Origin of the sequence: Stenotrophomonas sp. SORGH_AS_0282 (assembly GCF_030818125.1) — a bacterium.
Taxonomy (GTDB): domain Bacteria; phylum Pseudomonadota; class Gammaproteobacteria; order Xanthomonadales; family Xanthomonadaceae; genus Stenotrophomonas; species Stenotrophomonas rhizophila_A.
Genome location: NZ_JAUTAB010000001.1, coordinates 1,943,983 through 2,866,728 on the forward strand (window position 1 = coordinate 1,943,983; position 922,746 = coordinate 2,866,728).

A 922,746-nucleotide genomic window follows, 5' to 3' on the forward strand; every position below is an offset into this window, starting at 1 on the left:
ATCGGGCGGCTCGGCCAGTGCCTCCTGCAGTCCGGAAAGGCCATCGGCGGCGAAGCGGCTGTCGATGCCCTGGCCGGCGAACAGCAGTTCGAGGTTGGCGCGCAGCACCGGGTTGTCCTCGATCACCAGTACGCGCAGGGCAGGGCAGGTTGTCATGTCAGCTGTCGATCCGTTTCAGCAGGTCACCAGCCTGTTGCATGCCGGGCGAGGCGTCCAGTACCTCCAGCACCAGTGTCCGTGCCCGGCTGCGGTCGCCCAACCGCAGGTGCGCCTCGGCGATGCCCAGTTTCAGCTGCGGCTCGGCCATGTAAGGCATGGCCAGCTCCATGGTCTGCAATGCAGGGCGCAGTGCCGCGAGGTCCACATTCGCCGCCTTCGCCTGGTAGAAGCCCAGCATGCCGATCAGCTCGACGTGGTAGGAAGCAGGATCCTGCTTCAGCGTGCGGGCCGCACCGGCCGCATCACCGCCGCGCAGGCGCTCGACCAGCGCCATGGAACGCTCGTCGCGCCCGGGCGTACGTGCCACCGGGGTCCGCCCCAGGCCGCGTACGAGCGCCTCGGCCACGCCGACGGTGGAGTAGGGGTTCTGGCCCGTGACCAGGCGCCCATCGACCACCACGTGCGGCATCATCAGCGGCGCTTCGCTCCACTCACCGCCGCGTTGGCGAAGCGCGTCCTCCAGCAGCCACGGGAATTCCTTCGCCCATTTCTTGCCGAACAGAGCTTCTTCCTCGTTGGTGAAGCCGGTGAGCTGCCGGCCCGCGACCAACGGGCTGCCGTCCGCAAGCCGCACCTCGGCCAGTGCGGCAGGCCCGTGGCACACCGCCGCGATCACCGCGCCGTTGGCCCATGCGGCACCGATCAACTGCTGCAGTGGCTGCGAGCGGGGCAGGTCGAACATGGCCCCTTTGCCGCCCACCACATAGACCGCGCGGTAATCGCTGGCACGCAGCCCGGCGATGGGCCGGGTGGCGGCAAGCTGCGCCATGGCAGCGCCATCGGCCAGCAGCTGTGCGTTGAACGGTTCGTCGGGATTGTATTTGTCGGGCTCGACCGGGCCACCTTGGGGGCTGGCCACCTCGACCGCCAGCCCGTTGGCCTTGAAGACCAGCCAGGCCTGCGAGAGCTCGTCGAATTCATACCCGGGCCGGGTCTTGCCGGCATCGCGGCCCTCGCCACTGAGGACGATCAGGACCTTGTCGGCCGCCAGTGCGGCGGGCGGGAACAGCAGGGCAGCGCCCAGCAGCAGGGCAGGAAGGAAGCGGTGCATGGCAACTCCAGATCGGATGGTGATCTGGAGCATGCACCGCGCCCTTCAAGCAGACTTCAAGTCACGGTTGTCGCGTCAGTTGGCGCTGTCGCCATGGCGCACGGCAAAGATGATCTCCTTGCGGTGCATCTCCGCCAGCTCCGAGCGGGCCACCACGATCTCGTCGTCCATATCCCACACGACCTCCTTGAGGTCGCCACGCAGCTCGCGCTTGGCCGACATTTCGTCATCCCAGGCGCTGCTGTCGGTGACCACGGTGACGGTGTCCGGCTCGACCTTGATGACCTTGAGCAGGCCGTAGGCCTTCTCGCCCGGCTGCTGGAACTCGGCAAACTCCGAAAGCACCGCTGCATACAGGTCACCGACCTTCGGGTCGTTCGTCTCAGCGGCCTTGTCGCCGCCACGGGCGCAGGCAGTGAGAAGGCTAAGCGAGGTGAGCAGCAGGGCAAGGAAGGCAAGCTTCTTCATGGCTATCCATAATCTGAAGGGTAGAAAGTGGCGGCATTCTACCTCACCCGCTGTTGCGCACGACCCGCTTGCGGTACTCGCGCACGTTGTCGCCACGGATCCGCGTTTCCTGCGTGCCCGTGATGGTATCCACCTGACGGTCCGAGCCGGTCACCGGCTTGGCCTCCACCGTGGTCTCACGCTCGAACGCATGCGACTTGTCGGTGTTGCGGTAGTACCGGTACAGGCCCCAGTACAAGGCGGTTGCGCTGGCGGGACCCGCCAGCAGCAACCAGAGACCACTGTCATCGCTCATGAGGCAGCTACCAGGAACCAGAGGGTGATGGCTTCAACGATGGTGCCGGTGGTGAGCGCGGCCAGCAGCAGTTTCCACTGCTGCACCGGCACGCTGCCCATGGTTTCACCGGTACGGCCGTTGACCGCGATGTAATGCAGCATGCCGCCGTTGCGGCCAGGCTGGTGGTACGAATACAGCCACACCGGCAGGTACATGGAGACCCAGCGCGAGCCGTGCAGGTCCACGCGTTCCTGCTCCCAGCGCACGCCGCGGTCGTAGCGGCGCACCGAACCTTCCACCTGCGCGCGGGCGATGGAGAGCAGCTGGTCTTCCAGCCGTGGCTTCATCTTTTCCACGTCCAGGTTGCGCTTCTCGGACGAGAAGCCCAGCAGGTACGAGGCGTTCCACTTCAGCGCATTCTTGGTGTCGAACGGCAGGATCGCATTGATGATGTTGTTGGTGTTGGCCTTGGTATCCAGGTTGCCGCGCTCGGCCGACGATTCCAGCGGCAGGTCATCCACGGTGAAGTCCACCGCACGGTCCACCTGGTATACATCGGCGTCGTAGTAGGTCTTCTTCTTGTCACCTTCGCCGCGGGTGTACTGGCGGGTCTTGATTTCACCCTTGCCGGACACGCTGGCGCTGACATTGCTGTCCACGATCATGTAGGGCATGTACACGCCCACCACGTTCTCGGGCGTGAACTGGTCCTTGAAGGCCTTCAGCGCGAACAGCCGGCGCTTGTCCACGAACTGGCGGATACGCGCCACTGCATCGTCTTTCGTGATGCGGAACGGCAGCACTGCATCGGGCACCGCACCGTTGGCGACCTGCTCATTGACCCCGAACACATGGCGGCACCAGTGGCAGCGCGCGGTCATGGTGGTTTCGGTGTTGATGGTCACTTCGGCGCCGCAGCCGGTGCACTTGAAGCTCATCAGGCTGGCGGTGCCGGCCTCGATGTCGCGCGCGCCTGACGCGATGATGGTGCCGCGCAGCTGGTCGAGGCCTTCGCCCAGCCCGAACTCCTGCTCGACCAGCGCGCCATGCCATTCGTTCCGGCAGAACTGGCAGACCAGTACATCGGTGCCCAGCTTCAGGCGCACATCGGTGGAGCCGCACTTGGGACAACGGTTCAGGCCATCCTTGAGCTCTTCGGCACTGGTATCGAGCGCGACCGGATCGGGCGCCTCGATCTCGGCGCGGATCGGGTCGGGCAGGGTGGCCGGGTCAAGCGGGAAGCTGCCCGGCAGCGGCGGCACGTCGCGCGGCGAGCCGGGGCCGGTCACGGCGTCCGGCAACGGCGGGGGGCCGCCGGGTAGCGGGGGCGGGGTTCGGGGGTCGGACATGGTTATCGTGTGTCCGCCTTACAGACCCAGTGCCTTGGCCTTGAGCGCGTTGTAGTCGTCCTGGGTGATCAGGCCGAGGTCCAGCATCTCCTTGGCCTTCTGCAGCTTGGCCACCGGGTCATCGGCTGCAGGGGCCGCCGGGGCGACCGGCTGCTGCATCGCGCCGGCGCCGAACATGCCGGTCGCCATGCCCACACCGACCAGGCCCGCCGCGCCGCCATTCTCACCGGCCGACTGGATGCCCTGGGCCACGCTGGCCTGCAGGTTGGAATTGCCACGCCCACCCGACAGCGCATCGGCGCGCTGCACCGTCTTGAGCAGTTCGCGGGTATTGGCGTCGTATTCAATGGAAGCGATGGCGGTCTTGACGATGGCCAGGCCACGGTCGGACTTCCACTGGTAGCCCTGCTCAACCGCCGCCGACAGGCTCTGGGCAAAGCCCAGCGAATCCTGCTGCAGCTTGGTGATGCGGTTGCCCTTGCTCGGGTCATTGGTATACAGGCTGAAAGCCGGCGCGAGCGAGCCCACCACTTCATTGAACAGCTGGCTGGCCGCCGCGTTGTCCAGGTCGGTGAAGTCGAACACCTTTCCCGGCTGCAGGTAGCTGGCCGGCACGAAATTCTTCACGAACAGGATCGGGTCGACGATCTTCAGCGTGTACGAGCCACGGGTGACCGCGCCGACCTGGGTGTTGAGGAAGCCGTCGTCCCAGTAGATTTCCGACTGGGTACCGAAGCGGTTGTCGGGCAGTTCCTTCAGCGAGACAAAGAACGCCGCCTGCTGGCCACCCGGCTGGCCGCCGAACTTGAAGCGCTCCCAGCTCTGCTTGATGAGCGGGGTGACGATGCCGTCGCCGGCGAAGATCGACTGCGAGTTGAGGTCATCCGACCGCCACTCATAGCCACCCGGTTCGGCGACGAAGCCGGTGATGGCCCCGTCCTGGAACAGCAGCAGGCCGTAGCCTTCCGGCACGACGATCTTGGAGCCGTTGGAGATGATGTTGGACGAGCCGCTGGTGTTGGACCCGCGCCCGGCGTTGGTGCCCTGGGGCACGGCGGCGAACAGCGCCGCGGTGGCCGGCAGGCCCGCCGGCACGGTGTAGAAGTCCTTCCACTGGTCGGCCAGCACGCCGCCTACTGCACCTTTCACTGCCTGGATGAGACCCATGACCCGCTCCCTGAAATCCAACGACGGGCGGGGTGCCCGTCACGATGGAGGGACTATAGCAGCGGGGCATGGTCCGGGGGATGGGCGTTTCCGGCAGGCGCGGCCTCAGGGGCTAAACCTTTTAGCGCAACGCTGGATGTCCCCACAAGGGGACGGCTCGGAGCTCGGTGAAACCATCGATGGTGGAGGCAGTTCAGACGAATCAATACGGCCCCATATCAAAGGAGGCTGCAGCGAAGAGTCGATCTGAATTCGGTCGATTTAAGGGCGACCTCATGGCAGAGTGGGAGCGCAACACCGGCCAGGTATGGCCAACCCATTCGCAGCCAGTAATCAGCAAATCCGGGGAAGTCAGCAGAAGAGTTGGTCAGCACTATGAAGCCCATCACGTCATAGAGCTTGGTTATGGAGGGCCGAATGAAGGGTGGAATACTCATCCGACGAGGTACCCTGATCAACATCAGGCGGCCATCGACAGGTCAGGGTCGCTTGGCAGAGATCTATTCGTAAGGTAAGGCGAGAATGACTGATTACGGGCGATTGAACGATATTCAAGGCATAGACGCTTTGTTGAAGAGGCTTGTCTCCGTTTCGAGCGAGAAGGCAGTATCGTTGCGGGAACAGCATCCCGGGTTGCCAGAAGACTATGTTGAGTTCCTTTTGCGTATCGGTGCCCGGGTTGTTGAAGTTGACACGGAAGACCCGACAGCAGTCGACGTGGCACCTGATTTCGCGACATTCATCGCGCAGAAGTTTAGTGAGATTGCGTCTTGGCAGTAAATTCAGGTGTCGGTTGGGTCTCGAACAGGTGGCGGTAACGCGCTTCGCTCTGCGCCAGTGCATCCACGGCGGAGCGTTGTTCCGTGACGTCCTGGATGACGCCGATCAAGCGTGCGCCGGTCGCGTCCTCAACGCGCTTTCCGACGATATGCAACCAGCTGCGTTCGCCAGCAGCGGTGATGGCGCGAAGCGTCAGGTCGATGGCCGAGCCATCGGGGACGCCTTCCTCCAAATGAACAGTAGGCGCAAGTCATAATGGTGAGGTGACAATGGCCGGTTCTATCGTGTTTGGAGAAGGTAATTCAGTAGGGTTGAGTACGTTTCAGTTCAATCGTATAGCCGATATCATTCGGGATGCATTTTTGCCGGGGGAGGAGGATCTTTGTGCGGAAGTCTTCAGCCCTTTTGACGAAGGCGCGATGAACTTTATTTCTGCAGTGCTACTGCCCGCTGATCAATACTTGATCTTCTGTAGTGTAATTGAGCGAGCTTATTCCGCGAGCAAGGAAAGTGGGCACGCATTGATTGGCGAGTTGTTTTGGGTAAGAATATTCAGTGCGATGGTGCGCGATCCGAGATATCCGAAGTAGCGGCCTTGGATGGGGTTTGATTCGGCGACGGAAGCCCACTCTCTGGCCGCGTGATGGACAGGATGGAGAATCAATAAGATGACTGACGTGGTCGTTCCTGCGTTCCAGACGTTTGAATCGGCGCTCGCTGAATTTATGAAGGATGGCTCTGTTTCTACGGTTCGTTGCGAGCGATGCGATGCGTTGATTGAGATCACTGCGCCGAATCAGTCCGCAATGTTCATGAGATGCAGTTGCGGTGCCTACAACGATACCTTGCGCGGACTTTGAGGTAATCCAAAGGGTGGCTAGGGGTTGCTGCCGACGCAATCCATGAACTGCGGGAATGGCCGTCAGCCGCTGCCCGGAAGGTCAGGCGCGCGGCGCTGGCGGGACTAAAAATGGCGTTGTCGCAGTGCTGAATGGCTTACGGCAAATCGCACTTCATCTTACCGTCGACGTAGTACGGCTTGGGCACGTTCGGGTTCTCGCTGGTCTTCTCGAAGACCACCTCAAAGGAGGCTGCATCCGGCGTGCCCTTGCGCTCTGTGCAGGCGTCCTGCAGCTTCTTCTTGACCGCGGCGATGCCTGCGTCGCGATTGGCGCCGTCGGCGCTGTTGGTCAGGTTGGCGACCTCCGCGAAGGCGAGGGAACTCATGCCCAGCAGGCATCCGGCAAGAACGGCAGCGTGCAGCTTCTTCATTGCGACTCCTTTGCAGTGTTCGATTGCTTCCCTCGATCAAGCCGAGCGGAACGATTGATGCGCCGGGCGTTGTTCCTGCAGCGCGCTGCTAGGATAAGCAAGGCAGGTTAAGGCTTCGTGGTCGGTACGGGACGGAAGGAGTGATACAGGATGCTTATCAAGGTGATGGCGTGGTTGCTGGTGCTGGCGGCGGCATTCTTCGCGATGGTTGGAGCCGCGCCGTTCGGTGGCGGCGTGTTCTTCCCGATCATCTCGTTGCCGGCGGCCGCGTTCTTTGCATGGCGCGGAACTGTGGTGGCGCCGCTGCTGGTCGTCGCCCTGGCGTGGATCGGCTTCCGTATCTCGGTCATCCCGCGCGAAGAGATATTTGATGGGTGGGTATTGCCTGCATGGCTGGCGCTGTGGGTTGCGGTCCTGGTTGTGGGGCTGCTTCACTCCGGTCGTTCGCGGCGGCGGCGCTCGTAAAGCTTCATGTCCGCGCGGTTGATGGTGTCGGCGACGGTTTCGGAGGGGCGGCTGATGGCGCAGCCGCCTGAGAAACGGACCGGTGCGAGGTGAGCGCGCGCCTGGTAGGTCTCTTCCAGTACCTGCAGCCGCTCCATCCTGGCGCCGGGTACAAACACCAGGAACTCATCGCCGCCCAGCCGTACCACCACCTCGTTTTCTTCCAGCGGGCTGGAAAGGAACGCCACGAACTCAACCAGTACCGAGTCGCCGTGCGCATGCCCCTGGGTGTCGTTGATTTCCTTGAAGTGGTCCAGGTCGAACACCAGGCAGCCCCACGCTTCCAGTTGCTGCTGTGCGAGTTCGGCCAGGTAACGCCGGTTGAACGAGCGGGTCAGCGGATCGCGGATCGCCATCTCCAGCAGCTGGCGCTCCTGCAGGTGCTGGGTGGTGATGTCCTGCGCGTGGCCCAGCACGTACGGCGGGTCAGCTTCGGTATCGAGCACGTTGTGATACGCCCAGTAGCGGCGTGAGCCATCGTCGGCCACCAGCTCCATCAGGCCGGAGTCGCTCTGGTTCTCCGCGACGCGCTGCAGGTAGTACTGGAGCTGATCCTGGCGTTCCAGCGGAATGATCTCTGCCAATGAACGCCCCAGCAGCTCGGCTTCGGGGCGGCCCAGTGACAGCGAGGCTGCAGGATTCACGGACGTGATCTCCCCGGACAGCGTGTGGGTGCAGATCAGGCCCAGGCTGTGCTGGAACAGGCGGCGGTAACGCGCTTCGCTCTGCGCCAGTGCATCCACGGCGGAGCGTTGTTCCGTGACGTCCTGGATGGCGCCGATCAAGCGTGCGCCGGTCGCGTCCTCAACGCGCTTTCCTACGATATGCAACCAGCTGCGTTCGCCAGCTGCGGTGATGGCGCGAAGCGTCAGGTCGATCGGCGAGCCATCGGCGGCACATGCGGCGATCGCGGCCTCCAACTGCGCTTGGCCCGGTTGCGGGTAGAAAGACAGGGCGGCACCCACATTCGGATCGAAGTCCTCGGGTACGCCATGGATCAAATGGGTCTCACGGGTCCAGGACAGCGTATTGGTGTCCAGCGCCAGCTCCCAGCCGCCCACCTTGGCCAGTGTATTGGTCTGCTCCAGGAAGGCTTGGCTTCTCAGCAACTCCTGGTGCAGGCGTGCACGTTCGGTCATGGGTTCCTCCGCAGCATCTGCCGCCATCGTAGGCACCGGGCCGGAAGCGGTTGGTGAAGCTGCTGCAGAACTGCATAGTTGTAATGTTATAGTGTCACACTACGCGCCCGGGCCGACATCAGGCCTCCCCTCCAGATTTGTGACGCCTTCCTCTAAATGAAACGCCTTGCCTTGGTGACGGCCGTCGCCGCCGTCGTTTTTGCCCCCGAATCCCGCGCCCAGTCGTCCGATTCCGCACTCACCCTCGGCAAGGTCGATGTGCACCAGCACACCGAGGGCCAGCTAACCGCCCACCAGGTGCTGACCTCGGTGGACGTGCTTGGCGCCGACCAGATCGAGGACAAGAACGTCTCGCACAGCTGGGAACTGCTCGGCCAGATGCCCGGCATCCAGCTCACCGAAACCCGCCAGGGCGCCGAATCGGGCAAGGTCAGCTTCCGCGCCTTCAATGGCGAGGGCTACCTCAATGCGATCAAGACGCTGATCGATGGCGTGCCCAGCAACGTCAACAGCGGCAACCAGCGCTTCATCGACATGCTGTTCCCTTTGGAAATCAGTTTCATCGAAGTGGTGCGTGGCACCAACGACCCGCGTTATGGCCTGCACAACATTGGCGGCAACGTGAACTTCGGCACGCGCCAAGGTGGCAACTACATCGACGGACGGTTCGGCTACGGCAGCTACAACACCCGCGATGCGCAGTTGGCCATTGGCCGAGAAAGCGACGGGTTTGCGCAGAACTACTTCATCGGCACCCAGGCCTCGAACGGGTACCGTGACCATGACAGCTCACACAAGTACGCCATCGGTGGCAAGTGGTTCTACGGAAACCTCGACGACGGCATGCGCATTGGCCTCACCGCACGCGCCTACCACCACGAAGCCGAGGAGCCGGGCTTCATGACGGCTGAAGAACTCCGTACCGACCGCCGTGGCTCACAGCTGCGCAACGCCAATGATGGCGACGACCGCGACATGCGCCAGATCGGCGTGCACATGGACCTCAAGCTGGCCGACACCCTGTTCCTGGGCAGCAAGCTGTACTACAACCGCTACGAAGACGACCGCCGGGTGACCTTCAGCGACCTGCGCACCGGCAATGCGCCGCGCCAGCGCCGTTTGTGGGACGAAAAGCAGACCGGCATGCTCACCACGCTGACCTGGCAGCCCGGCGCCACGCTTACGCTGGAAGCCGGGGTAAATGTCGAACACCAGGACAACGGTTACATCCGCGAGCGATTCAGCTATGCCGAGCCCACCGACTTCAGCGCCACCCCCGCACGCGTGCAGAACGACGACCGCCACACCTTCGACAACTACGGCGCGTATGTGCAGGCGATCTACCAGCCCATCGAGGCGCTGAAGATCGTGCCGGCCTACCGGGTGGACCGTTTTGATGGTGACACCCGCCTGCCGGGCGGCATCACCGGCCCGCTGCAGCGCTACGGCACCATCGACCAGCCCAAGCTGAGCGTGGTCTATGCCTTCACCGACAGCACCAATGTCTATGCCAACTGGGGCCGCACCTTCCAGGTGCTGACCGGCTCCACGGCGCCGGCTTACCTCACGCCGGGGCAGGGCGCCATGAACCCGTCCACCAACACCGGCATGGAGCTGGGCATGAAGTTCAGCCCGTTCGCCGGCAGCCAGGCGCGCATCGCGGTATGGCAGCAGGATGCGGCCAACGAGGTCTCCAACATGCCCGCCACCGGCACCACCGTGACCCTGGGCAAGACCCGCCGCCGTGGCGTGGATGCGCAGATCAGCGCGCAGGTGGGCGAGAAGTGGACGGTATGGGCGTCCCACGCGTACCAGGAGGCAAAGATCGAGCGCGATGGTCGCGATGCCAGCGTGTCGCTGGAGGGCCGAGAAGTCGCCGCCACCCCGCGTTACATCAGCAACATCGGCCTGGATTACCAGGCTACCGAAGCACTGCAGTTTGGGCTGCAGGGCAGGGCGCAGGGCGATTACTACCTCGAAGAGCGCAACGTGGCCGGCAAGTACGGCGGTTTCGCCGTGCTCGACCTGAGTGCCCGCTATGACATCAACCCCCGCTGGAGCGTGGATGTGCAGATGAAGAACGCCACCGACCGGAAGTACGACTATGCGTGGTACGACAGCTTCTTCTGGGAGCAACCGCAGCCGATGTTCTCACCGGCTGCGGGGCGTTCGCTCCATATCGCCTTCAACATGAAGCTCTGATGGATCAGAACCGCGCAGTAGCGCCGACGAAGAAGGTGCGCGCACCGCCGTCGTAGTTGTTGCCTTCGTCGATGGTGGAGACGTCGCCGGCGTTCAGCACGCCTGCGCGCAGGGTCAGGTTCTCGTTGACGTTGAACCCGGTCACCAGGTCCCATGTGGTGTAGGCCTTGGCGAAGGTCGAGCTGGTGCTGGAGACCAGCTGCTCGCCGATGTGCTGCGCGCTCAGGTTCAACGACCACGCCTCGGTCACCTGCCAGTCCAGCGAGGTGTTGGCGGTGATCTTCGGCACCACCAGCAGGTTCGCGCCGGTGGTGCGGTTCTTGGATTCCAGCATGCGGGTGGCGTTGGTGGTCCAGCTCAGGCGCTCGTGCAGGGGCACGGTGACGCTGGCTTCCACGCCGCGGGTGCGCGCCTTTTGGATGTTCTGCGCCACCGTCCACCAGAAACCGTTGACGAAGCTGGAGTCGTAGCCGGCAATCTCGCGCAGCGGCACCTGTTCGATCTTGTCGTCGAAATCGGTGAGGAAGTAGGTGGCCGAGGCCGACCAGCCGCCGCGGTCGAAGCCGACGCCCAGCTCGTAGTTCGTGCTGGTTTCCGGTTCCAGGTTCGGGTTGCCGGCCATGTAGCAGCCGGTGGTGCCATCGGCGCTGACCGAGCGGTTGGTCCAGCCTTCCACGGTGAGGCTGCGGCAGCCGTTGCCGCCTGACTGGGTGGCCGCGCCGGCGCTGCCCTGTTTCAGGTTCGGCGCACGGAAGCCCTGCGATACGCCACCGCGCACGGTCCAGTCATCGGACGGGTGCCACACGCCGTAGATGCGCGGGCTCAGGTTGTCGTCGTAGTTTTCGGTGTTGTCCCAGCGCAGACCCAGGGTGAGCGTGAAGCGCTCATGCAGGGTGATGTGGTCTTCGGCGAACAGCGCCCACGAATCGGCCTCGTTGGTCGGGCTGATCCGGCCGCTGCCGCTCCAGGTCACCGGCACGGTGCCGATGGTGTCGGTGTTCTGCAGTTCTTCGCGCTTCCACTGGCCACCCACGTTCAAGCGGTGCTCGAAGCCCAGGTGGAAGCCGGTGGCGAAGGCGGTATCGAACACGGTTTCCTTGGCGTGGTTGCCCACCTGGCTGCCCTTGTCCTCGTAATCGTTCTGGGTCAGGGTGGATTTCGAGGTGCTCGCATCCCCATAGCGGCCGTCATGGGTCACCACGTAACCGGTGTGCACCAGCTTGGACAGGCCCCATGCGCCGACATCGCCGCCCCCACTGTTGCGCTGCACGCCATGGATGGCTTCGAAGCCCATGGTGTGGTCGCCGTTGATCGCCCAGTTGAGCAGTGCGTTGGCGTTCTCGGCCTTGGTGCCCGGGGTCTGGCCACGACCACGATCGGATTCGCGATCGGTCACGTTGGCGCCGATGCGCAGGCCCAGGTTTTCCGTGAGCGGGCCGCTGAACAGCGCGCCCATCTGGGTGGTGTTGCCGCGCGTGGACGAATCGGGCTTGCTGTAGTTGAAGGTGACCGAGCCACCCCATTCCGGGGCGATCTTGCGGGTGATGATGTTGATCACCCCGCCCATGGCGTCGGAGCCGTACAGCGACGACATCGGGCCACGCACCACTTCGATGCGTTCGATCATGTCCGGCGACAGCCAGTTCAGATCCTGCGGGCCCAGGTCATCGCGGTAGTTCACGCCGGACGAATTGCCCTGGCGGCGGCCGTCGATGAGGATCAGCGTGTACTGCTCGGGCAGGCCACGCAGGCGGATCTTCGACTGCGCACCAGACAGCGCATAACCACCGGTCACGCCCGGCACAGTGCTGAGGAGTTGGCCGATGCTGGTCACCGGCTTGCGCTCGATTTCCTGGCGGGTGATCACGCTGATGCTGGCCGGGGCGTCCTTGATCCACTGCTGGGCACCAGTTGCGGTGACCACGACGGTGTCGAGGTCTCTGGCGTCGGTCGCGGCGTCGCCGTGGGCGTGGACCTGTGCGGACAGGGCCAAGGCAATGGCCGCGGTCAGGGCGGCCAGCGAATGGGCAAGCGTGGGGGGTGCAACGTGCATCGAGCAAACTCCTGGAAAAGAGGGTCCGCTGGCGATGGCTGGGACATCCGTGTGGTGATTCTGAAATCGTTCACAATGCTATCACGAATCATTCGCATGTGACACATTCGGACACTTACGGGTAGCGCCGGCCGTTGGCCGGCCTGCGGGGGATTTGCATCGGGCGATGAAGGTCCACCGGGCCGGCCAACGGCCGGGGTACCGCGCCCGCGGATTTTCCGCGGTCACCACGGCGTACTGCCTCACCAATCGGTGGGCGCGTAGTCCTTCAGGAACTGGCCCCACACGTGCTCACCCGTGTTGAAGCCGTGGATGATCGGGTCGACGATGCGCGCGGCGCCATCAACAATGTCCAGCGGCGGGTGGAAGCGTTCTTCCTCCACCTTGCGCGCGGCGATCTCTGCCGGATCCTCGTCGGTGACCCAGCCGGTATCCACGGAATTCATGTGGATGCCGTCGTTCTGGTAATCGGCCGCCGAGGTGCGCGTCATCATGTTCAACGCGGCCTTGGCCATGTTGGTATGCGGGTGGCGGGTGGTCTTGAAGTTGCGGTAGAACTGCCCCTCCATCGCCGACACGTTGACGATGTGCTTGTCGCGCTCGGGCGAACGCAGCATCAGCGGCTTCAAGCGCGCGTTGATGATGAAGGGTGCGATGGCGTTGACCAGCTGGGTTTCCAGCAGTTCCACCGACGGCACTTCGGCCATCAGCAGGCGCCACGAATTGCGCCCGCGCAGGTCGACCTGCTGCAGGTCCTGGTCCAGCCGGCCTTCGGGGAACAGGTGCTGCTGGCCCAGCAGTTCGTCGGCCAGCAACGGCACCTGCGAGAGTTCGGCGGCGCGGGTCAGGCCATCGGCCCCCACCAGCGCCTGCTCCTGCAGCGACGGCACGTTGGCATCCGAGCCCAGGCCCAGCATCTCGGGGCTGCGCAGCCCTTCGTACTGGCCCACCAGCTTGCGGATCGTTTCCGGCAGATCATGCAGGGCGGCGGTTTCGCCGGCCATCATGTGCGCGTAGAACTGCGGCGGGCGGCGCACGGTCTGGCAGGCGTTGTTGATGATGAAGTCCAGCCGCGTACGGGTGGCCAGCAGTTCGTTGCAGAACGCTTCCACGCTGGGGGTGTGGCGCAGGTCCAGGCCGTACACCTGCAGGCGGTGGCCCCATTCGGCGAAGTCGGGCTCTTCGGCATAGCGTGCAGCCGAATCGCGCGGGAAGCGCGTGGTGACGATCAGCTCGGCACCGGCCCGCAGCAACTTCAGACCCGCCTGGTAGCCGATCTTGACCCGGCCGCCGGTGAGCAGCGCAACGCGGCCGCGCAGGTCGGCGGTTTCGGTGCGCTTGATGAAGTTCAGCTCGGCGCAGGCCGGGCACATCTGGTCGTAGAAGTGGTGCAGCTGGGTGAACTTCTGCTTGCACACGTAGCAATGGCGCAGCTCCGGCGAATGCACCGGCTCCGGCGTGGCTTCGGCGTTCTCACCGTTGTGCGCGTCGTGCAGACCGGCCTTGTGCGGCGGGAAGTAGTTCGGCGTGCTGAACACCGGCTTGCGGCGCAGGGCGCGGATGCCGGTCTGTTCCAGCAGCGCTTCGGCCTTGCGCACCTTTTCGTGGTGGCGGGCCTTGGCCTGCTGCTTGAGCATCGCCCGGCGTGCCTTGGGTTCGGGGTGGTAGACCTTGGCCACCACCTGGTGGAAACGCACGCGGTCATCTTCCGGCAGCGTGTCCAGCACGGCGCGGTCGGCCTCGATCGCCTCCAGCAGGTCCAGCGCGGCGCGCAGGCGGTCGGTCAGGGGCAGCTCGTCCTGGGGCAGGGCGTCGGCGGGAGAAGAAGCGATGGCGTTCACGTTGGATCCGGAGGTAGCGGCGGGAGGGCGGCCGGCAAGGCCGTCAACCGCGGGGGAGCGGCCCCTGCCGTTGCAGGGCAGGGGCGCTCGGAGGGCCGCTATTCTCCCCGATCCGGGGGTTTCGTGCAGGCGGGGCCTGAACCGCCGGGTTATTCCGCGTCTTCGCCGCCACGGGCCGCAGTGGGATCGTGCGCGTCCTTGGCCGCCTTGGCTTCGTCCTGCAGGTGCTGGCGGACCTTTTTGGCCTGGTCAGCGGTCACCGCGCCAGCCTTGTTGCCGAAGTCCTGGCGGATGAAGGTCGCCAGCTGCGCGATCTCGGTGTCCGACAGGCGTTCGGCGAACCCGGGCATGCCCAGGTTGGACGGACGCACGGCGGTGGAGGGCAGTTCGCTGCCGGCCAGCAGCAGGCGGATCACCGAGGTCGGGTCATCGGCCAGCACGGTCGGGTTGCCGGCGATGGCCGGGAACACATCCGTGTAGCCCTTGGCATCGGTCCGGTGGCAGGCCGCGCAGTTGTCGACGAAAAGCTCGGCGCCGCGGCTGTCGTTGATGCCGGTCTGCAGCTTGCGCGCGGTGGCATCGCTGGCGGTGTACGCAGAAGGATCATGCGCACTGGCCGGCAACTGCTTCAGGTACACGGCGATCGCCTTCAGGTCCTCGTCGGTGAGCTTCTGCGTGCTGTGCCGGACCACGTCGGCCATCGGCGTGCCCACCACCGCGCTGTGCGCATTGCGGGCGGTGCGCAGGGTGTCCACGATGTCCTGCTCGGACCAGCGGCCCAGGCCATCGGCCGCGTTGCCGCGCAGGTTCACCGCGTTCCAGCCGTCAATCACCTGGCCGCCGGAGAGATACGCCGTGCCCGATTCGTCCAGTGCCTTTTCCTGCAGCGCGAAGCCACGCGGGGTGTGGCAGCTGCCGCAGTGGCCCAGGCCCTGTACCAGGTAGGCACCGCGTGCCAGCTGCGGGTCGCTGTAGTGGCCCGGATCAAATGCCACCGCTTCCGCGTCGGGGGCGAAGGTCTTGCGCCAGATCGCCAGCGGCCAGCGCATCGACAACGGCCAGGTGATGTCCACGCCCCGGTTTTCCTGATGTACCGGCGCGATATCGCCGTGCAGGAAGTAGGCGTGCAGCGCCCGTACATCGTCATCGGTGATGCGCGCGTAGGAGGGGTACGGCATGGCCGGGTACAGCGTGCGGCCGTCGGGGGCGATGCCGTGCCGCACCGCGCGGTCGAAGTCGTCCAGCGAGTACGCGCCGATGCCGGTTTCCTTGTCCGGGGTGATGTTGGTGCTGTAGATGTTGCCCAGCGGCGAGGCCACCGGCAGCCCGCCGGCAAACGGCTTGCCGCCCGGCTTGGTGTGGCAGGCGGTGCAGTCACCGGCCGCGGCCAGGTAGCGCCCGCGCTCGATCAGCGCCGCATCGGCGGTCGGCCCGTCTGCCAGTACCCGGGTTTTGGTGGGAATGTAGGCATAGGCCAGCGCGGCCAGCAGCACGACCAGGCCGATCACCACGATCCAGAGAAGAAGCTTTTTCATGCGCGCCTCCTCAAGCCTGGACCAGGGGGCCCGGATCGGGCAGGTACTTCTCGCGGATGGCCTTGGCCGCCCAGTACGCCAGCCCGCCCACCAGTCCGGTGGGGTTGTAGCCGTTGTTCTGCGGGAAGGCGTTGGCGCCGATCACGAACACATTCGGCACGTCCCAGCTCTGCAGGTAGCGGTTCAACGCCGAGGTCTTCGGGTCTGCGCCCATGATCGCGCCGCCGCAGGTGTGCGTGCTCTGGTACTTGGTGATGTTGTAGTGCTCGCCGCTCTTCTTGGCGTCACCACTCATCGACAGCGGATTGAGCGTGCGGCTCATCTGCATGGCCTGGTCCACGAAGAACTGCGATGCCTTGATCTCGTTGGGGTGCCAATCGAAGGTCATGCGCAGCAGCGGGCGGCCGAAGGAGTCCTTGTAGTTCGGGTCCAGGCTCAGGTAGTGCTGCCGGTAGGACATGCACGCACCCTGCACCTCGTAATAGAAGTTGTGACGGAAGTTGTCGGCCGCCGCCTTCTTCCACGCCGCACCCCAGTTCGGCGTGCCGGAGGGCACGTTGATGCCGCGCACCGGGCCGGCGCCGGGCTGCCGCGCCCAGACCAGGCCGCCACCGACGAAGCCGGCCTTGGCGTTGTCCAGCTGGTTGCCGTTGAGGTCGTCCATGGTGGTGCCCGCGCCCCCGATGCCGATGAAGCCGTTGGCCTGCACGTCCTTGTCGAAGAACAGCACCACCCGGTTGAGGTTCTGGTAGGAGTAGTTGCGCCCCACGGTGCCGGTGTTGGTCTGCGGGTCGTAGGCTTCACCGATGCCGGAGACCAGCATCAGGTGCACGTTGTAGAGCTGGAAGGCGCACAGCAGCACCATGTCGGCCGGCTGCTCCACTTCACGGCCCTGCGCATCCAGGTAGGTCACGCCGGTAGCCTTGGCCTTGGTGCTGTCCAGGTTCACCCGCAGCACCTGCGAATGCGTGCGCAGCTCGAACTTCGGGCGCTGGCGCAGCACGGGCAGGATGCAGGCGTTCGGGCTGGCCTTGGAATAGTTGAGGCAGCCGTAGTCGCTGCAGAAACCACACGCATTGCACGGGCCCAGCTGGCAGCCGTACGGGTTCACATACGGGCCGGACGCGTTCGAGGCCGGAATCGGGTAAGGGTGCCAGCCCATTTCCTTGGCCGCCTTGTAGAACTGCTCGCCGCCCAGGTAGTTCGGGTTCGGGCCGAGCGGATACTCGCCCGAGCGTGAGCCTTCGAACGGATTGCCGCCTTCCTGCACCACGCCGTTGATCACGCCGGCCTTGCCGGAGGTGCCGCAGACCAGCTCGAACATGTTCAGGTGCGGCTCCAGTTCGGCATAGGTCACCGGGAAATCCTGGATGGTCATGTCCGCCGGGATGAAGTTCTTGCCGTAGCGTTCTTCCACGTTGGTGCGCAGGATCAGGTCTTCCGGCAGGGGCCGGAAGTGTGCGCCGGACCAGTGGCTGCCCGCGCCGCCCACGCCGGTGCCGGGCTTGAACGAGCCCATCTGCCGGTAGGGCACGGCGGTATCGGCCAAGGTGTGCCGCACTGTCACCGTTTCCTGGTTCAGGCTCTGCAGGTACTTGCGGTGTACCGAGCCTTCCAGTTCGTCCACCACCTTCGGGTAGGCGAAATCAGGCTGGGTATCGCGGTCGCCACCGCGTTCCAGCGCCACCACGTGCAGGCCGGCATCGGTGAGTTCCTTGGCCAGGATCGCCCCGGTCCAGCCCATGCCGACGATGACCGCATCCACTTTCGGTTTCGTGATCGCCATGCCTCAGCCCCTCCGCCCGGACAGATCCACCGGCGGCAGGGGGTAGGCCTTGTCGCGGACGCTGATCCAGTCTATGTAGTCCGCGCGCATGCCTGGGTAACCGATCATCTTCCAGGCGGCCATATCCTTGTTTGCGCCGTACTTGGGATCGGCGAAGTAGCCGTTCTTCACTTCGCCCAGCAGGTTGGAGAAGAACAGCTTGCTGGAGATCGCCTCCAGCTCCAGCTTGCCGCCCTCGGCCGCCTTGAGCAGGGTTTCCTGCTGTTCGTGGCTCAGCTGGGCGAAGGTCTTGCCATCGAACTGGCTGCGGCAGTGCGCATCGAAGGCATCAATGCCGACCTTCAGGATGTCACGCAGGGCCAGCTTGCCCTGGTAGCCGAACTCGCTGGGTGCTTCCAGGAAGGGGCCCTGCATGTACCAGATGGCGCCGGCCGCGTAGGGGGTCTGCATGTGGCGGTCGAGGAACTCGGGTACGCCCGATTCCACCGCGCCGGGGCCGGTTTCATCGGAGGGGATCAAGCGGTCGCAGGCGGCGGTGATGAACGCCCACTCGGCCGCGTTGAAGAATTCGGGGGTGTAGTCCTTGGCGGCCGGGGTAGCCGGGGTGCCGCTCCCGGTGCCGTTCCCGGTGGGGGTGCCGGGGGCGCAGCCGGGCAGGGCGGCGGCGACGGGGAGCAGGGTAAGGCCCTGGAAGAAGCGGCGACGGGTCAGCGTCGGCCGGTTCTGGTCGGCATCATCTTTCATTGTGTGGCTACCTGGCGGGTGGCTGGGGCTGAGCATGGCGCGGGTCCTGTCGCGGCAGCGTGCTCGCCGAATGCGGCCGGCCTTTCCACGGCAGGCATGAATGCGACCATTGTGTGGATGTGCGACTGTTTCCGTAATGGCAATATGGGAAAGGAACTCTTGCCAAACTGGAAACATCGGCGTGATCGACGACCTCAACGAGCTGCGCACCTTCGACCGCATCGTGCATGGCGGCAGCCTGTCCGCCGCCGCGCGCGACCTGGGCATCTCGCTCGCCGTGGTCAGCAAGCGGCTCACCGCACTGGAGCGTCGCGTGCAGGTGCGGCTGTTGAACCGCAGCACGCGACGCGCCTCGCTCACCGATGAGGGCAGCCTGTTCCACCTGCACTGCCGCCGCGTGCTGGATGCGGTGGAAGCGGCCGAGGCGGCGCTGGAGCAGCGCCAGGACGTGGTGGCCGGCGTGCTCAAGCTCACCGCGCCCAATGGATTCGGACGCCGTCATGTGGTGCCGGCGGTGCGCAGCTTCCAGCAGGCGCATCCCGGGGTGCGCGTGCACCTGTCACTGCGCGATGAGCTGGTGGACCTGGTCGGCGAAGGCGTGGAGCTGGCGCTGCGCTATGGCGCACTGGACGATTCCCGCCTGGTGGCGCGCGAACTGGCGCCGAACCGGCGCATCCTCTGCGCCTCCCCGGAATACCTGCGCCGGCGCGGCACGCCACTGAGCATCAACGACCTGCACGGCCACGATCTGATCGCCTCGGGCAGCCCGCCGGTATCGCAATGGGTGTTCGCGCAGCCCGGCGGCACCATCGCGTTTCCATTGGACGCCAGTACGCTCTGCGACGATGGCGAGGCGGCGCAGATCCTGGCGGTGCAGGGCGCCGGCATCGCCCGCAAGTCGATCTGGGACGTGGCCGATGACCTCGACGCAGGGCGCCTGAAAGAAGTGCTGCCCAACTGCGCGCTGGCGACTTCGCCATTGAGTGCCGTGTACGCCCCCGGGAAGCAGGTCGCACCCCGGGTCCGTGCGTTCCTTGGCCACATGGTGCAGCAGCTGCAGCTGTCGGCCGGCTGGCGGCATGCCAACCGGACGATGCCCGCCATTGCACTGACCGGGACTTAATCGGCCTTGCGCTCAACCGGCGTCAATGCCGGTTTCTGCCAGCTGCGGTCCAGCACGGCCTGGCCAGGGCTGTAGTTGCGCAGGATCACGTAGAACGGTCCGGCCGGCGCCGGCAGCCAGTTGGATTCCTTGTCCTTGCCGGGCGACGCCTGCTGGATGTACAGGGTCAGGCCGTCATCGTCATCCCGCTTGAGCGTGGGCAGCATGGCCGAGTTGATCAGGTAGCGGTCCAGCGGGTTGTCCACCAGCAGCTTGCTCTTGCCGTCGTACAGGGTGACCGACCAGAACGCGTTGGTCGGCGGCAGCTGGTCCTTGGCGAAGCGCAGCACGTAGTCGTGCTGGCTTCCATCGGCGGGCCTGCCCTGCGCATCCACGAAGTAACTCTGGTAGTCGGCCTCTGAAGCGGAGTTGCCGTAGATGCCCAGCTTGGCGCCGGCAAAACGGTACAGGTAGTTGTCCTTCAGCGCCGCGCGGGTGCCGAACATATCCGCGCTGGAAACCTTCTCGGTGTTTATCTCAGTGGCGATGAACTGTTCCAGTGCCTGGTTGGCATCTGCGATGCCTGCGGTGATGGCCTCGCGGTCGGCCGTCGGCAGCGAGGCTGCATCGAAGGGCTTGCCTGCTTCAATGCCGATGCCCGCGAACCGTTGGCGAAGCGCGGCTTCGCTGTCCACGGTGGGCGCGAACTGCAGCAGGAAGTTGAGGTAGGAGAAGAAGCCCAGGCCATTGGCCTGTTCCGGGTCATACGGCGGGAAGGTGATCGGCGGGGCCGGCGGCGGTGCCGGCGTGCCCAGGAACGCGCTAAGCGGCTGCACCTTGTACTGCGCCTGCAGGCGCTTGACGTTGTCCAGGTCCGACGGCGAAAACAACTGGGTGCGGAACAGGCCATAGGCCAGCTGGGTTTCGGCGCGGAACACCTCGCGCACGCCCTTGGGTGTTTCGCCCTTCCAGTCCGGCCCGGCGACCAGGAACACGCTGGCCTTGCCGTCGGTCGCGGCGCGGTTAATGTAGGCGAAGTTGTAGGTATACAGGTCGATCAGCTGCACGGAGAAGTAGCGCTTGGCATCGATCGCCGGCACGCTGATGACCAGCGGTTCGGCGCGCAGGTCCATCCACAGGAACGAATACGGCGTGTCCGAGTTGGGCGTGATGATCGAGGTGTCCTTCGGGGTGGCCACCTGGGCGACGTTGCCGATCTGGTTGAAGCCGGCGTGGAAGTTCGCACCCTTGGCATCCACGGCCTGCTGGTACATGGATTTGTAGCCTTCCACGATCGGGTAGCCCCAGATGTAGGCATCCTTGGCGGTGGCGCGCAGCTCGCTGATGCGGGTGGCATCAGCCGCGGCCGGGGCGGCGGGCTGCGCTGCCGAGGCAGGGTCGGGCGCTGGGGCGGCGCTTTCCGGTTCACGCTTGCCGCAGGCGACCAGCGCGAACACGCTGATCAACAGGGCGGCCAGCCGGAGGCCGGCAATGAACGGTGAGCGAGCCTGGTTACGGGGCATGGCCATATTGTTCGCCTCCTGCGGCAAGGGATGCGGAGAGCATGACGGCGCGCTCATCCGCACTCCACCGAAATAGGTGCAGGCCGGCTGGGTAAAACTACTTAGCCCGGATCAGACCCTGGCAAGGCTGGCAATGGCGAGAATGACGGTCGCGGTGGTGACCACGGTGAAGTACAGCCAGCCCAGCCCGACGAACTTGAGCGTGGTCACCAGCCGGGATTGTGCGTACACCCGCCGTTGCATCAGCCAGAGATACAGCGGCATCCACAGCAGCAGCGCCGTGATCAGCAGGCCGACGACAACCCCCGCGCCAGGCATGGCGGCAAGCTGCCCACCCAGCATCGACAGCAGCAGGATCCCCAGCAGCGCCACGCACAGGAACGCGTGGCTGTACAACGCCACCACCAGGTGCTCCAGGTACAGCCTTCCACTGCCCAGGTAGAACACCTTCAGCAGCACGGCAAACAACGGCACCAGCACGAACAGCGCCGAAGGCACCGAGCCGAAGAACGCGTTGACCAGCAACTGCGGCCGTTCGCTGATGCGGGGCAGGTTCTTGCGGATGATCTCGGCCTGGCCGGTCAGCCAGCGGTTGGCGAACCCGGGCAGGAAACTGATCTCGACCGGGTCTGACTTCTGTGTCGCCATGTCCTGCACGGTGAACGGTTTGGCCGCGGCGGGTTTGCGCGCAGACGCGACCGGTGGATGCTCTTTCAGTTCGCGCTCGCGCTTTGCGGCCTGCCTGTCCACCTTGGCAATGGCACTGTCGATCGGCGCGCGAAGGGACTCGGGCATCGCCTCACGCGATTGCTGCAACGGCGCCAGCAGCGCGCGGCGGACCTGCTGGACCTCGTCGTGGGTGGTGGCATCACGGAACGCACCCGGCACTTCCGGCGGGCGGGGCGTCTGGCTTACCAGGGCACCTGCGTCCACATGCACCGCCAGCCGCGCCACGAAGAAGGTCAGCACGCTGAGGATCACGAACAGGCGAATCGGCGGGATGTAGCGGGTGCGGTGCCCGGCCAGGTAGGCGGCCGCCAAGCGGCCGGGCAGCAGCAGCTGGTGCAGGGTGCGGAAGATGCGCCCGTCCAGGTGCCAGAATGATTCGAACACCTCTTCCACCGCGTGCCCGAAACTGCGCACCGGGCTGTGGGCGGACTGGCCGCATTCATGGCAGAAATCGCCCTGCAGCGGGGTGCTGCAGTTCTCGCAGGCGGCAGGGTGGGCAAGGGCGGAGTGCATCAGTGCGCGGAGCCGGGCAGGAAAGGCGCCTACGATAGTGGGGGCGGGGTACCGGTGCCAGTGCCGGCCTGCATCGATGGCCCACGGGGCGGGCCGGACCGCGGAGTCCGGTTCACGGTCACGTTGCTCTACCCGAAGTAGAGTCGGCTCACCCCCTTACGGAACGCCGACCATGCCACTGACCGACAAGCAACTTGCCATTCTGCGTGCCATCGAGGCGACCGATCCTGTGTCAACCGACGATGCCACCTGGGCCGTCGCCGAAGGTCTGGCGGTGCAGGCCGAAGACAGCGACATCGACCTGACCCCTGCTGGCAAGGACGCATTGGGTGAGGTGTAGTACGAGCACGCCTTTCGCGTGCACTGCATGCCGGCTGCACGCGCGCTCCACACCGCGCTGCCTACAGTGGCTGCCATTCCCCCGACGGCGCCCATAGCGTGAACCTGCAGACCTCCATGCCCCTCCCGCTTCCGCGCCGCCCGCTGCCGGACAGCTGCCAGTTCGAACTGCTGGATGTGAACGCGCTGCAGGACCCGTGCAGCGGGCGCATCGTTCACCTGTACTCGATGGTGGCGCGTTGCCTGTCGTGCGAGGTGGTGTTCAAGGCGCAGGAAGGCGAGGGCTTTGTCAGCACCTCGGCCGCACGCGTGCTGCGCTGCCCCTCGGGTTGCGGCCAGCAATCGCTCAGGGGCGCCGCGCTTCGCCAGTGGGGCGCGCAGGCAACGAGCGGCTTTGAATCGACACCGCTTCCACAATCTGTTCCGGCGTAAACGCGCAATGTCCTTCGCCGATGGGCGGTAGCGTCCTCGGCTGGGGCGTCGCGCTAGCCTTGGCGGCAAGTGCCGGGTAGACCGGCTCGAAGCGGGGCGTCACGGAAGGGTCGTTGAGGTTGTACTGCAGCAGCAGCGGCCGGCGCAGCGCGCCGGTCAGGCGCAGGTCGCGGTCAAGCTTGGCCTTCGCCTCTGGATCCGCGGCAATGCGCCGGACGCCGGCGTTGAACGCCTTGTCATCGCCAAAGCCGGCATACACAGTGTCCTTGTTGCTGACTGGAATGCCGCCGCTGATCTTGACCAGCTGCTGGAACACCAGGGCATGCAGGCTGACGGTGCCAGCCAGCTCATCCACCTTCAGTTCCAGGCGTTTTGCCAGTACTGCAGCTGCCTCCGGGCGGGACTGCACGGCAGCGGTGATCGCGTCGACCATCTCTCCCTGCGGCAACGTCGCAGCGGCAGGCGAGCTCAACCCACCCTCGGGCAGGCCGTTGGCGCCAGGGAAGAAGTACTCGAACGCCATCAGCGAGGTGAGCACTTCGGCGGCCAGCACGTCGCCGGGCAGGTTGGCGCCGCACATCGAGATGCCACCGCTGTAGTGCTCCGGCATCCGCTCCAACGTACCGATCGCCACCGCGCCCCCCATCGAGAAGCCCAGGATCCAGCTGCGTTTCGTGTCTGGATGGCGGGCCACGAACTGCGCGCGCAGCCGCTCAAGATCGTCAATGGCCCCGCGCACGGCCCATCCCTGGTCGGCGTAACCGCTCTGCGCCACCGCGTAGCCGGCCTTGACCAGCGCCTCGCTCCACGGGTTGCCCGGCCAGGGGTCCGGGCGCGGCGTACCGACCGGCTCGAAGCCATGGGCATACATCACCAGTTCGCCGTTCCAGTGGGCCGGCACGTCGATGCGCCAGGGGGCGCCCTGCAGCGTGCCCGTTTCGCTGTGGGTGTCCGGGGTTACGGGGGCCTTGGCCCAGCTCGGCGGAAGCAGCAGGGCAGTGCACAGCCCAAGGCACAGCGAGACGGTCGCAGCAGTACGCATCCAGATCATCCTCGGTCAGGTGCCGGCGCAAGATCGACCAGCAGCGTGGGAATCAATTCGGAAACCGTGGGGTGGATCGGCACCGCCCAGCGCAGCTCATCCAGCGGCCGGTCGGCACTGATCATGTCGAGGATGCCGTGGATGGCCTCATCGCCGCCAGTGCCGAGGATCGCCGCGCCCAGGATCCGCCGGGTTTCGGCATCGGCCACCACCTTCATGAAGCCCTTGGACTCCCCTTTCTCCACCGCACGGCCGACGCGGGTCATGGGCCGTTTGGAGAACAGCAGGGGGCGACCGGACTTCATCGCCTCGGCCTCGGACATGCCCGCCCGGCCCAGCGGCGGGTCGATGTACAGCGCGTAGCCCGGCACCCGGCTGCTGACGCGGCGGCCCTCGCCATCCAGAAGGTTGGCGGCGACGATCTCGAAGTCGTTGTAGGCGGTATGGGTGAACGCCCCACGGCCGTTGCAGTCACCCAGCGCCCAGACACCGGGGGCAGAGGTCTGCAGATGGTCATCCACCGTGATGTACCCACGTTCGTCCCGCTCGATGCCGGCGGTGTCCAGGCCCAGGTCGTCCGTATTGGGCCGGCGCCCGATGGCCATCAGGACGTGGCTGCCGACCACGCGCGCGTCCTTGCCGCCGGCCTGGAAGGAAACGGCGATGTCATCGTCCACGCGCTCGAACGCGATCCTGTCCGCGCCGGTGTGAACCTCGATGCCCTCATCCTCCAGGATGCCGCGTACCGCCTCCGATACATCGGCGTCCTCGCGCGCGATCAAGCGCTCACCCCGCTCGATGATCGTCACCTGCGCGCCGAAGCGCCGGTACATCTGTGCGAACTCCAGCCCGATGTAGCTGCCGCCCACCACCACCAGATGGGCGGGCAGGGCATCCAGCCCCACGATGCTGCTGTTGGTCAGGTACGGAACGTCCTGCAGGCCGGGCATCTCCGGCACCGCTGCACGCCCGCCCACGTTGATGAAGATCCGCGGCGCGGTAAGCCGCTCGCCGTTGACCACGATGGCGCCGGGCCCATCGAAGCGGGCATGGCCGCGGATCAGCTCCACGTTGGCCATCCCGGCAAGCCAGTCTTCATTGCCCTTGCGCGAATCCATGATCACTTTGCGGGCGCGGGCCTCGACCACGGTCATATCCACGCTGACCGGTCCGGCGCTGAAGCCGTACTCAGCACCACGCCGCGCCATCTGCGCGGCATACGCGCTGGCCACCAGCGTCTTGGTCGGTTTGCAGCCGGTGTTGACGCAGGTGCCGCCCACCAGATGACGCTCGATGATGGCCACGCGCATACCGGCCGCGTCCAGCCGCCCGGCCAGTGATGGCCCCGCCTGGCCGGTGCCGATGATGATGGCATCGAAGGCGCGGGCGGCAGCGGCGGGACCCTGCGCGGAAGAGGGGTTGGACATGGCAAGACCCTTGTTGTGTGTACCAATGGCCATTCAATACACTCGTTGGCGTGAGCGCCACGCAGATCCAGCATCGCGGATTGGCGTTTTGTACGATTTTGTCTGCAACATCATGGAGAGAGCGTTGAACAAACTGGTTACAGGCGTGCTGCTTGCACTGATTCTCACCGGGTGTGCCAAGACGCCTGGGACGCCGGATTCCAAGGCCCTCACTGAAGCGTCGTTGGCGGCCCCGCAGGTGCCAGCCAAGGCCTCGGCCCTGGGCGGCCAGCGTGGTGACGGCGCTCCCTATGAAGTGGTGGGAAGCGAAGTCTGGAATGTTCCCGACCCGGTTTCCAGGCGCACGTACCAGGTGTTCGTTGCACTGCCGGCCTCCTATGCTGACAGCCCGGAGCGCAGCTACCCGGTCCTCTATGTCACCGATGCCGACTACGCGTTTCCGTTGGCGCGGCAGATCGGCCGACGATTGAACGTGGAAGGCCCCAAGCTGGAAGAGTTCATCCTGGTGGGCCTGTCCTATTCGGTGGGTGACGAAGGCATGCCCAGCCGCCGCCGCGATTACACCCCGACACCCAACGGCCCCAGCAGCGCACCGACCAACGCGGTGCATGGGGGGGGCGCTCCTTACATCACCTACCTGCGGGAGCAGGCACTGCCGTTCGTCGCCAGCCGCTACCGCACCGACGAAAGCCGGCGCCTGCTGCTGGGCCATTCCTACGGCGCGTTGCTGGGCAGCCAGATCCTGTTTACCGACCCGGGCATGTTTGCGGGCTATATCATGGGCAGCCCATCGTTCTGGTACGACCGCAATGTCATGTCGCGGTTCGAGAAGGACTACGCAGGCAGCCACAACGATCTGAAGGCATCGGTGTACATGTATGTCGGCGAGCGCGAAACGCCGGCCTTCGGCAACGACGCGGACATGGTGGCCGATGCGAAGAACATGCAGGCCGCGCTGCGCGCGCACAACTACCCGTCACTGCGCCTGAAGCTCGATGTGCTCAACGACGAGGACCACCTGAGCGTGGCCCCGCGCGGGTTGACGCACGGGCTGAAGTACCTGCTCGGCAAGCAGCCGGGAGGCTGACGGGATCACCGCCTGTGGAGGGTCAGGTCTGATCGTCCACAGGCGCCGCAGGGGCATTCGCCTTCACCGATTCAATCCCGCCATCGCGTGCGGTCGCGGTCGAGTAGCGCTCGCTGGTGCCGATCACCTCACCATTTCCTGCCTTGAGGTTGAACATCGGTTCGCCGTTGCTGGCGTTCTTGCGCTCGTAGCGGCTGTCGGCCGGCGAATTTTTCCGCACCGATTCAATGCCGTTCTGCGCGCTCTGCTTGGTGGTGTAGCGTTCGCTGTGCAGGATGGGCTCGCCATTGCCTGCCTTGAGCACGAAAAGGAACTGGGGGCCGGAGCGGGTCAACAGAAACTTGGCAGCCATGGGACCTCCACCTGTCTCGCCAGGAATGGCGCAGGCAATGTGTTGCATGCGCTGGCGGGTGTCTATCCTGAAACCGACGTCCGCGCTTGGCCGCTCACTCGCGGCGAAGCTTGATGTCCACGTCGCGTGCCGTGTTCGAGATCAGCTGCAGCCCGAAGTCGCCGGTGCCATGCCGGGCCTTCACGAGCACATCCTCCCCATCGTCGGTCTCCACATGGAAGCCTTTGCCCAGCGCGACGCCCAGCGCATCACGCGCCGACTTGGCGATGTGGTTTTCCGATTGGCCATCCAGCACCGCCACGTCCACCTGCAGCGGTGGTGCATCTTTTGGCCAGACCCGGAAGCGGATCGTGCCATCGGACTTGGCCCGCTCGTCAAACGCGATCCGCCACTTGTTCGAGGCGCGTGGGCGTTCCGTTTCGGCCGCCGCTACCGTGGTCGGCGCGCCAGCCGGTGCCTGTGCGAACGCGAGGCAGGGGATGGCCAGCGTCAAGATGCCCGCCGCGCGCAGCAGGGCGAGGCGTAGGGAGGAGGATTTCATTGTCATGCTCCAGAAGGATGGCGAGAGCCACGCGGCCGACAGAGCGGATTTTCCGATCAACCGATTGCTATTGCATGCGTGTCAATGCGTAGCGAGACCCAGTAAAACTACGGCTGGCTGACCGCCCCCCGGCAGCTTGCGCCAGAACAACCCCCCGGCCATGGACCGCACCGTCCTGCTAGCTGAGGCTGTCATTCAGACGGCCGTACACGGCCGCGGGCGTATAGTCGATCCACACTACGTTTCCCCATGGCACCGAGCTCTCCGGAGTTCATCACCGCAAGGATCGACGCAATGCCCAAGGGCTCAGACCTGCTGGTCGCCGCACTCGAAAACGAGGGCGTAGACCGCATCTTCGGCGTTCCGGGCGAGGAAAACCTCGACTTCCTGGAATCCCTTCGCAACTCCAGCATCGAGCTGGTCCTCACCCGCCACGAACAGGCGGCCGCCTTCATGGCCGCCACGCACGGCCGCCTCACCGGCAGACCGGGCGTCTGCCTGGCCACCCTCGGCCCAGGCGCGCTGAACTTCTCCACTGGCGCCGCCTATGCCCACCTGGGCGCCTGGCCGATGATCCTGATCACCGGCCAGAAGGCGGTGATGAGCGCCAAGCAGGCCCGGTTCCAGATCGTGGATATCGTGGCCTCGATGAAGCCGCTCACGAAAATGACCCGCCAGATCGTCAGCGCGGCCGCCATCCCGGCCACCGTGCGGGATGCCTTCCGCGTGGCCATGGAAGAGCGGCCCGGCCCGGTCCATCTGGAGCTGCCGGAGGATATCGCCGGCGAGGAAGTGGAAGACGTTCCAGTCATTCCGGTCCACCCGCTGGAGCGCCCCATCGCCCACGCCGCCGCGCTCGACCGCGCAGCAGAAGCGATCCTGGCCGCCAAGCGGCCGCTGGTGATGATCGGCGCGGCCTGCAGCCGGCCGTGGCTGACCGAATCGCTCTCCACCTTCGTGGCGCGCACCCGGCTGCCGTTCTTCAACACCCAGATGGGCAAGGGCGCGGTGACCGGCGGCTCCAACCTGTATATGGGCACCGCTGCGCTTTCCGAAGGCGACTACGTCCACGAGGCCGTGGCGCGCGCCGACCTGATCATCGCCATCGGCCACGACACCGTTGAGAAGCCCCCGTTCCTGATGAAGGGCAAGGGCGGGCCCAAGGTCATCCATGTCGGCTTCCAGTCCGCCACGGTCGAACAGGTCTACCACCCGGATATCGAGGTGATCGGAGACATCGGCGCCACCGTGGATGGCCTCGCCGAGCGGCTGGAAGGCAAGGTGTCCGAAGACCAGGGCATGGTCGACCTGCGCCAGAAGATCCTGTCGCGCCTCAACGACCGTGCCGAGGAGGACCGCTTCCCGGTCACCCCGCAGCGGTTGGTGCACGACGTGCGTGAAGCCATGCCGGAAGACGGCATCGTCTGTCTCGACAACGGCATGTACAAGATCTGGTTCGCCCGCAATTACCGCACCCACGTGGCCAACAGCTTGCTGCTGGATAACGCCCTGGCGACCATGGGCGCGGGCCTGCCGTCGGCGATGATGGCCTCGATGCTGTACCCCAACCGGCGCGTGCTGGCCGTGTGCGGTGATGGCGGCTTCATGATGAACTCGCAGGAGATGGAAACCGCCGTGCGGCTGGGCCTGAACCTGGTGGTGATCATCCTCAATGACAGCGCCTACGGCATGATCCGCTGGAAGCAGGCGGTGGATGGCTTTGCAGATTTCGGCATGCGCTTTGGCAACCCGGATTTCGTGCGCTACGCAGAAGCCTACGGTGCCAAGGGCAGTCGGGTCGCGTCCGTGGAAGAGCTCGTGCCCACGATCGAAGCCGCCTTTGCCGGCGGTGGCGTGCACCTGCTGGACGTGCCGATCGACTACTCCGAAAACACCCGCGTACTGGTCGACGAGCTGCGCAACCGCACCCCCGATGTGGGCTGCGCGTAACCGCCACCGTTGACCATTGAATACAAGGAACCCCACATGTTGACCGTAGTACAAGCCTTCGACCGCGCCCCCATCCAGGACGTTCCGTTCGATGACGCCGCCGCGTTGGAGCGCAAGCTCGGCAATGCCGAACGCGTGTTCAAGGACCGCGACGGCTGGCTCAAGCCGCACCAGCGCATTGCCATCCTGCGCAGGCTGGCAGCGCTGATGGAAGCCAAGCGTGACCACCTGGCCATGCAGATCGCGCGCGAAGGCGGCAAGCCGCTGCCCGATGCCATTGTCGAAACCAACCGCGCCATCGATGGCGTGCACAACGCTGCAGATGAACTGCGCAACTTCGCCGGCCGCGAAATCCCGATGGGCCTGTCGGCAGCGGCGGAGAACCGCTGGGCGTTCACGACCAAAGAGCCGCTCGGCATCGTCGCCGCCATCTCGGCGTTCAACCACCCGCTGAACCTCATCGTCCACCAGGTTGCCCCTGCCATCGCGGTGGGGTGCCCGGTCATCATCAAGCCGGCCTCGACCACGCCACTGTCCTGCCTGGAGTTCGTGGCGATGGTCCACGAGGCCGGCCTGCCCGAGCCGTGGTGCCAGAACTTCATTCCGGAAGGCAACGAACTGGCCGAAGCGCTGGCCACCGACAAGCGCGTGGCCTTCCTCAGCTTCATCGGCTCGGCGCGGGTGGGCTGGTCGCTGCACTCCAAGCTGGCCCATGGTGCACGCTCGGCGCTGGAACATGGCGGCGTAGCACCGGCCATCGTGGACCGCAGCGCGGACCTGGCCAGGATCATCGAGCCCATCGTCAAGGGCGGCTACTACCACGCCGGCCAGGTGTGCGTGTCCACCCAGCGCATCTTCGTGCACAACGACATTGCCGAAGACTTCACCGAAGCCCTCATCGCACGTGTGGAGAAGCTGCGCACCGGCGACCCCACCCTGAAGGACACCGAAGTAGGCCCGCTGATCCAGCCGCGCGAAGCCGACCGTGTGGCCGAATGGATCGACGAGGCGGTAAAGGATGGGGCCACGCTCGCCACCGGTGGCAAGCGCCTTTCCGAAACGACGTTGCAGCCCACCGTGCTGCTCAATCCCGCCGATGACGCGAGAGTCACTACGCAGGAGATCTTCGGGCCGGTGGTGGCGGTGTATCGCTACAGCGCGCTGGACGAGGCCATCGCACGCGCCAACTCGCTGCCCACCGCGTTCCAGGCCAGCATCTTCGCCCAGGATATCGACGTGGCCATGCGCGCGGCCAACCGCCTGGATGCCTCGGCCGTGATGATCAACGACCCTACCGCGTTCCGCACCGACTGGATGCCGTTTGCCGGTCGCCGGGAATCGGGCTATGGCACCGGCGGCATTCCGTACACCATGCGGGACATGTCGCAGGAAAAGATGATCCTGATGCGCAGGAGCTGAGCCCAAGGCCCGGAAACGGTATGTTTTCTGGGCAGGGCACAGTAGTTGTACGGGGGCGCAGGGGTAGGGCAGCTGATGCAATAGCACTGCATCCGCCGCCCGCCCTGTTCTGGAGAGTCACATGCGCTTCCTGGCACGTTCGTCTTCCGTCACGCTCATCGTTGCAGCGCTCGCCACCAGCGGGTGCCAAAGCACTCCGCCGCCTGCTGAACCTTCAGCGCCTGCGCCCCGGGCGTTGCCGGGCCCCATGACAGCGGCATCTGCCGGGGTGACGTTGCAGGGGCAGATCACCGCCATCGATACCCGCACCCGCGCGGTGACGGTCACCGGTGCCGACGGAGGCAGCCTGGACTTCATCGCCGGCGCCGACGTGCGCAACTTCAACCAGCTGAAGGTGGGCGACAAGGTCACCCTGGATTACCAGGCCGCCGTCGCCCTGGACCTGCAGCCGGCAGGCAGCGCGCCGGTCGGCGTGACCCAGTCTCAGGCCGGTACCGTGCCGATCCGCGGCGCCACGCCAGGCGGGGCGCGTTCGAACACCATCGAGATCGTCACCGAGGTGGCGGCCGTGGACCCGGTGGCCAACACCATTGCGCTGCGAGGGCCGCGCGGCAACACCCAGATCATTGCGGTGGAGCGCGAGGACCTGCGGGCCAAGCTCCCCAGCGTAAAGCGCGGCGACCTGCTCAAGATTTCCTATACCGAAGCCGTCGCGCTGGGCATCCGCCGCGACAGCCCCTGACACAACGGCGGGGGAGGCCCGGGGCAGGTGGGTGTACGCCTGCCCCGGTGGGGCACTTGACGGGCCAGTGGGGCAGCCTTGAAGATCGGCGTATTCAGCCTGCATCCAAGGATTGACCATGTCTGGCTTCATCGGTGACCTGTTGGAAGGCATTGTCGATTTCGTGACCGACATCTGGGTGCTTCGCCGGCAGCGCGCCGCGAATGGCCGGGGGGCGAACTCGTGGAGTGAGGATGCAGCGGATACGGCTGTGTTCAATGCCTGGGTGATCGGCTTGTCGATCCTGGCCCTGGCTGCCGGCAGCATTATGGTCTTCGTGCTCAAGCTGCCGCTGTGGATGAGCTTTGGGCCGCTCCTCGCGGTTGGCGTCTACGTGGGCTACCGTTGGATTGCGCTGACGCGCGCTTGATCGCGCACCGTGCGCCGAATGCGTCACGCGTTCGGATTCGCCGAGTCGAACACTTCTAGCGCGGCGAACGCCTCACTCGTGACCGGGTGCCAAGAAAAACACGCGACAGCGCACGGAATTGCGTGCCAACGGCCCGTTCCACGCCACGCATAGATGGCGCCGATCAAACGCGGCCAATCGAAAGATCAAAACAACTTCCGCTATGCTTACGTCCGCGACATGGTTGTGGCTCGGAGCGTAAGAACTCCCGTGGAACGATGCAATCAAGACGTGCTATGTCGGGAGGGTGACGAAATAAAACACCTTCGCGGAAATACGTTGCGCCGGTCCACGCGGTTCTTAACCTCCCGACTCCCTCGCCATCCCGGCGAGGGAAGCTTCCCAACGGAGGTTCCACCATGTCCAGCCATTCCACCGACGCATCCTCTAGCGCAGTCGCCAGCCAAAAGCTCTGGTGGCGTAAGCCCAGGAGCGTCATGACCAACGCGCTGCACCACGACGGCCTTGTTACGTTTCCCGGCTGTCCACCCATTCCCTGCCTGAAGCTACGCGGGCTGTGGATTCACGCATTAGGCATCGAGCCTGGCACTCGGCTGTACGTGGAGACAAAGCCGGGCGTAATCGTGCTTTCCGTGGATGCGCCGGCCGCAGCCAGTGCAACTGTTGTTGCATATCGAAAGCTGGGGCGCGGCCACATCACACTCGATATGCAGTGAAGTTCCAGCAGCGCGAGTCGTTGGGTGTCCGCCTCTTGCCGGAGTCGGACATCGGGTGGAGACGAGCTTGGCCTGATGACGCCTGACTGCTTTGCTCATTGAGGATTGGTCGCCAGCAGTAGCTTGCGCGAGCAGCTATGTGCTCTCAGTGGCTCCCCGAGGGAGCATGAGCTCTAGTCCGTATTCGACGGAGGAAAGGAAGCTGACTTCGGCGACGGCCAGGTCAGCATCTCGAAATGAGCCGCTCGTGCACCTTGAGCGGAATAGCTCAAGCCAGCCTGACGGCGGACCATCAGTAGGGCCGTGACTTATCTGCAGGAGCAATACTCCGTCCGCGCCGCCACAAGTAAGCTGTAATTTCGCATTTCCAACTCTTACCGTGGTAGCGGAGCCCGTCGAGGTCATCGACGAAGGCTCGTCCGAAACGTCAAACTTCCTCGCTCCGGCAAGAGCGCGGAACTGGTCTAGCGCATCTTCGACGGTCACTATGTTCACAGTTCCCCTCCAGTGGCGACTTTCCACCATTGATTGGCAGATTGAGTATTCAAGCGTGTGCTAGGTAAGTAATGGAGTCAGACCGGTAGCCTGGCCACAGGAGATTGGAGTCTGCAAGATATGACAGTCAGGCCTGCGTAAGCTGTAACCACCATCACTAGAGCATCGCCTTGTAGCCCTCAAGGCACTTCACCGTCTGAGCGAGTTCTGCCTTAAGCAATACGTTGAAGAGCTCTTCTATAGTCAAGGGCGGGCTCTTGAGCGCGAGGCGCATGTTCCGCACCGCGCCTAATACCTGGGCTTGGTGCAGATCGAATACGTTCTCCACAAACTCGTCCGGGTGTTGTACTTCGAGCCCCCAGCGTTCCAACGCTGCTGCGGGAAAGTCCTTGAGGTTGTAGGTGACGATGACGCTGGCGCCGCAGCGAATGGCCGCCGCTACAACGTGCCGGTCGCCTGGATCAGGCAGACCCTCAATGCCGTCAATCAATGGCGCGTAGTCGGCCACCAGACAGTCTTCAACGGCATCATTCATTTGCTGTGCTGTACGGTCGAGCCGTTCCCGCGTGAGGTCGGGGCGATTCGCCAAAAGGTTGCGTATCCATTCGTCATGGATGTCCCCGCTCCAGCGTGCGCGAAAGCAGCGGGTGCAGGCCAGCCGCATCAGCAGGTCGCGGACGTTCGCTGGGTATAGAACGCATGCGTCAAATACCGCCGTGAATGTAGAGCTGTTCACTCGTAACCCATTCGCAGTTCCTGGGCTTCGGCGGCCAGGTTGTCCAAGGCCGACTGACTTGCCTCATCGCGCGCCTGCTTATACGTCATCAGGTCGTCGAAGCGAATACGGCGGTGCTTGCCTGTCTTGTGGAAGGCAAGCTTGCCGGTCTCCAGCAACTTGACCAGATAGGGGCGCGATACATTAAGAAGATCAGCCGCTTCCTGGGTAGTCAGCTCCGCATGTACGGGCACGATTTTCACGGCGTTGCCATCCGCCAGTTCCGATAGGATTTCGCTGAGCAGCTGCAGGGCCGCCATTGGCAGTTGGATCGGGTGGAGCCGGCCCTGAGAGTCGACCAGTTGGACCAGTTTGGTCTCGAATCCGGTGGCCAGATAAGCAGCCAGCTCACGCTGAGCGGTCGTGGCCGCTTCGATATCTTGGGTGCGGGGAAGGGTTACTTGTGGGGTCATGGTCTTCTCCGTCGCGAGCACAGCCAATGGGTGCGGCTGGGGCGCCCATTCTATTCGCAATATTCGCAATTCGCAATATTCGAAACGCTGGCGCTTGCACGGCTGGGCTCGTCCGGCTGTCCGAGCTGACCGGCCTACCTCCCCAGCCTGATCGACCAGATTAGAAAAGAGGCCCAGATCGCGAGCATAAGAAGCGTCCACCCGGCAAGCTCCGGGAACCTGCGGTGGCCGGACACAGCGACCAAGAGCGTGAATACTGGACCAAGAACGCCCATCTCGATCAGCAGGTTCCGCCAGAGATAGAAGTTGTCGAACGCCAGCGACCCTGCACTTGGAAGAACGCCGGCCGGGATGCTGACTCCACCATCGAGAGGCCAGAACAGCGGAACAGCGTGAGCACCCACCAGCAGGTCGAGCAGCGGGTGGGACATGCCGGCGGCCAGCAACCATCTGAGCTTGAGGTTCACGGTGACAAACCGCGACAAGGTGAGTTTGACCAAAAGCGTGGCACCTACCGCCACGAGAAGGCTGTGACTGAACCGAGGAGCTGCCGCGTAGTCGAAAAACCAGACAGCGAAGTAGTCCAGATCTGGCCCCACAGCCAAGGCAACGAAAGGAACCGCCGCCCAGCGCGACGAACCGCGTTGCTGCGCGTTGCAGCACAGGTACATTGTGAGTCCTGCCGAAGCATGGGCCACGATGGAAGACATCGATTCAGTTGTTGGTGATCAGCAGCGAGCTTGACCCGGCCGTATGGGCGGCTGATGGTGCCTGTGTGTGGCGGGGGTGAGGCCTGAGCCGAGCGGGGCAGGGGATCAGGCGGGCCTGTTGGCGGGGCCAGTTGTGGGGAAACCGGCACTGAACTAGGCTCGCAGCAGATGAGCTTTGCGGCTCGGCTTGAATCCGGAGTTGGTAAGGGGGGAGGATGTTTCGCCGTCAGTTGTTCTATGTCCAGGTGCACCAAGACCACTTCACTGCCCGCGCCGTCGGTGGAGACAGAGCTATTCATCGCCAGCGCTCCGCCCTTGGTAATCGAGCGGGTCCGACCAAGGACTTCTCCGCCGTCCGGGCTGAGCTAAAAGCAATCTTCTCGGAGCTCAAGACCGGCTTCTCATTCGTCAGGCCGTGGGCGCTTCTCCACTTTGATCCGGTCGAGTACCCGATCACGAAGGAAGAGCTCGCTGCGTTCCAGGCGGCGGCCATGCGGAGTGGCGTTAGCTTCTGCTGGCTCTCCACGTGGGAGCATCCTCATGAAGACAAGGAATTGTTGGATATGTTGAAGTAGGAACCGGCCCAACGGGCGTTGAACCGGAGGAGAGGCGCGGCAATGCGTTCAAGCTGATGCAGCTACGCGGAACTGGGTCAGCCAGATCTGTTGCAGTTAGGGACAGGGATGACAAACGGTTCGGCAGCCAGGAACGGCTCCAGTGATGCCATGAAGCGTGCGTGCGCTACCCGAGCGCACGCGAACTGGCGCCCCAGGTGCGGGTCTTCATCGACTGGCTGGTGGAGCGTATTAGGCCTGAGCCCTATTGGGACCGGGGGTTGTTACGTTGAGTTCGCCTGAGTATCGGCTTGAGAATGTCGCTTGGAGCGGGCGATCTGCGCTCGCTTGTTGGCCGGCCGCGCCTGCTCTAAGATCGGGCATCGGCCGGGGGGATCCTGCCGCAGCGTGTTTCCTTGGTAGTTCATGAGAGTCGAAGCCGCGTCGCGGCTCGTCCTGTTTCAGAAACTTGACCGCGAAGGGGAAGTCAATGGAATTGATCGGTTTCGCTATCGTCCTTTTCGTATGCCTGGGTATTGGCAAGGTCATCAACATCATGGCGCGCCGATTGGTGTTCAACGGCGCAGGTCTCTACCTTGCACTGTTTGCAGCCTTTGCAATCTGGAACATCTACCTGTCGTGGAACTCCACCCTCGATTCATTCCAGATGGGATACGCCCTCGGTCGCAACATCACGCCACCGCTCATCATCGCCTTGGTTGCTACTTACTTCTTCTTCAAGTTCAGGACAGACAAGGCGCATCAACTTCGTGTCCAGAAGCTGCGCCAGAGCAGGGCAGAGCTGAGTGTGACCCCTGACAACTGAGTCAGGCAGTCGTTGTCGCCAAGCATCCAAGGGCAAGGAAGAACATTGGCAAACCATACATACCGCTTGCTCCCCAGCGCCGCTCTCGGCCTGGCTGTCATCGCGGCCGCCGCGCACCTTGGCTGGGAATACACTCACGACGGCATCCGCAGCCACCATCTACTTAACCGAGCTGACCTGCCGACGATTTCCAATGCATGGGGCCTGCTGGTGCTGCCTGTGCTGGGCTGGCTCGCTGGCAGCGTCGTCGCGCGCAGGGCGTCGGTGGCACCCTCGGCGGCACGCAAGGCGCTGGCGGGCTTTCTTGGCGCGCTGGCTGCAGGTTCCGCATTGTCCGTGGCCTTCGTCGCCGGCAGCGAGTATGCCGCGGGAGCGGTGTTCCTGGGCGTGCTGCTCTCTGGACTGGTGCTTCCCACTTATCGGGCCGAGTACCTGTTCGGCTTCGTGCTGGGTATGACCTTCGTCTTCGGCTCCATTCTGCCCACTCTGTTCGGGCTTCTGGCAGTTGCCATCTCCGCCGCTGCACACCTGCTGCTGTGGCCAGCGGGAATGTGGGTATTGCGCCGCGCCCGCAGTCAATGAAGTGAACGGCATTGCGGAGCGGCCAGTCAGGCCGCTCCCTGCTGACGCGCTACCGGTTCAGGCCGCCTGCGCGGCCTTGGCGTTGCCCCCGGACTTGGCGATCATCGTCAGCTTCTCGTCGGTTGCCTTTTCTTCCGCAAGGGTTTCCAGCAGCAGCGGCAGCGCGTCCTTGTACCCAAGCTGCTTGGCGAGCGCGGCGATCGTGCCATAGGACGCGATTTCGTAGTGCTCAACCTTCTGGGCGCCGCCGATCAGGGCGGCATCGCGCACGGGGCCTTCCTCGATGCTGTCGATGGCCTCCTTGCCTTCCTCCACCAGCCCTTCCATGGCAGCGCACTTGATGCGCTTGAGCCGGATGCCGAGCAGTTCCACCACCTTGTCGATGCGCTCGATCTGGCCCTGGGTTTCCTCCAGGTGGGTTTCGAACGCGGCCGCCAGGTCCGGATTCGTCGCGGCACGGGCCAGGCGAGGCAATGCCTTGGTGAGCTGCTTTTCGGCGCTGTAGATGTCCGACAGCTCGTGGATGAACAGGTCTTCTGCGGTCTTGATCGCCATTAGGGTTCTCCGGGTGGGTGCTGAGTGAAGCACCGAACCTATGCCCCTTCCCGTGAGCTCCGCGCGCAGGGCTGTGAAGTGTTCTACACAGCCCGCTGCGCGTCACTGTTCGGTCGGCGGGCTGTCTCCCCGTTCATGCCACGGCGGAAGCTCCAGCGCGTGGCCCTTGAGCATGGCTTTGATGCGCGCGCACATCTCGCTCCTTTCCGTGTCCGCACATTGGTCGAGAATCTCCGCTGCAAGCTGTTCAAACTGCGGCCAGAACTGCGCCGGATGGCGCGTGTGCGCCAACCATTGCGCCAGCATCTCATCCAGCGCATCCAGCCGTTCCTGAGTCTCGGGTCGCAGGCTCATCCCGGCGGCGCCTCCAGATCAAGCGCCACACGGTAGTGGTGACCATCGTCGCGGAGCTGGACGGTCAGGTCCGGCTGCAGCACGTCATCCACATGCAGGGTGGGCTGCCCCCGCGCAGTTCGGGTCACCACGAACTCGTAGCGGCTGCGGCCGAACCGGTAGCTCAGTTCGAACGACGGCCAGTGGTCAGGAAGGCACGGTGCAAGCGACAGCCGGTCGCCCTGGCGGCGGATGCCGAGCAGGGATTCGACCAGCAGGCGATACATCCAACCGGCCGAACCGGTGTACCAGGTCCATCCGCCTCGGCCCACGTGCGGCGATACCGCGTACACATCGGCGGCCAACACATAGGGTTCAACGCGGTAGGTCTGGACCGCCTCCGGGTCCAACGCGTGGTTCAGGGGGTTGATCATGCCAGCCAACTCCCAGGCTCGGGCCGCATCGCCCTGGTGTGCAAAGGCCATCGCTGCCCACACGGCTGCGTGGGTGTACTGGCCGCCGTTCTCGCGCACGCCCGGTACGTAACCTCGAATGTACCCCGGGTCTTCCGACGTCTTGTCGAAGGGCGGATCCAACAGCTGGATCAGCTGGGCGTCCTTTCGCACCAGGTGCGTATACAGCGAATCCAGCGCCTGCTGGGCACGCTCGGGCGCGGCAACGCCGGACAGCACTGACCAGCTCTGGGAGATCGAATCGATGCGGCATTCCTCGCTCTGTTTCGATCCCAACGGCGTGCCGTTGTCGAACCACGCGCGGCGATACCATTCCCCGTCCCAGGCATGCTGTTCGAGGTTCTTGCGCAGGGTGTCAGCCTGCTCCTGGCACCAGTGCGCACGGTGTTCATCGCCACGCGCATTGGCCAGCGCGATGAAGCGGCGCAGCGTGTCATGCAGGAAGAAGCCCAGCCACACGCTCTCGCCGCGCTGCTGGTCGCCGACGCGGTTCATGCCGTCGTTCCAGTCGCCGCTGCCCATCAAGGGAATACCGCGTTCGCCAAGCAACCGGCAACCGCGCTCCAGCGCGAGCACGCAGTGCGCATACATCGTCCCACGCAGTGCCGAAGGGGTCGGCATGTCGTAGTAGCTTTCCTCTTCCAGCGTCACTGCGCGGCCTTCGATGAAGCCGACCATTTCGTCCAGCACGGTGGCGTCGCCAGTGACCTCCAGGTAGCGGCATGCGCCTTGGGGTAGCCAGAGATAGTCGTCCGAGCACCGGGTGCGCACGCCACGCCCCTGCGGAGGGTGCCACCAGTGCATCACATCGCCTTCGGCGAACTGGTGGGCAGCGCACAGCAACAGGTGTTCGCGGGCCAGATCCGGCCGGGCGTGGATGAGTGCGAGCACATCCTGTAGCTGGTCACGGAAACCAAACGCGCCGCCGGACTGGTAGTAGCCACTGCGCGCCAGGTAGCGGCTGCCCAGCGTCTGGTAGACCAGCCAGCCATTGGCCAGCGCGTCCAGCGCCGGGTCCGGGGTGCGCACCTGCACGCTGGCCAGCACGTGGCGCCAGTGGATGCGTACGGCGTCCAGCGCATCGTTGGCCTCGTGGGCGCCCTGGCGGCCACGAACCAGCGCGAGCGTTTCGTCGCGGTCGCGGCCGGCGCCCAGGCGGAACGTGGTTTCACTGCGCTCGCCCGGCGCCAGTTCCAGCGGCACCTGCAGCGCCGCGCAGGGATCCAGGCCCGCGCCGGAACGCCCACCCAGGCGCTCGCGGCGCAACGCCGCCGGTGCATGCAGGCCGCCGTTGCGGCCGATGAACTCCAGGCGGTCGCAGGTCCAGCCACAGCCCTCGGCATCGGTATCGAAGAAGGCCATGCGGCCGCCGAAATCGGTGCTGTAGGTGTTGCGCGCCAGCAGCGCGCCGGTCTGCGGGTCGCGTTCGGTGACCACGTGCATGCGCGACTTCGCGCGCAGGTCACCCATCACCCATTCCACATAACCGATGGCCGACAGCCGCCTCGGCCTGTCCGACAGGTTGTGCAGCCGCAGCACCGAGTACTTCAGCGGCGCGGCGACGTCGACGAACACCCACAGCTCGCTGACGATGCCGTCTTCGAAGTGTTCGTACACCGTGTAGCCGAATCCGTGACGCGTACGGTACGCCCCGGTACCCCGGCGCGGCAGCGGCATCGGCGACCACACGCGGCCGGTATCCTCGTCGCGCACGTAGAAGGCTTCGCCGCCGGTGTCGGACACCGGGTCATTGAGCCAAGGCGTCAAACGGAATTCGTGCGCGTTCTCGAACCAGGTGTAGCCCGGCGCGCTCTCGCTGACCACCGTGCCCAGGCGGGCATTGGCGATCACGTTGGCCCACGGTGCCGGGGTCGGCGCGCCTTCGCGCAGCACCACCACGTATTCGCGACCGTCCTCGCTGAAGCTGCCGGTGCCGTTGTCGAACTGGCCGGCGCCACGGTAGGGCAGGAACGGCCACGGGTCGTCCATGTCTTCGTCGTGCGCCGGGGGCGGGGGCAGGCCAGGCTCCGGGCCCGGATCGGCGATGATGGGCAACCCTGTGGTCTGCTCCATCGAGAGTGCCAGTTCCTCCTGAACCGCCTGCGGCACCAACGCCGGAATCCGTTTCGCGGGAGTGGCTTGGCGCCCCACCTGTGCCACCAGGGTGCCATCCTCGTCACTGATCACCGCACGCGCTACGGCCTGCAACAGGATGCGGTCCTCGTGGGTCATGTTCTGCACCGGCCGCACGAAAATGCCGCCGGGGCGGTCGAGCAAGCCCGTCTCCGAACTGGCGGCCACCATGCCCAGGATCTGGTCCTGCAGCTCCTGCCGGTAGCCGGCCTTGCTGTCGTTCCAGATCACCAGGTCGGTGTTGAGGCCCTTCTGGCGCCAATAGGCATGCGCCTGCACCAACTGCCGGACCAGCTCCACGTTCTCTGCGTCGGTAACCTTGAGCAGCACGATGGGCAGGTCGCCCGAGATGGCATGGCCCCACAGCCCGGATTGTCCGCGCTGGTTCTGCTGGAGCACGCTTGCGCCCGCGCGCAGCAGTGGATTGGCATACAGCACGTGGCTGGCCAGGCGCTCATAGAGCTGCGCCTCGGCCTGGGTGGCATTGATCTGCCGGCGTACCACCTGGCTGTGTGTCCAGGCCAGGTCGAAGACGCGGTCGGCCAGGCGGCGGTCACGGTATTTGTCCAGCAAGGCCTCGCAACCGGGACGGTCGGCACCGATGCCATAGACCATGTCCAGCTGCACGGTCTGCTCAGGCTCCAGCACCACGCGCACACGGATGGCCACGATCGGGTCGAGCACCGAGCCGTCCGAACCGGAGAGGTCGGTGTCGGTGGTCAATGCCTGCGGCGTGCGCGGCGTGTTGCCGCGCCCGAGGAAGCGCGCCCGGTCGGTTTCGTAGGAGATCGACGCCACGTCGGCGTCATGCACGGCGACCAGATGGAACATCCACGGTGGCACTTCGTCGTGCGAGCGCGGCCGCCGGGTGCACAGCACGGCCTGCTTGGCGGCCACGATCTCGCTCTGCACGAACAGGTTGCTGAAGGCCGGGTGCGCATCGTCAGATGCCGCCGGTGCCAGTACCACTTCGGCATAGGTGGTGATTTCCACGGTGCGCGTGCGACGGCTGCGGTTGGTCAGGCGCAGGCGCCGGAGTTCGATGTCGTCCTCGGCGGAGATGGCCACCTGCAGGTGGCTCTCGCAGCCATGCAGCGCGCCACGGAATTCGGCCTTGGCGTCGGTGAAGATGGCCTCGTAGTTGTCCATCGGCACGCAGGTGGGCTGGTAGGCGGCCGACCAGAACTGACCGCTGTCCACGTCGCGCAGGTAGCAGAACGTACCCCAGGCATCGGTGGTGCCGTCCTCGCGCCAGCGCGTGAGCGACAGGTCGCCGTAGCGGCTGTAACCGCCGCCGGCGTGGGTGAGCATGCCGTGGTAGCGGCCATTGGAGAGCAGCTGCACCTCCGGGCGCGGGCCGCCGGGCTTGCGCAGCACGCGCAGCGACGTTTCGTCCTGGGCCGTGGCGGCGTGCTCGCCCAGCGATTCGACTTCATGCGGATGGAACACGCCGACGCGCGGAATGCGCTCCTGCAGCAACAGCAGCGTGGCCTGGAATTCAACATCGGCCACGAAGCGGCGCTGCATCGGCTGGTCGCGCAACAGGTAATCCAGCGAGAGCAGGCCCATGCCCTGGTGGTGGGCCATGAACGAACGCAGCAGCACGTGGTCGTGCCCCGGCGGCACCCGGGCGGGGGTGTAGTCGATCGCTTCGTACATGCCGAAGCGCCCGGCGAAGCCCAATCCTTCCAGGGCCTGCAGGTTCTGGCAGGCCGCTTCCGGCGCCACCATCAGCGCCATCATGCTGGCGTAGGGCGCGATGACCCGATCCTGGCCCAGGCCGCGCTTGAGCCCCAACCCCGGCACGCCGAATGCGCGGTACTGGTAGTTCAGGCGCGCATCGACGGCGTTGTAGCCGGACTCGGACACGCCCCATGGCAGGTTCAGGCTGCGGCCGTAGACGATCTGCGCTTCCACCGCATGCCGCGCGGTCTGGTCGAGCAGGGTGTCCGGGTAGCTGGGCATTACCAGCTGCGGCATGAGGTACTCGAACATCGAGCCACTCCACGACAGCAGCGTGGGCGTGCCGTTGACCTCGGTAAGCAGGCGGCCAAGGGCGAACCAGCTCTCCTGCGTCAGCTCCCCCTGGGCGATGGCCACGAAGGCGCACAGCCGCGCTTCGGAAGCCAGCAGGTCGTAGAAGCTGTTGTCGAGGCGGTGGTCGTCTACGTTGTAGCCAATGGAGAGCAGTTTGCGGGAGCGGTAGAACAGGAAGCCGTACTCCATCAGCGAGAACTGCCCGGCGCGGTGCGCCAGGTCCTGCAGCTGCTCGATGCGTGCGCGTGCGTCCGCACCGGCCTTACCGGGCAGGGCGGCCAGCTGGCGCAGGCTGGGTACGGGCGCATCGGCATCCGCGCTGGCATCGACCGGGATATCGGCGAGCGCCGCACAGGCGGCATGGCATTCGGCAGCGAACAGTGCCGGCCAGTGCAGGTCACCGTCCTGCGGCGATACCGGTGCCGGCCACTGCGCCAGCACCGTGTCGGCCAAACCGGCCAGCTCCTGCAGGCGGGCGAGTGCTTCGGCAGCACCGCGCGGCAGGTCGGCCCGCGTTGCCACCAGGCGCTGGCGCAGGTGGTTGAGCGCTTCGGCCAGAGGTGCGTCACCGGGGCGAAGGCGCTGCCGCTCCTCGTCCAGCACGCCGAGGGTATCGGCCAGGCCATCGAACGTGTGCGGCGCCAGTACCGGCGCGTCCACCAGTGCGAGCAGCCCCTGGCGTAGGGTGAGCAGGTGCCCGGCCAGGTTGCCACTGTCCACGGTGGAGACGTAACGCGGCGGCAGCGGCGCCAAGGTTTCGGTGTCGTACCAGTTCAGGAAGTGGCCGCGATGACGCGGCAGCTGGTCCAGCGTGCCAAACGCCAGCGCCGTGCGTTCAGCGACCGCGCCCTGCTGCAGGTAACCGAAGTCCCATGCCGACAGGTTGGCCAGCAGGGACAGGCCGATGTTGGTCGGCGAGGTGCGGCGCGCCACCACCAGCGCCGGATGCTCCTGGATGTTGTCCGGCGGCAGCCAGTTATCCTGTTCGCGCACCCAGGCCTGGAAGAACGACCAGGTGCGCCGTGCCAGCCGGCCAAGGAACGCCCGCTGCGTGCCGGACAGTTCGGCGACGATCTCGGCCGGCGGCCGGCCCAGCCACGCCATCAACGCGGGCGCGAAGGTCCACGCCAGCAGGAAGGGCAGGGCCAGCGGCAGCGCCTGCGGACGCAGGACGGCCACTACCGCCACCAGCGCAAGCGCCAGCAGCGATCCCGGCGCCATCACCCGCCATTCCGCGCCACGGTCGCCGCCCAGGCGGCGCTCGACTTCGCTGGAGGGATTCCACTGCAGCAGGTGGCGACGAGTGATGGCCATGCGCCACAGCGTGCGCAGCACCGCGCCGCCAGCCAGCAGTGCTTCGTAGGGCAGGCAGGCAATCTGCGTGGCAGCGCGCAGCAACGACTGCAGCGTGCCGCGCCCGACCTTGATGTAATGCGCTTCCAGCGGCGTGTCGTCCGGCACGCTCAGGGCATCGCGCAGCATGCCGATCAGCGGCGGCGCGAACCACAGGGCCAGTACCCACACGGTCCATGCGGCCGGATTCTCGGCGTACAGCCAACCCGCCACCAGCAGGACCAGCGCGGCGGGGGGCACCAGGCTCCGGCGCAGGTTGTCCAGCAACTTGCCACGCGACAGCAGGCTGAGCCGGTTGCGTTCCCAGCCTGATCCCGGGCGCGGGGTCCACGGCATCAGCCAGGGCAACAGCTGCCAGTCGCCCCGGATCCAGCGCGCACGGCGCTTGGCGTCGGCGGCGTAGCGTTCGGGGTAGTCCTCGTACAGGCGCACGTCGCTGACCAGGCCTGCACGGGCATAACAGCCTTCCAGCAGGTCGTGGCTGAGGATGCGGTTCTCGGGCAGGCGGCCCTCCAGCGCATGCTCGAAGGCGTCCACGTCATAGATGCCCTTGCCCACGAACGAGCCTTCGTCGAACAGGTCCTGGTAGACGTCCGATACCATGCGCGTATACGGATCGATGCCGGGTTCGCTGCCGAACATCCGGGCAAACCGCGAGGTGCGGCGGCGGCCCAGGCTGGTGCCCACGCTGGGCTGCAGGATGCCGTAACCCTCCACCACGCGTTGCAAAGTTGGATCGAAACGCGGCCGGTTGAGCGGGTGGGCAAGGGTGGCGACGAACGCACGCGCCGCATCGCGCGGCAGCTGGGTATCCGAATCCAGTGTGATGACGTAGCGGACGCCGCGCAGCACTTCTGCGTCACCGACGATGCACATGAACGCGCTTCCATCGCCATGGCGGAGCAGGGCATTGAGTGCGGCCAGCTTGCCGCGCTTGCGCTCGTGCCCCATCCACACCCCTTCACTGGGGTTCCATTGCCGGGGCCGATGCAGCAGGTAGAAGCGATCGCCACGTTCGGACGCGTAACGCTGGTTCAACCCCTCGATCCGCAGCACCGCGTGCGCAAGCAGGGCGTCGTCGGTCGGCAATTGCGCTTCCGCAGCGTCAAGGAAGTCGGTCAGCAGCACGAAGCGTAGCTGGGGATCGCGGTTGGCCAGGAAGCGGACCTCCAGCGCTTCGACCAGGACGTCGATGCCGTCGGTGCTGGACAGCATCGACGGTACCGCGACCACGGTGGCGCAGGCCGCAGGAATGCCCTCGCTGAAATCCAGCTTGGGCAACGGCTTGGGAGCAACCAGCACGGTCGCAGTCCAGTTCACCAGCACGATACCCAGCTCGCTGAACACCAGCAGCCCGAGCAGGGCAGCCAGCCAGGTGGGAACCTCGCCACTGCCGGTGGCCAGCAGGCCCCACGTGGCCAGCACCGCCAGCAGGGTGATCGGCAGCAGGTACAGTGCAAGCGGCACGCGTTGGGCCAGTCGCCGCGCCTTGCGGTGGCGTGGCGCGGCGTCGGCCACCGCGTCGACGGTGGTATGCAGGCCTTCGCCGACCAGCCAGTAGCCCACATGCGTGCGTGGCCCGTCGGGCGGGGTAGCGGCCCGTGCCAAGTCCAGCGCGATGGTCGCAACGCGTTCTTCGGCGATGCGGCTGCCCCGGGCGATCTTCTCCACCACGTGGCGGTAGGCGTCGCGGGTACCGAAGTCCATCTGCGGATACACGGCCATCGGGTCTTCGCGCAGCCGCTGCTCGACCACGCTCATGTCTTCGACAAAGGTGCGCCAATCCATGGTGGACAGAAAACGCAGGCTGCCGATGCTGTTGCTGATGGACACCTGGTCGGAAGCCTGCTGCTGCCCCTCGGCGGCCACCAGCTCCTCGATGCGCTGCCCGGAGGCCGCTGCCCACTGTTCCAGCCAGGCGATGGGCATGGCCCACGCGCCGCCGCGGCCCTGCAACGAACGGGTCAGCTCGGCGATGAACGCGCCGGTCAACGGCGGCTCGGAGCGCGCCATGTCGGCCACCACCAGCACCACGTCGGTGGGGGTGTCGGAGGCCGCGCGATTGAGGTCATCCGCCCATTGCGAGGCCAGGCGCCGGTCTTCCCCGTCGCGCATCACCCGCGCGGCCATGCGCCGCAGGTTCTCGAGCAGGGCCAGGCGCAGCATGATCGGAACCGCCCACAATTCGCCCAGGCTCAGCGGCGCGAGCGACTGGTAGGAAGCGATGAAGCGGCCCAGCGTATCGCCGTCTATCCGGCCATCACCGTGTGCGATCGCCTGCATCGACAGTTCATACACCCGCGGCAACCCGGCCGAAGGGCCGGTGGCAAGCGACGGCAACTGCCGACTGTAGCCGCGCGGCAGGTGGCGCCGCGCAGTCTGGATCTGTTCTTCGACCAGGTAATAGTTGTCGAGCAGCCATTCCCCGGCCGGGGTGACCGGGCGCTGTTCGCGCACCACGCTGCTGAGCAGGGTGTTGGCATCCTGAAGGACGCGTTCGTTGGCCTGCAGACGTTCCAGCAGGCGCTCCGGGCTGGGCCGCATCCGCACGCGGTGCTGGCGCGCAAGCGCGCGGCCGTAGACCTCCATCTGTTCAACGCTGTAGAGCGCGGCCCGCAGCGGGCCCTCGGTGGCTTCAATGGCCGGAGCCGAGGCCTGGCGCTCACGCCAGCGCCAACGAACAAGCCGCCGCAGGCGAAGCCAACGGCCAAAAAGACGGCGAAGGTGGGGCATAGGATACCGGGGAGGGGGAGGCAGGTTGCGCCTTGCATCGTTGCATTTGGGGGGACGTGCACGCTGTGAAGGTCATATATACCTCCCATGCATTAGTCATATGCCACTCCTGCGCTTTTTCCATCAATCCCCTGCACGTAGATTCTCCTGACCCCTTTGTCACGGAGTGGAACATGCAGACACGCACGATTGCCCCCACTGCGGTGGCGGGCCTGAGGACTGCATTCACCTGTGTTGTGGCCGTGCTCTTTGCCGCGACCGCCATGGCCAGCGAGCCACTGCAGATCCAATCACAGGGCAGCGTGATCGCCGGCGGCACGGTACAGCAGCAGCCGGGCACGTTCGATCCGCTGGCGCCGACCAAGCCGGATGGCCAGAGCTACCACGGCGATCATGTCTACGCCTTCTACCAGGTGCCGGTGAAGGCGCGGCCGTTGCCCATCGTGATGTGGCACGGCGCGGGCCAGTCGTCCAAGAGCTGGGAAACCACGGCCGACGGTCGCGAGGGCTTCCAGAACCTGTTCCTGCGTCGTCGCTTCACCACCTATCTGATCGATCAGCCGCGGCGCGGAAAAGCTGGCCGAAGCATGGTCGAGTCCACACTGAAGCCCGTGGCGGACGAGCAGATGTGGTTCAACCAGTTCCGCATTGGCCTGTGGCCCGAGTACTTTCGTGACAGCCAGTTCCCCAAGGGCGAGGCTGCGCTTGAGCAGTTCTTCCGCTCGGTCACGCCCAACACCGGCCCCTATGACATCGGGGTGGTCTCCGATGGGGTGGTCGCTCTGCTGGAAAAGACCGGGCCGGCGATCCTGTTCACCCATTCGCAGGCTGGCGGCCCGGGCTGGATGACGGCAATCAAGAGCCCGAACGTGCGCGCCATCGTTGCCTTCGAGCCCGGCAGCAGCTTCGTCTTCGCCAAGGACGATGCACCGGCGCCGATTCCCAGTGCGTTCGATACCGTCGCACCCGTGGTGGTGTCACCCGAGGAGTTCAAGGCGCTGACACGCATCCCCATCCTGGTGCTGTACGGCGACAACATTCCCGAAAAGCCGATGCGCATGCCCGCGCAGGACAGCTGGCGGGCGCGCCTGGAAATGGCACGCGCCTGGCGCGACGCCGTCAACCGTCAGGGTGGGAATGTCACCCTGATCCACCTGCCGGAGATCGGCATCCGTGGCAACAGCCATTTCCCGTTCTCGGACCTCAACAACGTGCAGATCGCCGACCTGGTGACCGATTTCCTGCAGAAGCAACATCTGGACGGTACGACCAAGGAGCACCACGAATGAAGCACCTGATGCGCGCCTCGCTGCTGGCAATATCCCTCGGCCTGGCAGCAGGCACCGCCTCCGCTGCGGACTACCGGCTCAATCCGTTCAAACTGGCCTACGAAGGTGCGATCACGCAGAACGTGCCCGGCGAGGTCAATGTCCATCCGGTGACCTATCCGCTGAATGGAATCGAGATCGCGGCCAATTTCTACACGCCGCCCAACTTCGATGCCGCCCGGAAATACCCCACCATCGTGATCGCCCACCCCAATGGCGGGGTCAAGGAGCAGGTGGCTGGTCTGTATGCACAGCGTCTGGCCGAGCAGGGCTACATCACCATTACCGCCGATGCCGCTTATCAGGGGGCAAGTGGCGGCCAGCCCCGGAGCGTGGACAAACCTGCGCACCGCATCGAAGACATCCACGGCATGGCCGATTTCATCAGCCGATTCCCCTGGGTGGACACCAGACGCCTGGGCCTGCTGGGCATCTGTGGCGGCGGTGGCTACTCGCTGGCGGCCGCCCAGACCGACAAGCGTTTCAAGGCGATTGCAACGATCAGCATGTTCAATTCCGGTCGCGTGCGCCGCAACGGCTATGTCGATTCGCAGCTGGACACCCTCCAGCAACGCCTGCAACAGGCCTCCGACGCGCGCGCACAGGAGGCCGCTGGCGGCGAAGTACTTTACTCCGGTGACGCCAACCTGACCGACGAACAGATCGCCAAGCTCCCTTTCGACCTGTACCGGCAAGGCTACGAGTACTACTGGAAGACCCACGCGCACCCCAATTCCACGTTCCGCCATACCACCAGCAGCCTGCTCGACCTGATGCGCTGGGACGCGACCAACCAGATCGAACTGATCAACCAGCCGTTGCTGATGATCGCCGGCAGCAAGGCCGACAGCCTGTACATGTCCCAGGATGCCTTCGCCAGGGCAACCGGCACCACCGACAAGGAGCTGGTGCTGCTCGATGGCGCCACCCATATCGAAACCTACTGGGTACCGCGCTACGTGGATGCCGCAGTGGGCAAGCTCAACACCTTCTACGCCCGGACACTGACCCAATGACCGATCAACGCACTTCCACTGGCCGCAACGCGGTACTTGGCCTGGCACTGAGCGTGGCCGCTCCGTTCGCCGGTGCGGCCGAATCGGCGACGCAGCAGATTGCCCGTGCCGGCACGCAGGCTTCGTTCGCAGGCCCAGCGGAAAACTTCATCGGCAAGGTCCGCGTGGACCCGCTGTTTGCCGCCGACGCAGAGGTTCAAGCCTCCTCCGCCTACGTAAGCTTCGAGCCAGGCGCGCATTCGGCCTGGCATACCCATCCGGCCGGGCAGCGCCTGGTGGTGACGTCGGGCGTTGGGCTCACGCAGGAATGGGGCAAACCGGCACAGCGGATCCACCCTGGTGATGTGGTGGTGTGCCCGGCCGGCGTGAAGCACTGGCACGGTGCGGCGCCGCACAGCGCGATGACCCATCTTGCGGTCACAGGCGTGGCCGAGGGCAAGACGGTCACGTGGATGGAACAGGTAAGTGACGCGCAATACAGCGAGGCGGCCGCGATCTTCGATGTGGCGGTTGCGGGTGCTTTGTCGGCCCGGCAGCAGGCGATTCCGCTGATCGCCGCTGCTGCGGCTACCAGCAACCTGCCGCAGCTCAATGCAGCCCTGAACCGCGGGCTGGATGCAGGGCTCAGCATCAGCGAAGCCAAGGAAATCCTGGTGCAGATGTATGCCTACACCGGCTTCCCGAAAAGCCTCAATGCCCTCGGCGAGTTGATGGCGGTGGTGGAAGCGCGCAAAGGGCAGGGTATGACCGATGCGCCCGGGCAGCCACCCAGCGGCGAGATTCCGGTGGGGGCGGCGCTGCGTGCCGTGGGCACAGCCAACCAGACCCGCATTTCCGGCGCGCCGGTAACGGGCCCGGTGATGGAGTTCGCCCCGGTGATCAAACAGTTCCTGCAATCGCACCTGTTTGGCGACATCTTCGAGCGCGACAACCTGGACTGGCAAGGCCGCGAACTGGCCACGGTGGGCGCGTTGGCAGCCATGCCGGGCGTGGAAGCGCAGTTGCGCTCGCATATGGCCGCCAGCCAGCGTGTAGGGTTGAGCCGCGAACAGCTGGAACACGTAGTCCAACTACTGGCCCATAGTGGCGACCCGGCCGCAGCTGCGCGCGCAGCGAAGGCGCTGGAACAAGCCTCGACAGCTTCGCCCTGAGCGACTGCCCTCAGCCCGGGTAGCGCAGGGCGTCACGCAACAGCGTGAACGCTGGCGAAGACTGCCGGCGGCTGGGGTAGTACAGGTGGTAGCCCGGGAACGACGGGCACCAGTCCTGCAGTACGTGCACCAGCGTGCCGGCCTGCACGTGCGGGCGCACCAGGTCTTCGGGCATGTAGGCCAGGCCCAGCCCTTCCAGCGCTGCGCCCAGGCGCAGGGCGACGTTGTTGAACACCAGCTGGCCTTCCACCCGGACCTTGAGCTCCTGGCCCTTTTTCTCGAACTCCCAGGCGTAGATGCCGCCGTGGGTGGGCAGGCGGATGGTGATGCAGTTGTGCTGGGTGAGATCGTGCGGCGACTTTGGCTTCGGGTTGCGCTGGAAGTAGGCCGGCGAGCCCACCACCGCCATCCGAAGGTCCGGCCCGACGCGCACGGCGATCATGTCTTTGGCCAACTGTTCGCCCATGCGGATGCCGGCATCGAAGCCTTCGGCCACGATGTCGGTCAGGCCGTAGTCCACGATCACTTCGATATTGAGGTCCGGATGCTGGGGCAGCAGTTTGCCCAGCACCGGTTGCATGACCGTAAGCGCAGCATGCTCGCCGGCGGTGATGCGCAGGCGCCCTGCAGGCTTGTCACGGAAGGCATTGAGTTGGGCCAGCTCGGCATCGATCTCCTCGAAGCGCGGGGCGATCACCTGCAGCAGCTGTTCGCCCGCTTCGGTCGGCGAAACGCTTCGAGTCGTCCGGGCGAGCAGGCGCACGCCCAGCCGCTCCTCCAGCTGGCGCATGGACCGGCTGAGCGCCGGCTGGGACATGCCCAGCTGGGCAGCGGCCCGGGTAAAGCTGCGCTCACGCGCCACCAGGGCAAACATCGCCAGCTGGTCGTAATTCTCGATGGCCATTGATGCGCTCCGGATATAAGCGATATCCGATTATGCCCCTGCAAGTATGTTTTTTGGGGGCGTAGATTGGCCCCATGACCACTCCATCCCCAAACCCCGGCCGCCGCGCGGTGGTGGCTGCACTGGCGTCGCTGCCGCTGGGATGCACTGCAGCGGACCCCGAACAGCAGGCAGCATTGGCGTCCTCGACCCGGACGCTGGTGGCGTACTTCTCGCGCTCGGGAAACACGCGTGTGATTGCCGGGTTGATCCATCGCAGCCTGCCGAGCGACCTGTTCGAGATCCAGGCGGCAGAAGAATACCCGGCCGACTATCTGGAAACGGTAGCGAAGGCCAGACAGGAAAGGGACGACGGCGTTGAGCCTGCATTGCGCGCGTCCATCGACGACATGAGCCGCTACGACACCGTGTACCTGGGATTCCCGATCTGGGGTGAAACCGCGCCTCCGGTGATCCGATCCTTTCTGTCACGGCACGACATGAGCGGCAAGACCGTCGTGCCCTTCATTACCCATGGCGGTTATGGCGTAGGCAGCAGCCTTCGCGTGCTCGCCCGCCATGCACCCAATGCTCGCATCCTGGACGCCTTCACGATGGAAGCCGATCAGGAGCGCAGGACCATGGAGACGGTCAACGCCTGGTTGGCTACTCCCCCCACTGTTCGATGAGGACGCCACGATGAAAACCCGCATTCTTGGACAAGGCCTTGCAGTTTCCGCCCTCGGCCTGGGCTGCATGGGCATGAGTTCGGGCTACGGCCCGGCGGCAGACAGGCAGGAGATGATCGCGCTGATCCGCACGGCGGTGGAGCGGGGCGTTACCCACTTCGATACGGCGGAGGCCTATGGCCCGTTCGCCAATGAAGAGCTGGTGGGCGAGGCACTGGCGACGGTGCGCGACCAGGTGGTGATCGCCACCAAGTTTGGTTTCGATATCGACCCGGTAACCGGTGCGCGTGGACCGGGCACCAACAGCCAGCCGGCGCATATCAAGGCGGCCGTTGAGGCGAGCCTGAAGCGGTTGCGTACCGAGCGCATCGACCTGCTGTACCAGCACCGGGTAGACCCGGCGGTGCCGATTGAGGACGTGGCCGGTGCGGTAAAGGACCTGATTGCGGAAGGGAAGGTAGGGCACTTCGGGCTGTCCGAAGCAGGGCTGCAGACCATCCGCCGGGCACATGCGGTGCAGCCGCTTACCGCCGTGCAGAGTGAGTACTCGCTGTTCTGGCGCGCGCCGGAAAACGAGCTGCTGCCCCTGCTGGAAGAACTGGACATCGGCTTCGTGCCCTTCAGCCCATTGGGCGCCGGGTTCCTGACCGGCAAGATCGATGAAAACACCCAGTTCGACGCCAGCGATTTCCGTAACGTGGTGCCGCGCTTCTCTGCAGAAGCCCGCAAGGCCAACATGGCATTGGTGGATGTGGTCAAGGCACTGGCCGTCGAGAAGGGTGCCACGCCTGCGCAGGTTGCCTTGGCTTGGCTGCTGGCACAGAAGCCGTGGATCTCACCCATTCCCGGCACGACAAAGCTGCACCGCCTTGATGAGAATCTGGGCGCGTTGGACCTGATTCTGGAGCCGGCCGACCTGCAACGGATCGATGGCGAACTGGCCCATATACGCATCAGCGGCGAGCGCTTGCCCGAAGCTGCGTTGAAGATGACGGGTAGGTAGGCGGGTACTTCGCTGGCATGATGCCGGAAGTCAGGATCAGGGAGTGGACTCGCAGAATGCAGGCTTCTTCTCGAGTCCTGAAGGGAAGGCTGTCCCGCTTGTTGCCGGAACCGGGCAGCCCTATGATCACTGCGTAGGCTGGGCCCGGATCTGGAAATTCCACACATTGGAGGTGAACGATGAAGGCAGTAGCTGGGTTCCTCTCGCTTTTCTGCGTGGCAATTTCCGCATCAGCAGCCACCCCGGTATCAGTGCAGTTCACAGGCGTAGTGCAACAGGACGCCTTGCCGCCTGTTGCACTGGATCTGCAACTGCCATCCCAGCAGGCAGCAACCGTTCAACTCTCCAGCGGCTTCACCCTGGAGCTTACTACCCCCGGCAACTCCGCCAGTCCAGATGGGGCCCGCATCAGGCTGCTGTCGTCCAAGGGAGAGGTAATGCACACGGCTCGCGTACCGGATGCTGGCCTTGCCAGCGTCTCCTTCGCTTACCATGTATGCGCGCGTAGTGTCACGTACATGTCCCCGGCGCCAGCCGTCGTGCCTGCCTGCAGAGTGTCAGCCCGGCTCACTCGCTGACTGACTCTGGGCGGGCTGGTCCTCTTTCAGCGACAACGGCCGCGCCATGTCTCTCATCCAGCCCCAGAGGATGTAAAAAATGGGGCTGGTGGTGAGAACCCCGATCGACAGCAGCACAACGCCGTAGTTGAACAGCCGCTGCGGGTCGCACTCCAGCGGTCCGCTATTGCCCTTGCCCATCCGGACACAGCCGTGTTCCGGATAGGCAACGGCGTAGGCGCCCCAGACGAACAGGCCGGCCAACAGGGCGAACAGCAACATCACGCCCAGCTCTGCATCCTTGTTTCCCAGCCGCTCCCACCGCTGCGCCAGCCGCAGGTTCAACATGGGGCACCGGAGAGCTGCTGCTCCTGCCGCAGCCAGTGGCAGAATGCCTCCACCTCGGGGCGCTGTTGGGAGACGTCACGGCGTATCAGCCAAAACGCGTACGCATTCTCCAGGCCCAATCCAAGCGGCTTCACCAGCCTGCCTTGCCGAAGGTCGTCGTCCACGAGGGGAGCGAGGCCCAACGCAACACCGTGGCCTGAAACTGCAGCTTCCTGGGCAAGATAGATGCTGGCGAAGACCGGGCCCGACGCGGCGTTCACGTTCGTGGCGCCGGCTGCCGCCAACCAATCCGACCACGCAGGAACCCCATCGCGCCCTGTCGCGCCCTCATCGTGCAGCAGTGTGAAGTGGCGCAGATCGTCAGGGTGCTCCAATCCGTGGGGGTTGGCGCCCAGCAGCGCGGGCGAGCAGACGGGGAACGCAGGCGCCTGCATCAGTAAATCTGCACGGACGCCAGCGTACTTGCCCGCTCCATAGCGGATGCCGACATCAAATCCCCCGCGCAGGAAGTCCGCGTGCTCGTCGCTGGTGTCGATCCGCACCCGAACGTCCGGAAATGCCTGCTGGAACCGGTGCAGCCGGGGCACCAGCCACTTGGCCGCGAACGATTCCATGGTGGTCACCCTCAGCTCGGACGGCGCTCGCTTGCTGGCACGGTCCAGCGCCAGGTCCAGCTGCCCCAGGAGCTCGCCGACCGTTGCAGCCAGTTCGGCGCCTTCCGGCGTCAGTGTCACCGAGCGGTGGTTGCGCTGGAACAGGCTTACGCCAAGGTGCTCCTCGAGATGCTTTACCTGGTGGCTCACGGCCGCCGGGGTGACGAACAACTCACTGGCCGCGCCGTTGAAGCTCAGGTGGCGCGCCGCCGCTTCAAACGTACGCAGGGCATTGAGCGGGGCGGCGGGTCGGGTTTTCACAGGCGCCTGGCAGAGCGGAGTCGTCCGCATCGTATCGCATTAGATTTTCTAAGGCGAAGGGCAAAACAACTCGTTTGTCGCGCCCCGGCGGGTTGGCCACGATGCCCATCCTGCCAACAGGGTGTCCGTAATGCGAATCCAGGAACTGGCTACAGATGTCGTGATGTTCGTCGGTGACGAGGTGGAATCGGTCGCCACCACATTCATGGATGGAGAGCGGGCGCTGCTGGTCGACTCACTGGGCAGCGAGGCCGATGCCGCCCGGGAGCAAGAAGCATGAATGACCTCAACCACCGTCGGCGCTTCCTTGTGGGATGCGCGGGCGCGGCAGCGGCGACGCTGCTTCCGTTCGGGGCGCTGGCAGCAGCGGCAGTGCCCAGAACACTGCGCGCCCAGCGACTGGCATGGGCAGGAGTCCGCCTGCAATTGCCCGACAGCACGCTGTTCATCGATCCGCTGGTCAGTCCAGAGGCATGGGGCAGGGCACTACCTGACCGGCTGGTGCCAGTGGCCGATGCGGTCGGCGAAACCCACGTACTGGTCACCCACACCCATTCGGACCACTTCGATGGCACCGCAGTAGCGACCGCGCTCAAGAACGGCGGGGTGTTGGCGTATCCGGCAGGCTTGCAGCCCTCACCGTGGCCGCAGGGCGCGCGTGCCCGCCCCAGTGCGCTGTGGGAGCCGCAGCTGCTGGGCGACTTCACCGCCACGCCGGTGCCTGCATCGGATGGTTACGGGGATACGCAGGTCTCATGGGTTGTCTCGGCCGGCGGGCGGCGCATCTTCCACGGCGGCGATACCCAGTGGCATGGCAACTGGTGGCGCATCGGCCGCCAGTTTGGCCCGTTCGATGCAGCGTTTCTCCCGATCAATGGCGCGCGCTTCGGCTGGCGCGAGCCGGCGAGTGGCCAGCCGGGCGTGCTCGCGCCCGAGCAGGCGGTGGCCGCTGCGGTTATCCTCGGCGCTCGGGTGCTGGTGCCGATTCACTACGGTGTCAGCGGAATGGACAAGTATGTCGAAGTGGATGATCCGCTTGGCAGGGTTCGCCAGGCCGCACGCGAGCGGGATGTCCCTTTGCAGATCATGGAGCCGGGCACGTGGTTGCCGTGGCCGGAAGGGAGCCTATGAAAACGCTGAACTGCATCATCATTGCCTTCGCCGTATCGTCCCCGGCCTTGCATGCACATGCGGCGGAGCGTGCCAGCCCCAAGCGCCCCTCCGTCGAGCAGCTGCAGAAGGTCATCGTCAGCAGGTCGCCGCAGACCCGTGTGGAAGCAGCGGACAGCGACCGCATCACCGCACGCCGCATCGACATCGTTGACGAACAGGGCGTGATCCGCATGACCCTTTCGGGCCAGACGCCCGCGCCGATTATCGACGGCATCCAGTACAAGCGCGCCTTCAATGTGGCGGGCATGGTGCTGTACGACGACAAGGGCAGTGAGCGCGGCGGCTTCGGTACCGCGGACGTAGATGGCGGCATGGCCGTCCTCGCCTTGGACCACCCCGCCATGGATGCCATCGGCTGGCGCGTCTCACCGGATGGCGAGGTGCGCTTTTCGATCAACCAGGCACCGCCGTTGATTCGCGAACCCCGCCTGGACAACCGCCTGATTCCGGGGGTGCAGACACCCACACGGATCCAGATGGTGGTGGGTGCCGACGGCACGCCGGCCATCGCGCTCAACGACAAGCAGGACCGGGCCAGGCTGCGCTTGACCGTCACCCCGGAAGGCTACGGCGCCATCGAGTTCCTGGATGCGCAGGGCAAAGTAATCCATACGCTGGCACCAGAAGCAGCACAACAGTAACGCCAACCACTTTCATGGAGTCCGCATGGATACTGAAATCCGGCAGCACGAGGAAGCCCTGCGCATTGCGATGCTCACCAGCGACGTGGAGGCCCTGGAATCCCTGATCGCAGACGACCTGATCTTTGTGGGGCCGTCAGGCGATGTTTTTCACAAGCAGGATGATCTTTCGCTGCACCGTTCCGGACGCCAGAAGCTCACCTTGGCAGAGTGGCGATCTGTAGAGATCTCCGCGCAAGGGCAGGCCGCTGTAACCTCGGTAACAGCCGAGCTGGCAGGCACGTTCGACGGCGCTGCGTTCGCAGGGCACTTCAGGTACTGCCGCTTCTGGGTGAAAACGGCGAGCGGCTGGCAGGTGCTGGGTGGTTCGGTTATCGCGTTACCATCGGCCTGAACCCACTGCTGGACGCACCTCATGATGAAATCTGGCCTGCTGTTGATTGCGCTGATTATGTCTGCCGGGCAGGCCCTGGCCACGCCGTCATGGGGCGCGCCCAGTTCCAGCCCGGCCAACACGTCGCTGGCCGCGCTCAAGCCGGGCGAGTGGGTGTGGGGCGGCGATTCCAAAGCGATGGGCCCGATGGCGGTGGTGGTCAGCATCACCGAACAGCGCGCCTACGTGTACCGCAACGGCCTGCTGGAGGCCGTGTCCACGGTGAGCACCGGCAAGCCCGGTCACGAAACGCCCACGGGTGTGTTCACCATCCTGCAGAAGGACAAGGACCACCATTCCAGCAAGTACAACGACGCCGCCATGCCGTACCAGGAACGTCTTACCTGGGATGGCATTGCCCTGCATGCCGGCGGGTTGCCGGGGTACCCGGAATCCCATGGCTGCGTGCACCTGCCCACCGAGTTTGCCCGGCGGCTGTTCGGTGCGACCAACATGGGCATGGTGGTAGTGATCGCCAAGGAGGGCGTATCCGATCCGACGCTGGTGCACCCCCGCGTGGCCAGCCCGATCGACCCGGGCACCGGCAAGGAAGTGCTGTCCGTACCGCTGGGCACGCAGGAGGCGTTCCGTTGGCAGCCTGACGTTGCACCCACCGGCATTGTGTCGCTGTTGCTCAGCACCAGCGACCGCCGACTGTTCGCATACCGTGACGGCAAGGAAATCGGCCGTTCGCGCGTGGGTTTCCGCGATGGCGCAGCGCCTGAAGGAACGCGCGCGTACATGGTTGCCAGCAGCAACGCGCCGGCAACCGAACCGTCATGGGTAGAGGTTGGCATCCCAGGGGAGGAAGCGGCCCGTGGCAACGTGGTGAGCCAGGCCGACGAGCAGCGCGTGCTGCTGCCCGAGGGGTTCCGTGCCGCGCTGCGGCCGCTGATGAGCCCGGGGGTGGTACTGCTGGTAACCGACCAGCATGTGCTGCCCGACACCACGGGGCCGGCATTGCAGGTGCTGAATGCCGAGCAGCCGGCGCTTTAATGAGACCCCCAGATGGGGGAGGCATTGCGAGCCCTGATTCTGGATGCGGCAACGGGCGGCCGGGTGGACGATCACGGCATGGCAGCAGAGCAGCGGACGCTGTCGCCCCCTCGCAATGACCCTATGAGGTGCCCCATGCGGTATAGATTATTTGGCCGGACCGGCCTTCGCGTCTCCACGCTTGCGCTGGGCACGGGCAACTTCGGCAAAGGCTGGGGTTATGGCTCGGATCGCGATGAAGCGCAGCAGATCTACTCCCGGTACCGGGAGGCAGGGGGCAACTTCATCGATACGGCGGACCAGTACCAGTTCGGCCAATCGGAAGAAATGCTGGGCGGGTTCATTGGCGGCGACCGCGACGATCTGATCCTGACGACCAAATTCTCGTTGGGCGCCAGCCCCGCTGCTGGCCTGCAGCGCACTGGAAACAGCCGCAAGGCGATGATCCAGAGCGTGGAAGCAAGCCTCAAACGGCTGGGGACCGATCGGATCGACCTGCTGTGGGTGCACATGCCGGACGGCGTCACGCCCATCGATGAAATTGCCCGCGGGCTTGATGACCTCGTCCGCTCTGGAAAGATCCTGTATTCAGGTCTTTCGGATTTTCCAGCCTGGCGGATTGCCACCGCGGCAACCCTGGCAGAGCTGCAGGGTTGGGCGCCGGTGTCGGCCGTGCAGCTCGAATACAGCCTGGTGGAACGCACGGCCGAACGTGAGCTGTTGCCCATGGCCGCCGCCTTCCAGCTTGGCGTGGTGAGCTGGTCGCCGCTGGGTGGTGGGCTGCTGACCGGGAAGTACCGCAAGGGCGAAACCGGTCGCGCAGAAGGGCTGGGCGCGGTCATTCACAGTGAAAGCGACGAGCGTAAGACGCGCGTGGTGGACGAGGTGCTTGCGCTCGCTGAAACCACCGGGCTGCCTCCCGGCCAGATCGCGTTGGCCTGGGTGCTGGCCAAGGGCACGCTGCCCATCATCGGCCCGCGGACGCCCGCGCAATTGGAGGACAACCTGGGCGCTGCACAGGTGCAGCTGACGCCCGAGCAGGTCCGTGGGCTGGATGACGCAAGCGCGTTCCCGCTGGGTTTCCCGCACGATGTCGTTGCAGGAAGTGCGGGATCCCTCGCCGGCGGAATGCTGGAAAGGGTTGACTTTCCTGGCTGGATGGTCAAATAGCGGCTTGGCAGAACAGAGTCCGAACGCCGGTTCAGGTCTTCACAATCCATGTACGTATCGCAGCGTCATGATTGGTCCGGCAGAGGGGGCTCTATTTACCTGAAGACCCAAGAAGGAGTACTGGAAATGATGATGACCAAGAAGAATGTGGTGTTGGGCGTGGCGCTCGTTGCCACCTTGGGCCTTGGCGGTTGCGCCACCTATAAGGACGAGTTTGCCACCATCAACTCGCGCCTCGACTCGCTGGACACGAAGGTGCAGGGCGCAGCCCAGAGCGCCGAATCGGCCAACCAGTCGGCCCAGCAGGCCAACCAGCGCCTGGATCAGATCGAAAGCCGCGTCCAGCGCCTTGAGTCGGTCCCGGCCAAGCGTCAGCCGCGCGGCTGATCGTTTGTTGCACAGGCTGTAACGAACGACTGGAACATGGAGACCGGTGGCCTTTGCGGGCCGCCGGTTTCCTTGCTTGACCCGTAGTTGCTTCAAGGAATCCCCACGTCCATGCACATCCGTCCCGCTATCCGCGCCACGTGCAGCGTACTGGCATTGTCCCTGGCGTTCGCCGGGCCCGCCGTCGCCCGCACCCAGCAAGCCGCGCAGGAACCCACCCAGGAATCCGCCGAGCAACCGGTCGTGTCGAACGATCAGCTGCCGCCGGACCAACCCGTGTCCGACACGGTCATTCAACTCGCCGGCTGGATCAAGGCGAGCCGGGACACGGAAGGTTATCCGTTCGCGGTGATGGACAAGGCCGCAGCCCAGATCCTGGTATTCGATGGCAAGGGCAAACTTCTTGGTGCCGCGCCGGGCCTGTTCGGCTCAGCGGTCGGCGACCATTCGGCCCCGGGCGTGGCCGGTCTGGCGCTAAAGGAAATTCCGGGCCGTGACCGTACCACGCCAGCAGGCCGCTTCATTGGTGGCTACGGTCCGTCGCTCGATGCCGGGCGCGTGCTGTGGGTGGACTACGATACGGCGGTGTCGATCCATCCAACCGCAACTGGCGTTCCCGCCGAAAAGCGCGCCGAGCGCCTCGCTACGCCGACGCCGGACGACAACCGTGTCACCCACGGCTGCATCAACGTCAATCCCGATTTTTACGCGCGGGTGATCCAGCCCACGTTCGAGAAGGGCGGCGTGTTCTACATCCTGCCGGACAAGCAGTCGCTTGCGGAAACCTTCCCGGATTTCGTGCAAAGCCGCGGAAACGAGCAGCGCACCGCACCCGAGTAACCGGCGCCGTGTAACCCCTGTGGAGCGGGTCCGATGAGAAGCTTGCTGGCCATTCTCGTGGTTGCATGCCTTGCCACCACGGCCCAGGCGCAGGTAGCCGCCAGGAGCGCCGCCCAGCCGGCGGCGCCGCCGCACACCTCCGATGGCATGGCGTGCGACAGCCCGAACCAGTCCCAGGCGGGTCTGAATCAATGTGCAAGTAACAGCGCACAAACTGCCGACGCCGAGCTCAACCGCGTCTATGCGAAGGTCTTGGCTGCCAACGCCCAGGACAAGGCATTCATCGAGAAGTTCAAGGCGGCGCAGCGCGCCTGGATCGTGTTCCGTGATGCACAGATCGCGGCGCGCTACCCGAACCCGGCGGACTACGGGAGTGTCCTGCCGATGTGCCAGAGCGGGGAGTACGAGCAACTGACGCGCGACCGCATCAAACAGCTCAACGCCTGGATCGTCGGCACGGAGGAGGGCGACGTCTGTGCGGGCTCGTATCCGATGGCGAAGCCGTAGACGCGCCGACGGATCTCCCGCAGCAGGATGTCGATGGTGGTGTCGGCCAGGTCCTCCGCCGGATGATGGACGGCAGTAAATTCGCTTGACGCAAACCGGTTTGCACTACAAACTGCTCCAAGGCGACCCCCTTGGAGCACGTGATGCCGCAGCCGGCAGTCAGTGATTCCTACAGCCGTATCCAGGCCGTAACCCGCGAGTACTCGAGGTACTCACGAAGTGCGGGCGGCCTGTCGGCCATCGCCGGCGGCATTGCATGCCTGGCGTCCTTCCTCGCCGGCGCCCTGTTGCCGGCCACGATCGAACTGCGTGCGACACTCATCGCCGTACCGGTGCTGTGGCTCCTAGCCAAGCAATGGCTGGCGCATCGCTACTACCAGCGCTTCGGTCAGGTCGAGGAACAGATCACCGCGACCGAGCGCAACTTCCAACGCCTTTTCATCGCCTTTACCGCCCTGATCAGCGCCCTGATCGTCGGCTTCGTGCTGACCCGCATGGCACCGATGGGCAGACTGCCGTGGGACCTGCGCGCGATCGGGTACCTGATGGTGGTGGCGCTTTTGCCGCTGATTGTCTGGCGCTGGTTGCGCACGCCGCTGGAGTTCATCGTGGGCGTATTCCTGCTTTGCCAGGCCGCGGTGGCATTCACCGGCCAGACCTATGCGTTCGGCCCTATCACCGTGGTGTTTCCGCTGGCCGCCATTGCCTTGGTGGTGGTCGGGTGGCGCGACCACCGGCGGTTCATACGCCTGCAGACGGAAATGCGCGCGTTCGTGGCTGCGCGGAAGCCGGTGCCATGACCCAGCTTCCCGACCCCCGCAGCCTGTTGCAGCTTGATCGGCTGATCCACGAGCCAGCGCGCCTGTTGATCCTGTCGATCCTGGCCGGCGCCGAATCAGCTGAATTTGCGTTCGTCGAACATCTCAGCGGCCTGAGCAAGGGCAACCTTTCCAGCCATCTGAGCAAGCTCGAAGCCGCAGGGTTGGTCGCCATCGAAAAATCGTTCCGGGGCAAGCGCCCGTTGACCACCCTGCAGCTGACGCCTGCAGGACGCCAAGGGCTGGCCCAGTACCGCAAGCAGCTTGCGGCAGTCGTCGCAGGCATTCCCGATCCACACAGCACGGATTCCTGATATGACACTGTTCGCGAAATTGACGGCGACGCTGGTTCTATCGCTGGTGGCATCCAGCGGCCTTGCCGCCAGCCAGGACACGCGCGAGGAAGGCGCGAGCATGACCTCGCAGTTCTACCAGGGGAATGTCGATGCACTGTGGGAGCGGATGACTCCGCAGATGCAGGCCACATTGCAGTCGAAACAGAGCCTGACGGCGCTCAGGGGACAAGTGCTCGCTGCGGGTGGAGAGGAAACCGACGTTGTCAGCGAAACGGTCAGCACCGATGGCGGGTATGACATCTACGTGCGCCAGGCTCGATTCGCTAAGAGTCCGGCCATCATCCAGATCACCTGGGCATTCGACGCACAGCGCAAGATAGCAGGCTTCAACATCCGCCCACACCAGGCCAGTCCATCGCCGCCCGCGGCAAGCGAGCGCCTTGACTACAAGAACCGCACGCCGCTGCAGCTGCCATTCTCCGACGAGTTCTACGTGTTCTGGGGCGGGCGCAGCGTCGAACAGAACTACCATGCCGCGCATGCAGGCCAGCGTTTCGCCATGGACCTGCTGGTCCTGCAGGATGGCAGTTCTCATCGTGGGGAAGGTAGCCGCAACGAGGACTACTTCTGCTTCGGCAAGCCCATCCTGGCTCCGGCAGACGGCAGGGTGGTGGAGGTGATCGACGGCGTGGCCGACAACGTGCCGGGTGAGATGAATCCCAGCCAGCCCACCGGCAACCGCGTCGTCATCGATCATGGCAACGCCGAATATTCGGTCCTGGCCCACCTGCGCCAGGGCAGTGTGCGGGCAACCAAAGGGCAGGTCGTGCGCACCGGCACGCAGCTCGCAGACTGCGGCAACAGTGGAAATTCTTCCGAAGCCCACCTGCATTACCAGTTGCAGGCCGGACCCGAGTTCGGCAAGGCCACCGCATTGCCCGCACAGTTCTCCAACTACCTGGCCGATGACAAGCCGGTCGCGCTGGGTGAGCCAGTGAAAGGCCAGCGTATCCGCCAAGCCACCGCCGCGCCGTAGTGCGTAAGGCTAGGGGCGCTGCACCGGCCCTGATACGGAATCGCGCGTGATCAGCTGATGCGCAAGCACCTGATTGACGATGGCGCGCGCCGAAGCAGGCGCGCGCCGGATCTCACGCAGCAGGATGTCGATGGCGGTGTCGGCCATGTCCGCCACCGGCTGGTGGATGGTGGTCAGTTCCGGCCACACCATCGTCGACGCTGACGTATCGTCGAAGCCCACCACCGAAAGATCACGCGGCACGTCCAGCCCGCGCCGATGTGCCACTGAAACCACCGCCGACGCCATGTCATCGTTGCTGGCGAAGATCGCACTCGGCGGGTGGGGCAGGGCCAGAAGATGCTCGGCGGCCTCCAGTCCGGATCGATACGTAAAGAGCCCGGGCTGCACCAGCGCCTCGTCGTACCCGATGCCGGCATCTGCCAACGCATCCCGATATCCCTGCCAGCGTTGCGCGCTGGCGGTCTGGTTCGGATCACCGGTGATGTAGCCGATGCGCGTATGCCCGTGGCCGATCAGATGCGTGACCATCTGCTTGCTGGCATGGCGGTCATCAATGCGCACGCAGGAAACCCGGTCGCTGAACTGGCTGGATGCGATGGAGACGACCGGGATCCCGGCATTGACGAAAATGTCGACGATCGCCTTCGATTCGCACAGGGGCGGCGGAAGAATCACCCCGGCCACGCTGTCGCACAGTTGTCGTGCGGCCTCCCGCCGTGCAGTGGCGCTCAACCCATCCCAGGTGGAGATCGCCAGCTGCGCCGCGGACCGGGTAGATCCGCGCAGCGCGCCCACCAGCAGCTCACGCAGGTAGCTGGAGCTGGGATTGGTGTAGATCAGCGCGATGCAGGTGTGCTGCGCCGCCGCCAGGGCGCTTGCCGCCAGGTTGGGGCGGTAGTCCAGTGCAAGCACGCTGCGCATGACCCGTTCGCGGTTTTCCTCGCGCACGCTGGAATGGCCATTGATTACGCGCGAAACCGTCATGGCCGACACGCCCGCGTGCGCGGCGACCTCATCGATGGTGATGGCACTGCCTTTGCGACGCACCACTTTCTGGCTGTTTTTCAAGGAAGCGTTTCCTTTGCTGCGCTGCATGATGACAACCGTGTGACCGGGTGATTAGTCTGCGCCCTGACGCGATGGTAGCGCTACCACTAAGCCAAGGTAAGGCTCAGCGGGGACCCCCCATATACCAAACGCGTGTTCTGGCAAGCCTGAAAGCGAGTTTGAGTCGCAGTGCAGCGAAAACGCACTGCGATGTTCGGTGTGGAAGACGGGCATCGCCCGTGCGTGCCCCTTGGAGGGGCGGTACATCCATTCGATCGTATGTCAGAGGGGAGAGTCATGAGCGCTTGTGCTTTCCGTCGTACCCCAGACCTGAGGGCTCACGCATGAGCCGGAAGCTGGCGAAACTTACATCCCGGGCCATGTTCACCTTCGTGGGCGGCGTCCTGGTCATCAATCCCGCATTCGCCCAGGACGCCGCAACGCCGGCACCTGCCGCGCAGCAGCAGTCGCAGTCCCAGTCCACCCCGACCCAGCTCGACACCGTGCAGGTAACGGGTATCCGCAACAGCCTCAGCCAGGCAATGGACATCAAGCGCGACTCGGCTGGCGTGGTGGATGCGATCAGTGCCGAGGACATCGGCAAGTTCCCGGATACCAACCTGGCCGAATCCCTGCAGCGCATCACCGGCATCTCGATCGAGCGCCGTGATGGTGAAGGCGCGCAGGTCACCGCGCGTGGCTTTGGCCCGCAGTTCAACATGGTGACCCTCAACGGCCGCCAGATGCCCGGTGCCGACGCGTTCGGCGCGGCGGGGCAGGTCGCCATCGGCGGTGTGGACGGCGGTACCCGCGCGTTCAACTTCGCGCAGCTGGCGGCCGAAGCCGTCAACGGCATCGAGGTCTTCAAGACCAGCCAGGCCAACGTGCCCAGCGGCGGTATCGGCGCCACCATCAACATCCTCACCGGGCGTCCGTTCGACCATGAGGGCACGGTGGCCAGTGCCGGGGCGAAGATCGTCTCCGACCAGAGCCAGCCGTTCGACAACGACATCACCCCGGAGCTTTCCGGCATCTTCAGCTACACCAACCCGGACAAGACCTGGGGCGTGGGTGTCAGCGCGAGCTACCAGAAGCGCAAGGGTGGCTCGGTGCAGGCCACCAACAACTACTGGAACATCCAGCCGTGGACCGGGACCATGCCCGGCAATCCGACCGTGACCAACGCACCGGCGATCGGCGCGCTGTACGGGCGCCCGAACGACCTGCGCTATGCGTTCGCCGATTTCGAGCGCGAGCGCATCAATGGTCAGGCGGTGCTGCAGTTCGCCCCGACCGATGCGGTGACCCTGACCCTGGACTACACCCATTCGACCAATGAAATCGAAGAGAATCGTGGCGAGCAGGGCATGTGGCTGCAGAACAGCAACTACACCGATGTGGTCTTCGACACCAGCGGTGCGGTGGCCACGCCGATCTACATCCGCGAAATCGCCGGCACCAAGGACTTCGGGCTTGAACAGCAGCGCAGCATGCAGAAGTACAAGCTGGGGTCGCTGGGCTTCAATGCCACCTGGAACATCACCGACCGCTTCAAGCTGAGCTTCGACGGCCACGATTCGAAGAACGAAAGCCGGCCGAATGATCCGCTCACCGGCGGCGGCTCCATCTTCTCCAGTATCGCCGGCACCAACAACTGCACCACCGGGCCGCAGTGCGGTGGCACCTACGTGCAGGAAATGGTCTGGAACAACGGTCTGCCGGTGGGCACCCAGGTCTGGTACCCGACCGCTGCCGATGCCATCGCCAAGACCAATGGCGTGGTCAACGGTGGGTTCGTGCCGGGCGAGATCGGCTCGCAGGTGCTGCGCATCAATTCGCAGACCCAGATCAGCGAGATCAAGCAGGGCCGCGTCGACGGTGAGTGGGCATTCGACGCGGGCCGCTTCCAGTTCGGCGTGGACACCAGCAAGCAAACCACCCACCGCATCCAGGCCGCGGAGAACTACAACACCCTGGGCGACTGGGGCGTGGCCAATGTCAACGGCGATGTGGCCAACGGCCTGATGGACCTGCTGCAGCCGGTGAACATCGTCGGCATGTTCGACGATTTCAACATCAACAGCTTCAGCGCCTGGCGCGGCGACGCCGGCCGGCTGGCGCAGTGGGCGGGGCAGTACTACGGCGCCAACCTGGGCGTGAGCCCACAGAATGCTGCCGACAACCGGGTGGAAGAGAAGACGAACTCGGCGTACATGCAGATCGAGCTGGACGGTGACCTCGGCGGCCACCGCACCAATACGCGACTGGGCGTCCGCTACGAAACCACCGATGTGGTGTCCACCTCGATCATCGCCATTCCCGAAGGGATCCAGTGGCAGGCGAACAATGACTTCCGCGTGCTGTTGTCCGACGAGCAGCAGCCCTTCACCGAGAAGACCAGCTACAGCTACATCCTGCCGAACCTGGACTTCAGCATCGATCTGCTGGATGACCTGAAGGGCCGCATCTCGTTCGGCAAGAGCATCGCCCGTGCGCCGATCGGCAATCTCTACGCCGGCCCGACCGCGCAGCAGCCGTTCGGCTCGGTGCTGATCGACCCGTCCTCGCGGGCCAGCGGCACCGCCCAGAACCCGGCCCTGAAGCCCCTGGAATCGGACAACCTGGACCTGGCCCTGGAGTGGTACTTCGCCGATGCCAGCTATGTGTCGGTGACCTACTGGAACAAGCAGGTTGCCAACTTCATCGGCAACACCATCGTGCAGGAGAACCTGTACGGCCTGCGCGACCCCACCTCCGGACCGGACGCGCAGGCGGCGCTTGGCTTCCTGACCAGTGGGGCCTGTATCGCCCAAGTTGGCCCGGCCAACGCGGCGGCCTGCTCGGCCAATGACACCTCGCTGTTCACCGCCTTGGCGCTGCTGCGCAACAACCCGGCCGGGCTGGGTGCCTTCGACGGCACCGGCGCACAGGTGCTGGCCACCGAGGCGGCGTATGACCTGTATGGCACGGCGGCCGACCCGCTGTACCAGTTCAACGTCAACCGCCCCATCAACCAGAACGAGTCCAAGCTGCATGGCTGGGAGCTGGGCGGGCAGTACTTCTTCGGCGACACCGGCTTCGGCGTGCTGGCCAACTACACCATCGTCAACGGCGACGTGGGCTACAACGATGCGGGCGACCCCAACGTCGACCAGTTCTCGCTCACTGGCCTCAGCGACACCGCCAATGCCATGCTGATGTACGAAAAGTACGGCTGGTCGGTGCGCCTGGCCTGGAACTGGCGCGACCAGTACCTGATCCTGGCCAACCAGGGGTCCAGCCGAAACCCGTACTATGTGGAAGAGTACGACCAGTGGGATCTCAGCGTGGGCTACACGCTCAATGACAACTGGTCGTTCAGCCTTGAAGCCATCAACCTGACCGGTGAGGACGTGCGTTGGCGTTCGCGCACCTCGCAGATGATGGTGAAACTGGCTGACCAGGATCCGCGTTACATGCTTGGCGTTCGTTACAGGTTCTGAACAGGCCACGGGTGCCGCTGTTCCGGCAGCGGCACCCGTGCAGGCTCCTGCAGGGATTGGACTACACATGCCGCGTTACGAAATGCTCAACAACATCGCCCACCGGGAGCTGCGTGTCGCGACCGGTTTCGGGCCCGAATTTGGCGACGCGGTAGGCATGGTGCCGGCCTACCCGAGCGAGTACGCCGAACTGCAGCGGGAATACCCGATTTTCCTGCGCAAAGACGCTGCCACCGGGGAGTGGCAGTCGGTGGTTCTGCTGGGCTTTGAACAGCACGAAAATCTATACCTGGACGACGGCCGTTGGAATGCGTCCTACCTTCCGGGGGCTGCAGCCAAGGGGCCGTTCCTGATCGGGTTCCAGGAAAACCGCATCGACGGAGCGCTCACCCGGGAGCCGGTGCTGCACGTGGACCTGGACCACCCGCGCGTGAGCAACAGCGCCGGCGAGCCGGTGTTCCTGCCACAGGGTGGCAACAGCCCTTATCTGGACCACATTGCCAACGTACTGCGCGGCATCCACGACGGCCATGCCTTTGGCGCCGAGATGTTTGCGATGCTCGATACCAAAGGCCTGATCCAACCGATCACGCTCGACGTGCAGATCGACCCGCAGAACCGGGTGGGCGTAAACGGCCTGCACGCGATCGACCGCGACCGCCTGGCCCAGCTGGACGGTACCGCGCTGGCCGAACTCAACCGCGCCGGTTACCTGGAAGGCGCGTACCTGATGCTGGCTTCACTGCACAACATGCGGCGGCTGATCGCTGAAAAGCAGCGCCGCCTGCGCGCGCAGGATGCCGCCACCGCGACGGGCAGGAACTGACCGATGCCGGATGGCGTTGCCATGCGCACCCTGGAAGGCCTGCAGCCCGATACGCTGCCACTGGCGGCGCTGGTGGCTGCCGGCGAGCCGGTGGTGCTGCGCGGCATCGCGCGCGACTGGGCACTGGTGCAGGCCGGGTTGCGTTCCCCCCAGGATGCGTTGGCCTACCTGCGCGGTTTCGATGCCGGCCAGCCGGTGCAGTACTCCTTCGGCGGTCCCGAGATCGAAGGGCGCCCGTTCTACAACGACGATTTCACCCAGTTGAACTTCGAGGTCCGGCGTGGACTGCTGTCGCAGGTGCTGGACGAGATCGCCGACACCTTCGATGCCCCGAAGCCGCCCACCTATTACGTGGCCTCGCTGCTGATCGAGCGTGCGCTGCCCGGGTTCGCGCAGGCCAATGATGCCGGCCTGGCCGGGCAGGGCATCGACGCCTCGGCCAGCATCTGGATCGGCAACCGCGTCACCGCGTCCTGCCATTACGACACGCCGGACAACCTGGCCTGCTGCGCCGTGGGCCGGCGCCGGTTCACCCTGTTTCCGCCGGAACAGATCGACAACCTCTATCCGGGCCCGCTTGAACCCACCCCGGGCGGGCAGGTGGTCAGCGTGGTCGATTTCGACCGCCCGGATTTCGACCGCCATCCCCGGTTCCGTGACGCGCTGGCCAGCGCGCAGACCGCCGTGCTGGAACCGGGCGATGCCATTTTCATTCCCAGCATGTGGTGGCACCACGTGCGCAGCCTGGAGCCGTTCAACGTGCTGGTGAACTACTGGTGGCGCAGCGTGCCCAGCTTCCTGTCCTCGCCGCTGCCGGCACTGCAGCATGCGATGTGGGCGCTGCGCGATCTGCCGGAGCGCGAAAAGAAGGCCTGGGCAAAGATCTTCGAGTACTACGTGTTCGGTCCCGGTGAGCGCGCAGGGCAGCACCTGCCCGACGCCGCCCGGGGAGAGCTTGCACCGTTCGACGAGATGCAGGCGCGCCGCACCCGCGCGCAGCTGCTCGGTCGACTCAACCGCTGATAGGGGCATCGCTTTGAACGCTGCGAACACAACAGAAGGGCGAATCCGCAAGGTGGTCATCGCCGGCGGCGGTACCGCAGGCTGGCTGGCCGGCTGCGCACTGTCGCACCAGTTCCGCGAGCAGCTGGACATCACCCTGGTGGAGTCCGAGCAGATCGGCACCGTGGGCGTGGGCGAATCCACCGTGCCGCCGATCCGCACCTTCCACCGCTACCTGCAGATCGATGAGCAGGAGTTCCTGAAGGCGGTGGCCGGCACCTTCAAGCTCTCGATCTCGTTCGAGAACTGGCGCCGCCCGGGCGAGCGCTTCATCCACCCGTTCGGCACCATCGGGCAAAGCACCTGGGCCACCCCGTTCCATCATTTCTGGCTGGACAGCCTGCGCCGCGGCATGCCTTCGGACCTGGGCGACTTCTGCCTGGAAAGCGTGGCTTCGCGCGGTGACCGGTTCTCGCTGCAGACCCAGCCCCAGGTCAACTACGCCTATCACTTCGACGCCGGGCTGTACGCGAAATTCCTGCGCCGCCGGGCCGAAGCGCAGGGCCTGCGCCGTGTGGAAGGCAAGATCCGCGAAGTGCGGCAGCACCCCCACGACGGCTCCGTGGCGGCGCTGGTACTGGAAGACGGGCAGGTGATCGAAGGTGACCTGTTCATCGATTGCACCGGCTTCCGCGGCCTGCTGACCGAGCAGACCATGCACAGCGGCTACGAGGACTGGAACCAGTGGTTGCCCAGTGACCGCGCCGTGGCCGTGCAGACCGAGTCGGTCAAGCCGCCGGTGCCGTACACCCGCGCCATCGCGCACGAGGCCGGCTGGCGCTGGCACATCGCGCTGCAGCACCGGGTAGGGTGTGGGCTGGTGTTCTCCAGCCGCCATATGTCCGATGACGAGGCGCAGGCCAAGCTGCTGCGTGACGTCGAAGGCCAGCCGCTGCGTGATCCGTGGCTGGTGCCGTTCCGCAGTGGGCGTCGCTTGAAAGCCTGGAACAAGAACGTGGTGGCGCTGGGCCTGGCCAGCGGCTTCATCGAACCGCTGGAATCGACCAGCATCCACCTCACCATCAGCGCCGTGGTGCGGCTGATCCAGCTGTTCCCGTTCGATGGCATCACCCCGACGCTCACCGCGCTGTACAACGATGTCAGCCGGCAGGAAATGGAGCACGTGCGTGACTTCATCATCCTTCATTACCACGCCACCCAGCGCGACGAGCCGATGTGGAAGGCGTGCCGCGAGATGGAGTTGCCCGAATCGTTGGCGGTGCGGCTGCGCGCCTGGCGCGAACGCGCACACGCCTGGCAGGACCCCGGCGAACTGTTCCGCGTGGACTCCTGGACCAGCGTGCTGATGGGGCAGGGCATCCTGCCGGGGCCGCCGCACCCGCTGGCGCGCGCGCTCAGCGATGCCGACCTGCGCACGCTGCTGGCGCGGATCCAGCAGCCGATACAGCAGGCAGCGGCAAGCATGCCCTCGCAGGCAGAGTTCATTGAACGCTACTGCAAGGCGCCGGCAGAAGTCTGGCCGCGGAGGCTGGCCACCGTCTAGCGGGGGCCACGCTTTGCCGCACGAAATTGGTAGCGCTACCTTTCAAGAACACACGGGGTACATGGGATGGATCTGGTTGCGGGAATCGATGCAGGTACGCAGAGCCTGAAGGTGCTGGTCTACGACCCCGCCAAGCGCAGCGTGGTGGCCAGCGCCAGCGCGGCGCTGGAACTGGACAGCGCCGCCGATGGCAGCCGCGAACAGCGCCCGGCCGATTGGGTGGCCGCATTGCACAACTGCTTCGCTGCGATCACCCCGTCGGTGCGCTCGCGCATTGCTGCGCTGGCGGTGTCCGGCCAGCAGCACGGCTTCGTGCCGCTCGATGCAGCAGGGGTGGTGCTGGCACCGGCCAAGCTGTGGTGCGATACCAGCACCGCCGCGGAGTGCACGCAGATCATGGACGCGGCCGGTGGGACAGCGCAGACCATTGCGCTGGCCGGCAACCCGATCCTGACCGGCTACACCGCCTCGAAGCTGCCTTGGACCAGAACGCACCGTCCCGATGCGTACGCACGCCTGGCCACCATCCTGCTGCCGCATGACTACCTCAACTTCGTGCTGACCGGCGAGCGGTTCTGCGAATACGGCGATGCCTCGGGCACCGGCTGGCTGGACGTGCGCACCCGCACCTGGTCGCCCGAGCTGCTGCGCGCGACCGATCCGGAACGCGATCTGGCCGATTGCCTGCCACCCATCGCGCCACCGGAAGCGTTGTTCGATATCGCACCGGCAGCCGCGAAATCGTTCGGCCTGCCTGCCACCGTGAAGGTGGCCGTCGGCGGTGGCGACAACATGATGGCGGCCATCGGTACCGGCTGCGTAGTGCCCGGTCGCCTGGCGATGAGCCTGGGCACCTCGGGCACGCTGTTTGCCTACTCCGACAGCCCCGTGGTCGACCCCGACGGGGCCTGGGCCGCGTTCTGCTCGTCCACCGGCGGCTGGCTGCCATTGATCTGCACCATGAACTGCACCGTGGTGACCGAGCAGGTCGCTGACGCGTTCGATTTCAGCACCCGCTTCGGCGATGGCCACCTGCGGACCACGCCACCCGGTGCCGATGGCCTGGTGATGCTGCCGTTCCTCAATGGCGAGCGCACGCCCGACCTTCCCCACGGCAAAGGCGTGCTGGCGGGCCTGGACACCACCAACATGACCCCGGCCCACCTGTACCGCGCGGCGATGGAAGGGGCGACGTACAGCCTGAAATACGGCTACGACGCCTTCGTCCGCGCCGGCATGCAGTTCGACCGCATCGTGCTCACCGGCGGCGGCAGCAACAGCGCCGCCTGGCGGCAGCTGGTGGCCGATGTGTTCGGCCTGCCGGTGGACGTGCCGACCCAGTCCGAAGGCGCAGCGTTCGGTGCGGCCCTGCAGGCGCTGTGGGCGCTGGGCCATGCACGCGGCGATGAGGCCAGCATTGCCGATATCGCCGAGCGCCATGTGGCGCTCGAGCCGCAGTTGTCGGCGCGCCCGGAGCCGGCGCGCACACCTGCCTATGCCACCGCCTATGCGCGCTTCCTGCGCTATCTCGACGCCGTCACGCCGCTGCAGCGCGGCTGATTCCTCTACGCGACACCTCGCACAACGAAAGGAACTGCACCATGAGCACCCAACCCTACATTGGCGCCAAGGAATACTTCCCCGGGATCGGCCGTATCCCCTTCGAAGGCCGCGGTTCGGACAACCCGCTTGCGTTCAAGGTCTATGACGCCAACAAAGTGATCGGCGGCAAGACCATGCAGGAGCACCTGCGCTTCGCGGTCTGTTACTGGCACACCTTCTGCAACGCCGGGCACGACCCGTTCGGCCCGGGCACCCGCCATTTCCCGTGGGACGCCGGCTCGCCGCTGGCCAGCGCCGAAGCGAAGGTGGACGCTGCGTTCGAATTCTTCACCAAGCTGGGCGTGCCGTACTGGTGCTTCCACGATATCGACCTGTCGCCGGATGCCGACGATGTGGGCGAGTACGAAAAGAACCTCAAGCACATGGTCGGCCTGGCCAAGGCGCGCCAGGACGCCACCGGGATCAAGCTGCTGTGGGGTACCGCCAATCTGTTCTCGCACCCGCGGTACATGAATGGTGCATCGACCAATCCGGATTTCGCCGTGGTGGCCCGCGCCGCCGTGCAGGTGAAGGCCGCGCTGGAAGCCACCGTGGAACTGGGCGGCGAACATTACGTGTTCTGGGGCGGTCGCGAAGGCTACGCCTCGCTGGTGAACACCCAGATGAAGCGCGAGGTGGACCACTTCGCGCGCTTCCTCACCATGGCGCGCGACTACGGCCGCAGCATCGGCCTGAAGGGCAACTTCCTGATCGAGCCCAAGCCGATGGAGCCGATGAAGCACCAGTACGACTTCGACAGCGCCACCGTGGCCGGCTTCCTCAAGGAACACGGCCTGGAGAAGGACTTCAAGCTCAACATCGAAGCCAACCACGCCACGCTGTCCGGCCACACCTTCGAACACGACCTGCAGGTCGCCTCCGACCACGGCCTGCTGGGCAGCATCGACGCCAACCGCGGCAATGCCCAGAACGGCTGGGATACCGACCAGTTCCCGAGCGACCTGTACGACACCGTGGGCGCGATGCTGGTGGTGCTGCGCCAGGGCGGCCTGGAAGGCGGTCTCAACTTCGACGCCAAGGTGCGCCGTGAATCCACCGATCTGGACGATCTGTTCATTGCCCATATCGGCGGCATGGACGCGTTCGCGCGCGGGCTGGAAGTGGCCCATGGGCTGTTGAACGACTCTCCGTGGGAACAGTGGCGCAAGGAGCGTTACGCCAGCTTCGACAGCGGCGCCGGCAAGGACTTCGAGCGCGGCGCGCTCAGCCTCACCGAGCTGGCGGCACTGGGCGCGAAGGGCGGCGAGCCGAAGCAGATCAGCGGCAAGCAGGAACGTTACGAAAACCTGATCAACCAGTACCTGCTGCGTTGAGCCCACCGGCAAGGATGAGCACCATGACCCACTACCACGCCACCCGCCGCACCGGCTTCCTGCTGGCCGCGCTGCTGCTCGCGCTTGCGGCCTGCAAGGGCGACGACACGCCGGCTGCACCCGCCCAGCCCGAGGCCAAGGCCGATGCCAACCCCTGGCCCCAGGTGACCTGGCCGTTGCCCGACGATCCCGCGATGGAAAAGCGGATCACCGAGCTGATGGCCGGCATGACGGTCGAGGAAAAAGTCGGCCAGCTGGTGCAGGGCGACATCGCCAGCATCACGCCGGATGACGTGCGCAGGTATCGATTAGGCTCCATCCTTGCTGGCGGCAACTCCGATCCCGGCGGCCGCTACGACGCCAAGCCCGCCGAATGGCTGGCGCTGGCCGATGCATTCTACGAAGCCTCGATGGACACCGCGCAGGGCGGCAAGGCCATTCCGGTGCTGTTCGGCATCGACGCGGTGCACGGCCAGAGCAACATCGTCGGCGCCACCCTGTTCCCGCACAACATCGGGCTGGGCGCGGCACGCAACCCGGACCTGGTGCGGCGGATCGGCGAGATCACCGCACTGGAAACCCGCGCCACCGGCATGGAGTGGGCGTTCGCACCCACCGTTGCGGTCCCGCAGGACGACCGCTGGGGACGCACCTACGAAGGCTATTCCGAATCGCCCGAAGTCGTGGCCAGCTACGCCGGCGCCGTGGTCGAGGGCCTGCAGGGCAAAGTGGGTTCGCCCAACTTCCTGGATGGCCGCCACGTGATCGCCTCGGTCAAGCACTTCCTCGGCGACGGCGGCACCACCGATGGCAAGGACCAGGGCGATACCCGGATCAGCGAAGCCGAGCTGGTCCGCATCCACGCCGCCGGTTACCCGACCGCGATCGCAGCGGGCGCGCAGACTGTCATGGCATCGTTCAACAGCGTCAACGGCGAGAAGATGCATGGCCACAAGGCCTACCTCACCGACGCGCTGAAGGGCCGCATGAACTTCGGCGGCTTCGTGGTGGGCGACTGGAACGGCCACGGCCAGGTCAAGGGCTGCACTACTACCGATTGCCCGGCCACCATCAATGCCGGGCTGGACATGGCCATGGCCTCGGACAGCTGGAAGGGCTTCTACGAGACCACGCTGGCGGCGGCGAAGGCCGGCACCATCACCCAGGAACGCCTGGATGATGCGGTGCGCCGGATCCTGCGGGTGAAGATGCGGCTGGGCCTGTTCGAAGCAGGCAAGCCGTCATCGCGCGCGGTCGGCGGCCAGTTCGCGCTGATCGGCGCACCGGAGCATCGTGCGGTGGCACGCCAGGCCGTGCGCGAATCGCTGGTGCTGCTGAAGAACCAGGGCGGCGTGCTGCCGCTGGCGCCCAAGCAGCGCATCCTGGTAGCCGGTGATGGAGCCAACGATGTCGGCAAGCAGGCCGGCGGCTGGACGCTGAACTGGCAGGGCACCGGTACCACCCGCAAGGACTTCCCGAACGCGGACAGCATCTTCGAAGGCATCGCCCAGCAGGCCAAGGCCGCAGGCGGCGAAGCGCTGCTGGCCGTGGATGGCAAGTACACCGCCAAGCCGGACGTGGCCGTGGTGGTGTTCGGCGAAAACCCTTATGCCGAATTCCAGGGCGACCTGGCGACCCTGGCCTACAAGCCGGGCGACGACGCGGATCTTGAGCTGATCAAAAAGCTGAAGGCCGATGGCATCCCGGTGGTGGCGGTGTTCCTGAGCGGACGCCCGCTGTGGGTGAACCGCGAGATCAATGCGTCCGATGCGTTCGTGGCGGCGTGGCTGCCCGGTTCGGAAGGCGGCGGCATTGCCGACGTGCTGCTGCGCAAGCCCGATGGCAGCGTGCAGCACGACTTCAAGGGCAAGCTCAGTTTCAGCTGGCCGCGCACCGCGATCCAGTACGCCAACAACGTGGGACAGAAAGACTACGACCCGCAGTTCGCCTTCGGCTTCGGCCTGACCTACGCCGACAAGGGCGACCTGGCCCCGCTGCCGGAAGTCTCCGGCGTGACCGGCAACGAAGGGGCGGCCGGTGTGTTCTTCGCACGCGGTGACGCCGGCTCCGGCATGGCGCTGCGCCTGGAAGGCAGCACGGGGCAGGGCGTCACCGTCACCAAGGTGCCGGAATCACTCGATGGCGACCTGCTCAAGGTTACCGGCGTGGACCACCTGGTGCAGGAAGATGGCCGCCGCCTGGCGTGGTCGGGCAAGGGTGAGGCAACGGTTGCCGTGCAGTCGCACGTCCCGCTGGACCTGCAGCGCGAGAGCAATGGCGACCTGATGCTGATCACCACGCTGCGGGTGGATGCTGCGCCCAAGGGCGACGCCTGGCTGTCGGTCGGTTGCGGCGCCGGGTGTACCGCCCGCGTTCCGCTCGCACCTGCGCTGGCCAAGCTGCCGGTGGGCGAATGGAAGCGCGTGGGTGTGCCGTTGAAGTGCCTTGCAGGCGCGGGGGCGGACGTGGGCAAGCTGGATCGGCCCTGGTCGATCGGCACCGCCGGCGCAATGACGCTCTCGGTGTCACGCGTCGCGCTGGGCGCCCTGAACGAAGCGGACGCCACCGTCGCATGCCCAGGCGCGTAACCATGCGACCAGTGCCATCACCGCTTGGGCGGGTGCGCGACCGAATCGCGCATCACCAGGCGGTGCGGCAGCACGTGGTCGGTCAGCACGCGGCTGTCATCGGTGCGCTGGCGGATGGTGCGCAGCAGGATGTCGATGGCCGCGTCGGCCATCGCGGCGATGGGCTGGTGCAGCGTGGTGAGTTCGGGCCACACCGTGGTAGCGGCGGAGGTGTCATCGAAACCCACCACCGACAGGTCACGCGGCACGTCGAGGCCCTGCCGGTGCGCCACGGAAATCGCGGCAGCCGCCATGTCGTCGTTGCTGGCGAAGATAGCGGTGGGCGGCTGGGGCTGGGACAACAGCTTCTCGGCGGCCTCCAGCCCCGAGCGGTAGGTGTAGTCCCCCTCTTGGACCAGGCTGGGTTCGACCTCCAGCCCGGCCTCGTGCAGGGCGGTGGCGAAGCCGTCGTAGCGCCGCGCGCTCGCGCTCAGGTCGTTGCGCCCGCGGATGAAGCCGATGCGGGTGTGGCCGTGCTGGATCAGGTGTTCGGCCATCTCCTTGCCGGCGTGGAAGTCATCGATGCGCACGCAGGAAACATCGTCACGCAGGTGCCCCGACGCAATCGCAACCACCGGAATGCCCGCCTGGACCAGCTCGGTCACGGCCACCGGCGATTCGCACAGCGGGGGCGGCAGGATCACGCCGTCCACGCGGCCGGCCAGGGCGCGCGCGGCCCTGCGCTCGGCCACGGGGTCCAGGTTGTCCCAGTAGTGGATGACCAGCTGGATGGCGGCGTTGGACGCGCCCCGCAGCAGGCCCACCAGCAGTTCACGCAGGTAGGCGCCGCTGGGGTTGGTGTAGATCAGCGCAATGCGCGTGTGCTGGGCCGCAGCCAGCGTACTGGCGGCCAGGTTGGGCGTGTAGCCCAGGGCCTGCACCGCGCGCATCACGCGCTCGCGGGTGTCATCGCGCACCTTGCCCTGGTTGATCGCCCGCGACACCGTCATCGGCGACACCCCGGCCAGCGCCGCCACCTCGTCGATCGTCACGCCACTGGTTTTGCGGCGGACCGATTTCTTCGGTTTGTCCAATGCGCACTCCCGTTCTTCTTTGTGACGCTGTGGCGTACAAAGCACCGGCTGAGCTTACAAGGTTTGCCGGCCGCACTGGCACACCGCACGCGTGTCGAGCGGTGTCATCGGATGCTGCTTGCTGCGGTGGCATTGATGGCCTGCAGCGCGGGTGCGCGCGCGGAGGATGGCTACAACCTCTGGTTGCGCTACGCCCCGCTGGACCCTGTGCTTGCTGCAGACTACGCCACACAGCTGGGCGAGGTTGTCGCCCCCGATCAGACACCCACCCTGCGTGCCGCGCGCGATGAGCTGGTCCGCGGCCTCACCGGTCTGTTGGGCACCGCACCCCGGATCCAAAACGAAAGCTCCGCGGGTCACGTACTTGCGCTTGGTACGCCCCAGTCGTCGGCGTTGATCGCGCCGTTCCGCGAAGAGCTCGAATCGCTGGGGGAAGAAGGCTACCTGCTGAAGCGCACGCGGCGTGATGGGCGCGACATGCTCCTGGTGGCATCGCGCAGTGATATCGGCGTGCTGTACGGTACGTTCCATCTGCTCAGGTTGCTGCAGACGGGCACGGCTCTGGATGAACTTACGGTGCACGAGGCGCCCAGGGTGCGGCTGCGGGTGTTGGACCACTGGGACAACCTCGACGGGTATGTCGAACGCGGCTATGCCGGCCGCTCGCTGTGGGAGTGGCAGACGCTGCCGGAATGGCGCGACCCGCGCTACACCGATTACGCACGGGCCAATGCCTCGCTGGGCATCAACGGCACGGTGCTGAACAACGTCAACGCCAACGCACAGAGCCTCGCGCCGCAGTATCTGGACAAGGCGGCCGCACTGGCCGATGTGTTCCGTCCCTATGGCATCCGCGTGTACCTGAGCGCGCGCTTCAGCGCCCCCATCGAGCTGGGCGGGCTCAAGACCGCCGATCCGCTTGACCCGGCGGTGCAGCAGTGGTGGCGCGACAAGGCCGACGAGATCTACCAGCGCATTCCCGATTTCGGCGGTTTCCTGGTCAAGGCCAACTCCGAAGGACAGCCCGGCCCACAGGACTACGGCCGCAGCCATGCCGACGGCGCCAACCTGCTCGCCGATGCATTGGCGCCGCACGGCGGCGTGGTGATGTGGCGTGCCTTCGTCTATGCGCACGACGTGCCCGACGACCGTGCCACCCAGGCCTACACCGAGTTCGCGGGGCTGGACGGTGCGTTCCGCCCGAACGTGGTGCTGCAGGTGAAGAACGGCCCCATCGACTTCCAACCGCGCGAACCCTTCCATCCACTGTTCGGCGCCATGCCGCGCACGCCGCTGATGATGGAGTTCCAGATCACCAAGGAGTACCTGGGCTTCGCCACGCACCTGGTGTACCTGGGGCCGTTGTTCGAAGAAGTGCTGCAGGCCGACACCCGCGCAGGCGGCAAGCGCTTCACCGTGGCGCAGTCACTGAGCGGCATCGCCGGCGTTGCCAACATCGGTACCGATCGCACCTGGAGTGGCTCGCATTTCGATCAGGCCAACTGGTATGCGTTCGGTCGCCTTGCCTGGAATCCTGATCAGTCCTCCCGTGACATCGCCGCGGACTGGGCGGCGATGACCTTCTCGGCAGACCCCGCAGTGGTGCAGCCGATCGTCGGCATGATGATGGCCTCACGCGAGGCCACAGTGAACTACATGACCCCGCTGGGCCTGCACCACCTGATGGCGCGCGGGCACCACTACGGCCCCGGGCCCTGGGTGGACGGCGGCCCGCGTGCGGACTGGACCTCGGTCTATTACCACCGTGCCGACCGCAACGGCATCGGCTTCGACCGCACCGCGACGGGCAGCAACGCCGTGGTTCAGTACGCCCCGGAAGTGGCCGCGACCTATGCGGACCTGACCCAGGTTCCAGAGGCGCTGCTGCTGTGGTTCCACCATGTGCCGTGGGACCACGGCATGGCCTCCGGGCGGCCGCTGTGGGACGAGCTGGTAGGTCGCTATTCGTCGGGCGTACGCCAGGTCCAGGCCATGCAGGACACCTGGGCGAGCCTGCGGGGAAGGGTGGATGCAGACCGGCACGAACAGGTCGCCGCCTTCCTGCAGATCCAGCTACGCGAAGCGCAATGGTGGCGCGATGCCAGCGTTGCCTACTTCCGTTCGATCAGCGGCAGGCCATTGCCAGCGGGTGAAGCGCCACCACCGCACCCGCTGGCGTACTACCAAGCGCTGCAGTTTCCGTCGGCACCGGGAGATGGGCGATGAGCGGTAAACCGAGGATGGGATGGATGTTGGGCAGCCTTCTGGCGTGCTTCGCCGCACCGGCCATGGCGCAGGAATCCGTGACGCAACTGTTGCACCCGCTATTCCAGGACCATGCGGTGCTCCAGCGCGATCAGCCGATTTTGGTCTGGGGCCATGCCGCGCCGGATACCACCGTATCGGTGAAGTTTGCACGCCAGACCGCCACGGCACAGGCAGATGCAGAGGGTCGCTGGCAAACCACATTGAAGCCCATCGCCGCCGGAGGCCCCTACGACATGAGCGTACGGGCAGGGCCGGACGTACAGACCGTCAGCGACGTGCAGATGGGTGACGTATGGCTGTGTTCCGGCCAATCGAACATGGAGCTGCCGGTGCGGCGCGCACTCAACGCCGACAGTGAAATCGCCTCGGCGGCGGAGCCGGACATCCGCCTGTTCACCGTGCCCAAGGCCCCGGCCGTGACGCCTCGGGAGGGCTTCTCCGGCCCCGTGTCATGGCAGCCTGCATCACCGGAAAGCGTGCGCGACTTTTCCGCCGCCTGCTACTTCTTCGCGCGTGAACTGCGGAAGACCGTCAACGTGCCGATGGGACTGATCCAGTCAGCGTGGGGCGGTTCGCGGATAGAAGCCTGGACCAGCGCCGATGCGCTGCGCGCGCAGGGTGGCATGGAGGAAGCCCTGGATGTGTTCGCGTTGTATGCCAGCGACCCCGTGGCGGCAAACGCAGCCTGGGGCAAGCACTGGCAGCAGTGGTGGGAGCAGCGCGAGGGCGCCACACCCGCCGATGCCCCCTGGCAGCCCGATGCCGACCGCACCGGGTGGCGCCAGGCCCCGGCCCAGCTCGGCGCATGGGAGCGCTGGGGCGTCCCGGCGCTGTCCGCGTACAACGGCATGGTCTGGTACCGCACCCAGGTGAAGCTGAGCGCCACACAGGCCGGGCAGGGCGCACGCCTTGAGCTGGCGCCTGCCGACGAAACCGACGTGACCTGGGTCAATGGCGTGGCCGTGGGCAGCCAGAACGCCCCGGGGGACCCGCGATCCTATCCGCTGCCGCCCGGCCTGCTGAAAGCCGGCATCAACAGCGTGGTCGTCAACGTGCTGGACACCTGGGGCGACGGTGGGCTGGCCGGCCCCGCGCAGGCCCACGCCCTGCAGCTGGACGATGGCACCCGGATCGTTCTGGATGCTCCCTGGTGGTACCGCGCAGCGCCCGGCGACCCGACACCGCCACTGGCCCCCTGGCATGCCGCCAGCGGCCTTTCGACGCTGTACAACGGCATGATCGCGCCGCTGGGCAGCTATGGCCTGCGCGGCATGCTCTGGTACCAGGGCGAATCCAACACCGGCGATGGCGCTGCCTACGCGGACAGGCTGCGCACGTTGCGCGATGACTGGCGCCGGCAGTTCGGCGCGGAAATGCCGCTGCTGGTGGTACAGCTGGCCGGCTACGGGCAGCCGCCCGTGGCCCCGGTGGAAAGCGGCTGGGCGCAGGTGCGCGACGCGCAGCGGCGCGTTGCCGCAGAGGACCCGCATTCCGGGCTGGCACTCGCCATCGACATCGGCGATGCCTACGACATCCATCCGCCGAACAAACAGGAACTGGGCCGGCGTCTGGCCCGCGTGGCGCGCCATGTGGTCCATGGCGAGCAGGCGCTGGCAGCCTCCGGGCCGACGGCAAGCAAGGTTTCCCGCACGAGGGTTGAGGTGCGCATCAGTTTCGAAGATGTCACGGGAACGCTGGTCGCAACGGGTGCGAACGGCCCCATCGGCTTCGAACTATGCGATGCCGAAGCCAAGCACTGCACCTACGCCGACGCCACGCTGGACGGCAACGCGGTAGTGCTGAACAGCCTGCAGGCAGCATCCGCCGCCAGCGTCCGCTACTGCTGGGCAGACGGCCCAATCTGCACGCTGCGCGACAGCAGCGGCGCGTCCGCCGGTCCGTTCGAGCTCTCCCTGACCCCTTCAGGGACGCCCTGATGCGCCTGCTGCTTGCCACGGTACTGCTGCTGTCCGCCGCGCTTGGGGTGCAGGCGGCCACCCCCGCAGCCCCGGTCTACTTCGACTGGTTCGAATACGCCGGCAATGACGCCGCGTTTGAACCGCCGCTGCCCGCCGGGCATTACCGCAATCCGATCCTGGCCGGTTTCCACGCAGACCCCAGCATCACCCGCGCCAACGGGAAGTTCTACCTGGTCAATTCCAGCTTCACGTACTTCCCGGGCATACCGGTATTCGAGAGCGTGGACCTGGTGCACTGGAAGCAGATCGGCAATGTGATCGACCGCCCAACGCAGCTGGACTTCGATGGACTCAGCGTTTCCCGCGGCATCTTCGCGCCAGCCATCTCGTTCCACGACGGCGTGTTCTACGTGGTCACCACAGCGGTCGACAGCGGCGGCAATTTCGTCGCCACCGCCCGCGATCCGGCCGGCCCCTGGTCCGACCCGCACTGGCTGCCGGGCATCGAGGGCATCGACCCATCGCTGTTCTTCGACGAAGAAGGCAAGGTCTACCTGCTCAACAACGACGTGCCGCCCGGCCCGGCGCGCTACGAAGGCCACCGCGCCATCTGGATGCAGCAGCTCGACCTGGCGTCATTCAAGCCGGTAGGCCCACGCAAGGTGCTCATCGACGGCGGCGTGGAACCGGCCAAAAACCCGATCTGGATAGAGGGCCCGCACATCTACAAGCGCGATGGCTGGTACTACCTCTCCGACGCCGAAGGCGGCACCGGCCCGCAGCACTCGCAGGTGGTGCTGCGCAGCCGCGAGGTGTGGGGGCCGTACGTGCCGTATGCAGGCAACCCTATTCTCACCCAGCGCGACCTGCCCGACGACCGGCCACTCCCGATCACCAACGCCGGCCACGCCGACCTGGTGGAGGGTCCGGACGGCACCTGGTGGGCGGTGTTCCTTGCCAGCCGCAACTACGACACACGCCACTACAACACCGGGCGCGAAACCTACCTGCTGCCGGTGGAATGGCGTGACGGCTGGCCAGTGATCCTGCCGGCGGGCCAGACCATTCCGTACATCGTCAAAGCGCCATCGTGGATGCAGGGCGCAGCGAAGCAGGCCCCTTCGACCGGCAATTTCATGGAGCGCAACGAGTTCGACACCCCCACGCTCGGCAACGATTGGCTGCGCGTGCGGGTACCCAAACAACCCTGGGCGAACCTGCGCGAGCGCCCCGGTTCTCTCGCGTTGCACCCGCTGCCGGAAGACCTCGACACGCTACGCAACCCCGCGTTCCTGGGCCGCCGCCAGCAGCACCTGCGCTTCGAGGCCAGCACCGAAATGACGCGACCCGGTGCAGGCGTGGCCGCTGGATTGGCCGCCTTCCAGAGCGAAGCCTACTGGTACTTCCTCGGCGTCCGCAGCGTTGGCGAAGATCGCGTGGTGATCTTCCTTGAAGCGCGCGACGGCGGCGGCGCAACAAAAACACTCGCATCGCGCGAAGTGGCAGCGGCAGCTCCGCTGCGCCTGCAGATAGAAGGGGACGGAGGACGTTACGCCTTCGCCTTCGACACACGCGATGGGCAAGGCTGGCAGACCCTCGCCGATGACGTAGACGGAACGGTATTGAGTACGGATCGTGCAGGCGGCTTCGTCGGCGCCCTGCTGGGACCATTCGCGCGCGACGAGCGCGCCCTGAGGAGCAAATGATGACGCGCAGGCCCCTGTTCCGCACGCTGGCGCTCTGCGCCGCCATCAGCCTGGCCACTGTCGGCCACGCCGCCGCACCGCAGCCGTGGCTCGATACCTCGGCCAGCTTCGAGACCCGCGCCGCCGCGCTGGTCGCGCAGATGACCCTGGAGGAAAAGGCCGCACAGATGCAGAATGCCGCGCCCGCCATCGAGCGGTTGGGCGTTCCCGCGTACGACTGGTGGAACGAAGGCCTGCACGGCGTGGCCCGGGCAGGGCAGGCTACCGTGTTCCCGCAGGCCATCGGCCTGGCCGCCACGTTCGACGTACCGCTGATGGGGCAGGTGGCCACCACCATCAGCGATGAAGCGCGCGCCAAGCACCACCAATTCATTCGCGAGGGCTCGCATGGCCGCTATCAGGGGCTGACCTTCTGGTCGCCCAACATCAACATCTTCCGCGACCCGCGCTGGGGCCGGGGCCAGGAAACCTACGGCGAAGACCCTTACCTCACCGCGCGCATGGGCGTGGCCTTCGTGCACGGCCTTCAGGGCGACGACCCGGTGTACCGCAAGCTGGACGCCACCGCCAAGCACCTGGCCGTGCACAGCGGCCCCGAGGCCGACCGCCACCACTTCGACGCCCGCCCCAGCAAGCGCGACCTGTACGACACCTACCTGCCGGCGTTCGAGGCGCTGGTGAAGGAAGGCCAGGTGGATGCCGTGATGGGCGCCTACAACCGGGTCTACGGCGAATCGGCCAGCGCCAGCCACTTCCTGCTGCGCGACGTGCTGCGCCGCGACTGGGGTTTCAAGGGCTACGTGGTCTCCGACTGCTGGGCCATCGTCGATATCTGGAAGCATCACAAAATCGTCCCGACCCGCGAAGCCGCCGCCGCGCTTGCGGTGAAGAACGGCACCGAACTGGAGTGCGGCCAGGAATACGCCACGCTGCCCGCAGCAGTGAAGCAGGGCCTGATCAGCGAAGCGGAGATCGACGACGCGGTAACCCAGCTGTTCACCGCGCGGATGCGGCTGGGCATGTTCGACCCACCGGAACGCGTGAAGTGGGCACAGATTCCGGCATCGGTGAACCAGGCTCCCGCACACGACGCGCTGGCCCTGAAAGCGGCACAGGAATCGCTGGTGCTGTTGAAGAACGATGGCGTGCTGCCGCTGTCACGCAATCTCAAGCGTATCGCCGTGGTGGGCCCCACCGCCGATGACACCATGGCGCTGCTGGGCAACTACTTCGGCACCCCGGCCGCACCGGTGACGATCCTGCAGGGCATCCGCGATGCCGCGAAGGGTGTCGAGGTGCGTTACGCACGCGGCGTGGACCTGGTGGAAGGGCGAGACGATCCCAGCGCCACGCCCCTGATCGAAGCGACCTACCTGCGGCCTTCCGCGGATTCCCCCGAGCGCGGCCTGCGTGGTGAGTATTTCCGCACCGCCGATCTTTCCGGGACGCCGGCCCTGGTGCGCACCGATGCCCAGATCGGCTTCCGCTGGGACCGCGGCTCGCCGACCGACAACCTGCTGGCCCGCGGCGAAGCCGCACCGGGGCAGGGCATCCCCAACGACGACTTCAGCATCCGCTGGAGCGGTCAGCTGCTCCCGCCGGTGTCGGGCCGCTACCGCATCGAGGCCGCCGCCGACGACGGCTACCGCCTGTACGTGGACGGTAAGCGCGTTCTGGACCATTGGACCAGCAGCGACCGCCTGCAGGGCGATGGCGTGGACCTGGACCTGCAGGCCGGGCGCGCGTACGAACTGAAGCTGGAATACTTCGATGCCGAGCGCGATGCCGGCGTGCGGCTTGGCTGGCGCATGCCCGGCGCGAAGCCGCCGTTCGAGGAGGCCCTGGATGCCGCGCGCAATGCCGATGTCGTGGTGTTTGTCGGCGGCCTGACCGGCGACGTCGAAGGCGAGGAGATGAAGGTCAACTACCCGGGCTTCGCGGGTGGCGACCGCACCGACCTGCGCCTGCCCGCGCCGCAGCGTGCCCTGCTCGAAGCGCTGCACGCCACCGGCAAGCCGGTGGTGATGGTCCTCACCGGGGGCTCGGCCATGGCGGTTGAATGGGCGCAGGCGAACCTGCCGGCGATCCTGATGAGCTGGTACCCCGGGCAACGCGGCGGCACCGCCGTGGGCCAGGCGCTGTTCGGCGATACCAACCCCGGCGGGCGGCTGCCGGTAACGTTCTACAAGGCAGACCAGGCGATGCCGGCCTTTGACGACTACACCATGGAAGGCCGCACCTACCGCTACTTCCGGGGCACGCCGCTGTACCCGTTCGGGCACGGCCTGTCTTACACAACCTTCGACTACGGAAAACTGCGCCTGGATGCGCCCCGCATTTCCGCAGACGGGCACCTCAAGGTGCAGGTGGACGTGGCCAACACCGGCAAGCGCGCAGGCGATGAAGTGGTGCAGCTGTATGTGCGCCGGGTGGATGCGAAGCCGGGTGATGCGCAGCAGGCGCTGCGCGGCTTCCAGCGCGTGCAGCTGGCCCCGGGCGAGCGGCGTACCGTGGCGTTCGATCTGGATGCAACGCAGGCCCTGCGCCAATACGACGAAGCGCGGGCGGCCTATGTCGTGCCTCCGGGCGCGTACGAGGTCAGGGTAGGCAGCTCCAGCGCCGACGCCCGCGTGCAGGCCCGCTTCACCGTGGAGGCTGCCCGTGACTGAGCACGTCCTGTCGGTACGGGAAAAGCTGGGCTACAGCCTAGGCGACCTCGCTGCGAACCTGATCTTCCAGACGCTGATCACCTACCTCGCGTTCTTCTATACCGATGTGTACCGGCTGCCCCCTGCCACGGCCGCGACGATCATCTTCGTGATTGGCCTGCTGGGTGCCTTCGTGTTCACCCCGCTGATCGGCATCGCCGCCGACCGCACCGCAACGCGCTGGGGCAAGTTCCGGCCGTGGATCCTGTGGACTGCAGTACCGTTCGGCGTGCTCTCGCTGCTGGCCTTCAGCACCCCGCAGCTGGGTGCGCAGGGCAAGATCATCTACGCCCTGGGCACCTATGGCCTGCTGATGCTGGTCTACGCAGCCAACAACCTGCCGTATTCCGCGCTCAGTGGTGTGCTCACCGGCAGCATGGCCCAGCGCAACAGCCTCTCGGCCTACCGCTTCGTGGCAGTGATGATCGCGCAGTTCATCATCCAGGTGCTGCTGTTGCCGCTGGTGCTGATCCTCGGTGACGGTGACCGCGTGCTGGGCTTCGAACGGGTCATGACCGTGTTCGCGGTGGTGGGCACCGTGTTCTTCCTGATCACCTTCGCCACCACGCGCGAGCGCATCGTGCCGGCCAAGGAACAGACCGGCGGCGTGCTGCAGGACCTGGCCGACCTGCTGCGCAACCGCCCGTGGCAGGTGATGCTGGCCCTGACGATCCTGGTCTTCATCAACCTCGCGTTGAAGGGCGGCACCTACATCTACTACTTCCAGTACTACATGAGCGAGCCCGCTCTCGCAGGCTTTCTCGACAATACCGGCTTCAACCACTTCATCGGCGGATTGAACGCCACGCTCAACGGCATGGGACTGTCCGGCTTCGCGTGGCCGGAGGATCCGGCAACCTCGGCGTTCAGCCTGTTCAACGCCTGCGGCATCATCTGCATGATCCTGGGCATCGGGGTGTCGCGCCGGCTGGCCGACCGTTTCGGCAAGCGCGATGTATTCGGCGGCGCGTTGCTGGTCTCCACCGTGTTCCTGCTGGTGTTCTACTTCTTCCCGCCCACCGCAGTGGCCGTGGCGTTCGTCTCCTTCATGCTGCACGGCTTCTTCTACGGCATCACCATTCCGTTGCTGTGGGCGATGATCGCCGACGTCGCCGACTACTCCGAATGGAAGAACAACCGCCGCGCCACCGCGATCATCTTCTCGGCGATGCTGTGCGGCCTGAAGATCGGCCTCAGCATTGGTGGCGCACTGGTCGCTGGCATCCTGGCGTACTACGGCTACCAGGCCGGCGCAGACCAGCAGCCGGAGGGCGTGGTCAACGGCATCCGCCTGACGGTGAGCGTGTACTGCTCCCTCCCGTTCCTGATCGCCGTGGGGATGCTGTTCCTCTACAAGATCGACAAGCGCACGGAAACCCGCATCGAGCAGGAGCTGCAGCAGCGCCGCGAAGGCAACAACCTTGTGCACCTGGCGGCACATGCCATCTCCCAGCCGCTGGTGACCCACATCTACACGGCCGATCCGTCGGCCCATGTGTTCGAGGGGCGGCTGTACATCTATCCCTCGCACGACATCGACGCCGGCGCGCCGTTCGACGATGATGGCGGGCACTTCGGCATGGAGGACTACCACGTGCTGCGGATGGACAGCCCCAGCGGCGAGGCCACCGACTGCGGCGTGGCCCTGCATGTGCGTGACGTACCCTGGGCTGCAAAGCAGATGTGGGCACCCGATGCGGCCCACCGTGACGGCCGCTATTACCTGTACTTCCCGGCCAAGGACGGGGAGGGGCGGTTCCGCATCGGCGTCGCCGTGGCCGATCGCCCGGAGGGTCCGTTCACCGCCGAACCGGAGCCGATGGCCGGCACGTACTCGATCGACCCGGCCGCATACGAGGACGACGACGGCGCGCACTACCTCTACTTCGGCGGCATCTGGGGCGGCCAGCTGCAGACGTACCGCGACAACCGCTACGACGCCACGCACGCAGAGCCCACCCGTGATGCGCCGGCACTGGGCCCGCGCGTCGGCCGACTGGACGCAGGCATGACCCAGCTGGCCGAGCCCACGCGGGAAGTCATCATCCTGGATGAGCACGGCCAGCCACTGCGCGCCGACGACCATGAGCGGCGGTTCTTCGAGGGTCCGTGGCTGCACAAGTACCAGGGCAGGTATTACCTGTCGTACTCAACCGGCAATACCCATCTACTCTGCTACGCCATCGGGGATAGTCCGTACGGCCCGTTCACTTATGCCGGCGTGATCCTCAAGCCGGTAGTGGGCTGGACCACGCATCACTCCATCTGCGAGGTCGACGGCCAGTGGTACCTGTTCTATCACGACTCCCTGTTGTCGGGCGGGGTCACCCACCTACGTTCGGTCAAGTGCACCCCGCTGCACATGGAAGCGGACGGCAGCATCCGGACCATTGATCCCTATGGCAACTGAAAGCCCGTTGCCCATTGATGACGCGCAGGCGCCACTGCCTGCTGGCCACCTGCACTGGTTGCGGGCGGGCAAGCTGGAGGTGGCACTTGCCCCTGAGGCCGGCGGACGTATCGCCCGCATCCGCCATGAAGGCGTGGAGTGGCTGGTAGACGAGCAGGAGGGCGGCGCAGCCGCCATCGCCTGGGGCTGCTACCCCATGGTGCCGTGGGCCGGCCGGATCCGGCACGGGCGCTTCAACTTCGATGGCAGGGCGTATGCATTACCAACGAACTTCGGCGAACACGCCATCCACGGGGTAGGGTTCGCACTGCCCTGGCGGATCGACAGCATCGCGGCGGACAGCGCCACGCTGTCGCTGGAGCTTCCCGAGGACGACTACTGGCCCTTCGGCGGCACCGCAACGCAGGTCATCCAGCTAACGTCAAACAGCTTGGAACTGCGCCTGGCAGTGCAGGCTGGCACCCAGCCGATGCCGGTCGTACTCGGCTGGCACCCATGGTTCCGCAAACCGGATGAGTTACTGTTCGAGCCAGAGGCCATGTACCCGCGAGACGAGGAGGGCATAGCCAGGCTGCCACTGGAAAGCGCATCCCCCGGCCCCTGGGACGACTGCTTCATCAACCAGAACGACATAACCCTGGTATACGGAGGCCAGCGCCTGACGCTGCGTGCCAACACCGACCACTGGGTGGTCTACGACGCCGCGCACGCCACCTGCGTAGAACCCCAAACCGGCCCGCCCGACGGCTTCACCCTCGCACCCAACCGACTCAACCCGGGCGAACAACTAGAGCTGACCTTCAATCTCGCCTGGAACCCGAAACGGTAGGGTCGGTTCCCAAACGACCGCCGATAACAGTGATCGGCCCGGCAACGCATGACCTCAAATCGAAAATACGCCTCTTCCGTTCGGCAATTGGGGGATCGGCTATCCTGAGCCCCCTCTCCAGCTTGCCTTCGAGCCCCACGCATGCCCGCGACTTCGATGGTTGTTCGACCCAGGCGGTGGCTCACCTACCTCGTAATCTCCGCCGTGGTCCTGGCCGCAGGCTGTGCAGACACACCGGCCCCTTCCAAGGATCTGGGGATGGAGATCGACGAGGTCGCCGCCACGCTGATCGAGCAGCCCTTGCTCCACTCGACCTCGATCGGGGTCGTATACCGAGGCAAGGAATACATCCGCCACCGCGGCGACATGCAGGCTGGGAAGCGAGGCGCTCCTACCGATGCGACGCTCTACGAAATCGGCTCGTTGAGCAAGACGCTGGCGGGCACCTTGATGGCCAGCGCTGTGCTGGATGGCAGGGTGACGCTGGACGACGACGTCAGGATGTACCTGCAGGGGGCCTACCCGAACCTGCAGTACAAGGGCGAACCCATCCGCCTCCGCCACCTGCTGTCGCACACCAGCGGCCTGCCGAACATGCTGCCGGAACGCGCGAACACCGTGCTTGATGACTTCACCGACCACGGCACACCGCCCGAACTCAATGCCATCTACGCGCACTACGGTAAACCCGATTTCTTCAACGACCTGCACACTGTGGAAATCCCGCGCGCGCCCGGAAAGGTCTACGCCTACTCAAGCACCGGCACGGAACTGACTGCGCACATTCTGGAACAGGTCTACAAGCGGGACTACGAGTCACTGCTGCGTGGATTCCTCAGCGAGACTGCAGGGATGAGCGGTTTCAGGATCCGCCTGGCTGACAACGAGGCGCAGCAGCTTGCGATTGGCTACCACAGCGATAACCCCATACCGACCACCCCGATGCCGCAGCTTCCCTGGGGGGCATCCGGGAACGTAAAGGCCACCGTCCCGGAGATGGTGAAGTACCTCAGGTTCCAGCTGGCCAACGGCCCTGTCGTAACGGAATCCCATCGCCCGCTGGTCAAATTCGATTCCGACTTCAGCATCGGCTACTTCTGGAACATCGTCAGCGGCGACCGCCAGAAGGGCCGCTACTACGCCCACCATGGCGGCGTGCCCCGCTCTCAGTGCTACATCTACATCATCCCCAAGTACGACCTGGGCATCTTCATCATCACCAACCAGAGCGGCGACCGTACCGCGAACGCAATGGAAGCGGCGGCGGATTCGCTGGTTGAGAAGGTTGCCGCGCGGGACGGGGAGCAATGAAACTCTTCACCCGTCCACCAGACCGCCCCTATCGGAATATGTTCGTCGCTGCGTTGATTGGGGTTCCCATCGGAAGCCTGCTGATTTCGCTTCACGTCGCGCTGGTCGGGGCCACCACGTCTGCTGAACCCTTGACGCTCATCGGCGATGCTGTGTTCGTTTCCTTCTTCGGCTACGTCATGATGGCGTTGCTGCTTCTTGTATATGGGCTTCCTGCACTTTGGCTGGCGTTGAGGTTTCGCCTTGCGGGTCCGGCCATAGCGCTCACAATTGCCACGCTTCCTGGTCTTTCCGTGCTGCTCAGCGAAGGCACACTTCAGAACAGCATCCTATTGATACCGGCGGCCATGTCCTTGGCCACGGGCGTGGCATTTGTCACGCTGGCCTACTGGGGCCCCGGCGGGAATTCGGGGACGGGTAGGGTCGGTTCCCAAACGACCGCCGATAACGGTGATCGGCACAGTAACGCATGACCCAAAATCGAAAGCGCGCCGCCTGCGTTCGAGGTCATGCCCTAGAGGAGTAATCACCACCCCGGCGGTCGATTGGCATGCAACCCTACCGCGAGCCGGCATACAGCAGCGCGGCAGGCACAAACCGGCCAGGCCCGACGCTACTCCTCAGCCGGTCACCTGCAGGTCTTCGTCCGTCGCCGCCCGGCGCCAGGCGGCCACGTACCGGAGGTACTTACCTATGAAGATGCCGGTGAAACCGCCCGACAGCAGCAGATAGGCAGCCCGGAAACCAACATCCCCCGCAAGCGTCGGCGACATCGCCAGCGCGGATTCAAACCCGTACTTCACCACGAATGTCACCAGCAGCAGCGGCAGCAGGCTGTAATCCGCACTGCGCCACAGCTTCCCGGTTACCCGGTTCGCGGCAAGCACTGCACGACGCAGCATCATCCAGCCGATACCCATCCCCGCGCCGATCCCGGCCAGCCACAGCGCCCACGCCTCCCAGGAAGTTCCATAACGCGCACTGATCGACCACAGGCCCCACGCGGTGAAAAGCGCAGGCACCACCGCCAACCTCCCCAGCGTGATCTCACCCGGCTTCATCGCGGCGACACCGCGCGTGATCAGGAAGACCAGAAGCGCCCATACCCAGAGCGGCGTGTGCGAAGCGAATTGCTGCAGCATGTTCATGGAGGGTCCTTGGCTTGAGGTGGGTGCCGGCCGTGCAGCGCCGTGCGGGAATGGGGTAATTCTCGCTTTGGCCCGAAACGGAACAAGTGACAGCTGTCAGCCATCGGGGAGTACAGGTTGGCGGGTACCATAGGCGCCTTCCAGTACGCTCAAGATGGACGGATGACAAAGCACGACACGGACGCCGCGGAACCATTCGACGCCACTGGCATCGGCCCCTTCAGACGCATCCAGAGCATTGCCCAGCCGGCGTTCCTGGCACTCGCTCTGGGCATCGCGCCGGCATGGGCGGGGGCGCCCCAGACATTCGTCCTGCAGGCCAGCGGGTTCGAAAGCGGCTTGGTCGCCAACGATCAGGGTCGGTTGATCCAGGAGTGGCCGGGGCGGCCGCAGCAGGTTGCTCCGAATCGCTGGCTCGTCGTGGATTTCGAGAGAAGCAGCAGCGTGTGGTTCGATGACGCTGGCCGGGTCTCCTTGAAGAGCCCGTATGTCGAGCTCCGGTCCGATGCGGCATTCAATCGTCACCCGGACGATCCGGACCCAACCCCACTGTTCAGCACATGGTCCAGGGCAGGGACCGCCCTGTTGCGCGCCGATGGAAGCACCTTTGTCGACTGGCAGCCCGGCAGCGGCGAGTGGGCCATCACGGCGCACCCGCAACGCTACAGCTGGCGCTCGCGGGAAGCGGGGGAGCGCATCTTCGATGCACGTGGGCAGCTGCGCATGCAGCTGGCCAAGGGTGAACTCCGGGCTGCCGGTCCGTTCCCGGAACGCACGCAGTATCTTGTCTGCGATCTGAACCCGGGCACATCCTGCGCGCTGCGCGATGAGGCAGGAAAGACGCTGTGGAGCGAGCGCATCGACAACCTGATCCCGCTCAGCAACGGTGGCTGGCTTGGGCTGCAGGGCAGGGCTTGGCGCCGGCTGGATGCGGGCGGCCAACTGACCGGAGATCGCACGCTCATCTACGTGGTGGGCTACTCGTCGGCGCGGTCGCGCAGCCCCGCCTCTGAAGATTTGGGCAGCTGGCCGCGCTGGGCAACCGAATACCACGTCATCCGCGAAGACGCAGAAGGCATTTTCGCGGATGAAGCCGACGCCGTGGACGGCCTCATGTACCCGGATGGGCGCTTTCTCGCGATCGCAGGGGCGACTTCCGGCGAGGAGGTCTGCCCAGGCATATGGCGCGCGCGCATGGGCGACGCCGGTGACAAGTTGGTTGATGCGAATGGCCAGATTCTGGGGCCATTCAACGCCTACGCGTGGAAGGAGGTTGAGGGGCGTCCCGAGCTTCGCCAGGCGATAGCGGAAGACGGGCAGGCAACCTTGGTGGACTGCAGGGGGAAGCTACTGGTCCAGACACCGCCGCTTAGGCAACTAAGCGCAGAGGCCACAGGCTTTTTCGGTACGCTGGACGGCGAATCCCAGCCCCGGCTGTGGCTCGACGCCGCGCTTGGCCAGCACCTGCTGCCCAACGGCAGCTGGATCGACCAGGTCAGTGTTGATGGCGCATTGCTCCTCGTACGCAGCGACGCGGAGGGGTCCCGCATGTATCACGTAAAGCAAGGCCGCTTCGTGGGCGAGACCATCGGATCTGCGCATGCGCTGCTGCCTGGCGGCGTCGTGTTCCTGCGCGATGGCTATTACGGATTCATGGATGCTGATGGGGTCGAGCGGCTGCCGGCACGCTACACCGCGATCACCCCTTGGGGCGAAGATCGATTGTGGACGTCGCGCTACCTCGACAATGACGCGCCGGGCAGGATCACGACCCTGCATCGCATGGACGGCTCGGTCGTCGCCAGCTGGCTCAATGCCTCAATGAACGACAGCCCGATCCTCCGAAGCCTACCCAATCAAGGATCGCTGACCGAACTAATCGGCCCAACCTTCGAAAGGGCGGACGGGGAGTACCTCGGCCAACAATGGGTAGACCGCAACGGCCGTACCCTGTTCCTGTCACTCCACTGCCAACGCGGCTCGCGGGAGATCGATGGTGGTGTGATTGAACCACTCACAGGGTCAGCGCGACGCCAGGGCACTGATTGCACGATCCCGGATGACATCCGCGCTGCAATGAGGCCGACCGCCAACGATTGACCAACGGAATGACAGGGAACTCGATGGAATCGCGCTTCCCCGAAACGTTTGAGACACCGTAGGGTCGGTTCCCAAACGACCGCCGATAACAATAATCGGCATGGTAACGCATGACCCAAAATCGAAGCGCGCTGCCTGCGTTCCAGATAATGCCCTAATGGGTAATCACCACCCCGGCGGTTGATTGGGATGCAACCCTACCGAAGTGCGGTCTGGACCGTTTGCAGCGGCAGATGCACACCCGCCCAATAATGTGCACAATCCCCCCGGGACCGGGCATGACGCCAGGTAAGCTCCGTGCCACGTCCGGGGGGACGGCACGGAGCAGGACAACAGGGGGATATACATAATGGATTCGCTCTATCCGGCGGGGCCTTCGACCGTGCCCGCGCAGCTCACCGCACCCAGCTCCGCCTACCGCCGCCATGCATGGCTGGCCGTAGCCGGCCTGCTCGGTTTCGCCACCGCCTACTTCGCCCTGATGGGCTGGTTCGGCTGGACCGCCTACCGCGTATTCCGCACCCTGTCGGCCGGGGAGGGTGGCAATACGCTGGTCAACATCATCGTCGGCACCTTCGCGCTGTTCCTTGCCGTGTTCATGGCCAAGGGGCTGGTGTTCCTCAAGCGTGGGCAGGCTTCCAGGGAACTGGAGCTCAAGCAGGCCGAGCAGCCCGAGCTGTTCGCCTTCCTGCACCGCCTGGCTGACGAAGCCGGCGCGCCGCGCCCCAAGCGGGTCTACCTGTCGGCGCGGGTCAATGCCAGCGTCTTCTACGACCTCTCGCTGTTCAACCTGCTGTTTCCCTCGCGCAAGAACCTGGACATCGGCCTGCCGCTGGTCAACGCACTGAACCTGGGCGAGTTCAAGGCCGTACTGGCCCACGAATTCGGCCACTTCGCGCAGCGCACCATGGCCGTCGGCCGTTGGGTGTACGTAGCCCACCAGATCGCCAGCCAGCTGGTCGCCCGCCGCGATGCGCTCGATGCCCTGCTGGCCACGGTGTCGCGCCTGGACCTGCGCATTGCCTGGGTGGGTTGGCTGTTGTCGCTCATCGTCTGGGCCATCCGTTCGCTGGTGGATACCGCCTTCAGCGTAGTTGCCCTGTCCGAGCGCGCCCTGTCGCGCGAGATGGAATACCAGGCCGACCTGGTGGCCGCCTCGCTCGCCGGCAGCGACGCCCTCGTGCACGCCTTGCACCGCCTCGGCGCCGCAGACGATGCGTGGGACAGGTCGCTCGGCTTTGCCTCCCGCGAATTCGAAGCCGGCCATGCCGTGGCCGACCTGTTCGCGGTGCAGACGCGCATGCTCGCCAACCTGCGCCGCGTGTCGCCCGACCCGCTGTATGCCGATCCGCCGCAGCTTCCCGAACGCGAGCGCGAACAGCACCGCGTGTTCCGCCGCGACATGGTGCGCGTGCCGCAGATGTGGTCCACGCACCCGGCCAACGCCGATCGCGAGAACAACCTCAAGCGGCGCTATGTGGAAGCCGCGATCGACGAGCGCCCGGCCATGCTGCTGTTCCGTGACGCGGACGGACTACGGCACAAGCTCACCCGCGACATGCTGCGCGAAACCCCGCCGGCCTTCGCCGACGTCGATACCTCGCTGACCCGGCTAGACGCCGAGTTTGCCATCCGTGCCATGCACCAGCGCTACCAGGGCACCTACCTGCGGCGCTCGTTCGTGCGCGGCGTGGCCACCCCGGCCGAGCTGTTCCTTCACACCCTGGCGCCGCTGAGCGACGCCCAGATCCGCGAGCGAATCACCGGCCTGTATGCGCCCGCGCATGGCAAGGCCCTGCAGCAGCTGCAGCTGCTGGAAGATGAGCGCGCCACGCTGGACGCCGCCCGCGCCGGCCACCTGCGCGCCACCCGCAACCGCGTGCATTGGCGTGACCAGGTGCTGGACACCCGCCGCCTCGGCCCGGTCATCGCAACGCTGGATGACGAGATCGCGCCGCTGCGTCAAGCCGTGTTCCAGCACGACCAGCAATGCCGCAGCCTGCACCGGCTGGCCGCGCGTCGCAGCGGGGCAGGGTGGGAGAACCTGCTGGAAGGGCAGGTGGCCCTGCTGCACTACTGCGAGCACGTCGAAGCCGACCTGCGCGACGCCTACGGGCTGTTCCTCAATACCCTGCATGTGGTGACGGCCGACAAGCGCGTCTCCGACAAGGAACTGCGCCGCCTGCTGGGCACCGCCGAAAAGGTACGGCAGGCGCTGGGCGTCATCTACGACTACGCCCACAACTGCGTGATCGATGAAACCGTGGTCGAACACGGCGGCAAGCCGCTGAAAGAGACGCTGGGCGAGCTGGGCCTGCCCACGCCTGTACAGGCGAACATCGACAACTGGATCAAGCATTCCAGCGGCTGGGTCAACCACACCTGCGCCGCGCTCTCACAGCTGCGCGCCGCAACGCTGGAAGCCCTGCTGGCCAACGAAGATGCCGTAGTAGCACGCCTGGGCTCGGACGAAGTGGCACCGCTCGCGCCGACGCCTTCCAAGGTTCCCACGCCCTATCCGGTGCTGCTGCCCGGCCAGGAGCGCAAGCTGCAGACCAAGCTGGGCTGGTGGGATCGCTTCCAGACCGCCGACGGCTGGGCTGCCAGCACCGCGCGTGCCTCTGCTGCGGCGGCGATTGTCGTGGGCGTGCTGGCATTCGGCATGCACACCGGCGCCGCCACCGTCTCGCTGTACAACGGTCTGGCCACCCCGGGTGCGGGTCACCATCGACGGCAACACCGTCGAACTGGCACCGCTGCAGAGCGCCAGCATGGACGTCGCCCCGGGCGCTGCCCACCAGGTGACCACCGAAAGCGCGGGCGGGGAGCTCATCGAGTCCTTCGAAACCGAGCGCATGACAGGCCGTTCGCACTTCACCTACAACGTCGCCGGCGCCACGCCCATGGTGCAGTGGTCGGCCGTCTACGGTGGTGCCGAGCCCGATGAAGACCGCAACCTGGGCGCGGAGCGCTGGTCCGCCACGAGCGCCGACTACGTGCTGGAGGAGCCGCCGAGCTCCATCCAGACCAAGAGCAACGACGGCGGCAAGCGCTCGGTGGTATCGGCCGTGGGTGAGCTGGCACCGCATCGACAGCTGGGGCTGGTGACCGATGAAGCCCAGCGCCAGGCCATGATCCTCGCGCACGCCCGCTGGGACGCGCCGGAATCGCGCCATCTGACGACATGGCTGGCCATGGCCTCGCAGAACCCGGCCACCCTGCAGGGCATCATTGCAGAACGGCTGACGCGCCATCCTGAAGATGTCGCGGCGCTGCGCGTCGAGCAGCAGCTCGACAAGGGCCAAGGGCAGAACGCTGCCTGCGAGCGCCAGCAGAAGATGGCAGCCGGCAAGCCCGCATCGCCGGCGCTGGCCTATCTCTCCATCCGTTGCATGCCCGAAGGCCAAGCGCAGGATGAGGCCTTCCTCGCCGGCCAACAGCGCTGGCCCCAGGATCCTTGGTTCGCGCTGGCCTCTGGTTACGTGCTTGCCTCACGCGGCGACTGGAGCGCAGCCAACGAGGTGTGGTCCAAGGCGGCAATGGGGCCGCAGACCGCAGAGTTCACCGCACCGGAGCTGGCACGCGTCAAGCGCATGTTGGGCGCCAGCGACCAGGAGCTGCAGCCGCTGGCCGCCGAGTCAGCGCACCTGACCAGCCTGCTGGCCCTGGACAGCACCGAAGTGATGGGTTCGCAGTATGAGGCCTACATCCACCTCCACCGGGGTGAGTACCAGGGGGCAGTGGCCATGGCGGAGTTGGACGCTGAATTGTTCCCGCAAGTGCTTCGCCTGGCAGGCGCCTCCGATGGCGCACCGGAGGACCTGATCAAGAAGGCCCTGGACCTGCCGGCGGAGGAGGGCATATCGCCGGATTCCGCCTGGAGCATGTGGGCACTGGCGCTGCGGCAGGGCAGGAACGAAGCCGTGTGGCGGGAAAAGGCACTGGCCACCGACGCCGAAGAAGCCGCGCGCGTGGTGGCGTTCGTAGATGCCGTGCGCGCCAATGCGTCCGTGCAGCAGGCCGAAGCCGTGCTGGGCAACGTCAGGCCGGCTAATCGCGGCTACGCCTACACCGTCGCAGCCGTGGTGCGCGGGCAGTCGTGCCCACAGGCGTGGCGCGATGGTGCCAAGAAGCTGCTGTTCGGCACCGAACGCCCGCACTTGATGTAATGCGCAAGGCACGGCGGGAACATGTCCCGCCGTGCGAGCCTGGTAGGGTCGGTTCCCAAACGACCGCCCTCAAACGATCAACGCCGGGTAACGCATGACCCTGGAACAGGGAACTGGACGCCTGCCAATCCTTCACCGCCGCGGCGACGTGCCATGTGGACGACGCCCAATGCGGTGAATCCCAGGTGATGCGCGCCGCGTAGGACTTCACTACGTGGGAACCGTGACGGTGCAACGCTCTTCCGTCCCTTTCTTCCCCCACGAAGTGCAGGTTCTCCATGACCAACAAGCAACTCACGACGATCAATCCACTGACCGAAGAAGTGATTGCCACCTATTCGTACATGTCAGACGACGAAGCGGCAGCCGTAGTCGAATCCAGCCACAAGGCCTTCCTGGAATGGCGCCTGCGCTCTTTGGACGAGCGCGCGAAGGTGGTCGCCGCCATCGCCAAGGCGCTTCGCGACCGCAAGGAAGAGTTCGCCCAGCTGATGACCCGCGAGGTCGGCAAGCTTATCGAAGACAGCCGCACGGAGGTGGAACTGTGTGCGGCCATCTGTGACTACACCGCCAAGCAGGGGCCTGCCGCATTGGCCGACGAGGAGCGCGATGTCGAGGGCGCGACCGGCATTGTCACCCATTCGCCGATCGGCGTCGTGTACGGCATCCAGCCCTGGAACTTCCCGGCCTACCAAGCGATCCGCTACTCCATCGCCAGCCTGATGGCAGGCAACGGCGTTCTGCTCAAGCATGCGGAGAGCTGCACCGGCAGCGGTCTGCTGCTTCGTGACATCTACGAAAGTGCCGGACTGCCCAAGGGGCTGTTCGGCGTGCTGTTGATCACCCATGACCAGTCCAACGACATCGTGGAAAACGATCTGGTGCGGGCCGTGACGTTGACCGGCAGCGAGACCGCCGGTCGTACCGTCGCTGCGAAGGCCGGCGCGGCGCTCAAAAAGACGGTGCTGGAGCTGGGCTCCAACGATGCCTATCTTGTGCTTGACGATGCCGACCTCGATCTGGCCGTCGAGACCTGCGTCAAGGGACGTCTGTTCAACAACGGGCAGACCTGCGTCAATGCCAAGCGCTTCATCGTGACGGAGAAGAACTACGACGCCTTTGTCGCTGCCTACGCCAGCAAGTTTGAAGCGATCAAGATGGGCGACCCGAACGCCGCCGATACCCAGCTGGGCCCACTGGTCTCCGAGGCGCAGCGTGACAAACTGCACGAGCAGGTGACAAAGAGTGTCTCGCAGGGCGCCCGCTTGCTGGTGGGCGGTGAAGTGCCCAACCGTACCGGCTGGTTCTACCCCGCGACGGTGCTGGCCGATGTCTCACCGGGGCAGGTGGCGTATCAGGACGAGCTGTTCGGCCCTGCGGCCGCCATCATCCGTGCAAAGGACGATGAAGATGCGCTGCGCATTGCCAACGACAGCCGCTACGGCCTGGGCGGCGGCATCTTCAGTCGCGACGTCAAGCGCGCCCGTGAGCTGGCCACGAAGTACTTCAATACCGGAATGGTCTTCATCAACACCTTCGACGTTGCCTCTCCGTCGCTGCCCTTCGGCGGGGTGAAGGCTTCGGGCTACGGCCGCGAGCACGGCCCGGAAGGCCTCAAGGAATTCGTGAACGTGAAGTCCATCAAGATCCCTTCAGCGGCCTGACGCGCGGCATTGGCTCCAGGTGGGTGGGGGCGCATCGCACCCCGCCCACTCCATCACCAAGGGCGATCCGCTCAGCGCCGATTGGCACCTTGGCCATACGCACCAAAGCGTATCTGGACACTGCCATCGACGACATTGACCACGCCGATCTCATTGGGACCGAACTCCACGACGGCCGGCCAGGAGTGGCGGAAGCCGAGCGGCCACGCGGGCGGCTTGACGGTGGTCCACGTGTTGCCGCCATCCTCGCTTGCGCTCACTTCATTGAAGCAGGACGTCGCGAACATCGTGCCGCTGCGGGTGGTCATCACGTGGGGCCCGCAGCGCTGGTCCGCCATCGGCGTGCCCAGTCCCTCGGGCCAGGTGCGGCCATCCGGCGAGGTCTTGTAGGAGACAGGACACTGCGGATCCTCGCCGCAGGTTTCCAGCACCATCAGGAAGCCGCCATCCGGGCGACGCGCCATCACTGGCATGCCCGGACGCAGTTTTCCTCCCCCGGCTTGGCTGGCGATGGTCACCGCCGGGCTCCAGGTCCGGCCCCCGTCGCTGGACAGCTGCTGCGATACCACCTGATTGAAGGAAGGGGTCTCGTCGGCGCGGGTTTCATCGGCGTACACCACCGACAAGGTGCCATCATCCAGGCGCGTGAACACCGGCTCCCACACACCGCGGTCCTTGCGTCCGGCCGGATTCTCGTTACGCGTTATGGTGCTCAGGAAGCGCCAGTTCGCGCCCTGGTCGTCACTGGTATACACGTTCAGCCGGTAGGACACCCCATCGATGAGCGAGCGCATCGCCAGCAGCACGCGGCCATCGGGTAGGACGAACAGCTCGCCGTTGTCGAGTTTGCGCTTGGGCTCTGCCACGCGCGACAACGGCGCCCAGGTCCTGGCGTTGTCGCTGCTCACCGACAGCTGCAGCGTGGTGGTGTCGCCGCCGGGATAGCGCGTGGTCACCGCCAGCCAGCGACCGTCTGGCAAGCGTGCCAGCCGGCCCCAGCCGGCCTTGGCCGCATCCACTGTCGCGGTGCCGGTCCAGGTGACGTCGGTGGCCATGGCGGGAGCCGCAGCGGCGAGCAGGAGCGCCAGCATGGCCGCGCGGAGGGAAAGGGTCGGCTGCATGGTCATCACCAGTAGGTTGCGTATAGAGCGACCAGGATCGCCAGCACGGCCAGCGAAGCCGCATTGAACGACGGCGCGGTGGCGTACACCACATCGTCGGTACGGATGCGGTCACGGTCTCCGGTGGCGCGTGTGGCCAGCGAAATGCCCACGGCAAGCGCCAACGTCGCCAGGAAGACCACCCCCATCCGGTCCATGAACGGCAACGACGGCCACAGCAGCTTGAACGCCAGCGAGAGCACGAACGAGCCCACCGCTGCGGCCAGTGCACCGGCTTCATTGGAGCGCTTCCAGAACAGGCCCAGCAGGAAGATCACCACGATGCCCGGGGTGAAGAAGCCGGTGAACTCCTGGATGTACTGGAATCCCTGGTCGAACCCACCCAGCAGCGGGCGGGCGGTCAGCACCGCCACGATGATGGCCACCGACGCCGCGATCCGGCCTACGCGCACCAGCCGGGCCTGCGACGCATCGGGCGCGCGCTTGGCGTAGAAATCCAGGGTGAAGATGGTCGCCACCGAATTGATCTTCGAGGCCAGCGACGCCACGATCGCCGCCACCAGCGCCGCGAAAACCAGCCCCAGGATGCCGCTGGGCAGCAGCGCCAGCATGGTCGGGTAGGCCGCATCTGGCCGCTCCAGGCCCGGGGCCAGCATCACCGCGGCAATGCCGGGCAGCACCACGATGGCCGGAATCAGCAACTTCAGGAACGCGGCAAACACCACGCCCTTCTGCGCCTCGCGCAGGTTCTTCGCGGCCAGCGCCCGCTGGATGATGTACTGGTTGAAGCCCCAGTAGCTGAGGTTGGCGATCCACATGCCGCCCAGCAGCACCGACAGGCCCGGCAGGTCCTTGTAGAACGGGTTGTCCTTGCTGAGGATCATCTCGAACCGCTCCGGATGCTGCTGCCAGAGCTGCATGAAGCCATCGCTGACGCTGCCGTCGCCGATTCTGCTCAGGGTGATCACGGTGACCAGCAGTCCACCCAGCACCAGCAGGCATACCTGCACGATATCGGTCAGCGCCACCGCCTTCAGCCCGCCGTACAGCTGGTAGGCCAGCGCGAAGGCGCCCAGCAGCACCAGCGCCACATCCTGGTTCAGCCCTGCCACGCCCGCGATGGCGATCGAACCCAGCCACAGGATCGAGGTGAGGTTGACGAACACGTACAGGCCCAGCCAGAACACCGCCATGACCGTGCGGATCCGGTTGCCGTACCGTTCCTGCAGGAACTGGGGCATGGTGGTGATGCCGTTGCGCAGGAAGATGGGCAGGAACCACTTGCCCACGATCAGCAGCGTGATCGCCGCCATCCACTCATACGACGCGATGGCCAGGCCGATGGCATAGCCCGAGCCGGACATGCCGATGATCTGTTCGGCCGAAATGTTGGCCGCGATCAGCGACGCGCCGATGGCCCACCACGGCAGGCTGCGGCTGGCCAGGAAGTAATCCTGCGCCGATTTCTGCTGGCCGGCTTTCTCGCGCGACACCCACTGCGCAAGGATGAAGATGCCCGCCAGGTAGGCCAGCACGATGCTGATATCAAGGGTGGAAAGGCTCATGGAATCTCCGCAGAAGTCCCACGCGGCGCGCGGGGCGGCAAACTGTTGGGGTCGCCGGCGAACCGGGCTTCGGGTAGGCCGGCGAACCCGGCGTCATCGAGGGAAAGCAGGTGGCCTGCAAGCGGGTCCTGTGCACGGGCGGCGGCATCCATGCCGTCATGCGCGCTGGTGATGAACAGCGTGCGGTGGGCAGGGCCGCCGAAGGCAGGGCGGGTGGGCTGGCTGACCGGCGTGGCAATGGCGCGGTCCTCGGTGCCGTCCGGCCGGTAACGCACTACGCGCGCATCGCCCCAGCGGGCGTTCCAGAGGCCGCCGTCCGCATCGACCGCGCTGCCGTCGGGCTCGCCGGGTTCGGCCTGCAGGTCCACGAACAATTGGGCCGGCCCGAGCGTGTCGCCGTAGTCGCAGCGCAGGATCTGCTTCTGCAGCGAGTCACAGAAGTACATCGTGTCGCCAGATGGGCTGAAGGCGATGCTGTTGGAAATGGCGACGGTGGGTAACGGCAGGATTTCCAGCGTCAGGTCTGCGTTGAGGCGCAGGAAGGGCGCTACTGCCTGTTTGGGGCCCTCGGCAGGTTCATGCAGCTGGCCAAATACAAATCGCCCTTGGCGGTCGCATGCCCCATCGTTTGCTCGCAATTCCGGTAGCGCCGGCCGTTGGCCGGCTCCGCGGGGTGCCGGAGACCCTGAGGGCCGGCCAACGGCCGGCGCTACCGTGTCTGCGAGGTCGCGAAATTCGTTGCGCTCGGGATGGAAGAACGCCAGCCGGGAAGCCAGCGCCAACAACAGCCAGCCATCGGCCTCGCACAGCGCCATCGCGGCCAACCGCTCCGGCATCGGCCAGCGCGCAATCCCCCCATCCTGCGGGCGGTAGCGCCACAGCTGCGACTGCTGGATGTCGGTCCAGTACACCACCTGCTCGCGGTCGCACCACAGCACGCCTTCGCCCAGTGTGTTGCCCGCCGGAACCGCCACGCGCACCGGGCCGGTCACACCCAGCCCCCGTCCACGATGAAGTCCTGGCCGGTGCACATGCGGCTGTCATCGGCGGCAAGGAACAGCGCCGCACGGGCCAGGTCATCCGCACGCAGGTAGCCCGGCAGGCACTGCGACCGCCGCAGCTGCGCCTCGCCCTCCGCATCCAGCCACAGCCGCTGCTGCTTCTCGGTGATCACCCAGCCGGGCACCAGCGCATTGATGCGGATCCGGTCATGGCCCAGTTCGCGGGCCAGCCCGTTGACCAGCCCATGCACCGCGGATTTGGCCATGGCATACAACGGGTAGCCGCTGTTCTTGATCATCCAGCCGGTGGAACCCAGACAGATGATCGAGCCGCCGCTCAACGCGCGCATGTCCGGCGCCACGGCCTGGATCGCGAAGTACTGGTGGCGAAGGTTCACCGCCACGCTGCGTTCGAAATCGGCCACGCCGGTATCGGCCAAGGCATGGCGCGCGTCATTGGCCGCGTTGTTGACCAGCACCGAGAACGGTCCGACCCGTTCACGCGCTTCAACGATGGTCGCCTGGAAGGCGGCGATGTCGGTGATGTCGCAGCGCAGATAGCGCGGCAATGGTTCAACGTCGTGCAGGCTGTCCAGCAATGCCTGCGCACCACCGTCGTCGATATCCAGGAACACCACCTTCGCACCTTGCCGGGCGAAGTGTTCAACGAAGGCGGCGCCGATACCGGTAGCGCCACCGGTGATCAGCACCGCGCGACCTTCCAGACTGGGGTAACGGGTCATCGGCATCACCACTCGGCCACGCTGCCATCGGCATGGCGCCAGATGGGGTTGCGCCAGCGGTGGCCTTCGGCGGCGCGTTCGTCCACGTAGGCCTGGTTGATCTCGATGCCCAGCCCGGGGCCATCCGGAATCCTGACGAAGCCTTCCTTGTAGTCGAACGGCGAGCGGTCCACCAGGTAGTCGAGCAGGTCGTTGCTGGCGTTGTAGTGGATGCCCAGGCTTTGTTCCTGGATGAAGGCGTTGTAGCAGACCGCATCCAGCTGCAGGTTGGCGGCAAGGGCAATCGGGCCCAGCGGGCAGTGCAGGGCGATGGCCACGTCGTAGGCCTCGGCCATGGCTGCGATCTTGCGGGTTTCGGTGATGCCACCGGAGTGCGAAGGATCGGGCTGCAGGATGTCCACACCGCCTGTCTGCAGGACCCGCTTGAAATCGAACCGGGAATACAGGCGTTCACCCAGGGCGATCGGGGCGGGGGAGAGGGCCGCCAGTTCCGGAATCGCTTCAAGGTGTTCGGACAACACCGGTTCTTCAATGAACATCAACCCGAACGGGGTCAATTCACGCATCAACACCTTCGCCATCGGCTTGTGCACGCGGCCGTGGAAGTCCACTGCCAGGCCGATATCGGGCCCCACCGCATCGCGCACGGCCTGCACGTTTTCCAGCACCCGCGTGACCTTGTCGTGGGTGTCCACGATCTGCATTTCTTCGGTGCCATTCATCTTCACCGCCGTAAACCCGCGTGCCACCGCTTCGCTGGCCGCGCGTGCGGTATCGGCAGGACGGTCGCCGCCGATCCACGAATACACGCGGATGCGGTCACGCACCGGGCCGCCCAGCAGCGCGTGCACCGGCACGCCGAGCGCCTTGCCGTGGATGTCCCACAGCGCCTGGTCGATGCCGGCCAGCGCGCTCATCAGGATCGGGCCGCCACGGTAGAAACCGCCGCGATAGAGCACGTTCCAATGGTCTTCGATGTGCCGGGGATCCTTGCCGATCAGGTAATCGGAGAGCTCTTCCACCGCGGCGGCCACGGTATGCGCGCGGCCCTCCACGATGGGTTCGCCCCAGCCGACGATGCCGGCGTCGGTCTCGATGCGGACAAACAGCCAGCGCGGGGGCACCAGGTAGGTGGTGATGGCAGTGATCTTCATGCGTGGGGGTCCGTGTTGGTGCTGTTCCAGGCGTCGATGAACGCGCGCGCACGGCGCGCCACTTCGGCTGGTGGGGTCTTGGGGGCGTACAGGGCCGAGCCGATGCCGAACCCGGCCGCGCCCGCGCTGCGGTAGGCCGCCATCCGTTCGGGGGTGATGCCGCCCACGGGCAGCAGCGCGGTGCCGGCCGGCAGCACGCTGGACCAGGCTTTCAATACCGGGGGCGGCAGCTGCTCGGCGGGGAACAGCTTCAGTGCATCGGCACCGGCACGCAGCGCGGCGAATGCCTCGGTGGGCGTGGCCACGCCGGGCGTGCAGCGCAGGCCCTTGGCGTGCGCGGCGGCGATGACCTCCACATCCGCGTGCGGCATCACGATGATGCGCCCGCCCGCATTGGCCACCTCATCCACCTGGGTGGTGGTGAGCACGGTGCCCGCGCCGATCAGGCAGCGGTCGCCGAGTTGTTTCGCCAGCAACGCGATGCTCTCCAGCGGCTGTGGCGAGTTCAGCGGTACTTCCAGGATATGGAATCCGGCATCGGCCAGTGCGGCACCGACGGCGGGGGCCTCCTGCGGGGTGAGCCCGCGCAGGATGGCAACCAAGGGGAGGGGTTGCATCCAGGCGGTGCTCATGCGGAATCCTTCAGCGAGGGGGTTTGCGTGGGGCGCGGATTCCCTTCAGGTTGGCCCGGGAATCGGCAATCATGTCCAGCATGGCCGCGCGCGCCGCATCCGGCTGCTTCAGCCGGATCGCGTCGTACACGTCGAAGTGGCGCGGCAACGAATACTTGAAGTCCTTGGCGGTCTGCGCCGAGAGCAGGAAGAACGTGCCCAGCGCGGCGTCGATCACCGAGAACAGCGAGCCCAGCAGCTCGTTGTTGGTGGCTTCCAGCACACTTTCGTGGAAGCTCAGATCCGCCTTGGCCCACGCGTCCTGGTCGGTCGCGTCGGCCATCGCCTGGTACGCGGCCTTGATCTTCGCCAGCTGCGCGGGCGAACGCCGCTGCGCGGCCGAGGCGGCCGCCGCAGGTTCGATCACTTCGCGCATTTCCACCAGCTTGTCCACGAAGTCCTGGGTGGGCATCAGCGCGCAGCGCCAGGCCAGGATGTCGCTGTCCAGCTGCTTCCAGAACCGCGGTTCGCGCACCCGCGAACCGGTTTTCTGCTTGGTTTCGATCAGCCCCTTGGAGCCGAGCACCTTCAGCCCCTCGCGAAGCGCCGAGCGGCTTACCGACAAGGTCTGCGCCAACAGCTCTTCCTTGGGCAGGTACTCGCCCGGCTTGATCGTGCCGCTGATGATGCGCTGGCCGATCTCCTGGGTGACTTGGTCGTGGAGGTTGCGTACCTCGATCCGTTTCACAGGCGCCCCTTTGGCTTGGTGCTCCGCAGACTGCGGTCACTCCTATTATCCGACAAAAGGGTGGCATAAAGGGGACGTGCATCGACATGGGGGAGGTCATCATCAGAGCTTGAACCGGAAGCCCATGCCCACGGTCTTGTCCTGGTAGCGGATGTCGCGTGGGCGGGTATCGCCGCTGCCCCAGAACTGGTGCAGGTTGTTGCCCAGCAGGTTGGTGGCCGAGAACACCACCGTGGCACGCGGGGTTACGTCATAGCTGATCGAGAAGTCCAGCGAGCTGGCCGGCTCCACCTGGTCTTCGGTACCGGCCACCGTGGGCTGGGTGAAGAAGTCGATGTAGCGGCTGCGGTAGCCATAGGCCAGGCGCGCGGACAGGCCGAAGTTCTCGTAGAACAGCACGGCGTTGTAGTTGTTCTTGGACACGTTCTGCAGCGGGCGGGAAATCACCGGGCCGCCGATGAACTCCGGGGATTTCGTGTCGCCGTCGATGTAGGTGTAGTTCAACTGCGCGCCCAGGCCGCCCCACGCACCGGGCAGGAAATCGAAGGTCTGCTGGTAGGCCAGCTCCACGCCCTGCAGGTGGCCGCTACCGGCGCTCTGCGGCGAGGACAGCTCGAAGTCTTCGCCGGCGATGACCACGTTGGTGATGTAGTTCTGGATGTAGCCGTCGATATCGCGGTAGAACACACCGGCGCTGGCGTAGCCCACCGGCGAGAAGTACCACTCCAGCGACAGGTCGTAGTTGGTCGACTCGATCGGGCTCAGGTCCGGGTTGCCGCTGCTCGCCACGCCGGCACGATTCACCGTGCCCGGGTTGAGCGAGATCGACGGGTTCAACGCGCCGAAGTCCGGGTAGCTCAACGTCTTGGCGGCCAGCAGGCGCAGCTGCCACTCTTCGTTGAAGTGCAGGTTCATGCTCGCATTGGGCAGGGTATTGGTGTCCTGCGTGTTGCGGGTGATGGCGCTGTACACCCCGGTGCTGGCATCGAAGGAGAAGGCATTGAGCTCACGCTTGATCTTCTCCGCGCGCACGCCCACCAGGCCATCCACGCGCAGGCCGAACACATCGAAATCGTACTTGGCCTGCAGGTAGCCGGCCGACTTGCGTTCTTCGATGTCGTAGAAGCGGCCGGGGTTTTCCGCCGCCAGCCCGTCGGGCAGGCCGTAGAAGTTGCGCAGCGCGTCGGCGTTGCCGATCAGGTAGTCGTAGCACGGGGTCAGGAAGGACTGGCTGAGCGCCGAATTGCCGCGCTTGCTGCAGAAGAAGCTGCTGGCCGGGAACAGCCCCACCACCTGGTTGTCCGGGTTCGGGTTGGCGGTGATGTTGCCGGTGCCCGCGCCGCCCGGCGGCGGGGTGCTGATTTCCACGCTGCCCTTGGCGCTGGCGGTACGGTCGGCATAGCGCAGCCCGAACTGCAGGAAGGCGATGGGGCCATCGAGGAAATCGAACTTGCCATCGCCGCGCCAGCTGTTTTCTTCACCGCGCGATTCGCCCCAGGTCTGGAACAGGCCATTGAGGTAGAAGCGCGACGGATCCATGGCCGGGTTGCCGGCCAGGTACCAGTTCTGGTGCTTGCCCGCCGTGCCATCCCACACGGTGGTGATCGGACCGTTCATGAAGGTATCGATGATGAAGTTCTCATCCCGATAGTAGCCGGAGGTGCGGGTCACTTCGGTGGAGAGGTGCAGCTGGTCGCCGTTCCACTTGAAGCCCAGCGCGTTCTGGATGTCCTGGCCGCGCTGCTTGTGCGCCTGGGTGCTGCTGGCGGCGTAGGTATCGCCGGTCCAGGAGCCGCTGGTGGCGTCGCAGATGGTCTGCCCGGCCAGCGGGCCCTCCAGCTGGTTGGCGTAGCAGTTGTTGCCCACCTGCAGCCCCGTGGGCGGAACAACCCCGACCGGGAAGCTGAAGAGGAACGCCTGGTCGTAGTCGTCGCGCACGTAGTCGTACAGCCCTTCGACGTAGACCTCGGTGTTCTCGGTGGGCTTCCACTGCAGCGCATAGTTGAACGAACTGCGCTTGCGGTCGCCGTGGTTGTAGTTGGTGCCCCAGCCGTTCGGCGCGGCGATCAGGTTGCCGTCGTCGGTCCGCATCGGCGTGCCGTCCGGGTTCTCGAGCACCTTCGGGAAATCGCCCCACACGGCATCGTAGGCGTAGCGCTTGCCGATGTAGCCGAAGTTGACCATCGCGCCGATTTCACCGGCATCGGTATCCCAGCGGTTGCTCAGCAGCAGGCTGGCGTTGGGGTCGATGTCGCCGGTGTACTTGCTGTGCGTGCCGGTCACGGTGCCGGCAATCTCGGCGCCGTCGAAGTCCAGCGGGCGGCGCAGCTGGATGTCCACCAGGCCGGCGATTCCGCCCAGCGGCAGGCTGGCCTCGCTGCTCTTGTACACGTTCAGGCTCTTGATCGCGGTGGCCGGCAGGTTCTGGAAGGCATAGCCGCGGCCGGAGCTGCTGAAGATCTCGCGGCCGTTGAGCGTGCTGATCACGTTGGGCAGGCCGCGGATCACCACGCCGGTGGCTTCACCCTGGTTGCCCTGCGCGATCTGCACACCGGTCACGCGCTGCAGCGCATCGGCCACGCTGTTGTCGGGCAGCTTGCCGATGTCTTCGGCCACCACCGAATCCACCACCATCGCCGCTTCCTGCTTGATCGTCTGTGCGGTCTGCAGGCTCTGGCGCAGGGCGGTCACGGTGACCGTATCGAGATCGACCGCGGTCGGTTGCGCCGCCGGGTCGGGGGTGGCCGCACCGGCATCCTGCGCCTGCGCCAGGGCGGGCAGGGCAAGGGCAGACAGGATGGCCAGGGAAAGCAGGGTGCGGGAAGAATGACGGTTCATGGCGGTATCTCCGGATTCCGGAAAGCAAGCGCGGTGGGTGGCCCGCCATCAGGCGATGGCGGGCGGATGGGTGTCAGAACGCGGGAACAGCGGTGCGCGGGGTCTTGGCAAGGCGGCGGAACAGCTCGGCCTCGCGCGGCCGGTACGGGGTGCCATCGGCCTTGAGCAGGTCGTGGAACCACACGGTCGGCGGCTCCATCGTGTAGGGGCGCTGCCAGCTGTCCCACGGGAAGCGGGTCTGGATGGCACCGTCAACGAAGCCCCAGTTGATCATGCCGATGTTCTCGCGGCGGGCGATGGGCAGGATGGTGTCCACGTTGGAGCCTGCGCCGCGCGCCAGCCATTCGGTACAGATCAGCGGGCGGCCATACTTCTTCAGCTGTGCCACCCGCGAAACGAACGCTTCGGGCTGCTCGTAGTTATGGAAGGTGATTACGTCCGAGCGTTCCAGCTGGGTGCGCTGGATCGCGGTGAGCGAGGCGGCGCCGGGCGACCAGTCGTCGCCGATCCACACACCGCTGGTGAGCGGCTGGGTCGGCTTCTTCGAGCGCGCCCAATCAAAGATCTGCGGCAGCAGTTCGGCGATGCGTTCCTGCTCGCCCTTCAGCTGCTTGTCCATGTAGTTGCCGCCACCGGGGTTGTCCGGCTCGTTCCACAGGTCCCAGGCCAGCACGCGCTTGTCGTTGGCGAATGCGCCTACCACGCCTTCCACGTAGTCACGGAAGTGCTTGTCGTTGGCCGGGTCCACCAGCATGTGGCGGCTCGGGCTCTGCAACCAGCCGGAGTTGTGCACGCCCGGAATGGGGCGGTGCTGCGGGCCCAGCTTCGGATCCGGGTCCCAGCAGCTGTCGAACAGCACCAGCATCGGGCGGATGCCGTTCTTTTCCGCAATGCTCAGGAAGGTGTCCACGCGCTTCAGGAAGCCCTGCGGGTCCTGCTGCCACAGCAGGTCGTGCAGGTACACGCGCATGGTGTTCATGCCGAACTGTTCGTGCGCCCAGCGCAGCTCACGGTCGATCGCTTCCGGGTCGAAGGTCTCGGCCTGGAACATCTCCAGCTGGTTGATCGCATTGGAGGTGGTGTAGTTCGCGCCCACCAGCCACTGCTGCTTCGCATACCAGGCATCGGCCTGGGCCGGCGTCCAGCGCGCAGCATCATCGGCATGCGCCATCGGCGCCACGGCGAGCAGGGTCGCCAGCAAGGGGGAAAGCCACTTTCGCATGGGATGCAACTCCTTCAGTCATGAGCTGCCCGTCCTGGCGTCAACCGGGAGGCGGGCGGTACGTGGTGGTAGCGGTGCCGGTGCGGAGACCGGCGGCTGCGCAGGGCGCGGGATCAGCGGCGGGGTGGGGCGCCGCGGTCCGTGGAGAAGTCGTAGACGATCCGGTTCAAGTAGGTCTCACCCGGTGCCAACCGCGCCGAACCGAACGCCGGCTGGTTGGGCGTATCCGGGAACAGCTGCGGTTCCAGCGCGATGGCATCGCCCTGGCGGTACACGCCGCCACTCTTGCCCACCGTGCTGCCATCCAGGAAATTGCCCGAATAGAACTGCAGGCCCGGCTGGGTGGACAGCAGCGTCATCACCCGGCCCGAGCGCGGGTCGTGCACGCGTGCCACTTCGCGCAGCTCGCGCACCGGCGCCTTGCTGATCACCCAGTTGTGGTCGTAGCCCTGGCCGTGCAGCAGCTGCGGCTCATCGCCACGGCGCAGGTCGCGGCCGATCGGCTTGGCCTTGCGGAAATCGAACACCGTGCCTTCCACCGGCTGCATTACACCGGTAGGAATCAGGGTCGCGTCCACCGGCGTATACGCGCTCGCCGGAATGGTCAGCTCATGCTCCATTGCCGAACCGGAGCCTTCACCGGACAGGTTCCAGTACGCGTGGTTGCTCAGGTTGACGATGGTCGGCGCGTCGGTAGTGGCGCGGTAATCGATCTCGAGCCGGCCATTGCCCTTCAGCGCATAGGTGGCGGTCACGGTCAGCGTGCCGGGGAACCCCATGTCGCCATCGGGGCTCACATGTTGCAGCGTGGCGTGGTCGGCCGTGGCCTCCACGATTTTCCAGACCACCTTGTCCAAGCCGCGGGTGCCACCGTGCAGGCTGTTGGCGCCGTTGTTGACCGGCACCTGGTAGGTCTTGCCATCCAGCGTGAAGCGGCCCTTGGCGATACGGTTGGCGAAGCGCCCCACGATGGTGCCGAAGTACTGCGGCTTGTCCAGCGTGGCCTGCAGGTCCTTGTCGCCCAGCAGCACATCGGCGAACGTGCCGTCGCGGTCGGGCACTTCCAGCGAGTGCAGTGCGGCGCCGAGTGTCAGCACCCGCGCCTGCATGCCGCTGCCGTCGCGCAGCAGGATCGATTCCACCTGCGTGCCGTCGGCGGTCTTGCCCACCACGGTGCGCTCGTGGGCGCCTGCGGCCCCCACCACGGACAGCGCCAACGCGCCGATCAATCCCGCCGTCTTCCCCTTGCCAGCACGCATTGCTCAAGACCCCTCTCGATGTCGTGGAGCGTACAAAAACATATAATCAGACAATAGGCACGTTGCGACGCAGCAAGCTCGTCGGGAGAGGGGCTCAGCGCGACGAACCGGCGATGGCGTGGATGGCGGAAAAGCCTTGAATTACCGCTTCTGCGGACGCCACCACGTGTGCATCAAAGCCCCGCTCGGCCAGCGCAGCCTGGTAGAGGCGGGTGACCGGACCCGAGCCCACCAGCGGCACCGACGCATCCCCAAGGGCAGGAAACAGCGCCATGGCATCGGCAATCTCGGCACCCGCGAGCAGGCCGCGCAGGTAGGAACTGGTCTGGTCGCGGCGCAGTGCGCCACGGATCATGCGCGCACGTACGCCGAACAGCAGGGCCCCCAGCCCAAGCGTTCCCTCCGCTGCGGCACGGACACCCTCGGCGAACGCAGGGCCCGGCTCGCCCGGCCCCTCCAGCACCGAAGCGAGCAGGCCACCGCTGGCCAGGCGGTCGAACAGTTCACCCGACATGGAGGTCATGAAACTCTCAACGCGTCCCTGGCGAAGCTGGATCCACTTGGTGTGCGTGCCGGGCAGGGCGACGACGGCATCGGGGTCTACGTTGCCGGCCGCCAGCAGGCCCAGCAGTTCCGTTTCCTCGCCGCGCATCACATCCGGCGCGCCGTCGACCGCGCGCACGCAGGCCATGCCCGGCACGATGTGCAGCGCAAGCTCGCCAATGCGCGTGGGCACCAGATGCTGCGCCACCGTTTCCGCCCCTGCAGGGCAGTCCACATAGCCGGCATCCACCCACCCCACGTTGGAACCGATCATGCCGGCGGCATATGCGTGGCCAGCCTCGGGCCAGCGCGCCCGGATCTCATTTGCCGCCGCCACCATGCCCTCGCGCTGCAGCGTCGCCACGCCCGCAGGCGCTTCGTGCGAATCGAGCATCCGCCCATCCGCGCCGATCAGGTACGCGCGCAGATTCGAACTGCCCCAGTTGATGCCAATGATGCTGTCGGTGTCGTGCGGGTGCATGGCGGTTCCTTGGGCGGACGAGGTGGCGGTTGCCTATTGTCCGATTATATGTTTTGGTTGCGCGGCACTGGCAAGCCCGCCAGCGCGGCATTCCACGGGAGGGGAACATGGTGAACGGCACACTGCGTGCGCTGGTGGTAGCAGCGCTCCTGCAGGCATCGGCAGGCGCGTCCGCGCTTGGTCCGGCCCACGACAATCCGCTGCTGGACTCCGGCCCCGATCCCTGGATCACCAAGGAAGGGCAGGTGTTCTACTACATGGGCACGCACGGCGATCGCCTCGCAATCCGCGCCACCAGCGATCTGTCGAAACTGGCCGACGCAAAGGAAGTCACCGTGTGGCGTCCGCCGGCGACGGGGCCCAATGCCAGATCGATCTGGGCCCCGGAACTGCATCGCATCGACGGCAAGTGGTACATCTACTACACCGCTGCGGCCAGCGACGCCGCCGAAGGGCAGGAGGACGCGCATCGCGGCGTGTTCGTGCTGGAAAGCAGCAGCGCCGATCCCACCCAGGGCACATGGCACGACCGTGGACGACTGGCCACCGCGCACCCCGGCATCGATGGCACCACATTCACCAGCCAGGGCAAGCGCTACTTCGTGTACTCGCCGTATGTCGGCCCGGACAGCGTGCTGGCCATCGTGGAAATGTCCAACCCCTGGACACTGGTCGGCAACGAAACGATCATCGCCCGCCCTGACCAGGCCTGGGAACGGCAGGGTGGCCGCCAGATCCTCGAAGGCCCGGAATTCCTGCAGGGTCCCAAGGGCGACCTGTTCCTGACCTACTCCGGCAGCGCCTGCTGGTCAGACGGTTACGCCATTGGCCTGCTGCACGCCCCGGCAGGCGCTGATCCGCTGGATGCCAACGCCTGGTCAAAAGCCAAGCAACCCATCCTGGCCAAGAACCCGGCAGGCAACGTATACGCCCCCGGCCACAACGGCTTCTTCCACATGGCCGATGGCACACCGTGGATCATCTACCACGCCAACCCGGGCCCCGACATGGGCTGCACGGCAAAACGCTCGCCCCGGGTGCAGCCCGTCCACTGGGACGCCCAGGGCAGGCCGGTGCTGGATCCCCCGGCAGGACGCGCCCCAGCAGTCACCCCGTAGAGCCACGCCATGCGTGGCTGCCCGGCCACCAGGCGCCGGCCGTCCAACCGACGGCCGGCCCAATAAAAAGGGCAGGGAGCCAACAACACCGCCCCCGCCCGCGCCCAGTCACTTGGGCATCAACACACCATCAATCACATGCACCACCCCGTTGGACTGCCCGACATCAGCGGTAGTCACAGCCGCCTTACCGCCCTTGGCATCCACGACCCACACCTTGCCGTCGGCAAGCTTGACCGTAAGCTTCTCGCCTTCGACAGTAGTCAGCATGCTGGAATCACCGCCTTTCTTCGCCGCCGCCGTGAGCTGCGCCGCGGTGTGCGTGCCGGGAACCACGTGATACGTCAGGATCTGGGTCAACTTTGCCTTGTTTTCCGGCTTCAGCAGCGTATCAACCGTGCCTTTCGGCAGCTTCGCGAAGGCGTCATTGGTAGGCGCGAACACGGTAAACGGCCCGGCCCCGGACAGGGTGTCCACAAGCCCAGCCGCCTTGACGGCCGCAACCAGCGTGGAGAGATTCTTTGCAGCCGACGCATTCTCGACAATGGTCTTGGTGGGGTACATGGCCGCGCCACCCACCGTCGGGTTGTTTGCAGCCGACACACTGGCGGTAGCGAAAACTGCTGCGATGCACGAAGCGATAGCGAGACGCCGAATGGAGTTGTACATGGGTAGGTCCTCTGATCTTGGCGCACAACGTTGTGCCTCTATACCTACGCAGCGAGGCAGCGTTCGGATGCAGTCCCTGGCCTTTGCAGATCGCCTCGAAAGCAAACACGTTCAGCCAGGCACTCACGGCGCTTTCACCGCGTTCTAGAATGGGCGCACGCCTCCACCTCAGCGAGTTCCGAAATGCCGTGGATTGACCTGCGCAGCGACACCGTCACCCAACCCACCCCCGCCATGCGCCAGGCCATGGCCACCGCCGAAGTAGGGGATGACGTCTATCAGGACGACCCGACCGTCATCCAGCTCGAGCGCCTCGCCGCCGACATGCTGGGGAAGGAGGACGCGCTGTTCGTGCCAACGGGGGTGTTCGGCAACCAGCTGGCCGTATTCACCCATTGCCGCCGCGGCGATGAAGTGATCGCCGGCGACGACTCGCACCTGGTCTGGCACGAAAACGGCGCAGCCGCGGTGATCAGCGGCGTGCAGCTGCGCACGATCGCCAGCAGGCAGGGCCTGCTGGAGCCCAGCGAGATCGCGTCACGTATCCGGGTGGGGGAGGACATCCACATTCCCCGCACCGGGCTGATCTGCCTGGAGAACGCGCACGGCAACGGCCGCGTGATCCCGCTGGCCACGATGGAAGCGACCGCCGCCATCGCCCGAAAGCACGGCGTTCCCATCCACCTGGACGGTGCGCGCGTGTTCAATGCCGCCACCTACCTGGGGTGCGACGTCAAAGCCATCACCCAGCATGTGGACACGGTGATGTGCTGCCTCTCCAAGGGCCTGGCCGCCCCCGTCGGCTCGATCCTCGCGGGGCCGGCGGCCTTCATCAAGCGCGCCCGTTACAACCGCAAGCTGCTGGGAGGAGGGTGGCGGCAAGCGGGGGTCATTGCCGCCCCGGGCATTCTCGCGCTCACCGAGATGACGCAGCGGCTGGATGTGGATCACGACAACGCAACGTACCTGGCGCAGCAGTTGGCCGAAGTGCCGGGCATCGAGGTCGACATGGAAGACGTCCACATCAACATGGTGTGGTTCGCGCTACCGGATGGGGTGGATATGCCTCGCCTGATGCAGGCCTTTGAAGCTGCAGGCATACGAGCCAACGGTGCGTACGGCGGCAAGATGCGATTGGTGACCCATTGGCAGATCGATCGGGAAGCCATTGATAGAACCGTGTCAGTGATCCGGAGCGTGGTAGCTGGGTGATCCAGCGGCTCACAGGTACGGACTGGCAAGGACCCGGTAGGGTCGGTCGCAAGACGACCGCCCTCAAACCTGCAACACCCGGTAACGCATGACCTGAAAACGAAGACGTACAAAGAAGCTCACGAACCTCCACCACCACGCTTGATCGAATGCTAACGTCCGCTATCGACTCAGATCGTACCCAAGGTCACGCGAGGCACAGATGCTCAGTAGGCCTGCCAAAGCCAAACGTGCAAAGACGCAGCTCCAGTGTGCCACCTGGGTAGCACTGGCCCTTGCAGTCGCACTGTTGATGCTTTTTCTAGAGTTCGATAGGCCGCTAGGCGACCCTGAGCAAATAGATGCAGTAGTGCTTGGCTGCTACAAGCCCACTGGGCTGTATGCCAGCAGAACGCACGTGAAATGTTGGGTCAAGTTTGGTGCGAAGGGCCTGGATCTGTGGTCCCGTGAGACGCGACCATCGTCCTCTCACGCTACTGTTCTTCAGTTCCGGCGTCGCTACTCTGGTCTTGCGTTTTACCAGTTAGCTGATTCCGCGCCACATTAACATCCAGCTCTTCATGCGAGGTCGAACGTCCGCTTCTGGCCGAAAGCAGACGTCTTTTCTGAAGCTGGCACGTAAGATTTCCGGCATATCAGTCCTTTGCAGACCAAGCCCTGCGGGGCGGCGGCAGCGGCAGGTGCGGCAAGGTGGCCGCCTCCAGCGGAAACGCAGCGCTGGTCGAGATGCGGACAGCATTGCGCACTGCGGAAGGCCCGCTAGTAGCCTCAGATCGCCGGCCTTCAACGCGCCCACAACACTTAAGTAATTATGGAGAAGACGGCAGGGCGGCCGTACGACGGCTCTGCATTGTGGCGCCGCCTAAGCTATCGCGTTCTAGGGCACCGTAACTCCTCAATCTGTCCTTGCACCGAGTTGTCCAACGCCTTGAACGTGGTCGGCAACTGCTGAGAAACGAACGAGTACGCTAACAAATAGTCCTCTGCAGCCTGCGTGCGATTACATATGTATCCACCAACTTCGGGGCTCTTCGTGCACGTGACTTCCAGCGTGTCGTCGTCCATCATGGTTGTTTGATTCGCATTGCTGACGTTCCATAGGAACAGCTTGTTGGCATCCACACTGTCCGGAATTGCGATAATTTTACTACCCAAATGGGTCGCCATCCCCCGTCCCTGAATCGCCGCCATCTTTAGATGCGCATCAGCCGGAAGGTCTCCGAATCGCCTGCCGGGAGAGGACGCCTTATCGCTAACGGAAAGCGAAAGCACATTTTCCTTACCGACGCAGTTCTCCCGTTCACCGTTCCAGCAACCATCTAAGGCAAATCCTCCTTGGACAACCCTTCCTTGGTTGGGTCGGGCAGGCGTTGCGTCAACGTCTCCTGGGACGCAAAAATCTGTAGCCGCGCCATTGATCCTGTACACGGAATCAACCGCGGGAGCACAGCCCGCAAGCGGAAGTACGGCGATAAGAAAGCAGAATCTAGCTTTTGCAGCTCGGGCTTGGGCAGTAATCATAAAATGCTCGCGTAGTCCCGCCAATGTTGTTTATGGCTTTTTCCATTGCGTCGACCTTGAATCCACCGAAAAACGCCTGGATCTGCGCCATTCGCGTTGAATTCCGCCCTATGGATCTCGCCGATTACTCCTCGGTCAAGCTTGACAGGATTCTGTGCGGTGGCGCCCGCATTATCCCCCTCCGGCGGAGATTGCTGGGGCTGAGTTGGGACCATGGATCTTGGTTGGCCAGAATCGGCCAAAAGCGGGCCGCGGAGGAATCCGAGCGGGGCTTCGAGAGCCTCATGGGGCGGCTAAGCCGCCGTCCGACAGCTAGCAGGTCCACGTCCGCATCTGGCCGGAAGCGGACATGACTACCTATGCGGCTGGTCCGGTCCTAACGTTCGCTTTCTAGCCAAGGCGTACATTCATTCGGACAATGCGTCGGTGGGGGGGGATATCCACGCCGGGCATTCTCGCGCTCACCGAAATGACGCAGCGGCTGGATGTGGATCACGACAACGCAAGGTACTTGGCCCAGCAGTTGGCCGAAGTGCCGGGCATCGAGGTTGATACGGAAGACGTCCACATCAACATGGTGTGGTTCGCGCTGCCCGATGGGGTAGACGTGCCTCGCCTGATGCGGGCCTTTGAAGCAGCAGGCATACGAGCCAACGGCACCTACGGCGGAAAGATGCGATTGGTGACCCATTGGCAGATTGATCGAGAAGCGATCGACAGGACCGTCGCGGTGATCCGGATTGTGGTGGTTGGGTGAGCCGGGGAAACGACGGCCACTGGCTCGGCACGCCGTTCGTTGACTGCGGAATATTGAGATTCTCTGCTCCCTAGCGCCGCGTACTTCCGTTTGGCACGACCTGTGGGGCAGCGATGACGCGTTCGGCCTCACGCAGCACAGCATTGCGCATGAACACAGACACAGGTACGCCTTGCACGTTTGCGGCGTGGGTAACAAGCGCCTTGTCCGAAAGGCTCAGGCGCAGGGCGAGACGAATGGCAGCAGTGGGCATGGCGATTCTCCTGTACAGAGTAATCGCCGCACATTGGCAGCGTGTCAACCCTGGACCTTGTCTGCCTCGCCTGGGCCGATGAACAAAGGCCGGCGCGCCACCCAGCCCCGGAAACTGAGCGCAGCGTAGAACAGCTCCACCTCCGTGAACCCGGCCGCCTCCAGCAGCGCAGCCTCATCCTCTTCGGAGATGGCCGGGAGCTTGTCCGCCATGACCGCAACCGACGCTTCGTCGCGCTCGTCCAGAACACCGTCTATCGACGCGAACGCGGCTGAGCGACGTAACCAGCGCAGGCGGGCTTCAGGTGCATAGCTGTGGTGGGCTATCACGAGCACACCGCCAGGCCGAAGGCGCTGCAACAACCCACGCAGGGTCTGCAGCCGCGTATCAGGGTCAAGGAAGTGAAGCGTCAGGAGGCAAGCGGCGCCGTCGAACTCCCGCATCGGCGCATCCTCGATGAGGCCCTCCACCAGCACAACACGCGAGGTGTTCGCCCCCAGGGTCTCCCGCGCAAGCTCGAGCATCGGAAGTGAGGGGTCTACACCGACAAATCGCCAGCCTGGCTGCGCCTTGGCAAAGGCATCGAGCTCCAACCCGCCGCCGGCACCCAGTACCAGCACCTCGCCCGTGGGCGGAACGGATTCCGCCAGCAGGATGTGAGTCATGCGGTGGAGTGCCGCCATGCCAGGCACCTTGGCCTGGGCCGTCTGCTGATAGCTGCTGACTGCGGAGGGGTCCTTGAACGTCGACATGGATACTCAGCCCGAGTGGTCGCTTAATATGTAATCGCAATTGTTACATATAACGAACACGCAGCGCGGCCGGGTAGGGTCGGTCGCCAGACGACCGCCCGGAACCCATCAACACCCGTTGACGCATGACCCCGAACGAAGCCCGGCATTTCTGCGCCTACCGAAGCGCGGAATCGAACAGCTCCTTGGCCTGCCGGATAGCCGCCTGATGCGTAGAGCCCTTGTCAGCTCCCACCTCGCACAGCTTGCCCACCCGCTCACGGCCCAGCGCCGTGCAATCGGCCAGGAAGTCGTAGTGGCCCACCGAAGGCAACACCTGCAGGCGCGCCTCGCCATTCGCATCAGCAATGACCTTGCTGTTGGTAGCGGGCGAGGCGATGCCATCGGCCTCACCCACAACCACCGACACCGGGACCTCCAACCGCGCCAGCTCACCCGGCTCGAACGCCTGGACAATCGCCGGCGCCATCACGAATACCGCGCGAACGTTGGGAATGCGGCGATCCTCCGCAGACTTGGCGACCCAAGGTGCCAGTTCCGGCGTAGCGACCGCCGCCATCCGCCGTTCAAAGGTCATCTCCGGATTCTCGGCCTGCGGCACGCAAACCCCATCCTTGGGCGACGCCTTGCAGAAGGCGACCAACCTGCCCATGTCCGGACGAGCACCGGCAGCCACCAGCGCCGTGAACCCACCGGCGGAATATCCCACCAGCCCCAACCGGTCCGCATCCACATGCGGAGCCACCACAGGATCGGCCAGCACCGCCGCCAGAGCGGCGGCGAGGTCGTCCGCCCGGTTCCACATCAGTATGCTGCCCGCGTCCGTCATCGGGTCCACGCCGTTGTTACCGGGATGGTCCACCGCCACCACCACATACCCCGCGCGCGCCAGGGCAGTCCCAAACCAGCCCATCATGCGGGCACTGCCGCCGTTGCCATGCGACACCAGCAGCAGCGGCCAGCGGCCCGGCGCAGCCGGGGCATCCACGGCAGAAGAGCCCTCCTCGAACAGCGGCGCGCCCGGCGGCCCTATCGTGAGTGGCTGCTCCTTCGCACCCGGCTGTGCCGGGTACCACACCGTGTAGCGCACGCGGTCACTGTGGCCGGCATCGCGCACCGCTGCACTGGCTGTGTGCGCCACGCCATGGGTTTCCCCAACAGCAGGGGAGGGCTGAGCCGACCATGCCACTGGCGCGAACAGACAAGACAGCAGGACGAAGGCGTGTGGCAGTACTCGCACGGAAGAATCTCCTTGGGTCAGCTCGGGTTGGACAGCGGCAGCCAGATCTCAACGCCACCGTGTCCGGTGCGGTCGTCGAAGCGGGCGTCATAGCGTTCGAAATCAGGTGCGTCTGCCAACGTCAGGCCGGAGCCGGGCAGGTGGTCGTTCAGCAGCCAGAACCAGGTGGAGCGGATCGTAGAGATGTGCCCCGCATGCCACGCCACCAGATAGTCCCCCGCCGGGATGGAAACAGCATGCCAGGCCGACGGCACGGCGGCGCTCGCACCGATCTCCATGCCGGCGATGTAGTCGAAGGCACCCTCGCCATCGCGGTGGCAACAGACCCCGAAGGCGACGTCCTTGCCCAGCTCCCGGGTCAACGCCAGCTGCTGCCATTGCGAGGGAATGGACGCCACGGTGGCGGCGGTATGGCGGGCGCGGATGCCTGCCACACGCAGCGGGCCCAGTCGCCGACGTTCCGGCTCCACCTCGCAGGGCAGGGGTGGGGCGTCGAGCTTGATGGCCTCTACCAACGCCAGTCCCTGCAGACCTTCCCGGCGCACCTGCTCCGGTGCCTGCTTGAACTGCTCCGTAAAGGCATGAGTGAAGGCCGCATGCGAGGCATAGCCGGCCGCCAGGGCGACATCCAGAATGGGTACGTTGCCTGCGGCCAGGGTGCGCGCAGCCTCGGTCAGGCGGCGCGCGCGAAGGTAGCGCGCCATTGAGGTGCCGGTGCTGACCTGGAACAGGCGTGAGAGGTGGAACGGCGAGAGCTCAACCGCCTCGGCGATCTGGGCCAGCGACGGATTCTCGGCGAAGTGGCTCTCGATGTACCACAACGCCTTACGTGCCGCTCCCATGACGCCTGCTCCGTGCCAGTGACTGGATGGCAGCGTAGCGCAGGGCGGGGGAGGGCGTTTGCGGGATCTTGCTGTGGGTGCGTGGTCTGGGTTGGGAGCGACAAGGTTGCGGGTCGTTCGGTGAACTTTCTTGCTAGCGCAAGTAGCCACCGAAGTGCGACCTGGTGCCTTCGTAAATGCGCGCCGCCACACGGAATCTCACGAAATGATTTGCCCGGCACATGCCGTTTCGCGAACCAATTGATGCCGTGAACCGGGACCGGACGACGTCGAGTTCCAGTACCCTCACGTCTGTCGCATGGTGTGCCTTGGGTGTCAGAACCCGTAGCGAGCATTGCAAGTTGCACGACCTGTGTCGGGAGGGTGGCCGAATACAACACCCTCGCGGAAATACGTCGCACCGTTCTAGCTCGTTCGCGGTTCTGAACCTCCCGACTCCCTCGCCATCCCGGCGAGGGAGAACACAGAGGAGAACCATCATGCACGACGACTGGACGAGCTTGACCCCCGAGCAACGCGCCCTTCTCAGGGGCTTCTGGCGCGCGCCGAAGAGCGTAATGATCAATGCGCTTCATCACGACGGGCTCGAAACTTATCCCGGCTGCCCGACGATTCCCTGTCTGAAGGCGCGGGGGCTATGGATGCGTGGACTGGGCGTCGAGCCCGGAACACGGATGTACCTGGGCATCGGGCGTGATCTGTTTGTCCTCGCGAAAGACCCGTCGCCAGAAGCGCTGTCCAAGGCGATGGTGCGATTTGAGAAGACGGGTGGCAGCTGGAAGCTGGGGCCGGTTGGATAGGTGAGCGTCGAGGCGGGGCGGCGGCAGCGTCGCCCCGGACCCGCAAGGGCGCAAGCAAGCGGGATGTCGCTTTGCAGATAATCGAACCGGGCACGTGGCTGCAGTGGCCCGAACCCGGCCCATAGGGGACGTTGCATTAATAAACTATAGAAACTCGCTGCTTGCGTTCAAGGTCATGCCCCAAAGGGATGATCACCAGCCCGGCGGTTGATCGGGATACAACCCCACCGCTGGCCGACCCCGGCACAGATGGCTATAGTCGACCGCGGGGATCCGCCCAATCGACGCATGGAAGCCCGATGAACCTGTTATCCCGTCCGCCGAATCGCCCTTATCGCAACCTGTTCGTCGCAGCATTGGTTGGTGTCCCCGCCGGATATCTCATGGGGTCACTTCCAATCGTCCTGATCGACCTGTTCGAGTACGCCTCACTTTCGCGGACATTGGCGCTCATCGCCAGTGCTTTGAAATTCTCATTACTCGGTTACATAGTCATGGTGCCGCTGCTCCTGGTGTATGGACTTCCTGCACTCTGGCTGGCCCTGAAAGTCCGCCTCGCCGGGCCGGCGACAGCGTTCGCAATCTCGATGCTACCTGGGCTGTACATATGGTTCAGCGACTGGCCCGACTCGAGTGTCTACATGATACCGTTGGCCGTATCTGCAACCACGGGCCTGGCATTTGTAGCATTGGCCTATCGGGGCGCTGAAGACGTAAAGATGCCTGACCGGGCGCCAGGCTTTCGCGACCACGGCGAATCCAAGGCAACCAAGAGCAATCCTGAGCGTCCCCGTTAGCAGGATGAGCGCCATGAAGGAGTATCTGATCGTCGCGGCAGTGTATGTGCTGGCCGGCTGCACCACGATGCCGCCGCTCACCGACGGCGTCACGCTTTCGCTTCGCTCCTACGATAGCGCTACAGGTGACTACGTCTTGGAGCTGGACCTCTGAATGCTGGGGCAGGGCGCCCGCTCGTGCTGCCGAGATTCCTGCAATAGGTACGGAAGTGGAATGTGACCCTCTCCAAGGCAACGGGGATAATCCTGTGTGCGAGCGGCCGTTGATCAATCCGCATTGGCACTTGTCTCCGCCGGCGATAGGGCTAAGTATCGAAACTGCCGACCCAAGTCGGCATTCACGCGTCCAGACGACTCTTTTACGATGACGGGGGCTATCAGCATGAAGATTGCAGGGGCGACCGCTACCTGGGTCCACGTTTTGCGCCTGATCCTGCTGTGCATGCCGGTGGTAACGATGGTCGGCTGCAATCGCATGAGTGAATCGTGGAAAGAGGAAGTGCGGCTGTCCGACGGCCGGCTGATCGTGGTAAAGCGCACCGCGAAGGGCAGCATCACACGTGATATGGCGATGCGTGCGACCGGCTGGGAACCTGGGGAGACTACGTTGCGGATCGCGCAGGAGGACGGAACTGTCAATCCCCCCGTGTGGCGGTCGGCCCTGATCCCGGTCGTCATGGACTACGACTCCGCGTCATCGACATGGTCGGTCGTGGCGACTCACCTATCCTGCGTCACCTGGTACGACATGGGTCGCCCGGCCTCGCAGTACGTACAGTACATCTCGGTCGGCGGGGAGGCGTGGCGAGTCACCCCCCTGCAACCAGGCTGGGACGGCAGGCGCGCGAATCTGCTGACCCACATTCGACCGGCAGGGGAACCGCACCTGCTCCGGGAAGCGGACAAGGAAATGGTATGGCGCCAAGGCTCCGTGCCGTACAAGTGGATCTCAACGTCGTGGAATACCAACTGCTAGTGCAACATCTGGAGAGATCGAGCGGCGCGGTGGTAGCGTCCACGTGGGTGCACTTACCCCCATCCTGCACGGCATATCGCCCAAATGCTGGGATGCCCTGCGCCGCCGCGTATGATCCATGTCCTTAGCGAGTGGGCAGTGGAGGGCTGTCAATCAGCAAGGGCGGGCGTATCGGGCGTGGGACAGACTTGTAACGGCGGCGTCCACGGACATCGCAGGCTCTTACGTAGAAGCTATAAGCATGGCACGCAAGCGAGACCTCTGCCTGTCCAGCATTTCGATCTGCTTGTCTAGAATCGCCAGCCTCTTGCGCTGAATCTCGCTGGTTTCTGGGCACGCCAAGGCACCTTCGATCAACAGCATGCATTCCGGGAAGCTACGGATCTCCTCTAAACTGAAGCCTGCCGCAACAAGGCGCTGTATCTGCTTCACCTGGTTGACCGACACCGGTTGAAACGCGCGGTAGCCATTTCCCGATCGGGAAGATGCCAACATCCCATGCTGATCGTAGTGTCGGATCGAACGCACGCTGACGCCGCTAGCTTCGGCTAGCTCACCAATCTTCATCAGGTCATTGCTGGGTTGCTTGGACATCGCGAAATCCTGGAAACGTCTACTTGACTCTAACACTAGTGTCAGCGTTTAGCCTCTGAGTTCCCCCCCCCCCAATGAGGTTCGTTATCCATGGTCTTTTCCCCAGGCTCATCCATTCGATACACCTGGCTCTATTGCATCGTCCTGTTGCTGGCGCCACTGCTTGCGCACGGCACAAGCCGGGCTTACACAGTTGAGTCACCGGACGGAATCAAAATCGCTGTTCAAGAGGCGGGGGATCCTCAGGGGCAGCCCATCATCTTTGTTCACGGGTTGCTGGGTAGTCACCTCAGTTGGGACAAACAGGTTAATAGTCCTGAGTTGCAGCGCTTTCGGTTGATCACCTTTGATCTGCGCGGACACGGCCTGTCCGACAAGCCAGTGGAGCTGGACGCATACCGTGATGGCCGTCACTGGGCAGAAGACCTCGCGGCCGTCATCAAGGAGTCCGGAGCACGCGAGCCGGTGCTGGTAGGGTGGTCGCTCGGGGCTGCTGTCACCACGAACTATCTGGCTTCCTTTGGGGACGGACAGATTGCGGGTGCGGTGTATGTAGGCGGGGTGATCGAACTCAAGCCGGAACAACTCGTCGCTCAACCCACCGTTTACAGCGGCATGGCGTCATCGGACCTGCGACTGCATCTTGAAGGCGAGAAGGAATTCGTCGCGCTGTGCTTCAGTACGGCGCCTGACGATGCAACGTTCCAGCGCACGATCGCCGCTGCGGCCATGGCATCAAGCGAGATGCAGAGCGCCGTCCACGGCATGTCGATCGATGCTGCCAAAGGACTTGGTTCGATGCATAAGCCGCTACTGCTCATCTACGGTGAGCAGGATGCGCTCGTTCAGCCAAGCGCCTCCGCAGCACGGGCGAAGGAACTTTATCCGAGGACCGCTGTTGAACTGTACGCAAGGTCAGGCCATTCGCCCTTCTTCGAGGAGTCCGCACGCTTCAACCGAGATCTCTCTGCATTCGTTGATGCAGCGAGCGGGCACTAAGCAAGGTCGCTACCGACCCGAATGCGCTCAGGCCCAACACGCCAATGGGAGCCACAGGCTTACGCAGGTTCAATGCTTGCCTTGGTCGTATCGTGTGCACGCGGCTTCAAGCTCACCGCCGTTCTTCAAGGCCCAGCTACACAGCGCTTCAAAGGGCTGCTTCAGGGAGTGACCAAGAGGGGTGATCGCATACTCGACGCCAATTGGTGCGGTCGGCAGTACGGTCCGCGTTACCAGACCATGTCGCTCGAGGCGCTTAAGCGCGTCTGCGAGAGACTTGTGCGTGATTCCGTCCAATCGGCGCTTGATCTCGTTGAAGCGGGACGGTTTTGGGCAGATCACGGTAAGAATCATGATCGTCCATTTGTCCGCGATCTTCTCCAGCATCGGTCGAACCTGCGCCATGTCAGATAGGACTTTCGCAGAGCTCTCAGCCGAACAGGTATCACCGGGTAAATCTAGGCTAGTCATGGTGCGTTCTTGATACTTGATATACAGCGTATATCTTAGCAGCACTCTTGGTTTTTACAGGTGCTCACGAATGAAGAAGATGGAAGGAAAAGTTGCCCTGGTCATTGGCGGCGCCAGGGGCATTGGCTTGGCCGTGGCTGCTCGGATCGCTGCGGAGGGCGCAACGGTGTTCATCACCGGGCGTGACCGCAAACAGGTGGAGGAGGGCGTCGCAGCACTCGGTCCAGGTGGGCGTGGCATCGTTGCCGATGCAAGCGTCCGTGAAGACATCGATCGGGTAATGAGAGAGGTTGGCAGCCAGTTCACTCGTCTCGACGCCCTCGTATTGAATGCAGGCCTGAGTGAGCCGGCATCACTTGCCGAAGTGACCGAAGAACACTTTGACCGACACTTCTCGGTGAACGTGCGCGCCCAGATCTTTGGCCTTCAGAAAGCCCTTGGCTTGCTTCAAGAGGGCGCAGCGGTGGTGCTGATGGGGTCGGTAGCAAGCTCACTCGGCATCGCAAACTACGGAACATACGCCGCAACTAAGGCTGCCCTTCGCTCGTATGCACGCACCTGGGCGGCAGAACTGGCGCCCCGCGGCATCCGCATCAACGTGGTGGCTCCAGGGCCTACAGATACCGAGATGATGGAGCGAGTCCCTGATGAGATGCGTAGATCAATCGTCGCCCCGATTCTTCTCGGTCGAATGGCAAGGCCCGCCGAAGTCGCCTCTGCGACGTTGTTCCTTCTCAGCGACGAGTCGAGCTTCATAACGGGCGTGGAGTTGTGCGTGGATGGAGGCATGGGCCAAGTATAAGCACCAACAAGCGGGGCGCCGGCAGTGACGCCCCGGCTGCCGTAATGGCGTTCCGTGTGAAACGTTAAGATGAGGGACGATCGGCGGACGAACCTGGGTTCATGGCAGCAAAGCGCATTTTCCTGGCACTGGCGGCAACATTCCTGGCCTTGGCTGCGTGGCTGACATGGAAGCCCACCTCATTCCCCACCCATACCGCCCAAGCGGAGACGCCGGCCCACAAGCCCCCACCGCCAATTGCAGCCGGTTCCTCGCAAAGGCCTGACTTCACCAAGACCAGCCCCCAGCGCGCCTGGTTCCTGGCCCTGAAGCAGCGCGCTGACGCGGGCGACCCAGCCTCTCAGCGTCTGCTGGCACAGGCGTACGACAGATGCATGTACATCAATCCAAACGTCGAACAGTACAAGGAGCGGATCCAGCGCAGCATCCGGAGCGCGGAGACCGAAGAAAAGGCGACCGTGTTGCGGTACCTGCTGCAGCACGCGCTGCAGGAGTGCGCTGCCGTCGAGGACGGGGCACCGATCGAATGGGAAGACATGCGCCTACTGTATGCGCAGGCGGCACGAGGCGGCGATCTGCCTGCACGGGTGACGGAGACCGTCTTCAATCCACAGCCAGCACTGAGTAAGGTGCAAGCGGCTGCCCTGCTGGAAGAGGTGCTGGCGTCCAACGATCCTGCGGCGATGTTCGCCTTGGGTGATGCCATGGGTGAGTTCTTCGGCATGCAAGTTGCCGAGCCCTACACGGCTTTGGCCGACGGCGAGCTCGCCGGACGCGCCTGGCAGGTCGCGGCATGCCGGATGGGCCTTGAATGCGGACCAGAGAGCCCGCCTGCCAGCAGGCTGTGTCTGCTGCAGGGCTGGTGTTATGAGGGCACTTTTGAGCAGGCCACACGTAGACGGTTGGGAACCGATGCCGAACGCGAAGCGTTGGACCGCCGGGTCGAGGCGATCCTGCGCGCGATGCCACCCGCCGCAACGTAGAGCCGGGCTCTCCCCTTCGAAGCTTGGGGGTGAGGCCATCCCGAGCTTGTCGCGAGGATCAGGCCTCCCATAGGGGATATACTCCCCCTCAACCATGATCCAGGATGGATTTGCCCTATGCGCCTCACTGCAGCAGCCAGTTCGCTTGTCGTTCTACTGTCCATGGCCTCTACCGTCCCGGTCTCTGCGGCGGAACCTGACATTTTCGGAATCAAATTAGGGGCGCCATTGGCGCTGCCCCTTTGCCAGATATCCGTGCCTGCTCCAGCTGCCCCCAAGAGCAACAAAGGGATGGGGGCCAGGGCGTTCAACAAGCTGATGACCCCGCCGCCGGAACCGCCGAAGGCAACCCCGCCGGCAACAGGGTTGTGCGTCGCGCCCGGCACCACAAACATGGCTGTGGGCAATAGCGAGTTCGCGGCAGGCGAGTACGGTTACCTGGTCTTCGCCACGGAGGAGTTCCCGGCGTGGGTTGCGCCCATCGGCATGGCGATCGGCGCGGGCGCGGATGACGCTTTTTCTCTTGAAGGTGCGGGCGGGCTGGTTCTACTGCGCAACGGGCGAGTGATCGCCCTGCGCTTCAACACCACCGGGTTCGAGGCGCAGCCGCGCGTGATGGAGTTGCTCAAGCGCAAGTTCGGTTCACCCAGTTCGCAGAAGGCGGTGGCCTGGAACAACGCTCTGGGCGGCAGCCGCGAATCGATTTCCGCCCAATGGCGCAAGCCTGATTTCTTTGCGGATTATTCTTCGGTCGTGCAATCGCAGCCCATGCGAGCACAAGGGCTGTCGGGCGGGATCGGGTTCCTCAGCATCGGCAATGATGTGGGGCAGCAAGTGCTGCAGCCTGCTGCAAGCAAGGAAGCGGAGTTCTAGGTCGCGCAATCCCGAGTCCTGGCCGTGAACCCTGCGGTCCGCAATGGCCAGACGACGTATCTCTGACGATGTAGGGAGGCTTCAGCATGAAGATTGCAGGGGCGACCACCGCTTTGGTCCATGATTTGCGCCTGATCCTGCTGTGCACGCTGGTGCTGACGATGGGCGGCTGCAGCCGCATGAGTGAGTCGTGGAAAGAGGAAGTGCGGCTGTCCGATGGCCGGCTGATCGTGGTGAAGCGCACCGCGAAGGGCACCATCACGCGGGATATCGCGATGCGTGCAACCGGCTGGAAACCAAAGGAGACCACACTGCGGATCGCGCAGGTGGAAGGTGCTACCAAGCCACCCGTGTGGCGATCGTTCCTGATCCCGGTCGTCATGGACTATGACCCGGCTTCATCGACGTGGTCGGTCGTAGCCACTTACATGTGGTGCAGCACTTGGTACGACATGGGCCGCCCATCCTCGCCATACGTTCAGTACATCTCGGTTGGCGGGGAATCGTGGCGAGTCGTGCCCCTGCAACCGGGCTGGGTTGGCAGACGCGCGAATCTGCTGACCCACATTCGACCGACAGGCGAATCGGGCCTGGTCCGGGAGCAGTACAAAGAAATGCATTGGCGCACGAGTTCCGAGCAGTATAAGTCGATCTCGACGTCCTGGAAGACCAGCTGCTAGTGCAACATCTCGAGAGTTCGACCAGCGCGGTGGTAGTGGCGTCGCCGGTGCGCTAACGGGCCCCGAACCAAATCACAGCGAATTCTAATTTATGTTCTCTACTCTGAGCGCAAGGCTGTGCGTGCTCGCTGCATTGCTCATTTGCGCTGCAGTGTGTAAGGCAAATCAGTTCAAGGAGAAAGAGCTAGCTCAGAGGGTTGCCGATTCCGATCTTGTTGTGATTGGCACTGTAGAGGAATTGCTGGAATGTGGAGCTCGCCAGGTCGGCGAGTGCTCACCCCATTCGGCAACCGCAGTTGTCATGGTTTCAGACGTGTTGAAGGGAGTCCCACCCTCAGAGCTTCTGTTTCGCTGCAATGAACCAATGGTGGAGTCAAGTCCTGGCGCCTGTCATCCAGGAAGGAAATATCTTCTGTTCCTAAGGGCAGATGCGAATGGTGTATTCCATTCCGTTAACGGTCCGTATGGCGCAATTGACGTTGGTCAATCACTTGCTGGGGCAAGCTACCCCTACAAAAACAAGGTGGCTAGCCGTAGTGCGATTCAGCCCACGAAGGCGTTTGGCGAGGTCAGGGCTACTCCCAGAGGCAAAGTCATATTAAGCCTGCTCTCCGCTACCCCTGCAGCGCGGGAACTGGCTGCATCCCAGAAAGTGCTCTCCAGTTCGGCGGTTCTTGCGCTGCACCAGCGTGCTGCCGCATCTGGGGCATGCCTTGAACGATCCAAGTTCTAGTTGCTGCCCGGGAAGACCAGGTTCAACCGGGGAGCAGGGTGCTTGCGCGGACCTTCGCACTTCCTTGGCTGCATGAACCATTTCCAACAGTGTCACGCCGTCAATCAGCTCGATGGCCTTGCCTCGCGCAAATGCCTCCGCGTCACGTGTGAATGTGCCCACGCAGACGATTTTGACCCCATCGGCACGGTGGTGGGCCAGAAGCCCTGCCATTTCCCGTACAACACTCACACCTACCTGTCGACGCCGCCATTGCTTGCACTGGACCAGGACGCGCTGGGTATCCTTGCGGAGCACAAGGTCAATTCCGCCATCTGCACCGCCCAAGCCCGTTTCCTCGACGACGTACCCTTGGCGCCGGAATGCCTCACCCACCAGCTGCTCGAACTGGCGCCAACCGGGAGCAGCCAAGCTCTCCAGCGTGGTGCACGTTTCCAGGAGGATTCGGCGACGCCGGGCGCCAAGAAAAGAGAGGAGGGCAGCCATCCAGCACATCGCCAGCAACAACCAAGCGAAGGGCGACAGCGCCTGCCAGAAGCTGCTGGCGATACCGTGAGCCAGCCCGCCGTCCTTCCGCGAGAACCACCAAGGGATGGCGTAGCGAACGCCACTGAAGAGAAGGATGCCAACTAGGACGCCAATAGGCCACGGCATTCCGATCAGGGCATCCATTCCGCTTGAAGTTCTTTTACGTCCCATGTAATTGCCTGACTTCCTTGGTTGCCCACAGTTTGAGCCTTCTCACCGCGAACTGGCCCCAAAAACCAGCGCAAACAGCGGGACTGCGTACAATCTGCAGATGGCAAGCTGCCTGAACCTCTGGAGTGCAGCTGGATCCCAATCTAGCGGAATTGAAAGATCATTCGCACGCTGATCAATTGCCCGAAGGCGCCATTAGACATGAATGCATGTGCTGTGGCACGAATTCGGGGCGAAGAAGCCTTGGAGGAAGACCCCAAAGCGGTTCGCCCCGCCTGATTCGCCCAATACGGCATTTCGCATTCTTGGTACAAATCCATTGCGTTGCGCCCGCCGCAGGCCCGGAATCGCGGACATTTCGTGCCAAAGAAGGTCGAAGCGCGTTGCACATTGCGCATGCACCCACATGTTGCGTGCGCGCCTCTGCCCGGATGCAACACCCTGCGTCGCCTCTCCCTCCAACGTCAACGCGCAGAATTGCCCATCACCCTACACTCCAAACGTAGCGCAATGTCATAACATTACATGTTAGGCTGCCATCCCTTCCCTCAGGGCGAGCCCACGTGTCCCTCAACGCTCCCATCATCGACATCAACGGACTGTCCGTTTCCTTCCCCTCGAAGACCGTGCTCTCTGGGCTTGCGCTCCAGGTACACGCGGGCAGCATCTACGCGTTGCTGGGCGGAAACGGTGCGGGCAAGTCGACGACACTGTCGGTGCTTCTGGGATTTACCCGGCCCACATCCGGCACCGTGCACGTTGCCGGCATCACCCCGTGGGAAGCGCCGGAGCGTGCACGTTCGCAGCTGGCATACCTGCCCGAAAACGTTGCGCTCTATGAACACCTGAGCGCGGTGGAAAACGCGGACTATCTGCTTTCCCTGAGCGGATTGCGGCAACCGTCCGAGGCCATCTGCGAGGCACTGCGCGCCGCCGGCCTGCAGGAAGCGGCGTGGAATCAACGCCTGGCAGGTTTCTCCAAGGGCATGCGGCAGAAGGTTGCCATTGCCATCGCCTTGATGCGCAAGGTGCCCGTACTGTTGCTGGACGAGCCCACCTCCGGGCTGGACCCGGGCGCGAGTGCCGATTTCCACGCGCTGCTGGAGCCGGTGCGGGCGCGCGGCACCGCCGTGCTGATGGTGACCCACGACCTGCTGGGCGCTGCGGAAGTGGCTGACCGGATCGGGGTGCTCGATCACGGCCGCATTGTCCATGAGGTGGAACGCCAGGACTTCGACCTCAATGCATTGCACGCCCACTTCACCGGCCGGGAGCGCCAGGCATGAGGGTGGCTTTGTCGGTGATGAAGAACGAGCTGCGCGGGCTGGTGCGGCAGCGCACGGCGCTGGCGGGCATCGTGTTGATGACGCTGCTGACGATCACTGCCACGGTGGTCTCGCTCCACCACATGCAGGCCGCAGCAGAGCACCGGGCCCGCCAGCAGGCCGCCGCACAGGACGCCTTCGATGCCCAGCCCGATCGCCACCCGCATCGCGTGGTGCACTACGGGCATTTCGTCTACCGGCTGCCGGCCGCGCTGGCCGCGTTCGATCCCGGGGTGGATCCTTTCACCGGCAGCAGCATGTTCCTGGAAGGCCACCGGCAGAACACCGCCAACTTCGGCGACGTGATGCAGAACTCTATCCTGACCCGATTCGGCCAGCTCACCCCGGCTTTTGCGCTGCAGATCCTGGCGCCGCTGATGCTGGTGTTCCTCGGGCATGCCACGCTCGCCGAGGAGCGACAGAGCGGCACCTTGAGGCAGCTCATGCTGCAGGGGGCCAGTCGCCGCAGCATCCTGGGTGGGAAGCTCGCCGCGCTGCTTGTGATTTCTGCGCTGTTCCTGCTGCCGGCCTTCCTGGGCCTGGCAGCGCTCGCATGGGGCAGCCCCGGAACCCTGCCCGTGGCGCTCACCGTCATGCTGGGTTACACCCTCTACCTTGCCGCCTGGTGCGTGCTGATCACCGCCGTGTCTTCGATGATGAGCCAGCGCCGGGACGCGCTGCTGGCCCTGATCGGCGGCTGGGCAGTGACGGCGCTGCTGGTGCCGCGTATCGCGCCAGACCTGGCCTACGGGGCGTTTCCGCTGCGCGACCGCCTGCACAACGAGGTGAGCATCGCGCGTGATCTGCGCGCACTGGGTGATAGCCACGATGCCAATGACCCGTACTTCGCGGCCTTCCGGCAGCGCGTGCTGGACCAGTATGGCGTCACCCGTATCGAGGATCTGCCGGTGAACTACAAGGGCCTGCTGGCAGTGGAGGGCGAGCGGCTGAGCTCATCGCTGTTCAACCGCTATGCGGCCGACGCCGCCGCGATCCAGCACCGGCAGAACCGCTTGGTGGCCGGCTTTGCGGTACTCAGCCCGGTGCTGGCGATCCGGCAGCTGTCTATGGCGGCGGCAGCAACCGACCTGCGCGCACACCTGGGCTTCCTGGACCAGGCCGAACAGCACCGTTACCAGCTCGTCCAGCAGCTCAACCAGATGCAGGCCGATGAAGTGTCGTACGCCGATGACACCGCCAAGGATGCAGGCGCCGACCAACGCAAGCGGGTGGACAGCTCCCAATGGGAGAAAATTCCACAATTTGAATTCCGTTCGCAGGGCTCCTCCACCGTGCTTGCATCGCTGCTGGCGCCGCTGCTGGTGCTGGCGGGCTGGTTGACTGCGGCGCTGCTGCTGCTCGGCGTCATGTCGCGCCGCCTGGGAGTGATTCGATGAAGCCGTGGTACTACGATCTGAAGCTGCTGCTGCGCTCCAAGGTGGCGGTAGGCTCACTGGTCCTGCTGCTGGTGCTGACCACCGCAAGCCTGCTTTCCGGTGTGCAGCGCATCGACAGCCAGCGCGAGGCGATTGCACGTATCGGCGCGCTGCATGCGGAGGACACGGCGGCCGTCGTGTCAGCCCATGGTGATTCGGTTGACGCAGGCACCGCCGCCTACTATAGCTTCCAGCCGACCTGGAACCCGCCGTCGCCGCTGGCGTTTGCGGCGGTGGGCATGCGCGATGTGGCGCCCATCATGCTGCGCGTGCGTGCGTTGGGGCTGGAAGCCCAGATCCACGATGGCGATTCCTTCAATCCGGAACTGGCGCTGGCGGGCCGCTTTGACTTCTCGTTCCTGCTGACCTTCCTGCTGCCGTTGTTCGTCATTGCACTGCTGCATGATCTGCGCTCCTCCGAGACAGAATCCGGCCGGGAACGCATGCTGCGCAGCCTGCCGTTCCGGACCCGCTGGCTCTACCTGCGGCGCTCGATAATCCGCGGGCTGGCGCTGTGGTTGTGCGTGGGCGTTCCTTTTGTGGTCGTGGCCATCAGCCAAGGCGTACCGGCGGGCCAGATCCTGGCGGTGCTGGCACTGGCTGCCGCCTACCTGCTGTTCTGGGTGGTGCTGTGCCTGTTGATCTCCCGTGGAGCCTGGAATTCCGGGGTCAATGCGGCGGCGCTCGCCTCATGCTGGGTGGTGCTTGCCCTGGTCGCCCCGGCACTGGCCAATGTGGGGATCGAGCGGGCGATTCCGGTAGAGCAGGGGGCCACCATCGCGCGGGCGCAGCGCGAGGCGGTGAACGGCGCCTGGGATATTCCCCGCGACCGGACCATGAAGCAGTTCTATGCCAGCCATCCGCAATGGCGTGATTCGGCGCCGCTTGGCGATGCGTTCCACTACAAGTGGTACCTGGCCTTCCATCAGAACGGCGATGACCAGGTTGCGCCCTTGGTGGCCGCGTACCGAGATGGCATCGAACGCCGGAACGCCGCCGCCGCGGCAGTGGGCTGGGTACTGCCTTCGGTAGGCCTGCAGGTCGCGCTGACCCGCATGGCAGAGACGGACATGCAGGCCCATCTGGCGTACCAGGACCGCATTCGCGGCTATCACGAAAGGCTGCGGCAGTTCTTCTACGGTTACCTGTTCACTGACAAGCCGTTCGTGAAGAGCGACTATGATCGGATACCCCCGTTCGAACCTGGGGAGTGAAACCACTCCGGGCTTGTCGCCAAGGGCCGGCGGTTGCCAGAGCGATTGCCGGTGCTTAGCATCGCTGCAGCACGATCGACCAGGTAGCGCCGGTTTCGTGCAATTCTTGTCCTGACCCTATGCAAACGGCTACGGGCCATGGCTTAGCCTTCCAGGATTGCAGTGTAGCGCTTTGCACGCCACGTACTTGTTTGGCGACTTCGCCGTCTTGGTTCATCCGGCTGACCTTCGCGCGCACTACCTGGCCGACGAGTGCGACAGTGATTTGTGGGACGCTTCTGGCGCAATGCCGAGCGCGGGCAGCAGCACGTGATCGATAACCTGCGTCAGGAACTTCAGCTCGAACGGCTTGCGCTGAATCATCGGCAAGGATCTCGATCGCGGCGATACCCTGAGCGACGCCGCCGGACTTGGCCAGATGGTTGGTATTGGATACCTGGTGCCGAATGAGTGCTATCAGTTGGCTGGAAGCTGTTCCGCAGCCTGCAATGTCGCGCGCATCCTTGCGACCTCCTTTTCATCGACCGGCTTGGCTGCATTGCCCCAGCTGTTTCGGATGTAATCCAGCGTTTCGGCTATTTCGCTCCGTCGACGGCACATAGAAATTTTCGGGCAGGTGAACTCCATCCACTACTGCGTTGTGTCTGACAACACTGCCCGCTCCCACCACGCAGTTGAACAACACGCTATTGAAGCCGATGAACACCCGCTCCTCGACGCGGCAAGGTCCATGGACAATGCCGCGATGCGCGATGGAAGTGCGTTGACCAATCACTACCGCGGCACCGTCTTTGGAGTGGATGACCACGCCATCCTGGATGTTGGAGTGAGAACCAATGACGATCGGCTCAATGTGCCCGCTCTCATCCATCTCATCCGCACGGATGACAGCGTAAGGACCAACGAACACGTGCTCGCCGATCTCGACACGACCACAGATGATGGCGGTGGGATCGACAAAGCTGCTTTCGTGGACAACGGGTAGATCGCCACGTGGGTTCCTCCGGATCATGCGGCTCGCCTTGAGCTTGACTGTGCCGTAACGAATGCCTTTGGGAAGAAGGCATCCAGACCGGCTTGGACGACCGGGGGCGGCAGCGCCTGGGTGATCAATACCATCCGGCTCACGCGGCCTCCCTGCGGCCAGTCCTCCAGCCATGTCTCCGGACTTATGACACCTTGAACTCCATGCAGCACCAAGGGCTTGTTCTCCGCCTCAATGTCCAGGATGGCCTTGAAGCGAAGGATCTGATGTCCGAACATGGTGAGAACCGTGGCCAGCCAGCATTTGAGTGCCATTCTGGACAGCGGAGCGGAGGCCTCAAACCCCATCACCTGGTAACGATTTCCATGGGGCTGAAGGGTGCCCTTGGCCGCTGCGAGGTTTCCCAACCCCAGCATTGCTGACGGATGGTGCGGGGCAAGAACATCCAAGCCGGACAATTCCAGTAAGGGCCTGCGCAGCTTCAGCCCGGGGTCGAAGATGGTCTGGCAGTCAATCCGACCTCCCTCGATCGCCTCGATTCTCGCAAACGGATTGCGCATCTGAAGATCTTCCACCAGCCGTTCCACTACCGAAGATTCTGTCCCATCGCACTTGGTGACCAAGATGAGGTCTGCCAGTGCGACCTGGGACGACGCCTCAGCGAACCTCTCGAGGTTCTCTGCGCCTCGTGCAGCATCGACCAACGTCACCACAGCCTCCAGATGAAAATGCGGGCTCAGGAGGGGGTCAAGCGTAAGCGCCTTGGCGATAGAGGCGGGGTCTGAGACCCCGGATGTCTCAATCACTACTCTTTCAAAGGGCGGCCGACGGCTCTGCACCCGCTGCTCAACAGCGTCCAAGAGGGCGCGGGTGAGATCACCATGCAGCGTGCAGCACACGCAGCCGTCGCTCAGCTCTACAACCATCTCTTCTTTGGCTTCGATCATCAACATATGATCCAGGCCAACTTGCCCGAACTCATTGATGACCACCAAGGCGTCGGTCAACCCACCAGTAGCGCAAATGTGGTTCAAGAGTGTGGTCTTCCCGGCCCCGAGAAAGCCCGTCACCAAGGTGGCCGGGATCGCAGCAGCGGTCATACGGCGGCTCCCCAGCTTGCAGCGGCGAAGGCATCGTGAGGGTGCAGGCTCTCCAAGTGGGTGACCTCGATTGAGCCCGCAGGATGCTTCTGTGCGAACGTTGAAAGCAACAGACGCACAGCGTCCTCGACAAACATGAGGTTCTGCCCGTTCCTGAGCGCAAATTCCTGCTCATCGGCGCGCTTTACCGGTCCTTGGGATGGCGTGCTCAATGCGCATTCGGCGTCCTCAATCAGGGGCACCAGGTTCCATTGCTCGTAGGGGCTGACCGCCACCTTGATCCTCGCAACGCTTCGCTGGCTGTGCGGGGTTGCCATCGTTCCATGCTTGGCGATCCAAGCGGCCACCTCTTGACTCATCTCACCCACTCCGGGAACGGGTCTTCCAGGTTCAGCCAGGAAGACGGGCCGCCAGCGAGCTCATCGTCCGACAGCAGGCAAGCATCAAGCGCCGAACGCGCAACCTGCTCATCCAAGCCCACGCCAATGACGGCTAGCTCCTGTCGGCGATCACCCCACTGGGCGTCCCATTGGCGGGCCATCGCAGCATGTTCCCGTGGATCGTCCACCATCTCGGCAGGAGGAAGCGGGGCAGTCCATTCCTGCAGGAGCGCGGCCTTGTTCCTGCCGCCGCCCAACAGGGTGATCGCTTCTGGCGGGATCCCGGTCAGCCCCGCTTCCACGCGATGGCGCGCCGCGAACCAGAACCCTGCTGCCTGGGTCTGAGTGGATCCACCCACAATGGACACCTCACCGACCCAATCCATCCCGACTGGCGAGCCAGAAGAAACCCTTTGCCCGGAGGGTCCCAGGAATGCCGCCCACCAACAGTCCGGCGAACCGGGCAGGGTGGAAGGGACGGGCATGCCGATATACAAAGCTGCTGATGCCGTACTCTTCAGTCTCCGGTACGTGTTCCCCGCGCAGCTCCTTCATCCAGCCAGGGGCAAGCTGTGCCTGGACATAGTCAAACAGTCCAGTGTTGAGGATCTTCTCGAGAGGCACGTTCCCTTGGGCGGCCTCCACCATCACTGCGTCATGGTTGAGCGAGCGGACCACCGCTTTGATCTTCAGCATCTCCGATTCGGGAATCAGGTCGCGCTTGCTCACCACGATCACATTGGCGAACTCGACCTGCTCTGCAAGCAGGTTGACCAGGCCACGGCTGTCGTCCGGACCGGCCTGCAGGTTTCTGTCTGCCAAGCGCTCTGTTGAGCCGAACTCCTTGAGGAAGTTCTGGCCATCAACGACGGTTACCATCGTGTCCAAACGGGCGATGTCGGAGAGAGAGAAGCCATCCGCATCCCGTACCGAGAAGGTCGCGGCCACGGGCATCGGCTCGCCGATGCCCGTGGACTCGATCAGGAGGTAGTCAAAGCGCCTTTCTTCCGCCAAGCGGCGGACTTCCTTGAGCAGGTCATCGCGCAGGGTGCAGCAGATGCAGCCATTGCTGAATTCAACCAGGGTTTCGTCCGTGCGGCTGAGCGAGGCTCCGCCGTCCCGGACCAACTGCGCGTCGACATTGATCTCACTCATGTCATTCACGATCACGGCAACCCGCAGACCTTTTCTGTTATTGAGGACCGCGTTCAATAGTGTGGTCTTGCCGGCACCCAGGAAGCCGGACAGGACCGTAACTGGAAGGCGACGGTCCGAGATAGGGATAAGCATGCAAATCAAATCCATCGAAGATATGTGATGTTATAACATATCTTTCAATAAAGCCTATCAGCCACGCCGCGCCTCAGTGGGCGACTTCCCGATGACGCGCCGGAAGGCCGCAGAGAACTTGCTAGGGTTCGCGTAACCGACTGATTGGGCGACCTCCGTCACGCGCGCGCCCCTCGACAACTCCGCGCGCGCCCAGTGCATGCGGTGATGGGTCAGGAACTCGTAAGGTGCCATCCCAGTGGCAGCGTGGATGGCTCGCCTGAAGCGCGTTTCGTCCATCCCGAGCACACCCGCCATCGTCTTGACGCTGGGTCGAACATCCCGCGAAGCATTGATGAATAACATGAGCGAACCAAGCTGATCCATGCTCAGCGGTCGAGTAGCGGTAACCGGCGGCGCCGTGGACAAGCACACCAGTCGCTGAAGAATCGACATCGCGCAAGCCCAGAGCAGCTTGTCGGAAAGCAGCCCGGTTTCCGACGTGGATGACATCGCATGAAGCAGCGCACTGATGGTCGCGTCCCGGTGGAGTGCGCCGGTAAGCGGGGACAGTCGTCGGGCATCGACCCGGTGCCGTTTCAGACTTGATCCATCAATTGCGATGCCAAGAACCTCTACCGCAGGGCTTCGGTATGTTCCCACCTGGCCGGGGATCACCACGTTGAACTGCCCTACGGACCAATTGGCATCCAGGCATTGACCGAGTGGACAGTGCTGCTCCAGACGGCCTCCGCCCCCAACCACCAGCGCCAGGCGCAGCTGGGCGGTCTGTCCCATTACCCCGGCGCTCTCAGGGAACCCCTGCCGAATGAAGGCCACGCTGCCATCGTCGGTCGATACCAGGGTAGGGGACCGCCCCGACAGTTTTGTGGAGAGCGTGTCCGCGACAGAGGAAGAAATGACGGAATCGGAGTCGTCCGCACGCATTTGGAGTAGCGCCATGAATCATTTGTTACATGATAACAGTTTGGTCCCCTCGGACCCTGATCTGCACTTGTGAGGTTCACTTGAGTTCCCCTGCACCCCTGGCAGCCGCGATTGCCGCCGCCTTGCTCGTTATCTCCACCCCTTCCTTCGCACAAGACACCGCCAGTCCAACCACCCTGGATGGCGTCCGGGTCACCGGCTCCAAGCGCGACACCCCATACCTGAAGAGCGATCTTTCCGTCACTGTCCTAAACCGCGAAGACCTCAAGGAAGCGGGCGTCGTCGAGTTTCGTGACCTGGACAAGCTGGCTCCCAATGTAAAGTTCAACGCGATGGGGCAGTTGAGCGATATGTACATCTCCATTCGCGGAATCGAATCCAACCCCTTCCTGGTCAACCGCGCTTCGGTCTACATCGACGGAATTCCGTTCAAGGAGCTCAGCAATGCGGTTCTCAACCAGGTGGAGTCCGTCGAAGTGCTGCGCGGGCCGCAAGGTACGCTCTACGGGGCCAACAGCGAGTCCGGCCTGGTTCTGGTGAAGACCAAGGGCCCGACCGATGCCATGGAAGGGGAGGCCAACCTGCGCAGCACGTGGTTCGGCAACGGCAATGGCAACAGCCTTGATGGCTTCATCGCCGGTCCGCTGACGCAGGGTGGGGGCCTCTCGGGATCGTTGGCCTTCATGGCGTCCGACGAGGACAGCTACCTGCGAAACCTCACCCCCTACAACGGCACCGAGGGCAAGGTCCGCGAAGGCTATCTGCAGGGCAAGCTGCGCTGGCGCCCCGGCGACTTCGTCACCGTCAATGCCTTGGCCTATCACCTGCGTACCCGGGCTCCCGGCATGTTCGAATACGAATATCTCCCGCTGGATGTCGGCCTTTACAACCGCACGTACGGGTCCCGCCTCAACGGCGGCCGGAATGCCGGCGACTTCACCTACATCAACGATGCACCCAAGCGCACCGAGAAGGATGAATCTGTTGCCGGCCTGAGTGCGCAGTGGCAGCTGGCAACCGGGACCCTCGATGTAGCCGCGTCCTACCGCACCCACGAGGACGTTTCTGCCGGCTACGACTTCGACATGACCGAGACCCCTGCGCTGGCCGGTCGCACCTACGACAAGCAGGATGCCTGGAACGGTGAAGCCCGCTTCAGCTCACCCGACGACCGCCACTTCACGTGGATGGCCGGTGTATCCACCTACCGCACCGACAAGGACTCGATTCTGGGTACCTTCGTGGGTCCGATCACGCGCGGCCTGAACAGCTATAACCTCGCGCCTCGGCAGACCGCCAAGGGAGAGGACTACAGTGTGTTCGCCACCGCCAGCTATACGTTCCCCGCAGTCCCCAAGCTCACCGCAAGCGTCGGCCTGCGCCATGAACAGGCGCGCCGCTCCACCGAGCAGCGTGCAGGTTCACTGGACCTGGCCGACGGTGGGCTGGTGCTGTACCGCGATGCCGCGCTGGAGCACACCTTCCATGCCACGCTGCCGAGGGTGTCATTGCGCTACGACGCCGCCGACGATCTGTCCTTCTATGCGGCCTCGGCAAAAGGCTACATTCCCGGTGGGTTCAACCTGGCCGCCGCCCAGAGCGACGAAGTGAATGACAAGGTGCTTCGGTATGAGTCGGAGATGATGTGGAGCCATGAAATCGGCTTCAAGATGAACGTCGGTTCTGGTCGTGGCCACATTGGCGGTGCGATCTTCCACATCACCTCGGATAACTGGCAGGAGATCCAGGTTGCCACCGATGCTGACGGACGACCGATCTCCTCGGACTACGTGGGCTCGGATGCTTCCATCCGCTCACGCGGTGCGGAACTCGAAGGCGCCTACGAGCTCGCCCCCGGCTTCACGTTGACCGCCAACGTCGGCTACGTGGATGCCAAGTACACAAAGCTGTGGGCGACCGTTGACGAGAACCTGGCGGGCAACCGGGTCAAGCTCACCCCGCACTACACCGGCTACCTTGCCGCCAGGTACCAGCACCCATCCGGGGTATTTGCGCGCGTGGAATCGGCGTTCACTGGTTCAAGCGCGCTGGACGAGCGCAACAGGGCCTATCAACGCGCCGTGGCTAATATCGGTCTGCAGGTCGGGTATGAACGAGGCCCTTGGACCGGCCGTCTGTTTGTCCAGAACCTGACTGACAAGCGGCGCGTGAACGGTTTGATCTTCGACAACCTGGCATTCGGCCGGGATGGCAACTATTACGGACCGATCGATGCCCCGAGAATCATTGGTGCAGAGGTAAGCCGTAGCTTCTGAGTGCGAGGAGCACACCACAGGATGGCATGCCGCGGACTGGTTGCGGCATGCACGTCTGAAATCGCCAGTTCGGCGAGGTCGGTTCGGGTCGCTAAGGATAGCCTGGCGACTGAGCGGAAGTGACCGCTTTCGGCCGATAGCGGTCATTGGCAGGGCAGGGTATAGGGATGTTTATCGGGGGGTAGGGAAGAGCCGTTTTCGATCCGTGGCCATCTGCTTGCGGGCCCAGGATGACGTACACGGGCCGCCCGCATCGCTGTACCAAGAGCTTATGGGTCGAGGCACCACAGTTCGCAACGCCTTATGATCCAAACGACAATGGTTTAGACCTAAGCGCAAGACGTTGGGCGTGATCTAAATTGGATTCAACAGTCTCCACGAGCATATGCAGCATCGGGGCCTTTCAAGTCTCACACTTCGTGACACCTGACGCAGCCTGACGTAGTGTCAAGCAAGAGAGCGCGGTGGATATCTGGTCGACCAATGAAAGTGAGCTTAGGCGGGATCAGCAGTGCTGCTGTGGCTCGGGGTAAATCACATAACTAAGTGACCTAACTTTTTCGCATTGCTATGGCGATGTCTCAAGTTCGCTGTAGTGCGTTGGGAGTGACCGCGTTCGCTGCATGAAATGTGGCGACTCCCTGCAGGAGATGACTCAAGTTGTCCCACGACCCAGTGGACTTGAAACCATCAGAATTTGTCGCCGTCGAAGATCCGGATAGCTCGGCAACGCCCATGGGAGTGCAGGAACGCAGGGTGCGCTGGGCTCAAAGCTCGGACACATCATTTCGCATAATGTATATTATGTAAGACGCAAGCTGTGTTCATAGCGAACGCGCATTGCAGCCAAACGCTCCAAGCAATCCCCATGCTAGCCCCACGCCATGACTACTTCTCCTCTCCCGCAGGCGTGCGATCCAAGGGGCGTTTCCATGGCCAGAACCCCTCGACTTCCAGGACCACCGACCAGCTGAGGAAGGTCCGGATGATGACAAGCAGGCCCAGGGAAAGAATTGCGCGGAGGGTGCTGTCCAGCGCAACCGTACGGATGATGTCCGCCGCCACCAGTATTTCCAGACCCAGCAACAGCGCCCGTCCGAGCCTGCGACGGAACCTTTCGTAGCTTTCCACGCGGTCCTTGTGCTGCACGGCCAAGGCGATCACGTAGACCGCTGTCGACACCACAATGGTCACGACGATCAACGCGATTGCCAGCAACTCTATCGCCAGAGCCGACCATTCGACCCAATGGATCGCAGCCTCTTCGCTCAGCATGAAAATGCTCCGAAAGGTCAGTGTTCCCATCGCAACTGGACGCCCTCAGCGAGCTCCGAATCGGCAAGCGTTTGCAATCCAGTCGCAACTTGCGAGTGTCTAGCCTGAGGAGGTTCGGACAGGGCAACCAGCGTTTAAATACCTAGCCCAGGCCAGTAAAATTACGTGGCCTGTCATTGGGGTGGCATGGGTGACATTGTGGTGAAATCTCCAGCTACCGGCGGTCAATCTATGCCTTTGTACGCGTTCAGCAGGCGGTCGATCCCGGCTCGCGTGATGCGTCACGCAAATGGGCGGGAACTGCAGGTCAGGGGCTGACCTCGTCGCGTTGCCGCTCGATCTGGAGCAGCACGTCGGCCTTGCCCTCTTCCGCCGGCATCCGCCGGACCAGGTTCCGCAGCATCTGCAGGTCCTGAAGCCAGCCCAGCCCGTCACTGGTCTTGTGCAGTGCCTTCGCCTTCCTGTTGCTGGCAACATGGCCCTTGGCATCTCCGCCCAACGCACCGATCGCCTGCCCGGCATCGAGTTGCATGCGCAGTCGTCGCACACGTCTTCGCCAACGGTGGATGGCTTCGGCGTCACCGTCCGAAGCCGCGCGGGAGGCCGCCCGCTTCACCCGTCGCTCGCTGCGTGCGAGCGCGGCCCGAACGTGCCGCCGTCGCAGGCGCTCCCATGGCTGGGCCTCAAGCCGCTGCAGAACGCGCTCGATCGTCCTTCGCCTGCGTGCAAATTGCGGGTCGATGGCCGCAGCCTGCTGCAGAATGCCCGCGCGCCTCTGCTCAAGCGTGCCCACTACTGCCGCCCAGGCGGGACCGGGGTGCAAGGCCTGAAGCCGTTTGGCCGCCTCGACCACCACATGCGCATCCCGAAGCGCTGAAAGGCTTTTGCCGAGCCGTCGGAGCGAGCGGTCCTCCCGCTCGAGCTCGAAGTCATCCTCATCCAGCAGGGCAAGCACCGCCCGCATGCGCCGGATGGCTTTGCGTGCCGCATGGATGCCCTCGTTCTGGTCGTCCGGGGCAGCCAACGCTGCCACGACACGAGCGCCGTCCTGCGCCAGGAGCTCCCGCGCTACCGCACCAGGTGCATCTGCCAGCATGGGTGACTCCGCGCCATGACGTCGCCAGAGTGTATCGAATCCGCTCAGCCCGGCCCGGCATGTCGGGCTGCTCAGGATCCAGCCTGGGCATCCAGGACACGTTCGACAAACGCCACCGCATTGCGCAGCACCTCGTCGAAGTCGGCCGCTTCGGCCACATCGGGCTGGATCCAGCGCTGGTCCCGCAACGCGACCACGAACACGAAGGCGGGCTTGCCCTGCGGCTGCCACGCGGTCACATGGAAATCCTGTCCACGATACGACGCATCCAGCGTGGCACTGGCGACAGTGGCCTGCCCGGCCTGCCGCGACGCGTCGCCCCATACGTCGCCTGCCTGGGCTGCCTGCTCCGGATCCCGCACCTCCGCGCCGAAGCGCACCAGCCGGGCGGCTGGCAGGCGGCTGTACCTGCCGGAGGACACATCGGAGATTCCGCACAGCGCGGTCGGGCGCGGGCCACGCACCTGCATCAGGCCAGCGGAGGAACGGTTGGAAGTCAGTCTGGACATCGGGCCTGCCCCACTATCGGTTCGCAGGCCAAAGTCTGCCGGGCGAGTCCCGTCCGGCGCATCAGTAAAGCCGCGCGGAGAGTGTGAGTAGTCTTACTTAGCAGCAACGAAAACGTGTGCGCGAACATCCCATTGCCGCCCGGCACGCTCAGTAAATCTACTGGCCCGTTCTTCCACGCGCTTTTCATGCGCCCGGTACAACCCTGTGTGCAGTCCGGCTCACGCCGCGAGGAATGCCCCATGCTGCCCGCCCTGCTCCGACGTATCGCCGTACAGCTGTTCGACAATGGCGTGTTGCGGCTGATTTTCGAGAACACGCGCAACATGGCGGTGTCCTCGCTGATCACTGCCGCCGGGCTGGAAGTCGTCCGCGCGGGGCCGGGCGACCTCGACCTGGTCAACCCCACCGTGGCCGGCTACGTGGTGGTCACCATCGGGGTCAGCCTGCTGCTGCTGAACCTGGGCGACGGGCTGTGGCGGCTGAGCCGCATGAAGTCGCACCTGGTCCTGCAGATCCTGCTGTGCGGCGCCTACGCCTTCATCTTCTGGCGCGTGGTGTACCTGGTGCTGTACTTCAAGGCGGGCGGCGGGATGAGCATGAATACCGGCGGCTGATCCGCTCAGCGCGCATCCTTGTAGATCTTGCCGTCCTTCATGATCACGTCGAAGTTGGCGTCTGGATCGGCAATGACGTTGATGTCGGCCAGTGGATCGCCATTGACCAGCAGCAGGTCCGCCAGCGCCCCCTCCTCCACCACGCCGACACGCCCGGCATAAGGGCTGCGTTTGCCCGACAGCGCCAGCAGCTGGGCGTTGGTGCCGGTGGCCATCACCAGCGCTTCGGCCGGCGTGTACCAGCGGGTCAGGCTGGCCAGGATGCGGTTCTGCTGTGAGGCCAACGCACTGGAAAACAGCACGTCGGTGCCGAACGCGGTCTTGAGCTTGTACTTGATGGCGAAGCGGTAGGTCTGGTCGGTGCCGGCGAACACCTCCTGCGCTTTCTGCCACTGCTCCGAGCCCTTCGGGAAGGCGTTGGCCAGCTCCGGCGGGAACGGCTGCGTGCTGAGCCAGGTGCCGGTATCGCGGATGCGGCGGGCAGTGGCGTCGTCCATCAGGCTGCCGTGCTCGATGCACTTCACCCCGGCACGGATGGCGCGCTGGATCGCTTCCGGGGTGTAGGCGTGCACCGTCACGTAAGTGCCCCAGTCGGTGGCTGCTTCCACCGCCGCGCGGACTTCCGGTTCGGTGAAGGTCACCACGTCCAGCGGGCTGTGCGGGGAAGAGACGCCACCGCCGGCGGTGAGCTTGATCTGGCTGGCGCCCCGCATCAGCTGCTCACGCACGCGCACCCGCAGTTCGTCCGGGGTATCGGCAATGGCGCTGTCACCCAGTACGTCATGGCGCGAGCCGGGCTGGCCCACGGTGCGCGGCAGGTCGGAGGCCTCACGGAAATCGCCGTGGCCGCTGGTCACGGTGATCATCGCGCCGGAGGGCCAGATGCGCGGCCCGTCTGCGTGGCCGGCATCGATGGCCGCTTTCAGGCCCCACACCGCGCCGCCAACGTCACGCACGGTCGTGAAGCCGCGCAGCAGCGTCTTGCGGGACTCTGCCCCGGCCACGATGTTGATGTAGCCCGTATCGGCCGTCATCAGCGTCTGGATCGGGATGCCGGCGAACATGCTGTGCCAGTGCATGTCGATCAGCCCGGGCATCAGGGTGCGGCCGCGCCCGTCAATGCGGCGCGCGCCGGGCGCGTCGATCGCGCCGGCCGAGATGCGCGCGATGGTGTTGCCCTGCACCAGCACGTTGCTGGGTGCGGAGAGGCGGCCGTGGGTGCCGTCGAAGATGCGGACGTTGGTGAACAGCGTGGCGGCAGGTGCCACGCCGGTCGCCGGCGGCGGGGAGGCATCGCCCTCCGGTGCCTGCTGCAATGCCGAATGCGCGCCTGCCGACGCGGCCAGGCCAATCGAAACCAAGGCACCCAGAATCCGGACAGTCAGTCGTTGCGACATGGCACTGCGCCCCCGTGGCGGTTGTTGCGCTGGTATAGGAGCGGACACGTTAGGGCCATGTGTTTGCGGAAAATACTGGTGCGGGTTTCACTGCTGCATAACCAAGCCGGGCGGGTAATTGGACGATCTCCCAGGAGTGGCCTGTCATGACCGTGTTCTCCCGACTTGGCAAGGACCCCGGCTCCATCGGTGTGGCAATGAAGTCCAGCTGGCAGCGCCTGTTGATCGTGGGCGTGCTGCTGCTGGTGTTGGGCGCGTTCGGCATTTACGCCTCCTCCTTCATGGTCCGCACCATGACGGTGCTGGTGGCCGGCCTGCTGGTGATTGCCGGTGCATTGCAGCTGACCGAAGCGTTCCTGCTGCATGGCCTGCCCAGTTTTGCCATGACCATCCTGCTGGGGGCGGCGCAGATCATCGGCGGCATCGCCATCTACACGCACCCCGAGTGGGCCGCGTACGCCGTGGCGACCACGGTGGCCGCCGTACTGGTGGTGCAGGCCATCGCGCAGATCAGCCTGGCATTCCGGTTTGCACCCGGCGGCAAGCGCTGGATCTCCCTGGTGTCGGGGCTGGTAGCGCTGGTGGCCGCGGTGGTGTGCGTGAGCGGCGTGGCCTGGGCCGGGCGCGCCTCCGCGTCCTGGGGCGTGGGGTTGGCGCTGCTGGCCATGGGCGTGGCGTACATCGCCATCGCCCTCCTGTTCCGGCAGGACCGGGATCCTGCGGCCTCCCCTGCGCAGCGCTAGAACGCGCCCTCCAGGTAGGTGTAGATGTAGTTGGAGCCGCCATCGACGGTGCCCAGCATCTGCGCCGAACCGAAGATGCCGGAGCGGTGCGAGACCCCGAAACCGAAATACAGCTCGTGCCAGCGCTCGCTGCCGAAGATGTCACCCAGGCTCACATCGATGCTGGGATCCAGGTAGTTGAGCACCTTGGACGTGTTGCGCTCGCGGCGCGCCTGCGACTGCACTTCCGCATACGGCACGCGCTCGGCATAGGACACGCCGAAGCCGAAGCCAAGCCGGGTCTTGACCCGGTGCGACCACGGGAAGCCGTAATAGAAGCCCTTCATGTAGGCATCGATCTGCCAAGAATCCGGCTGGTGCCCCTTCTCGTCGTGGCGCAGTACGCCCACGTAGCCGACCAGGTCGAGCGGCCAGCCGTTGAGGCCTGACACGAACGGGCGGCCCACGTGTATGCCCCAGATGTCGGTGGGATCGTCATCGTTGAGGCTGACGCAGCTGAAGGTCATGATCTTGACCAGGTGGCAGCCGTCGTCCGAATCGCGCCCGTAGAACACCTTCACGTAGGTGGGGGTGCCCTCCTTGTCCCAGCGCACCTGGCCGTTGCCGAAATCGTAGGCGGCGCCGACCATCGCGCCCCACTGCATGTCGCTGTCCACCAGCGGGCTGTTGCGGATGGTGCTGGAATAGCGCTTGGCGAACACGCCGCCGACCAGGCTCCAGTTCTGCAGGATGCGGTAGCGGCCGTACAGGCCGGCGGTGATGTCCAACCCGCTGCCGGCCGAATACTCGGTGCGCTCCGGAGTCACCTCATAGGACTCCACGCCGAAGTAGTAGTCGTTGAGCTTGGCACTGCGCCAGCCCAGGGTGAGCACCGGCTGCAGCGCCCAGCGGTCGCCACGCAGCGTATACCCGTACCCGGCGCGCACTTCGGTGCCGTTGGAGTTGTTGGAAATGTCCTGGCGGACCGTGAAATCCAGTGCGTGGTTGTCGTGCTTGAAGTAATAGCGCGCGCCGATGTCGGCCTCGCTGTTGCGGGTTTCCATGCCCTCGAGGATGTCGGGGGTTTCGTCTTCCGGATAGCCTTCCAGCCGCCGTTCGACGAACAGTTCCAGGCCCTGGTCCTCGCGCGGGGTGAAGCGCACGCCGGCCGCGTTGGAGCGCAGGAAGAAGCGCTCGCCCTCGTACAGGTACAGCGGCATGATATCGACCCGGTCGTCGGCGCCCTTGTACGGTGACGATTCGATCCTGCCGAGGAAGCCCAGCCCGGCGCTGCCGGGCTCTTCCAGGATGGTGCCGAGCATGGCGTCCTGCGCGGCCACCGGCGCGGCGGCGGCCAGTGCGCTGACCAGCAGCATTCTTCGTAGTCTGCGCGTAGCCATGACGTCTCCTATTTCACGAAGTCGTACTTGAGCGCGGTCTGCAGGCGGAACACATCGCCGCTGGCGCCACTCTGCTCCTGCAGCTTGCCGTACAGCAACTCCGCGCCCCAGCTCCAGCTCGGCGCCGGCTGCCAGATGATGTTGGCGGCGGCGTAATCGCTGCGGCGGAACACGGTCGGGTCGAGCAGCTGGTCACGTTCCAGGTACAGCCGGCTGTAGGTCACGGTGGTGCGCCAGCGCTGCGACCAGTGGTGCGTGTAGCCCAGCCATCCGCCGTACTGCTGCAGCACCTGCAGGTCGCCTTGGGGATCGACCACGCCATCAAGGTTCAACCCGCCAAGATCGCCGATGAAGGCTGAGATGCCCTGCCCGCCCAGCGCACCGAACACCATGTAGTCGCCATTGTCGCCCCAGCCCCAGGTGCCGCTGAGGGCCAGCCCGCCGGCGGTGGCGCTGTCGCTGCCCTCATTGCTGTCCTGCGCCGAATCGTAGGCCAGGTACCGCAGCAGGCCGGACGCCTGCAGGCTGCCCCAGTCCGCTTCATGCCGGGCGGCCAGCACCAGGTTGGGTGCGGCCGTGCGCGAGCGTTGGGTGGCCCCATAGAACTGCAGTTCGGGCGCGCGATGCTCGGCCGCGAGGATGAACTGGTTGCCGTTGCCCAGCGGGAAGTACTGGCGGATGCTGGCCACGCGCGCCGACGGCGATGCGCCAGGGCCGGCGAAATCCAGCGTATCCGGGCCCGAATCCAGGTCCATGAAGGCCGACCAGCCAAAGCCCACGTAGGTGTTGCCCAGCTGCCCCCACGCATGCCGCAGGCGGTAGCCGTAGCTGCCGCCGGAGCCGAAGAAGTCGTTCTGGATCAGGAAGCGCAGTTGCCCTGCGCCGGTATCGCGGCGGCCCTCGAGGGTGAGCCGGGTCTGGCGGGCGTGCATGTTGAAGCGGGTGCTGTCGCGGCCGCCGTCCACCGGAATGTCGGAGGTGATGAACTGGTCGCTGTCGCCGGCATCGCCGCTGTCGAACATTGCATCCAGCTTGGCGTAGCCACCCAGCCGCAGCCACGTGCCGGTGCCGGGGATGAGGAAGAAGCCCTCCAGTTCATCGCCCGGGGGCACTTCGTTGTCCACGCGGGCCGACGCCTGCTCGTCCTCGTCGAAGGTCTCGCGGGCCGGCAGCGGCGACGGCGGCACGTTCAACGCCGCAGGCGACGCCGCGACCAGCGGTGCGGCGGGCACCGATACCGCGCCCGGCGCAGCCGCCGCGGCAGAAACTGGCGCGGTGGGCGTGGCCGTGCCGGGCGCCGCTGGCGGCGCATTGGCCTGCCCGGATTCGAGTGCCTGGATCCGCGCGGTGAGCATGTCCACGGTCTGGCGCAGCCGCAGGATCTCCGCGTCCTGGGAAGCGTCGCGGGTCTGGGCCACGACGGCGCCCGGCAGCAGCACGGCGGCCAGGCAGAGGGTTCGGGTGGGAATGCGCATGGAAAACGGCCCTCGCTGGGAAGTCGGGAACACGAAAGGGAATCAGTCGACGGGGATCTCCCGTTGGCCCTGGCCGCCGCCCAGTGCGGCGTACAGGTTCACCGCGTCCTGCAGCGCGGCTGCGCGCAGTTGCAGCAGGTTCTGTTCGGCGGCGAAGTGGTTGCGCTCGGCATCCAGTACTTCCAGGTACGGGGTCAGGCCGACGTCGTAGCGGTCGTGCGCGGTGACCACCAGCGCCTGCTGCACCTCCACCGCGCGGATCTGCGCCTGGATCTGCCGGTCGTTCTGTTCGGCGGCCACCAGCCCGCTGGCAACTTCGCGGAAGGCGTTCTGCACGGTGGACTGGTAGGCCGTCTCCCGCTCGTCGCGGGCGGCGTTGGCCCCGTCAACGCGCGCACGGCGGGCACCCCAGTCGAGCAGCGGCAACACCGCGCCGGCCCCGAACGACCACACCCGGTTGCTGTCCGAGACCAGCCCGGACAGCTCGTTGGAGGCGTAGCCGCCCGCGCCGGTCAAGGCGATGATGGGGAAGTACAGCGCCCGCGCCACGCCGATGTTGGCGTTCGCGGCACGCAGCTGGTGTTCGGCCAGGCGCACGTCGGGGCGCGCTACCAGCAGCGCCGAGGGCAGCCCTGGATCAAGCCGGGTCAGCTGCGCGTCGGGATCCAGCGGCAGCCCGGGCGGCAGTGCCGGCGGCAGCGGCGCGCCGACCAGGAACTGCAGCAGCTGCAGCGCCTGGCCCTGGGTGCGCCGCAGTTGCGCCAGCTGCAGTTCGGTCTGGGTCACCAGCGCATAGGACTGGTTGAAATCAATGGACGACGTCAGCCCGGCATCCATGCGCAGCTGGGCCAGTTCCAGGGTTTCGTTACGGCTGGCCAGCGACCGCTCGGCCAGCACGATGCCTTCGTCGCTGGCGCGTACGGCGTAGTAGCTGGCCGCGACGTTGGCGACCAGCGACAGTTCCGCCGTGTTCCGGGCCTCCTCGGTGGCCAGGTACTGGCGGCGCGCCACTTCGTTGAGGTTGGCGACGCGGCCCCAGAAATCCAGCTCGAACGACGGGATGCCTACCTGCAGCCCATAGCTGTCGACGGTGACCCGGGGCGCGCCGTCGGCGGCGCTGAGCGGTGTGCGCAGGCGCTGGCCGGAGGCGCTGGCATCCAGCCCGGGCAGGCGCTGGCTGCGCTGGATGCGGAACTGGGCGCGCGCCTGTTCGATCCGCGCAGCCGCGCCGGCGAGGTCGCGGTTGTACACCAGCGCCTTGCCGATCAGGTCGCGCAGTACCGGGTCGTGGAAGAAGCTCTGCCACGGAATGCCCGGTGCCAACGCCCCTTCGGCAGCAGACGACGGAAACCGGTCCGGAACCAGTGCATCGGGCCGCACGTAAGTGGGCGAAAGGTTGCAGCCGCACAGCTGGCAGACCGCCAGCACCGCGCCCAGCCGCCAGAACAGGCCGCTACGCATCGGTGTCCTCTTTCGGTACGGGCGCGGCGGGATCGACCGTGCGCGGACGCGCACGCCGGCGCAGCAGGAAGTAGAACAGCGGGGTGAAGAAGATCCCGAACAGGGTGGCGCTGAGCATGCTGCCCAGCACACCGGTACCCACCGCCTGGCGGCTGGCCGCGCCGGCGCCGGTGGCGATCACCAGCGGCACCATGCCCACGATGAAGGTCAGGCTGGTCATCAGGATCGGCCGCAGGCGCTGCTGCGCGGCCTGCAGGATCGCATCGCGCACCGGCACGCCGCGCGCTTCCTCGTCGAGCCCGAACTGCACGATCAGGATCGCGTTCTTGGCGGCCAGGCCGATGATGGTGACCAGGCCCACCGTGAAGTACACGTCGGCCGACATGCCGCGTGCGGCGGTGAACACCACCGCGCCGAGGATGCCCAGCGGCACCACCAGCAGCACGATCACCGGAGTCACCCAGCTTTCGTACAGCGCGGCCAACAGCAGGAACGCCACGATGAAGGCCAGGCCGAGCAGCATGCCCACCTGCCCCGACGCTTCGCGCTCCTCACGCGCGGTGCCCGTCCACTCGTGACGCATGCCCGGCGGCAGCACCTCGTCGGCGATGCGCTCCATCTCCACCAACGCCGCGCCGCTGGAGACGCCGGGCGCGCCCTGCCCCGACACCGTGGCCGAGAGGAAGCCGTTGTAGCGCTCCACCTGCTGTTCGCCGACCGTCCAGCGGGTGGTGGCGAATGCGGAGAACGGCACCGACTGGCCGTTGCTGCCGATCACCCGCAGGTCGGACACATCTTCGGCGCGCATGCGCTGTTCGGCATCGCCCTGGATGAAGACCCGCAGCACGTTGCCCTGGCGCACGAAGTCGTTGACGTAGGCCGAGCCGAACATGATGCCCAGCGCCTGGTTGACCTGCGACAACTGCACGCCCAGCGCACGCGCCTGGGTGCGGTCGATATCCACGAACAGCTGCGGGGCGCGCGGCATGCCCTCCGGGCGGACGCCACTGAGCCGGTCGTTGGCCGCGGCCCGCGCCGCGATCCCCATGGCGGCCGCGCTCAAGCCGGCACCGCCTACGCCGCTGCGGTCTTCAATCTTCATGCTGAAGCCGGAGGCGTTGCCCAGCGACTGGATGGCCGGCGGGTTGAGCGCGAACACCTGCGCCTGCGGGATGCGGGTGAACGCCGCGCTCATGCGCGCGGCCAGCGACATGGCGCTTCGCTCGCTGCCGCTGCGCTCGGCCCACGGGTGCAGGTCCACGAAAGACATGCCCACCGCCTGGCCCTGGCCAAAAAAGCTGAAGCCGATCACCGTGGCCACGTTGCGCACTTCCGGCTGCTGCCGCAGGATCGCCTCGGCCTGCTCGGCCGCGGCACGGGTGCGCTCCATGGTCGCGCCGGGAGCGGCGTTGTACGCCACGAAAATGTAGCCCTGGTCTTCGGTGGGCAGGAAGCCGCCCGGCAGGCGCGCATACAGCAGGCCGGTGATCAGCGTGACCACCACGAACACGCCGATCCACAGCCACGGGCGCACCAGCATGCTGCCCACCCAGCCAGCGTAGCTGCGGCTGCTCTTGTCCAGCCCGGTGTTGATGGCGCTGAACAACCGCCGGCCGGGTCCGCCCTTGCCTGTCTGTTCCTTGGCCGGGCGCAGCATTGCACCGCAGATGGCCGGGGCCAGGGTCAGGGACAGAATCGTGGAGACCACCAGCGATACGCTGAGCGTGACCGCGAACTGGCGGTAGATGCCGCCGGCCGAACCCGGGAAGAACCCCATAGGAATGAACACCGCCAGCAGCACCAGCGTGGTGGCGATGATCGCGCCGGACAGCTGCCCCATGGCCTTGGCGGTCGCTTCGCGGGGTGGCAGGTCCTCCTCGCGCATGATCCGCTCGACGCTCTCGACGATTACGATGGCGTCATCGTTGAGGATGCCGATCGCCACCACCATCGCAAACAGCGACAGCAGGTTGATCGAGACCCCGAACGCCAGCAGGCCAAGGCACGCCCCCAGCAGCGAGACCGGCACCACGATGGTGGGCAGGAACACCGCGCGCCAGCTCTGCAGGAACAGCAGCACCACGATGGAGACCAGCACCAGCGACTGCAGCATGGTCACCGCCACGCCGTTGACCGATTCGGTGATGAAGGGCGTGGTGTCGAACGGGGTAGTCCACTGCATGCCGTCCGGGAAGCTGGTTTCCAGGTCCTGCATGCGCTGGCGCACCGCCGTGGCGGTGGACAGCGCATTGGCGCCGGTGGCCAGCGAAACCGCCAGGCCGGCGGTTTCCTGGCCATTCAAACGCAGGTTGAAGGCGTAGTTGTCGTTGCCCAGTTCCACCCGCGCCACATCGCCCAGCCGCACGGTGGCAGCGCCCGGGGTGGCGCGGATGATCACCTGGCGGAATTGTTCGGGGGTGCTGAAACGCCCGCGCATGACGATCTGCGCGGTGGTTTCGGTGGACGGCGTGGTCGGCTGCAGGCCCAGGCCACCACCGGCGGTCTGCGCGTTCTGCTCACGCACCGCCGCCATCACTTCGCCGGGCGAGATGCCGTAGCTGACCAGCTTCTCGCGGTCCAGCCAGATCCGCATCGCGTAGCTGGAACCAAAGAGGGTAACGTCGCCCACCCCGTGCACGCGGCGCAGTTCGTCGGCGATGTTGCTGTTGGCGTAGTCGCCCAGCTCCAGCGCCGAATAGCGGCCCTTGTCGGACTGTAGCGAGATCAGCATCAGGAAGCCATTGCTGGCCTGGGTAACCCGCACGCCCATCTGCCGCACTTCATCGGGCAGCCGCGGCTCGACCCGGGCCAGGCGGTCCTGCACCTGCGACCGGGCGATATCCAGGTCGGTACCGCTGCGGAAGGTCACCCGGATCTGCGCCGTGCCATTGGCACGGCTGGTGGAGATCATGAACAGGAAATCGTCCACGCCGCTCAGTTCGTTCTCGATCACCGAGGTCACGGTACGGTCCAGCGTCTGCGCGTCGGCACCGACGAAGGTGGCCGAAATGCTCAGTGAGGGTGGCGCCACGTCGGGGTACTGCTCCACCGGCAGGCTGACCAGGGCGATGCCGCCGAACAGGATGGCGAACAGCGCGATCACCCACGCCAGCACCGGCCGGTAGACGAAGTAGCCACTCATGGGGCTTTGGCCTTCGCCCTGGGGTCTGCGTCGGGCTGGATCGCCACGGGCTGGCCGGGCTGGATCTTGTGCCAGCCATCGACAATCACCTTGTCGCCGGGGGTGAGGCCCGACTGCACCACCCAGCGTCCGCCGGCCTGCCCGGCCAGCGTGACCGCGCGGCGCACCGCGACGTTCTCGTCATTGACCAGCATCACCGTGGCTTCGTCCTCGCCCACCTGGATGGCGCGCTCGGGCAGGCTGGTGCCGTTACGGATGCTGCCGATGGCCAGGATGCCGCGCACGAACTGGCCCGGCAGCAGCCGGCCATCGGGGTTGGCGAAGCGTGCACGCAGCGTGCGGCTGCCGGTGGCCGGGTCGATGGCGGTTTCGCTGAAGTCGACGACGCCCGCTTCGGGCAGCCGGACATTGCCGTCGAGCAGGATGGTCACCTGCACCCGGTGGTCGTCGCCCACGTCGATGCGGCCGTCGGCGACGCCGCGCTCGAGCTCGTTCATGGCGATGTTGGACGGATTGAAGATCACGAATGCCGGGTCGACCTGGTCGATCCGGGTCAGCAGGGTGGCTGCGGCCGCACTTACCAGCGCGCCTTCGCTGACCTGGGCCCGACCGGTGCGCCCTTTGATCGGCGCGCGTACCGTGGCATGGTCCAGCTGCAGCGTGGCGCGGTCCACCGCCGCCTGCGCTTCCATCAGCGCGGCATCGGCCTGGCGGAATGAGGCCTGCGCCGATTCGTATTCCTGCACGCTCACTGCCTTGCGCTGTACCAGGGTTGACAGCCGCGCACGCAGCGAAGACGTCTGCGCCTTGGCGGCTCGGGCCGAGGCCAGTGACGCACGCGCCTGCTGCAGGCGTGCCTGCAGGTCGCGCGGATCGATCTGGAACAGCGGCGCGTTGGCCTCGACCTCGGTGCCGTCGACATACAGCTGGCGCTCGACGATGCCATCGGCGCGCGCACGCACTTCGGCTGAGCGGCTGGCTTCGACCCGCCCCGGCAGTTCCACCAGGTTCGGCACGGCCTGTGCCTTGACCACTTCCACGGCCACCAGCGTGGGCGGTCGCTCGCCGCCGTCAGGCCCACCACCCCGCCCACAGCCGACGGCCAGCGCAACCGCCGCCAACAGCCATGCACGCGCCATCCATCCAGGGGATTGCATCCTTCCGGCCTCCGCGGTTCGCACGGCAGCGGCGCAGGACCGACCGCCGTGACGGGAAATGTCGGCGCAGCGTCTAGAAACTCACCGCGTCGCGGATCAACGGACAGGTCATGCAGTGGCCACCACCGCGGCCACGCCCCAGCTCGGCCCCGACGATGCTGATCACTTCGATGCCCTGCTTGCGCAGGTCGGTGTTGGTCTGGGTGCTGCGGTCGTAGGCCACCACCACGCCCGGCGCCATCGCCACCAGGTTGTTGCCGCTGTCCCACTGCGAACGCTCCGCCGCATAGCGGTCGCCGCCGGATTCGACGATGCGCAGCTGCTTGAAGCCCAGCGCTTCGGCCACCACGTCGTTGAAGTGCTTCTTCTCGAACACGATCTCGAAGCCGGGCGCCTTGTCGCTGGGATGCAGCGATACGGTGTGGATCTGGTCGACGATGCCCGGGAACACGGTCACCACGTCGCGGTCGGCGAAGGTGAACACCGTATCCAGGTGCATGGCCGAGCGCAGCTTGGGCATCACCGCCACGATGACCCGCTTGGCCGCGCCGTTTTTGAACAGCGACTGGGCCAGCTGGGTGATGGCGGTGCGCGAGGTGCGCTCGCTCATGCCGATCAGCACGATGCCATTGCCCGGAATCAGCACATCGCCGCCCTCCAGCGTGGCATTGCCGTGGTCCACGGTGGGGTCACCGAACCAGATCGGGAACTTGGCCTTGGTGAAATCCGGATGGAACTTGTAGATCGCGGTGGTCAGGATGGTTTCTTCATGCCGCGCCGGCCAGTACAGCGGATTGAGGGTCACGCCCTGGTAGATCCAGCAGGTGGTGTCGCGGGTGTACAGCGTGTTGGGCAGCGGCGGCAGCAGGTAGCCGACGATGTCCGGCTGGGCGCGCGCGGCCTGCAGCGTGGGGCCGGCGAAGTCGTCCGGCAGGTCGAACACGCTCAGGCCGCCGATCAGGGTTTCGGCCAGCTGCCGCGCCGACAGCGATTGCAGGTAGGCGCGCACTTCAGTCATGAATTCCACGCCCACTTCGTTGGCGTTGATCTGGTGGTCCAGGATCCAGTTGCGGGCCTCGTCCAGCTCCAGCGTCTCGGTCAGCAGATCGTGCATCTCCACCACGTCCACGCCACGGGCGCGCATCTTGGACATGAAATCGAAATGATCGCGCTTGGCGTTGTCTACCCAGATCACGTCATCGAACAGCAGGTCGTCCTTGTTGCGGGGCGTGAGCCGGCTGTGCGCCATGCCAGGCGCACAGACCATCACCTTCTTGAGGACGCCAACTTCGGAATGAACGCCATAGACAGTTGCACTGGACATTGCGGGCCTCTCCATTTCGCGAAAACAAACAGGGAAAGCGAAGCCTCCGCCTGTCATTGCGGCGGCCACGGGATGTGCTCTCGTTGCGTGCAGAACTAGTCCCGAAAAGGTAAAACCCACGTGAGCGTCGGAATCTGGATAGTGAGCAAAAAGCCCCGTAAATGCTGAATGTGTTGCACTGGTTGGCGCCGCGATTTCTTTCACATCGCCGTTACCGGTCGCGTAGTTAATCGCTGCTCCATGGAGCACATTCCAGGGCCAGGACGGCTGGCCACTTCGCAGTCCCGCGCATTCATTTGATGGAGACACACGATGAAACTTTCCCAGGCAGGCGCCGCGACGGCGCTGTTGGCATCGGCCCTGTTCATGACCGCCTGCGCCACCCACACCACGCCCAGCACGTTCAACCGCTCCGAGGTCGGGCGTGCCCAGGACGTGCAGATGGGAACGGTCCAGTCCATCCGGGCGGTGCAGATCCAGAATGACTCACGTGGCGTGGCCACCATCGTCGGCGCCGGCATCGGCGGCGTGGCTGGCAGCTCCATCGGTGGTGGCAGCCGTGCCAACACCATTGGCGCCATTGCAGGTGCGGCAGCAGGCGGGGCCGCCGGCAACGCGCTTGCCCGCAGTGCACGCAACGGCGTGGAGATCACCGTGCAGCTGGAGAACGGCCGAACCGTCGCCGTGGTCCAGGATGGCAACCCCAACGACTACCGCGTGGGCGACCGCGTGCGGGTCTCCAGCGACGGCGCCACTACCCGCGTCACCCGCTGACACGAAGGAACCGTCATGCGCCACCTGCTGATGACACTGCTCGCCGTGGCCACCCTCAGCGGGTGTGCCACTACGCCCACGATGACCACCCAGGAACGCTTCAATCTCTACGTGCAACATGCTGGGCCGCCAGTAGCGTCCTTCCAGCTGGCCCGCTTCGTCCGCCAGACGCAGTGGACGCCGCTGGGTGACCGGGCGCTCGCGGTGTGGACCAGCCCCAGCCGCGGGCACCTGCTGGAGCTGCGGGGCCGCTGCACCGGGCTGTCCATCGCCCACACGGTGCAGATCACCAATTCGTTCGGCACCGTCAACGCCCGCTGGGACAGCGTGATCCCGCGGACCGCGAGCGTGGCAATGCCGCAGTCCTGCCGCATCATCCGGATCCGCCCGCTGGATGGCAACGCGATCCGCGATGCGCGCCGCGAGATGCGCAACACGATCTACGGTGACCGCCCGGCCGACCTGGTGGAAGACACCGGTCCGGACGTGTCCGATCGGTTCGACGACTGAGGACGGAGTGCCATGCCGATGGAGCGCCTGCGCGGCCTGTTCCGCCGCAACGTATCGCGCAGTCTGTTCGATGCGCGATGGATCATGGCGCCGTTCTATTTCGGGCTGGTGGTGGCGCTGTTGCTGCTGCTGTTCGTGTTCCTGCGCCAACTGGCCAATTACGTGCTGAACATCGCCAATATTGGTCCAGCTGACGCGGTATTGCTGGCGCTGTCGCTGATCGACATGTCGCTGGTGGCCAACCTGCTGCTGATCGTCACCCTGGCCGGCTACGAGAACTTCGTGACCCGGATCGATTCCGGCCAGGAACGCCGGCCGGCATGGATGGGCACGGTCGACTTCGGCGCAATGAAGACCAAGCTGATGGGATCGATCATCGCGATCTCGGCCATCGCCCTGCTGCGGATCTTCATGAAGCTGGAGGAAGGCCTGGTGGTCGAGCCGGAGGTGCTGCGCTGGATGTCGGTCATCCACGGCATGCTGCTGCTGTCGGCCCTCATCCTCGCGATCATCGAACGCCTGTCCCAACAGACCCGCATGCCGCACCCACCCCGCGAGCCCTGAGCGCTGCTCAGCCGCCGGCGGCACTGCGCCGCTGTTCGATCTGCTGGCGACGGCGCGGGTCCAGCAGGAACTGCAGCCGACGGATGTCGCCCGCGCTCCAGCCCGGCGTGCCCAGTACCGCCTGCCAGCCGGCAATGTAGTGCGAGGGCGCGAAGACGTGCCCGTAGCCCATTGGCGTACGGTCGGCCAGCAGCATGTCCAGCGCCAGCTGCAGCATGCTCACCAGCGGGTACCAGCGCACTGCCGGTGACACGTCCGGTGCGCGTGGTTCGGCCATCCAGTCCGGTTGCCGCCACGCGTCATACGGGGTGAAGAAGGTAATCGGGTCGCTGGCGTACTGCAGGTACACCACCCGCATCCGCCCCCAGGGTGCTTCCGCCGGGACCGGGCTGCCGCCCTGGTTCATGAAGCGCACCGCGCGGCTGTCACGGAACACCGGCAGCCATTCGGGCGAACCAGGGTTGCGCTGGTTGGTGGTCTGCCGCCAGGTGCGGGTGGCGAAGGGCGGGCCGCTCCACAACGCGCCGTCGATCGGCGTGTCGATCATGTCGAACAGGTTCACCGAGCGCTCGGAATTCATCGCGCCCAGGCTCAATCCGTGCACGAACAGCCGCGGCCGGGTTTCCACCGGCAAGGTACGCCAGTACGCGTAGATCTCGGCGAACAGCAGCCTCGACGTCTCCTCGCCGTACTCCGGCTCGACCATCAGTGACAGCGGGCTGGAAAGATAGGAGTACTGCACCGCCACGCTGGCCACGTTTCCATGCAGCAGGTATTCCAGGCTGTCCGCCGCCGCCGGGTCGACCCAGCCGGTGCCGGTGGGGGTGATCACCACCAGGTTGGCGCGCTCGAAACTGCCCTGGCGCTGCAGCTCGCGCAGGGCCAGCCGCGCACGTGCACGGGCATCGGCGGCCGCCGGCAACCCGGCATACACCCGGATCGGCTGCAGCGCGGGTTTTCCGGTGAACGCGGCGATGTCCGCCGCATCGGGGCCGGCAGTCACGTAATCGCGCCCTGCCCGGCCCATCTGTTCCCAGGCCACCAGCGAGCCCGGCCCACCCGTCGCACCCGGGCGTGTCGGCGCGATGGCATCGGGCGGAATCAACGCATCGGCCTTGCGGAACGAGGCGTCGGCCGCATGCAACGCACCGCGCAGCAGCACGCCATTGGCAATGTTGAAGAACAGCACCGCCGCCACCACGATGCCCAGCAGGCGCGCCACCGGGGCCGGCATCACCCGCCGCGACAACGCCCCCACCCGGCGCGCCACCCAGCCGAACGCGCGGCCCAGCACCAGCAGCACACCGAACACGGCCAGCGCGATTCCCAGCAGCCGCAGCGAGAAGCTTTCGTCCATCGGCGGCAGGCCCATCACCGCGCGCACCGAATCCTGCCAGGGGCGCACCCACCACACGGTGAGCGTACAGGCCAGCAGGCTCACCCACGGCAGCCAGCGCAGGACCTGCTGCAACCGTCCACGGCCCAGCTCGGGCAGCATCAGGCGCCGCCACACGGCCGCCAGCGCCACGCCGATGAGGTAGCCCACGCCGAAGCAGACACCCGACAACAGGCCCTGCGCCACGTAACCACGCGGCACCAGGCTGGGGGTGAGCGAGGCAATGAACAACAGCGCGCCCAGCACCTGCCCGGTACGGCACAGCGGGCCGCGATACGGCGCGGTCAGGCGCGCCAGCAGGGCGCGGGACGGGCTGGCCGGTGACCCGGTCACAGGCGCAGCCAGCCGCTGGCCAGGCCGACGATCGCCGCCACCGCCATCGCGCACAGCAGCAACAGCACCCCCATCTCCAGCGGCCGGAAAGCGATGCCGCGGTGGCGCTGCCAGGCCCAGAACAGCAGCGACCCGGGCACGTACAACAGGCTGGACAGCAGCAGGTAGCGGCTGCCGCCGGCCAGCAGCATCGACGCGGCGTAGACCGTGGCGATGCCGGCAATCCAGCGCATCCGTGCATGGGCAGGCGCATCGACGCCGCCCTGGGCGCCCAGCGACAGCTTCAGCTGGTAGGCGGCGACCAGCAGGTACGGCACCAGTGTCATCGCGCTGGTCATCTTCAGCGCCAGGGTAAAGGCGTAGTCGGCGAACCAGCTGACCAGCAGGAAGGTCTGGATCACGCCGTTGGTGAGCCACAGCGCGGCGTCCGGCACCCCTGCACGGTTCTCGCGGGCAAGCGCGCGCGGCATCGCATCGTTGAGCGCGGCCGAGTGCAGCACTTCGGCGGCCAGCAGCGACCAGGACAGGTAGTTGCCCAGCACCGAGATCAACAACCCGATGCTGATGAACAACGCACCCCAGCGCCCGGCGATGGCTTCCATCACCCCGGCCATGGACGGGGTACGCAGTGCGGCGAGGTCAGGGCGCAGCAGGATGCCATAGGACAGGATGGTGACCATCACCAGCAGGCAGAGCACGCCCAGGAAACCGGCCACGGTGGCAATGCCCACATCCTCGCGGCGGCGCGCATGGCGTGAGTACACGCTGGCGCCTTCGATGCCCACGAACACGAACACGGTCAGCAGCAGCGTGCCGCGGGTCTGCTGCCACAGCGTGCCGGCGCCCGGCGGCTCGCCGCCCCACAGGTTCAGCGCGAACACGTCCGCACGGAAGCCCAGCACCAGGAACACGATGAACACCGCCAGCGGCACCAGCTTGGCCACCGTGGCAATGGTGTTGATCAGCGCCGCTTCCTTGATGCCGCGCAGGATCAGGAAGTGGAAGCCCCACAGCAGCAGCGAGGCGGACAGGATCGCCACCACCGTGGTGCCGTCGCCGAACACCGGGAAGAACTGGCCCAGGGTGGCCTTGATCAGGATCAGGCAGGCCACGTCCGCCAGGCAGCAGCCCAGCCAGTAGCCCACCGCCGAAAGCAGGCCGGCGTAGTCGCCGAAGCCTGCTTTCGCATACGCATAGATGCCGGTGTCCAGCTCCGGCTTCAGCCGCGACAGCGACTGGAACACGAAGGCCAGCATCAGCATGCCGGTGCCGGCGATCGCCCAGGCCAGCAGCGCGCCGTTCACCCCGGTGTTGGCGGCAAAGGCGGCGGGCAACGCGAAAATGCCCGAACCGATCATCGAGCCGACCACCAGCGCGCTCAGCTCCAGCAGCGACAGCTTGCGGCTACCCACGGCGGGGCTCATCGCGGCATGGTCCTTAGATCTGGATGTAACCCGTTGCGATCCAGTACACGCCCACGATGGCAGCGATCACCGCCACGGCGAGAATAATGAAGTCCGATGCCTTGGTGAAGATCTTCTCACCCTGCTCGCGCCGCGCCCAGAAGTACAGCAGGCTGCCCGGTGCATACAGCACCGCCGAGAGCACGATGAACTTGATGCCGCCGGCGTACAGCAGGAACGCGGTGTAGATCGTGGCCAGGATCGCCAGGGTCAGGTCACGCCCGCGTTCGTTGGGGCGCTCGTTGTAGGTCTCTCCGCGCCGGGTGATCTTCAACCCGTACGCGGCCACCAGCAGGAACGGAATCAGCGACATCGCGCTGGTCAGGTTGAGCATCAGCGAGAACGCATCGCGCGACCAGTAGGTGGTGATCACGATCAGCTGGATGATGATGTTGGTCGCCCACAGTGCCGCCGACGGCACCCCATTGGCGTTCTCACGGGCGAAGATGGCCGGCATGTCCTTGGTGCGCGCCGCGGCCGACAGTACTTCGGCGCAGATCAGCGACCACGCCAGGTAGGCGCCCAGCACCGACACCATCAGCCCGACGCTGACGAACACCGCGCCCCAATGGCCCACCACCGCTTCCAGCACGGTGGCCATCGAGGGCTGGCGCATGCCGGCGATGTCGGCCCGCTCCAGCACCGCGAACGGCAGCAGGGTCACCAGCACCATCAACGTGGTGACCACCAGGAAGCCGGTGATGGTGGCCGCACCCACGTCCTTGCGCTCCTTGGCGTAGCGCGAGTACACGCTGGCGCCTTCGATGCCGAGGAACACGAACACCGTGACCAGCATGGTCGCGCGCACCTGTTCGAAGATGCCGCCTTCCAGCCCGCCGCCGTAGAAATTGAACTGGAACACGTCCATCTTCATGGCAAAAGCCATGATCACCAGGAACACCACGATGGGGATGACCTTGGCGATGGTGACGATCTTGTTGATCGCCGCGGCCTGCTGCACACCGCGCAGGATCATGAAGTGGAACAACCAGATGCCGGCCGAGGCCACCAGGATCGCAACAACGGTATTGCCATCGCCGAAGATCGGGAAGAACGCGCCCAGGGTGGATTTGATCAGCACCCAATACGACACGTTGCCGATGCAGCTGCCGATCCAGTAGCCGAATGCTGAAAGGAACCCGGGGTAGTCGCCGAAGCCCTCCTTCGCATAGGCGAACACACCGGCGTCCAGATCCGGCTTGCGCTCGGCCAGCAGCTGGAACACGCGGGCCAGGGTGTACATGCCCAGGCCGGCGATCAGCCAGGCCACCACCGCACCCAGTGGGCCGGTGGCACCGGCGAAGGTTCGCGGGAGGGAGAAAATACCTGCGCCGATCATGCCGCCGACCACCATGGCGGTAAGTTGCGTGCGCGTCATCTTCACGACGTTCGAGGACATGGCAGGCGTCCACTGGCAGGCTGGAGCATTCAGGATGGAGAGCAAATCGTCAATTCGACGTGAGTGCTTTGCCACTATCCGGAAACCGTCATCGGAGCGTGTTTTCAGCGGTATTCAGCGTTGTTTTGCCTGTCCGTCAACGAGCTCCACCACCTGCTGGCCGAACATCGCCACGTCCACCGGATCATGGCTGATCAGCAGCAGCGGAATGTCGGTGGCCTCCAGAACGCCCTGCAGTTCCTGGCGAAGGTGATCGCGCAACGCGTGGTCCAGTGCGGCAAACGGCTCGTCCAGCAGCAGCGCCTGCGGGCGTGTCACCAGCGCCCGTGCCAACGCCGTGCGCTGGCGCTGTCCGCCCGACAGCTGGGAGGGAACCATCTGCGCCAGGTGCTCGATGCGCAGTGCCGCCATCCAGCGTTCCACCTCGGGGTCGGCCTCACGTCGCCGGGGATTGAACCAGCCGCGACGCAGGCCGAACGCGATGTTCTGGCGTACGGTCAGGTGCGGGAACAGGGCGTAATCCTGGAACACGTAACCCAACCGGCGCTGCTGGGGTGGCAGGTGAATGCCCTGCGCGGCGTCGAACAGCGTCGCACCGCCCAGCCGGACATGGCCATCGTGCGGTCGCAGCAGGCCGGCGATGGCCTTCAGGGTCAGGCTCTTGCCCGCGCCGGAGGGGCCGAACAGCACCACCTGCCGCTGGCTGCACTGCAGCTGCACGTCCAGCGTGAACCGCTGGCCGGGTGCCTCCATCGTGCGGCGGATATCCACTTCAAGCCACATCGCGCATCTCCCGGCGGCGCCCGCCGACCAGCCGCGCCGCCGCCAGCAGGATGAGGATGCACACCACCGAGGTGAGGATCACCAGCCCGTTGGCGGTGTCGTCATGCCCCGCCTGCACGGCTTCGTAGATGGCGATGGACAGGGTCTGGGTGCGCCCGGGAATGCTGCCGGCCACCATCAAGGTGGCACCAAACTCACCCATCGACCGCGCGAATGCGAGCAGCAGCCCGGCCAGGATGCCGCGCCAGGCCAGCGGCAGGCTGACCCGCAGGAACAGTGCGAACTCGGAGACACCGAGCGTGCGCGCAGCCTGCTCCAGCTGCCCGTCCACGTCCTCGAACGCCGCGCGTGCCGGCTTGAACACCAGCGGCAGCGAGGCAACGGCAGCGGCGATGACCGCCGCCTGCCAGGTAAACACCAGGTTGATGCCGAAGCTGGACTGCAACCATGCGCCAAGTGGTCCGTTGCGCCCGATCACCACCAGCAGGTAATACCCCAGCACCGTCGGGGGCAGCACCATCGGCAGGGTCAGCAGCGTGTCCAGCAGCTCACGCCCGGGGAAACGGCGCCGCGCCAGCAGCGCGCCCAGCGCCACGCCAAGTACCAGGTTGATCGCCGTGGCCCAGCCGGCCACCTTCAGCGACAACCAGAGCGCGGACCAGTCCAGCGCCATCGATCAGGGCGCGCCGAAACCGTGGCGGCGCAGGATCGCCTGGCCCTGCGGTGAGACCACGAACGCCACGAAACGGCGCGCTTCCGCCGCGCGGGCGCTGTCCTTGATCACCGCCACCGGGTACTTGATCGGGGTCTTCAGCGGCACGTCGAAGGCACGCACCACGCGGCCGGGCGTGGCCTGGTAATCGCTGGCGTAGACAAAGCCGGCATCCACCTCGCCGCGTGCCACGTAATCCAGGGACTGGCGCACGTTCTGGGTGGTGATGGTCTTGGCGGTGATCGCCTCCCACAACCCCGCGTCCTGCAGCGCGGCGCGTGCATAGCGGCCCACCGGCACGCTGTCCGGATTGCCGATCGCCACCCGCTGCACGCCCTTCCCTGCCAGCGCGGCCAAGGATGCGGGGCCATCCCTGCGGCCCGGCGGCACCACCACCACCAGCCGGTTGGTGGCGAAGATCTGGCGCGAATCGTTTTCCAGAAGTCCGCCCTTCGCCGCCTGGGCCATCGTTTCGGTATCGGCAGTGGCCAGTACATCCACCGGCGCGCCGCGCGAAACCTGCTGCAGCAGCACGCCCGAAGCGGCGAAGTTCAGATCGACCTTCGTTCCTGGATGCGCCGCCTCGTACGCGCTGGTGATGTCACGGAAGCTTTCGGTCAGGCTGGATGCGGCCGACACGGTCAGTTCGGCGGAGGTGGCCGGCAACGCGGCCACCATCAGCAGCAGGAAAAGCAATCGTTTCATCGGTCAGCTCCCGGAGGGTTGCCCCGATGATAGCCACGGCGGGATGCCCGCCGCGCGAAGACCGTTACCCTGCCTGCAGGGCGAAGTCCAACCCGGCGCGCACGGCAGCCACCTGTGCGGCGTTGCACTCCGCTGGCGTGGTCCGCGGGCTGTCCGGGTACACCTCGGTGGTGGTGGCGAAGCGGGCACTGGTGAACCCCGCGCAGGCGCCGATCGAGCGCGATTCGCCCCACACTACGCCCGGCGACTGCAACGGCAGCCCGACCAGGTTGCCCTGCGCGTCGGCGGGGGCGATGTGGGTAATGGGGGCCACGGCGGCGATCAGGGCGCGCTGGAAGGCCGGTTCCGGATTTTCGCTGTTGCCGATCACATAGAAGCCGTCGGGAATCGTTTCCGGGTGCCACGGCTTGCCATCGCGCGAGGCCAGCGCCGGGTCGAACTCATGCGCGTCGCTGTCGGTGGTTTCGTGCAGGTCCAGGTGGACCAGCAGGTCGTCGTTGCGGGCGGCGACCCAGTGCATCAGCGAGGCCGTTTCAACAATGCGGCCACCGTCACGGAAGCTGCGGTTGGGATCGATCGCATCGCGGTTCCAGCGCTGGATGCGTTCGTAGCCCCAGGGGCACACGCAGGGGGCGACGATCAGGTTGATGCGGCCGGCGTACTCCTGCGCGTGGTCGCGCAGGAACTGCAGTGCACCGTGCACGCCGCTGGTTTCGTAACCGTGCACACCGCCGGTGACCAGTGCGGTGGGGAGCGCCGGGTTCCAGTTGCGGGTCTTGGCCAGCAGCAGCGGGTAGGTGTCGGTGATGGATTCAAGCTGGCCGTACTGGACGATTTCCAGTGCATCGGGCAGCGCATTCAAGGCGGCGACCACGTCGTCGGCGTAGTGGCGTTGCACGACCTGGCGCGCGCGCCATTCCGCGCGCTCGGTATCGCCCCAGGGTTGGCCGGGGGTACCGACGGGGTAGAAATGGGGGGTGGTCATGGGAAGCTCCTGAAGCAGATGCCCCCATTGTAAAGGGTTGCCGGTAGAGCCACGCCCTGCGTGGCTGAGCGGGGGCCGGAGAATTCCGGCCCCCTTTTCCTTCCAGCGTTCAAGCAGCCTGCACCTCTTCGTAGCCGTTGAAGCGCATGTCGCTGGATGCGCGGCCCTGGGTCAGCGAGCGCAGCGAGGTGGTGTAGCCGGACAACTGCGCCAGCGGCGCGTAGCCCACCACTTCCGCACGCCCACCCTGGTCCTCGATGGACGCGATGCGACCACTGCGGCGGTTGAGGTCGCCGACCACGTCACCGACATTCACCGACGGCACGTGGATGGCCACTTCCATCACCGGCTCCAGCAGGCGTGTTCCGACCTGCAGCAGCGCGGCCTTCACCGCTTCGGCACCGGCGCGATGGAACGCCATGTCGGACGAATCCTTGGCATGGGTCTGCCCATCGACCAGCGCCACCTCGATGCCAACCACCGGATGGCCACGCGGCCCTTCCGACAGCGCGCTCCGCACGCCCTTCTCCACCGCCGCCACGAAACCGCGCGGGATCACCCCGCCTACGGTGCGGTCGACGAAATGCACCTCGCCGTCCTCGCGGGGGCTGACATCCAGCACCACCCGGGCGTACTGGCCCTGGCCGCCGGTCTGCTTGACCACCTTGCCTTCGATGCCACGTACCGCCTGCTTCAGCGTTTCCTGGTAGGCCACCCGCGGCGCACCGGTGCGGACGTTGACGTTCCACTCGGTGCGCAGCCGTTCCACCATCACTTCCAGGTGCAGCTCGCCCATGCCCCAGACCAGGGTTTCGCCGCTGTCCGCTTCGGTTTCGACGCGGAACGACGGGTCTTCCTGGGCCAGGCTGGACAGGCCCTGCGCGATGCGGATCAGGTCGGCCGACTTTTCCGCAGTCAACCGCCACGCCAGCACCGCGTGCTGCGCCTGGATGGTGTCCAGCAACAGAGGGCGCGAAGGTGCACTGAGCGTTTCACCGCTCACCGCATCCTTCCAGCCCAGCACCGCCACGATGTCACCGGCAACGGCCTGCTTGATGTCGTGGGTCTGGTCGGCCTGCACCCGCACCAGCCGGCTGACCCGGCGTCCCTGCGCGTGCTGCGAACTGGCCAACGCATCGCCCACCTTCAGCGTGCCCGAATACACCCGTACGAAGCTCAACGCCCCATGGTGCTGGTGCGTGATCTTGAACAGCAGCGCCGCCAACGGCCCATTCGGATCCGGCGGCAGGCTGACCTCGCCCGCCTCCTCGGTGGCCACCACGGCCGGCCGGTCTTCCGGCGCGGGCAGGTAATCCACGATGGCATCGAGCAGGGTTTCAATGCCCTTGCTCTTGAACGCCGCACCCGCCAGCACCGGCACGCCGGCACCGGCCAGCGTGGCCCGGCGCAGCGCAGCGCGCAGCGCGGCGGGTTCCACCGCACTTCCGTCCAGCCAGGCTTCGGCCAGCAGTTCGTCGTGATCGGCCACCGCTTCCACCAGTTCCGCACGCCGCGGCTCCCACTCGCTGTGCTCAGAGGTGGTCCACGCGGTGCGGGTCGGCGTGCCGGCGTCGTCCCACTGCACGGTGCTGCGGTCGACCAGGTCAACCCATCCGTGGAAGGCGTTCTCGGCGCCCAACGGCCAGCCGAGCGCCCACGGTCGCGCCTGCAGCTTGTCCTGCAGCTGTGCCAGCACGCGCTCGAACGAGGCGCCGATGCGGTCCATCTTGTTGACGAACGCGATCAGCGGCACGCCATGGCGACGGGCCTGGTGCCACACGGTTTCCGATTGCGGTTGCACGCCATCCACGGCGGAGAACACCGCCACCGCACCGTCTAGCACGCGCAGCGAACGTTCGACTTCAATGGCGAAGTCGATATGCCCGGGCGTATCGATCAGGGTCAGGTGATGGGTGGGTTCGCCACGCGGCGCCCAATGCGCCTGCACGGCGGCCGCGCCGATGGTGATGCCGCGCTCGCGCTCGATCGCCGAGAAGTCGGTGGTGGCGGCGCCATCGTGGACTTCACCGACGCGATGGATCTCGCCGGTTTTCCACAGCAGGCGTTCGGTGAGCGTGGTCTTGCCGGCGTCGATGTGGGCAATGATGCCGAGGTTGCGCCGGAGGTTCTGGGTCTGGGTGTTCATAAGTGGGGTCTCGCTGCTGCCAACATCAGGGAGCCGCACGCCGCCGTTGGCTAACGGGCGTGCGGCCAGGTTTGGGGCTCGGCGATCTGGTGCATGGCACGTTCTCCTTGGTGCGTGGCGTTACGGAACACTGAAACGAAAAAAGCGCCCAATGGGCGCTCTGTCTGGGGTCCTGCGGTGATCGAATCCGATCAGCCGCCAGAGGAGCCGCGAGGCAGACGCGCCCGTCCCGCGAAAGCGCGGGTGCGAGTAAAAAACGTCAGGAGCGGCATCGAGTTCATGGCGGTGGTTGAGAGGATCTGCGGCGAATTCTAGACCTCTGGGTACCGGTTGCAAGCGGTTTTTGCTTCCACGGATAGAACACTGACGGCCATGTCGAGCGGATTATCACGCGGACGCGGACTTAACTCCTTCCCTCCCCGTTAGTATATGCGAATAGGTCGCAATTGCATTGCGTGTCGGAATCCTTAAAATAGCGGGTCAACGTCGCTCTGCGACGACCCTGACGCTGGCAGTACATGACCCCCTCCCCCGCTTCGTTCCGCCGGTTGCGCCCCAACCTGCTTGCCCTCGCCTGCTGCATCGCCAGCGCCGCCGCTCCTGTCGCCCTTGCACAGAACGCCACCGATCTGGATGCCGTCCAGGTCAACGCCTACCGCGCGGCCAACAGCACCAGTGGCGCCACGAAAACCACCACCAGCATTGCCGAAACGCCACAGTCCGTCGCCGTGATCGAACGCGCCGAACTCGATGCGCGCGGCGTGCAGTCGCTCAACGACGCCATGCGCTATGTAGCGGGCGTGAGCCTGGAAAGCAGCGGTATCGACAACCGCGTGGACGACTTCCGCATCCGTGGGTTCGATGCCGGCAGCTGGGCCAACAACGTAACCCTGGATGGCATGCGCGCGCCGCGGGGCAGCCAGTGGAACCGCAGCATGTTCGACAGCTGGAACCTGGATCGCGTGGAAGTGCTCAAGGGCCCGTCCGCCGTGATGTACGGCCAGGTCGCACCCGGCGGCATGGTCAACCAGGTCAGCAAGACCCCCACCCCGGACCAGCAGCGGCTGCTGCGCCTGGGCGTGGATGCCAACGGCCAGTACAACGCGGCCTTCGACATCGGCACCGGCAGCGACGACAACACGCACCTGCTGCGTCTGGTCGGCCTGTACCGGGATGGCGACACCCAGATCAAGCACACGGCGCAGGAGCACTGGTTCCTCGCGCCCAGCTACACCTGGCAGATCGCCGAACGCACCCGCCTCACCCTGCTCGGCATGTACCAGAAGGACGACGGCGGCTCCACCTACCAGTTCCTGCCAATGGCCGGCACGCTCAACGCCACGCCCCATGGCCACATGAAGAACAGCACCTTCATCGGCCAGCCCGACTGGAATACCTTCGACCGCACGCTGTGGACGGCCGGCTGGATGTTCGAACACCAGTTCAACGACCACCTTACCCTGACCCAGAACGCACGCCGCACCCATGTGGATTCGCTGTACCGCGGCGTGGTCACCTTCGGCGCGCTGAATGCCGATGGCCGCACCCAGAACCGGCGCGGCGTACAGGGCACCGGCGATTCCGACGGCGACACCTTCGATACCCGCCTGCAGGCCCGTTTCAGCACGGGCGCGGTGGACCACACCGTACTGCTCGGCTGGGATTGGCAACGGGCAGACTGGGAAGGCGTGCGCAGCGCGATGACCAACCCGCGCGCGATCGACATCTTCGATCCCGTCTACTACCCGTACCAGCCCACCGTCACCACCGAAACACCCACCGCCGGCATCAACCGGCAGAGCGGCGTGTACCTGCAGGACCAGCTGGCCGCAGGCCACTGGCGCCTGACCCTGGGCGGTCGGTATGACTGGACCAAGGACGACACGCTGAGCGCCACGCGCAACATCGCCACCGGCATCTCGCAACCGGGTGCGCACAACGTGATCAAGAACGAAGCGTTCACCGGTCGTGCCGGCGTGCTGTATGTGTTCGACAGCGGTCTGACCCCGTATGTCAGCTATGCCGAATCGTTCCAGCCCTCCAACAAGTCGCCATTGGACAGCTTCACCCAGACCGCGTTCGACCCGGTGACCGGCTCGCAATGGGAAGCCGGTCTGAAGTACCAGCCGGCCAGCGTCGATGGGCTGGTCACCCTGGCCGTGTACGACCTGCGCCAGCAGGACATGATCGTCGATGACCCCGTGGCCAGCCACCGCAACTGCGGCGCTACCGGCACGGCGGTCTGCTCGATCCAGGGCGACGAGGGCCGCGTGCGCGGCATCGAGCTGGAAGGGCGCATTACGCCGATCGAGGGCCTGAGCCTGATCGGTGCGGCCTCGCGGATGGACTCGGAAATGCTGACGTCGGCGGCCTACAAGGGCAAGCAGCTGGCCATGGTGCCCGACTACAGCGCTTCATTCTGGGCCGACTACACCTTCCAGGCCGGTGCGCTGCGTGGCGTGAGCCTGGCTGCTGGCGCGCGCTACAACGGCGTGAGCTACGGCGACAGCGCCAACATGTACCGCATTCCGTCCTACACCCTGTTTGACGCTGCGCTGCGCTATGACCTGGGCCAGCAGGGCAACACCCACGTGCAGCTCGCGCTCAACGCCAGCAACCTGGCGGACAAGCGGTATGTGTCTACCTGCACCGGCGTATCGTCCTGCTACTACGGCAGCGGGCGTACGGTGATGGCTACGGCGACGTTTGGCTGGTAACCCCAGCCACGCAGGGCGTGGCGCTACGCGAGGGGGTCGGCGACTACCACCAGCGGCACATCGCGTTGCGGGTGCCGCAGCACCAGCACCGGCTGCTGGTACACCCGCTCGATGTGCTCGCGCGTCAGCACCTGGTCCGGCGTTCCATCAGCCGCCACCCTGCCCTGCTCCAGCAGCACGATCCGGTCGGCATACCCCGCCGCCAGGTTCAGGTCGTGCAGCACGACGATCACGCACGCGCCGCTGTCGGCCAGCTGCCGCACCGCACGCAGCGTCCGCTCCTGGTGACGGAGGTCCAGCGCCGCGGTCGGCTCATCGAGCAGCAGCAACGGCGTGTCCTGGGTGAGCACCCGCGCGAACGTGGCCCGCGCCGCCTCACCGCCGGACAACGTCTGCACCTCGCGCCGCCGCAACCCCACCATCTCGGCCTGGCCCAGCGACTGTTCCACGTGCTCCGCATCGCGCAACGCATCGGCCGGGTGTGGCAACCGCCCCATCGCCACCACCTCGTCCACCGTGAACGCAAAGCGCACTGCATGGTCCTGCGGCATCACCGCCCGCTCGCGTGCCAGCGCCATCGCCTTCCAGTGCGCGATCGGCTTGTCGTGCAGGATCACCTGCCCGGCATCGGCCTCGACGTCGCCACTGGCCACCGCCAGCAACGTCGACTTGCCCGCCCCGTTCGGCCCGACCAGCGCCGTCACCGTGCCCGGCACGAACCCCAGGTGGATGTCGTGCAGGATGGACCGCTCACCGAAACGAACGCCCACGCCATCCAGTTGCAGGAACGGCGCGCTCATACCGTGCCGCTCCGGCGCTGGTGCAGTACCAGCCACAGGAAGAACGGTGCACCCAATGCTGCCGAGAACAAGCCCAGCGGAATCTCCGCGGGCGGGTCCAGCGTACGTGCGGCGGTATCGGCGACCACGATCAACACCGCACCGGTCACTGCCGACACCGGCAGCAACCAGCGGTGGCCCGGGCCCACCAGCATGCGCACCACGTGCGGCACCACCAGCCCCACGAAGCCGATGGAACCGGCGAATGCCACGGCCGCACCCACCAGCAGCGCGCTGAACGCAATCAGCTTCAGTCGCGTGCGCTTCACGTCCAGACCCAGGTGCTGCGCCTGGCGCTCCCCCAGCGCCAGCATGTCCAGCGGCGTGGACAGCCGCAGCAGCGCGAACGTCCCCAGCACGAACACCGGCAGCGCCGCCGCCAGGTCAGCCCAGTCGGCCTGCGCCAGCGAGCCCATCTGCCAGAACACCAGCGACTGCAGCTCGCTTTCGCTGGCGATGTAAGTCAGGAACCCGATCGCCGCCGAACAGAACGCCGCCATCGCAATGCCTACCAGCAGCAAGGTCGCCGTGCCCGTGTTACGCCCGGGCCGCGCCAGCGCATAGGTGAGGCTGATCGCCGCCGCACCCCCGGCAAAGGCCGCCAGCGGCAGCGTCCAGCCGCCCACGCTGCCGCCGCCCAGCACAATGGCCGCCACCGCGCCCAGCGCCGCGCCCTGGGTCACCCCCACGATGCCCGGATCGGCCAGTGGATTGCCGAACAGCCCCTGCAGGCTGGCCCCGGCCATCGCCAGTGATGCCCCCACCAGCGCGCCCAGCAGCGCACGCGGAATGCGCAGGTTCCAGACCACCGCCATGTCGCGCTGGCTGACCTGCGCGGGGTCGAGCATGCCCAGCTTGACCGCCACCGCCTGCACCACCTCCAGCGGTGGCAGGCGCAACGGCCCGACCGCGAACGAAGCCAGGATCGCACCGAGCAGGGCGAGCGCCATCATCGCCAGCACCCATCCGCCTGCACGTCTGCGCGTAGCGCGTTCCATCACAGCGTCCTGCTCACGGCGACGGCAGTGCCGCCAGCGCCTTGGCCAAGGCCACCGCACCGCTGCCGGAGCCCACGCTGGCCGCCTTCAACTGCACGTCCGGCATCACCCACACCCGGTTGGCCGCGCCGGCCGGGGTCTGTTTCAACGTCGGGTAGGCCTTCCACAGGCCCGCCTCACCACCGAACAGCTGCAGATCGTTTTCGGTCACCAGGATGACCTCGGGCGCCGCGGCCACCACGCCTTCATTGCTCAGCGCGGAATAGTTGGCCACGCCCGCTTCGGTGCCGATGTTCACGCCACCGGCCAACCCGATCAGCTTGCCCGAGGCACTGTCGGCGCCCGCCACGGTCGGCGCGCCGCCAGCCCCGGTCGCGGAAAGGTGGATCACTCGCGGGTGCACCTTGCTGCTCGACGCGATCGCGGCGGCTTCCTCCAGTTGCGCCTGTACCTGCGCTGCCAGCGCGTTGCCGGCCTCGGCCACGCCCAGCGCGGCCGCTACCTTGCGCACCTTTTCCGGTGCCGGCTGCAGGTCATCAATCACCACGGCCGCCTCACCCGCACCGCGCAGTTTCTTCGCCAGCTCGGTATGCCGGCGCAGGCTGTTGCCCAGGAACAGCGTCCCTTCCAGGCTCAGCACGCCTTCCACGCCGGTGGTGCGGTTGAACAGGAACTGCTTGGGGGCCTTGCGCCCTGCTTCGGTGGCCGAACGCAGCGGCGCGGCATACACCTGGCCGCCCAGGCCAAGCGCTTCGATCACCGCGATGACATCGTCACCGCCAGCCACGATGCGCGAGGCGTCTTTCACCGTGACCTGTTCGCCGTCGTCGGAGGTCACCGTCACCGGAAGCACCGGGATCAGGTTGGTGCTGGAGGGCACATTGGCGCCGGCCAGATGCAGCCAGCCCTGCGGCAGCGCGGCAGGCGATGATGCGTTTGCGGCGTCGGCCGCCTTCGGCGCGGCTTCGGCAGGCGCTGCCGTTTCCGCGGGCTTGCCACCGCAGGCAGTCAGTGCGGCTGCCAATGCCAGCACCGGCAGATGCCGGCGCGCGGTCAGGGAACTGGACATGTCATTACTCCGTCAGGTGCGCGCAGGACCGCAGCCCCGCGCGCGGAATGCATCAGCGGCGGGCCGGGGTGATGCGGGTGATGCGGTCGCCCTTCGGGTCTTCCGCGCCGCGCGACTTGTTGACCGCGAACACGTTGCCCTTGCCGTCTTCGCGGACGTGGTTCGGGAACGTGCCGCCGTCCAGGTTGCCGACCACCTTGCCGTCGCCATCCACCACGGTCACCGTGCCGGCACCGCGGTTGGTGACGTAGGCCAAGCCGGACACCGGTTCGAACGCCACGTTCAGCGCACCCGCGCCCACCGGCACATCGTGCAGGACCTTGCCGCTGGCCACGTCGACGATGAGCAGGTTGTCGGTGCCCTGCGAGGCCACGAACAGGCGGTTGCGCTTCGCATCGAAGGCTACGCCGGAGGCGCTGATCGAATTGCCCAGGTCGATCACCTTGTCCACTTTGCCGCTGGCCACGTCGATCACCGCCGCCTCGGGCGTACCGATGCTCACCGTGAACAGCTTGCCGCTGGCTTCATCCAGCACCAGGCTCATCGGCACGAACTTCTCGTCGTCCACGCCGGATGCCAGCGTGATCGGCTCCAGCGCCTTGAAGGTCCTGGCATCGAACACCGACAAATGATCTTCGCCAGCCGCGGACGCGAACACCTTGCCACGCTTGGCATCCACCACCACGTCACGCGCATGCGGCACCGCGCCCACCGGGAACTGGTGCACCAGCGACAGATCGGACTGGCGGTACACCGCCACCGTGTCCTGGCGGGTGTTGCTGACCCACACGTTGCCGTTGGGATCGTCCACGCCCACGCCATACACGGCAAACACGCTGCCGCCCTTGGCATCGGGCACCTGCGCCGGGGTAATCGCCTTGAGCACCTTCAGCGTCTTCGGGTCCACCTTGAGCAGCTGCGACTGGGTCACCGGCGGGCGGCCCACCGCCGAGGTCACGAACAGCGCGTTGCTGCCCGCGCTGTAGGCGCTCTGGTACAGCCCCTGCACCAGCTTGCCCGAACTCTGCTGGAACGCCTGCTGGCCGCTCAGCGGCAGGTTCGGCGACACCCGCAGTGCAACCACGGTCGCAGCAGCCGGCTGGCTGGCGCGCACCACCACCGGGTGCTGGCCGGGCACGGCGTCGGCCGGGATCTGCACGCTGGCCTTGAAGTTGCCCTGTTCGTCCACCACCACCGGCGTGGCGTTGAGCACGGTCTCGCCGCGCAGCAGCGTCACCTGCTGGCCGGGCACGAACGCGCGCCCGGTCACTTCAGCGGTGCTGCCGGGAATCACGTTCTCGTTGCGGGCACTGACCTTGCCACGGAAGCCGTTGGCAGGCGCATCGAACACCGGCTGCGCGGACACCGCGCCGGTCGCCAGCGACAAGGCCAGGGCCAACGCGGCAACGCGCGGGAGGGAAACCAATCGGGACATAGCAGACTCCTTCTGTAGGGGCGCGCCAGCGGCGCGTGTCACAAGGGTTGCCTTGGCAGGGCCGGATCGGCGCAGCCTGGGTAAGGAAAAAATCAATCGGCGCTCTTGTCGGCCACGCCGTACAGCGCCGCCAGCGTGGCTTTCAGCGAAGCCGGCAGCATCGGGCCGTGGCCGAGGCCGGGAAATTCGCGGTAGGTCACCTGCAGCCCGGGCACCTCGGCCAGACGCCCGCTCAGCCCATGCGCGGCATCGGGGGTGGCCCCGGCGATGCGGCGCAGGTGCGCCACCACGCGCGGGTTGTTCATGTCACGCACGCCGCGGTTGCCGCTGCGCTCGTCACCGCCGAGCATCAGCCACACCTTCGCCGGCGTTGGGTGGGCGATGAAGTCCTGCTCCATCGCGCCCTGCGGCGCGCCCTGGCTCCACCACAAGGAGGGGCTGGCACTCACGTACTGCTGGAATGCGGTCGGCTGGGTGTACAGCGTGCTGAGCACGAACAGCCCGCCCAACGAGTGGCCCCAGAGCGATTGCTGCTGCGTGTCCACCCGGGCGCGGCGCTCCACCTCGGGCTTGATCCGCTGCTGGATGACATCCAGGAACGCCTTGGCGCCGCCGCCGCTGGACTGGGACGTGCCGTTCTCATCATCGGCCGTATCCACCCACGCGGTGTAGTCGAGCGTGCGGGCGGGTGAATCGATGCGCAGGTCGTTGTCGTAGCCGATGAACACGAGCACCGGGGCGGCATGTGCGGCCAGGTCGCTCAACATCGTCTGGTCGAACACCATGGCCGCTGCGTTGCCATCCAGCATATACAGCACCGGCGCAGGCGCGTCCGCCTTGCGCACAGGCACGCCGACGTTGACGCGCCAGCGCCGTGCAGGCTCACCACTTTCGATCACGAAACGCTCGAACCGATAGCTCTGCGGCGGTTGGTCCAGTACGGTTTCGCCGACCTTCTGCAACGGGTTGCGTTGCTGGGCGGCAGCCGGCGCCATCGCGACCACGCCCAGTACTGCAGCAACGCCAGCGTTGCGCAACCACGGCAAGAAAACGGGAACCAGGCGGGAAAACACGGCGGGCACGACCCAGGGCAAGACGATCGCCCCAGTGTACCCGAAATGCGAATGGGTATCACTTGCTTCGTGAACACCCTTTAGCGGTAGGTCACGACCGTTGGTCGTGACCCAACAAACGGAAAGTCCGGCCAAAAGGCCGGACTCCATTTATTCCGTTTGAGCAGCAGCTTATTCTTCTTCTTCCTGCTGGCCGCCCTGCTGGTTGCGCTCGCCCTTCTGGTTCTGGTCCTGCTGTTGCTGCTGGCCCTGGCGCTGCTGGTCATTCTGGTTCTGCTGGTTCTGCTGGCCCTGCTGCGGATTCTGCTGGCCCTGCTGCGGATTCTGCTGGCCCTGCTGCGGATTCTGTTGGTTGCCCATCATGCTTCTCCGGTAGACGGCGTCGAAAGCGATGCCGGTGAGCCAACACTAGGGACCGCCGCGTTACCGCCGCGTGCGCTGACGATGCCGCGCGTCGACGGAAAACGCATGTACGTAAACAGTTCAGAACTGAACCTGTGTGCCGTCACGCTGTTGTCGCACTCCGCATGGATCAAGGATCCGCATCGAAGATCACCGTCACGTCACCGCGATACCGGCTGCCGGGGTGGTCCAGCATCGTTCCGACCGCCTCTCCGTTGACGGAAAAATGCAGTCTGGATGGGCGGCGGATGATGAAACTCTCGGCGGTCATCACAGGCGGCGTCATCGTGCTGGTCAACGCAACGCCAACCGCCTCTGCCCCCGACGATGCATCGCGGAAACCTGGCAGGGTCAGCTGGATGTCGAGAGGCGCGTCTGGGGCATCCACGGTTTCGTTGCGGATCGCACAGCGACCATCCGAATGCGCGTGCTGGCACTGCAGCGAGACACTGAACTGCCCAGAGCTGCTGATGCTGAAGGGAATCTCGCGCTCCAGCGCCTTCGGCACGATCCCATGGTCCGTCCACTGTGTCCACCCGCCGCGAGGCGCAAGCACGGCGCGATCGCTCCCTGCCGGAACCTCCAGCTGGAACGCATGCTGGACCTCCAGTTGGAAGTGCACGTTGACGATGTTGTCATCCAGCTCCACGCCGTTGCCCAGGTCGAAGTCGGCACCCTCGCCCGTACCGCCCACGCGGAACGAGGTCATTCCGGTGTAAACCCCGCTGCGCATGGCCAGCGGCGCAGGCGTGGTCAATTGGTAGGTGAAGTCGAACTCGGCGATGGCGTAGTTGTTCGTATGCAGCCAGTGCAGCGCGCAGGCCAACACGCCATTGCCCCGATCCTGGCGCAGCCACAGGCGCATGACGCTCCGGTTGTTTGCATTGGTGTTGCTCAACGCCCGGTTGCAGTTGATGGCGCCGCCCGTGGAGGCAGGCTCGGTGGGCCCATCCCCATCCTGGTCGACCAGGCGCAGCGCAGCGCCAATGATCTTCACGCCCAGATCGAACGTATGCGCGCCATCGTCGGAGGTGACCGTTACGGTACGCGGCCCCGGCATGCCGATGTAGAAGCTGTCACGCCCATAATCGTTCGTGCGCACGCCCTGCTTGGTGCCCCGCACCTTGGTGTCGATGCTCCACCATTCGTTGTTGATGCATGCCTGCAGGTGCACGCTGTTGCACACCCCCGACCACGGCGTCGTGTTGACGAACTCCCGCTTGTCGGGGTCATTGATATCCGGCTTGAACTCCGCGGTGATGTAGATGTCGGCGGCATGGGCGCCAGCAGCAGCGGCAGCCAACGCAATGGCTGCCGCCGCGCGACGCACGCCACGCAGCAAGGTGGAGGGGGAACGTTCAAACATCACGGCATTGCTCCTGCAGCGGGTGCAGCCGACGACGACTGCGCATGACCAGGGGACGTCGATGGGCACGTGAGGATGCCGGCCATCCACGTGTCGCCCTGCGGGCGGGTGGTCGTGCCGTCCAACGCAAAGCTGCAGCCGGTCACCCTGGGGTGGCGGACTTCCAGGCGTGGCGCCCTGGCACTCATCTCCAGCGCGAAGAAACCATCGGCCTCCGCTACGCTGCGCCCGGCATGGTTGATGACGTGGGCGCCGGCCAGCGGCTGCCCGGCGGCATCCTTGAGATGGCCCATCACGGTGAAGGTGCTGAGCACGTCCACCTTGCCGTAGGCCACGCCTCCCTTGTTGAGGTGATAGTCCAGCGTGGCCGGCTGGATGCTCGCAGCCGGCGCGGCGCGCCCATGGAAGTCGACCTGCAGAGCGCCGGTGCGATACGCAGTGACCGGCAGGAAGTTGCGGCCAGGGTGGAGCGCGTAGGAGCCACCGCGGCTGTCGTATGCGCGCAGCTCCACATCGGGCAGGTCGGAGCTCACGTCCACGATCATGCCGGTATCGACACTGCCGACCTGCCCCGCACCGGCAATGGCAAGCTTGCCGCCGCCCATGGCCATGGTGCTCTCCAGGTTCAGGCCGCCACTGACGGTGCCGCCCAGCGACGAGCGCTGCGCATGCGCATCGCCGCGCAATGCAGGATGCTCGAACTGCGCGTTGCTGCTGAGGCCCAGCCCATCGCTGTCCAGGGTGGCCTGGCCGGCGACACTGCGCAGCAGACCGTCTTCATAGGTCTGCTGTACCCCCGCGCTGGCGTACAGGCTGCGCCCGCCATCGGTGGCGGTACGGCTGCCAAGGCTGCCGCTGTAGCGACGCCCCTCCTGGCCCATCGCGATGTTCAGGGTGAAGTCGACACCACGGTTGCGGCGCGTGCCGCTGCTGGCACTTGCCGGGCGGTCGAACACCGCAGCGCGCCAGGTCGCGTCGCTGCCGAACAGGGTCTGGCGACGACTGAAGGACAGGTCGAGCCCAACGCCGTTGCTGGTGCCACTGTGATGCGACATGCGCGCGGCAACGTAGCTGCCGTCACCGAGGCGATGGTTCATGCTCAGCGCACTGGTCTGCAGCCAGCCCGAGCGGGTCTGCGGCAGCTCGGCACCGGGCGGCAACGGCGGGTAGGCATTGTCACCGGGGCGGCGCCGCTCCTGCCAGCTGCGGTTGTGCGAGGCGATCACGGTGCCTTTGCCATGGCGCCACATGCCCTGCAGGTCCACGCCACTGCCGTGGTCGCCGCTGTAGGCGTTGGTGTAGAGGTTGGCGCGGTCGTTGACCTGCCAGTCCAGCGATCCAGCGACGGCATTCCCGCCATCCAGGTGCTGGGCAGACAGGCCGAGGATCGCACGCGGATGGGCCAGGTAATTGAGGATGCCGCCTGCGGCAAAGGCGCCGGCATCGGGGTCCTCCAGGGTGTCCAGCAGGCTGTGCTGGACACCGGCGAACGCGCTGTAGCGCCAGCGGCGGCTCGGGTCGCGCCAGTTGCCCGGCTTGTGGATCACCGTGGTTTCACGCGAGCTTTCGCGTCCATCCTCGATGACCCGCAGTTCGACCTCGTAGATGCCGCCCGGCAGGCGACGGGTATCCAGCTCCTGCAGGCCCGGCTGCAATGGCTGGGTCTGGATCAGGCTACCGTCGCGGAACACCTCCACGGTGCCCTCGCGGTTGGCGGTCACATACACCGGATACAGGCTCGGTGCGCGCGAATCAATGGCCAGGCTGTCCGATGAGCCGGCCATCATGCCCACGGTGGTGTGGCTGAACGAGCCGGGCGCACGCGGCTGGCGGGTGACGCCCTGGAAGTTGGGCAGGAAGTAACCCACGCGCAGGAAGTTGTCGCGGAATTCGCGTTGTGCGTAGAGGCTCTGTACCGACTGGCGCAGCTGCCCGGCTTCATCGCTGCTGCGGTCGACCTGATAGTTGCCGACCAGCGTCCAGTGTCCCAGGCTGCCCTGTGCGTCGAGCGCGTAGCGGCCGGCCGTAGCCACGCCCTGCCCTGCATAGGCGTTGAGCTGGTGGCGCAGGATCAGGCCGCGACTGCCGTGTTCAGGCAGCGCGAGGTGGCGCTGCTGCGTGGCGGCGCGCCCACCGTTCTCTGTGGCGATGGAAAGCAGCGAGCTCTCCAGGCTGTAGTGAACCCGCACCAGGCTGTCATTGCAGGCCTGTTCGCAGGCGCCCAACGGACGCGGTGCAGCCAACACCTTCAACCAGCGCTCGCGTTCGGCGGCCGGTTCGGTGCTGTCGTGGCTGTCGGTAAACTCCAACAGCGACAAGGCATTGTCACGGGTCAGCACGGCACGGGCATCGCCCAGGTACTGACCATCGCGTTCGACCCGTACCACCAGGGGTACGTCGAAGAAATGGTCACGGAAGTCATCGGGCAGCCCCCCAGCCTGGTCAAGCAGGGTGAGGCTTTCCAGTGCCGCAGGCGCAGCCTGCACTGCTGCAACGCTGCAATGGAGCATGACGGCGGTGGCGAGGGGAAGCAGACGCGGTGACATGGTCATTCCTGTGCATGAAGAAGGGGCGCGAGCGCGCCCCTCCTGTGGCAGCCGGAGCTGCCGGGGTGAAACATGCGCAGCTGCGCGATTACGGGGTGCCGCTCTCGAACATCATGAAAACGTTGCCCTGGTAGGTGCCCTGCACGTAGCTCTCGCCGGTGGGCGCAGCGGCGGTGATGGCAACCGCAGCGCGCTTGCTCGCGGCGGCTTCGGTCGGGGTGGCCACTTCAACCGCGTTGGCGGCACCGACCTGCAGGTCGGTGCCGGCGACGGCCACGGTCAGGCCGATGGCGTTGCCGGCGCTGGTCAGCAGGGCTTCGGTGGTCAGGTAGGCGTTGATGGCGCCCAGGCCGCTCTTCATGTCGACCTGCTGCAGGATCGGATCCAGGCGCTGCGTCGCGATGTTCCAGCGCATGTTCTGGGTCTGGCCAGCCCAGTCGCCGACCGGCGAGATCTGCAGGCCGGTGGCGGACGGGACCGTGGCTTCAACCGTCACCTGGATGGGGAACTGCTCGGTGGCGGCCATGGCGGCAGCCGGGGTCAGGATCAGGGCAGCCGCAGCGGCCAGGACGGTGGTCTTGAGGTTCATTTTTCCTGCATCTCCAACGGAAAGGTGTCGCCTGGAGTCCGGCGACGGGACGGCGGTTCCGGGCGGAACCTAGCGGGTGAGCAGGACGTCCTTGCGGCTGTCCCCCTCAACGATCTGGAAGCGGTGCAGATGCCCGGTACTGCGAGCGAAGCGTTCGGTGCGCCCGGGCAGCAGGTGCACCTTGCGCGACGGGGAGCACTTGGCCGCCTTGTCCTGCGCACTGCACTGGCGGATGTCGTCGAGCACCACCGTGGTATTGCCGGCATTGCGCAGCTGCACGTGGTTGTCGTGCGTTTCGGTCTGCACGTCGTAGCGGGCCTGGTCGGGATGCACGATCACGAACACGCCATAGCCGGTCAGCACGTTGACGCCGGCCGAGAGCTCGTTGCGGTAGTCATCACGCTGCGCGTCGGTCAGCGCGAATTCGTCTTCGGACTGCGGCAGCACCGGAACGAAGCGCACGCGGTAGTAGCGTTCGGTGCTGCGATCCCCCTGCACCAGCAGACGCGTGGCCTGTTGGCCCTGCGCCGGCACGATCAACCGCGACGGGCTGGCAATCAGCCCGGCAGCGGCAGCGCTGCCGGAGGTATCAACCGGGATCTCCTGATGGGTGCCGTCCGCGGCGTAGCGCACTTCGCTGATCTGCACACGGACGAACGCCGTGGCATCGCCGGTATTGCGCACGCGCTTCAGCAGCGCCCCCTTGCCCGGCTCGGCATATTCGTACATCGCCCCCACATGGATGCTGGGTGCGGCCGCCTGCGCCGGATGAGGTGATGCCGTCATCGCCATGGCCATTGCTACCGCCAGCGCGGTGATCAGACGCTTCATCGAAGGGACTCCTGTTGTTGATGGGTCGATCACGAAAGCCGGTTGTCATAACCGTCTCGAATCGAGGGCGAAGCATAGGCAGCCGCCTCCTGTCGCCCTATGCAACTCGTTGCAAGACACCCTGAAATAAATTGCAACCGCGATTGGAATGACCAACAGATGCGTGCGAATGCATCGCCGCGTTGAATGGGAGCAGCTTAAAGTTCTGCTACGCCGCGCCACATTCAATATTCCTCAATGCGCTACTGCAATTTGTTGTAGCGGCGTCCAAACGAAAACGCCCCGCTGATGAGCGGGGCGTTTGCTGCTTCTCTTGACTTTGCTGCGCGCAGATCGTTACTGGGCAGCGTCCTGCCACTTGGCGACCTTGGCACGTGTCTGCGCCAGCAACGCATCCAGCGCCTTGCGGTCATACACGTGGCCACGCAGCACCACGGTGTTGATCGCGCGCGTGGCCTGGATATCCTGCAGCGGGTTGGCATCCAGCAGCACCAGGTCGGCGGCCTTACCTTCGGCGATGCCGCCGTAGCGGTCCAGCGTACCGAACCACGACGGACCCGCACGGGTTGCCGACGACAGCGCCTGCGCGGGAGTCAGGCCTTCCTTGACGAACAGGGCCAGCTCGTCATGCAGGCCGATACCGGGATAGTTGAAGGAATTGAGGAACCCCGCATCGGTACCGGCCATGACGGTCACGCCGGCCTGCTGCAGCATCGGCAGCACTTCCGCCACCTGGTGGTACTGCTGGTGGCGCTCGGCGATCTGCTCTGGACCCGCTTTGGCAGCACGTTCCACCCGCCACTGGTAAGTCGCCTGCAGCTTCGGGCCAATGTAGGCCAGGTAGGGATCGTTGGCGTGGTCATCCTGGTCCAGGAAGTCGAGGATGCGGCCGCCGTTGAGCGTGGGCGTGACATACACGCCCTTCGCCGCAAAGCCACGGTAGGCGGCCATGGCGGTCTCACGATCAAAGCCGGCATCAAGCCGCCGATTGGCCTCGGCACGATCAATGCGCTTGGCGGCGAAATCGGCGGCAATGGCGGCCTCGTCCTTGACCCCGGCCTTGTAGGCGTAGTCCAGGTGCTCGATCGAGCTGATGCCTGCGTCCACTGCCTGCTGCACGGTCAGCGCCATCGGGATGTGCCCGGACGCACGCAGGCCATTGGCGCGGGCGCCACGCACTGCAGCCAGGAACAGGGGCGGGGTCAGGGTGCTGTCGGTGATCTTGACGAAGTCGACCCGGTCGCGCTTGAGCTGGGCCAGCGCGGCATCGAGGTCGGCCTGGCTGCCGACCTCCAGCGTTCCTTTCCAGACCGGCTTGATGCCTTCGATCTTGGCGCCCGAACTGAACAGCTGCGGGCCTTCCAGGCTGCCGTCGGCAATCTGGCCACGCCACTGCAGCACCTGCGTGGGCAGGTCGCCAGAACAATCGCGGATGGTGGTGATGCCATGGGCGATGTACAGCGGCAGCAGCGCCTTGTTCTCTTCGACCAGCTCCGGTCCGCCGCCGAAATGCACATGCATGTCCCACAGGCCGGGGATCAGGAAGCGGCCCTTGCCATCGATGCGCTGCGGCGCTTTCCAGGCCTTGGCAATGCTGCGGTCGTCACCCACGGCGACGATGTCATTGCCGCGTACCACCACCGCCTGGTCGGCATGGGTGGTGGCCTGCTCGACATCCACCACGGTGGCATGCCGGATGATCAGGTCGGCCTGTTCGGCGGCGAGGACGCAGGGCGCCAGTGCAAGCAGCACCGGGAAGGCAGACAGCACAATGGGTTTCATGGCAACGTGGCAAAAAGGAGTACCTCCGCACCATACGGCGCGAAGGCATCCATTCACCAGTTAAATTTTGTCATGACGCGCATTACGGAATCGAATGCGCTCAGACCTCGCCCTGCATGGCCGGACGCGCCTGCACCTGCGCCAACCAGGCCGCCACGGCGGGATACGTGTCCACGCCGGCACCGACGTAGGTGCCATAGCCGACCACCTGCGCCACCACCAGGTCCACCAGCGAGTAATCGCCGCCCAGCATCCAGGGCTGTGAACCCAGCCGATCTTCCAGCAATCCCAGCAGCTCGGCGGCGCCCTGCCCTGCGGCGGCGGCCTGCGTACTGTCGCGCAACGGGCCTTCGCGGGTGGCCAGCATCAGCCGGTTGATCATCGCCGCGTAGGTCACATAGGCCCAGGCGCACCACGACAACGCCTGCAGCCGCTCCGGGGTGTCGGCCGCCGGCCACAGCCCGCGCGCCACGCCGAAGCGGTCACCCAGCCACAGATGGATGGCCAGGCCTTCGAAGATCGGCGTGCCATCCACCACCAGGCACGGCACCTTGCCGTTGGGGTTGATCGCCAGGTACTCCGGGGTGCGCTGCTCGCCGTTCCGGATGTCGATCCGCACCCGGTCATGGGCGACCCCCAGTTCGGCGAGCGCGCAGGCGACGGGGGTGGCACTGGACATGGGATGCCAATAGAAGACGACGGACATGTGGAACTCCTTGTGGGTTGTCGGTGTGGAAAGGTGCGCCGCCAGGGGGCCTTGCACCGTGGCCACAGGCTAGCCACCATTGCGGACAGATCCTGTCCTCGACAGGCGCGATGCTGCCGCCCATGCTGACCACCTCCGCTCGACTGCTGCGCCTGCTCTCGCTGCTGCAATCCCGGCCGCATTGGCCGGGCAACACACTGGCCGCGGATATCGGCGTGCATCCGCGCACGCTGCGCCGCGACATCGACCGCCTGCGCGAACTGGGCTACCCGATCCAGGCCAGCAGTGGCGTGGCCGGCGGCTATGCGTTCCGCGCCGGGCGCGCATTGCCGCCGCTGCTGCTCGACGATGAAGAAGCATTGGCCGCTGCGCTGGCCCTGCGCACTGCAGTGACCGGCACCATCAGCGGCATCGAGCAGACCGCGATTACCGCACTGGTCAAACTGGAACAGGTAATGCCGGCCCGGCTGCGACGCCGGCTGGATGCATTACGTACCGCGATCCTGCCGATCGACCAGGCCGGGCCCATGGTCGATGCCGGGCTGCTGGCCACCTTGGCCGGCGCCTGCCGCGACCAGCTGCAGCTTCGCTTCGACTATGCCGACCGCCAGGGACAGCCCAGCCAGCGGCTGGTGGAACCGCAGGGCGTGGTGCATGCCGAACGGCGCTGGTACCTGGTGGCTTGGGACACGCTGCGCGTGGACTGGCGCACCTTCCGCATCGACCGCATGACCAGTGCGGCAGAGGTGGGCGCGCACTTCCGCCCGCGCCCGTCGCCCGCCAATGGCGACCTGCGCGCGTTCGTGAGCCAGTCGCTGTCGCTGGGACCCTACGGGGACGAAGCGCGGGTGATCCTGCACGCCCCCATCGACATCGTGCGCGAACGCATACCGGCCTCGGCGGGCATGCTCGAAGCGGTGGATGCACAGCGCTGCCTGCTGCGGTGTGGCGCGCACCCGCAGGGCGCGGTGGTGTACTGGCTGCTCGCGCTGGAGCTCGAATTCGAGGTGCTGGGCCCGCCTGCGCTGCACGCGATGATGCAGGCCGCTGGCGCTCGCGTGGCGCGCAGCCTTGCACGCAGCGGGGCCGCCGCTGGCTAGGCACCCGCGTGCATGCTAGAACAGGCACCATTCGCTTTCTGGATACCGCCATGCCGCCCAGTGCACAATCGAATCGCGCCCTGTTCGAACTGGACCTGCTGCGGGCGATGGTGATGGTGGCCGACTGCGGCAGCTTCACCACCGCCGCCACGCGCCTGCATTCCACCCAGTCCACCATCAGCCAGAAGATCCGGCGGCTGGAGCAGTTGGCCGGGCACCCGCTGCTGGTGCGCGGCAACCGCGATGTGCACCCCACCGATGCCGGGCAGACGCTGCTCGGCATCGCGCGCCAGATGCTGGCCCTGAACGACCAGATGGGCGAAGCACTGGCCGGCGCCACGGTGGCGGTGACCGTCCGGCTGGGCGTGCCCGAAGACTTTGTCAGCCCCCGCACCACCGCCCTGCTGGGCCGCTTCACCCGCCGCCACCGGCAGGTGAAGCTGGAAGTCACCAGCGGCCTCAGCCGCGACCTCGCCAACGCCTACGACCACGGCGAGCTGGACCTGGTGCTGGTCAAACAGCGCCGCAACAGCCGCCAGGGCGTGGCCTGCTGGCATGAGCCGATGCGCTGGGTGGACAGTGCACGCAGCCCCTGCATCGGCATGGACCCGATTCCGCTGGTGACGTTTCCGCCGCGCGGGCTGTATCGCGATGAGTTGATCGCTGCCGTGGAAAGCATGGGCCGGCGCTGGCGGATCGGCTTCACCAGCTCCAGCCTCAGTGGCATCCAGGGCGCGGTGGCCGACGGCATGGGCATCAGCCTGCTGCCAGCGCGTGCCATGACCCGCGAACACCGCGCGCTCACCGCGCGCCAAGGCCTGCCGCCCATGGACGGCATCGAAATCGCGATGCTGCACCGTGACAACGCCGATCCGCTGGTGCTGGATCTGGCGTCGCAGTTCGCGCGACTGCTCGATCGCGAAAAACGGTGACGCGGATGCGCGCAGAGAGTGACGCACCTCTCGTACCGAGCATAGGAATAGTCCTAATCTGACATCAGACTATCTCCGCTGCGCGTTGAAGCGGTAAGAATGGCGCAAACCCCACGATTGCGTGCCTCCTTTGTCTCGACGCCATCCAGGCCCCGCATATGGACCGCTGCTGCCGTCCGTACTCAACATCGCCCTGCTGGATGACCACGATGTGGTCCGGCATGGCAGTTATGTACACCTGTCCACCGACCCGCGGTTCCATGTGGTCGGCAACCACGCCCACACCAGCTCCCTGATCAGCACCTTGCAACACCACCTGGTGGACGTGGCGGTGGTGGACTACACCCTGGGCGAAGGCGACCTGCAGGGCATGGAGCTGCTGCGCATGCTTCGACGCCGGTTCCCGCGCGTGCGGGTGTTGATGTTCTCGGCCAACGTACATCACGTGATGATCTCCAACACCATGGCCGCCGGCGCCGCGGGCGTGGTCTCCAAGGGCGAGACACTGGAAGCGCTGGCGCGCGCGGTCACCCGCGTGGCGGCCGGGCACACCCATGTGCCGGTCAACTACCGCGACGAACATGCCGAACACCGGTTGTCGCAGAGCGAGCGCGAAGTGCTGCAGCTGTGCCTGAGCGGCATGACCGTGACCGACATTGCCTTGCAGCGCAACCGCAGCATCAAGACCATCAGCACCCAGAAGCACGCGGCGTTCCGCAAACTCGGCCTGCGCACCGACCGCGACCTGTTCACCCTCCGCCACCAGCTGGCGGTGTGGTGAGCGGCAACTGGACCTGGGCCGGCGCCTTGACCGGGGTGCTGGTCGGCCTGCTGCTGCCTGTCACCCCGGGCAGCAGTGCCGAACCGCGGCTGGTCCGGGTGGCTGCCGACCCCTCCCAGCATGGGCTGCTGGCCAATGACAACCGCGCGGCGCGCGACACCAACCTGATCACCGGCTATGCGCAGCTGGTCGCCGAACAGGCCGGACTGGAATTCCGCGAGCAGCCGGTGGAATCGGCCACCGCCGCGCTGCAGGCAATCTGCGACGGGCGCGCCGATCTGATGCTGCTGCTGGGGCCGCTGGACAACGCGCCGTGCACGGCGTTGGCCGCATCACCGGCGTATTACCGCGGCCAGACCCTGATGGCCAGCCGCCACGCCCAGGCGCACCCGCCGGAATTCGCACACCTGCGCCGGGTGGCGGTGGTGCGCGGCACCCGCCTGGCCGAATGGCTGGGTGCCTACCACCCCCACCTGCAGGTGGTGGACCTGCCCAGCCTGCGTGAAGCGCTGTCCGCCGTGGAAGCCGGCGTGGTGGACGCGGCACTGGACCTGGATGTGGCAATGCGCCCCGTGGTGCGCCGCGAATTCGGCAACAGCCTGCTGCTGCATGGCGGGCCTTCCACCTTGCCAGGCAGCCTGCACCTGGTGGTGCGCCACCGCGATCGCGCCCTGCTCGATCAGATCCATCAGGCGATGCGCTCGATCAGCCCGCAGGAACACGCGATGCTGATGCAGCGCTGGACCAAAGCCACGTACCTGAGCGGGCCGTCGCTGCAGGTGATGTCGCAGCACTTTCGCTGGGAACTGCTGGCCGGCGCGCTGATCCTGCTGGCCCTGCTCACCGCCGGGGTGTGGATGCGCGTGGCACAGCAGTCGGCGCGGCGCAGCGAACGCCAGCAGGCGCGCTTCATCGCCGTGATGAGCCACGAAGTGCGCAACGCCGCGCAGGCACTGGTCACCTCGGTGGATCTGCTGCACCAGTCGGGCCTGGACCAGGGCCAGCGGCAGCTGGTGAACGCCGCACGCAATGCGGGGGCCGGCCTGCGTCATCTGCTCGGCCACGCGCTGGACTATTCACGCCTGGCCACCGGCGAGTACCACCCCACCCCCGGCTGGCAGGACGTGCGCCAGCTGGCGCGTGACTGCCTGGCGGTGGCCCGCCCTGCGGCCGAGGCCAAAGGCCTGGCCATCACCCTGCTGCAGGACACCGACCCGCTGCCCCGGATGTGGCTGGACGGTGACGCGCTGCGCCAGGTGCTCAGCAACCTGCTGGGCAACGCGGTGAAGTTCACCGACCTGGGGCACGTGGACGTGACCCTGTCGCTGCACCTGGACCAGGACAGCGCACACCTGGGGCTGTCGGTTCGCGATACCGGCATCGGCATCCCGGCCGCGCTGCACGACACCGTGTTCAAGCCTTTCGCGCAGGCGCACGACAGTCATTCGCGGCAGATGGGCGGTGCCGGGCTCGGCCTCTCCATCTGCCAGGATCTGGTGCGGGGCATGGGAGGCACGGTGCAGCTGCGCAGCGCTCCCGGCGAGGGCAGCTGCTTCGAGGTGCGCTTGCCGGTGGTGATCGAAGCCACCGGCCCCTGCTCGGGGGAGCAGCCGCTGGCCGGGCGTACCCTGTTGCTGGTTGAAGACCACGCATTGAATCGCACGGTGGTCTGTCGGCAGCTGGAGACGCTGGGCGCCTCGGTGAGCAGCTGCGCCGACGGCGCCAGTGCACTGCACTGCCAGGCCGCCGAACCCTGCGGCATCGTGCTGCTCGATTGCGTGCTCGACGACATGAGCGGTTACGAGCTGGCCGTGCAACTGCGACAACTGGAGCGCCGCCACGGGCGTACGCCGGCCGTACTGGTGGCAGTGTCTGCCAATGATTCGGCCGCGCACGTGGAACGCTGCCTCGCCTGCGGCATGGACGCGGTGCTGTGCAAGCCGCTGGATATCGGCCAGCTGCTCCGGGCATTGCAGGTGGAGACGCAGGGGAACACAGCGCGGCTGGCAAGCCCGACCAGCAGCGCAACCGACCCCATCTGGACCGAGATCCTGCAATCGCTGCAGGAAGAGCAGATGGCGCTGCATGACGCCCTGCGCGACCGGGCCGCAACCGCCCTGCGGCACCACGCGCATCGGCTGGCCGGCGTGCTGCAGATGCTGGGGCAACCGGATCTGGCCGCGATTGCCGGCGACCTGCACGAACTGGACCTGGACGAAGCCGGCGACTGGCTGGACGCCCAGCGGCTGCTGGGTTACCTGCGCCCAGCCCTCGCCGGCCTGGCAGGCGGGACGATTATTTCAGCTGCAGGGGATAGCGCTGCCACAGCACGTGCACCAGGAATCCGGTGAGCTCGGCATCCTTTGCGCTGATCGCCGCACGGATCTTGTCCAGCAGCACCATATCGCTGCAGGTGCGCACATCGGCGTGGTCGGCCTGCCCGGCACGACGGGCCCGGTAGCGGGCCGCACGCTGGGCATCGGTCATGGCGTAGCCGAACGTGGGCGGACGGCCGCGCTTGCGCGGCAGCATCAGCTCCAGGGTGCCGGGGTCTTCTTCATCACGCATGACGGACGGGGAACGCAAACGGGGCGCGAACAATATCGTGAGATGTAACGGAAATCCAGCAGAAATACGCGGAATCGATCACCGCGCGAGCGAGGACTCCGCCAACCGCGCGCCCAACCACACCAGCGCAAATCCCGCCACCAGACTGATGCCCAGATACGTCGGCATCACCCACCCGCGTCCGTTGCGGACCAGCAGCACCGCCTCGAGCATCATCGACGAGAACGTGGTCAGCCCGCCGATGATGCCGACGATGGCGAACGCGCGCCAATACAACGCCGCACTGCCGCGGGTCTGCAGCCAGACCACCACGTAGCCGACCGCAAAGGCGCCCACCAGGTTCACCGTCAGCGTGCCCCACGGAAAACCGTTGCCGAACTGGCGCAGCATGGCGTCGCCGATGATGAAGCGCAGTGCCGCGCCCAGCGCGCCGCCGGCCATTACCAGCCCCAGCTGCTGCCACCACGTCCCGAAGCCCCCCATCAGTCGTTCCCTTTGCGCGCCCGCGCCTGCTCGCGCTCGGCACGCAGGCGGTCGAGCTTTTCCTTCAGCTTGATTTCCAGTCCGCGCGCCACCGGCTGGTAATACACCCGCTCGCCCATCGCATCCGGGAAGCCGGTCTGGTCAAGCGCGATGCCACCTTCGGCGTCATGGTCGTACTGGTAGGTCTTGCCGTAGCCCAGCTCCTTCATCAGCCTGGTCGGCGCGTTGCGCAGGTGCAGCGGCACCTCCTGGGTGCCGGTCTCGCGCACTTCCTGCTTGGCCAGGTTGAAGGCGGCGTAGCCGGCGTTGGATTTGGCGGTGCTGGCCAGGTACAGCACCAGCTGGGCGAAGGCCAGCTCGCCCTCGGGGCTGCCCAGCCGTTCGTAGATGTCCCAGGCTTCCAACGCCATCGACTGCGCGCGTGGATCGGCCAGGCCGATGTCCTCTATCGCCATGCGGGTCAGGCGCCGGGCCAGGTAGGAGGGATCGCAGCCGCCATCGAGCATGCGTGTCAGCCAGTACAGCGCCGCATCCGGATTGGAGCTGCGCACCGACTTGTGCAGGGCCGAGATCTGGTCATAGAACTGCTCGCCCCCCTTGTCGAAGCGGCGGGTACGGTCGGCCAGCACCTGCACCAGCATCTCCGGACTGATCCGCCCGCCTTCACCGCCGGCCAGTTCGGCGGCGATCTCCAGCAGGGTCAGACCGCGCCGCACATCGCCGTCGGCGGCGGTCGCGATCTCCAGCAGCGCTTCGGGTGTGACCTGCAGCGCCTCGGCGCCGAGCCCGCGTTCCTTGTCCTGCAGCGCCCGCTCCAGCGCCTCGACGATATCGGCCGGCGACACCGCTTCCAGCACGTGCACGCGGCAGCGCGACAGCAACGCCGAATTGAGCTCGAACGAAGGGTTCTCCGTGGTGGCCCCGACGAACACGATGGTGCCGCGCTCGATATGCGGCAGGAACGCATCCTGCTGCGCCTTGTTGAAGCGGTGCACTTCGTCCACGAACAGCACCGTGCGGCGACCTTCGGCGAAGCGCTGGGCCGCCTCGGCCAGCACCACCCGGACCTCGGGCAGGCCCGAAAGCACGGCGGAGATGGCACGGAATTCGGCGTCGGCGTAGTGCGCCAGCAGCAGGGACAACGTGGTCTTGCCGCAGCCTGGCGGGCCCCACAGGATCATCGAGTGCACATGCCCGGACTCGACCGCCCGGCGCAGCGCGCTACCCGGGGCGAGCAGGCGTTTCTGCCCCACCATCTCATCTAGGGTCTGCGGGCGCATGCGCTCGGCAAGCGGGCGCATGCTGTCCCGATCCACCGTCAGCAGATCGGGTTCATTGAATGTCGTTCGGTTTCTGGCCACGACACTATTGTATGACCGAATGACGCAGCGCCGGGCCCTGCCCGGCTGCGTCAGTTGCCGATGACGTCGGTGCCCTTAGGCGGCGTGAACGTGAAGGTGGTTTTCGGGAACGCCGGGTTCCGCTTCCAGTCCTTGAACGAGATCACCGTGCGCTGGTTCACCGCATCGGTCACTTCCATGCGGGCCAGGCCCTGCGCGTTGAAGCCCAGCGCGGCGTACTGGAACGACGTTTCGGTTTCACGCTTCGGGGTCAGCGACAGCCACTGCAGGCCGTCGCGCGGCGCGGCCTCTTCACTGACGTCGTACTGCTTTTCCAGCAGTGCCGGGGTGATCAGCGCGATAAGCGGGCTGTTCTGTTCCTCGGCGCCCTGCACACGCTTGGTCGCCTGCTGCAGGTCCGGCTCGTACACCCACACATTCCTGCCGTCGGCAATGATCAGCTGCTCATGCGGCACCGTGTACTCCCAGCGGAACTGGTTCGGCACCGACAACGCCACGCTGCCACTGGTGGTTTCCTTCACCTTGCCCTTGCTGTCGAACACCTTCTGCTCGAACTTGCCGTCCAGACCCTTCAGGCCCTTGGTGAACGTGGTCAGCTCATCGCGGGCGCCGGCCCAGGCAGACACCGACCCGACACTGGCGCAGACCAGCGTGGCGGCGACAAGACAGCGGCGGAAAGTGCTCTGCATACGGGTATCCAATGAAGGTTGTAAGGATGGCCGGCAGTGTGCCGAGGTCATCCTGAATGGGGGGTCAGGGGACGGATTGCACCGTGCGCAGGTCGCCGTAGACCACCTGCCCGCGGAAGCCGCGCCGCACCTGCTGGTACAGCTCGCGGAACGCAGCATAGTCGCCCGGCTGGCACAGCGCATCCGCGCCGCGCACCGCCTTCTGGTGCAGGCGGTGGCGGGCGACGATGGCCTGCCCTTCGCGGCTCCACTCAAGCGCGTACTCCCCGGCCGCATTGCGGAACTGCTGGTTGCGCGGCATCGCCACGATCGGCACCCCGGCCGGGAACTCCAGCCGGTAGGTTTCCTGGCGCAGGGTGTCGTTGCAGTAGAACGGGGTGGCGTTGTCCGGCGCCGACGTGGTGGTGTAGATGTCACGGAACGACTCGCCACCGGGCGGGTCCGGCAGCACCATGCCACCGACCACGCCGAAATCGACGTAATCACGGGCGCGGAAATCGTAGCGGTAGTTGAACGGCCGGGTCAGGTCCTGCGGGTCGCCCAACAGGGTCAGCGTGCCGCTGCCATCGAAGCCGGACGAGGCCATGATCGATTCCTCCACCCGCGCCCGGTTCTGCGCGTTGAGGCGGGCGAACGCGCCGCGCATGCCGATCTCGCCCACTTCGCGGGTCTGGGGCACGGTCTGGCCCTGCAGGTTGCCGTCCGGGTCGAAGCGGAAAGTGACCTCGAAGCCGCTGCCGTTGCGCGCGGCATCGTTGGCCGGGGTGCGTGCCACCTTGGCCTGGCGCGTGTGCAGCACCGGCGCACCGAGGTCGCCGTCGGGCAACTGGCCAAAGCGCGCATAGGCGCTGGTGGAATCCAGGTACAGGTCGAACTCGGGAATGTAGGTGATGGCGTGGTTGAAGCGGCCCAGCAGGGGAATGTCCGGCAGGGTCGGGCCGCCGCCGGCGCCAATCAGCACCGGGGTGCTGTCGATGCCGCGCGCGGCCAGCAGCGCCTCCAGGATCACCACATGGTCCTTGCAGTCGCCGTAGTGGTTGTCGAGGATGCTCTGCGCCGGGTTCGGCTCCAGCCCGCCGTTGCCCAGGTACACCGCCACGTAGCGGATGTTCTGCGACACCCAGCGGTACAGCGCGGCGGCCTGTTCACGGCGGTCCACGATGCCGCGGGTGACCTCGTCGGCCAGCGCCTGGATCCCCGGGGTCACCCGTGCCGCCTCGCCACCCTTGAGCTGGTAGGCCTGCGCCACCTGCGCCCAGTCGCGGTAGGTGCTGGCCATGATGGTCGGGCTGAACTCCCACGGCGCTGCGGTCCATATCTGCACCGGCATCGGGTCCGGGCGGCGGTAGCGCCAGGCCCAGGTCGCCTGCCCGTTCCGGATGACGGGTTTCTGGCTGCCCTGCACGCCCCGCTGCTGCACGTACATCGGCAGGGAGGCCGGCGCGCTCAGGGTGACCTGCGCATCGTCGTACTGCGAGAAACCGCTGAAGGTTTCCCACAGGCTGAAGTAGCCCGGGAAGTACGGCTGGGTCTGGGTGCGGCGGGTCTGGTAGACCACCCGGGTACCCGGCGCCAGGTTGGGGAACACCACCACCCGCACCTTGCGGTCGGCGTACATGGCCGCCGCGGCGCTGGAATAGCTTTCCTGGGTGTAGATGCGGTCGGCCGGCACGTCACGGCGCTGGCCGTCGGCGGTCAGGGTGTAGGCCGACAGCACCTCCAGCGTTTCCATCTTCTCGCTGTAGCTCAGCCGCACCTGGCTGAACTGCTCCACCGCTGCCTTGGTCTTGAGCAGGATGTCGTAGGACTCGGTCTGCACGTTGCCGGCGTCAGCGCGCACCACGTAATCGGCGCGGTAGCTGACGAAGCTGAAGTTGTTGCTGGCCTGGGTATCGCTGGGGGCGGCCGGCGGGGCCGGTGCCGGTGCCATCGCAGGCGCCGGAACCGGGGCCGGGGCGACCGCCTGGGCCGACACCAGCAGGGGCGCCAACGCCAGCGCGCACGCGGTCATCCATGTCATGCGGATCATTGCGGTTCCGGCGTTACTTCGGCGGGGGCGGCGCAAGCACGCTGCGGTCGCCGTTGTGTTCGGGTGGGCTGACCACGCCGGCCATCTCCATGGCTTCGATCAGACGCGCGGCGCGGTTGTAGCCGATCTTCAGCCGGCGCTGCACACCGGAAATCGAGGCGCGGCGGGTTTCGGTCACGATCCGCACAGCTTCGTCGTACAGCGGATCCGATTCATCCCCTGCCGCCCCGCTGGACTCGGGCAGGCCACCGGCACCCACCACCACGCCATCGCCCATCATCTGCACTTCGTCCAGCACGCCGCTGATGTAGTCGGCCGGGCCGCTGGCCTTGAGGTGTTCGACCACGCGGTGCACTTCCTCGTCGGAAACGAACGCACCGTGCACACGGTCAGGCAATGCGGTGCCGGGCGGCAGGTACAGCATGTCGCCGTGGCCCAGCAGCGTTTCGGCGCCGGACTGGTCCAGGATGGTGCGCGAATCGATCTTGGAGCTGACCTGGAAGCCGATGCGGGTCGGGATGTTGGCCTTGATCAGGCCGGTGATCACATCCACCGACGGACGCTGGGTGGCCAGGATCAGGTGGATGCCGGCCGCACGCGCCTTCTGTGCCAGGCGCGCGATCAGCTCTTCGACCTTCTTGCCGACAATCATCATCATGTCGGCGAATTCGTCGATAAAGATGACGATGAACGGCAGCGTTTCCAGCGGGCGCGGGGCTTCGCCCAGCTCCGGGTTCGGCTTGAACAGCGGGTCCATCAACGGCTGCCCGGCGTCTTCGGCGTCCTTGACCTTCTTGTTGAAGCCGGCCAGGTTGCGCACGCCCACCGCGCTCATCAACTTGTAGCGCCGTTCCATTTCGGCCACGCACCAGCGCAGGCCGTTGGCGGCTTCCTTCATGTCGGTGACCACCGGCGCCAGCAGGTGCGGAATGCCCTGGTAGACACTCAGTTCGAGCATCTTCGGGTCGATCATCAACATCCGCAGGTCTTTGGGCGAGGCCTTGTACAGCAGGCTCAGCACCATGGCGTTGACCGCCACCGACTTGCCCGAGCCGGTGGTACCGGCCACCAGCAGGTGCGGCATGCGCGCCAGGTCGGCCACGGTCGGACGGCCGGCGATGTCCTTGCCCAAGGCCAGGGTCAACGGGCTGGCCGACTTGTCGTACTCCTTGGAGCGCAGCAGTTCGGACAGGTAGATCATTTCGCGGGTGACGTTGGGGATCTCAAGACCCACCACCGACTTGCCCGGAATCACATCCACCACGCGCACCGACTTGACCGACAGGCCGCGGGCGATGTCCTTGTCCAGCGAGCTGATCTGGCTGACCTTGATGCCCGGTGCCGGCTCGATCTCGAAGCGGGTGATCACCGGGCCGGGATATGCGCCGACCACCTGCGCGTCGATGCGGAAGTCCTTGAGCTTGAACTCGATCTGGCGCGACAGCGTTTCCAGCGTCTCCTCGTCGTAACCCTTGGGCTGCGGCTTGGGATCATCCAGCAACGCCAGCGGCGGCAGGTCCGAGCCATCGCCATTGACGCCGCGGAACATCGGAATCTGGGTTTCGCGCTTGGCGCGGTCGCTCTTTTCCAGCACCGGCTCCGGACGCGGCTCGATCTTGACCGGCTCGCGCTTGGCGCGCACCTCGGCGTCCACCTTGCGCACTTCCTGGCGTTCCTCGCGCATGGCGCGGGTCTGCTGCCACTCGGTGGCCTGTTCCTTCTTCTTGCTGAGCAGCGGCGGCAGCGCCAGCACCGCGCGGCCGATCTTCTCCATCACCACGAACCACGAAATGCCGGTGGCCAGGGTGATCGAGGCCAGCAGCAGCACCAGCACGAACAGGTTCGCGCCGAGCGCGCCGAACCCGGCACTGAGCGAATTGCCCACCAGCCGGCCGAGGATGCCGCCGGCATGGCCCACATCGCCACTGAACAGCCGCAGGTGCAGGAAGCCGGTGCCGGCAATCAGGAAGCCGACCAGGCCGACCAGCCGCAGCGCCGGGTCCAGGTCGTGCTCGCCCTTGCTCTCACGCTTGAGCCCGAACATGGCGAACCACGCCAGCGCGCCCAGCACGATCGGCAGCAGGAACGCCATGTAACCGAACAGCTGCAGCAGCACGTCGGCCACCCAGGCGCCGACCCGGCCGCCCATGTTGTGGATGGGCGCCACCACGCTGCCGGTGTGCGACCAGCCCGGGTCGCTTGCCGAATAGGTGAACAGACTGGCGACCAGATACAGCAACGCCGGGGCGATCGCGATCAGGCCGAGGTCGCGCCACAGGCGCTGCCGACGGGGATTTTCGACCGGCGCCGCAGCCGCAGCACGGCGCGACGCCGCTTTGCCGTCGGGAGACTTGGATCGTTCCGGGACCTGTTTCGCCACCTTAGACCAGACCTTGGGAATGCACTGTTAGTGCTTGATAATAAACGACTGACGGCACGCCAACCACCACCGGCTGGGTTGCGCCGTTCCACCGCTCGCCTTGAATCGGGCGACCCCTGCCGCCACTCTATGACCTGTCTTGGACGCCGGGCAATCTTTCCCCAGCGCCCCGCCCCATCATCTCTTTGCGAGTCTACATGAGCAATTCCAAGCCTTCCCGCCACCAGAAGCTCGTCATCCTCGGTTCCGGCCCGGCCGGCTGGACGGCAGCGGTCTACGCCGCCCGCGCCAACCTGAACCCGGTGGTGATCACCGGCCTGCAGCAGGGCGGCCAGCTCATGACCACCACCGAAGTGGACAACTGGCCGGGCGACGCCCACGGCCTGATGGGCCCGGACCTGATGGCGCGCATGCAGGCCCACGCCGAGCGCTTCGAGACCGAAGTGATCTTCGACCACATCCACACCGCCGATGTGACCCAGCGCCCGTTCAAGCTGATCGGCGACAGCGCCGAGTACACCTGCGACGCGCTGATCATCGCCACCGGCGCCACCGCCAAGTACCTGGGCATTCCCACCGAAGAGGCCTTCAAGGGCCGCGGCGTGTCGGCCTGCGCCACCTGCGACGGCTTCTTCTACCGTGACCAGGACGTGGTCGTGGTCGGCGGCGGCAACACCGCCGTGGAAGAGGCGCTGTACCTGTCCAACATCGCCCGCAAGGTCTACCTGGTCCACCGCCGCGACACCCTGAAGGCGGAAAAGATCATGCAGGACAAGCTGTTCGCCAAGGTCGCCTCGGGCAAGATCGAAACCGTGTGGCACCACCAGGTGGACGAAGTGCTGGGTAACGAAGCCGGCGTCACCGGCGTGCGCGTGAAGTCCACCCTGGACGGCAGCACCCGCGACATCGACGCCCACGGCTTCTTCGTGGCCATCGGTCACCACCCCAACACCAGCCTGTTCGAAGGCCAGCTGACCATGAACAACGGTTACCTGGACATCCGCTCGGGCCTGGGCGGCAACGCCACCCAGACCTCGGTGGAAGGCGTGTTCGCCGCCGGCGACGTGGCCGACCAGCACTACCGCCAGGCCATCACCTCGGCCGGCTTCGGCTGCATGGCCGCGCTGGACGCGGAGCGCTACCTGGATGCCAAGGGCGAGCTGAGCTGATCAGCGGCACCTGAAGCACCCGAAGAAGGCCGGCGCCCAGCGCCGGCCTTCTTCGTTTCAGCTGCCGCCCTCGCATGTCATCCAGTGCTCGACCGGGCCGGAAGTGACGCCATCGGCATCGCGCATTACCGTGCTCCAGTTGACCATGCCATAGCCGCTCCCTTCGCAGGTCATCCTCGCCTTGATGGGCGACGCGGAGGCATCCGTGACCGTCTTCACTTCCGCCCTGCAGGCGCCCGGCTGGGTGCAGTACACCGGCGTGAAGCTGAGTGTCACCGGGAACTGCGGATTGCCTTCGAAATGAACGTCGGTCTCCGCCGCACCGCTGGCTGGGACGGTAACGCGATCGATCTTCCTCAAGGCTAAAGGCGTGCAGTCCTTGCCATCACGGAACAGACGGTAGCCCTTTTCAACCCCCTTCATCGAAGCCGCACGGAACACCGGGTCCAATAGTGCCGCCGCATCTTCCGGATGCGTATGGAACGCCGTCTCGACGATGATGGAGGGCATGGTGGCCAGACGGTTTTCGCCCTTATCCTCGGAATGAGGCGCAGGCGCTACGACGAACGACTCGTAGCCGGGAGTACTTTGAATCAGTTCTTTCATTGCACATAGAACGCTCGCTCCCAGCGCTGCATCTGAGGGGCGCCCGGGCTGGACGATGACACGGGCACCCCTTGCCGTACCGTGATCATCTGCATTGCTGTGCAGGTGGATGGCGAATTCTGCACCCAGATGATTGGCAAGCAGTGGTCGAGTGTTGATGTCCTCTTTGTACTCGCGATCACTTGCAGCACTCCCTTCATGGGTATTCCATATCTCAGGATTGCCCGGGTACTGCGCCGCGACCGAATAGCGCGCAGCCATCCGCCACCACTCCTGCCCACTCTCCGGGTGAGTCCCCATCCCATCTTGGACGCGAGGCCGGATCACAGGCATCTGAGAGCGAAGTTCGATGACGCTTTTCAGCTCAACGGCATAGGTGGGCGTCAGCATGCCCTCCATCACGCCGTTATGGGGGTCTCGTTGCGTCTTCCATGCTCGGTCCTTGTGGTCGAAGTAGTATCCATGCCCTGCCGCCACGAATGCCACGCCAGACCCCGCGACCTGCCCCGATCGCTCTCGTTCCTGCTTTTCACGGCGGATGCGCTCCCCGGCCTTTCGAGCCGCATCATCCTCCTGCTTGACCTCTGGAAAATAGTGGTAGACGTCGAATCCACCGTAAAGGTATTTGACCTGCGAAACATGCAGGAATCGATCGGTGACTGACAACAGCGCGTTGTTGATGATGCTGCGTTGATCTTCAAATGCAGGGCCGTAGTCCTGCGGGATGAACCCGCGATCCAGGTTCACGGTGATGACCTTTTGCGAAAGATCCACCGACGCACTGACATGCCTGCTTCTCGCCTGCCCCTCAAGCAGCTCTATACGCCCCACCAGATCGCTGGCTGCACGCGTGAGGAGCATATCCAGCTCCATATTGCTTTCTGGCGCCAAGACCTCAATTGCATGAAGCGGGGTCGGGGCGAAGCCGTAACACGCGCCGACGGCAAGCATTGAAGCGGAGAAGAGACGGTTGAGGCCACTGCACTTGATCACGACGAAGCTCCTGAGTCGACTGAGATTCGCGCCAACAGTTCGGCGCGACTTGAAATCTCCTCCCTTCAAGGCCACACGAACGCGCGCCAACGCACGCTTCCCGGCGTTTACTGAACAACTTTCTTATCGGTTACCGCAAGCCGATCAACGCCACCTAAAACACCCCGTTTTCCATCGGCCTGCCCTATCCTTCAGCCATGCCCGATATACGCTTCCTTCATCGCCTCACCGACATGCCCGCCGCCGACTGGGATGCGCTGCACGATGGCCGCAACCCGTTCGTCAGTCATGCGTTCCTGCAGGGGCTGGAGGAACACGGCTGCCTGCGTGCGGAATGGGGTTGGCGGCCGCGCCACTTCACCCTGTGGGAGAGCGGCCAGCTGATCGGGGCGGTACCGGGTTACCTGAAGGACAACTCGCATGGCGAGTTCGTGTTCGATCACGCCTGGGCCAATGCCTATGCCCGCCACGGGCTGGCGTACTTCCCGAAGTGGCTGGGCGCAGTACCGTATTCGCCGGTGAGCGGGCCGCGCCTGCTGGCGAAGGATGCGGAAACCGCTCGCATGCTGGTGGAGACCCTGCGCGCCGAGGTCGCCCGCATGGGCTGGTCGTCGGCGCACGTGAACTTCCACCTGGCCGAAGACGACCCCGCGTTCGGCCCCGACTGGCTGCTCCGCGAGGACATCCAGTTCCAGTGGCACAACCCGGGCAACTGGCCCGACTTCAGCAGCTTCCTGGCCGCGATGGACCACAAGCACCGCAAGAACATCCGCCAGGAGCGCGCCAAGCTGGCCCGCACCGGGGTGAGCTACCGGATCGTGCACGGCGATGAAGCCACCGACGCCGACCTGCAGGCCATGCACGACTTCTACCTGCAGACCTTCAGTGAGTACGGCAATTCGCCGGCACTGACCCTGCCCTTCCTGCAGCACCTGGCCACGGCGATGCCGCGCCAGCTGGTGATCTTCCTGGCCATGCTGGAGGGCCAGCCGATCGCCGGCGCGCTGTGCCTGCGCGGTGGCGACACCCTGTACGGGCGCTACTGGGGCGGCGCCACCCTGCCCGGCCTGCACTTTGAAACCTGTTACTACCAGGGCATCGAATACTGCCTGCGCGAAGGGCTCGCCCGTTTCGAGCCCGGCGCGCAGGGTGAACACAAGCTGGCGCGCGGCTTCCTGCCGCACCCGGTGCGCAGCCGGCACTGGCTGGCCGAGCCCGCGTTCGCCGCCGCCCTTGCAGGCTGGTGCGCGCAGGAGCGCGAGGAAGTGCAGCGCTATGCGCAGCTGCTGGCCGAGCACACCCCCTTCAAAGCCATCGAGTCCGCATGAGCCGGCATCTGCCCTGGCGACTGGACGACCGGCCCGACGCCCCCTTCCCGCCAGCCGAGAGCGCGCTGCGCGATCCCGATGGCCTGCTGGCACTCGGCGGCGACCTATCACCGGTGCGCCTGCTCAATGCCTACGCTGGTGGCATCTTCCCGTGGTTCTCGCAGGGCCAGCCGCTGCTGTGGTGGTCGCCGGACCCGCGCATGGTGTTCCGCACCGAGGGCGTCCACCTGTCCTCGCGCTTCCGCCGCAGCCTGCGCGCCAGCAGCTGGGTGCTGCGTGCCGATACCCGCTTCCGCGAGGTGATCGAGGCCTGCGCGGCCAGCCCGCGCCCGGGGCAGGACGGGACCTGGATTACCCGGGACATGATCGAGGCCTATGTGGCGCTGCATGCCCTCGGCTTCGCCCATTCGATCGAGGTGCTGGACGGCGACCGGCTGGTGGGCGGGATCTACGGGGTGGCCATCGGCCGGATGTTCTTCGGCGAAAGCATGTTCAGCGCGGCCAGCGGCGGCTCCAAGGTGGCGCTGGCCGGGTTGGCCCACCGGCTGTCGTCGTGGGGGTGGCCATTGATCGATGCACAGGTGGAAAACGACCACCTGCTGCGGATGGGCGCCGAGCATTGGCCGCGGGAGCGGTTCCTGGGGGTGGTGCGGGAGCAGGTGCAGGCCGCAGCGCCGCCCGGGGGGTGGACGGAGCGGTTTGGCGACGTTTCCGCCGCATCATTGGCCTGAGGCGGACGGTTAACGCAATCTTTGCATCCCGGGGGAGATGCGCGTAAAATGCCCGCTCTTAAGGCCAGCTCGGCCGTTTATAGAACTGCACAGGACTACATGTCGAAAGACGACTCCATCGAGTTCGAAGGCACCGTCAGCGAGACGCTGCCGAACACCACTTTCCGCGTTCGACTGGAAAATGGGCATGAAATCATCGCCCACATCTCCGGCCGCATGCGCAAGAACTACATCCGCATCCTGACGGGCGACCGTGTCAAGGTTGAAATGACGCCCTACGACCTGACCAAGGGTCGCATCACCTACCGCATGAAGTAAGCGGCAGGGCGGCTTCTCCGGAAGACGCGATCAAAGGCCGGCCCTGCGCTGGCCTTTTTGCGTGGGCGCCATTCAGCTGTGCCCACCGTGCCGGCAGTCACCCTGCCCCACGGCACCCTGACATCAGTCAGCCTGCCTTGATGCAGATTCGCCACCGGCCGAACGCAGGCACTGTGGTCTACGGTCCACTCCGGATCGTGACCCACTGGCCCCCGCCATGAAGACCCTGATCGCGCTTTGCCTGTTGGTTGTTTCCAGCGCAGCCGCTACGGCATCGGCGCAGACTGCGCCAGCTGCCGCCACCCCGGCGGCCTCCGATTGCATCACCCTGTCCAGCGACCAGCAGCTGGTCCGCAAGGGCGCCGATCGCAGCATCCTGCTGCGCAACGGCACCGATCACTACATCGTCCATTTCCAGAACAGCTGCAGCCAGGCCAGCTTCTCGCGAAAGCTCGAGTTTGCCACCCCCAGCAACGAGGGCCAGCTGTGCGGGGCACGCGCCAGCAAGCTGCGCACCGACACCGGCAGCTGCGATGTCGCCCGGCTTGAGCCGATCAGCGCAGAGGCGTTCGCATCCCGCGCCAAGCGCTGAGCGGGACCCAACAAAAACGCCCCATCCGGGGCGTTTTTGCGTTCAAGGAGCCACGGCCAACGGTCGTGACCTGCCAGTCATTCGACCGTTGCCGGCAGCAGCCGCTCCGGCTCGGCCTGCGCTTCGACGAACAGCTCGTCGTCGCGCACGTCGATGCTGACCCGGCCGCCATTGACCAGCTTGCCGAACAGCAGCTCGTCGGCGAGCGGCCGCTTGACCTTGTCCTGGATCACCCGCGCCATCGGGCGGGCACCCATCAGCGGGTCGAAGCCGTGGCGGGCCAGCCAGTCGCGCGCGGTCGGGGTGGCCGACAGGCTGACGTGCTTTTCCTGCAGCAGCATTTCCAGCTCGATCAGGAACTTGTCCACCACGCGCAGGATGTGCTCGAAGCCCAGCGGCTGGAACTGCACCACCGCATCGAGGCGGTTGCGGAATTCCGGCGTGAAGCTCTTGCGGATGATCTCCATCGCGTCGGTGGCGTGGTCCTGCCGGGTGAAGCCGATCGACCGCCGCGAGGCCTGCGCCGCGCCGGCGTTGGTGGTCATCACCAGCACCACGTTCTTGAAGTTGGCTTCACGCCCGTTGGTGTCGGTGAGCACGCCACGGTCCATGACCTGCAGCAGGATGTTGAAGATGTCCGGGTGGGCCTTTTCCACCTCGTCCAGCAACAGCACGCAGTGCGGGGTCTTGACGATCTTTTCGGTGAGCAGGCCACCCTGGTCGAAGCCGACGTAGCCCGGGGGCGCACCGATCAGGCGGCTGATCGAATGCGGCTCCATGTACTCGCTCATGTCAAAGCGCACCAGCTCGATGCCCAGCTGCAGGGCCAGCTGCTTGGTCACCTCGGTCTTGCCCACGCCGGTGGGGCCGGCGAACAGGAAGTTGCCGATCGGCTTTTCCGGATTGGCCAGGCCCGAACGGGCCAGCTTGATCGCCGAGGACAGGGTCTCGATGGCCGGGTCCTGGCCGAAGATCACCATCTTCAGGTTGCGCTCCAGGTGCTGCAGCACGTCCTTGTCGGTGGCGCTGACCTGCTTGGCCGGAATGCGCGCCATCTTGGCCACGATCGTTTCAATTTCCTCGATGTCGATCAGCTCCTTGCGCTCGCCCTCCGGCAGCAGGCGCTGGCGGGCACCGGCTTCGTCGATCACGTCGATGGCCTTGTCCGGCAGCAGGCGGTCGCCGATGTGCTTCACCGACAGGTCCACCGCCGCCTGCAGCGCGTCATCGGCATAGGTCACGCCGTGGTGCGCCTCGTACTTGGGCTTGAGGCCCTGCAGGATCTCGTAGGTTTCGCCCACGGTCGGCTCGACGATGTCGATCTTCTGGAAGCGGCGTGCCAGCGCCCGGTCCTTCTCGAAGATGCCGCGGTATTCCTGGAAGGTGGTCGAGCCGATGCAGCGCAGCTCGCCGGAGGCCAGCGCCGGCTTGATCAGGTTGGAGGCGTCCATGGTGCCGCCCGACGCCGACCCGGCACCGATGATGGTGTGGATCTCGTCGATGAACAGCACCGCGTTGGGCATCTTCTTCAGCGCGGTCAGCACGCCCTTCAGGCGCTTCTCGAAATCACCGCGGTACTTGGTGCCGGCCACCAGCGCGCCCAGGTCGAGCGAATAGATCACCGCATCGGCCAGCACGTCGGGCACCGAACCTTCCACGATGCGCTTGGCCAGGCCTTCGGCAATGGCGGTCTTGCCCACGCCGGCCTCGCCCACGTAGAGCGGGTTGTTCTTGCGGCGGCGGCACAGGACCTGGATGGTGCGCTCGATTTCGTCGCGGCGCCCGACCAGCGGGTCGATCCGGCCGTTGCGCGCGGCTTCGTTGAGGTTGCTGGCGAATTCGGCCAGGGCATCGCCCTTGCCTTCGCCATCGGCACCCTCGGCGCGCCCTTCGGCGTCCGACGACGGCGGCACTTCGCCCTCCTCGCCCAGCTTGGCGATGCCATGGGAGAGGTAATTGACGATATCCAGCCGGGTCACGTCCTGCTGGTTGAGGTAATAGACCGCATGGGAGTCCTTTTCGCCGAAGATCGCCACCAGCACGTTGGCGCCGGTGACCTCCTTCTTGCCCGAGGACTGCACGTGGTACACGGCCCGCTGCAGCACGCGCTGGAAGCCCAGGGTGGGCTGGGTGTCGCGGCCGTCATCTTCGGCCAGGCGCGAGACGGAGGCCTCGATGGCCTGCTCCAGCTCCTGGCGCAGGCGGTCGGCGTCGGCCCCGCATGCCTTGAGCACGGCCTGGGCGGACGGGTTGTCGAGCAGTGCCAGCAGCAGGTGTTCCACCGTCATGAACTCATGGCGGGCCTCACGGGCGCGCTTGTAGCACTGACCGATGGTGTGTTCGAGGTCTTTACTGAACATGTTCTACTCCGGCGGCAGTTGAGAACAATATGCGGCCTACCTGCACAATTTCCATCACCCTACTGGATCGGTGCGTTCAGATGGCGTTATCACTTGCGCGATCATGCCCCAGACACCGCCAGCATTGGCTGCCCACCCGTGATGGCGACGTCATTTCGCCGTGGCAAGTACCCCGCCTGCCCGACGGCTCCCGGCGTTGCTTCAGACAGGGACGGGCAAGCGGACTGTAAACGGCCACACCCGGGCCATGCGCGGGCCGGCATTTGATTGATCCAGATCCTGATGGGCCCGTACAAATTCGTAGCCCCGGCCGTTGGCCGGACACCGCGCGCAGCGCGGCCCAAGTGTCCGAAGCCGGTTACCTGCCGGGTGGAACACACCATCCGGCGTTTCCACCCACCGAAGCCGCCCCTCAGGCGCCGGTATTGCCGCTCTACCCGGCTTTTTCCATCGTGCACAGCAGCGGATGCTGGTTCATGCGCGAGAACTCATTGACCTGGGCCACCTTCGATTCGGCGACCTCGCGGGTGAACACACCGCACACGCCACGGCCACGGGTGTGCACGTTGAGCATCACCTGCGTGGCTTTTTCCAGATCCATCGAGAAGAAGTGCTGCAGCACGGTCACCACGAAGTCCATCGGGGTGTAGTCGTCGTTCAGCAGCATCACCTGGTAGAACGGCGGCGGCGCGACCTCCGGGCGGGCTGGTTCCAGCGCTACGCCGTGGTCGTGGTGGGGTTCTTGGGAGGGCTCGCGGGGCATCCGGACATTATAGACGCCGCACCGGCCGGATTGGACGTTGGCCCCCTGCCCCCGTCACAATCCACTCATGGATACATACTTTCACAGGGATTTCATGAAAAGGATCGCCACCGCGCTGCTGCTGACCGCCACCGTGTTCGGGGCCCAGGCCGCAACGCCCGACAAGGCCGTCGGCCGCGTACTGGACACGCTGAAGTACCCCTACGAGGTCGACGAGGACGGCGACTACAAGCTGGTGTTCGACGTCGAAGGCGACCGCACCCAGCTGGTGTTCGTGCGCTCGGCCGTGGAAGAGTACGGCAAGCACCGCATCCGCGAGATCTGGTCGCCGGGCTACAACGCGCCGGGCAAGCAGTTCTCCGCGGCGGTGGCCAACCGCCTGCTGGAAGACTCCCAGGACGCCAAGCTGGGCGGCTGGGTGAAGCAGGAGCAGCTGGCCATGTTCGTGGTGAAGGTGGATGCCAACGCCAGCGCGGACGCCCTGAGCGAGGCCATCGAGGCGGCGATGAACACCGCCGATGCGATGGAACTTGAACTGACTGGAACGGACGAATACTGACGTGAACGAAGTGCAGGACCTGCGCTGGGCGCCGCACGTGACCGTGGCCACCGTGGTGGTGCGGGACGGGCGCCTGTTGCTGGTGGAAGAAGCCATCGACGGCCGTGCGGTGCTCAACCAGCCGGCCGGGCACCTGGAGCCGGGCGAGAGCCTGGCCGCCGCCGCCGTGCGCGAGACCCTGGAAGAATCGGGCTGGACGGTGCGGCTGACCGCCTTCATCGGCACTTACCAGTGGACCGCGCCCGACGGCACGCCGTTCCTGCGCTTCGCCTACGCGGCCGAGCCGATCTCGCATGACCCTGCCCGACCGCTGGACACCGGCATCCTGCGCGCGCTGTGGCTGGACCCGGCCGAGCTGCAGGCCGAGCCCTCGCGGCTGCGCAGTCCGCTGGTCTGGGAGGTCGTTGCCGACTTCCTGGCCGGCCAGCGCCACCCGCTGTCGATCGTGAAGGAGGTTGCATGAGCACCCCGCGCATCATGGTCGGCGTTTCCGGCGGCGTGGATTCGTCCGTGGCCGCCTGGCGGCTGGTCCAGCAGGGCGAGCCGGTGGCCGGGCTGTTCATGCAGAACTGGGCCGACGACGGCAGTGGCGATTGCCGCGCGGAAGACGACCGCCGCGATGCGGTCGCGGTGTGCGGCCTGCTCGACATTCCGTTTCACTTCCGCGACTTCTCCAGCGAATACTGGCAGGGCGTGTTCGAACACTTCCTGGCCGAATACGCGGCCGGGCGCACCCCCAACCCGGACGTACTGTGCAACCGCGAAGTGAAGTTCAAGCACTTCCTGGACGCGGCCCGCGAGCTGGGCGCCGAACGCATCGCCACCGGCCACTACGCCCGCGTGGCCCAGGTGGGTGGGCGCTGGGCACTGCTGCGCGGCGCCGACCGCAGCAAGGACCAGAGCTACTTCCTGCACCAACTGGGCCAGGCCCAGCTGGCCGCCACCCTGTTCCCGATCGGCGACCTGCAGAAGAACGACCTGCGCCGCATTGCCCGCGATGCGCGCCTGCCGACCCACGCCAAGAAGGACTCCACCGGCATCTGTTTCATCGGCGAGCGGGACTTCCGCGAGTTCCTGGGCCGTTACCTGCCGGCGCGTACCGGTGAAATCCAGGACCCGGACGGCAACCGCATCGCCGAGCACCCCGGGGTGTTCTATTTCACCCTGGGCCAGCGCGAAGGCCTGAACATCGGCGGCGTGCGGGGCCGCCCGGCGGCCCCGTGGTACGTGGTGGGCAAGGACGTGGCCAGCAACGTGCTGTACGTGGACCAGGACCGCGAGAGCCCCTGGCTGCAGTCGACCCGCCTGCATTCGGAAACTGCCCACTGGATCGCCGGCGCACCGCCTGCGCGCGAATTCGAGTGCACCGCGCAGACCCGCTACCGCCAGCCGGACGAGCCCTGCACGGTGCGGGTGCGCGACGATGGCAGCGTGGACGTGCGTTTCGCGCGGCCGCAGCGTGCCGTCACCCCCGGGCAATCCCTGGTGTTGTATGACGACGAGGTCTGCCTGGGTGGCGCGGTGATCGCCGCCACCGATGCGCCGCTGGAGCAGCGCCTGCGCACCGCCCCTTCCCCCTTCGAGGTATCTGCTGCATGAGTTTTTCCATCGACGACCGCGTCCTTGCCCTGGCTGGCATCGCCCAGGCGCTGCAGCAGGTGCGCCGCATCGCCGAAACCGGCCATTCCGAGGCCAGCGTGGTCCGCACCGCCATCGACAGCGTGTTCCGGATCGACGCTGACAGCCCGCAGGCCATCTATGGCAGCGCCGCCAACCTGGCCCCGGGCCTGCGCCTGCTGCACAACTATTTCCGCAACCAGGGCCAGGACGAGATCCTGCCGCGGTTGGCATTGGCCGTGCTGCAGCTGGAGCGCCGCTTCGTGCGCGAGAACGCCGTGGTCGAGCAGGTCAGCCAGGGCATCGCCCGTGCCCAGCGCCAGGCCGCCGAGCTGAACGACAGTGCCCACCCGGACGTGCTGTCCAGCCTGGGCGGACTGTATGCCGACACCATCAGCCATCTCAAACCGCGGGTGATGGTCCAGGGCAACCCGCACTACCTGGGCCAGGCCGGGGTGGTGGCCGAGATCCGCGCACTGCTGCTGGCGGCGGTGCGTTCGGCGGTGCTGTGGCGCCAGACCGGCGGCCAGTACTGGGATTTCCTGATCTCGCGCAAGGCGATGATCGAAGCGGTGGACCGTCAGCTTCGATAAAAAATGGTGCACGGCGGCTAAAGCAAACGGGGGTACGGCCGATACATCATCCGTGCACCTCCCCGAGAACGTCCATGTACTCACGCCTCTTCACTAGTCTGGCCGCCCCCCTGGTCCTGACCCTGCTGCTTCCCTTCGCCATCGGCTTTGAATGGCCGGCCGCCCTGCGCTGGGCGATCCTGACCACGATGACGCTCAGCTGGCTGGGGTTCGCGTGGTGGACCGCCCGCGCCCAGACCCAGCGCTCGCCCGAGCATGCCCGCATGATGCGGGAACAGGACCAGCTGCTGACCGAGCTGCGCTCGTTCGTCGGCAACGAAATCGACGGTTCCCGTGGCGAAATCGAACGCGCCCGTGACCTGATCCGCCAGGCCGTGGCCGGCCTGGGTGGCAGCTTCGATGCCATGAACCGCAAGTCCCGCCAGCAGAGCCAGGCACTGGCCCGGATCGTTGACCGCGCCGGTGAAGACGGCGGCGCCGGCGTCGACGTGGCCCGTTTCGCCCAGCACGCCAGCCACCGCATGGAACAGCTGGTGGAAGCGCTGGAACAGGTCAGCGGCCAGAGCAGCAACACCGTGCAGCACATCGACCAGATGGCGCAGCACCTGGATGGCATCTTCGCGCTGCTGGAAGACGTCAAGTCGATCGCCGACCAGACCAACCTGCTGGCGCTGAACGCTGCCATCGAAGCAGCCCGTGCCGGTGAAGCCGGTCGCGGCTTCGCGGTGGTGGCCGACGAAGTGCGCAACCTCTCCGAGCGCTCCACCACCTTCAACGAGCAGATCCGCAAGCTGGCGCACAGCTCCAAGGACGCCATCGCCAAGGTCCGCGAGACGGTCTCCAACATGGCCTCGCGGGACATGGACCGCTCCCGCGAAGCGCGTCACGAAGCGGCGGCCATGCTCGACAACGTGGCGCAGATCAACGCGTCGCTGGGCGAAGGCATGCGCGAGATCTCCGAGTGCGGCCGTGCCATCGACAGCAGCGTGGCCGAAGCCGTGCGCGCCCTGCAGTTCGAGGACATCGCCACCCAGGCCCTGGGCGGCGTGCACACCCACCTGGACCGCCTGACCTCGATCAACCGTGAAGCGGTCGGCCTGCAGGAGCTGCTGCACCGTAACGGCGGCGTGTTCGATGCCGAAGTGGCCACCGCGCTGCAGCGTACCGGCAACCGCCTGCGCGAAATGCGCAGCGAGTGGGAACGCCCGCCGCACAAGCCGGTGAGCCAGCAGAGCATGGCAGCCGGTGCGGTTGAACTGTTCTGACCTGCCATTCGTGCCGGCAACGGCATTCCACGAGGGCCCCGGCATTGCCGGGGCTTTCGTGCGTGTAGCACCCTGACCCATCTGCTGAAGACTGCCGCATGCTGTTGAACGCTGCCCCCTCCCAATTGATTCCTGCCGGTAACGGCGCGTTGCCCGACGCTGCGGGCGACGTCATGCCCCCTGCTCTGGCGCCCGTAGTGCCGAAGAGCGGGCGTGCGCTGGTGGCGGCGCTGGAACAGCAGGCGCAACGGGAACTGGCGGGAATGATGGCGACCGCACCGGCGGCAACGCCGCTGGATCCCGCATTGGCGGGATTGGCGTGGGACCTGGGATTGAGCGGCGACAGGGTTGGTTGATACGGGTCCCGATGGGCCCGTGACAATCCGTGGATCGGAATCAACCCACCACAGGCTCGTCAACGGTCATGGACACGACGGTATCGGGATCATCAACGGGCACCGGACACCGGTAGCGCCGGCCGTTGGCCGGCCCACGCACCGTCAGGGGGCGACCGGAATCCGCAACGCGTCACCAGCCGGGGCGGGAATCGCCTGCATCTGTCCGCCACCGTGCTTCAGCCACTGGGCCAGGTCACGCGGGGTCAGCGGACGCGAATACAGGTAGCCCTGGATCTCATCGCAGCCCTGGCGGCGCAGCATCGCTTCTTCCTGCTCGGTTTCCACGCCTTCGGCCACCACTTTCATGCCCAGGGCGTGGCCTAGGTGCACGATGGCCTGGGTGACCTCGGCGGTACCGGCATCGTGGAGCATGCCCTGCACGAAGCTGCGGTCGATCTTCAGGCGGCCCACCGGGAAACGGTTGAGGTAGTGCAGGTTGGAGAAGCCGGTACCGAAATCGTCTACCGCCAAGGGCACGCCGTGCCGCTCCAGCACATCGAAGCAATGCCGCAGCACGTCGGTGTCACGGATCAGCGCCGATTCGGTCAGCTCCAGCTCCAGCCGCTGCGGTGCCCAGCCATGGGCGTGGCAGATGCCGATCACCCGCTCGGCAAAACCACGGTCGCGCAGCTGCACGGCCGACACGTTCACCGCGATCCGGTCGAAGGTCAGCCCGGCCCGGTCCCACGCCGCCGCCTGGCGGCAGGCCTCGGCCAGCACCCAGTCGCCGATGCGCACGATCTCGCCGCACTTCTCGGCAATGGGAATGAACTCGGCCGGACTGCAGTAGCCAATCCCCGGGCGGTGCCAGCGCAGCAGCGCCTCGATGGCCGGCGGCTGGTCCTGCGCGGCATGCAGCAGCGGCTGGTAGGCCAGGCTGAACTCTTCGCGCTCGATGGCGCCCAGCAGCGCATGCTCGATCTCCAGCTTGCGCTGGATCCGCAGCAGCGCGTCCTGGCTGTAGTACTGGTAGGTATTGCGGCCGGCTTCCTTGGCGGCATACATGGCCGCATCGGCTGCGCGCAGCAGGGAATCGAAATCGGTGCGTCCTTCGTCAAGCATCGCGATGCCCACGCTGGCGCCCACTTTCAGGGTGTGGTCGCCCCGTTGCAGTGGCTCGGCCAGCGATGCGATCAGCTTGCGCGCCACGTGCCCGGCATCTTCCGGATCGGCCAGATCGCGCAGCACCACGATGAACTCATCGCCGCTGAAGCGCCCGAACAGGTCGGCGTTGCGCAGGTTCTGGTGCAGCCGCGCCGCCGCTGCCTTGAGCAGCGCATCGCCGGTGGCGTGGCCGAAGGTGTCGTTGATGGTCTTGAAACCATCCAGGTCGATGAACAGCATCGCCAACGGCGCGCCGCGATCGCGCGCTTCCTCGATGGCGTCGGCGGTCTGCTCGCGCAGCAGCATGCGGTTGGGCAGGCCGGTGAGCAGGTCATAATGGGCCAGCAGCTCGATCCGCTCGTTGGCTTCGCGTTCGCGGGTGATGTCACGGAACAGCACCACGAAGCGGGTTGGCAGGCCATCGCGATGGTCCAGCTCGACCAGCACCTGCACCCAGACGCGCAGCCCGGACTGGCGGTAGAAACACAGGTCCAGCTGTTCGGGCAGGCCGCCGGCGGCAATGCGCGCCAGTGCGGCCTCGAATGCATCGCGCGAATCCTGCGTGTACAGCGCCAGCGCCTGGTCCAGGGTGATCGGTTCCTTGCGCAGCCCGTGGATGCGGTAGCACTCCTCGGTCCACTGCATGTGGCGGGTGGCCACGTCGATCTCGCAACCGCCGATCCTGCCCAGCGCCGAGACCCGGTTCAGCAGCTCGGTCCGCCAGCGGATGAGCGCATCGGTCTGGTGCTGTTCGGTGATGTTCTGGACTTGGCCCAGCAGGCGCTGGATGCGCCCGTCCGGGCCCAACAGCGGCTGCATCCACAATCGCAGGTGCAGCGCGCTGTCGTTCCCGCGCGGCAGCTCCAGCGCCAGCGTGCTGGGCTTGCCATCGCGCAGCATGCGCCGCCAGGCCTGCCGCAACAGGCCGCGCGAACGCGGTTCCAGCAGGCGCAGCCAGTGCCGGCGGCTGTTCAACGGGGCATCGCCCACGCCGAGCAGCGCCCGGAACTCCGGCGACCACCAGAACTGGCGGCTGTCCGGGTCCCACGACCAGCTGCCCATGCTGGCGATGCGCTGCGCCTCGCGCAGGTGCACCTGCTGCTCCAGCAGCAGGGCTTCCATCTGTTTCTGTGCCTGGATGTCGGTGTGGGTGCCGACCATGCGCAGCGGCTGTCCGTCGACGGTTCGGGCCACCACGCGGCCGCGATCGAGCACCCAGCGCCACTCGCCTTCGGGATGGCGCAGGCGGTACTGGGCGGTGTACACCTCGCCTTCGCCGCGCAGGTGCGCGTCAAGCGCCGCGCGCACCGCGGCCTGGTCATCGGGATGCACAGGCGCCAGCAGCGCCTGCCCGGCCTCTGCCGCCGCGTGTTCGTCCACGCCGGCCGGCACGTCATGCCAGCGCTGCGAACGGGTCACGGCGTCGCTGGGCAGGTCCCAGTCCCACAAGCCGTGCCCGGCGTGGTCCAGCGCCACTTCCCAGCGGCTGCCCGCGTAGGCGGCGACCGGTTCGGGCACGCTCAGGGTGAAGGCCAGCAGGTTGCCGTCGGCGTCGTGCACGGCGCGCATCCAGCCATCGAAGCGTCCACGGGGCCCGCCCGGCAGCTGGCACGGCACCAGGCCGCCATCGGCGGCCAGCAGCCGCAGGTCTTCCAGCAGCTCGCCGTAGGCCGCCACGGTAGCCGGCAACCCATGTTCGCGCGCGGCCGGATTGGCGGCGAGCGGGCGCCCGGTCCGGTCCAGGATGACCAGGGCCGAGGCCAGGGGGTGCTGCAGCAGACTCGCGATGATGCCTTGGTCCACGCGGTATGACTCCGATAACGCACCCGACAGCCGGGAACGCAATCGTTAGCGGCTGTTCTGGTCGATAGTTGAGCCTCGCGTGCGCCCGGGGTGTCCCAGCCACTACTATGGACCGCCCACCCAACCCCTTCCCGTCGCGCCCCATGCCTGTCGTCCCGCCCGGCCCGCCCGCACCGCACCGTCGTGACCACCCGCTCGCCCAGGCCCTGCGCCGCGATCGCTGGCGGGTGGTGCTCGGCTATCTGGTGCTGGCCCTGGTCTGGATCCTGTGCAGCGACGCCGCCGTGCAGGTGCTCACCGCCGACCTGGCCACGGCCGCGCGCTGGCAGACCGCCAAAGGGGCGTTCTTCGTCATCCTCAGCGGCGCGCTGATCTACCTGCTGCTGCGCCCGCTGGCCCACCACGTGCTGCAGACCCACGCGAAGCTGGAGCACTCCGAGCAGCGCCACCGGCAGCTGTTCGAGGGCAACCCCGGGCCGATCCTGGTGTACGACCTGGACACGCTGGAGATCCTGGACGTGAACCCGGCCGCGTGCAGCCTGTTCGGCTGGACGCGCGAGGAGTTCACTGCCCTGCCGATGACCGCGCTGTGGCCAGCGGGCGACGAAGCAGTCCTGGCCGCCAAGCTTGACCAGATCCGGGCCCAGCCGGACCAGCTGTGCGTGCTTACCGCCGACCTGCTGTTGAAGGACGGCAGCCCGCGGCGGATCGAAATGCGCAGCAACTACCTCGATTACGCCGGCCGCCCGGCGCGGCTGCTGATCGCCATCGACCGGACCCGCGAAGACCAGGCGCTGCGCCGCCGCGACCAGGCCCTGGCCCGTGTCGAGGAAGCCCATGAAATGGCCCGGATCGGCGCGTGGGAAGTCGACCCCGCCACGGGTATGGGCCAGTACTCCAACCAGGTCTACCACCTGCTGGGCCGGCGTCCACCGGAAGCGCGGCGCTGGCACCGCTTCGACGAGCTGCTGGTGCCGGCCGATCCGTCCACCGCCGCACTGAGCGAACAGCTGCTGCAGGACATGCGGGGTGAGCAGGTGCAGATCGACGTACTGCTGCCGCTGCTGGCCATGGACGGTCGCGCCTTGATGGTCCACCTGCGCGCCGAGAGCGGCACCGACGACGCCGGGCGCCCGCGCGTGCTGGGCACCCTGCAGGATGTCACCGAGCGCGAACACTCGCGGCGCCTGCTGCGCGAGCGTGAGGAGCAGTTCCGCGAACTGGTCCGGGTGCTGCCCGACGGCGTGGTGATCCTCTCCGACGAACACGTGCTGTATGCCAATGCCTGCGCCGCGGCCCAGTTCGGCTACGGGCAACACACGCTGCTGGGCGAGCCGCTGTCGGCGCTGGTAGCCGCCACCGACCTGTCCCGGGTCCGCGCGCAGCTGTTCGCCACCATTCCCCTGCCCAGCAGCGGCAGTGAAGTCATCGGCATGCGCCGGCTGGACGGCGAAGGCTTCCAGGCCGGCCTGGCGGTGGGCGAGGTGCGTTACGGCGGGCGCAACTGCAAGCTGCTGATCGTGCGCGACCTGAGCGAGCCGGAGCGTATCCGCGAGGCGCTTGAAACCAGCAACCGCGAGCTGCAGGCCATGGCCGGGCGCCTGTTCTCGCTGCAGGAAGACGAGCGCCGCGCGATCTCGCGCGACCTCCACGACGATATCGGCCAGGCCATCACCGCCATGAAGCTGTCGGCATATGCGGCGCAGGATGAAGCCGATCCGCAACGGCGCGGCGAAGACCTGGAGCAGATCATCCAGCTGGCCGACACCACGGTGGGCAAGCTGCGCGACATCTCCACCCTGCTGCGCCCGCCGCAGCTGGACGCACTGGGCCTGGAGGCGGCGTTGCGCTGGCAGGCCGGGGTGCTGTTCCGTTCCTCGCCGATCGAACTGCTGGCCGACATCGCGGCGCTGCCGCGACGGCCGCAGGGTGAGATCGAGCAGGCCTGTTTCCGCATCGCCCAGGAAAGCCTGACCAATGTGCTGCGCCATGCGCGCGCCAGCCAGGTGCACCTGACGCTGCAGGACGTGCAGGACCATGGCCTGCACCTGCAGGTGCGCGATGACGGCGAAGGTTTCGACCCCGACGGCCCGCGCGGACTGGGCCTGATCGTCATGCGCGAACGCGCGCAGAGCGCCGGCGGCACCCTCAAGATCGAGTCGGCGCATGGCGCCGGCACCCTGGTCGACCTGTTCCTGCCTTACCGCAGCGATGGCGTGGCCACCCCCGATACCGTGGAATATTGAGTGATGTGGAACCCTTCCCTGCCCCTGGTCAGCATCGAGGACGCGCCGCCCCGGCTGGGTGCCGGCAATCCTGCGCTGCAGGCGATGGTGGCCGAGGCCGCCTCCGGTGGCACGCCGTTGATGCTGATGCACGTGGATATCGACCACTTCGCGTCGGTCAACGAGAACATGAGCGCCGAGGTCGGCGATCAGGCGCTGGTGCTGGTGGCCCAGCGCCTGCAGCACCACCTGCGCGGGCGCGGCAAGCTGTGGCGGCATGGCAGCGATGAATTCCTGATCGCGGTACCGCGCACCGCCGACCTGCCACTGCCGGACGACCTGGCCGAAGAGATCCGGCAGCAGCTGGAGCTGCCGCTCTCGGTGCTGCCGTATACGCTGTTCATGACCGGCAAGCTCGGCGTCAGCCTGTGTCCGGAGCATGCGACAGAGACCTCGCGCCTGCTCGACCATGCCGAGGACGCGCTGTACCAGGCCGCCCGCGAGGGCGGCAATGCCGTGCGCATCCACGCGGTCAATACCCCGTCCAGCGCGCACAGCGAGAGCATCATCGCGCGCCAGATCGTGGACGCCATTCCCAATGGCGAGCTGAAGCTGCGCTACCAGCCGCTGGTGAGCGCCCGCGATGGCCATGTGGTCGGGATGGAGGCGCTGCTGCGCTGGCAGTCACCGACGCTGGGCATGCTGGTGCCGGAGCGTTTCATGCGCACCGCCGAGCGGCTGGGCATCATCGTGCAGATCGGCACGTGGGTGCTGGAAGGCGCACTGAAGCAGGCCAGGCTCTGGCGGGACCTGGGCTTCGATGACTTCACCATCGCGGTGAACGTGTCGACGCTGCAGCTGCTGCGTCCGAACTTCTTCGGTGAGGTGATGGCGCTGATGCAGACCGCCGGCGTGCCGGCGCAGATGCTCACGCTGGAAATCAACGAAAGTGCGCTGACCAACAACGTCAATTTCGTGCACGAAACGCTGGTGAACCTGCGCAATGAAGGCATCAGCCTTAGCCTGGACAACTTCGGCACCGGCGATTCCAGCCTGAGCGCGCTGGTGCGCTATCCGGTGGACAAGCTGAAGATCGACCGCAGCTTCATCAAGAGCGCGCCGGCCGGAAACCGCGAGGCGGCCATTGCGCGCGCGATCATCGCCATGGGCCACCAGCTGGGCATGACGGTGATCGCCAACGGGGTGGAGTCGCAGGCACAGCTGGGCTTCCTGCGCCGCAATGACTGCGACGTGTTCCAGGGTTACCTGTTCGGCGAGCCGATGTCGGCCGACGCGGCGGGCATGACCCTGCGCCGGCGCTACCTGCGCCCGGAAGCGTTCGCCGAAACCCGCCCGGACCGCACGCTGCTGCTGCTGGACGACGAGGAGAACGTGCTGCGTTCGCTGGTGCGCCTGTTCCGCCGCGATGGCTACCGGATCCTGGCGGCGGGCAACGTGCGCGATGCGTTCGACCTGCTGGCGATCAACGATGTGCAGGTGATCCTGTCGGACCAGCGCATGAGCGACATGAGCGGAACGGAGTTCCTGGGCCGGGTGAAGATGCTGTACCCGGACACGATCCGGCTGGTCCTGTCGGGCTACACCGACCTCAACACGGTGACCGACGCGATCAACCGCGGCGCGATCTACCGCTTCCTGACCAAGCCCTGGAACGACGACGAGCTGCGCAAGCACATCCACCAGGCGTTCCGCACGCACGAAGAGCAACGCCGCGCCAATACCGCCCAACCTGTTGCGATACCGGCGCCGGAAGGCGAATGAAACTGGTTGATTGATCCCAATCCCAATGGGCCCGTAAAAACTAGTAGCCCCGGCCGTTGGCCGGACACCGCGCGCAGCGCGGCCCAGGCATCCGAAGGCGGCAAGAACACCGCAATCAGTGAAATGTCCGACGTGTAGAGCATCCGAGGCCGCCCATCAGGCGTTCATGAACCTGGAACGAAAGGCATCCGGCCAACGGCCGGGGCCAACGGGTTCCGTCAACGCGGCTGCTTGATCGGCAACACCAACCGGAATCGCGAACCTACGCCCGGGGTGCTGTCCAGGTCGATCCGCCCGTGGTGTTTGTTGATGATGCTGTAGGAGATCGACAGCCCCAGCCCGGTGCCACTGCCCACCGGCTTGGTGGTGAAGAACGGGTCGAAGATGCGCTGGCGCAGGTCCGGCGAAATGCCGCCACCGGTGTCTTCGAACTCCACCCAGACGTAGTCGCCGTCCACGCCGGTGCGCACGGTGATGGTGCCGCGCTCGGCGATGGCGTGGCCGGCATTGAGCAGCAGGTTCATGTAGACCTGGTTGAGCTCGGACGGCAGGCATTCCACCAGCGGCAGCTGGCCGAACTCGCGGTGCAGCGTCACCTTGTACTTGAGCTCGTTCCAGATGATGTTGATCGTGGACTCAAGACCCGAGTGCAGGTCGACCAGCTTCCACGATTCGTCGCGGCCCGAGTACGAGAAGTCCTTCAGGTCACGCACGATCCGGGTGACCCGCTCGATGCCTTCGCGTGATTCGGCCATCAGCTGCGGCAGGTCGCGGCTGATGAAATCGATGTCGAAGCGGTTGCGGATATCGTCGATTTCGGGAATCAGCGCCTTCGGGTCCGGCGCGCGCAGTGCCCGCTCGTAGGCTTCGATCACGGTGAACAGGCTGCGCAGGTATTCCTGCAGGCTGCCCAGGTTGGAGTGCACGTAGCCGATGGGATTGTTGATCTCGTGCGCGACGCCGGCGGCGAGCTGGCCGATGGAGGCCATCTTTTCCGACTGCAGCAGTTTTTCCTGGGTGCCGTTGAGGCGCAGGTAGGCCTGGCGCAGCTCGGCGTGGCGCTGCTGCAGCTCGCGTTCGTAGTCTTCCTGGCCTTCGATGCGACGGAACAGCGCCAGGTAGTGAAGCCGGCCGGCGTCTTCCTGCTGGTAGACATGCGCGATGACCATGCGTTCGCCCACGGGCAGGCTGCCGTTCCAGTGGCCGTGCAGGCGCGCATGCTCCAGCGCATCGGGCGGCAGCAGTTGGCGCAGCCATTGCGCGGGATCCACGCCGGCATCGATCTCGGCCTGGCCGAGCATGCCGCGCACGGCGGCGTTGGCCACGGCCACGCTGCCGTCATCACGGAACAGGAGCACGCCTTCGTTGATGCGCTCGAACAGTGCAAGCAGAACCGGCTGCGGCGGCAGCGGTGCGGTGACAAAAGTGGTGGGCGCGGTCACGGTCACATCGGGCAGTCGAAACAGGTGCCCACTATATCCGTGTTGGCGCCTAGGCGACCGCCAGCGGCCTGCGCGTATGCAGGGTGTTGGCCTGGCCCTTGGCGTCGTACGCCGAGGAGGCTTCGCTGCGGCCCAGCTGGCGCAGTGCCCAGTTGACCTCGCGGCGGCGGCGCGCCAGCAGCACGCCGTTGGCGCGGTTGCGCTCGGCCAGCTCCTGCAGGCGTTCGTTCTGCCCCACCGGCAACACCTGCTCCAGCGCACGCAGCGCATCGAGCTTGGCGCTGGTGGCGCGGATCAGGGACTGGACGTCATGCTCCACCAAGGCCTGGCGTTCGACGTCCAAGGCATCGCTGAGGCGCTGCAATGGCTCGCTCATGGCCAGCTTCATTTCTGCAGCTGCTGGTCCAGCTCAAGCATGCGCGAGGCGATCGCGTCCGGATTGATCTTGTAGGTGCCGTTCTGCAGCGACTCGCGCACGGCCTGCACGCGGCCGGCATCGATCGCCGGGGCGGTGCTCAGTTCGCGCTGCAGCGCCTGCAGGCTGGTGGCCTCGCCGGTCAGCTTCAGGCTGTCGGCCGCTTCCACCGGCCGCGCCGGGGCATCGGTGCTCACGCTGGGCTTGTTACCCGGCGCAATGCTGCGCAGATGGGCGGTCGCCTGCAGGTTGCCGTCGATTTTCTGGCTCATGGGTTGTCCTGGGAGTTACGGTTCACAAGGGATAACGGCACGGGGGCCGGCATCTTTAGGAGATTTTGCGTGCTGGAGTGGTCAGCGCGTCACAAAAACGTCGCCGCTGGCCGCCACAGTGCCCTGGACCACCTTGCGTGACGACAGATTTTCCACGGATACGCGTTCATTTTCACCTGCATCGGCCAGTGCCTTCCCCGCCACCCGGACTTCGACCCCGCCGAAACGGGAGACCAGGGCGACGCTGTCGCCGCGGCGGATGAGACGCTGGGCGACCAGGTCGTTGGCCGACAGCAGGCTGCCGGCACTCAGCGTACGCCGCGCCACCCGCCCCACCGCCACGGCCGGGTCGGCCAGGGCGGCACCGGCAATCCGGGCCACGTCTCGCTGTGCCGTGGTGATATCGGCCACCCCCAGCGTTTCTCCAGCGGCAATGCCCCGATTGAGGATCAGCACGGTCTGGTTGCGGCGCACCTTCACCGGTACGAACAGGCGCCAGCCGCCCGCGTCGGGGCAGCTGACCTCCACGGTGCTGGTGCCGGTGGGCTGGGCGCGCAGGTCCTGGCCGCAGGCCGGCAGGCGCAGCGCCGAATCCAGGGTGGTGTCGCCTTCGCTGCCCACCGGCAACGTGGACAGCGCGGCGGCGCGGATGCTGTCCACCGGCTGCCAGCCGCCAGCGGCCCGGGCGTGCGGGGACGCACCGGCCAACGCGATCAGCGCGACAACTATAGGAAGGATACGCATGGCGGCTCCGGGGCAAGGCACATGCGCAGCACCCTGCAAGGGCCGTGCCGTTCATGCACGGCGCGCGGCGCTCAAGTGATTGCCAATGCCGCCGATACATCCCCCATGTCACATGACCTGCTCAACCGCATCGACCAGCGCACGCGCCTGGCGGGCCACAACCGCCTGGCCCTGCTGCTGTTCCGCCTTGGCGGACGTCAGCTTTTTGGCGTCAACGTGTTCAAGGTGCAGGAAGTCCTGCGCCGGCCGGACCTGTTCCAGGTACCCGGGCTGCCCAGCCAGTTCGCCGGCGTGGCCGACGTGCGCGGCCGCTCGGTACCGGTGCTGGACCTGGGCCTGGCGATCGGCCACCCCGAGCGCGAGCCGGACGCCGACAAGTCGCCGGGCTACCTGGTGGTGACCGAATTCAACCGCTCGATCCAGGGCTTCCTGGTCAGCGGCGTGGAGCGCATCGTCAACATCGCGGTCGAAGACATCCACCCGCCGCCGGAACTGGGCGCCGAATCGAGCTACCTGACCGCCGTCACCCGCTTCCAGGGGGAGCTGATCCAGGTGATCGACGTGGAAAGCGTGCTGGCCGACATCGCGCAGGTGCGTGGCGAGGCCGTGCTGGACCCCTCGATGGCGCTGCCGGCGGACGCCCCGCAGCTGCAGGTGCTGGTGGTGGACGACTCGCGCGTTGCCCGCCAGCAGATCCGCAGCGTGCTGGACCAGCTGGGCGTGGGCGCCACCCTGCTCTCGGACGGCAAGCAGGCCCTGGACCACCTGCTGCAGATCCACGCCGCCGGCGAAAACCCGGCCGAGCGTTATGCCATGGTCATTTCGGACATCGAAATGCCGGCCATGGACGGCTACACCCTGACGACGGAAATCCGTCGCCATCCGGGCCTGGCCGGCCTGTACGTGCTGCTGCACACCTCCCTCTCGGGCGTATTCAACAACGCCATGGTCGAGCGGGTCGGCGCCAACGCCTTCGTGGCCAAGTATTCGCCACACGAACTGGCCGATTTCGTGCTGGATCGCCTCCGGAAGGTCGCCCTGGCGGCCTGACCGGCCGTTGACCTTGGTTGATTGATCCGGACCCCAATGGGCCCGTATGAATTCGTAGCCCCGGCCGTTGGCCGGACACCGCGCGCAGCGCGGCCCAAGGGTCCGGAGCCTGACAGGCTGTCGGTCGGGACCGTACGTCCGGGTGTGCAACCAGAACGAAACCGTGTATCAGGCGACATGAGCGCGTGACGGGCGGCTTCGGAACCTCAAAACGCCGGGATGTTGGCCGCGATCGATAACCCGCCGGCTTCGGACGCTTGGGCCGCGCTGCGCGCGGTTTCCGGCCAACGGCCGGGGCTACGAATTCTTACGGGCCCATTGGGATCCCGGTCAATCAACCAACGCCTTCGGTTCGGCGCGGTTGCCCGTTCTGGCACGGCCCTTGCAGCCTCCCCCACATCGTCCCGTGGGAGAGCGCCATGCCCAACCTGATTTCCGACTATCTGGGTGTCCATGCCCAGGCCATGCCGTTGCGCGAGCAGCGGATGAAGCTGATCGCCAGCAACCTGAGCAATGCCGATACCCCCGGGTACAAGGCCCAGGACCTGGACTTCGATGCCGCCCTGCGCAATGCCCAGGGTGCCGACAGCAACGGGCTCATGCGGACCACCAATGAGCAGCACTTCAGCATCGGCGGTGGGCTCAACCCGTTCCAGATCACCAAGGAAGGCGTGCAGCCGAGCATCGACGGCAATACCGTCGATCCCGATGCCGAGCGCGCCGCCTATGGCCGCGCCGCGCTGGAATACCGCGCCTCGCTGAGCTTCGTCGAATCCAAGGTGCGCTCCATGCTCACCGCGATCACGGGGCAATAAGCCATGAGCAACCTGCCCATCTTCGATATCGCCGGCTCCGCGCTGCAGGCCCAGTCCGTGCGCATGAGCACGCTGGCCTCCAACCTGTCCAACGCCGACACCGTCGCCGGCTCGGCCGATGCCGTGTACAAGCCGCTCGAACCGATCTTCCAGTCGGTCACCAGCCGCACCGACCCCAACATCACCACCGTCCAGGTCAAGGAAATCAGCCAGAGCAACGCCGCGCCGATCAAGCGCTACGAGCCCGGCCACCCGCTGGCCGATGGCGATGGCTACATCTACCAGCCCGATGTCGACCCCGTCGCCCAGATGGTCAACCTGATCTCGACCTCGCGCAATTACCAGGCCGGCGTGGAGATGCTCACCACCGCCAAGGAACTGGCGCTGGCCACCCTGACCATGGGTCGCTGACCCTTCTTATTGCAGGACATACCGTCATGAGCAGCACCAGCGGCGTCGGCAACACCGACATCTACAGCGCCTTGGGCCTGAACGCACCCAACAGCAGCACCACCAAGAAGAAGGACACCCTGGACCAGGCCGACTTCCTGCGCCTGATGACCGAGCAGCTGCAGCACCAGGATCCGCTCAAGCCCATGGACAACACCCAGATGGTGGCGCAGATGGCGCAGCTGTCGCAGGTGCAGGGCATCAATGACCTCAACAGCACCGTCCAGGGCTTCCAGGAATCGATGGCCGGCGACCAGGTGCTGCGCGGCGCGGCGCTGGTCGGCCATGACGTACTGGTGCCCTCCACCAAGTGGCAGCTGGAAACCGAAGGCGATACCAGCGGCATGGTCGCTGCGCCCGGCGCCGGCTACGTCACCGTGGACATTACCGACGCCAACGGCGTGAAGGTGACCCAGCTCAGCGTGGAAGCCAAGGAAGCCGGCGAAGTGACCTTCAACTGGGATGGCAAGGATGCCAACGGCAACCGCATGGCCGCCGGCAGCTACGCCATCGCCGCCACCCACACCGACAGCGCCGGTACCCAGACCAAGATCAACACCTACGTCGAAGCACCGGTGGAAAGCGTCACCGTCGGCTCGGACGGCCTTTACCTCAACCTCAAGGGCCTGGGCACGGCCCCGATCGACTACGTGCTGCGCGTCAGCTGAGTCCCTTCGTCACGCATCCAAGGAGAATCCCATGGGCTTCAACATCTCGCTGTCTGGCATCAATGCCGCCAATGCCGACCTGAACGTCACCGCGAACAACATCGCCAACGTCAACACCACCGGCTTCAAGGAATCGCGCGCCGAGTTCGCCGACCTGTTCTCGGCCACCAGCTATGGCCTGTCCAAGAATGCAGTAGGTTCGGGCGTGCGCCTGACCAACGTGGCCCAGCAGTTCTCGCAGGGCAACAACGAGCAGACCGGACGCAGCCTGGACATGGCGATCTCCGGCGAAGGCTTCTTCACCATGAGCATGAACGGCGCCCGCGTGTACTCGCGCGCCGGCAACTTCCAGACCGACCAGGCCGGCTACGTGACCAACCCGCAGGGTGCGCGCCTGCAGGTGTTCGCGCCCAACGCCGACGGCACCAGCTTCGACAGCGGCCGCCTGACCGACCTGCAGCTGCTCACCACCGACAGCCCGCCCAAGCAGACCGGCAAGGTCAACGTGGCGTTCACCCTGCCGGCCAACGCCAAGCAGCCGACCCTGGCCACGTTCGACCCGACCGATTCCAACAGCTACAACCAGTCCACCGGCGGCATCACCGTGTACGACTCGCTGGGCGTGAGCCACACCCAGACCTCGTACTTCGTCAAGACGGCCACCGCCAACGAATGGCAGGTCTACAACTACGTCGATGGCCAGGCCGTGGGCACCCCGACCACGTTGACCTTCAACGATGCCGGCGCGCTGACCACCCCGGCCAACGGCCAGATCGTGATGGACCCGTTCACCCCGACCACCGGCGCCGGCACCCTGGCGATGACCCTGGATGTCACCGGGTCGACCCAGTACGGCGAGAAGTTCGCGCTGCGCAACACCCAGCAGGACGGCTACGCCGCCGGCAAGCTCAACGAAATCACCGTGTCCGAAGAGGGCGTGGTCTATGCCCGCTACACCAACGGCGACGACAAGCCGCTGGGCCAGGTCGCGCTCACCACCTTCAACAACTCGCAGGGCCTGGAAGCCAAGGGCAACAACCTGTGGGTGGAAACCTTCAGCTCCGGCACCCCGCGTACCGGCGCGCCCGACAGCTCCAACCTGGGCAAGGTGCAGGCCGGTTCGCTGGAAGCCTCCACGGTCGACCTGACCGAGCAGCTGGTGAACATGATCACCGCCCAGCGCAACTTCCAGGCCAACTCGCAGATGGTCTCCACGATGGACCAGATCACCCAGACCATCATCAACATCCGTTGATGAGCCACTGATCGCAGCAGCACGGGAATACAACGATGGACAAGGCACTCTACGTCGCGATGACCGGTGCACGTGCGTCCCTGCAGGCGCAGGGGACGCTGTCGCACAACCTGGCCAACACCGATACGCCTGGATTCAAGGAAGCCCTCGCCAATACCGAGGCCTTCCCGATCAAGGGTGCCGGCTACGCCTCGCGCGTGGATGCCCTGCACGTGGACGCCGGCTTCAACCGGCGCCAGGGCGCGCAGCACATCACCGGCAACGCGCTGGACCTGTCGCTGGACGCAGGCAACTGGCTGGCGGTGCAGGCGCCGACCGGGGGCGGTGAGGCCTATACCCGCGGTGCATCGCTGTCGATCACGCCCAATGGCCAGCTGGTGACCGCCGGCGGCCATCCGGTGCTGGACGAGAACGGGGCGCCGATCGCGATTCCGCCGCACCAGGCGATGGACATCGGCAACGACGGCACCATCTCGATCATCCCGCAGGGCGAAGGCCCGCAGACCATGGCGGTGATCGGCCGCCTGCGCGTGGTCGCCGCCGAGGATGCGCGGCTGGAGCGCGGGCTGGACGGGTTGATGCGCAACACCGACCCGCAGCAGCCGTTCGTGCAGGCCCAGGGCAAGTCGCTGGACAGTGGCCAGCTCGAAGGCAGCAACGTGGATGCCGCCGGCGCACTGGTGCAGATGATCCAGCTGCAGCGGCAATACGAAATGCAGGTGAAGGTGATCAAGCACGGCGATGAAAACGCCCGCAGCGCCAACTCCCTGCTGCGCCTGGGCAGCTGACCGGCCGCCCCGACGTAATTCCGGCGCGGTTGTGGCACGCGCCATGCATCAGCCAGGACAACGGCCACCTCACGTGGCCACCCGCATCAACACAGGAACAAGGCCATGAACCAGGCATTGTGGATCGCCAAGACCGGACTGGATGCGCAGCAGACGCGCATGTCGGTGGTTTCCAACAACCTCGCCAACACCAACACCACCGGCTTCAAGCAGGACCGTGCCAGCTTCGAAGACCTGCTGTACCAGCAGGTGCGCCAGCCCGGCGGTTCCTCTTCGGCCCAGACGCAGCTGCCCACCGGCCTGCAGCTGGGTACCGGCGTGCGCGTGGTGGCCACCTCCAAGAACTTCGAACAGGGCAGCCAGCAGCAGACCGGCCGGGCGCTGGACGTGATGGTGAACGGTCGCGGCTTCTTCGAAGTGCAGATGCCCGATGGTTCGTCGGCGTATACCCGCGACGGCTCGTTCCAGCGTAACCAGCAGGGCGAACTGGTCACCAACAGCGGCTACCCGGTGCAGCCGGGCATCCAGATTCCCGAGGGCGCGCAGTCGCTCACCATCGGCACCGACGGCACCATCAGCGTGAAGATGGCCGACGACGCCGCCTCGGTCGAAATCGGCGCGCTGACCCTCACCGACTTCGTCAATCCGGCCGGCCTGCAGGCACGCGGTGAAAACCTGTTCCTGGAAACCACCGCCTCGGGCCCCGCACAGAACGGCAACCCCGGCCTGAACGGCCTGGGCAGCGTGGTCCAGGGTGCGCTGGAAGGCAGCAACGTCAACGTGGTCGAAGAGCTGGTGTCGATGATCGAAACCCAGCGCGCCTACGAAATGAACGCCAAGGCGATCTCCACCACCGACTCCATGCTCGGCTACCTCAACAACAACGTCTGATCGGTTGAACCGGGAACCTGCCATGTCGCCTCTGCGCCCTACCCTTCGCCTGCTGCTCGCCAGCGCCGTGACCGCCCTGCTCGGCGGCTGCGTCATCGCGGGCGATGTGCGCCCGTATCCGGCAATGGCGCCGGTCGTGCCCGTGGTCGCGCCCAGCGCGCCGGCCACCGCCGGGGCGATCTACGCCTCGGGCCCCGGCCTGCAGCTGTATTCGGACCGCCGCGCACGTGATGTCGGCGACCTGCTCACCATCACCCTGACCGAAAGCACCACCGCGCAGACCACCGCCAACACCAGCACCGACAAGGAATCCAACCTCGCGCTGGGCACGCCCACGCTGTTCGGTGCGCCGGTGACGCTGGGCGGCAAGGACATCCTGGGCGCCAGCGCGACCGGCTCGCGCGACTTCACCGGCAAGGGCACCAGCGCGCAGAGCAACCGCCTGCAGGGCAGCGTGACGGTTACCGTGATGCAGCGCCTGCCCAACGGCAACCTGGTCGTGCAGGGTGCCAAGAACCTGCGGCTGAACCAGGGCGACGAGCTGGTGCAGGTACAGGGCATCGTGCGCGCGGCGGACATCTTCCCGGACAACACCATTCCCTCCAGCCGCGTGGCCGATGCACGCATCGTGTACGGCGGTCGTGGCCCGGTCGCCCAGTCCAATGCGATGGGCTGGCTGAGTCGTTTCTTCAACTCGGCGCTGGTGCCGTTCTGAGATGCATATGAAATTTTCCCGGTTCCCACACATCGCCGTTGCGTTGTTGGCGCTCTTGGTCGCAGCGCCGGCCTCCGCTGAGCGGATCAAGGACCTGGCGCAGGTGGGCGGCGTGCGCGGCAATGCGCTGGTCGGCTACGGCCTGGTCGTCGGCCTGGATGGCAGCGGTGACCGCACCAGCCAGGCCCCCTTCACCGTGCAGAGCCTGAAGAACCTGCTGGGCGAGCTGGGCGTGAATGTGCCGGCCAACGTCAATCCGCAGCTGAAGAACGTGGCTGCCGTGGCGATCCACGCCGAGCTGCCGCCGTTCGCCAAACCGGGCCAGCCGATCGACATCACCGTGTCCTCGATCGGCAACGCGGTGTCGCTGCGTGGCGGTTCCCTGCTGATGGCGCCGCTGCGCGGTGCCGATGGCCAGGTCTACGCCATCGCCCAGGGCAACCTGGTGGTGGGCGGCTTCGGCGCACAGGGCAAGGATGGCTCGCGGGTATCGGTCAACGTGCCCAGCGTCGGCCGCATTCCGAATGGCGCCACGGTCGAGCGTGCCCTGCCCGACGTGTTCAGCGCTGGCGGCGAAATCACGCTCAACCTGCACAAGAACGACTTCACCACGGTGTCGCGCATGGTCGCCGCGCTGAACAACGCCTTCGGCGATGGCGCCGCGCGCGCCGTGGACGGCGTCACCGTGGCGGTGCAGTCGCCCAACGACCCGGGCGCGCGCATCGGCCTGCTGGCCCGCATTGAAAACCTGGAACTCACCCCCGGCACCGCGCCGGCCAAGGTGGTGGTCAACTCGCGTACCGGCACCGTGGTCATCGGCGCGCAGGTGCGGGTTGGCGCGGCGGCCATCTCGCACGGTTCGCTGACCGTGACGATCAACGAAAACACCAACGTCAGCCAGCCCAATGCCTTCGCCGGTGGCCAGACCGTGGCCACGCCGCAGTCCACCATCACCGCCACCAACGACGGCAGCCGCATGTTCAAGTTCAACGGCGGCAGCACCCTGGATGAGATCGTGCACGCGGTCAATGCCGTGGGCGCCGCCCCGGGCGACCTGATCGCGATCCTGGAGGCGCTCAAGCAGGCCGGCGCGCTGAGTGCCGAACTCGAGGTGATCTGATGCGCATCCAACCGTCACTGGAGCTCAATCCGGCCCAGGCCAACAGCCCGGCCAAGGTCGACAAGGTCGCGCGCCAGCTCGAAGGCCAGTTCGCGCAGATGCTGGTCAAGAGCATGCGCGATGCCAGTTTCGGCGATTCGCTGCTGCCCGGCGAAAACCAGATGTTCCGCGACATGTACGACCAGAAGATCGCCGAATCAATGACCAAGGGCCGTGGCCTGGGGTTGTCGGCGATGATTTCGCGCCAGCTTGGCGGTGGCGGGAGCGACGCTGCCAAGCCCACCGACACCAGCCTGAATCCCGCCGCGGCGCTGCGCGCCTACCGGCTCAACGCGCCGGCCGCTGCGCCGATGGCCCTGCCCGCTTCCGGTGCAGCGCCTTCCGCACCAAGCGAAGTGGACCTGCTGCAGCAGCTTGGCGGGCAGGCACCGTCGGCGGTGCTGCAGCCGATGGAGCGTGCGCTGGACCTGATTGCCGGACGTGAAAGCAGCCAGATGCATGAAGCGATCGGCCGCAGCGATCCGTACGGCGCCGCGCCCGCCACCGATACGTCCGGCGAAAACTGGGCAATGGCCGACGACCGTTGGCGCGACGTCGGCACCACCGCCGCCACCACCGGCCCCAGCGCCGTGGACACGCTGGCCGGCAGCACCGCCGCCGCCCAGCTTGGCGCACATACCCCCGAAGGCTTCGTGGCCAGCATCTGGGGCCACGCGCAGCAGGCCGCGCGCGAACTGGGCGTGGACGCCAAGGCGCTGGTCGCCCAGGCCGCGCTGGAAACCGGCTGGGGCCGCAAGCTGGTGCAGCGCAATGGCGGCGGCAGCTCGCACAACCTGTTCGGCATCAAGGCCAGCGGCTGGAGTGGCGAGCGGGCCACCAGCGGCACCCATGAGTACGTCGATGGCGTGCGCCGCAATGAAACCGCCAGCTTCCGGGCCTACGGCTCGGTTGGCGACAGCTTTGCCGACTACGTGAAACTGCTCAAGAACAGCCCGCGCTACCAGAACGCGCTGCAGGCCGGCGGCGATGTCCGTGGCTTCGCCCAGGGCCTGCAGAAGGCCGGCTACGCCACCGACCCCAGCTACGCGGCCAAGATCGCCGCGATCGCCGGCGGCCCGACCATCGAGCGCGCCATCGCCGCCGTGGGCGATGCCAGCCAGCGCCTGGGCCGCACCTTTGCCAGCACCGCCAGCCCCGCCGGGCTGGGGGCAATCCGTCGTTGAGGTAACCCATGTCCGTACTTTCCACCGGCACCAGCGCCCTGCTCGCCTTCCAGCGCGCACTGGCCACCACCAGCCATAACGTCGCCAACATCAACACGCCCGGCTACAGCCGGCAGAAGGTGGACTTTGCCACCGCCAGCCCGCAGAACCTGGGCTATGGCGATATCGGCAACGGCACCCGCATCACCGACGTGCGCCGCGTGGCCGACCAGCTGGCGATCTCGCGGCTGCTCGACAGCAGCGGCGAACTGGCGCGGCTGAAGCAGCTGTCCACCCTGGCCGACCGCGTGGATTCACTGTTCTCCGATACCGCCACCAATGTGTCCGGCGTGTGGTCGAACTTCTTCGACACGGTCAGCGGCCTGTCCTCCAATGCCTCGGGCACCGCCGACCGCCAGAACGTGCTGGACAACGCCGGCACCCTGGCCAGCCGCTTCAAGCAGCTCAATGAAAGCCTCAATTCGCTCAATGGCGAGGTCAACAACGGCCTGATTGCCGGTGCCTCCGAAGTGAACCGGCTGGCAGCGGAAATCGCCCAGCTCAACGGCGCCATCGGCAGCAATGCCAATACCGCCGCACCGGACCTGCTCGACCGCCGCGACCAGCTGGTGGCCAACCTGATCGGCTACACCGGCGGCACCGCGGTGATCCAGGACGGCGGCTTCATGAACGTCTATACCGCTGGCGGCCAGGCCGTGGTGGTGGGCACCACCGCCAGCAAGGTCACCACCGTCACCGACCCCTACCAGCCCGAGCGCCTGCAGCTGGCGATGGAAACCCAGGGCCAGAAGATCACCCTGGATCCGAAGAGCCTGGGCGGCCAGATCGGCGGCCTGCTCGAATTCCGCGATTCAGTGCTCACCCCCACCCAGGCCGAGCTGGGCAAGCTCGCCGTGGGCCTGGCCAGCAGCTTCAACGACACCCACCACCAGGGCGTTGACCTGTACGGCAACATGGGCGGCGACTTCTTCAACTACGGCAGCCCGCGCGTCACCGGCAACACCGGCAATACCGGCACCGCCAGCTTCAGCGCCAGCTTCGGCGACCTGTCCAAGCTGGACGGCCAGAATATCGTGCTGAAGTTCGATGGCGGTGCGTGGCAGGCCACCCGCGCCGACACCGGTGCGGCCGTGCCGATGACCGGCACCGGCACCGCCGCCGACCCGCTGGTGCTCAACGGCGTGGAAATGGTGATGTCCGGCGCCCCGGCACAGAACGACCGCTTCCTGCTGCAGCCCACCGCCGGCGTGGCCGGCACCCTGTCGGTGGCGATCACCGATACCTCGCGCATTGCTGCGGCTGCGCCGATCAAGGCCGCCGCAGGCCTGAGCAACACCGGCACCGGCAAGGTCAGCGGCGTGGCGGTGAGCGACTACACCAACGCCAACCTGCGCAATCCGGCCGCGATCGTGTTCACCAGCGCCACCGAATACACCATCGATGGCACCGGGCCGTTTACCTATACCGCTGGGCAGACCATCAGCGCCAATGGCTGGAGCTTCGTGCTCGATGGCGCGCCGAAGGTCGGCGACAGCTTCAACATCAGCCCCACCCCGGCCGGCTCCAGCGACAACAGCAACGCGCTGCTGCTGGCCAAGGTGGAAGACGCCAAGACCTTCAACGCCGGCACGGTCACCCTCAACGGTGCCCTAGGCGGCCTGACCACGCTGGTGGGCTCGGCCGCACGCGCGGCCGACTACTCGCTGCAGGCCCAGCAGGTCATCACCGACCAGGCGCAGGCCTCGCGCGACTCGGTGTCCGGGGTCAACCTGGACGAAGAAGCCGCCGACATGCTCCGGCTGCAGCAGGCCTACCAGGCCGCCTCGCAGCTGATTTCCACTGCCGACACCATGTTCCAGACCATCCTGGGAGCCGTTTCGCGATGAACAACCGAATCTCCACCGGGATGATGTTCAACCAGTCCATCTCGATGATGATGGCCAAGCAGAGCAAGATGAACCACCTGGAGCAGCAGCTGGCCACCGGCAAGAAGCTGGTCAGCGCCAAGGACGACCCGGTCGCCGCCGGCACCGCGGTCGGCCTGGACCGCGCCGTGGCCGAGCTGGACCGCTTCGCCCGCAATGGCGATGTGGTCGAAAACCGCCTCGGCCTGCAGGAAAACGCACTGGCCCAGGCCGGCGAAATGATGGCCCATATCACCGAGCTGACCATCCAGGCCAACAACCCGGCACTGTCGGCGGCCGACCTGAAGTCGATCGCCTCGGAACTGAAGAGCGTGCGCGACGGCCTGCTGTCGCTGGCCAATTCCACTGACGGCACCGGCCGCTACCTGTTCGGTGGCACCGACGACGCCGATGCGCCGTTCAAGCTCAGCAATGGCGTGGTCACCTACAACGGCGACCAGACCCAGCGCCAAGTGGAAGTAGCGCCGGACACCTTCGTCAAGGACGCCCTGCCCGGCAGCGAGATCTTCCTGCGCATCCGCACCGGCGATGGCACCCTGGACGGCGGCGCGGCCGGCACCAACACCGGCACCGGCGTGCTCACCACCTTTGGCCGCGACCCGGCTTCCGGCAACTGGGATGGGGCCAGCTACACCCTGCGCTTCACCGGCCCGGACGCCTATGAAGTGGTGGATGCGACCAATACCGTGGTCAAGACCGGCGCCTTCAAGGCCGGCGAAGACATCACGTTCGAAGGCGTTTCCATGCGGATCGAAGGCGAACCCAAGGCCGGCGACAGCTTCGGCATCGGCGCCGCCGACGCCCGCGACATCTTCTCCACCCTGGACGGCATGATCAACGCGCTGGACAACGCCGCCGACGATCCGACCGCCGTGGCCCGCCAGCAGAACATCCTGCAGGCCGGCATCCGTGACGTGGCCCGTGCCTCGGAGAAATTCATCGACGCCCGCGCCGCCGGCGGTGCGCAGCTCAAGGCCATCGACGATGCCGGCGCCTTGCGCGACGCCAACGGCGTGACCCTGAAGACCACCCTGTCGGCCATGCGCGACCTCGACTACGCCGAAGCCATCGGCCAGTACCAGCTGGAACAGATTTCCCTGCAGGCCGCGCAGACCATTTTCACCCAGATGCAGCAGATGTCGCTGTTCAACGCGATCCGCTGACATAGCGCGCACGCCGGGCGCAAAACGCCCCGCGCTGCAGGCTGTTGCGCGTGTTCCGGCCCCTGCCGGACGCGCGCAACCACCGACCATCACCCTACCCGGGTGATGTTTTCTGCGTATTTTTTCTCAAGGCTTCGCGCCAACCGCCGTTATCTCTCCTGCAACAGCTGCATCCGCCACGGGTGCGGTCTCTGCGTCAACTCCGGGTGCACGCCGCGGCCGGAACTTGCCCACAGGAAAGAGAAAAATGGCACAAGTAATCAATACCAACGTGATGTCGCTGAACGCTCAGCGCAACCTGTCGACCAGCGGTTCCAGCCTGGCCACCACGATCCAGCGCCTGTCCTCGGGCCTGCGCATCAACAGCGCCAAGGACGACGCCGCCGGCCTGGCGATTTCCGAGCGTTTCAGCACCCAGATCCGCGGCCTGGACGTTGCGGTTCGCAATGCCAACGACGGCATCTCGCTGGCCCAGACCGCCGAAGGCGCGATGGTGGAAATCGGCAACAACCTGCAGCGTATCCGCGAACTGTCGGTGCAGTCGGCCAACGCCACCAACTCCGACAGCGACCGTGAAGCGCTGAACGCCGAAGTCAACCAGCTGGTCTCGGAAATCGACCGCGTCTCCCGCCAGACCAACTTCAACGGCACCAAGCTGCTGGACGGTTCGTTCTCCGGCGCGCTGTTCCAGATCGGCGCCGATTCGGGCCAGACCATCGGCATCAACAGCATCGTCAACTCCAGCACCTCGGAGCTGGGCAACGGCCTGTACGCTGCCAAGCAGACCTCGACCGCAGCGGCCCTGACCGGCACCGCGACGGCCGCGGGCACTGTCAGCGACATGGAAATCAATGGCGTTGCCATTGCTGCCGTGGACGTTGCCGTGGGCGACAAGGCCGCCGACGTCAGCAAGAAGGTGGTCAATGCCATCAACGACAAGATGGACCAGACCGGCGTGTACGCCTCGCTGGACAAGGACGGCAAGCTGGAACTGACCTCGCTGAAGTCGGGCAAGGATTTCGAGTTCACCACCGCCACCACCGATGCCACCGGCCTGACCGTGGCCATGGCGGGCATTGGCGCCACCGCCGATGCGGACGCCCGTGACACCGTCAGCGGCGTGGACATCTCCTCGGTCGCCGGTGCCCAGAAGGCGCTGTCGATCGTGGACGACGCCCTGAAGGCGGTGAACTCCTCGCGTGCCGACATGGGTGCGATCCAGAACCGCTTCACCTCCACCATCGCCAACCTGAACACCACCTCGGAAAACCTGTCGGCCTCGCGCAGCCGTATCCGCGACACCGACTACGCCAAGGAAACCGCCGAACTGACCCGCACGCAGATCCTGCAGCAGGCCGGCACCGCGATGCTGGCCCAGGCCAACCAGTTGCCCTCGAGCGTCATGAGCCTGCTGAACGGCTGATCCCGCACAAGCACGCGTCACAGAAAACCCCGCTCCGGCGGGGTTTTTTGTTGACAAACGCAAATTTCGCCCGCTGGGCCCTAAAGGTTCCGGCCGGGGTGTCGTTAATGATTTCAACCCGGGCACATCGCCCATTGCCTCCCCCGGGGCACCCCAAAAACCAGCAGTACCTTCGTATCCAGGAGCACGGAAATGGCACAAGTCATCAACACCAATGTGATGTCGCTGAACGCACAGCGCAATCTGTCGACCAGCGGTTCCAGCCTGGCTACCACCATCCAGCGCCTGTCCTCGGGCCTGCGCATCAACAGCGCCAAGGACGACGCCGCCGGCCTGGCGATCTCCGAGCGCTTCAGCACCCAGATCCGCGGCCTGGATGTTGCGGTTCGCAACGCCAACGACGGCATCTCGCTGGCCCAGACCGCCGAAGGCGCGATGGTGGAAATCGGCAACAACCTGCAGCGCATCCGCGAGCTGTCGGTGCAGTCGGCCAACGCCACCAACTCCGACAGCGACCGTGAGGCGCTGAACGCCGAAGTGAAGCAGCTGACCTCGGAAATCGACCGCGTTTCCCGCCAGACCAACTTCAACGGCACCAAGCTGCTGGACGGTTCCTTCTCCGGCGCGCTGTTCCAGGTCGGTGCGGATTCGGGCCAGACCATCGGCATCAACAGCATCGTCAACGCCAGCGCCAGCGCACTGGGCGGCGCCAAGTTCGACAAGAACACCTTCACCGTCGCCGCCCCGGGCACCAATGCCGCCGCCACCATCAAGGGCATGGAAATCAAGGGCGCCGATGGCAAGTCGTACAAGCTGGACGACATCGAAGTGAAGGCCGGCGTCGACGCCGCCGCCACCCAGAAGGCCACCGCCTCCGCCATCGCCGCCGCGATCAACGCCAAGATGGACCAGACCGGCGTCTACGCCTCGGTCGATGCCGCCACCGCCGGCAAGCTGGACCTGACCTCGGTGCAGAACAACGTCGCCGACGACGGCACCTTCAATGCCATCGCCGTGACCATGGGCACCTGGACCGGCGCCACCGCACCGACCGCGCCGACCCCGACCGCCGACGCCACCGGCCTGACCGCGCAGTTCGCCAGCAACCTGAACATCTCCACCTTCACCGGTGCGCAGCAGGCCCTGTCGATCGTCGACAAGGCGCTGACCGCAGTCAACTCCTCGCGTGCCGACATGGGTGCGATCCAGAACCGCTTCACCTCCACCATCGCCAACCTCGGCACCACCTCGGAAAACCTGTCGGCCTCGCGCAGCCGTATCCGCGACACCGACTACGCCAAGGAAACCGCCGAGCTGACCCGCACGCAGATCCTGCAGCAGGCCGGCACTGCGATGCTGGCCCAGGCCAACCAGTCGCCCTCGAGCGTGATGAGCCTGCTGCAGGGCTGATGCCTGCGGAGGGTGCGTAACGGAAAACCCCGCGAAAGCGGGGTTTTTTGTTGACAAACGCGAAATTCGGTCGTCCCAGCCCTAAAGGTTCCCTGCGGGTTGTCGTTAATGATTTCAACCCGGGCACATTGCCCACCGCCTCCCCCGCGAGGCGCCCACTGAATCCGCATCACCGCACCCAGGAGCACGGAAATGGCACAAGTCATCAACACCAATGTGATGTCGCTGAACGCACAGCGCAATCTGTCGACCAGCGGTTCCAGCCTGGCCACCACCATCCAGCGCCTGTCCTCGGGCCTGCGCATCAACAGCGCCAAGGACGACGCCGCCGGCCTGGCGATTTCCGAGCGCTTCAGCACCCAGATCCGCGGCCTGGACGTTGCCGTGCGCAACGCCAACGACGGCATCTCGCTGGCCCAGACCGCCGAAGGCGCGATGGTCGAAATCGGCAACAACCTGCAGCGCATCCGCGAACTGTCGGTGCAGTCGTCCAATGCGACCAACTCCGACAGCGACCGTGAAGCACTGAACGCCGAAGTGAAGCAGCTGACCTCGGAAATCGACCGCGTCTCCCGCCAGACCAACTTCAACGGCACCAAGCTGCTGGACGGTTCGTTCTCCGGCGCGCTGTTCCAGGTCGGCGCCGATTCGGGCCAGACCATCGGCATCAACAGCATCGTCAACGCCAGCGCCAGCGCGTTGGGCGGCGCCAAGTTCGACACCAGCACCCTGGACATCGGCGTGCCCGCCACCAACGGTGACGTGACCATCAAGGGCATGACCATCAAGGGCGCCGACGGCACCGCCTACACGCTGTCGGACATCTCGGTGAAGGCCGGCGTCGACGCTGCCGCCACCCAGAAGGCCGCCACCGCCGCCGTTGCCGCCGCCATCAACGAGAAGATGGACCAGGCCGGCGTGTACGCATCGGTCAATGCCACTGCCGGCAAGATCGACCTGACCTCGGTCAAGAACAGCGTCTCCGACACCGGCACGTTCAACGCCATCACCGTCACCGCGGGCACCTGGACCGGCATCACCGCGCCGACCCCGGCCACCCCGACCACTGCCGCCGCCGGCGCTGCCCTGGCCACCAAGTTCGCCAGCGACCTGGACATCTCCTCGGTGGCCGGTGCGCAGCAGGCCCTGTCGATCGTCGACAAGGCGCTGACCTCGGTGAACTCCTCGCGCGCTGACATGGGTGCCATCCAGAACCGCTTCACCTCCACCATCGCCAACCTCAACACCACCTCGGAAAACCTGTCGGCCTCGCGCAGCCGTATCCGCGACACCGACTACGCCAAGGAAACCGCCGAGCTGACCCGCACGCAGATCCTGCAGCAGGCCGGCACCGCGATGCTGGCCCAGGCCAACCAGTCGCCGTCGAGCGTGATGAGCCTGCTGCAGGGTTGATGCCTGCGGAGGATGTGTAACGAAAAGCCCCGCGAAAGCGGGGCTTTTTGTTTGCGTCGGCGTTCATGAAACGTGACGGATTCAGCGTTTTTTTCACCCCATTGATTAAAGCTTCTTGACATTGGGTCGTTATTGATTCCAGCCACGGCAGATCGACATCGCTTGGCGCTCCCACACGGGAGAAACACCTCTATCACCCGGCGACATCATCGCCACCAGGAGCAAGAAAATGGCACAAGTCATCAACACCAACGTGATGTCGCTCAACGCCCAGCGCAACCTGTCGACCAGCGGCTCCAGCCTGGCCACGACGATCCAGCGCCTGTCCTCGGGCCTGCGCATCAACAGCGCCAAGGACGACGCCGCAGGCCTCGCGATTTCCGAGCGTTTCAGCACCCAGATCCGCGGCCTGGACGTTGCGGTGCGCAACGCCAACGACGGCATCTCGCTGGCCCAGACGGCCGAAGGCGCGATGGTCGAAATCGGCAACAACCTGCAGCGCATCCGCGAACTGTCGGTGCAGTCGGCCAACGCCACCAACTCCGACAGCGACCGTGAAGCCCTGAACGCCGAAGTGAAGCAGCTGACCTCGGAAATCGACCGCGTTTCCCGCCAGACCAACTTCAACGGCACCAAGCTGCTGGACGGTTCCTTCTCCGGCGCGCTGTTCCAGGTCGGTGCGGATTCCGGCCAGACCATCGGCATCAACAGCATCGTCAACGCCAGCGCCAACGCGCTGGGCGGCGCCAAGTTCGACAGCAACAGCTTCACCGTCGGCGCGGTCGCTGCGGCCGCCAACGCCGACGTCAAGATCACCGGCATGGCCATCACCGGCGCCGACGGCAAGTCGTACACCCTGTCCGACATCAACGTGAAGGCCGGCGTCGACTCGGCTGCCACCCAGAAGGCCACCGTGGCCGCGGTGACCGCCGCGATCAACGAAAAGATGGACCAGACCGGCGTGTACGCCTCGGTCGACGGCGCCGCCGGCAAGGTCAACCTGACCTCCGTGCAGAACAGCGTGGGCTCGGACGGCACCTTCAACGCGATCGGCCTGACCGCCGGCACCTACACCGGTGGCGCCACCGCCCCGGCCGCGTACACCGCCACCACTGCCGCTGCCGGCGCCGCCCTGGCCAACAAGTTCGCCAGCGACCTGGACATCTCCTCGGTCGCCGGCGCCCAGCAGGCCCTGTCGATCGTCGACAAGGCGCTGACCGCGGTGAACTCCTCGCGCGCCGACATGGGTGCGATCCAGAACCGCTTCACCTCCACCATCGCCAACCTCAACACCACCTCGGAAAACCTGTCGGCCTCGCGCAGCCGTATCCGCGACACCGACTACGCCAAGGAAACCGCCGAGCTGACCCGCACGCAGATCCTGCAGCAGGCCGGCACCGCGATGCTGGCCCAGGCCAACCAGTCGCCCTCGAGCGTCATGAGCCTGCTGAACGGCTAAGCGTCATTGGCGTTGCGAAACAGGGAACCCCGCTCCGGCGGGGTTTTTTGTTGACCACGGCGCAGCTCTGGCATGCCGCTTGCACCTGCTTTGGCATCAGCGCGCCCACCGCCAGGTGGACGGGCCTCAAGCCTCCCCGTTCCGGGCCGATACCACCTGCAGGAAGCGCAGGCAGTTGCGTGCCCACATTTCAAGACAGGACTGCAGACATGGCGATTGGCACCATTGGTACCGGCCTCGATATTCCCACCCTGGTGGCCCAGCTGGTCGCCAAGGAGCGCGAACCGCAGGAAAACCAGATCAATTCCGCCGGTACCGCCGCCAGTGCCAAATTGTCGGCGCTGGCCACCCTGACCAGTGGCATGACCAACCTGCAGACCACCCTGGCCAGCCTGATCAAGAACGCCGACAAGCCGTCCTTCAAAGCCAGTACCATCACCGACTCCAACTTCACCGCCAGCATCGACACCAGCGAAGGCGCCGCCTCCGCCTCTGCCGGCACCCACCAGGTGGAAGTCAAATCTCTGGCCCAGGGCCAGAAGCTCAGCTCCGGCGCCTTCGCCAAGGACACCGTCATCGGCGACGGCACCCTGACCATCGCCTATGGCGACAAGACCCTCGACGTCACCATCAACGCCGACAGCAAGCTCAGCGACATCGCCGCGGCGATCAACAAGGCAGCCGGCGGCAAAGTGGTCAGCGCCAGTGTCATCACCGCCGACGATGGCCAGCATCTGATGCTCAGTGCCGTCGATACCGGCCTGTCGGGTGCCGTCAAGATCACCGCCAGCGGTGGCAACGGCGGCCTGGCGGCCCTGACCTATGACGGCACCGCCGGCTCCCCGATGACCCAGACCGTCGAGCCCAAGGATGCCGTGGTCGTCGTCGACGGGTTCACCCGAACCTCCAGCTCCAACACGATCAGCGACATCGTGCCCGGGGTGAACCTGACCCTGACCAAGGCCGGCACTGAAGCGGGCAAGACCCAGACCCTGACGATTACCCGCGACAACACCGCGGTCAAGACCGACATGGCCGCGTTCGTGGCCGCCTACAACGCCATGAACAGCGCGCTGAAGTCCACCAGCGCCTACAACGCCACCAGCAAGACCGCCGCCGCACTCACCGGCGACGCCATGGTGCGCGGCCTGCAGCAGCAGCTGCGCAGCCAGTTCAGCAGCAACATCAACGGCCTCAAGGACATGGGCGTCACCATGGCGGCCGACGGCAGCCTGACCCTGGACAGCGGCAAGATGGAGACCGCCATCGGCAAGGACCCCGATGCCGTGTCCCGCCTGTTCGGCAAGGACGGCGCCATCGGCAAGCCCATGGACACGCTCATCAAGAGCAACCTGGACAAGGAAACCGGCACCCTCACCCAGCGCACCAATTCGCTGAACAAGCAGATCAAGGACCTGGAAAGCCGCCTGGACGCGCTCGACGCGCGCATGGAAAAGGTTTCCGACCGCTACACCAAGCAGTTCACCGCCATGGAGACCCTGGTTACCCAGATGCAGACCACCAGCGACAGCCTGACCCAGGCACTGGCCAAGAAGACCAGCAGCTGACCCGCCGCGCGGCAACGCTCAAGTTTCCGCACCGCACCGCCGATATTCATGGCAGCACCCACCACCTGATGTCTGGCGTGGGTCCCAGAGGAGAAGTTCCAATGTACGGTTCCAGCCGTCAGTACGCAGAGCAGTACCGCAAGGTCGGCGTTTCCAGCGCCGTCAACGATGCCGACCCGCATAAACTGGTCGCCATGCTGCTGACCGGCGCCTGCGAGCGCATCCGCCTGGCCGAGGCCTGCCTGGAGCGCAACGACCAGGCCCGCAAGGGCAAGGCCATCGGCGAGGCCTGCGCCATCGTCGGCCACCTCAATGGCTCGCTCGACCACGAGGCCGGCGGCGACATCGCCGGCAACCTGTCGGCCCTGTACGACTACGTCATGCAGCGCCTGACCGATGCCAACCTGCACAACGACGGCGCTGCCCTGCAGGAAGCCCTGCAGCTGCTGACCGAGATCGATTCTGCGTGGAATGCCATCCCGCACGACCAGCGCCAGCCCGCTGTGGCAGGCGCCTGATGCACGCCTCACTCGCCCCCGACGTCCTTCACCTCCTGCATGATGCGCTGGACAGGCTGTCGGGCGCGGTTGAAGGTGATGACCACGACCTGACCCAGCGCCTGATGGACGCCTACGACCAGCAGGTACGTGCGTACCTGGACGAACACGAGGCCCGCATCGACGCCGGCTCGCTGCGCGGGCTGATCGCGCGCCAGCAGCAGGTCAGCATCCGCATGGCGGCCCGCCGCGACGAAGCGGGCAGCCACCTCACCGCCGACCGACGCGCCGTTCGCGCGTCCCTCGCCTACCTCCGGGCAGAATCCCTGACATGAGCGAACTTCGTCCCAGCGACATCCATCATCCGGCCGAAAGCGAGCTGTTCGATGAAACGCTGAGCTGCGATGTCGCCCTGCCCGCCGAATTCCGCCTGGGCAGCAGCGTGATCCGCCCCGGCAGCGCCGAAACCCTGCTGCGCAGCGTTGCCCTGGTCGAGGATTCCCGGGGCGATGATGGCCATGACGACCGTGGCGAGTCCAGCACCCAGCTGCAGCGCCTGGAAGCCAAGCTGGACCTGACCATGGTGCTGCTCGGCCGGCTGGTGCGGCAGAGCGCCCAGGATCTGGACCTGCGCCCGCTGCGCTGGTCGCGCCGGGGCATCCGCCTGGAACTGGGCGCCCGCACCGGTGCCGCGGCCGGCAGCCTGGGGGTGATCCGCCTGCAGCCCTGCGACTGGCTGCCCGACCACATCGACCTGCCCGTCACCGTGCTGGCCGAAGCGGCCACCGGTGCCGGCTCCTGTTTCCTCTGGCTGCGCTTCGCGCCCATGAGCGACGGGCTGGAAATGGCGCTGGAGCGGCACCTGTTCCGGCTGCACCGGCGGCAGGTGGCGGATTCCCGGCGGCGCGGTCTTTAATAAAGAGCCGCGCTAGGATAATGTGAAGAACTTCTTTTCTTCACATCTCCTCTGCCCGTGCGCGTTCTCATCGTCGACGATCACACCCTGGTCCGCGCCGGCCTAAGCCGCCTGCTCCAGGGCTTTGCCGACGTCGAGGTCGCCGCAGAGGCCAGCAATGCAAAGGAGGCGCTTGAAATGGCCCTGCTGCATTCCCCCGATGTGATCCTGATGGACCTGTCCCTGCCCGGGCGTACCGGGCTGGAAGCCCTGAGCGACATCCTGGTCCGCGCGCCGGGCACCCGCGTGGTGATGATGACCATGCACGACGACGCCGTGCACGTGCGCGACGCACTGGACCGCGGTGCGGTGGGCTTCGTGGTCAAGGACGCCGCCCCCCAGGAGCTCGACCTGGCCCTGCGCGCCGCCCATGCCGGCCAGGTGTTCCTGAGCCCGCAGATCTCGGCCAAGATGCTGGCGCCCATGCTGGGCAGGGAAAAGCCGGTCGGCATTGCCGCGCTCTCGCCGCGCCAGCGCGAGATCCTGCGCCAGATCGGCAAGGGTGAAAGCAACAAGGAAATTGCCGCCGACCTGGGCATCAGCGTCAAGACGGTGGAAACCCACCGCGCGCGCATGATGGAATCGCTGGGCTGCCGCCGCGCCAACGATCTGCTGCTGCTGGCCGCGCGTCACCAGCACGAACTGGAATAACCGGCGTCGATTCCCCGACACCCACCTGCCACGGCGGCCACGAGCGCCGGGTTTTTGAACGGGACGCACCCGGGCACACCACGGAAACAGCGATCCCCGCCGCACGCAGCGTCAAATAACCAGACATACCGTCAGGAATCTCCCCACACGCTGTCGGGAACCTGACGACCCCGCTAGGGAACCCCCTGATTTCGCCCCCACGGGATCACAAGCAAGATGTGTTCCATAACGCACCGGGGGCTCGGGGCGACGGGGATACACCACATGAAGCCGATGATGTCGACCCAGATGGGTCAGCAGCTGCACCTCACGCCGCAATTGCTGCAGTCGATCCGACTGCTGCAGCTGGACGGCATGCAGCTGGAGCTGGAAATCCGCCGCGCACTGGACACCAACCCGCTGCTGGAGCTGGAAGAAGCGCCCGCGCCCGACACCGCCGAGACCGGCGAAGCCGGCACCACCGTGGAAGTGGCCGCCTTCGACGAACTGCCCGAGCCTGCGATGTGGGACGTGGCCGGGGCCAGCTGGCACGACGGCGACGACGACCGCCTGCAGCGCATTGCCGCCGACGAATCCAGCGACCCGCAGCTGCGCGCCCTGCAGCGCCTGTCGCTGGAACTGGATGCACGCGAACTGGCCGTGGCCCGCTTCTGGCTGGAGCACTGCGACGATGCGGGCTACCTGGACGCGCCGCTGGAGCAGCTGACCCTGTTGGCCAGCGCCCACTGCGATGTGGACGCCGCCGGTGTGGAAGCGGTGCGCCAGCAGATCCTGCACGGGGACCCGGCCGGCCTGGCCGCCCGCGACCTGCACGAATGCCTCTCGGTCCAGCTGCGCGCCCTGCACGGCCGCGTGCCGGCCCGCCACCTGGCCCTGCGGGTGCTGGATCACGGCCTGGACGCCCTGGCCGCGCACGACTACCCCGCCCTGGCCCGCCAGCTGGATGCGGAAGTCGCCGACATCCACGAAGCGGTGCGCCTGATCCTCTCGCTGCAGCCGCGCCCGGGTGACAGCCTGCTGCCGGATACCTCCGGCGCGGTCATCCCCGACGTGGTGGCCTGGCACGCCGATGGCCAGTGGCGCGTGGCGCTCAACCCGGCCACCAGCCGCCGCCTGAGCATCAACGCCAGCTATGAAAGCGCCCTGGCCGATGCCGGCGACAGTGCCCAGCCGTTGCGCGACATGCTGCAGGAAGCCCGCTGGCTGACCCGTGGCCTGTCCATGCGCTACGACACCCTGCTGCGCACCACCCGCGTCATCATCGAACGCCAGGCCGGCTTCCTCACCCGCGGCGAAGAGGCCATGGCCCCGCTGACCCTGAAGGAAGTGGCCGATGCCATCGGCATGCACGAGTCCACCGTCTCGCGCATCACCACCGGCAAGTACCTGCAGACCCCGCGCGGCACCCTGGAGCTGAAGCACTTCTTCGCCGTGCGCCTGGAAGGCGCCAGCGTCTCCGGCCAGGCCGTGAAGGCCATGGTCCGGCGCCTGATTGACGCCGAACCGGCCGGTCGTCCGCTGGCTGATGAGGCCATTGCGGGACTTCTGTCACGCCAGGGCGTGAACATTGCCCGCCGAACCGTTGCAAAATACCGCGAACAACTGGACATCGCCCCGGCCCGGGAACGCCGCCGGCACAATGCCCGCACCCCGCTACTGGCCCGGGTGGGCTGAAGGAAGTACACGACATGAACAAGCTCACCGTCCTGCTGGTCGATGACCACGAGGGCTTCATCAACGCCGCCATGCGCCACTTCCGCAAGGTCGACTGGCTCGATGTGGTCGGCAGCGCCGGCAATGGCCTGGAAGCCATCGAGCGTTCGGAGTCGCTGCGCCCGCAGGTGGTGCTGATGGACCTGGCCATGCCGGAAATGGGCGGGCTGCAGGCCACCCGCCTGATCAAGACCCAGGACGATGCGCCTTACATCGTCATCGCCAGCCACTTCGACGACGTCGAACACCGCGAGCACGCCCTGCGTGCCGGTGCCGACAACTTCGTCAGCAAGCTGTCCTACATCCAGGAGGTCATGCCGATCCTGGAGGGCTTGAAGGAGCCGACGCCATGAGCGAGTCGCGCATCCTGGTGCTGGACAACGATGCCGTGCGCGCCGAGCGCACCGTTGGCCTGCTGGAATTCATGGACTTCAACCCGCGCTGGATTGCCGACGCGGCCGATTTCGATACCACCCGCCACCGTGCCACCGACTGGATGGCCGTGATCATCGGCGGCCTGGAGCCGGGCGCGCGCAGTGAAGCGCTGTTCGCGTGGGCCGGCCAGGGCGCCCTGCCGCCGCCGGTGATGCTGATCGACGGCGATGCTGCCGCGTTCGCCCAGCGCCACGGCCTGCATGAGGCCAATGTATGGCCGCTGGAAGCCCCGCTGCGCCATGCGCAGATGGAAGCCCTGCTGCGCCGTGCCAGCCTGAAGCGACTCGATGCCGAACACCAGGCCGGCGCCAGCCAGGACCAGGGTCCCACCGGCGACGGTGCGGCGGTGAGTGCGCTGCGCCAGATGATCGAGCAGGTGGCCGCCTTCGACACAACCGTGCTGGTGCTGGGCGAATCGGGTACCGGCAAGGAGGTGGTGTCGCGTTCGATCCACCAGCGCTCGCCGCGCCGCGATGGCCCGTTCGTGGCGATCAACTGCGGCGCGATTCCGGCCGACCTGCTGGAAAGCGAACTGTTCGGTCACGAAAAGGGTGCATTCACCGGCGCACTCAGCGCACGCAAGGGCCGTTTCGAAATGGCCGAAGGCGGCACCCTGCTGCTGGACGAAATCGGCGACATGAGCCTGCCGATGCAGGTGAAGCTGCTGCGCGTGCTGCAGGAACGCAGCTTCGAGCGCGTGGGCGGTAACCAGACCATCCGCTGCAACGTACGGGTGATCGCCGCAACCCACCGTGACCTGGAATCGCGCATTGCCGATGGCAAGTTCCGCGAGGACCTGTTCTACCGGCTCAATGTGTTCCCGATCGAAGTGCCGGCGCTGCGCGAGCGTAGCGAAGACCTGCCTGCGCTGGTCACCACCATTGCCGGCCAGCTGGCCCGCACCGGCCGCGGCGAAGTGCGTTTCAGCCCGGAAGCGCTGCAGGCCCTGGCCGCCTACGAATGGCCGGGCAACGTGCGCGAGCTGACCAACCTGGTGGAGCGCCTGGCCGTGTTGCACCCGGGCGGCAACGTTCGGGTGCAGGACCTGCCGGCACGGTATCGCGGTGATTTCGCGGTGGCAGCGCCGGTTGCAGCAGCGGCGCCGGCACCGGCTGGTGAGGACCGCCTGGACCTGCGCAGCTTCTCGTTCCACGCCCCGGCGACGGGTGCGGCGGCAGCGAACGGCGCCGCCCCGGCCGACAAGTCCCCGGCCCTGCCCGACGCCGGCCTGGACCTGCGCAACCACATGGCCAACATCGAGCTGACCCTGATCAACGAGGCGCTGGAGCGCACGCAGGGCGTGGTCGCCCACGCTGCCCAGCTGCTCGGCCTGCGGCGTACCACGCTGGTGGAGAAGCTGCGCAAGTATGGGATCGAGCGGGACCAGGCTGAGTTGGCGGGTTGATGTTTACAGGATGCGCATAGTCGGAAAGGCCCGGTTTACACCGGGCCTTTTTGCGTTTCAGCCGATGGGATCGATTGGTCCGGACGGCGTCTCTTACTTCGCTCCGGCGTCAGGATGCCTGAAAGGCGGCTTCGGATTGTCTAAACGTCGGTGGCATCGTCGCAACCGATTTGCACACCGGCTCCGGATGCTTGCGCCGCGCTGCGCGCGGTCGCCGACTAACAGTCGGCGCTACGAATTGTTACGGGCGCCGGTGGGATCCGGATACGGCAGTTCCTGCGATGGCCCTTCACCTCACCATGACGGCATCGGGCATAGCGTCGCCAGCAGCCGTACGCGGGGGAGACGCGTACGGGGAATCGGGGGATTCATGCAGATCGCCTGACCGGCATTGCCCCGGCGGGCGCGCTGCCACCCGAGGATCTCCGCCATGGACCGTTCCTGGTACCGCATCGCATTGCGTGGTGTTTCGCGCGTTCCCTTCGCTCGTTCCCTTGTCCCGTTCGGCGCCGCGCTGGGCGTATTCCTGTCACTGACCTCACCCGCGTCAGCCCAGACCGTCTGCACCCAGACCGGTGGCGCTGCACCCACTGCAACGGGCGCCGCCGCATTCGCCTGCGGCGACGGTGCCACCGCGGCTGGCGCCAATGCCACCGCCGTCGGCGGCGGTTCAAGCGCAGGTGATCAGTTCGCAACCGCCGTCGGCCGCAACGCGAACGCAAGCGGCTTTGCCTCCACGGCCATTGGCTACAACAACACCGCATCGGGTCGCGATACGGTAGTGATTGGCGTCAACAGCAGTGCGGTGGGCGAAGGCGGCATGGCTTTCGGCGTGGGGACCCAGGCCGGTCAACAGAACTCCATCGCCATCGGCCAAGGCGCCAACTCATCGGCCGCCAATGCCATCGCATTAGGTGCTGGTTCTGTAGCCAATGAAGCCAACACCGTCTCCATCGGCGCCGCCGGCGCCGAGCGCAAGCTCACCAACATGGCGGCCGGCGTGGCGGACACGGATGGGGTCAATGTCAGCCAGCTCAAGGAGTCGGCAGCGACCACCCTGGCCTCTGCCAACGCCTACACCGACGAACAGGCCGATGCCACCCTGACCGAGGCCAACACGTATGCCGACCAGGTGGCCGGCGATACGTTGACGGCGGCCAATACCTACACCGACCAGCAGATAGACCAGATCGGCGGAATGGCCAGCGGTGCCGCAGCCGCGCTGGAACAGTTCCGCGCCCAGGTCGGCGACCAGTTCGCCAACGTCAACGCGCGGCTCGATGGCATGGATAACGCGCTGCGCACCATGGACCGGCGGATCAGCCGGCAGGCGGCAATGTCCGCCGCGCTGGCCCAGAGCAGCGTCACACCGGAACCCGGTGAGAACTACCTGGGCGCCGGCGTCGGTGGGTCAGAGGGCGAGCGTGCCATCGCCGCCACCTTCCGCCGGAAGTTCAACCAGCATTTCACCGGGTCGGTAGGCTATGCGCGCAGCGGCGATGAAAGTTCCTGGGGGGTGGGCGCCGGCGTGAGCTGGTAGCGCCGCACCGCTTCAACGTTTCCGACGCCCGGCCAGCCCGGGCGTCTTTGTCTCCGGTAGCGCCGGCCGTTGGCCGGCCCACGCCATGGCCGGCGATGCGCAGCGCAACAACGTCCAGCCACCGTCACGGGTCAGGCGTCGGTTTCCCGACGCCGGGGTTCCGACGTCCCCTTTGCGACCTGCTGACGCACCGGCTTTCCGCCACGCCCGGCATGTAACCGGTTGCGCCGCGGGTCCCTGCAGCCCGCCATCACGACATCGCTGAACCACTCAGCCGTTTCGGCACGGGGCTTGCAACGTCATCACTCGAAACCCCCAAACAGCCGGAACGTTCCAGATGTCACACTCCGTCACCTCGATTCTTTCCCAGATCCGCACCTACCAGACCCAGGTCGGGCAGTCTGTTGAGACCCCCCAGACCAACGCCCTGCAAGGGCTGCAGGGGCTGGCGGCACCGCAGGACGTGCAGGGCCCGAGCTTCACCGAAACCCTGCGTGGCGCGATCGCCGGCGTCAACGAGGCGCAGCAGAAATCCGGCGCCCTCGCCCGCGCCTTCGAACTGGGTGAACCCGGCGCCGACCTGGCCAAGGTGATGGTCGCCTCGCAGCAGTCCCAGATCGCCTTCCGCGCCACCGTGGAAGTCCGCAACCGTCTCGTCCAGGCTTACCAGGACGTGATGAACATGCCGCTGTAAGGATAGAAACGCATGGCCCTGTCGCTCACCAAGGAATCCCTGAACGCCGAAAAGGCGGGCCAGTGGTTCGACCGGCTGCAAAGCCTGCAGATCACCCGTCGGCTTGGCCTGATGGCGATGATCGCCGTGGCCGTTGCGGCAGGCCTGTTCGTGTTCTTCTGGTCGCAGAAGCCGGGGATGGTGCCGCTGTACACCGGCCTGGACCAGAAGGCCACCGCCGAAGCCACCGACCTGCTGCGTGCGGCGCAGATTCCGTTCGAACTGGATGCCGCCACCGGCGGCATCACCGTGCCGGAAAAGAACCTGCACGATGCGCGCCTGAAGCTGGCCGGCTCCGGCCTGACCGACAGCGGCCGGCTCGGCTTCGAGCTGATGGAGCGCGACCCCGGCTTCGGCGTCAGCCAGTTCATGGAAAATGCCCGCTACCAGCACTCGCTGGAAACCGAGCTGTCGCGCACCATCAACACCCTGCGTCCGGTGCGCGATTCGCGCGTGCACCTGGCCATTCCCAAGCCCAGCGCCTTCACCCGCCAGCGCGACGTTGCCAGCGCCTCGGTGGTGCTGGAACTGCGCGGTGGCCAGCAGCTGGAACGCGGCCAGATCGATGCCATCGTGCACATGGTGGCCGCCAGCATTCCCGACCTGGCCGCCGAGCGCGTCACCGTGGTCGACCAGAGCGGGCGCATGCTCAGCGTGTCCGACCCCAACAGCGAAGCGGCGGTCAACGCCGCCCAGTTCGACCAGGTGCGCCGCCAGGAAACCTCGTTCAACCAGCGCATCCGCGAGCTGCTCGAGCCGATGACCGGCCCGGGCCGGGTCAACCCCGAGGTCAGCGTGGACATGGACTTCTCGGTCACCGAAGAAGCCCGCGAGATCTACAACGGCGAGCCGCAGAAGCTGCGCAGCGAACAGACCAGCGAAAACAGCACGACCACCCCCGGCCCGCAGGGCGTACCGGGCGCGGCCAGCAACACGCCGCCGGGTCCGGCTGCGGCACCCGCCACCGCTGCCACGCCTACCGAAACCGCGCGCAACGCCACACGCAACTACGAACTGGACCGCACCCTGCAGCACAGCCGCCAGCCGGCCGGCCGCATCAAGCGCGTTTCCGTAGCCGTACTGCTGGACAACGTGCCGCGCCCGGGTGCCAACGGCAAGACCACCGAGCAGCCGCTGTCGGCCGCTGAACTCACCCGGGTCGAAGCGCTGGTCAAGCAGGCAGTGGGCTTCAACGCCGAGCGTGGCGACACCGTGTCGGTGATGAACGCTCCGTTCGTGCGTGAAGTCACCCCGGTCGAAGGGCCGAAGTGGTGGGAACTGCCGCAGGTGCAGGACGGCCTGCGCCTGCTGCTCGGTGCCATCGTGGTGCTGGCACTGGTGTTCGGCGTACTGCGCCCGGCGCTGCGCTCGATCACCGGCACCCCGAAGAAGCCCGGCCGGGACGACAGCCTCGAACCGCACAGCGCCGACGTGCAGCTGGTGGACGATGGCGAAGGCCTGCCCCAGCTCGGCTCGGACCGGGTACACCTTTCTGGCCAAGAGCCGCTGGCATTGCCGGTGGACTCCTACGAGGAACGACTGCGCATGGCGCGTGAAGCTGTAAAGACCGATTCCAAGCGCGTGGCCCAGGTGGTCAAGGGCTGGGTGGCCAATGATTGATCCCGCCGCCCCCCCTGCCCCGCTGAGCGGCGTGCAGCGCGCCGCCGTGCTGCTGCTGTCCCTGGGTGAAGTGGAAGCGGCCGACGTGCTGCGCCACATGGAACCGAAGGAAGTGCAGAAGATCGGCATCGCCATGGCGACCATGAGCGACATCACCCGCGAGCAGGTCGAGCGGGTCATGGACCAGTTCAGCACCGAACTGGGCTCCAAGACCTCGCTTGGCGTCGGCTCGGACGACTACATCCGCAACATGCTGGTACAGGCCCTGGGCAGCGAGAAGGCCGGCAACCTGATCGACCGCATCCTGCTCGGCCGCAACACCACCGGCCTGGACGCGCTGAAGTGGATGGACCCGCGTGCGGTGGCCGACCTGGTCCGCAACGAGCACCCGCAGATCATCGCCATCGTGATGGCCCACCTGGAAACCGACCAGGCCGCCGATGCGCTCAAGCTGCTGCCCGAGCGCACCCGCGTGGACGTGCTGCTGCGCATCGCCACCCTGGACGGCATTCCGCCCAACGCGTTGAACGAACTGAACGAGATCATGGAGCGCCAGTTCGCCGGCAACCAGAACCTGAAGTCGTCCAACATCGGCGGCGTGCAGTGCGCGGCCAACATCCTCAACTTCATGGACAGTGGCCAGGACCAGGCCATCCTCGGCGAGATCTCGCGCATCGATGCGCCGCTTAGCGCCCGCATCCAGGAAAAGATGTTCGTGTTCGACGACCTGATCGACCTGGAAGACCGCGAACTGCAGCTGGTGCTGCGCGAAGTCAGTGGCGAGCGCCTGGGCCTGGCCCTGCGCGGCGCCGACATCAAGGTGCGCGACAAGATCACCCGCAACATGTCCCAGCGTGCTGCCGAAATCCTGCTTGAAGACATGGAAGCACGTGGTCCGGTGCGCCTGTCGGACGTGGAAGCCGCGCAGCGCGAGATCCTGGCCATCGTCAAGCGCATGGCCGATGAAGGCACCGTCACCCTCGGCGGCAACGCGGAGGCGATGCTGTGAACCACGCCGTGCGCTGGCTTGCCCCGGACCTGCTGGCGGCCCCTGCCGTCCCGCAGGACGACCATTACGACCTCGACGAACCGGTTGCCGAACACGAGCCCGAACCGCTGCTGCAGCTGCCGACCCTGGAAGAAATCCAGGCGATCCAGGACGCTGCGGAAAAAGACGGTTTCGAACAGGGCCACGCCGACGGCCAGGCCCAGGGCCAGGCCGAAGTGCGCCGCCTGGTCGCGCAGATCGAAGGCATCCTGGACAACTTCGGCCGTCCACTGGCACGTCTCGAAAACGAAGTGGTGGCCGCGCTCGGCGAACTGGCCGTGCGCATTGCCGGCACCCTGGTCGGCCGCGCCTACGAGGCCGACCCCGCCCTGCTCGCGCAGCTGGTTGGCGAAGCGGTCGACGCGGTGGGCGGTGCAAATCGCGACGTCGAAGTGCGCCTGCACCCCGACGACATCGCCGCACTCGCCCCGCTGCTGCAGCTCTCGCCCACCCAGCGCCTCACCGCCGACCTCACCCTGAGCCGTGGCGACCTGCGCGTGCACGCCGAAGCCGTGCGCATCGACGGCACCCTCGAGGCGCGTCTGCGCGGCGCGCTGGATGCAGTGCTGCGCAAATCCGGAGCCAGCGCATGACCCCCGAGCCCCTGCCCCCGCCCGCCGCGGACTGGTCCGCCGCGCGCAACCTGCGCCTGGCCGCGCGCCTGGACGGCATCAAGCCCGACGGCGCACATGGACGCGGCCTGATCCGCGAAGGCGTGCTGCGCCGCGCGGTCGGCCTGACCCTGGAAGCGGTCGGCTGCGAATCGCCGATGGGCGCCAGCTGCAAGGTCGAAGTGGCCGATGGCGGCTGGGTCGATGCCGAAGTGGTCGGCTTCGCCGGCGAACGCACCTACCTCATGCCCAGCGCCGAGCTGCACGGGCTGCTGCCCAATGCCCGCGTGGTGCCCTCGCTGGGCCGTGGCGGCGTGGAAGTCGGCGAAGGCCTGCTCGGCCGCGTCATCGACAGCGACGGCGTGCCCCTGGACGGCAAGGGCCCGATCCGCGCCGAAGGCACCGTCGGCATGGCCGGCGTCTCGATCAACCCGCTCGCCCGTGAACCGATCACCCAGCCGCTCGATGTCGGCGTGCGCGCCATCAACGCCCTGCTGCCGATCGGCCGTGGCCAGCGCGTGGGCCTGTTCGCCGGTTCCGGCGTCGGCAAGTCCACCCTGCTGGGCATGATGACCCGCTACACCGCCGCCGATGTGATCGTGGTCGGCCTGATCGGCGAACGTGGCCGCGAAGTGCGCGATTTCGTCGAAAGCACCCTCGGCGAAGAAGGCCTGCGCCGCGCCGTGGTGGTGGCCAGCCCCGCCGACCGCCCACCGCTGGCCCGCCTGCACGGCGCCTACCGTGCCACCGCCATTGCCGAATGGTTCCGCGACCAGGGCCTGAACGTGCTGCTGCTGATGGACTCGCTGACCCGCTTCGCCCAGGCCCAGCGCGAAATCGGCCTGTCCGTCGGCGAACCACCGACCACCCGCGGCTACCCGCCCTCGGTGTTCGCCAAACTGCCGGCACTGGTCGAACGCGCCGGCAACGGCGCCAAGGGCCGCGGCTCCATCACCGCGTTCTACACCGTGCTGACCGAAGGCGACGATCCGCAGGACCCCATCGCCGACGCCGCCCGCGCCATCCTCGACGGCCACATCCTGCTCTCCCGCCGCGTGGCCGACAGCGGCCTGTACCCGGCCATCGACGTCGAATCGTCGGTCAGCCGCGTCGTCACTGAAATCGCCGACGAACCCTGGCGCCTGCGCATCCGCAAGCTCAAGCGCCTGGTCTCGGCCTACTCCAGCAACCGCGACCTGATCGCCATCGGCGCCTACCAGCGCGGCAACGATCCGGCCACCGACGAAGCACTGGAACGCTGGTCGGACATCGTCGATTTCCTCGGCCAGGACGTCGGCAAAGCCGCCGACCTGCCGCACAGCCAGGCCGCGCTCAAGCGCCTGGTGGAACCTGAGGGCTAACCCATGCAATCCAAGCGCATCGATCCCCTGCTCAAGCGGGCCCAGGACCACGAAGACGAAGTCGCCCGCGACCTCGCCGAACGCCAGCGCGTGCTCGACACCCACCTCTCACGCCTGGAAGAGCTGCGGCGCTATGCCGAGGAATACGCGAACGCACAGATGGCCGCCACCAGCCCGGCCCAGCTGCTCAACCGCCGCGCCTTCCTCGACCGCCTCGACACCGCCGTCGCCCAGCAGCGCCAGACCGTCGACAGCAACCGCGAAAAGGTCGAAGCCGAACGCGCCCGCCTGATCCTGGCCAGCCGCGACAAAGCCGTGCTCGAACAGCTCGCCGCCAGCTACCGCGCCCAGGAAAAAGTCCTGGTCGACCGCCGCGACCAGCGCGAAATGGACGACCTCGGCGCCCGCCGCAGCCGCCTGGCCCGCGCCGAAGACACCGACAGCGGAGACACCCCGTGATGCCCCCCAGCCTGCTCGGCAGCAGCGCCGGCCCCACCGCCAGCAGCAGCGCCACCCCCACCAGCCCCAGCGCGCGCAACACCGCCAGCGGCGGCAGCGACCGTCGGGACTTTGACGCCCTGCTGAAAGCCGACGGCGGCCCTAAAGACGCGCCCGCCAAGGCCAGCAAAGACAAACCCACGACCGCCGACGCCGGCGGCAGCAGCACGGGCGACGCCCCCGGCCGCCCCGGCGCGGACGCGCCAGCCGAGGCCACCGACCCGGCCACCACCCCCACGACTGCCGCCAGCGACACGCCGACCGCCAGCGACGCCACCGACGACGCCGACACCGCTCCATGGCCGCCGCTCGGCCTCGCTGGCCTGGCCTTGGCCGGCGTCGAAGCCGTCAGCGTCATGGCCGCCCCGGCCGCCAATGCCGACACCGCCCTGGCCAAGGCCGACCCGGCACTCCCCACCGCGCCCACCACCCCCACCAGCGCACTGCCCGCACCCACGCTGCCCGGCGTCGCCCCCGCCGCCACTGCCAACAGCGCCGCGCCCATCGCCCTGCCGGCCGACGCCCAGGTCACTGAAGACGTCGCCCTGCCCGATTCGCTGAAAGACGCCATCGCCAACGCCGGCAGCGACACCGACGCCCCCACTACCCCGCTCCTGCACGCCCTGCACGCCGCCGCCGAACTCAAAGCCGCCGCCACCGCCAGCACTCCGTTCCAGGGCGACCCCACCGCCACCCCGCACGTCGGCGGCGACGACTTCGACGACGCCATGAGCGCCCGCATCGGCTGGCTGGCCGACCAGAAAATCGGCCACGCCACCATCAAAGTCACCCCGCACGACCTCGGCCAGATCGAAGTCCGCCTCCAGATGGACGGCGACAAGGTCCACGCCAGCTTCAGCAGCGCCCACGCCGACGTCCGCCACGCCCTCGAATCCAGCATCCCGCGCCTGCGTGAAATGCTGAACGACCAGGGATTCCAGCTGGGCAATGCCGACGTTGGCCACCAGCAGACCGCGCAGGACGGCAAGGCAAACGGCGGCCAGGCAGGCCACGGAACCGGAGACGGAGATCCGGCAATGATCGAAACAACGATTTCCCCATCGCAATTGATGCGCCAGCGCGGATTGGTCGACGCGTACGCATAAAGCGACCCGACCAACGGTCGGGCCCTACCGCTCTTGCCTTCCGTGAATGACACACTGTCATAGGTGGGTCGGGGCCGGTTTGCGGGGGTGTGAGCGGCATGGATGCCGCGACCAAGCCCCCAGGGATGGGTTCACGGCGTCCCCCGCAAACCGGCACCGACCCGCCAAGCCTCAGACAGCGCACAGCCGACGCCGTTGCCGTTGCCGTTGCCGTTGAAACGTCAAATTCCCGACAACGAAACACCGGCGCATTACGGCACGCCCTTTGCATGTAGCCAGGAAGCAATCCTATGGAGCTTCCCCTCGTGGCCGCAGCCGCTGACAAAACCAAGAAATCCACCGACAAGGACAAGGCCGCCAAGCCGCGCAGCCCCCTCCTCGTCACCGCCCTGATCGCCGTCGTCGCCGCTGGCGCCGCCGGTGGCGGCGTGTGGTACTTCACCCAGTCCCACGACGAGAAGACCCCCGCCAAAGCCGCCACCGCCAAATCGGCCGTGCCCGCCCCCGCCCAGTACTTCGGCCTCGAACCCCCGTTCGTCGTCAACCTCAGCAGCAGCTTCGACGGCCCCCGCTACCTCCAGGTCGAAGTCCAGCTCATGACCCGCGACCCGGCCGCCCTTGAAGCCATCAAGCTTCACGCCCCCGCCATCCGCGCCAAACTGCTCATGCTGTTCTCCCAGGTCGAACCGGCCCAGATCGCCGACCGCGCCGGCAAAGAACGCCTGCAGGCCGACTCCCTGGCCGAAGTGCAGAAGCTGCTCAAAGCCGAAACCGGCAGCAAGGGCGTCGACGAACTGCTGTTCACCAGCTTCGTCACCCAGTAAGGGCATCCCATGAATGACCTGCTTTCCCAGGACGAAATCGATGCCCTGCTGCATGGCGTCGATTCCGGCGCCGTCGAAACCGAAGTCGACGCCATCGCCCCCGGCGAAGCGCGCAACTACGATTTTGCCAGCCAGGACCGCATCATCCGGGGGCGCATGCCGACCCTGGAAATGGTCAACGAGCGCTTCGCCCGCCTCTGGCGCATCGGCCTGTTCAACCTGATCCGCCGCTCCGCCGAACTGTCCGTGCGCGGCATCGAACTGATCAAGTTCAACGACTACATGCACTCCCTGTATGTACCGACCAACCTCAACCTGATCCGCTTCAAGCCCCTGCGCGGCACCGGCCTGATCGTCTTCGAACCGACCCTCGTGTTCGCCATCGTCGACAACTTCTTCGGCGGCGACGGGCGCTACCCCACCCGCATCGAAGGCCGCGAGTTCACCGCCACCGAAATGCGCGTCATCCACCTCCTGCTCAAGCAGACCTTCGCCGACCTGCGCGAAGCCTGGGCCCCGGTGATGGATGTCGAACTCGAATACATCAACTCCGAAATCAACCCCCACTTCGCCAACATCGTCACCCCCCGCGAATACGTCGTGGTCTGCCGCCTGCATGTCGAACTCGACGGCGGTGGCGGCGACATCCACGTCACGTTGCCGTACTCGATGCTCGAACCGATCCGCGAACTGCTCGACGCCGGCATCCAGAGCGACCGCAACGACCGCGACGAAAGCTGGGGCACCATGCTGCGCGAACAGCTCAACATCGCCGAAGTCACCCTCTCCAGCGTGCTCGCCACCAAGCGCATGAGCCTGCGTGACCTCACCCAGCTCAAGATCGGCGACATCCTGCCCATCGACCTGCCTCCCCACGTGCCGCTGTGCGTGGAGAACATTCCCGTGTTCACCGGCCAGTTCGGCGTCGCCAACGGCATGAACGCCGTGAAGATCACCGCTACCCATCCCCCGGGCACCCGCCCGCGCGCTCCCGTTATCCAGGAAGACCCGCAATGAACGACGACATCGAAACCAACGAACCGGCACCGGCGCAGTTCACCACCCTGCACTCCGACGAGACCAGCGGCGGCCCGGATCTGAACCTCGACGTGATCCTCGACGTACCGGTCACCCTGTCGCTGGAAGTCGGCCGCGCCCGCCTGCCCATCCGCAACCTGCTGCAGCTCAACCAGGGCTCGGTGGTCGAACTGGAACGCGGCGCCGGCGAATCGCTCGACGTGTTCGTCAACGGCACCCTCATCGCCCACGGCGAAGTCGTGGTCATCAACGACCGCTTCGGCGTGCGCCTGACCGACGTGGTCAGCCCCAGCGAACGGATCCGGAGACTGCGTTGATTTCCCTGGCACTCATTGCCGCCGGTGCACCGGCGGCCAAGGTCGGCCAGCACGCCGCCGCGGCACCCAGCATGTTCGGCGCCGTGCTTGCACTGCTGGCCGTGCTGGCGCTGATCGTCGGCCTGGGCTGGGTGCTCAAGCGCATGCCCGGCAGCGGCTTCAAGCCCGCCGATGGCCTGCGCGTGGTGGCCAGCCTCAACGTGGGTGCCAAGGAACGCGTCGTCGTCGTCGATATCAATGGCGAACAGCTGCTGCTCGGCGTCACCGCCGGCGGCATCAACACCCTGCACCGCCTGCCCGAACCGCTGCCCACCCCGGAACCGGCGCGCCTGCCGGATTTCAAGAACCTGCCGAATTTCGCCCAGCTGCTGCAACAGCGGCTGCGCAAGGAAAAATGATCATGCGTGGCCCCCGTGCATCCTGGACCCGTTACCTGCCGTTGCTGCTGACCCTGCTGCTGTGCGCGTTGCCCGCGCTGGCCATGGCCGCGCCCGGCGCGCCCGCCGTGCCCAACCTGCCCGACGTGAATGTCGGCAAGATCGGCGGCGCCCCGGTCAGCCTGCCGCTGCAGACCCTGCTGCTGATGACCGCGATCACCCTGATCCCGTCGATGCTGCTGGTGCTCACCGCCTTCACCCGCATCATCATCGTCCTGGGCCTGCTGCGCCAGGCACTGGGTACCGGCCAGACCCCCTCCAACCAGGTGCTGCTGGGCCTGGCCCTGTTCCTGACCGCCATGGTCATGCTGCCGGTGTGGCAGAAAGCCTGGGGAAGCGGCATGGCGCCCTACCTCAACGGCGAGATCGACTTCCAGACCGCCTGGACCCTCACTACCCAGCCGCTGCGCGCCTTCATGCTGGCCCAGATCCGCGAAACCGACCTGATGACCTTCGCCGGCATGGCCGGGCATGGCACCTATGCCAGCCCCGATGCCATTCCGTTCCCGGTGCTGGTCGCCTCGTTCGTCACCAGCGAACTGAAAACCGCCTTTGAAATCGGCTTCCTGATCTTCATCCCGTTCGTGATCATCGACCTGGTCGTGGCCAGCGTGCTGATGTCGATGGGCATGATGATGCTCTCGCCAATGCTGGTCTCGGCGCCCTTCAAGATCCTGCTGTTCGTGCTGGTCGACGGCTGGGTGCTGGTGGTCGGCACCCTTGCCGCCAGCTTCAACGCCGTCTGAGGTCGCCATGACACCCGAACTTGCCCTGACCGAACTGCGCGGCGGCCTGATCACCGTGCTGTGGGTGGCCGGCCCGCTGCTGTTGACCGTCCTGATCGTCGGCGTGGTGGTCGGCGTGGTGCAGGCCGCCACCCAGCTCAACGAACCCACCATCGCCTTCGTGGCCAAGGCCGCCGCGCTCACCGCCGTGTTGTTCGCGCTGGGCAGCCTGCTGATCGGCCACCTGGTCGAATACACCACGCTGCTGTTCCAGCGCATACCGCACCTGATCGGATAGCCCCCCGATGGATTCGGCAACCCAGATGGCCGCCGACGGGCTCAACGCCTTCGGCATGATCGGCACCGTGCTGTGGACCATGCTGCGCATCGGCGCCATGATCATGGCCATGCCGCTGGTCGGCAGCCGCGCGGTGCCGGCACGGGTGCGCGTGATGCTGTCCGGCGCACTGGCCATCGCGCTGTCGCCGATGCTGCCGCCCGTCCCGGCCTGGACCGGTTTTGACGCGGCCACCGTACTCAGCATCGCGCGCGAACTGGCCATCGGCATCTCCATCGGCTTCCTGCTGCGGCTGGTGTTCGAAGCCGGTGCCATGGCCGGCGAACTGGTTTCGCAAGGCACCGGCCTGGCCTTCGCGCAGATGAGCGATCCGATGCGCGGCGGCACCTCGGGCGTGATCGGGCAGTGGTTCTATCTTCTGTTCGGCCTGCTGTTCTTTGCCGCCAACGGGCATCTCGCGTTGATCTCACTGGTGATGGACAGCTACAAGGCCGTGCCGATCGGCGCATCGCTGCCCGACCTCGATGCGTTCATCAGCACCGCGCCCACGTTCCTGCTGCAGGTGCTGCGCGGTGCGTTGACGCTGTCGCTGCCGATCACGGTCGCCATGCTGGCGGTGAACCTGGCCTTCGGCGTACTGGCGCGTGCCGCACCCGCGCTCAACCCGATCCAGCTGGGCCTGCCGGTCGCCCTGTTGCTGGGCCTGTTCCTGCTGACCGTGCTTGCCGGTGAAATGGGTCCCCCGGTGCAGCGCTTGTTCGATGCCGCGTTCCAGACCGCCGACGGCCTCACCCGCTAGCGCCGACCCCTGCGCGTACGCGCCCGTATGCAAAACGAGTGACGATTGCGTGATGGCCGCATGAAATTTGGCCGGATTTGCGCTTGCTTTCGCCCCCTCCTCTGTCGTTAACATGCGCTTACGGCAGGGGGAACGTGCCTGAGCAGTCCACGCAGAAGCGTGGTCCAGTCTTTTTTTAGATTGCAGCTGTGTACGCCAGGGAGAGTCATGATGCTCGTCGGCAGCTACACCCCATGGTTGGTCGTGGTTTCGCTGCTGGTTGCCATCATGGCGTCCTTCACCGCGCTGGACATGGCCAATCGGGTCACCACCGCGCCATCGCCAAGGATCAGCGTGCTGTGGCTGCTGGGCGGTGGCTGCGCCATGGGCCTGGGAATCTGGTCCATGCACTTCATCGGCATGCTGGCCTTCAAGCTGCCCATCCCATTGGGGTACGACCTTGAACTGACCGCAGTATCGTTGCTGGCGGCGATCGCTTCTTCGATCTTCGCGCTCTGGCTGGTCTCACGCGCCACGTTGCCGCATTCGCGCCTGGCGCTGGGTGCATTGCTGATGGGCAGCGGCATCGCCAGCATGCACTACCTGGGCATGGCGGCCATGCTCATGCGCCCGGGCATTGAATACCACCCGGGCTGGTTCACCCTCTCTCTCATCATTGCAGTGGCGGCGTCGTGGGTCGCGCTGTACGTCGCCTTCCGCCTGCGCCACAACGACACCCGGCTGCAGCATCGCGTGGCGCCGGCGGTGGTGCTGGGCGCGGCGATCGTCGGCATGCACTACACCGGCATGGCCGCGGCACGGTTCCCCGCTGACAGCGTGTGCGGCGCCGCCGCCGGCACCGGCCTGCAGACCCAGTGGCTGGGGGCGCTGGTAATGGTGCTCACCATCGGCATCCTGGCCGTGGTGCTGCTGGTGTCCTGGCTGGACCAGCGGCAGCAGGCGCAGCTGCTGCGGTTGCGCAACCTGCACCTGCGCACGTCGCTGGACGATGCGCATGCCGAGCTCAGCCAGGCCGCCCTGCACGATCCGCTGACCCACCTGCCCAATCGCCTGCTGCTGCAGCAGCGCATTGAACAGGCGCTGGTGGATGCCGAACAGCGCGGCGGGCGCTTCGCGGTGATGTTCATGGACCTGGATGGCTTCAAACAGGTCAACGACGCCTACGGTCACCAGACCGGCGACGCCCTGCTGGTCGCGGTGGCCACGCGCACCCGCCAGCTGCTGCGTGCCGCCGACGTGATGGCCCGGCTGGGCGGCGACGAATTCGTGCTGGTGGTCGGCATCGACAACGACGAGGACGTGTCCAGCCTGGCTGGCCGCATCATCCAGGCCATGGGCACCGGCAACCTGGTGCCCGGGCATGAGCTGCAGGTCACCGCCAGCATCGGCATTGCCATCTGCCCCGACCACGCCACCACCGAACGCCAGTTGATGGGGTATGCCGACGCGGCGATGTACCAGGCCAAGGAGGCCGGACGCAACGCGTTCGTGGTGTTCGCCGAGTGGATGAGCGACAGCGCCGAACAGCAGTTCCGGCTGCTGGCCGACCTGCGCCGCGCGATCCAGGCCAACCAGCTGTTCCTGCACTACCAGCCCAAGGTGCGGGTCAGCACCCACCAGGTCTGTGGCGCCGAGGCCCTGGTCCGCTGGAACCACCCCGAGCACGGCCTGATTCCACCGGATCGTTTCATCCGCCTGGCCGAACGCAGCGGGGTCATCCACGAGATCGGGCGCTGGGTGCTCAACGAAGCGTGCCGCCAGCTCCGCCGCTGGCATGACGCCGGCCATGACAGCTGGTCGGTATCGGTCAACCTGTCGCCGATCCAGTTCGGCTCCCCGAACCTGCTCGGCGAGATCAGCGACGCGCTGAAACTGCACCGGGTGGAACCGCGCCGGCTGGTCCTGGAGATCACCGAAAGCGCAGTGATGCGCGACACCGAGACCAGCCTGCGCCTGCTTCAGGCCCTGGCGCGGCTGGGCGTGGGCATTTCCATCGACGATTTCGGTACCGGCTATTCCAGCCTGCTGTATCTCAAGCGCCTGCCGGCCACCGAGATCAAGATCGACCACGCCTTCGTGCGCGACCTGGAAAACAGCTCCGAAGACGTGGTCATCGTCTCGGCCATCGTGGCGCTGGGGCATGCGCTGGACATGGACATCGTGGCCGAGGGCGTGGAAACCGCCGGCCAGCGTTCCTACCTGGAGCGGCTGGGCTGCGACTTCCTGCAGGGCTACCTGCTCGGCCGCCCGGTCGACGCCGAGCGCTTCCTGCAGCTCCACGACCTGCCACGCCCACGGATGGTGGTGTCACAGGACCACAAAGCCTCGCAGGGCGGGCATTTCCTGGATTAACCGCACACGCGCAGCACCACCGCTCCTGCAACGATCAATCCGGCGGCGACCCATCGTTGTCGGGTGACCCGTTCGCGTAACACCAACGCAGAGATCAGCACGCCAAACAGGATCGAGGTCTCGCGTAGCGCCGAGACCATCGCCACAGGCGCCTGCGTCATCACCCAGAGCACCACGCCGTAGGATGTCAGCGTACCTACGCCGCCGACGAGGCCATAGCCCCAGTTCGATCGTGCATAGGCGAAAAGCTGCGGCGCGCGGGTAGCGAGGGCCCAGACCGGCAATGGCAGCCCCGACAGCAGGAACAGCCACAAGGTGTAGCCCAGCGCCGAACCGGACTGCCGCGCCCCCAAGGCGTCTACCAGCGTGTAAGTGGCAATCACTCCGGCGTTGAGCAGAGGCAGCCACATCTGCCGACGCACGATCCCGTGCGACATGCACAGAATACCGAAGCAGATCAGCCCGATGCCGGCCCATGCCAACCCCGGCAGGCGCTCGCCGAGAACTGCCCCGCCCACCAGCGCCACCAGGATCGGCGCGCAACCCCGCATCAACGGATAGGCCGCGCTCATGTCGGTCACCCGGTAGGTACGCGCCACCAGCAGGTAATACCCCGCCTGCAGCACGGTCGACGCCGCCAGCCACGGCCAGCTGCGCGGATCCGGTGCGGTCACGAAAGGCAGGCAGAGCGCCGCGATCAACGCCGCCGAGCCGGTCACCAGGATCGTGGTGAACAGCGTATCGCTGCCGCGTTTGACGATGGCGTTCCAGCTGGCATGCAGCAGCCCGGCCAACAGGACAACGCAGAACAGGTAAGGCGACATCGATTACCGCAGCAGTCAGTTGAACCTGGATGATGCCATTGATGATGCCGGTGGCGCCGGGCTGTTGGGCTGTTGCTGGTAGGGTCGCATCCCGATCGACTGCACGTGGATTGCCCGCGTTCGATGGCGGCATGACCTCCGCCGGGGAACGCTTCTACGCTTCCCGTCATGCGTTACCGGACGTTGGCCCCGTATCGGCGGTCGTTTGGGAACCGACCCTACTCTCCCGTCGCCGTCACCATCCCGATCCCGATCCCGATCCCGATCCCGAGCACTGTCCCTGTCACGTGCTCTGCTCCCGGCACGTCGTCCGCAATGGAACACTTCTTGCACCACCCCAGGTAATCCCCGCGGTGCCCTGCTCCCGATGTCCGACGAAGAACAAGCCGGCGAAAAAACCGAACAACCTACCGAAAAACGCCTGCGCGATGCCCGTGAACAGGGCAATATCCCGCGTTCACGCGAGCTGGCCACTGCCGCCGTGTTCGGCGCATCGGTGCTGGCGCTGATGGCGTTTTCCGGGGGCATGGCCAGCAGCGCCAAGGACTGGATGAAGCTGGCGCTGACCCCGGAACCGGGCCTGCGGTTCGAGCCGCTGGGGTTGTTCAGCCATTTCGGGCACCTGTTCCTGCAGCTGATGCTGGCCCTGTGGCCGCTGCTGCTGGTCTGCCTGCTGGCCAGCTTCCTGGCCCCGGTGGCCATGGGCGGGCTGCGCTGGTCGAACAAATCGCTGATGCCGCAGTTCAGCCGGCTCAGTCCGATGGCCGGCATGAAGCGCCTGTATGGCGCCGAAGCCATCGGCGAATTCACCAAATCCCTGCTGCGCATCGTGTTCGTCGGCACTGCCGCCGGGCTGGTGGTCTGGCATGGCATCCGCGGGCTGCGCGACCTGGTCCACCAGCCGCTGGAGGCGGCCATGGTCCACGGGCTGGGCTTCACCCTGAAACTGATGCTGGCCACCGGCGGGGCCATGATGCTGCTGGCCGCCATCGACGCCCCGTACCAGCGCTGGAACTGGATGCGCAAGCTGAAGATGACCCGCGAAGAGCTGCGCCGGGAAATGAAGGAAAGCGAGGGCAGCCCCGAGGTGAAGGGCCGCATCCGCCAGCTGCAGCAGCAGATGTCCAACCGCCGGATGATGGAAGCGGTGCCCACCGCCGACGTGGTGGTGGTCAACCCCACCCACTACGCGGTGGCCCTCAAATACGACGGCGGCAGGATGGGCGCCCCCACCGTGGTGGCCCTGGGCGTGGACGAAACCGCCCTGCGCATCCGCCAGGTGGCCGACGGCAACAAGGTCGCCATCGTCTCGGCCCCGCCTTTGGCACGCGCCTTGTATCGGGAAGGTCAACTTGGAAAGGAAATTCCCGTGAGACTGTATTCGGCCGTTGCCCAGGTGCTGTCCTACGTCTACCAGCTGCGTACCTGGCGGGGTGGACCGATGCCGGCCGCGCCCAGCATCGACGTGGATGAGTTCGGCAAGGGAGGCCGCCCATGAGCGCCCAGCCCGCCGGCATGAACACCCGCCGCGCCCTGGACATGATCCGCCAGGGCCTTGGCGCCCCGCTGATCGTGCTGGCCCTGCTGGCCATGGTGGTGGTGCCGCTGGCCGCCCCGGTGCTGGATGCGCTGTTCACCTTCAACATCGCCATCTCGCTGATGGTGCTGCTGGCGGTGGTGTACGTGAAGCGCCCGCTGGATTTCACCATCTTCCCGATCGTGCTGCTGATCACCACCATGCTGCGGCTGGCGCTGAACGTGGCCTCCACCCGCGTGATCCTGCTCAACGGCCAGAATGGCCACGAAGCGGCCGGCAAGGTGATCGCCGCGTTCGGCGAATTCGTCATCGGCGGCAACTACGCCGTGGGCATCGTGGTCTTCGCGATCCTGACCATCATCAATTTCGTGGTGATCACCAAGGGTGCCGGCCGCGTGTCCGAAGTGACCGCGCGTTTCATCCTGGACGCCATGCCCGGCAAGCAGATGGCGATCGACGCCGACCTCAACGCCGGTTTGCTGACGCGTGAAGAAGCCAAGCTGCGCCGTGAAGAAGTCCGCGAGGAAGCCGACTTCTACGGCGCCATGGACGGTGCCAGCAAGTTCATCCGCGGCGATGCCATCGCCGGCATCCTCATTCTTTTCATCAACATGATCGGCGGCCTGGCGGTTGGCGTGCTCCAGCACGGCATGCCGTTCGGCGAAGCCGCAGCCACCTACACCCTGCTGTCGATCGGTGACGGCCTGGTGGCGCAGCTGCCGGCACTGCTGGTGTCCTCGGCCGTGGCCATGCTGGTCACCCGCGCCTCGCGCTCGCAGGACATGGCCCAGGCCATGATGGGCCAGGTGTTCGGACAGCACCGCGCACTGACCATCGCCGCGGCGATCCTGGGCCTGGTCGGCCTGGTCCCGGGCATGCCCAACGTCGCCTTCTTGACGCTGGCCGCCATCCTCGGCTTCATCGCCTGGAAGCTCTGGCAGAAGAGCCAGGCGGCCGAGCGCGCCGCCGCCGCGCCTGCGGCGGGCCCGACCAATGCGCTCGGCCTGCCCGGCGCAGCGCCCTCGCCCACCGCCGAACTGACCTGGGACGAACTGCGCCCGGTCGATCCGCTGGGCCTGGAAGTGGGCTACCGGCTGATCCCGCTGGTGGACAAGAACCAGGGCGGCGAACTGATGGCGCGCATCAAGGGCGTGCGCCGCAAGCTCACCCACGACATCGGCTTCCTGATCCCGTCCGTGCACATCCGCGACAACCTGGAACTGGGCGCCAGCGCCTACCGGCTGCTGATCCACGGCGTGCCGGTGGCCACCGCCGAAATCCACCCCGACCGCGAACTGGCCCTGGACCCGGGCAGCGCGCTCGGTGCGCTGGAAGGTATCGCCGGCAAGGACCCGGCGTTCGGCCTGGATGCCACCTGGATCCAGCCGCACCAGCGCGCCCACGCCGAATCGATGGGCTACACCGTGGTCGACCCGGCCACCGTGGTCGCCACCCACCTCTCGCACCTGATCCGCGAACACGCCCCGGAACTGCTTGGCCACGAAGAGGTGCAGCAGCTGCTGGCCAACCTGGCCAAGAGCGCGCCGAAGCTGGTCGAGGACCTCACCCCGAAGGCATTGCCGCTGTCGGTGGTGGTGCGGGTGCTGCAGAACCTGCTGATCGAACGCATCCCGGTGCGCCAGCTGCGCAAGATCGCCGAATCGCTGGTGGAGAACGCGCCGATGAGCCAGGACCCCGGCGTTCTGACGGCCGCCGTGCGCAATGCGCTGGGCCGTTTCATCGTCCAGGAGATCGCCGGCATGTCCGCCGAGCTGCCGGTGTTCACCCTCAACCCGCAACTGGAACGCGTCTTGCAGGAGTCCACTCAGGGCAACGGCGCCGCGCTGGAACCCGGACTCGCTGAGCGACTGCACCAGAGCCTGGCCGAATGTGTCAGCAAGCAGGAAGCGAAGAACGAGCCCGCGGTGGTGTTGGTGCCCGGTCCGGTACGTGCCGCGCTGGCACGGCTGGTACGCCACAGCGTTCCGTCGCTGTCCGTGCTGGCCTACAGCGAGGTCCCCGAGGACAAGCGGCTGAAGCTGGTCGGCACGATCAGCTGAGCCGGAACTCCGACAGCAACGCGTCAGAAAACAGACACCCCCATTTCGCAATCACCGCAGCAGGACAAGAAGGGAAACCCGGACCGTGCAGACCACCGACAACCAGCGCTTCCCTTCCACCCCCCAGCCGCCCCAGTCCCGGTACCACAGCATGAAAATCAAACGCTTCGTCGCTCCCGATATGCGCTCTGCCATGAACCTGGTGCGCAAGGAACACGGTCCGGATGCCGTGATCCTGTCCAATCGCCGGATCGAGGAAGGCGTGGAAATCGTGGCCGCGGCGAACTATGACGAAGGCGCGGTGCAGCGTGCACTGGAAGCGGCGCGCAAGGACGTGGCGCCGCCGCCGCCGGCCCCGCGGCCGCGCAACGCCGCCGATGCGGTGATCGCCGCGGTGACCCGCCGCAAGGCACCGGCCGCCGCGCCGGAGCCGGTGGCGGCCACCACCTCGGCCGTGGCCGCCCTCGCCCGCGCCGCCGTGGGCGCCACCGGCCGCACCCTGGACAGCGCCAACGAAATCGTGCCGCCGCCGGGCAGCAGCGGCTTTGCCGCCACCCTGGCCCGCGCCAACGTGCAGCCAGCTACCCAGCTGCCGGAACAGATCTTCGCCCCGTTCAATGTTGAACAGGCTGCCGCCGCCGAACGCGCCGTGGTTGCGCCGGTCGCCGACGCCGCACCGGTGGCAGTGGAAGCACCGGTCCGCGCCGCTGCGCCGGCCCCGGCCAACCGCGCCCGCTTCATCATCGACCCGCCGCTGGACGAAGCACCGCTGTTCGAGATGCACGCGCCGGCAGGCCGCAGCAGCGTCCCGCCGCAGCTGCCGCAGATGCCGGCGCAGCAGATGCAGCGGGCTCCGCTTGAAGCCCCGGCGGCGCCGCTGTGGGAAACCGTGCCGGTAGTCCCGGCCGCGGCCAGCCCGGCCATCCAGATCGACGATTCGGCGGTGTTTGCCGCGCCCGCTCCGGTGGTTGTGGACGCCATCGCCGCGCCGGTCGCCGCCATGACCGTTGCTGCACCGGTCGAGCCGTCGCTGCAGGCCGCCAACGAACCGACGGTGCCGGCCGAGGTCATCACCGCCCCGGTGCCTGCCGTCGCCGCCCCGGTGACCCTGGTCCGCGACGATGAGGAACTGCGCCAGCTGCGCAATGAAGTGGCCGGCATGCGCACCGTCATCGAGCGCGAAATGAACCGCTTCACCGACGAGCGCCTGCGCGGCTCGGCGGTGCGTGCCGCCGCGCTGGACCTGATGGACGAATATGGCTTCGACGCCGGCATCTGCCGCGACGTGGCCCTGCAGATCCCGCTGGACACCGAAGCCCACCGTGGCCGTGGCCTGATGCTCGGGCTGCTGTCCAAGAAGCTGCCGATCGCCCCGGTCGACCCGCTGGAAGCCGGCGGCGTGATCGCTCTGGTTGGTCCCACCGGTGCCGGCAAGACCACCACCATCGCCAAGCTGGCCTCGCGCTTCGCCGAAGCCCACGCCGCCCGCGACGTGGCCCTGGTCACCACCGATACCGCCCGCATCGGCGCCCGCGAGCAGCTGTACGGCTTCGGCCGCCAGCTCGGCATCGCCGTGCATGAAGCCAACAGTGGCAGCGACCTGGCCCAGCTGCTGGAGCGCCTGAAGGACTACAAGCTGGTGTTGATCGACACCGCCGGCCTGGGCCCGCGTGACCGCGCCCTGGCCGCCCAGCTGCAGTGGCTGCGCGCCGCGCCGCAGATCCGCACCCTGCTGGTGCTCCCGGCCAACACCAGCTTCGGCGACATGGACGAGGTGGTCCGCCGTTTCAGCGGCGCCAACCCGCAGGGCGTGGTGCTCAGCAAGCTGGACGAAACCGGCCGCTTCGGTACCGCCCTGTCGGTGGCCGTCGACCACCGCCTGCCGATCACCTGGGTCACCGACGGGCAGGACGTTCCCGAAGACCTGCACCGGGCCAGTGCAGCCAATCTTGTACTTCGCCTTGAAGATTTGCGCCGCGCGGCCGATATGCCCTGCAACCCGGAGTTGAACCATGCCGTCGCGTGAGTATGAAAACCTGACCAGGACCTTCCCGTTGTCGGCCACCCGCAGCCAGCCGCTGGGCCCGGTCCGCACCATCGCCGTCACCGGCGGCAAGGGCGGCGTGGGCAAGACCAACGTGTCGGCCAACCTGGCCGTGGCGCTGGCCGACATGGGCAAGCGCACGCTGCTGCTGGATGCCGACCTGGGCCTGGCCAACATCGATGTGATCCTGGGCCTGCAGCCCAAGCTGACCCTGGCCGACCTGGTCGCCGGGCGCTGCACGCTGGATGAAGTGATCCTGGAAGGCCCGGGTGGCGTGCTGGTGGTGCCGGCCGCGTCCGGCCGCCGCCACATGGCCGAACTGCAGCCGGCCGAACACGTGGGCCTGGTCAACGTGTTCTCCGAACTGGAACGCGATCTGGACTTCATGGTGGTCGACACCGCCGCCGGCATCACCGACGGCGTGCTCACCTTCTGCCAGGCCGCCCAGGACACCGTAGTGGTGGTCTGCGACGAACCGGCCTCGATCACCGACGCCTATGCGCTGATCAAGGTGCTCTCGCGCGAACGTGGCGTGGACCGCATCCAGGTGGTCGCCAACATGGTGCGGGATCCCAACGAGGGCCGCGTGCTCTACGAAAAGCTGAGCCGGGTCTGCGACAAGTTCCTGGCCGATGTGTCGCTGAACTACCTGGGCTGCGTGCCGCAGGACGACTGGTTGCGCCTGTCGGTGCAGCGCCAGCAGCCGGTGGTGAAGGCCTACCCGTCCAGCCCGTCGGCGCAGGCGATCGCCGAGATCGCCCGGCGCACCGCCCGCTGGCAGGCCCCGACCGAGCCGCGCGGCGGCGTTGAATTCTTCCTGGAACGCATCCTCAAGCAACGCGGGGTGACCGCATGAAAGGCGCCGCACAATACAAAGAGGTGCAGCGCGCCGCTGCCAACGAGTGCATTGCCCAGCACTCGGACCTGGTCCGGCGCATCGCCCACCACCTGGCCGCACGCCTGCCGGCCAGCGTTGAAGTCGACGACCTGATCCAGGCCGGCATGATGGGCCTGATCGAGGCCTCGCGCAGCTACGACGCCGACCAGGGCGCCTCGTTCGAAACCTACGCCTCGATCCGCATCCGCGGCTCGATGATCGACGAGATCCGCCGCGGCGACTGGGTGCCGCGTTCGGTGCACCGCCGTGCCCGCGACGCCGCCTCCACCATCCGCCGGCTGGAGCAGACCACCGGCCGCGCCGCCAGCGCCACCGAAGTGGCCGCCGCGATGGACATGCCGCTGCCCGACTACCTGCGCCTGATGGAAGACGCCGCGCGTGGCCAGGTGCTGAGCCTGGAATCGCGGATCGAAGACCAGGGCGAGCTGGATACCGTCGCCCAGGGCGGCCCGACCCCGCAGCAGGTGCTGGAGCGCGGCGAGTTCGGCCGCGAGCTGGGCAATGCGATCGGCCTGCTGCCCGAACGCGAACAGCTGGTGCTGTCGCTGTACTACGAGCAGGAACTGAACCTGAAAGAGATCGGCGCGGTGCTCGGCGTCAGCGAGTCGCGCGTCTGCCAGATCCATGGCCAGGCAGTGCTGCGCCTGCGTGGCCGACTGAAGATCTTCGAGGCGGCCGACGCCGGCCTCGAGAACACTTGATACCGAGGAAAGTGCTTTGAACAAGAACATGCGTATCCTGATCGTCGACGACTTCTCGACCATGCGTCGTATCGTCAAGAACCTGCTGGGCGATCTGGGCTTCACCAATACGGCCGAAGCCGAGGACGGGCATGCTGCGCTGGCCCTGCTGCAGAGCCAGTCGTTCGATTTCGTGGTCACCGACTGGAACATGCCGGTCATGACCGGTATCGACCTGCTCAAGGCGATCCGCGCCGACGCCAAGCTCAAGACCCTGCCGGTGCTGATGGTCACCGCCGAAGCCAAGCGCGAGCAGATCATTGAAGCCGCCCAGTCCGGCGTGAACGGCTACATCATCAAGCCGTTCACCGCCCAGACCCTGGAAGAAAAGCTCGGCAAGATCTTCGAGCGCCTGGCGGCCAGCGCGTGATGGAAACCCTTCGCGACAAATCGGCGCTGGTGCAGCGCCTGCAGGATGCCCTGGCTGCGCTGGAAAGCGGCGACGAAGCGGGCTGGCGCCGGGAAATCGACGCCCTGGCCGCGCTGCGCACCCAGCCGATGATGGCCGGGCTGAACCGCCTTGCCCGCGAACTGGGCCAGGCGCTGGGCGAACTGCCCACCCTGCCCAGCGAAGCCGGCGAGCTGGACGATGCCTGCGCGCGCCTGGACCACGTGGTGGCGATGACCGAACAGGCCACCCACCGCACCCTGGACCTGGCCGAGGAATGCCGCGCGCTCACCGAGCAGCTGCGTGCCAACGGGCTGAGCCCGGACCAGGACCAGCAGCTGGACCGCATCCGCCACAACCTCACCGAGATCGCGCTCACCCAGAGCTACCAGGATCTCACCGGGCAGATCATCCGCCGCGTGGTGGGCATCGTGCGCCGCGTGCACGAAGGCTTCGGCGCGCTCGGCCTGCCGCCGCCGGACGACAGCGCCCACAAGCGCGACAACGGCCTGGCCGGTCCGGCCGTGAGCGGCCTGGACCGCCATCAGGTGTCACAGGTCGACGCCGACGACCTGCTTTCCGATTTGGGGCTTTGAAACCATGAGTGCTGTTCCAGACGACATTGCTGCAGACTTCATCCTCGAGGCCCAGGAGATCCTGGATCGCCTCGGCGAACAGCTGGTGTCGCTGGAGCAGTCGCCCCAGGACAGCGACCAGCTCAACGCGGTGTTCCGCGGTTTCCACACGCTCAAGGGCGGTGCCGGCTTCCTGGGCATCCAGGCCATGGTCGAGCTGTGCCACGCCGCCGAAGAAACCCTTGGCATGGCCCGCTCAGGCCAGGCCGTGCTGCAGGCCCACCACTTCGACGCCGGCCAGCAATCGCTGGATTACCTGCAGTCGATGCTGGATTCGGTGGCCGCCGGCACCGAGCCGGGCTATGCCCCGCCGGAACTGATCGCGCAGTTCGACGTCAACGGACCGGCCACGCCGGCACCGGTCGCGACGGCAACCGCCTCCAGCGGCGACCTGATCACCGACGATGAGTTCGAAGCCCTGCTGGATACCCTGCACGGCGGCGCGGCTCCCACTGCCGTGGCGAAAAAGAAAGACGATGGCCTGATCGGCGAAGACGAATTCGAAGCCCTGCTCGACCAGCTGCATGGCGGCGCCGCTCCCGGCGCGCAGAGCGTGGCCGCAGCGGCCCCCGCCCCGGCCATCGCGCCGCGCCCGGTCGCCGCCCCGGCCCCGGCCAAGCCGGCCGCCAACAAGCCGGTGGCCGAAGCCGAACACACCGTGCGCGTGGATACCAAGCGCCTGGATGCCATCGTCAACCTGATCGGCGAACTGGTGCTGTCGCGCAACCGGCTCAAGACCTTGCGTGCGCGCCTGCACGACGAAGAACTGGACCGCGCCGTGTCCACGCTGGATATCGCCACCGCGCGCCTGCAGTCGGCGGTGATGCGCACCCGCATGCAGCCGGTGGGCAAGGTGTTCTCGCGCTTCCCCAAGGTCGCCCGCGACGTGGCCCGCAACCTGAAGAAGGAAGTGGAGCTGGAACTGATCGGTGCGGAAACCGAACTGGACCGCAACCTGGTCGAAGCCCTGGCCGACCCGCTGGTGCACCTGGTGCGCAACGCGATCGACCACGGCATTGAAATGCCCGAGCTGCGCGAAGCCCAGGGCAAGACCCGCAGCGGCAACGTGCGCCTGTCCGCGCAGCAGGAAGGCGACTACGTCAGCATTGAAGTGCAGGACGACGGCGCCGGCATCGACCCCGAGCGCCTGCGCGCCAAGGCCCGCGAAAAGGGCCTGATCGATCCCGAAGCCGCCGCCCGCCTGACCAGCGAGGAATGCCTGCACCTGGTGTTCCTGCCCGGTTTCTCGACCAAGCAGGAAGTCACCGATATCTCCGGTCGTGGCGTCGGCATGGACGTGGTGCAGTCGCGCATCCGCGAGCTCAGCGGCCAGATCCAGATCCAGTCCGAACTGGGCCGTGGCAGCCGCTTCATGATCCGCGTGCCGCTCACCCTGGCGATCCTGCCGACCCTGCTGGTGCAGGCCGGCGAGGACGTCTACGCACTGCCGCTGGCACGCGTGATGGAAGTGCTGCACGCGCCGAACACCTCGCTGGGCTGGTTCGACGGCCGCGCCGTGCTCGACCGCAGGACCCACACCCTGCCGCTGGTGGACCTGCGCCACTGGCTGGACGTGGACCCGGCGCCCTCGCCGCTGCTCACCATCGTGGTGCTGCAGGCCGGCGAAGCCCGCTTCGGGCTGGTGGTGGACCAGGTGCGTGGCCGCGAGGAAGTGGTGATCAAGCCGCTGCCCAAGGCCCTGCGCGGCCTGCGCGGCTACGCCGGCGCCACCCTGATCGGCGACGGCCGCATGTCCCTGATCCTCGACGTGGACGGCCTGCGCACCCCGCACGATTGACATGCGTGGCTGAACCGCCGATAGCCCCGCAATTCAAGTCCCCCACCCGCAAGCCGATATCGGACAAATGGACAGACTCAGCCTCATTGGACTTTTCCTCGCCCTGGCCTCGCTGGTCGGCGGCAGCATCCTCAAGGGTGCCGGGCTGGCGTCGCTGTGGTCCCCTGCCGCCTTCGTGATCGTCATCGTCGGCACGCTGGCCGCCATCCTGCTGCACACCTCGCCCGCTGTGTTCAAGCACGCCTTCAGGATCGTGCGCTGGGTCGTGCGCCCGCCGGCCAGCGACCGTGCCGAGCTGATCCGCCAGATCGTGGAATGGAGCAACATCGCCCGCCGCCAGGGCCTGCTCGGCCTGGAGGCCCAGGTCGACGCCCAGGACGACCCGTTCCTGCGCAAGGGCCTGCAGCTGCTGGTGGACGGCGTGGAACCGGAAACCATCCGGCACATGATGGAAATCGAACTGGGCAGCCAGGAAAGCCAGGACCTGGCCGCCTCCAAGGTGTTCGAAAGCATGGGCATCTACGCGCCCACGCTGGGCATCATCGGCGCCGTGCTCGGCCTGATCGCGGTGATGAAGAACCTGGCCGATCCGAGCAAGCTCGGCCACGGCATCGCCGCTGCGTTCACCGCCACCATCTACGGCATCGCCTCGGCCAACCTGTTGTTCCTGCCGGTGTCGGCCAAGCTCAAGAGCGTGATCCACCACAACAGCCGCGACCGCGAAATGATCATCGAAGGCCTGATCTCGATTGCCCAGGGCGAGAACCCGCGCAACATCGAGACCAACCTGTCGGGGTTCCTGCACTGACATGGCCCGCCGCAAAGCCCACGAAGAGCATGCCAACCATGAGGCCTGGGCGATTCCCTACGCCGACCTCATGACGCTGTTGCTTGCCTTCTTCGTGGTCATGTACGCCATCTCCTCGCTCAACGAAGGCAAGTACCGGGTCATGGCCGACGCGCTGACCACCGCCTTCGGTGGCGCGCCGCGCACCATCAACCCGGTGCAGGTCGGCAACCAGCAGGTGCAGGGCGGCGGCTGGGACAGCCCCTCGGTGATCAAGGCGGGCAACCGCGTTGGCCCGTCGGCACCGTCGCCCAGCAACGACCCCACCCTGCTGCCGGCGATGGCCTCGCAGATGCGCATGCCGGTGTCGGTGCACAACCAGCAACAGCTGCAGGCCGCAGAGCGCCAGCTCAACAGCATCGCCGACCGCCTCACCGCCACGCTGGCCCCGCTGATCGACCGCGGCATGATCACCGTGCGCCGCACCGAGCTGTGGATCGAAGTGGAGATCAACAGCGACATCCTGTTCACCACCGGCTCGGCCACGCTCGACGTGCACGCACGCGACACCCTGTCGTCGCTGGCCCAGGTGTTGCACGACGCGCCCAACGGCGTGCGCGTGGAAGGCCACACCGATGATGTGCCGATCGCCACCGCATTGTTCCCGTCCAACTGGGAACTGTCGGCCGCGCGTGCGGCCAGCGTGGTGCACCTGTTCGCCGACCAGGGCGTGCAGCCGGCGCGGCTGGCGATGGTCGGCTATGGCCAGTTCCGCCCGCGCGAAGACAACACCAGCGCGCAGGGCCGCAACCGCAACCGCCGGGTGATGGTCATCATCCTGGCCGACACCGCGCAGGGCACGGACCCGCTGGGCCCGCAGCTCACCGCCGAAACCGGCACCGCGCCGGCGCCGGCCACGCCCTCCCCCGTTTCCCCCCTCGCCCCGGTGCAGCTGCCACCGGTGCCGGCCGGCAGCCGCGTTGGCGCCGCCGTTCCCCCTGCAATGAAGGAGTAAGCCGATGCGTATCTGGGCAATCGCCAACCAGAAGGGCGGCGTGGGCAAGACCACCACCACCCTCGCGCTCGGCCGCGGCCTGGCCGCCCTGGGCCACCGCGTGCTGCTGATCGACCTCGATCCGCACTCCTCGCTGACCCGCGCCTTCGGCGTGCCGCTGGATCCGCCGCCGGCCGGCGTGCTCGAGCTGTTCGGCACCCCGCCTGCGGAACTGGGCAGCCTGGCCCATGGCAGCCAGGTGCCTGGCCTGGACTTCATCTGCGCGCAGGCCGCGCTGGCTACGCTCGAACGTCGCAGCGCCAACCAGCCCGGCCTGGGCCTGGCACTGCAGCACGCGATGACCCGCCACCAGGGCCAGCACGACTACATCCTGCTCGACTGCGCGCCCACGCTGGGCCTGCTGATGATCAACGCGCTAGCCGCGGCAGATCGCCTGATCATTCCGACCCAGGCCGAGCCGCTGGCCCTGCACGGCCTGGATGGCATGGTGCGGACCGGCGAGATGGTCGAGCGTTCGCGCCGCCGCCCGCTGCCGATGTCGATCCTGCCGACCCTGTTCGACCGCCGCACCCGCGCCGGCAACGAAACCGTCAAGCAGATGCAGGACCGCCACGGCCACCGCGTGTGGGAAGACGCCATTCCGGTGGACACGCGCATCTGCAACGCCGCCAGCCTGACCGTGCCGGCGACCTCCGACGAGTACCCGGGCCGTGGCCTGGCCGCGTACCGGCGTGCGCTGGAATGGATCCTGGCCGACGACGCGCTGCAGATGGAGCGCGCGGCATGAACAGCACCGGCGTACTCGACGACTATCTCGAGGAACTGCTCGGCGATGCCGTGCCGGTGACCGCCGTGGCGATCGCCGACGCGGAAGATGCCAACGGCGCACCCGCCTTCGATACCCCGACCTCACCGGGCGCACCGGCCGCCATGGCGTTGCTGGACGAACTGATGAACGACCCGGCACTGGGTCCCGTGGTGGAGGCTGCTGCTCCGGCGGCGGCGTTTGATACGCCCACCTCGCCGGGTGCGCCGGCCCATCTTGCCCTGCTGGATGAACTGCTCAACGACCCGGCCCTGGGCCCGGTCGAGGTGGCCCCTACACCGGACGCCTCGCGCCCCAGTTGGGACGATCTGCCAGCGGAAGCGCTCCACGACACTGTGCCGGTGGCCGTGGCGGCGCCCGTGCGCGCAGCGGTCCCGGCCGCTGTCCCGGCACCGGTCGCCCGCACTGCACCGCCGCCGCCCCCACCCGTGGCAGCACCGCGCCCGGTGGCACCCGCTCCCGTTCCCGCCCCCTCCGGCCGCCCCAGCAGCTGGCAGGAGCTGCAGGCCCAGGCCCGCAACCCGGCCTCCAGCCCCCGCGGCGATCGCCGCGCCGCCGAGCGCACCTCGCGCTGGCTGCGCCTGCGCTGCGGCCCCCAGGCCTACGCGCTGGAACTGCTGAAGGTGCAGGAGGTGGTGCTGCCGGTACCGCTGCTGCCGCTGCGCGGCACCCCGTCGGCGATGCTGGGCATCATGAACCTGCGCGGCCAGGTGGTGCCGGTGATGGACCTGGGCATCCACCTGGGCACCGGTCCCGCCAGCGACGACGCCAACACCCGCATCGTGGTGCTGGAAGAGGACGGCGAGACCATGGGCCTGCGCGTATCGGCCGTGGAAGACGTGGCCAACCTCACCGATTCGCAGATCGAACCGCCCGATACGGCGCGGATCTGCCAGATCTCCAACGACCTGTTCCGCGGCGTGGCCCGGGTCACGGCCCAGCCGATGATCCTGCTGGATGCCACGCAGCTGTTGAATTGATCCAGCGTGGCCGGACCGCCCCTAAAGGTTTCCAGAAATACGCCGTTATAGACCTCGGAACCGTTTGTCCGGAGCAACGATGAGCACTGTGGCCCTGGGTGATGATCTCGGAATCGAGACCAGCACCGAGCTCAAAACACGCCTGGCCCCCTTGGTGGACCAGGGCGGCGACCTGACGCTGGATGCCAGCCAGGTGGGCCGTATCCATACCGCGTCGGTGCAGGTCCTGTGCGCGTTCGTCGAGGCCCGCCGCCTGGCCGGCCACCCGACCGCGTTCGACGGCTGCACGGCCACCTTCCGCGATGCCGCGCGCCTGCTCGGTGTCACCCAGGCCCTGGGCCTGGACGCAACCCATGACAACCTGAAATCTGTGGAGAACGCGGCATGAGCGCACGTATCTTGGTGGTGGACGATTCGGCGTCAATGCGCCAGATGGTTTCCTTCGCCCTCACCTCGGCCGGCTTTTCCGTCGAGGAAGCCGAAGACGGCGCCGTCGCCCTGGGCCGGGCCAAGGGCCAGCGCTTCAACGCGGTGGTGACCGACGTGAACATGCCGAACATGGACGGCATCTCGCTGATCCGCGAGCTGCGCCAGCTGCCGGACTACAAGTTCACCCCGATGCTGATGCTGACCACCGAATCGGCCGCCGACAAGAAGTCCGAAGGCAAGGCGGCCGGTGCAACCGGCTGGCTGGTCAAGCCGTTCAACCCGGAACAGCTGGTCGCGACCGTCCAGAAAGTCCTGGGCTGATCCCCACCCGCCCTCCCCTCCCCCTTTGGTAACCGGACCCGAACGCCCATGAGCATGGACCTGCAACGCTTCCACGCCACCTTCTTCGAGGAAAGCCGCGAGGGCCTGGACGCGATGGAAGCGGGCCTGCTGGCACTGGAATCGGGCCAGCAGGATCCGGAAATCATCAACTCGGTGTTCCGCGCCGCGCACTCCATCAAGGGCGGCGCCGGGACCTTCGGTTTCGACGCCATCGCCGCGCTGACCCACGTGCTGGAAACGCTGCTGGATGAACTGCGCGCCGGCAAGCGCGCGCTGGAAGCGGCGGCCGTGGATGCCATGCTGTCGTCGGTGGACGTGCTTCGCGCCCTGCTGCGCGAAGCCGAACACGGCCAGCCGGCCGATCCGCAGGCCGTGGCCGCGGTCAAGGCACGCCTGGAAGCGGTGTTGTCCGGCCAGGCGCCGAGCGCGGCCGCGCCGGCTGCCGCCAAGGTCGATGACACCCCCGAAGCGTGGCAGATCGGTTTCGTGCCGGCGCCGTCGCTGTTCATGAGCGGCAACGATCCGCTGCGCATCATCCGCGAGCTGGAACACCTGGGTTCGCTGCAGGTCGCCGCGCGACTGGAACGCCTGCCCGGCTTCGACCAGCTCGACCCGCTCGAAGCCCATCTGGCATGGGACCTGGGCCTGGTCGGCAAGGTGCCGCGCAGCAAGATCGAAGACACCTTCGCCTGGGTCGTGGACGACTGCGAACTGGACATCCGTCCGGCCGCACCGCCGAGCCTGGCCACCAGCGCCCCGGCCGCCGCGCCAGCTGCCCCCGTGGCCGCCCCGGCAGCGCCTGCCGCCGCAGCCGCACCAGCTGCCACCAGCGAAGCGGAAACCTCCATCCGCGTCGCCGTGGAAAAGGTCGATGCGCTGATCAACCTGGTCGGCGAACTGGTCATCACCCAGGCCATGCTCAAGCAGGTCTCGCACGCCCTGGACCCGGTGCATGCCGAGCAGCTGTTCGCCGGCCTGGACCTGCTGGAACGCAACACCCGCGACCTGCAGGAAGCGGTGATCGGCGTGCGCATGCTGCCGGTGGACGCGGTGTTCCGCCGCTTCCCGCGCCTGGTCCGCGATCTCTCCTCGCGCCTGGGCAAGCACGTGCGCCTGCGCACCATCGGCGAAGGCACCGAGCTGGACAAGGGCCTGATCGAAAAGATCGCCGATCCGCTGGTGCACCTGGTGCGCAACTCGATCGACCACGGCCTGGAAATGCCCGACGTCCGCCGCGACGCCGGCAAGGACGAAACCGGCACCATTACCCTGGCCGCATCGCACCAGGGCGGTCACATCGTCATCGAAGTCAGCGATGACGGTCGTGGTCTGAACCGCGACAAAATCCTGGCCAAGGCGCTGGAACGCGGCCTGGCCGTGCCGGACAACCCCACCGATGCGCAGGTCTGGGACCTGATCTTCCAGCCTGGCTTCTCCACCGCCGATGCCGTCACGGATCTGTCCGGTCGTGGCGTGGGCATGGACGTGGTCCGCCGCAACATCCAGGCGCTGGGTGGCGAAGTGCAGCTGGAAAGCAGGGCCGGCAATGGCACCCGCGTGCTGATCCGCCTGCCGCTCACCCTGGCCATCCTCGACGGCATGACCGTGGCGGTGGCGGGCGAAACCGTGATCCTGCCGCTGGCGTATGTGCTCGAAGCGCTGCAGCCGCAGCCGGAAGACGTGCGTTCGATGGCCGGCGAAGGCCGTGTGCTGCGCGTGCGTGGCGAGTACCTGCCGATCCTGTCGCTGAGCGAGTATTACGGCTTCGGCCGCCGCACCACCGATGATTCGCTGGTGGTGGTGGTGGAAGGCGATGGCCAGAAGATCGCGCTGGAAGTGGACGAACTGGTCGGCCAGCAGCAGGTGGTGGTCAAGAACATCGAGAACAACTACCGGCGTATCAGCGGTGTGTCCGGTGCGACCATTCTCGGCGACGGCCGCGTTGCGCTGATCGTGGATATCGGTGGCCTGGTGCGTTCGCTGCGGGTGCCGCAGGCGGCGTAAGCGTCCCTGGCGCTGCCCGCTCGAAACGCCCCCGTTTGGTGACGGGGGCGTTTTTCGTTCTGGACGCCTGATGGGTGGCTTCGGTTTGCTCTAAACGTTGGACCCACGACGGCAACCGTTCGGACGTGGGCTTCGGATGCTTGGGCCGCGCTGCGCGCGGTGTCCGGCCAACGGCCGGGGCTACGAATTGTTACGGGCCCATCCAGATCATGATCAATCAACCAGAAGCGGTAGCCCCGGCCGTTGGCCGGATGTTCTTCGTTCCGATGCCATGAACGCTTGATGGAAACCGTGATGTCGGTCGGACGCGATACGGCCGCGTATCGGTGACCCATTCGCCACCGCATGGCAAACCCATTGGTATCGCTTGCTTTCGCAACCATCGACCGCAACCCGCGCCGCTGCGTGGGCCGCGAAAAAATGTGACATCGCGCACTCAAGAAACCCGCCCGCGCCGCCGTTATCCGCAATAGCGATGACACATTCATCGCCAGCCTGACGCCCTACCGCTTTGCAGCCTTCGCCCCTTGCCCTTCCGCCCAGCGTTCCCACGGCTGTGCGCCCCTGCCCTGCCCGGAGTTTCCCGCATGAAGTGGTTCCATGATCTGCCCATCAGCCGCAAACTCGCGGTCGGGTTTGCCCTCACCACCCTGATGACGATCGCGCTGGGCGTGTTTGCCCTGGTGCGCCTCAACAGCGTCAACGCCGAACTCGCCGAGATGGCGAGCAACGACATTCCGTCCGTGCAGCACCTGGGCGAAGTCCGGGCGCAGCTGGGCGAATTCCGCACCTTCGAACTGGCCCAGCTGAGCATGCTGGACCAGCCGGACAAGGTCGCCGACTACAACAAGCGCATGGATGCCACCGCCAAGACCGTGCGCGACGAGCTGGGCGCCTACGCCGCCCTGCCGGCCGGCGAAAAGGAGAAGGGCCTCTACAGCAAGGTCGCCGCCGACCTCGAGGCCTACTTCGCCGCCAACGCCGAGATGCGCGCGGCCGTTGCCGCCGCTGATGGGGTGCTGGCCCAGCAGATCTCCGATGAGAAGTCGCGCCCGGCGCGCCGCAAGATGTTCGACGACCTCAAGGAGCTCGGCGCCTTCAGCAGCGGCCTGATGCAGGCGAAGATCGCTGAAGCCAACGCCACCCACCGCAGCAGCGTGGTGGCCATCATCACCAGCATCGTGCTGCTGTCGCTGCTCGCCGTGGCGATGGGCGTGGTGATCTCGCGCGCGGTGACCCGGCCGATCCGCCAGGCCATGCAGGCCATCCAGGCGGTCGCCCGTGGCGACCTGACGGTGAACATCGCCTCCAGCACCACCGCCGACGAAGCCGGGCGCATGCTGGCGGCCACCCGTGACATGACCCTGATGCTGCGCCGCTACTCCAGCGAAACCCAGCAGATGGTCGAAATGCATGCCGGCCCGGACATCAGCCACCGCATCCCGGAAGACTTCCCGGGCGTGTACGGCCAGCTGGCCGTGGGCGTGAACACCGTGATCTTCGAGCACCTGGACTCGATCAAGGACGCCATCAACGTGCTGAACCAGTACGCGGCCGGCGACCTGTCGCAGAACGCGCGCCGCCTGCCCGGCACCCGCGCGATCCTGCATGAATCGATGGACGCGGCCAAGGCCAGCCTGCTGGCGATCAATACGCAGATCCAGACCCTGGCCCAGGCTGCGGCCGCCGGCGACTTCAGCCAGCGCGGCGATGCACTGCGCTTCGACCACGACTTCCGGGTCATGATCGAGCACCTCAACACCATGATGGAAGTGGCCGACGGCAACCTGTCACAGCTGTCCCACCTGCTGCAGGCCATCGCCAACGGCGACCTCACCGCACGCATGCACGGCCAGTTCCACGGCGTGTTCGCAACCATGCGCGACGATGCCAACACCACCGTGGCCCAGCTGACCCAGATCGTCAGCCGCATCCAGCACGCCTCGGGCAGCATCAGCACCGCCGCCGGCGAGATCGCCTCGGGCAACAACGACCTGTCGCGCCGTACCGAACAGCAGGCCGCCAACCTGGAAGAAACCGCCGCCTCGATGGAGGAACTGACCTCCACCGTGCGCCAGAACGCCGAACACGCCCGCCAGGCCAACCAGCTCGCCATCGGCGCGCACTCGGTGGCCTCGCAGGGCGGCGAAGTGGTCGGCAAGGTGGTCAGCACCATGCACGAGATCGACGCCTCCTCGCGCCGCATCGCCGACATCATCACCGTCATCGACGGCATCGCGTTCCAGACCAACATCCTGGCGCTGAACGCGGCGGTCGAAGCGGCGCGTGCCGGCGAGCAGGGCCGCGGCTTCGCCGTGGTCGCCTCCGAAGTGCGCACCCTGGCCCAGCGCTCGGCCAGCGCGGCCAAGGAAATCAAGGGCCTGATCGACGAGTCGGTCGGCAAGGTCGCCGAGGGCTCGACCCTGGTCAACCAGGCCGGTGCCACCATGGGCGAGATCGTGGCCTCGGTGCAGCGCGTGACCGACATCATGGCCGAGATCTCGGCCGCCTCGCAGGAACAGTCGGCCGGCATCGAGCAGGTCAACCAGACTGTGATGCAGATGGACGAAACCACCCAGCAGAACGCGGCGCTGGTTGAAGAAGCCACTGCCGCCGCCCGCTCCATGGAAGAACAGGCCGGCCACCTCACTGATGCGGTGTCGCTGTTCAAGCTCGAGGGCCAGGCGGCCCCGGTCGTCGCCGCTGCACCGGCCGCGCGCCACGCCGCCCCGGCCCGCCCGCGTGCCCCGGCCGCGCCGGTCCGCCGCGCGGCGGTGCGCGAACCCGTACTGGCCAACGAAGGCGACTGGCAGGAGTTCTGATCGTCGCCAGCGGACGCCCCTGACACCACCCCGCTGCGGCGGGGTGGTGCTTTTTGGCCGAACGTACCGCTACACACATTGGCCCTACATTATTGTGAACTGCTGCCGATAAACGGACAGAGACCTGATATCGCACGATATCCGTACCCGCCCAACGCAGCAGAGTCCATGTCCGAAGGCAGCCTTGACCCCCATGACGCATCCCATACCGCCCATGATGACGGCACGGACGATCGTTACCTGGTCCGCAACCCCCGGCAGATCCGCCAGCTGCTGCAGGCGCTGATCGACCAGCGCTCGCTGATCAACGCGCACCTGGGCGGTCGCGATCAGTCCTTCCCGACCGCGATCCTGGAACTGGACGAAGACGACGACTGGCTGCTGCTCGATGGCAGCCCGTCAGAGCCGGCCAACCGCGCCGCCGAAGACGCCGGCCACCTGCTCTGCTTCGCGCAGCTGGACCGTGTCATGGTCCGCTTCCGGCTGGACCACCTGGAACGCACTGGCGGCCACCGCCACGTCGCCTTCCGCGTACCCTTCCCCACCGAGCTGGTGCACCTGCAGCGCCGCGAACTCTATCGGCTGGAAACCCCGTTCACCGACTCCCCGCACCTGCTGTTCCCGATCAACGAGGACCGCAGCGAAGCCCTGCACCTGCGCGTGGTGGACATCAGCGGCGGCGGCCTGGCCGTGACCGTGCCGGTGGACTGCAACGTCTTCAGCATCCAGAAGCGCTACGACGCCCGCCTGGACATGCCCGAAAGCGGCCCGCTGCAGATCTCGCTGATCGTCTGCAACCAGCTGGCGGTCAAGCTCCCCAGCGGCGTGGAAATGAAGCGCATCGGCATGCGTTTCGATGGCCTCCCGCGCGGCGGCGACAGCGCCATCCAGCGTTACATCTTCCGCATCGACCGCCAGCGCAGCGCCCGCAAGAACGGGGAATGACAGCGACGTCGGAACCGATTGGGAGGCCCGCGCAGGTCCGACCGTTGGTCGGACGCTCTTTCCTAAAGTCGTCGCAATCCAGGCCGATATCCGGAATGACGCCCCGGTTTTCCGACCGCCACGCCCGACCCAGGATTCCTTCCATGAACGACAGCAACCCCAACGCCGCCAGCAGCGGTGGCGAGTACCTCAGCTTCACCCTCGGCGCCGAGCACTACGGCGTGGACATCCTCAAGGTGCAGGAAATCCGCGGCTACGACTCCGTCACCCGCGTGCCCGATGCCCCCGATTACATCAAGGGCGTGATCAACCTGCGCGGCACCATCGTTCCCGTCATCGACCTGCGCCTCAAGCTGCGCCTGGACGAAGCACGCTACGACGCCTTCACCGTCATGATCGTCCTCAACGTCGACAACCGCGTGGTCGGCATCGTCGTGGACAGCGTCTCCGACGTGATCCCGCTCAACGCCGACCAGATCCGCCCCACCCCCGAGTTCGGCGCCGCCGTCGATACCCGCTTCATCTCCGGCATCGGCACCCAGGTCGATCGCATGCTGATCCTGCTCGATATCGAAACCCTGCTCGACAGCGCCGACATGGGCCAGCCGGCCGTTGTCGAAGACGCCGCCGCCTGATCCGGCCGCTGCGACAGATCGGAACGACTTTCGTTCAACAAAGTCCTTAAGTTGTGTCGCAACTGGCCGATAGCTGGATTCAGGAACCGGACGCGCGGCCCCGCCACGCCCCGGACCACTTATCCATATCCCCCGGAGAATCTCCCGATGAAGTCCCTGCTTGCTCTGCTTTCGGTCGCTGTCCTCGCCTCGTCCGCCTCGTCCGCTTTCGCCCAGTCGGCTGAAATGATCCCGCCGGAGCTGGCCGCGCGCGCCGTTGGCAAGGATGGCATGGTCTGCGGCAAGGTCGAAAAGGCCCGTTACGCCGAAGGTTCCGAAGGCCAGCCGACCTTCCTGTACATGGGCGGTGCCTTCCCGCGCCACACCTTCTCGGCCCGCATCGCCGGTGAGAACCGCGGCAAGTTCAGCTTCCCGCTGGAAACCCTGGAAGGCAAGACCGTCTGCGTGATCGGCAAGATCGCCCGCGACGCCTCGCGCGCTGAAATCGAAGTCAGCTCGCCGGCCGGCCTGAAGCTCGCCAACATCAAGTAATCGCCACACGCCCTGCCACGCCGGCCCAGGCCGGCGTGGCCGCTGCAACCGGGCGCCACGCCCGGACGCGTCTGCCACCGGAGAGTGCACCACCATGCAATGGATCAACAACCTCAAACTGATGCCGAAGTTGATGCTGACTTTCGGTGTAATCCTGCTGGTGATGCTGCTGCAGGGCGTGGTCGCCTATCGTGGCCTGCACTCCCTCAACAACGTGACCACCGAACTGGCCGGCAACCGGATGGAAAGCATCCGCATGGCCGGCGAAATGCGTGGCATGCTCGGTGAATACCGCAACTCTGCCTACCAGGGCCTGATCCGCGCCAGCGACGACGTCAAGGCCGAAGCCAAGACCCGCGCCGCCGACCTGCGCACCAAGATCGATGCTTCGATCAAGAAGTACCCCGCCCTGATCGACAGCCCGCAGCAGAAGAAGCTGTTCGACGCCTTCGCCAAGGACTGGACCGATTCGCTGACCTCCTACGATGCCGTCTCCGAAATGCTGGAGCTGGACCTGCCGGACGATGCCGTCGATACCTTCGTCGGCGAAACCCGCGCCAAGCACCTCAAGGCCGCAGCCGCGCTTGAAACGCTGATCGCCGAAGACAACCGCCTTGCCCGCGCCTCGCGCGAAGAGGCCGAAAGCACCTACGCCACCTCCGCCACCCTGACCCTCATCGCCCTGCTCGGCGGTGCCGCCATGGGCCTGGTGCTGGTGTACCTGTTTGCCCGCTCGCTGGTCGGCAGCGTCCGTGGCGCCGTCTCGGTCGCCAACGAAGTGGCCGGTGGCAAGCTCGACGGCCATATCGACGTCACCCGCAAGGACGAAGTCGGCGACCTCATGCAGGCCATGCAGCGCATGCAGCGCGACCTGCGCGACCGCACCGAAACCGAACAGGCCGTGGCCCGCGAGAACCTGCGCATCCGTACCGCGCTGGATTACAGCTCCACTGGCGTGTACCTGACCGACAACAACCTCAACATCGTCTACGCCAACCGTGCGCTGGAGCAGACCCTGTCCCAGTACCAGGACGACCTGCGCCGCAACCTGCCGGACTTCGACGCCTCCGTTTCGCTGGTCGGCCGCCCGCTGACCGTGCTCGAACACCGCGGCGAAATGGACGCCAGCCTGCTGGCCAACCTCAAGCAGCACGGCGTGGCGCGCCGCGCCATGCAGTTCGGCGATGCCCAGTTCGCCCAGGTCGTCTCCACCATCCGCAACGAAGACGGCGAGAGCGTCGGCCACGTGGTCGAATGGCGTGACCGCACCCCCGAAGCGCTTGTCGAAGCCGAAGTGGCCCGCGTCATCGCCCAGGCCGCCGCCGGCGACCTGTCCGGCCGCATCAGCGCCGAAGGCAAGGATGGCTTCTTCCTGCAGCTGGCCCAGCAGATCAACGGCCTGCTCGACGCCAACGCTTCCAGCATCGAACAGATCTCCGGCCTGCTCACCGCGCTGTCGCAGGGCGACCTGACCGTGCGCATGCACGGCGAGTTCGAAGGCGTGTTCGCCACCATGCGCGACGACGCCAACGCCACCGCCGAACAGCTCAGCGGCATCGTCACCCGCATCAAGCAGTCCAGCCAGGCCATCAGCTCGGCCGCCAGCGAAATCGCCACCGGCAACAGCGACCTGTCGCGCCGTACCGAACAGCAGGCCGCCAACCTGGAAGAAACCGCCGCCTCGATGGAGGAACTGACCTCCACCGTGCGCCAGAACGCCGAGCACGCGCGCCAGGCCAACCAGCTCGCCATCGGCGCGCACACTGTCGCCTCGCAGGGCGGTGAAGTGGTCGGCCAGGTGGTCACCACCATGAGCGCGATCCAGACCTCGTCCAAGAAGATCGCCGAGATCATCTCGGTCATCGACGGCATCGCCTTCCAGACCAACATCCTGGCGCTGAACGCCGCGGTGGAAGCGGCACGTGCCGGTGAACAGGGCCGCGGCTTCGCCGTGGTGGCCTCCGAAGTGCGCACCCTGGCCCAGCGTTCGGCCGGTGCGGCCAAGGAGATCAAGGGCCTGATCGACGACTCGGTCGGCAAGGTCAACGACGGTTCGGCGCTGGTGCACAAGGCCGGCGCCACCATGGGCGAAATCGTCGCCTCGGTGCAGCGCGTGACCGACATCATGGCCGAGATCTCTGCTGCCTCGCAGGAACAGTCTGCCGGCATCGAACAGGTCAACCAGACCGTGGTGCAGATGGACGAAACCACCCAGCAGAATGCCGCGCTGGTGGAAGAAGCCACGGCCGCTGCCCGCTCGATGGAAGAACAGGCCGGCCAGCTCAGCGACGCCGTGTCGATCTTCCGTCTCGACGAGCAGGACGTGGTGGCTGCCGCACCGGTGTTCGCACCGGCACCGCGCGCCGTGACCCGCCCGGCCGCCGCCCCGGCACCGTCGCGCAAGCCGAACAGCCGCGCGGTAGCCGCCGAGCTCGCCGAAGGCGACTGGCAGGAGTTCTAAGCCGCACCGCGCAGCAGCGCAGCGCTGGAAAACGCAGGCCCCGATGCCCCGGCATCGGGGCCTTTCCATGTCTGAAGCTGAATGCGCTCAGCTCACGCACCTCAATAGCTGCGGTTTTCTGCCGATAACAGCATTGCCACGACACGTTCGTCGACGTCGGCCCCCACGCAGTACGCCCCCGTTCGAAAAGACCCCACGCCCATGAATCTTTCCAGCCGCTTCTCCAACCTGTCCGTCCGGGGCAAGTTGAACCTGCTCACCGCCCTGATCGCCGTCGGCGTGATCGCCCTGGCCATCATTGCCGCGCGCATGCAGTACCTCGATCTGGCCGAGACGCGCAAAGAAGGCCTGAAGACCCAGGTCGAACTGACCTACGGCATCTTTGACCACTACAAGCGCCTGGCCGGCACCGGCGAGCTGACCGAAGAAGCGGCCAAGGCGGCCGCGCTGCAGGCACTGAACAGCATGCGCGCCGACGGCGACAGCGCGTACTACAACGTCCTGGCGACCGATTACACCCTGCTCATGCACCCCTTCGCCCCGGCGCGGGTCGGCAAGGTGCAGAAGGACTACACCTCCAAGGATGGCGTGCCGATCTACCTGCAGCAGGTGGACATGGCCAAGACCGGCGGTGGCTTCACCTACTATTCCACCACCAAGCCGGGCGCCGGCGACGACCTGATTGAAAAGGCCACGTACGCCGGCATGTACGCGCCGTGGCAGTGGGTGGTCACCAGTGGCGTCTACATGGACGACGTGCAGACCGATGCGCTGGCATTCACCGGCGTCATGGCCGCTACCGGTGGCGCGCTGGTGCTGATCGTGCTGGCCCTGAGCTGGCTGATCGGCAACCGCATCACCGGTCCGCTGCGCCAGGCCACCGGCGTGGCCGAGAGCATCGCCGGCGGCAAGCTCGACAGCCGCATCGGCCCGCAGGCCCAGGACGAACCGGGCCGCCTGCTGGAAAGCATGGGCCGCATGCAGCAGCAGCTGCACGCCGTCATCGGCGCACAGCGCGAAATGGCCAGCCAGCACGACGCCGGCCAGACCGGCTACCGCATGGACGAAACCGCCTTCCCGGGCGAGTACGGCCGGATGGTGCACGAAACCAACACCCTGGTCGGCGCCCACGTGCAGACCATGCAGGATGTGCTGGCCGTGATGCAGCGTTACGCCGTGGGCGACCTGAGCGCCGACATCGCCCGCTACCCGGGCGAAAAGGCCGCCATCAGCACCACCGTGGACACCGTCAAGCACAACCTGGCCAGCATCAACGCCGAGATCAAGCGCCTGGGCGCTGCCGCGGCCGCGGGCGACTTCAGCCAGCGTGGCGATGCCGCCCGCTTCGACCACGATTTCGGCCAGATGATCGCCAGCCTCAACGCGATGATGCAGGTCAGCGACGACAACCTCGGCAAGCTCTCGCAGCTGCTGTCGGCCATCGCCGAAGGCGACCTCACCGCGCGCATGCAGGGCGAGTTCCAGGGCGTGTTCGCAACCATGCGCGACGATGCCAATGCCACCGTGGCCCAGCTGACCCAGATCGTCGGCCAGATCCAGGAAGCGGCGGGCAACATCAACCTGGCCGCGGGTGAAATCGCCACCGGCAACAGCGACCTGTCGCGCCGTACCGAACAGCAGGCCGCCAACCTGGAAGAAACCGCCGCCTCGATGGAGGAACTGACCTCCACCGTGCGCCAGAACGCCGAACACGCCCGCCAGGCCAACCAGCTGGCGATCGGTGCGCACAGCGTGGCCTCGCAGGGCGGCGACGTGGTCGGCCAGGTGGTCACCACCATGAGCGCGATCGAAGCCAGCTCCAAGCGCATTGCCGAAATCATCTCGGTCATCGACGGCATCGCCTTCCAGACCAACATCCTGGCATTGAACGCCGCCGTGGAAGCAGCCCGTGCCGGCGAACAGGGCCGCGGTTTCGCCGTGGTCGCCTCCGAAGTGCGCACCTTGGCCCAGCGCTCGGCCGGTGCCGCCAAGGAGATCAAGGGGTTGATCGACGAATCCGTGTCCAGCGTGGCCGACGGTTCGGCCCTGGTGCACAAGGCCGGCAGCACCATGGGCGAGATCGTCGCCTCGGTGCAGCGCGTCACCGACATCATGGCCGAAATCTCGGCCGCCTCGCAGGAGCAGTCGGCCGGCATCGAGCAGGTCAACCAGACCGTGGTGCAGATGGACGAAACCACGCAGCAGAACGCTGCACTGGTGGAAGAAGCCACCGCCGCTGCCCGCGCCATGGAAGAGCAGGCCACCCAGCTGGCCGACGCGGTGTCGATCTTCCGCCTCGACAACCAGGTGGCGGCGGCCGTCAGCGCGGTGACCGCCCGCATCGCCGCACCGGCCCCGCTGCGCAGCGTGAAGCCGGCGGCGCCGGCCAAGCCCAGCCCGGTGAAGCCGGCCCCGGCCGCGCGTGCACCGCGCACCACCGCCGATGACGGCAACTGGCAAGAGTTCTGAGCGCCGGCGGCGGCCGCGCGGCCGCCGCCTCCCTTCTTCGATCGAGTTCGCCCGTGACCACGCCTACCGCACCTGCTTCCGCTGCCTCCTCGACCGGACGCGAATTCGAGTTCGCCGACCGCGACTTCCGCCGCATCTGCGACCTGATCTACCAGCGCGTCGGCATCTCGCTGGCGCCGGCCAAGCGTGACATGGTGTACGGCCGGCTGTCCCGGCGGCTGCGTGCGCTCGGCCTGCGCAGCTTCCAGGAGTACCTGGACCAGCTGGAGAACCAGGGCGGCGATGAGTGGCAGGCGTTCACCAACGCGCTGACCACCAACCTCACTGCGTTCTTCCGTGAGCCGCACCACTTCGAGAAGCTCGACACCGAACTGCGCGCGCGGGCTGGCAATGGCACCCTGCAGCTGTGGTCGTGTGCGGCCTCCACCGGTGAAGAGCCCTACTCCATGGCCATCACCGCCTGCGAGGCATTTGGCACGCTGAAGCCGCCGGTGCGCATCCTGGCGACCGATGTGGACACCCAGGTGCTGGCCACCGCCAGCCGCGGCGTGTACGCCATCGATCGCGTGTCCGGTCTGGATCCGGCCATCAAGAAGCGCTACTTCCAGCGCGGCAGCGGCCCCAATGAAGGCCAGTGCCGCGTGCATCCGGCGCTGCGCGAGCTGATCGACTTCCGCCCACTCAACCTGCTGGCTCCGCGTTACGACGTCGGCGGCCCGTTCGACGCCCTGTTCTGCCGCAACGTCATGATCTATTTCGACAAGCCCACCCAGCGCGGCATCCTGTCACGGCTGATCCAGCACATGGGCGACGATGGCCTGCTCTACACCGGCCACTCGGAGAACTACCTGCACGCCGCCGACCTGATCCAGCCGTGCGGGCGCACCCTGTACAAGCGCGCGCCCGGAGCCCCGGCATGAACCTGGCCGCCCGTCCTGATGACGTGATGCGTTACTTCGACAGCCGCTTCAAGGTCACCGCCGCCAAGCTGCTGCCGACCCAGTACCTGGTGGTCGACGACGAGACCGCACTGACCACCACGCTGGGTTCCTGCGTGGCCGCGTGCCTGCGCGACCCGGTGCTGAAGATTGGTGGCATGAACCACTTCCTGCTGCCCGAAGGCAATGTCGGCGATGGTGCCCCGGCCCGCTACGGAAGCTACGCCATGGAACTGCTGATCAACGACCTGCTCAAGCGCGGCGCGCACCGCAAGCGCCTGGAAGCCAAGGTGTTCGGCGGCGCCAACGTGCTCAAGGGCTTCACCAGCAACCCGGTGGGCACCCGCAACGCCGAATTCGTGCGCCAGTACCTGCAGGCCGAACATATCCCGGTGCTCGCCGAGGACCTGTGCGGCATCCACCCGCGCAAGGTGTGGTTCTTCGCCGACACCGGCCGCGTGGTGGTGCAGCGCCTGCCGCATGCGCACGAGGCCGAAGTGGCCGCGACCGAATCGGCCGTGCGTGCCCGCCTGTCCAAGGCCCCGGTCACCGGCGGCGTGGAGCTGTTCGAATGATCACCGGTTCACCCTGCAGGGTTTTGATCGTCGACGATTCGGCGGTGGTGCGGCAGATGCTGAGCGAGATCCTCGCCAGCGACCCGGCGATCGAAGTGGTCGGCACGGCGGCCGATCCGTTGCTGGCGCGCGAGAAGATCAAGCGCCTCGCCCCGGACGTGATCACGCTGGACGTGGAAATGCCGCGCATGGACGGGCTGGCGTTCCTGGAAAACCTGATGCGCCTGCACCCGCTGCCGGTGGTGATGATCTCCTCGCTGACCGAGCGCGGCGCCGACACCACCCTGCAGGCACTGGCGCTGGGCGCGGTGGATTTCATCTCCAAGCCCAAGTTCGACGTGGCGCGTGGCCTGCAGGGCTATGCCGAAGAGATCATCGGCAAGGTCAAGATGGCGGCGCGCTCGCGCGTGCGCACCCTGGCCCGCCCGATCACGCCGCGCATCACCCTGGACGCCGTGCCGCCCTCGCCCGCACGTTCGATCCAGTTCCGTACCACCGACCGCCTGATCGCCATCGGCGCCTCGGCCGGCGGTACCGAAGCGCTGCGCGTGGTGCTCGAAGGCCTGCCCGCCGATGCCCCGGCGGTGGTGCTCACCCAGCACCTGCCCGCCACCTTCAGCACCGCGTTTGCCGAACGCCTGGACCGCCACTCGGCGATGTCCGTACGCGAAGCCAGCGACGGCGAAGCCGTGCTGCCGGGCCATGCTTACCTGCCGCCCGGCGGCAAGCACCTGCGGGTGATCCGTGACGGTGCGCGCTGGCGCTGCCGGGTGGATGACGGCCCGGCGGTGAACCGGCACAAGCCGGCCGTGGACGTGCTGTTCCGTTCGGTGGCAGAAAGCGCCGGGGCCAACGCCATCGGCGCGATCCTCACCGGCATGGGCGACGACGGCGCGCGTGGGCTGCTGGAACTGAAAAACGTCGGCGCGCCCACCCTGGTCCAGGACGAGGCCACCAGCGTGGTCTGGGGCATGCCTGGCGCCGCCTTCAAGCTCGGCGCCACCGACGAGCAGGTTCCGCTGGAGCGGATCGCCGAACGCCTGATGGCGCTCGCGCGGGGATAACACCCCGACGCTGCGCGTCGCCGCACGACCAACGGTCGTGCGCTACCAGACCCGACCTGCTAGGTCACGACCGTTGGTCGTGACGCTCTCAACCGTCACGCCCAATACAACCGCATCGGGTTGTCCACCAGCAGCTTCTGCTGTTGGTCGGCGGTGACGGCAATCCGTGGAATGAAATCCACCAGCTTGCCGTCATCGGGCATGTGCGATTTCAGGTTCGGGTGCGGCCAGTCCGTCCCCCACAGCACCCGGTCCGGGAACTGCTCCAACAGGTGCCGTGCGAACGGCACCACATCGTCATACGTGGGCGGCCCGGACTGCGACAGCCGCTCCGGGCAGCTCACCTTGCTCCACACGTTGGAGTGCTCGCGCATCAACCGCACGAAACGCTGGAACTCCGGCCCGTCCACCGGCTGGGTCACGTCCGGCCGGCCCATGTGGTCCACCACCACCGTGGTCGGCAGCGAGGTGAAGAAATCCCAGCGCTCGGCCAGGTCGGCCGCCTCGAAGTACACGACAACATGCCAACCCAGCGGCGCGATCCGTTCAATGATGGCGTGGTAGTACGCATCCGGCTTCGGATCGACCAGCCGCTTCACGAAATTGAAGCGCACCCCGCGCACACCCGCCTCATGCAGCTCGCGCAGTTCCTCATCGGTGACCGTATCGCGCACCGTGGCCACGCCGCGCGCGCGGCCGTCGGCACTGCGCAGCGCATCCACCAGTGCCCGGTTGTCGGCACCGTGGCAGGTCGCCTGCACGATCACGTTGCGCTCGAACCCAAGATGATCGCGCAGCGCGAACAGCTGCGCCTTGCCCGCATCGCACGGCGTGTACTTGCGCTCGGGCGCATACGGGAACTGGTCCCCCGGCCCGAACACATGGCAATGCGCATCCACCGCGCCCGGCGGCGGCACGAACACCGGCCGGCTCGGGTCCGGGCAGAAATCCAGCCAATCGGCATCTTTCACGAAATCCGCCATTACAGCCCCCTCGCCTTCAGCTGCGCATCCAGCCGCGGGTACACCCGACGCGCGTTGCCCGACAGCACCTTGCTGCGATCCGCTGCCGACAGCCCCAGCGCTTCCACATAGCGCAGGGTGTCGTCGAAGTACTGCCCGGTTTCAGGATCGATGCCGCGCACCGCGCCGACCATTTCCGAGCCGAACAGGATGTTGTCGATGTCGATCACCTTGAACAGCAGGTCAATACCCGGCTGATGGTAAACGCAGGTGTCGAAGAACACATTCTTCATCACATGCTCGTTCAGCGGCGGCTTGCCCAGCATGTCGGCCAGGCCGCGGAAGCGACCCCAGTGGTAGGGCACCGCGCCGCCGCCGTGCGGAATGATGAAGCGCAGCTCCGGGAAGTCACGGAACAGGTCGCCCTGCAGGAACTGCATGAACGCGGTGGTGTCGGCATTGAGGTAGTGCGCGCCGGTGGCGTGGAAATTGGCATTGCAGCTGCCCGACACATGCACCATGGCCGGCACGTCCAGCTCCACCATCTTCTCGAAGAACGGGTACCAGGCCCGGTCGGTCAGTGGCAGCCCGTTCCAGTGGCCCCCGGAAGGGTCCGGATTGAGGTTGCAGCCGACAAAGCCCAGCTCGTTGACGCAGCGCTCCAGCTCGGCGATCGAGTGGGCGATGGGCACGCCGGGCGACTGCGGCAGCTGGCACACGCCGATGAAGGTCTCCGGGTACAGCGCCACCACCCGCGCGATCAGGTCGTTGCAGCGCCGGGTCCATTCCGCGCTCACCGCCTCGTCGCCGATGTGGTGGGCCATGGTGCTGGCACGCGGCGAGAAGATCGTCATGTCCGCGCCGCGCTCGCGCAGCAGGCGCAGCTGGTTGCCTTCCACGCTCTCGCGCAGTTCGTCGTCGCTGATCACCGGGTACACCGGCGCCGGCAGCGTGGGGTCGTTGAAGTGGGCCACCTGCGCCTTGCGGAACGCATCGTGGCTGGCGGGAGCGGTCGTGTAGTGACCGTGGCAATCGATGATCATGTGGGGCCTCGTGGGGGAGGAATCACCAGCCGAACAGCTGGGCGAAGTGGACATCCACGCGCAGCCCGACGATCAGCGCGTCGGGAATGTCGGTGGTGCGGGTCGGCGCGTAGATCGGGTCCGGGTTGATCACGTACTGCAGGTTGGGCATCAGCCGGATGCCCTTGTGCACCGCCCAGCCATAGCTGAGCTCGGCGATGATCTCGTCGGCATTCGGCGCGCCGCTGCCGCCGTTGCGTACGCGGCGGTCGCGCAGGAACGCGATCTGCTCGTCGCTGAAGTGGGTGTTGGACACGAACATGGCCAGGGTGTCCTGGTCGCGTCCGGCGAAGGTGCCGGTCTTGACGAAGCCGACCGCGGCGAACTGGTCCACCGGCGCTTCATTGCCGGTGTTGACGTAGGCGCGGGCGAACAGCGCCAGGTTGCGCTTGCCCTCCCCGCGCCATACGGTCTGATCGGCCATCGCGTACCAGCCCGCGCGGGCGCCCTCCTGCATCGCCGTCGGCTTGCCGGTCAGCGCGGCGGAGTTGCCGTTGGCATCGAAATAGGAGCTCTTGCCGCCATCGGTGTTGCGGTACATGCCCAACCGGTAAGTGCGCGGCAGCCGGTCATTGGCGAAGCTGGTCTGGTAGCCGGCCTCATAGGCCGTGATGGTGCCGGTGCCTTCGCCCACCGAGAAGTCCAGGCCGTTCTTGCCGGCCTTGTTCAGCTCATTGTTGTAATCGAACGCGCCGCCCTGCACATACCAGCGATCATTCACGTCGTAGCGCAGGATGCCGGCCCACGACGAGTTCGGGAACGCGGTGATGCCCAGGTCGGTGATCGCGCCATACGGGGTGAGGCACATGGCGTTGCTCATGAACACACAGTTGAGCACGGAGTTGTTGAAGTAGCTGTTCACCGGCGCGCGGCCGGCGGTGATGCTCAGCCCGTTGTCGAAGCGGTGGCGCACGGTCAGCCGGGTCAGGCGCCCCCCGGCCACCGGGCGCCAGGTCTGCTGCGCGCTGATCGAGTTGCCGATCTTCTCGCGCGCGAGATTGCGCCCGGCGAACCAGGCCCACTGCGCGTCTACATCGGTGTTGTGCACGCCGAACAGTTCGTCCAGATCGAACTTCGACTGGGCCATGATCCAGTACGAGCCTTCGGTGCCCTGCTCCACCCCGCCCACGGGGTTGGAGGCGACGTTGCCGACGAAATCCAGGGTCAGGTCGACGCCCTTGGGCACGGTGCCCTCGGCGGCGGCCGGTGCGGCCAGCGCAGCGCTCAGCAGCAGCGCCAGCGGGGTGTGACGGAGGATGGACATGAAATCTCCCTCCCCGCTGCCGTGGGCAGCGGGTTCAATGCATTCGGGGGGGGCGCCGCGGGCAGCCCGCAGCGCGTCGGTCAGGCTTCGCGGACGCCGAGATGGCGCAGGCGGGCGCGGCGGGTTCCGATCTGTTCGGCCATCACCTTCTCGTCCAGCTTGCCTTCCCACTTGGCGATCACCAGCACCGCGATAGCGTTGCCGACCAGGTTCACGAAGGTCAGGCCTTCTGCCAGGATGCGGTGGATGCCCAGGATCAGCGCGATGCTGGCCACCGGAATCGTCCCGGTGGTGCCCAGCGTCGCCGCCAGCACCACGAACGCCGCACCGGCCACGCCGGCGGCGCCCTTGGAAGTAAGCAGGAGTACCGCGATCAGCCCCAGCTGGTGCCACACGGTCAGCTCGGTGTTGGTCGCCTGGGCCAGGAACAGCGCCACCGTGGTCAGGTACAGGCAGGTGCCATCGAGGTTGAACGAGTAGCCGGCCGGAATCACGAAACCCACCACGCCCTCTTCGCAGCCCAGCTTCTTCATCTTCTCGATCAGGCGCGGCAGCACCGTTTCGGTGGAGGTGGTGGCCGCCACGATCACGATTTCATCGCGCAGGTAGGCCAGCAGGCGCCACAGGCTCGCGCCGGTCCACCAGCACACCGCGCCGAGCACGAACACCGTGAACGCCGCGCAGACCACGAAGAACTCGATGATCAGCTCACCCAGCGACAACAGCGAACCCGCGCCGAACTGGCCCACAGTGAAGGCGATGGCACCGAACGCACCGATCGGAGCGAAATACATGACGTAGCCGATGATCTTGAACAGCACCGACGACGTGCCTTCGATGACCTTCATCACCGGCGCGCCGCGCTCACCGACCGAGGCCAGCGCCACGCCGAACAGCACCGCCACGAACAGCACCTGCAGCACGTGCGCCTCGGTGAACGCGCTCACAAGCGTATTCGGGATGATCGCCATGATGTAGGACACGATCGACTGGTCGTGCGCGGTATGCACATACCCCTGGATGCTGGCCATGTCGATGGTGGCCGGGTCGATGTTCATGCCGGCGCCGGGCTGCCAGAGATCCACCGCGACCAGCCCGACGATCAGCGCCAGGATGGTGATCACCTCGAAATAGATCAGCGATTTCAACGCGAGACGGCCCACGCTGCGCATGTCGCGCATGCCGGCGATGCCATGCACCACCGTCACGAAGATGATCGGGCCGATCATCATGCGGATCAGCTTGATGAAGGCATCGCCGAACGGCTTCATCGCCGAACCCCAGTCCGGCTGCAGCCAACCCAGCACGACGCCGATGATGGTGCCGGCCAGCACCTGGAACCACAACTGGCCAAAGACGCCGAAGCGGCCCTGCCGCTTCTCAACAACAGTCATAACAACCCTCCCAGGTCATAAGAATAGAGACGTCGCGCGTATTCAGTCGAACAGCACGCCGTCGAACAGCTTTCGGGCGGTGCGCAGGATGGCCGCCGCGGCCACCTGCCCGTCTGCATCGCGTTCCAGCACGCAGCCGGTGCTGCCGCTGGGGTGTTCGATGTCCAGCTGCAGGCGGCTGCCGTCGGGTACCACCGCCAGGGCGCTCGCAGGTGAACCGGGCAGCAGGCAGGCCGTGGCCACGGTGACCGCGCCCAGCACCCCGATGGAGGCGTGGCAGCGGTGAGGTATGAACGAACGCACGCAGATCGCGCCACCGTCGCGCGGGGCAGCCACCAACATCATCTTGGGCACCGACTGCGCGCTGACATCGCCCAGGTTCATCAACGGCCCGGCCTGCAGGCGGATCGCCTCCAGCCGCGCCTTCAACGTGTCGTCGCCATCCAGCGTGGCGCGGTCTTCGTACCCGCTCACGCCCACATCGCTGGCGCGCAGCACCACGCACGGCATGCCGTTGTCGATCAGGGTGAGCTCCACCCCGTCGATCACATCCACCGCGTTGCCGGTCGGCAGCAACGCGCCGCAGCTGGAACCGGCGATGTCGGCGAAGGTCAGCGGAATTGGCGCCGCCGTGCCCGGCACACCGTCAATCCGCGCCGTGCCGTCGTAGCGCACCTGGCCGCCGGGGGTCTGTACGTTGGCGATGGCTACCTTGCCGGTGTTCACCATGAAGATGCGCACGTCGGTGCTTTCGCCCGTGGGTTGCACGAGCCCGCGTTCAAGCGCGAACGGCCCGACCCCGGCGAGCAGGTTGCCGCAGTTCTGTGCGTCGCTCACCACGGCCTGGTCGACGAACACCTGCAGGAACAGGTAGTCCACGTCCGCGCCGGGGTGGCGCGAGGGCGAAACCACCGCGACCTTGGAGGTCAGCGGATCGGCGCCGCCCATGCCATCGATCTGGCGTGGGTCCGGCGAGCCGTACGCGCGCAGCAGGAACGCGTCGCGCGCGGCCGCATCGGCCGGCAGGTCGGTGGCCAGGAAGTAGCCGCCCTTGGAGGTGCCACCGCGCATCCACATGGCCGGCACACCCTTACTCATAGCGCAGGCCCTTGGCCGCCAGGCGTTCGCGCATCGCGTAGATGTCCAGGCCCAGCTCACCCTTGCCCAGGCGTTCGCGCTTCTCCGCCTCGCGCGCCTCGCGCGCCTGCGATTCGGCGGCGACACGTGCCGCGTCGGCACGCGGCACGATACACACGCCGTCATCGTCGGCGATCACCACGTCGCCGGGGTGGACCAGCGCGCCGCCGCACACCACCGGCACGTTGACCGATCCCAGCGTCTCCTTGACCGTACCCTGCGCGTGGATCGCCCGGCTCCAGACCGGGAAGCCCATTGCGGTCAGGTCGCGCACATCGCGTACCCCGGCATCAATCACCAACCCACGGCAGCCACGCACCTGCGCCGAGGTGGCCAGCAGGTCGCCGAAGTAGCCGTCGGTGCAGTCGCTGGTCGGCGCCACCACCAGGACATCGCCATCGCGCAGCTGCTCGATGGCCACATGCATCATCCAGTTGTCGCCGGGGGGCACCGACACGGTGATGGCGCTGCCGGCAACGCGGGCGCCGCTGAAGATCGGGCGCAGCCGCGGGTGCAGCAGGCCACCGCGGCCCTGCGCCTCATGCGCGGTGGCCACGCCTGCCTGGGCCAGGAGCTGGAGTGCGCCGGCAGCGGCGCGTTCGACACGGGTGACGACGCGGGACATCCATCCATCCTTCTATGACGATGATGAAGTCTTGTCCGCCAGCGCCTACCCCCTCAAGATCGATTTCCGCAACAGCCATTTGGTTTGGTTATAGTTGATCCATGAACCGGCCCTTTGAGTTGAACCTGAAGCATCTGCATGCGCTGGTCGCCGTGCACCACCACGGCGGCATCAGCGCCGCTGCGCCGCACGTGAATCTTTCTCAGCCGGCGTTGACCCAGGCCATTGCCCGTCTGGAAACCCAGCTGGATGCAACCCTGTTCGACCGCCAGCCGGGTGGGATGGCGCCCACCGAAGCGGCAGAGCTGCTGGTGCCCCGCATCGAGCGCGCATTGGGGTACATCGCCGATGGCGTGCGGGTGGCAAGGCGTGCACAGCGCCTGCCTGCGTTGCCTGCCGTTGAACGACGCGTCACGCTCGGCCAATTGCGCGCACTGGTGGCGGTGGATGACGCCGGCAGCTTCACCCTGGCCGCAGCGCGTGCCGGCATCTCACAGCCGGCGATCTACCGCGCCGTACATGAGCTGGGTACCGCCATCGAAACCCCGCTGACCGAACGCCACGGCAAGACCGTGCAGACCACCCCGGCGGCCACCCGCATGCTGCGGCTGGTGCGGCTGGCCCTGTCCGAACTGGCAGCGGGCCTGGACGAAGTGGCCCTGCTGCGCTCCGAACAGGGCGGCAAGGTCACGCTCGGGGTGATGCCGCTGGCCCGCGCGATCCTGCTGCCGCAGGTATTGGCGCGCTTTGCCCGCGCCCACCCGGGTGCATCGGTCAATGTGATCGAAGGGCCTTATGCGGAACTGCTGGGCGATCTACGCGCCGGCAGCCTGGACCTGTTGATTGGCGCGATGCGCGACACCCTGCCCGTACGCGATGTCGCGCAGGAGGGCCTGTTCGACGATGACCCGGTAATCGTCGCGCGCAGCGGGCACCCGCTGGCCGGCAGCGACCCGCTCGACTTCGACCGGCTGCTGGCGTTCCCGTGGGTGATCGCCGCCACCGGCGCGCCTGTGCGCGCCCGCTGGGAACGCATGTTCCGCCAGCATGGCCACGAACCGCCGCGGCTGCGCATCGAATGCGGCTCGGTCCTGATCACCCGCGGCCTGCTGCTGGAAGACGACTGGCTCACCCTGATGTCACGCGACCAGTTCGTGATCGAACGCCGCGCCGGCCTGCTCAGCGAAATCGGCAGCGCCGGCGACGACTTGCGCCGCCGCATCGGCCTCACCACCCGCGCCGACTGGCACCCCACCCGCCTGCAGCAGGCGTTCGTTGAAACCTTCCGCGCCGTCTGCGCCGAACGCAGCAACGATGCCGACAACGCGTGGCCCTTCCGCTATCCGACACCCTGAAGACTGCCCCGGCGGTAGGGTCGGTTCCCAAACGACCGCCAATAACGGCTCAACGCCCGGTAACGCATGACCTAAGAACGAAAACGGCTCTCCGTTCCGACGCCATGAACACCGACCCGACGGCTTCGGACACATGTCAGCACCGGTGATCTCATCCCCGCCGCATTGCCGTGGCTTCGGATGCTTGCGCCGCGCGTCGCGCGGTCGCTGACCAACGGTCGGCGCTACGAATTGCTGGCGAACGCGATAAGACACGGATACATCACCAACGGGCAACCAAGCATCAGCCTGGGCTGGCGGCGATTCGTCCCGGCAAACAAAAACCCCCGGTTCTCACCGGGGGTTTTCGTTCAACACATCAGCCGATCAGCCAAATGCACCAACCGCCTTGGCCGCGTCTGGGCGTTGTTCGATCTGGTCGACCGTCGGACGCAACACAACTCAGTCTTCGGGAAGACGGGGAGGATTGCCTGGCACCTCCTGCTCCCAATAATGCCTACCGACTACCTCGATCGTTCCAAGCGCTTTGAATCCACCTTTACCGCTTGAGTATCGCCCGGCAACGGTCACAGGCAATCCTCGCGAAGCCACTCTGTCAAAGCGCTCCTTCTCCGAGGGATGCAGCCTCAACCAGATCCCGCCTCCTCCACCGGAATACAGATACATATCCTTTGAGGCAAAGAGATAAGGCATCTCCTCGAGATAAGCAACGTATCCTGTGATCTGGACATAACTCCCCGTCAATTTCTCCGCGTCCTGCGACCACAGCCGCTGAAAAAGCACCTCGCATACGCGAATGACAGACCCATCATCCGAGCGCTCGACGATAGCCGAGCATCTGGAATCCGCCTGAGGATAGGCTGTCGAGGGGACGAACTGAGCCGCAAGCAAGACGAAGATCGAGCTCAAAGCTACGCAACGAAACTGACCCCGGCTCTTGGCTTTACTTTGGTCCAGGCCAAGCAACCAGCCCATCAGTCGTCCTCCAGGACCTTGGAAATTCTGGAGATGTACACTTCCGAGAACGAGCCCACGCAAGCACCATTCACCGCGCCCTCCGTGTACTTACCTTGAATCATCACAAAGTAAACACCGGCAGCCAGGCCGGCGGTCGAATCTTCATAGGTAGCACCACGACGGTCAACGTCGACACATCCTATGAAATCGATGCGACGCAGCGCATCCACTGCAGGGCCGATGACATCTCTGGGTCCACCTTCATGGAGAAGATATCCAAAGGTTGCCACTGCCTTGCCATCGTAGGACTCCGAATTTGCCAGCAAGGCGTGGATGGGTACTTGACAGTACTGCACACCCTTGTAAGCACCACTCATCGCCTGGCATCTACCGCCTTGACGCTCGGCCGCGCTGGTCGAGATGGAGCACGTCAGCCCCACAGCCGCAAGGATCGCAAGACTAAATGTCCTTCTCATACAATCCAAGTGACAGCTCCATGAGCACATGAATCGATCAACCCCCAGCAGTTGTTGGGATGAGACCCTACCGTTTTGTGGCGGCAGGATTTGACACGGCAGACCGCATCACCTGCGCGCTACGGCGATTCAGATGAGGGGGAAACGAAAACAAGCGCGAACGGTGTTGCAGCTTCGTTAGAAGGAACCTCGAATCTGTACTTCTTCAAGGTTTCCCTTGCTGCAACATCCAGCGACCTGTTTTCGGAGCTTCTATCAATTCTGACATCTATGGGGCGCCCGCTCCCATCGATCTGGAATCCAATCCTGACACAGGCATCGGGGTACTTCGAGCCAAGAGGATCCCTTGGCACCTTTAACGGCTGCTGGTGGACAACACGCGCCTCTGTGTTCTCTACAACCTTGTCCCAGCTCCCGGACCTGCAATCGGATCCAGATGCCGCAGCAGTCGCCATCATCAAGTAGGCAGTAATGTCGATCATCTTGATTACCTCCGACCAGGGGGGTCTGGCACCGGAAGTCCAGAGTAATGGGTTCTCAGTGGCATTCCCAAGTACTGCCTGCAGGGGTTCTCCAGGAGTGGAACTGCAACGCGTGGCCGTTCCGTTATCCAGGGCGCTGACATTGATCGCTTGCGGTAGGGTCGGTTCCCAAACGACCGCCGATAACGGCTCAACGCTCGGTAACGCATGACATTAAACGAACTCGGCTTCGGCACATTCGCTCCGTTACAGGTCCACGCCCCAATGAACCGATCCCCACCCCGGCGGTCGATCAGGATGCGACCCTACCGGCGGGTTCCAGTGTCGGTTGCGTCGTGGGCTGTCTGGTATCCCGCTTCCTGGGACATCTGTGATCACCGTTGCTGCCTGCCGCCCCTCCCTGTGCTGAGATGCACGTTCAATGCTACGGAAGGAAATGCCATGGAAAGGCGCTTGCCATCGACCTTGAAGCTCCTGTTGTCCACACTTCTTTGCTGCCTGCCCTGCAGCATCAACGCTAGCGGCAGCCTCTTCTACTTCGAGGCCTCTCAGGGGGCATTCCATTTCTCGCTGGAGATGACCGGCCGGGAGGACGTCGGCTACATCCAGATCAGCTCCAGTGACTTCAGGGGCTACATGCCCCATCGCAAGTACTACGTGGAGTTCAACCGCGCGCAGAAGCGGGCCTACGTGCGACCACGCAAGCGAGATGGGCTGCCGTGGTTCGAGGTAGATGTAGTGGGCAACAAGGGAATGCTGCTCTACGAGGGCAGGCGCGCTGAGGGTACCGCCAACTGGACGCCCGAGGCGTGGGACAACTGAAACGATCGCTTCGCGTCGCTGATTCCTTCGGGCCCACGTTATCGCGGTGCCGGATGCTTGAGCCGCGCGTTGCGCGGTTGCCACGCACGGCGTGGCAATACGAATCGTTGGCTGACGGTATGTGACCCGGATACATCTTCACCCACGGGCGACCAAACAAAAACCCCCGGTTCTCACCGGGGGTTTTCGTTCAACACATCAGCCGATCAGGCTCAGGCCGCAACCGTCTTGGCCACGTCCTGGTAGTCCTCGATCTGGTCGAAGTTCATGTAGCGGTAGATGTCCTTGCTGCTGGCATCCAGCACGCCGATGTCGGCCATGTACTCTTCCTTGGTCGGGATGCGACCCAGGCGCGAGCAGATCGCGGCCAGCTCGGCCGAACCCAGGTATACGTTCGAGTTGCGGCCCAGGCGGTTCGGGAAGTTGCGGGTCGAGGTCGAGAACACCGTCGCGCCCTCGCGCACCTGTGCCTGGTTGCCCATGCACAGCGAGCAGCCCGGCATTTCCATGCGCGCGCCAGCAGTGCCGAAGGTGCCGTAATGGCCTTCCTTGGTCAGCTCCGAGGCATCCATCTTGGTCGGCGGGGCAACCCACAGCTTGGTGGGGATGTCGCGCTTGCCCTCCAGCAGCTTGGCGGCCGCACGGAAGTGGCCGATGTTGGTCATGCACGAACCGATGAACACTTCATCGATGGCCGCACCGGCCACGTCCGACAGCGTCTTGACGTCGTCCGGATCGTTCGGGCAGGCCACGATCGGCTCGTGGATGTCGGCCAGGTCGATCTCGATGACGGCGGCGTATTCGGCGTCGGCATCCGGCTCCAGCAGCTCCGGGTTGGCCAGCCACGCTTCCATCTTCTCGATGCGGCGCGCCAGCGAACGGGCGTCCTGGTAACCCTCGGCGATCATCCACTTCAGCAGCGTGATGTTGCTGGTGAGGTACTCGATGATCGGCTCCTTGCTCAGGTGCACCGAGCAGCCGGCAGCCGAACGCTCGGCCGAGGCATCGGACAGTTCGAACGCCTGTTCGACCTTCAGGTCCGGCAGGCCTTCGATTTCCAGGATGCGGCCCGAGAAGATGTTCTTCTTGCCCGCCTTGGCGACGGTCAGCAGGCCCGACTTGATCGCGTAGAGCGGAATCGCGTTGACCAGGTCACGCAGGGTCACACCCGGCTGCATCTTGCCCTTGAAGCGCACCAGCACCGATTCGGGCATGTCCAGCGGCATCACGCCGGTAGCCGCGGCGAAGGCGACCAGGCCGGAGCCGGCCGGGAACGAGATGCCCACCGGGAAACGGGTGTGCGAATCGCCGCCGGTGCCCACGGTGTCCGGCAGCAGCATGCGGTTGAGCCAGCTGTGGATCACGCCATCGCCCGGGCGCAGCGAGATGCCGCCACGGGTGGAGATGAACTCCGGCAGCGTGTGGTGGGTCTTGACGTCCACCGGCTTCGGGTACGCGGCGGTGTGGCAGAACGACTGCATCACCAGGTCGGCCGAGAAGCCCAGGCAGGCCAGGTCCTTCAGCTCGTCACGGGTCATCGGGCCGGTGGTGTCCTGCGAGCCCACCGAGGTCATCTTCGGTTCGCAGTAGGTGCCCGGGCGCATGCCCTGGCCTTCCGGCAGGCCACAGGCGCGGCCGACCATCTTCTGCGCCAGCGAGAAGCCCTTGCCGGTATCCGGCGGGTCCATCGGCAGGCGGAACAGGTCGGTCGGGGCCAGGCCCAGCGCTTCGCGCGCCTTGGCGGTCAGGCCACGGCCGATGATCAGCGGAATGCGGCCACCGGCGCGCACTTCGTCGAACAGCACGTCGGACTTCACCTGGAACTCGGCAATGACCTGGCCGTCCTTCAGCGCCTTGCCGTCATAGGGACGCAGTTCGACCACGTCGCCCATGTTCATCTGCGACACGTCCAGCTCGATCGGCAGTGCGCCGGCGTCTTCCATGGTGTTGTAGAAGATCGGGGCGATCTTCGAGCCCAGGCACACGCCGCCGAAGCGCTTGTTCGGAATGAACGGAATGTCCTCACCGGTGAACCACAGCACCGAGTTGGTGGCCGACTTGCGGCTCGAACCGGTACCGACCACGTCGCCCACGTAGGCCACCAGGTGGCCCTTGTCCTTCAGCGATTCAATGAACTTGACCGGGCCGCGCTTGCCGTCTTCTTCCGGCTCGATGCCATCGCGCTTGTTCTTCAGCATCGCCAGGGCGTGCAGCGGGATGTCCGGGCGGGTGGTCGCGTCGGGGGCCGGCGACAGGTCGTCGGTGTTGGTTTCGCCGGTCACCTTGAGCACGGTGATGGTCAGGCTCTGCGGCACTTCCGGGCGGCTGGTGAACCACTCGGCATCGGCCCAGCTCTGCAGCACGCCCTGGGCGTTCGCGTTGCCGGCCTTGGCCTTTTCCTGCACGTCGTGGAAGGCATCGAACACCAGCAGGGTGTTCTTCAGCGCGGTGGCGGCGATCGCGCCGACCATGGCGTCGTCCAGCAGCTGCACCAGCGGCGCGACGTTGTAGCCGCCCAGCATGGTGCCCAGCAGTTCGGTGGCGCGCTCGCGCGAGATCAGCGCGTTGGTTTCGCTGCCGAAGGCGATGGCGGCCAGGTACGAGGCCTTGACCTTGGCGGCGTCATCGACGCCGGCCGGCACGCGGTGGGTGAGCAGGTCGAGCAGGAACTCGGCCTCGCCCGCCGGCGGGTTCTTCAGCAGCTCGATGACGTCGGCCGTCTGCTGGGCGCTCAGCGGCAGCGGCGGGATGCCAAGCGCGGCGCGCTCGGCTACGTGGTGGCGGTAGGCTTCCAACATGACAACTCCCGGGAAATTCTTTGAAAAAACTTCGGTTGAATACGGCGGTTGAGTTACGGGCTCAGGCTTGCGGCACGATCAGCTTCAGGCCCTTGAAGTAGTCGCGGTAAAATTTGTCGTTCCAGGTGATCAGGCCGTCGCACTGCAGCAGTGCGTGTGCGCCGACCATGAAATCGTCGATGCCACGCCTGCCTGTACCGCGCTGGCGGTGGCGGCGGTGCATCTCGCCGGCGCGCAGTGCCGACTTGGCTTCCAGCGGGCTGAAGTGGATGCCCATCTCTTCCAGCGCTTCCTGCACTTCGGCACCACCGCGCAGCGCGGCGCAGATCTCGGCCAGCACCACCCCGCAGATCACCACGCGCCCGCCGACCAGGCTCTGGCGCAGGCAGGCTTCCACCGCATCGGCCTGGGGGCCGTTGCTGAGCAGTTCGATCAGGACCGGGGAATCAACGGCGATCATGCGCGGCTCATGCTTCGTCGCGCACCGCACGCACGGCCGACTCGGCCGACTCGAAGCCGTCCAGCGCGAACTTGCCGCGGGCACGGGAAATGGCGTCATCCACGCTCTTGCGCAGGATGATGCGGCTGCCATCGAGCTCCACCTTCAACTGGGTGCCCTTGGTCAGGCCGAGCGCATCGCGGACCGCCTTGGGCAAGGTGATCTGTCCGCGTTCTGCAACGGTGGCTTCCATCGGTAGGACCTCCAAAGTATGCACAAATTATACATACTTCCCCGGGCATACTTCCACTGCGTCGCGGTTCAGCCAGCCAAGTCCCTTGCCGCGCAAAGGATCCGCCTTATCGATGACATCGGCGATACATATTTCTATGTAGCCTGAGACACCTGCCACCGACCATGCCCGACTGAATCGTTCATACTCAGTCCGACGGCCGGGCCATCGGAACACCGGCAACCGCAAGCAGGCCCTGACGGGCCACTGCAAGCCATCCGCAAGAGGAGTCACCCCGCATGAGCGATTCGTTCTCCACCCGCAGCCAGCTGGACGTCGGCGGCACCACCTACGACTACTTCAGCCTGCCCAAGCTCGGACAGCAGTTCGACATTTCCCACCTGCCCTATTCGATGAAGATCCTGCTGGAGAACCTGCTCCGGCACGAGGACGGCGGGGTCACCGTCGGCAAGGATCACATCGAAGCGGTGGCGCGCTGGGATCCCAAGGCCGAGCCGGACATCGAAATCGCCTTCATGCCCGCCCGCGTGGTCCTGCAGGACTTCACCGGCGTGCCGTGCGTGGTCGACCTGGCCGCGATGCGCGATGCGGTGGTCAAGCTGGGCGGCCGCCCGGAGCAGATCAACCCGCAGATCCCCTCCGAACTGGTCATCGACCACTCGGTGCAGGTCGACGTGTTCGGCACCCCCGACGCGCTGGACTTGAACGGCAAGATCGAATTCCAGCGCAACCAGGAGCGCTACGGCTTCCTGCGCTGGGGCCAGAAGGCGTTCGACAACTTCAAGGTGGTGCCGCCCAACACCGGCATCGTCCACCAGGTGAACCTGGAAAACCTCGCCCGCGTTGTAATGACCGCCGACAAGGGCGGCAAGCAGGTGGCCTATCCGGACACCGTCTTCGGCACCGACAGCCACACCACCATGATCAATGGCATCGGCGTGCTGGGCTGGGGCGTGGGCGGCATCGAGGCCGAGGCGGCCATGCTGGGCCAGCCCTCCTCCATGCTGATCCCGCAGGTCGTCGGCTTCAAGCTCACCGGGCGCCTGCCCGAAGGCGCCACCGCCACCGACCTGGTGCTCACCGTCACCCAGATGCTGCGCAAGCACGGCGTGGTGGGCAAGTTCGTGGAGTTCTTCGGCGAAGGCCTGCAGCACCTGCCGCTGGCCGACCGCGCCACCATCGGCAACATGGCGCCGGAGTACGGCGCCACCTGCGGCATCTTCCCGATCGACAACGAATCGCTGACCTACCTGCGCCTGTCCGGCCGCAGCGAGGAACAGATCGCGCTGGTGGAAGCCTACGCCAAGGCCCAGGGCCTCTGGCACGACACCAACACCGCCCACGCCAGCTACAGCGCCACGCTGGAACTGGACATGGGCGAGGTAAAGCCGTCGCTGGCGGGCCCCAAGCGCCCGCAGGACCGCGTGCTGCTGGAAGACGTCAAGCAGAACTACCGCGACAACCTGGGCGGGCTGACCACCAACCGCGACAAGCGCAACGAAGAGATCTCCACGTTCGTCAACGAAGGCGGCGGCGCGGCGGTGGGCAACGAGCAGCTGGCCAAGGGCTATGCCGATGTCGAGCATGACGGCACCCGCTACCGGCTCAAGGACGGCGCGGTGGTCATCGCCGCCATCACCTCCTGCACTAACACCTCCAACCCGGCGGTGATGATCGGCGCCGGCCTGCTGGCCCGCAACGCGGCCGCCAGGGGGCTGGACCGCAAGCCGTGGGTGAAGACCTCGCTCGGCCCGGGCTCGCGCGTGGTCACCGACTACCTTGAGAAGGCCGGCGTGCTTACCGAGCTGGAAAAGGTGGGTTTCTACGTGGTCGGCTACGGCTGCACCACCTGCATCGGCAATTCCGGCCCGCTGCCCACCGAAGTCAGCGCGGCCATCGCCAGCGGCGACCTGGTGGTCACCTCGGTGCTGTCGGGCAACCGCAACTTCGAGGGCCGCGTGCACCCCGAAGTGAAGATGAACTACCTGGCCAGCCCGCCGCTGGTGGTGGCCTACGCCATTGCCGGCACCACCGACATCGACCTCACCACCGAACCGCTGGGCACCGGCAGCGATGGCCAGCCGGTGTACCTGCGTGACATCTGGCCGAGCAACAAGGAAATCGGTGATGTCATCGCCGCCACCATCGGCCCGGAGATGTTCAAGCAGAACTACGCCGACGTGTTCAAGGGCGACAGCCGCTGGAACACCATCCAGTCGCCCGATGGCGACCTGTATGAGTGGGATGGCAGCTCCACCTACATCAAGAACCCGCCCTACTTCGACGGCATGACCATGCAGGTCGGCCATATCGAGGACGTGCACGGGGCGCGAGTGATGGGCCTGTTCGGCGATTCGATCACCACCGACCACATCTCCCCGGCCGGCAACATCAAGAAGGATTCGCCGGCAGGCCGCTTCCTGCAGGAGCGCGGCGTGCAGCCGGCCGACTTCAACAGCTACGGCAGCCGCCGCGGCAACGACGATGTGATGGTGCGCGGTACCTTCGCCAACATCCGCATCAAGAACCTGATGTTCGGCGGCGAGGAAGGCGGCAACACCCTGTACTTCCCCAAGGCGGGCGGCGAGCCGCAGAAGCTGGCCATCTATGACGCGGCCATGAAGTACAAGGCCGAGGGCGTGCCGCTGGTGGTGTTCGCCGGCAAGGAATACGGCACCGGCTCCTCGCGCGACTGGGCGGCCAAGGGCACCAACCTGCTGGGCGTGAAGGCGGTGATCGCAGAAAGCTTCGAGCGCATCCACCGCTCCAACCTGGTCGGCATGGGCGTGCTGCCGCTGCAGTTCCAGGCCGGCGAGAACGCCCAGAGCCTGGGCCTGGACGGCTCGGAAACGGTCGACATCACCGGCCTGGCCGATGGGGCCAGCAAGACCGCCACCGTGACCGCCACCAAGGCCGACGGCACCGCCAAGACCTTCCAGGCCCACGTGATGCTGCTGACCCCCAAGGAAGTGGAGTACTTCAAGCACGGCGGCCTGCTGCAGTACGTGCTGCGCCAGCTCGCAGCCGCCTGACCCCAGCCGGCTCCCCGAGGCGCCGGCCCCCGGCCGGCCCTCCCCGGAACCCCGCGCCACGCGGGGCTTCCGGCGGCCGCCACGCCCGATTTTCACGAATCCTTCGCGTTTTCCATTCGGCCCGGTATGCTGCCGGGGACCGAATCGACGGATACTCTCCGTCAGCATCACACCATCAACGTTTCCTGGAGGGGGAATAATGAGTCTGGAACGTCCCTGGCTGCAGAGCTATCCCAACGGCGTACCCGCCGAAATCGACGTCAACGAGTTCCATTCGGTGTCGGCCGTGTTCGATGCGTCGGTGGCCAAGTTCCGCGACCGTCCCGCCTACTCCAGCTTCGGCAAGGTCCTCACCTACGGTGAAACCGACGCCCTGGTCGAGCAGTTCGCCGCCTACCTGCTGGGCGAGCTGAAGCTCAAGAAGGGCGACCGCGTCGCCCTGATGATGCCCAACTGCCTGCAGTACCCGGTGGCCACCTTCGGCGTGCTGCGCGCCGGCCTTACCGTGGTCAACGTCAACCCGCTGTACACCGCCCGCGAGCTCAAGCACCAGCTGGTCGATTCCGGCGCCGCCGTCCTGGTGGTGGTGGACAACTTCGGCGACACCGTGCAGCAGGTCATCGCCGATACGCCGATCAAGCAGGTCATCACCACCGGCCTGGGCGACATGCTCGGCCTGAAGGGCGTGGTGGTGAACTTCGTGCTGAAGTACATCAAGAAGATGGTGCCCAACTACACCCTGCGCGGCGCGATCCGCTTCAACCAGGCGCTGAAGCTGGGCAGCGGCCACACCCTGCCGAAGGTGGAGCTGGACCACGACGACGTGGCCTTCCTGCAGTACACCGGCGGCACCACCGGCGTGGCCAAGGGCGCCATGCTGACCAACCGCAACCTGGTGGCCAACATGCAGCAGGCCTCGGCGTGGATCTCCGCGTCGGGCATCGAAATGGGCAAGGAGTGGATCATCACCGCCCTGCCGCTGTACCACATCTTCGCGTTGACGGCGAACGGGCTGGTCTTCATGAAGTTCGGTGGCTGCAACCACCTGATCACCAACCCGCGCGACATGAAGGGCTTCGTCAAGGAGCTCAAGGCCACCCGCTTCACCGCCATCACCGGCGTCAACACGCTGTTCAACGGCCTGCTCAACACCCCCGGCTTCGACGAGGTGGATTTCTCCTCGCTGAAGGTCACCCTGGGTGGCGGCATGGCGGTGCAGCGTGCCGTGGCCGAGCGCTGGAAGAAGGTCACCGGGGTGACCCTGGTCGAGGCCTACGGCCTGACCGAGACCTCGCCGGCGGCCTGCATCAACCCGCTGAACCTGGCCGAGTACAACGGCGCGATCGGCCTGCCGATCCCGTCCACCGACGCCTGCGTGAAGGACGACAACGGCGTCACCCTCGCCCCGGGCGACGTCGGCGAGCTGTGCATCCGTGGCCCGCAGGTGATGAAGGGTTACTGGCAGCGGCCGGAAGAAACCGCCAAGGCGATCGACGCCGACGGCTGGCTGCACACCGGCGACATGGCGCGCATGGACGAGCACGGTTTCTTCTACATCGTGGACCGCAAGAAGGACATGATCCTGGTGTCCGGCTTCAACGTGTACCCGAACGAAGTCGAAGACGTCATCGCGATGATGCCCGGCGTGCTCGAAGTAGCTGCAGTCGGCGTGCCGGATGAAAAGTCCGGCGAGATCGTCAAGGTGGTCATCGTCAAGAAGGATCCGAACCTGACCGCCGAAATGGTCAAGGAACACGCCCGCGCCAACCTGACCGGCTACAAGCACCCGCGCATCGTCGAGTTCCGCAAGGAACTGCCGAAGACCAACGTCGGCAAGATCCTGCGCCGCGAACTGCGCGACGCCCCTGCCGCGTAAGCAGAAGCTACCAGCGAGAAATCGAACGCCCGCACGGCATCGCCCTGCGGGCGTTTTCTTTTTCTGAGATTCGTCCAATTCCTATGTCCGCCGATTAACTTGGACCCCACGGGTGCAGCGCGATGTGAATCGCCGGATACCCTTGCGGCACAAGGCTGAACGAGATTCTGGCCGTCGTTTCGGGCCCCTATGCGCATTATCTACGGCGTTTGCATTCCGGCCCGGGTTGGCGGTGTAGGATCGCGGCGTGTGGACCCGTCCGGCCTGCCGCCCACCGTCCTCCCTGCAGGCCAACCCGCCGAGGTAATCCCCATGCAATCCATCGAAAAGCTCCCGTATTCCCACGGCTATGCGACCATCCGCACCGAATCGACCCCCGACAACGCCGCCCACTGGCTCTTCATGCACGCCGATGCCGCCACAGGCATCCGTCCCTGCTGCCGCAAGGACATGCTGGACGAGATGTGGAGCGTGATGAGCCAGATCACCCTGTCTCCGGCTGAGCGCAACAGCGGCAAACTGCGCCACTTCGTGCTCGCCTCCGACGCCACCGCCTACAACCTGGGCGGCGACCTGGCCCTGTTCGCCCAGCTGATCCGCGAAGGCAACCGCGACCGCCTGCTGGCCTACGCCCAGCGTTGCGTTGAAGGTGTGCATCACCTGCACACCGGCTTCGGCGGTGACGTGCGTTCCATCGCCGTGATCCAGGGCGATGCACTGGGCGGCGGCCTGGAAATGGCGCTGGCCTGCCACACCATCATCGCCGAAGAAGGCTGCGGCATGGGCCTGCCCGAGGTACTGTTCGGGCTGTTCCCGGGCATGGGCGCGTACTCGTTCCTGTGCCGCCGCGTGGCCCCGCAGCTGGCCGAGAAGATCATCCTCGAAGGCCGCGTCTACTCGTCCGAAGAGATGTACGCCATGGGCGTGGTCGACGTGCTGGTGCCCAAGGGACAGGGCATCAAGGCCGCCGAAGACCTGATCCGCCAGCAGCAGCGCACCCCGCGCACCTACTTGGCGATGAACGCTGCACGCAACCTGGCCCAGGCGGTGGGCTATGACGAACTGCTGGAAATCACCAAGATCTGGGTGGATTCGGCACTGGCCCTGGAAGACAAGTCGCTGCGCACCATGGATCGGTTGATCAAGGCGCAGACCCGCCGTGCCCAGTCCGATGCCGCGTAACTGCGCCATCGCAAGCAGGGGGTTCCAGTAAAAAAGCCCGGTTGGAGCCGGGCTTTTTTTCAACGCATGTCGATGCCACCGTCGTCCGTGGACGAGGCACCCGGACGCCTGCGCTCTTCCAGCGCCTGCTTGCCTTCCTTCACCGCCGTGCGGATCAGCTTCATCCGCTCGCGCCATTCGCTCTTGAGCTGCCAGTCGGCCATGTGCATCACCTCGCCGGCACGGTAAGCCACCCGCACCAGGCCCAGGTTGCTGGCCACGCCCTTGATGGCGTGCGCCTGCTCGCGCAGGTGTACCCAGTCACCACGTTCGCCCGCTTCCATCGCCACGCCCACGCACTGCGTGGCGTCGGCCAGGCACTGGCGGATGAACTCCTGCTCGAAGCCCTCGCCCATGCCCAGCGCGGCCAGTTCATCGAGCACGCCGGTATCGAGCACGCCCACGGCCACCGGCGTGGACGGCACCACGGCGGTGCGGGCTTTCAGGCCATCGTTGGCGGCGATCTCGGCCAGGGTGTCCAGCAGCTTCACCGGCACCACCGGCTTGCCGAAGAAGGTGTGCGCGCCGGCCTGGGTGCACTGCTGGATCGACTCGGGGGTTACGTCGGCGCTGAGTACCAGCACCGGCGTGCGCGGGGCGCCACCGGCCTGCAGCACGCGCAGCTCCTTGAGCATGTCCAGCCCGCTCATGCCCGGCATGTGCAGGTCGACGATGGCGACGTCGTAATCGCTTTCGGCCATCGCATCGAGCACCGCTTCGCCGCCGTTGACGCACACCACCTTGTGCCCGGCCTTCTGCAGCAGCCGCTGCAGCACCAGCCGGTTGGCCTGGTGGTCGTCGGCCACCAGCACCTTCATGCTGCGCACGCGAGCGCGGTGGCGCAGGAACGGGTCGGCGAAAGCGATTACATTGTCCTGCGCGCTCTGCAGGCCATTGCCGAGCACGGCCGGGGTGAACTCGCCGGCTACCACCGGTGGCAATGCGAACGGCAGTTCGAACCAGAAGCAGCTGCCCTGCGGCGGGTTCTCGGCATAGCCGATCTGTCCCCCCATGGCTTCGACCAGCCCACGCGAGATCGACGTACCCAGCCCGCTGCCTTCGTGGCGGCGGCCCAGGCTGACATCGGCCTGCTCGAAGGCCTGGAACAGGCGCGAACGCATTTCCGGGCCCACGCCAATGCCGGTGTCGAGGATGTCGAAGCGCAACCTGACCTGGCCGTGGCCCTCCTCGCCCACCTGCGACACCCGGATCTCGATCCTGCCGTGCTCGGTGAACTTCACCGCATTGCCGGCCAGGTTGAGCAGGATCTGGCGCAGGTGACCGAGGTCGCCGCGCAGCAGGCGCGGCACGCCTGCGGCGACCTTGACCTGGTAATCCAGGTGCTTCAAACGCGCCTGCGGCATCAGGATCAGGCCGATCGACTGCACCACGTCGTCCAGCGAGAAGTCCTCGGCCACCACCCGCAGCTTGCCCGCTTCGATGGCCGAGATGTCCAGCACCTCTTCCACCAGCGCCAGCAGGCTGCGCGAGGACGCCTGGATGGTATTGACGCACTCACGCTGCTCTTCATCCAGCGTCGTGGTCGCCAGCACCTCGGTCATGCCTGACAGGCCATTGAGCGGCGTGCGGAACTCGTGGCTCATGTTGGCCAGGAAACGGCTCTTGGCCTCGCTGGCGCGGCGCGCTTCGTCCATCGCATGGGTCAACTGGCGCAGCAGGCTGGCGAAGTACAGCGGCACCGCCGCCAGGCCCAGCCACAGGCCGAAGCCCAGCCGCGCATTGGCCTGCCAGTAGCCGGTGGCGAGCACGGTCACCCCGAAACTGACCAGCGCCATGCCCACGGCGGCGTACAGGTACTTGTTGCCGTAGCGCATGCCGTTGCCCACCGTGACCCACATCACCACGATGTAGACCCACGACAGCGGCTCGCCCATCTGCACCATGCCGGCAGCAATCAGCCCGTAATCGGCCAGCATGCCGGCCACCCGGCGCGGGTCCGAACGACCGGGGCGCGCCAGCAGCCACGAAAACAGCAGCACCGACAGGGTCAGCCCGGTCAGCACGATGCCCAGCACCACCTGGTACTGGTGGTGCGGCAGGTCGTTGCGCACCCCCGGCATCAGCACGTAGCCCAGGATCAGCACGATCAGGACGATGCGTACGATCGCCTGGCCATGCTCGCTGTCAGGGCGGTTGCCCAGCTGGTGCCTGAGCAGCGCCAGGCCAGGGAGCGCGCCAAGCCGCTGCTTCAACATCTGGAACAGACCTGCCATGTCACATCCCCGGGCGGGAGGACGCAACGGAATGCTGCGCGCAGATGTCGTCCAGCTGCACGCGGCCGCGCAGCAGTGCGTCCACGCAGCGCGGGTCGAACAGGCGCCCGCGTTGTGCGTACAGATAGGCCAGGGTGGCTTCCATCGTCCATGCTTCCTTGTATGGGCGCGGCGAGATCAGGGCATCGAAGACATCGGCAACGGCCACGATCCGCGCTTCCAGCGGGATGGCTTCACCGACCAGACCGTCGGGATACCCGCTGCCGTCGTAACGTTCGTGGTGGCGCAGCGCGATCAACGCGCCGACCTGGATGAAACGGTTCTGGCTGCCACTGAGCAGCTCGTAACCGATACGCGGGTGCCGGCGCATGATGGCCAGCTCCTCGTCGTTGAGTTTGCCCTGCTTGAGCAGCACGGCATCGGGAATGGCGATCTTGCCCATGTCGTGCAGCGGCGCGGCCATCTCGATCAGTTTGACTTCTTCTTCCGGCAGCCCGAGCTGCTCTGCGATCAGCCCGGCCACGTGCGCCATGCGCTCGAGGTAGGCACTGGTGCCGGCATCGCGGAACTCGATCGCGCGGGCCAGCCGCGACAGCGTCTCGCGCTCGCGTTCCTCGACCTCGTGCATGCTGGCCAGCAGCCGCTGTTCCAGCGACAGCGCGCGTTGCTTCACGTTTTCCGACTGCTGCCGCAGCTGCAGCAGGTTGTAGCAGCGCGCGCGCAGTTCGCGCGGGCGGATCGGCTTGACCAGGAAATCGATGACCCCTGCTTCCAGCGCGGCCTGCCGGATCGGCTCATCGCCGACCACGGTGATCAGGATCACCGGAATGTCGCGGTGCTTGGGCAGGCGGCGGAAACGCCGGGCGAATTCCAGCCCGTCCATTTCCGGCATGCGATAGTCGAGCAGCAGCAGGTCCACCCCGTGCGATTCGCACCAGGCAAGCGCCGTCAGCGGGTCGCCGAAATCATGCACGCTCAATTCCGGCGCGATGTCCTCGATGACATGCCGCAGCATCGTGCGCGCGGACGTCTGATCGTCAACGATGACAATATTCAAGGCTGTTTCCGTCGTCTTCCTGGACCACACTGGCACATGCTGCGGTAAGGATACTCCGCCGCTCTGCATACCGGCACCTTGCATGGAACCACCTCCGGTCACGATTCCCCAGTTCATGATCGTGGTCACAGTGTGATGCGCGTGTCACGCATGCCCCGTCCCACCTCATGCTCCATGGCCGGCGCGGATTGCGCCATCTAGGGCCACGGGGAAACCATACGCGTCCGGCCACCGCAGCGGAAGCCCGCCGGGACGGCCCCTGCGGGGCCATCCGGACCTACGTCTCAGTTTTCGGGACGCATGTAGGGGAACAGCAGTACGTCGCGGATCGAGCTGCTGCCGGTCAGCAGCATCACCAGGCGGTCGATGCCGATGCCCAGGCCGCCGGTCGGGGCCATACCGTACTCCAGCGCACGGATGTAATCGGCGTCGTAATGCATGGCCTCGTCATCGCCACCTTCCTTGGCCGTGACCTGGGCCTGGAAGCGGGCCGCCTGGTCTTCCGGGTCGTTCAGCTCGGAGAAGCCGTTGGCCAGCTCCTTGCCGTTGATGAACAGCTCGAAGCGGTCGGTGTAGCCGGGCTGGTCGTCGTTGGCGCGGGCCAGCGGCGAGACCTCGACCGGGTGGTCGGTGATGAAGGTCGGCTGCACCAGGGTGTGCTCGACGGTGGCTTCGAAGATCTCCAGCAGCAGCTTGCCCCAGCCGTAGGACGGCTTGACCCGGATCTTCAGGCGCTCGCAATGGCGCAGCAGCGCCTCGCGGTCGGTGCAGTCGGCCAGGCTGATTTCCGGGTTGTGGTGGCGCACCGCCTCGTCCATCCGCCAGCGGCGGAACGCCGGGGCCAGGTCGATGGTGGCGCCGTCCCATTCCACCGTGGTGGTGCCGAGCACCTTGCTGGCCACGTCACGGATCACGCCTTCGGTCAGGTCCATCACTTCGTTGTACGTGGCGTAGGCCTCGTACAGCTCCATCATGGTGAATTCCGGGTTGTGCCGGGTGCTGACGCCTTCGTTGCGGAAGTTGCGGTTGATCTCGTACACGCGCTCCAGGCCGCCCACGACCAGGCGCTTGAGGTACAGCTCCGGCGCCACGCGCAGGTACAGGTCCAGGTCCAGCGCGTTGTGGTGGGTGGTGAACGGCTTGGCCGTGGCGCCGCCGGGGATGTAATGCATCATCGGCGTTTCGACTTCCAGGAAGTCGCGGTTGTCCAGCCACGCGCGCATGGCGCGGATGATCCGCGAGCGCTTGATGAACACCTCGCGCGACTCCGGGGTCACGATCAGGTCCACGTAGCGCTGGCGGTAGCGCTGCTCGACGTCGGCCAGGCCATGCCACTTGTCCGGCAACGGGCGCAGCGACTTGGTCAGCAGGCGGATGCTGGTGGCCTTGACCGACAGTTCACCGGTCTTGGTCCGGGTCAGCCCGCCTTCCACGGCAATGATGTCGCCCACGTCCCAGCCCTTGAAGGCGGTATAGGCATCGCCCAGCGTGCTGCCCTGCAGGAACAGCTGGATGCGGCCGGATTCGTCCTGGATCTGGGCGAAGCTGGCCTTGCCCATCACCCGCTTGGCCATCAGCCGGCCGGCCATCTTCACCGTGCGGTCGGTGGCTTCCAGCGCTTCGGCGGTCCACTGCTCGGCATCGGCGAACTCGCCCTGCAGGGTGCCGGCGAAATCCTCACGGCGGAAATCGTTCGGGTAGGCGATGCCCTGCCCGCGCAGCGCGGTCAGTTTCGCGCGGCGCTCGGCGATGAGGCTGTTCTCGTCGACGGGGGTCTGCGGCGGGGGGATCTGATCGTTCATGGCGTGGGTCTATGTCTGGGGGGATATGGACGGGAAATACGAAACCCGGGGTGCCGGGATGGAGCGGATCGGGCCGCACGTGGCGGCCCGACCGTCAGGCGTCGAGGCGTTTGGAACCGACTTCCAGGCCCGACTTCAGGCTGGCTTCGACGAATTCGTCGAGGTCGCCATCGAGCACCTTCTGCGTGTCCGAACGTTCGATGCCGGTGCGCAGGTCCTTGATGCGGCTCTGGTCCAGCACGTAGTTGCGGATCTGGCTGCCCCAGCCGATGTCCGACTTGGTCGCTTCCACGGCATCGCGTTCGGCGTTGCGCTTCTGGATTTCCAGCTCGTACAGCTTGGCGGCCAGCATCTTCATCGCGTTGTCGCGGTTCTGGTGCTGGCTGCGGCCGGTCTGGCAGGCCACGACCGTATTGGTCGGGATGTGCGTGATGCGCACCGCCGATTCGGTCTTGTTGACGTGCTGGCCACCGGCGCCGGACGAACGGTACACGTCGGTACGCAGGTCGGCCGGGTTGATGTCGATTTCAATGTTGTTGTCGACTTCCGGCGACACGAACACCGAGGTGAAGCTGGTGTGGCGGCGGTTGTCCGAATCGAACGGCGACTTGCGCACCAGGCGGTGCACACCGGTTTCGGTCTTCAGCCAGCCATAGGCGTAGTCGCCTTCCACGCGCAGCGTGGCCGACTTGATGCCGGCAACATCGCCACCGGACACTTCCATCAGTTCGGTCTTCCAACCGCGCGATTCGCACCAGCGCAGGTACATGCGCAGCAGGATTTCGGCCCAGTCCTGGGCTTCGGTACCACCGGCACCGGCCTGGATGTCGACGAACGCCGGGGCGTTGTCCATCTTGCCGGAGAACATGCGCTGGAATTCCAGCTGTTCCACGTGCTTCTGGTACTTGTCCAGGTCGGCGACCACGGCCAGCGCGGTGTCTTCGTCCTGTTCGCTTTCAGCCAGTTCCAGCAGTTCGCCGGATTCGGTCAGGCCATCAAGGATGGTGGCGATGCCGCCCACGGTCTTTTCCAGGCTGGAACGCTCGCGGCCCAGGGTCTGGGCATATTCGGCGTTGTTCCAGATATCGGGGTTTTCCAGTTCCCGGGTTACTTCTTCCAGACGCTCTTTCTTGGCGTCGTAGTCAAAGATACCCCCTGAGCGAGAGCACGCGATCGGTGAGATCGGTGATTCGCTGGCGCACGGGATTGAGCTCGATCATATCGGCGGTAATGAAGGCTTGGGACAAGACCGGAATTGTAGCCCAGAGCGCTTGTTCATGTTGCTGTCGGCGTCGCTGCAGGCTCGGCCGGCGCGGGCCCCTGCCCCAGCGCGGCGCGCAGCACCGGCAGCTGGCGGCGGCTGCACGGCAGCGTGCTGCCATCTTTCAGGTGGGCCCGGGCCTCCCCGCTGTCCAGCGGCTCGATGGAGACCAGGAAGCCCAGGTTGAGCACGTAGCTGCGGTGGATGCGCACGAACCGGGCCGGGTCCAGCTGCGCCTCCAGCGCCGCCATCGTGCTGCGCAGCGGGTACTCATGGCCGCGCACGTGCAGGTTCATATAGTTGCCGGCGGCCTGGGCGTACTCGATGTCGGCGGTGGCCACCAGAAAATCCCGGCCCAGCTTGCGCACCAGGAAACGCTCGGGGCGCTCGACCGGCTCTTCCGGCGGGGCATCGTCGGGCGCGGCCAGCAGGTGCGCCTCGCCCTGCCGGCGGCGGCCGAACCAACTGAAGAAGTGCTCCAGCGCCACGAAGCTGAAGAACGCGCGCACGTCCTTGAGATACTCATACAGGAGCCGGGTCGGCCAGGCCGAGCCGTCGACGTAGTGCTCGCCCACGCTGGCATAGGCCAGGTGGCGCAGCAGCATCATCCCGGCCACGTGCAGCAGCGACCAACCCATGCTGGCCAGCAGGTACAGCGGCAGCCGCCGCTTCCAGGTATCGGCATGCAGCGGCCAGCGCTGGCAGCCCCACCACAGCAGCGGCAGGGTCAGCAGGATCATGCCGGCGCTGCTCAACTCCCAGGTCATCGGCTCCCACAGCGCCAGCACTTCGCCCCGGCGCTGGGCGTCCATCACCTCGACCACGGCATTGGCCACGCCGCTGCCGAGCAGGATGGCGGCCCAGACCAGCAGGCGGCTGGTGGGTCGCCAGCGCGGGGAACTTCGGTGGGGCACGTTCGGGTCCATGCATCGGGCGCCGGGGAATCAGCGCCCGATTCTACGGGCTGCGGCTCAGCGCACGTCGAACTCGCCCACCAGCACGGTGTCGGCACTGTCCTTCAGGCGCAGGGTCACCTGCTGGTCCTGTTGGCGGCGGCTGCCCCAGTGCGTGCTCAGGCGCAGGGTCAGCGTGGTGGCCCCGGTAACCAGCTGCTCGCGGCTGCCGAAGTAGTTTGCCTCCACCTTGTAGCGGCCGGGCTTGGCCTGGCGCAGCGAGAACTGTTCCGGACCGTAGCCGCCGGTGAAGTCGCGCGACATCTGTCCACCCTGGAAGGTCAGCCGATTGCCGTAGTAGGCGCGCTCGCCGTTGGGGTCGGTCACCCACAGGTCCATGTCGCTGTTGTCGCTGTCCCAGCTCAGCACCACGCGCAGGTCCAGCGGCATCGGCCGGCGCAGGCGCGGGTCCACTGCGCGTGCATCCACCCCGCTGCGCGCCACCAGCGTGGTCAGCTCGTCCAGCGCGATCAGCGAGATGCCGTCGAAGCGCTCGTCCCATGGCCGCACCACCACCTCGTTGAACGCGGCCAGCGCCGCCTGCGGCTGGTTGTCCGCTTCCAGCGCAAGGGCCAGGTCCCGGAAGCTCTGCGGCTCTTCCTCGCCCAGCGCCAGCACGTCACGGAACACCGGTACCGCCAGTGCCGGTGCCTTGGCCTGCATCAACCGGTAGCCCAGCACGCGCAACACGTGGCGGTTCTCCAGCTGCATCTCGGCCAGGTTGGACAGCACCCGCAGCGCCAGGTCGCGCTGGCCGTGGGCGAACAGCATGTCGGCCACGTCCAGATAGAAGGCACTGCTATCGGCGTGCTGTTCGCGTTCCTGCAGGTACAGCGCGTACACCGCCTCCGGGCGTGCCGCGCGCAGCCGGCGTGCGTAGGCCGAGTCCGGTTCCCAGGCGGCGACCGTGATGCGCAGGCCGCCCTGGTTTGCCCGGTCATCGGCATCGCCTTCCACCGCCATCTCGGCTGCGGCATCGGCCTGCGTGCGCCGGGCGGCTGTGAGCACCACGCGATCCAGCGTAGTGGACGCGGCCTCCGCCCGCTCGCGCTGCGCGCTTTCGGCCGCCACCATCATGGCCGGCGCGGGCGGTGCCGGCGCGGCAGCCGGCATCGGCGCCATCAACTGCTTGCTCGACGCCGCTGCCGGAGGTGCGCCTTTCGGCCAGGCGCGGTTCCACCAGTGCTCGCGTTCGGCGAACTGCCGGGCCAGCGTGTCCAGGCGCGTGCGGCGGGCGCTGGCCTCGTCATCCAGCTTCACCGCGTGCAGCCGGTCGTAGTCCCGCTGCAACGGCGCCGCCGGCCGGATGCCGTAGCGCAGGTAGTCGTCCAGCGTTTCCAGCACCAGCAGCGAGGTATCGGCGCCCACCAGCCCGAAGCGCTGCGACAGTGCCTGGATGGCGGCACGATTGCCTGCCGGGTCTGCGGCCAGCTCGCGACGACGCGCGTCTGCCCAGGCATGGGCGACCAGTGCGCCGCCGGTATCGCGCGCCTGCGCCAACGGTATCGTCAGCGCCTGGCGGCCACCGCCTGCAGCCGGCACCTGCAGCCGCAGCACGCCGTTCGCGTGCTGCATCCGGGCCAGCACGCGCACCCAGCCCTGGCCAGCGCGTTCGGCATCCACGATCAGGTTGTTCAGCCCGTCGCCTTCGGCCTGCACGTTGCCCGGGTTGTCCCGCAGCAGGCGCGCTGCCATCGATTCCACATCATGGCTGCCGTTCAACACCAGCAGCTGGCCCTGCCCTGCACGCGCCCACGCACGCAGCCGGTCGCTGTCGGTGCGTGCACCGGCGCCACTGAGCGCATACAGGCGCTGGTTCGTACGCAATGCGGGGCGCTCGCGCTTGCCGTAGTTGGCCAGCCCGTCGCTGACCAGCAGGTACTCGTCGATATCGGGCTGCGCGGTCCAGTCGCCCAGCGCACTGGCACCGTCGTAGGGCAAGGCCTCCAGGTGCCGGCGCAGCGCGCTCCAGTCGCCGTTGCGGATCGCGAAACGACGGGCCGGCTCGGCGCGATCGCGCAGCACGGTCAGCTGTACCTCGCCATTGCCGATGGCGGCGAAGTAGCGCTCAAGCACGGCCAGTTCCGCGGCAGTGTCGCGATGGCGGGCCGAGCCGGACGCATCCCACAGCAATCCGACGCGATGCGGCAAGGTGCGTTGGCGGGTCTGCACCGGCACAGGCACCTGCACCATCACATAGTGGTCGCCATCGAAGTCACCCCGCACCGCATCCAGCCCGCGCGGCAGCGGCAGGGTCCAGCCCAGCTGATCCGGCAACTGCTTGCCGCTGCCCTGCCACTGGGCGCGCCAAGCGCCGTCGCGCAGCGCCAGGGCCAGCGTCGGCGGTCCGTGCGTCACCGGTACGCCGGTGGCGACCGCGTCCAGCTGCAGCTGTACCGCGCTGGCCTGGCCCACGAACTGCAGCGGCAGGGTCCAGCGCAGGCCCTCCCTGCCCACCGGCAGGGCCTCACGCACGGTCAGCGCGACCCGGCGCGCGCCCAGCGCTGGAATGGGGTAAATGCGCAGGCGGAACTGGTTGCCGGAGGTCTGCTCCAGCAGGCCCGGGTCAACCCGGCGCCGCTCGATTGCCTCGAACACCTGCCGTCCCTGCGCCTTGGGCACGGGCACCGCATCGCGCAGCACGCCGTCGATATCCAGCGCGAACGCGGTCACCTGCTGGCCCTCGGCCAACGGGAATTCCAGCGCCCCCTCCAACACGCGCCGGTTCGGGTTGCGGAACACCAGTTCGATACGGGTCTCGGCCAGACCGGCCGCCACATGGCTGTCGATGCGCGCCTGCTCCAGCTGCACCGGCTGTTCCGCACCGGCCACCTTCAGCAACGGCTCGACCACGCGCTGCGCTGCCGCCGTCGGCACGCCCGCTCCCCCGCCCACCCACAGCAACAACCCCAAGCCGATACCGCGCAGCACGCTGTCCATGTGACGCTCCTGATCCGATGACGAAGGGTTGAACGCACCAGCACCGGAAACGGGGTTGGACAGCACGCCCCCTGCTGGTCCACGATCCTTCCCCCATGGAATGTTGTCGAAGAAGGATGTCCGCATGCGCCTGTCCCTGATCCCCCTGCTTATTGCCGGCCTGCTCCCGGTCGCACACGCCGCACCGGCCGGCGCGATCACGCCCGGCGTGGCATTCAGCCATGAGGACTGGACCTTGGCCTGCGACAACACCCGCACCTGCCGGGCTGCCGGATACCAGAACGAGGACGCCGGCGGCGATCCGGTCTCCGTGCTGCTCACCCGGCGCGGCGGGCCGGACCAGCCGATCGGGGCCGAGCTGATGCTGGGCGACTACGAGGAAAGCGACCTGCCGGGCACTGTCACCCTGCGCATCAACGGCACCGCGCTGGGCACTGTGGCGGACAACACCCGCTTCTCTGCGGCGCAGGTGACGGCACTGCTCAAGGCCCTGGTGAAGGACAGCAGCATCGAGCTGATCGGCGACAACGGCCGCCAATGGACCCTCTCCGACCGTGGCGCATCGGCGGTGCTGCTGAAGATGGACGAATTCCAGGGTCGGCTCGGCACGCCGGGCGCGATCCTGCGCAAAGGCAGCCGGGCCGAAGCCAGCGTGCCCGCCTCACTGCCGGTACCGGTGGTGACCCTGCCCCGGCGCGTGGCCACGCGCCCGGCCGACGAAGCCCTGGCGAACGCCCCGGCGCTTCGTGCCGCACTGGCCGCCGCGACCTCGCAGGACGACTGCGAATCACTGCACCCCACCGAGGGCACCTATGCGGACGAAGGCCCCCAGGCAATCGCGGTCAAGCGCCTGGACAACCGCCGGCTGCTGGTGTCCATGACCTGCTGGCGCGGTGCCTACAACGCGGGCAGCGGCTACTGGGTGGTCAACGACTACGCACCTTACCAACCCGCTTACATCACCAACCTGGGCGTGGACGACGACGTGCTGACCATCTCGGCCTCGCACAAGGGCCGCGGCCTGGGCGACTGCTGGTCCAGCGCCAGCTGGGCGTGGAACGGCACCACATACGTCAAGACATCAGACAGCACCACCGGCCTGTGCCGCCTGGTCGCCGCAGGCGGTGCCTGGGACCTGCCCACGCTGGTAACCGAGGTGAAGGAGGCTCCCTGAGCCGCCCGCAGGGTCAGAACGGGAACACGGTCGAGGTTGCCTGCGCGGCATTGAACAGGCGCTGCAGCAGCAGGTAATCGCCCTCGGCACTGTCGTTGGTGACAAAGCGATGGGCCTGCTGATCCATGCCGCCTCGATAGAAGACCATGAACTGGTTGGCTTCCAGATTCCGGTTGAAGTCGTGCCGAACCGTCATGCTGAACTCCGGTGTGCCCACCGAGACATCGTCACCCTCCGCATCGAACAGCCACGCCAGTTCGCCAGCCTCCGTCTTCAGGAGGACCTTTTCCAGGAACGTCAATAGACCGGTCGGCAGCATCATTCTTCAACTCCTCTTCGTTCCAGCGTCTCCACGCTTGACTTGATCCTGACCAGATAATCGCTGAGCGTGTGGCGGGCCTCCCGGCTCATCGTCGCGCTTGTCGTGTTATGGATTGCCTTCAGGATGATCATTTCCGCATCGTTCAACAGGGGCGTGAGCGAAGGGCGCTGGGTGAGGTCCTTCGCGTAACGCGCATCCAGCCGCGCCAGGAAGCGGCGCGCCATCTGCAGCGCCCTCAAGGCCGCACTATAGTCTTTTCGCTGAACTTTCGAGCTCACGTCATCTATCAAAGAGATGACTTCGATAGCTAGAACCTTTGCTTGCTGGTGTGCGGCACGCGCAAAGGCCTTCCTTACTGCCTTTCCAGCGGTTCCGGCATGCACGATCTCCCCGATGGCAACAACCAGCGCCACCAATGTCGCGCCTCCGCACCAGTAATTGAAGACGTTGATGCTGTCGGAATTGCCCCACTCCCCCTTCAGATGGACGAGCGATGCGCAGACCAACAGCGTGGCAACCAGGTAGGTCCAGCGAACATGCGACATGTCTTTCGCCACTCCCCAAGCCAACATGGCGGGCAATGGCGTGACACTACGTGTCTCGATCCGGCGCCACAGTAGGCGCAGTCCCAATCACGCGTCGGCGCAGTGCTCGATGATCAGCTGGATCGCACCGCCGCCGCGGTAGTCGTCGCTGACCAGGCGATAGGCGATGTGCACGTTGTTGGCCGGCGCGTTGCCGCGCCAGCCACTGAAGTGGATGGCGTTGATCGGCTCGGCGCGGCCGGGCACGCGCAGGCTGAGCTTGAGATGCTTTTCCTTCAGCACCTGCCAGCGCGCCACCTGGAAGTGGCCATCGAACAGCGGCTCCGGGAAGCCCTGCCCCCACGGGCCGGCCAGGCGCAACGCTTCGGCGTGCTGGAAATCCAGCTCGGCCGGGGCAAGTTCGCCATCGCTCATCAGCAACTGCTGCAACGCAGCCGGATCCATGCTGGCTTCGACCACGGCGACGAAGGCGTGCTGGAACTCCTGCAGCCGTGCGTGCGGAAGGCTCAGGCCGGCCGCCATCGCGTGGCCGCCGAACTTGTCGATCAGTCCAGGGTGGCCCGCGTTGACCAGCGCCAGCGCGTCACGGATGTGGAAACCGGCAATCGACCGCGCCGACCCCCGCAGCGAATCACTGCCGGGTTCGGCGGGCGCAAACGCAATCACGGGCCGGTGCAGGCGATCCTTCATCTTCGATGCCACCAGGCCCACCACGCCCGGGTGCCATTCGGCATCGAACAGGCAGGCCGCAATCGGGCGCTCGCCTTCGGCGGTCAGCACCGCGCGGGAGACCGCGAGCTCGGCATCATCGGTCATCAGCTGCTGCACGGCACGCCGCTCGGCGTTGATCTGCTCCAGCGTCTGCGCGATCTCGCGGGCCTGGCTGCGGTCTTCGGTGAGCAGCAGTTCGATGCCCAGCGCCATGTCTTCCAGCCGGCCGGCCGCGTTCAGGCGTGGGCCAAGGGCGAAGCCGATATCCGTGGCACTCAGCCGCGCCGCATCGCGGCCACTGGCCTCGATCAGCGCCTGCAGGCCGACACAGCCGTGGCCGGCCCGCAGCCGGCGCAGACCCGCCGACACCAGCGCCCGGTTGTTCGCATCCAGGGCGACCAGATCGGCCACGGTGCCAACCGCGACCAGGTCCAGCAGGGTCAGCAGGTCCGGCTCGGCACCCGTGGCAAACGCCCCCTGCACGCGCAGGTGCCGACGCAGGGCCATCAACACATAGAAGATCACGCCGACACCGGCCAGCGCCTTGCTCGGGAACGCATCACCGTTGATGTTGGGATCGACGATCGCATCGGCCGGCGGAAGCTGTTCGCCCGGCAGGTGGTGGTCGGTGACCAGCACCTTCCAACCGAGCGCCTTGGCCGCGGTCACGCCGGCATGGCAGGCAATTCCATGGTCGACGGTGACCAGCAGACCGGGCTGCAGCGGCGCCAGCTCGGCTACCAGCGACGGCGACAGGCCGTAACCGTGCAGCATGCGGTTGGGTACCGCATGCACGACGTCGCGTGCGCCGAGCATGCGCAGGCCGCGCACGCCGACCGCGCAGGCGGTGGCGCCATCACAATCGAAATCGCCTACGACAAGGATGCGCTCATCGGCCGCAATCGCCGCGGCCAGCAGGTCCACGGCGGCCTGCATGCTGCCCATCAGTTCCGGTGCGTGCAGCTGGGCCAGCTTCGGCTGCGCCTGTGCCGCATCGGTAACCCCGCGCGCCGCGTACAGGCGCTGCAGCAGCGGCAGCATGTCGCCCGGCCAGTCGCCGGGCATGGCAACAGGACGGCGTTGGATCTGGAGGGAATCAGCAGAGGTCAAGGCGGGCTCGATGAACAGCGCGAACGCCGATGGCCACCATGATACCCGGCATCAATCGTGCAGCTGTACCGCCTTCTTCCAGAACCGCCAGCGCTGGGCCTTGTCCAGTTCGAACCGGGCGCCATCCTCGAAATCCAGCACCAGCCGACGCAGTTCGCCGCGCTGCAATGCCGACAACAGCGGTCGGATCGCATCGTTGCCCAGCTGTTCCAGCGAACGCAGCTGGCGTAGGTCTACCAGCGCATCCACCTGCTGGTCGCCATCGGCCTGCACGCCGGCCGCCTTGGCCAAGGCCTGCAGCAGCGCGTCGCGGCTGCGGACCTGCGCGTGGGCGGTACGCACCGCCCCGGGCAGCTCACCGCCACCCCAGAACCACAGCGAATTGACCGCCCGCTTGCCGGCTGCCAGGCGCTGCACGTTCCACGGGTGCTGGTGCAGCACCACCTGGGCTTCAGTCAACAACGCCCGCCAGCGACGCCCGGCGTCGCCTTCGGGCAGGTGCGCGAACAGATCATCGCCCAGCACGTCATCGGGCGCGGCGAACGCCGGAAGCGTGGTGCCTGGCGGCAAGCGCAGGTACCAGCGCGACGGCGTCGGCGCATCCAGGGTAAATCCATATCCGGCAAACAGCGGCTGCAGCGCCGGCAGCAACGCCGCCACGTCATCGGCCTCAAGCCGCAGCGTGTCGCCGTGTCCCATCATCCGCGCGCCGTGCATGTCCGGCACCACGTTGGCCGGGTCCGCACGCAGCCACACGCCGTCGTGGGCATCGCCCACATCCAGCTGCCGGGTCAGTGCCGCCACCGGCCAATCGGCCGGCTGCAGCTGGAAATGCCGCTGCAGCTGGGCCCGCTCGCCGGCATCGACCCGGCTGCGCTCGGCACGGCCGAGCGCCTTGGCCACGTCATCAGGCAACGCCGCCGCCGGGAAGCGGCTGCGCGCCGGCAGCAACAGGGTTGCCGTGGCCATGGTCAGGTCAGTCCAGGTACTCGACGCTGACGATTTCGTACTCGCGTTGCCCGGCCGGGGCGTCGATCACGATGCTGTCGCCCTCGTTCTTGCCGATCATGGCACGCGCCACCGGCGAGGAGATCGCGATCAGGCCGAGTTTGATGTCGGCCTCCAAGTCGCCCACGATCTGGTAGCGCTTCTCTTCATCGCTTTCCACATCGGCCAGCTTGACGGTAGCGCCGAACACGACCTTGCTGCCGGCATTGAGCTTGGTGATGTCGATGATCTCGGCATGCGAAAGCTCGCCTTCCAGCTGCTTGATGCGGCCTTCGATGAAGCCCTGCTCTTCGCGCGCGGCGTGGTACTCGGCGTTCTCCTTGAGATCGCCGTGCTCACGTGCCTCGGCAATGGCCGCGATGACCTTGGGGCGCTTGACCGACTTCAGCTGGTCAAGCTCTTCGCGCAGACGCTGCGCGCCCTTCAGGGTAATCGGTGCTCTCATGCGTTCAACTCCTTGTGCAGCTCCTGCAGCGACCAGACCGGGCCGGTACCGCGGAATTCCAGTGATTGCACCAGCGCCTTGGCGCCGGCAATGGTGGTCGAATAGGTGACGCGGTGCTGCAGCGCCTCGCGACGGATCGAGAACGAGTCGTTGATCGCCGCACGCCCTTCGGTCGTGTTGACGATATACACGATCTCGCCGTTCTTGATCGAATCGACGATGTGCGGGCGGCCTTCAACGACCTTGTTGACGATCTCGCACTGCATGCCGTGCTCCTGCAGCCACGCCGCGGTGCCGCGTGTGGCGACCAGGCTGTAACCGCGCTCAAGCAGTGCCTGTGCGACCGGCAGCACGCGCTTCTTGTCCGGGTCGCGGACCGACACGAAGGCCTTGCCCAGCGGCGGGGCCTTGATGCCGCCGGCCTCCTGCGCACGTGCGAAGGCGGCGCTGAAGCTGCGGCCCACGCCCATCACCTCACCGGTGGAACGCATTTCCGGCCCGAGGATCGGATCGACGCCCTGGAACTTGGCGAACGGGAAGATCGCTTCCTTGACCGAGTAGTAGTCCGGCACGATTTCCTTGGTCGCGCCCTGCTCGGCCAGGGTCTTGCCGGCCATGCAGCGCGCGGCGATCTTGGCCAGCGGCATGCCGGTGGCCTTGGACACGAACGGCACGGTGCGCGAGGCACGCGGGTTCACTTCCAGCAGGTACACGATGTCCTCGCCGTTGTCGCCGGCCTGGATCGCGAACTGGGTGTTCATCAGGCCGACCACGTTCAGGGCCTTGGCCAGCTCCACCACCTGGCGGCGCAGCTCGGCCTGGGTCTCGGCCGACAGCGAGTACGGCGGCAGCGAGCAGGACGAATCGCCCGAATGCACGCCGGCTTCTTCGATGTGCTCCATCACGCCGCCGATCAGCACGTTGCCGTCCTTGTCGGCAATGATGTCCACGTCCACTTCCACGGCGTTGTCCAGGAAGCGGTCCAGCAGCACCGGCGAATCGTTGGAAACCTTGACCGCATCGCGCACGTAACGCGCCAGGTCGGACTCACCGTAGACGATTTCCATCGCACGGCCGCCCAGCACGTAGCTCGGGCGCACCACCAGCGGGTAGCCGATCTCGCGGGCCAGCAGCAGGGCTTCCTGGTCGTTGCGGGCGATGCGGTTCGGCGGCTGCTTCAGGCCCAGCTTGTCCACCAGCTGCTGGAAGCGTTCGCGGTCTTCGGCCAGGTCGATGGAATCGGGCGAGGTGCCGATCACCGGCACGCCATTGGCTTCCAGCGCGCGCGCCAGCTTCAGCGGGGTCTGGCCGCCGTACTGCACGATCACGCCCTTGGGCTGTTCCAGCTCGACGATTTCCAGCACGTCTTCCAGCGTCAGCGGCTCGAAGTACAGGCGGTCGGAGGTGTCATAGTCGGTCGAGACGGTTTCCGGGTTGCAGTTGACCATGATGGTTTCGTAACCGTCATCGCGCAGAGCCAGTGCCGCGTGCACGCAGCAGTAGTCGAACTCGATGCCCTGGCCGATGCGGTTCGGACCGCCGCCCAGGATCATGATCTTGTCGCGGTTGCTCGGCGCCGCTTCGCACTCGTCCTCGTAGGTCGAATACAGGTAGGCGGTGCTGGTGGAAAACTCGGCGGCGCAGGAATCCACGCGCTTGTACACCGGGCGCACCTTGAGCGCACGGCGCAGTGCGCGCACGCCCGCTTCATTGGTGCCGGTCAGCTCGGCCAGGCGCGCATCGGAGAAACCGGCGCGCTTGAGCTTGCGCAGGCGGGCGGCATCGAGCGCGTCCAGGCCATCGGCAGCCAGCTGGGTTTCGGCCTGGATGATCTCTTCGATCTGGTCCAGGAACCACGGGTCGATGTGCGACAGCGCGAACACGTCTTCCACGCTGAAGCCGGCGCGGAATGCATCACCCACGAAGAACAGGCGCTCGGGGCCCGGGGCCTTGAGTTCACGCTTCAGGGTGGTGATGTCGTCTTCGTTGGCCAGGTCCAGGCCGGTCGGGTCGAGGCCGATCTTGCCGGTTTCCAGGCCACGCAGGGCCTTCTGCAGCGATTCCTGGAAGGTGCGGCCCATCGCCATCACCTCGCCCACCGACTTCATCTGGGTGGTCAGGCGGGCATCGGCAGCCGGGAACTTCTCGAAGGCGAAGCGCGGGATCTTGGTGACGACGTAATCGATCGACGGTTCGAACGAGGCCGGGGTCAGGCCGCCGGTGATTTCGTTCTTCAATTCGTCCAGGGTGTAACCGACCGCCAGCTTGGCGGCGACCTTGGCGATCGGGAAGCCGGTGGCCTTGGAGGCCAGCGCCGACGAACGCGACACGCGCGGGTTCATTTCGATGACAACGACGCGGCCGGTGGTCGGGCTGATGCCGAACTGCACGTTCGAACCGCCGGTATCCACGCCGATCTTGCGCAGCACGGCGATGGAGGCATCGCGCAGGCGCTGGTACTCCTTGTCGGTGAGGGTCTGGGCCGGGGCGACGGTGATCGAGTCACCGGTGTGCACGCCCATCGGGTCCAGGTTTTCGATGGAGCAGACGATGATGCAGTTGTCGGCGGTGTCGCGCACCACCTCCATCTCGAATTCCTTCCAGCCCAGCACCGATTCTTCCACCAGCACTTCGGTGGTCGGCGACAGTTCCAGGCCGCGGGTCACGATATCGACCAGCTCTTCGCGGTTGTAGGCGATGCCGCCACCGCTGCCGCCCAGGGTGAAGCTGGGGCGGATGATGGTCGGGTAGCCGACGCGGGTCTGGATGTCGATGGCTTCTTCAAGCGTGTGGGCCACGGCCGCGCTCGGGCACTCCAGGCCGATCTCGCCCATGGCCACGCGGAACAGCTCGCGGTCTTCGGCCATGCGGATCGCTTCGCGCTTGGCGCCGATCAGTTCGACGTTGTACTTCTCCAGCACGCCGTTGTCGGCCAGGTCCAGCGCGCAGTTCAGCGCGGTCTGCCCACCCATGGTCGGCAGCAGTGCGTCGGGCCTTTCCTTGGCGATGATCTTTTCGACCGTCTGCCAGTTGATCGGCTCGATGTAGACGGCGTCGGCCATCTCCGGGTCGGTCATGATGGTGGCCGGATTGCTGTTGACCAGCACCACGCGGTACCCCTCGTCACGCAGGGCCTTGCAGGCCTGGGCGCCGGAGTAATCGAACTCACAGGCCTGGCCGATGACGATCGGGCCGGCACCGATGATGAGGATGGTCTTTAGGTCAGTGCGCTTGGGCATTGTCTTCTCTAAGTCAGTACAGCGTGTCAGGGGTCGCAGCGCCGCGCCGAAGGCAGCGGCGTCTCGAATCAGGCCTTGGCCTGCGCCATCAGGGTGATGAAGCGGTCGAACAGCGGGCTGACGTCGTGTGGGCCCGGCGAGGCTTCGGGGTGGCCCTGGAAGGAGAACGCCGGCACGTCGGTGCGGGCGATGCCCTGGTTGGTGCCGTCGAACAGCGAGCGGTGGGTCACGCGCAGGGTGGCCGGCAGCGTGGATTCATCCACCGCGAAGCCGTGGTTCTGCGAGGTGATCATCACGCGGCCGTCGTCCAGGTCCTGCACCGGGTGGTTGGCACCGTGGTGGCCGTGGCCCATCTTGACGGTCTTGGCGCCGGAGGCCAGCGCCAGCAGCTGGTGGCCCAGGCAGATGCCGAACACCGGCACCTTCCTGTCCAGGAACACCTTGATCGCTTCAATGGCGTAGTCGCACGGTTCCGGGTCGCCCGGGCCGTTGGACAGGAACACGCCATCGGGGTTCATCGCCAGCACTTCGGCGGCCGGGGTCTGGGCCGGCACCACGGTGATGTCGCAGCCGCGCTCGGCGAGCATGCGCAGGATGTTGAGCTTGGCGCCGAAATCATAGGCCACCACCTTGTACTGCGGGGCGGCGCTGACGAACGTGTTGGAATCCAGGTCGAGCTGGCCCTCGTTCCAGCTGTAGGCCTTGTCGGTGCTGGTCACCTTGGCCAGGTCCATGCCCTTCAGGCCGGGGAACTTGCGTGCCGCTTCCAGGGCGATGTCGACGTTGATGTCGTCACCGGCCATCAGCGCGCCGTTCTGCGCGCCGCGCTCGCGCAGGATGCGGGTGAGCTTGCGGGTGTCGATGCCGGAAATGGCGACCACGCCACGCTGCAGCAGCCAGTCCTGCAGTGAGACCTGGCTGCGCCAGTTGCTGGGACGGCGCGGCACGTCGCGCACGATCAGGCCCGCCGACCACACTTTGCGGGCTTCGTCGTCCTGGTCGGTAAGGCCGGTATTGCCGATATGCGGGTAGGTCAGCGTGACCATCTGCCGGGCGTAGGAGGGATCAGTCAGCACTTCCTGGTAACCGGTCATGGCGGTGTTGAACACCACCTCACCGACGGACAGGCCGGGCGCGCCTACGGATTCGCCCTCGAATACGGTGCCGTCTTCGAGGACGAGGATTGCGGCTTGGGTCACGGGAATCTCACTTTGGCTACCGAGGGGTCACCGAAGTCACGCCACGCTTCACGGAAAAGCGGTTGCAAAAAAGCGCGGACTGCGGTGCGGGACCGGTCCGGCTGTCGTGATTCGGCGAGCGGGAATTGTAAAGGCAACCCCCCTCCAACGCCAGCGTTTGCTTGCAATGGGCAGCGTACGGGAGCGTCCGGCCACCCTGGGGTTCAGGCGTGGCCGGTGTACGCGTTCAGGTTGCGCTGGCGGCGAGCAGGTCGCGCACGCGGTAGCTGGCGGGGGCGCGCCCGTTCAGCTGCACGGCGGCGAACAGGGCGCCACGGGCGAAGATGTCGCGGTTGGTGGCGCGGTGGGTCAGTTCGATGCGCTCGCCGAGGCCGGTGAACTGGACGAGGTGTTCGCCGACGATGTCGCCAGCGCGCAGGCTGGCGTAGTGCGGCTGGGCGCCGCCCTTCTGGGCGGCGGCGCCGAGGGTGAGTGCGGTGCCGGAGGGGGCGTCTTGTTTGTGGACGTGGTGGGATTCGACGATGTCGCAGTCCCAGCCGGCCAGGGCGGCGGCGGCACGTTCGACCAGTTCATCGAGCACGGCCACGCCGAGGCTGAAGTTGGAGGCCCACACGAGCGGGATCCGGGTTGCGGCCTGGATCAGGGCCTGGCGCTGGGTTTCGCTGATGCCGGTGGTGCCGGAAACGAGGCCTGCGCCCCGCTCGACACACAAGGCCAGCACGGGATCAAAGCCTTCAGGCAGGCTGAAGTCGATGGCGACATCGAACTGGGGCGCGCCGTGGAGTTCACTGGCGGCGAAATGCGGGACGCCGTCGACCACGCGCTGGGCGGGCGAGCGGCGGGTGACGGCGGCAACGACCTGCAGGTCGTCGCGTTCGGCAGCCAGGCGCAGCAGGGCCTGGCCCATGCGGCCGGACGCACCGTGGATGAGCAAACGAATGGGAGGAGTAGTCATGCCCGCAGGCTAGCGAATGGGTTTGGATTGGGCAATCGCCAACGTCAACGCCAACATCAAAAGCGTCGGCTCTGCGTTGCCGTCTGGCAGGGCGGGTCGGGGGCAGGCCCGCCCTCTACAGATTGTCGGTGACGGAGAACAAGAGCTTGGAGCTTTACTCGATCAATGTTGCTTGGGCTGAGTGGGGCCGCAGCTGTCGCAACCACCACAGGCGCCGCCACTGCCGGTGGCCGGCGGTGCTATGCGGCGGCCCAGTGCCTGCAGCCAGGTGGCGCGCTGGGGTTTGATCAGCCCGAGCGCTATCGCGCCGCGCGCTTTGCGCACGGTGCCGGGGAACTGCTTCTTCAGCACTACCCAGGCGCTGATCAGGACGATCAGCGCGACCACGATGTACTGCAGGAGCAGGCCGGTGCTCATCAGCCGCCGCCCAGGGCCACGGTCACCTGGTAGGTGACCAGCGCGGCGACGTAGGCGGCCGCGAACAGGTAGAAGGTGGCAAAGCCGACCTGCTTCCAGGAGTTGGTTTCGCGCTTGATGGTGGCCAGGGTGGAGATGCACATCGGGGCGTAGATGAACCACACCAGCAGGGACAGGCCGGTGGCCAGCGACCAGCCGTTGGCGACCACCGGGGTCAGGGCCTGGATGGCGGCGTCATCGTCGGCGGCGGACAGGGCGTAGATGGTGGCGAGCGAGGACACAGCCACTTCGCGGGCACCCATGCCGGGGATCAGTGCGATGCAGATCTGCCAGTTGAAGCCCAGCGGGGCGAAGAACACGGCCATGGCATGGCCGATCTGGCCAGCGAAGCTGTAATCGATGGCCGGCATGGTCGCGTTTTCGGGGGCACCCGGGAACGACAGCAGCACCCACAGCAGGATGGTCAGCGAGAGGATGATGCCGCCCACGCGCTTGAGGAAGATCATGCCGCGCTCGTACAGGCCCACGGCCAGGTCGCGCGGGTGCGGAATGCGGTAGGACGGCAGTTCGAGCATCAGCGGGTGTTCGCTCTTGTCGCGGCGCCACTTCTTCATCACCCACGACATCGCCAGTGCGCTGAAGATGCCGGCCGCATACAGGGCGAACAGGATCAGGCCCTGCTGGCTGACGAAGCCCCACAGGGTCTTCTGCGGGATGAACGCGCCGATCAGCAGGGCGTACACCGGCAGGCGTGCCGAGCAGGTCATCAGCGGGGCGACCAGAATGGTGGCGAGGCGGTCACGCGGGTCCTGGATGCTGCGGGTGGCCATGATGCCGGGCACCGCGCAGGCGAAGCTGGAGAGCAGCGGGATGAACGAACGGCCGGACAGGCCGGCCGAGGCCATCATGCGGTCGAGCAGGAACGCGGCACGCGGGAGGTAGCCCGACTCTTCCAAGGCCAGGATGAAGGCGAACAGGATCAGGATCTGCGGCAGGAACACCACCACCCCGCCCACGCCGGCGATGATGCCGTCGGTGAGCAGGCTGGTCAGCGGGCCGGGCGGAAGGTTGGCGCCCACCACCTCGCCCAGCCAGCCGAAGCCGGCCTCGATGCCGTCCATCATCGGCGTGGCCCAGGCGAATACCGCCTGGAAGATCAGGAACATCACCACGATCAGGGTCATCAACCCGAACACCGGGTGCAGCAGCCAGCGGTCCAGTGCGTCGTCGATCTTCGCAGTGCGGGTGGGCATGCTGACCGCGGCGGCGAGGATGCCGCGCACCTGGGCGTGGTAATCCGTTTCCCCGGCGACCGCCGCCACCAGCGGGGCATCCAGGTGCGGCACCATCGCATCCAGGCGTTCGACCAGCGCCTGGGCGCCGTTGCGGCGCACGGCCACGGTTTCCACCACGGGCACGCCCAGGGCCTGCTCCAGCGCCGGCACGTCGATCCTGATGCCACGGCGCTCGGCCGCATCCACCATGTTCAGCGCCACGATCATCGGCTTGCCCAGCTCGCGCAGTTCCAGCGCGAAGCGCAGGTGCAGGCGCAGGTTGGTGGCGTCGATCACGCACAGCAGCACGTCGGGGGCGGCCTCGCCCGGGTAGAAACCCCGGCACAGGTCGCGGGTGATTGCTTCGTCCAGGCTGGCCGGCTGCAGGCTGTAGGCGCCCGGCAGGTCGAGCACGGCGAATTCACGGCCAGATGGCGCGCGCAGGCGGCCTTCCTTGCGCTCCACGGTCACGCCGGTGTAGTTGGCGACCTTCTGGCGGCTGCCGGTGAGCTGGTTGAACAGCGCGGTCTTGCCGCTGTTGGGGTTGCCGACCAGGGCAATGCGCAGGGTGGCGGCGTTCATGCGGCCGCTCCATCTGCAACGGCAGTGATGTCGATGCGCCTGGCTTCGGAAATCCGCAGGGCGAAACGGGTGAACCCGACCTGCACCAGCAGCGGTTCGCCGCCGATGGGACCACGGGCTACCAGACGCACATCTTCACCCTTGACGAAGCCCAGTTCCCTGAGCCGGCGGGCGATGGCGTCGTTTGCATGGAGGTCGCGCACCGATTCCACCAGAGCGGAGCCGTGCAGCGGCAGATCGGACAACGTCACAGGTCGCCTTCGGTCGATAAGAATGGTTATCAATTCTAGCATCGCCGCGCCGCGTCATGGCCCGGGCCGCATGGGCCGCTATGATCCATACATGTATGGAGCAGGCGCAGGCCCCCGATGAGTGACGCTTTACGAATTGAACGCAGCGCGGCCGTGCTGACCCTGTGGCTGAACCGCCCTACCCTGCACAACGCCTTCGACGCCGGGCTGATCGCGCAGCTCACCGCCGCGCTGGAAGCGGCCGGCCGCGACGCGCAGGTCCGCGCGGTGGTGCTGGCCGCCACCGGGGCTTCTTTCTCGGCCGGCGCGGACATGCAGTGGATGCGCGGCATGGCTGCGGCCAGCGAGGAGGACAACCGGCAGGATTCGCTGGCGCTGGCCCGGCTGATGCGCACCCTGGATGAGCTGCCCAAGCCGACCATCGCCCGCGTGCACGGGGCGGCGTTCGGCGGCGGGGTCGGCCTGGTGGCCTGCTGCGATATCGCCATTGCCAGCACCACCGCCCGCTTCGGCCTGACCGAAAGCCGGCTGGGCCTGCTGCCGGCGGTGATCTCGCCTTATGTGATCGATGCGATCGGCCCGCGCCAGGCGCGGCGCTGGTTCGCCACCGGCGAGCATTTCGACGCCGACACCGCCCTGCGCATCGGCCTGGTCCACCAGCTGATCGAACCTGAACGGATCGACGAAGCGGTTCAACGCCAGCTGGGCCTGCTCGACAAGGCCGGCCCGATCGCCTCGTCGTCGGCCAAGGAACTGGTGCGCCGGGTCAGCCTTGGGCGCGACCGCGACGCAACCGACCGCGACAATGCCGCCCTGATCGCCCGCCTGCGGGTGTCCGAGGAAGGCCAGGAGGGTCTCGGCGCTTTCCTGGACAAGCGCGCGCCCCATTGGGTTACCCAGGACTGAAGGGCCCCGGGCCCACGCACCCGCGGGCTGGCCGCTTTGCCGCCCATCCCGCGTATCCCCCTTTCATGGCCCACAGGGAAACCTGGGTCGCTCCACTTCGCCAGGAACGTTCGTGACTCCATCCCCCACCCGTCCACTGCAGGCTGTGCGTCTTCCCTCCCATGGGGAGCATCGGCATGGATGATTTCGTACGCATCGTCGAAGTCGGTCCGCGCGACGGACTGCAGAACGAAGCCCAGCCGGTGGCCACCGCCGACAAGATCGAGCTGATCCGCCAGCTCTCGCTGACCGGCCTGCGCACCATCGAAGCCACCAGTTTCGTCAGCCCGCGATGGGTACCGCAGCTGGCCGACGCCGCCGAGGTCTATGCCGGCATCGAACGCCGCCCGGGTATCGCCTACCCGGTGCTGGTGCCCAACGAGCAGGGCTACGACCGTGCCCGCGCGGTGGGCGTGGAGGAAGTGGCGGTGTTCACCGCCGCCTCGGAAACCTTCAACCGCACCAACACCAATGCCGGCATCGACGAATCGCTGGCGCGCTTCGCACCGATCCTCGAGCGCGCCCGCGTCGACGGAGTGAAAGTGCGCGGCTACGTGTCCACCGTGCTCGGGTGCCCTTACCAGGGCGAGGTCGCCGTCAGCGAAGTGGTGCGCGTTGCACGCGCGCTGCACGACATGGGCTGTTACGAAATTTCGCTGGGCGACACCATTGGCGTCGGCACGCCGCGCAAGGCCCGCGCCATGCTGCGCGCGGTGGCCAGCGAAGTGCCGATGCCGGCCCTGGCCGTGCATTTCCACGATACCTACGGCCAGGCGCTGGCCAACATCGATGCATGCCTGGAGGAAGGCGTGCGCGTGGTCGATTCGGCCGTGTCCGGTGCCGGCGGCTGCCCTTATGCCAAGGGTGCCAGCGGCAACGTGGCCAGCGAAGACGTCGTGTACCTGCTGCATGGCATCGGCATGCGCACCGGCATCGATCTGCCGGCGCTGGCCGCCACCGGCCGCTGGCTGGCCGCGTGGCTCGGCCGCGAAACCGGCAGCAAGGCCGGCAGGGCCCTGGCCGCGACATGAGCCGACGCCGCCCGCGCACGGATGCAGCGGTCGGTGATCACCTCACCGGGCACGTCGACGCGCTGGCGGCCCTGGAAGAGGCGCTGGCGCAGCCGCCCGGCGACGACCTGCATGCCCTGCTGCGCGATGTGCAGCAGGCGCTGCAGGAAGCGATGGACGACCGCCAGCTGGCGCTGCGCCGCTACGCGGCACTGTTTGATGCGGTGCCTGATCCGGTCAGCATCCTCAGCGAATCCGGCGTGGTGCTGGATCTCAACAAGGCCGGCATCCGCGCCTATGGCCGGGCCCGCGAAGACATCATCGGCCAGCCGATCGAGCTGCTGAATCCGGACCTGCCCAGCGATCACCTTGATCCGGTCTGGGAAGCCTTGCGCCGGGGCGAAACCTACGTCATCGAAGTCACCAACATGCGCGGTGACGGCAGCCGCTTCCCGGTGGAAGTGCATTCGGCCGGCTTCGAGCACCAGGGCGAGCACTGCATCGTGGCGGTGGCGCGCGACCTGAGCAGCCGCTGGCAGGCCGAATCGCGCTACCGGCTGCTGATGGAATCCATCGACAAGGGCGTGATCCTGTTCGACCGCGACCTTCACGTGGTTTCGGCCAACCCGGCCGCGCACCGTATCCTGGGCACGCAGGGCAATGGCGGCAGCCTGCAGGCGATGCTGGCCCCGGACGACTGGATCAGCGTGGACGAACACGGCCATCCGCTCACCCGCGACCAGTGGCCGGCAGCAGAAGCACTGCTGCGCGGGCGCATCGTCCGCAGCACCATTGTCGGCCTGTACCACCGCCCACGCGGGCGGATGATCTGGATTTCCACCACCAACGTGCCGGTGTACGGCAATGGACGCGACTGCCCCGATCACGTGTTCGGGCTGTTCAGCGACATCACCGAACTCAAGCGCAACAACACCCTGTTCGACCGCGCCCAGTCGCTGGCCCACATCGGCGGCTGGGAATGGGACCGCGGCCTGCAGCGCCTGTACCTCACCGATGAAGCCGCGCGCATTCTTGGCCAGGAGCTGCCGCTGCAGGACATGGCGCACCTGATGGACTGCCTGCGCCTGGACGACCGCTCGCAGCTGCAGCAGGCGCTGCTGGACGTGATCGACCGCCAGGTACCTTTCGAGCTGGAGCTGCAGGGCCAGCGCAGCGACGGGCATTCGTTCTGGGTGCGCATGATCGGCGAGGCCGAGGCCGGCGACGTCAATGCCGCGCGCATCGCCGGCACCGTGCAGGACATCACCTCGCGCAAGCATGCCGAGGAAACCCTGCGCATCCAGGCCCGGACCGACCCGCTCACCGGCATCATGAACCGCGATGCGGTGCTCACCGACCTGGCCGCCCGCATGGGCAGCCCCACCCACTGCAAGGTGGGCGTGCTGTACATCGACCTGGACCGCTTCAAGACCGTCAACGACCTGCTCGGCCACAACGCCGGTGATGAACTGCTGATCGATGCCACCCGGCGCATTTCCACCGCGATCGGCACCGAAGGGCTGGTGGCGCGGTTTGGCGGCGACGAATTCCTGGTGGTGTGCGATACCCGCGACCAGCCTGACCAGCCCGAGCGCCTGGCCGAGGCGATCACCCGCGCTTTCTCCACCCCGTTCCGGTTCGGCAGCGACGAGTTCTCGGTCACCACCAGCATCGGCATCGCCCGCGCGCCACAGGACGGGCTGCGCCCGCAGCAGCTGATCCAGAACGCGGACATTGCGATGTATGACTGCAAGCGGCGCACCCGCAACGGCTGGCAGGTGTTTTCCCCGGAGCTGGCGCAGCGCCAGCACGACCGCCTGCAGATCGAAAGCCGCCTGCACCGCGCGCTGGACGACGACGAGTTCCACCTGGTCTACCAGCCGCAGGTGAACCTGCATACCGGCCAGCTGGTGGCCGCCGAAGCGCTGATCCGCTGGCGCAACTCGCAGCTGGGTGAACTGCGCCCGGACATCTTCATCGGCCACGCCGAAAGCACCGGCGACATCGTGCGGATCGGGCTGTGGGTGCTCAACGAGGCCTGCCGCCAGGTACGCCAGTGGCAGGACGACGGCCTGGGCATCGTGCGGGTGGCGGTGAACGTGTCCTACCGCCAGTTCGTCGGCGAGGACCTGGCCCGCAACGTGCGCCAGGCGCTGGACCAGTACGGCCTGCCCGGCAGCGCGCTGGAGCTGGAATTCACCGAGCGGGTATTGATCGAGGACGCGCCCGACACCCTGCAGACCTTCGCGCGGCTGCGCGAGATGGGGGTGCTGCTGACCATCGACGATTTCGGCGAAGGCTACAGCGCGCTCAACTACCTGCGCCGGCTGCCCATCCACGGGCTCAAGCTCAGCCAGATGTTCGTCGAGGGCGTGCCCGGCAACCGCTCGGACGTGGCGGTGTGTGAGGCCGTTTGCGGCATCGCCCGCAGCCTGGGACTGGGGCTGGTCGCCGAAGGCATCGAATCGGAGGAGCAGCGCCGCTTCCTGCACGGCATGGGGGTCACCGTCGGCCAGGGCTTCCTGTTCGCGCCCGGACTGTCCCCGGACGAATTCGCCCGCCGCCTGCCGCCGCGCCTCTGAGCGCCCGTCTGCGCTGCACAACGGCGAACGGGCCGGCATCCGCTAGAATCGGCGGCTCTTGAACCTGCGGGATCGTGCAATGCAGCTGTCTTCCGTCCGCGCCGTCGTCACCGGCGGTGTTTCCGGCCTCGGCCTTTCGGTGGCCCAGCACCTCGTCGCCCAGGGCGCCAAGGTGGCCCTGTTCGACCTCAATGACGACAAGGGCGCCGCCGCCGTTGCCGAGCTGGGCGCTGCCAACGCCCGCTACTTCAGCACCAATGTCAGCGACGAAACCGCCGTGGCCGCGCAGATCGACGCCGCGCACGACTTCCTGGGCGGCCTCAACGCCGTGGTCAGCTGCGCCGGCATCCTCGGCGCGGGCCGCGTGCTCGGCAAGGAAGCGCCGATGCCGCTGGCCACCTTCCAGAACACCGTCATGGTCAACCTGGTCGGCAGCTTCAACGTGGCCAAGGCCGCGGCCAACCGCATGCAGCACAACGCCGCCGGCGACGATGGCGAGCGCGGCGTGATCATCAACACCGCCAGCGTGGCCGCCTACGAAGGCCAGATCGGCCAGGCCGCCTATGCCGCCTCGAAGGGTGGCGTGGTCGGCATGACCCTGCCGATGGCGCGCGAGCTGTCGCGCTTCGGCATCCGCGTGATGACCATCGCCCCGGGCATTTTCTGGACCCCGATGGTCGATGGCATGCCGCCGGCCGTGCAGGAATCGCTGGCCGCCTCCATCCCGTTCCCGCCACGCCTGGGCAAGCCGGAAGATTTCGCCGGCCTGGTCGGCCACATCCTGACCAACACCTACCTCAACGGCGAGACCATCCGCCTCGACGGTGCGGTGCGCCTGGCACCCAAGTAAGCAAGCACCACTACCTCCCACGAACCGACCTTCATTACATGAAAGCCAACGACATCAAGAAAGGCAACGTCGTCGAATACAACAACGGCGTGTACCAGATCCGCGACATCGAGCGCAGCTCGCCGCAGGGTCGCGGCGGCAACGTCCGCTTCCGTTTCATCATGTACAGCGTGCCGGGTGGCAACAAGCTGGACGCCAGCTTCGACGCCGACGACAACCTGCCGGAAGTCGAACTGCTGCGCCGCCAGTCCACCTATTCCTACAAGGACGGCGATGCGTTCGTGTTCATGGACGATGAGGATTACACCCCGTACACCCTCGATGCCGATGTCATCGGCGATGACGCCGGGTACATCACCGATGGCCTGACCGGCATCTACGTGCAGGTCATCGATGACCAGCCGGTGGCCGTGCAGCTGCCGAGCAGCGTGGTACTGGAAGTGGTCGAGACCCCGCCGGAACTGAAGGGCGGCACCGCCACCAAGCGCCCGAAGCCGGCCAAGCTCAACACCGGCATTGAAATCATGGTGCCGGAGTACATCTCCAACGGCGAGCGCGTACTGGTCAATACCGCGACCGGCGAATTCGCCGGCCGCGCCGATTGACGTAGCGCGCTGAATCAGGGGCGCTCGGCCAAGGCCGGCGCCCCTGCGAAATCGCCACAGCCGTGGTACTGGCGTGCGCCCACCGTGAGCATCACGGTAGCCCCGAATGCCTGCCCGCTCATGTCGTCATGGCAGACCGTGCGCTGGAAGCTGACCTTGATGTCGGTGCCATCGGCGGCCTTTCCCGACCAGCCATCCTTTCCCTGGGTCGGCGCGACCACTTCAAACTTCTGCTCGCCGTAACCGGTCTCCACGCGCAGCACCGGTTTTTCGCCTGCGCTCACCTGGGCCAGCCAGCCCGGCTCGTTGCCGGTGGCACGGAACCCGGGCGGCGCTGCTGCGCTCGCGGCGGCGGCAGCGATCTCGCCTTCCTTGCCCGATCCGGTGCAGTTGCGGTCCGGCTCGCCCTTCAAGATCAGGGTGCCTTCGGTAGTGCCCTTGGTCCAGAACACGTTGCCCTGCCCGTCGCTGAACTTCGCGCCGGAGGCGGCAGTGTCCGAGGCCATCACGAAAGTACGCCCGCCGACGACCACCGTGGCCGAATCCTGGCCGCGATAGGTCGCCTGCACCGGCAGATCGACGCACTGGAAGGCGTACACGCGTTCGTCGGAAGTCGGTGCGGCCGCCGGCGGGGGAGCTTCATTGCCGGCCGCGACGGGATCGGGTGCCGCGCTGTCGGCCTGCTGCGCCGGCTGGCACGCGGCCAGGCCGGTGGCGATGGCCAGGCTGAGAATAAGGGGAGATGCGCGCATGTTCGATTCCTTGCCGATGTTCTGGTTCAACCAAGGATCGTAGCCCTGCAGGTGTGAGCGGAGGTGAAACGCGGCCGCTTTACGCCTGTTCGCGTGCCAGCTGGCGCATACGGCTTCCCAGCCGGGCCAGCGTGTCGTCGATCGTGGCCAGCTCCTGCTGCTGCGCCGCAGGCAATCGCGCGCGCATCTGCGTCTGCAACGCCGTCCATGCCGGAACGCCGCGTGCGCTGATCTGTTTTGCAGCCTCGGCCGCAATGATGCGCTCCTCCGGGCTCGGCAAGCCATAGCCGTCACCGCCCACCAACCCGGCCGGATTCACCAGCTGCCCGGCATCGTCCAGCAGCGCGAGCAACGCCGCATGCGCTGCATCATCGCCCGCATCCGAACCGCCCAGCGTCCGCTTCAACCCATCGCGCGCACGCAGTTCTTCGCGGTACCGCGCCGCCTGCTCCAGCAACAACAATGCCGAAGTGGCCCGCAATCCGCCGCGGTCCGCCCATTGCGCACGCTGCGCCGCCGGCAATGCCAACCACGCGGTCACTTTCGCCGTCGGCAATGCCAGTTCCGCGCGCGCCACATCAAACAGCTGCTGGTAATGCGACTGCGCCGACGGGAAGTAGTAGCCCATGCGCATCGCGTCGCGCCTGTCCTCCAACACCGCGCCATCCGCACGGCCCTGCCGCTCCAGCCGACGCAGCAGGCCACCGGGGCTGAGCCGGTTCAGGCCGGGATCGGCCCAGCGTGGCACGCCTTCCTGCAGCAGCTTGCCGGTTTCCACCGCGCAGTTGTTGCTGACAAAACGATAGCGCCCGTCATAGCTCCAGTGCACCTGGCCTACGCGTTCCAGCAGACCCGCGATGTCGCTTTCATCAAGCGCCAGCGGTACCGAATTCAGCCCCCGCAGCTCCAGCTGGGTGTACTCGTTGATCACCTGGTTGAGCGGCAGCACGAACAGCCGCGACGGATACGCGCCGGTCAGCCCGCGCCAGCTGGAAATCTGCACATCGCCGACGAACGCGCGGAACGATAGTACCCGGTGATGGGCCAGATCCAGCCGGCACGCCGGGCCGCGCGGACGCCCCGGCGCGCAGATCACCAGGCGCAGCATGCTGTGACCCCAGCGGCTCATCAGCTGGTCGTTGCCCTCGGCCAGCAGGTAGTCCACCGCATATACCCGCTGCGGATCCAGCTCCAGCAACGAGGCTTCGCCGGTGACATCGCCGGCCTGCACCAGCGCCACGCGCGGGTCGCACGCGGCCTGCGGCCCTGGGCCAATGTGATCTGCAAACCACGCCGCCAGCGCCGGGCGGCGACACGCGAAATCGGCATCGAGCAGGTAATGCTCGGCATTCACCGCCAGGTATTCGGCCGGGCTGTGGCGTTCGTACGGGTCGGGACTGCGTTCGGTGAACGCGTTGCCACCGCGTCCCCATCGCCACGGGTGCTGCTGCCAGCCGGCCAGGTCACGCCAGCGGCTGCTGTACGACCATCCGCCCCCAGCGGCGCGGTCCAGCACGTGGGTCAATTCATGGATCAGCGCCGCCTGCACCGCGCGTGGCAGTGGCTGGCCGGGCTGTACCTCGTCCAGCAGGCTGCGCCGCAGGGTGATCGCATTCCTGCGGGTGCGGCCATGCACCGTGTCGGGAAGCTGGTCCGACCAGGACAGGGTTACCGGGGCGACGAAGCGCGCCTGCCATGACGCAGGCAGCAACGCAGGCGCCTGCTGCAGCACCTGCTCGGCGTTCGCCCGCTGGCCAGGATCGAGTCCGTCCGCCTGCAGCTGAAGCTGCAGGGCGGCATGGGCGGCCGGGGCGGCCAGCAACGCCGCCAGGACCGCCGCGCATCGGCGCAGGGCCCAGCGGCGCGGTTGCATCAGCGGGCCAGCAGGGCCTGGGCCAGCTGCATGTCGCTGGCGTCGCGCTGGGCGGCACCGGTTTCGCGCAGGTGCAGGAGCGCCGCTTCCAGGCGGGCGCCACGGATGGCGCCGTCGGTGGCCACGAACGCAGCTGCGTCTTCGCGGGCGTCCACCACCACCTTGTCATCGTCCGAGCTGGACGAACCGGCCGAGGAGGCACCGGACGCCGAACCCGCCGAGGAGCCAGCGAAGCTGGAGGCGAATGCCGAAAGCGGCAGGGCGAGCACGGCAAACAGCAGGATCGATCGCTTCATCTTGGGTTCGTTGAGGACAGGAAGAGGCAAAGCGTATCGGCTGCGTGAAATTCTGTCGCCTGCTACAGGTCGAATACCTTGCCCGGATTCAGCAACCCTTGGGGATCAAACGCACGTTTGACCGCCTTCATCAGCGCGATTTCCGCCTCGCCGCGGGTGCTGTCCAGGTAGCCCTTCTTGACCAGGCCGATCCCATGTTCGGCCGAAATGCTGCCATCGAAGTCCTTCAGCACCTGCGCCAGCAGCTTGGTCACGTGTTCGCACTGCTGCAGGAACTGCGCATCGTCGGTGGCATCGGGCTTGAGCACGTTGATGTGCAGGTTGCCGTCGCCGATATGGCCGAACCAGACCACGTCGAAGTGCGGGTAGGCCTGCCCGATCAGCGCCTGGGTGCGCGCCATGAACGCCGGCATGGCCGAAATCCGCACCGACACATCGTTCTTGTACGGTTTGTAACGCGCCACCGCCTCGGTGATCCCTTCGCGCAGACGCCACAGCTGGGCGGCCTGCGCGTCGCTCTGGCTGACCACGCCGTCGCTGACCCAGCCCTGCTCCATGCAGGCCTCGAACGCGGCCATCGCCGCCGCCTCCTGCACCTCATCGCCAGCGGCGAACTCGGTCACCACGTAGAACGGATGCACCTCGGCGAACGGGGCCTGCGCGCCATGCGCCAGCACGTGTTCCAAAGCCCGGTCGGTGAAGAATTCGAAGGCCTGCAGCTGCATGCGTTCGCGGAACGCGGCAAACACCTGCATCAGCACCTCGAACGACGGCAACGCCAGCAGCATCACGTTGCTCGCCGGCGGCGGATCGGTGAGCTTGAGCGTGGCTTCCACGATCACGCCCAGCGTGCCCTCGGAGGCGATCAGCAGCTGGCGGAAATCGTAACCGCTGGAATTCTTGATCAGCCCCTTGTTCAGCTCAAGCAGCTCACCGCTGGCGGTGACCACCTTCAGGCCGGCAATCCACTCGCGGGTGTTGCCGTAGCGGATCACCCGGATGCCACCGGCATTGGTGGCGATATTGCCGCCGATCGAGCAGGAACCGCGTGCGGCGAAGTCGACCGGATAGATCAGGCCGTGTTCGAGCGCTGCGTTGTGGACGGCTTCCAGCGCCATGCCGGCCTGCACGGTGAGCGTACGGTCCACCGCATCGAAGGCCAGCGCCTTGTTCATCCGCTCCAGGCTGAGCACCAGCTCGCCGTTGGCCGCGACCGCGCCGCCGCTCAGGCCGGTGCGGCCCCCGGAGGGCACCACCGCCACGCCCTGGGCACTGGCCCAGCGCAGGATGGCCTGCACCTCGTCCACGTTGCCCGGCAGCGCAATGGCCAGCGGCGCCGGCGTCCAGCGCCGGGTCCAATCGCGTCCGTAGTGCTCCAGCTCGGCCGGCTCGGTGGTGAGCCGCAGCCCGGGGCAGTCCTGCAATAGCAAATCAAGGCGCGGATCAGTCATATGAACAGAGGGGCCAAGGCAATCCCAAAGGGTAGCGCACGACTGTTAGTCGTGCGACCTCGCCAACAATTGGTCGCATCTGAAACCGTCAAACCGCCCCATGGCGCACCGCACCATCCCCGCCCCGATCTGGCATAGTGGGCAGCTCCCGCCCAACATGCTGCCGCTTGCCCATGTCGCCGAAGAAGACCTCATTCCCGAAGCAGGATATCCGCGTGCTGTTGCTGGAGGGGGGTGAGCCAGACGGCCATCGACGTGTTCAGTGCGGCCGGCTATTCGCAGATCGAACTGCACAGCAAGGCCCTGCCCGAAGACGAACTGAAGGCGCGCATCGCCGAAGCGCACATCGTCGGCATCCGCTCGCGCACCCAGCTCAGCGCCGACGTGCTGGCCCATGCCAAGCGCCTGATGGCGGTGGGCTGCTTCTGCATCGGCACCAACCAGGTGGACCTGGAAGCGGCCGAGCTGGCCGGCATTCCGGTGTTCAATGCCCCCTATTCCAACACCCGCAGCGTGGCCGAACTGGTGATCGCCGAAGCGATCATGCTGACCCGTGGCATTCCGCAGAAGAACGCCGAATGCCATCGTGGCGGCTGGTCCAAATCGGCCGCCGGCAGCCATGAAGTGCGCGGCAAGACCCTGGGCATCATCGGCTATGGCCATATCGGCACCCAGGTCGGCGTCATGGCCGAAGCCATGGGCATGCAGGTGATCTTCCACGACATCGAAACCAAGCTGTCGCTGGGCAACGCCCGCGCTGCCATCGACCTGGACGACCTGCTCGCCCGCGCCGATATCGTCACCGTGCACGTGCCCGAAACGCCGGCCACCCAGTGGCTGATCGGCGCGCCGCAGCTGGCCCGCATGCGCCCGGGCGCGCACCTGATCAATGCCGCACGCGGCACCGTGGTCGACATCGATGCGCTGGATGCGGCGTTGCGCTCGGGCCACATCGGTGGCGCGGCGCTGGACGTGTTCCCGGTGGAGCCCAAGGGCAACGGCGATACCTTCGTGTCGCCGCTGACCGCGCACGACAACGTCATCCTCACCCCGCACGTGGGCGGCAGCACCCTGGAAGCACAGGACAACATCGGCGTGGAAGTGGCGGCCAAGCTGGTGCGTTACAGCGACAACGGCAGCACCCTGTCGGCGGTCAACTTCCCCGAAGTGACCCTGCCCGAGCACGAAGACAGCCTGCGCCTGCTGCACATCCACCAGAACGTGCCGGGCGTGCTGTCGAAGGTCAACGAGATCTTCTCGCGCCACAACGTCAACATCGATGGCCAGTTCCTGCGAACCGACCCGAAGGTCGGCTACGTGGTGATCGACATCACCGCCAGCGAGGAGCAGGCCACTGCTGTGCGCGAAGAGCTGGCGGCGATTCCGGGCACGCTGCGTACGCGCGTTCTGTATTGATCGCACTGCCGGCCGTGGACGTGCGCATCAACGCGCACGTTTCGCTCCGCGGTAGGGTCGCATCCCAATCGACTGCCGATAACGGTGATCGGCGCAATGGCGGCATGACCTCTGAACGAAACGCGCTTCTTCACCAAATGATCATGCCCTACCGAACGTGGAAACACGGCCGGTGGTCGATCGGGATGCGACCCTACCGGTGCATTGCGTGCTGGTCGATCACGTTCGGCGACTCATTGGTAGGGTCGCATCCCTATCGACCGCCGATAACGGTGATCGGCGCGACGAAGGCATCACCTCCGAACGAAACGCGTTTTTTACGCCAACGGTCATGCCACAACCGAACGTTGCACCACGGTCGGCGGTCGATCGGGATGCGCCCCTACCGATGCGTGCCGATGGATTTCGTGCGATTACCCAAAGGCGGCGCAAGATGATTCGTGCGATGACGCGAACGGGACGGAACGACGGTTCGTGCGATGACGCATTGGTAGGGTCGCATCCCTATCGACCGCCGATAACGGTGATCAGCGCGACGAAGGCATCACCTCCGAACGAAACGCGTTTTTTCCGCCAACGGTCATGCCACAACCGGACGTTCGAACACGGTCGGCGGTCGATCGGGATGCGACCCTACAGGGTCACCGTGCGAGCCAGCGCTTGGCCATGCGCGGCAGCGAATCATCCCCGTCCGGCGTCTCGATCGCGGCATCGGCCACATCGGTGATGTCGCGCCAGGCCAGCGCCAGCGATTCCTCGCTGATCGCGAAGGCCTCGCTTCCCACCGCCCGCACCACGTAGCGCGCGTCGTAGTGCCAGTGGCCGGGCACGTCATGCCGTTCCGGAATCCAGTGCTTGTCGATATCGAACAGCACCGCCCCGTCCTCCAGCACCAGCCCGGCCAGGCCGGATTCCTCCTCGGCCTCGGTCAGCGCCACCCTGGCCAGGTCGCGCACGCCATCGGCATGCCCGCCCAACTGCAGCCAGCGGTTCAACTTCCGGTGGTGGGTCAGCAGCACCCGCGCCCCATCGGCGCTGACCAGCCAGGCGCTGCCGGTGAAATGGCCGGCCAGCCGGTCACGCAGGAAAGGGTTTTCCGGGTCGTCCAGCAATGTGCTGAATTCGTCAGCCAAGGCGGCGTGTTCGGGGTGCCGGCGGGCGTAATCGGCGAGTTGGCCGCGCAGGGCGGCGTCAAGTGCTACAACGGATTCAGGGTTTGACGACATGGCAACCGGGCAATCGGACGGATTTGGCAGATTATCGCCCGGCATGCTGCATTTGCGCTTGTGCGCAGGCTTCAGCTTTGGCTAAGGTACAGCGGGCCGTTCCTTTGGGGCGGCCGGTCACCACTCAAGGGCGCGGCAACGTATCGCGCACTTGCCTTTCGATTTCGCGGGGCCTGCCCCGCACCAACGTCCACCTGGGAAGCACTGCATGCTGAAGTCTCTGTTGAGGGTCAAACCGGTCGAGCCGGCCGGGCACGTCGATGCCGGCGAACCGATTGAAGGCAGCCTGGACGGCGAAGCCTCGCTGAAAAGGACCCTCACGGCGAAACATCTCATCATGCTGGGTATTGGCGCCGTGATCGGCGCGGGTATCTTCGTGCTGACCGGCCAGGCGGCCGCCAACCACGCCGGCCCGGCGGTGATGCTGTCGTTCGTGATCGCCGGCTTCGCCTGCGCCCTGGCGGGCCTGTGCTACGCCGAGTTCGCAGCGATGATGCCGGTCTCGGGCAGCGCTTACTCCTACTCCTACGCCACCCTGGGCGAAGGCATGGCCTGGTTCATCGGCTGGTGCCTGGTGCTGGAATACCTGTTCGCTTCGGCCTCGGTCGCGGTGGGCTGGTCGGCGTACCTCATCAGCTTCATCACCACCACGCTGCACATGCCATTCCCGGACGCGCTCAGCGCGGCGCCGATCAGCTGGACCGGGCAGGAGTTCATCTCCTCCGGCAAGCTGTTCAACCTGCCGGCGGTGCTGATCGTGGCGGCGGTGTCGGGCCTGCTGTACGTGGGCGTGACCCAGTCGGCGTTCGTCAACGCGATCATCGTGGCGATCAAGGTCACGGTGATCTGCCTGTTCATCGGCTTTGGCGCGCAGCACATCGACATGGCCAACTGGACCCCGTTCATTCCGGAAAACACCGGCGTGCCGGGCGAGTTCGGCTGGAGCGGTGTGTTCCGTGCAGCCACCATCGTGTTCTTCGCCTACATCGGCTTCGATGCGGTTTCCACCGCGGCGGGTGAAACCAAGGACCCACAGCGCAACATGCCGATCGGCCTGCTTGGCTCGCTGGCGGTCTGCACCATCGTCTACATCATCGTGTGCGCGGTGCTGACCGGCATGATGCCGTACCACCTGCTGGGCACCGACAAGCCGGTGGCGACCGCGCTGGAGCCGTATGCCAGCCTGTCCTGGCTGAAGACCGCCGTGGAGATCGGCGCCATCGCCGGCCTGTCCTCGGTGGTGCTGGTGATGATGATGGGCCAGACCCGCATCGCCTACACGATCTCGCGCGACGGCCTGATTCCGAAGCTGTTCGGCAAGGTCCACCCGCGCTTCCGTACCCCGTACTGGGCCACGATCGTGGTGGGCGTGCTGGCCGCTGCGCTGGCGGGCCTGATGCCGCTGAACGTGCTGGGCGAGCTGGTCTCGATGGGCACGCTGCTGGCCTTCGCCACGGTCTGCATCGGCGTGCTGGTGCTGCGCTACACGCGCCCGGAACTGACCCGGCCGTTCCGGGTGCCGCTGGTGTGGGTGATCTGCCCGGTGGGCGCGCTGTCGTGCCTGTTCCTGTTCTGGCAGGCGTTCGTGGTGCATTGGCACCTGTTCGTGGGTTGGACGGTGCTGGGCCTGGTGATCTATTTCGGCTACGGCATCCGCCACAGCAAGCTCAACAAGGTGTCGTGATCCCATGCTGAAGCAACTGTGGGCCACCAAGCACCCGCACGCCGCCCATGAAGATGCGAACGGGCTGAGCCTGAAGCGCACCCTGGGTCCCTGGGGCCTGACCGCGCTGGGCATCGGCGCGGTGATCGGCGGCGGCATTTTCGTCATCACCGGGCAGGCGGCGGCCAACCATGCGGGCCCGGCGATCATGCTGAGCTTCGTACTGGCGGCGATCTGCTGTGCGTTCTGCGCGATGGCGTATGCGGAGTTCGCGTCGATGGTGCCGGTCTCCGGCAGCGCCTATACCTATACCTATGCGACCTTCGGCGAGCTGGCGGCGTGGTTCATCGGCTGGATGCTGGTGCTGGAATACGGGGTGTCGGCGTCGGCGGTGGCGGTCAGCTGGACCGGTTACTTCCTGAGCCTGCTGAGTCATTTCGACATCTACCTGCCATCGGCGCTGGTCAGTGCGCCGCTGGATGGGCAGCTGCGCCCCACAGGGGCGATCGCGAACCTGCCGGCGGCGATCCTGGTGCTGCTGCTGACGTGGTTGTGCTATGTGGGCATCAGCAAGTCGTCGGCGATGAACATGGCGATGGTGGTGCTGAAGACAGGCCTGATCATTCTGGTGATCGTGGTCGGCTGGAAGTACGTGGACCCGGCCAACTGGACGCCGTTCATTCCGGCCAATGAGGGCCCGGGCAAGTTCGGGTTCGAGGGCGTGCTGCGCGGTGCGGCGATGGTGTTCTTCGCCTATATCGGCTTCGAGGCGGTGTCGGTGGCGGCGCAGGAATCGCACCGGCCGCAGCGCGACATGCCGATCGGCATGCTGCTGTCGCTGGTGATCTGCACGATCCTGTACATCGCGATGGCGGCGGTGATGACCGGGCTGGTGCCGTACACGCTGCTGGGCACGGACGAGCCGGTGGTCACGGCGGTGGCGGCGCACCCGACGCTGGGCTGGTTGCGGGTGGTAGTGGAGATCGGTGCGTTGATCGGGCTGTCGTCGGTGGTGCTGGTGATGGTGATCGCGCAGCCGCGCATCTTCATGATCATGGCCAACGACGGTCTGCTGCCGAAGGTGTTCACGACGATCCACCCGAAGTACCGCACGCCGCACATCAATACGGTGATCACGGGCATCGGCATTGCGCTGCTGGCGGCGCTGTTCCCGCTGGACGTGCTGGGCGAGCTGACGTCGATGGGGACGCTGATCGCGTTCGCGGCGGTCTGCGCGGGCGTGCTGATCCTGCGCCGCACGCAGCCGGACCTGCCGCGCCCGTTCCGCATTCCGGCGGCCTGGCTGATCTGCAGCCTGGGCGTGCTGAGCTGCCTGGCCCTGCTGTCGGCGATGACGATGCACAACTGGATGCTGATGGGAATCTGGACGGTCATCGGGTTCGCCATCTACTTCGGTTACAGCTACAAGCACAGCCGCCTGCGCGGCTGAACGTCCGGTGCAACGGCCAGAGCCAGAGCGTCGGCTCTGCCGTTAGCGTCGTTCAGGGCGGGGCGGGTTGGGTTTGCGGGGGACGCCGTAAACCCATCCATGGGGGCTTGGTCGCCGCATCCATGCGGCTCACACCCCCGCAAACCCAACCCGCCCCACCCTTCGACACGCTACGGGTGACGGTGCCAAAGGCAAAATCGGGGTCCGGCGGCCTTTTTGCCGCCCGGGCCTGCGCTCGGAACCTGCTTTTAACGCGCTGCGCCGTTAAAATGCCCGCCATGAACGACACCCCTTACGACACGGCTCGTCTGAGCGAACTGGCCCAGGTGCTGATCGACAACATCCGCGAACTGGCCCAGGCCGGGTGGACGCCGGCGACCAGCAGCAATTTCTCGCACCGGCTGGATGACCGGCATGCGGCGATCACGGTGTCCGGCAAGGACAAGGGCCGCCTGATCGAGGACGACATCATGGTGGTCGACTTCGACGGCAAGGCCGTGGGCCGGCCGCTGCGTCCGTCTGCCGAGACGCTGCTGCATACGCAGCTGTATCGCCGGTTCCCGGAGATTGGCTGCGTACTGCATACCCATTCGCCGGTGCAGACCATTGCCTCGCGGCTGTATGCGGCCAATGGGCATATCCGGTTGGAGGGGTATGAGCTGCTGAAGGCCTTCCACGGCAACAGCACCCATGAAACCGCCGTGGACGTGCCGGTGTTCGCCAACACCCAGGACATGGACGAGCTGGCCGCCAAGGTCGAGCAGAAGCTCGACGAAGGCTGCATGTGGGGCTACCTGATCGACGGGCATGGCCTGTACGCCTGGGGCCGGGACATGGCCGAGGCGCGTCGGCACATGGAGGCGTTCGAGTTCCTGCTGCACTGCGAGCTGGAGCTGCGCAAGCTGCGCGGGCCCTGAGCTACATACTCCAGCGTCATCAGGTCGCGCCCCCATTCAGGGCCGGCCGCTGATACTCTTTGAGGTCCCCCTCGCCGTTCAAGCTGCCGCCATGAGCCGACTGCGCATTTACGATCACGATGAACCCCAATCCCCGGTGCTGGATACCCAGGACGGCGCGCTGATTGCCGCCGAGCTGGAGAAGATCGGGGTGACCTTCGAACGCTGGCAGGCGGCCCATGAGGTTTCGCCGGGCGCGAGCCAGGACGAGGTGTTCGCTGCCTACCGCAGCGACATCGACCGGCTGGTGGCCCAGCACGGCTTCAAGAGCGTGGACGTGGCCTCGATCGCGCCGGACAACCCCAACCGCGCCGAGCTGCGGAAAAAGTTCCTGGACGAGCACTTCCACAAGGAAGATGAGGTCCGTTTCTTCGTGGCCGGCTCGGGGCTGTTCACGCTGCACGTGGACGACAAGGTCTATGAGATCGAGTGCGTGAAGAACGACCTGATCGCGGTGCCGGATGGCACCACGCACTGGTTCGACATGGGCGATGAGCCCAGCTTCGTGGCGATCCGCTTCTTCACAGAGCCGGATGGCTGGGTCGGGCACTTCACCGGCACGGACATCGCCCAGAAATTCCCCCGTTACGTTCCGACCAAGGCGTCCTGATCCATGCCCCACCCCACTGTCATCCTCACCGACATCGAAGGCACCACCAGCAGCATTTCGTTCGTGAAGAACGTGCTGTTTCCGTATGCGCGCAAGGCGCTGCCGGCGTTTGTCGCCGCGCATGGCCAGCAGCCGGAGGTGCGTCGCTGGCTGGATGCGGTGGCGGTGGAGATCGGCGGTGCCTGCCAGGACAGCCTCATCGTGGAAACCCTGCAGGGCTGGATCGACCAGGATCGCAAGCACACGGCGCTGAAGGCGCTGCAGGGCATGATCTGGGAAGATGGCTACCGCAACGGCGAGTACAAGGCGCACTTCTATCCGGAAGTGGCGGCAGTGCTGAGCGGCTGGCATGCCGAGGGCAAGCCGCTGTATGTGTACTCCTCCGGTTCGGTGCCGGCGCAGAAGCAGTTCTTTGGCTTCAGCGAGGCCGGCGACCTGACCGGGCTGGTGTCGGGCTGGTTCGACACCGAGATCGGCGGCAAGCGCGAGGCGGAAAGTTACCGCAACATCGTAAAGGCCATCGGCGTGCCGGCCGGGCAGATCGTGTTCCTGTCGGACGTGGTGGAAGAGCTGGATGCAGCCCGTGAAGCCGGCCTGCAGACCCGCCTGCTGGACCGCTTGGACGATTACCCGCTGCCGCGCACCGGCGAAGCCACGCACGGCCACGACCGCGTGGAAAATTTCCAGCAGATCACGCTGTAATCCAGGCCACGCGATCAGTATCGGAATATCGCACGAACGATTTCGGTGGGGTCGGTTCCCAGCCCCAAATCCATCACGCCGCCCATCCCGCACGATGCCGGATGGTCACTGAACCGCCATCGCGTCGGCTACTGAGCGGATCCGCAGCGCCTTGCGCAGCGTTTCGAGCTCGGCATCGGCCTTCACCTTGATCCGCACCGGCTCGCCCGGCACCAGGTCGATGGCGTTGTCGTCCAAGGTGGCGTCCATTCCGTCGAAATCCACCCACACGCCGCGGGCCAGCTGCGCCGCGCGCAGCTCCAGCACGATGTCATCGCCGTCCTGGATCCAGCGGCTGTCGATCTGCACCTTTGGCAGCTGCATATCCTTGGCCGCCGCGAAGTAGACCACCTGGCGCGACCGCACACGCTTACCTTCCAGCAGTTCCACCACCGCGACCGTACGCGCGGGATCGGCCCTGCCCAGCAGCTGCGCGTCGGTGAAACGCCCGACGTCCAGCGCCGACAGTGCCGGCACCGTCACCGCATGCTGTTGTTGCGAAACCTGGCGACCATCCACATCCATCACCCGCAACCGCCACCGCGCTTCCAGCGGCTGCTGCAGGTCATTGAGCAGGCTGACGCGGGTGACGCCCTCATCGCGCAATGCCGCCACCGCATGGTCCGCAAAGAACCGTTTCGCATGGAAATGCAGCGCCTTCCAGCGCCCGGCGTAATCGATGCTGGACCAGGACGCACCCGGCCACACGTCATTGAGCTGCCAGTACAGCGAACCCATCGTGTACGGGCGTGAGGCACGGTGGTGCAGCGCGGCCAGCGCGATGCCTTCAGCCTGCATCACCTGGCTCAGGTAAACGAAATCAGCGAAGTCGCGCGGCGTGCCGAATTCCCGCTCGACGTACTGGAGCAGACGCTGGTTGCCCTCGCCTGCCATGAATTTCTGGTGGGCCTTTACGGTAGCGCTGTCGACCTTCCGTTCGCCTGCGGGAATGATGCCATCCAGCGTGCGCAGCACCGGCCACGCCTGCAGCCCGTATTCGGACATGAATCGCGGTGTTTCGCGCAGGTAGGCCTGCACCGGCAGCGCCGGGTTGCCCCACACCTGCCAGTAGTGCTTGTCGCCGCGGGTGGAGTCGTTGGCCACCGTATCCAGGTCATTGCTCGGCGAGCTTGACCAGTACGGCACGCCCAACCCTTCCTCGGCCACCACCTTGCGCAGGTCGTTGCCGAACAGGTCTACGTAACCCTGCCAGACACGTCCGGCAAACGCCGGATCGGCCGCCTTCAGCTCGCGGCCATGGCCCCAGTCCTTCCACGCGGTTTCTTCTTCGTTGTTGCCACACCACAGCACCACGCTGGGATGCGCGCGCAGCCGACGCACGTTGTCGCGCGCCTCGGCCACGACGTTGGCGCGGAACGCCGGATCGTAACCCGGCTGCATGCCGCCGCCGAACATGAAGTCCTGCCAGACCAGCAGGCCCAGTTCGTCGGCGATGTCGAAGAACGCCTGGTCCTCGTAATAACCACCGCCCCAGTTGCGCAGCATGTTCATGTTGGCGTCGCGCGCGGCCGTCAGCTCGCGGCGGATGCGCGCCGGATCGACCCGCGCGGGGAACATGTCGAACGGAATGACGTTGGCGCCCTTGGCGAAGATCGGCACGCCGTTGATGACAAAGGCGAAGCCCTGCCCGCCCTTGGCGTCGTTCTCGCGGCGCAGCTCCACCGTGCGCAGCCCGGTGCGCATGCGGTACTCGGCCTCATCGGCGGTTCCCGCGCCGGCAACCACGCGCACGGTGTAGCGCGCCTGTTCGCCATGGCCGGCCGGCCACCAGCGCCGCGGTCGGTCCAGCGTCACCGGCACCGACAGCACCTGCTGGCCTGCACGCAGCGACGCCGTCTGCCTCACCGTCGCCGCCAACTGCCCATCCGGATCAATCAGCGACACACTGAGCGGCAGGTTGCGCGCCGCAGCGCTGTCCATCTCCACCGCCACCGTCAGATCCGCGCGGCGCGCATCCAGCGCCAGCGTCTGCACGGCCACGTCGGTGATCCGCTGGGCGTTCCAGCTCTCCAGCTGCACCGGGCGCCAGATCCCGGCGGTCACGTAACGCGGGCCCCAGTCCCAGCCGAAGTGGTACCCGGGCTTGCGCACGAAGTTGCCGACCATCGCATCGCGCGGCTCATCGCCATACGGCGACGGGTAATTGCCGGCGATCTTGTGCGGCATCGCCTGCACGCCGGGCAGCAGCGTGGTGATCGGCGAACGGAACACGATCCGCAATACGTTGCCGGTGGCCTTCAGTTGACCATCCACCCGCGCCCGCCAGGTGCGGTGGCTGTTGTCAGCGCGCAGCAGCGCCCGATCGTTGAGGCTCACTTCCGCAAAGGTATCCAGGCCTTCAAATGCCAGTTCGGCATGCGCGTCGGCCAGGGTGGCGGCGTCCACGTCGAAACGCGCCTGGTACTCCCAGTCGGCCAGCCCGATCCACTGCAGTCCGGCTTCGGGCGCACCGGCGTAAGGGTCCGGAATGAGTTTGCTCGCCAGCAGGTCGGTATGCACCGACCCCGGCACCGACGCGGGCCGCCATTGGCCCGCCTCGGGATGCGCCTTGAGCTGCGCGTTGCCCGGCAGCAGCCGGAACGACCATTGCGCACGCAGCTGCGCCGCGCCCGCGGGGAGCGCATGAAGCGCAAGCAACAGAACCAATCCAACGCTCCACGCCCAACGCTTCATGCATCGCCTCACTGTAAGGTCAACTCAACGCACCACGTTGAGTACTTCGTAGCACGCGCCCATGGTGTGGTAGTCGGTCTTGCCGGCCGGGCTCTTTTCGTTGCTGTACTTGCGGTTGTCCGCATCCAGGATGCGGTACCACGCGCCGTACTGGTGGTCGATCATGTGCTGCCAGGCGTACGCCCAGAGCTTGTCGTACCAGTCCCAGTAGACCGCGTCACCGGTACGCGCGGCCAGCAGCGCGGCGGTGGCCAGCGATTCGGCCTGCACCCAGAAGTACTTGTCGTCATCGCACACCGTGCCATCCGGCGCGAAGCCGTAGTACAGGCCGCCGCGCGCCTGGTCCCAGCTGCGCGCCACGGCGGTATCGAACAGGTGGCGCGCGGTCGGCACCAGCCAGTCGGCCTGCACATGGCGGTCCAGGATCAGCAGCAGCTTGGCCCACTCGGTCTGGTGGCCGGGCTGGAAGCCCCACGGGCGGAACAGGTGCTTGGGGTTGTCGAGGTTGTAGTTCCAGTCGATCTGCCACTGCCGGTCGTAGTGCTCCCACACCAGCCCCTCGCCCTGCGCGGCCTGGCGGCGCGTCATGTGGTCGGCCAGCAGCAGCGCACGGTCGCGGTAGCGGGCTTCGCCACTGGCCTCGAAGGCGGCCAGCATCGCTTCGCACATGTGCATGTTGGCGTTCTGGCCGCGATAGTCGCTGAAGTTCCAGTCGGCGTCCGCTTCGTCCTTGTACAGGCCGAATTCGGGTTCCCAGAAGCGCGTTTCCAGCAGGGCCCAGGTTTCATCCATCCACGCACGTGCTTCGCCGATGCCGGCCTTCAACGCGCAGCTGTAGGCCAGCAGCACGAAGGCCACGCCGTAGCAGTGGTTGGTGGCATCTTCGACCACGCCGTCGCGCAGGGTCCAGGCGTAGCCGCCGGTGGCCGGGTTGCGGTGCACCTCGCGCAGGTAGCGGATGCCGTGTTCCACCGCCTTCAGGTCGTCCGCCTTGCCGAATTCGCGGTAGGCCATGGCGTGGTTGAACACGAAGCGGGTGCTGCTCACCAGGTGGCGGTGGCTGGCGTCGTAGACCGTGCCATCGTCCAGGTAGTAGTGGAAGAAGCCGCCGTTGGGGTCGATCTCGTGCGGCTGGTAGAACGCCATGCTCTGCGCGATGTGCGCGCGCAGGAATTCCGGCGAACGGAAATCAGGCTGGGCGGGAATGGCGGTAGTCATGCGGCGGTTTCCTGTTGTTGCTGCAGCAGTGTCTGGACATCGGCCAGGCTCGGCATCGCGGCGAACGCGCCCTTGCGGGTCACGGCCAGCGCGCCGACGGCGGCACCGAAACGGATGGCGTCCTGCAGCCCGGCCGCGTCGCGGCAGAAGTCGACGAACGCATCGCCATCGGCACCGCGCTCACCGAGCGCGAACAGCAGCCCGCCTACGAACGCATCGCCTGCGGCGGTGGTGTCCACGGCAGGCACCTGGAAGCCGGTGACCACGCCGCTGCCATGGCGGGTGTGCCAACGCATCGGGGCGGCGCCATCGGTGACCACCACGGCCTGCGCATGGGCCGCCAGCAGGCGCTGGATGACCACGGCATTGCCGTCGGCGCCCAGCGGCGCGGCCAGGTAGTCAAGTTCCTCGCGCGAGAGCTTGACCAGGTCGGCCAGCACCAGCGCTTCCCACAGCTGCGCGGTCGGGTCGACACCGGCCGGCCACAGCGCGGGGCGCAGATTGAGGTCCAGGCTGACCATCGCACCGGCCGCACGTGCGCGCTGCATGCCGTCGAGCGTGGCCTGGGCGATGGCCGCTTCAGTCAGGCTGTTGGAGCAGACGTGGAAGCTGCGGGTGCCGTCGAAACAGGCCGGGCTGAAGTGCTCGGCGCGGAACAGCAGGTCCGCGGCCGGCGGCCGGTAGAAGCTGAAACTACGCTCGCCGTGCGCGTCCAGCGCCACGAATGCCAGCGCGGTCTTGGCCGCGTCGGTGCGCACGATGCAGTCGGTGGCGACCCCGGCACCGGCCAGGCTCTCGGCAAGGAAGTCGCCGAACATGTCCTGGCCGAGCATGCCGGCGAAATGGGTGTCCGCCCCGAGCCGCGCGGCGGCCACGGCAACGTTGGCAGGGGCACCGCCGGCGTACTGCAGGAACGCGCGAGGCGTGTCCGGCGTGGCCGGCGGCTGCGCAAGTAGATCGATCAAAATTTCGCCGAAACAAACAATCTTGGTCATGACGCGCTCAGCCCCCCTGGCTGAAACCGGCGCGCGGGCGCGAGCCCCACACGCCGTAGAAGAGGATGTAGCCGTAGCACAGCAACGGCAGGATGAAAGACAGGTGCAGGCCGATGCGGTCGGCCAGCAGGCCCTGCAGGAACGGGATGATCGCGCCACCGACGATGGCCATGATCAGCAGGCTGGAGGCCTTGTTGGTCAGCGCGCCCAGGCGCTCGATGCTGAGCGCGAAGATGGTCGGGAACATGATCGAGTTGAACAGGCCGATGGCCACCACCGAGTACATCGCCACCTGCCCTTCGCTGGCCATGGTCACTGCCAGCAGCACCGCGTTGGCCGCGGCAAACAGGGTAAGCAGGAGGCGCGGGGAGAAGCGGGTCATGATCGCCGAACCAGCGAAGCGGCCGATCATCGCCATCGTCCAGTAGGCCGACACGTAGCCGGTGGCCTGCTGTTCGGTCAGGCCGCCGATGTTCGGCATCGACAGGTAATTGACCAGGAAGCTGCCGATCGAGACTTCCGCACCGACGTAGAAGAAGATGCCCAGCACCCCGAAGGTCACGTGGCGGTGGCGCAGCGCATCCATCAGGGTGTGCTTGACCGGGTCGGCCTGTTCGGTGGTTTCATTCAACGCCGGCAGGCGGAACAGGTAGACGAACACCGCCAGCAGCGCCAGCGCGATCGCCAGGCCCACGTAAGGGCCCTGCACCGACTGAGCTTCCTGGGTGCGGTAGGCCAGCTGTTCGGCCGCGCCGAGTGCGGCCAGTTCATCGGCACTCTTGACCGTGTTGCCGAGGATCAGCAGGCCGCCGAAGATCGGCGCGATTGCCGTACCCAGCGAGTTCAACGCCTGCGCCAGGGTCAGGCGGCTCGAGGCGGTCTGTTCCGGGCCGAGCAGCGCCACGTACGGATTGGCCGCCACCTGCAGCACGGTGATGCCGGTGGCGAGCACGAACAGCGCGCCAAGGAAGGCTTCATACACCCGCAGTTCGGCGGCCGGCCAGAAGCCGAGCGCGCCAACGGCGGCGATGGCCAGGCCGGCCACGATGCCCTTCTTGTAGCCCAGGTGCGCCACCAGCCGACCGGCCGGCAGCGACATCAGGAAGTACGCGCCGAAGAAGGTGAACTGCACCAGCATCGCCTTGGCGTAGTTCAGTTCGAACACCGCCTTCAGGTGCGGAATCAGGATGTCGTTGAGGCAGGTCAGGAACCCCCACATGAAGAAGATCGTGGTGGCCACCGCCAGCGCCATGCGCGTGTTGACCACGGGCGCGGTGGATGACGATGTGGGCAGGCGATGCGTTGGGGAAATGGGCATGCGTAACGCGCCTCAGTGTGCGGGCAGGTGAAAGGGAACGGGATCAGCCGACGGCGGGGCCGCTGCTGTCACGGATACGGAGCTGCACCGGCGCCACGGTATGGCGCGGTGCGGCGGTGGGATCGTCCAGCCGCTGCAGCAGCAGTTCGGCCGCCTGGCGGCCGCGCTCGCGCGGATTGACGGTAAGCGTGGTCAGCGGCGGCAACGCCACCGCTGCTTCGGAAATGTCATCGAACCCGGTCACCGCGAAATCGCGGCCCGGCTGCACGCCGCGCGAGGCCAGGCCCAGCATCAGGCCCAAGGCTACCGTGTCGTTGTAGCAGACCGCTGCGGTGGGCACGTCGCCGGTGAACAGTTCGCCCGAACGCGCGGCGGCTTCCAACCGGTTGGGCGCTGATTCAATCAGCCAGTCCGGCTTCACCGACAACCCCGCCTCTGCCAGGGCCTGCGCATAGCCGGTGCGGCGCTGGTGGCAGGAGCTGGACTCAGCATGGCCGCCGAAGAAGGCGATGCGGCGATGGCCCTGCTCGATCAGGTGGCGGGTGGCCAGGTAAGCGCCCTGCTGGTTGTCCAGGGTGAGGAAATCCCAGTCGCCGCCCTTGAGCTCGCGGTTGAACAGCAGCACGTTGGCATAGCCCACGGCCTGGCGCACTTCGGTGGCATCGCTGCCTTCGGCCGGCGACAGGATCAGGCCGGCCGGGGTGTGTTCCATCAGCGTGGTCAACACCGCCTGCTGCCGCACCGGCGATTCACCGGTGCTGCCCAGCAGGGTCACGTAGCCCTTCGCGCCAAGCGCCTCGTCTACACCGGAAGCGAATTCGGCGAAGAACGGGTTGGACAGGTCGTTGATGACCAGTGCCACGCTGGTCGAGGTCCGCCGGCGCAGGTTGGCTGCGCCCCGGTTGTACACATAACGCTGCCGGCGCAGTTCGGCTTCCACCCGCGCGCGGGTGTCGACATTGACCAGCGGGCTGCCCCGCAGCACCAGCGACACCGTGGCGCGCGACACGCCGATGGCATCGGCGATGTCGGTCACGGTGACCGCACGTGCGGCACCGGCACGGGGCGTGCTGGCGCGGGTTCCCTTGGCAGCGGAAGTGTCCTTTTTCATCGTGGCGTCGGCGTCCTCATGGTCCTGCAAGCCTAAACGATCACATCGGTCAACGGATCGCGGCCTGCAAGCTCATTCCAGCGCGGCCCCCGGGGTGGCGCAGTACGACACCGGCAGGGCGTCGACCTGGGTACCCCAGCCGCCTTCCGGTGCGGTATCGCCCAGGGTGTAGGCGATGGTGCCGCCCTGCTGCAGGCGGTTCCAGTCCACCCACACCGGGGCATGCGCCTGGCCATCAACCTGCACGCCCTGCACGTACTGCAGCTTGCGGCCGTCGGCACCGGGAGCCTGCAGACGCAGCGTGCGGCCCTGGCCGAGGTCGACCTCGACCTTGGCAAAGCGCGGGGTATGCAGCAGGAACTCGCCGCTGCCCGGCACCGCCGGGTACAGGCCCAGCGCGCTGAACAGGTACCAGGCCGACATGGTGCCCAGGTCATCGTTGCCGGTGACGCCATTGGGCGCGTTGGTGAACAGCTGCTGCGCGGCGCGCACCACCGTGGCGGTCTTCCACGGCTGGCCGATCAGCGTGTACATCCACGGTGCATGCAGGTCCGGTTCGTTGTTGGGGTTGTAGCGGTACTGGTTGTAGTAGCTGTACGGGCCCACCACCCACTCCTTGCGGGCGGCCTGCAGCGGCGACTGCAGCAGGGCGTCGTAGGCAAAGAACGCATCCAGGCGCTTGCCGGCGTTCTCGCGGCCGTGCATGGCCTGGACCAGGCCGGGGACGTCCTGCTGGGCCAGCCACTGGTACTGCCACGCCGTGCCTTCATGGAACCCGTGGTGCGAGCGCGGGCTGTAATGCCCGTCGGCCGGCAGGTACCACTTGCCATCGTCCATGCGCGGGCGCGGGAAGCCGCTCATGCCGGTTTCCTCGTCACGCACGCTCGGGTCCCACACTTTCTGCCAGTTGCGGCCGCGCTGGCGCAGCACGCCGGCATCGTCGGCATGGCCCAGGCCATCGGCCATCTGCGCCAACGCGCAGTCGGCCAGGGCGTACTCCAGGGTGGCCGAGCCACCGTGGTGCGGATCGACATCCATGCCCTTGGACGGGAAGGCGCGGTCGTAGGCGACGTAGCCATTCTCCACGTAGCCCGGGTTGCCCGAGCGGCCGGCATGCCGCGAGTTCATCGGCGGCAGTTCAAACGCGTTGCGGCGCAGTGCGGTGTAGGCCTCGCCTTCGCGCCCGGCCAGCGCGCCGAAGCGCCACAGGTCGACCATGAAGGGGGTGACCGGGTCGCCGGTCATGATGTTGGTTTCAAAATTCGCGTAGCCCCAGCGCGGCAGCCAGCCGCCCTGCTCGTTGATCGCGAGCAGGCTGCGGCCGATATCCCGGGTCACCTGCGGGCGGGTCAGCGCCAGCCACTGGTTCTGCGCACGGTAGGTATCCCACAGCGAGAAATACTCGTAATAGGTCCAGCCCTCGGCGCGGTGGATGTTGTCGTCGTAGCCACGGTAGCGGCCGTCGGCATCGCTGCCGGTCAGCGGCTGCAGCAGCGCGTGGTACAGCGCGGTGTAGAGCACGGTACGGTCGTCGGCATGCTTGCTGTCCACGCGCACGGTCGACAGTTCCTTGCGCCACTGCTGCTGCGACAGGCTGCGCATGCGCTCGAAGCCAAGCAGGCGGCCATCCTGCATGCCATCGCTGCGCAGGTTGGCGCGTGCGCCGTCGGCATCCACGTGCGAAATGGCGCTGACCGCCGTTATCGCGCGGCCTTTGGACAGGTCGAAGCTCAGCCACGCGCCGCTGGGCTTGAGCTCGCCTTCCATGCCATGGCGGGCGCCGGGCAGGCCACCGCCCTCGCCCCAGGTGCCATGGGCCTTGAACGGGCGGTCGAATTCGATGCGGAACCAGGTGGTGTACTGGTGGCCACCGCAGAAGCTCTTCGTGACCAGCTTGCCTTCGACCACGCGGTCGCCAACCACGTCGATCACGCTGCCGATCACCGAATGGCGCTCGTTGGCCTGGCCCACGTTGACCAGCACGTGGCCGGTCCCGGCGTCGGCCGGGAAGGTGTAGCGCTCGGCGGCGGCGCGGGTGCGGGCGGTAGCTTCGGCGTCGATGCCGCCGTAGCTGGTCAGGCGCACCTTGTAGTAGCCGGCCTGGCCGACTTCGCCTTCGTGGGTGTAACCGGAGGCGTAGGCCTTGTGGTCGAAGCTCTTGGCGTTGTCGGTATCGAAATCACCGCCCGGGCCGATGGTGCCGGTCACCGGCAGCACCGAGACCTGGCCGCCCTGTTCCCAGCAGCCGGCGCCGGACAGGAACGAATGGCCGAAGCCGCGGATTTTCGGATCGTCATAGCGCCAGCCGGCATAGTGTTCGCCGATCGGACTGACCTGGATCAGGCCGAACGGGGCCGAGGCGCCCGGGAACGTATTGCCGTCATCCTTGCTGCCGATGAAGGTGTTGACCTCCCGCTCGAGCGCGGCCGGGGCGGCCTGCAGCATCGGGGTGAAGGCCAGCACGGCCAGGCAGGCCAGGCCCGCCAGCGGGCGGCGCAGGGGCGGAAGGGCAAGGCGGGACGGCAATCGGCGCATGCAGTGGGTCCTATGGTTTGGATCGCTCCAAAGTCACGACGACGTGAATTTAGATCGATTTAAGTAAACCATGGACAAATTGCGGGATGCATTCTGCGGCGCAACATAACAAACCACCTACCAGGGGCCATAGGCACATCTACCCCCTCCCCGTCCATATTGCGCAGCAGCATGCGTCCCGGGCCCGGCCGTGTTAAAAATTCGCCGCCAGCGGTTTAGATCGATCCAACTCCAAACCGTCACAGAACCGGCCACGGCGGGCGTGGAGACCTGTAACCCCACGCCAATTCGGCCTCCGAATTTAGATCGATACAACGTGTCAGCCATACGCTTCAATCCAAGGGAGAGAGTGGAATGAACCAGATGTCCCGCAAACACGGCCGCGACGCGTTGTCGGCCGCCATCACCTTCGCATTGGCCGCCGCTGCCTTCGTGCCGGCCGCCGCGTTCGCCCAGCAGGCCGCCACCCCGACCGAGGCCCCCTCGGCGACCACGCTCGACAGCGTGCAGGTGACCGGCTACCGCTACGCCATCGAGAAGAGCCTGCAGCAGAAGCGCGACGCCAACGCCGTGGTTGAAGTGATCACGGCCGAAGACGTGGGCAAGTTCCCCGACAAGAACGTCGCCGATTCGCTGCAGCGCGTGCCGGGCGTGGTGATCACCCGCGACGGCGGCGAAGGCAAGAGCGTCAGCGTGCGCGGCCTGGACCCGGACCTGACCCTGACCCAGTTGAACGGCAACTACATCGCCACCTCCGAAACCAATGACGAGGCGAGCCGTTCGTTCAATTACACCCTGCTGCCGTCGAACATGCTGTCCAGCGCCGAGCTGTTCAAGTCGCCCGAAGCGCGCATCGACGAAGGCGGCATCGGCGGCACGGTCATCCTGCACACCCGCCGCCCGCTGGAGATGGAGTCCAACTCCGGCTACGTGACCCTGGAAGGCACCTCCTCGGACAACAGCCGTGACGTCGACCCGCAGGCGTCGGCGCTCTACTCCTGGCACAGCGACGACGAGCGCTTCGGCGTGCTGGTCGGCGTGACCCAGCAGAAGCGCACCAGCCGCACCATGGAAGCCACCACGGAAAACTACCAGTGGTATGGCACCGACACCACCGCGCGCGACGTGTTCGGCAATGACATGAACCAGGGGGGCGTCAACTACTGGTGGGGCAACTCCGGCTTCAACGACCAGAACGGCCGCAACTACACCGACTTCTACATGCCGACCTCGGTGAACTTCGCGGTCAAGGAAGAAGAGCGCCAGCGCAAGGGCGGTCAGTTCACCTTCCAGTTCAAGCCGACCGACAACGTAACGCTGACGGCGAACTACTTCCGCTTCGAGCTGGAGGGTGATTACACCCAGAACATGCTCAAGATTCCGGAATGGAACATGGCCCGCTACAACCAGGACGGCAACTGGGCCGGCGGTCGCCTGCTCAACGGCCTGACCATGGATCCCAGCGGCTCCATCGTCACCGGCGCGCAGTTCGAGAAGATCCCGGGCAAGACCTACTACTGCAGTGAAGACGAAGCTGCCGCCGCCGGCCTGCCGCCGGGTGGCTGGGGTCCGGATGATTGCACCATCCCCACCCCGCAGCTGACCGGCGATTACAGCCGCGAAAAGGCGCTGTCGCAGACCGCCGACCTGAGCGTCGACTGGGACATCAGCCCGCTGTGGAAGGCGTCCTTCAGCGGCGGCCGCACCTGGTCCGAAGGTGGCCCGTCGATGAAGTTCCGCATGTCGGCCAAGCCGCGCCGCCGTGTCGATGGCGTGTGGCAGACCGGCAACCAGTACTCGGCATGGGACCTGACCGGCACGCCGTCGGCCACGTTCTCGCCCGACCTGCAGCAGCAGCTGATGAACGGCATTGCTGAAGTGGACACCGGCTCGACTGATTCGTCCTGGATGCAGACCGAGATCAAGCAGAACCACTTCCAGGCCGACTTCACCAAGCTGTTCGAGACCGGCTGGCTGGATTCGTTCCAGTTCGGCGCCAAGTACAGCGATGGCAAGGTCCACCGCAATACCGGCAACACCTACTGGGTCTGCCCGGGCACCGACCCGGCGGACTATGACAACAACCGCTACCAGGCGGGCTGCGACAACACGGCCGGCATTGCGCAGCCGGGCTTCTTCCTGTCCAACCCGATCAGCGGCATCAACGGCGGTTTCAACGCCAACGTGTTCCCGGGCATCAACTACCCGGCGTACATCAACTACCTCAACGACCGCTACGGCGGTTCGCACAACCGCACCGAAGAAGATTTCGTCTACAACGTCAACGAGAAGGTCTACGCCGGCTACTTCCAGGCCAACTTCCGTACCGACCGCCTGCGCGGTAATGTCGGCCTGCGCGTGGTGCGTACCGAGCAGTTCGCACAGTCCAGCGATGCGATCGAACGCTTCAACGACTACTTCCTCGACAACGCGTCCGGTGCACCGATGTCGTGTACCGACCCGGCGGCGGCAGCGTTCCCGACCTACGGTTGCGAAAGCGGCTTCGTCCGCCTGCCTGACAGCCTGGCGCGGCAGAAGTCGTTCGAGCTGATCGGCACCGACAAGACCTACACCGACTTCCTGCCGAGCTTCAACATCGCCTGGGACATCACCGAGAACCTGGTGCTGCGCGGCGCGGCGTCGAAGGTGATCGCGCGCCCGAGCTACACCAGCATTGCCGCACCGGGCGCACTGAGCTATTACAGCGCCGAGTACGTCAATGACCGTCGCGTCGCCGGTGGCGCGCCGCAGGAAGGCTGGCAGGGCCACGGCAGCAACAAGAACCTGGAGCCGTTCGAGGCCACCCAGTTCGACGTGGGCCTGGAGTGGTACTTCAAGCCGGGCGCGGTCGCGGGTATCGGCCTGTTCCGCAAGAACGTGGACAACTTCACCGTGCCGGTGGTGCGTGACGTGCAGATGGTGGTCGGCGGCGAGTCGGTCACGGTGCAGGATTACGAGACCCAGGCCAACGGCCGCGATGGCGTGTCGCAGGGCGTGGAACTGTACGGTCAGTACACGTTCGACATGGGCTTCGGTGTGCAGGCCAACTACACCTACAACGACACCAACCTGGCCTCGATCGTGCTCGATGGTGAAAGCATCGGTTCGTCGCCGCTGGTCGGCAGCGCCAAGAACCAGGCCAACGTGACGGTGTTCTACGAGAACGAAAAGTTCCTGGCACGTGCCTCGTACAACCGTCGCGGTGAAGTGGTCGGTGGCCTGAACGGCGGCATGACCGAGTACACCGAGCCGTACGCACAGCTCGACCTCAACGTGGCCTACAACTTCACCGACGCGCTGACCTTCACCGCCTCTGTGTTGAACGCCACCAAGGAAGAACAGCGCATCCACCTCGGCAACGATACCGATGCCCGTCTGATCTCCAGCCTGTACTCGGGCCGCCAGCTGTACTTCGGCGCGACCTACAAGTTCTAAGCGTCAACCCACCCCTGCCTTCGGGCAGGGGAAACGCTCCTCCACGGCAACCGCGCTGTCATAGGCGGTTGTCGTTTTTTTTGGGGTTTGATGTAGAGGCCAAAGCCGAAGCCGAAGCCAACGGAACAGCCAAAGCAAAAGCCGTCGTTTGCCCGGGTACGCGTGCAGGGCCGGCGGGTGTGGGGGTACGGGGGGCGCCGTGAACCCTTCCATGGGGGCTCTTACCAAACATCCATGTTTGGTAAAGCCCCCGTACCCCCACACCCGCCGACCCTCTGACAGTGTGTTGGTGGCCATCGGAAAGGCAACGGCAACTGCGTAGAGCCACGCCCTGCGTGGCTGCTTCTTCCAACCGCACACGCAATCCGTCGGGGAGGCAGGCGGGTGGCCCCTGTAGGGACTGTCAAAAACATGGATGTTTTTGCCAAGCCCCCAAGGATGGGTTTACGGCGTGTCCCGTAAGGGGCTGCCCGACTGCCTCCCTGCTCGTAGCATTGAAGACGCTGCTGTTGCTGTTGCCTTACGAGACGAAACCGTCCAGCGCAGCGCGCAACCCAGCCACGATGTTGGCATCCGTTTGCGTCCAGTCGTTGTCCAGGCCACGCAGGTCGTCATTGCGATAACGCATGCCCGAGACGCGGACCGCCTTTGCAGACGCGTGCAGTTCACGGCATCCGGTAGCCGTGGCAATGTCCGCGACGTTGCCCGGACCAATACCCGCGCCGGCCATCACGCAAAGGCGATCACCTGCCTGGGCGACCAGCCTGGCCAGCATGTCGCTGCCCGCTTCCGCGCTGGCTTGGCCACCGGAACTCAGAATCCGCTGGCAGCCCAGCGTGATCACCTGCTCCAACGCGGTCGGCAGGTCACGCGCAGCGTCGAACGCCCGGTGGAAGGTGACGCCCAGCGGCCCCGCGGCGGCGACCAGTTCGCGGCACAGCGCGGTGTCGATGTTGCCGTCGGCATCCAGTGCGCCGATCACCACCCCGTCGCACCCCAACTGCCGGCACTGTGCGATATCGCGCAGCATGATGTCGGTTTCCAGGGCGTCGTAACGGAAGTCGCCCGGGCGCGGGCGGATCAGCACGAACAGCGGAATCCGTAGCTGGTCCCTCGCCACCGCGATGCTGCCGTGCGAAGGCGTGGTGCCGCCCTCGGCCAGGTTGTCGAACAGTTCGATGCGGTCGGCACCGCCCTGCTGCGCCGCCAGGGCCGATGCAACGGAGTTCGAGGCGATCTCGAGGGTGCGCCGCTGCATGCTCAGGTCTGCTCGCTGGTGTATACCGAGGCCGAATCGCGCAGGTCGTCCTGGCGGTCCTTGTCGCATACCGCGTAGACGAAACCGCGATGCAGCGCGTACGCGCCGACCTCGCCATTGCGGTCCATGGCCAGGAAACAGACCTGCAGCGTCCTGCTGGCTTCGGGGCGCTTGCGTACCACCCGTGCGATCGCTTCGCGACAGGCTTCTGCCGGAGAGCGGCCCTGGCGCATCAGTTCCACCACCAGGAATGACGCTGCGTTGCGGATCATTTCCTCGCCCACGCCCGACGCGGTTGCCGCGCCTACCTCGTTGTCCACGTACAGGCCGGCACCGATGATCGGGCTGTCACCCACCCGCCCATGCAGCTTCCACGCCATGCCGCTGGTGGTGCAGGCCCCGGCCAGCTGGCCCTGCGTATCCATGGCGAGGATGCCGAGCGTGTCGTGGTTGCTGCTGTCGCCCGGCCGCGTGCGCCGTTCGGCGTTGATCTCGGGGGTGTACTGCGCGGTCTTCAACCACTCCCGCCAGGCTTTTTCCGCGGCCGGAGTGAGCAGTTTTTCGCGCTTGAAACCCTGCTGCACCGCGAACTGCTGGGCACCCTCGCCTACCAGCATCACGTGCGGGGTCTGTTCCATCACTTTGCGGGCCACCGATACCGGGTGCAGGATCTCGCTCAGCGCTGCCACCGAACCACAGCGGCCGTCGCCGGCCATGATGCTGGCATCCAGGCTCAGCACCCCGTCACGGTCCGGGTTGCCGCAGCGCCCCACGGTCGGATTGCACAGTTCGCTTTCCGCCCAGCGTGCTCCGGTCTCCACCGCATCCAACGCACTGCCGCCGGTGGACAACACCTTCCACGCAGCCTGGTTGGCCCCTACGCCGAAATCCCAGGTGGACACCACCCGCGCGCGCCCACTGGCCCGGGCCTGCACGCGCGGAAACGCCATCACGCCTGCGGCCAATGCACCGGCCTGTAGGAACTGTCTACGATCAGTCACTGGTTGCTCTCCCAACGCCATGAACCAGCCCGGGAGGGCCGGGAAAATGCTTATGCGGCGGCGCAGCGATGTTCGGCGTGCCATACGGCCGCGCCCACCACGCCCAGCTCGCCATGTTCCACCCGCCACACCGGCACCTGCTCCAGCACCCGGCGCATCACGCCCTTGGCCAGGAAACGGGTGCGGAAATGGCCATCGTCGAGGAAACGGGCCACGTGGCTGGAGATGCCGCCGGCCAGGTACACCGAGCGCGCCCCGAAGGTCACCGCCAGGTCACCGGCCAGGCTGCCCAGCCAACCGCAGAACACCTCCATCGTCTCCACCGCCAGCGCGTCGTCGCCCGCATGCGCGGCGGCGATCAACGCTTCCGGCGTGGTCCACTGCGGTTCCACCCCGCGAATGCCGCACAGGCAGGGATACAGGTTCATCAGGCCGCTGCCGGACAGGATGCGTTCGTTGTCCACGTGGTCCCAGCGCGCCAGCATCTGCTGCAGCACCTGCAGTTCCAGCGCGGTGCCGGCGCCGAGCGCGGCATGCCCGGCTTCGCTGGCCAGCACCGCGCGTGCGCCGGCCTCGAAGCGCAGTGCGCCGCCCAGCCCCGTGCCCGGGCCGAGCACCAGGGCGGGCCAGCGGTTGCCGTCGGTCGGCTCGCCGTTCAACGCCGCCAGGGTGTCCGCTGCCACGTGCGGAATCGCATAGGCAACGGCTTCGAAATCGTTGATCAGGTCCAGCGTGGCGAGCCCTGCGTCCCGTCGCGTGTCCGCCACCGAGACCGGCCACGGCAGGTTGGTGTTGACCAGGTGGTCGCCTTCCAGCAACCCGGCAATGGCGACCACGGCGGTGGCCGGCGCCAGGTGCTGCGAGGCCCGGAACGCGGCGAGGATGGCCGCCAGGCTGGGGAACTCGGCGCAGGCAAAACGACGCAGGTTGCGGATGCGCGGCGCCTGGCCGGGCACCACGTCGGCCAGGGCGAGGCGTGCGTAGGTACCGCCGACATCGGCGACGATCAACGTGTCCCCTGGGGAACCCGGGCGCGGGTGGACCGGATGCGCGTCCGGGAACGGTACTGCAACGCTCACGCGCAGGCCTTGGGTGGATTCGATGTCATTGCCGGGATTTTCGGTGATCGTGTTGGCTTTGCAAAGCCGGGGTTTGCCGTACCTGGGCGTATTGCGGTGTGCGCCCTGGACCGTTACGGGTTGGCTACCTGCAGCCGATAGGTGGTGCTGGCCGTTGCCGTGGGGCCGTCGGCGTGGACGGCGCGGACGTCCACTCTGTGGGCACCAGCGGCCAGATCCGTCGGCAGCGCGCCCCGCCAGAGGTGCGGCGAGGGCGTGGCTTCGGGCGAGCGGTCGAAACCGCGCAGGCGTTCGGCGGTGTCGTCGGCGACGTTCTCGACCACCAGGCGGGGGTCCGGCTGCTCCACCCGCTTCATGCTCTGCCACGCGCCATCGTCGACGCGATACTCCACGAGCGTGTCGGCTTGGCCCATGAACACGTTGGCGTACACGCCCCAGGCCGGGTAGGCGCCCTTGCGCAGCACCTTGGGCGCGTGCAGGGCGATCTGGTAATCATCCGGCGCGCGCGCCACGTAATAGCGCAGGCCGTACTCGCCACCGGGCTTCACCGAGAGCACTGCGTACCCATTCGGGGTGCCGTCGCTCATCGTGGCATCTGGAATGCCGCTGCTGTCTTTCACGCCTGACCAGAACGCACCGCAGGCCGCGCCCACGTTGTACTCGTGCAGCGGCTTGCTGCCCTGCCAGCCTTCGGCCGCACCGTGGTAGTAGTGCTGCTGGGTGTGGCTGTGCCCACTGAGAACCAGCACGTTCGGGAAATCCTTGAGCAGGGCGAACAGGCGCGCGCGGTCGGCGTGGCGGAAGGTCTCGCGGCCCGGCGCGGCATCGAACAGCGGAATGTGCATGCCCAGCACCAGCAGGCGGTCACGCGGCACGCTCTTGAGGTAGTTGGCCAGGAAGGTGAACTGGTCCGGGCGCAGGCCGCCGACGTACTTCGGCTTCGCAGCCGGGTCATACACCACGTCATCCAGGAACACGAAGCTGGCGCCGCCCTCCTCCACCGCGTAGGTGTCCGGGCCATAGACCGCGCGCCAGCTGTCCAGCGAATGGCGGTCATCGCCGGCATCCATGTCCAGGTCGTGGTTGCCCGGCACATGGAACCACGGCACCTGCAGCTGTGCGGTGGCTTTGTTGATCTGCGGGTACAGCGACAGATCGTCGTTGACGATGTCGCCCAGCGTGGTGCCCAGCCGCGCCGGATGCTTGCCGATGATCGGTTCGACAATGGCGCGATGGTAATAGCCCACATCCTGGCGGCTGGCGGTCTGCGAATCGGTGAACACCAGCATCTCGAAACCGGCGCGTGCCGCGTCGGCGTCCTTGACCGGCTCCAGCGCGAAATCCCAGTTGCGCACATTGCCGCCGGTAGCAGCGATGCCGTCGTACTTCAGCCGCGGCGACCCCTGCGGGGCGTAGTGCCGCCAGTAGCTGGGCATGCCGTTGGCCGCGGCCGGGAAGCGGAATTCGTCGGGCTTGATCACGAACACGGTCTGGCCATCGCGCACCGGCAGGCTGTAGCTGCCGTCGGCGGTGGTGCGCACGATCTGCTCACCGTTGGAGACCTGCACCCCTGCCAGCGCCGGGTCGGTCGGGCCGCGACCGGGCTTGCCGTCGCGCTCCTGGTAGACCTTGCCGGTCACGGTGGCCTCGCTGGCCCAGGCAGGTGCGGACATCAACAGCAGGCAGGCCAGCCAGGCAGCAGTGCGGGTCATCGAGGCGTTCCGTTGGAGGTGGGCGATTGTAAAGCCGCACATCATCCCCTGTGGCCCGTTTCAACGACGTTAAATAACGTGAGGCCCGCTCAACCGGCGTGGCGGGCCACCAGCACCCCCACCGCATCCTGCAGCGACAGCCCACGGGCGCGCAGCAGCACGGTGAGGTGGAACAGCAGGTCGGCCGATTCGCCCAGCAATGCACCGTCGTCCTGCACCACGCCAGCCAGCGCCGTCTCCACGCCCTCTTCGCCGACTTTCTGCGCGATCCGGCGCAGACCCTGCTCGAACAGGGTGGTGGTGTAGCTGTTGGCCGGGCGCTGCTGTTCGCGTTCGCGCACCAGCGCGTCGAGACGACCGAGGAAGTTGCCGGGCGCCTGCGCGAAGCAGCTCTCGCTGCCGGTGTGGCAGGTCGGGCCAGCCGGGCGCGCGCTCACCAGCAGGGTGTCGCGGTCGCAGTCCACGCGCACGGCGACCACCGCCAGCACGTTGCCGGACGATTCGCCCTTGGTCCACAGCCGCTGCTTGCTGCGGCTATAGAAGGTCATGTGCCCGGTTTCCAGGGTCAGCGCCAGCGATTCGGCGTTGGCGTAGCCCAGCATCAGCACCGCGAGCGTGTCGGCGTCCTGCACCACCACCGGCAACAGCCCATCGCCCTTGGCCCAGTCCAGCTGTTCCAGCGACTCACGGGAGGGCAATACTTCAATAGACATCACGAACCTCGATCTGCTGCTCGCGCAGGAACTGCTTGAGCGCGGGAATGGCAATGGCGCCACTGTGGAACACGCTGGCGGCGAGGGCGCCGTCAACATCGGCCTGGTCGAACACATCGGCAAAGTGCTGCATGTCGCCGGCACCGCCGGAGGCGATCAGCGGCACGCTGCACAGCGCCCGCGCCTGGCGCAGCTGGGCCACGTCGTAGCCGCGGCGCACGCCGTCGCTGTCCATGCAGTTGAGCACGATCTCGCCGGCGCCACGGCGCTGGGCTTCCACCAGCCAGTCCAGGGTCCGCACCGGCACCGCCTGGGTCTTGTCCGGGTCGCCGCTGAAACGGCGCACGCGCCACTCGCCATCGGGCTCGCGCACCGAATCGATGCCGACCACCACGCACTGTACGCCGAAGGCATCGGCCAGCTCTTCGATCAGCGCGGGGCGGCCCAGCGCCGGCGAGTTGATCGAGATCTTGTCCGCGCCGGCATACAGCACGCGGCGGGCGGTCTCCACGTCGCTGATGCCACCCGCCACGCAGAATGGAATGTCGATCAGCCGCGCGATGCGCTCGATCCAGCCCACGTCCACCGCGCGCCCTTCCGGGCTGGCGCCGATGTCGTAGAACACCAGCTCGTCGGCGCCCTGGTCGCGGTAGCGCAGCGCCAGTTCGGCGATGTCGCCCATGTCCACGTGATCGCGGAAGCGCACGCCCTTGACCACGCGGCCATCGCGCACGTCCAGGCACGGAATCAGCCGGCGGCTCAACATGCCAGCGCCTCCTGCAGGGTCATGCGGCCTTCCAGCAGCGCCTTGCCGAGGATCGCCCCGCCGCAGCCGACCGCCTTGGCGTCGGCTACGTCTGCGGCACTGCGTACCCCGCCCGAGGCCTGCACCGCTACGCCAGGCAGCAGGTTGGAGAGATGACGGTAGAGGTCGATGTTGGGGCCGGACAGCATGCCGTCGCGGGCGATATCGGTGCACAGCAGGTGGCGCATGCCGGCCTGCGCATAGCGCTGGGCCAGCTCGTCCAGGGTCACGTCGGCGGTTTCGGTCCAGCCATGGACCGGCAGCAGCCAGCGGCCGTCGTCGGCCTGGCGCGCGTCCAGTGCGATGGTCAGGCGGTCGGCGCCGAACGCCTGCAGCCAGCCGATCACGGTCTCCGGCTCGCGTACCGACACCGAGCCCACCACCACGCGCGCCGCGCCGGCATCCAGCAGCCGCGCCACATCGTCGCGGCGACGGATGCCGCCACCGGTCTGCACCTTCAGGCTACTTTCGCTGGCAATTGCGCTGAGCAGCGGGGCCAGGGTGTAGCCGCCGGCACGCGCGGCGTCCAGGTCGACCAGGTGCATCCAGCTCGCACCCGCTGCAGCGAACGCCTTCGCGCGCGGCAGCGGATCGTCGCCGTAGGTGGTCTGCTGGGCGTAGTCGCCCTGCAGCAGGCGCACCACGCGCCCCTCACGGATGTCCAACGCGGGATAGACGGTGAAACTCATGCGGGTTCGTTCTCGAGGAAGTTGCGCAGGATCCGCGCGCCGGTGGCGGCGGAACGCTCGGGGTGGAACTGCGCGCCACTGTGGCGGCCGCGCTGCACCACTGCCGCGAACAGGCCGCCGTGGTCGCAGGCGGCCACGGTGTGTTCGTTCAAGGGGGCGGCATAGCTGTGCACGAAGTAGGCGCTGGCGCGGTCGGCCACGCCGTCCATCAGCGCGGCCTGGCGCAGCGGCAGCAGCCGGTTCCAGCCCATGTGCGGGACGCGGATGCCGGTCGCCGGGTGCAGGTGGCGGACCACGCCCGGCAGCAGGCCCAGGCATTCCACGTTGCCCTCTTCGGAGTGTTCAAACAGCAGCTGCATGCCCAGGCAGATGCCCAGCAGTGGGACCTGCAGCTCACGCAGCGGCTGCACCAGGCCCTGCGCATGCAGGCGTGCCATGCCGTGCGGCGCCGCGCCCACGCCGGGCAGGATCACCCGCGATGCGCCGCGCAGGCCCGCCGCATCGCGCACCAGTTGCACGCGTGCCCCCAGTCGCTCCAGTGCGTAGCGCACCGAGCCGAGATTGGCGCCGCCGGCATCGATGAGGGCAACGTCGGTCACAGCGCCCCCTTGGTGCTGGGCAGCGCCGTGCCCTGCCGTGGCAGCGCCTGGCGCAGTGCGCGGGCCAACGCCTTGAAGCAGGCTTCCACCTTGTGGTGGTCGTTGTCGCCGCGCACGCTCAGGTGCAGGTTCAGGCCCGAGGCATCGCACAGCGACCGGAAGAAGTGCGGCACCAGCTCGGTCGGCATGTCGCCCACGCGCTCGCGCTTGAACTCGCCTTCGAACACGAAGTATGGGCGGCCGCTGAAGTCCAGCGCGGCGCTGGCCAGGGTCTCGTCCATCGGCAGGGTGAAGCCGTAGCGGCCGATCCCGCGCTTGTCGCCCAGTGCTTCGCGCAGGGCTTGGCCCAGCGCCAGCCCGGTATCTTCGATGGTGTGGTGCTCGTCGATGTGCAGGTCGCCTTCGGCCTGCACGCTCAATGCAAAACCGCCGTGCTTGCCGATCTGCTCCAGCATGTGGTCGAAGAACGGCAGCCCGGTGTGGGTCTGCGGTTCGGCGGTGCGGTCCAGGTCGACCTCGACCCGGATGCGGGTTTCCCTGGTGTTGCGCTGTACGGTGGCGCGGCGTGGCGCATCGGCCAGTTCATGGGCGATGCCGTTCCAGTCCCACTCACCACCAAACTGTCCGGTGCGCAGCTGGAAGCCACGGATGTTCATGTTCTGCGCGAACTGGATGTCGGTCGGGCGGTCACCGACCATGGCCGAGCGCGCCCAGTCGATGCTGCGGTCCTGCAGGTACGGCAGCATCATGCCGATGCCGGGCTTGCGCGTGGGCGCGTTGTCGTGCGGCCAGGTGCCATCGATCAACACCTCACGGAACACAATGCCCTGGCTGGCGAAGATCTGCAGCATCAGGTCGTTGGGGCCGTCGAAGGACGCCTGCGGGTAGCCTTCGCTGCCCAGCCCGTCCTGGTTGCTGACGATCACGAACTGGTAGCCGGCATCGCGCAGCTTCAGCATCGCCGGAATCACATCGCGCACGAAGCGGATCTTTTCGTAGGCGTCGATCTGGAAATCGGCGGGCTCTTCTATCAGGGTGCCGTCGCGGTCGACGAACAGGATGGGGGTCATGCGGCGGCCCTCCGGGCGCTGAGTACCTGGAGCACGCGGTCGTTCTCCTCCGGGCTGCCAACGGTGATGCGCAGTGCATCGTACAGTTGCGGCGCGGCGCGCTGGTCGCGCACCACCACGCCAGCGGCGAGCAGCGCGTCGAACGCGGCCTGGGCGTCATTGAAACGCACCAGCAGGTAGTTGCCCTGCGAGGGGTACACGCGGACCACGTCGGGGGCCTGCTGCAGGGCCGCCGCCAGGCGGCCACGCTCGGCCTTGATCTGGGCCACGCGCGATGCGGTGACCTCGAGCGCGGCCGGTTCCAGCGCGGCCAGGGCCAGTGCAGTGCATGGCGCGGGCACCGGGTACGGGGCCTGGCAACGGCGCAGCGTCTGGATCAACGCGGGGGCGGCGATCAGGCTGCCGATCCGGGCGGCGGCCAGGGCGTGGGCCTTGGACAAGGTGCGCAGCACCGCTACGTTGTCACGGTGCGCCAGCAGGCTGGTGGCCGATGCCTGCTCCGCGTACTCGCCGTAGGCCTCATCCACCACCACCAGTGCCCTGCCCTGCAGCGCCCGGGCAACGCGTTCGATGTCGTCCAGCGAGATCGTGCTGCCGGCCGGGTTCGACGGCGTGCACAGGAACACCAGCTTGGCATTGCCTGCCAGGGCGGCGGCGATGATGGCGTCGATATCCGCCTCCAACGCATCCCCGGCATCCCGCAGCGGCACTTCCAGCAGCGGTGCATTCTGCAGGCGCGCGCACACCGCATACATGCCGAACACCGGCGGGGTCACCAGCACGGCGTCGCGGCCGGGTTCGCACAGTGCGCGCACCAGCAGGTCGATGGCTTCATCGCTGCCACGGCCGATCAGCAGTTGGTCGGCGGAGCAGCCGTACAGCGCGGCCAGCCGCGCGCGCAGCGCTTCGGGTTGCGGTTCGGGGTAGCGGCGGGCGATGCCCTGCGCGTCGGCAGGATTGGCCCAGGCCGATTCATTGGCGTTGAGCCATACGTCACCCACCAGCGCGCTGCTGCGTGCCGAGGAATACCCGGCGAACGCGCGCAGGTCGCTGCGCACCAGGTCGAGCACGGTACCGTCGCTCATGCGGCCGTCTCCATGCGCAGTGCCACCGCGTTCTCGTGCGCGTCCAGCCCTTCGGCACGCGCCAGCACGCGCGCGCAGTTGCCGATGGCGGCGATCCCCTGTGCGGTGGCGGCCTGCACGCTGATCATGTTCTGGAAGCTGGCCACGCTCACCCCGCTGTAGGCGCGCGCGGCGCCGGCGGTGGGCAGCACGTGGTTGGTGCCGCTGCAGTAATCGCCCAGCGCTTCGGGGGTGTAATCGCCCAGGAACACCGAACCGGCCGCTTCCACCTGCGCCAGCCAGTCGCGCGGTTCGCGCAGCGCCAGGATCAGGTGCTCGGGGGCGTAGCGGTTGCTGATCTGGAAGGCCTGTACCAGCGAATCGACCAGGATCAGCCGCGAGGACTGCAGTGCCTGCGCGGCGATGTCGGCGCGCGAGAGCTGCGCCAGCTGTACCTGCACCTGCGCCTCGACCCTGGCCAGCATGTCGGCATCATCGGTGAGCAGCAGCACCTGCGAATCGGGCCCGTGTTCGGCCTGCGAAAGCAGATCGGCGGCGACGAAGGCGGGGTTGGCGCCGGCATCGGCGATCACCAGGACTTCGGAAGGGCCGGCCGGCATGTCGATCGCCGCCGCGCCATCCTGGGCCACCTGCTGCTTGGCTTCGGTCACGTAGCTGTTGCCCGGGCCATACAGCTTGTCGCAGGTAGGTACGCTGGCCGTTCCGTAGGCCATGGCGGCAATCGCCTGCGCACCGCCCAGTTTGAACACGCGGTGCACGCCGGTCAGGCGCGCGGCCACCAGCACGGCCGGATCGGCGCTGCCATCGCGGCGCGGCGGCGTGCACAGCACCACTTCACGGCAGCCGGCCAGCTGCGCCGGCACGCCGAGCATCAATGCGGTGGACGGCAGCGGCGCGCTGCCCGCCGGCACGTACAGGCCGACGCGGCCAATGGGCCGCACCATGCGTTCGCAGCGCACGCCCGGCGCGGTTTCCACCGCATAACCCTGGCTCATGCCGGCCTTGTGGAACAGGCGGATGCGCTCGGCGGCCTCGGTCATCGCTTGGCGCAATTCGACCGGTACCGCACGCTCGGCGGCGGCGAATTCCTCATCATTCACTTCGAACGAGGCCGGGGCCACGCCGTCGAAACGCAGGCTGATTTCGCGCAGGGCGGCATCACCATCATCACGCACCGCCGCGATCAGCGCGGCCACCGATTCGCGGGTACGCGCGGCCACGGCCTGCGCCGGGCGCTGCAGCGCCTGTGCCTGTTCGCTGTCGCTCAACTGGGACCATTGCAGACGATTCATGCCAGCGACCGCTCCACGCTCAACACCATCAACCCCTGGGCGCCTGCGCGCTCCAGCTCTTCCAACCGCTGCCAGGTCAATGCGCCGTGGCACATGGTTTGCAAACGCAGGTGGCCGCCATCATCGGGCAACTGCACCAGCGGGTCGGCATCGGGCAACAGGCGGGCCAGTTCAGACACGCGGTCCAGTTCGGCGCGGAACATCAGCAGCTTGCTGTCCTGCAGCTTCACCACGCCGTCGAGGCGGCGCAGCAGCATGGCCATCAGGCCAGCGCGGGCATCGTCTGGGGTTTTCACCGGGCCGGCCAGCACGGCTTCGCTTTCCAGCAGCGTTTCCACCGGCTTAAGCTGGTTGGCGGCCAAAGTGGCGCCGCTGGAGACAAGGTCGCAGATCAGGTCGGCGGTGCCCAGCCGCGGAGCGATCTCCACCGAACCGGACAGCTCCACCACCTGGGCATCCACGCCGCGCTCGGCCAGCCAGTCGGCCAGGATCGCGGGGTAGCTGGTGGCGATGCGCTTGCCGGCCAGCTGCTGCACGCCCTGCCAGTCCCATTCCTCGGGCACGGCCAGCATCAGCCGGCACTGGCCGAAGTTCAGGCCGCGCAGCGCCTGGTAGGCATCCGGCAGGCCAATGCGGCGGCGCGCAGCGCCCTGCTCGTCCAGTTCATTGCGGCCGACGATGCCGAAATCGCAGACGCCATCGGCGATCAGGCCGGGGATGTCGTCATCGCGCACCAGCAGCAGGTCCACCGGCAGCGATTCGCCGTAGCAGAACAGCTTGTCGCGGCTCTGCCGCCAGCTCAGCCCGCAGGCGGTCAACAGGCTGCGCGCCGGTTCGGCCAGGCGCCCGCTCTTCTGGATGGCAATACGCAGCCGGTCACGTGCCGGGGCGGTCTGGGTTGCACTCATGGGGGAGGTCTCTACTCGGATTCGGGGGCTGCAGGCGTGGCGGTCGCGGCAATGGCGGCGGCATAGCCGCCGTGGCCATGGTCCAGCGAGCGCGCCACGCGCCCGGTGGTGGTCACGCTGACACCGGTCAATTCATGGATTTCGCGATACGGCACGCCCTGCCGCAGCAGCGGCACTACCTTCCAGCGGTCGGACAGCGCCTCCAACTCGGCCGGGGTGCACAGGTCGCGCAGGAACGCAGTGACCTGCCCGGCGCTGGACAGGCCGGCAAAGGCGCCAGCCAGGCTGTCCAGGTCGGCCTGGGGATCTTTCTCACGGGGGACAGGGCGGATTTTCATCGTATCAATGTAATAGCGTGCTATTACATTAGCGCAAAAGCGTCCTGATGCCAAATCGGCTTGAGCTTTCTGGTTCCTCCGTTCAGGTTAAGGCCCTCATTCCAGCGGGGAGCGAGCTAAGCGATCCGTCGCCGGGCGCTGCCCGGCTGGCGATGGATCTGCGCGAACAGCTGGTGGCCTTTGCATGGCCCGAGCTGGGCCGGCGGGTGCGGGTATGCGGGACACGCCGTGAACCCGTCCATGGGGGCTCGTAGAAAACATCCATGTTTTCTACGGTCCCGCATACCCGTCCCCGCCGACCCTCGACGGTGTGTTGGTGGCCACGGAACGTCAAAGGCCGGGTTCGATGTTTTTCTTGCGTTACCGGACGTTGAGTTGTTCAGTGCGGTCGTCTGGAAACCAACCCTGCCGCTGCTATCCATGACGTCCGCAGCGGTAGGGTCGGTCGTAAGACGACTGCCAGGAAGCCATCCACATGCGATAACGCATGACCCGGAAACGAAGACGCTTTCGCTGTTACCCCTGGCCACCAGCCACCCGTCGAAGGTGGGACGGGGCGGGTTTGCGGGACTGTCAAAAACATGGATGTTTTTGCCAAGCCTCCAAGGACGGATTCACGGCGTGTCCCGCAAACCCGCACCGTCCCGCCAAACCAGGGATAGCGTGCAAACAGGCTGTTCGCCGGGATGCATGGAAGCACCGGGCAACGCCCAGTGCACAGCGAAATCCCGCAATCAGACACCCAAAAACAACAACGGCACCCGAAGGTGCCGTTGTCACACAAGCATCAACCAAACCAGACTCACGCCATCGCGCGCGTCTGCTCCAGCTCCACCTGCAATGCACTGGCCAGCTCGTCGCGGGCAACGTCGAACTGCTGCTCGCGCAGCAGATCCTTCACCGCCACCACGCCGCGCGCCAGCTCGTCTTCACCGGCCAGCACCACGAAGCGGATGCCTGCCTTGGCCGCGTACTGGAACTGCTTGCCGATCTTCTTCGGCTCCATCTGCACTTCCGCGTTGATCCCGCCCACGCGCAGGCGACGGGCGATATCCAGCGAATCGGCCAGGCCGTTGTCGTCCATCAGCGCCACCAGCGCGTGCACGCTGCTGTCTTCGATGCCTGCGATCAGCCCCGCCTCGCGCAGCTGCCAGAACAGGCGGGTCAGGCCGATGGAAATGCCCACGCCCGGCAGCTTGGACTTGCTGTAGTGGCTGGCCAGGTCCTCGTAACGGCCGCCCGAACAGATCGACCCGATCTGCGGGTGGTCGGTGAGCGTGGTTTCGTACACCGTGCCGGTGTAGTAATCCAGGCCGCGCGCGATCGAGAAGTTCAGGCAGTACGCCGTTTCCGGCACGCCCAGCGCCTTCACCAGCTGCAGCACCTCGCGCAGCTCGGCCACACCCAGCTTCAGCGTCTCGCTGGCAGTGCCATCGGCGATCAGCGCGTCCAGCTGCGCCAGCGCGTCAGCGTGGCTGCTCGAGCGCACCGCCACGAACGCCAGGATCCGGTCCACCTGTTCGGCCGGGATCGCAAAGCCTTCGCCGGTCAGCGTTTCGCGCACGTAATCCGGGCCGCGCTTGTCGAGCTTGTCGACCTCGCGCAGCACCGCCATCTGCCGCTCGCCGTCGGCCACGCCGAGGCTTTCGAAGAAACCGCGCATCAGCTTGCGGTTGTTCAGCTGGACCGAGAAATCACCGATGCGCAGCTCCGCGAACACCGCATGGATGACCGCCAGCACTTCGGCGTCATAGCGCGTGCTCAGGCTGTCCTTGCCGATCACGTCGATGTCGCACTGGTAGAACTCGCGGAACCGGCCGCGCTGGGCGCGCTCGCCGCGGTACACCCGCTGCATCTGGTAACGGCGGAACGGGAAGGTCAGGTCGTGTTCGTGCTCGGCCACGTAGCGCGCCAGCGGCACGGTCAGGTCGAAGCGCAGCGCCAGCTCCGGCAGGCTCTTGTCACCCGCTTCGGCTGCATTGGCCAGCGCGCCTGTCGACTGCACGAAATACACCTGGCGCTCAGTCTCGCCACCGGACTTGGTCAGCAGCACGTCGGACAGCTCGAACACCGGGGTTTCCACCGGCAGGAACCCGAACCGCTCGTAATTGCGGCGGATGACGTCCAGCATGCGCTGGAACGCGATCTGCTCGCGCGGCAGCAGTTCCATGATGCCGGGCGGCGTACGGGGCTTGATCACTTGCGGGACTCCTGCGGGGGAACTTGGGGGAAGAGCGAGCTGCATATTCTAGCCGCAGCCGGGCCGCGCGGCCTTCATCGGCCGCGTCGAACTTGGCCAACGGCCGCATGACGTATCATAGGCAGGCCCCGCTCCCTGGTTCGACATGACCCGGCCCCACTCCGGAACCGCCGTTGCCGCTGTAGAAGATCCCGCACCGGGCTGCTCGCCGCTGCGTGACTGCCTGCACTGCTCGGTGCGCCACCTGGCCGTGTGTTCGGCGCTGTCGCCCGATGAAGTCCAGGCCCTGGAACGGGTCACGGTGTCGCAGCCGCTGCCGCTGGGGGCTACCCTGGTCCGCGCTGGCGAGGCCCGCCAACATGTCTATACCTTGACCGAAGGCGCGCTGCGGCTGGTCCGCACCCTGGCAGATGGCCGCCGCCAGGTCAGCGGATTCGTGCTGCCCGGTGATTATCTCGGGCTGACCGGCAGCGACCATCACCGCTACGACATCGAAGCCATTGCCGACAGCCGGGTCTGCCGCGTGGGCCTGGCCCCGATGAAGGACCTGCGCGCCCGCTATCCGCACCTGGAGCGCAAGCTGCTGCAGCGCGCCTGCCAGGCGCTGGATGAAGCAGCCGATGCCGCGCTGGCGCTGGGCCGCCTGCAGCCTGCCGAAAAGCTGGCTGATTTCCTGCTGCGGCTGGCCGCGCGTGAAGCGCGGCTGGGCGGGAATGGCTTGCGGGTGATCCTGCCGATGGGGCGCAGCGACATTGCCGACCATCTTGGCCTGACCATGGAAACGGTGAGCCGCACGTTCACCAAGCTGCGGCAGCAGGGCTTGATTGCCCTGCCCCACCTGAACACTGTCGAGATTCTGGATGAGGCTGGGTTGCAGGTGCTGTGCGGGGGCTGAGGGGCGGCTTCGGTCATCTTTAAACTCCGGACGGGTGTGGATCAGCCGAAACAGCACGGTTTTTGAGGCTTGCGCCGCGCGTCGCGCGGTGGTCGACCAACGGTCGACCCTACGAATTGCTACGTCCTGGGTTGGGATCTGGATACATCAGGACAGCAGGAATTCGCGCAGCGCCGCGTAATGCGGTGGGCAGGGTTCGGCGTGCGCGGGGCGTTCCAGCAGCGCCGACAGTGCTGGCGGCACCTCGATGGGGCGACCGATCAGCGGTTCCACCACCGATTCGAATTTGGCTGGATGTGCGGTTGCGGCGACTGCCCAATGGCCCTGCACGCCTTCGGCGCGCAGTTGTTCCAGCAGCTTCACCGCCGTGGCGGTATGCGGGCAGAAGACCTCGCCGGCTGCCGCATGGCGCCGGGCGATCAGTTCGCGGATCGCCGCATCGTCAACCGCCTCGACGCGGAACGCCGCGCGCAGTGCATCGTCGTCTTCTTCATACAGCCAGCGCAGCCGCTCGAAGTTGCTGGGCGCGCCGACGTCCATCGCGTTGGCCAGGGTGGCTACGCTGTGCAACGGCCGGTATCCACCGCCGTGGAAAAAGCGCGGCAGCACGTCGTTGGCATTGGTGGCCAGTGCGATCTGCCCCAGCGGCAGGCCCATCGCGCGGGCAAGTACCGCTGCCATCGCGTTGCCGAGGTTGCCGGTTGGCACCACCAGGTTCAGTACCTCGCCGGTCGCCTCATGGTGGGTCAGCGCCGCGTCGGCGTAGTAGCTCATCTGCGGCAGCCATCGGCCGAGGCTGATGCTGTTGGCCGAGCTCACGGGAACCTCTGCCTGCAGCTCGCGGTCGCTCAGGGCCTGCTTCACCATCGCCTGGCAGTCGTCGAACGAACCGGCCACGCGCAGCGCGTGGATGTTGTCGCCGAAGCAGCCCAGCTGGTGCGCCTGGCGCGGCGATACCCGGCCATCGGGATACAGCACCACCACGCGGATGCCCGGCTGGCGATGGAACGCGGCCGCGACGGCCGCGCCGGTGTCGCCCGAGGTGGCCACCACGATGGTCAGCGGGCGGGCACGGTCACGCTGGAGCTGGGCCAGGCTGGCCGCAAGGAAACGCGCGCCGAAATCCTTGAACGCGGCGGTCGGCCCATGGAACAGCTCCAAGACGTGGTCGCCCGAGGTGGCCAGCGCACGCAGCGGTGCCGGGAAGTTGAAGGCCTCCGCGCACAACGTGGCCAGGTGGGGCGCGAGCGCGTCGCCGGCGAAGAACGGCGCAAGCACCACTTCGGCGTTGCGCGCCAGGCTGCCCTGCGCCTGCCAGCGCTGCGGCTGGGGTCGCTGCTGCGGAACATACAGCCCGCCATCGGGGGCCAGGCCGGCGGCGATGGCCGCACTCAGGGTGGCTGCAGGGGCGGCGTGACGGGTCGAAACGAATTGCATGGAAGATCCTGGCAGAAGAGTGGAAAGCGCGCTCACAGCAGGCATGCCCCGGGCGCATTCAACGGCGATACCCAGCCCTGGCTGTCGAAACCAGCAACGGCAAAAGCGGCCTGCACGGCGTGTTGCGCGGCCTGCGCCGCCGCTTGGCTGTCAAACCACGCGAACACGCTGGGGCCGGCCCCCGAAATGCTGGCGCCCAGTGCACCGGCCGCCAACGCAGCGTCGCGCGCCGCGGCAAAGCCCTCGATGAGGCCGGCGCGACGCGGTTCCACCAGCACGTCGCGCAGGCCGGCGCGCACCAGCTCGGCATCTCCGCGGAAGCAGCCGCTCAACACCAGCGCCAGGTTCGCGCTTTGCGTGACGAATTCGGAAAGGAGGTAGCTGCCCTGCAGCGCCGCGCGCGCACGACGGGTTTCCAGGACGGCGTCTGGATGCACCAGCAGGCTGTACCACCCGGCGGGCACCGGGATGCTCACCAGCCGGTCCGCCGTGCTGAGCACCAACCCGCCCAGCAGCATTGGTCCGAGGTTGTCGCCATGCCGGCCGCCACTGGCCACCGCCTCACCGCTCAGCGCGAACGGATACAACGCCTCGCGCGACAGCGGCGTATCCAGCAGCGCATTGGCCGCCACCAGCGCGGCCACGCACGACGCCGCCGAGCCGCCCATGCCCGAGCCCAGCGCGATGCCCTTGTCGATCTCCAGTTCAAAGCCGAACGGCAACGCAAGCGCGTCGATCATCGCCAGCAGCGCCGCCCCTGCCGTGTTGTCGGCCGCCACCAACGGCAGATCCACCGTGGTGCCGCGGATCGCCAGGATCCGCACGCCCGGCGCGTCAGTGCGGCGCACGGTCACGGTGTCGCCCACGCCCGCGATGACATGGCCAAGGATGTCGAACCCCACCGCGACATTGCCCACCGATGCCGGTGAGAACGCGCGCGCCTCCAGCACGTCGTCTGCATTCACAGGCGCGCTCCTTCACCCGCAGCGACCCGCAGCACATCGGCAAACACGCCCGCAGCGGTCACTTCCGGACCCGCACCGGGGCCCTGCACCACCAGCGGGTTCTCGCAGTAGCGACGCGTGGTGAACTGCACCACATTGTCGGTCAGGCGCAGGTTGGCAAACGCATGGCCAACCGGCAGCTCCACCAGCCCCACCTGCGCCGCATCCGCTGACAGCCGCGCCACGTAACGCAGCACCGCACCGCGTGCACGCGCCTGCTCCAGCCGTTCGGCGAACACGCCGTCCACCGATGCCAGCCCGCGCATGAAGTCGTCCACGCTGGCCTGGCGCAGGGCCTCCGGCACCAGGCTTTCCACGCTGACCTGTTCCAGGCTCAGTTCACGGCCGGCCTCACGCGCGAGGATGACCAGTTTGCGCGCCACATCCACGCCGGACAGATCGTCGCGCGGGTCCGGTTCGGTGTAGCCCATGCCGCGCGCCTGCGCGACCAGTTCGGAGAACGGCACCTGGCCGTCGTACTTGTTGAACAGCCAGGCCAGCGTGCCGGAGAAGATGCCATCGACAGCCAGCACTTCATCACCGGTATCGACCAGGTCGCGCAACGTGGTGATCACCGGCAGCCCCGCGCCGACCGTCGCTTCGTAGCGGAACCGCGCGCCGGTGGCAGCGGCAGCCTCGCGGATGGCGTGGTAGCGCTGCAACGGACCGGCGCCGGCCTGCTTGTTGGGAGTGACCACATGGATGCCGGCCGCCAGCCAGCCGGCATAGCGGTCGGCGACATCGGCACTGCCGCTGCAGTCGACGATCAAGGCGTGCGGCAGGTGCGCCGACAGCAGGTGCTCGGTGAACTGGTCCAGGTCTGTCGCCTGGGCCTGCCCGGCGAGCGCAGCGCGCCAGTCGCCCTGCACGCCCCGCGCATCCAGATGCATGCGGCTGCGCGATGCCACCGCTCGCACGCGAAGGTCCACGTTGGCGCGCGTCAGCAGGGTGGGCTGCGCGACCAGCAACTGGTCAAGCAACGCCGCGCCCACGTTGCCAGGGCCAATCACGCCGACCGAGAAGGTCTGCGGCGACAGCCAGAACCCGGCGTGCGCCGCGCGCAGCGCCTTGGTCGCGTGGCGGCTGTCCACCGCCACCGAGATGTTGCGTTCGGAGGAGCCCTGCGCGATGGCGAGGATGTTCACCTGCGCACGTCCCAGCGATTCGAACAGGCGCGCGGCCACGCCTGGCTGCCCGGCCATGCCATCGCCCACCGCCGCCAGCACGCTGACATTGTCGGTGAGCTGCACGCGCTGCACCTGGCCCAGGCTGAGTTCGTGCGCGAACGCCTGCAGCAGCGCATCGCGCGCCCGCTGCGCTTCGGCCTGGCGCACCACGCAGCAGATCGAATGTTCCGACGAGCCCTGCGAGATCATCACCACCGACACGTGCGCGTTGCGCAGCGCGGCGAACACGCGCTCGGCCGTGCCGGGCACGCCGATGAGGCCGGTGCCTTCCAGGTTGAGCAGCGCCAGCTCCGGGCTCAGGGTGAGCCCCTTGATCGGGCCGGAGCTGGTGCGTTCGGCGGTGATCCGGGTACCGGGATGGTCCGGATGGAAGGTATTGCGGATGATGATCGGCAGGCCGCGCTCGATGGCGGGTGACATGGTCTGCGGGTGCACCACCTTCGCACCGAAATACGCCAGTTCGCAGGCCTCGTCGTAGCTCAGCGCTTCCAGCTGCACGGCTTCGGGCACCACCCGCGGGTCGGCCGAAAGCACCCCGTCCACATCGGTCCAGATATGCAGCTCATCGGCGTTGAACAGCGCGGCAAAGATCGCACCGGAGTAGTCACTACCGTTGCGCCCCAGGGTGGTGACCCGGTCACGGCGGTCGCGGGCCACGAACCCGGTGGCCACCACGCGCGCCGCCGGATGCGCGTCACGCCACACCGCCAGACGCTGCGCGCTCTGCACCCAGTCCACGTCCACGCCCAGTTCGCCACGGTCCACCACCAGCACCTCGCGCGCATCCAGCACGGCGCAGTCCTCGCCGATGCTGCGCAGGTAGTGGCCCAGCAGATGCGCCGAATACACCTCACCCAGGCCCTGCACGCGGTCCAGTACCTCGCTGGGCAGCTCACCGATCACTGCCAGCGCGCCCAGCACCTCGGCCAGATGGTCGAAGCGCGCATCCAGCCATTCCACCGTGTCGCCTGCATGCTCGCCCAGCAGCGCAACGGCGGCACCGCGATGGCGGGCGCGCAGTGCATGCCAGTCGTCGCGCCACTGCGGCGCGTTGTCGGCAGCGGCACCGGCCAGCGCGATCAGCGCATCGGTCACGCCCTTCATCGCCGATACCACGGTGACCTGCACCGCTTCGTCACGGGCCAGCAGCAGCTGGGCCACGTGGCGATAGCGGTCGGCGTCAGCCACGGAGGTGCCTCCGAACTTGTGCACGACCGTCGAGGTGGCCGCGCGCAGCGGCGCGGAGGAGGCAGGCGATGCAGGGGCATCGGGTGAAGCGGCGACAGAAGACATGCTGACCTCGATTCGAGGCCCCGCGTCATTCAGGCTGAAGGAGATCCCCCGCAACCTGATCTGGTGCGGGGCCGTTGTTTTCGGAAATTACGCGAAGACGACGGGCCGCACCAGGCGAGTGGTGACGGTGGTAATGGTGGCGGTACCGGTGGCCAGGGCAACGCTGCGCATGCCGCCGGTGAGGGCGGTGGAGCGAAGCGTGACGGTGGCGGCGGTAATGACCATGGACCAAGAAAACTACGCCGACCGGGTGCTTGTCAAGTGTTGCACCGCAAAAAGTCAAACGCGACGAACAGCAGGCATCGTCGGCCAAAAAGTTGCGAATGTGACCATCCAGGCCGCGCAACGGAATCAGCCGGCGTGCTCGGCCACCGCGCGTGGCGGCCGGTGTGCATGCGCGCACAACAGCACCCCGGAGACCAGGCAGACAATCGCGAGTGATTCCATCAGGGTCGGCCAGCGCCGCTGCCAGCCGAATCCATACAGCAGCGCGAACAGGGTCTCGAACACGATCATCTGCCCGGTCAGGGTCAGCGGCAGGTTGCGGCTGGCCCGGTTCCAACAGGCGTTGCCGAACACCGAGGCAACCACGGCCACCCCCGCGCTGATGACCCAGAACCACATCCAGTCGACTGGCGCGTGCGCGGGGCCTGGGAGGACAAACGCGCTGGGCACCAGCAGCAGCGCCAGCGCACCGGTGGCCACGCCGGTCAACAAGGACCAGTCGTGGCCGGAAATGTCCGGGCGCCGCGCCAGCCAGCGGCTGTTGCCGATGGAGTACAGCGCCCACGAAAACAGCGCACCAAACGCGCACAGCAGGCCGAGCAGGCGCTGGTTGGCCGAGCCCTGCGCATGCTCGGACTGCAGCGCCTCATAGCCCACCAGGCCTACCCCGAACAGGCACAGCGTCAGTGCGGGCGCAAGCTGGCGCAACGGCACTGCGCCCTGCTCGCGCACGCCCGCCACCGTCACCACTACGGGAATCAGCCCAACGATCAGCGACGCCGCCGCCCCGCCCGCCCACTGCACCGCATGGGCCAGCAGCACGAAGTACACCAGGTTCCCGGCAAGGCTCAGCCACATGAGACCACGCCATTCGGCCATGCCGATCCGCTCGCGCAGCTCACGCCAGCGGGGCGCCAGCAGCACCACGGCAATCAGTCCATAGACCAGATAGCGCCCGGCCGACAGCTGCACGGCGCTGAAATGGCTGAGCACCGCCGGCGCCAGGAACACCACGCCCCACAGCGCCCCGGCAGCGACGCCATTGGCGATACCCACACCCATCGAACGATTCATCAGCAGCCATGCGCCCGGCAGTAAAGAGACCGCGCCAGTGTAGGTGCCACGCGGCGGACCATCTTGACCCAGACTACTGCGAGTGCCGGAAGCGACGGCGGTAATCGGCCGGGGTCATGCCCCACTCCCGGCGCAGTGCGCGGGTCAATGCGCTCTGCTCGGAATAACCGGCGTGCTGGGCGATGTCGGCAATGGACGCATCACTCGCAGCCAGCTGCCCGCGCGCCCAACGCAATCGGCTGGCGCTCAACCAGGCCTGTGGGCTGAGCCCGAAGGCCTGGCGGAACACGGCATGCAACCGGCTGCTGCTGACCCCGACCTCACTGGCGATGCGCTCCACCGGCCACGCCTGTCCGGGTGCGCGTTCCATGCGCGCACAGACCGCCTGCAGCCGTGTTGCACTGCCGGCCAGCGAAAACGCCTGCAGCAGTCCGGGCAATTCGCATCGGACCGTGTCGTCGTTGACCCGTTCGTGTGCGCCGTCCGCCACCCGCTGCGCCATCGCGCGCACCTGCACTGGCAGGGCCAGCACGGGCTGGCGATGCAGGCGTTCGAGCGTGTCGTCGTCGAACATCTCCGCCGGGCAGTCCACGATCAGGAAGCGGTCGTCATCACTGGCGGCCTGGGCATGCCCGGCCATGGGCGCCACGAAGGCACCCTGCAGGGGGTCCAAGCGTGCGCCATGTCCTTCCAGCTCGAACGCCAATTCACCCCGCACCGGCACCACCCACTGCGCGAACGCGTGATGGTCCACGCTGGACGAGCGGCCATAGCGGCGAAGGTTGAACGCGGGTGAAGACATCGTGAGCGCAGGCCTGACCGAAGATCCAAGTCTGCGCGCGGTTGTCAAAACCTGCAATGCGTCACGGCAAGGGGCCAATACCCCAGTGGTATAACGGGGGCGTAGTCATGGGAAGTACCGTCGCGCCGTACAGGGAGTACCCGATGCCGTTTCTGACCCTGAGCCATGCACCGCACCTGTTGCCCGTTGTTGCACGCTGGTATTTCGACACCTGGGGCCACCGCGTGCCCGGTTGGACGCTGGAAGACGAACAGCAGCGGCTGGAAGTGTTCCTGCACGACAACGAGCTCCCCATGCTGCTGATGGCAACGGACAACGAGGTGCCCGTTGCTGCCGCGCAGCTCAAGTTCCATGAACGCACTGAACGCCCTGAGCGGCTGCACTGGCTGGGTGGCGTTTACGTGTGTCCGACGCATCGTGGCCATGCGCTCGCCAGCGACCTGATCGCGGCACTGATGCAGAAAGCGCAGGGCTACGGCGTGCGCGAAGTGTTCCTGCAGACCGAGCACGATGATGGTGGCCTGTATGCGCAGCTGGGCTGGGAGCCACTGGAGCGGCAGACACATCGCACGGGCGTGCCGGTGCGCATCATGCGCCGGGTACTGCCCCTCGCCCGCCAGGCAAGGTAGCCCGCCTCAGCGGAAGCGCACGGGCTGTGGTGCCGGGCGATCGGCAAGCGAGCCCATGGTGAAGGTGTAACCCGCCTTTTCCAGCAGCTCGCGCATGCGCAGCTCGGCCCGCTTCGGGTAGGCCAGCGAAGTGGGCGCATGCAGCGCATAGGCGGTCGAGCGGCCGTCCGTATCGCGGGTTACCGACGACTGGTTCGTCTCGCACGCGTTGGACCACAGGTCCTTGAGAACGCCAGGACCGATGGACTGGTTATTGCCAAGACGAAGCGTGAGCCAACGCATGTGTTCCATGAGCAATCCCGCCGGTAACTGTGATCGAGTATGCACCATATCCGACGGGGCCGTACGCGGGTGTGTGGAGTCGCTTGACCGGCTGATACGCAGACGCCCCGGCTGAACCGGGGCGTCTGCAGACAGGAGGGGCGACCGGGGTCGCCGCGGCCCGTTAGTGCTTCATGGCGTGCTTGCGGTTACGCATCACGTCGTGGGTTTCCTGGACCAGCGGCAGCAGGCGACTGACTTCCGCGCGGGCGGCCGGCGGGGTATCGCTGTCGGTCAGGGTGTCCTTGAACGCCTTCAGCAGACGGTCTTCGGATTCCTCCAGCTCGGCAACGTAGCCGTACTGGGTATCGCCCAGCGTGGCGCGGACCTTGCCGTAGAACTGCTGCATGGAGCCCACCACGGTGCCATGCTCGGCCGGCTTGGCGCCGGTGGCGGCAACCGTGCTGCTCAGCGAAGTGACAATCTGCGACTTGACGCCAGCAATCTTGGTAAACAGCGCGGACAGCTCAGCATCTTTTACCTTGTCGGCCGCTTCGGTGTAGAAGTCCTGGCCATCGCGGGCAATCTCGATGATGTCGTTGAGGGTATGCGCGGTCTTGGATTCGGTGCTCACTGATTTCTACTCCTGAAAGAATTTCGTGTTGACCCGTGTCGGGGTGAGTCCACTTTTCCGCAACTGCAATGAAGTCGGCGTGACCTTTGCGCCCTTGGACAATGCGGCGTTAAGTGTTGTCTGCGCCATGGAAAGCTGGCGTCGTCAGCACGTGTTCGCACCGAGACAGCGCCATCACGTTGGCGTGCAACCGATCCTCGCCACAACAAAAAAAAACGCCGCATTGAATGCGGCGTTTCAGCGACAAGCGTGTCATTCCTGGCGGGACGGAACCGGTGCCTCCAGCGGCGGCTCCGCCGGTGGAGGATCGCCTTCGGGCGGCGCTTCGCTGGGTGGCTCGGTGACCGGCGGCTCGCGCAGAGGCGGCTCTTCCATCGGCGGCTCTGGTGCAGCAGGAGACGGCTCGGGCGCAGGAACCTGAGCAACTGGTTGCCACGGAAATTCGAGACGGTTGTCCAAGGTCGACATGGGGGTTCCTTCGGTGGCGTCGAAGCAACCCTGACAGGTGGTTCGTCAATGGACGGCGAGGGAAGCGTGCAGACAGCGTCCTGCGGGACGTGATGGTGACCCCGGCCCGATTCGAACGGGCGACCTCCCCCTTAGGAGGGGCGACCAGCCAATGTGGGCTAAGGGTTTTGCCACAGCTTGCGCCAATGGTGTGCCAAACCTGGGCGGAGGGACTGCAACAAAGGCGGCTGGTCATTGGCTTGGGAAGCTCCAGGTCAGAAGCTTGTATTTCAATCACTTAGACCTAATTATCGCTCCGCAATCTAAGCAGACAGCTTTTCCAAATCACCGAGAAAAACGACTGTTTGCCGCGATTGCGGAGCGTTACTCTACATATGATCGGCGAATCATCCTCCTGCCTTCTAAATCCATCCGACGTGCTCATAGGGGCGCCAAACCATGCGTGGTCTGAGGCTTATCGTTCTACTTGCAGCCGGAACCTGGCCATCGGCTGGCTTGGCGCTGACCGCCGCCTGCAAGGAGCCTGCGGGGTACACTCTCGGCATTGTGCAAGGGCTAGGCGTTCGTCGCGTCATCGACGGTACTGACGCAATGACCGGTGGCACCTATACGCTGGTTTGGACACGTGGGGCGCGTAACGCGACGTTGATTTCACAGGGAGCTGGCGGCGGACCGCCCTTTACTGATGAAGGCGTTCGGATTCTTGAGACTGAGAAGCAGGTTTCGTTCCTGGTGACGTACCCGAATGCCGCCTGGCTATTCTCCCTCTTTCCGGAGCAAGGGCTGTTGCTCATCGGTTCTCAGTCACCTGGTCCACTCGGGGATGGCGCTGTCATGAAAGCGTTTAAGGCGAAGTGCGAGATCAGCGAGTAGCGCAAAAAATCCCGCCCAGGATGCAGCTGGTGCGTGGCTCAGAGTTCGAAGCTGTGACCCCTACCATGTCAAGGTCGCGGAGATCGGCAAAAACAACGACTAAGCTGATCGACAGCATCCGCGCAGTGGAGGTAGAGGAGTACAAGCGATCGCGATTGGTTTATCACAAGGCGGCCAAAGAATCTGTCGAAAAAGAGATACGACGGTTGAAAGCAGCCTTCAACCGCGGCGTCAAATGGAAGGAGCTCGACGTCAATCCGCTTGCCTCGGTCAAGGGACCTCGTGGCGTGCGGAGCGTCGCAGTGAAATTTTACGATCGGGAGGCTATGCGTAGACTGTACAGGGCCAACCGTCACGTCCTCCGCCATGGCTGTTCATGGCTCACACTGGGCTACGCCGGGGAGAAGTGATCGGGTTGCAAAAAGGCTCGCTAATCAGCGGCAAGCTGCTAGTAGAGAGAGACCCTGACCAAATATGCGCGGACGGACCAAGTCAGGCAAGTGGCGGGGCGTGCCGCTCAACCGATACGCTCGGTGGGCGCTCCGACATCTGGCTAAACCCTTGGAAACAGTCCATAAGCACACCGTCTCCGATTGGTTCAGGAAAATCTCAGTTCAAGCTGAGGATTGGCGGGCATCTCCACCGACTTCAACACACCTTCTGCGCACATGTGGTGATTGCAGGCGTGCCGCTGGGCAGAGTGCAGTTGCTCGCGGGCCATGCGGACTACGCCATCACCAAGTACCACGCGCACCTCTCTCCTGAAGGAGATGAATCGGCCGTCGCCAGCTTGAAGTACTAGCGATCATGCATCAGCCGCCCCTAACTATCTTGGCGATCGCTGCTGCGAGTTCCGCGATTACCTTGGGGTCGAGAGGATTATTGGAATCTCGCAACGAGGCGCCTTGTGCCCCGTCGGTCGTCGCGAGCATCCGCGCTGCTTCAAGCCGATATTCCGGACCTTCCGCCCAGGAAGTAATTAAAGCCACCTCCTTCAGCGCCAACATATCGAGATCCCTATTCAGCGCGCGAGAATCTTCAAGCGAAGCCTTGTATATCCGGAGGAAGAAGAACGCGAACACTTCAAGCATGATAACTACACCCAGCTTTGGCAGGTACAAAGATAGGAGCATCTGCCACGAAAGTTCCACCAAGTGAATCGGAGAGACCGCGAAAACTAAAAGAAGGACCACAGCGACCAAGGTGGTTGAACTGCCCGTCGCCAGGTTGACTCGCGCCCGCCGCTCAAGCAGTTCGGCTTGTTTCGACAGCCTGCGCTTGGCTTCAGTAAAAACCTCTCTGGACGCAATCAGGCGTACGTCTTCCTCCCGCCCAAAATTAGCTGCGGCTTCGAACGAAGGGTTGCCTGAGATCTTGAGCCTTTCCTCCAGTTTCTCTAGAACCGCCAGAACATCACCCTGCACTTGGTCTTGAGAAGATGAGAACGTTACGGTAGTCGTCGTGCCAAAAATAAGCCTCCCCTTTAGGTAAAGGCTGATCACCTCAGCGGTACCAAGTCCAACGAGCATCGCGGCGGGGATCACCAAATAGCCAGCCTTTACGTCCAACAATTCGCCCACGTACGAGGCCATCACCACCAATGTCAATCCAGCAGCAATAGCCAAACTGGACAGGAGCGCTCTGATGTTGTCCCTTCGCAAGGCATGGGCCTCCGCCTCGTCCCTCAAAAGCTTGATTCGCTCGTTGCTCGAACCGTTATCCATCACAGTTTCCTTGTGGTAGCTGCTTACGTTAGGGGTTCGAATTTTGCGGCGCCGCATTGCCGCCCAATTCGGGTTCGATTCCGTGTGCCAACTGTGCCAGTCCGTGAGTATTGAATGGCTATCTAGAGCACTTCGCCCAAACCAACTGCCGTAAGCCTTTGATTTTGGTGACCCCGGCCCGATTCGAACGGGCGACCTTCCCCTTAGGAGGGGGACGCTCTATCCAGCTGAGCTACGGGGCCATGTGCCGGCCAGGCGTGCAGCCTCGCTGCAGGCTGCATGCACCTTGCGTGCATGCAGCGGTGAAGGATACCGGTATTCAGCGACAGGACCAAGGCCGATGGCGCCGCACGGGTACGCCCGGGTCAGCGGATTTCCAGCTCCGCGAAGCCCTTGACCAGCTCGTCCACGGCCTTGATCTGGGCCAGGAACGGTTCCAGCGCGCTCAGCGGCAGGGCGCTGGGGCCGTCGCAACGGGCATGGTCCGGGTCGCGGTGCGCTTCCAGGAACAGGCCGGCCAGGCCCAGCGCCATGCCCGAACGGGCCAGTTCGGCCACCTGGCGGCGGCGGCCACCGGAGGCTTCGCTGCCGGCATCGCGGCGCTGCAGGCTGTGGGTGACATCGAAGATGGCCGGCAGGCCCCCGGTGGATTCAATCATCTCGCGGAAGCCGAGCATGTCCACGACCAGGTTGTCGTAGCCGAACTGCGAACCGCGTTCGCACAGGATGATGTTCTCGTTGCCCGCTTCGCGGATCTTGGACACGATGTGCTTGATCTGCGTGGGGCTGAGGAACTGCGGCTTCTTGATGTTCACGGCACGGCCGGTCTGGGCGATGGCCACCACCAGGTCGGTCTGGCGGGCCAGGAACGCCGGAATCTGCAGCACGTCGACCACTTCGGCCACCGGGGCGGCCTGGGCCACTTCATGCACGTCGGTGATCACCGGCACGCCGAGCTGACGCTTCACTTCCTCGAAGATGCGCAGCCCTTCGTCCAGGCCCACGCCACGGTAGGAATGGATCGAAGAGCGGTTGGCCTTGTCGAACGAGGCCTTGAACACGTACGGGATGCCCAGCTTGGCCGTGACCTTGGTGAAGTGCTCGGCCGCGTGCAGGGTCGAATCGAGGTCTTCGAGCACATTCAGGCCGCCAAACAGCACGAACGGGAGACGGTTCCCGACGACCACGCCTTCTGCAACGGTAACGTTCATTCAGATTCCTGGGGGGCGAACAATGGTGTCCATTCTAGCGGCCGCCGCGACCGGGCGGGCGGCGCCGTGTGGCGCTGCGGCAATGCCGGCGGGGCGCTCCTGATAGAATGACGGGTCTGCACGCCGCACCCCCCACCCTGCCAGCGGCTGCGCCCTTTTCGATCCGCAACAGGAGTTTGCATGTCCTCTGACCTGCTCAAGGCGCTCGGCCTCGACGCGACCAACGCTGGCACCTACCTCGGCAACGGCGAGTGGTCGTCGGCCACCAGCGCGGGCGTGATCACCTCGGTCAACCCGACCACCGGCGAGGCCATCGCCCAGGTGCACGCCACCACCGACGCCGACTACGAAACCATCGTGGCCCGTGCCCAGGAAGCCTTCAAGGTGTGGCGCACGACCCCGGCCCCGCGTCGTGGCGAAGCCGTGCGACTGTGCGGCGAAGCACTGCGCGCCAACAAGGATGCGCTGGGTTCGCTGGTTGCGCTGGAAATGGGCAAGAGCAAGCCGGAAGGCGACGGTGAAGTGCAGGAGATGATCGACATCGCCGACTTCGCCGTGGGCCAGAGCCGCATGCTGTACGGCTACACCATGCATTCCGAGCGCCCCGGCCACCGCATGTACGAGCAGTACCAGCCGCTGGGCCTGGTCGGCATCATCAGCGCGTTCAACTTCCCGGTCGCCGTGTGGGCATGGAACTCGTTCCTGGCCGCGATCTGCGGTGATGTGTGCCTGTGGAAGCCGTCCAACAAGACGCCGCTGACCGCCATCGCGTCCATGCGCATCTGCAACGAAGCACTGCGTGGCGCCGGCTTCCCGGACATCTTCTTCCTGGTCAACGACGCCGGCACCGAGCTGTCGCAGAAGCTGGTGGCCGACAAGCGCGTGCCGCTGATCAGCTTCACCGGTTCGACCCAGGTCGGCCGTCAGGTCGCCGAAAAGGTTGCCCACCGCCTGGGCCGCTGCCTGCTGGAACTGGGCGGCAACAACGCCATCATCCTGGATGAGAGCGCGGACCTGAAGCTGGCCATCCCGGGCATCGTGTTCGGCGCGGTCGGCACTGCCGGCCAGCGCTGCACCACCACGCGCCGCCTGATCGTGCATGAATCGATCTACGACAACGTGCTGGCCACGCTGGTCAAGGCGTACAAGCAGGTGGAGGGCAAGATCGGCGATCCAACCGATGCGGCCAACCTGATGGGCCCACTCAACAGCGACAGCGCCGTGCAGCAGTTCCTGGCCTCGATCGAAAAGGCCAAGGCAAGCGGCGGCACCATCGAAACCGGCGGTACCCGCATCGACCGCGCCGGCAACTTCGTGCTGCCGGCCATTGTCACCGGGCTGAAGAACAGCGACGAAGTGGTGCAGCACGAAACCTTCGCGCCGATCCTGTACGTGATGAAGTACAGCACCCTGGACGAAGCCATCGACATGCAGAACGGCGTGCCGCAGGGCCTGTCTTCGTCGATCTTCACCCAGAACCTGAAGGTGGCCGAGCGTTTCCTGTCGGCAGCCGGTTCGGACTGCGGCATCGCCAACGTCAACATCGGCACCTCCGGTGCGGAAATCGGCGGCGCGTTCGGCGGCGAGAAGGATACCGGCGGTGGCCGTGAGTCCGGTTCGGATGCATGGAAGGTCTACATGCGCCGCCAGACCAACACCATCAACTACTCCGATTCGCTGCCGCTGGCCCAGGGCATCAAGTTCGACCTGTGATGGTTGAATGCCCCAGCCTGGATTACACCGGCCGCCGCGTACTGGTGGCCGGTGGCAGCAAAGGCATCGGCCGCGCGATGGCGCTGGCCTTTGCCGCTGCCGGTGCCCGTGTCTCGGTGTGCGCCCGCGGCGAACCCGGCCTGGCCGCACTGCGCGATGACGCCGCTGCCCAGGGACTGTCGCTGCACACCGCGGTGGCCGATCTCTCGCGCCCGGCCGATATCGAGCACTGGCTGGCCAGTGCCGCCGAGGCCCTCGGCGGTATCGATGTGCTGATCAACAACGCCACCGGCTACGGCATGACCGACGATGAAGCCGGCTGGGAAGCCAGCCTCGGCGTCGACCTGATGTCGGCGGTGCGCGCCTCCCGCCTCGCCCTGCCCTGGCTGAAGCAGTCGGCCGAGGCCTGCATCCTCAACCTGGCCTCGATCGCCGCCCAGCAGCCGCGCCCCGGCGCCGCCCCGTATGGCGCCGCCAAGGCCGCACTGATGCACTACACCACCTCGCAGGCGCTGGCGCTGGCTCCGCACCGGATCCGGGTGAATGCCATTGCCCCGGGCTCGATCGAGTTCGAGGACGGGCTGTGGGCACGCCGGCGCGAGCAGGACCCCGACCTCTACCACGGCACCCTGGCCAGGATCCCGTTCGGGCGCTTCGGGCAGCCGCAGGAAATCGCCGATGCCGCCCTGTTCCTGTGCTCGCCGATGGCGCGCTGGATCACCGGGCATACCTTGAATGTCGATGGCGGCCAGGTCCTGATGGGATAAACCCGTCGCTGGCCCTATGATTCCCTTGTCCCACCTTCCCCCAGGAGCCGCATGAGCCTCCCGCCCCGCCAAACCAGCGCCATGGCCCTGATCAGCCTGATCGCCGGCATCCTCGGCTGGACCGCCCTTCCCTTCCTGGGCAGCGTGGTCGCCATCGTCACCGGGCACATGGCCCGCGCCGAAATCCGCCGCCGCCCGCTGGAACTGGAAGGCGATGGACTGGCATTGGCCGGCCTGATCATGGGCTGGGTGGTGGTGATCGGCAGCCTGTTGGCGCTGCTGGCCATCGTGCTGTTCTTCGGCGGACTGGCCTGGTTCGTTTCCCTGCAATCGTGAGGTGCCCATGAGCGGATCGGACGCAACCGGACGTTTCAGCAACCGCGTAGCGGATTACGTCCGCTACCGTCCCGACTACCCACCGGCGCTGCTGGACTGGGTGCATGGCGAGATGGGCGTGCCCACCGAAACCCTGGTCGCCGACATCGGCGCCGGCACCGGCATCTCCACACGCCTGTTCCTGGCCACCGGACATCCGGTGATCGCGGTGGAACCCAATGCGCCGATGCGCGAGGCGGCCGAGAAGCTGCTGGCCGCCGAGTACCTGCGCCTGAAGCTGGTGGACGGCACCGCCGAAGCCACCACGCTGGCCGACGACAGCGTCGGCCTGGTTGCAGCGGCGCAGGCCTTCCACTGGTTCGACACCGATGCAGTGCGCACGGAATGGAAGCGCATCCTGCACCCGCAGGGCCTTGCGCTGGTGTTCTGGAACTCGCGCCTGCTCGACGCCTCGCCGTTCCTGGTCGGTTACGAACAACTGCTGCTGGAGTTCGGCACCGATTACACCCAGGTGGCCGAGCGCTACCAGGACGACGATGCCATGCGCGCGTGGTTCGGCGCGGGCCTGCGCGGCACCGCCCGCTTCCCGAACGCGCAGTACATGGATGCCGACGGCCTGCGCGGTCGCCTGCTGTCGTCGTCCTATGCCCCGCCGCCGGGCCACCCCCGCCACGCCCCCATGCTGGAGGCGCTGCAGCAGCTGTTCGATGCGCACGCGGTCGATGGCAAAATCGCTTTTGAATACCAAACCCGTGCCTTCATCGGCACGCTGGACTGACTGGACGCCATGTACTCGCTTGCCCGACCCTTCCTGTTTTCCCTGGACGCCGAACGCGCCCATGGCCTGGGCCTGAGTGCGCTGGACCTCGCCTACCGCACCGGCACCACGCCGCTGCTGGCACGCCGCCCGGCCCCGTTGCCGACCAACGTGTTCGGGCTGAACTTCCCCAACCCGGTCGGCCTGGGCGCCGGCCTGGACAAGAACGGCGAGCACATCGACGCGCTGTTCGCGCTGGGCTTCGGGTTCGTGGAAATCGGCACCATCACGCCGCGACCGCAGGAAGGCAATCCCAAGCCGCGCCTGTTCCGGCTGCCCGCCCACCAGGCGATCATCAACCGCATGGGCTTCAACAACCTCGGCGTGGATGCACTGGTGCGCAATGTTGAACGCGCGCAGCGCCGCAGCGGCCTGCTTGGCATCAACATCGGCAAGAACAAGGACACTCCCAACGAGCAGGCGTTCGACGATTACCAGCACTGCCTGCAGAAGGTGTACCCGCTGGCCGATTACATCACCGTCAACATCTCTTCGCCCAACACCGCCGGCCTGCGTGAACTGCAGGAAGAAACCGCGCTGCGCCAGCTGGTCTCGCAGCTGCGCGAAAGCCAGGAAGCGCTGGCGGCCAAGCATGGAAAGCGCGTTCCGATGCTGGTCAAGGTCGCCCCGGACCTGAGCGACCGCGACATCGATGCCGCAGCGCGCGTGCTGGGCGAATTGAAGGTGGACGGAGTGATCGCCACCAACACCACCATTGACCGCAGTTCGGTTGCCGCCGACCAGCATGCCAGCGAAGCCGGCGGCCTGTCCGGCGCGCCGCTGCTGGGCCAGTCCACCCTGGTGCTGCGCCGCCTGCGCGCGCGCCTGCCCGAATCCACCCCGTTGATCGGCGTCGGCGGCATCCTGTCCGGTGCCGATGCCGTGGCCAAGATGGCTGCTGGCGCCGCGCTGGTGCAGTGCTACAGCGGCCTGATCTTCCGCGGCCCGGCGCTGGTGCACGACTGCGTGGAGGCGATCCGCCGACGCCGCGAAGCACCGAGCCGTGGCGCGGTGGCCCCCCTATGAGTACTGCAATGCCTGCCTGGTCACTGACCGAAAACGCCTCGCTGAAGGCCCTCAACACCTTCCACGTCGACGCGGTGGCCGAGCAGCTGCTGGAGCTGCACGACGCGGCCCTGCTGCCCGATGTGCTGGCCCTGCCCCAGGTCGCCGGGCACCCGCTGCTGGTACTGGGCAGCGGCAGCAACGTGCTGATCGCCGACGACGTGCCCGGCACCGTACTGGTATTCGCCAACCGCTCCATCGAAGTGCTGGAACACCGCGCCGACCACACCGTGGTGCGTGCCGGCGCCGGCGTGAACTGGCATGGGCTGGTGATGTGGTCGCTGCAGAACGGCCTGTCCGGGCTGGAGAACCTGGCGCTGATTCCCGGCACGGCCGGTGCGGCCCCGATCCAGAACATCGGCGCCTATGGCGTGCAGGTTGATGAGTTCATCCAGGCGGTGGAAGCGTGGGACCGCCAGAACAACGAATGGGTGCGGCTGGATGCCGACGCGTGCGCCTTCAGCTACCGCGACAGCGTCTTCAAGCACGATGCGGACCGCTACCTGATCAGCGCCATCGAACTGCGCCTGCCCCTGTTGCATGACCTGCGCCTGGGCTATGCAGGCATTGCCGAGGAAATGCAGGCGATGGGCGTGGAGCTGCCGGTGGCCGCCGACGTGGCCAATGCGGTGATCGCCATCCGCCGTCGCAAGCTGCCCGACCCGGATGTGCTGGGCAATGCCGGCAGCTTCTTCAAGAACCCGGTACTGCCGCTGGAACAGGTGGAGGTGCTGCTGCAGCACTTCCCCGGCCTGCCGGTGTACCCGGCCGAGCAGGACGACCGACGCAAGCTCTCGGCCGCCTGGATGATCGAAGCCTGCGGCTGGAAAGGCTTCCGCGAAGGCGATGCCGGCGTGGCGCCCCAGCATGCCCTGGTGCTGGTCAACCACGGCAACGCCACCGGTGCCGAACTGCTCGCGCTGGCGCGGCGCATTTCCGCCTCGGTGCTGGAGAAATTCGGCGTTCCCATCGAACCGGAGCCGCGCCTGATCGGCGCACAGTGGTGACCGTCCAGCTTGCCCTCCCCGCGCCGACACCGATGCGTGCGGCGCTGCTGATGCTGGGCAGTACCCTGGCCTTCGGGTTGATGGCCGTCGCGATCCGCTATGCCACCCGCTACGTGCCCACCCAGGAAGTGGCGTTCTTCCGCAACGCGTTCGGCCTGCTGGCGCTGCTGCCGTTCCTGTTGCGCCCGGGCAGCTCGCCGTTCCACACGACACAGTTGCCCCGCTATTTCGTGCGCAGCCTGATCGGGCTGGCCTCGATGCTCTGTGCGTTCTGGGCCATCGGCCACCTGCCGATGTCGCAGGCGATCTCGCTGTCGTACTCCACGCCTTTGTTCGTCACCATCGCAGCCGTGCTGTTCCTTGGCGAGAAGGTACGCGCGCGCCGTTGGGCGGCCGTGGTCTGTGGCTTCATCGGGGTCCTGATCATCGTTCGCCCCGGCGCCGCCACCTTCAGCCCGGGCGTGCTGGTGGCGGTGCTGGCCGCCGTGCTCAGTTCGCTGGTTGCCATCCAGATCAAGCAGCTGACCCGCGTGGACGGGGCCGATACCGTGGTGTTCTACACCTACGTGTTCTGGGTTCCGCTGTCGCTGGTGCCTGCCCTGTTCGGCTGGGTCTGGCCCAGCGGCGTTGCGTGGGCCTGGCTGGCCGCTACCGGCGTGCTGGGCACGTTGGGCCAGCTGTTGTGGACCCGCGCGTTGCGGTTGGGCGAAGTCTCGGCGCTGACCCCGATCAGCTTCATGCAGCTGCCGTTGGTCAGCCTGCTGGGCTGGCTGCTGTTCAATGAAACGCTGGACCGCTGGACCGTCATCGGGGCGGGCATCATTCTTGCCGCCAATGCCTACATCGCGCACCGCGAGGCGGTACTGGTGCGGCGCGCGGCATCCGAAGCCGCCACGGCCGGCGCCAAGCCGGGCGAGTAAGCACGGTCGACGCCCCGCGCTACGCCACGGCAGCCCAACTGCGGGCAGCCGCATCGATCACGTTGCCCGGCGCGAACTGCTCCTCCATGAAACGCAACGCCTGGCGGCGCTGGCTGGGCGGACGCGAGGCCGCACCCGGCTCCAGCAGCAGGTCGTGGAACTCCTGCAGGTCGTGCAGGATCCGCCAGTGGCGGTAGTACGCCAGCCGGACCGGATCCAACGCCACGGCGCCATAGCCTTCGCGGAACCGCGGCGGATCATCGCGTCCCCAGCGACCGCCCACGCCTGCGCCGACGAACATCAGGTCGCGCTCGCGTGGCGCCAGCACCATGTCGTCCCAGTCGATCAGGTGCAGCCCGCCATCGGCGCGCAGCAACAGGTTGCCGGCGTGCAGGTCGCCATGGCACAACCCCCGTGACCAGCGCTGCCCGGCAAGGCGCTCACGCAGCGTCATGCAGTGCTGCCAGACCTCGGCCACCCGCGCCTGCCGCTGCCGCCAGACCCGCCGGTAGTCCTCCGCCAGGGCATCGGGAATGGGCCAACGCTCATCACCGCGCTGCAGCCACGACCCCACCCGCTCCACCGCCGTGTCATCGTCGAAACCCGGTTGCGCAAGACCGGATGCCAACCGGGCCGGCAACGCGGTGTCGTGCACCTGGCGCAACACCTGGCCCAGCCGGTGCCACTGCGCCTGCGACAGGGCCACTTCGAACCCCGACTCGCCCTCCACATAGGCAAACAGCGTCCACTGCAGGCCCTCGGCGTACGTGGCCGGGGCACCATCAAGCGCGGGCTGCGGGTCCACCACCTCGTCCAGGCCGAGCGCGCAGCGCAAATGCTGCATGACCTCCCACACGGCATCGGCCACGGCATAGCGGCGGCACTTCAACCACCAGCGCGTGCCGTCTTCGGAGGTCACCTGGTATACCGTGGCGCCCGCATCGGCACCCGCCGGCCGCTGCATGACGTGGCTGACCTGCAGGCCGTAGGCCTGGGCCAGCACGGCGCCGATTTGCGACGAAGACAAATCCTGTGGATGCAGCATCAACTCCGCCGTGGCGCACGAACATCGCACCACTATCCCAGAATCGCGTCGATACACACAGGGAAATGCGTCACGAAGAGACGTAATCTCTCATTCGTTATATTGATACGGGAGTCATACCGCCGCGCCCGCCGCAAGCGCCTGCAGTTCGCGCTGCAGCAGTGCCTGCACTTCTTCACGCTGGAACTGGGTAACGAACACCGGCACCGCAAACACGTAGGGCAACCCATCGGCGTCACGGCGAACCACATACGCCAGCTGCAACCGTGCCAGGGCGTGGCGGACCTGCTCCGGATCGACCCGCGCACCCGCCGCATCGAATGCAGCCAATAGTTCCACCAGGGTGATGCCACGCTCGCCGCTGCCGACCAGCTGCGCACCGGCGACCTGGTACACCACGATGCGGTCGATACGGCACGCCAGGGGATCGGGACTCAGCCGCGCCCAGCCGGCCAATGCATCGAACATCGGCTCGCTCACCAGCGCCGCGTGTACCTGCGTTGCATCCAGTACGCGCTGGCCACGGTCCAGCTGGCCAAGCAGCTGCTGGCAGGCAATGGCGACCAGGTTGGCGCGGCGACCGCACGCCGCCACCAGCCGCTGCGGCAGGTCCGGGCTGGCGAAGTGCACGCCCAGGCGCGCCATCGGTTCGGTCGCCAAGGCCACGCAGGCGTCCTGTTCCAGCCCGCCAATATGGATCACCTCGCCGAAGTTGCGCAGCGGCGAGGCAAAATCCAGGGTGACCGCTTCGTACAGGTCCCAGAACCCGGCCAGCATGAAGTGGCAGCGTCCCTCTTCGCTCAGCGCGCGCAGCGCCGCCAGCTGCGGGTAGCCCTGTGCCGCTTCCGCGCGCAGGAACAGGTCGGTCTCGTCGATCAGCAGCAGCAGGCCGCGCCCCGCTGCCCGCGCGGACAACTCGGCGACCAGCGCATCGATCCCGGTGTCCTCGGCCAGGCCCAGTTCCAGCGCCAGCCGCATTGTCAGCCGATGATCGCGCAGCGACAGGTACACACAGTGCACGCGCGGGTGGCCGACAAAGCGCCGCTCGATGGCCTTCATCAAACTGGTCTTGCCCAGCTGCCGACCGCCCACCAACAGGTAGTTGCCGGGCTCGCGGTTGAGCACGCGCGCCAGCAGCGACTCGCGTCCAAAGAAGGCCGCCGGACGGGTGATGCCGCCGTGGGTCTGGTAGGGCGAGATGCGGGTCACCCGGAGCTGCCGGGCCAGCAGCCCGACCAACGCGTCCAGCGCGCCCGGCTGCAGCAGCCAGCGGGTCTGGGCGGCCTGGCCAAGGCACACGCACAGGTTGGCCGGATCCTCGGCGTAGGCAGCCAGTTCGGCTTCGACCGCCAGCGATGGGCTCACCACCAGCACCACGTCCTGCCCGTTGGGCATGGCGCGCAACTGCTGCACGATGGCATCGGCCGCCAACGCCGGATCGGGCTGGTACAGCCACAGCCGTTCCAAGGCCAACGGCAGCTTGTCCGGCAGGGTCCATTCGCGCACCAGACCGGTGAGCGCCCAACCCGTTGCCGGCGCATCGATCGCACCGATGCGCGCGGCCAGCTGCAACGCGCGTGTGGTTGGGGTGGCCTGCAGGTGGCGCAGCGCGTCGCGCCAGCGCACCGTGGCGATCCCGGCACCGGCGAGGACCCGATCTTTGAGCCGCAGCCATCCCAGCTGGCGGTCGATGGCGGGCAATGCCTGCAACGGCTGGGCAAGCAGCCGTTGTGGCTCGCGCACGATGTCGGCCACCGCCGGTCGCACCCAGTACCAGAGCATGCCAAGCCCGGCCAGGCCCAGCACCGACAGCCCCAGCACCACCGACAGCCACTGCACGATGCCCCACGGTACCTGCGCCCGGCAGTTGGCCGGTAGCCAGCGGGACGGTGGCGCAGGATCGCCAGGGCGGCAACGCCAGTACTGGGTGCGCGGCTCCAGCGTCTGCTCGATCACCGCACCGCGCAGTCCGCTGTTGGCCGGGAAGCGGTCGGTGAAGCGCAGGCGCAGCACGAACGGCTGCGGCAGTTCGGCAACCACCAGCGTTTCTTCCGGATCATGCACGCCCGGCACGTGCACCTGCTGCGGCCAGGTTTCATGCTGCAGCCAGTACGACAACGCCTCTTCGCGCAGGAACATCATGTCGATGTTCGCCCGCTGCATGAGCATCATGCTTTCGCCGTCGCGCTGCATGCGCAGCAGCTGCACCGGGTTGAGCCAGGGCACGAACAGGTAGCTGCCGACGAACCACGTCAGGCCGGCCACCAGCAGCAGCCACCACCAGCGCAGTACCGGCTGCCGGCGCGGTGGCCTGCTCATGCGGTCTGCACCTGCATGCCATCGATCACCTGCCGCACGGCGCGGCGGATCGCCTCGCAGCGCCATTCCAGGCAGTGCCCCTGCGGTTGCGGGCGCGCGGTCAGCAGGTTGTTCCAGTACAGATGGCGAAGCAGCGGATCGGCCAGGTACGGCCGCGCCGGCGCCACCACCGGCTGTGCCAGCCAGCCCTGCACGGCGGCACGCGCCGCGTCATCCCGCAACAGCGGTACCAGCCCTTCCCACAGGCGCGGATGGCTGGACAGCGTATCGGTGACCGCCTCATCGTCGAGAGTGGTGTCAACGAGCAACGTCAACGCCGCCTGCGCCAACAGCGGATGCCCGCCGGACAACCGCAGCGCGCGCGACAGCGTGTCATCGCCAATGCCAGGGGCACTGCGCCGCATGTCCTCGATTCCCAGCTCCGGCCAGCTCTCGCTGGCCGCGATGTTGAGCAGCGAAAGATCGCCGCCCTGGTACTTCAGGTCGGCCAGCGCGGCCCCGCCACAGATCAGCAGGTGCAGCTTGCCGCTGTACATTTCGCTGAGGCTGCGCAGGATGCCGGCCAGCACGTCGCGCGGCCCGGACTCCCCCTGCTCGAACCGGCTCACCAGGCAGAACAGCGCACCGGGCTGCTGCAGCCGACGCGCCAGCGCCATCTCGAAACTGGCATCCGAGCCCACGCCGTCCAGCCCGCACTGCGCGGCCAGCAAGGCAAAGTAGTCCTGGTCGCCCTCGCCGGAGCGGAACGGCGGCTGCAGGTGCAGCACGCGCTCCTGCCCATAGCGTGTGGCTGCTTCAGCGAGAATCGCCGCGCGCTCCGGGGGCTGCCCCCAATGGGCCTGGGTCAACAGCAGGCTCACCGGATACGGGCGCAGCATCTGCAGCCGGTCGAACAACCGGGTGACGGTGGGCGGCACTGAAACGGCGGGATCGGCGTGCTCTTCCCGTGCCGATACCGGCTCCACCGGGAATTCCGGCTCGAACCCCACCGACTGCAGCAATGCATTGCATTCGGTCTCGGTCAGGCGCAGGTAATTGGCGCAGGCCAGTACCCGGTCGCGGTGCCGGCGGCTGGGCCGCGAGGTGCCGGCCCGCCAGTTGTTGACCGCCTCGCGGCTGATGCCGATTTCGGCGGCCACCCCACCGGCACTGGCCCGGATCCGCCGCATGTGTCGAGACAGCAGGTCCGCGAACTCAGGGGCAGGCATGGGAAACGACCAGAACGGAAGAGAGTCGCACACCCTACCGTGACCGTATGGACTGTCAACCATGCCTGCGCTCCCCTGCCTGCCGCCGGCTCAGACCGCAGGAAGCGCAGGACCCTGGCGCACGAACAGCTTGCGCGTCACCAGCAGGTGCACCACGAAGACCAGGATCGCCAGCATGCCCAGCGCCACGATCACCCGGCCCAGTACCGAACCCAGCCCTTTCTGGCCTTCGAGCCGATCAAGCCGATCGAACTGCGCGGGGTTGCTGCGTGCGTAAGCCACGTCGACCTGCGGCGCTTCGCCCAGGTACGGCGTGGCGTTGTCTTCGGAGGTGGAGAAGTGACCGGTGTACTCAACGCCATCAACGCTGAAGTCGTAGCGGAAGTGGTACTGGTAGGACACCCGCCCCTTGCGGCGCTTTTCCTCGATGTGGTCCACCTGTACCGGTGCCTGCACGGTCACCGCATCCTTGAGGATGGCTTCGGCCTGGCGGTGTCCGCTCAGGGCCGACCAGGCAAAGAACACTGCAAGGAAGGCGTAGCCGATGCTGCACAGCCAGCGCGAAACGCGGGACAGGCGGGCGTGCGAGGTGTCTGAAACAGGAATGCTGATCATCTGGTTGTCCCCTTGATGGTTCGACTGCGTCGACAGCCGGGTGGCTGTGACTTCGTGAACCAGTCTGGGGAAAGCGCGGCCATGCTTGAACCAGCAGCCCGTCAAGTCGCGGCCTGCACCACTTGACGATTCGTCAAGGCAGGCAGGCGCTCAGTTCGTTCCGGCAGGATTCGACCGGGAAAGCCGCATCCCTTCCCTGGCGACATTCACTTCAAGCGCTGCCCGGGCAACCTCCACAAGGCCCGCGGTCAACGCATAGCCACCGCGTGCCTGCAGCCAGGCCAGGACATCGGCCAGGTGCCAGATCGAGGTGCTGCCGTCGTGTACGGGGAGGGGAAAACTGTCTGGATGGGACAGCATCAGCTTCCGCATGTTCTGCCGCGACACCCCGACCAGGGCGGCGACGTCGGTGAGGCCGACCAGATCGGGCGTCACCTCGATCAGGGTCGCGCCTGGCAGGGCACGCCGCACATCGTCAAGCGCACTGCGCACCGCAGCGTCAGCATTCCCGGCCTCACGCGTGAACTCCAGCGCGATACGGCCTGGCAATCCGGTGCCGACCAGGGCGTCATCGCACCCCTGCTCCCCAAGCTGTTCAACCAGCGCCTGCAGGTCGCCATGGGCGTCTGGCAACTGGTACTTCAGGGTGAAGATGTACTCCATGATCCTGCTCCTCGGACATTGATCACCTGCGCTTCGCGCAGTTGTTTACGACGCGACGCAATGCTTCTGCGTGGTTGCCTGGATTCTTCGGCGTACTCCAGATGCTGGAAATGCAGAATTCACCACAGCGGCAGTCCTTGTCGTTGAAGGGGCAGTAGATGCGCCCCCATGCATGGCTCCCGCCAACTACTACCCGCCAACCCATCGCCTCGGCGTGCGCGATGGCAGCTTCTACTTCCCGCTTTGGATGTTTCGGTCTTGCCATCGGACGGCTCCAGTGTGGCGGTGCGGGCGGTAGTTGTCAACTGACAACCATCACCCTCTTCCGTGAACAGGTGTCCTGATCGTGCTTTGCTGGCCAGACTCCTTCCACCGCCATGTGAAGAATGTGTGGAGTACCGCACCTTTACGCGGGTCCTGATATTGCATCGCGTCGTGTAAACGATTACAGCGCCTGCTAGCTTGGCGCTGCCTCATTGGCGAGGCATATCAGGCAAGGACTTTTTGATGGGTTTGCACATCGCTCGTCGCGCCGCGCTGCTTCCGGTACTCGGCCTGGCCTTCGCTTCGGCCAGCGTGGCCCAGAACCTCCCTGACCGTGGTCAGTGGCGTGCCAGCAGTTCCTCCCAGCAAGTCCCGGCCATGGCGGTCAGCCACCTCATCGACGGCGATCCCAAGACCGTCACCGGCGGAGCGTTCAGCCCGGGCCACTGGTTCCAGGTGGATCTGGGAAAACCCGGCACGCTCAGCGGCGCGCGCCTCACCTGGGACGTCTCCAATCCGGAGGGCTACAGCCTGCAGACCTCACTGGATGGGAGGCAGTGGCAGACCGCATACACCATGCGCGACTCGCTCGGCGGCATCGAAACCCTCTATTTCGCGCCGCGCCAGGCCCGCTACCTGCGGCTGGCCAGCCCTGAGCGGACCTCGGACTGGGGCGTGTCCATCTTCGAACTCGAGCCGCTCGACCAGCGCGCGACAGCACGCATGCCCGGATTGGACGCGACCCAGGCAGCGGCCGTGTGGCAAGGCGGCAGCGCCGTGGCCATCCCCGCCGGGAAAGACGGCAGCCACGTATTGGAGATCGCCCTGCCGAGGGCCCTCTCCACCACCGGGTTGGCAGTGGACTGGGCAGGCGCACACGGCGGCGCGCGCCTTCAGGTACAGGATGCACAGGGACGCTGGAGCGAACTCGCGCATGACCCGCAGGCCGGCAGCCGGCAGCAGAGCTGGCTGGCCGGCAGCGCGCCGGTAACAGCACAGGCGCTGCGCCTGCATGTGCAGGGTGATGCGCCGAAGATCGCGCGCCTGCGCCTGCTCGGCCCGGCGGCGGTGATGACGCCGATGAAGCGCTACCAGAACGCGGCCAACGGTGCGCAGCGGGCCCTGTTCCCGTCCTCCCTGCACCTGCAGCAGACCTACTGGACCGCCGTGGGCGTGCACGGCGGCCTGCAGAAATCGATCTTCGACGAGTACGGCAACATCGAAGCGTTCAAGGGCGCACCGTTGGTACAGCCGATCTGGCGCAGTGCCGATGGCACTGCCGCCGGCGCCGCCGACCAGCCAGTGCAGCACGCGCTGCGCGACGGTTGGAAGCCGATGCCCTCGGTGACATGGAAACCGCAACCCGGCCTGGAATTGAAGAGTGAGGCCTTCGCCGTGGAGCTGGGCGGCCAACCGGTCACGCTGGTGCGCCACCGCCTGCGCAACGTGGGCACTGCCCCCATCGCCGGCAGCCTGTCGCTGGTGACGCGCCCGATGCAGATGAATCCGCCGTGGCAGAACGGAGGCCTCTCGCCGATCCGCTCGGTGGCCATCGACGGCACCACGGTGCGGGTCAACGGGCGCTCACTGCTGCATTCGCTGACGCCGGTGGATGCTTCAGGCGTGGCGCCGTTCGGCCCCGATGGCAGTACCGAGATCACCGCTGCGGTCGCGCAGGGCGATCTGCCCAATGCGCAACAGACCGATGACCCGGATGGCCTGGCAGCGGCCGCCCTCGCCTACCGCATCGACCTCGCCCCGGGTGCCACCCGGTCGGTCGTGGTCGCGTTCCCGCTGGGTACCGCGGCTGCCAACAGCGATGGCGCGCTTCCGGAGCCGTTGCCGATCGCGTTCGGCGTCAACAGCCGCGATCCCGCCGCGATTTTCGACAGCCTTGCCACCCGCGTTTCCGGAGATTGGCAGAGGCGGCTGGGCCAGGTCGGCCTGCGCCTGCCCGACCCTTCGCTGGTGGATATGCTGCGCGCCCAAGCGGCGTACATGCTGATCAACCAGACCGGCCCGGCGATGCAACCGGGACCGCGCAACTACAACCGCTCCTTCATCCGCGACGGCATGGCCACCTCGGCAGTGCTGCTGCGCATGGGCGAATCACGGATCGCGCGCGACTACCTGGCCTGGTACACCGAACATGGCGTGCACGCCAACGGCCTGGTTTCGCCGATCCTCAACAACGACGGCAGCGTCAACACCGGCTTCGGTTCGGACATCGAATACGACAGCCAGGGCCAATACGTTGCGTTGGTGGCCGATGTCGCGCGTCTGGACGGTGGCCCGGAATCGGTGCGCGCCTACCTGCCGAAGGTGAAAGCCGCCCTGCGCTTCCTGCAGGAACTGCGCGAGCGCACGCTGGTGCCCGGCTACATGGCCAGCCAGCCCGCGCCGGAGCGGTTCGCCGGCATCCTGGCACCGTCGATCAGTCACGAAGGCTACCCCTCGCCGACCCACAGTTACTGGGACGACTACTGGGGCCTGAAGGGCTGGCATGACGGCGCGTGGCTGGCCGAATCGCTGGGTGATCACGAAACTGCCGCGTGGGCGCGCGAACAGCACCGCTTGCTGCACGACGCGCTGGCCGCTTCGATCCGCGCCACCATGGCGTGGAAGGGCATCGACTTCATCCCCTCCTCCGCCGACCTGGGCGATGGCGACCCTACCGGCGTTTCGATCGCGCTGGACCCCACCGGCGCGCAGGACGTGCTGCCCGAGCAGGCCCTGCGCACCACCTTCGCGCGCTACCTGGAAGACGTGCGCAAGCGCAACCAGCCCGACGCGCTGTACGCCTACACCCCGTATGAAATCCGCAATGTGCTCAGCTACGTCCACCTGGACCAGCCCGAAGCCGCAGACGAACTGCTGCAGGGCCTGCTGCGCGACCGCCGGCCGCTGGAATGGCAGGTGCTGGCGGAAGTCGTCCACTCGCGGCTGCGCTTCCCGCGCTACCTGGGTGACATGCCGCACACGTGGATTGGTGCCGAGTACGGGCGCACGTTGTTCGGCATGTTGATGCGTGAGGACGACGATGCGCTGTCGCTGCTGCCGGGTACGCCGCCGTCGTGGCTGGTGGGCGACGGGTTGGCCGTGGAGCGGTTGCCAACGGCGTTCGGGACGCTGCAGATGGACGCGGTGCAGCGTGGCAACACGCTCAAAGTGACGTTGGGCAAGGGGCTGCGGAAGGACGCTGCGGTCCGGGTCTGGTGGCCTTCGCGCACGCGGCCCAGCCAGGTGCGGGTGGATGGGCGGGATGTGCAGGAGTTTGATGCGAAAGGGGTTCTGATCAGCAAGCCGTTCCGCACGCTGGAAGCAGTCTGGTAGCGCCGGGCCCTGCCCGGCTGCACGTCACTCCATGCGCCTGTTGCGCGCATGGATCATCCAGCCCTGCGCGGTGATGCCGATGAGGAACACGACAAAGCAACCCAGCAGGGTCTGCAGCACTACCGGCGCCATCGGTGCGGCGGCCAGCGGATGCGACACCGGCAGGCGGGTCAGCGATTCATTGACGGCAGGCACCAACCCGAGCAGGAAACTGAAGGACAGCGCGAACACGGACAGGTACGGTCGCAGTCGCCCAAGGAAGCCGATCTTGTTCACCAGCACCCCGCCGAACGCCACCAGCAGCACCACGATGCCGAAGGCGTGGGCCGGGGTTGAGGCCACCGGTGCTGGAGACGGTGAACGAGGTCGCCACAGCAAGCACCAGGCCGACCAGATAGAGCTTTCCGGCCCCGGTGGCGGGGTCGATTTTCCGATGGCGCACGAAGCCGTAGATGCCGGCCAGCACCGGGATGAGGCTGATGGCGGTATGCAGTACACCGAGTGTCGAGAGCGGATGTGTCATGGGAGTAATCCTCAATTAAATCTACTAGTAGGTAGGTGCACTGGTCATGGAAAAGCCCGCACAAGGCGGGCTTACGAAAAATAGTTCAACGCTGTGCAGTCACCCGCGCAACCGACAGCCGCGCCAGGGCGGCGAACGTCTGTGCGTCACCGAACCCACGCGCGGCGAGCATCGCCCCATGCACGGAGGCCATGAAGGCCTTGGCCTCATCCGACGGTGCGCCCTGCAGCTGGAACTGTCCCTGCGCTACGCCCTTCTCCAAGGTGGCGGTCAGCCAGCCACTGAGATCCTCGAAATGCCCGCGCACTTCTTCGGCAATTTCGGGCGGAATCATCGGCGACTCCGCCGCCAGCATGGCGCAGATGCAGAACGAGGCCGTGCCACCGGCGATGCAGCTGGACCAGTAGTCTACGTAGGCATTGAGTTCTTTCAGCGGATCACCCAACTGCCGGTCCAGCATGGCCAGGCCCTCGCGGGCCTCGGCGCGGTACAGCGCCACCACCGTGCGAACCAGCTCGGCCTTGCTCGGAAAGTGATGATGAATGCTGGCCTTGCTGATGTTCACCCTGGCCGAGATATCGGCATAGCTGAAGCCGTTGTAGCCGCCGGCCTCCAGCAACGTGCGGGCGTGGGCGACGATTTCAGCGGCTTTGGGGGAGAGGTCGTGAACCATTCCTCATCCTACTAGTTGATAGCCTGCTGATCAAGACCGCTTGCACGTGTCCCGTCGGCTGGAGGATAGTGCCGAAAATGAACCGGGGGTAAGGGAATGGATACCGTTACGGAAGCCGCTTCCCGCCCGACCATACTTGCGGTCGACGATTCGCCCGAGAACCTCTGGCTGATCTCCGGCCTGCTGAAGTCGCGTTATCGAATCAGGATGGTCAACTCCGGCGAGGCAGGCCTCGAGGCCGCTGGCACCGAACCGCTTCCCGACCTGATTCTGCTGGACGTCATGATGCCCGGCCTCTCAGGACATGATGTCTGCAGGGCACTGAAGGCATCACCGGTGACCCGGCACATTCCGATCATCTTCCTCACGGCAATGGCCGAACCCGAAGATGAAAAGAAAGGGCTGGAACTCGGGGCGGCGGACTTCATCACCAAGCCGATCAATCCGCCGGTCCTGATCGCCCGTGTCGCCACGCAACTGCAGGCCAAGGCAGCAGCCGATTTCCTGCGGGACCAGAACGCATTCCTTGAAAACGAGGTACAGCGGCGCACGCGCGAGCTGACCGCGATCCAGGACGTCACCATCCATGCCCTCGCGTCGCTCGCCGAAACGCGCGACAACGAAACCGGCAATCACATCCGCCGCACCCAGCATTATGTCCGTGCCCTGGCGACTGCGCTCCAGAACCACCCGCGTTTTCGTTCGCAGCTGGATGACGCCACCATCGACAGTCTGTTCAAGTCCGCCCCCCTGCATGACATCGGCAAGGTGGGCATCCCGGACAGCATCCTGCTCAAGCCCGGCCCGTTCGAACCCCACGAGTTCGAGATCATGAAGACCCACACCACGCTGGGGCGCGACGCGATTCAGCACGCAGAAGACGCGCTTGGCATGCCGGTGGAGTTCCTGGCGTACGCAAAGGAAATCGCCTACGGGCACCAGGAGAAATGGGACGGCAGCGGGTATCCGCAGGGGCTTGCAGGCGAGGCGATCCCGCTGTCGGCGCGGATCATGGCGGTCGCGGATGTGTATGACGCGCTGCTCAGCCGTCGGGTCTACAAGAAGGCCATGTCCCAGGAAGAAGCGGTCGCGATCATGCGTGAGGGCCGCGGCAGGCATTTCGACCCTGACATCCTGGATGCTTTTCTCGGGCTGCTCCCCGAGCTGGAGCGGATATCCCGTCAGTTCGAGGACACTTCGCGATGAACGCCCTGAGCCGCTACCTGCAGGGTGCGTCACTGGGCCACAAACTGTCGGCGGCCTTCGCCGTCATGCTCTTGCTGGCCGTGGGGCTGGGCATCCTCGGCGTCCACGCGCTGGGCAGGTTCAGCGCTGAAATCCAGCGCATGTACGAAAAAGACCTGCAGGGGGTCTCCAACGCGCGCGCCGTGCAGTTCCACTACGCGACCATGGGTCGCCACCTGCGCCAGGCGCTGCTCACCGCCGATCCGTCGCTGCAGGCCTTGGCGTCACAGCAGATCGAACGCGAGCACGCGCAGCTGCAGCGAGAGCTGGACCAGCTGCACCAGCGTGTCTTCCGCGACATCAACCGTGCGCACCTGGCGGCGTTCGAGCGGGACTACGCCACCTACCGGCGGAACATGACCGCCGTACTCCAACTGGCGCGCCAAGGCAGGCTCCAGGAAGCGCGTGCTCAAGCATCGAGCCCGCAGTTCGCCGATATGGGGGATGCGGTAGCCAACGCCATGGAAGCGGTCGCCACGACCAAGGAAGAAGGCGCGCGGCTGTCGTTGCAGAAGGTGCAGGCACTGGCCGTTGATACGAAGCGGTGGGTGTGGACGATCCTGCTCCTGGGGGGTGTGTTCAGCACGATCTTCGCCTGGCTGATCACGCGCTCGATCGGCATCCCCGCAGTCGAGCTGAGGAAGGCGGTGGAGCGCATTGCGGGCGGGGACCTCCAGCACGAGGTACCGCATACCGCACACCCCAATGACATGGGCGCCCTCGCCCGCGCCGTTGCCGTCCTTCAGGTGGCCGCGCGTGAGCTGGAAGACCAGCGGTGGGTCAAGGCATCGTCGGCCGCCTTGTCGGCCGAACTGCAGTCTGCGACGAGTACCCAGGAACTTGCCAAGGTTTTCTTTGCGTTCATGGCGCCCCTGCTTGGCGTCGGCCGGGCCGCCCTGTATCTCCATGACGAAGTGCATCACAGGCTGCGCCTGCTCTCGGGCTTCGCCAACGATGGCCATGACGCCCCACCGGGCCAGATCCGGCTGGGCGAGGGCCTGGTCGGCCAGTGCGCGGCAAGCAGAGCGCCGATCCTCCTTGCCGATCCGCCCGCCGACTACCTGCGCATCGGCTCCGCGCTGGGCAGCGCGGCGGCAAGGTCCGTAAGCGTGATCCCGCTGATCCGGGGTGCCCGAGTGCTCGGCGTACTCGAAGTCGCCAGCCTCGACCTACCCAGCCCTGCGCGGCACGCGTTGCTCGACGCCGCCTTGCCTACGCTTGCGGGCAACCTGGAGATCATGCAACGCGCCGAGCATACCCAGCTGCTGCTTGAGGAAACCCGGGCCCAGGCCTCGGAACTCGAAGTCCAGTCCACCGAGTTGGCCGCACAGAAGGATGCGATCCAGGCGACCGAAGCATGGTACCGGGGCATCTTCGATTCCTCCCCCGATGGGTTGCTGGTGGCCGGCGCGGACGGCCGCATCACCATGGTCAACCCCCAACTCGAGCGCATGTTCGGCTATGCCACTGGCGAGCTGCACGGCAAGCTCATCGAAACGCTGGTGCCCGATGCCGTGCGCGCGGCCCATCCCGGACTGCGAGACGGTTTCATGCAGGCCGGCGGCATGCGTTCCATGGCGGTGCGCAACAACGAACTGTCGGGGCGACGCCGGGACGGCAGCACGTTCCCGATCGACGTGGGCCTGTCGCGGCTTCCCGCGTTCGGGGGCGGCGGGGTCTGCGTATGCGCGGCAGTGCGCGATGTCACCCGCCTGCGTGCCACCGAGCAACGGCTGGGCTTCGCCCTCCGCGGCGGCAACCTTGGCCTGTGGGACTGGGACGTGGCCACCGGCACCAGCGAGGTCAACACCATCTGGGCGCAGATGCTGGGCTACAGCCTGGATGAGCTGAGCAGTGCCGGTGGAGCGGCGAAAGCGTGGGACGCGATGCTGCATCCGGATGACAGCGTCGAGGTCCATCGGCAGTTCGACCATTGCATCAACGACCCCGAGGCCGACGACTTCGACGCCCATTTCCGCATGCGGGACCGTTCGGGCGCGTGGCGCTGGATCCACTCGTTGGGTCGCGCCACCGAACGTGACCACGGCGGACGCGCCGTGCGCCTGGTCGGCATCCACCAGGACGTGACCGAGCGCAGGCAGCTGGAGGATGAGACGCTTCGGGCCAAGGAAGCAGCCGAAGAAGCGACCCGCGCCAAGAGCGAATTCCTGGCGAACATGAGCCACGAGATACGTACGCCGATGAACGCCATCATCGGCATGTCCCACCTTGCGCTGCAGACCGAACTCGCGCCACGGCAGCGAAACTACATCGAAAAGGTGAACCGCTCTGCCGAAGCGCTGCTGGGCATCATCAACGACATCCTGGACTTCTCCAAGATCGAGGCCGGCAAGATGGGGATGGAGCGCCTCGACTTCCGGCTGGAGGACGTACTCGACCACGTAGCCAATCTGGTGTCGATGAAGGCGGAGGATAAAGGGCTCGAACTTCTGTTCAGCTGCGCTGCGGACGTCCCTACGGCGCTGGTCGGCGACGCGCTTCGTCTTGGCCAGGTGCTGCTGAACCTGTGCAGCAACGCGCTCAAGTTCACCGAGCGTGGCGAAGTGATCCTGGGCATTGAAACCGCGGCGCTCACCGATGACGGTATCGCGCTGCACTTCTGGGTGAAGGACACCGGCATCGGGATGACCCCGGAGCAATGCGCCCGCATGTTCCAGTCCTTCAGCCAGGCCGACGGTTCGACAACGCGCCGGTACGGCGGCACCGGGCTGGGACTGGCGATCTCGCGCACCCTGGTGGAGCTGATGGGTGGCCGGATCTGGGTGGACAGCATGCCGGACCAAGGCTCCACGTTCCACTTCCATGCGCACTTTGGCCTGCAGGCGGACCCTGCCCCGCGCCGCATGTTCCGGGCGGAGGAACTGCAGGGGCTGCGCGTACTCGTGGTCGACGACAACGCGGCGGCGCGCGAGATCCTTTCGACGATGGCCAGGCAGTTCGGGCTGGAGGTGGATACCGCGCGCAACGGCACGCAGGGGCTGCGCATGGTGCGCCAGGCCTACGCAAAGCAGCTTGCTTACGACCTGGTACTGATGGACTGGAAAATGCCGGCGATGGACGGCGTGGAAGTCGTCCGCAGGCTGCAGTCGCTCAGCGAGGGCGAGGCACCGGCGGTCATCATGGTGACCGCCTTCGGGCGGGACGAAGCGATTGCCGAAGCGGCGACCACCGGGGCGCGCCTGAAGGGTGTGCTGACCAAGCCGGTTACGCCGTCAACCCTGCTTGAGTCGATCGGCCAGGCACTCGGCACGGGCACCGTGGGCGATGACCGCATTGAACTCAAGGCGTCAGCCGGTTCAACGCGGTTCGAGCAGCTGCGGGGTTCGCGTGTGCTGCTGGTCGAGGACAATGAACTGAACCAGGAGGTTGCGCGCGAATTCCTTGGCCAGGCCGGCATCGAGGTCACGTTGGCGGTCAACGGGCAGGAAGCATTGGACATCCTGTCGCGCGAATCCAGCTTTGATGGCGTGCTGATGGACTGCCAGATGCCGGTGATGGACGGCTACGAGGCGACCCGTCGCCTGCGCGCCCAGCCGCGGTTCCAGCACCTTCCCATCATCGCCATGACCGCCAATGCGATGGCAGGCGACCGCGAAAAGGTGCTGGCCGCTGGAATGGTCGACCATATCGCCAAGCCCCTGCGCATGGAGGCCATGTTTGCGTGCATGGCAAAGTGGATCGGCACCGACCGCGCCTTCAGTGCGGCGTCCGCGGTACGCGTCAGCGACCCACCCGCTTCCGCGTTCCCCGCCATCACAGGCATTGATGTCGCCCGGAGCCTGGCCGGCGTCGATAACGATGTGAAGTTCTACCGGCGCCTGCTGGGCCTGTTCCGGACCGAGAACATGAGCTTTCTGGGCGATTTTCACCCGGGCCCTGCGCGAGGGCGATGCCGAAGCCACGATGCGCCGTGCCCACACGCTTCGAGGGACGGCCGGAACCGTGGGCGCCACTGGCGTTGCAGAAGCGGCGGCCAGGCTGGAAAGGGCATGCCTCGACCGCGCCGACACGGACAGCCTGGAAGCCCTCCTTGCCGAGACGGCGGGGCGGCTGCAGCCGGTACTTGACGCGATTGCGTCGGCAGGCATCGATGAACGCCGGACAGCAGCCGACGCTCCCGTGACTGGCGTGCCAACGGCCGCTCCCGGGCCAGCCGCAGCGCTGCTGCTGACGCGACTGCGCGCGCTGCTGTCGGAGAACGATGCCGACGCCCAGGAGGTATTCGAACGCCTCACGCATCAACTGCACGCAGAAGGCAATCCATTGGCGGCAGCGTTGGCGCCAATGGCCCGCTTGATCGACACCATCCGCTTTGGCGAAGCGCTCGACTGTCTGGATGCAGCGATGCGCGCCGATGGGCCATGACCCGTTTCGGCAGGGCGCAGCGGGGCAGAGCCCCGCGCTACCGGGTGGTTACTCCCACTCGATCGTTGCCGGCGGCTTGCCGGAAATGTCGTAGACCACGCGCGAGACGCCACGCAACTCATTGATGATCCGGTTGCTCACCGTGCCCAGGAAGTCATATGGCAGGTGCGCCCAGTGCGCGGTCATGAAGTCGATGGTTTCCACCGCGCGCAGCGCGATCACCCACTCGTACGCACGGGCGTCGCCCACCACGCCCACCGACTTCACCGGCAGGAACACCGCGAAGGCCTGGCTGGTCTTGTCGTACAGGTCGGCCTTGCGCAGCTCATCGATGAAGATCGCATCGGCCTTGGCCAGCAGCTCGGCGTACTCACGCTTCACTTCGCCCAGGATGCGCACGCCCAGGCCCGGGCCCGGGAACGGATGGCGGTAGACCATGCTGCGCGGCAGGCCGAGCTCGACGCCGAGGCGGCGCACTTCGTCCTTGAACAACTCGCGCAGCGGTTCCACCAGGCCCAGCTTCATGTGCTCGGGCAGGCCGCCGACGTTGTGGTGGCTCTTGATCACGTGGGCCTTGCCGGTCTTGCTGCCGGCCGACTCGATCACGTCGGGGTAGATGGTGCCCTGCGCCAGCCACTTGGCGTTGCTGAGCTTGTTGGACTCTTCGTCGAAGATGTCCACGAACAGGTTGCCGATGATCTTGCGCTTGGCTTCCGGGTCGCTCACGCCTTCCAGCTTGGCGAAGTAGCGGTCGGCGGCGTTGACGCGGATCACCTTGACGCCCATGTGCTCGGCGAACATCGCCATCACCTGGTCGCCTTCCTGCCAGCGCAGCAGGCCGGTGTCGACGAACACGCAGGTCAACTTGTCGCCGATCGCCTTGTGCAGCAGCGCGGCAACCACCGACGAATCGACGCCGCCGGACAGGCCCAGGATCACTTCGTCATCGCCCACCTGCTCGCGCACGCGCGCGATCTGGTCGTCGATGATGTTGGCCGCGGTCCACAGCGTCTGGCAGCCGCATACGTCCACCACGAAGCGGCGCAGCAGCGCCTGGCCCTGCAGGGTGTGGGTCACTTCCGGATGGAACTGCACGCCATACCAGCGCTTTTCCTCGTTGGCCATCGCGGCCACCGGAATGCGATCGGTGGTGGCGGTGATGGTGAAGCCCGGGGGCGCCACCGAGACGTGGTCGCCGTGGCTCATCCACACATTCAACTTCGGCTCGCCGCCATGGTCGCTCAGGCCCTTGAACAGCGCGTCCGGGTGTACGACGTTGACTTCGGCATGGCCGAACTCGCGCTGGTCGGCCGCTTCGGTAGCGCCGCCGAGCTGTGCGGCCAGGGTCTGCATGCCATAGCAGATGCCGAAGATCGGCAGCCCGCTGTCGAACACTTCCTGCGGCGCGGCCGGCGCGCCCGGCAGCGTGGTCGATTCGGGGCCGCCAGACAGGATGATGCCCTTGGCGCCGAACGCGGCAATGTCCGCCGGGTTGTGGTCCCAGGCCCAGATTTCGCAGTACACGCCGAGCTCGCGGATGCGGCGCGCGATCAGCTGGGTGTACTGCGCGCCGAAATCGAGGATGAGGATCTTGTCGTTATGGATGTTGGTCATGGCGCCCGGCAATGCTGGATGGAAAACGGAGGAACGAAAATCAGGCAACGAATGGCAGATAGAGAAAGAGGAACGGGAATCAGCTTCCTCGTTCCTCTTCGCTCATGCCGCGTCAGGCGCGGTAGTTCGGCGGCTCTTTGGTGATCTGCACGTCATGGACGTGGCTCTCACGTTGGCCGGCGCCGCTGATCTTGACGAACTTCGGCTTGCTGCGCATGTCTTCGATGGTGCCGCAGCCCACGTAGCCCATGGTGGCGCGCAGGCCGCCCATCAGCTGATGGATGATGCCGCCGACCGGGCCGCGATACGGCACGCGGCCTTCGATGCCTTCGGGCACCAGCTTGTCTGCACTGGAAGCATCCTGGAAATAGCGGTCCTTGGACCCCTTCTCCATCGCCGCCAGCGAACCCATGCCGCGGTAGCTCTTGTACGAACGGCCCTGGAACAGCTCGGTTTCACCGGGCGATTCCTCGGTACCGGCCAGCAGGCCGCCGATCATGATGGTCGATGCACCGGCGGCCAGCGCCTTGCCGATGTCGCCGGAGTAGCGGATGCCACCGTCGGCGATCAGCGGGATGCGGTCCTGCAGCGCTTCGGCCACCAGGTCGATGGCGGTGATCTGCGGCACGCCGACACCGGCGACCACGCGGGTGGTGCAGATCGAGCCCGGGCCGATGCCGACCTTGACCGCGTCCGCGCCGCTGTCCAGCAGCGCCAGTGCGGCTTCGCCGGTGCAGATGTTGCCACCCACGACCTGCACCTGCGGGAAGTGCTTCTTGACCCAGCTGACACGGTCCAGCACGCCCTGCGAATGGCCGTGCGCGGTGTCCACCACCAGCACGTCCACACCGGCGGCGACCAGCGCTTCGACGCGGCGATCGGTATCGCCGCCGACGCCCACCGCGGCACCCACCAGCAGGCGCGTGGCGACGTCCTTGGCGGCGTTGGGGTAATCGGTGTTCTTCTGGATGTCCTTGACGGTGATCAGGCCGCGCAGGGCGAAATCATCGTTGACCACCAGGATCTTTTCGATGCGGTTGCGATGCAGCAGCTGCAGCACTTCCTCGGATGCGGCGCCTTCCTTGACCGTGATCAGGCGATCCTTCTTGGTCATGATGTGGCGGACCGGATCGTCCAGCTCGGTTTCAAAGCGCATGTCGCGGTGGGTCACGATGCCCACCAGCTGGCCGCCATCGACCACCGGAACGCCGGAGATGTTGCGCGCCTGGGTCAGCGCCAGCACGTCGCGGATGGTGGTTTCCGGGCCGACCGTGATCGGGTCGCGGATGACACCCGCTTCGAACTTCTTGACCTTGGCCACTTCGGCGGCCTGCTGGTCCACGCTCAGGTTCTTGTGGATGATGCCCATGCCGCCGAGCTGGGCCATGGCGATGGCCAGGCGTGCTTCGGTGACGGTATCCATGGCAGCCGACAGGATCGGAAGCTTCAGCCGCAGGTCGCGCGTCAGGCGCGTTTCCAGGGTGACATCCTTGGGCAGGATGATGGAATGGGCGGGGACGAGCGAGACGTCGTCGTAAGTCAGTGCTTCAGCCTGGATGCGCAGCATCGGCATACCCGAGATGTGGGGAAGCGCGACATTTTACCCTGATTTCGCGCCGTTGGGCAGGGGGCGGATGCGACGCTGTGTCGCGCCGGCGCAGCGCGTTCATGCAGCGGTTCGGCGGCCGGGCCGCGCGACCAACGGTCGTGCGCTACCGGTAGGTGACGACCGTTGGTCGTCACGGCGGTCCGGCGTCAGGACGCTTCGGCGGCTTCTATCGTGTTCTGCATCAGCGTAGCCACGGTCATCGGCCCTACCCCGCCCGGCACCGGAGTGATCCAGCTGGCCCGTGCGGCCGCCGCTTCGAAGCCCACGTCGCCGACCAGGCGGCCATCGTCCAGGCGGTTGATGCCCACGTCGATCACCACCGCGCCCGGCTTGACCCACTCGCCCGGCACGATGCCGGGGCGGCCCACCGCCACCACCAGGATGTCGGCATTGCGCACCGACTGCTCCAGCACGTCCTTGGGGGTGAACTTGTGGCAGCTGGTGACGGTGCAGCCGGCGATAAGCAGCTCCAGGCCCATCGGCCGGCCCACGTGATTGCTCACGCCCACGATGGTGGCGTTGCGACCACGCACCGGCTGGTCGGTATGGCCCAGCAGCGTGGTGATGCCACGCGGGGTGCACGGGCGCAGGCCGAATTCGCGCAGGGCCAGGTGGCCGACGTTCTCCGGGTGGAAGCCGTCCACGTCCTTGCGCGGGTCGATGCGGTGGATCAGGCGGCTGGCGTCGGGGATGCCCGGCAGCGGCAGCTGGACCAGGATGCCGTGGATCTTCGGGTCTGCATTGAGCTGGTCGATCAGGGTCAGCAGCTCGGCTTCACCGGTGCCGGCCGGCAGGTCGTAATCGAACGCCTCGATCCCGACCTTCTCGGCGGCACGGCGCTTGTTGCGCACATACACGGTCGAGGCCGGATCGCCGCCCACCAGCACCACGGCCAGCCCCGGCCGGCTGCCACCGGCCGCCAGGCGGGCGTCTACGCGCACCTTCAGGCTGTCCAGCAGGTCTTCGGCGATGCGGCGTCCGTCCAGGATGCGGGCGGAATGACGGGAGGCGGAATCGTTCATCGAATGCGGGGCGTGCGGCGGCGGGGACGGTATTGTCCCCTATTCCTCTTCTTCCGGCACTTCGTCGGCATTGAGGGTGCGTGCCTTGCGCTTGGGCGCGGTGAACGGGGTCGGCGTGGGCACGCCCGGCAGCGCGCTGCCGAACACCATGTGCGCACCGGCACGCAGGTCGCCACCGGCCATTTCCAGCTCGAAACGCTCGGCGTCGCGTTCGCGGATCTGCTCGGCGATGTCGCGTGCGTCGTCCTCGTCCGCGCCCAGCTCGACCAGCGCGGCCTGGCCGAACATCAGCGCGGATTCGAACGTTTCGCGGATCTGGAAGTCCACCCCAGCGTGGATCAGGCGCAGCGAGTGCTCACGGTCGAACGAACGCACCAGCAGCTTGGCCTGCGGGAACTCGTGCGCGACCAGTTCGACGATGCGGTCCGCATCCTGTGCGTTGTTGACGCACACTGCGATCGCACGCGCGGTGGCCGCGCCCGATGCATGCAGCACGTCCAGGCGGGTGCCGTCGCCGTAGTAGATCTTGAAGCCGAAGCGCTCGGCGTTGTGGATCATGTCCACGTCGTTGTCGATGATGGTCACGTCCACGTCGCGGGCCAGCAGCGACTGGCTGGCCACCTGGCCGAAACGACCGAAGCCGATCATCAGCACGCTGCCGGACATGCCCTCGGCGGTGTCCACGCCTTCCAGCGAGACTTCCCGCGCCGGCATCAGCTTGTCGTGCAGCAGCACGAACAGCGGGGTGAGCGCCATCGACAGCACCACGATGGCGGTCAGGTTGGCGTTGACCTCGATACCGATGACACCGGCAGCAGCGGCGGCCGAGAACAGCACGAAGGCGAATTCGCCGCCCTGTGCCATCACCACGCCGCGATCCAGCGCCTGCCGGTGGTCGCTGCCCAGGATGCGCGCAACAACATAGATGCACACCGCCTTGGCCAGCATCAGGGCCAGCACGCCGGACACGATCAGCGGCCAGTTGTTGGCCACCACGGTGAGATCCAGCGCCATGCCCACGCTGAGGAAGAACAGACCGAGCAGGATGCCGCGGAACGGTTCGATGTCGGCTTCGATCTGGTGGCGGAAGGTGGATTCGCTGAGCAGCACGCCGGCCAGGAACGCGCCCATCGCCATCGACAGCCCGCCCAGCTGCATCAGCAGCGCCGCGCCCAGCACTACCAGCAATGCGGCGGCGGTCATCACCTCGCGCGCCTTGGCGGCGGCCAGGATGCGGAACAGCGGATTGAGCAGGAACCGCCCGACCAGCACCAGCCCGATGATCGCGCCGGCGGCGATGGCCACGCTGATCCAGCGCGAGCCGGTACCCGCGTCGACCTGCACCGGCGCCATGAACGCCACCACGGCCAACAGCGGCACGATCAGCAGGTCCTCGAACAACAGGATCGAGACGATCTTCTGCCCGGACGGCATCGCGATATCGCCGCGCTCGGCCAGCAGCTGCATCACCACGGCCGTGGAAGTCAGCACGAAACCGGCCGCACCGATGAAGGCCACCGGCAGCGGGAAGCCGAGCAGCATGCACACGCCGGTGAGCACCGCACCGCAGACCACGATCTGCAGCGTGCCCAGCCCGAAGATTTCCCTGCGCAGGCTCCACAGGTGCGAAGGCCGCATTTCCAGTCCGATCACGAACAGGAACATCACCACGCCCAGTTCGGCCGTATGCAGGATCGCCTGCGGATCGGAGAACCAGCCGAAGCCGAACGGACCGATCGCCAACCCGGCGGCGAAATAGCCCAGCACCGAGCCCAATCCCAGCCGGCGGAACAACGGCACCATCACCACTGCCGCACCCAGCAGGGCGACTACTTTCACCAGTTCACTGGCACCTGCTTCCACCGCCATGCGGTTTGTTCCTTGCAACTCCGATCAGCCATCACGATAGGACAAGTTGATGCAGGGACATAGCACGCAGGTGCGCAGGATCGTGCCGGGAATGGAACGATCGGTCAGTAAATCACCATATCGTCCTACGGACCTGCGCAGAATGCGGCGTAGTCGATGTAACCCGGGAACGCCTGCCCGGGCGCGCACAGCGGGCAGGCGGGGTCCGGCCCCAGGCGGATCTCACGGAACCGCATGCCCAGCGCGTCGAACGTCAGCAGCCGCCCCACCAGCGGCTCACCGATCCCAAGCAGCAGCTTGAGCACTTCCGTGGCCTGCAGCAGGCCGACCATGCCCGGCAGCACGCCCAGCACCCCGGCCTCGGCACAGTTGGGCGCGAACTCCGGCGGCGGCGGCTCGGGGAACAGGCAGCGGTAGCACGGCGCCTGGCCGCGATGGCGGCCGGCGTCGAATACCGACACCTGGCCGGTGAAACGCTCCACCGCGCCGTAGACCAGCGGGATCGCGTGCTGGATGCAGGCATCGTTGAGCAGGTAGCGCAGCGGGAAGTTGTCCGAGCCGTCCAGCACCACGTCCACGCCGTCGAGCAGCGTGTCGATGTTGTCCGAGGTGACCCGCGCCTGCACCGCTTCCACGTCCAGCCGGGGGTTGAGCGCCAGCAGCCGCGCGCGGGCCGACTGCACCTTGGGTTCGCCGATGCTGGCGTCGGTATGCAGGATCTGCCGCTGCAGGTTGCTGCGCTCCACCACGTCGTCGTCGGCGATGCGCAGGTGCCCTACCCCGGCGGCGGCCAGGTAGAAGGCGGCCGGCGAACCAAGGCCGCCCGCGCCAAGCAGCAGTACCCGGGCGCCGAGCAGCGCCTGCTGGCCGGCAACGCCGACCTGCGGCAGCAGCAGGTGGCGTGAGTAGCGTTCGTTGAAATCGCGCTCGTCGTCGCTCTGCAGCGGCTGCACGAGTGGCAGCCCGGCAGCACGCCAGGCAGTGGTGCCGCCGTGGACGGACGCGATGTGGGTGTAGCCGAGGTCACGCAGCACCGCAGCAGCGTCCAGAGAGCGTTTGCCGCTCTGGCAGATCAGCAGGATCTCGCGGTCAAGCGCTGGGAGCTGCGTGCTGGCTTCGCCCAGGAGATCGCCCTGCGCGATTCCCCTTGCGCCCTCGGCCATACCGGTAGCGCGCTCGTGCGGTTCACGCACGTCGATCAACAGCGCGCCGTGGAGGGTGCGTTGGCGGGCGTGCTCGGGGCTGAGTTCGGGTACTGCGGTCATGGCCCATTATGGGCGGGTTGGGTCCGCCTGGGACACGCGTGGCGTGTCGCTACCGAGGGATGGCGTCCCGGCGTGCCGGGACGCCATGGGCTTCAGCGACCCTTGACGTGCTTGATCAGGCGCTTCTTCTTGGCAATCTGGCGTTCGCTCAGCACGTTCTTCTTGCCTTCGTACGGGTTGGCACCCTCGCGGAAGATGAACTGTACCGGCGTGCCGATCAGCTTGAAGCGCTTGCGGAAGAAGTTTTCCAGGTAGCGCTTGTACGACTCCGGCAGCTCCTTTAGGCGCGTGCCATGCACGATGAAGGTCGGCGGATTGGAACCGCCCGGGTGCACGTAACGCAGCTTGGACACGTGACCACGGATCGCCGGCGGCGGGTTGGTCTCGTAGGCGATTTCCAGCGCCTTGTTGACTTCGCTGGTGCTGAACTCGTGGGTCGCCGAGGCATGCGCCTGGTGGATCGCACGGAACAGCTCGCGCAGGCCCGAGCCGTGCTTGGCCGAGATGCGCACCGTTTCAGCCCACGGCACGAAGCCGAGCTTGCGCGAGACCAGCGCTTCGGCCTGTTCGCGCTGGTAATCGGTCAGGCCATCCCACTTGTTGATCGCCACCACCAACGCGCGGCCGGCATCCAGCACCGCGCCCAGCACGGTAGCGTCCTGGTCGGTCACGCCTTCGCTGGCGTCCAACATCAGCACCGCCACCTGGCACTGCTCGATGGCCTGCAGGGTCTTGATGACGCTGAACTTTTCCACCACCTCTTCGACCCGGCCGCGGCGACGCAGGCCGGCGGTGTCGATCAGGCGGTATTCGCGGCCATCACGCTCCAGGTCCACCGCGATCGAGTCGCGGGTGGTGCCGGGCACTTCCGAGGCGATCATCCGTTCTTCGCCGAGAATGCGGTTGACCAGGGTCGACTTGCCCACGTTGGGGCGGCCGACGAAGGCAATGCGCATCCGGTTCGGATCGTTGTCCATCTCCTCGCCGCTGCCCTCTTCGGGCAGGCGCTGGACCACTTCTTCAAGCAGGTCGTCCAGGCCCTGGCGGTGGGCAGCGGACACGGTCAGCATTTCGCTGAACCCGTAGCGGGCGAATTCCGCGCGCACGGTGTCTTCGTTGGTGCCGTCGATCTTGTTGATCAACAGCAGAGTCGGCCGCGACAGCTTGCGCAGCCACGACAGGATCTCGTCATCCAGCGCGGAGGTCCCGTCACGGGCATCCACCACGAACAGGATCAGATCGGCTTCGCCGGCGGCAGCACGTGCCTGGTCGGCGGTTGCGCCGGCCAGGCCTTCGTCATCCTCCGAGATACCGCCCGTGTCGACGACGAGGAACGGGTTGTCCTCGTCCAGACGGCAAACACCATAGTTGCGGTCCCGGGTGACGCCGGGCTGGTCATGGACCAGGGCGTCACGGGTACGGGTCAGCGCATTGAAAATGGTGGACTTGCCGACGTTCGGCCGTCCAACCAGGGCGACCAAGGGCAGCATCGCGGTAACTCCTTATTGTGCCAACCGGAATGCGGTCAGCTTTCCATCAACGTTCTGCACCAGCAGAATCCCATCGGCGACCACCGGCTGCGCCAGCAGGGCATCGCCGCCACTCTTGGCGCGCGCGGCCAGTTCACCATTGTCTGTCCGCAACCAGTGCAGATAACCCTTGTAGTCACCCACCACAACGTAATCGCCGTGGATGGCCGGCCCGGTCAGCGAGCGACGGGCCAGGCCGGTCTGCGACCACATGGCACTGCCGCTGGCCTTGTCCAGGCCGAACACGCCGCCTTTGTTGTCCGTCACGAAGACGTTGCCCGAGGTCAGGGCCACGCCACCGGCGCCACCATGGTCACGCGCCCACAGCGGACGGCCGGTCGGGCCTTCGATCGCCATGGTCTGGTTCTTGAAGCTGCTCACGAACAGGGTGTTGCCCTCGAGCACCGGCGCACCGTCCACATCGGACATGCGCTCCAGCTCGGTACGGCCTTCACCGTTGGAGACCGTCTGGTCCCACACGGTACGACCGTCCTGCATGCCCAGCGCGGCCACGCTGCCGTCATCGTTGCCGATGAACAGCACGCCCGGGCCGGCCACCACCGGCGCGTTGCCGCGCACGGTCAGCATGGGCAGCTCACGCGGGTTGAACCACTTCTGGGTACCGTTGCCGGCATCGAAGGCGGTCACCCGGCCATCGTTGCTGCGCACGAACACGATGCCCTGGGCGATCGCCGGCGCGGCGATCACTTCGCCCGGCACCTTGGCGCGCCACTTTTCGCTGCCGTCGTTGGCGTCCAGCGCGATGACCTGGCCATCCAGCGTACCGATCACCACCAGTCCTTCGCCGACGCCCGGGCCACCGGACAGACGCAGCTTGGGCTGCTTCTTGACCTTGGCCGGCTCGTAGGTCCAGACCGTCTTGCCGGTCTGCAGGTCCAGCGCATGCACGCCGCCGGTAATCGCGGCCGCGTACACGCGGCCATCGGCCACGACCGGGCCCTGGCGCACGCCGATGCGCTTCTCGCCCTTGCCCAGGTTGGTGCTCCAGATCCGGTCGACCTTGGCGGTCGGCTCGAACTTGACCAGCTCTGCCGGCTCCAGCGCCTTCTTGGCCTCCGCGTCCTTGCCGGCGAACCAGCCCTTGACGGTGGTGCAGCCGGACAACGCCACGCCCATCAACACCAGGGTGGCTACGCGCTTGATCATGACCATCTGCTTCATTACACCGACTCCGCAGGCTCGGTGACGGTGCCACCGGCATCCATCACTTTGGTTTCCAGCACGCGCCGCTGGGGCGCTGCCACATCCAGCGTCTTGAGCGCCTTCTCATACTGCCCGCGGGCTTCGTCACGCTTGCCCAGCGCCATCAAGGCGTCGCCATGGATTTCCAGGCTCGCACTGTCGGTGGCACTGCCCAGCAGCGTGATGGCTTCATCGTTCTTGCCGGTGGCGATCAGCAGGCGCGCAATGCGCTGGTCGATCGCCGCCTTGTATTCCGGGTCGGCCTTGATGGCACGAAGGGTGGCCAGGGCCTCCTCGTTCTTGCCTGCGTCGACCTGCGCCTTGGCCAGCTGCAGCGCTGCCAGGTCGCCGTAGACCTGGACCTTGCCGCCTTCCAGCGTCTTCACGCCCTTGGCCGCTTCGTCCAGCTTCTTGTCCTCCAGCTGCTTGAGCACCACCTGGTACTCACCGTGGGCGCCCGCCAGGTGGCTGCCCTGTTCCTTCTGCCACCACTGCCAGCCGGCGATGCCGCCGATGGCAATCGCCACGCCGGCGATGATGCTGACACCATTCTTCCGCAGCCAGCTGCGGACGCGTTCACTTTGTTCGTGCTCGTCGAGCAGGTCGTCGATCGCCATGCGTACTCTCGCCCCTGCCCGTCAGGAGGGACTGTTTGAATTGGATTGTCGAAATGAATCGGGAAACGCGGCTCAGTGTGAAACCGGAGCCACGGAGCCGTCAGAGGATACCGTAAAGCGTGCCACGTTGGCTCGCTGGTAGGGCGAAAGGTCAATGATGGTGCCGGCCTGCTGAACCTCCACCGCCGACGCATTGCCGAGCACCATGCGGGCCACCTGGCCCGGGCTGAAGGCGCGGGTTTCGCCTGACTTGATCAGGGCTTTCTCGACGGTGCTGCCGTCGGGCGCGACGATATCCACCCAGCTGTCGCCCTTGAACTGCAGGCTGAGGGCACCGGCCGGCGCGGGCGCGGCGGCCGTCGGACGGGGCACCGGGGTCAACGAGGCCAGGTAAGGGGCCGACGGCGCCGTCGACGGCGCAGGCGTCACCACCGGCGCTGCCTGGTCAGACGGCGCGGTGCCCGCCACCGGTACGGCGGCGGGAATCACATCCAGCGAAGCGGTATTGGGGGTGGTCGAGGCACTGTCGAAGTGGCCGCGTGTAGCGAACCACACCGGCACGGCCAGCACCGCGGTGATGCCGACATACAGGGCACGGCGGCCGAGGCTCTCGGCGATACGCCGGGCCCGCGGGGTATGGGTGTGGCTGACCAGCTGCGGCGGCACCACCGGCCCGATGTGGGCCTGGTCCAGCACATCGCCCAGATCGACCTTGAGCAGGCGCGCATAGCTTTTGAGCTGGCCGCGGACGAACACCGGCGCACCGAGGCGGTCCCACTGCTCGGCTTCCAGTGACTTCACCACCTGCACCGGCATGCGCAACTGCTGCCCCACTGCTTCGAGCGTCAGTCCTGCCGCTTCCCGTGCCTGCCGGAGACGTGCTCCACAGCCGGCCGCGGTGTCAAAAGCGTTCACAGTCTGGTCATCAATCACAATGCTTCAACCCCGGGAATTAGGAGCCGCATCCTGCGGAAATTCGTCGCGAATTCGCTGCAGATAACGACCGGATGCCACTGTGTCGCCAAGCTGCGCCTCGATTTGAGAGGCAAGTTGTAACACGGAACGTGTGGCCGGTGCAGCCGCGAGACGACGTTGCACGAAGGCCCGGGCCTCGAAAAAGCGGCCCTGGGCATGCTCGTTGCGGGCCATGGCCTCCAGCGCATAGGGGTTGGCCGGATCCAGCGCCAGGGCCCGGCGCAGGTCACGCACGGCGCGCTCGGGCTGGCCGGCGTCAAGCGCACAGCCCCCTGCGTTGGCCAGGGCTGCGGCCGGCGTGCGGTAACCCGGCGCGGCAACGGCCCGGTCGAACAGTGGCAACGCTTCGGTGGCGCGGCCATGACCACATAACCAGGCGCCATAGTTGTTGAGCACGTCGCCGCTGTCCGGCGCCAGCTCGGCCGCCTTCTGGAACAGCGGACCGGCAGCGGCATCGTCACCGCGCCGGTTGGCCAGCGCCGCCAGCATGATGTAGGCATCCGGCCGGCCCGCATCGAGCTTGAGCGCGCTTCGGGCGCGCTTTTCGGAAGCATCCAGCGCTCCGGCGCGGAACGCCTCGGCCGACAATGTCATCTGGTCCTGGTAGCTGACCCGGCGACGGGTGTCAGCGTTGTCGCGCGCCACGTATTCGGGCGCTACGCCCAACGGAGCGGTCATGGGTTTGACGCCTTTGTTGCCACACCCGGCGAGTGCCAGCGCGACGAAAAAAACGGCTGGCAATCGGCGGTCAGGCAGCGGCATCCCGGTTTTTCCCGTCCTGGAGCGTTTTGTTGAACTCGGCCTGGCGGCGGGTACGATCCATCACCTGGCCCTTGAGCTGGCCACAGGCGGCATCGATGTCGTCGCCACGGGTCCGCCGCACCATCGTCAGCACCTGCTGGTCGAGCAGGATCTTCTGGAAGGCGCGGATCTCCGCATCACCGGAGCGCTCATAGCGGGTACCGGGGAACGGATTGAACGGAATCAGGTTGACCTTGCCCGAATGCGAGGCCTGTACGGCATTGTCGAACTGGCGCATCAGCCGCGCCAGCTGGCGGGCGTGCTCGGGCTGGTCGTTGATGCCCTTCATCAGGGTGTATTCGAAGGTGACCGATTCGCGGCGCTTGTTCGCACGCAGGTAGCGCGCGCACGAGGCCATCAGTTCCACGATCGGGTACTTCTTGTTGAGCGGCACCAGGGTCTCGCGCAGCGCATCGTTCGGCGCATGCAGCGACACCGCCAGCGACACATCGCTTTCGGCCGACAGGCGGTCGATCTGCGGCACCAGGCCGGAGGTCGACAGGGTCACGCGCTTGTTGGCCAGGCCGTAGCCCAGGTCGTCGCGCATCACGCTCATGGCGCGCACGACGTTGTCGAAATTCATCAACGGCTCGCCCATGCCCATCATCACCACGTTGGTGAGGCGACGCTGCTTGTGCGGGATGTTGCCCAGGTGGCGCGCTGCCACCCACACCTGCCCGATGATCTCGGCGGTGGAGAGGTTGCGGTTGAAGCCCTGGGTGGCGGTGGAGCAGAACGTGCAGTTCAGTGCACAGCCCACCTGCGACGACACGCACAGCGTGCCGCGGTTCTTGTCCGGGATGTAGACCGCTTCGATCGCGTTCTTGCCATCGGCGCCCATGGCCAGCAGCCACTTGTGGGTACCGTCGGCCGACGGCTTGTCGAAGACGATGTTCGGCACGCGGACTTCGGCGTGCTGCTGCAGCTTGCTGCGCAGCGCCTTGCCCAGGTCGGTCATCTGGTCGAAATCGGTGACGTAGTGGTGGTGGATCCACTTCATGACCTGGTGGGCACGGTAGCGCGCTTCGCCGAGTGTCTCGGCGAAGAAGCGCTCCAATCCCTCGCGATCGAGGTCGAGCAGGTTCTGCTTGGCCACCGGCGCGCCCTGGGCGAGCACGATGGGGATGGCGTTGGGCTGTACGACCTCGTTCACGGCATTACTCTCAGCGCGAGACCACTTCGGTCGCGGCGAAGAAGTACGCGATTTCAATCGCGGCATTCTCGACCGAGTCCGAGCCGTGGGCAGCATTGGCATCGATGGAATCGGCGAAGTCGGCGCGGATGGTGCCCGGCGCAGCGTCCTTCGGATTGGTGGCGCCCAGCAGGTCGCGGTGGGCCAGCACGGCGTTGTCGCCTTCCAGCGCCTGGATCATCACCGGGCCGGAGATCATGAACTCGACCAGCGCGTTGAAGAACGGACGCTCCTTGTGCACGGCGTAGAAGCCTTCGGCTTCACGGCGCGACAGCTGCTTGTACTTGGCAGCCACGACCTTCAGGCCAGCCTTTTCGAAGCGGGCGTAGATTTCACCGATGACGTTCTTGGCGACGGCGTCCGGCTTGATGATGGAAAGGGTGCGCTCCAGCGCCATGGGAATTCTCCGTTGGGCGGGCCACTGATCGGCCCGAGAGTAACATGAAAAAAACCCGCGTCGAAACGCGGGCTTAGCCTATATACGTGGCGTGATTCTACAACCTCTCGGTACGTCTTGCCACGCCCTGCGCGGCAACCTCGCGCTGGCGGCGACTGCCCGCCGTTCAGGTTGATGGGCATGAACGAGGCCCAACATCTTGTGCGCCGCAGCATGCCACCAAGGATGCCGGGGTCTAATATCAAACAATCGTTTGATTGAACCCCTGCCCCGCCCATGGCCAAACCCGCCCACTTCTCCACCAAGGACCGCATTCTCGGCGCCGCCGAGGAGCTGTTCGCCCTGCACGGGTTCGCCGGGACATCGCTGCGCCAGGTGACCAGCCAGGCCGATGTGAACATCGCTGCGGTGAATTACCACTTCGGATCCAAGGAAAACCTGGTCAACGAGGTGTTCCGCCGGCGCATGGACGAAATGACCGCCGCCCGGCTGTCGCAGCTGGACAGTGCGCGGCGCGACCACCCCGGGCAGCTGCGCCCGGTGCTGGCTGCGTTCGTCGAACCGGCGCTGGCCATGGCCCAGGACCGCCAGACCGGGGGCGCGTTCGTGCGTGTCATCGCCCGCGCGTACGCGGAAAAGAACGACAACCTGCGCAAGTTCCTCTCCGACCACTACGGCCACGTCCTGCGCGAGTTCGGCAAGGCGATCGCCGCCAGCGTGCCGGGCCTGAGCAAGGAAGAGCTGTATTGGCGACTGGACTTCCTGGCCGGCGCACTGACCTACGCCATGGCCGATTTCGGGCTGATCAAGCGACCCGCCGGTGTCACCGAAGCGGCGCATCGTGCCCATGCAGCCCAGGAACTCATCCATTTCGCCGAAGCCGGTTTCCGCGCCAGCGCGGCCACCGCCCCTGCGGCGGCGACCCTTGCCACCCCGTAACGCCGGGCCCCATATCACCCCCGTAGAGCCGGGCCCTGCCCGGCTTCCAGACCAACAAAGGCTTATCGACATGTCCAATTCCCTGCTAGTCCGCCGCGCCGCCGTGCTGGGTGCCGGCGTCATGGGTGCCCAGATCGCGGCCCACCTGACCAATGCCGGCGTCGACACCGTGCTGTTCGACCTTCCCGCCAAGGAAGGTCCTGCCGACGGCATCGTGCTCAAGGCCATCGCCAACCTGGGCAAGCTCAGCCCTGCCCCGCTCGCCAGCAAGTCCTACGCCGAAGCGATCACCCCGGCCAACTATGAAACCGGCCTGGAGCAGCTGCGCGACTGCGACCTGATCATCGAAGCCATCGCCGAACGGATGGACTGGAAGCAGGACCTGTACAAGAAGATCGCCCCGTTCGTGGCCGATCATGCCGTGCTGGCCTCCAACACCTCCGGCCTGGGCATCAACAAGCTCGCCGACGTGCTGCCCGAACAGCTGCGCCACCGCTTCTGCGGCGTGCACTTCTTCAACCCGCCGCGCTACATGCACCTGGCCGAGCTGATCCCGGCCACCACCACCGACGCCGCCGTGCTGGAAGGCCTGGAAAGCTTCCTGGTCACCACCCTGGGCAAGGGCGTGGTGTACGCCAAGGACACCCCGAACTTCATCGGCAACCGCATCGGCGTGTTCTCGATCCTGTCCACCATCTTCCACACCCAGCAGTTCGGCCTGGGCTTCGATGAAGTCGATGGCCTGACCGGCCCGCTGGTCGGCCGCCCGAAGTCGGCCACCTACCGCACCTCCGACGTGGTCGGCCTGGACACCATGGCCCACGTCATCAAGACCATGGGCGACACCCTGCCCAACGACCCGTGGCACCAGTACTTCGCCTCGCCGAAGTGGCTGGACGCGCTGATCGCCAAGGGTGCGCTGGGCCAGAAGACCGGCGCCGGCATCTTCCGCAAGGTCGGCAAGGACATCGTGGTGCTGGACCTGGAGAAGCAGGACTACCGCGCTGCCGATCGCACCGCCGCCCCGGAAGTGGTCGAGATCCTGAAGATCAGGAACCCGGCCGAGAAGTTCGCCAAGCTGCGCGAAAGCCAGCACCCGCAAGCGCAGTTCCTGTGGGCGACCTTCCGCGACCTGTTCCATTACAGCGCCTACCACCTGGCCGACATCGCCGAAACCGCGCGCGACGTCGACCTGGCCATCCGCTGGGGCTACGGCTGGTCGCTGGGCCCGTTCGAAACCTGGCAGGCCGCCGGCTGGAAGCAGGTCGCGCAGTGGATCGCCGATGACATCGTGGCCGGCAAGAGCATGAGCAACGCCCCGCTGCCGGACTGGGTGTTCGATGGCCGCGATGGCGTGCACGCCGCCGAAGGCAGCTATAGCCCGACCCGCAACGCCAAGCTGCCGCGTTCGGCGCTGCCGGTGTACCAGCGCCAGCGCTTCCCGGATCCGCTGCTGGGCGAAACCTTCAGCCCGGGCGAAACCGTGTTCGAGAACGACGGCGTGCGCATGTGGCACGACGGCGACGGCATCGCCGTGGTCAGCTTCAAGACCAAGATGAACACCGTGTCCGACCACGTGCTCAACGGCCTGCAGGAAGCCATCAAGCGCGCCGAGCAGGGCTTCAAGGGGCTGGTGATCTGGCAGCAGAAGGAACCCTTCTCCGCCGGTGCCGACCTGGCCGGCGCGCTCGGCCTGCTGCAGGCCGGCAAGGTCGACCAGTTCGAAGAAATGGTGCACAACTTCCAGCGCACCAGCCAGGCCATCAAGTACGCGCTGGTGCCGGTGGTGACCGCCGTGCGCGGGCTGGCCCTGGGCGGCGGCTGCGAATTTCAGATGCACAGCGCCAAGAGCGTGGCCGCACTGGAAAGCTACATCGGCCTGGTCGAAGCCGGCGTCGGCCTGCTGCCGGCCGGTGGTGGCCTGAAGGAACTGGCGGTACGCGCCTCCCAGGCCGCCGGCCCGGGCGGTGATGTATTCGCCGAACTGAAGAAGACCTTCGAAACCGTGGCCATGGCCAAGGTCTCCAACTCCGCGGTCAACGCCAAGGAACTGGGCCTGATGCGCGCCACCGACAAGGTGGTGTTCAACAGCTTCGAAGCGCTGCACATCGCCAAGGCCGAAGTGCAGGCGCTGGCCGAAGGCGGCTACCGTCCGCCGATGCCGGCCCGCCGCATCCAGGTGGCCGGTGACGTGGGTATCGCTACCTTCAAGATGATGCTGGTGAACATGCTCGAGGGCCGTTTCATCAGCCCGTACGACTACGAAATCGCCGTGCGTATCGCCACCGTGCTGTGTGGTGGCGAAGTGGACCGCGGCACGCTGGTGGATGAAGAGTGGCTGCTGACCCTGGAGCGCAAGCACTTCGTCGAACTGGCCCAGCAGGAAAAGACCCAGGCCCGCATCGCGCACATGCTGAAGACCGGCAAGCCGCTGCGCAACTGACCCATAAGAGACCACCACAATGACCAAGCAGATCCAGGACGCCTACATCGTCGCCGCCACCCGTACCCCGGTTGGCAAGGCGCCCAAGGGCGTGTTCCGCAATACCCGTCCCGACGACATGCTGGCCCACGTGCTCAAGTCCGTGGTCGCGCAGGCACCGGGCATCGACGTCAACCGCATCGATGACGCCATCATCGGCTGCGCCATGCCCGAAGCCGAGCAGGGCATGAACGTGGCGCGCATCGGCGTGCTGCTGGCCGGCCTGCCGGACACCATCGCCGCGCAGACCGTCAACCGCTTCTGCTCGTCCGGCCTGCAGGCCGTGGCGATGGCAGCCGACCAGATCCGTCTCGGCAACGCCGACCTGATGCTGGCCGGCGGCACCGAATCGATGTCGATGGTGCCGATGATGGGCAACAAGATCGCGATGGCGCCGAGCGTGTTCGACAACGACCACGTGGCCATCGCCTACGGCATGGGCATCACCGCCGAGAAGGTCGCCGAGGAATGGAAGGTTTCCCGCGAAGAGCAGGATGCGTTCGCCCTGGCCTCGCACCAGAAGGCCATCGCCGCGATCCAGAACGGCGACTTCAAGGATGAGATCAGCCCGTACGACGTGCGCACCCGCCAGCCGGACCTGGCCGACGGCCGCCGCATCATCACCCGCGACCGCATCGTCGACACCGACGAAGGCCCGCGCCTGGACTCGTCCGCCGAAGGCCTGGCCAAGCTGCGCCCGGTGTTCCGCAACGGCCAGTTCGGCGGCACGGTGACCGCCGGCAACTCCTCGCAGATGAGCGACGGCGCCGGTGCGGTGCTGCTGGCATCGGAACAGGCGGTCAAGGACTACGGCCTGAAGCCGCTGGCCCGCTTCGTGAGTTTCTCGGTCGCCGGTGTGCGCCCGGAAGTGATGGGCATCGGCCCGATCGCGGCCATTCCCAAGGCGCTCAAGCAGGCTGGCCTGACCCAGGACCAGCTGGACTGGATCGAGCTCAATGAAGCGTTCGCCGCGCAGTCGCTGGCGGTGATCCGTGATTGCGGGCTGGACCCGTCCAAGGTCAACCCGCTGGGCGGCGCGATCGCGCTGGGCCACCCGCTGGGCGCCACCGGTGCGATCCGGACCGCCACGCTGCTGCATGGCCTGCGCCGTCGCCAGCAGAAGTACGGCATGGTCACCATGTGCATCGGCACCGGCATGGGCGCAGCGGGTATTTTCGAATCGCTGTGATCCGGGATCCAGGTACCGACCAGCGGTCGGTACCTGCCGGCCGGAAGAGATGGCCGCCTGCCGTTGTCAGGCGGGCGGAGAAGCAAAAAGGCGACCCGTCCGGGTCGCCTTTTTCATGCGCGTGCATGGGACGCGGGGCTTACCCCTCGTCTTCTTCCAGCATCTGCGCCAGCTTCTCACGCGCCGGCTTGCCCAGTTTGTGGCTTTCCAGCGCGAAGCGGATGGTGGCTTCCACCAGCCCGAGGTGGGTGCCGCAGTCGAACCGGGTACCTTCGAAGCGGTACGCGTTGACCTCTTCGGTTTTCAGCAGGTCGGCAATGGCGTCGGTCAGCTGGATCTCACCGCCCGCGCCCTTGCCGGTGGCTTCAAGCAGTTCGAAGATCTTGGGGCTGAGCACGTAGCGGCCAACCACGGCCAGATCGCTCGGCGCGTCTTCCGGCTTGGGCTTTTCCACGATCTGCGCGATGCGCCCCTTGCGGCCGTCGAAGGCCTCGGTCGCCACGATGCCGTAGCTGGCCGTGTTCTCGTGGGGCACGTCTTCAACCGCGATCACGCTGGCGCCCGTGGCCTGGTTGAGATCGGCCATCTGCTTGAGGGCGCCGTCGCCGCGGTTCCAGATCAGGTCATCAGGCAGCAGCACCGCGAAGGGCTCGTCGCCCACCACGGATTTGGCACACAGCACCGCATGGCCCAGGCCCAGCGCTTCGGTCTGGGTCACGAACACCGCGCGCACGCCTTCCGGCAGCACGTTGCGCACCAGTTCCAGCAGCTCGGTCTTGCCGGCGCGCTCGAGCTTCTGCTCCAGCTCGTACGCCTTGTCGAAATAGTCCGCGACCGCGTGCTTGTAACGATTGGTGACGAAGATCAGGGTGTCGCACCCTGCTTCGATCGCCTCATCGACGGCGTACTGGATCAACGGCCGGTCGATGATCGGCAGCATTTCCTTGGGAACCGTCTTGGTTGCGGGAAGGAACCGGGTGCCCAGCCCCGCCACCGGGAAAACCGCCTTGCGAATGCGCTTGTTCGTCACAGCCTGTTGGCCTCTCGTGCCGGAAAGGGAAGCACCTTAGCCGACTCGACGTGAGATTCGTGTTGCAACGGCGCAAATTCCGGCATGGTCGCGAACAGGATGCTGTTGATCGCATCGGTATCGTAGTTGGCGATGGCCTCGCGCAGCCGCGGCACGTTGCCCAGCACCTGCTCGCGGGCGAAGGTGCGCACACCGGCCTCGAGGATCTTGGGATGCGCGGTCGGGCGGTAGTCCTCGTCCGAATAGAACAGGGTCTCGTGCAGCTTTTCGCCGGGACGAAGGCCGGTGTAGATGATGGCGATGTCCTTGTACGGCTGCTTGCCGGCCAGGCGGATCATCTGCTCGGCCAGCACCCGGATCGGCACCGGTTCGCCCATGTCGAGCGTATAGATCGCGCCGTGCGAGGCTGATGCCGCCGCCTGCAGGATCAGCTGGCAGGCTTCGGGAATCGTCATGAAGTAACGGGTTACTTCCGGGTCGGTGACCGTGACCGGGCCGCCCTTGAGGATCTGCTCGCGGAACACCGGCACCACGCTGCCCGCCGAGGCGAGCACGTTGCCGAAGCGCACGGTGACGAAGCGGGTATGGCTGGTCTTCTGGTCCAGGCTCTGGCAGATCATCTCGGCGTAGCGCTTGCTGGCACCCAGGGCGTTGACCGGGTCAACCGCCTTGTCGGTGGAGATGAACACGAAATGTTCGATCCGCGCTTCCACGCAGGCCCGGGCCACCGTTTCGGTGGACAGGATGTTGTTGCGCACCGCTTCGCGCAGCTGCCGTTCCAGCACGGGCACCTGCTTGTAGGCCGCCGCATGGAACACGGCATCCACCTGCGACAGCGACAAGGCGTGGCGGATCACCGCCGGATCGCCACAGTCACCCAGAACCGCCTCCACGACCAGGTCGGGGAAGCTGCGCTTGAGTTCGGCCTCGATGGTGAGCAGCAGCAGCTCGCTCATTTCCAGCAGTACGACCCGCCCTGCCCCGTGGCGCGCGCACTGGCGGCACAATTCCGAGCCGATCGAACCACCGGCGCCGGTCACCAGCACGGTGCGCCCGCCCAGCCAGCCGCGGATCAGCGACCAGTCCGGCAGGATCGGCTTGCGCCCCAGCAGGTCCTCGATCGCCACTTCCTTCAGCTCACCGGGCAGCGAATGGCCCAGCAGCACGTCGTTGAGCTTGGGCACCATGCGGAACGGCACCCCGGTGCTTTCGCAGATGGCCACCACGCGCTGCATGCCGGCGGCATCCAGCGACGGGATGGCAATCACCAGCAACCTGGCCGCGGTTTCGCGTACCACCGAGGCGGCATCGTCCAGGGTGCCCAGGATAGGCAGGCCCTGAAGCTTCGCCCCCTGAAGGTGCGGCGCATCGTCGAGCAGGCCCACCGGTTCGAAATCCCCCGACCGGCGCAGGTCGCGGACCAGCGCTTCGGCAGCTTGGCCGGCGCCCAGGATGAGCACCCGGCGCGCGGTCGCATCCGACTGCAGCGCCTGGTAGTCCTTCCATGCCCGGTACAGCAGGCGGGGCGCGCCCAGCAGGGCCGACAGCGCGAAGGGATAGATCACCAGCACCGACATCGGCACGCCATTGAAGCGCTTGTAGGCCAGCACCACCACGATGGCCAGCAACCCGATGAAGCTGGATTTGAAGATGTGCAGCAGGTCGGCCACGCTGGCGAACCGCCACAGCCCGCGGTACAGGCCCACGCGCCAGAAGACGATGGCCTGGATCACCAGCACCAGCGAGGTATCGATGTTCCACAGCGGCAACGAGGGCGCATCGGCCAGCATCGAATAGCGGCCGGCATGCAGCAACTGCCAGCACGCCCAGACCATGAACAGGTCGTGGGCCACGATGGCGGCACGGGGAAGCAGACTCGTGAAACGGTCCTGCCAAGGCGTCATAAAGCGGGCAATCCTTCTAGTAGCGCATTCCCTTGCGCAGGAGCAGCCAAAGACCGGTCGCGAAGAATATCCACGCTACGGCCACGGCAGCCTCCCACCTCGGCTGCAAATACGTGCAAGCATTAAACACTGTAATACTGAACAAACCAAAAACAAAGTACGTCCCTGTAACCGAAGTGTGCGTTGCACCACTTTTGACGGCACGTTGATACAGATGTTGGGTGTGGGGCTCCATCCATCTTTGCCCCGACAGCATGCGCGAAAGCAGTGTGAAGCCAGCGTCCACGAGGAAAGCCGTCAGCGGCACGAGCAGCAGCAGCCAGGAGATGTCGGTTGATACGCTGGCCAGGCAGACCAAGGCTGCGACGGCATAACCTAACGCCCCGCTGCCCACATCGCCCATGAAGATCCTTGCATTCGGAAAATTGAACGGCAGGAAACCCAGGCAGGCCAGTGCCAGGACAATGCCGGCCAACGCCAGGGGACCCGGCAGGACAAGGGCGAACGCGGCGCCGGCCAGAATGGCCTGGCTGGTCGCGATCCCGTTGATCCCATCCATGAAGTTCCAGATGTTGATCAGGGATGTCGTAAACAGCAGCGCCAGCAGCGCCTGCCAAGGGTTGCCCGTTGCATCCCACACCAGACCTGCCAGCAGGCCGGCAGCCAGCAGATGGACCAGCAACCGGCGCACCGCCGGCAGCGGCCGGTGGTCGTCCCACCAGCCGATCCCAGCCACCAGCACCAGGCCCAGCCCCGACACCAGCAACAGCGTCCGGGCGCCCGGCCAGATGACCGCCGCCGCGGCCAGCGCCAGCAGCAGGGTCACCACGATGGCAATGCCGCCCCCGCGTGGGGTCGCCACGACATGGCTGCGGCGTTCCCCGGGCTGGTCGAACAGCTTGCGCCGCAGCGCGTACCGGCGGGCGCACCAGGTGAGCACCGCCGCCACTGCCAGCACGGCCGGCAGCCCCATCCACCACCCTGCCGGCATGGCTCAGAGCACCGCGTAGTTCAACAGCGGCTTGACCGTACCCCACTCCTTGCAGCTGGGGCATTGCCAGTGGTGGGTGCGCGCACCGAAGCCACAGCGCGTGCAGCGATAGGCCGGATTACGGACCAGCAGCTGGTCGGTGATGTGCTTGAGGTCATGCAGGGTGGCGGTGGAATCGGCACCTTCGGCCAGGGTCAGGTCGATCAATGCCGACTCGCCGCGTACCGACGGGCGATCCTTCAGCTGCCGGCCCAGGTAGGCGCGCGCCGGGGCCACGCCCTCCTGCTCTTCCATCAGCTGGGTCAGGGCCAGTACCGGGGCGATGCCGCGATAGTGCTCGGTCATTTCCGACAGGAACGCGCGCGCGCCGCCCAGATCGCCGACCTTGCGGTAGTTCTGCATCAACGGCTGCAGCACCTCGGGCAGGTATTCGGGATCGTTGCGGGCGGCCCGCTCGAACGCGCGCACGGCGGCTTCGGCATTGCCGGCATCGGTTTCCAGGCGTCCTTCAATGATGCCGGCACGTACCGACATCGCATCGGCCTGGTAGGCGCGGGCAATGGCCGCACGGGCTTCATCGATCTTGCCGGCGCCACGGAAGCGTTCGGCCAGCTCGCACTCGAACTGCCCCACCAGCTTGCCCATCGGCTCGCCGGTGACTTCTTCGTAACGGGTGGCGTTGTCGATCGCCTTTTCCCAGTCGCGTTCGGCCTGGTAGATGCCGATCAGGTGCTTGAGCGCCTGCGGGGCGCGCTGGTCGATCTGGGCCAGTTCGGTAAAGACGGTTTCGGCACGGTCGAGCAGGCCGGACTTCATGTAGTCCTCGCCCAGCGCCAGCAGGGCCTGGACGCGCTGTGCGTCGCTGAGGTCGGTACGGTTGACCAGCCCCTGGTGCAGGCGGATGGCGCGATCAACCTCGCCCCGGCGGCGGAACAGGTGGCCCAGCGCGACCTGGGTCTCGAAGGTTTCCTTGTCCAGCTCGGCAATGTGCAGGAACAGCTCGATGGCCTTGTCGGGCTGCTCGTTGAGCAGGTAGTTCAAGCCACGGAAGTAGGTGCTGGACAGGTGGCTGACCTGGTTGTCGCCATGGCGCTGGCCACCGCGACGGCCGATCACCCAGCCCGACAGTGCTGCCAGCGGCAGGAACAGGAAAAACCAGAACCACTCGGATACAAATTCCATCGGCGCTCAACGTCCGTCGAAAGGTGAAGAAGAAGACGCCACGGGGGCGGCGGCCGGAGCCGCTTTCTGCGCTTTGCGCAGTCGGGAATACAACGGGATCACGACGCCGACCAGGACCAGGCCGGCACCGATGATCGCACCGGTCAACAGGGCCACGGTAATGGCCAGGCCGGTGCTGGAATGGATGGCAGTGAACCCCAGGTTGAGGGTCATGTCCTGCGAATTGAGGGCACCGATGACGAGCCCGGCCACCAGCACGGCGAGCAGGATCAACAGACGTGCGACTTTCATTGTGGCAGCTCCCATTCCCTTTGAGGTAGAGAGTAGCGGACTAACCGTCCGCTCTACTAGGCCGGATCGCTTTCCAGCGGTACCACGGCGCTTACGCGCTCACGGAGTTCCTTGCCCGGCTTGAAATGCGGGACATGCTTGCCCGGCAGTGCGACCGATTCCCCGGTCTTGGGGTTGCGCCCCAGCCGCGGCGGCCGGTAGTGCAACGAAAAACTGCCGAACCCGCGGATCTCGATGCGATCCCCGCCGGCCAGCGCCCCGCCCATCATTTCCAGCAACGACTTCACCGCCAGATCGACATCGTCCGACTTCAGATGCGCCTGTCGGCGCGCCAGGATTTCGATCAACTCGGATTTGGTCATTGCGGACTCGCGTCGAGGGTCTCAAACCCTGAAACGGCCCGGACAATTGTCCGGGCCGTCCAGGAAACTACAGCTACGGGTAAGGCCGATTACTCGGACTTGTTGCCGTTCAGCTGTGCACGCAGCAGCGCGCCGAGCTGGGTGGTGCCGCTGGAAGCCGAAGAGGACTGGTATTCCTCCAGCACTTCGCGCATTTCCGCGTCGTCCTTGGCCTTGATCGACAGCTGCAGGGTACGACCCTTGCGATCCATGCCCACGAACTTCGCTTCAACCTTGTCGCCGACCTTCAGGAACTGGGTCGCGTCGTCGACGCGCTCGTTGGCAACGTCACGCGCAGCGACGTAGCCTTCGATGCCGTCAGCCAGTTCGATGGTAGCGCCCTTGGCGTCCACTTCCTTGACCACGCCTTCGACCTTCGAACCCTTCGGGTTGGCAGCCATGTACTGACCGAACGGATCCTGCTCCAGCTGCTTGACGCCCAGGCTGATGCGCTCGCGCTCCGGATCGACGGCCAGGACGACGGCGTCCAGGTTGTCGCCCTTCTTGAAGTTGCGGACCACGTCTTCGCCGGTGGTGTTCCAGCTGATGTCGGACAGGTGCACCAGGCCGTCGATACCGCCGTCCAGGCCGATGAAGATGCCGAAGTCGGTGATCGACTTGATCTGGCCCGACACCTTGTCGCCCTTCTTGTGGATGGCAGCGAAGGTTTCCCACGGATTGGCGGCAACCTGCTTCATGCCCAGCGAGATGCGGCGACGCTCCTCGTCGACGTCCAGGACCATGACTTCAACTTCGTCACCGACCTGCACAACCTTGGACGGGTTGACGTTCTTGTTGGTCCAATCCATCTCGGAGACGTGCACCAGGCCTTCGACGCCCGGCTCGATCTCGACGAACGCGCCGTAATCGGTGACGTTGGAGACCTTGCCGAACACGCGGCTGTTGGCCGGGTAACGACGGGCGATGTTGTCCCACGGATCCTCGCCCAGCTGCTTCAGGCCGAGCGAAACGCGGTTGCGCTCGCGGTCGAACTTCAGCACGCGCACGTCCAGCTCGTCGCCGACGTTCACGACTTCGGACGGGTGGCGCACGCGCTTCCATGCCATGTCGGTGATGTGCAGCAGGCCGTCGATGCCGCCCAGGTCCACGAATGCGCCGTAATCGGTCAGGTTCTTGACGACACCCTTCAGGATCGCGCCTTCCTGCAGCTTGTCCATCAGCTGCTCGCGCTCTTCCGAGTGCTCGCTTTCGACGACAGCGCGGCGCGAGACCACGACGTTGTTACGCTTGCGGTCCAGCTTGATGAGCTTGAATTCCAGCTCCTTGCCTTCCAGGTAGGCCGGGTCGCGCACCGGGCGCACATCCACCAGCGAACCGGGCAGGAACGCGCGGACATCCTTGATGTCCACGGTGAAACCACCCTTGACCTTGCCGCTGATGCGGCCGGTGATGGTTTCGTTCTTTTCCAGGGCTTCTTCCAGCTCGTCCCACACCATGGCGCGCTTGGCTTTCTCGCGCGACAGGACGGTTTCACCGAAGCCGTTCTCGATCGAGTCGAGGGCGACCTTGACGACATCGCCTTCGGCGACGTCGATTTCGCCGGCGTCGTTACGGAACTGTTCGATCGGCACGATGCCTTCGGACTTCAGGCCGGCGTTGATCACCACGACGTCGCCGCGGACTTCAACGACAACACCGCTGACGATGGCGCCCGGCTTCAGCTTGGCCAGATTGGCCTGGCTGGCTTCAAACAGTTCGGCAAATGATTCGGTCATTAGATTTACTCTGTTGGACACATGGGCATTGGTCCCCGCGAGGGTTCCGTTTACTGCCCGCCTGTTGGTCGACCCCGGAAACGCAGGTCGTGTGTGAAGTAGGAAAACCGCCACGCATCATTGCGGGACGGAGCTTTTACTGCATTGCATTGGTGCGACTACCGCCGATGGATTGGCGGCCTCCTTGCCACGGATCAGGCACCCGAAACCGGAAGCAGATCCAGTACCTTGGCAACGACTTCGTCGATGCCGATACCACTGGTGTCGATGACGACGGCATCGTCTGCCGGCTTCAGGGGCGCCACTGTGCGCTGTGCATCACGGGCGTCGCGGGCCATGATCTCGCGCAGGAGGTCATCAAAGTTAACAGAAACCCCCTTGTCTTTCAACTGGTTATGCCGGCGCTCGGCGCGCTCTTCGGCACTGGCCGTCAGGAAGACCTTGAATGGGGCGTCGGGGAAGATGACCGTCCCCATGTCCCGCCCGTCGGCTACCAGGCCCGGGAGAACCCTGAATGCGCGTTGACGCTCTTTAAGGGCGGCCCGGACCTCGGGAATGGCGGCAATGGCCGAGGCCAGGGCCCCGGTGGTTTCCAGCCGCAGCTCGTCGGTGGCGTCGGTCTCATTGACGATGACACGCAGGCTGCCGTCGTCGGCCTCGACGAAGCGGACATGGGTGTCGAAGGTGCAGCGCACCAGTGCCGAGGCATCGGAGGTGTCGATATCGGCCCAGCTGGCAGCCACGCCCACGGCGCGGTACAGGGCGCCCGAATCCAGGTAATGCCAGCCCAGCCGGCGTGCGACAATGCGGCTGACGGTCCCCTTGCCGGCCCCGGACGGGCCGTCGATGGTGAGCACGGGAGAAGGCTGGTTCATGGGGTTCCCTGTGGATTTGACCCCCCATTCTAGCCCCTGCCCGGCCCCGTCCAAGACATTTTTAGTGCAAGCACTTGAAAGGATGGAAAAAAGCCCGGTAGAATGGCGGGCTTGAACGGGCGTCACCTGCCGATTGTCATCTGCATATCGCGGCCGCGCTCCAACCGAATCCACGTTTACGCCGAGGTATGCAATGAAAGTCCTGTCTTCCCTGAAGTCGGCCAAGTCCCGTCACCGTGACTGCAAGGTCGTCCGTCGTCGCGGCAAGATCTTCGTGATCTGCAAGTCGAACCCGCGTTTCAAGGCTCGCCAGCGCTGAGCCTGGGCCGTCGCGGCCACCGGTCGCGACCTGCCTGAATAAAAAGCCGCCTCCGGGCGGTTTTTTATTGCCAATTTTGTTGTAATCGCCGGGTGCGCCACGACCGCCGGTCGTGGTTCCTTTCTTGACCACTGGGGAGTAGATCGAGATGAAGCGTTACCTGACCACACTGCCGTTGCTTGCCCTGCTGGCCTGCGCCAGCGCCCACGCCGACACCCTGCTGATCGACCGCACCAAGGAACAGGTGGCGCCGGTAGTGCCGGTGCGCGGCGAGACCACCAGCCAGGTCCTGAGCCGCTTCGGTGAGCCCAGCGAGAAGCTGGAGCCGCGCGGCGGCCAGAAGCGCCAGTGGCCGACCATCAACCGCTGGGTCTACCCGATGTTCACCGTCTACTTCGAGAAGCAGAAGGTGATCGACGTGGTGGCCAACAAGGCTGACAGCAACGAAGTCGGCCCGAAGCCGCCGATCCGCTGATCCATCAGAACGCCCGCCGCCCGGCGGGCCATCGCACCGAGACCATGAACGATACGCTCCGCTTTCCGGCCGAATGGGAATCCCAGTCCGCCATCCTGATCGCCTGGCCCCACGCCGACACCGACTGGGCCGACCGCCTCGGTGACGTCGAGGACACCTACATCGCGCTGGTCGCGGCCATCACCCGCTTCCAGCCGGTGGTGATCATCGTGGCCGATGACGACCTGGAGGCGTACGCCGACGCGCGCCTGCGCTCCAACCGGATCGACACCGACCGCGTGCGTTTCGTCACCGCGCCGTACGACGACACCTGGCTGCGCGATTCGGGCCCGATCACGCTGCGCCGCGCCGACGGCGGCTTCCGGCTGCTGGACTTCCGCTTCACCGGCTGGGGCGGCAAGTTCGAGGCCAGCCTGGACGACCAGCTGGTAGGCGTGCTGCACGCCGCCAACCTGTTCGCCGACGCGGAGCTGCAGAGCATTCCGTTCGCGCTGGAAGGCGGCGCCATCGAAACCGACGGTGCGGGCACCCTGCTCACCACCTGGAAGTGCCTGCACGAACGCCACCCGGACCGGGATCGTGCGTCGCTGAGCGCGGACATGGCGAGCTGGCTGGCGCAGGACCGGGTGCTGTGGCTGGACCACGGCTACCTGGAAGGCGACGACACCGACGCGCACATCGACACGCTGGCGCGTTTCGCGTCGGTGGACAGCATTGTCTACCAGGCCTGCGATGACGCCAGCGATTCGCACCATGCCGAGCTGCAGGCGATGGGCAACGAACTGGCCGCGCTGCGCACCGCCGACGGCCAGCCGTACCGCCTGTTCCCGCTGCCGTGGGCACGCCCGGTGATCGACGAAGGCCGCCGCCTGGCCGCGTCCTACGCCAATTACCTGATCCTCAACGGCGCGGTGCTGATGCCCGCCTACGGCGACGTGGCCGACGACGCGGCACGCGACGTGCTGGCCCAGGCCTACCCGGACCACGAGATCGTGCAGGTGCCCTGCCGCTCGCTGATCTGGCAGAACGGCAGCCTGCACTGCATCACCATGCAGTTGCCTTCCGGGTTGCTGGCTGCGTAAAGCTCATCGGCATTCGATGGTTTCCTTGGCGCCGGGCTTTGCCCGGCGCTTTTGGTTTTGGGTGAACAGCCGGTGGGCCTCGCTTGGTCTGAGCTGGGCCGGCGGGTGCGGGGGTACGGGGGGCGCCGTGAATCCATCCCTGGAGGCTCTTGCGAAACATCCATGTTTCGCAAAGCCCCCGTACCCCCGCCCCCGCCGGCCCTCGACGGTGTGTTGGTGGCCATGGGAGATCAACGGCGGTGCCGATCATGTTCATGCATTACCGGGCGTATCGCCGAGCCGTAGAGCCACGCCATGCGTGGCTGCTCTTCCATCCGTAGCCGACCTACTATCGGGGCCGGCCGGCGGGCAGCCCACGTAGGGACTGTCAAAAACATGGATGTTTTTGCCAAGCCCCCATGGATGGGTTTACGGCGTGTCCCGTAGTGGGCTGCCCGTCGGCCGGCCCAGCCCGTAAAGGTGAACAGCTGCTCTCCGCGACCAGACACGCACCCCGTTTATCGCCCAGCACGCCGCACACACCCATCCGCGATAAACTGCGTTTTTCCCCCTGCAGGACCCGCCCCGGATGAGCTCACGCCACACCCTTTCCGTCGCCCTGATCCAGGAGCGCAACCACGGTGACGCGGCCGCCAACCTGGCCGTGATCGAAACGCGCGTGGCTGAAGCGGCTGCCCAGGGTGCCAAGCTGGTCCTGCTGCAGGAACTGCACAACGGCGCGTACTTCTGCCAGCACGAATCGGTGGATGAGTTCGACCTGGCCGAACCGATTCCCGGGCCGAGCACCGAGCGCCTTGGCGCGCTTGCGAAGAAGCATGGCGTGGTGATCGTCGGCTCGCTGTTCGAGCGCCGCGCCGCCGGCCTGTACCACAACACCGCCGTGGTGTTCGAGAAGGACGGCACCCTGCTGGGCAAGTACCGCAAGATGCACATCCCGGACGATCCCGGCTTCTATGAGAAGTTCTACTTCACCCCCGGCGACATCGGCTTCAAGCCGATCGATACCTCGGTGGGTCGCCTTGGCGTGCTCGTCTGCTGGGACCAGTGGTACCCCGAAGCCGCGCGCCTGATGGCGCTGGCCGGTGCCGAACTGCTGCTCTACCCCACCGCCATCGGCTGGGATCCGGATGACCAGAAGGACGAACAGGGCCGCCAGCGCGATGCCTGGGTGCTCAGCCACCGCGGCCATGCCGTGGCCAACGGCGTGCCCGTGCTGAGCTGCAACCGCGTCGGCCACGAGCCGTCGCCGCTGGGTGCATCGGGCATCCAGTTCTGGGGCAACAGCCACGTGCTGGGCCCGCAGGGCGAGTTCATTGCCGAAGCCGGTGGCGACCCGACCGTACTGGTCTGCGATGTCGACCTGCAGCGCAGCGAACACGTGCGCCGCATCTGGCCGTTCCTGCGCGACCGCCGCATCGACGCCTATGGCGACCTGCTCAAGCGCTACATCGACTGACCTTCCCACAGGAACCCTGCCCCGTGACCGTGCTGCTGCGCGACGCCACCGATGCCGACATTGCGGCCATCACCGCCATCTATGCGGTGGAAGTAACCGACTTCGTCAACACCTATGAGTACGACGTTCCGGATGCGGCCGAGATGCAGCGGCGCATGCACGACATCGTCGCACGCGGTTTCCCGTACATCGTGGCCGAGGTTGACGGCCACGTGGCCGGCTACGCCTATGCCAACACCTACCGTGGGCGTATCGCCTACCAGTGGACGGTCGAAAACTCCGTCTACGTCGATGCCGCGTTCCAGGGCAAGGGCGTCGGCACGGCGCTGATGCAGGGCCTGATCGACGCCTGCGTCGCGCGTGGCTACCGGCAGATGGTGGCGGTGATCGGCGAACCGACCAACACCGCATCGATCAAGCTGCACGAACGCTTCGGCTTCCACCTGGTCGGCATTTTCCGTGGCCTGGGCCGCAAGCATGGGCGCTGGCTGGATACGGTGCAGATGCAGCGCGCGCTCGGCGACGGTGTCGACAGCGCCCCTTCGAATGAATGATGAAATGACTGAAAACCTGATGGACGACAACGGCGACACCCTGTTCGCCGGCCAGCCCGTGCGCGTGGTCGAGCGCGACGGCGTGCGCTACACCCTGCTGGGCACCGCGCACGTCTCGCAGGCCAGCGTGGAGGTGGTGGAACGGGCCATCAACAGCGGCCGCTTCGATGCGGTCGCGGTGGAGCTGGATCCGCAGCGCCTGCAGGCGCTGACCAACCCCGATGCGTTGGCCAAGCTGGACCTGGTCGAAGTGATCCGCAAGGGCCGCGTGGCGCTGTTCGCCGCCAACCTCGCCCTGGCCGCCTACCAGCGGCGGCTGGCCGAGCAGCTGGGCATCGAGCCCGGTGCCGAGCTCAAGCGCGCGGTCGGCCTGGCCAACGCGCACAACCTGCCGGTGCACCTGATCGACCGCGAAGTGGGCCTGACCTTCAAGCGCGCCTCGCAGCGGCTGGGCTTCTTCGGCAAGATCAAACTGGTCATGGGCCTGGGCGCCGGCCTGTTCGCCTCCGACGACGTCGGCGAGGACGAGATCGAGAAGCTCAAGCAGGGTGACATGCTGGAGGCCAGCTTCGGCGAGTTCGCCAGCGAAAGCCCGGCACTGTACGAAACCATCATCGGCGAGCGCGACCGCTACATGGCCACCCGCCTGCGCGAAGTGCACGATCCGGCGCAGCGCGAAGTGCTGGCCGTGGTCGGTGCCGGCCATCTGGCCGGGCTGGCGAAGTACCTGGAATCGGACACCGAAGCGCCCGGCCCGCTGCGCGCGTCGCTGGAAGACGTGCCGAAGAAGCGCAACATTCCGTGGATCACGCTGACCATCCTGGCGGTGGTGTTGGCCGGTATTGCCGTGGGGTTCTATCGCGGCGGACTGGGCGTGGGCACCGAGCTGCTGGCGGTGTGGGCGATGTACACCGGCGGCCTGGCCGGGTTGGGCTGCCTGCTTGCCGGCAGCCATCCGCTGAGCATCCTCACCGCGATCGTGGTGGCACCGTTCAAGCCATTCCGCCTGAGCATCCCGACGGGCGCCTTTGCCGCGCTGGTCGAGGCGCGCCTGCGCAAGCCGGCGTACGAGGATTTCCTCAAGCTGCGCGATGACGCGCAGAGCGTGCGCGGCTGGTACCGCAACCGCGTCACCCGGGTGGTGCTGACCTTCATGCTGACCAACCTGGGCAGCATGCTGGGCTTGTGGCTCACCGGCTTCCAGGTCTGGAACAAGGTCGGCGGCTGACGGCGCCGTACCGACCAACGGTCGGTACCTACCCACGGGGATCGGAACGGTGGATACCCACGGGGATCGGAACGGTGGATACCCACGGGGATCGGAACCGTAGGTATCGACCGTTGGTCGATGCGAAAAGGGCCACGCATTGCGTGGCCCTTTTCGTTCATGCCGGTTCGATCACCGCGCCGCTGCCCTTGGGCGGCAATCCCCTCGCCCGCCGCACGATGCGGGCCACGTTGATGCTCATGTCGTCGAGCATGGCGTAAATGGTCGGCAGGAACAGCAGGCTGACCACGGTGGAGAACGCCAGGCCGCCGGCAATGGCACGCGCCATCGGGTAGTACGGCGGGCCATCGCCCAGCAGCTGGGTGTCAGTGAGCGAGATTGGGACCATCGCCAGGATCGCCGTGCCCATCGTCATCATGATCGGGCGCAGGCGCTCGCGCGAGCCTTCCACCAGCGCCTGGGTGCGCGCCAGGCCGCGCCGGCGCAGGTTGTTGATGTGCTCGATCATCACGATGCCGTTGTTCACCACCACCCCCATCAGCACCAGGATGCCGATGAAGGACATGATGCCGAACGAGGTACCGGTGAGCCAGAACAACCAGAACACCCCGAAGATCGAGAACAGCACCCCGCTCATGATGGCGGCCGGGAACAGCAGCGATTCGAACACCGCCGCCATCACCACGTAGATCATCACCAGCGCGATGACCAGGTTGAACAGCATCTGCTGCATGGCCTCGTTGTCGTCACCGAAGTCGCCACCATCGAAGGTGAAGTTGTAGCCGGCCGGGAAGCTCATCGGCTTGAGCGTTTCCTCCATCGCCTTGCGGCCTTCCGGCGCGGTCACCTTCTCGGCCAGGTTGGCCTTGATGGTCAACGTGGTCTGGCGGTTGGTACGGCCCACGCGGGTGGCGGACGGTTTGATGCTGACATCGACCAGGCTCAGCAGCGGTACCGAGCGACCGTCGCCGGTGCGCACGGTGAAGCTGGCCAGGTCTTCCGGGCTGCTCTGTTCGGCACCGGCAAAGCGCACCCACACCGGCACTTCGCTGTCACCGCGACGGAACTCGCGCAGGGGTGCACCGCGCAGCGCCAGGCCGACAAAGCTGGCAACCTGCTCGGCGTTGAAGCCGAACGCAGCGGCACGCTCGCGGTCCACATGGATGGACAGCTCGCTGCCCTTCTCGCCATTGTCGATGCGCACATCGCGCAGCTCCTTGCGCTGGGCCAGCAACGGCACCACGTCTTCGCCGATCTCCTGCAGCATCTGGGTCGAATCACCCACCAGCTGCACTTCCACGCCCTTGCTGCCACTGCCACCGCCACCGCCGCCATCGCCACCCTGGTTGCCGATGATGTAATCGGCCCGCGCCGAGCGCGGCAGTCCCTTGCGCAGCGACTCCTGCACGGCAGCCATGTTGCCCGCGTGCTTCTGGTCCAGAGTGACAATCGTGCTGCTGCCTTCCTGTTCGCTGTACCAGGAATACACCTGGGTGATGTGCAGCTTCTCGCGGTTCTGGTCCAGGTACTGCTCCACCCGCATGATCTCGTCGGACATCTGCGCGCGGGTGAAGGCCCCCTTCCAGTTGTAGCCGATGAAGACATCGGTGCCACCTTCGCCACCGAACATGTCGATCTTGGTCAGCTTCATCGGCACCAGGCTGACCAGCACCACCATGATGATGCCGAACACGCTCCAGCCGCGGTGTTCCAACGTCCATTGCAGCAGCTGGGCATAGCGGCGCTGCAGGCGGGCGATCACGCCGGTCTGCGAATGCACCAGCTTGGGCGTCTGCATGCGCGCGGACAGCATCGGGATCAGGCTCACCGCCACCAGCCACGAGGCCATCAGCGAGACCGAGATGGTGATCGCGATCTGCGCCATGAAGATGCTGATGTTGTTGGTTTCGCCAAACAGGTTGGGCACGAATACGATGCAGTGGCACAGGGTGCCGGCGCTGAGCGCGATGGCCACGTTGCGGGTGCCGATGATCGAGGCCTGCACCGGCTGGTCGGGCATGCGTTCGCGTTCCTGGTAGATGCTTTCCACCACCACCACGGCGTTGTCCACCAGCATGCCGACCGCCAGCAGCAGGCCCATCATGGTCAGGATGTTGAGGGTCACCCCGACGAAGTACATGAAGCCCAGGGTGATCACGAAACAGATCGGAATCGCCAGCGTCACCATCAGCGTCGATGGCCAATGGCGCAGGAAGAAGAACAGCACCGTCACCGACAGCAGCAGGCCGACCGCGCCGGCTTCGGCCAGCTCCAGCAGCGAGGACGTCACCGTCTTGCCCTGGTTGTCGATCACCTTGATGTTCACATCGCGCATCGACGGCTGCCGGCGGATGGCTTCCACCTCGGCCAGCGCGCCTCGCGAGACTTCCACCAGGTTGGCGCTGCGCTCCTTGTAGATGTCCAGGCCCACTGCCGGATTGCCATCCAGGCGACGGCCGTAGTTCATGCGCGCTGCCTTGAGCCGCACGTCGGCAATGTCGCCCAAGCGCAGGCCCTTCGTATCGATGACCAGATCGCGCAGTTCCTGCAGGTCGGTGATCTCGCCGACCGGCTGGATCCGGACCCGCTGGCCGTTATCGTCGATCTGCCCGGCCGAGATGGAGAAGTTGAGCGTGCGCAGGCGGTCGCTGAGTTCGTTGATGCTCAGGTTGTGTGCGGTCAGGCGATCGGCATCGATCGCGATCTCCACCTCATTGGGTGGCGCGCCCGAAATCTCCACCCGGGCCACGCCGGGAATGCGCTCGATCCGCCGCTTGAACTCGCGGTCGAGCATGTCGTAGGCACCGGTCAGGTCCGATGCACTGGCCAGGCGCACCTTGAGTACCGGCTCGTCGCTGCTGGACCACTTGAACACGTTGTAGCGCTGCAGGTCATCGGGCAGGTCGCTGCGGATCGCGTCGATGCGCTCGCGTGCGTCGGAGGCGGCGATGGCGATGTCGCGGTCCCAGTCGGTGAACTCGATGAAGATGCTGGCGCCTTCGGCGGTCGCCTGGGAGCGCATGCGCTTGATCCCGGTCATCGTGGCCAAGGCTTCCTCGGTCGGCCGGATGATGGTGCGCTCCACTTCTTCCGGTGTCGAGCCGCTGTAGGGCACCTGCACGAACAGGAACGGCGCGGAGATGTCCGGCAGCGCCTCCAGCGGCAACCGGAACGAGGCGATCAGGCCCACCACCACCAGTGAGACGAAGCACATGATGGTGGTGATGGGGCGGCGGATGGAGAACTCGGCGATGCTCATGCCGGCTCCTGGGCCGCACTACCGGCGCTGCCGGCATCGGGCGTACCGCGGTGGTGATGGCGGCCACGTTCGCGGTAATAGGCATCGCCACGGCGATCAAGCAGGTCGTACACCACCGGGATCACCAGCAGGGTGAGCAGCGTGGACACCAGCAGGCCGCCGATCACGGTGATCGCCATCGGGGCGCGCACTTCGGCACCCTCGCCCATCGCCACCGCCAGCGGCAGGAAGCCGAACAGCGTGCACAGGGTGGTCATGATGATCGGGCGCAGGCGCGAGCGGGCGCCTTCCACCAGCGCTTCATGCTTGGCCACGCCGGCCTCGCGCAGCTGGTTGACCTTGTCGATCAGGATGATCGCGTTCTTGGTCACCAGCCCCACCAGCAGGATCAGGCCGATGAACACCACCACCGAGATCGGCTTGCCGGTGAGCATCAGCGCCAGGATCGCACCGACCAGCGCCAGCGGGATGGTGAACAGGATGACGAACGGGTGCAGCAGCGATTCGAACTGCGAGGCCATCACCAGGTAGACCAGGAAGATCGCCAGGCCGAAGGCGAAGATCAGCGAGCGCGCCGATTCGGCCAGCTCCTCGCCCTGCCCACCGATGTGCATGCTGACGCCGGCACCCAGCGGGTCGTTGGCGACCATGTCCTGCACTTCGCGCACCGCGCCGCCCAGGTCGATGTCGCGCAGGTTGGCCGACACCACCGCCACGCGGGTCTGGTCGGCCCGGTGGATCTCGCTGGGGCCGTTGGTGGCCACCACGTCGGCCACCGCGTCCAGCGTCACCGGGCGTGTGCTGCCCGGGTTGACGATCAACCGGCGGATGCTCTCCACGCTGGCGCGGTCGCCTTCCTGGGCGCGCACCAGCACGTCGATCTTGCGGTCACGGAAGCTGTAGCGCGTGGCCACGTCGCCGCGCACCTTCTTGACCACCACGTCGGCGATCTGCCGCGTGGTCAGGCCCAGCGCACCGGCGCGCTCCTGGTCGAAGCGGATCTGGATTTCCGGGAAGCCCTCTTCCACGGTCGATTTCACGTCGGCGTAGTGCGGGTTGCTGCGCAACCGCGCGGCCAGCGCCTGCCCGGCACGTTCCAGGGTGGCCATGTCCTGCCCGCGCAGCTCCACTTCCAGCGGCGTGGAGAAGCTGAACAGTGCGGGCCGCGCGAAGTCGACCTGCACGCCCGGGTGGCCCTGCATCGAAGCGCGCAGGCGCTCGGTGATGGCCGCCTCGGTGCGGGCACTGCCGCCGTCGGCCATCACCACGGTGAGCTTGCCGATGTTCTCGCCGCTCTCGGTCGGGCTGGCATCCAGCCGCGTGCCGCTGCCGCTCACCCCGTACAGCGAGGTGATGCTGTCGTCCTTGGCGTGGGCCAGCTGCAGCTCGCGCACCAGCGTATCGGTCTGCTTCAGCGGCGTGCCGGCCGGCAGCTTTGCGGTCATCTCAAAGCGATCCTGGGCCAGCTGCGGAATCAGGTCCGCGCCCAGCATCGGCACCAGCGCCAGCGTAGCCACGAAGGCCAGCGCCGCCATGCCCAGTACCTTGCCCGGGTGGGCCAGTGCGTTCGGCAGCAGGCGCAGGTAACCGCGCTCGGCACCGGCGTACGGCTTCATGGCCAGGTCGCTGGCCTTGCGCATCACCGGGCCGATCACCGCCACCAGCAGGCGCCACACGCGCACGATGGCCCACGCGATGCCGAACACGGTCCAGCGGACCAGCGCGCCGAAACCGCGGCGGCTCCCGGCGACCGGCTTGAGCCAGCGACGCTGCGGCTGCCATGCGGCATGCGCGGGCTCTTCCGGGAACGCCAGCGGCGGGCGGCCCTTGAGCGAGCTCAGCATCGGGATCAGGGTCATCGCCACCAGCAGCGAGATCGCGATGGCGATCGCCACGGTCAGCGCCTGGTCGCGGAACAGCTGGCCGGCGATGCCGTCGACGAACACCAGCGGCAGGAACACCGCGATGGTGGTCAGGGTGGAGGCGACCACGGCCATGCTGACTTCGCGGGTGCCGGTGATGGCCGCCTGCAGGATACCCAGGCCGCGTTCGCGCGCCTTGGCGATGCTTTCCAGCACCACGATGGAATCGTCCACCACCAGGCCGGTGGCCAGCGCCAGCCCGCCCAGCGACATCACGTTCAAGCTCAGCCCCAGCTGGCCCATGAAGAAGAACGTGGTGATGATCGAGACCGGCAGCGACAGGCTGATCACGAACGTGCTCCAGCCATCGCGCAGGAACAGGAAGATGATCAGGATGGCCAGCAGGCCGCCGATCACCGCATCTTTCTTGACGTCGCTGATGGCGTGCTCGATGAAGCGCGACTGGTCCTCGATGGTGGTCAGTTCGGCATCACCGGGAATCTGCGCCTTGATCTGCTCAAGCTTTGCGCGCAGTGCTTCGGCGGTGGCCACCGTGTTGGCATCGCCTTCCTTGTAGATGGCCAGTTCCACCGCTTCGCGGCCGCCCAGGCGGATGATCGCTTCGCGTTCCTTGAAGCCCTGGCGCACCGTGGCCACGTCCTTCAGCCGCACCGGCACGCCGTTGGCCACGGTGGTGGAGCTGCTGCTGGAAGCGCTCTGCGCGGCGGACGCGGCGGCGACCGCGGCATCCGAACCGGTCGAGGCGGCGATGGCGAACATCTGCTGCATGGCCGCGTCGGCGGCACTGCCGTTGCTGCCCTGGGTGGTCACCAGCAGGTTGCGGATGTCTTCCAGGTCGGCGAACTGGTTGACGGTACGCACCAGGAAGCGCTGCGACCCTTCTTCCAGGCGGCCGCCGGAGATGTTGATGTTCTCTTCCTTCAGCCGCTTGATGACGGTATCGATCGGCAGGTTGAGCTGGGCCAGCTTCTGCTGGTCGATGTCGACCTGGATTTCATCTTCCAGGCCGCCGCCCACCTTCACCGCCGCCACGCCGGCCACCGGTTCGAGCTTCTTCTTCAGGTCTTCATCGGCATAGCGGCGCAGCGCGGTGAGCTGGCGCACGGCGTCGGCATCGCTGGCCGGGTCGTCCTTGGCCGCGATCACCAGGCGCATGATCGGCGCGGTGGAGGGATTGAAGCGCAGCAGCACCGGGGCCTTGGCCTCCAGTGGCAGGTTCAGCGCTTCCATCTTGTCGCGCACCTCCAGGCTGGCCTGGTCCATGTTGGTGCCCCACGCGAATTCAAGCACCACATCGCTCTGCCCGGTGCGCGAGATCGACTTCAGCTTGCGCAGGTTCTTGACCACGCCCACCGCCTCTTCGACCGGTTCGGTGATCAGCGTTTCGATCTCGGTCGGCGCCGCGCCGGTGTATTCGGTGCGCACGGTCAACGTGGGATAGCTCAGGTCCGGCAGCAGGTTGACCTTGAGGTTGCCCAGCGCGATCAGGCCGAACAGCACCAGGGTGATCATGAACATGAAGATGGTGACGCGGCGGCGGGTGGCGAATTCCACCAGGCCGCCACCAGGCGCCGCCGGGCCTTCGCCCGGCTGCGGCTCGTTACCGTGGTCGTGCCCGGCCGAACTCATTGACGGGTCTCCGCCTTGGCCGGGGCGGCCTTGCTGGCCACCGCGGTGGCCGGCTTGTCGCCGATCACCTGCACAGCGGTGCCGTCGCGCAGGGCGACCTTGCCGGCCGTCACCACCTTGTCTCCCTCGGCCAGGCCCTCGCGGATCTCCACCCACGGGCCTTCGGCGTAGCCCAGCTTGACCGGCACGCGGGCAACCTTGCCCGCGCGCACGCGGAACACCGCCGGGTCACCGTCGTCGAGCAGCGCCAGGCGCGGCACCACCAGCGCGTCGGCGCGCTGGTCGTAGTCGATGCGGATCCGCCCGAACATGCCCGGCTGCAGGCCGGCGGCATCTTCGCCGAAGCCGCTGACCACGCGGAAGGTGCCGCTGCCGGCGTCGACCACCGGGGAAATGCGGTCCACGGTGCCGGGGAAGGACTTACCCGGCAGCGCGTCGGCCACCAGGGTTACCGGCTGCCCGGCACGCAGCGTGGCCAGTTCGCGCTCGGGCACGTTGAGCGTGGCTTCCAGCCGCGAGTTGTCGACGATGCGGAAGATCGGCGTATTGATCTGCACGAAGTTACCGGTCTTGATCGAGCGCGATGCGATCACGCCGGAGATCGGCGCCACCACCGTGGTGTAGGACAGTTCCAGGGTCGCCAGGCGGTACTGCGCGCGCGCGTTTTCCAGGTCGTAGCGCAGCTGGTCGACATCGGCGGCGCTGACCATCTGCTGGCCCACCAGTTTCTGGGCGCGCTGGTAGCTGTTCTCCAGCTTGCGCATCTGCGCTTCGCTCTGGGCCACGGCCAGGCGCGCCCGGTCCGGGTCCAGCCGCACCAGCGGCTGCCCGGCGCGAACCTGCTGGCCCTCCTCGACCATTACGGCCAGGGCCACGCCCGACGTTTTCGCCACCACCTGCGATTCGGCGCGCGCTTCCAGCGCGGCGGTGCCGGTGTAGCTGGCGGCGACCGCACGGCGGCTGGCCGCTACCGCCTCCACCGGGACGGCGTCGGGAGCTTTTTCGGCCTTGGGATCCTTCTCGGCCGCCGCGGCATCGCCGGCGGGGCCACCGGCGCCGCAACCGCCCAGCAGCAGGGTCGTAGTGATCAGCAGCGCCGCGGCGCAGGTTCCGGTGCGGCCGGGCAGAAGAGAGATTCGCAACATCGTCGTGTCCCTGAAGGATGCGTGAGCAGGTGTGGTAGCAAAGTAATGCACCACGTCACGACAACACCATATCCCAAAGGTCATGGTGACCTGCGACCACTCGTCGGCACTGCCCGGTTTCAGCTAGATGAAAACGCAGGCTATACTCGGGACAGTTCCGTACCCCACGCCGGAACGACCAGAACCCGTATACCGGAAACGACATCATGCGCCCGCAGCCGCTCGCCGCTTGTCTTGCTCTGGCCGTCCTCCTGCCCTTCGGGGTTGCCGCCCAGGCCGCACCTGCTCCTGCCGTACCCGCCTCACCCGCCGCTGCCCCGGCAGCCGCGCCCGCCGCCCCGCCTGCCCTGACCGGCAGCTTCGACAATGGCCGCGTGCTGGCCTACACGTGCCAGGGGTGTCACGGCATCACCGGCTACAAGAACGCGTACCCCAGCTACCGGGTGCCCAAGATCGGTGGGCAGACCCAGCAGTACCTCAGCCAGGCGCTGAGCGAGTACCGCCAGGGCAAACGCCGGCATCCGACGATGCAGGCGCAGTCCATGAGTTTCTCTGAACAGGAGATCGCCGATCTCGCTGTTTACCTCTCCACCGTCAAATAAGCGCGCTCATGACGAAAGCCACGCCCTTCAAGCGTCACGCCATCGCCCTGTCCGTTGCCCTGCTGCTGGCTGCCTGTTCGCAGTCGCAGGTGGAAAACAGCGCAGATTCCGCCGCCGACCCGGGCCACGCCAGTGGCGAGCACGGTTCAGGCTCCTCCGCCGGCCTGCCGGCAGGCCGCATCGCCGCCGGTGAAGCACGGGCCAAGGTCAAAGGCAAGGCGACCGGGCAGAGCTGCATCGACTGCCACGGCGCCGACGGCAACCAGCCGATCGACCCGACCTACCCGAAGCTGGGTGGGCAGTACGGCGATTACCTGGCCCACGCCCTGCAGGCCTACCGCGCCGGGGACCGCCAGCATCCGCTGATGACCGGGCAGGCCACCGACCTGAGCGACCAGGACATTGCCGACCTGGCCGCGTACTTCGGTTCGCGGCCGAGCCAGTTGCGGGATCTGCACGGGCTGAAGTAGCGCCACGCCCTGCGTGGCTGCTCTCCGTTCCGGGGTCATGAACGCCGGACGGGTGGTTTCGGTCGGGTTTGAACGCCGGCAGGATATTGAGCGCGTGTCGATCACGCGCCGGGATGGTTTGCCGCGCTGCGCGCGGTCGCCGACTGACAGTCGGCGCTACGAATTGCTGGCGATCGCATGACGATTTGGATACGTCCGGAACGAACGCATGACGATCCGGATGCGTCCGGAACGAACGCACGACGATCCGGATGCGTCCGGAACGAACGCACGACGATCCGGATGCGTCCGGAACGAACGCACGACGATCCGGATGCGCCAGCGCCGGTAGAGCCGACTGTTAGTCGGCTGCCTTTACCCGGGGACGCGCGTCAGGAATCCAGCTCTTCCCACCGCTTGTACGCCGCATCCAGCTCAGCCTGCACCGCACCCAGCTTCTGGGTGTGTGCGGCCATGTCCGGCGCGCTGCGCTGGTAGAACGCGGGATCGTTCATCGCGGCGGTCAGGCCTTCGACATCCTTTTCCAGCGTTTCGATCTTCAACGGCAGCTGCTCCAGCTCGCGCTGGTCCTTGAAGCTGAGCTTGCGCCTGGGTGCCGCCGATGCCGCAGGTGCCGCCGCTGCCGGCGCGGCAGCCGGCCTGGCCGCAGGCACCGGCGCCGCGGCCGTTGCCGCTTCCACGCGCGCCACATGCCGCTGCCAGTCGGTGTAGCCCCCCACGTACTCGCCGACCACGCCATCGCCTTCCATCACCATCGTGGAGGTCACCACGTTGTCGAGGAAGTCGCGGTCATGGCTGACCAGCAGCAGCGTGCCGGTGTAATCGCCAAGCAGCTCTTCGAGCAGCTCCAGCGTTTCCACGTCGAGATCGTTGGTCGGTTCGTCCATCACCAGCAGGTTGGAGGGCTGCGCGAACAGCTTGGCCAGCAGCAGCCGGTTGCGCTCGCCGCCGGACAGCCGGGTGATCGGCGCGCGCGCACGCTCGGGCGTGAACAGGAAATCCTGCAGGTACGCATGCACGTGCTTGCGCTTGCCGTTGACCTCGAGGAAATCGCGGCCTTCGGCCACGTTCTCGATCGCGGTCCAGTCCTCGCGCAGCACCGAACGGTACTGGTCGAAGTAGGCGATCTGCAGGTTGGTGCCGGCGCGCACTTCGCCGCTGTCCGGCGCCAGGTCGCCCAGCAGCAGCTTGAGCAGCGTGGTCTTGCCGCTGCCGTTGGGACCGATCAGGCCGATCCGGTCGCCGCGCAGGATGGTGGTACTGAAATCCTTGACCATCACCCGCTCGCCGAACGCGAACGAAATGTCCTTGACGTCGATGACCTTCTTGCCGGAATTCTCCGCCTGCGAGGCTTCCATGCGCACGTTGCCGCCGAGTTCACGGCGCTGCGAACGCTCGCTGCGCATCGCCTTGAGGCGGCGCACGCGGCCTTCGTCGCGGGTGCGGCGGGCCTTGATGCCCTGGCGGATCCAGACCTCTTCCTGCGCCAGCATCTTGTCGAAGCGCGCGTTTTCCTGTGCCTGCGCGTTCAAGCGCTCTTCGCGGCGGCGTTCGTAGTTGGCCCAGTCGCCCGGCCAGCTGGTGACCTGGCCGCGATCGATCTCGACAATGCGGGTGGCCAACGCACGCAGGAAGCGGCGGTCATGGGTGACGAACACCACGCTGCCGTTCCAGTTCTTGAGGAACATTTCCAGCCAGTCGATGGCTTCGATGTCCAGGTGGTTGGTCGGTTCGTCCAGCAGCAGCAGGTCCGGCGCGGACACCAGCGCGCGGCCGAGCAGCACGCGGCGCTTCATGCCGCCGGACAAGCGCGCGAATTCGGCATCGCCGTCCAGGTCGAGCTTGGTCAGCGTTTCGCTCACACGCTGGTCCAGTCCCCAGCCGTTGGCGGCATCGATCTTGGCCTGCACCGCCGACAGCGCATCGCCATCGAACTCGTCGGCCACGCTGAGGTGGTGGAATTCGGCCAGCCACTGGCCCAGCTCGCCCAGGCCATCGGCGACCACGTCGAACACGCTGCCGGCCGCGCCGTGCGGCACTTCCTGCTCCAGCCGGGTGATGCGCACCCCCTGCTGCACGCGCACTTCTCCGTCGTCGGGCTTGTGGTCGCCGGACAGCAGCTTGAGCAGGGTGGATTTGCCGGCGCCGTTGCGGCCGATCAGGGCGATGCGTTCGCCCGGCTCGATCGACAGTTCGGCTTTTTCCAGCAACAGCGGGCCGCCGACGCTGAAGTCGACGTTTTGCAGAGTAATCAGAGGCATCCCGCCATTGTACGGGCTGGCGGCCTGCGGCGTCGCTCAGCCGGACGCAAAAGCGGATGCCGGCAGCCCCAGTAGTGCGGCCAGTTCCGCCGGCACCCGCTTGCTCGGGTGGCGCACCACCCAAAGCTGGCGCGACAGGGACGGCAGCGGGGTCTGCAGGACCCGCAGGCTGCCCAGCGCAACCAGGTCGGCCACCGCGTGCCGCGACAGGCAGGCCAGGCCCAGCCCCGCCGCCGCCGCCTGCTTGATCGCCTCGGTGCTGCCCAGCTGCATGGCGCGCCCGAAGTGGTGCAGGTGCGGCAGCAGGGCCTGTTCAACCGCCTCGCGGGTGCCCGAACCGGGCTCGCGCAGCAGCCAGCGCGCCGCGGCCAGTGACGCGACATCCACCGCATCCGGCAACGGCGAGGCGGCCGCCGCCACGATGACCAGGGCATCGCGCTGCCAGGGCAGCACGTCCAGGCCGCTTTCGTGGCACGGTCCTTCGATCACGCCCAGGTCCACCTCCAACCGCTGCACCGCCGCCACCACGTCGGCGCTGTTGCCGATCCGCAGGTCCACCTGGGCCTGCGGATTGGCCGCCAGCAACGAAGCCACCCGGGTCGGCAGCAGGTAATTGCCGATGGTGGCGCTCGCGCCTATCCGCAACTGCAGGGCCAGTGTGCCGGCCGCGTGCGACTGCCTTGCCCCGGCCTGCTGTTCCAGCTCCCTCGCCGCCACCAGCAGCGCGCGCGCCGGGTCCAGCAGCGCTCGCCCGGTGGCATTGAGCACCAGCCGGCGCCCGATCCGGTCAAACAGCGGTGCGGGAAGCTGCCCCTCCAGTTCGTTGAGCGCGGCGCTGGTCGCCGACTGCGACAGCTGGAGCTGGGCGCCTGCCGCTGCGGTGGATCCGGCATCGGCCACGCTCACGAAAACCTGCCATTGGCGCAGCGTCAGACGCATCATGGCGTAACCTTCTTTATAGGTTGATTTTACACAAACAATGCGTTTTACCAATTGATTGGTCAAGGGCACGCTGTAGCCCTGTTTCGACGAGAGCGAACCGTGAGCATTTCAATGGCGAGCGCCCCCACCCCGGGTGCATTCCAACGCTGGCGCCGCCGGGTGCCCGGCATGCTGCTGACCGCCAGCCTTGCGGCGGCGGGCATCGGCCTGTCCTCCGTGCCATGGCTGCAGGCGCACGGCATCAGTGCACTCACCCTGGCCATCGTGCTGGGCATCGCACTGGGCAACACCGTGTACCCGCACCTGGCCGCATCGTCGGCAGACGGTGTGGGCTTCGCCAAGCACTGGCTGCTGCGCGCCGGCATCGTCCTGTACGGCATGCGCCTGACCTTCCAGGACATCGGCCAGGTCGGCGCAGGCGGCGTGCTGATTGACGCACTGGTACTGACCAGCACCTTCGGGCTGGCGTGGTGGGCCGGAACCCGCTGGTTCGGGATAGACCGCGATACCGCGATGCTGATCGGCGCCGGCAGCGCCATCTGCGGAGCGGCCGCGGTGATGGCCGCCGCGCCGGTGGTACGCGGCCGCGCCGAACAGGCCACCGTGGCCGTGTCGACCGTGGTGGTGTTCGGCACGCTGGCGATGTTCCTGTATCCGGCGCTGTACCGGCTGAACCTGGAACACGCCTGGCTGGCGCTGGGCGAACAGGCCTATGGGGTGTTCACCGGCTCGACGGTGCATGAAGTGGCCCAGGTGGTGGCGGCCGGGCGCGCGGTCAGCGAAAGCGCCGCCGATACCGCCGTGATCGCCAAGATGGTGCGCGTGATGATGCTCGCCCCGTTCCTGGTGGCGCTGTCGCTGCTGCTGGCCCGCGGCCATGCGACGCAGCCCGGCACGGCGCGGGCCAGGATCGTGGTGCCCTGGTTTGCGTTCGGTTTCGTGGCGGTGGCGGGCATCAACTCGCTGCACCTGCTGCCGCCCGCCGTGGTCGGCGCGGCCATCGACCTGGATACCGTGCTGCTGGCCATGGCGATGGCCGCGCTGGGCCTGACCACCCACGTGTCCGCCCTGCGCCGGGCGGGGCCGAAGCCACTGCTGCTGGCGCTGCTGCTGTTTGCATGGCTGCTCGGCGGTGGGTTGGGGATCAACCTGGCGGTTCACTGGCTGATCGGCTGAGCGGGTAGAATGTGGCATGAACGAATTCTCCGAACTGCCCCTGTCGGCCTCGCTGGCGGCGGGCATCGACGCGCTGGGCTATACCCAGATGACTCCCGTGCAGGCGCAGGCGCTGCCCGCCATCCTCGCCCGTCGCGACCTGATCGCCCAGGCGCCCACCGGCAGCGGCAAGACCGCCGCCTTCGGACTGGGGCTGCTGCAGGCGCTGGACCCGGCGGTGATCCGCGCGCAGGCGCTGGTGCTGTGCCCCACCCGCGAACTGGCCGACCAGGTCGGCAAGCAGATCCGCAAGCTGGCCACCGGCATTCCCAACCTCAAGCTGGTGGTGCTGACCGGTGGCATGCCGCTGGCGCCCCAGCTGGCGTCGCTGGAAGCACACGACCCGCACGTGGTGGTCGGCACACCCGGCCGCATCCAGGAACTGGGCCGCAAGCGCGCCCTGAAGCTGGGCGGGGTGACCACGCTGGTGCTGGACGAAGCCGACCGCATGCTCGACATGGGCTTTGAAGAACCGATCCGCGAAATCGCAGGGCGCACCAGCAAGGACCGCCAGACGCTGCTGTTCTCGGCCACCTACCCCGACGAGATCCGCGAGATCGCGCGCGTGCTGCTGCGCGATCCGGTGGAAGTGACCGTGGAAGGCGCCGACCACGCCCCGGCGATCCGCCACCTGTTCTGCGAAGTGGACCTGGCCAGCAAGCAGAAGGCGCTGGCCGGCCTGCTGCTGAAGTACACGCCGGAATCGACCGTGGTGTTCTGCAACACCCGCCGCGACGTGGATGACGTGGCCGTATCGCTGCAGCAGTTCGGCTTCTCCGCGTTGCCGCTGCATGGCGAAATGGAACAGCGCGACCGTGACGAAGTGCTGGTGCGCTTCGCCAACCGCAGCTGCAACGTGCTGGTGGCCAGCGACGTGGCCGCGCGCGGGCTGGACGTGCAGGACCTGGCGGCGGTGATCAATTACGAGCTGCCCACCGACATTGAAACCTACGAACACCGCGTGGGCCGCACCGGCCGCGCCGGCGCCACCGGGCTGGCGATCAGCCTGGTGACCCACCGCGAGCGCAACCGCGCCGACGCGCTGGAAGCGGCGCAGGGCAAGCCGTTGGACTGGCAGAAGACCCCGCTGGCCACCGCGCGCCCGGCGGTCCTGCCGCAAGCGGCGATGGAAACGCTGCGCATCGACGGCGGCAAGACCGACAAGCTGCGTCCCGGCGACATCCTGGGTGCATTGACCGGCGATGCCGGGCTGTCGGCCAAGGTGATCGGCAAGATCGACATCTACGCCACCCGTTCCTACGTGGCGATCGCCCGCGAACACGTGGGCAAGGCCATCGCCCGCCTGGAAGCGGGCAAGATCAAGGGCCGGCGTTTCCGCGTGCGGAAGATGTAATCAGTACACCAGGTTCGCGACCAGCGGCACATCGCTGGTCCAGCGTTCGCGGCCGCCGAGGCCAGCCAGTTCGACCAGCACGGCGGCGCCGAGCACCTCCACCTGCAGCTGCCTGGCCAGCGACAGCGCGGCCAGCAGCGTGCCGCCGGTGGCGAGCACGTCGTCCACGACCAGCACGCGCGCGCCCGGCGGCAATGCATCGGCATGCACTTCGATGCTGTCGGTGCGGTATTCCAGCGTGTAGTCCTGCTTCAGCGTGCGACCGGGCAGCTTGCCCGGCTTGCGCACGGGCACGAAGCCCACGCCCAGTACGCGGGCCATCGCCGCGCCGAGGATGAAGCCGCGCGACTCGATGCCCATCACCGCATCCAGCCGTGCCTCGCGCCACGGCGCGACCATCGCGTCGATGGCAGCGGCGAAATCATCGCCATCGGCCAGCAGCGGCATGATGTCCTTGAACAGGATGCCCGGCTTGGGGAAATCAGCGACGTCGCGCAGGCGGCTGGCCCATGCGGGCGTGGCGGGAAGATCGGTCATGGCGGGAGACAACGAATGGGTGGCATAGGGTAACCCGGCCTCATGAACTGCAGGACAGCATCGAGCAGCCGGCCTTGTTGCGCGCCCACTCCGGCCGCTTGGCCGCATAGTGTTCACGCCCGGGCTGGACCTCATACGGACGACGCAGCACCTCCTGCAGCGTGTGCACGCCACTGAGGTCGCCCTGCCCCGCCAGCTCGATGGCTTCCTGCGCCAGCCAGTTGCGCAGCACGTACAGCGGATTGGCCGCGGCCATGCGCTCCCGGCGCTGCACGGGGTCGAGGGCGTCTGCCTGCAGCCTGGCCGCATACCGCTGCAACCACTGCTGGAGCGCAGGCAGCACGGGGTCACGTCGTGCCTCGCTGTAGAACGCCTCTTCCAGTACGGCGAGCCGGGGCGCCTGCGGATCGAGGTCGATCAGGCCACGGAACGCGAGCGTCATGTCCATCTCGCCATCGTGCAGGAGGGTCAGCCAATCGGCCATCAATGCCAGGTCCGCATCCTGGCACTCGGCAAGGCCCAGCTTGGCGGCAATGTCGTCACGCTCGCAGCGCGCATGCACGGCCTGGAAACGCGCCAGGCCGTCGTGCAGCGGGGCCACGTCCTCGAACAGCGGCGACAGCGCCTGCGCCAGCCGGGTCAGGTTCCAGTACGCCACCTGCGGCTGGGTGCCGAAGCGGTAACGGCGACCCTGCGCATCGGTGGTGTTGGGGGTCCAGTCCGGATCGTAGTCGTCCACCCAGCCATATGGGCCGTAATCGATGGTGAGGCCGAGGATGGACAGGTTGTCGGTGTTCATCACCCCGTGCACGAAGCCGACCCGCATCCAGTGCGCCACCAGCACCGCCGTGCGCTCGCAGATCTGCGCGAACCAGGCGGCGTACCGTTGTTCGCCGGCATCGTCCAGTTCGGGAAAATCGCGCGCGATGCACAGGTCGACAAGCTGCCGCAGCAACGCCACGTCACCGCGCGACGCGGGCAGCTCGAAGCTGCCAAAGCGCAGGAACGAGGGCGCCACCCGGCACACCACCGCACCCGGTTCCGCTTCGGGATGGCCGTCGTAGAACATGTCGCGCACCACGCTGTCACCCGTGGCCACCAGGCTGAGCGCGCGCGTGGTCGGCACGCCCAGGTGATGCATCGCTTCGCTGCAGAGGAATTCGCGGATCGACGAGCGCAGCACGGCACGGCCGTCGGCGCCGCGCGAATACGGTGTGCGCCCTGCCCCCTTCAGCTGCAGCTCCCAGCGCGCACCCTCCGGCGCCAGCAGCTCGCCCAGTGAAATGGCACGGCCGTCGCCAAGCTGGCCGGCCCAGTGCCCGAACTGGTGCCCGCCATAGTTGGCGGCCCAGGGCTGCATGCCGTCATACAGGGCGTTGCCGCCGAACACGCGGGCAAAATCCGGGCTGTCCAGCAGATCCTGGCCCAGGCCCAACTGCTCCGCGAGTTCAGGCGAGTACGCCAGCAGCGTGGGCGCGGCTACCGGCGTGGGCATCACCGCCGACCACGCCGCGCCGCGTACCTCGCGCACGCGGGGGCCGGTTTCGTCGTCGCCGGGCAGATCCCGGATGAATCGGTTGTCGAAGCGCAGCGGTTCAGTGCTCATCACGACAAGGTGGGGGCACCGGCACGCCCCCGCAAGCTCAGGTCGCGCCCGCGCCCAGGTCGAGTGGGCCACCGCGCTCCACGGCACGCTGGAACGCGGGGCGCTGTGCGATCCGGGCCAGGAATGCCTGCAGCTTGGGGTAGCGCTCCATGCTGCCGGCGCGCGAGGCCGCGGCCTGGATCGGGAAGCTCATCTGGATGTCGGCGGCGGTGAAACGCTCACCCGCGAACCAGGGCGAGCTGGCCAGTTCGCGCTCCATCCAGTCCAGGTGCAGCTTCAACTGCGGGCCAACGAAGCCCTTCATCACCTTGTCGGCGATTCCGCGTGCGATGGGTTTGGCGAAGAACGGCATCGGTGCCTTGCGTACCCGCGCGAACACCAGGCTCATCAGCAATGGCGGCATCGCCGAGCCTTCGGCGTAATGCATCCAGTAGCGGTAGCGCACGCGCTCGGCGGCCTGCGCCGGCATAGGCTCCGGCGACAGCTGGCGGCCACTGTCGTAGCGGTCAGCGAGGTATTCCAGGATCGCGCCGGATTCGGCCAGGACCAGGGCATCGTCCTGCAGCACGGGCGATTTGCCCAGCGGATGGATGTCGCGCAGCGCCTGCGGCGCCAGCCAGGTTTTCGGGTCACGCTGGTAGGTAACCAGCTGGTACGGCAGGTTCAGCTCTTCAAGCATCCACAGCACGCGCTGTGAGCGCGAGTGGTCCAGATGGTGCACCTTGATCATCGGCAGGTCCGCAGGGGGGGCAAACGCCCATGCTACCCGCAATAAAAAACGCCGGAAGCTTTCGCTTCCGGCGTTCATTGGCACCTTGCGGTGGCAGGAGCCTATTAGGCGGCCTGCACCTGGTCAGCCTGCATGCCCTTCTGGCCCTGCACGGCGACGAAGGTCACCTTCTGGCCTTCCTGCAGCGACTTGAAGCCGGTGCCCTGGATGGCACGGAAGTGCACGAACAGGTCCGGGCCGCTTTCCGGGGTGATGAAGCCGAAGCCCTTGGCATCGTTGAACCACTTGACGGTACCGCTCTGACGATCAGACATGTAACTAACTCCTGAAACATAAGTTGAAATAATCGCGACCACCGGATTTCCGGAGCCGAGACTGAGTTGCAGGCGTTGGTAAAGCGGATCGATGAGCGGATCGTGAGATCAACCGCATCAGGCCACGATTCACGGTGACCCTAGCAAACACAGTGTGGGGGACGATACGCGTCTTTTACCGAAAAAGCGATAGCTGGGTTATTCAGCCACCTCCCCCCTCCCGCCTGACAGGACAAGGGATTGGGGAATCCTACACGAATTCCGACACCCTATTCATGTATTTACCGCCTTAATTTCAGCCAAACGGCAGGCCCAGCGGCCCTAAAGGTTCAGCCCGCTGCTGAACTGTCTGGACTCGCCGTTCAGCGGGTCCTCGAACGCGAGGGCCTTCGCCAGCAGTTGAAGCGCAGGTGCGGCAGCGCCCTGCCCGGCCGGGTTCAGTTCCGGATACAGGTCATCCCCGCAGATCGGCGCCCCGAGCGCAGCCATATGCACCCGCAGCTGGTGCTTGCGGCCGGTCTCCGGATGCAGGCGATAGCGCCAGAACGGGCCCGCCGCATCGATCACCTCGACCCGCGTCCGCGCATTCGGCTCGCCCGGGGCCTCGGTCATGCGGAAGAACGGCTCGCCCGGCACCAGCCGGCTGTGCCGCTCCAGCGGAAACGCCAGCCCGGGCAGTCCCGGCGCGAGGGCCTCATAGGTCTTCACGATGCGCCGCTCACGGAACAACCGCTGGTACGCATCGCGCGTCTCAGGGCGAGTAGAGAACAGCACCAGACCCGCCGTCAGCCGGTCCAGCCTATGCAACGGCACCAGGTCGGGATTGCCGGTCCGGGCCACCAGCCGCGCCAGCAGGGTCTGCTGCACGTACCCGCCGGCCGGGGTCACCGGCAGGAAATGCGGCTTGTCGGCCACCAGCAGGTGCGCGTCGACATGCACGATGGCCTCCTGGTGCGGAATCACCGGCTCGTCCGCCACCTCACGGAAGTAGTGGATCTCCAGCCCCACCTGCCAGGGGTGGTCGGCCGCCAGCGCCCTGCCCTGCGCATCGCGCACCCGGCCGCGGGCGAACCGGTCCTGCCATTGGCCACGGTCGATGCGCGGGAACCGCGCGCACAGCCCATCCAACAGGCAGCGCCAGTCGCCCGGGGGCAACTGCAGGCGGCTGGCGGCAACGTGGCCGGTAATCGGATCGGACGGGTGCATACCCCACGCATTATCATGGTGCTCTTTGTTTACGGTACCCCCATGGCCCTCACCGCCACCATCCGCAAGGCCGAACTGCAGATCAGCGACATGGATCGCGGCTACTACGCCACCCATAACCTGACCCTGGCTCAGCACCCGTCGGAAACCGATGAGCGCCTGATGGTGCGCATGCTGACCTTTGCCCTGAACGCCGACGAACGGCTGGAATTCGGTCGCGGACTGAGCGTGGACGACGAGCCGGACCTGTGGCGCCGGGACTACACCGGCGACATCGAGCTGTGGATCGACCTGGGCCAACCGGACGAATCCCGCCTGCGCAAGGCCAGTGGGCGTGCCCGCGCGGTGCAGCTGGTGATGTACGGGAGCAGCAACCTCACCGACACCTGGTGGAAGCGCAACAGCGCGGCATTGAACAAGCTGTCGTCGCTGGAGGTCATGGACCTGCCGGGCGACCTCGTCACCGAGCTTGGCGAGCAGATCGAGCGCACCATGCGCTGGGACGTGATGATCCAGGACGGCGAAGTGCGGCTGATCTCGGACAAGAAGGAACTGACCTTCACCCCGACCTGGCGCAAGCAGAAGCCGCAGGCCTGATCCAGCGCCGATGAGTACGATCCGCTGCGATGTCCTGGTGATCGGTGCCGGCGCTGCCGGGCTGATGTGCGCGCTCACCGCCGGCCGGCGCGGGCGCATGGTGCAGGTGATCGACCATGCCAACAAGGTCGGCAAGAAGATCCTGATGTCCGGCGGTGGCCGCTGCAACTTCACCAACACCGGCACCACCCCGGCCAACTTCCTCTCGGCCAACCCGCACTTCTGCAAGTCCGCGCTGGCGCGCTACACGCCATGGGACTTCATCGACATGGTCGAGCGGCACGGCATCGCCTACCACGAGAAGGAGCTGGGCCAGCTGTTCTGCGACATCTCGTCCAAGCAGATCGTGCGCATGTTGGTGGACGAATGCACGGCCGCCGGCGCGCAGATCCGGACCGACTGCGCGGTGGAGAAGGTCGAGCGCGGTGCGGACGGCTTCCACGTGCAGACCGCGCAGGGCCGCTTCCATGCCGCCTCGCTGGTGATCGCCACCGGCGGCCTGTCCATCCCCAGCCTGGGCGCCACCGGCTTCGGCTACGAGCTGGCCCGCCAATTCGGCCACGAGGTGCTGCCGACCCGCGCCGGGCTGGTGCCGCTGACCCTGAGCGGCAAGCACCAGGAGCGCTTCCATGACCTGAGCGGGGTCGCGCTGCCGATCGCGGCGCGCTGCAACGACGTGGAGTTCCGCAACTCGATGCTGATCACCCATCGCGGCATCAGCGGCCCGGCGATCCTGCAGATCTCCTCGTTCTGGCAACCGGGCGACGACCTGCGCCTGGACCTGCTTCCGGGACAGGATGCCGAAGACTGGCTGCGCACCATGAAACGCGACCGGGGCGCGGCCGAGCTGCGCACGGTATTGTCCGAGGTGCTGCCACGCCGGTTGGCGCTGCGCCTGTGCGAACACTGGCTGCCGGACCGCCCGGTGCGCCAGATCGACGAGCGCGAACTGCGCCAGGCCGCCGCCCTGCTGCAGGATTTCCCACTGGTGGCCAGCGGCACCGAAGGGTACCGTACCGCGGAGGTCACGCTGGGGGGCGTGGACACCCGCAAGGTGTCGTCCAGCACGTTCGAGTCGCAGCTGGTACCGGGTCTCCATTTCGTCGGCGAAGTACTGGATGTCACCGGCTGGCTGGGGGGATACAACTTCCAGTGGGCCTGGGCCAGCGGCCATGCCGCCGGCCAGGTTGTGTAGCGGCCCTTTCATTCCGTGATCGGCGCCCGCCGCCGGCATGGACGAAGTCACATGCATCGTGTATCAAGTTTGCAGTCCGGGGAGTAGTGAATGCAGAACGCGAATGACATCACCGTCCGCCTGCTGATCGTGGATGACAGCGGGGAGAACGCCGAAACCATCGTCAGCATGCTGCGCAACAGCGGCATTGCCGTGCGCCCGGCGCGCCCGCAGAACGCCGAGGAGCTGGGCCAGATCATCGGCGGCCAGCCGATCGACCTGGTGCTGGCTGCGCCCGCGCAGAGCATCCCGCTGCTGCAGGTGACCCAGCAGATCGCGGCCAGCGGCAAGGACATTCCGATGATCCTGCTGGCCGAGACCATCAACGAAACCGAATGGGTGGAAGCCAGTGCCAACGGCATCCGCGCGGTAGCCCTGCGCAGCCGCCCCGAGCACCTGCTGGCGGTGGTGCGCAACGAGTGGACCGACCTGCACGCGCGCCGTGGCCTGCGCCGCATCGAGGCGCAGATGCGCGAGACCGAGCGCCGCTGCGACGCGCTGATCTCTTCCTCGCGCGACCCGATCGCCTACGTCCATGAAGGCATGCACATCCGCGCCAACGAGGCGTACCTGGAGATGTTCGGGTTCGAATCGTTCGACGACGTGGAAGGCATCTCGCTGCTGGACATGGTCGCCCCGCAGCACGTGGACGGCTTCAAGCAGCTGCTCAAGTCGCTGAGCAAGGGCGAAGCGCCGCCGCCGCAGTACCAGGTGGACGCGCGCAACCAGGACGGGGCGGTGTTCGCGGCCACGATGGAATTCACCCCGGCCACCTATGAAGGCGAAAGCTGCCTGCAGGTGGTGTTCCGCCGCCGCATGGAATTCGACCCGGAGCTGGCCCGCGAGGTCGAGGACCTGCGCCAGCGCGACCAGGTCACCGGCCTGCTCAACCGCCAGACCTTCATGCTGCACGTGGAAAACGCGGTGGCCCAGGCCGGCCGCAGCGAGGGCCGGTTCGGGCTGCTGCTGATCGAACCGGACCACTACGCGCGCCTGCTGCCGGATATCGGGCTGGATTCGGCCGATGCCCTGATCGCAGCGCTGGCGCGGGTGCTGGCCGACACCGTCGGCGACACCGCGCAGCTGGCCCGCTTCGGCGAGCACAGCCTGGCGGTGCTGACCGAAGGGGCGTTCGCCCAGACCGAAGCACTGGCGGACCGGATCCGCGAGGCGTTCGCGGCGCAGGTGTTCAGCATCGGCGAGCGTTCGGCCACGGTCACGGTCAGCATTGGCGGTGTGCAGGTCGGCGAGAAGATCGCGAGCATCGGCCAGGTGCTGGCGCGCGCCACCGAATGCCAGCAGGCCGCATCGGAGCTGGGCAACACCAGCCGGATCTTCGATCCGGCGGCAGTGGACCGCGTGGAAGAAGAACGCATCCAGCGCTGGGTGGCCCGGATCAACGAGGCGCTGGCCGGCGACGGCTTCCAGCTGCATTACCAGCCGGTGCTCAACCTGGGCGGCGAACCGCTGGAGCTGTACGAGGCGTACCTGCGCCTGGACAACAATGGCGAGCTGCTCAGCCCAACCGCTTTCCTGGGCATTGCCGAGGAACATGGGCTACTGGCAGACATCAACCGTTGGGTGGTGGCGCATGCGATCAGCGTGCTGGGCGAGCGCGAGCGCGCGGGCCATGCCACGCACATGATGGTGAAGATCACGCCGGAGTCGTTCAACGACCCGCAGATGGTGGCCACCATCCGCCGCGAGCTGCAGGCGCACGGCGTACCGGGCGAGCGGCTGTGGCTGCATGCACCGGAAGCGAAGGTGTTCACCCACCTGCGCAACGCGCAGCAGTTCCTGGCCGACGTGGCGCCGCTGGGCTGCCGGATCGGCTTGGAGCAGTTCGGCTCGGGCCTGGATTCGTTCCAGCTGCTGGCACACTTCCAGCCGCAGTTCCTCAAGCTGGACCGCGACTTCACCAGCGACTTCGCCCGCACCCGCGAGAACAGCGAGAAGATCGCCGAAATCACCACGCGCGCGCAGGAAGCCAACATCCGCACGATCGCCGAGTTCGTCGCCGACAACGGCTCGATGAGCCTGCTGTTCAGCGCAGGCGTTGATTACGTGCAGGGTGAGTTCGTTGGGCCGGCTGCGCCAGTGATGAATTTTGATTTCGGGTGAGGTAGTGCGGTAAATCAAAACCGGCGGCCTGCGGTTTCACTGTGTTGGGCCGGCGGGGGTGGGTTTGCGGGACACGCCGTGAACCCATCCATGGGGGCTTGTAGAAAACATCCATGTTTTCTACAGTCCCGCAAACCCACCCCCGCCGACCCATTGACGGTTGGCTGGTGGCCAATGATGTAGAGCAACGCCCTGCGTCGCTGCTGCTGATCTTGATCTTGATGTTCCAACCGCACGTGGCCATCTGTCGGGGTCGGTTGGCGGGCAGCCCTCGTAGGGACTGTCAAAAACATGGATGTTTTTGCCAAGCCCCCATGGATGGGTTTACGGCGTGTCCCGTAGAGGGCTGCCCGCCAGCCGACCCACCCGCGGGGATCGAGACGCTGCTCTACGCGGAAGCCACAAACGAAAATGCCGCCCAGACCGGGCGGCATTTTGCTTTTCAGCTTTTCAGCAGACCAGACTCAGGTCAGATCAACCAGGTTCGGAATGACCACATCGGTAGCGACGTCCGCCTCGTAATCCACGCCGTCCACGCCGAACCCGAACAGGCGCAGGAAGTCGGCCTTGTAGCCGGCCAGGTCGCTGATCTCGTACAGGTTCTCGTTGGTGACCTGTGGCCACAGCGCCACCACTTCGGCCTGCACGTCCGGCGCCATTTCCTTGTAGTCCGCACGCAGGCGTCCGGCTTCGTCGACCAGCTCCACGGTGCGGCCATCGGCCAGCAGCTGGTGGCGCAGGCGCTCGACCGCCGCGCCGCTTTCCTTGCCGCCGTAGATGATGTCGTAGAGCGTGTCGAGCTGCTCGATGCAGCCCTCGTGCGTGCCGCGCTCCTTCATCACCTTGAACAGCAGCGACAGGTACAGCGGCATGGTCGGGATCGCCGAGCTGGCCTGGGTCACCACCGCCTTGAGCACAGACACGCGCGCGTCGCCGTTGATCGGCGCCAGCTTGGCGCGGATGCCCTGCACCTTCTGGTCCAGGTCCTTCTTGGCCGCTCCGATCGAACCGTTCCAGTAGATCGCCTGGGTGATCTCTTCGCCCACGTAGGTGAAGGCCGTGGTGGTGGCGCCGTCGGCCAGCACGCCGGCTTCCAGCAGCGCGTCGATCCACATCTGCCAGTCTTCGCCGCCCATCACCGCCACCGTGCCGGCGATCTCTTCCGGCGTGGCCGGCTCGATCGTGGTTTCGGTGATCACTTCCTTGTCCGTATCCAGTCCGCGCAGCGTGATCGGCGCGCCGATCGGCTTGAGCGTGGAACTGATCACTTCGCCGGTCTTCGGGTGCTTGCGGCGCGGCGCCGCCAGGCTGTACACCACCTGGTCGACCTGGCCCAGGTCCTGCTTGATCAGCTCGATGACCTTGGCCTTGACCTCGTCCGAGAACGCATCGCCGTTGACGCTGCGCGCGTACAGGCCCGCCTGCCCGGCGTACTTCTGGAACGCGGCCGAGTTGTACCAGCCTGCCGTACCCGGCTTGGTTTCGGTGCCCGGGCGTTCGAAGAACACGCCCAGCGTAGCCGCACCGCTGCCGAACGCGGCGGTGATGCGCGCGGCCAGGCCATAACCGGTGGACGCACCCAGCACCAGCACCCGCTTGGGACCGTTCGGCACCTTCGGCTGGGCCTGGATGTAATCGATCTGCTGCTTGACGGCTGCGTCGCAGCCGACCGGATGGGTGGTGACGCAGATGAAGCCGCGCACACGCGGTTTGATGACCATGATGACCTCGATGGGAATGGTGGGCCTCGGGAACGGCCGCACGCAACCCGGGAATCGTAGTGCGCACGGCCAGACAGCACAACCGACGCCCCGGTACGGTAGACATGAAAAAACCGCGCAGCGCGCGGTTTCTTCAGGTGCTACCGGAGTTGCCGGCCTGGGCCGGCAACCATTATGGCCGGCGTTCCAGGGCTTCGACGTCCTTGGCCTTGGGCAGCAGGTCCTGCTTGCTCACGCGCAGGAAGCCGATGGTCAGCATCGGCACGGCCACCAGGATCGAGGACAGCACCACGATCACCGCACCCACCATGTGGGTTTCGGCCAGGCCTTCCAGCGAGGCGCCGCCGTACATGTACAGGGCGAGTGCCGACAGGAAGAACATCACCGCGGTGATCACCGTACGCGACAGCGTCTGGTTGATCGAGCGGTTCAGCACTTCCAGCGGGTCGGCACGCAGGCTGCGGAAGTTTTCGCGGACGCGGTCGAACACCACGATGATGTCGTTGATCGCAAAGCCCATCACCGACAGCAGGCCGGCCAGCAGGTTCAGGTCGAACTCGCGGCCCATCAGCGACATGTAGGCCAGCGTCACCAGCAGGTCGAACAGCGCCACGATGCTCGCGGTGACCGCGAATTTCCATTCGAAGCGGAAGCCGATGTAGATCAGGAAGCCGGCCAGCATGAAGATCGTCGCGTACAGGCCGTTCAACGCCAGGTCCTTGCCGATCTGCGGGCCCACGAACTCGTTGCGCAGGATCGTGGCCGGGTTCTCGCTGGTGGTGATCGCCTTGAGGACCGCGTCACCGGTGGCCTTGTCTTCGGCGCTGGCCGCACCGGTACCCGGTGCATGTTCGCCGTGCGGGGCCAGGCGGATCAGCACGTCGGTGTTGCCACCGAAGCTCTGCACCTGGGTGCCCTCGAAGCCATTGGCTTCCAGGCGCGAGCGGACCTCCTCGACGTCCATCTGGCGATCGAAGCGCGCTTCGATCAGGGTGCCGCCGGTGAAGTCGAGCGCGAAGGTGAAGCCCTTGATGCCGATGATGGCAACCGAGGCCAGGAACAACGCGATCGTGACTGCCATGGCGACATGGCGCCAACGCATGAAGTCGATCTTGGTGTCGTTCGGGAGGATGTGCAGCGGAAACAGTTTCATTGTGCGTGTCGTCCCGTCAGATGGCCACGTTCTGGAGCTTCTTGCGACGGCCGTAGATCAGCGTCGCAAGTGCGCGCGATACGGTGATCGCGGTGAACATCGAGGCGAAGATACCGATGATCATCGTCAGGGCGAAGCCCTTCAGCGGACCGGTGCCGAAGGCGAACAGCGCCACACCGACGATCAGGCCGGTCAGGTTGGCGTCGAGGATGGTGCCGCTGGCGCGTTCATAACCGGTCACGATCGCGGTCTTGCCCGGCATGCCCGCACGCAGTTCCTCGCGGATGCGCTCGTTGATCAGCACGTTGGCGTCGACCGACAGGCCCACCGACAACGCCAGGCCGGCGAAGCCCGGCAGGGTCATGGTGGCACCGAACAACGACATCACCGCCACCACGATCAGCAGGTTGAACAGCATCGCCACCGAGGTGATCAGGCCAAACATGCGGTAGTAGATGGTGAAGAAGACCAGGGTGAACATGAAGGCGTAAACCACCGCGGTGATGCCGCGCTCCACGTTCTCCGCACCCAGGCTCGGGCCGACCACGCGCTCTTCCACGAAGTCCATCGGCGCGGCCAGCGAGCCGGACTTCAGCAGCTTGGCCAGGTCTTCCGATTCCTTCTTCTCCAGGCCGGTGGTCTGGAAGTTCTTGCCGAACACGCCGTTGATGTTGGCCACCGAGATCACTTCCTCGTTGACGCGGAAGCTGCGCACTTCCTTGCCATCAACCATGGTCACGGTCGGCACGCGCTCGGTGTACACCACCGCCATCGGCTTGCCGACATTGGCACTGGTGAAATCGAACATGCGCTGGCCGCCGACGCTGTTGAGCGTCACGCTCACCGACGGGGTGCCGGTGGTGGCGTCGTTGACCGCCTGCGCGGCCACCATCTGGTCACCGGTCACGATCACGCGCTTGTTCAGCAGGATCGGGACGCCGCTGTCGCGACGCTTGTAGACCTTGGCTTCCGGAGGAATGCGGCCGGTGTCGATGGCGTCCTGCGCGTTGCCATCGACCACTGCGCGGTACTCCAGCGTTGCGGTCGCGCCGATCATGCGCTTGGCTTCGGCGGTGTCCTGCACGCCCGGCAGCTGCACGACCACGCGGTCGGCACCCTGGCGCTGGATGATCGGTTCGGCCACGCCCAGCTGGTTGACGCGGTTGCGCAGCGTGTTGATGTTCTGCTCGATCGCACCGTTGGTGATCTGGCTCAGCTCGGCGTCCGGCACGGTCACCGTCAGGCGCTTGCCCGACACGTCATAACCGAGGGTCGGCTGTGCCTTTACCAGCGCCAGCCGTGCACGCTCGGCGGCGGCATCGTCGGTCGACGGGCTCAGCGTGGCGACGATCGAATTGTCCGGGCGGCGCTCCACCGACTGGAACGGAACGCGCGCTTCGCGCAGCGTGCCGCGCACGTCTTCGGCGTAGGCATCCATGCGCTTGTCGATGGCCGCCTTCTGGTCCACCTGCAGCACGAAGTGCACGCCACCCTGCAGGTCCAGGCCCAGCACCATCGGGCGACCGCCCAGGCGCTGCAGCCAGTCCGGCACGGTCGAGGCCAGGTTCAGGGCCACCGTGTAGTTCTCGCCCACGCTGTCGCGCAGCCTGGCGCTGGCCGCCGCCTGCGCCTGCAGGTCCGGCAGGCGCACGATCAGGCTCTCGCCTTCCTTGTCCGCGCCGATGGTGTTGATCCCGGCCTGCTTCAGGTCGGCCAGCACGCGGGTGCGAAGGGCGTCATCGACCTGGCCGCCACGGTTGGCGGTGATCTGGACGGCGGGGTCCTTCTGGTAGATGTTGGGCAGCGCGTACAGCGCGCTGAGCGCCAGTACGATCAGGATGACGACGTACTTCCAGCGTGGAAATTCAAGCATTGCCAGGTTCCTGCGCGGCGCCAGTCCCGGCGCCGCGGTTGTGCTTCGGAAAGGGAGTGGCTTAGTTGGCCGACTTCAGGGTGCCGGTCGGCAGCACGTTGCCCACGGCGCCCTTCTGCACGCGGATGTTCACGTTGTCGGACACTTCGATGGTGACGAAGTTGTCGCCGATGGCCTTGACGGTGCCGGCAATGCCGCCGTTGGTCAGCACTTCGTCGCCGATCTTGATCTTCTCCAGCATCGCCTTGTGTTCCTTCTGGCGCTTCATCTGCGGGCGGATCATCAGGAAGTACATGATCGCGATCAGGATGATCGGGAACAGCAGCGTGGTCAGGCCCATGCCCTGCGGCTGGCCACCAGCGGCTTGGGCGTGGGCGGCGGGAATCAGGAAGGCGATCAGGTTCATGGTGTGTCCTTGGGTTGGGAGGCGCCCTACCCTTTATGGGGTCGGGTGTCGCCGCGAAACAGGGGTCAGCCGCGAAGTATGCCACGGCCCCGGGAGTTCGTCCTTGGGCCGTTTGGCAGGGTCCGCGCGCCGGATCGGGGCCGGGCCGGCCGCTTACAGCGGCGGCGTGGCCATGCCCCGGGCCGCATAGAAGGACTTGCGGAAGGCCTCGAAGGTTCCCGCCGCGATGGCCGCGCGCATGTCGGCCATCAGCTTCTCGTAGTAGTACAGGTTATGGAGGGTGCCCAGCATCGGCGCCAGCATTTCGTTGCAGCGGTCCAGGTGGCGCAGGTACGAGCGGGTGTAGCCGCTGGTGCAGGCGTGGCAGCCGCAGCCCGGCTCGATGGTGTCCATGTCGCGCTCATAACGGGCGTTGCGGATGCGCACGGTGCCGAACGAGGTGAAATAGTGGCCGTTGCGTGCGTTGCGGGTCGGCATCACGCAATCGAACATGTCCACGCCGCGGGCGACGCCTTCGACCAGGTCTTCCGGCCGGCCCACACCCATCAGGTAACGCGGGCGGTCGGCGGGCAGGATCGGGTGCATGTGGTCGAGCATCGCGTTGCGCTCGTGCTCGGGCTCGCCCACGGCCAAGCCACCGATGGCGTAGCCGTCGAAGCCGATCTGCTGCAGGCCTTCGGCCGAGCGGCTGCGCAGGTCGTGGTGGACCCCGCCCTGGACGATGCCGAACAGCGCCGCGTCATTGCCCAGTTCGTCGTGCGCGTTGCGGCTGCGCTGGGCCCAGCGCAGGCTCAGCTCCATCGAGGTGCGCGCCACCGGCTCGGTGGCCGGGTACGGCGTGCACTCGTCGAAGATCATCACGATGTCCGAATCGAGCACCTTCTGGATCTTCATGCTCTCTTCCGGGCCCAGGAACACCCGGGCACCGTCGGTCGGCGAGGCGAAGGTGACGCCCTGTTCGGTGATCTTGCGGCGGTGCGCCAGCGAAAACACCTGGAAACCGCCCGAATCGGTCAGGATCGGCCCGTTCCAGCGCGCGAACCCGTGCAGCCCGCCGTGGTCGGCGATCACGTCCAGGCCCGGGCGCAGGTACAGATGGAAGGTGTTGCCCAGGATGATCTCGGCGCCCAGGGCGCGGATCTGCTCCGGCAGGATGCCCTTGACCGTCCCATAGGTACCCACCGGCATGAAGGCCGGGGTTTCCACCGTCCCGCGCGGGAAGGTCAGGCGGCCACGGCGGGCGCGCCCGTCGGTGGTCTGGAGCTGGAACTGGAGTCGGGACATGGAGCGGGCATTCGGGCAAATAATTGCCGATTATCGCCGAAAACCGCCGCCGACGCGCTCAATCCGCCTGCGGGAACAACAACATGGCGTCGCCATAGCTGAAGAAGCGGTACTTTTCCTCGATCGCGGCGCGGTAGGCCTCGAACACCCGCGCCTGCCCGGCGAAGGCGGAAATCATCATCAGCAGCGTGCTTTCGGGCAGGTGGAAGTTGGTGACCATCGCGTCCACGCTGCGGATCCGGTAGCCCGGGGTGATGAAGATCTGGGTTTCGCCTGCGTATGGCAGCAGCTCGCCGTCGCGCATGGCGCTTTCCAGCGCGCGCACCACGGTGGTACCCACGCCGATCACCCGGCCACCGGCGGCGCGCGTGCGGCGTACCTGCTGGACCAGTTCGGGCCCCACGTTCAGCCACTCGCGGTGCATCACGTGGTCCTTGAGGTCGTCGGCACGGACCGGCTGGAAGGTACCCGCGCCCACATGCAGGGTCACGTGGCCGAAGCCCACGCCCTGCGCGGCCAGCGCCGCCAGCAGGCCTTCGTCGAAGTGCAGGCCGGCCGTCGGCGCAGCCACCGCGCCCACTTCGCGCGCGAACACCGTCTGGTAGCGCTCGCGGTCGTCCAGCCCCGGCTCGCGCTGGATGTAGGGCGGCAATGGCAGCCTCCCCGCGTGGAGCAGCCACTGTTCCAGCGGCTCGGGCACGTGGAACCGCAGCACGTAGAACTCGCCATCGCGGCCCAGCACCTCGGCCTCGCCGCCGGCATCGAGCGCGATCCGGCTGCCGGGCTTCGGCGATTTGCTGGCGCCTACCTGGGCCCGGGCCTGCTGCCCGCCCAGCAGGCGTTCAATCAGGATTTCCACGCGACCGCCGCTGGCCTTCTGGCCGAACAGGCGGGCCGGGATCACCCGGGTATCGTTGAAGACCAGCAGGTCGCCGGCCTGCAGCAGCGACGGCAGGTCGCGCACCTGGCGGTGTTCGAACGCGGCCGGCGCCTGCGGCACCACCATCAGGCGGCTGGCCGAGCGCTCGGCGAGCGGGGCCTGGGCGATCAGTTCAGCGGGAAGGTCGTAATGGAAGTCGGACTTCTTCAAGGGAGCGCACGGCAACGTGTAGACAATGTCGGGCATTGTACGACTGGCCCCCGGTGGCAACGCGAGAAGCACTGAACGTCGCGCAAAATGCTGCTTTGCAACAGTTTTTTGCGGGGTTATCGCGCGAAAAACCGCGTGATAGCATCGAACCGGAAGTCTGATGCATGAGCCGCATTGCCCCAGGCGCGCGCCCCCGGTCGCGCGTTTTGCATTTGCGCCATGCCGCCAATCGTTTCAGGAGATCTGCAATGAGCTTCATCGAACGCCTCGCCCCCCTTCGCGCCCAGCCCGGCACCCGCCTCACCGCCGGCCTGGATGACGCCACCCTTGAACGCCTGGCTGCCGGCCACCCGCAGCTGGTGGCAGCCGTTGACGCCGCAGCCGCCGAATTCGAGCGCGTCCGCGCCGACCTGGACGAAGTGCTGGCGCTGGATGAGCGTGCCCAGATCGATGCGATGCAGGACGGCTTCGTCAATTTCTACGCCGATGACGCCGTGACCCCGTACGTCGCCCTTGCCGCCCGTGGCGCCTGGGTGGTGACCCTCAAGGGTGCGGTGCTGTACGACGCCGGCGGCTACGGCATGCTCGGCTTCGGGCACACTCCGGAGGCGGTGCTGGAGGCGATGGCCGCCCCGCAGGTCATGGCCAACGTGATGACGCCGAGCCTGTCGCAGCAGCGCTTCATCAAGGCGCTGCGCGCCGAGATCGGGCACCGCCGTGGCGGCTGCCCGTATGCGCGGTTCATGTGCCTGAACTCCGGCTCCGAAGCCGTCGGCCTGGCGGCACGCATCGCCGACGTCAACGCCAAGCTGCAGACCGACCCGGGTGCGCGCCACGCCGGCGCGAAGATCAAGCGGGTGGTGGTCAAGGGCAGCTTCCACGGCCGTACCGACCGCCCCGGCCTGTACTCCGATTCCAGCCGCAGGACCTACCTGCAGCACCTGGCCAGCTACCGCGGCGAGGACACGGTGATCGCGATCGCGCCGTACGACGAGGAGGCCCTGAAGCGGGTCTTCGCCGAGGCCGAGCAGAACCACTGGTTCATCGAAGCGATCTTCCTGGAACCGGTGATGGGCGAAGGCGACCCGGGCCGTGCGGTGCCGCCGTCGTTCTATGCGCTGGCGCGTGAACTGACCCGCCAGCACGGCAGCCTGCTGCTGCTGGATTCGATCCAGGCCGGCCTGCGCGCGCACGGCGTGCTGTCGATCGTGGATTACCCCGGCTTCGAGGGCCTGGACGTGCCGGACATGGAGACCTATTCCAAGGCCCTGAACGCCGCGCAGTTCCCGCTGTCGGTGCTGGCGGTGACCGAGCATGCCGCGCAGCTGTACCGCAAGGGCATCTATGGCAACACGATGACCAGCAACCCGCGTGCGCTGGACGTGGCCTGCGCGACGCTGTCGTTGCTGACCCCGCAGGTGCGCGACAACATCCGCCAGCGCGGCGAAGAGGCCGTGCGCAAGCTGGAGCAGCTCAAGGCCGAGCTGGGCGGGCTGATCACCAAGGTGCAGGGCACGGGCCTGCTGTTCTCCTGCGAGCTGGCCCCGCAGTTCAAGTGCTACGGCACCCATTCCACCGAGGAATGGCTGCGCAACCATGGCATCAACGTGATCCATGGCGGCGAGAACTCGCTGCGCTTCACCCCGCATTTCGGGATGGACAGCGACGAACTGGACCTGCTTGTAAACCTGGTCGGCCGCGCCCTGAAAGAGGGCCCGCGCCGGGAACAATCGCAGGCCGCCTGACGGCCGTGCGAGAATGGGAGGTTTCCAGCGGAAACCTCCCCATGAAATCCATCTGCGTCTACTGCGGCTCCAACGCCGGCAGCAAGCCCATCTACACCGAACGCGCCATCGCACTGGGCGACCGCATCGCCCGCGATGGCCTGCGCCTGGTCTACGGCGGCGGCAACGTCGGCCTGATGGGCACCGTCGCCAATGCGGTGCTGGCCGGCGGCGGCGAAGTCACCGGGGTGATCCCGCAGCAGCTGGCGGACTGGGAAGTGGCCCACCGCGGCCTGACCGAACTGGAAATCGTCGGCTCCATGCATGAGCGCAAGTCGCGCATGTTCGAACTGTCCGACGCGTTCGTGGCCCTGCCCGGCGGCTTCGGCACCATGGAAGAAATCTTCGAGATGCTCACCTGGCGCCAGCTCGGCATCGGCAACAAGCCGTGCGCCTTCCTCGACGTGGATGGCTTCTACGCGCCCTTGATCGGCATGATCGACCGCATGGTCGAAGAACGCTTCCTGCACCCGGACCAGCGCGCGGACCTGTGGTACGGCTCGGACATCGACGCCATGCTGGACTGGATGCGCGCCTATGAGCCGGCGCAGGCCTCGAAGTGGATCGACGAGAAGCGCCGTACCGCGCTGATCAACCCGTAACGAACGTGTCCATCGGCGCGGGGCGACCCAGCAGGTAGCCCTGGCCGTAGTCACAGCCCAGCTGCAGCAGGGTCTGCCGCTGGGCCATGTTCTCGATGCCCTCGCCCACTGTTTCGATGCCCAGCGTGCGCGCCAGTGACAGCACGCCCTGCACCAGCGCGTAGGTGCTCTGCAGGTCCTGCCCATGCAGGCCGGCGATGAAGCTCTGGTCGATCTTGAGCGTGGAGATCGGGAAGCGGTGCAGGTAGGACAGCGCCGAGAAGCCGGTGCCGAAATCATCCAGCTGCACCAGCACGCCGCGTTCGCGCAGCGTCTGCAGGATCCGCAGGGTACGCGGACCGTCGTCCAGCAGCGCCACCTCGGTGATTTCCAGCCGCAACCGGCGCGGGTCGGCACCCGCCGCTTCGATCAGCCCGAACAGGCGTGAGCTGAAATCGGCCGAACGGAAATGCCGCGGCGACACGTTCACCGACAGGTAGCCCTCGCCCCCGCGTGCGAGCTGGCCAATCACGTCTTCGTAGAGCAGCCAGTCGACCTGCTCGATCAGCCCGCTTTCCTCGCCCAGGTCCAGGAACGCGCTGGGCAGCAGCAGCCCGCGGCGTTCGTGGCGCCAGCGCAACAGTGCTTCATAGCCCACCACCTGGCCATCGGCCAGGCGCACGATCGGCTGGTAATACGGCAGGAAATCGCGGTTGTTGATCGCCCGGCGCAGGTCCGCTTCCAGGTCCAGGCTGCGCAGCGCCTCTTCCCGCATGGCTTCGTCGAACACCGCGAAGCGGTCCTTGCCCTGGGCCTTGGCCCGGTACATCGCCGCGTCGGCGTCGCGCACCATTTCCTCGCCGTTGCGGTAGCGTGGGCTCCACATCGCAATGCCCAGGCTGCCGGAGGGGAACAGCTCGCGGCCCTGCACCCACATCGATTCTTCCAGCGCCATCAGCATCCGCTGCGAGAACTCGCGCGCCGAGGCCAGCCCCTGCTCGCATTCGAGCAGGATCGCGAATTCGTCGCCGCCCAGCCGCGCGACCACGTCATCGCTTCCCACCATCGAGACGATGCGCTTGGCCACTTCCACCAGCATCTGGTCGCCGGCGGCGTGGCCGATGCTGTCGTTGACCAGCTTGAAGCGGTCCAGGTCCAGGAACAGCACGGCAAAGCGCAAGCCGTCACGCGAACGTGCGCGGGCAATGGCATCTTCCAGCCGGTCCAGCAGGTGCGCACGGTTCGGCAACCCGGTCAGCGCGTCATGCAGCGCCTGGTGGGTGAGCCGCTGTTCGGCGCGCAGGCGCTCGCCGATCTGGCCCAGCAGCTTGCCGTTGACGTCGGCCAGCTCGCGGGTGCGCTCCTCCACCCGTTTCTCCAGCTCGGCATGCGCGTTGCGCAGGCGCTCCTGGTCGCGCTGGCGGGCCAGCCCGTTGCCGATGTTCTGGGCCACGAAGGTGAGCAGGCGCTGGTCGTGGGCGGTGAAGCTGATCTCCGGCGAATAGCTCTGCACCACGATCACGCCGACCACGTCGTCATCGCTCAGCAGCGGCACCCCCAGCCAGCAGTGCGAACGTGCACCGAACTCGTTCACCGTGCCCGACGCGCGCAGTGCATCGATGTGCTCGCGCGAGGCCAGCAGCGGCTGCCGGTTGCGCACGATGTATTCGGTAAGGCCCTTGCTGAAGGGTCGTGGCGCACGCGCCGGGTTGTACTCGTCCACCGAGTAGACGAACTCCAGGCCTTCGCCGGATTCATCGACCAGGGCGATGTAGAAATTGCGCGCATCGAGCAGCGTGCCCACCACCCCATGCACCTGCACGTAGAACTGGGCCAGGCTTTCAGCGCTCATCGCCATCTCGGCGATGTTGAACAGGGCCAGCTGCAGCTTCTCGGCGCGGCGGCGTTCGATCACCTCGTCCTGCAGGCTGTGGTTGGCCCGCTGCAGTTCCAGCGTGCGTCGCTCCACCTGGCGCTCCAGCTGCACCTGCGCCTGGCGCCGGTCCATCGCGGTGAGGATGTGCTGGGCCACGTAGCCCAGCAGCGTGCGGTCGGCTTCGTTGTAGCGCACCCGGTGTTCGTAGCTCTGCACCACGATCGCACCGCACACGCGACCCTCGCGCAGCATCGGCACGCCGAGCCAGTCCAGGCTCTCCGGCCCGCGGCTGGGGTCGTATTCGTCGCTCATCGCCGCCAGCAGTTCATTGGACGGCCCGCTCAGCGGCTGCCCATGGCGCAGCAGCGCGAAGGTCAGGCTGCGCGGCATTTCGTGTTCTTCGTAGCTGCGATCGGGATCGGCCACGAAGCTGTCGCGCTGGTCGGCGAAATACAGGAAGCGGATCCGGCGGCGTACATCGTCGTACTCGACGATGTAGCAGTTCTGCGCGTACATCAGGGTATTGAGCACGCGATGGAAGTGCCGCAGCATCTCGGCCATTTCCAGATCGGCACCGGCCAGGTCGGCGATCTCGTACAGCGCCTGCTGCAACCGCTTTGACGTTTCCAGTGAACGGATCTGCTCACGTTGCCGTGCCAGCGCCAGGGCGTCCTGCAGGCCGGTGCGGGCCGCCGCCCACCAGGCGCCATGGGGCGCGGCGCCGTCGGGCAGCGCCACGCGGATGGCGAGCTCGCCGCCCTGGTGCTGCCAGCGGTACAGCGCAGCCGTGTCCGGCGCTGGCGGCGTGCCCAGCAGCGCTTCCAGCAGCGCGTGCTCCGGTTGGGCCGACGGCGGGTGGCTGATGCAGCCCTCGCCCAGCGCGGCGTCGGACCAGCCCAAGGTGAGCTGCGCCCCCTCGGGCAGCAACGCGCACAGCGTCCGCGCAAGCGCGGTGGACACCACCGCGCCACGGTCCGGATGCCCCGAGGTCGTCACTACCTGGCTGGACAACATGTTCATCTCTTCTGGCACCGGAGAACCGGCACCTCCCCTGTACCCCGAGCATAACGCGCTCCCCGGGGGGCAATGGAAGCCCTTGACCCCATTGCCTGCCCTGGGCCGTTGTTCGCTGTGTCTTCCGGCCGGGTCCACCCTTGTGATTTCCGCTGCAGCCCCCGCTCCGCGCCGCTATGCGCAGGCCCATTCAGCGCTTACTCTGTGCGCCGTGGATGCCGCCGCCCTGCCAACCGATGAATCGCTGATGCTGGCCTGGGCCGGCGGCGACCTGCCTGCGTTCGAGGCCTTGTACGCCCGCCACCGCAACCGCCTGTACAGCTTCCTGCTGCGCCAACTGCGCGATGCGGCGCTGGCCGACGAAATGTTCCAGGACGTGTGGCAGCGGGTGATCGCGGCGCGTGCCGGCTGGCAGCCCGAAGCGGCCTTCACCACCTGGCTGTTCCGCATTGCCCATAATCGGCTCAATGATCATTGGCGGGCGTCACGCCATCGCCCCACGGCGCCCGGCGATGCCGAGGAGCGTGTGGCGCGGATGAGCGACACCCGCACCCCGGAGAGCCAGCTCTCTGATTTCGAACAGCGGCGCCGGCTGCAGCTGGCCATGGAGCAGCTGCCCGATGACCAGCGAACGGTGCTGCAGCTGCGGCTGGAGCAGGAACTGAGCCTGGAGGAGATCGCGCAGATCACCGGTGTCGGCCGTGAAACGGTCAAATCGCGGCTGCGCTACGCGATGGACAAGCTGCGCGCGGAGTTGAGCCCATGAACCGCCCTGATCCACTGACGCCGGAAGAACGCGAGCTGGCCCGCCTGCTCGGTCGCCCTGCGCCGGCGGCGCCGCCTGCGGCCGTGGACGAGGCGGTGCTGGCCGCCGCCCGCGCGGCAGTGCGCCCCGCCGCCGCCGCGGATGCCCCCGCGGCCGCCGCCCCGATGCGCAGCGCGACCCGCCCGCGCTCGCGCCTGCCTGCGGTGTTCGGCCTGGCGGCATCGTTGGTGTTCGCGGTGGGCATCGCCTGGCAGCTCAAACCCGAGGCGCCGCCGCCCGCTGCCCCGGTACCCGCGGCTGCGCAAGCCGCTGCGGATGCGCCTGCCCGTGCCCCGGCAGCTGCCGGTGCAGACGCCGCTGCCGCAGCCACGGCTGAAGCCGCCGCGCCGGTGAGTGCCGAGCCGGCACCGCCCGCTGCCGCGGCGAAACCACGGGCCGCGCGCGCCGCGCCAGCGCCGAACGCCGTGCCAGCGCCCTTGCCGCCGCCTCCGCCCGCACCGCCGGTTGCGCTTCGGGCCGAGGCGCCCGCACCGCCGGCTCCCATGGCGGCGCCGATGGCAGCGCCCAGTCCGCCCGATGCCAGCGTGCAGGCCGATCAAGCCTCCGCACTCGACCGCGTGGTGGTGACCAGCAGCCGCGTCGACGAATCACGTGAACGTGCGCAGGCCAAGGGCGCCCCGGGTGTCATGCGGCGCGCTGCACCGACCCCCGCTGCGGCGCCGGGCTACAGCCCGCTGTCGGCCAGCGCGATCACCGTGGCGGTGGATGCCGACGCAGCGTTGCCCCGCCGGCAGTGGATCAAGCGCATCCGCGAGCGCCGCGACGACCGCGACCTGGATACCGCGCGGGCCAGCCTGGAGCGTTACCTGCAGCAGTATCCGGAAGCGCGTATTCCCGAGGATCTGCGCGAGCTGCTCGACCCCCACTAGAATGGCGGGGATGCCCGATACACTCGCCACCGCCGTCAACCACAGCCTGGAAATCAAACACAGCCGTTTCGTCGCGCATGCCGCGCCGATCGGCTCTGCCGAAGACGGACTGGCGTTCCTGCAGCAGGTCGCGGTGCCCGATGCCACGCACAACTGCTGGGCCTACCGGCACGGCAACGAGTACCGTTCCAGCGACGACGGGGAACCGGCCGGCACCGCCGGCCGCCCGATCCTGGCGGCGATCGACGGCCAGGGCTTTGATCGCGTCATGGTGGTGGTGATCCGCTGGTACGGCGGCATCAAGCTGGGCGCGGGCGGGCTGGTGCGGGCCTATGGCGGCACTGCCGCCGAGTGCCTGCGCACCGCGCCACGGCTGCCGCTGGTGGCGCTGGCCGAGTTGACCGTGCAGGCCGCGTTCGAGGACCTGGGCGCGCTGCATGCCGCCCTGGCAGCGCACCTGGCCGAAAAACTGGACGAAACGTTCACCGCCTCGGGCGTGGAACTGCACGTCCGCCTTCCCGCCGATCAGGCCGACCCGTTGAAAACCCGCCTGCGCGACGCCACTCGTGATCGTATCCGCGTGCAACCGCGCACCGAACCAGGCCTTGTCCATGACTGAACCCTCTTCCGCGCCGGAACCGGCGCTGCGCCGGCTTGGCAGCCTGGGCACGCTGTGGCCGTTCGTGCGCCGGCACGGTGGGCTGTTCTCGGCTTGGCTGGTGGCGCTTGCCGTCTCTTCCACCGCCACGCTGAGCCTGCCCCCGGCGGTGAAGCTGATGATCGACCACGGGTTCAGCGGCAACGGGCAGATCAACCGCGCGTTCGCCCTGCTGTTGCTGGTGGCGGTGGTGCTGGGGCTGGCCACGGCCGCGCGCTTCTTCTTCGTTTCGCTGCTGGGCGAGAAGGTGGTGGCCGACCTGCGCAGCCGCCTGTATGCGCACCTGATCTCACTGGGCGCCGGCTTCCACGACCGCAGCCGCAGCGGCGAGCTGGTCTCGCGGCTGACCGCCGACAGCGAGCTGCTGCGCAGCGTGATTGGTTCCACCATGTCGGTCGCGCTGCGCAGCAGCGTCACCGTGGTCGGCAGCCTGGTGATGCTGTTCGTGACCAGCCCGCGCCTGGCCGCATGGTCGCTGGTCGGCATTCCGCTGGCGGTGCTGCCGATCGTCATCGGGGCGCGGCGCGTGCGCGGCATTTCGCGCGCCAGCCAGGACCGCATCGCCGATGCCAACAGCCTGGCCGCCGAAACGCTGGGCGCGGTGCGCACGGTGCAGGCGCACGCGCGCGAACCGTATGAACGCAACCGTTTCAACGAAGCACTGGCCGAATCGATCCGCGCCGCGCGGCGCCGCATCGGCGCGCAGTCGCTGGTGACGGCCACCGCCATCGTGCTGGTGTTCGGTGCCATCGTGGGCGTGCTGTGGCTGGGTGCGCATGACGTCAACGATGGCCGGATGACGGCCGGCACCCTGGGCCAGTTCGTGTTGTACGCGCTGATCGGCGGCGGCTCGGTCGGTGCGCTGGCCGAAGTATGGAATGAACTGCAGCGCGCGTCCGGCGGCATGGGCCGCATCGCCGAGCTGCTACACGAAGACATCGAAATCACCGCACCGACCGACCCGCTGCCGCTGCCCACCCCGCTGCGTGGTGAGATCCGCTTCCAGGACGTGGTCTTCCACTACCCGCAGCGCCCTGACACCGCGGCACTGGCCCATTTCGACCTGCATGTGCGCCCGGGCGAAACCGTGGCGCTGGTCGGGCCCTCCGGCGCCGGCAAGAGCACGGTGCTGTCGATGCTGCTGCGCTTCCATGATCCTGCCGCCGGCAGCGTGCTGGTGGATGGCGTGGACGTGCGCCAGGTCGATCCGGCGCAGCTGCGCGCACAGATGGCGCTGGTGCCGCAGCAGCCCACGCTGTTTGCCAGCAGCGCGCTGGAGAACATCCGCTACGGCCGGCTGGAAGCCAGCAACGAGGAAGTGCAGCGTGCCGCGGAAGCCGCCGAAGCCGATGAGTTCCTGCAGGCGCTGCCCGATGGCTACCTGAGCGAGCTGGGCGAGCGCGGTGCGCGCCTGTCAGGTGGCCAGCAGCAACGCATCGCGATCGCGCGTGCGCTGCTCAAGGACGCGCCGATCCTGCTGCTGGACGAGGCCACCAGCGCGCTGGACGCGCAAAGCGAGCGTGCGGTGCAGCAGGCGCTGGAGCGCCTGATGGCGGGGCGCACCACGCTGGTGATCGCACACCGGCTGGCCACGGTGCTCAAGGCCGACCGCATCGTGGTGATGGACCATGGGCGGATCGTCGCGCAGGGCACCCACGCCGAGCTGCTGGCCGAAGGTGGACTGTACGCTGAACTGGCCAAGCTGCAGTTCATCGATTGATGACGCACCGATAACGCGGCAGGTTGCATGGTGGCAGCGCCCCATGAACCTGCTGCAGGAGGTGTTTGATGTCGTTCCGTCAGTTTCCCGCGACCGATGCCAATGGCGAAGACCATGTGGTCATCGAATTCAAGGACGAGGCCGGCGATACCGCTGCCGACCCGCACGTCCGTTACGAATTGGCCGATGGCCGTCACCTGGTGCGCGAGGGCCGGGTGTTCCGGACCAGCGGTGGCGAGCTCACCCTGACCACCTGACTGGTCAATTATTCGCCACCCATCTTGACAGCGTTGCCCCACGGGGGCTGCGCAACGGTTATCCACATGCTTGTCCGCATTTCATCCACACCCCCTGTGGATGAATGCGACAGGCTGTCAGCGCGGCAGTACCCGCCCGATGCTGGTGGCGTCGATTTCCACCGCCGCCCGCTGCAGCGCATCCAGGTCACTGCCGGCCACGAACCCCATCCGGAAATGCACTTCTCCGCCTGGCGTGCGCGACGAATGGATCGACGCCAGACTGACCCCATGCCGCTCGAACACATGCAGCAGCTCGCGCAATGAGCCGGGGCGATCCTCCGGCAGGTGCACGCTGATCGCGTTGCGCTCGGTCAGGTCGGCCAGCAGGTACCCCACGCGTTCGAAGGTGTAATTGCCCGCCTCCAGCAGAGCCTTGCCCTGGTGCTCACGGTTGTCCTGCAGCAGCTGCTCACGGAACGCGGCGCGCGCGGCATCATCGCCCTGCGCCACTTGCCCGCGCAGAGCGTGCAACTGGCCCAGCAGGCGGTCCAGCATTGGCGCAACGTGCGGGTTGCCGAACTGGATGTCTTCGTAGATGGCGGGATTGAGCGAGAGGATGCGCGCGATGATCGCAGTATCCAGTTCGAATGAAGCCGACCGGTACGGCATCAGTTCCGACAGCGGCCCCAGCAGCGGCGCGTATTCGCGCAGCACGCCCGCCTGGGCCAGATGGGTGGCATGCACCATGGCCTGCACCAGCGCCATCACCTGGTCGTGGTGTTCGGGCGTGGCGCGCACGCATTCGGCTTCCAGCGCCGCGCACAGCCCGCTTACCCACGGCTGCCATTGCGACAAGCGCGCTTTGCACACCACCATCACCCTGCCTTTCAGCGTGGGTGCCTTGGGCGGTGCGGTCATCGGGTGCAGCCCGACCACCTCGGCCCGCGAGGCCAGCATCGCAGCCACCGGCTCGCTCTTCACCGAGGTCACATCCAGCCACAACCGGCCGGCTTCGCGGCCGGCCGAACGCCTCACGTAATCGGCAATCAAGGCGGGCGTGTGCCGGATCGGCGCGGAGAACACCAGCACGTCCGCGCGCTCCAGCAGTGTTTCGGGATCGTCCGACTGCGGATCTGCCGGATCATGCCCGATCACCTCAAGCCCCAGGCGCTGCTCGAGGAACGTGCGCAGCCAGCGCCCATACGCGCCGGCGCTGCCGACGATGCCGACAACCGGGCGCAGGCTCACGCCAGCCGCTCGGCGCGGAAGCGGTGCGGCTGCGCCAGCGCGGCCGGTGCGGCGGCCAGCACGTCGAATTCCTCGTGGTCGTTGGCCAGGGTGGCCTCCAGCGCGGCGTGCACGCCCGAGATCGACCGCGACAGCGCCTGCTCGAAACGCTCACCGCGAAGCAGGAACGCCACCAGCAGCGACATCAGCACGTCGCCGGTGCCGGCCACGTCCACCGGCAGGTGCGGCGAGGACCAGCGCCAGATCGCATCGCGGCTGACCGCCAGCGTCACCAGCTCGCCCGGGTCGCCGCCGACGCTGTGCGCCAGCACCCATTCCGGCCCGCGTGCCAGCAGCGCCTGCGCGGCGGCAATCGCATCGGCCTCGGCCAGGCTGGGCATGCCGGTCAGCCGGCCCAGCTCGAACGCGTTCGGGGTGACCAGCCAGGCATGCGGCAGCAGGCGCTCGGCGAAGATGGTTTCCAGGCCCGGCTCCACGTAAGGACCGGTGTGGGTATCGCCGATCACCGGGTCCAGGCAGTAGCGCAGCTGGGGCGACGACGGCAGCACCGTGTCCAGCCAGTCGGCGAACGCCGCGCCATTGCCGACGCTGCCGAAGTAGCCCGACACCAGCATCTTCGCGCGTGCCGGCAGGCCGCGCTCGCTGGCGCCCAACAGCAGGTCGGCGAACCAGTCGGCCGGCAGCACGCGGCCGCGCGTGGTCGGATAGAACGGCGCATTGCTCAGCAGCGTGGTCGGCACTTCGGCCACGCGCACGCCCAGCGCACGCAGCGGCGGCACCGCCGCGCTGTTGCCGGCGTGGCCATAGACCAGCTGCGACTGGACCGAGATGACGTCGACCGGCGACGGACCGTCCGGGCGCTGGCGGCGCCCATGGACCAGATGGCTTTCGAGGGTATCGTTCATGGCCCATTTTAGAGCGTACCGACCAACGGCCGGTACCTGCCCGCTGAATCGCAGGCACGAAAACGCCGGGACGTGCCCGGCGTTTTCGTTACCGATGGAACCAACCGCTTACGAGGTCATGCGATCCCAGAAGCCCTTCACACCATCGATGAAGGTCGCCGACTTCGGCGAATGCTTGCGCGCTTCTTCGCCGGTGAAGGTGGTTTCGAACTGTTCCAGCAGCTTGCGCTGCTCGGCGGTCAGGTTGACCGGGGTTTCCACCACCACGCGGCAGTACAGGTCGCCTTCGCTGCGGCTGCGCACCGAACGCACGCCTTTGCCGCGCAGGCGGAACAGCTTGCCGGTCTGGGTTTCGGCCGGGATGCGGATTTCCGCATAGCCGCCCAGGGTGGCCACGCGCACGGTGTCGCCCAGCGCGGCCTGCGAGATGCGGATCGGCACTTCGCAGTGCAGGTCATCACCGTCGCGCTGGAAGATGGCGTGCTCGCGCACCCGCACTTCCACGTACAGGTCGCCCGGCGGCGTGCCGGCCGGACCGGCCTCACCCTCGCCCGCCAGGCGGATGCGGTCGCCGGTATCGACGCCCGCGGGCACCTTGACCGACAACACCTTGTCTTCCTCTACCCGGCCATTGCCGTGGCAGGTCTTGCAGGGGTTCTGGATGATCTGGCCGCGGCCGTTGCAGTTGTGGCAGGCCTGCTGCATGGCGAAGATGCCACGCTGGATGCGCACCTGGCCCTGCCCGCGGCACACGCTGCAGGTTTCCACCTTGCCGTCGTCCGAACCGCTGCCGTGGCAGTCGTCGCACTCGGCCAGGGTCGGAATCTCGATGCGGCGCTCGATGCCACGCACCGCTTCTTCCAGGTCCAGCTCCATCACGTAGCCGATGTCGGCGCCGCGACGGGCCTGGCGCGGACCGCCGCCGGCACCGCCAAAGATGTTGCCGAAGATGTCGCCGAAGATGTCGCCCATGTCCGGGCCACCGGGGCCGCCGCCACCGCCCATGCCGTGCTCGAAGGCCGCGTGGCCGTGTGCATCGTACATGCGACGCTTGTTGGCATCGGACAGGGTTTCGTAGGCTTCCTTGCACTCCTTGAAGGCCGCTTCGGCGGCGCTGTCGCCGGGGTTGCGGTCAGGGTGGTGCTTCATCGCGCAACGGCGATAGGCCTTCTTCAGTTCTTCTTCGGTCGCCGTGCGGGTAACACCCAGCACTTCGTAGTAATCGCGCTTGCTCATGGTGTGAATCAGTATCCGGAAGTCGGGATTCGTCAAAGCGGAAGAGCGGAACCAGGTCCGCTCTTTCGTCGGGCGCCCCGGCACACCGGGGTACGGCGGTCAGGACCCAGTGGAATGACAACGGGACGTTGCCTGCGCAACGTCCCGCGTCGTGTCCGGATCAGGACTTCTTGTCGTCCTTGACTTCGGTGAACTCGGCGTCGACCACATCGTCGTGCGCGCCGCCATTGTTGCCGGCGCCGGCATCGGCACCCGGTGCGGCACCGCCATGCTCGGCCGCGGCCGACGCAGCGAACAGCGACTGGCCGGCTTCTTCCAGCACCTTCGACTTGGCTTCGATCTGGGCCTTGTCGTCACCCTTCATCGCGGTTTCCAGGTCGGCCAGGGCCGATTCGACCTTGCCGATGACATCGCCACCGACCTTGCTGCCGTGTTCGTTGATCGCGGTACGGGTACCGTGGATCAGCGCGTCGGCCTGGTTGCGGGCCTGGACCAGCTCGTGGAACTTCTTGTCTTCTTCGCGGTTGGCTTCCGCGTCGGCGACCATGCGCGCGATCTCGTCCTCGGACAGACCCGAACCGGCCTTGATCTCGACCTTCTGTTCCTTGTTGGTCTTCTTGTCCTTGGCCGACACGTGCAGGATGCCGTTGGCGTCGATATCGAAGGACACTTCCACCTGCGGCAGGCCGCGCGGGGCCGGCTCGATGCCGGAGAGGTCGAACTTGGCCAGCGACTTGTTGTAGCGGGCCTGTTCGCGCTCACCCTGCAGCACGTGCACGGTCACGGCCGACTGGTTGTCCTCGGCGGTGGAGAACACCTGCGAGGCCTTGGTCGGGATGGTGGTGTTCTTTTCGATGATCTTGGTGAACACACCGCCCATGGTTTCGATTCCCAGCGACAGCGGGGTCACGTCCAGCAGCAGCACGTCCTTGACGTCGCCGCCAAGCACGCCGCCCTGGATCGCCGCACCCAGTGCCACGGCTTCGTCCGGGTTGACGTCCTTGCGCGGTTCCTTGCCGAAGAACTCGGTCACGGCCTGCTGCACCTTCGGCATGCGGGTCTGGCCGCCGACCAGGATCACTTCGCTGATGTCGCTCGAACGCAGGCCGGCATCGTTCAGGGCGATGCGGCACGGCTCGATCGACTTCTTGATCAGGTCTTCCACCAGCGCTTCCAGCTTGGCGCGGGTCAGCTTGATGTTCAGGTGCTTCGGACCGGAGGCATCGGCGGTGACGTACGGCAGGTTCACTTCGGTCTGCTGGCTGGTCGACAGCTCGATCTTGGCGCGCTCGGCAGCATCCTTCAGGCGCTGCAGGGCCAGCGGATCCTTGCGCAGGTCGATGCCCTGGTCCTTGTTGAACTCGTCCACCAGGTATTCGATGACGCGGTTGTCGAAGTCTTCGCCGCCCAGGAAGGTGTCGCCATTGGTGGCCAGCACTTCGAACTGCTTCTCACCGTCGACGTTGGCGATTTCGATGATCGACACGTCGAAGGTGCCGCCGCCCAGGTCGTACACCACGATCTTGCGGTCCTTGCCGTCACCCTTGTCCAGGCCATAGGCCAGGGCAGCAGCGGTCGGCTCGTTGATGATGCGCTTGACTTCCAGGCCCGCGATGCGGCCGGCGTCCTTGGTCGCCTGGCGCTGGCTGTCGTTGAAGTAGGCCGGCACGGTGATGACCGCTTCGGTCACGGTCTCGCCGAGGAAGGCTTCGGCGGTCTTCTTCATCTTCTCCAGCACGCGCGCGGAGATTTCCTGCGGCGCCATCTTCTTGGCATCGCTGGTCTGCACCCAGGCATCGCCGTTGTCGTGGGCCAGGATGCCGTAAGGCACGTGCGCGATGTCCTTCTGGACTTCAGCGTCGGTGAACTTGCGGCCGATCAGGCGCTTGACGGCGTAGAAGGTGTTCTTCGGGTTGGTGACGGCCTGGCGCTTGGCCGAGGCGCCGACCAGCACTTCGCCATCCTTGGTGTAGGCGACGATGGACGGCGTGGTGCGGTCGCCTTCCGCGTTTTCGATGACGCGGGCCTTGCCGCCGTCCATGATCGCCACACACGAGTTGGTGGTGCCGAGGTCGATACCAATGATCTTGCCCATGAGGGAGACTCCTGAAAATTTGGGGAACATCCGGCAGCTGCCGGGTTATGAATGGGATGTGTGGGACGCTGCTGACACTTTCAACCCATCCATCGAACGCTGTGTCCGATGGCGGCCAAACGCGTTCAGGTCAGTCCCGGGCGACCACGACCAGGGCCGGCCGCAGCAGGCGATCGTTGAGCAGGTAGCCCTTCTGGAACACCTGGACCACGCTGCCCGGCGCCGCGCCGGGGGCGTCGACCTGGCTGATGGCCTGGTGGTGTTCGGGGTTGAAGGTCTGGCCGGTGGGGTCCAGCAGGGTCAGGCCGTTGTCGGCGGCGACCTTGAGCAGCTGCTTGTAGGTCAGCTCCAGGCCTTCGCGCAGCGGGCTGGGTTCGGCGCCGGCGGCATTGAGCCCGGCGTCCAGGCTGTCGAACACCGGCAGCAGCTCGCCCAGCAGCTTTTCGTTGGCGAAGCGGCGCGCCTGTTCAACGTCGCGGGCCACGCGCTTGCGCTGGTTGTCCAGGTCGGCGCGCTCACGCAGCGACTCGGACCGGAGCAGCGCCACTTCGTTGTGCAGGGCGTCGAGCTGCTGCTGCAGGGTATCGCCCGTAGCGGCGTCGCCGGCCGGGGTCTGGGATGCGATATCAGGCTGATCTTGGTTCATTTCCGGATCCTTGGCGGTGACTCTCCGCCTCCACCCACCCCAATGTGGGCGGCCGGACCCGATTCAAGAGCTGGGGGCGTGTTTAGGTGCGATCCCGGGACAATCCGCCTCCGGCCGGGGCATCCAGGGCCGCACCGAGCACCTGGGCGGTGGCCTCCACCAGCGGAATCATGCGGTCGTAGGCCATCCGTTTGGGCCCGATCACCCCCAGCACGCCAAGCACCTGGCCGCCGGCCGAGTACGGGGCGGTCACCAGCGAGACGTTCTCCAGCGGCATCACCCCCGTTTCCTCGCCGATGAAGATGCGCACGCCCGGGGCCTGGATGGTGCGCTCAAGCAGCTGCAGGATCTCGCGTTTGCTGGCGAACAGGTCGAACAGCTCGCGCAGGCGGTCCAGGTCGGACAGGTCCTGCACCCCCATCAGCCGGGTCTGCCCGGCCAGTACCATGTCGTCGGCCGGCGGCGCCATTGCCTGTTCGGCCAGCTCCACGCTGTGGGCCAGCAGCTGCTCCATTTCCGTGCGCGCCTGGCGCAGCTCCACCAGCAGGGTGGCGCGGATCTCGGCCAGCGGGCGGCCGGCGCAATGGGCATTGAGGTAGTTGGCCACCTTCTCCAGCTCGGCCGGCTCCCAGCTGCGCTTGGGCTCGATCACCCGGTTCTGCACCTCGTTGTCGGCGAATACGAGGATGGCCAGCACCCGGCGCGCATCCAACGCCACGAAATCAATGTGGCGGAACGCGAACTGTTCGCGCCGCGGCGCGCCGACCACGCCGACGAAATGGCTCATCGCCGAAAGCAGCTCCGAGGCACTGCCGAGCAGCGCCTGGGTGCCCGCCCCGGTGGACAGCTCGCTGCGCAGGCGGCTCAGCTCGCTTTCGCCGGGCGGCTGCATCTTGACCAGGCTGTCGACGAATACCCGGTAGCCGTGCGCGGTGGGCACCCGCCCGGCCGAGACGTGCGCCGAGCTGAGCAGGCCCAAGTCTTCCAGGTCACCCAGGATGTTGCGGATGGTGGCCGGGCTGACGTCCAACCCGGCCAGCCGCGCCAGCGTCTGCGAGCCGACCGGCTCGCCGTCCTGGATGTGGCGCGCGATCAGCGTCCGCAGCAGATGGCGGGAGCGCGGCGCTAGATGGGGCGCGGAAGGGTGCATGGAATCAACCTGTGAGACGCGACGTTGGATAATGGCAGGAACACTGCCTGCCCCACCCATGCTAGCGTTGCGCGGCTCAAGAACCCAATACCATGCTCAGACATCTATCGATCAAGGATTTTGCCGTTGTCCGCGCCACCGAACTGGAATTCGGCGCAGGCATGACCGTGGTTTCCGGCGAGACGGGCGCAGGCAAGTCGCTGATGGTCGACGCGCTGGGCTTCCTGTCCGGGCTGCGCGCCGACAGCGGCGTGGTCCGCCACGGCGCGGCGCGCGCCGAGCTGTCGGCCGAGTTCGCGCCGGGCGAACACGCCCCGGCCCGGCAATGGCTGCGCGACAACGAGCTGGATGACGAGGAGCAGTGCCAGTTGCGCCGGATCATCCGTGCCGACGGCGGCTCGCGCGCCTGGATCAACGGCCGCCCGGTGACCTTGTCCCAGCTCACCGAGCTGGCCGGCATGCTGGTGGAAATCCACGGCCAGCACGAACAGCAGGCGCTGCTGGCACGGCCCTCGCAGCTGGCGCTGCTGGACGCCTACGCCCGCAACGAGGCCGAGCGCGTCCAGGTGCGCCAGGCCGCTGGCCGTTGGCAGGCCCTGGTCGACGAAGCCGAGTCGCTGTCGCGACAGGGCGATGTCAGCGACCGCATCGGCTTCCTGGAACACCAGCTGGGCGAACTGCAGCGCGAAGACCTGGAGCCGGCCTCGATCGCGGCGCTGGGCAGCAGCCACCGCCGCCAGGCCCACGCCGGGGCGCTGGTCAGCGCCTGCGACGTGGCCGCCGCCCGGCTCAATGGCGACGATGAGGTGTCGGTGCTGCAACTGCTGCAGCAGACCCGGCATGACCTGGCCCGCGTGGCCGAACACGACACCCGCCTGGGCGAGGTGGACGCGCTGCTGGACAGCGCGGTCATCCAGCTGCACGAAGCGCTGGCCCTGCTCGACCGGGTCCACGACGACCTCGATGCCGATCCGGAGCAGTTCGAGGACATCGAACGCCGCCTCGGCCGCCTGCACGACCTGGCGCGCAAGCACCGCGTGCCGATGGAAGGCCTGGCTGAACACCGCGATGCGATGGAAGCCGAAGTCGAGCAGCTGCGCGGTGCCGATACCCGCCTGCAGGCGCTGGCCGGCGAGATCGACCGCGCGGCCGCGCAATGGCAGGCCGTGGCGGCCACGCTCAGTGCCAGCCGCGCCACCGCGGCCAAGGCGCTGTCGGAGACCACCACCACGCTGATCGGCGAGCTGGGCATGGGCGGGGGCCAGTTCCTGATCGAGATCGAACCGCACGCGGCCGCCAGGCCGGACCCGAACGGCGCCGAGCGCGTTGAATTCCTGGTGGCCGCCAACGCCGGCCAGCCGCCGCGCGCCCTGCGCAAGGTGGCCTCGGGCGGCGAACTCTCACGCATCTCGCTGGCCATTGAAGTGGCGGCACTGGGCCTGGATGCGGTGCCGACCATGGTGTTCGACGAAGTCGATTCCGGCATCGGCGGCGCGGTGGCCGATATTGTCGGCCAGAAGCTGCGCGCGCTCGGCGAGAAACGGCAGGTGTTGTGCGTCACCCACCTGCCGCAGGTCGCCTCCAAGGGCCACGCCCATTACCGGGTCAGCAAGGCACCGGTGGAAGGCATGACCCAGAGCGCGGTGGAGAAGCTGGATGCCAAGGCCCGCGAGGAAGAGCTGGCACGCATGCTTGGCGGCGTCGAAGTCAGCAAGGAAGCCCGCGCGGCCGCGCGGAAACTCCTGCAGGAGACCTGACGGCGTACCCACCAACGGTGGGTACCTGCCGACGGCCTGACCGGGTTACGCCAACGGCCTGGCCAGGTCCACCTGTTCCACCAGGAAATCCAGGAACGCCCGCACCCGCAGGGGCAGGTAACCGCCCTGCCCCACGAACACCGCGTGCACATCTTCCAGGTCGCCCGGGTTGGCCTGTTCCAGTACCGGCAGCAGCCGCCCGGCGGCGACGTCGTGCTGCACCTGGAACGCGGCCAGCCGCGCAATGCCGGCGCCGCCCAGCACCAGCCGCCGCAACGCCTCGCCATCGCTGGCACGTGCATTGCCGCCGGTCGGCACCGTCTGCACCTGCCCCTGTTCACGCACCGGCCAGCCGGTCTGCGCACGTGCATGACCGATATCCAGCCGGTTGTGTGCCAACAGCGCCGCCGCATCGCCGGGCAGTCCATGCCTGGCTGCGTATGCCGGCGCCGCCACGATCATCATCCGGGTACTGCCCAGCCGCCGCGCAACCAGGCTGGAGCTCTTCAACGGGCCGGCGCGTACCGCCACATCGGTACGCTGCTCCAGCAGGTCGATCACCTCATCGGTCAGCATCAGGTCCACCCCCACCTGCGGGTGCCGGTCCAGGAAGGCCGGCAGCAGCGGCAGCAGGAAATGGTGGGCGAACGGCACGTTGCTGTTCACCCGCAGCCGCCCGCGCGGTTCGGCATGCGCGCTCGCGCAGCGCTCGGCCTCGTCCAGGTCGGCCAGCACGCGCAGGCCACGCTCATAGAACGCGCAGCCTTCCGGGGTCAGCTGCAGCTGGCGGGTGGAACGCTGCAGCAGGCGCGTGCCCAGCCGTTGTTCCAGCCGCGCTACCAGCTTGCTGACCGCGGAAGGACTCATGTCCAGCGCGCGGGCCGCCGCCGAGAAACTGCCGGCTTCGATCACCCGCACGAAGATCTCCAGCTGGCCGGAGCGATTGATGTCGGGCGTGGGCATTGGATGAATTCAGTTCACAGATGATTGTCCATGGCCAGTCTATTTCACAGATGGTCCGCCGCGCACCATGGCCTCCTCTTCCACGGGATGGCCCGCATGAACCGCTTGATCCGCTTTGCCACCGGCACGCTGCTCACCATTTCAGCCGCGACGTCCGCCGCCGCGTCTGGCGCCCCCGCGCCGCCGCACTGGGTTGCGAGCTGGCAGGCCAGCCCGCAGCCGGTGTGGGGCGCCGACTTCCTGTTTCCGACCGGTATCCCGCAGCTGCTGGACAACCAGACCTTCCGCCAGACCGCGCGGATCAGCCTGGGCGGGCCACGGCTGCGCGTGCGCTTGAGCAATGCCTACGGCACCACGCCCCTGCGGATCGGCGCAGCCAGCGTGGCCGGCAGCGCCGGGGCAGCGCCGGTCGCGCTGTCCTTTGATGGACACCCGGGCACGGACATCCCGCCCGGCCAGGACCGTCTGAGCGACCCGCTTGCCCTGCCCATTGCCGCCCAGCAGGCCGTGCAGGTCGACGTGTACGTTGCCGGTCCCACGCCACTGCAGACCTTCCACTGGGATGGGCGCCAGACCAGTGCGATCGCCCCGGGCGACCAGACCGGCCGCGTTGCGCTGCGCGGCAGCACCCCCACCACCGCGCGGCTGTTCCTGACCGGGATCGAGGTGGAGGCGCCGGCCGCGGCGCGCACCGTGGTGGTGATCGGCGATTCGATCACCGACGGCGCCACCGCCAGTCTCGACCGCGACCAGCGCTGGACCGACCACCTGGCTGCCCGGCTGGCGCCGCAGGGCATGGCAGTGGTCAACGCCGGCATTTCCGGCGGGCGGCTGCTGCGTGACGGGATGGGCGACTCGGCGCTGGCCCGGTTCCAGCGCGACGCGCTGGGCGTGCCCGGCGTGGCCAGCGTCGTGGTGCTGGTCGGCATCAATGACATCAGCTGGCCCGGCACCGCCTTCGCCCGCGACCAGCCGCGACCGTCGCTGGCTGAACTCCAGGCCGGCTACCGCCAGCTGGTCGAGCGCGCGCATGCCCACGGCGTGCGGATCATCGGCGCCACCCTGACCCCGTTTGCCGGAGCCCTGCCGGGCACCCCGCTGGACGACTATTACGCCGCGGACAAGGACGCCCTGCGCCAGCAGCTCAATACCTGGCTGCGCGAGGAGGCCCCGTTCGATGCCGTGATCGACCTGGACGCCGCCCTGCGCGATCCGGTCGACCCGGCCCGGCTGGCGCCCGCGTTCGACTCCGGCGACCACCTGCACCCGGGCGATGCCGGCAACCGGGCGATGGCCGAGGCGGTGGACCTGGCGGTGTTCGGGCAATAAAAAACCCGGGTGCGGCCCGGGTTCTTTTTACGGGTTCTTTTTTAAAGGTCTACCGACCAACGGTCGGTAGCTACCGTGACGGCTACGCCGTCACTTCCTTTTCTTGCGCACGTAGAGCACCAGCGAGTGCTCTTCCAGCTCGTAGCCGTGGTCGGCGGCGATCTTGCGCTGAAGTTCTTCGATCTCGTGGCTTTCGAACTCGATGATCTTGCCCGAGTCCACATCCACCATATGGTCGTGGTGGCCGCCCCGGTCCAGTTCGTAAACGGCCTGGCCGCCTTCGAAATTGTGCTTCAGCACCAGGCCGGCGGCCTCGAACTGGGTCAGCACGCGGTAAACCGTCGCCAAGCCGATCTCGTCACCGTGCTCCAGGAGCTGGCGGTAGATGTCTTCGGCCGTCATGTGGTGCTGGTGCTTCTGGGCGTCGCGCTGCTCAAGCAGGGCAAGGATCCGCATACGCGGATGGGTCACCTTCAGGCCAACTTTGCGCAGGTCGTGGGTTTCCATAAGTCTCCGTTCATTGGCGATTTAGCGCCAGCTGCCTCGGATTGGGTCGCGGCGACACGTTCGGAGTGTATCATCGACTGGATTTCCCAAAACGCCATTCCCCGATGCGCAATCTCCTGCTGGTCGCCGCCGTTGCCCTGTCCACCACGGGCTGCGGCATCATCTATAAGCAACCCATCTATCAGGGCAACCTGATCCGGGAGCAGGCCGTCGGTCAGCTGCAGGTGGGCCAGAGCAAGCAGCAGGTGAACGCGCTGCTCGGCACCCCCTCCATTGACGACCCCTTCCACGCCCAGCGCTGGGACTACACCGCCAGCCAGCGGCTCGACCGCCTCGGCCGCACCGAAGTGAAGAACTTCGTGGTGTTCTTCGAAGGCGACCAGGTCACCCGTTGGGAAGGCGACTACTTCCCCAACAACGATGCACAGCTGGCCCGGGACCAGGTGCGCCAGTTCGGCCGCAACCTGGCCAAGGACAAGAAGAAGCAGCGCAGCCGCTGATCCGGCGCACCGCCCGACAATTCATTGATCGGGCGGGTGGCGACGCGGCATCAGCGCGCGCGGGCCCGCTTGCGCCGGTTGTCCTTCGGATCCGCCAGCAGGGGCCGCAGCAATTCCACGCGGTCCCCGTCGTTGAGCACCTGGCTGGCCTTGGCCAGCAGCCCATGCACGGCCACGGCCGGGCAGTCCTCGCTGCCCTCGATGGCGGCGGCGGCAATGGCGTCGGCTACGGTGGCGCCTTCAGCCAGTTCCAACGGGCGCGACTCGGCCCGGTCGGGCCAGGCCAACACCACTTCCACCCGCATCACGGCTCAGTCCTGCTCGTCGGCGACGCGGACGAAGTCATTGACCATGCGGTCGGCCAGGCCCTGGAAGCCCAGTGCCAGCGCCGGCCCAAGCAGGCGTGAGTTGGGTTCGAACTCGAGCGTGAGGGTGACCTTGCAGGCATCTTCGGCCAGCGCATGGAATTCCCAGCGGCCGTGCAGGCGCTTGAACGGGCCATCGCGCAGCTGCATGTCGATGTGGTGCGGGCGCTGCAGGGTGTTTTCGGTCATGAACCAGGTTGAAAACGACCCCAACCCCAGGTCCAGCCGCGCCACCAGCCGGTCCGGACCGGATTCCAGGATCTGCGACGCCGAGCACCACCGGAAGCGGTGCGGGTAGGCCTCGATATCATTGACCAGGTCGAACATGCGGGCAGCCGAATGTTCGACCAGGGCACTACGTTTGATGGTTGGCATGCGAAGGCTTGGCTGGCGAATCGACCGCGGGGGCCCGAATCGGAGACAATAGGTAAATGAGCAAGAACAGCGGCAAGGATAAAGCAAAGAACGCGACGGCCAACAAAACCATCGCGCTCAACAAGCGTGCCCGCCACGAATACACCCTCGAGGACCGTTTCGAGGCCGGCCTGGCCCTGCAGGGCTGGGAAGTGAAATCGATCCGCGCCGGGCGCGGCAACATCATCGACGCCTACGCCTACGTCAAAAGCGGCGAGATCTTCCTGATCGGCGCCCAGATCACCCCGTTGATCCAGGCCTCCACCCACGTGGTGGCCAACGACCGCCGCGAGCGCAAGCTGCTGCTCCACCGCAGCGAGATCGACAAGCTGGTCGGCAAGGTCGAACGTGACGGCTACACCATCGTCCCCACGGCGATGTACTGGAGCAAGAACAAGATCAAACTGGAAGTGGCGCTGGCCAAGGGCAAGCAGACCCACGACAAGCGCGACGCCGAAAAGGACCGCGACTGGGCCCGCGAAAAGCAGCGCACCATGCGCCGCCACAACCGCGACGCCTGAGATTCACCCCATCCGTAGAGCCGGGCCCTGCCCGGCTGCCCTACCCGCCCCAACTGTCCGGAGCACCGCGTGACCCAGGAAATCCCCCAGGAGACCGCCCCGAGCGCGGACTCCATCGCCACGCTGCAGGCCGACGTCGCCGCCTACGAGACCATCTTCGGCGAACTGGCCCGCGCCATGGACCCGGCCGCCCTGCTCAAGGTGCTGACCTACACCCTGCGCAACGCCAAGCGCGTGGCCTCGGAGGCCCAAAGCTACGACTCGCTCGAGCACCGCCGCCTGGTCGCCCGGATCGAAGCCCTGATGGCCCGGGCCGAACCCGAAGCCCGCAAGCAGGCCATGACCCAGCGCAACGCGCAGAACCACGACCGCAAGGTCCGGGCCAAGCACCAGGCCGACAGCAAGCGCCAGCGCGAAGGCCGGTAGATCCGACAGGGCCGTGACGTTTTCAGGTGACTGTTCAGCTGAATCGGAGTAGGATCAGTCCCATCAAGTAACGTCTGGGTCGCCAGACGCCTTGCAGTTCTTGAAGAAACCGGGGGTGCATTGGTTTCGACGGGGGTTGTGAAGTCACTTGGTGCATGCCGAGGGGGCAGCTTTCCTCGTTAATCCAGCAGCAAACTTCTAGTTGCCAACGACGACAACTACGCTCCGGTCGCTCTCGCAGCCTAAAAGCTGTTTGAGTTACCTTCTGCCGACTTAGGCGGAGCCCCGAACCCACTTGTGTCCATGCTCGTCGGTGTAGGGTCATTATCATGGAATCGGTCGTGATGGCTGCCTGTCAGTCGCGACCTAACCTAAAGCAGGCTGATCCTGGGGTGCGTTTCGCACACCGTACTGCCACAGGACGACACCAAACGGTGAGCTAAGCATGTAGAACTGGGGATGGAGTGCCTTCGGACGGCGGTTCAATTCCGCCCACCTCCACCAATGCGGGGTCTGAGAAGACCCTGGAAAGCCGAGAGATCCTTTGGGACTCTCGGCTTTTTTATTGCCTTCAGGGCAGCGTGAACTTCCGCGCCATGCGGGTCGGCCACAGCGAGGTGAACTGCGCACCGCCCTCCAGCCGGTAGGCGGCCGACACGCTGTGCAGCACGCCCAGCCGTTCCAGCACATCCTTGGCGCGACGGAAGGTCGGGCGCGGGTCAGCCGTGAACATGAAGAGGTTGATCTCCTTGGCGCTGACGTCATAACCGTCCAGCTTGGCCGCGCTGCCCAGGGCGGTGCCCAGTTCGGCCTCGAGCGTGGCCAGGAACGCTTCGTCGTCCAGCGACTTTCTCCAGAACTTGATGATCAGCTGGTAATCCATGCGGCGGGCCCGGGGTTGGCAATGAGGACTGCCCAGAGTACCCCTGTTCCTGCACCCGGGTATTGCTGTTCGGGAACAGCGAACCTGCCCGGCGACCGGGGCAGTTGAATGCGATGTCCGCCGCGTCTGCCCAGGTTGGCACGTCACTACAACAATTCCGATCCCGACACCGCGGCCCGATGGCGCACGGGTGATGATGGCCTGCCGGGATCCCGCGCCCTGCAACGACTTCGAAGCAGCGCTTGAATGCTTTGGTCAGGTTCGATTGATGTAGTCGATTGCAGCAGCAGAGCCCGTGCGTAGGATCGGCGCCCTTCCGCGCCCCCTGCGCCTGCCGCGACGCCCTGCCTGTGCCCACGATGTCTCCCTCCCCCGTCCTCTCCACTCTTTCAGCTGCGGTGGCATGCGTGCCCGCCATCCCGTCGCCGCCAACGCGCATGCCCAGCCCGGGCCAGGTGCACAACCGCACGGTGATGGGATCAGTGATCACGCTGCCGCTGCGTGGAGTACCCCACACGCAGCTGCGCGCGCTCGCCGACCGCCTGGCTGCGGCACCGATCGACACCACGCTGTTGCAGGCGCTGATCGAGGGGGGGTTACCGGGCACGCCACTTGGGGATGGCATCGCCGACTGGCTTGCAGGGCGCTGCGTGCTGCCAGTGTGCGCGAAAGAAGAAACACTGGCATGGCGATGCGTGCTGCTGCATGCGCTTCGACTGCCAGCTGCCCACTGGGAGGTTGAATGCATCACCGAACGGCAGCGGCTGACGGCGGCCACCGCCGCTGCAGACCCGTTTCTGCAGCGACTGCGCGATGCGCTATACCGCCCGATGCACGTCACACCCGTACAGTGGCAGGCACTGCTGCTTGAACGTCGCCAGCAGGACGGGAAGGCAGACGCGCGCGCGGTGGCGCTGGATGTTCAGAAGGACCGTCTCGGCGGAAAGAATGACAACCTCCGCTGGGCCTGGGCCCTTGCCCAGCTTCAAGCGGTGGCACCGGAAGCATCGCCGCGAACGCTGCAGCGGGCACTACGGCATGTGCGCCAGCAGCGCGATGCCGGTCTGGTCGAGCCGCGCGCCGGCCTGCCCCAGGTGTTCGACACGCTGGATGCGTCCTCGATCAAGGCGATTTACGCGCGCCTGGCGGCGCTTCATGGGGGTGCAACCGATGAAGGCTACGCATCGTCCGCAGGTGTCACACCCCACGCGCTGGCCCTGGAGCTGCTGGCGGTATCCCATCAATCCAGCCTCGACTGCCAGGCACAGGTAATGCCGCTGGGCCGCTATGACGGCGTCGCCCGCGCGTTGGTCAGCCTGTTGAGCGTGCCGTTGCAGTTGCCGCAGATGCTGGGCACCGGCTTCGGCGTGGCGTATGCCGGTGCGGTGGGTGCGCGCCTGCTGGGTCACACCGCACGGGCAGCGGATGCGGTTGTCGATGCCGCGCGGACGCTGGACCTCGATGGCGCTTGGATGCTTCCGTTGCAGACCGTTGCCTGTACACCGGCAGCTGGCGCCGCCACGCCTGCATCGAACAGCGATGCGCTGCTCGGTCGGCAGCGCCCCGGCACCGCGCTCGCGCAACCGGGCCAGTGCTGGGAAGAACGGCGCACCGTGCCCGGCCTGTTGCGCGCGCAGGCGGCGGCGATGGGTGCGCTGCTGGCACGCCAAGAACAACCTGCTGCAACTTCACAGCGGACGCCGATGCAGGCGATGGTACCCACTGCAGAGGCGCGCGCTGTGCATCATCCCGCTGTGCTGCCACTGGCACTGTCCGGTGCACTCACCGACATGGGCGTGCCGGCGTTCGTCCCGACTGGCACGCCGTCGCTGCTCGGCAGCGCAGCCGCCCAAGCCATGGTGCCGATGCAAGGTGAGCTGCCACTGGCGGTACTGGTCCCGCTGATGGACCGCATTCCGCCGCGCGACTGGTGGGGGGCGCTGGACTGGCAGGTCCCGCGCACTCCCGCTGGGCTGCATACCGCCGTGACCGATGCGTTCGCTGCTGCCGGACTCGACCTGCAGCAGCGCACGCCGCCGCCGGCGGCGTTGGCAGCCTTCTTCGATACCGCTCCCGCGCGCGCATGGTATGCCGCGCTGCAGGATTTCGCGCTGCTGCCCGAAGGCGCCAAGCGCACGCTTGCAGGCGGCGACAGTGCTGCCGCCCGCGCCTATGCCTTTACCCGCATGCTGGACGTGCTGACCCACGGCCCGCACGAGGACGCTGATGCTGCCGCGCTGCATCGGCTGGCCCGCATCGGCAGCGCTGCCGTCGGCCATCTGCAGGCGCAGGAGGATGTCCCGCTGGCTGCAGCGCACGCGTATTTCGATGCGCTGGCCTGGCAGACCGATACCGTCGCCGGACGCCTGGCGCTGCCGATGACCGCGCCTAAGCTGGACGCCCACCATCGTCGCATGCGCCAAGCGTACGGCATGCCGGTCCCGCATCCTGGGGACCCGGCACAGACCCGGCGCTGGCTGGTCGAGGCAGAGCCCGCGTTGCTGGATGCCGCCGGCTTCGAGGTGCTGGATGCCGCCGACGCGCTGCTGGCCGACCTGTTGGTCAGCCTGCGCGGCACGGTCGATCCGTTGCGGTTCGGCGAAGGCTGGGAGTGGCGCGGCAGTGCCCCCGCGGTTGCCGACTGGCGTGATCATCTGGAACGCCGCGCGGCGATGGCGGGCACGCACTGGGCGACCGAACTGGGCGCGCTGTTCCATCACATTGCCGCCTCGTTGGCGCGCTACGACGACCTGGAACCGGCGCTGCAGTCGGTCATCGATCCGCGCCGCAGCGATCTGCGCGTGCTGACCCGTGAGCTGATCGCACCGGTGGTGCAGCTGTATGCCGGACTGGACATGCCGATGGATCGTGCCGATCCCTGGTACCCGGTGGCGTACAGCACCTGCGCGGCGTTCTTTGCGTGGGTGGGCGACACCCGTTCGTCGCCGGCACTGGACCTGCTCGAACGCATGGATCTGGGCGGCAACCCAGTGCCGCTGCGCCGGCTGCTGCCGCCGACCAGCATCGGCCGGCCGCTGCCTGGTGCGGTGATCCGCCATCTACTGGGCAGCGAGCGCTACCCGGCCACGGCAGCGGAGCAGGAGCGCGCCCTGCTGCGGCTCATGCGCGGCGATGAAAGCCGCGAGCTGATCGCCTCGACGCTGGGCATTGCCAGGGAAGCGGTCACGCCGGAGCTTGCACACGGCTTCTTCCGCACCCTGGCGGTGTTGCCCGGTGGTGAAACGCTGGGCGGCTGGCGAACGGCATTCGAGCGCGGTTCGACCTGGCACCTGTCACCCGCCGAATGGCTGACGCTGCAACCGGCCAGTGCGCTGGCCGCGTTATGGCGCGCCCCGGACGGCTACGACAACCGGCGCGGCCTGGTGAACGTGGTGAACCGCGCAAGCGCCTCGCGCGTGCAGACGCGCCAGGCGCAGGGTGTGCCGGAATTGTGGACGCGGATCATGGAGGGACCCGCCGCGCTCGATGACTGGTGCGGCAGCGACGACGCGCGCCACACGGTCTGGCGGCATCTGCTGCGCCCGCTGCCGGGCGGCACCGCGCCGTCGCGACTGGACCATGCCGCACCGCTGACGGCCGCCACCTGTACCGCGCTGCTGTCGGCCTCGGCACAGGCCCAGCTCGCAGTGCCTGCGGAACCGGGCGGATGGGACGAGCGCACGACTGCCGACGACGGCGCACCGGTATTGTCGTTGGCGATCGCGCTGCGTGCACGATACCCGGCATTGACCACCGATGAGGCCATCGCCTTCAGTACCGCGCTGCTGCCGCCAGATACCCGAGCAGCGAGCGGGCCGACCGCACCCCTGCGGTTCCCGCTGCTTGCTACGCGCCACGATCTTCCCGCACCCGTCGATGCCATCGAGCGGGCGCTGCCGGAGTACGCACTGCGCGAAACGCCAACGCCCGCACCGGCCAGGTCCGGCCTCGACCCGGACCGCCTGCCCGAACTGGATACCCTGCTCGACCGTTTCGGGCTTTCGGTGTTGCACCCACGCAATGAGCGCGACAGCGATGCGGCGCCGTTGGCGGCCGTGGACGCGTGGGCGCTGATGAGCCGCACCCGCCAGTTCGCCGAGTTCTGCCGGCCGCTGCTGGCCGAGGCCGGCTGGCACGGCGGCAGCGCGGGAGAGACAGCGTCGCCGCGTGGCGCGCAGTCGCTGCTGGCAAGGTTGATGCTGGAACGCTATGTGGGCCTTGACCGGATCGACGTCCTGCGTGATCGATTCGCCTCGCCCAGTGTGGTCGATGCGCGCTTTACCGAACTCACCCGCGAGCTGCGCGATGCGGTGCTGCAGACCAACCCCGGCGCATCGCCGGCGGCTCTGGAGATCGTGTACTGGATGCTCGCCAGCGAGCTGGAGCAGCCTGCGCTGCTGGTCAGCGGCATTCCGGAGTGGCTGGGCTACGCAGGCTCCCCGCTCAGCGTGTCGCTGCTGCATGCCGCGACGTTCGTGAATGCCATGCAGCCCGGTGCCTGCGGCCGGCTCGACTTCGACACGCTCACCGCCCTGCCCGCGCAGCTGGCGAAGCCCGTGGATGCCGCAGGCGAGCACGATGCACTGCATGAGGCGTGGGCACGCACGCTGGTGCCGGCGGCGGTGGCCTATGCGAGCGCGCACGGCGTGATTCCCCCCAACACCCGGCTCGATGCGGTAAGTGGGCAGCAGATCAGCGACGCACTCGACTTCCTGCAGGCGCAGCAGGGCCAGCACGCGTTGCACGTGGAGCAGCTGGGCAGCCCCGCACCGCGACGCATGGACGTTGCGGCACAAACGCTGCGCGAAGCCGGCGTGCCGCCAGCGCTGTGGTCGCAGCGCCCGGCGGATATCGGCGAGGACTACCTGACGCAGCATGGCATCGTGCCGTCGCGCCTGGTGGCATTCGAATCGCATCTCTACGCGTTGGGCAAACCCTCGGCCGCGGGCGGTGATCCGCCCGACGATCCGCAGCAACGAATCCTGGTCACCAACGATGATTCGCTGCAGGCACTGCTGGTGGCGGATGCCTATCTGTCCACCTCCGGACCCACCACCGCAGACCGCTACGCTGCCGAATTCGATACCTACCAGCGGCGAGTGGAGTCCGGCCTGGCCGGCCTGATCACCACGGCACTGGAGGGCCTGCCGGCGGAGGACCGCCAGCTGCTGCAGGAGGCGACGTGCAGCACGCTGCGGGTCAGCTGCGATGGCCGCCAGGCCGACCAGGGCCTGCTGTTGCGCTGCGATCCGGCCGGTAGCGATGACGCACCGGTGTATTACGAAATCGTGCCGCAGGCCGGCATGGCACGCCGGGCATGGGCGGACCCGGTGCTCGGGCAGCTGATCGATTTTGAAGGACTGATCAGCGGCGCGGTGCGGCGCACCCGCGATGGCAACGGCCTCAACCCTCTGCCGGGTCTGTCGCTGGTGTCCTCCGGCGTGGCCATCCGCGGCAGCGATGCGCAGAAGCTGGCCGGCATCGCCAAACTGGCCGCCACGCATCTGTGGCAGCCGGTGCTGGACCGCGTCCGCAGCGAGGAGCTGGCCCACCTGACCGGGCTGGAACAACGGCGGAAGCGCGAGCTGCATGTACTGAACGAGCTGGCCGAATTCGCCGTGCCAGGGTACGGCTGCGCCGAGCAGCTGCAGGCCGGTGACCTGTCATTGGGCACGCTCGCCAAGTGTGCGATGGACGCACCCGTGCTGGAGGTGGGCAGGTTCGTCGCCTGCACCGTGCGCATCGCGGAAGCGGCCGGCGAGCGCACCATCCAGTCGATTGCCGCCGAGGCCGGCAGCGCGCTGGTGACGCTGGGCAAGGACGTCGCGCGCAAGGGCGGCCTGGGCACGATCGAAACAGTTGGCAAGGGCGCGCTGTGGGCAGGCAGCCATGCCTGGAACAGTGCGCTGGCGGGCGCAGGTTGGCTGCGCCGGGCGCTGCGCAGCGGCACCGCGCTGGACGGATCAGCGCTGGCCGTGGAGCGCGCTGTTTCGCAGGGCGCTGCGCCGGCAGGCGCGGTGCAGGCCCTGAAGACCCGAACGCCATCGCTGGCCGAGGCCCGGCTGGCCGACGGCAGCGTGGCGCTGGTTGTCGCGCAGCGCACGTTTTGGCACCGCTTCGACCTGATCACAGGTCACGCCTATGGGCCGCCACTGGAGGAATTCACCTTCGAAGACGAGCTGCCGTCCACGATTCCGGCACGCCGCACGGAACAGGGCCTGCAGGTATCGGTGGGCGATACGCCCGTGCAGTTCCTCGCACACGGGGATGACGAGTGGGACGTGCTGCTGCAAGGCCAACGCTACCGCCTCAACACCGATGGCGACGCACTGGAAGCCCTGCCTGCCAACGCGCGGCCCACCGGGCCCGGTCACTGGCAGCCGCTGCCGGCCAGCTGCCGCCCGCGGCGTTCGCTGGAGATGCTGCCGTGTGCGCGGCAGTCGCGACTGCGCTTCGTCCCGGATGCGGCCAGCGACCTGGACGTCGGCACCCTTCCACCGGAGCGCATGGACGCCCTTGCCGCTGCCACCCGCGAGTTCACCCTGGACCTGGGCCACGTCTCCCCCGACACCGGTGAAACGCTGCGCCTGATGGTGCACAAGGGCGACATCTGCGCGTGGACCCCGTCGGCGAAGGGCGCACCGCCGACGTTGCCCCCGCTGCCGGCGGCGCTGCGCGATGCGCTCGGCCTGCCCGCCAGCGTGAGCTATCCCGACACGCTGCGCGGCACGCTGGGGGATGCGCCGGACTTCGGCCTGGGTGCGTCGGTGCATGCGGCAGATCTGACGCGCCTGCGGCAGGCGCTGCCGGTGGTCGACCTCGGCGCACTGGTTCCCGGTATCGCGGATGCGCGCCGCCTGCGCGCGATCCGGGTGGAAACACCCTTCCTGCGCGGGTTGTGCATCGAGCCCGATGATGGGGTGTTCTACCAGGCCGCGCTGCCGGATACCCTCGAGGCCGGCGCCGAAGTGCAGTTCACCCGCCTGCAGGACGAGCGCGACGCGGCAGCCATCCATGCCTACCTGCGCACCTCAGAAGGCTACCGGATGAACCTGCTGCGCCCGTACCTGGAACAGGACCGGGAAAACATCGCGCGCCTGGCGTACAGCTTCATCCGCCCCGGCCTGAGCGAGGACCAGCTGGCGCAGTTTCCCAGCTACGACGCGTACGTCGACTACTTCGCCGCGCGCGGGCGCCCGGATGTGCTCAAGCGCTACGCTGACCGTGTGTTGACCGGCGAGCGCGAACAGCTCGGCTTCGTCCAGATCGCGCGTCGCCGCATCCCGGACTGGAAGGCGATGGGCAGCGCCACGGAAGAAGAACGCGGCCAGGTTGCCGACGTCCTCAATGCGCTGCTGCCGGCGACAGGTGGCAAGGGCACCTGGCAGCCTGTGGACGCGGCCGCGCTGGCCCTGCCGGATACCGGCCGGTTGATCCAGGCGCACCTGAAGGGCGCCAACCTGGCGTTCGCCGAGATCATCGACGATGACGGCAAACGGACCATCGAGTACGCGCTCTCCGGTGGAAAGCGGGGGCGCAACGTTCAATTGCGGCAAGACGCATCGCTGGGTGACGGCACCCGCTTCGTCGATGCCCGCAAAGCGATGCAGGGCGTAGCACCCTTGAAGACGATCACCAGCCTGCCGGTGGTACGCAACCTCGACAATCTCGAAGGGCGCCCGTTCAGCCGCAAGCTGGATTCCGAGGCGCTGATCGCCAGCGCCATGGAGGACCACCTGCGCGCGATCTCGTTCAAGCTATGGACGCTGCAGGACACCTGCCGCACATGCGGCGGGGTGGTGATGCAACAGCTCCGCAACCGGTTCCCGGACGCCGAACCCTTCTCGGTGCGCTACATGGTGGACTACGGAGCCCCCGCGCGCGTGCCCGACCCACTGCCGCCCGCTGCGGAGCGGCTGGAGCCCGACGCAGGGCTGGTCACCTATTTCGACCAGTGGCGTCAGGACGCTGGCATGAGCTAGCGCCATGGGCCATGCTGGTACCGGCGGCGCCGCGTCCTGCGGCGTCGCGCCCTGCCCCGCGCCCGAGGCCTGCATGGATTTCCTCAAGCTGCTGCGTTCGCTCGAAGAGTTCCTGTACGAGCTCTGCACCTGGTTCCTGTTCTTCCCGCGCACGCTGTACCGGGTGGTGATGCATCCGCGGCGGATGGCGCAGTACGTGAACACCGAACTGACCCAGAAGCTGGAGCGCCAGTTCGACGATGCGATCAGCCCGCCGATGTTCCTGATGCTGGCGGTGCTGGTCGCGCACGGGGTGGAGCTGCTGATGCACCAGACCGTGGCCGGCACCAGCGAGCTGTCGCGCACGGTGATGGGCAACGAGGAAAGCCTGCTGCTGTACCGCTCCATCACCTTCGCGATCTGGCCGCTGATCGCCACCGTGCACCTGCTGCGCCGCAAGCGCGTGCCGATGACCCGCGAATCGCTGCGCCGCCCGTTCTTCATGCAGTGCTACCTGACCGCGCCGTTCGCGGTGGCGCTGTCCACCAGCATGGTGTTCGTGCGCCTGCCCGGCGAGCTCTCCACCACGCTCGGGATCGCCACCGGCGTGATCTCGGCCGGCTGGTACCTGGTGGTCCAGGCCGGCTGGCTGAAGGTCGCCCTGCAGCGCTCCTGGCTGAACTCGGTACTGTCGGCGCTGTGGGTGTTCGCGCTGGGGACGGCGATCAACATGACGGTCGGGATCGTGCTGCTGGGCAGCTGAGCCGCTGCCCGCCGCTGCCGCCAACGTCCGCATAGTCGGGCCCGGTCATTCCATGGCACCCTCTGCAAACGATTTCACGGAATGGAGGGATTCCCATGCTGTCTGCTTTTCGTCGTCCGGCCCTGCTGGCCCTGATCGCGCTGGCGTTGCCGCTCGGCTCCGCCCTGGCCAAGGCGCCCGAGCCGCTGCGGGTGATGTCATTCAATGTCCGCACCCCGGTGGACACCGAGCCGAACAAGCGCTGGGAGGACCGTCGCGATGCGATGGTGGCCCTGCTGCGCGAGCAGCACCCGGTGGTGTTCGGCACCCAGGAGCTCAAGACCAACCAGGCCGACTACCTGGTGCAGCACCTGCCCGGCTACCGGTGGTTCGGCGAGCCGCGTGGGCCCGGCGACAATGAGGAGCACATGGGCGTGTTCTACGACAGCGCCGCATTGAAGGTGGTCGAATCGGGCAATTTCTGGCTGTCCGATACACCGGAGGTGGCCGGCAGCATCACCTGGGGCAACCTGATGCCGCGCATGGTGACCTGGGCGCTGTTCGAACGTGCCGCCGACGGCAAGCGCTTCTACCTGTACAACACCCACCTGCCCTACCGCGATGAAGACGAGCCGCGCCGCGTACTGGGCGCCAAGCTGATCACCCAGCGCCTGGCCGCACTGCCGAAGGACATTCCGGTGGTGGTCACCGGCGATTTCAACAGCGAACCGGGCAGCACCACGTATGCGGCGTTCACCGCCTCGCTGGGCGATGCCCGCAAGCTGGCACGCAAGGTCGAAGGCCCGCGCCTGACCTTCCAGAATTTCAGCGATACGCCCACCGCCGAGATCGACTGGATCCTGGTGCGCGGCTTCGGGGTGAACCGATTCGCCACGCTGGACCAGAAACCGGGCGGCGTGGTGCCGTCGGACCACTACCCGGTCCTGGCGGAACTGGTGTTCCCGGCCGCGTCCACGCCTTGACCGGTAACGCGTGACGCTCAACGGAGCACAAGCGGTTCCCGGAAACCCAACGGCAGTCGATCGGGATGCGACGCTACCCCCGGCGCAGGCCCTCGAGCGCTTTGCACAGGGCCTGATGCTGTTCGCGGGCCTGGCAGATCCGGGCGCTGATGGCCAGGAATACGCCGACGCCCACTACGCCGATGCCGAGCAGGCTGTCGGGCAAGCGCGCGAAGCCAAGGCTCACGGTGAGGGCGGCGACAACCAGCAACACAATCACGCCTGGGGACAGTCCAGAGGACGCCGATGCCTGTTCTTCCTTTCCCGCACGTGGCGGCTTCCAGCAATTCCGTTGCATTACACATATCCCCGGGCAGGGACTGTTTTTAGCACCGGGTCGCTCCTACCCGGCAGAGGCAAAGCCGTCAGCGCGGGGTTCTCCGGTACGCCATTGCGGCGAACCATTACAAAAGGTGCAGGGGGCGACTGTTGCCGCCCCCCGCGTTCCTTCACCGCATCGTGCCGGCCACCGCCGGCGGGGTTGCATCCTGCTGCTGGCCCCAACCGCCAAGCGCCTTGTACACACCGACCACGCTGACGTTCACCGTCGACTCGGCCGCCGCCAACGCGTCATCAGCCGCCAGCTGGGTGCGCTGTGCATCCAGCAGGGTCAGGAAATCTTCCGACCCTTCACGGTAGCGGATCTGCGCCAGCTGTTCGGCACGCCGGGCGGCCTGCGCCTGCTCGGCGACGATGGCCAGGCGGGCCTGCTGCTTGGCATAGCGGGTCAACGCGTTTTCGGTGTCTTCCAGCGCCAGCAGCACCGCCTTCTCATACTCGGCCGCCGCGCCATCGGCCTGGGCCTTGCTGGCCCGCAGGCGCGCCTTCACGGTACCGAAATCAAACGCGGCCCAGCTGATCGACGGGGTCACCGACCACGCCTTGTTGTTGCCGTTGACCAGCCCGCTGGCATCGCCGGACAGGAAGCCGACAAACCCGCTCAGGCTGATCCGCGGGAACAGATCGGCGGTGGCCACGCCAACCCGCGCCGTGGCGGCGGCCAGGCGACGCTCGGCCACGCGCACGTCGGCACGCTGGCGCAGCAGGTCGGTGGTATCGCCGAGCGGCAACGCCTTGGCATACGGCGCGGCATCACGCGGTTCCAGCAGCGTGTCCAACGCGTCCGGGCGCTGCCCCAGCAGCACCGCCAGGCGGTGCCGCGACTGCACTTCGGCCACTTCCAGCAGCGGAATGTCGGCCTCGATCGCCTTCAACCGCGCCCGGCTGCTCTGCACGTCCAGTTCGCTGCCCGCCCCCAGGTCCCACCGGGTTTCGGTGAGCTTCTGGGTGTCGCGCAGGTTCACCAGCGTGCGCTTGGCTACTTCGATGCGCTTCTGGGTGCCGCGCAGTTCGAAGTAGTTGCGCGCCACTTCGGCGGCCACCGTGACCTGGGCGTCGGCCAGGTTGTCCTGCTCGGCGCCCAGGTCCGCACGCGCCGCTTCGGCGGCACGGCGCTGGCGACCGAACAGATCCAGCTCCCAGCCGGCGTCAAAACCAAGCTGGTAGGTCTCGCTGAAGACACGCTCGCCACCGGCGGTCAGGTCCGGCTGCTTGCGGCGGTCGTAGCTGCCGCCGCTGGTCACGTGTGGCAGCTGGTCCAGGCGCTGCTCGACGAACACCGCACGGGCTTCACGCACGCGCGCCATCGCAATGCGCAGGTCCAGGTTGTCGCCCAGTGCGTCGTGCACCAGTTGTTCCAGCACCGGGTCATCGAACTGCGCCCACCAGCTGGCCACCGGCGAGGTGGTGCTGAACACCGGCGCGGCGGCGCCCTGCAGGACCACCGGCTGCGCCGGTGGTGCCTGGTAGTTGGGGCCGACGCTGACGCAGCCGGCCAGCAGCGCGCTGGCAACGGCGGCGGTCAACACACGGATCACCATGGCAGCACCTCGCCCAGGTAGGTGAAGCTGCCGTTGGGGCCGTCGGCGCCGATAAGCGCCATGCCCACGCTGGAGCGCGCGCCATCGGCGATCTCGATCTCGCCTTCGCCCCGGTTCATGTCGGTTTTCACGTAGCCCGGGTGCACGGTGTTGACCTTGGTGGTGCCCTCGCGCAACTCATAGGCCAGCTGCACGGTCCAGGCGTTCACCGCGCTCTTGGACGCGTTGTAGGCCGGCACCGCGAAACCGTAGATCGGCGAACCCGGCTGGCTGTGCAGGGTCAGCGAGCCCAGGATGCTGGACACGTTGACGATACGCCCGGCCGGCGATGCCTTGATCAGCGGCAGGAACGCCTGGGTGACCGCAATCACAGCGAACACGTTGGTGTCGAAGGTCTGCCGCCAGGTGTCCAGGGTCTGCGCCGACGGCGCCAGCGCGGGGTCGTCGAGCAGGATGCCGGCGTTGTTGACCAGGATGTCCAGCCGGCCATGGCGGTCGGTGACCTCCTGTACGGCGGCGGCGATGCTGGCGGCATCACCGACGTCCAGCTGGATCGCCTCCACCGGCAGGCCTTCGGCCTGCAGCTTCAGCGCTTCGGCCACGGCGGTGTCGCGCTTGCGGCCGGCCAGCAGCGTGTGCACGCCGGCCTGGGCCAGCTGGCGGACGGTTTCCAGGCCGATGCCACGGGTGGCACCGGTGACCAGGGCGATCTTGGAAGTAGCGGTATTCATGGGTGATTCCTCGTAGGGGTCGGGATCAGTGATGCAGGGTGGATTCGCCATGGGTGACCAGCTTGCCGCCGCCATTGCGGCTGACGAACTTGCGCAGCGCCACGTAGAACACCGGGGTCAAGAACAGGCCGAACAGGGTCACACCGAGCATGCCGGCGAACACGGTGATACCGGTCACCGAGCGCACCTCCGCACCGGCGCCGTGCGACACCACCAGCGGGATGGTGCCGGCGATGAACGCGATGGAGGTCATCACGATCGGACGCAGACGCAGGCGGCACGCTTCCAGCGCGGCTTCCACGATCCCCTTGCCGCCCATTTCCAGCTCGCGGGCGAATTCGACGATCAGGATCGCGTTCTTGCACGCCAGGCCCATCAGCACCACCAGGCCCACCTGCACGAACACGTTGTTGTCACCGCCGGTCAACCATACGCCGAACAGGGCCGACAGCAGCGTCATCGGCACGATCAGGATCACCGCCAGCGGCAGCGACCAGCTCTCGTACAGGGCGGCCAGCACCAGGAACGCCAGCAGGATCGCCACCGGGAACACGATGAAGGCGGCCTTGCCCTGGGTGGCCTGCTGGTAGCTCAGGTCGGTCCATTCGGTGGTCATGCCCACCGGCAGCACCTTGGCGGCGATTTCGGTCAGGTTGTTCATCGCTTCGGCCGACGACAGCAGGCGCGGGTCGGCTTCGCCGGCCAGGTCCGCGGCCGGGTAGCCGTTGAAGCGCAGCACCGGGTCGGGGCCGTAGGTTTCCTTGACGGTCACCATCGAACCGATCGGCACCATCTCGCCACGGTCGTTGCGGGTACGCAGCTTGCCGATGTCTTCCACGCTGTTGCGGAACTGGCCGTCGGCCTGGGCGATCACCTGCCAGGTACGACCGAACTCGTTGAAGTCGTTGACGTAGGACGAACCCAGGTAGGTCTGCAGGGTGTCGAACAGCTCGGTGAGCTGCACGCCCTGCGCCTTGGCCTTGACCCGGTCCACTTCGGCATCCAGCTGCGGCACGTTGGCCTGGTAGCTGGTGATCGGGAAGGCCATGCCCGGGGTCTGCGCCACCGCACCCTGCATCTGGCTCACCGCCGTCTGCAATGCACCGTAGCCCAGGTTGCCGCGGTCTTCGATGAACATCTGGTAGCCGTTGCCGTTGCCCAGGCCCAGGATCGGCGGCGGCATCATCGCGAAGGCGAAGCCTTCCTGCAGCCCGGCGATCTTCTGGTTGATCTCGGCGTTGATCTCGGCAGCAGTCCGACCGTGGCGCTCGTTGAACGGCTTGAGCGGAATGAACGCCACGCCGGTGTTGGGCGTGTTGGTGAACTGCAGCGCGTTCAGGCCCGGGAACGAAATGGTGTGCGCCACGCCTTCGGTTTCCTGGGCGATCCTGGCCACCTTGCGCAGCATTTCATCGGTACGGGCAATGGACGAACCTTCCGGCAGTTTCACGCCGGCGATCAGGTACAGCTTGTCCTGGGTCGGGATGAAGCCCGGCGGCACCACCTTGAAGATGAAACCGGTGGCGACCAGCAGCACCGCATACACCACGAACACCGCGCCACGACGACCGAGGATCTTCGACACGCCGCGCTCGTACTTCTCCGAGCTGGACTTGAAGAAGCGGTTGAACGGACGGAATACCCAGCCGAACAGGCGGTCGATGATGCGGGTCGGCGCATCCTTGGCCGCATCGTGCGGCTTGAGCAGGCGCGCGGCCAGGGCCGGCGACAGGGTCAGCGAGTTGATCGCCGAGATCACCGTGGAGATGGCGATGGTGACGGCGAACTGCTTGTAGAACTGGCCGGTCACACCGGACAGGAATGCCATCGGCACGAACACCGCACACAGCACCAGCGCGATCGCGACGATCGGGCCGGACACTTCCTTCATGGCCTGGTGCGCCGCGGCAAGCGGGGTCAGGCCTTCTTCGATGTTGCGTTCGACGTTTTCCACCACCACGATCGCGTCATCGACCACGATGCCGATCGCCAGCACCAGCCCGAACAGGCTCAGCGTGTTGATCGAGAAGCCCAGCACGTACAGCGCGGCAAACGTACCCACGATGGACACCGGCACGGCGATCAGCGGAATGATCGAGGCGCGCCAGGTCTGCAGGAACAGGATCACCACCAGCACCACCAGCGCGATGGCCTCCAGCAGCGTGGAGACCACCGCCTTGATCGAGTCGCGCACGAAGATGGTGGTGTCGTACACCGCTTCGTACTTGACGTCGTCCGGGAAGGTCTTCTGCATCTCGTCCATCGTGCCGATCACCGCATCGCGGATCTCCAGCGCGTTGGCACCCGGGGCCTGGAAGATACCGATGCCCACCGCGTTCTTGCCATCCAGCTGCGAGCGCAGGGTGTAATCGCCGGCACCCAGTTCGACCCGGGCCACGTCGGACAGCCGCACCACTTCACCGTCGGTACCGGCCTTGAGCACGATGTCACCGAACTCCTGCTCGCTGCGCAGGCGGCCCTGGGCATTGATCAGGGTCAGGAACTGGCTGTTGGGCATCGGCTCGGCGCCGAGCTGGCCGGCCGAGACCTGCACGTTCTGCTCGCGCATGGCGCGCACCACGTCGCTGGCGGTCAGGCCGCGCGCGGCCACCTTGTCCGGGTCCAGCCAGGCACGCATGGCGTAGTCGCCGCCACCGAAGATCTGCGCGTCGCCCACGCCCTGGATACGCGCGAGCGCGTCCTTGACGTGCAGGCGGGCGTAGTTGCGCAGGTACAGGGTGTCGTACTTGCCCTTCGGCGAGGTCAGGTGCACCACCATCAGGAAGGTGGGCGACTGCTTCTGGGTGGTCACACCCTGCCGCCGCACATCTTCCGGCAGGCGTGCCTGGGCCTGGGCCACGCGGTTCTGCACCTTCACCGCCGCATCGTCCGGGTCGGTGCCCGGGCGGAAGGTGACGGTCATCTGCAGCACGCCGTCCGAACCGGCCACCGACTTGAGGTACATCATGCCCTCAACGCCGTTGATCGCCTCTTCCAGCGGGGTGGCCACGGTTTCGGCGATCACCTTCGGGTTCGCACCCGGGTACACGGTGCGCACCACCACCGACGGCGGCACCACTTCGGGGTACTCGCCGATCGGCAGCATGGGTATGGAGATCAGGCCGGCGGCGAAGATCACGATCGACAGCACCGCCGCGAAAATCGGCCTGTCGATGAAGAAACGGGAAAAGTCCATTAGGGGATTCCTGGGTTTTCACCAACGCCGGCGTGCAGCACCCCTGCCGCTGTCGAAGACGACAGCGGGAGCGGTGCCCCACGGGGCGTTGAAAGACACGGTAGAGCCGACCGTTGGTCGGCTGCTCTTCAATTCAATGCAACAGGCGCAGCCGCCGCAGCCGGCTGCATCGCAACCGCCTTGGCCTGCACCGGCATTCCCGGCATGAACACCTTCTGCACGCCATCGATGATCACCCGGTCGCCGGCCGCCAGCCCCTGCTGCACGATACGCAGGCCTTCGGCGGTGCGGCCCAGCTGGATGTCGCGGCGCTGCGCCTTGCCTTCCTTGTCGACCACGTACACGTACTTGCGGTCCTGGTCGGTGAGCACGGCCTTGTCGTCGATCAGCATGGCCTGGAACTCGCCGCTGCCGAGCAGCTGCACGCGGGCGAACAGCCCCGGGGTGAAGGCGCGGTCGGCGTTGTCCAGCAGCGCACGCACGCGGATGGTGCCGGTGCTCCGGGTGACCTGGTTGTCCAGGAAGTCGACCTTGCCTGCATGCGGGAAGCCCTCTTCACCGGACAGGCCCACCTTCACCGGCAGCTCGCTGTCGCGCTCGCTCGGGCGCTCGCCCTTGCGTGCCATCTGCGCGTACCGCAGGAAGGTGCCCTCGTCGGCGTCGAAGTACACGAACACGGTGTCCAGCGAGACCAGCGTGGTCAGCACGCTCGCGCTGTCGCCCGCGGTGACCAGGTTGCCGGCGGTGACCATCGCGCGGCCGGCGCGGCCGTTGATGGGGGCGCGCACCTTGGTGAATTCCAGGTTCAGTGCCGCCGCATCCAACGCGGCCTGCGCGGCCTGCACGTTGGCACCGGCCTGGTCGGCGGCGGCGCGGCGCTGCTCCCAGGATTCGGTGGAGATGGCCTGCTGGTCGGACAGTTTCTTGGCGCGCTCGGACTCGCTGCGGGCCAGGGTGGACTGGGTGCGGGCGCGGGTGAGTTCGGCACGGGCGCGGTCGTACTCGGCCTGGTAGCTGCGCGCGTCGATGGTGAAAAGCACATCGCCCTTCTTCACTTCGTCGCCTTCGACGTAGTTGACCTTGTCGATGTAGCCGGACACGCGCGGGCGCAGTTCGACGCTCTGCACCGCCTCGACGCGGCCGCTGAAGTCGTCCCACTGGCTGACCGGCTTGACCAGCACCGGCGCGGCGCTGACCTGCGGCGGCGGCGGGCCGGCGGTTTCGGCCTGGCTGCCGCTGCACGCGGTCAGCACCGCGGCGGCCAGGATCGACACGCCGGCCATGGCCAGCCGTCGGGAGAAGCGATGCGGAGTGGAATTGGAGGAAGTCATGAAAGGCATCCGTACGTAGGGGTGGTCAAAGAAAAACAAAAATCACGTGGTACTGCCGGGGGCGGTAGCCTGGGACCTGAACCTAGGTAAAGGTCAAGCGACACCGGCGATGTCGCGCCAGGCGGGAGGTCGGTCCAGTTGCAGCAGTCCACGCGGAAGTTCCGCATCGCGGGTGTCGCAGCGCACGATGGCGCGGTTGTCGACGCAGTTGTCGAGCAGGGAAACCACGCGACGGCCGACCAGCAGCGCGCTCGGCCATTCGATGCACGCGTTGGCGGCGTTGCTCGGCGTGCACACCGGGTTGCACACTTCCAGCATCTGCGCGCGCACGCCCAGGGCCTGCGCTTCCTGGTGCAGCACCTGCGCGTACATGCGCGTGGCGGCGCCGGTGATGGAGCTTTCGCCATAGCCGGCCCACGGCTTGAAGCCGGCCGGGCTGCCGACCAGCACATAGCGGCGCGGGTGGCCTTCACTCTGCAGCAGCGGCAGCAGGCGGCGGCCGGCGTGCACGTGCGGCATCACGTCGGCCTGCAGCGCCTGCAGCAGCGCATCGCCGCTGCGGTCGATGACCCGCCCGCGGTTGTAGGGGCCGCCCATTGCATCGATGACCGCAGCAAGCGTGCGCGGCCGCTGCGCGATGCGTTCGGCCAGGGCCAGCGCCGAGCCATCGTCGGCGAGCGAGCCCAACAGCGTTTCCAGCCCCGGCTCGTCGGCAAACTGCTCGCGCAGCGCTGCAAGCCGGCCCGGGTCGCGGCCAACCACCAGGACCGGGCTGCCGGCCTCCAGCAGCGCAGCCACGATGCCCTGCCCGACGCTGCCGGTGCCACCAAGCACCAGCACTTCGGGGGCCAGTGTCCCGTTCATGGGACTTTAACTCCCGTCGCCGGGATAATCCCAATTCGGCCCAGTCGGCCGCCGCTGCGGGCACCCAGGCGCAGACTGCCGCCGCGCTGCAGGTTGGCGGGCGGGGTGAACTCGCGGAAAGCCTTGCCGGAGAAGGCCGAGGGGCGCTTTTCAACGGTCAGGGCCAGGTCCAGCGAGGGCGTGCGGCCGCCGATGACGCGGCCTAGAATGTTCTGCAACCACATGGTTGGCGTCCTCCAATTCGGGAATGGCGCCAGATTAGTCCTCGAACTCCCCCTTGATTAGTCCGAATTAAGGGGAATAATCGTCCCGTACCCGGCACAATCTTTCGGGCACCCTACCCATCCCCCGATATGGACTCCGTCATGGCCCACGATCTCAACGACACGCTGATCTTCGTCAAGGTGGTCGAGCAAGGCAGTTTCATTGCCGCTGCCAACGCGCTCGGCCTGCCCAAGACCACCGTCAGCCGCAAAGTGCAGGAACTGGAAACGCGCCTGGGCGCACGCCTGCTGCACCGGACCACGCGCCGGCTGGGCCTGACCGAGGCCGGCTCGGTGTACCACGAACATTGCCAGCGCATCGCGCGCGAGCTGGAAGAGGCCGAAGGCGCGGTCAACCAGCTGCAGTCCGGCCCACGCGGCTGGCTGCGATTCACCGTGCCCTATTCGATCGGCATCACCTGGATCGCACCGCTCCTGGGGCAGTTCCACGCCCAGTACCCGGAGATCCAGCTGGACATGCACCTGGGCAACGAAAAGCTCGACCTCATCGCGGGTGAAGCGGACCTGGCGCTGCGCGTGGGCGCCCTGCCCGATTCGAACCTGGTGGCGCGCAAGCTGGGCAGCCTGCGCACGCAGGTGTTCGCCAGCCCCGCCTACATCGAACGCTACGGCGAGCCGCTGCACCCGGACGAACTGCAGTTCCACCGCATCCTGGCGATGCGCAAGGCCCGCAACCTCAACAACAACCGGTTCTTCTGGCAGCTGGGCGAGAACGGCGGCGACCTGCGCGATTTCCCGGTCAATCCGCTGCTGGTGGCCAACGATCCGTCGGCGCTGAATGGCGCGCTGGTCTGCGGTGAGGGGCTGCTGCTCACCGGCGATGTGATGGCCAAGCCGTTCATCGAATCGGGCATGGTGCGCCGTGTGCTGGCGGGCTGGACCGGCCCGGAAGTGGACTTCAACGCCGTGTTCGCCGGCGGTCGGCTGGTGTCGCCGAAGGTTCGCGCGTTCGTGGATTTCCTGGTGGAAAAGCTGAACTTCGACGCCAACTACATGCTGGCCCAGTGCCCGGCGGCGAAGCTGGCCAAGCAGCAGCAGAAGGAAGCCGAAGCGGAGCTGCAGGAGACCGGGAAGCGGATCCTGGAAACGGTGACCGCCTGATCGTCGCGGTAGTGCGGCAGGCGGAGCCGGAAGGTAGAGCCGACGGGTAGAGCCGACTTGTAGAGCCGACGGGTAGAGCCGACTGTTAGTCGGCTACGCGCGAAGCGCGTCTTCCTGCATGCCGACGATGCACGGACGATGCGGCCGACTAACAGTCGGCTCTACAGAAAATGCCGCCCGTTGGGGCGGCATTTTTGCGTTGCATCGACATGGCCGATGCAACGCAGCAATAAAAGGCGCTTGCGCCTTTTATTGCTGCAACGGAATCACGCGGATTTCCACGCGGCGGTTCTTCGCGCGACCAGCGTCGGTGCTGTTATCGGCAATCGGGTACGCCTTGCCGGCACCCAGCGTCTCGATACGCACGCTCTGCACGCCCTGGGCGGTCAGGTACTGCGCCACCGAATCGGCGCGTTCCTTGGACAATTTGTTGTTGACCGCGTCACTGCCAATGCTGTCCGTGTGGCCAACCACTTCGATCATGGTCTGGTTGTACTCGTTCAGCGTGCTCGCCACGCCGTTGAGCGCACCGTAGAACTGCGGCTTCAGCTGCGACTTGCCGAAGTCGAAGGTCACGCCATCGGGCAGGTTGAGCACGATGTTGTCGCCCTGGCGCTGCACGTCAATACCAGTGTTGGCGGTGCGCTCGCGCAGCTCACGTTCCTGCTTGTTCTGATACGCACCCACGCCGGCGCCGGCAAGCGCGCCAATACCCGCACCCACCATCGCGTGCTGGCGACGTTCGGTCGCGCTGTCACCGGTCAGCAGGCCGGCGGCCACGCCGATGGCGGTACCGATCAGCGCGTTGCGGCCGGTGCGGCTCTGCTGCTCGACCGGGTTGCCGTACTGGTCGCTCTGCACGTAGGAACCACCGGTGGCGCAGGCCGACAGGGCGGCAGCGGTCATCAGGGCCAGGGCCACGTTGCGGGGTGCGGATCGGATCATGTGTTTTCTCCTGAAGTGCCGGCGGTCGGCGTGCGAACGGCCAGAAGCATAAACACGCCGGTGCGATGCCGGCATGATGAACACGCACGGATTCGGCATTTCGTTCAGGTTTCCGGCCGTCAGCCGGTGTGGCGATACGCAGCCAGCGCGGCGTCCCGACCGGCGGCCAGGTCCACCAGCGGGACTGCTGGATACCCCGGCGCCAGCTCGGCCAACAGCGCGGGCGACTGCCACGGCGCGAACCGTGCCTTGACCGGCAACGGCGCCAGTTCGGGCACCCAGCGGGTGATGTAACGCGCATGCGGATCGAACTTCTGCGACTGCGTGACCGGGTTGAATATCCGGAAATACGGCGCCGCATCCGCACCGGTGCCGGCCACCCACTGCCAGCCCATGGTGTTGTTGGCCAGGTCCGCGTCCACCAGCGTGTCCCAGAACCAGCGCGCGCCGTGCAGCCAGTGCTGGCGCATGTGCTTGCACAGGAAGCTGGCCACGATCATCCGCACGCGGTTGTGCATGTAGCCGGTGGCCCACAGCTCGCGCAGCCCCGCATCGACGATCGGCACGCCGGTCCGGCCCTGCTGCCACGCCTGCAGCTGTGTCGCATTCGGCTTGGCCCAACTGAAGTTCGCGAACCGCGGGTTGAGGTTCTGTTCGGGGGTCTGCGGGAAGTGATGCAACAGGTGGTAGGAAAACTCACGCCAGCCCAGCTCGCGGATATAGCCATCTATATCGGCATCTCGGCTGGCGCTGCGCTCGGCTTCCAGCCGTCGCACGATCTGCCACGGCGAGACTTCGCCGAAGTGCAGGTGCGGCGACAGCAGCGACGTGCCTACCCGGTCAGGCAGGTCGCGCTGCTGGCGGTAGCCGTTCAATGCACCGTCGATGAACACCGACAGCGCTTCCTGCGCGCCGGTTTCGCCGGGTTGCCAGTGCTCCCAGAACTGCTTGTCCCAGTCCAGCGTCGGCGCCAGTCCCAAGGTGTTCAGTGCCACGCCTTTTGCAGCGTGCGGCGGCAGGGTCTGCGGCAGCCGGGTGGCCGCCGGAATATTCATGCGGGTCAGCGCGTTGCGCCAGAACGGAGTGAATACCTTGTAGGGCCCGCCCTGCAGCGTGGCGATATCCCACGGCTCGAACATCAGGCTGCCGTTGCAGCTGTTCGCCTCGATTCCCTGCTCGCGCAGTTCGCGCTTGATCCGGGCATCGCGCGGTTGCGTGGCCGGTTCGTACTTCCGGTTCCAGTACACCGCCTCGGCGCGGGTTTCGTCGATCAGCGCCTGCAGCTGCGCCTGGCTGTCGCCCTGGCGCAGCACCAGCGCCGACCCGCGGGCACGCAGGTCCGCATCCAGCGCGGCCAGCGAGCGGTGCAGCCATGCGTTCGACGCACCGCCCGGCGCCCATGCGCCCTCCTCATCCGGCGCATGGATGTAGACCGGCACCGGGGTATGCCCCGCCTCCAGCGCGGCCTGCAATGCCGGGTTGTCCTGAAGACGAAGATCACGGCGGAACCAGACCAGAGCTACCGACACAAGCACTGCCTACGCTGAAAGAGAGCCACATGATAGCCATCTGGAGTGAAGGCATTGCACGCGCCCTTCGCGCCACGGCGATGTCCCCTGCACCGCTCGTGCACGGCATACCCGACAAGGTGGGCACATGCCCCAGCCGGTCCCTGCCAAGGCAGCACCTCGTGGTCGCCGGCGCCTTCTCTCCACTTTCCGGAACCACTCCCATGACGCCGATCCAGCCTGCTGTCGCTTATTCCGCTGACGTGGAACAGCGCGCGCCTGACGAAGACGCCACCATCGCCGAACTGGTGGAGGTATTCACCCGCATGGCCGGCGTGGTCGCCGTGCATGAAGGCCATGCGCACCGTGCGGTGCACGCCAAAGGCCATGCACTGCTGCGTGGACGCTTCCAGGTACTCGATGGGCTCCCGCCAGAACTGCGCCACGGCCTGTTCACCAGCCCTGCCGGCTATGATGCGCTGGTGCGGTTGTCCTCGCCCCCGGCCGAACAGCTGCCCGACACGGTGTCCACGCCGCGCGCGATGGCGGTGAAGATCCTGGATGTTCCCGGCGCGCGCGTGGAAGGCGGCGACGAGCAGCACAGCCAGGATTTCCTGATGGTCAACGGCCCGGCCTTCAACACGCCGGGCATCAGCGGCTTCCTGCGTTCGGCCAAGCTGCTGGCCGCCACCACCGAGCGCATGCCGCGGACCAAGCAGGTGCTCTCGGCCACGCTGCGCGGTACCGAGGCGGCGCTGGAGGCGGTGGGTGGCCAGAGCGCATCACTGAAGGCGCTCGGTGGCGAACCGCAGCACCATCCGCTCGGCGAAACGTTCTTCACCCAGGTCCCGTTCCGCTACGGGCCGTACATGGCCAAGTTCTCGTGGGTGCCGGTGTCACCGGCACTGGTCGCGCTGACCGGGCAGAAGCTGCCTTCCGAAGCCGATACGCAGCGTGAGGCGGTGGCCGCGTTCTTCGCCCAGCCCGGCGCCGTGGCCGAGTGGGAGCTGCGCGTGCAGCTCTGCCGCGATCTTGAAAAAATGCCGATCGAAGACGCTTCGGTGGTCTGGCCGGAGGAACTAAGCCCGTTCCAGCCGGTAGGTCGGCTGGTGGTGAGCGAGCAGTCTTCCTGGAACGCCGACGCCGAGGCCAGCGAAGACCGCCTCGCCTTCGCTCCCTGGCACGCGCTGGCGGCCCATCAACCGCTGGGCAACATCAACCGCGCACGCCGGATCGTGATGGCCGCCTCGCGCGACTTCCGCGCCCGGTTCAACCGTTGCCCCATCCACGAGCCTTCGGCACGCAACATTTAGTGCCGCGCCCTGCGTGGCAGCTTCACACGCGCACGCCAGAGCGCAGGAGCCGAAGCTCATCCAACCCCTGCTCGCGCGTGATCGCGTCGCGCAAGTGCAGCTCACGCCGCGCCTTGCGCGTATCCAGCGTCACTTCGACCGCCGAGGCAGCGAACTGCTGCCGGGTCAGCGGACCGCGTACCCGTCCACCACTCACTGCCGCCAGTGCATCGCCCAGCGATGCCAGTGCCCACAGCAGCGCACGCGGGACCGACTTTTCCGGCGCGGCGATCCCCTGCGTTTCCAGCAGCGCGGTGATGAAGGCACGGAACTGGACAGGCTGCTCGTCGGCGATGAAATAGACCTCGCCCGGTCGTGCATGGCGCAGCGCTGCCGAGACAGCCGCGCACAGGGTCGCGATGTGGGTGGTGGAGGTCAGGTAGTTGCCGCCCGAAATCCAGGCAAGCTGTCCGCTCCGCGCCGCGTCGCACAGCTGTGGCAGTGCGGTGGTGTCGTCGCGGCCCCACACGAACCGTGGGCGCAGCACGCTGACCGCAAGGTGTTCGCTGTTGGCTGCCAACGCAACCCGCTCCGCCTCGGCCTTGCTGCGCGAGTAGCCACCGATGGAGCGGCGTGGCAGTGGCGTGCGCTCGTCCACGCCTGGCAACGCGCGCCCGCTGGCCAGCACCGACTCGGTGCCGAGCAGGAGCACGCGGGCGACGCCCGCCTGTCCGGAGGCGTCGATCACCCGGCGCGTGCCATCGACGTTGACACGATGCTGGCGCCCCCCACCGGCCACATGGTCGGTATCGGCGGCCGCATGGACAACGGCGTGGCAGCCCTGCATGCCCGTGGCCAGGTCACCCGAGAGCAGGTCGGCGCGGAATGCCCGTGCGCCGCGCTGTTCGACTGCGCGCGCCGCTGCTTCGCTGCGCGCCAAGGCCACCACGGCGTGGCCCTGGGAGACCAGTGAGGTGATGAGGTTGCGACCGACATAGCCACTGCCGCCGGTAAGGAAAATCCGCTGGAGAGAAGACATGGGGGGTCCTGCAGCCGCTGCCGGGCCGCATTGATGAGTGGGAGAGAAGACAGGTGGGCGTAACGTCGCCCCAAACCGATGGATCAGTCAGGCGGTACCTGCTCCACCAGCCACGCGATGTCCCGCAGCAGCTGTTCCCGCTGTTGCACGGGCCAGCGGTGGTAGTCGAGCGCTTCGAGAAGTTTCAGTCCTTCCAGCGCCAGGTACGCCAGCATCGCGCCACGAGGCTGCTGCGAGGTGGTTTCGACCGCCTCGATCACCTCGCGCTGGTGTTGCTGGAACGGCCCGCGCAGGCTCGAGTCGCCGGCCATGGCCGCCACCAGGCTCAGGGCGACCGGTCGGAAGGCGTCCGGCAACGGCTGTGCAGCGGCCGCCAGCCGCCCCTTGATGACCGGACTGTCATGCGCGCGCACCGCGTCAACCGCGGCCTGGTTCTGGGCACTGTCCCGCTGCAGCGCGCGCACCAGTACGGCCTGCACCAGTGCGGTCTTGCTGCCATGGTCGTACAGCACGCTGGCCTTGCTGATCCCGGCCTCGGCTGCAACGGCCTCCAGGGTAAGCCCGGGAACGCCATGGCGGGCCACCACCCGTTCGGCGGCGTCCAGCAGGTGATTCGGGTCGATGGAGCGCGGTCGGGCCATGCTTTTACCAATTAATATCCGTCCGGATGGATATTAATGGGTCGCCAACCAGGGGTCAATCAACGGAAAGCGCGGACCCCTGCAGGCTTTCCCGCGCGGTGTGGCCGAAGCAGCGCTGGTACTCGCGGCTGAACTGCGACAGGCTCTCGTACCCGACGGCAAGCGCCGCCGAGGTCACGTTGACGGCCTTGGTTTCGAGCAGCCGCCGTGCTTCGAGCAGACGCAGCTGCTTCTGGAACTGCAGTGGCGAGACCCCGGTGACCGCGCGGAAGCGCCGGTAGAACAGTGACACGGACATGTTGCTGGCCGCCGCCAGCGACTCCACCTGCAGCGGCTGACGGAAATGCCGGCGCAGGTCCACCACCGCTTCGGCAATCCGGTGCAGCGTGCCTTCCGGGCGCGCCATTGCCGCAACCTCCGGGCCGGTTGGCCCGGTCAACAGCCAGTAGCTGAGTTCGCGCAACAAAGTGGGCACCAGCACCGCCGCCGCATCGTCGATACGCACCGCTTCAACGATGCGTGCCACGCAGTCCAGCAGCGGCGCTGGCAGGGTATGTACGCTGAGGCCGGAGGCTGCGGCGAGGGCTGACGGCCCCGGGTCCAGCCCGGCCAGCACCTGCTGCAGCACACCCGTGTCCAGCTCGATCGAGACGCCCATGAACGGCTGTGCCCGGCTGGCCGCCAGCACGCGCCCGGTTGCCGGCATCGCGATCCCGGTCACCAGTCCCTGTCCGGCGCGGTAATCGAGGCTGCGTCTTCCGGCCAGAACCTGCTTTGCCCCCTGCACGACCACACCCAACGCAGGCCGGTACAGCGCATGGGAGGGCATCCGGGCACGGCGGGTGGTCGAAACGATCACGCCTGGCAGCGGCGACAGTACACGGTCGCCCTCTCCGGCCGAACGGCTCAGCAGGCTCTCCACTGCGTCATGCAGACGCGTCAGCATGCCACCCCCGCGCGGAGGGGTGCAGGATCAGGCAAATGCCTGCGCGTAACCGGCAAGAGCGCGGCGCGGCACCCCGCGATCATGCCTGCTCGTTCCCCTCGTCTGGTTATCGCATGCACACTGGCTCTCCACTTCTCCCCGCCCGCGTGGCCCTGGTCACCGGCGGCAACAAGGGCATTGGCCGCAGCATCGCGCTGCAGTTGGCCACGCGCGGTTGGGACGTGATCTTAACGTACCGCAGCGACCCCGCCGCCGCCCGCAGCGTGGCCGCGGACATCGCACGTCAGGGCCGCGACGTGATGACCCTGGCGCTCGACGTCACCGACAGCGGGAGCTTCCCGGCATGCCTGGCCGCGATGACCGGTTGGCTGCAGTCCCGAGGCCAGGGCCGGAAGCTCGACGCGCTCATCAACAATGCCGGCGCGCACGCACCGGCACCGTTCGGTGCAATCACCGCCGATGACATCGACCTTCTGCATGCGCTGCATTTCAAGGGGCCGCTGCTGCTGACCCAGGCGCTGTCACCGTTGCTGGCCGACGGGGCGCGCATTGTGAACCTGTCCAGCAGCCTCACCCGCCACACCGCCGCCGGCAGCCTCGTCTACGCCGCCATGAAGGGCGCGCTGGAGGTGATGACCCGCTATCTGGCGCTGGAACTGGGTCCGCGCGGCATCACCGTCAACGCGGTGGCACCCGGCCCCACGCAGACGGATTTCTTCGGCGGCGCGGTGCGCGACAACCCCGACGTGCAGCGTTATGTCAGCGACCACACCGCACTCGGGCGCCCGGGCAACGCCGAGGATATCGGCGCGATGGTGGCCGCGCTGGTCGGGCCCGACAACCACTGGGTGACCGCGCAGCGGATCGAGGTGGGCGGCGGGATCCTGCTGTAGGCCCGGGCGGTGCTGAGGCTCAATCGCCCTTGGCGCGGCGTTGCTGCGCGTCGAAGCGCTGCATTGATTCGCGCATGAGCGCCTTGGCTTCGGCCGCGTTCCCCCAGCCGCTGAGTTCCACTGGATTGCGCCCTTCCGGCAGGTCCTTGTAGACGCGGAAGAACGCTTCGATGCGCTGGCGTTCGATCAGCGGCAGGTCCTGCAGGTCGCGGATGTTGGCGTAGGTCGGGTCAATCTTGTCGGTCGGCACGCCGATCACCTTCTCGTCGTGCTCGCCTTTGTCGACCATCTTCAGGTAGCCGATCGGGCGGAAGCGCACGATCACGCCGGGATGCAGCGGCTCGCGGGTCAACACCAGTGCATCCAGCGGGTCGTTGTCGCCGGCCAGGGTGCGCGGCATGGAGCCGTAGTTGGCCGGGTACGCAACCGGCATCGACTGGAAGCGGTCGACGTGGACCAGGCCGTCTTCCTTGATTTCGTACTTGGTGAAGCTGCCGGCCGGGATTTCCACGGCCAGGTTGGCTTCCTCCGGCGCTTCCTTCGGCTGGGCGGCCAGGAAGGGGTGCAGCACCGCGTTGCTGGCGAGGCTGGCGCCGGTGAGCAGCAGCAGTGCGGCGGCCAGGGCGATCAGGGCAAGTTTGGGTTGCGGGTTCATGGCAGTCCTTATTCCCAGCAGCGGTCGGCACGACCCTTCAGGGTCTGGGTGCGCGTGCAGTCGCGGGGGGCGATGCGGCCCTCGGTGAGTTCGGTCTTGCGCTTGCTGCCGTCGGCCTCGCGGTTGAGTTCGAAGCCGTCGTACAGGCGGCCGGTGACCGTGCGTGCTTCATAGCGCAGGTGCCGTGGATCGATCGTGAGCACCTGGTACAACTGGGTGTCCTCACCGACCGGCGCCATGGTGGCGCGCGCTTCATCGGAGAGGCGGTACTGCTTGGGGCCGGCCACGGTGACGATGTACTGCGGCGTGGCGGCCTGCCCTTCCCCACGGCGGCCGTAGGTGTGGTCGTGTCCCTGCAGCACCAGGTCGACCTGGTGGCGGCGCACCACCGGCAGCAGCACATCGCGCAGCTCGGCGTTCTCGCGTCCTTCGCGCGGCGAATAGAACGGCTGGTGCAGCAGCACGATGCTCCACGGGTGTGGGTTGTCGGCCAGGACCTTGTCCAGCCAGGCTGCCTGCGCCTGCGCGGTGCCCAGGTCGAGCGCGGAGGTGCCATCCAGGACCGCGATGCGCACGCCCTGGTAGTCGAACCAGTAGGTGCTGGTATCTGCGGCATCGACGCCATTGCGCGGCAATGCGAACGTTACCGGCCAGTGCCGGCCCATTACGCGGCGTTCCTGCGGGGTGTCCTCGAACTCCTCGAAGTACTCGTGGTTGCCGATCGCCGGGGCCACCGCGGTTTCCTGCGGCAGCCAGCCGGCAGCGGCAAACCACTCGCCCCACTCGCTGTCATCCACGCCGTCACCGCCACTCACCAGGTCACCGGCGAACAACGTCAGGCGCGCCTCCGGTGCCGCCTTGAGGCCGGCCCGCAGTACGCGCGACACATGGCTGAGGTTCTTGTTCTGGGTGTCGCCGAAGTACAGCAGGGTCAGTGGCTGGTCGGCGCGCCCGGCGGTGCGCAGCTGGTTCCAGGCGCTCCACGTCCCCTTGCCCTGCACCCGCCACTGATACAGCGTATCGGGGGCCAAGCCAATCACGTCGGCACGGTGGTGGTGGGAGCGGCCCAGCTCGGTGTCCAGCGGCGTGGTGACGGCGGTCACCCGGGTCGGCGTGCCGACATCGGGCGAGTCACCGGCAACCACCCACTCCAGCACCGGGGCGCGCACCGAGCTGTCGGTACGCCACGCCACGGCGAAGCCGCGCGATGCGTCCTGCGCCGGCGATGCCACGATGCGGTCCGGGAAGCCGGTCGCCGCGTAATGCCGGTTGCCGGCCGGCACCTGGGTGTTCGGTTCGGCCTTGCCCTCCGGCCTGGCCCAGCTGGACGCGCTGCCCAGCAGCAGCACTACCGCGAGCGCGCGGGCGCATGCATGGATACCGCTCACTTTGCACACTCCAGCGGCAGCGACAGCTGTTTGGCCACGCTGGCCCAGTCGAACGCGACCACGCCCTGGTCGTCATGCACGGCATACAGCGCGCCGTGCGGGAAGCGCGGCGAGGCGGCCTGGTCCAGCCAGATGCCGTCGGTATTGGCCACCGTGTTGCCCTGGAACGCGCCGACATGCTTGAAGGTATGCCGGTCGAACAGGTGGAACACGCTGCGCTGCTTGCCCTGCTCGGTGGTGATCCACCAGCCGTCCGTGCCGCAGGTGCGCAGCATCACGCCTTCGGCCTGCGCCTTGAACGCATCGCGGCCGAAGGTGGTGCCGCTGAATTTTCCTTGCAGCGAGTACACCTTGATTTCGCTGGCATAGGTTTCGTCCTCTTCGGCGATCAGCAGGCGGTCGTTGGCCGGATCGCCCCAGATCGATTCAACCACGCGCAGGGCGCCCTTCTCGCTGGTGTCGCCGATGCTGCCGACCAGGCTGGCCTGCACCTTGCCGTCCGCCACCTGCAGTGCGTAACGACGCACGCGCTTGTCCAGTTCGGCCAGCGGCGGCAGCACGTCGTTGCCCTGCGCATCTTCGCCGGCATCGTAGGAATCGGTCACGTACACGTCGTAGCCGCTGGCCTGCTTGTTGACCCACAGTCCATACGGCTTGCGCAGGTCATCGGCCGCGAACGTCCCCTGCGGGGTGAATGACGGCAGCTGCAGCACCTGCACGCGGTGGTTGTCGCGCTCCACGATCAGCACCAGGTCATCGACCACGGCGATGCCGTTGGGGCGGACGAACTGGCCCGGCGCGGTGCCGGTGCTGCCGACATCGCGCAGGTGCGCGCCGGTCTGGCCGTCATAGACCACCAGCTTGTCAGTGGCCTTGGCCGTGGCGATCAGCCACACCTGCCCTTCCGGCGAGGTCCAGCTGGCCGGCGAATCGATGTTGTCGGCAGGCGTCATCGGGGTGAGGAACGCTTCGGCGACAGTAGCCACCGAGCGCCCGGTGGTCGCCGCCGGGTCTGCTGCCGGTGCGTTCGATGCCGCCGGTACCGGCGTGACGGCCGGTTTGCAGCCAGCCAGCAGCGCCAGCGCGAGCAGGCCCAGTGCGGGACGTGCGCGCATCACAGGGCCACCTTCAGGCCGAGCGCGTAGGTGCGGCCGTATTCTTCATTCTGCAGGGTGCGCGAACGCACGCCCTGGTAGAGCTCCAGCGGCTTGTCGAGCAGGTTCTGCGCTTCCAGGTACACGCTTACGTTGTCGGTGATCTTGTAGTCCAGGCTGAAATCGAGCTGGGTATTGGGCGCCACGAAGATGTCGTAAGCGCGGCTGTCGCCCAGCGTATCCAGGTATTCGCTGCGGTACACCGCGGCCAGGCGGGTGCTGAAGCCGGCCTTCTCGTAACCCAGGTGTGCGCTGTACACGTGTTTGGAGGCACGCGGCAGGGTGAAGTCCTCGTCCGCACGGCCATCCAGGCCCGGGTCGAAATCGGTGTCCAACCAGGTGCCGCTGGCACCGACCAGCAGGCCATCCCAGCCGGCGGGCAGGAAGCTGAGCTGCTGCTGCCAGTTGAACTCGGCGCCGTAGACCTTGGCCTTGTCGCCGTTGATCACGCGGGTGACATCGAAGCCCGGGTATTCGGGATCGCTGTCGCTGACGGTGTTGACGATGTAGCCGTCGATGGATTTATGGAACAGGCCCAGCGAGAGGATTCCGGTGCTGCCGATGTAGCGTTCGAGCGACAAGTCCACGTTCGTGGATTCGTACGGATCCAGTTCCGGGTTGCCCAGCCGCACTTCCTCGTCGCCGCGGTTGTAGCCGATGCGCGGGGCGATGTCGCCGAACGACGGGCGCGACACGGTCTTGTTGGCGGCTGCGCGCAGCACCCAGTCGCTGCCGGCGTCGTAACGCAGGTGCAGGCCGGGCAGCACGTTGGTGTAGCTGCGGTCGGCGCTGAGCGGGGTCACGGTGTAGCTGCGGCCGTTGGCGGCCACGTCCACCTGGTTGCCGGTGGCCTGGAACTGGGTGTTTTCCACCCGCACGCCGCCGATGATGCGCAGGTTGCCGACGTCCCAGGTGCCCATGGCATAGCTGGCGAAGATGTCTTCGCTGGCGGTGTAATCCTCTTCCAGCGAGGTCATCGCATTGGCGCCGACATCCTGCGGTCGGGCACTGTACTGGCTGCCGAACCGGGCCCAGTAGCGACGCATCGCATCCGAGCTCATGCCCTGGCCGAGGCTGCCGCCACGGTGGTCGGGCGTGGCGGTGGTCCAGTCGGACAACGCCACGTCCGGACCCACGCGCAGTTCGCGCTCGTCGGTGTCCACGTCGCGGTCGCGCCAGCGGCCCAGCAGGCCGAACTTGTAACTGCTGTTGTCGCCGTCGAAGCGGATGTTGACCTGGGCGCTGTGCTCCTTGTCGTCCACGCGCTTGGGCGAGACCACGAAACGGTCGAAGTCGTAGTTGCCGTTGTCCATCCAGCTGGCATCGCTGAGCGTGTAGCGCGGGATGCCGCTGTTCTGGTCCACGGTGGCGGCCAGGTCATCGCCGTTGTACTCGAAGCGCGCTTCCATCTCGTCGTTGACGCGTTCTTCGGTACGGGTGTAACCGACCTTGTAATCCAGCACGGCGTTGCTCAGGCGGTTCTCGCCGCCCAGGCTGGCGGCGAAGGTGTTTTCCTTCTTGGTGCGGTAGCGCATGCGCTTCTGGATCGCATCGGCCGGCAGGTCGTCGACCCGGAACTGGTTGTTGCCCAGCGCGGTGACCTCGCCGTCCCCGAAGTTGAAAATGGTGCGCTGGCGGGTTTCGGCGTCGTCGAACTGGCTGTACAGGGTGCGCAGGTAGTACTGGCTGTCTTCGCTCGGGCGCCAGTCGAAGTTGAGGTTGGCGCCGATGCGCTTGCGTTCGATCTCATATTTGCGGTGCTGCAGGCTGTTGGCGAACAGCTCGTCTTCGCTGCCGCCGTCGAATTCGCCGTACTCCACTTCGCTGTTGTCGGACTCGAACCTGCGGTTCTGGTAGTTCACGCCCAGCGCCACGCCGAAGGTATCGGCGAACACTTCGCTGTAGTTGAACGCGGCCTTGGGGCTGGTGTGCCCGGACAGCTCCTGGTGGCTGGCTTCGATCTTGCCGCGCAGGCTGCGTCCGTCGCGGTCAAAGGCCGAGGCGGACTCGACCAGGATAGCGCCGCCGATGGCGTCGCCGGGCATGTCCGGAGTCGGCGACTTGACCACGCGCAGGCGTTCGGTCGAGTCGGAGGGGATCACGTCCAGCGGTGCGGCGCGGCTGGAATCTTCGGGCGTGCCCACGGCGATGCCGTCGATGCTGACGCTGTTGAGGTTGGCATCCAGGCCGCGCACCACCACGAAACGGCCCTCGCCCTGGTCACGGGTGACGCTGACGCCGGGCAGGCGCTGCAGCGATTCGGCCACGTTCTTGTCCGGGTAGACGCCCATGGCATCGGACGATACCGCGTCCTGGATGGCGTCGCTGCTGCGCTTGAGGTCGACCGCGCGGGTCTGCGATTCCAGCTGCGGGCGCACTTCCACCCGGTCCAGTTCGGTGGCTGCCGCAGCGCCGGCGAGCTCCCCGCTCGCGGCGGCCACGGCAGGCGCGGTGGACAGGACGAGCAACGACAGGCTGATGGCCAGCCCCAACGGCGATTTGTTCTGCACGGCTTCCCCAACGGTGTAAAGATTGGGTCAGCACGGTATGTCCGGGAGGTTGCATGAACGTGACACCGGTGGCGATTGTGACGTTCGGGGGCGGGCTATGGCCGGCCATGGCACCGGTGCGGCAAAATGGCGTTCTCCCCGTTTTGTTGGCATTCCCATGAAAATCGTCGAAGTTCGCCACCCGCTGGTGCAGCACAAGATCGGCCTGATGCGCGATGCGTCCCTGAGCACCAAGGACTTCCGCGAGCTGGCCAACGAGCTGGGCGGCCTGCTGGCCTACGAGGCCACCGCCGACCTGGACACCGAAGCGCACACCCTTTCCGGCTGGGCCGGCCCGGTGACCGTGCAGCGCATTGCGGGGGCGAAAATCACCGTGGTGCCGATCCTGCGCGCCGGGCTGGGCATGCTCAGCGGCGTGCTGTCGCTGATTCCGGCGGCGCGGGTCAGCGTGGTCGGCCTGCAGCGGGATGAGGAAACCCTGCAGCCGGTGCCCTACTTCGAGCGCCTCACCGGCCGCCTGGAAGAGCGCGATGCGCTGATCCTGGACCCGATGCTGGCCACTGGCGGCACCCTGATCGCCACCATCGACATGCTCAAGCGCGCCGGGGCGCGGCGGATCAAGGGTATTTTCCTGGTGGCCGCGCCGGAAGGCATCGCGGCCGTGCAGGCGGCGCACCCCGACGTGGAGATCTTCACTGCCGCGATCGATGCGCGGCTCAACGAGAAGGGCTACATCCTGCCGGGCCTGGGCGATGCCGGTGACCGCATCTTCGGGACCCGCGTGGCCGGTTGATCCGCGCGCTGTCAGGCCAGCGCGCGGGCCTTCAATTCACCCTGTTCGTGGGCGGTACCGAACCGCCCTTTCTCATCGCGGGTGACCTGGGCCAGCGCGCATCCGGGGTCGTGGGTAAAGAACAGGTGCACGTTGCGCGCCAGCTTGTCTTCCAGGAAGCTGCGCTTCTCGTCGATCAGCAGTTCGGCGTTGCGGTCGTAGCCCATGGTGATCGGCACGTGCACCCATGAACGCCCGGGAATCAGGTCGGCACAGAACACCACGCCACCGCGCGGCTCGCCCTGGACCTGTTCGGGGCCGACGATCTCGGCCAGCATCAGGCCCGGGGTGTGCCCGTCGCTGAAGCTGAAACGCACGCTCCTGCCGAGCGTGCGCGAATACGGTCCCTGCACGATCTCCAGCCGCCCGCTGTCGCGCAGCAGCTGCGGCAGTTCGGGAATGAAGCTGGCGCGGTCTCGCGGGTGCGGATCCAGCGCGCGTTCCCAGTGTTCGGCACCGACCAGGAAGGTCGCGTTGGGGAACAGCAGCTCCGGCGCGCGGCCTTCGCTCCACGGCGCCAGCAGGCCACCGGCGTGGTCGAAATGCAGGTGGCTGAGCACCACCACGTCGATGTCCTCATGCTCGAAGCCGGCTTCGCGCAACGATTCGATCAGCACGTGGCTGGGTTCCTGCACGCCGTAACGATCGCGCAGCTTCGGCTCGAAGAACGCGCCGATACCGGTTTCGAACAGCACGGTCTTGCCAGCCAGCGGGCTGGCCAGCAACGCGCGGCAGGCCAGTTCGATCCGGTTGAGATCGTCCGGTACCGCCCATTTTTCCCAGACCGCACGCGGCGCATTGCCGAACATCGCGCCGCCATCGAGCTTCTGTGAGTTACCGCGGATGGACCATAGTTTCATCGGTAAATTATCCGGCGGGCTGCGTTAATAATTCGCTATCCGCCGGCATGAAAAACCCCGCCGTGGCGGGGTTTCTGGTTTACCGTGCCACCCCAGGAGCGACCGCTCCCGAACCGACCGGGTTGCGCGGGTCGCTGCCCACGCTGAGCTGGTTGCTGCGGCGGTTCCACTCCACCGTCTGCAGGTTGCCCCACACATGGCTGGAACCGCGCCCGCCTTCGGCGCTGTCGCCGGGCAGGTCGATCTTGTGGCCCATCGCCTGCAGCTGCTTGATGGTGCCCGCATCGAACGCACCGGTTTCAGCCTCGATCACGTCCGGCAGCCACTGGTGGTGGAAGCGCGGCAACGCCGCAACCTGCTGGGCGTCGAGGCCATCGTCGTAGCCCAGCACGCCCAGCAGCACCATGGTGATGATGCGGCTGCCGCCCGGGGTGCCGAGCACCACGACCTTGTCGGCCGATTCCATGAAGGTCGGGGTCATCGAGCTGAGCATGCGCTTGCCCGGCTTGGGCGCGTTGGCCGCATAGCCCATCACGCCGAACGCGTTGGGCGTGCCCGGCTTGAGCGCGAAGTCGTCCATCTCGTTGTTGAGCAGCACGCCGGTGCCCGACGGAATCAGGCCCGAGCCGTACAGCAGGTTCACGGTCTGGGTGGCGCCCACGCGGTTGCCCTGCTGGTCAATGATCGAGAAGTGGGTGGTCTCGTCGTCTTCCAGCGGAGTCGGGTTGCCCGACAGCAGGTCGCTGGGGGTGGCCTTTTCCGGGTGGATGGTGGCGCGCAGGCCCTGGGCGTAATCGCGGCTGGTCAGCACCTTCTGCGGAATCTGCACGAAGTCCGGATCGCCCAGGAAGAAGGTGCGGTCACGGAACGCGCGGCGCATCGATTCCACCACCAGGTGGGTGCGGTGGGCCGGATCCATCGCCTTCAGGTCCCAGCCTTCCAGGATCTGCAGCATCGAGGCCAGTGCGATGCCACCGGACGACGGCGGCGAGGCGGTGGTGATCTTCCAGTCGCGGTAATTGAACACGATCGGTTCGCGCTGCTTGACCCGGTAGCCGGCCAGCTCGTCGGCCGTCCACTTGCCACCGGCCTGCTTCACCCCGGCCAGCAGGAGCTTGCCGGTCTGGCCCTTGTAGAAGCCATCGAACCCGCCTGCGGCCAGGCGCTCCAGCGTCTGCGCCAGCTCCGGCTGCTTGAACACATCACCTTCGGCGATCGGCTTGCCATTGCGCAGGTACACCTCGCGCGTGCCGGGGTAGCGCTCCATCACTTCACGGCGCGAGGCATAGCCCTTGGCCATGCGCGCATACACCGGGAAACCCTCGCGGGCGATGCGGATCGCCGGGGCCAGCGATGCCTGCAGCGGCAGCTTGCCATGCTTGGCCGACAGCTCCACCAGCGCCGCCGGCAGGCCGGGAATGCCGGCCGACCACGGGCCGTTCACCGACCGGTCGCGGTCCAGCTCGCCCTTGGTGTCCAGGAATGCTTCGGGGGTCGCGGCGGCCGGCGCGGTCTCGCGCGCGTCCAGCATCACGTCCTTGCCGGTCTTCGCATCGTGCAGCAGGAAGAAGCCACCGCCGCCCAGGCCGGAGCTGATAGGCTCAACCACTGCCAGGGTGGACGACACCGCTACTGCGGCGTCAAACGCGTTGCCGCCCTTGGCCAGGATCTCCATGCCCGCTTCGGTGGCCAGGTGATGCCCGCTGGCGATGGCGGCGCCTTCAGGATGCGCGGCCAGCGTGGCCTGCGGCGCAGGCTCGGCGGCCCACAGGGCCGGTGTCCACAGCAGGAGCAGCAGCAACCAGCGACGGGAGGGGGTGTTCATTCGGGCGCAGACTCCACATAGAGTTCGGGATGATCGCGCTGGAGCCCATGCAGCTTGGCCAGCAGCGCTTCCTGGGTTTCGGGAATGTCCGGATCGGGATCGATGCATTCCACCGGGCAGACGACCACGCATTGCGGTTCGTCGAAATGCCCCACGCATTCGGTGCAGCGTGCAGGGTCGATCACGTAGATGGTTTCACCCATCGAGATGGCCTGGTTGGGACAGGCGGGCTCGCATACGTCACAGTTGACGCAGAGCTCATTGATTTTCAGCGACATGGCGTTACTCCACGCCAGTGCCGGCAGAGGAAAACCGGCCTGCGCAGCTGCGCGGGCCGGTCAACGGCGGCGTCCACGAAGGACGCCGCCCGGGCCGCGCACACGTGCGCGGCCGCCATGGCACGGCTTACTTGGCTTCGACGAAGATGTACTCGGCGCCGGTCGGCTGGACGATCGACTGGACGCGGGCGTTGTCGGCCGCCTGGCCGATGAACACCACGCGCACACCCTTCATCGAGTCGGCGGACACGTCCTTGAACACGGCCTGGATCATGTCGGCCATCTTGCCCGAGGCGGACGAACCGAAGGCCAGCATGTTGCCCGGCTGCACGCCACGGGCGACAGCAGCGGTGGCGCTCTCGACCTGGCGGTCGTACTTGGCCTGGAACTCCGGATCCGATTCCGGGGACAGGTAGTACAGGAACGGGCTGTTGGTGATGTTGCCCATGTTCTGCACGGCGACGGACTGCAGGTACTTCTTCCAGCCCGCATCGTCATCCTTGGCCGGGGCGACGAGCGCCTGCTGGGCATCGGCGACCGGTGCGGCTTCTTCCTTCTTGCAGGCGGTGAACGCCAGCGCGAACGACGCGATCAACATGGCACGCATGGTGTTGTTCATGGAGTCTCCCTCTTGGTGATGCTTGGTATGTGTGGGTCTTGGGGTTTACGTGGGGCCAGACTTCGCTTCGCGGACCTTGCGCAGCGCCTCGAGCACCGAAGCCGGCACGAAGCCGGACACGTCGCCGCCAAGACGGGCGATCTCGCGGACCAGCGAGGACGAAATGAAGCTGTGCTGCTCGGCCGGGGTCAGGAACAACGTCTCGACCTCCGGAATCAGGTGGCGGTTCATGCTGGCCATCTGGAATTCGTATTCAAAATCGGAGACCGCGCGCAGGCCGCGCAGCAGCACCCCGCCCTGCTCGGAGCGCACGAAATGTGCCAGCAGGGTGTCGAAACCGCGCACTTCCACGTTGCGGTGGTGGGCCAGCGCATCGCGCGCCAGCGACACCCGCAGCTCCAGCGGCAGCGAAGGCCCCTTGGACGGGCTCTGCGCCACGCCGACCACCAGCTTCTCGAACAACGGCGCGGCCCGGTTCACCAGGTCGATGTGACCGTTGGTGATCGGATCGAAGGTGCCCGGGTATACGGCGATGCGGCGGTTGGCTGCGGTCATGCGGAAGCTACGCGTTCTGATCTGGTGAAAGTGTAGCAGTGGCGCGCCTGTACAGGGCAAAGCGGACCTCGCGGGTGCCGCCCTCCCGGTGCAGCAGCCAGCCCGGCGGCAGGCGCAGGGTCTGCCCGGCCGGCGACTCCAGGTACAGCCAGGCATCGGCCGCCAGGTGCGGACCCAGCCCGGCCAGCACGGCCTCCCACAGCCCGTCGGCGAACGGCGGGTCGACGAAGGCGATGTCGGCCAGCCCCGACGGCCGCTGGCCCAGCCAGTGCAGCGCATCGCCCTGCACCACCTCGATCTGGCCCTGGGCGCCCAGCCTGGCCACCGATTCGCGCAGCTGGCGGGCCAGCGCGGCATCGCGCTCCACCAGCGTGGCTTGGGCCGCTCCCCGCGACACCGCTTCCAGTCCCAGCGCGCCACTGCCGGCGAACAGGTCCAGCACCCGGGCCCCGCCCAGGCGCGGCATCAGCCAGTTGAACAGGGTCTCCCGGACCCGGTCGCTGCTGGGCCGCAGGCCCGGCGCCAGCGGCACCGGCAGCTTGGTATTGCGCCATTTGCCGCCAATGATGCGGACCTGGCCTGTGGAAGAACGAGAATTCATATGTCGTGAAGAATACCGTAGAGGAAAGCCCCCTGAGTCAGGGGGCGGCCGCGAAGCGGCCGGGGTGTGGGTGCTGAGTCACAGGGGGCCCACGGTTCGCGCAGCGAATCGTGGGTGCGGCGTCGCGCATGCGATGGCGCAACCATCTTGAAATCGGGACAATCCGTCCTTACCCCTTGTGCAGCCGCCGCGCCGGGCGCGGCACCGTCCAAGGAGCACTCCCCGATGACCGAGCAGACCCACAAAGAAACCCTGGGCTTCCAGACCGAAGTGAAGCAGCTGCTGCAGCTGATGATCCACTCGCTGTACTCCAACAAGGAAATCTTCCTTCGCGAGCTCATCTCCAACGCCGCCGATGCCTCGGACAAACTGCGCTTCGAAGCGCTGACCCAGCCGGGCCTGCTTGAAAGCGATGGTGAACTGCGCATCCAGGTCAGCGTCGACCCGCAGGCGCATACCCTGACCATCGACGACAACGGCATCGGCATGAGCCGCGACGAGGCCATCGCCCACCTGGGCACCATCGCCAAGTCCGGCACCGGCGACTTCCTGCGCCAGCTGTCCGGCGACCAGAAGAAGGACTCGCAGCTGATCGGCCAGTTCGGCGTCGGCTTCTACAGCGCGTTCATCGTGGCCGACCAGGTCGATGTCTACTCGCGCCGCGCCGGCCTGCCGGCCAACGAAGGCGTGCACTGGTCCTCGCGCGGCGAGGGCGAGTTCGACGTCGAAAGCATCGACAAGCCCGAGCGCGGCACCCGCATCGTGCTGCACCTCAAGGATGACCAGCAGGACTTCGCCGATGCCTGGCGCCTGCGCGGCATCATCAAGAAGTACTCCGACCACATCGGCCTGCCGATCCAGATGGCCAAGGAACACCACGACGACGACGCCCCGGCCGAAGTCGAGTGGGAGACCGTCAACCGCGCCAGCGCGCTGTGGACCCGCCCGCGCACCGAGATCAGCGACGCCGAGTACCAGGAGTTCTACAAGCACGCCGCGCACGACCACCAGGACCCGCTGGCATGGAGCCATAACAAGGTCGAAGGCAAGCTCGAGTACACCTCGCTGCTGTACGTGCCCGGCCACGCGCCGTTCGACCTGTACCACCGCGACGCGCCCAAGGGCCTGAAACTGTACGTGCAGCGCGTGTTCGTGATGGACCAGGCCGAGCAGTTCCTGCCGCTGTACCTGCGTTTCATCAAGGGCGTGGTCGATTCCAACGACCTGTCGCTCAATGTGTCGCGCGAAATCCTGCAGTCCGGCCCGGTCATCGATTCGATGAAGTCGGCACTGACCAAGCGCTCGCTGGACATGCTGGAAAAGCTGGCCGCCGACAAGCCCGACGTGTATGCCGGGTTCTGGAAGCAGTTCGGCCAGGTGCTGAAGGAAGGCCCCGCCGAAGACTTCAACAACCGCGAGAAGATCGCCGGCCTGCTGCGCTTCGCCTCCACCCATGACGCCAGCGGCGAGCAGAGCGTGTCGCTGGCCGATTACATCAGCCGCATGATCGAAGGCCAGGACAAGATCTACTTCCTGACCGGCGACAGCCACACCCAGGTCAAGGACAGCCCGCACCTGGAAGTGTTCCGCAAGAAGGGCATCGAAGTGCTGCTGCTCACCGACCGCATCGACGAGTGGCTGATGGGCTACCTGACCGAGTTCGACGGCAAGTCGTTCGTGGATGTGGCGCGTGGCGACCTCGACCTGGGCGCGCTGGAAACGGCCGAAGACAAGCAGGCGCAGGAAGAGGCCGCCAAGGACAAGCAGGGCCTGGTCGAGCGGATCAAGGGCGCGCTGGGCGATGACGTGGCCGATGTGCGCGTGTCGCACCGCCTGACCGATTCGCCGGCCATCCTCGCCATCGGCGAGCAGGACCTGGGCCTGCAGATGCGCCAGATCCTGGAGGCCAGCGGCCAGAAGGTGCCCGACAGCAAGCCGGTGTTCGAGTTCAACCCGGCCCACCCGCTGATCGGCAAGCTGGACCAGGAAGCCGATGCCGCCCGCTTCGGCGACCTGAGCCGGGTGCTGTTCGACCAGGCCGCGCTGGCTGCGGGCGATACGCTGAAGGATCCGGCGGCTTATGTGCGCCGGTTGAACAAGCTGTTGCTGGAATTGTCGGTTTAACGCGGTACGTGGTGGCCGGCACCGCTTGGGCCGGCCAACGGCCGGCGCTACGAATTGCTGCGTGGCCTTTGGGGTCGCGGTTAACCAACCCTGGGCTTCGGATGCGTCTCGGTAGCGCCGGCCGTTGGCCGGCCCAGGCGGTCCGTCACCGTGCGACCCGTCCGCCGCTCCACGCGGGCCTTACGGGCCCGGGTGGTAGCATATCCCCCTGATTTCAGCGCCGAATCCCATGCTCAGTTTCTTCCGTCGCAAAAAGCCCCAGGACGCTCCGCAGGACGCGCCCAAGACCCAGCACTACACCGCTGAGGAACTGGCCGCCGCGTTCCCGTCCGCCGCCACCGAGGCCGAGCCGGTCGTACCGGCCGCAGCGCCCGCCGTCGAGCCCACGCCCATCGCAGCACCGGTGGCGACGCCCGGCGTCGACGCAGCCGCTCCCGTGAGCACGCCAGCGGCCCAGGTCGATGCACCCCGCATCGAAGCCGTGCAGGCGGCACCCACCCCGCTCTATCCGCCCGCCCCGGTCGTGGTCGCCACCGATATCGTGCAGGAAGCGGTGCAGCCGCTGGCCGCCCCGACCGCCTTCGATGAAGCGGCACCCGCCGCGCCCGGCAAGACCGGCTGGCGCGACCGCCTGCGCAACAGCGTCATCGCACGCAGCTTCGGCGGCCTGTTCTCGCGCAACCCCAAGCTCGACGACGACCTGCTCGATGAGCTGGAAACCGCCTTGATTACCGCCGATGTCGGTGTCGGTGCCACCACCGCACTGGTGGAAGGCCTGCGCAAGCGCATGAAGGCGCGCGAATTCACCGACGCCAACGCCTTGTTGAAGGCGCTGCGCGCCGACCTGATCGCGATCCTGCAGCCGGTCTCCCGCCCGTTGGTGATCGACCGCAGCGCAAAGCCGTTCGTGATCCTCACCGTCGGCGTCAACGGCGTCGGCAAGACCACCACCATCGGCAAGCTGGCCAAGCGCTTCAAGGACGATGGCCACAGCCTGATGCTGGCCGCCGGCGATACCTTCCGCGCCGCCGCCGTGGCGCAGCTGCAGGCCTGGGGCGAGCGCAACGGCGTGGCCGTGGTCGCCCAGGGCCAGAACGCGGATGCCGCCTCGGTGGCATTCGATGCGCTGCAGGCCGGCAAGGCACGCGGCACCGAGGTGCTGATCGCCGATACCGCCGGCCGCCTGCATACCCAGGGCGGGCTGATGAACGAGCTGGGCAAGATCCGCCGCGTCCTGGGCAAGATCGATGAAAGCGCGCCGCACGAGGTGCTGATGGTCATTGATGGCACCACCGGCCAGAACGCGCTCTCGCAACTGCGCCAGTTCCATGCCGCGGTCAATGTGACCGGCCTGGTGGTGACCAAGCTGGATGGCACCGCCAAGGGCGGCGTGGTGTTCGCGCTGGCGCGCGAATTCGGCATTCCGATCCGCTTCGCCGGCATCGGCGAGCGCCCCGAAGACCTGCGCGTGTTTGACCCGGAAGCGTTCGTGGATGCGTTGCTGCCGGAAGCGCTGGGCGGTTGATGTCGCCCGCCATCGCCGACGCGTTCGTCGACCGGCTGCTGCCGTGGTTCGACGGCCATGGCCGGCATGACCTGCCCTGGCAGCATCCGCGCACGCCGTACCGGGTGTGGCTGTCGGAAATCATGCTGCAGCAGACCCAGGTCGCCACGGTCATTCCGTACTTCCTGAAGTTCCTTGCCGTGTTCCCCACCCTGCCCGACCTCGCCGCCGCCAGGAACGACGCGGTGATGGCGCAGTGGGCCGGCTTGGGCTACTACGCCCGCGCGCGCAACCTGCATGCCGCCGCGCAGCGCTGTGTCGAACTGCACGGCGGCGAGCTGCCGCGCGACGTCGATGCACTGCATGCACTGCCGGGCATCGGCCGCAGCACCGCCGGTGCGATCCTCAGCCAGGCCTGGAACGACCGCTTCGCGATCCTCGATGGCAACGTCAAGCGCGTGCTCACCCGCTACCACGGCATCGAAGGATTCCCCGGCCTGCCGGCGGTCGAAAAGGTGTTGTGGGCGCTGGCAGAGCTGCACGTGGAGCATGTCCCCGGCGGCCGTCTGGCCGATTACACGCAGGCGCAGATGGACCTGGGCGCCACGGTCTGCACCCGCAGCCGGCCGGCCTGCGTGATCTGCCCGCTGCAGGACGACTGCGTGGCGCGCCGCGAAGGCCGCAGCGACCAGCTGCCCACCCCGAAGCCCAGCAAGGTCCTGCCCGAACGCGAGGCGGTGGCGCTGCTGCTGCGCGATGCACAGGGCCGCGTGCTGCTGCAGAAGCGCCCGGACACCGGCATCTGGGCGCAGCTGTGGACGCTGCCGCAGGCCGACAGCGGCACCGCACTGCAGGACTGGTTCGATGCGCACGTATTGGGCTCACTGGAAGATGCCGAAGAGCTGCCGGTGCTGCAGCACACCTTCAGCCACTATCGCCTGCACCTGCAGATCCTGTCGCGGCAGGTGGATGGCCTGCGCAATGACATTGCTGGCCTGCGCTGGGTCCCGGCGCACGAGCTGCCCAGCCTGGGTCTGCCCGCGCCGATCCGCAAACTGCTGGAAAGCGGAAGTAGCCGTAAACTACGCGCTGCAACGACTTTGAAGAGGATCGAGTAGCCCATGGCCCGCACCGTTTTCTGCCAGTACGAACAACGCGACACCGAAGGGCTGGATTTCGTGCCCTATCCCGGCGAGCTGGGCCAGCGCATCTTCAACGGCATCGGCAAGACCGCCTGGGCCGCGTGGCTGGCGCACCAGACGATGCTGATCAACGAAAACCGGTTGTCGCCGCGCGATCCGAAGCATCGCGCGTTCCTGGAAGACGAGCTGGTGAAGTACCTCTTCAGCGGTGGCGCCGAGAAGCCGGCCGGGTTCGTTCCCGAGGCCTGACAGCAGCGACCGACCTATTCGGCAGGCGGCGTTTGCCCTGCTTCGCGCTCCTGCACCTGCGCCTGGCGCATTTCCTGCTCCGAGGAGCGCAGCGCCTTGACGTCCAGTGGGCGGATCACGCCGATGAAGCACGGAACGCTCGGGCCGTGGTTGGGATCGCGGACCAGCACCCGGTCGAAGCGCGATGACACCTGCCCGGTCTGGCTGGTCAGCCCGATCGCGGTAGCGTAACTGAGCCCGTAACACGGGCCGCGCAGTTCAATGAGATAGGCCTCGCTGGGGCGGGTCCACACCGCCAGCGCGCTGTCGCCCAGTTCGGTCCAGCCATTGAGCGAACCGAAGTAGCGCATCGACGGTTGCGGCGGGCCGGCGTGGGCGCGGTACAGCTCCAGGCGTTCGGCGCTGCTCAGGCGGCCGGTGGCACAACCGGCCAGCACCAGACCCATTGCAACAACGGCGACAAGCGTTTTCATGGCACCTCCGCGGTGGGGAACAAGGCGATCATGCACCCGCTGCCGCCGGCCCGCAGGTTCGGGCGGGCGGCTGTTCAGCTGCCAGCTCAGACCTCGGCGTGGGCCAGGGCGTGCAGCCGGCCTTCGCGCAGTTCCAGCACGCGGTCCAGCTTGCGCGCCAGGCTGCGGTCGTGGGTCACCAGCACCAGGCTGGTGTGGTGGGCGCGGTTGAGGTCCAGCATCAGCTCGAACACGGTTGCGGCGGTCTTGTCGTCCAGGTTGCCGGTCGGTTCGTCGCCCAGCACGCAGGCTGGCCGGTTGACCAGCGCACGGGCCACGGCGGCCCGCTGGCGCTCGCCACCGGACAGCTCGCCCGGCTTGTGCTCCAGGCGGTGGCCCAGGCCCACCGATTCCAGCAGTGCCTTTGCGCGCGAGCGGGCATCGGCCACCTCCTCGCCGCCCAGCAGCACCGGCATCATCACGTTTTCCAGCGCGGTGAATTCAGGCAGCAGGTGGTGGAACTGGTACACGAAGCCCAGCGCGCGATTGCGCAGGCGGCCGCGCTGGCTGTCGGACAGCGACGACATCTGGTTGCCGGCCACGAACACTTCGCCGGCGGTCGGCGTGTCCAGCCCGCCCAGCAGGTGCAGCAGCGTGCTCTTGCCGGCGCCGGAGGCACCGATGATGGCGACCGTCTCGCCGGCGGCCACGCTCAGGTCCAGGCCGTTGAACACCGGGGTCTGCATGCGGCCTTCGGCGTAGGTCTTGGCCAGCCCCTGCGCGCGGATCACTTCGTCGCCGCGGTTGATCGGCTCATTCATAGCGCAGGGCCTCCGCCGGCTGGGTGCGGGCAGCGCGCCACGCGGGGTACAGGGTGGCCAGGAAGCTCATGACCAGCGCGATGACGGTGATGATGACGATGTCCGGGGTCTGCATGTCGGTCGGCAGGCCGGTGATGTAGTACACGTCCTCGGGCAGCAGCTTGACGTTGAACAGCGTCTCGATCGCACCGAGGATGCGCTCCAGGTTCAAGGTCAGGGTGATGCCGCCGACCACGCCGAGCACGGTGCCGAAGATGCCGATCAGCGAGCCCTGCACCATGAAGACCTGCATCACCCCGCCCGGGGTCAGGCCCAGGGTGCGCAGGATCGCGATGTCGGCCTGCTTGTCGGTGACCAGCATCACCTGCGAGGACACCAGGTTGAACGCGCCCATGGCGATGATCAGCGAGAGCAGGATGCCCATCACCACTTTTTCCATGCGCAGCGAGTGGTACAGGTTGGCATTCTGCTGGGTCCAGTCGCTGACCCGGTAGCCGCCGCGGAGGTTGTGGGCCAGGTCCACGCCCACGTCCAGCGCCTTGTCCATGTCATGCAGCTTCAGGCGCACGCCGGTGACCCCGTCCATGCGCAGCACGCGCTCGAGGTCGGCCATGTTGGCGTAGGCCACGCCGCGGTCGATCTCGTTGTAGCCGGCCTCGAAGATGCCGCTGACGGTGAAGCGCTTCAGCCGCGGCATCGCGCCCATCGGGGTGCCCTGCACTTCAGCCAGGGTCACCAGCACGGTGTCGCCGACATCCACGCCCAGCCAGATCGCCAGTTCCTGGCCGACCAGCAGGTTGTAGCTGCCTTCCTTCAGGCTGTCGAAGCTGCCCTTCTTGAGCTTGGTGTTGATCACCGACACCGCCGGCTCCAGCGCCGGGTCGATGCCCTGCACGATCGCACCCTGCACGCGGGCGCCGCTGAGCATGGCCTGGATCTCGATGTACGGCGCGGCACCGGCCACGCGCGGATCCTTGTGGGCCACCTCGACCGCATGCTGCCAGTCGGCCATGGGCGCGCCGTCGGCGGTGATGGTGGTATGCGCGGTCATCTGCAGCAGGCGGTCGCGGATTTCTTTCTGGAAACCGCTCATCACCGCCAGCGTGGTGATCAGCACGGTCACGCCCAGCGCGATGCCGAGGATCGAGGCCATGGAGATGAAGGAGATGAAGCCGTTGCGGCGCTTGGCCCGCAGGTAACGCAGGCCGATGGCTACTGGTATGGGTTTGAACATGCAGGTACGCCGGACAATTCACCCTATGGTGCCATCACGGAGGTGAACGCGGAATGGGACGGGCCCGGATCGCCAGTCGCAGTTCACGTCGGCGCGGCGGCGGCAGGGTGTCGGGCCAGAACAGGCAGGCCTGCCGGCGGCCGTGCCGGCGCCAGCTTAGCTGCAGCAGCGGGCCGCGGTCATGCAGGGAGATCCCTTCCACCGGCTCGCCATCGATCTGGGCTGGGCTGTCGCCGGGCGGAATCAGGATCGAGCGCATCGGGCGGCGTCGATAGCGCCAGCCCTGCAACGCGCCGCCCGCCGCGGCCAGCAGGCCCAGCGGCCAGTGCGCGGCGGCAGGCAATGCGCTGGCCTGAACGGCCCAGGGCAGCAGCAGGGCAAACAGCAGGTGCGCGGCGGTCTGCCAGCGCGACGGGCGCCACTCAAGCCGGCAGGGAGCGGATCCGGGCGATGAGGACGGTGAGCTCGGCATCCGGGCATACCTCGTAACCCATGAACCAGCGCCACAACTTATCGTCTTCGCAGTCGAGAAGCCGCAGGAAAACCTCGCGCTCTTCAGTGGGTGCAGTGGCCCATTCGCGGTCGAGGTAACGCTCGAAAAGCTGGTCGAGCTCGCGCATGCCGCGGCGGCAGCGCCAGCGGAGTTTCTTGAGGAGGGTGGCTTCGTCCATTTCGGTGATTCCAGACTGGAGCACGTCATCCGGGTGCGCGGCAGTACACGGGCGCGTGGCGACGCGCTGAAAACAAAGGCGCCCCCTATGTCAAGGGGGCGCGGCTTCGCCGTCATGCCTTGGCAGCCACGCAGGGCGTGGCTCTACGATCAGGCGCGGCGCGCCATCATGAGCTTCTTGATCTCGGCGATCGCCAGCGCCGGGTTCAGGCCCTTCGGGCAGGTCCGGGCGCAGTTCATGATGGTGTGGCAGCGGTACAGCTTGAACGGGTCTTCCAGGTCGTCCAGGCGCGCACCGGTGTCTTCGTCGCGCGAGTCGACGATCCAACGGTAGGCCTGCAGCAGGATCGCCGGGCCCAGGTAACGCTCGCCGTTCCACCAGTAGCTCGGGCAGCTGGTCGAGCAGCACGCGCACAGGATGCACTCGTACAGGCCGTCCAGCTTCTTGCGGTCTTCCGGCGACTGCAGGCGCTCACGGTCCGGCGGCGGCGGGGTCTGGGTGCGGATCCACGGCTTGATCGAGGCGTACTGCGCGTAGAAGTGGGTCAGGTCCGGTACCAGGTCCTTGATCACGCTCATGTGCGGCAGCGGGTAGATCGGCACTTCGGCCTTGCCGCAGTCGGCGATGGCGCGGGTGCAGGCCAGCGTGTTGGTGCCGTCGATGTTCATCGCGCACGAACCGCAGATGCCCTCGCGGCACGAACGGCGGAAGGTCAGGGTCGGGTCGATCTCGTTCTTGATCTTGATCAGCGCGTCCAGGACCATCGGGCCGCAGGCGTCCAGATCGATCTCGTACGTATCGGTCCGCGGGTTGCTGTCGTCGTCGGGACTCCAGCGGTAGATCTTGAAGGTACGGGTGTTCTTCGCACCGCTCTTGGCGGGGAAGTGCTTGCCCTTTCCGATCTTGGAATTCTTTGGGAGGGAAAACTCGGCCATGGCTGTTCTCGTTGGCTCAGGCGGCTCGCGCTGCAATGCAGGCGCGGCTGGCTCGGAAGGTGAGGAAGTCGATCCGCATGGCGCTTAGTAGACGCGCGGCTTGGGCGGGACCACGTCCACGTCCTTGCTCAGCGTGTACATGTGCACCGGGCGGTAATCGAAGCTGCACTTGCCGTTGTCGTCGACATTGACCAGCGTGTGCTTCTGCCAGTTGACGTCGTCGCGGTCCGGGAAGTCCTCGTGCGCGTGTGCGCCACGGCTTTCCTTGCGCTGTTCGGCCGAGTTGATCGTCGCCACCGCGTTGAGCAGCAGGTTGTTCAGCTCGTAGGTTTCGATCAGGTCCGAGTTCCACACCAGCGAACGGTCCGACACCTTGACGTCCTGGAAGGAGTCGAAGATCTCCGACATCTTGGCGCAGCCCTCTTCCAGCGTCTTGCTGGTACGGAACACCGCCGCGTCGTTCTGCATGGTGCGCTGCATGCGGTCGCGGATGACCGAGGTCGGGGTGTCGCCGTTGGCGTAACGCAGCTTGTCCAGCAGGCCCAGCGCCTTGTCGCACGCATCCGACGCCAGCGTCTTGTGCGGCTGGCCCGGCTTGATGGTGTCGGCGCAGCGGTTGGCCACCGCACGACCGAACACGACCAGGTCGAGCAGCGAGTTGGAGCCCAGGCGGTTGGCGCCGTGCACCGACACGCAGGCCGCTTCGCCGATGGCGTACAGGCCCGGCACCACGGCATCGGGGTCGTCGCCGACCTTGCGCACCACTTCACCGTGGTAGTTGGTCGGGATGCCACCCATGTTGTAGTGCACGGTCGGGATGACCGGGATCGGCTGCTTGTGCACGTCCACGCCGGCGAAGATCCGCGCGCTTTCGGCAATGCCGGGCAGCTTGTCGTCGATCACGCCCGGGCCGAGGTGGGTCAGGTCGAGCAGGATGTGGTCCTTGTGCTCGCCGACGCCGCGGCCTTCGCGGATTTCGATGGTCATCGAACGCGACACCACGTCGCGCGAGGCCAGGTCCTTGTAATGCGGTGCGTAGCGCTCCATGAAGCGCTCGCCGTTGCTGTTGCGCAGGATGCCGCCTTCGCCGCGCACGCCTTCGGTGATCAGGCAGCCCGCACCGTAGATGCCGGTGGGGTGGAACTGCACGAACTCCATGTCCTGCATCGGCAGGCCGGCACGCATGACCAGACCGCCGCCGTCGCCGGTGCAGGTGTGGGCCGAGGTGGCGCTGAAGTAGGCACGGCCGTAGCCGCCGGTGGCCAGCACCACGCCGTGGGCGCGGAACAGGTGCAGCGAGCCGTCGGCCATGTCCAGCGCGAGCACGCCGCGGCACACGCCTTCCTCATCGAAGATCAGGTCGAGCGCGAAGTACTCGATCATGAAGCGCGCGTTGTGCGCCAGCGACTGCTGGTACAGCGTGTGCAGCATGGCGTGGCCGGTACGGTCGGCGGCGGCGCAGGTGCGCTGCGCGGACGGGCCTTCGCCGTACTTGGTGGTCATGCCGCCGAACGGGCGCTGGTAGATCTTGCCGTCTTCGGTGCGGCTGAACGGCACACCGTAGTGTTCCAGTTCGATGATGGCCGGAATCGCTTCGCGGCACATGTATTCGATCGCGTCCTGGTCGCCCAGCCAATCCGACCCCTTGATGGTGTCGAAGAAGTGGTAACGCCAGTCGTCTTCACCCATGTTGCCCAGCGCGGCGGAAATACCGCCCTGCGCGGCCACGGTGTGCGAACGGGTCGGGAAGACCTTGGTCAGGCAGACCGTCTGCAGGCCCTTGGCGGCCAGGCCGAACGTGGCACGCAGGCCGGCGCCGCCGGCCCCCACCACGACCATGTCGTATTTGTGTTCCGTAATCTTGTAAGCGGACATCTACTCTGGATTCCTGTCTTGGTGCCTGACTCAGGCAACGCCGAGCGCAATGCGGGCGACCGCAAAAACACTGACGATCGCGCCCAGCACGGCAATGAACTTCACCGTGGTCTGCAGCGCCAGGGCCAGCAACGAATTATGGATGTAGTCTTCCAGCACGACCTGCAGGCCCAGCTGGGCGTGCCAGAACATGGCCACCAGGAAGCCCACCAGCAGCACCGCGTTCCACGGCTTGGACACCGCGTCGGCGGCGGTCACGTAATCGACGTTGACCAGGCTCAGCACGAAGATGAGGAACCAGATGGTCAGCGGGACCAGCGCGGTGGCGGTCAGGCGCTGCAGCACGAAGTGTTCGGTGCCGGTCTTGGCCGCGCCAAGGCCACGCACGTTCTTCAACGGGGTACGGAACTTGTTCATGCGGTCGCTCCCATGAAGACATAGGCCCAGACCAGCGCGGTGATCACCAGGCTGGCGATGACCGACATCCAGCTGCTGCGCACGAAGGCCGGAATGCTGAAGCCGATCGCGAAGTCCTGCACGATATGGCGGATGCCATTGCACAGGTGGTAGGCGAAGGACCAGGTCCAGGCGAACAGGAACAGCTTTCCGTACCAGCTGCCGGCGTGGCCGGTGAAGCAGTTCCAGGATTCAGGACCCATCATCAGGGCGAGCAGGCCGCCAGCGATGATCAGGGCTCCAACAGACAGAAAGATGCCGGTGGCTCGATGCAGGATCGAGGTGGCCATCTGAATCTGCCAGCGATACACCTGAAGGTGCGGGGAAAGGGGACGTTCTCTGGCGGCCATTCGCTGGGCTCGTTGTCTCGGCTGGGCGGCACAATTGCCGCGTTGGCTCAATGCTGATCAGAAATCGATGCAGCGTCCGTTTTTCTCCCAATCGCCATACCGCACCGGATCGAGTCCGCCGCGGCCACCGATTTCCACAGGCGCCACCGGTGTAACGGCGAGCGGCTGCTCCTCCGGTACCAGCGGGGCTTCAGGATCGATATCGGGAGTGGGGGTTGTTTGGCCTATCATGGGTGGTCTCGCAACGCACAAATTTTAGACCCCGTTCACGTGCCTGACAACCTGCCCTTCGATTTCAGTGGTTTTCCGCGCCTTTCCGGTCACGCGCTGCTCAGCCTGCGCGGTGTGGATGCGGCGGCGTTCGCCAATGCCCAGTTCGCCAGCGATGTCACCGCCTTGCCCGTCCGGCACTGGCAGTGGAGCGCCTGGCTGAGCGCCAAGGGCCGCACCCTTGCTGTGTTTCAGCTGTTGAAGCTGGACCAGGAGCACGTGCTGCTGGTGCTGGCCGACGGCGACGCCGATGCGATTGCGTCGCAGTTACAGCGCTTCGTGTTCCGTCGCAAGGTCAAGATCGAGGTGCGCACCGATCTGGCCGTGGCCGGCAGCTTCACCGCGCCGGAAGCGGCGTCTGGCGCGGCAATTGCGCTGGAGGGTGACTCGCTGGAGCTGGATGTGGGCAGCGATGCGTTGCCGCGCACCCTGAAGATCGCACCCGCGCCCGCGGATGCATCGCCGGCCGATGCCGCGTTCGAACTGGCCTGGCGCCAGTCCGACCTGCGCTACGGGGTGCCGCGACTGGATGCCGACCAACGCGAAACCTGGACCCCGCAGCAGCTGGGGCTGGACCGCCTGAACGGCTACAGCGTCAAGAAGGGCTGCTACCCGGGCCAGGAAATCGTGGCCCGCACCCATTTCCTGGGCAAGGCCAAGCGCGCCCTGCAGCTGCTGCGCGTGGCCGATGGCACCGCCAGTGGCGCGAAGGTCGAGCAGAACGGCGCCGCCGTTGGCACGGTGGCGAGCGTGGCCGGCGACCTGGCGCTGGCGGTGCTGCCGCTGGAGATGGCCGAAGGGGCATTGAGCGTCGGCGGCGCCGAAGCCCACGGCGTGCCGCTGCTGGACGGCCTCGCCCGCTGACGGGCGACACGACCAACGGTCGTGTCCTACCAACTGTCCATTTCCCGGTAGGTCACGACCGTTGGTCGTGACCGGATCCATCACACGTCGTGGTTCAACCGCTCGCCGGAATCCGCATCGAAGAAGTGCAGCCCCTGCGGCTGGATCGCCACGCGGATGGTGCCGCCCACCGCCGGCAATGCCTGCGGCGCCACGCGCATCACCAGCGCCTGGTCGCCATGGGTCATGTTGACGAAGATCTCGTTGCCCACCGGCTCGATGCCGTCGATGGTCGCTTCAAACGCGTTGGCATCGCCCGGCACGGCCGGCTGCAGATGCTCCGGCCGGACCCCGACCGCCAACGTCCGCCCGATCCAGGACGGGTCGATGGTCGCAGCGCCCAGCGGCGCGCGCAGCGTGCCCTCCTGCACTACTACCCCGCCATCCACGCGCTGCAGCGTGCCGCGCAGCACGTTCATCGCCGGGCTGCCGAGGAAGCCGGCCACGAACAGGTTGGCCGGGCGGTCGTACAGCGCCATCGGCGTGTCGATCTGCTGGATCACCCCGTCCTTGAGCACCACGATCCGCTGGCCCAGGGTCATCGCTTCCACCTGGTCGTGGGTCACGTAGATCATCGTGGTGCCCAGCTTGCGGTGGAGCTGCGCGATCTCGGTGCGCACGCTGTGGCGCAGCTTGGCATCCAGGTTCGACAGCGGCTCATCGAGCAGGAACACCGCCGGTTCGCGCACCAGCGCACGGCCCAGCGCCACGCGCTGGCGTTGGCCGCCGGACATCGCCTTGGGCAGCTTGTCGAGCATCTCGGTCAGGCCCAGCGTCTGCGCCGCTTCGTTCACGCGCTTGGCGATGGTCGCCTTGTCGTGGCCGCGCAGCTTCAGGCCGAAGGCCAGGTTCTCGGCCACGGTCATGTGCGGGTACAGCGCATAGCTCTGGAACACCATGGCGATATCACGGTCTTTCGGTGCCACGTCGTTGACCACGCGGTCGCCGATGCTCAGCGTGCCACCGCTGATTTCCTCAAGGCCGGCGACCATGCGCAGCAGGGTCGACTTGCCACACCCCGACGGCCCCACCAGGACCATCAATTCCCCATCGGCTACTTCAAAGGTCGCGCCCTGGACGGCCACCTGGCCGTTGTCGTACACCTTGCGCACGCCCTGCAACTGCACTTTTGCCATATCACCCATTCCAGTCCGCCCGCTGCCGGGCTGTTGATGCGGAACTGCCTTCGGCCCTCCCGATGGCAGGTCGATGGCGTGGTGCCGCATGACGGCGACCACTGCAATCGAATACAGTCTGCTCATTCTGCCATGTAAACGTTTTCACGTGGCAGTATCCAATGGTCGGTCATGACCGCGTCGCTGTCAGGACGTGACATGCCCCATGATGGGCGGGCCCGCACCTGTTCATGTTGCGATTGCAGCAACCGGACACCGCGGCCAGCTTGACCCCCGAGAACATAGACGAGAAGCGATTGACAACGATGTCACCCGGATCTGAAACTCGAGCGATGCACGATACCCTCTTCCTGTTTGGCGCCACCGGCGACCTCGCCCAGCGCTACCTGTTCCCTTCGTTGCTGCGCCTGCTGGGCGACGGCCTGCTGCCGGAAGACTTCAAGGTCCGCGCACTGGCACTGTCCCCGCACGACACCGACGCGTTCCGCCAGATCCTGCGCCCGCGCCTGCAGCAGGCGATGCCGGCGGCCAGCCTGGATGACATCCAGTCGCTGCTGGACCGCATCGACTACCGTTCGGTGGACCTTCGCGATCCGCAGTCGGTGGCCGCCTCGGTCAGCGACTTGGTCGACCGCAAGTGCGTGAGCTACCTGGCCATTCCGCCGGGCCTGTACATCTCCACCTGCGAGGGCCTGGCCCTGGGTGGCGCGCTGGCCGCGCCGGCACGCCTGATGCTGGAAAAGCCGATCGGCAGCGACAGCGCCAGCGCCGAACAGATCCTGACCACCATCGGCCAGTGGATCGACGAAGACCGCGTGTTCCGTCTGGACCACTACCTGGGCAAGGCGGCGGTGCAGAACCTGATCGCCCTGCGCTTCGGCAACACGCTGCTTGAGGCGGTGTGGAACCGCAACTACATCGAATCGGTGCACATCCTGGTCGCCGAAAGCGAAGGCGTGGATGGCCGCGATGCCTACTACGCGCGTTCGGGCGCGCTGCGCGACATGGTCCAGAGCCACATCCTGCAGCTGCTGTGCCTGGTGGCGATGGAACCGCCGGCGTCGCTGGAAGCCGACCGCATCCGCGATGAGAAGGTCAAGGTGCTGCGTGCGCTGCGTCCGCTGGATGCCAAGCATGCCGCGCGCGACAGCGTGCGCGGCCGCTACACCGCCGGCACCATCAACGGCCAGCCCGCGCAGGCCTACCAGCCGCCGGAAGGCAGCGATGTGGAAACCTTCGCCGGGGTCACCGCGCATATCGACAACTGGCGCTGGTCCGGGGTGCCGTTCCACCTGGTCACCGGCAAGCGCCTGGCCGAGCGCACCACCCGCGTGGTGGTCAACCTCAAGCCGGTCACGCATTGGCTGTTCGAACGGCCCGACCGGGCAAACGCCACGCCCAATCGCATCACCTTCCAGCTGCAGCCGCAGGAAAACATCGAGCTGGGCCTGATGAGCAGCCTGGCCGGCCCGGAGTGGGGCGCGCTGGAACTGCACCCGCTGGAACTGGAACTGTCCGTGCCGACCGGCCTGCACCGCCGCATCGCCTACGAGCGCCTGTTCCTGGATGCCTTCAACGGCAACCATGCGCTGTTCGTGCGCGACGATGAGGTGCGTGCCGCCTGGGCCTGGATCGACAGCGTCAGCGATGCCTGGAAGGAAGCGCAGCTGCCGCTGCAGCCCTACCCGGCCGGCGAATGGGGTCCGGAACAGGCGTTCGGCTTCCTGCCGGCCGATGTGGATGCCGAGGCCAACCGCAAGGATCGCGCATGACGGTGTCGACCCAACCGGCGCTGGTGGCCGATATCGGGGGCACCAACGCCCGCTTCGCGCTGGCCGACACCAGCCTGGCCGCGCCGCTGCTCAAGGACAGCATCCGCGAATTCGTGGTCGCCGATTTCCCGTCGCTGGGCGATGCCGCACGGCATTACCTGGAGCAGATCGGCGCCGAAGCACGCCGCGGCGTGTTCGCCGTGGCCGGCCGCGTCGACGGTGACGAGGCGCGCATCACCAACCACCCGTGGGTGATCTCGCGCATGCGCACCGCGCACATGCTCGGCTTCGATGGCCTGCACCTGATCAACGACTTCGCCGCGCAGGCGATGGCGATCTCGCTGCTGCAGCCGCAGGACGTGGTCCAGGTCGGCGGCGCGGCGTGGGTGCCGGGCCAGCCCGGCCAGCCGCGCAACTACGCGGTGATCGGCCCGGGCACCGGGCTGGGCGTGGGCGGGCTGATCCTGCGCCACGGCCGCTGCTACCCGCTGGAAACCGAAGGTGGCCACGTCAGCTTCCCGCCCGGCACGCCGGAGGAGATCCGCATCCTGGAGATCCTGTCCGAGCAGTTCGGCCGGGTCTCGAATGAACGCCTGATCTGCGGGCCGGGCCTGGTCAACATCCATCGCGCGGTGTGCGAGATGGCCGATGTCGACCCGGGCCAGCTGCAGCCGGTGGACGTCACCGCGCGCGCCCTGCATGGCGACCCGCAGGCGATGCGCACGGTGGACCTGTTCTGCGCGGTGTTCGGCGCCATTGCCGGCGACCTGGTGCTGATCCAGGGTGCCTGGGACGGCGTGTTCCTGACCGGCGGACTGGTGCCGAAGATGCTCGATTCACTTCAGCATTCCGGCTTCCGCCAGCGCTTCGAGCACAAGGGCCGGTTCTCGTCGATCATGGCCCGGGTGCCGTCGCTGGCGGTGATGCACCCGCACGCGGGCCTGCTGGGCGCGGCCGCCTACGCAGCCGACCTCGAACGCGACCTGCCAGGAGGCGCCGCATGAACGCACTTGAAGATTCCAACCGCTTCACCCTGATCCGGCACACCGACGCCGATGCGTGGATCGAGACGATCGCAGCCGAAATGGCGCAGATCCTCAACCATGACATCGACGCTGCCGGCCGGGCCCGGATGCTGCTCTCCGGCGGCACCACGCCGGCACCGGTGTACCAGGCGCTGGCCGAACTGGACGTGCAGTGGGACCGGGTCGAAGTCAGCCTGGTCGACGAGCGCTGGCTGTCGCCGCAGGACCGCGACAGCAATGCCTGGCTGGTTCGCCAGAGCCTGCTCAACCGCGCCGAGGGCGCACACTTCGATCCGCTGGTGCGGGTGGGCAAGCCGTTGCCGGAATGTGTCTACACCGCCAACCTGCAGGCGCAGCACACCGAGGCACCGTCGCTGGCGGTGTTCGGCATGGGCAATGACGGGCATACGGCATCGCTGTTCCCCGGCTCGAAGGACCTGGCCCGCGCGCTGGAAAGCACCCTGCCCTACGCCGCGCTGGATGCCACGGGTTGCCCGGGATCGAACCAGTGGCCGCTGCGCATCACGCTGACGCCGCACGGTATGCGCCAGTGCCGCCAGCGGCTGCTGCTGCTGCGTGGCAAGCAGAAGCTGGAAGTGCTCAAGCAGGCGCTGGAAAGCAACAACGCAGCGCTGTATCCCATTCTCAACGCGATCGATCTCGATGGCCGCCCGACGCTGCGCATCCACTGGTGCGACTGATTCGATGCCGCTGTCATTCCGTTCGCCCTCTCATAGCCGGTAGCCAATGAGCCTGCACCCCAAACTCCATGCCATCACCGAGCGCATCGTCCAGCGCAGTGCCGCGTCGCGCGCTGCGTACCTGGCGGGCATCGACGCCGCGCTGCGCGACGGTCCGTTCCGTTCGCGCCTGAGCTGCGGCAACCTGGCCCACGGCTTTGCGGCCTGTGGCCCGACCGACAAGAGCCGCCTGCGCGGCGGGGTCACGCCGAACCTGGGCATCATCACTGCCTACAACGACATGCTGTCGGCGCACCAGCCGTTCGAGCATTACCCTGAAATCCTGCGCGAGACCGCGCGTTCGGTAGGCGCGACGGCGCAGGTCGCCGGCGGCGTGCCGGCGATGTGCGACGGGGTCACGCAGGGCCGTGGCGGCATGGAGCTGTCGCTGTTCTCGCGCGATGTGATCGCGCAGTCCACGGCGATCGGGTTGAGCCATGACATGTTCGACAGCACCGTCTACCTGGGCGTGTGCGACAAGATCGTGCCGGGGCTGTTGATCGGTGCGCTGGCGTTCGGCCACCTGCCGGCGATCTTCCTGCCGGCCGGGCCGATGACGCCGGGCATTCCGAACAAGCAGAAGGCCGAGGTGCGCGAGCGCTACGCGGCGGGCCTGGCCACGCGCGAGGAGCTGCTGGAAGCCGAAGCGGCGTCGTACCACGGGGTGGGCACGTGCACGTTCTACGGCACGGCCAATTCGAACCAGACGCTGCTGGAAGCGATGGGCGTGCAGCTGCCGGGCGCGTCGTTCGTGAATCCGGAAACGCCGCTGCGCGATGCGCTGACGCGGCATGCGGCGGTGCGTGCGCTGGAAATCTGTGCGCTGGGCGATGATTTCCGGCCGTTGGGCCGGTTGATCGATGAGCGCGCAATCGTCAATGCGGTGGTCACGCTGATGGCCACGGGCGGTTCGACCAACCACACGATCCACTGGATCGCGGTGGCGCGGGCGGCGGGCATCGTGCTGACGTGGGACGACATGGACCAGCTGTCGCAGCTGGTGCCGCTGCTGGCGCGGGTGTACCCGAACGGCGAGGCGGACGTGAACCGCTTCGCGGCTGCAGGCGGCACGGCGTTCGTGTTCCGCGAGCTGATGGACGCGGGGCTGATGCACGCGGACCTGGTGACGGTGGCCGAAGGCGGCATGCGCCAGTACACGCAGGATCCGGCGCTGCGCGACGGTGCGCTGACGTGGATCGAGGGCATTGCCGAGAGCGCGGACCGTGAGGTGGTGCGCGGGGTGGCGGAGCCGTTCGAGGCACAGGGCGGGCTGCGGCTGCTGCGCGGCAACCTGGGCCGTTCGCTGATCAAGCTGTCAGCGGTGAAGCCTCAGTACCGGACGATCGAGGCGCCGGCGGTGGTGGTGGATGCGCCGCAGGTGCTGAACAAGCTGCATGCGGCGGGAATGTTGCCGCAGGATTTCGTGGCGGTGGTGCGTTACCAGGGGCCGCGTGCGAACGGGATGCCGGAGCTGCATTCGCTGGCGCCGTTGCTGGGGCTGCTGCAGAACCAGGGCCGGCGTGTTGCGCTGGTGACGGATGGTCGCTTGTCGGGCGCGTCGGGCAAGTTCCCGGCGGCGATCCACATGACGCCGGAAGCCTCGCGCGGTGGTCCGCTGGGGCGGGTGCGCGAGGGCGACATCATCCGGCTGGATGGTGAGGCGGGCACGCTGGAGGTGCTGGTGGACGCGGCCGAATGGGCAGCGCGCGAGCAGGCACCGAACACGGCACCGGCGGCGCACGATCTGGGCCGCAACCTGTTCGCGATGAACCGCCGCCTGGTGGGTCCGGCCGACCAGGGCGCGATTTCGATTTCGTGCGGTCCGGCGGCTGACGACGGCGACATGTGGAATTACGACGCCGAGTACGAGCTCGGGAATGACGCTGCTGCTGCGCTTGCGCCGCACGAGTCGAAGGACGCCTGACGGTTCTACTGCGAAGAGCGGCGGTTGGGTCTGCGTGGGTGAGGCAGCGGCGGGGGTCCCCTACGGGACACGCCGTGAACCCATCCATGGGGGCTCGTAGAAAACATCCATGTTTTCTACGGTCCCTACGGGGACCCCCGCCGCTGCCTCACGACACATTGCGGCGCCTTCTTATTTCAAGAATCAAACGGCGTACCGCTCCCTCGGTCGCGCCGACCGTTGGTCGGCCCACGGGGTCTACGACAACACACCGGCAATCGGCAGGCGTTGAATCCTGCCATCCAATGCTTCGAACAACCGAAAGGCTTCCCTATGAACATCGCAGATCATCAAAAACGCGCTGAATCGCTGTTGCTTGCCGCCGGCATCCTGCCGGTCGTTACCGTGCATACCCTCGACCAGGCACGTGCGGTCAGCGCGGCGTTGCTGGAAGGTGGGCTGCCGGCGATCGAGCTGACGCTGCGTACGCCGATCGCGATGGAAGCGCTGGGCATGCTCAAGCGCGAGCTGCCCGATGTGGTGGTGGGTGCGGGCACGGTGCTCACGGTCGAGCAGATGCAGCAGGCCATCGATGCGGGCGCGGATTTCCTGGTGACGCCGGGCACGCCGGCGTTCATGGCCGATGCGCTGGCGGAGGCGCCGTTGCCGGTGGTGCCGGGTGCGGCCTCGCCGACCGAACTGCTGGAGCTGTATCGTCGCGGGTTCCGGGTGTGCAAGCTGTTCCCAGCCTCGGCGGTCGGCGGGCTGGCGATGATCAAGGGCCTGGCCGGTCCGATCCCGGACCTGAAGCTGTGCCCGACCGGCGGCATCACGGAAACCACGGCGGCCGAGTACCTGGAGCAGAAGAACGTGGTCTGCATCGGCGGTTCGTGGATGGTGCCGGGCCACTGGATCGAGAACGGCGAGTGGGACAAGGTGCGCGACAGCGCGGCGCAGGCGGCGAAGATCGTCGCCCGGGTCCGCTCGCGCTGAACAAAAAAAGCCCGGGAATTCCCGGGCTTTTTTTTTTGGAGCGCGAGGCGGGCTTACATCGGCCGTGACGGGTCCACCAGGCCGTACTGGCTGGCCATGCGCGCCAGCGCGATGTTGTCGTGGATGCCCATCTTCTCGAACAGGCGCGCCTTGTGGGTGTTGACGGTCTTGGCGCTCAGGCTCAGGCGCTTGGCGATGTCTTCCTGGCGCAGGCCCTGGGTCAACAGCAACGCCACTTCCAGTTCGCGCGGGGACAGGCTGTCGAACGGCGACTGGCTGCCTTCGACGTTGGACAGGGCCAGGTTCTGGGCGATGCTGCTGCCCAGGTAACGCCGGCCGAGCGCGGCGTCGCGCACGGCGCGCAGCAGTTCCTGAGCATCGCAGGCCTTGCCGATGTAGCCGGAGGCACCGGCTTCGAGCAGGCGCTTGGGCATCGGACCGTCTTCCAGCACGGACACGATCACCACGCGGGTGCCGTGGTCGCCACGCACCACGCGTTCGGTGACTTCCATTCCGCTTACCCCGGGCAGGTGCAGGTCGCACAGCACCACGTCGGGACGCAGCTGGCGGATCGCGGGCAGCGCGTCTTCGCCGGATTCGGCTTCCCCCACCACTTCGATGTCCGTCTCATTGGACAGGATCATCTTCATGCCGGTTCGCACCAGCGCGTGGTCGTCCACCAGATACACTCGAATCGTCATCCCACCCACCTTCGTCCAAACGCTGCAAACCGGGGCCAGCCTAGCGACGGGGTCGGACGATAACAAGGAAGTATTTTCCCCATCAGCGCATTCTGATGCCCGCGTCACATCCGTGCCGGGCTACCCCTGCCCCATGCCTATCACCCCAGGCCATATCGGTTTATTGGACCTATGACGGTCCGCGGAAACCCCTGCCGCATCCGGCCCGCTCCCAGCGGGCCGGTCAGTGCCGGCGGCGCCAGGGATGGCGGCGGCGGAACATCACCAGGAAACACCCTACCACCCAAACCAGTGCGGCACACCATCCGGCCAGGATGTCGGACGGGTAATGCACGCCCAGGTAGATGCGTGACAAGCTGACTGAGCCGGCGAACAACACGCCGAACACCAGCGCCGGCCAGCGCCAGCGGGTATTCCAGGCCAGCAGCACCAGCACGGCGGCCAGGGTCATCGAGCCCATGGCGTGGCCGCTGGGGAAGCTGTAGGTACTTTCCGGGGCGATCGACTCCCACAGGGTCGGCCGGTCGCGCTGGAAGAACTGCTTGCTGCCGATGTTGAGCAGGGCCGAGCCGGCGAAGCTGAGCGCGGCAAAGCTGGCTTCACGCCAGCGCCGGCGCAGCAGCAGCACGGCCACGATCAGGATGTCGGCCGGGATCACGCCCCACTGGTAGCCGATCCGGGAAATGAACACGAACGCGGCATCCAGGCTGGGCCGGGCCACGTCATGCATTTTCCACAACAGCGGGGCGTCGAAGTAGAACGCCTCCAGCTCGTGCACTTCGTCGGCCAGCGCCACGAACCCGGCCAGCGGCAGCAACACGCCGGCAAACAGCAGCACGAAGCGCCAGGCATTGCGCGCCATCCAGTGGCGGACGCCGGCGGCCGGCTCCGGCGCGGCCAGCACGGCGGGCTTATCCGACGCTTCGGACATACTTGCGTTCGACGTACTCGTCGATCAGCGCCACGAATTCCTGGGCGATGTTGTCGCCGCGCAGGGTGACCGTCTTTTCGCCGTCGACGAACACCGGTGCGGCCGGGGTTTCACCGGTGCCGGGCAGCGAGATGCCGATGTTGGCGTGGCGCGATTCGCCCGGCCCGTTGACGATGCAGCCCATCACGGCCAAGGTCATGTTTTCCGCGCCGGGATGGCTCACCTTCCATTCGGGCATCTTGCCGCGCACGTGGTTCTGCACGACCTTGGCCAGCTCCTGGAAGAACTCGGAGGTGGTGCGGCCGCAGCCCGGGCACGCGGTGACCAGCGGGGTGAAGGCGCGCTGGCCGGTGGTCTGCAGCAGTTCCTGGGCGACGATCACTTCCTGCGTGCGCGACTGGCCCGGTTCGGGCGTCAGCGAAATGCGGATGGTGTCGCCGATCCCTTCCTGCAGCAGCACGGCCAGCGCCGCCGAGGAAGCGACGATGCCCTTGCTGCCGATGCCGGCTTCGGTCAGGCCCAGGTGCAGGGCGAAGTCCGAACGCTGGGCAAGGTCGCGGTACACGGCGATCAGTTCCTGCACGCCGCTGACCTTGGCCGACAGCACGATGCGGTCGCGCGGCAGGCCCAGTTCCACGGCGGTGTGCGCCGAATCCAGCGCTGAACGGATCAGCGCTTCGCGCAGCACCCGGCCGGCGTCCCACGGCTGGGCGCGCTGGCTGTTTTCGTCCATCAGGCGCGCGGCCAGCGACTGGTCCAGCGAGCCCCAGTTGGCGCCGATGCGGACCGGCTTGTCGTAGCGGATCGCGAACTCGATGAGCTGCGCGAACTGGGTGTCCTTCTTTTTGCCGAAGCCGACGTTGCCCGGGTTGATCCGGTACTTGGCCAGCGCTTCGGCGCAGGCCGGTTCCTGGGTCAGCAGCTGGTGGCCGTTGTAATGGAAGTCGCCGATCAGCGGGACCTCGATCCCCATCATCCGCAGCTTTTCCACGATGCGCGGAATGGCGGCGGCCGACTCGGGATTGTTCACGGTCAGGCGCACCATTTCCGACCCGGCCCGCCACAGCTCGGCCACCTGCTTGACGCTGGAGGCCACGTCGGCGGTGTCGGTGTTGGTCATCGACTGGACCACCACGGGCTGCCCCCCACCCACGACCACGCCCCCGATTCGGACAGGCTGGGTCTGGCGGCGGGCCCACACGGTGGTGTCGGAAGGTTGGGTCGGTTGGCTGACGGCGTCGTGCATTCCCCATTTTAACGCACCCGCGCGCCCCCGATGCGGCCGATTGTCGCAGGCAGTCAACCGCGCAAGCGCATACGATGGCAGCCGATGACCGGTACCGACGCCCCCTTCCTACGCACCCTGTGCAGCCTGCGCTGGCTGGCCGTGGCCGGCCAGGCCGCGACCATCCTGGTGGCCAGCTGGGTCCTGGGGCTGGAACTGCCGCAGCTGCCGCTGTGGTCCGGGGTGCTGGTGCTGATCCTGTTCAACCTGTACGCGCAGCTGCGCGTGCTGGATGCCGATACCGCGCCGCTGACCGCGTTCTGCCACATCCTGGTGGACGTGGCGGTGCTGACCTGGATGGTGGGCTGGAGCGGCGGGGTCGGCAATCCGTTCGGCTCGCTGTTCCTGATCCTGATCGCGCTGGCCGCGCTGGCCCTGCCGGTGCGCTGGACGCTGGCCGTGGCCGCCGCCTGCCTGATCGGCTATGCGGTCAGCGGCATTTTCGGCAAGCCGCTGCCGCATGGTTACTTCACTGCCATGGACCTGCACCAATGGGGCGTGGTGGCCAACTTCCTGCTGTCGGCGGCGGTGGTGCTGGCCTTCGCCACCCGGCTGGCGATGGCACTGCGCCGGCGCGAACACGAACTGGCCCTGCTGCGCGAACGCTTCGCGCGCAACGAAGGGATCGTGGCGCTGGCCACCCATGCCGCCTCGGTAGCGCATGAACTCAACACCCCGCTGGCGACCATGACCCTGCTGGCGGACGACATCGCCGATCAGACCGACAACCCGGAAGTACGTGACGATGTCGACACGCTGCGCGAGCTGCTGGTGCAGTGCCGCGAACGGGTGCTGGCGCTGGCGCGCCCGGCCGCCGGCCAGGCCCGCGGCAACGCGCCGGTGACCCTGCCGCAGGTGCTGGAGCAATGGCAGCTGGTGCGCCCGACCATCACCCTCCGGCGCAACGAGGATGCCCCGCTGCAGCAGCCGCTGGACCCGGGCATCGGCCATCTGCTGATGGTGCTGCTCAACAACGCCGCCGACGCGGGCGAACAGGCCGAACGGCCGCAGGTGGACCTGACCCTGCGTATCGAAGGCAGCGACCTGATCGGCGAAGTGCGCGATTACGGGCGCGGCTTCGACGCACGCGATGCGGTGCTGCCCGGCACCCTGTTCAACAGCGGCAAGACCCAGGGCATGGGCGTGGGTTTGGCCCTGTCCCATGCCACCATCGAGCGCCTGGACGGCGAGTTGTGGATGCGGCCGGCGCAGGGCGCCGGCACCCGCGTCGGCTTCCGCCTGCCCCTGGCTGCACCGGAGATTTCGCCATGAATACCCCCACCCTGCCCGCCTCCAGCCACGGCCTGCTGGTCGATGATGACGACCTGTACCTGCGCACGCTGCAGCGCAGCCTGGCCCGCAAGGGGCTGGAAACGGTGACCGCCAGCGACATCGCCTCGGCGTTGCTGCTGGCGCGGCAGCAGCCGCCGGCCTACGCCCTGATCGACCTGAAGCTGGGTTCGGAATCCGGCCTGGCGCTGATCCAGCCGCTGCGGGCACTGCGCGAGGACATGCGCATCCTGCTGGTGACCGGCTACGCCAGCATTGCCACTGCGGTGGAGGCGATCAAGCTGGGCGCCGATGACTACCTGCCCAAGCCGGCCACGGTGCCGATGATCCTGCGTGCGCTGGGCGAGGAAGACGACGGCCCGGCCGACGATGGCGAGATGGAGCCACCGGATGCGATGACGCCGATCAGCCGCCTGCAGTGGGAACACATCCAGCAGGCGATGCATGAAACGGGCGGCAATGTGTCGGCGGCGGCGCGCCTGCTCGGCATGCACCGGCGGTCGTTGCAGCGCAAATTGGCCAAGCGGCCCAGCCCGGAGCGCGATCCGACGAGGTAATGGCGGGATCGCGGCGGGACGACCAACGGTCGTCGCCTACCGCGCATCACGATCGGCGCACGGGCAGGTATCGCCCGTCCGTCGATAGGCCGCCGGTAGGTATCGACCGTTGGTCGATACTGCTTGTCAGCGCAAACGCCCCAACAGCTCCAGCGTCACCGGATCGGTGATGCCATGCGCTTCACCCTGCAGCGCCGGCAACAGCTGGCTGGCCAACTGCTTGCCAAGCTCCACGCCGAACTGGTCGAAGGCGTTGATGTTCCAGATCAGCGACTGCACGTACACGGCATGTTCGTACATCGCGATCAGCGCGCCCAGCGACTGCGGGGTCAACGCGTCCAGCAGGATCAGCGTGCTCGGGCGGCCGCCCGGGTACTCGCGGTGCGGATCGTCGCTGCCCTGGCCGTTGGCCAGTGCTTCGGTCTGCGCCAGCAGGTTGGCCATCAGCGCCTGGTGGTTGATTTCATAGGGGTCGTCGTTGTGCACGCAGCCGATGAAATCGGCCGGGATCACGCTGGTGCCCTGGTGCAGCGCCTGGAAGAAGCTGTGCTGCACGTCGGTGCCCGCCCCGCCCCACCACACCGACACGGTGTCGCTGCCGACCGGGCTGCCGTCGAGCTGCACGCGCTTGCCCAGGCTTTCCATCACCAGCTGCTGCAGGTAGGCCGGCAGCAGCGCCAGGCGCTGGTCGTAGGTCATCACCGCATGCGTGGCATGGCCGAGCAGGTTGCGGTTCCAGATGTCGGTCAGGGCATGCAGGACCGGCAGGTTCTGCGCCAGCGGCGCGTTGAGCGCATGGGCATCCATTTCGGCCGCACCGGCCAGCAGCTGTTCGAAACGCTCGAAGCCGATCGCCAGCGCGATCGGGAAGCCGACCGCCGACCACAGCGAATAGCGCCCGCCAACCCAATCCCACATCGGCAGCACGCGGCCGGCGGCGATCGAGAACGCCTTGGCGGCACGCTCGGGGTTGGCGCTGACGGCGTACAGGCGCTCGCTGCCGCCCAGCCAGTCATGCAGGATCTGCCCGTTGAGCAGGGTTTCCTGGGTGCCGAAGGTCTTGGAAATCAGGATGCCGGCGGTGGTGGCCGGGTCCAGCGTGGCCAGCGTGCGCTGCATGGCGGCGCCGTCCACGTTGGAAACGAAATGCACGCGGAAGCGCGCGCCGGTGACCGGACGCAGCGCGTCGGCGACCAGGCGCGGACCGAGGTCCGAACCGCCGATGCCGACGCTGACGATGTCGGTGACAGGGGTCTTTTCCAGCGCGGCGATCAGTTCGCCCATCTGCGCACGCACCTTGGCGGCGGTGGCGAAGGCGTCAGCGGCAACCGGCGCACCACTCACATCGCCACGCAGGGCGGTGTGCAGCGCGGCACGGCCTTCGGTGACGTTGACCGTCTCACCGCGGAACAGGCGCTGGAAGCCGCCGGCGACATCGCGCTCGGCGGCCAGCTGCAGCAGCGCATCCAACGCCGCGCGGTCGTACTTCTGCCGCGCGAAGTTGGCATACAACGGACCGACCCGCAGCCCCAGCGATTGTGCGCGCCCGGGTTCGGCGGCGATCAGTGCGGGGATGCTCGCGCCACGCAGGCGCTGGGCATGGGAGTGAAGCGGGTCGAATCCGTTGGTCTGTGTCATGCGGCCTGGGTCGGGATGCTGTCGTTGGTGTGGGAGATCTGGTTGTTGCCGTCCACATATACCAACTTCGGCCGGAAGCTGTCAGCTTCTTCTTCACTCATGCTGGCGAAGGCGGCAATGATGATGATGTCGCCGACCTGCACGTGGCGCGCGGCGCCGCCGTTGAGCGAGACCACGCCGCTGCCCGCTTCGGCGCGGATGGCATAGGTCGAGAAGCGCGCACCGTTGGTGACGTCCCAGATGTGCACCTGTTCGAACTCGCGGATGCCGGTGGCCAGCAGCAGGTTGTCATCGATGGCGATGGACCCTTCGTAGTTCAGCTCCGAATGGGTCACGGTGGCGCGGTGGATCTTGGTCTTGAGCAGGGAGAGGTGCATGGCACGGGACGACGTAAAGGAAAGGGAAATTCTAGCACCCGGGCACCGGGCGGCAGGGGTTTCCACCCGCCCGCTGCCGGCGGTTCAGGCAGATGAGGGTCGCTGCCGCCAGTGCTGACTTTTTTGCGGCATTCGACGGCTGGCTGATTTGCCGGGCTTCGCCCGGCAGCTGACGATTTATGGCGAACAGCTGGTTGCCAGCAGTTTCCCTGGCTTGGCGGGACGGTGCGGGTTTGCGGGGGACGCCGTGAACCCATCCTTGGGGGCTTGGTCGCCGCATCCATGCGGCTCACACCCCCGCAAACCCGCCCCGACCCGCCATTGACAGTGTGTCGTTGCCATGGGAGAGCAAAAGCACACCTGGAGCGAGATGCACTGGCGCTGCTGTGGTTTTGGCTTTTTCCGTGGCAACCGATAGATTCAGGAGGGTCGGCCGGGGCGGGTTTGCGGGACCGTAGAAAACATGGATGTTTTCTACGAGCCCCCATGGACGGGTTCACGGCGTGTCCCGCAAACCCGCACCGGTCGGCCCAGCTCAGGCCAAGGCTCAGCTATCGGCTGTTTGCCAGATTGCGTGAAGCAGTCGGCCTCAGGGCCGACTGCCAGGGATCCAGCGCAGTCCCTTGCGGGCGCTCACCCAATCGCTATCAGAACTCGAGGTTGTCGATCAGGCGGGTGTTGCCGATGCGCGCGGCGATCAGGGCGACGCGGTTGCCGTCTTCGCTGTCGGCCGGCTCGGACAGGTCCGGCTTGCGGACCACGGCGTAGTCGACCTGGAAGCCGGCGGCCTGCAGGGCCGCGGCGGCTTCGGCTTCGATCAGGCTGCGGGTCTTGCCGGTGATGAAGCCTTCGCGCATGCCCAGCAGCACCTGGTGGATGGTGGTCGAGACCGGGCGCTGTTCGGCGTTGAGGTACTGGTTGCGCGAGCTCATGGCCAGGCCGTCGGTTTCGCGCACGATGTCGCCGCCCACGATCTGGATCGGGAAGGCCAGGTCTTCCACCATCTGGCGGATCACCGCCAGCTGCTGGTAATCCTTCTTGCCGAAGGCAGCCACGTCCGGCTGGACCTGGTTGAACAGGCGCGAGACCACGGTGCACACGCCGTCGAAGTGGCCCGGGCGGTGGGCGCCTTCGAGCAGGCTGGAAATGCCCGGCACGTTCACGCTGGCCGCCAGCTCCACGCCGAACGGGTACATCGATTCGACCGTGGGCAGCCACAGCACGTCACAGCCGGCCTGCTCCAGTCCGGTGGTGTCGGCTTCCGGGGTGCGCGGGTAGCGGGTGAAGTCTTCGTTCGGGCCGAACTGGGTCGGGTTGACGAACACGCTGGAGACCACGCGATCAGCGTATTGCTTTGCCAGGGTGACCAGTGAGTAATGGCCGGCGTGCAGGTTGCCCATGGTGGGGACCAGCGCGACGCGCAGGCCCTCGCGCTTCCAGCCGTTGACGACGGCGCGCAGGCGGGACAGTTCGGTGACGGTGTCGATCATGAGGCGTAGGCGTGTTCTGCGTCGGGGAAGGAGCCGTCGCGCACGGCGTCGGCATAGGCACGGACCGCGCCGGCGACCGACCCGCCTTCGGCAAGGAAATCCTTGACGAACTTGGGACGGCGGTGGCCGCTGTCCAGGCCGAGGAAATCGTGCAGCACCAGCACCTGGCCGTCGCACTGCGGGCCGGCGCCGATGCCGATGGTGGGCACCGACACCGCGGCGGTGACCTCTGCAGCCACCGGCGACGGCAGGCATTCGAGCACCATCATGCTGGCGCCGGCCTCGACAACGGCCTTGGCGTCTTCAACCAGCTGGCGGGCCGCATCGCCGCGGCCCTGCACGCGGTACCCGCCCAGGCGCAGCACCGACTGCGGGGTCAGGCCGAGATGCGAGCAGACCGGAATCTCGCGATCCACCAGGTAACGAATGACGTCCAGCTTGAAGCCGGCGCCTTCGATCTTGACCATCTCCGCGCCGGCCTGGAGCAGGCGCAGCGAGGCCTCGAAGGCGCGCTCAGGGGTGGCGTCGGCGCCGAACGGCAGATCGGCGATCAGCAGCGCGCGGGTCAGCACCCGGGCCACGCAGGCGGTGTGGTAGACCATGTCGTCGGTGGTCACCGGCAGGGTCGAATCGTGCCCCTGCACCACCATGCCCAGCGAATCGCCGATCAGGATCAGGTCGACGCCATTGGCGTCGAACGCACGCGCGAAGCCGGCGTCGTAGGCGGTCAGCATGACCAGCTTCTGGCCGTTGCGCTTGGCCTCGGCCAGTGCGGGGACGGTCCAGGGCTTGCTGTCTGCGTGGGTACTCATGAGCTGATAACCGGTGGCGATAAGCCCCGCATTATCCTCCTATTGGCGCGATCCCGCAGGCCTCGATACGCATCGCAGCGTCCCGCACGCGGCCCTGCCCCGGAATCATCGCCTCCGGGGCGATCTCGGCCAGCGGCAGCAACGCGAACGCGCGCACGTGCAGGTAGGGGTGCGGCACCTTCAGCTGCGGCAGGTCGATCACCGCCTCGCCGTACAGCAGCAGGTCCAGGTCGAGCGTGCGCGGGCCCCAGTGCACGGCCGCATCGCGGACCCGGCCGAAGTCGCGCTCGATGCCCAGCAGGGCCTCGAGCAGCGCGGTCGGTTCCAGCCCCGTCTCGAGCAGCGCAGCGGCATTGACGAACGCCGGCTGGTCTTCATTGCCCCAGGCCGGCGTGCTGTACAGCTGCGAGCGCGCCTGCAGCGTGGTCAGCGGCAGCGCGGCCATGGCCGCGAACGCCGCGCGCAGGGTCTGCGCGGCGTCGCCGAGGTTGGCGCCCAGTCCAATACAGGCCAGGGTCACGGCTTACTCGCCTGCAGCGCCACCGGGACGACGACGACGGCGGCGGCGCTTGCGCGGTGCCCCGTTTTCGTCCAGCTCACCTTCGGCCTGCGCGGCGTCCAGCGTGGAATCCAGCTCGGGCCCGGACTGCAGCTGGGCTTCGCGCCAGAACTCCACATCGGCCTGGTGCTCGCTGGAGGCCACCTGGCGCAGCGCCAGGAAATCGAACGCGGCACGGAAGCGCGGGTGGGTCAGGGTGCGCACCACGCGCTTGCGCTGGCGCGAGCTGAAACGGCCCTGCAGCAACCAGATTTCCTGCATCGGCAGCGAGAACCGGCGCGGCAGGGCGATGGTGGTCAACTGGTGCAGGGTGACCCGGTCGGCGGCACGGCGCTGCGCTTCTTCCAGCTGCACGCCCTGCTTCTGCAGGGTCGCCAGCGCGCGGCAGAACGCCGGCCACAGCAGCAGCGCGAACAGGAACGAGGGCGAGACCGGCTCGTCGTTGGCCACGCGCTGGTCGGTGTTGTGCAGGCCTTCGATGACCATGCGGCGCAGCGCGCCACTGCGGTTGCTGCGCAGCGCGGCGGCACTTTCCGGGAACAGCACGTCGAGCAGGCCGTAACGCTCCAGCCCCTCGAAGCTGGCCACGCCGTGGCCGGACAGGAACAGCTTGAGCACTTCTTCGAACAGGCGGGCCGGCGCGGCTTCGCCCAGCAGGCTGGCCAGGCGCGGCAGCGGTTCGGCGCTGGCGTCGTCGATCTGGAAGCCCAGCTTGGCGGCCAGGCGCACCGCGCGCAGCATGCGCACGGGATCTTCCTGGTAGCGCTTTTCGGGATCGCCGATGAGTTTCATCAGGCGCGCCTGCACGTCTTCGAAGCCGCCGGTGTAATCGCGCACCGAGAAATCCTCGATGGCGTAGTACAGGGCATTGCAGGTGAAGTCGCGGCGCACCGCATCGTCTTCGATGCTGCCGTACACGTTGTCGCGCACCAGCATGCCGTTTTCCATCTCGCGGTCGCCGCTGCCATCGTCGATGTTGGCGCGGAAGGTGGCCACTTCGATGATTTCACGGCCGAACACCACGTGCGCCAGGCGGAAGCGGCGCCCGATCAGGCGGCAGTTGCGGAACAGCGACTTGACCTGCTCCGGCGTGGCATCGGTGGCCACGTCGAAATCCTTGGGGTTGCCGCCGACCAGCAGGTCGCGCACGGCGCCACCCACCAGGTAGGCGCCAAAGCCCGAGTCGCGCAGCCGGTACAGGACGCGCAACGCGTTGGGGCTGATGTCCTTGCGGGAGATGTTGTGCTGGTCGCGGGGGATCACGCGCAGACTGAACGGTGATGTAGCGGAGGAATTGATGTTGGCGCTTCCGGTTGAAGTTTCGGGATTGCCCAATGGCATCGAGGTCCATATACTAGCGCGCTGCGCAGTTCGCGACAAAGCATGCTCCCTTCGTCTAGAGGTTAGGACGTGGCCCTCTCAAGGCTAAAACAGGGGTTCGAGTCCCCTAGGGAGCACCATTTGCCGCGCCAGCCGACGAAAAACCCCGCCTTGGCGGGGTTTTTGCGTTGTGGGGCCGGGCCTCAACCCTCCATCTGCTCCAGCTCCTTGCCCTTGGTCTCGCGCACGTAGCGCAGCACGAAGAAGATCGAAGCCACCGCCGCCACCGTATAGATGCCGTAGGCGCCGGCCAGGCCGATGCCGGCCAGCAGGATCGGGAAGGTCACGGTGATGGCGAAGTTCGAGGTCCACTGGGCCGCGCCGGCCACCGCCAGGCCCGAACCGCGGATCTGGTTGGGGAACATCTCGCCCAGCATCACCCACATGACCGGGCCCCAGGACATGTTGAAGAACACCACGTAGACGTTGGCCGCCACCAGCGCCAGCCGTCCCATGCCGTCGGACAGCTGCAGGTGGCCATCGGCCAAGGTGCCGCTGGCAAAAGCCACCACCATCAGCGCCAGCGCCACCGACATGCCGACCGAGCCGACCCACAGCAGCGGCTTGCGGCCGACCCGGTCGATCAGCACCACGGTCAGCAGGCAGGCGCCGATGCTGAGCGCGCCGGACAGCACATTGATCAGCAGTGCGTCGTTTTCGGAGAAGCCGACCGCCTGCCACAGCACCGCGCCGTAGTAGAACACCACGTTGATGCCGACCAGCTGCTGGAACACGGCCAGGCCGATGCCGACCCAGACGATGGTCCGCAGCTTGCCGGTGCCCTTGTCGACCAGGTCCGACAGCCGCGGGCGATGCTGGTCCTGGGCCAGCGAGCCTTCGATCTCGGCAATCTTGGCCTGGGCCTCGGCCGCGCCGTACAGGCGGGTCATCACGGCCAGCGCATCGGCGCGACGCCCCTTCACCACCAGGTAGCGCGGGCTTTCCGGGATCCCCAGCAGCAGCACCAGGAACAGGGCCGACGGAATGGCCTGCATCCAGAACATCCAGCGCCAGGCTTCCTGGCCCAGCCACAGCGGCTCGGTGGAGGCGCCGGCAGCGCGGGCCAGCAGGAAGTTGCTCAGGAAGGCGCAGAACAGGCCGCTGATGATGGCGATCTGCTGCACGGTGGCCAACCGCCCGCGGTACCGGGCCGAGGCGACCTCAGCGATGTACGCCGGCGACATCACGCTGGCGGCGCCCACCGCGAAGCCGCCGATCACGCGCGCGATCACGAACGCAAGCGAGCTGTGCGCCGAACCGGCGCCCAGTGCCGACAGCAGGAACATGACGGCGGCGATGATCAGCACCCCGCGCCGGCCGAGGCGGTCGCCCAGACGGCCGGCGAAGAAGGCGCCAATCGCGCAGCCCAGCAGCATGGAGGCGACCTCGAAGCCGATCCCGGCCTCGCTGGACTGGAAGGTCTGCTTGAGGCCATCGACGGTGCCGTTGATGACGCCGCTGTCGAAGCCGAACAGGAAGCCGCCGATGGTGGCGACGCAGCTGATCAGCACGATGAAGGAGGTGTTCTCGCCGCGGGCGGCGTTGGCTGCAAGTGTGGTGGACATGAAGGGTCCTGGCAGGAGTGGGACAGCAACGGGTCAGCGCAGCGGGGTCTCGTCCGGCAGGTTCTCACACGCCCCTGCCCGCCCACAAAGGGCTGCCGGGGCCTGATCTGCCTGCCTCTGGGCCGCCCGGGTGTCTACCGGTAGGCATCGGCATCTAACCGCACCGACCGGCTTCGGCGCATCGTGCACTGCGACAAAGCCGCAACTGTTCTAGAATTGTCCGGCTTACTGTCGGATCCAGATCCAGCCATGCCCTTTGTCGTCACTGAAAACTGCATCAAGTGCAAACACACCGATTGCGTGGAAGTGTGCCCCGTGGATTGCTTCCACGAAGGCCCGAACTTCCTGGTGATCGACCCGGATGAGTGCATCGACTGCACCCTGTGCGAGCCCGAATGCCCGGTCAACGCGATCTTCCCCGAAGACGACGTGCCCGCCGGCCAGGAAAAGTTCGTGGAACTCAACGCCGAGCTGGCCAAGGCCTGGCCGGTACTGACCGTGCGCAAGGACCCGCCCGCCGACGCCGGCGAGTGGGACGGCAAGCCGGACAAGCTCCAGTATCTGGAGCGGTGATAGGCAAAAAGGCGCCGTTGGCGCCTTTTTTGTTTGGATCGGTGGCCATCTGGAACCCACCGGGCCTGTAACGGTTCGGGGCCCATGGTTGATTGATTCGGATCCCAATGGGCCCGTAACAACTCGTAGCCCCGGCCGTTGGCCGGACACCGCGCGCAGCGCGGCCCAAGCGTCCGGAGCCGATGGGTTATCGCTTGCGGCCAACATCCCGGCGTTTAAAGGTTCCGAAACCGCCCGTCAGGCGTTCATGACGCCTGATGCACGGTTTCGTTTTGGTTGCACACCCGGATGTACGGTCGCGACCGACAGCATGTCAGGCTCCGGACCCTTGGGCCGCGCTGCGCGCGGTGTCCGGCCAACGGCCGGGGCTACGAACCGTTACGTAACGCCCGCAAATCGGGATCAATCAACCATGGGTGGGCAACCGTTACGGGCCCATTGGGAACTGGATCAACCCACCATCTGCCCGGGACCGTTACGGATTGCCCCGAACGTTTACCGGCCCACCCGGGCCCACAGGCCCGGCCGGCGGCCGGACCCATGTCAGCATCATTGCGCCAGCTTCGCCTTCAGCTCACCCAGCAGCTTGGTCGGCGCAGCACCGGTAGCCGGCAGGCCGCGCGGGTCCACGGCCGAAATGTAGGCGCCGGCTTCGACTGCGACCACGCGGATCAGGAAATCGCTGCCTTCGAACGCCACGTCGTAGGAGCCCAGCAGCTGGGCCTTGCTGGCGACCTTCACGCCCTCAACCGACTCCAGCGCCGTGCCGACCTTGCCGAACACCTCGTCCTTGCTGCCCGGGACGGTGAAACCGGCATTGTTGGCGGCCGGCGCCTGGGACGAGGCCGGCTTGGCGGCCTGCGAGGCCAGCACCGGCACCTGCGCGGCCGGGCTGGCGCCCGGGGCGTTCAGATCCGGCGGGATTTCCAGCGGGCGCACTTCCGGCGCCAGTGCGTAGTCGCCCTTGACGCCGCGCTTGCAGCCGGTGACACCTGCCAGGGTGGCGGTGGCCAGAATCGCGAACGACAGCACGCGGATGGCGGAAACGGATTGACGCATGTGAATCTCCTGGGTCAGGCCACTGATGTCAGTGGCTGGAAAGGGCTTCGAGCGCACCGATGTCGGTGGCCAGGTGTTCGGCGGCGGCGTGGTGGGCGGCCGACAACGACAGCAGCGGCAGGCGCAGACCGTGGCCGATGCCGATCCGGCGCAGCAGGTCTTTCACCGGGATGGGGTTGGGTTCCACCCCGCAGAATTCATGGAAAGGCTCCAGCCGGGCATCCCAGGCCTCGGTGGCCTCGCGTTCGCCGGCCGCGGCCAGGTCGCACATGCGCCGGTAGGCACCGGGCAGCGCGTTCGAGCCAACCGAGATCAGCCCGTCCACCCCCGACAGGATCGAACGGGCGGCCGTGCCGTCATCGCCACTGAGGATCGCAAAGGTCGGCGACCGCAGCGCCAGCAGCGCCTGGACCCGGCCCACATCGCCCACCGCTTCCTTGATGCCCACGATGTTCGGGTGCGCGGCCAGCTCGGCCACCGTTTCCGGCAGCATGTCGCAGCCGGTGCGGCCCGGCACGTTGTACAGGATCACCGGCAGGCCGCCCTGGTCGGCCACCGCCCGATAGTGGGCGATCAGCCCGGCCTGGGTCGGGCGCACATACGGCGGGGTCACCACCAGCGCGTGGGTCGCGCCGCTGGCCGCCGCCCGGCGGGTCTGCTCGATCGTTTTGGCGGTTCCGGACAGGCCGGTACCCGCCAGCACCGGAACCCGCCCGGCCACGGTTTTGACCGCACTGCGCAGCAGCTGGTCATATTCGTCATCGGACAGGGTCGCGGCCTCGCCGGTCGACCCGGCCACCACCACCCCGTGAACGCCACCCTCCAGTTGCAGGTGCAGCAGGCGCTGCCAACCGTCGGGATCCAATGCGCCATTGGCCTGGAAAGGCGTGGCCAGCGCGGTGATGAGACCGGAAAGGGACAAGGAAACGATGCTCGGAAGTAAGGGGGACGAACGCCGCTGGAAGCGCGGTCGGACGTACGTTGCATGTTACTTGCGGGTCGAAAGCGCGGGCAAGTATGCTGGACTCCGGCGAACGCGCCGTCGTCGGCGCCGTTCAGACTCATCCCGCATTACCGGAACCACCTTGACCGACACCACGCCGCGGCCTGCGCCGACCGAAAACCATCTCCTGATCAACGCCTACACGACGCATCCGGAGTCCCCCCTGCTGCCCGTCACCCGGCGCATCGCCGACAGCGGCTGCAACCTGGTCGATGCCCGCCTTGCCACCGTGGGCCGCGATGTCTCCGTCACCGCCCTGGCCACCGGCTCCTGGGACTCGGTGGCCAAGCTGGAAGCCATGCTGACCCGGCTCGAGCGCGAGGAAGGCCTGAAGCTGGTGTGGTACCGCACCGGTGCCAAGCAGGCACAGTCCAACCTGCTGCCCTACATCGTCGAAGTGATCGCCGCCGACAAGCCCGGCATCCTGTTCCAGCTGGCCGATTTCTTCGACCGCCAGGGCATCACCATCGAAAACCTGCAGAGCACCCGCTACCGGGCCATGCAGACCGGCGCGGAAATGTTCTCGGCGCAGGTCACCATCGGCGTGCCCGCCAACATGCACATCGCCGCCCTGCGCGACGATTTCCTCGAATTCTGCGACCACCTCAACCTGGACGCGATCATGGATCCGATGAAGTTCTGACGGCTTCGCGCGTTCATCACCAACGCGCGGTGTTTCATGCAGTTGTAAGACGCTTCACTCAGGCTCCGCAGCAAGGACCTCATGAACAACGGCGATACCCTGGACAGCACCACCCTCGCCCTCCCGCTGGCCCTGTCCGGCGGCGACCACACCACCCTCGGCGATCTCGCCGGCCAGTGGCTGGTGCTGTACTTCTACCCCAAGGACAGCACCCCGGGCTGCACCACCGAGGGCATCGACTTCAACGCCCTGCTGCCGACGTTCAAGCGTGCCGGCGCCCGGGTGTTCGGCGTCTCCCGCGACTCGGTCAAATCCCACGACAACTTCTGCGCCAAGCAGGGCTTTGCCTTCCCGCTGGTCAGCGATGGCGACGAAGCGCTGTGCAACGCGTTTGATGTGATCAAGCTGAAGAACATGTACGGCAAGCAGGTGCGGGGCATCGAACGCAGCACCTTCCTCATTTCGCCCGACAGTCGTATCGTGCAGTCGTGGCGCAAGGTGAAAGTGGCCGGCCACGCCGAATCCGTCCTTGAAGCCCTGAAGGCCGCGAAAACCCAGTGATCCACCTGTACCCCACAATGGCCATCACCCTGCCCTGCAGGTCGTGGTGGCTTGTCCCTGTTCTGCCACCAGGAAATGACGATGACCCGAGGCAAGCGCATCTACGTTCTGGATACCAACGTGCTCATGCACGATCCAACCGCGCTGTTCAAGTTCGAGGAACATGATGTCTACCTGCCGATGCAGGTGATCGAAGAGCTGGACAACGGCAAGAAGGGCACGTCCGAAGCGAGCCGCAACGCCCGGCAGGTGAGCCGCTTCCTCAACGAGTTGGTGCAGGCCTCGGGCCTGGACAACCTGGCCGACGGCATTCCGCTGCAGCGCCCGAACGGGCTGCAGCTGCGCGGCAAGCAGAGCGTGGGCCTGCTGCGCTTCCAGACCAGCCATTTCGATGCCGGCAAGAGCTTCGGCGCGGTCATCCCGGACAACGCCATCCTCGGCGCGATCCTCGCCTTGAAGGAACAGGTGCCGGAGATTCCGGTGGTGTTCGTCTCCAAGGACATCAACCTGCGGATCAAGGCGGCCATCGCCGGGATCGTGTCGGAAGACTACGAGAATGATCGCGCGCTGGACGATTTCAGCCTGCTCTACACCGGCGCCACCGAGCTGCCGGAAGACTTCTGGAAGAAGCACACCGACGACCTGCGCAGCTGGAGCGACAAGGGCCGCACCAGTTACGAAATCCTGGCCAAGGATGACGAAGACTGGCATCCCAACCAGTACGCCTACCTGCCGGGCGACGATGAAGTCGAACTGCGGGTGGCCAAGGTCGATGGCAGCGGCAAGGTGATCCTGTCGCTGGTCAACGATTTCCGGCATGGCAGCCATGCGGTATGGGGCATCAGCGCACGCAACCGCGAGCAGAATTTCGCGCTCAACGCGCTGATGGACCCGGAGATCGACTTCGTCACCCTGCTCGGTACCGCCGGCACCGGCAAGACCCTGCTCGCGCTGGCCGCCGGCCTTGCCCAGACCATGGACCAGCAGCGCTACCGCGAAATCATCATGACCCGCGCCACGGTCAGCGTGGGCGAGGACATCGGCTTCCTGCCCGGCACCGAGGAGGAAAAGATGACCCCGTGGATGGGCGCACTCACCGACAACCTGGAAGTGCTCACCCACACCCAGGAAGGCGGCGCCTGGGGCCGCGCGGCGACCAACGACCTGATCGCCAGCCGGATCAAGATCCGCTCGTTGAACTTCATGCGCGGCCGCACCTTCCTGTCGCGTTACCTGATCCTGGACGAGGCGCAGAACCTCACCCCGAAGCAGATGAAGACGCTGATCACCCGTGCCGGCCCCGGCACCAAGATCGTCTGCCTGGGCAACGTCGAACAGATCGATACGCCCTACCTGACCGAAACCACCTCGGGCCTGACCTACGCGGTGGACCGCTTCAAGAACTGGCCGCACAGCGCGCACATCACGCTGCGCCGTGGCGAGCGTTCGCGCCTGGCCGATTACGCTTCGGAGGTGCTGTGAACCGTTCCCTGTCCCGTGCGTTGGTGCCACTGGCGCTGGCCGCCGTGGCGGCTGCCTGCACGCCTGCCAACACCCGCCCCGGCGCCACCGTGCCGACGGCGGTCAAGACCGGCCAGTCGTGGGTGGTCACCCGCCCGCTGGTGGTTGCCCAGGTCCTGGATACCTGCTCGCGTCCCAGCCCCGGCCAGACGCCGGGGCGGGTCACCGGCTACTGGGCACCCAGCCGCCAGCAGATTGAACAGCTCGAGGCGGCATTGCCCAGCCTGGCACCGCAGGTACCCAACGTCACCGATTTCGACCGCCAGTATGTCGGCATCGAAGTGGAAGGGCGCAAGCTGATCTACCTCAACGCCTTCCACCTGCCCGACCACGGCGACATGGACCCCGCGCGCGAAGCGATCCGCGTGTGCGATGGTGGCAACCAGTTCTGGGGCGCGCTGTTCGATCCGACCAGTGGCGAGTTCTCCGAGCTGCAGTTCAACGGCGGCTTCGGCGGGTAGCGCCACGCCCTGCGTGGCTGCCGCTACGTCCGGGGCGGCATGGCACAATCGCGGAATGAGCCCTTCCACCCCCGTGTCCGTCCTCACCATCGCCGGTTCCGATTCCGGCGGTGGTGCCGGCATCCAGGCCGACCTGAAAGCCTTCGCCGCGCACCGCGTGCACGGGTTGTCGGCGATTGCCGCGCTCACCGCGCAGAACACCCGCGGCGTGACCGCCGTCCACGTGCCGCCCCTGGATTTCCTGCAGGCGCAGATCGACGCCTGCTTTACCGATTTCGACATCCATGCGGTCAAGCTGGGCATGCTGGCCAACGCCGAGGTGATCTGTCTGGTCGCCGACGCGCTGGAAAAGCATCGCCCCACCCACGTGGTGCTGGATCCGGTGATGGTGGCCACCAGTGGTGCGCGCCTGCTCGAAGACAGCGCCCTGGACGCGCTGCGCACGCGGCTGCTGCCGCTGGCCACGCTGCTTACCCCGAACACCCCGGAAGCCGAACTGCTGCTCGGCCGTCGCATCGTCAGCGCCGATGACGCGGAGGATGCCGCCATCGCACTGCTCGACCTCGGCGCCGGTGCGGTATTGCTCAAGGGAGGCCATATGGCCGAAGGCGCGCGCGTGATCGATCGCTACTTCGATGGTGTCACCCGCGAGGAGTTCAGCCACGCCCGCCTGCCAGTAGACGCGCACGGCACCGGCTGCACGCTGGCCTCGGCGATCGCCGCGCAGCTGTGCTGCGGGTTGTCGCTGCCCAACGCCTGCGAAGCCGCCATCGACTACGTCGCGCGTGGCCTGCAGGGCGGCTACACGCCCGGCCGCAGCGAAGTGCTGGTGCTGGATCACTTCGGCGCGGCGCGCCCGGCATGACGCGCGCGCTGGCGGTACCGGTCCAGAGCGACGATGGCCATCGCTTCGAACTGATCGGGCGCGTGCCCGCGCAGCCGCGCGCGCAGCTGCTGTGGCTGCCGGCGCTGGGCGTGTCGGCGCGCAATTACCAGGCGTTCGCCGATGCACTGGCGGCATGCGGCATCAGCGTGTTCCTGCACGAGTGGCGCGGCAACGGCAGCAGCAGCCTGCGCCCGTCGCGCACGCAGGATTGGGGCTATCGGGACATCCTCGAGCAGGACCTGCCAGCCAGCCTGGCGGCGGTGCGCCTGCACGGCAACGTGCCGCTGATCATCGGCGGGCACAGCCTGGGCGGGCAGCTGGCCTGCGTGTTCGCCGGGCAGCACCCGGACCTGTTCGCCCGGTTCTGGCTGGTGGCCACCGGCACCCCGTTCTGGCGAACGTTCCCCGCCCCGCGCCGCTGGGCCCTGCCGCTGGTGTACCGGTTCCTGCCGTGGCTGGCGCAGCGCCAAGACGTCCTGCACGGGCGCCGGCTCGGCTTCGGGGGCACCGAGGCGCGCGGCCTGATCCGCGACTGGGCACGCGTGGGCCTGAACAACCACTACGCCGGCACCGGCATCCACGCGGACCTGGAGGGCGACATGCGGCGGCTGCGCGGCCAGGCCAGCGCGGTGGTGATGGCCGACGACTGGTTCGCTCCGCCGGGCTCGATGCAGGGGCTGCTGGCGAAGCTGCCCCAGGTCGTTTCCACGTTGTCGGTCCTGCCCGCCGGCGCACTGGGAACCCGGGCAGATCACTTCGCATGGATGAAGTCGCCGGAGGCCGTGGTGAAGGCACTTTTTCATTCATTTGAATGAAGTCCTTCACAAAAGCGTTGACGGATGCGGCGTCGATCCGCATAATTCCGCTCCTGTTGACGCGCCCGTAGCTCAGTTGGATAGAGTACCTGGCTACGAACCAGGCGGTCGGGAGTTCGAATCTCTCCGGGCGCACCATCAACAGGCTGGCAGTTTCGCCTCTGCCGGCAGCAACACCACAACGTGATGTAAATGCGCCCGTAGCTCAGTTGGATAGAGTACCTGGCTACGAACCAGGCGGTCGGGAGTTCGAATCTCTCCGGGCGCACCATTACATCGCGGCAACAACCAGACAATGCAAGCGCGCCCGTAGCTCAGTTGGATAGAGTACCTGGCTACGAACCAGGCGGTCGGGAGTTCGAATCTCTCCGGGCGCACCATTGCATCGATGACGAAAAAAGGCAGCCACGGGCTGCCTTTTTCGTGTGCGCGTTCATGACCGGATCGGGTCGCCGGCACGTACCGCCGACATGGCCATCCGGTCCGCTTCGCGCGGTATCTCCGGCGCCGGGCAGCGGCCACCGGCATGCTCGTCATGCGCCAGCCAGTCATCGACCACGCCGCCGAGCAGGTCCAGCCGCAGTGGCAGGGTGATGTGGTCTTCGCCACGCATCTCGATGTAATGCACACGCGGGCTGGCGGCGGCCAGCGCACGCCCCTGGTCCACCCGCACGTGTGCGTCATCCTGGCCGTGCAGCAGCAGCACGCAGGCGCGCGTATCGGCCAGCGCACGGGCCACGTCCACCGTGTCCAGATCCAGGTCCAGGCGCTGGCTGGCAGCGGCGATCACCGCATTGATGTCCTGTCCGCCGTAGCGCCAGCGACCATACGCCGCCATCGCCTGCGCTTTCCACGCCGTGGGCTGCAGCGACATCAGGTGCGGAATCATGCTGCGGATCGCATCGCCGGCATTGGCGAACGACTCCATCGCCACGACGCCGGTGACCCGATCGCCCAGCTTGTCGGCGGTGAACAGCGCGGTGGCCGCACCATAGGACACGCCGAACAGGTACAGCGGCCCGACCACTTCCCCGCGGCGCTGCAGCGCGTCGATCACATCGATCACGTCATCGGATTCGAACGTGCCGTAGCCCGACGGCCCGGCACCGGAATGGCCATGGTTGCGCAGGTCGATGGTCACCACGCGGTAGCCGGATTCGGCCAACTGCAGCGACCACGGCAGCATCGAATCGCCGTTCATCATCCAGCCGTGCAGCAGCACCACGGTGCCACGCGGCGCCTGCGGCTGGAACGGCTGCGGCAGGGCCAGCTGCAGCCCGGTGTTCAGGGGCTCGCCGTTGTCATGCTGCTGCGCCAGGTAGTGATAGCGCAGCCCGTAGCGGCCCGGATCGAAGGCGCGCCAGAACAGCGGCACGCCGGCGCGGCCGGTCACGAACCCATGGCGGTTGGGGACCGCCTCCACCGCTTCGGCGATGCGCGCGGTATCGAGCAGCGTGGAAACGCCGCCGGGCGCGACCAGCCGGTCGCTGAGCGAGGTGGAGGCAGCGGATGAGGTGAGCGAAGAGCACGCGGCCAGCCACAGGCCGGCCCCGGCCAGCGCGAGCAGCAGCAGGCGTTTCATGGGCACAGGAGTTCACATTGAGCCGCGCAGCGTAGCGACGGCGCGCTGGGCGCTCTACCGCAACCAGATGACCAAACCGTGACACCCCAGCCGGGGTTCAGCCATCGGCGGTCACAGCCATGCCGACATCTGCTTCCACCACCCCTCCATCAACCCCGGCTGGCGCATCCGCTCGCGCCACCAGCGCAGCGCCGCCCCCTCCTCGCCGGTGCGCCAGGCCAGCCAGAAGGTCTCGTCCGGCTTGGGCTCCTCCACCTGCCGCACCACCAGCCGCCCCTGCGCCACCGCTGCCTGCACATAGGGTTCGGGCAGGAAGCCGAAGCCCAGCCCCGCGCACTGCAGGCGGAACTTGCTGACCGTATCGGGCACGGTCACCGTCTCCTGCCCCATCAGCAGCCCGACCGTGCGCGGCAGCAGCCGGCGCGCGGAATCGGCCACGGCAATGGCGCAGTGCGCGGCCAGCTGTTCCCGCCCGAGTGGTTCCGGCAGCGCCGCCAGCGGGTGTCCCGGCGCCACCGCGAACACGAACCGCACCACGCCCAGCGGCTCCACCACGTAGCCACCGCCACTGGGGCCCTCCCCGGCTGCGCCGACCAGTAGATCCGCACGCCGGTCCAGCAGCGCCTCCCATGTACCCGACAAGGCTTCGCTGATCAGGCGGATCCGGGTCTGCTCGGCGACCGTACTGAAGGCCCGCACATCCTCGGCCAGCAGCGCCGGCTGGAACAGCGAATCCACCGCCACGGTCAGCTCGGCCTCCCACCCGGAAGCCACCCGGCGCACTCGCATTTCCAGCTCGCGCGCCGCACGCAGCAGGTGCCGGCCCTCGTCCAGCAGCGCCACCCCGGCCTCGGTGAGGTGCGCGCGCGGGCCGATCCGGTCAAACAGCTGCACGCCCAGGTCCTGTTCCAGCTTGGACACCGTGTAGGAGATCGTCGAAGGCACCTTGTGCAGCTCCTTGCCGGCCGAGGCGAACGAGCCACGGCGGTCGATGGCATCCAGGATCTGCAGGGCGTCGAGGCTGAGCTTGAGCATTCGAATTTTTCGATGATGGCTTGCAAAACTATCCGTTTTTCAAGCGGCAGGCGCAAGCGGATACTGGCGCCAACAGGAAAGGGGCAGCCACTACCGCCCCGGACCGCCATCGAAACCATCGAACACCCGAGGAGAACCACCATGCTGCAGATCCGCAAGAGCGCCACCCGTGGCCAGGCCAACCATGGCTGGCTGAACTCCCAGCACACCTTCTCCTTCGCCGGTTACTACGACGCGCGCTACACCAGCTTCGGCCCGCTGCGCGTGATCAACGAAGACAAGGTGATCGGCGGCCAGGGCTTCGGCACCCACAGCCACAGCAACATGGAGATCATCTCCTACGTGCTGGGCGGCGCGCTGGAGCACAAGGACTCGATGGGCACCGGCTCGGTGCTGCGCTACGGCGACGTGCAGCGCATGAGCGCCGGCAGCGGGGTCAGCCACAGCGAGTTCAATCATTCGGCCGACGAGACCGTGCATTTCCTGCAGATCTGGCTGTTCCCGGATACCGAAAACATCGCCCCGAGCTACCAGGAAACGCATTTCGCCCCGGACGCCAAGCGCGGCCAGCTGCGCCTGATCGCCTCGAAGGATGGCCGTGACGGCTCGCTGCTGATCCACCAGGACGCCAACATCTACGCGACGATCCTGGACGGCGACGACCGCGCCCACCTGGCCCTGGCCCCGCGCCGCGGCGCCTATGTGCAGGTTGCGCGCGGCCAGCTGCAGGTCAACGGCATCACCCTGGACACCGGCGACGCGCTGCAGATCACCGACGAAGCGCAGGTGACCCTGGAAAACGCCAGCGACGCCGAAGTGCTGGTGTTCGACCTGCCGCTGTAACCGCAGCGGCCCTCACCAACGCCCCGAGCTGATCGGGGCGTTGTCATGTCTGGGCTCAGGACCCGGGCACCGGGGCGTCGTCGGCAATCAGCTTCGCCTGCTTCAACTCCGCCCAGAGCGCGGACGGGATCGCCACCGACATGGACGCCACGTTGGCCTGCACCTGTTCGGGCGTGCGTGCACCCGGAATCACCGCGGACACGACCTCTGGCGCATCCGCGAACTGCAACGCCACGGTGCGGAGGTCGACGCCGTGGCGGTCGCAGATGGCCTGCACGGCCGCACGCTTCTTCGGCGCCCACTCGGGCACCTTGCCGTCGTAGAGGTACCGATCGCGGCCGGCCAGGTAGCCGGCGAGCAGCGGCGCACCCACCACCACCGACGCACCGTGCCGGGCGATGGCCGGGAAGGTGTCGTGCAACGCCTGATCGTGGTCGAGCAGCGAGTACTGGCAGGCGAGCAGGAAGATATCCGGATCGGCTTCCTGGATCGCGCGCAGCGCCGGCTCCGGGCGGTTCACGCCAAATCCCCATCCCTTGATCAGGCCTTCCTCGCGCATCCGGGTCAGCGCGGGCATCGCGCCCTTGGCCGCCTCGGCGAAGCGCTGCTCCCACGGCATGCCAAGGTCCTTCTCGTTATCCGGCGACAGGTCGTGGATGAAGACCACATCCAGCTGCGCGACTCCCAGCCGGTTGAGGCTGTCTTCCACCGAACGACGAACGCCGTCGGCGGAATAGTCATAGCGGTAGTGGAACGGCGACGGGTCTTTCCACATGGTGTCCTGCAGCTCGCCAGCGGTGGCGGTCAGCAGTCGGCCGACCTTGGTCGACAGCGTGTACTCACCCACCGGGTGGTTGTGCAGGCGATGCCCCATCCGCCGTTCGCTCAGGCCCAGGCCATACCAGGGCGACGTGTCGAAGTAACGCACACCTGCGGCATAGGCTGCGGCGAGGGTCTGTTCGCTTTGCGCATCGGTGGCCGGGGCAAAGCCGTTGCCGATGGCCACCCCGCCCAGCCCGAGGCGCGTGCGCGGCCGAAAGCGCCCGCCCTTGCCGGCGGCGTGGGTGGCCAGCGGCTGCGCGGCGCTGCGGCCACGTGTTGGCAGCACGCTGCCGGGCGCGGCGGCGCCGGACTGCGCCAGCAACGGTGAACTGGCCAATGCGGCGGTACCGGCAGCGGCGGCGGAAAGGAAGTGGCGACGTGCGTTCACGGCGACTCCGGGTGCGGGGGAGCAACCACCCTCGCAGAATGCCAGTGCACGGCGTGCGGGCAACACGTCAACGCTGCGGCAACAGCGCACAAAGAAAAAGGCCTTCGTACTTGCGTACGAAGGCCTTTTCCATAACTGGCGGAGCGGGAGGGATTCGAACCCTCGATACAGTTTTTGGCCGTATACTCCCTTAGCAGGGGAGCCCCTTCAGCCACTCGGGCACCGCTCCAGTATTCTGGTTCCGCCGCTTCGATGTTTCTTCTCAGCGGGGGCGCGAAGAATAACGTTTTTCACACCCCGAGGTAAAGCCTTAATCGGAAGAATTTTCACTTCCCGATGCATTCGGCTCGTCGCCTCGCTGGATGCGCTGGTAAATCTCTTCGCGGTGCACGGCCACGTCCTTCGGGGCGGTGATGCCAATACGCACCTGATTGCCCTTGACGCCGAGCACGGTGACGCTGACGTCGTTACCGATCATCAGGGTTTCGCCAACACGGCGAGTCAGGATCAACATTTTTGCAAGTCTCCAGGGAACCGGTGGATTTTCCCGACCGGCTCGGCGCCCAGCCAAGGAACGCCACACGACAAAGGGAAAAGATTAGCCATAGTACCGTCAGCCCTCCTGCGCCATCAAGGAGCAGGAGGATTCAGGCGTTCAGATACGAGGGGTGACCCAGTCGACGACGGCAGCCAGTGCAGAAGCAAGGGCGGGCCCGTCCTCGCCACCACCCTGGGCGAGGTCCGGGCGGCCGCCGCCCTTGCCCCCGATCTGACTGGCGATGTGGGACAACAGTTCCCCGGCCTTTACCTTGCCCGTTGCACTGCCGTTCACGCCGGCGACCAGGGCCGCCTTGCCGTCCTGGGTGCCGGCCAGCACGATCACCGCATCGCCCAGCTGCTGCTTGAGGCGGTCGATCGCTTCGCGCAGTGCCTTGGCATCGAAACCTTCCAGACGCGCGGCCAGAACCTTGACGCCTTTGACCTCAACTGCGCCAGCGCCCAGGTCGGCGGTCGCGCCCGCCGCCTGCTTGGCCTTCATGGCCTCCAGTTCGCGTTCCAGCTTCTTCTGGCGCTCGCCAAGCTGGCGGATCTTGTCGACCACTTCGCCCGCATTGCCGCCGAGCAGCGCGGCCGCTTCGGCCAGTTGGGCTTCTTCGTGGGCCACGTAGTCCAGCGCGCCCTGCCCGGTAACCGCTTCGATACGGCGCACGCCCGAAGACACGCCGCCTTCGGAGGTGATCTTGAACAGGCCGATGTCGCCGGTGCGCGTTACGTGCGTGCCACCACACAGTTCAGTGGAGTAATCGCCCATCTTCAGCACGCGCACGTTTTCGCCGTACTTCTCGCCGAACAGTGCCATCGCGCCGAAATCCAGCGCTTCCTGCATGCCCATGTTGTGCACTTCGGCCGCATTGTTGGCGCGTACCTGCTCGTTGACCTTGCGCTCGATCACGGCAAGGTCCGCGGCACTGATCGGCTGGAAGTGCGAGAAGTCGAAGCGCAGGCGGTCCGGTGCCACCAGCGAGCCCTTCTGCTGCACGTGGGTGCCCAGCACTTCACGCAGTGCGGCGTGCAGCAGGTGGGTGGCCGAGTGGTTGAGGATGGTGGCGCCGCGGCGCTGGTCGTCCACAACGCCGCCCAGCACATCGCCCACCTTCAGGCTGCCCTGGGTGACGGTGCCGACGTGGCCGTGGAACTGGCCCGCGAACTTCTGGGTATCGTTGACCTTGACCTGCACACCGTTGCCGGCCAGCAGGCCGGTGTCACCGACCTGGCCGCCGGACTCGGCATAGAACGGGGTCCTGTCGGTGAGCACAATGACCTCGTCGCCGGCCTGCGCGCTGTCGACCGGGCGCCCGTCCTTGAGCAGGGCCACCACTGTGAGGCCATCGGCCTGCAGACTGTCATAGCCGAGGAAAGCGGTCGGCGTAAGGGTGGCGACCAGCTCGGCCGACAGAGTCACGCCGCCGCTGAACTTACCGGCAGCGCGAGCAGTTTCGCGCTGGGTCTCCATAGCGGCGTCAAAACCCTCAATGTCGACCGCGAGACCTCGTTCTCGAGCGATGTCTTGAGTGAGATCTAGAGGAAAACCATACGTGTCATACAGTACGAACGCCGATCCACCGCCAACGGGGAACTCGTTGTCCGCGAAAACGCGCACTTGAACTTTGTGGCTATCCAATGAAGACAGGGCAGCTGTTTCGACTAGATTTACATCGTTGTCTTGAGTAACCAGCCAGAGCTCTCGGACCTCGCTTGTCTTCGCCAACTCCCTTTTCTCGATGGCCAGGATCATCTGCTGCACATCTGCAGGCCGTACTTTCGATGACGTCCTTTTCATCTCAACGAAGTGAGAGACATTCGATTGGTCCTTGTAAACCAAGTCCCAACGAGACCCGTCTACGCCCATAGGTTCAAGAGCAGGCATCTCAATTGGGCCAACAAAGCTCTTGCTGCCACTACTCTGGAGGCGCTCAAAAACTCGATTCTCAATCCTCATAGCCACTTCCAAACGCTTCATGCCGCCATCGAGGGTCTCAGCGAAGCGCTCTTCCTCGGCCTGCAGCGCACGCACCACGGTGTCGGCCTGTGCCGGCAGTTCCGCGTAGGCCTCGCCCATCTGCTCGACCAGGGTCGGCACCAGCTTGCTGAAGAACGGCTGGCGCACGCCCAGCATCCAGCCATGGCGCAGGGCGCGGCGGATGATCCGGCGCAGCACGTAGCCGCGGCCTTCGTTGGACGGCAGCACGCCGTCGACGATCAGGAACGAACAGGCACGGATGTGATCGGCGATCACGCGCAGCGACTTGTTCTCCAGGTCGGCCATGCCGGTCAGTTCGCTGGCCTTGCGGATCAGCGCCTGGAACAGGTCGATCTCATAGTTGGTGTGCACGTGCTGCAGGATCGCGGCCAGGCGTTCCAGGCCCATGCCGGTGTCCACGCACGGCGCCGGCAGCGGCACCAGGGTGCCGTCCGGCTGGCGATCGAACTGCATGAACACCAGGTTCCAGATTTCGATGTAGCGGTCGCCGTCTTCATCCGGCGAACCCGGCGGGCCACCGGCGATATGGTCGCCATGGTCGTAGAAGATTTCGGTGCACGGGCCGCACGGACCGGTATCGGCCATCTGCCAGAAGTTGTCCGAGGCAAACGGCGCGCCCTTGTTGTCGCCGATGCGCACGATGCGTTCTTCCGGAATGCCGACCATGTCGCGCCACAGCGCGTAGGCCTCGTCATCGGTCTGGTAGACGGTGACCAGCAGGCGGTCGGCCGGCAGCTTCCAGACCTGGGTCAGCAGCTCCCAGGCCCAGGCAATGGCGTCCTTCTTGAAGTAGTCGCCGAACGACCAGTTGCCCAGCATTTCGAAGAAGGTGTGGTGGCGCGCGGTGTAGCCGACCTGGTCCAGGTCGTTGTGCTTGCCGCCGGCCCGCAGGCAGCGCTGCACGTCCGCCGCGCGCACATAGCTGCGCTTCTCGGCGCCAAGGAACACGTCCTTGAACTGCACCATGCCGGAGTTGGTGAACAACAAGGTCGGATCATTGCCCGGCACCAGCGGTGCCGACGGCACGATGGTGTGGCCCTTGCCCTTGAAGAACTCAAGGAAATCGCTGCGGATCTGGGAGGTAGTGAATTTGACGGGTGCGTTCATGGGGGCTGGCTTCATGCGGGCCGGCCGGTCCTTCGCACACAGCCCCAATGGCCGGGTGTCGAGAGCAGGACCGCCGAAACCACAAAGGGTATCAGGCCCGGGCCCCCGGGACACGTCCGGGTGACGGGCGCGCTGTGCGCCCTTCAGTCATCCGGGTCGTAGCGGGTGGCACGACGGATGGTGTCGCCATCGAACCCGCGGCGGGCCAGCAGATCAGCGGCTTTGCGGCGCTGGGGCAGCTCCTGGGGGCCCGCCTCGCCAAAGCGGCGGCAGACCAGGTCCCGGGCGTTCTCTGTCCAGTCGCCTTCGAAGGTGTCCATGGCGGCGGCGACCTGCTCGCTGTCCAGCCCATGGGTGCCCAGTTCGGCGCGGATGTGGAGGGGGCCATAGCCGGTGTTCGCACGGATGCGGACCAGGTTCTCGGCAAAGCGGGTGTCATCCTGCCAGCCGGCCTCGGTGAGCTTGTCCACGGCGGCAGTGGCGGCGTCACTTTCGATGCCGCGGGCAGTGAGCTTGCGGGTCAATTCCTTGCGCGAATGCTCACGCCGTACCAGCAGGCCAAGCGCGCGTTGGACCGGGGTCTGTTCACGGACGCGGCGCTTGCGGCCGGGTGCCGGGGCGTCTGGGTCGTGCATGGGCACCTCGATGAAATGCGCCGTCCGTGGCGCTCCCCCCGTCGGGGGAAGGTTGAACCCCCGGGACAGGGCGAGCGTCACTGACGGCGCTGCCCTGCCCCGCAGGAAACTTACTCGGCGTCGTCGTCACCGTCGCTGTCACCGCTCTCGCGGGCAGCCTCGGCCGGCTGGAACTTCTCGCGCAGCTCGGCTTCCAGGCGCTGGGCCACCTGCGGGTTGTCACGCAGGTAACCGCGGGCGTTGTCCTTGCCCTGGCCGATGCGCTCTTCGCCGTAGCTGTACCAGGCACCGGCCTTCTCCACCAGCTTGGCTTCCACGCCCATGTCGATCAACTCGCCTTCGCGGCTGATGCCTTCGCCGTACAGGATTTCGGTGATGACCTGCTTGAACGGCGGCGCCAGCTTGTTCTTGACGACCTTGATCTTGGTCTGGTTGCCGATGATCTCGTCGCCCTTCTTGATCGCGCCGATGCGGCGGATGTCCAGGCGCACCGAGGCGTAGAACTTCAATGCGTTGCCGCCGGTGGTCACTTCCGGGCTCTGGCCCGGCATCATCACGCCGATCTTCATGCGCAGCTGGTTGATGAAGACCACCAGCGTGTTGGAGCGCTTGATGTTGCCGGTCAGCTTGCGCAGCGCCTGGCTCATCAGGCGGGCCTGCAGGCCCGGCAGCTGGTCGCCCATTTCGCCTTCGATTTCGGCCTTCGGGGTCAGCGCGGCGACCGAGTCGACCACCACGATGTCCACCGAGCCGGAACGGACCAGCATATCGGCGATTTCCAGCGCCTGCTCACCGGTATCCGGCTGGGACAGCAGCAGGTCGTCCACGTTCACGCCCAGCTTGGCGGCATAGATCGGATCCAGCGCGTGCTCGGCGTCGATGAAGGCGGCGGTGCCGCCCTTCTTCTGGCATTCGGCAATGGCCTGCAGGGTCAGGGTGGTCTTGCCCGAGGATTCCGGACCGTAGATCTCCACCACACGCCCCTTCGGCAGGCCGCCGATGCCGAGCGCGATGTCCAGCATCAGCGAACCGGTCGGGATGACCTCGACGGCCTCGATGACACGGTCGCCCATGCGCATGACGGAGCCCTTGCCGAACTGCTTTTCGATCTGGCTCAGGGCGGCGGTCAGGGCACGCTTTTTGTTCTCGTCCATCGGATTGGTCCTTGCAGAGGTCATGTCGTTGGAGGTGTTGTCTTTGGAGGTCTTCTTGGCCACGGGGTCACTTTAAGGTTGGCGCATCGCACAGGCTGAGATTCTGCCCGGCGTTCGGAAAAAAATTATCGGACATCCGTACCAACCTCAGCCAAACCAGAGAATCGCCACAAAAGACCGTGCATGTCGTGCGTTGAAGGGATCAGCGGTTCGGGCGCAGCAGCCCGCAATAGAGGCCTTCAATGGCGAAGTCCTGGTCGGGCAGCACTTCGATCGGCTTGTAATCGGGGTTGCGCGGCAGCAGCCGGATCCGGTCCTTGCCCATCTTCAGCAGCTTGACGGTGATCTCGTCATCGATGCGCGCCACCACGATCTGGCCCGAGCGGGCGTCGCGGGTACGGTGCACGCCGATGAGGTCGCCGTCAAAGATGCCTTCGTCGATCATCGAGTCGCCCTGGACCTTGAGCAGGTAGTCCGGCGCGGGCGAGAAGAACACCCGGTCCAGCACCACGAAATCATCCGAGCCGATGTCCGCCCCGATCGGCAGGCCGGCCGCGACCCGCCCCAGCACCGGCAGGCGCAGCACGTGGTCGGGCAGCGCAGCGGCCGGCAGCGAGGCGGGCAGCCCGTCCTGCAGCGGCGGCACCTGCACCAGCCGGATGCCGCGGGCCTGGCCGGGAATGCGACGGATCGCCCCGGCCTGTTCCAGCGCTTCCAGGTGGTACTGCGCGGCCCGCACGCCCTTGAAGCCGAACGCACGGGCGATTTCCGTCTGCGACGGCGGCGCGCCGTCGGTCTCGATGCGCTCGGCGATCAACTGCAGGATCGCCTGCTGGGTATCGGTAAGGTCCATGGTTAGTAGTAATACTACTAACACCTGAAAGTTTCAAGGCTCCGGACGAAAAAGCGAAGCAGAACCCACCGTATCCAGATCCCAACGAAGGCCCGTAGCAATTCGTAGTGCCGACTGTCAGTCGGCAACCGCGCGCAGCGCGGCCGGGTGTCCGAAGCCGCACCCGCCCCTCTTCCGGCCATCCGTCCAACGTTTAGCGGTGCCGAAGCCGCCGGTCAGGTGTCATGACGCCGTCCGAAGAGCAGCCGACCAACGGTCGGCTCTACCGCCCCGACCGCCAGATCGACACCAGTATCCACACCCCGCAGAACCCCGCCCCCACGAACCCGGCCACGCCCAGCGCCAGCAGCCAGCGGCTCGACAGCCCACCCACGCTGTGCATCACGATCGACGACCCAATGATCAACGCAGCGGTGACAATCCCCACCACCAGCCGGTTCGCCGCCCGGTTGACCTGCTCGCCGAAGCCCTGCAGCGCAGTCGTCTCCACCTTCAACTGCAAACGCCCCCGCCGCGCCATCTGCACCAGCTGGCGCACATCGCGCGGCAGGTCACCGGCCAGGTCCAGCAGCCCGGCAATGCTGCGCTTGCCGCGCTTGAGCAGGGCCGACGGCGCGAACCGTTGCCACATCACCCGCTCCAGGAACGGGCGCGCGGCGGTGGCCATGTCGAACTGCGGATCGAGCTGGCGGCCCATGCCTTCCAGCGTCAGGAACGTCTTGATCATCAGCGCCAGGTCGGCCGGCAGGGTCAGCGCGTACTGGCGCAGCAGCTGGGTGATGTTGCCCAGCATCAGGCCCATGTGCAGGTCCTTCAGCGGCACGCCCCGGTACTGGTCGACGAAGGTACTGATGTCCTGCTGCAGCCGCGATTCGTCCACGTCCACGCCACCGGACCAGTCCAGCAGCACGTCGGTGACCGACTCCGGCTCCTGGCTGACCAGCCCGTGCAGCAGCTGCGCGACCTGGAAGCGGCGCTGCTCGGAGATCGCCCCGACCATGCCGAAGTCGATCACGCCGATCCGGCCATCACGCAGGTAAATGATGTTGCCCGGGTGCGGGTCGGCGTGGAAGCAGCCGTCCTCGAGCACCATCTTGAGCACGATGCGGCCGCCGGTGCGGGCCAGCCGGACCCGGTCGAGCCCCGCCGCATCCACGCCGGCGAGGTCGCGGCCGGGGATGCCGTCCACGAAGTCCTGCACGTTGAGGCTCTCGCAGGTCCACTGCCAGTGCACCTTGGGAATCAGGATGTCGTTGCGCCCGGCGAAGTTGCGCGCGATGCGCTCGGCATTGCGGCACTCGGCGGCGAAATCCAGCTCGCGCCGGAGCGACACCTGGAACTGCTGGACCACTTCGGCCGGCCGGTAGCGGCGCATGTCCGGCAGCCGCGCTTCGACGATTTCGGCCAGCCGCGCGAGCAGGCGCAGGTCGGCTTCGATCACCTCGCGGATGCCGGGGCGGCGGATCTTCAGCACCACCTCGCTGCCATCGTGCAGCGTGGCCCGGTGCGCCTGGGCCAGCGAGGCCGCCGCCAACGGGGTTTCATCGAGCCAGGCGAACACCTCGGTAGCCGGCGCGCCGAGGTCGGCTTCCAGCTGTTCGCGGACCTGCGCATACGGCAACGCCGGCACCGCGTTCTGCAATTCGGAGAATTCGGCGATCCAGTCCGGCGGGAACAGATCCACGCGGGTGGCCAGCACCTGGCCGAGTTTGACGAAGGTAGGGCCGAGCTCTTCCATCGCCCGGCGCACCCGCACCGGGGCGGTCATGCGCAGGATCTGCTGGGTATCGTTCCAGTGCAGCAGGCGGCCGGCACGTTCCAGCACGTCGGCCAGGCCGATGCGGCGCACCAGGTCGCCGAAGCCATAGCGGATCAGGACCGAGGCGATTTCCTGCAGACGCCCCAGGTCACGGACGGTTCCCAGCGTTTCCCACATCGGTGCACCCTCGTTCGACAGCAGGGCTCAGGATGTCACAGCGCCGGGAAAATTCCCGTCAGCGCCTGCTGCACGGTCTGCCGGCGGATGGCTTCGCGGTCGCCCTCGAACTGGAACAGCTGCGCGCGGGCATAGCCACCGCGCTGCTTCCAGCCGATCCAGACGCTGCCCACCGGCTTGTCCGGGCTGCCGCCGCCGGGGCCGGCGATGCCGGTCACGGCCACGGCCATGCCGGCACCGGAATTGACCAGCGCGCCGGACACCATTTCCAGCACGGTTTCGCGGCTGACCGCGCCGAACTGCTCCAGGGTCTGTGCGCGCACGCCCAGCAGGCGCTGCTTGGCCTCGTAGCTGTACACCACCATGCCGCAGTCGAAGAACGCCGACGAGCCGGCGATGTCGGTCATCGCCTTGGCGATCCAGCCGCCGCTGCAGCTTTCGGCGGTGACCAGCTGCAGCGCAGCCGCTTGCAACTGCTGGCCGACGTTACGGGCCAGGTCGCCGAGTTCGGCATCGGTGGGGACAGTCACGGACTCACCATTCGGGCAGTTTTTCCGGAAGCAGTGCGCGGATCGGGGCACCGTCGTCGGCGGCAGCCAGCTTCTCCGCTTCGGCGATCGGAATCTCGACCTGCAGCAGCCAGCCGTCCTCGTCGCTGCGTTCGCCGCGCACCACTTCCAGCTGGTGCAGGCGCGAACGCAGGCGACCGGCGGTCGGCGGCAGGCGCAGGTCGCCACTGACGTGCTGCAGGCCCAGGCGCTTGCCCAGCACCGATTGCAGCAGGTCCAGGCCCAGCCCATCGCGGGCCGAGATCCAGACGCGTTCGCGGCGTGCGGTATCGGGAATACCGTCCTGCGCATCGTGGCGGACTTCGCTGCCTTCGATGCGGTCGATCTTGTTGAACACCAGCAGCTGCGGCAGTTCGCCCGCACCCACTTCGTTGAGCACTTCGTCGACCTGCGCGATGCGCTCCTCACGGTGCGGATCGGCCGCATCGACCACGTGCAGCAGGAAGTCGGCCTCGCGCGCTTCGCTCAGGGTCGCGCGGAACGCGGCCACCAGTTCGTGCGGCAGGTCGCGGACGAAGCCCACGGTATCGGCCAGCACCACGTTGCCTCCCGGCACCGCGATGCGGCGCACGGTCGGGTCCAGGGTGGCGAACAGCTTGTCGGCGGCGTACGCCTCCGCACCGGTCAGTGCATTGAACAGCGTCGATTTGCCGGCATTGGTATAGCCCACCAGCGCCACGCGTGGCAGTTCGCTGCGCACGCGGGCACGGCGCATCTGGGTACGCTGCACTTCGACCTTTTCCAGCCGCTTCTGCAGCTGTTCCACCCGCTTCTGCAGCAGGCGGCGGTCGGTTTCGAGCTGGGTTTCACCCGGACCGCGCAGGCCGATGGCACCGCCGCGCTGGCGCTCCAGGTGGGTCCAGCCACGGACCAGCCGGGTGGACATATGGCGCAGCTGCGCCAGTTCCACCTGCAGCTTGCCTTCGTGGCTGTGCGCACGCTGGGCGAAGATGTCCAGGATCAGACCGGTGCGGTCGATCACCCGGCGCTCCAGGAAGCGCTCCAGGTTGCGCTCCTGCGAGGGCGAGAGCGCATGGTTGACCAGCACCAGGTCGGCGCCGGTGGCCTCGGCGGCCGCCTTGATCTCGTCCAGCTTGCCCGAGCCGATCAGGATCGACGGGTTGGGCCGGTCGATGCGCGCGGTCAGGGTGGCGGCGATGCTGGCCCCGGCAGAGCGGGCCAGATCGGTGAATTCTTCCAGCACATCTTCCTCCAGCCGGCCGGAATGCGGCTGGATCAGGAGCGCGTGTTCGCCTCGCTTGGAACGGTCAAACACGCGCGTCTCCGCAGTTGCTTACTTCATTCAACGTCGTCTTCTTCCTGGGCGCCGTCGGCAACACCTTCATTGGACTGCACATAGCCACCACCGGGGCCCACCCGGACGTTGCGTGCCGGCACCACGGTCGAAATGGCGTGCTTGTACACCATCTGGCTGACCGTATTGCGCAGCAGGACAACGAACTGGTCGAACGATTCGATCGTTCCCTGCAATTTGATGCCATTGACCAGATACACCGACACCGGCACGCGTTCGCGCCGAAGTGCATTCAGAAACGGATCCTGCAGCGATTGCCCCTTGGACATTGCACACTCCTCATTATTGTTTTTATGGTCTTCCGGCAACTGCCACGGCCCCCGCCACCGGAACCCCCGATGGTACACGGGCCAAGGGCAAGGCGCTGTGGCTCAACGGGCAACAAAGGCCGCTACGGCATCTGCCAGGGAATCCCCGTCGATATGGGGATCGAACCAGCGTGCATCAAGCTCGCCGCGCAGCCAGGTCAACTGGCGCTTGGCCAGCTGCCGGGTGGCCTGAATGGACCGGTCACGGAAGTCGCGGGGACTGCCCTGCCCGTCCAGGAACTCCCAGGCCTGGCGATAGCCGACCGCCCGGACCGCCGGCAGGTCCAGCGGCGCGGCCACCGCCGCCATCTCCGGCAGCGCACGCAGTGCCCGCACCTCGTCCAGGAAACCCTGGGCGAGCATGTTGTCGAACCGGGTTTCGATGCGCTGGTGCAGCACGCTGCGCTCGCGCGGGGCCAGCACCAGCTTCAGGCAGCGCACCGGCAGCCGATCCACGCCGGGCAGCTTCTGCCATTCGCTGATCGGCGTGCCGGTCAGGCGATACACCTCCAGCGCCCGCTGGATGCGCTGCGGGTCGGTCGCATGGATGCGCGCTGCGGCGGCGGGGTCGATCCCAGCCAGCTCAGCATGCAGGGCGGGCCATCCGCGTTCGGCGGCCTCGGCACCAATCGCCACGCGGGTAGCCGGGTCGGCCGGCGGCATCGGCGAGAGCCCCTGCAGCAGCGCGCGGAAGTACAACCCGGTGCCGCCTGCCAGGATCGGCATGCGTCCGCGCGCGACGATGTCGGCCACCACGCGGGCGGCATCAACGGCGAATTCCGCCGCTGAATAGGTCTGCCACGGATCGCGCAGGTCGAGCAGGTGGTGTGGCGCCTGCGCGCGCTCGGCGGCATCGGGCTTGGCCGAGCCGATATCCAGCCCGCGATACACCAGCGCCGAATCCACGCTGACGATCTCTCCGTCCAGCTGCCGCGCCAGTGCGATGGCGGTGGCGGTCTTGCCCGACGCGGTCGGGCCCATCACCGCGATCGCCAGCGGGCGCCGGTCGGCGCCCATCAGCCCTCGTCCGGCCAGCGCGGCATCGCCGGCGCGGCATCCACCCGCGGCATCGGCACCGCATCGACCGCTGCCCACACTTTCAGCGCGTCCACGGTGGCGGCGACGTCGTGCACGCGCAGGATCGTCGCGCCGCGCTGGGCGGCGATCAGGTGCGCGGCGACCGAACCGGCCACGCGCTCGCGCGGCGCCTCGCGCCCGGTCAGTTCGCCGATGCTGCGCTTGCGCGACAGCCCGGCCAGCATCGGCACGCCCAGTTCCAGGAAGCGCGCCGAGCGCGCCAGCAGGATCATGTTGTGGTCGGTGGTCTTGCCGAAGCCGAAGCCCAGGTCGATCACCAGGTTCTTCTTTGCAATGCCGGCCATCTCGGCCGAGAACATCCGATCGACCAGGAAGCGGTGCACCTCGGCCACGACGTCGTCGTAGTGCGGGGTGTCCTGCATGCTGCCGGGCTCGCCCTGCATGTGCATCAGCACCACCGGCACCCCCAGTTCGGCGGCGGCGGCCAAGGCCCCGTCCTGCCGCAGCGCATGGATGTCGTTGATCATGCCGGCACCAGCGGCCACGGCCGCGCGCATCACCTCCGGCTTGAAGGTGTCGATGCTGATCGGCACCTGCGTCTGGCGCGCCAGCTGTTCGATCACCGGGACCACCCGGCGCAGCTCTTCTTCCAGTGGCACCGGTGCGGCCCCGGGGCGGGTCGATTCACCGCCGATGTCGAGCAGGTCAGCGCCTTCGGCCACCAGCTGCAAGCCGTGCGCGACCGCCGCTTCGGTATTGTCGTGCGCGCCGCCATCCGAGAAAGAATCCGGGGTGACGTTGACGATGCCCATGACGCGCGGGCGGTCCAGCCGCAACACACGGCCGCCGCAGTCCAGCTGGGGAGAAGTATCGAACATGGGCCTTCCACGAAATACGCCAGCGCCTAGTTTACGCCGGCGTACTCCGATAACCCGCGGCCTGCGGGGTTTGGCCGGCTAGAAATCGCCCAGTTTGGCCTCGTCGGTCGGCTTGGCCAGCCATTCGGCAAGGTCGTTGCCGATGGCGGTGACAACCCGTTCCAGCACGTCGCAGGAGCCTTTGAACCCGCCGAATGCGCCGCCGCGGGAAACACGTCGCGCGGTCACGGTGGCAACCTTCTGGCCATCCTGCGTCAGCACGCCGCGCACGGTTGCCGACTTGAAGTGACCGCTGAAGGCGTTGCCGGCACTCTGTGCCTCCACCAGCTCCAGCTTCAGCGCCCGGCCAGTGGAGACGGCCTCCGCATCGAACGCGATCGTATTGCCGAATTTCGGGGCGTTGCTGCCCAGCGAGGTTGCAAGCTGCGCCCCCATGCGGCATTCGGCCTTGATGTTATCGGCGATGTAAGCGGACTCCGAGAACGGAATCGGATCCTGCACGTGGATGGTGTCCGCCATGGCAGGCGTGGCAAGGCAGAGCAGCACGGCTGTCGCCGCGTACCGTGAGTGACGCATGGTATTCCCCCTGGAATGTTGGCCGCGGCTGCCTCATGCAACCGCGCCCGCGCATCGTGCCGATTGCCACGCAGCGGCGCAAGGGCTCAGCGGCGGCGGCGCTTGCGGTCGAGGTACAAGGTCTTGGCCACGCTCAGGCCGATGCCGATCACGATCCCTACGATGCCTCCGAGCAGGTAGTTTCCACTGAGCAGGCCTGCGGCGGCACCGACGACGGTGGCGATCACCATTTCCGTGGTGTGCGAGACCGGGGGCGGCGGCGTGGACATGGATACTCCGGGACAGGTGTGGGGCAAGCCACATTGTCGCCCGGATCGCCCGCGCCAGAAACGATGAAGGCCAGGTTTCCCCGACCTCCATGCGTTACCTGTTCATCGTCAGAGCTGTTCGGCAGGCCCGGCGATAGGCGGCACCGGACGGGCGTCGCCGCCCTTGTCGTTGTTGTTGCTGCCACCGTCCTTGTTGGACTTGCCCCAACCCATCGGCGGCGGCGGATCGCGGCCTTCCATGATGGCGTCGATCTGCGGCGCATCGATGGTCTCGTACTGCAGCAGCAGCTGGGACATCGTGTGCAGCTTGTCGAGGTTGGCGGTGACCAGCTCGGTGGTGCGGGCGTAGGCCTTGTCCAGGATGCTGCGCACCACTTCATCGATGCGGCGCGCGGTATCGTCGGACACGCTCTTGTGCTGGGTCACCGAACGGCCCAGGAACACTTCATCGTCCTCTTCGCCATAGGCGATCGGGCCGAGCTCGTCGGACAGGCCCCACTTGGTGACCATGTTGCGGGCCATCTTGGTGGCGCGTTCGATGTCGTTGGAGGCACCGGTGGTGACCTTGTCGGCGCCGAAGATCAGCTCCTCGGCGACGCGGCCGCCGTACAGCGAACACAGCTGCGATTCGATCGCCACGCGGTTCATCGAGTACTTGTCGCCTTCCGGCAGGTACATGGTCACGCCCAGCGCGCGACCGCGCGGGATGATGGTGACCTTGTAGACCGGATCGTGCTCGGGCACCAGGCGGCCGACGATGGCGTGGCCGGCTTCGTGATAGGCGGTAAGCGTCTTTTCTTCCTCGCTCATGGCCATCGAACGACGCTCGGCACCCATCAGGATCTTGTCGCGGGCACGGTCGAAGTGCTCCATGCGCACTTCCTTCTCGTTGCCGCGTGCGGCAAACAGCGCCGCCTCGTTGCACAGGTTGGCCAGGTCGGCGCCGGAGAAGCCCGGGGTACCGCGCGCGATCACCATCGGCTCGACATCGTCGGCCAGCGGCAGCTTGCGCATGTGCACCTTGAGGATCTGCTCACGGCCCTTGACGTCGGCCAGCCCCACCACGACCTGGCGGTCGAAGCGGCCCGGGCGAAGCAGCGCCGGGTCCAGCACGTCGGGACGGTTGGTGGCGGCAATGACGATCACGCCCTCGCCCCCCTCGAAGCCGTCCATTTCCACCAGCAGCTGGTTCAGGGTCTGCTCGCGCTCGTCATGACCGCCGCCCAGGCCGGCACCGCGATGGCGGCCGACGGCGTCGATTTCGTCGATGAAGATGATGCACGGGGCCTGCTTCTTGGCCTGCTCGAACATGTCGCGCACGCGGCTGGCGCCGACGCCGACGAACATTTCCACGAAGTCCGAGCCGGAGATCGAGAAGAACGGGACCTTGGCTTCGCCGGCGATGGCACGGGCCAGCAGGGTCTTGCCGGTACCCGGCGGGCCGACCATCAGCACGCCGCGCGGGATCTTGCCGCCCAGCTTGGTGAACTTGGTCGGATCGCGCAGGAAGTCGACCAGTTCGCCGACTTCTTCCTTGGCTTCGTCGCAGCCGGCGACATCGGCGAAGGTGACCTTGATCTGGTCTTCGCCCTGCAGCTTGGCGCGCGACTTGCCGAAGGACATCGCGCCCTTGGCACCGCCTCCACCGCCCTGCATCTGGCGCATGATGAACAACCAGAAGCCGATGATCAGGATCACCGGGAGGAAGTTCATCAGGATCGCGCCCAGCGAGATGCCGCTGGACGGCTCTTCCTGGACGATTTCCACGTTCTTGGCGCGCAGGATGTTGATCAGGTCGCGGTCCATCGGCGCGGTGATCGTGGCCGACTGGCCGCTGCGCGTGGTGTACGAGATCTGGTTGGTGCCGCTGCGCATGTCGCCGCTGAAGGTGACCTTCTGGACGTTGCCGCCATCCACCTGGTCCAGGAACTGCGAATACGTGGCGCCCTGGGCACCGGCGCCGCTGCTCTTTGGCGAGAAGCTCTGGAACACCACCATGAGCACCACGGCGACGACCACCCATAGCAGGAGGTTCTTGGTCAAGTCGTTCATCCTCATTGGCTCCGGTGTTCCTCTAATGCCTGACGCTATTGGTATGGTTGAGCTTACTTGATCTGGGCGCGTTTGCCCTGCCCCAAGGCATACACCTCGGGCGAGCGCTTCCGGGACGCTTCAGGCTTGCGGATCACGACCTTGTCGTACCGGCGGCGCATCTCGCGCACGTAGTCGTCAAAGCCCACGCCCTGGAACAGCTTGATCAGGAACGCGCCACCCGGCTTGAGATGGTTGTCGGCAAAATCCAGCGCCAACTCGGCCAGGTGCATCATCCGCGGTTGGTCTACCGCGTCCATACCACTTTTATTGGGGGCCATATCCGAGAGCACAAGGTCTACCGGCTGGTCCCCGAGCATGGCTTCAAACTGCGATAGGACGGCCTGCTCCCTGAAGTCCCCGTGAAGGAACTCCACCCCGGCCAGCGGCGGCATCTCCAGGATGTCCAGCGCCAGCACCCTTCCGGTGTCGCCGATCTGGCGCCGGACCTGCTGGGACCAGCCCCCCGGGGCGGCGCCCAGGTCGACCACGACCATATGCGGCTTCAGCAGCCGGTCACGCGCGAGCAGCTCCTCCAGCTTGTAAGCCGCGCGCGAGCGCATGCCCTCGGCCTGCGCCTTCTTCACGAAGGGGTCGGCGAAGTGTTCTTTCAACCAGCGTTGGCTGCTCTTGCTGCGGGAAACCATTGGAGATAGGGCCGGACGGGGTGGTCATGATACCCTGATCGCCCCAGTTAACCGCTTGTTCCTGAATGTCTATTGTCCTGACCTCCTCCCAGACCCGCTTCCTCCGCGGCCAAGCCCATGGTCTGAACGCCCTGCTGCAGATCGGCGGCAAGGGGGTCACGCCGGCCTTCCTGGCCGAGCTGAACGAGGTGCTGGAGCGCCACGAACTGATCAAGGTGAAGGTGGCCGCGGAAGACCGCGATGCACGCGACGCCATGATCGCCGAGCTGGTGCAGGCCTCCGACAGTGCGCTGGTGCAGCGCATCGGCCACGTGGCCGTGCTCTACCGCCCCAGCAAGGAACAGCGCCAGATCGTGCTTCCGCGCGGCTGATCGCCATGCAGCTGAACCACGAAATCCCGGATTTCGCCTATGCGTTCCGCATCGTCGGCGCCGACTCTGTGGTTTTCGAAGACCGCGTGAACGCCGGCACCCGGCGGGTGGTGAAGAGCTTCATCGTCACCCCGCAGGCATTGCTGGAAGATTGGCCGGCACCCGCCAGCGTCAAGGAGCTGACCCCGGACCACCTGGCCACGGTGCTGGCCCAGCAGCCGGAACTGGTCATCCTTGGAACGGGGGAAAAGCAGCAATTCCCATCTGCGGCTGTCATGGGGGCCTGTCTGACCCGCAACATCGGCATCGAGGTCATGGACAATGGAGCGGCCGCCAGGACATTCAACCTGCTTGCGGGTGAAGGCCGCAACGTAGCGGCGGCCATCCTCCTGCCGGGCTGAAATGGGTTGATTCCGTTCAGAAAAGGCTGCCGTTGGCAGCCTTTTTTGTGGGTTCCGCCACGGTAGCGCCACGCCCTGCGTGGCTGCGCGATCACTTGGGGGGCAGGTACAACAGCGGGTCGACCGGCTTGCCGTTGTAGCGGATCTCGAAGTGCAGCATGTCGCGGGTGGTACCGGTGCGGCCCATCTCGGCGATCTGCTCGCCGGCCTTCACGCTCTGGCCTTCGTTGACCAGCCGCTTGCGGTTGTGGCCGTAGGCCGACAACCACTGATCGTTGTGCTTGATGATGATCAGCTCACCGAAGCCGACCAGCCCGGCACCGGAATAGACCACCACGCCCGATGCGGTGGCGCGCACCGGCTGGCCGCTGCTGCCGGCGATATCCACGCCCTGCTTGGTGACATCGGCGCCGACGAAGCGGCCCACCAGCGCGCCATCGGCCGGCCAGCGCCAGTCGATGTTGCTCTTGATGGCGGTGGTCGGCGACGGGGTCGGCGCAGGCGCAGGCGTCGAACCGGTGCCCGGGCGCGGCGCGGTCACCACGGTGGTCGGCGCACGGCCCGGGCTGCTGCCGGGGTACAGGCGGATGACCTGCCCGGGATAGATGGTGTAGGGCTCGGCCAGCCCGTTCCAGGCGGCCAGGTCGCGCGGGGTGATGTTGTGGATGCGTGCCAGCGCGTAGAGGGTGTCGCCCCGGCGCACCACGGCGGTCTGCCCCGGCTTGGCTACCGACGTCTGCGGCGTGGTGTGCGTGGTGCGCCCGCCGGACGGCTTGACCACCGTGGCGGTGCCGCAGGCACTCAGGGTGGACACCACCAGCAGCAGGGCGGTCAGCCGTGTGGCCCCGCGCATACGATCAGCACTCATGCGAACTTCGCTCTCCAGACAAGCCAGGCCACCAGACCCACCACCAGTACGGTGGCGATCCAGCCCAGCGGTTCAATCCAACGCCGCAGCGCGGCTTCGGCGCGCGCCCCGCCAATGCGGATCACGGCCGCCAGCACGTACACGCGCTTGCCCCGCCCGATCAACATGCTCAGGAAGTACTGCGGCAGCGGCACGCCGACGATACCCGATGCCCACGTGAAGACCTTCATCGGGATGGGCATGAAGCCACCCAACACCAGGAAGGTGAACACCGCCCACGGGGATTCGGCCATCTTGGCCTGCACGATGGCGATGCCGCCTTCGATGCTGGTCAGCATGCCCATCGCCGCGAACAGCGGCTTGACCGCTTCAAACGCGTAGTGGCCCAGCGCATAGCCGACCAGCGCACCGGCCATCGAGCCGGCCAGGCTGAGCGTGGCGAACCACCAGCCGCGCTTGGGTTGGGCCACGCACATCGGTGCCAGCATCACTTCGGGCATCACCGGGAAGATGATCGCCTCGATGAAGCTGAGCACCGTCAGGTAGGTCGGGGCGCGCTCATGCGCGGCCCACTTCATCGCCCGCTCGTACAGCGGACCAAAAATCTTCATGACGCAACGCTCCTTGGAATCAGTCCAGCATGCCAGACAGCAGCGGCACGAACGTGACCGGTGCCAGTACCTGCTGTTCAACGCTGCCGTCGTCGCGGCGGGTCAGCTGGATCAGCGACTGCGCCCCTGCCCCACCGACCGGCGCGACCAGGCGTCCGCCCACGGCCAGCTGCTCGACCAGCGCATCGACCAGCGCCGGCGCGGCCGCGGTCACCACGATGGCGTCGAACGGCCCGTGTTCGGCCCAGCCGATGCGGCCATCGTCGTGCTTGCTGCGGATGTTCATGCCCAGCGCACGGAAGCGCTTGCGCGCCTGCCGCAGCAGGTCGCCGATGCGCTCGACGGTGTAGACCTCCAGCCCCAGCGCACCGAGTACGGCCGCCTGGTAGCCCGAGCCGGTGCCCACTTCCAGCACCTTCTTCGGCGCCGACTGCAGCACCGCTTCGGTCATCCGCGCCACCACCCACGGCTGGGGAGATGGTCTGGCCGTGGCCGATCGGCAGTGCGGTGTCTTCGTAGGCGCGCGAGGCCAGGGCCTCGTCGATGAACAGATGCCGCGGCACCACCCGGATCGCATTGAGGGTGGCTTCGTCGGCAATGCCGCTCTCGCGCAGGCGTTCGACCAGGCGGTCGCGCACGCGCTGGGAGGTCATGCCAATCCCGACCGCTTCGGGCTGCAGGCGCAGGCGCTGACTCATGCCGGCCGGTCCAGCGCGGCGGTCAGCCCGCCTACCCAGCTGGCGACCTTCTCCAGTGCCTGGTAGCGGGTCAGGTCGACCTGGATCGGCGTGATCGAGATGAATCCGTTGCGCACGGCATGGAAGTCCGTGCCCGGGCCGGAATCCTGTTCGCGCCCGGCCGGGCCGATCCAGAACACTTCATTGCCGCGCGGGTCGCGCTGGGCAATGCAGCCTTCGGCACGGTGGCGGTTGCCCAGCCGGGTCACTTCAAAGCCACGCACCTCCGCCCACGGCAGGTCGGGCACGTTGACGTTGAGGATGGTGTCGGCCGGCAGCGGGTCGGCCTTGAGCCGGGTGACGATCTCCACCGCGGCACGCGCGGCGGTTTCAAAATTGCGCGGGTCGTGGTTGTGGGTGACCAGCGACATCGCCACCGCCGGCAGGCCGAGGAAACGCCCTTCCATCGCCGCCGACACGGTCCCGGAGTAGATGACGTCATCGCCCAGGTTGGCTGCGTTGTTGATGCCCGACACCACGATGTCCGGGTCGTATTCGAGCAGGCCGGTCAGCGCCAGGTGCACGCAGTCGGTCGGGGTGCCGGCTACCGAACAGGTGGAGTGGTCGATGCGCTTGACCCGCACCGGCAGGTCCAGGGTCAGCGAATTGCTGGCGCCGGAGCGGTCGCGGTCGGGGGCGACCACCATCACTTCGTGGCCGGCCTCGCGCAGCACGGAGGCGAGCATCCTGATGCCGGGGGCATCGACGCCGTCGTCGTTGCTGACCAGGATCCGCATCTGGGTTTTAACCGCTTGATTGTTCAAGACTTCATTTCCATCACTTTCCAGCGTTGGCGGGGCCGGCCTTCACCCGTTTCGGGATCACCGACCGCGCAAGTGCGTCAGCTATTGTGCCGCAAGCGGGCAGATCGGCCTACCCCGGCGGGAGGTAGGCACGGCCGATTCAGGGCATTAGGCTGTACGCATGTCACATCCTGAAGACGAAGATCCGGCCGCACTGTTCCGCGCCGCCATCGGCGAGGTCACGCCGCTGCGCAAACCGGTGGCTGCGCCACCGGCGACACCCCGACCGAAGCCGCGTGCGCGCATGGCCGAACAGGACGAGGACGCCGCGCGCGGGGAATTCGCCCGGCTGCTTCGCGACAGCAGCCCGCTGGAGGCCGGCGACACCGCCAGCTACCGGCGCGAGAACCTGCCGGCACGGATGTTCCAGCGGCTCAAGCGCGGGCAGTATTCGGTGCAGGACGAGCTGGACCTGCACGGTGCCACGGTGGCCCAGGCGGAGACGCTGCTGCGCCAGTTCCTGCTGGAAGCGCATGCGCACGAGCACGGCTGCGTGCGCATCATCCACGGCAAGGGGCTGCAGTCCGACGGCGGTGCGCCGGTGTTGAAGAACCTGGTGGACCGGCTGCTGCGCCAGCGCAATGACGTGCTGGCGTTCCATTCGGCGCCCGCCGGGCAAGGCGGGACGGGCGCGGTATTGGTGCTGTTGGCGCGACGGTGATCGCCCGCACCACGTAGAAATCAATCGTTCGACGAAGCGCTGCTGGCGTCGTCCACCGGACCCAGCTCGTGCAGCACGGCGGTGGCATAACACCCCGGCGGCAGCGCGAAGGTGAGCTCGAGCACATCTGCTTCCAGCCAGCGGTGCTGCAGGTTGGCCGGGCGCAGGCGCAACGCGCGGCGCTCCTGCTTCAGGCGCGCGCCTTCCAGCCCGGTGCGCAGCTGCAAGGATTGCTCGTCGCTGATCGCGCCCAGCTCGAGCGCGGCGGCGGCGCCGCTGCTGCGCAGCTCACCCTCGCCCCACAGCGGACCGCTGGGATGGATGTCGAAGCGGCCCAACCGATCCGCCAGCAGGTCGGTCCACGGTTCGGGACCGAACACGCTGCGGCTGCCATCGAGCATCCACACTTCACCCTCCAGCGGGCTGTCCCAGTTGCCCTGCGCCACGCGCTCGGCCAGCACCTGGTTGAACAGCGCCGAGCGCGCGGCCGAAAGCAGCAGCGAGCGCTGGTCGGGGCGCACGCGGCGGCCGCCAAACATGGCCAGTGCGGCCGGCACGTTGCCGCCATCGCGGCCGAAGCGCTGCTCGCCGAACCAGTTCGGCAGGCCACGCGCGGCGATCAGCGACAGCCGCTCGTCGATCGCCTTCGCCTCGCCCTGCACGCTGCGCAGCACCAGCCGGAACCGGTTGCCGGCCAGCGCGCCGCGCTGCAGCTTGCGGTTGTGCCAGGTGGACTCGACCACCTCCACCTCATCCGAGGCCAACAGCGCGATGTCCGGCGCGATGCGCTTGGGCAGGTGCACGCTGAACCGCTGCGTGGTGACCGCATGCCGGTCCTTCATGCCCGCATAGCTGACCGCCATGTCCGGCAGCCCCGCCCACTTCGCCAGCAGCTTGGCCACATGCACGGTGTTGGCACCACGCTTGCGGATCGTCAGCAGCAGGTGCTCGCCTTCCCCGGCGGGCTCGAACGCCGACAGCTCGTCCACCTGGAAATCTTCCGGGACGGTGCGGATGTCGGCGCGCAGCAACGGCTCGCCGAAGGCCAGCGGCAAGGGGATCACAGCGCCACCAACAGCACGACGGCCTGGGCAGCGATTCCTTCGCCGCGCCCGGTGAAACCGAGCTTCTCGGAGGTGGTGGCCTTGACGCTCACCGCATCCAGCGCGATGCCAAGCAGTCCGGCAATGCGCTCGCGCATGGCCAAGGCATGCGGGCCGACCTTGGGCCGCTCGCAGATCACGGTGATGTCGGTGTTGCCGACCTGCCAGCCGCGTTCGCGCAGCAGGCTGTTGCAGTGGTCAAGGAAGCGGCTGCTGTCGGCATCCTTCCAGCGCATGTCCGACGGCGGGAAGTGCTGGCCGATGTCGCCGAGCGACAGCGCGCCCAGCATGGCATCGCACAGGGCGTGCAGGATCACATCGCCATCGCTGTGCGCCAGCACGCCACAGCTGTGCGCGACGCGCACGCCGCCGAGCATGATGTGGTCGCCCTCGCCGAAGGCGTGGACGTCATAACCCTGCCCGATGCGGACCGGAGGAAACGGGGTGTTCATGGCAAAAGACCTGCGGTGATGGCCGGCGCGGACGGGCTCAGGAGCCGCGGCGCGACAGCTCGAATTCGAATCGGGACAGATCGGCCGGGGTGGTGACCTTGAAGTTGTCCTCGTTGCCCTCGACCAGCAACGGGCGCAGGCCCTGGCGCTCCATCGCCATGGCGTCGTCGGTGACGTCAACGCCGGCGGCGGCCGCGTCCTGCAGCGCGCGGGCCAGCTGGTGGCGGCGGAACAGCTGCGGGGTCAGCGCGCGCCACAGGCGCGCACGCGGCTCGGTACCATCAATGCCGCCGTCGTCGCCGGCCCGCTTGAGGGTATCGCGCACCGGCGCGGCCAGGATCGCGCCAACGGGATCGGCACGCCCCACTTCCAGCAGGCGACCGAGGTCGGCTGCGGCCAGGTTCGGCCGCGCGGCATCGTGGACCAGCACGAAATCGTCGGCCCGCACGCTGTCAGGCAGCGCCTGCAGGCCGGCCAGCACCGAGGCAGCGCGGGTCGCCCCGCCGGTGCAGGTCAGGATCGGTTTGTCCGCCAACGACTGCCAGCCCGGCCAGTCGACATCGTTCTCGGCGATGACCACCATCACCCCGGCCACGACCGGGTGTGACAGCAGGGCTTCCAGCGTGTGCGCCAACAGCACCCGGTCGCCTGCGACCAGGTACTGCTTGGGCGTGTCGCTGCCGAAGCGGGTACCTCGGCCGGCGGCCGGAACCACGGCCCAGACACTGCCCATCAGGGCACGTCCGGGTGTGGCGCGTTCGGGTCGGCGGCCAGCGCCGGCGCACGCGGCGCCGCCACCGGAGCGTTCTCGACCACGCGGTAGAACTTCTCACCGGGCTTGATCATGCCCAGCTCGCTGCGCGCACGCTCTTCGATGGCAGCCTCGCCTTCCTTGAGGTCCTTGACCTCGGCCGCCAGCGCATCATTGCGCTGTTGCAGGCCGGCGTTGTCGCGCTTCTGGGATTCGACCTGGGCTTCGAGCGACATCACTTCTCCCGAATTGCCCGGGCCGAACCAGAAGCGGTACTGCAGCCATGCCAGCAGTACCGCGAGCACCAGCAGCAGCCAGCGCCAGTTGCGCATGCGGATCAGCGCTTCAGCGACACGAACGCGTCACGCCCGGCGTAACGCGCGCCGGCACCAAGGGCTTCCTCGATGCGCAGCAGCTGGTTGTACTTGGCCACGCGGTCGCTGCGGCACAGCGAGCCGGTCTTGATCTGGGTGGCGGTGGTGGCCACGGCGATGTCGGCGATGGTGGTGTCTTCGGTTTCGCCCGAACGGTGCGAGACCACCGCAGCGTAGTTGGCGTGGTGCGCCATGGCGATCGCTTCCAGGGTCTCGGTCAGGGTGCCGATCTGGTTGACCTTGATCAGGATCGCGTTGGCGGTGCCGGACTCGATGCCTTCCTTGAAGATCTTCGGGTTGGTCACGAACAGGTCGTCGCCGACCAGCTGCACCTTCTTGCCGATGCGGTCGGTAAGCAGCTTCCAGCCGGCCCAGTCGTTCTCGGCCAGGCCGTCTTCGATGGTGATGATCGGGTACTGGGCGGCCCAGTCGGCCAGGAAATCGACGAACTGCTCCGAAGTCAGGCGCTTGTTCTCGCCCACCAGGTTGTACTTGCCGTTCTCGTAGAACTCGCTGGAGGCCACGTCCAGGCCCAGCAGCACGTCTTCGCCGGCGGTGTAGCCGGCCTTGCCGATCGCCTCGAGGATGGTGTCGAGCGCTTCGACGTTGCTGCGGAAGTCCGGCGCGAAGCCGCCTTCGTCGCCCACCGCCGTGCTCAGGCCGTGGCCCTTGAGCACCGACTTGAGCGAATGGAAGATTTCGGTACCGGCGCGCAGCGCTTCGGAGAACGAGGTGAAGCCGACCGGCAGCACCATGAATTCCTGGAAATCGACATTGTTGTCGGCATGCGCGCCGCCGTTGATGATGTTCATCATCGGCACCGGCAGGCTCACATCGGTGCTGCCCTTGGACAGGTACTGCCACAGCGCCTGCTTGTTGGCGGCAGCGGCGGCATGGGCATTGGCCATGGACACGGCCAGCAGTGCGTTCGCGCCCAGGCGACCCTTGTTCTCGGTGCCATCCAGGTCGATCAGGCGCCGGTCGAGGCCTTCCTGGTCGGCCGCGTCGAAGCCCTTCAGCGCGGAGGCGATGGTGGTGTTGACGTTGTTGACGGCGTTGCGCACGCCCTTGCCCAGGTAGCGGGTCTTGTCGCCATCACGCAGCTCGACCGCTTCCTTGGTGCCGGTGGAGGCACCCGACGGCACGGCGGCACGGCCGAACGAGCCGTCCTCCAGGGTGACTTCGGCTTCCAGCGTGGGGTTGCCACGGCTGTCGAGGATTTCACGGGCGTGGATGCTGCGGATCGTGGTCATAGCGGGCCGGTTACCAGTCAGAAAGGGGGAACGCCAAAGATCAATGCGTTGAAACGTGCCGCGTGATTATCCCCACCTGCCCCCCGCTTGCCAAATCCGCGCGCGGAAAGCGTTAGGGGTTACAGCAGGGAGGGCAGCAGCAGCACCAGCAACAGCAGGCCCAGCAGGCCCAGCGCGGCGCCGCCACCGGCCGGCTGGCGGCGCAGGCGCAACGCCAGCACGCCGGCCAGCACAGTGCCCAGCGCGCAGGTTGCGCCCAGCGCCAGGGTCAGGTTGATGGGCGTGGCGACGGCCTGGATGGCATGGCTGCCGTCACCGGGCGAACCCACTGCGGAAAACACCAGCACCATGAGCACGAACGCCCAGCCCCAGCTGGCTGTCGACAGAACCAACGCTGCCCAGCCCCAGGGCCACGCCCGCCAGTGGCGGCGCTGGCGACGGGCCAGCTGCGCCGCCCACGGGTCCTGGCTCAGGCGCTTGCTTCCTGCAACAGCGCGCCGCCGGCCTTGCGCTCACGCGCGGCACGGATGAAGCCGATGAACAGCGGGTGGCCATCGCGCGGAGTGGACAGGAATTCCGGGTGCGCCTGGCAGGCCAGGAACCACGGATGCTGGTCGCGCGAGAGCTCCACCACTTCCACCAGGGTGTCGTCCATCGATTTGCCGGCAATCACCAGGCCGGCATCTTCCAGCTGGGTGCGGTAGCGGTTGTTGAACTCGTAGCGGTGACGATGGCGCTCGGACACCACGTCCTTGCCGTACAGCTCGCGGGCCAGCGTGCCGGGCTTCAGGCGCTGCTCCTGCAGGCCCAGGCGCATGGTGCCGCCGAGATCGCTCTTGTCATCGCGCTTTTCCACATCGCCGGTGGCGGTACGCCATTCGGTGATCAGGCCGATCACCGGGTTGGGCGACTGGCGGTCGTTTTCGGTGCTGTTGGCACCCTCCAGGCCGACCACGTTGCGGGCGAAATCGACCACGGCGGCCTGCATGCCGTAGCAGATGCCGAAATACGGCAGCTGCTGTTCACGGGCGAACTGCGAGGTGAGCACCTTGCCCTCGAAACCACGGTCGCCGAAGCCGCCCGGCACCAGGATGCCATCGACGTCCTTCAGCGCCGCCATGTCGGTGCCTTCCAGGTCCTGCGCTTCCAGCCACTTCAGGTTGACCTTGGTGCGCTGGCGCAGGCCGCCGTGCTTGAGCGCTTCGCCCACCGACTTGTAGGCGTCCTGGTGGTCGACGTACTTGCCGACCACGGCGATGGTGACTTCATCCACCGGGTGCAGGGTGGCATCCAGAGCGGCCTCCCATTCGTGCAGGTCGGCCGGACCGGCCTTGTCGCCGAGCTTGAGCTGGTTGATGACGATCTCGTCCAGGCCCTGGGCGTGCAGGCCCATCGGAATGCGGTACAGCACGTCGACGTCAGGCACGCTGATCACGGCGCGCTCGGACACGTTGGTGAACTGGGCGATCTTGCGGCGCTCGGAGTCGGGCACCGGCTGCTCGGAACGGCACAGCAGCACGTCGGGCTGGATGCCGATCGAGCGCAGTTCCTTGACCGAGTGCTGGGTCGGCTTGGTCTTCAGCTCACCGGCGGCGGCGATGTACGGCACCAGGGTGAGGTGCATGAACAGGGCCTTCTCCGGGCCGCGCTCGGTGCGCACCTGGCGGATGGCTTCCAGGAACGGCAGGGATTCGATGTCGCCCACGGTGCCGCCGATTTCCACCAGCGCCACGTCGAAGCCTTCGGTGGCTTCGTCCATGCAGCGGCGGATCTCGTCGGTGATGTGCGGGATGACCTGCACGGTGGCGCCCAGGTAGTCACCACGGCGCTCCTTGCGGATCACGTTCTCGTAGATGCGGCCGGTGGTGACCGAGTTCTTGCGGCTCAATCGGGTGCGCACGAAGCGCTCGTAGTGGCCCAGGTCCAGGTCGGTCTCGGCGCCGTCGTCGGTGACATACACCTCGCCGTGCTGGAACGGGCTCATGGTGCCCGGGTCGACGTTGATGTACGGGTCAAGCTTCATCATCGTGACCTTCAGGCCACGGGCTTCGAGGATGGAGGCGAGCGAGGCGGCGGCAATGCCTTTGCCGAGCGAGGAAACCACGCCGCCGGTTACGAAGATCAAGGGAGTCATGGCTGGGGGTGTCCTGTCAGGAAGGGGGAAACGGCGCCGGCGCGCGGGGCGGCGGACGACGTGAAGGGGGAATCGGGGAGAATCCGGACGGCGGCGGCGGGATGTTCACGCGCCAGGGCCGGGATCAGGGGAGCGATGACGTGGCGGCCGGTCGGCGAGGTCGGGTCGGCCGTGCCGGTCGCCGTTGGGACCGTCACCTCCTGCCTACCCTGCTGGCGGCCGCGCACGACCAGACCAGTCCATTCGCTGATGGATGACACGTACTGCTCCCGGAAAGCCATAGTTTACAGATTGAGGGCGCCCAGCCCAAGGGGCACGAACGAAGACGCCCCGGCAAGCCGGGGCGTCGGGGAAGCCGAAACGCTGGTTCAGCGCTTCTTCTTGGCCTCTTCTTCCTCTTCCTGCTGGGGCGCCTGCTGGCCCTTGGCCTTCATTTCGGCGTTGGCGGCCGCGCGGCGCTTGGCCTTGGCGTCGGCTTCGGACTGCGCCTTGGCCTCGGCCTGCTCGCCCTGCTGCGCGGTGGACTGGCCCTGTCCGGCGTTCTGCGCCATTGCCAGCGGCACGGCCACGACGGCGGCGGCAATGGCAACGATGGTCAGCAACTTCTTCATGGGGAGTCTCCTCGCATATGGCTGGGGATGGGGCGCCGGGGCTCCGGTTTTCCCATCTCCTACAGTCTATCGCGCGCTCTTCGGCCGGCCCCTGAACGTGCGGCGTGCAAAAAAACCGGCCAGACCGCAAACTTCGCCGTCGCTATGCGCTTTATGAAGACAGATGAACACCCGCTATAACGCCGCCGATATTGAAGTCCTGTCCGGCCTTGACCCGGTCAAGCGCCGCCCGGGCATGTATACCGACACCGCGCGCCCGAACCACCTGGCGCAGGAAGTGATCGACAACGCCGTGGACGAAGCGCTGGCCGGGCACGCCCGGACGGTCGAGGTCACCCTGTACAAGGACGGCAGCTGCGAGGTCACCGATGACGGCCGCGGCATGCCGGTGGACATCCACCCGGAGGAGAAGGTGCCCGGCGTGGAGCTGATCCTGACCCGGCTGCATGCGGGCGGTAAGTTCAACAACAAGAACTACACCTTCTCCGGCGGCCTGCACGGCGTGGGCGTGAGCGTGGTCAATGCGCTGTCGACGCTGGTGGAAGTGCATATCCGGCGCGATGGCAGCGAGCACCGCATCACCTTCCGCAATGGCGACCGCGCCACGCCGCTGGAAGTGGTCGGCAGCGTGGGCAAGAAGAACACCGGTACGCGGGTGCGCTTCTGGGCCGACCCGAAGTACTTCGACACGCCCAAGTACAACCTGCGGGCGCTGCGCCACCTGTTGCGCGCCAAGGCGGTGCTGTGCCCGGGCCTGACAGTGAAGCTGCGCGACGAGGCCACCGACGAGCAGGACACCTGGTACTACGAAGATGGCCTGAGCGATTACCTGAAGGCTGAGCTGGGCGAGCGCGAAATGCTGCCGGCCGAGCTGTTCGTGGGCCAGCTGAAGAAAGATACCGAGGTGGTGGACTGGGCGGTGGCGTGGCTGCCGGAAGGCGAGCTGGTCCAGGAAAGCTATGTCAACCTGATTCCAACCGCGCAGCACGGCACCCACGCCAACGGGCTGCGCACGGGCCTGACCGAGGCGCTGCGCGAGTTCTGCGATTTCCGCAACCTGCTGCCGCGCGGAGTGAAGCTGGCCCCGGAAGACGTGTGGGACCGGGTCTCGTTCGTGCTGTCGCTGAAGATGACCGACCCGCAGTTCAGCGGGCAGACCAAGGAGCGGCTGTCGTCGCGCCAGGCCGCCGGGTTCGTCGAAGGCGCGGCACATGACGCCTTCAGCCTGCTGCTGAACCAGAACGTGGCGCTGGGCGAGCAGATCGCGCAGCTGGCGATCGAGCGTGCCAGTGCGCGCCTGAAGACCGAAAAGCTGGTGGTGCGCAAGAAGGTCACCCAGGGCCCTGCCCTGCCGGGCAAGCTGGCGGACTGCATCAGCCAGGACCTGTCGCGCACGGAGCTGTTCCTGGTGGAAGGTGATTCGGCCGGCGGCAGTGCCAAGCAGGCGCGTGACAAGGACTTCCAGGCGATCATGCCGCTGCGCGGCAAGATCCTGAACACCTGGGAAGTGTCGTCGGGCAGCGTGCTGGCGTCGGAAGAAGTGCACAACCTGGCCATCGCGATCGGCTGCGATCCGGGCAAGCAGGACATCAGCGGGCTGCGTTACGGCAAGGTGGTGATCCTGGCCGACGCGGACTCGGACGGCCTGCATATCGCAACGTTGCTGACGGCGCTGTTCCTGAAGCACTTCCCGTCGCTGGTGGATGCCGGCCACGTGTTCGTGGCGATGCCGCCGCTGTTCCGCGTGGACGTGGGCAAGCAGGTGTTCTACGCGCTGGACGAGGAAGAAAAGCGTTCGCTGCTGGACAAGATCGAACGCGAGAAGATCAAGGGCCAGGTCAACGTGACCCGCTTCAAGGGCCTGGGCGAGATGAACCCGCACCAGTTGCGCGAGTCGACCATCCACCCCGACACGCGCCGCCTGGTGCAGCTGACGGTGGACGATGGCGAGCAGACCAGCGCGCTGATGGACATGCTGCTGGCCAAGAAGCGCGCGGGCGACCGCAAGCAGTGGCTGGAGAACAAGGGTGATCTGGCTTCCCTGGAAGTTTGATTGCTGATGAAAAATCCCGCTTCGGCGGGATTTTTTTTGGGTCTCGCGGGTGGCAGGCAATTCCGTAGTGCCGGGCCCTGCCCGGCAGCTTCATGGATCTGGGCGAACAGCCGGTGGCCGTCGCTTGGCCTGAGCTGGGCCGGCGGGTGCGGGAGTACGGGGGGCGCCGTGAATCCATCCCTGGAGGCTCTTGCGAAACATCCATGTTTCGCAAAGCCCCCGTACCCCCGCCCCCGCCGACCCTCGACGGTTTGTTGGTGGCCATGGGAGATCAACGGCGGTGCCGATCATTTCCATGCGTTACCGGCCGCGGTGGCGTTCCGTGCCGTCGTTTGGGAACCGACGCTACCGACGTACCCGCCGCGTAGGGCCACGCCATGCGTGTCTGCCGTGCCCATCCGCACGCGACCATCTGTCGGGGGCGGCCGGGAAAAATGAAAACGCTGCTCTTCGCGACCAGCCAGCAGAAAAAAACCCGGCCGAAGCCGGGTTTTTCGCGTTTCCAAACCAACCCCGATCAGGTCCAGCCGAACAGCTCGAACAGCTTCAGGATCAGGTAGGCGCAGCCGCCGGCCGCCGGGATGGTGAGGATCCAGGCCCACACGATGCGTTCGATCACGCCAAAGCGCAGCGAACGCGGGTTCTTGGCGTAACCCACGCCCATGATGGCGGTGGAGATGCTGTGGGTGGTCGAAACCGGCATGCCGAAGTGCGCGGCCAGGGTCAGGATCGTGGCCGAGCTGGTCTCGGCCGCGAAGCCGTGGATCGGGTGCAGCTTGACCATCTTGTGGCCCAGCGTCTTGATGATCTTCCAGCCACCCGAGGCGGTACCGGCGGCCATCACCACCGCGCAGGTCAGCACGATCCACATCGCGATGCCGTCACCGGCGTGCGCGTCCGGGTGCATGAAGGCCAGCCAGGACGGCAGGTCGTTCAGTGCGCCGGTCGCCTCGGCGCCGATCAGGGTCATGGCGATGATGCCCATGGTCTTCTGCGCGTCGTTGTGGCCGTGGGCGAAGCCCATGTAAGCCGCCGAGACGATCTGCGCCTTGCCGAAGAACGCGTTGACGATGCGCGGGCGGGCCAGGCGGCCCAGCCAGCCACCGGCCTTGGCCATGCCCGCGATGATCGCCCACAGCAGCAGCATCACCACGATGCCGAGCAGGAAGCCGGCGATCGGCGAGGTGATCATCGGCAGGAACACCTTCCACAGCAGGCCCTTGTTCTGCGCCCACGTGCCGATGCGTTCGGACCAGATCAGCGCGTCCCAGTTGTTGTGGGCGGCGGCCAGGCCGGCGCCGCACAGGCCACCGATCAGCGCGTGCGAGGACGACGACGGCAGGCCCTTCCACCAGGTGATCAGGTTCCAGATGATGCCGCCCAGCAGCGCGCACAGGATCACCTGCGGGGTCACGTCAACCACGCCGGTGTTGAGCAGGCCCGAGGCGATGGTCAGCGCCACGGCGGTGCCGGTCAGGGCGCCGATGAGGTTCATGAAGGCGGCGAGCATCACCGCCCAGCCGGGCGAGAGCACCTTGGTCGCCACCACGGTGGCGATGGAGTTGGCGGTGTCGTGGAAGCCGTTGATGAACTCGAAGACGAGCGCGGCCAGGATCACCACCAGAACGAGGGTCAGCATGCTGTGGCGTCCGTCAGCTGTTCTTCAGCACGATCTGGTAAGCCACCACACCGGCCTCGCGGCAACGGTCGATGGCCTTTTCCAGGATCTCGAAGAACTCCTTGAGCAGGAACATCTGCAGGTTGTCCAGGCGACCGGAGTAGATGTCGCGGTACAGCTCGAGCATCAGGCGGTCGGCTTCGTTCTCCAGTGCACGCAGCTTCTCGTTGAGCGCGGTCATCCGGTCCAGGTTCATGTTGCGCAGGTCGTGGACCATCTCCACCACCACGCTGGCGGCCTGTTCGAGCATCGCCGCGCGCGGCGCGAAATCGATGTGTTCCAGATGCTTGGTGGCCAGCGAGTAGCGGTCGGCGAACTTCTCGACCTGCTTGGGAATCTTGTACAGCGCCGAGCCCAGCGCTTCGATGTCTTCGCGCTCGATCGGGGTCATGAAGCTGTCCACCAGCGCCTGGCTGATCTTGTCCGAGGCGGCGCGTTCGCGCAGGCGGGCCAGCTTGAACGCGTCAAGCGCGGGCTGCCGGTCGGCGTCGCGCAGCATCGAATGCAGCGCCTTGGCGCTGTCGTAGGCCGCCTGGGCAGCCTCGTCCAGCAGGGTATAGAACTGTTTGCCGGAGCCGAAAATGGTCTGCAGAGAGAACATTGAGAAACCTATTCGCCGTCGAGGAAGGACGGCACCGGGCGGAATTATGACGGTTTGATGTCCAATCCGGGTACTCCCGTCGTCTTCACACTGCCACCGGGCCACCTGAACGACCCTGTTTGCACCCCTCCCCCCGGCTTTTGTTAAGATGCGCGGGCACCTTCGGGTGCACTCTATGGACGACGACCCTTATCCCCCGCCGCGCCCGCCAGGCCTGACCTGGCCCGGTAGCCGCCCGCGCTTGAACACGCCCTCCCTGCCACCAACCGGGGATGACGCCCGTGTTTGAACTGATCCTGCTTGTTTTCGCCCTGATCCTGCTCAACGGGTTCTTCGCCATGTCCGAGATGTCGGTCATGACCTCGCGCAAGAGCCGCCTGAAGCAGATGGCCGGCACCTCCAAGCGCGCCGCCAAGGCGCTGGAGCTGTCCGAGAAGCCCGAAAGCTTCCTCTCCACCGTCCAGATCGGCATCACCGTGATCGGCGTGCTGACCGGCCTGCTTGGCGGCGACGCCATCGGCGAGGCCATTGCCATCTGGATCAAGAGCCTGATGCCCGGCTTCGGCCACGCCGAACTGGTCGGCAAGGGCCTGGCCGTCACCCTGATCACCTTCGTCACGCTGATCTTCGGCGAACTGGTGCCCAAACGCCTGGCGCTGACCCGCTCCGAGGACATCGCCGGGCTGGTCGCCCTGCCGATGAGCTGGCTGGCCAAGCTGGCCTTCCCGTTCGTCTGGCTGCTGTCCAAGACTACCCGGCTGGTCCTGCGCCTGCTGGGCCTGGGCAAGGACGAAGCGGCCAGCGTGACAGAAGAGGAGATCCGCATGCTCGTGGCCGAAAGCCACGAGGCCGGCGTCATCGACGCGCATGAGCGCGACATGATGAACCGGGTGATGCGCCTGGGCGACCGCACTGCCGACAGCCTGATGACCCCGCGCAACCGGATCGCCTGGCTGGATACCCAGGCCGACGCGGAGAAGAACCTGGCCACCATGCGCGAGCACGAGTTCTCGCGCTACCCCGTCTTCCGCGGCAACGACCAGGACATCGTCGGCGTGCTCGAGGTCAAGAGCCTGGTCACCCGCCTGGTGCGCGATGAGCACTCGCTGTTCCAGCAACTGCGCGAGCCGCTGTATGTCTCCGAATCCACCCATGCGATGAAGCTGCTGGAGATCTTCCGCGAGGAGCAGCAGTCGGTGGCGCTGGTGGTGGATGAGTACGGCGAGATCCAGGGGCTGGTGACCATCAGCGACCTGATGGGCGCGGTGGTCGGCCGCATGCAGTCGGTGGAGAACGTCGACGAGGACGCGCTGGTGGTGACCCGCGAGGACGGCTCGCTGCTGGTGGACGGGTCATTGTCGATCGAAGACCTGCGCGAGCTGATGGGCAACGCCGAACTGCCCGATGCCGATGACGGCGACTACTACACGCTGGCCGGCATGTGCATCCACTACTTCGGCCGCATTCCGCATGCCGGGGAGTACTTCGACTGGGCCGGCTGGCGCATCGAGATCGTCGACCTGGACGGCGCGCGCGTGGACAAGCTGCTGCTGCGCACGCTGGCCGAAGAGGAGACTGATGAACTCACCGGCTGATCCGCCCCCGGCGCCGGACCAGGGCCGGCCGGAATACCAGAACGAAGGCATCCGTACGCTGCTGGCGATGTTCGACCACGGCGATCCCGATGAACGCCTGCGCCTGGGGCAGATCCTGCAGGGCCTGCAGCAGAGCGCGTTCGGCGTGTTCCTGTTCATTGCGATCCTGCCGTCGTTCATTCCGGTTCCCGGGCTGGGCGGCGCCGTGAGCGGTCCGCTGGTGGTCCTTATCGGCGTGCAGATGCTGTGCGGCATGCGGCGCCCTTGGCTGCCGGGGTTCATCGCCAACCGCGGGCCGCGACGCGGCACGATGCATAAATTCCTGGGGAAGATCGACGGCGCGCTGCGCCGTCTGGATCGCATGCTCAAGCCGCGTCGCCCGGCCCTTCTCGTGCCCTTGCCGGCGCATGCATTCACCGGCCTGCTGCTGGTGCTGTCCGGCGTGCTGCTGTCGCTGCCGATCCCGTTCACCAACTACCTGTTCGGGTTCCAACTGCTGCTGTTCTCGCTGGCGCTGCTGGAACGCGACGGCACCCTGATGCTGGTCAACTGGATCGGCGCGATTGCCGCGGTGCTGTTCTTCAGCTTCAGCTCCGGCCAGTTGGTGCACTACCTGACCGAGCTGTTCCAGCGCTGGTTCTAACGCAGGTCCACGACGCCGTTGTCGGACAAGCTGCCGGGGTCATCGCTGACGGCGGAGAGCACGAAGCTGAGCGCCTTGCCCAGCAGCGTGCCGGGGCCGTCCCAGTACTCGGCCGATTCGGCACGCACGTGGATCAGGCGCAGGTTCGGATCGTCCTTGCCGCCCGGGAAGAACAGCTTCATCGGAGGCGACCACAGTTCCTCCACCTTGGCGCGGTCGTCGACGATGCGCGCGATGCCCGCCACCGAGACGTAGGTGTTCTTCGACTGCGAGGCATAGGCCACGTTGACGCGCGGATTGAGCGCGATCTCGGCCACCTTGGGGCTGTCGGCGGCGGTGGCGAACCACAGGTCGCCGTCGAATTCGACTTCCTGGGTGCCCAGCGGGCGGCTGTACAGGCGCCCGTCCACGCCGGTGGTGGTGAACATGGCGATGTCCACGTCGCGGATCAGTTCGGCCAGCTGTTCGATGTGCTGCTGGCGATCTTGGTCGGCCATGCGGTGACTCCTGGAATAAGGAGCTCCATCACACCGGAAGGGTGGGAATGGCGACGTGAACCGGATGGTCACGTCGCCTTCGCGTGGCATGACGTGGAGAGCCGCACAGCCGGTACATCATTTACCGGGCGCGTGGCGACGCGTTCAACGTCAGAACCGGTCAGCAAGGTCGCGGCGCGCGTGCATCGCCAACCCGAACGAGCGCTTGCGCGCGCCATGGTCGTAGATGTTGGCGGTCAGCAGCAGTTCGTCGGGCTTGTGGCGTGCGGCGAACGCGGCCATGCCTTCGCTGACCTGGCGCTGGTCGCCGACCACCGCGCAGGCCAGCGCGTCCTGCACGCCGATCTTCTCGTGCGGCTGCCAGAAGGCTTCGATGTCGTCGATCGGCGGTGGAATCAGGCCCGGCAGGCCGCGACGCAGGTTGACGAAGCTCTGCTGCTGGGTGGTGAACAGGCGCTTGGCCTCGGCTTCGGATTCGGCCGCCACCACGTTCAGGCCCAGCACCGCGTACGGCGCGGTGAGATACTGCGAGGCGCGGAACTCGCGGCGATACACCGCAAGCGCTTCGTCCATCGCATCCGGGGCGAAATGCGAAGCGAAGGCAAACGGCAGGCCCATTGCCGCCGCCAAGCGTGCACTGAACAGGCTGGAGCCCAGCAGCCACACCGGCACCGGGATGCCCGCGCCGGGGACCGCGCGCACCGCCTGCCCGGGCTGCGCCGGCTCGAAATAGTGAAGCAGCTCGCGCACGTCCTGCGGGAACTGGTCGGCGCTGTCGAAGTAGCGTCGCAGGGCGCGCGCGGTGGGCTGGTCGGTGCCCGGCGCGCGGCCGAGGCCGAGGTCGATGCGGTCCGGGTACAGCGAGGCGAGCGTGCCGAACTGTTCGGCCACCTGCAGCGGCGAGTGGTTCGGCAGCATGATCCCGCCAGCCCCGACGCGGATGCGCTGGGTGCCGCCGGCCACGTGGCCGATCAGCACCGCGGTGGCGGCGCTGGCGATGCCTGGCATGTTGTGGTGCTCGGCCAGCCAGTAGCGGTGGAAGCCCCAGCCTTCTGCGTGCTGGGCCAGGTCCAGCATGTTGGCAAAGGCCTGGGTGGTATCGCTGCCCTCGCAGACCGGGGCCAGATCAAGAATCGACAGTTGCATGGGGCGTTCCATCAAAGGTTATCCACTCTTGATGGGGGCGCCGCTCGAAGGACACCATGGCCGCTGGCGGAATGCTGATTCCCGCGCGATATCAATCGGCGGCCTGGTCAACCAGCGGCTTCAATTCCGCGTCGAGGGCCACGCGTTCATCGAACACGAAACAGCGGCCGTCGTAGCCTTCGCCGCCCACGGCCTCGAAGTAGCCGAGGATGCCGCCGTCCAGCTGCAGCACGTTGTCCATGCCGTCGTTGCGCATCCACAGCGCGGCCTTTTCGCAGCGGATGCCACCGGTGCAGAAGCTGACCACGGTGCTGTCACGCAACGCGTCGCGGTGCGGGGCCAGTGCCGCGGGCAGGTCGGTGAACTTTGTTATCGGCAGCACCAGCGCATCCTGGAAGGTGCCGTACTCGATTTCCTGGGTGTTGCGGGTATCGAGCATGACCACCGGCTTGCCCTCATCGTCATGGCCCTGGCGCAGCCAGCGCTGCACCGTGGCCGGGTCCACCGAGGGGGCACGTGGATAGGCCAGCGGCTGGCCATCGTCGATGCGGAAGCTGATGATCTCCGGCTTGACCTTGGCCTTGAGCCGGGCGAACGGCTGCATCTGGCTGTAGCTGGTCTTCACCCGCAGCCCGTCGAAGCGCGGATCGGCGCGCAGCGCAGCGTAGAAGCCGTCGATGCCGGCTTCAGGGCCGGCCAGGAACAGGTTGATGCCCTCGCCCGCCACCAGCACGGTGCCACGCAGTGCGGCCACCTCGGCGCGCGCCAGCAGCGTGGCACACAGCGCGTCCGGGTCGGCGATCGGGGAGAAGTGATAGGCGGCGGTATTGGCGATCATCCGCCCATTTTACCCGGGCCCCGCCCCACCCGCCCAACCGGCTATTCAGCCGCGCAGCAGCACGAACGGCAGCAGTACCAGCGCGGCGGCCACCAGCATGCCGGCCAGCACCGCCACCACGAACAGCGGGCGGCGCCGCAGCAGCGTGCCGAAGGTTTCGGCGCTGCCGTCGGCCAGCGCGGCCTGGCGCTCGGCGCGGACCCGCTCGCCGCGCGCCTGCTGGTACTCGGCCATCAGGGCCTTGGCCCGGGGCTGGTCGGCGTCGTCGCGGATCCAGATCCCGCCAAAGGAGATTCCCCACGGGCTGGGTTCGGTGCGGTAATGGGCGATGCCCGCCCGGTCCAGCAGGGTGATCACATCCTGGATTTCATCGTCCGCGACATTGCGCAGGTTGAGCAGCAGTTTCGACATGCGCCCATGATAGCGCCCGGCGATGCGCTACCCTTGCGTCCCATTTTCCATCCGGTGCCGCCCATGCGTGCTCTGCCGAAGTTCCTGCTCGTTCCCGCGCTGCTGTCGCTGCTGGCCGCCTGCACCCCGCCCCGGCCCGCCGCCGGGCGGCAGCATCGCCACCTTCGAGAAGATCGACACCCAGCCCGGCACCGGCGCCGAGGCCACCCCGGGCAGCACCATCGTGGTCCATTACACCGGCTGGGTGTACGACGAGAAAGCCGCCGACAAGCACGGCGAAAAGTTCGACAGCTCGGTCGATCGCGGCGAGCCGTTCAGCTTCGGGCTGGGCCAGGGCCGGGTGATCAGAGGCTGGGACGAAGGCTTTGCCGGCATGAAGGTCGGCGGCAAGCGCACCCTGATGATTCCGGCTGACTACGGCTATGGCGCCTCCGGCGCCGGCCCGATCCCGCCGAACGCCTCGCTGGTGTTCGATGTCGAGCTGCTCGACGTCAAGCCGCGCTGAACCGCATGAGCACTCCCGTCCACCCTGCGCGACGCGTGGCGATCATCGGCGGCGGCCCGGCCGGGCTGATGGCGGCAGAGACCGTGCGCGCCGCCGGCCACGCCGTGGACCTGTACGAGGCCAAAGGCTCGCCCGGGCGCAAGTTCCTGATCGCCGGCAAGGGCGGCTTGAACCTCACCCATTCCGATCCGCAGGACGTGTTCGTGTCCCGCTACCGTGAGCGTGCGACCGAGGTCGGCACGTGGCTGGCCGATTTCGACGGCCCCGCACTGCGCGAGTGGGCGGCAGGCTTTGGCGTGGAAACCTATGTTGGCACCTCCGGGCGGGTGTTCCCGGTCGACCGCAAGGCGGCCCCGCTGCTGCGTGGCTGGGTGCGACGGCTCAAGGAACAGGGCGTGCGCTTCCATGTGCAGCACCGCTGGACCGGGTGGCAGGACGACGGTGCGCTGCGCTTCGAGACGCCGGACGGGGTTGCCACGGTGCAGGCCGATGCGGTGGTGCTGGCGATGGGCGGTGGCAGCTGGCCCGAGCTTGGCTCGGACGGCGCGTGGGTGGCGCCGCTGGCCGCACGCGGCATCGACCTCGCACCGCTGAAACCGGCCAACTGCGGTTTCGACATCGACTGGACGCCCTACTTCCGCGACCGCCAGGCCGGCGCCCCGTTGAAGCCGGTGGTCGCGCACTGGCTCGGGCTCGACGGCCAGGAACGCACGCAGCAGGGTGAGTGCGTGATCACGGCCAATGGCATTGAAGGCAGCCTCATCTATGCGCTTGCCGCGGACCTGCGCGACCGCCTGGCGCGTGATGGCCACGTGCAGCTGCAGCTGGACCTCTTGCCCGGGCAGACCGAAGCGCAGTTGCTGGACAAGCTGCACAAGCCACGCCAGGGCCGCAGCTTCGGCGAACACCTGCGCCGGCAGCTGGGTCTGAGTGGGGTGAAATCGGCGCTGTTGTTTGAAGTGCTGGGCAAGGACGCCGGCCAGCTGCCGGCCGAAACCATCGCCGCCGCGCTGAAGCGGCTGACGCTGTCGCCGCTGCGGCCGCGACCGATCGACGAGGTGATCAGCACCGCCGGCGGCGTGCGGCTGGAAGCGCTGGATGACACGTTGATGCTGCGCGATCTGCCCGGCACGTTCTGCGCCGGGGAGATGCTGGATTGGGAAGCGCCTACCGGCGGGTATCTGTTGACCGCGTGTTTCGCCAGCGGATTGCGTGCCGGGCGCGGGGTGGTGGAGTACCTCGCCCGCTAGCGCGATTTGCTGTTGCGTAGTGCCTGGATGCGTGCTGGTGGCTGGAACGAGTCGCTGCGTGCATCCGCCCAGAAGTCGTGGAATACCGCGTGGTCGGGCACCCGGCGCAGCAGTTCGCCCGGGGTGAGGTAGCGGTACAGCGAGGCCAGCGAGCGGATCTCCACCGGCGACACGCGGCGCACGATGTGTTCCGGGCCCAGTTCGGCCGGATGTTGCAGGCCGGCCGCGCACAGCAGGTCGCGCAGCGCACGCAAGGTGTTCTCGTGGTAGTTGTGCACGCGGGTGGCCTTGTCGGCCGGGTCCAGGTGCCGCCATCGGTTCGGGTTCTGGGTGGCGATGCCGGTCGGGCAGCGGTCGCTGTGGCAGCTCAGCGACTGGATGCAGCCCAGCGCGAACATGAAACCCCGCCCGGCATTGCACCAGTCCGCGCCCAGCGCGATGGTGCGCGCGATCTCGAAGGCACTGCTGACCTTGCCCGCCGCCCCGACCCGGATACGGTCGCGCAGGTCCAGGCCGACCAGCGTGTTGTGGACCAGCAACAGCGCTTCATGCATCGGCACGCCGACATGGTCGATGAACTCGGCCGGCGCCGCGCCGGTGCCGCCTTCGGCACCGTCGACCACGATGAAATCCGGCAGCAGCCCGGTCTCCTGCATTGCCTTGGCGATGCCGAACCATTCCCACGGGTGGCCGATGGCCAGCTTGAAACCGACCGGCTTGCCACCGGACAGCTCGCGCAGGCGCACCACGAACTGCAGCAGTTCCACCGGCGTGTTGAACGCCGAGTGCTTCGACGGCGACACGCAGTCCACGCCCATCGGTACGCCGCGGGTGGCGGAGATCTCGGCGCTGACCTTGGCGGCCGGCAACACCCCGCCGTGGCCGGGCTTGGCGCCCTGCGACAGCTTGATCTCGATCATCTTCACCTGGTCGGTGTTGGCGTTGGCGACGAAACGTTCTTCGCTGAAACCGCCGTGCTCATCGCGGCAGCCGAAATAGCCGGAGCCGATTTCCCAGACCAGGTCGCCACCCATCTCGCGGTGGTAGGGCGAAATCGATCCTTCGCCGGTGTCATGGTAGAAACCGCCACGGCGCGCGCCTTCGTTGAGCGCGCGGATCGCATTGGCCGACAGCGAGCCGAAGCTCATGGCCGAGATGTTGAACACGCTGGCCGAATATGGCTTGGCGCAGTTGGGCCCGATCAGCACGCGGAAGTCGTGGTCGGCCACCTCGGTCGGCGCCAGCGAATGGTTGATCCATTCGTAGTCCACCGCGTAGGTGCTGCGCAGCGTGCCGAACGGCACCACGTCCATTTCGTTCTTGGAGCGCTGGTAGATCAGCGCGCGTTGCTGGCGCGAGAACGGCACGTCCTCGAGATCGCTCTGCACGAAGTACTGGCGGATTTCCGGGCCGATCGATTCCAGGCCGTAACGGAAATGCGCCATCACCGGGTAGTTGCGGCGCAGCGTGCTGCGCTTCTGCAGCAGGTCCCAGGTGCCCACGATGACCATCGCCGCGCTGATGCCCACGCCCCAGTACCAGGCGACCCAGTACCCGGCCAGGTACAGCGAAACCGGGAGCAACAGGATGGCGAGCACGTAGACCAGGTAACGATGCATGGCTTTCCTCGATCAACAACCGGGTTCGAGTCTACAGGCGGTCGTCGACCACGTCCCGTGGCCAGACCGACTTCACGTCGTAGACGATCCCATCCGGCGCCAGCAGCGCGCGGATCCGTGCGGTGTCCATCGCGCGGAAGCGGTCATGCGCCACCGCCAGCACCACCGCGTCGTAGCCCTGCGGGTCGGGCTGTTCCACCCACTGCACCCCGCTGCCTTCCAGCGTGGCCGGACCGACCCACGGGTCCTGCACATGCACCTGCGCGCCGCTGGACTGCAGCGCCTGGGCCAGTTCCAGCGCGCGGCTGTTACGCAGGTCCGGGCAGTTCTCCTTGAAGGTCACCCCCAGCACCAGCACGCGTGCGCCCTGCGGTGCCTTGCCGCGGCTGGCCAGCAGCGCCAGCACGCGTTGCGCCACGTGCGCGCCGACGCGGTTGTTGACCTGCCGCGCGGTGTGGATCAGGTCGGGGTGGTAGCCCACGCTTTCGGATTTGTGCAGAAGGTAGTACGGATCCACGCCGATGCAGTGGCCACCGACCAGGCCGGGGCGGAACGGCAGGAAGTTCCATTTGCTGCCGGCGGCATCCAGCACATCCTGGGTATCGATGCCGAGCCGGTCGAAGATCAGCGCCAGCTCGTTGACCAGCGCGATGTTGACGTCGCGCTGGATGTTCTCGATCACCTTGGCCGCTTCGGCCACGCGGATCGACGGTGCCGGCCAGGTGCCCGCAGTGATGATGCGCGCGTACAACGCATCGACAAGCGCGGCGATCTCCGGGGTGGATCCGGAGGTGATCTTGCGGATGTCGGGCAGGCGCCGCTGGCGGTCGCCCGGGTTGATCCGTTCCGGGCTGTAGCCGCAGTGGAAGTCCTGGTTGAAGCGCAGCCCGGAGCCGGCTTCCAGCAGCGGCACGCAGACCTCCTCGGTGGTGCCGGGGTAGACGGTGGATTCGTAGATCACCAGGTCGCCGGGCTTGAGCACGCTGCCGATCAGGATGCTCGCGTCGCGCAGCGGGCCAAGATCCGGCTGTTCGTGTGCGTCGATCGGGGTGGGCACGGTCACGATGTAAACGGTGCACGCGGCAAGGTCGGCCGGGTCGACGCTGTAGCGCGCCTGCACCGCAGCGGCGAGTTCCTCCGCCGACATTTCCAGGGTGTGGTCGCGGCCCTGCTGCAGTTCGGCCACGCGCGCATGGTCGATGTCGTAGCCGAGCGTGGGCAGCTGCGCGCCGAACGCGACCGTCAACGGCAGGCCGACATAGCCCAGCCCGATCACGCCGATGCGTGCGTGTGCGGCGCGGTCGGCCGCCGTCATCCGGCCAGCCCCGCAGGCGCACGCCGGCGCGGCAACAGGTACGCGGGGGAACGATCGATCATGCGGGGCACCACCAGGAAACAGTTGCGACAAGCCTAACGCGGCAGGCGCTGCGCCACAAAGAACAAAGCCGCCGCCCGCGGAGAGTACGGACGACGGCCAACAAGTGGTCCAGCTGCGGTTACTTCCCTTTCAGACAACCCCGGGGCATACCCCGGACCGGTCACAGCTGGTAGACACATGGTACGAAGCGGACTGTGATCTTTGTGTTACGAGCGACGCCACTCACGAGCCCAGCGTCACGGCTGCGGGTTCGAGTTCGCCGGAGACGCCGGTCCATACCTCGAGCAGACGCGCGAAGCCGACCCGGCGCTGGCCATCCACGGGCGCGGAAGCGGCGAACCCCGTCCAGTCGGCATCGATGATCGCGCTCATCACGTCCGGGTCGATGCGGGCAGAGGCCATCGTCCAGCGCGGGAAATGACGCGTGCCGACCTCGCCGCGTGCCAGTTCGCGCATCTGCTGGTGGCTGCGCGCGTTGATCACACGCTGCTCGACCGGGGCTACGCCATCATCCGGGCCCTCGATGTACTGCAGGAAGCGCCGGCCATCGAACATCAGCACGCTGGTCACACCGGCCACGCGGTTGAAGTTGGAGGCCTCGGCGAGGATGCGGTCGATGCCCGGACCGTCGATGCCGTCGACTGCCTCGCTTACATAGGCGAACGCCTGCAACGCCATATGCACCCCCCGGTGAAGTCCACATGACTATGCCATGAAGATCGCGGGGGTGAAAAGATGGTTTTCCGGCTCAGGGCGACTCGACGTGGTAGCCGGCCTGGCGCAGCCGCTCGAGATAGCCACCCGGTTCCACCAGGGTGTGCACGGGCACGGTCGCAAAGGTGACCGCGTTGCCGGCCAGCGCTGTGCGTGCCGCGCCCATCCACTTCTCCGCCGCGCGTGCATCCAGGTTGGTCATGCCACGCCGGCGCCCCAGCTCGCTGTCGGCAATCGCGCCGACACAGGCGTCGTACTGGCTCTTCAAGGCCAACTGCTGGAGCGCGTCGATATCCCCTGCCGCCCAGGCGTTGGCGCGCTCGACCAGCAGCGGCATCTGGTGTTCAACCACGTCCAGCGTCCGCTGCAGGCAGGCCACGTCCTGCAGCGGGCTGGCGCGCACTTCCTTCAGTGCGGCGCGCGGATCGTCCACCTTGACCTCCACCCGGGTCACCACGGGCGTCAGGCCGCGGGCCTTGTACGCCTTTTCAAGCAGCTTGCCCACGCCGGATCGGGGACTGAGCCCGACCTCGTCGAGGGCAGCCACGTACAGCCGCGTGGCGGCCACCAACGGGCGGTCCTTCTCCACCCCATTGCCGCGCCCAAGGTAACGGGCCTTCAACGGCTGCCAGCGCGCATACAGCTCCGGCGGCAGAATCTCCTGCAGCCGCCTGCCCTGCGGGTCGTGCTGCGCCTTCATGGCCGAGGGCAGCAGGGTGAGCCGGCTGAAAAAGCCGACATCGGCATCCAGCGTCCAGCCCGGCGGCCCCAACACGGCATCGGCGCTGGCGATGACCGCCTTGACCTCGTCGGCGCGCCAGTCCAGCCTGGCCGGCAGCGGCGATACCGTGCCCAGGATCCACAACGTGTGGCCTTGCGCATTGGTGACCCGCCACATGCCCGGCCCGGGCTGCACGCCGGAGACCACCACCGGCGCCAGGTCGACCACCTCGGGCGGTGCCTGCTGCGCCCTGCCTTCGGGCACACCCGCACAGGCCAGCCACACCAGCAACGCGCCTGCTGCTGCCCTCTTCGCCATGCCTGTCCACCTTCCTGTGCGCCTGCCGTGCAGCGTACGGCGCGCATCGCAGCGGCGTAAACCGTGCCTCAAGTACCGGTGCCGATCAGCCCGGGTCCGGTGCCTGCCGATAGGGCTCTTCAAACGGGCGGAAATCGTGCTCGTCCAGCGCCGCCGCGATCCATGCCTGCACGCCCGGCAGTGCCCGCACCTGCTGCATGTAGGCGGCCACGCGCGGCGATACCGGCACGGCATAGGTGTGCAGGCGCATCACCACGGGAGCGAAGAACGCATCGGCGATGCTGAAACGATCGAACAGCAGCGGGCCCTCGTGGCGTGCCAGCAACCGCTCCCAGAGCGCCTGCAGACGCTGCAGGTCGGCCACCACGTCCGGCTGCTCGCGCAGTACCCGCGCCCCGACCTCGGGAAGCAGTGCTTCGATGTTCATCGGCAAGTGCGAGCGCAACGCGCCGAACCCGCTGTGCATGGCGGCGGTCGCGCTGCGGGCCAGCGCACGTTCGCTGGTCTCCTGCGGCCACAGCGCCGATTCCGGAAACCGTTCGGCCAGGTATTCGGCGATGGCCAGCGAATCCCAGACGACCAGCGCGCCATCGACCAGCACCGGCACGGTGCCCGAGGGCGACAACGCCTCGGCGCTGCGCTTGAACTGCGAGTCCGGGTCGAAGCCGTCAAAGCGCAGCACGACCTCGTCGAACGGAATGCCGGCCTGGGTCATCAGCACCCACGGCCGCATCGACCACGAGGAGTAGTTCTTGTTGCCGATGTGCAGTTTCAGCATATGCAGAATGGCCCGGAGCAGGAAAGCTGATGCTAGCGCCCCCTAGGATTCCGCTACAATTCCTCCGCAGCGCCGCCCGGATGGCGAAACTGGTAGACGCATCGGACTTAAAATCCGCCGGGGGCAACCCCATGCCGGTTCGATTCCGGCTCCGGGCACCACCTCAGATCGCCCGCGAATAGCGCACCGGCTGATCCGGCTGGGCCAGATAACGGTCGAAGCACATCGCGAGCAGGCGCAGCAATGGACGCCCGCGCGCGGTGGCACGCACCACGCCGTCGCGGTACTCGGCCAGGCCATCGGCCTCCAGCGCCGTCAATGCGGTGAGCGCATCGGCGAAGTACTGGTCGAAATCGACACCATGGCGTGCCCCCAGCGCGCGGCCATCCACCTCGCCCTGGCACATCAGCTGGTTGATCAGCGCGGCGCGCAGCGCATCGTCCGCATCCAGGGTCAGCCCCCGCCACACCGGCAGGCGCCCGGCATCCACCGCCGTTTCCCAGCCCGGCAGGTCGCGCGGGTTCTGGCTGTAGCAGTTGCCGATGCGGCTGATCGCGCTGGCGCCCAGTCCGACCAGGTCGGTCTGCGCGTGGGTGGTGTACCCCATGAAGTTGCGGTGCAACTGGCCGGCGCGCTGGGCGCGGGAGAGGTTCTCTTCCGGCAGCGCGAAGTGATCCATGCCGATGTACTGGTATCCGGCCAGCGACAGTCGACGCACCGCCAGGCCGAGCAGCGCCAGCTTCTGTTCCGGGCTGGGCAGCGCGGCATCGGGGATCTGCCGCTGCGCCTTGAACAGGTTCGGCAGGTGCGCATAGCCGTAGATCGCCAACCGGTCGGGGCGTTCGCGCAGCACCGTTTCCAGGGTGCGCGCGAAGCCCTCCAGGGTCTGGTGCGGCAGGCCATAGATCAGGTCCACGTTGACCGAGCGCAGGCCATGCTCGCGGCACGCACGCAACACCTCCAGCGTGGCCTCCACGCCCTGCTCGCGGTTGATCGCGCGCTGTACCACCGGGTCGAAATCCTGGATGCCCAGGCTCGCCCGGTTGAAGCCCAACGCGCCCAACCGGGCGATGTCCTCGCGGGTGACGAAGCGCGGATCGAGCTCGATCGAGAAGTCGCGACCGGCCAAGGTGCTGAACGAAAAGCGCTGGCGCAGGCCCTCGATCAGCTCGCGCATCTGGGTCGCGGCGAGGAAGTTCGGGGTGCCACCGCCGAGGTGCAGCTGCACCACTTCGCGCGAGGCGTCGAACAGCGGTGCGATCAGGTCGGCTTCGCTGAGCACGCGCGCGACATACGCCACGCCCTTGCCATGGTCGCGGGTGATCTCCCGGTTGCAGCCACAGTAGAAGCAAGGGCTGCTGCAGTACGGGACATGCACGTACAGCGACAGCGGCAGCGCTTCGGCATTGCTGGCCGCGATCGCAGCACGCAGCCCATGCTCATCGAAGCCGTCGTGGAAATGCGGCGCGGTGGGATAGGAGGTATAGCGCGGGCCAGGCCGGTCGTGACGGCGCAGCAGGTCCGGGTCGAAGTGCCAGGCAAGCCCGGCGGCGGCAGGCGAAAGGGTATCCATGGACCAAGCGTGCGCGCCCGCGCGCGGCCCCGCATTGAGCCAGATCAATCCAGGCGCGGTCTTCCGGCGAGCGGCAGTTCGGGCCAGCGCTGCATCTGGATGCGCCGCCAGAAGGTGTCGGCGATGCGCGTGGCCACGTCGTCGGCCAGCAGCTGCATGGGCGGGTTGCCCAGTTCGGCGGTGGTGCGCCGGAACAGCAGCAACCAGCGGTCGAACAGCGCGCGCTCCAGCTCGGGCATGGCCATGTGCTTGGACATCGGGTTGCCGTTGAAGCGGCGGGTGCCGCGCAGCATGGCCGACCAGAAATCCACCAGCTGGGCCAGATGCACGTCCCAATCGTGGATGCGCGCCTCGAACACCGGGCCCAGCTGCTCGTCCTGGCGCACGCGGGCGTAGAAGTCGTGCACCAGGCGGGTGACTTCCTGCTCGCTGCACAGCGCCAGGGAGGCAGCCGGCAGCACGGGGGCGACGGACGAGGACATGCGGTCATGATGCTACGCCGCCTTGATCAGGATCAATGTGGCGTGCTGTCGCAGGGCCTACCGTGCAGGCCATGGACACGCTGAACGCCCCGCCTGGCAACCGCCGCCGCCTGCTGATCCAGCAGTGGGGTGCGGTGCTGTGGCCGAGCTTTGTCGCCGCCGGGCTGGCCTGCGCGGTGTTTTTCGCCTTCGTGGATCCGTTGCGCCTGCGCGACATCACCTTTCCGGACCAGGCGCTCAGTCGCGAACTGGGCTACACGCTGGGCTTCTTCATGTTCTGGTCGGTAACCGCTGCCGCCAGCGCGGTCACCGGCTACCTGTTGCGGCCGCGGCCGCGCGATGACGACGAGCTGCCGCTGGGATGACGCCGGCTGCGCCCCCTGCCCTGCGCTGGCGCGCCTTGGTATGGGCAGCGCTGCTCATGCTGTTCTACGCCCTGCCCTGGCTGCGCTGGAACGGGCGGCAGGCACTGCTGTTCGACCTGCCGGCGCGTCGCTTCGACCTGTTCGGGCTGACCCTGTGGCCGCAAGACGTCGGCGTGCTGTTCGGGCTGGTCGCGGTGCTGGCCTGCACGCTGGTGCTGCTGACCACGATGGCCGGGCGGGTCTGGTGCGGGCATGCCTGCCCGCAGACGTTGTGGAGCGGCCTGTTCCGCTGGATTGAACGCAGCGCCACGCGACGACTGCGACCGCCGGCCCTGGCCCGCGTGGTCAAACACCTGGCCTGGGCCGCGGTCGCACTGTGGACCGGTATCACCTTCGTCGGCCTGTTCAGTCCGATCCAGCCGCTGGTGGCCGGCTTCTGGCCGGCCCGCTGGAGCGGCTGGGAAACGTTCTGGGTGCTGTTCTACGCCACGGCCGCGTGGGCCAACGCCGGCTTTCTGCGCGAACAGGTCTGCATCGACCTGTGCCCGTATGCGCGGGTGGCCCCGATGCTGTGCGATGCCGACACCCCGCAGGTCTGCTACGACGCCCGACGCGCCGAACCGCGCGGCCCCCGCCAGCGTGGACAAGGTTCGGTGCAGCAACGCGGTCGTGGCCTGCTCGATCCGACCAGTGCCAGCGACTACGCCTTCCGTGCGGCGCATCCGGCCTTGGCCGGCCCGCCGCCGCGCTTCGCCGACGATCGGCTGGGCGATTGCCTGGACTGCGGTGCCTGCGTCCAGGCATGCCCCATGCAGCTGGACGTGCGCGCCGGGCCGCAGCCGGACTGCATCGCCTGTGGCGCGTGCGTGGATGCCTGCGATGCGCAGATGCGCGCGTGGCGGTTCCCGACCGGGTTGGTCCAGCTGGCCAGCGAAAACGCGATGCAGGGCAGGCCGCGACGGTGGCTTCGTCCGCGCACGCTGGCGGCACTGCTCAGCCTGGCCGCGCTGCTCGGTATCGGGCTGCATTACCTGTAACCGCCATCCCCGGGCGGTTGGCCTCAGCGCGTGCGGTTGTCGGGCGGCGGCACCATCTGCGCGCGCCGGACAATGCCGAGCTGTTCAATGATCAGGGCCAGTTCGTTGGTCACCTGGGTGCGGCCGCGGCCCTGCGGCACCAGGCGTTCAAGCACCTGCTGGTAGGTGGTCCAGAACTCCGGCCCACACCCATGCTTGCTGTAGCTGGCCTCCAGCTCGGTGCGGACGCCGTCAGCCAAGTCATTCGCGCCGTATCGCATACGACCTCCCTTGGACCTGCCCTGCATCGAAGACGAGCAATTCCCCCTGCCAGGCTTGCGCCTGTCGCCCCGCCGCTGGGAGGCGGCGGGACTTCACCCACGTTTCACTCCACCCTTTCATGCCCTTCGCGCCAAGTCAACCAATGGTGAACAGGCGATCAAACAGTGCCTGAACGGTTCAGGCACGCGCATGCCCACGCAGGCAGGATGGCGCGTGGTCGTTTACACCATGATGTCAGCCCGCGAAGAACCGGCGGGTGGTCAGCCCCCCATCCGCCAGATGCCATAGGCGCTGATGGCCACGCCAGCGCCCAGCACCATCCAGGCCACGCCGTTGAAGCGTTTGAACACCTTGGCGAGGCCGAACGAGAGCACGATGGCCGCCAGCCCAAACCCCAGCACGACCACGCCGCTGACGTTGCTGGGCGAATCCCAGAACGAACCGGGCGCGCCGACGGCTGCAAACCACAAGGCGATATCCATCGAACATCCTCGACACGAAACGGTACTGCACAGTAGGTGCGCGCTCGTCCGGGCGAGGTGAAGGACAGAAACGAAAAACCCCGCCGAAGCGGGGTTTGTCGAACTACTGGAGGCCTGGGTCGGAATTGAACCGGCGTACGCGGATTTGCAGTCCGCTGCATGACCACTCTGCCACCAGGCCGGTGACCTTATAAAACAAGACCCCGAGAACGGGGCCTGGTCAGGATTTGGAGCGGGAAACGAGACTCGAACTCGCGACCTCAACCTTGGCAAGGTTGCGCTCTACCAACTGAGCTATTCCCGCAAAATCAGGCGCATATGTTACCGGAACCGCGGGTAACACACCAGCCTTTTACACTTCATCGCCGCGTGCCACTGCGGAGAAAAACAAGGCCCCTCGGGGGCCCTGTCGAAATCTGGAGCGGGAAACGAGACTCGAACTCGCGACCTCAACCTTGGCAAGGTTGCGCTCTACCAACTGAGCTATTCCCGCAGTGTTGCTGCGTCCTGCGACCGGCACCTGCGTCGAAGGAGCGCTATTGTGTCGGGATTCCTTCACGTCGTCAACAGGTTTATGCAGCGGTATTCAGCCGTGCATGCGCATGCCGCGACGATGAAAATAGACCTGTTCGGCCACCCGCCGCAGCAGGCGGGACTGCAGCAGCAGATCCAGCGGCCAATCCGCCTGCAGGTGGTCCATGGCCCAGCGCAACACCCGTTTGCGCCGGAACGTGGGCGCGGCGCGGACGGCGACGCTTTCGGCCGCAGGCCCCCTGCCGCGCAGGTGGCGGGCCACCGCATCGCCGACCGTCCAGCCATGCCGCCAGGCCGAATGGATGCCACCGGCCGACAACGGCGAAACGATACCGGCCGCGTCGCCGGTAAGGATCACGCCCGGCGCGGCGATCGGCCCGCGTGCGAGCCCGCAGGGGACCAGCCCGGCGCGGGTCGCGCTGGGGCGGGCCGCTTCGGGCAGTCCGATCACGCTGCGGATGTGCGCCAGGAAACCCGCCATATCCGGCTGGCGCGCTTGCGCGGGGTCGTGGCGCAGGGCCAGCCCGATCTGCACGCCGGTTGGGTTCTGTGCCGCCCATCCGATGTAGCCGGGCGCGAAGCGACGGCTGGCGAAGCAATGCAGCGCGCCACCGTCTGGCAGCTGCAGGCCTGAAAATTCCTGCTCGACCCCGAACAGGGTGTCGTGTACCCGACCCAGCCCGGTGCGCTGGGCGACGCGCGAACTGGCGCCGTCAGCGCCCACCAGGTAGCGCGTGCGACCTGCCCCGGCCACCTGCCAGCCCTCGCCGTCGCGCACGGCCTCGGTGAAGGACTGCCGCAGCCGCAGCTCGACACCATGCGCAGGCAGTTCGCCTGCCAGCCAACGCATCAGGTTCGGCGTGTCGGTGGTCATGAAGTAGTAGCCCGGTGCGGCCAGCTGCACGCTGCGCAGGTTCGGCGCATACAGGCGCACGCGTTCCACGCGCTGCAGCAGTGCCTGCGGAATGCGCTGCAGCCAGGTCTGTTCAACGACCTCTTTGACCAGGATCCCGGTCGTATGCAGGCGCGCGCCCGGATCTTCCTTGCGTTCCAGCACGCACACGCGCAGGCCGAATTCGGCAGCGGCCAATGCGCAGGCGGCGCCGGCGAAGCTGGCGCCGACCACGACCAGGTCCCAGTCGTATGCGGCGTTGGGGGTGTTCATTGCGGTGCGATCCTGCGACTACGGGCGCACAGGATCGCGGCGGCAGGCGGGGCGGCCATGAAGTGCCGGTGAAGCGGAAATGAAGCGTGGCCGCCAACGAAAAAAGCGACCCGAAGGTCGCTTTTTTCTTGAATCTGGAGCGGGAAACGAGACTCGAACTCGCGACCTCAACCTTGGCAAGGTTGCGCTCTACCAACTGAGCTATTCCCGCTTGGGAGGCGAAATTCTACAGCCAAACGCGGTGCTGTCAACAGCCCTCAGCCCTTCTTTTTCAGGCGCGCGGTTTCACGGGCGGCGCGTTCGTCCTCGCGCAGGCTCGGCCACGCCGCATGCAGGTACTGCAGGCCGGAGAACAGGGTGAGTACCGCAGCGATCGCCAGGGTCCAGTCGCCGACATGAAATACCGGTTCGCCCATCCAGATATCGGACACCGGCGTGTTCGGCGCCACCGAATACAACAGGCACAGCAGCGCGACCATCTGCGCGGTGGTCTTGATCTTGCCGATCAGGGCCACCCGCACCTTCGCACGCTGGCCGATTTCAGCCATCCATTCGCGCAGTGCCGACACCGCGATTTCGCGGCCGACGATGACGGCTGCCCAGAACGCCATCCACGGCGTGGGGTGGCCCTGCACGATCAGGAACAGCGCCACGGCCACCATCAGCTTGTCCGCAACCGGGTCCAGGAAGGCGCCGAACGCCGAGGCCAGGTCGTAGCGGCGGGCGATCCAGCCATCCAGCCAATCGGTCAGCGCGGCGATGCCGAAGATCGCCGCCGAGGCGAAATTGGTCCAGGTGTAGGGGAGGTAGAACACCAGCACCAGCACCGGGATCATCACGATCCGCAGCAACGTCAGCCAGGTGGGGAGGGTCAACTTCATTGCGTCTCTCTACTCGCCGGCCGCAGGGGGCGTGGGCAGTCCATGAAGGTTAGCGTAGATGCGTGCGGCAAGGGCGTCATTGATGCCCTCCACCTTTGCGATTTCCGCCTCGCCGGCCGCCTTCAGGCCGACCAGCCCGCCGAAATGCTTGAGCAGGCTGGCGCGCCGGCGCGGCCCGATGCCGGGAATGTCCTCCAGCTTGCTGGTCATGCGCGCCTTCTGCCGGCGGCCCCGATGGCCGGTGATCGCAAACCGGTGCGCTTCGTCGCGGACCTGCTGGATGAACTGCAGGGCCGGTGATGCGGCGCCGGGGCGCAGCTCGCGGCCATCGGGCATCACCAGCGCTTCGTGCCCGGCGCGGCGCTCCACGCCCTTGGCCACGCCCACCAGCAACACCCCTTCCACGCCGAGGTCGGCCAGTACGGCCTGCGCCTGGGCCAACTGGCCGGCGCCGCCGTCGATCAGCAGCAGGTCCGGCAGCACGCCCTCCTCTTCCACCGCACGCCGGAAGCGACGGTCGATGGCCTGGCGCATGGCCGCGTAGTCATCGCCGGGTTCGATCCCGCTGATGTTGAAACGCCGGTACTGGCTGCGCACCGGGCCGCTGGCATCGAACACCACGCATGAAGCCACGGTGGCTTCGCCCATGGTGTGGCTGATGTCGAAGCACTCCACGCGCTTGACCTGCTCAGCCAGGCCGAGCATCTGCCGCAGGTCCTCGCTGCGCGCATGCTGGGCGCTGCGGCTGGTGAGCTCGCTGACCAGCGTGATCTGCGCGTTGCGGCTGGCCAGCTCGACATAACCGGCCCGTTCGCCGCGCACGTTCCACTTCAGCTGCACCTTGGCCTCGGCCGAAGCGCTGAGCGCCGACTCGATCAGGCTGGCATCCGGAATCTCGCGGTCCAGCAGGATCTCGCGCGGCGGGGAATGTTCGGCGTAGTACTGCGATACGAAAGCGCCAAGCACTTCGTCCGCGCTTTCCTCGCCGTTGGTGCGCGGGAAGAACGGTCGCGTGCCCATGTTGCGGCCATCGCGGAACGCCAGCAGCATCACGCAGGCGCTTGCGCCCTGCGTGGCGCAGGCCAGCACGTCGAGGTCGGCGGCGCGGCCATCCACGTACTGGCGGGTCTGCATGCTGCGCAGGGACGTGACCAGGTCGCGCAGGCGCGCGGCCTGCTCGAATTCCAGCGCTTCGCTGGCCGCCTGCATCTGCGTACCCAGCTCGCGCGCAAGCTGGTCGCTCTTGCCTTCCAGGAACATCGAGGCACGCCGCACCGATTCGGCATAGTCGTCGGCGGCCACCAGGTCCACGCACGGCGCGCTGCAGCGGCCGATCTGGTACTGCAGGCACGGTCGCGAGCGGTTGCGGAACACGCTGTCCTCGCAGCTGCGCAGCTTGAACAGCTTGTGCATGAGGTTGAGCGTTTCGCGCACCGCAGTCACCCCCGGGTAAGGACCGAAGTACCGGCCCGGCACCGCGCGCGGACCGCGGTGCAGCGCGATGCGCGGCCAGTCTTCGCGGGTCAGCAGCACGTGGGGATAGGTCTTGTCGTCGCGCAGCGAGACGTTGTAACGCGGCGACAGCGACTTGATCAGCTGGTTTTCCAGCAGCAGCGCTTCCGCCTCGGAACGCGTCACGGTCACATCCATGCGCGCGACCTGCGACAGCATGGACATGATCCGCGCGGTCTTGGGCGCGCCATTGAAGTAACTGCCCACGCGGTTGCGCAGCGCGCGGGCTTTGCCGACATACAGCAGGGTGTCGTCGGCGGCATACATGCGGTACACGCCGGGCGCGGTGCTCAGGTGGGCCGCGAATGCCTTTCCATCGAAGGCCGGAGCGGTAGTGAGGGTCATTCGCTGATCGGCACGTCGCTCAGTACGCCGCTGACCGGGTCGAAACGCAGTACGGCATGGGCATCGGTCTCGGCGATCCACACCGCACCGCCGCCCAAGGCCAGCCCGGCCGGGCCATGCAGCCGGCGCGGCAGCGCCACGGTACTCAGTTCGCCGCCGCCCAGGCGCAGGGTGCGCAGTCGGCCGTTGCCGGCGTCGGCGATCCACAACACGGGCGCGTCCGGGCTCATCGCAATGGCCTGCGGGTACTGCAGCTGGGCAGCGGTGCGCGGGCCATCCTGGTCGCCGAACGACCACATCCCCTGCCCCACCAGCGTCTGCACCAGGTCGCCACGCAGCTGCATCGACCGGATCGACGAACCCAGCGCGTCGCATACGTACAGCACCTGCTGCACCGCCGCCAGCGCGGCCGGCTGCGCGAACGCGGCCAGGTGGCCGCTGCCGTCACGCTCGTCGATCGCGCCGGAGCCGGCGCGCCAGGACAACGTGCGCTGGCCCAGGTGATAGCTCCAGATGCGGTTGTCGCCGGCCATCGCGATATGGATCTGGTTGTCGGCGACCACCAGACCCTGCGGATGGTTCAGGGGGGTCTGGCGCGGGTCGCCCACCGCGCCTTCGCGCGGCTCGCCCGGACGGCCATTGCCGCACAGGGTGTCGACCTGCCCGGTCAGCAGGTGGATCCGGCGCAACGCATGGTTGCCGGTGTCGGCGACGTACAGCCACTCGCGTTCCAGGGCCAAGCCCTGCGGCCGGTTGAACGCGGCCTCGCCCGGGCCGCCATCCATCATGTCGGCGGTGCCCATCCCGAACTGGCGAAGCACCCGCCCGGCATGGCTGCACTCGAGGATGCGATGGTGGCCGCTGTCGGCGATGTACAGCCGCTCGGTGCTCACCGCCAGCGCGGTCGGGAACAGCAACGGCAGGCGCGGCTCGGGATGCAGCTCGCGCTGGCGCGATGCGTCCGCATCCAGCGGGCTGGACGTCCCCTGGCAGAGTGCATTGAGCGCACGATCCAGCTCCTCGCCGAAGCCGACCAGGCGGTCGACCTCACGCCCCTGTGCATCCAGCAGCACCAGGGTCGGCCAAGCCGCCACGTTGAACCGGCGCCAGCCGTCCCAATCGGCATCCAGCAGCGCCGGCACGGTCACGCCCTGTCGGCGGAGCAGTTTCAGCGCCTGCTCCGGTTCGCGCTCGAAGTCGAAGCGCGGCACCTGCAGGACCAGTACCTGCAGCTTGCCGGGGTTGCGCGACTGCCATTGGCCAAGCTCGGCCAGCCGGTGCGCGCACCACACCGAGGCGGCGTTGACAAAGGCCAGTACCACCGGGCGACCACGCAGTTCGGTCAGGGTGGTCGGGGCGGCATTGAGCCACGTGGCGAATTCGGGCAGATCCTGGACGGGCTGTACGTTCATGCGCTGATTATGCCGGACTGGGCGTCATGCAACCGTCGTGCCACCGTCAATTTCGCGGCGGGCCAGCCAGCCCTCGGCACGCGCCAGGTCCTCGGGCGTATCGATCCCCGGCGGGAAGGCGGCCGGCGACAGCGCCACACTCAGCCGGTGGCCCGCCTCCAGCACCCGCAGCTGCTCCAGCGATTCCAGCTGTTCCAGCGTGCCCGGCGGCAACGCGGCGAACTGCTGCAGGAAACCGGCCCGGTAGGCATAGATGCCGATGTGGCGCAGCCAGTGGGGGCCGGAGAGGCGCTCGCGCGACTGCGCGAAGGCGTCGCGGTGCCAGGGAATGGGAGCGCGGCTGAAGTACAGCGCGTCCAGGTTCTGCTGGCGTACCACCTTGACCACGTTCGGGTCGAACAGGGTCTCGGCATCCTCCACCGGGGTGGCCAGGGTCGCCATGGCGGCACCGCTGTAGACCAGCGCTTCGGCCACCGCGCGGATGCCCTCGGCCGGGGCGAACGGCTCGTCGCCCTGCAGGTTCACCACCACGGTGTCATCGGACCAGCCGGCCTGGCGGGCGCATTCGGCCAGCCGGTCGGTGCCGGAGGCATGGCTGGCGGCCGTCATCGCCACCTGCACGCCGTCCAGGCCCTGCAGGGCGTCGGCGATGCGCGCATCGTCGGTGGCCACCCAGACCTCGCGCGCACCGGCCAGCAGCGCGCGTTCGGCCACGCGCAGCACCAGCGGTCTGCCGCCGAGCAGCCGCAGCGGCTTGCCGGGCAGCCGGGAGGCGGCGTAACGCGCCGGAATGGCGACGACGAAATCGACGGGCTGGCTCATGCGGACCTCTCGGCAATACACGGGAACAATTGCCGCCAGTGTGCCGCAAACGCGGTGCTCAGCGCTTGCCGAGTTTGTCCACGCGGTCCAGCAGGTTGACCCAGAACGCGGCGGGAAGATCGGCCGACAACGGCACCGAAAAATGCCATTCGTTGGCGAACGCCTTGCACTTCACCGCGTCCTTTTCAGTCATCAGCACCGGCAGTTCGCTGCCAAAGCGAAGGTCCGCCGCCTGATACGCATGGTGGTCGGCGAAGGCATGCGGGACCACCCCGATACCGTGCGCACGCAGCATGTCGAAGAAGCGCTGCGGGTGCGCGATCCCGGCCACGGCGTGCACGCGCTGGCCACGGAAGTGCGACAACGCGCGGGCACGGCCGCCGCTGAGCGGCTGCGCGCTGTCGATATGCAGCTGCATCGCCCATTCGCCGAACCCGCAGGAGGCGAGCGCGGACGGATCGGCGCTGGCCTGGCCCAGGTTGACCACGCGGAAGTCGCAGTCGCGCGCGCGTTCGGCGGGTTCGCGCAGCGGCCCGGCCGGGATCAACCGGCCGTTGCCGTAGCGGCGTTGTGCGTCCACCACTTCGATTTCGATGTCGCGCGCCAGCCGGTAGTGCTGCAGGCCGTCGTCGCAGACGATGATGTTGCAGCCCGCCTCGACCAGCGCGTTGCCGGCGGCCACGCGGTCGGCATCGACCCGGACCGGCACGCCGGTTTTCCACGCGATCAGCACCGGTTCGTCGCCGCCCAACGCGGTCGGCGTGCCTGCCTCGACCCAGCGCGGGACCTTGGCCTCTTCGCGCCCGTAACCGCGACTGGCCACGCCCGGCTTCCAGCCCGCCTCGCGCAGGCGGTCCACCAGCGCGATGGTCAGCGGGGTCTTGCCCGTACCGCCGGCGGTCACGTTGCCGACCACGATCACCGGCACCGGCAGCGCGTGGCGCTTGCGCCAACCGCGCCGGTACAGCCCACGGCGCAGCGCCACCACGGCGCCGTACACCGGCGCCAGCAGCCGTGCGGCAAACGGAATCGCACTGCCGTCGTACCAGTACGACGGCGTCTGGGAACCCTTGGACGCCATCAGGGCTGCCTTTCGCGGAACTGCATCTTGTGCAGGTGCTCGTACAGCCCGCCCAGCGCCAGCAGCTCGCGGTGGGTGCCGCGCTCGACGATGCGGCCGTGGTCCATCACCAGCACCTGGTCGGCATGTTCGATGGTGGACAGGCGATGTGCGATCACCAGCGTGGTGCGCTCGGGCATCAGCCGTTGCAGGGCGTCCTGCACCAGCCGCTCGGACTCGTTGTCCAGCGCGGCGGTGGCTTCGTCGAGGATCAATACCGGCGCGTCGCGCAGGATCGCGCGGGCAATCGCCAGGCGCTGGCGCTGGCCGCCGGACAGCAGCGCGCCGTTCTCACCCACCGGGGTCTGCAGCTGCTGCGGCATGCGCTCGATGAACTCCCACGCATTGGCGGCTTCGGCGGCAGCGCGGATCTGCTCCTCGCTGGCGTCCATGCCGTAGGCGATGTTGGCGCCCACGGTATCGTCGAACAGCATGACCTTCTGCCCGACCATCGCCACCTGGCGGCGCAGGTCGGCCAGCGGGTAGTCGTCCAGCGGCACGCCATCGAGCAGGATGCGCCCGCCACTGGGCTCATAGAAACGCGGCACCAGCCGGATCAGGCTGGTCTTGCCGCTGCCGGAGCGGCCGACGATGGCGGTCACGGTGCCCGGCTTGGCATCGAAGGTGATGTCGTCCAGCGCGATGCCGGCATCTTCGCGGTAACGCAGCATCACGTGCTGGAAAGACAGCTCGCCACGCACGCGCTGGGCGCGGGTGCTGCCTTCGTCGCGCTCGACCGGCAGGTCGAGGATGCCGAACAGGCGCTCGGCGGCGGCCACGCCGCGCGAGATGGAGGTCTGCACGCTGGTCAGGCGGCGCAGCGACGGGATGATGGCCATCATCGAGGTCATCAGGCCCATGAACTGGCCGGCATTCAAGCGCCCGGCCAGCGCTTCGCGGGTGGACACCCACACGATCACGGCCAGCGCCAGCGCGGCCAGGAACTGCACGGTGCTGGACGCCAGCGCACGGGTGGTTTCGACCTTCATGTTCAGGCCGAGCATGCGGTTGGCCAGCCGCGAGTAACGCGAGATCTCGTGTGCCTGGGTGCCATGCACCTTCACTTCCTGCTGCGCGGCCAGCGACTGTTCGGCAGTCTGCGCCATGCTGCCCATGCCGTCCTGGATGCCGCGGCTGATGCGCCGGTAGCGCTTGCCCACGAACGAGACGATCACGCCGATCAGCGGCACCACCACCAGCATCGCCACGGTCACCTTGACGCTCATCTGCAGCATCACCACCAGCATGGCGATGATGGTCAGGGTGTCGGCGACCAGGGTCTTGAGCGCATCGGCGCTGGCCTGGGTGACCTGCTCGGTGTCGTAGTTCAGGCGGCTGACCATCACCGGCGTGGCTTCGCTGTCGAAGTGCGACGACGGCAGGTGCAGGTACTTGGACAGCACCTGTTCGCGCAGGTCGCGCACCACGCTGCGGCCGGTGCGGGCCAGTGCGTAATCGCTGACCAGCGTGGCCAGGCTGCGCATCATGAACAGCCCGAGGATGGTCAGCGGCAGGATCACCGCCATGCGCGGCTCGGGGTTGACGAAGCCGCGGTTGACCAGCGGTTCCATCAGCTTGGTGAAGTGGTAACCGGCCAGGGCTTCGACCACCATCGCGATGACGGCGGCCACCATGAACACCCAGTAGGCGCGGGTGTAGCCCAGCAGGCGTTTGTAGATCGGCCAGACCGGCGCGTGTTGTTTACTCATGGACGCACCTCCGGCGCGGTAGCGATGGCGATGCGACGGAAACCGAGCTGGCCCAGGGCATCCTGGGCGGTCACTACGGCCTGGTACGGGGTGCGGGCATCGGCGCGCAGCAGCACGGTCTGCTCACGGTCGGTGCCGGCGACGGCGGCAATGGTCTGCTTGACCGATTCCACGTCGGTGCGCAGCACTTCCTGATCGTTGATGAAGTAACGCCCTTCGGCATTGACCAGCACGCTGAGCGAGCGCGGCGGTTCGGTGGTGTCCTGCTGGCTGGCGGTCGGCAGCTGCAGCTGCAGCGTCGAGCGCGCGTCGAAGGTCGTAGTGACCACGAAGAAGATGATCAGCACGAGGATGACGTCGATCAGGGGTACCAGATCGATGTGCACCTCGTCCTGGACCCGGTCGTTGCGGATACGCATCCGTCAGCCCTTGGCCGTGACGGGCGCGGCGCCGGCCGCCGGCGCGGTGCCGGCGCGCGGTGCCGCGTTCATGACGCCGGGGCGGCCGTCCAGTGCATCCAGCAGGGCCGAGGCCTCCATTTCCATCTCGATCACGTAACCGCCGATGCGGCCCTTGAAGTAGCGATGGAACATCAGTGCCGGGATGGCCACGATCATGCCGGTGGCGGTGCACACCAGCGCCTTGCCGATGCCGCCGGCCAGTTGGTTCACATCGCCCACGCCGTGGTCGAGGATGCCCAGGAACATCTGGATCATGCCCACCACGGTGCCGAGCAGGCCCAGCAGCGGGCCCGCCGATGCGATGGTGCCCAGCGCGTTCAGGAACCGCTCCATGCGGTGCACCAGATGCCGGCCGGCATCTTCGATGCGCTCGCGGATCTGGTCGCGCGGGCGGTTGCGCGCTTCCAGCGCCACGGCCAGCAGCGCGCCCAGCGGCGAGTTGGCCCGCAGCGACTGGATGTGATTCGGATCGAGCTTGCCGCGCGCGGCCCAGTTGCGCACTTCCTGGCCCAGCCCCGGGGGCAGGACCTCGTTACGCCGCAAGGTCCAGAAACGCTCCAGGACGATTGCCAAAGCCAGTACGCCCAACAGCAGCAGCGGCACCATCGGCCAGCCACCGGCCTTGACCAGTTCCCACACGTTTCAACCCTCCGGCCCATTGGCCGCCTGTATGACCGCCGATAGGATAGCAGCCGACCGCGTCCGCTCCGCGGCATCCCACCAACGGCGTTCGAAAAGACGCTGTTCGCGCACCTGCAACCCCTCCTGGCCCAGCCACAGGCGCAGCGCGCCGCTGTCGGCGGTGTTCAGCACTTCGGCAGGGGCCGCCCGCCAGCGCTGCACGACGTCCGGGCGCGGATGCCCGAACCGGTTGCCATGGCCGGCCGAGACGATGGCCAGGCGGGGCGACACCGCCTGCACCCAGTCGGCGGCGGACGAGCCGGCACTGCCGTGGTGCGCCACCAGCACCGCGTCGGCGCGCAGCGCGGCCGGTACCGTGGCAACCAGCGCGGCCTCCTCGCGCTGGCCGATGTCGCCCGTCAACAGCACCACGCCGTGCGCGGTCTGGATGCGCAGCACGCAGCTGCTGGCGTTGCCTGCGTAGTCCATGCCCGGCGGCGGGTGCAGGACGGTGAAGTCCACCCCGTCCCAGCGCCAGGCCTCGCCGCTGCTGCAGGGCAGCTGGATGGCGGGCACCGCACCCGACGGCGCCTGCAGCGGTGGATCGCGAAAGGCGCGGCGCACTGCAGGCATGCCACCGGCGTGGTCGCGGTCGCCATGGCTGAGCAGCAGCCGGTCGAGCCCGGCCTCGCCCAGCGCGTGCAGGGTCGGCACCACCACCCGTTCGCCGGCGTCGAATCCCCCTTCCGCGGCGGGGCCGGCGTCGTACAGCAGGCGGTGGTGGCGGGTGCGCACCCACACGGCCAGGCCCTGCCCCACGTCCATCACCAGCAGCTCGACCTCGCCGGGGGCGGGACGATCGCGGGCCGGCCACAGCAGCGGCAGGCACAGCAGCAGCGCCGGCAGGCGCATCCCGGCGGCGCGCGGCAGCAACAGCCAGAACACCCCGAGAACGGCGACCGGAACCGCCGCGACGCCCGCCTGCGGCGCCCACCACAACGCCCACGGCTGGCGCGCAAGCGCCCCGAACAGCCACCAGCTCGCGTCGAAGCAGGCGGCCGCCCAGCGCCACGGCCAGCGCCCCGCCCCGTCGATCAGGGCTTCAAGCCCGGTGCCAAGCAACGCCAACGGCACCACCACCAGGCTCCACCAGGGAATGGCCAGCAGGTTGACCAACGGCCCCGCCCGCGAGGCCTGCCCGAACAGCGCCACGGTGAGCGGCAACAGCGCCAGGGTGGCCACGCCCTGTGCGGCCAGGAAGGTGCGCAGCCAGTGCACCCCGTGCCCCGGCAGGCACCACACCAGCCACAGCACCCCGGCGAAGCTGAGCCAGAAGCCCGGGGCAAGCACCGACAATGGATCCACCAGCAGCACCGCCAGCGCCGCCAGCGCCAACGCCTGGCCAACGGTGGCCGGTCGTCGCACGCAGCGGGCGGCGGCGACCACCGCGATCATCAGCACCGTGCGCACCGTGGGCAGCGCGAAGCCGGCCACGGCCGCATACAGCGCGGCACCGGCGACGGCCGCCAGCGCGGACGCCAATGGCCGTGGCCAATAGCGTCCCAGCGCAGCAACCGCTCGCCAGGCCAGCCCCGCCAGCCACGCCGCGAACCCGGCCACCAGCCCGACGTGAAACCCGGAGATCGCCACCAGGTGGGTCAGGCCGAGCGCGCGCAGATCATCCCAGTCGCCCTGCCCCAACCCGCGGGTATCGCCCAGCGCCAGCGCCTGGATGAAACGGGCGCCAGGGCCCGGCACGTGTCCCGCGATGGCATCGGCCATGCGCTCGCGCCACGCCGGCAATCCGGTCGGGTCGCCCAAGGCCATCGCCGGGGCGCGCACGTGCCCGGTACCGCTCAACCGCTGCAGCAGCGCATGCCGCTCGGCGTCGAAGCCACCCGGGTTGCGCAAACCACGCGGTGGGCGCAGCCGCGCGTGGAGCTGCCAGCGTGCGCCGGCGCGAAGCGAGCAGCGCAGCGCCGGTTCGGCTGCAGGCGCGCGCGCAGTCGCTTTTGCCGCAGTGACGTCATACCAGGCCAGCGCAAGCTCGCGGCCACGCAGGTGCGCGGGCATCGTCGCATCGTCATCCACGCGGAACCGGAAGCGGGTGCTGCGTGATCCGTGTTGCGGCAGCTCCACCACCCGGCCGCGCAACACGTGGTCCGCAGCCGCAGGCAACTGCAGGGCCAGGCCGGCATGGGCGTGCAGGGTGACCCAGCCGATCCCGGCCAGCACTGCGCCGCACCACCGTGCACGCGGCACCGCACACCAGACCCCTGCACCGCACAGCAGCGCGCACCACGCAGGCATCCGGGGCAACAGCACCGGCGCGAACACCACACCGCACACACCGGCCAGCAGTGCGACCGCACATGCCTTGCCGAACAGGGGCAAAGGCGCTGGAAACGAACGGGAGAAGACGTCCGACAGGAACGACATGAAGGCCACCACGCGCTGGAGTCTGCATCCTTGGCCTGCAGCAACGATGTCGCCATCAGGTGGGTGCGGAACGCGGTGTGGGAAAGCGCCGCTGTCACGGAACCCACAACGCAAAAAAGCCGACCTGATGGCCGGCTTTTCTGTTGTTCCACTGCAGTCACTGGGACTGGAGTGGTGGGCGGTACAGGGTTCGAACCTGTGACCCCTACCATGTCAAGGTAGTGCTCTACCGCTGAGCTAACCGCCCGTTTGTCTCGCTGCGCCGCTGCAATTGCGTCGGTGCAGGCCGCGTATATTACGGACGTCGGGTGTGAAGAGCAACACTTTTGTGAAGGTATTTCACAACGCGTTGTTCAGCCCAGGCTGGCCTCCTTCAGCTGGCGGATCTGGTCGCGCACGCGCGCTGCATCTTCGAACTCCAGGTCGCGGGCGTGCTGGTACATCTGCTGCTCCAGCGCCTGCAGCCGCTTGGCGATCTGGGCCGGTTCCAGGGTGCGGTAATCCACCGCCTCCTCGGCCACCCGGCCACCGCGTCCCTTGCCTTTGCCCCGCGCTTCTTTTTCGGCCGCTTCGGAGCGCGCACCTTCCAGCACATCCACGATCGGGCGCAGCACCGATTTGGGCACTATGCCGTGCGCTTCGTTGTACTCCACCTGCTTGGCACGACGGCGGTCGGTTTCGTCTATCGCCGCCTGCATCGAACGGGTGATCTTGTCCGCGTACAGGATCGCCTTGCCGCGCAGGTTGCGTGCGGCTCGGCCGATGGTCTGGATCAGCGAGCCGGTCGAGCGCAGGAAGCCCTCCTTGTCCGCGTCGAGGATCGCCACCAGCGATACCTCCGGCATGTCCAGGCCTTCGCGCAGCAGGTTGATGCCGACCAGCACGTCGAACTTGCCCAGGCGCAGGTCACGGATGATCTCCACGCGTTCCACCGTATCGATGTCCGAATGCAGGTAGCGCACCCGGATGCCGTGTTCGGTGAGGTACTCGGTGAGGTTCTCGGCCATGCGCTTGGTCAGCGTGGTGACCAGCACGCGGTCGCCGAGCTTGATGCGCTCGTTGACCTCGCTCATCAGGTCGTCAACCTGGGTGCCCACCGGGCGGATCTCCACCACCGGGTCGATCAGCGCCGGTCGGGCGCACCACCAGTTCGGTGATTTCATCGGCGGCTTCGCGCAGCTCGTACGGGCCCGGCGTAGCGGATACGTAGATGCTGCGCGGGCAGCGCGCTTCCCACTCTTCGAAGCGCAGCGGGCGGTTGTCCAGCGCCGAGGGCAGCCGGAAGCCGAATTCGACCAGGGTTTCCTTGCGCGAGCGGTCGCCCTTGTACATCGCGCCGATCTGCGGAATGGTCACGTGCGATTCGTCGATGACCAGCAGCGCATCGGGCGGCAGGTAGTCAAACAGGGTCGGCGGTGGCTCGCCGGCGGCCTTGCCGGTGAGGTGCCGCGAGTAGTTTTCGATGCCGTTGCAGAAGCCGACTTCGGCCATCATTTCCAGGTCGAACTGGGTGCGCTGCGCCAGCCGCTGCGCTTCCACCAGCTTGTTCTGTTCGTACAGCTGTTCCAGCCGCACCTTGAGCTCGGCCTTGATCGTATCCACCGCCGACAGCACCCGCTCGCGCGTGGTGGCGTAATGGGTCTTGGGGTATACGGTGTAGCGCTGCAGGCGGCGCAGGCTTTCACCGGTGAGCGGATCGAACATGCTGATCTGTTCGACTTCGCCATCGAACAGTTCGATGCGCACCGCTTCGCTGTCCGATTCCGCGGGGAATATGTCGATGACCTCGCCGCGCACGCGGAACGTGCCGCGGTGCAGCTCGTACTCATTGCGGGTGTACTGCAGCTGGGTGAGATGGTTGATCAGGTCGCGCTGGTCGATGCGTTCGCCGGTGGACAGGATCAGGCGCAGCGACAGGTAGTCCTCCGGCGCACCCAGTCCATAGATTGCCGACACAGTGGCCACCACGATCGCATCCGGGCGCGACAGCAGGGTCTTGGTCGCCGCCAGCCGCATCTGCTCGATGTGCTCGTTGATCGAACTGTCCTTCTCGATGAAGGTGTCCGATGACGGCACGTAGGCTTCGGGCTGGTAGTAGTCGTAGTAGCTGACGAAGTACTCCACCGCGTTGTGCGGGAAGAACGCCTTGAATTCGCCGTACAGCTGCGCGGCCAGGGTCTTGTTCGGGGCCATCACCAAGGTGGGCTTCTGCACCTGCTGGATGACATTGGCAATGGTGTAGGTCTTGCCCGAGCCGGTCACGCCCAGCAGGGTCTGCTTGGCGATGCCGGCTTCGAAATTGGCCGTCAGCTTCTCGATCGCGGCCGGCTGGTCGCCCGCCGGGGAGTACGGAGATACAAGTTCGAAGCGATCGCTCATGGTGCCGCCATAGACCGGGCCTTCCATTATAGCGGGGGGTTGGGTGACGGCCGGCTGAGGGGGTGTCCTACCCTGGAGGCTGCCTTTGACCGATGGTCGGCCTGCTCCGGACAGGGCACGGTGACGCCTTGTCTCCGGTATCCCCCCATGCACCGCCCTAGCCCCTTGCCCCGGCCCCGGGGGTTCACCCTGCTGGAACTGATGGTGACCCTGCTCATCCTGGCGGTGCTCTGCGCGCTGGCCCTGCCCTCGCTGAGCGCCAGCGTCAGCCGGATGCGCGCCGACATGCTGCGCATGCAGCTCGTCTCGGTGTTCAACAGCGCGCGCAGCACGGCGATCACCCGCGCCGCGCCGGTGGCCGTCTGCCCTAGCGAGGACGGCATGCACTGCGGGAACGACTGGAGCCGGGGATGGCTGATCCACCTGGACCGTGGATCGGAATCGGGGACGGCCCCGCCCTCGCCGACGGATGTCCTGCAGTACCGCCCCGGGTACCGGGATGGCTCGGTGGTGGCGCGGTCCAGCCAGAATCGCCCGCGCCTGCGCCTCCAGCCCGACGGGCGCAGTGGCGGCAGCCCGCTCACGGTGGCCATCTGTGCCGGAGGGCAGCTGCATGGCGAAGTGGTCGTGAACAACGTGGGCCGCACCCGGGCCGCGCGCAGGCGGGACACCGTGGACTGCCCGCACTGAGCGGCCGCGCCTACCTCTACACCAGCCACCAGAACGACAAAAGCCGCGATTGCTCGCGGCTTCTGCAGAAACTGGCGCCCGAAGTTGGACTCGAACCAACGACCCCCTGATTAACAGTCAAGTGCTCTAACCGGCTGAGCTATTCGGGCGGGGACGCGAATTCTAGACGTTCACTCGTGGCGTTGCAACCGCCGGCGGCCATTTACCAGCAATCCAGCGCACTGGTGTTGGCCGGGGTCTTCACCCCCGCCTGGTTCACCGAGATGGTGCCGCACGGGTCCTTTGCCTGGTCACCCTGCGGAACCGCCGTAATCGTAAACGCGTTGGCACTGGTCGAAGCATAGGTCACCTGGTACATCGGCTTGCTGCCATCGCGTGGCGAGGCGATGGTGGTGCCGCTGTTCTCCACGAACTTGAAGTTCGTATAGCTGTTGTTGAGCGTGTGCTGGCGCTCGGCGCGCTGTGCGTACTCCACCAGCTCCGCCTTGGCCGCGGCGCGCTTGGACTTGCGCACCTGGGCGGTATAGGAGGGATAGGCGATGGAGGCGAGCACGGCGATCACCGCGACGACGATCATCAGCTCGATGAGGGTGAAGCCCATCACCTCGCGTGGCCCACGCCCGTTCATGGAAGAAAGCTTGCTCACTTGATCTGTCTCCACGATTGACGACCACACGGATAAGGAATGTACAGCGTGTCGGTTCCGAACTGGATACCGCCCATACAGACGCTGGACGGAACGTTCGGCGGCGGGATTGCGCCTCCGCCTCCCCCAAGTGCAGGCGGCGACTGGCGCGGCAATGCAAACGCATTTGCGTTGGTGATGGGCGACCCAGTCTTGGACGTGCTCTTGAAGCCCGCGGTTCCAACGGCGAAGGCGGTGCCGGTCGGCGAACCCAAGGTCGCGCGGCCCAGCGCCCCTGCACCGGTCAGCGGCTGCAGCCCAAACAGCCAGTTCTCGCCGGGAACCGCGCAGCTGGTGCTGGCGTTGGTCGGGTCACGCGGAACGTACGTTGGCATGTAGACAATACCGTTGGACAGCGACGGATTGGCTACGAAGCGCTCGCGGTATGCCAGGTCGATGAACCAGCCGCGCGAGCCGGTCGGCGGCGTGCCTGCGGTCAGCGTTCGTTGCGAGCCCGAGAAGTTGGCTGTGTAGCCAGACAGGTTTGCTCGGGAAAGTCCGGTCCCGATCGGACCATTGACCGTATCGTTCACGGCATACAGCGTCTGCAGCGAGCTGTCCCTCGGATCGTCCTCGAACGAGAAGCTCCCCGTCCCGAAATACAGCATGACACCGCCGCTGTTACCGGCGCCGGCAGTAATTCCGCCGGTGATCGGCTGGCGTATCCGCACCCCGGATTCCGTGGAAGGCAGCGTGGTGAACAACGGCACGCTCAGATTGCCGGTGCTGCGCAGATCAAATTTCCACACGGCACCCTTCTGGTCCGTACCATACACCGTATCCGAGTAGCCGTCCCGGGTGCGCTTCTGCTGGTTGGTGTCGCCCCAGCGGTCAACCACCACGATACTGGCCAGCCCGTTGCTGCCAGAGGGCACGTCCGTCCCAGCTTCCACCGCCTCGATCATCCGCGCCTTGCCGTCCTCGATATTGACGACGAAGAGCACGGCCTTTCCGCTGGCACTGTTGAACCCGTTGCCGAAAATCGCCTTCCAGGTGGCCTGTCCACCCTCCAACACCGGAACGATCACCGGCTTGCCCAGCACGAACCCGATATTGTCGCGGACGTCCTTGGGCAGCGTTGTATCCAGGTCGCTGATTTCCCAGCGCTTGCTGTTGGCATCGAACGCAGTACCGTGGGTGACATCGAGACCGAACACGCTGCGCCCGCCTGCGCCCGACGCCCCCACCAGCGTGGTATGCCAAGCGGAGTTGTAATACGTATCTCCCACGGCGATTTGACCGTCAACATAGTACTTGTGCTTGAACTTCTGCCCCACCTTCGAGGTGGCATCGTAGGGCACGAGCAGGTTGGCCATATGCCCGAGCGAAGTGCTCGGAATATAGGCAAACGCTTCGGTTCCGCCTCCGGCGACGACGCTGCCGTCCCCCTTCATGCCACCATTGAAAGCGTGCAGCATGCCGTCATTGGCACCTGCGTACACCATGTACTGGGCCTTCGCGCTCTTGTCGTCCAGGAAGTTCTGGTACGAGGTTTCGAGGGTGCCGCCGAAGCGGCGATAACCAAAGTCGTCGATGGGCGAGGTAATCACGGGGGTGGAGTTGATGATGTCGCCAAGCCGCGTCGTACGGTCGCGCAGGCGACCCCCATTGCGCTTTTCGCCTGAGGTATCGCCGCGCAGGTAGGCCACCGCGCCGGCGTCAGTTACGCTGGTGCGGGCCACGACGTCGTCGCAGACCAACATACCGGCATTCTGGGCGGTCTTGCTGCACAGATCCGCGAGCGTGACGGTTGCGGTAGAGAAATCATGCGTCTGGCCGCTGCGCGTAAAGAAGATCCGCCGCGACGCAGCCGACGGCAGCCTTGCGCTTGCCTCCCAGAAATCGGACTGCACCAACGCACGCGTGGTGGGGTCGACCGACAGCCGCACGGCGGTCAGCGTGCTGGACCAGTCCGTCCCTTCATTCTTGATGTCATAAGACGATCCGGCAGTAATCGAGCCAACCCCGATGCGCGCACCGCTCGCACCCGTGCCGCTGGCCGGCGCGCCGCCGGAACCCACTGCCTGCAGCACGCGGGCCATGGCTGCGGTGATGTCCACTGGGGTGCGGGCGTTGATGTACTCGCCACGGGTATTCACGGCAGCGTGCCAGATATCGTCAACCGTGCTGCGCTCGTCGTCCTCGCGAGGCGGCCAGTTACCGTAGATCGATGCGTCCTTGTAAGGATCCTGCTTGAGGTTGGAATTGAACAGATTACCGCGCGCGCCCAGCGTCACACCATAGAAATTCAGGTGAAGATTGGTCTGGCAATCCAGGCTCTTGTCACCATTTCCGCACGCCTCTGGTACCGGCACCATCCCGGACGGCAGGTCCGGCCGCAATGGCGGCTGGGCGCCATTGTTGTTGTAGAAGCGGGTCACGATGTCCGCCATGGTGTTGGAGTACGAGTCACTGAACGGCGTGCCCATGTTCTGGTCGTTGTTGCCAACGGTGGGACCACCGCCGTTGCTGAAACCGTCGGTGAACAGCATCACCGCGTTCTTCTGGCAGGAGTTGGTGATGGGTGCGCCGTCGTCGGTGCGGGTAAACTGCAGGGCCGCCGCGTTTACCGCCTGGCGATTCGGCGTGCCACCGCTTGCCGTCAGCGAGAGCATGTCCGCGTACAGGGCCGCCTTCTCGTCAGCGTTTCCCATGGAACGCATGGCCAAGCGCTTGTTGGTGGCGGTTCCACTGTCGTAACTGCCGTTCTGGTTGATGCGGAAATAGCCCACCTTCAGCTCTTCCACGCCTTTCATCGAGCGTGTCATGCCCGCGATCATCGCGCGGTTGCGGTTGCCGTAGTAGGTAAACCAGTTCGCGAAATTCCGCGACGCCGCAGTATCGCCGGCCAGCGTGTATTTCCACATCGTGCAATTGGTGCCGCAAGCATTGAATACCTTTTCGCGGGTGGCCCCTGCGTACGCATCAACGACGCCGGGCAGCTGCGGGCGGGGCTCGCCATCTGCCGTAAAGGGTACGAAGAACGTGGCGGGCACGTACTCGATGGCGATATTCGCCTCACCCCTGTTCGATGGCCAGGTGTAATCCGTGTTGTACTGGTAATTGGTGTTGTTGTATCGGAACCGCGTGTTTGCAGGAATCACCATGCCCGTCTGCATGCGGAAACTGTCGTTGGCGGCCGTGCTGTAATAGTTGGCAACCAGATTCACGGTAGCGGTGCCGCCATTGGGCTGGGGATTGATCAGCGCCGCCGTGGGGGAACTCGGGAGGTAATCCTCCAGGCCCGACTTCGCCCAGGGCTCGTACGTTACCGTCGGGTCGTAGTAGCTGGGGTTATAGGCAGCAGACCGGGCAAAACCGAGCGAATTGATCGGCGGAATGCCATAGTAGTTATTGATGCGCGGACCCGGCACGACGAAAAAGTAATCGCAGTTGCCGGACGTGTACAACTGCCCGTTGGCGTCGAAGAAGCTCTGGCGGGTGGTATTCCAGCACCCCTCGCCATCGCGGCCCGGGAACTGGGTCTGGAAGTTCATGGAGCCGGAGTCGTCCACTGCCATGATGAACGACGCCGGTGCCGACGTCTTGCTGGCCAGTGGCTCCTGCGCCAGGACCCCTTTGCCCTGTGCCGCGATCAGCGAGTAGCCGACGATTGCCAGGCCGATTGCTGCTACCGTCGAACCGGCAGCCGTCCACTTGAATCTGCGCGAAGCCATGACCGCGTCCTCAGAGCTTGAAAATGGTATCGATCACCGTCCACGACGACGGGTTCGCCGTGTTGTCAGTGGAGTACGCGGTGATCTGGAACGATGCGGAATCGTCATCGTTGGGCTGTCCTTCGTCCAGCGGATTGCCGCCGGGTCCGCCGCATTTGTCGATGCGCCGGACATTGACAGCGGGCAACGCGGGGACCGGCTTCTGGCGGGCCCACGCGACCGGGTCAAACCCGTCCTCACAATTTATCGAAATCGACGTCGCGCTGATCAGGCTTCCGTCCGGCAGCGCCGTGCGGTCCGTGATGGCTTCCGCCGCGCGCTCAGTGTTGCGCAACACCCCCTCCGTCGCCTGGAACGAGCGACTGGAAGCACGATAGTTCGATGCCATTTTTTCCTGCATGCCGGCCACCTGCATGCCGGCCACGCCGATCAGGGCAAGCAGCAGCAGCATGATCAGCGCGACGTACAGCACCGCGCCACGTTGACTGCGTGGGATGGGACGAGGAAAGTGCGATGGACGATTCATGATCAGTTCCCGAACAGGCGGTTGCGCAGGGCAATGCTGACTTCGTAGGCAGTGCGATATCGGCCATCGGTCGCGGCGGACTGGTCATAGGTCATGCCGAGCACGCCCAGACGGGCCGCCGCATCGGTCGGCCGGGAGTTGGCGTTGCTATCGATACGATTGGCGCTCCGCGCAACCAGGCCGACCTGGACCATGCCAACGCGACGCCATTGCCCGGCGCCGGTGGCGTTGGCATCCGTGGTGACCCCCGAGGCCACGTTCTGCACAGCCATATTGCCGACCGGTGGTGTTGCCGCAGCGATAACTGGCGTCGCATCCAACCCATACATCAGCTGCAGGTTTTCGATACCTTCCACCAGCTCTTCGTTGATCGCATACACACCCGCCGAGTTCGCGCGTGCGCGACGCAGACCAGGGCCGTTCGCACCCTCGCCTATGTAGTACACCATTGATTCCGCGCGATATACCACCGTGGGTTCCGGCTGCGGGGCATAACGGGTGAAGTCCACCGTGCCGCCGGTGATCTTCCCTGCGGTGATGCTGCCCGCAAAGACGTCGGCCGTCTCGCAGTTGGCGATGCCAAACAGTGTTGGTATCGCCACGCCGCTCTCGGTAAGGCGATTCAACGCGCCAGCGTCTACCGTCAACTCCTGACCGTTGATTCCGAGGACCGGCACGCCTTCCGGCGCCAGGAAGCGCAGCACCAGGACGTCGCTGCCGGCTACTGGCGCGGGGTTGAGACCGGTGATGGAGACTGGCATGCCGGCCGGAATCGCGCCTGCCCCTACCGACAGCGTGTTGGTGGGGCCGGTGTTGCCGGCTTCATAACCCTGGATTGCCACGCTGAAATCCAGCGGACTGCCACTTCCCGTACCGGCAGCAAGGTTGTTCTTCAGTGCCGATGTCCCTTTGATGAAGTGCGCCTGGTCGTTGACGCAGCCCGTGTGGCCCGCCATGCGGATGTCGCGCTCAAGATAATCCAACGCGAACCGGCCGTTCTCCTGGGCGCGGGCCACGCCCTCGGACAGCCGTGACGCCGCATGGGAAGCAATGAATATCTGGGTAATCCCCAACATCAGGATCAAGCCGATCACCAGGGAGATCATCAGCTCGACCAGGGACAGACCAGTCTGGCGGGTACGGAACATGTGCGGCCCTTTCATAGCTGGGTCTGGATGGCGAAGGTGGTGGCGGCGTCCGGTGCGGTTCTGCTCCAACGCTCGTCCGCCCAGCTGATCGAGATGTTGGCGACACCGTTGTTCACGGTGACCGTGGCCGATGCGTTGTCGCCTAGCGCCTTCACCACCTGGCACTGCCAGCGCGTGATGTTCTGTTCGAGGGTCACAGCGCCGATGTCGCGTGCGCAGACGCCGGCCGCAGTCTTGCTGCCGGAGGCGAAGCTGGCATTGGCGTACCAGGCCGACTGGAACCGATTGCTCCGCATCTGCTCGGAGAGGTCATACGCGAGGTTGGTGGCCTGGGTGCGATAATTCGCACTCTGCACGTAGCGTACGCTCATGGTCTGCAGCAGTGCGAACCCAAGCAGGCCGAAGGCGAGAACCACTACCGCCACCAGTACTTCCAACAGGCTGAAGCCGCGCTGGTGGCCGCGCGGTCGGTAGGGTTTTCGGATCACTGGCATGCTCCCTTGACGGCGGTGACCTGGCCAGAGGCATTGATGGTCAGCGTGCTCTGCAGCGGCTGGTTACCGCAGTTGGTTGGACGCAGCTTCACCGTCTGATCGGCCCCGGCACGACGACGGCCGCGCGCGTCAAATGCAATCGGCGCCGGCGGACCAGTCACGGTCAAGGCACTATTGAACGCCGTATACCGCAAGACCGTTTCGCTGCTGCTGAAAACGCCGTCACCATCGCTGTCGCTGAACACCATCATCCCGGCCCCCCACTGACCATTGCAGGTCGTGCCATTGCTGCTGCCGCACACCACCCCACCCTGGTTGTTGCGGATCGCGTCGTTGCGCGCGAGGTTGACCATCCCGATCAGCTCGTTGTGGGCGGTCGCTACCCGGCTGGAGCGGATCAGGCTCTGGAAACTAGGAAACGCGATGGCGGCCACCACTCCGATCACCACCAGAGTGATCATCAGTTCGACCAGCGTGAAGCCCTTGGACAGGCGTGCAGACATGGGACGCTCCCCAGCGTGATGACACGAACAATGGACGCCCTGCCGCCCAGCGGCAAGCGACAGCAGGACGAACGGTCGCCCGGAGGCGACGGGCGTCAAACCGTTGACACCCGTACGGTTGGGCGGGGGTGGCGCGGGCTCCCGACCCGGCCACCCCGCATTCTCAGGCCAGCACCCTGTAGCAGGGCTGGTACTCGCCCGAAATCTTCATCCGGCGCTGTTCGACGAAGGCGCGCAGGAGTTCATCCAGGGCCTGCATCATGTCGGCGTCGCCATGGATCTCGAACGGACCGAACTGCTCGATACGGCGCATGCCGTCCTCCTTCACGTTGCCGGCGACGATGCCGGAGAAGGCGCGACGCAGGTCGGCCGCCAGTGCATGCGGCGGGCGCCCGTGGTGCAGGTCCAGCGCCGCCATGGCCTCGTGGGTCGGCACGAACGGTTGCTGGTACTCCCACGGGATCTCGATGGACCAGTTGAAGAAGAACGAATCCTTCTGCACCAGGCGGTGCTCGCGCACGCGCTTGATGCCGGCCGACATCTGCCGGGCCACCGCGACCGGGTCGCCGATGATGATCTGGTAACGCTCGGCCGCGGCATCGCCCAGGGTCAGGCGGATGAAGCGGTCGATCTGCTCGAAGTACGGCGCGGCCACGGTCGGGCCGGTCAGGATCAGCGGGAACGGCAGGTCCTTGTTTTCTTCGCGCAGCAGGATGCCGAGCAGGTACAGGATCTCCTCGGCGGTACCCACGCCGCCGGCGAACACGATGATGCCGTGGCCGATGCGCACGAACGCTTCGAGACGCTTCTCGATGTCCGGCATGATCACCAGATGGTTCACGATCGGGTTCGGCGATTCGGCGGCGATGATGCCCGGCTCGGTCAGGCCGATGTAGCGCGTGGTGTGCTTGCGCTGCTTGGCATGGGCGATGGTGGCGCCCTTCATCGGGCCCTTCATCGCGCCCGGGCCGCAGCCGGTGCAGATGTCCAGGCCGCGCAGGCCCAGCTCGTAGCCGACCTGCTTGGTGTACAGGTACTCATCGCGGCCGATCGAATGGCCGCCCCAGCACACCACCAGGTTCGGGTCGCCCGGGTTGAGGATGCGCGCGTTGCGCAGCAGCCCGAACACCGCGTTGGTGATGCCTTCCGACGACTCCAGCTCGGCCGCGTAGGCCGGGCCCATTTCGATGGCCATGTAGGCCAGGTCGCGCACGACCGCGAACAGCAGCTCGGCCACGCCGCGGATGATCTCGCCGTCCACGAACGCCATCGCCGGTGCATTGACCAGGTCGATGCGCACGCCGCGGTCCTGCTGGGCGACCTGGATGTCGAAATCGGGGTACAGATCGCGCGCGGCGCGCGGATCATCGGAGGCACTGCCACTGGTCAGCACGGCCAGCGCGCAGCGGCGCAGCAGCTCGTGCATGCCACCGCCGGATGCATCGCGCAGGCGCGCCACTTCTGCGCGCGACAGCACATCCAGCCCACCACGCGGGTAGATCCGCGCGTCCTGCACCGGCAGCGTGCGCGCCGGCTTTTCGGTGATCGTCATTTCCATTCTTTTCGCTTCCTCAAGGTTGCCGACTGTACCGCTGCCCCCTTAAAAAGCAAAACGGCCGGGAAACCCGACCGTTGGATGCGTTTCGACCCCGGCGACGCCTCGGGGGCTGCCGTACGTGCGCGATTTTCGCGCAACCGGACGAGCATACGCTCATCCGCCAACGCAGACAAGCGCCCTCGCCTTCCTCGATACCGCACACAGCAGAACGGCCGGGTTTCCCCGGCCGTTCTGCTTACCTTGCCACTAGCTCAGTTCATCAGAACTGGTAGCGGAAGCCCAGCTGCACCGACCACTGCGAGACACCGACGTCGAAGCCGTCCGCGTCATTGTTGGCCACCGCCGGCTCGTCCGCGCCGCGGAAGTTGTACACGTACTTGCCGTCCTTGATGCCCTGCAGGGTGGCCACACGCGCATCGGCGAAGAAGCCGTAGTCGTAGATGTTGCCCCAGTCCTTGTTGATCATGTTGCCGATGTTCTGGACGTCCAGCCAGATCTCCGACTTGTGACCCTTCATGAAGCCCGGCAGTTCCTGGCTGATGCGCAGGTCGAAGGTGTTGATCCAGCCGGTACGGAACTGATTGGCCGGGGCCGCCTGGCCGGCGTACTTGGCCAGCTGCGGGTTGTTCTTCAGCCACTCGAAGAACGATGCCTCCATGGCCGGATCGGCAGTGAACTGGCCACTCTGGGTCAGGTTGCCGAACAGCACGTCGCCCGGGCCCGTCGGCACGTAGAACAGGTCGTTCGCGGTGCGGCTGTCGCCGTTGGCGTCGTTCACGTAGACGTAGCTGTACGGACGGCCGCTGCGACCTTCGTAGACCAGGCCGACGCGGGTTTCGTAGTCGCCAAAGAACTTGTGCTTCCAGTTCAGCGCACCCGACAGGCGGTCGCGGATCTGGTAGCGCGAGGTGTTCTCGATCTCGTCATTGGCGTTGAAGGCGTACTGGTAGCCCCAACCCGAGCTGGCGGTGGAGCTGGTCAGCGTGCCGACTTCGGTGGCATCGGTGTAGGTGTAGCCCAGGTTCCAGGACCAGTCGCTGGCGGCATCCCACGGCTTGGCCAGCGAGACAGTGAACTGCGAGGTGCGGCCCTTGTCGGTGTTGGCGATTTCGTACACCGCGTCGTAGGCCTGATTGCGGCCTGCGCGTGCGTTGCCGGTGGCCCAGGCATTGCCGGTGCTGCCGCGGGAGTAATACATGTCACGGCCGTCCGGACCCTGATACTGCACCGGACCCAGGTTCAGGTTCTTGTAGTACAGGGCATCCTTGACCTTGGTGACCAGCAGCTCGGCCGAGGCCACGATGCCGTACCACGGGGTTTCGTGGTCGAAGGCCAGGTTGGCCTTGTACACCGACGGCATGTTGAAGTCGCTGCCGACGAAGTTGACGTTCTGGCGGTTCGAGCCCGGCGTGGTCGGGACCGGCTGGCTGTCCTTGCTCGGGTTGAACGGCAGCGCCGGGTTGTAGCCGCTGGTGTAGGCGTAGACCGAATTATTGAAGCCGGTCGCCGAGTAGCTGTTGCTCAGCCACACCTGCGGGGCGTCACCCTGGAACAGGCCCACGCCGCCGCGCAGCTGGGTCTGGCGATCGGTGTCGAAGGTGTAGTTGAAGCCGACGCGCGGCTGGATCAGGAACTTGTTGCTCAGCACTTCGCTGTTGTCCAGGCCGAAGAACTGCGACGCTGCGGCGTTGTAAGCCGGGGCCGGGCTGGTGTCGGCGCGGTCGGCACGCACGCCCATGGTCAGGGTCAGGTTGTTGTTGACGTACCAGGTGTCCTGCACGAACAGGGCCAGGTTGCTGAACTTGTAGTCCGCCGGAATCGAACCCGGGGTGCGTTCCGGATTGTAGTTGTAGCTGCTCCAGCGGCCGGCAGCGAAGTTGTCCAGGCCGTAGAAGGTGTACGCGCCCCACGAGTTGGCGCCGAAGTAGTTGTAGATGTCGTTGGTGTCGTACGACGCGCCGAACTTGACGTCGTGGTCACCCAGGGTCCAGGTAGCGGCGGCGTAGTAGTTCCACGCCTTGGTCTCCAGGATGTTGTCCTGCGAGTTGACTTCGGTACCGAGGTACAGCGAGTCGCCGGACGGCGAGGCTTCGTTGCCCTGGAAGAAGATGCGGATGCTCGGCGCGTCGGTCGAGACATTACGGATCGCCGAGTACTCGCGATACGAGGCCTTCAGCTCGGTCGAGAAGTTCGGGGACCAGTCGCTGAACAGCTGGGCGACGTAGCTCTCGTTGGTCTTGTCGTGCTGGTACCAGTACGAGCTCAGCGAGGCCGAGCTGGTGGTCATGCCGTTGATGCGCAGCTTGCTCTGGTCGATCTTGCTGTAACGGATGTTGGCACGGTGGTTGTCGCTGATGTTCCAGTCCAGCTTCAGCGCGTACTCCTCCATCTCCGTATCGCCATTGCTTTCCAGGCCACCGGCGGCAATGCCGTAGCCCTCAGCAATCTGCTGCGCACGGGTCACGTCGGCCAGGGTGAACTGCGGGTTGGCCTTGCCCAGCGCGGTGCCGCTCAGGTCGGCGCCCGGGGCGGCCTGCTTGAACTTTTCGTAGTTGGCGAAGAAGAACAGCTTGTCCTTCACGATCGGGCCGCCCACGGTCATGCCGTAGGTTTCTTCCTTGGTGAAGCCGTTGAACTTCTGGCCTTCCGGGTTGTCGCCGAACCAGTCGCCGTCACGGTAGGTGCCGTAGACCGAGCCGTGGAAATCGTTGGTACCGGACTTGGTCACCGCGTTGACGGTGGCACCGGCGGCGGCAGCGATGCTGACGTCGTAGTTGGACAGGTTGATGTCCAGTGCTTCGATGGCTTCCATCGCGACCGGCTGGCGACGGGTCGGCATGTTGTTGCCTTCCAGGCCGAAGGTGTCGCTGGCGGACACGCCGTCGATGTTGATCGAGTTGAAGCGCGGGTTCTGGCCACCGGCCGAGATCGAGCCCGAGGCGCGGTCGATGAAGGTCACGCGCGGGTCAAGACGCATCAGGTCCTGGATGTTGCCGCCGATCGACGGGGCCGTCTCGATCTGCTGCTGGCTGATGTTGGTGCCCGAGCCCATCTTGGTCGAGCTGAACACTTCCGAGCCACCGGCCACGGCCACGACCTGCACGGCGTCCAGGTTGGTCGCCGCAACGTCGCCGGTCAGGGCAGCGTTGACGGTACCGGTCTGGTTCACGCCCAGGTACACGCCTTCTTCGGTCTTGGTGCCTTCACCGGGCTTGTTGATGGTGATGGTGTACGGACCACCCACACGCAGGCCGCGCGCGTTGTATCGACCCGCCGCATCGGTCGTGGCGCGGCTGACCGTGCCCGACTCGGTATGCGTGATGGTGACTTCGGCGCCAGCAACAGGCTGGCCAGCGGCAGACGTTACCTGGCCGCCGACACCGGCAGAGGTGCTCTGGGCGAAGGCGGGGGCGGCAGCAAGTACTGCCATGAGGCCAAGGGTGAGCTTGGACATCCGGAGACAGCGTGGGTCGATCATTGGGAGTAGCCTCGATGCGAGTTGGCGATGGCGGAAAAAAAGCGCGCCCAAGCAGCCATTCAGCGGCTGTCTGGACTTTTATCTGGGTTCCCTTGCCGCAGGCTGGTTTCAGCCGCAACGGTTAACACTAGATTAACACGATAAGCCCGCTATATGACCGTTTGGCGACAAAACACACGCCATCACAACGCGATCGTGACGCGTCCTTCACGTTTGGCTGAACAGGGTGCTCCGCCGTGGTTCCTTCGCGTTCAGGTTCGAGGGCGCGGATTCTCGCGTAACTGCTTCCAGGGAAGGGTAAGTCGCGGCTGTTTCCAGCCGGTTACGACAGGTCCAGCACCGTGCCGCGGTGGGCGATGCCCTGGGCCGAGAGCAGTTCGACGGCCGCCGCAGCGCAGGCCACCGGGTCGCGGGCCATGCCGTCTTCGTCGATCGAGTAGGCGCGGGCGCGCAGCGCGGTGCGCATCGGGCCGGGCTGCAGGCCGCTGACCCGCACCGGGCTGTTGGCCAGCTCGTCGTGCAGCGCGCTGATCAGGCCGCGCAGGCCATGCTGGGCCGCTCCATAGCCGCCCCAGAAGGCCCGCCCTACCCGCGCGGGATCATCCACGGTGAACACCAGCGCGGCATCGTCGCGCTGGCGCAGCAGCGGCAGGCAGGCCTGGGCCAGCCAGGCCGGTGCGGTCAGGTTGACGTGCACCGCCCGCGCGAACGCGGCCGGGTCGGCGTGTTCGAACGGGGTGAGGCCGGCAAAGTCGGCGGCACAGTACAGCACGCCATCAAGCCGGCCGAGCTCGGACTGCAACCGCTCGGCCAGGGTGGCGTAGTCGTCCGGGGTGGCCCCTTCCAGGTCCAGCGGGTACAGCAGCGGCTCGGGGCCGACCGCTTCCACCGCCGTGTAGACCCGGTCCAGCCGGCGCGGCTTGCGCCCCAGCAGGACCACGGTGGCACCCGCGGCGGCGCAGGCAATGGCGGCGGCACTGCCCAGACCCCCACCCGCACCGGCCACCAGGATGACGCGATCGGCAAGCGATGCGGTCCCGACCGCAACGGACGGGACCGCACTCACGGCTGAGATGCCTCTTCGACGATCCGCTTGAGTTCGCCGGATTCGAACAGCTCCTGGATGATGTCGCAGCCGCCGATCAGCTCGCCATTGATGAACAGCTGCGGGAACGTCGGCAGGTTGGAGAAGCGCGCCAGGTTGGCCCGGACCTCGGGCAGTTCCAGCACGTTGACGGTGCGCAGCGACACGGCACCGGCGGCCATCAGGGCCTGCACGGCGCGGCTGGAGAAGCCGCACATGGGGTACTGCGGGGTGCCCTTCATGAACAACACGAGGGGGTACTTGTCCACTTCGGCCTGGATCTCTTGCATTACCGCCACCACGACTCTCCCTGCGCCACGGGACACCCGACCTCGCCGGTCGGATAGACTTCCCAGACGGTCATTGTAATCCTACTGGCCCTGCCTCCGGCGCCCCGTCTCCAGCCTGCAGCGACCCATGCCCCTCGAACTCCCCCGCCTGCCCTATGACCGCACCGCCCTGCAGCCGCATCTGTCGGCTACCACCCTGGACCTGCACCATGGCCAGCATCACCGGGGTTACGTGGATGCGGTAAATGCACGCATCGAGGGCACCGAGCTGGCCGAGCTGCCGCTGGAAGAGATCGTGCGGCAGAGCCAGGGCAGCCTGTTCGACGCGGCCGCCCAGGCCTGGAACCACGCGTTCTATTGGCAGTGCCTGCACCCGCGCGGCGGTGGCGAACCGCAGGGGCGGCTGGGCGAACTGATCAGCCGCCATTTCGGCGACGCGAAGCGGTTGCGCGAGGAATTCGACCGGGTCGCGCTGGGCGTGTTCGGCGCCGGCTGGGTGTGGCTGGTGCAGCACCCCAATGGTGCGCTGGCGATCCAGGCCACCCGTAACGCCGGCACCCCGCTGACCGGCCAGAGCACCCCGCTGCTGGCCTGCGATGTGTGGGAACACGCGTATTACACCGACTACCAGAACGAACGCGGCCGATACCTGGACGCGTTCTGGAAAATCGTCAACTGGGATTTCGTGGCCACGCAGTTGCGCGATTGAAGCGCGGTCACGACCGTTGGTCGTGACCGCGCTTCATCAATCGCGCAGGGCGGCGACGGCAGGGGCCACCTGATCCGGACGACCCAGCTGCTGCCCCACGTCTTCAAGGGCAGCCGCCAACGCTCCGGCCTCATCCTCGCGCAGCGTGGCATGCCCGACCTTGCGGCCGTCGCGCGGCTCCTTCCCGTAGTCGTGCCAGTGCCCGCCAGGCTGTGCCAGCACGGCATCCGCATCGGGCATTTCACCCAGCCAGTTGAGCATGCAGGCATGGCCCAGCATGCGGGTGTCACCCAGCGGCAACCCCACCACGGCACGCAGGTGGTTCTCGAACTGCGAGGTTTCGCTGCCTTCGATGGTCCAGTGCCCGGAGTTGTGCACGCGCGGCGCCATTTCGTTGGCCAGCAGCTCCTCGCCCCGGCAGAACAGCTCCAGCGCGAACACGCCCACGTAATCCAGCCGTTCGGCCAGCGTCCGCGCATAGCCGATGGCGGCGTCGTGCTGTGCGGGTGTCAGTTGCGCCGGGGCCAGGCTGGCCGACAGCACGCCTTCCACATGCCAGTTGCCGGTGACCGGCCAGGCGCGGAACTCGCCGTCCTGGCCGCGCACGGCGACCACGCTGACTTCGCGCTCGAAGGCGACGAAGCCCTCCAGGATCAGGCCGGTGCGGGCCACCTGGCCGCCCAACGCATCCCACGCCGCATCGATGTCGGCCGCACTGCGCAGGCGGAACTGGCCCTTGCCGTCGTAACCGAAGCGACGGGTCTTGAGGATGCACGGCAGGCCGAACTCGGCCACCCGGGTGGCCAGTTCGTCGCGGCTGCCGATGTCGGCGAACGCCGGCAGCGGAATGCCGAGCTGGCGGAAAAGGGTCTTTTCGCTCAGGCGGTCCTGGGCGACGGCCAGCGCGTCCGGATTCGGATACACCGGCACTCGTCCGGCCAGGAACTGCGCGCTGCGGGCGGGCACGTTCTCGAAGTCGAAGGTCACCACGTCCACCCGTTCGGCGAACGCGGCCAGGGCGGCCTCGTCCTCGAACGCGGCCACCTGCAGCGGCGCCAGCTGCCCGCCACAGGCGTCCGCGGCCGGGTCGAACAGTTCAAAGCGCAGCCCCATCGGCGCGCCGGCCAGGACCATCATGCGGGCGAGCTGGCCGCCGCCCAGGATGCCAACGGTCACCGTGGTCATTGACGCGGATCGTCGTGGGCCATGACGTCTTCGGTCTGGCGGGAACGGAAACCCTCCAGCGCCTGGCCGATGGCCGGCTGCTCCGGCGCCAGCATGGCGGCGGCAAACAGCGCGGCGTTGGAGGCGCCGGCATTGCCGATGGCGAAGGTGGCCACCGGGATGCCGGCCGGCATCTGCACGATCGACAGCAGCGAATCCATGCCGTTCAGGGCCTTGGACTGCACCGGCACGCCCAGCACCGGCACCGCGGTCTTGGCCGCGATCATGCCCGGCAGGTGCGCGGCGCCGCCGGCACCGGCAATGATGGCGCGCAGCCCGCGCGGGCCCGCCTGCTCGGCGTAGGTGAACAGCACGTCGGGCGTACGGTGCGCCGACACGACTTTCACTTCGTAGGGAACACCGAGCGCGTCCAGCTTCTGCGCCGCGTGCTGCATGGTCTCCCAGTCGGAGCGGGAACCCATGACGATGCCGACGAGCGGCGCGGATTGGTTGGGGGTCATTGGCCGTCACCTGCCTTAAAGACGTATTCTAGCCGCCTTCCACGCAAGACGAAGAACCCATGGATCGCAAAGTCATCGACCTCCTGTGCGCGCCCCGCACCGCCCAGCGCCTGTCCCTGCTGGATTCCAAGGGCCTGGACGCGCTCAACCGGGCCATTGGCGCCGGCACGGTGACCAACCTCGAGGGCACCCCGCTGGTCCAACCCGTGCGCGAAGCGCTGCTGACCCAGGACCGCAAGCAGATATTCCGCGTCAACGATGGCATTCCCGTGCTGCTGCCGGAAGAAGCCATCGAGACCGCCCAGATTGCCGATTTTCCCAAGTAATGAGCCTGAGCGTGCTGACGCCTCCTGACCCCGGCCAGGTGCAGGCCGATGTCGCCCGCGCCCTGGCCGAGGACATCGGCCCGGGAGATGTGACTGCCGCCCTGCTCCCGGACCGCCCCGACAGCGCCTACCTGCTATGCAAGCAGGATGCGGTGATCGCCGGCCGGCCGTGGTTCGATGCAACCCACCAGGCCTTGGACCCGCAGGTCCGGATCGAGTGGCGGGTGGCCGAAGGCGATGCGGTGCCCGCCGGCACCGTGCTGGCGATCCTGCACGGGCGCAACCGCAGTCTGGTCAGCGCCGAACGCACCTCGTTGAATTTCCTGCAGACGCTGTCGGGCACCGCCACCACCACCGCACGCTACGTAGCGGCGGTGACCGGGACCGGCACGCGCATCCTGGACACCCGCAAGACCCTGCCCGGCCTGCGCGCGGCGCAGAAGTACGCGGTGCGCTGCGGTGGCGGCGACAACCATCGCCAGGGCCTGTACGACACGGTGATGCTCAAGGAAAACCACATCCGCGCCGCCGGTTCGCTGACCGCTGCGGTCAACGCCGCACGGGCGCAGTGGCCACAGCTGCCGCTGGTGGTGGAAGTGGAAGACCTTTCGCAGCTGCGCGAAGCGCTGGCGGTGGGGTGCGACCGCATCCTGATCGATGACTTCGACGCGGCCACCCGCCGTGACGCGGTGCGGATCGCCGCCGGACGCATCCCGCTGGAGGTTTCCGGCAGCGTGGACCTGGCCGGGCTGCGCGCAATTGCCGAGGACGGCGTCGATTGCATCTCGATTGGCGGGCTGACCAAGCATGTGCAGGCGATTGATCTGTCGTTGAAGCTGGGCGATCCGCCCTGATCGGGTACCGACCAACGGTCGGTACCTACCGGGGCATTCGTACCGACCAACGGTGGGTACCTGCCGGCGACACCGGTGACGCAGCGCTGCCTTCACGGGCTTCCCCTGCCGGCTCTGCGACGCTTCCCGTGCCCCCACCCGGAGAGCGCGGATGCGCCCGCTGCCCCTGCTTGCCTGCCTGACTCCCCTGTTCCTGCTGCTTCCCGGCGCTGCCGCCGCTGCCGAGGTCTGCGACATCCCGCCGCGCTATGGTCTGAGCCCGCTGGCGGCGAGCATCGTGCGGACCGCCTGCAACGAGCACCGACTGTGGTACCGGCCCTTCATCGATGGTGAAGGCCGTGCGCGCAACCTTGGCGTCAGCGAGGCCGAACGGGAATACCTGGCCGACGACGGCATGCCCGCGTGGCAGCGCGTGGTCGGCTACTGGCGCGACAGCGGCACACTGGGGCCGATGGGCAGCCAGCCTGGCGCCACCAGCTGCATGGAGCCGTTCGGTTCGCGCTACACCGACAGCGACTGTCGTGCGTTCCTGATCGACAACCCGTGGTCGGCCGCCTTCATCTCCTGGGTGATGAGCCGCGCCGGAGTGCCCGGCTTCACCCGCTCGCCGCGCCACATCGACTACATCCGCGCCGCTTACCAGAACACCGGCCCGTACCGGATGGCGGATCCAGCGCAGGAAAAGCCCGCGCCCGGCGACCTGTTGTGTTACCTGCGTGGCCGCAACGAATCATTGAGTTACGCCGGGCTGGTGCAACAGCTCAGCGGCGGCACGGTGGCGAACTGGAAATCCCACTGCGAGGTGGTGATCGCAGCGAACATGGGCGGCGACCACACGCTGTACCTGATCGGCGGCAATGTGATGAACACGGTGGCAATGCGCAAGCTGTCGCTGGATCGCAGCGGCCGCATCCAGCTGCCCCCGGCCCCCTCCAGCGATCCCTACGACATGGGCTGTACCCCCGGACGCGAAGACGAGTGCAACTTCAACCGGCAGGACTGGGCGGCGCTGCTCAAGCTGGGGGCGACCTCGCCGATGGGGTCGACGCCCAGCTACCCGCCATCGCCATCGCCTGCGCCGGCCAGCGGCCCGCTGCCGGCACCAACCCAGCCTGGCGTGCCAGCCACGACGCCTCCGCCAAAGCCCACCTTCCCGCGCGTCGTGCCGCCGCGGCCGACACAGCCCCCGCCGCAATCGCCTGCCCCGCAACAGCAGCAGCCGCAGCCGCAGCCGCAGAAGCAGGATGGGTCGCCGGCTTGATCCGGCGCCGGTTCGTCGCCATCTTGGTCGTTCCTGACCCCGATTCCGCACCGAGCCGCCGATGCCCAGTCTTATCCTGTTGATGATTGCCGGCGCGTTCGCCTACGCCTTCTGGAACTCCTCGCGCGCCGCGGCCGAACGCGCCATCGAACTGGGCCGCAACGCCTGCCGCGCCGCCGACGTGCAGTGGCTGGACCAAGCCGTGCATGCCAGTGGCATCCGCGTCTGCCGCAAGGACAACGGCTGGCTGGGCTGGGAGCGCACCTACCGCTTCGAGTACTCACACGACGGCATCGACCGCCATACCGGGCGGATGGTGCTGCGCGGCGATGAACTGGTGGCCTTCGTCGGGCCCTCGGCCGCGCGCATCAGCGAAATCCGGCGCAGCGTGGACACCACCGGCGCCGAGGACGTGTAGAAACGAAATCGCCGCCCGAGGGCGGCGATTTCTTACTTGACCACCCGAAGGTGCGGGCGACCGCTCGGCTTGGGCGGGGTGTCATCCGGGGTCGGCGTGTCATCCGGCGGCAGGGTATCGTCCGGGCTCGGCTCGTGGCCGGGAATATCGTCCGGCAGTGCCATGCCCTGCCCGGTTTCACGGGCATAGACGGCCAGCACGGCCGAGATCGGCACCTGCACCGGGTAGCTGGTGCCCGAGAAGCGGGCCGAGAAGCTTACGCTCTCGTTGTCGATGTGCAGCCGCACCACCGCGCGCTCGGCGATGTTGAGGACCACGCGACCGTCCTTCACCGCGCTCTGCGGCACCTGTACGCCAGGCATGCCAGCGTCGACCAGGATATGCGGGGTCAGGTCGTTGTCGTTGATCCATTCCACCAGCGCCCGCAACAGGTAGGGGCGATGGCTGGTCATGCGGAAAGTGTCTTCAGTCATTGTGGGGTGCCGCGGAAATGTGACAAGTGTACGCGCCCACCCGTGCAGCGGTCAGCATGCACGTCCCCCGGCGTAAAGCGCCGATGCAGCGAACCGCCGATCAGACCGGCAGGTCGCGCAGCTTCTTTTCCTGATCGGTCAGGCTGCGGATGAAGCCCGGGTGGCGGAAAATGCGGTTGCCGTAATCCTCGATGGACTTGCCATCCTTGGGCAACGGCACGTCCAGCGACTGCAGGCGCCAGATGATCGGCGCCATGGCGCAATCGGCCAAGCTCATTTCCGGGTTGAGGAAGAACTTGCTGGCCTTGAACAGCGGCACCGCACTGGTCAGCAGTTCCTTCAACCGCTTGCGCCCGGCCTCGGCCTGGGTCTTGTTGCCGAGCTGGATCGCCTGCACCTGCGGTACCCAGTCGTGTTCGATGCGCAGCATCGCCAGCCGGATCCGCGCACGCGAGAGCGGGTCCACCGGCATCAGCGGCGGGTGCGGGTAGCGTTCGTCCAGGTATTCGCTGACCACCGAGGCCGCGTACAGCACCAGCTCGCGCTCTACGAGCGTGGGCACCGAGTGGTACGGATTGAGGTCGATCAGATCCTCGGGCGGGTTCTGCGGGTCGACGGGCACGAAATCGTAGGTAACGCCTTTGGCAGCCAGCACCAGGCGCACGCGATGGCACAGCACGTCGTCGTTCGAGGAAAACAGCGTCAGGGTGTTCCGCATGCGTACGCTCGCCGCCATCAAAGGCTCTCCAGCGATCGGTATCCGCCGGTCGCATCGGCGCTGCCGGCCCATTGCCGACAGTCGTCACAGTACCCGAGTGTGCAACTGCCCATCACAAAAGCCAATAGGCCGATCGACTTACGCCGTATCGATCAATGCACGTCCTTCCAGTACTCCTTCTTCAGCAGGTAGGCCAGGAAGGTGAGCAGTGCCAGGAACAGGATCACCCACACGCCCAGCTTCTGCCGCTTCAGCGCCGCGGGTTCACCCGCGTACTCCAGGAAGTTGGTGATGTCCCGCACCGCCTGGTCGTACTGCCCCGGGTCGACGTTACCGGGCTGTGCCAGCGTGAGCCCGGTCACCGGCGCGTCGGCACCCGGCGCCTCCGGCTTGCCGTGCACGGCGTGTTGCAGGCCCTGCATTTCCCACAGCGGGTTGGGCATGGAGGCGTTGGGGAACAGCGCGTTGTTCCAGCCCAGCGGGCGGCTGGGGTCCAGGTAGAACGACTTCAGGTAGGTATAGACCCAGTCGCTGCCACGCACCCGTGAGATCAGGCTGAGGTCCGGCGGCATTTTGCCGAACCACTTCTCGGCTTCCGCCTTGGGCATCGTCACCGGCACCGGTTCGCCGATCGGCACGCCGGTGAAGTTGAGGTTGTTCATGACCTCTTCTTCGCTCAGCCCCAGGTCCTGCGCCATCCGCGAATAGCGCAGGTATTTGAGCGCATGGCAGCCGGAGCAGTAGTTCATGTACAGCTGCGCGCCGCGCTGCAGCGACGCACGGTCGCCCAGGTCGTTGCCAGCCTGCAGGGTCTTGCCGCCTTCGGCGGCGCCGGCGACGGTGCTGGCCAGCATCAGGGCGGCCGCGCAGGCCAGCCGGACAATCCAGTGGTCAGTCATGCGTGGTCACCCGGTCCGGTACCGGCAAGGTCCTGTCCAGCTTGGTCCATAGCGGCATGGTGATGAAGAAGGCGAAGTAGAGGAAGGTCAGCACGCGGCCGACATAGGTTTCATGCGCATCGGTACCGGGCCCGGAACCGATCACGCCCAGCCAGATGAAGCACACCGCGAATACGCCCAGCAGCGCGCGCGACAGCCAGCCGCGATAGCGGTAGGACTTCACCCGCGCCTTGTCCAGCCACGGCACCAGGAACAGGATGGCGATGGCCGAGAACATCACGATCACGCCGCCGAGCTTGTTGGGCACCACGCGCAACATCGCGTAGTACGGCGTGTAGTACCACACCGGTTTGATGTGCTCGGGCGTGACCAGGCGGTTGGCCTCGGTGAAGTTGTCGTGCTCCAGGAACAGGCCGCCAAAGCCGGGCGCGAAGAAGATGATGAAGGCCGCGATGATCAGCAGGAAGCCGGCGCCGACCCCGTCCTTGAGCGTGTAGTACGGGTGGAACGGAATGCCGTCGGTGGGCGCGGTGGCCGACCAGCGGTTGCCCTTGGGTCCCTTCTTGATCTCCACGCCATCGGGGTTGTTCGACCCCACTTCGTGCAGCGCGCCCAGGTGCAGCACCACCAGCAACAGCAGCACCAGCGGCAGGGCGATCACGTGCAGGGCGAAGAAGCGGTTGAGGGTGGCATCGCTGGGCAGGTAATCGCCCATGATCCACTCGGTCAGCCCGTTGCCGATCACCGGAATGGCGCCGAACAGCGAGATGATCACCTTGGCGCCCCAGAACGACATCTGCCCCCACGGCAGCACGTAGCCCATGAAGGCTTCGGCCATCAGCACCAGATAGATCAGCATGCCCAGGATCCACACCAGCTCGCGCGGCTTCTGGTAACTGCCGTACATCAGGCCGCGGAACATGTGCAGGTAGACCACGATGAAGAACAGCGAGGCCCCGGTGGAGTGCATGTAGCGGATCAGCCAGCCCCACTCCACGTCACGCATGATGTATTCAACGGAGTTGAACGCTTCCAGCGCACTGGTCTTGTAGTGCATCGTGAGGAAGATGCCGGTCACGATCTGGTTGACCAGGATCAGCAGCGCCAGCGAACCGAAGTAGTACCAGATATTGAAGTTCTTCGGCGCGTAGTACTCGCTGACATGCTTGCGGTACACCGGCATCAGCCCGGGCGCGCGCGCGTTGACCCAGTCGGCGACGCCGGTGGCGGTACGGGAAAGGATGTTGGCCATGATCAGGCTGCCCCCTGCGGATCGACGCCGATGATGATGGTGCTGTCGTCCTGGTAATGGTGCGGCGGCACCAGCAGGTTGATCGGCGCCGGGACGCCATCGAAGACGCGACCGGACATGTCGAACCGGGATTTGTGGCAGGGGCAGAAGTAGCCGCCCTTCCATTCCGGATCGAACGGCTCGGGACGGATCTCGGCAACCATTTCCGGCGAACAGCCCAGGTGGGTGCACAGCCCGACCAGCACCGAGACCTCGGCCTTGATCGCGCGGAATTCGGGGTTCTGCTTGAGCACGTAGTCCGGCTGCTGGTCCTTGTTCTCCGACGCAGGATCCTTCAGCCGCCCATCCAGCCCGTGCAGGGCGTCAAGGATGGCCTTGGACCGTTTGACGATCCAGATCGGCTGTCCACGCCACTCCATGACCAGTCGCTGGCCTTCCTGCAGGGCGCTGATGTCGGCAAGCACAGGGGCACCGGCCAGTTTGGCGCGGGCGCTGGGATTCCAGGACTTGATGAACGGAACTGCGGCGAAACCGACGCCGACTGCTCCCACCACTGCGGTGGTTGCGGAAAGAAATCGTCGACGTCCAGTGTTGACTGGATCGTTTACCCCATCGTTGGCCATCCGGCACTCCGATATTGATTTAGGTAGCTTGAGGCTGCCAGTAGACCGGTGGGGGCCAGTCCACAATGAATCCTGATCGACTATAGCGGAACCTGACTCGGCGACACAATGGTGGTCGTACCACGAGGCCCGGCCAACGGCCGGCGCTGCCGGGGCATCGTCCACATCTGTAGCGCCAGGCGTTGGCCGGCCTTCGCGATGCGGTCGAATGCGATGAAGGGTTACTGCGTGGAGGCGGTGGCGCCGCGGTAGCGGTCGGCGAGCAGGGCGACGCGCTTCACGTAGTACTGCGTCTCGCTGTAAGGCGGCACGCCACCATGACGATCCACCGCGCCCTCGCCTGCGTTGTACCCTGCAGCGGCAAGGGTCAGGTTGCCGTTGAACCGCTTGAGCAGCCACGACAGATACTGCACGCCGCCGCGGATGTTCTGCGCCGCATCATAGGAATCGGTGACGCCGAAGCGGCGCGCGGTGGGCGGCATCAGCTGCATCAGGCCCTGTGCTCCGGCGCGGCTGAGCGCGGTCGGGTTGTAAGCCGATTCGGCGTGGATGATGGCGCGGACGACCGCCTCTTCCACCCCGAACTCGCGCGCGGCTGACGCGATCTCTGCCTGGAAGGCGGTGGTGTTGAGGCGGACCGAACCGAAGTTCACGCCCGGACTGGCACCGCAGGCATAACAGCGCTCGATGAAGCTGTAATGGATGGTGCGGACCTGGCCCAGGCTGGCCATCTGCGCGGGCCGGCGGCTGGTGTAATGCCGCACGCCATCCTTCATATACGAGTAGACCTGCCCGTTGACCACGCGCTGCGCCTTGCCGGTGCGGGCCGCCGGCGCCGGCGCGGCAGTAAGCACGGTGGCGGCCTGGGCGGGTGCCGGGGTCGGGGCCAGCGCGGTGCCGGACGCGGCACCGTCCTGGACCGGCGCAGCGGTTGCCACGACCGCAGGGGCGGGCACAGGGGCTGGAGACGGGGGCGGAACGTAACGGCGCGGGGCGCTGCGGTCGGGACGGTAGTTGCTGACCACGCTGCAGCTGGTGCCGGCAATGCGTTTGCTGACATAGCTGGGAATGCCGTCCGCGCCAACACACTTGTACAGGGTGCCCGCACTGGCCGGCACAGCGGTCAGCGCAGCCAAGGCCAGCGCAGCGATCCCCAAGATCCCCTTCATGGGGCGGAGTGTCCCCGTTTCGCGCGCCGTTGCCAAGCCCCGCAGCCACGCAGGGCGTGGCTCTACCGGGCGCCGGGGGTACAATGGACGGCTACCCGGCAGCCCTCCCCGGCTGCCTGCCCGCCCACCCGACTGGAATAAGCGCCATGACCGGGACGCCAGCTTCGACCCTGCCGACCTCGGCCGGCACCGCCGTGCCTGCCATCGATTCGCCCCGCCCCGACCTGCTGCCCCTGCCCGGTTCCCGGCCGCAGGTGACCGGCCCCGTGCGCGGCAAGCTGTACATCAAGACCCACGGTTGCCAGATGAACGAGTACGACTCGACCAAAATGGCCGACGTACTTGCCGCCGAAGAAGGCCTGGAGCTGACCGACGACCCGGCCGAAGCCGACGTGCTGCTGATGAACACCTGCTCCATCCGCGAGAAAGCGCAGGAGAAGGTGTTCAGCCAGCTGGGCTACTGGAAGGCGCTGAAGAACAACGGCCGGGGCGTCATCATCGGCGTGGGCGGTTGCGTGGCCTCCCAGGAAGGCGAAGCGATCATCAAGCGCGCCCCGCATGTGGACCTGGTGTTCGGCCCGCAGACCCTGCACCGCCTGCCCGAGCTGATCCGCCAGCGGCGCGAATCGGGCAGGTCGCAGGTGGACATCAGCTTCCCCGAGATCGAGAAGTTCGACCGCCTGCCCGAGCCGCGGGCCGAGGGCGGTTCGGCGTTCGTGTCGATCATGGAAGGCTGCTCCAAGTACTGTTCGTTCTGCGTGGTGCCCTACACCCGTGGCACCGAGGTCAGCCGCCCGTTCGAGGACGTGGTGGTGGAAGTGGCGCAGCTGGCCGCGCAGGGCGTGCGCGAGATCAACCTGCTGGGCCAGAACGTCAATGCCTACCGCGGCCCCTATGGGGAAGGCGAGTTTGCCGACCTCGGCCTGCTGATCCGCACCATCGCCGAGATCGACGGGGTGGACCGCATCCGCTTCACCACCTCGCACCCGCTGGAGTTCAGCGATTCGCTGGTGGACGCTTACCGCGACGTGCCGCAGCTGGCCAATTTCCTGCACCTGCCGGTGCAGGCCGGCAGCGACCGCGTGCTGTCGGCGATGAAGCGCGGCTACACCGCGCTCGAATTCAAGGCCAAGATCCGCAAGCTGCGCGCAGTACGCCCGGACATTTCGATCAGCTCGGACTTCATCGTCGGCTTCCCTGGCGAGACGGACGCGGACTTCGAGAAGACCATGAAGCTGATCGAGGACGTAGGCTTCGACCACAGCTTCTCCTTCATCTATTCGCGCCGACCGGGCACGCCCGCAGCCGACCTCGAGGACACCATCAGCGATGCGGAGAAGCACGCGCGGCTGTCGCGCCTGCAGGCCCGGATCAACGAGCAGGCAGCCGCCATCTCCCATGCGATGGTCGGCTCGGTGCAGACGGTGCTGGTGGAAGGTCCGTCGCGCCGCGATCCGAATGAGCTGACCGGCAAGACCGAGAACATGCGGTCGGTGAATTTCCCGGGGCAGGAGCGATTGGTCGGCCAGCTGGTCGATGTGGAGATCACCGAGGCGTACAGCAATTCACTGCGCGGGCGGTTGGTGGTCGCCTGATCAATCCAGGCGCTTGCGGAACCGCAGGATGGCCAGGGTCATCATCACCACGATGAAGCCCAGCAGTGCCAGCACCTCCGGCCACAGTTCCCACCAGCGGGCGCCGCGCAGCATGATGCCGCGCACCAGGCGCAGGAAGTGGGTGAGCGGCAGGATCTCGGCCAGCCACTGCACGATGCGCGGCATGCCGGCAAACGGAAACATGAAACCCGACAGCAGGATCGATGGCAGGAACACGAACATCGTCATCTGCATGGCCTGGAACTGGGACTGCGCGCGGGTCGAGATCAACAGGCCCAGCGCCAGGTTGGCGGTGATCAGCAGCACCGCCGCCAGGTAGACATCCAGCACGCTGCCGCGCACCGGCACCTCGAACAGCCACATCCCCAGCAGCAGCACCAGCGTGGTCTGGACCAGGCCGATCACCGCATACGGCAGCACCTTGCCGACCATCAGCTCGCTGCGGCTCAGCGGCGTGGCGATCAGCAGTTCCATGTTGCCGCGCTCGCGTTCGCGCACGATCGCCACGGCGGTGAACATCACCATGGTCATGGTCAGGATGATCCCGATCAGGCCAGGCACGATGTTGATCGCCGAGCGCCGCTGCGGGTTGTAGAACGCCACCACGCTGATCTGCCCGGCGGCATCCGACGCGCCCGCGCGCAGTGGCCGGTCGTTGCGCACCGGCCGGGTGTCCAGCGGCACCTGGGCCAGCTGCACCGCCGCGCTCTGCACGACGGTATCGCTGCCATCCACCAGCACCTGCACCGCCTCACGGCCGTCGAACCGGCGTCGCTCGAAATCAGGCGGCACCACGATGCCGATGCTGACCTGCCCGCGCCGCAGCGCGGTCATCAACTGGTCGGGAGTGTCCACGTGCAGGGTCGGGGTGATCACCCCGGTGGCCACCATGTCGGCCAGCAGCGCGCGCGAGGCCGCGCTGCCGGCCTGGTCGGCGATGCCGGTCTCCAGGTGGCGGAGGTTGAGGTTGATCGCATAGCCGAACAGCACCAGCTGCATCACCGGGATGCCGACGATCATGGCCAGGGTGATGCGGTCGCGGCGCATCTGCCGCAGCTCCTTGAGCACGATCGCCCACAGCCGCCGCAGGTTCATGGCGTGGCCCCGGCCGCGGCGGGCGTCTCGCGGCCACGCGTGGCCGAGACGAACACGTCTTCCAGGTTGGCGGCGCTGCGCACCACCTCCGCCCCCTGCCCGGCTGCGCGCAGCGCCTGCTGCAGGCGCGCTTCGGCATCGTCGCCGCTGTCCAGCAGCACGCGCAGCGTATTGCCGATCTGCGCCACGCTGAGCACCCCGGGCAGGCCTGCCAGCGCCCGCTGGGCTTGTCGTGGCTGCGCCGCATGCACTTCCAGGGTGCGCCCCTGCAGTGCGGCGGTGAGTTCGGCCGGGCTGCCATCGGCCACCAGCACCCCCTGGTCGAGGATGGCCAGGCGGTGGCAGCGCTCGGCCTCGTCCATGTAATGCGTGGACACCAGCAAGGTGGTGCCGGCGTCGGCCAGGTCGAAGAGCTTTTCCCAGAAATCGCGCCGCGACTCGGGGTCCACCGCACTGGTCGGCTCGTCCAGGAACAACAGCTCCGGCGCGTGGATCACCGCACCGGCCAGTGCCAGCCGCTGCTTCTGGCCGCCGCTCATGGTGCCGGCCAACTGCTTCTGGCGGTCCTGGAAATGGTAGTGCTCCAGCAACTCGTCGATGCGCTGCCGCGCCCGGGCGCGCGGGATGTCCTGCACCGCTGCCAGGAATTCCAGGTTCTCGCGCACGGTGAGGTCTTCAAACAGCGAAAAGCGCTGGGTCATGTAACCAATGCGCCGGCGCAGCGCTTCAGCCTGTTCCGGTATGCGCAGGCCCAGCACTTCGATCTCGCCCGCGCTCGGGGTGAGCAGGCCGCACAGCATCCGGATGGTGGTGGACTTGCCCGAGCCATTCGGCCCCAGGAACCCGTACACGTTGGCGCGCGGCACGCTGAGGTCGACATGGTCCACCGCCACCAGCGGCCCGAACTGCTTGGTCAGCCCCCGCGCGCGGATCGCCGGTCCGGCGGTGTTCAAAACACCACCCGCACCGGCACGCCGGCGGGCAGGTCCGCCAGCGGCGCGCCGCCACCGGCGCGGTCCAGTTCGATTTCCGCCAGCCAGCTCAACCGCGACACGTCGTCGCCACTGAGCGCGTAGTACGGCGTGAAGCCGGGATCGCTGCGGATGCTGCGCACATGGCCGGCAAACGCGCCGTCGCGACCCTGCAGGTGGACCTGGGCCGCCTGCCCCACCCGCACCTTCAGGCGCAGTGGCTCGGGCAGGTACACCCGGGCGTAAGGGTGGTCGCCGACCAGCAGCACCACCAGCGGGGCCCCCACCGGCGCCTGGTCGCCCAGCCGGTAGGGCAGCGCATCGACGCGCCCGGCGCGCGGGGCAACGAGGTCGAGCTTGCGCAGCGTCACTGCCTGCGCGGCGGCCTGGGCCTGTGCCGACTGCAGGGCGGCTTCGCCTTGGGCTACCTGCTCCACGCGGGTACCGTGTTCCAGCGCCAGCAGCGTCTGTTCGGCAGCCTGCACCGCGCCTTGCGCGCTGCCGGCCGCCGCCCGCGCGCGGTCCACGTCGGCAGCGGCCACCAGTTGCTGCCGACCCAGCGGCTGCAGACGGCGGTAATAGGCCGACGCATCGACGGCCTGCGCGCGTGCCGATGCCAGGTTGGCCCGCGCCTGGTCGATGTCCTCGCGACGCGGGCCCTCACGCAGTTCCTGCAGGGCCTGCCCGGCCTGGCTGGCCTGCGCTTCCAATGCCTGCAGCTGGGCGGCGGTGCGGATCGGCTCCAGCTGCAGCAGCGCCGCCCCAGCAGCCACCTGCTGGCCTTCGTGGACCCGGATGCCCACGATGGTTTCCGCCGCGGGCGCCGGCACGGTGATGCGGTCCCACTCCAACGTGCCGAGTGCGGCCGGCGGCTCCTGCCGACACGCAGACAGCAGCAGGCCCGCCCCGGCCAGGAGCGCCCCACGCACGGACAGGTAGATGGCTGCGGACATCGACGCGGCTCCGGCAGGGCACGGCGGGGGAAGAAGAGGTCACCTTGCGCATGCCGCCGTGAAGGATCGGTCACGCGTGCCAGCGCGCCCGCGCACTGGTCATGAAATGATCACCCTTCCGCAGCCATTGCGCCGCAGGGGGTACAGCGGCTTATCCACACCTTTCCCGCGCAACCGCCCACAAGCGGTGTGGAAAACCCCGAGGTAGATGTCGCTTTTTTGACCACGCACGCGACAGCATTGCGGCAGTAGGGCCGTCAGAGACTGTCCACAGGTTGCTGCACTGCTGCTGCACAGCCGCTGTGGAGAACCGCGCTGCTGTGGCGAGGCCTGCACGCCCGCGCTACCCTGTCCTTCCTATCCCCAACTTGCGGCACGGCCATGACGACCGTCGCCGCCGGACGCAATGACCGCACTGGCACACCGCGACTTCACCCTGGCCCCGGAAGACAACGAACGCCTGGCCAACCTGGCCGGCCCCTTCGACGAGCACCTGCGCCAGATCGAACTCAAGCTCGGCGTGGAAATCGCCAACCGCGGCCACGTCTTCCGGGTCACCGGCCCGAAGGCCGTGGCCGAGGAAGCACAGGCGCTGATCGAAGCGCTGTACCTGGAGGCGGCCGAGACGCCCTTCGACAGCCACGCCATCCACCTGCGACTGAACCAGGCCAACGTGGAGCACCTGGTGGAGCGCAGCTACGAAGCGCAGGAAGTCACCATCAAGGTCAAGCGCGGCACCGTGCGCGGCCGTGGCGCCAACCAGGCGCGCTACCTGCACCAGATCACCACCCACGACATCAACTTCGGCATTGGGCCGGCCGGTACCGGCAAGACCTTCCTGGCCGTGGCAAGCGCCGTGGATGCGTTGAACGAATCGCGGGTGCAGCGCCTGATCCTGGTGCGCCCGGCGGTGGAAGCGGGCGAGAAACTGGGCTTCCTGCCCGGCGACCTGAGCCAGAAGGTCGATCCGTACCTGCGCCCGCTGTACGACGCGCTGTATGAAATGCTGGGCGTGGAAAAGGTGATCAAGCTGCTGGAGAAGAACGTCATCGAAATCGCGCCGCTGGCGTACATGCGCGGGCGCACGCTCAACGATGCGTACGTGATCCTGGACGAAGCGCAGAACACCACCGTCGAGCAGATGAAGATGTTCCTGACCCGGCTGGGCTTCGGCTCCACCGCCGTGGTCACCGGCGACCTGACCCAGACCGACCTGCCCAAGCACGTGAAGTCCGGCCTGCGCGATGCCATCGAGGTGCTGCGCGACGTGGACGGGGTGAGCTTCACCTTCTTCGAGGCCCGCGACGTGGTGCGCCACCCGCTGGTGGCGCGCATCGTCAGCGCCTACGACCGCCGCGACCTGCAGCAGGTCAAGCCGGGCGCCGAATGAGCGCGGCCATCGCGGCGCGGCGCCACACGCGCGATACTGTCGTTTCCTGATAGAACCCGAAGTACCGGAACCGCCATGACCAAAGGCCCCATTCGACTCGATGTCGCCGTCAGCTACGCCCTGCCCCGTGCCGGGTTGCCGTCGGCGGTGAGTTTCCGCAAATGGGTGGCTGCGGCACTGAACGGCCGCATCCGCGAGGCCGACCTGGCCATCCGCGTGGTCGACGCCAAGGAGGGCCAGTCGCTGAACCGGCACTACCGCGGCAAGGACTACGCCACCAACGTACTCAGCTTCCCCGCCGAGCTGCCTGAGGGCCTGCCCAAGGGGGTCAAGTTCCCGCTGCTGGGCGACCTGGTGATCTGCGCGCCGGTGGTGGCCGCCGAAGCGATGGAACAGGCCAAGGTGCTCAATGCCCACTACGCGCACCTGACCGTGCACGGGGTGCTGCACCTGCTGGGCTGGGACCACGAGGACGACAAGGAAGCCGAAGCCATGGAACAGCTGGAGCGCGAGATCCTGGCCGACCTCGGCATCGCCGACCCCTACGCCGGCGAGCGCTGAGCCGCCGCCCCTGACGGACGTTTCCTGCATGACCTTCGCACGCCCCGCCTGCCTGTGCCTGCTGGCCCTGTTTTCCACCCCGGCCCTGGCCGCCGCCCCGACGACGGCCGCCCCTGCCGCCGCGCCGCTGGACCTGGCCGCGCTGATCGAGTGCCGCCAGCGCGTGGCCGACTATGACGCGGTCGCCCCGGTCGTGGCCGACCCGCTCAAGGCGGTGGCCAACGGCATGCAGCCGCTGCCGCAGAACAACCAGTTCATGAGTGAGTACCGCCTGGCCGCGCCGTTGACGGTGTTCGGCCAGCGCACCGAATACGTGGCGGTGTCCGGGGCCAGCATCATGGCGATCCTGGACGTGGCCGATCCCCGCCCGATGGCCAAGACCCTGGCCCTGGAAGACGGCGTGGACAACCCGGACAAGTTCATGGCCGGCCGTGAGGTGGTCAGCCGGGACGTGACCGATCCGCGCACCGGCGAGCCGATGATCGAGTCGATCATCCTGAGCCTGTCCACGGTCAAGACCCACCCCGGCAAGACCCTGGCCGGCTGCACCTACAGCCTGGACCTGCCCGCCGAGGACGAAGCCCCGGCCGACACCCCGGCAGCGCCCGCCGGCGCCCTGCCCCCGTCCGTGAACACACCGCCGGGCGGGCGCTGACAGCGGCCCGCATCCTGCTAGACTGGCGCCAACGCCCGGCTCGCCGGGTGCCTTTTTTGCAGAGATGTCTGAAGACGACAGTAGTGGCTCCGTTCCGGAGCAAAATGAGAAGAAGCGCAGCTGGCTTGAACGCCTGACGTCTGCCTTCTCCGGCGAACCCCACACCCGCGACGAGCTGGTGGCGGTACTGCACTCCGCGCACGAAGACGGCCTGATTGCCGCCGACACGCTGCGCATGATGGAGGGCGCGGTCTCGGTGGCGGAACTGACCGTGGGCGACGTGATGATCTCGCGTTCGCAGATGGTCTCGCTGCCGGTGGAAGCCCCCTTCCTAGAACTGATGAAGCAGGTGGTCGAATCCGGCCATTCGCGCTTCCCGGTGCACGGTGACAACAAGGACGACATCCTCGGCGTGCTGCTGGCCAAGGACCTGCTGCGCGGCGTGGTCGCCGACAACGGGCCGGCCAACGTGCGCGAGCTGCTGCGCCCGGCGGTGCTGATTCCCGAAGCCAAGAAGCTCAACGTGCTGCTCAAGGAATTCCGGCTCTCGCGCAACCACATGGCGATCGTGGTGGACGAGTACGGCGGTGTTGCCGGGCTGGTCACCATCGAGGACGTGCTGGAGCAGATCGTCGGCGAGATCGATGACGAGCATGATGAAGCCGAAGACCACACCGCGCAGATCGCGATCCAGGCCGACGGCCAGTACGTGGTCGACGCACTGACCCCGATCGGGGATTTCAACGAGCGTTTCGGCGCCGCGTTCCCGGACGACGACTACGACACCATCGGTGGCCTGGTCACCGAGGCGATCGGGCACCTGCCCGAAACCGGCGACGAGCTGACCCTGGACCGCTTCGTGTTCCGGGTGGCGCGCGCCGATGCCCGTCGCGTGCAGGCGTTCCATGTGACCGTGCTGCCACCCGACGCCATCATCGAGGATTGACCCACGCCATGCGGCCCCTGCTGACGCGGTGGCCGTTGTGCCGCCTGTTGTTCCTCCTGTTCCTGGCCAGTGTGTCCAGCCTGCCGCTGACTGCACTGGCACAGGCAGCGCCTGGACCCGCGGCGGCCAGCGCCGCCGCGCCGCCTGCCGAAGCGCCGCCACCGCGCATCGGCATCGTGACCATGCAGCCGGGCAGCATCTTCTTCGAGCGCTTCGGGCATGACGCGATCGTGGTCGAGGACCCGGTCACCGGCGATGCCACCTCGTACAACTTCGGCTATTTCGACCCCAGCGAACCGGACTTCGTCGGCCGCTTCCTGCGCGGCGAGATGATGTATTACCTGGTGGCGCTGCCGCTGGACCAGGACCTCTCCTACTACCGCGACAGCGGCCGGGGCGCCAACCTGCAGTGGCTGGACCTCAGCCCGGAGCAGGCGCGTGCGCTTGCCGCGTCGCTGGCCGAGCGCGCCAAGCCGGAAAACGCGCGCTACCGCTACGACTACTACACCGCCAACTGCGCCACCATGGTGCGCGATGCGATCGATGGTGCGCTCGGCGGCGGGCTGCATTCGCAGCTGTCCGGCCGTTCGCGCGGCAACACCTACCGCAGCGAATCGGTGCGCCTGGCCTCGCCGGCCCCGTGGATGTGGCTGGGCTTCGACATCGGGCTCGGCCCGTTCGCCGACCAGCCGCTCTCGCGGTGGCAGGAAGCCTTCGTGCCGATGCGCCTGGCCGACGCGCTGCGCGAGGTGCGCAACAGCGACGGCCGTCCGCTGGTGCAGGAGGAGCTGGAGCTGCTGCCGCACCGCATCGCCCCGGAACCGGCTGAATCCGCGCGCCGCTGGTGGCCGTGGCTGCTGTGCGGGCTGGTGCTGGCTGCCGGGGTGATGGCCCTGCAACGCCGCCGGCGCCTGCTGGCTGGGCTGGCCGCGCCGCTGTGGCTGTTCTGCGGGATCGCCGGCATCCTGCTGGCCTACCTGTGGGGCTTCAGCGCGCACCACGCCGCCTGGGCCAACCGCAACCTGCTGCAGCTCTCGCCGCTGTGCCTGCTGCTGCTCCCGGGCGCGGTGACCCTGCTGCGCGCACGCGTGCCCGGCGCCTGGTTCCGCTGGACCTTGTGGGCGGTTGCCCTGCTCTCGCTGCTCGGCCTGGTACTGCATTGGCTGACCCTGCAGGCGCAGGTGAACCTGCAGTGGATCGTGCTGCTCTTGCCGCTGCACGTGGCGCTGGCCTGGACACTGGGTCGTCGTGACCCAGCTGTCACGCATCGCTGACGCAGGATATCGCTCATGGAACACGCCGCCGCCTCCAATCCGACCTGTGTCATCAACTGCGTTCACTACGACGACCAGGGCAAGCGACACGACATCGCGCTGGATGCGATCAGCGATGTGATCGCCAGCAAGAACGGTTTTGTGTGGGTGGGCCTTTACGACCCGGCCGACGCGGTGCTGCTCAAGCTGCAGGAGGAATTCTGCCTGCACGACCTGGCCATAGACGATGCACGCAACGCCCACCAGCGGCCCAAGGTAGAGGCCTACGGCAATTCCCTGTTCGTGGTGGTGACCACCGCGCAACGCGTGCAGGACCGCATCGAGTATGGCGAAACACACGCTTTCCTCGGTCCGCGCTTCCTGGTGACCGTGCGCCACGGCGCATCGCTGTCCTACGCCCCGGTCCGCGCCCGGGTGGAACGCGAACCGCAGTTGCTGACCATGGGCGCCTCCTACTGCCTGTATGCCGTGCTGGACTTCGTGGTCGACAACTACCTGCCGATCACCACCGACTTCCGCGACACGCTGGATTCGCTGGAGAAGGACATCTTCGCCGACAGTTACAAACGCACCACGGTGGTACGCCTTTACGAGCTCAAGCGCGAACTCAACAAGATGCGGATGGCGGTCGCACCGCTGCAGGACGTGCTGGCGCAGCTGCGCCGCTATCCCGGCGAGCTGATCCCCGACGAAGTGAAGCTGTACATCCGCGACGTGCACGACCACGCCGTGCGCATCAGTGATGTGATCGACACCCTGCGCGAGATGCTGGGTACGGCACTGAGCGTGAACCTGTCGCTGGTGACCCTGGCCCAGGGCGAGACGGTCAAGCGCCTTGGTGCGTGGGCCGCGCTGCTGGCCGCCCCGACCCTGATCACCAGCTGGTACGGTATGAACTTCACCCACATGCCCGAGCTGGACAAGCCGTGGGCCTACCCCGCGATGATCGTCGGGGTGGGTGCGGTGTGCGTGGGGTTGTATCGGCTGTTCAAGCGCGCCCGTTGGCTGTAACGCGTATCGACCAACGGTCGATACCTACCGCGTGACCCGGCAGGTGGCGACTGTTGGTGGTCAACCGCATCAGGCCACGTAAACGGTTTTGATGTTCATGAACTCGTGGATGCCGTGGTCGGCCAGTTCGCGACCGAAGCCCGAGCGCTTGCTGCCGCCGAACGGCAACCGGACATCGCTTTTGACGATGGCATTGACGAATGCCGCGCCGCATTCCAACTGCTTGGCGATGCCTTCGCCGCGCACCGGATCTCCACTCCACACGCTTCCGCCCAGCCCGAAGGTGGTGTCGTTGGCCACCCGCAGCGCATCGGCGTCGTCGCGCACGCGCAGGATCGCCGCCACCGGCCCGAACAGTTCCTCGTCGTAGGCCGGCATGCCCGGTTCCACATTGTCGAGGATGGTCGCCGGGTAACCCGCATGGGTGCCGGCCACCGGCTCGCCGCCCAGCAGTACCTTGGCCCCCTTGCCCACGCTCGCCTGCACCTGCTTGTGCAGCTCCTCGCGCAGGTCGGCACGTGCCATCGGCGCCAGCGTGGTCTTCTCGTCCTGCGGATCGCCGTACACACGCGCTGCGGCCGCTGCGACGAACTTCTCCACGAACGCGTCGGCAATCGCATCGACCACGATGAAGCGCTTGGCGGCGATGCAGGTCTGCCCGCTGTTGTCGAAGCGCGACTTCACCGCAGCGGCAACCGTCTTGTCCAGGTCCGCATCGTCCAGTACCACGAACGCATCGCTGCCGCCCAGCTCCATCACGCACTTCTTGAGCTGGTCGCCGGCGTTGGACGCGATCGAGCGCCCCGCCCGCTCGCTGCCGGTCAGGGTGACCGCCTTGACCCGCTTGTCGCGCAGCACCTCGGCGGCCTGGTCGTTGTCGATGTGCAGCACATCGAACACGCCCTCGGGCAAGCCGCCGTCGCGGCACACCGCCAGGATCAGGTCGGCGCACTGCGGCACGTTGCTGGCATGCTTGAGCAGGGCCACGTTGCCGGCCATGAACGCCGGCGCCAGGAAGCGGAACACCTGCCAGATCGGGAAGTTCCACGGCATCACCGCGAACACGCAGCCGATCGGTTCATAGCGCACGTAGCTGCGCTGGGCTTCGGTGTCGATCAGCTGCGGCTTGAGGTAATCGGCGGCGTGGTCGGCGTAGTACTCGCAGGCCTGCGCGCACTTCTCCACCTCGGCCAGCGCCTCGCCCTTGAGCTTGCCCATCTCGGTGGTCATCGCCTGCTGGATGTCGTCCCTGCGCGCGCGCAGCTGGCCGGCGATGGCACGCAGGATGGCGCCGCGCTCCTGCAGCGAACGGGCCGACCACGTCGGGAAGGCCGCGGCCGCGGCGGCCAGCCGCTGCTCGATCCCGGCGGCGTCCAGCAGCTCGTGGCGGTAAGTCACAAGGCCCGTGGCGGGGTTGACGATTTCGACGGTCATCGCGGTGCTCCGAAAGACAGGCACCCATTCTGCGCCCGGCCCCGTGAGCCGGGTGTTGTGTCAGCCCTTTTCCTGCAGCGCCATCTGCATGTCGCGCTGCCGGCGCTTCTCGCTGCGCGAGGTAATGAACCACCCCACCACCGCCGCGATCGACACCGCCAGCACCATCAACGTGGCCAAGGCGTTGATCTCCGGCTTGATGCCCATCCGCACCGAAGCGAACACCTTCATCGGCAGCGTGGTCGAATTCGGCCCCGCGACGAAACTGGCGATCACCACGTCATCCAGCGACAGGGTGAAGGCCAGCAGCCAGCCGGCCACCAGCGCCGGGGCGATGATCGGCAGGGTGATCTGGAAGAACACCTTCAGCCGGCTCGCGCCCAGGTCCATGGCCGCCTCTTCCAGCGAGCGGTCCAGCTCCTGCAACCGAGAGGACACAATCACGGTCACGAAGGACAACGTGAACGTGACATGCGCGATCCAGATGCTGCCCACGCCTCGGCTGGGGAAGCCGGGAATGCCACCCATCGCCACCAGCAGCGTCATCAGCGAGAAGCCCAGGATCACTTCGGGCATCACCAGCGGCGCGGTGATCAGGGCGCCGAACACGGTCTTGCCCGGGAAGCGCTTGAAGCGGGTCATCACCATCGCGGCCATGGTGCCCAGCACGGTCGCCGCGCTGGCGGTCCAGAACGCCACCTTCAGGCTGATCCACAGTGCATCCAGGATCTGCCGGTTGTTGAACAGCTCGCCGTACCAGCGCGTGGAGAAGCCCGACCACACCGTGGCCAGCTTCGACGCGTTGAACGAATAGATCATCAGCAGCAGGATCGGCAGGTACAGGAAGGCAAAGCCCAGCCCCAGGACCGTCCAGCCGAGCCAGCGACTGCGGCGCACCATGCTCATGTCAGCTTCCCTTCCAGCTCACGCTGCTGCACCCGGTTGAACAGCAGGATCGGCACCAGCAGCAGGGCCAACATCACGATTGCCACCGCCGAGGCGGTCGGCCAGTCCCGGTTGTTGAAGAACTCGCCCCACAGCACCCGGCCGATCATCAGCGTATCCGGCCCGCCCAGCATTTCCGGGATCACGAATTCGCCCACGGCGGGAATCATCACCAGCATGCAGCCGGCGATGATGCCGGTGCGCGACAGCGGCAGGGTGATGCGCAGGAACGCCTGCCACGGCTTGGCACCGAGGTCGTAGGCGGCCTCCAGCAGGCGGTTGTCCAGCTTTACCAGGTTGGCGTACAGCGGCAGCACCATGAACGGCAGGTAGCAGTACACGATGCCGATGTAGGCGGCGGTCGGGGTGTACAGGATCTGCAGCGGTGCATCGATGACCCCGATCTTCAGCAGCAGCTGGTTGAGCAGGCCGTTGCGGTCGAGGATGCCGATCCACGCATACACCCGGATCAGGAACGAGGTCCACGACGGCAGCACCACCAGCATCATCGCCACGTTGCGCGCGGCCGGGCTCATCCGCGAGATCACATATGCCATCGGGTAACCGATCAGCAGCGTGAACAGCGTGGCGATCACCGCGATCCTGATCGAGCTCAGGTAGGCGAGCACGTACTGGCTGTCCTTGACCATGGCCGCGTAGTTGCCCAGGTTGAGCTTGAGCGAGAACGCACCGTCCACGTATTCCAGCAGCCACGTATACGGCGGCGAGCCGACCTGGGTGCGCGCGAACGAGATCATCAGGATGATCACGAACGGCACCGCGAAGAACAGCAGCAGCCACAGGTACGGCGCGGCGATCACACCGCTGCGCGTGCCGGGGAGCCAGCGCTTCCAGCCGGTGGCGTTCATGCGGTGAGCACCACGCCATCGTTGTCGCGCCAGTGCACCCAGACGCTGTCGCCCCAGGTCAGGCCATCGCTGGCCCAACGCTGCGAGTTGGCGAAATTGGACAGCACCTTGGCCCCGCTGGGCAGGCGCACGTGGTACACCGAATGACTGCCGAAGTAGGCGATCTCCTCGATCACGCCCTGCGCCTTGTTGGTGTCGCCGGCCGGTTCGTCCTTGCCGATCATCACCTTCTCCGGGCGCAGCGCGAACGCCACCGGCTGCCCTTCGTAGCCGGTAATGCCGTGCGCCACGTAGATGGGCGCCGGGAACAGCGGCGTGCGCACGGTGACGTACTCGGGCAGGTCCTCGTCGATCACCCCGTCGAACAGGTTGACCGAGCCGATGAAGCCGGCTACGAAGCGGTTGGCCGGCTGTTCGTAGATCTCGTCCGGTTTGCCGACCTGCTGGATCCAGCCGGCATCCATGACCGCAATGCGGGTGGCCATGGTCATCGCTTCTTCCTGGTCATGGGTGACCATCACGCAGGTCACCCCCGAGGTTTCGATGATGTTGACCAGCTCGATCTGCATCTGCGAGCGCAGCTTCTTGTCCAGCGCGCCCATCGGCTCGTCCAGCAGCAGCAGCTTGGGCCCCTTGGCCAGCGACCGCGCCAGCGCCACGCGCTGCTGCTGGCCGCCGGACAGCTGGTGCGGCTTGCGCTTGGCCAGCTTCTCCAGCTGCACCAGCTCCAGCATCTCGCCGACCCGGCGGCGGATGGCATCGCGGGCCAGGCCATCCTGCTTGAGGCCGAAGGCGATGTTCTGCTCCACGCTCATGTGCGGGAACAGGGCATAGGACTGGAACATCATGTTGATCGGCCGCTGGTACGGGGGCAGCGCGTTGATGCGCTGGCCGTCCAGGTCGATGGTGCCGGCGGTGGGGGTCTCGAACCCGCCCAGGCAGCGCAGCAGGGTCGATTTGCCGCTGCCCGAGCCGCCCAGCAGGGCAAAGATCTCGCCTTTGCGCACGTCCAGGCTGACATCGTCGAGTGCGACGAAGCCGTCGAATTCCTTGCGCAGCGCGCGGATGGACAGATAGCCCTGCTCCAGGACCGGGACGACCTCGCCTTCCGGCTTGGCTTCGAATGACATGGGCAGCGGCTCCAGGAGCGGCGTCAGGACGGGGGGACGGCCCATTTTAGCGACCGTTGGCGACAGCGGGGATACCGGATCGTGGCGGTTGGGCCCAGCCGGGCCAATGGTCTCAGGAAGAACCCTAATAAGCGTGCCGCCGAGGCGACGTGAACGCCCTGCCTTTGTCGCGTCCACCCGGTACAGACGCGACGGTGTCGACGTGCCCCTTGACATGCCTGGCCCATTCCCGCGAAAGCGGCAGCTGAAAACGCCTGAACGCTTGTCGTTCCCGGTCTTCCGAAACGGGAGTTCGGCCGGTTCCTTGATGGCGTGCACACCTTCCAACACGCGTGAACTACAGGCAAGTGACGCGTCACATTCCGCGTGACATCGCGTTGACCTCCCGACGGTGGGAGCGCGATACCTCCACGAACGCCGAACGCGCACAACACAAGGAGTTACCCATGCAAGCCATCCCCGATGCACGGCCCTATGACGCAGTTGTCATTGGAGCGGGACACTCCGGCCTGTCGCTCAGCGCCTTGCTGGTGGAGGCAGGCGTGCGTCATCAGGTTCTGGAAGCAGAAACCATCGGCTCCAGCTGGACGCGACGGTGGGATTCCTTCCGCCTCAACACGCCCAACTTCCTGACCGCCCTGCCCGGCTACCAGTACGACGGCACGGATCCCACGGGTTTTGCCACCGCGGCCGAAGTCATCGACATGCTGACCGACTATGCGCGCCGGCGGCGGCTGCCTGTCGTCGAGGGATGCGTCGTGCATAGGGTGTTTGCGGCAGGCGACGGCTACCGCGTCATCACCAGCGACGGCACGCTCGAAGCACGCTGCGTGGTCGTGGCCAGCGGGGAGTACCGCCGCCCGCGCTGGCCGCGGGCGTTCTTCTCTCCTGCCTCCGAGCTGCAGGTTATCCACTCCGGCGATTACCGGCGACCCCAGCAGCTCGGCCCGGGCGCCGTGCTTGTAATCGGCGGTGGCCAGTCCGGCGCACAGATCGCCCAGGACCTTCGTACTGCAGGGCGCGAGGTGTACTGGTCCATGGCCGATCGTTTCTCGCACATCCGCCGGGTACGCGGCAGGGATTCCATGCACTGGTGGGACATGCAGGGGCTGCTGCACCGGCACGTAAGCGAGCGGCCGGACGTGGTGGCGGGGGTGCCGGGCGCGATGCAGAAGGCAAGAACGGCGGAGTTCCCCTTGGTATCTGGAACCGGCGCGCTGGGCATGGGCAGCTCCATCAGCCTGCTGTCGATGCACCGCGACGGCATCGTGCTGCTCGGCAGGCTGGAGCACCTGGAAGGCCACATCGCGCACTTCCGCGATGCGCGACCGCAGATCCGCGAGGCCGTGGCCGGCACCCGCGCCGAGTACAGGCACCTCAACGACATGGCCGATGCGCACTATGCATCCACCGCAGAGGCACCGACCGACGACGCCCGCTATCTGCCCGAAGAGGTCTACCTGGACTGGGAGCCGGACGCCTCGCCACGCTGCATCCGGCTGGACGCCGCCGGCATTGGCTCGATTGTGGCAGCCACCGGCTTCGACGCGCAGTGGCCATGGCTCGAAGTACCGGGCGTACTCGACCCGAACGGCTACCCACTGGGCGATTACGGCGTCTCCCCGCAGCCGGGCCTGTTCTTCATCGGCATGTACAACCTGCAGCGACCGAGCTCGAACTTCCTGTGCAATGGTGGGCGGGATGCGCGCGAACTACTCCAGAGCATCCTGACGCACCTGGACGCCAGCGCCTCACCTCCATGCAATAAAGTGGGTCTGAACTTGTCATTTCGCCCCGCGGAACCAACCACCCGATGAGTAAACCCCACATCGTCGCCGCCTCACTATTGTTGGCACTTTCAATCTGCCCGGCACATGCCAGTGTTGAGGCGACGCTGGACCTCCTTCCCACGGGGAGCAGTGAGATTGCAGTAGCGATCAAGTACACCAACAACGGCGCCCATCCAGCCTCCATTCGTGCGGCCGACATCCCACAGACAATGCCGGACGGCCGCCTTTGGAACAACGCGTTCCACGTGGTCTCTTCGACCGGCGAAGTAGCCAGATACACAGGCGTTATCGTCAACCTGACCATGGAAGCTCGAAGCGAAGTACTGACGCTGCACCCTGGGCAGGTGGAGATCGTCCAGGTAAATATTTCTTCCAACTATCTGCTTGAACCCGATACAGACTATGAGCTGACACCTCGCGGCTTCGAACAGAGCTCTCTTCCCGATCCCAGCGCGGGGCAGTCGGCCGGGTCGCCCACAGCCCCACCCGTATTCACTTCATCACCCACGCTACGGGTGAGAACGGGGCCGCGCACCGTGGGAATCGATACCTCCGCAGGTTTAAAGAACGGATCTCCAGAAGCAGCATGCCCACCGGACAAAATACTGGCGGTCGCCGCAGCCATGAGTGCATCCGCGAAACTCGCACGAGACGCGAGGGACTACGTCGAAGGACTGTACGGCTTGGATCTCTCGCCGGATCTCGCGAGAACCGCAAGAGACGTTGCGTCCGATCACGCCTACGGCTACGAGTACTTCGCGGACAATCTCGATTCCCAGAACTGAGAAAAAAAGGGCCGCCGGTGCGAACCGGCGGCCCTAGGTTCTTTCGACGGAAAAGTCTCGCCTCAGCGACCCGTCTTCACCTCTGTCCACAACCGGGTGTACAGCTTGTCCACATCCGGCGGATTGATCGAGTAGGTGAACATCTTCGCGGCCACGTCGGCCGGCGGGTAGATGGTCGGGTCGTTGCGGATCGCTTCGTCCACCAGCGGCGTGGCCGCGCTCACCGGGTTGGCGTAGTGGATGAAGTTGGTGTTGGCCGCGGCGACCTTCGGGTCCAGCAGGTAGTTGATGAAGGCGTAGGCCGCTTCCGGGTGCTTGGCATCCTTGGGAATGGCCAGCATGTCGAACCACTGCGGCGCGCCTTCCTTCGGGATCGAATAGGCTACGGTCACGCCGTTGGCCGCTTCGGCGGCGCGGTCGCGGGCCTGGATGATGTCGCCCGACCAGCCCACCACCAGGCAGGTGCCGCCGTTGGCCAGCGAGCCCACGTACTGCGAGGAGTGGAAGTTCTGCACGTACGGGCGGATGGTCTTGAGCAGGTCGGCCGCCTTCTGGATCACCGCCGGGTCATGGCTGTGCGGGTCTTCGCCCAGGTAATGCAGCGCGATCGGAATCATGTCGGCCGGGGTATCCAGGATCGTGATCCCGCAGTCCTTCATCTTGGCGATGTTTTCCGGCTTGAAGATCAGGTCCCAGCTGTTGGCGATTTCGGTGCTGCCGCCGAAACGCTCCTTGAGCATCTCCACGTTGTAGCCGATGCCGGTGGTGCCGATCATGTAGGGCACGCCGTACTTGTTGTCCGGATCCTGCTGCGCGATGCGCTTCATCATCTCCGGGTCGAGATTGGCCAGGTTCGGGATCTTGCTCTTGTCCAGCGGCAGGAACACACCGGCCTGGATCTGGCGGCCGAAGAAGTTCAGCGTCGGCACCACCACGTCATAGCCGCTGCCACCGGCGAGCAGCTTGGTCTCAACCATCTCGTCGCTGTCGAACACGTCGTAGGTCACCTTGGTGCCGGTGGCCTTTTCGAAGTTCGGGATGGTGTCTTCGGCGATGTAATCGCTGTAGTTGTAGACGTTCAGCACCTTGCTGTCTTCCTGCTTGGCGCCGCCACAGGCGCTGAGCATCGAAACGGCAATGCCGAGGGTGAGGATTCGCAGCTTCATCGGACTCTCCACAGGTCAGGTGCAAGGCGGGGGAACCGGCCGGACCGGCATGACGGTGCCAGCCTAACGGGCAGCCGGGTATTTTCCCAGCACATGGCGCTCACGGCCATGCCTGATCGGGCGGCTGGGCCGCTTACACATTCAGCAGCAGGAACTCCCGCTCCCAGGAGCTGATCACCCGGAAGAAGGTCTCGTACTCCTTGCGCTTGACCGACACATACGCCCGGCAGAACCGCTCGCCGAGCATCTCGCGCAGTTCCGGGCAGCGCTCCAGGCCGTCCAGCGCCTCGCCCAGCGAGCGCGGCAGGTCGTAGCCCAGCTCCTTGGCGCTGCCACTGATCGGGGCGGTCGGCGAGCCCTGCTCGCGGATGCCCAGCAGGCCGGCGGCCAGGGTGGCGGCGATCGCCAGGTAGGGATTGGCGTCGGAGCCGGCAAAACGGCTTTCCACGCGCATGTTTTCCGGGGTATCCATCGGCACCCGCAGCCCGCAGGTGCGGTTGTCGAAGCCCCAGTGAACGTTGCTGGGAGAAACCTCGCCGAATACCAGCCGCCGGTAGGAATTCACGTTCGGGGCGAAGAAGGCCATCGCTGCCGGCACGTACTTCTGCAGCCCGGCCAGGTAGTGGCCGAACAACGGGCTGAACTCCTCCCCGCCGCTGTCACCACTGAACACGTTGTGGCCGTCGCTGACCCGCACCAGGCTCTGGTGGATGTGCATGGCGCTGCCCGGCTCGGTTTCCATCGGCTTGGCCAGGAAGGTGGCGTACACCCCATGGCGCATGGCTGATTCGCGCATGGTGCGCTTGAACAGGAACACCTGGTCGGCAAGGTCCATCGCGTTGGCGTGGGTGAAGTTGACCTCCAGCTGCGCCGCGCCGGATTCGTGGATGAGCGTGTCCACGTCCAGCTTCATCGCGTCGCAGTAGTCGTACATCAGGTCGAGGATCGGATCGAATTCGTTCACGGCATCGATCGAGTACGACTGCCGCGCCGTTTCCGGGCGGCCCGAGCGGCCGGCGGGCGGCAGCAGCGGAAAGTCCGGATCAGTGTTTTTCTGCACCAGGAAGAATTCCAGCTCCGGCGCCACCACCGGGCGCAGGCCCAGTTCGGCATAGGCATCGAGCACCCGGCGCAGCACGTTGCGTGGCGCCAGCTCATGCGGCTCGCCGTGCTTGGTGTAGCAGTCGTGGATGACCTGCGCGGTGGGGTCGGTGGCCCACGGCACCATGCGCACGGTATCAGGGTCCGGGCGCAGGATCATGTCCGAGTCCGACGGCGAGGTCAGTTCGTAGTAATCGTCCGGAAACTCGCCGGTGACGGTGGTGGCGAAGATGCCCTCGGGCAGCCGGGTGCCGTAGTCATGCGAGAACTTGTCGGCCGGGATGATCTTGCCGCGCGCATTGCCGGTGATGTCCGGCACCAGGCATTCCACTTCGGTGATGTGGCGATCCTTGAGCCAGCGCAGCAGCACACTCTCTTCGGCAGCCGGTTTGGCCGTGGCCTTGCGCGCGGGGGCCTTCCGCGACGGAGCGGCGGCCTTGCGCGATGGAGAGGGGGCTTTGCGCGAACGCGTTCGGGTGGTCATGACCGGTCTGCTGTGCTGGAGTAACGACGACAAGCTTCGCCGAAGGGCTGGAACGTATTGTGATAGTGCCACTGTACCCCCGTCGGCAACCGCCGTCACAGCGGGCGCACCTGCCCTCGACACGGGTTGCTGGCATGCTGGGCGCATGAGCGAGCCCCCGAAGAGCCTGGCCGGACAGGCGCACGCACCCAGCTGGTATGCCGACAGCGTGCCCGACGCGCCACTGCGCGCGCCGCTGCGGGGCGACCATGCCACCGACGTGTGCGTACTGGGCGCGGGCTATACCGGCCTGTCGGCCGCGCTCTCGTTGGCCGAACGCGGCTACCGGGTGACCGTGCTCGAGGCGCACCGGGTCGGCTGGGGCGCCTCGGGCCGTAATGGCGGCCAGGCCATTGTCGGCTACGGCTGCGAGGTGGATACGCTGGAACGGCTGGTCGGAAATGCCGATGCGCGACGCCTGTTCGACTTCTCCCGCGAGGGCATGGCCCTGCTCCGCAATCGCCTGAGCCACTACGCGATCCAGTGCGACTGGCGCGATGGCCACGCCAGCGTGCCAATCAACGCGCGCCAGGAGCGTGCGCTGCGCGCAGGCATGGACACGCTGGTGGAGCGCTACGACTACCCGCTGCAGTGGTGGGACCGGCAGCAGCTGCGCAGCCAGCTCGACAGCCCGCGCTATCGCAGTGCGATGTTCGATGCGGCCAGCGGCCACCTGCATCCGCTCGCCTATGCGCTGGGGCTCGCCCGCGCGGCCGAGGGCTTGGGCGTGGTGATCCATGAGGCCAGCCCTGTCCTGGAACTGGTGCGCGGGGACCGCCCGCAGCTGCGTACCGCCCACGGCACCGTCACCGCCAACCAGGTGGTCATCGCCGGCAACGCGTGGCTGCAGGGCATCGCACCGGAGCTGGAGAGCCGGATCATGCCGGTGGGTACCTATATCGGCGCCAGCGCCCCGCTGGGCGAGGAACGGGCCCGGGCGCTGATCCGCAATGACATGGCCGTGGCCGACGTCAGCTGGGCGCTGGATTACTTCAAGCTGAGTACTGACCACCGGTTGCTGTTCGGCGGCCGCGCCAGCTATTCCGCATTGCCGCCACCGAACCTGCGCGGGGTAATGACCAGACGCATGCACCAGGTGTTCCCGCAGCTGGCCGACGTGGGCATGGAGCAGGTCTGGGGCGGCTACGTGGACATCACCCGCAACCGTGCCCCGCATTGGGGCCGGCTCACACCCAACGTGTACTTCGCGCAGGGTTTCTCCGGCCATGGCGTCGCCGCGACGGGATTGGCCGGCGCAGTGATTGCCGCGGCCATTGCCGGACAGAACGAACGATTGGATGTGTTCGAGCGCATTCCGCATGCACGCTTCCCCGGTGGGAAGCTCCTGCGCACGCCGCTGCTGGTGGCCGCCATGTCCTGGTACAAGCTGCGGGATGTGTTGGGGTAAAGGGTGCGTAGTCGAGCGCAGCGCTCCCCTCAGGGGCGCTTGGGTGCAGGCGGCGGATTCGGCGGAAGCTTGGGCCGGTTGCTGCGAATCGGCTGATCCGCGCCGTCAGAACGCACGCGTCTCCATGGCGGCAGTGGTGGATTGGAACCGTTGCGTAAAACAGCCATCTCGAACTCCTTCGACCATTATTACTTCGACCCACCTGACATCGGTCGCTTGAATGATTATGCCCTCCAGATCAATCAGATCCACAGGATTTCCATCATTATCGATCCACGCAGGATCCAGAATATAGAACTGACCCTGTCCTGGATTCAGAGGCCACTCCTTCGGCCAGCCCGTGAGTCGCCTCCCGTCGACCAGATGCAGCACTACGTCGGAAAGGCTCGAACCCAGGACACCATGCCACTCGCTTGAATGCGAACTGCGAGATGTCATTCCTTTCTTCCTCAGCCAGGAATGAACGGCATCTTTGTTGACGTCAGCTGCCATCAACGCACCCAGAGCTGTCGCAATCAACACCGAGCAGGTGAGCTGGCTTGTCGATGTCCACTCTCCAGCGGACCAGACGCGGCCGAGTGCTTCCAACACGGCCTCAATCATCCGAGTGACGGCATGAACAACGAACGTAAAGACCAGCGCTTCAACTGTCCTTTCGAACTGACTGGGTTTGGGATGAGACGTGAACCCATAAAAGATCGATGCGGACAGGAAGCCCGGCAGCAGGAACGTGAGTAGCGGGGTCACTTCCTTGTAGAGGTTGTCCATGCGTTGCGGACCAGAGTTTCGAGCACAGAGGAATCGTAAGCGGCGGAAGCATGCCCGTACGTGCATCAGCTCTCATTCCAGTCGGGTAGCGATTGATTCTTCCTACGGATTGGCCCGGCGGAGTCGGGAGGGCTGCCACGCAGGGTATGGCGCTACGGTCCGGGACCTCCGGATCCGGGCGTTGCAGCCCCGGTTCCGGACATTGCGGTCACAGATCGGGAGATTGGGCCTAAAGTCCGGCGTGAAGACGCCGATACACCTTCCGACCCTCTCGGATTCGAGCGTACGCAACATGCCGGCACTGTTTCAGGGCGCCTTCCCCAGCGACCCCGGTGATGACCTTCCCCAGCGGATCCTGCTGGTGGAGAACTCGCGCACGTTCACCAGCATGCTCAAGGAAGCCATCGAGCAGCGGCTGGAGCTGCCGGTGTCGGTGGCGACCTCGCTCGCCGAGGCCGGGCGCCTGCTGGATGAGGAACAGGGCTGGTTCCTGGTGCTGACCGGGCTGGTGCTGGCCGATGGCGACCGCGACAAGGTGGTGGAGTACTTCCTGTCGCGCGGGCTGCGTACGGTGGTGGTCAGCGGGGTGTACGACGAGGACCTGCGCAAGCGCGTACTGCAGCAGCAGATCATCGATTACGTGCTCAAGAACACCCCCGGCAGCATCGACTACCTGGTGTGGCTGGTGCAGCGCCTGGACCGCAACCGGCGCATCGCCGCGCTGGTGGTGGATGATTCGATGTCCGCGCGCATGTACGCCGCCTCGCTGCTGCGCATGTATGGCCACGACGTCTACGAGGCTGCCGACGGTGCCGAGGGCCTGAAGGCGATCGAGGCCCACCCGGCGATCCGGCTGGCGGTGGTCGACCAGGAAATGCCCGGCATGGAGGGCGTGGAATTCACCCGCCGGCTGCGTACCCTGCGCTCGCGCGACAAGGTGGCGGTGATCGGCATTTCCGGCAATACCGATCCCTCGCTGATTCCGCGCTTCCTGAAGAACGGCGCCAATGACTTCCTGCGCAAACCCTTCTCGCGCGAGGAGTTCTTCTGCCGCGTCTCGCAGAACGTGGACCAGCTGGAGCTGATCGGTACGCTGCAGGACCTGGCCACCCGCGATTTCCTCACCGGCCTGCCCAACCGCCGCTGCTTCCTGGAACAGAGCACGCGCCAACTGCCGAAGCTGCAGGTGCAGGGTGAGCAGGTGGCGGTGGCGATGATCGATATCGATCACTTCAAGCACATCAACGACACCCATGGCCATGAAGCCGGCGACGACGCATTGCGGGCGGTGGCCGCGGCCGTCGCCGACCACGCACGCGACCAGGACCTGATCGCGCGCTTCGGTGGCGAAGAGTTCTGCCTGCTGGTACCGGGGCTGGAGGAAGACGAAGCCATCGGCTACTTCGAGATCCTGCGCCAGCGTATCGCCGCGCTGGAAGTGGATCTTGGTCACACCACGCTGCGGATGACGGTCAGCATCGGCTTGTGCTGCATCCGCCCGCAGCACGATTCGCTGCACCGGCTGATTTCCGAAGCCGACCGCCAGCTGTATCTGGCCAAGGCCGGCGGCCGCAACCGCGTGTGCAGCACGCGCGAGGCCACCGCCGCCCGGGAACCCGCGCTGGCGCCTTGATCCAGGTCAACGCAGGTCCGCCCCGCCCTGCCTAGAGTCGTTCCCAGCGAACATCACAGGGAACGCAGCATGGCACTTCTGGTCTGGCAGGACGACCTGAACATCGGCATCGACGTCATCGACCACCAGCACATGCGGATCGTGGAGATGCTCAACCACCTGCACGTGGCGCAGACCAGCCTGCACAAGGTGGCCGTGGCCGAGGTGATCGACGAACTGGTGGACTACACCATGTCGCACTTCGCGTTCGAGGAAGAGCTGATGGAAGAAGCCGGCTACCCGTTCTGCGCCGCGCACAAGCGCGTGCACGAGATATTCGGCAAGCGCGTGTCCGAATACCGGCTGCGTTTCCAGGCCGGCGAGGACATCACCGACGAACTGCGCACGATGCTGTCGCGCTGGCTGTTCAACCACATCCGGGGCGATGACAAGGCCTACGCCGAATCGGTCAAGCAGCACCTGAACCAGTTCGCCCGCGACCACCAGCAGGGCAGCTGGCTGGGTCGCACCCTCAAGCGGATTTTCCGCTGAGTCGGGTTGGCCGGCCCATGGCCAGCAGCGCCAGGATGGTGATCACCGCAGTCAGGCACAGGTAGTAGCCCACCGCGACCAGACCGAAACGGCCGGCCAACCAGGTAGCCACGTACGGTGCCGGCGCCGCGCCGAGGATGCCGGCCAGGTTGAACGACAGCGAGGCGCCGGTATAGCGCACCTGGACCGGGTAGATTTCGGCCAGGAACGTGCCGCAGGGCCCGTAGGTCAGGCCCATCAGGAACAGGCCAAGGGCCAGGAACCCCACTACCAGCCACGGACTGCCGGCCTGGAACAACGGCGCGAACAATACGCCGAAACCGAGGATCAGGCCGCTGGCCACGATCATCGTGCGCCGGGTGCCCCAGCGGTCGCCGTACATCGCCGACAGCGGAATACCGGCGGCGAAGAACAGGATGCCCACCATCTGCAGCAGCAGGAACTGCTCGCGGCTGTAGTGCAGCACGGTGGTGCCATAGCCGAGGGTGAACACCGTCATCAGGTAGAACAGCACGAAGGTGGCGAACGCCCCGAGCGTGCCCAGCACCAAGGTGCGCGGGTGGTGGCGCAGCACTGTCCACATCGGCAGGCGCACGCGTTCGTTGCGGTCCAGTGCGGCCTGGAACTGCGGGGTCTCATGGATGTTCAGGCGCACCCACAGGCCTACCGCCACCAGCAGTGAGCTGGCCAGGAACGGCACGCGCCAGCCCCACTGCAGGAAGTCCGCATCGCTCATCGCGCGGCCCAGCAGCAGGAAGATGCCGGCCGAGAGCAGGAACCCGAGTGGCGCGCCCAGCTGCGGGAACATGCCGTACCAGGCCCGCTTGCCCGGTGGCGCGTTCTCCGTGGCCAGCAGTACCGCCCCACCCCACTCGCCGCCCAGGCCCAGGCCCTGGCCGAACCGGCACAGCGCCAGCAGCGCCGGCGCCAGGATGCCGATGCTGGCGTGAGTGGGCAGCAGGCCGATCGCCACGGTCGACACGCCCATGGTCAGCAGCGCAGCCACCAGCGTGGCCTTGCGCCCGATCCGGTCGCCGTAATGGCCGAATACCGCCGAGCCGACCGGGCGGGCGATGAACGCCACCGCGAAGGTCGCCAGCGACTGCAGCAGCGCGGCCCCTTCGCTGCTGTCGGGGAAGAACAGGTGCGGGAACACCAGCACCGCCGCCGTGGCGTAAATGTAGAAGTCGAAGAACTCGATGGTGGTGCCGATCAGGCTGGCCAGCAGGATGCGGCGGGGCGAATTGGCGGCGTTGGCAGCGGCAGGAGTCGACATCGTTCACGTGCGGGAAGATCAGCTGCCCGATTCTGCCACGTGACCGCCGCCCACCGTCGCGATGGTTGCACGCGAAACAACGAAACCAGCGGTAGCCCCGGCCATTGGCCGGACCAGGCTGTGCCGAACGAAACCAGCGGTAGCCCCGGCCGTTGGCCGGACCAGGCGGTCCACGACGAAGCAACGATCCAGGCAGTAAAGTCGAGACCATTCACATTCGCGGGTCCAGCACCATGCCCCCCACCGAAACACCGCCATCCCCGCTGTCCCAACACGCACCCACCAGCCTCGACGCCTGGTGGATGCCGTTCACCGCCAACCGCCAGTTCAAGGCCGCACCGCGCCTGCTGGTGCGTGCCGAAGGCATGTACTACCACGACGTGGACGACCGCCCGATCCTTGATGGCGCCGCCGGGCTGTGGTGCTGCAACGCCGGGCACGCCCGGCCGCGGATCGTGCAGGCCATCCAGGAGCAGGCGGCTACGCTGGATTTCGCCCCGCCTTTCCAGATGGGCACGCCGCTGCCATTCGTGCTGGCGCAGCGCCTGGCCGCGCTCGCTCCCGGACCGCTGAACCATGCCTTCTTCACCAACTCCGGTTCCGAGGCGGTGGATACGGCGATGAAGATCGTGCTCGGCTACCACCGGCTGCGCGGCGAAGGCCAGCGCACCCGTTTCATCGGGCGCGAGAAGGCCTACCACGGGGTTGGTTTCGGTGGGCTGTCGATCGGCGGCCTGCCCAACAACCGCAGAGGCTTCGGCCCGCTGCTGGCAGGCAGCGACTTCCTTCGCCACACCCTGGACCTGTCACGCAACGCCTTCACCCCCGGGCTGCCCCGCCACGGCGCCGAACTGGCCGAAGACCTGGAACGGCTGATCGCGCTGCATGATGCCTCCACCATCGCGGCGGTATTCGTCGAGCCCATCGCCGGTTCAGCCGGGGTGATCCTGCCGGCGCCGGGCTACCTGAAGCGCCTGCGCGAGATCTGCGACCAGCACGGCATCCTGCTGGTGTTCGACGAGGTCATCACCGGTTTCGGCCGGGTCGGCAACGCCTTTGCCGCGCAGCGCTTCGGGGTCACCCCGGACCTGCTGACGATGGCCAAGGGGCTGACCAACGGCGCGGTGCCGATGGGCGCGGTGATGGTGTCCGATGCCATCCACGCCGCGTACATGCAGGGCCCGCCGGGGGCCATCGAGCTGTTCCACGGCTATACCTATTCCGGCCATCCGCTGGCCTGCGCTGCTGCGCTGGCGGCGCTGGACACATATGCCGCCGAAGGCCTGTTCGACCGTGCCATCGAGCTGGGCGAATACTGGCAGACCCGCCTGCACAGCCTGCGCGGGCTGCCGAACGTGGTGGACATCCGCAATTTCGGGCTGATCGGTGCGGTCGAGCTGGCGCCGCGCAAGGGCGCGCCTGGCAGCCGGGGTTTTGAGGTGTTCGAGCGCTGCTTCCGCGACGGGGCGCTGCTGGTGCGCTGTACCGGCGACGTGATCGCGCTGTCGCCGCCGCTGATCATCGACCGGGCGCAGATCGACCGGATCGTGGACGTGCTGGGCGAGATGATCCGCGCCACGGCGTGATGCCGGCGACCGGTACAATGGGCGGTCAACAGCTGCTCGCCAACCGGATTGCATGGACATCGTCGTCAAAGAAGAACTCAAGGCCTACATCGATCCGCTCACCGCCGACGAACACGAGGCGCTGGAGCGCAGCATCCTGGCCGAAGGCTGCCGCGACGCCCTGGTGCTGTGGAACGATGTATTGGTGGATGGGCACAACCGCTACGGCATCTGCCAGAAGCACGGCCTGCCGTTCCAGACGGTGCAGAACACCCGCTTCCAGTCGATGGACGACGTGCACCTGTGGATGATCGAACAGCACCTGGGCCGGCGCAGCGTGTCTGACTTCCAGCGCGGCGTGCTGGCCCTGCGCAAGCGGGACATCCTGGCCGAGCGCCACCGCGCCGACCAGGCCCAGCTGCAGCGCGAAAGCGACGGCGAGATCGCCGATGCCACGCCCGAAGGCGATGAGGACAGCCCGCCGTGGGCGCCGGCGCCGAAGGTAAGCCGCGCTGACATGGCGCGCGAAGCCCGGCTGAGCAGCAGCCAGGTGACGATGATCGAACGCATCCACAAGCAGGCCGCGCCGGAACTGGTGGAAGCGGTCAAGAGCGGGGTGATCTCGATCAGCGCTGCGGCGGCCGTAGCGGCGCTGCCGGAAGAGGAACAGCGCGCGGCCGCGGCCGCCGGCAAGGACGAGTTGAAACAGGCCGCCAAGCGCGTGCGCGAGGCCAAGCGCAAGCCGCGCAAGCCGGTGCAGGAGGTGCTGCACAGCGCCGATGGCGAGCTGGAGGTCGATCCCAGCCGTGAGGCCGAGATCGCCGAGGCACTGGCCTCGCTGGGCGAAGGCCCGGCCGAGCTGCGCCAGCGTGTGATCGCGCTCACCCTCGAAAACGATGCGCTGCGTGCCCAGTTGGCGGCGCTTCGCCGACAGGTCGGAGACGTGGCGTAACCGTTCTGCCGGCCAACGGCCGGCGCTACCGTCGAGCGATGTGGGAGTTCCATGGTAGCGCCGGCCGTTGGCCGGCCCTCCAGAATGCTTGTCGAGGCGGCGTTCGCATCCGGGTCGATACACTTGCCGCATGAACAGCACGCCCTCGGTCGACCCCCGCCGCGCCCAGCTGCGCCGCCTCAAAGCCATTGCCCTGGCGATGCTGCTGGCCATGCTGGCCGGTTTCGTCATCAGCCATCTCAACGGCGAACGCGGTATCTGGGCGTGGGTCTCCGCCTTCTGTGAAGCCGCTGCGGTGGGCGCGCTGGCCGACTGGTTCGCGGTGGTGGCGTTGTTCCGCCACCCGCTGGGCCTGCCGATCCCGCACACGGCGATCATCCCGCGCAGCAAGGAGCGCATTGCCGACAGCCTGGCGGTGTTCGTGCGCGACCAGTTCCTGGAACCGCAGGCACTGCTGGCCCGGCTGCAGGTATTCGACCCCGCCAGCCGGCTCGGCAGCTGGCTGGCCGATCCCGCACGGTCGCGGCTGCTGGCCGACATGGCGCGGGGCTGGGCCCTGCAGGCGCTGGATTTCCTGGACGAAGCCGCCGTGCGCCGCAGCATCCAGGCGTTCGTGGTCGAGCAGCTGCGGCAGTGGAACGCGGCGGCCACTGCCGGCGAGCTGCTGGGCCTGCTCACCGCCGACAACCGCCACCAGCGGGTGCTGGACGAAGGGCTGACCCGGATCAGCCAGTGGATGGACAACGACGCCGTGCGGCAGCGCGCTTCCGAACTGATCGTGCGTTACATCCAGCGCGAATGGCCGAAGCTCGCCAGCACGGTGAACTGGGTCAAACCCATTGATGAAATCGGCGACAGCCTGGCCGAGCGCATGGCGCACGCGGTGCTGGCCGAACTGCAGCAGATCCTGGCCGAGCCGGAACACCCGTTGCGCAAGGATTACGAGGCGTGGCTGGGCGACTACATCCAGCGCCTGCGCCACGACCCGGCACTGGCGGAAAAGGTCGACCAGCTCAAGCAGCAGGTGATCGACCACCCGGCGGTGCAGGAGTACGTCCAGGGCCTGTGGGCGCGCATCCATGCCAGCCTGCGCGCCGATCTGTCCAGCGAATCGTCTGCGCTGGCCGGCCACCTGCAGCGCAGCCTGGGCAAGATCGGCCAGGCGCTGCAGGAGGACCCTTCACTGCGCGAGGCGCTCAACCAGCACCTCATGGATGGCGCCGAGCGCCTGACCAGCCGGTTGCGCGAAGGCGTGACCAGCCATATCGCGCAGACCGTGAAGGGCTGGGACGAACGGCACCTGGTGGAGCAGTTGGAGCTGAGCGTGGGACGCGACCTGCAATTCATCCGGTTCAACGGCACCTTGGTGGGTGGGTTGATCGGGCTGTTGCTGCATGCGCTGACCGTTTGGATGCATTGGTAGCGACTGCCCTGCGCAGCCACACAGGGCGTGGCCCTACGTCTGTTTGTGGCAGGCCCGGTTGACAGATTGCCCGGGTGTTTTTGAGACGTGGTTCGCGTATTCTGCCGCGCATTCAGGGCTGGAGTGGCCCGCCGGGGGAACGATGCGAAGGACGATCATGACGCTGGCGCTGTGCGCGCTGGCCTGCAATGCCCACGCCGGGCGCGTGTACAAGTGCGCGAACGGCGCCCAGACCATCTACCAGACGGTACCCTGCCCGCCCGAGCAGGACACCGGCGTGACCCGCCCGATTGTCAAAGACCCCAACCTCACGTGGGAAGAGCGCACCCGCGCCCAGCGCGACCTGCACCAGGCCCGCCGCCGCATGCAGGCTGACGCTGGCCGTGGAGAGCCCCCGGTGCGCGGCACCGTGATCGACGGCGCGGCCAATCCGGAGCAATGCGAAGAACTGCGTTCCCGCCGCGAGATCAGCGAGATGTTCGGACGCCCCGCACCGGAGCGGATCGATACCGAAATCGCCAAGGCCTGCAGCTCGCGCTGAACGAAGCGTTCGAACTGTCGGATAAGGCCTTGCACGATGTATCCAAATGGATACATTCGGTGTATGGTTACGGTCCAGGCTACGGAAGCGTTCGACAAATGGATGCGCAGGCTCCGTGATACGCGCGCCCGCGCAGTGATTGCCGAACGCATCCAACGGATGGCTCAGGGTCTGCCGGTGGATATCAAACCCATCGGCAGCGGCGTCAGTGAGCTGCGGATTCACCATGGCCCCGGCTACCGCGTGTACTTCACGCGGCGGGGCCGGCAAATCATCATCCTGCTCTGCGCAGGCGACAAGGACAGCCAAGCTCCGGACATCCTGCAGGCGCAGAAGATGGCCGCCCAATTCCCGCGTGGAACGTGATGCAACCACAGCGCGCAACTGCCTCTTCAGGATTCAACCATGAGCAAGCCAGTCCTCGTTGCTTTCGATCCCGCGGATCATCTGGTCGACGATGCCGCCATTGCGCAGTACCTCACCGAGGCACTTTCCGCGGATGACGCCGCGCATTTCCAGGATGCACTCCAGGTGGTGGCGCGCGCCCGTGGCATGGCGCAGATTGCCGAGGCCTCTGGCCTCGGGCGGGAGAGTCTCTACAAGGCACTCAAGCCGGGCGCGCATCCTCGCTTCGACACCGTTCAACGGGTACTTGGCGCTCTCGGTGTGCGCCTGATCATCGAGCCGCTGGAACAGCCAGGTCCAGCCTGACGTCCATCAGGCCACGGCGCGCACCGCGTCTATGAGCGATTGCATCTGCGCGGGGGTGCTGAAGATCCCCGGTGTCACGCGTACGCAGGCGCCGGACGCCAATCCCTCGCGGGCCACCACGAACACACCAGACTGTTGCAGCATGCGCTCGGCGGTGGCGGCGTTGGCCTCCAGGCTGACCTGCCCGCGCAGGCGGAAGGCGGCGATGGCGCTGGACAGACGCGGATCCGGCGACGCCAGCAGCTGGATCCGGGCGTCTTCGCGCAGCGCGTCCAGCCACTGGTTGCGCAGGCGCAGCAGGCGCGCGCGCTTGTTGGCCACGCCGATCCGCTGGTGCAGCGATACCGCGGCCGGCAAGGCCATGACCGCCGCGAAGTTGACCGTGCCGGTGTGGACGCGGCTGTCGATATCGCCGGTGTCGGCCTCGCCCATGCAGGGATCCAGGTCCTGAACGCGTCCGCGACGCACGTAGAGCGCACCCATGCCGACCGGTGCGCCGATCCACTTGTGCAGGTTGATGCCGACGAAATCCGCGCCCATCGCGCTCAGCGGCGTGTCGACCTGGCCGACGCCATGGGCCGCATCCAGCACCACGTCCGCGCCGGCCGCGCGGGCCAGTGCGCTGATCTCCGCCACCGGCAGCAGCATGCCGTTGCGATGGCCGACCTGGGTGAGCAGCAGCAGGCGGGTGCGCGGGTAGCGCGCCAGCGCCTTGCGGTAGGTGTCCACGATGCCGTCATGGTCGAACGGCTCCGGCAGCACGATGCGCTGTACGTCCACGCCCCTGCGTTCGCGCAGCCACTGCACGGCGGCGATCGCGCTTTCGTGGTCGGTGTCCGCATACAGCACGGTATCGCCCGGAGACAGGTGCCGATAGCCGGCAATCAGTACCTGCATCGCTTCCGTCGCGCCCCGTGTCAGCACGATCTCATCGGTGCCCACGCCCAGCGCTTCGGCCAGCGTTGCCCGCGCGTGTTCCAACAACGCCGGGAACTCCCGCCGCCCGAACCAGGCATTCTCACGGTTCACGCGTGCGGTGGCGCGCTGATACGACTGCAACACGGGCCGCGCCATCGCGCCCCAGTAGCCGTTGTCGAGCATGACCACCTCGTCGGTGAGGTCGTACAGCGCCGCTACCTGGGACCACCAGTCCTCATCGGCTGCCAGCCTGTCAGGGTCGCGCCCGGCGGGATCGGGCAAGGCGTCGAGAGCGTGCAGGTCTGCGTCGGTCATGCGGCCAGTATTGCAGCCGCCGCGCGAAGAACGGGTGGCGCGAAATGCCGATCAATCTTGCCGAAGCGAATGATAATGACTATCATTAGCGAACTGGATGCTTGCTCGATGCCGTCCTGCGCGCCGCCGATGGTGGCGCTGCGGTGCGCGACAGAGGCAACACCGTTCTCCAGGGATACCCCCGCCCTGTGCGGCGGCTTGGCCACGGATGGCCACCCTTTCCCTGTCACCGGCTTCGGCCGGTGACGTTCGTTGTTCGACCCGACATTGCAGGTTCCCGTGGACAGCACGCCTGATGCCAGCTGGTTCAACCGTTTCGGCGGTTTCATCGACCGCCCCTGGCTGGGAGTGCTGTCGCGTTCGCTGGCCGCGATCATCGGCGGCTACGCGCTGGCCGCCACCTGCGCGATGTTCTTCGCCGTGGCCCTGCCCATCGCCCGCGCCCAAGCGGTGCTGACCGGCATGCTGGTGGCGATCGTGCTGTGCGCCTGCGCCGCGCTGTGGGCATTCGCCACCCGCACCGCACTGCGCGCCTGGATCGGCATCGCCGCGCCCACCGCGTTGTTCTGGCTGGGCACCCTCGCACTGGGAGCACGTGCATGAAGAATGGATTCCGCCAGTCCATGGCCTGGCTGCACACCTGGACCGGGCTGCTGGTGGGCTGGCTGCTGCTGCTCATCTTCATGGCCGGCACCGCCAGCTACTACCGCGAAGAAATCAGCCGCTGGATGCGCCCGGAGCTGCCGCGCAGCAGCGTGTCCACCGAGGTCGCCGCCGCGCGCGCGGTGACCTTCCTGCAGCACAAGGCGCCGCAGGCCGAAAGCTGGAACGTGACCCTGCCTGATCCGCGCAACCCGGCCATGCGCATGTTCTGGCGCAACCCCGAATCGATGGTGAAGCCACCGGCCGAAGGTGAAAAACGCCGCCGCGGCGGTGGCCGCTTCGGCGATGCCACGGTGGACCCGGCCAGCGGCGAGGAAGTGGCCGCGCGCGAAACCCGTGGCGGCGATTTCTTCTACCGCCTGCATTTCGACCTGCACTATATCCCGGTGCTGTGGGCGCGCTACCTGGTGGGTTTCTGCGCGGTGTTCATGCTGGTGGCGATCATCACCGGGGTGATCACCCACAAGAAGATCTTCAAGGACTTCTTCACCTTCCGGCCGGAGAAGGGCCTGCGTTCGTGGCTGGACTTCCACAACGTCAGCGCGGTGATGGCCCTGCCCTACCACGCGATGATCACCTACACCGGCATTGTCACGCTGATGTTCATGTACCTGCCGCAGGGCGTAAGCGTGGCTTATCCCAAGGATGAAGACGCGTTCTTCAGCGAGGCCTTTGCGCGCCTGGCCGATCCGGCCGACGCCGCCGAAGGCCGCGCGGCGCCGCTGCCGATCCAGCAGCTGCTCGACAGCGCGCGTGCCGAATGGAAGGGCGCGCAGGTCAGCGGCTTCACCGTGTTCCACCCGGGCGCGGCCAATGCGGTGATCGACATCTACCAGCGCGATGGCAAGCGGCTGTCGATCGACACACCATCGCTGCGCTACCACGCGGTCAGCGGCGCGCTGATCGAGACCAGCCCGGTGCCCGGCGGCGCCACCCACACCCGCGGCGTGATGTACGGCCTGCACCTGGCCCGCTTCGCGGACTGGGGCCTGCGCGCCCTGTTCTTCCTGTCCGGCCTGGTGGGTTGCCTGATGGTGGCCAGCGGCGTAGTGCTGTGGGCGGTCAAGGAGCGCCCCAAGCACGCCAAGGCCGGCAGGATCGGCTTCGGCCTGCGGCTGGTGGATGCGCTCAACATCGGCGCCGTGGCCGGCCTGCCGATCGCGTTTGCCGCGTACTTCTGGGGAAACCGGTTGCTGCCGCTGGAAATGGCGGAGCGCGCCGACGCAGAAGCCAGCGTGTTCTTCTATGCCTGGGGCGCCGCCCTGCTGGCGGCCTTCCTCTGGCCCAAGCGGTTGATGTGGGCCTGGCAGCTGTACCTGGGCGCGGCCTTGTTCGCCCTGATCCCGGTGATCAACGTGCTCACCACCGATGCACATCTGGGCGTAACCCTGCGCACCGGCGACTGGGCGCTGGCCGGGTTCGACGTGGTGATGCTCGCCTTCGGCGCGATGCTGGCGTACTGCGGCCTGCGCATGCAGCGTTGGCAGCCTGCGCTGAGCGCGGCCGGGAAGAAGCGGCGCCAGGCCGCTGCACTTGCCGCCACCGCGAATGCCGCCGAGGCCAGCGCATGATGCTGCTGGCGCTCACATTGAACTTTTCTGCGTTCACCGCACTGTCGCTGGCGATGGAAAAGCACCAGCTCGACCTGCATGGCAAGGCGCACGCCGGCCCCGCGCGCATGCGGCTGTGGCGTTGGCTGGGTTGGGCATTGCTGGCGACCGCGTTCGGCATCTGCGTGGCCGACCACGGCTGGGCCGCCGGCCCGGTGCTGTGGCTGGGCGCGATGACGGTCAGCGGCCTGCTGATCGCCTTCGGCCTGTATCCCTGGCGACCGCGCTGGATCGCGCCGCTGGCCTGGGCGTTGCCGGTGCTGGGCCTGGGCGCCGCCGCGCTGTAGAGCCGACTGTCAGTCGGCTGCTCTTCCGGTGGCAACGGGAACTCAAGTGCAAACCGACCAACAGTCGGCTCTACATCACGCCCCGTAACGCCTCAACTCCCACGCGCGGTGGATGCGCGGGTTGCGCTCGAAATCGTCGCCGATGGTGTCGGCCGAGATCTCGCGGCACGCGGCGAATTCCTTGATCGCTTCCTCGTCCAGCTTGAAGCGGCGGAAGTTGTTCGAGAAGTACAGCACGCCTTCCGGGCTCAACCGCGCCACGGCCGCACGCAGCAATCGCACATGCTCGCGCTGCACGTCGAAATCCTCGGCGCGGGCGGAGTTGGAGAAGGTCGGCGGATCGCAGAAGATCACATCGAACCGATGCCGCTCGGCTTCCAGCCAGGCCAGTGCATCGGCCTGGATCAGCTGGTGCTGGCTGCCGCCCTTGCCGTTCAGGGCCAGGTTGTCGGCGCACCACTGCAGGTAGGTACCGGACAGGTCCACGCTGGTGGTGGAGGCCGCACCGGCCACCGCTGCCTGCACGCTGGCCACGCCGGTGTAGCAGAACAGGTTGAGGAAGCGCTTGCCCTGCGCTTCCTTGGCCATGTGCCAGCGCAGCGGGCGGTGGTCCAGGAACAGGCCGGTGTCCAGGTAATCGAACAGGTTCACGCGCAGCAGCGCATCGTTTTCGCGCACGAGCACGAATTCGCCGCGCTGTTCGAAGCGGCCATACTTGCTGCCGCCCTTGCCGCGCTCGCGCGACTTCAGCGCCACCTGCTCGGCCGGCACCTGGAATACCTCGCGCGCGGCCGAGAGCAGCTCGTTGCGGCGGCGGCGCACGTCCACGTCCGGAATGGTGGCCGGCGCGGCGTATTCCTGCACGTGCAGGAAGGTGCGGCCAGCGCCACCGTCTTCTTCGTACACGTCGATCGCGGCGGCGTACTCGGGCAGGTCGGCGTCATACACGCGGTAGCAGGTGACCTGCTCGCGCGCCTTCCAGGTCTTGAACCTGCGGATGTTCTTGCGCAGCCGGTTGGCCACCATCTGCGCGCCTTCACTGAGCTCGCGCGGCTGGCCCGCGTTCTCGCGCTGCGGTACGGCGATGGGATCGCACACGATCAACGCGCACTCGATGGCGCCGTTGAACAGCTGGTACTTCTTGTTCGCGCGCAGCCCGGTGGCGAACGCAAGTTCGGCGCTGCCGCACAGCAGGCTGGCCCGCCACTGCGGCACGGCGCGCTTGAGCGCATCGCCCAGGCGGCGGTACAGCACCGCATCGGCGGCCAGGCGTTCGTCATACGGCGGGTTGCACACCACGCAGCCGGTTTCCTGCGGGGGAACCTGCACGTCGGCCACGTCGCGCACGCCGAACCAGATCGCCTCGGCGACACCGGCGGTCTCCGCGTTTTCCTTGGCCGCGCGGATCGCATGCGGGTCGATGTCGCTGCCATGGATGACCTGCTTGAGCGCGGCACGCCCGGCCTGCTCGCGGGTGCGCGCATCGGCCATCAGGGCATTCCAGGCCTCGCGGTCGAAGCCCAGCCAGCGGCTCGGCGGAATGCTGCCGTGGCGCTGCAGGCCCGGGGCCACGTCGGCAGCCATCAGCGCGCCTTCGATCAGCAGCGTGCCGCTGCCGCACATCGGGTCAAGCAGGCCACCGCCTTCGGCATGGATCTTCGGCCAGTTGGCGCGCATCAGCACGGCGGCTGCCAGGTTTTCCTTCAGCGGGGCCTCGTTCTGCGCCATGCGCCAGCCGCGCCGGTGCATCGGGCCACCGCCGAGATCGATCGAGATCGAGGCGCGGCCCTTGCGCAGCGACAGGTTGATGCGCACGTCCGGGAACTCGGTGTTCACCGACGGCCGCTCCAGGCCCTGCGCGCGCAGGCTGTCTACCACGCCGTCCTTGACCCGCTGCGCGGCAAAACGCGCGTGGGTGATTTCAGTCCCCGACACATGGGCGTCCACCGACAGGGTCAGCTCGGGGCTGATGTGCTGCTCCCACGGCATCGAGGAGACGCCCTGGTACAGCGATCCCTCGTCCGGGCAGTCGAACTCGGCCAGCGGCCACAGCACCCGGCTGGCCAGGCGCGACCACAACACGACCTTCAGTGCCTGCGGCAGCTCGCCCTCGGCATTGACGCCGGAAATGGTGGCAGTGGCCCTGGGCAGGCCCAGCGCCAGCAGTTCGTCGGCGAGCAGGTACTCCAGGCCCTTGGCGCAGGAAACAAAGAATTTCACGGGATCGGTATCGCAGGTCAGCAGGAAGGGGGTGCCCACGGGCACCGCGGGCGGCCCGGGCGCAGGCGCCGGACCGTCCATTGTACGTGACCCGGCCGCACGCGGCCGCGTAGCGCCGGGCTCTGCCTGGCTGGCCGAACCGCTACCGGAATGCAGCGGGTCAGAGCCCCGCTCTACCGGAGGGTGGCGAGCAGGGCCTCGAAGGCCTGCGCGGAGGCGTCCACGTGGTTGTTCAGGCGGTGGCCGTCGTCCACCAGCAGCAGACGGGCTGACCGGGCCTGGGCCCAGGCAATCACATCGGCGGCGGGAATCAGTTCGTCGTGCCAGGCGTGGACCACGCTGGTGGGCACGCGGGCGGCATCCAGCGCCGGCATCGGCCCCATCCGGGTCGGCGGCACCATGAGGAACAGACCCCGGGTCGGGACCTGCAGGGAGGCGATGGCCGAGATGTAGGCACCCAGCGAGGAACCCGCCAGCACGACCGGGCCTTGCGCGGCGGCGGCGCTGGCGCGCTCGACCAGGCGCTGCAGGCGGGCACGGACATCCCCCACGCTGCTGACCTCACGCAGGGCATCCAGGTCGGTGTAATCGGGCCGTTCGTGGGTCCAGCCCAGCCGCTCGGCCACTTCGGCCAGGGCGGTTACCTTGGTGGCGTCCGGGCCGCTTTCGAAGCCGTGGGAAAGAATGCAGTGGCCGCGGCTCATGCAGCCACCGCGTGGAAATCGATGTAAGCGCTCATGCCTGAATGCTAGCATCGGCGCATGCCCGACCGCGCCCCGCCCCGCATCGATTCGCAGCCGCTGCCCTACGTGGCGCAGCTGGGCGAGCGCGCGCCGGATGACATCGATCTGGTGGTGATCCACTGCACCGAACTGCCCGACCTGGCCATGGCGCGCAGCTACGGCGAGCGCGTGCTGTACGACAGCGGCAGCGGCAACAGCGGGCACTTCTACATCGACCGCGACGGCAGCATCGTCCAATACGTCCCGGTCGAGCGCGTGGCTCACCACGTCAGCGGGTACAACCCGCGTTCGGTCGGCATCGAGCTGGTCAACACCGGCCGCTACCCGCACTGGCTGGATTCACGCCACCAGGCGATGGACGAACCCTATCCGGAGGCCCAGATCGCGGCCTTGATCGACCTGTTGCAGCACCTGTGCGACTCCCTGCCCGCCCTGCACCACATCGCCGGGCACGAGGCGCTGGACACCCGGGACGAAGTAGCCAGCGACGACCCGGACCGGCGCGTGCTGCGCAAGCGCGACCCGGGCCCGTTGTTCCCGTGGCCGCGGGTGCTGGCGGCGGTGACGCTGACTCCGCTGGGGGGGGTAGAGCGGACTGTCAGTCCGCTGCCGTTGGCGTGCAGCCTGCGGTCGACGCGAAGAGCAGCGGACTGACAGTCCGCTCTACCTGCTCCATCTGTTGACGCCCTGGGTGGCGGCCGATCAGGCGCCGGTCGCGACCGGTCGGCTTGAATCGCTGACCCACCCGCTCCACGAATCGGCATAGACCCGCGCGCCGTGCAGCCCGGCCACTTCCATCGCCAACAGCAGATGGCAGGCGGTCACGCCCGACCCGCACATCAACACCACCTGCTGCGGATCATGCGTGCCAATCAGCGGCCGCAGCGCGGCGTGCAGCTCGGCAGCCGGTCGCAGGCGGCCGTCGGCCACATTCAATCCGAACGGACGGTTCACCGCCCCGGGTACATGCCCCGCCACCGGATCCAGCGGCTCCACCTCACCCCGGAACCGTTCACCGGCACGCGCATCCAGCAGCCAGCCCGGCGCATGCTTCAAGCGCGCGGCGATCTCGTCCACCGATGCCACCTGGCGGGTATCGAAACGCCCCGGATAGGCCGGCAACGGCAGCACCTCGGGCACGTCCGTGGTCAACGGCAGACCGGCCGCCTGCCACGCCGCGAGGCCACCATCGAGCACCGCCACCTGCGTATGTCCGATCAAGCGCAGCAGCCACCACGCGCGCGCCGCCGCCATGCTGCCGTCGCCGCCGTCGTAGACCACCACCTGGGTATCCGGACCGATTCCCCACCGCCCCAGTGTGCCGGCGAACGCATCGCTGTCCGGCAACGGGTGGCGGCCGTGGCCGACCACGCTCATGTCCGCCAGGTCGCGGTTGACGTCCGCGCGCAGCGCGCCCGGCAGATGCCCGGCGGCATAATCGCGCGCGCCGGACTGCGGATCGGCCAGCGAAAAACGCGCATCCAGCACGCGCGGCGCCGCACTGGCGGTGGCGCGCGCATCCAGCAGGCGCGTATCCCCCTGCGAAAGCGCGCTGGACAGCGTCGCCACATCGACAAGGGTGGTCCACGGGGTCGGGTTCGCGGTCATCATTCCAGTTGCTCCAGGCGGCGACGCAGGTTGTAGAGGATGGCGGCGGTGGCGCCCCAGATGCGCTGGCCCGGCCAGCCGTATTCCAGCACGTGGCGAATGCGGCCGCGGTGGTCGATCTCGACCTGGTGCAGGTTGGCCGGGTCCATCAGGTAATCGAACGGCACCTCGAACACTTCGGCCACTTCATCCGGCTGTGGCACCGCCACGAAACCCGGGTCGATCACCGCCACCACCGGCATCACCCGGTACCCGGTAATGGTCACGAACGGATCCAGGTAGCCCAGCACCTGCACCTGGTCGTGCGGCAGCGCGATTTCTTCGTTGCTTTCGCGGATCGCGGCGGCCACCGCATCGCGGTCGTCCGGCTCTTGGCGGCCGCCCGGGAAGCCGACCTGGCCGCCATGCTGGCGCAGCGTATCGGTGCGCCGGGTCAGCAGCACCTGCGCGCCGCTGGCGCGCGGAATGATCCCGGCCAGCACCGCCGCTTCCACCGGCGGGCCGGGCGGCAGCAGGTCGGCCAGTTCACTGCGGTTCCAGCCATCGCCGCCAGGGGGTGCATCGAGCGGGTGCAGCGCGCGCAACAGGCGCTCGTGGTCGGCCAGCGAGCCGCCCAGCGACTGCCGCAGCTGCTCACGCAGCGGCAGCACCTGCCGCATCACATGTTCTTGTTCGTGTCGGGTCATCGTCGACCAGCGGGTGATTTCATCCACGTTGCGCAGGCAGCCGCCGCACAGGCCGGCGCGATCAAGCGCGCAGGTTCCGATGCAGGGGCTGGGCATGGCATGGGCGGGGGTTTCCGGAAAGTGCACCGGGCAACAGTAACGCGAATGCGGGCAACAAAAAACGCGCCGATGTTGCCATCGGCGCGTTTTGTTGTTTCCGGTGTTTTTTTATTTGACGCTGACCAGTTTGATTTCAAACTGCACGGCGACGTTCGGCGGGAACGGGGTACGCGGGTCGGCACCGTAGGCCTGTTCCGGCGGCAGGGTAACTTCCCACTTCGAACCGGCCGGCATCTGCAGCAGTACTTCGCGCATGGCCTTCATTTCGACTTCGCTGACCTTGATCGACGGGATCTGCTGCGCCGGGCGGGCTTCGGTCGGACGGGTGCCGAACGGGTACGGGCCGGCCACTTCCAGCTGCACGGTGCTGGCCTGGGTCGGCTTGGCGCCCTTGCCGGCTTCGATCACGCGGTACTGCACGCCGCTCGGCAGCGCCTGCACGCCGGCCTTGGCCTTGTTGGCGGTCAGGAAGGCAGTGCTCTTGGTCTTGTTTTCGGCGGCAGCCTTTTCGTACTCGGCCTTGGCGGCAGCAGCACGACCCTGCTCACGCTTCTGGAAGGCTTCGACGGCCGGCTTCAGCTGATCGGCGGTGATTGCCGGCTGCTTCTTGGCGTAGGCATCCTGCAGGCCCTTCACCACCGAATTGATGTCCAGCTGTTCGCCGCGACCGGTGAGCTCAGCCAGGTTGTTGCCGTAGTCGTAACCGAAGTAATAGCTCAGCTTGCCCTTTTCGGACGAAGTGTCCTGGGCGAAGGCATTGCCCGTCAGGGCCAGGGCCGCGACGGCGACCGCGATAGAACGCAACTTCATCAAACGTTTCTCCAGGGGTGGTAACTCAGGACGCATTGGGCCGCCCTGAGGCGACGGGTTAGGATAGCCGCCGCAACGTTGAACCGCCACTAACGACGAAGGCTATGACCTGCTTTCGTTTCCAGAGTTCAAAATCACTTTTTTTTAACGTTTTACCAGGAGTTTCTGCCGTGGCCGACGCGCCCCTGACCGTTGCCGACGATGGTGCCATCCCAGCGCCCGGGGTCAACCGCCCCATGGTTCAGGGAGGTGACGCCGCCGGGCCGGCGCCGGCGCGCCTGCTGCAGCTGGTGCTGGCGGATGACCTGGATGCCGCGCTGGACGCCGGCCTGATGGACTACGTGCCCGGCCCTGGCGACGACGCCCTGCTGCCCGGTCACCCGGACCTGCCCGCCCGCCTGCTGCAGGCCCAGCAGCAGCTGCAACGCGCCTGGGACGCGCGTGACCGTTACCGCCAGCGCGCGCAGCGGCTTGCGCGCCGCGCGGCCGAACGCGATGCGCGACGCGCGCCGCCGGCCCCCACTCCCGATCTGAAGCCGGCCCTGCCGCCTGCGGCTGCCGCGATTCTTGCGCGCGCCAAAGCCAGGGCTGCTGGAAAGCCTTCCTGATGACCCCTGTTGCAAAGGCCGCTCCGCGCAGCGCGCGCATGCCCAAGGCCGACGTCGTTGAAATGTTCACCCGCCTGCGCGAACTCAATCCGCATCCGAAGACCGAACTGGAGTACAGCTCACCGTTCGAACTGCTGGTCGCCGTGGCGCTTTCCGCGCAGGCCACCGATGTGGGCGTCAACAAGGCCACGCGCAAACTTTTCCCGGTAGCCAACACGCCGCAGGCGATCCTGGCGCTGGGCGAGGACGGGCTGAAGAAGTACATCGCCACCATCGGCCTGTTCAATGCCAAGGCGAAGAATGTCATCGCCACCTGCCGCCTGTTGATCGACCAGCATGGCGGTGACGTGCCGCGTGACCGCGCCGCGCTGGAAGCCCTGCCCGGGGTCGGGCGCAAGACTGCCAACGTGGTGCTCAACACTGCGTTCGGCGAACCGGTGATGGCGGTGGATACGCACATCTTCCGGGTGGCCAACCGCACTGGGCTGGCCGCCGGCAAGGACGTTCGCGCAGTGGAAGACCTGCTGGTCAAGGTGATTCCGGCCGAGTTCCTGCTCGACGCCCACCACTGGCTGATTCTGCATGGCCGCTATGTGTGCAAGGCGCGCAAGCCGGACTGCCCGCAGTGTGTGATCCGTGACCTGTGCCGCTTCAAGCAGAAAACCGCCGCCTGAGCGACGGCGGCGACTGCCATCTAGGCGCAACCGGGCAGTCATCTGATTCGGGCAGTTTGAGCAACCCCAGCAGCCGCCGTGCCCGGGCCTGGGGCTGCCTTGTCTGAAACTGTCATATTTACGCAATCTTCACTTATTAGCCTGCGCAGCATCTTCCCACCTGCCTGCAAGGCTCCTTTCCATGAAACTGCATCGCCAACTCCTCACTGCGGCCGTGGCTGCTGCGCTGTTCGTGCCGGCCGCCCACGCTGAAGTGGCCATCGACGTGATCGGCGGCTCGGAGATCACGTTCGAAGGCCTGGTCCAAGCCGACGGCAACTGGTTCGACAACGATGTGACCGATCTCAACGGTGGCGATGCCGCCAACGGCAAGGACAGCGAATTCGAACTGCGTCGCGCCGAGCTGGTGCTGAAGGGCAAGGGCCCGGGCAACGTGGAATGGGTGGTCGGCTACGACGCCAAGGCCGACAAGTTCCTGGACACCAACGTCAAGTACAAGCTGGCCGGCAACGCCAACCACTTCGTGCAGCTGGGCCAGTTCAAGCAGCCCAACAGCCTGGAAGAGCTGTCCAGCACCAAGAACAACGACTTCATCTCCAAGGCTGCGGTCACCAACACCTACGCCGTGGCCCGCCGCCTCGGTGGCGCCTACAGCTTCGGCGACAACAACTGGTCGGTCACCGCCAGCGCGTTCGGCCGTGAGCTGACCCGCAACCTGGCCCACGGCAGCGGCTACGGCGCACGTGGCACCTGGGCGCCGATCAATGACAAGGGCCAGGTCCTGCACTTCGGCCTGAGCTATGTCGACTACGACACCGACGCGGACACCCTTCGCGTGCGCGCCCGCCCGAACGCCGACCTGGCCACCGCGCGCCTGGTCGACAGCGGCAACCTGACCGACACCGACCGCGTCAAGACCATCGGTGCCGAAGCCATGTACATCGGCGGCCCGTTCAAGGCCCAGGCCGAGTACTACACCAGCGAAGCCAAGCGCATGACGCGCGACAACTACACCAGCGACGGCTTCTATGTCAGCGGGCTGTGGAACATCACCGGCGAGACCTGGGGCTACAAGAGCGGCGTGCCGACCACCGGCCTGCCGGACGAGCCGGGCCGTGGCATGTGGCAGCTGGGCGCGCGCTATGACTCGATGAACCTGGATGATGGCCATCTGAACGCCAACCCGGTTGCCGGTCGTCCGCCGATCGTGGACGGCGTTCTCGGCGGCAAGATGGATATCTGGACCGTCGGCGTGAACTACTACTGGCGTTCCAACACCAAGTTCGCGCTGAACTACGTGATGGTGGACAGCAAGAAGTACAGCTCCGCCACGCGCACCTTCGTCAACGACGACCCGAACATCCTGGAAGCGCGCCTGCAGTTCTTCTGGTAAGCAACAGGCAAGACGCAGCATTGATGGGGCGCAGCTTGGGCTGCGCCCCTTTCTTCGTTCTGGGTCACGGGTTACCGGCGTTGCAGCGCAATTGCAGAAGTAACAGGCACTGTCCACCGTCACCGGGTGGCTCCATTGGCAGGCGCCGCCACGCCCCTCAATCGGAGTGCCATCCCCAATACGACCAGACCGATTCCCGCCGCCTGCCACCAGTCGAGGGTCTCGCCAAAGGCGAGCACGGCAGCCAAGGCGCCGACTACCGGAACACCCAACGTAAAGCTCGCCGCGCGTACTGGACCCAGCCCCTGTATCGCGACATACCACAGCCCGAAGACCACCGGCCCGTTGAGCACGCCGACATAGAGAAGGGCCAGGACATTCCCACGCCCCTGCCAAGGTGGCAATGACTCTCCCTGCCCGCCGGCCAGAGCAAGCAGCGGAATGGAACAGAGGAATGCGATGAGCATCTGCACGGTGACCAGCGTCGAGGGCCGGCAAGGCTGCCCCGTACGCGCCGACAACAGGGTGCCTACTGCCCAAAGGGCTGCATTCAGAACAATCAACAAGGCGCCGCCCGCTGGCGCACCGCCGACATATAGAAGGACTCCGATCAACGCCGCCCCCGTCGCCAGCACGCCCCCCCAAGACCACCGCCCCAGGCGCACCGCCTCCATCGCGCCAGCAAAGGCAGGCATCGTGTACATCAACGTAAGCACGGTGGTAGCTGGATAGTAGGCGAGCGCGAGGATGTTGAGGCTGGAGACCATGGTTCCATTGATCGTCACTGCCCAGAGCACGCGTTGTCTCGTCGCCGCCTGCAGCTGCAGGACCTCCAGCCAGCTCCGTCGGACAAAAGGCAGCACTGTCATGAAGCCCGCCAAGGTACTGTAAAAACGAAACGTCCAAGGGCCCATCTGTTGAACTGCGTCCCTCGCAAAAGAGAAGCTGGTACTCCAGACCAGGACCACGCACACAGCGGCGGTCGCGGCCCGGAGATCCACGCCTTGTGCGTGATCAGACCACTTCATGCGCGGTACCTGGCCACCGCAGTGATTCGTCTACGACGCGCAGGAGCGGTAACCGCGGAGACGAAATGCGGGATGCGGCGTGCGCTGGTATCAAATACCAACAACGTGAAGAGTGCCGGCACCAGACAGGCAGCAGTTTCCTTCTCCCCGTCAGGAAGCACTACGGTCAGCCCTCCGTGGTTGGGGTCCCACTCCTTCGTCAGACTGAGCGCGACGCCGAAGCTCTGGCCCGGATCGCAGTGAGTGCCAAGGAAATGGCCGTGCTCGAACCAACTCAGGTAGAACTGGGATACGGTCAGAGGTACGCGGCCAGTGACCTTTCCCAGCAACTCGAGCACCGGCCTTGAGGCCATCAACTGTTTCATCGCCTGTAGCGCTTCCACATCGGCGTTCTCACGCGAGTCCGGCATCCATCGGAACGAAAACGCGAATCTGCCAAGCTCACGGTCGCGATCAGCGATGGCGTGCTGCCTGCTCGCTTCGACTTTGTCCGACGAACACAGATCGTGCTCACCATCACGATTCTTCACGATAAATGACCACCGATCCTCCCCGATGCTGGCAACGCGCTCAACCACATCAGCGATGGATGGCACAAAGGCGCGTAGATCGAAATGAACGTATCCATCGAGCTGGAAGCGCTCGCGAAGTACCTCATATCCGATCAAACACCACCTCCTCCCGGGACCTGCGCCCTGCCCTTCCGGTGTCACGAGAGCTGGATGCTCTCGCCGGACTTGTACATCGCGTCTTCCTCGCTGATGGCCGAGATGCGCTCTTCCAGATCGACGAACGTGATCTCCAACATTTGCAGCTCCTTTTCACATGCACCGGAAGTGGTGCCGCCCGAAGGTGGAGGGCCTGACCACTTCGACTCAATGACCGACGTCACTTATTGCAATGCAATGTCAGAACATGTGAAGGCGAATGCACTTTCAAAGTGACTGCCGTCATGCTGCAAGGTTGCGCTGGCGCAGGAATCGGTGAGTTGCACCGATTGCGCCGAAGACCGCTGTCTGTCGCGGACGACGCGATCGTGACGGTGTCCGCGCTCCGCGCCAGTGGAATCTCCGAGATTGGAGGGTGTCACGATGCCGTCATATGACAGACGTCGCGCTGTCATTGAACCGTTATGCAATAGGCACCGGGCGGGAAACCCCGCACCACCATCCATCCCAGGAGCCACCCCGTGATCCACGCCTTCAAGTCGCGCGCCGCTGTCGCAGTGCTCGCCGCGTCCTCCGTGTTCGCCGCCAATGCCGCCGATGTGACCGGCGCGGGCGCATCGTTCATCTACCCGGTCATGTCCAAGTGGTCGGCCGACTACAGCACCGCGACCGGCAAGAAGGTCAACTACCAGTCCATCGGTTCGGGTGGTGGTATTGCCCAGATCAAGGCGGCCACGGTGGACTTCGGTTCGTCCGACGCCCCGTTGAAGCCGGAAGATCTGGCCGCGGCCGGCCTGGCCCAGTTCCCGTCGGTGATTGGCGGCGTGGTGCCGGTGATCAACGTGGCCGGCATCGCCCCGGGTGCGCTGAAGCTCGATGGCGTGACCCTGGCCAACATCTTCCTGGGCAAGGTCAAGACCTGGAACGACCCGGCCATCGCCGCCCTCAACCCGGGCGTGAAGCTGCCCGACGGCAAGATCACCGTCGTGCACCGCTCGGACGGTTCGGGCACCACCTTCAACTTCGTCAACTACCTCTCCAAGGTCAACCCGGAGTGGAAGTCCAAGGTCGGCGAAGGCACCTCGGTCCAGTGGCCGGTCGGCATCGGCGGCAAGGGCAATGAAGGCGTTGCCGCGTACGTGAAGCAGATCAAGGGCGGCATCGGCTATGTCGAACTGTCCTACGCGCTGCAGAACAAGATGTCCTACGCCGCGATGAAGAACGCGTCGGGCAAGGTCGTGCTGCCGAGCGACGAGTCGTTCGCCGCCGCTGCCGCCAGCGCCGACTGGGCCAACGCCAAGGACTTCTACCTGGTCATGACCAACGCCCCGGGCGCCGAAGCGTGGCCGATCACCGCCACCAACTTCATCCTGGTCCGCAAGCAGCCGAAGAACGTCAACAACGCCAAGGCGACCCAGGAGTTCTTCCGCTGGATCTACAAGAGCGGCGATGCCCAGGCCAAGCAGCTGGACTACGTACCGCTGCCGGACGCCCTGGTCAAGCAGATCGAGACCTACTGGTCGCAGAACCTGAAATATTGATTGAAGGGGGTCACGGCCAACGGTCGTGACCTACCAGGCAACGGTGTCGCCAGGTCCTCTCTCCCCCTGGCGGCACCACCGGCGCGGATCGCAAGATCCGCGCTTTTTTTCATCTGCCGCGAGCGTTGAGGGCCCCGCCGCGACCGGCAGGCCCCTGTGCAAATGTCCCCCGGCGTCGGCCTGCGGCCGCCCCCTCCTCCTTTAATTTGCCAGGGACCTACCGGCCGCAACGGGGCAAGGCTTCCGGCACGCGCAGGCAAAGCCGGAGCCAGGTGCAACGCCGGTGGATCGAGTGCCGGGGCGGCATACCCTTGGAGGCGAATTAAAGGAGGAGGTGTCGGCCGCAGGCCGACGCCGGGGGACATTCGCCGGAAAGGGTATGGCGCCCCGGCGCTCGATCCACCGGCACCCGCTGTAGCCCCCGCCAGCCCTTGCCCCACGGGCCTCCAGCGTGCCCCCGGTCACGACGTCATCAAGCTGTAACAAAAACATCATTTCATAGCAGCGTCAGCCGGCGAGACCGGCCCCCTATCCCGCTACGGAGTGACGCATGAAACTGCATACGGCCGGCTTCGCCGCCCTTTCCCTGGCCATCGCGCTGGGCCTGTCCGCCTGCAAGCCGGCCGCCGAAGGCCAGGCAAACGCCCCGGCAGAAGGCGCCCCCGCCGCTGCTCCGGCCGCCGGCGACAAGCTGACCGCCGAAATTTCCGGCGCCGGCGCCTCCTTCATCTTCCCGCTGGTCTCCAAGTGGTCGGCCGACTACAACGCCGCCACCGGCGCCAAGGTCAACTACCAGTCGATCGGTTCGGGCGGCGGTATCGCCCAGATCAAGGCCGGCACGGTCGACTTCGGTTCTTCCGACAAGCCGCTGTCCAGCGAAGAGCTGGCCCAGGCCGGCCTGGGCCAGTTCCCGTCCGCCATCGGCGGCGTGGTCCCGGTGGTCAACATCGACGGCCTGGAAGCCGGCAAGCTGCGGCTGAGCGGCCCGCTGCTGGCCGATATCTTCCTGGGCAAGGTCAAGACCTGGAACGACCCGGCCATCGTGGCCGCCAACCCGGGCGTGAAGCTGCCGGACGGCAAGATCACCCTGGTCCACCGTTCGGACGGCTCGGGCACCACCTTCAATTTCTCCAACTACCTGTCCAAGGTCAGCCCGGACTGGAAGAGCAAGGTCGGCGAAGGCACCTCGGTGCAGTGGCCGGACGGCGTGGGTGGCAAGGGCAATGAAGGCGTGGCCTCGTACGTGAAGCAGATCAAGGGGTCGATCGGCTACGTCGAACTGGCCTACGCGCTGCAGAACGGCATGCCGTATGCCTCGATGCAGAACGCCGCCGGCAACTGGGTGCAGCCGACCGCGGAAACCTTCGGTGCCGCCGCAGCCAGCGCCGACTGGGCCAGCGCCAAGGACTTCAACCTGGTCATCACCAACGCCCCGGGCGACCAGGCGTGGCCGATCACCGCCACCAATTTCATGCTGATGCACAAGCAGCCCAAGGATGCCAAGCGCAGCAAGGACACCCTGGCGTTCTTCAAGTGGGCCTTCGAGAACGGCCAGGCCCAGGCCAATGAACTGCACTACGTGCCGCTCCCGGCGGAACTGGTGAAGCAGATCGAAGGTTACTGGACCGCTGAATTCAAATGATGCAACCCAGGCCCGCGCGCTGCGCGGGCCTGCCCCCTACCTAACGGGCCCCAGCCTTACCCATGAATGCCATCGCCCAGCCTGTTCCCGCACCGTCCACCCGCGACCTGCGTGACGCCCGCAATGACAAACTGTTCCGGTGGGTGCTGATCGCCACCGTCGTCCTGGTCCTGGTCGCCCTGGCCTGCGCCGCGCTCTCGATGCTGTGGGGCGGCCGCCATGCCCTGCAGGAGCAGGGCCTGAGCTTCTTCTATTCCTCCGACTGGAATCCGGTGGAGAACAAGTTCGGTGCGCTGGCACCGATCTACGGCACGTTGGTCACCGCCCTGATCGCGATGCTGATCGCGGTGCCGGTGAGCTTCGGCATCGCCTTCTTCCTCACCGAAGTGGCCCCGCGCTGGATGCGCGGCCCGGTCGGTACCGCCATCGAACTGCTGGCCGGCATCCCCTCGATCATCTACGGCATGTGGGGCCTGTTCGTGCTGGTCCCGGTGATGACCGAGTACGTCACCCCCGCCCTCAATGAAACCCTGGGCGAATGGCCGATCATCGGCCCGCTGTTCCAGGGCCCGCCGCTGGGCATCGGCGTGCTGACCGCCGGCTTCGTGCTGGCGATCATGGTCATTCCGTTCATCTCCTCGGTAATGCGCGAAGTGTTCCTGACCGTGCCGACCCGCCTGAAGGAATCGGCCTACGCGCTGGGCTCCACCAAGTGGGAAGTAAGCTGGGACATCGTGCTGCCCTACACCCGCTCGGCCGTGATCGGCGGCATCTTCCTCGGCCTGGGCCGTGCGCTGGGTGAAACCATGGCCGTGGCCTTCGTGATCGGCAACAGCGTGCGCCTGTCGCCGTCGCTGCTGGAACCGGGCACCACCATCGCCGCGCTGATCGCCAACGACTTCGGCGAGGCCACCGAGACCTATCGCTCGGCGCTGCTGCTGCTTGGCTTCGTGCTGTTCATCGTGACGTTCGTGGTGCTGGCAATCGCCCGCCTGATGCTGATGCGCCTGTCCCGCAAGGAGGGCAACTGATGAGCACCGCCGTCGCCAACAACCCGCAGCCGCTGTACCTGCGCCGCCGCATCGTCAACATCGTCGCGCTGCTGCTGTCCTGCCTGACCGCGCTGTTCGGCCTGTTCTTCCTGGGCTGGATCCTGTTCACCCTGGCCTCCAAGGGCCTGGCCGGGATCAACCTGGACCTGTTCACCAAGATGACGCCGCCGCCCATGCAGGAAGGCGGCCTGGCCAATGCCTTCTTCGGCAGCGCGGTGATGTGCGCGCTGGCGATCGCCATCGGCACGCCGCTGGGCGTGCTGGCCGGCACCTGGCTCGCCGAGTACGGCAACTTCCGCAAGGCCGGCACGGTGGTGCGTTTCGTCAACGACATCCTGCTGTCGGCACCGTCCATCGTGCTGGGCCTGTTCGTCTACACCCTGTACGTGATGCAGACCGGCGGCCAGTTCTCGGCCTTCGCCGGCGCGTTGTCGCTGTCCTTCATCGTGCTGCCGGTGGTGGTACGCACCACCGATGAAATGCTGCGCCTGGTGCCCTCGCAGATGCGCGAAGCGGCCCTCTCGCTGGGCATCCCGCAGTGGAAGGTCACCGTGCAGGTGCTGTACCGCAGTGCCGCCGCCGGCATCGTCACCGGAATCCTGCTCGCCCTGGCACGCATCTCCGGCGAAACCGCGCCACTGCTGTTCACCGCCTTCGGCAACCAGTACTGGAACAGCAACGTGTTCCAGCCGATGGCGAGCGTGCCGGTGGTGATGAACCAGTTCGCCGGCAGCCCGTACGAATCCTGGCAGACGCTGGCCTGGGCAGGCGCCCTGGTGCTGACCCTGTTCGTGCTGCTGGTAAGCCTTTCGGCGCGCGGCATCCTGCTGCGCAACCGTATCTCCCATGACTGACCTTTCCGCGGACACCGCCATGAACGACCTCACCAATGCCGTGCCGATGCAGCGCATCGCGGTGCCGGCCTCGCATGAATCGCTGGGCAACCCGGCGCCGATCAAGCTGGCCGCCCGTGGCCTGGATTTCTACTACGACAAGTTCCATGCACTGAAGAACATCAGCCTGGAAGTGCCCGAGAAGCGCGTCACCGCGCTGATCGGTCCCTCCGGCTGCGGCAAGTCCACCCTGCTGCGCATCTTCAACCGCATCTACGCGTTGTACCCGAAGCTGGAAGCGCGCGGCGAAGTGCTGCTGGATGGTGAGAACATCCTCTCGCCCAAGTACCCGATGAACCGCCTGCGCAGCAAGGTCGGCATGGTGTTCCAGAAGCCGGTGCCGTTCCCGATGACCATCTTCGAGAACGTCGCCTACGGCATCCGCCACCACGAAAAGCTGTCCAAGGCGGACATGAACGACCGCGTCGAACATGCGCTGCGCCAAGGTGCGCTGTGGGACGAAGTGAAGGACAAGCTCGGCCAGAGCGCGCTGGGCCTGTCCGGTGGCCAGCAGCAGCGCCTGTGCATCGCCCGTGCCGTGGCCCTGCGCCCGGACGTGCTGCTGCTCGACGAGCCGACCTCGGCGCTGGACCCGATCTCCACCAGCCGCATCGAGCAGCTGGTGGAAGAGCTCAAGCACGACTACACCATCGTGATCGTGACCCACAACATGCAGCAGGCCGCGCGCGTGTCCGACTACACCGCCTTCATGTACCTGGGCGACCTGATCGAACACGACCGCACCGAAGTGATCTTCTCGCAGCCGAACAAGCAGCAGACCGAGGATTACATCACCGGGCGGTTCGGCTGAGCCAGGCCGTTCGCGCGACGATGCCACCAACCAGACAATCGAGCACATCACAATGAACATTCCGAACGACCACATCGTCAAGAGCTACGACGAAGAACAGCAGCGGCTGGTGGCCGAAATCGTGCGCATGGGCGAAATGTCCGTGGCGCAGCTGGAAGCGGCGCTGGACGTGATCGAGCGCCGCGACGACAACGCCGCCCAGCGCATCATCGCCAACGATGAGGCGATCGACAGCCTGGAGCAGCAGATCAGCCATGACGTGATGCGCCTGGCGCTGCGCGGCCCGATGGCGCGCGACCTGCGCGAGATCCTGGCCGGCCTGCGCATCCCGGCCGACATCGAGCGGATCGGCGACTATGCGGCCAACGTCGCCAAGCGCTCGATCGCGCTGAGCAAAGTGCCGCCGCTGCCGCAGATCCAGGGACTGCGGTCGCTGGGCCGGCTGGCCGCACAGCAGGTGCGGCGTGCCATCGAGGCCTACCGCGACAACGACGCCGCCGCCGCGCTGGCGCTGCGCGAGGACGATGCCCGGCTGGACGCGCAGTACACCGCGCTGTTCCGCGAGCTGCTGACCTACATGATGGAAGACCCGCGCAACATCACCCCGTGCACCCACCTGCTGTTCATGGCCAAGAACCTGGAACGCGTGGGCGACCACGCCACCAACATCGCCGAGAACGTGTGGTTCCTGGTGCACGGCGAGCAGGCGCTGCCGCCGCGCGAGAAGCGCGACGAGACCAGTACCGAACGCCTGTAAGCACGCGCCGGCGCGTGTTACACACCGATACAGGCCGATACTGCGTGTCGGCCTTTTTTAATCGCCTATTCAGCTAAAAAATCCCACTCTGGACCTGCGTTCCACCCCACCGCTCCAGAGGGCCTGCACCATGAAACGTTTCCTCGCCGCTACGCTGTCGCTGACCCTGCTTGCCGCGACCGGTTCCGCCTTCGCCGCCCCGCCCCACCATGACGACCGCGACAACCGCGACCGCCATGACCAGCGCGATGACCGCAACCATGGCCCGTCGCGCGGGCACGACCGCCACGATCCGCCGCGCCGTGGCGGCCACCTGGACAAGGATCATCGTGGCGCGTACGTAAGCGACTACAAGCGCCACGGCCTGCATGCGCCCAAGCGCGGCCAGCAGTGGCGCAAGGTAGATGACCGCTACGTGCTGATCGCGGTCGCCACCGGCCTGATCGCCGACGTGGTGCTCAACGGCCGTTGATTCACTGGCGACAGCCCAGTCCACGCGACGCGCCGGGACCTCCCGGCGCGTCTGCGTTTGCGGCCGGGTCATCGCCGTCCCGGAGTGTCGCGAACATCCTGTGATGTCGCGAACGCACCATTGGTACTGAATCGCCCCTGTCTCAGACCGGCGACCCGCGCATCCTTGCGGCCCCGCGCACGCTCTTATCCTGTGCCACGTTGAACAGGATCCGCCGACCGCATGCACCGCCTCTGCCCGCACGAACTTGCCGCCGCCCATCGCGGCGACCGCGCCGCGCTGGACCGCGTCCTGCGCCATTCGCGCCAGCACCTGCGCCGCTATGCCGAGTACCACTGTGTCATCAACGATGTCGAGGACGCGGTGCAGGAAAGCCTGATCACCGTTTCACGACGGTTGTGCGACCTGCGCCTGGTCGAGTGTTTCACCTCGTGGGCGTTCCGCATCGTCAAGCGCGAGTGCAACCGGCTCAAGCGTGCGCGCTGCCAGTGGCGGCACGAAGAACTGCGCGAGGAGATCCTGCCGCCGGCCCAGCGCGACAACCTGGACCTGCGCCGCGATTGCGCCGCTGCGCTCGAATCGCTGCCCGCCCATTACCGCGAAGTGATCCTGCTGCGCGACCTGGAGGGGTTGTCGATCGCCGAACTGGCCGCGCGGTTGGCCACTACCCCCGAAACCATCAAGGCCCGGCTGCACCGCGCCCGCGTCATGGCCCGCGAGTACCTGGCCTGATGTTCCCCGCGTGCCGGCAATCCGGCATGCTTCCCCGGCAACACCCCTGCCCATGAAAGGGCATTACAAGGAGCTTTGCGCATGACCCTCTCCACCAAACACGCTTCCCTGCTGGCCTGTGCCGCGCTTGCCGGCGGCCTCGGCCTGGCCGGGACCGCCTCGGCCCTGTCGATGACCGACCTGGCCCAGGGCTACGCCCTGGCTGCCCAGGCCGCGCCCAAAGCCGATTCCAAGACAGCCGAAGGCAAGTGCGGTGCCGACAAGGCCACCTCGCATGCTGCCGACAAGAAGCCCGCGGAGGGCAAGTGTGGCGAAGGCAAGTGTGGCGCCGACAAGACCAAGGCCAAGCCTGCGCCTGCCGCCAAGAAGACCGCAGAAGGCAAGTGCGGCGAAGGCAAGTGCGGTGCCGGGCACTGATCCGCGCACCCGCGTGAGCCCTGCACGCCCACTGCCGTTGCCTGCAACGGCGGTGGGACTGGGGCTGCGCCGCGCCCTGCTCGATGACCTGGAACAGGCACCGCCGGGCGATTTCGATTTCCTCGAGTGCGCGCCGGAGAACTGGATCGGGCTGGGCGGCGTGATGGGCGAGCGCCTGCGCGGGCTCAGCGCGCGCCATCCCCTGACCTGCCATGGACTGTCACTGTCGCTGGGCGGCAGCGCGCCGCTGGACGTGGCGTTCATCGACCAGGTCGGGCGTTTCCTGGACGCGCACGATGTGCGCCTCTACAGCGAACACCTGAGCTACTGCAGCGACGACGGCCACCTGTACGACCTGCTGCCGCTGCCGTTCACTGACGAGGCCATCCGCCACACCGCGGCCCGCATCGCACAGGTGCAGGACCGGCTGGGCCGGCGCATCGCAGTGGAGAATGTATCCACCTACCTCACCCCGCATGCGGCGATGAGCGAACTGGCATTCACCACGGCGGTGCTGCAGGAAGCGGACTGCGACCTGCTGCTGGACGTCAACAATGTCTACGTCAACGCCATCAACCATGGCTTCGACCCCGTCGCGTACATCGACGGCCTGCCTGCCGAACGCATCGTCTGCCTGCATGTGGCCGGGCACTTCGATGAAGCCGATGACCTGAAGATCGACACCCATGGCAGCCCCGTGGTGGGGCCGGTGTGGGCGCTGCTGGAACATGCCTGCGCCCGGTTCGGCCCGCGCCCTGGCCTGCTCGAACGCGACTTCAACCTGCCGCCGTATGCCGGACTGCAGGCGGAGCTGCGGCAGATGCGCCGCATCCTGGATGCGGCGGCATGAGCGACCTGTTGCGTGACCAGCAGTTCGCCCTGACCCGCCACCTGCGCGATCCGGCGCATGAACCGTCGCCTCCCGACCTGGAGCCGCGGCGGCTGCAGATCTACCGCGATCTGCTGTTCAACAACCTGCAGGCGCTGCTGGGCAGCAGTTTCCCGGTACTGCTGCAGATGCTGGACGGCGCGGAATGGCAGGCGCTGTGCCGGCGCTACTTCATCGAGCACCGCTGCGCCTCGCCGTTGTTCACCGAGGTCGCTGCCGAGTTCGTGCAGTGGCTGCAGCGGCAGGACACGCTGCCGCGTCCGTTCCTGGCCGAGCTGGCGCATTACGAATGGGTGGAACTGGCCTTGCAGTCGCAGGATGCGCTGCCGCTCGAACCGCCTCGTCCGGATATCGATGCCTGGCGCTGCCTGCTGCAGCGTTCCCCGTTGGCATGGCCTTTGGCGTACCAGTGGCCGGTGCAGCAGATCGGGGCAGCCTTCCAGCCGGTGGACCCGCCGCCCGAACCGACCTTCCTGCTGGCACGCCGGCTGGCCGATGGCCGCATCGTGTTTTCGCAGCTCAGCCCGTTGGCGTGGCAGCTGCTGATCCAGATGCAGGCCCCCGGACACCGCAGCGGCGCCGCGCACCTTGCGCAGCTGGCCGAGGCGAATGGACTGGACGCGGCCGGGCTGGAACCGGCCGGACGTGCCCTGTTGGCGCAGTTGCTCGCGACCGGCGTGATCGGTCCTGCCCGGTCCCCAACCCACGGCTGAACGATGCCGCCGGCGCCCGCATCGTTCATCGCGCCCCGGCCCTCTTCAAGGGACCTCCACTTACCGGGCTGTCCCCATGCATTTCCCCCGCTGCCTTGCTTCCACCCTGCGCCCCCGTCTTGATGGACTCGGCGCCTGGCTTGCGCCACTGGGACTGCGCGTGCTGCTGGCCTGGGAATATCTGGAATCCGGGCTGGAGAAATGGCGCGGGGTGAACTGGTTCGACAACGTGCAATCGCACTTTCCGCTGCCACTGCGCTGGTTGCCGGCCGAGTTCAATTGGCAGGCGGCGACGTGGATCGAACTCATCGGCGGCATCTGCCTGCTGCTGGGCGTGGCCACCCGGGCCACCGCGGCGCTGCTGATCGGGCTGACGGTAGTGGCAACCGCCGCCGTCCATTGGCCTGCGCAGTGGGACTCGCTCGCCTCGCTGGCGCAGGGCTATGCGATCAGCGACCAGGGCCAGGGCAACTTCAAGCTGCCGCTGTTGTTCATCGCCATGCTGCTGCCGCTGCTGTTGCAGGGCGCCGGGCGGCTGAGCGTGGATGGCTGGCTGCGCCGGGATCCGCGCGGCCGGGCCGACGCGCTGGCCTGGGGCGGATTGGCGCTGGTCGCCGCCTGGCCGCTGGGGTGGCTGCTGCCGGGTCCCGCCCTGGTGTTGGCCACAGTTGGCACCGCCTTGCTTGGCGTGGCGGTCTGGCATCGCCGCCATGGGACGGTCAGGCCGCTCTGCTAAACTCGCTGCATGACTCAAGACCCCACCCAGACCACCGGCGCGCCGGTGGCCGCTGAAGACATGCCCTCTGCCGCCCAGCGCATGATGGCGACCCGCTTCCGTGGCTTCCTGCCGGTGGTGGTGGATGTGGAAACCGGCGGCTTCGACAGCCAGCGCCATGCGCTGCTGGAGATCGCCGCGGTGCCGATCGAAATGGACGACAACGGCCTGCTCTTTCCCGGGCAGACCGCCAGCGCCCACGTGGTGCCGGCCGAAGGGCTGGACATCGACCCGAAGTCGCTGGAGATCACCGGCATCATCCTCGACCATCCGTTCCGGCTGGCCAAGGCGGAAAAGGACGCGCTGGACCACATCTTCGCGCCGGTGCGCGCGGCGGTGAAGAAGTACGGCTGCCAGCGCGCCATCCTGGTCGGCCACAACGCGCACTTCGACCTGGGCTTCATCAATGCGGCGGTGAACCGGGTCGGGCACAAGCGCAACCCGTTCCACCCCTTCAGCGTGTTCGACACGGTGACCATGGCCGGCATCGCCTATGGCCAGACCGTGCTGGCGCGGGCGGCCACGGCTGCCGGTCTTGGGTGGGATGCGGAAGAAGCGCATAGCGCGGTGTATGACACCGAGCAGACCGCGAAGCTGTTCTGCAAGATCGCCAACGCCTGGCCGCGCCCCTGATCAGCCGATCGCGGTGCGGTCGCGGCCTTCGCTCTTGGCACGGTACAGCGCGCGGTCGGCGCGCTGGTAGAGCAGCATCGGGGTGCGGTCCCCGGCCTCCAGTTCGACCAGCCCGGCGCTGAAGGTCACCTGCAGGCCCGGTACGCCGGCCCAGTCCGGATGGTCATGGAACAGCCCGCGCAGGCGCGCGCAGACCTGTGCCGCTTCGGCCAGGCGGGTGTCGTTGAGCAGCACCGTGAATTCCTCACCGCCGGTGCGCGCGGGCATGTCCGAATCACGGCAGGCCGACGCGATCACCCGCGCCACCTCGGTCAGCACCACGTCGCCCACGCTGTGGCTGTGCTGGTCGTTCACTTCCTTGAAGTGGTCGATGTCCAGCACCACCAGGCACAGCGGGTGGCCGCTGCGTTGCGAGCGGGCGAAATCGCGCGCGAGCGCTTCGTCGAACGCGCGGCGGTTGGGCAGCCCGGTCAGCGCATCCTCGCGCGCCTGCCGCTCGAACTGTTCGGCCTGCACTGCCAAACGCGCGGCCAGCTGGGTCTTCTCTTCGTTCAACGCCTGCAGGCTGGCGGTCTGCGCCTTGAGGTCGCGGGTGGCGGCATCGACCTTGCGTGCCAGGCGTACGTTGCTGGCCTTGTAGCGCTTGATCAGGTAGCGGTACAACGCCACCAGCCCGGCCAGCAGCAGCAGGCCGCAGATGAACTGCACGCTGCGCCGCTGCCACAGGAACGGTTCCACCGTGAACGACCACACCGCCTCGCTGTCGCCCCAGGCGCCGCCCGGGTGGGCCGCAGACACGTGCAGGGTGTAATCGCCCGGCGGCAGGCCGATGAACTCCACGCTGCGCTGCTGGCCGCGTTCGATCCACGCGCTGTCCAGGCCTTCCAGCCGGGTGCGGTAGCGGATGCGTTCGGACATGAGATAGCTCAGGCCCACGTAGCTGATGCTGAGCCGGCGCCCGCCGGGCAGCGTGTTGTGGTTGGCGCCCTGCCAGTGCAGCGGCACGCCATCGACCAGCACCGTCTCGATCGCCGCCGGCGGTGCCAGCCGTTCGCGGAAGCGCTGCAGGCGCAGCGGGTCCACCGTGCTGAGGCCGCCGGCGGTAACCACCCAGAACGTGCCGTCCTGGCGCAGGATCGCCGAGGGGCCGGAGCTGCCGTTGGCCTGCGAATTGGCCATGCCGTCGATTTCGTTGTAATGCTCGACCTCGATCCGCCGCGTGCGCCCGTCGGCCACGTCGTTGAGCATGGCCATGTCGGTGCGCAGCACGCCACGGTTGCTGCTGATCCAGACGTTGCCGACCCGGTCCGGTACCAGCTGGAACACGGTATCGACCGGCATGCCCTGCTCCAGCCCCACCCGTGACAGGGTGCCGTCCTGGTAGCGGTACAGGCCGCGGTCGCTGCTGATCCACATCGCATCGCCGATCTGCTGGAAACCGAACACACTGCGACCGCCGCCCAGCGGAGCCAGGTCGATGCGTTGCACGTGGTCGCCGCGCAGCACGCTGATGCCTTCGATGGTGCCCACCCACAGGTCGCCTTCGGCATCGTGGGCCAGCGCGGTGACCAGGCCGGTGGGCATGCCCGGCACGGTCGGCACGGTTACCCCGTTGGCATCGAGCCGGGCGACGCCCTTCTGGGTACCGGCCCATACAGCGCCTTCGCGATCCACGCTCATCGCGCGGATGTTGCCGCCGAGCAGGCCGTCGTCGGCACCGTAGCTGCGCAGCATGCGGCCCTGCCCGTCCAGGTGCAGGATGCCGTCTCCAAACGTCCCCACCCACAACCCGCCTGCATGGTCCTGGGCCAGGCTCAGCACCGACGGCGTCTTGCCGCCGCGGTTGCGCAGCGGCACCGGATGGAACACGCCCTGTGCGTCGCGCCGGTCCAGGCCACTGGCACTGCCCACCCACAGCTGGCGGTCACGGTCTTCCAGCACGGTGCGCACGTAATCGCCGCTGAGCCCGTCACGCTCGGTGAAACTGCTGAACAGCGTTTCGCGCAACCGGTACAGGCCGCCGTTGGCACCAACCCAGATGCTGCCTTCGGCGTCTTCGCGCAGGCTCACCACCCTGCCCCCGGGCAGTGAAAGCCCGGCCGGCAAGCGCTCCACTCCGTGCCGCGACAGGCGCAGCAGCCCCTGGTTTTCGGTCCCCAGCCACAGGTCGCCGTGGCGGTCCTGCAGCATCGAGGTGATGTGCATGCCCGGGGCCAGGCGGTGCTGCAATTGCGGCATGCCATCGAGCATGCGGTAGATGCGCTCGCCAGCCACGATCCACAGCACGCCGTCGGGTGCGCGGTAGGGCCACACCAGGCCGTGGCCGAGGCCGTAGCTCTCCGGTGCGCGGCGCAGCACGCCGTCGGTGCCGCGCACCACCAGGCCGTCCAGCGTGCCCACCCAGACCCGGTCCTGCGCATCCACCACCAGCTTGGTGAAGCTCATGGCCATCGGCACGTCGGCCGGCGGCTTCTGGTAGTCGAAGTGGCCGTCGCGGGTCAGGCTGCCGATGCCATTGCCCTCATACAGCAGCCAGAGCCGGCCATGGCTGTCCATCTGCATGGCCTGGATCAGCACCTGCGGGGCCGGCGGCTGGTGTGCGAACACCTGCCAGCGGCCGTCGGCGCTGCGCCGGGTGACGTTGCCGCGCGAATCGCTGATCCACAACCCGCCCTCGCGGTCGACGAACAGCGCGCCCACCCCGTTGTCGCGCAGGCCCGGCCGGGTGCTGCGGTCGAACACGGTGAAGTCCAGCCCGTTGTAGCGCACCAGCCCTTCCCAGGTGGCGAACCACAGGTGGCCCTCCGGCGTCTGCGCGATGTCACGCAGCGAGTTGTGCGGCAGGCCGTTGCGCGAGGTCCAGACATCGATGGCGTAGTCGCGCAGCGGCGGGGGGCCATCCTGCGCGGCCGATGTGGCCGGTACCCCGAACAACAGGCACAGCAACACCAGCGCCAGGCACAGGCGCTGCACGGTCACTACTGCATGTACCGGCCGCCACCGGTTCCCGCCTCCCCCTTGGCTCATCCGTCAGGATCCGCCAGGGGCGCGGGAAGGGCACGGCGCGGACAGCGCGGCGCCGGGGTGGAAACCAGCCAGATCGGGCGCACTCATGCGGCGAATACGGGCGGGGGTTGCCCATAGTAGGCAAAACCGCGCCCGTTTGCCTCCTGTGCGATCAGCCGGCGCGGGGTGCCGGCGGGCGCGGTGGCGCCGGCCAGTGCACGACGGCCTCCAGCCCGCCCTGCGGATGGTTGCGCAGGTGCAGGGTGGCGCCGTCCTTCTCGGCCAGCGCGCGGGCGATGGTCAGCCCCAGCCCGGCCCCACCCGTCGCCCGCGAGCGCGAGGTTTCCAGGCGCACGAACGGGTCGAACACGGTTTCCAGGTCGTCCTCGGCCAGGCCTGGACCGCTGTCGCGCACCCGAACCCGCACCCCGTCCGCGCCCTGCTCGACCCGCACCCGGGCCGTGCCGCCGTAGCCCAGCGCGTTGTCCATCAGGTTGGAGAACAACCGGTGCATGGCCAGCGGGCGCAGCATCAGCACCGCGCCACTGCCCTGCTCGAAACGGGCGTCGGCGCCGGCCTCGACCGCGTCCTCGACGAGGCTTTCCAGCAGCGAATCCAGGTCCAGCGCGGCGCGTGGCTCGGCGCTCTCGGCGCTGCGGGCCAGTTCCAGGCCCTCGCGGATGAGCGCCTGCATCGCACCCAGGTCGCCGATCAGGCGCTCGCGCAGGGCTTCGTCGGTTACGTTTTCCAGCCGCAGCCTCAGGCGGGTCACCGGGGTCTGCAGGTCATGGGTGATCGCCGCCAGCATCTGGGTGCGCTCACCCAGCGTGCGCTGCAGGCGCTTCTGCATGGCGTTGAAGGCTTCGGCGGCGCGGCGGACTTCCAGCGGCCCGGTCACCGGCAATGGCGCACGCTGCAGGTCGTCGCCCAGCTCGGCCGCGGCCGAGGCCAGCCGCTGCAGCGGCGCGCTGGCGATGCGCGCAACCACGTAGGCCAGCACGCCGATCGCCAGCACCAGCAGGGTCAGGAACAGCGGGTCCACCGCGAGGATGCCGTTGTGGGCGATGGCCGGCGATTCCAGCGCCAGCGACAGCACCGTGCCGTCGCTGAGCGGGACCTGCACCGCGCGGCACTTGGGCGGGATGAAGGCCGGGTCGCGTTCGTGCGGCGGCCGGCGCCGCTGCTGCTGCGGAGGGGGCGGCAACAGTTCCTGCGCCTTGGGCAGGCACGAACGGAACGAGGTGAAATGCACGGTGGCATGCGCCACCGGGCCCGGGCGGTCGTCGAGGATGCCCATCAACGCCGCATCCTCGCGCCCCAGCCGCGCCCCTTCGGGCAGGCTGCGCACCGCCGGCCCGCCCACCGTCAGCAGCCGGTCGCGCAGTTCCGGGTCGCCGTCGAGCATGTTGACGAAGCCCTGCAGCCGATCGGCGATGCGGTTGAGGTTCTGCCGCTCGAATTCCTGCTGCCGCTTGGCACTGGCCAGCATGGTGGCACCGACGGCCGCCACGCTCATGCCCAGCAGCAGGATCACGAACAGCCGACCGACCATCGAGGCGAAGAAGCGGCGCAGGCGCATCATTCCAGCGTGACCGCCGTGGCCAGCACATAGCCTTCATTGCGCACGGTCTTGATCAGGCCGTCGCTGCCACCGTCATCGGCCAGCTTGTTGCGCAGCCGGCTGACCTGCAGGTCGATCGCACGGTCCTGCGATTCGTAGCTGCGCCCGCTGCTGAGCGATACCAGCTGCTCACGCGAGAGCACCTTGTTGGCATGCCCGACGAACACCCGCAGCAGCCGGAACTCGGCACCGGACAGCACCACCACGCGCCCGTCCGGGTCGACCAGATGGCGGTGCTCCAGGTCGAAGATCCAGTGCGAGAAGCGCGCGCGGCGGATCGCCAACGGCTCCAGGTTGGCCGGCAGCGCCTCGGTTCGGCGCAGCACGTTGCGGATGCGCGCGAGCAGTTCGCGCGGTTCGAACGGCTTGCCGAGGTAATCGTCTGCGCCCATTTCCAGGCCGAGCACGCGGTCGATCGGCTCGCTGCGTGCGGTGAGCATGATCACCGGCGTGGTCGAGCGCGCGCGCAGGTCGCGGCACAGGGTCAGGCCATCCTCGCGCGGCAGGTTGAGGTCGAGCACGATCAGGTCCACGTGCTCGCGTTCCAGCACCTGGCGCATGCCCTGGCCATCGCTGGCGGTGCTGACCTGGTAGCCGGCACGACCGAGCTGTTCGGCCAGCAGCTGGCGGATGTCGTTGTCGTCATCGACGATCAGCAGGCGTTGCATCGTAGTGGTGTTCTCCATGCGGCGATGATCCCCTGTCGGGAGCTGAACCGCATCCTCTGGTTTGCGTACGCATGTTTCAAGGCATGCACACGATACAGAAGGACACGTCGGACCGGGGCGTGGTTACGTCCTGTTACATGCCGTGCGTTGAGCCCTCCACAGGCGCTCTTCACAATGCTGACAACGCCGCACGCCGGCCTGTCGAGTTGACGATCATCGTGAAGTCCCGCCTGCCTACCACCCGTCGCGGCCGCGTGCTGCTGTTGATCGCCCTGGCCCTGCTGGTGTGCGGCATTGTCGCATGGACCCTGCGCAAGCCGGGCGCCCCCACCCTGGCCACCAGCCCGGTGACCCGCGGCGACCTGGAACAGACCGTGGAAGCCACCGGCGTGATCGATGCCTACAAGCTGGTCAGCGTGGGTGCGCAGGCCTCGGGCCAGATCAAATCGCTGAAGGTGCAGCTGGGCGATACCGTCAGGCAGGGCGACCTGATCGCCGAGATCGACGCCACCACCCAGCGCAACGCCGTGCTCAATGCACAGGCATCGCTGGACCAGGTCACCGCCCAGCGCGCGGTGCAGCAGGCCACCCTGCGCCAGGCCGAACTGGAATTCGCGCGCCAGCAGGAGATGCTGGCGGCCGAAGCCACCTCGCGTGCGGAGTTCGACAGCGCCGAGGCCGCGCTCAAGACCGCCCGTGCGCAGGTCAAGGCCTATGACGCGCAGATCCAGGGCCGCCAGACCGAGCTGGGCACGGCCAATGCCAACCTCGCCTACACCCGCATCACCGCGCCGATGGACGGCACCGTGGTCGCCGTGGTGGCCGAAGAAGGCCGCACCGTGAATGCCAACCAGACCGCACCGACCATCGTGATGCTGGCGCGGCTGGACCTGGTGACGGTCAATGCCGAGGTCTCCGAAGCGGACGTGGTCAAGATCAAGGCCGGCATGCCGGTGTACTTCACCACGCTGGGCGACCCGGACCGCAAGTACCACGCCACCCTGCGCCAGATCAATCCGGCGCCGTCGTCGATCGCCAGCGACAGTTCCAGCAGTTCCAGTTCGTCCAGTTCCAGCTCCAGTACGGCGGTGTATTACAACGCCCTGTTCGACGTGGAGAACCCGGACGGCACGCTGCGCATCGACATGACCGCGCAGGTGTCGGTGCTGCTCAAGCAGGCCAGGGGCGTGCTGATCATTCCGTCGGTGGCGCTGGGGCCGAAATCGCGCGATGGCCAATACGTGGTGCGCGTGGCCGATGCCGATGGCATGCCGCAGCCGCGCAAGGTCAGGATCGGCATCAACACCGGTTCCAGCGTGGAGGTGCTGTCTGGGCTGAAGGAAGGCGAGAAGGTCGTGGTCGGCGAAGGCAGTGCCACCCCGGCCGCGTCCGGCAGCGGCAACCGCGGTGGCGCGCAGATGCGCATGGGTGGCCCGGGCATGGGGCCGCGTCGATGAAGACCGCTCCCACGGGCGCGCCGCTGCTGCGGCTGCGCGACCTGCGTCGCGAATTCCCGGCCGGCGACGAGACCATCGCCGTACTGCGCGACGTCAACCTGGACATCGCCGCCGGCGAAATGGTGGCCATCGTCGGCCAGTCCGGCTCGGGCAAGTCGACGCTGATGAACATCCTCGGCTGCCTGGACCGCCCCACTCGCGGCAGCTACCAGGTGGCCGGCCGTGAGACCGGCAGCATGCTGCCGGACGAGCTGGCCGAATTGCGCCGCGAACATTTCGGCTTCATCTTCCAGCGCTACCACCTGCTCGGCGACCTCGACGCGCGCGGCAACGTGGAAGTGCCGTCGGTGTATGCCGGCAGCCCGGCGCCGGTGCGCAGCGCGCGCGCCGAACAGCTGCTGCAGCGGCTGGGCCTGGGCGACCGCATGCGGCACAAGCCGGGCCAGCTGTCCGGTGGCCAGCAGCAGCGCGTGTCGATCGCACGGGCGCTGATGAACGGTGGCGAGGTGATCCTGGCCGACGAGCCGACCGGCGCGCTCGACACGAAATCCGGTGAGGAAGTGATGGGCATCCTTGGCGAGCTGCATGCCGAAGGCCACACCATCATCATCGTCACCCACGACATGTCGGTGGCCGAGCACGCCCAGCGCATCATCGAGATCCGCGACGGCGAGATCATCGCCGACCGCGTCAACCCCAAGGCACCCAGCTACCGTGCACAGCGCACGCCGACCGTGGCCGCCACCAAGGGCCACAGCTGGCGCGCCGCGCGCGATCGCTTCACCGAAGCGTTCCGGATGGCGCTGCTGGCAATGAACGCGCACCGCCTGCGCACCTTCCTGACCATGCTCGGCATCATCATCGGCATCGCCTCGGTGGTATCGGTGGTGGCGATGGGCAACGGCTCGCAGCAGCAGATCCTGCAGAACATCAGCGCGCTGGGCACCAACACCATCGACGTCTACCCCGGGCGCGGCTTCGGCGACATGCGCTCGGCAAGAGTGCAGACGCTCAAGGCCAGCGATGCCGATGCGCTGTCGCGGCAGAGCTACATCGACAGCGTCACCCCCAGCGTGTCCTCTTCGGTCACCGCGCGCTACCGGAACCAGTCGGCCACCGCACAGGTCAGCGGCGTGGGGGAGCAGTTCTTCCGGGTCAAGGGCGTGACCCTGAGCGCAGGCAGCTTCTTCGACGCCGATGCGGTGAAGGGGCTGGCGCAGGTGGCCGTGATCGATGAGAACACCCGCACCCAGTTCTTCCCCAATGGCGCCGACCCGGTCGGCCAGGTGATCCTGCTGGGCAACGTGCCGGTGCGCGTGATCGGCGTGGCCCAGCGCCAGAGCATGGGCTTTGGCAGCAGCACCAGCCTGTCGATCTGGGTGCCCTACACCACGGTGATGTCGCGCATGCTCGGCCAGAGCCATGTCTCCAGCATCACCGTGCGGGTGGACGATGCCACCCCGATGGATGCGGCGCAGGCCGCCATTTCCAGGCTGCTGGTCATGCGCCATGGCACGGAGGACTTCTTCCTCAGCAACAGCGCCGAGATCCGCGACACCATCGAGCAGACCACCCGCACGATGACGCTGCTGATCAGTGCGATCGCGGCCATCGCGCTGCTGGTCGGCGGCATCGGGGTGATGAACATCATGCTGGTGTCGGTCACCGAGCGCACCCGCGAGATCGGCGTACGCATGGCGGTGGGCGCGCGACAGAGCGACATCCGCCAGCAGTTCCTGATCGAAGCAGTGCTGGTCTGCCTGCTCGGCGGCCTGCTGGGCGTGGGCCTGTCGCTGGTGGTGGGCTGGGTGTTCGACACCTTCGCCCCTGATTTCAGGATGCTGTTCTCCACTGCCTCGATCGTGGCCGCGTTCGCGTGCTCCAGTCTGATCGGCGTGGCGTTCGGCTTCCTTCCGGCACGCAATGCGGCCCAACTCGATCCCGTGGAGGCGCTGGCGCGCGAATGAAGACGTCCATCCTGTTATCCACCACCCTGCTGCTGTCGGCCTGCGTCAGCACCGGCCAGTACCAGGTCGACCCGCCCAGCGTGCCGGCCGTGTACGCCCGTGGCGATGCGCAGCGCAACGCGCCTGTGGAAACCTCCAATGCACCCTCCCCGCTGCGGACCGACGTGCGCGACGACGCCTGGTGGACCGGCTTCGGCGACCCGCGGCTGGACCGCGTGATCGCGCGTGCGCTGCAGGCCAACACCGACCTGGCCTCGGCCGGGCTGGCGGTGCAGCGCGCACGCCTGCAGGCCGGGCTGAGCGACAACGCGCTGTGGCCGCAGCCGTCGGGCAGCGTCGGCAGCAGCGGCAATCGCCCGATCGACCAGGGCGCCGACTGGAACCGCAGCAGTTCGGCCGGGGTCTCGCTGCAGTGGGAAATCGACCTGTGGGGCCGCCTGCGCACCCAGCGCGACATCGCGCAGTGGGAAGCCCAGGCCAGCGAGGAAGACCTGCAGAACACGGCACTGCTGGTGATCGGCGACGTGGCCACGCAGTACTGGACCCTGGCCTACCTCAACCAGTCCATCGCGGCCGGCGAAGCGAACCTGGCACGCCTGCAGCGTACCCGGGAGCTGGTGCAGGCGCGCTTCAACGCGGGCGCGGTCTCACGGCTTGAAGTGCGACAGGCGACCCAATCATTGGAAGCGCAGCGCGCCGCGCAGAGCGCGCTGGAGCAGCAGCGCGTGGCCAGCCGCAATGCGCTGACCGTGCTGCTGGATGGCCAGCCATGGCCGCAGGCCGACGAACCGCAGGCGCTGGACGGCGCCGGCAGCCCGGCCATCGCCGAAGGCCTGCCGGCCGACCTGCTGGGCCGGCGCCCGGACCTGCGCGCAGCCGAGCTGCGCCTGCGCAAGAGCCTGAAGAACATCAAGGTGACCGCCACCAGCTACTACCCGGCCTTGAGCCTGACCGGCGGGGTGAGCAGCGGCGCGACCACGCTGTCGGATGTGCTGAAGAACCCGGTGGCCTCCCTGGGTGCGGGGCTGTCGCTGCCGTTCCTCAACCTCCGCCAGGCGCAGCTGGATACGAAGATCGCCGGTACCGATTACCAGATCGCGGCCAACACCTTCCGGCGCACGCTGTACACGGCGCTGTCGGAGGTGGACAACGCGCTGTCGGCGCGCACCCAGTTCGCCACCCAGGTGGCGGCGTCGCAGGCGTCGTATGACGAAGCGGTGCAGATCGAGCGCATGTACGAAGTGCGTTACCGGGTCGGCGCCACCGACCTGCGCACCTGGCTGGAAGCGCAGCAGACCCGCCGCGACGCCGAACTGTCGCTGGCGTCGGTGAAGCAGAAACAGCTGGTCAACGACGTGACGCTGTTCAAGGCGTTGGGGGGCAGCGCCAACGGACCGGTTTGAAGCGGCGCGTCAGCTGCGCTGACGTACCGCTTCAAACAGGCTGACACCCGCAGCCACCGAGACGTTCAGGCTCTCGATGTCGCCCGGCATCGGGATCTTGACCAGGCCGTCGCAGTTCTCGCGGGTCAGGCGGCGCATGCCGTCGGCTTCGCCGCCCAGCACCAGCGCCACGTTGCCCTTCAGGTCGATCGAATACAGCGAGGTGGTGGCTTCGCCGGCCAGGCCGTAAATCCACACACCCTGCTTCTGCAGGTCCTTCAGGCAGCGCGACAGGTTGGTCACCGCCACCACCGGGATGCGGTCGGCGGCGCCGGCCGAGGTCTTGCGCACGGTGGCATTGACCGTGGCCGACTTGTCCTTGGGAATGATCACCGCAGTGGCACCGGCGGCCGCCGCGCTGCGCAGGCAGGCGCCCAGGTTGTGCGGGTCCTGCACCTCGTCCAGGATCAGCAGCAGGGCCTTGCCCTCGGCCGCCTCGACCAGGCCTTCCAGCTCGTTCTCACCGTAGGTGCGGGCTGCCTGGTAGCGCGCAGCCACGCCCTGGTGGCGGACCGAACCGCCCACGCCATCCAGCGCCTGGGTGTTCACCTTGCGCACGTCGATGCCCTTGCGGCGTGCGTTTTCCTCGATTTCGGTCAGCCGCGGATTCTTCGCGCTCGCCTCGATGAGCACTTCGCGGACGTTCTCGGCATCGTTCTCGATCGAGGAGGCGACGGCGTTGACGCCGACAATCCACTGGCTTTGCTTGCTCATTGCGGGGGCGGGACCGGTACAGGGGGTGGTAATGGTAGAGCATTGCCGGTCCGGCTGCCGCAGCGCCCGGCCCCTGCCCGGCCGCTCAACGGGGCCAGCGGGGGGTGTCGTGGTCCGGGTGCTGGTGGGAAACCAGCGTGCGCAGGCGCTCGGCGTCGGGGTCGTCTTCCTGCAGGATCACCTCGAGCGCGCCCAGCTCGTCCACGAATGGCAGCTTGGACTCGGTGCCGTACTGCACGGTCGGCGGCAGCCGTTCAGGCTGATCGAACGCACCGGCGGCCACGGCCATGCCGTCCTCGCCTTCGTAGGTCAGCGGCGTGCCGCAGTCGGCGCAGAAGCCCCGGCGGAAGTGGTTGGAGGACTGGAACCGGCGCGGCTCGCCCCGGGTCCACTGGAAATCGGCCCCGCGTACCGAGACCAGCGGCGCGTAGTACGCCCCGAAGGCCTTCTGGCACATCCGGCAGTGGCAGATGGAACGATCCGGCAGGGCGCCGCGGACATGGAAGCGGACCGCGCCGCATTGGCAACCGCCGGCGAATTCGGGAACCGGGTTCATGGGGCGCCTCCCCTCAGTATTTCTGCTTCTTCCGCTTGGCCGGCTGCCCGCGTGGCGGCAGCTGGGGTTCTTCGTCGCCCTTCTCTTCCACCAGCCGGAAGTCGATCTTGCGCTCTTTCCATGCTGGCCTTGAGCACCAGGATCCGCACACGGTCACCCAGGCGGTAGCTGGTGCCACGGCGTTCGCCGCTGAGCGTCTTGCGGGTCGCGTCGAACTGGTAATAGTCGTGCGGCAGCTGGGTGACATGGACCAGGCCGTTGACCTTGGAATCGTCCAGTTCCACGAACAGGCCGAAGCTGGTCACGCCGCTGATCACGCCGTCGAACTGGCCGCCCACGTGCTTTTCCATCCACGCCGCGCGGTAGCGCTCGTCGACCTCGCGCTCGGCCTCGTCGGCCCGGCGCTCGCGTTCGGAGCACTGCAGCGCCAGCGCGGCCATTTCGCGCTGGGTATAGGTGAACTTGTCCAGCGGCTTGCCACTCAGCGCATGCTTGATCGCACGGTGCACCAGCAGATCCGGGTAACGCCGGATCGGCGAGGTGAAGTGAGCATACGCATCCAGCGCCAGGCCGAAGTGGCCCTGGTTGTCCGGCGAGTACACCGCCAGGCTCTGGCTGCGCAGCAGCACCGATTCGATCAGCGCCGAATCGGGGCGCTCGCGCACCTTCTTGAGCAGCTTGGTGTAATCGCCCGGCTGCACCTTGGACCACGGCGGCAGGCTCAGCTTGAATTCCTTGAGGAACTCCAGCAGGTCCTCGAACTTGGCTTCCGGCGGCTTGGCGTGGTCACGGAACGGGGCCGGCACCTGCTTGTACAGCAGGTAGCGTGCGGCCTGCACGTTGGCCGCGATCATGCATTCCTCGATCAGCTTGTGCGCATCGTTGCGCACCAGCATGCCGGCCTGCGTGACTTCGCCGGTGTTGTCGAGCACGAAGCGAACTTCGGAAGATTCGAACTCGATGGCGCCACGGCGGGTGCGGGCCTTGGCCAGTACCTTGTAAAGCTGGTGCAGGCGCTCCACCTGCGGCAGCAGCGCACCGATGGCGTTGCGGGCGGCTGGATCGTTTTCGCCCACCGCCTGCCAGACCTGGGTGTAGGTCAGGCGCGCATGCGAGTTCATCACCGCTTCGTAGAAGCGCGAGTGGATGACTTCGCCGTCGCGGTTCACCTGCATGTCGCAGACGAAGCACATGCGGTCGACCTTGGGCATCAGCGAGCAGATGCCGTTGGACAGCGTCTCCGGCAGCATCGGCACCACGAAGCCCGGGAAGTACACCGAGGTGGCGCGCTTCTGTGCTTCGTCGTCCAGCGGCGTGCCGGGACGGACGTAGTTGGAGACGTCGGCAATGGCCACCACCAGGCGGAAGCCTTCGGCGTTGGGTTCGCAGTAGACCGCGTCGTCGAAGTCCTTGGCGTCTTCGCCGTCGATGGTGACCAGCGGCGTGCTGCGCAGGTCGACGCGGTCACCGATCATCGCCGGCTCCACCTGCATCGGCACGGAGGCGGCTTCGTCCAGCACCTGCTGCGGGAACTCGAACGGCAGCTCATGGCCGTGGATCGCGGTTTCCACGATCAGCGAGGCAGTGAGCTTGTCGCCGAGCACGGCAATGATGCGGCCAATGGGCGGGCGACGGGTGTCCGGGGCCTGGGTCAGTTCGCACACCACCAGCTGGCCATCGCGGGCATCGCCGGTCTGGTCGGGCGGGATCTGCACGTTGCGCTGGATGCGCTTGTCATCGGGCACCACGTAATTGATGCCGAACTCGACGCTGAAGCGGCCGATCAGGCGGGTCATGCCGCGCTCGAGCACGCGGGCGATGCTGCCTTCGCGTCGGCCGCGGCGGTCGATGCCGGTGACGTTGGCCAGCACGCGGTCGCCGTGCATGACCTTGCGCATTTCATACGGCGCCAGGAACAGGTCGTCGCCGCCGTCGACCGGGCGCAGGAAGCCGAACCCTTCGGGGTTGGCGATCACCACGCCGGTGATCAGGTTGGTGGCCTGCACCGGGGCGAAGCCGCCACGGCGGTTCTGCACCAGCTGGCCGTCGCGCACCATCGCGCCCAGGCGCTTGCCCAGCGCGTCGGCGCGGTCGGGCTCGGTCAGGCCAAGCTGGATGCCGATTTCCTCGGCGGTCTGCGGGCCATCACAGCGGTCCAGCAGCTGCAGGATCGCTTCGCGGCTGGCGATGGGCTGGGCGTAGCGTTCGGCTTCGCGGGCGGCGAAGGGATCGTCCACGCTGCCCACCGGCGCGCTGGGGCGCGGGTTGCGACGGGTCGGAATCGGCGGGCCATCCGGGCGGGCGCCGGAGCGCTTGCCGCCACGGGGCGGTGCGGGGGTGTTCATGGACTCGGGCATCCAGGGCGGCAGCTTGCCGGACTTGGCAGCAGCGCGGGACTTGCCCGACGGACCGGCAGCCTGCTTGGGCGCCGGGGACTTGGGGGCTTTTGCGCCCCGGGTCGGTTTCTTTGATTTCATCGACCCCCATGGTACCGCGTGGCGGTGTGCAGAATGGGTCATTGCCGCTGCCCATGCAGGATTGTGAAGAAATTTAACAAAACCGTTGACAACCCCTGCGGACTTGCCCAGAATTCGCCCCCTGAGTCGCCCAGGTGGCGGAATTGGTAGACGCACTAGCTTCAGGTGCTAGCGGGGGCAACTTCGTGGAGGTTCGAGTCCTCTCCTGGGCACCATGACTCAGAAAATGATCAAACCCGCGCAAGCGGGTTTTTTCGTTTCAGGCCTCGGGTGTGTAGTACCGGGCCGACAGCCCTGCCCGTCCCGGGAAGTACTTGAACCAGGGCCGCGCCGCGTCGACCACTGCGGCCACCGCCGGATGCGCCATCAAGCGCTCGAAATAGGCGAGCAGGTGAACCTCGGCGCCGGGAACCGGCACATAGGCCACGGCATAGAACAGCGCGGGCGCCGCCGCACAATCGGCCATGCTGAATCCTTCGCCGGCCAGCCAGGTGCGGCCTTCGAGCTGGCGGTTCATGGCGGCGTAGCTCTCCAGCAGCCGTGACCGGGCAGTCTGCGCTGCATCTTCGCTGCGACCGCTTTCAGGCTTGAGCTGTTCGGCGGTCAGCGCCTGCATCGGGGTCATCACATAAAAGTCGGAGAAGCGGTCCCAGAAGCGCACGGCCAGGGCAGCATCGGCATCGGCAGGAATCAGGCGTGCGCCGGTGGCCAGGTGCTGCTGCAGGTATTCGATGATGATGCTGGTCTCGGCGACGGCCCGGCCCTGATCGACCAGCGCGGGCATCTTCGCGGCCGGGGAGATGGCGTGGAGCATCGCCCGATCGGCCGGGTCGCCCAGGTTCACCATGCGCTCGTCCAGGGCCACGCCGAGCACGCGGGCGGCAATCAGTACCTTCTGGCAACAGGACGACAGCGGGTGGGCGTGCAGGATCGGCAGTGCCATGGAAACTCCAGGGAGTCGGTGTGGGCCGAGTATGCCAATCGGCGTTCGCGCATGCATTGACAGCCTCCTGCTGCTTCCGCATAATTCGCCCCCTGAGTCGCCCAGATGGCGGAATTGGTAGACGCACTAGCTTCAGGTGCTAGCGGGGGCAACTTCGTGGAGGTTCGAGTCCTCTTCTGGGCACCACGACTCGGTAAATGATCAAACCCGCGCAAGCGGGTTTTTTCGTTTCTGCGGCAGGGATCGCGCGGGAAATTTCCTTCGACATCCTGTTGACACACTCGCGGTTCTCCCGCAAAATTCTCCTCCTGAGTCGCCCAGGTGGCGGAATTGGTAGACGCACTAGCTTCAGGTGCTAGCGGGGGCAACTTCGTGGAGGTTCGAGTCCTCTCCTGGGCACCATGACTCAGTAAATGATCAAACCCGCGAAAGCGGGTTTTTTCGTTTCTATTACTCTCGATTTCATGGTGCCGGGCTGTGCCCGGCTTCATGCATTCTGGCGAACAGCCGGTGACCATCGGTTGGCCTGCTGGGCCGGCGGGTGCGGGGGTACGGGGGGCGCCGTGAATCCATCCCTGGAGGCTCTTGCGAAACATCCATGTTTCGCAAAGCCCCCGTACCCCCGCCCCCGCCGACCCTCGACGGTGTGTTGGTGGCCATGGAAGATCAACGGCAGTGCCGATCATTTTCGTGCGTTACCGGACGCGGTGGGGTTCCGTGCCGTCGTTCGGGAACCGACGCTACCCAGGCACATTCGGCATGCCCGCCGGGTACGGACACGCCCTTCGTGTCTGCCGTGCCCATCCGCACGCGACCATCTGTCGGGGGAGGCCGGCGGGCAGCCCCTGTAGGGACTGTCAAAAACATGGATGTTTTTGCCAAGCCCCCATGGGTGAAGGCGCACTGCTTGCGAGGCACTGCCTCGCGTGCGACTGAACGCACAGCCGCTGGCGGCTGGGCCGGGGCCCGGAGGGCGGTTTACGGCGTGTCCCGTAAGGGGCTGCCCGTCGGCCTCCCCAGCTCGCAAGAACTGAAACGCTGCCTTTAGCTGTTAGCTGTTCGCCATCAACAGCACACAACAAAAAACCCCGCTCTTCAGCGGGGTTTTCCGTTTCAGCAATTCACACCATCAATGCCCGCCGGCAGACGCCGCGCCGGCACCGGCGCCGAACGGCGGCTTGGCCAGCCACAGGAACGCAATGATGGCCAGGAAGATCCAGCCCAGCAGGAAGAAGATGTCGTTGAAGCCCATCTGCGATGCCTGGTGGTTGATGATGTTGTTCAACGCCGCTGCACCATGTTGCAGGTCGCCCTGCCCCATTGCCGCCACCTTCTCCTGCATGCCCGGCGTGTAGCCGGAAATGCTTTCGGTCAGGTGCGCATGGTGTTCCTGGGTGCGGCGCGCCCACAGCCACGTGGTCAGCGATGCCGCGAAGCTGCCGCCCAGCGTACGCAGGAACGTGGCCAGGCCCGAACCTGCCGCGATCTCGCGGCCGTCCAGATCCGACAGCAGGATCTGCAGCACCGGCATGAAGAACAATGCCACGCCGATGCCCATGATCAGCTGCACCCCCGCCACGTGCGCGAAGTCCACCTGCAGGTTGAAGCCCGAACGCAGGAAGCTGGTGAACGACAGGAACACGAACGCGAACGATGCAATCCAGCGCATGTCGAACCGCGATGCGTACTTGCCTACGAACGGCGTCATGATCACCGGCAGGATGCCGATCGGCGCTGTAGCCAGGCCCGCCCAGATCGCCGTGTAGCCCATGTCACGCTGCAGCCACTGCGGGATCAGCAGCGACACGCTGAAGAACGCCGCGTACGCCACCACCATCGCCAGCGTGCCGGCGCGGAAGTTGCGGTGGCGGAACAGCCGCAGGTCGACGATCGGATCCTTGTCGGTCAGTTCCCAGATCAGGAACACCGCCAGCGCCACCACCGAAATGCAGGCCAGCACCACGATCGTCGGCGAACTGAACCAGTCCTCGTCGTTGCCCAGGTCCAGCACCAGCTGCAGCGCACCCACGCCGATGACCAGCGTGATCAGGCCTACGTAGTCCATCTTCGGCTTTTCGATCTGCTCCGGACGGCCCTTCAGCTGGTTGCCCACCACCAGCGCCGCGAAGATGCCCAGCGGCACATTGATCAGGAAGATCCATTCCCAGCTGTAGTTGTCGGTGATCCAGCCGCCCAGGATCGGGCCGCAGATCGGCGCCACCACCGTGATCATCGCCAGCAGCGCCAGCGCCTGCCCGCGTTTCTCGCGGGGGTAGATCGAGACCAGCAGCGACTGCGTGATCGGGTACATCGGACCGGCCACGAAACCCTGCAGGGCGCGCGATACCACCAGCATGCCCATGCTCTGCGCCAGGCCGCACAGCAGCGACGCGATCACGAACGACAGCGTGGCCCAGATGAACAGCTTGGTTTCACCGAAGCGGCGGCTCAGCCAGCCGGTCAGCGGCAGCGCGATGGCCGTGCTGACCGCGAACGAGGTGATGACCCAGGTCGCCTGCTGCGAACTGGCGCCGAGGTTGCCGGCGATGGTCGGCAGCGAAACGTTGGCGATGGTGGTGTCGAGCACCTGCATGAACGAGGCCATGGCCAGGCCTGCCGTACACAACGCCACGTTGGCCGGCCGGAACGCGCCGGTCGCACCTGGCGCCGACGGCGCGCCCGGCAGGCCGGGCGCGGCGGGAGCTTGTGCGGACATGGTGGCCTCAGCTTGCCTTTGCCGTGCGCGGCAGGTTGCTCTGGATGATCTCGTGGATCACGTCGTCGGCGCTGTGCAGCTGCTTGGCATACACGTCGGTGTCGAACACCTGGCCCTTGGCCGTGGTGGTCGGCAGCACCGTGCCCTTCTGGTCGCGCAGGCTCACTTCCGCCTTCATCGACAGGCCGATGCGCAGCGGATTGTCGGCCAGCTGCTTTGCATCGATGGCGATGCGCACCGGCACGCGCTGCACGATCTTGATCCAGTTGCCGCTGGCGTTCTGCGCCGGCAGCAGCGAGAACGCCGAACCGGTGCCCAGGCCCAGGCTGTCGATGCGGCCCTTGTACTTCACCTCACCGCCGTACAGGTCCGAGCGCAGCTCCACTTCCTGGCCCAGGCGCATGTGGCGCAGCTGGGTTTCCTTGAAGTTGGCTTCCACCCACATCTGTTCGGTCGGCACCACCGCCATCAGCGCGGTACCCGGCTGCACGCGCTGGCCCACCTGCACCGAGCGACGGGCCACGTAGCCGCTGACCGGCGCCACGATGCCCGCACGGGCGTTGTTGAGGTAGGCCTGGCGCAGCTGCGCCGCGGCCGCCTGCACGTCCGGCTGGGTCGCGATCACGGTGTCGTCGACCAGCGCATTGCTGCGCTCGAAGGTCTCGCGCGAACCGGCCACCGCTGCTTCGGCCGCCGCCAGCTCGGTACGCGCGTGGGCCAGTTCTTCATCCGAAATGGCACCGGTCGAGGCCAGCCCCTTGCGGCGCGCGAAGTCCTCGCGGACGCGGTTGAGGGTGACCTGGCGTGCGTTCAATTCCGCCTGCGCACCTTCGACGCTGCGGTACAGGCCGCGGGTCTGGCGCACCGTCTTGGCCAGGTTGGCCTGCGCCTGCTGCAGCGCCACCTCGGTGTCGGCCGGGTCCAGCTGCACCAGCAGCTGGCCGCGCTCCACGCGCATGCCGTCATCGGCGTTGATCGCCACCACGGTACCGGTCACCAGCGGGGTGATCTGGACCTGGTTGCCCTGCACGTAGGCGTCGTCGGTTTCTTCGAACCAGCGGCCGAACATGAAGTACCACAGCGCCGCAGCGGCAAGCAGCAGCACCACGATGGCCAACAGGCCGCGCAGCAGCTTGCCACGGCGGGAGGGGGCTGCCGGTGCGGCAGCAGGAGCGGAAGTCTGGCTCATGGGAGGACTCTCAGGAATGCGTGGATTCGGGGGCGGTGGCGAGCGTGGCGGTGTCGCCGGACGGGGTGAAGCCCCCGCCCAGCGCCTGGCTCAGCCGAACCGAAACAAGGATCTGCCGCGACTGCAGCGAGGCCAGCTGCTGCTGCGACTGAAGCAGCTGCGACTCCACGCTGAGCACGTCCAGGTAGCTGCCGATGCCGGCCTTGTAGCGCTGCTGCGCCAGGTCATGCGCGGCGCGGGCGGTGGCGACGGCCTGCGCCTGCGAGGCGGCCTGGTCGGCCAGCGAACGCACCGCGTTGACCTGGTCGGCCACCTCACGCAGTGCGGTGACCACCGACTGGTTGTAGTCGGCCACGGCCAGGTCGTACTGCGCGTCGGTCTTGTCCAGGTTGGCACGCAGGCGGCCACCGTCGAAGATCGGCAGGCTCAGCGCCGGGCCGATGAAGGCGAAGGTCGAGCCGCTCTTGAGCAGCTGGTCCACTTCGCTGGCAACCACGCCGCCGAGCGCGGTGAGGTTGAGGCTGGGATAGAACTTCGCCTTGGCCGCGTCGATCTCGCGGCCGGCCGCCTCGACCCGCCAGCGTGCGGCGACGATGTCCGGGCGGCGGCCCAGCAGTTCGCTCGGCAGCACGCCCGGCAGCTGCAGTGCCAGCGGGTTGAGCGGCTGCGGGCGTTCGATCTGCAGGCCACGGTCCGGGCCCTGCCCGACCAGCGCGGCCAGCGCGGTGCGGGCCTCGTCGATCTGCTGCTGCGCGGCCTGCAGCTGCTGCTGCGCGGCCGGAATGCGGGCTTCGGCCTGGCGGGTCTGCAGGTCGCTGTCGATGCCCGCCGCGCGACGCTGGCGGGTCAGGTCAAGCGTTTTCTGCGAGCGGTCCAGCTCTTCGCTGGCCACATCGTGCAGCTGCCACGCATAGCCGAGCTGCGCGTAAGCTTCGGCAATGCCGGCCGACAGGTTCAGGCGCGCGGCCTGCGCGTCGACGGCCGCGGCATGCCCGCTGTCCACCGCCGCCTCCCACGCAGCACGCTTGCCGCCCCACAGGTCCACCCCGTAGCTGACGCTGAGGTAGGCCTGGCCGCTGCCGGCATAGCTGCCGCCAAGTTCGTCACCCACCATCGATTCGGGCAGGCGCACGCCGGTGTAGCCGCCGGAAGCGGACACGCTGGGCAGGCGGTCGGCATGCGCGGTGCCAATCTGGGCACGCGCCTGGCGCAGGCGTGCATCGGCCGCCTCCAGGCCCGGATTGCGCTGCAGGCCTTCGGCGATCAGGGCGTCCAGCTGCGGGTCGTTCAGCGCCCGCCACCAGTCGGTGGCCGGGAATGCCGACGGGCTCAGGGTGTGGCCGGCCAGGGTGCGCTGGGTCTGCAGGCTGTCGGCGTCGAGCAGCTGGCCGTGCGGTTGCAGGCCGCCGGTGCTGGCACAGGCAGCCAGCGCCAGCGCCAGCACGGACAGCAGCGCCGGCCGCAGCGGGCGCAGCGATGAGGTGCGATCAGGTATGGAAGTCATGGCGTAATCAGAGAGTCGCGGACACGGGTCAACAGGGAAAGCAGCAGCGCGCGCTCGTCGGCGGACAGGTCGCGCATGGCGTCGTCCATCACCGCGTCGCCGCGTTGCTTCAGGCGGGCCCACAGCTGGCGGCCCTCGTCGGTCAGTACGATCTGCAGCGCACGCCGGTCCTGCGCATGCGGTTCACGGCGGACGCAGCCCAGCGCTTCCAGCTTGTCCAGCAGGCGGGTGACCGCGCTGGGCACCTGGTCCAGGGCCTGGGCCAGTTCGTTGGCGGTACAGGGCGCGCGGAACGACAGCACCTTCAGCCCCAGGTAGTGGGTGAAGCCGATATCGAGGTTTTCCTCGGCCATGGAAACGTCCAGCTGGCGCATCAGGCCGTCACGCACCTGGCGCAGCAGCAGGCCCAGGCTGGGCGGCGTGGTATCGGGGCAGATCATCATGGGGACGCACTTTACTTCCGGAAAATATATTTCTCAATGGAAATATTTAATCTGGAAGGAAATGCAGTGTTGCCCCATTCAGGACAACGGCCCGGCCCCGATTCCTTCACATCGCTTGGCATCCCACGCCGCATCCGGATAATCGACCGCCTGCGAGGGCGACAGCCGTCGCCGTCCCTTGCCACAGGTAACAATCCCGCATGACCGATCTAGCCCGCCCCGCTTTCCACGGCTTTGAACAGCTGCCCCTGCGTGAATACGCTGAACGGGCGTACCTGGACTACTCGATGTACGTGGTGCTCGACCGTGCGCTGCCGTTCATCGGCGACGGCCTCAAGCCGGTGCAGCGCCGCATCATCTACGCGATGAGCGAGCTGGGGCTGAACGCCGCCGCCAAGCCGAAGAAGTCCGCGCGTACCGTCGGCGACGTCATTGGTAAGTACCATCCGCACGGCGACAGCGCCTGCTACGAAGCGCTGGTGCTGATGGCCCAGCCGTTCTCGTACCGCTACCCGCTGATCGAAGGCCAGGGCAACTTTGGTTCCACCGACGATCCCAAGTCGTTCGCGGCGATGCGCTACACCGAATCCAAGCTGACCCCGATCGCCGAAGTCCTGCTGGGCGAAATCAACCAGGGCACCACCGACTGGACCCCGAACTTCGACGGCACCCTGGAAGAGCCGACCTGGATGCCGGCACGCCTGCCGCACCTGCTGCTCAACGGCACCACCGGCATTGCCGTCGGCATGGCCACCGACGTACCGCCGCACAACCTCAACGAGATCGTCAGCGCGCTGCTGCACCTGCTGGATGACCCCGAGGCCAGCATCAGCGACCTGCTCGAACACGTGAAGGGCCCGGATTACCCGAGCGCGGCCGAGATCATCACCCCGGCCGCCGACCTGCGCACCATGTACGAAACCGGCTACGGCAGCGTGCGCGCGCGCTCGACGTTCTTCAAGGACGGCACCAACATCGTCATCAACGCGCTGCCGTTCCAGGTCTCGCCGTCGAAGGTGATCGAGCAGATCGCGGCGCAGATGCGCGCCAAGAAGCTGCCGTGGCTGGAAGACATCCGTGACGAATCCGACCATGCCAACCCGGTGCGGGTGGTGTTGGTGCCGCGTTCCAACCGCGTCGATGCCGAACAGCTGATGGGCCACCTGTTCGCCACCACCGACCTGGAGCGCAGCTACCGGGTCAACCTCAACGTGATCGGGTTGGACGGGCGTCCGCAGGTGAAGAACCTGAAGATGCTGCTCAGCGAATGGCTGCAGTTCCGCGGTACCACCGTGACCCGCCGCCTCACCCACCGCCTGGAAAAGGTCGAGCGTCGCCTGCACCTGTTGGAAGGCCTGCTGGTGGCGTTCCTCAACCTGGATGAAGTGATCCACATCATCCGCACCGAGGACGAACCCAAGCGGGCGCTGATCGCGCGCTTTGAGCTGAGTGACGACCAGGCCGAATACATCCTGGAAACCAAGCTCAAGCAGCTGGCGCGCCTGGAAGAAATGAAGATCCGCGGCGAGCAGGACGAGCTGGCCAAGGAACGCGACAAGATCCAGTCGATCCTGGACAGCAAGGCCAAGCTGCGCAAGCTGATCCGCGACGAGCTGGTGGCCGATGCGAAGAAGTTCGGCGACGCGCGCCGTTCGCCGCTGGTGCAGCGTGGCGCGGCGCAGGCGATCGACGAAACCGAGCTGGTGCCGAGCGAGCCGATGACCGTGGTGCTGTCCGAAAAGGGCTGGATCCGCGCGGCCAAGGGCCACGACATGGACCCGTCCACCCTGTCCTACCGCGACGGCGACGCCCTGCTGGGTTCGGTGCGTGCGCGCAGCACGCAGCAGGTGGCGTTCCTGGACAGCGAAGGCCGCGCCTACTCCACGCTGGTGCATACCCTGCCCTCGGCACGTGGCAACGGCGAGCCGCTCACCGGCCGCTTCTCGCCGGCGCCGGGCAGTGCCTTCATGACCCTGGCCAGCGGCGAAAACGCCACCCGCTTCGTGCTGGCCTCCACGCATGGCTATGGCTTCGTGACCCGCTTCGAGAACCTGACCGGGCGCAACAAGGCCGGCAAGGCGATGCTCAACCTCACCTCCGGTTCGAAGGTGCTGACCCCGGCCGTGGTCGCCAACCCGGACACCGACCGCATCGTGGCGGTGACCAGCTCGGGCAACCTGCTGGCCATCCCCGCCAGCGACCTGCCGGAACTGGACAAGGGCAAGGGCAACAAGATCATCGAGATCCCCAAGGCCAAGCTGGCCACCGAGCGCGTGGTCGCGGTGGTGGCGGTGGGCCCGGGCAACACGCTGCTGGTGCGCAGCGGGCAGCGCACGATGAACCTGTCGTACAAGGACCTGGAGGCCTACCTCGGCAGCCGCGCCAGCCGCGGGCACCTGCTGCCGCGTGGGTGGCAGAAGGTGGAAGGGTTGTCGGTGGAATGATCGCCCAAGAAAAAACCGGGGATTTCCCCGGTTTTTTTTGTATCCATCGCTGGCTGGCTTCTGGCTGGCTGGCAGTGGGTTCCGCCCGACCCACGGTCGGGCGCTACCGGCACCTCAATGCGCGGCGGTGCCCTTCGCGTCCATCTTGCTGGTCTGGTACAGGGCCAGGCCGATGCGCTTGATCAGGCCCAGCTGCTGTTCCAGCCACCAGGCGTGGTCCTCTTCGGTGTCCTTGAGCTGGACCAGCAGCATGTCGCGGCTCACGTAATCCTGGTGCTGTTCGCACAGCTTCATGCCGGCCGCCAGGTTGTTGCGCACGCTGTATTCGGTGTCCAGGTCCTTCTGCAGCATTTCCTCCACGGTCACGCCCGGCTCGAAGCCGTGCGGACGCATGTCCGGGTTGCCGCCCAGGAACAGGATGCGGCGCAGCAGCGCGTCGGCGTGCTGGGTCTCCTCCTCCATCTCGTGGTTGAGGCGCTCGTACAGCGCGAACAGACCCTGGTCCTCGTAGCGGCGCGAGTGGATGAAGTACTGGTCGCGCGCGGCAAGTTCGCCGCGCAGCAGTTCCTTCAGGCATTCAATGACGTCGGGATGGCCTTTCATGGGGGAGCTCCTGTGAATCGATGGGAGCCATGGTGCCCTATCCCGGATCGCCGTGATCTAATCGGAATCAGTTGCATGCGCAGGCGCAGGTGGGGTCAGCCTGCATGACCTTCTTCGGGGAGCGTGGGATGCGTCGTTGGCTGAAACGGGGTGCGTGGGCGTTCGGGATGCTGGTCGGGATCGTGGTCGTCGTGATCGGCGTGGCCTGGTTCCTGCTGCGCGGCAGCCTGCCGGCGTTGGAAGGCGAACAGTCCGTGGCCGGGTTGCAGGCCAGGGTCAGCGTCAGCCGCGATGCGCTGGGCGTGGTCACCATCGATGCCGGCAGCGAGGCCGATGCGATGCGGGTACTCGGGTTGGTGCATGCGCAGGAGCGCTATTTCGAGATGGACCTGATGCGCCGCGCGGCAGCGGGCGAGCTGTCCGAGCTGTTCGGTCCGGCTGCCGTGCCCACCGACCAGCGCATGCGGGTGCATCGCCTGCGTGCCCGCACCGATGCGCACCTTGCGCAGGCGCTGGGCGAGCGCCCGCAGGTGGTGCAGGCCTACGTGGAAGGCGTCAACCGCGGCCTGGGCAGCCTGCGCGTGCGCCCCTGGCCGTACCTGCTGCTGCGCCAGCAGCCGACCGCCTGGACCGCCACCGATTCGGTGCTGGCCGGGCTGGCCATGTACGCGGACCTGCAGGACCCCACCAACGAGAACGAGCTGGCCATGCGCCGGATCCGCGCGGTGGCACCCCCGGCGCTGTACGCGCTGCTCAGCCACGACGGCAGCGAATGGGATGCGCCCCTGTTTGGCCAGGCGCGCGGGAATGCGCTGTTGCCGCCCGCCGATGCGCTCCAATTGCGCAACGGCCAACGGCCGTCACCCTCTGCGCATGAAGGCAGCAGCGAGCGCGCCGGGCAGGACGTGCATGGCAGCAACAACTTCGCGGTGGCCGGCGCATTGACTGCCGATGGCCGCGCGATCCTCGCCGACGACATGCACCTGGGCCTGCGCGCGCCGAACCTGTGGTTCCGGGTACGCCTGCGCTACCCCGACCCCGCCGCACCGGACGGGCAGGTGGATGTCAGCGGTTTTTCGCTGCCCGGGTTGCCGGCGATCGTGGTCGGCAGCAACGGCCATGTGGCCTGGGGCTTCACCAACAGCTACATCGACAACGCCGACTTCATGCCCGTCCCCGCAGGTGCGGAAGGCGTCCAGGTGCACGAAGAGCGCATCCGTGTGGCCGGCGGGGCCGACGTCAGCCTGCGCGTGCGCGAAACCGCGTGGGGCCCGATTCTGCACGAGCGCGCCGATGGCAGCGGGGAAGCGTTGCGCTGGACCGCACAGCTGCCGGGCGCGGTCAGCATGGCATTCGCCGACATGGCGCGGGCCGGTGATCTGGACGATGCGCTGAAGATCGCCGACCGCGCCGGCATTCCCACCCAGAACCTGTTGCTGGCCGACGCGAAGGGCCGCATCGCCTGGCGGTTGATCGGCGCCCGCCCGGATCGCGCGGCGGACTGCCCGCCCAGCAGCTTCACCACCGTCGCACCGGCCCATTGCGCGCCGTGGGCGATCCGCAGCGACCAGTCGCCCGCCTTGGTAGATCCGCCCAGCCAGCGGCTGTGGACCGCCAACGGCCGCGTGCTGGATGGCGCCGACCTGGCAGTGGCCGGCAACGCCGGCTACGACCTGGGCGCGCGTGGGCGGCAGATCCGCGACGACCTCAACGCGAAGCAGCGTTTCAGCGAACGCGACCTGCTGGCGATCCAGCTGGACGACCGCGCGGTATTCCTTGAACGCTGGTGGACCCTGCTGCGGCAGGTGGTCGAATACAGCGATGACCCGGCATTGAAGCGCCTGGAGGCAGCCAGCCGGCAGTGGGAAGGCCACGCGTCGGCCGAGGCGGTGAGCTACCGGATCGCACGCAGCTTCCGCAGCAAGGTGCAGGACATCATGACCACTGCGCTGCTCGCGCCGGCGAAGCAATCGCTGGGCGAAGACTACCTGGAGCCGAAGCTGGCGCAGGTCGAGGGCGTGCTGTGGCCGCTGGTGAGCCAACAACCCGCGCATCTCCTGCCGGCACCTTACGCGGACTGGAACGCGCTGCTGGCCGATGCGGCGCAGCAGGCGGAGATCGAGCTGGCGGAAAAAGGAGCGGACGTGTCCAAGCGCACCTGGGGTGAGCGCAACACGGCGGCCATCTGCCACCCGATCAGCCGCGCCCTGCCCGCCTTCGCCCGGCCGTGGCTGTGCATGCCGGCCGATGCGCTGCCCGGCGACAGCAACCTGCCGCGCGTGCAGGGCCCGTCCTTCGGCGCCTCGCAACGCATGGTGGTATCGCCCCGACACGAAGCCGACGGCATCATCCACATGCCCGGCGGCCAGAGCGGCCATCCGCTGTCGCCGTTCTGGGGCGCAGGCCACGAGGACTGGGTGCACGGCAAGCCGACGCCGTTCTTGCCGGGCAAGGCCCGTTACACGCTGGTGCTGGAGCCAGGCAGGGCAGCGGACTGACAGTCCGCTCTACACCGTCGCGCACGCCGTCGCGCGTACCGCCATCCGGTGGTTACGCGCGCACCTTCCAGCGCTCCATCCAGCTCAGCAACGGGCCGGTCATGGCGGTGGTCACCAGCGCCATGATCACCAGCACCGCGAACAGGCGGTCGCCGAGGAAGCCCAGCTCGTAGCCCAGGTTGAGCACGATCAGCTCCATCAGGCCGCGCGTGTTCATCAACGCGCCCAGTTTCCAGGCCTCGTGGTTGCCCATGCCTGCGCTGCGCGCGGCGCTCCAGGTGCCGAACAGCTTGCCCAGCGTGGCCACCGCGATCACCACCGCGCACAGCAGCAGGTCGCTGCCCTGCAGCGCATCGGCGCGCATGCGCAGGCCGGTCATGGCGAAGAACAACGGCAGCAGCAGGGTCACCGCGAACGGCTCGACCCGGGCGATCAACAACCCGCGCAGCTGCGCATTCGACGAGACGGCGACGCCGGCCGCGAACGCGCCGAACAGCGCATGGATGCCCAGCACTTCGGTAACCAGTGCACTGCCCAGCGACAGCAACAGCATGCCCAGCAGCCAGCGGCCTTCGCTGCCCGGTTGGATCACCTGGCGCGAGAACCAGGGTTTGACCACGCCCAGCATCAGCGCGATGAACACCACCACGCACAGCAGGCTCAGGCTGGCCGGCACCCAGCCGGTGGCCTGGGCGGCGGCCACGATCAAGGCCAGCAGGCACCATGCGGTGGCATCGCCGAGCGCCGCGCAGGCAATCGCGGTCTGTCCCAGCGGGGTCTGGGTGATGCCACGGTCCGCGAGGATGCGCAGCAGCACCGGGAACGCGGTGATGCTCAGCGAAATACCCACGAACAGCGCGAAGGCGGTGAAGCCCACGCCCTGCGGCCCGTGTTCGGGATACAGCCAGATCGCCAGCAGCACGCCCAGCACGAACGGCACGGCAATGCCGGCATGGCTCACGGTGAAGGCGAAACGGCGGCGGCCGCGCAGCCCGCCCAGGTCGAGCTCGGCACCGGCCACCAGCAGGAACATCAGCACGCCCAGCTGGCTGAGCATGCCCAGCGGGCCGAGCGAGCTGGCCGGGAAAAGCGCCCCGTGCAGGCCCGGCAGCAGGCTGCCCAGCACCAGCGGGCCCATCATCAGGCCGGCGGCCATTTCGCCGATCACCGCCGGCTGGCCCAGCCGCTTCAACAGCGCGCCCGCGCCCTTGGCGACCACGAGCAGCACCAGCAGCTGCAGCAGGAACAGGCCCAACGGCGAGGCCAGGTGGTGGGCCCAGTCGCTGCCCACCACCGGTTCGGCCTTGGCGGCCACGGCCGGCAGCTCGGGTCCGGCATAACGCGCCAGCGCCAGGCCGATGACCAGCGGAATCCCGGCCCAGGCCAGGTAATGCCAACCCCACTTCATCCGCGGCACGCTGCCTCCGGTCTGTACGTCCATGACCATTCCCCAATGCATGAAGGGGGGAATGTTAACCCGGTAGCGCCGGCCGTTGGCCGGCCGACATGAACGCTGCGACCGCTGCCAGGGCCGGCCAACGGCCGGCGCTACCCGGCCAAGGCTTGCTCATGCACACCGGCAACGGCGCGGCCGGACGGGTCGGCCATGCTGGCGAAACTGGCGTCCCAGGCGATCGCGGCCGGCGACGAACAGGCGATCGACTTGCCGCCGGGCACGGTTTCAGCCGCGGCCTGGGTCGGGAAGTACTGCTCGAACACGTGGCGGTAGTAATACGCCTCCTTGGTCTGCGGCGGGTTGTGCACGAAGCGCTTGTCCGCTGCGGCCATCACCCGGTCGCTGATCTGGGCTTCGGCGTGCGCCTTGAGCCCATCGATCCAGCCATAGCCCACGCCATCGCTGAACTGCTCTTTCTGCCGCCACAGGATCGAATCCGGCAGGTAGCCTTCGAACGCCTCGCGCAGCACCGCTTTCTCGATCCGGCGCGCTCCACCGGCACCCTGCCCGACCATCTTGTGCTTCGCATCGATGCGCATCGCCACGTCGAGGAATTCGCGGTCCAGGAACGGCACGCGCGGCTCCACGCCCCAGGCCATCATCGATTTGTTGGCGCGCAGGCAGTCGTAGTTGTTCAGCGCATCCAGCTTGCGCACCAGCTCTTCGTGGAACTCGCGGGCGTTGGGCGCTTTGTGGAAGTACAGGTAGCCGCCGAAGATTTCGTCGCTGCCCTCACCGGAGAGCACCATCTTTACGCCCATCGCCTTGATCCGTCTCGCCAGCAGGAACATCGGGGTGGAGGCGCGGATGGTGGTGACGTCGTAGGTTTCCACGTGGCGGATCACGTCGGGCAGTGCATCCAGCCCTTCTTCGAAGGTGTACTCGAAACCGTGGTGGACGGTGCCGAGCGCTTCGGCGGCGATGGCAGCGGCGGCCAGGTCGGGCGAACCCTTCAGGCCGATGGCGAACGAATGCAGGCGCGGCCACCAGGCCTCGCTCTGGTCGCCATCTTCGATGCGGTGGCGGGCATAGCGTGCAGCCACGGCGGCGACCAGCGAGGAATCAAGACCGCCGGACAGCAGCACGCCGTAGGGCACGTCGGTCATCAGCTGCCGGTGCACGGCGCGCTCGAACGCTTCACGCAGAGCCACGCGATCAGCGTCGACGCCTTCCACCGCGTCATAGTCGCGCCACGGGCGCTCGTAGTAGCGGGTGAGCGTGTCGGTGGCGCTGTCATACCAGTGGCCGGGCGGGAACTGCGCGGCGTCGGCGCAGGTATCCACCAGCGATTTCAGTTCGGAGGCCACCAGCAGGCGGCCGTCCTTGTCGTGGCCCCAGTACAGCGGCACCACGCCGATCGGATCGCGCGCGATCAGCACGCGCTTCTGGGTCCGATCCCACAGCGCGAATGCGAAAATGCCGTTGAGGCGGTTCAGGTACGACGCCGGGGTATCCTGCTGGTACAGCGCGTTGATCACTTCGCAGTCCGAACCGGTCTGGAAGGCGTACGGCTGGGTCAGTTCGGCCTTCAGTTCGCGGTGGTTGTAGATCTCGCCGTTGACCGCCAGGGCCAGGCTGCCGTCGTCGGACAGCAGCGGCTGCGAGCCGCCGGCCGGGTCGACGATGGCCAGCCGCTCATGGACCAGGATGGCGCCGTCATCGACGTACACGCCGCTCCAGTCCGGGCCGCGATGGCGCTGGCGCTGCGACAGGTCCAGCGCGTGGCGGCGCAGCGCGGTTAGGTCATCGCCGGCCTGCAGGCCGAACATTCCGAAGATCGAACACATGGGAACAGCTCCTGATGATGGGGGAATACACGTAATGCCTGCATTCGACCGGCCACAAAACAAAAAAACCCGCATCGGCAGATGCGGGTTTTCTGGGGTCCGGGCGTATGTTGCTTGTTCTAGCCCTGGTCGCAGTCCCGCATTGGCCGCGCACGATTATTCGCGCGCAGATTATTGCGGTTGTTGGTGGTGACGGCGGTGGCCAGGAGCGTGGACATGGATCGACCGTACCGCTGTTCTGGCCGTGGCGCAACTGTTGCGGGCGCAACCGATTCAGCCCCTGACGTGCCCCATCCCGGATAATCCACGCCTGCCTCATGGAACTCACGGATGAATCCCCTTCGTTTCCGCCTGTCGCTTTCCGCGCTGGCGCTGCTGGCCCTGGCCGCGTGCACCACCGCCCCCAACCGCCCCACCAGCGATACCGAAGTGAAGTGGCTCACCGCCGCCGAGCGCGGCGACATCGAGGGCATGCTGGAGCTGGCCGAACTTTACGAACGCTGGAACGACCGCCGGGCGCTGGACTGGTATGAGCGCGCTGCGGCCGCCACGCCCTGGAGTTTCCGCAATACCATTGCGGAAGAAGCGCTGGGGCGGATCTGGGCCAGCGGTGCGATGTATACCGGCCGTCGCCCTGAAGACACGCCGCCCCCGGTGCTGCGTGCGTCGCCGCGCAAGGCCGGGCGCTGGTACCTCGCCGCGGCCAATCACGGCAGTCCGGGCGCGATGCTGTCGCTTGCAAAATTCGAACGCGAACGTGGCCACGCGGCCGCAGCACTGCGCTGGGACCTGCGCGCCACGGTTTACCAGCGCTATTCGACCAGCAGTTCGGGCCTGCCCGCCGCGATTGCCCCGCAAGCCGGTGCACTGCACCCGCTGGTGGTCGATATCCAGCGGCGCGCTGCGCGCGGCGATGCGCAGGCCCAGGTGGACCTCGGCGCGCTTTACGAAAGGGGCATGGGCCTGGGGATCGAACGCGACCCTGCGATGGCGCTGCAGTGGTACCGCAAGGCCGCCCTGCAGGGCAACGTGTTCGGCCAGTACTTCACGGGCCTGCTCCTGGGCCGTGCGCCGCCGGGGGTGCCGCGGGATGAGGCGGCGGCCGCCGGATGGTTTGCCAAGGCCGAGGCACAGAAGTTCTTCCTTGCCGGTGAATCGTATTGGCGCAAGGGCATCCAACCGGCGTTCTGGACGTTTGATTGAACCGGGCTGTACACACTCGCCGGCGACCTTCAAGTCTGCCGGCGGGCGCGCGCTTCGCCCAGAATGGGCGGCATGAGTACCGCCACGTTCCGTGATGAAACCCTCTCCCGCGCCCGCATGCAGGCCATCGTCGCCGCGCATCCGCGTGCGGCCGTGTTCGAGGACTGCAGCTTCGACAATGCCGATTTCTCGCGGCTGGACATGGACGGTTTCCAGTTCACGCGCTGCTCGGTAGCGGGCACGTCCTGGCTGGCCGCCTCGCTGGAGGAAAGCCGCTGGGAAAAATGCCGGGGCGGCGAGTGCGATTTCAGCTCGGCGCTGCTCAGCGATGCGGTGTTTTCGCACTGCGATCTGAACAACAGCCACTGGCGCCGCGCCACGCTGTCATCGGTCCGGTTCGAGGATTGCAAGCTGACCGGCGCGCACCTGCAGGAAGTGACCGGCTGGGCGCTGGAGTTTCGCGATTGCCTCCTTGTCAGTGCGGACCTGCGTGGGCTGTCGTTCCGCAAGGCCACGCTGCAGGGAATGGATTTTTCCGATGCGGAGCTGTCCGGCTGCGATTTCCGCGATGCCGTGTTTGAAGGCGGCAGCCTGCGCAACGCGCAGATTCGCCTGACCCGCTTCGACGGCGCCGACCTGCGCGGTGCTGATATCACCGGGCTCAACGTGATGGACAGCAAACACTTCAAGAAGGCGGTAATTTCACCGCGCCAGGCAGGCGCAGCGCTGGCCGCGTTTGGCTTGATCGTGGCCTGATCCGGGCCGGCGGAGCCGAAGGTAGCGCCGAAGGTAGAGCCGACTGTTAGTCGGCTGCCGGCCGCCGCGGGGACCTTGGGTCTGCGCGTAGAGCAGCCGACTGACAGTCGGCTCTACCATCGGTGCGCGTAGAGCAGCCGGCTAACAGTCGGCTCTACCTTCGGCGAGAAGGCGCTCGATCAGGCACCGGTACAGTTCCGGCAGCTTCTCCAGGTCGGCCACCGACACGTTCTCATCCACCTGGTGGATGCTGGCGTTGACCGGCCCCACTTCGATGCACTGTGCGCCCAGCGGTGCGATGAAGCGCGCGTCCGAGGTGCCGCCGCCGGTGCTCTCCTCCGGCGCGGCGCCGGCGAATTCGCCCAGCACCTCGCGTGCCACCCGGCGCAGGGTACCTTCGGGGGTGTAGAACGGTTCCCCGCTGCGGTGCCATTTCAGCCGGTACTCCAGGCCATGGCGGTCCAGCAGCGCGGTGATCTCCTGCTCCAGTTTCGGCGCGTTCCAGAGCGGGTTGTAGCGCAGGTTGAACAGCACCTGCAGCTCGCCGGGAATCACGTTGTTGGCGCCGGTGCCGGCGTGGATGTTGGACACCTGCAGGCTGGTCGGTGGGAAGCTTTCGAAGCCATCGTCCCAGTGCCGCGCGGTCAACTCGGACAGCGCCGCAGCGGCCAGGTGGATCGGATTGCGCGCCTTGTGCGGGTACGCCACGTGACCCTGCACGCCCTGAACGGTCAGCGTGCCCGACAGGCTGCCGCGCCGGCCAACCCGCAGCAGGTCGCCGAGCACGGCGGTGGAGGACGGCTCGCCGGTGATGCACCAGTCGATCTTCTGGCCGCGCTCGCGGAACAGGTCTGCGACCCGGCGCACGCCGTCGATGGCATCGCCTTCTTCATCGCTGGTCAGCAGCACTGCCAGCGTGCCGGGGTGGTCCGGATGGGCGGCCACGAACTGCTCGGCGGCCACCACGAACGCGGCCACGCTGCCTTTCATGTCGGCCGCGCCGCGCCCATACAGCACGCCGTCGCGGATCTGCGGATCGAACGGTTCACTGGCCCACGCCTCGACCGGTCCACTCGGCACCACGTCGGTATGGCCCAGCAGCACCAGCACCGGTGCGCCCTGCCCGTGCGTGGCCCACAGGTTGTCGACCTCGCCCAGGCGCAGGTGTTCGCAGGTGAAGCCGGCCTGCTGCAGGCGACCGGCCAGCAGTGCCTGGCAGCCGGCATCCTCGGGCGTCACCGACGGCCGGGCGATCAGGTCGCAGGTCAGTGCAACAACGTCGTTCACGCGCCCACTCCGAACCGCTGCTTGAACCCGTTGTCGGAAAAGCCCTGGGTCATCACGCCGTCCGCGCTCACGACGACCGGACGCCTGATCAGCTGCGGGTACTCGCGCAGCAGCAGCTTCCACTCCGCGTCGGAGGCCGCCGCCTTGCGGTTCTCAGGCAGCTGCCGCCAGGTCGTGGAGGAGCGATTGACCAGCGCCGGGAACCCACCGGCCTGGGCCGCCCAGTCCAGCAGCGTTTCCGGGCTGGGTTTGACGTCGCGGTAGTCGACGAAGGTGTACGGCACCTGGAAGCGGTCCAGCCACTTGCTGGCCTTCCTGCAGGTATCGCAGTTCTTCAATCCGTAAACGGTGGTGGTCATTGCCGCGGGTACTCTGGCTTGGATTCAACGGACAGGCAGGACGCGCCAGTATAGTGCCGCACCGATCACGACGCGGCCGATTTCTCGGCATGGTCGGTGAGCTCCAGCAGCAGCGTGCGCTGCCAGGAGGACAGTCCGGTTGCAGACGGCACCTCCCAGCCCAGCAGTGGCCTGCCCTTCGCGTCGACCAGCAGCGCCAGCTGCGAGGTCATGAAGCCGCGCATGCTCGACAGCTGCCACTGGTACTGCGGCGCATCCCACGGATCGGCCGCGTATAGGCGCATGCACACCGCGTCCATGTCCAGCATCATCTGCACGCGCGACGCGGCGCTCAGACGGGTGCGTCCCGCCGCAATCGACGCGATCAAGGCATTGCAGGCGGCGATGGCAGCTTCACGATCGAACCGGTCGCCTTCGTCGCCCAGCCGCACCAGGTCGCCCGCGGCCTGGCTGAAGCGGGCCAAGGCACTCGGCGGCTCCAGGTGTGCGATCTCGGTCGACAGGGGGCGGCGAACCGGGGTGGCGACGAAGGGCGGTGGCGTCACCGCCGCCGCCTCGGACGCCGCCCCCAGCGCGCTGCCCCGCAGCACCACGTTGGCGAAACTGCGGCCATCTGTGGGACTGCCTGCCAGGGGGCCACGCGGGGCTTCCCGCAGCGCCAGCCGCGTCCGCACCCAGTCCTTCTGCTGCGCCAACCATCGGCAGTAGTAGTGCGTGGCGTAGGCGAGGTAGTCCCGGAGCTGCTTGTCCTGGCCCATGCCACGGTACTCCCCGTCGCGCTGGTCCCAGATACCCCGCGAGGGCAACCGAGCCTCCTCGATGATCGGCTTGAGCGCGCGCGCGGCGTTGATCTGCAGTGCGTTGCTCTGGACGAATCTCCCGTTGCCCCGACTCAACTGCGCCAGTCGGCGCAGGTACTGCACACCGTACTTGGACACCAGGGCCAGCGTGCGACTCTCCCACCCCAGCAGCAGGTCCGGTTGCGCTTCCAGCAGCGCCGGCACGGTCAGCAGCAGGCTGTCGGCGGCCGGCCGCGCAAGCGGCGCGCCGATCCGCCGGACGAGTTGCTGTTCGGAGGCGCGCAGGGCGCTGACCAGGCCGAACGCCAGCGTCGCACCGCCAATCGCGTGGATCGGATGCTGCCGCAGCAGCGCCTCGAAGATCGGCGCCAGGTGTTCGCTGATCGTCGCCGCGCAGCGCGCCTGCAGCGGTGGATGATTGATCAGCTCCCCGAGGTGGAACATGATCACACTCACGTTCTCCAGGGTGAATTGCTGGCGCGCCCTGACCACCTCCACGCAGCGCTGGGTGGTGCGCACCAGGCGCTCAGCCTCGCAGGGCAGGCCAGCGCTCCGCCGCACCAGCTGGCAGAGGATGTTGAGCGCCTTCCCGAGCTGGATGTTCGGCGCGCGCCGGTCGTTTTCGGTATCACCGAAGCCGACACTGCCGGCCATCACCTGCGCCAGCGTGTCCAGGTCGGCGTCGATGGTGGACAGGTCGCCCTGTTTCACGATCTTCTCGTACAGCGCAATGATGATGTCCGCCGCAGTGAGGTCGCCGGGAAGGCGACCAGCGACCGCCGACACATTCTGGATATGGATCGGGACCACGGTGCCGGGCGGCGCTGCATCAGCCGCGCGAAGCGACGGCACCGGACGGACCAGCGGGCGGATCACCGACACTGCGTTGACGTTTTCCATGCACGACCCTTCTGCCAGGAGAACGGCAGCATAGGCATGCACGGAAGGGGTCGGGGCGACGGCGGCGTCAAGCTGTGACCGGCTTTGCGAAGCCGCACCACAGCGCGCGGTGAAAGCGTCATCGGGGCATCGTGACGATGCCCCGATTGCGTCACCGCATCAGTCGGCCAGGCCGCGCAGCAGCTCGTTGACGCTGGTCTTGCTGCGGGTCTTGGCGTCGACCTGCTTGACGATGACCGCGCAGTACAGCGAGTGCGAGCCGTCCTTGGACGGCAGCTGGCCGGACACCACCACGCTGTACGGCGGCACCGAGCCGTAGCTGATCTCGCCGGTGGCGCGGTTGTACACGCGGGTGCTCTGGCCCAGGAACACGCCCATGCCGATCACGCTGTGGTGGCCGACCACGAAGCCTTCCACCACTTCCGAACGTGCACCGATGAAGCAGTGGTCTTCGATGATGGTCGGGCTGGCCTGCAGCGGTTCGAGCACGCCGCCGATGCCGGCGCCGCCGGACAGGTGGCAGTGCTTGCCGATCTGCGCGCACGAGCCCACGGTGGCCCAGGTATCGACCATGGTGCCTTCGCCGACGTAGGCACCGATGTTGGTGAAGCTGGGCATCAGCACCACGTCCTTGCCGAAGTAGCTGCCGCGGCGGGCGATCGCACCGGGCACCACGCGCACGCCGGCGCGGCGGAACTTGGCCTCATCGAAGCCGGCAAAGCGCGATTCCACCTTGTCCCAGAACGGCGCCGGGCGCGCATCCACCACCGCCATGTCGTTGACGCGGAAGTACAGCAGCACCGCCTTCTTCAGCCACTCGTTGACCTTCCAGCCGCCATGGCCATCCGGCTCGGCCACGCGGAACTCACCGGTTTCCAGGCCATCGATCACACGGCCGACCAGCGGCTTGGTCGAGCCTTCGATCTCATGCAGGGTCAGCGTGGCGCGGCGCTCGAACGCGCTTTCGATGCCGAACTTGAGTTCTTCCACGCCCGGCGTGGCCGGCTTGCGCAGCGACTTGCGCGCGATGTTCTCGGCGCGCTTGGCCGCCGTTTCCGCGGCACTGCTGGCTGCGGTCTTCTTGACCGGCGCCTTCTTCACGGCCGGCGCGGCTTTCTTCGCAGCGGTCTTCTTCGCGGCCGGGGCAGCGGCAACGGTCTTCTTGGCCGCCGCGGTCTTGGCGGCAGTCTTCTTGGCAGGCTTGGTGGCCATCAGTGGGGGTCTCCGGCGTTTCGATCAGGGTCCAGGCAGCGCAGCATGGCGTCATGCAGCTGCTGCCGGGCGGTTTCGGTCAGGGGGTGGTCGTGCTCATCGCTGATCACGAACATGTCCTCGGCGCGTTCGCCAAAGGTGGCAATGCGCGCGTCATGCACGCGCAGGCCCTGGTTGCGCAGTACGAAGGCGACATCGGCCAGCAGCCCGGGGCGGTCGGGTGCGACCAGGCTGAAGCGGGTGCCGCCGGTGTCGTTGTCGTTGGCATCGCGGAATTCGATGCGCGGGGCGAAGCGGAAATGGCGCAGCTGGCGTGGCACTACCCGCCGCGAGGGGCGCAGCCGCGACAGGTCGCCGGCCAGCGCCTCGCGCAGCGCCGCTTCCAGCCGCGGTGCATCGCCATCGGCGAAGCTGTCGGCCGGGGTCACTTCGAAGGTATCGAAAATGGTGTCAACCGGGCCATCCAGCACGCGCGCCCGGTGGATGCCATAGCCCTTGCGGTCCAGGGTCATCACGATCGCAGCGAACAGGCCGTCGCGGTCGGGCGAGTGCACGAACACTTCCAGCGCGTCGTCGTCGGCGGTGATCCGGCGCACCTTGACCAGGGTCTGGCCCTGCTTGACCGGCACCAGCGCGGCGGCCTGCCAGGCCAGCTGCTCGGGGCGCAGGCGGATGAAGCTCTCATCCGGCATGACGGTGAACTGGCGGTCGATGGTGGCGTCGTCGTAGCCGCGCTCGCGCACCAGCGCGCGCACGCTCTCGCGCGCCTCCAGCACGCGCTCGGCGGCCGGCATCTGGTTTTCCAGGCCATCGCGCAGCGCCCGGCGCGCGGCGAAGTACAGGTCGGCCAGCAGCCGATCCTTCCACGCATTCCACAGCTTCGGGCTGGTGCCGGCGATGTCGGCGCAGGTCAGCAGGTACAGGTAGTCGAGGCGGTCGCGGCTGGCCACCAGCGTGGCGAAGCGGTGGATCACGTCCGGGTCGGAGATGTCCTGCTTCTGCGCGGTGACCGACATGCGCAGGTGCTGCTCGACCAGCCAGGCCACCAGTTCGGTATCGGAACCGCTCAGCGCATGCGCCTGGCAGAAGTCGCGGGCATCCACCGCGCCGAGTTCGGAATGGTCGCCGCCGCGGCCCTTGGCGATGTCATGGAACAGCCCGGCCAGCAGCAGCAGTTCCGGCTTGCGCAGCCGCGGCCAGACCTCGTGGGCAATGGAGAAACGCTCGTCCGCCCGGCTGCTGGCGAACAGGCCGATGTTCCGCAGCACCATCAAGGTGTGCTGGTCGACGGTGTAGACATGGAACAGGTCGAACTGCATGCGCCCGGACACCTGCGCGAAGGCGGGAATCCATTGCCCCAGTACGCCCAGGCGGGCCATGCGCGCCAGCGTATCCACCGCGCGCGGGCTGCGCAGCAGGGTCATGAACTGTTCGCGCGCGGCAGTGCTGGCCTCGGTGTACGCCGGCAGCTCGGCCAGCGCTTCGGCCAAGGCCCGCGCGGTAAGCGAGTGCAGGCCGCGCACGTCGGGGTTGTAGGCCCAGCTGGAGAACAGCGCGAACACCTGCTCGATATCGCCCTGCGGCCACTGCGGGTCGTTGGCGGCCAGGTAGCCGCGGCGCAAGGAAAAGCCCACGCTGACCGGTTCGGGCACGGCCTCCCCGTCGAACTGTTCTTCAAAGCGCTGCAGCAGGCGGTCGCTGATCCGCCGCACCACGGTGGCGCTGCGGTAGAAGCCCTGCATCATCTTCTCGACCGCCAGGCTCTCCACGTCGTCGGCAAAGCCGAGCCGCGCGGCCAGGGTCTTCTGGTAATCGAAGCGCAGGCGCTCTTCCGGGCGGTTGGCCACCAGGTGCAGGCCGAACCGCAGCTGCGCCAGCGCGCAGCGCTCACGGCGCAGTGCAGCGGCTTCATCGGGGCCGAGGTGTCCCAGCCCGACCAGCGCTTCCAGCTCGCGCACGCCGAACGCGCGCAGTGCCATCCAGCCCAGCGTATTGAGATCGCGCAACCCGCCCGGGCCATCCTTGATGTCCGGTTCCAGGTTGTCGGCGGTGTCGCCGAATCGCTGGTGGCGGGCCAGCAGTTCGTCGCGCTTGGCCAGGAAGAATTCGCGCGGCGGCCACAGGCCCTCGCTGTTGACGGCCTGTTTCAGCGCCTGGCGTGCCGCTTCGTCAGCCACCAGCGGGCGCGATTCGATCAAGGCGGTGAGCACGGTCTGGTCGGCGCTGGCCTGCACGCACTCCTGCGCCGACCGCACTGCATGACTGACCGGCAGGCCGCAATCCCACAGCAGCGCGAACAGGCGGGCCAAGGCCGCTTCATGCCGACGCTGTGCCTCGGGTGCGCCGAGCACCAGCAGGTCGATGTCCGAGCGCGGGAACAGTTCGCCGCGCCCGTAGCCACCCACCGCAAACAGCGCCAGCCCGGCATCGGCCGGCACGCAGCGCTGCCAGGCCATCCGGATCAGATGGTCGGCAGCGCGGGCGCGCAGCGCCAGCAGCCGCTCGATGTTGTCGTTCTGGTCGAAGCGCCGGTACAGGCGCGCGTCGGCCTGCTGCAGGGTCTGGCGAGCCTCCGCCGCCCACTCGGGGTCGGCGACGGCGTCGGCCGGCGCGTCCAGGGTCGGGCTCGCCGGCAACATGCTCAGACCTGCGATTCGCCGGGCGAGAGGGTCAGCACATCCACGCCGGTCTCGGTGACTGCGATCATGTGCTCCCACTGCGCCGACAGCTTGCGGTCCTTGGTGACCACGGTCCAGCCATCGGGAAGCACCTTGTTGTAGCGGGTGCCTTCATTGATCATCGGCTCGATGGTGAAGGTCATGCCCGGCTGCAGCACCAGGCCCTGGCCCGGACGCCCGTAGTGCACCACCTGCGGTTCGTCGTGGTAGACCTTGCCGATGCCATGCCCGCAGTACTCGCGGACCACGCTGAAGCGCTCGGCTTCGGCCAGCGACTGGATCGCGTGGCCGATGTCGCCCAGCGTCGCGCCCGGCTTCACCGCACGGATACCGGCCCACATAGCCGCGTAGGTCGTGTCGACCAGGCGCTTGGCCATCGTCGACGGCGTGCCGGCGTAGTACATGCGGCTGGTATCACCGTGCCAGCCGTCCTTGATCACGGTGACATCGATGTTGACGATGTCGCCGTCCTTCAGGACCTTGGCTTCGCTGGGGATGCCGTGGCAGATGACGTTGTTGACCGATGTGCAGACCGTCTTCGGGAAGCCACGGTAGCCGACGTTGGCCGGCGTGGCCTTCTGCACGTTGATGATGTGGTCGTGGCAGATGCGGTCCAGCTCTTCGGTCGTCACGCCCGGCTTGACGTACGGGGTGACGATGTCGAGCACTTCGCTGGCCAGGCGGCCGGCGACGCGCATCAGTTCGATTTCCTCGGGGGTTTTCAGATTCACGCTCATGGCGCCCATTATCGCCGATCCGGGACCATTCTGAACGGGAAGGGCTGGAACGCTGACAGCCCGCGTTCGGGTCGAAGCCCAACAGCGGCAGGGCCTTGGTGGTCTGGGAACGGAAAAACTGTGAAAACCGGCCACTTTTCCTCACACCCCCCCTACAACATCACTTTTATAAGGGGGTCAGCGCCGCCCCTGGCGCCCTCCCCCTGCAGTACGCCGGCATCGATTCGTTCATCCAGGACCCCCGTCCAAGGAGAAGACCATGCGATTCCTTCGCGCCCCGCGTCCCCTGCTGTTCAGCCTTGGCCTGGTGGCCCTGGCCTCGCCCGCCATGGCGGCGGACACCACCACCTTCAACGTGCGCATCATCATCACCAAGGCCTGCACGATCACGGCGGCCGCCGCGACCGATGTCGATTTCGGCACGGCGCTGTCCACCGCCACCACCCCGTCCAACGCCCAGGGCTCGGTCACCGCGCAGTGCTCGGCGCTCACGCCGTACACCATCGCGCTGAATGCCGGGTCCAACGCCGCGACCGCCAATGACGTCACCACCCGGCGCATGCGCAACACCGATGCGGCGGTGACCACCAACAACTTCGTCGGGTACCAGCTGTATTCCGATGCGGGCCGTGCAAACGTCTGGGGCGCCACCACCGGCACCAACACGGTGGCCGGCACCGGTACCGGCCTGGCGCAGGCGTACCCGATCTATGGCCAGGTGGCCAATCCCAGCGTGAACAACGCCGCCACCGGTACCTACCAGGACACGGTCACCGCCACCATCTCGTACTGAGGCCGCCATGTCAGCACTCGAACGGGGGCGCGCACCGCGCTCCACGGCGGCTGTCTGCGCCTGTGCATTGCTGGTCGTGCTTGGCATGCCTGGCCTGTGGGCCGCCAGCCTGCAGGTTGCGCCCACCTCGCTGCAGCTCAGCGCCCGCCAGAACGCCGAAGCGCTGTGGGTCAGCAACAGCGGGTCGGCGCCGGTAAGCGTGCAGGCCCGGGTGTTCCGCTGGACCCAGCGCGACGGCCGCGACCAGCTCGACCCCACGTCAGACCTCGTGGTCAGCCCGCCCATGCAGTCGCTCGCAGCCGGACAGCAACAGCTGATCCGCGTCGTGCGTGCCCAGCAGGAAGCGCCCGACGCACAGCTGTCGTACCGGGTCATCGTCGACGAGGTGCCCACGCTGGACCCCAACCGCCAGGGCATGCAGTTCGTGCTGCGCTACTCGCTGCCGGTGTTCATCCAGCCCGCTGGCAGCGCCGCAGGCAAGCCCGAGCTGCGGAGCAGCGTGCTTGTCCAGCCCGATGGCAAGGTGGTGCTGGAAGTGCGCAACCGTGGCGATGGCTATGCGCAACTGGCCGATCTGGCGGTAGGTCCGCTGGATCGCCCGCAGGTCTTCCAGCCCGGCCTGATCGGCTACGTGCTCAGCGGGCAGACCATGCGTTGGCCGCTGGATATTCCCGCGACGCGGCTGGCCGGGGCCACGCTATCGGCGAAGATCAATGGCGGCGCGCAAGCCACGCCCCTGTCCCCGACGCCACCGGCTCGCTGAGGCCTGCGTGCGCGTCGCCTTGGCTGCCGGCGCGGTCTCGTCTGGAATGCCGGGCGCACCGGCATGGGCGGCCGAACTGCCTGCCGCCAGCGCCGAACTGGGGGCTGCCGATGATGTGATGCTGCCGGCGCCCACGCCCTTGACCGCACCGCAGACCCTGTACCTGGACGTCACCCTCAACGGCAGCCCCCGCGGCCTGCTGCCGTTCACCGAACTGGCGGGCCAGCTGCGCGCCGACCCGCCCGTGCTGCGTCAGCTCGGCTTCGCCGCGCCCGACGGCGCGCCGGTTGCACTGGACCAGCTCAGCGGGCTGGTGATGCGCTACGACGCCTCCCTGCAGACCCTGGCGCTGGAGATCCCGCTGGAACAGTTGAACCTGCCGGTCACCGAAGTGGGGGCCGCCACCCAGAGCGCCCCGACCGCCAGCGCCTCGCCTGGGGCCCTGCTCAACTACGACGTCTATGCCAGCCACAACCAGGACGCCGGCAACCTGGCGCTCACCACCGAATGGCGGGTCTTCGGCATGGGCCGCGGCGTGCTGCGCAGCAGCCAGCTGCTGCGCACCTACCAGGACGGCCGTAGCGACTGGCGCGGCGAAAGCGTGCGCCTGGACAGTGCGTGGCAGCTGGATTTTCCCGACAACGCATTGACCCTGACTGTCGGTGACTTCTTCAGCGGCTTCGTTGACTGGAGCCGCCCGGTGCGGATGGGCGGCATCCAGATCGGGCGCAACTACGGCCTGCAGCCCTACCGCGTGCTCACCCCCACCCCGAGCTTCCTGGGCGAGGCCGTGGTGCCGTCCAACGTCGAGCTCTATGTCGATGGCCTGCGCCAGTACAACGGCGAGGTACCGGTGGGGCCGTTCCAGCTGGCCGCGCAGCCGGGCATCAGCGGCACCGGCAATGCGCAGGTGGTGATCACCGATGCCTACGGCCGCATGCAGACCCTGGATTTTGCCTTCTATGGCACGCAGCAGCTGCTGGCTGAAGGCCTCTCGGACTGGTCCGCTGGCGTGGGCCGGATGCGTCGCGATTACGGCATCCGCTCGTTCGCCTACGACAGTGCCACCGTGGGCAGCGCCACCTGGCGGCGCGGGGTCAGCAACCGCTTCACCGCCGAACTGCATGCCGAAGGCGGGGGCGGCGTGGCCAGCGCCGGCGCCGGCGGCTGGTGGCAGCTGGGCCAGGCCGGCGTCGTCAACGCATCCTATGCGCACAGCCGCCGCGACGGTCTGCAGGGAGGCCAGTGGGCGCTGGGGTACAGCTGGAACAACCGGGTGTTCAACCTCAACGCCGCCACTCGCCGCACGCATGGCGACTTCCAGGACCTGGGCAGCCTGCAGGGTGCGTTGCCACCGGACGTGACCGACCAGGTCACCGCCGGTGCCAGCCTGGGCCGGCTGGGCTCGCTGAGCGCCAGCTACCTGCGCCTGTCCTACCCCGATGGCGACGACCGCCGCTACGCCAGCGTGTTCTGGAACCGCACGTTCTCCGAACGCTGGTCGGCCTACGCCTCGTTCAACCAGAACCTGGACGACAACGCCGATCGCAGCGTGTACCTGTCGCTGTCGGCCAGCCTGGGCAACAACCGCCAGAGCAACCTGGCCGCCCAGCGCAATGGCGACCGCAACCTGTACACGGTGGATGTATCCCAGCCGGTGCCCGGCGATGGCAGCCAGGGCGGTTACGGTTGGCGGGTGCAGGCCCGGCAGGGCGATGACGGCACCGGCGGGCTGGTCGAAGCCGGCTGGTTGAACCGGGTGGGCCGCTACTCCCTGGGCGCGGCGCGCCAGGGCGATGCCAACTTCGCCTATGCCAACGCCAGCGGCAGCGTGGTCTGGATGGGCGGGCACCTGTTCGCCGCACGTGAGGTACCCGACGCGTTTGCGGTGGTCTCCACCAACGGCGTGGGCGGCGTACCGGTCCGCCTGGAAAACCGGGTGATCGGGGTGACCGACGACGACGGCATGCTGCTGGTCACCCCGCTGCTGTCCTGGCAGCGCAACCGGATTTCGATCGACACCCTGGAACTGCCGGCCGACATCCGTGCCGACCGCGTGGAAACGCTGGTGACGCCGCGGCAGAGCGCCGGGCTGGGGGTGAGCTTCGGACTGCGCCGCACCCGCGCCATCACACTGGTCCTGCACGACGCGCAGGACCGGCCCGTGCCCGCCGGCAGCCAGGTGCGGCTCCCGGACCAGCGCAGCGCCACGGTGGGCTACGACGGCGAGGTCTACCTGGAAGATCTGCCGGCCCAGGCAGTGCTGCAGGTGGACACCGATGACGGGCGCTGCGAAGTGCGCGTGCCGGTCAGCCCGGCGCCGGGCAGCGCCGCGCTGCGGCTGGGGCCGCTGCGCTGCGTGGCCGGAGCCGGGCCATGAGCATGCGCCTGCTGCTGGGGGGGGTGCTGGCACTGGCCGGGGTAGTGGGCGCCGGCGTGGCCCGCGCCGACACCACCTGCACCACCACCACCCCGGTCACGGCGGCCTTCGGCAACGTCGGCAACGCCGCCGCTGCGCCCAGCTTCACCACCACCACGTTCACCATCACCTGCAACACCACCGCACTGAGCCTGCTGGCAACGGCGTCAGTACGCGCCTGCATCGGCATCGGCGTGGGCAGCACCGGCGTGGCCATTTCACCGCTGCGGCGGATGACCAACACCACCGCCGATCCGCTCAGCTTCCAGCTGTTCACCAGCGCCGCCTACAGCACCATATGGGGTCTGACCCCCGGCACCACGCCCGGGCCGCAGGTGGTGGACCTGAACTACTCGGTCCCGCTGCTCACCGGCGGAAGCGGCGCGGTGACCGTGACCATCTACGGCCGCATCCCAGCCAGCCAGACGCTGGCGGCCGGCAGTTACAGCACCTCTTTCAGCGGTGCCGACGTACGCCTGGAATATGCCTACAACGAGGTCCTGCTGGGCACGGCCACCGCGCCGGCGGCGTGCACCACGGCCACCGGCGTCAGCGGGCACAAGACCGCCACCGGCGGCTTCCCGTTCACCGTCACCGCCACCGTGCTGCCGCAGTGCAGTGCCTACGTCACTACCGACATGGACTTCGGCAGCAGTGCCGGCACGATCACCGCCAACATCGACCGCACGTCGACCATCGGCCTGACCTGCCTCAACCGCACCGCCTACACCATCGCGCTGGACAACGGCCTGTACGCCAACGGCAGCGTGCGGCGCATGCGGCACACCACCAACCCGGCCTTTTTCATTCCCTATGCGCTGTACCGCGAAAGCACCCGCACCCAGCGCTGGGGCAGCACCGCCAACGTCGACCTGGTCTCGGGCACGGGAACCGGCAGCGCTCAGACCCTGACCGTTTACGGGCGTGCACCGCCCACGGTCGGTGCGGTGGCTGCAGGCAGCTACAGCGACCAGATCAAGGTGACGATCACCTACTGAATCGGCGTCCCTCAAGACCGCCAGCGCCGGGCCGATATCCCAACGACCCCCCGCTGCCGATCCGGATGAACCGACGCCGCCGCGCCCGCCTCGCCACCTGCGTGGCGCTGACCACCCTGCTGTCTGCCGCCCACGCGGCCAATGCGCCGCTGCAGGTCCGCCTGCGGATCGTGGAGGCGTGCGCACTGGACGCAGACGCAGACGCAACGCGTGCCAGCTGCCGCAGCGCACACCGACGCAGCGACGAGGAAATCCCGGCCCCGCCCCAGGTGCAGCAGCTGACCCCGGCGGACGAAGACGACGAAGACGCCCGCCGGCCATGGCTCACCCTGACCTTCTGATCCGCGCCTGCCTGCTGCTGGCGCTGCTTGCGCCGGCCGCCGCGCAGGCGCTGGACATTTCCCCGCTGCGGGTTGCGCTGCGCCCGGACCAGCAGGACGCCGAACTGTGGCTGCACAACGAGACGGCGCAGCCGTGGGCGGGCCAGGCGCGGTTGTACCGGTGGGAACAGAGCACCGACGCCGAACGCCTGACCCCGGCACAGGACGTGGTGGTGAGCCCGACCCGGCTGGCGCTGGCACCGAATGCCCGGCAGCGGGTACGGGTGGTCCGGATCGGACCCGCACCAAGCGCTGAACAGGGGTACCGGCTGGTGCTCCGGGCCGCACCCGAAAGCCCGCCGCTGAAAGTGTCGCTGCCGGTGTTCGTGGCCGGGCCGCAACTGCGCCCGGCGCCCGCCCTGTCCGCCGACCTTCGCGACGCCGCCGGCCACGCCCTGCTGGCGCTTTACAATGGCGGCACCGGTCACGCGCGGCTGGCGGACCTGACCTTCATTGGCCCCGACGGACGCGCCAGGCTGCTGCTTCCGGAGCTGGCCGGCTATGTCCTGGCCGGCAGCACCCGCCGATGGGCCCTGCCCGGCCCCGCCGCAGCCTATGCCGGGGGCCGTTTCCGGGCCCGGATCGGCGATGCGGAACCCGTCGACATCCCGGCCGCCACCCCGCCAATTGCGCCGGACCGCCTGCCCGGGCTATAATCGACCGGATTTCTTCGCGCCCTGTGCACAGGAAACCCGTCAACACCGGACGTCACCGGTGAATCCACACCTGCCGCCCATATCCGTGCCGGGGTGCTCCGCGAGGAGTTCGGACACGGAAGCGACAGGGAAGCCAAACCCCGGAACCCCCCGCCTTGCGGCGGACCGCCCACTATTACCCGCGGCGGCCGGTTCCCTATCAGGAGTATTGCAATGCCCCAGGTCACCATGCGTCAGATGCTGGAAGCCGGCGTCCATTTCGGCCACCAGACCCGTTACTGGAACCCCAAGATGGGCCAGTACATCTTCGGCGCCCGCGGCAAGATCCACATCATCAACCTGGAAAAGACCGTTCCGCTCTTCAATGACGCGATGAACTTCATTTCCAGCGTCGCGCAGAAGCGCGGCACCATCCTGTTCCTGGGCACCAAGCGCAGCGCCCGCGAGTCGATCCGCGAAGAAGCCGAGCGTTGCGGCATGCCGTTCATGAACCAGCGTTGGCTGGGCGGCACCCTGACCAACTTCCGTACCGTGAAGCAGTCGGTTGCCCGCCTGAAGGAACTGGAAGCCGGCGAAACCGACGGCACCTTCGACAAGCTGGTCAAGCACGAAGTGCTGGGCCTGCGTCGCGAGCGTGACAAGCTGGAAGCCTCGCTGGGCGGCATCAAGGAAATGAACCGCCTGCCGGACGCGATCTTCGTCATCGACATCGGCCACGAAGACATCGCCATCAAGGAAGCCAAGAAGCTCGGCATCCCGGTGATCGCGGTCGTCGATACCAACTACAACCCGGAACTGGTCGATTACGCGATCCCGGGCAACGACGACGCCATCCGTGCCGTGCAGCTGTACGCCCGTGCCGCTGCCGACGCCGTGCTGGAAGGCAAGGCTGCTGCTCCGCACGCTGCCACCGTCCGTGAAGAAGAGTTCGCCGACGCCCCGGCTGCCGAAGAAGCCAAGCCGGCCCGCCGCGCTCCGGCCAAGAAGGCTGCTGCCGACAAGGGCGAAGCCCAGGCCTGATCCAGGCCCGCGGTGGGCGCCTGGCGTCCACCGCTCCTGTCCGCTGCCACTGGCGCGATGACAGGATGCTGTCACATGGGCCGGCCACGATGCCGGCCCAACCCCTTTCTTTCGTGAGGAATTCCCGTGGAAATCACTGCTTCCCTGGTCAAGGAACTGCGCGAGCGCACTGGCGCCGGCATGATGGAGTGCAAGAAGGCACTTACCGAAAACGGCGGCGACATCGACGCTTCGGCGGAGTGGCTGCGCAAGTCGGGCCTGGCCAAGGCCGACAAGAAGGCTGACCGTGTTGCTGCCGAAGGCATCATCGTGTCGGCACAGGACGGCAACAAGGCCGTGCTGGTCGAAATCAACTCCGAAACCGACTTCGTCGCCAAGGACAGCAACTTCCTGGACTTCGCCAAGGCCGTTGCCTCGGTCGCGCTGAGCTCGGGCGCTGCCGACATCGACGCGCTGAAGGCCGCCAAGCTGCCGTCGGGCGAAACCGTCGAAGAATCCCGCGCTGCGGTCATTGCCAAGGTCGGCGAAAAGGTCGACGTGCGTCGCATCGTCCGCCTGGAATCGTCGAACAACGTCGCGGCCTACGTGCACGGCGGCCGCATCGGCGTGCTGGTTGAACTGGCCGGCGGCGACGCCGAGCTGGCGCGTGGCCTGGCCATGCATGTGGCTGCCATGAACCCGCCGCACAACAAGGCTGCCGACGTGCCGGCCGAGTTCGTTGCCAAGGAGAAGGAAATCGAACTGGCCAAGATGTCCGACAAGGACAAGTCCAAGCCGGCCGACATCCTCGAGAAGATCATCAGCGGCAAGATCGCCAAGATCGTCAACGAAGTCACCCTGTACGGCCAGCCGTACGTGCTGAACACCGACCAGTCCGTCGAGCAGGTGGTCAAGGCCGCCGGCGCCGACGTGATCGGCTTCAAGCGCCTGGCTGTTGGCGAAGGCATCGAAAAGGTGGTGGAAGACTACGCCGCCGAAGTGATGAAGCAGGCCGGCCTGGCCTGATCCATCGCCTCAAGCGATGAAACGAAGAAGCCCGGCGCAAGCCGGGCTTTTTTGTGCCAGCGAACCTCAGCCCTTCGCCTGGAACGTAACTTCCTCGTACGGCTGCACCACCACCCAGCCTTCGCCGGCGAAGCGCAGCTGCAGGGTTTCGCCCGAACCGCGCCCGACCAGCGTACCCAGCGAAATGTCGGTGACGATCTCGGGCGTCAGCGAGCCCGACCAGGCCACCGTTGCGTTCGGGTCGGTGAACACCGGGCCGCCTTGCGCCGTCACCGGCAGCGTCAGCGGCTCGTAATGCGAGGTGATCGCCACGATCCCGTGCCCGCTCAGGCGCATGTTGAACAGCCCGCCCGACAGCATGCCTGCCACCTTGCGCATCATGCTGATCTTGGACTCGATGCCCGTCTCGAAGGCCAGCACATCGTTGCCGTTGACGAAAATCGACTCGCCCGCCAGCCGCAGCAGCGTCACCTGCTTGCCCGCATCGGCCAGGTAGGCCCGCCCCTGGCCCTCGATCTTCATCAGCTGCAGCCCCTCACCGCTCACCATTTTCTTCAGCAGCGTGCCCAGCCCCTGCTCCAGCAGCCCCTGGCGGGTGAACTTCACCGCCCCCTTGCGCGCCACCATCGAACCGGCCTTGGCCCAGACCATGCCGTTCACCCGTATCTCCAGCATGTGTGGGCTCTCAAGCTCGAATGCATCCGCACTGACATCTTTTTCGTGCGTGCTGGCGAGGAATTCCTGAAGCGACTTTACGGCCATGGGGTCCATCCTTTTTCATTGGAGGCCGCATGGTACCCGCGCCACCCACCGCATTGCAGCAGCGGACGCCACTCGTGCCACTCCCCCATCCGCCAGCGGATGTGGTACCAAAGAGCTCATTGCCCCACCGCCGCACGATCTGCCCGTTGGTTTTGCATCGAAAGGCACCTCGACCCCACCTGTCGCAGGCAACATTTCCCACAACGCAAGCACCAACACTCAAATCTGTGACGCACACCATGTATTCTTGCCACATCACCTCAGTATTCCCGCCATGCCTCCCGAGCTGACAGCCGCCCTGGCGCTCTGCCGCAACCTGCCCTCGCCGCCCGGTATTGCCCTGCGCATCATCGAACTGGCGCAGGACCCGGAAACCGACATCACCACGGCCGCCGACGTCATCGCCATCGACATGGCGTTGAGCGCGCGCATGTTGCGCATTGCCAATTCGCCGCTGTATGCCAGCCGCCGCCGGATCGAGAACCTCGGCCAGGCACTGACCATGCTGGGGCTCAACGCCACCGTCAGCCTCGCCCTGGGCTTCACCGTCACCCAGGACCTGACCGCCCCCGGCCAGGGCCAGGACGTGCGCGAGCGCGCCTGGCGGCGCAGCATCCTCAGCGCGCTGGCGGCCAGCCTGCTCGGCCAGGCCCGCGGCCTGCGCAAGGCCGAAGAACTGATGCTGGCCGGCCTGCTGCAGGACATCGGCGTGCTCGTGCTGGCCCAGAGCGAGCCCGAGCGCTACCTGCCGCTGCTGCGCCAGGCGCGCGACAACGAGGCCCTGATCGCCCTCGAACGTGAGCACCTGGATTGCACCCATGCCGAGGTAGGCGCGTGGATGGCCGAACAGTGGGACCTGCCCCGCTACCTGGTGGACGCCATTGCCCGCAGTGAATCGCCGGCCGCGGCCGAGGACAACTTCCAGGCCTGCGTGGCCCTGTCCGGCGCGGTCGCCGACATCTGGCTCAGCGCCGACGCCGATGCTGCCCGCGAACATGCCCTGCAGCAGGTCAACGAGACCCTCAAGCTGGACAGCGCGCAGTTCGACCAGGTGCTGGCCCGGATCGGCGAAGCCCTGCCCGAGATCAGCGCCCTGTTCGAGACCACGCTGATTTCGCCTGCGCGCGTGCAGCAGCTGATCGATCATGCCCAGGAGCTGGCGACGCTGCGCAACCTGCGCGAAATGCAGGATGCCGCCCTGGCCCGCCAGCGCGCCGACGAATTCGAGGCGCGCGCCAACCGGCTGGCCGAACAGGCCCACCGCGACGCCCTGACCGGGGTGCTCAACCGCCGCCAGCTCGAGGCCGTGCTGGAACAGGAGTTCCTGCGCGCCACCCGGCACGGCTGGCCGCTGTCGGTGGCCTTCATCGACCTGGACGATTTCAAGAAGATCAACGACGCCCACGGCCACCTGCTCGGTGACCAGGTGCTGCGCGAGTTCGCCACCCAGCTGCAGGAACACCTGCGCAACAGCGATACCGTGGCCCGCTTCGGCGGCGAGGAATTCATCGCCCTGCTGCCCAACACCACCGAGCTGGTGGCGCTGGACGTGGTGCGCCGGGTGCTGGCCAGCATCGTCAACACCCCCATGGCCGAGGTGGCCGACGGTCCGCTGTTCGTCACCTTCTCCGCCGGCGTGGCCACCCAGGGCGGCTATGAGCGTTTCGCCGATGTTCAGGACCTGCTGAAGGCCGCCGACGACGTGCTGTACCGTTCCAAGAACCTGGGGCGCAACCGCGTGATTGCGCGTTCACCGGGGACCGCCACGGCCTGAATGGAGTCAGGAAGCGGCGATCCACCGCTGTGGCAGGGCTGCGCCGCAGTGCAGCAGATTTTCCACGCCGAGTACCGCCGCATCCAGTAGAATTCCTGCGTTTTCCACGCATCCAGAGGCCACCATGTCCAATCTTTCCTATCGCCGCATCCTGCTGAAAGTTTCCGGGGAGGCACTGATGGGGGATGAGGACTACGGCATCGACCCCAAGGTCATCAACCGCCTGGCGCGTGAAGTGATCGAAGCGCAGCAGGCCGGTGCCGAAGTGGCGCTGGTCATCGGCGGCGGCAACATCTTCCGCGGCGCCGGCCTGGCCGCCGGCGGCATGGACCGCGTCACCGGCGACCAGATGGGCATGCTGGCCACCGTGATCAACGCGCTGGCCATGCAGGACGCGCTGGAGAAGCTGGGCGCCAAGGCCCGCGTGATGAGCGCCATCAAGATCAACGATGTGTGCGAGGACTACATCCGCCGCCGCGCCATCCGCCACCTTGAAAAGGGTCGCCTGGTGATCTTCGCCGCCGGTGTCGGCAGCCCGTTCTTCACCACCGATTCCGGTGCCGCGCTGCGCGCCATCGAAATCGGCGCGGATCTGCTGCTCAAGGCCACCAAGGTCGACGGCGTGTACGACAAGGACCCCAACAAGCACAGCGATGCGGTCCGCTTCGACAGCCTGACCTACGACGAAGTGATCCGCCGTGGCCTGGAAGTGATGGATACCGCCGCCTTCGCCCTGGCCCGCGACAGCGACCTGCCGCTGCGCGTGTTCGACATGGGCCAGCCGGGCGAACTGCTGAAGATCCTGCACGGCGAGAACATCGGCACCCTGGTGCGCGGCCGCGACGCCACCTGACCGGCGCGCCGGCCACGGCCGGCACCCGCCCGTTCAGCGCGGACCTTGGTTCACCCCATTTCGCCTATAATCGCCCGATTCCCAGTGACACCCAGGATTCGGGCGATGCTCAACGAAATCAAGCAGGACGCGCAAACGCGCATGGCAAAGAGCATCGATGCTCTGAAGCAAACCCTGACCTCCATCCGCACCGGCCGTGCTTCGCCGGCCCTGCTGGACCGGATCACGGTCAAGGCCTACGGCACCGACACGCCGCTCAACCAGGTCGCCTCGATCAGCGTTTCCGAAGGCCACTCGCTGGTCATCACCCTGTTCGACAAGGGCATGATCAAGGACGTGGAAAAGGCGATCTACGCCTCCGACCTCGGCCTGACCCCCAACGTGGCCGGCACCGTCATCCGCCTGAACCTGCCGCCGCCGACCGAAGAGCGTCGCCGCGAGCTTGGCAAGCAGGTGCAGAAGGAAGGCGAAGGCGCCAAGATCGCCATCCGCAACATCCGCCAGGATGCGAACAAGGCCATCGCCGCCCTGCTGAAGGACAAGTCGATCAGCGAAGACGACAAGAAGCGCGGCGAAGACGACATCCAGAAGCTGACCGACAAGTCCATCAAGGACGTCGACAGTGTGGTTGCCGAAAAGGAAAAGGAACTGATGGCGGTCTGAGCATGACCCAGGCCCCGACCAGCAGCTCCACCGCCGCCGTGCCCCGCCACGTTGCCATCATCATGGATGGCAACGGACGCTGGGCGCAGAAGCGCCGTCGTCCGCGCGTGATCGGCCACCGGGCCGGCGCGCGCGCGGTCAACCGCACCATCGATTTCTGCCTGGAGCGTGGCATCGCCGCGCTCACGCTGTTTGCCTTCTCCAGCGAAAACTGGGGCCGGCCGAGCGACGAAGTCGACGCACTGATGAAGCTGTTCCTCAATGCACTGGACCGCGAGGTGGATGAACTCCACCGCCGCGGCGTGCGCGTGCGTTTCATCGGCGAACGCGAGCGCTTCGGTGCCGGGCTGGTCAGCCGCATGCAGCTGGCCGAGCAACGCACCGCCGGCAATACCGCCATGACCCTGAGCATCGCCGCCAGCTACGGTGGCCGCCAGGACATCGCCAGGGCCGCACGCGAACTGGCCGCCGAGGTCGCGGCCGGGCGCCTGCTGCCCGAACAGATCGACGAAGCGCTGCTGGGCAGCCGCGTCGCCCTGGCCGACCTGCCGCCCCCGGATCTGTTCATCCGCACCGGTGGCGACACCCGCGTCAGCAATTTCCTGCTGTGGCAGCTGGCCTATACCGAACTGTGGTTCACCGAGGTGCTGTGGCCCGAGTTCGACGCCGCCATCCTGCAGCAGGCGCTCGACGCCTACGCTGCACGTGAACGCCGCTTCGGCCTGACCAGCGCCCAGATCGCCGCCCTGGCCACCGAGACGTCCACCCCATGACCAAAACCCGAGTCATCGCCGCGCTGATCATGGCGCCGGTCGCCATCGCCGCGATCCTGCTGCTGCCCACCCAGTGGCTGGCCGCCGCCGCCGCCGCCGTGTTCCTGATCGGCCTGTGGGAATGGCTGAAGCTGGCCGACGTGGACGACACACTGGCCCGCACCGTGCTGCTGGTGCTGAACCTGGTGCTGATGGTGCTCATCGTCTGGGCCGACGCCGGCACCCTGGTGCTGTACCAGATCGCCGCGCTGGTCGGCATCGGCTGGTGGCTGCTGGCCCTGCTGTGGCTGCGCTTCTTCACCTTCGGCGCCGAACCCGGCAGCCCGGCGCGGTCGCTCAAACTGCTGGCCGGCACCCTGGCCATCGTGCCCGCCTGGGCCTCGCTGGTGCTGATCCACGCCAGCGGCGACAAGGGCCACCTGTGGCTGCTGACCGCGCTGGCCGTGGTCTGGGCCGCCGATTCCGGCGCCTACTTTGCCGGCCGCACCCTGGGCCGCACCAAGCTGGCCCCGCGCATCAGCCCCAACAAGACCTGGGAAGGGCTGGGCGGCGGCATGCTGGCCGGCCTGCTGGTGGCCCTGGTGTTCGGCTGGATCGCCGGGGTCGCGCCTGGGCACGTGGTCGGCCTGGTCATCACCACGGTGGTCGCCGTGTTCGCCTCGGTACTCGGCGACCTGTACGAAAGCCTGCTCAAGCGCCATGCCGGCGCCAAGGACTCGGGCCACATCATTCCGGGCCACGGCGGCGTGCTGGACCGCATCGACGGCGTGCTGGCCGCGCTGCCGGTGTTCGCGCTGGGCAAGGAAATCTTCGGATTCTGAGCATGCAGAGCACTACCGCCCCCCGCCGGGTCGCCGTGTTCGGTGCCACCGGCTCGATCGGCGCATCCGCGCTGGACGTGATCGCGCGCCACCCGGACCGCTACCGCGCCACCGTGCTGGCCGCCGGCACCCAGGTGCAGGCGCTGGTCGCGCTGTGCGCGCTCCACCGGCCGGCGCATGCGGTAATCGCCAGCGAAGCGCTGTATGCGGATCTGCGCGATGGCCTGCGCGCCGCCGGCCTGGACACCCAGGCGCATGCCGGCGCCGCCGCGCTGGACCAGCTGGCCGCCAGCGACGCATGCGACACCCTGGTCGCCGCCATCGTCGGCGCGGCCGGGCTGTCCTCGACCCTGGCCGCCGCCGGCGCTGGCAAGCGCATCCTGCTGGCCAACAAGGAATCGCTGGTCCTGGCCGGCGAGCTGCTGATGCAGCGCGCCACCGCCGCCGGGGCCGAGATCATCCCGATCGACAGCGAACACAGCGCCATCTTCCAGTGCCTGCGTTCGCGCGACGCCAGCCTGGACCAGGCCGGCGTGCGCAGGATCCTGCTCACCGCCTCCGGCGGCCCCTTCCGCGGGCGCAGCCGGGCCGAGCTGGCCGAGGTCACCCCGGCCCAGGCAGTCGCCCACCCGAAGTGGTCGATGGGCCCGAAGATCTCGGTCGATTCGGCGACGTTGATGAACAAGGGGCTGGAGGTCATCGAGGCCCACCACCTGTTCAACATCCCCGGCGAGCGCATCGAAGTGCTGGTGCACCCGCAGAGCCTGGTGCATTCGCTGGTCGAATTCGTCGACGGCTCCACCCTGGCCCAGATGGGCCTGCCGGACATGCGCACCACGCTGGCCGTGGGCCTGGGCTGGCCGCACCGCATCGAATCCGGGGTTGGCGGGCTGGACCTGCTGAGCCAGGGCCGGCTGGATTTCGAGGCCCCCGACACCGACGCCTTCCCCTGCCTGCGCCTGGCCTGGCAGGCGATGGCCGCCGGCGGCACTGCCCCGGCGGTGCTCAATGCGGCCAATGAAGTGGCTGTTTCAGCGTTTCTTCAGGGGCGGATCGCTTTCCTAGCCATTCCAGGGCTGGTGGCTAACGCTCTTTCAACACTGCCTTCCGCGTCCGCCGATACACTGGAGGGCCTGCTGGCCGCCGACCAGCACGCCCGCCAGATCACCCAAGCCGCCATCGACCACGCCTGAATGCCCTTCCCGCTCCTTTCCCGCGACGTCCACCATGGGTGAATTCATCGGCTCCGTCTGGTGGATGATCGTCAGCCTTGGCCTGCTGGTGACGTTCCATGAGTTCGGTCACTACTGGGTCGCGCGGCGCTGTGGCGTGAAGGTGCTGCGCTTCTCGGTCGGCTTCGGCAAACCGCTGTGGATGCGCCGCAACCGCAACGGTACCGAATTCGCCATCGCCGCCATTCCACTGGGCGGCTATGTGAAGATGCTCGACGAGCGCGAGGTCGAGGTACACCCGGCCGAACGCGGCCTGGCCTTCAACCACAAGAGCGTCTGGCAGCGCATCGCGATCGTGGCGGCAGGCCCGATCGCCAACCTGGTGCTGTGCGTGGCCCTGCTGTGGGCCATGTTCGTACTGGGCAAGCAGGATTATTCGGCCACCATCGGCCGCACCACCGGCATGGCCCAGGTGGCCGGGCTGCAGGCCGGTGACCGCGTGCTGAGCGTGGATGACCGCAGCGTGGTCACCGCAGGCCAGGCCGCCATGGCCCTGACCACGGCCGCCATGGACCGCCACGATGCGAAGGTGGAGGTGGTCGATGCGCAGGAGCAGGTGCGCACCCGCACCCTGCCGCTGTCGCAGCTGCCGGCCGGCTTCGATGAGCGCTGGGTGGCCTCGCTGGCCGGCCTGACCTGGCAGTTCCACCTGCAGCCGGCACTGGTCGAACAGGTGCTGCCCGATTCCGCCGCCCAGGGCGTGCTGTTGCCGGGCGACCTGGTGGTGGCCGTGGATGGCCAGCGCATCGATGCGGCCGACCAGGTCTCCCCGGCCATCCTCGCGCTGGGCAAGCGCGGCGGCCCGGGCATGATCGAGGTGCTGCGCAACGGCGACCGGCTGGCGCTGGAAGTGACCCCGCGCCAGGGCAAGGACGGCCGCGGCCAGCCCACGTGGCAGATCGGCATCGGCTTCCCGCAGGCCAGCGCGCCGGCCTATGACACCACCCTGCAGTACGGCCCGCTGGCGGCCATCCCGGCGGCGCTGCGCGAAACCGCGCGCGCGGCGGGCGATTCGCTCGGCATGATGCGCCGCATCGTGACCGGCAATGCCTCGCTGCAGAACGTTTCCGGCCCGGTCACCATCGCCCGGGTAGCCAACCAGACCGCCCAGCGCGGCCTTGATTGGTTCCTCTGGTTCCTGGCCGTACTCTCGCTCAGCCTGTGCATCATCAACCTGTTGCCCATCCCCATCTTGGACGGCGGGCACCTGCTGTATTACCTTATCGAGTTGGTCAAGGGCAGCCCGCTCAGCGAGCGTGCCATGGCGGCGGGCCAGTACATCGGCCTGGCCATGCTGGCCGGACTGATGGGACTGGCGTTCTACAACGACATCCTCGGTCTGTTCCCGCGATGAACTTTTACCCTTTTGTCGTCGTCTTATGCGCCGGCATCCCGCAACATCGTATTCGACTCCAACCGGACGTGACATGACGCGACTCCCCAATCGCCGCCTGCTTGCCCTCGCACTCGCCGCCGGTTTCGGCGCGCCCGCCCTGGCCCAGGCAGCCGAGCCCTTCACCGTCAGCGACATCCGTGTCGATGGTCTGCAGCGCATCACCTCCGGTACCGTGTTCACCTACCTGCCGGTGGAACGTGGCGAGACCCTGACCGACAACAAGGTCGGCGAGTCGATCCGTGCCCTGTACAAGACCGGCTTCTTCGAGGACGTCCAGCTTGAGCGGCAGGGCGACATCCTGGTGGTCACGGTCAAGGAACGCCCGGCGATCAACAAGCTGACCGTCACCGGCAACAAGGACATCAAGAGCGACCAGCTGCTCAAGGGCCTGAGCGACATCGGCCTGAGCGAAGGCGGCACGTTCGATCGCCTGAGCCTGGACCGGGTGACCCAGGAACTGCGCCGCCAGTACAACGACCGTGGCAAATACAACGTCGAGATCACCCCGACCGTCAGCCCGCTTGACCGCAACCGCGTGGACATCACCATTGCGATCAAGGAAGGCAAGGCCGCCAAGATCCAGCACGTGAACCTGGTCGGCACCGAGAAGTTCGAGTCCAAGGACATCCTGGAAACCTGGGAATCCAAGGAGCACAACTGGGCATCGTGGTACCGCCGCGACGACCAGTACTCCAAGGAAAAGCTGTCCGGCGACCTGGAAAAGCTCAATGCCTGGTACCTGGACCGCGGCTACGTGGACTTCAGCATCGATTCCACCCAGGTCTCGATCAGCCCCGACAAGCGCGACATGTTCATCACCGCCGGCGTGACCGAAGGTGAGCAGTACAAGATCTCCGAGATCAAGGTCACCGGCGACACCATCCTTCCGCAGGAAGACGTGGAGCGCATGCTGATCCAGAAGTCCGGCGATACGTTCTCGCGCGCCCTGCTGGAATTCAGCTCGGACGCCATCACCAATTCGTTGTCCAACATCGGTTACGCGTTCGCCAAGGTGAACCCGATCCCGACCAGCAACCGCGCCGAACGCACCGTGGCGATCAACATGCAGGTCGTGCCGGGCCCCCGCGTGGGCGTGCGCCGCATCGTGTTCAAGGGCAACACCCGCACCTCCGATGAAGTGCTGCGTCGTGAAATGCGCCAGTTCGAGAACAGCTGGTACTCGCAGGCCGCGATCGACCGTTCCAAGATCCGCCTGCAGCGCCTGGGCTACTTCGAATCGGTGGATGTCGAAACGCCGCCGGTCACCGGCAGCAACGACCAGGTCGACGTGGTCTACAACGTCAAGGAAACCACCTCGGGCAGCTTCGTGTTCGGCCTGGGCTATTCGCAGTCCTACGGCATGACCACCTCGGTGCAGCTGTCGCAGAACAACTTCCTGGGCGGCGGCAACCGCGTGTCGGTCGAAGCGTCGCGCAGCAGCTACCTGCAGCGTTACGGCTTCTCCTACACCAACCCGTACTTCACCGACGACGGCGTGTCGCTGGGCTACAACCTGTCCTGGCGCGAGCTGGATTACTCCGACTTCAACACCGCGCAGTACAACAGCACCAACGGTGCGGCGCAGGTGGTGTTCGGCGTGCCGATCACCGAGAACGACACCGTCTCGCTGATGGTGGGCATCGACAGCAACCAGATCACCACCTACCAGGGTGCAACGCCGCAGGCGATCATCGATTACATCGATGCCATCGGCCAGCGCACGTTCCACTCCTGGCGCACGGAGCTGGGCTGGGCGCGCGACACCCGCAACGATTACTTCATGCCCACCCGCGGCATGTACCAGCGCGTGGGCCTGGAAACGACCCTGCCGGGTTCGACGGTCGAGTACTACAAGCTGAACTACCAGGTCTCCAAGTACTGGCCGATCATCCCGTCGCTGGTCATCAATACCCGCGCCGAGGTCGGCTACGGCGACTCCTACGGCAACGATGTCACCCGCGTGATCACCAACCCGGATGGCACCACCCGCACCGTGACCGCTTCGGGCCTGCCGTTCTTCGAAAACTTCTACGCCGGCGGTACCAACTCGGTGCGCGGTTTCGAAGACAACACCCTTGGCCCGCGCTCGGAGCCGACCGCTTCGTACAACCGTGGCCAGCCGCTGGGTGGCTCGCTGAAGACGGTCGGCTCGGTCGAAGCCTACTTCCCGCGCCTGTTCGACAGCCCGTCGGCCCGCGTCTCGGCGTTCTTCGACGTCGGCAACGTGTACAACGGCGTGGACAACTTCAAGGCCAACGAACTGCGTGCCTCGGCCGGTGTCGCCCTGCTGTGGCGCGCCCCGGTCGGCCCGATCTCGATCAGCTACGCCTTCCCGCTCAAGAAGGAAGACGGCGACGAAATCGAACGCCTGCAGTTCACGTTCGGTGGCCAGTTCTAAACCCACCGATCGCACACGAAAACGCCGGGCCCAGCCCGGCGTTTTTGTTTGTGGGGCTTGGAGAAACCTAGATCGGCGAAGGGCAGCGTTTCAATTGCTGTGTGCGGCTCCTGATCTACCGTGGCCACCGACACACCGTCAGAGGGCCGGCGGGTGCGGGGGTACGGGGGCTTTACCAAACATGGATGTTTGGTAAGAGCCCCCAGGGATGGGTTCACGGCGCCCCCCGTACCCCCGCACCCGCCGGACCTGCGCGCGAACCCTGCAGCCCACAGGCTGTTCGCCTGAATCCGGCCGGCGCCGCATACCATCGCTGAACCCCCGAACATGACCGAAGTCACGCCACACGGTAAACTCCCGGCGTGAACACTCCTTCCTATACCGCCCAGCAACTCGCCGAGCAGTTTGGCCTGCAGGTCCATGGTGATGGCAGCACCGCCATCCGTGGCGTGGCCACGCTCGCCCATGCCGGCCCCGGCCAGCTGACCTTCCTGGCCAACCCGCGCTACCGCGCCCAGCTGGCCGACAGCCAGGCCGGGATCGTGGTGCTGCGCGCCGACGACGCCGACGCCGCGCCCGGTACCGCGCTGATCGCCAAGGATCCCTACACCACCTTCGCCAAGATCGGCGCGCTGTTCGACATCGCCCCGACCCGGCCGCCGGGCATCCACCCCAGCGCCGTCATCGATCCCGAGGCCCAGGTCGCCGCCAGCGCCCACATCGGCCCGTTCGTCACCATCGGCGCGCGCAGCGTGATCGGCGAGAACTGCATCATCGGCGCCGGCAGCATCATCGGCGAAGACTGCAGCCTGGACAGCGGCTGCGAACTGATCGCCCGCGTCACCCTGGTCACCCGCGTCCGCATCGGCAAACGCGTGCGCATCCATCCCGGTGCCGTGCTCGGCGCCGATGGCTTCGGCCTGGCGATGGACGCCGGCAGCTGGATCAAAGTGCCCCAGCTGGGGGGCGTGCGCATCGGCGACGACTGCGAGATCGGCGCCAATACCTGCGTCGACCGCGGCGCCCTCGAAGATACCGTGCTCGACAACGACGTGCGCCTGGACAACCTCGTCCAGATCGCCCACAACGTCCAGATCGGCGCCCACTCGGCCATCGCCGGCTGCACCGGCATTGCCGGCAGCGCCAAGATCGGCCGTTACTGCCTGCTCGGCGGCGCCGTCGGCGTCGTCGGCCACCTCGAGATCTGCGACAAGGTCGTGATCACCGGCAAGTCCGTGGTGCGCAACTCCATTACCGAACCGGGCGAATACTCGTCCGGGACCCCATTGACCGACAACCGCACGTGGCGCAAGAACGCCGCGCGCTTCAAGCAGCTCGATGCACTGGCCCGTCGCATCCTGTCTGTAAGCAAGGAGAAGGAATGAGCCACCCACAGAAGCTGCCGGACATCACCGAAATCCAGGCGTTGATCCCGCACCGCTATCCCTTCCTGCTGGTCGACAAGGTCGTCGCGATCGATTACGAGAAGCGCACCATCGTTGCCACCAAGAACGTCAGCATCAACGAACCGTTCTTCCAGGGCCACTTCCCCAGCCAGCCGATCATGCCCGGCGTGCTGATCATCGAAGCCATGGCCCAGGCCGGCGGCGTGCTGACCCAGCTCACCCTGGGCCGCGACGCGCAGTCCAAGCTGTTCTACATGGTCAAGGTGGACAAGGCCCGCTTCAGCAAGCAGGTGGTGCCGGGCGACGTGCTGGAAATGCATGTCGAGATCAAGCGCGTGATCCGCAACATGGCGGTGTACGACTGCGTGGCCAAGGTCGACGGCGAGATCGTCGCCTGCGCCGAAGTACTCTGCGCCGGCACCCGCGAATGAACGGGCCGCTCATCCACCCCACCGCGGTCATCGACCCGTCGGCGAAACTGGCGGCGGATGTACGTATCGGTGCGTTCTGCCTGATCGGTGCCGATGTCGAGATCGGCGAAGGCACCGAAGTCGGCCCGCACTGCTCGATCCACGGCCCGACCCGGATCGGCCGCAACAACCGTTTCATCGGCCACGTTGCCGTGGGCGGCGAACCGCAGGACAAGAAGTACGCCGGCGAGCGCACCGAACTGGTGATCGGCGATGACAACGTGTTCCGCGAGTTCGTCACCCTCAACCGCGGTACCGGCGGCGGCGGTGGCGTCACCACCATCGGCAACGGCAACTGGATGCTGGCCTATACGCACGTGGCGCACGACTGCCACGTCGGCAACCAGTGCGTGTTCTCCAACAACACCACCCTGGCCGGCCACGTGACCGTGGGCGACTACGTGATCATCAGCGGTTTCGCCGGTGCCCACCAGTTCTGCCGGATCGGTGCGCACGCCTTCCTGGGCATGGGTGCACTGACCAATGGCGACGTGCCACCGTTCACCATGGTCGGCAGCGATTCGCTGGGCCGCCCGCGCGGCATCAACAGCGAAGGCCTCAAGCGCCGCGGCTTCGATGCCGAGCGCATCGCCAGCATCAAGCGCGCCTACCGCACGTTGTACGTGGCCGGCCTGCCGCTGGCCGAAGCCAAGGTGCAGCTGGCCGAACAGGCCGCGCACAGCGCCGACGTCAAGGACATGCTGGACTTCATCGAGCACGCCGAGAGGCCCCTGCTGCGATGACGGCGCCGGGCTCTTCGCGACCGCTGCGGATTGCGCTGGTTGCCGGTGAAGCCTCCGGCGATCTGCTTGGCGCCGGCCTGGTGCGCGAACTGCAGCAGCGGTTCCCGGACGCCGAGTTCGCCGGGATTGGCGGCGATGCGATGCGCAGCGCCGGCTGCCTGACCTGGTTCGATGCCAGTGAGCTGGCGGTGATGGGCCTGACCGAAATCCTGCGCCACCTGCCGCGCCTGCTGAAGCTGCGCAGTGAGTTCCGTGCGCGGGTGCTGGAGTGGCAGCCGGACGTGTTCATCGGCATCGACGCCCCGGACTTCAACCTGGGCGTGGAGCGCTGGCTGAAAGAGCGCGGCATCACCACGGTGCACTACGTCAGCCCGTCGGTCTGGGCGTGGCGCGAAAAGCGTGCGGAGAAGATCGGTGCCAGCGCCGACCTGGTGCTGTGCCTGTTCCCGATGGAACCGCCCATCTACGCCCGCCATGGCATCGACGCGCGCTTCGTCGGCCACCCGATGGCCGATGACATTCCGCTGCACAGCGACCGCGAAGCGGCCCGCGTGGCCCTGGGCCTGCCGGTCAACGCCAAGGTTCTGGCTGTGCTGCCGGGCAGCCGGCTGGGCGAGATCAGCAAGCTGGGCGGTGCGTTCTTCGAAGCGGCCTGGCAGGTGTCCGAACGCATTCCTGGCCTGCACGTGGTGGTGCCGGCAGCCAACCCGGCCTGCCGTGCACTGATCCAGGAGCAGCTGTCGCGCTCGGCGCTGCCGGTGGCCTACTCACACCTGCTGGACGGCCAGGCACGCACGGCGATGATCGCCGCCGACGTGGTGGTACTCGCCTCGGGCACGGCCACGCTAGAGACGATGCTGGTGAAGCGGCCGATGGTGGTGGGTTACCGCGTGGCGGAGCTGACCTACCGGATCGTGAAGGCGCTCGGCCTGATCAAGGTAGACCGCTTCGCGCTGCCGAACATCCTGGCCGGCAAGGACCTGGCACCGGAGCTGATCCAGCACGACTGCGTGCCGGACAAGCTGGCCGAGGCGATCATGCAGTGGTTCGATCAGCCGCAACGCGCCATCGAGATCCAGGACACGTACGAAAAGCTGCACCTGCAGTTGCGCCAGGACGCGTCGGCGCGCGCGGCCGACGCGGTGGCGGAACTGCTGGCACGCAAGCCGCGCGGGAACGCGCCGGCATGAGCCGCCGCCACGCTGCGGCGGCCTCGCTGGCGCTGTTCGACGGGGCGGCGCTGGCGACGGTCGCGCCGCGCTATGTGGCGGGGGTGGACGAAGCCGGTCGCGGGCCGCTGGCCGGCCCGGTGGCGGTAGCGGCGGTGGTGTTCTGCCCGGACCGCCCGCGTCTGAACGGGCTGGACGATTCCAAGCAGCTCACGGCGATCCGCCGCGACCAGCTGTTCGACAGGATCCAGCAGCGTGCGCTGGCCTTCCAGGTGGTGATGGTGGACGTGACGGAGATAGACACGCTCAACATCTACCAGGCCACGATGCTAGGCATGCGCCGGGCGGTCGAGGCGGTCGCGCACGTGGCGCAGTTCGCGCGCATCGACGGCAATGTGGTGCCCAAGGGCTTGCCCTGCCCCGCGCAGGCGCTGGTCGGAGGCGACGCGCTCGACCGCGCGATCATGGCGGCCTCGATCCTGGCCAAGGTCAGCCGCGACCGCTACATGCTCCAGCTGCACGAGCAGCACCCCGAATACGGTTTCGACCAGCACAAGGGCTACGGCACCCCGGCCCACCTGGCGGCCCTGCGCACCCACGGGCCCTGCCCCCACCACCGCCGCAGCTTCGCGCCCGTGCGTGATTGCCTGGACAGCGCGTTGGTTGCTGCTGTCTGACGCAACAGCCAAAGCCAAAGCCAAAGCGGCACGTCGGAGTTCGTCTGGCTTGGGCGGCGTCGGTGGGTTTGCGGGGGACGCCGTGAACCCATCCATGGGGGCTTGGTCGCCGCATCCATGCGGCTCACACCCCCGCAAACCCACCGCCGCCGCCCTTTGACAGTTGGCTGGTGCCCAACGGAGATCAAAAGCCCGGCCTTTGCTCCTGCTCTTCCGTGCGAGCCGACCTTCCGTTGGGGCGGCCTTAACCCAACCCCCTGTCAAGCCTTGTTCCGCTTGCCCCGCGCGGCTACCCTGACCGGGCATTACATTGGCCCGGCATGTCCACTTCCCGTTTCGTACATCTGCACGTCCACACCGAGTTTTCGCTGGCGGATTCGACCATCCGTGTCCCGGCGAAACCGGATCAGGCTGACCCGAAAAAGGCCAAGCAGGCCAACCTGCTCAGCCGCGCCGTCGAACTGAACCTGCCCGCGTTGGCAGTGACCGACCTGAACAACCTGTTCGCGCTGGTCAAGTTCTACAAGGCCGCTGAAACGGTCGGCATCAAGCCGATCGCCGGTGCCGACATCATGATCGCCGAAGAGGGCATGACCCCCTGGCGCATGACCCTGCTCTGCCGCAACCGCGAAGGCTATCTCAGCCTGTCGCGCCTGCTCACGCGTGCCTGGATGGAAGGCCACCGCCCTGAAGGCGGCGTGGCGGTGCACCCCGACTGGCTCAAGGGCGGTTGCCACAACCTGTTTGCCCTGGCTGGCCGCGACAGCCTGGCCGGGCGTCTGGCCGGCGAAGGCCGGCATGACCTGGCCGAGCAGCAGCTCGCCGACTGGCAGCGCGTGTTCGGCGACGGCCTGCATCTGGAGCTGACCCGTACCGGTCGCGAAGGCGAAGAAGCGTTCAACCAGTTTGCCCTGGTGGCCGCCGGCCAGCGTGGCCTGCCCGTGGTGGCCAGCAACGACGTGCGCTTCCTGCGCCCTGACGATTTCAGCGCGCACGAAGCCCGCGTGTGCATTTCCTCCGGCCGCGTGCTGGACGATCCCAAGCGCCCGCGCGATTACAGCGACCAGCAGTACCTCAAATCGCCCGAAGAGATGTGCGCGCTGTTCGCCGACATCCCCGATGCGATCGACAACACGCTGGCGCTGGCCGAACGCTGCAACATCGAAATGCGGCTGGGCACCTACTTCCTGCCCAACTACCCGGTGCCGGAAAACGAAACGCTGGACAGCTGGATCTGCAGCGAATCGCGCAAGGGCCTGGAAGCCCGCCTGGAAAAGAATCCGCTGGCCGAAGGCAAAACCCGCGAGGACTATTTCGAGCGGCTGGAATTCGAGCTGGCCACCATCATCAAGATGGGGTTCCCGGGCTACTTCCTGATCGTGGCCGACTTCATCCAGTGGGGTAAGAACCAGGGTATTCCGATCGGCCCCGGCCGTGGTTCCGGTGCCGGTTCGCTGGTGGCCTGGGCGCTGCAGATCACCGATCTGGATCCGATTCCGTACAACCTGCTGTTCGAGCGGTTCCTCAACCCCGAACGCGTGTCGATGCCCGACTTCGACATCGACTTCTGCATGGACCGCCGCGACGAAGTCATCGACTACGTCGCCCGCAAGTACGGCCGCGAACGCGTCAGCCAGATCATCACCTACGGCACCATGGCCGCCAAGGCCGTGGTGCGCGATTCCGGGCGCGTGCTCGGTTTCCCGTATGGCCTGGTCGATGGGGTTTCCAAGCTGATTCCCAACATCCTGGGCATTTCGCTCAAGGATGCGATGGGCGAAGGCAAGGATTCGGAAATGGCATCGCCGGAGTTGATCCAGCGCTACCAGAACGAAGACGACGTGCGCGACCTGATCGACCTGGCGCGCCAGCTCGAAGACCTTACCCGCAACGCCGGCAAGCATGCCGGCGGCGTGGTGATCGCGCCGGAACCGCTGGCCGAATTCTGCCCGCTGTTCGCCGAACACGATGAAGGCGGCCGTGGCCGCAACCCGGTCACCCAGTTCGACAAGAACGACGTCGAAGAAATCGGCCTGGTGAAGTTCGACTTCCTCGGCCTGCGCACGCTGACGATCATCGACTGGGCGGTCAAGGCGATCAACAAGCGCCATGCCCGCGCCGGCATTCCGCCGATCGACATCACCGCGCTGCCGCTGGACGATGCGCCCACCTACAAGGACATCTTCGCCAACGGCAACACCGGCGCGGTCTTCCAGTTCGAATCCTCGGGCATGCGCCGCCTGCTGAAGGACGCGCGCCCCGACCGCTTCGAAGACCTCATCGCGCTGGTGTCGCTGTATCGCCCCGGCCCGATGGACCTGATTCCCTCCTTCAACGCGCGTAAGCACGGCCAGGAAGAGATCATCTACCCCGATCCGCGTACCGAAGCGATCCTGAAAGACACCTACGGCATCATGGTGTACCAGGAGCAGGTGATGCAGATGGCGCAGATCGTCGGCGGTTACTCGCTCGGCGGCGCCGACCTGCTGCGCCGCGCGATGGGCAAGAAGGTGCCGGCCGAAATGGCCAAGCACCGCGAGATCTTCCGCGAGGGTGCGGCCAAGGGCGGCGTCGACGGCCCCAAGGCCGACGAAATCTTCGACCTGATGGAGAAGTTCGCCGGCTACGGCTTCAACAAGTCGCACGCTGCCGCCTACGCGCTGGTCAGCTACCAGACCGCCTGGCTCAAACGCCATTATCCGGCCGAGTTCATGGCGGCCACGCTGTCCTCGGACATGGACAACACCGACAAGGTGGTGGGCTTCCTGGCCGAAGTGCGCAACCTCGGCCTGACCGTGCTGCCGCCGCGCGTGAACGAATCGGCGTACATGTTCGAAGCCTCCAGCGCCGACACCATCCAGTACGGCCTGGGCGCCATCAAGGGCGTGGGCCAGGGTGCCTGCGAAGCGGTGGTCGACGAGCGCCTGGCCAAGGGCCGCTACGCCTCGCTGCTGGATTTCTGCATGCGCATCGAATCGGGCAAGCTCAACCGGCGCACGCTTGAAGCGATGATCAACTGCGGCGCGCTCGATGGCCTCGGCAAGAACCGCGCTTCGTTGATGCTGCAGCTGCCTGAAGTGCTCAAGGCCACCGACCAGATGTCGCGCGAGAAGGCGTCCGGCCAGAACTCGCTGTTCGGCGCGCCCGACCCGGTCAGCACCGCGCTGCAGCTGGACCTGCCTGAAGCCAAGGAATGGGGGCTGGGCCAACTGCTGGACGGCGAACGCGAAACGCTGGGGTTCTACCTCAGTGGCCATCCGTTCGACCCGCATGCCGACGACGTCAAGGAACTGGTCGGCACCGACCTGGGCATGCTGGAAAAACTGATTCCCCCTGCCCGCCCCAGCAAGGATGGCGAAAAGCGCGCCTGGCGCCAGGAAACCCCGGTGATCCTGGCCGGCCTGGTGGTCGGCGTGCGCCGCAAGGGCGAAAGCCAGGTGTTCATGCAGCTTGAAGACGGGAAGGGCCGGGTCGAATGCAGCGCGTTCACCGATGGCCTGGCCGAGTTCGGCCACCTGATGACCAAGGACCGCATCCTGGTGGTCAAGGGCGGCCTGCGCGAGGACGAGTTCAATGGCGGCTATGCCCTGCGCATCCGCCAGTGCTGGGACTTCGAGGAAATCTGCGCCAATTACGCCACCCGCCTGTCGCTGCGCCTGGACCTGCGCCAGGGCGACCCGGTCTGGGCGCGGGTGAACGGCCTGCTCGACCGCCACCGTCCCGGCCGCACCCCCCTGCGCCTGGACCTGCTGCTGGGCACCGAGCAGGGCCCGGTAGCCGGCATGCTGGACGTGGCCGGCGACACCGCCGTGCGCGTGGACAGCCAGCTGGTGGACGCCCTGCGGGCCGACCCGGCGGTCCGGACGCTGAAAGTCCGGTACAGCCCGCCATGGGCCAACTAGCCCCTGACCAGACGACGGCGTACGGGGCATTTAGACGCATTCGGCTACACTTTCCCTCTTTTCTTCACGACGGCTTCCGATGAATCCGAACTACCTCGACTTCGAGCAACCCATCGCTGATCTGGAGGCAAAGATCCAGGAGCTGCGCAGCGCAAGCGCCGGCCCGGCGGTCAATGTCGAGGCCGAAGTGCGCACCCTGCAGGACAAGCTGCGGCTGCGTACCGCGCAGATCTTCCGCAACCTGACCTCGTGGCAGGTGCTGCAGCTGGCCCGCCATCCTTCGCGCCCTTACACCGCCGACTACATCCGCATCTTCTGCGATGAGTTCCAGGAACTGGCCGGCGACCGCGCCTTCGCCGACGACAAGGCCATCATGGGTGGCCTGGCCCGAATCGGCGGCCGTTCGGTGATGCTGATCGGCCACCAGAAGGGCCGCGACACCAAGGAAAAGATCAAGCGCAACTTCGGCATGCCCAAGCCGGAGGGCTACCGCAAGGCGCTGCGCCTGATGAAGATGGCCGAGCGCTTCGGCCTGCCGGTGCTGACCCTGATCGACACCGCCGGTGCCTGGCCGGGCATCGATGCCGAATCGCGTGGCCAGTCCGAAGCGATCGCGCGCAACCTGATGGAAATGGCCGAACTGAAGGTGCCGGTGATCTGCACCGTGATCGGCGAAGGCGGCTCCGGCGGCGCGCTGGCGCTGGGCGTGGGCGACCGCACCGTGATGCTGGAATACAGCGTGTATTCCACCATCAGCCCGGAAGGCTGCGCCTCGATCCTGTGGAAGGATGCGGGCAAGGCCAAGGATGCCGCCGAACAGCTGGGCCTGACCGCGCCGCGCCTGAAGAGCCTGGGCCTGGTCGACAAGGTCGTGCGCGAGCCGACCGGCGGAGCTCACCGCAACCCGAACCAGATGGCCAAGCGCCTGAAGGCCGTGCTGCTCAACGAGCTGGACGCGCTGGAGAAGCTGTCCACCGAAGACCTGCTGCAGAAGCGTTACGAGCGCCTGCGCAGCTACGGCGCCTACGAAACGGCCTGATCGGCCGTTGCGATTGCGGCAAGAAGAACCGGGCCATGCGCCCGGTTTTTTTGTCCCTCAGAACGGCTTGGCCAGCACCAGCCAGACCACGCCGATGAACAGCACCAGCGGCAGTTCATTGAACCAGCGCAGCGCGCGCGACGACGGCAGCACCTTGCCCTTCACCGCGCCCTTCAGCAGCCGCCCGGTCCACGAGTAGTACACCAGCAGCAGCACCACCAGCCCCAGTTTGGCGTGCAGCCAGCCTGCCGCACCTGGCGCGACCATGGTGGGGTAGTCCGGAATCACCCGGTAGCCCAACCACAGCACCAGCCCCAGGATCAGCGCGAAGCCGAACATCATGTGGCCGAACTTGTACAGGCGCAGGCCCATCAGCTGCAGGCGCTCCACGACGGGCAGCTGCCCGGCGGTCTCACTCAGGTTCACCAGGATCCGCGGCAGGTAGAAAACCGCCGCCATCCACGCCACCACGAACAGCAGGTGGAAGGTCTTGACCCAGTAGTAGGACTGCATGCGCTTGCTCCGGCGGCTGGCTTGGGATGTCGTTCATTCTGGCCGATTCACGCGGGCTGCGCATGCGCGGCAGATCGACGCAGCGGGCTCGGCTACCATGTGCACCCACCCCGTCCTCGATCCCTGTCCCCGCATGCAGAAGACCTACGACCAGGCCTACTTCCAGCGCTGGTACCAGCCCGACCAGACCGGCGGCGCGGCGCGCCTGGCGCGCAAGGTCGCACTGGCCGTCGCCAGTGCCGAGTACTACCTGGAGCGCCCGATCCGCAGCGTGCTGGACATCGGCGCCGGTGAAGGCGCCTGGCGCGCGCCGCTGCTCAAGCTGCGCCCGCGCGTGCAGTACATGGGCTTCGACAGCAGCGACTATGCGGTGCAGCGCTACGGCCGCAGCCGCAACCTGCACCCGGCCCGGGTTGGCGATTTCGCCTGGCTGCGCCCGTGCGCGCCGGTGGACCTGCTGGTCTGTTCGGACGTGATGCACTACGTGCCCACCCGCGAGCTGCGCCCCGCCCTGGCCGGTTTCGCCGAGCTCACCGGTGGCGTGGCGTTCCTGGAGGCGTTCACCGCCGAGGACGAGTTCGAAGGTGACCATGAAGGATTCCAGGCCCGCCCGGCGGCCTGGTACCGGCGCCAGCTGACGGCCGAAGGCTTCACCGCGCTCGGTTCGCACTGCTGGCTGTCGCCCGCACTGGCGGGCCACGCCGCCGCCCTGGAACGCAGTGGCCGTTGATCTCATGACCGGTTGCGACGGATCTGCCTATTAAGGCGTTCCCGACCCGGGTGAGGTATGCTGCGCGGCAACATAAGACCATACATATTCGGACGTCATGCTCTATCAGCTGCATGAATTGACCCGCAACCTGCTCGCCCCGTGGGTGCACCAGGCCCAGGCCAACGCCAAGTTCTTCGCCAACCAGGGCCATTGGTGGTCGCAGATGCCCGGTGCCGACCGCCTGTCCGCGGTGAACGAGCTGTTCCATCGCATCGGCAAGGATTACGAGAAGCCCGAGTGGGGCATCAACGAAATCGAGGTCGACGGCGAGCGCGTGCCGATCGTGGTGCACGAAGAAGTCGTCAAGCCGTTCTGCAAGCTGCTGCGCTTCAAGCGCCACAGCAACGAAGCCGACCAGCTCAACACCATGCTCAACCAGCCGTTCGTGCTGGTGGTGGCGCCGCTGTCGGGCCACCACGCCACGCTGCTGCGCGACACCGTGCGCACCCTGCTGCGCGACCACCGCGTGTACGTCACCGACTGGGTCGACGCGCGCATGGTGCCCGGCAGCGAAGGCGAGTTCAGCCTGGACGATTACATCGCCTACGTGCAGGAATTCATCCGCCACCTCGGTGCCGAGAAACTGCACGTGGTCAGCGTGTGCCAGCCGACCGTACCGGTGCTGGCCGCCGTTTCGCTGATGGCCAGCCGTGGCGAAACCACGCCGCGTTCGCTGGTGATGATGGGCGGCCCGATCGATGCGCGCTGCAGCCCGACCGCGGTGAACAACCTGGCCACCCAGAACCCGCTGTCGTGGTTCGAGAACAACGTGATCCACACCGTGCCGCCGGGTTATCCGGGCGCCGGTCGCCGCGTGTATCCGGGCTTCCTGCAGCACGCCGGGTTCCTGTCGATGAACCCGAGCCGGCACTTCAGTTCGCATTGGGATTTCTATGCCGACCTGGTCAAGGGCGACATGGAAGATGCCGATGCGCACCGTCGCTTCTACGACGAATACAACGCCGTGCTGGACATGCCGGCGCGCTACTACCTGGACACCATCCGCGTGGTGTTCCAGGAATTCCTGCTGCCGCGCGGCGAGTGGTATGTACAGGGTGAGCTTGTGGATCCCGGTGCGATCACCGGCACCGCGCTGCTGAGCATCGAAGGCGAGCTGGACGACATCGCCGGCCTGGGCCAGACCGAAGCGGCGCAGGAACTGTGCACTGGTATCCCGGCCGCGCGCCGTGAGCACTTCGTGGTCGAGGGCGCCGGCCACTACGGCATCTTCAGCGGCCGCCGCTGGCGCGAAACCGTGTACCCCAAGGTGCGCGATTTCTTCGCCGCCAACGCGCAGGCTGCGGCGAAGCCGAAGAAGGCGGCCAAGGCCGCCAGCAATGTCACCCCGATCCGTAAGAAAGCGGGTTGACGACCGGTTGCGCCGACGGTTGTCGGCGCTTCGATCCGGATCATGAACGTCTGACGGGCGGTTTCGATTGGGGCTAAACGCCGGTCGGATCACCGTGGCCTGATCTCGACGACTTCGGATGCTTGCGCCGCGCTGCGCGCGGTGTCCGGCCAACGGCCGGACCTACGAATTGCTACGGGCCCATCCGGATCATGGTCAATCAACCAAGGGCTCCGGATGCCTGGCGGTAGCGCCGGCCGTTGGCCGGCCGTCGGTAGACTTAGAGGCGTACAAGCAGGTGTTTCGCCATCTGTCCGTGCAGGTGGCCGATGAAGCGGGCCAGGTGCATGGTGCAGAACAGGATCACCACGCCCAGTACCGCCAGCGCGGGGGTGGCCCACAGCGGCAGCACGACCAGTTCGCTTTCGAAGTACAGGCTCGGGGCGCCCAGCGCGAACATCGAGGCCACCGGCGCCCAGATGAAGACCAGCGCCACCGTCAGCAGCGTGACCGCGATGGTGAAGTAGATGATGCCCAGCGGCAGCATCAGCATGAAGTACAGCATCGTCAGCCAGGTGCGTCCATCGGTGAACATGTCGCCGATGCGCTGCAGCCAGCTGCGGCTGCGGTCGGCATAGCGCGGCCGACGCGGCATCCGCTCGCCGAGCAATGCTTCGATCAGCCGCCCTTCCAGCAGCGCCAGGCCGCGCACCGAACCGAAGAAGAGCACGGTCATCGGAATGCCGATGATCAGCACAATCAGGCCCAGCGACATCGACAGGCCGGTGATTACCCAGGTGAAGAAGAAGATGCCGGTCGCCAACGACAGCAGCATGTAGAACAGCGCGCCGTAGGTCCGCGGTTCCAGTGCCACGCCGAAGAAGCGTGCCAGCGCCGAGCGGTGCGGCGGCGGAACACGGTCGGTCGGCGGTGCATCGCCGCCGGCTGCGGCCGCTGCGGCGGCAACACCCGGCGCCACCTGCGCCGGCACTACCCGGGCGATCGGCCGCACGCTGGCGCTCGGGGTGCGCAGCGCGCGGTTCACGGTGATTTCGGTTTCGCGGTAGATCTCGGCCACTTCCTCCGGCGCACCGTAGCTGCCGGCGACGTCGGCAATCACCTCCGCCTCGCTGCGGCCCGGCTGGGCGGCCAGTTCCGAACGCAGGTATTCCTCGGCGTCGTACAGCGCGTCCTGCACCATCGCCGGATCGGCGTCATGCAGCGCGGCGCGCAGTTGTGCCAGGTATTCCCCGATAGTGGTCGGCAGGCCCCCGCCCGCCCTGTTCTGTTCGTTCATTGCAGTACCCCTTCCAGCACGGAATCGACGGAATCTCGGGTGGCACGCCAGGCCTGGCTCCACAACGCCAGCACCTCGCGGCCGCGTTCATTGATGCGGTAGTAGCGCCGCGGTGGCCCGGCCACCGACGGTTCGATCTGGCTTTCCAGCAGCCCGGCCCCTTCGAGGTTGCGCAGCACCGGGTACAGCGCGCTCTGCTTGCCGCTCAGCACGCCCTCGCCGGTCCGTTCCAGTTCCTTGGCGATCAGGTAGCCGTACAGCGGCTCCCCGGCCTTGGCCAGCACCGCCAGCAGGGCCAGCGACACGGTGCCGGCACTGAGCTCCTTCTGGAACTTCTTCAGGTGGACCTCGTGGTCGCTCATGACGATCTCCAGCTAGCGTGGAGTCAACACTAGTGCGAAGTCAGCTATAGCGAACGTGCCGTTAGTCACCCTGCCGGGGGACAGGGTGGGCTGGCGGCCGGAGCCGGGCTTCGCGCAGAATCGGGGATCGTTCATCCCGGGGTCCACCATGTCGCCACGCCGTCCCGCCCTGCTTGCGCTTGCCCTCTCCTGCCTGCTGCCGGGCCTGGCCACCGCAGCCACGCCGTACCGCAGCGCCCAGCAGATCCTGGAAGCCTCGCCCGCGAGCGACTGGCGCACGCCGGATCCGGCCAACCTGCTGGTGATGAAGCTGGATGCCGGTGAGGTCCTGATCGAGCTGGCCCCGGCCTTCGCGCCGCAGCACGTGGCCAACATCCAGACCCTGGCCCATGAGCATTTCTGGGATGGCGAGAGCATCTACCGCGCGCAGGACAACTTCGTGGTGCAGTTCGGCGATGCTGATGCCGATGACGCGGCCAAGGCCAAGCCGCTGGGCTCGGCCAAGCGCAAGCTGCCGGCGGAGTTCCAGCGCGACAGCAAAGGGTTGAAGGTCAGCGTGCTGCCCGATCGCGACGGCTGGGCCGACCAGACCGGCTTCGTCGACGGCTTCGCGGTGGGCCAGGACCGGCAGGACGGCAAGACCTGGCTGGCGCACTGCTACGGCGCGCTGGGTGCCGGCCGCAACAACGACGAAGACAGCAGCATCGGCGCCGAGCTGTACGTGGTCACTGGCCAGTCGCCGCGCCAGCTGGACCGCAACATCACCGTGGTCGGCCGGGTGCTCAAGGGCATGGAGCTGCTCAGCGCGCTGCCGCGCGGACCGGCCCCGATGGGCTTCTACGCCGACGCTTCGCAGCGCACCGCGATCCGCTCGATCCAACGCGTGAGCGACCTGCCGGAAGCGCAGCGACCGACGCTGCAGGTGCTGCGCACCGATTCAAAGACCTTCGCCGATACGGTCGAAGCGCGCCGCAACCGCGTGGACGACTTCTACAAACGCGCCGCCGGGCATATCGACCTGTGCAACATCCCCGTGCCCGTGCGGTAAGGGATGCCGCGTCGCGTCAGCGCTTCTGGCTGGCGGCGACGCTGCCGAGGATCAACGCGCCGGCGACCACCATTGCCCAGGTCACCGGCTCGCCCAGGAACAGCCAGGCAAACAGCGCGCCGAACATCGGCACCAGGTAGGTCACGGTGGAGGCGCGCGCCGGGCCGATCCGCGCGATGAGGCGGTAGAACATCAGGAACGCAAAGCCGGTGCAGACCACCCCCAGCGCGATCGCGCACGCCCACGACACAGCCGGAATCGGCGCGTCCGGCCAGTGGGTCAGCGCCATCGGCAGCATCAGCAGCGCCGCGCTGCCCAGCGTGGCGCCGGCCGACGCCGCTGGCGGCAGGCCGGTCATGTGGCGCTTGACCAGGTTGACGCCCAAGCCGTACAGCAGCGCAGCCAGCGAACCGGCAATCACCGCCGCGCCGATGCTCAGCCCGGACACCTTGGCGGTGGCCAGCACCACCACGCCGCCGAAGCCGACCAGCAGCGCAATCGCGCGGCGCATGCCGATCTTCTCGCCGAAGAACAGGAACGCAATCAGCGCGGCAAACAGCACGGTCATCGCGTTGCAGATCGCGCCGATCGCGGCCGGTGCGCGCTGCGCGGCCCAGGCGAACAGCACGAACGGAATGGCGGAGTTGATCAGGCCGATCGGCACCAGCCACAACCAGCGCCGGGCCGGGAACTGCGCGCGCGCCTGCCAGAGGAACGGCAGCAGCACCAGCGCGCCCAGCAGCAGCCGCACTTCGACCAGCGCATAGGGCCCGAACGACGGCACCGCCACGCGCATGAACAGGAACGAGCAGCCCCAGATCGCGCCGAGCACGGTCAGCTCCAGCGGAGTGCGCCAGTCGCGCTCGATCGCCCCCGCACTCACCGGCGCGCCGCTCACGGGCGGCTCCCGGCACGGCAGGAACTGGCAGCGACGGCAGCGGGGACGGGCAGCAACATGGCGCGGGCTCCAGGGATCAGACACGCAGCATCTACCTGCCGCGGGGCCTCGACAAGCGCGTAATATCCCTGCAAGCCACAAATATGATTTGGGTCTCGCCATGATCCTGCGCCCTGCCCTGCTGCCCGCGCTGGGGGTGTTCGCGGTCGCCGCGCGCCACCAGAATTTCGCCCATGCCGCCGAGGAGCTGCACCTCACCGCCAGCGCGGTCAGCCACCACGTGCGGCGGCTGGAAGCACTGCTGGGCACGGTGCTGTTCCAGCGCCATGCCCGTGGCGTGCGCCTGACCGCCGAAGGCCGCCAGCTGGCTGACGCCGCCGCCGCCGCCCTGAGCGACATCAACGCCGTGGCCGGCAACCTGCACCCGCAGGTCGATGTGGTGCCGCTGCGGATCACTACCCTGCGCTCGCTGTCCTACTGCTGGCTGGTGCCGCGCCTGCCGCGTTTCACTCGCCTGCATCCGCGCATGCGCATCGAGCTGCAGACCAGCAGCGAACTGGTCCGCTTCGACGAGAACGGTCCGGAACTGGGCATCCGCTACGGACTGGGCCAGTGGCCGGGCCTGGCCGCCCACCACCTGATGGACGACGAGCTGTGCCCGGTGGCGTCACCGGCCCTGCCGGGGGTGTCGGCGCTGCGTGAGCCCGCGCAGATCGCCACGCTGCCGCTGGTCAGCGACATGTCACCGCAGGGCTGGCGCGACTGGTTCCGGGCCGCCGGCGTGCGTGGCCTGGACCTGACCGCGCAGCACATCTTCAGCGACAGCACCGATGCCATGCGCGCGGCGGTGTATGGCATCGGCGCGGTGCTGGCGCGCAAGCACATCGCCCAGCCGTACCTGCAGCGCTATGAACTGGTGCGCCTGCCCGGGCCGGCGCTGAAGGCGCGCTATGCGTATTACATCGTGCACGCCGAACACCGGCCGCTCAGCCCGACGGCGGTGGCGTTCATGGACTGGCTCAAGCGCGAAGCCCAGGACGAACGTACGCCCGTGCCGGCGTTGCCGGATGAATTGTTGAACCGCCCTCACGACCAAACGCCTCACGACCAACGGTCGTGAGCTACCGGCGGGTGAATGTCGCCCAACCACCGGCCCGGCAACATTCACCCGCTTTTGCCCGGCGCATCGCTACGGTGGAATCCCCACTCCCACGAGACCTTCCCATGGCCATGCTGCGACTCAGGATCACCGGTACCGAAGACGATGCGCGCGCCATCAGCGACCTGCTCCAGAGCATCGAGGGCATCGAGCACGTCGAGGAAACCGACGATCTGATGCCGCACATGGACGATGACGATTCCAGCTCGGCCGGCCTGTCCGATGACATCGGGCCGGGCACGCATGAGCTGGAAGTCGAGGTCGGCAATGAAAGCACCGCGCAGAAGGTGCGCGATGCCGTGCAGGAGCTGGCGCTGGAACTGGATGTGTTCGTCGAATACGAAACCGACGAGGGCTGACGTGGCAACCCATCGGTAGGTATGCACCGTTGGTGCATACGCGTTACGGCATGGACGAAGCCCGGCGGCGCCGACGCCACAGTTTCAGCCCAACCCAGCCCAGCAGCCACAGCACCAACGTCACCGGCAGCAGCGCGGCCACCGCGCGGATCACGAAGGCCACGCTGCTGGTGACGGTTGCGCCGAAGTCGCCCAGCGCCTCGCCGATCTCGCTGCGGCTGCGCTGGCCTGCGGGCGTCTGGAAGCGCAGCGTGAGCAGCTGGGTGTCGATCCGCCGCCGCTGGTTGGCGGCGTCCTTGTTGGCCTGCTCCAGCCCTGCCTCGATTTCGGACAGGCGCTGGGTGATGACCAGCAGGTCGGCGACCTTGATGCCCTTGTCGTCCTGGTAGGCGAGCAGGCGTTCGTGTTCCTTCTGCAGGCGGGCCTTGGTCAGCGCGGTGTCCGCGACCTGCTGGGCGAGGTCTTCGGCCTGGGTGTTGCGCGAGGCGACGTCGCCGCCCTGCCCAGCCAGCCCGATCATCGGTTCCACGCCCTTGGGCGCGATCCGCACCCGGATCGAGCCGGATGGATACTCGCCGCCCTGCTGGCCGACCTGCAGCACGGCGCAGTCGCCGAACCTGCTGGACTGGCAGGCCTCGCTGATCTGCTTCACCCGCGGCCCGATCTGCGCGGCATCGAGCTGGATGTCCACCTCGTGCTCATACGCCAGCGCCGCACCTTCCGGCGAGGCCACCGCACCGGCCGCACCGGCACTGGCCATCTCCGCATGCTGCTTGCCACTGCATCCGGCAAGCGCCACCAGCAGCATCCCTGCCCAGGCGCCGCTGCGCCACATCGTCCCTGTCGTCACACGCTGGCTCCATCGTAGAAATTGATCTTCAGCCCACCCAGTTCCAGCCCGGGCAGGCAGCGCACGTTCACCGCCACCATCGCCTGGCCGCTGCGGGGGTCCACGCCCTCGCTGAACGGGGCAATGCCGCACTCACGGCAGTAATGATGCTGCAGGTGGTGCTTGTTGAACTGGTAGGTGGCCAGCTGCGCAGGGTCCGTGTTCAGGCTCAGCGCCGTGCGCGGGCCGAACCACAGCAGACCACCGCGCCGCCGGCACAGCGAGCAGTTGCAGTCCACCACGTCGGTGATGGGGGCCTCGGCCTGGACCACGAACGCAATCTGCCCGCAATGGCAGCTTCCCTCGTACTGCATGGCACACCTCCCGGCGGGAAAGGCCCATGGTAATCCAATGGCACGGGCGGTCGCCCGTCGGCAGCGCCTATGCTGGGCGATTGCCCACAGCACAGGATCGCCGATGCGCCAGCATCTTCTTGCCCTTGCCCTGATCGCCGCCCTGGGTGGCTGCCAGCAGGCCGACGCCCCCACCGCCCCGGCCGGTACCGCGGCAACCGCCCCCGCCGCAGATGCGGCCGTGGATGCCGCCTTCGCCGACCTGTCCAAGCGTGCCCTGGACACCTGGATGCAGCTGTCGCCGATCAGCGCCACCCAGATCGGCGATCACCGTTACGACAGCGAGATCGACGACCTGAGCGCGGCCGGCCAGCAGAAGATGCTGACCGCCTACAAGGGCCTGCTCGGCGAACTGGACAAGGTCGAGGTGGGCAAGCTCTCGCGCGAAAACCAGGTGGATGCGGCCATCCTGCGCAACCAGCTGCAGTCCGAAATCTGGAACGCCGAAGTGCTGCAGGCGTCCAAGTGGGATCCGCAGATCTACAACGGCACCGCCGGCAGCGCGCTGTACGGTCTGATGGCGCGTGAGTTCGCGCCGCTGCCCGACCGCCTGAAGTCGGCCACCGCACGCATGGAGAAGCTGCCGCAGATCTTCGCCCAGGCCCGCGAGAACCTGGACCCGGCCCGCGTGCCGAAGATCCACGCCGAAACGGTGTCCAAGCAGAACAAGGGCATCCTGAGCATCGTCGATACCTTCATCACGCCCCACATCGGTGAACTGCCGGCCGAAGATGGCAAGCGCCTGCAGGCCGCCATCGACGGCCTGAAGAAGGCGGTGGACGAACAGCAGACCTGGCTGGACAAGACGCTGGTGCCGAACGCCAAGGGCGATTTCCGCATCGGTGCCGAGCTGTACGACCAGAAGCTGAAGTTCGCGCTGAACTCGTCGCTGTCGCGCGCCGAGATCGGCGAACGTGCCCGCGCCGAACTCAAGCGCGTGCGCCAGGACATGTACGGCATCGCGCAGACGGTGCTGAACGGCAAGCCGGGCGCCCCGGCGCTGCCGGCCAATCCGAGCGACGAACAGCAGCAGGCGGCGATCGAAGCGGCGCTGGAGCTGGCCTACGCCGACAAGCCGGCGCGCGACAAGGTGGTCGACGATGCCAAGGCGGCGCTGGCACAGTCCACCGAGTTCGTGCGCAAGCATGACCTGATGACCCTGCCCGACGCGCCGGTGGACATCATCCTGATGCCCGAATTCCAGCGCGGCGTGGCCGTGGCCTACTGCGATTCGCCGGGTCCGCTGGACAAGAACCTGAAGACGTTCTACGCGGTGTCGCCGATTCCGGACGACTGGACCGACAAGCAGGTTGATTCATTCCTGCGCGAATACAACAGCCGCATGATCCACCTGCTGAGCATCCACGAAGGCACCCCGGGCCACTACCTGGAAGGCTGGCATTCGGGCAAGTTCCCGTCGACGCTGCGTGCGGTGCTGCGCTCGGGCCTGTTCGCCGAAGGCTGGGCGGTGTACACCGAGCGGATGATGCAGGAGCAGGGTTACCTGGACAACGATCCGCTGTTCCACCTGGTGCAGCTGAAGTTCTACCTGCGCACGATCTCCAACGCGATCCTGGACCAGGGCGTTCACGTGGACAACTGGACGCGCGAGCAGGCGATGCAGCTGATGACCCACGATGCGTTCCAGCAGGAGAGCGAGGCATCGGGCAAGTGGGTGCGCGCGCAGCTGACCTCGGCGCAGCTGCCGACCTACTTCGTCGGCGCGCAGGAGCACTTCGACACGCGCAAGGCGATGCAGGAAAAGCAGGGCGACAAGTTCAACCTGAAGGCCTACCACGACAAGATGCTGTCCTACGGCGCCCCGCCGGTGCGCTTCGCACGCCAGCTCATGCTGGACCAGCCGATCGAGTGAACCAACGGTAGGTGCCGACCGTTGGTCGGTACACGACGTCGAACGGCCCGGTGAATTCCGGGCCGTTTGTTTTTGTAGAGCAGCGTTTCGGTTGTTACGTGCTGGGGAGGCCGGCGGGCAACCCCCTACGGGACACGCCGTGAACCCATCCATGGGGGCTTGTCAAAAACATCCATGTTTTTGACAGTCCCTACGGGGGTTACCCGCCGGCCTCCCCTCATGCATTGCGCGTGGCGGAACGGAGAGCAGCGACGCGTGGCGTCGCTCTACGGGTTTCGATCATTTTCATGCGTCATCGGATGTTTCATTCGTCCCGGCAGTCGTTTGGGAACCGACCCTACCGCGTAGAGCGACGCCAGGCGTCGCTGCTCTTCTCGCCGCCGATCGCGATGCCCGAGGGGCAGGCCGGCGGGCAGCCCCTGTAGGGACTGTCAAAAACATGGATGTTTTTGCCAAGCCCCCATGGATGGGTTTACGGCGTGTCCCGTAAGGGGCTGCCCGTCGGCCTGCCCAGCATGGAACAACTGAAACGCTGATGTTGACGTTGGACGTTGACGTTGCCTTACCCAGCGTCCCCCGCGACGAACCCACCGGTCTGCCGCGCCCACAGGCGTGCATAGAGACCACCCGCGGCGACCAGCTCGGCGTGCGTGCCGGTTTCCACGATACGGCCCTGGTCCATCACCACCAGCCGGTCCATGCGCGCGATGGTGGACAGGCGGTGCGCGATGGCGATGACCGTCTTGCCCGCCATCAGCTCGTCCAGGTTGTCCTGGATCGCCGCTTCCACTTCCGAATCCAGTGCCGAGGTCGCCTCGTCCAGCACCAGGATCGGCGCGTCCTTGAGCAGCACCCGCGCGATGGCGATGCGCTGTCGCTGGCCGCCGGACAGCTTGACCCCGCGCTCGCCCACGTGCGCGTCATAACCCTGCCGCCCTTCGGCGTCACGCAGCGTGTCGATGAAGGCGGCAGCGCGCGCCTTGCTCACTGCCGCACGCAGTTGTTCCTCGCTGGCGTCAGGCCGCCCGTACAACAGGTTGTCGCGGATCGAGCGGTGCAGCAGCGACGTGTCCTGCGTAACGACGCCGATCTGCCGGCGCAGGCTTTCCTGGGTGACCGCCGCGATGTCCTGGCCGTCGATGCGGATGTGCCCGCTTTCCAGGTCGTACAGGCGCAGCAGCACGTTCACCAGCGTCGACTTGCCCGCGCCCGACGGACCGACCAGGCCGATCTTCTCGCCCGGCTTCACGCTCAGGTCCAACCCGGCGATCACCCCGCCCTGCTTGCCGTAGTGGAAATGGATGTCATCGAACTGCACCCCGCCTTCGTGCACCACCAGCGGCACCGCATCGGCGCGGTCCTGCACGCTCAGTGGCTGCGAAATGGTGGTAATGCCGTCCTGCACCGTGCCGATGTCCTCGAAGATGCCGTTGATCGTCCACATGATCCAGCCGGACATGTTGTGGATGCGGATCACCAGGCCCGTGGCCAGCGTGATCGCGCCCACCGTGATGTTGCCGTGGCTCCACAGCCACAGCGCCAGCCCGCAGGTACCGGCGATCAGGAAGCCGTTGACGATCGCGATGGTCAGGTCCATGCCGGTGGTGATCCGGGTCTGGCGGCGGTGCTTGACCGCCAGTTCCTCGATCGCTTCGGCCACATAGGCCTGCTCGCGCCCGCCGTGGGCGAACAGCTTCAGCGTGGGAATGTTGGTGTAGCCATCGACGATCCGGCCCATCGCCTTGGAGCGCGCCTCGGACGCGATCCAGGCACGCTCCTTCGCACGCGGCACGAAGTACACCATGATCACCACGTAGGCTGCCAACCACAGTACCAGCGGAATCATCAGCCGCCAGTCCGCCTGCGCGAACAGGTACAACGCCGTGCCGGTGTACACCACGATGTACCACAGCGAATCCACCATCTGCACCGCCGACTCGCGCAGCGACGTACCGGTCTGCATGACCCGGTTGGCCATGCTGCCGGCGAAATCATTCTGGAAGAACGACAGGCTCTGGCGTACCACGTAGTTGTGCATCAGCCAGCGCGACCGGTTGCTCAGGCCCGGCACGATGGCCTGGTTGACCAGCAGGTTGTGCAGGCCCACCAGCACCGGCCGCGCCACCAGCGTGATCGCCGCCATCCACAGCAGCGTGTCGGCGTGCCGGGCGAAGAAGCCCGCATCCGGCTGCTCGCTGACCATGTCGACGATGCGGCCGAGGAAATCGAACATGGCCACTTCCACCAGCGCCAGCAGCAGCCCGGCGATCAACGTGGCCAGCAGCACCGGCCAGACCGGGCGCAGATAGTGGAGGTAGAACGGCAACACGCGGCGCGGCGGCATGCGCGCGTCGATCGGCGGAAAGACGGGAATCAGCGACTCGAACCAGCGGAACATTCCATTTCCTGGAAAACAGGTAGGCCGCGATTATCCCACCGCAGCCTGCCGTTTGTTTTCACGGGGTCAACACCAGGTCCTGGAAATCGAAACTGAAGTCGGTCAGCGACGAAACCGCCTGCATGCGCACCTCGCGCACCTTGCCGTCCGGATCCAGGCTGAAGTTCACGAACGCATCGGCGTTGAGCGAGCGGTCGTCCCAGCGCACGATGAACGTATCGTGCTGCCAGTGCTCCATCGTGCCCACCAGCTGCGCTGTCCTGCCGAAACGCAGGCGCAGCTTGCCGGCGCGCTGCTCGACGAACACCTCGCCATACCACGGGTCACGGTAGGTGCCGGCGTAGCGGGCCAGCGGCAGCGACGGCGTGGATTTCGGATCGCGTGCCGCCTGGTGCGCCGCCCAGCCCTCGTCGGCCTTGTCCTGCGCCTTGGCCACCGCCGCGGCATACGCCGCCACCCAGTCGGTGGCCGGCGCCTTGAGATAGGCGTCCAGCACGTCCATGGTGACCGCGTTGAAGGCCGCGCCGACTTCCTGGTTGGTCAGCACCACGATGCCCAGCTTCTGCTCCGGCACCAACGTCACCCGCGACACCATGCCCGGCCAACCGCCGGTGTGCCACACCAGCTTCTGCCCCCGGTAGTCGCTCAGGCTCCAGCCCTCGCCGTAGCCGGCGAAGTTCGGGCGCGCGGCAGCCAGGGCCGGCACGCTCGGTTCGGGCACGACCTGCGGGGTGATCATCTGCCACATCGCCTGCTGGCTCTTCGGGCTGAACAGCGCGGTGCCGTTTTCCAGCTTGCCCTGCGCCAGCTGCACGTTCATCCAGCGCGCCATGTCGTGCACGCTGGAATACACCCCGCCCGCACCGGCGTTGTTGGACCAGGTCAGCGGCGCCACCGTGCGCAGGTCGGTGAAGTCGAACTTGGCATGCCCGGTGGCGGCCTTGTCGCCCGGCTTCAGGTGATCGGCATTGAAGCGGGTGCCGGCCATGCCCACCGGGGTGAAGATGTGCTGCTGCAGGAAGTCCGCATACGACTGCCCGGAAACCTGTTCGATCACCTGCTGTGCCACCGCATACAGGATGTTGTCGTAGGCGTAGCGGTCACGGAAGCCGGCTTTCAGCGGCACCTTGCCCAGCCGCTGCACCACCTCGGCGTTGCTGTAGGTGGTGGTCGGCCAGAACAGCAGGTCGCCCGCGCCCAGGCTGAGCCCGCTGCGGTGCGACAGCAGGTCGCGGATGCGCATTTCGCCGGTCACGTACGGATCGGACATGCGGAACGACGGCAGGTGGTCGATCACCCGGTCGTCCATCTTCAGCTTGCCCTGCTCGGCCAGCAGGTTCAGCGAGGTGGCCGTGAACGCCTTGGTGTTGGAGGCGATGGCGAACAGGGTGTCGGCCTCGACCGGTGCCGGCTTGCCCAGCTCGCGCACGCCATAGCCGCGCTCGAAGACGACCTGACCGTCCTTGACCACCGCCACCGCGATGCCGGGAATGTCGAACTGGCTGCGCACGCGTTCCACCGTGGCATCCAGCCGTTGCAGTTCGGCCGGCACGGCTGCCGACGCCAGGGGTGCGCACGCCAGCAGCACAAGGCCTCCGATCCAGGATGTGTTCAATCAGTGTCTCCGGTTGCATGTTGCAGGGGCGTCGAGGCCACCGACGGGCCGGTTACGCCAGGTTTCGCGCGATGGTAACGCGGCCGGCCGCAGGCTCGCCTGTGCCAGAAGCCGCCCACCCCGGAGCACCCGCATGACCCTCCCCACCGACACCGACACCGACACCGGCTCCACCATCATTCCCTGCCTGCGTTACCGCGACGCGCGTGCGGCCATCGCCTGGCTGGAGCGTGCGTTCGGGTTCACCGCGCAGGCCGTGTACGCCGAAGGCGACATCGTGTACCACGCCCAACTGGTCTACGGCCGCGGCATGATCATGCTCGGCTCGGTCGACAACGGCGGCGACTGGGGCAAGCTCATCGTGCAACCCGATGAAGTCGAGGGCCGCGAAACCCAGAGTGCCTGCGTCATCGTGACCGATCCCGATGCCCACTACGAGCGTGCGGTCGCCGCCGGGGCCGAGCTGGCGATCGATATCGCCGACCAGGACTACGGCGGCCGCGGCTATGCCTGCCGCGACCTCGAGGGCCACCTGTGGTGGTTCGGCAGCTACGACCCCTGGAAGGAGAGCGACGCTTGAAGCACGCTGTTCCCGGACCGATTCATACCGGCATCGGCGGTTGGGTGTTCCCGGCCTGGCGCGGTGGCACGTTCTACCCCGCCGGCCTGCCGCAGCGCGAGGAGCTGGCGCATGCCAGCCGCCAGCTCGGCTGCATCGAAATCAACAGCACCTTCTACCGCGCGCAGAAGCCGGCGGTGTACGCGCAGTGGCGCGAGCAGACCCCGCCCGGCTTCAAATTCTCCGCCAAGGCGCCACGCACGATCACCCAGACCCACGACCTGGCGGCGGCCGGCGCACGCGCCGACAACTTCATCAACGGCATCACCGCGCTGGAGGATCGCCTCGGCCCGCTGGTGTGGCAGTTTGGCGATACCCATCCGGCGGGTGCACAGGAGTTCGATCGGTTCCTCGATGCCCTGCCCGGCAGGGCCAATGGACAAGTGCTCCGGCACGCACTGGAAGTGCGCAATCCCGCGGCGTGGACGCCGGAGCTGGTGGCCGTGGCGCGCGCGCACGGCGCGGCCCTGGTGTTCAGCGGCTCGGCCGATTATCCCAGCTTTGCCGACCCCCACCGCGGATTTCATCTACGCCAGGCTGATGCAGTCGCGCGCCAACCTGCGTGCCGGCTACCCCGAGCGCACGCTGGAACAGTGGTGCCTGCGCGCGATGCGCTGGGCGCGTGGCGACGACAATCCCGACCTGCCGCACATCACGGCCGACGCCCCCGCCAGTGGGCCGCGCGAGGTGTTCATGCTGTTCATCGGCGCCGCCAAGCACCGCAACCCTGGCGCCGCGGTGGCGCTGCGGAAACAACTGCAGCAGGTCGGCGCATAGGGCCGGGCAAGGCCCCGCGCTATCGGGGCCTTGCCGATTGACGCACAATACGCGGATGCCGATGACCGACACCCGCAAAGCGCTGCTGCAAATCCACTTCTGCGTGCTGCTGTGGGGCATCACCGCCATCCTCGGCAAGCTCATCAGCCTGCCCGCGTTGCCGCTGGTGTGGTGGCGCATGCTGCTGGTGGTGGCCATGCTGGCCCTGCTGCCACGCGTCTGGCGCGGGTTGCGCCAGCTCTCCCCCGCCCTGTTCGCCGGCTACTGCGGCGTGGGCGCGCTGGTCGCCCTGCACTGGCTCACCTTCTACGGCGCGGTGAAGCTGGCCAATGCCTCGGTGGCGGCCACCTGCATCGCGCTGGCCCCGGTGTTCACCGCCGTCATCGAACCCTGGGTCGCCGAGCGCCCCTTCCAGCTGCGCGAACTGGCCTTCGGCATCGCCGTGCTGCCGGGCGTGGGCATGGTGGTCGGCGGCGTGCCTGACGGCATGCGCGTGGGTGTCCTAGTTGGTGCGATGTCCGCATTGCTGGTCGCCATCTTCGGCTCGCTCAACAAGCGCCTGGTCAGCCACGCCGACCCACTCACCGTCACTGCGGTGGAACTGGGCGCCGGCACCGTCACCCTGACCCTGCTCGCCCCGCTGCTGCCGTTCCTGCTGCCCGCACTGGCCAGCCCGCTGTGGGTGATACCCGACCTGCGCGACGGGATGTTGCTGCTGGCCCTGGCCGGCGTGTGCACCCTGCTGCCGTTCGCCCTGGCGCTGGTCGCGCTGCGCCACCTCAGCGCCTACACCGTGCAGCTGGTCACCAACCTGGAACCGGTCTACGCGATCCTGCTGGCCATGGTCCTGCTGAGTGAACAGCGTGAACTCACCCCGCTGTTCTATGCCGGCGTGGCGATCATCGTCGGCGCGGTCTTCCTGCACCCGCTGTTGAACCGGCGCAAGAAAGTGCAGCATCCCGAGATCCTGGGCACCGCCGAAGCGCGCAACATCGCCGAGTGAAGAACCGGAACCCGCGCGGCGGGTGGAGCCGACGGGTACCGATCCGTTTTCCCGATCCGTTTTCCCGATCCGTTCACCGATCCATTTCACCGATCCGTCAACCGATCCGTTTTTTACGGGCCAACGCTTCCGGCGTCAGCGTTCGGGCCAGTACCATGCCGGCGCGTCCAGCACCCCCTGGCCCACCAGCGTCGTACGGCTCATCTGCTTTTCCAGCGCGATCGACGTGCACGGCTCTGCCTCGCGCAGCGCCGCGATCAACCGGCTGGCATGCGACACCACCCACACCTGGCTGCGCGCCGCCGCCCCGATGATCAACCGCCCCAGCGCCGGCAGCAGGTCCGGATGCAGGCTGGTTTCCGGCTCGTTGAGCACCATCAACGGCGGCGGGCGCGGCGTATGCAGCGCCGCGATCAGCAACAGATAGCGCAACGTCCCGTCGGACAACTCCGCCGCGCCCAACGGCCGCAGCAGACCGGGCTGATGGAACTTCAGGCTCAGGTGATCCTCACTCGGCTCGATGTAGACCCGCGCCCCGGGGAACGCATCGTCCAGCGCCGCCGCCAGCGCATCGGAATCGCCGATCTCCACGATCGTCCGCCACGCCGCCGCCAGGTCATGCCCATCGTGGCTCAGCACCGGCGTACGCGTGGCCAGGCTCGCCTGTCGCGCCGGCGCGTCCCGGTCACTGCGGAAATGATCATAGAAGCGCCAGCTGCGCAGCGTCTCGCGCAGCCGCAGCACCTCCGGCATCCGCTGCGGATCGGCAACCTGCGTAAACAGGCTTTCGTGCACCGACAGGTTCGATTCCAGCAGCTCCCAGCTGCGCCCACTGCGCCGCCGCACCATCGCCCCGCGCCGCTCCACCAGCACATTGCTGCTGCGCAGGAACGGCCCGGCCCAGATGCTCTCGCACTTGATCTGTGGGTCCAGGTTGAACATCGAATGCGAATCGGCCACCGGGTAGCCCAGATCGATCGCATACCCGAAATCATCCGCCGCAAAACCCAGCCGCAGCGCCACCGATGCCTGCCGCGGCCCGCCCTGCACCGGCACCTCGCCCGCCAGCATCCGCCGGTCCAACCGCTCCGGACCGGCCCACAGCGCCGACTGGAACCCGCCCTCCCGCGCCAGCGACGGCGTCACTCCTCCCCGCGCCGTATCGGCCAGCAGCCGCAGCGCGCGGTACAGGCTGGACTTGCCACTGCCGTTGTCACCGGTGACCAGGTTCAATGCCCCCATCGGCACGACCAGGTCGTGCAGGGAACGGTAGTTGGAAATGGCGAGGGTCTGCAGCACGGACGGACTCCGCAGGGAAACGGGATTGCAGGATGGCAGCGCCAGGTCGCAGATATTGCGATTGATGGCGCGATTGACCCATTCAATCGTCATGCTTTTTGCCGGCACACCGGCCAAGCGTCAAAGGCTGGCGGGGGCGGGTTTGCGGGACTGTAGAAAACATGGATGTTTTCTACAAGCCTCCATGGAAGGATTCACGGCGTGTCCCGCAAACCCGCACCCGCCAGCCAAACCAGGCACGCCCGCAGACCAAGGCTCTAAAACTCAGGGCGCCAACTCAACCCGATTCCGCCCATTACCCTTCGCCCGGTACAAGGCCGCATCCGCCCGCTCCAGCGTCTGCTCCACCGTGTCACCTGAACGATGCGCCGCGACCCCGATACTGACCGTCACCGGAAACCCCAGCGGCAGGTCGGAAACCGCCATCCGCAGGAAATCGCACTGCAGCTCCGCCGTGCGCAGGTCCGTATCCGGCATCAGCACCACGAACTCTTCCCCGCCATAGCGCGCCGCCAGCCCGCGGCCGGAGAACTGCGCCCGCAGCAGCACCCCCAATTCCGCCAGCACCCGGTCGCCGGTCGCGTGCCCGTTGAAATCGTTGATCTGCTTGAAATGATCGATGTCCACCAGCGCCACCGCCGTCTGCCGTGGCTGCCCGTCCGCATCCAACACCGACGCATCCAGTGCCACCGCCATCGCCCGCCGGTTCGGCAGCCCGGTCAGCACATCCGTCCGGCTCTGCTCGGCCAGGTCCGCGTTCTGCGCCAGCAGCACATCGTGGTACTCGCCCAGCAACCGCTCGTAATCGTCGCGCTCCACCATGTGCGTCTGGATGTCCAGCGCAAACCGGCGCAGCTCCATCACCAGCATCACCTGCCGCGACAGCGCCGCCAGCGCCTCGGTCTGCTGCGCATCCAACCGTTGCGGTTGCGGATCGAACACGCACAGCGTGCCCAGCGGCAACCCCTCCGTACTCACCAGCGGCGCCCCCGCGTAGAAGCGCACCTTCGGGTCACCGGTCACGATGGGATTGTCATGGAAGCGCACATCGCGTTGCGCATCCTCGACCACCATCACCCGTTCCGGCTGCAGGATCGCATGGCCACACATCGACTCCGAGCGTGGCAGCTCCTGGGCCTCCGTCCCCTGGATGGATTTGAACCATTGGCGTTCGGCGTCGATCAGCGTGACCGCCGCCATGGAGGCGCCACACACCGCCTTGGCGATGGTCACCAGATCCTCGAAGGACTTTTCCTTCTCCGAATCCAGGATGCGATAGCGATAGAGTGCCGCCAGGCGAACCGCCTCGTTGACGGGCTTCTCGGGCTTGATCATGCAGCGGGTCGAATCCGGGAGCTGGCCACAGTCTAGCCCGATCACCCGAGGCAAAGGTTACCCGCCGGTGCAGGACCTACCAGTCCTGCTGCTGCGGCAGCAGCCCCTTCAATTCCGCATCGGTCAGGTTGCGCCACTGGCCCGGCTTGAGCGCCCCGATCTTGACGTTGTCGATGCGCACCCGGCGCAGCTGGGTCACCCGGTAATCGAACGCCGCCGCCATCAACCGGATCTGCCGGTTCAGGCCCTGCTGCAGCACGATCCGGAAGCCGAACTTGGCGATGCGCGAGGCCCGGCACGGCAGCGTCGTTTCATTGTGGATGCGCACCCCGCGCGCCATGCCGCGCAGGAACTCGTCGGTCACCGGCTTGTTCACCGCCACCAGGTATTCCTTCTGGTGGTTGTTCTCCGCGCGCAGGATCTGGTTGACGATGTTGCCGTTGCTGGTCATCAGGATCAGGCCTTCCGAATCCTTGTCCAGCCGGCCGACCGGGAAGATGCGCTGCTCATGGCCGACGAAATCGACGATGTTGCCCTTCACCGCACTTTCGGTGGTGCAGGTGATGCCCACCGGCTTGTTCAGCGCGATGTACACATGACGGCGGCCACCGGCCTTTTTTGCCTCGCGCGCGCGCAGCGGCTGGCCGTCGACCAGCACCACGTCGCCCTCGCCGACCACCGCACCGGTACCGGCCGGGTGGCCGTTCACGGTGACGCGGCGCTCGCCGATGATGCGGTCGGCTTCACGCCGGGAACAGAAGCCGGTTTCGGCAATGAACTTGTTGAGTCGGGTTGTCATCACGCCATTATCCGGCAAAACCCCGTCCGGCGCGGCATCAGGCGACCAGCGGATCATCCGCCGGCAGCGCCTGTTCACCGTCGCAGACCTGGTTGCGCCCCGCGCGCTTGGCCCGGTACATCGCATGGTCGGCGCGCCGCAGCAGCCCCGCCAGGTCATCACGGCCCGGGCGCAGCACCGCCAGCCCGATGCTCACCGTCACCGCCAGGCCGGAAATGCCCAGCGGCGCGGTCACCGTCGGAATCTGCCGGCGCACGCTTTCCAGCCGCGCCAGTGCCGCGCCGTGGCTGGCGCCCGGCAGCAGCACCAGGAATTCCTCGCCGCCCATGCGGATCACGTCGTCCTGCACCCGCACCGCCCCGCGCAGGCCGCGCGCCACGGCCACCAGCACCTGGTCGCCGACCTCGTGGCCGAAGCGGTCGTTGATGTCCTTGAACAGATCGATGTCCAGGAAGCCGATCGCCAGCGGCTGCTGCTCCGCGCCCGCCCGTTCCAGGTGGCGGGCCAGCAGGTGCAGGCCGTGGCGGCGGTTGGGCAGGCCGGTCAACGCATCGGTGTCGGCCAGCTGGCGCATCTCGTCGCGCTGCTGGCGCAGCCGGCCCAGGCGCAGGTTGAGCGCATAGGCGGCCATCATCAGGAACCAGGTCGCCGACAGCTGCAGCGCCTCGATCCGGTACGCGGTCAGCCAGTGTGCGTGCAGCGCGTCGGCGGTGATCAGGATCCACCACGGTGCCAGCGCGAACAGCCCCGCCGCCGCATAGCCATCGCGCTGCACCAGCGCCCACAGGCCCACCCCGAGGCAGACCACGCAGCCCAGCACGAACACTGCTTCCAGCGCAGCCGCCATCCAGGCCAGCCCGGCCGTGCCCATCCATGGCACGCACAACCCGGCCAGCACCAGCCCCCACAGCACTGCGCGCTGGCCGCTGCCTGAGCCCGGCCACAACCGGGCGCCGCCATTGAGCCGCCACAGGATCGGCAGCAGCAGCGCCAGCGCGAACGTGCTCAGCGCCACCAGCCACCACGACGCGCGGTCGTGCACCGGCAACCACGGCTCGGGGTACCCGCTGAGGCCACCCAGCACCGCCTGCCACAGCACGAACACCGCGCAGATCGCCACGTAGTAAAGGAAGGTGCGGTCGCGGGCGGTCACAAACCCCATCAGCGCCGACAGCGCCAAAGCGATTGCCACCGCGATGCAGGCCGCGCGCACCAGCAGGCGGGCGGTATCGTTCTGCTGCACCGGGCTGGGCGCCCCCAGCCGGACGGTGGGAATCCAGCGCGGCTTCAGCGGGGCGGCCCATGACACGATGATCGGCTCGCGCTCGCCGGCCTTGGGCACCACCACCATGCCGACCCCGGCGCGGAAGCGCGAATCCCGGGTGCGGGCGTCGTGCATGCTGCCGCAGATCTGGCGGTCGCCGTGACTGATCCGCACCTCCCCGGTCAGCACCCCGAATACATCCACCGCCTGTGGCGCACCGGACCAGCCGCCTGCAGGCGCCGGAATCGAAAGGATGTCCTGGTGATGGGCCAGCACCTCCGGTGAGCAGGGGCGCTGCGGGGCCTGCTGGTCGGTGGCGGCGCCCAGCAGCAGCACATCACGGCCGACCTGGGCCGTGCCGGCCAACGCCGTGGCCGACAGCAGCAGCCACACCAGGCCGGTCAGCCACCTGATGGCCCCGCTCATCCCCTGCATCCCGCCGTCGCTGCGCCTCACACCATCACCCTGTCGCCCTGCACCGCCATGCACACCGCATGGCGTCCCCGTGGCGATTATCGCAAGAAGGCGCGCCGGTGCACGTCACAGTTCAGGAAAGGCGGCTGGACGGCACCGGGGTTTCCCGCCACAGCGAGGGCTGGGTGAGCTTTTCCAGCGGCATCGGCCGTTCGATGGCATACCCCTGCAGCCCTTCCACCCCGAGCGCCCGCAGCTGCGCGGCGATCTCTTCGGACTCCACCCACTCGGCGGTCACGCTCATGTGCAGCTCGCGGCCGATTTCGGTGATGGCGCGCACCGTGGCACGGCTGACCGGATCGATATCCATGTCGCGCACGAACACCCCATCGATTTTGAGCATGTCCGCCGGCAGCTGGCGCAGGTAGCCGAACGAGGACAGCCCGGCACCGAAGTCGTCCAGTGCCACCCGGCAGCCCCGCGCCTTGACCCCTTCGACGAAGCTGCGCGCCTGGTCCAGGTTGCTGATCGCCGCGGTCTCGGTGATCTCGAAACACAGCTTGCGCGCCAGCCCGCGGTTGCGCTCGAGCAGGTCGCAGACGAAGGCCAGGAACGTCGGCTCGGCGATCGATTGGGCCGATACGTTCACGTTGCACAGGCCCAGCCGCTGCACATGCGCCGGGCACAGCTGCAGGTGGCGGAACAGCAGCCCCAGCACGTGCCGGTCCAGCGCCATGCCCATGCCATAGCGCTCCACCGCCGGCATGAAATCGCCCGGGCCCTGCAGCTGGCCGTCGGTACCGCGCATGCGCACAAGCACTTCGTAATGCAGGAAGCCCGGGTCGCCCACCTGCTCGATGCGCTGGGCGTACAGCAGCATGCGGTTTTCGGCGATCGCGCTGGACACATGCGCCAGCCGGTCTGCTTCCAGCAGCCGCTCTTCCAGCGCCATCCGGTTCTCGTTGAAACAATGCACGCGGTTGCGCCCGGCCTGCTTGGCCGCATAGCAGGCGCTGTCGGCCGCGCTCATCAGCCAGTTCACGTCCGCCACCTCCGCGGTGATTTCGACCACCCCGATGCTGCAGCTGACCCGCGGCAGCCCGTCGTCGCGCTGGAATCCGGCCTGGCCCAGGTTGCGTGCGATCCGCTGCAACACCTGCTTGGCTTCTTCCTGGCGGGCGTCGGCCAGGAACATCGCGAACTCGTCACCGCCCATGCGGCCCACCCAGTCCCCTTCGCGCACCGCACCTTCCAGGTAGTCGGCAAAGCCGCGCAGCAACTGGTCACCGGCCGCGTGGCCAAGGCCATCGTTGACCAGCTTGAAATAATCCAGGTCCAGGTAGCACAGGCTGTGGGTCCCGCCATGGCTGCGCACGTCCAGCAGCGCCAGTTCCAGCAGGCGTTCGATCTCGCGGCGGTTGACCAGCCCGGTCAGCGGATCGTGGCTGGCGTGGTGCTCGACCTCGCGGGCCAGCGCGTGGTTCTGCGAGACGTCTTCAATGATCGCAAACACCGAGACCTCACGGCCGGGGCTGCGCACCAGGGTGCCGCTCCAACGCCCCCACAGCAGGCCGCCGTCGGCATGCCGGAAGCGCAGTTCGCCCGGGCGCAGCTGGCGCGGCCAGTCGATGTCGCCGGCCTCGTCGAGCACCAGCTCGCCATCCACCAGCAGTTCCGGCAGCTCCATGCCCAGCAGCGCGTCGCGGCGATAGCCGAGGATATCGGCCATGGCCTGGTTGGCTTCGACAATGCCCCCGGCGTGGTCCAGCTTGAGCATGCCCACCGTGGCCTGGTAGAACGCGGCACGGAAGCGGCTTTCGGTGTCGATCAGGTCATGGCGCACGCGTCGTGACAGCAGTACGGCAACCAGGGTGATCAGCAGGACTGACAGGCCACCGACAGCCAGCGTGACCATGCGCACGATGGAAGCCGTATTGAGCAGCGCCAGCGAGAAGGCGCGGGCCTGCGCCTGCAGGCTGCGGTCCAGCGCCTGCAGCTGGACCAGCAATGCTTCGCGCATGGCGGGCTCCACGCGGCCGTCGGCATGCATCGCTTCGGCGCTGTCCATCATCGCCTGCAGCTGCGCCAGGCCATGGTCGGTCTGCTGCCACAGGTGCACCGCATCGCGGAAGTAACCGAGATGCCCCAGGTAGCGGAACGACAGGATCAGCCGGTTGATGTCGCCCGGCTGGTTGCCGCCCTGCAGGAAGCCGCGCCGCGCCCGCGCGATATCCACGTCGTCCTGTTCCAGCGCGCGGCGTGCGTCCAGGTCACCCAGCGGCACCTGCAGCGCCGCGCGCGCTTCGGCCAGTGCGGCCGGATTGCCCGAGGTGAGGTATCGCTCCAGCGCAAAGGAGGCATGCTGCTGGCTGCGCGACCAATGGCTCTGCCCCACGATCCAGGCGGTGGAGGCGCCCTGCAGTTCCTGGATCAGCGCCGACAACCCCACCAGCCCGACCGCCATGCCGGTAAGCAGCACGAACCGCAGGGTCAAACCCCGCGTCACATACGGCACGGCGGTACTGCCCACATCCCTGCTGCCTCCCAGCATCGCAGATCCCTCCGGCGCCCATGGGTGCTTGGCATAGTCCCCTGTAATTGCAGGCTAGGTCCAGCCTTGTTGAAACGGCGCGAAGTTTCGCCGTCACATCGGTCAGGTAGCTGAAACGACAACGCCAGCCCGAAGGCTGGCGTTGTTGGCTGCGGCGATGTGGAGCGATCAGCCGTTGCGCGGACCGCGCGGCTTGAAACCGTCACGACGCGGCGGACGGTCGTTGCCGCCCGGACCACCCGGGCCACGGTGACCACCCGGACCGCCCGGCTTGCCGCCGCGGCCGAACTTCGGCTTGAACGGCGGGCGTGCCGAACCCGAGCCTGCGGTGTCTTCACCCGGCTCGACCTTGCGCATCTGGAGCTGCTGGCCCGACACCCATACCTTCTTCAGGTGGCTGAGCAGGTCGGCCGGCATTTCCGCCGGAAGATCCAGGATCGAGAAGTCGTCACGGATGTCGATGCGGCCGATGAAGCGGCTTTCCAGCCCGGCTTCATTGGCGATCGCGCCGACGATGTTGCCCGGCTTGACCCCGTGCACATGGCCCACTTCGATACGGAAGGTTTCCATGCCGGGTTCCGGCTCGCCACGCGGGGCGATTTCACGGCGAGGGGCACGCTCGAAGCCACCGTCGTTGCCGCCGAAATCGCCTTCCGGACGCGGCGGACGCGGGCCGCGGTCGTCTTCACGGCGCGGGCCACGCTCGAAGCGCGGTTCGAAACGCGCCGGGCGCTCGCCACGGTCGTTGCGGTCGGCACGCGGGTGCGGCGCACGCTCTTCACGGGCACCACGCACCGGCGGGGTCAGCAGGAACGGCGAATCGCCCTGCAGCAGTTTGGCCAGCGCGGCGGCGATCTCGATCGCCGGCACGTTCTTCTCGCCTTCCAGCTTCTGCAGCAGGTCGCGGTAGAACTCGGTGCCGCCGGCATCGAGCGCATCGCTGATGCGGCTCATGAACTTGTTGATGCGGGTGTCGTTGACCGCGTCCACGCTCGGCAGCTGCATCTCTTCGATCGGCTGGCGGGTGGCGCGCTCGATCGCACGCAGCATGCCCTTTTCGCGCGGGGTGGCGAACAGGATCGCATCGCCGGTGCGGCCGGCACGGCCGGTACGGCCGATGCGGTGCACGTAGCTTTCGGTGTCATACGGGATGTCGTAGTTCAGCACGTGGCTGATGCGCTCCACGTCCAGGCCGCGCGCGGCCACGTCGGTGGCCACCAGGATGTCCAGCTTGCCTTCTTTCAGCATGCCGATGGTGCGCTCACGCTGCGCCTGCTGCATGTCGCCGTTGATGGCGGCAGCGGCCAGGCCACGGGCCTGCAGCTTTTCCGCCAGTTCTTCGGTGGCCGCCTTGGTGCGCGAGAAGATGATCATCGCGTCGAACGGTTCCACTTCCAGGATGCGGGTCAGCGCGTCCAGCTTGTGCATGCCGCTCACCCACCAGTAACGCTGGCGGATGTTGGCCGACGTGGTGGTCTTGCTGACGATGGTGACTTCGGCCGGGTTCTTCAGGTAGGTCTGCGCGATGCGGCGGATCTGCGACGGCATGGTGGCCGAGAACAGCGCCACCTGGCGGGTTTCCGGCAGCTTCTTCAGCACGGCTTCGACGTCGTCGATGAAGCCCATGCGCAGCATTTCATCGGCTTCGTCCAGCACCAGGGTCTTCAGCTCGGACAGGTCCAGGGTGCCGCGATCGAGGTGATCGATCACGCGGCCCGGGGTGCCCACGATGACGTGCACGCCACGGCGCAGGGCCTGCAGCTGCTGGCCGTACGGCTGCCCGCCGTAAACCGGCAGCACGCGGAAACCGGGGATGCCCGAGGAGTAGGTCTGGAACGCCTCGGCGACCTGGATGGCCAGTTCGCGGGTGGGCGCCAGCACCAGCACCTGCGGCTTGGTCTGGTTGAAATCCAGGTTGGACAGGACCGGCAGCGCGAAGGCGGCGGTCTTGCCGGTGCCGGTCTGGGCCTGGCCCAGCACGTCGCGGCCTTCCAGCATCGCCGGGATGGTGGCGGCCTGGATCGGCGACGGGGTTTCATAGCCGACGGCGGCAACGGCCTTCATCACAGCGTCGGACAGGCCGAGGTCTGCGAACAGCAGCGGCGTGGGGGATTCTTGGGACATGGGGAACTCCGAAGCCACTACCGTTTTACGTGGCAGTGGCATAAAAAAGGGGATGGTCCGCGCTTTGGGCGCCCTTTCTTATCGCGTGCCCTGGCGCTGCTCGGTCGGAGGAGAATTCACTCGCTCAGGGCGCGATGATACCGCATGAATCCTGAACCACGCGTACAGATTTCAGCACGGAAGCGGTAAACGCCGCGTGCTGGCGCACAATATGCGCCCGATTTCGGCGCGGCCCCGCTCCGCGCCCCTTCACAGGATACCCCGCTCCATGCAGACCCTCGAATTTGAACTGGACAGCGAGTACGTGGAACTGAAGCAGCTGCTCAAGCTGGCCGACCTGGTGACCAGCGGCGGCGAAGCCAAGACCGTGATCGGCGACGGCCAGGTGCTCGTTGACGGCGAAGTGGAGCTGCGCAAGGCCTGCAAGATCCGCGGCGGCCAGCAGGTCCAGTTCGGCGACACCGTGATCAACGTCATCGCCGACAGCGACGCCCCCTGATCCCGTGTGACGACCCGCGGTCGTCACCTACCGGTGTGGACCAACGGTGGTCACCTGCCGGTGAGGTGCGCGGCAATCAGCTGCCGGAACGGCGCCACCCCGTGGGCCAGCCGCAGCCCCGCCCGACGCAGCACCCGCGCCGGCAGGCGGTCATCGGTATACAGCGTGGCGATCGCATTGGTCGCCTCGTACAGCGGCCGTGAGGCCAGCCGGTGCCCCCGCTCGTAGGCGGCCAGACCGGCCGGAGCGGCGATGTCGGTACCCCGCCCGGCCGCCCGGCGCAGGATCGCGGCCAACCGGTCCTGGCTCTGCAGGCCCAGGTTGAAACCGTGCGCCGTGACCGGGTGCATGCCCACCGCGGCATCGCCGATCAGCGCGCAGCGCGCGCCCACGAACGCAGTGGCGTAGACCCCCACCAGCGGGTATGCATGGGGCCGCGCCACCGGCGTCATCGCGCCCAGGCGGTGTTCGAAACACGCACTGATGCTGCGTCCGAAGGTCGCCGCCTCCTGCGCCAGCAGCCGTTCGATTTCACGCGGTGGCAGGGTGATCACCGCCGAGGCCTGGTCGCCGTTGAGCGGCAGCAGCGCCATGGTGCGGCCATAGCCGAACCACTCCCACGCAGTGTGCTGGTGCGGCACCTCGACCTGCATCCGGCAGACCAGCATCGATCTGCCGAAATCGCGCATGCGCGCGCCGATGCCCAGCATGCGCCGGGTGGACGAGAACCGGCTGTCGGCCGCCACCACCAGCCGCGCCTGCAGCCGGCGCCCATCGGCAAGGGTCACCTCGCTGTGGCGCGCACCGGGCACGATGCCGCGCACGCTGCACTGGTCGAGGATCTCCAGGTCGGCTTGGCCCTGCAAGCTGTCCCATGCCGCGCGGCGGATCAGGTGATTGGGCACCAGCCAGCCCAGGTCGCTGCCGTGCGCGTCGCGCGCGGCGAAGGTCAACGCGAACGGTGAACCCCCATCCATGACCTTGGCGTCGCGCAACGGCGAAATTTCAGCGGGATCCAGTCGCTGCCACAGGCCCAGCTGCTCCAGGATGTGCCGCGAGGCATGGGTGAGCGCGATCTCGCGCCCGTCGAAGGCGGCCTCGGCCAGCGCCGCGCGCGGCTGCTGCTCCACCACCGCCACCCGCAGGCCGCTGCCGGCCAGCGCGCGGGCGAAACACAGCCCCGCTGGCCCAGCGCCCACCACCAGCACATCCACTGCCTGCACTCCGCGATCGTCCTGCATGATCCGTTTCCGTTGCGTGTCCACGACCGAGCTTACCGCTCGTGGGCAGGCACCCTCTTGATCTGGATCAGCCGCGTCGGCGCCGGTTCACGCCAGCCCGTGCAGCAGGCGCCACAGCAACAGCACGATGCCCAGCATCGAGACCACCCAGACCAGGCTGCGCACGTAGGGAATGCCGGCGGCATACAGCGGCACGTAGACCAGCCGCGCCCAGAAATACAGCTGCACCGCCAGCGCGGTGGTGCTGTCCTGGCGCTGGGTGAGCACTACCGCCAGCACGGCGGCGGCGAAGAACGGGAAGGTTTCCAGGAAGTTGGCCTGCGCCCGCTGCAGGCGTGCAGCCAGCGGTCCCGGTGGCGGCGCGACGCCATCGCGGGCCGAGGCATTCCAGGCCAAGCCGCGTTCGCGGGTGACCGCGCCTGCGGCGATCATCACCTGCACCAGGCCCAGCACGATGGCCCAACCCAGCATCTGGATCTCGATACCCATGCATTTCTCCTGCGGTCAGGGCGCGGCAGCGCGGACGCTGTAGCCGGCCAGGCGCCAGACCTTGTCTTCATCGAAACGGAACGACACCAGCTCGCGGACCGGCTGGGCGTTGTTGGCGAACTTCGTGGGGAAACTGACGTTGATATAGAGGCCCTCGGGCACGGTCGCGCCGGCCTTGTACTTGACCCGGGTCACCACGGGCTGCCCGCGCGAGAGCAGTGCGCCGAGGCGCTTGCGGTCGCCGTCGAGCTGGGCCACGAAGGCCTGTTCGGTGACGGACTTGCGGGCCACCTCGGAAGCACCCTTCCAGGCCTCGGCAGCGCGACCGGTGTCAACCAGGGTCGCCACCTTCAAGCCGGCCGCAGCCATTTCCTGGTCCTGCTTCTGCACCTGCGCCTGCTGCTGCGGGGTCAAGGCCGGGCGTGCCGGTGCGGCCGGGGCGACCGGTGCGGGGCGTGCGGGCGCCGGGGCCGGGGTGGCCGGCGGCGGGGTCTGGGCCGGGGCAACGGCGGGAAGCAGGAGCGACAGCAGCAGCGGAACGCGCATCGGGACACCGTAGGCAGCAGTGGACTGCATTGCAGTCTACGGGAATGCCGTGAGCAGGCCGTCAGTTGCGTTCGGCTGCCTCGGCGGGGGGCTGGTCGGCGTCGCTGGCGGTGCGTTCGGCCACCGCATCACGCGGCTTCCCGCCGTTGGGCAACAGCGTGGACACATCGATTTCCGACAACGGGCTCTCGTCCGGGCAGGTCACATCCGGGAAGCCGAAGCGCTGCTTGAGCGTCTGCCCGCAGCGGGTAATCACGTCCAGCTCGCTGCCTTCGCGCTTGCACTCCTGGTCGAAGGCGACCAGGAATGCATCCTTGCGGCGCACGAAATCGTCGCCGCACTTGCGCATCTGCTTGATCCGCTCCAGGTCGTCCTGCACCGCATTGGTGCCGTCCAGGCCGAACTGGCGCAGCTCCTCGCTGCTGAGCAGGCGCAGGCTGCGGTTGGGGACGGTCATCATCAGGTCGGCCACGCCGACGGCCACGCCGTTGCGCTGCAGGTAATCCTTGACGTTGTCGTAGACCTCGTGGAGTTCCAGGTTGAGCTCGGCACGCGAGGTCGCCTTGGAACTGATCCGCATCATGCGGTGGATGCCGACCTTGCCCGACACCAGCCGGTTGTCACCGGCCGCCAGCACGAACACGCAGGCGCTGTGGCAGACCGAGCCTTCGCGCACCCAGATGGTCCAGTTGGATTCGCCGATGCGGTCACCGGCCACGATCGCCGCTTCGACCTGGCCACCGCTGGAATCCAGGTCCAGGATGCGCCGCGAGACGCGCTGGGCGTCGGCCACCAGTGCGATCCGCGCCACCAGTTCGGCGAACCCGGGATTGATCTTGCCCGCGTAGCGCACGCGCAGCAGGCCACGTTCCACGCACGGGGCGATGGCCGCTTCCAGGCTCGCCCGGTCCAGCGCCTCCAACGCGGCGCCGTCGCCGCCGTCGTTGGCGTACTCGGTGTCGCAGCTGAGCCAGGCCTTGCCGTTGTCCAGCGCTACCGTCGGCCAGCCCTGCTCGCCCTTGCGGGGCGGCGGCGGTGGCGCCGGCGGTGCATCGGCGGCGTTGAATGACACCATGTGGTCGCCGTCGGCGGTCTGCGCCCGCATCGCCTTGTCGGCGGCGGTGACGTTGCCGGGGTTCTCCAGCTGGCTGCAGGCGGCCAGCCCCAGGCACAACAGCAACAACCCGCACGACTTGAGCAGCATGGACACCCGGCTTCCAGACAAAGGGCGTGCCGAAAACGGCACATGAAGGCACAGTCTAGTGCGCCCGGCCGGCATCGCGGGAACCTGCCCTGAACCGCACCGGGCGTGCCCGGCATTGCTGTCCGAAAACGGCGAGCCGGGCCCCGGCCGGGCGCATAGACTGGGCTCCATGGACACCGCCCTGCCCCTGGACTACGCCGCCTGCGAAAGCGCCCGCCTGGCCCGCGATGCGCGCTTCGACGGCGTGTTCTTCACTGCCGTGCGCAGCACCGGCATCTACTGCCGTCCGGTCTGCCCGGCGCCGGCACCGAAGCCGGTCAATGTCGACTACTACCCCACGGCGGCCGCTGCCGCGGCGGCCGGCTTCCGCCCCTGCCTGCGCTGCCGGCCGGAACTGGCCCCGGAGGCGCAGGACGCACTGAGCAACGAAACCCTGCAGCGCGCTCTGGCGCTGATCCACGATGGCTTCCTGCAGGATGCGGCGGTGGGCGACCTGGCCGCCCGGCTCGGCCTGAGCGCGCGCCAGCTGCAGCGGCTGTTCGTGGCGCGGCTGGGCGCGGCCCCGGCGCAGATCCACGCTACCCGCCGGCTGCTGCTGGCCAAGCAGCTGCTGACCGAAACCGCGTTGCCGGTCACCGACGTGGCCATGGCCGCCGGCTACAACAGCCTGCGCCGATTCAACGCCGCGTTCGTGGAAGGCTGCGGCATGCCGCCCACCGCGATCCGGCGCCAGCGCGGCGTGCTGGCCGACGGCGCGCTGACCCTGCGCCTGGGCTACCGGCCGCCGCTCGATTTTGCCGCGATGCTGGGCTTCCTGCGCCGCCGCTGCATCCCCGGCATCGAGCAGATCGACGACACCAGCTATCAGCGCGTGATCGGCCCGGCCGAACGCCCCTCGGTGATCCGGGTCACCGCCGACCCGCTCCGGCCCGAGCTGCTGCTGCAGCTGGGCCAGGTCGACCCGCGCGCGATCCCCGGCATCGTGCGCCGGGTGCGGCGCATCTTCGACCTGGACGCGGACCTGCGCATCGTGCACGCCACGCTCGGCCAGGATCCGCTGCTTGCGCGCGGTATCGCCGCCCGTCCCGGGCTGCGCGTACCCGGCGGTTGGGATGGCTTCGAAGTGGCGGTGCGCGCCGTGCTGGGCCAGCAGGTCAGCGTGGCGGCGGCCATCACCCTGGCGCGGCGCGTGGTAGACCGCTTCGGCACCCCGCTGGACGGCATGCCCGAGGGCCTGGACCGCCAGTTCCCCACGCCGCAGCAGCTGGCCGACGCGCCGCTGGAAGGCATCGGCCTGCCGCGCACCCGAGCGGCCACCGTGCGCGCGGTGGCCGCCGCCGTCGCCGACGGCAGGCTGGATTTCCATGCCGGCCAGCGCCTGGACACCTTCATCGAACGCTGCGTGGCGCTGCCCGGGATCGGGCCGTGGACCGCGCACTACATCGCGCTGCGCGCCTTGGCCCTGCCCGATGCCTTCCCCGCCGGCGACCTGGTGCTGCAGCAGGTGCTGGGCGGCGGTACCCGCCTGACCGAGCGTGCCACCGAGGCCCGTTCGCAGGCCTGGCGGCCCTGGCGTGCGTACGCCGTGCTGCACCTGTGGCATCTGGCCACGTCCGCTTCGGAGTAACCGCATGAACCTGCTCTACGACACCTTCGACAGCCCCATCGGCGCCCTGACCGTCGCCGGCGACAGCCAGGGCATCCACCACATCCTGTTCGAAAACAACCGCTACGACGCCAAGGGCCGCGCGCAGTGGCAGCGCGATGCGCATGCGCTGCGCGAAGCGCGCACCCAGCTGCTGCAGTATCTGCGCGGCGAACGCAGCGGCTTCGAACTGCCCCTGGCCCCGCATGGCACCGGGTTCCAGCTGCGCGTGTGGAAGGCGCTGGCCGACATTCCGTTCGGCGAAACCTGGAGCTACGTGCAGTTGGCACGCCACATCGGCCAGCCCACGGCCAGCCGCGCGGTGGGCGCAGCCAACGGACGCAACCCACTGCCCATCGTGCTGCCCTGTCACCGCGTGATCGGCAGCAGCGGCGCACTTACCGGTTTCGGTGGCGGCCTGGAAACCAAGGCCGCATTGCTCGAACTCGAATCGCGAACGCAGCCGCTGTTCGCCTGACCGTGCCATCGGTTGTCTTCGCCGCGTCACTGCGGCGGACTATCATGGGCGGATGATTTCCGTCCGCCTTTCGCTGGCGCTTGCCGCCGCCCTCGCGCTGACCAGCTGTGCCAGCGCTCCGCCCACGCCCACGCCGCCAACGGCGGCTGCCGCCGGCGCCGCTGCGCTTGCGGCCACTACGCCGAAACTGCTGCTGGTCTCGATCGACGGCCTGCGTGCGGACATGCTCGACCGTGGCATCACGCCGAACCTGTCGCGCATCGCGCACGACGGCGTACGCGCCCGCTGGATGACGCCGTCGTACCCGTCGCTCACCTTCCCCAACCACTACACGCTGGTCACCGGGCTGCGCCCGAACCACCACGGCATCATCCACAACAGCATGCAGGAAGAGGCGCTGGGTCGGTTCCAGGTCAACCTGCCGGAGGCGGTGACCGATTCGCGCTGGTGGGGTGGCGAGCCGATCTGGGTCGGCGCGGAGAAGGCTGGCCTGCGCAGCGCCACCTGGTCGTGGCCAGGCAGCGAGGCGGCCATCCAGGGCGTGCGGCCGAGCCAGTGGCGGGTCTACAGCCCCGATGTGCCCCTCGCCGACCGCGTCGATGACGTGTTGCGATGGGTCGGCGATGACGGCCCGGATGCGCCGCGGCTGGTCACCCTGTACATGGAGCAGGTCGACAAGGCCGGCCACCATTACGGTCCGGATTCCCCCGAGTACGCCGCCGCCATCGTCCAGGTGGACACGGCCATCGGTCGCCTGCTCGACGGCCTTACGGCACGCGGCCTGGATGGCAGCACCAACCTGATCGTGGTCTCGGACCACGGCATGGCGCAGGTACCCGATGGCCAGACCATCGCGGTGGAAGACATGGTCGACCCCACCATCGCCAGCAACGTGTCGACGGGCCAGTCGATCGGCTTCGCCCCGCTGCCTGGAAAACAACCGGCGGCCGAGGCGATCCTGCTGGGCGCGCACGCGAACTACGACTGCTGGACGCGGCAGACGCTGCCGGCGCGCTGGGAGTACGGCTCCAATCCGCGCATCCCGCCGATCATCTGCCAGATGCACGAAGGCTGGAACGCGCTGACCCGCGAGCGCCTGGCCGAGCGCAAACCCGGCGACCGCGGCTCGCACGGTTACGACAACGCCCTGCCCTCGATGCGCGCGATCTTCATCGCCCGCGGTCCGTCGTTCAAACAGGGCGCCACCCTGCCCGGCTTCGACAACGTAGACCTCTATCCGTTGATGACGCGTCTGCTGGGCATTCCGGCCGCCCCGAACGATGGCAATCCCGAGACACTGGTTCCTGCGTTGAAGTGATTGCTCGAAACAAAAAAAACGCGGCGCAAGCGCCGCGTTTTTTCGTCGGACCTGGCTGAGCGATCAGCTGGCCTTGGCAACAGCTTTCTTGGCCACTGCCTTCTTTGCCGGGGCCTTGGCCACGGTCTTCTTGGCGACCGGCGCAGCTGCGCCCACGGCCACCTTGCTCACCGCGTGCGAACGCGAATTGCCGTAGCTGGCGTTGTAGCGCTTGCCCTTGGCGGTCTTGCGGTCACCCTTACCCATGTCGTCAACTCCTTAGTCTGAAATCTGATTACCCCGTGCTGACACGGGTTCGGCGGGCCCGTCCTTGCAGACGCCCCCGCGCACGATCGGAAAGCCTACCACAGCACCTCAGTGCGCACAGCTCGCATCATGGACGTGCCCGTGGTTCAGGCGCAGGTTGACCAGGTGTGCAACACCCACCAGCACCCCGCCCAGCGTCATCACCACCGCATGCGGCACCGCCGAATGGTGCAGCGGCCCGTACAGCAGCCCCGCCCACAGCGCGGTCAGGCCCGGCACCAGGAACCCCAGCGCGCGCAGCGCCCCATGGCGGCGATAGCCCCACACCAGGCTGAACAGCCCCAGCAGGGTCACGAAGCTGACCAACGCCAGTTCCACTCCGTCGCCCAGCCACACCGACAACCCCAATGACGGCGCCGCCGCCAGCAGAACAGGCAGCACGGCGCAGTGCACCGCACACAGCAGCGAGCCGGTGGCACCAAAGCGATCCAACAGATGACGGAGGCGGGGGAACAGGGGCATGACTTCCAGCAGGGTCGGCGAAGCGTTATGGAATAATATAACATCAATCCCGACGCGCACTCCCTCCCCCTGCCTTACCCGGTTCCACCCTCCCGATTTGACGGGATTGGCGCGCCCCACCATTGATACATTGTAACAATTCGACCGACGGACCCCTTGCCCATGCGCTCTTCCCGCTCCCTCACGCCGCACGCCCTGTCCCTGGCGCTTGCCGCCGCGCTGCTCCCCACCCTGGCCTTCGCCGCCGACGATACCGCCGAGCGTGACCACCACCTGACCGAACTGTCCGCAGTGAAGGTCACCGCCAGCCCGCTGCAGGGCGATGCCGAATCGCTGGCGCGCCCCGTGGACGTGCTCGCCGGCGAGCGCCTGGACGAACAGAAGGCCGGCACCCTCGGCGACACCGTGGCCAAGCTGCCCGGCGTGCAGAGCACCTTCTTCGGCCCCGGCGTCGGCCGGCCGATCATCCGTGGCCAGGAAGGCCCGCGCGTGGCCGTGCTCTCCAACGGAATGGGCAACATGGATGCCTCCACCGTCAGCGCCGACCACGCCACCAGCATCGAACCATTCCTGGCCGACCAGATCGAAGTGCTCAAGGGCCCGGCCACCCTGCTGTTCGGCAGTGGCGCCATTGGCGGCGCAGTCAACGTGGTGGATGGCCGCATCGCCCGCGACCTGCCCGACCGCCCGCTCAGCGGCCGCGCCGAAGTACGCGGCAACTCGGTCAACGACGAACGCAGCGGCATGTTCCGGCTCGATGGCGTGAACGGCAACTGGGTGCTGCATGTCGATGGCCTGGTCCGCAACGGCGATGACTACCGCATTCCCGGCTACGCGGTGATCGACGGCCTGGAAGACCACAGCGGCCACGACCACGAAGAGGGCGACACCGACGAACCGCGCCGCGGCACCCTGGACAACAGCTCCATCCGCACCCGTGCTGGCGGCGTCGGCGCCACCTGGCTCGGCGAAGGCGGCTATTTCGGCGCCTCGGCCAGCACCTACCGCACCAACTACGGCATTCCCAACGGCGCCCACGTGCATGCCGACGACGACCATGATCATGACCACGACCATGGCGACGAGGAAGAAGAAGGCGACGAGCACGACGTGCGCATCGACATGGTGCAGAACCGCTTCGAAGCCAAGGGCGGCATCTACAACCCCGTGTCGTTCCTGAAGAACATCAACCTGCGCACCGCCTACACCGACTACGAACACGTCGAGCTGGAAGCTGGCACGCCGTCCACCCGCTTCACCAACCGCGGCGTCGAAGCCCGCCTGGAAGCCGTGCAGCAGCAGATCGGCGGCTGGGACGGCGCGTTCGGGCTGCAGTTCGGCAACAGCGATTTCGGCGCCAAGGGCGAAGAAGCCTTCGTGCCCGATACCGGCACCCGCAACGTGGGTCTGTTCGTGCTGCAGGAAAAGCAGTTCGGCCCGTTCAAGCTGGAACTGGGTGGCCGCCACGACCAGGTCAAGCTGGACCCGACCGGCGACTACCGCGCGCGCACCTTCGATGCCACCAACCTCTCGGCGGCCGGCATCTGGAAGCTCAACGACGCCGTCGACCTGCGCTTTGGCGTGGACGGATCCGAGCGCGCGCCGACCAATGAAGAGCTGTACGCCGCCGGCGCGCACATCGCCACCCGTTCGCTGGAAATCGGCGATGCCAACCTGAAGACCGAACGCGGCCAGCGCGTGGAGCTCGGCATCCACACCCACAGCGACCGCCTCGATTTCTCCGCGTCGATCTACCAGACGAAGTTCAAGGACTTCATCTACCTGGCCGACACCGGCGTGGTCGAAAGCCTGCCGGTGCGCCTGTGGACCCAGCAGGATGCCACCTTCAAGGGCGCCGAGGCCGAAGCCCTGGTGCACCTGTTCGAAGGCAACAGCGGCGACTGGGACCTGCGCGTGTTCGGTGACTACGTCAAGGCCGAACTGGATGGCAGCGGCAGCCGCAGTGTCGACATCGCCGTGCCGCACGGTGACCACGACCACAACTACACCGTGGACCTGGCCAACAGCGGCTACCTGCCGCGCATCTCGCCGGCACGGGTCGGCGCCGACCTGCGCTGGTCGCGTGATGGCTGGCGCGCCTCGGTGGGTGCGGTGCGTTACAGCAGCCAGAAGGACACCGCGCAGAACGAAGCCGAGAGCGCGGGCTACACCCTGGTGGACGCGCACTTCGCCTATCGCTGGGACCGCTCGGACAGCAACAGCTACGAGGTGTTCCTGGACGGCAACAACCTGACCAACCGCGAGGCGCGTGCACACACCTCGCTGCTGCGCGATTACTCGCCGCTGCCCGGCCGTGGCGTGGCGTTCGGCATCCGCGCGTACTTCTGATCCCCGCTGGGGTCACTGTTTGACTTTCGGGGGCCTCTGGGCCCCCGTTTTTTTGGCGGCGCGCTGACTTCACGCCTCGTTGACCAAGCAGAGCGGCCTCATACCGGTATCGCCTGCCCGGCTTCCATTGCGGACATTCCTGTCCGAAAATAGCCCATGCAAAGTCAACGTGCCGATGCGGCTGCCCGCCGCGCCCTGATCCTCGATGCCGCCGACAGCGTGTTCGGCCAGCATGGCGTGACCGCACCGCTGGACCTGGTGGTCGAAAAGGCCCAGGTCGGCCGCGCCACCCTGTACCGCAACTTCCCCGACCGCACCGCCTTGATCGAAGCGCTGCTGGACCGCACCGTGGCCCGCATCGCGCGCCAGGTGGAAACCCTGGGCGATCGCGACGATGCCTTGTTCGAGGTGCTGCAGGGCATGGCCTCGCGCATCGTGCAGTCGCCCGCGCTGGCCGACTACTGGCGCGCGGTGGACCCGGACGAACCCACGATCAAGGCGGCGCGGCAGACCGTGCACGCCCTGCTCAAGGCGCCCATCCAGCGCGCGATCGATGCCGGCCTGTGCCGCCCGGACCTGCAGGCGGCAGATATTTCGCTGATTTCCAGCATGTTGGGCGCCGCACTGCGCGGCAAGACCCGCGAGGAGCGCGCGCGGCTGGCCGGGCGCGCACTGCAACTGCTGCGCGGAGGGCTGGGCGGACAGGTCGATGGGAGTCGCTGATGCCCGAGTACCTCAAGCCCATTCCCGATTGGGAGGAACACGAAAAGCCGACCCTGCCCGGCTCGGCATCGATGCCGTGGCATCCGCCGCACCGCCGTGTCGCCTATGCGCTGGTCGCGCTGCTGGTGGGCATCACCGGCGGGCTGGGCAACGCGCTGGTCACCGCCAACCTGCCGTTCCTGCAGGGCCAGCTCGGGCTGACCCCGACCCAGGGAAGCTGGCTGGTGGCCGCCTATGCGATGGTCAACGTCACTGCCAACCTGCTGGCCTTCAAGTTCCGCCAGCAGTACGGCATCCGCCTGTTCGCCGAGATCGGCCTGGGGCTGTATGCCGCGCTGGCAGTGCTGCACCTGTTCGTGGGCAGTTTTGAAACCACCTTGATGATGCGTGCGGCCAGCGGTTTTGCCGGCGCGGCGTGCAGCACGCTGGGCACGCTGTACATGCTGCAGTCGCTGCCGCGACGCTATACCGGCAACCTGCTGGTGATCGGCGTGGGCATTTCGCAGATGGCGTTGCCGATCGCCTGGCTGGTGTCGCCGGGCCTGGTGGATACCGGCCAGTGGCACAACCTGTACCTGTTCGAAGCCGGCCTGGCGCTGTGCGCCTTCGCCGCGGTGGTGATGCTGAAGCTGCCGCCCGGTGCGCAGATCAAGGTGTTCGAGCCGATGGATTTCCTCAGCTTCGCGCTGTTCGCACCGGCGGTGGCGCTGCTGGTCGTGGTGCTGGCCCAAGGCTACCTGCGCTGGTGGTTCGACACGCCGTGGCTGGGCTTGGCACTGGTCGCCTCAGTCGCGCTAGGCACCACCGGCGTGGTGGTGGAACACTACCGGCGCAACCCGCTGCTGCAGACCCGCTGGCTGGCCAGCCCGGCAACCCTGCACTTCATCTTCGGCGCGTTCCTGATCCGCTTCCTCACCACCGAGCAGTCCTATGGGGTGATCGGCCTGATGCGCCAGCTGGGCATGGGCCCGGACCAGATGCGGCCACTGTTCGCGGTGATCCTGGCCGGGGTGATTACCGGCATTGCCACCAGCTCGCTGACCTTCGGGCCCAAACGCATCGTCGCGCAGCTGCTGATGGCGATCCTGCTGCTGGGCACCGCCGCGCTGCTGGACCAGAGCCGCACCAGCCAGGACCGCCCGCACGATTTCTTCCTCAGCCAGTTCCTGGCCTCGATGGGCGCGGGCATGTTCATGGGCCCCTTGATCATGATGGGCATCACCCAGGCACTGAAACAGGGCACCGACCACATGATCACGTTCCTGGTCACGCTGTCGATCACCCAGACCCTGGGCGGGCTGGCCGGCTCGGCGGTGCTGGGCACGTTCCAGCTGCATCGCGAGCAGGTCTATTCCACCGCCTTTGTCAGCCAGCTCGACCCCAGCGATGGCGTGGTCGCCCAGCGCCTGAAACTGCAGCAGCAGATCTATGCGCCGCTGCTCACCGATCCGGTGCAGCGCAGTGCCCAAGGCACCGCGCAGCTGGCACAGATCACCCGGCGTGAGGCCAACGTCCGCGGCTTCAATGACGTGTTCTCGTTGAGCGGCCGGGTTGCCTTGATCTTCCTGGGCTGGCTGCTGTTGTTGTCGTTGCGCACTGCCGTGCTCAAGCAGTGGCGCAAACGCCATCCCCACCCCGTTTCCCTGCAATAGGTCCTTCCATGTCCACGACGCCTCCGCGCGATGACAATCCTGATGAGGTCAACCCGCCGGTGCCCACCGATGCCGCACCGGTAACCGCACCGGCTGCGCCGGCCGCCGCCGCAGCGCCAAGCAGTGCACCGAAGTACCTCAAGCCCAGCCGGGGCAGCGTCGCGGTGATGATCGTGGTGGCGTTGATCGGCATCGCGCTGATCCTGCGCGCATGGTCATTGTGGCCGTTCAACAGCAGCTGGGTGAGCACCGACAACGCCTATGTGCGCGGCCAGATCACCGTGCTGGCGCCGCAGGTCAACGGCTATGTCACCGACGTGCTGGTGAAGGACTTCCAGCACGTCAGGCAGGGTGAACCGCTGCTGCGCATCGACGACCGCATCTACAAGGAAAAGGTGGCGCAGGCGCAGGCCAACCTGGACAGCGCGGTGGCCGCCTTGGCCAACTCCGACCAGGCGCAGGCACAGAACCGCGCGCAGATCGGCGCGGCCCAGGCGGCACTGTCGGCCGGCCAATCGGAACTGGCCCGCTCGCGCACTGAACTCAAGCGCTATGAGGAACTGGCCGACCAGCAGCTGGTGGCCCTCAACGACCGCGACAAGTTCCGCACCAGCGCGCAGGCCGCGCAATCCTCGGTGCAACAGTCGCAGGCGCAGATCCGCATTGCCGAGGAGACCCTGACCTCCACCCAGGTAGCGCGCAAAGGCCTGGAAGCCGGCGTCGAAACCGCCAAGGCGCAGCTGGAACTGGCACGCATCGACCTGGCCAATACGGTCATCCACGCCCCGCGCGACGGACAGGTCAGTGAAGCGTCGGTGCGCCTGGGCCAGTACGTCACCGCCGGCTCGCAGCTGTTGTTCCTGGTGCCGGACACGCTGTGGGTCGTGGCCAATTTCAAGGAAGGCCAGACCTGGAAGATGCGCATCGGCCAGCCGGCCACCTTCGCGGTGGATGCCTTCGACGGTGAGCGCCTGAGTGGTCATATCGAGCAGATCGCGCCGGCCACGGGTTCGGAATTCAGCGTGTTGCGCCCGGACAACGCCAGCGGCAATTTCACCAAGGTGGTGCAGCGGTTGCCGGTGCGGATCGCGATCGATCCGGATCAGGCGCTTGCCCCACGCCTACGTCCAGGCATGTCGGTGGTAGTGCGGGTCGATACTGCCGCGACCCCGAGGCAACAGCAGCAGGACCGGTAGGGTCGGTTCCCGAACGACCGCTGATAAAGGTGCAAGATCCGGTAACGCATGACCTGCAACGAAGGCGCAGCTTCGGCCCGGGTCATGCGTCCAAGTGCCTATAAACCGGATCGGCGGTCGTTTGGGAACCGACCCTACCGTCAGTCCAGCGCTTGTTTCACTTTCAGGGCGACCGCGCCGTATTGTCGATCAACCCCGTCGGGTGCGTCATCCCGCGCAGCGGGCGCACAGGCCGTGCACTTCCAGGGTCTGCGCCTGCGGCTGGAAGCCCAGCTCCTTGGCGCGCTTTTCCAGCTGGCTGACGATGTCGCGGTCTTCCAGCTCCACCGCGCTGTGGCAGCTGTTGCAGATGAGGAACGGCACCGAGTGCTGCGCGCTGCTGGGGTGGTGGCAGGCCACGAAGGCATTCACCGATTCCAGCTTGTGCACGAAACCATTCGCCATCAGGAAATCGAGTGCGCGGTACACGGTGGGCGGGGCATCGGCGCCCACGCCCTTGCCGCTGCGCACCCACTCCAGCAGCTCATACGCCTTGACCGGCTTGCCGGCTTCGGCGATCAGGCGCAGCACGTTGGCGCGGATCGGCGTCAGCCGCAGTCCGCGCTCCGTGCACACGCGCTCCACCACCTTCACGAAGTCCGAAGCGTCGTGAACGTGATGGTGTGGGGCGGTACAAGCGGTCTTGGCGGACATGCGGTCTCCTGTGGTCAGGCCGTCGGTACTTTAGTGAGTGCGACGTCGATGCGTTTCAAGGCCTCTTCACGCCCGGCCAGGAACACGGTCTGGGAAATGTCCGGGCTGACCTGGGTGCCGGTGATGGCCACGCGCAGCGGCTGGGCGACCTTGCCCATGCCGATCTCCAGCGCAGCGGCAACGTCGTGCAGGGCGACCGACACGCTTTCTGCGGTCCACTCACCAGCCGCGGCCAGCAGCTCGCGGGCCTTGCCCAGCGCCAGTTCCGCGCCCGGCTTGAAGTGCTTGGCCACCGCCGCCTCGTCGTATTCGACCAGCGGCTGGTACCAGACCACGGCCTTCTCGGCCATTTCCTTCAGGGTCTGTACGCGGTCGCGCAGCGCCACCACCACGTCGGCCGGGGCCGGGCCGGCGCCCAGATCCAGGCCCAGCTTGTTCAGCTGGTAGACCAGGTGCGGGGCGATGTCGGCCGGGTTTTCGGTCTTCAGGAAGTGCTGGTTCACCCAGCCCAGCTTGGCCATGTCCAGGCGCGATGCCTTGGAATTGCAGTTGGTCACGTCGAACAGGTCGATCAGCTCCTGGCGGCTGAACAGCTCCTGGTCGCCATGCGACCAGCCCAGCCGGGCCAGGTAGCTCAGCAGCGCGTCGGGCAGGTAGCCGGCGTCCTTGTACTGCATCACGTCGGCCGCGCCGGTGCGCTTGGACAGCTTGGCGCCCTGCTCGTCCAGGATCATCGGCATGTGGCCGAACTTCGGCACCGGCGCGCCGATGCCTTCGTACAGGTTGATCTGGCGCGGGGTGTTGTTGATGTGGTCGTCGCCGCGGATGACCTCGGAGATCCGCATGTCCCAGTCGTCCACCACCACCGCGAAGTTGTAGGTGGGGAAGCCGTCCGGACGGAAGATCACCATGTCATCCAGCTCGCTGTTGGCGATCTCGATGCGACCCTTGATCAGGTCATCAAACACCACCGTGCCTTCCAGCGGGTTCTTGAAGCGGATCACCCGGTTCGGATCGTCGCGGTACGGCAGGTTCAGCTCGCGCGCGGCGCCGTTGTAGCGGGGCTTTTCCTGCTTGGCCATGGCCGCCTCACGCATCGCATCGAGCTCCTCGCGGGTCTCGTAGGCGTAATAGGCCTTGCCGTCGGCGATCAGCTGCTCGGCCACTTCCTTGTAGCGGGCCACGCGCTGGGTCTGGTAGATCGGGCCTTCGTCGTAGTTCAGGCCCAGCCACTCCATCGCCTCCAGGATCGCGTCGATGGCGCCCTGGGTGCTGCGTTCGCGGTCGGTATCCTCGATGCGCAGCACGAATTCCCCGCCACGGTGGCGCGCCTCCAGCCAGCAGTACAGCGCCGTGCGGGCGCCGCCGATGTGCAGGTAGCCGGTGGGACTGGGGGCGAAACGGGTGCGGCAGGTCATGGGGGGCTCGGGAGAACGGGAATCGCGACGATTTTACCTGCCCCGGCCGGCATTGGGGGCCGGGGCGTTCACGTTCCCCCACCCGCCGGCCCGACGTGCTCGTAAAGCGCGGTCCAGCCGCGCGCGGACGCCTGTTCCTGCATCCGTTCCGGGTGGATCTGGCGCAGGTGGAACTGCATCCGCTGGCTGCCCGGGGTCGGGATCGCCCCGTACATTTCAGCCAGCGTCTCGGCGCTGGCGTCGCCCAGGGTCCGCGACGACAGCCGGCTGAAATAGCGCGACCCGAACAGATTGTTCACCCACTGGTTGAAGCGCGAGAGTTTCTTGAACACCATCAGCCCGAAGTTGGGATCGTAGAGCAGGTATTCGCGCCGCCCGTTGTCCAGCACGTTCACGCCGCAGGCCATGCTGTGCTGCGTGCCGCTGAAGACGAAATGGCTGCTGCGCGCGGTGTTGGCAAGGAAATTCGCCAGTGCATCGACGTGAATCAACGATGCCGCCGACATCGAACCGGGCTGCAGGGCCGCGCCCTGCGCGTCGCGGATCAGCGCCCGCAGCGCGACCGCATGCCGGCTTTCGGGCTCGCGGATCGCCTGGCGCAGGTGCTCCAGCACATGGATTTCTTCGCCCTGCCCCATCGCCGTGGCCATGATCCGCGACAGCCCGGTGCACATGCCCGCCGCGGATAATCCGGTGCCTTCGCCGAGCAGGCCCTGGGAGGCCTGGATGAACTGGCCGCCGGCGATGTAGACCGAGTCGTGCACCACCTCGTTGACCACGGTGTAGCGCTCGGCACGCAGCGTATTGTCCAGCCGCTCGATGATCACCGACAGTGCGCCCTGCTGCACCGGGTCGAGATGGCCCGACACGAACAGCTCCTTCATCTGCTCCAGCGAGGCGCTGTCGCGCGCCTGTTCCGGCGTCATCACCCGCTCCCAGTGATTCACGCCCCACTGGAAATCCTGCGAGCTGCTGTCCACCGAATGGGAGTGGGTGCGTTCGACCAGGGAATTCAGGGAACCGCGATAGCTGCGTTCCACCGACTGCCTGCGCTTGCTGGATCGGCTGATCGGTGCGCCGCCGCGCAGGCCGACGTCGCTGTGGGGTTCCCACGCCCCGTCGGCATTCAGCCGTACCGGCTGGTGGTAGAAGCTGCCCGGCTGCGGATTCTGCAGCCGCCAGGTGCCATGGGCACGGTCGAAGGCCACCTCGTATGCGTGCCCGCCCTGGCTGATGTATCGCCGGCCAAGGTAATCGTGGACGCCATTGTCGGCGGCGCGCGATCCGGACAGCGCCACGGGGCGGGCGTAACGCTCGGCCAGCTGCGCCAGTGGATCATCCACCTGCTCCCACGCCGGCGTCTGTATCGCCGGTTGCAGTCGTGAACCATCGCGCGCGGCCACCGCCGCCAGCCGCGCCGTGCCCAGCGGCGCCGACAACGCCAGCCCAAAGGCACCGCCTGCTGCCGTGCCAAGGCCAGCACGGCGTTGGCCGGGCGTATCGCCGTCGATCGCCTGCTCCACGCCCACCCCCAGCTGCAGCGCCGACAGCACCGCCACCACGGGCAGCGTTTCCGGCAGCACCAACGCGACCAGCCCCATTGCCTGCTCACAGCGCTCCAGCCGCGGCATCCAGCGGCGCCGGAACGCTTCCCACTCCGAGGTCATAAGCGTCTGCGCATCGCGGCGCGCGCGTTGCCGCAGCCGCGCGAGCAGTGCCTGCGACACCTCGCCGCTGATCGGCACCACCGCGCCCCCGTGTCCGAAGATCGCCTGGGTGCCGGCACCGAGCGCGGTATGCACGCCGTTGGACACCCAGCCGTCCTGCAGGTCGGCCAGGTCGAATGCGGTCTCCAGCCATTGCCGTCCGGTGTCGGTGGCTGCGGCGCGCTCGATCCAGCCCATCATGTCGGCCTCGCTGGCGAATTCGTGGAAGCGGTTGCGGTCGTTGGGGAAGTACAGCAGTACCTCCGGCCCCGCCTCGTCGCCAACGTGCAGCACGGTCGAGGCGATGCCATGGACCTGGAGCCAGCCGGTGCGCACCCCGGCACGCGCAACCGGCCGATAGGCGGGATTCTGCGACTCGGCCGCGGTCATCGTGCCGAACACACCGATGGCCAGCTGCATGCCGCGGGCGGACAACGATCCGTCGGCATGCTGTTGCGCGCAGCCGTACAGGTACCCGCCGCGCAGCGTGGTCAACACGGCCGGCGCGTGCGCCTGCCAGAACTCGTCCAGCGCGCGCAGGTAGTCGCCCTGCACATCCAGCTCGCGCGCCATCGAGAGCAGCTGCGATGCGTCCAGTCCCACTACCTCGCTGTTCTCGTCGAACACCGCGCTGTCGCTGCTGGTGTACAGGCCCAGCAGGCGCGCGGGCGTATCCTCGAAACCGGCCGCGCGGGTCATGGCACAGTCGGCGAAGCTGGCCGCCGCCTGCTTCTGCGCCCGGTTGTGGACCCACCCGCTGCGCGTCTGGTCGCTTGGATACCCGTCCTTGAAGGACACGATGTAACAACAGCTGCTGTCGAACGCGGTGCGGTAACGGCGCATGATTTCATCATCCAGGCGCTGTTGCACGAACGGTACCAGCAGGGGATAGGCGTGCTCGACCAGGCTGCGGCCGGCACTCAGCGCGTGCAGCCAGCGCGCGCCGTCCATGCCGGCGTTGCGCAGCGCACCCGGTGTGCCGGCCGGAAAGCGCGCCGTCCAGTGCGCCGCGCTGCGCGCGTTCAGACCGTCCATGTCCAGCGCGGCCAGCTCGCCTGCCGCGGCCAGCACCGGCACGGGAACCGGCAGGTACGGCAGGGCCAGCGCCGAATCGAGCGCATTGAAGGCCTCGCGGATGCGCGAAGGCGATGACAGGCCGGCGGCGCGCAGCTGCGCATGCCGCAGCTCCAGCGCCTGCATGAACAAGGCCCAGCGGAAGTCGCCGTCGATCCCGTAGGCCTTCACCACCGGCAGCGCGCCCTGCTGCCAGCGCGCGTGCTCGTTGACGGCCACGCGCACCGGCAACTGGTGGCGCACCTCGTCGGCAAGCTGCTGCAGCGCGGCGTCACTGCAGTTGAATGCCTCGATCAACGGAATCCGGGTGGTGCTGATCACCAGCGTGATCGGCGCCTGTGGCGAGGCCGCGGCTTGCGCGGTGACCAGCAGCACGCCGTGCAGCGGTACCGCATGGCCATGGTCGTTGGCCGCCAGCGCATGCACGTCGATCTGCCAGCCCGGCAGGGCCAGCGCGCGGCCGTTGGCGGCTTCGGCAAGATCGAAACGCGTCGGGAAGTCGGTCAATACCTTGACCGCTGCGGCCGCGTCGTCGCCGAGCTGGCCCGCTGCATTCAACAGCACCGCCGTGCCGGCGAGACGCCGTCCGATGCCCGAGACGAATCCTTCCGAACCCGGCGTCGGGCGGGCATGCCAGGCCTGTTCCAGGCACGCGTCATACCGGCGGCGGAAGGCGCCCAGGTAATCGCGCCCCTGCACCCTTTTGAACTCCTCCAGCGTCAGCTCGCGGCACTCCTGCACCGGGAAGTAGGTTCCCGGTACGCAGCGGTAGTAGAGCCCTGCATGACCCGTGTCGGCGTCGACCGGCAGCAGTGCCGCCCCCACCAGGGTGTGGGTGCTGACCAGTCCGCTGCGTACCCGCCGGTCGGGCGGGAGCAGCCGATGCTGGTTGCGGAACAGCGCGCCGGGCGGGCGCAGCTGGTCGGCTTCCCAGGCGCGCCATTGCTGGCTGTCCTGGAAGGTGTTGAGGTAGATCGTGGTGGGATCGATCCGCTGGCCGGTCACGTTGAGCAGGTCGGCGGCGACCTGGCGCGCGAGATCGGCGTCGAGGTTCGGCAGCGCGGCGGCGGACAGGGTCAGCGCCCGCTCGGAGGCCACCACGTGGCGCCACGCTGCGGTCAGGCGCTGGTGCTGCTCGCTGGCGTTGCGCCCCATCGACTGCACCCAGGTCAGCATCCGCGAGCGCGTCACCGCCAGGTCCACCCCGGCCGGTGGCGCGAGCGCGGCGGCGCCCGGCGGCGGCGCCTGCTGCGCCACATCGACCAGCAGGCGGGTGGCCGCGTCGAGCCGGGTGCGCTCGGTGGCATCCAGCCCTTCACCGCCGTTGCGTGGCACGGGGAGGGGGCGAAGCGCACGGCGCACCCGTGCCCTGCCCTCTGCGGGCGGAGGTCCGCCCAACGCATCGATGACCTCGCGTGCGATCCCGTTGGACGCCAGCAGGGTGGCCACGGTGGCGCGCAGCGACGTCGCATCGCCTCCTGCGCTCTGGTGCACGCGTTGCCACAGCACGTCCCAGATCGATCCGTCGCCGTCGCGGTCGATCACAGTGTCCAGAAGCCGCACTACGTGCTGCGTCCGCTCGTCCACCCGCGCCGCGTCCAATTCCGGACCAGGCTGCCGTTCCGGTTGCACTTCCGCCGTGGGCGCAGTGGCCTGCGTGTCGGCGGATGCCCAGCGCCAGCCCAGCGTCGCCACGCCCAGCCCGCCGCCGACCAGGCTTGCGGCCAGCGCCAGCATGCTGCGGCCGCCCTGCCGCGCTGCGCCCGACGCCACCGCGGGCGGCGCGCTGGCAATGGCTGGGATGGGCGCAGCGCTCCCTGTTGGCAACGCAGCGTCCGCCGTACCCCAACGCAGCGCCTTGATCCCGGGCGCGAGACCGGCAACGAACAGCACCGCATCGCCCAGTGCGCTTCGCAGGCTGTGGCGCGTCGTGGCGGCCAGGGCTGCACGCTCGGCGACCGACAACAGCCACTGGCCCAGCCGGTCCCCACGGCCGCCCTGGGTGGCCAGCAAGGGGTCTGGCGCGCCACCGGCCAGCTGGTCCAGCGTCGCCAGTATCCGGGCGCGCTGGGCATCGCCGATCAACGGCACGCCCGCGTCATCGACACGGTCGAACAGCGCCGGCAGCGCGCTGCGTGCATCGATGCAGGCGCCATTGAGCGCGGCGGCCGCAGCGGCCTGTGCCACCGCACGGTCGACCTGCGCCGGGGTCAGTGTCGGCATCCAGTCGCACAGCTGCTGGCGCACCGCGTCACGCTGACGGGATGGCGACATGCTGCACAAATGCTGCGCAACCTCGCGGGCGTCTGCCATGCCGAGGGTGCGCTCGGCATCAAGTGCTGCGTTCCAGTCGCGTCGGGGCTGGTCCAGCGGGCGGTACAGGGCATCGCGCATCGCCTGCAGCAGCGTATTGCGGCGAGCAACCGCGTCGGTAAGCAGTGCCCGCAACGGTGCGCACTGCACTTCCCAGTCCACCCGTGGCAGGGTCAGCAATGCCATCAGGCTGCTGCGCCAGGCGGCCCGCTGCGCGGGCGTAAGCGCCACGGGCAACAGCCGGTCCAGCGCATCGTCCACCAGCCCCTGCGCCATCGGCGCGGCCAGCGCCGTGCGGTGGAAGTGGGGCTGCAGGGTCAGGAAAAAATGGGCATCCAGCGGCCCCTGTCGCAAGGCAGCGGCGAGCGCGTCCAGCTCGCCGCGCGGTATGCCTTCCAACCACAGCCTGCGCGTCGGTGCGCACGCCGGTGTGTTGCGGATCGACACCGGTGCGACAGCAGGCCGGTGGCGCGACGATGGCGGGGACGACGGACTGGCCGGTGCGCCGCCAGCACGGCCCACCGGGGACAACGTAAGGTTCGCCATGGACGTGTGGTGAGGTGACGAGGGGCTGGAACCTAGCGCGATCCACTGCGGTTACCAGCCTGCCCTTGTCCCAGCAGCGTCCGGTGGTCCCACACGAAGCCGGAAGCGTCGTGTGGGATGGCGAATAACGTCAGCGCCGCCTACTTGAGGCCCGCGCCCAGTTCGTACCAGTCGATCCGGCGGGTGATCCACATCGCCGTGGCGAGCACCGCGAACAGCAGCAGCGAGCCCATCAGCAACGCATTGTTCTCCGACACCAGCAACCCGTACAGCGCGCCGTACAGCACCGTGAGCATCCCGGCAAAGCCCATGCCCCGCACCCAGCTGCGCAGCACGCCCGACAGGTACACCGCCTGCAATCCAATGCACGCCACTGCAGACACCACATACGCCACCCAGAACGGAATGTGCTCGGACAGGCTCAGCAGCAGCAGGAAGAAAATCGCCAGCGCCAGGCCCACCATCAGGTATTGCAGCGGGTGGATGCGCAGGCGCTTGATCAGCTCGAACAGGATGAAGCCCACGAACGTCAGCACGATGAAGAGGATGCCGTACTTGCTGGCGCGGTCGGCCTGGGTGTAGATGTCGACCGGGTTGACCAGCTCCACGCTTACCGTTTCCGGTTCCACATCGCGGTTGTCGCGCAGCTGGCGCTGGGCCTCCGATGCCAGCGAGGATACCGCCCACTCGGCGTCGAAGCCCTTCTCGCCCACCTTGCGCTCATTGGGCAGGAAGCTGCCACCGAACAGCGGGTGCGGCCACGGCGAGCGGATCGCGATGCGGCTGTCATCCCCGACCGGCACCACCGCCAGCGAACGGGTGCCATCGAGCACCAGCGACAGGTCCACCCTGCTGGATTTGAGCATGCCGCCGGTGTTGTCGGCGAAGCCCTGCAGCGGTACGTGCAGGCCCTTGCCGATGCCGGTGACATCACCGATGCCCGGCTGCAGCGTGAGCGCTTCGCCATCCACCTTCAGATCGGGCGAGCCGACCAGGCCGCGCACGTCGGCAATGCCCACCGCCAGGTACGGCGTGCCGTACACGCGCCCCGCCTTCACCGGGTAGTCGTCATCACTGAACTCGGCGCTGACCTTGGCTTTCCAGGTGTAGACCGGCACGCGGAACAGGCCAACCCGGCGTTCGTCGGGCAGCATGCCGCCATCGACGACCAGCTTGGACGGCATCTGCAGCCAGTAGCTCTGCTCCACCTGGGTTTCGATCTTCTTGGTACCGGCAGCGTCGACCACTTCGACCTGGCGGGTATCGGTCCACGGCACCACCCGGATCGGCCCGGTCAGGGTCTGCGCGCCGGCCCGGCTCTGCGCCACGCGCAGGTAGGCCTGGTCGCGGTACGCCTCGCGTTCGCTGATCACGCCTTTGATCATCATCAGCGGGATCAGCAGCAACAGGATCAGCCCGCCCACGATGGCGAACCGCAACAACATCTTCAGGGATTTCATCACCCGTCCTCGGTTGGGAAGGGTGCCAGCTTCAGCGCTGCCGGTGTGCGGGGTTTGTGGTCTATTTGAAGCGAATGTGAAGTGACGCGATGGCGCCGCCGCCGTCGCGGTTGCGCAGGCTCGCGCGGGCCGCCGTGAAGGCGCGCCACTTCCTGTACGAACGACAGGCCCAAGCCGGAACTGCGCTGGCCGGTGGCCGGCCGCGCCAGCGAGTAGAAACGCTCGAACACCCGTTCCAGCGCGTATTCTGGTACCCCGCTGCCACGGTCGGCCACCCGCAGCACCACGCCATCGCCTTCGCGCGAGGCGTCCAGCTGGATCCGGCTGCCCGGGCTGGAAAACGCCAGGGCGTTCTCCAGCAGGTTGTTCAGGGCCTGCCGCAGCAGGTACGCATCGCCCTGGATCTCGAGATCGTCGGCCATCTCGATGTCCACCGCGACGTCGGCCGCCTGCGCCCGCATCGCCACGGCATCGGCGGCGGCCTGCAACAGCGGCGCCAGCGCGATGCGTTCGCGCTTCTGCAGCCAGCCGTGCTGTTCCACTTCGGCCAGCGCCAGCAGCTTGTCGATGGTTTCGGTCAAGCGCTGTTCCTGGCCCTGGATGCTGCGTGCGAAATGCACCCGGTCAGCATCGGGCAGCGGCTCCTGCAGCAGTTCGGCCGCGCCGCGGATCGCCGCCAGCGGGCTCTTCATCTCATGGGTCAGCGACTGCACGTACTGCTCCACGTACGCCTTGCCTTCCAGCTTGCGGCGCATGGTTTCCAGCGCCTGGCCCAGATCACCGATCTCGTCGCGGCGCGGCCTGGGCGGCGGCACCGGTTCGCCGGCGCTGACCGCCTTGGCATAGCGGTTGAGACGGTTCACGCCGTGCATCAGCCAGGCCGTCATCAACAGACCGATCAGTGCCGACAGTCCGATCAGCCACGCGCCGCGCTGCAGAATGGCGCGCTGGCTGGCGGCGATGAACGGGTCGATGCTGCGGTTGGGCTGGGCCAGGCTGAGCACGCCGATCAGCTTGCCCGGGTCGGCCGGATCATGGATCGGCGCGGCCACGTGCATTACCGAATGGACTTCATCACCGGGCGTTTCCGGGCTGGAGCGCGCGCCGTATTCGCCGCGCAGGGTGCGGTAGACATCGTTCCAGCGCGAATTGTCGCGGCCGATGTCCTGCCCGGTGGAGTCATACACCACGATGCCGCGTGCATCGGTGATGGTCACGCGGTAATCGAGGCTGCGCTTGGGAAAGCGCCACACCATCGCCTTGGGATCGCGGCGCTGTGCGCGTGCCAGGTTGGCCACGAACGGGCCGTTGCGGATATGCCCGGCCTTGAGGTCGGCCGCGGCCATTTCCGCCAGCACGTTGGCCGCATCCACCAGGGTCGACTCCATCGCCTGGCGCACCCCGGGCTTCACTTCATTGACGAACACGCGCATCACGAAGAATGCGGCGATGCCCACGATCAGGAAGAAGCCCAGGAACAGTTTCAGCCCCAGCCGCACGCTACACCTCCAGCGCGTAACCCACGCCGCGATGGGTGCGGATCGGGTCGGGCTCGGCCCCGGCTGTGCGCAGCTTGGCGCGCAGGGTCTTTACGTGGGTGTCCACGGTGCGGTCGGCGCTGTCGGCATCGGTATCCCAGCCGCGGTCCATCAGCTGGGCGCGGCTGAGGATCGCGCCGGGGCGCTGCAGCAGTGCGGCCATCAGCGCGTATTCGTAGCGGGTCAGGTCCAGCAGCTGCTCGCCGAAGCGGATGCGGCGGCCTTCGCGGTCGATCGCGAAGCGGCCATGCTGCTGCCAGCCGGCCGCCTCCGCAGGGGCCGGTGCCACCGCGCGGCGCAACCGCGCCCGCACCCGCGCCACCAGCTCGCGCGGCGAGAACGGCTTGGCCACGTAGTCGTCCGCGCCCAGCTCCAGACCCAGCACCCGGTCGAATTCGTCATTGCGGGCGGTCAGGAAGATCACCGGCACGTCGCTGAAGGTGCGCAGCGTGCGGCACACCTCGAAGCCGCTCATGTCCGGCAGGCCCACGTCCAGCACCACCACGTCCACCGGCTCCTGGCGCAGCAGCTGCAGCGCCTGCCCGCCCAGCAGGCAGTGCCGGGCCCCGTAGCCCTCGCTGCGCAGCGCGTAGAGCACGGTATCGGCGATGGCGGCTTCGTCTTCGACGACCAGGACGTTGTGCAGGGGGCGGTTCATGCGCGCAGCATAGCCGCTGGGGCCGCCGCCCCGTACACTGCGCCGATGAATTACCGCCACGCCTTCCATGCCGGCAACCACGCCGATGTGCTCAAGCACATCGTCCAGCTTGCCCTGCTCGACACCTTCAAGCGCAAGGACAGCCCGTTCTTCGTGCTGGACACCCACGGCGGCGCGGGCCGCTACCTGCTGGCCAGCGAGGAAAGCCGCAAGACCCTGGAGGCCGAGGACGGGGTGATGCGGCTGATGGCCCAGCCCAAGCTGCCGGCCGTGGTCGAGCGTTACCTCAAGGCGGTGCAGGCCGACAACCCGGTCGGGGCGATGATCAGCTACCCCGGCTCGCCCCTGCTGAGCGCGCAGACCCTGCGCGAGCAGGACCGCATGGCCGTGTGCGAGCTGCAGGATGCCGAAGCGGCCTCGCTCAAGGCGCTGTTCGCGCATGACAGCCGGGTGGCGGTGCTGCACGCCGACGGCTACGCACAGAACAAGGCGCTGCTGCCGCCCAAGGCCAACGGCGTGAAGATCGGCCGTGGCCTGGTCCTGATCGACCCGCCCTACGAGGGCCAGGATGCCGAGTACCAACGCATCCTTGCCTCGGTGAGCGAGATCCTGGCGCGGTGGCCGCAGGCCAGCTTCGCCATCTGGTTCCCGATCAAGCAGCGCCGCACCATCCTGCACTTCCTGCGCAAGGCCTGCGCCCTGCCGGTGAAGTCGGTGCTTACAGTAGAACTACTGGTTCGGCCCGATGACTCTCCCCTTCGGCTCAACGGCAGTGGCATGCTGTTGCTCAACCCGCCCTGGCAGTTCGACCAGGTGCTGGCCCCGGCCATGCCTGCGCTGAAGCAGTATCTGGGCGAAGCCGGCGCCAGTACCCGCCTGCAGTGGCTCAAGCAGGCCGAGTAACGCCACGACCGCCCGCTGAACGGCGTGAGTGTTTCGTTCACGGAACGCGCCCCCGGGGATGCGAGAATCCGAAGACCACCAAGGAATCACCGGTATGGCTACCCGTAACCGCATGCCGCCCTGGCACGAAGTTTTCAAAGCGCCCAGCGGCCATGAGCTGCTGATCCGCCCGATTCGTCCCGAAGACGACGAACCCCTGAAGGGAGCGTTCAGTCTGTTCGGGCCCGCAGAAGTCCGCGATCGGCTGACGCAGTCGGTCGATGAGCTTTCTGCGGAGGCGGCGTATCGACTCACCCATCCCAACGTCAAGAACGAGATCGTTCTGGTCGCCGCCGAAAACGAGCAGGCAGGCGTTGCGGTGGTCGGTGCGCTGGCACGCGCGTCGATCATCCCGGGCACGAAGGATGCCGAATACTCGATCCTCATCAGCCGGTTCCTCATCGGCCAGGGCCTCGGCCGGCAGTTGATGCGCAAGCTGGTCAAGTGGGGCAAGGGCAAATACCTGGATCACCTGTACGGCGACGTGCTGGAAGCAAACGAGCCGATGAAGCAGCTGGCCGCCTCGCTGGGCTTCAAGGCCGTGCCGCATCCGCAGGGCACGCCCGGCCTGGTGCGCATGGTGCTGGACCTCGATCCGGGCCAGTAAGAGGTCATCACGTGGCGGTCTGCTAAAATCGACCGCTCATGTCACGCACCTCAACTCCTACACCGCCGCTGCCCCGTTCCGGGCAGCTCCGCGCCTGGTGGCGCGCTCCCGCCTCGCCCACGGCGCTGGCGTGGTACATCGCACGCGCTGCGGAAACGCACGACGGGCCGTTGCTGGTCATCGCGCGCGACAATCACGGCGCCAACCAGATCGAGTCCGACCTGCGCACCCTGCTGGGCGCCGCGTCGGACCTGCCGGTGGTGGCCTTCCCGGATTGGGAAACGCTGCCCTACGATGCCTTCAGCCCCCATCCGGACATCATTTCGCAGCGCCTGGCCGCACTGCACCAGTTGCCGACGCTGCGCCGTGGGATCGTGGTGGTGCCGGTGCAGACCCTGCTGCAGCAGCTGGCCCCGCTCAAGTACATCATCGGCGGCAGCTTCGACCTGAAGGTCGGCCAGCGCCTGGATCTGGATGCGGAAAAGCGCCGGCTGGAAGCGGCCGCCTACCGCAACGTGCCGCAGGTGATGGACCCGGGCGATTTCGCCGTGCGCGGTGGCCTGCTCGACGTGTTCCCGATGGGCGCGGAAGCGCCGTTGCGGATCGAGCTGTTGGATGAGGACATCGATTCGATCCGCGCCTTCGACCCGGAAAGCCAGCGATCGCTGGACAAGGTCGACGCGGTGCGCATGCTGCCCGGCCGCGAAGTGCCGTTGGACGAACTGAGCGTGTCGCGGGTGCTGGCCACCCTGCGCGAGCGGTTCGACGTGGATACCCGGCGCAGTGCGCTGTACCAGGATCTCAAGTCCGGGCTGGCACCGGCTGGCGTTGAGTACTACCTGCCGCTGTTCTTCGACGCGACCGCCACGCTGTTCGATTACCTGCAGGCGAACGCGCTGCCGGTGATCGCGCCGGGCGTGGGCGAGGCGGCGGCTTCGTTCTGGGCGCAGACCCAGAACCGCTATGAGCAGCGCCGGCACGATGTGGAGCGCCCGTTGCTGGCGCCCACCGAGCTGTACCTCAGCCCGGAGGGTCTGAGTGCACGTTTGAACACCCTGCCGCGCATCGAGGTCTGGAGCGCCGACCACCCGCGCATCGACGAAGCCACGCCGCTGGGCGACCAGCCGCTGCCGCCGCTGCCCGTGGCCGCGCGCGATGCGCCGGCCGGTGAGGCGCTGAAGTCGTTCCTGGGCCACTACCCGGGTCGGGTGCTGATCGCCGCCGATTCGCCGGGCCGCCGCGAAGCGTTGCTGGAAGTGCTGCTGTCGGCCGAACTGAAGCCGCCGGTGGTGGCCGACCTGCCGACCTTCCTGGCCGATCCTGGCCAGCGCTTCGCCATCACGGTGGCGCCGCTGGAAGACGGCTTCGCGCTCGATGCACCGCCGCTGGCGGTATTGACCGAGCGCCAGCTGTTTCCCGAGCGCGCCGGCACCACCCGGCGCAGCCGACGGGTCGGGCGCGAGCCGGAAGCGATCATCCGCGACCTGGGCGAGCTCACCGAAGGCGCGCCGATCGTCCATGAAGACCACGGCGTCGGCCGCTACCGCGGGCTGATCGTGCTCGACGCCGGCGGCATGCCGGGCGAGTTCCTGGAGATCGAATACGCCAAGGGCGACCGGCTGTATGTGCCGGTGGCCCAGCTGCACCTGATCAGCCGCTACTCCGGTGCCTCGCCGGAGACCGCGCCGCTGCACTCGCTCGGTGGCGAACAGTGGAGCAAGGCCAAGCGCCGCGCGGCCGAGAAGGTCCGTGACGTGGCCGCCGAACTGCTGGAGATCCAGGCCCGCCGCCGCGCGCGCGCCGGCCTGGCGCTGCACGTGGACCGCGCGATGTACGAGCCGTTCGCGGCCGGCTTCCCGTTCGAGGAAACCGCCGACCAGCTCGCCGCGATCGACGCCACCCTGCGCGACCTCGCCAGCAGCCAGCCGATGGACCGCGTGGTCTGCGGCGACGTCGGCTTTGGCAAGACCGAAGTGGCCGTGCGCGCCGCGTTCGCCGCCGCCAGCGCCGGCAAGCAGGTCGCCGTGCTGGTGCCGACCACGCTGCTGGCCGAACAGCACTACCGCAACTTCCGCGACCGCTTCGCCGATTGGCCGCTCCGGGTGGAAGTGCTGTCGCGCTTCAAGAGCACCAAGGAGATCAAGGCCGAGCTGGAAAAGGTGGCGGCCGGCACCATCGACGTCATCATCGGCACCCACCGCCTGCTGCAGCCGGACGTGAAGTTCAAGGACCTGGGCCTGGTGGTGGTGGACGAAGAACAGCGCTTCGGCGTGCGCCAGAAGGAAGCGTTGAAGGCGATGCGGGCCAATGTTCACCTGCTGACCCTGACCGCCACGCCGATTCCGCGCACGCTCAACATGGCCATGGCCGGCCTGCGCGACCTGTCGATCATCGCCACCCCGCCGCCGAACCGGCTGGCGGTGCAGACCTTCATCACCGCCTGGGACAACGCGCTGCTGCGCGAAGCGTTCCAGCGCGAACTGGCCCGTGGCGGCCAGCTGTATTTCCTGCACAACGACGTGGAAAGCATCGGCCGCATGCAGCGCGACCTGGCCGAGCTGGTGCCCGAGGCACGCATCGGCATCGCCCACGGGCAGATGCCCGAACGCGAGCTGGAGCGGGTGATGCTGGACTTCCAGAAGCAGCGCTACAACGTGCTGCTGTCGACCACGATCATCGAATCGGGCATCGACATCCCCAACGCCAACACCATCATCATCAACCGCGCCGACCGGTTCGGCCTGGCCCAGCTGCACCAGCTGCGTGGCCGCGTCGGCCGTTCGCACCACCGCGCCTACGCCTATCTGGTGGTGCCGGACAAACGCTCGATGACGCCCGATGCCGAAAAGCGCCTGGAAGCCATCGCCTCCATGGACGAACTTGGCGCCGGCTTCACCCTGGCCACGCACGATCTTGAGATCCGCGGCGCCGGCGAACTGCTGGGCGAAGACCAGAGCGGGCAGATGGCCGAAGTGGGCTTCAGCCTGTACACCGAACTGCTTGAGCGCGCGGTGCGCAGCATCCGGCTGGGCAAATTGCCCGACCTGGATTCGGGCGAGGAAGTGCGCGGTGCCGAGGTTGAGCTGCACGTGCCGGCGCTGATCCCGGACGACTACCTGCCCGACGTGCACACCCGCCTGACCCTGTACAAGCGCATCAGCAGCGCGCGTGACAGTGGCGAGCTGCGCGAACTGCAGGTGGAGATGATCGACCGCTTCGGGCTGCTGCCGGACGCGGCCAAGCACCTGTTCGCGGTGGCCGAGCTGAAGCTGCAGTGCAACGCACTGGGCATCCGCAAGCTGGAACTGGGCGAGAACGGCGGCCGTATCGTGTTCGAGGCCAAGCCGTCCATCGACCCGATGGCGGTCATCCAGATGATCCAGAAGCAGCCCAAGCTGTACACCATGGATGGCCCGGACAAGCTGCGCATCAAGGTGCCGCTGCCGTTGCCCGAAGACCGCTTCAACGCGGCCAAGGCGTTGTTGACCACGCTGACGCCGGGCTGACCGCCGCGCTGACCACGCTGACGCCGGGCTGACCTCCCCCGCGAAGGTAGAGCCGACTGTTAGTCGGCTACGCGGACCGGACCCGAGCGCGGACAGCAGCGGACTAACAGTCCGCTCTACCGTCCGCTCTACCTTGGACGCCGCTCGTACAAAAAAGGGCCCGGCATTGCCGGGCCCCTTCGATTACCAGATCACCACGCGCTTGTCGTCGGCACGCACCATCCCGTCGCCCGGCTTGCACTCGAACGCCTGCGCGAACGCCGGCATGTTCGACGGCGCGCCATTGGCACGGAAGTTCGCCGGCGCATGCGGGTCGGTGTTCAGGCGCACGCGCAGTTCGCCGTCGGTGAAGTTGCGGCGCCACACGGTGGCCCAGTTCATGAAGAAGCGCTGGTCCTGGCTGTGCCCATCCACGGCCACGTTGGCCTTGGGGTTCTCCTTCAGCGCCATCTGCAGCGCGTCGTAGGCCACGGTCAGGCCGCCCAGGTCGCCGATGTTCTCGCCCAGGGTCAGCTTGCCCTTCACGTTCACGCCCGGCAGCGATTCATAGCCATCGAACTGCGCCACCAGCTGGTCGGTACGGCCGGTGAAGGCCTTGCGGTCGCTGTCGGTCCACCAGTTGTCGAAGTTGCCATTGGCGGCGAACTGGCTGCCCGAATCATCGTAGCCGTGCATCATTTCGTGGCCGATCACCGCACCGATGCCGCCGTAGTTCAGCGCCGGATCGGCCTTGGCGTCGAAGAACGGCGCCTGCAGGATCGCGGCCGGGAACACGATCTCGTTCTTGGTCGCGTTGTAATAGGCATTGACGGTCTGCGGGGTCATGCCCCACTCCGTCTTGTCGACCGGCTTGCCGATCTTGTTGAGCATGTAGCGGTAGTTGAACGCGCGCGCGGCCTGCATGTTGCCCAGGTAGCTGTCGGCGTTGGTCTCAAAGCCCGACCAGTCGCGCCACTTGTCCGGGTAACCGATCTTCGGGGTGAAGCTGGCCCACTTCTCCAGCGCCTTCTTGCGGGTGTCTTCGCCCATCCACTCCAGCTTCTCCAGGCGCGCCTTCAGTGCCACCGAGAGGTTTTCCACCAGGTGCTGCATCTGTTCCTTGGACTCGGCCGGGAACACCGCGTCCACGTACAGCTGGCCAAGGCCTTCGCCGATGGAAGTGTTGACCGACTCCAGCACGCGCTTCCAGCGCGGCTGCATTTCCTTCTGGCCACGCAGGGTGGTGCCGTAGAAGTCGAAGTTGGCCTTCTCAAACGCACTGCTCAGGTAAGGCGCGGCGTCATCGACGGTGTGGAAGCGCAGATAGGCCTGCCAGGTCGAGGCCGGCACTTCGGTGAGCATCTTGTCCACTTCGCCGAAGAAGCCCGGCTGGGCCAGCGAGAACTTCTGTGCGGCCGGCACCTTCAGGGTGTCGAACAATGCGGTCCAGCTGAAGTTCGGGGTCAACTTGTCCGCTTCAGCGGCGCTGACCGGGTTGTAGCGCTTGGCCGGATCGCGCAGTTCGATGCGCGACAGCGAAGCCTTGGCCAAGCGGGTTTCGAACTCCATCACCGCCTGCGCCTGGGTCTTGGCCTGCGCGGCGTCCACCCCGGACAGGGTCAGTGCCTGCGCGATGTAGGCCACATAGGCCTCGCGGATTTTGGCCTGCGATTCGTCGAAGTAATAGCCCTTTTCCGGCAGGCCCAGGCCGCCCTGGCCGACATAGGCGATGACGTTGGCCGAGTCCTTGTAGTCGGCGTTGGCCGACAGCGAGAACAGCACGCCCTGGCCCTGTGCCTGGCTGTCGCGCAGGTACTGGGTGATGGCGGCGGTGTCGTTCAGCGCGGCGATCTTGTCCAGCTGCGGCTGCAGCGGGGCGATGCCGGCCGCTTCGATCTTTGCTTCATCCGAGCCGGTCTTCCAGATATCACCGATCTTGGCTTCCACCGAGCCGGCCTTGGCCTGGCTGGCGGCCGCCTGCTGCACCAGCGCGTGCTGCACTTCCAGCGAGCGCTCGCGCAGGATCTCGAAGCTGCCCCAGGTGGTCTGGTCGTTCGGCACCGGGTTGGCCTTGAGCCAGCTGCTGTTGACGAACCCGTTGAGGTCGGTACACGCGGCGATGGCCGGGTCCAGGTCGGCGCTGTTGAGCGAGATCAGCGGCGTCTTGATCTGCGACAGATCGAACGCCGGCTTGGCATCGGCCACGGCGGCAGCCGGCGCGGTATCGGTCTTGCCACAGGCCGCCAGCGACGCGGCGATGGCAACGGTCAGGCCCAGCGGGACCAGCTTGGAAAACTTCATTCGACTCTCCGGCTACAGGGAAGCATCACCCGCAATGCGGGCAATCAGGCAGCGTAGCGCGGGTGAGCGGGTTCGGGACCGGCCAAAGGTCACAGGGTGTATCGACCAACGGTCGATACCTGCCTGCCCCACCGGTAGGTGCGGACCGTTGGTCCGCACGCACGGAGCACATGGCACTCCACCAACGGTGGATATTTACCGTGCTTTGCCTTGGTTCGCCACAGCCTCAGCGGCCTTGCGCGCTGCTTCCGGGTCGCCCAGGTAACGGAACGACTGCACGGTCAGGTCTTCGTTGAGTTCGAACAGCAACGGAATGCCGGTCGGGATGTTGAGCTCCAGAATGGCTTCCTGCGAGACGTTGTTGAGGTACTTGTACAGCGCGCGCAGCGAATTGCCGTGCGCGGTGACCAGCACCGTCTTGCCGTCCTTCAGCTGCGGCGCGATCGCGTCGAACCAGTACGGCAGCACGCGGTCCAGCGTGGTCGCCAGCGACTCCGTGCCCGGCAGCGCATTGCGGTCCAGCGTCGAATAGCGACGGTCGTGGATCGGGTGGCCCGGATCCTCGCGGTCCATCGCCGGCGGCGGGATGTCGTACGAACGGCGCCAGATCTTGACCTGGTCCTCGCCGTGCTTGGCCGCCGTCTCGGCCTTGTCCAGGCCCTGCAGCCCACCGTAATGACGCTCGTTGAGGCGCCAGCTCTTGCTCACCGGCAGCCAGTCCTGGTCCAGCTCGGCCAGTGCGCCCTGCAGCGTGTGGATCGCGCGCTTCAGCACCGACGTGTGCGCCACATCGAACTGCAGCCCCTCTTCGCGCATCAGGCGGCCGGCGGCGGCGGCCTCGCGGCGGCCCTGCTCGGTCAGTTCCACGTCCACCCAACCGGTGAAGCGGTTGTCCAGGTTCCACTGGCTCTGGCCGTGGCGCAACAGTACGAGTTTCCGGGTCACTGCGGTTTCTCCGAGGGGATGGCGAGGCAGACCCCCATTGTAGCGGCAGCCGCCGGTTCAGGGATGTGGATGGCCGTGATGGCCCTGCGCGTCCGGGCCGCTGCGGCGTGGCTCATGCGTCCGCCCATGCGCGTGCCCCGCATGGTCATGGTCATGATCGCCGTGCCCCGCCTTCCCCGCCGGCGTGCCATCACCGCAATCATCCCCGCAATGGTCCGCCTCGATCTGCAGCGTCACATGATCGATGCCGAACTCCTCGTGGAGCGCCGTGCCCAGCCGGCGGCGCAGTCCGTCCGCATTCACCCCTTCGGCGACCACCACATGCGCGGTCAGCGCCGGCGTGCTCGAGGCCAGCGCCCACACATGCAGATCGTGCACATCCTGCACGCCCGCGTGCGCGCACAACCGCGCGCGCACCGCCTCCACCTGGATGCCCTTGGGCACGCCTTCCAACAACACGTTGATCGCCTCGCGCATCAGCACCCACGTGCGCGGCAGCACCCACAGCCCGATCAGCACCGCCAGGATCGGATCGATCGGCTTCCACCCGGTCCAGCGGATCAGCAGCGCGCCGATGATCACCGCCACCGAACCCAGCATGTCCGCCCACACTTCCAGGTAGGCGCCCTTCACGTTGAGGCTCTCACCGCTCCCCGCGCGCAGCAGACGCATCGAGATCAGATTGATCACCAGCCCGAAGGCCGCGATCACCAGCATGCCGGTCGACGCGATTTCCTGCGGCTGGCGGAACCGCGCCACCGCCTCCCACAGGATGTAGGCGGCCACCACGAACAGCATGCCGCCGTTGATCATCGCGCCCAGCGCTTCCAGCCGTGCATACCCGTAGGTGCGCCGCGCATCCGGTGGGCGCCGGCTCAGCCGCACCGCCACCAGCGCGATCATCAGTGCCAGCGTGTCGGTGGCCATGTGCGCCGCATCGGACAACAGCGCCAGGCTGTTGGTCCAGAACGCGCCCACCACCTCGACGATGAGGAAGGTGGTGGTCAGCCCCAGCGCCCACCACAACGGCTTCTCGTGGCGGATCTCGCTCGGCAGGTGATCGTGGTCGTGACCCATGGCAACAGCTCCTGTGCAATGGGCAAAGCCTACTGCGGCAGCCGCCGGGGAGACTATTACGGTGTTTATAACATTGCAGGACGCGCCGCCTGGGCATGGGGTGTGCCCGGAAACCGCTGCAGCACAAGGCCCGGCACGGCGCATCCCTCGATCGAGGGATTCGACAGGGTCGCCGACGTCAAATACTATTGATTCTCAATTGCTTTGCAGCCCCCGCCGCCGTGTCCCGTTCGCTACCGCCTTCCCCCTCCCCGACCGTACCGGCCGGTGCCACCCCGCGCCGCGCATCGCCGCGCAAGGCGGGCAACGGCGTGCTCTGGGCGCGCGGCGGGCTGGCCCTGCTCGGCGGCTACGCGGTTGCGGCCACCTGGGCTGCCGCGCTGGCGCGCCTGCTGCCCGGCAGCCTGGCGGATGCCGCACTGGCCGCGACCATGGCCTCGTTCGTGATCTACACCCTCGCCGCGATCTGGGCCTATGCGGCGCGCAGCGTCGCACGTGCGGCGGTGGGGCTGGCACTGGCAGCCGCCGTCGGCGCGGCACTGTCCACCCTGCTGGCCGGGAGCGCGGCATGAGCCAGGGCTTCCGCCAGTCGCAGGCAGTGCTGCACACCTGGTCCGGCCTGGTGGTCGGCTGGGTGCTGTACCTGATCTTCATCGCCGGCACCGCCAGCTACTGGCGGGTGGAACTGACCCGCTGGATGCAGCCGGAACTGACCCTGCCGGCCACTACCGGGATCGCGCTGGAACAGGCGCAGGCCTTCCTGGCGCGCACCGCGCCGGACGCCACGCGCTGGTCCATCGAACTGCCCGGAAGCCGCAGCAACGCCACCGCGGTGCGCTGGCAGCCCAAGGATGCACCGGAACCCAAACGCGGCCAGCCCAACCCGTGGCAGGCCACGCTGGATGCCAACGGCACCCCGGTGCAGGCGCGCGAAACGCGCGGCGGCGATTTCTTCTACCGCCTGCACTTCGACCTGCACTACGTGCCGGTGATATGGGCGCGCTGGTTCGTCTGCTTCTGCACCATGTTCATGCTGGTGGCCATCGTCAGCGGCGTGATCACCCACAAGAAGATCTTCGCCGACTTCTTCACCCTGCGCCGCGGCAAGGGCCAGCGCAGCTGGCTGGACGGGCACAACGCACTGGCGGTGCTGTCGCTGCCGTTCCACCTGATGATCACCTACACCGGGTTGATCACGCTGATGACCGTGTACATGCCGTGGGCGGTGGATGCCAACTTCGGCGGGCGCGATGCGTTCTTCGCCGAGCTGTTCCCGCGCGAGGCCAAGGTCGAGCCGCTGGGCCAGGCCGCCACGCCACCGGCGCTGGCGGCCCTGTTGCCGGTGGCCGCGCGGCAGTGGGGCGATGGCCATGCCGCCTCCGTGGTGGTTGACCAGCCCGGCGATGCGGCGATGCGCATCACCCTGCGCCGCGACAGTGGCGACCGCATTGCCGACAGCGGCGAACCGCTGCGCTTCGATGCCCGCGGCACGCTGCTGGGTGAGGCCCCGCGACGCTCGGCCACCGTGTACACCCGCGACGGCATGATCGGCATGCACGCCGGCCGTTTCGCCCCCACCGCGATGCGCTGGCTGTTCTTCCTGTCCGGCGTGGCCGGCACGCTGATGGTGGCCACCGGGCTGGTGCTGTGGACGGTGAAGCGGCGCGAACAGCTGCCCGATCCCGCCCTCCCGGACTTGGGTTTCCGCATCGTGGAGCGCTTGAACATCGGCTTCCTGGCCGGCCTGCCGGTGGCGATGCTCGCGTTCCTGTGGGGAAACCGGCTGCTGCCGGCCGCACTGGAGCAACGCTCCAAGGCTGAAATCAGCGTGTTCTTCGCCGCGTGGGCGGTGTGCCTGGTGCATGCCACGCTGCGCCTGCCGCGCCGCGCGTGGGTGGAACAGCTCGCCTGTGCAGGCGTGCTCGCCGTGCTGCTGCCGGTGTTCAACGTGGCGGCCTGGCACGGCGGCATGTTCACGGCCTTTGCCACAGGCGACCTGGCCAAGGGCGGCATCGATGTCGGCCTGCTGCTGATCGGTGCAGGCCTGTTGTGGGCCGCGCGCAGGGTCAACCGGCATGTGCCGGCGCAGCGCCGTGTGCGTGCGCCACGCGCCAGCGCGGCCACCGCGACCGGGCCCGGCGCATGACCGTGCTTGCCCTGCTGCTGTCGCTGTTCGGCTTCCTGTGCCTGTCGCTGGCCATGGAACGCCACCACCGGGATCTATTCGGTACCGCCCCTGCGCCGGCGCGCCGCCGCCGGCTGCGGCTGCTCGGCTGGGTCGCACTGAGCGCCGCCGTGGCCTGCAGCATCAGCGCCTGGGGCATCGCCTACGGCGTCATCGCCGGCTGCGGCATCCTCGCCGCCGGTGCCGCCCTGCCCCTGCTCTGGCTCAGCTACCGGACCGCGCCCACGGCGCGACCTTCGCCACGCCCCGCCGCATCGCGCGCGCCCGATTCCTGATCTTCGCTGCTACCAAGGTTTTCCCATGTCCCGCTTCCGCACCGCTGGCGTCCCGCGCCGGAACACCCTTGCCCTGTGCCTGGCGCTGGCCGCCACGGCACCCTCTCTGGCGCAGGCCCAATCCGTCGCCACGCCGGACGCGGACACCCCGAAGACCACCGAGCTGGACAAGGTGATGGTCACCCAGCGCACCGAGGGCTACCAGGTGTACGGCACCAACACCGCCACCAAGCTGCCGTTGACCCTGCGCGAAACCCCGCAGTCGCTCACGGTGTTCACCCGCCAGCGCATCGAGGATTTCAACCTCATCACCATCGCCGAAGTGCTGCAGCAGACCCCAGGCGTGACCGTGCAGTCGTATGACAGCAACCGCACCCTGTTCAATGCGCGCGGTTTCGCGATCAACAACTTCATGTTCGATGGCGTACCGACCAACTACACCACCGGTGCCGGCGGCAACTCGATCCTCAGCGACACCTCGATCTACGAGCGCATTGAAATCGTGCGCGGCGCCAGCGGCCTCGTGACCGGCTCGGGCAATCCCTCGGCCACGGTCAACATGGTGCGCAAGCGCCCGACCGACACCTTCCAGGCCAGTACCAGCCTCAGCGCCGGCTCGTGGGACTACCAGCGCGGTGAAGTGGATGTCTCCGGCCCGCTCACCGACAACGGCCGTGTGCGCGGCCGCTTCGTCGGCGCCTACACCGACAAGGAAAGCTGGGTGCGTTTCCAGCATGACAAATCGCCCAGCCTGTACGGCGTGATCGAAGCCGACCTCACCGACAGCACCCGCCTGCGCGCCGGCATCGATTACCTCAAGACCGAATCCGACGGCGGCGCCTGGAGCGCCTCGCCGCTGTTCTTCCGCGATGGCAGCACCGCGAAGATGCCGCGCTCCTACAGCGCCGCAGCACGCTGGAACGAATGGAACCGCGAAAGCACCAACTACTTCCTCACCCTGGAGCAGCAGTTCGGGGCTGGCTGGAGCGGTCGCCTGGCCTACAACCGCCGCAACACCGACACCGACAGCCTGCTGCTGGCCGGCTCCAATACCGGCAACTGGGCCGACCCGGTCACCGGCCTGGGCCTGCGCATCGCCGATACCTATTCGGTGTCCGAAACCCGCGAAGATGCCTTCGACCTGTATGCATCGGGTCCGTTCCAGCTGTTCGGGCGCCAGCACGAACTGGTGGTGGGCGTGAACCACTACGACCGCGACCTGGACACGATCCGCGCCGGCATCAGCTCGCGCCCGTACAACGTGGCCGCCTTCCCCAGCATCTACAGCTGGGACGGCAACATCGGCAAGCCAACCACGTTCAACTACGGCATTCCCTCCAATACGACTACCACCACTGAAACCGGCTACTACGCCGCGGTGCGCCTGAACCCGATCGACCCGCTCAAGGTCATCGCCGGTGTGCGCTACTCGGACTACAAGAGCAGCACCGACAATTTCGACGTCAACGGTGTGTTCACCGGGCGCAGCGCGCGCACCACCGCGCATGAGCCGACCCCGTACCTGGGTGCCATCTACGATCTCAGCGCGAACATCTCCGCGTTCGCCAGCTATTCCGATGTGTTCCAGGCCACCGCGCTGCGCGACATCAACAATCAGCTGCTGGATCCGGTGACCGGCAGCAACTACGAATATGGCTTCAAGGGCGAGTTCTTCGGCGGTCGCCTGTACGGCTCGCTCAATGGCTTCTACATGAAGCAGGACAACGTGGCCACGCGCGACCCGGCCGGCGCCGACATCGTGCTGCCCGACGGCAGCGTGCCCTACATCGCAAGCAAGGGCATTGAAACCAACGGCGCCGAATTCGAACTGTCCGGTTCGATCACCGACACCTGGAGCATGACCGGCGGCTACACCTACGCCTACAGCACCAACCCGGACGGCAGCCGCTTCGCCAGCACCAGCCCCATGCAGCTGGCACGCTTCAACACGACCTGGCGCCACGGCAGGTGGATGGTCGGCGGTGGGTTCAGCGTGCAGAGCGAGATCTACCAGATGCAGCCGATCCCGACCGGGCGCTACACCGCGGCCGGGGCCCCGATCACCGCCACCGGAAAGATGCGCCAGGGCGGGTATGTGCTGTTCGACCTGATGGGGCGGTACCGGATCACCGACAACGTGAGCGTGGGGGTGACCGTGACCAACCTGTTCGACAAGGTGTACTACCGCAATGTCGGGTTCTTCAATTCGGGCTACTGGGGCGAGCCGCGCCGGGTGTTGTTCAATCTGCGGGCCAGTTTCTGAGGGGCAGTCACGCAGGGCATGGCTCCATGCGGCGCGGTAGGCGACGACCGTTGGTCGTCGCGGCCACATTGCGCATGGTGGGCTGACCAATGGGGCATAGCTGAGGGGTGTGGCGCCGGTTAGGATCGGGTGGGCGGCGTATCGCCGCCTGCCCCGTTCCGCTGGAAGTTTCCGATGCCGCTTCGTGCCCGTTCTGCCGCCGCCTGCCTGATCCTGGCCGGGCTTGTCCTGGTTCCCCTGCTTGCCGCCGCCCGCGAGGTTCCCGCGCCGGCCGAACATGTGGATGCCGACGGCCCCTACGTGTTCATGACCAGCAAGGGCCACCAGGCGCAGTGGGTGTGCAATGACCACGTGGTCGAGCGTGACCTGCCGGCGCGCGGTGCCGGCACCGTGGTGCTGCCCGAATGCGGCTACCCGCATCCGTTGACGGTGGCTGCGCCTCAGCTGGCCAGCACCGCGCTGTACCCGGCCACGCCGCGCATCGTGGCGGTGTCGGACATCCACGGCCAGTACGGCCTGCTGGTAAAGCTGCTGCGCGCTCATCATGTCATCGACAACGACGACAACTGGTCGCTGGGCACCGCCACGCTGGTGGTGGCCGGCGATGTATTCGACCGTGGCCCGCAGGTAACCGAAGCCTTCTGGCTGCTGTACAGCCTGCAGCAGCAGGCCGCTGCGGCCGGTGGCGCGGTGCACTTCGTGCTGGGCAACCATGAAACCATGGTGCTGTACGACGACCTGCGCTACGTGAACCCCAAATACCTCAAGAGCGCCCAGCTGCTGGGCCGCAGCTACCCGGCGCTGTACGGCGCCGACTCGGTGATCGGCCAGTGGCTGCGGACCCGCCCGGTCATGCTGCAGATCGGCGATACGCTGTTCCTGCACGGCGGCATCGCGCCGCAGAACCTGGACCTGGTACGCGGGCTGGACGCCACCAACACTCTGTACCAGGCTTCGGTCGGCCTGCCCAAAGACCAGGTCAAGGCCGCACCGGACACGGCACGCCTGTTCGACGGCAAGACCAGTCCGATCTGGTTCCGTGGCTACTTTGACGGGCAGATGGCTACCGACCAGGTCGATGCCCTGCTCAAGAACCTCGACCTCAAACGCATCGTGGTCGGGCACACCTCGATGCCGCACGTGAGCAGCTTCCACGGCGGCCGCATCATCGCCATCGACAGCAGCATCAAGAACGGCGAGAACGGCGAACTGCTGTTCATTGAAGACGGCGCGGTCAGCCGTGGCCTGCTGGATGGCTCACGGGTGCCGCTGGCCGAAGGAAAGATGGGCCTGGAGGACTGACCGGCGATTCGTCTTCCAGCACGTGTGCGGTCATGCGCCCTGTTCGGCGGTGACCAGCGGCTTCACCCGCGCCGGGCGGCTGGGGAAGGCGTGGCGCAGGATCCGCCACATCACCTGGCCGAACTGCTTCGGCAGCGAACCGGTGTTGTAGTGCTGGCCGTAGCGCGCGCAGATCTCCTTCACCTCCACGGCGATGGCGGCGTAACGGTTGGCCGGCACGTCGGGGAAGAAGTGGTGCTCGATCTGGTGGCTGAGGTTGCCGGTCATCACGTTCATCGCCTTGCCGCCGGCAATGTTCGACGAACCGCGCAGCTGGCGCAGGTACCAGTGGCCACGGCTTTCATCGCGCACGCATTCCTTCGGGAAGGTCTCCGCATCGGCAGTGAAATGCCCGCAGAAGATCACCACGTAGGTCCACACATTGCGGATTACATTGGCCACCACGTTGCCCAGCAGCACCGGCAGGAAGAACGGGCCGGCCAGCGCCGGGAACAGCAGGTAGTCCTTGAACATCTGCCTGCCCATCTTGCGCCCCACCGGGCGCGCCTGTGCCAGCAGCTGGCGGAAGGTGATCTTGCCGGCAAACCAACGGCCCAGGCGCAGGTCCTGGATGGCGATGCCCCATTCAAACAGCAGCGCGAACACCACCGCCACCACCGGCTGGGTCAGGTAGAACGGGCGCCAGCGCTGTTCGGGGAAGATCCGCAGCAGGCCGTAGCCGATGTCATCGTCCAGCCCGCGTACGTTGGTGTAAGTGTGGTGGCGGAAGTTGTGGGTCTTGCGCCAGTTGTCGGCGGTGCCGACGATGTCCCACTCGTAGGTGCTGCCCTGCAGCTGCGGGTCGCCCATCCAGTCGTACTGGCCGTGGATGACGTTGTGGGCCAGCTCCATGTTCTCCAGGATCTTGGACAGCGCCAGCAACACCACGCCGGCAATCCAGGCCGGAATCAGCACGCTGTGCACGAATGCGCCCAGGAACAACAGCGCGCGGCCGGCCACGCCGGTCCAGCGCACGCCCGCGACCACGCGGCGGATGTAGCGCGCATCGGCGTCACCCAGCGTCGCCAGGTGGCGGGCACGCAGGGCGTCCAGTTCGTTGCCGAACGCGTCGAGTTCGGCGGCGGACAACACACGGTTATGCACGGCAGGCATGCTCAAAGCTCCAGGATCAGGTCGGTGCTGGCGCTGTTCACGCACAGCTTCACTTGCGTGGCCGGTTCGGCCGCGTACTCGCCCGTCAGGGTGTGGCGGGTCACGCCACTGGCCTTGCCGCACACGCAGGTATTGCAGATGCCCATGCGGCAGCCGCTGGCCGGGCGCAGCCCTTCGGCTTCCAGCGCCTGCAGCAGCGACGTACCGCGCGGCAGTTCCAGGGTGCGGCCAGTGCGGCGCAGCTCGACCCGCACCGTGCCGGTTTCTGCATCGGGCAGCACCGGCGGGGTGAAGGCTTCGGATTGCAGCGTGGCGACCTGCCCCTGCAGGCGCGTGTTTGCGGCCTCGACGAAACCGCCCGGTCCACAGGCCATCACCTGCGCGCTGGAAATATCGCCCAGCGCACTGAAATCGTAGTCGCCCACGCGCGCGGCCGGCGCAGTCGGATCGCGGGTCAGCGCAAGGTGCACGCGGAAACCGGGATGGCGGGCGGCGATATCGGCCAGCTCGTCGGCGAAGCACACCGCCTCGCGCTGCTGCGCCCAGTACACCAGGTCCACCTGCACCGGCATGCCGGCGGTCTCCATCTGGCGTACCAGCGCACGCATCGGGGTGATGCCGCTGCCCGCAGCGAGCAGCAGCACCCGCGCCGCAGGCGCCGCCGCCAAGGTCATCTCACCGAAGGCCTGGCCCAGCTCGAACACCTCGCCCACCTGCGCGTGCTGCGCCAGGTGCTGGCTGACCTTGCCACCGGCGACCATTTTCACGGTGATCGCCAGGCAGCCGTCATCCAGCAGGGTCGGGCTGTAGCTGCGCGACAGGCGGCGGCCGTCCACTTCCACGCCCAGGTTCACGTGCTGGCCTGGGGCCACCCCGCGGAAATGCCGGTTCGGGCGCAGGACCAGAGTGACCGCGTCGGCGCTGGCCGCATTGCGGGACACAAGCCGTGCCCGCGCCCGGCGCAGGGTCCACAGCGGATACAGCCGGCCGGCCCAGAAGTCGAAAAGCTCCTCGGACACCCAGTGGCGGGGCGAGAGGGAGGAACGGCGGGCGGCAGGACGAGGAAGTGCGCTCATGACGCCACTATACGGGCGAGCATACAGGTGTGTATACACTTGTATATTGCCCAGACCGGCTATGATTCAGGGACTTGACCGTCTGGCCTCTGGATGACCCCGCCCGATTCGCACCTGACCGTCCACGACGACGCCCTGCCGGCCCGCAAAGCCTCGATTTCACGTGAGGATCTGCTCGCCGCCGCCCTGACCCTGATCGGCCCGCACCGCAGCGTGTCGACCCTGAGTCTGCGCGAGGTTGCCCGCGAAGCCGGGATCGCCCCGAATTCCTTCTATCGTCAGTTCCGCGACATGGATGAACTGACGGTGGCCCTGATCGACCTGGCCGGCCGTTCGCTGCGCACCATCATTGGTGAGTCGCGGCAGCGCGCGGCATCGTCGGACCGCAGTGTCATTCGCCTGTCGGTAGAAACGTTTTTCGAGCAGCTGCGCGCCGACGACCGCCTGCTGCACGTGCTGCTGCGCGAAGGCAGCGCCGGCTCGGATGCCTTCAAGCAGGCCGTCGAGCGCGAACTGAACTACTTCGAAGAAGAGCTCTGCGTGGACCTGATCCGGCTGGCGCATGCCGACAACGGCGCGCTGCTGCATGAGCCGCACCTGGTCGCCAAGGCGATCACGCGACTGGTGTTCGCCATGGGCGGCACCGCGCTGGACCAGCCGCCCGAGCGCGACCCGGAGATGATCGAACAGACCGCGCAGATGCTGCGCATGATCATCACCGGGGCGCGGACGATCGCGGGGTACCCACCAACGCGCTGATCACTCAGGGTTCCTCGGCCGGGTTGCGCGCCGCCGTATCCTCGACCGACATGCTGGACACCAGCCCATCAATGGGCTCGCCGTGGACCTTGATCGTGTATGCGCCGTCCGGGCCGGTCACCGGCGTATCGAAGCTGTTGATCTTTATCAGGGCGCTGTTGGCCTTGATCGCCCGGATGCAAGTATGGCCGAGGCTGACGCCCTGCCCGGTGCCACCGTAGTAGCACAGCTCCATTCCTGGCAGCGGGAAGTGCCAGATTGCCGAGCTTGCGGCGTCGTTTGGACACTCGCTCCCTTCCCCGGCGCCGAAGTCGAAGGCATGGCCATCGAGCACGCGATGCGTGCAGATCTTTCCGGATTGGTTGTTCCTGGAGAACAGCTCCACGTAGCTGTCGCCGAACATGGCCATGCTTGAGATCTTGCCATCCAGCACATCGCTGCCATGCTTCTCCACCTTCACCGTATCGTTGGTATAGCTGCGGTCGAAGCTGCCAACCAGCACGGGGGCATTGATGTCCTTGAGCACGGTGACGAAGGTGTACCCCTGGTCTTTGCCGTGCCCCCAGTTGCCGAATGCCCGGAACATGGTGCCCTTGACAGCCTTCATGATCCGCATCGACTTGATCTCATCGTTGTCGCAACCGTGCGGTCCGTTGAGGTCGAATGGCTGGAAGGGCAGCAGGATTTCGCAGACCACGTCCTCTGTGCCATTGTTGCCTTCGTAAAACACCACCCGAGGCTCGGTGAAATCACCCTCTTCCGTGCCCATCGAGATGCTCGAAACCTTGCCATCCAACACGGTGCTGCCCATCTTGTGGACCGTGTAGCTGGAGGTGGTCAGATTGCGATCGAAACTGCCCACGGTGACGGGAAGCAGGACGTCCTGGGTCAGCGTGATCAACGCATGGCCTTCAGACTGCTGGTGGTCCCACGCCCCATACAGCCGGATCACCGTATCCTTGGGAGCCTTGAGAATGCGCAGTGACCGGATCTCGTCGTTGTCGCAGCCATGCGCGCCCTGCAGATTGAACGGGGAAAATGGAATCGCAACCCGGCACAACTCATCCTGGGTTCCATCGTTCCCTTCGAACGCGACCATCATGCTGTCACTGAAGTCGATCCCGGGCAGCGCTGGCTCGGGCCTAAGCGGGTATTCGCCTACCTTCACGCGGGCCGCGTGCCCCGCGGCAGGCGGAACCTTGTAGACGATGAACTTATTCGTTGCGTACTGCATCTCAACGATCAGGTAGCTTCCATTGGCCAGTGCGCCGCTCTTGAAGACAGGCACGTCGCCGAAATTGACCATGCCATGGACCTCGCCCAGCATGGCATGTTCATGCCCCACGAACGCCGCCTGGACGCCGTACTGCTCGATCATCCTCCTGAATCGTGAGTAGTCGCCTTGCCCCCACTCGCCTCGACGATGCAGGTTGATCAGGATGCGCTTGTCGGCGACGCGCGCGGCACGCAGGGCGCCCTCCAACCAGGTCAATGCATTGCGCACCGCGAACTCGGTGCGACCGTTTTCCCTCATGTTCACGATGGTGCGCTCATACAAGGGGGACTCGTTGAGCTGGATCATCGCCACGTCGCCGACATACACCATGTACGAGTAGCTGCCGTCGTGGACATTGATACCACCGTTGACGTGTTCGCCGTGGTGATAGTCCTGGGTGACGGGCTTGATCTCGTCCACCCACTGAAGCGTATCGCAGATGCTGTCGCGCACGCAGAAGTTCTTGCCCTCTGACAAGCAGATGTCTACGTTGTCGTTGTAGTCGCGATTGCCCAATCCCGGAAGGAACAACGGCTCGCCGTTGCCGCCGGCCAGCGTCGGGTACAGCGCCTGCATGGTGTAGCGCTCGTATTCGAGGCCGCCATCGGTATTGTCGCCATTGACGATCAGCGGAACCGGCCCATCGCTGGCTTTAGCCTTGCGGAACGCACTGATGTCGGCGAACACGGCCTTCAACGTATCGTAGGCCGGGTCGTCGAATGCGGCACCCGGCTGCCCGCGTTTCGTGGTGTCCACTGCGCGCAGCGCCCCGCTGTATTCCGGATCGCTCGCAACCACCAGCCAGCGCGGCGAACGGCTGTTCCAGCCCGCGGTGATGTGACTTTTGAGCGATCGGGTCAGGGTGGGGGCGCAACCCGGCATCGTATTGGCCGGCGGATACGGGAACAGGTTCTCCGCCCACATGCTGGAAATTTTTCCGTCGACGTCGCCGTAGCTGCGGATGCTGTAACTGCCATCGGGCGCGGTGTAGTTGTGGTCGAACGAGCCGATGACGATCAGGGGCAGGTCACGGTGCGCATTGATGCACGTGTGCCCCTCGCTGTGACTTTGATTCCATGCGCCGTAATAGCACACCTCCATGCCAGCCTTCGCCTTGAACCATGCACCCGACCGCGCCTCGTCGTTGATGCATCCCGCTCCATCGCCCGATTCCATGTTGAAGCGCACGTCGTGCGCGATGGGCTTGGTGCAGATGGAATGCTGGCTGAGGTTGTTCCCCTCGAAAAGCGTCATTTCGCTCTTCCCGGCATTGAAGTCTTCGAACACGGCCATGCTCGACACCTTTCCATCAAGCGTGTCGCCACCGAACTTGACCAGTCGCCACCCGTCACCGGAGGCAGCGGTATCGAAACTTGCGACGGTCTGCGGCAGGGTGATGTCGCGGGTGATGTAGATGAAAGCATAGCCCTCCCCACGTACGTGGTGGAACCCGCCGAACAGGCGAATCATGGCTCCCTTCTTCGCCTTGAGAATACGCAGCGAGCGTGCCTCGTCATTGATGCAGCCGGAGTTCCCGCCCAGGTTGAATGCGCTGAACGGAAGCGTCCGCCGACAGATCACTTCCTGGGTCGCATTGCTTCCCTCATAGAGCACTACCGCAGCGTCTGAGAAGTCGATCGGCGGCAGAGGGGGCGGCTCTTTCAAAGGGTACTCGCCAACTAGCCGCCGGGCCGCATGCCCCTCGCCGGGGTGAACGCTGTAGACCAGAAACTGCGAGCTCGCGTAGTCCATTTCCACGATCAGATACGTCTCGTTGAAGAGCGCACCGCTTTGGAAAACCGGCACTGTCCCGAAGTTCTCCGCGGTTCCCGACACATGACCGAGATCCGTGTGATAGTGCCCGGCGAACGCCGCCAGCACGCCGTAGGATTGAATGAGGCGTTTGAAGCGCGCGGCATCCCCGGCGGGCCATGCGTTGCGTTTGTGCAGGTTGAGGAAGATGTGCTTGTTGTCCAGCCGGGCCTTTCGCAACGCGCCTTCGAGCCAACGTAACGAGCTGGTGACCTTGAACTTGATCTTGGGGTCCAAGGGAAGACCGGACCCGGATTCGAACTCGCGCTCGTAGAAGGGCGAGTCATTCAACTGGATCAGGGCCACCGCACCCACGTACACCATGTACGAGTAGCTGCCCTCATGTACGGGCTTGGCATAGTGATAGTCCTCGGTTACCGGCCCTATCTCGTCCACCCAGTGAATGTGGTCGCAGATGGCGTCGCGCGCGCAGCCGTTGTTCACGCAATCATCGACATTGTTGCCGTAGTCATGGTTGCCGAGGCCGGGCAGGATCAACGCCTCTCCCGAGCCGCCGGCGAGCTGCGGAAACAGACCCTGGACGAAGGCGCGCTGATCGCCGTGGGCGTGCTCGGTGATGTCGCCGTTCACCACCAGCGGCACCGGTCCGCTTACGCGTCTCCGGTAGTCGGCGATATCGGCCACCACCCTGCGCAGCGCCTGCGCGGCGCCCGTTGGGTCATGAGGGTTGTCCAGCGTCCGTGGATACTGGCTGTCCGAGGCAAAGATCATCGCCTTGGGCGAACTGGTATTCCATCCGGGCGACATGTACCCGCTGTAATTGGCCGTACTCGTACGATCACAGCCTTCGCGATACCCCTGCGGCGTTGACTCGGCAGAAGCAGGGCACGGTAGCGCCACCAAGGCGGCGCAATAGAGCAACCAGGGCAGAACGCGCATAGGAGGAACTCCCCAACGAGCAGGCACCGCCGGCTTCCACAGTATCAGCCGAAGGGACTGCTGCCTCGGATCAAATCCCCCGATTTGCAGTCAAAAAATGCATGCGGTCGTGTTCAGCGCGCGTGAAGACCCCTGCGGACACGGGAACATGGAAAAGGGCTGGCACTTGGCCAGCCCTTGGACTGATGCTGACGCCTTTACTCTCACCGCGTCAGCGGCGATAGCACTGGCGCTCCACCACGCGGTCGCCGTTCTTGCTCTGCGAGTTGCCCTGGATCTGGCGACCAGCCGCGCCGCCGGCTACCGCACCCGCCACGGTGGCGATCTTCTTGCCGCTGCCGCCGCCCACCTGGTTGCCCAGCAGGCCACCGACCACCGCACCGGTGGCGGTACCGGCAATGCGGTTCGGGTCGCGGCTGTTGCGCTGCACTTCGACGTTCTTGCAGACCACCTTGGTGCCATCGTTGAAGCGGCGCCCTTCATCCTTCGGCCCGTAGGTCTGGGCGCTGGCGCTGAACACCGATGCCATCAGGGCGGCTGCGCACAGCACGTTTCGGGTAGAGAGATTCATGGTTGGCTCCTCGCTTCATGACGTAGCGCCAGTGTCTGCGCGGTGCCGGGAACCCCTTGTGAAAAGCCGTGGATGTAGCGTCAACGCCGCACGGGCTGTTCAGCCGGCAGCCATTGCCGCATCGTCGGGGAGGATCAGTGGTTGCCCCCTGCATACTTCTTCTCCCCGGCCAGCACCGCCAGCCGCGTGCGTTCGCCATTGCCATCCTGCAGCGCCAGGCGGTTTTCCGGCGGGGGCAGCGGGCACGTGGCGAACTCCGTGTACGCGCAGGGCGGGTTGTGCGCGCGGTTGAAGTCCACCACCACCGTGCCGTCCGCGGCAACCGGGTCGGTGCGCAGGTAGCGCCCCACCCCGTAGGTGAGCCTGCCGGTGGTCTGGTCCTGGAACATCAGGTTCAAGCCTTTGGCCGGATCGCCCAACGCTTCCAGCCGCCACTCATGCCCTTCCTTCTCGAACACCACATAGCCCGGGTTGGGGTTGTCGGCGACCTCGCCCAGCACGTTGACGATGGGCAGCGTCCTGCCTGCCGGGTGCGGGACGAACTTCGCCTGCACGCGCCAGGCTTCATCGGCGGGGAAGAAATCCAGGCCTGCGAAATCCCGGCGTGCCGGTGCGTCGGAATGGCGCACGCGCAGGGCAAGGCGCTGACCGCGCTTGATCGCGGTGATCTGGCCCCTGCCCTCGTCGTAGGCCAGCTTGGTTCCACCGCCTGCCCCCTCCGGATCCAGACGCAGTTCGCCCTGTACCGGCTTGCCGTCAACCGTAATGGGAACGCCCTCGGCGACCTGGAAGTACAGGCCATCGGCGCGCTGCTCCACCTCGCCCAGTCGATCCGGCGCGATGGACAGGCGGATCGCATTGTCCGCGCCCCCACCCACGCTGCGCTTGCCTGCTTCGATCCAGTGCAGCCCGATCAGGCTGGTCCAGCCATCCGGCTTGCTCAGGTCCGCGCTGCGTTCACGGACCCACTGCGTCTGTTGGTCCTGGAAATCCAGCGCCGCGGCTGCGGCCGCGGATGCGGATGGCACCCCTGTGGCCCGGTCCTGCGGACTGCACGCGGTTGCGAGCAGGGTGACCACGAACAGCGAAACGACTGCATGCGTCTTCATGATGTTCACCAGTTCTTCGAAATACCGAGGTGGAGGTAGCGTCCGTAGGATTCGTGAAGCGCGCTCAGGTAGTTGCCGGTGGCGCTCAGCGGCGGCTCTTTGTCGAACAGGTTTCGCGCCCCAACTTCCACTGCGGTGCCACTCAAGCGCCCTCGGGTGAACTCCTTCTTTACCGACAGCGCCCAGCGTTGGGTGGAGCCGACCACGAACGGCGTGCGGTCGGCGTAAGCACCGGCGGTCACGCTGTCGATGTAGTCATCGCGCAGCCGCACCGTCCAGTCCTGCAGGTTCCAGATCAAGGTGGCACTGGCCCGCCATTCCGGCTTCGCGCCGTTGATGCCCACTTCGTTGGCCGCGCCCAGGTCGGGCACGAGGATGTCCAGCTGCCCGCTGGCGATGGCCGCAGCCACCTGCTGTATCTCGGCTGGTTTCTGCTGGGTGTACTCCTTGAGCTGGCTGGCACTGATCAGCAGCGAGAAGTTGCCCCACGACGTTTCCGGCAGGCGCCAGCCGACGTTGTAGTCCACGCCCGACGCGGTGAGCGGCCGACGATTCTGGTAGCGGTTGTAGATGTGCGTCACCACGCCAGCCGGCGCCAGGCCGGAGCCTTCGAACTGCGCGATATCCTCTGCCGTCACCGCCGCCCGCACCACGTTCGGGTTGCTGCTGCCTTCCACCACGCGCAGGTACGCGTCGTACAGCAGTTCCTCGCCCATGGTGCTGATGGGGTTCTCCACCTTCACCCGCCACGCATCCACGCTCAGGCTGATAGCGCCCAGTCGTTCGGGCAGGAACTGCGGCTCGAACACCACGCCCCACGAGGATTGGCGGGTGGTTTCCGGTTCGACGTCGTCGCCGTACGAAGTCACGGAACTTACCGACGGTTTCACCGACGAACCGCTGCTGAAGGCATTCAAGCAGGCGGTGTAATCGGGCTGCGCGCCCTTGGTGACCAACGCATGGCAGCGGACCGCGTCGTTGTTGAAGCCAAAGCCATAGGTCGGCGGCGAGTTCACCAGCTCCAGTCCCGGTGCACGGAAGCCGCCGCTGACCGAGCCACGCAGCAGCAGGCTGTCCACCACCTTCCAAGCCGCTGCCAGTTTAGGCTTGCCGACCTTGCCGGCGTCGCTGTAATCCTCCCAACGGCCGGCAAGCTGCAGGTCGAGCGACTGCACCAGCGGGATGCCCTGCGCCGGGGACACCAGTGGCACCGCGAATTCGATCAGCGCCGATTTGACGTTGCGGCTGCCGCGCACATCCGGGCGCGGGCTGTGGGTGAAGAAGTTGCTGGCGGCGACCGTACCGGTATACCAGTCGGTGTAGGGGTTGCTGCCATCGATGTTCTCGTCGCGGTCATCCCGGCGGCTTTCATACCGGTACTCCACCCCCGCTGCCATGCCGATGTCGCCCGCATACCAGGTCAGCAGGTCGGAGCGGTTCACCTTGAAGTCCCACAGCGCCAGTTCCGTGGTGCCTTCGCGGGTCGCCTCGCCGATGAATGACGAGGTGTCGTACGGCGTGGCATCGCCCACCCGGATGCTGGCGGGGTCGCCGCCGCTGAACGGGTTGTAGGCACTGGCGTCGGTGCGGTTCACCGCTTCGATGAAGGCATCGGTCAGCCCGCCCTGCTGCGTATCGGTACTGCGCGCGCGTGAGTACAGCAACGCGGTTTCCCAGTTCCAGCCGCCCTCGGTCCAGCCACGCACGCCCAGCAGGACCCGCGACTGGTCGTTGTCCACCTTCACCCGGCGGATGCCCGAATCGGCGAACTGGTAGTTGAGCAGCCGGATCGCATCGGCACCACGCAGCGCTTGCGGAACCCAGTATGCATCCGGGCGGATATGCAGCAGGAAGCCATCACCGCCAAAGCCCGACTCGCTGCTCACCCACGATTCGGAAGTAGCACGGTAATAGCCCAGCTCACCGAACAGCTGCACGCCGTCATTGACGTCGAAGCGTCCGGTGGCAAACACGTTGCCCTTGCGGATGGCCGGTGACGTGGTGATGCCCGGCTCGGCCGCCGAATCGTAGTGATAGCGCGTGGGCACCGTGCCGGAGGTCAACGCACCGGTGGTGGGATTGACGTACCAGCTGCCGGTGCGCCGGCTGCCGGTATAGGTATCGAAATGCCCCCACGGCGTTCGGGTGCTGAAGCCGGTGGTCCCGTTCGGGTCCGGCACGCTGGTGCCGTCGCCCAGCGGGCGGCGGCCGTCGGTGGCGGTGAACCAGGCATCGGAATTGAGCTGCGAGGTCCGCCTGGAGAAGCCATAGAGCACCGAAAGGTTGCCGCGCCCTTCGCTGAAATCGCTGCCGAAGTACCCGTCCAGCGATACCTCCTCGCGGTGCCCATCGGCCACCTTGCCGTAGTTCAGGCGAACGCCGCCGCCATCTGCCAGGTTGCTTGGCATCACCAGGTCGACCACGCCGGCCACCGCATCGGAGCCGTAGATGGAGGCCGCACCGTCCAGCAGCAGGTTGACCCGTTCCAGCCCGAAGACCGGAATGGCATTGGCGTTGTAGGTGGTGTCATCGCCGCTGTTGCTGATCGGGTGCTGCACGGTGCGGCGGCCATTGACCAGCAGCAGCGTGTACTTCGAGCCCAGGTTGCGCAGGTTGATGGAGCCCACGTCACCGCGTGCGACGTTGGAGTTGCGGCCTGCGTTGGTGGTGCCTTTCTCCGTAATGGCTACATCGCCAAACTGCGGCAGGCTGCGGAACAGCTCGTTGCCGTTGGTGGCAAGGGTGGCGTCGATCTGCTCGCGATCCACCGCGACCACCGGCAATGCCGCCTGCGCACCGCCGCCAGCAATCTGCGAGCCAAGCACGGAGACCTTGTCCAGCGTGCGCGCGTTGGAACCCTGTGACGGCGATCCCGTCGCAGCTGCTTCTTCAGCCGCCTCTGCGGGCTCGGCGGCCTCCACTGCCCCGGTCGGCGCAAGCAGCGTGCACAGGGCAAGCGCCAGATGACTGCGCTTAGCGCGTAGCGTCCGCATATGCGCCTCGCACGATGCTGCCTTCCAGTTTCTGCTCGTCCTTCACCAGGTTGTAAAGCGGGCACGTTGCCTCGACCGACTGGCGCAGCGCATCGATCTCCTGTTCCGACGCCGGCGATTCAATCCGCACCTTGTAACGGATGTCGCTGTACCGCGCCGGCGAACGCACGTTGCTGCCGAAGCGCGGACTCACCTGGCCATCCACGGTCAGTTCCAGCGAATCCAGCAGCACGTTGCGCGAGGCCGCCTGCACTTCGAAGATGTGGGTCAGGCAGGTACCCGTCACGCCGAGCAGATGCTCCTCCACCGTCGGGGCCAAGCCGTAGCCGAGCAGCCCCGGCGCGCTGTCATGGAGCTGCTGGTGGTAGCCATCCTTGCCCAGGAACACCCGACGCAGGCCGGTACGCGGCTCCACGTGGGCGCGGGCGACCAGGGTTTCCGGCTCGGCCGGCTTGGCCTTGCCCGCGCCGGGCTTCACCTGTCGGGCCAGCACCGCCGGGCGCTTCTCCTCGGTGATGAAGTCACGCAGGCCCGGCGGCAGCTTGGGATCGCGCTCGGCCGCACTGTGGTGGTATTCCACCTCCGCATGGCTGACCTGTTGCGGACGGGTAACCAGGTCGATGGCCGAGGAGTTCTCGTGCACCGCGCGCTTGAGCGCCTGCAGCTGGGCATCGGTGGCCGGAGAATCGATGTAGGCCACATAGGACAGGTTGTTCGGGTACGCCAGGGTCTCGCTCTTGCGCTCGGGAATGCTGGTGAACACCACGTCCAGGCCATCGAGCGCCACGCCCTGCACGGCCGCCTGCACGACGTACTCATCGGCTACCGAGCTGGCCAGCGTGCCCACCAGCGAATCCCAGGAGCCGGCGCCAAGGTTGTAGCCGGCGTAGTTGCGGCCGCTGTCGCTGATGTACTGGAACTCGCCGGTCGGCCCGATGCGCAGGCGGCGTACGCCGGAGCGGCTTTCGGCGGTGACTTTGGCGTGGATCGCGGTAGGCGTACCGGGTTTGGCCGACTGGGCCTGGATGGCCTCGCGCTTGGCCGCCAGGTAAGTGCGCAGCGGCGAGGACTGGTCCTCGGCCGAGGAAACCAGCGGGGCCAGCAGCAGCATGGCGGACAATGCGGTGGTGCCGATTACCTTGAACGGCGTCGTGCAGCGTGCGATGGACATGGGAGAACGGCCTCCGGAGTGGTTCGTGAATAGAAGCCCACTCTTTCATGTCGCATCGCCGCATTTAAATAACCGTTGGCAATTCCCATATACATGCCCGACGCCGCCGCGATTCGACGGATGCGGCACCACTGCTAGAGTCGTGTTGACCAGGCAGAGAGGGACAGGACTGAATGACCACCACCGATCCACTGGTACTGGTGCTGCAAGGCAGCGCGGTAAGTGACATCCCAAGCTTCTACGCCGAGATCAACCGGGTCTTCATGGCCGGCGAAGATTGGCAGCTCGGACACAGCCTGGATGCACTGGATGACATGTTGTACGGCGGCTATGGGGTGCTGGCCGGGCACGAAGGCGCGACATTGATCTGGCGGGACATCGAACATTCCCGCAGCGCGCTCGGCGAGGAAGCCACCCGCGCGTGGCTGCAGGCGAAGCTGGATACAGAAGGCAGTTTCAACGTACGCGCGATCACCGCTCAGCTCGAGGCCCTCGATGCCGGCGAAGGCAAGACCTACTTCCAGATCGTCATGGAGATCTTCGCGGCCCATCCTCGGATCCGCCTGGCGGGTCGCTGAGCCGCGTGACCACGGTTTCCCGTTGGTAGGGTCGATTTCCAAACGACTGCACGTAGACGAGCAACACCCGGTGGCGCATGGGGCGAGACCGGAGCAACGTCACCGTTCAAGGTCATGCATTACCGGGCGTGGATTGGCCATCGGCAGTCGTCTTGCGACCGCCCCTGCCAGCAGTCGCTTTCCAGAGTTACTCTGGCGGCATACAAGGCCACAATTCCGCCCCTCTCAGCCCAGCCCCCTTGATCGCATTTGCTACCTCAGGACTTACGATCATTGCATTAGTGGCTTGGCGTTCAACCCCGAACCGCTGCAAGCTTCGAAAGATTGGCGCGTCCGGCGGGCTTAACGGAGCAGGAAAGAACCCGCGATCGTGCCATGGATGAATCTCTCTCCGGCATTTCTCACAAGGAATCCCTCTCACCCCCCCCATGGAGAGCGGAACCGTAGGCCCTAGATCCAACTGAACCACATCATCCAATGGTTGCCCCTTGGGGTCTTCCACAGGAAGCGCACAAACCCCGAGACCTGAAAGGTGTTCTTTCCAGACAGAGGTCTGCATGAAGCAAGCCTCCTCAATCCAGTTGAGCTTCAAGAAGGCGTTTCGGCCCCACTTCAGGCTCTTCTTAACCCTAAAAGGCGCGACCTGCACTGCCCCCCTCCCCACACTTCGAGCAGCGCTCGCTTGTGTCGTAGGTCACCTCGCGATAAGAGAAGTCGTGTTCTGGCTGCGGATACCCGCTGGCATGGACAACAACCAATGCACAGTGAGAAGCAGTATTCACCTCAGAAGCAGTGAACTCTGTAGTCACCGTAGCCCGCCCATCCCACGAGCGAACCAGACTGCATGCCTCGCTCCAGCCCGGCGCGCCTTCAACCGCATGACCAACTCCGATACCACCTGTTTGCGGCAGAGGTCCACCAGAGGGCTCAACCTTGAGCCCCAAGGCAGAAAGTTGGGAACCTCGCGCCTCCGTCCATGCGAAGACGAAGCGGTACTTGATCTTCATGGGGCGATGCTATCAAAGGGGGGGCTTTGCGGCCGGTGATATGCGTCCAGGCGATCATCGGCCGCAACCCGAGTCACCTTTCCGCTTAACGTCATGCGTTACCGGGCGCGGACGTGTCATCGGCGGTCGTCTTGCGACCGACCCTACCGTTCAGTTCGGTGCCTGCCGCAGGCGGAAGCGCCGGTCCCGCGGTCCGGTCCGGGCGGCCTTCGGTGCTGCCCTCCCCTACAATGTGGAGTCCGGCCTGCCCAAGGCCCCGCCACCGATGGACCCCGCGTGACCCAGAAGCCCGCTGAACACACCCCGCTGATGAAGCAGTTCTTTGCCGCCAAGTCCGGCTACCCGGACCTGCTGCTGTTCTTCCGCATGGGCGACTTCTACGAGCTGTTCTACGACGACGCCCGCAAGGCGGCCCGGCTGCTGGACATCACCCTGACCCAGCGCGGCAGCTCCGGCGGCGCGCCGATCCCGATGGCCGGGGTGCCCGTGCATGCCTACGAGGGCTACCTGGCGCGGCTGGTGGCGCTGGGCGAATCGGTGGCCATCTGCGAGCAGATCGGCGACCCGGCGCTGGCCAAGGGGCTGGTCGAGCGCAAGGTGGTGCGGATCGTCACCCCCGGCACCGTCACCGACGAGGCGCTGCTGGATGAGCGCCGCGATACCCTGCTGATGGCGCTGTCGCGTGGCAAGAACGGCTACGGCCTGGCCTGGGCCGACCTGGCCGGTGGCCGCTTCCTGGTCAACGAGGTCGATTCCGACGACGCGCTGGAGGCCGAACTGGCCCGCCTGGAACCGGCCGAGCTGCTGGTGCCCGATGAAGAGAACTGGCCGGAATTCCTCAAGCATCGCAGTGGCATCCGCCGCCGCGCGCCGTGGCTTTTCGACGCCGACAGCGGCCGCCGCCAGCTGCTGGCCTTCTTCAAGCTGCATGACCTGACCGGCTTCGGCATCGACGACAAGCCGCGCGCTACCGCCGCTGCCGGCGCCCTCCTTGGTTATGTCGAGGAAACCCAGAAGCAGCGCCTGCCGCACCTGACCTCCATTTCCACCGAAACGGCGAGCGAGGCGATTGCGATGAACGCGGCCACCCGCCGCCATCTCGAGCTGGATACGCGCGTGGACGGCGATACCCGCAACACCCTTCTGGGTGTGCTGGACACCACGGTCACTCCCATGGGTGGGCGCCTGCTGCGCCGCTGGCTGCACCGCCCGCTGCGCCTGCGCGAGGTGCTGGTGCAGCGCCACGATGCGGTGGCCACGCTGATCGACCGCGGTGCCGACAGTGACGTGCGCGAGGCGTTCCGTGCGCTGGGTGACCTCGAACGCATCCTTACCCGCGTGGCGCTGCGTTCGGCGCGCCCGCGCGACTTCTCCACGCTGCGCGATGGCCTGGGCCTGCTGCCGGAGGTGCGCGCGGTGCTGGCACCGCTGGATTCGCCGCGCCTGGTCGCCCTGCGCGAGGCGTTGGGCTCGCATGACGAGTGCGCGCACCTGCTGGCCTCGGCGATCGCCACTGCCCCGCCGATGAAGCTCAGCGACGGTGGCGTGATCGCGGAAGGCTATGACGCCGAGCTCGACGAACTGCGCCGCCTGTCCACCCATGCCGACCAGTTCCTGATCGACCTGGAACAGCGCGAGCGCGCCAGCAGCGGCATCGCCACGCTGAAGGTCGGCTACAACCGCGTGCATGGCTACTACATCGAAATCAGCAAGGGCCAGAGCGAAAAGGCGCCGGTGCATTACACCCGCCGCCAGACCCTGACCAATGCCGAGCGTTACATCACCGAAGAACTGAAGTCGTTCGAAGACAAGGTGCTGTCGGCGCGCGAACGTTCGCTGACGCGCGAAAAGCTGCTGTACGAACAGCTGCTCGATACGCTGGCGGGCGAACTGGAACCGCTCAAGCAGTGCGCCGCCGCGCTCAGCGAACTGGACGTGCTGGCTGGCTTCGCCGAACGCGCGCAGGCGCTGGACTGGGCGCGCCCGGAGCTGGACACCGCCCCGTGCCTGCGCATCGAGCGTGGCCGCCACCCGGTGGTGGAAGCGGTGCGCGAGCAGCCGTTCGAACCCAACGACCTCGACCTGCACGCCGACCGCCGCATGCTGGTCATCACCGGCCCGAACATGGGCGGTAAATCCACTTACATGCGCCAGAACGCGCTGATCGTGCTGCTGGCCCACATCGGCAGCTTCGTGCCGGCCAGCCGCGCGGTGATCGGCCCGATCGACCGCATCCTGACCCGCATCGGCGCCGGCGATGACCTGGCACGTGGCCAATCGACCTTCATGGTCGAGATGAGCGAAACCAGCTACATCCTGCATCACGCCACCGCGCAGTCGCTGGTGTTGATGGATGAGATCGGGCGCGGCACCTCCACGTATGACGGCCTGGCGCTGGCCGACGCAGTGGCCCGCCACCTCGCGTACGAGAACCGCTGCTACACGCTGTTTGCCACCCACTACTTCGAGCTCACCGCGCTGGCCGATGAGCAGCACCAAGGCGGCATCAGTGGCATTGCCAACGTGCACCTGGACGCGGTGGAGCACGGCGAGGCGCTGGTGTTCATGCACGCAGTGAAGGACGGCCCGGCCAACCGCAGCTTCGGCCTGCAGGTGGCTGCACTGGCAGGGCTGCCCCGCGCCACCGTGGCCCAGGCCCGGCGCCGGCTGGCCGAGCTGGAGCAGCGTGGTGGCGAGACCGTGGCCGCCACCATGGCCCCGCAGGCGCTGGATGCACCGCAGCAGTTCGGGCTGTTCACCGCGCCCTCGACCAAGGCGCAGGAGGCGTTGGCTGCGATTGATCCAGACGAGCTGACCCCGAAGCAGGCGCTGGAAGCGCTGTACCGGTTGAAGGCGCTGGTGTGAAGCGCACGACCAACGGTCGTGACCTACCGGCTTGGTGCGGGCGCACCCTTTGCCGGTAGCGCCGGCCGTTGGCCGGCCCACGTCGTCCTGGGCCCGGCCAACGGCCGGCGCTACCGTGCTCGCGGCCCGCGTGAAGCCTTCGCATTCCCTTCGTGCAGGCGGCGTTATGCTCCGCCGGTCCCATCCCGGGTCGAAGGAGTCGATCGTGAACACGAACTCGCTCACCGCATCCCTCTTGGAGCAGCTTCAGCAGGGCCAGGGCCTTCAGCAGGTCTCGCAGCAGCTTGGCCTGGACCAGAACCAGACATCGCAGGCCGTCAGGGCGGCGCTCCCGCTGTTCATGGGGGCCCTGGGTAACAATGCCAGCGAACCGCAGGGCGCACAGTCCCTGCTCAATGCCCTTCAGAAAGACCACCTGGCCGGTGGCGGCGGTGGCGGGTTCGACCTCGGCGGCATCCTCGGTGCCGTCCTCGGCGGCGGCGCCGGTGGCCCGGCCACCAATGGCCAGGGCATCCTCGGCCACGTCTTCGGCGGTCAGACCCCGCAGGCCGCCCAGGCCCTGGGCAACAAGACCGGCTTGGACAGCGGCCGCGCCGGCCAGCTGCTGGCAATCCTGGCGCCCATCGTGATGTCGTTCCTGGCTCAGCGGTTTGCACAGCAGGGCAACGCCAGCAACCTAAGCCAGGCGCTCGGGCAGGAAGCCCCACAGGCCGCCAGCGCGGGCGGGATCAGCGGCGTGCTGAACATGTTCGACCAGGATGGCGACGGCCAGTTCGGCCTCAGCGATGTCATGGGCATTCTCAGCAAGCGCTGACCAGCCTGTCGGTCGCCGGCTTGCATGGCCGGCGACCTTTCAATAGTCCGTACCTATCACTTCGGTTAGATCAATTGAATTTACCAACCGCCGACCGGCGCATAGGGTAGTTGGGCTGCCCTCGCGTCCTTCCGCGGGGCCCATTCCACATTCGCCAGTCCACAGGTAACTGCCCATGAAAAGCGAAGCGAAGTGCCCGTTCAACCACGCCCTTGTCGGCGATGCCACCACCAACCGCGACTGGTGGCCCAACCAGCTCCGCGTGGACCTGCTCAACCAGCACTCCTCGCGCTCGCACCCGCTGGCTGCCGACTTCGATTACGCCAAGGCGTTCTCCCAGCTCGACTACGCCGCGCTCAAGGCCGACCTCACCGCGCTGATGACCGATTCGCAGGACTGGTGGCCGGCCGACTTCGGCCACTACGGCGGCCTGTTCGTGCGCATGGCCTGGCACAGCGCCGGCACCTACCGCATCGGTGACGGCCGCGGCGGCGGCGGCCGCGGCCAGCAGCGCTTCGCCCCGCTCAACAGCTGGCCGGACAACGTCAGCCTGGACAAGGCGCGCCGCCTGCTGTGGCCGATCAAGCAGAAGTACGGCCAGGCCATTTCCTGGGCCGACCTGCTGATCCTCACCGGCAACGTCGCGCTGGAATCGATGGGCTTCAAGACGCTGGGTTTTGCCGGCGGCCGCCCCGATACCTGGGAACCAGACCAGGACGTGTACTGGGGCCGCGAAACCACCTGGCTGGGCGGCGACGTGCGCTACGCGCATGGCTCCGAAGGCGTAGTCGAAGACCATGGCGTGCTGGTGTCCGATGACGATGCCGACGGTGACATCCACTCGCGCAACCTGGAAAACCCGCTGGCTGCCGTGCAGATGGGGCTGATCTACGTGAACCCCGAAGGCCCGGATGGCAACCCCGACCCGGTCAAGGCCGCCATCGACATCCGCGACACCTTCGGCCGCATGGCCATGGATGACGAGGAAACCGTGGCGCTCATCGCCGGTGGCCACAGCTTCGGCAAGACCCACGGCGCCGGCCCGGCCGACAACGTGGACGTGGAACCCGAAGCGGCCGGTCTCGAACATCAGGGCCTGGGCTGGGCCAACAAGTTCGGCAGCGGCAAGGGTGGCGACACCATCACCAGCGGCCTGGAAGTGACCTGGACGCGCACCCCGGCGCAGTGGAGCCACGACTTCTTCGAGATTCTGTTCGGCAACGAATGGGAACTGACCAAGAGCCCGGCCGGCGCCCACCAGTGGGTGGCCAAGAATGCCGATGCAGTGATTCCTGACGCGCATGATCCGTCGAAGAAGCACCGCCCCACCATGCTCACCACCGACCTGTCGCTGCGCCTGGACCCGGCCTACGAAAAGATCTCGCGCCGCTTCCTCGAGAATCCGCAGCTGTTCGCCGATGCGTTCGCGCGCGCTTGGTTCAAGCTGACCCACCGCGACATGGGCCCGCGCGCCCGCTACCTCGGCCCGGAAGTGCCGGCCGAAACCTTCATCTGGCAGGACCCGGTGCCGGAAGCGTCGGCAACGCAGATCAGTGCGAATGACGTGTCCGCCCTGAAGCAGCAGATCGCGGCTGCGGGGCTGAGCGTGGGGGAGCTGGTGTCCACCGCGTGGGCGTCGGCCTCCACGTTCCGTGGTTCGGACAAGCGCGGCGGCGCCAACGGTGCGCGCATCCGACTGGCCCCGCAGAAGGACTGGGCGGTGAACCAGCCGCAGCAGCTGGCCAAGGTGCTGGCCGCACTGGAGAAGATCCAGGCCGGCTTCAAGGGCGATGGCGGCGCGCAGGTGTCACTGGCTGATCTGATCGTGCTGGCCGGCAATGTCGGCGTGGAGCAGGCGGCCAAGGCCGGTGGCCATGACGTCAGCGTGCCGTTCAACGCGGGCCGCACCGATGCCAGCCAGGACCAGACCGACGTGGAATCGTTCGCGGTGCTGGAGCCGTATGCCGATGGTTTCCGCAACTACGTGAAGGGCCGCTACAGCGTGCCGGCCGAGGCGCTGCTGATCGACAAGGCGCAGCTGCTGACCCTGACCGGGCCGGAGCTGACCGCGCTGGTGGGCGGGCTGCGCGTGCTGGGTGCGAACGTGGATGGCAACACCCAGGGCGTGCTGACCGAACGGCCGGGCACGTTGAGCAACGACTTCTTCGTCAACCTGCTGGACATGCGTACGCAGTGGAAGGCCAGCGGCGATGGCTATGAAGGCATCGATCGCAACGGTGGCGGCAAGCGCTGGACCGGCAGCCGTGCCGACCTGGTGTTCGGCTCCAACTCGGTGCTGCGCGCGATTGCCGAGGTGTATGCCAGTGCGGATGGCGAGAAGAAGTTCGTCAACGACTTCGTGGCTGCCTGGGCGCGGGTGATGGAGCTGGACAGGTACGACCTGCACCGGTAACGCGGGTTTGGGGGCGCACGACCAACGGTCGTGCGCTACCTGTTACGTCGCGCCCACGCATTACATCGCGTCAAGATCGCCCAGGGCCTTGATCAGCCGGCGCGCGCGCTTGTCGGGGCGGTGCTCCGGTGGGAGGTAGCCGTTCTTCATTGCCGCGCGCTGGGCACGCTGCTCCGCCCTTCGCGCGCGCGAGGCTTCGCTTTCTTCGTACAGCTGCTGCGCCACCGGCGCCGGGCCGCGCAGGTCGCTCAGGCCGCGCACCTGCACGTCATACACCTCATCGCCACGGCTGATCTGCAGCTGCTCGCCTATGCGCACCGCGCGCGAGGACTTGGGGCGCTGCCCGGCCACGTCCACCTTGCCCGTTTCCACGGCCTGCTTGGCCAGGCTGCGGGTCTTGAAGAAGCGTGCGGCCCAGAGCCACACGTCCAGCCGCACGGAGGCGGCCACCAACGGTTGTGCTTCGGTCATGCGGTTGGTTCAGCTCCCCGGCTCGGCCGGTCGTCGATTCAGCGGTTGCGGTTCCGACGGGTTGCCACGGCACCCGGTGCCACCAATCAGTACGGGTACCCCCGCATCCAGATCGCGGCGCTGGCTGCCGACCTGGCATTCCGGTCGGTCCATCGGCCGTACCTGCGCGTCGCGCAGGCGGTCGTCTGTACTCGAACATGCGGGCAGCGCGACGGCAATCAAGAGCGCCAGCACGGTGGGGATGAACCGGTCAGCCGGGCGGGTCCGGCGCCATCCCGTGCCGGGTACATCTGTCGCGGCGATCGTGCAGTGAGACGCGGAGGTGCGCATCGCGATATCCCGTTGATGGGCGTGGTGCTAGTGTGCCGCTGTCCCGCCTTGATCTCCAGAGCCCATGGCCAAAGCGCCGCTTGACCTGACCACCGGCCCGATCGGGCGCAACCTGTTCCTGTTCGCCCTGCCGATCCTGGCGGGCAACATCGCCCAGTCGTTGAACGGCTCGGTGAATGCGGTGTGGGTGGGCCGCTTCCTGGGCGAGGCGGCGCTGACGGCTACCGCCAACGCCAACAACATCATGTTCTTCCTGATCGGTTCGGTGTTCGGCATCGGCATGGCCGCCACCATCCTGATCGGCCAGGCGATGGGCGCCAAGGACATCCCCCAGGCGCGGCGGGTGATGGGCACCAGTGCCACCTTCTTCATCGGGCTGTCGGTGGTGATCGCCATCGCCGGCTGGTGGCTGTCGCATCCGCTTCTGGCGGCGATGGGCACGCCTGCCGCGTCCCTGCCGCTGGCCGAGGCCTACCTGCGCATCATCTTCCTGGCCATGCCCACGCTGTACGCGTTCGCCTTCCTCAGTTCGGCACTGCGCGGCGTCGGCGATTCGCGCACGCCGTTCCGCTTCCTGCTGCTGTCGGTGGTGCTGGATATCGGCTTCAATCCACTGCTGATTTTCGGCATCGGGCCGTTCCCCAAGCTGGGGATCGCGGGCGCGGCGTGGGCCACGCTCATCGCGCAGACGCTGTCGCTGATCGGCCTGCTCTGGTACATGCGCAACAAGCGCCATGTGTTGTGGCTGGGGCGCAAGGACATGCGGCTGTTCAAGATCGACACGGAAATCCTGCGCGCGCTGGTGGTCAAGGGCGTGCCGATGGGCCTGCAGATGGTGCTGATTTCGCTGTCGATGATCATGATGATGACCATGGTCAACAGCTACGGCACCGATACCGCGGCGGCCTATGGTGCCTCGCTGCAGTTGTGGACCTACGTGCAGATGCCGGCGATGGCGATCGGTGCGGCGTGTTCGTCGATGGCCGCGCAGAACGTGGGCGCGGGCAACTGGTCGCGGGTGCGGGGCACCGCGCGCAGCGGCGTGCTGTACAACTTCCTGCTGACCGGCGTGTTGATCCTGCCGCTGATCCTGCTGGACCGTTACTCGCTGGCACTGTTCCTGCCCAGCGGCAGCGAAGCGCTGGACGTGGCGCGCCACCTCAACCACATCGCGGTGTGGTCGTTCCTGTTCTTCGGCGTGAACTTCGTGATCTCCGGCGTGGTGCGCTCCACCGGTGCGGTGATTCCGCCGCTGCTGATCCTGGCCGCCTCGTTGTGGGGAATCCGGGTGCCGTTCGCCGAGCTGCTGCAGGATCAGTGGGGCGCCGATGCGGTGTGGTGGAGTTTCCCGGTGAGTTCGTTCTGCGCGATGTTGATGTCGCTGGCGTATTACCGCTGGGGCGGCTGGCGCAAGGCGCGCATGTTGCCCGCCCATCGCCAGGAAGTGGCGGCGCCCGCGGAAATTCCCGCATCGCCGCCGTCGCCGGTCGCCGATCCTGCGCCGCCGATTGCCGCGGTCGAACGCGGTTAGATGGCGCAGAAACGCAAACGGCCACCCGAAGGTGGCCGTCTGGTTGGGTAGGTACCGACCGCCGGTCGGTACCCTACGCCGGAATTACTGGGCAGCCTTGGCAGCCAGGCGCGCGGCCTTGGCCTGCGCAGCAGCAGCCAGATCTTCCTTGATGCGGGCAGCCTTGCCTTCCAGGCCACGCAGGTAGTACAGCTTGCCGGCGCGGACCTTACCACGACGCTTCACTTCGACCGAGTCGATGATGGCGCTGTGGGTCTGGAAGACGCGCTCGACGCCGTAGCCGTGCGAGATCTTGCGGACGGTGAACGCGGAGTTCAGGCCGGCGTTCTTGGTGCCGATCACGACGCCTTCGTACGCCTGGACGCGCTCGCGGTTGCCTTCCTTCACCTTCACGTTCACGACAATGGTGTCGCCCTGGCTGAACTTCGGCAGCTCGCGGGTGATCTGGGCGGATTCGAAGTCCGAGAGGATGGTTTTGTTCAGCTTGCTCATGGGTGCACCGATTGTGTTCGTTCGGGTGGGCGTGTCGTTTCGACAACGTAGGCTCATGCAGTCACCGGACTGTGCTGCACGTTTTTTGTAGGGTTTCCACCGTCAGGCGTCAAAGGCCTGATGGGAATCCGCAATTCTAACCATTCTTCGGGGCAGTTACCACCCCAGCGGGCGTTACGGCAGTTCGGCCCTTGCCTGGTCCAGCAGGATCCGGTCGGCCTTGGACAGGCTGGCCTCGTCAAGCAGGTCCGGGCGCCGCAGCCAGGTCCGCAGCAGCGACTGCTGGCGGCGCCAGCGGGCAATGGCCGCGTGGTTGCCCGAGCGCAGCACGTCCGGGACATCGCCCCATTCATGTTGCGCCGGCTGGCTGAAATGCGGGCAGTCCAGCAGCCCCTGCGGGCCTTCGAAACTGTCCTGGGCGGCAGACTCGGCGTCGTTCAGGGCGCCTTCCTGCAGCCGGGTAACGGCATCCACGATCACCGCCGCGCCCAGCTCACCGCCGGACAGGACGTAATCGCCAATCGAGATTTCCTCGGTGACCTCGGCCGCCAGGAAGCGCTCGTCCACGCCCTCATAGCGCCCGCACAGCAGGATCATGCGCGGCAATGCCGCCAGTTCCCGGACCTTGGCCTGGGTCAGCGGCTTGCCCTGCGGGCTCAGGTAGATGACCGGGGCCGGCGCCGGGTCGGCCGCCTTGGCCGCGGCCAGGCAGGCGCGCAGCGGCTCGATCAGCATCACCATGCCCGGGCCACCGCCGAACGGACGGTCGTCCACCCGGCGATAGTTGCCCTCGGCGTAGTCACGCGGATTCCAGCCATGCAGGTCCAGCAGGCCGCGTTCGGCCGCACGGCCGACCACGCCCAGCGCGGCCGACTGCGCCATGAACTCCGGGAACAAGGTGATGACGTCAATGCGCACCGGTCAGAACTCCGGGTCCCAATCAACGATGACCAGGTTGGCCTCGAAATCCACCGATTTCACGAAGTCCGGCTGCACGAACGGAATCATCCGCTCACGGTCGCCCTGCACCACCACCACGTCGTTGGAGCCGGTCGAGAACAGGTGCGATACCCGCCCCAGTTCGACGCCATCAACGGTACGCACCTGCAGACCTTCCAGGTCGACCCAGTAATACTCGTCGGCCTTCGGCGGCGGCAGTGCGCTGCGTGCTACATAGACTTCGGTTCCGTACATCGACTCGACCACATCGCGGTCGGTGATATCGGGAAACACCGCAACCAGGTGCTTGCCGGACTGACGTCCGCGCGCGCCCTTGAGGGTGCTCTCCTGGCCGGCCGGCGTGCGCAGGATCCAGGGCTGATAGTTGAATATGGCGGTACGCGGCTCGGTCCAGGACTCGAGCTTTATCTCGCCTCGCACACCAAAAGCGCCGACAATCCTGCCCAGCAGGATGCGGCGCTCGGTATCTTTCATCTGTATATGCCGACGGGCCGCGCCAGGCGCGGCCCTTCAGGATCAGGCCGCAGCGGCCTGGGCCTTGGTCGCTTCCTTGTACAGGTTGCGAACCTTGTCGGTCAGCTGGGCGCCGTTGGCAACCCATGCGTCGACCTTCGGGATATCCAGCACGATGCGGGCTTCGGCGCCCTGGGCAACCGGGTTGTAGTAACCCACGCGCTCGATGTTGCGGCCGTCACGCGCGCTGCGCGAGTCGGTCACGATGATGTGGTAGAACGGACGCTTCTTGGCGCCGCCGCGGGTCAGTCGGATCTTGACCATGGTGTTGCTTCCTCTATTGCCCAGTCGCCAGGATGGCGCGGTAAGCCGGCGATTATAGCGGCGGGGTGCGGGCATTCCAAGCCTGCCCGGGCGGGGGAACCTGAATTGGTCGTTCAGGCCGGTTGAGCAGGGTTGCAGGCGCCGCTTGGGCCGGCCAACGGCCGGCCCAGGCGGTCTCACCCCAACACGGAATCCCACGGCGCCTGCAACAACACTGCCTTGGCTTTTCCGCAGACTGCCTCCGACCCCGGGAACGCCACTCCATCAATGCTCCCGATCGGCCACACCCCCGCAGCATTGCAGGCAATGGCGGCGTCGAACCCGGCCAGGTCGTCCAACCGCACCGGCGCCAGCTGCGGCTCCCTGCCCCACCCCGCCTGCAGCAGGCGCTCCTGCGTTCCGCGCAATGCCGGGGCCTGCGGCCACACCAGGTCTCCACCACGCCCGAACGCGATGTTCCAGGTGGTGCCTTCGCTGATCGCACCCTGCGCATCCACGAATACTGCATCGTCGTACCCGGCCTGCAGCGCCTGCCGACGATGCTCGAACAACGGGAACGTGCCTACATGCTTGAGGTGAGGCAACTCGCGCTGGTACACCACGCTGCGCACGCGGCGTGCCGTTGCCGGCAGCGTCACCGGCGCCGACACCGCCACCAGCACATCCACCGGCACAACCTGCAGCGGCTGGCGGAAATCGAATACCTGCGAGAACACCGTGACCCGCACCGAGGCATCGACCCTGCCCTCGGCCTGCAGCGCGTGCGCGATCCAAGCCTGCACCTGGGTGCCATCCAGCGTGCTGCCAAACAGTTCCTCGGTGCCCTGGCGCAAGCGCCGCAGGTGCAGGTCGAGCCCCTGCACCGCACCGCCGCGCACCTGCAGCGAGGTGAAGTGGCCGTAGTTGACCAGCGCGCCGGCCAGATCGTCGGCGCTGGCGCGGTGGCCGTTGCAGTACACGCTCATCCCAGCAAGCCGCGCGCGTCGGCCCACAGCGCCTGCAGCACTTCGGCCGCCGGCTTGTCGGGCGCCATCCAGGCCGATTGCCCGGCCCACGCCTGCATCGCGTCGATGCGGTGTTCGCGGTTGGCCTGGGCGCGCATCGGCGCGGTCAGGCCGCGCTGCACCGGGTACGGGCGCGGCGGCGGCGCGGACGGAGCGGCGGCTGCACGCACATAGGGTGTCGCCAGGCCACGGCCGAGCCGGCCGCTGAAGGCACGGGTCGGCCAGGTGTCTTCCGGTTCGGCGGCCGCCAGCGCCTGCGACCAGGCCGGGTCGATCGCGCACTCGGGCGTGCGCAGGAACGCGGTGCCGATCTGCACCGCGCTGGCACCCAGCATCAGCGCGGCGGCGATGCCGCGTCCGTCGGCGATGCCGCCTGCGGCGATCACCGGCACCTGCAGGCGGTCGGCCAGGCGCGGCACCAAGGCGAACAGGCCCACCAGTTGGCGCTCGGCAGCCGCCGGATCAAACGCGCCACGATGGCCACCGGCCTCGAAGCCCTGCGCCACGACCGCATCGGCACCCGCAGCCTCGGCGGCCAGGGCTTCGGCCAAGGTGGTGGCGCAGGCGAACCAGGCGATGCCGGCGTCTTTCAGGCGCTGCACCTGGGCGGCGCTGAAGACGCCCATGATGGTGGAGGCGACCGCAGGTTTGGCGGCAATCAGTGCATCGAACTGCGCATCGAAATCGGCCGGGCCGGCGTCGGCGGCATCTGCCGGCACTTCCGGGCCCCACTGTGCGAGAAACGCCCGGGTGGCGGCTTCGGCGTCAGCATCGCGCGCGGGCGCGGCATCCGGGATCCACACATTGACCTGCGCCGGCCCGCTGGACTGGGCGCGGAAGGCATCCATCCAAACCACGATGTCCTGCGGCTGCGAGAGGACCGCGCCCATCGCGCCCATGCTGCCCGCGTTGGCCAATACCGCAGACAGCGGGACCGGACAGGCGCCGGCCATGGGGGCGAGCAGAATGGGAGACTGCAACGAGAAACGCCGACAGAAACTGTCGGCGCGTTCGAGGATTCGCGGGTCGGTCATGCGGGGCGCACCTTGGGGTCGACCTTTACAGTCTACGCCGGGCGTCCCGCTGACCGGCGCTTGATCAGCGGAACGGCATGCCGCCGCGGCCGCCCATGGCACCCATCATGCCCTTCATGCTGCGCATCATGCCCTTCATGCCGCCGCCGGCCATCTTGCTCATCATCTTTTCCATCTGCTGATACTGCTTCATCAGCTTATTGACGTCGGCCGGAGTCAGGCCGGAACCGCGCGCGATGCGGGCACGGCGCGAGCCGTTGAGCAGGCCCGGGTTGCGGCGTTCCTTCTTGGTCATCGAATTGATGATGGCGATCATGCGCGGCACTTCCTTGCCCTGGCTGACCTGCTGCTTGAGGTGCTCGGGGATCTGGCCCAGGCCCGGCAGCTTGTCCATCAGGCCGCCGATGCCGCCCATGTTCTGCATCTGCTCGAGCTGGTCGCGCATGTCGTTCAGGTCGAACTTCTTGCCCTTGGCGACCTTCTCGGCCAGCTTCTGCGCCTTGTCCTTGTCGACCTGCTGCTCGACCTGCTCCACCAGCGACAGCACGTCGCCCATGTCCAGGATGCGGCTGGCGATACGGTCCGGGTGGAACACGTCCAGGCCGTCGGGCTTTTCGCTGACGCCGACAAACTTGATCGGCTTGCCGGTGATGTAGCGCACGCTCAGCGCGGCACCGCCACGGGCGTCACCGTCGGTCTTGGTCAGCACCACGCCGGTCAGCGGCAGCGCTTCACCGAAGGCCTTGGCGGTGTTGGCCGCGTCCTGGCCGGTCATGGCATCGACCACGAACAGGGTTTCAGCCGGGTTCACCGCCGCGTGCAGGGCCTTGATCTCGGCCATCATCGCTTCGTCGATGGCCAGGCGGCCGGCGGTATCCACCAGCAGCACGTCCACGAACGACTTGCGCGCATCATCGATGGCCGCGCGCACGATGGCTTCGGGCTTCTGGTCGGCGCTGGACGGGAAGAACAGCACGCCCACCTGGTCGGCCAGGGTCTTGAGCTGCTCGATCGCGGCCGGACGATAGACGTCGGCCGACACCACCATCACTTTCTTCTTGCGCTTTTCCTTCAGGTGCTTGGCCAGCTTGCCCACCGTGGTGGTCTTGCCCGCACCCTGCAGGCCCGCCATCAGGATGATGGCCGGGGCCGGCACATTGAGGTTCAGGTCGGAGGCGGCCGAGCCCATCACGGCGGTCAGCTCGTCGCGCACCACCTTGATCAGCGCCTGGCCCGGGGTCAGCGACTTGAGCACTTCCTGGCCGACCGCGCGCACCTTGATGCGCTCGACCAGGGCCTGCACGACCGGCAGGGCGACGTCGGCTTCCAGCAGCGCGATGCGGACTTCGCGGGTGGCCTCGCGGATGTTTTCCTCGGTGAGGCGACCGCGGCCACGCAGCCGCTCGATGGTGCCGGAGAGGCGCTGGGTCAGGGACTCGAACATGGAGGCAACCTGTTCAGAACGAAAGACAAAGAGACGCACAGTATAGCGGGTCCGCCGCACTCCCCCGACGGCCCGGGGGTATGCGAAACTGACACGATGACAATCGTTCTCATCGCGACCCTGCTGTACCTGGCCGCCACCGCCCTGCTGGTGCGCGCGGTGGTGCGCGATGACGCCAACCGCTCGCCCACCTGGCTGTGGCCGGCGGTGCCGGCGATGGTCCTGCACGGCAGCTACCACGCACTGGTGGCCCTGCACACCAGCGGCGGGCCGGACATGCACTTCTTCGCGGCGCTGTCCCTGGTCGGGCTGGGCATGGCCTGGCTGACCTCGCTGGTGGCCGCGCGCGGGCGCATGGCCGCGCTTGGCGTGCTGGTGTTCCCGATGGCTGCGGCGGTGTTGTGCGTCTATCACGGCTATGGGCATGCGCCCAGCCGCCCGCTGGGCTGGCAGCTGGCCACCCACGCCTGGATGGCGCTGCTGGCCTACGCCACCCTGAGCGTGGCCGCGCTGCTGGCGATCATGCTGTGGCTGCAGGAACGCGCCCTGCGCCGCCGCGATTTCCGCCCGTGGCTGCGCGCCCTGCCGCCGCTGGCGGACCTGGAAGCCCTGCTGTTCCGCGTGATCGCGGTGGGCTTCGCGCTGCTCACGCTGACCCTGCTCACCGGCGTGCTGTTCGTTGACGACCTGCTCGCGCAGAAGCTGGTGCACAAGACCGTGCTCAGCGTGCTGTCGTGGATCGTCTTCGGCACCCTGCTGATCGGGCGCCGCCGCTATGGCTGGCGCGGCGCCAAGGCGGTGCACTGGACCCTCACCGCCATGGCGCTGCTGCTGCTGGCATTCTTCGGCAGCCAGTTCGTCATCGAACTGGTGTTCGGGCGCGCGCGCTGATCAACCGCCGCGGCGCGCCCGCTGCATCGCTTACAGCCCGTAACGCGCGATCACATCAAGGTGCCGCTGTTCGTCCTGGCCGCAGGCTTCGGCCAGGCGCAGCCAGCACATCCGATGCGGCCAGCCGGCGGTGGCCTCAAGCAGGAACCGGTGCAGCGCCAGCGGAGGCGCCTCCTGTGGCTGAGCTATGGTGAACAGCACCCCCGGCAGCGGCGCGCCGTCGGCCTGGGTGTCGGCAAGCTGGTAGTCGTCCGCGCTGTGGGTCCACAGCTTCCAGCCGCGGTCCTTGACCGCGTCGGAGAACGCCGCCCAGGCCTCCTCGCCCGGATGCACGCCATCCACCAGCCAGCTCGCCGCATGTCCCCCGCTTTCCAGCAGATGGACTTCGGCGTAGGTAGGCATGAAGCGACGGCGTTCTTCTTCATCTTCCGGTGCCGGATGCACCAGTTCGGCGTCGAACACCACCCAGTCGTCCACACGCTGGCGCCGGTTGGCTGGCGCGTTCTCGACGATGCGCGCGGTGACCGGGCCGGTCCGGCGCGCGTAGTACTCGATCGGGTCGCCACCGTCCATGCAGCGGATGATCACCCAGCCGAAGTTCTCTTCGACGGGGCCTTCGGTGCTGTCCAGTTCCATGCCGACCGCGGCGGCCGATGTACGCACGGCTGCCCAGTCACGAGCCGCGCTGGCTGCCGTCATATGGTCCCAGTGTGCGCTGCGCGGTTCCTCCAGAACCTCGGTGAGGTGGCGGTACTGCGCGGCGGCGTCCGGGAAGCGCTGCATCGCCATCAGGGCCATCGCCAGCAGATTGCGCGCGCCGTGCGAACCGGGCGACAGCGCCAGCAGCGCCGAGCAGGCCCGCTCCAGCGCGGCCCAGTCGGACTGCTTCTGCGCGATCTGTGCCTGGCACCACAGCGCGAACACCGGCACCTGCGCCTGGTAGTGCTGCACCAGCCGTTCCAGCTCGCCCAGGTCGCCACGCTGCACCAGCAGCCGCATCAACGAATACGCCGGGGAGGCATCTTCGTGCGGGTGGCGCTGCACGAACGCCCACAGCAGGGCCAGCGCCTCCTCCTCGGCACCGCAGGCCGCAAGCGCCGAGGCGGCTACGTCCAGCAGGGCCGCATCATCGGGCCGCGCCGCCACGGCCTGCAGCAACCACTGCGCCTCGCGCTCGGGGTCGCGCCCTTCGTTCTGCGCCCCCTCCCCGACCAGCCAGTCCAACAGGGCCTCGGCGGGCACGGGCAGGGCGGCCACAGCGGGGGCGGCCTCGATGCGCGCGGCCATCGCCGCCACGGCATCGCGGGCGCCCAGGTCCTGGCGCAGGCCATCCAGGTGTTGGCGGGCCAGCGCCAGGTGGCGTTGCGCGGTCCACACCGCGCCACGCTGCAGGGCCATGTCCACGCACAACCCGGCAATCTCGATCACGAAACGGTGCGCGCCCACCTGGGCGTAATGCGCCAGGGTGGCGCTCATCCGGCGCCCCAGGTCCCAGCCGTTGCGTTCGGGCGCGCTGCGCACCAGCAGCGCCGCCGTGTGCGCCCACATGCGCCGGTAATTCGGCGACACCTGGTTCCACGGCACCAGGGCCTCCAGCGCCTCCTCATCGCGCCCCAGCTGCGCCAACGCCCAGGCACGCGACAGCCGACGTGGCACGGTGCAGTTGGCCGGCTCATAGTCGCCCTCGGCCTCCACCTCGGCCTGGCGCGCGTCGATCAAGGCCAGGGCCTCGGCGGCACGGCCGCTGGCCAGCAGGATCTTGATGCGCATTTCGGGGAAGCTGTCGTAGACCTTGCCGCCGTGCGCCAGCACGGTACCGGCCTGTACGTCCAGGTAGTCCAGTGCGCCCTGGGAATTTCCATCATCCAGCAGCGCGTCGGCCTTCTCGCAACTCAGGCACTGGAAGCAGGCCCAGCTCGGGTCGATCCGCCCCAGGGTTTCTTCGCACACCTCGATGCGTTCGGGCACCCAGCCCGGACCATCGATGTTGCCGTAACACGCGGCCAGGTCCTGGGTCACGCACACCGACTGTGGGCACTCCACCGTGTCGGCGCGGTGTGCGCGTTCGAACAACGCCACCGCATCACCCAGCGCCGACTCGCCCTCCAGCCGGTTGCCGACCCGGTTGCGCATCTCCCAGTGGCCCACGAACACGTCCAGCCATGGATTTCCAAGCGTCTTGCCGAGCGCACGCGCTTCGGGCAACAGCGCATCCACGCGATCGATGCGCAGCTCGCAGACCTCGTCGGTCAGCCGGGTGAGCAGCTGCGCGCTCTGCGCCTGCCCTGCCTCACCCAGATCGTCCTGCAGTTTTTCCACCCAGTTCCAGATATCCATGCGGTCGTGCCGTCCTGTAATGCGTAAAGAAAATCGAAATGTCAGCGCGGCTGCAGCATCTGCTGCAGGGCCTCGGCGATGTCACCGAACGCGCGGTTGAGGTCACTGCTGGCCGCGCCGCCGTCCTGCGCACGTCCCTGCGCGCTGACGATCACCTTCAGCGAGCGCAGCAGCCGCGCGGCGGCCTCGGCCTGGGGATTGCCGGCGCGCATGGCCGCCAGCAGCGCCTGCACGGCCGGGTTGTCCAGGTTGAGATACAGGCGCGAGGGTGCACGTGCGACGATGCGGGCAGTGAACTGCCGCGCCAGGCGCAGCGCGGCCATGGAAACGCGCTTGTCGTTCTCGTCGTCTTCGAGGCGGCGCTTCAGCTCGGCCTCGCGATCGGGCACCACCACCACCGGCAGTTCAGCCGGGCTGAAGTGCGCCGGCAGCAGCTGCTCGCCATCGCCCAGGTGGGTCTGCAGCCACGCCAGTTCGGCCTCGGGCAGCGTGTCGGTCTGGAACAGCGCGCGATTGCCCTGCTCGGTGCCCAGCTCCACCAGGCGCATGCCCTTGGCCTGGGTCCAGCGCCGCAGGAACGGCACCACGGCATAGCGGTTGCCATGCGCCACCGGCACGCCCATCGCGCGGAACAGCATTTCCTCGAAGCCGCCACCACTGTCCAGGATCACGTGGACCGCGCCACGCGACGGCAGTTCACTGGCGCGGATGTCGCCCTGCGAGCTGGGCACGCGCACGTGCTCGATCAGCAGCTGGAACAGCCGGTCATCGCAGAGCGAGGCGCCCAGCAGCGCCTCGTTGTGCCGGGCCAGGATGCGCCGCCAGGCTTCGGGCTGCTGCCGGGCGATCTCGACCAGCCCATCGATGAGCGCCTCGCCCAGCGCATGCTGCACCGCGCTGTAGATGTCGTCGCGCTGCAGGTCCTCGCGGCTGGCGGTGGGGGTCAGCCGGCTGGATTCGATCACCCCGCCAATGAAACCGGCCCACGGCGGCAGCAGGTCGCGCGCGTCGTCGTCGAGCAGCATCCCGCGCACGAATACCGACAGGTTGCGGTTGTCGCTGGTGCCGTAGGTCGCGCCATCCTGCACCCACAACAGCCCCACCGCATCGCTTCCGCCTTCGGCGCGCAGCGGCATGCAGGCAATCGGCTCGAAGCTGCGCTCGAAGTGCGCGGCAAATTCCAGCGCGCGGCGCTGCGCCTGCAGCGGATGCAGCGCCACGCCCGCCTGCGGGCGCCACGGCGGCGGCTCGGGATTGATCGCACGCGCGTCATGGCCGATATGGATGGGTTCGCGCAGCAGCGCGCAGTAGCGGCCCAGGATGTCGCGCAGGGTCTGCTCCTGGGCCAGGTGCGTGTAGCTGCCATGCAGTTCCAGCACCACCTCGGTACCCACCGCACGCGGAGGCATCGGCGATACCGTGTACTGCTCGGCATTGCTGGACACATAGCAATGGCCCAGCCCGGGTTGTTGGTAGGAGGTGGTGCGCACGGTGACACGGCGCGCCAGCACGAACGCGGACAGGAAGCCCAGCCCGAACATGCCGATCAGCCCCTCGTCATCCTCGCCCGCCTGGCGCAGGCCACGGGTATAGCCCACGCCGACGGTGGCCAGGTAGTCGTGGATTTCCTGCTGGGTCAGGCCGGCGCCGGTATCGACGATGCGCACGATGCCGTTCACCGGATCGCCATGCACCTCGATCCGCCCGGCCTCCTGCCAGTCCGCCTGTTCCAGCCGACGTCGCACCAGCGAATCATGCGCGTTCTGCACCAGTTCCCGCAGCGCCACCACCGGGGTGGAATACAGGTGTTTGCCAAGGACCGTCATCAATCCGTTGAGGTCGACACCGGCGCGACGGATCTCGCTGGCGCCCTGCGTGTCCAGGGGAGTCGCTTGCATGTAATCGTTTTCTCTGGCGGGAACGGAAAACTAGCACAGCCCGGCCACGGTTTGCCTGCGCGGCCGCATGCGCCGGAAATGCCCGATTCAGATCGCGTCGATCGCTTCGGACAACCGCTCCACGGCGATGACTTCCATGCCCTTGACGCTGCCGGTCTTGGGCGCATTGGCCTTGGGCACGATCGCGCGCTTGAAGCCGTGCGTGGCCGCTTCGCGCAGGCGGTCTTCGCCGTTGGGTACCGGGCGGATCTCGCCGGACAAACCCACTTCGCCAAAGGCGATCGTCTTTTCCGCCAGCGGCCGGTCCTGCAGCGAGGACAACACGGCCAGCAGTACCGGCAGGTCCACGGCGGTTTCCTGCACCCGGATGCCGCCCACCACGTTCACGAACACGTCCTGGTCGCCCACCAGCACCCCGCCGTGACGGTGCAGCACCGCCAGCAGCATCGCCAGGCGGTTCTGTTCCAGGCCCACCGCCACGCGGCGTGGATTCGACAGCGGCGAGGCATCCACCAGCGCCTGCACCTCCACCAGCAGCGGCCGGGTGCCCTCGCGGGTGACCATTACGCAGCTGCCCGGCTGGCGGGTGCTGCCGCCGGACAGGAAGATCGCCGACGGATTGGACACTTCCTTCAGCCCCTTCTCTCCCATCGCGAACACGCCCAGCTCGTTCACCGCACCGAAGCGGTTCTTGAACGCACGCAGCAGGCGGAAGCGGCTGCCGCTCTCGCCTTCGAAATACAGCACCGCATCCACCATGTGTTCGAGCACGCGCGGGCCGGCAATGCCGCCTTCCTTGGTCACATGCCCCACCAGGAACACGGCCGTACCGGTTTCCTTGGCAAAGCGCACCAGCCGCGCCGCGCTCTCGCGCACCTGGCTGACCGAGCCCGGGGCGGCGGTGAGCGATTCGGTCCACAGCGTCTGCACCGAATCGGCCACGATCAGCTTCGGCCGCGCCGCGCTGGCGTGCTGCAGGATCGCTTCGACCTGGGTTTCGGCCAGCGCGTTGACGTTGTCCAGCGGCAGGTCCAGCCGCACCGCGCGGCCGGCCACCTGCGACAGGGATTCCTCGCCGGTGATGTACAGCACCGGCAGCGTGGCGGCCATTTTCGCCACCGCCTGCAGCAGCAGCGTCGATTTGCCGATGCCCGGGTCACCGCCCACCAGCACCACCGCGCCTTCGACCAGGCCGCCGCCGAGCACGCGATCGAATTCGCCGATGCCGGTGCTTACCCGCAGGTGCTCGGTCTGCTGCACGTCCTTGAGCGCCATGATCTTCGGCGCATCGACCTTGCCGGCCCAGCCCGAGCGGCGCGCGGCCGGTGACTTGGTGGCCGCGGCGCTTTCCAGCGTGATCTCGCTCAGCACGTTCCAGGCGCCGCACTCGGTGCACTGCCCCTGCCACTTGCTGTATTCCGCGCCGCATTCGCTGCACACGTAGGCGGTAAGCCGCTTGGCCATGTCAAATCCAATTCATCGTCTGTCGGGCAGGATAGCCGAGCCACGTCGCAGCAACCGAGACGCGCGCCCAACCGCCGGCTGAACGCCCCCGCTCAACCTTGCCCCGCCCCGGCCGATACCGTGGCGGGCGCCCGCGCCTTTCCCTTCCCCATGTACATCCAGGCTTTTCCATGACCGGCACCTACAGCCAGAGTCTCGTCGTTTTCTCGCTGCTGGTTGCCATTCTTGCCTCCTACACGGCGCTGGACATGGCCGGCCGGCTGGCCAGCACCGAAGGCCGCGTGGCCCGCTGGTGGCTGGCCGGTGGCGCCGCCGCCATGGGCCTGGGCATCTGGTCCATGCACTTCGTGGCCATGCTCGCCTTCCACCTGCCGATCCCGGTCGGCTACGACCTGGCCATCACCCTGTACTCGCTGGCCGCGTCGGTGGGGGCCTCGGCCTACGCGCTGTGGCTGGTCTCGCGCCCGGAACTGCCGTGGCCGCGCCTGATCGCCGGCGCGGTGCTGATGGGCCTGGGCATTGCCTGCATGCACTACCTGGGCATGGCCGCGATGCGCATGGAGCCGGGCATCGAGTACGACCCGCTGTGGTTCGCCGCCTCGCTGCTGATCGCCGTCGTCGCCGCCGGCGCCGCCCTGTGGATTGCCTTCCGGCTGCGCACCCAACAGCGCCGTACCGGGCTGCTGCGCGGGGCGGCCTCGCTGGTGATGGGCCTGGCCATCGTAGGCATGCATTACACCGGCATGGCCGCCGCCAACTTCCCGGAAGGCAGCATCTGCGGCGCCGTGTACGCCAACGGGCTGGATACCAAATGGCTGGCGGTGCTGGTCATCGTCACCACCCTGGCCACGCTGGGCATCGCGCTGATCGCCTCGCTGTTCGACCGGCAGATGCGCACCCGCACCGGTCTGCTCGCCGATTCGCTGGCCCAGGCCAACGAGAAGCTGCTGCAGGCCGCGCTGCACGACCCACTCACCCAGCTGCCCAACCGCATGCTGCTGCAGGACCGCATCGAGCAGACCATCGAGAAGGCCAAGCGCCGCAACTTCAGCTTTGCGGTGATGTTCTGCGACCTGGACGGCTTCAAGGCCATCAACGATGCCTACGGCCACCAGCTGGGCGACAAGCTGCTGATCGAGATGAGCAGGCGGGTCAACGGCCTGCTGCGCGCGCAGGATACCTTCGCCCGGCTGGGCGGCGATGAGTTCGTCATCGTGTTCCAGCTGGATGTGCCCGAAGACGCGGCGGTGGTGGCCGAGCGGATCATCGCCACCGTGGCCGAGCCGTTCGAGATCGACACGCTGGACCTGCAGGTCACCGCCAGCCTGGGCATCGCGCTGTACCCCACCGATGCCACCACCGAGCGCGAGCTGATGGCGCATGCCGATGCGGCCATGTACCACACCAAGGACTCGGGGCGGAACGGCTATACGTTCTTCACCGAATCGATGCACGTCAGCGCCAACCGCCAGCTCAAGCTGCTGCAGGAGCTGCGCCGCGCCCTGCAGCGCGATGAGATGGTGCTGCACTACCAGCCCAAGTTCCGTGCCGATGGCGGTGGCGTGATCGGTGCCGAAGCGCTGGTGCGCTGGCAGCACCCGGGGCTGGGGCTGCTGGGGCCGGACACCTTCATTCCCATCGCCGAGCGCAGCGGGCTGATCCTGCCGCTGGGCGACTGGGTGCTGGACCAGGCCTGCGCGCAGCTGCGCCAGTGGCATGACGCCGGGCACGCAACGTGGTCGATGGCGGTGAACCTTTCGCCGCTGCAGTTCTCGTCCACCACGCTGCTGGACACGGTAAAGGCGACGCTGGAGCGGCACGGCCTCGCCCCGCACCACCTGACCCTGGAAGTGACCGAGACCACGGCCATGCAGGACGTGGAAGCCAGCCTGCAGATCCTGCACGGGCTGACCGCGATGGGGGTGAAAATTTCCATTGATGATTTCGGTACGGGCTATTCGAGCCTGCTGTACCTCAAGCGCATGCCGGCGACTGAACTGAAGATCGACCGCGCGTTCGTGCGCGACCTGGAAGACAACGCCGAAGATGCGGCGATCGTGTCCTCGATCGTGGCGCTGGGGCGCTCGCTGCAGTTGCAGATCGTAGCCGAGGGTGTGGAAACCGCCGGGCAGCGCGACTACCTCAACGAACTGGGCTGCGACCTGCTGCAGGGTTACCACCTGGGCAAGCCGGTGGATGCCGAGGCGTTCCTGCGCAACGCGGCGTAACCGACCAATGGCGCCGATCGTTTGGGGCCCACCGGTAGAGCCGACCGGTAGAGCCGACCGGTAGAGCCGACTGTTAGTCGGCTGCTCTTCGCGCGGACCCGCCCTGCATTCTTCATGCACGGCGTTGCCGACTAACAGTCGGCACTACCGTCCGGGGCGGCGTTGCCGTCCGGGGCAGCGTTGCCGTCCAGCGCGGCGTTGCCGTCCGGGGCGACGTTGCCGTCCGGGGCGGCGTTGCCGCCCGGGCATGTTGTCCGCGATGCAGGTTGCAAACAAAAAGGCCGCCCTTCCGGGCGGCCTTTCTGCGTGCATCACCCCCGAAGGGTCAATGCATCATGTGCACGTTCATGTTGTGCATGACCCACAGCGTGCCGGCGACGATGATGCCGATCACCACCACGGTGAAGGCCGCCGCGCTGACGTTCCAGCGCTGTTCCGACGAGCGGTTCAGGTGCAGGAAGAACACCAGGTGCACGAAGATCTGCAGGATCGCCGCCACCACGATGATGACGCCCGTGGTGAAGACCGGCAGGCCACCCTTCATCACCGCCCAGAAGGGAATGATGGTGAGGACGGCGGCCAGCAGGAAACCGACAAGGTACGACTTGACGCTGCCGTGGCTTTCGCCCGCGGCGCCATGGCCGTGGTCGTGTGCGTGAGTGTCATGTGCCATTACAGCGCTCCCTTCAGGTAGACGACGGAGAACACGCCGATCCAGATCAGGTCCAGGAAGTGCCAGAACAGGCTCAGGCACGCCATGCGGGTCTTGTTGGTCGGGGTCAGGCCGTTCTGCTTGATCTGGATGAACATGATCAGCAGCCACAGCAGGCCGGCGCTCACGTGCAGGCCGTGGGTGCCCACCAGCGCGAAGAACGCCGACAGGAACGCACTGTGGTCCGGACCGAAGCCTTCATGGATGAGGTGGTTGAACTCCCACACTTCCATGACCATGAAGCCGAAGCCCAGCAGCCAGGTCAGGCCCAGCCACAGGTACATCTGGCCAACCTTGTGCTTGTGCAGCGCGATCATGCCCAGGCCGAAGGTCAGCGAGGACACCAGCAGCAGCGTGGTTTCCCACGCGACGAAGGTCAGGTCGAACAGGTCCTTCGGACCCGGGCCACCATTGGTGCCGCCGGCCAGCACGATGTAGGTCGCGAACAGGCTGGCGAAGATGAGGCAGTCGCTCATCAGGTACACCCAGAAACCGAAGACGGTGTTCTCGCCGGTGTCGTGGTGTTCGTGGTCATCATGGCCATGGGCCGCCGCGTGTGCGGCGTGCCCGTGGTTCACGTTGTTGGCGATAGTGCTGCTCATGCCTGCAACTCCGATTTCACCAGACCCTGCGCCTGCAGGTGACGGCGGTGCTCATTTTCGATCCGCTCCACTTCGGCAGCCGGCACGTAGTAATCCACGTCCTTGTCGAAGGTGCGCCAGATGAAGGTGCCGATCATGCCGACCAGGCCAACGATGGCCAGCCACCAGATGTGCCAGATCATCGCGAAGCCGAAGACCAGGCTGAAGGCACCAATCACCACACCGGTACCGGTGTTGCGCGGCATGTGGATGTCGGTGTACTTGGCCGGGCGTTCCCACGCCTCACCACGCTGCTTGCGTTCCCAGAAGTCGTCCAGCTCGGTGACCTTGGGCAGCGAACCGAAGTTGTAGAACGACGGCGGCGAAGAGGTTTCCCACTCCAGCGTACGGGCATCCCACGGATCGCCGGTCAGGTCGGCGGTCTTCTTGCGGTCGCGGATGGACACGGCCACCTGGATGATCTGGCACAGGATGCCGGCGCCGATGATGAACGCACCGACCATCGCAATGACCAGCAGCGGCTGGTATTCCGGGTTCGGGTAGCTCTGCATGCGGCGGGTCATGCCCATGAAGCCCAGGATGTACAGCGGCATGAAGGCCACATAGAAGCCGATGAACCAGCACCAGAACGCGCGCTTGCCCCAGGCCTCGTTGAGGCGGAAGCCGAACATCTTCGGCCACCAGTAGGTGATACCGGCGAACATGCCGAACACCACGCCGCCGATGATGACGTTATGGAAGTGGGCGATCAGGAACAGGCTGTTGTGCAGCACGAAGTCGATGGCCGGGATCGCCAGCATCACGCCGGTCATGCCGCCGATGGTGAAGGTGACCATGAAGCCGATCGTCCACAGCACCGGGCTGGTGAACTGCACGCGGCCGCGGAACATGGTGAACAGCCAGTTGAAGATCTTCACGCCGGTGGGAATGGAGATGATCATCGTCGTGATGCCGAAGAAGGCATTGACGTTGGCACCCGAACCCATGGTGAAGAAGTGGTGCAGCCACACGATGAACGAGAGCACGCCGATGGTGGCCGTGGCGTACACCATGCCCTTGTAGCCGAACAGCGCCTTGCGCGAGAACGTGGCGATCACTTCGGAGAACACGCCGAAGGCCGGCAGCACCAGGATATAGACTTCCGGGTGACCCCAGATCCAGATCAGGTTGATGTACAGCATGGCGTTGCCGCCACCGTCATTGGTGAAGAAGTGCGTGCCCAGGTAACGGTCCAGGGTCAGCAGCACCAGGGTGACGGTCAGCACCGGGAAGGCGGCGATGATCAGCACGTTGGTGACCAGCGCGGTCCAGGTGAACACCGGCATGTGCATCAGCTTCATGCCCGGGGTACGCATCTTCAGGATGGTAATGAAGAAGTTGATACCGCTCAGTGTCGTGCCTAGACCTGCTACCTGCAGGCCCCAGATGTAGTAATCCACACCTACCCCTGGACTGAACTCCTTGCCCGACAACGGCGGGAAGGCCAGCCAGCCGGTCTGCGCGAATTCACCCACGCCCAGCGAGATCATCACCAGGCCCGCGCCCGCCACGAACAGCCAGAAGCTGAGCGAGTTGACGAACGGGAAGGCCACGTCGCGCGCGCCGATCTGCAGCGGCACCACCACGTTCATGAGGCCGGTGATCAGCGGCATCGCCACGAAGAAGATCATGATCACGCCGTGGGCGGTGAAGATCTGGTCGTAGTGGTGCGGCGGCAGGAAGCCTTCGGCGCCGTTGGCGGCGATGGCCTGCTGGGTACGCATCATGATGGCGTCGGCAAAGCCGCGCAGCAGCATGACGAAGGCGACGATGAGGTACATCGCGCCGATCTTCTTGTGGTCAACCGAGGTGAACCACTCTTTCCAGAGATAGCCCCACAGCTTGAACTTGGTGATCAGGGCCAGCACGAGCAGGCCACCGATCCCCGCGCCAACCAGCGTGGAGATGATGATCGGGTCGTGCGGGATGTCAGCGAATGTCAGTTTGCCCAACGGATTCATGCTTATTCTCCCGAGCCTGCGTGGCCGGCGTGACCGGCGGCGGCGTGCTCGTCTGCAGTGTGTTCGGCATGGTCGGCCGGCATGTCATGGGCACCGGCCGGCATCTCGTGGCCTTCGTGGCTTTCGCCCGCAGCGCCGTGCGACATGCCCTTGTGATCCATGGCCTTGTGGTCCATGCCGTAGTGCTGGTTGTCACCCATGTGGCGGGCAACAACCCAGTCGAACAGACCGGTTTCGGTGGTGCCGAAGTAGGTCACCGGGTGCCAGTCGTGGTTCTTCTCGGCCACCAGCGCGCCAAAGGCGGCCTGGTCCATCGGGGTGCTCTGCGCACGCACCTTGGCCAGCCACGCCTGGTATTCGGCTTCGGTCACCGAGTTGGCGTCGAAATGCATCTTGCTGAAGCCCGCGCCGCTGTAGTGCGAGGACATGCCCGGGAAGGTGCCGGTCTCGTTGGCGATCAGATGGAGCTTGGTCTCCATGCCGGTCATCGAGTAGATCATGCTGCCCAGGTGCGGGATGAAGAAGGCATTCATCACCGAATCGGACGTGATCTTGAAGTTCAGCGGGGTGTTCACCGGGAAGGTGATTTCGTTGACCGTCGCGATGTTCTCTTCCGGGTAGATGAACAACCACTTCCAGTCCAGCGAAATGGCTTCAATCACCACCGGCTTGGTCTGCGAGTCCAGCGGACGGTACGGATCCAGCGAGTGCGACGAACGCCAGGTCAGCACGGCCAGCACCAGCACGATCATGCAGGGGATCGACCAGACAACCACTTCGATCGCGGTGGAGTGCGACCACTTCGGCTCGTAACGGGCCTTGGTGTTGGAGGCACGGTACTTCCAGGCGAAGGCGAGGGTCATGATGATGACCGGCACGACGACCAGCAGCATCAGCACGGTGGCCGTGATCAGAAGGGTCTTCTGGTCGTGGCCGACCTGGCCCTTCGGGGCCAGAATGGCCGAGCTGCAGCCCGTCATGAACACGGACAACGCGAACAGCAGGCCCGGGCGCAGCCAGCGCCCAAGGGATTTCAACGGAATCATCGGTCGATCCAATTGCGTAGGGAATGCCTTCTCAAGCGCGCCCCTCCGGCCAAAGCCGGGTGTACCGCTCCCAAGGGGGCGGCACGGAGGACGTTCATGTCAGCCCCCTAATTTTATGCCGTCACGCACCATTTAAGAAAGGCATTGACAATGATCTGGCGCAGGAAAGGCCCGAAAACGGCTGCGACACGTTGTCGCACTGCGCGCAGACCGCCCGGATCAGCACAGCCGGAGCGACATGTATAGACATGAATCGTTCACGGCAGCGATCGGTGCAACTGGCCCTGCCCGGCCGCCCGACCCACCCGAACCCGCCCTCACGCGCGCACGCGGACACACTCCGAATGAACACCGGACAGTCGGGCCCGGGCACATGGCCGTAGGGCACCGGGCCGCCTGACGCCGTAGGGTCGGTTCCCAAACGACCGCCCATGCACCACCCACACCCGGTAACGCATGAAACCCGATCAAAACCGCTCTTGATCTCCCCCGCCCCACCCGCCACTCGCGCCCACCGGACCGATTACGACGCCCCGAACCACCCTCCAAACCAAATGATGCACGTCGGCGAAAAATAAATTTTGTGCCCTGGCTCACACCCAAACGCCGCAATTCCCGCGTTTCCGTGCCACACCCGACAACCAGTAGATACAGCCTACTGAAATCGCAAACCCAACAGACACAAACGATTTCGCTTCTTCGTCGTCCGCGTGCAAGGTTCTCCCCGGAGCTCAAAACTCCGAACACCGAAATAATGGATGTCCCATGTCGGGAGGGTGGCTAATACAAGACCCTTCACGGGGGAATACACCCGCCGTCCGGTGTTCACGGTTTTGACCTCCCGACGCCCTCGCCCTCACCGGCGAGGGCCATTCCCTGTTGGAGGAGCGAAGATGAAACCCAAACCCGTCCAGTGGCCCGAAGACGAAGAAGAAGTCGTCCTGCTGCTACCCCGCTGCGCACCCAGCTATTCCCCCAGCTACTTCCACAACGTGCGCGCCGTGCCCCAGATCGGCGAACAGGACCGCGATCACTTCGGCCCGCTCCCCTTGGTGACCCTGCGCGGCGCCTGGCTGCGCAAGTTCGGGTTCGAAGTAGGCGTGCACGTAAGAATCGAAGCCACTCCCGGGCAGATTCTCCTGCGCCCGCTGTGGAATGACGATCCGCCCGTGCGCGAGAATATCGAGAAGCCCGTCGTGCGCTATGTCGAAGTGGAAGATCGGTAACCTGGGACTGATTGACAGCCACCAGATACTGACCTAGCGTCCGAGCTGCCGTTCCCGCGTCCAGACACCAGGAAGTCTCAATGAACGTAATGTTGATTGGCGGTTCGCTTTTGATTGGAACGATTCTGCTGAGCTCGATTCCGCAGGCGGCCACGGCCGCCGCACCGGTTGAACAGACCTCGTTGGCAGTAACGCAGATTTCAACGGACGTCGACAAGACGTCCTTTGTCGAGCGGCTTACCGCGACCTTCCAGACAATGGCCGCCTCGGAATCCACCGAGGCACGTGCCGCAGGCATCCAGTACCTGGACGCCATCAAACAACCTGGCATTTCGGGCCTGATCGAGCAGTTCTCCTACCCGCTCGATGCAGGCGGATCGAGCGTGATTGCGAAAACCACGGATGCTCCCTGGCAGCCGGGATCGACCCGGGTAAGCCAGTGGTGCGGAAAGAGCAGTGGCTACCTCCGTGTCTACCAGGTGACAGAGAAATACATGGAAACCAAGCGAAACGGCAGTTCACGCTCCTGGGTACCGGTGCAGAACAGCGCGACGATGGTTGCAACCTGTCCCGACAAGCTGGCCTGATCCCTGCGGGCGAGCCTAGGCAGCAACCACCCTGTTCTGGCATTCCGCCCCGCTGGCGAAATCGCACAGGTTGCGCAGGGTGATGCTGCAGATTTCCTGTAGGGCTTCAACCGTAAAGAAGCCCTGGTGCCCGGTAACCAGCACATTCGGGAAGGTCATCAGGCGCTGGAAGAGATCGTCATCGATGATCTCGCCGGAAAGATCCTGGAAGAACAGCGCGCTTTCCTGCTCGTACACATCAATGGCCAGGTGGCCAAGATGCCGCGACTTCAGCGCGCGCACCACCGCATCAGTGTTCACCAAGGCGCCGCGCGAGGTATTGACCAGCATCGCGCCGGACTTCATCAACCCCAGCGATTCCTCGTTGATCAGGTGATGGGTCTGCGGCGTAAGCGGGCAATGCAGCGACACGATGTCCGAGCGGGCCAGCAGTTCCTCCAGCGCCACGTACTGGCCCACCGCCGAGAAGTCTGGCGACGGGTAAGGATCGTTGCCCAGCACGGTGCAGCCCATCCCGTTGAAAATACGCGCCGTCGCCAGCCCGATCTTGCCGGTGCCCACGATGCCTACGGTCTTGCCGTGCAGGGTGCGGCCCAGCAGCCCATCGAGCATGAAGTTGCCCTCGCGCACCCGGTTGTAGGCGCGGTGGGTCTGCCGGTTGAGGGTCATGATGAGCGCCAGCGCATGCTCGGCCACCGCTTCGGGCGAGTACGCCGGCACCCGGGCCACCAGCAGCCCCAATTCCGCGGCAGCCACCAGATCCACGTTGTTGAACCCCGCGCAGCGCAGCAGGATCGCCCGCACCCCCAGCCCATGCAGGGCCCGCAGCACGGGCGCATCCAGGCGGTCGTTGACGAACACGCAGACCGCATCGAAACCCTGGGCCAGGCCGGCGGTCGTGGCGTCCAGCGCCGCATCGAAATAGGCCAGCTCAAACCCCTGCCCAGCGTGGTCGCGCGCATTCGCTTCATCGAGGAAACGGCGGTCGTACGGGCGGGCACTGAAAACGGCGGTTTTCATTGGATAACCTTGGGCATGCGTGATCCCCAGTAAACCAGAACCCCGCACAGGATAGAAACTCCCATGCAACCGGTCTGGCGCAAGCGTCTGCTGACGGCCGCTACGGCCGCGCCGTCGTGCCACCACCGCCGATCTTGAGCCGCTTGACGGCAAATACCCCCCCGATCATCAGGTCGCCATTCTCCATGACCGTAGTGATGCCACCCAAGGCGTTCCAACGACGGCTGTCGTCCGGGAAAACCCAGCGCGACTTGATCTCGCCCGTCGTCCAGTCCAGGCCCACATACTGGTAGACGCCCTTGTCCTTGTGCGCGGCGTACAGCAGCCCGGTTGCGGCCGAGACCACCGGCACCATGATGTCGGTGTTGTCGACCTCATGGTTGATCCAGGCCTTCTCGAACGCGTCTTTGTCCGGGTTCCAGTTGAACTTCTGTATGCCAATCGGCGCCGGCCGGGTGATCCCGCCGGTGAACGCATTGCCCGGACCCGCCGGGAGCGGTTTGGGATACGTACTGTTGAGGAATGCGACGCCGTATCCCAACACATTGGGTGAGGGCTCGATGGTCATCTGGCTGATATCGATGCGGATCTGGTCGGCGATACGGTTGGACTGGGTGCCCGGCTTCTGCTGGAAGCCTGCCGGAATCGCGTCGCGCCAGAACGCCACTGCGTTGCTGCCGGTTTCGGCCGCATCGGCGATCACGATCAGTTTGTCCGGGTCGCTGCCGAATCCCATCAATGTCGGGGTGGTGCCCGAGCCGCGCGAGATCGCACCCATCGCCAAGGCTTTTTCGCCGGGCATGGAATCGTAGGCGGACGACCAGGCGCCGTCCTTTTCGTCGGTGGACAAAGTGGTCCCATTCCAGATCACCTTGTTCATGTGCTTCTCGGTGACCACGTAGATGCCATTGTTCTCATCGATCACGATGCTGTTGTCGACGGCCTCGCCATTGAAGGTCACTGACGCCTTCACGTTCAGATCCCGGTCCAGGATGATCAACGCTCCCGGCGCGGCGGCTGCCAGGAAGCCGTCGTACGTCATGTTCAGGCCGATGATGCGGGTAACCGACCTGGCGACGTTTGCCGGCAGGCCCTTGGCTACGTCGGCCGTCTTTACGATCCGCGGCGGGTCACCGACTAGGTTGCCATCGGTTGTCTTGAGCACGTGGGTGCCCCCGTACACGCAGTAGTGGTTGCCGTCGCGATCAAACAGGTTGTACACCCCGTTGATGCCGCTTTCCATGTTGAGGCCGGCGGCACCCAGCCCCTTCAGCGCATCCAGAATCTTCGTCTCGTCCTTGGCCCGGTAGGCGGCGTCCAGCTGGGTCAGTGCGGCATCCAGCGCAGTGGGCGTAGCCATCGCGGCGGATTTTTCGAACCCGGGGTAAGGCAATAGTCCGCCCACCGCCTCGAACGCGTCACCGGTCACGCGGATCTTCTGCACACCCACCGCACCGCTGGCAAAGGCGATCACCTCCCCGCCCACCCGCTTCATGGTGGGATTGGAGGTGATCAGCGTGGGCACGGTCGCTACGTCCGCCGCAGTCAGGTTCCTGCTGCCGACAGGCCCTGCGATCAGCACTGAATCGGTTGCCGCTGGATTGAAGTGGGAGGTCGGGTAGACGCTCTCCGCCAGCCACGGGTTCGGTGGCGGCATGTTGGGTGGTGTTGCTGCAGGCGGCTCCGCGGGGCCGGCAGCCGCAGGTGCTGGGGTGGGAGTTGTGCTCGTGGTCTCGCGGTTGCATGCCTGAAGAAGCAGCGCGAGGATCAAACCCAGACCTACAGCCGGAGCCGCGTCCCACATCCTGGTCGCCATCTGCGACTTCCTCTACTGGCCTTGACGAATGCCCAGCTTCCTCCGGGCCAACCGATGTCGCCTCAGCAAAGGCACGGTCGGTCGGCCCGTATTTTTACTTAACGGCCGTGTGAGGGTGGCAGTCCGCTGCCACCTGTTCATGGGGCCGGACCAGCGCACACCCCTTGAGCAACGGGAGGCGGAGCGCAGGGAAGGACGTCGAGACTGGTGGAAGCGCGAACCACCGCCAAGCGGTTGAGGATGCGGCTTGAAGGGCAGGCGCCAACGGCGCGGCATCCACATGCCCCTGATCAGGCATCGGCTAAGCTTCCCGCCTGACCTGAAGACGGACCCCACTGCATGCCCTCTCCCCCCTCACGAGCCGGATGTGCCTTGTGCCGTGATGCGGAGCCGCTGCCGTTCGACTTCAGCTACGCGTTCCAGCCCATCGTCGACATACAAGCGCGCGAGGTGTTCGCGCACGAAGCGCTGGTACGCGGTCCAACGGACGAACCTGCCGACACGGTGCTGTCGCGCGTGACCGCCGAGAACCGGTATTCGTTCGACCAGGCGTGCCGTGAGAAGGCCATCCGGATCGCGGCGGGGTTGCAGCTGCCGTCCTGTCTTTCGATCAATTTCCTGCCCAATGCCATTTATCGGCCGGAAGTATGCATTCGCTCCACCCTGCAGGCGGCCGAGCGGTATGGCTTTCCGGTAGAGCGGATCATCTTTGAGACCGTGGAGGGCGAGCAGGTCAGCGACGGCAAATGGCTGGCCGAGATCCTGAGCGAGTACAAACGTATCGGCTTCAAGACGGCGATTGATGATTTCGGCGCGGGCTTTGCCGGCCTCAATCTGCTGGCCGATTTCCACCCGGATATCGTCAAGCTGGATATGGCGTTGATCCGGGGCATCGACCATAGCCGGTCACGACGCGCGATCGTGGCCGGGGTGATCTCCATGTGCGACGAGCTGGATATCGAGGTGATCGCCGAAGGAATCGAAACCGCGGATGAGGCGCGATGCCTTTCCGATCTTGGCATCCGCCTGATGCAGGGCTATTGGTTTGGCCGCCCACGATTCGAGCAGGCCGCTGGCGAGGCTGACATTCCCTGGGGCGTCTGACGGCGCGGACTGCGGCCCTGACGCCGAGGTTAACAGCGGCCGGTCGAAACCCAGGCACGCGCCGATGTGTCATGGACCCGCATGCCAGCCTGGCCTAGTATCGGCAGCTGCCGAATGCCCATGACTGGATGTGCGTGAACAGCTTTGAAAGATTCAATGGCCGCCGTAGCGGCAAGGGCAGTCAGGTCGCCATCCTTGCGCATGGCTTCGGAACCGACCAGACGGCCTGGCGCGCCCTGCGCCCGTGGTTCGAGGCGCGCTACGAGGTAGTGTCGTTCGACCTCGCCGGTTGCGGACCCAACGGCGCCGACACCTACGATTTCGACCGGCACGGTTCGTTGTTCGGCTATGCCGACGACCTGCTGGAGATCATGGACGACCTGGCGCTGCGCGACTGCGTGTACGTCGGCCACTCCATGAGCGGCATGATCGGCGCGGTGGCCGCGGTGGCCCGCCCGGAACTGTTCGACCGGCTGGTCACCGTTGGGGCTTCGCCGCGTTACCTGGATGACACCGGCTACACCGGCGGCTTCCAGGCAGCGGATCTGGAGAACCTGTTCGACAGCATGAGCGCCAACTATCAGGCCTGGGTGGCCGGGTTCGCGCCGATGGTGGTGGGCGTGGACAACGGGCAGGTGGTGGCCGACTTCTCACGCACGCTGTTTCAGATGCGCCCGGACATCGCGCTCAATACCTCGCGCACGATCTTCAATTCCGATATGCGATCGCTGGCCGCGCAGCTGACCCGACCTGTGCACGTGATCCAGACCGCGGTCGACATGGCCGTACCGGTGCAGGTCGGTCATTGGCTGGAAGCGGCCATTCCGACCGCCACGCTGGATATCATCGATGCCGAGGGGCATCTTCCGCATATGACCGCCCCCGATGAAGTCATCCGTATCCTCGAGCGCCGCCTGGCGGGCAACGTGGCATGAGCACTACCGACAGCGACGCCCTCGCCGGCCTGTGCCACTTCGCCCAGCTCGCTTCCGGTGCGGATCTGGTCATGGCGGTGGAGATTGAAGCCAATGGCTGGGCGGGTTGGGCCGCTTCATTCCCGGCCATGCCTTTTTCCGGATTCAGCCTGGCCCGTAGCGGCATCCTCGAGCACGGCTGGTCGGGGGAACCCGTCGCTGCCGCCGGATTCCGCCTGCCCACGGCCCTGCTGCATGGATTGAACGGTCCACCGGCGCGGCTGCTGTTCGTGCCCGCGCCGTCCCTCGGCGCACCGCTGAGCGGCCTGCTGGTGCTGTGGAAGGGCGAACCGTCCGCCACGCATTTGACCCCACAGGTTCCGCTGCTGGCCACGAGCGTCGCCCGGCTGCTGTCGGCCCGGCGCGAAAAGCTGCGCGAAGTGACGGTGCAGAACCAGTTCATCGATCTGGTCGAGAGCGTGCCCGCCGGGATCGTGCTGATGGAAGGCGACGGCGTGAGCGCGGTGATCAACGAGCGTGCCGGTGACCTGCTGGGCTGCCCGCCCGGTAACCACCGCGCGCGCGACCTTGCCAAACCCATGCGTACCCTTCGGCAGCGGTGCGACAACCACGCCGAGCTTGAGCAGGCGTACGGCGCGCAGGTGGGCAATGTCAGTTTTGCTTCCACCTTGAACTGGGCGCTGGGCGAACGCACGATCGAGGTGGACACCCATCCCGTACGTGGGAACGGCGAATACGGCCGCATCTGGCTGTTCACCGACGTGACCGCCGAACTTTTAATGGCCGCCGAGCTGCGCCGCCTGGCCGCCTCCGACCCGTTGACCGGCATTCCCAACCGGCGCCACTTTGAGGAGCGCTCCGCGCAGATCATCGCCGCACGGGAAGCCACCGGTCATTCGGTGGCCGTGCTGATGGTCGACGTCGACCATTTCAAGAAAATCAACGACAGCCACGGTCATCCTGCGGGCGATGAAGTGCTGAAGGTAGTAGCCAAGCGCTGCCGGGAGGCGCTGCGCGAGCGCGACCTGTTCGCCCGCTTTGGCGGGGAGGAGTTTGTCGCGCTGCTGGCGGCGCCTGCCGTCGAGGACGCGCCCGCGGTAGCCGAACGGATGCGGCAGGCCGTGGCCGCCACGCCGATTGATGTTGGCGATGCGCGCATCAATGTGACGGTGAGCATCGGGGCCGCACTGGGTGAGGCGCTGCCGGGGAGTAACCAGCCGCTGCTGGCCGAATTGATCGCGCGCGCGGATGAGGCGCTTTACCGGGCCAAGGCGGGCGGGCGTAACCGGGTCAGCATGGCGGAGGAACAGGCTTAATCGCTCGTTGATGCAGTTGCTGGATAGATTTGCTCCGACCGGCCATTGAAGGCCCTCCATCTGCCCCCACTGCTGTATCACCGCCTTGGGAAGCCCCTGATGCCGAAGATCTCCAGAGCCAAACTGCTGGCCGCCACCACCGCTGTGGTGGTCCTGGTACTCGCCTGCAATCTTGAGCTGCTGCCGCTGGCGCTGTTGGTGGACACCGTAGGGGTGGACGTCCTGGCGCTGCTGCTTGGCGCGCAATTGGTGGCCGTGCTGCCATGGCTTCGCGCGCATACGACGGCAACCTTGCGAATCACCGGCCTCGCCGGCGGCGCGATGGCTGCCGGACTCATGGGTGGCTACCTGCGGCAGCTGGTTTTCTTGAAGCGTCTGGAGGCGTCACGCCCCTGGAGGCGCTAGCCCGGCATCAACTGGATCGGCCTGAGCCGCGCATACACCCACACCGCGAAACCGCAGGGTGCCAGGATTTTCATCCGAAAGACTGAAACTGCCTGGCGCCCCGTAACGGGTGCGCCCCCCGGACGCAGCCGTGGCCATGCACAGCACCACTTTCACTTGGGCACGCGTTGACAGCTGGCGCGCTCCCTCTCCATCACTTGCCGGGGCGGCGGCGGGAATTGACGAAGAGGACGACGGCCACGATGGCTGCAGCCGGGATCGCCAACATGACGAGCACGATCAGCCAATGCCAGAGTGAGAAGCTTCCCATGTGGTCATTTCCCTTGAAGTAGATTCCAACCTTAGCCCGAATTGAGCACGCATTCGAGATCCTTGGGTCGACGGCAACGCTGGGGGCCTGTGGGTTGAGTCAGATATCCGACATCAGTTCCAGCATCCCGTCCGTGAAGCGCTTCCGTGTTTCGGATGATTTCGGGCCGTTTGACATTGAGAGGATCGTCTCCCGCGACACTGCGAACGCCTCTAGCGTGGCGGTACAGACGTCTTCCAACAGTGGCTCTTTTGCCAGCGGAGGAGAGGCAATGGCGAACTTTCCTCTCGGAAAACCCTCATCAGGAAAGCCCATGGACTTCGGCGTTAGACCAGGCAAGCGCGGCATGGTATCGATCACATCCGCCACCTTGGTCAACCATTGCGAGCCTGGTCCGATCGCCTTCAACAAAAACCAGACGACGCCGATCAATCCGTAAAGGCGCTCCTTCGCACGCAGATCCAGATTCAGCTCATTGAAATAGCCACGGCGCGGCAGCATGAGAACACGCGGATTGGGTCGATTGCTTAAACGTGCATGATGCGCGCAGCGGTTCCGGAGCACGTTCAGATTGATTAGCCAGTTGTCCACAACATTTCTCTCAACAACGCCAAGACGTTCGCAGATGCTGTCCTGGTGACTTGGATTCAATATGCTGTAGAACTTTGAGATCGCGCCGAAGTCCCACGCTTCGCTGGCAACCCATATCGGAATCGGCTTTCCCGCCTTGAGGTGCGAGCGGATGCTTTCCTCGTGGCTCTGGGCTATCAATTTTTCGTGCCGGTCCAACCAGCCTTCATACAGCGGCAGCATGCCGGGCGGATTACCTGGTTGGGCCACCAGGGCTGACTTCACGACATTTGCACGATCCAGATGGGCAAGAGGATCATGTCGCCCCAACTCGTGTGCAATGACGGTCCTCAAATGGATTTCGATGCGCTCCAGTGCATCTCCCATCAGCACTCTGAGGGATTTATCCATCAGGTAGAACTGGAATACGGCCTCGAATGAGGTGTCGGCCTGAAACTCATCCAGCTGATGAAATACTTTTCCCCGCTCGTTGCGCTCTATCCAGAAACGCCGGGAAGAGTGCCAATAGCCCGAAAGATGGTAGTAGCCCACCTGTGCGATTTTACGTATCGCCCTGTCTCTGTCGCCGATGATCATCCCTCGCGATTCAAGGATGTCGACCAGATCGGGATAATCCTTGAACGGCTTTACCGCAATGGCGGGTGTCTTGGCTTCTGTCACGTCCCGGTGATCCGAATTTCAGGCAAAAAAAAGGCCAAACCGTCACTGACGCTGGGTCAGGAGGGGATTTGGCTCTGTTGGCCGGGATACTATGTTAGGTGGACCTGCCAGTCAACTGTCATTGTGACTGCAAGGAGCGCAGCATTTTTGACAGGTCAAATGCGACCTTGCGCAATTGAAGAGGCGGTTTCCGACGTAGTCCCGTGAGGTCGAAACACTGAAAACGAAAAGCCCCGACCAAGGCCGGGGCTTTTGCTGCAACTGGTGCCGGAAATAGGAATCGAACCTACGACCTACGCATTACGAATGCGCCGCTCTACCAACTGAGCTATTCCGGCTGAGCAGGCAATTCTAAGGGGGTGGGCGCCGGGGGTCAATCTGCCTTGGCGGAACCGCCCCGGCCGGCTGAACGGGCCCTACCGAGCCGCAGGGCGGCCAAGCCTGCCCCCTCCCCTCACTGCGCGGAGAACTCGACCTTCCAGCTGCCATCCCGCAGCGCGAAGATGCTGGAATCGGCGGCCAAGCACAGCACCGGTGCCTCGACACCCACTCGCATGGGTTTGCAGTTGAAAGGCGCTTCGCCGGTCATGTCCCAGTCGTTCTTCTGCGACGAATAGGCATAGAGCTCCCAGACCCCACCCCAGGTATTGACGTTCCAGCGAGTCGCCCAGCCTGAGGCAGCGGTATCCATCTGCACATCGTAGATGACATAGGGCGGCCGGCCGATCTGCTGCCAGCTCTCGCCACGATCCGTCGAGTAATAGACCTTCGAGAAGGCTCCCTGGCTCCAGAGCGCCGCGAGCACCCCCGTGGAAGGGTTGACCCGTAGTGAGGACGTCCGCTCCCTGGGCGCGATGGACTTCCAACGCCCGGTGGCCAGATCGAGTCGCTGCGGCGTGTTGCCCGCCAACAGATAGTAGTCGCTGCCCGCCAGTTGTCCCTGCGCGCCCAGCCAGCCCCACATGTCTTTTCCCTCCAACGACAACTCGCGGGAGAGCGTCAGGTCACCCAGGTCATCGCGCTGCGCGACGTACACGCGAAGGCGCATTGCCTTGGCCGGTGGCTGCAGTCGCGGCGCCAGCGGGATGCGCCCTGGTACAAAAGCATCGGCATTTTCTGCGGTGGTCACGACCCAGCGGCCGCCCGCGTGATCGATGTCCACAACCGAGCGCATGCTGCCCAGCGCCGCGAGCTCGGCCCAGGTGGAGCCGCCATCGCGGCTTTCGCGGATGTAGCCGTCATCGCTCCCGCTAACCAGGCGTCCGTCGTGCGCCTCCACCGCCATGATCTTGCGCACGGTGTCCATGCCGACGTTGCTCCACTGGCCGTCCCGCGTGCGCTTGCGCAGCTGCCCGAAGTCGGCAGGAAAATACATGGTGCCGTCGGCGAGAATGGCTGGCTCGTCCTGTACCGGTACGGTGACTGTTCGGATCAGGCGGAGAAACGCATCAGGATCCTTGGCCGATGTCAGCGCTTCAATCGTGGACGTCTTGTTGACCTTGCGATCATAGGCCATCAGCAGATTGACGATGGGGCCCAGCCCGGTATCCGGATTACCCGCCTCCATGGCCGGCGACAGCGACAAGGTGGCAGGGCGGAGCGGTACGGGGTCGGTCAGCAGCGAGGCGAACGGTTGCGCCGCTGCGGCCACCCTTCCCGGATGATCGTCATGGGTGAGAGGGACGACCACGGTCTTGTAACCACCCACATTCACGGCAACGTAGTCGCCCAGATCCGTGACCCGGCCAGGCTTGACCTCGAAGGTCGGGCCGTCCTTCCACGGCAGAAAGCCCCATCCCGTAATACGATAGTTGCCCGCCGGCAACCACATGCCCAGCGCCTGCATGCTGGCAACGGCCGGAACGGCGGCCGCCATGTCGATACGGATCTCGCGCTTGCTGCCCACCGGGCTGACAACGAGTACATCGCGCCCGCCCTTGGAGAACGACGCATAGGCATAGCCATGGGTCGCCACCAGTTTGGCCGGTTCCTGTGGTGCACTCACTGCGACACCCGGCACTGCGAACAGCAGAACCGCCGTCAACAACGTGCTGCGCATACGATCTCTCCCTGAAGTCCGGTCACACCGACCGGCAGGCTCAAACGACACTGGAATGAGCGACATCCTTGAAGGCACGACGCTCCCCAGCGACGTGCCCACGGGAGATGGTAGCGGGTTCGTCTGACTGCGTGAAGATCGCGCATCGAGGCGCGACGGTTCAGCCCGAGCCACCCCGCGTTGACGTGACCGCCCGTAAAGTGCGTGGACCATCATCTGGAGGCCCCGCATGCCCCCCTGTGCCCGCCTGCCCGGCCTGCTGATCGCCTCATTGCTGTTCGCCACCACGGCTGCGGCCGAGGTCACTCTGCCTGCGCCGCCTGACCAGCAGTGGCAACCCCTGTTCCAGCAGGTCCAGCGCGCCCACCTGTTCAAGGACCAGAAGACGTTCGCCGATGCGGTGCCGAAACTGGATGCCGACGCACTGCTGGCCGAATGGGGCCAGGCCCAGGCGCAGCCGGGCTACACCCTGCCCGCCTTCGCGGCCACGCACTTCACCGTTCCCACGGAGTCAGCCGCCTACGTGCCACCAGCCGGGGAAACCCTGCGAGCGCATATCGAGGGGCTGTGGCCGGTGCTGACCCGGACCACCGACACCGTGGACCCGCGCGGCTCGCTGCTGCCGCTGCCCAAGCCGTATGTGGTGCCCGGCGGGCGCTTCCGCGAGGTGTATTACTGGGACAGCTACTTCACCCTGCTTGGCCTGGCCTCCAGTGGCCGCTGGCAGCAGGTGCGCGACATGGTGGACAACTTCGCCTGGCAGCTGGACCAGTACGGGCATATTCCCAATGGCAACCGCAGCTATTACCTGAGCCGGTCGCAGCCGCCGTTCTTCAGTTTGATGGTGGATCTGCTGGCTATGCATGAGGGGGATGACGCGTATCGCCGGTATCTGACGCAGCTGCGCACCGAGCATGCGTTCTGGATGCGTGGGGCGGAAGGGTTGGCGCCCGGTGCGGCCAGTGAGCGTGTGGTGCGGATGAATGATGGAAGCGTCCTCAACCGCTACTGGGATGCGAGGGCGGTGCCGCGTACCGAGTCGTGG

Annotated in this window: 796 protein-coding genes, 17 tRNA genes, 1 other RNA gene and 11 pseudogenes (2 of these 825 cut by a window edge); 376 read left to right on the forward strand and 449 right to left on the reverse strand. The window is 66.7% G+C overall.

The features are described from left to right. From QE395_RS08630 to QE395_RS08655, 6 genes are all read right to left on the reverse strand, one after another. Window positions 1–138 carry the start of a response regulator transcription factor gene (locus QE395_RS08630; protein WP_210132816.1) on the reverse strand. Its footprint begins 537 nt before the window's first position, so the window shows 138 of its 675 coding nt (coding positions 1–138); its start codon is at window positions 136–138; its stop codon lies beyond the left edge, outside the window. A gap of 19 nt (window positions 139–157) precedes the next feature. Further along, window positions 158–1,270 (reverse strand): DJ-1/PfpI family protein, encoded by a 1,113-nt coding sequence (locus QE395_RS08635; RefSeq protein WP_249832546.1) that lies wholly within the window; start codon window positions 1,268–1,270, stop codon window positions 158–160. A 75-nt stretch (window positions 1,271–1,345) separates the two neighbouring features. Next, entirely contained in the window at window positions 1,346–1,738 is a 393-nt protein-coding gene (locus QE395_RS08640) for a hypothetical protein (protein WP_068852234.1), read from the reverse strand. 43 nt (window positions 1,739–1,781) lie between these two features. After that, complete coding sequence (locus QE395_RS08645) at window positions 1,782–2,033, reverse strand: hypothetical protein (RefSeq protein ID WP_093535649.1); 252 nt, start codon at window positions 2,031–2,033, stop codon at window positions 1,782–1,784. Beyond that, on the reverse strand, window positions 2,030–3,364 hold the full coding sequence (locus QE395_RS08650; RefSeq protein ID WP_306988531.1) for a TFIIB-type zinc ribbon-containing protein: 1,335 nt from the start codon (window positions 3,362–3,364) through the stop codon (window positions 2,030–2,032). Before QE395_RS08650 ends, QE395_RS08645 begins: the two co-directional genes overlap by 4 nt. Window positions 3,365–3,382: 18 nt before the next feature. Further along, complete coding sequence (locus tag QE395_RS08655) at window positions 3,383–4,531, reverse strand: SPFH domain-containing protein (RefSeq protein ID WP_306988533.1); 1,149 nt, start codon at window positions 4,529–4,531, stop codon at window positions 3,383–3,385. Window positions 4,532–5,053: 522 nt separating this feature from the next. Between QE395_RS08655 and QE395_RS08660 the strand changes: the two genes are divergently transcribed. Next, window positions 5,054–5,311, forward strand: coding sequence for a hypothetical protein (locus tag QE395_RS08660; RefSeq protein WP_068852228.1), 258 nt, complete (start codon window positions 5,054–5,056; stop codon window positions 5,309–5,311). On the opposite strand, the gene QE395_RS08665 is transcribed toward QE395_RS08660, so the two are convergent. After that, window positions 5,286–5,543, reverse strand: coding sequence for a hypothetical protein (locus tag QE395_RS08665; RefSeq protein WP_249832543.1), 258 nt, complete (start codon window positions 5,541–5,543; stop codon window positions 5,286–5,288). The two genes, QE395_RS08660 and QE395_RS08665, sit on opposite strands and share 26 nt — an antisense overlap. Window positions 5,544–5,580: 37 nt before the next feature. Here QE395_RS08665 and QE395_RS08670 point away from each other — a divergent pair, with 37 nt between their 5' ends. Both QE395_RS08670 and QE395_RS08675 read left to right on the forward strand, forming a co-directional pair. Then, a complete protein-coding gene (locus QE395_RS08670) occupies window positions 5,581–5,901 on the forward strand; it encodes a hypothetical protein (RefSeq protein WP_141236261.1) in 321 nt (106 codons plus the stop codon). 78 nt (window positions 5,902–5,979) lie between these two features. Next, window positions 5,980–6,171 carry a hypothetical protein gene (locus QE395_RS08675; RefSeq protein ID WP_141236262.1) on the forward strand — a complete coding sequence of 64 codons (192 nt, stop codon included), beginning with the start codon at window positions 5,980–5,982 and terminating at the stop codon, window positions 6,169–6,171. Between the two features lie 136 nt (window positions 6,172–6,307). Here QE395_RS08675 and QE395_RS08680 read toward each other — a convergent pair whose 3' ends face one another. After that, entirely contained in the window at window positions 6,308–6,583 is a 276-nt protein-coding gene (locus tag QE395_RS08680; RefSeq protein ID WP_095363980.1) for a hypothetical protein, read from the reverse strand. A gap of 150 nt (window positions 6,584–6,733) precedes the next feature. Between QE395_RS08680 and QE395_RS08685 the strand changes: the two genes are divergently transcribed. Continuing rightward, entirely contained in the window at window positions 6,734–7,048 is a 315-nt protein-coding gene (locus QE395_RS08685) for a hypothetical protein (RefSeq protein ID WP_095363981.1), read from the forward strand. On the opposite strand, the gene QE395_RS08690 is transcribed toward QE395_RS08685, so the two are convergent. Further along, window positions 7,015–8,226 (reverse strand): sensor domain-containing diguanylate cyclase, encoded by a 1,212-nt coding sequence (locus QE395_RS08690; RefSeq protein ID WP_249832542.1) that lies wholly within the window; start codon window positions 8,224–8,226, stop codon window positions 7,015–7,017. The two genes, QE395_RS08685 and QE395_RS08690, sit on opposite strands and share 34 nt — an antisense overlap. A 156-nt stretch (window positions 8,227–8,382) precedes the next feature. On the opposite strand from QE395_RS08690, the gene QE395_RS08695 reads away from it, so the two are divergent. Further along, complete coding sequence (locus tag QE395_RS08695; protein WP_095364068.1) at window positions 8,383–10,428, forward strand: TonB-dependent receptor; 2,046 nt, start codon at window positions 8,383–8,385, stop codon at window positions 10,426–10,428. A gap of 4 nt (window positions 10,429–10,432) precedes the next feature. On the opposite strand, the gene QE395_RS08700 is transcribed toward QE395_RS08695, so the two are convergent. The 5 genes from QE395_RS08700 to QE395_RS08720 form a co-directional block, all read right to left on the reverse strand. After that, window positions 10,433–12,481, reverse strand: coding sequence for a TonB-dependent receptor (locus QE395_RS08700; protein ID WP_249832541.1), 2,049 nt, complete (start codon window positions 12,479–12,481; stop codon window positions 10,433–10,435). Window positions 12,482–12,723: 242 nt separating this feature from the next. Then, window positions 12,724–14,289 (reverse strand): SDR family oxidoreductase, encoded by a 1,566-nt coding sequence (locus QE395_RS08705; protein ID WP_099047449.1) that lies wholly within the window; start codon window positions 14,287–14,289, stop codon window positions 12,724–12,726. A gap of 182 nt (window positions 14,290–14,471) precedes the next feature. Continuing rightward, a complete protein-coding gene (locus QE395_RS08710) occupies window positions 14,472–15,857 on the reverse strand; it encodes a c-type cytochrome (RefSeq protein ID WP_306988540.1) in 1,386 nt (461 codons plus the stop codon). A gap of 10 nt (window positions 15,858–15,867) precedes the next feature. After that, entirely contained in the window at window positions 15,868–17,643 is a 1,776-nt protein-coding gene (locus QE395_RS08715) for a GMC family oxidoreductase (protein WP_249832539.1), read from the reverse strand. Window positions 17,644–17,646: 3 nt separating this feature from the next. Beyond that, the gene (locus QE395_RS08720; protein WP_306988542.1) at window positions 17,647–18,387 is read right to left on the reverse strand and encodes a gluconate 2-dehydrogenase subunit 3 family protein; all 741 of its coding nucleotides are present in this window, start codon (window positions 18,385–18,387) and stop codon (window positions 17,647–17,649) included. Window positions 18,388–18,568: 181 nt separating this feature from the next. Between QE395_RS08720 and QE395_RS08725 the strand changes: the two genes are divergently transcribed. Next, complete coding sequence (locus tag QE395_RS08725; protein WP_306988544.1) at window positions 18,569–19,510, forward strand: LysR family transcriptional regulator; 942 nt, start codon at window positions 18,569–18,571, stop codon at window positions 19,508–19,510. Here QE395_RS08725 and QE395_RS08730 read toward each other — a convergent pair. Together QE395_RS08730 and QE395_RS08735 are read right to left on the reverse strand one after the other, a co-directional pair. After that, entirely contained in the window at window positions 19,507–21,018 is a 1,512-nt protein-coding gene (locus tag QE395_RS08730; protein WP_306988547.1) for a DUF1254 domain-containing protein, read from the reverse strand. The two genes, QE395_RS08725 and QE395_RS08730, sit on opposite strands and share 4 nt — an antisense overlap. A gap of 105 nt (window positions 21,019–21,123) precedes the next feature. Next, window positions 21,124–22,254, reverse strand: coding sequence for a DUF3667 domain-containing protein (locus QE395_RS08735; protein ID WP_306988549.1), 1,131 nt, complete (start codon window positions 22,252–22,254; stop codon window positions 21,124–21,126). Between the two features lie 172 nt (window positions 22,255–22,426). Between QE395_RS08735 and QE395_RS08740 the strand changes: the two genes are divergently transcribed. Continuing rightward, on the forward strand, window positions 22,427–22,594 hold the full coding sequence (locus QE395_RS08740; protein ID WP_306988551.1) for a hypothetical protein: 168 nt from the start codon (window positions 22,427–22,429) through the stop codon (window positions 22,592–22,594). Window positions 22,595–22,692: 98 nt separating this feature from the next. Continuing rightward, on the forward strand, window positions 22,693–23,025 hold the full coding sequence (locus QE395_RS08745) for a hypothetical protein (protein ID WP_306988554.1): 333 nt from the start codon (window positions 22,693–22,695) through the stop codon (window positions 23,023–23,025). Here QE395_RS08745 and QE395_RS08750 read toward each other — a convergent pair. Further along, the gene (locus tag QE395_RS08750) at window positions 22,940–24,067 is read right to left on the reverse strand and encodes a hypothetical protein (RefSeq protein ID WP_306988556.1); all 1,128 of its coding nucleotides are present in this window, start codon (window positions 24,065–24,067) and stop codon (window positions 22,940–22,942) included. The two genes, QE395_RS08745 and QE395_RS08750, sit on opposite strands and share 86 nt — an antisense overlap. 5 nt (window positions 24,068–24,072) lie before the next feature. Beyond that, window positions 24,073–25,494, reverse strand: coding sequence for an FAD-containing oxidoreductase (locus tag QE395_RS08755; RefSeq protein ID WP_306988558.1), 1,422 nt, complete (start codon window positions 25,492–25,494; stop codon window positions 24,073–24,075). A 112-nt stretch (window positions 25,495–25,606) separates the two neighbouring features. Here QE395_RS08755 and QE395_RS08760 point away from each other — a divergent pair, with 112 nt between their 5' ends. Next, a complete protein-coding gene (locus QE395_RS08760) occupies window positions 25,607–26,581 on the forward strand; it encodes an alpha/beta hydrolase-fold protein (RefSeq protein ID WP_095364150.1) in 975 nt (324 codons plus the stop codon). Window positions 26,582–26,603: 22 nt separating this feature from the next. Here QE395_RS08760 and QE395_RS08765 read toward each other — a convergent pair whose 3' ends face one another. Continuing rightward, entirely contained in the window at window positions 26,604–26,933 is a 330-nt protein-coding gene (locus tag QE395_RS08765; protein ID WP_095364077.1) for a YegP family protein, read from the reverse strand. A 94-nt stretch (window positions 26,934–27,027) separates the two neighbouring features. After that, window positions 27,028–27,474 carry a hypothetical protein gene (locus QE395_RS08770; RefSeq protein WP_095364078.1) on the reverse strand — a complete coding sequence of 149 codons (447 nt, stop codon included), beginning with the start codon at window positions 27,472–27,474 and terminating at the stop codon, window positions 27,028–27,030. Window positions 27,475–27,768: 294 nt separating this feature from the next. On the opposite strand from QE395_RS08770, the gene QE395_RS08775 reads away from it, so the two are divergent. From QE395_RS08775 to QE395_RS08795, 5 genes are all read left to right on the forward strand, one after another. Continuing rightward, window positions 27,769–29,424 carry an acetolactate synthase large subunit gene (locus QE395_RS08775; RefSeq protein ID WP_306988561.1) on the forward strand — a complete coding sequence of 552 codons (1,656 nt, stop codon included), beginning with the start codon at window positions 27,769–27,771 and terminating at the stop codon, window positions 29,422–29,424. A 36-nt stretch (window positions 29,425–29,460) separates the two neighbouring features. Next, the gene (locus QE395_RS08780; RefSeq protein WP_306988563.1) at window positions 29,461–30,843 is read left to right on the forward strand and encodes an aldehyde dehydrogenase family protein; all 1,383 of its coding nucleotides are present in this window, start codon (window positions 29,461–29,463) and stop codon (window positions 30,841–30,843) included. Window positions 30,844–31,090: 247 nt separating this feature from the next. Beyond that, a complete protein-coding gene (locus QE395_RS08785; RefSeq protein ID WP_141236270.1) occupies window positions 31,091–31,585 on the forward strand; it encodes a hypothetical protein in 495 nt (164 codons plus the stop codon). 118 nt (window positions 31,586–31,703) lie between these two features. Continuing rightward, on the forward strand, window positions 31,704–31,994 hold the full coding sequence (locus QE395_RS08790; protein WP_095364082.1) for a hypothetical protein: 291 nt from the start codon (window positions 31,704–31,706) through the stop codon (window positions 31,992–31,994). 476 nt (window positions 31,995–32,470) lie between these two features. Beyond that, on the forward strand, window positions 32,471–32,710 hold the full coding sequence (locus QE395_RS08795; RefSeq protein WP_141236271.1) for a hypothetical protein: 240 nt from the start codon (window positions 32,471–32,473) through the stop codon (window positions 32,708–32,710). A gap of 652 nt (window positions 32,711–33,362) precedes the next feature. On the opposite strand, the gene QE395_RS08800 is transcribed toward QE395_RS08795, so the two are convergent. The 3 genes from QE395_RS08800 to QE395_RS08810 form a co-directional block, all read right to left on the reverse strand. Beyond that, a complete protein-coding gene (locus tag QE395_RS08800) occupies window positions 33,363–33,941 on the reverse strand; it encodes a PIN domain-containing protein (protein WP_093536471.1) in 579 nt (192 codons plus the stop codon). After that, complete coding sequence (locus QE395_RS08805; protein ID WP_093536731.1) at window positions 33,938–34,393, reverse strand: helix-turn-helix domain-containing protein; 456 nt, start codon at window positions 34,391–34,393, stop codon at window positions 33,938–33,940. Before QE395_RS08805 ends, QE395_RS08800 begins: the two co-directional genes overlap by 4 nt. Before the next feature lie 134 nt (window positions 34,394–34,527). Continuing rightward, window positions 34,528–35,103: a metal-dependent hydrolase gene (locus QE395_RS08810; RefSeq protein ID WP_306988567.1), complete on the reverse strand. Its 576-nt coding sequence runs from the start codon at window positions 35,101–35,103 to the stop codon at window positions 34,528–34,530. A 215-nt stretch (window positions 35,104–35,318) separates the two neighbouring features. Between QE395_RS08810 and QE395_RS08815 the strand changes: the two genes are divergently transcribed. The 3 genes from QE395_RS08815 to QE395_RS08825 all read left to right on the forward strand — a co-directional run bounded on the left by QE395_RS08815 (window position 35,319) and on the right by QE395_RS08825 (window position 37,065). Beyond that, the gene (locus QE395_RS08815) at window positions 35,319–35,678 is read left to right on the forward strand and encodes a hypothetical protein (protein ID WP_095364084.1); all 360 of its coding nucleotides are present in this window, start codon (window positions 35,319–35,321) and stop codon (window positions 35,676–35,678) included. Window positions 35,679–36,147: 469 nt separating this feature from the next. Continuing rightward, the gene (locus tag QE395_RS08820; protein ID WP_095364085.1) at window positions 36,148–36,483 is read left to right on the forward strand and encodes a hypothetical protein; all 336 of its coding nucleotides are present in this window, start codon (window positions 36,148–36,150) and stop codon (window positions 36,481–36,483) included. A gap of 45 nt (window positions 36,484–36,528) precedes the next feature. Continuing rightward, complete coding sequence (locus QE395_RS08825; protein WP_176472673.1) at window positions 36,529–37,065, forward strand: hypothetical protein; 537 nt, start codon at window positions 36,529–36,531, stop codon at window positions 37,063–37,065. Between the two features lie 57 nt (window positions 37,066–37,122). Here the strand turns inward: QE395_RS08825 and QE395_RS08830 are convergent, their stop codons facing one another. The 3 genes from QE395_RS08830 to QE395_RS08840 form a co-directional block, all read right to left on the reverse strand. After that, a complete protein-coding gene (locus tag QE395_RS08830; protein WP_095364086.1) occupies window positions 37,123–37,620 on the reverse strand; it encodes a ferritin-like domain-containing protein in 498 nt (165 codons plus the stop codon). Window positions 37,621–37,722: 102 nt separating this feature from the next. Next, entirely contained in the window at window positions 37,723–37,974 is a 252-nt protein-coding gene (locus QE395_RS08835) for a hypothetical protein (RefSeq protein WP_095364087.1), read from the reverse strand. Continuing rightward, window positions 37,971–46,682, reverse strand: a complete 8,712-nt coding sequence (locus tag QE395_RS08840) for a glycoside hydrolase family 94 protein (protein WP_306988570.1) — start codon at window positions 46,680–46,682, stop codon at window positions 37,971–37,973. Before QE395_RS08840 ends, QE395_RS08835 begins: the two co-directional genes overlap by 4 nt. Window positions 46,683–46,855: 173 nt before the next feature. Here QE395_RS08840 and QE395_RS08845 point away from each other — a divergent pair, with 173 nt between their 5' ends. The 3 genes from QE395_RS08845 to QE395_RS08855 are packed head-to-tail and all read left to right on the forward strand — an operon-like array spanning window position 46,856 to window position 50,177. After that, window positions 46,856–47,971 (forward strand): alpha/beta fold hydrolase, encoded by a 1,116-nt coding sequence (locus tag QE395_RS08845; protein WP_306988572.1) that lies wholly within the window; start codon window positions 46,856–46,858, stop codon window positions 47,969–47,971. Next, on the forward strand, window positions 47,968–49,026 hold the full coding sequence (locus QE395_RS08850; RefSeq protein ID WP_095364090.1) for an alpha/beta hydrolase: 1,059 nt from the start codon (window positions 47,968–47,970) through the stop codon (window positions 49,024–49,026). Before QE395_RS08845 ends, QE395_RS08850 begins: the two co-directional genes overlap by 4 nt. Further along, a complete protein-coding gene (locus QE395_RS08855; protein ID WP_095364091.1) occupies window positions 49,023–50,177 on the forward strand; it encodes a carboxymuconolactone decarboxylase family protein in 1,155 nt (384 codons plus the stop codon). The genes QE395_RS08850 and QE395_RS08855 overlap by 4 nt, the downstream gene beginning before the upstream one ends. A 10-nt stretch (window positions 50,178–50,187) precedes the next feature. Here QE395_RS08855 and QE395_RS08860 read toward each other — a convergent pair whose 3' ends face one another. After that, window positions 50,188–51,081 carry a LysR family transcriptional regulator gene (locus tag QE395_RS08860; protein WP_093536493.1) on the reverse strand — a complete coding sequence of 298 codons (894 nt, stop codon included), beginning with the start codon at window positions 51,079–51,081 and terminating at the stop codon, window positions 50,188–50,190. 74 nt (window positions 51,082–51,155) lie between these two features. Between QE395_RS08860 and QE395_RS08865 the strand changes: the two genes are divergently transcribed. Together QE395_RS08865 and QE395_RS08870 are read left to right on the forward strand one after the other, a co-directional pair. Next, on the forward strand, window positions 51,156–51,749 hold the full coding sequence (locus QE395_RS08865) for a flavodoxin (RefSeq protein WP_095364092.1): 594 nt from the start codon (window positions 51,156–51,158) through the stop codon (window positions 51,747–51,749). A gap of 10 nt (window positions 51,750–51,759) precedes the next feature. Then, a complete protein-coding gene (locus QE395_RS08870; RefSeq protein ID WP_095364093.1) occupies window positions 51,760–52,752 on the forward strand; it encodes an aldo/keto reductase in 993 nt (330 codons plus the stop codon). 557 nt (window positions 52,753–53,309) lie between these two features. On the opposite strand, the gene QE395_RS08875 is transcribed toward QE395_RS08870, so the two are convergent. Continuing rightward, window positions 53,310–53,654 carry a hypothetical protein gene (locus QE395_RS08875; protein WP_176472674.1) on the reverse strand — a complete coding sequence of 115 codons (345 nt, stop codon included), beginning with the start codon at window positions 53,652–53,654 and terminating at the stop codon, window positions 53,310–53,312. Further along, window positions 53,651–54,571, reverse strand: a complete 921-nt coding sequence (gcvA, locus tag QE395_RS08880; RefSeq protein ID WP_217977561.1) for a transcriptional regulator GcvA — start codon at window positions 54,569–54,571, stop codon at window positions 53,651–53,653. The genes QE395_RS08875 and gcvA overlap by 4 nt, the downstream gene beginning before the upstream one ends. Before the next feature lie 130 nt (window positions 54,572–54,701). Between gcvA and QE395_RS08885 the strand changes: the two genes are divergently transcribed. From QE395_RS08885 to QE395_RS08940, 12 genes are all read left to right on the forward strand, one after another. Continuing rightward, complete coding sequence (locus QE395_RS08885) at window positions 54,702–54,851, forward strand: hypothetical protein (RefSeq protein WP_176472675.1); 150 nt, start codon at window positions 54,702–54,704, stop codon at window positions 54,849–54,851. Beyond that, window positions 54,848–55,702, forward strand: a complete 855-nt coding sequence (locus QE395_RS08890) for an MBL fold metallo-hydrolase (protein ID WP_095364096.1) — start codon at window positions 54,848–54,850, stop codon at window positions 55,700–55,702. The genes QE395_RS08885 and QE395_RS08890 overlap by 4 nt, the downstream gene beginning before the upstream one ends. Next, window positions 55,699–56,385 carry a hypothetical protein gene (locus QE395_RS08895; protein WP_095364097.1) on the forward strand — a complete coding sequence of 229 codons (687 nt, stop codon included), beginning with the start codon at window positions 55,699–55,701 and terminating at the stop codon, window positions 56,383–56,385. Before QE395_RS08890 ends, QE395_RS08895 begins: the two co-directional genes overlap by 4 nt. Before the next feature lie 25 nt (window positions 56,386–56,410). Then, entirely contained in the window at window positions 56,411–56,779 is a 369-nt protein-coding gene (locus QE395_RS08900; protein WP_093536506.1) for a nuclear transport factor 2 family protein, read from the forward strand. 24 nt (window positions 56,780–56,803) lie between these two features. After that, the gene (locus QE395_RS08905) at window positions 56,804–57,814 is read left to right on the forward strand and encodes a L,D-transpeptidase (RefSeq protein ID WP_306988579.1); all 1,011 of its coding nucleotides are present in this window, start codon (window positions 56,804–56,806) and stop codon (window positions 57,812–57,814) included. A 135-nt stretch (window positions 57,815–57,949) separates the two neighbouring features. Beyond that, window positions 57,950–58,984: an aldo/keto reductase gene (locus tag QE395_RS08910; RefSeq protein ID WP_095364098.1), complete on the forward strand. Its 1,035-nt coding sequence runs from the start codon at window positions 57,950–57,952 to the stop codon at window positions 58,982–58,984. Between the two features lie 126 nt (window positions 58,985–59,110). Further along, window positions 59,111–59,371: a hypothetical protein gene (locus tag QE395_RS08915; RefSeq protein WP_068852137.1), complete on the forward strand. Its 261-nt coding sequence runs from the start codon at window positions 59,111–59,113 to the stop codon at window positions 59,369–59,371. 150 nt (window positions 59,372–59,521) lie between these two features. After that, entirely contained in the window at window positions 59,522–60,211 is a 690-nt protein-coding gene (locus QE395_RS08920) for a L,D-transpeptidase (RefSeq protein WP_095364152.1), read from the forward strand. A 33-nt stretch (window positions 60,212–60,244) separates the two neighbouring features. Beyond that, a complete protein-coding gene (locus QE395_RS08925; protein WP_217977563.1) occupies window positions 60,245–60,718 on the forward strand; it encodes a lysozyme inhibitor LprI family protein in 474 nt (157 codons plus the stop codon). 143 nt (window positions 60,719–60,861) lie between these two features. Next, on the forward strand, window positions 60,862–61,518 hold the full coding sequence (locus tag QE395_RS08930; protein ID WP_095364154.1) for a hypothetical protein: 657 nt from the start codon (window positions 60,862–60,864) through the stop codon (window positions 61,516–61,518). Next, entirely contained in the window at window positions 61,515–61,850 is a 336-nt protein-coding gene (locus QE395_RS08935) for a transcriptional regulator (protein ID WP_095364099.1), read from the forward strand. Before QE395_RS08930 ends, QE395_RS08935 begins: the two co-directional genes overlap by 4 nt. Then, a complete protein-coding gene (locus tag QE395_RS08940) occupies window positions 61,801–62,868 on the forward strand; it encodes a peptidoglycan DD-metalloendopeptidase family protein (RefSeq protein ID WP_255220513.1) in 1,068 nt (355 codons plus the stop codon). Before QE395_RS08935 ends, QE395_RS08940 begins: the two co-directional genes overlap by 50 nt. A 9-nt stretch (window positions 62,869–62,877) precedes the next feature. On the opposite strand, the gene QE395_RS08945 is transcribed toward QE395_RS08940, so the two are convergent. Then, window positions 62,878–63,939, reverse strand: a complete 1,062-nt coding sequence (locus tag QE395_RS08945; RefSeq protein WP_176472676.1) for a LacI family DNA-binding transcriptional regulator — start codon at window positions 63,937–63,939, stop codon at window positions 62,878–62,880. Window positions 63,940–64,262: 323 nt separating this feature from the next. Here QE395_RS08945 and QE395_RS08950 point away from each other — a divergent pair, with 323 nt between their 5' ends. From QE395_RS08950 to QE395_RS08980, 7 genes are all read left to right on the forward strand, one after another. Continuing rightward, window positions 64,263–67,400, forward strand: a complete 3,138-nt coding sequence (locus QE395_RS08950; RefSeq protein ID WP_306988585.1) for a TonB-dependent receptor — start codon at window positions 64,263–64,265, stop codon at window positions 67,398–67,400. Between the two features lie 67 nt (window positions 67,401–67,467). Continuing rightward, window positions 67,468–68,226: a SapC family protein gene (locus tag QE395_RS08955; RefSeq protein WP_176472677.1), complete on the forward strand. Its 759-nt coding sequence runs from the start codon at window positions 67,468–67,470 to the stop codon at window positions 68,224–68,226. A gap of 3 nt (window positions 68,227–68,229) precedes the next feature. Then, window positions 68,230–69,249, forward strand: coding sequence for a cupin-like domain-containing protein (locus QE395_RS08960; RefSeq protein ID WP_306988587.1), 1,020 nt, complete (start codon window positions 68,230–68,232; stop codon window positions 69,247–69,249). A 13-nt stretch (window positions 69,250–69,262) separates the two neighbouring features. After that, window positions 69,263–70,792 carry a tryptophan halogenase family protein gene (locus QE395_RS08965; protein ID WP_306988589.1) on the forward strand — a complete coding sequence of 510 codons (1,530 nt, stop codon included), beginning with the start codon at window positions 69,263–69,265 and terminating at the stop codon, window positions 70,790–70,792. Between the two features lie 66 nt (window positions 70,793–70,858). Next, window positions 70,859–72,352, forward strand: coding sequence for a xylulokinase (gene xylB / locus QE395_RS08970; protein WP_306988591.1), 1,494 nt, complete (start codon window positions 70,859–70,861; stop codon window positions 72,350–72,352). A gap of 41 nt (window positions 72,353–72,393) precedes the next feature. Further along, on the forward strand, window positions 72,394–73,728 hold the full coding sequence (gene xylA, locus QE395_RS08975) for a xylose isomerase (RefSeq protein ID WP_068852108.1): 1,335 nt from the start codon (window positions 72,394–72,396) through the stop codon (window positions 73,726–73,728). Between the two features lie 23 nt (window positions 73,729–73,751). Continuing rightward, on the forward strand, window positions 73,752–76,316 hold the full coding sequence (locus QE395_RS08980; protein ID WP_306988594.1) for an exo 1,3/1,4-beta-D-glucan glucohydrolase: 2,565 nt from the start codon (window positions 73,752–73,754) through the stop codon (window positions 76,314–76,316). 17 nt (window positions 76,317–76,333) lie between these two features. On the opposite strand, the gene QE395_RS08985 is transcribed toward QE395_RS08980, so the two are convergent. Then, complete coding sequence (locus tag QE395_RS08985) at window positions 76,334–77,389, reverse strand: LacI family DNA-binding transcriptional regulator (protein WP_210132561.1); 1,056 nt, start codon at window positions 77,387–77,389, stop codon at window positions 76,334–76,336. Between the two features lie 111 nt (window positions 77,390–77,500). On the opposite strand from QE395_RS08985, the gene QE395_RS08990 reads away from it, so the two are divergent. From QE395_RS08990 to QE395_RS09030, 9 genes and pseudogenes are all read left to right on the forward strand, one after another. Further along, window positions 77,501–79,615, forward strand: coding sequence for an alpha-glucuronidase family glycosyl hydrolase (locus QE395_RS08990; RefSeq protein ID WP_306988596.1), 2,115 nt, complete (start codon window positions 77,501–77,503; stop codon window positions 79,613–79,615). A gap of 23 nt (window positions 79,616–79,638) precedes the next feature. Beyond that, window positions 79,639–81,594, forward strand: coding sequence for a sialate O-acetylesterase (locus tag QE395_RS08995; RefSeq protein WP_249832505.1), 1,956 nt, complete (start codon window positions 79,639–79,641; stop codon window positions 81,592–81,594). Further along, a complete protein-coding gene (locus QE395_RS09000) occupies window positions 81,594–83,282 on the forward strand; it encodes a glycoside hydrolase family 43 protein (RefSeq protein WP_306988600.1) in 1,689 nt (562 codons plus the stop codon). The genes QE395_RS08995 and QE395_RS09000 overlap by 1 nt, the downstream gene beginning before the upstream one ends. Then, window positions 83,279–85,951 (forward strand): glycoside hydrolase family 3 protein, encoded by a 2,673-nt coding sequence (locus tag QE395_RS09005; RefSeq protein WP_306988602.1) that lies wholly within the window; start codon window positions 83,279–83,281, stop codon window positions 85,949–85,951. Before QE395_RS09000 ends, QE395_RS09005 begins: the two co-directional genes overlap by 4 nt. Continuing rightward, window positions 85,938–87,398: pseudogene (locus QE395_RS09010) on the forward strand (MFS transporter); the annotation flags it as partial. The gene QE395_RS09005 and the pseudogene QE395_RS09010, both read left to right, overlap by 14 nt. Next, the gene (locus QE395_RS09015) at window positions 87,384–88,400 is read left to right on the forward strand and encodes a glycoside hydrolase family 43 protein (protein ID WP_306990459.1); all 1,017 of its coding nucleotides are present in this window, start codon (window positions 87,384–87,386) and stop codon (window positions 88,398–88,400) included. The pseudogene QE395_RS09010 and the gene QE395_RS09015, both read left to right, overlap by 15 nt. After that, the gene (locus QE395_RS09020) at window positions 88,390–89,229 is read left to right on the forward strand and encodes an aldose epimerase (RefSeq protein ID WP_306988604.1); all 840 of its coding nucleotides are present in this window, start codon (window positions 88,390–88,392) and stop codon (window positions 89,227–89,229) included. Before QE395_RS09015 ends, QE395_RS09020 begins: the two co-directional genes overlap by 11 nt. 258 nt (window positions 89,230–89,487) lie before the next feature. Then, a complete protein-coding gene (locus tag QE395_RS09025) occupies window positions 89,488–90,540 on the forward strand; it encodes a serine hydrolase domain-containing protein (protein ID WP_306988606.1) in 1,053 nt (350 codons plus the stop codon). After that, complete coding sequence (locus QE395_RS09030) at window positions 90,537–91,013, forward strand: hypothetical protein (protein ID WP_306988608.1); 477 nt, start codon at window positions 90,537–90,539, stop codon at window positions 91,011–91,013. The genes QE395_RS09025 and QE395_RS09030 overlap by 4 nt, the downstream gene beginning before the upstream one ends. 147 nt (window positions 91,014–91,160) lie before the next feature. Here QE395_RS09030 and QE395_RS09035 read toward each other — a convergent pair whose 3' ends face one another. Next, window positions 91,161–91,688, reverse strand: a complete 528-nt coding sequence (locus tag QE395_RS09035) for a DUF6622 family protein (protein ID WP_306988610.1) — start codon at window positions 91,686–91,688, stop codon at window positions 91,161–91,163. 162 nt (window positions 91,689–91,850) lie between these two features. Between QE395_RS09035 and QE395_RS09040 the strand changes: the two genes are divergently transcribed. The 4 genes from QE395_RS09040 (at window position 91,851) to QE395_RS09055 (ending at window position 99,621) form a co-directional block, all read left to right on the forward strand. Beyond that, window positions 91,851–93,788 (forward strand): hypothetical protein, encoded by a 1,938-nt coding sequence (locus tag QE395_RS09040; protein ID WP_306988613.1) that lies wholly within the window; start codon window positions 91,851–91,853, stop codon window positions 93,786–93,788. 349 nt (window positions 93,789–94,137) lie between these two features. Beyond that, complete coding sequence (locus tag QE395_RS09045) at window positions 94,138–96,735, forward strand: M48 family metallopeptidase (RefSeq protein ID WP_306988615.1); 2,598 nt, start codon at window positions 94,138–94,140, stop codon at window positions 96,733–96,735. Further along, window positions 96,644–97,957: a hypothetical protein gene (locus tag QE395_RS09050; protein ID WP_306988617.1), complete on the forward strand. Its 1,314-nt coding sequence runs from the start codon at window positions 96,644–96,646 to the stop codon at window positions 97,955–97,957. The genes QE395_RS09045 and QE395_RS09050 overlap by 92 nt, the downstream gene beginning before the upstream one ends. Before the next feature lie 278 nt (window positions 97,958–98,235). Then, complete coding sequence (locus QE395_RS09055; RefSeq protein WP_306988619.1) at window positions 98,236–99,621, forward strand: aldehyde dehydrogenase family protein; 1,386 nt, start codon at window positions 98,236–98,238, stop codon at window positions 99,619–99,621. Window positions 99,622–99,692: 71 nt separating this feature from the next. Here the strand turns inward: QE395_RS09055 and QE395_RS09060 are convergent, their stop codons facing one another. The 11 genes from QE395_RS09060 to QE395_RS09110 form a co-directional block, all read right to left on the reverse strand. Beyond that, the gene (locus QE395_RS09060; RefSeq protein ID WP_306988621.1) at window positions 99,693–100,742 is read right to left on the reverse strand and encodes a sialidase family protein; all 1,050 of its coding nucleotides are present in this window, start codon (window positions 100,740–100,742) and stop codon (window positions 99,693–99,695) included. A 5-nt stretch (window positions 100,743–100,747) separates the two neighbouring features. Beyond that, window positions 100,748–102,307 (reverse strand): sodium/sugar symporter, encoded by a 1,560-nt coding sequence (locus QE395_RS09065; protein ID WP_210132549.1) that lies wholly within the window; start codon window positions 102,305–102,307, stop codon window positions 100,748–100,750. Further along, the gene (locus QE395_RS09070) at window positions 102,304–103,299 is read right to left on the reverse strand and encodes an SMP-30/gluconolactonase/LRE family protein (protein WP_306988624.1); all 996 of its coding nucleotides are present in this window, start codon (window positions 103,297–103,299) and stop codon (window positions 102,304–102,306) included. Before QE395_RS09070 ends, QE395_RS09065 begins: the two co-directional genes overlap by 4 nt. After that, the gene (locus QE395_RS09075) at window positions 103,296–104,051 is read right to left on the reverse strand and encodes an SDR family oxidoreductase (protein WP_306988626.1); all 756 of its coding nucleotides are present in this window, start codon (window positions 104,049–104,051) and stop codon (window positions 103,296–103,298) included. The genes QE395_RS09070 and QE395_RS09075 overlap by 4 nt, the downstream gene beginning before the upstream one ends. Before the next feature lie 5 nt (window positions 104,052–104,056). Further along, window positions 104,057–105,205: a galactonate dehydratase gene (gene dgoD / locus QE395_RS09080; protein WP_093536565.1), complete on the reverse strand. Its 1,149-nt coding sequence runs from the start codon at window positions 105,203–105,205 to the stop codon at window positions 104,057–104,059. Then, the gene (locus QE395_RS09085; RefSeq protein ID WP_249834309.1) at window positions 105,202–105,837 is read right to left on the reverse strand and encodes a 2-dehydro-3-deoxy-6-phosphogalactonate aldolase; all 636 of its coding nucleotides are present in this window, start codon (window positions 105,835–105,837) and stop codon (window positions 105,202–105,204) included. The genes dgoD and QE395_RS09085 overlap by 4 nt, the downstream gene beginning before the upstream one ends. Before the next feature lie 10 nt (window positions 105,838–105,847). Continuing rightward, the gene (locus tag QE395_RS09090) at window positions 105,848–106,564 is read right to left on the reverse strand and encodes a FadR/GntR family transcriptional regulator (RefSeq protein ID WP_306988630.1); all 717 of its coding nucleotides are present in this window, start codon (window positions 106,562–106,564) and stop codon (window positions 105,848–105,850) included. Between the two features lie 102 nt (window positions 106,565–106,666). Next, window positions 106,667–109,402, reverse strand: coding sequence for a TonB-dependent receptor (locus tag QE395_RS09095; protein ID WP_306988633.1), 2,736 nt, complete (start codon window positions 109,400–109,402; stop codon window positions 106,667–106,669). A 73-nt stretch (window positions 109,403–109,475) separates the two neighbouring features. Next, window positions 109,476–110,624, reverse strand: a complete 1,149-nt coding sequence (locus tag QE395_RS09100) for a cellulase family glycosylhydrolase (RefSeq protein WP_306988635.1) — start codon at window positions 110,622–110,624, stop codon at window positions 109,476–109,478. Window positions 110,625–110,737: 113 nt separating this feature from the next. Next, entirely contained in the window at window positions 110,738–111,883 is a 1,146-nt protein-coding gene (locus tag QE395_RS09105) for an aldose epimerase family protein (RefSeq protein WP_306988637.1), read from the reverse strand. Window positions 111,884–111,977: 94 nt separating this feature from the next. Further along, window positions 111,978–112,907, reverse strand: coding sequence for a 2-dehydro-3-deoxygalactonokinase (locus QE395_RS09110; RefSeq protein WP_306988639.1), 930 nt, complete (start codon window positions 112,905–112,907; stop codon window positions 111,978–111,980). A 110-nt stretch (window positions 112,908–113,017) separates the two neighbouring features. Between QE395_RS09110 and QE395_RS09115 the strand changes: the two genes are divergently transcribed. After that, window positions 113,018–114,025 carry a glycoside hydrolase family 43 protein gene (locus QE395_RS09115; protein ID WP_306988641.1) on the forward strand — a complete coding sequence of 336 codons (1,008 nt, stop codon included), beginning with the start codon at window positions 113,018–113,020 and terminating at the stop codon, window positions 114,023–114,025. Between the two features lie 108 nt (window positions 114,026–114,133). On the opposite strand, the gene QE395_RS09120 is transcribed toward QE395_RS09115, so the two are convergent. Then, window positions 114,134–114,694, reverse strand: a complete 561-nt coding sequence (locus QE395_RS09120; RefSeq protein WP_306988643.1) for a fasciclin domain-containing protein — start codon at window positions 114,692–114,694, stop codon at window positions 114,134–114,136. A gap of 183 nt (window positions 114,695–114,877) precedes the next feature. Between QE395_RS09120 and ltaE the strand changes: the two genes are divergently transcribed. Both ltaE and QE395_RS09130 read left to right on the forward strand, forming a co-directional pair. After that, on the forward strand, window positions 114,878–115,906 hold the full coding sequence (gene ltaE / locus QE395_RS09125; protein WP_306988645.1) for a low-specificity L-threonine aldolase: 1,029 nt from the start codon (window positions 114,878–114,880) through the stop codon (window positions 115,904–115,906). Between the two features lie 1,939 nt (window positions 115,907–117,845). Then, window positions 117,846–118,184 (forward strand): beta-eliminating lyase-related protein, encoded by a 339-nt coding sequence (locus QE395_RS09130; RefSeq protein ID WP_343239316.1) that lies wholly within the window; start codon window positions 117,846–117,848, stop codon window positions 118,182–118,184. A gap of 70 nt (window positions 118,185–118,254) precedes the next feature. Here the strand turns inward: QE395_RS09130 and QE395_RS09135 are convergent, their stop codons facing one another. The 4 genes from QE395_RS09135 to QE395_RS09150 form a co-directional block, all read right to left on the reverse strand. Continuing rightward, window positions 118,255–118,437, reverse strand: a complete 183-nt coding sequence (locus tag QE395_RS09135) for a DUF1778 domain-containing protein (RefSeq protein WP_249834300.1) — start codon at window positions 118,435–118,437, stop codon at window positions 118,255–118,257. A gap of 44 nt (window positions 118,438–118,481) precedes the next feature. After that, complete coding sequence (locus tag QE395_RS09140; protein WP_249834299.1) at window positions 118,482–119,189, reverse strand: class I SAM-dependent methyltransferase; 708 nt, start codon at window positions 119,187–119,189, stop codon at window positions 118,482–118,484. A gap of 157 nt (window positions 119,190–119,346) precedes the next feature. After that, window positions 119,347–120,330 (reverse strand): alpha/beta fold hydrolase, encoded by a 984-nt coding sequence (locus QE395_RS09145; RefSeq protein WP_306988649.1) that lies wholly within the window; start codon window positions 120,328–120,330, stop codon window positions 119,347–119,349. Window positions 120,331–120,446: 116 nt separating this feature from the next. Further along, on the reverse strand, window positions 120,447–121,271 hold the full coding sequence (locus tag QE395_RS09150) for an AraC family transcriptional regulator (RefSeq protein ID WP_306988651.1): 825 nt from the start codon (window positions 121,269–121,271) through the stop codon (window positions 120,447–120,449). Between the two features lie 479 nt (window positions 121,272–121,750). Between QE395_RS09150 and QE395_RS09155 the strand changes: the two genes are divergently transcribed. The 4 genes from QE395_RS09155 to QE395_RS09170 all read left to right on the forward strand — a co-directional run bounded on the left by QE395_RS09155 (window position 121,751) and on the right by QE395_RS09170 (window position 123,844). Then, window positions 121,751–122,071 carry a hypothetical protein gene (locus QE395_RS09155; RefSeq protein ID WP_306988653.1) on the forward strand — a complete coding sequence of 107 codons (321 nt, stop codon included), beginning with the start codon at window positions 121,751–121,753 and terminating at the stop codon, window positions 122,069–122,071. A gap of 299 nt (window positions 122,072–122,370) precedes the next feature. Next, window positions 122,371–122,868 (forward strand): hypothetical protein, encoded by a 498-nt coding sequence (locus tag QE395_RS09160; protein WP_306988655.1) that lies wholly within the window; start codon window positions 122,371–122,373, stop codon window positions 122,866–122,868. 13 nt (window positions 122,869–122,881) lie between these two features. Next, the gene (locus QE395_RS09165; protein WP_306988657.1) at window positions 122,882–123,022 is read left to right on the forward strand and encodes a hypothetical protein; all 141 of its coding nucleotides are present in this window, start codon (window positions 122,882–122,884) and stop codon (window positions 123,020–123,022) included. A 228-nt stretch (window positions 123,023–123,250) separates the two neighbouring features. Then, on the forward strand, window positions 123,251–123,844 hold the full coding sequence (locus tag QE395_RS09170; RefSeq protein ID WP_306988659.1) for a hypothetical protein: 594 nt from the start codon (window positions 123,251–123,253) through the stop codon (window positions 123,842–123,844). 222 nt (window positions 123,845–124,066) lie between these two features. Here the strand turns inward: QE395_RS09170 and QE395_RS09175 are convergent, their stop codons facing one another. Then, window positions 124,067–124,438: a MerR family transcriptional regulator gene (locus QE395_RS09175; protein ID WP_306988661.1), complete on the reverse strand. Its 372-nt coding sequence runs from the start codon at window positions 124,436–124,438 to the stop codon at window positions 124,067–124,069. Window positions 124,439–124,528: 90 nt separating this feature from the next. On the opposite strand from QE395_RS09175, the gene QE395_RS09180 reads away from it, so the two are divergent. Then, window positions 124,529–125,437, forward strand: coding sequence for an alpha/beta hydrolase (locus QE395_RS09180; RefSeq protein WP_306988663.1), 909 nt, complete (start codon window positions 124,529–124,531; stop codon window positions 125,435–125,437). 69 nt (window positions 125,438–125,506) lie between these two features. On the opposite strand, the gene QE395_RS09185 is transcribed toward QE395_RS09180, so the two are convergent. Continuing rightward, complete coding sequence (locus QE395_RS09185; protein WP_249834295.1) at window positions 125,507–125,824, reverse strand: helix-turn-helix domain-containing protein; 318 nt, start codon at window positions 125,822–125,824, stop codon at window positions 125,507–125,509. A 154-nt stretch (window positions 125,825–125,978) separates the two neighbouring features. On the opposite strand from QE395_RS09185, the gene QE395_RS09190 reads away from it, so the two are divergent. The 4 genes from QE395_RS09190 to QE395_RS09205 all read left to right on the forward strand — a co-directional run bounded on the left by QE395_RS09190 (window position 125,979) and on the right by QE395_RS09205 (window position 129,246). Beyond that, window positions 125,979–126,710 (forward strand): SDR family oxidoreductase, encoded by a 732-nt coding sequence (locus QE395_RS09190; protein WP_306988666.1) that lies wholly within the window; start codon window positions 125,979–125,981, stop codon window positions 126,708–126,710. A 101-nt stretch (window positions 126,711–126,811) separates the two neighbouring features. Further along, on the forward strand, window positions 126,812–127,693 hold the full coding sequence (locus QE395_RS09195; RefSeq protein ID WP_306988669.1) for a hypothetical protein: 882 nt from the start codon (window positions 126,812–126,814) through the stop codon (window positions 127,691–127,693). A 117-nt stretch (window positions 127,694–127,810) separates the two neighbouring features. Beyond that, complete coding sequence (locus QE395_RS09200) at window positions 127,811–128,566, forward strand: hypothetical protein (protein WP_306988671.1); 756 nt, start codon at window positions 127,811–127,813, stop codon at window positions 128,564–128,566. An 86-nt stretch (window positions 128,567–128,652) separates the two neighbouring features. Next, the gene (locus QE395_RS09205) at window positions 128,653–129,246 is read left to right on the forward strand and encodes a hypothetical protein (RefSeq protein WP_306988673.1); all 594 of its coding nucleotides are present in this window, start codon (window positions 128,653–128,655) and stop codon (window positions 129,244–129,246) included. A 598-nt stretch (window positions 129,247–129,844) separates the two neighbouring features. Here the strand turns inward: QE395_RS09205 and QE395_RS09210 are convergent. After that, window positions 129,845–130,678: a restriction endonuclease gene (locus QE395_RS09210; protein ID WP_306988675.1), complete on the reverse strand. Its 834-nt coding sequence runs from the start codon at window positions 130,676–130,678 to the stop codon at window positions 129,845–129,847. Between the two features lie 563 nt (window positions 130,679–131,241). Here QE395_RS09210 and QE395_RS09215 point away from each other — a divergent pair. Genes QE395_RS09215 through QE395_RS09225 form a run of 3 tightly spaced genes read left to right on the forward strand, consistent with a single transcriptional unit; the run spans window position 131,242 to window position 134,653 of the window. Further along, window positions 131,242–131,964: an ABC transporter ATP-binding protein gene (locus QE395_RS09215; protein ID WP_306988677.1), complete on the forward strand. Its 723-nt coding sequence runs from the start codon at window positions 131,242–131,244 to the stop codon at window positions 131,962–131,964. Then, on the forward strand, window positions 131,961–133,400 hold the full coding sequence (locus QE395_RS09220) for a DUF3526 domain-containing protein (protein WP_306988679.1): 1,440 nt from the start codon (window positions 131,961–131,963) through the stop codon (window positions 133,398–133,400). The genes QE395_RS09215 and QE395_RS09220 overlap by 4 nt, the downstream gene beginning before the upstream one ends. Further along, window positions 133,397–134,653, forward strand: coding sequence for a DUF3526 domain-containing protein (locus QE395_RS09225; protein ID WP_306988681.1), 1,257 nt, complete (start codon window positions 133,397–133,399; stop codon window positions 134,651–134,653). Before QE395_RS09220 ends, QE395_RS09225 begins: the two co-directional genes overlap by 4 nt. Window positions 134,654–134,890: 237 nt before the next feature. Here the strand turns inward: QE395_RS09225 and QE395_RS09230 are convergent, their stop codons facing one another. The 6 genes and pseudogenes from QE395_RS09230 to QE395_RS09255 all read right to left on the reverse strand — a co-directional run bounded on the left by QE395_RS09230 (window position 134,891) and on the right by QE395_RS09255 (window position 139,350). Further along, window positions 134,891–135,016 (reverse strand): hypothetical protein, encoded by a 126-nt coding sequence (locus QE395_RS09230; RefSeq protein WP_306988683.1) that lies wholly within the window; start codon window positions 135,014–135,016, stop codon window positions 134,891–134,893. Window positions 135,017–135,170: 154 nt separating this feature from the next. Then, a complete protein-coding gene (locus QE395_RS09235; protein ID WP_306988685.1) occupies window positions 135,171–135,665 on the reverse strand; it encodes a carbonate dehydratase in 495 nt (164 codons plus the stop codon). Then, on the reverse strand, window positions 135,662–136,738 hold the full coding sequence (locus tag QE395_RS09240) for a GTP-binding protein (protein ID WP_306988688.1): 1,077 nt from the start codon (window positions 136,736–136,738) through the stop codon (window positions 135,662–135,664). The genes QE395_RS09235 and QE395_RS09240 overlap by 4 nt, the downstream gene beginning before the upstream one ends. Then, the gene (locus QE395_RS09245; RefSeq protein ID WP_306988690.1) at window positions 136,735–137,097 is read right to left on the reverse strand and encodes a GTP cyclohydrolase, FolE2/MptA family; all 363 of its coding nucleotides are present in this window, start codon (window positions 137,095–137,097) and stop codon (window positions 136,735–136,737) included. The genes QE395_RS09240 and QE395_RS09245 overlap by 4 nt, the downstream gene beginning before the upstream one ends. Next, window positions 137,094–138,408, reverse strand: a pseudogene (locus QE395_RS09250) (GTP-binding protein). Before QE395_RS09250 ends, QE395_RS09245 begins: the two are co-directional and overlap by 4 nt. A gap of 57 nt (window positions 138,409–138,465) precedes the next feature. Next, window positions 138,466–139,350 (reverse strand): AraC family transcriptional regulator, encoded by an 885-nt coding sequence (locus tag QE395_RS09255; RefSeq protein WP_306988692.1) that lies wholly within the window; start codon window positions 139,348–139,350, stop codon window positions 138,466–138,468. Between the two features lie 65 nt (window positions 139,351–139,415). On the opposite strand from QE395_RS09255, the gene QE395_RS09260 reads away from it, so the two are divergent. After that, the gene (locus QE395_RS09260) at window positions 139,416–141,611 is read left to right on the forward strand and encodes a TonB-dependent receptor (RefSeq protein WP_306988694.1); all 2,196 of its coding nucleotides are present in this window, start codon (window positions 139,416–139,418) and stop codon (window positions 141,609–141,611) included. A gap of 888 nt (window positions 141,612–142,499) precedes the next feature. Here the strand turns inward: QE395_RS09260 and QE395_RS09265 are convergent. From QE395_RS09265 to QE395_RS09275, 3 genes are all read right to left on the reverse strand, one after another. Continuing rightward, window positions 142,500–142,886: a DUF1622 domain-containing protein gene (locus QE395_RS09265; RefSeq protein WP_095364321.1), complete on the reverse strand. Its 387-nt coding sequence runs from the start codon at window positions 142,884–142,886 to the stop codon at window positions 142,500–142,502. 307 nt (window positions 142,887–143,193) lie between these two features. Then, on the reverse strand, window positions 143,194–143,982 hold the full coding sequence (locus QE395_RS09270) for a CHAD domain-containing protein (protein ID WP_306988697.1): 789 nt from the start codon (window positions 143,980–143,982) through the stop codon (window positions 143,194–143,196). Between the two features lie 71 nt (window positions 143,983–144,053). Further along, window positions 144,054–144,491, reverse strand: coding sequence for a hypothetical protein (locus QE395_RS09275; protein ID WP_306988698.1), 438 nt, complete (start codon window positions 144,489–144,491; stop codon window positions 144,054–144,056). Between the two features lie 240 nt (window positions 144,492–144,731). Between QE395_RS09275 and QE395_RS09280 the strand changes: the two genes are divergently transcribed. Beyond that, window positions 144,732–145,106 carry a hypothetical protein gene (locus QE395_RS09280; protein ID WP_093536631.1) on the forward strand — a complete coding sequence of 125 codons (375 nt, stop codon included), beginning with the start codon at window positions 144,732–144,734 and terminating at the stop codon, window positions 145,104–145,106. Window positions 145,107–145,111: 5 nt separating this feature from the next. On the opposite strand, the gene QE395_RS09285 is transcribed toward QE395_RS09280, so the two are convergent. Beyond that, window positions 145,112–146,467: an amidohydrolase family protein gene (locus tag QE395_RS09285; RefSeq protein ID WP_306988699.1), complete on the reverse strand. Its 1,356-nt coding sequence runs from the start codon at window positions 146,465–146,467 to the stop codon at window positions 145,112–145,114. Between the two features lie 182 nt (window positions 146,468–146,649). Between QE395_RS09285 and QE395_RS09290 the strand changes: the two genes are divergently transcribed. Next, window positions 146,650–147,246 (forward strand): DUF308 domain-containing protein, encoded by a 597-nt coding sequence (locus QE395_RS09290; RefSeq protein WP_306988702.1) that lies wholly within the window; start codon window positions 146,650–146,652, stop codon window positions 147,244–147,246. On the opposite strand, the gene QE395_RS09295 is transcribed toward QE395_RS09290, so the two are convergent. The 6 genes from QE395_RS09295 to arcA form a co-directional block, all read right to left on the reverse strand. Next, the gene (locus QE395_RS09295) at window positions 147,243–148,625 is read right to left on the reverse strand and encodes a MipA/OmpV family protein (protein WP_306988704.1); all 1,383 of its coding nucleotides are present in this window, start codon (window positions 148,623–148,625) and stop codon (window positions 147,243–147,245) included. The genes QE395_RS09290 and QE395_RS09295 overlap by 4 nt on opposite strands. A gap of 8 nt (window positions 148,626–148,633) precedes the next feature. Next, window positions 148,634–150,100, reverse strand: coding sequence for a DcaP family trimeric outer membrane transporter (locus QE395_RS09300; RefSeq protein ID WP_306988706.1), 1,467 nt, complete (start codon window positions 150,098–150,100; stop codon window positions 148,634–148,636). A 42-nt stretch (window positions 150,101–150,142) separates the two neighbouring features. Next, complete coding sequence (locus QE395_RS09305) at window positions 150,143–151,561, reverse strand: efflux transporter outer membrane subunit (protein ID WP_306988708.1); 1,419 nt, start codon at window positions 151,559–151,561, stop codon at window positions 150,143–150,145. Next, window positions 151,554–154,703 carry a multidrug efflux RND transporter permease subunit gene (locus QE395_RS09310; RefSeq protein WP_306988710.1) on the reverse strand — a complete coding sequence of 1,050 codons (3,150 nt, stop codon included), beginning with the start codon at window positions 154,701–154,703 and terminating at the stop codon, window positions 151,554–151,556. The genes QE395_RS09305 and QE395_RS09310 overlap by 8 nt, the downstream gene beginning before the upstream one ends. Beyond that, window positions 154,700–155,860, reverse strand: coding sequence for an efflux RND transporter periplasmic adaptor subunit (locus QE395_RS09315; protein WP_306988712.1), 1,161 nt, complete (start codon window positions 155,858–155,860; stop codon window positions 154,700–154,702). Before QE395_RS09315 ends, QE395_RS09310 begins: the two co-directional genes overlap by 4 nt. Before the next feature lie 73 nt (window positions 155,861–155,933). Then, a complete protein-coding gene (arcA, locus tag QE395_RS09320; protein ID WP_306988714.1) occupies window positions 155,934–157,184 on the reverse strand; it encodes an arginine deiminase in 1,251 nt (416 codons plus the stop codon). Window positions 157,185–157,496: 312 nt separating this feature from the next. Here arcA and QE395_RS09325 point away from each other — a divergent pair, with 312 nt between their 5' ends. The 3 genes from QE395_RS09325 to QE395_RS09335 are packed head-to-tail and all read left to right on the forward strand — an operon-like array spanning window position 157,497 to window position 159,032. Continuing rightward, on the forward strand, window positions 157,497–157,958 hold the full coding sequence (locus QE395_RS09325; RefSeq protein WP_068851874.1) for a glycine zipper 2TM domain-containing protein: 462 nt from the start codon (window positions 157,497–157,499) through the stop codon (window positions 157,956–157,958). Window positions 157,959–157,973: 15 nt separating this feature from the next. Beyond that, entirely contained in the window at window positions 157,974–158,468 is a 495-nt protein-coding gene (locus QE395_RS09330; RefSeq protein ID WP_093536647.1) for a DUF6491 family protein, read from the forward strand. A 12-nt stretch (window positions 158,469–158,480) separates the two neighbouring features. After that, the gene (locus QE395_RS09335) at window positions 158,481–159,032 is read left to right on the forward strand and encodes a YqhA family protein (protein ID WP_218778520.1); all 552 of its coding nucleotides are present in this window, start codon (window positions 158,481–158,483) and stop codon (window positions 159,030–159,032) included. A gap of 7 nt (window positions 159,033–159,039) precedes the next feature. On the opposite strand, the gene QE395_RS09340 is transcribed toward QE395_RS09335, so the two are convergent. The 8 genes from QE395_RS09340 to fusA all read right to left on the reverse strand — a co-directional run bounded on the left by QE395_RS09340 (window position 159,040) and on the right by fusA (window position 168,954). Beyond that, entirely contained in the window at window positions 159,040–160,761 is a 1,722-nt protein-coding gene (locus QE395_RS09340) for an alpha/beta-hydrolase family protein (RefSeq protein ID WP_306988717.1), read from the reverse strand. Then, on the reverse strand, window positions 160,758–162,185 hold the full coding sequence (locus tag QE395_RS09345; RefSeq protein WP_306988719.1) for a basic amino acid/polyamine antiporter: 1,428 nt from the start codon (window positions 162,183–162,185) through the stop codon (window positions 160,758–160,760). Before QE395_RS09345 ends, QE395_RS09340 begins: the two co-directional genes overlap by 4 nt. Before the next feature lie 13 nt (window positions 162,186–162,198). Then, window positions 162,199–163,623 carry a basic amino acid/polyamine antiporter gene (locus tag QE395_RS09350; RefSeq protein WP_068851863.1) on the reverse strand — a complete coding sequence of 475 codons (1,425 nt, stop codon included), beginning with the start codon at window positions 163,621–163,623 and terminating at the stop codon, window positions 162,199–162,201. Window positions 163,624–163,737: 114 nt separating this feature from the next. Further along, window positions 163,738–164,406 carry an ATP-binding cassette domain-containing protein gene (locus tag QE395_RS09355; RefSeq protein WP_306988723.1) on the reverse strand — a complete coding sequence of 223 codons (669 nt, stop codon included), beginning with the start codon at window positions 164,404–164,406 and terminating at the stop codon, window positions 163,738–163,740. Further along, window positions 164,396–165,079 carry a molybdate ABC transporter permease subunit gene (gene modB / locus QE395_RS09360; RefSeq protein ID WP_068851857.1) on the reverse strand — a complete coding sequence of 228 codons (684 nt, stop codon included), beginning with the start codon at window positions 165,077–165,079 and terminating at the stop codon, window positions 164,396–164,398. Before modB ends, QE395_RS09355 begins: the two co-directional genes overlap by 11 nt. A gap of 3 nt (window positions 165,080–165,082) precedes the next feature. Continuing rightward, window positions 165,083–165,823 (reverse strand): molybdate ABC transporter substrate-binding protein, encoded by a 741-nt coding sequence (gene modA, locus QE395_RS09365; protein WP_306988725.1) that lies wholly within the window; start codon window positions 165,821–165,823, stop codon window positions 165,083–165,085. A gap of 64 nt (window positions 165,824–165,887) precedes the next feature. Beyond that, complete coding sequence (locus QE395_RS09370; protein WP_306988728.1) at window positions 165,888–166,808, reverse strand: M14 family metallocarboxypeptidase; 921 nt, start codon at window positions 166,806–166,808, stop codon at window positions 165,888–165,890. A gap of 109 nt (window positions 166,809–166,917) precedes the next feature. Continuing rightward, window positions 166,918–168,954 (reverse strand): elongation factor G, encoded by a 2,037-nt coding sequence (fusA, locus tag QE395_RS09375; RefSeq protein WP_306988730.1) that lies wholly within the window; start codon window positions 168,952–168,954, stop codon window positions 166,918–166,920. A 518-nt stretch (window positions 168,955–169,472) separates the two neighbouring features. On the opposite strand from fusA, the gene QE395_RS09380 reads away from it, so the two are divergent. Then, entirely contained in the window at window positions 169,473–171,671 is a 2,199-nt protein-coding gene (locus tag QE395_RS09380) for a TonB-dependent siderophore receptor (RefSeq protein ID WP_306988732.1), read from the forward strand. 23 nt (window positions 171,672–171,694) lie between these two features. On the opposite strand, the gene QE395_RS09385 is transcribed toward QE395_RS09380, so the two are convergent. The 12 genes from QE395_RS09385 to QE395_RS09440 all read right to left on the reverse strand — a co-directional run bounded on the left by QE395_RS09385 (window position 171,695) and on the right by QE395_RS09440 (window position 185,307). Next, window positions 171,695–172,471, reverse strand: coding sequence for a heme ABC transporter ATP-binding protein (locus QE395_RS09385; RefSeq protein WP_249834271.1), 777 nt, complete (start codon window positions 172,469–172,471; stop codon window positions 171,695–171,697). Next, window positions 172,468–173,508 (reverse strand): iron ABC transporter permease, encoded by a 1,041-nt coding sequence (locus QE395_RS09390; protein ID WP_306988735.1) that lies wholly within the window; start codon window positions 173,506–173,508, stop codon window positions 172,468–172,470. Before QE395_RS09390 ends, QE395_RS09385 begins: the two co-directional genes overlap by 4 nt. A gap of 13 nt (window positions 173,509–173,521) precedes the next feature. Further along, entirely contained in the window at window positions 173,522–174,577 is a 1,056-nt protein-coding gene (locus QE395_RS09395) for an ABC transporter substrate-binding protein (protein WP_306988738.1), read from the reverse strand. 52 nt (window positions 174,578–174,629) lie between these two features. Then, window positions 174,630–176,012 (reverse strand): ATP-binding protein, encoded by a 1,383-nt coding sequence (locus tag QE395_RS09400; RefSeq protein WP_306988741.1) that lies wholly within the window; start codon window positions 176,010–176,012, stop codon window positions 174,630–174,632. Between the two features lie 92 nt (window positions 176,013–176,104). Further along, on the reverse strand, window positions 176,105–177,007 hold the full coding sequence (locus tag QE395_RS09405; RefSeq protein ID WP_210132798.1) for an alpha/beta hydrolase-fold protein: 903 nt from the start codon (window positions 177,005–177,007) through the stop codon (window positions 176,105–176,107). Between the two features lie 249 nt (window positions 177,008–177,256). Continuing rightward, window positions 177,257–177,445, reverse strand: a complete 189-nt coding sequence (locus tag QE395_RS09410) for a hypothetical protein (RefSeq protein ID WP_306988743.1) — start codon at window positions 177,443–177,445, stop codon at window positions 177,257–177,259. Between the two features lie 172 nt (window positions 177,446–177,617). Continuing rightward, window positions 177,618–178,922 (reverse strand): hypothetical protein, encoded by a 1,305-nt coding sequence (locus QE395_RS09415; RefSeq protein WP_306988745.1) that lies wholly within the window; start codon window positions 178,920–178,922, stop codon window positions 177,618–177,620. Beyond that, window positions 178,853–181,399: a TcfC E-set like domain-containing protein gene (locus QE395_RS09420; protein WP_306988747.1), complete on the reverse strand. Its 2,547-nt coding sequence runs from the start codon at window positions 181,397–181,399 to the stop codon at window positions 178,853–178,855. Before QE395_RS09420 ends, QE395_RS09415 begins: the two co-directional genes overlap by 70 nt. 88 nt (window positions 181,400–181,487) lie before the next feature. Then, window positions 181,488–181,988 (reverse strand): CS1 type fimbrial major subunit, encoded by a 501-nt coding sequence (locus QE395_RS09425; protein ID WP_095364298.1) that lies wholly within the window; start codon window positions 181,986–181,988, stop codon window positions 181,488–181,490. Between the two features lie 69 nt (window positions 181,989–182,057). Next, a complete protein-coding gene (locus QE395_RS09430; RefSeq protein ID WP_306988749.1) occupies window positions 182,058–182,819 on the reverse strand; it encodes a CS1 fimbrial subunit B flags: Precursor in 762 nt (253 codons plus the stop codon). A 336-nt stretch (window positions 182,820–183,155) separates the two neighbouring features. Further along, on the reverse strand, window positions 183,156–184,601 hold the full coding sequence (locus QE395_RS09435) for an amidohydrolase family protein (protein ID WP_095364299.1): 1,446 nt from the start codon (window positions 184,599–184,601) through the stop codon (window positions 183,156–183,158). Between the two features lie 100 nt (window positions 184,602–184,701). Then, a complete protein-coding gene (locus QE395_RS09440) occupies window positions 184,702–185,307 on the reverse strand; it encodes a glutathione S-transferase family protein (protein ID WP_210132488.1) in 606 nt (201 codons plus the stop codon). Between the two features lie 122 nt (window positions 185,308–185,429). Between QE395_RS09440 and QE395_RS09445 the strand changes: the two genes are divergently transcribed. The 4 genes from QE395_RS09445 (at window position 185,430) to QE395_RS09460 (ending at window position 190,471) form a co-directional block, all read left to right on the forward strand. Continuing rightward, window positions 185,430–186,407: a transcriptional regulator gene (locus QE395_RS09445; protein ID WP_093536765.1), complete on the forward strand. Its 978-nt coding sequence runs from the start codon at window positions 185,430–185,432 to the stop codon at window positions 186,405–186,407. Window positions 186,408–186,457: 50 nt separating this feature from the next. After that, the gene (locus QE395_RS09450) at window positions 186,458–187,339 is read left to right on the forward strand and encodes a LysR substrate-binding domain-containing protein (RefSeq protein ID WP_306988756.1); all 882 of its coding nucleotides are present in this window, start codon (window positions 186,458–186,460) and stop codon (window positions 187,337–187,339) included. Between the two features lie 130 nt (window positions 187,340–187,469). After that, on the forward strand, window positions 187,470–188,120 hold the full coding sequence (locus QE395_RS09455; protein ID WP_306988758.1) for a response regulator transcription factor: 651 nt from the start codon (window positions 187,470–187,472) through the stop codon (window positions 188,118–188,120). Beyond that, window positions 188,117–190,471: an ATP-binding protein gene (locus QE395_RS09460; RefSeq protein ID WP_306988760.1), complete on the forward strand. Its 2,355-nt coding sequence runs from the start codon at window positions 188,117–188,119 to the stop codon at window positions 190,469–190,471. The genes QE395_RS09455 and QE395_RS09460 overlap by 4 nt, the downstream gene beginning before the upstream one ends. Here QE395_RS09460 and QE395_RS09465 read toward each other — a convergent pair. From QE395_RS09465 to QE395_RS09490, 6 genes are all read right to left on the reverse strand, one after another. Further along, window positions 190,416–190,688: a hypothetical protein gene (locus QE395_RS09465; RefSeq protein ID WP_068851817.1), complete on the reverse strand. Its 273-nt coding sequence runs from the start codon at window positions 190,686–190,688 to the stop codon at window positions 190,416–190,418. The two genes, QE395_RS09460 and QE395_RS09465, sit on opposite strands and share 56 nt — an antisense overlap. A 78-nt stretch (window positions 190,689–190,766) precedes the next feature. After that, window positions 190,767–191,171, reverse strand: coding sequence for a fluoride efflux transporter CrcB (gene crcB, locus QE395_RS09470; protein WP_095364304.1), 405 nt, complete (start codon window positions 191,169–191,171; stop codon window positions 190,767–190,769). Next, the gene (locus tag QE395_RS09475; RefSeq protein ID WP_254622142.1) at window positions 191,171–192,472 is read right to left on the reverse strand and encodes a replication-associated recombination protein A; all 1,302 of its coding nucleotides are present in this window, start codon (window positions 192,470–192,472) and stop codon (window positions 191,171–191,173) included. Before QE395_RS09475 ends, crcB begins: the two co-directional genes overlap by 1 nt. A 110-nt stretch (window positions 192,473–192,582) precedes the next feature. After that, the gene (lolA, locus tag QE395_RS09480; RefSeq protein ID WP_306988764.1) at window positions 192,583–193,221 is read right to left on the reverse strand and encodes an outer membrane lipoprotein chaperone LolA; all 639 of its coding nucleotides are present in this window, start codon (window positions 193,219–193,221) and stop codon (window positions 192,583–192,585) included. 64 nt (window positions 193,222–193,285) lie between these two features. Then, window positions 193,286–195,250, reverse strand: coding sequence for a DUF3857 domain-containing protein (locus QE395_RS09485; RefSeq protein WP_306988766.1), 1,965 nt, complete (start codon window positions 195,248–195,250; stop codon window positions 193,286–193,288). 13 nt (window positions 195,251–195,263) lie between these two features. Next, entirely contained in the window at window positions 195,264–197,630 is a 2,367-nt protein-coding gene (locus tag QE395_RS09490) for a DNA translocase FtsK (protein WP_068851802.1), read from the reverse strand. A gap of 197 nt (window positions 197,631–197,827) precedes the next feature. Between QE395_RS09490 and trxB the strand changes: the two genes are divergently transcribed. Continuing rightward, window positions 197,828–198,799: a thioredoxin-disulfide reductase gene (trxB, locus tag QE395_RS09495; protein WP_068851800.1), complete on the forward strand. Its 972-nt coding sequence runs from the start codon at window positions 197,828–197,830 to the stop codon at window positions 198,797–198,799. A 57-nt stretch (window positions 198,800–198,856) separates the two neighbouring features. Here the strand turns inward: trxB and QE395_RS09500 are convergent, their stop codons facing one another. Further along, window positions 198,857–200,398, reverse strand: a complete 1,542-nt coding sequence (locus QE395_RS09500) for an N-acetylmuramoyl-L-alanine amidase (protein WP_306988771.1) — start codon at window positions 200,396–200,398, stop codon at window positions 198,857–198,859. A gap of 197 nt (window positions 200,399–200,595) precedes the next feature. On the opposite strand from QE395_RS09500, the gene QE395_RS09505 reads away from it, so the two are divergent. From QE395_RS09505 to QE395_RS09520, 4 genes are all read left to right on the forward strand, one after another. Further along, complete coding sequence (locus QE395_RS09505) at window positions 200,596–201,726, forward strand: GNAT family N-acetyltransferase (RefSeq protein WP_306988773.1); 1,131 nt, start codon at window positions 200,596–200,598, stop codon at window positions 201,724–201,726. Then, entirely contained in the window at window positions 201,723–202,457 is a 735-nt protein-coding gene (gene aat / locus QE395_RS09510) for a leucyl/phenylalanyl-tRNA--protein transferase (protein WP_095364309.1), read from the forward strand. The genes QE395_RS09505 and aat overlap by 4 nt, the downstream gene beginning before the upstream one ends. Window positions 202,458–202,556: 99 nt before the next feature. Beyond that, complete coding sequence (gene infA, locus QE395_RS09515) at window positions 202,557–202,775, forward strand: translation initiation factor IF-1 (RefSeq protein WP_005409596.1); 219 nt, start codon at window positions 202,557–202,559, stop codon at window positions 202,773–202,775. Between the two features lie 217 nt (window positions 202,776–202,992). Further along, a complete protein-coding gene (locus tag QE395_RS09520) occupies window positions 202,993–203,367 on the forward strand; it encodes a hypothetical protein (RefSeq protein WP_068851791.1) in 375 nt (124 codons plus the stop codon). Window positions 203,368–203,444: 77 nt separating this feature from the next. Here the strand turns inward: QE395_RS09520 and clpA are convergent, their stop codons facing one another. Continuing rightward, entirely contained in the window at window positions 203,445–205,727 is a 2,283-nt protein-coding gene (gene clpA / locus QE395_RS09525; RefSeq protein WP_306988777.1) for an ATP-dependent Clp protease ATP-binding subunit ClpA, read from the reverse strand. A 433-nt stretch (window positions 205,728–206,160) separates the two neighbouring features. Further along, window positions 206,161–206,490, reverse strand: a complete 330-nt coding sequence (gene clpS, locus QE395_RS09530) for an ATP-dependent Clp protease adapter ClpS (RefSeq protein WP_068851786.1) — start codon at window positions 206,488–206,490, stop codon at window positions 206,161–206,163. Window positions 206,491–206,584: 94 nt separating this feature from the next. On the opposite strand from clpS, the gene QE395_RS09535 reads away from it, so the two are divergent. The 6 genes from QE395_RS09535 to QE395_RS09560 all read left to right on the forward strand — a co-directional run bounded on the left by QE395_RS09535 (window position 206,585) and on the right by QE395_RS09560 (window position 210,880). After that, the gene (locus tag QE395_RS09535; RefSeq protein ID WP_068851783.1) at window positions 206,585–207,049 is read left to right on the forward strand and encodes a hypothetical protein; all 465 of its coding nucleotides are present in this window, start codon (window positions 206,585–206,587) and stop codon (window positions 207,047–207,049) included. Between the two features lies 1 nt (window position 207,050). Next, on the forward strand, window positions 207,051–207,512 hold the full coding sequence (locus QE395_RS09540) for an NUDIX hydrolase (RefSeq protein WP_095364310.1): 462 nt from the start codon (window positions 207,051–207,053) through the stop codon (window positions 207,510–207,512). Further along, a complete protein-coding gene (mnmA, locus tag QE395_RS09545) occupies window positions 207,509–208,648 on the forward strand; it encodes a tRNA 2-thiouridine(34) synthase MnmA (protein ID WP_210132479.1) in 1,140 nt (379 codons plus the stop codon). The genes QE395_RS09540 and mnmA overlap by 4 nt, the downstream gene beginning before the upstream one ends. After that, window positions 208,645–209,259, forward strand: a complete 615-nt coding sequence (gene hflD / locus QE395_RS09550; protein WP_093536709.1) for a high frequency lysogenization protein HflD — start codon at window positions 208,645–208,647, stop codon at window positions 209,257–209,259. Before mnmA ends, hflD begins: the two co-directional genes overlap by 4 nt. 74 nt (window positions 209,260–209,333) lie before the next feature. Beyond that, entirely contained in the window at window positions 209,334–210,524 is a 1,191-nt protein-coding gene (locus tag QE395_RS09555) for a methyl-accepting chemotaxis protein (protein ID WP_068851775.1), read from the forward strand. Between the two features lie 98 nt (window positions 210,525–210,622). Further along, the gene (locus QE395_RS09560) at window positions 210,623–210,880 is read left to right on the forward strand and encodes a hypothetical protein (protein WP_306988781.1); all 258 of its coding nucleotides are present in this window, start codon (window positions 210,623–210,625) and stop codon (window positions 210,878–210,880) included. 144 nt (window positions 210,881–211,024) lie between these two features. On the opposite strand, the gene QE395_RS09565 is transcribed toward QE395_RS09560, so the two are convergent. Next, complete coding sequence (locus tag QE395_RS09565) at window positions 211,025–213,829, reverse strand: bifunctional diguanylate cyclase/phosphodiesterase (protein WP_095364311.1); 2,805 nt, start codon at window positions 213,827–213,829, stop codon at window positions 211,025–211,027. Window positions 213,830–213,972: 143 nt separating this feature from the next. On the opposite strand from QE395_RS09565, the gene QE395_RS09570 reads away from it, so the two are divergent. Together QE395_RS09570 and QE395_RS09575 are read left to right on the forward strand one after the other, a co-directional pair. Continuing rightward, window positions 213,973–216,075 (forward strand): PAS domain S-box protein, encoded by a 2,103-nt coding sequence (locus tag QE395_RS09570; RefSeq protein ID WP_095364312.1) that lies wholly within the window; start codon window positions 213,973–213,975, stop codon window positions 216,073–216,075. Window positions 216,076–216,078: 3 nt separating this feature from the next. Further along, window positions 216,079–217,836: an EAL domain-containing protein gene (locus QE395_RS09575; protein WP_095364313.1), complete on the forward strand. Its 1,758-nt coding sequence runs from the start codon at window positions 216,079–216,081 to the stop codon at window positions 217,834–217,836. Between the two features lie 218 nt (window positions 217,837–218,054). On the opposite strand, the gene QE395_RS09580 is transcribed toward QE395_RS09575, so the two are convergent. The 4 genes from QE395_RS09580 to flgA form a co-directional block, all read right to left on the reverse strand. Then, the gene (locus QE395_RS09580) at window positions 218,055–219,284 is read right to left on the reverse strand and encodes an ATP-binding protein (protein WP_179197305.1); all 1,230 of its coding nucleotides are present in this window, start codon (window positions 219,282–219,284) and stop codon (window positions 218,055–218,057) included. A 43-nt stretch (window positions 219,285–219,327) separates the two neighbouring features. Further along, a complete protein-coding gene (locus QE395_RS09585) occupies window positions 219,328–219,666 on the reverse strand; it encodes a flagellar protein FlgN (RefSeq protein ID WP_093532818.1) in 339 nt (112 codons plus the stop codon). Then, the gene (gene flgM, locus QE395_RS09590) at window positions 219,663–219,965 is read right to left on the reverse strand and encodes a flagellar biosynthesis anti-sigma factor FlgM (protein WP_068851758.1); all 303 of its coding nucleotides are present in this window, start codon (window positions 219,963–219,965) and stop codon (window positions 219,663–219,665) included. Before flgM ends, QE395_RS09585 begins: the two co-directional genes overlap by 4 nt. Before the next feature lie 81 nt (window positions 219,966–220,046). After that, a complete protein-coding gene (flgA, locus tag QE395_RS09595; protein ID WP_306988785.1) occupies window positions 220,047–220,709 on the reverse strand; it encodes a flagellar basal body P-ring formation chaperone FlgA in 663 nt (220 codons plus the stop codon). Window positions 220,710–220,814: 105 nt separating this feature from the next. Here flgA and QE395_RS09600 point away from each other — a divergent pair, with 105 nt between their 5' ends. From QE395_RS09600 to QE395_RS09795, 40 genes are all read left to right on the forward strand, one after another. Next, window positions 220,815–221,759, forward strand: a complete 945-nt coding sequence (locus QE395_RS09600) for a chemotaxis protein (protein ID WP_068851752.1) — start codon at window positions 220,815–220,817, stop codon at window positions 221,757–221,759. A 419-nt stretch (window positions 221,760–222,178) separates the two neighbouring features. Next, entirely contained in the window at window positions 222,179–222,574 is a 396-nt protein-coding gene (gene flgB, locus QE395_RS09605; protein ID WP_068851748.1) for a flagellar basal body rod protein FlgB, read from the forward strand. 3 nt (window positions 222,575–222,577) lie between these two features. Continuing rightward, entirely contained in the window at window positions 222,578–222,985 is a 408-nt protein-coding gene (gene flgC / locus QE395_RS09610; RefSeq protein WP_068851745.1) for a flagellar basal body rod protein FlgC, read from the forward strand. A 26-nt stretch (window positions 222,986–223,011) separates the two neighbouring features. Continuing rightward, entirely contained in the window at window positions 223,012–223,692 is a 681-nt protein-coding gene (locus QE395_RS09615) for a flagellar hook capping FlgD N-terminal domain-containing protein (RefSeq protein ID WP_306988788.1), read from the forward strand. Window positions 223,693–223,723: 31 nt separating this feature from the next. After that, window positions 223,724–224,947 (forward strand): flagellar hook protein FlgE, encoded by a 1,224-nt coding sequence (gene flgE, locus QE395_RS09620; RefSeq protein WP_068851739.1) that lies wholly within the window; start codon window positions 223,724–223,726, stop codon window positions 224,945–224,947. A 35-nt stretch (window positions 224,948–224,982) separates the two neighbouring features. Further along, window positions 224,983–225,735 (forward strand): flagellar basal body rod protein FlgF, encoded by a 753-nt coding sequence (locus tag QE395_RS09625; RefSeq protein WP_068851737.1) that lies wholly within the window; start codon window positions 224,983–224,985, stop codon window positions 225,733–225,735. A gap of 105 nt (window positions 225,736–225,840) precedes the next feature. Then, window positions 225,841–226,626 (forward strand): flagellar basal-body rod protein FlgG, encoded by a 786-nt coding sequence (gene flgG, locus QE395_RS09630; protein ID WP_068851734.1) that lies wholly within the window; start codon window positions 225,841–225,843, stop codon window positions 226,624–226,626. Between the two features lie 22 nt (window positions 226,627–226,648). Beyond that, entirely contained in the window at window positions 226,649–227,341 is a 693-nt protein-coding gene (flgH, locus tag QE395_RS09635) for a flagellar basal body L-ring protein FlgH (RefSeq protein ID WP_068851731.1), read from the forward strand. A 7-nt stretch (window positions 227,342–227,348) separates the two neighbouring features. Then, window positions 227,349–228,461, forward strand: coding sequence for a flagellar basal body P-ring protein FlgI (locus tag QE395_RS09640; RefSeq protein WP_095364315.1), 1,113 nt, complete (start codon window positions 227,349–227,351; stop codon window positions 228,459–228,461). Further along, on the forward strand, window positions 228,461–229,684 hold the full coding sequence (gene flgJ, locus QE395_RS09645) for a flagellar assembly peptidoglycan hydrolase FlgJ (RefSeq protein ID WP_095364316.1): 1,224 nt from the start codon (window positions 228,461–228,463) through the stop codon (window positions 229,682–229,684). Before QE395_RS09640 ends, flgJ begins: the two co-directional genes overlap by 1 nt. 8 nt (window positions 229,685–229,692) lie before the next feature. After that, entirely contained in the window at window positions 229,693–231,570 is a 1,878-nt protein-coding gene (flgK, locus tag QE395_RS09650; RefSeq protein ID WP_095364317.1) for a flagellar hook-associated protein FlgK, read from the forward strand. After that, on the forward strand, window positions 231,567–232,772 hold the full coding sequence (flgL, locus tag QE395_RS09655) for a flagellar hook-associated protein FlgL (RefSeq protein WP_095364318.1): 1,206 nt from the start codon (window positions 231,567–231,569) through the stop codon (window positions 232,770–232,772). Before flgK ends, flgL begins: the two co-directional genes overlap by 4 nt. Window positions 232,773–233,019: 247 nt before the next feature. Beyond that, entirely contained in the window at window positions 233,020–234,195 is a 1,176-nt protein-coding gene (locus QE395_RS09660) for a flagellin (RefSeq protein ID WP_306988794.1), read from the forward strand. A gap of 192 nt (window positions 234,196–234,387) precedes the next feature. Further along, on the forward strand, window positions 234,388–235,605 hold the full coding sequence (locus QE395_RS09665; RefSeq protein ID WP_068851718.1) for a flagellin: 1,218 nt from the start codon (window positions 234,388–234,390) through the stop codon (window positions 235,603–235,605). A 192-nt stretch (window positions 235,606–235,797) separates the two neighbouring features. Further along, on the forward strand, window positions 235,798–237,018 hold the full coding sequence (locus QE395_RS09670) for a flagellin (RefSeq protein WP_184123701.1): 1,221 nt from the start codon (window positions 235,798–235,800) through the stop codon (window positions 237,016–237,018). 229 nt (window positions 237,019–237,247) lie between these two features. Next, window positions 237,248–238,477, forward strand: coding sequence for a flagellin (locus QE395_RS09675; protein WP_068851713.1), 1,230 nt, complete (start codon window positions 237,248–237,250; stop codon window positions 238,475–238,477). Between the two features lie 209 nt (window positions 238,478–238,686). Next, window positions 238,687–240,045, forward strand: coding sequence for a flagellar filament capping protein FliD (gene fliD / locus QE395_RS09680; protein WP_095363798.1), 1,359 nt, complete (start codon window positions 238,687–238,689; stop codon window positions 240,043–240,045). Between the two features lie 101 nt (window positions 240,046–240,146). Continuing rightward, entirely contained in the window at window positions 240,147–240,563 is a 417-nt protein-coding gene (gene fliS, locus QE395_RS09685) for a flagellar export chaperone FliS (RefSeq protein WP_093532808.1), read from the forward strand. Further along, window positions 240,563–240,877, forward strand: coding sequence for a hypothetical protein (locus QE395_RS09690; RefSeq protein ID WP_093532807.1), 315 nt, complete (start codon window positions 240,563–240,565; stop codon window positions 240,875–240,877). Before fliS ends, QE395_RS09690 begins: the two co-directional genes overlap by 1 nt. Further along, a complete protein-coding gene (locus QE395_RS09695) occupies window positions 240,874–241,458 on the forward strand; it encodes a PilZ domain-containing protein (RefSeq protein ID WP_093532806.1) in 585 nt (194 codons plus the stop codon). The genes QE395_RS09690 and QE395_RS09695 overlap by 4 nt, the downstream gene beginning before the upstream one ends. 57 nt (window positions 241,459–241,515) lie before the next feature. After that, window positions 241,516–242,148 (forward strand): response regulator transcription factor, encoded by a 633-nt coding sequence (locus tag QE395_RS09700; RefSeq protein ID WP_068851698.1) that lies wholly within the window; start codon window positions 241,516–241,518, stop codon window positions 242,146–242,148. Between the two features lie 264 nt (window positions 242,149–242,412). Then, window positions 242,413–243,822, forward strand: a complete 1,410-nt coding sequence (rpoN, locus tag QE395_RS09705) for an RNA polymerase factor sigma-54 (RefSeq protein WP_306988799.1) — start codon at window positions 242,413–242,415, stop codon at window positions 243,820–243,822. 14 nt (window positions 243,823–243,836) lie between these two features. Next, entirely contained in the window at window positions 243,837–244,214 is a 378-nt protein-coding gene (locus tag QE395_RS09710) for a response regulator transcription factor (protein ID WP_068851692.1), read from the forward strand. Next, window positions 244,211–245,701, forward strand: a complete 1,491-nt coding sequence (locus QE395_RS09715) for a sigma-54 dependent transcriptional regulator (protein ID WP_095363801.1) — start codon at window positions 244,211–244,213, stop codon at window positions 245,699–245,701. Before QE395_RS09710 ends, QE395_RS09715 begins: the two co-directional genes overlap by 4 nt. A 430-nt stretch (window positions 245,702–246,131) precedes the next feature. After that, window positions 246,132–247,241, forward strand: coding sequence for a YadA-like family protein (locus tag QE395_RS09720; protein ID WP_095363802.1), 1,110 nt, complete (start codon window positions 246,132–246,134; stop codon window positions 247,239–247,241). Window positions 247,242–247,578: 337 nt separating this feature from the next. Continuing rightward, window positions 247,579–247,935 carry a flagellar hook-basal body complex protein FliE gene (gene fliE / locus QE395_RS09725; RefSeq protein ID WP_093532802.1) on the forward strand — a complete coding sequence of 119 codons (357 nt, stop codon included), beginning with the start codon at window positions 247,579–247,581 and terminating at the stop codon, window positions 247,933–247,935. Between the two features lie 12 nt (window positions 247,936–247,947). Then, window positions 247,948–249,594 (forward strand): flagellar basal-body MS-ring/collar protein FliF, encoded by a 1,647-nt coding sequence (gene fliF, locus QE395_RS09730; protein WP_210132467.1) that lies wholly within the window; start codon window positions 247,948–247,950, stop codon window positions 249,592–249,594. A 22-nt stretch (window positions 249,595–249,616) separates the two neighbouring features. Next, entirely contained in the window at window positions 249,617–250,603 is a 987-nt protein-coding gene (gene fliG / locus QE395_RS09735) for a flagellar motor switch protein FliG (RefSeq protein ID WP_306990462.1), read from the forward strand. Next, window positions 250,600–251,235, forward strand: a complete 636-nt coding sequence (locus QE395_RS09740) for a FliH/SctL family protein (protein ID WP_306988803.1) — start codon at window positions 250,600–250,602, stop codon at window positions 251,233–251,235. Before fliG ends, QE395_RS09740 begins: the two co-directional genes overlap by 4 nt. After that, a complete protein-coding gene (locus QE395_RS09745) occupies window positions 251,232–252,614 on the forward strand; it encodes a FliI/YscN family ATPase (RefSeq protein WP_306988805.1) in 1,383 nt (460 codons plus the stop codon). The genes QE395_RS09740 and QE395_RS09745 overlap by 4 nt, the downstream gene beginning before the upstream one ends. A 3-nt stretch (window positions 252,615–252,617) precedes the next feature. Then, window positions 252,618–253,073: a flagellar export protein FliJ gene (gene fliJ, locus QE395_RS09750; RefSeq protein ID WP_068851672.1), complete on the forward strand. Its 456-nt coding sequence runs from the start codon at window positions 252,618–252,620 to the stop codon at window positions 253,071–253,073. Further along, on the forward strand, window positions 253,073–254,218 hold the full coding sequence (locus tag QE395_RS09755; RefSeq protein WP_306990464.1) for a flagellar hook-length control protein FliK: 1,146 nt from the start codon (window positions 253,073–253,075) through the stop codon (window positions 254,216–254,218). Before fliJ ends, QE395_RS09755 begins: the two co-directional genes overlap by 1 nt. 290 nt (window positions 254,219–254,508) lie before the next feature. Then, window positions 254,509–255,042, forward strand: a complete 534-nt coding sequence (locus tag QE395_RS09760; RefSeq protein ID WP_176472652.1) for a flagellar basal body-associated FliL family protein — start codon at window positions 254,509–254,511, stop codon at window positions 255,040–255,042. Between the two features lie 9 nt (window positions 255,043–255,051). Next, the gene (gene fliM, locus QE395_RS09765; protein ID WP_068851665.1) at window positions 255,052–256,059 is read left to right on the forward strand and encodes a flagellar motor switch protein FliM; all 1,008 of its coding nucleotides are present in this window, start codon (window positions 255,052–255,054) and stop codon (window positions 256,057–256,059) included. Next, window positions 256,056–256,397: a flagellar motor switch protein FliN gene (gene fliN, locus QE395_RS09770; protein ID WP_184123708.1), complete on the forward strand. Its 342-nt coding sequence runs from the start codon at window positions 256,056–256,058 to the stop codon at window positions 256,395–256,397. Before fliM ends, fliN begins: the two co-directional genes overlap by 4 nt. Beyond that, window positions 256,394–256,795: a flagellar biosynthetic protein FliO gene (fliO, locus tag QE395_RS09775; protein ID WP_068851659.1), complete on the forward strand. Its 402-nt coding sequence runs from the start codon at window positions 256,394–256,396 to the stop codon at window positions 256,793–256,795. The genes fliN and fliO overlap by 4 nt, the downstream gene beginning before the upstream one ends. Further along, complete coding sequence (fliP, locus tag QE395_RS09780) at window positions 256,792–257,580, forward strand: flagellar type III secretion system pore protein FliP (protein WP_179197395.1); 789 nt, start codon at window positions 256,792–256,794, stop codon at window positions 257,578–257,580. The genes fliO and fliP overlap by 4 nt, the downstream gene beginning before the upstream one ends. A gap of 7 nt (window positions 257,581–257,587) precedes the next feature. After that, window positions 257,588–257,857 (forward strand): flagellar biosynthetic protein FliQ, encoded by a 270-nt coding sequence (locus QE395_RS09785; RefSeq protein ID WP_017356083.1) that lies wholly within the window; start codon window positions 257,588–257,590, stop codon window positions 257,855–257,857. A gap of 7 nt (window positions 257,858–257,864) precedes the next feature. Beyond that, window positions 257,865–258,656: a flagellar biosynthetic protein FliR gene (fliR, locus tag QE395_RS09790; protein ID WP_068851654.1), complete on the forward strand. Its 792-nt coding sequence runs from the start codon at window positions 257,865–257,867 to the stop codon at window positions 258,654–258,656. Between the two features lie 210 nt (window positions 258,657–258,866). After that, on the forward strand, window positions 258,867–261,008 hold the full coding sequence (locus tag QE395_RS09795; protein ID WP_306988808.1) for an EAL domain-containing protein: 2,142 nt from the start codon (window positions 258,867–258,869) through the stop codon (window positions 261,006–261,008). Here QE395_RS09795 and QE395_RS09800 read toward each other — a convergent pair. Continuing rightward, entirely contained in the window at window positions 261,005–261,832 is an 828-nt protein-coding gene (locus QE395_RS09800; protein ID WP_306988810.1) for a DMT family transporter, read from the reverse strand. The genes QE395_RS09795 and QE395_RS09800 overlap by 4 nt on opposite strands. Window positions 261,833–262,199: 367 nt before the next feature. Here QE395_RS09800 and flhB point away from each other — a divergent pair, with 367 nt between their 5' ends. The 24 genes from flhB to QE395_RS09920 all read left to right on the forward strand — a co-directional run bounded on the left by flhB (window position 262,200) and on the right by QE395_RS09920 (window position 290,755). Next, entirely contained in the window at window positions 262,200–263,330 is a 1,131-nt protein-coding gene (gene flhB / locus QE395_RS09805; RefSeq protein ID WP_249834240.1) for a flagellar biosynthesis protein FlhB, read from the forward strand. Between the two features lie 17 nt (window positions 263,331–263,347). Then, window positions 263,348–265,429 carry a flagellar biosynthesis protein FlhA gene (flhA, locus tag QE395_RS09810; protein WP_176472655.1) on the forward strand — a complete coding sequence of 694 codons (2,082 nt, stop codon included), beginning with the start codon at window positions 263,348–263,350 and terminating at the stop codon, window positions 265,427–265,429. 151 nt (window positions 265,430–265,580) lie between these two features. Then, complete coding sequence (locus QE395_RS09815; RefSeq protein ID WP_095363873.1) at window positions 265,581–267,455, forward strand: AAA family ATPase; 1,875 nt, start codon at window positions 265,581–265,583, stop codon at window positions 267,453–267,455. Then, window positions 267,442–268,329: a MinD/ParA family protein gene (locus QE395_RS09820; protein ID WP_068851643.1), complete on the forward strand. Its 888-nt coding sequence runs from the start codon at window positions 267,442–267,444 to the stop codon at window positions 268,327–268,329. Before QE395_RS09815 ends, QE395_RS09820 begins: the two co-directional genes overlap by 14 nt. Beyond that, the gene (locus QE395_RS09825; RefSeq protein WP_068851640.1) at window positions 268,326–269,072 is read left to right on the forward strand and encodes an RNA polymerase sigma factor FliA; all 747 of its coding nucleotides are present in this window, start codon (window positions 268,326–268,328) and stop codon (window positions 269,070–269,072) included. The genes QE395_RS09820 and QE395_RS09825 overlap by 4 nt, the downstream gene beginning before the upstream one ends. Before the next feature lie 16 nt (window positions 269,073–269,088). Then, window positions 269,089–269,481 carry a chemotaxis response regulator CheY gene (gene cheY / locus QE395_RS09830; RefSeq protein WP_068851637.1) on the forward strand — a complete coding sequence of 131 codons (393 nt, stop codon included), beginning with the start codon at window positions 269,089–269,091 and terminating at the stop codon, window positions 269,479–269,481. After that, window positions 269,481–270,095, forward strand: coding sequence for a protein phosphatase CheZ (locus QE395_RS09835; RefSeq protein WP_068851634.1), 615 nt, complete (start codon window positions 269,481–269,483; stop codon window positions 270,093–270,095). The genes cheY and QE395_RS09835 overlap by 1 nt, the downstream gene beginning before the upstream one ends. 4 nt (window positions 270,096–270,099) lie before the next feature. Beyond that, window positions 270,100–271,932, forward strand: coding sequence for a chemotaxis protein CheA (locus QE395_RS09840; protein ID WP_249834239.1), 1,833 nt, complete (start codon window positions 270,100–270,102; stop codon window positions 271,930–271,932). Between the two features lie 67 nt (window positions 271,933–271,999). Further along, window positions 272,000–272,740 carry a flagellar motor protein gene (locus QE395_RS09845; protein WP_249834238.1) on the forward strand — a complete coding sequence of 247 codons (741 nt, stop codon included), beginning with the start codon at window positions 272,000–272,002 and terminating at the stop codon, window positions 272,738–272,740. Window position 272,741: 1 nt separating this feature from the next. Further along, on the forward strand, window positions 272,742–273,734 hold the full coding sequence (gene motD, locus QE395_RS09850; RefSeq protein ID WP_068851625.1) for a flagellar motor protein MotD: 993 nt from the start codon (window positions 272,742–272,744) through the stop codon (window positions 273,732–273,734). A 4-nt stretch (window positions 273,735–273,738) separates the two neighbouring features. Next, complete coding sequence (locus tag QE395_RS09855; RefSeq protein ID WP_249834237.1) at window positions 273,739–274,521, forward strand: ParA family protein; 783 nt, start codon at window positions 273,739–273,741, stop codon at window positions 274,519–274,521. Then, window positions 274,518–275,540: a chemotaxis protein CheW gene (locus tag QE395_RS09860; protein WP_249834236.1), complete on the forward strand. Its 1,023-nt coding sequence runs from the start codon at window positions 274,518–274,520 to the stop codon at window positions 275,538–275,540. The genes QE395_RS09855 and QE395_RS09860 overlap by 4 nt, the downstream gene beginning before the upstream one ends. A 79-nt stretch (window positions 275,541–275,619) precedes the next feature. Then, window positions 275,620–275,928 carry an STAS domain-containing protein gene (locus QE395_RS09865; RefSeq protein WP_068851616.1) on the forward strand — a complete coding sequence of 103 codons (309 nt, stop codon included), beginning with the start codon at window positions 275,620–275,622 and terminating at the stop codon, window positions 275,926–275,928. Continuing rightward, window positions 275,925–276,290 carry a response regulator gene (locus QE395_RS09870; protein ID WP_038688521.1) on the forward strand — a complete coding sequence of 122 codons (366 nt, stop codon included), beginning with the start codon at window positions 275,925–275,927 and terminating at the stop codon, window positions 276,288–276,290. The genes QE395_RS09865 and QE395_RS09870 overlap by 4 nt, the downstream gene beginning before the upstream one ends. A 48-nt stretch (window positions 276,291–276,338) precedes the next feature. Further along, window positions 276,339–278,315 (forward strand): chemotaxis protein CheA, encoded by a 1,977-nt coding sequence (locus QE395_RS09875; RefSeq protein ID WP_249834235.1) that lies wholly within the window; start codon window positions 276,339–276,341, stop codon window positions 278,313–278,315. Between the two features lie 587 nt (window positions 278,316–278,902). Then, window positions 278,903–281,137 carry a methyl-accepting chemotaxis protein gene (locus QE395_RS09880; RefSeq protein WP_249834234.1) on the forward strand — a complete coding sequence of 745 codons (2,235 nt, stop codon included), beginning with the start codon at window positions 278,903–278,905 and terminating at the stop codon, window positions 281,135–281,137. Window positions 281,138–281,305: 168 nt separating this feature from the next. Next, on the forward strand, window positions 281,306–282,082 hold the full coding sequence (locus tag QE395_RS09885) for a flagellar brake protein (protein ID WP_249834233.1): 777 nt from the start codon (window positions 281,306–281,308) through the stop codon (window positions 282,080–282,082). Window positions 282,083–282,225: 143 nt separating this feature from the next. Continuing rightward, window positions 282,226–282,717: a chemotaxis protein CheW gene (locus QE395_RS09890; RefSeq protein WP_306988823.1), complete on the forward strand. Its 492-nt coding sequence runs from the start codon at window positions 282,226–282,228 to the stop codon at window positions 282,715–282,717. Window positions 282,718–282,864: 147 nt separating this feature from the next. Beyond that, a complete protein-coding gene (locus tag QE395_RS09895; protein WP_068851603.1) occupies window positions 282,865–283,248 on the forward strand; it encodes a hypothetical protein in 384 nt (127 codons plus the stop codon). 94 nt (window positions 283,249–283,342) lie between these two features. Next, window positions 283,343–285,709: a methyl-accepting chemotaxis protein gene (locus tag QE395_RS09900; RefSeq protein ID WP_249834232.1), complete on the forward strand. Its 2,367-nt coding sequence runs from the start codon at window positions 283,343–283,345 to the stop codon at window positions 285,707–285,709. 201 nt (window positions 285,710–285,910) lie between these two features. After that, the gene (locus tag QE395_RS09905) at window positions 285,911–288,178 is read left to right on the forward strand and encodes a methyl-accepting chemotaxis protein (protein ID WP_283938979.1); all 2,268 of its coding nucleotides are present in this window, start codon (window positions 285,911–285,913) and stop codon (window positions 288,176–288,178) included. A 53-nt stretch (window positions 288,179–288,231) separates the two neighbouring features. Next, window positions 288,232–289,098: a CheR family methyltransferase gene (locus tag QE395_RS09910; RefSeq protein ID WP_093536295.1), complete on the forward strand. Its 867-nt coding sequence runs from the start codon at window positions 288,232–288,234 to the stop codon at window positions 289,096–289,098. Continuing rightward, window positions 289,095–289,691, forward strand: a complete 597-nt coding sequence (gene cheD / locus QE395_RS09915; RefSeq protein ID WP_068851592.1) for a chemoreceptor glutamine deamidase CheD — start codon at window positions 289,095–289,097, stop codon at window positions 289,689–289,691. The genes QE395_RS09910 and cheD overlap by 4 nt, the downstream gene beginning before the upstream one ends. Continuing rightward, entirely contained in the window at window positions 289,688–290,755 is a 1,068-nt protein-coding gene (locus QE395_RS09920) for a chemotaxis response regulator protein-glutamate methylesterase (RefSeq protein ID WP_095363818.1), read from the forward strand. The genes cheD and QE395_RS09920 overlap by 4 nt, the downstream gene beginning before the upstream one ends. A 95-nt stretch (window positions 290,756–290,850) precedes the next feature. Here QE395_RS09920 and QE395_RS09925 read toward each other — a convergent pair whose 3' ends face one another. From QE395_RS09925 to QE395_RS09950, 6 genes are all read right to left on the reverse strand, one after another. Continuing rightward, complete coding sequence (locus QE395_RS09925) at window positions 290,851–291,726, reverse strand: amidohydrolase family protein (RefSeq protein WP_249834231.1); 876 nt, start codon at window positions 291,724–291,726, stop codon at window positions 290,851–290,853. Window positions 291,727–291,737: 11 nt separating this feature from the next. Continuing rightward, window positions 291,738–292,760, reverse strand: a complete 1,023-nt coding sequence (locus QE395_RS09930; protein ID WP_249834230.1) for an amidohydrolase family protein — start codon at window positions 292,758–292,760, stop codon at window positions 291,738–291,740. A gap of 22 nt (window positions 292,761–292,782) precedes the next feature. Further along, window positions 292,783–294,063 carry a carbohydrate porin gene (locus QE395_RS09935; RefSeq protein ID WP_249834229.1) on the reverse strand — a complete coding sequence of 427 codons (1,281 nt, stop codon included), beginning with the start codon at window positions 294,061–294,063 and terminating at the stop codon, window positions 292,783–292,785. 80 nt (window positions 294,064–294,143) lie between these two features. Beyond that, window positions 294,144–295,457 carry a C4-dicarboxylate transporter DctA gene (gene dctA / locus QE395_RS09940; RefSeq protein ID WP_095363822.1) on the reverse strand — a complete coding sequence of 438 codons (1,314 nt, stop codon included), beginning with the start codon at window positions 295,455–295,457 and terminating at the stop codon, window positions 294,144–294,146. Between the two features lie 42 nt (window positions 295,458–295,499). Further along, on the reverse strand, window positions 295,500–296,555 hold the full coding sequence (locus tag QE395_RS09945; protein WP_249834228.1) for a 4-oxalomesaconate tautomerase: 1,056 nt from the start codon (window positions 296,553–296,555) through the stop codon (window positions 295,500–295,502). Further along, complete coding sequence (locus QE395_RS09950; RefSeq protein WP_306988830.1) at window positions 296,548–297,219, reverse strand: 4-carboxy-4-hydroxy-2-oxoadipate aldolase/oxaloacetate decarboxylase; 672 nt, start codon at window positions 297,217–297,219, stop codon at window positions 296,548–296,550. Before QE395_RS09950 ends, QE395_RS09945 begins: the two co-directional genes overlap by 8 nt. Before the next feature lie 101 nt (window positions 297,220–297,320). Between QE395_RS09950 and QE395_RS09955 the strand changes: the two genes are divergently transcribed. Then, window positions 297,321–298,574, forward strand: a complete 1,254-nt coding sequence (locus QE395_RS09955) for a LysR family transcriptional regulator (RefSeq protein WP_068851568.1) — start codon at window positions 297,321–297,323, stop codon at window positions 298,572–298,574. 441 nt (window positions 298,575–299,015) lie between these two features. Here QE395_RS09955 and QE395_RS09960 read toward each other — a convergent pair whose 3' ends face one another. The 3 genes from QE395_RS09960 to QE395_RS09970 form a co-directional block, all read right to left on the reverse strand. Continuing rightward, window positions 299,016–299,549 carry a hypothetical protein gene (locus QE395_RS09960; RefSeq protein ID WP_249834226.1) on the reverse strand — a complete coding sequence of 178 codons (534 nt, stop codon included), beginning with the start codon at window positions 299,547–299,549 and terminating at the stop codon, window positions 299,016–299,018. After that, window positions 299,549–299,908 carry a hypothetical protein gene (locus QE395_RS09965; protein WP_249834225.1) on the reverse strand — a complete coding sequence of 120 codons (360 nt, stop codon included), beginning with the start codon at window positions 299,906–299,908 and terminating at the stop codon, window positions 299,549–299,551. The genes QE395_RS09960 and QE395_RS09965 overlap by 1 nt, the downstream gene beginning before the upstream one ends. Window positions 299,909–300,126: 218 nt before the next feature. Beyond that, a complete protein-coding gene (locus QE395_RS09970; protein ID WP_306988832.1) occupies window positions 300,127–300,489 on the reverse strand; it encodes an energy transducer TonB in 363 nt (120 codons plus the stop codon). 441 nt (window positions 300,490–300,930) lie between these two features. Here QE395_RS09970 and QE395_RS09975 point away from each other — a divergent pair, with 441 nt between their 5' ends. After that, window positions 300,931–301,311 carry a hypothetical protein gene (locus QE395_RS09975; RefSeq protein WP_249834223.1) on the forward strand — a complete coding sequence of 127 codons (381 nt, stop codon included), beginning with the start codon at window positions 300,931–300,933 and terminating at the stop codon, window positions 301,309–301,311. Between the two features lie 212 nt (window positions 301,312–301,523). Here the strand turns inward: QE395_RS09975 and acnB are convergent, their stop codons facing one another. From acnB to QE395_RS09990, 3 genes are all read right to left on the reverse strand, one after another. Beyond that, the gene (gene acnB, locus QE395_RS09980; protein WP_306988834.1) at window positions 301,524–304,109 is read right to left on the reverse strand and encodes a bifunctional aconitate hydratase 2/2-methylisocitrate dehydratase; all 2,586 of its coding nucleotides are present in this window, start codon (window positions 304,107–304,109) and stop codon (window positions 301,524–301,526) included. A gap of 61 nt (window positions 304,110–304,170) precedes the next feature. After that, window positions 304,171–304,569: a type II toxin-antitoxin system VapC family toxin gene (locus QE395_RS09985; RefSeq protein ID WP_068851562.1), complete on the reverse strand. Its 399-nt coding sequence runs from the start codon at window positions 304,567–304,569 to the stop codon at window positions 304,171–304,173. A 7-nt stretch (window positions 304,570–304,576) separates the two neighbouring features. Beyond that, on the reverse strand, window positions 304,577–304,801 hold the full coding sequence (locus QE395_RS09990; protein WP_068851559.1) for an AbrB/MazE/SpoVT family DNA-binding domain-containing protein: 225 nt from the start codon (window positions 304,799–304,801) through the stop codon (window positions 304,577–304,579). A gap of 278 nt (window positions 304,802–305,079) precedes the next feature. Here QE395_RS09990 and acnA point away from each other — a divergent pair, with 278 nt between their 5' ends. The 3 genes from acnA (at window position 305,080) to QE395_RS10005 (ending at window position 310,891) form a co-directional block, all read left to right on the forward strand. Continuing rightward, window positions 305,080–307,833, forward strand: coding sequence for an aconitate hydratase AcnA (acnA, locus tag QE395_RS09995; protein WP_306988837.1), 2,754 nt, complete (start codon window positions 305,080–305,082; stop codon window positions 307,831–307,833). Between the two features lie 199 nt (window positions 307,834–308,032). Further along, window positions 308,033–309,709 (forward strand): long-chain fatty acid--CoA ligase, encoded by a 1,677-nt coding sequence (locus QE395_RS10000; RefSeq protein WP_095363832.1) that lies wholly within the window; start codon window positions 308,033–308,035, stop codon window positions 309,707–309,709. A gap of 312 nt (window positions 309,710–310,021) precedes the next feature. Then, window positions 310,022–310,891 (forward strand): crotonase/enoyl-CoA hydratase family protein, encoded by an 870-nt coding sequence (locus tag QE395_RS10005; RefSeq protein WP_068851549.1) that lies wholly within the window; start codon window positions 310,022–310,024, stop codon window positions 310,889–310,891. Between the two features lie 59 nt (window positions 310,892–310,950). Here the strand turns inward: QE395_RS10005 and QE395_RS10010 are convergent, their stop codons facing one another. The 6 genes from QE395_RS10010 to QE395_RS10035 all read right to left on the reverse strand — a co-directional run bounded on the left by QE395_RS10010 (window position 310,951) and on the right by QE395_RS10035 (window position 321,177). Further along, window positions 310,951–313,164 (reverse strand): ATP-binding protein, encoded by a 2,214-nt coding sequence (locus tag QE395_RS10010; RefSeq protein WP_306988841.1) that lies wholly within the window; start codon window positions 313,162–313,164, stop codon window positions 310,951–310,953. 1 nt (window position 313,165) lies between these two features. After that, window positions 313,166–314,305 carry a two-component system response regulator gene (locus QE395_RS10015; RefSeq protein WP_068851546.1) on the reverse strand — a complete coding sequence of 380 codons (1,140 nt, stop codon included), beginning with the start codon at window positions 314,303–314,305 and terminating at the stop codon, window positions 313,166–313,168. A 200-nt stretch (window positions 314,306–314,505) separates the two neighbouring features. Then, a complete protein-coding gene (gene lysS, locus QE395_RS10020; protein ID WP_306988844.1) occupies window positions 314,506–316,023 on the reverse strand; it encodes a lysine--tRNA ligase in 1,518 nt (505 codons plus the stop codon). Window positions 316,024–316,117: 94 nt separating this feature from the next. Beyond that, window positions 316,118–317,243, reverse strand: a protein-coding gene (gene prfB / locus QE395_RS10025; RefSeq protein WP_099047393.1) for a peptide chain release factor 2 whose coding sequence is annotated in 2 segments (ribosomal slippage) — window positions 316,118–317,167 and window positions 317,169–317,243 — 1,125 coding nt in all. Because the reading frame shifts where the segments join, the coding sequence is not laid out codon by codon here. 55 nt (window positions 317,244–317,298) lie between these two features. After that, the gene (locus QE395_RS10030) at window positions 317,299–318,210 is read right to left on the reverse strand and encodes a LytTR family DNA-binding domain-containing protein (protein WP_306988846.1); all 912 of its coding nucleotides are present in this window, start codon (window positions 318,208–318,210) and stop codon (window positions 317,299–317,301) included. A gap of 45 nt (window positions 318,211–318,255) precedes the next feature. After that, the gene (locus QE395_RS10035; protein ID WP_306988848.1) at window positions 318,256–321,177 is read right to left on the reverse strand and encodes a VIT domain-containing protein; all 2,922 of its coding nucleotides are present in this window, start codon (window positions 321,175–321,177) and stop codon (window positions 318,256–318,258) included. A 124-nt stretch (window positions 321,178–321,301) separates the two neighbouring features. On the opposite strand from QE395_RS10035, the gene QE395_RS10040 reads away from it, so the two are divergent. After that, window positions 321,302–322,351: a DUF1176 domain-containing protein gene (locus QE395_RS10040; RefSeq protein WP_306988850.1), complete on the forward strand. Its 1,050-nt coding sequence runs from the start codon at window positions 321,302–321,304 to the stop codon at window positions 322,349–322,351. Window positions 322,352–322,364: 13 nt separating this feature from the next. Here the strand turns inward: QE395_RS10040 and QE395_RS10045 are convergent, their stop codons facing one another. From QE395_RS10045 to QE395_RS10095, 11 genes are all read right to left on the reverse strand, one after another. After that, window positions 322,365–322,670, reverse strand: a complete 306-nt coding sequence (locus QE395_RS10045; RefSeq protein WP_306988852.1) for a hypothetical protein — start codon at window positions 322,668–322,670, stop codon at window positions 322,365–322,367. After that, window positions 322,670–323,218 carry a hypothetical protein gene (locus QE395_RS10050; RefSeq protein ID WP_306988854.1) on the reverse strand — a complete coding sequence of 183 codons (549 nt, stop codon included), beginning with the start codon at window positions 323,216–323,218 and terminating at the stop codon, window positions 322,670–322,672. The genes QE395_RS10045 and QE395_RS10050 overlap by 1 nt, the downstream gene beginning before the upstream one ends. 87 nt (window positions 323,219–323,305) lie before the next feature. Further along, window positions 323,306–324,994, reverse strand: coding sequence for a single-stranded-DNA-specific exonuclease RecJ (gene recJ / locus QE395_RS10055; protein ID WP_306990468.1), 1,689 nt, complete (start codon window positions 324,992–324,994; stop codon window positions 323,306–323,308). 96 nt (window positions 324,995–325,090) lie between these two features. Then, complete coding sequence (locus tag QE395_RS10060) at window positions 325,091–326,008, reverse strand: phosphoglycerate mutase (RefSeq protein WP_306988856.1); 918 nt, start codon at window positions 326,006–326,008, stop codon at window positions 325,091–325,093. Window positions 326,009–326,015: 7 nt separating this feature from the next. Further along, the gene (gene greA / locus QE395_RS10065) at window positions 326,016–326,492 is read right to left on the reverse strand and encodes a transcription elongation factor GreA (protein WP_068851523.1); all 477 of its coding nucleotides are present in this window, start codon (window positions 326,490–326,492) and stop codon (window positions 326,016–326,018) included. Further along, a complete protein-coding gene (carB, locus tag QE395_RS10070) occupies window positions 326,489–329,731 on the reverse strand; it encodes a carbamoyl-phosphate synthase large subunit (RefSeq protein ID WP_249834215.1) in 3,243 nt (1,080 codons plus the stop codon). Before carB ends, greA begins: the two co-directional genes overlap by 4 nt. 68 nt (window positions 329,732–329,799) lie before the next feature. Further along, window positions 329,800–330,930: a glutamine-hydrolyzing carbamoyl-phosphate synthase small subunit gene (gene carA / locus QE395_RS10075; RefSeq protein WP_249834214.1), complete on the reverse strand. Its 1,131-nt coding sequence runs from the start codon at window positions 330,928–330,930 to the stop codon at window positions 329,800–329,802. Window positions 330,931–331,156: 226 nt separating this feature from the next. After that, window positions 331,157–331,885, reverse strand: coding sequence for a 4-hydroxy-tetrahydrodipicolinate reductase (dapB, locus tag QE395_RS10080; RefSeq protein ID WP_283938978.1), 729 nt, complete (start codon window positions 331,883–331,885; stop codon window positions 331,157–331,159). Between the two features lie 162 nt (window positions 331,886–332,047). Further along, entirely contained in the window at window positions 332,048–332,302 is a 255-nt protein-coding gene (locus QE395_RS10085) for a DUF6587 family protein (RefSeq protein ID WP_249834213.1), read from the reverse strand. Beyond that, window positions 332,302–334,158, reverse strand: coding sequence for a ferrous iron transporter B (locus tag QE395_RS10090; RefSeq protein WP_306988860.1), 1,857 nt, complete (start codon window positions 334,156–334,158; stop codon window positions 332,302–332,304). Before QE395_RS10090 ends, QE395_RS10085 begins: the two co-directional genes overlap by 1 nt. After that, a complete protein-coding gene (locus QE395_RS10095; protein ID WP_068851506.1) occupies window positions 334,155–334,409 on the reverse strand; it encodes a FeoA family protein in 255 nt (84 codons plus the stop codon). The genes QE395_RS10090 and QE395_RS10095 overlap by 4 nt, the downstream gene beginning before the upstream one ends. Before the next feature lie 117 nt (window positions 334,410–334,526). Here QE395_RS10095 and QE395_RS10100 point away from each other — a divergent pair, with 117 nt between their 5' ends. The 5 genes from QE395_RS10100 (at window position 334,527) to yeiP (ending at window position 340,401) form a co-directional block, all read left to right on the forward strand. Beyond that, window positions 334,527–335,315, forward strand: coding sequence for an enoyl-CoA hydratase-related protein (locus QE395_RS10100; protein WP_068851504.1), 789 nt, complete (start codon window positions 334,527–334,529; stop codon window positions 335,313–335,315). Window positions 335,316–335,491: 176 nt separating this feature from the next. Continuing rightward, window positions 335,492–336,385 carry a hydroxymethylglutaryl-CoA lyase gene (locus QE395_RS10105; protein ID WP_306988863.1) on the forward strand — a complete coding sequence of 298 codons (894 nt, stop codon included), beginning with the start codon at window positions 335,492–335,494 and terminating at the stop codon, window positions 336,383–336,385. Then, the gene (locus tag QE395_RS10110) at window positions 336,382–338,946 is read left to right on the forward strand and encodes an EAL domain-containing protein (protein WP_306988865.1); all 2,565 of its coding nucleotides are present in this window, start codon (window positions 336,382–336,384) and stop codon (window positions 338,944–338,946) included. Before QE395_RS10105 ends, QE395_RS10110 begins: the two co-directional genes overlap by 4 nt. Before the next feature lie 79 nt (window positions 338,947–339,025). Beyond that, window positions 339,026–339,796 (forward strand): SDR family NAD(P)-dependent oxidoreductase, encoded by a 771-nt coding sequence (locus tag QE395_RS10115; RefSeq protein ID WP_095363843.1) that lies wholly within the window; start codon window positions 339,026–339,028, stop codon window positions 339,794–339,796. A gap of 38 nt (window positions 339,797–339,834) precedes the next feature. Further along, a complete protein-coding gene (gene yeiP, locus QE395_RS10120; RefSeq protein ID WP_068851495.1) occupies window positions 339,835–340,401 on the forward strand; it encodes an elongation factor P-like protein YeiP in 567 nt (188 codons plus the stop codon). 14 nt (window positions 340,402–340,415) lie between these two features. Here yeiP and QE395_RS10125 read toward each other — a convergent pair whose 3' ends face one another. From QE395_RS10125 to QE395_RS10140, 4 genes are all read right to left on the reverse strand, one after another. Next, the gene (locus tag QE395_RS10125) at window positions 340,416–341,153 is read right to left on the reverse strand and encodes an MliC family protein (RefSeq protein WP_306988867.1); all 738 of its coding nucleotides are present in this window, start codon (window positions 341,151–341,153) and stop codon (window positions 340,416–340,418) included. Between the two features lie 79 nt (window positions 341,154–341,232). Next, on the reverse strand, window positions 341,233–343,026 hold the full coding sequence (locus tag QE395_RS10130) for a DUF4105 domain-containing protein (RefSeq protein WP_306988869.1): 1,794 nt from the start codon (window positions 343,024–343,026) through the stop codon (window positions 341,233–341,235). Next, on the reverse strand, window positions 343,026–343,322 hold the full coding sequence (locus QE395_RS10135; RefSeq protein ID WP_068851491.1) for a DUF2388 domain-containing protein: 297 nt from the start codon (window positions 343,320–343,322) through the stop codon (window positions 343,026–343,028). Before QE395_RS10135 ends, QE395_RS10130 begins: the two co-directional genes overlap by 1 nt. Window positions 343,323–343,384: 62 nt before the next feature. Further along, complete coding sequence (locus QE395_RS10140) at window positions 343,385–344,773, reverse strand: FAD-binding oxidoreductase (protein ID WP_306988871.1); 1,389 nt, start codon at window positions 344,771–344,773, stop codon at window positions 343,385–343,387. A 173-nt stretch (window positions 344,774–344,946) separates the two neighbouring features. On the opposite strand from QE395_RS10140, the pseudogene serA reads away from it, so the two are divergent. Beyond that, a pseudogene (gene serA, locus QE395_RS10145) lies at window positions 344,947–346,189 on the forward strand (phosphoglycerate dehydrogenase). A gap of 641 nt (window positions 346,190–346,830) precedes the next feature. Here the strand turns inward: serA and QE395_RS10150 are convergent. Next, on the reverse strand, window positions 346,831–347,415 hold the full coding sequence (locus QE395_RS10150; RefSeq protein ID WP_306988873.1) for an NUDIX hydrolase: 585 nt from the start codon (window positions 347,413–347,415) through the stop codon (window positions 346,831–346,833). 208 nt (window positions 347,416–347,623) lie between these two features. Here QE395_RS10150 and QE395_RS10155 point away from each other — a divergent pair, with 208 nt between their 5' ends. The 5 genes from QE395_RS10155 (at window position 347,624) to mtnC (ending at window position 352,796) form a co-directional block, all read left to right on the forward strand. Further along, the gene (locus QE395_RS10155) at window positions 347,624–349,099 is read left to right on the forward strand and encodes an amino acid permease (protein WP_068851479.1); all 1,476 of its coding nucleotides are present in this window, start codon (window positions 347,624–347,626) and stop codon (window positions 349,097–349,099) included. A 4-nt stretch (window positions 349,100–349,103) separates the two neighbouring features. After that, entirely contained in the window at window positions 349,104–350,528 is a 1,425-nt protein-coding gene (locus QE395_RS10160) for an amino acid permease (protein ID WP_093536223.1), read from the forward strand. A 278-nt stretch (window positions 350,529–350,806) separates the two neighbouring features. After that, entirely contained in the window at window positions 350,807–351,445 is a 639-nt protein-coding gene (locus QE395_RS10165) for a methylthioribulose 1-phosphate dehydratase (protein ID WP_184123761.1), read from the forward strand. A gap of 91 nt (window positions 351,446–351,536) precedes the next feature. Next, window positions 351,537–352,094: an acireductone dioxygenase gene (locus QE395_RS10170; RefSeq protein ID WP_306988879.1), complete on the forward strand. Its 558-nt coding sequence runs from the start codon at window positions 351,537–351,539 to the stop codon at window positions 352,092–352,094. A 3-nt stretch (window positions 352,095–352,097) separates the two neighbouring features. Continuing rightward, window positions 352,098–352,796 carry an acireductone synthase gene (gene mtnC / locus QE395_RS10175; protein ID WP_249834203.1) on the forward strand — a complete coding sequence of 233 codons (699 nt, stop codon included), beginning with the start codon at window positions 352,098–352,100 and terminating at the stop codon, window positions 352,794–352,796. A 105-nt stretch (window positions 352,797–352,901) separates the two neighbouring features. On the opposite strand, the gene QE395_RS10180 is transcribed toward mtnC, so the two are convergent. From QE395_RS10180 to QE395_RS10205, 6 genes are all read right to left on the reverse strand, one after another. Next, the gene (locus QE395_RS10180; RefSeq protein WP_306988882.1) at window positions 352,902–355,493 is read right to left on the reverse strand and encodes a glycoside hydrolase family 2 protein; all 2,592 of its coding nucleotides are present in this window, start codon (window positions 355,491–355,493) and stop codon (window positions 352,902–352,904) included. Window positions 355,494–355,553: 60 nt separating this feature from the next. Then, window positions 355,554–356,747, reverse strand: a complete 1,194-nt coding sequence (locus QE395_RS10185; protein ID WP_095363851.1) for an AGE family epimerase/isomerase — start codon at window positions 356,745–356,747, stop codon at window positions 355,554–355,556. Then, a complete protein-coding gene (locus QE395_RS10190; protein WP_306988884.1) occupies window positions 356,744–357,742 on the reverse strand; it encodes a carbohydrate kinase in 999 nt (332 codons plus the stop codon). The genes QE395_RS10185 and QE395_RS10190 overlap by 4 nt, the downstream gene beginning before the upstream one ends. A 7-nt stretch (window positions 357,743–357,749) precedes the next feature. Next, a complete protein-coding gene (fucP, locus tag QE395_RS10195) occupies window positions 357,750–358,994 on the reverse strand; it encodes an L-fucose:H+ symporter permease (protein WP_255220503.1) in 1,245 nt (414 codons plus the stop codon). 109 nt (window positions 358,995–359,103) lie between these two features. Beyond that, window positions 359,104–360,171, reverse strand: a complete 1,068-nt coding sequence (locus QE395_RS10200) for a LacI family DNA-binding transcriptional regulator (protein ID WP_095363876.1) — start codon at window positions 360,169–360,171, stop codon at window positions 359,104–359,106. Window positions 360,172–360,243: 72 nt separating this feature from the next. Then, window positions 360,244–362,706, reverse strand: a complete 2,463-nt coding sequence (locus tag QE395_RS10205) for a GH92 family glycosyl hydrolase (RefSeq protein ID WP_306988887.1) — start codon at window positions 362,704–362,706, stop codon at window positions 360,244–360,246. Between the two features lie 354 nt (window positions 362,707–363,060). On the opposite strand from QE395_RS10205, the gene QE395_RS10210 reads away from it, so the two are divergent. Beyond that, window positions 363,061–366,141, forward strand: a complete 3,081-nt coding sequence (locus tag QE395_RS10210) for a TonB-dependent receptor (RefSeq protein WP_306988889.1) — start codon at window positions 363,061–363,063, stop codon at window positions 366,139–366,141. Between the two features lie 520 nt (window positions 366,142–366,661). Here QE395_RS10210 and QE395_RS10215 read toward each other — a convergent pair. The 14 genes from QE395_RS10215 to hisS form a co-directional block, all read right to left on the reverse strand. Further along, on the reverse strand, window positions 366,662–367,399 hold the full coding sequence (locus QE395_RS10215) for a copper homeostasis protein CutC (protein ID WP_306988891.1): 738 nt from the start codon (window positions 367,397–367,399) through the stop codon (window positions 366,662–366,664). Window positions 367,400–367,401: 2 nt separating this feature from the next. Then, window positions 367,402–368,400, reverse strand: coding sequence for a N(4)-(beta-N-acetylglucosaminyl)-L-asparaginase (locus tag QE395_RS10220; protein ID WP_306988893.1), 999 nt, complete (start codon window positions 368,398–368,400; stop codon window positions 367,402–367,404). 50 nt (window positions 368,401–368,450) lie between these two features. Next, window positions 368,451–369,410 carry a glucokinase gene (locus tag QE395_RS10225; protein WP_306990470.1) on the reverse strand — a complete coding sequence of 320 codons (960 nt, stop codon included), beginning with the start codon at window positions 369,408–369,410 and terminating at the stop codon, window positions 368,451–368,453. Window positions 369,411–369,592: 182 nt separating this feature from the next. Next, window positions 369,593–371,191: a calcineurin-like phosphoesterase family protein gene (locus QE395_RS10230; protein ID WP_306988895.1), complete on the reverse strand. Its 1,599-nt coding sequence runs from the start codon at window positions 371,189–371,191 to the stop codon at window positions 369,593–369,595. Window positions 371,192–371,280: 89 nt separating this feature from the next. Then, window positions 371,281–371,904, reverse strand: a complete 624-nt coding sequence (hisIE, locus tag QE395_RS10235) for a bifunctional phosphoribosyl-AMP cyclohydrolase/phosphoribosyl-ATP diphosphatase HisIE (RefSeq protein WP_093534487.1) — start codon at window positions 371,902–371,904, stop codon at window positions 371,281–371,283. Further along, a complete protein-coding gene (hisF, locus tag QE395_RS10240) occupies window positions 371,894–372,670 on the reverse strand; it encodes an imidazole glycerol phosphate synthase subunit HisF (RefSeq protein ID WP_093534485.1) in 777 nt (258 codons plus the stop codon). The genes hisIE and hisF overlap by 11 nt, the downstream gene beginning before the upstream one ends. Beyond that, entirely contained in the window at window positions 372,664–373,398 is a 735-nt protein-coding gene (gene hisA / locus QE395_RS10245) for a 1-(5-phosphoribosyl)-5-[(5-phosphoribosylamino)methylideneamino]imidazole-4-carboxamide isomerase (RefSeq protein ID WP_306988898.1), read from the reverse strand. Before hisA ends, hisF begins: the two co-directional genes overlap by 7 nt. Further along, window positions 373,395–373,997, reverse strand: coding sequence for an imidazole glycerol phosphate synthase subunit HisH (hisH, locus tag QE395_RS10250; RefSeq protein ID WP_093534481.1), 603 nt, complete (start codon window positions 373,995–373,997; stop codon window positions 373,395–373,397). The genes hisA and hisH overlap by 4 nt, the downstream gene beginning before the upstream one ends. Further along, entirely contained in the window at window positions 373,994–375,067 is a 1,074-nt protein-coding gene (gene hisB, locus QE395_RS10255; RefSeq protein ID WP_306988900.1) for a bifunctional histidinol-phosphatase/imidazoleglycerol-phosphate dehydratase HisB, read from the reverse strand. Before hisB ends, hisH begins: the two co-directional genes overlap by 4 nt. Then, complete coding sequence (gene hisC / locus QE395_RS10260) at window positions 375,064–376,152, reverse strand: histidinol-phosphate transaminase (RefSeq protein ID WP_306988903.1); 1,089 nt, start codon at window positions 376,150–376,152, stop codon at window positions 375,064–375,066. The genes hisB and hisC overlap by 4 nt, the downstream gene beginning before the upstream one ends. After that, window positions 376,149–377,444: a histidinol dehydrogenase gene (gene hisD, locus QE395_RS10265; protein ID WP_306988905.1), complete on the reverse strand. Its 1,296-nt coding sequence runs from the start codon at window positions 377,442–377,444 to the stop codon at window positions 376,149–376,151. Before hisD ends, hisC begins: the two co-directional genes overlap by 4 nt. Further along, complete coding sequence (hisG, locus tag QE395_RS10270; protein ID WP_093534473.1) at window positions 377,441–378,352, reverse strand: ATP phosphoribosyltransferase; 912 nt, start codon at window positions 378,350–378,352, stop codon at window positions 377,441–377,443. The genes hisD and hisG overlap by 4 nt, the downstream gene beginning before the upstream one ends. An 11-nt stretch (window positions 378,353–378,363) precedes the next feature. Further along, window positions 378,364–378,690, reverse strand: coding sequence for a YerC/YecD family TrpR-related protein (locus tag QE395_RS10275; RefSeq protein ID WP_068851414.1), 327 nt, complete (start codon window positions 378,688–378,690; stop codon window positions 378,364–378,366). Between the two features lie 802 nt (window positions 378,691–379,492). Further along, window positions 379,493–380,890, reverse strand: coding sequence for a histidine--tRNA ligase (gene hisS / locus QE395_RS10280; RefSeq protein WP_093534469.1), 1,398 nt, complete (start codon window positions 380,888–380,890; stop codon window positions 379,493–379,495). A gap of 145 nt (window positions 380,891–381,035) precedes the next feature. Here hisS and QE395_RS10285 point away from each other — a divergent pair, with 145 nt between their 5' ends. After that, complete coding sequence (locus QE395_RS10285; protein ID WP_093534467.1) at window positions 381,036–381,785, forward strand: helix-turn-helix domain-containing protein; 750 nt, start codon at window positions 381,036–381,038, stop codon at window positions 381,783–381,785. 147 nt (window positions 381,786–381,932) lie between these two features. On the opposite strand, the gene thrC is transcribed toward QE395_RS10285, so the two are convergent. From thrC to QE395_RS10315, 6 genes are all read right to left on the reverse strand, one after another. Next, complete coding sequence (gene thrC / locus QE395_RS10290; protein ID WP_306988909.1) at window positions 381,933–383,222, reverse strand: threonine synthase; 1,290 nt, start codon at window positions 383,220–383,222, stop codon at window positions 381,933–381,935. 32 nt (window positions 383,223–383,254) lie between these two features. Then, entirely contained in the window at window positions 383,255–384,169 is a 915-nt protein-coding gene (locus QE395_RS10295) for a homoserine kinase (protein WP_306990472.1), read from the reverse strand. Window positions 384,170–384,183: 14 nt separating this feature from the next. After that, the gene (gene thrA, locus QE395_RS10300; protein WP_306988911.1) at window positions 384,184–386,706 is read right to left on the reverse strand and encodes a bifunctional aspartate kinase/homoserine dehydrogenase I; all 2,523 of its coding nucleotides are present in this window, start codon (window positions 386,704–386,706) and stop codon (window positions 384,184–384,186) included. A gap of 87 nt (window positions 386,707–386,793) precedes the next feature. Beyond that, window positions 386,794–386,931, reverse strand: a complete 138-nt coding sequence (locus QE395_RS10305; protein ID WP_306988913.1) for a hypothetical protein — start codon at window positions 386,929–386,931, stop codon at window positions 386,794–386,796. 126 nt (window positions 386,932–387,057) lie between these two features. Beyond that, entirely contained in the window at window positions 387,058–388,005 is a 948-nt protein-coding gene (locus tag QE395_RS10310; protein ID WP_306988915.1) for a DMT family transporter, read from the reverse strand. A 73-nt stretch (window positions 388,006–388,078) separates the two neighbouring features. Further along, window positions 388,079–388,807, reverse strand: a complete 729-nt coding sequence (locus tag QE395_RS10315; protein ID WP_306988917.1) for an AraC family transcriptional regulator — start codon at window positions 388,805–388,807, stop codon at window positions 388,079–388,081. A 143-nt stretch (window positions 388,808–388,950) separates the two neighbouring features. On the opposite strand from QE395_RS10315, the gene QE395_RS10320 reads away from it, so the two are divergent. After that, on the forward strand, window positions 388,951–389,436 hold the full coding sequence (locus tag QE395_RS10320; protein WP_306988919.1) for a GNAT family N-acetyltransferase: 486 nt from the start codon (window positions 388,951–388,953) through the stop codon (window positions 389,434–389,436). Between the two features lie 6 nt (window positions 389,437–389,442). Here QE395_RS10320 and QE395_RS10325 read toward each other — a convergent pair whose 3' ends face one another. The 6 genes from QE395_RS10325 to kdsA all read right to left on the reverse strand — a co-directional run bounded on the left by QE395_RS10325 (window position 389,443) and on the right by kdsA (window position 394,607). Next, window positions 389,443–389,727 (reverse strand): hypothetical protein, encoded by a 285-nt coding sequence (locus tag QE395_RS10325; protein WP_068851393.1) that lies wholly within the window; start codon window positions 389,725–389,727, stop codon window positions 389,443–389,445. 154 nt (window positions 389,728–389,881) lie between these two features. Continuing rightward, window positions 389,882–390,331 (reverse strand): PA2169 family four-helix-bundle protein, encoded by a 450-nt coding sequence (locus QE395_RS10330; protein WP_093534455.1) that lies wholly within the window; start codon window positions 390,329–390,331, stop codon window positions 389,882–389,884. Between the two features lie 252 nt (window positions 390,332–390,583). Then, window positions 390,584–390,706, reverse strand: a complete 123-nt coding sequence (locus QE395_RS10335; protein WP_255220500.1) for a hypothetical protein — start codon at window positions 390,704–390,706, stop codon at window positions 390,584–390,586. A gap of 1,778 nt (window positions 390,707–392,484) precedes the next feature. Further along, the gene (locus tag QE395_RS10340; RefSeq protein WP_306988922.1) at window positions 392,485–393,396 is read right to left on the reverse strand and encodes a hypothetical protein; all 912 of its coding nucleotides are present in this window, start codon (window positions 393,394–393,396) and stop codon (window positions 392,485–392,487) included. 165 nt (window positions 393,397–393,561) lie between these two features. Further along, window positions 393,562–393,638: transfer RNA gene (locus QE395_RS10345), tRNA-Arg, on the reverse strand. 123 nt (window positions 393,639–393,761) lie between these two features. Next, window positions 393,762–394,607, reverse strand: a complete 846-nt coding sequence (gene kdsA / locus QE395_RS10350; protein WP_184123810.1) for a 3-deoxy-8-phosphooctulonate synthase — start codon at window positions 394,605–394,607, stop codon at window positions 393,762–393,764. Window positions 394,608–394,787: 180 nt separating this feature from the next. Between kdsA and QE395_RS10355 the strand changes: the two genes are divergently transcribed. Genes QE395_RS10355 through QE395_RS10385 form a run of 7 tightly spaced genes read left to right on the forward strand, consistent with a single transcriptional unit; the run spans window position 394,788 to window position 401,232 of the window. Further along, on the forward strand, window positions 394,788–396,320 hold the full coding sequence (locus tag QE395_RS10355; RefSeq protein WP_095364601.1) for an aldehyde dehydrogenase family protein: 1,533 nt from the start codon (window positions 394,788–394,790) through the stop codon (window positions 396,318–396,320). Next, window positions 396,320–397,087, forward strand: coding sequence for an SDR family oxidoreductase (locus tag QE395_RS10360; RefSeq protein WP_306988924.1), 768 nt, complete (start codon window positions 396,320–396,322; stop codon window positions 397,085–397,087). The genes QE395_RS10355 and QE395_RS10360 overlap by 1 nt, the downstream gene beginning before the upstream one ends. A 51-nt stretch (window positions 397,088–397,138) precedes the next feature. Beyond that, complete coding sequence (locus tag QE395_RS10365) at window positions 397,139–397,423, forward strand: DUF4190 domain-containing protein (RefSeq protein ID WP_068851376.1); 285 nt, start codon at window positions 397,139–397,141, stop codon at window positions 397,421–397,423. Between the two features lie 7 nt (window positions 397,424–397,430). Then, the gene (locus QE395_RS10370) at window positions 397,431–398,201 is read left to right on the forward strand and encodes a class I SAM-dependent methyltransferase (protein WP_306988927.1); all 771 of its coding nucleotides are present in this window, start codon (window positions 397,431–397,433) and stop codon (window positions 398,199–398,201) included. A gap of 9 nt (window positions 398,202–398,210) precedes the next feature. Beyond that, a complete protein-coding gene (locus QE395_RS10375) occupies window positions 398,211–399,266 on the forward strand; it encodes a quinone-dependent dihydroorotate dehydrogenase (protein ID WP_068851370.1) in 1,056 nt (351 codons plus the stop codon). Then, window positions 399,263–400,312: a UDP-N-acetylmuramate dehydrogenase gene (gene murB, locus QE395_RS10380; RefSeq protein WP_306988929.1), complete on the forward strand. Its 1,050-nt coding sequence runs from the start codon at window positions 399,263–399,265 to the stop codon at window positions 400,310–400,312. Before QE395_RS10375 ends, murB begins: the two co-directional genes overlap by 4 nt. A gap of 32 nt (window positions 400,313–400,344) precedes the next feature. Continuing rightward, complete coding sequence (locus QE395_RS10385) at window positions 400,345–401,232, forward strand: DMT family transporter (protein WP_306990474.1); 888 nt, start codon at window positions 400,345–400,347, stop codon at window positions 401,230–401,232. Between the two features lie 19 nt (window positions 401,233–401,251). Here the strand turns inward: QE395_RS10385 and QE395_RS10390 are convergent, their stop codons facing one another. From QE395_RS10390 to QE395_RS10415, 6 genes are all read right to left on the reverse strand, one after another. Next, a complete protein-coding gene (locus tag QE395_RS10390; protein ID WP_306988931.1) occupies window positions 401,252–402,259 on the reverse strand; it encodes an aminoglycoside phosphotransferase family protein in 1,008 nt (335 codons plus the stop codon). A gap of 132 nt (window positions 402,260–402,391) precedes the next feature. Further along, window positions 402,392–404,596, reverse strand: coding sequence for a hypothetical protein (locus QE395_RS10395; protein WP_306988933.1), 2,205 nt, complete (start codon window positions 404,594–404,596; stop codon window positions 402,392–402,394). Beyond that, the gene (locus QE395_RS10400; protein ID WP_306988935.1) at window positions 404,593–405,804 is read right to left on the reverse strand and encodes a helix-turn-helix transcriptional regulator; all 1,212 of its coding nucleotides are present in this window, start codon (window positions 405,802–405,804) and stop codon (window positions 404,593–404,595) included. The genes QE395_RS10395 and QE395_RS10400 overlap by 4 nt, the downstream gene beginning before the upstream one ends. A 90-nt stretch (window positions 405,805–405,894) precedes the next feature. Continuing rightward, window positions 405,895–406,419, reverse strand: coding sequence for a DUF3592 domain-containing protein (locus QE395_RS10405; protein ID WP_306988937.1), 525 nt, complete (start codon window positions 406,417–406,419; stop codon window positions 405,895–405,897). A gap of 150 nt (window positions 406,420–406,569) precedes the next feature. Next, entirely contained in the window at window positions 406,570–407,082 is a 513-nt protein-coding gene (locus tag QE395_RS10410; protein WP_306988939.1) for a DNA-binding protein, read from the reverse strand. 22 nt (window positions 407,083–407,104) lie between these two features. Beyond that, a complete protein-coding gene (locus QE395_RS10415) occupies window positions 407,105–407,347 on the reverse strand; it encodes a hypothetical protein (RefSeq protein ID WP_306988941.1) in 243 nt (80 codons plus the stop codon). 242 nt (window positions 407,348–407,589) lie between these two features. Here QE395_RS10415 and QE395_RS10420 point away from each other — a divergent pair, with 242 nt between their 5' ends. After that, window positions 407,590–410,679, forward strand: a complete 3,090-nt coding sequence (locus QE395_RS10420; RefSeq protein ID WP_306988943.1) for a discoidin domain-containing protein — start codon at window positions 407,590–407,592, stop codon at window positions 410,677–410,679. A 24-nt stretch (window positions 410,680–410,703) separates the two neighbouring features. Here QE395_RS10420 and QE395_RS10425 read toward each other — a convergent pair whose 3' ends face one another. Next, on the reverse strand, window positions 410,704–411,021 hold the full coding sequence (locus QE395_RS10425) for a hypothetical protein (protein WP_306988945.1): 318 nt from the start codon (window positions 411,019–411,021) through the stop codon (window positions 410,704–410,706). A 266-nt stretch (window positions 411,022–411,287) separates the two neighbouring features. Then, the gene (locus QE395_RS10430; RefSeq protein ID WP_306988947.1) at window positions 411,288–411,875 is read right to left on the reverse strand and encodes a TetR/AcrR family transcriptional regulator; all 588 of its coding nucleotides are present in this window, start codon (window positions 411,873–411,875) and stop codon (window positions 411,288–411,290) included. Window positions 411,876–411,971: 96 nt separating this feature from the next. Here QE395_RS10430 and QE395_RS10435 point away from each other — a divergent pair, with 96 nt between their 5' ends. The 3 genes from QE395_RS10435 to QE395_RS10445 are packed head-to-tail and all read left to right on the forward strand — an operon-like array spanning window position 411,972 to window position 417,506. After that, complete coding sequence (locus QE395_RS10435; protein WP_249834113.1) at window positions 411,972–413,081, forward strand: two-component system response regulator; 1,110 nt, start codon at window positions 411,972–411,974, stop codon at window positions 413,079–413,081. Continuing rightward, on the forward strand, window positions 413,078–417,208 hold the full coding sequence (locus QE395_RS10440) for a response regulator (RefSeq protein ID WP_306988950.1): 4,131 nt from the start codon (window positions 413,078–413,080) through the stop codon (window positions 417,206–417,208). Before QE395_RS10435 ends, QE395_RS10440 begins: the two co-directional genes overlap by 4 nt. A 52-nt stretch (window positions 417,209–417,260) precedes the next feature. Beyond that, a complete protein-coding gene (locus QE395_RS10445) occupies window positions 417,261–417,506 on the forward strand; it encodes a hypothetical protein (RefSeq protein WP_306988952.1) in 246 nt (81 codons plus the stop codon). A 48-nt stretch (window positions 417,507–417,554) separates the two neighbouring features. Here QE395_RS10445 and guaA read toward each other — a convergent pair whose 3' ends face one another. From guaA to ndk, 12 genes are all read right to left on the reverse strand, one after another. Continuing rightward, complete coding sequence (guaA, locus tag QE395_RS10450; RefSeq protein WP_093534421.1) at window positions 417,555–419,120, reverse strand: glutamine-hydrolyzing GMP synthase; 1,566 nt, start codon at window positions 419,118–419,120, stop codon at window positions 417,555–417,557. 112 nt (window positions 419,121–419,232) lie between these two features. Further along, the gene (gene guaB / locus QE395_RS10455) at window positions 419,233–420,687 is read right to left on the reverse strand and encodes an IMP dehydrogenase (RefSeq protein WP_068854633.1); all 1,455 of its coding nucleotides are present in this window, start codon (window positions 420,685–420,687) and stop codon (window positions 419,233–419,235) included. Window positions 420,688–420,875: 188 nt separating this feature from the next. Next, a complete protein-coding gene (gene folD / locus QE395_RS10460) occupies window positions 420,876–421,751 on the reverse strand; it encodes a bifunctional methylenetetrahydrofolate dehydrogenase/methenyltetrahydrofolate cyclohydrolase FolD (protein ID WP_306988955.1) in 876 nt (291 codons plus the stop codon). A 39-nt stretch (window positions 421,752–421,790) separates the two neighbouring features. Further along, window positions 421,791–423,620: a monovalent cation:proton antiporter-2 (CPA2) family protein gene (locus QE395_RS10465; RefSeq protein ID WP_306988957.1), complete on the reverse strand. Its 1,830-nt coding sequence runs from the start codon at window positions 423,618–423,620 to the stop codon at window positions 421,791–421,793. Between the two features lie 125 nt (window positions 423,621–423,745). Then, entirely contained in the window at window positions 423,746–424,885 is a 1,140-nt protein-coding gene (gene moeB, locus QE395_RS10470; RefSeq protein WP_306988959.1) for a molybdopterin-synthase adenylyltransferase MoeB, read from the reverse strand. 92 nt (window positions 424,886–424,977) lie between these two features. Continuing rightward, window positions 424,978–426,375, reverse strand: coding sequence for a ribosome biogenesis GTPase Der (der, locus tag QE395_RS10475; protein WP_068851324.1), 1,398 nt, complete (start codon window positions 426,373–426,375; stop codon window positions 424,978–424,980). Between the two features lie 12 nt (window positions 426,376–426,387). Then, window positions 426,388–427,596: an outer membrane protein assembly factor BamB gene (gene bamB / locus QE395_RS10480; protein WP_093534415.1), complete on the reverse strand. Its 1,209-nt coding sequence runs from the start codon at window positions 427,594–427,596 to the stop codon at window positions 426,388–426,390. Beyond that, window positions 427,596–428,234, reverse strand: a complete 639-nt coding sequence (locus tag QE395_RS10485; protein ID WP_068851318.1) for a tetratricopeptide repeat protein — start codon at window positions 428,232–428,234, stop codon at window positions 427,596–427,598. Before QE395_RS10485 ends, bamB begins: the two co-directional genes overlap by 1 nt. A gap of 72 nt (window positions 428,235–428,306) precedes the next feature. Next, the gene (locus QE395_RS10490; RefSeq protein ID WP_249834111.1) at window positions 428,307–429,167 is read right to left on the reverse strand and encodes a RodZ domain-containing protein; all 861 of its coding nucleotides are present in this window, start codon (window positions 429,165–429,167) and stop codon (window positions 428,307–428,309) included. A gap of 6 nt (window positions 429,168–429,173) precedes the next feature. Continuing rightward, window positions 429,174–429,971 carry a tetratricopeptide repeat protein gene (locus tag QE395_RS10495; protein WP_249834110.1) on the reverse strand — a complete coding sequence of 266 codons (798 nt, stop codon included), beginning with the start codon at window positions 429,969–429,971 and terminating at the stop codon, window positions 429,174–429,176. Further along, a complete protein-coding gene (gene rlmN, locus QE395_RS10500; RefSeq protein ID WP_306988965.1) occupies window positions 429,958–431,163 on the reverse strand; it encodes a 23S rRNA (adenine(2503)-C(2))-methyltransferase RlmN in 1,206 nt (401 codons plus the stop codon). The genes QE395_RS10495 and rlmN overlap by 14 nt, the downstream gene beginning before the upstream one ends. Before the next feature lie 10 nt (window positions 431,164–431,173). Then, on the reverse strand, window positions 431,174–431,599 hold the full coding sequence (ndk, locus tag QE395_RS10505; protein ID WP_068851305.1) for a nucleoside-diphosphate kinase: 426 nt from the start codon (window positions 431,597–431,599) through the stop codon (window positions 431,174–431,176). A 276-nt stretch (window positions 431,600–431,875) separates the two neighbouring features. Here ndk and QE395_RS10510 point away from each other — a divergent pair, with 276 nt between their 5' ends. From QE395_RS10510 to QE395_RS10520, 3 genes are all read left to right on the forward strand, one after another. Next, window positions 431,876–432,538, forward strand: a complete 663-nt coding sequence (locus QE395_RS10510) for a TetR family transcriptional regulator (RefSeq protein ID WP_093534404.1) — start codon at window positions 431,876–431,878, stop codon at window positions 432,536–432,538. A 70-nt stretch (window positions 432,539–432,608) separates the two neighbouring features. Continuing rightward, window positions 432,609–434,981: a 3-hydroxyacyl-CoA dehydrogenase/enoyl-CoA hydratase family protein gene (locus QE395_RS10515; protein ID WP_095364621.1), complete on the forward strand. Its 2,373-nt coding sequence runs from the start codon at window positions 432,609–432,611 to the stop codon at window positions 434,979–434,981. A 19-nt stretch (window positions 434,982–435,000) separates the two neighbouring features. Next, window positions 435,001–436,209 (forward strand): acetyl-CoA C-acyltransferase, encoded by a 1,209-nt coding sequence (locus QE395_RS10520; protein WP_068851296.1) that lies wholly within the window; start codon window positions 435,001–435,003, stop codon window positions 436,207–436,209. 139 nt (window positions 436,210–436,348) lie between these two features. Here QE395_RS10520 and galU read toward each other — a convergent pair whose 3' ends face one another. From galU to cmk, 8 genes are all read right to left on the reverse strand, one after another. Next, window positions 436,349–437,239, reverse strand: coding sequence for a UTP--glucose-1-phosphate uridylyltransferase GalU (galU, locus tag QE395_RS10525; RefSeq protein WP_068851293.1), 891 nt, complete (start codon window positions 437,237–437,239; stop codon window positions 436,349–436,351). Beyond that, window positions 437,236–439,143: a nucleoside-diphosphate sugar epimerase/dehydratase gene (locus QE395_RS10530; RefSeq protein ID WP_176472705.1), complete on the reverse strand. Its 1,908-nt coding sequence runs from the start codon at window positions 439,141–439,143 to the stop codon at window positions 437,236–437,238. Before QE395_RS10530 ends, galU begins: the two co-directional genes overlap by 4 nt. Window positions 439,144–439,159: 16 nt before the next feature. Beyond that, a complete protein-coding gene (locus QE395_RS10535; protein ID WP_306988968.1) occupies window positions 439,160–440,134 on the reverse strand; it encodes a glycosyltransferase family 4 protein in 975 nt (324 codons plus the stop codon). Between the two features lie 3 nt (window positions 440,135–440,137). After that, window positions 440,138–441,316, reverse strand: a complete 1,179-nt coding sequence (gene lapB, locus QE395_RS10540) for a lipopolysaccharide assembly protein LapB (RefSeq protein ID WP_068851284.1) — start codon at window positions 441,314–441,316, stop codon at window positions 440,138–440,140. A gap of 6 nt (window positions 441,317–441,322) precedes the next feature. Further along, complete coding sequence (locus QE395_RS10545) at window positions 441,323–441,607, reverse strand: LapA family protein (RefSeq protein WP_068851282.1); 285 nt, start codon at window positions 441,605–441,607, stop codon at window positions 441,323–441,325. A 56-nt stretch (window positions 441,608–441,663) separates the two neighbouring features. Next, on the reverse strand, window positions 441,664–441,969 hold the full coding sequence (locus QE395_RS10550) for an integration host factor subunit beta (RefSeq protein ID WP_017355596.1): 306 nt from the start codon (window positions 441,967–441,969) through the stop codon (window positions 441,664–441,666). An 89-nt stretch (window positions 441,970–442,058) separates the two neighbouring features. Then, the gene (gene rpsA, locus QE395_RS10555; RefSeq protein ID WP_068851279.1) at window positions 442,059–443,744 is read right to left on the reverse strand and encodes a 30S ribosomal protein S1; all 1,686 of its coding nucleotides are present in this window, start codon (window positions 443,742–443,744) and stop codon (window positions 442,059–442,061) included. A gap of 194 nt (window positions 443,745–443,938) precedes the next feature. Then, complete coding sequence (cmk, locus tag QE395_RS10560) at window positions 443,939–444,619, reverse strand: (d)CMP kinase (protein WP_068851276.1); 681 nt, start codon at window positions 444,617–444,619, stop codon at window positions 443,939–443,941. 193 nt (window positions 444,620–444,812) lie between these two features. Between cmk and ykgO the strand changes: the two genes are divergently transcribed. The 6 genes from ykgO to QE395_RS10590 all read left to right on the forward strand — a co-directional run bounded on the left by ykgO (window position 444,813) and on the right by QE395_RS10590 (window position 449,733). Beyond that, window positions 444,813–444,938, forward strand: a complete 126-nt coding sequence (gene ykgO, locus QE395_RS10565) for a type B 50S ribosomal protein L36 (protein ID WP_017355593.1) — start codon at window positions 444,813–444,815, stop codon at window positions 444,936–444,938. A 148-nt stretch (window positions 444,939–445,086) separates the two neighbouring features. Further along, complete coding sequence (locus tag QE395_RS10570; protein WP_068851273.1) at window positions 445,087–445,413, forward strand: hypothetical protein; 327 nt, start codon at window positions 445,087–445,089, stop codon at window positions 445,411–445,413. 44 nt (window positions 445,414–445,457) lie between these two features. Then, entirely contained in the window at window positions 445,458–446,495 is a 1,038-nt protein-coding gene (locus QE395_RS10575; protein ID WP_210132335.1) for an agmatine deiminase family protein, read from the forward strand. Between the two features lie 568 nt (window positions 446,496–447,063). Then, the gene (locus QE395_RS10580) at window positions 447,064–447,951 is read left to right on the forward strand and encodes a carbon-nitrogen hydrolase (protein ID WP_068851268.1); all 888 of its coding nucleotides are present in this window, start codon (window positions 447,064–447,066) and stop codon (window positions 447,949–447,951) included. Between the two features lie 23 nt (window positions 447,952–447,974). Then, window positions 447,975–448,505: a GNAT family N-acetyltransferase gene (locus QE395_RS10585; protein WP_210132333.1), complete on the forward strand. Its 531-nt coding sequence runs from the start codon at window positions 447,975–447,977 to the stop codon at window positions 448,503–448,505. Continuing rightward, complete coding sequence (locus QE395_RS10590) at window positions 448,498–449,733, forward strand: TraB/GumN family protein (RefSeq protein WP_068851262.1); 1,236 nt, start codon at window positions 448,498–448,500, stop codon at window positions 449,731–449,733. Before QE395_RS10585 ends, QE395_RS10590 begins: the two co-directional genes overlap by 8 nt. A gap of 157 nt (window positions 449,734–449,890) precedes the next feature. Here the strand turns inward: QE395_RS10590 and QE395_RS10595 are convergent, their stop codons facing one another. Genes QE395_RS10595 through QE395_RS10605 form a run of 3 tightly spaced genes read right to left on the reverse strand, consistent with a single transcriptional unit; the run spans window position 449,891 to window position 457,649 of the window. Continuing rightward, window positions 449,891–452,992 carry an efflux RND transporter permease subunit gene (locus QE395_RS10595; protein ID WP_306988977.1) on the reverse strand — a complete coding sequence of 1,034 codons (3,102 nt, stop codon included), beginning with the start codon at window positions 452,990–452,992 and terminating at the stop codon, window positions 449,891–449,893. Further along, window positions 452,989–456,504: an efflux RND transporter permease subunit gene (locus QE395_RS10600; protein WP_306988979.1), complete on the reverse strand. Its 3,516-nt coding sequence runs from the start codon at window positions 456,502–456,504 to the stop codon at window positions 452,989–452,991. The genes QE395_RS10595 and QE395_RS10600 overlap by 4 nt, the downstream gene beginning before the upstream one ends. Continuing rightward, window positions 456,501–457,649 (reverse strand): efflux RND transporter periplasmic adaptor subunit, encoded by a 1,149-nt coding sequence (locus QE395_RS10605; protein WP_068851252.1) that lies wholly within the window; start codon window positions 457,647–457,649, stop codon window positions 456,501–456,503. The genes QE395_RS10600 and QE395_RS10605 overlap by 4 nt, the downstream gene beginning before the upstream one ends. Window positions 457,650–457,855: 206 nt before the next feature. Between QE395_RS10605 and QE395_RS10610 the strand changes: the two genes are divergently transcribed. Both QE395_RS10610 and QE395_RS10615 read left to right on the forward strand, forming a co-directional pair. Then, a complete protein-coding gene (locus QE395_RS10610; protein ID WP_306988981.1) occupies window positions 457,856–458,251 on the forward strand; it encodes a c-type cytochrome in 396 nt (131 codons plus the stop codon). 8 nt (window positions 458,252–458,259) lie between these two features. Beyond that, window positions 458,260–458,721 carry a cytochrome c gene (locus QE395_RS10615; RefSeq protein ID WP_068851246.1) on the forward strand — a complete coding sequence of 154 codons (462 nt, stop codon included), beginning with the start codon at window positions 458,260–458,262 and terminating at the stop codon, window positions 458,719–458,721. A 371-nt stretch (window positions 458,722–459,092) separates the two neighbouring features. On the opposite strand, the gene QE395_RS10620 is transcribed toward QE395_RS10615, so the two are convergent. After that, window positions 459,093–460,982, reverse strand: coding sequence for an ATP-binding cassette domain-containing protein (locus QE395_RS10620; protein ID WP_306988983.1), 1,890 nt, complete (start codon window positions 460,980–460,982; stop codon window positions 459,093–459,095). 36 nt (window positions 460,983–461,018) lie between these two features. Then, the gene (locus tag QE395_RS10625) at window positions 461,019–461,921 is read right to left on the reverse strand and encodes a LysR family transcriptional regulator (protein WP_306990476.1); all 903 of its coding nucleotides are present in this window, start codon (window positions 461,919–461,921) and stop codon (window positions 461,019–461,021) included. 114 nt (window positions 461,922–462,035) lie between these two features. On the opposite strand from QE395_RS10625, the gene QE395_RS10630 reads away from it, so the two are divergent. Further along, window positions 462,036–463,100, forward strand: a complete 1,065-nt coding sequence (locus tag QE395_RS10630; protein ID WP_306988985.1) for a YeiH family protein — start codon at window positions 462,036–462,038, stop codon at window positions 463,098–463,100. Window positions 463,101–463,116: 16 nt separating this feature from the next. Further along, window positions 463,117–464,493 carry an ATP-dependent RNA helicase DbpA gene (gene dbpA / locus QE395_RS10635; RefSeq protein WP_068851234.1) on the forward strand — a complete coding sequence of 459 codons (1,377 nt, stop codon included), beginning with the start codon at window positions 463,117–463,119 and terminating at the stop codon, window positions 464,491–464,493. Here dbpA and QE395_RS10640 read toward each other — a convergent pair whose 3' ends face one another. From QE395_RS10640 to QE395_RS10660, 5 genes are all read right to left on the reverse strand, one after another. Next, window positions 464,494–465,030, reverse strand: coding sequence for an adenine phosphoribosyltransferase (locus tag QE395_RS10640; RefSeq protein ID WP_306988987.1), 537 nt, complete (start codon window positions 465,028–465,030; stop codon window positions 464,494–464,496). A gap of 40 nt (window positions 465,031–465,070) precedes the next feature. Further along, entirely contained in the window at window positions 465,071–466,636 is a 1,566-nt protein-coding gene (locus QE395_RS10645) for a protein adenylyltransferase SelO (protein ID WP_306988989.1), read from the reverse strand. Between the two features lie 37 nt (window positions 466,637–466,673). Then, window positions 466,674–467,366, reverse strand: coding sequence for a glutathione S-transferase (locus tag QE395_RS10650; RefSeq protein ID WP_306988991.1), 693 nt, complete (start codon window positions 467,364–467,366; stop codon window positions 466,674–466,676). 104 nt (window positions 467,367–467,470) lie between these two features. After that, window positions 467,471–467,680: a cold-shock protein gene (locus QE395_RS10655; RefSeq protein WP_068851222.1), complete on the reverse strand. Its 210-nt coding sequence runs from the start codon at window positions 467,678–467,680 to the stop codon at window positions 467,471–467,473. Between the two features lie 321 nt (window positions 467,681–468,001). Next, window positions 468,002–468,886, reverse strand: coding sequence for a pseudouridine synthase (locus tag QE395_RS10660; RefSeq protein ID WP_306988993.1), 885 nt, complete (start codon window positions 468,884–468,886; stop codon window positions 468,002–468,004). A gap of 42 nt (window positions 468,887–468,928) precedes the next feature. Here QE395_RS10660 and QE395_RS10665 point away from each other — a divergent pair, with 42 nt between their 5' ends. The 3 genes from QE395_RS10665 to QE395_RS10675 all read left to right on the forward strand — a co-directional run bounded on the left by QE395_RS10665 (window position 468,929) and on the right by QE395_RS10675 (window position 472,838). Further along, the gene (locus tag QE395_RS10665; protein ID WP_093534369.1) at window positions 468,929–469,483 is read left to right on the forward strand and encodes a YaeQ family protein; all 555 of its coding nucleotides are present in this window, start codon (window positions 468,929–468,931) and stop codon (window positions 469,481–469,483) included. Between the two features lie 10 nt (window positions 469,484–469,493). Beyond that, on the forward strand, window positions 469,494–470,678 hold the full coding sequence (locus tag QE395_RS10670; protein ID WP_306988995.1) for an NAD(P)/FAD-dependent oxidoreductase: 1,185 nt from the start codon (window positions 469,494–469,496) through the stop codon (window positions 470,676–470,678). 90 nt (window positions 470,679–470,768) lie between these two features. Continuing rightward, on the forward strand, window positions 470,769–472,838 hold the full coding sequence (locus tag QE395_RS10675; RefSeq protein ID WP_306988997.1) for an EAL domain-containing protein: 2,070 nt from the start codon (window positions 470,769–470,771) through the stop codon (window positions 472,836–472,838). 464 nt (window positions 472,839–473,302) lie between these two features. On the opposite strand, the gene fabV is transcribed toward QE395_RS10675, so the two are convergent. The 6 genes from fabV to queA all read right to left on the reverse strand — a co-directional run bounded on the left by fabV (window position 473,303) and on the right by queA (window position 480,365). After that, window positions 473,303–474,559: an enoyl-ACP reductase FabV gene (gene fabV / locus QE395_RS10680; protein ID WP_306988999.1), complete on the reverse strand. Its 1,257-nt coding sequence runs from the start codon at window positions 474,557–474,559 to the stop codon at window positions 473,303–473,305. Window positions 474,560–474,731: 172 nt separating this feature from the next. Continuing rightward, window positions 474,732–475,712 carry a protein translocase subunit SecF gene (gene secF / locus QE395_RS10685; protein WP_068851203.1) on the reverse strand — a complete coding sequence of 327 codons (981 nt, stop codon included), beginning with the start codon at window positions 475,710–475,712 and terminating at the stop codon, window positions 474,732–474,734. A gap of 16 nt (window positions 475,713–475,728) precedes the next feature. Next, a complete protein-coding gene (secD, locus tag QE395_RS10690) occupies window positions 475,729–477,585 on the reverse strand; it encodes a protein translocase subunit SecD (protein ID WP_306989002.1) in 1,857 nt (618 codons plus the stop codon). Window positions 477,586–477,646: 61 nt separating this feature from the next. Then, window positions 477,647–477,991 (reverse strand): preprotein translocase subunit YajC, encoded by a 345-nt coding sequence (gene yajC / locus QE395_RS10695; protein ID WP_068851197.1) that lies wholly within the window; start codon window positions 477,989–477,991, stop codon window positions 477,647–477,649. 153 nt (window positions 477,992–478,144) lie between these two features. Next, window positions 478,145–479,275, reverse strand: coding sequence for a tRNA guanosine(34) transglycosylase Tgt (gene tgt / locus QE395_RS10700; protein ID WP_306989005.1), 1,131 nt, complete (start codon window positions 479,273–479,275; stop codon window positions 478,145–478,147). A gap of 58 nt (window positions 479,276–479,333) precedes the next feature. Beyond that, the gene (queA, locus tag QE395_RS10705) at window positions 479,334–480,365 is read right to left on the reverse strand and encodes a tRNA preQ1(34) S-adenosylmethionine ribosyltransferase-isomerase QueA (RefSeq protein WP_099047392.1); all 1,032 of its coding nucleotides are present in this window, start codon (window positions 480,363–480,365) and stop codon (window positions 479,334–479,336) included. A gap of 248 nt (window positions 480,366–480,613) precedes the next feature. On the opposite strand from queA, the gene QE395_RS10710 reads away from it, so the two are divergent. Both QE395_RS10710 and QE395_RS10715 read left to right on the forward strand, forming a co-directional pair. Then, complete coding sequence (locus tag QE395_RS10710) at window positions 480,614–482,110, forward strand: aminotransferase class III-fold pyridoxal phosphate-dependent enzyme (RefSeq protein WP_093534355.1); 1,497 nt, start codon at window positions 480,614–480,616, stop codon at window positions 482,108–482,110. Between the two features lie 41 nt (window positions 482,111–482,151). Next, window positions 482,152–482,751, forward strand: a complete 600-nt coding sequence (locus QE395_RS10715; protein WP_068851186.1) for a TIGR00730 family Rossman fold protein — start codon at window positions 482,152–482,154, stop codon at window positions 482,749–482,751. On the opposite strand, the gene QE395_RS10720 is transcribed toward QE395_RS10715, so the two are convergent. Then, window positions 482,741–485,626 (reverse strand): EAL domain-containing protein, encoded by a 2,886-nt coding sequence (locus QE395_RS10720; protein ID WP_095364202.1) that lies wholly within the window; start codon window positions 485,624–485,626, stop codon window positions 482,741–482,743. The genes QE395_RS10715 and QE395_RS10720 overlap by 11 nt on opposite strands. A gap of 205 nt (window positions 485,627–485,831) precedes the next feature. Here QE395_RS10720 and QE395_RS10725 point away from each other — a divergent pair, with 205 nt between their 5' ends. The 5 genes from QE395_RS10725 (at window position 485,832) to QE395_RS10745 (ending at window position 489,950) form a co-directional block, all read left to right on the forward strand. Then, on the forward strand, window positions 485,832–486,386 hold the full coding sequence (locus tag QE395_RS10725; RefSeq protein ID WP_068851180.1) for an RNA polymerase sigma factor: 555 nt from the start codon (window positions 485,832–485,834) through the stop codon (window positions 486,384–486,386). Further along, window positions 486,383–487,315, forward strand: coding sequence for a hypothetical protein (locus QE395_RS10730; protein ID WP_306989009.1), 933 nt, complete (start codon window positions 486,383–486,385; stop codon window positions 487,313–487,315). Before QE395_RS10725 ends, QE395_RS10730 begins: the two co-directional genes overlap by 4 nt. A gap of 10 nt (window positions 487,316–487,325) precedes the next feature. After that, window positions 487,326–487,934 (forward strand): YigZ family protein, encoded by a 609-nt coding sequence (locus QE395_RS10735; RefSeq protein ID WP_249834095.1) that lies wholly within the window; start codon window positions 487,326–487,328, stop codon window positions 487,932–487,934. Further along, window positions 487,927–489,693 carry an ABC transporter transmembrane domain-containing protein gene (locus tag QE395_RS10740; protein WP_306989011.1) on the forward strand — a complete coding sequence of 589 codons (1,767 nt, stop codon included), beginning with the start codon at window positions 487,927–487,929 and terminating at the stop codon, window positions 489,691–489,693. The genes QE395_RS10735 and QE395_RS10740 overlap by 8 nt, the downstream gene beginning before the upstream one ends. A gap of 68 nt (window positions 489,694–489,761) precedes the next feature. After that, window positions 489,762–489,950, forward strand: coding sequence for a hypothetical protein (locus tag QE395_RS10745; RefSeq protein ID WP_095364199.1), 189 nt, complete (start codon window positions 489,762–489,764; stop codon window positions 489,948–489,950). A 117-nt stretch (window positions 489,951–490,067) separates the two neighbouring features. Here the strand turns inward: QE395_RS10745 and QE395_RS10750 are convergent, their stop codons facing one another. From QE395_RS10750 to hrcA, 6 genes are all read right to left on the reverse strand, one after another. After that, the gene (locus QE395_RS10750; RefSeq protein ID WP_306989014.1) at window positions 490,068–491,180 is read right to left on the reverse strand and encodes a prephenate dehydrogenase; all 1,113 of its coding nucleotides are present in this window, start codon (window positions 491,178–491,180) and stop codon (window positions 490,068–490,070) included. Further along, window positions 491,177–492,085, reverse strand: a complete 909-nt coding sequence (gene pdxY / locus QE395_RS10755; RefSeq protein WP_210132317.1) for a pyridoxal kinase — start codon at window positions 492,083–492,085, stop codon at window positions 491,177–491,179. The genes QE395_RS10750 and pdxY overlap by 4 nt, the downstream gene beginning before the upstream one ends. Window positions 492,086–492,193: 108 nt before the next feature. After that, window positions 492,194–493,321 (reverse strand): molecular chaperone DnaJ, encoded by a 1,128-nt coding sequence (gene dnaJ / locus QE395_RS10760; RefSeq protein WP_068851162.1) that lies wholly within the window; start codon window positions 493,319–493,321, stop codon window positions 492,194–492,196. A 160-nt stretch (window positions 493,322–493,481) separates the two neighbouring features. Then, window positions 493,482–495,416 (reverse strand): molecular chaperone DnaK, encoded by a 1,935-nt coding sequence (gene dnaK / locus QE395_RS10765; RefSeq protein WP_306989017.1) that lies wholly within the window; start codon window positions 495,414–495,416, stop codon window positions 493,482–493,484. A gap of 130 nt (window positions 495,417–495,546) precedes the next feature. Then, the gene (gene grpE, locus QE395_RS10770) at window positions 495,547–496,062 is read right to left on the reverse strand and encodes a nucleotide exchange factor GrpE (RefSeq protein WP_068851157.1); all 516 of its coding nucleotides are present in this window, start codon (window positions 496,060–496,062) and stop codon (window positions 495,547–495,549) included. Between the two features lie 82 nt (window positions 496,063–496,144). After that, window positions 496,145–497,212, reverse strand: coding sequence for a heat-inducible transcriptional repressor HrcA (hrcA, locus tag QE395_RS10775; RefSeq protein ID WP_306989020.1), 1,068 nt, complete (start codon window positions 497,210–497,212; stop codon window positions 496,145–496,147). A gap of 92 nt (window positions 497,213–497,304) precedes the next feature. Here hrcA and recN point away from each other — a divergent pair, with 92 nt between their 5' ends. After that, a complete protein-coding gene (gene recN / locus QE395_RS10780) occupies window positions 497,305–498,969 on the forward strand; it encodes a DNA repair protein RecN (RefSeq protein WP_306989022.1) in 1,665 nt (554 codons plus the stop codon). Window positions 498,970–499,014: 45 nt separating this feature from the next. Here the strand turns inward: recN and QE395_RS10785 are convergent, their stop codons facing one another. Further along, window positions 499,015–499,932 carry a LysR family transcriptional regulator gene (locus tag QE395_RS10785; protein ID WP_306989024.1) on the reverse strand — a complete coding sequence of 306 codons (918 nt, stop codon included), beginning with the start codon at window positions 499,930–499,932 and terminating at the stop codon, window positions 499,015–499,017. A 96-nt stretch (window positions 499,933–500,028) separates the two neighbouring features. Here QE395_RS10785 and QE395_RS10790 point away from each other — a divergent pair, with 96 nt between their 5' ends. After that, a complete protein-coding gene (locus QE395_RS10790; protein WP_306989026.1) occupies window positions 500,029–501,261 on the forward strand; it encodes an SGNH/GDSL hydrolase family protein in 1,233 nt (410 codons plus the stop codon). Between the two features lie 90 nt (window positions 501,262–501,351). Here QE395_RS10790 and fur read toward each other — a convergent pair whose 3' ends face one another. After that, on the reverse strand, window positions 501,352–501,768 hold the full coding sequence (gene fur, locus QE395_RS10795) for a ferric iron uptake transcriptional regulator (RefSeq protein WP_068851145.1): 417 nt from the start codon (window positions 501,766–501,768) through the stop codon (window positions 501,352–501,354). A 104-nt stretch (window positions 501,769–501,872) separates the two neighbouring features. Between fur and bamE the strand changes: the two genes are divergently transcribed. After that, window positions 501,873–502,268: an outer membrane protein assembly factor BamE gene (gene bamE / locus QE395_RS10800; protein ID WP_068851142.1), complete on the forward strand. Its 396-nt coding sequence runs from the start codon at window positions 501,873–501,875 to the stop codon at window positions 502,266–502,268. A gap of 50 nt (window positions 502,269–502,318) precedes the next feature. On the opposite strand, the gene QE395_RS10805 is transcribed toward bamE, so the two are convergent. Both QE395_RS10805 and QE395_RS10810 read right to left on the reverse strand, forming a co-directional pair. Next, window positions 502,319–502,573: an RnfH family protein gene (locus QE395_RS10805; protein WP_306989028.1), complete on the reverse strand. Its 255-nt coding sequence runs from the start codon at window positions 502,571–502,573 to the stop codon at window positions 502,319–502,321. Window positions 502,574–502,579: 6 nt separating this feature from the next. Beyond that, on the reverse strand, window positions 502,580–503,008 hold the full coding sequence (locus QE395_RS10810; RefSeq protein ID WP_068851136.1) for a type II toxin-antitoxin system RatA family toxin: 429 nt from the start codon (window positions 503,006–503,008) through the stop codon (window positions 502,580–502,582). Window positions 503,009–503,064: 56 nt separating this feature from the next. Here QE395_RS10810 and smpB point away from each other — a divergent pair, with 56 nt between their 5' ends. The 3 genes from smpB (at window position 503,065) to ssrA (ending at window position 504,498) form a co-directional block, all read left to right on the forward strand. Then, window positions 503,065–503,568 carry an SsrA-binding protein SmpB gene (smpB, locus tag QE395_RS10815; protein WP_068851133.1) on the forward strand — a complete coding sequence of 168 codons (504 nt, stop codon included), beginning with the start codon at window positions 503,065–503,067 and terminating at the stop codon, window positions 503,566–503,568. A gap of 69 nt (window positions 503,569–503,637) precedes the next feature. Next, complete coding sequence (locus QE395_RS10820) at window positions 503,638–503,994, forward strand: hypothetical protein (protein ID WP_210132311.1); 357 nt, start codon at window positions 503,638–503,640, stop codon at window positions 503,992–503,994. 111 nt (window positions 503,995–504,105) lie between these two features. Beyond that, window positions 504,106–504,498, forward strand: a transfer-messenger RNA (tmRNA) gene (ssrA, locus tag QE395_RS10825). 67 nt (window positions 504,499–504,565) lie between these two features. On the opposite strand, the gene QE395_RS10830 is transcribed toward ssrA, so the two are convergent. Then, on the reverse strand, window positions 504,566–504,877 hold the full coding sequence (locus QE395_RS10830) for a hypothetical protein (RefSeq protein WP_093534217.1): 312 nt from the start codon (window positions 504,875–504,877) through the stop codon (window positions 504,566–504,568). Between the two features lie 407 nt (window positions 504,878–505,284). Here QE395_RS10830 and QE395_RS10835 point away from each other — a divergent pair, with 407 nt between their 5' ends. The 3 genes from QE395_RS10835 (at window position 505,285) to QE395_RS10845 (ending at window position 514,563) form a co-directional block, all read left to right on the forward strand. Beyond that, window positions 505,285–512,859: a deaminase domain-containing protein gene (locus tag QE395_RS10835; RefSeq protein WP_306989032.1), complete on the forward strand. Its 7,575-nt coding sequence runs from the start codon at window positions 505,285–505,287 to the stop codon at window positions 512,857–512,859. A gap of 73 nt (window positions 512,860–512,932) precedes the next feature. After that, the gene (locus QE395_RS10840; RefSeq protein ID WP_068854630.1) at window positions 512,933–513,601 is read left to right on the forward strand and encodes a hypothetical protein; all 669 of its coding nucleotides are present in this window, start codon (window positions 512,933–512,935) and stop codon (window positions 513,599–513,601) included. A 95-nt stretch (window positions 513,602–513,696) separates the two neighbouring features. Then, window positions 513,697–514,563, forward strand: a complete 867-nt coding sequence (locus tag QE395_RS10845; protein ID WP_093534211.1) for an endonuclease/exonuclease/phosphatase family protein — start codon at window positions 513,697–513,699, stop codon at window positions 514,561–514,563. A gap of 73 nt (window positions 514,564–514,636) precedes the next feature. On the opposite strand, the gene QE395_RS10850 is transcribed toward QE395_RS10845, so the two are convergent. From QE395_RS10850 to QE395_RS10880, 7 genes are all read right to left on the reverse strand, one after another. Further along, window positions 514,637–514,822 carry a hypothetical protein gene (locus QE395_RS10850; protein WP_306298147.1) on the reverse strand — a complete coding sequence of 62 codons (186 nt, stop codon included), beginning with the start codon at window positions 514,820–514,822 and terminating at the stop codon, window positions 514,637–514,639. Window positions 514,823–515,051: 229 nt separating this feature from the next. Next, the gene (locus QE395_RS10855; protein WP_068851111.1) at window positions 515,052–516,482 is read right to left on the reverse strand and encodes an efflux transporter outer membrane subunit; all 1,431 of its coding nucleotides are present in this window, start codon (window positions 516,480–516,482) and stop codon (window positions 515,052–515,054) included. After that, window positions 516,476–517,213, reverse strand: a complete 738-nt coding sequence (locus QE395_RS10860) for an SDR family oxidoreductase (protein WP_068851108.1) — start codon at window positions 517,211–517,213, stop codon at window positions 516,476–516,478. The genes QE395_RS10855 and QE395_RS10860 overlap by 7 nt, the downstream gene beginning before the upstream one ends. A gap of 25 nt (window positions 517,214–517,238) precedes the next feature. Beyond that, window positions 517,239–520,409 (reverse strand): multidrug efflux RND transporter permease subunit, encoded by a 3,171-nt coding sequence (locus tag QE395_RS10865; protein ID WP_306989036.1) that lies wholly within the window; start codon window positions 520,407–520,409, stop codon window positions 517,239–517,241. Window positions 520,410–520,537: 128 nt separating this feature from the next. Further along, window positions 520,538–521,740, reverse strand: a complete 1,203-nt coding sequence (locus QE395_RS10870; protein WP_249834083.1) for an efflux RND transporter periplasmic adaptor subunit — start codon at window positions 521,738–521,740, stop codon at window positions 520,538–520,540. A 93-nt stretch (window positions 521,741–521,833) separates the two neighbouring features. Then, a complete protein-coding gene (locus QE395_RS10875; RefSeq protein ID WP_184124008.1) occupies window positions 521,834–522,604 on the reverse strand; it encodes an SDR family NAD(P)-dependent oxidoreductase in 771 nt (256 codons plus the stop codon). Continuing rightward, window positions 522,601–522,828, reverse strand: a complete 228-nt coding sequence (locus tag QE395_RS10880; protein WP_068851096.1) for a hypothetical protein — start codon at window positions 522,826–522,828, stop codon at window positions 522,601–522,603. Before QE395_RS10880 ends, QE395_RS10875 begins: the two co-directional genes overlap by 4 nt. A 141-nt stretch (window positions 522,829–522,969) precedes the next feature. Between QE395_RS10880 and QE395_RS10885 the strand changes: the two genes are divergently transcribed. Further along, window positions 522,970–523,989, forward strand: a complete 1,020-nt coding sequence (locus QE395_RS10885) for a LysR family transcriptional regulator (protein ID WP_068854629.1) — start codon at window positions 522,970–522,972, stop codon at window positions 523,987–523,989. A gap of 249 nt (window positions 523,990–524,238) precedes the next feature. Here QE395_RS10885 and QE395_RS10890 read toward each other — a convergent pair whose 3' ends face one another. Beyond that, on the reverse strand, window positions 524,239–524,934 hold the full coding sequence (locus tag QE395_RS10890) for an OmpA family protein (protein ID WP_184124011.1): 696 nt from the start codon (window positions 524,932–524,934) through the stop codon (window positions 524,239–524,241). 119 nt (window positions 524,935–525,053) lie between these two features. Continuing rightward, on the reverse strand, window positions 525,054–526,463 hold the full coding sequence (locus QE395_RS10895) for a deoxyribodipyrimidine photo-lyase (RefSeq protein WP_306989042.1): 1,410 nt from the start codon (window positions 526,461–526,463) through the stop codon (window positions 525,054–525,056). A gap of 203 nt (window positions 526,464–526,666) precedes the next feature. Here QE395_RS10895 and QE395_RS10900 point away from each other — a divergent pair, with 203 nt between their 5' ends. Further along, entirely contained in the window at window positions 526,667–527,755 is a 1,089-nt protein-coding gene (locus tag QE395_RS10900) for a catalase family protein (RefSeq protein ID WP_306989044.1), read from the forward strand. A 22-nt stretch (window positions 527,756–527,777) separates the two neighbouring features. Here QE395_RS10900 and QE395_RS10905 read toward each other — a convergent pair whose 3' ends face one another. The 3 genes from QE395_RS10905 to QE395_RS10915 all read right to left on the reverse strand — a co-directional run bounded on the left by QE395_RS10905 (window position 527,778) and on the right by QE395_RS10915 (window position 530,360). Beyond that, window positions 527,778–528,773: an NAD-dependent epimerase/dehydratase family protein gene (locus QE395_RS10905; protein WP_306989046.1), complete on the reverse strand. Its 996-nt coding sequence runs from the start codon at window positions 528,771–528,773 to the stop codon at window positions 527,778–527,780. Window positions 528,774–528,856: 83 nt separating this feature from the next. Then, window positions 528,857–529,414 carry a TetR/AcrR family transcriptional regulator gene (locus QE395_RS10910; RefSeq protein ID WP_306989048.1) on the reverse strand — a complete coding sequence of 186 codons (558 nt, stop codon included), beginning with the start codon at window positions 529,412–529,414 and terminating at the stop codon, window positions 528,857–528,859. Window positions 529,415–529,469: 55 nt separating this feature from the next. Then, a complete protein-coding gene (locus tag QE395_RS10915; RefSeq protein WP_306989050.1) occupies window positions 529,470–530,360 on the reverse strand; it encodes an AraC family transcriptional regulator in 891 nt (296 codons plus the stop codon). Window positions 530,361–530,473: 113 nt separating this feature from the next. On the opposite strand from QE395_RS10915, the gene QE395_RS10920 reads away from it, so the two are divergent. After that, complete coding sequence (locus QE395_RS10920) at window positions 530,474–531,253, forward strand: SDR family oxidoreductase (RefSeq protein WP_306989052.1); 780 nt, start codon at window positions 530,474–530,476, stop codon at window positions 531,251–531,253. A 19-nt stretch (window positions 531,254–531,272) separates the two neighbouring features. Here QE395_RS10920 and QE395_RS10925 read toward each other — a convergent pair whose 3' ends face one another. The 4 genes and pseudogenes from QE395_RS10925 to QE395_RS10940 form a co-directional block, all read right to left on the reverse strand. Next, on the reverse strand, window positions 531,273–531,908 hold the full coding sequence (locus tag QE395_RS10925) for an inorganic diphosphatase (RefSeq protein WP_306989054.1): 636 nt from the start codon (window positions 531,906–531,908) through the stop codon (window positions 531,273–531,275). Window positions 531,909–531,916: 8 nt separating this feature from the next. Continuing rightward, window positions 531,917–533,209 (reverse strand): annotated as a pseudogene (locus tag QE395_RS10930) (metallophosphoesterase family protein); the annotation flags it as partial. An 83-nt stretch (window positions 533,210–533,292) separates the two neighbouring features. Continuing rightward, window positions 533,293–534,411: a phytase gene (locus tag QE395_RS10935; RefSeq protein ID WP_306989056.1), complete on the reverse strand. Its 1,119-nt coding sequence runs from the start codon at window positions 534,409–534,411 to the stop codon at window positions 533,293–533,295. Further along, window positions 534,411–536,960, reverse strand: coding sequence for a TonB-dependent receptor (locus QE395_RS10940; protein WP_306989058.1), 2,550 nt, complete (start codon window positions 536,958–536,960; stop codon window positions 534,411–534,413). The genes QE395_RS10935 and QE395_RS10940 overlap by 1 nt, the downstream gene beginning before the upstream one ends. 157 nt (window positions 536,961–537,117) lie before the next feature. Between QE395_RS10940 and upp the strand changes: the two genes are divergently transcribed. Continuing rightward, window positions 537,118–537,753 (forward strand): uracil phosphoribosyltransferase, encoded by a 636-nt coding sequence (gene upp, locus QE395_RS10945; RefSeq protein ID WP_068851060.1) that lies wholly within the window; start codon window positions 537,118–537,120, stop codon window positions 537,751–537,753. Between the two features lie 11 nt (window positions 537,754–537,764). Here the strand turns inward: upp and QE395_RS10950 are convergent, their stop codons facing one another. From QE395_RS10950 to rsmD, 6 genes are all read right to left on the reverse strand, one after another. After that, window positions 537,765–538,652, reverse strand: a complete 888-nt coding sequence (locus QE395_RS10950; protein ID WP_306989060.1) for an MBL fold metallo-hydrolase — start codon at window positions 538,650–538,652, stop codon at window positions 537,765–537,767. Window positions 538,653–538,731: 79 nt separating this feature from the next. Beyond that, the gene (gene ggt, locus QE395_RS10955) at window positions 538,732–540,477 is read right to left on the reverse strand and encodes a gamma-glutamyltransferase (RefSeq protein WP_306989062.1); all 1,746 of its coding nucleotides are present in this window, start codon (window positions 540,475–540,477) and stop codon (window positions 538,732–538,734) included. Beyond that, window positions 540,474–540,755: a YfhL family 4Fe-4S dicluster ferredoxin gene (locus QE395_RS10960; RefSeq protein ID WP_068851051.1), complete on the reverse strand. Its 282-nt coding sequence runs from the start codon at window positions 540,753–540,755 to the stop codon at window positions 540,474–540,476. Before QE395_RS10960 ends, ggt begins: the two co-directional genes overlap by 4 nt. A gap of 127 nt (window positions 540,756–540,882) precedes the next feature. After that, the gene (locus tag QE395_RS10965) at window positions 540,883–541,374 is read right to left on the reverse strand and encodes a hypothetical protein (protein WP_068851048.1); all 492 of its coding nucleotides are present in this window, start codon (window positions 541,372–541,374) and stop codon (window positions 540,883–540,885) included. Between the two features lie 45 nt (window positions 541,375–541,419). Continuing rightward, the gene (coaD, locus tag QE395_RS10970) at window positions 541,420–541,929 is read right to left on the reverse strand and encodes a pantetheine-phosphate adenylyltransferase (RefSeq protein WP_093534179.1); all 510 of its coding nucleotides are present in this window, start codon (window positions 541,927–541,929) and stop codon (window positions 541,420–541,422) included. Between the two features lie 7 nt (window positions 541,930–541,936). Next, on the reverse strand, window positions 541,937–542,530 hold the full coding sequence (gene rsmD, locus QE395_RS10975) for a 16S rRNA (guanine(966)-N(2))-methyltransferase RsmD (RefSeq protein ID WP_306989065.1): 594 nt from the start codon (window positions 542,528–542,530) through the stop codon (window positions 541,937–541,939). 225 nt (window positions 542,531–542,755) lie between these two features. Here rsmD and htpG point away from each other — a divergent pair, with 225 nt between their 5' ends. The 4 genes from htpG to QE395_RS10995 all read left to right on the forward strand — a co-directional run bounded on the left by htpG (window position 542,756) and on the right by QE395_RS10995 (window position 547,549). Next, complete coding sequence (gene htpG / locus QE395_RS10980) at window positions 542,756–544,654, forward strand: molecular chaperone HtpG (protein WP_306989067.1); 1,899 nt, start codon at window positions 542,756–542,758, stop codon at window positions 544,652–544,654. A 229-nt stretch (window positions 544,655–544,883) separates the two neighbouring features. After that, entirely contained in the window at window positions 544,884–546,179 is a 1,296-nt protein-coding gene (gene ftsY, locus QE395_RS10985; RefSeq protein ID WP_306989069.1) for a signal recognition particle-docking protein FtsY, read from the forward strand. Further along, entirely contained in the window at window positions 546,179–547,276 is a 1,098-nt protein-coding gene (gene mutY / locus QE395_RS10990) for an A/G-specific adenine glycosylase (RefSeq protein WP_306989071.1), read from the forward strand. Before ftsY ends, mutY begins: the two co-directional genes overlap by 1 nt. Window positions 547,277–547,279: 3 nt before the next feature. Further along, entirely contained in the window at window positions 547,280–547,549 is a 270-nt protein-coding gene (locus tag QE395_RS10995) for an oxidative damage protection protein (protein ID WP_184124042.1), read from the forward strand. A gap of 14 nt (window positions 547,550–547,563) precedes the next feature. On the opposite strand, the gene QE395_RS11000 is transcribed toward QE395_RS10995, so the two are convergent. From QE395_RS11000 to QE395_RS11045, 10 genes are all read right to left on the reverse strand, one after another. Beyond that, complete coding sequence (locus QE395_RS11000) at window positions 547,564–548,022, reverse strand: DUF6491 family protein (RefSeq protein ID WP_306989074.1); 459 nt, start codon at window positions 548,020–548,022, stop codon at window positions 547,564–547,566. An 86-nt stretch (window positions 548,023–548,108) separates the two neighbouring features. Then, window positions 548,109–548,822 (reverse strand): lipoprotein-releasing ABC transporter ATP-binding protein LolD, encoded by a 714-nt coding sequence (lolD, locus tag QE395_RS11005; protein ID WP_068851023.1) that lies wholly within the window; start codon window positions 548,820–548,822, stop codon window positions 548,109–548,111. Continuing rightward, complete coding sequence (locus QE395_RS11010; RefSeq protein WP_184124046.1) at window positions 548,815–550,056, reverse strand: lipoprotein-releasing ABC transporter permease subunit; 1,242 nt, start codon at window positions 550,054–550,056, stop codon at window positions 548,815–548,817. The genes lolD and QE395_RS11010 overlap by 8 nt, the downstream gene beginning before the upstream one ends. 34 nt (window positions 550,057–550,090) lie before the next feature. Continuing rightward, window positions 550,091–550,528, reverse strand: coding sequence for a hypothetical protein (locus QE395_RS11015; protein WP_306989077.1), 438 nt, complete (start codon window positions 550,526–550,528; stop codon window positions 550,091–550,093). Beyond that, window positions 550,479–550,727: a succinate dehydrogenase assembly factor 2 gene (locus QE395_RS11020; protein WP_306989080.1), complete on the reverse strand. Its 249-nt coding sequence runs from the start codon at window positions 550,725–550,727 to the stop codon at window positions 550,479–550,481. Before QE395_RS11020 ends, QE395_RS11015 begins: the two co-directional genes overlap by 50 nt. 149 nt (window positions 550,728–550,876) lie before the next feature. Beyond that, a complete protein-coding gene (locus QE395_RS11025) occupies window positions 550,877–551,662 on the reverse strand; it encodes a succinate dehydrogenase iron-sulfur subunit (RefSeq protein ID WP_093534163.1) in 786 nt (261 codons plus the stop codon). Window positions 551,663–551,746: 84 nt separating this feature from the next. Next, window positions 551,747–553,537: a succinate dehydrogenase flavoprotein subunit gene (gene sdhA / locus QE395_RS11030; protein ID WP_095364170.1), complete on the reverse strand. Its 1,791-nt coding sequence runs from the start codon at window positions 553,535–553,537 to the stop codon at window positions 551,747–551,749. Window positions 553,538–553,567: 30 nt separating this feature from the next. Further along, window positions 553,568–553,954: a succinate dehydrogenase, hydrophobic membrane anchor protein gene (gene sdhD, locus QE395_RS11035; RefSeq protein ID WP_306989083.1), complete on the reverse strand. Its 387-nt coding sequence runs from the start codon at window positions 553,952–553,954 to the stop codon at window positions 553,568–553,570. Next, entirely contained in the window at window positions 553,951–554,343 is a 393-nt protein-coding gene (gene sdhC / locus QE395_RS11040; RefSeq protein WP_068851002.1) for a succinate dehydrogenase, cytochrome b556 subunit, read from the reverse strand. The genes sdhD and sdhC overlap by 4 nt, the downstream gene beginning before the upstream one ends. A gap of 57 nt (window positions 554,344–554,400) precedes the next feature. Beyond that, entirely contained in the window at window positions 554,401–554,574 is a 174-nt protein-coding gene (locus QE395_RS11045; RefSeq protein WP_083214109.1) for a DUF1674 domain-containing protein, read from the reverse strand. 39 nt (window positions 554,575–554,613) lie between these two features. Here QE395_RS11045 and QE395_RS11050 point away from each other — a divergent pair, with 39 nt between their 5' ends. Continuing rightward, the gene (locus tag QE395_RS11050) at window positions 554,614–555,477 is read left to right on the forward strand and encodes a folate-binding protein (protein ID WP_306989085.1); all 864 of its coding nucleotides are present in this window, start codon (window positions 554,614–554,616) and stop codon (window positions 555,475–555,477) included. An 80-nt stretch (window positions 555,478–555,557) separates the two neighbouring features. On the opposite strand, the gene ugpC is transcribed toward QE395_RS11050, so the two are convergent. Then, the gene (ugpC, locus tag QE395_RS11055; protein ID WP_306989087.1) at window positions 555,558–556,652 is read right to left on the reverse strand and encodes a sn-glycerol-3-phosphate ABC transporter ATP-binding protein UgpC; all 1,095 of its coding nucleotides are present in this window, start codon (window positions 556,650–556,652) and stop codon (window positions 555,558–555,560) included. A 332-nt stretch (window positions 556,653–556,984) separates the two neighbouring features. Here ugpC and zwf point away from each other — a divergent pair, with 332 nt between their 5' ends. The 5 genes from zwf (at window position 556,985) to QE395_RS11080 (ending at window position 563,085) form a co-directional block, all read left to right on the forward strand. Beyond that, entirely contained in the window at window positions 556,985–558,424 is a 1,440-nt protein-coding gene (gene zwf, locus QE395_RS11060) for a glucose-6-phosphate dehydrogenase (protein ID WP_093534159.1), read from the forward strand. Next, window positions 558,421–559,428 carry a glucokinase gene (gene glk, locus QE395_RS11065; RefSeq protein ID WP_068850993.1) on the forward strand — a complete coding sequence of 336 codons (1,008 nt, stop codon included), beginning with the start codon at window positions 558,421–558,423 and terminating at the stop codon, window positions 559,426–559,428. Before zwf ends, glk begins: the two co-directional genes overlap by 4 nt. Further along, window positions 559,425–560,150 carry a 6-phosphogluconolactonase gene (gene pgl / locus QE395_RS11070; protein WP_068850990.1) on the forward strand — a complete coding sequence of 242 codons (726 nt, stop codon included), beginning with the start codon at window positions 559,425–559,427 and terminating at the stop codon, window positions 560,148–560,150. Before glk ends, pgl begins: the two co-directional genes overlap by 4 nt. A 46-nt stretch (window positions 560,151–560,196) precedes the next feature. After that, window positions 560,197–562,113, forward strand: coding sequence for a phosphogluconate dehydratase (edd, locus tag QE395_RS11075; protein WP_306989090.1), 1,917 nt, complete (start codon window positions 560,197–560,199; stop codon window positions 562,111–562,113). A gap of 312 nt (window positions 562,114–562,425) precedes the next feature. After that, a complete protein-coding gene (locus QE395_RS11080; RefSeq protein WP_306989092.1) occupies window positions 562,426–563,085 on the forward strand; it encodes a bifunctional 4-hydroxy-2-oxoglutarate aldolase/2-dehydro-3-deoxy-phosphogluconate aldolase in 660 nt (219 codons plus the stop codon). Between the two features lie 53 nt (window positions 563,086–563,138). Here the strand turns inward: QE395_RS11080 and QE395_RS11085 are convergent, their stop codons facing one another. The 3 genes from QE395_RS11085 to ispG form a co-directional block, all read right to left on the reverse strand. Next, on the reverse strand, window positions 563,139–563,786 hold the full coding sequence (locus QE395_RS11085; RefSeq protein WP_093534153.1) for a response regulator: 648 nt from the start codon (window positions 563,784–563,786) through the stop codon (window positions 563,139–563,141). 223 nt (window positions 563,787–564,009) lie between these two features. Then, complete coding sequence (locus QE395_RS11090; RefSeq protein ID WP_093534152.1) at window positions 564,010–564,717, reverse strand: phosphatase PAP2 family protein; 708 nt, start codon at window positions 564,715–564,717, stop codon at window positions 564,010–564,012. Further along, window positions 564,698–565,963 carry a flavodoxin-dependent (E)-4-hydroxy-3-methylbut-2-enyl-diphosphate synthase gene (gene ispG / locus QE395_RS11095; RefSeq protein WP_093534150.1) on the reverse strand — a complete coding sequence of 422 codons (1,266 nt, stop codon included), beginning with the start codon at window positions 565,961–565,963 and terminating at the stop codon, window positions 564,698–564,700. The genes QE395_RS11090 and ispG overlap by 20 nt, the downstream gene beginning before the upstream one ends. A gap of 84 nt (window positions 565,964–566,047) precedes the next feature. Between ispG and QE395_RS11100 the strand changes: the two genes are divergently transcribed. Next, complete coding sequence (locus tag QE395_RS11100; protein ID WP_068850973.1) at window positions 566,048–567,274, forward strand: ATP-binding protein; 1,227 nt, start codon at window positions 566,048–566,050, stop codon at window positions 567,272–567,274. Then, window positions 567,271–567,849: a response regulator transcription factor gene (locus tag QE395_RS11105; RefSeq protein WP_093534148.1), complete on the forward strand. Its 579-nt coding sequence runs from the start codon at window positions 567,271–567,273 to the stop codon at window positions 567,847–567,849. The genes QE395_RS11100 and QE395_RS11105 overlap by 4 nt, the downstream gene beginning before the upstream one ends. Before the next feature lie 126 nt (window positions 567,850–567,975). Here QE395_RS11105 and pgi read toward each other — a convergent pair whose 3' ends face one another. From pgi to pcnB, 6 genes are all read right to left on the reverse strand, one after another. Then, on the reverse strand, window positions 567,976–569,487 hold the full coding sequence (gene pgi, locus QE395_RS11110) for a glucose-6-phosphate isomerase (RefSeq protein WP_249834064.1): 1,512 nt from the start codon (window positions 569,485–569,487) through the stop codon (window positions 567,976–567,978). Continuing rightward, window positions 569,484–569,864, reverse strand: a complete 381-nt coding sequence (panD, locus tag QE395_RS11115) for an aspartate 1-decarboxylase (RefSeq protein WP_068850963.1) — start codon at window positions 569,862–569,864, stop codon at window positions 569,484–569,486. Before panD ends, pgi begins: the two co-directional genes overlap by 4 nt. 647 nt (window positions 569,865–570,511) lie before the next feature. Further along, complete coding sequence (gene panC / locus QE395_RS11120) at window positions 570,512–571,354, reverse strand: pantoate--beta-alanine ligase (protein WP_068850960.1); 843 nt, start codon at window positions 571,352–571,354, stop codon at window positions 570,512–570,514. Further along, window positions 571,351–572,166 (reverse strand): 3-methyl-2-oxobutanoate hydroxymethyltransferase, encoded by an 816-nt coding sequence (panB, locus tag QE395_RS11125; protein ID WP_068850957.1) that lies wholly within the window; start codon window positions 572,164–572,166, stop codon window positions 571,351–571,353. Before panB ends, panC begins: the two co-directional genes overlap by 4 nt. 31 nt (window positions 572,167–572,197) lie before the next feature. After that, window positions 572,198–572,686: a 2-amino-4-hydroxy-6-hydroxymethyldihydropteridine diphosphokinase gene (folK, locus tag QE395_RS11130; RefSeq protein ID WP_210132281.1), complete on the reverse strand. Its 489-nt coding sequence runs from the start codon at window positions 572,684–572,686 to the stop codon at window positions 572,198–572,200. 3 nt (window positions 572,687–572,689) lie between these two features. After that, entirely contained in the window at window positions 572,690–574,060 is a 1,371-nt protein-coding gene (gene pcnB, locus QE395_RS11135) for a polynucleotide adenylyltransferase PcnB (protein ID WP_068850951.1), read from the reverse strand. A 50-nt stretch (window positions 574,061–574,110) separates the two neighbouring features. Between pcnB and QE395_RS11140 the strand changes: the two genes are divergently transcribed. Beyond that, a tRNA-Glu gene (locus QE395_RS11140) sits at window positions 574,111–574,185 on the forward strand. 63 nt (window positions 574,186–574,248) lie between these two features. On the opposite strand, the gene QE395_RS11145 is transcribed toward QE395_RS11140, so the two are convergent. Then, the gene (locus QE395_RS11145; protein WP_068850948.1) at window positions 574,249–575,670 is read right to left on the reverse strand and encodes a sugar porter family MFS transporter; all 1,422 of its coding nucleotides are present in this window, start codon (window positions 575,668–575,670) and stop codon (window positions 574,249–574,251) included. 249 nt (window positions 575,671–575,919) lie between these two features. Here QE395_RS11145 and fdxA point away from each other — a divergent pair, with 249 nt between their 5' ends. Continuing rightward, the gene (gene fdxA, locus QE395_RS11150; protein WP_184124067.1) at window positions 575,920–576,243 is read left to right on the forward strand and encodes a ferredoxin FdxA; all 324 of its coding nucleotides are present in this window, start codon (window positions 575,920–575,922) and stop codon (window positions 576,241–576,243) included. A 549-nt stretch (window positions 576,244–576,792) separates the two neighbouring features. Here fdxA and QE395_RS11155 read toward each other — a convergent pair. Both QE395_RS11155 and dapA read right to left on the reverse strand, forming a co-directional pair. Further along, on the reverse strand, window positions 576,793–577,302 hold the full coding sequence (locus tag QE395_RS11155) for a hypothetical protein (protein WP_184124069.1): 510 nt from the start codon (window positions 577,300–577,302) through the stop codon (window positions 576,793–576,795). Between the two features lie 28 nt (window positions 577,303–577,330). Continuing rightward, complete coding sequence (gene dapA / locus QE395_RS11160) at window positions 577,331–578,224, reverse strand: 4-hydroxy-tetrahydrodipicolinate synthase (protein WP_068850938.1); 894 nt, start codon at window positions 578,222–578,224, stop codon at window positions 577,331–577,333. 163 nt (window positions 578,225–578,387) lie between these two features. Here dapA and QE395_RS11165 point away from each other — a divergent pair, with 163 nt between their 5' ends. The 9 genes from QE395_RS11165 to QE395_RS11205 all read left to right on the forward strand — a co-directional run bounded on the left by QE395_RS11165 (window position 578,388) and on the right by QE395_RS11205 (window position 583,572). Continuing rightward, complete coding sequence (locus QE395_RS11165; protein ID WP_019183297.1) at window positions 578,388–578,948, forward strand: glycine cleavage system protein R; 561 nt, start codon at window positions 578,388–578,390, stop codon at window positions 578,946–578,948. An 81-nt stretch (window positions 578,949–579,029) separates the two neighbouring features. Continuing rightward, window positions 579,030–579,509, forward strand: coding sequence for a peroxiredoxin (locus QE395_RS11170; RefSeq protein ID WP_306989107.1), 480 nt, complete (start codon window positions 579,030–579,032; stop codon window positions 579,507–579,509). 81 nt (window positions 579,510–579,590) lie between these two features. Further along, entirely contained in the window at window positions 579,591–580,991 is a 1,401-nt protein-coding gene (locus QE395_RS11175; RefSeq protein WP_068850934.1) for a PhoH family protein, read from the forward strand. Between the two features lie 20 nt (window positions 580,992–581,011). Further along, window positions 581,012–581,491, forward strand: a complete 480-nt coding sequence (locus QE395_RS11180; protein WP_306990479.1) for a hypothetical protein — start codon at window positions 581,012–581,014, stop codon at window positions 581,489–581,491. Window positions 581,492–581,546: 55 nt separating this feature from the next. Further along, window positions 581,547–582,356 carry a bifunctional hydroxymethylpyrimidine kinase/phosphomethylpyrimidine kinase gene (thiD, locus tag QE395_RS11185; protein ID WP_306989110.1) on the forward strand — a complete coding sequence of 270 codons (810 nt, stop codon included), beginning with the start codon at window positions 581,547–581,549 and terminating at the stop codon, window positions 582,354–582,356. After that, complete coding sequence (locus QE395_RS11190; protein ID WP_306989113.1) at window positions 582,353–583,192, forward strand: alpha/beta fold hydrolase; 840 nt, start codon at window positions 582,353–582,355, stop codon at window positions 583,190–583,192. The genes thiD and QE395_RS11190 overlap by 4 nt, the downstream gene beginning before the upstream one ends. Window positions 583,193–583,253: 61 nt before the next feature. Further along, window positions 583,254–583,330, forward strand: a tRNA-Arg gene (locus QE395_RS11195). A 56-nt stretch (window positions 583,331–583,386) separates the two neighbouring features. Then, a tRNA-Arg gene (locus QE395_RS11200) sits at window positions 583,387–583,463 on the forward strand. A gap of 32 nt (window positions 583,464–583,495) precedes the next feature. Beyond that, window positions 583,496–583,572: transfer RNA gene (locus QE395_RS11205), tRNA-Arg, on the forward strand. A gap of 53 nt (window positions 583,573–583,625) precedes the next feature. Here the strand turns inward: QE395_RS11205 and QE395_RS11210 are convergent. Beyond that, complete coding sequence (locus QE395_RS11210) at window positions 583,626–584,774, reverse strand: alpha/beta fold hydrolase (RefSeq protein ID WP_306989115.1); 1,149 nt, start codon at window positions 584,772–584,774, stop codon at window positions 583,626–583,628. A gap of 111 nt (window positions 584,775–584,885) precedes the next feature. Then, entirely contained in the window at window positions 584,886–585,809 is a 924-nt protein-coding gene (locus QE395_RS11215; protein WP_306989117.1) for a LysR family transcriptional regulator, read from the reverse strand. A 141-nt stretch (window positions 585,810–585,950) separates the two neighbouring features. Here QE395_RS11215 and QE395_RS11220 point away from each other — a divergent pair, with 141 nt between their 5' ends. Then, window positions 585,951–586,652: a pirin family protein gene (locus QE395_RS11220; protein ID WP_068850916.1), complete on the forward strand. Its 702-nt coding sequence runs from the start codon at window positions 585,951–585,953 to the stop codon at window positions 586,650–586,652. 55 nt (window positions 586,653–586,707) lie between these two features. Here QE395_RS11220 and QE395_RS11225 read toward each other — a convergent pair whose 3' ends face one another. The 17 genes from QE395_RS11225 to rlmE all read right to left on the reverse strand — a co-directional run bounded on the left by QE395_RS11225 (window position 586,708) and on the right by rlmE (window position 603,780). Beyond that, a complete protein-coding gene (locus QE395_RS11225; protein WP_306989120.1) occupies window positions 586,708–587,862 on the reverse strand; it encodes an aldo/keto reductase in 1,155 nt (384 codons plus the stop codon). 136 nt (window positions 587,863–587,998) lie between these two features. Further along, window positions 587,999–588,091, reverse strand: a tRNA-Ser gene (locus tag QE395_RS11230). Between the two features lie 81 nt (window positions 588,092–588,172). Next, window positions 588,173–588,376: a carbon storage regulator CsrA gene (csrA, locus tag QE395_RS11235; protein WP_068850911.1), complete on the reverse strand. Its 204-nt coding sequence runs from the start codon at window positions 588,374–588,376 to the stop codon at window positions 588,173–588,175. A gap of 141 nt (window positions 588,377–588,517) precedes the next feature. Next, window positions 588,518–591,511, reverse strand: a complete 2,994-nt coding sequence (gene alaS / locus QE395_RS11240; RefSeq protein WP_306989122.1) for an alanine--tRNA ligase — start codon at window positions 591,509–591,511, stop codon at window positions 588,518–588,520. 143 nt (window positions 591,512–591,654) lie between these two features. Then, window positions 591,655–592,146, reverse strand: coding sequence for a recombination regulator RecX (recX, locus tag QE395_RS11245; protein ID WP_068850905.1), 492 nt, complete (start codon window positions 592,144–592,146; stop codon window positions 591,655–591,657). A 110-nt stretch (window positions 592,147–592,256) separates the two neighbouring features. After that, entirely contained in the window at window positions 592,257–593,300 is a 1,044-nt protein-coding gene (gene recA / locus QE395_RS11250; protein ID WP_068850903.1) for a recombinase RecA, read from the reverse strand. 202 nt (window positions 593,301–593,502) lie between these two features. Continuing rightward, window positions 593,503–594,153: a transcriptional repressor LexA gene (gene lexA / locus QE395_RS11255; RefSeq protein WP_249834059.1), complete on the reverse strand. Its 651-nt coding sequence runs from the start codon at window positions 594,151–594,153 to the stop codon at window positions 593,503–593,505. A 262-nt stretch (window positions 594,154–594,415) separates the two neighbouring features. Beyond that, complete coding sequence (gene ubiB / locus QE395_RS11260) at window positions 594,416–596,089, reverse strand: 2-polyprenylphenol 6-hydroxylase (RefSeq protein WP_093534118.1); 1,674 nt, start codon at window positions 596,087–596,089, stop codon at window positions 594,416–594,418. 35 nt (window positions 596,090–596,124) lie between these two features. Next, complete coding sequence (locus QE395_RS11265) at window positions 596,125–596,619, reverse strand: nicotinamide-nucleotide amidohydrolase family protein (RefSeq protein WP_093534116.1); 495 nt, start codon at window positions 596,617–596,619, stop codon at window positions 596,125–596,127. Window positions 596,620–596,623: 4 nt separating this feature from the next. Further along, the gene (gene hflX, locus QE395_RS11270) at window positions 596,624–597,934 is read right to left on the reverse strand and encodes a ribosome rescue GTPase HflX (RefSeq protein WP_093534114.1); all 1,311 of its coding nucleotides are present in this window, start codon (window positions 597,932–597,934) and stop codon (window positions 596,624–596,626) included. 23 nt (window positions 597,935–597,957) lie between these two features. Further along, window positions 597,958–598,242: an RNA chaperone Hfq gene (gene hfq, locus QE395_RS11275; protein ID WP_306989130.1), complete on the reverse strand. Its 285-nt coding sequence runs from the start codon at window positions 598,240–598,242 to the stop codon at window positions 597,958–597,960. Between the two features lie 102 nt (window positions 598,243–598,344). Then, window positions 598,345–599,298 (reverse strand): tRNA (adenosine(37)-N6)-dimethylallyltransferase MiaA, encoded by a 954-nt coding sequence (gene miaA, locus QE395_RS11280; RefSeq protein WP_210132271.1) that lies wholly within the window; start codon window positions 599,296–599,298, stop codon window positions 598,345–598,347. Continuing rightward, window positions 599,298–600,197 (reverse strand): dihydropteroate synthase, encoded by a 900-nt coding sequence (gene folP, locus QE395_RS11285; RefSeq protein ID WP_068850881.1) that lies wholly within the window; start codon window positions 600,195–600,197, stop codon window positions 599,298–599,300. The genes miaA and folP overlap by 1 nt, the downstream gene beginning before the upstream one ends. Before the next feature lie 78 nt (window positions 600,198–600,275). Further along, window positions 600,276–600,716 (reverse strand): hypothetical protein, encoded by a 441-nt coding sequence (locus QE395_RS11290; protein ID WP_093534110.1) that lies wholly within the window; start codon window positions 600,714–600,716, stop codon window positions 600,276–600,278. A 143-nt stretch (window positions 600,717–600,859) separates the two neighbouring features. Continuing rightward, entirely contained in the window at window positions 600,860–601,042 is a 183-nt protein-coding gene (locus tag QE395_RS11295; protein ID WP_068850876.1) for a hypothetical protein, read from the reverse strand. A 108-nt stretch (window positions 601,043–601,150) separates the two neighbouring features. Continuing rightward, window positions 601,151–603,094 (reverse strand): ATP-dependent zinc metalloprotease FtsH, encoded by a 1,944-nt coding sequence (ftsH, locus tag QE395_RS11300; RefSeq protein WP_176472670.1) that lies wholly within the window; start codon window positions 603,092–603,094, stop codon window positions 601,151–601,153. A gap of 53 nt (window positions 603,095–603,147) precedes the next feature. Next, window positions 603,148–603,780, reverse strand: coding sequence for a 23S rRNA (uridine(2552)-2'-O)-methyltransferase RlmE (rlmE, locus tag QE395_RS11305; protein ID WP_095364050.1), 633 nt, complete (start codon window positions 603,778–603,780; stop codon window positions 603,148–603,150). A gap of 65 nt (window positions 603,781–603,845) precedes the next feature. On the opposite strand from rlmE, the gene yhbY reads away from it, so the two are divergent. Further along, the gene (gene yhbY / locus QE395_RS11310; RefSeq protein WP_068850867.1) at window positions 603,846–604,151 is read left to right on the forward strand and encodes a ribosome assembly RNA-binding protein YhbY; all 306 of its coding nucleotides are present in this window, start codon (window positions 603,846–603,848) and stop codon (window positions 604,149–604,151) included. Window positions 604,152–604,156: 5 nt separating this feature from the next. Beyond that, window positions 604,157–604,552: an Mth938-like domain-containing protein gene (locus tag QE395_RS11315; RefSeq protein WP_068850864.1), complete on the forward strand. Its 396-nt coding sequence runs from the start codon at window positions 604,157–604,159 to the stop codon at window positions 604,550–604,552. A 91-nt stretch (window positions 604,553–604,643) separates the two neighbouring features. On the opposite strand, the gene QE395_RS11320 is transcribed toward QE395_RS11315, so the two are convergent. The 4 genes and pseudogenes from QE395_RS11320 to surE all read right to left on the reverse strand — a co-directional run bounded on the left by QE395_RS11320 (window position 604,644) and on the right by surE (window position 607,505). After that, entirely contained in the window at window positions 604,644–605,420 is a 777-nt protein-coding gene (locus tag QE395_RS11320; RefSeq protein WP_068850861.1) for a peptidoglycan DD-metalloendopeptidase family protein, read from the reverse strand. Further along, complete coding sequence (locus tag QE395_RS11325; protein ID WP_068850859.1) at window positions 605,417–606,031, reverse strand: DedA family protein; 615 nt, start codon at window positions 606,029–606,031, stop codon at window positions 605,417–605,419. The genes QE395_RS11320 and QE395_RS11325 overlap by 4 nt, the downstream gene beginning before the upstream one ends. 19 nt (window positions 606,032–606,050) lie before the next feature. After that, window positions 606,051–606,729 (reverse strand): annotated as a pseudogene (locus QE395_RS11330) (protein-L-isoaspartate(D-aspartate) O-methyltransferase). Next, entirely contained in the window at window positions 606,726–607,505 is a 780-nt protein-coding gene (gene surE, locus QE395_RS11335) for a 5'/3'-nucleotidase SurE (RefSeq protein ID WP_068850853.1), read from the reverse strand. The pseudogene QE395_RS11330 and the gene surE overlap by 4 nt, the downstream one beginning before the upstream one ends. A gap of 187 nt (window positions 607,506–607,692) precedes the next feature. On the opposite strand from surE, the gene QE395_RS11340 reads away from it, so the two are divergent. Next, window positions 607,693–608,232, forward strand: a complete 540-nt coding sequence (locus tag QE395_RS11340) for a Smr/MutS family protein (RefSeq protein WP_068850850.1) — start codon at window positions 607,693–607,695, stop codon at window positions 608,230–608,232. A gap of 20 nt (window positions 608,233–608,252) precedes the next feature. Here QE395_RS11340 and truD read toward each other — a convergent pair whose 3' ends face one another. The 8 genes from truD to QE395_RS11380 form a co-directional block, all read right to left on the reverse strand. Further along, window positions 608,253–609,296, reverse strand: a complete 1,044-nt coding sequence (truD, locus tag QE395_RS11345; protein WP_306989137.1) for a tRNA pseudouridine(13) synthase TruD — start codon at window positions 609,294–609,296, stop codon at window positions 608,253–608,255. After that, window positions 609,293–609,787: a 2-C-methyl-D-erythritol 2,4-cyclodiphosphate synthase gene (ispF, locus tag QE395_RS11350; protein ID WP_095364046.1), complete on the reverse strand. Its 495-nt coding sequence runs from the start codon at window positions 609,785–609,787 to the stop codon at window positions 609,293–609,295. Before ispF ends, truD begins: the two co-directional genes overlap by 4 nt. 37 nt (window positions 609,788–609,824) lie before the next feature. Further along, window positions 609,825–610,523: a 2-C-methyl-D-erythritol 4-phosphate cytidylyltransferase gene (gene ispD / locus QE395_RS11355; protein ID WP_093534104.1), complete on the reverse strand. Its 699-nt coding sequence runs from the start codon at window positions 610,521–610,523 to the stop codon at window positions 609,825–609,827. Then, window positions 610,520–610,870 (reverse strand): cell division protein FtsB, encoded by a 351-nt coding sequence (gene ftsB, locus QE395_RS11360; RefSeq protein WP_068850838.1) that lies wholly within the window; start codon window positions 610,868–610,870, stop codon window positions 610,520–610,522. Before ftsB ends, ispD begins: the two co-directional genes overlap by 4 nt. 5 nt (window positions 610,871–610,875) lie before the next feature. Then, window positions 610,876–612,165, reverse strand: a complete 1,290-nt coding sequence (gene eno, locus QE395_RS11365; RefSeq protein WP_068850835.1) for a phosphopyruvate hydratase — start codon at window positions 612,163–612,165, stop codon at window positions 610,876–610,878. Between the two features lie 119 nt (window positions 612,166–612,284). Beyond that, complete coding sequence (locus QE395_RS11370) at window positions 612,285–612,557, reverse strand: hypothetical protein (protein WP_306989140.1); 273 nt, start codon at window positions 612,555–612,557, stop codon at window positions 612,285–612,287. Between the two features lie 77 nt (window positions 612,558–612,634). Next, the gene (locus QE395_RS11375) at window positions 612,635–614,299 is read right to left on the reverse strand and encodes a CTP synthase (protein ID WP_306989143.1); all 1,665 of its coding nucleotides are present in this window, start codon (window positions 614,297–614,299) and stop codon (window positions 612,635–612,637) included. 368 nt (window positions 614,300–614,667) lie between these two features. Beyond that, the gene (locus QE395_RS11380; protein WP_068850822.1) at window positions 614,668–614,910 is read right to left on the reverse strand and encodes a hypothetical protein; all 243 of its coding nucleotides are present in this window, start codon (window positions 614,908–614,910) and stop codon (window positions 614,668–614,670) included. Between the two features lie 163 nt (window positions 614,911–615,073). Here QE395_RS11380 and parE point away from each other — a divergent pair, with 163 nt between their 5' ends. After that, the gene (parE, locus tag QE395_RS11385) at window positions 615,074–616,963 is read left to right on the forward strand and encodes a DNA topoisomerase IV subunit B (protein ID WP_068850819.1); all 1,890 of its coding nucleotides are present in this window, start codon (window positions 615,074–615,076) and stop codon (window positions 616,961–616,963) included. A gap of 517 nt (window positions 616,964–617,480) precedes the next feature. On the opposite strand, the gene QE395_RS11390 is transcribed toward parE, so the two are convergent. Next, on the reverse strand, window positions 617,481–618,602 hold the full coding sequence (locus QE395_RS11390; RefSeq protein ID WP_068850816.1) for an inorganic phosphate transporter: 1,122 nt from the start codon (window positions 618,600–618,602) through the stop codon (window positions 617,481–617,483). A gap of 13 nt (window positions 618,603–618,615) precedes the next feature. After that, complete coding sequence (locus tag QE395_RS11395) at window positions 618,616–619,242, reverse strand: DUF47 family protein (protein WP_068850813.1); 627 nt, start codon at window positions 619,240–619,242, stop codon at window positions 618,616–618,618. A 272-nt stretch (window positions 619,243–619,514) separates the two neighbouring features. On the opposite strand from QE395_RS11395, the gene QE395_RS11400 reads away from it, so the two are divergent. After that, complete coding sequence (locus tag QE395_RS11400; protein ID WP_095364043.1) at window positions 619,515–620,837, forward strand: hemolysin family protein; 1,323 nt, start codon at window positions 619,515–619,517, stop codon at window positions 620,835–620,837. Then, window positions 620,821–621,480 carry an exopolysaccharide biosynthesis protein gene (locus QE395_RS11405; RefSeq protein WP_184124111.1) on the forward strand — a complete coding sequence of 220 codons (660 nt, stop codon included), beginning with the start codon at window positions 620,821–620,823 and terminating at the stop codon, window positions 621,478–621,480. Before QE395_RS11400 ends, QE395_RS11405 begins: the two co-directional genes overlap by 17 nt. Here QE395_RS11405 and QE395_RS11410 read toward each other — a convergent pair. From QE395_RS11410 to QE395_RS11425, 4 genes are all read right to left on the reverse strand, one after another. After that, window positions 621,477–621,977 carry a pyridoxamine 5'-phosphate oxidase family protein gene (locus tag QE395_RS11410; protein ID WP_306989147.1) on the reverse strand — a complete coding sequence of 167 codons (501 nt, stop codon included), beginning with the start codon at window positions 621,975–621,977 and terminating at the stop codon, window positions 621,477–621,479. The genes QE395_RS11405 and QE395_RS11410 overlap by 4 nt on opposite strands. A 150-nt stretch (window positions 621,978–622,127) precedes the next feature. Further along, complete coding sequence (locus QE395_RS11415) at window positions 622,128–623,123, reverse strand: LLM class flavin-dependent oxidoreductase (protein WP_306989149.1); 996 nt, start codon at window positions 623,121–623,123, stop codon at window positions 622,128–622,130. A 91-nt stretch (window positions 623,124–623,214) separates the two neighbouring features. Beyond that, the gene (locus QE395_RS11420) at window positions 623,215–623,961 is read right to left on the reverse strand and encodes a sulfurtransferase (RefSeq protein ID WP_306989151.1); all 747 of its coding nucleotides are present in this window, start codon (window positions 623,959–623,961) and stop codon (window positions 623,215–623,217) included. Window positions 623,962–624,006: 45 nt separating this feature from the next. Next, window positions 624,007–624,372, reverse strand: a complete 366-nt coding sequence (locus QE395_RS11425) for a DUF6164 family protein (protein ID WP_068850799.1) — start codon at window positions 624,370–624,372, stop codon at window positions 624,007–624,009. A gap of 63 nt (window positions 624,373–624,435) precedes the next feature. Here QE395_RS11425 and QE395_RS11430 point away from each other — a divergent pair. Both QE395_RS11430 and QE395_RS11435 read left to right on the forward strand, forming a co-directional pair. Continuing rightward, window positions 624,436–624,877: pseudogene (locus QE395_RS11430) on the forward strand (FKBP-type peptidyl-prolyl cis-trans isomerase). A 5-nt stretch (window positions 624,878–624,882) separates the two neighbouring features. Next, complete coding sequence (locus QE395_RS11435) at window positions 624,883–626,127, forward strand: TIGR03862 family flavoprotein (RefSeq protein WP_306989154.1); 1,245 nt, start codon at window positions 624,883–624,885, stop codon at window positions 626,125–626,127. Here the strand turns inward: QE395_RS11435 and QE395_RS11440 are convergent. The 5 genes from QE395_RS11440 to QE395_RS11460 all read right to left on the reverse strand — a co-directional run bounded on the left by QE395_RS11440 (window position 626,124) and on the right by QE395_RS11460 (window position 631,655). Further along, window positions 626,124–627,746, reverse strand: a complete 1,623-nt coding sequence (locus QE395_RS11440) for an FMN-binding glutamate synthase family protein (RefSeq protein ID WP_184124117.1) — start codon at window positions 627,744–627,746, stop codon at window positions 626,124–626,126. The genes QE395_RS11435 and QE395_RS11440 overlap by 4 nt on opposite strands. Window positions 627,747–627,777: 31 nt before the next feature. Continuing rightward, window positions 627,778–629,061, reverse strand: a complete 1,284-nt coding sequence (locus QE395_RS11445; protein WP_306989156.1) for a nucleotide sugar dehydrogenase — start codon at window positions 629,059–629,061, stop codon at window positions 627,778–627,780. Window positions 629,062–629,346: 285 nt separating this feature from the next. After that, a complete protein-coding gene (locus tag QE395_RS11450) occupies window positions 629,347–629,802 on the reverse strand; it encodes a BLUF domain-containing protein (RefSeq protein ID WP_249834047.1) in 456 nt (151 codons plus the stop codon). 70 nt (window positions 629,803–629,872) lie between these two features. Continuing rightward, window positions 629,873–630,877: a TraB/GumN family protein gene (locus QE395_RS11455; RefSeq protein WP_093534076.1), complete on the reverse strand. Its 1,005-nt coding sequence runs from the start codon at window positions 630,875–630,877 to the stop codon at window positions 629,873–629,875. 85 nt (window positions 630,878–630,962) lie between these two features. Further along, on the reverse strand, window positions 630,963–631,655 hold the full coding sequence (locus QE395_RS11460) for a glutathione S-transferase family protein (protein ID WP_306989158.1): 693 nt from the start codon (window positions 631,653–631,655) through the stop codon (window positions 630,963–630,965). A 74-nt stretch (window positions 631,656–631,729) separates the two neighbouring features. On the opposite strand from QE395_RS11460, the gene QE395_RS11465 reads away from it, so the two are divergent. Then, window positions 631,730–631,816, forward strand: a tRNA-Leu gene (locus QE395_RS11465). Between the two features lie 2 nt (window positions 631,817–631,818). On the opposite strand, the gene hemN is transcribed toward QE395_RS11465, so the two are convergent. Together hemN and QE395_RS11475 are read right to left on the reverse strand one after the other, a co-directional pair. Further along, window positions 631,819–633,228, reverse strand: coding sequence for an oxygen-independent coproporphyrinogen III oxidase (gene hemN, locus QE395_RS11470; protein WP_306989161.1), 1,410 nt, complete (start codon window positions 633,226–633,228; stop codon window positions 631,819–631,821). 44 nt (window positions 633,229–633,272) lie between these two features. Then, window positions 633,273–633,710 (reverse strand): group III truncated hemoglobin, encoded by a 438-nt coding sequence (locus tag QE395_RS11475; protein ID WP_095364031.1) that lies wholly within the window; start codon window positions 633,708–633,710, stop codon window positions 633,273–633,275. Between the two features lie 80 nt (window positions 633,711–633,790). On the opposite strand from QE395_RS11475, the gene QE395_RS11480 reads away from it, so the two are divergent. Both QE395_RS11480 and QE395_RS11485 read left to right on the forward strand, forming a co-directional pair. Beyond that, a complete protein-coding gene (locus QE395_RS11480; RefSeq protein ID WP_095364065.1) occupies window positions 633,791–634,075 on the forward strand; it encodes a hypothetical protein in 285 nt (94 codons plus the stop codon). Continuing rightward, window positions 634,072–635,112: a 4Fe-4S dicluster domain-containing protein gene (locus tag QE395_RS11485; RefSeq protein ID WP_095364030.1), complete on the forward strand. Its 1,041-nt coding sequence runs from the start codon at window positions 634,072–634,074 to the stop codon at window positions 635,110–635,112. The genes QE395_RS11480 and QE395_RS11485 overlap by 4 nt, the downstream gene beginning before the upstream one ends. Before the next feature lie 23 nt (window positions 635,113–635,135). On the opposite strand, the gene QE395_RS11490 is transcribed toward QE395_RS11485, so the two are convergent. From QE395_RS11490 to uvrB, 18 genes and pseudogenes are all read right to left on the reverse strand, one after another. After that, window positions 635,136–635,372 carry a hypothetical protein gene (locus QE395_RS11490; RefSeq protein ID WP_068850770.1) on the reverse strand — a complete coding sequence of 79 codons (237 nt, stop codon included), beginning with the start codon at window positions 635,370–635,372 and terminating at the stop codon, window positions 635,136–635,138. 261 nt (window positions 635,373–635,633) lie between these two features. Next, the gene (locus tag QE395_RS11495) at window positions 635,634–635,855 is read right to left on the reverse strand and encodes a hypothetical protein (protein WP_068850768.1); all 222 of its coding nucleotides are present in this window, start codon (window positions 635,853–635,855) and stop codon (window positions 635,634–635,636) included. Between the two features lie 107 nt (window positions 635,856–635,962). Continuing rightward, window positions 635,963–636,036: transfer RNA gene (locus QE395_RS11500), tRNA-Cys, on the reverse strand. Between the two features lie 47 nt (window positions 636,037–636,083). Then, window positions 636,084–636,159, reverse strand: a tRNA-Gly gene (locus QE395_RS11505). 113 nt (window positions 636,160–636,272) lie between these two features. Beyond that, a tRNA-Gly gene (locus QE395_RS11510) sits at window positions 636,273–636,348 on the reverse strand. A gap of 93 nt (window positions 636,349–636,441) precedes the next feature. Continuing rightward, window positions 636,442–637,554: an NAD(P)/FAD-dependent oxidoreductase gene (locus QE395_RS11515; protein ID WP_093534066.1), complete on the reverse strand. Its 1,113-nt coding sequence runs from the start codon at window positions 637,552–637,554 to the stop codon at window positions 636,442–636,444. A 135-nt stretch (window positions 637,555–637,689) separates the two neighbouring features. Further along, window positions 637,690–637,765: transfer RNA gene (locus QE395_RS11520), tRNA-Gly, on the reverse strand. A gap of 46 nt (window positions 637,766–637,811) precedes the next feature. After that, window positions 637,812–638,435, reverse strand: coding sequence for a CDP-diacylglycerol--glycerol-3-phosphate 3-phosphatidyltransferase (gene pgsA / locus QE395_RS11525; protein ID WP_068850761.1), 624 nt, complete (start codon window positions 638,433–638,435; stop codon window positions 637,812–637,814). Window positions 638,436–638,444: 9 nt separating this feature from the next. Then, the gene (uvrC, locus tag QE395_RS11530; RefSeq protein WP_306989166.1) at window positions 638,445–640,292 is read right to left on the reverse strand and encodes an excinuclease ABC subunit UvrC; all 1,848 of its coding nucleotides are present in this window, start codon (window positions 640,290–640,292) and stop codon (window positions 638,445–638,447) included. Further along, a complete protein-coding gene (locus tag QE395_RS11535; protein ID WP_210132255.1) occupies window positions 640,289–641,704 on the reverse strand; it encodes a hypothetical protein in 1,416 nt (471 codons plus the stop codon). Before QE395_RS11535 ends, uvrC begins: the two co-directional genes overlap by 4 nt. A gap of 24 nt (window positions 641,705–641,728) precedes the next feature. Next, window positions 641,729–642,526 (reverse strand): 3-deoxy-manno-octulosonate cytidylyltransferase, encoded by a 798-nt coding sequence (kdsB, locus tag QE395_RS11540; protein WP_095364026.1) that lies wholly within the window; start codon window positions 642,524–642,526, stop codon window positions 641,729–641,731. A gap of 58 nt (window positions 642,527–642,584) precedes the next feature. Next, the gene (gene lpxK, locus QE395_RS11545) at window positions 642,585–643,607 is read right to left on the reverse strand and encodes a tetraacyldisaccharide 4'-kinase (protein ID WP_093534058.1); all 1,023 of its coding nucleotides are present in this window, start codon (window positions 643,605–643,607) and stop codon (window positions 642,585–642,587) included. Continuing rightward, entirely contained in the window at window positions 643,607–645,355 is a 1,749-nt protein-coding gene (msbA, locus tag QE395_RS11550) for a lipid A export permease/ATP-binding protein MsbA (RefSeq protein WP_068850745.1), read from the reverse strand. Before msbA ends, lpxK begins: the two co-directional genes overlap by 1 nt. Further along, window positions 645,352–645,774: a biopolymer transporter ExbD gene (locus QE395_RS11555; RefSeq protein WP_068850743.1), complete on the reverse strand. Its 423-nt coding sequence runs from the start codon at window positions 645,772–645,774 to the stop codon at window positions 645,352–645,354. The genes msbA and QE395_RS11555 overlap by 4 nt, the downstream gene beginning before the upstream one ends. Before the next feature lie 3 nt (window positions 645,775–645,777). Further along, the gene (locus QE395_RS11560; RefSeq protein ID WP_095364023.1) at window positions 645,778–646,455 is read right to left on the reverse strand and encodes a MotA/TolQ/ExbB proton channel family protein; all 678 of its coding nucleotides are present in this window, start codon (window positions 646,453–646,455) and stop codon (window positions 645,778–645,780) included. Window positions 646,456–646,458: 3 nt separating this feature from the next. Continuing rightward, window positions 646,459–648,876, reverse strand: coding sequence for a DNA internalization-related competence protein ComEC/Rec2 (locus tag QE395_RS11565; protein WP_306989172.1), 2,418 nt, complete (start codon window positions 648,874–648,876; stop codon window positions 646,459–646,461). Window positions 648,877–649,048: 172 nt separating this feature from the next. Then, a tRNA-Val gene (locus QE395_RS11570) sits at window positions 649,049–649,123 on the reverse strand. Between the two features lie 106 nt (window positions 649,124–649,229). Continuing rightward, window positions 649,230–651,255: pseudogene (uvrB, locus tag QE395_RS11575) on the reverse strand (excinuclease ABC subunit UvrB). A 147-nt stretch (window positions 651,256–651,402) separates the two neighbouring features. Here uvrB and QE395_RS11580 point away from each other — a divergent pair. Further along, the gene (locus QE395_RS11580; protein WP_306989174.1) at window positions 651,403–651,945 is read left to right on the forward strand and encodes a GspH/FimT family pseudopilin; all 543 of its coding nucleotides are present in this window, start codon (window positions 651,403–651,405) and stop codon (window positions 651,943–651,945) included. Window positions 651,946–652,017: 72 nt separating this feature from the next. Here the strand turns inward: QE395_RS11580 and QE395_RS11585 are convergent. The 11 genes from QE395_RS11585 to grxD form a co-directional block, all read right to left on the reverse strand. Continuing rightward, window positions 652,018–652,094, reverse strand: a tRNA-Asn gene (locus tag QE395_RS11585). A gap of 53 nt (window positions 652,095–652,147) precedes the next feature. Beyond that, window positions 652,148–652,573: a type IV pilin protein gene (locus QE395_RS11590; protein ID WP_095364021.1), complete on the reverse strand. Its 426-nt coding sequence runs from the start codon at window positions 652,571–652,573 to the stop codon at window positions 652,148–652,150. Window positions 652,574–652,587: 14 nt separating this feature from the next. Further along, entirely contained in the window at window positions 652,588–656,307 is a 3,720-nt protein-coding gene (locus QE395_RS11595) for a PilC/PilY family type IV pilus protein (RefSeq protein ID WP_249834038.1), read from the reverse strand. Between the two features lie 10 nt (window positions 656,308–656,317). Continuing rightward, on the reverse strand, window positions 656,318–656,833 hold the full coding sequence (locus QE395_RS11600) for a PilX N-terminal domain-containing pilus assembly protein (protein ID WP_068850725.1): 516 nt from the start codon (window positions 656,831–656,833) through the stop codon (window positions 656,318–656,320). A gap of 2 nt (window positions 656,834–656,835) precedes the next feature. Beyond that, window positions 656,836–657,981 carry a PilW family protein gene (locus QE395_RS11605; protein WP_095364020.1) on the reverse strand — a complete coding sequence of 382 codons (1,146 nt, stop codon included), beginning with the start codon at window positions 657,979–657,981 and terminating at the stop codon, window positions 656,836–656,838. An 11-nt stretch (window positions 657,982–657,992) separates the two neighbouring features. Beyond that, window positions 657,993–658,469 (reverse strand): type IV pilus modification protein PilV, encoded by a 477-nt coding sequence (pilV, locus tag QE395_RS11610; protein ID WP_237334331.1) that lies wholly within the window; start codon window positions 658,467–658,469, stop codon window positions 657,993–657,995. Beyond that, complete coding sequence (locus QE395_RS11615; protein WP_095364019.1) at window positions 658,466–658,978, reverse strand: GspH/FimT family pseudopilin; 513 nt, start codon at window positions 658,976–658,978, stop codon at window positions 658,466–658,468. Before QE395_RS11615 ends, pilV begins: the two co-directional genes overlap by 4 nt. A 163-nt stretch (window positions 658,979–659,141) precedes the next feature. Next, window positions 659,142–660,530: a nucleotide 5'-monophosphate nucleosidase PpnN gene (gene ppnN, locus QE395_RS11620; protein WP_095364063.1), complete on the reverse strand. Its 1,389-nt coding sequence runs from the start codon at window positions 660,528–660,530 to the stop codon at window positions 659,142–659,144. Window positions 660,531–660,795: 265 nt separating this feature from the next. Further along, window positions 660,796–663,990, reverse strand: a complete 3,195-nt coding sequence (locus tag QE395_RS11625; protein ID WP_068850709.1) for a carboxypeptidase regulatory-like domain-containing protein — start codon at window positions 663,988–663,990, stop codon at window positions 660,796–660,798. A 346-nt stretch (window positions 663,991–664,336) separates the two neighbouring features. Then, a complete protein-coding gene (locus QE395_RS11630) occupies window positions 664,337–665,080 on the reverse strand; it encodes an SDR family NAD(P)-dependent oxidoreductase (RefSeq protein WP_306989179.1) in 744 nt (247 codons plus the stop codon). Then, window positions 665,077–665,397 (reverse strand): Grx4 family monothiol glutaredoxin, encoded by a 321-nt coding sequence (gene grxD / locus QE395_RS11635; protein WP_068854623.1) that lies wholly within the window; start codon window positions 665,395–665,397, stop codon window positions 665,077–665,079. The genes QE395_RS11630 and grxD overlap by 4 nt, the downstream gene beginning before the upstream one ends. Before the next feature lie 118 nt (window positions 665,398–665,515). On the opposite strand from grxD, the gene QE395_RS11640 reads away from it, so the two are divergent. Continuing rightward, window positions 665,516–666,097, forward strand: coding sequence for a Fe-Mn family superoxide dismutase (locus QE395_RS11640; protein ID WP_068850703.1), 582 nt, complete (start codon window positions 665,516–665,518; stop codon window positions 666,095–666,097). Window positions 666,098–666,133: 36 nt separating this feature from the next. Here the strand turns inward: QE395_RS11640 and QE395_RS11645 are convergent, their stop codons facing one another. Together QE395_RS11645 and purE are read right to left on the reverse strand one after the other, a co-directional pair. Further along, window positions 666,134–667,282, reverse strand: coding sequence for a 5-(carboxyamino)imidazole ribonucleotide synthase (locus tag QE395_RS11645; RefSeq protein ID WP_249834036.1), 1,149 nt, complete (start codon window positions 667,280–667,282; stop codon window positions 666,134–666,136). Continuing rightward, window positions 667,279–667,782 carry a 5-(carboxyamino)imidazole ribonucleotide mutase gene (gene purE / locus QE395_RS11650; protein ID WP_068850697.1) on the reverse strand — a complete coding sequence of 168 codons (504 nt, stop codon included), beginning with the start codon at window positions 667,780–667,782 and terminating at the stop codon, window positions 667,279–667,281. The genes QE395_RS11645 and purE overlap by 4 nt, the downstream gene beginning before the upstream one ends. Before the next feature lie 59 nt (window positions 667,783–667,841). Here purE and QE395_RS11655 point away from each other — a divergent pair, with 59 nt between their 5' ends. The 4 genes from QE395_RS11655 (at window position 667,842) to QE395_RS11670 (ending at window position 670,641) form a co-directional block, all read left to right on the forward strand. Beyond that, entirely contained in the window at window positions 667,842–668,108 is a 267-nt protein-coding gene (locus QE395_RS11655; protein ID WP_068850694.1) for a hypothetical protein, read from the forward strand. Between the two features lie 11 nt (window positions 668,109–668,119). Further along, window positions 668,120–668,962, forward strand: a complete 843-nt coding sequence (nadC, locus tag QE395_RS11660; protein ID WP_249834035.1) for a carboxylating nicotinate-nucleotide diphosphorylase — start codon at window positions 668,120–668,122, stop codon at window positions 668,960–668,962. A 151-nt stretch (window positions 668,963–669,113) separates the two neighbouring features. After that, window positions 669,114–670,223 (forward strand): DUF2272 domain-containing protein, encoded by a 1,110-nt coding sequence (locus QE395_RS11665; protein WP_306989185.1) that lies wholly within the window; start codon window positions 669,114–669,116, stop codon window positions 670,221–670,223. A 61-nt stretch (window positions 670,224–670,284) separates the two neighbouring features. Further along, a complete protein-coding gene (locus tag QE395_RS11670; RefSeq protein WP_068850685.1) occupies window positions 670,285–670,641 on the forward strand; it encodes a DUF3301 domain-containing protein in 357 nt (118 codons plus the stop codon). A gap of 32 nt (window positions 670,642–670,673) precedes the next feature. Here QE395_RS11670 and QE395_RS11675 read toward each other — a convergent pair whose 3' ends face one another. From QE395_RS11675 to QE395_RS11700, 6 genes are all read right to left on the reverse strand, one after another. Further along, entirely contained in the window at window positions 670,674–671,114 is a 441-nt protein-coding gene (locus tag QE395_RS11675; protein WP_093534021.1) for a ClpXP protease specificity-enhancing factor, read from the reverse strand. A 100-nt stretch (window positions 671,115–671,214) separates the two neighbouring features. Continuing rightward, window positions 671,215–671,850 carry a glutathione S-transferase N-terminal domain-containing protein gene (locus tag QE395_RS11680; RefSeq protein WP_068850679.1) on the reverse strand — a complete coding sequence of 212 codons (636 nt, stop codon included), beginning with the start codon at window positions 671,848–671,850 and terminating at the stop codon, window positions 671,215–671,217. Window positions 671,851–671,984: 134 nt separating this feature from the next. Then, window positions 671,985–672,686: a cytochrome c1 gene (locus QE395_RS11685; RefSeq protein ID WP_237334347.1), complete on the reverse strand. Its 702-nt coding sequence runs from the start codon at window positions 672,684–672,686 to the stop codon at window positions 671,985–671,987. 37 nt (window positions 672,687–672,723) lie between these two features. Beyond that, window positions 672,724–673,983, reverse strand: a complete 1,260-nt coding sequence (locus QE395_RS11690) for a cytochrome bc complex cytochrome b subunit (RefSeq protein ID WP_068850673.1) — start codon at window positions 673,981–673,983, stop codon at window positions 672,724–672,726. Window positions 673,984–673,985: 2 nt separating this feature from the next. Next, window positions 673,986–674,606: a ubiquinol-cytochrome c reductase iron-sulfur subunit gene (gene petA / locus QE395_RS11695; protein ID WP_068850670.1), complete on the reverse strand. Its 621-nt coding sequence runs from the start codon at window positions 674,604–674,606 to the stop codon at window positions 673,986–673,988. 221 nt (window positions 674,607–674,827) lie between these two features. Beyond that, a complete protein-coding gene (locus QE395_RS11700; protein WP_095364012.1) occupies window positions 674,828–675,775 on the reverse strand; it encodes a lytic transglycosylase domain-containing protein in 948 nt (315 codons plus the stop codon). Window positions 675,776–675,921: 146 nt separating this feature from the next. On the opposite strand from QE395_RS11700, the gene miaB reads away from it, so the two are divergent. Beyond that, window positions 675,922–677,370 (forward strand): tRNA (N6-isopentenyl adenosine(37)-C2)-methylthiotransferase MiaB, encoded by a 1,449-nt coding sequence (gene miaB / locus QE395_RS11705; RefSeq protein ID WP_306989189.1) that lies wholly within the window; start codon window positions 675,922–675,924, stop codon window positions 677,368–677,370. On the opposite strand, the gene QE395_RS11710 is transcribed toward miaB, so the two are convergent. The 3 genes from QE395_RS11710 to QE395_RS11720 are packed head-to-tail and all read right to left on the reverse strand — an operon-like array spanning window position 677,371 to window position 680,410. Continuing rightward, window positions 677,371–678,486, reverse strand: coding sequence for an ABC transporter permease (locus tag QE395_RS11710; RefSeq protein WP_068850662.1), 1,116 nt, complete (start codon window positions 678,484–678,486; stop codon window positions 677,371–677,373). It abuts the gene before it with no gap. Further along, window positions 678,483–679,418, reverse strand: a complete 936-nt coding sequence (locus tag QE395_RS11715) for an ABC transporter ATP-binding protein (protein ID WP_095364062.1) — start codon at window positions 679,416–679,418, stop codon at window positions 678,483–678,485. Before QE395_RS11715 ends, QE395_RS11710 begins: the two co-directional genes overlap by 4 nt. Window positions 679,419–679,435: 17 nt before the next feature. After that, window positions 679,436–680,410 carry an HlyD family efflux transporter periplasmic adaptor subunit gene (locus QE395_RS11720; protein WP_306989191.1) on the reverse strand — a complete coding sequence of 325 codons (975 nt, stop codon included), beginning with the start codon at window positions 680,408–680,410 and terminating at the stop codon, window positions 679,436–679,438. A gap of 406 nt (window positions 680,411–680,816) precedes the next feature. Between QE395_RS11720 and QE395_RS11725 the strand changes: the two genes are divergently transcribed. The 6 genes from QE395_RS11725 to QE395_RS11750 all read left to right on the forward strand — a co-directional run bounded on the left by QE395_RS11725 (window position 680,817) and on the right by QE395_RS11750 (window position 686,247). Beyond that, a complete protein-coding gene (locus QE395_RS11725) occupies window positions 680,817–681,800 on the forward strand; it encodes a PhoH family protein (RefSeq protein WP_068850654.1) in 984 nt (327 codons plus the stop codon). A gap of 75 nt (window positions 681,801–681,875) precedes the next feature. Next, window positions 681,876–682,361, forward strand: coding sequence for an rRNA maturation RNase YbeY (ybeY, locus tag QE395_RS11730; protein WP_093533865.1), 486 nt, complete (start codon window positions 681,876–681,878; stop codon window positions 682,359–682,361). Between the two features lie 28 nt (window positions 682,362–682,389). Beyond that, window positions 682,390–683,016, forward strand: coding sequence for a hypothetical protein (locus QE395_RS11735; protein WP_256947716.1), 627 nt, complete (start codon window positions 682,390–682,392; stop codon window positions 683,014–683,016). A 64-nt stretch (window positions 683,017–683,080) separates the two neighbouring features. Next, window positions 683,081–683,962 (forward strand): transporter associated domain-containing protein, encoded by an 882-nt coding sequence (locus QE395_RS11740; RefSeq protein ID WP_093533867.1) that lies wholly within the window; start codon window positions 683,081–683,083, stop codon window positions 683,960–683,962. 8 nt (window positions 683,963–683,970) lie between these two features. Beyond that, window positions 683,971–685,236 (forward strand): DUF4105 domain-containing protein, encoded by a 1,266-nt coding sequence (locus QE395_RS11745; protein ID WP_306989196.1) that lies wholly within the window; start codon window positions 683,971–683,973, stop codon window positions 685,234–685,236. 15 nt (window positions 685,237–685,251) lie between these two features. After that, on the forward strand, window positions 685,252–686,247 hold the full coding sequence (locus QE395_RS11750) for a magnesium and cobalt transport protein CorA (RefSeq protein WP_068850648.1): 996 nt from the start codon (window positions 685,252–685,254) through the stop codon (window positions 686,245–686,247). Between the two features lie 69 nt (window positions 686,248–686,316). Here the strand turns inward: QE395_RS11750 and QE395_RS11755 are convergent, their stop codons facing one another. From QE395_RS11755 to potA, 4 genes are read right to left on the reverse strand one after another with little or no spacing between them, the layout of a single operon-like run. Next, a complete protein-coding gene (locus QE395_RS11755; RefSeq protein ID WP_093533871.1) occupies window positions 686,317–687,681 on the reverse strand; it encodes an NAD-dependent succinate-semialdehyde dehydrogenase in 1,365 nt (454 codons plus the stop codon). A gap of 60 nt (window positions 687,682–687,741) precedes the next feature. Next, window positions 687,742–688,587, reverse strand: a complete 846-nt coding sequence (locus tag QE395_RS11760; RefSeq protein ID WP_093533873.1) for an ABC transporter permease subunit — start codon at window positions 688,585–688,587, stop codon at window positions 687,742–687,744. Next, on the reverse strand, window positions 688,584–689,495 hold the full coding sequence (locus QE395_RS11765) for an ABC transporter permease subunit (RefSeq protein ID WP_068850639.1): 912 nt from the start codon (window positions 689,493–689,495) through the stop codon (window positions 688,584–688,586). Before QE395_RS11765 ends, QE395_RS11760 begins: the two co-directional genes overlap by 4 nt. Beyond that, a complete protein-coding gene (gene potA, locus QE395_RS11770) occupies window positions 689,492–690,625 on the reverse strand; it encodes a polyamine ABC transporter ATP-binding protein (RefSeq protein ID WP_095364006.1) in 1,134 nt (377 codons plus the stop codon). Before potA ends, QE395_RS11765 begins: the two co-directional genes overlap by 4 nt. A gap of 446 nt (window positions 690,626–691,071) precedes the next feature. On the opposite strand from potA, the gene QE395_RS11775 reads away from it, so the two are divergent. Continuing rightward, window positions 691,072–692,442, forward strand: a complete 1,371-nt coding sequence (locus tag QE395_RS11775; RefSeq protein ID WP_306989203.1) for an NAD(P)/FAD-dependent oxidoreductase — start codon at window positions 691,072–691,074, stop codon at window positions 692,440–692,442. Beyond that, complete coding sequence (locus QE395_RS11780; RefSeq protein WP_306989205.1) at window positions 692,439–693,200, forward strand: hypothetical protein; 762 nt, start codon at window positions 692,439–692,441, stop codon at window positions 693,198–693,200. The genes QE395_RS11775 and QE395_RS11780 overlap by 4 nt, the downstream gene beginning before the upstream one ends. Before the next feature lie 62 nt (window positions 693,201–693,262). On the opposite strand, the gene QE395_RS11785 is transcribed toward QE395_RS11780, so the two are convergent. Beyond that, the gene (locus tag QE395_RS11785; protein WP_095364005.1) at window positions 693,263–694,366 is read right to left on the reverse strand and encodes a polyamine ABC transporter substrate-binding protein; all 1,104 of its coding nucleotides are present in this window, start codon (window positions 694,364–694,366) and stop codon (window positions 693,263–693,265) included. Between the two features lie 133 nt (window positions 694,367–694,499). Next, complete coding sequence (locus tag QE395_RS11790; protein WP_255220510.1) at window positions 694,500–695,951, reverse strand: glutamine synthetase family protein; 1,452 nt, start codon at window positions 695,949–695,951, stop codon at window positions 694,500–694,502. A gap of 145 nt (window positions 695,952–696,096) precedes the next feature. Between QE395_RS11790 and QE395_RS11795 the strand changes: the two genes are divergently transcribed. Further along, a complete protein-coding gene (locus QE395_RS11795; RefSeq protein ID WP_095364004.1) occupies window positions 696,097–697,398 on the forward strand; it encodes an FAD-binding oxidoreductase in 1,302 nt (433 codons plus the stop codon). Between the two features lie 105 nt (window positions 697,399–697,503). Here QE395_RS11795 and QE395_RS11800 read toward each other — a convergent pair whose 3' ends face one another. Continuing rightward, the gene (locus QE395_RS11800) at window positions 697,504–698,166 is read right to left on the reverse strand and encodes a DUF6338 family protein (RefSeq protein ID WP_306989209.1); all 663 of its coding nucleotides are present in this window, start codon (window positions 698,164–698,166) and stop codon (window positions 697,504–697,506) included. 292 nt (window positions 698,167–698,458) lie between these two features. Here QE395_RS11800 and QE395_RS11805 point away from each other — a divergent pair, with 292 nt between their 5' ends. Together QE395_RS11805 and QE395_RS11810 are read left to right on the forward strand one after the other, a co-directional pair. After that, on the forward strand, window positions 698,459–699,799 hold the full coding sequence (locus tag QE395_RS11805) for a diguanylate cyclase (protein WP_184124209.1): 1,341 nt from the start codon (window positions 698,459–698,461) through the stop codon (window positions 699,797–699,799). 69 nt (window positions 699,800–699,868) lie between these two features. After that, complete coding sequence (locus QE395_RS11810; protein WP_068850625.1) at window positions 699,869–700,330, forward strand: bacteriohemerythrin; 462 nt, start codon at window positions 699,869–699,871, stop codon at window positions 700,328–700,330. Here the strand turns inward: QE395_RS11810 and QE395_RS11815 are convergent. Next, the gene (locus QE395_RS11815) at window positions 700,311–701,606 is read right to left on the reverse strand and encodes an MFS transporter (protein ID WP_068850622.1); all 1,296 of its coding nucleotides are present in this window, start codon (window positions 701,604–701,606) and stop codon (window positions 700,311–700,313) included. The genes QE395_RS11810 and QE395_RS11815 overlap by 20 nt on opposite strands. A gap of 233 nt (window positions 701,607–701,839) precedes the next feature. On the opposite strand from QE395_RS11815, the gene QE395_RS11820 reads away from it, so the two are divergent. The 6 genes from QE395_RS11820 to QE395_RS11845 all read left to right on the forward strand — a co-directional run bounded on the left by QE395_RS11820 (window position 701,840) and on the right by QE395_RS11845 (window position 706,798). Then, window positions 701,840–703,192, forward strand: a complete 1,353-nt coding sequence (locus QE395_RS11820; RefSeq protein ID WP_306989213.1) for an aspartate aminotransferase family protein — start codon at window positions 701,840–701,842, stop codon at window positions 703,190–703,192. Between the two features lie 52 nt (window positions 703,193–703,244). Then, window positions 703,245–704,123 carry a plasmid replication/partition related protein gene (locus QE395_RS11825; protein ID WP_184124215.1) on the forward strand — a complete coding sequence of 293 codons (879 nt, stop codon included), beginning with the start codon at window positions 703,245–703,247 and terminating at the stop codon, window positions 704,121–704,123. A gap of 130 nt (window positions 704,124–704,253) precedes the next feature. Beyond that, window positions 704,254–705,546 carry a DUF445 family protein gene (locus tag QE395_RS11830; protein ID WP_306989216.1) on the forward strand — a complete coding sequence of 431 codons (1,293 nt, stop codon included), beginning with the start codon at window positions 704,254–704,256 and terminating at the stop codon, window positions 705,544–705,546. 142 nt (window positions 705,547–705,688) lie between these two features. Next, a complete protein-coding gene (locus tag QE395_RS11835; RefSeq protein WP_179197353.1) occupies window positions 705,689–706,087 on the forward strand; it encodes a DUF4124 domain-containing protein in 399 nt (132 codons plus the stop codon). A 63-nt stretch (window positions 706,088–706,150) separates the two neighbouring features. Then, entirely contained in the window at window positions 706,151–706,453 is a 303-nt protein-coding gene (locus tag QE395_RS11840) for a type II toxin-antitoxin system RelE/ParE family toxin (protein WP_093533893.1), read from the forward strand. Between the two features lie 39 nt (window positions 706,454–706,492). Then, a complete protein-coding gene (locus QE395_RS11845) occupies window positions 706,493–706,798 on the forward strand; it encodes an addiction module antidote protein (protein WP_093533895.1) in 306 nt (101 codons plus the stop codon). Between the two features lie 6 nt (window positions 706,799–706,804). Here the strand turns inward: QE395_RS11845 and QE395_RS11850 are convergent, their stop codons facing one another. Beyond that, window positions 706,805–708,031, reverse strand: a complete 1,227-nt coding sequence (locus tag QE395_RS11850) for an aminotransferase class V-fold PLP-dependent enzyme (protein ID WP_306989219.1) — start codon at window positions 708,029–708,031, stop codon at window positions 706,805–706,807. Beyond that, a complete protein-coding gene (locus tag QE395_RS11855; RefSeq protein WP_306989221.1) occupies window positions 708,028–708,237 on the reverse strand; it encodes a hypothetical protein in 210 nt (69 codons plus the stop codon). Before QE395_RS11855 ends, QE395_RS11850 begins: the two co-directional genes overlap by 4 nt. 121 nt (window positions 708,238–708,358) lie before the next feature. Between QE395_RS11855 and QE395_RS11860 the strand changes: the two genes are divergently transcribed. Genes QE395_RS11860 through QE395_RS11870 form a run of 3 tightly spaced genes read left to right on the forward strand, consistent with a single transcriptional unit; the run spans window position 708,359 to window position 710,591 of the window. Next, window positions 708,359–708,634, forward strand: a complete 276-nt coding sequence (locus QE395_RS11860) for a DUF3649 domain-containing protein (RefSeq protein WP_099047442.1) — start codon at window positions 708,359–708,361, stop codon at window positions 708,632–708,634. Next, window positions 708,631–710,265: a PepSY-associated TM helix domain-containing protein gene (locus tag QE395_RS11865; RefSeq protein ID WP_306989223.1), complete on the forward strand. Its 1,635-nt coding sequence runs from the start codon at window positions 708,631–708,633 to the stop codon at window positions 710,263–710,265. Before QE395_RS11860 ends, QE395_RS11865 begins: the two co-directional genes overlap by 4 nt. Beyond that, on the forward strand, window positions 710,262–710,591 hold the full coding sequence (locus QE395_RS11870; RefSeq protein WP_184124227.1) for a DUF3325 domain-containing protein: 330 nt from the start codon (window positions 710,262–710,264) through the stop codon (window positions 710,589–710,591). The genes QE395_RS11865 and QE395_RS11870 overlap by 4 nt, the downstream gene beginning before the upstream one ends. Before the next feature lie 75 nt (window positions 710,592–710,666). On the opposite strand, the gene rlmKL is transcribed toward QE395_RS11870, so the two are convergent. Together rlmKL and QE395_RS11880 are read right to left on the reverse strand one after the other, a co-directional pair. Then, complete coding sequence (gene rlmKL / locus QE395_RS11875) at window positions 710,667–712,811, reverse strand: bifunctional 23S rRNA (guanine(2069)-N(7))-methyltransferase RlmK/23S rRNA (guanine(2445)-N(2))-methyltransferase RlmL (RefSeq protein WP_306989225.1); 2,145 nt, start codon at window positions 712,809–712,811, stop codon at window positions 710,667–710,669. 173 nt (window positions 712,812–712,984) lie between these two features. After that, window positions 712,985–713,515 (reverse strand): hypothetical protein, encoded by a 531-nt coding sequence (locus tag QE395_RS11880; protein ID WP_184124231.1) that lies wholly within the window; start codon window positions 713,513–713,515, stop codon window positions 712,985–712,987. 57 nt (window positions 713,516–713,572) lie between these two features. Here QE395_RS11880 and QE395_RS11885 point away from each other — a divergent pair, with 57 nt between their 5' ends. Further along, window positions 713,573–714,208 carry an N-acetylmuramoyl-L-alanine amidase gene (locus tag QE395_RS11885; RefSeq protein ID WP_306989227.1) on the forward strand — a complete coding sequence of 212 codons (636 nt, stop codon included), beginning with the start codon at window positions 713,573–713,575 and terminating at the stop codon, window positions 714,206–714,208. A 48-nt stretch (window positions 714,209–714,256) separates the two neighbouring features. On the opposite strand, the gene QE395_RS11890 is transcribed toward QE395_RS11885, so the two are convergent. The 3 genes from QE395_RS11890 to QE395_RS11900 all read right to left on the reverse strand — a co-directional run bounded on the left by QE395_RS11890 (window position 714,257) and on the right by QE395_RS11900 (window position 716,757). Further along, window positions 714,257–715,162 (reverse strand): sulfurtransferase, encoded by a 906-nt coding sequence (locus tag QE395_RS11890; protein ID WP_179197354.1) that lies wholly within the window; start codon window positions 715,160–715,162, stop codon window positions 714,257–714,259. Further along, window positions 715,162–715,944 carry a CoA pyrophosphatase gene (locus QE395_RS11895; protein WP_093533909.1) on the reverse strand — a complete coding sequence of 261 codons (783 nt, stop codon included), beginning with the start codon at window positions 715,942–715,944 and terminating at the stop codon, window positions 715,162–715,164. Before QE395_RS11895 ends, QE395_RS11890 begins: the two co-directional genes overlap by 1 nt. 111 nt (window positions 715,945–716,055) lie before the next feature. Then, on the reverse strand, window positions 716,056–716,757 hold the full coding sequence (locus QE395_RS11900; protein WP_068850599.1) for an FKBP-type peptidyl-prolyl cis-trans isomerase N-terminal domain-containing protein: 702 nt from the start codon (window positions 716,755–716,757) through the stop codon (window positions 716,056–716,058). Window positions 716,758–716,993: 236 nt separating this feature from the next. Between QE395_RS11900 and QE395_RS11905 the strand changes: the two genes are divergently transcribed. The 3 genes from QE395_RS11905 to QE395_RS11915 all read left to right on the forward strand — a co-directional run bounded on the left by QE395_RS11905 (window position 716,994) and on the right by QE395_RS11915 (window position 719,432). Then, entirely contained in the window at window positions 716,994–717,365 is a 372-nt protein-coding gene (locus tag QE395_RS11905; RefSeq protein ID WP_093533953.1) for a hypothetical protein, read from the forward strand. Further along, on the forward strand, window positions 717,365–718,039 hold the full coding sequence (gene nth, locus QE395_RS11910) for an endonuclease III (protein ID WP_306989231.1): 675 nt from the start codon (window positions 717,365–717,367) through the stop codon (window positions 718,037–718,039). The genes QE395_RS11905 and nth overlap by 1 nt, the downstream gene beginning before the upstream one ends. 181 nt (window positions 718,040–718,220) lie before the next feature. Then, the gene (locus QE395_RS11915) at window positions 718,221–719,432 is read left to right on the forward strand and encodes an OprO/OprP family phosphate-selective porin (RefSeq protein WP_176472668.1); all 1,212 of its coding nucleotides are present in this window, start codon (window positions 718,221–718,223) and stop codon (window positions 719,430–719,432) included. Window positions 719,433–719,551: 119 nt separating this feature from the next. Here the strand turns inward: QE395_RS11915 and QE395_RS11920 are convergent, their stop codons facing one another. Genes QE395_RS11920 through QE395_RS11930 form a run of 3 tightly spaced genes read right to left on the reverse strand, consistent with a single transcriptional unit; the run spans window position 719,552 to window position 721,268 of the window. Next, the gene (locus tag QE395_RS11920) at window positions 719,552–720,460 is read right to left on the reverse strand and encodes a DMT family transporter (RefSeq protein ID WP_306989234.1); all 909 of its coding nucleotides are present in this window, start codon (window positions 720,458–720,460) and stop codon (window positions 719,552–719,554) included. Next, window positions 720,457–721,128 carry a hypothetical protein gene (locus tag QE395_RS11925; protein ID WP_306989236.1) on the reverse strand — a complete coding sequence of 224 codons (672 nt, stop codon included), beginning with the start codon at window positions 721,126–721,128 and terminating at the stop codon, window positions 720,457–720,459. Before QE395_RS11925 ends, QE395_RS11920 begins: the two co-directional genes overlap by 4 nt. Window positions 721,129–721,169: 41 nt before the next feature. Beyond that, window positions 721,170–721,268 (reverse strand): pantocin A family RiPP, encoded by a 99-nt coding sequence (locus tag QE395_RS11930; protein ID WP_095363989.1) that lies wholly within the window; start codon window positions 721,266–721,268, stop codon window positions 721,170–721,172. A 381-nt stretch (window positions 721,269–721,649) separates the two neighbouring features. On the opposite strand from QE395_RS11930, the gene pstS (QE395_RS11935) reads away from it, so the two are divergent. The 13 genes from pstS (QE395_RS11935) (at window position 721,650) to rnt (ending at window position 732,455) form a co-directional block, all read left to right on the forward strand. After that, window positions 721,650–722,669, forward strand: a complete 1,020-nt coding sequence (gene pstS, locus QE395_RS11935) for a phosphate ABC transporter substrate-binding protein PstS (RefSeq protein WP_306989238.1) — start codon at window positions 721,650–721,652, stop codon at window positions 722,667–722,669. Between the two features lie 550 nt (window positions 722,670–723,219). Further along, window positions 723,220–724,311: a phosphate ABC transporter substrate-binding protein PstS gene (pstS, locus tag QE395_RS11940; RefSeq protein ID WP_095363774.1), complete on the forward strand. Its 1,092-nt coding sequence runs from the start codon at window positions 723,220–723,222 to the stop codon at window positions 724,309–724,311. A gap of 62 nt (window positions 724,312–724,373) precedes the next feature. After that, complete coding sequence (gene pstC / locus QE395_RS11945) at window positions 724,374–725,342, forward strand: phosphate ABC transporter permease subunit PstC (RefSeq protein ID WP_306989240.1); 969 nt, start codon at window positions 724,374–724,376, stop codon at window positions 725,340–725,342. Then, a complete protein-coding gene (gene pstA / locus QE395_RS11950; RefSeq protein WP_068850583.1) occupies window positions 725,342–726,217 on the forward strand; it encodes a phosphate ABC transporter permease PstA in 876 nt (291 codons plus the stop codon). The genes pstC and pstA overlap by 1 nt, the downstream gene beginning before the upstream one ends. A 19-nt stretch (window positions 726,218–726,236) precedes the next feature. After that, on the forward strand, window positions 726,237–727,067 hold the full coding sequence (gene pstB, locus QE395_RS11955) for a phosphate ABC transporter ATP-binding protein PstB (RefSeq protein ID WP_068854606.1): 831 nt from the start codon (window positions 726,237–726,239) through the stop codon (window positions 727,065–727,067). A 52-nt stretch (window positions 727,068–727,119) separates the two neighbouring features. Further along, window positions 727,120–727,824, forward strand: coding sequence for a phosphate signaling complex protein PhoU (gene phoU / locus QE395_RS11960; protein WP_068854604.1), 705 nt, complete (start codon window positions 727,120–727,122; stop codon window positions 727,822–727,824). Window positions 727,825–727,954: 130 nt separating this feature from the next. Further along, the gene (locus QE395_RS11965; protein ID WP_093533917.1) at window positions 727,955–728,296 is read left to right on the forward strand and encodes an RcnB family protein; all 342 of its coding nucleotides are present in this window, start codon (window positions 727,955–727,957) and stop codon (window positions 728,294–728,296) included. A 222-nt stretch (window positions 728,297–728,518) separates the two neighbouring features. Beyond that, window positions 728,519–729,028: a sigma-70 family RNA polymerase sigma factor gene (locus tag QE395_RS11970; protein ID WP_068850579.1), complete on the forward strand. Its 510-nt coding sequence runs from the start codon at window positions 728,519–728,521 to the stop codon at window positions 729,026–729,028. Window positions 729,029–729,109: 81 nt separating this feature from the next. Then, the gene (locus QE395_RS11975; RefSeq protein WP_306989243.1) at window positions 729,110–729,445 is read left to right on the forward strand and encodes a hypothetical protein; all 336 of its coding nucleotides are present in this window, start codon (window positions 729,110–729,112) and stop codon (window positions 729,443–729,445) included. Between the two features lie 58 nt (window positions 729,446–729,503). Then, a complete protein-coding gene (locus QE395_RS11980) occupies window positions 729,504–730,295 on the forward strand; it encodes a DUF692 domain-containing protein (protein ID WP_306990483.1) in 792 nt (263 codons plus the stop codon). Continuing rightward, on the forward strand, window positions 730,292–731,047 hold the full coding sequence (locus QE395_RS11985) for a putative DNA-binding domain-containing protein (protein WP_217537345.1): 756 nt from the start codon (window positions 730,292–730,294) through the stop codon (window positions 731,045–731,047). The genes QE395_RS11980 and QE395_RS11985 overlap by 4 nt, the downstream gene beginning before the upstream one ends. A 76-nt stretch (window positions 731,048–731,123) precedes the next feature. After that, the gene (locus QE395_RS11990; protein ID WP_306989245.1) at window positions 731,124–731,783 is read left to right on the forward strand and encodes a DoxX family protein; all 660 of its coding nucleotides are present in this window, start codon (window positions 731,124–731,126) and stop codon (window positions 731,781–731,783) included. Between the two features lie 84 nt (window positions 731,784–731,867). Further along, window positions 731,868–732,455, forward strand: coding sequence for a ribonuclease T (gene rnt, locus QE395_RS11995; protein WP_068854601.1), 588 nt, complete (start codon window positions 731,868–731,870; stop codon window positions 732,453–732,455). Here rnt and QE395_RS12000 read toward each other — a convergent pair whose 3' ends face one another. The 3 genes from QE395_RS12000 to QE395_RS12010 all read right to left on the reverse strand — a co-directional run bounded on the left by QE395_RS12000 (window position 732,456) and on the right by QE395_RS12010 (window position 737,750). Next, a complete protein-coding gene (locus QE395_RS12000) occupies window positions 732,456–735,482 on the reverse strand; it encodes a ligand-binding sensor domain-containing diguanylate cyclase (protein ID WP_306989247.1) in 3,027 nt (1,008 codons plus the stop codon). It abuts the gene before it with no gap. 151 nt (window positions 735,483–735,633) lie between these two features. Beyond that, window positions 735,634–737,043, reverse strand: coding sequence for an ATP-binding protein (locus tag QE395_RS12005; protein WP_093533927.1), 1,410 nt, complete (start codon window positions 737,041–737,043; stop codon window positions 735,634–735,636). Next, the gene (locus tag QE395_RS12010) at window positions 737,040–737,750 is read right to left on the reverse strand and encodes a response regulator transcription factor (protein ID WP_095363782.1); all 711 of its coding nucleotides are present in this window, start codon (window positions 737,748–737,750) and stop codon (window positions 737,040–737,042) included. The genes QE395_RS12005 and QE395_RS12010 overlap by 4 nt, the downstream gene beginning before the upstream one ends. Window positions 737,751–737,968: 218 nt before the next feature. On the opposite strand from QE395_RS12010, the gene QE395_RS12015 reads away from it, so the two are divergent. Genes QE395_RS12015 through QE395_RS12025 form a run of 3 tightly spaced genes read left to right on the forward strand, consistent with a single transcriptional unit; the run spans window position 737,969 to window position 742,577 of the window. Then, window positions 737,969–739,207 carry an efflux RND transporter periplasmic adaptor subunit gene (locus tag QE395_RS12015; RefSeq protein ID WP_249834010.1) on the forward strand — a complete coding sequence of 413 codons (1,239 nt, stop codon included), beginning with the start codon at window positions 737,969–737,971 and terminating at the stop codon, window positions 739,205–739,207. Beyond that, window positions 739,204–741,174 (forward strand): MacB family efflux pump subunit, encoded by a 1,971-nt coding sequence (locus tag QE395_RS12020; RefSeq protein WP_095363784.1) that lies wholly within the window; start codon window positions 739,204–739,206, stop codon window positions 741,172–741,174. The genes QE395_RS12015 and QE395_RS12020 overlap by 4 nt, the downstream gene beginning before the upstream one ends. Continuing rightward, on the forward strand, window positions 741,171–742,577 hold the full coding sequence (locus tag QE395_RS12025; RefSeq protein ID WP_306989250.1) for a TolC family protein: 1,407 nt from the start codon (window positions 741,171–741,173) through the stop codon (window positions 742,575–742,577). Before QE395_RS12020 ends, QE395_RS12025 begins: the two co-directional genes overlap by 4 nt. Before the next feature lie 9 nt (window positions 742,578–742,586). Here QE395_RS12025 and rlmB read toward each other — a convergent pair whose 3' ends face one another. The 3 genes and pseudogenes from rlmB to rnr all read right to left on the reverse strand — a co-directional run bounded on the left by rlmB (window position 742,587) and on the right by rnr (window position 746,243). Next, window positions 742,587–743,330 carry a 23S rRNA (guanosine(2251)-2'-O)-methyltransferase RlmB gene (gene rlmB, locus QE395_RS12030; RefSeq protein WP_068850558.1) on the reverse strand — a complete coding sequence of 248 codons (744 nt, stop codon included), beginning with the start codon at window positions 743,328–743,330 and terminating at the stop codon, window positions 742,587–742,589. Between the two features lie 85 nt (window positions 743,331–743,415). Next, entirely contained in the window at window positions 743,416–743,886 is a 471-nt protein-coding gene (locus tag QE395_RS12035; RefSeq protein ID WP_306989253.1) for a GFA family protein, read from the reverse strand. A gap of 13 nt (window positions 743,887–743,899) precedes the next feature. Next, a pseudogene (rnr, locus tag QE395_RS12040) lies at window positions 743,900–746,243 on the reverse strand (ribonuclease R). A 248-nt stretch (window positions 746,244–746,491) separates the two neighbouring features. Here rnr and QE395_RS12045 point away from each other — a divergent pair. Beyond that, window positions 746,492–746,578 (forward strand) — tRNA-Leu (locus tag QE395_RS12045). 44 nt (window positions 746,579–746,622) lie between these two features. Here the strand turns inward: QE395_RS12045 and QE395_RS12050 are convergent. Then, on the reverse strand, window positions 746,623–747,306 hold the full coding sequence (locus tag QE395_RS12050) for a glutathione S-transferase family protein (RefSeq protein ID WP_306989255.1): 684 nt from the start codon (window positions 747,304–747,306) through the stop codon (window positions 746,623–746,625). 99 nt (window positions 747,307–747,405) lie between these two features. Here QE395_RS12050 and QE395_RS12055 point away from each other — a divergent pair. Continuing rightward, window positions 747,406–747,492, forward strand: a tRNA-Leu gene (locus QE395_RS12055). A gap of 129 nt (window positions 747,493–747,621) precedes the next feature. Then, window positions 747,622–747,708: transfer RNA gene (locus QE395_RS12060), tRNA-Leu, on the forward strand. A 727-nt stretch (window positions 747,709–748,435) separates the two neighbouring features. Here QE395_RS12060 and QE395_RS12065 read toward each other — a convergent pair. Genes QE395_RS12065 through QE395_RS12080 form a run of 4 tightly spaced genes read right to left on the reverse strand, consistent with a single transcriptional unit; the run spans window position 748,436 to window position 753,155 of the window. After that, window positions 748,436–750,022 carry a DHA2 family efflux MFS transporter permease subunit gene (locus tag QE395_RS12065; protein WP_068850548.1) on the reverse strand — a complete coding sequence of 529 codons (1,587 nt, stop codon included), beginning with the start codon at window positions 750,020–750,022 and terminating at the stop codon, window positions 748,436–748,438. Window positions 750,023–750,029: 7 nt separating this feature from the next. Further along, on the reverse strand, window positions 750,030–751,211 hold the full coding sequence (gene emrA, locus QE395_RS12070; RefSeq protein WP_068850543.1) for a multidrug efflux MFS transporter periplasmic adaptor subunit EmrA: 1,182 nt from the start codon (window positions 751,209–751,211) through the stop codon (window positions 750,030–750,032). A 10-nt stretch (window positions 751,212–751,221) separates the two neighbouring features. Further along, on the reverse strand, window positions 751,222–752,715 hold the full coding sequence (locus QE395_RS12075; RefSeq protein ID WP_217537332.1) for an efflux transporter outer membrane subunit: 1,494 nt from the start codon (window positions 752,713–752,715) through the stop codon (window positions 751,222–751,224). After that, window positions 752,712–753,155 (reverse strand): MarR family transcriptional regulator, encoded by a 444-nt coding sequence (locus QE395_RS12080; protein ID WP_068854598.1) that lies wholly within the window; start codon window positions 753,153–753,155, stop codon window positions 752,712–752,714. Before QE395_RS12080 ends, QE395_RS12075 begins: the two co-directional genes overlap by 4 nt. A gap of 203 nt (window positions 753,156–753,358) precedes the next feature. Here QE395_RS12080 and parC point away from each other — a divergent pair, with 203 nt between their 5' ends. Beyond that, entirely contained in the window at window positions 753,359–755,602 is a 2,244-nt protein-coding gene (gene parC, locus QE395_RS12085) for a DNA topoisomerase IV subunit A (RefSeq protein ID WP_249834004.1), read from the forward strand. 114 nt (window positions 755,603–755,716) lie between these two features. On the opposite strand, the gene bfr is transcribed toward parC, so the two are convergent. Further along, window positions 755,717–756,205 carry a bacterioferritin gene (gene bfr, locus QE395_RS12090; protein ID WP_093533183.1) on the reverse strand — a complete coding sequence of 163 codons (489 nt, stop codon included), beginning with the start codon at window positions 756,203–756,205 and terminating at the stop codon, window positions 755,717–755,719. A 128-nt stretch (window positions 756,206–756,333) separates the two neighbouring features. Here bfr and QE395_RS12095 point away from each other — a divergent pair, with 128 nt between their 5' ends. Next, the gene (locus QE395_RS12095) at window positions 756,334–758,703 is read left to right on the forward strand and encodes a penicillin acylase family protein (RefSeq protein ID WP_306989261.1); all 2,370 of its coding nucleotides are present in this window, start codon (window positions 756,334–756,336) and stop codon (window positions 758,701–758,703) included. Between the two features lie 52 nt (window positions 758,704–758,755). Here the strand turns inward: QE395_RS12095 and QE395_RS12100 are convergent, their stop codons facing one another. Both QE395_RS12100 and asnB read right to left on the reverse strand, forming a co-directional pair. Then, window positions 758,756–760,150 carry a cation:proton antiporter gene (locus tag QE395_RS12100; RefSeq protein ID WP_306989263.1) on the reverse strand — a complete coding sequence of 465 codons (1,395 nt, stop codon included), beginning with the start codon at window positions 760,148–760,150 and terminating at the stop codon, window positions 758,756–758,758. 101 nt (window positions 760,151–760,251) lie between these two features. Next, window positions 760,252–761,946: an asparagine synthase B gene (gene asnB, locus QE395_RS12105; RefSeq protein WP_093533181.1), complete on the reverse strand. Its 1,695-nt coding sequence runs from the start codon at window positions 761,944–761,946 to the stop codon at window positions 760,252–760,254. Window positions 761,947–762,276: 330 nt separating this feature from the next. On the opposite strand from asnB, the gene QE395_RS12110 reads away from it, so the two are divergent. Together QE395_RS12110 and QE395_RS12115 are read left to right on the forward strand one after the other, a co-directional pair. Further along, window positions 762,277–763,149, forward strand: coding sequence for a tetratricopeptide repeat protein (locus QE395_RS12110; RefSeq protein WP_093533180.1), 873 nt, complete (start codon window positions 762,277–762,279; stop codon window positions 763,147–763,149). 72 nt (window positions 763,150–763,221) lie between these two features. Next, window positions 763,222–763,905, forward strand: coding sequence for a pentapeptide repeat-containing protein (locus QE395_RS12115; protein ID WP_306989266.1), 684 nt, complete (start codon window positions 763,222–763,224; stop codon window positions 763,903–763,905). 141 nt (window positions 763,906–764,046) lie between these two features. Here the strand turns inward: QE395_RS12115 and dapE are convergent, their stop codons facing one another. The 6 genes from dapE to map all read right to left on the reverse strand — a co-directional run bounded on the left by dapE (window position 764,047) and on the right by map (window position 771,878). After that, a complete protein-coding gene (gene dapE, locus QE395_RS12120) occupies window positions 764,047–765,192 on the reverse strand; it encodes a succinyl-diaminopimelate desuccinylase (protein ID WP_306989268.1) in 1,146 nt (381 codons plus the stop codon). Next, window positions 765,189–765,551 carry a Spx/MgsR family RNA polymerase-binding regulatory protein gene (locus tag QE395_RS12125; RefSeq protein ID WP_093533178.1) on the reverse strand — a complete coding sequence of 121 codons (363 nt, stop codon included), beginning with the start codon at window positions 765,549–765,551 and terminating at the stop codon, window positions 765,189–765,191. Before QE395_RS12125 ends, dapE begins: the two co-directional genes overlap by 4 nt. A gap of 65 nt (window positions 765,552–765,616) precedes the next feature. Then, the gene (locus QE395_RS12130) at window positions 765,617–767,251 is read right to left on the reverse strand and encodes a hypothetical protein (protein WP_306989270.1); all 1,635 of its coding nucleotides are present in this window, start codon (window positions 767,249–767,251) and stop codon (window positions 765,617–765,619) included. A gap of 159 nt (window positions 767,252–767,410) precedes the next feature. After that, window positions 767,411–768,463 (reverse strand): 2,3,4,5-tetrahydropyridine-2,6-dicarboxylate N-succinyltransferase, encoded by a 1,053-nt coding sequence (gene dapD / locus QE395_RS12135; RefSeq protein ID WP_306989271.1) that lies wholly within the window; start codon window positions 768,461–768,463, stop codon window positions 767,411–767,413. Then, a complete protein-coding gene (locus QE395_RS12140; RefSeq protein WP_306989273.1) occupies window positions 768,463–771,102 on the reverse strand; it encodes a [protein-PII] uridylyltransferase in 2,640 nt (879 codons plus the stop codon). The genes dapD and QE395_RS12140 overlap by 1 nt, the downstream gene beginning before the upstream one ends. 2 nt (window positions 771,103–771,104) lie before the next feature. Then, window positions 771,105–771,878, reverse strand: a complete 774-nt coding sequence (gene map, locus QE395_RS12145; RefSeq protein WP_210131471.1) for a type I methionyl aminopeptidase — start codon at window positions 771,876–771,878, stop codon at window positions 771,105–771,107. Between the two features lie 259 nt (window positions 771,879–772,137). Between map and QE395_RS12150 the strand changes: the two genes are divergently transcribed. The 8 genes from QE395_RS12150 to tsf all read left to right on the forward strand — a co-directional run bounded on the left by QE395_RS12150 (window position 772,138) and on the right by tsf (window position 779,912). Continuing rightward, window positions 772,138–772,671, forward strand: a complete 534-nt coding sequence (locus tag QE395_RS12150) for a spore coat U domain-containing protein (protein WP_068850508.1) — start codon at window positions 772,138–772,140, stop codon at window positions 772,669–772,671. A gap of 7 nt (window positions 772,672–772,678) precedes the next feature. Then, window positions 772,679–773,434 (forward strand): molecular chaperone, encoded by a 756-nt coding sequence (locus QE395_RS12155; protein ID WP_306989276.1) that lies wholly within the window; start codon window positions 772,679–772,681, stop codon window positions 773,432–773,434. A 46-nt stretch (window positions 773,435–773,480) separates the two neighbouring features. Beyond that, complete coding sequence (locus tag QE395_RS12160; protein ID WP_306990487.1) at window positions 773,481–775,814, forward strand: fimbria/pilus outer membrane usher protein; 2,334 nt, start codon at window positions 773,481–773,483, stop codon at window positions 775,812–775,814. Then, on the forward strand, window positions 775,811–776,851 hold the full coding sequence (locus QE395_RS12165) for a spore coat U domain-containing protein (protein WP_306989278.1): 1,041 nt from the start codon (window positions 775,811–775,813) through the stop codon (window positions 776,849–776,851). Before QE395_RS12160 ends, QE395_RS12165 begins: the two co-directional genes overlap by 4 nt. 65 nt (window positions 776,852–776,916) lie before the next feature. Further along, a complete protein-coding gene (locus tag QE395_RS12170) occupies window positions 776,917–777,192 on the forward strand; it encodes a hypothetical protein (RefSeq protein ID WP_093533172.1) in 276 nt (91 codons plus the stop codon). Further along, on the forward strand, window positions 777,171–777,887 hold the full coding sequence (locus QE395_RS12175) for a fimbria/pilus periplasmic chaperone (RefSeq protein WP_306989282.1): 717 nt from the start codon (window positions 777,171–777,173) through the stop codon (window positions 777,885–777,887). Before QE395_RS12170 ends, QE395_RS12175 begins: the two co-directional genes overlap by 22 nt. Before the next feature lie 213 nt (window positions 777,888–778,100). Further along, window positions 778,101–778,907, forward strand: a complete 807-nt coding sequence (rpsB, locus tag QE395_RS12180; RefSeq protein WP_068850494.1) for a 30S ribosomal protein S2 — start codon at window positions 778,101–778,103, stop codon at window positions 778,905–778,907. Window positions 778,908–779,033: 126 nt separating this feature from the next. Further along, entirely contained in the window at window positions 779,034–779,912 is an 879-nt protein-coding gene (gene tsf, locus QE395_RS12185; RefSeq protein WP_068850491.1) for a translation elongation factor Ts, read from the forward strand. A 66-nt stretch (window positions 779,913–779,978) separates the two neighbouring features. Here tsf and QE395_RS12190 read toward each other — a convergent pair whose 3' ends face one another. Beyond that, window positions 779,979–780,674, reverse strand: coding sequence for an AIM24 family protein (locus QE395_RS12190; protein ID WP_306989284.1), 696 nt, complete (start codon window positions 780,672–780,674; stop codon window positions 779,979–779,981). Between the two features lie 274 nt (window positions 780,675–780,948). On the opposite strand from QE395_RS12190, the gene QE395_RS12195 reads away from it, so the two are divergent. The 15 genes and pseudogenes from QE395_RS12195 to QE395_RS12265 all read left to right on the forward strand — a co-directional run bounded on the left by QE395_RS12195 (window position 780,949) and on the right by QE395_RS12265 (window position 799,990). Continuing rightward, window positions 780,949–782,448, forward strand: coding sequence for a GGDEF domain-containing protein (locus QE395_RS12195; RefSeq protein WP_068850486.1), 1,500 nt, complete (start codon window positions 780,949–780,951; stop codon window positions 782,446–782,448). Window positions 782,449–782,572: 124 nt separating this feature from the next. Beyond that, window positions 782,573–783,301, forward strand: a complete 729-nt coding sequence (pyrH, locus tag QE395_RS12200; RefSeq protein ID WP_068850483.1) for a UMP kinase — start codon at window positions 782,573–782,575, stop codon at window positions 783,299–783,301. Window positions 783,302–783,406: 105 nt separating this feature from the next. Beyond that, window positions 783,407–783,964, forward strand: coding sequence for a ribosome recycling factor (gene frr / locus QE395_RS12205; protein ID WP_068850481.1), 558 nt, complete (start codon window positions 783,407–783,409; stop codon window positions 783,962–783,964). Window positions 783,965–783,966: 2 nt separating this feature from the next. Beyond that, window positions 783,967–784,737 carry a polyprenyl diphosphate synthase gene (gene uppS, locus QE395_RS12210; RefSeq protein ID WP_068850479.1) on the forward strand — a complete coding sequence of 257 codons (771 nt, stop codon included), beginning with the start codon at window positions 783,967–783,969 and terminating at the stop codon, window positions 784,735–784,737. Continuing rightward, window positions 784,734–785,558 (forward strand): phosphatidate cytidylyltransferase, encoded by an 825-nt coding sequence (locus tag QE395_RS12215; protein ID WP_068850477.1) that lies wholly within the window; start codon window positions 784,734–784,736, stop codon window positions 785,556–785,558. Before uppS ends, QE395_RS12215 begins: the two co-directional genes overlap by 4 nt. 2 nt (window positions 785,559–785,560) lie before the next feature. Then, a complete protein-coding gene (locus tag QE395_RS12220) occupies window positions 785,561–786,751 on the forward strand; it encodes a 1-deoxy-D-xylulose-5-phosphate reductoisomerase (RefSeq protein WP_068850474.1) in 1,191 nt (396 codons plus the stop codon). A 34-nt stretch (window positions 786,752–786,785) separates the two neighbouring features. After that, entirely contained in the window at window positions 786,786–788,144 is a 1,359-nt protein-coding gene (rseP, locus tag QE395_RS12225) for an RIP metalloprotease RseP (RefSeq protein WP_068850469.1), read from the forward strand. A 73-nt stretch (window positions 788,145–788,217) separates the two neighbouring features. After that, window positions 788,218–790,584, forward strand: a complete 2,367-nt coding sequence (gene bamA, locus QE395_RS12230; RefSeq protein ID WP_068850466.1) for an outer membrane protein assembly factor BamA — start codon at window positions 788,218–788,220, stop codon at window positions 790,582–790,584. Window positions 790,585–790,946: 362 nt separating this feature from the next. Beyond that, window positions 790,947–791,969: a UDP-3-O-(3-hydroxymyristoyl)glucosamine N-acyltransferase gene (lpxD, locus tag QE395_RS12235; protein WP_306989290.1), complete on the forward strand. Its 1,023-nt coding sequence runs from the start codon at window positions 790,947–790,949 to the stop codon at window positions 791,967–791,969. Next, window positions 791,966–792,421, forward strand: a complete 456-nt coding sequence (gene fabZ, locus QE395_RS12240) for a 3-hydroxyacyl-ACP dehydratase FabZ (RefSeq protein ID WP_093533165.1) — start codon at window positions 791,966–791,968, stop codon at window positions 792,419–792,421. Before lpxD ends, fabZ begins: the two co-directional genes overlap by 4 nt. Next, complete coding sequence (gene lpxA, locus QE395_RS12245) at window positions 792,418–793,203, forward strand: acyl-ACP--UDP-N-acetylglucosamine O-acyltransferase (protein ID WP_068850457.1); 786 nt, start codon at window positions 792,418–792,420, stop codon at window positions 793,201–793,203. The genes fabZ and lpxA overlap by 4 nt, the downstream gene beginning before the upstream one ends. A gap of 14 nt (window positions 793,204–793,217) precedes the next feature. Further along, window positions 793,218–794,393 (forward strand): annotated as a pseudogene (gene lpxB / locus QE395_RS12250) (lipid-A-disaccharide synthase); the annotation flags it as partial. After that, complete coding sequence (locus tag QE395_RS12255) at window positions 794,390–795,049, forward strand: ribonuclease HII (RefSeq protein WP_068850451.1); 660 nt, start codon at window positions 794,390–794,392, stop codon at window positions 795,047–795,049. The pseudogene lpxB and the gene QE395_RS12255, both read left to right, overlap by 4 nt. Window positions 795,050–795,369: 320 nt before the next feature. Then, window positions 795,370–798,951: a DNA polymerase III subunit alpha gene (gene dnaE / locus QE395_RS12260; protein WP_306989294.1), complete on the forward strand. Its 3,582-nt coding sequence runs from the start codon at window positions 795,370–795,372 to the stop codon at window positions 798,949–798,951. 79 nt (window positions 798,952–799,030) lie between these two features. Continuing rightward, window positions 799,031–799,990 (forward strand): acetyl-CoA carboxylase carboxyltransferase subunit alpha, encoded by a 960-nt coding sequence (locus QE395_RS12265; protein WP_068850446.1) that lies wholly within the window; start codon window positions 799,031–799,033, stop codon window positions 799,988–799,990. A gap of 57 nt (window positions 799,991–800,047) precedes the next feature. On the opposite strand, the gene QE395_RS12270 is transcribed toward QE395_RS12265, so the two are convergent. Further along, window positions 800,048–800,503 carry a CopD family protein gene (locus QE395_RS12270; RefSeq protein ID WP_306989296.1) on the reverse strand — a complete coding sequence of 152 codons (456 nt, stop codon included), beginning with the start codon at window positions 800,501–800,503 and terminating at the stop codon, window positions 800,048–800,050. 133 nt (window positions 800,504–800,636) lie between these two features. Here QE395_RS12270 and QE395_RS12275 point away from each other — a divergent pair, with 133 nt between their 5' ends. Further along, window positions 800,637–801,233: a class I SAM-dependent methyltransferase gene (locus tag QE395_RS12275; protein ID WP_068850442.1), complete on the forward strand. Its 597-nt coding sequence runs from the start codon at window positions 800,637–800,639 to the stop codon at window positions 801,231–801,233. Between the two features lie 97 nt (window positions 801,234–801,330). Then, entirely contained in the window at window positions 801,331–802,644 is a 1,314-nt protein-coding gene (gene phaZ / locus QE395_RS12280) for a polyhydroxyalkanoate depolymerase (protein WP_068850440.1), read from the forward strand. A 259-nt stretch (window positions 802,645–802,903) separates the two neighbouring features. Here phaZ and QE395_RS12285 read toward each other — a convergent pair whose 3' ends face one another. Beyond that, window positions 802,904–803,920 (reverse strand): sensor domain-containing protein, encoded by a 1,017-nt coding sequence (locus QE395_RS12285; RefSeq protein ID WP_095363340.1) that lies wholly within the window; start codon window positions 803,918–803,920, stop codon window positions 802,904–802,906. After that, on the reverse strand, window positions 803,917–804,282 hold the full coding sequence (locus QE395_RS12290) for a PadR family transcriptional regulator (RefSeq protein WP_068850434.1): 366 nt from the start codon (window positions 804,280–804,282) through the stop codon (window positions 803,917–803,919). The genes QE395_RS12285 and QE395_RS12290 overlap by 4 nt, the downstream gene beginning before the upstream one ends. A 148-nt stretch (window positions 804,283–804,430) precedes the next feature. On the opposite strand from QE395_RS12290, the gene QE395_RS12295 reads away from it, so the two are divergent. Then, window positions 804,431–805,330, forward strand: coding sequence for a peptidylprolyl isomerase (locus tag QE395_RS12295; RefSeq protein WP_095363341.1), 900 nt, complete (start codon window positions 804,431–804,433; stop codon window positions 805,328–805,330). A 16-nt stretch (window positions 805,331–805,346) separates the two neighbouring features. Here QE395_RS12295 and QE395_RS12300 read toward each other — a convergent pair whose 3' ends face one another. Next, complete coding sequence (locus tag QE395_RS12300) at window positions 805,347–806,228, reverse strand: DMT family transporter (RefSeq protein WP_095363342.1); 882 nt, start codon at window positions 806,226–806,228, stop codon at window positions 805,347–805,349. A gap of 160 nt (window positions 806,229–806,388) precedes the next feature. On the opposite strand from QE395_RS12300, the gene QE395_RS12305 reads away from it, so the two are divergent. Together QE395_RS12305 and QE395_RS12310 are read left to right on the forward strand one after the other, a co-directional pair. Beyond that, complete coding sequence (locus QE395_RS12305; protein WP_095363343.1) at window positions 806,389–807,348, forward strand: LysR substrate-binding domain-containing protein; 960 nt, start codon at window positions 806,389–806,391, stop codon at window positions 807,346–807,348. Between the two features lie 104 nt (window positions 807,349–807,452). Next, window positions 807,453–807,746 (forward strand): hypothetical protein, encoded by a 294-nt coding sequence (locus QE395_RS12310; protein WP_093533157.1) that lies wholly within the window; start codon window positions 807,453–807,455, stop codon window positions 807,744–807,746. A 43-nt stretch (window positions 807,747–807,789) separates the two neighbouring features. Here QE395_RS12310 and QE395_RS12315 read toward each other — a convergent pair whose 3' ends face one another. Both QE395_RS12315 and QE395_RS12320 read right to left on the reverse strand, forming a co-directional pair. Beyond that, window positions 807,790–808,554 (reverse strand): DUF4349 domain-containing protein, encoded by a 765-nt coding sequence (locus tag QE395_RS12315; protein WP_095363444.1) that lies wholly within the window; start codon window positions 808,552–808,554, stop codon window positions 807,790–807,792. A 38-nt stretch (window positions 808,555–808,592) separates the two neighbouring features. After that, window positions 808,593–808,949 (reverse strand): GFA family protein, encoded by a 357-nt coding sequence (locus tag QE395_RS12320; protein ID WP_095363344.1) that lies wholly within the window; start codon window positions 808,947–808,949, stop codon window positions 808,593–808,595. Between the two features lie 103 nt (window positions 808,950–809,052). Here QE395_RS12320 and QE395_RS12325 point away from each other — a divergent pair, with 103 nt between their 5' ends. After that, window positions 809,053–810,861, forward strand: coding sequence for a DUF885 domain-containing protein (locus tag QE395_RS12325; protein WP_306989303.1), 1,809 nt, complete (start codon window positions 809,053–809,055; stop codon window positions 810,859–810,861). Between the two features lie 562 nt (window positions 810,862–811,423). Here the strand turns inward: QE395_RS12325 and smrA are convergent. Then, window positions 811,424–813,259, reverse strand: a complete 1,836-nt coding sequence (gene smrA, locus QE395_RS12330) for a multidrug efflux ABC transporter SmrA (RefSeq protein WP_306989305.1) — start codon at window positions 813,257–813,259, stop codon at window positions 811,424–811,426. Window positions 813,260–813,317: 58 nt separating this feature from the next. Further along, entirely contained in the window at window positions 813,318–814,874 is a 1,557-nt protein-coding gene (locus QE395_RS12335) for a serine hydrolase (protein WP_068850409.1), read from the reverse strand. Window positions 814,875–815,007: 133 nt separating this feature from the next. Here QE395_RS12335 and QE395_RS12340 point away from each other — a divergent pair, with 133 nt between their 5' ends. The 3 genes and pseudogenes from QE395_RS12340 (at window position 815,008) to QE395_RS12350 (ending at window position 817,273) form a co-directional block, all read left to right on the forward strand. Further along, on the forward strand, window positions 815,008–815,454 hold the full coding sequence (locus QE395_RS12340; RefSeq protein WP_306989308.1) for a VOC family protein: 447 nt from the start codon (window positions 815,008–815,010) through the stop codon (window positions 815,452–815,454). After that, a pseudogene (locus tag QE395_RS12345) lies at window positions 815,433–816,270 on the forward strand (DUF72 domain-containing protein). Before QE395_RS12340 ends, QE395_RS12345 begins: the two are co-directional and overlap by 22 nt. A 55-nt stretch (window positions 816,271–816,325) precedes the next feature. Beyond that, entirely contained in the window at window positions 816,326–817,273 is a 948-nt protein-coding gene (locus tag QE395_RS12350; RefSeq protein WP_306989311.1) for a DMT family transporter, read from the forward strand. A gap of 135 nt (window positions 817,274–817,408) precedes the next feature. Here QE395_RS12350 and QE395_RS12355 read toward each other — a convergent pair whose 3' ends face one another. The 6 genes from QE395_RS12355 to QE395_RS12380 form a co-directional block, all read right to left on the reverse strand. After that, window positions 817,409–818,572, reverse strand: a complete 1,164-nt coding sequence (locus QE395_RS12355) for an AAA family ATPase (protein WP_306989313.1) — start codon at window positions 818,570–818,572, stop codon at window positions 817,409–817,411. A gap of 264 nt (window positions 818,573–818,836) precedes the next feature. After that, on the reverse strand, window positions 818,837–819,907 hold the full coding sequence (locus QE395_RS12360; protein WP_093533150.1) for a sensor domain-containing diguanylate cyclase: 1,071 nt from the start codon (window positions 819,905–819,907) through the stop codon (window positions 818,837–818,839). 76 nt (window positions 819,908–819,983) lie between these two features. Next, entirely contained in the window at window positions 819,984–820,706 is a 723-nt protein-coding gene (locus QE395_RS12365) for a pseudouridine synthase (RefSeq protein ID WP_093533149.1), read from the reverse strand. Between the two features lie 37 nt (window positions 820,707–820,743). Beyond that, window positions 820,744–822,396: a diguanylate cyclase gene (locus QE395_RS12370; protein WP_306989315.1), complete on the reverse strand. Its 1,653-nt coding sequence runs from the start codon at window positions 822,394–822,396 to the stop codon at window positions 820,744–820,746. Between the two features lie 121 nt (window positions 822,397–822,517). Next, entirely contained in the window at window positions 822,518–824,935 is a 2,418-nt protein-coding gene (locus tag QE395_RS12375; RefSeq protein WP_306989317.1) for an EAL domain-containing protein, read from the reverse strand. 168 nt (window positions 824,936–825,103) lie between these two features. Continuing rightward, window positions 825,104–827,059 (reverse strand): DEAD/DEAH box helicase, encoded by a 1,956-nt coding sequence (locus QE395_RS12380; RefSeq protein WP_306989319.1) that lies wholly within the window; start codon window positions 827,057–827,059, stop codon window positions 825,104–825,106. 268 nt (window positions 827,060–827,327) lie between these two features. On the opposite strand from QE395_RS12380, the gene QE395_RS12385 reads away from it, so the two are divergent. Continuing rightward, window positions 827,328–827,558, forward strand: a complete 231-nt coding sequence (locus tag QE395_RS12385; protein ID WP_068850383.1) for an RNA-binding S4 domain-containing protein — start codon at window positions 827,328–827,330, stop codon at window positions 827,556–827,558. Window positions 827,559–827,608: 50 nt separating this feature from the next. Here QE395_RS12385 and ubiM read toward each other — a convergent pair whose 3' ends face one another. The 4 genes from ubiM to QE395_RS12405 all read right to left on the reverse strand — a co-directional run bounded on the left by ubiM (window position 827,609) and on the right by QE395_RS12405 (window position 831,035). Next, window positions 827,609–828,781: a 5-demethoxyubiquinol-8 5-hydroxylase UbiM gene (gene ubiM / locus QE395_RS12390; RefSeq protein WP_306990489.1), complete on the reverse strand. Its 1,173-nt coding sequence runs from the start codon at window positions 828,779–828,781 to the stop codon at window positions 827,609–827,611. Between the two features lie 105 nt (window positions 828,782–828,886). After that, on the reverse strand, window positions 828,887–829,288 hold the full coding sequence (locus tag QE395_RS12395; RefSeq protein ID WP_093533144.1) for an MAPEG family protein: 402 nt from the start codon (window positions 829,286–829,288) through the stop codon (window positions 828,887–828,889). A 15-nt stretch (window positions 829,289–829,303) separates the two neighbouring features. Then, window positions 829,304–829,834 (reverse strand): DUF4019 domain-containing protein, encoded by a 531-nt coding sequence (locus QE395_RS12400; RefSeq protein ID WP_306990491.1) that lies wholly within the window; start codon window positions 829,832–829,834, stop codon window positions 829,304–829,306. Window positions 829,835–829,895: 61 nt separating this feature from the next. After that, complete coding sequence (locus QE395_RS12405) at window positions 829,896–831,035, reverse strand: hypothetical protein (RefSeq protein WP_306990494.1); 1,140 nt, start codon at window positions 831,033–831,035, stop codon at window positions 829,896–829,898. A gap of 172 nt (window positions 831,036–831,207) precedes the next feature. Here QE395_RS12405 and QE395_RS12410 point away from each other — a divergent pair, with 172 nt between their 5' ends. From QE395_RS12410 to QE395_RS12420, 3 genes are read left to right on the forward strand one after another with little or no spacing between them, the layout of a single operon-like run. Further along, window positions 831,208–832,665, forward strand: a complete 1,458-nt coding sequence (locus tag QE395_RS12410) for a DNA-3-methyladenine glycosylase 2 (protein WP_306989322.1) — start codon at window positions 831,208–831,210, stop codon at window positions 832,663–832,665. A gap of 4 nt (window positions 832,666–832,669) precedes the next feature. Beyond that, entirely contained in the window at window positions 832,670–833,161 is a 492-nt protein-coding gene (locus QE395_RS12415; protein WP_093533142.1) for a methylated-DNA--[protein]-cysteine S-methyltransferase, read from the forward strand. Window positions 833,162–833,213: 52 nt separating this feature from the next. Continuing rightward, window positions 833,214–834,479, forward strand: coding sequence for an ectonucleotide pyrophosphatase/phosphodiesterase (locus tag QE395_RS12420; RefSeq protein WP_095363355.1), 1,266 nt, complete (start codon window positions 833,214–833,216; stop codon window positions 834,477–834,479). Window positions 834,480–834,542: 63 nt separating this feature from the next. Here the strand turns inward: QE395_RS12420 and QE395_RS12425 are convergent, their stop codons facing one another. Together QE395_RS12425 and QE395_RS12430 are read right to left on the reverse strand one after the other, a co-directional pair. Further along, window positions 834,543–834,725 carry a 30S ribosomal protein THX gene (locus QE395_RS12425; protein ID WP_145478188.1) on the reverse strand — a complete coding sequence of 61 codons (183 nt, stop codon included), beginning with the start codon at window positions 834,723–834,725 and terminating at the stop codon, window positions 834,543–834,545. Window positions 834,726–834,833: 108 nt separating this feature from the next. Further along, window positions 834,834–835,247, reverse strand: coding sequence for a MerC domain-containing protein (locus QE395_RS12430; protein WP_093533140.1), 414 nt, complete (start codon window positions 835,245–835,247; stop codon window positions 834,834–834,836). 156 nt (window positions 835,248–835,403) lie between these two features. Here QE395_RS12430 and QE395_RS12435 point away from each other — a divergent pair, with 156 nt between their 5' ends. The 4 genes from QE395_RS12435 to QE395_RS12450 all read left to right on the forward strand — a co-directional run bounded on the left by QE395_RS12435 (window position 835,404) and on the right by QE395_RS12450 (window position 841,167). After that, window positions 835,404–837,596: a TonB-dependent receptor gene (locus QE395_RS12435; RefSeq protein WP_306989327.1), complete on the forward strand. Its 2,193-nt coding sequence runs from the start codon at window positions 835,404–835,406 to the stop codon at window positions 837,594–837,596. 156 nt (window positions 837,597–837,752) lie between these two features. Then, window positions 837,753–838,319 (forward strand): TetR/AcrR family transcriptional regulator, encoded by a 567-nt coding sequence (locus QE395_RS12440; protein WP_068850351.1) that lies wholly within the window; start codon window positions 837,753–837,755, stop codon window positions 838,317–838,319. After that, a complete protein-coding gene (locus QE395_RS12445) occupies window positions 838,316–839,971 on the forward strand; it encodes an MFS transporter (RefSeq protein ID WP_306990496.1) in 1,656 nt (551 codons plus the stop codon). Before QE395_RS12440 ends, QE395_RS12445 begins: the two co-directional genes overlap by 4 nt. Window positions 839,972–839,979: 8 nt before the next feature. Continuing rightward, window positions 839,980–841,167 (forward strand): HlyD family secretion protein, encoded by a 1,188-nt coding sequence (locus QE395_RS12450; RefSeq protein ID WP_306989330.1) that lies wholly within the window; start codon window positions 839,980–839,982, stop codon window positions 841,165–841,167. A 207-nt stretch (window positions 841,168–841,374) separates the two neighbouring features. Here the strand turns inward: QE395_RS12450 and QE395_RS12455 are convergent, their stop codons facing one another. From QE395_RS12455 to creB, 6 genes and pseudogenes are all read right to left on the reverse strand, one after another. Then, on the reverse strand, window positions 841,375–841,860 hold the full coding sequence (locus tag QE395_RS12455; RefSeq protein ID WP_068850345.1) for a Fur family transcriptional regulator: 486 nt from the start codon (window positions 841,858–841,860) through the stop codon (window positions 841,375–841,377). A gap of 14 nt (window positions 841,861–841,874) precedes the next feature. Further along, window positions 841,875–843,278: a glutamate--tRNA ligase gene (gene gltX / locus QE395_RS12460; protein WP_093533136.1), complete on the reverse strand. Its 1,404-nt coding sequence runs from the start codon at window positions 843,276–843,278 to the stop codon at window positions 841,875–841,877. Window positions 843,279–843,346: 68 nt separating this feature from the next. Next, on the reverse strand, window positions 843,347–848,770 hold the full coding sequence (locus QE395_RS12465; RefSeq protein WP_306989333.1) for a DUF6543 domain-containing protein: 5,424 nt from the start codon (window positions 848,768–848,770) through the stop codon (window positions 843,347–843,349). Between the two features lie 287 nt (window positions 848,771–849,057). Beyond that, the gene (creD, locus tag QE395_RS12470; protein ID WP_093533134.1) at window positions 849,058–850,377 is read right to left on the reverse strand and encodes a cell envelope integrity protein CreD; all 1,320 of its coding nucleotides are present in this window, start codon (window positions 850,375–850,377) and stop codon (window positions 849,058–849,060) included. 61 nt (window positions 850,378–850,438) lie between these two features. Next, window positions 850,439–851,876, reverse strand: a pseudogene (gene creC, locus QE395_RS12475) (two-component system sensor histidine kinase CreC). A gap of 1 nt (window position 851,877) precedes the next feature. Further along, a complete protein-coding gene (gene creB / locus QE395_RS12480; protein WP_068850332.1) occupies window positions 851,878–852,573 on the reverse strand; it encodes a two-component system response regulator CreB in 696 nt (231 codons plus the stop codon). A 45-nt stretch (window positions 852,574–852,618) separates the two neighbouring features. Between creB and rlmJ the strand changes: the two genes are divergently transcribed. The 3 genes from rlmJ (at window position 852,619) to mfd (ending at window position 857,628) form a co-directional block, all read left to right on the forward strand. Beyond that, window positions 852,619–853,476: a 23S rRNA (adenine(2030)-N(6))-methyltransferase RlmJ gene (gene rlmJ / locus QE395_RS12485; RefSeq protein WP_210131498.1), complete on the forward strand. Its 858-nt coding sequence runs from the start codon at window positions 852,619–852,621 to the stop codon at window positions 853,474–853,476. Between the two features lie 94 nt (window positions 853,477–853,570). Further along, a complete protein-coding gene (locus QE395_RS12490; protein WP_217538780.1) occupies window positions 853,571–854,122 on the forward strand; it encodes a GNAT family N-acetyltransferase in 552 nt (183 codons plus the stop codon). Window positions 854,123–854,160: 38 nt separating this feature from the next. Next, window positions 854,161–857,628, forward strand: coding sequence for a transcription-repair coupling factor (gene mfd / locus QE395_RS12495; protein ID WP_306989339.1), 3,468 nt, complete (start codon window positions 854,161–854,163; stop codon window positions 857,626–857,628). Between the two features lie 183 nt (window positions 857,629–857,811). Here mfd and QE395_RS12500 read toward each other — a convergent pair whose 3' ends face one another. The 3 genes from QE395_RS12500 to QE395_RS12510 form a co-directional block, all read right to left on the reverse strand. Further along, window positions 857,812–859,908 carry a M13-type metalloendopeptidase gene (locus QE395_RS12500; protein ID WP_095363364.1) on the reverse strand — a complete coding sequence of 699 codons (2,097 nt, stop codon included), beginning with the start codon at window positions 859,906–859,908 and terminating at the stop codon, window positions 857,812–857,814. Between the two features lie 195 nt (window positions 859,909–860,103). Further along, window positions 860,104–860,853, reverse strand: coding sequence for a 2,3-diphosphoglycerate-dependent phosphoglycerate mutase (gene gpmA, locus QE395_RS12505; RefSeq protein WP_093533129.1), 750 nt, complete (start codon window positions 860,851–860,853; stop codon window positions 860,104–860,106). A 57-nt stretch (window positions 860,854–860,910) separates the two neighbouring features. Beyond that, window positions 860,911–861,930 (reverse strand): cation diffusion facilitator family transporter, encoded by a 1,020-nt coding sequence (locus QE395_RS12510; protein ID WP_210131500.1) that lies wholly within the window; start codon window positions 861,928–861,930, stop codon window positions 860,911–860,913. A 221-nt stretch (window positions 861,931–862,151) separates the two neighbouring features. Between QE395_RS12510 and QE395_RS12515 the strand changes: the two genes are divergently transcribed. The 5 genes from QE395_RS12515 to QE395_RS12535 all read left to right on the forward strand — a co-directional run bounded on the left by QE395_RS12515 (window position 862,152) and on the right by QE395_RS12535 (window position 867,955). Further along, entirely contained in the window at window positions 862,152–862,502 is a 351-nt protein-coding gene (locus QE395_RS12515) for a DUF3649 domain-containing protein (RefSeq protein WP_208856126.1), read from the forward strand. Then, on the forward strand, window positions 862,499–864,076 hold the full coding sequence (locus tag QE395_RS12520; RefSeq protein WP_306989346.1) for a PepSY-associated TM helix domain-containing protein: 1,578 nt from the start codon (window positions 862,499–862,501) through the stop codon (window positions 864,074–864,076). Before QE395_RS12515 ends, QE395_RS12520 begins: the two co-directional genes overlap by 4 nt. After that, complete coding sequence (locus tag QE395_RS12525) at window positions 864,073–864,390, forward strand: DUF3325 domain-containing protein (protein ID WP_095363367.1); 318 nt, start codon at window positions 864,073–864,075, stop codon at window positions 864,388–864,390. The genes QE395_RS12520 and QE395_RS12525 overlap by 4 nt, the downstream gene beginning before the upstream one ends. Window positions 864,391–864,415: 25 nt before the next feature. Continuing rightward, window positions 864,416–866,653, forward strand: a complete 2,238-nt coding sequence (locus QE395_RS12530) for a TonB-dependent siderophore receptor (protein ID WP_306989349.1) — start codon at window positions 864,416–864,418, stop codon at window positions 866,651–866,653. 174 nt (window positions 866,654–866,827) lie between these two features. Next, entirely contained in the window at window positions 866,828–867,955 is a 1,128-nt protein-coding gene (locus QE395_RS12535) for a metallophosphoesterase (RefSeq protein WP_306989351.1), read from the forward strand. 30 nt (window positions 867,956–867,985) lie between these two features. On the opposite strand, the gene QE395_RS12540 is transcribed toward QE395_RS12535, so the two are convergent. After that, the gene (locus tag QE395_RS12540) at window positions 867,986–869,107 is read right to left on the reverse strand and encodes an acyl-CoA desaturase (RefSeq protein ID WP_306989353.1); all 1,122 of its coding nucleotides are present in this window, start codon (window positions 869,105–869,107) and stop codon (window positions 867,986–867,988) included. A 2-nt stretch (window positions 869,108–869,109) separates the two neighbouring features. Beyond that, on the reverse strand, window positions 869,110–870,183 hold the full coding sequence (locus tag QE395_RS12545; RefSeq protein ID WP_306989355.1) for a ferredoxin reductase: 1,074 nt from the start codon (window positions 870,181–870,183) through the stop codon (window positions 869,110–869,112). A gap of 93 nt (window positions 870,184–870,276) precedes the next feature. On the opposite strand from QE395_RS12545, the gene fabR reads away from it, so the two are divergent. Next, window positions 870,277–870,942 carry an HTH-type transcriptional repressor FabR gene (gene fabR, locus QE395_RS12550; protein ID WP_068850302.1) on the forward strand — a complete coding sequence of 222 codons (666 nt, stop codon included), beginning with the start codon at window positions 870,277–870,279 and terminating at the stop codon, window positions 870,940–870,942. Window positions 870,943–870,946: 4 nt separating this feature from the next. On the opposite strand, the gene QE395_RS12555 is transcribed toward fabR, so the two are convergent. The 5 genes from QE395_RS12555 to QE395_RS12575 all read right to left on the reverse strand — a co-directional run bounded on the left by QE395_RS12555 (window position 870,947) and on the right by QE395_RS12575 (window position 880,774). Then, on the reverse strand, window positions 870,947–874,930 hold the full coding sequence (locus QE395_RS12555; protein ID WP_306989357.1) for a hypothetical protein: 3,984 nt from the start codon (window positions 874,928–874,930) through the stop codon (window positions 870,947–870,949). Between the two features lie 211 nt (window positions 874,931–875,141). After that, the gene (locus QE395_RS12560) at window positions 875,142–875,459 is read right to left on the reverse strand and encodes a glycine zipper 2TM domain-containing protein (protein ID WP_237334345.1); all 318 of its coding nucleotides are present in this window, start codon (window positions 875,457–875,459) and stop codon (window positions 875,142–875,144) included. A 176-nt stretch (window positions 875,460–875,635) separates the two neighbouring features. Further along, a complete protein-coding gene (locus tag QE395_RS12565; RefSeq protein ID WP_306989359.1) occupies window positions 875,636–876,610 on the reverse strand; it encodes a DUF1684 domain-containing protein in 975 nt (324 codons plus the stop codon). 5 nt (window positions 876,611–876,615) lie between these two features. Next, window positions 876,616–879,603, reverse strand: coding sequence for a TonB-dependent receptor (locus QE395_RS12570; protein WP_306989361.1), 2,988 nt, complete (start codon window positions 879,601–879,603; stop codon window positions 876,616–876,618). Beyond that, window positions 879,584–880,774, reverse strand: coding sequence for an OsmC family protein (locus QE395_RS12575; RefSeq protein ID WP_306989363.1), 1,191 nt, complete (start codon window positions 880,772–880,774; stop codon window positions 879,584–879,586). Before QE395_RS12575 ends, QE395_RS12570 begins: the two co-directional genes overlap by 20 nt. Before the next feature lie 173 nt (window positions 880,775–880,947). Here QE395_RS12575 and QE395_RS12580 point away from each other — a divergent pair, with 173 nt between their 5' ends. The 4 genes from QE395_RS12580 (at window position 880,948) to katG (ending at window position 888,451) form a co-directional block, all read left to right on the forward strand. Then, complete coding sequence (locus tag QE395_RS12580) at window positions 880,948–881,352, forward strand: barstar family protein (RefSeq protein ID WP_306989365.1); 405 nt, start codon at window positions 880,948–880,950, stop codon at window positions 881,350–881,352. Between the two features lie 1,316 nt (window positions 881,353–882,668). After that, window positions 882,669–885,224 carry a DNA mismatch repair protein MutS gene (gene mutS, locus QE395_RS12585; RefSeq protein WP_306990498.1) on the forward strand — a complete coding sequence of 852 codons (2,556 nt, stop codon included), beginning with the start codon at window positions 882,669–882,671 and terminating at the stop codon, window positions 885,222–885,224. Window positions 885,225–885,390: 166 nt separating this feature from the next. Continuing rightward, the gene (locus QE395_RS12590) at window positions 885,391–886,038 is read left to right on the forward strand and encodes a DUF937 domain-containing protein (protein WP_095363377.1); all 648 of its coding nucleotides are present in this window, start codon (window positions 885,391–885,393) and stop codon (window positions 886,036–886,038) included. Between the two features lie 175 nt (window positions 886,039–886,213). Next, a complete protein-coding gene (gene katG / locus QE395_RS12595) occupies window positions 886,214–888,451 on the forward strand; it encodes a catalase/peroxidase HPI (protein ID WP_306989367.1) in 2,238 nt (745 codons plus the stop codon). Window positions 888,452–888,511: 60 nt separating this feature from the next. Here katG and QE395_RS12600 read toward each other — a convergent pair whose 3' ends face one another. After that, complete coding sequence (locus QE395_RS12600) at window positions 888,512–888,922, reverse strand: S4 domain-containing protein (protein ID WP_306989369.1); 411 nt, start codon at window positions 888,920–888,922, stop codon at window positions 888,512–888,514. 9 nt (window positions 888,923–888,931) lie between these two features. After that, window positions 888,932–889,252 carry a hypothetical protein gene (locus QE395_RS12605; RefSeq protein WP_245357153.1) on the reverse strand — a complete coding sequence of 107 codons (321 nt, stop codon included), beginning with the start codon at window positions 889,250–889,252 and terminating at the stop codon, window positions 888,932–888,934. 64 nt (window positions 889,253–889,316) lie between these two features. On the opposite strand from QE395_RS12605, the gene QE395_RS12610 reads away from it, so the two are divergent. Further along, window positions 889,317–890,783: an MATE family efflux transporter gene (locus QE395_RS12610; RefSeq protein ID WP_306989372.1), complete on the forward strand. Its 1,467-nt coding sequence runs from the start codon at window positions 889,317–889,319 to the stop codon at window positions 890,781–890,783. Window positions 890,784–890,867: 84 nt separating this feature from the next. On the opposite strand, the gene rplS is transcribed toward QE395_RS12610, so the two are convergent. The 7 genes from rplS to ffh form a co-directional block, all read right to left on the reverse strand. Next, a complete protein-coding gene (rplS, locus tag QE395_RS12615) occupies window positions 890,868–891,275 on the reverse strand; it encodes a 50S ribosomal protein L19 (protein ID WP_068850284.1) in 408 nt (135 codons plus the stop codon). A gap of 174 nt (window positions 891,276–891,449) precedes the next feature. Then, a complete protein-coding gene (gene trmD / locus QE395_RS12620; RefSeq protein ID WP_093533114.1) occupies window positions 891,450–892,193 on the reverse strand; it encodes a tRNA (guanosine(37)-N1)-methyltransferase TrmD in 744 nt (247 codons plus the stop codon). Between the two features lie 3 nt (window positions 892,194–892,196). Next, window positions 892,197–892,709: a ribosome maturation factor RimM gene (rimM, locus tag QE395_RS12625; RefSeq protein WP_095363379.1), complete on the reverse strand. Its 513-nt coding sequence runs from the start codon at window positions 892,707–892,709 to the stop codon at window positions 892,197–892,199. Window positions 892,710–892,751: 42 nt separating this feature from the next. Further along, window positions 892,752–893,012 (reverse strand): 30S ribosomal protein S16, encoded by a 261-nt coding sequence (gene rpsP / locus QE395_RS12630; protein WP_068850278.1) that lies wholly within the window; start codon window positions 893,010–893,012, stop codon window positions 892,752–892,754. A 176-nt stretch (window positions 893,013–893,188) separates the two neighbouring features. Next, window positions 893,189–893,977: an aminotransferase class IV family protein gene (locus QE395_RS12635; RefSeq protein WP_095363380.1), complete on the reverse strand. Its 789-nt coding sequence runs from the start codon at window positions 893,975–893,977 to the stop codon at window positions 893,189–893,191. Beyond that, window positions 893,974–895,050, reverse strand: coding sequence for a nitronate monooxygenase (locus QE395_RS12640; RefSeq protein WP_306989377.1), 1,077 nt, complete (start codon window positions 895,048–895,050; stop codon window positions 893,974–893,976). The genes QE395_RS12635 and QE395_RS12640 overlap by 4 nt, the downstream gene beginning before the upstream one ends. Before the next feature lie 64 nt (window positions 895,051–895,114). Next, the gene (gene ffh, locus QE395_RS12645; protein WP_068850272.1) at window positions 895,115–896,494 is read right to left on the reverse strand and encodes a signal recognition particle protein; all 1,380 of its coding nucleotides are present in this window, start codon (window positions 896,492–896,494) and stop codon (window positions 895,115–895,117) included. Between the two features lie 96 nt (window positions 896,495–896,590). On the opposite strand from ffh, the gene ccsA reads away from it, so the two are divergent. Then, complete coding sequence (gene ccsA / locus QE395_RS12650; RefSeq protein WP_068850270.1) at window positions 896,591–897,385, forward strand: cytochrome c biogenesis protein CcsA; 795 nt, start codon at window positions 896,591–896,593, stop codon at window positions 897,383–897,385. Window positions 897,386–897,415: 30 nt separating this feature from the next. Here the strand turns inward: ccsA and QE395_RS12655 are convergent, their stop codons facing one another. From QE395_RS12655 to radA, 3 genes are all read right to left on the reverse strand, one after another. After that, complete coding sequence (locus QE395_RS12655; RefSeq protein ID WP_095363382.1) at window positions 897,416–899,722, reverse strand: hypothetical protein; 2,307 nt, start codon at window positions 899,720–899,722, stop codon at window positions 897,416–897,418. A 41-nt stretch (window positions 899,723–899,763) separates the two neighbouring features. Beyond that, the gene (locus QE395_RS12660) at window positions 899,764–901,620 is read right to left on the reverse strand and encodes an ATP-binding protein (protein WP_306989380.1); all 1,857 of its coding nucleotides are present in this window, start codon (window positions 901,618–901,620) and stop codon (window positions 899,764–899,766) included. Window positions 901,621–901,707: 87 nt separating this feature from the next. Further along, window positions 901,708–903,084, reverse strand: a complete 1,377-nt coding sequence (radA, locus tag QE395_RS12665; protein ID WP_093533108.1) for a DNA repair protein RadA — start codon at window positions 903,082–903,084, stop codon at window positions 901,708–901,710. Between the two features lie 170 nt (window positions 903,085–903,254). Here radA and QE395_RS12670 point away from each other — a divergent pair, with 170 nt between their 5' ends. Beyond that, window positions 903,255–905,312 (forward strand): bifunctional diguanylate cyclase/phosphodiesterase, encoded by a 2,058-nt coding sequence (locus QE395_RS12670; protein WP_306989382.1) that lies wholly within the window; start codon window positions 903,255–903,257, stop codon window positions 905,310–905,312. Window positions 905,313–905,637: 325 nt separating this feature from the next. Here the strand turns inward: QE395_RS12670 and cyoD are convergent, their stop codons facing one another. Genes cyoD through cyoA form a run of 4 tightly spaced genes read right to left on the reverse strand, consistent with a single transcriptional unit; the run spans window position 905,638 to window position 909,672 of the window. Then, window positions 905,638–905,985, reverse strand: a complete 348-nt coding sequence (gene cyoD, locus QE395_RS12675; protein WP_068850260.1) for a cytochrome o ubiquinol oxidase subunit IV — start codon at window positions 905,983–905,985, stop codon at window positions 905,638–905,640. Further along, the gene (gene cyoC, locus QE395_RS12680) at window positions 905,985–906,626 is read right to left on the reverse strand and encodes a cytochrome o ubiquinol oxidase subunit III (protein ID WP_068850257.1); all 642 of its coding nucleotides are present in this window, start codon (window positions 906,624–906,626) and stop codon (window positions 905,985–905,987) included. Before cyoC ends, cyoD begins: the two co-directional genes overlap by 1 nt. After that, a complete protein-coding gene (gene cyoB / locus QE395_RS12685) occupies window positions 906,623–908,626 on the reverse strand; it encodes a cytochrome o ubiquinol oxidase subunit I (protein WP_068850255.1) in 2,004 nt (667 codons plus the stop codon). The genes cyoC and cyoB overlap by 4 nt, the downstream gene beginning before the upstream one ends. A 2-nt stretch (window positions 908,627–908,628) precedes the next feature. Beyond that, window positions 908,629–909,672 (reverse strand): ubiquinol oxidase subunit II, encoded by a 1,044-nt coding sequence (gene cyoA, locus QE395_RS12690; protein WP_068850252.1) that lies wholly within the window; start codon window positions 909,670–909,672, stop codon window positions 908,629–908,631. Window positions 909,673–910,565: 893 nt separating this feature from the next. Here cyoA and QE395_RS12695 point away from each other — a divergent pair. Together QE395_RS12695 and QE395_RS12700 are read left to right on the forward strand one after the other, a co-directional pair. Continuing rightward, complete coding sequence (locus tag QE395_RS12695) at window positions 910,566–910,898, forward strand: SymE family type I addiction module toxin (RefSeq protein WP_306989385.1); 333 nt, start codon at window positions 910,566–910,568, stop codon at window positions 910,896–910,898. A gap of 80 nt (window positions 910,899–910,978) precedes the next feature. Beyond that, on the forward strand, window positions 910,979–911,485 hold the full coding sequence (locus QE395_RS12700) for a hypothetical protein (protein WP_306989387.1): 507 nt from the start codon (window positions 910,979–910,981) through the stop codon (window positions 911,483–911,485). A gap of 15 nt (window positions 911,486–911,500) precedes the next feature. Here the strand turns inward: QE395_RS12700 and QE395_RS12705 are convergent, their stop codons facing one another. Both QE395_RS12705 and QE395_RS12710 read right to left on the reverse strand, forming a co-directional pair. Continuing rightward, the gene (locus tag QE395_RS12705) at window positions 911,501–912,505 is read right to left on the reverse strand and encodes a 2-hydroxyacid dehydrogenase (protein WP_306989390.1); all 1,005 of its coding nucleotides are present in this window, start codon (window positions 912,503–912,505) and stop codon (window positions 911,501–911,503) included. A 100-nt stretch (window positions 912,506–912,605) separates the two neighbouring features. Then, window positions 912,606–914,321, reverse strand: coding sequence for a hypothetical protein (locus tag QE395_RS12710; protein WP_306989392.1), 1,716 nt, complete (start codon window positions 914,319–914,321; stop codon window positions 912,606–912,608). A 339-nt stretch (window positions 914,322–914,660) separates the two neighbouring features. Between QE395_RS12710 and QE395_RS12715 the strand changes: the two genes are divergently transcribed. From QE395_RS12715 to QE395_RS12730, 4 genes are all read left to right on the forward strand, one after another. Beyond that, window positions 914,661–915,425 carry an EAL domain-containing protein gene (locus tag QE395_RS12715; protein WP_306989394.1) on the forward strand — a complete coding sequence of 255 codons (765 nt, stop codon included), beginning with the start codon at window positions 914,661–914,663 and terminating at the stop codon, window positions 915,423–915,425. Window positions 915,426–915,553: 128 nt separating this feature from the next. Beyond that, the gene (locus QE395_RS12720; RefSeq protein ID WP_306989397.1) at window positions 915,554–916,360 is read left to right on the forward strand and encodes an alpha/beta hydrolase; all 807 of its coding nucleotides are present in this window, start codon (window positions 915,554–915,556) and stop codon (window positions 916,358–916,360) included. Next, complete coding sequence (locus QE395_RS12725) at window positions 916,357–917,676, forward strand: GGDEF domain-containing protein (RefSeq protein WP_306989400.1); 1,320 nt, start codon at window positions 916,357–916,359, stop codon at window positions 917,674–917,676. The genes QE395_RS12720 and QE395_RS12725 overlap by 4 nt, the downstream gene beginning before the upstream one ends. A gap of 99 nt (window positions 917,677–917,775) precedes the next feature. Beyond that, window positions 917,776–918,081: a hypothetical protein gene (locus QE395_RS12730; protein WP_249833935.1), complete on the forward strand. Its 306-nt coding sequence runs from the start codon at window positions 917,776–917,778 to the stop codon at window positions 918,079–918,081. Window positions 918,082–918,490: 409 nt separating this feature from the next. Here the strand turns inward: QE395_RS12730 and QE395_RS12735 are convergent, their stop codons facing one another. From QE395_RS12735 to QE395_RS12745, 3 genes are all read right to left on the reverse strand, one after another. Continuing rightward, complete coding sequence (locus tag QE395_RS12735; RefSeq protein ID WP_249833934.1) at window positions 918,491–919,642, reverse strand: Abi family protein; 1,152 nt, start codon at window positions 919,640–919,642, stop codon at window positions 918,491–918,493. A gap of 262 nt (window positions 919,643–919,904) precedes the next feature. Beyond that, a tRNA-Thr gene (locus QE395_RS12740) sits at window positions 919,905–919,980 on the reverse strand. Window positions 919,981–920,096: 116 nt separating this feature from the next. Further along, the gene (locus QE395_RS12745) at window positions 920,097–921,701 is read right to left on the reverse strand and encodes a hypothetical protein (RefSeq protein ID WP_249833933.1); all 1,605 of its coding nucleotides are present in this window, start codon (window positions 921,699–921,701) and stop codon (window positions 920,097–920,099) included. 229 nt (window positions 921,702–921,930) lie between these two features. Here QE395_RS12745 and treA point away from each other — a divergent pair, with 229 nt between their 5' ends. Beyond that, window positions 921,931–922,746, forward strand: the 5' portion of a protein-coding gene (treA, locus tag QE395_RS12750) for an alpha,alpha-trehalase TreA (RefSeq protein WP_306989403.1). The gene runs 801 nt beyond the window's last position; the window shows 816 of its 1,617 coding nt (coding positions 1–816); the start codon lies at window positions 921,931–921,933; the stop codon falls past the right edge of the window.

Coding starts and splice junctions, on each gene's coding strand:
- QE395_RS10210 (WP_306988889.1), top strand. CDS start 363,061: ATGAACCAGATGTCCCGCAAACACGGCCGCGACGCGTTGTCGGCCGCC.
- QE395_RS12050 (WP_306989255.1), bottom strand. CDS start 747,306: ATGGCACTGCCGATCCTGCACGCCCACCCGCTGTCGTCCTGTTGCCAG.
- QE395_RS11320 (WP_068850861.1), bottom strand. CDS start 605,420: ATGAGTGCTGATCGTATGCGCGGGGCCACACGGCTGACCGCCCTGCTG.
- QE395_RS08695 (WP_095364068.1), top strand. CDS start 8,383: ATGAAACGCCTTGCCTTGGTGACGGCCGTCGCCGCCGTCGTTTTTGCC.
- asnB (WP_093533181.1), bottom strand. CDS start 761,946: ATGTGTTCGATCTTCGGAATGTTCGGCCTGCAGGCCGGCGATGACCTA.
- QE395_RS10600 (WP_306988979.1), bottom strand. CDS start 456,504: ATGAGTTCGGCCGGGCACGACCACGGTAACGAGCCGCAGCCGGGCGAA.
- QE395_RS11920 (WP_306989234.1), bottom strand. CDS start 720,460: ATGAAGTGGTCTGATCACGCACAAGGCGTGGATCTCCGGGCCGCGACC.
- QE395_RS10010 (WP_306988841.1), bottom strand. CDS start 313,164: ATGGCAGGTCTGTTCCAGATGTTGAAGCAGCGGCTTGGCGCGCTCCCT.
- QE395_RS08680 (WP_095363980.1), bottom strand. CDS start 6,583: ATGAAGAAGCTGCACGCTGCCGTTCTTGCCGGATGCCTGCTGGGCATG.
- sdhA (WP_095364170.1), bottom strand. CDS start 553,537: ATGTCCGCTTACAAGATTACGGAACACAAATACGACATGGTCGTGGTG.
- panD (WP_068850963.1), bottom strand. CDS start 569,864: ATGCACCTCTCCCTGCTCAAGACCAAGATCCACCGCGCCACCGTGACC.
- fliN (WP_184123708.1), top strand. CDS start 256,056: ATGAACGACGACATCGAAACCAACGAACCGGCACCGGCGCAGTTCACC.
- QE395_RS12350 (WP_306989311.1), top strand. CDS start 816,326: ATGCCGATGACCGACACCCGCAAAGCGCTGCTGCAAATCCACTTCTGC.
- QE395_RS09210 (WP_306988675.1), bottom strand. CDS start 130,678: ATGGGACGTAAAAGAACTTCAAGCGGAATGGATGCCCTGATCGGAATG.
- recX (WP_068850905.1), bottom strand. CDS start 592,146: ATGCACGACCCAGACGCCCCGGCACCCGGCCGCAAGCGCCGCGTCCGT.
- QE395_RS11675 (WP_093534021.1), bottom strand. CDS start 671,114: ATGACTGAAGACACTTTCCGCATGACCAGCCATCGCCCCTACCTGTTG.
- QE395_RS10400 (WP_306988935.1), bottom strand. CDS start 405,804: ATGCCTGCCCCTGAGTTCGCGGACCTGCTGTCTCGACACATGCGGCGG.
- QE395_RS10880 (WP_068851096.1), bottom strand. CDS start 522,828: ATGTGGTTGCAGAACATTCTAGGCCGCGTCATCGGCGGCCGCACGCCC.
- QE395_RS09905 (WP_283938979.1), top strand. CDS start 285,911: ATGAATCTTTCCAGCCGCTTCTCCAACCTGTCCGTCCGGGGCAAGTTG.
- rpsA (WP_068851279.1), bottom strand. CDS start 443,744: ATGACCGAATCATTTGCCGAACTGTTTGAAGCCAGCCAGGCCAATCTG.
- edd (WP_306989090.1), top strand. CDS start 560,197: ATGAGCCTGCACCCCAAACTCCATGCCATCACCGAGCGCATCGTCCAG.
- QE395_RS08795 (WP_141236271.1), top strand. CDS start 32,471: ATGACCAACGCGCTGCACCACGACGGCCTTGTTACGTTTCCCGGCTGT.
- fusA (WP_306988730.1), bottom strand. CDS start 168,954: ATGAACACCCAGACCCAGAACCTCCGGCGCAACCTCGGCATCATTGCC.
- QE395_RS12290 (WP_068850434.1), bottom strand. CDS start 804,282: ATGAGCGACCACGAGGTCCACCTGAAGAAGTTCCAGAAGGAGCTCAGT.
- QE395_RS12560 (WP_237334345.1), bottom strand. CDS start 875,459: ATGGCATCGGTGTTCAGCGCCAGCGCCCAGACCTACGGGCCGAAGGAT.
- csrA (WP_068850911.1), bottom strand. CDS start 588,376: ATGTTGATCCTGACTCGCCGTGTTGGCGAAACCCTGATGATCGGTAAC.
- QE395_RS08755 (WP_306988558.1), bottom strand. CDS start 25,494: ATGTCCAACCCCTCTTCCGCGCAGGGTCCCGCCGCTGCCGCCCGCGCC.
- QE395_RS11655 (WP_068850694.1), top strand. CDS start 667,842: ATGGATCGCAAAGTCATCGACCTCCTGTGCGCGCCCCGCACCGCCCAG.
- QE395_RS11415 (WP_306989149.1), bottom strand. CDS start 623,123: ATGCAACTGTCGATTCTTGATCTGGCCCCGGTCTGCGAGGGCAGCGAT.
- QE395_RS09235 (WP_306988685.1), bottom strand. CDS start 135,665: ATGATCCGGAGGAACCCACGTGGCGATCTACCCGTTGTCCACGAAAGC.
- QE395_RS10580 (WP_068851268.1), top strand. CDS start 447,064: ATGAGCTCACGCCACACCCTTTCCGTCGCCCTGATCCAGGAGCGCAAC.
- QE395_RS10385 (WP_306990474.1), top strand. CDS start 400,345: ATGCGTGCGGCGCTGCTGATGCTGGGCAGTACCCTGGCCTTCGGGTTG.
- QE395_RS09395 (WP_306988738.1), bottom strand. CDS start 174,577: ATGTCCAGTTCCCTGACCGCGCGCCGGCATCTGCCGGTGCTGGCATTG.
- QE395_RS12160 (WP_306990487.1), top strand. CDS start 773,481: ATGCCGGGCGCACCGGCATGGGCGGCCGAACTGCCTGCCGCCAGCGCC.
- QE395_RS09350 (WP_068851863.1), bottom strand. CDS start 163,623: ATGTCCTCGAACGTCGTGAAGATGACGCGCACGCAACTTACCGCCATG.
- QE395_RS10005 (WP_068851549.1), top strand. CDS start 310,022: ATGCAATCCATCGAAAAGCTCCCGTATTCCCACGGCTATGCGACCATC.
- QE395_RS10410 (WP_306988939.1), bottom strand. CDS start 407,082: ATGGAGTACATCTTCACCCTGAAGTACCAGTTGCCAGACGCCCATGGC.
- QE395_RS10715 (WP_068851186.1), top strand. CDS start 482,152: ATGAAATCCATCTGCGTCTACTGCGGCTCCAACGCCGGCAGCAAGCCC.
- QE395_RS11000 (WP_306989074.1), bottom strand. CDS start 548,022: ATGAAAACGCTTGTCGCCGTTGTTGCAATGGGTCTGGTGCTGGCCGGT.
- QE395_RS09120 (WP_306988643.1), bottom strand. CDS start 114,694: ATGTACAACTCCATTCGGCGTCTCGCTATCGCTTCGTGCATCGCAGCA.
- QE395_RS12075 (WP_217537332.1), bottom strand. CDS start 752,715: ATGACTTCCATACCTGATCGCACCTCATCGCTGCGCCCGCTGCGGCCG.
- msbA (WP_068850745.1), bottom strand. CDS start 645,355: ATGAGTAAACAACACGCGCCGGTCTGGCCGATCTACAAACGCCTGCTG.
- QE395_RS11840 (WP_093533893.1), top strand. CDS start 706,151: ATGGTTACGGTCCAGGCTACGGAAGCGTTCGACAAATGGATGCGCAGG.
- QE395_RS11375 (WP_306989143.1), bottom strand. CDS start 614,299: ATGACTCCCTTGATCTTCGTAACCGGCGGCGTGGTTTCCTCGCTCGGC.
- QE395_RS09990 (WP_068851559.1), bottom strand. CDS start 304,801: ATGGAAGCCACCGTTGCAGAACGCGGACAGATCACCTTGCCCAAGGCG.
- QE395_RS12430 (WP_093533140.1), bottom strand. CDS start 835,247: ATGCCCCTGTTCCCCCGCCTCCGTCATCTGTTGGATCGCTTTGGTGCC.
- QE395_RS12710 (WP_306989392.1), bottom strand. CDS start 914,321: ATGGCGACCAGGATGTGGGACGCGGCTCCGGCTGTAGGTCTGGGTTTG.
- QE395_RS09715 (WP_095363801.1), top strand. CDS start 244,211: ATGAGCGAGTCGCGCATCCTGGTGCTGGACAACGATGCCGTGCGCGCC.
- pstC (WP_306989240.1), top strand. CDS start 724,374: ATGAATGCCATCGCCCAGCCTGTTCCCGCACCGTCCACCCGCGACCTG.
- motD (WP_068851625.1), top strand. CDS start 272,742: ATGGCCCGCCGCAAAGCCCACGAAGAGCATGCCAACCATGAGGCCTGG.
- QE395_RS11975 (WP_306989243.1), top strand. CDS start 729,110: ATGACCCTCTCCACCAAACACGCTTCCCTGCTGGCCTGTGCCGCGCTT.
- QE395_RS11445 (WP_306989156.1), bottom strand. CDS start 629,061: ATGACGGCGGCCGACCGCGCCGCACACGCACGCATCGGCGTGATCGGG.
- QE395_RS12745 (WP_249833933.1), bottom strand. CDS start 921,701: ATGCGCAGCACGTTGTTGACGGCGGTTCTGCTGTTCGCAGTGCCGGGT.
- QE395_RS10965 (WP_068851048.1), bottom strand. CDS start 541,374: ATGAACAACACCATGCGTGCCATGTTGATCGCGTCGTTCGCGCTGGCG.
- QE395_RS11490 (WP_068850770.1), bottom strand. CDS start 635,372: ATGCGATACGGCGCGAATGACTTGGCTGACGGCGTCCGCACCGAGCTG.
- QE395_RS12020 (WP_095363784.1), top strand. CDS start 739,204: ATGAAGACCGCTCCCACGGGCGCGCCGCTGCTGCGGCTGCGCGACCTG.
- QE395_RS10935 (WP_306989056.1), bottom strand. CDS start 534,411: ATGCGCGCACGTCCCGCACTGGGCCTGCTCGCGCTGGCGCTGCTGGCT.
- QE395_RS11425 (WP_068850799.1), bottom strand. CDS start 624,372: ATGTCGAAACTGCTGCTCAACCTGCGCAATGTCGCGGACGATGAAATC.
- QE395_RS08910 (WP_095364098.1), top strand. CDS start 57,950: ATGCGGTATAGATTATTTGGCCGGACCGGCCTTCGCGTCTCCACGCTT.
- QE395_RS11885 (WP_306989227.1), top strand. CDS start 713,573: ATGCCCGACCGCGCCCCGCCCCGCATCGATTCGCAGCCGCTGCCCTAC.
- upp (WP_068851060.1), top strand. CDS start 537,118: ATGAAAATCGTCGAAGTTCGCCACCCGCTGGTGCAGCACAAGATCGGC.
- modB (WP_068851857.1), bottom strand. CDS start 165,079: ATGGCGCTGGACTGGTCCGCGCTCTGGTTGTCGCTGAAGGTGGCCGGC.
- QE395_RS09060 (WP_306988621.1), bottom strand. CDS start 100,742: ATGCAGCCGACCCTTTCCCTCCGCGCGGCCATGCTGGCGCTCCTGCTC.
- QE395_RS09425 (WP_095364298.1), bottom strand. CDS start 181,988: ATGAACCTCAAGACCACCGTCCTGGCCGCTGCGGCTGCCCTGATCCTG.
- acnA (WP_306988837.1), top strand. CDS start 305,080: ATGAGCGATTCGTTCTCCACCCGCAGCCAGCTGGACGTCGGCGGCACC.
- recJ (WP_306990468.1), bottom strand. CDS start 324,994: ATGCCCGGCGACTGGCCGGGCGACATGCTGCCGCTGCTGCAGCGCCTG.
- QE395_RS11835 (WP_179197353.1), top strand. CDS start 705,689: ATGCGAAGGACGATCATGACGCTGGCGCTGTGCGCGCTGGCCTGCAAT.
- secF (WP_068851203.1), bottom strand. CDS start 475,712: ATGAAACTGTTTCCGCTGCACATCCTCCCGAACGACACCAAGATCGAC.
- aat (WP_095364309.1), top strand. CDS start 201,723: ATGAGCCGGCATCTGCCCTGGCGACTGGACGACCGGCCCGACGCCCCC.
- QE395_RS12555 (WP_306989357.1), bottom strand. CDS start 874,930: ATGCGCGTTCTGCCCTGGTTGCTCTATTGCGCCGCCTTGGTGGCGCTA.
- QE395_RS12285 (WP_095363340.1), bottom strand. CDS start 803,920: ATGAACGAACAGAACAGGGCGGGCGGGGGCCTGCCGACCACTATCGGG.
- QE395_RS12340 (WP_306989308.1), top strand. CDS start 815,008: ATGACCCTCCCCACCGACACCGACACCGACACCGGCTCCACCATCATT.
- QE395_RS10190 (WP_306988884.1), bottom strand. CDS start 357,742: ATGACCAAGATTGTTTGTTTCGGCGAAATTTTGATCGATCTACTTGCG.
- QE395_RS09160 (WP_306988655.1), top strand. CDS start 122,371: ATGAACCTGTTATCCCGTCCGCCGAATCGCCCTTATCGCAACCTGTTC.
- QE395_RS11475 (WP_095364031.1), bottom strand. CDS start 633,710: ATGTCCTCGTCCGTCGCCCCCGTGCTGCCGGCTGCCTCCCTGGCGCTG.
- QE395_RS11395 (WP_068850813.1), bottom strand. CDS start 619,242: ATGTTCTCTCTGCAGACCATTTTCGGCTCCGGCAAACAGTTCTATACC.
- hisB (WP_306988900.1), bottom strand. CDS start 375,067: ATGACCCCCATCCTGTTCGTCGACCGCGACGGCACCCTGATAGAAGAG.
- mtnC (WP_249834203.1), top strand. CDS start 352,098: ATGCCCCACCCCACTGTCATCCTCACCGACATCGAAGGCACCACCAGC.
- pstB (WP_068854606.1), top strand. CDS start 726,237: ATGAACGACCTCACCAATGCCGTGCCGATGCAGCGCATCGCGGTGCCG.
- QE395_RS11455 (WP_093534076.1), bottom strand. CDS start 630,877: ATGGCGAAGAGGGCAGCAGCAGGCGCGTTGCTGGTGTGGCTGGCCTGT.
- QE395_RS12395 (WP_093533144.1), bottom strand. CDS start 829,288: ATGGGTATCGAGATCCAGATGCTGGGTTGGGCCATCGTGCTGGGCCTG.
- QE395_RS09000 (WP_306988600.1), top strand. CDS start 81,594: ATGCGCCTGCTGCTTGCCACGGTACTGCTGCTGTCCGCCGCGCTTGGG.
- QE395_RS08950 (WP_306988585.1), top strand. CDS start 64,263: ATGAGCCGGAAGCTGGCGAAACTTACATCCCGGGCCATGTTCACCTTC.
- radA (WP_093533108.1), bottom strand. CDS start 903,084: ATGGCCAAGCGGCTTACCGCCTACGTGTGCAGCGAATGCGGCGCGGAA.
- cyoA (WP_068850252.1), bottom strand. CDS start 909,672: ATGATTCCGTTGAAATCCCTTGGGCGCTGGCTGCGCCCGGGCCTGCTG.
- fliM (WP_068851665.1), top strand. CDS start 255,052: ATGAATGACCTGCTTTCCCAGGACGAAATCGATGCCCTGCTGCATGGC.
- hisA (WP_306988898.1), bottom strand. CDS start 373,398: ATGAGTTTCACCGTCTATCCCGCGTTGGACATCCGTGAGGGGCGCGTG.
- QE395_RS10545 (WP_068851282.1), bottom strand. CDS start 441,607: ATGAAAGTCGCACGTCTGTTGATCCTGCTCGCCGTGCTGGTGGCCGGG.
- flgA (WP_306988785.1), bottom strand. CDS start 220,709: ATGCGTATCCTTCCTATAGTTGTCGCGCTGATCGCGTTGGCCGGTGCG.
- QE395_RS11045 (WP_083214109.1), bottom strand. CDS start 554,574: ATGATAGGCCAAACAACCCCCACTCCCGATATCGATCCTGAAGCCCCG.
- QE395_RS09155 (WP_306988653.1), top strand. CDS start 121,751: ATGCACGACGACTGGACGAGCTTGACCCCCGAGCAACGCGCCCTTCTC.
- recN (WP_306989022.1), top strand. CDS start 497,305: ATGCTCAGACATCTATCGATCAAGGATTTTGCCGTTGTCCGCGCCACC.
- QE395_RS11190 (WP_306989113.1), top strand. CDS start 582,353: ATGACGCGCGCGCTGGCGGTACCGGTCCAGAGCGACGATGGCCATCGC.
- lapB (WP_068851284.1), bottom strand. CDS start 441,316: ATGGAATTTGTATCCGAGTGGTTCTGGTTTTTCCTGTTCCTGCCGCTG.
- smrA (WP_306989305.1), bottom strand. CDS start 813,259: ATGTTCCGCTGGTTCGAGTCGCTGATTCCCGTCTTTCCGCCGATCGAC.
- QE395_RS09935 (WP_249834229.1), bottom strand. CDS start 294,063: ATGTCCATCCTCCGTCACACCCCGCTGGCGCTGCTGCTGAGCGCTGCG.
- fliJ (WP_068851672.1), top strand. CDS start 252,618: ATGCAATCCAAGCGCATCGATCCCCTGCTCAAGCGGGCCCAGGACCAC.
- QE395_RS10125 (WP_306988867.1), bottom strand. CDS start 341,153: ATGCGCGCATCTCCCCTTATTCTCAGCCTGGCCATCGCCACCGGCCTG.
- QE395_RS09975 (WP_249834223.1), top strand. CDS start 300,931: ATGGAAAGGCGCTTGCCATCGACCTTGAAGCTCCTGTTGTCCACACTT.
- QE395_RS10995 (WP_184124042.1), top strand. CDS start 547,280: ATGGCCCGCACCGTTTTCTGCCAGTACGAACAACGCGACACCGAAGGG.
- QE395_RS11905 (WP_093533953.1), top strand. CDS start 716,994: ATGGTTCAGGGAGGTGACGCCGCCGGGCCGGCGCCGGCGCGCCTGCTG.
- mnmA (WP_210132479.1), top strand. CDS start 207,509: ATGAGCACCCCGCGCATCATGGTCGGCGTTTCCGGCGGCGTGGATTCG.
- xylB (WP_306988591.1), top strand. CDS start 70,859: ATGGATCTGGTTGCGGGAATCGATGCAGGTACGCAGAGCCTGAAGGTG.
- QE395_RS09800 (WP_306988810.1), bottom strand. CDS start 261,832: ATGTCGCCTTACCTGTTCTGCGTTGTCCTGTTGGCCGGGCTGCTGCAT.
- pgl (WP_068850990.1), top strand. CDS start 559,425: ATGAACGCACTTGAAGATTCCAACCGCTTCACCCTGATCCGGCACACC.
- QE395_RS12010 (WP_095363782.1), bottom strand. CDS start 737,750: ATGCAACGCCTGCTGATCGTCGATGACGACAACGACATCCGCCAGCTG.
- QE395_RS12175 (WP_306989282.1), top strand. CDS start 777,171: ATGGCTCACCCTGACCTTCTGATCCGCGCCTGCCTGCTGCTGGCGCTG.
- hflD (WP_093536709.1), top strand. CDS start 208,645: ATGAGTTTTTCCATCGACGACCGCGTCCTTGCCCTGGCTGGCATCGCC.
- QE395_RS09370 (WP_306988728.1), bottom strand. CDS start 166,808: ATGACCACCCCCCATTTCTACCCCGTCGGTACCCCCGGCCAACCCTGG.
- QE395_RS11870 (WP_184124227.1), top strand. CDS start 710,262: ATGATGCTGCTGGCGCTCACATTGAACTTTTCTGCGTTCACCGCACTG.
- QE395_RS08775 (WP_306988561.1), top strand. CDS start 27,769: ATGCCCAAGGGCTCAGACCTGCTGGTCGCCGCACTCGAAAACGAGGGC.
- zwf (WP_093534159.1), top strand. CDS start 556,985: ATGCACGATACCCTCTTCCTGTTTGGCGCCACCGGCGACCTCGCCCAG.
- QE395_RS12520 (WP_306989346.1), top strand. CDS start 862,499: ATGAGCCAGGGCTTCCGCCAGTCGCAGGCAGTGCTGCACACCTGGTCC.
- guaA (WP_093534421.1), bottom strand. CDS start 419,120: ATGACCAACATCCATAACGACAAGATCCTCATCCTCGATTTCGGCGCG.
- QE395_RS12570 (WP_306989361.1), bottom strand. CDS start 879,603: ATGCGGACGCTACGCGCTAAGCGCAGTCATCTGGCGCTTGCCCTGTGC.
- QE395_RS10130 (WP_306988869.1), bottom strand. CDS start 343,026: ATGCAACCGCGCCGCTGGGCCCTGCGCCGATGCGCGGCGGTCCTGGCG.
- QE395_RS12360 (WP_093533150.1), bottom strand. CDS start 819,907: ATGATCAAGCCCGAGAAGCCCGTCAACGAGGCGGTTCGCCTGGCGGCA.
- mutY (WP_306989071.1), top strand. CDS start 546,179: ATGTCGCCCGCCATCGCCGACGCGTTCGTCGACCGGCTGCTGCCGTGG.
- QE395_RS08750 (WP_306988556.1), bottom strand. CDS start 24,067: ATGCGTACTGCTGCGACCGTCTCGCTGTGCCTTGGGCTGTGCACTGCC.
- QE395_RS09240 (WP_306988688.1), bottom strand. CDS start 136,738: ATGACCGCTGCTGCGATCCCGGCCACCTTGGTGACGGGCTTTCTCGGG.
- QE395_RS09600 (WP_068851752.1), top strand. CDS start 220,815: ATGTCACATGACCTGCTCAACCGCATCGACCAGCGCACGCGCCTGGCG.
- QE395_RS08955 (WP_176472677.1), top strand. CDS start 67,468: ATGCCGCGTTACGAAATGCTCAACAACATCGCCCACCGGGAGCTGCGT.
- QE395_RS10610 (WP_306988981.1), top strand. CDS start 457,856: ATGCGCCCGCAGCCGCTCGCCGCTTGTCTTGCTCTGGCCGTCCTCCTG.
- QE395_RS11405 (WP_184124111.1), top strand. CDS start 620,821: ATGAACTCACCGGCTGATCCGCCCCCGGCGCCGGACCAGGGCCGGCCG.
- QE395_RS10440 (WP_306988950.1), top strand. CDS start 413,078: ATGAACGCCCTGAGCCGCTACCTGCAGGGTGCGTCACTGGGCCACAAA.
- QE395_RS09970 (WP_306988832.1), bottom strand. CDS start 300,489: ATGATCGACATTACTGCCTACTTGATGATGGCGACTGCTGCGGCATCT.
- QE395_RS09950 (WP_306988830.1), bottom strand. CDS start 297,219: ATGTCCCGCGTCGTCACCCGTGTCGAACGCGCCGCTGCCGGCGCACTC.
- QE395_RS10035 (WP_306988848.1), bottom strand. CDS start 321,177: ATGGACAGCGTGCTGCGCGGTATCGGCTTGGGGTTGTTGCTGTGGGTG.
- QE395_RS11410 (WP_306989147.1), bottom strand. CDS start 621,977: ATGGCCGACCAAGATCGCCAGCAGCACATCGAACAGCTGGCCGAACTG.
- QE395_RS12610 (WP_306989372.1), top strand. CDS start 889,317: ATGGCCAAAGCGCCGCTTGACCTGACCACCGGCCCGATCGGGCGCAAC.
- QE395_RS09390 (WP_306988735.1), bottom strand. CDS start 173,508: ATGGAACGCGCTACGCGCAGACGTGCAGGCGGATGGGTGCTGGCGATG.
- greA (WP_068851523.1), bottom strand. CDS start 326,492: ATGAGAGCACCGATTACCCTGAAGGGCGCGCAGCGTCTGCGCGAAGAG.
- QE395_RS10720 (WP_095364202.1), bottom strand. CDS start 485,626: ATGAACATGTTGTCCAGCCAGGTAGTGACGACCTCGGGGCATCCGGAC.
- QE395_RS10670 (WP_306988995.1), top strand. CDS start 469,494: ATGAGTACGATCCGCTGCGATGTCCTGGTGATCGGTGCCGGCGCTGCC.
- QE395_RS09190 (WP_306988666.1), top strand. CDS start 125,979: ATGAAGAAGATGGAAGGAAAAGTTGCCCTGGTCATTGGCGGCGCCAGG.
- fliS (WP_093532808.1), top strand. CDS start 240,147: ATGTACGGTTCCAGCCGTCAGTACGCAGAGCAGTACCGCAAGGTCGGC.
- QE395_RS10230 (WP_306988895.1), bottom strand. CDS start 371,191: ATGACCCGCACTGCTGCCTGGCTGGCCTGCCTGCTGTTGATGTCCGCA.
- QE395_RS09760 (WP_176472652.1), top strand. CDS start 254,509: ATGGAGCTTCCCCTCGTGGCCGCAGCCGCTGACAAAACCAAGAAATCC.
- QE395_RS08635 (WP_249832546.1), bottom strand. CDS start 1,270: ATGCACCGCTTCCTTCCTGCCCTGCTGCTGGGCGCTGCCCTGCTGTTC.
- QE395_RS08655 (WP_306988533.1), bottom strand. CDS start 4,531: ATGGGTCTCATCCAGGCAGTGAAAGGTGCAGTAGGCGGCGTGCTGGCC.
- guaB (WP_068854633.1), bottom strand. CDS start 420,687: ATGCTGCGCATCCAGGCTGAAGCACTGACTTACGACGACGTCTCGCTC.
- QE395_RS09225 (WP_306988681.1), top strand. CDS start 133,397: ATGAAGCCGTGGTACTACGATCTGAAGCTGCTGCTGCGCTCCAAGGTG.
- QE395_RS09275 (WP_306988698.1), bottom strand. CDS start 144,491: ATGTCCAGACTGACTTCCAACCGTTCCTCCGCTGGCCTGATGCAGGTG.
- creB (WP_068850332.1), bottom strand. CDS start 852,573: ATGAACCGCCCCCTGCACAACGTCCTGGTCGTCGAAGACGAAGCCGCC.
- QE395_RS12730 (WP_249833935.1), top strand. CDS start 917,776: ATGCCGAAGATCTCCAGAGCCAAACTGCTGGCCGCCACCACCGCTGTG.
- eno (WP_068850835.1), bottom strand. CDS start 612,165: ATGACCACGATCCGCAGCATCCACGCCCGTGAAATCCTCGACAGCCGT.
- QE395_RS10140 (WP_306988871.1), bottom strand. CDS start 344,773: ATGACTGATCCGCGCCTTGATTTGCTATTGCAGGACTGCCCCGGGCTG.
- ccsA (WP_068850270.1), top strand. CDS start 896,591: ATGACAATCGTTCTCATCGCGACCCTGCTGTACCTGGCCGCCACCGCC.
- QE395_RS11740 (WP_093533867.1), top strand. CDS start 683,081: ATGTCTGAAGACGACAGTAGTGGCTCCGTTCCGGAGCAAAATGAGAAG.
- QE395_RS09045 (WP_306988615.1), top strand. CDS start 94,138: ATGGATTCGCTCTATCCGGCGGGGCCTTCGACCGTGCCCGCGCAGCTC.
- moeB (WP_306988959.1), bottom strand. CDS start 424,885: ATGACCGCAGTACCCGAACTCAGCCCCGAGCACGCCCGCCAACGCACC.
- QE395_RS09195 (WP_306988669.1), top strand. CDS start 126,812: ATGGCAGCAAAGCGCATTTTCCTGGCACTGGCGGCAACATTCCTGGCC.
- QE395_RS11640 (WP_068850703.1), top strand. CDS start 665,516: ATGCCCCTCGAACTCCCCCGCCTGCCCTATGACCGCACCGCCCTGCAG.
- QE395_RS09355 (WP_306988723.1), bottom strand. CDS start 164,406: ATGTGGCTTGAAGTGGATATCCGCCGCACGATGGAGGCACCCGGCCAG.
- folD (WP_306988955.1), bottom strand. CDS start 421,751: ATGAACGATTCCGCCTCCCGTCATTCCGCCCGCATCCTGGACGGACGC.
- QE395_RS11535 (WP_210132255.1), bottom strand. CDS start 641,704: ATGAACGTACAGCCCGTCCAGGATCTGCCCGAATTCGCCACGTGGCTC.
- pgsA (WP_068850761.1), bottom strand. CDS start 638,435: ATGAAGTTGACCCTCCCCACCTGGCTGACGTTGCTGCGGATCGTGATG.
- QE395_RS10395 (WP_306988933.1), bottom strand. CDS start 404,596: ATGAGCAGGCCACCGCGCCGGCAGCCGGTACTGCGCTGGTGGTGGCTG.
- QE395_RS09305 (WP_306988708.1), bottom strand. CDS start 151,561: ATGCGTAGCGGCCTGTTCTGGCGGCTGGGCGCGGTGCTGGCGGTCTGC.
- QE395_RS08780 (WP_306988563.1), top strand. CDS start 29,461: ATGTTGACCGTAGTACAAGCCTTCGACCGCGCCCCCATCCAGGACGTT.
- QE395_RS11825 (WP_184124215.1), top strand. CDS start 703,245: ATGGACATCGTCGTCAAAGAAGAACTCAAGGCCTACATCGATCCGCTC.
- QE395_RS12510 (WP_210131500.1), bottom strand. CDS start 861,930: ATGGGTCACGACCACGATCACCTGCCGAGCGAGATCCGCCACGAGAAG.
- QE395_RS10735 (WP_249834095.1), top strand. CDS start 487,326: ATGCCCGATACACTCGCCACCGCCGTCAACCACAGCCTGGAAATCAAA.
- QE395_RS09720 (WP_095363802.1), top strand. CDS start 246,132: ATGGACCGTTCCTGGTACCGCATCGCATTGCGTGGTGTTTCGCGCGTT.
- dapB (WP_283938978.1), bottom strand. CDS start 331,885: ATGACTACTCCTCCCATTCGTTTGCTCATCCACGGTGCGTCCGGCCGC.
- QE395_RS12535 (WP_306989351.1), top strand. CDS start 866,828: ATGCCGCTTCGTGCCCGTTCTGCCGCCGCCTGCCTGATCCTGGCCGGG.
- QE395_RS12500 (WP_095363364.1), bottom strand. CDS start 859,908: ATGAAGTTTTCCAAGCTGGTCCCGCTGGGCCTGACCGTTGCCATCGCC.
- rseP (WP_068850469.1), top strand. CDS start 786,786: ATGGGTGAATTCATCGGCTCCGTCTGGTGGATGATCGTCAGCCTTGGC.
- QE395_RS10160 (WP_093536223.1), top strand. CDS start 349,104: ATGCTGAAGCAACTGTGGGCCACCAAGCACCCGCACGCCGCCCATGAA.
- QE395_RS11815 (WP_068850622.1), bottom strand. CDS start 701,606: ATGTCGACTCCTGCCGCTGCCAACGCCGCCAATTCGCCCCGCCGCATC.
- QE395_RS09200 (WP_306988671.1), top strand. CDS start 127,811: ATGCGCCTCACTGCAGCAGCCAGTTCGCTTGTCGTTCTACTGTCCATG.
- der (WP_068851324.1), bottom strand. CDS start 426,375: ATGCTGCCCTTGGTCGCCCTGGTTGGACGGCCGAACGTCGGCAAGTCC.
- QE395_RS12150 (WP_068850508.1), top strand. CDS start 772,138: ATGCGATTCCTTCGCGCCCCGCGTCCCCTGCTGTTCAGCCTTGGCCTG.
- ndk (WP_068851305.1), bottom strand. CDS start 431,599: ATGGCGCTGGAGCGCACCCTTTCCATCATCAAGCCGGACGCCGTCGCC.
- QE395_RS10875 (WP_184124008.1), bottom strand. CDS start 522,604: ATGAACGGGACACTGGCCCCCGAAGTGCTGGTGCTTGGTGGCACCGGC.
- QE395_RS08765 (WP_095364077.1), bottom strand. CDS start 26,933: ATGGCTGCCAAGTTTCTGTTGACCCGCTCCGGCCCCCAGTTCCTTTTC.
- QE395_RS11790 (WP_255220510.1), bottom strand. CDS start 695,951: ATGACCACCCGAACGCGTTCGCGCAAAGCCCCCTCTCCATCGCGCAAG.
- QE395_RS10810 (WP_068851136.1), bottom strand. CDS start 503,008: ATGCCAACCATCAAACGTAGTGCCCTGGTCGAACATTCGGCTGCCCGC.
- QE395_RS10840 (WP_068854630.1), top strand. CDS start 512,933: ATGGATTTCCTCAAGCTGCTGCGTTCGCTCGAAGAGTTCCTGTACGAG.
- QE395_RS11765 (WP_068850639.1), bottom strand. CDS start 689,495: ATGAACGCCACCGGCTGGAAGCGCTGGCTCCCCGGCACGCGCAGCGGT.
- QE395_RS08860 (WP_093536493.1), bottom strand. CDS start 51,081: ATGGCCATCGAGAATTACGACCAGCTGGCGATGTTTGCCCTGGTGGCG.
- ftsH (WP_176472670.1), bottom strand. CDS start 603,094: ATGAACGACTTGACCAAGAACCTCCTGCTATGGGTGGTCGTCGCCGTG.
- QE395_RS11880 (WP_184124231.1), bottom strand. CDS start 713,515: ATGAGCCGCGGCCACTGCATTCTTTCCCACGGCTTCGAAAGCGGCCCG.
- ispG (WP_093534150.1), bottom strand. CDS start 565,963: ATGCACGACGCCGTCAGCCAACCGACCCAACCTTCCGACACCACCGTG.
- pdxY (WP_210132317.1), bottom strand. CDS start 492,085: ATGAACGATACCCTCGAAAGCCATCTGGTCCATGGGCGCCGCCAGCGC.
- QE395_RS09945 (WP_249834228.1), bottom strand. CDS start 296,555: ATGAGTAAGGGTGTGCCGGCCATGTGGATGCGCGGTGGCACCTCCAAG.
- QE395_RS12025 (WP_306989250.1), top strand. CDS start 741,171: ATGAAGACGTCCATCCTGTTATCCACCACCCTGCTGCTGTCGGCCTGC.
- yeiP (WP_068851495.1), top strand. CDS start 339,835: ATGAAAGCCAACGACATCAAGAAAGGCAACGTCGTCGAATACAACAAC.
- QE395_RS09100 (WP_306988635.1), bottom strand. CDS start 110,624: ATGCGAAAGTGGCTTTCCCCCTTGCTGGCGACCCTGCTCGCCGTGGCG.
- ftsY (WP_306989069.1), top strand. CDS start 544,884: ATGCTCAGTTTCTTCCGTCGCAAAAAGCCCCAGGACGCTCCGCAGGAC.
- purE (WP_068850697.1), bottom strand. CDS start 667,782: ATGACCCCCAACCAATCCGCGCCGCTCGTCGGCATCGTCATGGGTTCC.
- QE395_RS10805 (WP_306989028.1), bottom strand. CDS start 502,573: ATGCGGGTGGAAGTGGTGTTGGCCTGGCCCGACCGGGCCGAGTCGCGC.
- QE395_RS11800 (WP_306989209.1), bottom strand. CDS start 698,166: ATGGACAACCTCTACAAGGAAGTGACCCCGCTACTCACGTTCCTGCTG.
- ykgO (WP_017355593.1), top strand. CDS start 444,813: ATGAAAGTCCTGTCTTCCCTGAAGTCGGCCAAGTCCCGTCACCGTGAC.
- infA (WP_005409596.1), top strand. CDS start 202,557: ATGTCGAAAGACGACTCCATCGAGTTCGAAGGCACCGTCAGCGAGACG.
- QE395_RS10785 (WP_306989024.1), bottom strand. CDS start 499,932: ATGCCCACGCCCGACATCAATCGCTCCGGCCAGCTGGAGATCTTCGTG.
- QE395_RS08840 (WP_306988570.1), bottom strand. CDS start 46,682: ATGCCCCACCTTCGCCGTCTTTTTGGCCGTTGGCTTCGCCTGCGGCGG.
- panC (WP_068850960.1), bottom strand. CDS start 571,354: ATGATCGACACCGTCACCGAACTGTCCCGCCTGCGCGCCGTCGTCAAC.
- pstA (WP_068850583.1), top strand. CDS start 725,342: ATGAGCACCGCCGTCGCCAACAACCCGCAGCCGCTGTACCTGCGCCGC.
- QE395_RS09625 (WP_068851737.1), top strand. CDS start 224,983: ATGGACAAGGCACTCTACGTCGCGATGACCGGTGCACGTGCGTCCCTG.
- mutS (WP_306990498.1), top strand. CDS start 882,669: ATGAAGCAGTTCTTTGCCGCCAAGTCCGGCTACCCGGACCTGCTGCTG.
- QE395_RS10135 (WP_068851491.1), bottom strand. CDS start 343,322: ATGAAGCGATCGATCCTGCTGTTTGCCGTGCTCGCCCTGCCGCTTTCG.
- QE395_RS10495 (WP_249834110.1), bottom strand. CDS start 429,971: ATGCCGCTGCCTGACCGCCGATTGCCAGCCGTTTTTTTCGTCGCGCTG.
- yhbY (WP_068850867.1), top strand. CDS start 603,846: ATGTCTATTGTCCTGACCTCCTCCCAGACCCGCTTCCTCCGCGGCCAA.
- QE395_RS09900 (WP_249834232.1), top strand. CDS start 283,343: ATGCAATGGATCAACAACCTCAAACTGATGCCGAAGTTGATGCTGACT.
- QE395_RS09065 (WP_210132549.1), bottom strand. CDS start 102,307: ATGAGCCTTTCCACCCTTGATATCAGCATCGTGCTGGCCTACCTGGCG.
- QE395_RS08790 (WP_095364082.1), top strand. CDS start 31,704: ATGTCTGGCTTCATCGGTGACCTGTTGGAAGGCATTGTCGATTTCGTG.
- dgoD (WP_093536565.1), bottom strand. CDS start 105,205: ATGAAGATCACTGCCATCACCACCTACCTGGTGCCCCCGCGCTGGCTG.
- QE395_RS10910 (WP_306989048.1), bottom strand. CDS start 529,414: ATGGCCCGACCGCGCTCCATCGACCCGAATCACCTGCTGGACGCCGCC.
- QE395_RS11710 (WP_068850662.1), bottom strand. CDS start 678,486: ATGAACCTGCGGCGGCTGTGGGCGATCGTGCTCAAGGAGCTGCGGCAG.
- flgG (WP_068851734.1), top strand. CDS start 225,841: ATGAACCAGGCATTGTGGATCGCCAAGACCGGACTGGATGCGCAGCAG.
- QE395_RS09520 (WP_068851791.1), top strand. CDS start 202,993: ATGAAGACCCTGATCGCGCTTTGCCTGTTGGTTGTTTCCAGCGCAGCC.
- QE395_RS11985 (WP_217537345.1), top strand. CDS start 730,292: ATGAGCGACCTGTTGCGTGACCAGCAGTTCGCCCTGACCCGCCACCTG.
- QE395_RS12170 (WP_093533172.1), top strand. CDS start 776,917: ATGAACCGACGCCGCCGCGCCCGCCTCGCCACCTGCGTGGCGCTGACC.
- bamB (WP_093534415.1), bottom strand. CDS start 427,596: ATGAAGCAGATGGTCATGATCAAGCGCGTAGCCACCCTGGTGTTGATG.
- QE395_RS11830 (WP_306989216.1), top strand. CDS start 704,254: ATGAACAGCACGCCCTCGGTCGACCCCCGCCGCGCCCAGCTGCGCCGC.
- fur (WP_068851145.1), bottom strand. CDS start 501,768: ATGGAAACCCACGACCTGCGCAAAGTTGGCCTGAAGGTGACCCATCCG.
- QE395_RS09400 (WP_306988741.1), bottom strand. CDS start 176,012: ATGTCCCGATTGGTTTCCCTCCCGCGCGTTGCCGCGTTGGCCCTGGCC.
- QE395_RS10205 (WP_306988887.1), bottom strand. CDS start 362,706: ATGCGCCGATTGCCGTCCCGCCTTGCCCTTCCGCCCCTGCGCCGCCCG.
- recA (WP_068850903.1), bottom strand. CDS start 593,300: ATGGACGAGAACAAAAAGCGTGCCCTGACCGCCGCCCTGAGCCAGATC.
- QE395_RS09345 (WP_306988719.1), bottom strand. CDS start 162,185: ATGAGCCCCGCCGTGGGTAGCCGCAAGCTGTCGCTGCTGGAGCTGAGC.
- QE395_RS08830 (WP_095364086.1), bottom strand. CDS start 37,620: ATGGCGATCAAGACCGCAGAAGACCTGTTCATCCACGAGCTGTCGGAC.
- QE395_RS10365 (WP_068851376.1), top strand. CDS start 397,139: ATGAGCCTCCCGCCCCGCCAAACCAGCGCCATGGCCCTGATCAGCCTG.
- QE395_RS11690 (WP_068850673.1), bottom strand. CDS start 673,983: ATGGCCAACATCCTTTCCCGTACCGCCACCGGCGTCGCCGACTGGGTC.
- QE395_RS10675 (WP_306988997.1), top strand. CDS start 470,769: ATGCAGAACGCGAATGACATCACCGTCCGCCTGCTGATCGTGGATGAC.
- trxB (WP_068851800.1), top strand. CDS start 197,828: ATGAGCAATTCCAAGCCTTCCCGCCACCAGAAGCTCGTCATCCTCGGT.
- QE395_RS10090 (WP_306988860.1), bottom strand. CDS start 334,158: ATGAACGCCGCCACCCTGCGCATTGCCCTGGTCGGCAACCCCAACAGC.
- QE395_RS09560 (WP_306988781.1), top strand. CDS start 210,623: ATGCTGTTGAACGCTGCCCCCTCCCAATTGATTCCTGCCGGTAACGGC.
- QE395_RS09310 (WP_306988710.1), bottom strand. CDS start 154,703: ATGAGTGGCTACTTCGTCTACCGGCCGGTGCTGGCGTGGGTGATCGCG.
- QE395_RS09290 (WP_306988702.1), top strand. CDS start 146,650: ATGACCGTGTTCTCCCGACTTGGCAAGGACCCCGGCTCCATCGGTGTG.
- ubiB (WP_093534118.1), bottom strand. CDS start 596,089: ATGTGGGAAACGCTGGGAACCGTCCGTGACCTGGGGCGTCTGCAGGAA.
- QE395_RS12420 (WP_095363355.1), top strand. CDS start 833,214: ATGATTTCCGTCCGCCTTTCGCTGGCGCTTGCCGCCGCCCTCGCGCTG.
- hisC (WP_306988903.1), bottom strand. CDS start 376,152: ATGAGCGACGGTACCGTGCTCGACCTGGTGCGCAGCGACCTGCGCGCG.
- QE395_RS09110 (WP_306988639.1), bottom strand. CDS start 112,907: ATGCACCCGCACGACACCGACAGCATCATTGGCATCAACTGGGGCAGT.
- uvrC (WP_306989166.1), bottom strand. CDS start 640,292: ATGACCCTCACTACCGCTCCGGCCTTCGATGGAAAGGCATTCGCGGCC.
- fabV (WP_306988999.1), bottom strand. CDS start 474,559: ATGGTCATCAAACCGCGTGTGCGCGGCTTCATCTGCGTCACCACCCAT.
- QE395_RS12400 (WP_306990491.1), bottom strand. CDS start 829,834: ATGCGCGTTCCGCTGCTGCTGTCGCTCCTGCTTCCCGCCGTTGCCCCG.
- dnaE (WP_306989294.1), top strand. CDS start 795,370: ATGTCCACTTCCCGTTTCGTACATCTGCACGTCCACACCGAGTTTTCG.
- QE395_RS12455 (WP_068850345.1), bottom strand. CDS start 841,860: ATGTCCGCCAAGACCGCTTGTACCGCCCCACACCATCACGTTCACGAC.
- bamA (WP_068850466.1), top strand. CDS start 788,218: ATGACGCGACTCCCCAATCGCCGCCTGCTTGCCCTCGCACTCGCCGCC.
- smpB (WP_068851133.1), top strand. CDS start 503,065: ATGAGCAAGAACAGCGGCAAGGATAAAGCAAAGAACGCGACGGCCAAC.
- QE395_RS10890 (WP_184124011.1), bottom strand. CDS start 524,934: ATGATCCGATCCGCACCCCGCAACGTGGCCCTGGCCCTGATGACCGCT.
- QE395_RS10905 (WP_306989046.1), bottom strand. CDS start 528,773: ATGTCTTCTCTCCAGCGGATTTTCCTTACCGGCGGCAGTGGCTATGTC.
- QE395_RS11990 (WP_306989245.1), top strand. CDS start 731,124: ATGCATTTCCCCCGCTGCCTTGCTTCCACCCTGCGCCCCCGTCTTGAT.
- QE395_RS09845 (WP_249834238.1), top strand. CDS start 272,000: ATGGACAGACTCAGCCTCATTGGACTTTTCCTCGCCCTGGCCTCGCTG.
- phaZ (WP_068850440.1), top strand. CDS start 801,331: ATGCTCTATCAGCTGCATGAATTGACCCGCAACCTGCTCGCCCCGTGG.
- QE395_RS12640 (WP_306989377.1), bottom strand. CDS start 895,050: ATGACCGACCCGCGAATCCTCGAACGCGCCGACAGTTTCTGTCGGCGT.
- QE395_RS11025 (WP_093534163.1), bottom strand. CDS start 551,662: ATGGCCGAGTTTTCCCTCCCAAAGAATTCCAAGATCGGAAAGGGCAAG.
- QE395_RS09050 (WP_306988617.1), top strand. CDS start 96,644: ATGACAGGCCGTTCGCACTTCACCTACAACGTCGCCGGCGCCACGCCC.
- QE395_RS08925 (WP_217977563.1), top strand. CDS start 60,245: ATGAGAAGCTTGCTGGCCATTCTCGTGGTTGCATGCCTTGCCACCACG.
- fliE (WP_093532802.1), top strand. CDS start 247,579: ATGTCACACTCCGTCACCTCGATTCTTTCCCAGATCCGCACCTACCAG.
- secD (WP_306989002.1), bottom strand. CDS start 477,585: ATGCTTGAATTTCCACGCTGGAAGTACGTCGTCATCCTGATCGTACTG.
- QE395_RS11605 (WP_095364020.1), bottom strand. CDS start 657,981: ATGTTCCGTACCCGCCAGACTGGTCTGTCCCTGGTCGAGCTGATGATC.
- QE395_RS08980 (WP_306988594.1), top strand. CDS start 73,752: ATGACCCACTACCACGCCACCCGCCGCACCGGCTTCCTGCTGGCCGCG.
- QE395_RS10660 (WP_306988993.1), bottom strand. CDS start 468,886: ATGCACCCGTCCGATCCGATTACCGGCCACGTTGCCGCCAGCCGCCTG.
- flgL (WP_095364318.1), top strand. CDS start 231,567: ATGAACAACCGAATCTCCACCGGGATGATGTTCAACCAGTCCATCTCG.
- QE395_RS12385 (WP_068850383.1), top strand. CDS start 827,328: ATGCAGACCCTCGAATTTGAACTGGACAGCGAGTACGTGGAACTGAAG.
- modA (WP_306988725.1), bottom strand. CDS start 165,823: ATGAAACGATTGCTTTTCCTGCTGCTGATGGTGGCCGCGTTGCCGGCC.
- QE395_RS10530 (WP_176472705.1), bottom strand. CDS start 439,143: ATGACGCCTTGGCAGGACCGTTTCACGAGTCTGCTTCCCCGTGCCGCC.
- cmk (WP_068851276.1), bottom strand. CDS start 444,619: ATGAACCAGCCTTCTCCCGTGCTCACCATCGACGGCCCGTCCGGGGCC.
- QE395_RS12305 (WP_095363343.1), top strand. CDS start 806,389: ATGATCCTGCGCCCTGCCCTGCTGCCCGCGCTGGGGGTGTTCGCGGTC.
- cyoC (WP_068850257.1), bottom strand. CDS start 906,626: ATGAGCAGCACTATCGCCAACAACGTGAACCACGGGCACGCCGCACAC.
- QE395_RS08785 (WP_141236270.1), top strand. CDS start 31,091: ATGACAGCGGCATCTGCCGGGGTGACGTTGCAGGGGCAGATCACCGCC.
- yajC (WP_068851197.1), bottom strand. CDS start 477,991: ATGAACCTGATCGCCTTCCTGATTCCCGCCGCCCACGCCCAAGCCGCT.
- QE395_RS12220 (WP_068850474.1), top strand. CDS start 785,561: ATGCAGAGCACTACCGCCCCCCGCCGGGTCGCCGTGTTCGGTGCCACC.
- QE395_RS09280 (WP_093536631.1), top strand. CDS start 144,732: ATGCTGCCCGCCCTGCTCCGACGTATCGCCGTACAGCTGTTCGACAAT.
- QE395_RS10615 (WP_068851246.1), top strand. CDS start 458,260: ATGACGAAAGCCACGCCCTTCAAGCGTCACGCCATCGCCCTGTCCGTT.
- QE395_RS12320 (WP_095363344.1), bottom strand. CDS start 808,949: ATGCAGTACGAGGGAAGCTGCCATTGCGGGCAGATTGCGTTCGTGGTC.
- QE395_RS10915 (WP_306989050.1), bottom strand. CDS start 530,360: ATGCTGACGCGTCTGCATGACGCAGTGGAGAGCCTGCTGAGCCGTTCG.
- QE395_RS10110 (WP_306988865.1), top strand. CDS start 336,382: ATGAGCCGACGCCGCCCGCGCACGGATGCAGCGGTCGGTGATCACCTC.
- miaB (WP_306989189.1), top strand. CDS start 675,922: ATGACCGGGACGCCAGCTTCGACCCTGCCGACCTCGGCCGGCACCGCC.
- QE395_RS08835 (WP_095364087.1), bottom strand. CDS start 37,974: ATGAGCCTGCGACCCGAGACTCAGGAACGGCTGGATGCGCTGGATGAG.
- QE395_RS12190 (WP_306989284.1), bottom strand. CDS start 780,674: ATGGCCGTAAAGTCGCTTCAGGAATTCCTCGCCAGCACGCACGAAAAA.
- QE395_RS11085 (WP_093534153.1), bottom strand. CDS start 563,786: ATGACGATTCGAGTGTATCTGGTGGACGACCACGCGCTGGTGCGAACC.
- QE395_RS09040 (WP_306988613.1), top strand. CDS start 91,851: ATGACAAAGCACGACACGGACGCCGCGGAACCATTCGACGCCACTGGC.
- QE395_RS09005 (WP_306988602.1), top strand. CDS start 83,279: ATGATGACGCGCAGGCCCCTGTTCCGCACGCTGGCGCTCTGCGCCGCC.
- QE395_RS11805 (WP_184124209.1), top strand. CDS start 698,459: ATGCCGGCACTGTTTCAGGGCGCCTTCCCCAGCGACCCCGGTGATGAC.
- QE395_RS09055 (WP_306988619.1), top strand. CDS start 98,236: ATGACCAACAAGCAACTCACGACGATCAATCCACTGACCGAAGAAGTG.
- lexA (WP_249834059.1), bottom strand. CDS start 594,153: ATGGACCTTACCGATACCCAGCAGGCGATCCTGCAGTTGATCGCCGAG.
- QE395_RS09920 (WP_095363818.1), top strand. CDS start 289,688: ATGATCACCGGTTCACCCTGCAGGGTTTTGATCGTCGACGATTCGGCG.
- clpA (WP_306988777.1), bottom strand. CDS start 205,727: ATGTTCAGTAAAGACCTCGAACACACCATCGGTCAGTGCTACAAGCGC.
- QE395_RS12310 (WP_093533157.1), top strand. CDS start 807,453: ATGGCCATGCTGCGACTCAGGATCACCGGTACCGAAGACGATGCGCGC.
- QE395_RS12705 (WP_306989390.1), bottom strand. CDS start 912,505: ATGAAAACCGCCGTTTTCAGTGCCCGCCCGTACGACCGCCGTTTCCTC.
- QE395_RS12125 (WP_093533178.1), bottom strand. CDS start 765,551: ATGACCACCACCGTTTACGGATTGAAGAACTGCGATACCTGCAGGAAG.
- fliP (WP_179197395.1), top strand. CDS start 256,792: ATGATCATGCGTGGCCCCCGTGCATCCTGGACCCGTTACCTGCCGTTG.
- QE395_RS10595 (WP_306988977.1), bottom strand. CDS start 452,992: ATGAGCATCGCCGAGTTCTCCATCCGCCGCCCCATCACCACCATCATG.
- QE395_RS09860 (WP_249834236.1), top strand. CDS start 274,518: ATGAACAGCACCGGCGTACTCGACGACTATCTCGAGGAACTGCTCGGC.
- QE395_RS10900 (WP_306989044.1), top strand. CDS start 526,667: ATGACGCCGATCCAGCCTGCTGTCGCTTATTCCGCTGACGTGGAACAG.
- QE395_RS11810 (WP_068850625.1), top strand. CDS start 699,869: ATGGCACTTCTGGTCTGGCAGGACGACCTGAACATCGGCATCGACGTC.
- QE395_RS11930 (WP_095363989.1), bottom strand. CDS start 721,268: ATGTTGGAGATCACGTTCGTCGATCTGGAAGAGCGCATCTCGGCCATC.
- QE395_RS08900 (WP_093536506.1), top strand. CDS start 56,411: ATGGATACTGAAATCCGGCAGCACGAGGAAGCCCTGCGCATTGCGATG.
- QE395_RS11845 (WP_093533895.1), top strand. CDS start 706,493: ATGAGCAAGCCAGTCCTCGTTGCTTTCGATCCCGCGGATCATCTGGTC.
- QE395_RS09660 (WP_306988794.1), top strand. CDS start 233,020: ATGGCACAAGTAATCAATACCAACGTGATGTCGCTGAACGCTCAGCGC.
- hisIE (WP_093534487.1), bottom strand. CDS start 371,904: ATGTCTATTGAAGTATTGCCCTCCCGTGAGTCGCTGGAACAGCTGGAC.
- creD (WP_093533134.1), bottom strand. CDS start 850,377: ATGAAATCCCTGAAGATGTTGTTGCGGTTCGCCATCGTGGGCGGGCTG.
- hisG (WP_093534473.1), bottom strand. CDS start 378,352: ATGAGTGCAACCCAGACCGCCCCGGCACGTGACCGGCTGCGTATTGCC.
- QE395_RS09570 (WP_095364312.1), top strand. CDS start 213,973: ATGCCTGTCGTCCCGCCCGGCCCGCCCGCACCGCACCGTCGTGACCAC.
- QE395_RS09255 (WP_306988692.1), bottom strand. CDS start 139,350: ATGGCGCTACTCCAAATGCGTGCGGACGACTCCGATTCCGTCATTTCT.
- QE395_RS10340 (WP_306988922.1), bottom strand. CDS start 393,396: ATGGATAACGGTTCGAGCAACGAGCGAATCAAGCTTTTGAGGGACGAG.
- cyoB (WP_068850255.1), bottom strand. CDS start 908,626: ATGAATCCGTTGGGCAAACTGACATTCGCTGACATCCCGCACGACCCG.
- QE395_RS09035 (WP_306988610.1), bottom strand. CDS start 91,688: ATGAACATGCTGCAGCAATTCGCTTCGCACACGCCGCTCTGGGTATGG.
- QE395_RS09095 (WP_306988633.1), bottom strand. CDS start 109,402: ATGAACCGTCATTCTTCCCGCACCCTGCTTTCCCTGGCCATCCTGTCT.
- QE395_RS12275 (WP_068850442.1), top strand. CDS start 800,637: ATGCAGAAGACCTACGACCAGGCCTACTTCCAGCGCTGGTACCAGCCC.
- QE395_RS09930 (WP_249834230.1), bottom strand. CDS start 292,760: ATGATCATCGATTGCCACGGTCACTACACGACCGCTCCCGCCAGCCAC.
- flgJ (WP_095364316.1), top strand. CDS start 228,461: ATGCGCATCCAACCGTCACTGGAGCTCAATCCGGCCCAGGCCAACAGC.
- clpS (WP_068851786.1), bottom strand. CDS start 206,490: ATGCCCCGCGAGCCCTCCCAAGAACCCCACCACGACCACGGCGTAGCG.
- QE395_RS08660 (WP_068852228.1), top strand. CDS start 5,054: ATGACTGATTACGGGCGATTGAACGATATTCAAGGCATAGACGCTTTG.
- QE395_RS10465 (WP_306988957.1), bottom strand. CDS start 423,620: ATGGCGGTGGAAGCAGGTGCCAGTGAACTGGTGAAAGTAGTCGCCCTG.
- QE395_RS09670 (WP_184123701.1), top strand. CDS start 235,798: ATGGCACAAGTCATCAACACCAATGTGATGTCGCTGAACGCACAGCGC.
- dbpA (WP_068851234.1), top strand. CDS start 463,117: ATGAACGAATTCTCCGAACTGCCCCTGTCGGCCTCGCTGGCGGCGGGC.
- rplS (WP_068850284.1), bottom strand. CDS start 891,275: ATGAGCAAGCTGAACAAAACCATCCTCTCGGACTTCGAATCCGCCCAG.
- QE395_RS11080 (WP_306989092.1), top strand. CDS start 562,426: ATGAACATCGCAGATCATCAAAAACGCGCTGAATCGCTGTTGCTTGCC.
- QE395_RS10315 (WP_306988917.1), bottom strand. CDS start 388,807: ATGTCTTCACCCGCGTTCAACCTTCGCCGCTATGGCCGCTCGTCCAGC.
- QE395_RS10275 (WP_068851414.1), bottom strand. CDS start 378,690: ATGAAAATCCGCCCTGTCCCCCGTGAGAAAGATCCCCAGGCCGACCTG.
- QE395_RS10305 (WP_306988913.1), bottom strand. CDS start 386,931: ATGGTCATTACCGCCGCCACCGTCACGCTTCGCTCCACCGCCCTCACC.
- QE395_RS09245 (WP_306988690.1), bottom strand. CDS start 137,097: ATGAGTCAAGAGGTGGCCGCTTGGATCGCCAAGCATGGAACGATGGCA.
- QE395_RS09465 (WP_068851817.1), bottom strand. CDS start 190,688: ATGCGTGATGAAGAAGACCCCGGCACCCTGGAGCTGATGCTGCCGCGC.
- QE395_RS10405 (WP_306988937.1), bottom strand. CDS start 406,419: ATGATCAGCATTCCTGTTTCAGACACCTCGCACGCCCGCCTGTCCCGC.
- rsmD (WP_306989065.1), bottom strand. CDS start 542,530: ATGAATTCTCGTTCTTCCACAGGCCAGGTCCGCATCATTGGCGGCAAA.
- QE395_RS10740 (WP_306989011.1), top strand. CDS start 487,927: ATGACTGAACCCTCTTCCGCGCCGGAACCGGCGCTGCGCCGGCTTGGC.
- rpoN (WP_306988799.1), top strand. CDS start 242,413: ATGAAGCCGATGATGTCGACCCAGATGGGTCAGCAGCTGCACCTCACG.
- QE395_RS12195 (WP_068850486.1), top strand. CDS start 780,949: ATGCCTCCCGAGCTGACAGCCGCCCTGGCGCTCTGCCGCAACCTGCCC.
- uppS (WP_068850479.1), top strand. CDS start 783,967: ATGACCCAGGCCCCGACCAGCAGCTCCACCGCCGCCGTGCCCCGCCAC.
- kdsA (WP_184123810.1), bottom strand. CDS start 394,607: ATGAACGTTACCGTTGCAGAAGGCGTGGTCGTCGGGAACCGTCTCCCG.
- QE395_RS09815 (WP_095363873.1), top strand. CDS start 265,581: ATGAAAATCAAACGCTTCGTCGCTCCCGATATGCGCTCTGCCATGAAC.
- QE395_RS09435 (WP_095364299.1), bottom strand. CDS start 184,601: ATGAAACCCATTGTGCTGTCTGCCTTCCCGGTGCTGCTTGCACTGGCG.
- parC (WP_249834004.1), top strand. CDS start 753,359: ATGACCGATCTAGCCCGCCCCGCTTTCCACGGCTTTGAACAGCTGCCC.
- QE395_RS09165 (WP_306988657.1), top strand. CDS start 122,882: ATGAAGGAGTATCTGATCGTCGCGGCAGTGTATGTGCTGGCCGGCTGC.
- QE395_RS11580 (WP_306989174.1), top strand. CDS start 651,403: ATGCACCGCCCTAGCCCCTTGCCCCGGCCCCGGGGGTTCACCCTGCTG.
- QE395_RS10550 (WP_017355596.1), bottom strand. CDS start 441,969: ATGACCAAATCCGAGTTGATCGAAATCCTGGCGCGCCGACAGGCGCAT.
- thrC (WP_306988909.1), bottom strand. CDS start 383,222: ATGCAATTCGTTTCGACCCGTCACGCCGCCCCTGCAGCCACCCTGAGT.
- QE395_RS12410 (WP_306989322.1), top strand. CDS start 831,208: ATGGACACCGCCCTGCCCCTGGACTACGCCGCCTGCGAAAGCGCCCGC.
- QE395_RS08810 (WP_306988567.1), bottom strand. CDS start 35,103: ATGTCTTCCATCGTGGCCCATGCTTCGGCAGGACTCACAATGTACCTG.
- QE395_RS11595 (WP_249834038.1), bottom strand. CDS start 656,307: ATGGCTTCGCGCAGATTCAAGTGGACGGCTGCCGGTTCGACGGTAGCA.
- QE395_RS12035 (WP_306989253.1), bottom strand. CDS start 743,886: ATGAACCCGGTTCCCGAATTCGCCGGCGGTTGCCAATGCGGCGCGGTC.
- QE395_RS10920 (WP_306989052.1), top strand. CDS start 530,474: ATGCACACTGGCTCTCCACTTCTCCCCGCCCGCGTGGCCCTGGTCACC.
- acnB (WP_306988834.1), bottom strand. CDS start 304,109: ATGTTGGAAGCCTACCGCCACCACGTAGCCGAGCGCGCCGCGCTTGGC.
- QE395_RS08675 (WP_141236262.1), top strand. CDS start 5,980: ATGACTGACGTGGTCGTTCCTGCGTTCCAGACGTTTGAATCGGCGCTC.
- QE395_RS12600 (WP_306989369.1), bottom strand. CDS start 888,922: ATGACCGAAGCACAACCGTTGGTGGCCGCCTCCGTGCGGCTGGACGTG.
- QE395_RS09890 (WP_306988823.1), top strand. CDS start 282,226: ATGAACGACAGCAACCCCAACGCCGCCAGCAGCGGTGGCGAGTACCTC.
- QE395_RS11325 (WP_068850859.1), bottom strand. CDS start 606,031: ATGAAGATTTTTGGTCCGCTGTACGAGCGGGCGATGAAGTGGGCCGCG.
- QE395_RS11155 (WP_184124069.1), bottom strand. CDS start 577,302: ATGCGTCAATCCGTTTCCGCCATCCGCGTGCTGTCGTTCGCGATTCTG.
- QE395_RS09575 (WP_095364313.1), top strand. CDS start 216,079: ATGTGGAACCCTTCCCTGCCCCTGGTCAGCATCGAGGACGCGCCGCCC.
- tgt (WP_306989005.1), bottom strand. CDS start 479,275: ATGTCCCGACTCCAGTTCCAGCTCCAGACCACCGACGGGCGCGCCCGC.
- map (WP_210131471.1), bottom strand. CDS start 771,878: ATGAGCGTGAATCTGAAAACCCCCGAGGAAATCGAACTGATGCGCGTC.
- lolD (WP_068851023.1), bottom strand. CDS start 548,822: ATGAATGAGCCGATCAACCGCGGCGACGAAGTGATCCGCGCGCAGGGG.
- QE395_RS12450 (WP_306989330.1), top strand. CDS start 839,980: ATGTCCACGACGCCTCCGCGCGATGACAATCCTGATGAGGTCAACCCG.
- nth (WP_306989231.1), top strand. CDS start 717,365: ATGACCCCTGTTGCAAAGGCCGCTCCGCGCAGCGCGCGCATGCCCAAG.
- QE395_RS10865 (WP_306989036.1), bottom strand. CDS start 520,409: ATGGACTTTTCCCGTTTCTTCATCGACAGGCCGATTTTCGCGGCGGTG.
- QE395_RS11220 (WP_068850916.1), top strand. CDS start 585,951: ATGCTGCAGATCCGCAAGAGCGCCACCCGTGGCCAGGCCAACCATGGC.
- QE395_RS12545 (WP_306989355.1), bottom strand. CDS start 870,183: ATGAGCGCACTTCCTCGTCCTGCCGCCCGCCGTTCCTCCCTCTCGCCC.
- fdxA (WP_184124067.1), top strand. CDS start 575,920: ATGCCCTTTGTCGTCACTGAAAACTGCATCAAGTGCAAACACACCGAT.
- QE395_RS11785 (WP_095364005.1), bottom strand. CDS start 694,366: ATGAAGCTGCGAATCCTCACCCTCGGCATTGCCGTTTCGATGCTCAGC.
- QE395_RS12115 (WP_306989266.1), top strand. CDS start 763,222: ATGAGTACCGCCACGTTCCGTGATGAAACCCTCTCCCGCGCCCGCATG.
- QE395_RS09895 (WP_068851603.1), top strand. CDS start 282,865: ATGAAGTCCCTGCTTGCTCTGCTTTCGGTCGCTGTCCTCGCCTCGTCC.
- QE395_RS10040 (WP_306988850.1), top strand. CDS start 321,302: ATGCGCCTGTCCCTGATCCCCCTGCTTATTGCCGGCCTGCTCCCGGTC.
- QE395_RS10170 (WP_306988879.1), top strand. CDS start 351,537: ATGAGCCGACTGCGCATTTACGATCACGATGAACCCCAATCCCCGGTG.
- QE395_RS11685 (WP_237334347.1), bottom strand. CDS start 672,686: ATGCTGGCCAGCACCGTCGCCGGCGCCGCCGAAGGCGGCAAGACCCTG.
- QE395_RS10605 (WP_068851252.1), bottom strand. CDS start 457,649: ATGTTGCGAATCTCTCTTCTGCCCGGCCGCACCGGAACCTGCGCCGCG.
- flhB (WP_249834240.1), top strand. CDS start 262,200: ATGTCCGACGAAGAACAAGCCGGCGAAAAAACCGAACAACCTACCGAA.
- flgC (WP_068851745.1), top strand. CDS start 222,578: ATGAGCAACCTGCCCATCTTCGATATCGCCGGCTCCGCGCTGCAGGCC.
- QE395_RS09960 (WP_249834226.1), bottom strand. CDS start 299,549: ATGGGCTGGTTGCTTGGCCTGGACCAAAGTAAAGCCAAGAGCCGGGGT.
- rpsP (WP_068850278.1), bottom strand. CDS start 893,012: ATGGTCAAGATCCGACTGACCCGCGGCGGCGCCAAGAAGCGTCCGTTC.
- QE395_RS10950 (WP_306989060.1), bottom strand. CDS start 538,652: ATGAAACTATGGTCCATCCGCGGTAACTCACAGAAGCTCGATGGCGGC.
- QE395_RS10435 (WP_249834113.1), top strand. CDS start 411,972: ATGGATACCGTTACGGAAGCCGCTTCCCGCCCGACCATACTTGCGGTC.
- QE395_RS12415 (WP_093533142.1), top strand. CDS start 832,670: ATGAACCTGCTCTACGACACCTTCGACAGCCCCATCGGCGCCCTGACC.
- QE395_RS10535 (WP_306988968.1), bottom strand. CDS start 440,134: ATGCCGGCAGGGTGGTGGATGGGGCTGCCGGCCGTGCTGGCAGTGGCG.
- ftsB (WP_068850838.1), bottom strand. CDS start 610,870: ATGCGCAACTGGCGCTGGCTGCTGCTGGTGCTCGCGGTACTGCTGGCA.
- QE395_RS08850 (WP_095364090.1), top strand. CDS start 47,968: ATGAAGCACCTGATGCGCGCCTCGCTGCTGGCAATATCCCTCGGCCTG.
- QE395_RS08650 (WP_306988531.1), bottom strand. CDS start 3,364: ATGTCCGACCCCCGAACCCCGCCCCCGCTACCCGGCGGCCCCCCGCCG.
- thiD (WP_306989110.1), top strand. CDS start 581,547: ATGAGCCCTTCCACCCCCGTGTCCGTCCTCACCATCGCCGGTTCCGAT.
- QE395_RS09030 (WP_306988608.1), top strand. CDS start 90,537: ATGAAACTCTTCACCCGTCCACCAGACCGCCCCTATCGGAATATGTTC.
- QE395_RS11390 (WP_068850816.1), bottom strand. CDS start 618,602: ATGCTGACCCTCGTTCTGGTGGTGATCCTGGCCGCGCTCGTCTTCGAG.
- QE395_RS12670 (WP_306989382.1), top strand. CDS start 903,255: ATGACCGGCACCTACAGCCAGAGTCTCGTCGTTTTCTCGCTGCTGGTT.
- QE395_RS09150 (WP_306988651.1), bottom strand. CDS start 121,271: ATGGGAGCGGCACGTAAGGCGTTGTGGTACATCGAGAGCCACTTCGCC.
- potA (WP_095364006.1), bottom strand. CDS start 690,625: ATGTCATTCGAAGCCAAGCCGGAAGGCGAGGTCGTCCCGGTCCTGGAG.
- QE395_RS12155 (WP_306989276.1), top strand. CDS start 772,679: ATGTCAGCACTCGAACGGGGGCGCGCACCGCGCTCCACGGCGGCTGTC.
- QE395_RS10790 (WP_306989026.1), top strand. CDS start 500,029: ATGAACCGCTTGATCCGCTTTGCCACCGGCACGCTGCTCACCATTTCA.
- QE395_RS09230 (WP_306988683.1), bottom strand. CDS start 135,016: ATGATTCAGCGCAAGCCGTTCGAGCTGAAGTTCCTGACGCAGGTTATC.
- QE395_RS09330 (WP_093536647.1), top strand. CDS start 157,974: ATGCGCCACCTGCTGATGACACTGCTCGCCGTGGCCACCCTCAGCGGG.
- bfr (WP_093533183.1), bottom strand. CDS start 756,205: ATGAAAGGCCATCCCGACGTCATTGAATGCCTGAAGGAACTGCTGCGC.
- QE395_RS10320 (WP_306988919.1), top strand. CDS start 388,951: ATGCCGTTTCTGACCCTGAGCCATGCACCGCACCTGTTGCCCGTTGTT.
- QE395_RS10000 (WP_095363832.1), top strand. CDS start 308,033: ATGAGTCTGGAACGTCCCTGGCTGCAGAGCTATCCCAACGGCGTACCC.
- QE395_RS08930 (WP_095364154.1), top strand. CDS start 60,862: ATGCCGCAGCCGGCAGTCAGTGATTCCTACAGCCGTATCCAGGCCGTA.
- QE395_RS09325 (WP_068851874.1), top strand. CDS start 157,497: ATGAAACTTTCCCAGGCAGGCGCCGCGACGGCGCTGTTGGCATCGGCC.
- QE395_RS09315 (WP_306988712.1), bottom strand. CDS start 155,860: ATGCAATCCCCTGGATGGATGGCGCGTGCATGGCTGTTGGCGGCGGTT.
- QE395_RS10100 (WP_068851504.1), top strand. CDS start 334,527: ATGAGTGACGCTTTACGAATTGAACGCAGCGCGGCCGTGCTGACCCTG.
- QE395_RS10885 (WP_068854629.1), top strand. CDS start 522,970: ATGGCCCACGATCTCAACGACACGCTGATCTTCGTCAAGGTGGTCGAG.
- QE395_RS12080 (WP_068854598.1), bottom strand. CDS start 753,155: ATGATCTGCCCCGATACCACGCCGCCCAGCCTGGGCCTGCTGCTGCGC.
- QE395_RS11565 (WP_306989172.1), bottom strand. CDS start 648,876: ATGTCGTTCCTGTCGGACGTCTTCTCCCGTTCGTTTCCAGCGCCTTTG.
- QE395_RS12065 (WP_068850548.1), bottom strand. CDS start 750,022: ATGTCCGCACAAGCTCCCGCCGCGCCCGGCCTGCCGGGCGCGCCGTCG.
- QE395_RS11745 (WP_306989196.1), top strand. CDS start 683,971: ATGCGGCCCCTGCTGACGCGGTGGCCGTTGTGCCGCCTGTTGTTCCTC.
- QE395_RS12165 (WP_306989278.1), top strand. CDS start 775,811: ATGAGCATGCGCCTGCTGCTGGGGGGGGTGCTGGCACTGGCCGGGGTA.
- QE395_RS08715 (WP_249832539.1), bottom strand. CDS start 17,643: ATGGCGATCACGAAACCGAAAGTGGATGCGGTCATCGTCGGCATGGGC.
- QE395_RS10570 (WP_068851273.1), top strand. CDS start 445,087: ATGAAGCGTTACCTGACCACACTGCCGTTGCTTGCCCTGCTGGCCTGC.
- QE395_RS11700 (WP_095364012.1), bottom strand. CDS start 675,775: ATGAAGGGGATCTTGGGGATCGCTGCGCTGGCCTTGGCTGCGCTGACC.
- QE395_RS11965 (WP_093533917.1), top strand. CDS start 727,955: ATGAAACGTTTCCTCGCCGCTACGCTGTCGCTGACCCTGCTTGCCGCG.
- QE395_RS11215 (WP_306989117.1), bottom strand. CDS start 585,809: ATGCTCAAGCTCAGCCTCGACGCCCTGCAGATCCTGGATGCCATCGAC.
- QE395_RS10925 (WP_306989054.1), bottom strand. CDS start 531,908: ATGAACCCGCAACCCAAACTTGCCCTGATCGCCCTGGCCGCCGCACTG.
- QE395_RS09265 (WP_095364321.1), bottom strand. CDS start 142,886: ATGCTGAGCGAAGAGGCTGCGATCCATTGGGTCGAATGGTCGGCTCTG.
- QE395_RS10650 (WP_306988991.1), bottom strand. CDS start 467,366: ATGATCAAGGTGCACCATCTGGACCACTCGCGCTCACAGCGCGTGCTG.
- QE395_RS11290 (WP_093534110.1), bottom strand. CDS start 600,716: ATGGCGGACACCATCCACGTGCAGGATCCGATTCCGTTCTCGGAGTCC.
- fabZ (WP_093533165.1), top strand. CDS start 791,966: ATGAGCCACCCACAGAAGCTGCCGGACATCACCGAAATCCAGGCGTTG.
- QE395_RS11315 (WP_068850864.1), top strand. CDS start 604,157: ATGCAGCTGAACCACGAAATCCCGGATTTCGCCTATGCGTTCCGCATC.
- QE395_RS09555 (WP_068851775.1), top strand. CDS start 209,334: ATGTACTCACGCCTCTTCACTAGTCTGGCCGCCCCCCTGGTCCTGACC.
- QE395_RS11010 (WP_184124046.1), bottom strand. CDS start 550,056: ATGTTCAAACCCATACCAGTAGCCATCGGCCTGCGTTACCTGCGGGCC.
- rlmJ (WP_210131498.1), top strand. CDS start 852,619: ATGAATTACCGCCACGCCTTCCATGCCGGCAACCACGCCGATGTGCTC.
- QE395_RS11295 (WP_068850876.1), bottom strand. CDS start 601,042: ATGTCCACGCCGCCGCCCCCGGTCTCGCACACCACGGAAATGGTGATC.
- QE395_RS08855 (WP_095364091.1), top strand. CDS start 49,023: ATGACCGATCAACGCACTTCCACTGGCCGCAACGCGGTACTTGGCCTG.
- QE395_RS09865 (WP_068851616.1), top strand. CDS start 275,620: ATGAGCACTGTGGCCCTGGGTGATGATCTCGGAATCGAGACCAGCACC.
- QE395_RS12130 (WP_306989270.1), bottom strand. CDS start 767,251: ATGGAAAACGTCAACGCAGTGTCGGTGATCCGCCCGCTGGTCCGTCCG.
- QE395_RS12215 (WP_068850477.1), top strand. CDS start 784,734: ATGACCAAAACCCGAGTCATCGCCGCGCTGATCATGGCGCCGGTCGCC.
- bamE (WP_068851142.1), top strand. CDS start 501,873: ATGCGCAATCTCCTGCTGGTCGCCGCCGTTGCCCTGTCCACCACGGGC.
- QE395_RS08995 (WP_249832505.1), top strand. CDS start 79,639: ATGTTGGGCAGCCTTCTGGCGTGCTTCGCCGCACCGGCCATGGCGCAG.
- ispF (WP_095364046.1), bottom strand. CDS start 609,787: ATGAACACCCCGTTTCCTCCGGTCCGCATCGGGCAGGGTTATGACGTC.
- folP (WP_068850881.1), bottom strand. CDS start 600,197: ATGTTCGATACTTCTCCCCAGCTGGACTGCGGCGGCCGTGTGTTGCGG.
- cheD (WP_068851592.1), top strand. CDS start 289,095: ATGAACCTGGCCGCCCGTCCTGATGACGTGATGCGTTACTTCGACAGC.
- QE395_RS12530 (WP_306989349.1), top strand. CDS start 864,416: ATGTCCCGCTTCCGCACCGCTGGCGTCCCGCGCCGGAACACCCTTGCC.
- lolA (WP_306988764.1), bottom strand. CDS start 193,221: ATGCAGAGCACTTTCCGCCGCTGTCTTGTCGCCGCCACGCTGGTCTGC.
- QE395_RS11915 (WP_176472668.1), top strand. CDS start 718,221: ATGAAACTGCATCGCCAACTCCTCACTGCGGCCGTGGCTGCTGCGCTG.
- QE395_RS09690 (WP_093532807.1), top strand. CDS start 240,563: ATGCACGCCTCACTCGCCCCCGACGTCCTTCACCTCCTGCATGATGCG.
- QE395_RS09485 (WP_306988766.1), bottom strand. CDS start 195,250: ATGATCCGCATGACATGGATGACCGCGTGCGCGCTGGCGTTGGCGCCC.
- QE395_RS11735 (WP_256947716.1), top strand. CDS start 682,390: ATGACCTTCGCACGCCCCGCCTGCCTGTGCCTGCTGGCCCTGTTTTCC.
- QE395_RS09180 (WP_306988663.1), top strand. CDS start 124,529: ATGGTCTTTTCCCCAGGCTCATCCATTCGATACACCTGGCTCTATTGC.
- QE395_RS08990 (WP_306988596.1), top strand. CDS start 77,501: ATGCTGCTTGCTGCGGTGGCATTGATGGCCTGCAGCGCGGGTGCGCGC.
- ffh (WP_068850272.1), bottom strand. CDS start 896,494: ATGTTCGAGTCCCTGACCCAGCGCCTCTCCGGCACCATCGAGCGGCTG.
- carB (WP_249834215.1), bottom strand. CDS start 329,731: ATGCCCAAGCGCACTGACCTAAAGACCATCCTCATCATCGGTGCCGGC.
- QE395_RS11495 (WP_068850768.1), bottom strand. CDS start 635,855: ATGGATATCGCCTTGTGGTTTGCAGCCGTCGGCGCGCCCGGTTCGTTC.
- QE395_RS12270 (WP_306989296.1), bottom strand. CDS start 800,503: ATGCAGTCCTACTACTGGGTCAAGACCTTCCACCTGCTGTTCGTGGTG.
- QE395_RS10060 (WP_306988856.1), bottom strand. CDS start 326,008: ATGGCCACGGCAACCCTGTTGCTGCCGGCGCGCAGCCGCTTCCCGGCG.
- QE395_RS10115 (WP_095363843.1), top strand. CDS start 339,026: ATGCAGCTGTCTTCCGTCCGCGCCGTCGTCACCGGCGGTGTTTCCGGC.
- QE395_RS09535 (WP_068851783.1), top strand. CDS start 206,585: ATGAAAAGGATCGCCACCGCGCTGCTGCTGACCGCCACCGTGTTCGGG.
- flgE (WP_068851739.1), top strand. CDS start 223,724: ATGGGCTTCAACATCTCGCTGTCTGGCATCAATGCCGCCAATGCCGAC.
- rlmB (WP_068850558.1), bottom strand. CDS start 743,330: ATGAGCAAGCAAAGCCAGTGGATTGTCGGCGTCAACGCCGTCGCCTCC.
- QE395_RS11645 (WP_249834036.1), bottom strand. CDS start 667,282: ATGACCACGGTGACCGTTGGCATCCTGGGCGGCGGCCAGCTCGCCCGC.
- QE395_RS11170 (WP_306989107.1), top strand. CDS start 579,030: ATGAACAACGGCGATACCCTGGACAGCACCACCCTCGCCCTCCCGCTG.
- QE395_RS09985 (WP_068851562.1), bottom strand. CDS start 304,569: ATGATCGCCGTTGATTCCCCGGTCCTGATCGAACTGCTCAGCAACGGC.
- QE395_RS12365 (WP_093533149.1), bottom strand. CDS start 820,706: ATGACAACCCGACTCAACAAGTTCATTGCCGAAACCGGCTTCTGTTCC.
- QE395_RS09825 (WP_068851640.1), top strand. CDS start 268,326: ATGAAAGGCGCCGCACAATACAAAGAGGTGCAGCGCGCCGCTGCCAAC.
- QE395_RS12005 (WP_093533927.1), bottom strand. CDS start 737,043: ATGATGCGCCTGCGCCGCTTCTTCGCCTCGATGGTCGGTCGGCTGTTC.
- QE395_RS12655 (WP_095363382.1), bottom strand. CDS start 899,722: ATGGATATCTGGAACTGGGTGGAAAAACTGCAGGACGATCTGGGTGAG.
- QE395_RS11680 (WP_068850679.1), bottom strand. CDS start 671,850: ATGGCGGCGAGCGTACGCATGCGGAACACCCTGACGCTGTTTTCCTCG.
- fliD (WP_095363798.1), top strand. CDS start 238,687: ATGGCGATTGGCACCATTGGTACCGGCCTCGATATTCCCACCCTGGTG.
- QE395_RS09220 (WP_306988679.1), top strand. CDS start 131,961: ATGAGGGTGGCTTTGTCGGTGATGAAGAACGAGCTGCGCGGGCTGGTG.
- QE395_RS10845 (WP_093534211.1), top strand. CDS start 513,697: ATGCTGTCTGCTTTTCGTCGTCCGGCCCTGCTGGCCCTGATCGCGCTG.
- QE395_RS12725 (WP_306989400.1), top strand. CDS start 916,357: ATGAGCACTACCGACAGCGACGCCCTCGCCGGCCTGTGCCACTTCGCC.
- QE395_RS09270 (WP_306988697.1), bottom strand. CDS start 143,982: ATGCTGGCAGATGCACCTGGTGCGGTAGCGCGGGAGCTCCTGGCGCAG.
- QE395_RS11600 (WP_068850725.1), bottom strand. CDS start 656,833: ATGAATCGTCCATCGCACTTTCCTCGTCCCATCCCACGCAGTCAACGT.
- QE395_RS09665 (WP_068851718.1), top strand. CDS start 234,388: ATGGCACAAGTCATCAACACCAATGTGATGTCGCTGAACGCACAGCGC.
- pyrH (WP_068850483.1), top strand. CDS start 782,573: ATGTCCAATCTTTCCTATCGCCGCATCCTGCTGAAAGTTTCCGGGGAG.
- gltX (WP_093533136.1), bottom strand. CDS start 843,278: ATGACCTGCCGCACCCGTTTCGCCCCCAGTCCCACCGGCTACCTGCAC.
- QE395_RS08690 (WP_249832542.1), bottom strand. CDS start 8,226: ATGACCGAACGTGCACGCCTGCACCAGGAGTTGCTGAGAAGCCAAGCC.
- QE395_RS12100 (WP_306989263.1), bottom strand. CDS start 760,150: ATGGTCATGGACGTACAGACCGGAGGCAGCGTGCCGCGGATGAAGTGG.
- QE395_RS08935 (WP_095364099.1), top strand. CDS start 61,515: ATGACCCAGCTTCCCGACCCCCGCAGCCTGTTGCAGCTTGATCGGCTG.
- QE395_RS12695 (WP_306989385.1), top strand. CDS start 910,566: ATGAAACCCAAACCCGTCCAGTGGCCCGAAGACGAAGAAGAAGTCGTC.
- petA (WP_068850670.1), bottom strand. CDS start 674,606: ATGGCCAACGATGGGGTAAACGATCCAGTCAACACTGGACGTCGACGA.
- QE395_RS09335 (WP_218778520.1), top strand. CDS start 158,481: ATGCCGATGGAGCGCCTGCGCGGCCTGTTCCGCCGCAACGTATCGCGC.
- QE395_RS10155 (WP_068851479.1), top strand. CDS start 347,624: ATGCTGAAGTCTCTGTTGAGGGTCAAACCGGTCGAGCCGGCCGGGCAC.
- lysS (WP_306988844.1), bottom strand. CDS start 316,023: ATGAACGATCAGATCCCCCCGCCGCAGACCCCCGTCGACGAGAACAGC.
- QE395_RS08700 (WP_249832541.1), bottom strand. CDS start 12,481: ATGCACGTTGCACCCCCCACGCTTGCCCATTCGCTGGCCGCCCTGACC.
- QE395_RS12295 (WP_095363341.1), top strand. CDS start 804,431: ATGTCGCCACGCCGTCCCGCCCTGCTTGCGCTTGCCCTCTCCTGCCTG.
- QE395_RS11850 (WP_306989219.1), bottom strand. CDS start 708,031: ATGACCGACGCAGACCTGCACGCTCTCGACGCCTTGCCCGATCCCGCC.
- QE395_RS08845 (WP_306988572.1), top strand. CDS start 46,856: ATGCAGACACGCACGATTGCCCCCACTGCGGTGGCGGGCCTGAGGACT.
- QE395_RS09300 (WP_306988706.1), bottom strand. CDS start 150,100: ATGCGCATTCCCACCCGAACCCTCTGCCTGGCCGCCGTGCTGCTGCCG.
- QE395_RS11020 (WP_306989080.1), bottom strand. CDS start 550,727: ATGGACGAAGCCACCCTCCTCAAGAAACTCCGCTGGCGCTGCCGCCGC.
- QE395_RS10590 (WP_068851262.1), top strand. CDS start 448,498: ATGAATGATGAAATGACTGAAAACCTGATGGACGACAACGGCGACACC.
- QE395_RS09075 (WP_306988626.1), bottom strand. CDS start 104,051: ATGACCCGTTACCCCAGTCTGGAAGGTCGCGCGGTGCTGATCACCGGT.
- QE395_RS12490 (WP_217538780.1), top strand. CDS start 853,571: ATGGCTACCCGTAACCGCATGCCGCCCTGGCACGAAGTTTTCAAAGCG.
- QE395_RS11890 (WP_179197354.1), bottom strand. CDS start 715,162: ATGACCGCGAACCCGACCCCGTGGACCACCCTTGTCGATGTGGCGACG.
- QE395_RS09135 (WP_249834300.1), bottom strand. CDS start 118,437: ATGCCCACTGCTGCCATTCGTCTCGCCCTGCGCCTGAGCCTTTCGGAC.
- QE395_RS08740 (WP_306988551.1), top strand. CDS start 22,427: ATGCCACTGACCGACAAGCAACTTGCCATTCTGCGTGCCATCGAGGCG.
- QE395_RS08645 (WP_093535649.1), bottom strand. CDS start 2,033: ATGAGCGATGACAGTGGTCTCTGGTTGCTGCTGGCGGGTCCCGCCAGC.
- QE395_RS11175 (WP_068850934.1), top strand. CDS start 579,591: ATGACCCGAGGCAAGCGCATCTACGTTCTGGATACCAACGTGCTCATG.
- QE395_RS10375 (WP_068851370.1), top strand. CDS start 398,211: ATGTACTCGCTTGCCCGACCCTTCCTGTTTTCCCTGGACGCCGAACGC.
- ltaE (WP_306988645.1), top strand. CDS start 114,878: ATGCCGTGGATTGACCTGCGCAGCGACACCGTCACCCAACCCACCCCC.
- QE395_RS12605 (WP_245357153.1), bottom strand. CDS start 889,252: ATGCGCACCTCCGCGTCTCACTGCACGATCGCCGCGACAGATGTACCC.
- QE395_RS10640 (WP_306988987.1), bottom strand. CDS start 465,030: ATGACCGATCTTCCCGCCACGCCCGCATGGGCCAGCCGCCTGCGCGAC.
- QE395_RS10030 (WP_306988846.1), bottom strand. CDS start 318,210: ATGGACCCGAACGTGCCCCACCGAAGTTCCCCGCGCTGGCGACCCACC.
- QE395_RS09380 (WP_306988732.1), top strand. CDS start 169,473: ATGACCCCCTCCCCCGCTTCGTTCCGCCGGTTGCGCCCCAACCTGCTT.
- QE395_RS10855 (WP_068851111.1), bottom strand. CDS start 516,482: ATGGTGATCCGTGTGTTGACCGCCGCCGTTGCCAGCGCGCTGCTGGCC.
- QE395_RS11420 (WP_306989151.1), bottom strand. CDS start 623,961: ATGATCGCCAATACCGCCGCCTATCACTTCTCCCCGATCGCCGACCCG.
- QE395_RS10515 (WP_095364621.1), top strand. CDS start 432,609: ATGTCCAATTCCCTGCTAGTCCGCCGCGCCGCCGTGCTGGGTGCCGGC.
- miaA (WP_210132271.1), bottom strand. CDS start 599,298: ATGGGCGCCGACCGGCGCCCGCTGGCGATCGCGGTGATGGGCCCGACC.
- QE395_RS11435 (WP_306989154.1), top strand. CDS start 624,883: ATGAGCACTCCCGTCCACCCTGCGCGACGCGTGGCGATCATCGGCGGC.
- QE395_RS08905 (WP_306988579.1), top strand. CDS start 56,804: ATGAAATCTGGCCTGCTGTTGATTGCGCTGATTATGTCTGCCGGGCAG.
- QE395_RS09505 (WP_306988773.1), top strand. CDS start 200,596: ATGCCCGATATACGCTTCCTTCATCGCCTCACCGACATGCCCGCCGCC.
- QE395_RS09420 (WP_306988747.1), bottom strand. CDS start 181,399: ATGTCACCGCGTCTGCTTCCCCTCGCCACCGCCGTCATGCTCCATTGC.
- QE395_RS12265 (WP_068850446.1), top strand. CDS start 799,031: ATGAATCCGAACTACCTCGACTTCGAGCAACCCATCGCTGATCTGGAG.
- QE395_RS11400 (WP_095364043.1), top strand. CDS start 619,515: ATGACGCCCGTGTTTGAACTGATCCTGCTTGTTTTCGCCCTGATCCTG.
- QE395_RS10105 (WP_306988863.1), top strand. CDS start 335,492: ATGGATGATTTCGTACGCATCGTCGAAGTCGGTCCGCGCGACGGACTG.
- fabR (WP_068850302.1), top strand. CDS start 870,277: ATGACCCCGCCCGATTCGCACCTGACCGTCCACGACGACGCCCTGCCG.
- QE395_RS11460 (WP_306989158.1), bottom strand. CDS start 631,655: ATGCTGAAACTGCACATCGGCAACAAGAACTACTCCTCGTGGTCGATG.
- cyoD (WP_068850260.1), bottom strand. CDS start 905,985: ATGGCACATGACACTCACGCACACGACCACGGCCATGGCGCCGCGGGC.
- coaD (WP_093534179.1), bottom strand. CDS start 541,929: ATGACCGCAGCCAACCGCCGCATCGCCGTATACCCGGGCACCTTCGAT.
- QE395_RS09440 (WP_210132488.1), bottom strand. CDS start 185,307: ATGTCCGTCGTCTTCTATTGGCATCCCATGTCCAGTGCCACCCCCGTC.
- QE395_RS12660 (WP_306989380.1), bottom strand. CDS start 901,620: ATGCAAGCGACTCCCCTGGACACGCAGGGCGCCAGCGAGATCCGTCGC.
- QE395_RS10185 (WP_095363851.1), bottom strand. CDS start 356,747: ATGACTACCGCCATTCCCGCCCAGCCTGATTTCCGTTCGCCGGAATTC.
- QE395_RS12095 (WP_306989261.1), top strand. CDS start 756,334: ATGCGTCGTTGGCTGAAACGGGGTGCGTGGGCGTTCGGGATGCTGGTC.
- flgK (WP_095364317.1), top strand. CDS start 229,693: ATGTCCGTACTTTCCACCGGCACCAGCGCCCTGCTCGCCTTCCAGCGC.
- QE395_RS09130 (WP_343239316.1), top strand. CDS start 117,846: ATGCGTCGGTGGGGGGGGATATCCACGCCGGGCATTCTCGCGCTCACC.
- QE395_RS08720 (WP_306988542.1), bottom strand. CDS start 18,387: ATGAAAGATGATGCCGACCAGAACCGGCCGACGCTGACCCGTCGCCGC.
- QE395_RS08640 (WP_068852234.1), bottom strand. CDS start 1,738: ATGAAGAAGCTTGCCTTCCTTGCCCTGCTGCTCACCTCGCTTAGCCTT.
- QE395_RS10355 (WP_095364601.1), top strand. CDS start 394,788: ATGTCCTCTGACCTGCTCAAGGCGCTCGGCCTCGACGCGACCAACGCT.
- QE395_RS12525 (WP_095363367.1), top strand. CDS start 864,073: ATGACCGTGCTTGCCCTGCTGCTGTCGCTGTTCGGCTTCCTGTGCCTG.
- QE395_RS12720 (WP_306989397.1), top strand. CDS start 915,554: ATGTGCGTGAACAGCTTTGAAAGATTCAATGGCCGCCGTAGCGGCAAG.
- QE395_RS10015 (WP_068851546.1), bottom strand. CDS start 314,305: ATGCAAGGTGCCGGTATGCAGAGCGGCGGAGTATCCTTACCGCAGCAT.
- QE395_RS09615 (WP_306988788.1), top strand. CDS start 223,012: ATGAGCAGCACCAGCGGCGTCGGCAACACCGACATCTACAGCGCCTTG.
- QE395_RS09430 (WP_306988749.1), bottom strand. CDS start 182,819: ATGAAGCGTCTGATCACCGCGCTGGCGGTAGCAATGGCCATGGCGATG.
- thrA (WP_306988911.1), bottom strand. CDS start 386,706: ATGTCTTCTGTCGCCGCTTCACCCGATGCCCCTGCATCGCCTGCCTCC.
- QE395_RS09870 (WP_038688521.1), top strand. CDS start 275,925: ATGAGCGCACGTATCTTGGTGGTGGACGATTCGGCGTCAATGCGCCAG.
- pgi (WP_249834064.1), bottom strand. CDS start 569,487: ATGACACAGACCAACGGATTCGACCCGCTTCACTCCCATGCCCAGCGC.
- QE395_RS09835 (WP_068851634.1), top strand. CDS start 269,481: ATGGAAACCCTTCGCGACAAATCGGCGCTGGTGCAGCGCCTGCAGGAT.
- flgM (WP_068851758.1), bottom strand. CDS start 219,965: ATGAGCCAGAAAATCGACGGCAACCTGCAGGCGACCGCCCATCTGCGC.
- QE395_RS09205 (WP_306988673.1), top strand. CDS start 128,653: ATGAAGATTGCAGGGGCGACCACCGCTTTGGTCCATGATTTGCGCCTG.
- QE395_RS09025 (WP_306988606.1), top strand. CDS start 89,488: ATGGAGATCGACGAGGTCGCCGCCACGCTGATCGAGCAGCCCTTGCTC.
- QE395_RS10430 (WP_306988947.1), bottom strand. CDS start 411,875: ATGGTTCACGACCTCTCCCCCAAAGCCGCTGAAATCGTCGCCCACGCC.
- QE395_RS11450 (WP_249834047.1), bottom strand. CDS start 629,802: ATGGCGTTGCAGGCGTTCGCCTATGTAAGCGAGGCAGTCGACGGCATC.
- QE395_RS09880 (WP_249834234.1), top strand. CDS start 278,903: ATGAAGTGGTTCCATGATCTGCCCATCAGCCGCAAACTCGCGGTCGGG.
- QE395_RS08710 (WP_306988540.1), bottom strand. CDS start 15,857: ATGAAAAAGCTTCTTCTCTGGATCGTGGTGATCGGCCTGGTCGTGCTG.
- QE395_RS08915 (WP_068852137.1), top strand. CDS start 59,111: ATGATGATGACCAAGAAGAATGTGGTGTTGGGCGTGGCGCTCGTTGCC.
- QE395_RS12540 (WP_306989353.1), bottom strand. CDS start 869,107: ATGCCTGCCGTGCATAACCGTGTGTTGTCCGCCGCCGAACTCGACGCG.
- QE395_RS12715 (WP_306989394.1), top strand. CDS start 914,661: ATGCCCTCTCCCCCCTCACGAGCCGGATGTGCCTTGTGCCGTGATGCG.
- fliF (WP_210132467.1), top strand. CDS start 247,948: ATGGCCCTGTCGCTCACCAAGGAATCCCTGAACGCCGAAAAGGCGGGC.
- QE395_RS11590 (WP_095364021.1), bottom strand. CDS start 652,573: ATGAACGGGCGTGGGCCACGCGAGGTGATGGGCTTCACCCTCATCGAG.
- QE395_RS08670 (WP_141236261.1), top strand. CDS start 5,581: ATGGCCGGTTCTATCGTGTTTGGAGAAGGTAATTCAGTAGGGTTGAGT.
- flgB (WP_068851748.1), top strand. CDS start 222,179: ATGCCCAACCTGATTTCCGACTATCTGGGTGTCCATGCCCAGGCCATG.
- QE395_RS12375 (WP_306989317.1), bottom strand. CDS start 824,935: ATGCTGGGAGGCAGCAGGGATGTGGGCAGTACCGCCGTGCCGTATGTG.
- xylA (WP_068852108.1), top strand. CDS start 72,394: ATGAGCACCCAACCCTACATTGGCGCCAAGGAATACTTCCCCGGGATC.
- QE395_RS09175 (WP_306988661.1), bottom strand. CDS start 124,438: ATGTCCAAGCAACCCAGCAATGACCTGATGAAGATTGGTGAGCTAGCC.
- QE395_RS11895 (WP_093533909.1), bottom strand. CDS start 715,944: ATGCCCAGCCCCTGCATCGGAACCTGCGCGCTTGATCGCGCCGGCCTG.
- QE395_RS10420 (WP_306988943.1), top strand. CDS start 407,590: ATGGGTTTGCACATCGCTCGTCGCGCCGCGCTGCTTCCGGTACTCGGC.
- QE395_RS11775 (WP_306989203.1), top strand. CDS start 691,072: ATGCAAGCCATCCCCGATGCACGGCCCTATGACGCAGTTGTCATTGGA.
- QE395_RS09385 (WP_249834271.1), bottom strand. CDS start 172,471: ATGAGCGCGCCGTTCCTGCAACTGGATGGCGTGGGCGTTCGTTTCGGT.
- hrcA (WP_306989020.1), bottom strand. CDS start 497,212: ATGCACCCTTCCGCGCCCCATCTAGCGCCGCGCTCCCGCCATCTGCTG.
- QE395_RS09840 (WP_249834239.1), top strand. CDS start 270,100: ATGAGTGCTGTTCCAGACGACATTGCTGCAGACTTCATCCTCGAGGCC.
- QE395_RS10050 (WP_306988854.1), bottom strand. CDS start 323,218: ATGTCGCATGTTCGCTGGACCTACCTGGTTGCCACGCTGTTGGTCTGC.
- QE395_RS11210 (WP_306989115.1), bottom strand. CDS start 584,774: ATGAAACGCCTGCTGCTGCTCGCGCTGGCCGGGGCCGGCCTGTGGCTG.
- sdhC (WP_068851002.1), bottom strand. CDS start 554,343: ATGGCCGCCAGAGAACGTCCCCTTTCCCCGCACCTTCAGGTGTATCGC.
- QE395_RS11090 (WP_093534152.1), bottom strand. CDS start 564,717: ATGTCCGAAGCGTCGGATAAGCCCGCCGTGCTGGCCGCGCCGGAGCCG.
- QE395_RS11760 (WP_093533873.1), bottom strand. CDS start 688,587: ATGAGCATGGTGCGCCGCAGTCGCTGGCTCGGCTGGACGGTCCTGGGG.
- QE395_RS11725 (WP_068850654.1), top strand. CDS start 680,817: ATGACCGCACTGGCACACCGCGACTTCACCCTGGCCCCGGAAGACAAC.
- QE395_RS10870 (WP_249834083.1), bottom strand. CDS start 521,740: ATGACTTCCTCCAATTCCACTCCGCATCGCTTCTCCCGACGGCTGGCC.
- dnaJ (WP_068851162.1), bottom strand. CDS start 493,321: ATGAGCAAGCGCGATTACTACGAAGTGCTGGGTGTTACCCGCACGGCG.
- QE395_RS11900 (WP_068850599.1), bottom strand. CDS start 716,757: ATGAAGTTGCGTTCTATCGCGGTCGCCGTCGCGGCCCTGGCCCTGACG.
- QE395_RS11755 (WP_093533871.1), bottom strand. CDS start 687,681: ATGACCGTCGAAATCGTCAACCCCGCCACGGGCCTTGTGACTTACCGC.
- fucP (WP_255220503.1), bottom strand. CDS start 358,994: ATGGCGCTGGCGGTGGCCACCACGATCTTCTTCATGTGGGGGTTCCTG.
- QE395_RS10860 (WP_068851108.1), bottom strand. CDS start 517,213: ATGAATACCGCTACTTCCAAGATCGCCCTGGTCACCGGTGCCACCCGT.
- QE395_RS09675 (WP_068851713.1), top strand. CDS start 237,248: ATGGCACAAGTCATCAACACCAACGTGATGTCGCTCAACGCCCAGCGC.
- ggt (WP_306989062.1), bottom strand. CDS start 540,477: ATGAACACCCCCTCCCGTCGCTGGTTGCTGCTGCTCCTGCTGTGGACA.
- QE395_RS09085 (WP_249834309.1), bottom strand. CDS start 105,837: ATGAGCACCGCCTGGATGCAACCCCTCCCCTTGGTTGCCATCCTGCGC.
- QE395_RS08815 (WP_095364084.1), top strand. CDS start 35,319: ATGTTTCGCCGTCAGTTGTTCTATGTCCAGGTGCACCAAGACCACTTC.
- QE395_RS09410 (WP_306988743.1), bottom strand. CDS start 177,445: ATGGGCAACCAACAGAATCCGCAGCAGGGCCAGCAGAATCCGCAGCAG.
- QE395_RS12140 (WP_306989273.1), bottom strand. CDS start 771,102: ATGTTGCCGGCGAGCCCGACCCTGGACGCGCCGGCCGACGCCGTCGCC.
- QE395_RS09170 (WP_306988659.1), top strand. CDS start 123,251: ATGAAGATTGCAGGGGCGACCGCTACCTGGGTCCACGTTTTGCGCCTG.
- QE395_RS10360 (WP_306988924.1), top strand. CDS start 396,320: ATGGTTGAATGCCCCAGCCTGGATTACACCGGCCGCCGCGTACTGGTG.
- QE395_RS11015 (WP_306989077.1), bottom strand. CDS start 550,528: ATGCCGAGCTCACCGTCCTCATCGCCCGGATCCGCTCCCTGCCGGCTT.
- panB (WP_068850957.1), bottom strand. CDS start 572,166: ATGAGTACCCACGCAGACAGCAAGCCCTGGACCGTCCCCGCACTGGCC.
- flgH (WP_068851731.1), top strand. CDS start 226,649: ATGTCGCCTCTGCGCCCTACCCTTCGCCTGCTGCTCGCCAGCGCCGTG.
- QE395_RS10745 (WP_095364199.1), top strand. CDS start 489,762: ATGTCGTTCCGTCAGTTTCCCGCGACCGATGCCAATGGCGAAGACCAT.
- ppnN (WP_095364063.1), bottom strand. CDS start 660,530: ATGACGATCACCGAAAAGCCGGCGCGCACGCTGCCGGTGCAGGACGCG.
- QE395_RS10645 (WP_306988989.1), bottom strand. CDS start 466,636: ATGAGCACTGAACCGCTGCGCTTCGACAACCGATTCATCCGGGATCTG.
- QE395_RS09020 (WP_306988604.1), top strand. CDS start 88,390: ATGGCAACTGAAAGCCCGTTGCCCATTGATGACGCGCAGGCGCCACTG.
- QE395_RS09855 (WP_249834237.1), top strand. CDS start 273,739: ATGCGTATCTGGGCAATCGCCAACCAGAAGGGCGGCGTGGGCAAGACC.
- hfq (WP_306989130.1), bottom strand. CDS start 598,242: ATGTCCAAGGGGCAATCGCTGCAGGATCCGTTTCTGAATGCACTTCGG.
- QE395_RS11105 (WP_093534148.1), top strand. CDS start 567,271: ATGAATACCCCCACCCTGCCCGCCTCCAGCCACGGCCTGCTGGTCGAT.
- QE395_RS08770 (WP_095364078.1), bottom strand. CDS start 27,474: ATGAAATCCTCCTCCCTACGCCTCGCCCTGCTGCGCGCGGCGGGCATC.
- dapD (WP_306989271.1), bottom strand. CDS start 768,463: ATGGCCACCAAGCCTGCCAAGAAGACTGCCGCCAAGACCGCGGCGGCC.
- QE395_RS10510 (WP_093534404.1), top strand. CDS start 431,876: ATGGCCAAACCCGCCCACTTCTCCACCAAGGACCGCATTCTCGGCGCC.
- QE395_RS09755 (WP_306990464.1), top strand. CDS start 253,073: ATGCCCCCCAGCCTGCTCGGCAGCAGCGCCGGCCCCACCGCCAGCAGC.
- QE395_RS10575 (WP_210132335.1), top strand. CDS start 445,458: ATGAACGATACGCTCCGCTTTCCGGCCGAATGGGAATCCCAGTCCGCC.
- arcA (WP_306988714.1), bottom strand. CDS start 157,184: ATGTCCAGTGCAACTGTCTATGGCGTTCATTCCGAAGTTGGCGTCCTC.
- QE395_RS11780 (WP_306989205.1), top strand. CDS start 692,439: ATGAGTAAACCCCACATCGTCGCCGCCTCACTATTGTTGGCACTTTCA.
- QE395_RS11145 (WP_068850948.1), bottom strand. CDS start 575,670: ATGTCCACCACACTTGCAGCCAACGCCGCCCGCGGCGAGAACACCTCC.
- QE395_RS10165 (WP_184123761.1), top strand. CDS start 350,807: ATGAACGACACCCCTTACGACACGGCTCGTCTGAGCGAACTGGCCCAG.
- surE (WP_068850853.1), bottom strand. CDS start 607,505: ATGCGGATCCTGGTCAGCAACGACGACGGCGTCGATGCCCCCGGCATC.
- mfd (WP_306989339.1), top strand. CDS start 854,161: ATGTCACGCACCTCAACTCCTACACCGCCGCTGCCCCGTTCCGGGCAG.
- QE395_RS12425 (WP_145478188.1), bottom strand. CDS start 834,725: ATGGGTAAGGGTGACCGCAAGACCGCCAAGGGCAAGCGCTACAACGCC.
- QE395_RS08865 (WP_095364092.1), top strand. CDS start 51,156: ATGACCACTCCATCCCCAAACCCCGGCCGCCGCGCGGTGGTGGCTGCA.
- QE395_RS09710 (WP_068851692.1), top strand. CDS start 243,837: ATGAACAAGCTCACCGTCCTGCTGGTCGATGACCACGAGGGCTTCATC.
- QE395_RS12315 (WP_095363444.1), bottom strand. CDS start 808,554: ATGCTGCTGGTGGCGCTTGCCGGATGCAGTGGCAAGCAGCATGCGGAG.
- QE395_RS09875 (WP_249834235.1), top strand. CDS start 276,339: ATGAGCATGGACCTGCAACGCTTCCACGCCACCTTCTTCGAGGAAAGC.
- QE395_RS08890 (WP_095364096.1), top strand. CDS start 54,848: ATGAATGACCTCAACCACCGTCGGCGCTTCCTTGTGGGATGCGCGGGC.
- QE395_RS10620 (WP_306988983.1), bottom strand. CDS start 460,982: ATGCCTCTGATTACTCTGCAAAACGTCGACTTCAGCGTCGGCGGCCCG.
- htpG (WP_306989067.1), top strand. CDS start 542,756: ATGACCGAGCAGACCCACAAAGAAACCCTGGGCTTCCAGACCGAAGTG.
- QE395_RS09105 (WP_306988637.1), bottom strand. CDS start 111,883: ATGCGTGCTGGCAAGGGGAAGACGGCGGGATTGATCGGCGCGTTGGCG.
- QE395_RS09745 (WP_306988805.1), top strand. CDS start 251,232: ATGACCCCCGAGCCCCTGCCCCCGCCCGCCGCGGACTGGTCCGCCGCG.
- rnt (WP_068854601.1), top strand. CDS start 731,868: ATGGCGACCCGCTTCCGTGGCTTCCTGCCGGTGGTGGTGGATGTGGAA.
- QE395_RS11670 (WP_068850685.1), top strand. CDS start 670,285: ATGCCCAGTCTTATCCTGTTGATGATTGCCGGCGCGTTCGCCTACGCC.
- QE395_RS12380 (WP_306989319.1), bottom strand. CDS start 827,059: ATGTCCCAAGAATCCCCCACGCCGCTGCTGTTCGCAGACCTCGGCCTG.
- QE395_RS10665 (WP_093534369.1), top strand. CDS start 468,929: ATGGCCCTCACCGCCACCATCCGCAAGGCCGAACTGCAGATCAGCGAC.
- QE395_RS11340 (WP_068850850.1), top strand. CDS start 607,693: ATGTCACATCCTGAAGACGAAGATCCGGCCGCACTGTTCCGCGCCGCC.
- lpxK (WP_093534058.1), bottom strand. CDS start 643,607: ATGGCGTCCAAGGGTTCCCAGACGCCGTCGTACTGGTACGACGGCAGT.
- hemN (WP_306989161.1), bottom strand. CDS start 633,228: ATGGATACCCTTTCGCCTGCCGCCGCCGGGCTTGCCTGGCACTTCGAC.
- QE395_RS10625 (WP_306990476.1), bottom strand. CDS start 461,921: ATGCGTCTGACGCTGCGCCAATGGCAGGTTTTCGTGAGCGTGGCCGAT.
- QE395_RS10710 (WP_093534355.1), top strand. CDS start 480,614: ATGAGCTTCATCGAACGCCTCGCCCCCCTTCGCGCCCAGCCCGGCACC.
- QE395_RS08730 (WP_306988547.1), bottom strand. CDS start 21,018: ATGGCCATGCCCCGTAACCAGGCTCGCTCACCGTTCATTGCCGGCCTC.
- QE395_RS11100 (WP_068850973.1), top strand. CDS start 566,048: ATGACCGGTACCGACGCCCCCTTCCTACGCACCCTGTGCAGCCTGCGC.
- pstS (WP_095363774.1), top strand. CDS start 723,220: ATGAAACTGCATACGGCCGGCTTCGCCGCCCTTTCCCTGGCCATCGCG.
- grpE (WP_068851157.1), bottom strand. CDS start 496,062: ATGAACCAAGATCAGCCTGATATCGCATCCCAGACCCCGGCCGGCGAC.
- QE395_RS10960 (WP_068851051.1), bottom strand. CDS start 540,755: ATGTCGCTGAAAATCAATGAGCTCTGCGTCAACTGTGACGTATGCGAG.
- QE395_RS11820 (WP_306989213.1), top strand. CDS start 701,840: ATGCCCCCCACCGAAACACCGCCATCCCCGCTGTCCCAACACGCACCC.
- QE395_RS08895 (WP_095364097.1), top strand. CDS start 55,699: ATGAAAACGCTGAACTGCATCATCATTGCCTTCGCCGTATCGTCCCCG.
- QE395_RS10655 (WP_068851222.1), bottom strand. CDS start 467,680: ATGTCTGATCGTCAGAGCGGTACCGTCAAGTGGTTCAACGATGCCAAG.
- alaS (WP_306989122.1), bottom strand. CDS start 591,511: ATGAACGCACCCGTCAAATTCACTACCTCCCAGATCCGCAGCGATTTC.
- QE395_RS09450 (WP_306988756.1), top strand. CDS start 186,458: ATGCCGCCCAGTGCACAATCGAATCGCGCCCTGTTCGAACTGGACCTG.
- QE395_RS12590 (WP_095363377.1), top strand. CDS start 885,391: ATGCTCCGCCGGTCCCATCCCGGGTCGAAGGAGTCGATCGTGAACACG.
- QE395_RS08870 (WP_095364093.1), top strand. CDS start 51,760: ATGAAAACCCGCATTCTTGGACAAGGCCTTGCAGTTTCCGCCCTCGGC.
- QE395_RS12635 (WP_095363380.1), bottom strand. CDS start 893,977: ATGAGCGTGTACTGCAACGGCCACCGCGCCAGCGCCGACGATCTGGCC.
- QE395_RS12440 (WP_068850351.1), top strand. CDS start 837,753: ATGCAAAGTCAACGTGCCGATGCGGCTGCCCGCCGCGCCCTGATCCTC.
- QE395_RS12700 (WP_306989387.1), top strand. CDS start 910,979: ATGAACGTAATGTTGATTGGCGGTTCGCTTTTGATTGGAACGATTCTG.
- QE395_RS09785 (WP_017356083.1), top strand. CDS start 257,588: ATGACACCCGAACTTGCCCTGACCGAACTGCGCGGCGGCCTGATCACC.
- QE395_RS11750 (WP_068850648.1), top strand. CDS start 685,252: ATGGAACACGCCGCCGCCTCCAATCCGACCTGTGTCATCAACTGCGTT.
- QE395_RS10200 (WP_095363876.1), bottom strand. CDS start 360,171: ATGAAAAAGGACACTTCCGCTGCCAAGGGAACCCGCGCCAGCACGCCC.
- QE395_RS09585 (WP_093532818.1), bottom strand. CDS start 219,666: ATGAAGCTGGCCATGAGCGAGCCATTGCAGCGCCTCAGCGATGCCTTG.
- katG (WP_306989367.1), top strand. CDS start 886,214: ATGAAAAGCGAAGCGAAGTGCCCGTTCAACCACGCCCTTGTCGGCGAT.
- QE395_RS09295 (WP_306988704.1), bottom strand. CDS start 148,625: ATGGCTACGCGCAGACTACGAAGAATGCTGCTGGTCAGCGCACTGGCC.
- QE395_RS10285 (WP_093534467.1), top strand. CDS start 381,036: ATGACCCGGCCCCACTCCGGAACCGCCGTTGCCGCTGTAGAAGATCCC.
- rimM (WP_095363379.1), bottom strand. CDS start 892,709: ATGAAAGATACCGAGCGCCGCATCCTGCTGGGCAGGATTGTCGGCGCT.
- QE395_RS08760 (WP_095364150.1), top strand. CDS start 25,607: ATGGAGAGAGCGTTGAACAAACTGGTTACAGGCGTGCTGCTTGCACTG.
- QE395_RS12110 (WP_093533180.1), top strand. CDS start 762,277: ATGAATCCCCTTCGTTTCCGCCTGTCGCTTTCCGCGCTGGCGCTGCTG.
- QE395_RS09965 (WP_249834225.1), bottom strand. CDS start 299,908: ATGAGTGGTGCTTACAAGGGTGTGCAGTACTGTCAAGTACCCATCCAC.
- QE395_RS10045 (WP_306988852.1), bottom strand. CDS start 322,670: ATGCTGCCGACCGGTCTATTGACGTTCCTGGAAAAGGTCCTCCTGAAG.
- QE395_RS09475 (WP_254622142.1), bottom strand. CDS start 192,472: ATGCGCCCGCTTGCCGAGCGCATGCGCCCGCAGACCCTAGATGAGATG.
- flhA (WP_176472655.1), top strand. CDS start 263,348: ATGAACACCCGCCGCGCCCTGGACATGATCCGCCAGGGCCTTGGCGCC.
- QE395_RS08820 (WP_095364085.1), top strand. CDS start 36,148: ATGGAATTGATCGGTTTCGCTATCGTCCTTTTCGTATGCCTGGGTATT.
- QE395_RS09955 (WP_068851568.1), top strand. CDS start 297,321: ATGAACCGGCCCTTTGAGTTGAACCTGAAGCATCTGCATGCGCTGGTC.
- QE395_RS10630 (WP_306988985.1), top strand. CDS start 462,036: ATGGCGAGCGCCCCCACCCCGGGTGCATTCCAACGCTGGCGCCGCCGG.
- QE395_RS09695 (WP_093532806.1), top strand. CDS start 240,874: ATGAGCGAACTTCGTCCCAGCGACATCCATCATCCGGCCGAAAGCGAG.
- QE395_RS08885 (WP_176472675.1), top strand. CDS start 54,702: ATGCGAATCCAGGAACTGGCTACAGATGTCGTGATGTTCGTCGGTGAC.
- QE395_RS12370 (WP_306989315.1), bottom strand. CDS start 822,396: ATGAGCGGGGCCATCAGGTGGCTGACCGGCCTGGTGTGGCTGCTGCTG.
- QE395_RS11485 (WP_095364030.1), top strand. CDS start 634,072: ATGACGCCGGCTGCGCCCCCTGCCCTGCGCTGGCGCGCCTTGGTATGG.
- QE395_RS10520 (WP_068851296.1), top strand. CDS start 435,001: ATGACCAAGCAGATCCAGGACGCCTACATCGTCGCCGCCACCCGTACC.
- QE395_RS08805 (WP_093536731.1), bottom strand. CDS start 34,393: ATGACCCCACAAGTAACCCTTCCCCGCACCCAAGATATCGAAGCGGCC.
- lpxA (WP_068850457.1), top strand. CDS start 792,418: ATGAACGGGCCGCTCATCCACCCCACCGCGGTCATCGACCCGTCGGCG.
- rpsB (WP_068850494.1), top strand. CDS start 778,101: ATGCCCCAGGTCACCATGCGTCAGATGCTGGAAGCCGGCGTCCATTTC.
- QE395_RS11380 (WP_068850822.1), bottom strand. CDS start 614,910: ATGAAGAAGTTGCTGACCATCGTTGCCATTGCCGCCGCCGTCGTGGCC.
- QE395_RS09405 (WP_210132798.1), bottom strand. CDS start 177,007: ATGGCGCCGGCTGCCGCCCAGCAACGCAACCCGTTGCAGAAGGTCGGC.
- QE395_RS09140 (WP_249834299.1), bottom strand. CDS start 119,189: ATGTCGACGTTCAAGGACCCCTCCGCAGTCAGCAGCTATCAGCAGACG.
- QE395_RS11515 (WP_093534066.1), bottom strand. CDS start 637,554: ATGAACACCCCCAACGCCGCATACGACTGGGACCTGGTCGTGGTCGGC.
- QE395_RS10485 (WP_068851318.1), bottom strand. CDS start 428,234: ATGGCGATCGACGACCTGCTCGACGAGCACGAACAAAGTGAACGCGTC.
- frr (WP_068850481.1), top strand. CDS start 783,407: ATGCTCAACGAAATCAAGCAGGACGCGCAAACGCGCATGGCAAAGAGC.
- QE395_RS08960 (WP_306988587.1), top strand. CDS start 68,230: ATGCCGGATGGCGTTGCCATGCGCACCCTGGAAGGCCTGCAGCCCGAT.
- QE395_RS11555 (WP_068850743.1), bottom strand. CDS start 645,774: ATGCGTATCCGCAACGACCGGGTCCAGGACGAGGTGCACATCGATCTG.
- QE395_RS09445 (WP_093536765.1), top strand. CDS start 185,430: ATGCTGACCACCTCCGCTCGACTGCTGCGCCTGCTCTCGCTGCTGCAA.
- glk (WP_068850993.1), top strand. CDS start 558,421: ATGACGGTGTCGACCCAACCGGCGCTGGTGGCCGATATCGGGGGCACC.
- QE395_RS09185 (WP_249834295.1), bottom strand. CDS start 125,824: ATGCTGGAGAAGATCGCGGACAAATGGACGATCATGATTCTTACCGTG.
- fliR (WP_068851654.1), top strand. CDS start 257,865: ATGGATTCGGCAACCCAGATGGCCGCCGACGGGCTCAACGCCTTCGGC.
- dnaK (WP_306989017.1), bottom strand. CDS start 495,416: ATGGGCAAGATCATTGGTATCGACCTCGGCACCACCAACTCGTGTGTG.
- QE395_RS09640 (WP_095364315.1), top strand. CDS start 227,349: ATGAAATTTTCCCGGTTCCCACACATCGCCGTTGCGTTGTTGGCGCTC.
- QE395_RS11795 (WP_095364004.1), top strand. CDS start 696,097: ATGAGCGAGCCCCCGAAGAGCCTGGCCGGACAGGCGCACGCACCCAGC.
- QE395_RS11970 (WP_068850579.1), top strand. CDS start 728,519: ATGCACCGCCTCTGCCCGCACGAACTTGCCGCCGCCCATCGCGGCGAC.
- QE395_RS11615 (WP_095364019.1), bottom strand. CDS start 658,978: ATGTCTGCACGCCTGTCCAAGGGCTTCACGCTGGTCGAACTGATGATC.
- ybeY (WP_093533865.1), top strand. CDS start 681,876: ATGACCAAAGGCCCCATTCGACTCGATGTCGCCGTCAGCTACGCCCTG.
- QE395_RS12575 (WP_306989363.1), bottom strand. CDS start 880,774: ATGTCCATCGCACGCTGCACGACGCCGTTCAAGGTAATCGGCACCACC.
- kdsB (WP_095364026.1), bottom strand. CDS start 642,526: ATGAGCCAGCCCGTCGATTTCGTCGTCGCCATTCCGGCGCGTTACGCC.
- QE395_RS12565 (WP_306989359.1), bottom strand. CDS start 876,610: ATGAAGACGCATGCAGTCGTTTCGCTGTTCGTGGTCACCCTGCTCGCA.
- QE395_RS12580 (WP_306989365.1), top strand. CDS start 880,948: ATGACCACCACCGATCCACTGGTACTGGTGCTGCAAGGCAGCGCGGTA.
- QE395_RS11665 (WP_306989185.1), top strand. CDS start 669,114: ATGCGCCCGCTGCCCCTGCTTGCCTGCCTGACTCCCCTGTTCCTGCTG.
- crcB (WP_095364304.1), bottom strand. CDS start 191,171: ATGGGGGGCTTCGGGACGTGGTGGCAGCAGCTGGGGCTGGTAATGGCC.
- dctA (WP_095363822.1), bottom strand. CDS start 295,457: ATGACTGTTGTTGAGAAGCGGCAGGGCCGCTTCGGCGTCTTTGGCCAG.
- QE395_RS10335 (WP_255220500.1), bottom strand. CDS start 390,706: ATGGAAGAGCCGCCTCTGCGCGAGCCGCCGGTCACCGAGCCACCCAGC.
- hisD (WP_306988905.1), bottom strand. CDS start 377,444: ATGAATCGTCTGCAATGGTCCCAGTTGAGCGACAGCGAACAGGCACAG.
- QE395_RS09820 (WP_068851643.1), top strand. CDS start 267,442: ATGCCGTCGCGTGAGTATGAAAACCTGACCAGGACCTTCCCGTTGTCG.
- QE395_RS09795 (WP_306988808.1), top strand. CDS start 258,867: ATGCTCGTCGGCAGCTACACCCCATGGTTGGTCGTGGTTTCGCTGCTG.
- QE395_RS10370 (WP_306988927.1), top strand. CDS start 397,431: ATGAGCGGATCGGACGCAACCGGACGTTTCAGCAACCGCGTAGCGGAT.
- QE395_RS10085 (WP_249834213.1), bottom strand. CDS start 332,302: ATGAGCACCGGCCTGCTCCTGCAGTACATCGTGGTCGCGCTGATCGTC.
- ugpC (WP_306989087.1), bottom strand. CDS start 556,652: ATGGCAAAAGTGCAGTTGCAGGGCGTGCGCAAGGTGTACGACAACGGC.
- QE395_RS12000 (WP_306989247.1), bottom strand. CDS start 735,482: ATGAGCCAAGGGGGAGGCGGGAACCGGTGGCGGCCGGTACATGCAGTA.
- QE395_RS10150 (WP_306988873.1), bottom strand. CDS start 347,415: ATGTCGTCAAACCCTGAATCCGTTGTAGCACTTGACGCCGCCCTGCGC.
- murB (WP_306988929.1), top strand. CDS start 399,263: ATGAGTACTGCAATGCCTGCCTGGTCACTGACCGAAAACGCCTCGCTG.
- QE395_RS10730 (WP_306989009.1), top strand. CDS start 486,383: ATGAACCGCCCTGATCCACTGACGCCGGAAGAACGCGAGCTGGCCCGC.
- QE395_RS10215 (WP_306988891.1), bottom strand. CDS start 367,399: ATGCAGCGGCGCACCCTCGAGATCGCCTCGAACTCCGTTGCATCGGCC.
- QE395_RS11865 (WP_306989223.1), top strand. CDS start 708,631: ATGAAGAATGGATTCCGCCAGTCCATGGCCTGGCTGCACACCTGGACC.
- QE395_RS08735 (WP_306988549.1), bottom strand. CDS start 22,254: ATGCACTCCGCCCTTGCCCACCCTGCCGCCTGCGAGAACTGCAGCACC.
- QE395_RS09885 (WP_249834233.1), top strand. CDS start 281,306: ATGTCCGAAGGCAGCCTTGACCCCCATGACGCATCCCATACCGCCCAT.
- QE395_RS11720 (WP_306989191.1), bottom strand. CDS start 680,410: ATGTCCGCAGCCATCTACCTGTCCGTGCGTGGGGCGCTCCTGGCCGGG.
- QE395_RS08685 (WP_095363981.1), top strand. CDS start 6,734: ATGCTTATCAAGGTGATGGCGTGGTTGCTGGTGCTGGCGGCGGCATTC.
- QE395_RS10325 (WP_068851393.1), bottom strand. CDS start 389,727: ATGGAACACATGCGTTGGCTCACGCTTCGTCTTGGCAATAACCAGTCC.
- sdhD (WP_306989083.1), bottom strand. CDS start 553,954: ATGAACAAGTTCCGTACCCCGTTGAAGAACGTGCGTGGCCTTGGCGCG.
- QE395_RS12255 (WP_068850451.1), top strand. CDS start 794,390: ATGAGCCGCCGCCACGCTGCGGCGGCCTCGCTGGCGCTGTTCGACGGG.
- QE395_RS11625 (WP_068850709.1), bottom strand. CDS start 663,990: ATGTCCAAGCTCACCCTTGGCCTCATGGCAGTACTTGCTGCCGCCCCC.
- rlmE (WP_095364050.1), bottom strand. CDS start 603,780: ATGGTTTCCCGCAGCAAGAGCAGCCAACGCTGGTTGAAAGAACACTTC.
- emrA (WP_068850543.1), bottom strand. CDS start 751,211: ATGAGCCAGACTTCCGCTCCTGCTGCCGCACCGGCAGCCCCCTCCCGC.
- QE395_RS10415 (WP_306988941.1), bottom strand. CDS start 407,347: ATGGCAAGACCGAAACATCCAAAGCGGGAAGTAGAAGCTGCCATCGCG.
- phoU (WP_068854604.1), top strand. CDS start 727,120: ATGAACATTCCGAACGACCACATCGTCAAGAGCTACGACGAAGAACAG.
- QE395_RS10830 (WP_093534217.1), bottom strand. CDS start 504,877: ATGGATTACCAGCTGATCATCAAGTTCTGGAGAAAGTCGCTGGACGAC.
- parE (WP_068850819.1), top strand. CDS start 615,074: ATGAACACCCGCTATAACGCCGCCGATATTGAAGTCCTGTCCGGCCTT.
- QE395_RS12325 (WP_306989303.1), top strand. CDS start 809,053: ATGCGCCAGCATCTTCTTGCCCTTGCCCTGATCGCCGCCCTGGGTGGC.
- QE395_RS10310 (WP_306988915.1), bottom strand. CDS start 388,005: ATGAATCGTTCGATGGGTGTGGGTATCGCCAATGGCGTCGCTGCCGGG.
- hisF (WP_093534485.1), bottom strand. CDS start 372,670: ATGTTGAGCCGCCGGCTGATTCCGTGCCTGGACGTGCGCGATGGCCGC.
- QE395_RS11440 (WP_184124117.1), bottom strand. CDS start 627,746: ATGCATCGTTACCTGGTCTACGTGCTCGCCATCCTGTTGCTCCCGGTT.